Genomic DNA, 908826 nt, shown 5'->3' with positions numbered 1-908826 from the left:
TGAGCGAGATCCCCGGCAAGCTGACCTGGTCGACCCTGGCCGACCGGGCCTTCACACTGTCCGCCCGTGCCGACCGCATCGAGGTCGCCCCCGATAGCCGGGTTACCATCCTCGATTTCAAGACCGGTCAGGCGCCGACGGCCAGGCAGGTGGAAACGGGCCTCGCGCCGCAATTGGCGCTGGAAATGGCGATGCTACTCGAGGCCGGTTTCAGCGGCGTGCCGGCACCCGAGGCTTTGGGCGATCCCGCCATCGTGCATCTTGCCGGCGGCGGCAAGGGGCCGAGCGAAAAGCCGTTGATCTTCAAGGACACCACGCCGATCGAGGTGGCCCTGCAGAGCCTCGAACGGCTCAAGGCCCTGATCGACCGTTTCGAGAACGAGAGAACGCCCTACACCTCCCTGCTGCACCCGATGTTCAAGGGGCGGCGCTATGGCGACTATGACCATCTTGCCCGGGTGCGCGAATGGTCTGTGAGCGCGGAGGAAGCATGACCCCGCGCAAGCCCTCTGCCGACACGGTTCACCATCAACGCCTGGCCTCCGATCCCTCGCTGTCGGCCTGGGTGTCGGCCAATGCCGGCTCGGGCAAGACCACCGTGCTGACGCGGCGTGTCATCCGCCTTCTGCTCGCCGGTATCGATGCATCCGCCATTCTATGCCTCACCTTCACCAAGGCCGCGGCGGCGAACATGCAGAATCGCATCTTCGCCACGCTCGGCCAATGGGCCGTCGAGGAGGAGGGCAAGCTCATCGAGGCGATCGAGGGCATCACCGGTTTCAAGCCCGACGGCGCCGGCCTCAAGCGCGCGCGCCAGCTCTTCGCAGCGGCGATCGAGACACCCGGCGGCCTGAAGATCCTCACCATCCATGCCTTCTGCGAGCGCGTGCTGCACCTGTTTCCCTTCGAGGCCAACGTCCCGGCGCAGTTTTCGGTGCTGGACGACAGGGCCGCGCGCGAACTGCTCGATACAGCCCGCACCAGCCTGATCCTGGAGGCGAATGCGCATCCGGACGGCGGGCTCGGGCGCGCCATGGCGCGACTCCTGGAAGATACCGGGGAGGGCGCCTTTGACGGTCTGCTCGCCGAAATCACCTTCGAACGCGAAGCCCTGCGTCCCTTCCTGAGCGGGAAGGGCGCTGCCGATGCGCTTAGCCAGTTGCGCGGCCTGCTCGAACTGAAGGAGGGCGAAAGCGTCGCCACCATCGAAGCCGAGATCGATGAAGCCTCGATCCCCCTCACCGAATGGGCGGCGATCGAGGCTGCCATGCGGGACTATGACAGCAAGCGCATCCTCGATCTTGCCGACAGGCTCGGCGCCGCAATCGCGGCTGCGCCGGCACGGCGTGGTGAAGCCTGGCGCGCTGTCTATCTCACCGGCACGGGCGAGGCGCGCTCGGCCAATGCCTTCCTCGTCAAGGATTTCAGCAAGGACTACCCGGCTTATGCCGAGCAACTCCTCGCCGAGCTGGAGCGGATCGCCGGGCTCCTGCAGCGCCGGAAGGCGGCCGCCGCCTATGAGCGCAGCGAGGCTCTGATTGCCGTTGCGGCGGCTTTGCTCGGGCGATACAAAGCCGGCAAGGTAATGCGGGCAGCGCTCGATTTCGATGATCTCGTTCAGCGTACGGCCGATCTGCTCAGCCGGGCCGGCGCCGAATGGGTGCTCTACAAGCTCGATCGCGGCATCGACCATATCCTGGTCGACGAAGCCCAGGACACCAGCCCAGCCCAGTGGCATATCATCGCGATGCTGGCGCATGAATTCACCTCGGGCTCGGGTGCGCGCAGCGAGCGGCGCACCATCTTCGCCGTGGGCGACGAGAAGCAGTCGATCTTCTCCTTTCAGGGCGCGGCGCCGGCGGAGTTTGCCCGCATGCGCAGCCATTTCCGCCACAAGGTGGATGAGGCGGAGGAGCGTTTCGAGGCGATCGAGCTCAAGCAATCCTTCCGCTCGACGCCCGATATCCTCAAGGCGGTCGATCATGTCTTCGCCGCCGCCGACAACCGCCGCGGACTGTCCTCGGACGACGTCGCCACCGTGCATGAGACCGTGCGGGCTCTCGATCCCGGCCGTGTCGAGGTCTGGCCGGTGGAAAAGCCGCAACCGGCGGCCGAGATCACCGCCTGGGACGCGCCTTTCGACGAGACGCCCGTCTCCAGCCCGGTGGTGCGTCTCGCCCGCAAGATCGCCGCCGCGGTGAGCAGCCTCATCCGGGAGGGTGATCCCGCCACCGGCGCGCGCTACGATGCCGGCGACGTCATGGTGCTGGTGCGAAGCCGCAACGCTTTGTTCGAGGCGGTGATCCGCGCCCTGAAATTCGCCGGTGTGCCGGTGGCCGGTGCCGACCGCATCGTCTTGACCGACCATATCGCCGTGATGGATCTCATGGCGCTTGCCCGGTTTGCTTTGCTGCCTGCCGATGACCTCACCCTCGCGACGGTGCTCAAGACCCCGCTCGTCGGGCTCGACGACGAGGATCTCATCCGCCTGGCGCCGGGCCGCAAGGGTACGCTCTGGGCCGCCTTGGCCGTGGCTGCGCAAGAGGATGAGCGCTTTGCCTCCGCCTTTGCCCGCCTCACCGTTTGGCGTACGGAGGCCGCCGGCAAGACGCCCTTCGCCTTCTTCGCTGACATCCTGGCTCGCGACGGCGGCCGGCGTATCATGCTCGCCCGCTTCGGGGCGGAGGCCGCCGATGCGCTGGACGAGTTCCTCTGCGTGGCCGGCGATTATGAGCGGGCCAACACCGCCAGCCTGCAGGGCTTTCTCGCCTGGCTCGCCGAGGCCAAGGCCGAGATCAAGCGCGACATGGATGTGGCGCGCGGCGAAGTGCGCGTGATGACGGTGCATGGCTCCAAGGGGCTGGAGGCGCGCGTCGTCATCCTGGCCGATACCTGCAGCGCACCGGACGGACGGCACGATCCCAAGCTCTTCTTTTTGCAGGCACCGGGGCGGCCCGCTGGCAGCGAGATCCCGGTCTGGTCGCCCAGCAAGGCCTCCGACCCGACGCCGGTCGCAGCCGCCCGCGATGCGATCCGGGCCGAGAACGAGGCTGAGCACCGCCGCCTGCTCTATGTCGCCCTGACGAGGGCCGAAGACCGGCTCGTCATCGCCGGCTTCGAGGGTGCCACGGCGCGGCGGGCAGGCAATTGGTACGACATGATCGCCGACGCCCTACGCGAAGCAGGTGCTAGGGTCGAGCCGGACGGCGAGGGCGAAAGGCTGGTCTATGAGCCGACGCCGCGACGCGCGGTCGAAGGCCGGCCGGCAAGGCGTGAGGATGCGACGGTGCCGGCGCCGGCCTGGCTGCGCCAGAAGGCGGCGCCGGAGCGGGCCGAGGAGGTCTCCCTTGCCCCCTCCGAGACCGAGCATCCCGAGGAACTGCCCGGGCTCGTGGGCGCGGCGGCGCCTGACGGCAGGACCTTGCGGCGCGGAGCGCTGATTCACGCCTTGCTGCAATATCTGCCGGATGTCGATGCGTCGGCTCGGCGCGAGCAGGCGCTCGCCTTCCTGGACCGGGCGGCGGCGCAATGGCCGGAGGATCACGCAGCCTGGGCCGAGGAGGCCCTGTCGGTGCTGGCCTTACCAGCCCTCGAACCGTTCTTCGTCCCCGGCAGTCGTGCCGAGGTCGCCTTGGCCGGCCGCATCGCCCGTCCAGGCCGGGCGGATTATGCCGTGTCCGGGCGGATCGACCGCCTGGCCGTCGGGCCGGATGCTGTCTGGATCGTCGACTTCAAGACCAACCGCCAGCCTCCCCGCGGGCTCGACGCGGTACCGCAGGCCTATCTCAGCCAGCTCGGGCTCTACCGACATCTGATGAAGAGGCTCTATCCGGCGAAAGATGTGCGGGTCGCCCTGGTCTGGACGGCGACGGCGGAGATCATGGAGCTGCCGGCGGAGCGGCTGGAGGAGGCGGTGCGGGCGATCATCGGGTAGCATCGGCATGGATGCTTCACCCCTCATCCGGCTGCCGCCACATGCCTGACAGGCCTGATGATGCAATCCCGCGTCTGGTCGAGTTCATCCAGTTCGGCGGCGTGTCGCTGTCCCCAGTCGCACAGAGCCAGCAGCACCGGTTCGAGGCTTTGTCCGAGCAGCGTCGCCGAATAGTCGACGCGGGGCGGGACCTGCCGGAAGATTTCGCGATGGACGAGCCCATGCTCCTCCATCTCGCGCAATTGCTGGATCAGCACCTTCTGGCTGATCTCGGGCACCAGCCGCTTCAGTTCGGAAAGGCGCTTGGGGCTATCCAGCAGATAATACAGGATCACCGCCTTCCAACGGCCCGAGATCACCTTGAGGGCTCGCTCGACTGGGAGCATGGGCAGGCGCTTGATCGGCTCCGTCATGGTTACCTCCAGGTCTGTATGGCACAAAAGAGTGTGTAGAGACAAAACGGTAAATACCACAGAACCGGGGGTCATTCGAGACCAACCCCCGGTGAACCATGAAAGCCATTCGTCTGAGCCGCTTCGGCACCCCCGACGTCCTCAAGCCCATCGACCTGCCCGTCCCCGTTCCCGCCGAGGGGGAGGCGCTGATCCGCATGCAGGCCGCCGGGGTGAACTATTTCGAGGTGCTGATACGGCAGGATCGCTATGCAATGACGCCCGAACTGCCGATGGTGCTGGGTGTCGAAGTCGCCGGCATCGTCGAGGCGCTCGGGCCCGGCGTCACCATGCCGGCGATTGGTACGCGAGTGGCCGTGCCCCTCTTCGCCATGGGCCGGGCCGGTGGCTATGCCGATTATGTCATTGCCGAAGCCGCCTCGCTGGTGCCGCTCCCGGACGGCCTGTCCTTCGAGGTGGCGGCCGCTCTGATGGTGCAGGGGCTGACCGCCCTGCACCTCCTTCGCCGGGCCCCGCCGCAGGCTAAGTCGATCCTGATCAACGCCGCCGCGGGCGGGGTAGGATCGCTGCTGATCCAGCTCGCGCGTAGCGCCGGTGCCCGCCAGGTAATCGCCGCTGCCGGGTCGGCGGAGAAGCTCGATCTTGCACGATCCCTCGGGGCGGATCTCGGCGTCGACTATCGCAGCGCCGGCTGGACCGGGCACGTGCTGGCGGCGACCGGCGGGCTGGGTGTCGATATCGCCTATGACCTCGTCGGCGGGCCAGGCACCGGGGCCTGTCTGGAAGGGCTCGCTCCGGCTGGAGAGCTCGTCTGTGCAGCCATGGGGCGATTCGAGCTCGGCAAGCCCGAGGTCGAAGCCCTGCTGGGGCGCAACCAGTCCGTGAAAGGCTTCGCCTTGCTGCCCTTGCTGACATCAGACACGTTGCACGCCGATCTCAGTGATCTTTTCGCGCAAGCAATGGCAGGCTCGCTCAAGGTAACAATCGGAGGCCGTTTTCCTTTGGAACGGGCCGCCGAGGCACATGAGAGCCTGCAATCGCGCCGGAGCGTGAGCAAGGTCGTTTTGGTGCCATGACGGGGCTTCCTTCATGCCCTTGCAACACCCATCTAGAAGGAGCGGTTGACCGATTTTCTCGGTCGCCTCAGGATCGGCAATCGCGCTGCCCACCGGACGGATGAGGGTTCATGACGTCAGACAAATACGGCGTGGACGCGCCCTGGATACGGAATGGAACAGGGGCCTGCAAGGCGGTCAGGATCGCCAAAGCCGAGGATATGGCATTGCTTGCCGCCTGCGACTTCTCCTTCCTCATCACGCAGATAGCCGTCGGCCCATTCGACGGGCCTCGGTTGGGGCGGGTCGCGCAGGTCGAACCGGCCTATCGCAAGAACTATGGCTTCGATGGGCAAGAGGTCGGCAGCTATATCGACGGCGAGGACAGCACTTTGTTCGTGGTCGAGACGCAGGTTGGCCTGCCCGTCGGCTATGCTGCGGTTTCGCATGGCTGGAATGACTTTGCCTTTGTCGACGACATTGCGGTTGATGCGAACCATCGAGGCAGCGGCTTGGCCCGGCAATTGATGGATGCCGCGGTGGCCTGGGGTTTACGCCAGGGCCTGCCCGGCATACGCCTGGAGACGCAATCCAACAATGTCGGCGCCTGCCGCTTCTATGAGAGCTATGGTTTCGAGCTCGGCGGCTATGATCGCCATTTCTACGAGGCTCTGCATCCCGGTACCGAAGAAATCGCCCTGTTCTGGTATTTTCGGTTTGAAACCAAGCCTGGAAGATACTGATACCAAGAGGCATTGAAAATGACTCATGGGTCCATCCCGCGATTTTCGCCAAATCTTTGATTTGGTGTCGGAAATCGCGGGGAGGGGGGCAAGTCTCGTATGCATCAACATATTCGAGGCTCGGTATGACACATTGAAGACGTGTCTTCCTGGAATCGCGGACGTCCCCTCCGCTCTTCCTCTGTTCAATGCTTTCAGGAAGCGGACATCGCGACATGCAGGCATGTCGCAGAGACGTCCGCGCTCCCCGGGGGCATTAACCCAGCAGCAGGCTGTCGTCGTCGAGCTGCTCGCCGCGCACCTTGCTGAACAGCTTGAGGAGATCGGGCACGTCGAGGCCGCGGCGATGCTCGGCGTCGAGATCGAAGGCGACCTGTCCCTCATGCAGCATCACCGTGCGGGTGCCGTAGTCGAGGGCATGCCGCATCGAATGGGTCACCATCAGGGCGGTGAGCTGCTGTTCCTCGACGATCTTGCGGGTGAGTTCCAGCACGAAGTCGGCGGTGCGCGGGTCGAGCGCCGCGGTATGCTCGTCGAGCAGCAGGATCTTCATGCCCGTCAGCGTCGCCATCAAGAGGCTGACGGCCTGGCGCTGGCCGCCTGAAAGCAGCCCCATCGAGTCGCCCAGGCGGTTTTCCAGTCCGAGGCCGAGAATGGAAAGCTTGTCGCGAAACAGCGCGCGCCTGGAGCCGTTGAGCGAAGCGCCGAAGCCGCGCGAGTGCCCGCGCGCGAAGGCGAGCGCCATGTTCTCCTCGATCGACAGCCTCTCGCAGGTGCCGGCCATCGGATCCTGGAATACGCGGGCGATCAGCCCGGCGCGGCGTGGCGTCGGCCAGCGCAGAACGTCGACGTCCTCGATGACGATGCGGCCGCGTTCGGCCGGGGCATCACCGCTCAGGACATTCAGGAGGGTGGATTTGCCGGCGCCGTTCGAACCGATCACCGTGAGGAACTGGCCGGTCGGAATCGTCAGCGAGAGCCCGCGCAAGGCGCGGTTCTCAAGCGGCGTACCGCGGCCGAAGGTGACGTGGATGTCCTTGATCTCGATCATCGCCGCCTCCTTACTTGGACGCTGACTTGGGCGCGGGCGCAAAGATCGCACGCAGCCGGGGGAACTGGCTCGGCAGGATCAGTGCCAGGCCAACCAGAACCGAGGTCACCAGGTTCTGGTCGCTGGAATTGAGCCCGATGGTGCGCGACCACTCGGAATTGAGCGCGAGCGCGATGGCGAGGCGGTAGAGGATGGCGCCGACAACGCAGGCGACCAGCAACCAGGCGATGGAGCGGGTGCGAAACAACGTCTCCCCGAGAATGACCGAGGCAAGGCCGCCGACGATGGTGCCCGTGCCGAGCGTGATGTCGGCAAAACCGCTGGTCTGGGCGAACAGGGCGCCGGCGAGGGCGACCAGGGCGTTCGAGATCGCCATGCCGACATAATTATGCAGCTGGGTGGAGACGCCTTGCGCCCGCGCCATGCGCGGATTGGCGCCGGTCGCCCGCATGGCGAGGCCGAATTCGGAATTGAGAAACCAGCTGAGCAGCGCCCAGACGATCAGCACGATTACGCCGAGCATCCAGACTTTCAGCTGATAGGAAGGCGGAGCCCAGCCGAAGATCGCCATCAGATGGTCGCGTGTCCAGGTCACCAGCGTTTCCTGGTTGAGCAGAGGGACGTTGGGCCTGCCCATGATGCGCAGATTGATCGAGTAGAGCGCCGTCATGGTCAGGATGCTGGCGAGCAATTGCAGGATGCGGAAGCGGATGTTGAGCCAGGCCGTCATCATCCCGGCCAGAGCTCCGGCAAAGATGGCCAGGGCCGTTGCGCTGAAGGGATCGAAGCCCGCAACGATGGCGGCGGCGGCCGTCGCGGCACCGAGCGGATAGGAACCATCGACTGTCAAGTCGGGAAAATCGAGCACCCGGAACGATAAAAACACGCCCAGCGCGATCAGCGCATAGATCAGGCCGATTTCAATCGAACCGACAAAAGCGAATAGGCTCATGCATCAATCCCAACAGGAACAGGAGAAGACGCCGACACTGGCATGCCCCGGCGTTCTCCAAGGCTTGTTATTACTTTGCAACGTCCTTGGCACGCGCCAATACGGCCTGCGGCAAGGGAGCGCCCATCTTTTCGGCGGCCTTGGCGTTGACGACCAGGCTGACGCCTTTGGAATTCTCGACCGGGATGTCGCCGGGCTTCTCGCCCTTCAGCACGCGGGCCGCGACATGGCCGGCCTGACGGCCAATCTCGAACTGATCGAGGCCGAGAGCGGCGACCGCGCCACGCCCGACGCTGTCGGGATCGCTGGCGAACACCGGCAGGCGGCTGTCGAAGCCGACCTGCAGCACCGATTCCAGGGCCGAAACCACCAGATTGTCGTTGGGGATGTAGATCGCATCGGCCTTGCCCACCAGACTTTGCGCGGCTGCGCCCACATCGGAGGATTTGGTTGCGGGAGAAGGCAGGATTTCCAGCCCGCGTTCACCTGCCAGCTTGCGTAGCGCCTCGATCACCGACAGGCTGTTGACCTCGCCGGAATTATAGACGACGCCCACCACCTTGGCTTTGGGCAGGACCTCCTTGATCAGGTCGAGCTGGCCGGCCGCGGGCGGAAAGTCGCTGACGCCGGTGATATTGCCGCCGGGTTTGTCGAGGGTCTTCACCAATTGCGCGCCGAGCGGATCGGTCACGGCGGCGAAGACGATGGGGATGTCCTTGGTTGCCGCGGCGACGGCCTGGGAGGAGGGGGTGGTGATCGGCACGATCACGGCCGGGTTTTCGCCGACGAATTTCTGGGCAATCTGGGCCGCCGTGGCCGGGCTGCCCTGGGCCGATTCATAGAGGATGGTGATGGCCTCGCCCTCCGCATAGCCCTTGTCCTTGAGGCCGGCCTTCACGCCCTCGCGGATGGCGTTGAGCGAGGGATGTTCGACGATGGCGGTGATCGCGACCACCGGTTTGTCGGCCGCAGCGGCGCCCGTGACGGTCGCGACCTGGGCGAAGCTGGCGAGAAGAACGGCGGCAAGGCCGAGAGAACGGAGGGGGATCATGGCGCGGCTTGCTCGGAATGGGTTGATCTTATGAGGGCGGCCGCGCAACGCGCGGCCGCCTGCCCGGTTATGATGATCCGGATTACTTGGAGAGGCTCATTTCACGACCGTCTTGGCCTTGGCGACCAGATCGGCTGGCAGCGTCACGCCCATCGGGCCGGCGGTCTTCTGGTTGAGGAAGAGGTCGGTGGCGGAGGGGACGGCCACGGGAATGGCGCTTGGCTTCTCACCCTTGAGGATGCGGACGACCATCTCGCCGGCCAATACGCCGGACTTGAAATAGTCGACGCCGATGGAAGCGACCGCGCCGCGCTCGACGCCATTGGTGTCACCGGAGAAGACGGGGATCTTGTTTTCGGTTCCCACCGTGATCACCGCTTCCAGGGCCGAGACCACCAGATTGTCGGTCGGCACGAAGATGGCATCGGCTTTGCCGATCAGGCTCTGGGCCGCAGCGCCGACATCGGCCGACTTGGTGGCCGGTGCCTCGATCGTCTCCAGGCCAAGGGCCGCGGTCGCCTTCTTCATGGCCTCGAGCTGGACGACCGAATTGGCCTCGCCGGGATTGAAGATGAAGCCGATCTTCTTGGCGTTGGGCGCAATCGCCTGGATCAGCTTGACCTGGTCGGGCATCGGGGTTGCGTCGGTCACGCCAGTGACGTTGCCTTCGGGCTTGGCGGGGTCCTTGACGAGCTGGGCCGCGACAGGATCGGTCACGGCGGTGAACACGATCGGAATGTCCTTGGTGGCAGCGAGGGCAGCCTGGGCCGATGGCGTGGCGATACCGACGATCACATCGGCTTTCTCGCCGACATATTTCTGGGCGATCTGCGCTGCGGTGGCGGGGCTGCCCTGGGCCGTCTCGAACTGGAAGGAGAGGGTATCGCCATCCTTGTAGCCGGCATCCTCCAGGGCCTTCTTGACACCGTCGCGGGCGGCATTGAGAGCCGGATGCTCGACGATCGAGGTTACGGCCACGGTCTTCTTGTCGGCAGCAAAGGCGGCGCTGCCGAGGAGGGCAAGTGCCACGCCGGCTACGAGTGTCAAACGATTGATACGCATGTGGTTGTTTCCCCCTTGCTCGCGAATTTTCCGCCAGGGTGGCGGCCATTCGGGGCTTGTAAGCGACAACCGATCAACCAAACGCCGCGGCAATGCAAGATGCTCGTGCGCTCGAAATCGGAAAAATTCACCAAACATGGAAGGGCGCCCATTCAAGCGCCCCTTTTGGAAAGATTATTAAACTGAGAGGCTCTGACGCGAAATCTTGCCTGTGTATCGCTGGTGCCAGTTTTGCAGGCTGGGCGGCTTTTGTGCGGGATGTATGGGGCGCGGGCGGTGGGTATGAGGCACCTTTGTGTCTGCGCCCGAGAGCTTTCTGAGCAGACTCACCTACTCGCTGCTTCCATGCGGAGTGAGATGCGCCGTTTGGCCGGGTCAATCATCATGATCTGCACTTTTACTTTCTGTGCGACGGAGATGGTCTCACCCAATTCTTCGTCCCAATCAGCTAATCCTGTCTCGGGGTAGTGGATCAGGCCTTCGATGCCGTATTCCAATTCCACGAATATACCGTAGTCGGTAATGCTGGTAACGCAGCCTATTGCCACGGAATGCAAGGGATATTTGGTGTCGATATCTAGCCACGGATCGGGTTGGAGCACTTTCATGCTTAGGGAAGCATGACTTCTATTAAGACTAATCGCACGGATTTTTGTCTTGATACGTTGGCCTGGACTCAAAAGAACGCTGGGATGAGGCACGCGGGCCCATGAGATGTCGACAACTAAGAGCAGGGCCACGATATCGTCGATGCCATCGATATCCACGAAGGCGCCGTAGTCTTCAACGCGTTTTACGGTGGCTTCGATTATTTGGCCTACTTCAAGATCGTGGAAGCAGGTTACGATTTCCGGGCCTTGCGGGAAGTCGCTTACTTGCCGAGACTCGCGGGTTACCGGCACCTTGCGGGAGGCTTCCTGCCCCGTAATGGTCGTCCCTGATTTGGGGTGGCTCATAGAGTTACCCTACGCCATCGGGCTTTCGTCGCAAGATGCATGTAGTCAAGTTTTCGGCGAGCTGCTGTTCACTCTCTATGTTGTGACAGCCGAGGCTCCATGCCGGTCTGAAGACCGGCACACCAGTTTGACGCGCCTTTCTCGGTGCCGGTCTGAAGACCAGCATGGGCCACACGACGTTGGCGAGAGGACCAAAAGAAAGGGCGCGAACCCTGTAGGTCGCGCCCTTTCTGCAATCGTGGTGGCTCCGAGAGCCGGCTGAGAAGCCGGCCCTCCGGCTTACTTCTTCTCGGTGCGTGCGCGCAGCGCGGCGCCGAGAATGTCGCCGAGCGAAGCGCCGGCATCGGACGAACCGTAGGTCGCGATGGCTTCCTTCTCTTCGGCCATTTCGAGGGCCTTGATCGAAACCTGGACCTTGCGGGCCTTGCGGTCGAACTGGATGACGCGGGCGTCAACCTTTTCGCCGGCAGCGAAGCGCTCGGGGCGCTGATCGGCGCGATCGCGGGCCAGATCGCCGCGGCGGATGAAGGCCGTGAGGTCGGTGCCGGTGATCTTGACGTCGATGCCACCTTCCTTGACGTCGGTGACTTCGCAGGTGACGACCTGGTTCTTCTTCAGTTCGCCGGCATCGACGAAGGGGTCACCGGCGAGCTGCTTGATGCCCAGCGAGATGCGCTCCTTCTCGACGTCCACGTCGAGCACCACGGCCTTGACCATGTCGCCCTTGCGGAAGTCGTCGATGACCTGCTCGCCCGGACGGTTCCAGTCGAGGTCGGAGAGATGGACCATGCCGTCCACATCGCCGTCGAGGCCAATGAACAGGCCGAACTCGGTCTTGTTCTTGACTTCGCCTTCCACGACGCTGCCGTTCGGATGCTTGTCGGCAAAATCTTCCCAGGGGTTGGAAAGGGTCTGCTTGAGGCCGAGCGAGATGCGGCGCTTGATCGGGTCGACCTCGAGGATCTGCACTTCCACTTCCTGCGAGGTGGCGACGATCTTGCCGGGGTGGACGTTCTTCTTGGTCCACGACATTTCGGAGACGTGGATCAGGCCTTCGATGCCCGGCTCCAGTTCCACGAACGCGCCGTAGTCCGTGATGTTGGTGACGCGGCCGGTGAACTTGGCCTGCAGCGGGTACTTGGCGTCGATGCCCAGCCACGGATCGGCCTGGAGCTGCTTCATGCCCAGCGAGATGCGGTGCGTCTCGTGGTTGATCTTGATGATCTTGACCTTGACCTGCTGGCCGATGGTCAGAAGCTCCGTCGGATGGTTCACGCGGCGCCATGCGATGTCGGTGACATGCAGGAGGCCGTCGATGCCGCCGAGATCAACGAACGCACCGTAATCGGTGATGTTCTTGACCACGCCGTCGACCACCTGGCCCTCTTCGAGGTTCTGGACGATCTCGTGACGCTGCTCGGCGCGGCTCTCTTCGAGGACCGTGCGGCGGGAGACGACGATGTTGCCGCGGCGGCGATCCATCTTGAGGATCTGGAAGGGCTGCGGAACGTTCATCAGCGGGGTGACGTCGCGGATCGGACGGATGTCGACCTGGCTGCGCGGCAGGAAGGCCACGGCGCCGTCGAGGTCGACGGTGAAGCCCCCCTTGACCTGGTTGAAGATGACGCCGTCGACCTTTTCATTGGCTTCGAACGACTTCTCGAGCTTGACCCAGCTCTCCTCGCGGCGAGCCTTGTCGCGCGAGATGACGGCTTCGCCCAGGGCATTTTCGATACGCTCGAGATAGACCTCGACGATATCGCCGACCTTGATCGCGCTGTCGCGACCCGGGCCGTTGAATTCCTTCAGAGCTACGCGGCCTTCGGTCTTGAGGCCGATATCGATGACCGCGAGGTCCTTCTCGATGGCGACGACAGTACCCTTGACGACCGAACCTTCGGCCATGTCGCTGGTGCCGAACGTCTCGTCGAGCATCGCAGCGAAATCTTCACGCAGCACGTTTGTCTGTACGGACATATGTTTTCCTGGCGCCGGCGGTTGGTGTTGATCATCGTTTCCGGAAGGCGGCAGGGCTGCTGGAGCAGCCACAGGCGGGGTGTTTTAGGAAAAACACGCCCGGCCGGCGCAAGGCCCGCACTGCGGAAACGTCTTTCTGGTCTATTTTTCGGACGCTTGTCTCATCGAAGATGACAGCTGAGCGTCACATGGGCGGTTCCATATCAAGATGGAAGGGGTAGAGCAAGATGAAAGGCGATTTTTCGCCGTTTCCCAGCCGCTGAGAGCAGGAACCCGGCCAAAACGACGATGGATGCGGTTGAGCGGCGGCAAAGCGCCCGCTTATTCCGGCATCGCCTGCTGCAGCACGCTCGGGGCGCCTGTCCGATAGTCTTCGCGCAGGGGATGGAAGACGTCCATGGTCCGGCAGGCCGTCAACGCCCGGCCGGAATGCGGCGCATGGGGCGGCACCACCGCGACCATGCCCGGCTTCAGCACCGTGCTCTGGCCGTCGACCGTGACTTCCAATTCGCCTTCGAACTGATGCACCACCTGCTCATGCGGGTGTGAATGCAAGGGTAGCGTGGCTCCCGCGTCGATCTGCCAGAGTACGAAAGTCATCGAAGCCGAATGCATGAAACGACCGTGGAAGCCGGGAATGACTGTACGTGGTTCGATCTTGTCCCAGTCGAAGAGGGTGCCGGACATGGAAGTCTCCTGGGATGCCAGAGAGTTCACGCCTTCTCGCGCAATGTCTCCAGAGCCTTCCTGACCAGCGGATCGATGCCTTCGCCGCCTGCGTCCAGGTGGGCGAAGATCTGGTTGCGCATGCGCGGCTCCCAGAATTTGCGGATATGCTCGGCAATACCGGGGACCCGCACCTCCTCGCGCTGGGACGCGAAGAACATGCCGATCTGGTTGGCCATCCTCACCAGTTTGGCAGACGGGTCATGTGCATGGCCATCATGCGCGGCTTCATCATGCGACATGGGCGAGTTTCTCCGAAACGATGCGATGGGGATGGGTGAAGATCTCGAAGCCGTCGGAGCGGGCGATGCCGATCAGCGTGATACCCGCTTCCTCGGCGGTGCGGATGGCCAGCGCCGTGGGGGCGGAGACCGCCACCACGATGGATGCACCCATCGAGGCCGATTTCTGCACCATCTCCACCGAGATCCGGCTGGTGAGGACGACGATGCCCGGAAGGCCCTGGGAAGCGGGAGCGATCGAACGCCTGGCCAGGGCGCCGGCCAGCTTGTCGAGCGCATTGTGCCGGCCGACATCCTCGCGCAGGGCGATGAGGCCATCCGCCTTGGTCCAGAAGGCAGCGGCATGCACGGCACGGGTCTTGTGGTTCAGTACCTGGGCGGGCGTGAGCGAAGCGAGGGCGGTTTCGATATCGGCCGGTGACAGCTTGAGCTCACCGGTGACCGGTCGCGGCTTGCGCACTGCCTCGGTCAGGCTGTCGATGCCGCACAGGCCGCAGCCCGTGGGCCCGGCCAGTATGCGCCTGCGGGCGGCAAGCGCTGAGCCGCGATCGCCCCTCAGCCACATACGCAATTCGACGCCTTCCTCGTAATCGACGCGTTCGAACTCGGTAATGTCGTCGAGAGAGGCGATGATGCCTTCGGTCAGAGAGAAACCGTAGGCAAAGTCCTCGAGATCGACAGGGCTTCCCATCATCACGGCGTGGGAGCCGCCGTCATAGACCAGCGAGATCGCCATCTCCTCGGGAACCGTGCGCTCGCCCGGCGTGAACACGCCGTCACGCCAGGCAAAGCGGGAGATGGAGCGGACGGGATCGGTCATGGTGTTTTTCTCCTTCTCCCCCTGTGGGACCTGGCACTTCCCATGGAAGTGCCATGGGTGGCCGAAGGCCGGACGAGGGGGTGGATCAACCTCTCAATCCCTGATTTCAGCAATATGATTCGCATAGGTCACGAGACCCCTCCTCCCCCTTGCGGGATCTGGCACTTCCATGGGAAGTGCCAGATCCCGCAAGGGAAGAAGGGTGCTGTTCTCACTCCGCCGCGATGCGACGCGAGTTCTTCGCCATCGCCTCATATTCCTCCTGCCACTGCGACGGGCCGTTGGAAGGCATGACCTGCACCGCCGTCACCTTGTATTCGGGGCAGTTGGTCGCCCAGTCCGAATAGTCGGTGGTGATGACGTTGGCCTGCGTCGAGGGATGGTGGAAGGTGGTGTAGACCACGCCCGGCGCCACGCGATCAGTGATGGTGACGCGCAGCGAAGTCGAGCCGGAGCGGCTTTCCAGGCGCACCCAGTCATGATCTCGGATGCCACGCTGCTCGGCGTCGTGCGGATGGATTTCCAGCACATCCTCCTCGTGCCACATCGAATTTTCGGTGCGCCGCGTCTGCGCGCCGACATTGTATTGCGACAGGATGCGGCCGGTGGTGAGCAGCAACGGGAAGCGTGCGCCGGTGCGCTCGTCGGTCGGGATATATTCGGTGACCATGAAGCGGCCTTTGCCGCGCACGAAATGGTCGATATGCATGATCGGCGTGCCCTCGGGCGCCTTGTCGTTGCAGGGCCACTGCACCGAGCCGTCCCGCTCCAGCTTCTCATAGGAGACGCCGGCGAAGGAAGGCGTGAGGCGGGCGATCTCGTCCATGATCTGCGAGGGATGCTCGTAGGGCATGGGGAAGCCCATGGCTTCGGCGATCAGCAGCGTGATTTCCCAGTCGGCATAGCCGGCCTTGGGTGCCATCACCTTGCGTACGCGCTGGATGCGGCGTTCGGCATTGGTGAAGGTGCCGTCCTTCTCCAGGAAGGAGGAGCCAGGCAGGAAGACATGGGCATAATTGGCGGTTTCGTTCAGGAAGAGGTCCTGCACGACAACGCATTCCATCGCAGCGAGGCCCGCCGTGACATGCTTGGTGTCGGGATCGGACTGAACGATGTCTTCGCCCTGCACATAGAGGCCGAGGAAGGAGCCCTCGACGGCGGCGTCGAGCATGTTGGGAATGCGCAGCCCCGGTTCCTTGTCGAGATGGACGCCCCAGAATTCCTCGAACATGTGACGGACTTCATCGCCCGCGATATGGCGATAGCCCGGCAGTTCATGCGGGAACGAGCCCATGTCGCAAGAGCCCTGCACGTTATTCTGGCCGCGCAGCGGGTTCACGCCGACGCCGCGGCGGCCGATATTGCCGGTAGCCATGGCGAGGTTGGCGATCGCCATCACCGTGGTCGAGCCCTGGCTGTGCTCGGTGACGCCGAGGCCGTAATAGATGGCGCCATTGCCGCCGGTGGCATAGAGGCGGGCGGCGCCACGCACCAGTTCGGCCGGCACGCCGGTATATTTTTCCACCGCTTCCGGCGAATGCCTGGGATCGGCGACGAAGCTGGCCCAGTTCTGGAATTCGTCCAGGTCGCAGCGCTCACGCACATAGTCCTCGGCGACCAACCCCTCGGTGACGATGACATGGGCAAGCGCCGTCACCACCGCAACATTGGTGCCCGGCTTGAGCGGCAGATGATAATCGGCCTCGACATGAGGCGTGCGCACGATGTCGGTCTTGCGCGGATCGATGACGATCAGGCGGGCACCCTGGCGCAGGCGCTTCTTCATGCGCGAGCCGAAGACCGGGTGGCCGTCCGTCGGATTGGCGCCGATGACGATGATGACGTCGCTGTCCTCGACCGAGTCGAAGTCCTGCGTGCCGGCCGAGGTGCCGAAGGTCTGGCCGAGGCCATAGCCCGTCGGCGAATGGCAGACACGGGCGCAGGTATCGACATTGTTGTTGCCGAAGCCGCCGCGGATCAGCTTCTGGACCAGATAGGTCTCTTCATTGGTGCAGCGCGAGGAGGTGATGCCGCCGATCGAGGCCTTGCCATGCTTGGCCTGGATGCGCTTGAACTCGGAAGCGGTGTAGGCGATTGCCTCTTCCCAGCTCACTTCCTTCCACGGATCGGTGATCTTGGAGCGGATCATCGGCTTGAGGATGCGCTCCTTGTGGGTCGCATAGCCCCAGGCGAAGCGGCCCTTGATGCAGCTATGGCCGCGATTGGCCTTGCCGTCCTTATAGGGCACCATGCGCACGACTTCCTCGCCGCGCATCTCGGCCTTGAAGGCGCAACCGACACCGCAATAGGCGCAGGTCGTCACCACCGAATGTTCGGGCTGGCCGATCTCGATCACCTTGCTTTCGGTGAGGGTGGCCGTCGGGCAGGCCTGCACGCAGGCGCCGCACGAGACGCATTCGGAATCGAGGAAAGCCTCGTTCATGCCCGGCGAGACCCGGCTTTCGAAGCCGCGGCCGGAAATCGTCAGCGCGAAAGTGCCCTGCACTTCCTCGCAGGCACGCACGCAGCGCGAACAGACGATGCATTTGGAAGTGTCGAAGGTGAAATAGGGGTTGGAGGTGTCCTTATCGAGGCCGAGATGGTTGTCGCCCTCATAGCCGTAGCGCACTTCGCGCAGGCCGACGGCACCAGCCATGTCCTGCAATTCGCAGTCGCCATTGGCGGCGCAGGTCAGGCAGTCGAGCGGATGGTCGGAGATATAGAGCTCCATCACGCCCTTGCGGATCTCGGCGAGGCGCGAGGTCTGGGTCTTGACCTTGATGCCTGGCGCGACGGGTGTCGTGCAGGAAGCCGGCGTGCCGTTGCGGCCCTCGATCTCGACCAGGCACATGCGGCAGGAGCCCCAGGCGTCCACCATGTCGGTGGCGCAGAGCTTGGGGATCTGCGTGCCCATCTCCATGGCAGCGCGCATGATCGAGGTGCCCTCGGGCACGGTGATTTCCTGGCCGTCGATGGTCAGAGTGACCATCTTCTCCGACTTGGAGAGCGGCGTGCCGTAGTCGATTTCGTGGACGAGGGACATTGACTGTCTCCTTGGGCGATTATTCGGCGGCGATGCGCTGGGGCGTGCCGTGGAAATCTTCGGGGAAATGGCGGATGGCCGAAAGGACGGGATAGGGCGTGAAGCCGCCGAGCGCGCAGAGCGAGCCGAACTTCATGGTCTGGCAGAGGTCCTCGACCACGGCCATGTTGCGCGTCACGTCCTTGCCGGCGATGATCTTATCGATGGTTTCCTTGCCGCGGATCGCGCCGATGCGGCAGGGCGTGCACTTGCCGCAGCTCTCGATGGCGCAGAATTCCATGGCGAAACGAGCCTGGCGGCGCATGTCGACGGTATCGTCGAACACCACGATGCCGCCATGGCCGATCAGCCCGTCCCTGGCTGCGAAGGCCTCGTAGTCAAAGGGCGTGTCGAAGAGCTCGCGCGGGAAATAGGCGCCCAGCGGGCCACCGACCTGCACGGCGCGCACAGGACGGCCGGTGAAACAGCCGCCACCGATATCATCGACGAGTTCGCCCAGCGTGATGCCGAAGGCCGTCTCGAACAGGCCGCCATAGTTGAGATTGCCGGCGAGCTGGATCGGCATGGTGCCACGCGAACGGCCCATGCCGAAATCGCGGTAGTGCTCGGCGCCCTCGGCCAGGATGATCGGCACGGTGGCGAGCGAGAGCACGTTGTTGATCACGGTCGGCTTGCCGAACAAGCCCTTGTGGGCCGGCAGCGGCGGCTTGGCGCGCACGGTGCCGCGCTTGCCTTCCAGGCTTTCGAGCAGCGAGGTTTCCTCGCCGCAGACATAGGCACCGGCGCCGGTGCGGGTTTCCATGTCGAAATCATGAGTCGAGCCAAGGATCGCCTTGCCGAGCACATTGGCGCGGCGGGCCTTGTCGATGGCTGCATTCATCGCCGCGATGGCATGGGGATATTCGGAGCGGATATAGACATAGCCTTTGGTCGCACCAGTGGCGACGCCGGCAATCGCCATGCCCTCGATCAGGCAGAAGGGATCGCCTTCCATCAGCATGCGGTCGGCGAAGGTGCCGCTGTCGCCCTCGTCGGCATTGCAGACGATATATTTCTGCGGGCCGGCCGTATCGGCGACCGTCTTCCATTTGATGCCGGTCGGAAAGCCTGCGCCGCCGCGGCCGCGCAGGCCGGATTTGGTAACCTCGTCCACGATGGCTGATGGCCCGATGGCAATCGCCTTTTCCAGGCCCTTGAGGCCACCATGGGCTTTGTAGTCATCGAGATCGCGCGGATCGACGATGCCGACGCGTGCAAAGGTCAACCGTGTCTGGCGCTTGAGGAAGGGCAGTTCCTCGGGCTTGCCCACCCGCAATTTATGGGCGCCATCGCCAGTAAAGGCGGCGATCAGGCCGTCGGCATCCTCCGGCTCGGCCGGGCCATAGCCGATGCGGCCTTCCGGGGTCACCAATTCCACCAGCGGGTCGAGCCAGGCAAGGCCGCGCGAGCCGTTGCGGATGATTTCGATGTCGAGCCTGCGGGCGATCGCGGCGACCTTGAGCGCGGCGGCGAGTTCGTCGGCACCGCAGGCGACGGCGGCTGCATCGCGTGGAACGTAGATGCGCATGGTCATCGCACCACCTCTTCCAAGGCTAGAGTCTCGATGGCTTGGTCGAGTCGCTTGGCATCGAGCCTGGCCACCAGGCGACCGTCGATCATCGCGGCGGGGGAGATGGAGCACAGGCCGAGGCAATAGACCGGCTCAAGCGTAATCCGTCCATCCGGCGTCGTTTCGCCGAACTCGATGCCGAGCTTTTCGACGAGATGGTCGGCGAGAGCCTCGCAGCCGGCGGATTGGCAGGCTTCGGCACGGCAAAGCTTGATGACATGCTCGCCGGCGGGTTCCCTGCGGAAATCATGGTAAAACGTCACCACGCCATGCACGTCGGCGCGGGAAAGATTGAGCGCCTCGGCCACCATCGGGACGGCCGGGTCGGGGACATAGCCGAAGGTTTCCACAAAAGAGTGGAGGATCGGCAAAAGCGGGCCTTCCAACGTCTGGCCTGCCGCGATGAGTTCAGCTGCGCGTGCGGTATTCCAATCTTCGTGGGCTGGCATGCCACTCTCTTTCGACTAGTTCTAGAGAGGAAGAATGTGCCCTCGTTCCAAGGCGATCAAGCATCAATTTTCGTCGGACGATAGAGATTCTCTATTAAGCTCCACAAGTCACGAGAGACACTGCAAGACGCATCGCCCCTCCAACCTCCAGCTGCGGTAGCGGCGAGAGACGGGAGGGGCATGAAAACGCTCAGTACTGGTAGCAGACACGCTGACGGCGGATGCGCCAGCCATAATCGGTGTAGATCCGCACCCGCCGCCAGCGGCAGGCCGGTGCATAATCATAATAGCCGTCGTCGTAATAGCCGCCGCCATAGCCGCCATAGAGGCCGGGCGTCATCAACAGGGGAGCGAGCGCCAGGCCGGCCCCTAAGCCCCAGCCATCATCGCGCCAGCCCCGGCCGTAGCCGCGGCCATACCAACGCCGTCCGCCGCCGCCCCAGTGACGACCACCCCAGCCGCCACCGCGCCAACCACCGCCGCCCCAGCGATTGCCACCCCAGCCACCGCCCCAGTGACGGCCACCGCCGCCCCAGTTGCCGCCACCGCCATGGTGGGGAAAGAAATAACCGTTGCTGCGCGCTTCGGCCGGAGCTGTCGCCGTCAAACTCGCAGCACTCAGGGTGACGGCCGCCAATGCGGCCACTAGTAATTTGCGAAACATGGAACACTCCTTGAGAGGTGGCTCCGGCCTTCGTCGTACCAGGGCCGGCGGGCAGCCTCTCCACCTGGAAATTACCTTAAGTTAACCATTAAGCCAGAATAGATGAACTCTTGCTATCAACGCCGTTCATGTGGCGTTCATCTTGGCGGGTAGAGCCGTCTAAGATCTTGAGATGATAGCACAAAACGACGCGTTTGTCATGAAATGACGAGGCGGCCCGAACCTGGACAATTCCAAGTCGGGGATTTCCGGTGTATGTCGTTCAGCTGAAAAGAGCATGGGCCGATCGCTGCAACCGCCCGGTTCCGGCAAGTATTCGCTGCGCGATACTACTCGAGGTTGATGCGCAGCTGGACACGCGCCGCCCAGGCTCGGCAATCGCGCCATTGCAAATGGCCTCGAATGATTGTTTCTTTTCGCTACAAATAAACTCGGGCAGCCGGTGAGTCGTCATCGCGATTCATGGCAACCGGACATTTCGACAGGTAGAGGAAATGCAGGGTGAGCGTCCAGCCTCGACGCGTTCCGGGATCATCACGGCCGGAACCTGGTGCGTCGACGGCAACAAACTGGTGGAGTATTGGCCGGGTGAAGACGGCCTCGTCGAAATCCTGCACGAGGAATCACGGGGCGGCGGTTCGGGCTGCAACCTCGCCATCGATATCAAGCGCCTCGATCCGAATATGTGGGTGGAGACGCAGGGGCTGATCGGCGACGACGAGGATGGCCGCCTGCTCCATGCCGAGGCCGATCGCTATGGCATCGACCGCCGCCGCCTGGCGATGACCCGCGATGCCCGTACGCTGCACACCGATGCCTATACCTCCCAACGCAGCGGCCGGCGCACCCACATCTTCAATCCCGGCGCAGCCTCGCTGATGACGCCGGAGCATTTCGATTTCACAGACACACGGGGACGCATCCTCCATCTCGGTCTGCCCGGCGTGCACAAGACGATGGATGTCCCCTGGAACGGCGATGCCAATGGCTGGCTGACCGTGCTGCGCAAGGCCAGGCAGGCAGGCCTCATCACCAATCTGGAACTGGCCACCGCTTCGCCGGCACGGCTCCGCGAACTGGTTCGTCCGCTGCTGGCCCATCTCGATCTTCTCATCGTCAATGACAGCGAGATGGGAGCGATCGGCGAGGAAGAGACGGTGCGGGATGACCGCACGGTGGTGGAAGCCTGCATCAACGCCGCGCGAAAGGTCCTGGAAACCGGCAGTTGCCAAGTGGTGGCGGCGCATTTTCCGACGGGCGCGGTCGCCGTGACCCGGGACGGCGACATCGTCACCCAGCCCTCCATCCGTGTGCCCAAGCAGGTCATCGCCGGCGCCAACGGGGCGGGTGATGCCTTTGCCGCCGGTTTTCTCTATGGCTTTCACGAGGGCTGGGACCTCCGGCGCTGCCTGGCGCTCGCCCACGCCGCTGCGGCGGCATCGCTGCGCTCGGTGACGACCTGCGACGCTGTGGCTTCCTGGCGCGAATGCCTCGCCCTCGCGGATGAATGGGGCTGGAACGACAAGATCGGCTGAGGTCAGAAGATTTCGCCGATCTTGCGATCGACGGCGGCCTCCTGCGTACGGAAGGTGTTGGCGACCCGGCGCGAGCGGTGGAAATAGGGAATCCAGATCGCCGAACCGACCAGCGCCCGGACGAGATCCTTGATATGGGTCGGATCGCTCGGCGTGTTGGTCAGGCTCGAGACATAGGAGTCCCCGGCCAGTTCCGCCAACGAGACCACGACCAGCCCGATATAGAAGATCGTCATCAGGCGGGGTACGCTCGGCGAATAGGTGAAGATGCGATAGAGGCACAGGGCAGCGAGGCCGATCAGCACAAGGCCGCCAAGGAATGATGCCGCGACCGGCAGTCTCAAGGCCGCCGTCGTCTGGTTCTCGCCGGCGATGATGGCCTTGATGCCTTCCCATTCCGTGACGACGCCATAGAGGTTGATCAAGGTGAACACCAAGGTCCCGACCAGGCCGATGATCGGCAGGATCATCCAGCCGCCGATGCCGCGTGGCCCGTCCTGTACTTGTGCTGCTGCCGTTATGGTGTCGCTCGAATTGGTCATGTTGTCCCCCTGCCGCCGCCGGGGATCATAATCGAACGCCCATGCCTGCCTGTGCAACACCGCACGGCCGGCGTCCTGGCGATTCTCGCGGCGCCCGTCAGATCGCAGGAGGCTTTGGAAAGGCCGTCGACCTCGCCAGCCAGGCCGTGAGCCAGGCCAGGGCCAGCAGGCTCACCATGGCCCAGGGCAGGGCTGAAGCGCCCAGGGCGCCGAGCAGCAGGCCACCGGTGAGGCCGGCCAGCGCCACGGCGCTGTTCCAGACCGTGACGAACAAGGCCTGGGCGACATCGGCTGCTTCGCCGGCCGCCTGCACCGACGCCGTCTGGAACAGGGTCGGTATGCCGCCGGCGACCATGCCCCACACGGCCGCGGCGGCCAGCACGACGACGGGAGAAGCCGGCCACAGGCCGAGAGCGACCGCACAGGCGCCGAAAAGGACGAGATTGCCCAGCACCATCAGGCGCAGGCGCCGGTCGATCAGGGCCCCCACCACCCACAGGCCCGCCAGCCCGGCCAGGCCGAAGCACAGCAGCACGACATCCACCCGCTCGGCCAGGCCCGAGGGTACCAGGAAGGGGGCGATATAGGTGTAGAGCAGGTTGTGGGCGACGACGAAGAGCCCCATCACGGCGAGGATCGGCCTGATGCCGGGCAGGCTCAGGATGGGTCGCAGCGCCAGGCGCTGATCCTGGCGGCGGCCGGCGAAATCGGGAAGGACGGCGAGGATCCAGCCAGCCAGCAGCAGGGCCACCACGCTCATCAGGCCGAAGGCGAGGCGCCAGCCGATCAAGGTGCCGATGAAGGTGCCGGCCGGCACGCCGAGCGAAAAGGCCAGCGGCGCGCCAATGCCGGTGAGGGCAATGGCCCGGCCAGCAAGATGCGAGGGCGCCATGCGGGCGGCATAGCCGGTGAGCAAGGCCCAGACCAGGCCGCCGCAGGCTCCGGCGAGGAAACGGGCCACCATCGTAACGGGAAGGCTCGAGGACACGGCCGTGACGGCGTTGAGTGCGGCAAAGCCGATGATGGCGATGAGCAGCAACAGGCGCCGTGGCAGGGCCTGGGTCAGCGTCATCAAGGGAATGGCGGTCACCAGCGAACCGGCCGCATAAGTGGTGACGAACTGGCCGGCGACGGCGTCGGAGACGCCGAGGCTCCCGCCCATCTGCGGCAGCAGTCCAGCGGGCATCACCTCCGTCATGATGGTGATGAAACCGGCCATGGCAAGGGCCAGCAGCCCGCCGACCGGCAGGCGATCGACGGCGGGCGAAGGGCCGCCGATCGAAACAGTCGAACTCATTGCAAGAACTCCTGAGGGAAGGCCATGGAAAGGGCCCTTCACAGGAGGCGACTTGCCGGCCGTACGGCCGGGACTCTAGCTATTTTCCCGAGAACGAATAACAGGCTATAGTGCAAAACACTTTTGACATTTATATCACAAGTGCTCAATGCAGGAACCTTCATGGACAGTCTGGGCGCTCTCAATGCCTTCGTGCAGGCGGTGGATGCCGGCGGCTTTACTGAGGCTGGCCGGCGGCTCGGCATTTCGCCTTCCGCCGTCAGCAAGGCGGTGGCGCGGTTGGAGGACCGGCTGGGCACGCGCCTGTTTCACCGTTCGACCCGCAGCGTCACCCTGACGGCGGAAGGCACGCTGTTCCTCGAACGCTGCCGACGCATCCTCGGTGAATTCGAGGCGGCGCAAACCGAACTCGCCCGCAACCAAGCCGCCCCACAGGGCAAACTGCGCATCAGCCTGCCCTCGATGGGGCTGCGCTTCATGTCGAAGCTGGCCGAATTCCGGCGGCTCTATTCCCTGATTGAGATCGAACTCGATTTCTCCGACCAGCTCGTCGATGTGATCGAGGACGGTTTCGATGCGGTGATCCGCACGGGGGAGCAGGCCGATTCCCGCCTGATGAGCCGCACGCTCGGCTTCTATCGCCGGGCCATCGTCGGATCTCCCGGCTATTTCAACCAGGCCGGCCTGCCCCGGCGCCCCGAGGATCTGAGCGGGCATGCCTGTCTCGTCTATCGCTTCCGGACGAGTGGCAAGCTCGACAGATGGCCGCTGCGTCGGGACGGAGAATGGCTGGATATCGACCTGCCTGTCAGCATGGTGATGAACACGCTGGAGCCGCAGATCACCCTGGCGGAAGAGGGGCTCGGCCTTGCCTGCGTCCCCGATCTGGCCGTCCGGGAGCAGTTGCGCGCGGGAACGCTGGTGAGCGTACTCGGCGATTATCTCGAAACGGCCACCCGCATCCAGGTGATGTGGCCGTCCAGCCGGCACTTGTCCCCCAAGCTGCGCGCTTTCGTGGACTTCCTGGCGGCGAGCGACCTGATACCGCCCCTCGACCCTCCCTGAAGCTGCCATTCCCGGCGAGCGAAGCGAGGGAAGGGAATCGAGGGGCAATCACTGCGACGTAGGCCCCTGGATCCCCTTCCCGGGGCCTATAGCCCCGCCGGGGATGACGGAGCGCTTTTCAACCTATCGCAGCGCGAGGCCGGTGTCGGGCGCGAAGAAACGGGCCTGGCCCATGTCGACGCCGATCTCGATATGGGCGCCGCGTTCAGGCAGCCGGGCCGGCTCGACGCGCGCAGTGATGCGGTTGGCTGCGCCGGCACCCGCCTCCGATCCTGTGGCGAGCCGGACGGTTCCTGCCACCGACGAGGCGGCGGGCAGGTCGAAGAAGATATAGGCGTCGGCGCCGGTCATCTCGGTGAGCAGCACTTCGCAGGAAATGCCTTCACCCGCGGCAACGGGCAGGCGGAAGCTCTCGGGCCTCAGGCCGAGGATGACGTCGCGACCCTTGAAGGCGGCGAGCCCGGCATTGGCTTGAAGCAGTCCCGCCGGTAGGGGCAGGCGCAGCGAGGTGCCGGCAATCGCGGCAAAGGCGGCGCCGGCCTCCTCGCCGAGGCGCACAGCGAAGAAATTCATGGCCGGCGAGCCGATGAAGCCGGCGACGAACAGGTTGACCGGGTTCTCATAGAGCTCGCGCGGCGGGGCGCATTGCTGGAGATTGCTTTCGCCCTCCTTCGTCACCGGACGCAGCACCGCGACGCGATCGCCCATGGTCATGGCCTCGACCTGGTCGTGGGTGACATAGAGCGTGGTGACGCCGAGCTGGGCGTTGAGCAGCTTGAGTTCCGCGCGCATCTGCACGCGCAGCTTGGCGTCGAGATTGGAAAGAGGCTCGTCCATCAGGAAGCATTGCGGATCGCGCACGATGGCCCGGCCCATGGCGACGCGCTGGCGCTGGCCGCCGGACAGGGCACCGGGCTTGCGCCTGAGCAGAGGGGTGAGATCGAGAATGCGGGCGGCCTTTTCCACCTTCTCCTTGATCGCCGCCGGCGGCACTTTGCGCTGGCCGAGGCCGAAGGCCATGTTCTCATAGACGTCCATATGCGGGTAGAGCGCATAGTTCTGGAACACCATGGCGACGTCCCGGTCGCCCGGATCGGCATTGGTGACATCGCGGCCGCCGATCAGCACCTGGCCCTGCGACAGGTCCTCCAAGCCGGCGGCGCTGCGCAGCAAGGTCGACTTGCCGCATCCCGAGGGGCCGACCAGCACCAGGAATTCGCCATCCCTGATGTCGAGATCGACATTGGCGAGCGCCAGCGTGCCATCCGGGAAGCGTTTACCGACGGATTTGAAGGAGAGAGTTGCCATCAAGCACCTGCCTTTTGGGGGAAGCGACCTTTACCCTCCCCTGGAGGGGGAGGGTCGGCCTGAAAGGCCGGGGTGGGGTGAAAGCCGCCTCTCTATGATTCGACGGATCGGCTACCATGTACTTCAGCCGTAAAATCACCCCACCCCGACACTGCGTGTCGACCCTCCCCCTCCAGGGTGAGGGTATTTCCTCAGCCCTTCGCCAACGTCACGGCGTTGCCGCTGGCGGCGGCCTGCTCGATGGCCGCGAGCACGCGCGTAACCTTGAGACCGTCCGTCGCATCGGCCAGCACGGGGGAGCCGGTAGTGACGGCATCGACGAAGCGGGCGATGGCCTCCATCACGAAGCCGCCGATGCGCCCGCCAGCGGCAGGCGTCACGCCGAGCAGGTCGGCGGTCTTGAGGCCGGCGCCGGCATATTTGCGGAAGGCGCCGTTCTGGGCCGTATCGAGCTGCAGCGAGCCCTTTTCGCCGACGATTTCGGCCCGGAAGTCGAAGACCAGTGGCAGGTCCGATGGCAGCACCCAGCTGTTCTCCAACGTGGCGATGGCACCATTGTCGAATTCCAGCAGCGAGATATGGACGTCGGCGGTGTCGACGCCGTGGGCGGCGAGATGGCCGCGGCGCACCATCGCCTGAACCTTGACGACATCGGCATCCAGCATGAAGCAGAGCGCATCGACCGCATGGCTGCCCAGGAACCACAAAGCGGAGGAACGGCTTGCCCAGGACAAGAGCTCGAAGGGCACGAAGACGGTGTTGGAGAGCCGGGCCGAGGCATGCAGCGGCTTGCCGATCTCACCCTGGGCGATTGTTTCCTTCGCCGTGTGGACGGCCGGGTTGACGCGGTTGTGGAAGTCCACCATCACCTTGACCCCGCTCCTGGCGGCGGCTTCGGCGATGCGCTCGGCCTCGGCGAGGGTGGTCGCCAATGGCTTTTCGCTCATGACATGCTTGCCGGCCTCGATGGCCGCCAGCACGATTTCGGCATGGGCGAAGTCTGGCGTGGCCACTGTCACCGCCTCGACATCGGGATCGGCGATGAGAGCACGAAAGTCCTGATAGACTTTCTTCGCCCCGAACTGGCGCTGCATTTCCGCGCCGCGCTCCGGATTGAGATCGCACACCGCTGCGAGCTCGGCGCCAGGAATGGCGTTCAGCGTCTTGCAGTGGAAGGAGCCCCACAGGCCGGCGCCGACGACACCGAAGCGGGCGGATTTCTGGCTAGACATCAACAATTCATCCTTTAACGGAACCAAAGGTGAGCCCGCGCACGACATAGCGGTCGAGCGCCAGGAAGATGATCATCGGCGGCAGCATGGCGGCGAGGGCGGCGGCGCCGATGAAGCCCCAGGTCACGCCGGCCGTGCCGAAATATTGCAGCGTGCCGACCGGCAGGGTCGCGGTCGCCCGGTTGGCCAGCACCAGAGGAAAGGCGGCGTTGTTCCAGGCGAAGACGAAAGCGAACATCGAGGTGACGATGATGCCGGGCCGCACCAGCGGCAGCACGATCTTGAGCACGATGGCCGGCGTCTTGGCGCCGTCGACGCGCGCGGCTTCCTCGATCTCGACCGGCACCTCGTCGATGAAACTCTTCATCAGCCAGATCGAGAAGGGGATGGTCAGCGTCTGCATGATTAGGATCATGGAGAAATAGCTGCCCTTGAGGCCCACCGAGCTTGCCAGGATCGAATAGGGGATCAGGAAGGCCACGGGCGGCGCCATCAAGAGGCCGAGATACCAGAGCATGATGTTCTTGCGGCCGCGGATGCGGAAACGCGACAGCGCATAGGCCGCCGGCAGGGAGAAGGGCAGGTTGAGCAGCACCGCGCCGATGGCGACGATCAGGCTGTTGACGAGCTGGGGCAGGTTGTTCCCGGGATTGCCGAACGTGTAGTGCAGCGAGGTCCAGTCCGGCTTGAAGGCCAGCACCGGCGGCATGGTGAAAAAGGTGTCGGACGGGCGGATCGCGAGCAAGGCGAACCACAGGATCGGGCCGATGAAGAAGGCGAGCAGCAGCAAAGTGAGCGCATAGCTTACCGCGGTACCGGCCAGTTTCTTGCCCTTGCGCATGGTTGGCTCCTCAGTCCAGGTCTTTGAAGGCAAAGAAGACGAACAGGCCGATGATGGCGTTGACGATGATGACCATCATCCAGGTCATGGCGCTGGACAGTCCGATGTTGAAGTCGACGAGGCCCTGCTGATAGAGGCTGTAGCCCAGCGTTCGGGTGGAGGATCCCGGTCCTCCCTTGGTCAGCACCAGCACCAGGTCGAAGGTGTTGAACAACTGCATGAAGCGCAGCATCACCACGATCAGCGCCGTCTTGCGGATCAGCGGCAGCTTGATGCGCATCAGCATCGCCCAGGCCGAGGTCTTGTCGAGGCGGGCGGCCTCGATGATGTCGGGCGGCACCGAGAGCAGGCCGGCATAGAGCACGATGGCGAAGAACGGCGTCCACTGCCAGATGTCGGCGAACAGGATGGCCCAGAGCGCCGTGCTGCCCGAGCCGAGCAGGCCTTGCGCCGGCAAGGGAATGCCGGCCGAGGACAGCATCCAGGGGATCAGGCCGCCATTGGGATCGTACATGTAGCGGAAGAGGAAGCCGACCACGATCGGAGCGATGGTGGTCGGCATGATCAGCAAGGCGCGGGCGAGATTGAGCCCGGGCAGCTTCTTCACCAGCAGGAGGGCGATGGCCAGGCCCAGGCAGAATTCGATGGCGGTGCCCACCAAAGTGAGCAGCAGTGTGTTCCACAAGGCGCCCAGGAAGAAGGAGTTCGAGAACGCCATCTCGTAATTGCCGCCGCCGATATAGCCCATCGGCACCGGGCTCATCTGCAGGTTCCAGAAATAGAAGCTGTTCTTGAGCGCGAAGAGCAGCGGGAAGGCGATCAGGGCCAGCAGCAGGATGATCGAGGGGCTGATCAACAGATAGGGCAGAAAGGCCGGCACCCGGCGCTTCGGCCGGGCCGGGATGGCTGATGTTTCGGCGATGGTCATGGGCGTGTCCCCTCTTCACCCTCCCCTGGAGGGGGAGGGTCGACGCGATAGCGTCGGGGTGGGGTGAAATTTCGAGGTGGTTGAGCTGTCACCCCACCCCGGACTTCGTCCGACCCTCCCCCTCCAGGGGAGGGTGAAGTGCGGCACGGCCCGCGCGGTGGGAGACCCGGCGGGCCGTGCCCACCCTCACGCGAGCGAGGCGATCAAGGCCTTGGTCGCGTCGAGTGTATCGTCATAGGTGGGTTGCTTGTAGGGGATGAGGAAATTGCCGGTCAGGATGTTGGAGAAGAAGGATTCGGTGTCCTTCAGCGCGGCATCCGGCGCGGTGTCGCCCGACAGCACCTTGTTGAGGTTGAGACCGTAAATGCCCTCGAGCGTGGTGTAGACAGGGCAGGGCGGCCGCACGATCTTGCCGTTGCCACGCTTGAGATCGGCGATCTGGGCGGGCAGATAGGGATAGATCTTCAACAGGTCGGCATCCTCGTAGAGCGAGGGGCGAGCGAAGTCCGAGAACTGGTGGCCATATTTGGTATAGAGCGCCATGGCCTTCTGCGTCTTGGCCGAGGTCGCCCATTTGATGAACTTCCAGGCCCCGTCCTTGTTAGCCGTGTTGGAGGGAATGCCGAGGCTGTGGCCGCCGATCGAGACCACCTGGTCCTTGCCGGGGGAGCGGGGCAGGCGGGTGATGCCGAGCTTGTCGGCCACCACCGAATCCTTGCCGGACATGTAGCCGTCCTTGCGGCAGAGATAGGAATAAGGCGTCCACCAATAGAACATGCCGACATCGCCCTTGGCGAAGCGCATGCCGGCGTCGAACCAATTGTAGCCGATCGCCTCGGGCGGGGAGTTCTTGTAGAGCTCGAGGAAGAGCTTGAGCGCCTCGACATTCTCCGGCGTGTTGATGGTGGGCGTGAAGTCCCACTGGCCGGTGGGGAACTGCTTGAACCAGCGCACGCCGGAGCTCGCGGCGAGCTGGGTATACATGTGCACGATGGGCGCGGGCTGCTGGCCGGCGAGCACGGTGCCCGCCATCTTCTTGCCGTCGAACTCCTTGCCGTTGAGCTTCTTGACGATGTCGAGATAGTCGCTCCAGCTCCAGGAGCCGTCCTCGGGGATCTTCACGCCGGCAGACTCGACGAAGTCCTTGCGATAGAGCACGCACTGGCCATAGGTCGCCACCGGCAGCGTGCCGACCTGCCCGCGCCAGGTGTTCATGGAGTAGAGCACCTCAGGCACGAAATCCTTGATGTCGGTGTCCTTGTCCGCCTTGATGAAATCGTTGAGCGGCAGGATCCAGCGGCTTTCCAGATATTGGCCGAGCCACATCTGGTCGACGGAGATGACGTCGGCGTCGGGCTGGTTGGAGATGAAGGAAGAAGTGAGGCGGGCCTGCAGGGCTTCCAGCGAGATACTCTCGATCTGTAGCTCGATGCCGGTCTCCTGCTTGAACTGATCGGCGAGGCCCTGGATGGCATAGTAGAAGGGGTCGCCCGCCAGTAGCACCCGCAAGGTCTTGCCCTGTGCGGAGGCGCGCCCGGAATTCAGGCCCAGGGCGGCGGCGCCTGCAAAGGCAGCCGTGCTGCGAAGCAAGGCGCGGCGTGAGATCTCAGGTGTCGTAACCATGCTCGTTCTCTCCTCTGATGTCGGTCTGGTGGTGCAGTTCTTGTTGTTGCGAGGTCGGGTCAGGCCAATGGCCCTGCCGCCTCGGTTGATTGCTTGAACGCTGACCAGTTGGGAGCACCTGGACGAATGCCCCTCATAATGACCGGTTGTATCCCGCCGGTTTCTCTAATATGTTTGATGCTCACACAAACTAACTATATCGTCAAGACGAAGCCTTGCGATTATGGGCGGGATGCGCGGGAAACCATGGGGGACATTCCGGCGCGCTGGCACTAAGACTGGGCGAGCAATTCGTTTTCCTGCAACGACCGTCGGTCCTCGCAGGCATTTCAGTTCGGGACTGGCGGCCATGGCGTCCGAAGATAGGTTTTCGTCCGATGGCGAACGCGGCGGCCTGGCCGCGCTGAACGACTTGTTCGACGACACGCCTCGCCTCGAGACCCGGCGGCAGGGCTTGATTTCCTCGACCTCCATCGGCCTCGCCAATCGTGGCCGCGTCCTCCAGGTCCTGTTCGATCTCGGCCCGACCAGTCGTGCCGAACTGGCCAGGCATGTCGGGGTCAACCGCGCCACCATCACCGGCATCATCCAACCCCTGATCGACCAGGGTATGCTGGTGGAAGGCGAGCCTCTGCCCTCGAAGGAGGGTGGCGGCAAGCCGGCGCGACCGATCTGGTTTTCCGAGGACGCCGCCCCGATCTGCGCGGTCTTGCTCATGCATGACGGCGTGCATTGCTGCCTGGTGTCGCTGGACGGCACCATCGCGGCGGAAGTCCGGGCCCCCTTCCCTGAGGATGCCGCGACGGTGGAGCCCCTGATCGACATCGTGTTCGATTGCGTCGGGCAGGTCCTCGATCTTGCCCATCGTGCGCCGCTCGGCATCGGCGTGGCGGCAGGCGGCATGATCGACACCGATACCGGCACGATCGTCGCGGTCAATTTGGCGCCTCTGCTGGACGGCTTTCCCCTCGGTCCCACTCTGGCGCGCCGATTCGGCCTGCCGGTGCGCGTCGATCATCATCCCAGAGCCCTCCTGGTTGGCGATCGCTGGTTCGGCATCGGGCGTGGCAAGCGCAATTTCGCGGTGATCTATACTGGGGACGTGCTGGGCGGCGCCATCTTCCTGGACGGCCATCTCTATCGCGGGCCGGCGGGGGCCGGCGGGGAGCTCGGGCACACCTTCGTCCAGGTGGATGGCACGACCTGCCGCTGCGGACGCAGGGGATGCTGGGAGACGATCGCCACTGTGGGCTGGCTGCGCGGACAGGCCCGGCAACGCCATCTTCCCTCGCCCGATACCCTGGATTCGCGCAGCCTCGCCGCGCTGGCGGCGGAGAATGGCGGTGCGGCAGCCGGCCTCCTCGATCTCTATGCCCGCAACATCGCCATCGGCATCGCCAATCTGCAGCAGACCATGGCACCGAATTTCTTCGTGCTGCATGGCGATGTCGTCGGTGCCGGCGCGGCCCTGCTGGCGGCGATCACCGCTCATGTGCGTGACCTCGTGCCATGGCGCCCTGGCAACGATATCCAACTCGTCATGGGTGACCTCGAAGACCGGGCGGCGCTAAAAGGGGCCGCCGGCTTGATTCTCTCTGAGTTGCTGCATTTCGCGCTGTGAAGGCTTCAGCCCATATAGACGCCGCCGGTAACGTTCACGGCCTGACCGGTCATGAAGGCGGCGCCTTCCGAGGCGAGGAAGGCGACGAGAGGCGCGATGTCCTCCGGCGTCTCGATGCGCCCGAGCGGGGTCTGCGCGATATAGTCCGCCGCCACGGCCTCTGCCGTGATGCCCCGGAGCTTGGCCTCCCACTCGATCTCGCGCTCCTGCATCGAGGTGCGCACGAAGCCGGGGCAGACGCAGTTGACGCGGATGCCGTGCGGCGCCATCTCGCGGGCGATTGCCTGGGTCCAGCCGACGACGGCGAATTTACTAGCCGAATAATGCGCCAGCAGCGGCGCGCCGACCTTGCCGGCCAATGAGGCTGTGTTGACGATCGTGCCCTTGCGGCCCGCTTCGAGGAAATGGCGCACGGCGGTCTGGTTGGTCAGGAAGATGCCGCGAATGTTGACGTCGAAATTGAAGTCCCATTCCTCGTCGGTGAGATCGACCACCTTGTTCATGGTGGAGACACCGGCATTGCCGATCAGGAGGTCATAGCCATCCCAATCCTGCGCGACTGCCAAGAAAGCCGCCTCGACCGAAGCGCGCTTGCGCACGTCGATGGCGATGCCGCGATGACCGGTGCCCAGGCTGGACGCCAGCTCCGACGCCCGCTTCTCGTCGAGATCGGCCACGGCGATCCTGACGCCCAGGCCGGCCAAATGGCGGGCGATCGCCGCACCGATGCCGGAGGCGCCGCCCGTTACGATTGCCCGTTTTCCGGCCAGATCCTGCATCGACATGTTCCCGCTTCTGAGTAGATTTCGAACATATTGAAACACAATCGAGCGTTATCGCACAAGTGTAAATGTTGGCATCATGAATGCCGATTGCCATGAAAACGGAGGAGAGGTGCGAACGTCGAGTCGTCGCGGGATGCTGTCCGTCATTTTGGGCGGTGATTGAGCGCAAATAATCACCAGATGGTCGAAACCCTCCCTTGTGGACAAGTTTTGGCGGGTTACCCTGGCGGTGAGGCAGCCTTGGTGTGGCCGCGCGCTCCTATGTGAGCCTTGCCGGTTGGGTCTGTGCTTATCGGCGGAAAATTCCTACGCTTTGTGCAGATGGGGCTTGCTACCTGATCGAAGATGTTACATCTTGTGATCGAATATGTTCGATTTCGTCATAGTGCATGCTGCCTTTGTGGGCGCTACAAGGGCAATCTGAATGCAGCTGAACATGGCGAAGAGAATGCAGATGACGCCCGTGATGACGAATGCTTCCCGGATCCCGGCAACGGCGCGGCGCGACAGGCTGATCCAGATGATCGGCCAGCGCCGCTACATCAACGTATCCGATGCGGCGGCGGAGCTTCAGGTTTCGGAAATGACGATCAGGCGCGACCTCGACCGCCTTGCCGAAAGCGGGTTGATCAGCAGGGACCATGGCGGGGCGACGGCGCGGGCACCCGAGACGGCGTTCGACGCCGAGGAACCCGCCTTCGAGGTCCGCGGACGGCGCCAGGCCGATGCCAAGGAGAAGATCGCGCGCGCGGCAGCAAGCTTCGTGCAGCCAGGGCAGACTATCGGTATCGACACCGGCAGTACCACCCATCGCTTCGCCCGCGAACTGCTCGACCGGCCCGGGCTCAGGTTATTCTGCAGCAATCTGCGCACGGCAGGGCTGCTGGCCAATGGCAAGAGCCCGGTCTACGCCCTCGGCGGGCTGATCCGTCCGCACGAGTTTTCCGTATGCGGGCCGATGGCGAGCTCGCAGCTCTCGACCCTGTGGCTCGACGCCGTTTTCCTCGGTGTCTCCGGCATCACGGCGCAGGGTATTTTCGACTACACGCTCGAAGATGCCGAGATCAAGCGCGCCTTCATGGAGCGCTCCCGCCAGGTGGTGGTGCTGTGCGATTCTTCCAAGTTCGACCACCGCTCCCTCGTGCAGGTCGGCCCTTACGGGCAGATCCACGTCCTCGTCACCGACGCTGCCTTGCCCGAACACCTCGCCGAGCCCCTCGATCGGGCCGGTGTCCAGGTCGTTGTCGCCGGGCAGGAGGCGCCGGCTTTCTCAGAACCTTAAGTTTCGACAGGAGTTATCGATGGTTTTCGACTTCCTCGGCCCCCGCCGCAAGGCCGTGATCGCGATGGTGCATATCGGCGCGCTGCCCGGCGCCCCGCTCTTCGATGCGAAGGGCGGCGTGAACAAGCTCATCGACGATGCCGCAAGGGATATCGAGAACCTGCAGGACAATGGCGTGCATGCCGTCATGTTCGGCAATGAGAATGACCGGCCCTATCGCTTCAAGGCTCCGATCGAATCCGCGGCGGCGATGACGGCGATCGTCACCGCGCTCAAGCCGCTGCTCAAGGTGCCGTTCGGCGTGAACTATCTGTGGGACCCCACCGCCTCGGTGGCGATCGCAGGGGCGACCGGTGCCTCCTTCGCCCGCGAGATCTTCACCGGTCTGTTCGCCTCCGACATGGGATTGTGGCAGCCCAACGCCGCCGATGCCCACAAGCTGCGCCGCGAAGTCGGCCGTCCGGACCTCAAGCTGCTCTACAACATCAATGCCGAATTCGCCTCCTCGCTGGATAGCCGGCCGATCGAGCTGCGCGCCCGCAGCGCCGTGTTCTCCTCTCTTGCCGACGCCATCCTGGTCTCCGGCCCGCTCACCGGCCAGCCGGCTGCCGCAGCGGACCTGAAGAAGGTGGCCGAGACGGTCAAGGATGTCCCTGTCTTCGCCAATACCGGCGTCAACATCGACAATGTCGCCGACGTGCTCTCGGTGGCCTCCGGCGTGATCATCGGCACCCATTTCAAGATCGACGGCAATACCTGGAACGCCGTCGATCCGGCGCGGGTGAAGCGCTTCATGGACAAGGTGGCGCCGCTGGCGTGATCCCTGGGAGCGCGGACTTCGCAGCGACATGCATGCCTGTCGCGATGCCCGCTCTTGCACCGCCACTCTAGCAAAACGGGTAGATGCGGGCCTCAACCGCTGAATCTACCCGTTCTGTAAATGAACCGTCTCCAAGAGCGGCCACCGCGACATGCATGCCTGTCGCTGAGATGTCCGCGCTCCAAGGTTTTTCCATGCCCTGCGTCCTCGGCCTCGACATTGGCACGACCTCCACCATCGGCATCCTGATCCGACTGCCCTCGGAGGTGCTCGGCCTCACCTCCCGTCCCGTGACGCTGCGTTCGCCTCACGCAGGCTGGGCGGAGGAGGATCCGAACCAGTGGTGGGAGAATGCCTGTGCCATCACCCGTGAGCTAATTGCCACGAGCGGCATCGCGCCTGACGAGATCCATGCCGTCGGCGTCACCGGCATGCTCCCGGCCGTGGTGCTGCTGGACGGGGATGGCAATCTGATCCGCCCGAGCATCCAGCAGAGCGACGGGCGCTGCGGGGAGGAAGTTGCCGAGCTTGCCGCGGAGATCGCGGAGAACGCCTTCCTGGCCCGGGCCGGCAACGGCATCAACCAGCAATTGGTGACGGCCAAGCTGCGCTGGCTCGAGAAGCACGAGCCGGATGGCTTTGCGCGCATCGCCACCGTGTTCGGCTCCTACGACTATATCAATTGGCGCTTGACCGGCGTGAGGGCGGTCGAGCAGAACTGGGCGCTCGAAGCCGGCTTTACCGATCTTTCCAGCCAGGACATCGCCGATGACCTGGTGGCACTCGCGCATATCCCGCGCAGCGCCGTGCCGCCGCGCAGGCTGTCCCACCAGATTCTCGGCTCGGTGACGCAGGCGGCGGCGGCAGCCACCGGCCTCAACGCCGGAACGCCGGTGGTGGGCGGGGCGGCCGACCATATCGCCTCCGCCCTGTGCGCCGGCGTGGTGGCGCCCGGCGACGTGCTCCTGAAGTTCGGCGGCTCGGCGGACGTGCTGATCGCCTCCGACAAGGTGACGCCGGATCCGCGCATGTATCTCGACTACCATCTGGTGCCGGGGCTTTACGTGCCCAATGGCTGCATGGCGACCGGCGGTTCCGGGCTCAACTGGTTTGCGGCAACCTTCGCGGGCGGAGAGCGCGAGGCGGCTGCCCGGGAGGGCCTCAGCCTGCACCAGCATCTCGACCGGCTCGCTGCCAACATTCCGGCCGGGGCCGAAGGCGTTGCCGTGCTGCCCTATTTCCTCGGCGAGAAGACGCCGATCCACGACCCCGTCATCCGCGGCGCCTTTTCAGGCCTCAGCCTGGCGACCGGCCTCCCCCATCTCTGGCGTGCCTTGCTCGAGGCCTATGCCTACGCTATCCGCCATCATGTCGAGACTTTGAACGACATGGGGCACGCCACCACCAATTACCTGGTTTCGGATGGCGGTTCGAACAGCGCGGTCTGGATGCAGATCGTCGCCGACGTGCTGCAGGTTCCCCTGCAGCGTCTCAACGGCCATCCCGGTTCCTGCCTCGGCGCCGCCTGGACGGCGGCCATCGGGGCGGGGCTTGCCTCGGAATGGCCCGAAGTCTCGCGTTTCATCAGCCTGCGCGACCGGATCGAGCCGAATGCGCAGAACAAGGCAGTCTATGAAGCGGGGTACCGGGCCTTCCGCGGCCTCTATCGCCGGCTTCGTGAGGAGGATGTATGAGAATCGAGGCCATCGCCTGGGACATCGACGGCACGCTGGTGGACAGCGAGCCGCTGCACCAGGAGGCGCTCAACGCCATCAGCCACGATCTCGGCATCGACATGTCGGACCTGCATGACGACCGTTTCCGCGGCATCCATATGGGCGATGTCTGGCGCATGCTGGAGAGCCGCATGCCGGCCGGGGTCACGGAAGAAAGCTGGGGTACGTCAATCGTCGACTACTACATCGCCCGTGCCCACACGCTGAAACCCTTGCCGGGCGTGCTCGATCTCGTGCGCCGCTTCGCTGCCGCCGGTATCCGACAGGCCTGCGTCTCCAATTCGAGCCGCCGCGTGGTCGATGCCAATCTCACCGGGCTCGGCATCCTGCCTTTCATCGACTTCTCGATCAGCCTCGATGATGTCGCCAAGGGCAAGCCCGATCCCGAACCCTATGCGACGGCATGCCGGAGATTTGGAGCTTTGCCGGCTCATGTTCTCGGCGTCGAAGACAGCCATACGGGTTTCGCCTCGGCCAAGGCTGCGGGCCTCGTCACCGCCTTCCATACCGTCGGCGGCAATGCGCCTGCAGGCGCCGACATCGTCTTCTCCGATATGCGCGATCTCGGGGCCTTCGTGCTCGCGCCGGCCGCTTCGGCCGTTCCATCAAAAGCAAAGCGCGTTCAGGTGTGAATGCTCTTTGCTCTCGCTCTTTGGTCCGACGCGTCTTTGCGATTTGAAGTGATTCAATCAAATCGCAAAACACTTTTGCCCGTGAAGGCAGTGCCATGGTCTACAAGATCGATCCCCACGCAGACCGTCAGTATATCGAGGAATTCCGGCGCTGCCCGATCGGGCGCCACAGCCCCGGCCTGCAGCGCATGCTGCACATCATGCGCCAGGACCCTTCGGGCAGCCAGGTGATCCTGTTCTGCCGCAAGCCCTTCCAGGAATGGGTGCTCGCCACGATGCCGCCGGACCGGCGCGATCCGATCGTTTACGAGGACGAGCCTGTCTTCACCAGCCGCGAAGAGGCGGAATGGGAGATCTTCCGCCGGCGCTGGCGCCTGCTCACCGGTGAGAGCATCAACCTGCCGTTCCGGGACTGAGGCGCGTTTCCCTTCTCCCGCGAGGGGAGAAGGCTCTTGCGCCCCAACACGATAACAACGCCATCCGAGAGCCCACGCCATGCTGAAAATCACCGGCTATCCCGACCGCTATTCGGTCGCCCCGGGCGAGACCATCGCCTTCAAGATCTCACTCGAGGAAGGGGACGACTTCGAAGCCCGGCTGGTGCGCGTGCGGCATGGCGATTGCAATCCCGAGGGACCGGGTCTGAAATTCTTGGCAGTACCGACGGATATCGACGGGCGCCACCCAGGCCGACCCCAGCGCATCGATGCCGGTTCCTACATGCAGGCGGACGGCGTGACGGCACTCGGGTGCGCCCCGTTCACCTTCTTCGCCATGCTCTGGCCGACCCTGCCGTCCCGCGGGCCACAGACCATCGCGGCGCAATGGGACCCGGTCACGCAACGCGGTTTTCGTATCCAGATGAAGGAAGGTGGCCGCCTCGCCGTCATCGTGGGTGATGGTCCGGGCCGGCAGGCCGAATTCGCGCTGCGCGACGGCATGCTGGTGCGCCAATGGTATGCCGTCGCTGTCGCCTTCGAGCCTGCCACCGGCCGCATCATGCTCTCCCAGCGCCCGGTGAAGCCCTATGCCCATGTTTTCGATACAGGCTTTGAGGAAACCAGCCTGAAGGTGCCGCTCCCCCCGTCGAGGCGCCCTTCCTGCTGGCCGGCTGCCATCAGGCCGACGGCACGGTGGCCGAGCATTTCGACGGCAAGATCGACGGGCCCGTTCTCTTGGCCGGTTTCCATGCCCCCGAGGAACATCAGGCACTCCTGCTGTCGCCCCAGCCGGCGGCCCTGAAGGCCAAGGTCATCGCGCAATGGGATTTTGCCCGCGAGATCTGTTCGACCAGGGCTGTCGATATCGGGCCCTCGCATCATCACGGCGAGCTCTTCCATCTGCCGACCCGCGGCATGAAGGGGTGGAACTGGACCGGCGAGGAGCATGACTTCAACCGCAAGCCCGAGCATTACGGTGCTATCCACTTCCATCACGACGATCTCTACGATGCGGGCTGGGAGACCTCCGTCAGCCTCGTCATTCCCGAAGAGCTGAAGAGCGGCCCCTATGCGCTGCACGTCACCTGCGGCGACAGCGACGAGACGGTGACGCGCGAAAACTACATCGCCTTCTTCGTGCGCCCGCCGCGCCGCTGTGCCCAAGGCTCACGGCCCCTGGGTTCGCGCCCAAAACTCGCCATGCTGGCCCCCACGGCCTCCTACATGGCCTATGCCAATCATGGCGAGCACATCACCGCGCGCGGCGCCGAACTCGCCATGAACCGCCTCCTCACCTTCGGCCATTCCGACGTCTATCTCTACGAGCATCCCGAGCTCGGCGGCTCGCTCTATGACTGCCATGCCGATGGCTCGGGCGTGCATTATTCGAGCCGCCTCAGACCCGTGCTCAATTTCTCGCCGCGCTACCACTCCTGGCTCGGCGGGCATGGCTCGGCCCTCTACCAGTACAATGCCGATACCCATCTCTATGACTGGCTCGACCATCGGGGCGTCGACTACGACGTCATCACCGACGAGGACCTGCACGAGGACGGCTACGAGCTGCTGCGGGACTACCAGGTGGTGATCACCGGCACGCATCCCGAATATCATTCCACCAGGATGTGGGATGCGATGAAGGCCTGGATCGATCGTGGCGGCCGGCTGATGTATATGGGCGGCAATGGCTGGTACTGGCGCATCGCCTATCACCAGACCCTGCCGGGCGTGATCGAGCTGCGCCGGGCCGAGGACGGCATCCGCACCTGGATCGCCGAGCCGGGCGAATACTACCAGTCCTTCAACGGCGAATATGGCGGTCTGTGGCGTCGCATCGGCCGGGCGCCTAACGTGATCTGCGGCGTCGGCTTCATCGCGCAGGGCTTCGACGTCTCCAGCCCCTTTCGCCGCGCGCCCGACGCCGACAATCCCCGCGCGGCCTTCATCTTCGAGGGGGTGCCGGACGAGATCATCGGCGATTTCGGCCTGATCGGCGGCGGAGCGGCGGGCATCGAGCTCGATTGCCTGGCCACGGATCTCGGCTCGCCGCCCAACATGCTGCGCCTGGCTTCCTCGGTCGATCATTCGCCAATGATGCTGCTGGTCAACGAGGAGTTCGGCGTGGTGCCGCCCAATATCGGCGGCGACACCAATCCGCGCGTGCATGCCGATCTTGCCTTCGGCGAGACGCCGTCAGGCGGCGCGCTGTTCGCGACCTCGTCGATCGCCTGGTGCGGCTCGCTCAGCCACAACAACTACGACAACAACGTCTCCAGGATCACCTGGAACGTCCTGAAGCGCTTCCTGGAAGACGAGCCCTTCGCGGTGGCGTGAGGGGCGCAGAATGAAACGCGTCGGGCCTTCCCCACTTCGTGGAGAAGGCTTTCCGCGTTTTTTCTTGCGGGGCTACAGTGAACCTTCCCAGGCCGAGATGGGCCTCAGCCTCTACCGGAAAAAAGCCTGCCGCTCCCTACTTCCCATAGGTCGCGGTGATCGATCCGTCCGGGAACAGGGTCCCGGGCGATACGCCGCCGACCATGGCGCGGAAGAGGTCCTCGACGCCCACCGGCTGCGGCAGCTTGATGCCAAGATAGAACGGCTTGGTGGCCTTGGGCAGCTCCATCATGGCGGCGATCGTTTCCTCGGTGCTTTCCTTCGGCACCCCGAGCAGGCCGAGCGTGAGCCGCATCCAGGTCGCGCCCTGTTGCTTGAGTTCGGCGAGGCGGGCCGCCGGGTCCGGTGAGCCCTTGAGCAGGGCGAGCGCGAGTGGCATGGCGACCAGCCTCTGGATCTCGCCGTCCTCGTCATGCAGGTTGAATTCCAGCGATTTCAGCGCTGTCCGCATGACCACATCTTGCGGCGACCAGCTCTTCAGCATGGGCTCGATCCGGGCAAGCTCGGCGGAAAGAGAGAGGGCGCCATGCGAGGTGTTGAAGGTGAGCGCGTTGACCTTGAGGGCATCCTTGGGCACATCGCGTTCATAGTCGAGTGACAGGGCCATCGGTGGTGCCGTCAGCTGCTGCACATAGGAAAAAACCGTGTCGCCTGCCACGGCCCCCGACACGCGTATGCCGCTGAGCGAGATGCGCATGGCGAGCGGCATCTTGTCCGCTCCGGCCGGATCGGGTTCGATCCTGTCGAGATCGATGGTGTCGATGCTCCAGCGGACGTGGCCCTGTTCGAGAACGCTGTCGGTATAGAGGCAGCCACCATTGGATTTGGCGCCGACCTTGCCGATCTTGGGAAGGGGAACGTCCAATTTGGCGAGATTGGCGATGAAGTCGCGGCAGCGCTGCTCGCCGGCCGGAGGGGCTTCCTGAGCCTGGGCTGGCACCGCGGACAGGAGCCAGGGCGCCAGCAGGATGGGCCAGTAAGGACGTTGCTTCATCGACATGGTCTCTCCTCAGCTCAGACAGGCCCTGCCGGTAGTCGCTTGGGCACGGTTGCTTTTTGGCGCAATGGCTCGGATTGAAAACGCAGGTGGCGGGGGCAATCGTTCCCGCCTCACGAGAATATCTCCCCAAGGTGCCTGTCGGCCTCCACCTGCTGCGATCGGAACGTGTTGGCCACCCGCCAGGAGCGGCGGAAATAGGCGATCCAGATCAGGCAGATGGCGATGTTGAAGGCCAGGATCCAATAATCCTGGGAACCGGCCTGCTGGAGGATGCCTTCCAGGGCTCGATTGATAAAGAAATCCAGGAAACCGAACATGAATTCCATCGCGTAGTAGATGATCATCCATCTCGGCGTCTGGGGTGAGCGTTTCAGCATCAGAGAGAGGCAATAGGCGGCAAGAGCGCCCCTGGCGACCGATGTGAAGGCGTAAGCGAGAAGCGGCAGCCGGGCGGCCTCGAAGCGCCCGTCCACCGCGCCACCGACATTGGGGCCGAGCAGGTCCCAGCCGGTCAGCATGGAATAGACTTCATAGACCGAATAGAACGGCGTGATGACGATATCCAGCAAGGGCAGAACGAGCCAGCCGCCGATGCCCACCGGCCCGACGACCAGCGGCAATGAATCTGGCTGATGCTCGCCTGCGATGCTCATAGGTTGCCGCCACCGCCCTTTTCACCAGATCCTCCGTCCATAGCATCGGCGTCGGGTTCGCCCAAGTGACCTGGGTTACCAATGCGAGGACGCATGCCAGTTGCCCGCCCAAATGCCTCCTGGGGTGGCTCTGCCCGGAAGAGAGCCCGTGGGTAGGCACCTCCACCATTCCCAACACGGCATCGCTTGACATTTTCCAAAACGTTTTGGATCTTATTCAAAACGTTTTTGATGAGAAAAAATAGTGAGCGAAACGTCGCGTGCAATTGGGCTCAAGGAGCTCGCCAGGGTGCTCGGCCTGTCGGTGCCGACGGTTTCGCGCGCCCTCGGCGGCTATTCCGACGTGTCTGAAAAGACCCGTGAACGCGTGGTTCAGGCTGCGCGTGAGCATGGCTATGTCGCCAGCCGCGCCGGGCGCATGCTGGTCTCGGGGCGCTCCAATGCCATCGGCATGATGCTGCCGCAGCCGGCGGGACAGATCACCGATGCCTTCGTCGGCGAGTTTCTCCTCGGCCTGGCCGACAGCCTTGCCGAACTTGGACGTGATCTCTTCCTGGCCGCCAGCTCTCAGAGCCGTGACGAGCTGCAATTGTTGCGCCACATGGTAGACGGTTCGCAGGCCGACGGCCTCGTCATCAATCGCCTGACCGTCGACGATGCCCGGGCGCGCGTGCTCATCGCGCGGCGCATTCCCTTTGTCGCCCATGGCCGGTTGATCGAGGCACCAGGTCCTTATTCCTGGCTCGATACCGATGGCGAGAAGGCGCTGGATGGCCTGGCGCGCCGGCTGGTCTCCCTTGGCCACCGGTGCTTCGCTCTGCTCATGCCCGATGTCGCCTATACCTTTGCCCATTTCCGCAGCCTCGGCCTGGAGCGGGCCCTGAACGAGCTCGGTCTGCCGCTGCGGTCTGATCATGTCGCCAAGGTGGCTCCCAATGATCGCGACGGTGCGCATGACGAGGCGCGCGCCCTGCTTTCGCTCGATCCCCGGCCGACGGCGGTGATCGCATTGACCGACCAGCTCGCCTTCGCCGTGCTCGATGTCGCCCGCGAACTCGGCCTGCGCGTACCGGAAGACCTGTCGGTCGTCGGCTTCGACAATGTGCCGATGGCTGCCTACGCCAATCCGCCGCTCACCACCTTCGACCAGAACATCCGGGAGAGCGGCCGCATCGCCGGCGACATGGTGGTGGCACGGATAGAGCTGGGCGAAGCCGGCATCAGGACCCTGCTGCTGGAACCGAAGCTGGAGCTTCGGGCCAGCCATGGCCCCGCGCCCGTCGACTGAGCGGCGGGGCCGAGCCGGGGCCCATAGAGGCCTCGCGCGAGGAGGAAAGACTATGCACAAGGGGAGGGGAGCATGAGCGGATCGATGAAAAGGCTTTTGTCAGGCGCCGTTCTGGTTGGAGCACTGGCCATGCCCACCGTGGCGATCGCACAGAATCTGCTGTTCTGGTCGACCCAGGCCACGCCCGTGGAGGAATCGCAGGCCATTCGCGACGGCGTGCTCACCGGCTTCGGCAAGCCGGTCACCTATTCGGCTCAGGAAGCCGGCCCGTTCATCACTCGTATCCAGGCCGAGCTGCAGGCCGGGTCGGGCGCCATTACCGTGCTGGGCGGCCTGCATGGCGAGCTTGCCAGCATTCCCGACGGCCTCGTCAATCTCGAAGGCGTGGTGCCCGCCGGCACCGTCGCCGAAAGTTATATGAGCTTCGGCAAGCTCGGCACGGCCGAGCAGAAATACATTCCCTGGATGCAGGCGACCTATGTGATGATCGCCAGCAAGCAGGCGCTGCAATATCTGCCTGAGGGCACCGACCTGCAGAAGATCACCTATGAGCAGTTCTATGCCTGGGGCAGGGCGATGGCGCAGGCCTCCGGTGGTCCCAAGATCGGCTTTCCGGCCGGTCCGAAGGGGCTGTCGCACCGTTTCTTCCAGGGCTATCTCCTGCCCTCCTTCACCGGCGCGGCGGTGGTGAAGTTCAGGTCGCCGGAAGCCGAGAAGATGTGGAACGACTTCCGTGACTTCTGGCATGCGGCGGTGACGCCAGCTTCAACCTCCTATGCCTTCATGCAGGAGCCCCTGCTGAATGGCGAGGTCTGGGTGGCCTGGGACCATGTCGCCCGGCTGAAGGATGCGCTCAACCAGAAACCCGACGATTTCGTGGTCTTTCCGGTGCCGGCCGGGCCGAAGGGCCGCGCCAACATGCCGGTGATTACCGGTATCGCCGTGCCCAGGACCTCGAATGCGCCCGAAGATGCCAAGGCGCTGGTCGCCTATATGCTCAAGCCCGAGACGGAGATCGCCATGGTGAAGGCGACCGGCTTCTTCCCGGTGGTCGATGTCAAGTTGCCCGACGACGTGCCGGCCAGCGCCAAGATCCTCGCGCCGGTGGTGGCCGCGCAGAATGCAGCGACGGACTCCCTGCCCGTGCTGCTGCCGATCGGCATCGGCGATGCGGGGGGACGCTACAACAAGGTCTTCTCCGATACCTTCCAGCGCATCGTGCTCGGCGGCCAGCCGGTGCGCGATGTGCTCGACCAGCAGGCGCAGGCCCTGCAGGCCATCCTCGACGAGAAGAAGGCGCCTTGCTGGGCGCCCGATCCCAAGAGCGAGGGACCTTGCAAGGTCGAATAGCCATAGCGTTTTGCGATTTGAGGGAGTCACCAAGAATCGCAAAGACGCGTCGAAGCAAAGAGTTAGAGCAAATAGGCGTTCACACTTGAACGCGTTTTGCTCTAGGGGGACCGAGCCGTGAGTAATGTCCGCATTCTACCCTATCTGCTGCTCGCCCCCGCGACGCTCTTCCTGGTCGCCTTCTTCCTGCTGCCGTTCAGCCAGGTCGCGGTGGAGGCCTTTATGCAGTATGGCCAGATCTCGACCGGCAATTTCCGCTCGATCATGAGCGACTGGAAGTTCTGGCCGGCCTTGCGCAACACGGTGGTGCTGACGGCAATCGTGGTGCCGCTGCAGATCGCGCTAGCCCTGGCCATGGCGGCCTTGGTGATGAATCTCGGCAAGGGGCGCGATCTCGCCCTCTATGTCTTCACCATCCCGCTCGGTATCTCCGATCTCGCCGCCGGGCTGATCTGGCTGGCCATCCTCGAGCAGAACGGCTTTCTCAACAGCGCCCGTCATGCCCTAGGACTGATCGGCGGTCCCCAGCTCCTGCTAGGCTATCAGAACATCGTCCTGCTTTTTGCCGCCATCGTGCTGGCCGAACTCTGGCGGGCGACGGCGGTGGTGCTGGTCATCCTGGTGGCCGGCATGTCGCTCATTCCGCGCGAGTATTACGAGGCGGCAGAGGTGTTCGGTGCAGGGCCTTGGAAGCGTTTCGTCAGGATCACCTTGCCGCTGCTGCGCCCCAGCCTGCAGACCGCGCTGATCCTGCGCACCATCCTCGCCTTCGAGGTCTTCGCCATCGTGCTGGTGCTGGCCGGCACCAACTTGCCGGTGCTGATGGGCGAGACCTATGGCTGGCAATTCACCCTGCAGGACCGCGCGGGTGCCGCTGCCTACGCCATGGTAATCCTGGCGATCTCGATCGTCCTCACCGTGTTCTTCCTGTGGACGCTGGGTGAGAAAAAGGAGACGGCGCCATGAGCGAGGCCGCCGTGACGCAAGATGATACGGGCGCCGCCGCCCCGGCACGCTGGGGCCTGCGCGTCGCCGCGATCGTCCTGTGCGCCTGGGTGCTGGTGCCGATCTATCTGCTGGCGGTGGACGCCTTCAATGCGCCTGCGGCGGTGACGGGCTGGCCCAAGCGCTTCTGGCCGGCCTTCGATCTCACCAGCCTCGCCTTCTTCTGGAACTATGCCGGCGTCACCAGGGCCCTGGTGAATTCGCTGCTGGTCGCGGGGCTGACCATGGTGCTCTCCATCGTGATCGGTGCGCCGGCCGGCTACGCCCTGGCCCGCTTCCGCTTCAAGGGCAAGGGCGCCTTCCGCATCCTTGTACTGATGACGCGCGCCTTTCCTCTGCCGCTACTCGCGCTGCCGCTGGCGGTGTTCTATCTGCGTACCGGCCTCGACGACACGCTGCTTGGCCTGGCGCTGATCCACACCGTGCTGGCGCTGCCCTTCGCCATTCTGATCACCTCCTCGCTCTTCGTCAGCATTCCCGTGGAGCTGGAGGAGGCCGCCTGGACGCTCGGCTGCAACCGGGCCCAGGCTTTCGTCAGGATCGTGGCGCCCTTGGCGCTGCCCGGCATCTCGGCCTCCGGCGTGTTCGCCTTCGTCACCTCCTGGAACGAGGTGTTCGCGGCCTCCGTGCTCACCGTGCAGAACCAGACCCTGACGGCCTTCCTGCTCACCAGCCTGGATGTCTCGCCGCTGCCGTTGAAATTTGCCGGCGCCTTCGTGCTGATCATCCCGGCCCTGATCTTCCTGTTCCTGGTGCGGAAATATCTGTTTTCGCTCTGGGGCATCGCCAATCGCTGAGGGGCTCCCATGGCCGACATCGAGATCCGGGGCGTGCGCAAGAGTTTCGGTTCCTATACGGCACTGCACACGCTCGACCTGACCATCCGGGACCAGGAGTTCCTGGTGCTGCTCGGGGCTTCGGGCTGCGGCAAGACCACGCTGCTGCGCATCGTCGCCGGGCTGGAGAGGGCGAGTGCCGGTAAGGTCCATATCGGCGGCAGGCGGGTCGACGGACTGCCGCCGCGCGACCGCGGCATCGCCATGGTCTTCCAGAACTACGCGGTATTCCCGCACATGACCGTGTTCGAGAATATCGCCTTCGGCCTGCGGATGAAGAAAATGTTGAATCAGGAAATCGAGCAGCGTGTGAAGCGCACGGCCGGGCTGATGCATATCGAGCAACTCCTGCAGCGCTATTCGGGCCAGCTCTCCGGCGGCCAGCGCCAGCGCGTTGCCGTGGCCCGCGCCCTGGCGGTGGAGCCGGCCGTCCTTCTGATGGACGAACCACTCTCCAATCTCGATGCCCTGCTTCGGCTCGAAATGCGGGCTGAGCTCAAGGGCATCCTGCAGGAAAGCCGCACCACCACGATCTATGTCACCCACGACCAGGTCGAGGCGATGAGCCTGGCCGACCGCATAGCCGTGATGCATCAGGGCCGGATCGTGCAGGCGGCGCCGGCGACGGAAGTCTATGCCTACCCGGCAACCCGCTTCGTCGGCGGTTTCATCGGCAATCCGCCGATGAACTTCCTGCCGGCGACGGTGGCCGGCGCAACGGCCGACGTTGCCGGCCTGAAGCTGCCGGCGCCCGCGACGTCCCGCCCGATCGAATTCGCCATCCGGCCCGAGGAACTGACGCCGAGCGGCGAGGGGCTGACGGGACGGGTCAGGGTGGTGGAGCCGCTCGGCCCGCACCAGCTCGTCTCGCTCGATGTCGGCGGCCACCTCTTCCGCGCCGTGCTGGAGAACGAGCACAAGATCCGCCCCGGCGAGGCGCTTACCCTGGCGCCGCGCCCGGACAGCGTGCGCTGGTTCGACGTCGAGACCTCTGCAGCTGTGCTCTAGGGCCTTTCCCCTCCAAATTCGACCTTACTGGGAGCCTTCCATGACCCGACTTGACCGTGCCGCTGCCTTCGAGCGGGCTGCCGCCGTGCTGCGCGAGAATGATCGCGGCGCCTACACCATCCCCACCAAGGGGCTCTATCCCTTCCAGTGGAACTGGGATTCCTGCTTGACGGCACTGGGGCTGCGTCATCTCGACGAGGCCAGGGCCTGGCAGGAGGTCGAGACCCTGCTTGCCCATCAATGGCCTGATGGCATGGTGCCGCACATCGTCTTCCACGTCGACGACGATGGCTATTTTCCCGGTCCCTCCGTCTGGCGTACCGGTCGCCCTGTGCCGACATCGGGCATCACCCAGCCGCCGGTGCTGGCCTATGTGATGAAGCGCCTGCACGACGAGGCCGGCGACAAGGAACTCGCCCGTCACAAGGCGCATGGGTTGCTGGCCAAGGCGGATGCCTGGCATCACTGGTTCTATGCCTGCCGCGACCCCGAGGGCAGTGGCCTCGTCGCCATCATCCATCCCTGGGAATCCGGACGCGACAATTCTGTCGACTGGGATGAGGCGATGATGCGGGTGCCGACCGACGGGGTGGAGCCCTATGAACGGCGCGACACCCGGCACGTCGATGCCGCCCAGCGCCCGCACAAGGCCGATTACGATCGCTTCCTCTGGCTGCTGCAGCGCTTTCGCGGCCTCGGCTGGGACAATGCAAGGCTGCATGAGGCCTCGCCCTTTCGCATGGTCGACCCCGGCTTCAACGCCATTCTGGTCCGCTCCGACAGCGATCTTGCCGATCTTGCGCAGACCCTGGGCGAGCCGGAGATCGCCGCCCGCGCCCGCGCCCGTGTCGCCAAGGCGAGGGCGGCCTTCGAGCGGTTGTGGAGTGAGCGCTTCGGTCAATATCTCTGTCTCGATCGCGTCTCGGGCCACTTGATCGACAGCCCGTCGATCGGCGGTCTGTTGCCCGTCTTCGCCGGGCTCGGCGATGAAGCACGCCAGAGGGCCATCGCCGAACGTATCGCGGCTTGGCGCAGGCGCACGCGCTACGGCATTGCCAGCCACGATCCCGCCGACCGGCGCTTCGAGCCCAGGCGCTATTGGCGCGGCCCGATCTGGATCATCGTCAACATGCTGGTCGCCGACGGCCTCCGGCGCTGCAATCTCGTCGAAGCCGCGGCCAAGGTCGAGGCCGACAGCCTGGCCCTGATCGAGGAAAGCGGCTTTGCCGAATATTACGATCCGATCTCGGGCGAGGGCCTTGGCGGCGGTCATTTCACCTGGACGGCCGCGATGGTGGCCGAACTGGTGAAACGCACGCCATAGGAGCTTCAGGCGCCACTGGCGTCGGCCCGGCGGATGATCCCGCGCGCGACGGCGATGTCATCAGCCAAAGGACGATCGTCGCGATAGGGCGGCAGCGCGGTGCGCACGTCGCGATAGAAGGTGTCGGTGCCGGGCGCCTTGGCGTGATCTTCGGCCTGCAGGTCATAGGCCTGGGCATCGGCGATGAGTTCGATCGCCAGGATGTACTCGGCATTGTCGAGGATCTGCAGGGCCTTGAGGGCTGAAGGCGTGGCGTGGCTGAGATGGTCTTCCTGCAGGCCCGAGGTGATGCCGCCGTCGAGGCTTGCGGGACTGGCGAGGCGGCGATTGAGCGCCACCAGAGAGGCTGCGGTGTACTGGGCGATCATGAAGCCCGAGGAGACGCCGCTGCCCACGGCGAGGAAAGCCGGCAGATTGCTGACATGCGGATTGACGAGGCGGTCAATCCGCCGTTCCGCCATCGCCGCCAACTCGGCCATCGCGATGCCGAGCGTGTCCATGGCGAGCGCGATGCCGGGCGCCACGGCATGCGCCTGCGAATAGACCTCGGGTGCCTCAGGCGTGCCGAGTACGGCCGGATTGTCGGTGACCGAGGCAAGTTCCCGGTCGACAGTGGCGCCGATCTCGGCAAGTGCGTCGCGCACCGCGCCGTGGACATGCGGCACGGCACGCAGGCTGAGCGGGTCCTGGGTCTGCCGCCCGGCTGCGGCAGCCAGGATGGCGCTGCCGTCCAGCAAGGCGCGCAGATGCCGCCCCGTCGCCTGCATGCCTGCCGAAATGCGCAGGGCAAGCGAGGCCTCGTCGAACGCCCTGGGCTGGCTGCGCAGGTTCTCGAAGCTCATGGCGGCAGTGACATCGGCCCAGCCGACCAGCTTTTCGCTGCGGGCCAGAGCGAGCGCGGCGAGGCCGGTGACGCAGGGCGAGCCATTGACCAGGCTCAGGCCCTCCTTGGCCTCCAGCACCAACGGGGTGCGCCCGATACGGGCGAGCGCGCGGCTCCCCGTCAATCTCTGTCCGTCGACGACGGCGTGGCCCTCTCCGATCAGCACCAGGGCGATGTGGGCCATATGGCTGAGATAGCCGACCGAGCCGAGCGAGGGCACCTCGGGCAAGCAGTCATGCGCCAGCAGGGCCAGCATCTGTTCGACCACGTCAGGCCTGACGCCGGAACGGCCATGGGCGTAATTGTTGATGGCTGCGGCAATGATCGCCCGCGTTTCGGCCTTGCCGAGGGGAGCACCGACGCCCACGGCATGGCTCATCAGGATGTTGCGCGACAATTGCTGCTGTTGCGGCCTGTCGACGATGACGTTGGCGAGGCCGCCCACACCGGTGTTCACGCCGTACGCGAGGATGCCGCGCTCGACGATGGCATCGACGATGGCGCGGGCCTGGGCCAGGCGCTGCCAGGCAGCCTCGGAAAGGGAGAGTTCCGTCCCGTCGGCAATGGCGGCGATCTCTCGCCAGGTGAGGGGACGGTCAAGGATGATGGACATGCGAGGAGACCTGGCAAATAGGGCGCGATTATCCTTCCCCGGCTTCGGGGAAGGTGTCGATGCACAGCATCGACGGAAGGGGGAGTGTGGTGTTGAGGGGGCAAGAAATGGCCTAGTCGCGCCACTCGACCCCACCCGACCTCGCTTACGCTCGGCCCACCGCACACAAACTGTGTGCGCGACCTCCCCGAAGCCGGGGAGGGATTATCGCGCTTTGTCCGTCAAAACGGCGGATTGGCGCTTTTGGTCATCAATGATGCTGGCTGGAGATGAACTGCTTGAAGCGCTCCGACTTCGCTTCCTTGAACAATTCGTCGGGCGAGCCGTCGGCCTCCACCTCGCCCTTGTGCAGGAACATCACGCGGTTGGAGACGTTGCGGGCAAAGCCCATTTCATGGGTGACCACCAGCATGGTGCGCCCTTCTTCGGCGAGGCCGCGCATCACGCGCAGGACTTCACCGACCAGTTCGGGATCGAGCGCCGAGGTCGGCTCGTCGAAGAGCATCACCTTTGGCTTCATGGCCAGCGCCCGGGCGATGGCGGCGCGCTGCTGCTGGCCGCCCGACATGTGCGAGGGATAGTAGTTGCGCCGCTCGGCGAGGCCAACCCGTTCCAGCAGGGCTTCCGCCTCGGCGACGCACTCGGCCTTGGGACGGCCCAGCACATGCACGGGCCCTTCGATCAGGTTCTGCAGCACGGTCATGTGCGACCACAGGTTGAAGCTCTGGAACACCATGCCGAGTTCGGATCGGATGCGGTCCACCTGCTTGCCGTTGGTGGGGGCGAGCTGGCCTTTCTTGGTCCGGCGCATCTCGACCTTCTCGCCGGCAACGACGATCTCACCCTCGTCGGGCGTCTCAAGCAGGTTGATGCAGCGCAGGAAGGTACTCTTGCCAGAGCCCGAGGCGCCGAGAATGGAGATCACGTCGCCCTGATGGGCGTCGAGCGAGATGCCCTTGAGCACTTCGTGATCGCCGTAGCTCTTGCGGATGTTCTTGACGCTGAGCGCGATTTCGCTGGAAGCGGTCATGACGTTTCCTTTCAGCCGACGATGGTGCGCGGTGTCTGCGCGCTGGGCGGCATGAAGCGCAGATGAGGGGAGAGTTTTCGTTCGGCGAGGCCTAGCAGAAAGATGATGCCGTAGCTCAGGACGAGGTAGATCGCCCCGGCTAGGGCCAGGACCGGTACGTCGAGGAGGGCTTGGCGGCCGATCTTCTGGGCGATGCCGGTCATCTCGACCACGCCGATCAGCCCGGCCAGGGAGGTCGATTTCAAGGTCAGGATCACCTCGGTCGAATAGGCTGGCAGGGCTTGGCGCAGAGCGATGGGCGCGATGATGCGGTAGAGCAACTTGAAGCCGGACATGCCGATGGCACGCGCGGCCTCGATCTCCTTAGCTGACACGGCCAGGAGGCCGCCGCGCAGGATCTCCGCCTGATAGGCGGCGGTGCACAGCGCCATCACGAACACGGCCGAGGCGAAGCGGTTCTTGAGCACCAGCCAGAACCAGGATTCCTTCATGAACTGGAATTGAGCCAGTCCGTAGAAGATCAGGAACATCTGGATCAGCAGCGGCGTGCCGCGAAAGGTGAAGATATAGGCCTTGGCCAGACCGACCAGCAGGCGGTTGTTGCTCATGCGCATCCACAGCACGATCAGGGCGAAGGCCAGGCCGAGCAGGACGGAGAAGATGAAGAGCATCAACGTCGTCGGCAGGACGGCGAGGATCTTGCTCAGGGCTTCGAGGGCGAAATCGAGGCTCATGGCGGCACCTACTGTCCCACCGGGCGGCGGAAGCTCTTGGCCACGCGTCGCTCGCCGGCATTGAAGAACTGGGTCGAGAAGGTCGTGAGGACGAGGTAAAGGCAGGCGGCGACGGTGTAGAACAGGAAGGATTGCCGCGTCGATCCGACCGCCTTGTTGGTGGCGTTCATGATCTCGATCAGGCCGGTAACCGAGATCAGGGCCGAGTCCTTGACGCTGAGCTGAAAGACATTGCCGAGACCGGGAATGGCGAAGCGCATGATCTGCGGCGCGATGATGCGGCGAAAGCGCATGAAGCGCGGCATGCCGATGGCGCGGCCCGCCTCGATCTCACCCTTGGTGATGGCGGTGAAGGCACCGCGAAAGACTTCCGCTTGATAGGCGGCGGAAATCAGGCCGACCCCGAGCGCACCCGCCAGGAAATTGTTGACGATCGTGCTGTTGCCGATGCCGAGCGCGCCCAGTGAGTTGCCGACCACGTCGACTACGCGGCCGAAATAGACCATGTAGATGATCAAAAGTTCGGGGGCGCCGCGCAGCACGATTGTGTAGACATTGCCCACCATACGGGCGGGCAGGTTGTCGGTGATCTTGGCCCAGGCGACGAACGAGCCGACGACGGCGCCGATCAGCATCGCAGCGAGGGTGACGGCGAGGGTCATCGCGGCGCCGGCGAGGAGATAGAAGCCCCAGCCGGTCTCACCGAAACCGAGAATGGAAACCAGATAGGAGATCTTGTCGGGCAGGCTCGTGATTACGTCCACAATTTGGCTCTCCTCTCGGGGTAGGCCAGTGAGACAGGAAGCGATGATTGCGATGCAGACCGTTCTTCCGCACCAAGGGTGGTGAGGCCAGCCGCGCAATCCCGCTCCGACGATCCTGCGGGGCGTCTACGCCGGCCCGCAAGGCTCGTGCATGGCGTTTTGCGATGAGACGGGATCACCCAATCGCAAAGACGCGTCCTGCGGCTCAGGATCCCTTGATAGGGGTCACGTCGAGCTTGAACCATTTCAGGCTCAGCTTCTTGACCGTGCCGTCGGCGATGGCGGTGCCGATCGCCTTGTCCCACATATCGCGCAGATCGTTGTCCGACTGGCGGAAGGCCGGGCCGATGCCCTCGCCCCAGATCGGGCCGGCGATCTGGGCGCCGAGCAGCGTCATCTGCTCATTGCCTGACTTGGCGAAGGCGGAAGTGAAATAGGTGTCGTCGTCGAAACCGACATCGATGCGCCCGCCCGTAATGTCGAGGTCGCGCTCGCCCGAGGTCTTGTACTCGGTGATGGTGGCGATGTCCTTGAAGTTCTCTTCGACGAATTTGGTGTAGACGGTGGCAGTCTGGATGCCGATGGTCTTGCCCTTCAGCGCCTCCCGCATCTTCTCCACCGTGCTCTTGTCATGGCCGGCCTCGCCCGTCAGCGTCACCGTGGTGCCGGTGCCCTCCATCTTGGCGAGGTCGCCGGTCTTCAGCCCGGCGAAACCGGCCGGGGTCTGGGCGTAAGGCTGCGAGAAGGCGACCTGCTTCTTGCGATCGTCGGTGATCGACATGGCATCCATGATCATGTCGAACTTGCCGCCGTTCAGGCCGGAGATCATGCCGTCCCAGTCCTGCGCGATGAATTTGCACTCGATCTTCATGCGCCCGCACAGATCCTTGGCGAGGTCGATCTCGAAACCGTCCATGCTGCCGTCGGGCTTGGTCAGGTTCCAGGGCTCGTAGGCGCCTTCCAGGGCGATGGTGACCGTCTTCCACTCCTTGGCCTGCGCGGGCATGGCCGCAATGGCCGTCAGTGCCAGCAGCGCCGAGGAGAGCAGGTATTTCTTCATTGTCGGTTCCCCTTTGGGTTCTGCCGCCCGGTTTTCCGGATCGGCTTCATTCTGGATCGCCCTTGCAGTGCCCCGATCGGTCTTGCGCCGCTTGCATGAGGTCGTATCCGGGCGGAGCGTAATCGCCGCCCGGATGTCGGCATCTGTTCTCAGCTCAGGACTTGTTCTCGGGCGACATGTCGATCTTGAACCATTTCAGGCTCAGCTTCTTGATGGTGCCGTCGGCCTGGGCCTCGCCGATCGCCTTGTCGAACATGTCGCGCAGATCCGTATCGGATTTGCGGAAGGCCGGGCCGATGCCTTCGCTCCAGACCGGGCCGGTGATTTCAGGGCCGGTGAGCGTCATTTCCGAATGATCGGGCTTGGGCAGCACCGACGCATAGAAGGTGATGTCGCCTACCGTGGCGTCGACGCGGCCGGCGGCCAGGTCGAGATCGGCCTCACCGACGGTCTTGTATTCGGTGACGGTGACGACGTCCTTGAAGTTCTTGGCCAGCCACTCGGCATAGTTGGTGGCGACCTGCACGCCGACGGACTTGCCCTTCAGCGCTTCGCGCAGGGTATCGAGCGTGGCCTTGTCCTTGGTGGCATCGCCCGACAGCGTCACGATGGTGCCCTTGCCCGGAATCTTGGCGAGGTCGCTCGACTTCAGCGTGGCGAAACCGGCCCGCTCACCGGCATAGGGGCGCGAGAAGTCGATTTGCTTCTTGCGCTCCGCGGTGATCGACATGCCGTCCATGATCACGTCGAATTTACCGGCATTGAGGCCCGGGATCATGCCGTCCCAGTCCTGGGCAATGTACTTGCATTCGACCTTGATGCGCCCGCATAGATCCTTGGCGAGGTCGACCTCGAAGCCGTCCATGGTGCCGTCGGGCTTGGTCAGGTTCCAGGGCTCATAGGCGCCCTCCAGGCCGATGGTGACGGTTTTCCACTCCTTGGCCTGCGCGGCCGGAACGCTCATCAGCGTCGCCAGCGCCAGGATGGCGGTGGAAATGAGGGTCTTCTTCATCATCAATTCCCCTATGTTAACAGCAACCTGCGTGCCTCACTGGCGCGCCAGGTTTCTGATCGCGGTCTTGAAGGCCGCATTGATGATGTCGTCCTGGTCGTGGCGCCCGTCGCGGATACGCCACTGCCCCTCAACCATGACGTCACGCACCGTACGGTCGCCAAGCGCGAACAGCCAGCGATCGACAATAGCGTCATCCTTGGCGCTGTCCATGAAAGCATCGTCGCCATCGAGCACGACGAGACTGGCTGTCATGCCGGGGGCGATGGCGCCGATGCGCTGGCCGAGGGCCTGGGCTCCGCCGGCGAGCGCTGCATCGTAAATATCGCGGCCGACCGAGCGGTGCGGGCCGTTGGCGAGGCGGTTGCGGCGCTCGTCACGCAGGCGCTGCGAATATTCGAGCGTGCGCAGCTCGTCGACGACGCTGGGGGAGACATGGCTGTCTGTGCCGATGCCGAAACGCCCGTTCTGCGCGCGATAGGAGACCGCTTCGAAGATGCCGTCGCCGAGATTGGCTTCCGTCGCCGGGCACAGTCCCGCGACGGCACCGCTCGCCGCCATGCGGGTGAGCTCGGACGGATCGGCATGGGTGGCATGGATCAGGCACCAGCGCTCGTCGACCGGCATATGGTCGAACAGCCATTGCATCGGGCGCTTGCCGCTCCAGGCGATGGAATCGTCGACTTCCTTCTGCTGCTCGGCGATGTGGATATGCAGCGGCCCGGGTTTCGACATCACCTTGGGCAGGCTTGCCAGCAGCGTGGTCATTTCTTCCGGCGTTGCCGCCCGCAGCGAATGGAAGGCATAGCCGAGCGTGGCACCTTGTGCGGTGCAGGCCGGGGCAAGGTCCGCCATCAGCCGCTCGAAGCCTTCGATGTCGTGGATGAAGCGGCGCTGGCCCTCATGCGGGGCGACGCCGCCGAAATTGGCGTGGGCGTAGAAGACGGGCAGCAGCGTCATGCCGATGCCACTGGTCCTGGCCGCGGCCAGGATGCGCTTTGCCATCTCCGCGCGGTCGGCAAAGAGGGCACCGCTCTTGTCGTGATGCAGATAGTGGAACTCGGCGATCGAGCCGAAGCCGGCCTTGAGCAGGTCGACATAGAGCTTGGTGGCGATCGCCTGCGCATCCTCGGGCGTGATCTGGCCGACGGTGCGATACATTTCCTCGCGCCAGGTCCAGAAACTGTCGCTGCCGGCGCCGGACACTTCGGCAAGGCCGGACATGGCGCGCTGGAAGGCGTGGGAATGCAGGTTGGGCATGGCGGGCAGCACGGGCCCCGCGGTGATCTGCGCGCCATCGGCCGGGGCATCGGGGGTCACGGCGCTGATCCGGCCTGCGACATCGATGTCGATCCGCACATTCCTCGCCCAGCCATCGGGCAGCAGGGCCTGGCTGGCATGAAGGCTGTGGTTGCTCTGGAGTTGTGGGCGGAAATCGGGCATGTTTGTGTACCGACGAGTTCGCAACTTGTATGTATAAGTTTTATACATATTTTTGCAGTCGTGACAAGCGCCGTGTGACACGGTGAAGCGATTTTTGAGGAATGACGTCGCCATGAGCATGTCGCCGGATCGAAAGCCGGAGCCCGCCATATCGGCCACGCCGCTCTATGCGGAGGTGAAGCAGCACATCCTGACGCGGGTGCGCAGCGGCGAATGGCCGCCGGATCATCGCATTCCTTCTGAAAGCGAGCTGGTGGAGCAGCTCGGGGTCAGTCGCATGACGGTGAACCGGGCCCTGCGCGAACTCAGTCTCGAGGGCGTATTGGTGCGCATGCAGGGCAGAGGCTCCTTCGTCGCCGGCGGCAACAGCCACTCGGATGTGTTTGCCGTCACCAATATCGCCGAGGAGATCCGTGGGCGCGGCCACGATTACAGCGCGCAGGTTCTCCTGCTCGACACGCTGAAAGCGACGCCGGATATCGCCGATTTGCTCGAATTGCCGATCGGAAGCCCGGTTTTTCACTCGATCGTCGTGCATTGCGACAATGATGTGCCGATCCAGCTCGAGGATCGCTTCGTCAATCCTGCCGTGGCGCCGGCCTATCTCGACCATGATTTTTCCAAGGTGACGCCCAATGAGGTGCTCAGTGCGGTGGTCCCGTGGAGCGAGGCGGAACATCGCATCGAGGCGGTGCTGCCGCAGGCCTGGGAGTGCAAACTGCTGGCGATCTCGCGGGCCGATCCTTGCCTGCTGATCCGTCGCCGCACATTTGCCACCGGCTGGGTTGGGGCGCCTACACCGGAAGCCGGCGGGGAAGAAGAGGCTGTGCAGCATGTCGTCACGGCGGTGCGTCTGTTGCTGCCGGGCGGCCGTTATCGCATCGAGCATCGCCGGCACTCGAACCGGGTGGGGTAGTCGTCCGGGGCATCAGATGCCCTTGACGGCCCGTAAAACTGCTGCTAACTTGTATATACAAGCAACAAGAGGTCATGTACATGCTAAGCAATGCCCGTTTCCGCGATGTCGAGATCCGCGCCCCGCGTGGCACCCAGCTCAACGCCAAGAGCTGGCTGACCGAAGCGCCGCTGCGCATGCTCATGAACAATCTCGATCCCGACGTCGCCGAGAACCCCAAGGAACTGGTGGTTTATGGCGGCATCGGCCGCGCCGCGCGCGACTGGGAGTGCTTCGACACCATCGTTCGCGAACTGAAGAACCTCAACAATGACGAGACGCTGCTGGTGCAATCGGGCAAGCCGGTCGGCGTGTTCAAGACCCATGCCGATGCCCCGCGCGTACTGATCGCCAATTCCAACCTGGTGCCGCATTGGGCGACCTGGGAGAAATTCAACCAGCTCGATGCCGAAGGCCTGATGATGTACGGCCAGATGACGGCCGGCTCCTGGATCTATATCGGTTCGCAGGGCATCGTGCAGGGCACCTATGAGACCTTCGTCGAGGCCGGCCGCCAGCATTATGGCGGGAACCTCGCCGGCCGCTGGGTGCTCACTGCCGGTCTCGGCGGCATGGGCGGCGCTCAGCCGCTTGCCGCGACCCTCGCCGGCGCCGTGTCGCTCAACATCGAATGCCAGCAGCAGAGCATCGATTTCCGCCTGCGCACCCGCTATGTCGACAAGCAGGCTCGGGATCTCGACCACGCGCTCGAACTCATCAAGCATCATTGCGACCGCAAGGAAGCCGTCTCGATCGCCCTGCTCGGCAATGCCGCCGAGATCCTGCCCGAACTGGTGGCCCGCGGCGTCCGCCCGGACATGGTCACCGACCAGACCTCCGCGCATGACCCGCTGAACGGCTACCTGCCTGTTGGCTGGACCTGGGAGGAGTACAAGGAGCGCGCCCGCACCGAGCCGGCCCATGTCGTCGCCGAGGCCAAGAAGTCGATGGCCGTGCATGTGCGCGCCATGCTCGACTTCCAGAAGATGGGCGTGCCCACCTTCGATTACGGCAACAATATCCGCCAGATGGCCAAGGAAGTCGGCGTCGACAACGCCTTCGATTTTCCGGGCTTCGTGCCGGCCTATATCCGCCCGCTGTTCTGCCGCGGCATCGGCCCCTTCCGCTGGGCCGCCCTGTCGGGCGATCCTGCCGACATCGCCAAGACCGACGCCAAGGTCAAGGAGCTCATTCCCGACGACAAGCATCTGCACAACTGGCTAGACATGGCCGCCGAGCGCATCGCCTTCCAGGGCCTGCCCGCCCGCATCTGCTGGGTCGGCCTGGGGCAGCGCCACCGCCTCGGCCTCGCCTTCAACGAGATGGTGCGCACCGGCGAATTGTCCGCCCCGGTCGTCATCGGCCGCGACCATCTCGACTCGGGCTCTGTCGCTTCGCCCAACCGCGAGACGGAATCGATGCGTGACGGGTCGGACGCCGTGTCCGATTGGCCGCTGCTCAACGCCCTGCTCAACTGCGCTTCGGGTGCGACCTGGGTCTCGCTCCATCATGGCGGCGGTGTCGGCATGGGTTATTCGCAGCATTCGGGCATGGTCATCGTCTGCGATGGCACCGAGGATGCCGACCGCCGCCTCGCCCGCGTGCTGGTGAACGATCCCGGCACCGGCGTGATGCGCCATGCCGACGCCGGCTACGACATCGCCATCGACTGGGCCAAGCAGCAGGGCATGAATCTGCCGATGCTGAACAAGTAAGGCGGCGTGCCGGCTTTGCCCGGCATCCTCTAAAATACGATCATGGCCAACCCCGCGGGGGTGGTCGACAGGCGGGTCTTCGGGCCCGCCTTTTTCTTGCCCGGATGGAGCGTTTCCGTCGCCGGGCGTCCCACCAAGCGGTGACCTTGGTTTACCGCTCGGTGCAAGGTGGAGTTGCAGCATGTCATTGTTGCAATGTGACTTTTAAGTAACAAGGAGGCTAAAAAGCGGCCATTCTCAGGCAAGTGGCAAGAATTTGTGTTGTCGGCTTGGTTCGATTGGTTCAGATTTAAGCGGTAAATTTCTTAATGTCGTACTTTTTCTTCTGCTGCCGATACGATTTTAATCCGAATACCTTCTGTATTTTACTAGGTGGCGGATATTTTCTTGGAGGAAATCATGATAAAAAAATCATTTATTTTGGGAACAGTCGCCGGTCTCACCAGTTTTGCGGCCGCCCATGCGGCGGATCTTCCCATGACCAAGGGCGAGGCCGTCGAATATGTGAAGGTCTGCACGGCTTTTGGGCCTGGCTTCTTCTATATTCCCGGTAGCGATACCTGCCTGCGGATCGGCAGCGAGTTCCGCATAGACTATCGCGTCTATGGCGGTGGCAAGTTCAATCGCGACGACAACCGCACCGCCTTCAACGCCCAGGCCCGTGTCTGGTTCGATGCCCGCACCGAGACCGAATATGGCTTGCTGCGCTCCTATTTCCAGATCAACGCGGACAGCAATACCGCCACCCGTGTCAATGGCACGGAGCAGCGCAACCGCTTCACCATTGACAAGGCCTTCATCCAGTTCGGCGGGCTGACGGCCGGTTATGCGCATTCCTTCTTCGGCTTCTACGACAACGACTATGGCAACACCATCTTCGGCCCCTACTACGCCCAGTCGAACACGGTGAACCTGCTCGCCTACACGGCGCAGTTCGGTGGCGGCTTCTCGGCCACCCTGTCGATCGAGGATGGCCGCGATCACCGCCAGAACGACGTGTTCGCCTATCAGGGCGGCCAGCAGGTGCCGGATGTCGTCGGCGTGCTCAGGCTCGATCAGGAGTGGGGCACGGTCGCGCTTCAGGCCGCGGCCCATCAGTTCCGCAGTGCCTCGCGCTTTGACGACGGCACGCCGGACGGGGTCGCCCTGCGTCACCAGAACAAATGGGGCTATGCGATCGGCGGCGATGTGCTGATCAAGATCCCACAGCTCCAGGACGGGCATCTGGTGATCGAAGGCCAGTATGCCGATGGTGCGCTGGACTATCTCGGCGCCGACAATCTCTATGCCATGCGGGCGCAGGACTTCTATTATCGCAACGGCTTTTCGCGGCTGGAAGCCGGCAAGGGCTGGTCGATCACGGCGGAACTGGGCGGCAACTTCACGCCGCAATGGGGCTTCAACATCGTGCCGAGCTATATCGACACGCGCTATGACGGTGCCGGCATCAATGGCCAGGACCTCAAGGCCAAGGAATATGCCATCACCGGCAACCTGACCTACATGATCGTCAAGGGCCTGTCGGTGACCGGGGAAGTCTCCTACATCCGCTCGGAGTTCGATCGTGAGCTGGGCACCGATACCCTCGCCGATGTCAGGCCGAAGGAGAAGCTCAACTCGGTGGTCGGCGGCATCCGCATCAAGCGGATGTTCTGAGGAGGACTGCAGTCCGATGCCGGCGTGAGCTGGTGCGCAAGAAAGGGGGCAGGGTCTAATCCGCGTCACTTGAGACAGGCGAAACGCGCCGGCGAGGGTCGTATAAACTCGACGACGCCTCAGTGAACGGGATTGGGCATTGCGGCCCCCTTTTCTACTATCTCCAACCTGCTCGCCAGCGTGTTTCCAAGCGCAGGCGAGGGCACAGGACTCCGGGGGGGGGGGGCGCGCGTCCCCCGGCAAATCAGCCGTCAATGCGCCAGTATTTTTGGAACTTCAGATGAGAAGCGGCATGGTGCCGGCCTTTAGTGGCGGGCCGCGATGTTGTAGAGCGAGATGTGCTGCCCGCTCTGGAGCCTTGCCTTGAAGTTCGTCTATTTCTCCCCGCATTTCCCCGACAATGGCGCGACGTTCTGCAGCCGGCTGGCCAGCGCCGGCGTGACGGTCCTGGGCATCGGCGATGCTTCCTACGAGACACTGCGGCCCGAGCTCAAAAGCGCGCTCGCCGAATATTACCGCGTTTCCAACATGGAGGATGGCGATCAGGTCCTGCGCGCCATGGGCCATTTCATCCATCGCTGGGGACGCATCGATCGCTTCGAATCCCTCAACGAGCATTGGCTCGAGCAGGATGCCGGCATCCGCACCGATTTCAACATTCCCGGCATCAAACGCGATTTCGTCGACAATCTGAAGCAGAAGTCGAAGATGAGGGCCTTTTTCGACAAGGCGGGCGTCGAGACGATCCGCCAGTGCCCCTATGTCGACCGCGCGGATGTGGAGGCTTTCATCGGCGAGGTCGGTTATCCCGTCGTGATCAAGCCTGATCAGGGCTCGGGGGCCAGCAACACCGTGAAGATCGCCTCGGCCGGCGATCTCGACCGCTTCGAGGCCAGTCGACGACCGGGGGTTACCTATGTGGTCGAGCAGTTCATCGACGGCATCGTGCTCACTTATGACGGGCTTGTTGATCGCGAAGGCCGAATCGTGTTCGCCGCCAGTCACCGCTTCGAGCAATCCATCATGGGCGTGGTCAACGCCGACAGCCATCTCAACTATTACTGCCTGCCCCATGTCGATCCGGCGATTGAACAGGCGGGACGGGCCACCATCGCCAGTTTCGGCATTCGCGAGAAATTTTTCCATATCGAGTTCTTCCAGACACGGGCGGACAAACGCATCGTGGCGCTGGAGATCAATATGCGCCCTCCCGGCGCCTGGATGACCGATGCCATCAACTATGCCTATGACATGGACGTCTATCGCGAATGGGCCAGCATGGTGGCGGATCATGCGGTCGGCGGTCCGTTCAAGGGGCGTTATTATGTCGGCTATGCCAGCCGCAAGAACCATATCCGCTACGTCAACGGCCACCAGGCCATCTTGAAGGCGCATGGTGACAAGATCGTGCATTTCGCGCCGATCGAGGCCGTATTCAGCCGGGCCATGGGCAATTTCGCCTATCAGTTCCGTTCCGAGGATTTCGATGAGGTGAAGGCGATCGTGCGTTTCATCCAGGCCGTGGAGGATTGAGACGTTGCGGATCGCCTATCACAAGCGTGGCAGCGCCGAACTCGGGCGCGAGATGGAATTCAAGGTCTATGGCCATGCCGGCAGGCCGGTTTTGGTCTTCCCCACCTCGAACGGGCGCTTCTATCAGTATGAGGATTCGGGCGGCATCGCCGCCCTTGCCGACCGCATCGAGGCCGGCGAACTGCAGGTGTGGACTGTTGATGGCATCGACGGCGAGAGTTTCTTTGCCGAACATGGCGATCTCCAGCACCGCGTCGGCCGCCACGAGGCCTATTTTCGCTATGTCCGCCATGAATTGCTGCCGGAAATCCTGGATGCGACCGGCGGAAGAGCGCCCCTGTTGACCGGATGCTCGATGGGGGCCTTCCACGCCAGCAACTTCCTGTTTCGTTTTCCGGAGACGGTGGCGGGTGTGATCGGCTTGAGCGGCGTCTACTCGACCCGGCACTTCTTCGGGGCGGCGCTCGACGGACAGATCTATTTCAATTCGCCGCTTGCCTATCTCGGTGGTCTGGAGGAAGGCGAGTTGCTGGATCGGATCCGCTCGCGCCGCCTGTTCTTCTGTTGCGGGCTGGGCGCCTGGGAAGAGAGAATGATCGAGGATACCAGCAATCTAGCGCAGGTCCTTTCCGCCAAGCGGATTCCGGCCTGGATCGATTTTTGGGGCCCCGATGTCAGCCACGACTGGCCCTGGTGGCACCGGCAGATCGTGTATTTCTTCGGTAAATGGCTGGAGGCCGACCGCGCCAGTCCGGTGGGATAGCGCGGCTGGCCGGGTTGGGGTCAGAGGGAAGAGGACAGCGCGGTCGCCTCCTCAGCGTTGGCCCGCGTCGGGGCTTCGCGGCGCCCGAGGAAGACGAAGACCACCACGGCCGTAACGATGGTGATGGCGGCGAGCAGCAGGAGCAGTGTGGCGAAAGCATCGCCATAGGCCTGGATCAGCGCGGAGCGGGCAAGCCGTGGCAGCGCACCGGCAGCGCCGGCGACGTCGCCCGTCACCAGTTTCTGGGCTCCTTCCCTCACCTGTTCACCGGCGAGGTGGCCGGCGGTCAGGGCCGAGAGCACGGCGCTGACGATGGCGAGCGCCACGCCTTCGCCGGCGACGCGAACCGTCGAGAAGATGCCGGTTGCCATGCCGGCGCGCTCGGCGGGCACCACGGAGACGGCGAGGCCGTCCATCAGGCCCCAGGGCAGGCTGATGCCGATGCCGATCACGGCCATGGGCGCGAGCATGGCTGATACCGCGCCACCAACAGGCATGAAGCTCAACCAGGCAAGCCCGGCGGCGCAGACCAGCAGGCCGAGGCCGCAGATCGCGGCCGGTGCGATCCAGCGCGAGAGCCAGCCCGCCAGAAGCGGGAGAACCAGCAGCGGAGCGGACAGGGCCATCATCATGCGGCCGGCCGCGACTTCATCGACGCCTTCGATGCCGACGAAGCGGATCGGCAAGAGGATCAGCAGCACCACGAAGGCATAGGCCGGGGCGGCTGCCAGCAATTGGACACCGACGAAACGCCCATAGCGGAACAGGCTGAGATCGAGCATGGGGCGAGGCGAGTTGAGTTCGATGCGCACGAACAGTGCCATCAGGGCGACGGCGCCGATGAGGAGGGCGATGACGAGTGGATCGCCCCAGCCGCTTTCGGGGGCCTGCAGCATGCCATAGGTGAACAGGGTCAGGGCGAGCGTGAAGCTGATCGCGCCCGGCCAATCCAGTCCGCGGGCCTTGGGATCACGGGATTCCCGCAGCACGACGATGCCGATCAGGAAGGAGGCAACCGTCAAGGCGACGACGGCAAGGAAGATGCTGGGCCAGCCGAAAGTCTGCGTCATCACGCCCGAGCTGATCGGGCCGAAGGAGAGGCCGGCGCCGAAGCTCGCGCCGACGACGCTGAAGGCGCGCATGCGGGCAGTATCGGAGAATTCCTGTGCCAGGGCCGCCATGCCGCCGGCGAAGGCCGCAGCGGCGGCGATGCCCTGGAGTGCGCGCAGGAGGTCGAAGACCAGTATGGAGCGTGCCCCCACCAGGGCCAGCGAGGCCAGGGCGAAGCCGGCGACGCCTGTGAGGAAGATGCGCTTGCGCCCGAAACTGTCCGCCAGGGCGCCGGCGGCCATCAGCGCACTGCCGAAGGTCAGCATGAAGGCATTCGTCACCCAGTTCAAGGCGACCGGGCTGCCGCCCAGTGTGTCGGCGATAGCGGTCAGCGCCACGGCCGGGCCGGTGAAGGTCAGCGGCATGGCGATGGCGGCAAGGCAGACGGATAGGAGGATGAGCGCCTTGTGGGCTGCGCTCGGAGCCAAGGTTCGGTCTGTCATGAAATCGGTGCTCAAAGTTTGGTAGCAGGTCGCCGGCCCGATCCAGGCGGCTCCGCGTAGAAGCTAACCGGTGGAAATGGCGCGATCCGTTGCGAGCAATCTATTCTTGCCGCATTATCGGCGAAATAGGGGCTTCGTTCCGAAGATAGCGGAATGAAATTCCGGAATGGCGAGGAGGCTTGACCGGGCCTTCCCGGCTGGATGCTCTCGCGGAGGATATATGGACAGGAGCGGCAATCTCACGGCCTTCGTGCGCACGGCGGATCTCGGCAGTTTCGCCGCGGCCGGACGGGTGCTCGGCCTTTCGGCCTCGGCCGTCGGCAAAGCGGTCGCGAAGCTGGAGCAGGATCTCGGCGTGCGGCTGTTCCAGCGCACCACCCGCACCATTCGCCTCACCGAGGAGGGACGCCTGTTCCACGAGCGCTGCCGCCGCGTCCTTGACGATCTCGATGATGCCTGGGCCATCGTGGCGGGTTCACGCGATGCGCCACGGGGCAGGCTGCGGGTGTCGACGCCGGTCGTCACCTATCACATCCTGATGCCCCTGATGCCGGAATTCACCACGCTCTATCCGGAGATCGAACTCGACTTCGACTTCAACGACCGGCTGGTCGACCTGGTCGAGGAGGGTGTCGATATCGCCGTCCGCAGCGGTGAGCTGCCGGATTCCCGGCTGATGTCGCGGGTGTTCTGCTCCTTCCGCCAGATGCTGTTCGCTTCACCCGCTTATCTCGATCGTCATGGCACGCCGCAGAAGCTGCGCGATCTCGATGGCCATCTCGCCATCCGCTACCGCTTTCTCAACAGCGGCAGGATGCTGGAATGGCCCTTGATCCTGCCGCCGGACGAGCCCGAACCGCGCACGCGTACCATCTTCACCTGCAACAATATGGAGGCGATGCGAGGCGCCACGCTGGGTGGCCTCGGCATCGGCGTCATGCCGGATTTCCTGGTGCGCGATGCCGTCGCGACGGGGACGTTGCGAACCGTGCTGCCCGATCACGTGGGCGGGCCGCGCAATTTCAACATGATCTGGCCGTCCAACCGGCATCTCTCGCCGAAGGTTCGTGTCTTCGTGGACTTCATGCAGGCCAGGCTCAGCGGTGTGTGAGCATGAAATGCGCGGCCAAGATTCGCGGTATTGTCGGATTGGCAGACCTTCCCTCGTCCTTGAGATATCCGGCCGCGAGGCCCCTCGGAGGAGAACGCCATGTCCAAGATTTCGCCGTGCCTGTGGTTTGCGGGGGAGGCCGAGGAGGCCGCCAATTTCTATGTCTCGCTCTTACCGGATTCGCGCGTCGATCATGTGCAGCGCAATGTTTCGGACGGTCCGGGCGGCAAGGCCGGCAGTGTGCTGATGGTCCGCTTCACCCTCGCCGGCGAGAGCTATCTCGCCCTCAATGGCGGCGAGAAATGCGACTATAATCACGCTGTTTCCTTCCACATCGACTGCGCCGACCAGGCCGAGGTCGACCGGCTGTGGGACGCACTGGGCGAGAAGGGCGAGTTGATCCATTGCGGCTGGCTCAAGGACCGCTATGGCGTGCACTGGCAGATCGTTCCCTCGATCCTGCCGACGCTGCTGGCCGATCCCGATCAGGTCAAGGCGCAACGGGTCATGACCGCCGTGCTCGGGGCGATCAAGTTCGACATCGCGACGCTGCAGAAGGCCTATGACGCGGTGTAAGGCACTGTCCGGAAGGGCTGAAGCGCTCCTTTGTCTTGCCCGGGCTTGACCGGGCACCCGGCGGCCCGGTCTCGATGCCTCGAAAGGCGGGCTGGATTGCCGGGTCAAGCCCGGCGATGACAGAGGTTGAGCCCATTCAATTCGGTTATTGGTGATCAGCCGTTCTAGCGAGCGGCGATCGCTGCTCCCCGCATGGGCTGATGCGATGGTGCGCGACACGCTGCCGCCCTGCCCGGATTGGGGACCAGCGCGCCCGCATCATGACCGGGTGCCGGTGGTGGTTCCAGCGGCAGGTCGGCCAGTTCCCGCAGGGACATGGCCTGGAGGCTGGGATGGTCGAGCGGCTCCAGGCTGTGGCCTGATACCAGCCACAGCTTGGTCCAGCACTCCTTAAGGGTCTTGAGTATCCTGACGGTCAGCATGTCTGCGATATCCCTGAATTCTGCTGCTGAATCTCGGGCAAAGGCGGCAGGAAAGAAATGGAGTTCTGCGCGGGCATGCTATAGAAAAACTATATGGATAGTCTGCTGCGATATCAGCTCGGTGCCTTGCGGGCGGTCGAGGCCGCCGGGCGCCTGGGCTCGATGGCGAAAGCCGCCGAGGAACTCGGCGTCACCGTGGGTGCCGTCAGCCAGCAGGTACTCAAGGCCGAGCAGCGGTTGGGACGGCCGATCTTCACGCGCGGACCGAAGGGACTGATGCCGACACCGCTCGGCCAGTCCCTGCTCGCGGGCCTCACCCGCGGTTTCCGGGAGATCTCGCAGGCACTGACCACGGCCGAGGCCCGGGCCGAGCATGTGCTGACGGTGACGGTCGCGCCGGTTCTTGCCGCCAAATGGCTGGTGCCGCGCTTGCATCGCTTCCATGAGGCTCATCCGGGCCTGCAATTGCGCATCGATGCCTCGGTCGAGCTGGTGGATTTCGACATTTCGGATGTCGATGTCGGCGTGCGCGTCGGCGCCGGGCCCTGGCTGGGCGTACGGGCTGACTATCTCATGGATCAGAGCCTGTTTCCGCTCTGCTCGCCGTCATTGGCGGCCGGCATTCGGGACATTGAAGATCTGGTCAAGCTTCCTGCCATCATCGACTACAACTCGCCCGAGACCTGGCCGATCTGGCTGGCGGCTAATGGCAAGGCGGATCTGCCGCTCGCGGCCGGTCCGGCCTTTTCGGATGCGGCGCTCTGTCTCGATGCCGCGATCGCCGGCCAGGGCGTGTCGATCGGTTGGCTGACATTGGCCCAGGATGCCCTGCGCGATGGGCGCCTGGTCGCGCCTTTCCCGCGCCCGGTGCAGACAGGCCTTGCCTATTGGCTGGTGAGTTCGGCGCGCCGCAAGCCTTCAGCCAAAGTAAAGGCTTTCGAAGCCTGGCTGCGGGCCGAGCTGGCCGATGTGGCAGCCGGGTCTCAGGCGGAGGCGACGAGATAGGCCAGTGTTGCCGCTGCGCCGAGGGCGGTGCGGATGGCGTGCAGCCGGCCCCAGCGCCCGATGAGCAGGCGCGTCTGCGAGCCCGCCTCATCGTTCGGCGTTGCCTCCAGGAGCCGGTTGGTCGGCATGATGCCCAGCAGCGTATAGGGCCAGTTCGCCAGCATCAGTACGGCGCCAACCAGCCAGAGCCAGCTGCCGGAGAGCCAGACAGCGGCGAGGCCAGCGAGACCCGAGGCAACGGCGAGACTGGCCTGCATGGCAAAGCCGCGCGCATAGCTCGGTTTCCATTGCGCCAGCAGGGAGGCGTCGTCGAGGCTGAGCCGCGCCGGCTGTTCGGCAACGTTGATGTAGAAGGCGGCCCCGGCGAAGGCGGCTGCGAGGATGAGGGCGATCTGGCCGATCAGCATGGATCTGCTCCAATTTGACAATATGTTGTCAAATTGGATATATATTGTCAATGAATGAATCGGATCCTGCGCTGGTCGGTGAAGGTGTCACGGCCCTCATCCTCGAAGTGTTCCGCCTGAATGGGCGCCTGCTCGCGGCCGGCGACCGGCTGGTGGCCGGCGTCGGGTTGAGCAGTGCGCGCTGGCAGGTGCTCGGCGCCATTGCGCTGGCCGGCACCCCGCAGCCCGTAGCCCATCTTGCCCGTTCCATGGGACTCAATCGCCAGGGCGTGCAGCGCATCGTCAACGAACTGGCGGACGAGGACATTCTCGCCTTCCGCGACAATCCCCATCATCGCCGGGCCAGGCTGGTGATGATGACGGCAAAGGGGAAGACTGCCTATGAAGCCGCGAACCGGCTGCAGAAGCCCTGGGTGGACGCTCTCGCGCAGGGATTGACGGCTGAAGAGGTGACGGCCTGCCTGCGCCTGATTGAAACCCTGCGTGTTCGGCTGGAGGCGGAGGCCGATCCGGAGTAGTGCCGGAGCCGGGGGCGGCGACGAGAAGTGGCAGGCATCCGATGTCCATCTCCGGACGCTTCCGGGTTAACGGCCCGGTGGCTTGCGCCTAATCACGATGAAAGCCCTGCCGGCATTCGCCGGAAGGAGAAGGAAGACGTTGCGGCGACGAGGATGGCGAAACATATGCTCTACCATTGAGCTACGGGCCCGCATGGTGGACCCGACGGGACTCGAACCCGCATCACTTGGGGAATAGCCATGTAGTTCCGCCGGCATTCGCCGCAACGTTCTAAATCATGCCGGGCAGACGCGGCGACGAAAGGGATGAAACCTCTTCACCCGCGCGGAGCCTTTCGGCCTGGCGCAAGGTTCCGGATTCGAACCAGGAGGACCATGTAGTTCCATCGGCATTCGCCGCTCTGCGCGGTGTCGTTCAAGGTTTGGGCCACGGCGACGAGAGGGATGAGAATGGGCTCCCGATAACGGTGAGTCGGGTACAGCTTGTCCGGCTGCGGCGCCCATGCTTTGGCGACATTGTATTCCCATCGGCATTCGCCGTGACGTGTCGAAATTCCTTTCAGTCGAGGTGCGTGCGGCGACGAGGTTTGAAGGGGGACAATGACTGAGCTACCGCTTGCGCGGGGCGCCATCGAAAACGCCGACCTCCCCTTCTGATGAAAGGGCGCTCTAACCTGTAGTCCCACTGGCATTCGCCGCTTGCTGCAAAATGTCATGTTGGGCCGCGGCGACGAGAGTGACGAAACATCCTGCTCTATCCACTGAGCTACAGGCCTTGCGGCCTGGCGGGAATCGAACCCGCGTCCTGGAGCGTGAAGGCTGTAGTTCCGCCGGCATTCGCCGCGTCCGGTAGTAAATCTCCAAAAGCGTTTGCTGAAACGCGCCTTGCTCTGGCAGTGGAAGCCACGACAACAAGAGTGACGAAACGTTACCGCCTTGCGGCGGTCCGTGCTCTAACCGATTGAGCTATGCAGCTTGCGCTGCAGCGGGATTTGAACCCGCAACCCCGGGATTCGCAGTCTGTAGTTCCGTCGACATTTGCCGTGGCCCATTGCCGTACACCTTGGCTCCGGCCGGCAGCGTGAAGCCGCCGGTCGGAAATCATGTTGCATCAGAGCTCGATCTTCTCGATCTCGCCGACCCAGTGCTCGGCGCTCATCTCGCCCTTCGTGAAGGCCGCGATGGTGTCGAACACCGCATCCGAGAAGCCGCCGATGTTCATCACATCGGCGCGCTCCTGCGCCTGGGTGGTCGTGTAGGGCTGGATGTCGAGACACACCAGCTTGGCATTGGGATTGCTGGTCTTCACCCGCTCCCACTGCTTCATCATCTGCGTGGCCTCGCCGCCCCGGCGCGCATCGATCCAGGACTGGTTGTCCGAGACGAAGATCACCAGGTCCACCTTGGCCTTTTCGTTCGCCAGCTTCTCCAGCGGCGCCGAGCAGTTGGTGCCGCCGCCGCCGATGGAGGCAAGCTTGCGCGCATTGGTCATCACCGTGTCGCGCGGCTCGAGGTCCACGCGGACCACGGTCTGCTCGAACGGGATCACCCGGGCCGACGGATTGGCCCGAAGCACCGAAGCCGCCACCAAGCCGGCCACGTCGATGCAGCGCACCTGCGTGGTCGAACCCTTGCGATAGCCGGTGACCGGCGAGGACATCGAACCCGACACGTCCGGGCAGACGACCACGCGGCCCTCGATCGCGGGCACATTGGCGACCGCGGTCTCCATCGCATCGTGCAGCGCCTCACGCACCACGGGCGGGATGTCCTGCCCGGCCTGCGCATAGGCCATCATCAACTGATACGGGAACACCCGTGCCCGCTTGATGGCCTCGCGATCGGCAAGCCGCGCGGCAAGCTTTTCGGCGAAGCCCTCCACCTCGAACACGCCGTGGCGCGCAAAGGTGGCGAGATTCATCCGCAGCATCTGCCAGCCGGCCTTGTCGGCGATACCGGCCCAGTGCTGCCGGGTGAGCGGCAGCGCGGTGAGCATCTGGAACGGCACGGCCGGCACCGGCAGCGACGGATCCTGCTTGAAGGCCTCGAACGCCCGGGCGATGTCAGGCAGCGCCTCCACATCGTAGGGACGCCCGATCAGCCAGGCATAGAGCGCCTCGCGCGCCTTGCTGGCGGGCTTGGGGTGGACCATCTTGATCACATCCGCGAGCGAGGGATCGTTGCCCACGCTGGCACGCATGATCTCGATGTCCGAAGCGGTCTCGAGCCAGGCCTGGACCAGCTTCTTCGGCCGGGTCCCGAGGGACTTACGACCGACGGCACCCGACCGCATCACCTGCACGAAATTGCGCAGCATCTTGCCGTTGTCGACCACGCGCGGAAACGCCTTGGCGAAATCGCCCGTCTGCAGCATCGAGAGATAGGCGAGCAGGAGAGCCGGCATATCCTTCATATGGCCGCGCTGGCGGGCATAGATGGCCGCCTTGGCGATGAACGCGCTCTCCACCTCGCAGACCGCCTTGAGCGTCTCGTCGAGCTGCGCGGTGGCGCTCGCATAGAAGGTGCGGTTCAGCGTGCCGGTGACGGCGAGCTGGGCTAGCGCGTGGCGCGGCGTGAACTGATAGGCCGGGGCACCGTGCTTGTTGGCCGCATCGGTCTTCGGCAGCATCTTCCCCACAAAGGAGGCAAACAGCGACTTATTTGCCATGGCAATCATCCTCGTTCGTTACGAGGACCTCTCTGCAGGGAGCGTGCCAAGTCGAATGAGAGGCGACGATTTATTTTACAAGATATTGATTTTAAAGGATAAAAATTTACATGCCCAATTCACTGCGCTTCATGAAGTCGGTGGAGGAATGGTGCAACCTTAGAATATTGGATATAGTATTATATTATGGTATCTCTTCTGTGAGCCTGCGCCTGTGGAGGATTCATGAAAAAGCGTGTCGCCATCGGGTTCCTCGGCGTCAGCCTGGACAGCGGCAAGCGTGACAAGCGCTGGGAGCGCTGGCGGCCGACAGTGGCGCTTTGCCAGCAGGGGGATCTGCCCATCGACCGCCTCGAATTGATCCACGATATCAGGGCGACGTCGCTGGCCGAGCGGATCACAGGCGACATCGCCGTGATTTCGCCGGATACGCAGGTGGTCAGGCACATCATGAATCTCGCCGATGCCTGGGATTTCCAGGAGGTCTATGGGGCTCTCTATGATTTCGCCAAGGCCTATCCCTTCGATGCCGAGGAAGAGGAGTACCTCGTCAACATCACCACCGGCACCCATGTCGCCCAGATCTGCTGGTTCCTGCTGACCGAGGCCCATTATGTGCCCGGCAAACTGATCCAGCTCTCGCCGCCCAAGCGCCAGGGCGAAGGCGTCGCCGGCTCCTATTCGATCGTGGATCTCGATCTTTCGCGTTATGATGCCATCGCCAGTCGTTTCAGGGCGGAGACGCATGAGGCGACTTCCTTCCTCAAATCCGGTATCCCCACCCGCAACACTGCTTTCAACGCCATGATCGACCAGATCGAGCGGGTGGCGATGCGCTCGCGCGCGCCGGTGCTGCTGACCGGGCCGACCGGCGCCGGCAAGTCGCTGCTGGCCCGCCGCATCTTCGAGCTCAAGCAGGCGCGGCGGCAGCTCACGGGCGGTTTCGTCGAGGTCAATTGCGCCACCTTGCGTGGCGATCATACGATGTCGGCGCTGTTCGGCCATGTGCGGGGCGCCTTTACCGGCGCCCAGACCGATCGGGCCGGTCTCTTGCGTGCGGCCGATGGCGGGTTGCTGTTCATGGACGAGATCGGCGAGCTTGGTCTCGACGAACAGGCCATGATCCTCAGGGCGATCGAGGAGAAACGCTTCCTGCCTGTCGGAGCCGACAAGGAGGCGGCCAGCGATTTTCAATTGATTGCCGGCACCAATCGCGATCTGTCGGTCGACGTGCGTTCGGGCAAGTTTCGCGAGGATTTGCTGGCCCGTCTCAACCTCTGGACCTTCGAACTGCCGGGCCTTGCCGCGCGCCGCGAGGATATCGAACCCAATCTCGACTTCGAACTCACGCGCTACGCCGAACGCGAGGGCGAGAACATCGCCTTCAACCGTGAGGCGCGTGCCCGCTACCTTGCCTTCGCGACGGCGGCGGAAGCGCGCTGGACCGCCAATTTCCGCGATCTTTCCGCCTCCGTCACTCGCATGGCGACGCTGGCACCGGGCGGGCGCATCACCGAGGAGGGGGTCGTCGAGGAGATCGCCCGCCTCGTCAGGCTTTGGCGAGCGGGTGACGGCGACGGCACGGACAGGCTGCTCGCGGACCTCGTCGGCGAGGAGCGCGTTGCCGGCATCGACCGGTTTGACCAGGTGCAATTGGCCGAGGTGGTTCGCGTCTGCCGCGCCAGTTCCTCCCTCAGCGCGGCCGGGCGCGTGCTGTTCGCTGCATCGCGACAGGCCAAGGCCAGCTCGAACGATGCCGATCGCCTGCGCAAATATCTGGCGCGCTTCGAACTGGATTGGGAAGAGGTGCGGCAGGGCTGAGTGCGGGTCTTCGAATATGCCTCACTCCCGGACGATGGTCAGGTGGGTGGCTTGTGGTGTCGGGACGCGGTCGGTGACGCGATAGCCCAGGGCCGGCAGGTCGATGCCGGCGAAGAAGCTCTCCCCCTTCCCGAGCAACACCGGCGAGATGACAAGATGCAGGTCGTCGATCAGGCCGGCCTTGAGATATTGATGGATGGTCGCAACGCCGCCGCCGATTCGCACATCCCTGTTGCCGGCGGCCGCCCTGGCCTGCCGCCGGGCCGACTCGATGCCGTCGGTGACGAAATGGAACACGGTGCCGCCCTCCATCTCGATCGGGTCACGGGCATGGTGGGTCAGTACGAAGACCGGCACGTGATAAGGTGGACTGTCGCCCCACCAGCCTTTCCAGCTTGCGTCGGGCCAGGGGCCGCGAACCGGACCGAACATGTTGCGGCCGAGGATCCAGGCGCCGAGATTGTCCATGCTGCGGGCGGCGAAATCGTCATCGATGCCCGCCTCGCCGCCTTCCTGTCCGAACATCTTGCGGAAAGTCCGGGTGGCGAAGGCCCAGCCATGCAGCTTGGTGCCATTCACGCCGAGGGGATTGTCGAGGCTCTGGTCGGGGCCGGCGCCATAGCCATCGAGCGAAAGGGAAAAGCCCCGGACGATGAGTTTCGACATGTCGTTTCCTCTCCGGTCTGATTGCATATTGAAACCGGTCCAGAGGCTAGTCAAACCGATTCAATTTTGCAATCAGTTTTATCCAAGGTATAGGAAGCCAGATGTGCGGCGGCTGCCGCCGATTTGTCTCTATCTGACGGGACCGGATGCGGCCGGGTTCACGGACGCAGGTCGAAGTGAAAGACCTTCGAGATGATCTGCCAGCGCCCATCGAGATGCACGAAGGTCAGGAGATCGGTGAAATGCTTCGGCCCGATCGCGCATTCGACCCGAGCAAAGGCCGTGACCGGACCGGCGAATTCGAGGGACACGATCCTGTCTGCCCGCTCTTCGTTGCGGCTTGCGGGTGAAGGACGCTTGTCCACCATGGGGAAATATTCGGCCATGCCGAGATGCGTCAGGCCTCCTTCGCTGGCGCAGGCATAGAGAGCCTGGGGATGAAAGACATGGCGCAACCTCTCGGTGTCGCTGTGATAGAGCCCGTCGAAATAGGTCTGAAGCGCCGTGACCAGCGCCTCGAAACCGGGATCGTTGGGAGTGTGGCTCGTCATGGCGGTCTTGGCCCTTTCCTGCATGGAATATTAAACGCGAAGAGATATAATTTGCCGGCTATTTAAGATCACGCCGCGGCGGGTGTGCGGGAAGTCCTGTTGCCGAGCGCCGTGGTGATCAATGTGGCTGCGGCCTTGCCGGCAGCTTCCATATAGTCGGGGTCGTGGTGCAGCAGCACGACGGCAAAGCTGCCATCGAGCAAAAGCACGACCTGCCGGGCGAGCAGGCCGGCGTTGGCAAGGGCCTCCCGCTCCAATTCGAGCCGCAGCCAGCCCTCGAAGCGCTTCTTGTGGGCGGCGCCTACCTTGATGGCGGGATGGCCGGGCAGGTCGGCGAGTTCGGCGGCGGTGCGCAGGAAGCCGCATCCCTTCCAGCGCGGACGACGGGCCGCGACGGCGAGATTGCGGAAGATGGCCTCGACCTTGGAGGCAATGTCCCCCTGCGCCTCGTCGAACCAGCGCCGGAACAGAGCGAGGTTGGGCTGGTCGCGGGCCGCCAGATAGGCAGCGATCAGATCGTCCTTGCTGGTGAAGTGATAATAGAGCGTGCGCTTGGTGATGCCGGCCTTGGCGGCGACCGCGTCCACGCCGACATTGCGAATGCCTTTGTCGTAGAACAGGCGCGCCGCGGCGCTGACAATGCGCTCGCGCGTGGTGGTCGCGGATGCAGGCATGGCACGGCCTCCAATGTATACTGACTAGTGAGTATAATCATTGTTGGAAACCGTGCTATCCCTTCGTTCGAGCAAGGGATGGCAATGGCTATGGACACGGTACCGGCCGAACCGGTCGAAATCACCTGCGGCGACGGGGTCGTTCTTGCCGGCCACCTCTGGCCGGCGGATGGTGGACGAAGAACGGGCACGGTCATCATCAATGCCGCGACAGGCGTGCTTGCCCGCTATTACCATCGCTATGCCCGTTTTCTCGGCGAACACGGTTTCGATGCGATCACCTATGACTATCGCGGCATCGGCCTGTCACGCCCGAATGATCTGAAGCATTGCGGCTATCGCTGGAGCGAGTGGGGAACGCGCGATTTCGAGGCCGTGCTAGGCTTTGCCAGGCAGCGCCGGCCGGATGGGCCTCTCTTCGTGGTCGGCCATAGCATCGGCGGCTTCCTGCCGGGACTCGCTGGTAATGCCGCCTGTATCGATCGCATGCTCACCGTCGGCGCCCAATATGCCTATTGGCCCGATTATGCGCGCAGCCACCGTCTCCAATTGCTCTGGCGTTGGCATGTGCTGATGCCCTTGCTCACCGCGATATACGGCTATTTCCCGGGCCGGCGGCTGGGCTGGCTCGAAGACCTGCCGGCCGGAATCGCGCTCGAATGGAGTTTCCGCCGCCGGCGCGTGGAAGACAGCCATCCACGCAAGGAGCGGGAGGAGGTCCTCGCGCGCTTTGCCGCGGTTTCCGCGCCGATCCTGGCGGTGACGGCGTCGGATGATGAATTCGGCACTGTGCCTGCCATCCGGCGTGCCCTGGCCTATTACAGCTCCAGCGCCACGACAGCGGTGCGCCTGCTGCCGCAGGACTACGACCTAGCCGAGATCGGTCATTTCAGCCTGTTCCATGACCGGCATCGGGTCGGCTTCTGGCGGGACACGCTCGCCTGGCTGCGGGACGGCGTGAATCCCTGGCCGCACCGGCGCTTCGAGACGATGGGGTGAGGCATGGCGCGCCGGCAGAGCCCGACCGAAAGATTGTACGAACCCCGACCTTTGTCACCTTCGGCGATTTTCGAGTTCAGGCTTCACAGGGAGAAACGGCCGGCCTCATTGCGGCGAGGGGGCGCCCTCGCAGGTCAGGCCGATCTGGTCCTTCAACTCCTGGGCCTCGCGCGGATCCTCCTTGGCCAGCAGGGCGCAGGTGGTGAAATTGCCCTGCAGCTTGCCGTCGCGGTAATAGCCCCAGTCCCGGATCCGGCTCCTGAGAAAGGTGAGCTGTTGGCCGAACGTCACATTGCCCACCAGTTCCGGGCGGTTGTTGATCTTCCCGGTGAAGCGGTCACCCCTATGGCTGACCTCGTTGAGCCAGAAATATTCGGTCTGGGCACCCTGGATGATCGGCACCTTCACGGCGAAGTCGCTGGCGCCGGTGACGTTGCCGTCCAGGGCGTCGATGAAATCGGGCAGGCTTTCCTGCGCCTTGGCGAAAGCGGCCTTCATGGCGGGATCGTCATCCCTGGCCTTCAGCGTGCCGTCGCGGCCGGCCTTCTGGGTCACGGTTTCGGCATGGGCCGCGGACAGGCCCAGAAAGGCGAGGCCTGTTACGGCGAGGAGGAATGCTCTCGTCATCGGCGGCTCCGATTGCTGGCGTCATCGTAGCGGCAGGACGGGCCGGATCGCAACGGGGGCGTTTTCTGTGGGCGTCTCGCCCTTTGTCCGGGCCTCGTGGGAGCGGTGCGAGATCGGCACAGAATGTCCCCCTGCATCGTTTGTAGGTAAATTCATAGGGCCGCGAGCGCTGCAGCGAAGCGGTGCAAGGCCGGTGGGTCGAAGCCATCCTCGCCGGCGAGCACGAAATCGATGGCGTGGGGTTGTAGCGCGGCGGCGGCCGGGAGGAGTGCCGGATCCGTCAGCCCGAGAAAGCAGGGCAGGCCTGCCAACTCGATCAAATGTCGGCAGGCGCCCAGATCGTCCGCGTCGTCGAGGTTCAGATGCAGCGCAGCGGCAAGGCTGGCATAGGTCTCCACCAGGGCGCTGGCATCGCTGTGGGCTGGATCGATCGACTGGATGATCTTGCGGCCACGGATGATGCGCTTGAGGCCGGGATATTCACTGGTGGCGATCGGCCTTGCAAGGCGGACGGCGAGCGCCGCTGATGCATCGACCTGCTGGGCCACGGTACCGGCCGTCAGCGCCGGGGTGACCAGGATCGGCGTGACCGCCGGCGGCAGAGCGAGTGCGATCGCCGCCAGCGCCTCGCTGCCTTCCGGCCCCGCCTGCGGAAAGGCTGAAGGGTCGAGCCCGATGGCGTCAGCGCCGGCCTCGACCGCCGCGCCGGCTTGCTCGCGGGAGGCGATCCCGCTGATCATCAGGCGAAGGCGCGGCACCGGTCCCGTCTCAGTCGACGGCTTCGCCGGGATAAGCGCCCCACAGATTGTTTTCCTGGATCCAGCCGTCGAAGCCTTCGCCCTGGATGCGACACCAGTTCGAGGCACAGCTCTTGATCGAGGCCTGCACGCCGGGCTGCAGCATGGCGACGGCCGTCGCCTTGGCGTCGGCGGTGGCACGGAGTGGCAGCGTCTGTTGCTTGGACCAGGGCGCGATCAGGGCTGTGCGCTTGCCTGAGAGCAGGTTCTGCAGCACCCAGCCTTCGGAGCCGTCGGCGTCGCGGATGCGCCGCCAGTTCTCGAATTCGGCGATCACTTCCACCGGTAAATTGGACTTCTGGTAGATGAAGGACACGGTCTGGTCGCGCGAAGGACCCTGGCGCACATTCACCCTGTCGGGCTTCAGGCTGACGAAGCGTGGCATCGGTAGGCCGGAGACCGGCCCGAGTTGATCCTTGCCGGACCGGTCTCCGGTTGCCGACTTGGGATCGGGCAGCGAGCCGGTGACGTCATCGGCCTGCTTGTCCGGAATGGCGGCCTTGCCTGCGCCGGCGATGAAGGCGGCTACGGTGGGGTCGGCAAGCGTATCGGCGCTGATGCCTTCGGTGACCGAGCCTGCCGGCTGCTTCAGGCGCTTGTGGTGAAGATAGTAGACCCCGCCAGCGACGATGAGGGCACAGAAGGCGCCAGCAAAACCGATCTTGGCAATGGGACTTAAACGGGGCGCTTCTTCTTCGTAATAGGACATGCCGGACCTCGACGCACACACTCGCCCGCAACCACCTCTGTTGCTGCGCTTGCCTGTCTGTTAGAGGAAAGACAGCGACGGGCTGCGGGCTTATCGGTGCAGTTTGTCTGAGGGCGGTGAACGCCGTCTTAAAGTTTGCGGGAGGTCGGCATGTCGTTACGAAAAAAACCGCGGGTCGTGGTCACACGCCGCCTGCCGGACAGCGTGGAAACCCGCATGCGCGAATTGTTCGACGCGCAGCTCAACCTGACCGACGAGAAGATGTCGCAGGAGGCGCTGATCGAGGCGGTGAAAACCGCCGACGTGCTGGTGCCCACCATCAATGACCGCATCGACAAGGCGCTGATCGAGGCCGCCGGCAGCAGCCTCAAGCTGATCGCCAATTTCGGCAATGGCGTCGACAATGTCGATGTCGAGGCTGCCGTGGCGCGAAAGATCACCGTGACCAATACGCCGCGTGTGCTCACAGACGACACCGCAGACATGACCATGGCACTGATTCTCGCCGTGGCCCGGCGCGTCACCGAGGGCGCGCGGGTGATTCCCGAAGGCGACAATGCCTGGCCAGGCTGGTCGCCGACCTGGATGCTCGGCCGCCGCATCACCGGCAAGCGCCTCGGCATCATCGGCATGGGCCGCATCGGGCAGGCGCTTGCGCGCCGGGCCAAGGCCTTCGGCCTGCAGGTGCATTACCACAACCGCCATCATGTCGACCCCGCCATCGAGGCGGAACTGGAAGCGACCTATTGGGATTCGCTCGACCAGATGCTGGCCCGCATGGACATCATCTCGGTCAACTGTCCGCATACGCCGGCGACCTACCATCTGCTCTCGGCCCGGCGGCTCAAGCTGCTCAAGCGCGAGGCCCTGGTCGTCAACACGGCGCGCGGCGAGGTAATCGACGAGACCACGCTTGCCAAGATGCTCGATGCCGGCGAGATCGCCGGGGCCGGGCTCGACGTGTTCGAGCATGAACCGGCGGTCAATCCCCGCCTGGTCAAGCTCGCCAAGAGCGGACGCGTGGTGCTGCTGCCGCATATGGGCTCGGCCACCATCGAGGGCCGTACCGACATGGGCGAGAAGGTCATCGTCAATATCCGCGCCTTCATGGACGGGCACAGCCCGCCGGACAAGGTGCTGCCGGAGATGCTGTAGCGCCCCACTCAGGAAGGAATACGATGCGCGTTTATCTGGCCGGCCCCGAAGTCTTCCTGCCCAATGCCCGTGAGGTGCTCGACGCCAAGATCGAGCTCACGCGGCGCTATGGCTTTATCCCGGTCTCGCCCGGTGACCTGGAAATCCCGGCCCAGCCGACCAAGCGCGATTTCGGCCTCGCGATCAGCGCCGTCAATGAAAAGCTGATGCTGAGTGCCGATGCGATCATCGCCAACCTCACGCCCTTCCGCGGCATCGCCGCCGATACCGGCACGGTCTACGAACTCGGCTTCATGTGCGCGCGTGGCTGCCCGGCCTTCGCCTTCTCCAATGTGGCCCAATCGCATTTCGAGCGGCTGCAGGTCTATTGTGGCGGCAAGGTCGCTGATGATGCCGAGGGCCGGCCACGCGGCTCGGATGGGCTGGCGGTCGAGGATTTCGACATGGCCGAGAATCTGATGCTGGACGGCGGTATCGAGGCACGTGGCGGCGCGTTCGTCACCCGCTCCGCGGCGCCCGGCAAGCTCTTCGAGGACCTTGCCGCCTTCGAGGAATGCCTCGGGATCGCCGCCGGGCGGCTGCTGCAAGGCGGCAAACCGTCTTCTTCGTCTTAGGCGGCCGGCATGGGCGCGCGAGGCCTGTTCACCGCACAAGCCTCCGGCATGGCCGGGATCGACGCGGTAATAGCCCAAAGCAGCTACAGCTTTCCGCGCCACATGCATGATCAATACGGCATCGGCCTGATCGATCGCGGCAGCCAGAAGTCGGCCAGCGGGCGCGGCCCGGTCGAGGCCGCTGAGGGAGACGTCATCACGGTCAATCCGGGCGAGATACATGATGGCAGCCCTATCGGCGATCGCGGCCGGGCCTGGCGCATGCTCTATTTGGATCCAGCCCTCATGGCAGAGGCGATCGGGGACATCCGCGAAGGCGGCGGCGCCACGTTCGAACTCGCCGAGCCGGTGGTACGGGACCGGCGGATTGCCAGCCTTTTTGCCAGGCTTTTCCAGGGCCTCATCGACACTGGGACGAGGGACGCCACCGTTCTTTGCCGCGACGAAACCTTGCTGATCTTGCTGGCCCGGATCAGCGGCGTGGCTGTTCCCGATTCCGCCGTGCCTCGCGCCATCGGAATTGCCCGCGATTACATCGATAGCGATCCAGTCGCGCCCTTATCCCTGTTCGACCTGGCGCAGTTGACAGGGTTGAGCCGCTTTCAGGTGGTCCGCGGCTTTGCGAGGGCAACCGGCCTGACGGCGCACGCCTATCTGATGCAGCGCCGTCTCCAGCTGTCACGGCGCCATATCGCGCGCGGCATGGCGCTCGCCGAGGCCGCTGCGGCGAGCGGCTTCGCCGACCAGAGCCACATGACCCGCCTGTTCGTACGCAGCTACGGCATCTCGCCCGGCGCCTATGCGGCGGCACGGGCTCTTTGAATCAGCCCCACACGCTGCAATTGCGTTCAAGACGGGCCTGCCGCCATCGGGGCATTCCTGTGGTTTTCCACCGGAGCCTCCGCATGTCCCTCGACTATCTCGTCACCGCGCTCGTCGTCATCCTCCTGCCCGGCACCGGCGTGCTCTATACGCTGGCTCTCGGGCTGAGCCAGGGTTGGCGCGCCAGCGCCTTGGCCGCCTTCGGCTGCACGCTCGGCATCCTGCCCCATCTCGCCGCTGCGATCGTGGGTCTGGCAGCGCTGTTGCATGCCAGCGCCGTCGCCTTCCAGGCCCTGACCTATCTTGGCGCCGCCTATCTCCTCTACATGGCCTGGAGCATCTGGCGGGACGGCAGCAGCCTGCAGCTTTCAGGGGATCGGCAGCGCCTGCAACCGGCCCGCATCATCCTCAAGGGCGTGCTCCTGAACATCCTCAACCCCAAACTGTCGCTCTTCTTCCTCGCCTTCCTGCCGCAGTTCATCCCGCCCGGCACGGCCAGCCCGATCGCCGCGATGAACGAACTCGCCCTTTGGTTCATGGCCCTGACCTTCCTGGTCTTCCTGGCCTATGGCGCCGGTGCTTCGGCGGTCCGGAACCAGGTGGCGCGGCGGCCAGCCGTGCTCCTCTGGCTGCGCCGCGGTTTTGCACTGGCTTTTGCGGGGCTGGGATTGAAGCTGGCCTTTTCGCGCTTGTGATGCTGGGAACGTTCCGGGATGCGCGTCCTTGCCAATGAAGGACGTCGCAAGCGGGAGGATTCAATCATGACGAATGCAAGCAGGATCGAGCTGTTGAACGTCAATCACCCTGGCAAGGGCCGGCCGGCGGATGCAGTCCTGTATGTGGCAATGAAGTCGGCCATGCTGGCCGTTCTCCCGGACAGCAAGCCGGGCTTGACCGTTGCGCAGGTCCAGGACGCGGTACCGGCCCTGCTGCCGCAGGATCTCTATCCCGGCGGGGCGAAGGCAGGCTGGTGGGTCAAGGCCGTGCAACTCGACCTCGAGGCGAGAGGCGTCATCCGGCGCGAAAAGGTCTCGCCGCTGCGCCTCTACAAGGCCTGACGCTGCTCGAGAAAAGCCTTCCGGCTTTTCTCGATGATGCCTTGGCTCTCGTCAGAGAAGTCCATTTTCCTGGGCCATCACCCGCAGATTGGTCTGCGGGCGGGCGCCGACATGCTGGATCACCTCGGCGGCGGCCAGTGCGCCAAGCTTGAGCGAGGCCAGATGCGGCAGGCCGCGGGCGAGGCCGAACAGGAAGCCCGAGGCGAAGAGATCGCCGGCGCCGGTGGTATCGACGAGCTTGTCGATCGGGAAAGCCGGTACGGAGACGCGCGTGCCGCCCTCGATCGCCAGCGCGCCGTCTTCCGACCGCGTCACGATGGCGAGGCGGCAATCCTTCTCGACCTGGGCGAGCGCCGTCTCGAAGTCGGAGGTCTCGTAGAGCGACTTGATCTCCTGGGTGTTGGCGAACACGGTATCGACCACGCCCGAACGCATGAGGTCGAGGAACTCGCCGCGGAAGCGGTCGACGCAGAAGGAGTCGGACAGGGTGATCGCGACGCGTCGCCCGGCCTTGTGGGCGATGTCGGCGGCTTTCAGGAAGGCGTCCTTGGCATCCTGGGGATCCCACAAATAGCCTTCCATATAGGTGATGGCGGCGCCCTGCACGACGTCTTCTTCGATATCGGCGGGCCCGAGCAGGTGGCAGGCGCCGAGATAGGTGTTCATCGTGCGCTCGCCATCGGGCGTGATGAAGATGAAGCTCTTGGCGGTCGAGGGCCCCTCGCTCAGCGGCACCGTCTGGAAATGCGTGCTTTGGGCGCGCAGGTCATGGGTGAAGACCTTGCCGGCCTCGTCCTGCTTCACCTTGCCGAAATAGGCGGTTTTGCCGCCCAGGGAAGCGACACCCACGGCCGTGTTGGCGGCCGATCCGCCCGAAATCTCGACGCTCTGGCCCATGGCGGCGTAAAGATGGTCGGCCCGTTCCTCGCTGGTGAGGATCATGGCGCCCTTGGCGAGGCCTTCGCGGACCAGGAAATCGTCTTCGGTCTGGGCAAAGACATCGACAATGGCGTTGCCGATGGTGAGAACGTCGAAACGAGGTTTCGCGCTGGAAGGGGATTTGGGCATGCAGTATCTCTGTTTTGCGGCGCGGACTATAGCGATGTGTTGCGTTGCGGCAAGAAAGAGTTGCGATGCAACCGCTGCCGTCGCTGTCGTTCGGAGTTCTGATGGCCTTCCTGCGTAACGCTGCCTCGGTTGGATTCGCCACCCTCGCCTCCCGCATTCTCGGTTTCATCCGTGACACCATGGTGGCGGCGGCGCTTGGTGCCGGGCCGGTGGCGGATGCCTTCGTGGTCGCCTTCCGCCTGCCCAGCCTGATGCGCCGGCTGTTTGCCGAAGGGGCGGTGAACACGGCTTTCGTGCCCTTGCATGCCGAGGCGGAGCGCCGAGGCGAGGGCGAGGCCTTTTCCGACCAGGTCTTCACCCAGGTCGCCCTCGTCTTCTTCCTGCTCTCGGCCCTGGCTCTCGTGGCGATGCCGCTGCTGATCGAACTGATCGCACCTGGCTTCGGGAAGGGGGGCGGTCGTGTCGACCTCGCCGTCGCCCTGTCGCGCATCACCTTCACCTATTGCCTGGCAACGGCCGTGATGGTGGTGGCCTCCGCGGTACTCAACGTCAACGGCCGCTTTACGGCCGCCGCCTATGCGCCGGCCCTCGTCAATGTCGTCACCATCGCCACCCTGCTCGGCGCGCCCTTGCTGGTTCAGCTCGACCAGGAGGCCCTGGCGCGCCTGCTGGCCTGGTCTATCTTCATCGGCGGCCTCGCCCAGGGCGCTCTGGTCTTCTTCGCGCTGCATCGGGCCGGCCTGCGGTTGCGCCTGGTCAGGCCCCGCTGGACCCCCGCGGTCCGGCGCTTTTTCCTGCTGGCGCTGCCCGGCGTGCTGACGGCGGGGGCGACGCAGGTCAATGCCTTCATCGGCCTGATCGTGGCCTCGGCCGATCCCGGCGCCGTCACCTGGCTCTATTATGCCGACCGCCTCTACCAGCTTCCATTGGGCATCATTGCGGTGGCGCTCGGCAATGCCTTACTGCCGGATCTCGCCCGGGCCAGCAGCCAAGGCGACCGGCAGGCCGAGAGCGGCATCCTGAGCCGAGCGGTCGAGTTCGCAGCTTTTCTCAGCCTGCCCGCTGGCTTGGCCTTGATCGTTCTGGCCGGTCCCATCGTCTCCGTGTTGTTCGAGCGTGGCGCCTTCACGGCCAGCGACAGCAGCGCCACCGCCTGGGCCCTGGCGGGTTTTGCGGCCGGCCTGCCGGCCTTCGCCGGGGCCAAGGTATTGCAGCCGCTGTTCTTCGCGCGTGCCCGCATGCGCCTGCCTTTCGTGATCGCCCTGATCGGCGCGATCGCCGACGTGATCCTGTCCCTGGCCCTCTTTCCAGTCTGGCGCCAGACCGGCATCGCCGTCGCCGCCGCGGCGTCGGGCTGGATCAATCTCGTCCTGCTGCTCCTGGTGACCTGGCAAGGCGGACTTCTGCAACTCGATCCGTCTGCCCGTTTGCGACTGCCCAGGATCGCGGTGGCCGCTATCCTGATGCTGGCCGCCGTTTATGGAGTGGCGCAGGTCATGGAGAGCTGGCTGATCTCAGGGCAGCCCTTGGCGCTACGGGTGGCGGCGCTGGCCCTTCTCTGCGGCGGCGGCCTGATATTCTACCTCGTCCTTTGCTGGTTGTTTGGCGCCATCGATCGCAAGGCCGGATTGCGGACGCTATTGGTCGGACGTAAGCCGAAGGCCGGCCTCTAGCTGTCGGGTCGTAAGACCGCATTGCGAGGCAGATCTGCCATCGAAATGCAACGGCCATGTCAGGGCCTGAAGCCCGTGCGATCGGCCTCGGTGATAGCGCGGATGATCTGGGCTGGAACGCCGGCGGCAATGACGTTTGGCGGGATGTCGCGGGTCACCACGCTGCCCGATCCGACGATGGCATTGTCGCCAATGCTCACGCCTGGATTGATATGGACGCCGGCGCCGATCCAGACCCGGTTGCCGATCCGCACTGGTTTGGCCTGGCAGGCGCCGGCAGCCCGCTCGATCGGATCGATGGCATGATTGGCGGTGTAAATGCCGACCCGTGGCCCGAACAGCACATGATCTCCGATCTCGACGCCACCGCCATCGAGAATCACGCAGTCGAAATTGGCGTAGAAGGAGCGCCCGAGGCTGATGTTGAAGCCGAACTCGCAGCGAAAGCTCGGCTCGAACAGAGCGCCCGGGCCGACCGATTTCAGGAGTGACCTCAGAATGGCCTCGCGCGCTTCGGCCGGCTCGCCAATGCTCCGGTGATAGGCGTCGGTGCGTTCGACTGCCTTGGCACGGGCCGCGATCAGTTCGGGTGTCAGGTCGTTATACACGGCGCCGCCGAGCATCAGGGCGCGCTGGGCCTCCAGATCCACCGGGACCTCCTGTTCCCTGGAGCAAGATGCGATCAGGACGGATCGCTCGTCCGCTCCAATTCCTATGCGAAGTGCGCAGGCCGTGACGTCAGCCCAGGACCGGTCGCAGGAAGTTGCGTTCATAGCGCAGGATGCTGCGGATCTGCTTTTCCTCAGCCAGGATGGCCTGGCATTCCGGATCCACGGCCAGGCGCCGGCGGTAATCCTCATAGGCGGCCAGGCTGGGAAAACTGAACAGGGCGTAGGCGATGTCGCTGGCGCCTTCATGTGGCAGGAAATAGCCGTGATGCGTACCACCCATGCGATTGACCACGGGAATCCAGGCTTTCGCATAGGCTTCGAAGGCGTCGACCTTCCAGGGGTCGATGACATATTTCAGATGACAGGTGATCACGGACGGCCTCGCAGCTTGAGCATCGTGCCAGAAAGCGGCGCGAGTTTCCTACAACATCGGATCCGATTCTGAACCAGCTCCGCTGCTGTCGCGGAGGGAGATCAGTAATCGACGCCGGTGAGATAGAGCCCATGCGGCGGTGCCAGCGCAGCACAGCGGGTACGGTCTCGCGCTTCCAGCACACCGACCAGATCCGCCTTGCTCCAGTCGCCGGAGCCGACCCTGCGCAACGATCCCACCATGGAGCGGACCTGGTTGTGCAGGAAGGAGCGGGCAGTGGCGACGACATGGATCTCGTCGCCTACGCGCGCCACGTCGAGGCGGTCGAGCGTCTTCATCGGGCTCTGGGCCTGGCAGTCGGCCGAGCGGAAGGTGGTAAAGTCGTGATGGCCGATCAGGCCCTGCGCGGCATGATGCATGGCTTCGGCGTCCAGGGCCTTGCGGATGTGCCAGGCACGGTGGCGCTCCAGCGCCAGAGGCGGACGGCGGTCGATCAGACGATAGAGATAGCGGCGACCCTTGGCGGAAAAGCGGGCATCGAAACTGTCAGGCATCTGCTCGACCGCCAGGATGGTCACATAGTCGTCCTGCAGAGTGAGATGGGCGTTGAGGGCATCGCGCACCCTGTCCGTGCTCCAATCCTTGGCCAGCATCACTGAGGCAACCTGCCCGGTGGCATGCACGCCGGCATCGGTACGGCCGGCCCCCTGGATGCGCAGGGTCTGGCCGGTGAAAGCCAGAATGGCCTCCTCGATCGCCTGCTGCGCGGATCGGCCATTGGCCTGGGCCTGCCAGCCGACATAGGGCGTGCCGTCATATTCGATCAGGAGCTTGTAACGCGGCATTCGGGTACTTCGTTGCTGAAGTCAGGCCTCTACGCCAATCGGGCACGAGAGTCACCAGTATGTGAGGTTTTACCCGCCATCGGGTGCGGAAGGCACTGCTGAGACCCCGGGCGATCGCTGTCCGTGCCAGGAGGTATCGACAGGTCACAAATTCAATATATTTTTTCTATTGATTTTATAGACTAATAAATGAAGATGAGCCAAAGCACCAAATGCCTTGGTGGTCTCGCGACAGCCGGCTCCGCCCGGCCGCCGCGAATTCAAAATATTTCCAACGGACATCGTGACATGCGCAGATTTGCGACATTCGTACTTGCCACCCTCCTGGCCGCCGGCGCGGTCGGCGTTGCCCATGCCGACCGCCTCGACGACATCAAGCAGGCCGGCGTCCTCAGGGTCGCGGCCTTCGACGCCAATCCACCCTTCGGCTTCGTCGACCCGAAGACCAAGCAGATTGCCGGCCTCGACGTCGATTATGCCAAGGCCCTTGCCGACAAGCTCGGCGTGAAGCTGGAACTGCGTCCCACCAACCCGGCCAACCGCATTCCGCTGCTCACCTCCGGCAAAGTCGACCTCGTGCTGGCCAATTTCACCATCACCGAGGAGCGCGCCAAGCAGCTCGATTTCTCAATTCCCTATTTCTCATCCGGCCAGCAGTTCTTGGCCAAGAAGGGTACGCTCTCCTCGCCCGACCAGCTCAACGGTCTGCGCATCGGCGCCGACAAGGGCACGACCAACGAGATCGTGCTGCGCCGCGATTTCCCCAAGGCCGTCGTGGTCTCCTTCGACGATACGCCCTTCGCCTTCACCGCCCTGCGCAACGGCAATGTCCAGGCCATCACCCAGGACGGCCCCAAGCTGATCGGCCTGCTGGCCAATGTGCCCGACAAGGAGAATTACGAGATCCCCTCCTTCACTATCTCCAACGACTATATCGGCGTCGGCATTCCAAAGGGTGAGAAGCGCCTGGTCGAGGTGGTGAACCAGACGCTGGTCGAGCTCGAGGCGAACGGCAAGGCGGCCAGCATCTACGATGTCTGGTTCGGCCCGAAATCGGCGCAGCCTCTGGCCCGCTTGTTCAAGATCGGCGACAAGAGCTAGTTCCCTGACATTGCTTGAAAGTTTCCGACACCGCGCGGGTCCCCCGCGCGGCTTTTTGCGTTCGATCGTTTGAGGAAAACAAAATGGGCATATTCGGCGAGCCCATGGCGCTGCGCTATCTGGTCTGGCTGATCCAGGGTTTCGGCATCACTTTGGCTTTATCGTTGGCGGTGTGCATCGCCAGCTCTGCTCTCGGCGTCGTGGTGTGCGGCCTGCAACTCGCCGAAAACCGACTGGCAAGGGCAATTGCGACTGTCTATGTCAGCATCATCCGCAACACGCCGCTGCTCGTGCAGTTGTTCTTCTGGTATTTCGTCGCCTCCGCGTTGATGCCGGCAGGACTGATGACCTGGCTGAACACGCCGCATGTCGTCGAGCTCGGTGTCGTGCCGCTCGGCTGGCCTGCCTTCGAGACGTTGGCGGGCTTCTTTGCCCTGACGCTTTATGCCGGTGCCTATATCGCCGAGGAACTGCGCGCCGGCATCAATGGCGTGGCCCCGGCGCAGCGCGAAACGGCGTTGGCGCTCGGCCTCACGCCGCAGCTCGTTTTCCTCCTGGTGGTGCTGCCCCAGGCGGTCCGCATCGCCTGGCTGCCGATGGTTGGCCAGTATCTCAACACCATCAAGAATTCGTCTCTCACCATGGCAATCGGCCTTGCCGAACTGTCCTATGCGGCGCGCCAGGTCGAGACCGAGACGTTCCTCACCTTCCAGGCCTTCGGCGTGGCGACGCTGCTGTATGTCGGTGCCGTCGCCCTCACCGAAACGGCGGGCCACGCCGTGGCGCGCAGCCGCCGCTTCAATGGGGCAGCGGGGCGAGCATGAATTTCGCGGTCGTCTGGGACAATCTCGACTATCTGCTGGTCGGCGCATGGCCCGTGGGGCCGATCGGCGGATTGGCGCTCACCCTTATCCTGTCGGTGCTCTCGGCTATCGTCTCGGCAGGGCTCGGGTTGGTGCTCGGCATCGCCCTTGCCATGAGCCGGGGGCCGGCGAAGACGGTGCTGGTGGTCGTCATCGGCTTCTTCCGCGCTATTCCGGTGATCATGCTGATCTTCTGGAGCTATTTCCTGCTGCCGATCCTGCTGGGGATTTCGGCGCCCGAGATCGGCACGGTAGTCATGGCCCTGTCGCTGATATCGGGCGCCTACCTTTCCCATGCCGTCGCGGCGGGAATCGGCAGCATCGGCCCCGGCCAATGGGAGGCCGGCCTTGCCCTCGGCCTCGGGCGCTGGCGCATTCTCGGCCTGATCGTCCTGCCGCAGGCGCTGCGCGCCATGGCCCCTTCATTCGTCAATCAGTGGACGGCATTGGTGAAGGATACCTCGCTCGCCTATGTGATCGGCGTGCCGGAGCTTTCCTTCGTCGCGACACAGGTGAACAACAGGGCGATGGTCTATCCAAGCGAGATCTTCCTGTTCGTCGGTGCGGTCTATTGGTGTCTGTGCGCCGCGCTCGATCACCTGGCGACCGTGCTGGCGCGCAGAAGCCGCCCGGTCACGCCAGCCGCGACCCTTGCACCAGCGGCGCGCCCTTGAGGAATTCGACGGCGCCCATCGGGGTCTTGCCGGCGCGCTGGACCTGGAGAAGGCGGATCGCGCCGGTGCCGCAGGCGACCGTCAATTCGTCGTCGAGCAGCGTGCCGGGCACGCCATAACCCTCGGCGCGCGCGGCGTGCAGCGCTTTCACCCGCTGCGGGCCCTGGCCCCAATCGGCTTCAAACCAGGCGCCGGGGAAGGGAGAAAGACCGCAAATGTGATTATGGACTTCTTCGGCCGGGCGCGACCAGTCGATGCGGGCCTCGGCCTTGTCGATCTTGCGGGCGTAGGTCACGCCCTCTTCGCTCTGGGCCGTGAAGGTGAGCGTGCCGCGCGAGAGGGCGCCGAGCGCCCGGGCCATCAGGTCGGCGCCGAGCAGGGAGAGGCGGTCATGCAACTCGCCGGCCGTCATGTCCGGCTCGATCTCGACGGTGTCGGCCAGCGCGACAGGGCCGGTATCGAGGCCTTCTTCCATGCGCATCACCATCACACCGGTCTTGCTGTCGCCGGCCATGAGGGCGCGCTGGATCGGCGCGGCACCGCGCCAACGCGGCAGCAGCGAGGCGTGCAAATTGAGGCAGCCTTCCGCCGGGGCCTCCAGGGCCGCCTTGGGCAGGATCAGGCCATAGGCGACCACCACGGCGACATCGGCGCCGAGGCCGGCGAAGGTGGCGATCACTTCCTCGTCGCGGAAGTTCTTGGGTGTGAATACCGGAATGCCGAAGCCTTCGGCCAGTCTGTGCACCGGCGAGGGCGCCAGGGTCATGCCGCGGCCGGCGGGAGCAGGCGGCCGTGTATAGACCGCAACGACCTCGTGGCCCTGGCTGAGGATCTCGGCCAGCACCGGGCGGGCGAAATCCGGCGTGCCCATGAAGACGACGCGCAAGGCCTCAGCCTTCCGCCGGACGGGGAGCTTCGCGCTCGCGCTTTTCCCGCTTGAACTGCGGCAGTTCGCCGGTCTTGACCGCCTTGGTGAACTTGCGGATCACCATATCGCGCTTGAGCTTGGAGATGTGATCGATGAACAATTCGCCGTTGAGATGGTCGATCTCGTGTTGCAGGCAGGTCGCCATCAGCCCATCGGCCTCGAGCTCGGCCTTCTTGCCCTCGCGGTCGATATAGGCGACGCGCACGGTGGCCGGGCGCTCGACCTCGGCATAATAGTCGGGGATGGAGAGGCACCCTTCCTCGTAGACGCTGCGCTCCTCCGACGACCACACGATCTCCGGATTGATGAAGACATGCGGTTCCGGCGGCTCGTCTTCCTTGGCAAGGTCGATGACCACCAAGCGGCGCGGCACGGCGATCTGAATCGCCGCCAAGCCGATGCCGGGCGCGTCATACATGGTTTCCAGCATGTCGTCGGCGAGCTGGAGCAGTTCCGCATCGACGCGCTCGATCGGCGCGGAGACGAGGCGGAGCTTTGAATCGGGCAGGATGATGATCGGTTTGATGGCCATGTCAGGCAGATAGGATGCCGCGCGCGAGGCGTCAATCCGAAAGCGGGCTGAGACGCTCCTGGGACCGCCGGCATCTCAGTGACATGCTTGCATGTCGCGATTGCCGGCTCTCGGAAGCGCTGCGCGTACGGGAAAGGAAGAGCCGGCAGGGATGCCGGCAATCCCGGAAGATCCATCGCGAAACGCGTGCTATTCGAGCACGGTCATCACCTGCCCGCGCCGTTCCGGGCTGAAGCGAATAACGACGATGATGCAGACGGCGACGACGCCAGCGAAAAGGGCCAGTGCATAGCCGTAACTGTTGCCGGGCGCTTCGGCGATGCCGGCCTGGTAGGGGCCGCCATAGGACGCAGCGAGATTGCCGGCCTGATAGATGAAGCCGGGTAGCGTCGCCCGCACGGAGCCAGGCGACAGTTCGTTGAGATGCACCGGAATGACGCCCCAGGCGCCCTGCACCGAGATCTGCATGATGAAGGCGCCAATGGCGAGCATCGCGGGCGTGGTGCTATAGGCCCACAACGAGAGAGAAGGTAGCGCAATCAAGCAGGCGATGGTGATAGCGTTGACGCGACCGATCCTCTCGGACAAGGCCCCGAAAAATAGGCCGCCGATAATCGCGCCGATATTGGCGACGATCGTAATCCAGCTCACCGTATGAGCATCGAAACCGTGCTGCTTCTTCAGGAAGGTCGGATAGAGATCCTGCGTGCCGTGGCTGAAGAAATTGAAGAACATCATCAGCACCACGGCATAGAGGGCGATGCCCCAATGCCGGCTTAAAGTTTCCATGAGGCTGGGCTTCGCCTGGTCCTTGGCCTCGGTGAAAGCCGGTGATTCCGGAACATGCGACCGGATGAAGAGCACGATCAGCGCCGGCAGGAAGCTGAGAAGGAACATGGTGCGCCAGCCGACCACATGGCCACCGATGTTCTGGCCGTAGATCAGGCCGTAGACGATTGCCGCCAGCAGGTAGCCGGTCGGATAGCCGGCCTGGAGCAGGCCGGAAACCATGCCGCGGGCCGATGGCGGGATCGATTCCATGGCGAGTGAGCTACCGAGGCCCCATTCGCCGCCCATGGCGATGCCGAAGATGGCGCGCAGGACGAGGAACACCATGAGATTGGGCGAGAAGGCCGCCAGGGCACCGATCACCGAATAGCTGACGATGTTGAGCATGAGGATCGGCTTGCGTCCGAATTTGTCAGCGAGCCTGCCGAAGATGAAGGCGCCGATGAAACGGGTCGCCAGGGTGAAGAACAAGGCTTCGGAAACGGCGGGAACGCCGACCTGGAATTCCGCGGCGATATCCGTGAGCAGGAAGGTCAGGAGGAAGAAGTCGAAGGCGTCGAGGGTCCAGCCCAGGAAGGAGGCAAGGACAGTCTTTTTCTGCTGTGAACTGAGAGGCAAGCGATTTCTCCCTTATGACCATCGGTTGGCCGCAGGGAAAGGACAGTCTTGGCCATTTCCGCAGCGCCATTTGCTTGGATCGACGCAATGAACGTCGCCAAGGAAGCCTCCCACTGGCCATAGAAGTCCTGAAATCGCCGAAGCGCCACAAAAATATGCTGATTCAACTGATGCGTGTATTTTGAGGGCTGTGCCTGGTGTCCGGGCTGAATCCCTCGGGCATCACGCCGTCGTCTTGTCCTCGAACAGGCAGATGTCGCGGATCAGGCAGGCGGGGCAGGCGGGCTTGATCGCCTTGCAGACATAGCGTCCATGCAGGATGAGCCAGTGATGGGCATGGCGCGCATAGGTCGCCGGCACCACCTTCTCCAAGCCCAATTCCACCGCCAACGGCGTCTTGCCGGGCGCGAGGCCGGTGCGGTTGGCGACCCGGAAGAGATGGGTGTCCACGGCGATGGTCGGCAGGCCGAAAGCGATGTTGAGCACGACATTGGCCGTCTTGCGGCCGACGCCCGGCAGGGTTTCGAGAATCTCGCGGGTGACAGGCACCTCGCCGCCATGCTCGTCCACGAGCAGTCGGGAGAGGGCGATGACGTTCCTGGCCTTGGTGCGGAACAGGCCGATGGTCTTGATATGGCCAATCAGTTGTTCCTCGCCGAGGGCGATCATCTTCTTCGGCGTGTCAGCGATGGCGAACAGCGCCTTGGTCGCCTTGTTGACGCCGACGTCGGTCGCCTGGGCCGAAAGCACCACCGCCACCAGCAGCGTATAGGCGTTGACATAGTCGAGCTCGCCCTTCGGCTCGGGCATTGCCTGCGAAAAGCGCCGGAAGATCTCGGTGATCTCGGACTGCGGCAAAGCTGCGCGCTGGGTGCCGGCGGAGGCCGCGGCGGCATTGGCCTTCGCCTTGGTCCGGCCTGCCGATTTTGTCGCAGGGGAGGCAACGGACAGGGTGGGGATTTGAGTCTGGCGGCGGGGCATGAAAGGCTTATAGTAGGCCGCCATGCAAAGCGCCAACCCGAAAATGCCCCAGGAAAAGCGCCAAGAAGCACCCTTGGAGATATCCTCGGGGGTGGCCTTGGAAGAGCCGGTCTTCGACGCGGTGCTCTACCCGCATCGCTCGCTCGGGCCACGGGGTTTTCGCAACCTCCTCGTCGTGGTCGGCTTTGCCTCGACGCTGCTCTCCATCCCCTTCTACATGATGGGAGCCTGGCCGGTGGTCGGCTTTTTCGGGCTCGATGTCGGCCTGCTCTATGTGATGTTCAAGCTCAATTATCGGGGGGCCAAGCTGCGCGAACACGTGCTGCTGACGCCAGTTCGGCTGTTGTTCTCGCGCATCGATCCCAAGGGACAGCGCCGGGAGTGGATCTTCAATCCGCGCTGGGTGCGGCTGCAGAGCGACGAGCACGAGGAGTTCGGCGTGATGCGCCTCGCTTTGGTGCAGCGTGGCCGTGAGGTGGAAATCGCCCGCTTCCTCGGTGCTTCCGAGAAGGGCGATTTTGCGGATGCCTTCTCCCGGGCTCTGAACAAGGCCCGGCGCGTCTGACAGCCCCATCGCAGCTTTCGGGTGGGAAGCCCGTTGAAGCAGGTCTATCCAGGGTACAAGTAATTGTGCCTGGAGAGGTTCCATGTCGATAACCCTGCCCGATTTCGCCGAAGTGCCGCTGGCTTCGCCCCTTGCCAATTCGCCCGAGGACTATGATCGCATCCGCAAGGCGGTCGCCTATATCACCAGGAAGGCGCAGCACCAGCCCTCGCTCGAGGACATTGCCGGTCATGTCGGCCTGTCAGTCTCGCATTTCCACCATCTCTTCCGGCGTTGGGCCGGCATCACGCCCAAGGATTTCCTGGCGGCGGTAACGCTCGACCGGGCCCGCGACCTCCTGCGCGACTCCGCCTCGATCCTGGATGCCACCTATGAGCTCGGCCTGTCCGGCCCGGCGCGACTGCATGATCTGTTCGTGACCCATGAGGCGATGACGCCCGGCGCCTTCAAGACTGGCGGGGCGGGCCTGACCATCTCCTATGGCTTCCATCCCTCGCCCTTCGGCACGGCACTGGTGATGGTGGCCCCGCTCGGGCTCGCCGGTGTCGCCTTCGCCGATCCAGGCGAGGAGGCCGTTGCGCTGGCCGATATGCGCAAGCGCTGGCCCAACGCGGAACTGCGCGAGGATTCGATGGTGACGGCGCCCTATGCCGGCCGCATCTTCGATCCGAGCCGCTGGCAGGCCGACAGGCCGCTCAACGTAGTGATGATCGGCACCGATTTCGAAGTCCGCGTCTGGCGTACGCTCTTGAACATCCCGATGGGCCGGGCCACCACCTATGGCGATATCGCCAGCCATATCGGCAATCCCAAGGCCTCGCGTGCCGTGGGCGCGGCGGTGGGCAAGAACCCGCTTTCCTTCGTCGTGCCCTGTCACCGCGTGATCGGTCGCTCCGGCGAATTGACCGGTTATCACTGGGGCCTGACGCGCAAGCAGGCCATGCTGGGCTGGGAAGGCGGACGGGTGCGCAGCGGGGCTGCGTAAAGCACGGAGCGCGGACATCTCAGCCCCATGAAGTCATGGGGCGATGTCCGCGCTCCAAGGCTTATGCCAGGCTGCTGCGGCCGATCTGGTCGATGCGCTCCACCCCGGTCAGAGTCATTGCCACCCGCATTTCCTTGGCGATGATGTCGAGCAGATTCTCGACGCCGGCCTGGCCGGCGCTCGCCAGCGCATAGGCGAAGGCGCGGCCGAGCATGACGCCCTTGGCGCCCAGGGCGAGCATGCGCACCACGTCGAGGCCGGATCGGATGCCTGAGTCGGCCAGCACGGTGAGGTCGCCGCCGACGGCGTCGGCAATCGCCGGCAGGGCGCGGGCGCTGGAGAGCACGCCGTCAAGCTGGCGTCCGCCATGGTTGGAGACCACGATGCCATCGGCCCCGAAGGTGACGGCATCACGGGCATCCTCGGGGTCGAGAATCCCCTTGATGATCATCGGCCCCTTCCAGTAGTCGCGGATCCATTCGAGGTCCGACCAGCTGATCGAGGGATCGAAATTCTTGGCGAGCCAACCGATATAGTCGGCCAGGCCCGTGGGCTTGCCGAGATAGCGCGAGACGTTGCCGAGATCGTGCGGCTTGCCCATCATCCCGACATCGAGGGCCCATTGCGGCTTGAACATCGACTGCAGGATCCGCCGCTGCGGGCCGAAAGGCCCCGACATGCCCGAATGCGGGTCGCGATAGCGCGCGCCGGGGGTGGGCATGTCGACGGTGAAGACCAGCGTGGTGATGCCGGCGGCCTGGGCGCGCTCCAGGGCGTTCTTCATGAAGCCACGGTCGCGCAGCACATAGAGCTGGAACCAGATTGGGGCAGGGCTTGCCGGTACCACCTCCTCGATCGGGCAGATCGAAACGGTGGAGAGCGTCATGGCGATGCCCTTGGCGGCGGCGGCCTTGGCCACCTGCACCTCACCGCGGCGGGCCAGCATGCCGGTGATGCCGACGGGCGCGAGGATGACCGGCATGGCGAATTTGCGCCCGAAGATCTCGGTCTCCAGGCTCAGCTTCTCGACATTCTTGAGGATGCGCTGCCTGAGGCTGATCCCTTCGAGATCGCTGACATTGGCCCGCAGCGTGTGCTCGGCATAGGCGCCGCCGTCGACATAGTCGAACATGAAGCGCGGCAGCTTGCGCCTGGCGGCGGCACGATAGTCGGAGGGGGAGGCAATGATCATGATGGTCTTGCAGGCTTCCTGCCCAATGTTGCAACGGGCCGGTCTTCAAACAGGCACGTAGTCTCGTGCAACGATACTTATATCGGCTCTACCTTTGTCATTGCCGGGCGTGACCCGGCAATCCAGTCCTTGTTCCGAGATGGTCAATAAGAGGCGCTGGATGCCCCGGTCAAGCCCGGGCATGACAAGGGTTGGTGCTTCTTTCGTTCCCAATCGAGCAGACGCCGCGATAAGGGCGCACAGGCGGGCACACCGGTTATCCCTTCAGTTCCTGCTTGCTGGCGATCGTGGTGTCCGGGTTCAGGCGGTAGACGATCGGCACGCCGGTATCGAGTTCGCGCTTGACGATCTCCTCGCCCGTCAGACCTTCCAGTGCCATGATCAAAGCGCGCAGCGAATTGCCATGGGCGCCGACCAGCACGGTCTTGCCGGCCATCACCTGGGGCTGGATGCGATGGATGTAATAGGGCAGCACGCGCGCCGCCGTGTCCTTCAGGCTCTCGCCGCCGGGCGGCGGCACGTCGTAGGAACGGCGCCAGATATGTACCTGCTCCTCGCCGAACTTCACGCGAGCCTCGTCCTTGTTGAGGCCGGAGAGATCGCCATAGTCGCGCTCGTTGAGCGCCTGGTCGTTGATGGTCTCCAACCCGTCCTGGCCGAGTTCGCCGAGGATGATCTTGGTGGTGTGCTGGGCGCGCGACAGCACGGAGGTGAAGGCGATGTCGGCCTTGAGCCCGAGAGCCTTGAGACGGCGCCCCGCCTCGTGCGCCTCGGCCACGCCCTTCTCCGTCAGGCCGGGATCACGCCAGCCAGTGAACAGGTTCTTGAGGTTCCAGTCGCTTTGGCCATGGCGGCAGAGCACGAGAGTGGCAGTCATCAAAGGGATCCCGTTTCAGGTCGCAGTAGCGCTGACATAACCGGGATTGCAATTAATTGCACTGGCCGAATGCGCCCTGGATTGGCAAAGTGGACTGGGACTGGCAAAACGGCGAATATCGACGTTGCCGTCCCGTCGTCGGATCATGACTTTGGCGACGGTCAAACTGATGATCTCGCTGGGTTCCTGTCTTGCGTGACCCCTCATCCCCTCTGCGCTACGGCTGGACCACCGGCGCCTGCGCCGCGGCGGCCGCGAAGGCCGCCTATGCGGCACTGCTCGGCGAGGAGTTTCCCGATCCGGTCGTGATCACGCTGCCGCGGGGCGAGCGACCCGCTTTTACTTTGGCCAGGCATGAACGCGGCGAGGGGTGGGCCTGCGCCACCATCGTCAAGGATGCGGGGGATGATCCCGACGTCACCCACGGCGCCCTGGTCACATCGACGGTTCGTCCGGCTGCGCCGGGGACGGGTGTCACCTTCCGGGCGGGGGAGGGGGTGGGAACCGTCACCCGGCCGGGGCTGCCCCTGCCGGTGGGCGAGCCAGCCATCAATCCCGGGCCGCGCAGCATGATCGCCGCGGCCATTGCGGAGGTCGCGGCCGCACATGGCGCCGCCGGGGATGTCGAGGTGACCGTCGCCATCGCCGATGGAGAGGCGATTGCGCGCAAGACCCTGAACGGCCGGCTCGGCATCGTCGGCGGCCTTTCCGTGCTGGGCACGACCGGCATCGTCGTGCCCTTTTCCTGCTCGGCCTGGATCCATTCGATCCACCGCGGCATCGACGTGGCGCGCGGGGCCGGGCTTGATCATGTCGCCGGCGCCACTGGGGCGGCCTCCGAGGAGGCCGTAGCCAGGCTCTACGGCCTTCCGGAGATCGCGCTCATTGACATGGGGGATTTCGTCGGCGGCATGCTGAAATATCTCAGGGTACACCCGGTGCCGCGTGTCACCGTGGCCGGTGGCTTTGCCAAGATCACCAAGCTGGGCCAGGGCCTGCTGGATCTCCATTCACGCGCCGGCCCGGTCGATCTGCGCTGGCTGGCGGAGCGGGTGGAGGAACTGGGCGGCGATGGCGAGACGGCCTACCGCGTCTCGCAGGCCAATACCGCGATCGAAGCCCTGGAGATCGCCGGGGAGGCGGGCCTCGATCTGCCGCCTCTGGTGGCTCGTCACGCCCTGCGGACGGCGGCCACCGTGCTGCGCGATGCCGAGATCAGCCTCGACATCGCCATTTTCGGTCGTGATGGGGACTTGCTGGCGCGCGCGGACTGAAATCCGGGTGCACGGGCATCTTGCCCGTTCTTGGAAACACAGCGCTTGCGGGAAGGAAGAACGTGCAAGACGGCCCTGCACCCGCAAATATCGCCTCGTCCCCGCTCAGCCGTGACCCGTATTGGTGGTGATGCAGTTGAGGAATTTCACATAGGAGCCCAGCCCCGTGCGCGGCGCGGGCTGGTGGCGGGAAAAGCAGCGGTCCTGCACCTCGGCGGCGGGCGGAGCGCGCCAGATCCGGCGCAATTGGTTGTAGGACATGATTTCCTGCGTCTCGCAGTTCTGGATCATCACGGGGTTTCCCTTGCCGAGCTGCTGGCAGAACAGCTTGTACTGGTAGACCGGCAAGGTGGTGGCCTGTGCCGGCAGCGCGCTCGCGCAGACGGCGGACAGGCAGAGCAAGAGAGCGGCGAAACCGGACGCCGGACGCTTCATGATGATATTCCTCGACCGAAAGGGCGTAGCCAAAAGGGTGCCTCCAAAAGGGCGCCTCTTGGTCTGCTTACCTTGCTCCCGTTAAAAAATCGTGGCTGAGTCTCGCACTCGAAGGGCCCGGATTGGGCAAAGATGGCCGTGCTCTGCCTTCTGAATAGGCTTGCCTAGTTCGAGGGCAAACCGATACGCTGCAGCCATCTCTTGGTTAGGGGTCTCGCCTTGTCGATCGTTGCCGCCCTCTATCACCGCACGACCTACGACTATGACCGTCCGGTGATCTTGTCTCCCCAGATCGTCCGGCTCCGGCCTGCCCAGCATTCTCGAACGCGCATCGTCAGCTACGCGCTGAAGGTCGAGCCTGCCCATCATTTCATCAATTGGCAGCAGGATCCGCACGGCAACTGGCTCGCCCGCTTCGTCTTTCCCGAGCCGGCGACCCGCTTTCAGATCGAGGTCGACCTCGTTGCCGATTTCTCGGTGGTCAATCCCTTCGATTTCTTCGTGGAGGATTACGCCAGCCATCTGCCCTTTGCCTATCCCGCCGAGCTGGCGCATGAGCTTGCGCCCTATCTGGAGATCGAGCCGGCGGGCGAGGGGCTGGCTGCCTTCATGGCCTCGATCGAGATGAAGGGGCTTCAGGTCGTCGACTTCCTGGTCGAGCTCAACCAGCGCCTGCAGCGCGAGGTCGCCTATACCATCCGTATGGAGCCGGGCGTGCAGGCGCCGGAGGAAACGCTGGCCTTGCGCTCGGGCTCCTGCCGAGACAGCGCCTGGCTGCTGGTGCAGGTCCTGCGCCGGCTTGGTCTCGCCGCCCGTTTCGTCTCGGGCTATTCGATCCAGCTCACCCACGATCTCAAGGCGCTCGACGGCCCGCGCGGCGTCGATGCCGATTTCGCCGATCTGCATGCCTGGGCCGAGGTCTATCTGCCGGGCGCAGGCTGGATCGGCATGGATGCCACCTCCGGGCTGCTGACGGGTGAAGGCCATATTCCGCTGGCCGCCACGCCCCATTATGCCTCGGCTGCCCCGATCAGCGGTGCGCTGAGCGCCACCGGGCCGGTCGAGAGCCAGTTCTCCTTCGAGATGCCGGTGCGGCGCATCGCCGAATCCCCGCGCGTGACCTTCCCCTTCTCCGACGAATCCTGGCGCGAACTCGATGCGCTCGGACAGGAGGTCGAAGCCGACCTCGTCAAGCAGGACGTGCGCCTGACGCTGGGGGGTGAGCCCACTTTCGTCTCCATAGACGACTATCAGGGGGAGGAATGGAATACGGGCGCCGTCGGCCCGACCAAGCGCGGTCTCGCCGATACGCTGATCCGCCGCTTACGCGCGGCCTTTGCACCCGGGGGCTTCCTGCATTACGGCCAGGGCAAATGGTATCCGGGCGAGTCCCTGCCGCGCTGGGCCTTTTCGCTCTATTGGCGCAAGGACGGCAAACCGATCTGGCAGAATGCCGAGCTCATCGCCCGCGAGCCGAAGCCCGCGAACGGCCCGAACGGCAAGCACCCGATCCGCAAGGTCTTCGATCCCGCGCCGATGCGGATCCTCGCCGAGGGGATGGCCGAACGCCTGGGGATCGAGCCTGCTTATGCAATGCCGGCCTTTGAGGATGCCGCCCACTGGATCCTGCAGGAGGCCCAGCTTCCCGACAATGTCGATCCGATGGAGTCCAAGCTCGCCGATCCCGAGGATCGCGCTCGTATCGCCCGGGTTTTCGATCGCGGCCTCGACCAGCCGGCCGCCTATGTCCTGCCTGTGCAGCGCTGGAACGCCGAACGGCGCGATGGCTGGGTCAGCGAACTCTGGCGCATGCGCCGGGGCAAGCTCTTCCTGGTGCCGGGCGATTCCCCCGCCGGCTATCGGCTCCCCTTGTCGAGCCTGCCTCACGTGCCGCCCAAGGCCTTTCCGCATGTGCATCCGGTCGATCCGACGGTGCCGCGCGGCGAATTGCCGGACCGGGCCGAATTGGCGCGTCAGCCGCGGCGGGCCAGCGAAAGCAAGAATGGCAGCCTCCGCCAGCAGGCGCAGGTGGACCAGGAATTCGGCACCGGCGTGGTGCGCACGGCCTTGACCTTCGAGATGCGCGACGGCGTGCTGTGCGTGTTCATGCCGCCCGTTGAGAGCATCGAGGACTATCTGGAATTGCTGGCGGTCGCGGAGGAGACGGCCGAGGCCAACGGCCTCACCGTCCACATCGAAGGCTATCCGCCACCCCATGATCCGCGCATCCAGATGATCAAGGTCACGCCCGATCCCGGCGTGATCGAAGTCAATATCCAGCCCGGCGCCTCCTGGGCCGAGACGGTGGCGATCACCTCCACCATCTATGAGGAGGCCCGGCTCAGTCGGCTCGGGGCGGACAAATTCATGATCGACGGGCGCCATGTCGGGACCGGAGGCGGCAACCATGTCGTGCTCGGCGGCGTCACGCCCGCCGACAGCCCCTTCCTCCGGCGACCAGATTTGCTCAAGAGCATCGTGCTCTACTGGCAGCGCCATCCCTGCCTGTCCTATATGTTCTCGGGCCTGTTCATCGGACCAACCAGCCAGGCCCCGCGCATCGACGAGGCGCGGCATGATAGCCTCTACGAACTCGAGATCGCCATGGAGCGGGTACGCGGACCGCATGGCGGCAATTCCGCCGGTCGTTCCGCTGACGACCTGCCGCCACCCTGGCTGGTCGACCGTCTCTTCCGCAACCTGCTGGTCGACGTCTCCGGCAACACGCATCGTGCTGAAATCTGTATCGACAAGCTCTATTCGCCGGATTCCGCCACCGGCCGGCTTGGCCTGATCGAGTTTCGCTCCTTCGAGATGCCGCCGGACTACCGCATGTCGCTGGCCCAGCAATTGCTGTTGCGGGCGCTGGTCGCCTGGTTCTGGCGCGAGCCGCAGGAAGGTTCCTTCGTGCGCTGGGGCACCCAGTTGCATGATCGCTTCATGCTGCCCCATTTCGTCTGGGCCGATTTCCAGGACGTGCTCGCCGATCTCGCCCGCGCCGGGTACGCCTTCGATCCAGTCTGGTATCAGGCGCAGCTCGAATTCCGCTTCCCGTTCTACGGCAAGGTCGATTATGAAGGGGTTGGTCTGGAAGTGCGTCAGGCCCTCGAACCCTGGCATGTGCTGGGCGAGGAAGGCCTTGCCGGGGGGACGGTACGATACGTGGATAGTTCAACCGAGCGGCTGCAGGTCAAGGTCGAAGGCTTCAATCCCGCCCGCCATGTCATCGCCTGCAATGGTCGGCGCTTGCCGATGAACGCTACCGGCCGAGCCGGAGAAGCCGTGGCCGGCCTGCGCTTCAAGGCTTGGCAACCCGCCTCCGGCCTGCATCCGACCATTCCGGTGCATGCGCCGCTGACCTTCGATGTCATCGATACCTGGTCGAACCGTTCGCTCGGCGGCTGCACCTATCACGTCGCGCATCCCGGCGGGCGCAATTACGAAACCTTCCCGGTCAACGCCTACGAGGCGCAGGCCCGGCGGCTCGCCCGCTTCGAGCCCATCGGGCACAGCCCTGGCTGGCCGGCGGTTCCGCCCGAGGAAAGCAAGGGGGAGTTTCCCTTCACCCTCGACCTGCGCAGGGCAGCGCGATGAGAGGGGCGGCGGACCCATCGATGCATATCTACGCCGGCAAGATTGGGGCGGTTTCCCATGTCCCGCTGTGGGAGAATGGGTCTTGTTCTGACAGGCTGACCTTGCCGACCTGCATCCACTCTCCTGGGCTGCCCTGATGCTCGCCAGGTCTCGCAACCCCGGCCTGCGTTCCTTGCTTGCGGAGTACCGGCCTTTGCCGGGGGTCGCCGACGAGTTGATAACGGCGGCGGGGGAAGTGCGTCCGCATTGGTTGCCGGTGCTGAACGAGATGGCCCGCTACAGGGCGGCCGTCGTCTCGCAGCGCTTTGCGGTTGCCGATCGCCAGATCAAGAATTCGGGCGTCTATTATCGCGTCTACGACACGCCCGACGGACGCGACCGGCCCTGGCCGCTTGCCCATGTGCCGCTGGTGATCCCCGATGCCGAGTGGCGCGGCATCGAGGCGGGCATCGCGCAGCGCGCACAACTGCTCGAAACCGTGTTGTCGGATCTCTACGGCCCGGCCACTCTGGTGCGAGACGGTGCGCTGCCGGCGGCCGTGATCGCGGGCAATCCCGACTTCCAGCGTGCCGTGGCTGGCGGCACGCCGCTCGGCGGCGAGCATCTAGTCATCTATGCCGCCGATCTCGGCCGGGGCCCCGACGGAAGCTGGTGGGTGCTCAAGGACCGTGCCCAGGCGCCTTCCGGCATGGGATACGCGCTGGAAAACCGGCTCGCCATCTCAGCCGCGCTGCCCGCCCTTTATCGCGACATGCAGGTCGAGCGGCTGGCGGGTTTCTTCCAGGCCATGCGCTCGACCCTTGCGACCAAGGCCGGGCGGGAGGGCTCCCGTATCGGCCTGCTGACGCCGGGGCCGGCCAACGAGACTTATTTCGAGCACGCCTATCTCGCCCGTTATCTCGGCCTCCTCCTGGTGGAGGGCGCCGATCTCACCGTGCAGGATGGCAGTGTCTATGTCCGCACCATCGAGGGGTTGAAGCGCATCGATGCGCTCGTGCGCCGCCTCGATGCTGATTTCGCCGATCCGCTCGAGCTCAATGCCGGCTCGCGCCTGGGCGTGCCGGGTCTGGTGCAGGCCGTCAGGAAGGGCTCGGTGGCCCTGGCCAATAGCCTGGGTGCCGGGCTGGTGGAAGCTCCGGCCATGCTGGCTTTCATGCCGGCCCTGGCGCGCCGGCTCACCGGCAGCGACCTCATCCTGCCGAATGTCGCCACCTGGTGGTGCGGCGAGGCCGGCGCGCGCGCGGAGGCCCTGGGCGATTTCGAGCAACTGGCCGTACTGCCGGCCTTCACGCGCGAGGTTGCCGGCCTGACGCGCGGCGGCGCGAGCGTCGTGGCCGATCAGGACGCGGCGGGCCAGGCACACCTGCGCGAGGTCGTGAAGGCTCATCCTCTCGAAGTGGTGGCGCAGGAAGTGGTCAGGCTCTCCACCATGCCGGTCTGGAACGGCAAGCGCCTGGAGCCGCATCCTTTCACCCTGCGGGTCTATGCGGTCGCGACGTCGGAGGGCTGGAAGGTGATGCGCGGCGGCTTTTGCCGCGTGGGCGACAGCAATGATCCACGTGCCCTGTCGATGCAGCATGGCGGGCGCTCGGCCGACGTCTGGGTGACGTCGGAACGGCCGGTCGATCATGTCAGCCTGCTGCCGGTGCCGGGCAAGGTTGCGATCAAGCGCAGCCTCGGCCATTTGCCGAGCCGGGCGGCCGACAATCTGTTCTGGCTTGGGCGCTATCTCGAGCGTGCCGAAGCGACTCTACGTGTCGTACGAGCCGTCGGCGAGATCGCGGCGGAGGCGGACGAAGAGGTTGCCGCGGCCACGCAGCGCCTCACCGATCTGCTGATTGCCTGGGGGGCGGCGGCCAAGAGCGAGAAGCCGGAAGTGTCCGGTGGCCGCAGGGGCGGCAAGGTTGCCGTCGAGCCCGTTGCGACCGCTGAAGACATTCTGCGGGACGTGCTGGATGGCGATGAATCTGGCGGCATGCCAGCGTTGATCGGCGCGGCGGCGCGGACGGCATCCGCCATTCGCGAGAGGCTGTCGCGCGACGCCACACAGGCCATCGCCAACCTAGACGCCATGGTCGTGGGGGACCGCAGCCTGCCTTCCGCCGACCGGGCGGATCGCTATCTCCACACGCTGGCGGCCTTGTCGGGCCTCGCGCATGAGAACATGAACCAGCTCTCGGGCTGGCGCTTCCTGCGCATCGGGCACCATATCGAACGTGCCATCCAGACCTGCCGGCTCATCCGCCGCTTGGGCGACGAGAGCGCCAGTGCCGACATGCTCGATGCCTTGCTGCGCGTGACGGACAGCCGCATCACCTATCGGGCCCGCTATCTGATGGGAACGTTGCGCTTGCCGGTGGTCGACCTCGTCCTGCTCGATGACGGCAATCCGCGTTCGGTCGCCTATCAGGTCATTCACGCCGCCGAGCATCTGGCGGCCCTGCCGCGCACCTATCGGGACGGCGAGGTGGATGCGCTCACCCGCACCATCCGCCTGATGCGAGCCGAGATCGAGACCACGCAGGCGGCCGATGTCGACGACCGCATGATTCTCGGCTTCGAGAACCGGCTGCTCGCGCTGTCCTCGGACTTGTCAGCCCGCTATTTCAACCAGGACGAAGCTATGGCCGAAACCGCCGAGGGGCTGGGGTAATGGTGGAGCAGGGCCAGGCGTGCAAGAATGTAGCGCGACGCCTGACGTTGCGTCCCTCCGCGAAATCTGTCGGCTGAGGCGGCTCGTGCTCTATCTCATTCGCCACACCACGACCTATCTCTACCGGACCGAGGTCGCGGCGGCTCGCTGCACGCTGCATCTGCAGCCCGAGAGCGGCGGCAATCAGCGGGTGTTCTCGGCCCAGCTCACCATCACGCCCAAGCCACTGGAGCAGACCGACGCCGTCGACTTCTTCGGCAATCATACCACGCATGTCCGCTTTGCCGGCGCAGCCACCCGGCACCGTTTCGAATCGCGTGTGCGTATCGAGGTCCAGCCGCGCGAAATGCCCCATGCCTTGCTGACCCCGTCCTGGGGTGAGGTCAGCCAGAGTGCACTGCTGGTGCCAGACTTCGGCGGTTCGGCACCGGCGCATTATCTTTTCGCCAGCCGTTATGTGCCGCTGCTCGCCGAGGCCCGCGATTATGCGCTTGCCTCCTTCGAGCCGGGGCGGCCGGTGCTCGACGGGGCCGTCGAGATGATGAAACGCATCCATCGCGATTTCGTCTACGACCCCAACGCCACCGATATTTCCACCCCGCTCGACGTGGTTGCCCGCGCGCGCCACGGCGTTTGCCAGGACTTCGCGCATTGGATGCTGGCGGGCTTGCGCGCGATTGGTATTCCTGCGGCCTATGTTTCAGGCTATCTGCGAACCCATCCGCCGCCCGGTCAGGAGAGGCTGGTGGGTGCGGATGCCAGTCATGCCTGGGTTTCGGTATGGTGCGGCGCCGGGCTCGGCTGGGTCGATCTCGACCCGACCAATGCGGTGCCGGCAGGCGAAGACCATGTCCGCCTCGCCGTCGGGCGTGACTACGCCGACGTCGCGCCGGTGGATGGCGTCGTCGTCGCCTCGGCCGGCCATAGCCTGCGCGTCTCGGTGGATGTCGCGCCTTTAGGATGATCGAAATGACTGCCAGGATCGGAATTCTGACCATCTCGGATCGCGCCAGCGCCGGGATCTACGAGGACAAGAGCGGTCCCGCCATCGCCGGCTTTCTGCAACGCGTGCTGACCTCGCCCTGGGAAGCCGTGGTGAGGGTCATCGCCGACGAGCAGGACCTGATCGAACGGACGCTGGTCGAGCTTGCCGACGAGGAAGGGTGCTGCCTGGTCTGCACCACAGGCGGCACGGGTCCGGCCCGTCGCGACGTCACGCCCGAGGCCACCGAGGCCGTGTGCGCCAAGATGATGCCGGGCTTTGGCGAGCTGATGCGCCAGGAAAGCCTGAAATATGTGCCGACGGCCATTCTCTCGCGCCAGACCGCAGGCATCCGCGGCCAGACGCTGATGGTCAACCTGCCGGGCAAGCCGGCCTCGATCGAGCAATGCCTCATGGCGGTTTTCCCCGCTATTCCCTATTGCATCGACCTGATCGAGGGCCCGCGGCTGGAGACGGATCCGGCGGTGTGTAAGGCGTTCAGGCCGGGTGGCTGATCGGAAGGCAGGGCGTCAAGCAAGGAACAAGGCTATGTTCAGTCATGTCACGGTCGGCGTCGCCGCTCTCGAGCGCGCCGCTCGCTTCTACGATGCCCTGTTGGCGCCGCTCGGTCTGCGCCAGCGTCCCGTCACGGCGGACGATGGCCCAGCCGCCCGCTGCTGGATCGACCCCACCAGGCCTTTGCCGCGCTTTTATGCCTATAACCCGTTCAACCGGCATCCCGCCACGGCCGGCAATGGCAGCATGGTCGCCTTCCAGGCAGTCTCGCCCGAGGCTGTCGACGCCGCCTATGCGGGTGGCATGACGGCCGGCGGCGTCGACGAGGGTCAGCCCGGCGAGAGGGCGCATTATGGCAAGGGCTATTATGGTGCCTATCTGCGCGATCCCGATGGCAACAAGATCCATATTGTCTATCGTGGCGATTTGATCGCGTCCTAGAGAAAATTGCGATTCGAAGAGATCGCAGTTTTCTCTAATTCCTTGTTTTGGCGCATTTTCTTAATCGAAAAGTCGATCAACTTTTCTCGAGAGTGCTTTGATCGCCCGGAGCAATAGTCGTGTTCAAGCCGCATGCGGGGCCGGGGCCCATCCGGATCGATTTCCTGCTGGTCCCGCAATTTTCGATGATGGCGTTCTCCGCCGCCGTCGAGCCGCTGCGCGTCGCCAACCGCATGGCCAGGCGGCAGGTCTTCGACTGGCGGGCCTGGTCGATGGACGGCGAGCCCGTCAAGGCTTCCAATGGCTGGCCGATCCCGGTGGGCGGGGCGCTGCCTGCCAGTGGTGACATTCCCACCCTGATCGTCTGCTCCAGCTTCGAGCCGGAGCATTATGCCAGCAAGGCGATGCTGGCGCGCCTGCGCCATCTCGCCCGCCGCGGCACCGAGATCGGCGCGCTCGATACCGGGGCCTGGATCCTGGCTGCCGCCGGCTTGCTCAGTGGCGGCAAGGTCACCATGCATTGGGAGGCTGCGCCCGGCTTTGCCGAGGCCTTTCCCGACATCGAGATCAGCGAGGCGTTGTTCGAGGTGTCGGCCAAGCATTTCACCTGTGCCGGCGGCACGGCGGCCCTCGACCTGATGCTCGACATGATCGCCCGCCAATATGGGCAGGCGCTGGCAGTGGCGGTGTCCGAGCAGTTCATCCATGACAGGTTGCGCCCACGCCATGACCGCCAGCGCATGAGCCTGCCCAAGCGCCTGGGCGTCGCCAATGGCAAGTTGATCCGCGTGGTGGCGGCAATGGAGGCCAATCTGGAGGCGCCGCTCGACGCCAAGGCGCTTGCGGCCCTCTCGGGTGTTTCGGCCCGCCAGCTCGAGCGCCTGTTCCGGGCCGAACTCAAGGATTCGCCGGCCAACTATTATCTGCACCTGCGGTTGCAGCGCGCCCGCCTGCTGTTGCGCCAGACCGACATGAGCGTGATGGAGATCGCCATGGCCTGCGGCTATTCCTCCGCATCCTGTCTTTCGCGATCTTATCGCGCGCATTTTGCGGTGACGCCGCGCGAGGACCGGCGGGAAGGCGAAAACCCGGGGGTCCAAAAGCGCGGCTGATGCGAAATCGCAGGGCATTGCCGGCCGGGGGTTGGGATGGTGCTTCAGGTCTTCAGCAACTTCCCGATGACCTTGGCGGTATAGTCGACCATCGGCACCACGCGGGCATAATTCAGCCGTGTCGGTCCGATCACGCCAAGCACCCCGACGATCTTCTGATTGCCGTCCCGGAAGGGGGCCGCAATCATCGAGGAACCCGACAGCGAGAACAGCTTGTTCTCCGAACCGATGAAGATACGCACGCCGTCGCCGCCCTCGGCGCGGCCGAGCAGGTCGATCAGGTCTTTCTTGGCCTCGATGTCGGCGAAGAGCAGGCGGATGCGCTCCAGATCCTCTCCGGCATGCAGGTCTTCAAGCAGATTGGCCTGGCCGCGGACGATGAGCTGTTGCGGCAGGTCGGAAGAGGCACCGCTCCAGCTTGCCAGGCCGGTATCGATCAACTTGGTGGTGAGGTCGTCGAGTTCGGCGCGGCCGGCATCGAGGGCGCTGCTCATCTCGCGCTTGAGGTCATCCAGCGTCTTGCCGCGGGCACGGGCGTTGAGATAGTTCGAAGCCTCCACCAGTGCCGATGTCGGCAGGCCGACGGGTACCGTAATGACACGGTTCTCCACCGTGCCTTCCTCGGAGACCAGGATGACCAGAGCCTGGGTGGGTTCGAGGCGCACGAATTCGATATGCTTCAGGCGCTGGTCGCGCTTGCCGGTGACGACCACGCCGGCGCCGCGCGACAGGCCCGACAGGGTGGCGGAGGCCTCGATCAAAACGTCTTCCAGGGAGCGGGAGGAGGTTCCGGCCCGGATCTGGGCATCGATCTGCGCCCGGTCCTGGGCGGCGAGGTCGCCGAATTCCAGCATGGCGTCGATGAAGAAGCGCAAGCCCAGTTCGGTCGGCAGCCGCCCCGCACTGGTATGCGGAGCCTGGATCAGGCCCAGCAGCTCGAGATCCTGCATGACATTGCGCACCGAGGCCGGCGACAGCGAGGTCGGCAGCAGGCGCGAAATGTTGCGGGAGCCGACGGGTTCGCCCGTCGCAAGATAGGAATCGACGATCTGGCGGAATATCTCGCGCGAGCGTTCGTTCAGCTGGGCAAGTTCACTCGAAGGAATGGTCGGCGTCACAGCGGACAAGGTCTGTCTCCTCGACGCTAATGTGACGAGCATTCGGCGATTGTTCAATGGTGGAATTGCAGTTTCCGCAGCGCTATGCAGTTTCTTCTCATTCGCATTTCGCCCCTAGAGCGTTTTCCAGAAAAGTTGATACGCTTTTCGATTAAGAAAACGCGTCAAAACAAAGAGTTCGAGAAGAATGACGATTCGGAGAAAAGTCATTTTGCTCTAGCCTCGTCAGCTCAAGGAGAAACCTGTGATGGTCGATTCAGTTCCGCCTTCCGCGAGGGCCGTTGTCGATTTCTGGGTCGATGCCGGCCCTGGGCGCTGGTTCGAGAAGGACGAGGCGTTCGACCGTGATTTTCGCGAGGGTTTCCTGGCCGTGCATCAGGCGGCGATGCGCGGCGAACTGGAGGGATGGGAGGCGACGGCGCCCGGCGCTCTCGCGCTGGTGCTGCTGCTCGACCAGTTTCCACGCAACGCCTTCCGTGACACGCCGGCCATGTATGCGGGCGACCCGTTGGCGCGACGGGTCGCCGCCGCGGCGCTGGCCGATGGCCATGACCGCAGTATCGGCCCGGAACTGCGCATCTTCTTCTACCTGCCCTTCATGCATTCCGAAGAACTCGCCGACCAGGAACGTTCGCTCGCTCTGTGCCGGGCCCTGACCGGCGACTATCTCAGCTATGCCCAGCAGCATCGCGACATCGTCGCCCGGTTCGGCCGATTTCCTCACCGCAATGATATTCTCGGTCGCATTTGCACGCCGGAGGAGCGCCGATTTCTCGACGAGGGCGGCTTTGCAGGGTGAGAGAGCTCCGTTTCCTGAGAACTTCTAGACTTTGTCGATCACGTGGAAGAAGGAGCCGGTAACCCGGCCGCGATGGCTGCCGAGGGCGCCGAGCGAGATGCCATTGGCGTCGCTCACCTCGAAGAGGGGCGGATCGGCCGAGCGCAGGGTGGTCGAGTAATGGAACTCGTGGCCGCGCACGAAGCCGCCTTTCCGGCCGAGCGGGCAATCCTGTTTCAGTTCGGCGAGGCGATAGCCCAGATTCATCTTGCGCTTGGCGAAACTGGTTTCGAGGTCGAGCAGGCCGGTCATGCGGTGAGCCGTGCCTTCCGCATCCGTCAGTACCTGGCCGAGCACCATGTAGCCCCCGCATTCGCCGTGCACCGGGCGCGTCTGCGCGAACAGGCGCAAGGCTTTCTGGAAACGAGTGGCGGTGGCGAGACGCGCGCCATGGAGCTCGGGATAGCCGCCGGGCAGCCAGGCGATATCGGCGTTCTCCGCCGGTCCCTCGTCGGCCAGCGGCGAAAAGGGAATGATCTCGGCGCCCTGGCGGCGCCAGCCGGCGAGGAGATGCGGATAGACGAAGGAGAAGGCGTCGTCGCGGGCCAGGGCGATGCGCTGGCCAGGCGGACGTAAACCTGCGTCCTTCGGGTCGGCCGGGCGCAGGTCCGCATCGTCCGGGGCTGCCGGCAACTGCCGCGTGCCGGCGAGGGCCCGGATGGCTTCGATGCTGCAATGGGTTTCGACAAAATCGGCCAAAGTTTCCAGACGCTGGTCGAGCTCGACGGTCTCGTCGGCCTGTACCAGGCCGAGATGGCGTTCGGGCAGCACGAGATCGGCATTGCGCGGCAGCACGCCGACCACGGGCAAACCGGCTTCCTCGATGCCTTTGCGCGCCAGCGCTTCATGGCGGGGGCTCGCCACCTTGTTGAGGACGATGCCGGCGATGTGCACATCGGAGCGAAAACTGGCAAAGCCTTTGGCGACCGCGCCGGCCGACTGGGACTGGCCGGAAATGTCGAGGACCAGCAGCACCGGCCAGCCCTGCCGCGCCGCGAGGCCCGAGGAGGAGCCGTCGCCGCTGGCGCCATCGCGGGCGACGCCGTCGAACAGCCCCATCAGCGCCTCACCGACGAAGAGATCGGCATTGTGGCCGGCCTCGTGGATCAGGCTGTCGAGCAAAGCGGGCCGCATGGCCCAGCTGTCGAGGTTATAGCTCACCCTTGCTGCCGCCGCGGCGTGAAAGCCGGGATCGATATAGTCGGGCCCACATTTCATCGGCTGCACGGCGACGCCATTGCGGGCGAGGGCGCGCAGCAGGCCGAGCACCAGGGTGGTCTTGCCGGAGCCCGAACGGGGAGCGGCGATGAGGAGGCCGGGAGGGATCATCACCCGTTCCTGCCCTGCCCCGGAGCGGCGCGCAAGAGCGTTCTGCGATTGGGCGTAACACCGAGAGGCGGACCAAAGAGTTCGAGCAAAAGTGCGTTTTCACCAAAAGGCCGCTTCGCTCCAGGGGGCTTGACCCGGAAATCCCCGCCCCATTTCGGGGCCCCCCTTGAAACCCCCCTGGGCTTGCCCATATTGAGATTGTTCCGGAGTTGCCGGAACGGGGGATGCCGTCAGGGTCCCCGCCACAAAGTCGCTTCCTGCGAGGGCTTTGAAATGTCGCGCGTACCAACCTTGAATTCACCCTTTCTGCTCGGCTTCGATGAGATCGAACGAGCTCTGGACAGGGTCGCCAAAGCCGCCAATGACGGCTATCCGCCCTATAATATCGAGCGGGTCGGATCCTGCGACCGGCCGCCGGAGAGGCTGAGAATCACACTCGCCGTCGCCGGCTTCAGCCGCGAGGAACTCGACGTCTCGATTGAAGAAAACCAGCTCGTCATCCGTGGACGGCAGGTGGACGACAAATCCCGAGTCTTCCTGCATCGCGGTATCGCAGCTCGCCAGTTCCAGCGCACTTTCCTCCTTGCCGACGGCATGGAGGTGATGGGTGCGGATTTGAAGAACGGCCTGCTTTCCGTCGACCTGATCCGCCCGGAGCCAGAGCGCGTCGCCAAGCGCATCGACATCTCGGTGCGGGACTGACGACCCGGTTGCCCCTTTTTCCATTGTTTCCAACGTTCAGGAGGGTCCCATGATCCGGAACGACAAGACTGTTGTGCCTACCCCCGAGATGCTGGCTGCCCTGGGCGCCGGACATGTCGCCTATGTCAAGCCGATCATGTCGGAAGACGCCATGCGGCTCTATCCGCAGCTTGGCGAGATCCGTCCCGGCTTGAAGCTGTTCACCCTCAATGCCGCCGATGGGACGCCGATCATGATCTCCGATTCGGCCGAGAGCGCGGTCGCCAATGCCTGGGAGCAGGAACTGGAGCCGGTTTCCCTGCATTGAACGGCGGGCCGCGGCTCGATCGGTCAACGAGAAGTGTATCCGCTTAACGTGGATCCAGGGCGGCGAAGCGCAAGCTTTGTCGCCTTTTTACGTCGAACCAGCCCGGCGAAGCGCGAGCTTCGTCGCCTTTGTACGTCGAGATGGCTTTCGAGGCCGCGACGCTTCAGCCCAGAAGGCGTGGCGCTGGCAGCTCGATCTGGCCGGTGGTGGCCGGTGCTGTCGCCTGCGGGCGCTTGTAGAGGAAGTACCAGGCGAGGCCACCGACGACCAGGATGGCGATGATGAGATAAAGCCAGGTCATGCTGCCGCTCGATTGCGGCGGTGGCGGCGGGGCGGCCTGATGCTGCAGCCGAGGGCTGGGCGGCGGCTTGGTGTCGAGTGTCGACCGGCTGGCTTGGGCACCCGCCCCGCTTGATCCAAGGGTCGATGTACCCGCAGTCGATGTACCCGCAGTCGATGTACCCGCAGTCGATGTACCCGCAGTCGATATACCAGGCTGCGGTCCCGTGGCCGAGCCCAGCGTGGATTGAGGCGGGGTGGTCCGGAAGGCGCCGCTTACCGCGGTTTCCAGGCCTTGCAGGAACCCACCGTCGGCGAGACCTGCCGCCAGGCTGGCCGGGAGTGCGGCGGTGATCGCCTGCTTCTCGCCTGCGAAAAGCGCGGCGACCGCATTGCCGTCAGACCAGTTCTCCGGCGATTGATTGCCGAGGGCGCCGACGACGGCCGGGCCGACGAGACCGAGCACGGAAGCGGCAGCCTGCGGAGGGGCACCGGTTGCCTGCCCGAGGACACTGGCCAGCTGGTTGACGCCCTCGGCGCCCAGCAGGGAGGTCAGCACATCACTGCCTCCAGCCAGGGCGTTGGCATCGCCGCTGGTCACGCCAGCCGCCAGCGTGTCGAACAGGCCCGGATCCTGGCTGGAGATCAGATCGGAAATGCCTTTGGCGCCATCGGGGGAAGAGGCTTCGCTGGCGAAGGCCCCAAGCACGGAAGGAACGGCGGCGGCGACCAGTTTTCCGGCCAGTGCCGGGTCGATGCCGATGATCGCGGCGGCGCGTTCAATGAGATCGGGCGTGATCAGTTGGGAGACGAGGCTAGGAAGATTAATGGCCATTTCATTCCTCGCGTCAGAAAATCACGGATACCTTAGTACCCAATCGTCTCCGTTGCAAAACTCGATGATACGAGGCCCGCTGTTCTTTTGGCCGGGCAATGATCGGGCAGGATGAATGCCCGCAGAAATCCAAATTCCTTTACGGAACAGGAAAGGTTTGGATTTCCTGCGCTATGCCGGGAGGCGCCTGGGGCGCGACTTGGCCCTCACCGGCCAAGCGGAGCGATTGAAGAAAAGCAGCATGGCCGAATGGGGGCCATACTGCTGCGATCGGTCAAGCCGAGCGGCTGGCGCCTGTCGGCAGCACGATCACCTTGGTGCCGACAGGAACGCGCTTGTAGAGATCGATGATGTCCTGGTTGGTCAGGCGGATGCAGCCGGACGAGACCTTGGTGCCGATGGCGGAGGGATTGGTGGTGCCATGCAGGCGATACAGCGTGTCGCGGCCACCGCTGTAGAGATAGAGGGCGCGTGCACCCAGCGGATTGCTGGGGCCGCCGGCCATGCCGGCGCGATAGCGGCCATATTGCTTGGGATTGCGGGCGATCATGTTGGGGGTCGGGGTCCAGCGCGGCCAGTTGGCCTTGCGCGCGATGATGGCCTCGCCCTGGAAATTGTAGTCCGCGACCTTGCCGACACCGACACCATAGCGCAGCGCCTTGCCGTTGCCTTGGATCAGATAGAGAAAACGCTTGTTGGGATCGACGATGATGGTGCCGGCCTTTTCCGATGATTCATAGGAAACCTCGCGGCGCCAGAAGCGGGGTGCCACGCTGGCCAGGTTCACGGCCTTGATCGGATAGGCGCCATCCTTGGAGCCGGCATAGATGGCGGCGTAATGGGGATCGGCCGTCTCGGCCATCTCCGGCGCGCTCGCGGCGGCGGTCTGAGCTTCCTCGGGCTTGACGACAGGCAAAGCGGCGAGTTGCACGGTCGCGCCAGCCTGCGGCGCAATGGCCGGGGTCGCCAGAGGGGTGTCGATCTTCGCGCTTGTCGTGACGCAGCTTGCAAGCATCAGCGGCAAGGCCAGAAGGATAATGCTTCGTGCCAGTATCATTTTAATCCAGATATGTGCTGTTCTTATTCGTCCGCGCCTGCCGGGCTCAGGAGCTGCGGCGGCGCTGGGTGAGGCTGGGCGTATGCAGCCATTGCGGCAGCATTGTGCGCCGGCAGCGAGGTTGTCGGTGCCGGGTGCAAAAGCTCTCGGGTGTGTGTTCTTCCGGCAACAAGGCGGGCTTCGACTGTGGGCTCAGCCTGCCCGACCATTGGCGAGAGGCCAGGTGACGCTGAAACTGAAGGGCGCGAAATGGGCGTGGGGCAGGCCTGCGACCGCGAGGGCCTCGGCCGCCCATTGATTGCAGGTATTGAATGGCCCGTAACGGCCTTTGGCGAGATAGAAGGCCTCGAGCCCTGTCCCGCCGGGGCGCTGCTGGGGCCGGCCGGCAGCGTCGGGCTGGAGGCTTGCTTGGATATGGGCGATCAGGGCCAGCCGGCCCTCCCTGTCGATCGAAAGCGGCAGGCAGTCGGGGTTGGCGATCGGCGGATTGACGGCGACCACCCTGAGGGCGGTGTCGTGCCGGCCGGCGAGTGCCGCCAAAGCGGTCGATACCCTGGTATCGCCCCAGGTTGGCGTTTCTCGGAAAAAGACGAGATCCCCCCAGCCGAAGGCCAGATAGGCCTCGGCCGGCAGGTCGGGCGGGGCTACGGCCGGAAACAACTGCGTCCAATCGATCAGCGCATCCCGGCTCGGCATCACGATATCGGTGTGGGCGAGGGAGGCGCAGAGATAAAGCGTCGGTTCTCCGCCGGCCTGCTGGGCCCGCCCTGACGCCGGCACGAGCGCAAAGCAGATGGCAGCGAGCACGAAGAGGAGAAGGGCGAGCAGCGGCATGGCCGCGAGTGCGAGGATCAGGCGCAGGCTCTTCGAGAGCCGTGTGCGTCCTACCGTTTCGGCAGCAAACCCACCAGCGGGATCAGGCATGCTCTGAAGATGCCGGCAAGGCTTCCCCCGTGGTGGAACGGTGCGCGCGAACCGAACGCGACGACCTGATCATAGGTGCCCGCTAAAGCAAAGGCGAGGAACCCCCGCAGGGCCGTGCTCAGGCTTTGTCGGTCAGGCTCCGATAGACCTTGGCCGGCCAGGTCAGGGCGTCGGGAAGCGCGCGGGCGATGCTGCTGGCAAAATCGGAAGCAGAGCCGCTGCTCCACTGCCCCTGGACCACCGGGGCCAGTTCAACGCCCACGCCGATCAGATAGACAATGACCAACAAGGATAGAATGCTGCGCATCGTGAGCTCTCTCCAGATGGCCACATCCGACATGGCCCCACATTGGGCGGGAGTGTCGCGAAACTTCGTGGCGGCAGCGTGATCGCCGGTCGAATCCCGGAAAACGCCAATTTCTAGAAGCGTTTCACTTTCAGAGCGATTCGCCAAGAACCGCAAACTCTCGGCTCTTCAGCAAGTTGAATTGAAAGAAGGGCTCGGCCTGAACATACTTCGCTCCAGGCCGGGCTGGTCGAGAGCAGGGCTCAGTCTCGTGCCTTGCCGTTGCGGTCGGCGGCGTCCTTCAGGCGCTCATGCACGCGCTGCATGGCCTGGCGGATGGCGAGCCTGGCCTTGAGGGCGGCGATGCCGCTCGTCGCGCAACTCGGTGAGGCATAGTCGAGACAGGGAATGCCATGCGCCAGGCGCTCGGCGGAGAGCACACCGCAATCCTCGAACAGCAGGCACGGTTCCTCGCCGCTATGCGGACCGCTCAGATGCATTCCCATCGCTACTCTCCCCTGATTCTGTTTGTAGGCTAACAATCCTCCAGGGGCGTGATAGGGGCGTGACCGGCGCGCTTGGGACCTTCGATCACAGGCCTTGCGCAAAGCAGGCCGGCCTGGGGATAATCGGCAGCCTTGTAACCTGGCGGTCACACGCGATAAGCCAGTGGTCTCCAGAGCAATGCGCGTTTAGACGGAAACGCTTGTTTGCTCTAACTCTTTGTTTCCAAGCCAATCCCCAGCGGATTGGCTGGAGCGTCTTTGTGATTCTTGGCATCACCGCCAAATCGCAAAACGCTCCGACGCGGGCCTGGACGCAATCTGCCAGGCCTGCAACATCGCGACGGGGCTGCGGTATCATGGCATTTCGACCCTTGGACTATGACGAGCACCCGACCGTTCTCGCGGCCGAATATCAGCGGATCAAGGCCAACCTGTCCGACAATGAGGCGATGTTGCTCGCCTGCCTCACCAATGTGCTGAACGAATTGCCCGACTGGCTGGACGGGGACTACTCCGCCGGTAGCGCGCTCGATCATGCCAATACGGCGATCGAGGCAATGCTGCGCGGCTCCGGCCTGCTGCCGATACCACCTGAAGCCCGTGAACGGGCGGAGAGAATGCGCGACGACAGTTGAGATGCAGGGCCTGGGTGTCGGCGCTCTGTATGATTAGCCGGCAGCGACTCCACAAGGCCGTTGCAGGCACCGGCACAGGACTTCCAAGGTCACAAAATGCAAAAGGCCCGACGGGCCGTTAGCCACGTCGAGCCTTTTCGAAACTGGTGCCCAGAAGAGGACTCGAACCTCCACACCTTGCAGTACACGGACCTGAACCGTGCGCGTCTACCAATTCCGCCATCTGGGCGCGGGGGTCTTCTAGGGGGGCGGAGGGCCGATGTCAACGCCCATTTGCAGTTCTTGCGACAGCTTGATGAAACCGGCTTCAAACTGGCGTCCCGCCTTGCGTTTGACACCTTGCTGGGCTTGTGTGGATGCGAGAAGAACGCGTTTTAGCGAAGCATGGCTTCGCCTGGGCGCTTCATCTCGACATGCCTTGCGATTGCGTGTCCTGCGATTCCGAAGCTTGCGATTCCAAGGCCTTGCGATTTTTGGTGATCGTGCCGTACCGCAGGGCGCCTCTGGATTTGAATGGAGTGAATGCCTTGCCTGCAGCGATTCTCGACGAGGCCCTGCTTTATGACGGCTGGAACCGGCTGCTGATGGTCAAGGCCCGCACGCAGGGCGGCGCGGTGATTCACCGCAGCGTCGAGGATCACGGCGATGCGGTGACGGTTCTGCCCTTCGATCCCGAGCGCCGGCTGGCTCTGCTGGTGCGCCAATTGCGCGTGGCAATTCTCAAGGGACATGGGGTGGAGGCTTCGCTCGAGGCGCCGGCGGGCATCCTGGACGAGGACGATCCGGCCGATTGCGCCCGGCGCGAGGCGATGGAGGAGGCCGGGCTGGAACTGAAGGCTCTGGTCCCGCTCGGCGCGGCTTTCGTGATGCCGGGTATCTCGACCGAGAAGATGCATATGTTCCTGGCCGAATATTCGGCGGCGAGCCGTGTCGGCGCTGGCGGCGGTCTGGCGGAGGAGAACGAAGAGATCGAAGTGGTCGAGATCGGGCTCAAGGACCTGGCTGGCATGGCCGACCGTGGCGAGCTTTCCGATCTCAAGACCTACAGCCTGGTGCAGACGCTCCGGCTGAAGCGGCCGGAGCTGTTCTGAGGCAACACCGGGCCGGGTATTACTTCCTGACGCTGCGGGCGCCCTTGGCGATGTCGCTGACCAGTGCGAGCACGGCCGGTACGGTCTTGTCCGTCGCGCTGTTGTCGGCGTCGAGGCTGGTGCGCACCGCTTCCACCAGGGCCGAGCCCACCACCACGCCGTCGGCGCCCTCGGCGATAGCCCGGGCATGCTCGGCGGTCTTGACGCCAAAGCCGACGCAAACAGGCAGGTCGGTATGCTGCTTGATGCGGCCGACCGCGCCGGCCACCACGCCGAAATCGGGCGTGGCCGAACCGGTAATGCCGGTGATCGAGACATAATAGACGAAGCCGGACGTGTTCTGCAGCACCTTGGGCAGGCGCTTGTCGTCCGTGGTCGGCGTCGCCAGGCGGATGAAGGCGATGCCGGCCTTCAGCGCCGGCAGGCAGAGTTCGTCATCCTCTTCCGGCGGCAGGTCGACCACGATCAGGCCGTCGACCCCGGCGGCCTTGGCATCGACGAGGAAGCGTTCGACGCCATAGATGTAGATCGGGTTGAAATAGCCCATCAGGATGATCGGCGTGGCATCGTCGGTCTTGCGAAATTCGCGGATGACGCCGAGCGTCTTGGTCAGCGTCATGCCGGCCTTGAGGGCGCGCAACCCCGCGGCCTGGATGGCCGGCCCGTCGGCCATCGGATCGGTGAAGGGCATGCCGAGTTCGATGACGTCGGCGCCCGCGGCCGGCAGGCCGGCGAGGATCTTGGCTGAAGTCTCGATGTCGGGATCGCCGGCGGTGACGAAGGTCACCAGGGCGGCGCGCTTTTCGGCGGCCAGGGCGGCGAAGCGGGCGGTGATGCGGCTGGTCATGGGGTCACAAGCTCGGAGCAAGGGGCGGCAGGATGGGATGGCGGGAGGTCACAGTGACGTTCCCAAAATCTCGGCAACCTGCGGTACGTCCTTGTCGCCGCGGCCGGAGAGGCTGACCACCATCAGGTGATCCTTGGGCCGCTTGGGCGCGAGCTCGGCCACCCTGGCAAGGGCATGGGCCGATTCGAGCGCGGGTATGATCCCCTCCAGGCGCGACAGCAGCTGGAAGGCGTCCAGCGCCTCCTGGTCCGTCGCCGACAGATAGGTGGCGCGGCCCACCTCGTGCAGCCAGGAATGTTCCGGCCCGATGCCGGGATAGTCCAGGCCGGCGGAAATAGAATGGGCTTCCTCGATCTGGCCGTCGGCATCCATCAACAGATAGGTGCGGTTGCCGTGCAGCACGCCGGGGCGGCCGCCGGCGATCGAGGCGGCATGCAGGCTGGTGAGGCCGTGTCCCGCCGCCTCTACGCCGATGATCTCGACGGAAGGATCGTCGAGGAAAGGATGGAACAGGCCCATGGCATTGGAGCCGCCGCCGATGCAGGCAATCACGCTGTCGGGCAGGCGCCCTTCGGCTTCCATCATCTGCTCGCGGGTCTCACGGCCGATGATCGATTGGAAGTCGCGGACCATGCCCGGATAGGGATGAGGACCGGCCACGGTGCCGATGCAATAGAAGGTGTCGTGCACATTGGTGACCCAGTCGCGCAGCGCCTCGTTCATGGCGTCCTTGAGGGTCTTGGACCCGGACTGCACGGGGATGACCTCGGCGCCGAGCATCTTCATGCGGAAGACGTTGGGTGCCTGGCGGGCGACGTCGACGGCGCCCATATAGACCACGCATTTCAGGCCGAAGCGGGCGCAGAGCGTAGCGGTGGCGACGCCGTGCTGGCCGGCGCCGGTCTCGGCGATGATGCGCGGCTTGCCCATGCGGCGCGCCAGCATGATCTGGCCGAGCACGTTGTTGACCTTGTGGGAGCCGGTATGGTTCAGCTCCTCGCGCTTGAGATAGATCTTGGCGCCACCGAAATGCTCGGTCAGCCGCTCGGCGAAATAGAGCGGGGAGGGCCGGCCGACATAGGTGGCCAGGTGTCCGTCCATCTCCTTCTGGAAGGCCGGGTCTGCCTTGGCCTGCTTGTAGGCCTCTTCCAGCGACAGGATCAGCGGCATCAGCGTCTCGGCGACGAAGCGCCCGCCGAACTGCCCGAAATGACCGCGCTCATCGGGTCCGTTGCGGAAGGAATTCAGCTTGGGTGTCTCGGTCATCGTTGCGGCCTGTTGTCAGCGGGATGAGGTGGAAGCGGCGGCATAAGCCTGTCTTGCCGTCTCCACGAAAGCCCTGATCTTGTCGGGATTCTTCACGCCGGGCCGGTCTTCGACGCCCGACGAGACGTCGACCCCGTCGGGGGTGCTGATGCGGATGGCTTCGGCAACATTGGCGGGATCGAGCCCGCCCGATAGCATGAAGGGCAGGGTGCGGTCGAGATGCTTGAGCAGCGTCCAGTCGAATGTCACGCCGTTGCCGCCGGGATGGGCGGCATCCTTCGGGGGCTTGGCGTCGAGCAGCAGCCAGTCGGCCACGCCGCGATAGGCCGCAGCCCGTTCGAGATCGGCGGCGCTGGAAACCCCGATCGCCTTCAGGACCGGCAGGCCGTAGCGCGCCTTGACCGCGGCGACGCGTTCGGGGCTTTCCTTGCCATGGAGCTGCAGGCCGTCGGGGGCGAGAGCGGCGACGATGGCATCGAGCCTGGCGTCGTCGGCATCGACGGAGAGTGCAGTCTTGCGGGCACGGCCCGATACCTGTGCGCCGAGCTGCGCCGCAAGGTCGTAGCCGATATGGCGGGGCGATTTCTCGAAGAACACGAAGCCGACCATGTCGGCGCCGGCGGCCAGAGCCGCTTCCAGCGTTTCGGGAGTGGAGAGACCGCAGATCTTGATCAATGCCATAATGGGGTCGAGATAGTTGCATCCGGCACACAATGCCAGTGAAATCAGGACAAAGCGCAGGAGGGGTGAAGGAATGTTCCCGAAAGGGCGGTTCGTCGGCGTGTTCGCCGTGATAGCTGGGCTGGTGGCGATGGCGGGGCCGGCAAGGGCGGCGCTGTGCTATGCCCGCGACTATGACACCGCCCATCTCGTCAAGCATGTCGACCAGCGCGTGACCCGCATCACCGTGCGTCTTCTCGCCGACAACGGCTCGGGCATCGGTGTCGGCCTGTGGTTTCGGGGCGACAAGCGTCAATGGTGGGCCGGCGGCGGCTGCCGCCAGCAGGGAACCGTCTTCGCGTGCACCCTTGACGGCGATGGCGGCACACTCACGGCGACGCAAAATACCAAGGGCATCCGCCTCGACGTTCCTGCCGCGGGCATTCAGGTGGAGCATCCCGATGCACAGGGCAATGCCAGCTTCCAGGCCGTCGATGGCCCGGAACACCGGGTCTTCCTGCTCTGGTCCGCCCCGGAGGCCGCATGCGAACCGCAGAATTGAGGAGGAGCGGTCGTCACCACCCCTGCTCTCCCTGCCGGGATCCGAGGGGAGCAACGCTTGGCTTACTTCTTGCTGGCGTGGCCATCATCGCAAACATGCCCACTTCTGCCCTCGCCGTCGACCTGCCGCCCGGCTTCGTGCGCCTGGCCGACATCGCGCCCGGCATCCGCCAGGACATGCGCTATGCCGGCTCCCATAATTTCGTCGGCCGGCCGGTGGCGGGCTATGAGAGCCCCGTCTGCTGGCTGCACCGAGAGGTCGCGCAGGCGCTGGCCGCGACGGCCCGTGACCTCGAAAAGCGCCATTGGCGGCTCGTCGTCTATGATTGCTACCGGCCCAAGCGAGCCGTCGCCGATTTTCTGACCTGGGCCGGCGATGCCGCGGACCAGCATACCAAGGCCGAATTCTATCCCCGTACGCCCAAGTCGAGACTGTTCGCGCTCGGCTATGTCGCACGCGCCTCGTCCCATTCGAAGGGCATCGCCGTCGACATCGGGGCGGAGCAAGTCGATGCCGCCGGGCAGGTTCTGCCGCTCGATTTCGGCGGCGGCTTCGACCTGTTCGACGAGATGTCCTGGACCGCGAGCAAGGCTGTGCCGGCGCAGGCCGCCGCCAATCGCAAGGCCCTCGTCGCCGCCTTCGCCGAGCATGGCCTGGCCAATTATGCGCGGGAATGGTGGCATTTCAGCCTGCCCGGCGCCGCGAGGGCGCCGGCCTTCGATGTCGTGATCAGGGAGCCTTGAGGACAATGCGATTCACGCAAGCGAGCGCAGGCGTTGTCATTGCCGGGCTTGCTGTAAAGGCCCGGCATCCAGCCCCGAGCCGGATTTGCGCCTGTGGCTTCTGGATAGCCGGGTCAAGCCCGGCTACGACAAATCGGAGTGTTTTCCTCCCCGGCGAACCACATTAGGCCAGAACGCGCTATTTCTTCGGCCGCTTGGCCCCCTGGGTGTTCAGGAACACCGCATAGAGCGAGGTGGTGCCGCAGATATAGAGGCGGTTGCGCTTGGGGCCGCCGAATTCGACATTGGCGACGACTTCGGGGATGAGTACCTTGCCGATCAGCGTGCCGTCGGGGGCATAGCAGATCACGCCTTCGCCGGAAGATGTCCAGACATTGCCGTGGATGTCGACACGCAGGCCGTCGAACAGGCCGGCTGGTGAGGTGGCGAAGACCTTGCCGCCCGAGAGCGTGATGCCGTCCTCGCTTACGTCGAAGACGCGAATGTGGCGCGGGCCGTTTTCGACATGGGTGGCGCCAGTGTCGACGATGTAGAGCCTGGATTCGTCGGGCGAGAAGGCAAGGCCGTTCGGCTTGACGAAATCGGTGGCCACCGCCTGCAGCTTTCCGCCGCGCGCGGGCAGGCGATAGACATAGGAAGCGCCGATCTCGGAGGGCGCTGCATCACCTTCATATTCGGAATCGATGCCGTAGGTCGGGTCGGTGAACCAGATCGAGCCGTCCGACTTCACCACCGCGTCATTGGGCGAGTTCAGGCGCTTGCCCTCGTATTTGTCGGCCAGGATGGTGCGGCTGCCGTCATGCTCGATGCGGCTGACGCAGCGCCCGCGATGCTCGCAGGCGATCAGCCGGCCCTCGCGGTCGACGGTGTGGCCGTTCTGGTTGCGGCTGTCGTGGTCGTACACCGAAACCGAACCGTCGGTCTCGTCATAGCGCATCAGCCGGTTGTTGGGGATGTCGGACCAGATCAGATATTTGCCCGCCGGGAAATAGGCCGGCCCCTCCGCCCAGCGCGTGCCCGTATAGAGCTTGTCGAGCTGGGAATTGCCGAAGATGAGCGCCTTGAAGCGCGGGTCGGCGACCACGAATTCCTTGGGGAGCATATCGGTTCCTCGTTGGTTTTGGTTGGTCGCATGGAACGACAATTGCCCGGCAAAATCAATTCATCGGACAAAAGAAAACGGCGCGGAAACCGCGCCGTGGAGTGAGGGCATTTTTCGGAACGCGGACATCTTGTCCGCTCTTGGAATCGCCGCGCTTGACGGTGAGGCAAGAGGCGGACTGGAAGTCCGCGCTCCTAGATCCAGTTCACTGGCCCGTCTTGACCCGCGTCCAGGTGCGGGTAACCAGCGTCTGCACCTTGGCCTGATAGGGCTGCACGGTGTAGGTCTTGGCCAGCATGTCGTCGCTGAGATAGATCTGCGGATTGTCGGTGATCGCCTTGTCGACCAGCGGCTTGGCCGCCAGCACGCCCGAGGCGAACTTGGTGGCGTCGGCATTCTTGGCCGCGACGTCAGGACGGATCATGTAGTTGATGAAGGCATGAGCCGCGTCGACATGCTTGGCGTCCTTGGGAATGGCCATGGTGTCCATCGACATCAGCGTGCCTTCCTTGGGCACGACATAGTCGACCTTCACGCCGTTCTTGGCTTCCTCGGCACGCGCCTTGGCCTGATAGGTGTCGCCGGCCCAGCCGATGGCCAGGCAGATGTCGCCATTGGCGAGCGCGTTGATATATTCGGAAGAGTGGTACTTCTTCACATAAGGCCGGACAGCCTCGAGCAGCTTGCCAGCGGCGTCGATGTCCTTCTTGTCGGTCGAGCCCGGTTCCTTGCCGAGATATTTCAGGGCGGCCGTCAGGACATCCTCGGGGCTGTCGAGGAAATAGACGCCGCAATCCTTGAACTTGGCGAGATTCTCAGGCTTGAACACCACGTCCCAGCTGTTCATGGGCTGGTCGCCATAGACGGCCTTGGCCTTGTCGACATTATAAGAGATGCCGGTGGTGAACCAGGTGTAGTCGACAAGGTACTCATTGCCAGGATCGTAAACCGCAAGATTCTCCATGATCTTGGGCCACAATTCCTTGTAGTTGGACAATTTGGACTTGTCTATTTTCTGAAACACGCCCGCCTTGATTTGGCGTGAAGCAAAGGTCGCAGAGGGGAAGACGACGTCATAGCCGGAATTGCCCGCGAACAATTTGGTTTCCAGCACCTCGTTGGAATCCATGGTGTCGTAGACCACCTTGATTCCGGTTTCCTTGGTGAAATCTTCCAGTACGGTCGGGCCAATGTAATCCGACCAGTTATAGACGTTGACGACCTTGTCCTCGGCCATGGCCTGGCCCGCGAGCAAGGCCACGGCCGTGGCGGCGAGAGCCAGTTTCTTGAAGGCTGACATCGGGAACACCTCCTCTGGGTGAGCGACGCGCATTCCCGGACGCGACGCTGTTCTCTGGAAGCTAGAACTCCTGCTGAACCTGCTCAAGCCTTCCGAAGGGCTTTTCGTGATGTTTTATGTAGCAAGTCCGTTACCGGGCAGGAGCGGATGTTGCGAGACTACAGATAGGTCTCATATTCCAGGCTGGAGATCCGGCGCTCGAACTCGGCGCATTCGAGTTCCTTCATCACCGCATAGACTTCGGCGAAATGCTCGCCGAAATGCCGGCGGGCGAAGTCCGAGCCCCGGAACAGGGCCACGGCTTCCTGCATCGAGCCCGACAGCCTGGGAGCGCCGAGATCATAGGCATTGCCGATGATCGGCTCGGGCGCCGGCATCTTGTTCTCCATGCCTTCATGCATCGCGGCCAGGATGGCCGCGAGCACGAGATAGGGATTGGCGTCGGCGCCGGCGATGCGATGCTCGATGCGGGTGGCCGCCGGGCTGCCATTGGGAATGCGCACCGCCACCGAGCGGTTGTCATAGCCCCAGGTCAGGGAGACCGGCGCATAAGAGCCCGGCATCAGGCGGCGGAAGCCATTATAGCTCGACACGAACAGCAGGGCCGTCTCTGGCATATGGGTCAGCATGCCGCCGACGGCATGGCGCAGGGTCTCCGCGCCCGTGTCCGGCTTGGCAAAGACATTGGCGCCTTCTGCATCGAGGAGGCTGGCATGGATGTGCATGCCCGAACCGGCGGTGTCGAGATAGGGCTTGGGCATGAAGCTGGCGCGCAGGCCGTGCTTGCGGGCCACGCCCTGGATCATCCGGCGCAGCAGCACGGCGTCGTCAGCCGCCGCCATGGCATCGTCGCGATGGTAGAGATTGATCTCGAACTGGCCGGGTGCGGCCTCGGAAATCACCGAATCCGCCGGCAACCCCTGGATCTTGGCGGCCTCGCGCATCTCTTGGATCACCGGCGCGAAGGTGTCGAGATCGGAGATCGAATACATGTTCTGGCGGGCGGGCCCGGTGTCGCGGTGGAACACGGTCTTAGGCGTCTCGCCCGGTTCGCCGCCGCCCTGCAGCAGGTAGAACTCGAGCTCGAAGGCAACCACAGGCTTGAGGCCGAGGGCCGTGAACTTGTCGAGCTGGGCCTTGAGGATATGGCGCGGATCGAGCATCCAGGGCCGGCCATCCGGCAGATACATCGAGATCAGCGCCTGCATGGCGGGCTGGGAAGACCAGGGCACCGGCTTGAGCGTGCCGGGGACGGGGCGGCACAGGCCATCCTTGTCGCCGGTCTCGATATGAATGCCGGTTTCTTCGACCTCGCGCCCCCAGACGTCGAGGCCGAACATCGATTGCGGCATGGCAACCCCGTCCTTGAGGACCTTGTCGATTGCCGAGCCGGGCAGCCATTTGCCGCGGAGAATACCGTTGGTGTCGGGAAGCAGCACCTCGATGACGTCGACTTGCGGGGCGGAGGGCAAATTATTCGAAGCCGAAGGCAAATCTGCAGCATCGCCGGCGAGTTTGTTCACGCCGTGCGTTTGAAATCCCATGGTACACCGGGGTTGTGAATGCGTTGCGTCTTGACGCATCCTTCATCTGCGCTAATTGTGATCACAAATCTTGGCCGTGTCAAATGGAGTCCGTTTCGCCCATGCCGAGTTCGCCTAAGTCGAGCAGCAGCGAGCCCGCCAGCAAGTTGGCGCCGGTGCATGACAAGGTCTATGCGGCGATCCGCAGCGGGCTGGTTGGCGGCCAATTCGTCCCTGGCCGAGCCGTGACCCTGCGCGGTCTGGCCGAGATGCTCGGCGTCAGTCCGATGCCCGTCCGGGCCGCAGTGACGCGATTGGTCACCGAGGGCGCCTTGACCTTGACCGCGACGCGCCGGGTCAGCGTTCCCGTGATGACCCCCGCTCGCTTCGAGGAATTGGTGCGCGTGCGCATGCTGCTGGAGGGGGAGGCGGCCGAAAGGGCGCTGCCCGCCATCGATGCCGAACGCCTCGCCGCCATCAGGACGCATGACGACGAGGTCGAGCGCTGCCTCGCCGAAGACGATGCCGAAGGCTATATGCGGGCCAATCACGCCTTCCATTTCGCCATCTATACCGCAGTGCCCTCTTCGGTGCTTCTGCCCCTGATCGAGACGCTCTGGCTGCAATTCGGCCCGTTCATGCGGCTTGTATACGAGGATCTCGACATGAGCGGCCTTGTTGACCAGCATCATCGCGCCATCACCGCGATCGAGCGGGGCGACGCCAAGGGGCTGCGCGATGCCATCGAGGCCGATATCGGCGACGGCATGCGCATCATCGGCAAGATGGCGCTGGGCTGAGGCTGCCCCGCCCGCTTCAGTGGCCAGGCTCGCCGCGATGCCAATAGGCAACGGCGCTGACGGCATGTTTGGGAAGCTGCAGGACCTCGCGCCAATGATGGCGCAGCCGCCGCGCCGTCTCCGCTTCGGCGCCGAGCCAGCACTGGAAACGGCCCTCGGAGGGAAGCGGGACCGCGATGACGGCCTCGGCCAGGAGGCCACTTTCGCCGGCCGGGCAGCCGTCGCGCAGGAGCCATTTGAGTTCGACGCCAGCAGGCGGGACGAGGGCCTGGATCTCGTCGGCATCCGCCACCTCGATCAGGGCGATGCCGCGTGCCTCGGCCGGCATGGCCTCGAAGATGCGGGCAATGGCGGGGATGGCCGTCTCGTCTCCGGCGATCAGGTACCAGTCCGCCTCATCGATCTCGCCGCCGCCCGGCCCGAGCATGCCCACGATGTCGCCGGGTTTTGCCCGGGCCGCCCAGCCCGAGGCGATACCGGCATCACCATGCAGCACGAAATCGACATCGACCTCGCCCGCTGCCGCGTCGATGCGTCGAATCGTATAGAGGCGCTGTGTCGGCCGGCGTTCCTCCGGCGGCCAGATGCGGCGTCCATTCCTGGCCGGGCGGGGCCATTCCGGTTTGTCGAGCCCCGCCGGCGGGATGAGCAGGCGGATATGGATGCCGTCTCGCGTGAAGCGCTGGAGATCCTCACCCGCAAGGGTGATGCGCCGGATCAGCGGCGTGACCTGGGTGACCTGCCTGACCCGCATCTCGCGAAGACCAGGAAGCACGGTAATATCGCACCCGTCTCCGGTCCACACCAATTCTGGCTTTTCGGCCTGTGCCGCCTTTTCGAGGCGCAGGCTGAGTATGAATTTCAGAGCCGACAAGCCCTGCTCCGTGTCGGCCTCGGCCTTGATCGTCAATTCGCTGGGACGCGCGGCAAGATAGGCGATTCCTCGCCCGCGCGGTAGTTCGATTTGGGCGGTCTCGCCGGTGCGCCGGGTTGGAAATTCGTCTGTTTCAAAGTCATTGCAAATTGAATTCAAGTATTCATTTCCAAAACTCGTGTCGATGCGAAGCTCGGAATTTAGCGTGCTCATGGCTGGTGATCTCGGGAAGGAAAGCGTTCTGCAAAACGCCAACTCTCTATCTGACTCCATAAAATGATTCAATATCAATATTTTAGACGAATTCAAACCTGCGCAAAAATGGTTTGCGAGAGAGGCGGGATGCCAATTTCTCCCACAGGATGTGTGAGAGTTCGTCAGTTCACCAGATTGCGCAGTTTTTAGTTCCTCTCGTTAAACTATGCGTTGTCGAGAGCCATTTTTGTATACGTATGTTAGAATTTATATAATCATCAAACAAATTATTATTTTGTGTTGATTCATGTTGGATGTATAGTGTTTATCCGCCTCCGGAGTTTACTTTGGGGGGTAAGATGGAGACGAGGATCATTATGGCTGCGGGCCTCATTCTGGGAGGCTGCGCAATGGCCGCGCATGCACAAGAGAGCAAGCCGCTGCCAGGCCAACCGGCCGGGCCGGTGACATCGGAGCAGGCCGGCAATGACGAGCCTGTGATGCTGGAGCCGGTTACCGTCGTGGCTGAGCGCGCCAAGCGCCAGCTTCTCGACGTGCCGGCCTCGGTGACGGTGATTTCGGACAAGGAGTTGAAGTCGCATATGGTGCGCGACATCGACGACCTCACGCGCTACGAGCCGGGCATCACCGTGAGCCGCAACAGTTCGAGCACGGATCCCTTCGGCGGCAATGGCGGCTTCACCATTCGCGGCGTCGGCGGCAACCGCATCCAGATGCGCGTCGACGGCTCGCGCATCCTCGACGGCAACACCGACGGCACGCGCGACTTTGTCGATCTGCCCTTCATCAAGTCGGTCGAGATCATTCGCGGCCCGGCCTCGGCGCTCTACGGTACCGATGCGGTTGGTGGCCTGGTCGCCTTCACCACCAAAGACCCAGCCGACATCATCAAGGAAGGACGCAATTGGGGATTTGAGGCGAGCACCAATTTCGACAGCTACAACAAGGCTCTGGTGAACACCGCCCTCGGCGCTTGGCGCGTCTCCCCCAATCTCGAGATCCTGCTGGGCTATTCGGTCAAGAAAGCGAGCGAGGCCAAGCTCTCGCGCGCCCGGGCCGATGGCGGGCGCTATGGCTGCCCGCGCTGGGTCGAATATGGTGCCATCGATTGCGGCAGTTTCAACCCGCTGGACGAACTCGGGCAGAACTTCCTCGCCAAGATCGTCTGGCGGCCCACCGAATCATTGGAACTGAAGCTCACCGGCGAGATCTTCGATCGCAACAGGGATGTCGACTCCCTCTATAATCGCGGGCCGACCACGGTGCGCACGCCCGCCAATCCCAATCCGCCGCAACTGCCCTTCATCCATTCCTGGACAGGGAGCCAGGAACTCACCCGCTACCGCATCGCGCTGGACGGTCTGTGGAAGCCTGAATACGCCTTCGCCGACCAGATACGCTGGAACATCACCTGGTCGCCGCAGCGCCGCGAGGTCACCAGCCGCGAACACCGCACCCTCGCCAATGGCAATCAGCAATATCAGGACAATGTCACCGAGTTCGGGCAGCGCTTCCTGCAGGCCGGCCTGCAGATCGATTCGTCCTTCAAGCTCGGGCGCAGCGACCACAAGCTGGTCTGGGGCTTCGACGGCGAATATGGCTATACCGACTATGTCCGCAATCGTACCACGCGCGTGTTGACCCCCGGCGGCGTGCCGGTCTCCAACTCCACTGTCGTGCCCTACACCTGGAACTTCGCCGATTCCAACACCAAGCGGCTCGATGCCTTCGTGCAGGATGAGATCAGCCTGTTCGACGGCAAGCTCACGGTGACGCCGGCGCTGCGCTATTCCTGGAACCAGATCACGCCCAAGCCCAAATCGGACTATCAGCCGGTAGCCGGCTATGTGCTCAGGCAGCGCGAGGAATCGGCGCTGACCAAGAAGCTCGGCATCATCTACAAGCTCAACGAGACCTATTCGGTATTCGGCCTCTATGCCGAGGGCTTCCGCATGCCCAATGCCGAGCAGCTCTATACAGGTTCCTCGTCAGGACAGCCGGACGGCAATCTCGTGCCGGCGCCGAACCTGAAGCCGGAGCGGGTGCGCTCCTTCGAGGCGGGGCTGCGCGGGCGCTATGGCTGGGGTTATTTCTCCCTGTCGGCCTTCCATGCCGACTACACCAACTTCATCCAGAATTTCGTGGAGATCCCGGCCAGTTCAGGCGAGGGGGTCGACTATACCTGGGCCAATCGCGCCAAAGTCCGGCTGACCGGCATCGAAGGCTCCGCCGAGGTGCAATGGGCCGAAAACTGGAGTTCGAGCCTCAGCCTCACCTATCAGCACGGCAACCAGAAGACGACGCGCGATGCGCCTTGGACCCCGTTCAACGGCGCTAGCCCCCTCACGGCCGTCGCCAGCCTGCGCTGGACCAAGCCGGAACAGGGGCTGGAAGTCGAGATGATCGGCACCTTCGCTTCCAAGGTTAGCCGTGCCAGCACCCCTGACATCTTCAAGCCCGGCGGCTATGCCGTGTTCGATCTCCTCGGAAGCTGGAAGCCGACCGAGAACATCACGCTGCGGGCCGGCATCCTCAACATCGCCGATACGCGCTATTTCCGCTGGCCGATGCCGACCACCTACAGCCGGACGGCGAGTTCGAACGTCGCCTTCTCCAATCCGCTCGAATTGCAGACAGCCGCCGGCCGCACCTTCAGGCTCGGCGCCAACATCACCTTTTAAGGATCCGTCATGAGCCAGCAACGATTGCAGCGCGAACGCCTGCTGCACCATGCCGCCGATGTGCTGGAGGCTGCAGGACGCCTCGGCCGGGTGATGCTCACCACCAGCCAGGGTGGGGCCACCCATGAACGCATCGGTCCTGTCGACAGGGTCGAACGCTCCGGTTTCGCCGTGCGCCTGGCGGGAGCGGCCCACGATGCCGATATCGATACGGCGGCGCTCGGCGCCGTCATACTCGACCGCTCCGGCCGCATGAAGGACAAGGTGCTGCCGCGCCTCGACTTTCAAGGCAAGGATGGGGCCGTGCTGTTCAGCCTGGTCGGCCTCGACGGTCTGGAGCCTTTCGACGCCGGCGTCGCCGAACTGCGCGGCATGGCAACGGAGGCGGCAGAGCCCGTCGAAGCGATGGAGCGGGCTGATTTGGCCGAGGACGATCCAGGCTCGCTTCCCTTCGAGGTGGCTCGCTGTGCCGGCGTGCCCGTGACCATCGAACTGCGCCGTGACGGCCTCAGGCAGGCCTGGTCCGGCAATATCGAGGCGGTCAAGCCGGCCATGGGCTTCATCAATGTCATGCAGCCCGATTTCCACCTGCATCTGCGTGCCGGCGCGGTCGGGCGTTGGCGAATGCGGGCCGATAGGGCCGGGCCGGATGGAGTAGAGCTCCTGGCCGAGAATGTGCGAGGCGAATTGATTGGGCTGGCGGTGCGCGGTCCGGCCGCTGTCCTTGCACGTCGCGATTGAGCGAAAGGCGGATCATGCCTCGGATTTTCAGCCAGATCTGGCGGCTGCTGCGCTTGTGCGTCGCCGGCCCGGGTGGGCGCACGGGCCTTGCTTTGCTGACGGTGGTTCTCGGCCTCAATCTGGGCAGCGTCTATGTCAGCCTGCTGCTGATCGATTGGAATGCCCAGTTCTACGGCGCCCTCGAAAAGCGGGACGCGGCCGCGGCCGTCAACCAGATCGGCGTATTCGGCCTGCTGATCGCCGTCAATGCGGCGATGTATCTGGCGGCGGTCTATCTGCGCAAGAGCGTGCAGATCCGCTGGCGCCACGCGCTGACCGCGGCCGCGCTCGACCGCTGGCTTGGCGGCAGGACCCATGCAAGGCTGCGCCAGGCCGGTGCCACCCCCGACAATCCGGATCAGCGCATCGCCGAGGATTGCCGCCTCTTCGTCGACAAGTTCACCGAGGAGGGCTTGGAGGTCGTCACCAGCATCGTGGGGCTGGTGTCCTATGTGGCCCTGCTGTGGTCGCTGTCCTCCTTTCCGCTCGCCTTCACCCTGTTCGGCGTGGCGGTGGAGATCCCGCGCTACATGGTGTGGGCCGCTCCGGTCTATGTGCTGATCTCCAGCGGGCTCACCCATTGGCTCGGTCGTCCTCTGCTGGCGCTCAATGCGCAACAGCAGAGCCGTGAGGCCGATTTCCGCTTCGCGCTCGCACGCCTGCGCGAATCCTCCGACGCCGTGGCGCTGATGGCGGGCGAGGCCGCCGAAAGGCGCGTGCTGGACGCCCGCTTCGGCGCCATCATGCGCAATTGGCGGGCGCTGATGAACCGCGACCTCATCCTGGGCTGCTTCACCAGGCCCTATCACAGCACGGTGCTGCGCATCCCGATCTTCCTGGCCTTGCCCGCCTATCTTGCCGGGCAGGTCGCGCTGGGCGGGCTGATGAAGCTGGCTTCCGCCTTCCAGAACGTGGTCACCACCCTGTCCTGGTTCATCTTCTCCTATCGCAATCTGGCCGAACTCGCGGCAGCCATCCGCCGTCTCGACGGCTTTCTCGATGCCTTGGGACGGGTCACGGACGGCGAAGGCGTCCGGACCAGGACGAGCGGGCTCGATCACCTGTCCATCCAGGGCCTCGCCTTGTCCACGCCCGAGGGGCGCGCCCTCAACGTCCTGGCGGATATGAGATTGGAGAGGGGCGAGAATGCCTGGCTGGCCGGGGCGTCGGGCATCGGCAAGAGCACCCTGATCAAGGCGATGGCCGGCCTGTGGCCGCATGGCGAGGGAAGGGTGACCCTGCCGGCCGAACGGAGGATCGCCTTCCTGCCGCAGGCGGTCTATCTGCCTCTAGCGGATCTGCGGACCGTCCTGGCCTATCCGCAGGATCCCGGGATGCTGCCTCGGCAAGCCTATGCCGGGGCCCTCCAACTGGTCGGCCTCGAGCATCGACTGCCGGGTCTCGATGATGGCGAGCCGCCCCTCGGCCTTTCCGGCGGTGAACAGCAGCGCCTGGCTCTGGCACGGCTGATCCTGGCGCGGCCGGACTGGGCCGTGCTGGACGAGCCGACCAGCGCCCTCGACAGCGCCGCAGAGGCGCAATTGTTCGCGGCGCTGCGGGCGGCCCTGCCGCATACGAGCTTCGTCGTGGTGGCGCATCGCGAGCCGGCTGGCCTGGGGCCACTGCGGCGGATCGAGCTTGAGCCATACACATTGGAGGTCGTATCATAGATAGGCATGATTTTTGCTTAAAGCGTTTTGCGATTTGCTGGTATTGGCAAGAATTGCAAAACGCGTCGAAACTGAAGGTTGGAGCAAAAAATCGTTCAGCCATAAACGCGCTTTGCTCTTGGCGATCGGCGATGAGAGAGGGCGAAGCGCGCTGCTAGGACGCAGCATTTTGTCCTCAAACTGTCGCAATCGCGGAGAAATATGCTCCAGCTTCCAAAGTGCATCGAACGGTGAAGCGCATGCGTTTGAACAAAATTCTCTATTTTGGCGATTTTGTACTCTGTCCTGCTGCGGCCCTCGGCCTGCTTCTCTTGACTCTTCTGCAGCATGACGCCACCGCCGTGGGCATCTGGGCGATGGCTTTCGTGCTGGGCTGCATCGGCTGGACTTTCGTCGAATATGCCGTGCACCGCTGGATCTATCATGCGGTGCCGTTCTTCGACCGGATGCACGATGCCCATCATCAGGAGCCCAAGGGCATGATCGGCGCGCCGTCTTTCCTGAGTGTCGGCGTGATCTTCCTGGTGTTCTATTTGCCGCTCTATTTCGCCAACCATGCCTTTGCTGGCGGCTTTACCAGCGGCATCCTGCTCGGCTACGTCGCCTATATGCTGGTGCATCATGCATCGCATCACTGGTCGTCGAAGCCGGGCAGCCTGCTCTATCGCCTGCGCCTGCAGCACATGGTGCATCATTATCGCGGCGAGGAAGGCAATTACGGCGTGGTCACCTCGTTCTGGGACCACATCTTCTCCACCTATGTCGAACCACAGCGGCGACGGGCCTGATTCGGGGGCCTTCACGTCATGAAGGCGAAGCGGTTGGGATCGTCGGGCTCTTCGGCCAGCGCCTTGCAATAGTCGGTGATCACCCCAGGCGTATCGCCATCCGCCCTGAGGCGCCCGCGATCGATCCAGATCGTGCGCTCGCATAGATCCATCACCTGGTCGAGGTCGTGGGAGACGAACAGGATGGTGCCGCGCTGGCGGAAGGCGCGGATCAAGGTCCGGCAGCGTTCGCGGAAGGCATCGTCCCCCACGGCGAGGGCTTCGTCGACGATCAGCACGTCCCCATCGGCATGGGCGCAGATGGCGAAGGCGAGGCGCGCGCCCATGCCGCTGGAATAGAGCTTCACGGGCTGTTCGAAGAAATCGCCGAGGCCGCAGAGCTCCTGAATGGCGGCAAGCCTCGCGGTGACCTCAGCCCGCTTGAGGCCGAGAATGGCGCCGGACAAATAGCAGTTTTCGCGGCCTGTGAGTTCGTAGTCGAAGGCGGCGCCGAGGGCGAGCACAGGCGCGATGCGCCCCTTGACGGTGAGCGAGCCGACTGTGGGGGCGGTGATGCCACAGAGGATCTGAAGCAAGGTCGACTTGCCCGAGCCGTTGCGACCGACGATGCCGACCGCTGCGCCCTTGGGAATGGTGAAGCCGATCTCCTTTAGTGCCCAATACTCGTCGTAATAGCGCTTCTTGCCGCCGAGAAGCACCTGCTTCACCTGGTCGATCGGATGGCGATAGAATTGGTAGGCCTTGCCGAGGTCGCGGCATTCGATCGCGAGTTCTTGCGCGAGATCTTGGCTGGCCCTCTGTTCAGATGATGTCGACAAGGATCGTCTTCTTTCGCATGAACAGGGTCCGGCCGGCATAGAACACCGCGAACGAGGCGGCGAGGCAGACGAGATAGAGCAGGCCATCAGGCCAGGTGCCTCGCAGGATGGCGGCGCGCATCATCTCGATGATACCGGTCAGGGGATTGAGATAGAGCAGCCAGCGCCAGCCCTCCGGCACATTCGAGACTTCATAGAACACCGGGGTCGCGAACATCGCGACCGGAATGATCGAGATGATCAAATGGTTGAGGTCGCTGGTCAGGGCGCCGATGGTGGAGAGGATCCAGACGATGCCGAGCAGGCAGAGGCAGAGAGGCATCAGGATGAACGGCAGTGCCAGCCATGACCAGTGGATCGACTGGTTGATCAGGATCTGCCCGATCAGCAGCACGCCGAGGGCGATCAGCATATAGACGCCTCCGCGCGCCACCGCGATCCAGGCCAGGATCTGGGGCGGGAAGATCGAGCGGCGGATGATGTGCTTGTGCTCGGCCAGCAAGAGAGGGGCGCGATAGGCGATCTCGGCGAAGAAATTGAACACCACCAGGCCGACGAAGATCGAGAAGGCATAGCTGAAGCGCCCGCTGCCTTCCTGGGCGGCGCCGACCTTGAGCGCGCCGGAGAAGACCAGCGTGTAGATCGACAGCATCACCAGCGGCGCCAGCACGGCCCAGGCCCAGCCGAACACCGAGCCGCGAAAACGCACCTGCAATTCGCGGGTCAGGATGGCGCGAAAGAGTTCGCGCTGGCGCCAGATATCGGCAAAGGGCTGCAGCAAGGGCTGGGTCTCCATGATTGGAGCCATAACCAAAGCACAGAGGTGGAACAAGGGGGCAGCCCGACGGATGCCAGTGGCTGAGGCTGGCGTGTTCTTCTCACGCCCGTTGCCTTTCCCGCTCGAACTTGACAGAAGGACGGCATGCCGGTCACCGTCCGTCCCGTCTCCTCCAAGCGCGAGCTCAGGCAGTTCCTTGCTCTGCCGCGGCGGATCTATGCCTGTTACAGCGACTATGTCGCGCCGCTCGACCACGACCGCGCCCAGTTGCTGGATCCCGGCAAGAGCGCCTTCTGGACCCATGGGGAGGCGGCCTATTGGCTTGCTTATGATGGGGAGGGCAGGGCCGTCGGCCGCATCTCCGCCCAGATCGATCATCTCGCCACAGGCCCGCAGCATGAGGGCATTGGCTTCTTCGGCTGCCTCGACGCAGTGGACGACGAAAAGGTGGTGGTCGAACTGGTCCGGACTGCAGCTGCCCATCTCGCCGGCAAGGGCAGAAAGGTGATGCGCGGCCCCTTCACGCTGTCGATCAACGCCGAGTCCGGCCTGCTGATCGATGGCTTCACCGCGCCGGCCATGGTGCTGATGCCCTGGCATCCGCCCTATCTGCGCGCCCATCTGGAGGCGGCCGGCCTCACGCTGGTGAAGACACTGCATTCCTACGCCTTCGACCGCCGCCGCAGCGATCTTCCCGACAGGCTCGAAAAGCTCGGCATGGAGCGCCGCCGCAAGGGTTTCGATATCCGCGCCATGCGCATGAACAGGCTGGCCGAGGATGCCGAGCTCGGCCGCTGCCTGTTCAACGGTTCCTGGGCTGCCAATTGGGGCTTCGTGCCGGTTTCCGAAGCGGAGATGACGGCGATGATCAAGGCCTTCAAACCCCTTCTGAAGGCCGATTATGGCGTCTTCGTCGAACGGAAAGGGGAATTGTTGGGCTTTGCCCTGTTCCTGCCCAATGTCTTCGAGATCGCGGGCGATCTCGGGGGCTCGCCGTCCCCCGCCGGCTGGCTGAAACTGGCCTGGCGCGGTCTGACCCGGCGCTTCACCGGCGGCCGCGCCGTGCTGTTCGGCGTGGCGCCGCGGTTGGTCGGGTCGGTCTCCGGTGCCAGCGTCGCGCTGATCCTGGTGGATGAATTGATGCGCCGTGCTGCCATCACCGGTGTGCAAGATTTGGAATGCGGTTGGATTCTTGACGACAACTATGCCATGACGAGCGTAGTTGAATGGCTCGGGGCTCGGTCAACACGCCGTTTCGGTGTATTTGAGACATCGATTCAGTCCCATTACGCCTAAGGACGTGTCCAGGAAGAAGATGTCGACCGATACCCAAGATAACATCCTGTCCAATCCGCAGCGTGTCTATGACGAGGTCGTCAACCTGATCATATCCGAGGGCATGGTCGATCGCGAGAAGGTCACGCCCGACGCAACCTTCGAGACGCTCGGCCTCAAATCCATCGATATCGTGATGATCCTCACGGCGGTGGAAGAAAAATTCGACGTCTATATTCCGATGGATGGCTCGATCGCCGAAGCCAAGGATCTCAAATCCTTCATTGACGGCGTGCTGGCCCGTATCGCCAGTGAAAAGTCCTGATTTGAGCAGAAAGCGCGTCTACATCACCGGCATGGGAGCAGCGACGGCGGCGGGACTCGGGGTTCCGGCGCTGTGGCAGGCCGCGCGCGAGGGACAGAGTGCCATCGGGCCGCTCGAAGTGGCGCGGGAGCTGCGCCACAATATCCGCATCGCCGGCCAGTTGCGCGGTTTCGACCCGGCTGCCCATATCGAGCCCGACGTGCTGGCCTTTTGCGACCGCTTCACCCAGCTCGCCATCGTCGCCGGTGACGAAGCCTTGGTGCAGGCCGGCTTTGCCCGCGCCGACCGGCAGGGCGAGCGCACCGCCACCATCGTCGGCACCGGCGTTGGCGGCGGGGAAACCATCGAGATCGGCATTCACAACGCCTATGTCACTGGCCAGCGCCTCGATCCCTGGAGCGTGCCGCGCCTGATGCCCAATGGCGCCGCTTCGCAATTGAGCGCGCGCCATGGCGCGCGCGGCCCATCCTTTGCCGTCGCCAGCGCTTGCGCCTCCGGTACGCAGGCCATCGGCCTCGGCGCCCATTTCATCCGGGCCGGCATCGTCGACCGCGCCATTGTCGGCGGTGCCGAGGCCTGCATCACCGCCTCTGGCATGAAGGGCTGGGAAGCCCTGCGCGTGCTCTCGCCCAATGCCTGCCGTCCCTTCTCCAAGGACCGCAACGGCATGGTGCTCGGGGAGGGCGCCGCCATCTTCGTGCTGGAGAGCGAGGAGAGTGCCCGGGCCAGGGGTGCGGCACCGCTGGCCGAGCTCTGCGGCTATGGCACCTCCAGCGATGCCGGCGACATCGTGCGCCCGGACGCCAGCGGCGCGGCTTCCGCCATGCGCCAGGCCCTGCAGGATGCCGGGCTGGAACCGGAGGCGATCGACTATGTCAACGCTCACGGCACCGGCACGCTCGCCAATGACGCCACCGAGGCGGCTGCGCTCGCTGCGATCTTCGGCGAAAGACTACCCCACCTGCCCGTCTCCTCCACCAAGCCGGTGCATGGCCACGCCCTCGGTGCGGCCGGCGCCATCGAGCTCGCCATTACAGTGATGGCCCTGCGCGAAGGCGTGGCGCCGCCGACCCTCAACTGGACAACGCCCGATCCCCGATGCGATCTTGATTGTGTGCCGGGTCAGAAGAGGGCGGTGACGATGCGCCATGCCATGACGAATTCCTTCGCATTCGGCGGCATCAATGCGGCGCTGATCGTCGGGCAGGCATGAGCGCGCTGCCGCCTCTACGCATCGGCCCCATTGCGGCCCGGGTCGAGGCGGAGGCCGTGCGGTGCTACCGCAAGGCGACCGCCATCGATGGCATGATGAGCCAAGGATTGGCGGGCGACGGCGACGAGGTTCCCGCGACCTTCCCGGCGATCTGGCTGTGGCATCCGGCCGCCAAGGCCGCCTTTGATGATCTTGCCGGCGAAGAGCATCTCATTCCCGTGCTGATAGCCCAGCGCTTCAGCTATTATCGCGCCTTGCGGATCGGCCAGGAGATCCGTTTCGTGATTACGCGGCGGGCGGATGCCTCCGCGCCCGATGATGTGCAGATCGAAGCGCATATCGAAGGAGCGGATGGCGAGGTCATTGCCGATTTTGCCGCGACCTATCGGTTGTTCCAACCTGAGCAGGCGCAATGAGCAATTCGATCCCGCCTATCGTCATAGGCCCGATCGGCCCAAGCGAGGTCGAGGCGTTCGCCCGTGCCTCAGGCGACACCAATCCCCTGCATGTCAGCGCGGCCATCGCCCGCACCATCGGGCTTGAGGCCGCACCCGTGCATGGCATGCTGCTGGTCGCCTATCTGCACGAAGCGGTGCGGCGTTTCCTGCCTGAGGCCGTTATCACCGGCCTGTCGACCCGCTTCATGGCACCTGTGCCGGTCGGTGCTGAAGTCGAGATTTCCGGGCGGACGGTCAAGCGTCGCGAAGACGGAGAGCCGGCTGTGCTGCGTCTCTTCGTCAAGACAGGCGATGGCGTGGTCGCCTGCCTAGCGGAAGCGACTCTGTCGTGCGCGATGGAGGGTCGGCCATGAACCGCCAGACCGTGCTGATCACCGGCGCCAGCAGCGGTATCGGCAGGGCTCTGGCACTTGAATATGCCGCACCTGATCGCTGCCTTCTTCTCGTCGGCCGCGACGAGGCGAGGCTGGCTGATATCACTGAACTCTGCCGGACGCGCGGGGCCACGGTCGTCGCCATCAGCCTCGACGTCCGCGACCGCGAGGCACTCGCGGCCTGGATCACGACCCGGGATGGTGAAACGCCGATCGATCTCGCCATCGCCTGCGCCGGCATCGTCTCGGGCACCAGCGCGCAAAGGCCGCTCGACCCGGGCGAGGCGATGCGGGCCGTGCTCGCCGTCGATCTGATGGGGGCGGTCAACACCATCGAGCCGGCCCTTGAGGCCATGCGCCGCCGTCGCCGCGGCCATGTCGCTTTGGTCGGCTCGCTTGCCGGGCTGCGCGGCTTTCCCTCCTCGCCGGCCTATTCCATGGCCAAGGCCGCGGTTCATGCCTATGCCGAGGGCATCCGGCCGGCACTTCGACGGGAAGGCATCGCGGTCAGCCTGATCGCGCCGGGCTTCGTCACCACGCCGCTCAACGCCGAGCTGGTCGCGCCGCAGCCGCTCAAGGTCACCGCCGCGCGGGCAGCCCGGATCATCCGCAGCGGCCTCGATCGCCGCAAGCCGGTGATCGCTTTCCCCTTCATCCTCTATGCGGGATTGCGTCTGCTCACTTTGTTGCCCGCCCGTTTCGGCGACTGGTTGCTCGATCGCCCCGGCGTCGATGTGCCGTTGACGCGGGAGCGGGAGCGCGCGGGATCATGACGGTGCTTGCTGGCTTGGTCGGCTCCCTGGCCGGCCTGTGGTGGACCGCCCTCGTCTCCCTGCTGCTCGGCTCTACACTGCTCGCCTTGCTCCAGCCGGCACTCGCGGCACGCCGGGCCGTTGCCGGCGAACGCGGCCCCATCTCCGTGCTGGTGCCTCTCCGGCGCATCGAGGAAACGAGGAGCGAGGCGAACCGCAAGCTTCTCGACCTGGATTACCCCGGCCTCGAAGTCCTGTTCTCGGTGAGCTGCAGGCAGGCAGAAGTTGCCGCGTCCCACCCTCCCATGGAGGGGGAGGGTATGAAACGAGCACGCGCCTCGCTCCTCTTCACCACGCCCATCCCCGATGCCAATCCGAAGATCGCCAATCTCGTCGAATCGGTCGAAGCGGCTGTTCATGATCTCCTGTTGATCAAGGACGCCGCCACCATTCTGCCGCCGGGCGCTCTTGCCGCGATGACGGCGAGTCTGGCTTCGGGCGTCGGGCTGGTCTGCGCCGTGCCGGTGGCGCGAAGGCCCGCCAATTTCGCGGCCCTGCTGGAGGCCAGCCTCGTCAATACCTATGGCGGGAGGCTCCTGCTGGCGCTCTCTGCGCTCGGGGGCGGGGCCGGCATCGGCGCGGCCATGCTGCTGCGGCGCGGCGATCTTCAGGCCGCCGGCGGCCTCTCGGCGATCCTCGACGCGGTGGCCGACGACCATGCTCTGGCAAAGCTTCTGAAGGGCCGGGGCCTGCGTCCGGTCTTCGCCAGCGCCACTGTCGATCAGGACCTCGGCGCTCGTCAGCCTGGCGAGATCTGGCAGAGGCATCTGCGTTGGGCGATCTGCCGGCGCTTGGAAGAACCCTTGGCCTTCGCAGCCGAGCCCTTGACAGGCCTGCCTGCCGCCTGCCTCGCGGCGCTCGCCGTCGCCGCTTTCCTCGGCCTGCCCGCCATACCCTTGCTGGTGCTGTCTATCTTCCTCTGGCCCACAGCCGAATGTGCGCTCGCCTGGCGCAAGGGCTGGCCGCTCTCCCCGGCCATGCCGTTCGCCGTGCTCCTCAGGGAGGCGATCATGCCGGCGCTCTGGCTGAACGCGCTGCTGGCACGCCGCCTCGCCTGGGGCTCGGCCACGATCGCGCTGGCGGGGCGGCGCTGATGCTCCTGGTGATCGATGCCATCGGCCTGGCCGCCGGCCTTTTCCTTGTCGTCCTGCTCGGCCAGCATCTGCGCCTTGCCGGGCGCGCGCGCCGCTACCGGCCGCCCCCGATGCGATCGGACGGCGAGCCTCCGCATATCCTCCTGCAGATCCCGCTCTACAACGAGGCCGGCTCCGTCGAGGGAGCCTTGGCCTCGGCCCTGGCGCTGGACTGGCCGGCCGACCGGCTGACCATCCAGCTCCTCGATGATTCCACCGACGAGACGGCGGCCCTTGCCGCCGCCGCCATTGCCAGCCTGCCGCCGGGAGGCCCGGTGGTGCAGCAGGTCAGGCGGGTGAGCCGGGACGGCTTCAAGGCCGGCGCTCTCGCCGAAGGCATGCGGCGCTGCGATGCACCCTTGATTGCCATCCTCGATGCCGATTTCAGGGCGCCGCGCCAATGGCTGCGGCAGGCGGCAGCGGTGCTGGCGGCCGATGAGCGTGCCGCCTTCGTGCAGTTCCGCTTCGAATTTGGCAATCGCGACCAGAACTGGATGACCTCGGGTCAGCAATTTTCAGTCGATGCGCATTTCCTTGCCGAGCAGGCGGGACGGCAGGCAGGCGGCGACATGTTCCAGTTCAACGGCACCGGCGCGATCTGGCGCCGCGTCGCCATCGATGCGGCCGGCGGCTGGTCCGCCGACACGCTCGCCGAGGACCTGGACCTGACCTTGCGGACCTATGTCGCCGGCTGGCACGGCCAGCTCATGTTGGAGGCTCCGCTGACCTGCGAGGCGCCTGCCGACCTCGCCAGCTGGCGCGTGCAGCAGGAGCGTTGGTCGAGTGGCTTCATCCAGGTCGCGCGCAAGGGACTGCCGCTGGTCTGGCGCTCGGACTGGAACCTTGCCGCCAAGCTTGGCACCAGCCTGCTGCTCGGCCTGCAGCTTGGCCTGCCCTGTTTCGTGCTGGCGGCGGCCGCCTTTGTGCTTGACGGCCTGCTGCGCGGTTTTGGCGGCGGACATGCCCTTCTGGCGATGGCGGTCGCGATTTATGCCGTGACCAGCGCTGTTCTCATTACCTTGCCGCCATTTCTACGCTTGCGCCGAGGTGGTATCATCCGCTACGGGGCAACCCTGATCGCAATTCCGGTCCTGCTCGTCTTTCTGGCGATGGCCAATTCGGCAAGCGTGGTCGCCGCTCCCTTCGCGAGGCGGCATGATTTCGTGCGCACGCCCAAGCGCGGTGACCGGTGACAGGCGACAGGGACGGGCGGCGGGTCTTCGGACCCGCCTTGCCTGCCGGCAAGCGAGGCGTTTCCAGGCGGGTCTGAAGACCAGCCCCCAAATCACCCTCCACGGTTTGGAGGCGAGCAATGACGAGAGACGGAGTTTGACGGGTTTGTGGGAGAGTTTCTGGGCGATCGCCGGCTGGCTGGCGGTGATCTTGGCCGTGATATCGTTGCTCGGCTGGGCGGTCACCTTCGGCTCGACCCTGGCGACCTTCTATCTCGTCTTCAAGCATTGGCGCCTGCGCCGGACCGGCATCGAGGCTGAACGCCGACTGCTAGCGCATGGACTGCCCGCCGACGCCGACCTGCCGGATGTGGTGGTGCAGATCCCCACTTACAATGAAGGCGCCATGGTCGCCCGGGCGCTCGACGCCGCCATCGCGCTCGACTGGCCGCGCGAGCGCCTGCATATCCAGATCCTCGACGATTCCACCGATGGCTCCACCGTCTTCGCCAATGAAGAGGTGGCGAGGCGCCGGGCACTGGGGTTCGACGTGGTGCTTGTTCATCGCAAGGACCGCACCGAATACAAGGCCGGCGCGCTCGCCAATGCCATGACGCTGACGCCGCATGGCTTTTTCGCCATTCTCGACGTCGATTACGTGCCTGATCCCGATTTCCTGCGCAAGACCATGACCTGCCTGTTGGCGGATCCAAAGCTTGCCTTCATCCAGGCCCGCTTCGACTATATGAACCGGGACGCCAACCCGCTGACCCGCACCCAGGCAGTGCTGCTGGACGCGCATCTCGCCGTCGAGCAGGGTACGCGCTGCTGGGCCGGCCATCCCCTGCCGTTCAACGGTACCTGCGGCGTCTGGCGCCGCGAGGCCATCGAGGCGGCCGGCGGCTGGCGCGGCGGCACGCTGGCAGAGGATCTCGATTTGTCCTACCGGGCCTGGCGCATCGGCCGGCGCGGTTCCTTCCTGATGAGCGTACCGGTGCCCGGCGAGCTTCCCGAGACGATGAAGGCCTGGATGAGCCAGCAGCAGCGCTGGACCAAGGGCTTCGGCGAAGTGATGCTGCGCCTGCTCTGCCCGATCCTCGGCGACGGCTCGCTATCGTTGGGCGATCGTCTGAAGGCGGCGATGCATCTGGGGGTTTGGTGGTCGGGCCTCGCCTGGGCCGTGGCCTTGCCGGCCGGCATCGCCGCGATCGTGCTCGGAGTGCCGCTGCGCTGGGAATTGGCTGGCCTCCTGATCAGCCAGCTCCTGATCGGCTATGCCGCCCTCTTCGTGTTCCTGCGAGCCGGCAACCTGTCGCTGCGTCCGGGACAGACCAGCCTTTTCGACTTCCTGCGCGAATTTGCCCAGGTTTCCCGCGACCTCTTCCGCATCGGCGCCGTCATCGGCCCGGCCCAGCGCGAGGTGATCTTCAGGAAACGCAGCGAGTTCGTGCGCACGCCGAAATCCACCGCGGCGCCGAAGGTCGTTTGATGGCGTGCCTCAGGGTACTTTGAGCCGGCTCCGGACCAGGAGCAGGCCGACCATGGCGAGCGTCGCGAAGCCGGCGCCGGCGAGGAAGGTGCCGCCGGGGCCCACCATCTCCCAGATCAGGCCGGCTATCACGCTGGCCACCAGCAGGGCGAGGCCGGTGACGAGGTTGTAGACGCCGAAGGCGGTGCCGCGCAGTTCGGCGGGGGCCACCGCGGCAATCAGGGCGGCGAGCAGCCCCTGCGTGAAGCCCATATGCAGCCCCCACAGCGTCACGCCGATGCCGACACCGGTAATTCCAGGGGCGATGGCGAGCACGAGATCGGCGGCGATGAGCAGGATGAGGCCGAGGACCAGCAGGGTGATGCGGTCCATGCGATCGGCCAGGATGCCGACGGGATAGGCCGAGAGCGAATAGGCCAGACTCATGATCACCAGCACGATGGGCACCAGGGCCAGGGGCAGGCCGATCGACTGGGCCTTCAGGATCAGGAAGGCTTCGGAGAAGCGCGCCAGGGTAAAGATCGTCGCGACTGCCACCACCCACCAATAGGCCGTGCCCAGACGGGCGAGCTCGTCGCGGTGGAGCGGCATGCGCACGCGCCGAAGCCCTTGGGGCCGTGGCGGCTCCTTGACGACGACCAGGATCAGGGCGACGGCGACGAAGGCCGGGATCACCGCGGCCCAGAACACCGCCTGGAAATGGTCCGCTGTCAGCCACATCAGCCCGATGGCGATGAGTGGCCCGGCGAAGGCCCCGATCGTATCGAGGGATTGCCTGAGTCCGAAGGCCGCGCCCCGCAGATGCGGCGGCGCGAGGTCGGCGACGAGCGCATCGCGCGGAGCCCCGCGAATGCCCTTGCCGAGCCTGTCGATGAAACGGGCCGCGATGAGCCAGTCGAGCGAGGTTGCGAGCGGAAAGATCGGCTTGGTGCAGGCGGCGAGGCCATAGCCGATCGCAGCCAGGAGCTTGCGCTTGCCGAGCCAGTCGCTGAGCGCGCCCGAAAACACCTTGGTGATCGAGGCCGTCGCCTCGGCAATGCCCTCGATGATGCCGACGGCCAGGGTGGAGGTGCCGAGGACAGCGACCATATAGACCGGCAACAATGCATGGATCATCTCCGAGGAGACATCCATCAGCATGGAGACGAAGCCGAGTGCCCAGATGCCGGCCGGGAGCTTGCGGTCGTTCGACGCTGACGGCGTAGCCGGCGCATTCGGGTCGGTCGATCCGTCGTGCGGATTCATCGGGCGTCTTTCGGCTTACAGGTGGGCGTGATTCGATTGGGAAATCATCGTTTCCATATCAGCCCGGCGCTGCGGCCGCATCCGGAGGATTTCAGGTTCCGGCCCCTGTTCAAGACGAGATCGGGCCGGCGAGGCCTGCCGTCAGGGCGTCGATGGTGACGCGCAGGCGGGCCGAGAGCACGGCATCGGACGGCCAGACGATGTGCACCGGCAGGCCGGGGGCCTCGAAGGCGGCAAGGACGATTTCGAGCCGGCCGGCCACGATCGCCTCGGCGGCCAGCCAATGCGGCAGCTGCGCCAGGCCAGTGCCGGCGCAGGCGGCGGCGAGGGCAGCCTGCATCTGTCCGACCCGCAGCCGGCCGCGCACCGGCAGCGTCAGCCGCTTGCTTCCGTCCAGGAAGCGCCAGGGCAGGACGTGGTCGTCGGACAGGATGCCGATGCATTGGTGGCTGGTGAGGTCCCCGGGATGGCCGGGGCGGCCATGCCTGTCGAGATAGGACGGGGCGGCCGAGGTCACCACGCGCTGCGTTCCCAGGCGGCGGGCGGTCAGGCTGATCGTATCCGGCAATTCGCCGATGCGTACGGCAAGATCGACGCCATCCTCGATGAAGTCGACATGGCGGCTGGAGAACAAGGCCTCGATTTCCAGCATTTCGTGGCGCTGCAAGAGGTCCAGCAGGATCGGCATGACGCGGTCCCGGCCGAAGAGGGCCGGGAGGGCGATCCGCAGCCTGCCGACGGGCTCGTTGGCGTGGCTGGCGAGGCTTGCTTCGGCGCGTGCCAGCTCGTCCAGCGCGCGCTGGCAGCTGTCGCGGAAGGAGCGGCCGGCATCGGTGAGCGCCAATTTGCGTGTGGTGCGCTGGAACAGGCGCACCTGCAGGCGTTCCTCCAGCCGGGCGATGGCCTTGCCCACCGTGGATTTGGAGAGGCCGAGCTGTGTGGCGGCCATGCTGAAGCTTTCGGCTTCGGCCGCCTGCAGGAAGGCCCGGATGGCATGAAATCGCTCGCTCGAAACCATCCTGTCAATTTGGCGAAATAATTTCGCTAATCAATCGAAAAGAAGGAGCAATTCGAGATCGCGGTTCTGCCGTAGTCTGAGCCGGTTCATGATCGTTCGGAGAGGCTTGCCATGGCGCGCAACGAAGCATTGGAACAAGGCAGCCGCTCGCGCTGGATCGCCCTTGTCGGCATCAGCATCGCCAGCTTCGTGGGCTGCACCGATCTCACCATCGTCAACACCGCCATCCCCGAGATCCAGCGGGGCCTCGCCGCCTCGCTCGGACAGACGCAATGGGTCATCACCCTGTTCGTGATGGCGCTTTCGGCCTTCCTGGTCCTCGGCGGCAGGCTGGCCGACCATTATGGCCGGCGGCGCGTGCTCTATGGCGGCATGCTGGTCTTTGCCCTCGCCTCGCTCGGGGCGGGCTTTGCCGGCTCGATCGGGGAACTCGTGCTGTTTCGCTTCATCCAGGGCGCCAGCACCTCGGTGCTCTACACCGCCTCGACGGCGATCGTCGCCGACATGTTCCCTGAGCATGAACGCGGCCGGGCTGTCGGCATCGTCTCGACCGGCGGAGGGGCGGGGCTGGCGCTCGGCCCGATCGCCGGCGGCATCCTGGTCGGGCTCCTGGATTGGCGCTGGGTCTTCTTCATCAACGTGCCCTTCCTGGTGCTGAGCTTCGTGCTTTGCCTGCCGCGCGTGCCGGAGTCGCGTGGGGCCGAGACAAATGAGGGCATCGACTGGTGGGGCGCGGGATTGCTGATCTCAGGCCTGTCCTGCCTGCTGCTGGCGCTCTCGCAGGGGCTCGACTGGGGCTGGACCTCGCCCGTCATCCTCGCGCTGTTGGCCGCCGCGGCTGCGATCCTGGCCGTCTTCGGCCTGGTCCAGCACCGCGGCGCGGCACCACTCCTGCCGCTCGGCCTCCTCGCCAATGGCCGTTTCCTGCTGGTGTGCCTCACCACCATCTGCCTCGGCTTTTTCTATGCTGCCGCCTTGTTCCTGATGCCGCTCTACCTTGCCGTCGCCGGCGGGCATGACAGTTTCATCACCGGTCTCCTGCTGCTGCCGGCGACGGCACTCGTCGCCCTTGTCTCCCCGAGCGTCGGCAGGCTGGCCGACAGCAGCGGCCCCATTCCCTTGCTCATCGCCGGTCTGGCGCTGCTGGCACTCTCCGCCGGGCTGCAGGCCCTGTTCTCGGTTGGCAGCGGGCTCGGCCTCGTCATCGCAGCCTTCGCCGCGATGGGGCTCGGCTGGGGCTGTATCCTGGGCCCCTCGACGGTCGCCGCACTGTCATCCGTCGCGCCGCGGCTCGGCGGCACCGCCATCGGTGTGAGCTGGACGCTACATAATGTCGGCGGGGCGCTGGGCCTGGTGCTCGCCACCCTGGTCTATCGCCTGGCGGCGGAAAACGCGTTCGAGATTGCCGCCGGCAACTTGCCGGCTGCGGCGGCAGGCCTCACCGACAGGGTGGTGAGCGAGCCGGACAGGGCGGCCGCCCTGCTGGCAGGCAGCGGCATCGACCCAGTTCGAGCACAGGATCTCGCCGCCAGCCTGTTCGTCGCCGGCTATCGAGCCAGCATGATCCTGCTGCTCGCCGTCACCTCGGCCACCGTCATTGCCCTCGCCTGGGCCGCGCTGCGCCGGCGGAAAAACGCTACCGTGCAACCAGGTGCGACAGAGGGTGAGCCAGCCGTCCTGCAGGAATGTGCGAGGTCGTAAAAGATCAGCCCTTCGGCGTGGCGGAGGCGCCATGTCCCTGCCGCCTCCGATCACACCACCAGGCTGAGCACGTGGATTTGCGTGGCGGTGCCGACGGCCAGCCTCTTGTTCTCGGCGTCCCAAGCGAGCGGCGGAATGTCATGATTGGACATATCGATGCAGCCTGCCCAATTGCCGGTTGCGATCCGAGGCCAGCGTTCGATGATCTTGCCGGTGGGAAGGTGAACAAGCTTGGGGTGCTGATACAAGGCGAGGACATGTTCTGCATCGACGGCATGGAGCATACCGGCCGTTTCGCCAAAGGGAACGCTGCTTTCCCATGTCTTCGTGCTGATGCGGTAGACCGACAGTGTGCCAGGATGTGGGATGAGGTCCGGGTCACCCTCATCGCCGAAATTTTCTGCGTTCGGATCAGTCGCCAGCGCGATGCGGTCATCATCGAGGAAGGTTGCAGATACAAGCTCGGTATCGGCACGCAGATATGTATCGTAGGAGTCGAGTGAGACGGGGGCAGTCAGTACATCCGAAACGCGATAGAGGTGCACCACATGGATCGGGTGCCAAACCCAGCCCGCGCTCAGGAGCATTGTTCCACTGGGATTCGTCGACAGACAAGAATGGAAGATATCGGCGGCACGTTCCTCCCGGCATCCGGTTAAGCTCTCCCCTGTCTCCAGAAGTTCGATTTCCAGCCGATTGTAGTCGTGAGGGCAATGCGCGATGACCGGTCGCCCATCTGGCAATTCAAAAAGGGTGATGGGAAAGTCGTAGACGTGAGCGTGGTAGTAACTGCGGTTGATCTCCCGTAGGACCGCGCCATCCTTCAACACAATTCCTTTGGTGCCGAGCCTTTCATAGAGCACGCTATATCGCCCATCTGGCGACTGGATGACGCTATCGAAGCGATAGCGATACCTCACAAGCCCCGACGTCCTCGAACCGTCCAGACAGTATATGTCCGCTCCGCCGATCCAATCTACCAACTCATCACCCTTCCAGACCAACGATTTGGCGCCCGCGACCGGAAGTTGCAGATGATGAAAGGACGGCATGACTGGTTCTGCTGCTTTAAGCTGCGCCCCTGAGCACGCCGGTCTGGCGGCCCACCGTGGCGATGATGTCGAGAGCGCTCTCGATGTCGGCAGGGGTGTGCGCGGCGGAGACCGAATAGCGCAGCACCACCTCGCCATTGGGTGTGGCCGGCGGGATCAGCATATTGACATAGAGCCCGCTGCGCAGCAGGGCGGTCCAGGTCTCCAACCCAGCCTTGATGCCGGGCATGCGTATGGCGCCGACCGGGCCGGGGGGAGCCAAGGGCGGCAGGCCAAGGCCGGTCAGGCCGCGATGCAGGGCCTCGGCGCGCGCGGTGACGGTGGCGCGGCGCTCGCTGTCGCCGGCGATGATCGAAAGCGCCTGCCTGGCGGCGGCCACCACCGGCGGCGGCAGGGAGGCGGTGTAGAGATAGCTGCGCGCGGCAAAGCGCAGGGCCCGGAAGGCCGGATCATTGGTGACGCAATAGCCGCCGACCACGCCGACGCTCTTGGAGAAGGTGCCGACGATCACATCGACCTTGTCCTCCACGCCCTGCGCTTCGGCAACGCCGCGGCCCCTGGCGCCGTAGAGGCCGAGCGAATGGGCCTCGTCGACCAGGAGCACGGTGCCGGTTTCCGAGGTCACGGCGCTGATCGCTTCGAGGCCGGCGACATCGCCGAGCACGCTGTAGAGGCCCTCGACGATGACGAGCGTGCGGCTCGGCGCGATGTCGCTTGCCGCGATGACGCGTGCGAGATCGGCGGCGTCATTGTGCTTGAAGGTGAGGATTTTCGCGCCAGACAGCTTGCAGGCGTCGAAGATCGAGGCATGGCAATGGGCGTCGAGCACCACGGCATCGCCTTCACGCACCAGCCCCCCGATGGCGCCGAGATTGGCCATGAAGCCGGTGGAAAACACCACGGCGTCACGCCGGCCGTAGAGTTCGGCAATCGCTTTTTCGAGCTCGATATGCAGGGCTTGGTTGCCGCTGGCGACGCGCGAGGCGGTCGAGCCGGTGCCGAAGCTCGCCAGCGCCGTACTGGCGGCCTCGATGCAGGAGGGATCGAAATTGAGGCCGAGATAGGAATTGGTGCCGAACATCAGGGTCTCGCGACCTTCGATCACCGCCCGGACCGGGCTCAACACCTTCTCGATCACCACGCTGAGCGGGGTGAGGGCGCCTCCGGTGGAGCGATCGAAAATATCGGCGAATCCCTGCGACCGTGCCTTGATGCCTGGCGGGCCTGCCATCGTCACTCCTTGTTCTCCAGAGCAAAATGCGTTTAGACGGAAACGCTCGTTTGCTCTAACTCTTTGTTTCGACGTGTCTTTGCGATTTGAAGTGATTCCGTCAAATCACTAAACACCTTGAGCAAGCCGCACAGCGGCGGAACGTTTGCCTGCTCCAACGCATTGTTTCGATGCGCTTTTGCAATCCATGCAAGACTGCTGAATCACAAACGCCAATCGTCCGGCGAGAGTTTCCACTGTCGCCGGCTTGTTTCGGTCATACCCTATTTTTTCGCCTCGTCCATCTTCTCGACTGGAGCGAATCCGTCGCTCGAAGGGAGTTATGCCTTGAAACGCCTGATCGTCAGCCATCGCACGACCTATCGCTATGCCGAACAGGTCAGCTTCGGCCCGCATCGCATGATGCTGCGCCCACGCGACAGCCATGAGATGAGGCTGATCTCGGCCACCCTCACCACCTCGCTGCCAGCCGATTTCGCCTGGAGTTACGATGTTTTCGGCAATGAGGTCTGCACGGGGGTCTTCACGGGACAGGCCGGCGAATTGTCGATCGAGAGCCACCTCGAGATCGAGCGCTTCGCCTCGGCTGCACCGACGGCCCATCTGACCGGCAGGGAAGCCCCCTTTCCCGTGACCTATTCGGCTGACGAGGCCATCGATCTCGGCGCCGCCATGCTCGCCTCCGCCGACGATTATCCCGATGAGCTCAGGCTCTGGATCGCCGGTGCCCCGAAGCGCCATCCGGGTGGGGCGCGCGACCTGCTGACCGGCCTGTGCCAGGAGATCCATGGCGAGTTCGGCTATGTCACCCGTTTCGAACAGTCGACCCAGGATCCCGCCTTCACTTTCGCCAGCCGGAGCGGCGCCTGTCGCGACTTCGCGGCTTTGTTCATCGCCGCCGCCCGCCTGCTCGGCTTCGGAGCGCGTTTCGTTTCCGGCTACCTGTTCGATCCTCCGGCCGAAATGGGTGCGCCCATTCTGCAGGGGGCGGGGGCAACCCATGCCTGGGCCGAAGTCTATCTGCCGGATATCGGCTGGATCGAGTTCGACCCCACCAATGGCCTGGTGGCATCCGATCGCCTGATTCGCATCGCCGCCGTGCGCGAGCCGCATCAGGCAGTGCCGATAGCGGGCTCCTTCATCGGCTCCCCCTCGGCCTTCATCGGGCTTTGGGTCGGCGTCGATGTCGAGGAGGTGGAAGAGGCGGGTGTGTCGCCGTAGAGGCGGTATCGTGCACAAAGATAACGAGCACACCGAATTGGGCACGACAATCCTTCCCCAGTTTCGGGGAAGGTGTCGCTGCATGGCAGCGACGGAAGGGGGAGAGTGGCGTTGCGACTGCTCTATCATGACCCATTAGCGCCATCCGCCCCATCCGGCCCGGCTTTGCCGGCCCAGCTTCCCCGAAACCGCGGAAGGATTGTCGCGCTTCATTCGATAGCGGTATTTTCCTAGTTCAGCCCCGATTTCTTTCCGTGGCGGAGATTTTTGAGCTAAAAATGGCACTATTATCTCCAGATCGGAAATAGTACATGGAACGGCTCGAATGCGACCGCATGTTCGTGGCAGTGCTGGAGGCCGGCAGCTTCTCTCGGGCGGCGGTCCGGCTCGGCACCAGTTCGGGCCAGGCCTCCAAGCTGGTGTCGCGGCTGGAGGCCGATCTCGGCGTGCAACTGCTCAAGCGCACCACGCGGGCTTTGTCGCCGACCGAGATCGGCCGCGCCTATTACGAACGCATCAAGATCGTCCTGGAAGAGTTCGATGCCCTCGACGCCTCCGTCCGTAGCGCCTCCAGCCTCGCGGCGGGGCGCATCAAGCTGTCGGTGCCCCTCAGTTTCGGCACCATGCATCTGGCGCCGGCCTTCGTCGCCTTCGCCAAACTCTATCCCGACATCCAGCTCGATGTCGGCTTCACCGATCGCGTGGTCAGCCTGGTCGACGAGGGCTTCGACATGGCTATTCGCATCGGCAATCCCAGCGATTCCAGCCTGATCGCCCGCAAGCTTTGCGAGACCCGCGTCGTGGCGGCCGCCTCGCCCGCCTATCTCGCCGAGCATGGCGAACCCCTCCATCCCGACGAGCTGGCGCGCCATGAATGCATCATCGATACAAATTTTCACGATCCGCTGACCTGGCAGTTCATGACTGACAAGGCCACCTTGCAGGTGGCGGTCAAGGGGCGGCTTCAGTTCTCGAACGGGGAGGCCAGCTTCAAAGCGGCCGAGGCCGGGCTTGGCGTCGCCTGCGGGCCGAGCTTCCTGGCCGGCGAGGCGTTGCGGGCCGGCCGGCTCAAGCCGCTGCTCCGCGCCTTCGAAGACAGGTCGCTCGGGGCGTATGCCCTCTATCCGCCCGGCCGGCATCTGGCGGCCAAGATCCGCGTCCTCGTCGATTTCCTGGCCGAGCGCTATCGCGGCAGACCGCCCTGGGAGCAGGGTTGGTCGTGATATAATTTCTGGAATGGAAGGAATATTCTATCCTTGGCGAGGATAATCTCTGCAATGGAAATGGTGCAGATTAGGGACAGCAAACCCTTTGCCTGGAGACAACCATGTCCGACACCCGCACCGCTCCCTATGCCGCCCTGCTGCTCCGCCTTGCGCTCGGCGTCCTGTTCCTGGCCCATGCCGGGCTCAAGATCTTCGTGTTCACGCCGGCTGGAACGGCCCAGTTCTTCGGCTCGCTCGGCCTGCCGCCGGCACTGGCCTATGTGACCATCGCCTGGGAGGTCATCGGGGCCCTTGCCCTCATCCTCGGCGTCTGGCCGCGACTGGCGGCCCTGGCCCTGATTCCGGTGCTGGCGGGCGCTATCGCCACCGTGCACGGCCCGGCCGGCTTCTTCTTCACCAATCCCAATGGCGGCTGGGAATTCCTGGCCTTGTGGATCGCCGGCCTTCTCGCGCTCGCCTTGATCGGCGACGGTGCCCTGGCATTGCGGCCAACGCCCTCGCGCGGCACCGCCCACTAGAACCGAGCCTTTCGAGCCAACCAGCCTTCGTCCGGAGGATATCATGTCAGCCAGTGACGCTCCCCTCAGCATCGGCACGGTCAGCCTGACCGTGCATGACCTCGATGCGGTCAGCGGTTTCTACGAACAGGCGATCGGCCTGCAGCCGGTGTCGTCGGAAGCCGGCCTGCGCCGGCTCGGAACCGGCGACACGGTGTTGCTGGAGCTGCGGCATGATCCGCAGGCCCGCCGGCGTTCGCCTCGGGAGGCCGGCCTGTTCCATACGGCCTTCCTGCTGCCCGGTCGGGCGGATCTCGGCCGCTGGCTCAAGCATGCCGTCGAAGCGCGGCTGCCGCTCCAGGGCGCTTCGGACCACCTGGTCAGCGAGGCGATCTATCTGGCCGATCCGGAGGGCAACGGCATCGAGGTCTATGCCGACCGTCCGCGTAGCGCCTGGACCATCGACGGCGGCACGGTGACGATGTCAACGGAGCGCCTCGATGTGCAGGACGTGATCGCCGAAGCCGGTACGACACGCTGGCAGGGCTACCCCGCCGGCGGCATCGTCGGCCATGTGCATCTCCAGGTCGGGGCCACCGAGCCGGCGGATGCCTTCTTCGGCGGTGTGCTCGGTTTCGATCTCACGGCCCGCTACCCCGGCGCCAGCTTCTTTGCGACAGGCGGCTATCATCATCATCTCGCAGCCAATATCTGGAACAGCCGCGGGGCGGGGCAGCGCGATTTTCCCTCGACGGGTCTGGCCGAAGTGGGGATGATCGCGGCCGATGCGAAGATCCTTGCCGCCGTAAGGAACCGAGTCCAGGCGGCCGGCGTTGCCACCAGGGAGAAGGCAGGCGGCTTCGCCTTGCACGACCCGTGGGGAACATCGTTCTCCATCGTCACCCGAAAAGGTTGAGCCATGCTGGTCAACGGAAAATGGAGCGCCGACTGGCATCCAGTACAGGCGACCGACAAGCAGGGCGGCTTCGTGCGTCAGGTCTCGAAATTCCGCAATTGGGTCACGCCCGACGGCCGCGCGGGGCCGACGGGCGAGGCCGGCTTCCAGGCCGAGGCGGGGCGCTATCATCTCTATGTCGCACTGATCTGCCCCTGGGCCTCGCGCACCCTGATCGGACGCAGGCTCAAGGGCCTCGATGACGTCATCTCCGTCAGCGTGGTCGAACCGACCACAACCGAGCAGGGCTGGCGTTTCGGCAATTATCCCGGCGCCACGCCCGATACGGTCAATGGCGCGACCTATATGCACGAGGTCTACACCCGCGCCGATCCTACCTATACCGGCCGCGCCACGGTGCCGGTGCTGTGGGACAGGCAGCGCGGCACCATCGTCAACAACGAGTCCGCCGACATACTGCGCATGCTCAATGATGGTTTCGGCTCCCTTGCCCGCGGCGAGATCGATCTCTACCCCAAGGATCTGCGTCCTGAGATCGACGCCCTGAACGAGGCCATCTATCCCAGCCTCAACAATGGCGTCTATCGGGCCGGTTTCGCCACCACGCAGGAAGCCTATGAAGCCGCCTTCCGCGAGATTTTCGCCATGCTCGACCGGCTGGAACAGCGCCTGGCGGCTGGCGGTCCCTTCCTGCTCGGCGCCGGCCTGACCGAAGCCGATATTCGCCTGTTCGTGACGCTGGTGCGCTTCGATGCCGCCTATCACGGCCTGTTCAAATGCAATCTCAGGCGGCTGGCCGATTATCCCGCGCTTTCGGCCTATCTCGCAGCCATGCTCGCCGTGCCGGGGATCCGCCAGACCGTCAGCATCGACCACATCAAGCGCGGCTATTATTCGATCAGCGCGCTCAATCCGGGCGGCATCGTGCCTGTCGGCCCCGAACTGCCGGGCCTGGATACCGCCGAGGCCAAGGCCGCATGACAAACAACCTGATCATCCTCCTGCACGGCGTCGGCAGCAATGGCGGCGATCTGATGCATCTGGGTGATATCTGGCGCGAGATGCTGCCGGGCGCCGTGCTGGCGGCGCCGGACGCGCCCTTTGCCTTCGATGCCGGGGAGACGGGGCGGCAATGGTTCAGCGTCGCTGGCGTGACCGCGCAGAACCGCGGCGGCCGCATTGTCGCCGCCCGCACGGCCTTCGACGCAACCCTGCGGGATGTGATCGACAGGCATGGCTTTTCTCAAACGCCCGGGCGCGTGGCACTGGCGGGCTTTTCGCAGGGTGGGATCATGGCGCTCGACGCGCTTGCCTCCGGCCGTTGGCCGCTGGCGGTCGTCGCCTTTTCCGCCAGGCTGGCGACGCCGGATCCCCTGGCGCCGGCGACGGGAAGCGCGGCTTTGCTCGTTCATGGCGAGGACGACAGGATCATTCCCGCCCGCGAAAGCGAGGCGGCTGCCGAGCGGCTCGACCGCGAGGGTGTCGAGACCGAACTCTTCATCGAGCCTGGCCTCGATCATACCATCTCGCCGGAAGGCGTCATGAAGGCGGCCGATTTCCTGGCCCGACGCTTCGGCACCCATGCGTATGCGTGAGGCGGCCGTGCGACGGTACAGACCGTACTCGTTCACGCCAGCGGCAGTTCCACCACGAAACGGCTGCCGCCGCCCTCGCGGCTTTCGCAGCGCACCGATCCGCGGTGGCGCCCGGCAATCTGGCGCACCAGCGCCAGGCCGAGCCCCCAGCCGCCCGAGATCTCGCTGCGGCCGGCGGGTCGATAGAACGGCTCGAACAGATGATCCCGCTCTTTCTCGGCAATGCCGGGGCCGCGGTCACACACCTCGATACGGGCCCGTCCTCTCTCGCTGGCGATGGTGATCTCCACCGGAGGCTTGCCATGCTTGCCGGCATTCTCCAGGAGGTTGCGCATCAGCCGCCGCAGCAGCGTGGCATCGCCGCGGATTTCCACCGGCTCGCCATCGGCGGCGGCGCCGGTGCGGGCGGCTTCCTCGGCCGCCAGGCCCAGCAGGTCGACCGGCGCCCCTTCGAGTGGCGTGGCAGCGGCGTAGTCGAGCCGGCTGGCGAGCAGGATCTCCTCCACCAACTGGTCGATCTCCTGCAGGTCCTTGTTGATTTCCTCGCGCACCGCCACGCTGGGCTTGTCGGCGCCGATCTCCACCGCCATGCGCAGCCTTGCCAGGGGCGAGCGCAATTCATGGCTGGCATTGGCGAGCAGGGCCTTCTGGGAATTGACCAGCGCCTCGATGCGGCTGGCGGCGCCATTGAAGCTGCGGGCCACCATGGCGACCTCGTCGGCTCCCTGTTCCGCCACGCGCCGGTTCAAGGCACCGCTGCCCCAGCTCTCGACGCCGGCACGCAGCGTTTCGAGCCGGCGGGTCAGCCGAGCCGTGGCCGGCCAGGCTGCGATGCCGACGCCGCCGGCGACCAGCAGGACCAGAAACAGGACACGCAGCCCCGGCTTCGGCGGCCTGGGCAATTGGGCGAGCACGGTGCGCCCACCCGGCAAATCGAGGCGGACGACATGGTCGAGCCAGCGCTGCGGAACATCGTCGTCTCCGGCCGGCAGGGCGATCGGAAAGCCGCGCGAGGCGATCAGCACGCGCTCCTTGCTGTAGACGGAGATCGAGGCTCCCATTTCCTCGCTGAGCTTGCGGATCTCGGTGGGCAGGTCCTCGGGCGTGCGTTCCTGGAAGCGCACCAACTCGTCGGTGAGCCGGACGCGCAAAGCGCCCCAGCGCTCGCCCGCCGTATCGCCGGCCATGCGCCAGAGCGTACCGACCAGCAGAGCCAGCACGACGAGGCAGGCGAGCAGCGTGAGGTAGACCTGCCAGAACAGACGCTTGCGAAAGAATTTAGGCATGGGCGCACACGATATGATGGTCCCGAACGCGCTTTGCTCTGCCGTGCCGGTGTTCGCCGCTCCACCGGGCGATGGAACGTGGCCGGCAGTCCGCGACCGTTATGACCCTTATAGGCTGGTTTCTACTCAATCGGCGTCACTTAATCGGCATCCTGGCGCTTGGCGAAGACATAGCCGGCGCCGCGCACGGTGAGGATGCGGCGCGGATGCTTGGCATCGTCCTCGATCGCGGCGCGGATGCGGGAGATATGCACATCGATCGAACGGTCGAACACGTCGAGTTCCTCGCCCTTCACCAGATCCATCAGCCTTTCGCGGTTGAGCACTCTGCCGGCATTGTCGGCCAGCGCCAGCAGCAGATCGAATTGATGGCTGGTGAGGGCGCGTTCCTCGCCGTCGATGCGGGCGCTGCGCGAGCCGCGATCGATGGTGAGGCGCCCGAAGCGCAGGGTCTGGTTGTCGAGTTCGGCCGGTGCCGAGCGCCGGCGCAGTACGGCGCGCAGGCGGGCGAGCAATTCGCGCGGATTGAAGGGCTTGGGCAGATAGTCGTCGGCGCCGATCTCGAGCCCGACGATGCGATCGGTATCGTCGCCCCGGGCGGTCAGCATCACCACCGGGATGTTGGAGCGCATGCGCAGGCGGCGGCAGACCTCGAAGCCGTCGAAATCAGGCAGCATGATGTCGAGCACCACGGCATCGTAGCCGTCGCGCTCGATGGCGCCGAGCCCTTCCGCGCCCGAGGGCCTGTGATCGACGTCGAAACCCGCGGCCGCCAGATAATCGCCCAGCATGGCGGCGAGCCGGGTGTCGTCGTCGATAATCAGGATACGTTCCACGGCCACTGCCCGCTCCGGGATAGAGAAAATCCGTTCGGCCGCTCCCGGACGTGTCGCAGTCATGGATTGGAACCCAATTCATGACTCGACACGTCCGAGCGAGCGGCCGTTATTCTGCGTCGATCCTAAAGCGTTTTGCGATTGGATGGAATGACCACGAATCGCAAAAGCGCGTCGAAACAAGGAGTTAGGTAAAGCGGCGTTTGGCGCCAAGCGCGCTTTGCTCCAGGAGGCGCCTCAATTGTCGCCGTTGTCGCCGCCTTTGCCGTCATCAGCCGGCCGTTCGGGCCGGCCCTGTCCGTCATGGTGTTCGCGATGGCCACCCATCATCGGGCCGCGCGGGCTCCACAAATCGGCCCGTTCGGCGAGTTTGGCCCGCTGCTCGGGCGTCAGCACGTCGGCGGTGGCGAGGACGGCTTCAACGAAGCGCTTGGACTTGGCGTCGGTCCGGGCCACGAAATCGCTGCGCAATTTCTCGATCGCCGCCTTGTCGATGGTGGGCGCCCGCAACAGGTCGATCGCCTGCTTGCGGAAGGCCGCCCTGTCTTCGGGTTTGGGCGCCAGGTCGGTATAGGCCGCGGCGACGATGTCGTGCACCTTGGCCTCCTGCTCGGAGGTCGCGGCCACGGAATCGAGCGACATCCGCACGAAATTCTGGATGCGCTCCAGGCGGGGGCCGTGATGCCAGCCACCACCACCCATCACCGCGGCGGCAGCCAATCCGCCAGCGCCGAGGGCGATGCCGGCTGCCATGGCGCCGCCGAGAACCAGCACGCGCGGCCAGCGGCGTGCGGGAACGGGAGCGTTCGGGCTTTCACTCATGTCAGTCTCCATCAAGGGCAGTGCCGGAGGGCACTGCAAGAGCAGCGCCAGGGGGCACCGCAAGGGCAATGCCCGGGCACTGCGGGATGATGAAGCCTAGCCACCGGAGGTTTCGCGCCGTCCGGGCGTTTGTAAAGTTAGATGAAGCGGATAAGGAAAATCCGCGCCCGTGGAGACGGAGCGCGGATCGGTCATTGCGTCTTGTCGAAGCGGGGGCCTGAAACCCGGTCTTCAGAAAGTGACCACCGAGCGGATCGACTTGCCTTCATGCATCAGGTCGAAGGCCGTGTTGATCTCGTCGAGCGGCATGGTGTGGGTGATCAGGCTGTCGATCTCGATCTTGCCCTCCATGTACCAGTCGACGATCTTCGGCACGTCGGTGCGGCCGCGCGCGCCGCCGAAAGCGGTGCCCTTCCACACGCGTCCGGTGACGAGCTGGAACGGACGGGTGGAGATCTCCTGGCCCGAGGCGGCCACGCCGATGATGATCGATTCGCCCCAGCCGCGATGGCAGCATTCCAGCGCCTGGCGCATGGTCACCGGCAGGCCGATGCATTCGAAGGAGAAGTCGGCGCCGCCGCCGGTGAGGTCGACGATGGCCTGCACCACCTTGTCACTGCCGACTTCGGCTGGATTGACGTAATGGGTCATACCGAACTTCTTGGCCATCTCGACCTTGGCCGGGTTGAGATCGACGCCGATGATCTTGTCGGCGCCGACCATGCGGGCGCCCTGGATCACGTTGAGGCCGATGCCGCCGAGGCCGAACACCACGACATTGGCGCCGGGCCAGACCTTGCCCGTATTGATCACCGCGCCGATGCCGGTGGTGACGCCGCAGCCGATGTAGCAGATCTTGTCGAAGGGAGCGTCCTCGCGCACCTTGGCGAGGGCGATTTCCGGCAGCACCGTGAAGTTCGAGAAGGTCGAGCAGCCCATATAGTGGAAGACCTCGCCGCCGTCGCAGGCGAAGCGGCTGGAACCGTCGGGCATCACGCCCTTGCCCTGGGTGGTGCGGATGGCGGTGCACAGGTTGGAACGCTGCGACAGGCAGGTTTTGCACTGGCGGCATTCGGGCGTGTAGAGCGGGATGACGTGGTCGCCCGGCTTCAGGCTGGTGACGCCGGCGCCGACTTCGCGCACGATGCCCGCGCCTTCATGGCCGAGAATGGCCGGGAACAGGCCTTCCGGATCGGCGCCCGACAAGGTGTAGGCATCGGTATGGCACACGCCCGTGGCCATGATTTCGACCAGCACCTCGCCCGCCTTGGGGCCGCCGATCTCGATGGTCTCGACCGTCAGAGGCGCTCCCGCCTTCCATGCCACAGCCGCTCTCGTCTTCATGATTCACTCCCCAAAGCGTTTTTCGATCTGCCGGGATCGGCAAGAACCGCAAAGACGCGTCGAACCAAAGAACTGAAGTAAATGAGCGTTCATGCTTGAACGCGCTTTGCTCCAGGATTCGCCAAGGGCTAGCCGGATGCGGGTGGAAGCGCAAGCGCCGCCGGGAGCATGCGGACCCGGCCGGCGCTTAGAAGTTTCTTATGAGAGGGAAGGGGCGTGCCAGATCAGCGCGGGGCGCGCTTGGCCAGGATGCGCTGCAAGGTGCGCCGGTGCATGGCGAGGCGCCGCGCCGTCTCCGAAACGTTGCGGCCGCACAGTTCGTAGACGCGCTGAATGTGTTCCCAGCGCACCCTGTCGGCGGACATCGGGTTCTCCGGCAATTCCGGCTTGTGGCTGGGATCGGCCATCAACGCCGCATGGATGTCGTCGGCATCGGCTGGTTTTGCGATATAGTCGAAGGCACCCAGTTTCACCGCGGTAACGGCGGTGGCGATGTTGCCGTAGCCGGTGAGGATGATGCCGCGCGCATCGGGCCGCTTGACCTTCAGGCGCGAAATCACGTCGAGGCCGGAGCCGTCGGTGAGCTTCATGTCGATCACGGCGAAGGCGGGCGGCGAGCCCTCCACCTGCGCCAGTCCCTCGGCGACCGTGTCGGCCGTGGTGACGGTGTAGCCCCTGGCTTCCATGGCTCGGCCCAAACGTTGCAGGAACGCCTTGTCGTCATCGACGAGAAGAAGCGAACGATCGGGAAATTCGGGGGCAACCATAATGCAGACTCACCTAATCCTTGTTCGAGCGAAGGGGCTCCGTTTCGCGTGAAGGGAATGCGTCTCGCCAATTCAGCGCGAGCCTCCTGCTCCCTCCAGGGCCTGAGGTCAGGCTCTTTGGATCGAAGACCCGATCGCCTCCTTTGGCGCGACAGTTCGCCACAGTGGGGACTATAGCGGCAAAGTGAAGAAATTTCACTGGCGACAGCCCGCTATCGTTTATTCGGTTATGCGGCGATTGCAATCCCCAGAGATTATTATGGATCATGGCTGGGGGAGCGGCGCGAGCGCTTGGGGCGAGCGAAAAGAACTCGATCGCCGGAGCTTGCGGGACGCCGATGAGAGCGGCCTGTCTGCCGGCCCCACGTCCTCGCCGCACCGTGGCGCGATGAAGACTGGCAGTCCGCCGTGTCGTTTCGCGGACCAAGACGCAAGTCCCGCCAATCCTCGCTGTTGCCATCCGGCTGATCTCGACCTTCGCCAGGGTTTCCTCACGGCTCGATGAGCAAAGTGCAGGAGCATAGTAGCGCAAATTTTCATTAAGTCTTTGTTTTGATGCATTTTCTTGAACGAAAGGTCATACAAATAATTTGGAGAATGCAGTGGCATAGGATCATCGGACAAAGCTTGTCCAGGTCTAAACGTGGTCTTGCAAGATTTAGCCGGGGCGCCGGTCGCTGCGCATGTAGGGTCCCGGTGTGGAACTCAAGCCTCAGCGTTCGAAGGTATCTCGCGGCCATTCCAGCTTGACTATGGCGCCGCTTTCCGGCCAGGGGCGGTTCGCCAGGGCGATCGCCGCGCCGGAACGCTCCAGCAGGGTCTTGGCGATAAAAAAGCCGAGGCCGAGGCCACCGCCCGGTTGGCCTGGCAGGCGCGGACGGCGCTGGGTGACATAGGGATCGCCGAGGCGCCCCATGATTTCGGAAGGAAAGCCGGGACCATCGTCGCCGACGATGAGAGTCACCGTCTTGGCGTCCCAGCTCGCCGTGACGCTCACCCTGGATTTGGCGAAGTCCACCGCGTTCTCGACGATATTGCCGAGGCCGTAGAGCATGCCAGGATTGCGCGGGGCTGAGGGGGCGTCCTCCTCCTGGCCCTGGAACTCGGCGGAGATCGCGATGCCGAAATCGCGATGCGGTGCGGAAACTTCCTCGATCAGCAGCGGCAGGGGTAGGCGGGCGAAGGGGGTGCCGCCATCGTCACCGAGCGAGGCGAGCTTGCCCAGAATTTCGCGGCAGCGCTCGACCTGGCTGCGCAGCAGGCGAATATCGTCGGCGAAATCGCCTTCCGGCGGCGCGGCAACCTCGAGTTCCTTGGCCACCAGCGCGATGGTGGCGAGCGGCGTACCCAATTCATGCGCGGCGGCGGCGGCCATGCCGTCGAGCTGGGACAAATGCTGTTCGCGCGCCAGCACCAGCTCGGTGGCGGCGAGCGCGTTGGAGAGCAGGCGGGCCTCTTCGGCCACCCGCCAGGCATAGACGCCGATGAAGGCCAGGCCCAGCAGCACCGAGAACCACATGCCGATGACATAGAGCATCGGCATGTCGAACGCCTGGCCCTCGAACCAGGGCAGCGGCAGATGCCAGGCCGTGAGCAGGGAGGCGCAGCCGATGGCCAGCAGTCCCAGTGCAAGGGTCATCAGAGGCGGCAGCGAGGTCGCCGAGATCATCACCGGGGCGAGGAAGAGGAAGGAGAAGGGATTTTGCAGGCCGCCGGTGAGGAAGAGCAGTGCCGCAAGCTGCACGATATCGAAACCGAGCAGGGTCGCGGCACGGGCCGGATCGACGCGTTCAGTCGCCGGGTAGCGCAGCCGCAAGGCGAGATTGACCAGGATGGAGACGCCGATCAGCGGCAAGCAAGCCTGCAGCGGCACGGGAAAGCCGAGGCCGTAGCGCACGCCCAGAACGGCGACCAACTGGCCGGCGATCGCCATCCAGCGCAAGCGAATCAGGGTTTCCAGGCGCAGCGTATCGAGGCCGAGGCCGTCATGCGGCAATACAGAGGCGGTCATCATTCTCCTGTCCCGCCACGCTCGCGATCGCGCCGACGGTATCAGACATTAGCGCCCAAAGCGGGGTAGCCCAAAGCGGATTGTCTCTGCCTGGATTGTATCGGCCGGAAAGGCGTCGTAGGGCTGACGCCGGACGGGAAGCAGGCAGGATGCGGGGGCTTGATGAGGACCGAGGACAGCGTGGCACTCGAGACCTGGCGCGCCTGGCATCCCGCCGAACTGGCCCGGCGGATAGGGGGCGTGCCCAAGCCCTGGTGCGTGGTGGGAGGCTGGGCGCTCGACCTCTGGCATGGGCATCAGACCCGCGATCACGAGGATCTCGAATTCACCGTCCTGCGTGGCGATCTTGCCTTGTTCCGGAATACCCTGGCGGGCATGCGCTTCTATACGGCAGGCGATGGGATCGTCGAACATCTGCCGGATGACCAGGAGCCGCCGGACGGCATTTTCCAGATCTGGTGCCGGGACGAGGCGGCGCAATGCTGGCGCGTGGACATGATGCTCGAGCCGGGAACCCCGCATATCTGGGTCTATAAGAGAGATCCTGGCATCACCAGGCCGCGGGCCGAGATGATCGGCATGACGGACGATGGCCTGCCCTATCTCAAGCCGGCCGCCGTCCTGCTGTTCAAGGCCAAATATCAGCGCGACAAGGACGAGGCCGATTTCCGCGACGCCCTACCGAAGCTGGAGGCTGCGGAGCGACAATGGCTCAAGGCCTGCTTGGAGGCTACCCATCCCGGCCATGACTGGCTGCGATCGCTGTAATCCCCTGAGCCAGGCGCGGTGATGGTTGAACGCTTGTTTGTTGTTTCGGTGCGTCTTTGCGATTCCCGGTGATTCCGACCACTCGCAAAGGCTTTGGCAATGGGGATCCAGGGCAGGATCGCATAGTACCCCATGGAAAGCGTCGGCAGCTCTATACAGTCCCGGCCTGCCGCGCTAAGGAAAACCCGATACGTCCATTCTTGAAGGTTTCTAGCAAATGGCGCCAGTCAGCGATCGCTTGGTCACGGTTTTCGGTGGATCGGGATTTGTGGGCCGCAATCTCGTGCGCTCGCTCGCCAAGCGCGGTTTCCGCGTGCGGGTGGCCGTGCGCCGTCCGGATCTCGCCCAATATCTGATGACGGCCGGTGCCGTCGGCCAGATCCACGGCGTCCAGGCGAATCTGCGCTATCCCGCATCGATCGCCGCCGCCGTCGAGGGCGCGGAGGCGGTGGTCAACCTCGTCGGCGTCATGCATGAGCGCGGCGCCAACAGTTTCGATGCCGTGCAGGCTTTCGGCCCCGGTGCCATCGCCCGCGCCGCCAAGGCCGCCGGCGTGCAGCGCTTTGTGCATGTCTCGGCCCTCGGCCTGCATGCGGGCTCCGACTCAGTCTATGCCAAGACCAAGCTGAAGGGCGAGGAAGCTGCCCGCGCTGCCTTCGAGGACACCATCATCCTGCGTCCCTCAGTGATGTTCGGCCCGGATGACGATTTCTTCAACAAGTTCGCCGGGCTGGCGCGGATGTCGCCCGTGCTGCCGTTGATCGGCGGCGGCGAGACCAAGTTCCAGCCGGTTTTCGTCGGCGATGTTGCAGAGGTGCTGGCACGTGGTGCCGAAGGCGCCCTCAAGCCCGGCGCGACCTATGAACTCGGTGGCCAGGAAGTGCTGACCCTGCGCCAGATCTTCGAATATGTGCTCAAGACGGCCAATCGCAAACGCCTGCTTGTGCCGATGCCCTTCGCCATCGCCAATGTGCAGGCGACCTTGTTCGAGCTGGCGCGGACTTTGTCGCTCGGCCTGTTCACCCCGCCTTTGACGCGCGATCAGGTCACGTTGCTGCGCCACGACAATATCGTGTCCGAGGAGGCCAGGAAGGACGGCCTGACGCTGGAGGGGCTGGGTATCCAGCCGGCGACGGTGGAAGCGATCGTGCCGAGCTATCTGTGGCGCTTCCGCAAGTCCGGCCAGTTCGAGAACAAGGTGGCCTGACGGCCGGCGACGGCGATCTGAACAAGAAAAGGGCCGGTCTCTATGGAGACCGGCCCTTTTTGCTGCGGGCTCGCGCTCAGCCCCTCGTGCAATCAACCCATCGTGTAATAGGCCAAGAGGCCGATCACGCCGACGACGATGCGCCACCAGCCGAACAGAGCAAGGCCGCGCTTGGAGACGAAATCCAGCAGGGTCTTCACCACGAACCAACCCGAGATGAAGGCGGTGACGAAGCCGATGGCGGTCAGGCCGAGATTGTCGGTCGTCATCGTCTTGTAGGACTTGGCGAACTCATAGACGAAGGCGCCGACCATGGTCGGCATCGCCAGGAAGAAGGAAAATTCCGCCGCCGAGCGCTTGTCGAGGCCGAGCAGCATGCCGCCGACGATGGTGGAGCCCGAGCGCGAAACGCCGGGGATCATCGACAGGCACTGGAACAGTCCAATCTTCAGATAGACCGGCAGTGGCAGTACATAGCAATTGGAGAAGCGTTTCTCGATCTTGAACTGTTCGATGGCGAGCAGGACGAAACCGCCCGCGATCAGGGCGTAGCAGACCACTGGCACGTTGAAGAGATATTGCTTCATCTTGTGCTCGAGCAGCACGCCGAGGACCACGGCAGGCAGGAAGGCAACCAGCACGCCGAGGACGAAATGCTGGGCCTCCCGGTCCTTCGGCAAAGCGGTGGCGATGCGCCACAGCCTCTCGGCATAGACGGCGAGCAAGGCGAGGATGGCGCCGAGCTGAATGAGGATCACGAAGGAATCGTCACCCTCGAATTTCAGATAGCGGGCTGCAAGCAGGAGATGACCGGTCGAGGAAACCGGGATGAACTCGGTCAGGCCTTCGACCACACCTAGGATGATCGCTTCCAGAATATTGGCCAGGGTCATGGGATGCCTTCGCGAGAATCGGGCGCCGATGCGGCCGCATGGCACCCGTGCGGGATGAATGGGAGCGGCCCTGCACCTCGCTGACGCGAGATACAGGCCGGAATCGTGGTGATTCTAGGCGCGAGTTATAACCAAACAGTAACCATGATGCAGCCGGACGGTCTTCCATGCAGCGATGAGGCGAGCGGCCACGGCGAAGTCGCAGCCTTCGAGAGCGTCTAATTCATGGTGACGTCGTTGTCCCGGCCTCGGCAAGCCTTTCGCAGTATGATTTTCATGACGTTGAAATCAAATTGCCTCTCGGGAAGGCGTGGGGAAACTTCTGGGAAGACACCTAAGTCATGCGTGCCTTTGAAGGAAATGCTGTTTTAGAATATGATTTTGTTCAAATAAATTTATTTAGACATCAGTTTATCTTGGTGTCTTGAGAGGTGTATTGGAAGAAATATTTTCCGTCTTGTGAAAGCGTTTCCTATTTGCACTGTGCGTAGTACTTAAGTATTAGACATCCCTCCCAGTTAGGTATAGGTCGCAATGACAAGGCATTAGGTATTCGTAGTCAAACACTTAGAAGAAAATATCTTTTAAATTTCTACCGACATGATAGGAACTATGCAGCTGCAACGGTGTTGTCGCGGCGTGAGTGAACGCCCAGCCGATCCGGGGCGTCTTCTTGCTTGTCCTCAGTTGTGACGCCAAAATCCCATGCAAAAAGGGGTGGTGATTGAGCGAGTTGTCTTGGAGAAGCGCAGGATCTCTATCGGAGTGCGCCAAGATTCATAATGTCAGCCATTTCGGTTTGCAGAACCCTGTCAGCGTTCCGCTGCCGAACTACCAGTCGGCCGTCCTTGCAGACGCCCAGGCCCTGAGAGCGCATACCGGCTTCAAGGCTGCGCGGAGCACGTTCGCGCGTCGCTACGTTTCCATTCTCAGGACCAATCTGCCGCTCATCCATATGGCGACGGATGAAATCCGCCTGATCGTGGGCGCCTATGTGCTGAGCCGCCACTTTGCCGCCTCGCCCAATGATCCGCCCGCGGGCGTCACGGTGGCGGATGTCCAGACTTTCTGCACCGTGCACGCCTTGGCGGGGCACAACCGCATCGGGGCCATGCTGAATCTGTTGCGCCAGGCGGGCTATCTGCGTCAGACCAAGGATCTGCGCGACAAGCGCATCAAGCGGCTGGAGGCGACCCGCGCCGGTATCACCATCGCTAAGCAGATCATCACGCCCTATCTGCAGGCACTCGCGCAATTGCAGCGTGTCGATCACGCCGTCAGGCGGGTGGAGATCGACGATGCCTTCCTCGGCGCGCTGGCTCGCTATTGCAGCAATTATTTCCTGATGCATGGCACCTTGGTCGATCTCGTGCCCGAGATGCGGCTGTTCATGGCGCGCGATGCCGGGTTCGAAATCCTGCTCAAGCTGATTGCGACGGAAATGCCGGGAGAGATCCTGAAGGACCGCACCGTCCATTTCCATTATGGCGCCGTTGCCGACTGCTTCGGCGTCTCGCGTGTCCATGTCCGCCGCCTGCTCGAGGATGCGGCCGAGGAGGGCTATGTCACCTTGCATGCCCCCGGCGGGCGGGCGATCGAGATCCATGGGAGCCTGTTCGAACTCGTCGACAAGTTCATCGCCCTGCAGATGGCGCTGTTTCTGCAGGCGGTTCTGTATGCCGGTGGCAAAGCCTGACCGATCATACCGAAAAGTGGACGCGGTTTTCGGTAAAAACGATGTGACAACAATAATTTGCAAGCGTCGGGGCCCTGCTTGCAGGGTGCAAGCCTTGGTGGCTGAACACGCTTTGATCCGGAACGCGCTGGCATGCAGTTCGAACAAAAGGCGGGCCCAATTGGGTCCGCCTTTTTCTCTTTCACAACACCTTGGAGGCTGCCTTCGTGGCGCCTGCCTTACCCGCGCAGCGTCGCCCCGGTCTTCTTGCCGACTTCGGCGATGATCTTGGCGGCAACGGCATCGATTTCGACGTCGGTCAGCGTGCGGTCCTGCGGCTGCAGCACCACCTCGACGGCGACCGATTTCTGATCCTCGGCGATGCCCTTGCCCTCATAGATGTCGAAGATCGACACGCCTGAAATCAGCTTCTTGTCGACGCCCTGCGTCGCCTTGACGATGTCGGCGGCCCTGACCTTGCGTGCGACCAGGAAGGCGAAGTCGCGGGTGACCGGCTGGAAGGGCGAGAGGGCCAGGACGCCGCGCGTCTTGGTCGCCTTGGGCTTGGGCACCGGGAGGGCGTCGAGGATGATCTCGAAGCCGACCACCGGCCCATCGGCGTCGAGCGCCTCCAAGGCCGAGGGATGCAGTTCGCCGAACCAGCCAATGATGTTCTGCGGGCCGAGCTGGATCGTGCCCGAACGGCCGGGATGGTACCAGGACGGCGCTCCCGACACGATCTGGAAGCTCGCGACCGGCGCGCCGAGGGCGGCCAGCAAAGTGAGGGCATCCTCCTTGGCGTCGAACACACTCACCGCGCTTGCCGGCCCCGACCAGTGGCGGCCGAAGCCGCCGGGACGAGCCTGGTTGCGGCGGATGCCGCTGGCGGCGATCTTCTGGTCTTCCGGCCGATCTCCGCGGAAGATCTGGCCGACCTCGAACAGGGCGACGTCGCTGGTGCCGCGATCGGCATTGCGCTGGCCCGCCGCGATCAGGCCGGGCAGCAGGCTGGGGCGCATGTCGGAAAGATCAGCGGCGATCGGGTTGGCGAGCGACAGCGTCGGCTGGCCGCCGCCGAAGCGTTCGGCCTGGGCCTTGGCGATGAAGGACCAGGTCACGGCCTCCATCAGGCCGCGCGCGGCGAGGCTCCGTTTGGCCAGGCGGGTGCGCTTCTGCAGCACGGTGAGCACGGGCTGCGGCACGTGGGCCTCGCGCGGCAGCGGCGTCACCGGAATGGCATCGACGCCGACGATGCGCATCACCTCCTCGACGAGGTCCGCCTTGCCTTCGATGTCGGGGCGCCAGCTCGGCGCTGTCACCGCCAGCGCGTCCGGCTTGCGGATAACGCCGAAGCCGAGGCGCTCGAGGATGTCGGCGCTTTCGGCGAGGCTGGTCGCGAGCCCGGTCAGGCGTGCAACCTCGTGGGCCGGCAGATCCAACACCTCGGGTGCAGGGGTGACGCCGCCCACCACGAGGGTCTCGGTCGGCTTGCCGCCGCACAATTCAATCACAAGCTGAGTGGCGAGGTCGACGCCCGGTACCATGAAGGCGGGATCGACACCGCGCTCGAAGCGATAGCGCGCATCAGTGTTGATGCCGAGCGCGCGTCCGGTGCGGGCGATGTTGAGTGGCTCCCACAGAGCCGATTCGATCAGCACATCGGTGGTGTTCTCGTCGCAGCCCGAATGCTCGCCGCCCATGATGCCGGCGATCGACTCCAGGCCCTTGCCGTCGGCGATCACGCAGATGCTGTCATTGAGCGCATAGGTCTTGCCGTCGAGCGCGACGATGTTTTCGCCCTCGCGGGCACGCCGGACGGTGAGGCTGCCTTCGATCTTGGCAGCATCGAAGACGTGCAGCGGCCGGCCGCGGTCGAAGGTGACATAGCTGGTGATGTCGACCAGCGCACTGATCGGGCGCAGGCCAATGGCGTTGAGCCGGCGCTGCATCCACACGGGCGAGCGGCCGTTCTTGACGCCGCGCACCAGGCGAAGCGCAAAGCCGGGGCAGAGCGAGGGCGTGTCGCCGAAATCGAGCGTCACCGTAACGGGGCAGGGGCCTTCGCCGGCGATGGAGGGCACCGCGGGCGTTTTCAACCTGCCGAGGCCGGCGGCGGCGAGATCACGGGCAATGCCGGCAACGCCAGTGCAGTCGGGCCGGTTCGGCGTGAGGTTCACGTCGATCACCGGGTCGTTGAGGCCGGCATATTCGGCAAAGGGCATGCCGACAGGCGCGTCGGCAGGCAGGTCGATGATGCCGTCATGCTCGTCGGAGATTTCGAGCTCGAATTCCGAGCACAACATGCCGCGGCTCTCGACCCCGCGTACCGGCGCGATGGCGAGCGTGATGTTCTTGGCCGGGATATAGGTGCCGGGCGGCGAGAATACCGATTTCATGCCGGTGCGGGCATTGGGCGCGCCGCAGACCACCTGCACCGGATCGCCCTTGCCGGTATCGACCATGCAGACCCGGAGCTTGTCGGCATTGGGATGCTGCTCGGCCGAGACGACATAGGCGATCGAGAAGCCGGAGAGCTTCTTGGCAGGGTCCTCCACCCCTTCGACCTCGAGGCCGATGCGGGTGAGGGTCGCGACGATCTCGTCGAGCGTGGCTGAGGTTTCGAGGTGATCCTTGAGCCAGGAAAGCGTGAACTTCATTGCGGGCAGCCTAGTCCAATCGATTTGGCCATGCCGATAGCGCGTCGGGCACGAAGATGCAAAGAAATCCCGGTTGAAAGCGAAAACGCGCGATGTTGTGGGATACCCGAGCGCGACCGAAGCGGGGTTCTGGCGGGATTTCATCCCGTTGGTTTGGCGTTGTGCTTCAAAGCTGACGCCGCCAACGATCGATAGAGTCATCTTCCAATTTCGGCCCTGGTATCGTGAATGAAACACCCCATGGGGGCAATCCGGCATGTTTTTCTGCAATTGCCTCGATACGGTCAGCAAGAGAATACACACCAATACACATTTATCGTTGACGTTGACCTAAATTGTGTGTATCAATACACAATCCTCAGATGAGGCGCGACGACATGAATGTGAAGCGCTCCCCGATGACACCGAGAGAGGTTGTCAGCCGCCTCAAAAAGGAAGGTTGGGAGCTGAAACGGAAAGGGCCGGGTGACCACCAACAATTCACCCGGTCCGGCCGGCCCGGAAGAGTGACGGTTGACATGGGAGTAAGGGAGATCCCAACCGGGACGCTCCGGTCGATATTCAAGCAGGCGGAGTGGGAGTGGTGAACTCCCACTCCTTCTTCGGATCACCAAGGAGGGTGTGATGAGGGCATTGGCATACGCATTGATCCATGAAGAGAATGGAATTTATGGCATTTCGTTCCCTGATTTCCCCGGCGCCGTATCGGGTGGAGGCTCGGCGGAAGAGGCGATTGCCAAAGGGCGGCAGGCATTGGCTCTGCATGTCGAGGGTATGGTCGAGGATGGCGAGGCGCTTCCTCTGCTCCGTGAGCTCTCCGAACTTCGGGTGGATCCCGAATTCGTGGAGTGGAGCAAGGATGCAGTGCTGGTCCTGGTTCCTGTCGACTTGCCGTCGAAGCCCGTCCGCATCAACATCTCGATCGATGAGGGATTGCTTGATCGTATCGATCGAGCGGCCAAGGCACGCGGCGAAACCCGTAGCGGGTATTTGGCCAGTGCAGCGAAGGTCAGGCTTGCAGGGTAACCTATTTGCCCCGCACCGTTACGCCGTGGTGACCTCTGAACATCAAGCGGCACGGATACACGATAACGGCGCGGCGAAGCGCATGATCTTCATCCCATTTGCATGGCGTAACGCTTGGCTTCGGCGATCAGGGCGGCGACCAGGGGTGTCTGGGTTTCGCGCTTGGGTGTGATCAGGCCGACCTTGTGATGCGCCTGCGGCTCGACGATGGGGATCGAGCGCACATGGTCGCCGGCGCCCAGCATCTCGACCAGGATGGCCGGCATCACGCTCGACCAGCGCCCCGTGCGCACATGCGAGAGCAGCACCTGCATCGAGTTGGAAACCAGGGTCGGCGCCACCGGCGTCTCGGCATTGCGCAGGAGGTGGTCGACGATGCGCCGGTTCTGCATGTCGGGCGTCAGCAGGCAGAGCGGCACATGGCCGAGCTCCTCCCAGCTCACCGTGTTGCGGCCGGCGAATTCGCCATTGACGTCGGTGAGCAGGCAATAGCTTTCGCGATAGAGCTCCACCGTCGAGACCTTCCCCAGCGGCTCGTTGTCGAGATAGGTGATGCCGGCATCGATGGCCAGGTCCTCCAACTCCTGCAGCACAGTGGTCGAGGGGCGCGAGAGGATGGTGAAGGTCACGTTGGGGTGGCGGGCGCGAAAGGGCGTGGTGATCGAGGCAACCATGGAGAGTGCCGTCGGGATCACCGAGATGGTGAGGTGACCGTTGAGGCCGCGCTTGAGCGCCTCGACCTCCTGGCGCATGGCGCGGCTGTCGCTGACGATGCGCCGGGCCCATTCCAGCACCCTGTCACCCTCCGGGGTGAAGCCCTGGAAGCGCGAGCCGCGCGCCACCAGCAGGACGCCGAGTTCGCCTTCGAGCTGCTTGATGCCGGCCGAGAGGGTGGGCTGGGTCACCCCGCAGATCTCGGCGGCCCGGCCGAAATGGTGCTCGCGGGAGAGAGCGATCAGGAATTCGAGCTTGTCGATCATGGCCCGGATTGTAGGTCGAAGCGGCGGTAAGTCTACAGCATCGGTTCTGAATTCTGAATTCGGGCTGGGTACATCGACCGTTGGCGCGGACGACCGGATAACGGCGCACGACTCTGTAGAGATTCAGCACCGCAAGGTTTGGTGCTTAAGGTGCCCATACTGTCGGTGTAAAAAAATTCACACATTTTAAAAATAACTGGAATCGAAGTTGTCTCTTAAATTAGGAATTTAATAGAATCGGCGTGTCTTGATTCGATAGATGTTTGTTGAGTGTTGGGTTGAGATCGGTTCGTTAGAGAAAATGGGGGGAGAAGGTGAAGCAGTTCATACTTTTGTGTTTGGTCGGCTTGCTGATGGCCAGCTGTTCCACAGTAACGCGTGGTACAACCAATCAGATTCAGGTGATTTCGAATCCATCTGCAGCCCAGGTAAGAACATCTATCGGAAATGCTTGCACGACGCCGTGTACTTTTGAAGTTTCGCGCAAATCGGAATTCATAGCGACGATTAGCAAGGAAGGCCATAAACCCGTCGATGTCCCGGTGAAGACACGCGTTGCTGGAGCTGGAGCGGCGGGGTTCGCCGGTAATATCGTCGCGGGTGGGATCATCGGCATGGGAGTCGACGCGGCCACGGGCGCTACGCTGGAGCATTATCCCAATCCGATCAATGTATCGCTGGAACCCAATACTCCTGCGGTCGTGAATAGATCGGTTCGCCGGAATGCCAAGGCGCGCAAGCCCAAGTCATCCACGTCCTGATTGCCCTTCTTCAGGCTGAAAATCCGGATCGAAAACGGCGGGTTCTCACCCTTTGGTCGTGAAGCCTCGAAGAGGCAGCCTCGTGCCACCGGCAGGAAACCGACTTCGCCTTCGAACTGGCAGAAGCCGGCCGAGAGTGCGGACTGCGCCACTCCGCAAATCTCGGCCGCGGGCGAATGCCGCAAACTTCGCATTTGAATAGAAGAGGAAGCCGGCGGAAGGCCCCGCATTCGATAACACGCATCGGTTGCATCCCGTGACGAATCGCACGGAGAGACCGGGGCGGCGGTGGCATTGTCATCCCATCAAAGCAAGCGCAGCCCGCGCAAGACAAAAATGGGAACAAGACGATGTTGAGGAAGATCCTGACCGGAACCCTGGTTGCCGCCACGCTGGCTGGCACCGCCATTGCCACCACCGGCACTGCCGAAGCCCGTTATGGCCGTGGTGGCGCTTTCGCCGCCGGCGCTGGCATCGGCCTGCTGGGCGGCCTGCTCGCCGGCTCCGCCTACAACAACAACTATTATGGCGGCGGCTATTACGACGAATACCGCCCCGTCTACTATCGCCAGTATCGCCGCTGCACCATCCAGAAGCGTTGGGTCGAGGACTACTATGGTGGCCACTGGGCTCGCGTGAGGGTCTGCTACTGAGCCCGGATTCGGGTTATCGGACCCTGCACCCCAACACCAGCCCGGTAGCCCGTAGGAAGCCCCGCCCCCGGTGGGGCTTCCGCCTTTTTGCGGTAAGGGATGATGGCCTGCAGGCCGTCACGGCTCGTTGGCGGGGAGCCTGTCCACAAAGACCAGTTCGCAACAATCCGCGTTGAACGCCAGGACCTGGGCCGGCTCGAACAGCCAGGGCGTATTTCTTTGCCACCATCGAGCGGCTTGCGGGGAATGGTTCTCGAGCAGGCGCAAGGCGCTTGCGGCCTGCACCGAATAGGCCTGCCAAATTGCCGTCGGCGGCTTGAAGCCCAAGCGCTGCTTCAGCAGGCTGAGGACGCCGGCCGGATTGCGAAACCCGATTTCGACGATCATCGTCTCCGGCTCCGACGGCGCCGTTTCCAACAGCGGCAGGGTCAGGCCGATCCAGGCCTGCCTGATGGCGATGGGAGCTTCCCCCTGGGGTGTCGCGTCGATCCTGATGCCGCGCCATGGGGTCAAGTGGGCCATCGACGTTTGCTCCATCACGAACGAAGGGCAGGCTCGTTCGTCCTTGTGAACAAATAAGCGAACAAAACGGCGAACGTCGACATTTCATCGCTGGTGGAGCGAGTAGGATTTGCCGATGTGGGAAAGAATGTGCATCACTCTTCGCATTGCAACATAAATTCCCAACTCCCCTCCAGACCGCGAGTGCTCATGCGACCGTCCTTCCGCCGCCTGCTCGTCGCCAATCGTTCCGAGATCGCCATCCGCGTGTTCCGGGCCGCCACGGAACTCGGCATCTCCACCATTGCCGTCTATGCGGAGGAGGACAAACTTTCGCTGCACCGCTTCAAGGCTGATGAAGCCTACCAGATCGGCAAGGGCAAGGGTTCTGAAAGGAATCTGGGACCGGTGGAGGCCTATCTCTCCATCGACGAGGTGATCCGCGTCGCCAAGGAAGCCAGGGCCGATGCGATCCATCCCGGCTACGGCCTGCTGTCGGAGAGCCCGGAATTCGCCGAAGCCTGCGCCGCCGCCGGCATCGTCTTCATCGGTCCCAGCCCCAAGACCCTGCGCACGCTCGGCAACAAGGTCGATGCGCGCAACCTCGCCATTTCGGTCGGCGTGCCGGTGATGCCGGCGACCGACCCGCTTCCCGACGATCCCGAAGCGATCAAGGCGGCGGCCCAGGCTGTGGGCTATCCTGTGATGCTCAAGGCCTCCTGGGGCGGCGGCGGGCGTGGCATGCGCCCGATCGAGAGCGAGGACAAGCTGCTCGATGCCGTCTTCACCGCCAAGCGCGAGGCCAAGGCCGCCTTCGGCAAGGATGAGGTCTATCTGGAAAAGCTGGTGCGCCGCGCCCGCCATGTCGAGGTGCAGATCCTCGGTGACGGCAACGGTACGCTGGTGCATCTGTTCGAGCGTGACTGCTCGATCCAGCGCCGCAACCAGAAGGTGATCGAGCGCGCGCCCGCGCCCTATCTCGACGAGGAGACTCGCCAGGGCCTGTGCGAATCGGCGCTCAAGATCGGGCGCGGCACCGATTATGCCGGCGCCGGCACCGTCGAGTTCCTGATGGATGCCGATACCGGCAAGTTCTATTTCATCGAGGTCAATCCGCGCGTCCAGGTCGAGCACACCGTCACCGAGGTCGTCACCGATCTCGACATCGTCAAGGCCCAGATCCGCATCGCCGAGGGCGGGCGCATCGGCGTCATCGGCGCCGATGGCGAGCTGGAGACCGGCATTCCCGCCCAGGACGACATCTTCATGCGCGGCCATGCGCTGCAGTGCCGGCTGACCACGGAGAACCCCGAGAACAATTTCATCCCGGACTATGGCCGCATCACCGCCTATCGCGGTGCCATGGGCTTCGGCATCCGCATCGACGGCGGCACTGCCTATTCCGGCGCGGTGGTGACACGCTGGTACGATCCGCTCCTGGAAAAGGTCACGGCCTGGGCCTCCACCCCGCAGGAAGCCATCGCCCGCATGACCCGCGCCTTGCGCGAATACCGTATCCGGGGCGTCGCCACCAACCTGCCCTTCCTGGAGGCGGTGCTGGCGCATGAGAAGTTCCGCTCCAACCGTTACACCACGCGCTTCATCGACGAGACGCCCGAGCTGTTCCAGTTCGCCAAGCGCCGCGACCGCGCCACCAAGCTCCTGACCTATATCGCCGACGTCACCGTCAACGGCCATCCCGAGGCGCGCGGCCGAGCGCGGCCGCCCGCCGAGGCGCGCACGCCGCATGCGCCCGAATTCAAGGTGAGGCCCGCCTCCGGCACCAAGCAGCTGCTCGACACGCTGGGCCCGGAGAAGTTCGCGAGCTGGATGAAGGAGGAAAAGCGCGTCCTCGTCACCGACACCACCATGCGCGACGCCCACCAGTCGCTGCTGGCCACGCGCATGCGCACCTACGACATCGCCGGCGTCGCCTCGGCCTATGCCGCCGGCCTGCCGCAGCTGCTTTCGCTCGAATGCTGGGGCGGTGCCACCTTCGACGTCGCTATGCGCTTCCTCACCGAGGATCCCTGGGAGCGTCTCGCCTTGATCCGCGAACGCGCGCCCAACATCCTCACCCAGATGCTGCTGCGCGGGGCCAATGGCGTCGGCTACACCAATTATCCCGACAATGTCGTACGGCTCTTCGTCAAGCAGGCGGCCGATGCCGGCATGGACCTCTTCCGCATCTTCGACTGCCTGAACTGGGTCGAGAACATGCGGGTGTCTATTGACGCCGTGCTGGAGGCCGGCAAGCTGGCCGAGGGCGCGATCTGCTATACGGCCGACCTTTTCGACGCCTCGCGCTCGAAATACGACCTGGCCTATTACGTCCGCATGGCGCGCGAACTTGAAAAGGCCGGCTGCCATATCCTGGCGATCAAGGACATGGCCGGCCTGCTCAAGCCGGCCCAGGCCCGCAAGCTGGTGAGCGAACTCAAGCAGGAGATCGGCCTGCCGATCCACCTGCACACCCACGACACTTCGGGCATTGCCGGCGCCACCGTGCTGGCGGCGATCGAGGCTGGCGTCGATGCGGTCGATGCCGCCATGGATGCGATGTCTGGCACGACGTCCCAGGCCTGCCTCGGCTCCATCGTCGAGGCGCTCAGGCATTCCGAGCGCGATCCCGGCCTCGATCCGGAGGCGATCCGCCAGATCTCCTTCTATTGGGAGGCGGCGCGTACGCAATACACCGCCTTCGAGAGTGACCTGAAGGCCGGTGCGTCGGAGGTCTATCTGCACGAGATGCCGGGCGGCCAGTTCACCAATCTCAAGGAGCAGGCCCGCTCCCTCGGCCTGGAGACGCGCTGGCACGAGGTGGCCAAAGCCTATCGCGCCGCCAACGATCTGTTCGGCGACATCGTCAAGGTGACGCCGTCTTCCAAGGTGGTCGGCGACATGGCGCTGATGATGGTGGCGCAGGGCCTCACCCCGGAGGATGTCGCCGATCCCGCCCGCGAGGTCGCCTTCCCGGCCTCCGTCGTCGAGATGATGCACGGCGATCTCGGCCAGCCCGAGGGCGGCTGGCCCGCCGCCTTGCAGAAGAAGATCCTCAAGGATGCATCGCCGATCACCGTGCGCCCCGGCTCGCTGCTGCCGCCGGCCGACATTCCGGCGTTGAAGGCGGAGGTGGAGAAGAAGATCGGCCGCGCCGTGGAGGGCAACGAGATCTCCTCCTATCTGATGTATCCCAAGGTCTTCACCGACTATGCCGTCACCGCCCGCAAATACGGGCCCGTTTCGGTGCTGCCGACCGCGACCTATTTCTACGGCATGGCGCCGGGCGACGAACTCACCATCGAAATCGAGCGCGGCAAGGCCCTGGTGATCCGCCTGCAGACGATGGGCGAGACCGATGAGGAAGGGCAGGTTCGAGTCTTCTTCGAGCTCAACGGCCAGCCGCGTATCATCAAGGTGCCCAACCGCCTGGCCGCCGGCAGCGTCAAGGCGCGCCGTAAGGCGGAGGACGGCAACGAGGCCCATATCGCCGCGCCGATGCCGGGCGCCATCTCCACCGTGGCGGTGAAGGCGGGGCAGGCGGTCAAGGCGGGCGACGTGCTCTTGACCATCGAGGCGATGAAGATGGAGACCGCGCTCCACGCTCCGAAGGACGGCAAGATCGCCGAAGTGCTGGTCTCGCCCGGGGCCCAGATCGATGCCAAGGACCTCATGATGGTGATGGGATAACTTCCGGGTGCGCGGGCTTCCAGCCCGCTCTTTCCGCCGACCCTTGGAACCGGCGCATTTGCGGGGTAGGAAGAGCGGACGAGACGTCCGCGCACCCGGAAAGCCCATGTCCCCCGCCTTCACCCTCCATCACCAGCTTGCAGGCGATTCGATCGCCATCGGCGACCTTGCCCTGTCGCATCTGCGCCTGTTGAACGATGCCAGCTTCCCCTGGCTTCTCCTCATCCCCAAACATCCCGATATCAGCGAGATCATCGAGCTCGACGAGGCTGATAGAACCGTGCTGATGCAGGAGATCGCCGCGGTCTCTCAGGCGCTGAAGGCTCTCACGGGCTGCGACAAGCTCAATGTCGCCGCCCTTGGCAATATGGTGCCGCAGCTTCATATCCACGTCATCGCCCGTTTCAAGGGCGACCCCGCCTGGCCGAAACCCGTCTGGGGGCAGGTGCCTGCACGGCCTTATGCGGAAGCTGTCGCCGCCGATTTGATTAGCCAGCTTCGCAGGCTGCTGTCGATTTCATGAAGATCTTGCCGGAAAAATTTGCCATGACACTGCATACTCTGTTCGATCGTTCCGCCGCCATCGCCTATTCGGTCAATCCACTCGATCGCGCCTCGGGTCAGCGCGAGGACGAAGCCTTCATCGCGGACAAGCTGGCCCATTCCTCATGCCGGTTCTTTGCCTTCTCGGGCGACATCCCGCTTCTGCGCATTCGCGACGGCGCCCATGAGGCTCTGTTCGATCGCGAGGAGATCGAATCTTTCAAAGATAGCCGGCAAATTGTCTTCCTCGGCCTGCAGTCCGATGGCAGTGCCGTGTTCGCACAGGCTTTCGACAAGGGGCTGGCCGACGAACTCGCCTGGCGCACGGATGTCGAGGCGATGGACCTGCGCTCCCTTGCCATGCGGGGCCTGGTGGCGCCGGGCATTCTCGGCGAGCTATCCACGGCCAAGGAAGTGCTGGACTGGCACCAGCGTCATCGTTTCTGTGCCAATTGCGGCCAGGAGACCCGGATCACGTCCAGTGGCTGGCGGCGCGACTGTGCCAATTGCAGCACCCAGCATTTTCCCCGCGTCGATCCGGTGGTGATCATGCTGGCTATCGATGGCGATCGCTGCCTGATGGGTCGCCAGACCCGCTTTCCGGAAAAGATGTATTCGGCGCTGGCTGGCTTCCTGGAGCCCGGCGAGACCATCGAGGATGCCGTGCGGCGCGAGGTCCTGGAGGAATCGGGCATCGCCTGCTCGCATGTGCGCTATTTCGCCTCGCAACCCTGGCCCTTCCCCTCCTCCCTGATGGTGGGCTGCTTTGCCCGGGCGGTCGGCCGCGACATCAATGTCGACATCAAGGAACTCGAGGATGCGCGCTGGTTTACGCGCGAAGAGGTGGTCCAGATGCTGATCGACGAGCATCCGCAGGGCTTCAGCGCGCCCAGGCCGATGGCGATCGCCCATCACCTCCTGAAGGAATTCGCGGAGAAGGGCGGCGCGGTGGTGCCGTGAGGTTGGAGGGCGGACATCCTGTCCGCCTCTTGGAAGCGCTGCGCGTGATGGAGAGCAAGAGGCGGACAGGATGTCCGCGCTCCGTTCACTCCGCCGGTGGCGCGTGGTCGTCGCGGGCCGGATCGGCAGGGAACACGCCGAAGATGCGCATCTTGGTCGAGAAGAAGCCGAGTTCTTCCAAAGCGCGCTTGAGGTTCTTCTCCTCGGGATGGCCGTCGACCTCGGCATAGAACTGGGTGGCGGAGAAATGCCCGCCGACCATGTAGCTTTCCAGCTTGGTCATGTTGATGCCGTTGGTGGCAAAGCCGCCCATCGCCTTGTAGAGCGCGGCCGGCAGGTTGCGTACCGTGAAGATCAGCGACGTCACCGTCGGCCCCTTGCCCATGGGCACCCAATCCGGCTCGCGCGACAGCACCACGAAGCGGGTGGTGTTGTAGGGCTCGTCCTCGACATCGGGCTTGAGGACCTCGAGGCCATAGATTTCCGCTGCCAGCGTGGAAGCGAGGGCTGATTTGCTCGGATCCTGCCAGTCGCGCACCAGCCGGGCGGCGCCGGCGGTGTCGCTTTCGGTCACCGGCGTGAGGCCGAGGCCGCGCATGGTGATGCGGCATTGGCCGAGGGCCTGGGGATGGCTGTGCACCGTGCGGATGGTGTCGAGGCTCGCGCCCGGGACCGCCATGAGCTGATGGTGGATCGGCAGGAAATATTCGCCGATGATATGCAGGTCCGAGGTCGGCAAGAGATGATGGATGTCGGCGACGCGCCCCGCCACCGAATTCTCGATCGGGATCATGGCAAGCTCCGCCTCGCCGGAAGACACCGCATTGAAGGCGTCCTCGAAGGTCGGGCAGGGCAAGGGTTCGGCGTCGGGATAGACGTTGATGCAGGCGATATGGGAATTGGCACCAGGCTCACCCTGGAACGAAACTTTCAGTTTGGACTCGGTCATCAGTTTAATGTCTTTCGAGAATCGCGCGGGCGCGTTCGAGATCTTCCTGGGTATCGACACCTAGCGGCACGGCGGGAACGATCGCAACATCGATGCGCATTCCCGCTTCCAGCGCCCGCAATTGCTCGAGGCGCTCGCGCTGCTCCAACGGTGCCGGTGGCAGCGTGACGAAGCGCTCCAGCGCGGCGCGGCGATAGGCGTAGAGGCCGATATGGTGATAGAGGTCGCCCTCGCCCCAGGGGGCGGTGGCGCGGGTAAAATAGAGCGCCCGCAACACGCCGGGCTCGATCGACGTGCCCACCACCTTCACCACGCTGGAATTGGTCTTCTCCTCCTCGCGCGTGATCACGGCGGCGAGGGTGGCGATATCCACAGCCTCGTTGGCGAGCGGCCCGAACACGGCGCGGATCGATTCCGGCTCGATGGTCGGCAGGTCGCCCTGGACATTGATGATGGTGTCGTGCCGGCCCTCGGGGTCGATAGCGCTCAAAGCCTCGTAGATGCGATCCGAGCCGGTGGGGTGGTCGGGCCGCGTCATCACCGCTTCGCCGCCTGCGGCACGCACGGCGTCGGCGACCTCGGCCGTATCCGTCGCCACCACCGCCCGGCCCAGGCGCGATTCGCACGCCCGGCGCCAGACATGCACGATCATCGCTTCCCCTGCGATCGGGGCGAGCGGCTTGCCCGGCAGGCGGGTTGAGGCCATGCGAGCGGGAATCAGGATGAGGGGATGAGACAAGGAAATTCACCTAGAGGCCGTTGTGAACCATGGATAGGGTTTTGATGAGGTCAAGGCTGGCCGGATGGGAGGAGCGAGCGCTGCCAAGACTTATGTCTTGGCAAGCGAAGCGACACTGCAGGTGGCCAGTCTTGACCTCACCCCGAAGGGGCGTGGCGCTTTTGCTCGACGAGTGCGTCGTTCCAGCCACAGGCTTTGCCTGTGGCAGACGTAGCAAGCCGCAAGGCTTGCGTCCTCGAACTCCTTCTCCTCGAACAAAATCGCTCACGTCAAAATCCTATCCATGGTTCATAACAGCCTCTGAACGGCCGCTTCCGGAGCGGGGCGGCGAAAAGTAGCAAGCGCGCGCGATTTATACGAGTTGCAAACTACGGGTCAAACCGGATAGAGGGTCCCATGCGGTTTGCCGCTTGACAGAGTGGCTGCCGGAGTTTGTGTTTGGGGCAATCAGGTGCGGGGGCATCTTTTGCCTTTGGTCGCGTCTATTTCGCTAAGTCTATCTCGAGTCGGAGCCGGGGATGAGTTCGTCGTCATCGTTTGAACTGAACAAGATTGCCGGCGCAGTCCTGGGCACGCTGATGCTGACCTTGGGTCTGGGCATTGTCGCCGAGGAAATCTTCAAGCAGGAAAAACCGGAGAAGGCGGGCTATGAGCTCACCGACGCCGCGCCGGCCACCACTGCCGAGGCGCCTGCTGCCTCCCAGGATCCGCCGCTGGCCGAGCTGGTCGCCAAGGCCTCGGTCGAGAAGGGCGCCGCCATCTTCAAGAAGTGCGCTGCCTGCCATACCGACGACCAGACCGGCAAGAACGGCGTGGGTCCGAACCTGTTCGGTGTGATCGGCGGGCCGAAGGGCCACAAGACGGACTTCGCCTATTCCGATGCCATCAAGGCGCTGCACGACAAGGGTGAGACCTGGACGCCCGACGATTTCTATCACTTCATCAAGAGCCCGCAGGCTTTCGCCAAGGGCACCAAGATGTCCTTCGCCGGTCTGCCCAAGCCGCAGGACCGCGCCGACATCCTGGCCTATCTCAATTCGAAGAGCGAAAAGCCGATCGATCTGCCGAAGTAAGCAGCGGCGCTCTTGTCAGAATCTGCCAAAGCCGGGCTCAGCGCCCGGCTTTTTGCTGTCGCGTGATCTGCAACTTTTCCGAATAAGGCGCGACAAGCCCTCTCCACGAAGTGGGAAGGGTGGCCCGACGAAGTCGGGTCGGGTGGGGTGTGGCGGGCAGCGCTATGTCCCAAGCAAGCTTGCGCGGCCCGTCCCGCCATCGCGTCATGCATGGCGCATTGCCCGCCACACCCCATCCGTCATTGCTTCGCAATGAACAGCCACATCTTCGTTTCGAAGATGTGGCTGACTTCCCCACTTCGTGGAGAAGGCTGTTATGCCATAGTGGGATGGTATCGCGAGAGCTGCGCCCCTATCGCCGCCTGATCCCGAGCGGCACGCCTACCGTCGGCGGCACCGGCAGGTCGGCGTGGGCCCCGGCGATCGCCGCGATGCGCTCGGCGATCGCTGGCGGGAAAGGGGAGGAACGCCCGGCCTGCATGTCGACATGCACCAGGATCTGCTCGGCGGTGGCGAGCACTGCTCCATCAGCCTCGTTGGTCATGGCATGGAAGACGTGCAGGCGCTTGGCGTCGTGGTCGATGAGCTGGAGCGTCAGTGCCAGCGGATCGCCGATATGGGCCTCGCGCCGATTATGGATGCGGGTTTCCATGGTGTAGATCGAGGAACCCGCGGCGCGATAGGCCTCGTCGACGCCGATCATGCGGAAGAAGACATCCGAGGAATCCCCGAACACCAAGAGGAAGGCGCTCTCCGTCATGTGGTCGTTGTAGTCGGTCCACGCCTCGACCACCGGCGTGCGGTGCAGGGCCAGCGGGGCCGGGATCGGCTTGGCCCAATCCCAGCCCGCAAAGGGCTTGCCCTCGTTAGGGGTAGTGACCCGGCTCATTTCTGCTTCTTCAGGCCGAGCTTGTCGCGCGCTTCCGCTGGCGTGAGCGCCCGCCCGCCCAGACGCTCGATCACTTCCTTGGCGCGGGTGGTGAGCGACTGGTTGGTCGCATGTACGCCGCGGTCGAGCCAGATATTGTCTTCCAGGCCGACGCGGACATTGCCGCCCAGCAGCATGGACTGGGCCACGAAGGGCATCTGCATGCGGCCGATGGCGAAGGCGGCCCAATTGGCGCCCGGCGGCAGATGGTTGCGCATGGCGACCATGGTCTCGGTGGTGGCCTCCGCGCCCCAGGGGATGCCGAGGCAGAGCTGGAACATCGGCGGCGCGTCGATCAGGCCGCGCTTGATCAGATCCTTGGCCTGCCAGATATGGCCGAGTTCGAAGCACTCGATCTCGGGCTTTACCCCGACGGCCTGGATGCGCTCGGCCATCTCACGCAAGGTCTCGCCGGTGGCCATGAACAGGCCGTCGCTGAAATTCACCGACCCGCAATCCAGCGTGCAGATCTCGGGCCTCAGTTCCTCGACATGGGCGACGCGCTCGGCCGCATTGGCGATGTCGGTGCCCGTGCCCCCGGTGCGCGGATTGGCGGGGTCGAAGAAGAAGTCGCCGCCCATGCCGGCGGTGAGGTTGATCACCACATCCACGCCCGAATCGCGGATGCGCTGGACGGCCTCGCGATAATGTTCGAGCTTGCGGCCGGCCTTGCCGGTGTCGACATCGCGGACATGCAGATGGGCGATGGCGGCACCCGCCTTGGCCGCCTCGATAGCCGAGTCGGCGATCTGCTTGGGCGTGACCGGAATGGCCGGATGCTTGCCAACGGTGTCGCCGGCCCCGGTGATCGCGCAGGATATGATGACGTCGGTATTCACGGTGCTTCCTCCCTGTCGCAGGGATGTTAGGCCAGCCCCGTTTACGGACGTGACCTGTCGCGACAGGCACGATGCAGAATGCGACAGGGGCGCTTTGCCTGCTTGCACGGGAGTTCCAAGAGCGGACGTCGCCGCCACATAGAGCGCCGCTCAATGTGGCTGTTGTCCGCGATCCCAGCCGCACCGCTTCCTGCGCGACGCCGCCAAGGTTTGCTCAAGAGACGCCAACGCTGGGACCGCGGACGTCTCGTCCGCCTTTCCTATCCGACAAACGTAATGCTTCCAGGATAGGCGCGACGAGAACGGTCCCGGGGAGCCTATCCCGCAGTGCGAATTTGTCCCAAAAACCCCCGCGCATTGTCGAGCGCCTCGCGCCGGTCTCGCCAGAAACGCTCATTGAGTTCGTGGATGGCGATGACGTCGGCGGGGAAGCTGCACTGCTCGGCGAGAGCGTCCCAGGGCAGGCTGCCCCAGCCCAGCGGCAGATGCAGGTCGCCCAGGCCGAAGGCATTGGCCTCGGCGCTGTCATAAACCCAGGGCAGGTCGGGCTGGCCGAAGGAATCGTGCAAATGGAGGTGCTTGGCGAAGGGGGCCAGCGCCTTGGCCTCCTCCAGAAAGTCATAACCATATTGGCTGGCATGGATGTAGCCATGGCTGAAATCGAAGGTGGCCCGGACATGCGGGTGGTCGATCAGGGCGAGTTCCTCGGCTAGGCGCGCAATGCTGGGCGTCGCCGCATAGGGGCCGAAATCGAACAGGTTTTCGACACACAGCACGACCTTGTGCGCGGCCGCCGCCTCGCCGGCGCGATGGAGGTAGTCGCGCTGGCGGGCAGCCGCATTCTCGGCGTCGTGGCGCTCGTCGGCCTGCATCATGCCGGCATGAATGACCAGGTGCGGCGCGCCGATGCGGGCCGCGATCTCGATGAAAGCCTTGGTCGTCTCCAGGAAGCGCGGCAGCAGCGCGGGCGGTGCCATGAAGTTGATCGGCAGCGGGCCGTGCACGGTGAAGCCGAAGGGACGGTCGCGGCATATGGCTTCGAATTCGGCGACGCGCGAGCCGATCGGGCGCCCGGCCAGCACGAGGTCGTAGTGGTAGGCCGGCAGCTCGACAAAAGCGAGGCCGAGATCGGCAACCTCGTCCAGCGTGGCGGCGAGGCCGGACAGATCCGGCTGGCCCTCGCGCGAGGTCAGGCCGACAGCAGGCTGGGTGGGCATTTCAGTCTCCCTTGATGGTGTCGAAGCAGCATAGGCTTCCTGATCGCTGCCGGTATCAGATTGTTGACGATATCGCTTTTACACTCCGGAATATTTGTTGCGTCGCAATAATGCTGCTATGACAAATCCGTGACGAGCATTCGGCGACGGACCTGCAATCCTGTAGTTTGGTGGTGCTATGTTTGAAGAACTTAGGGGCATGATGGGGTTGGGCGCGATTTCCGCGCCCGTCTACACCATCTACGAAGCGACGCATGCGGCGCTGGGCCCGACTAGAGCTTTTTCCGACGCGACCCGGGCGTTTTTTGAAAATCCGGGCAATCCTTTTTCTATGACCACCTGGGGCAAGTCGGTTGCGGCAGCCTGCGAGGTCTTCGAGCGCGTGACGCGCCGCTACGGCAAGCCGGCCTTCGACATCAAGGACGTGCTGGTGGGCGGCGAGCGCGTGGCCGTGCATGAGGAAGTCGTCTGGCGGCGGCCCTTCTGCAATCTCCTGCGTTTTTCCCGCGCCATCCGCGGCAATCGCCGTCCGGATCCCAAGCTCCTGATCGTGGCGCCGATGTCGGGCCATTACGCCACGCTGCTGCGCGGCACGGTCGAGGCCTTCCTGCCCAATCACGAGGTCTACATCACCGATTGGATCGATGCCCGGCTGGTGCCGGTGTCGGAGGGGCGTTTCGATCTCGACGATTATATCGACTATGTCATCTCGATGCTGCATGTGCTCGGCCCCGACACCCATGTGATCGGCGTCTGCCAGCCTTCGGTACCGGTGATGGCCGCCGTTTCCCGCATGGAAGCGGAGAACGACCCCTATGCGCCGCTGACCATGACGCTGATGGGCGGCCCGATCGACACCCGCCTCTCGCCGACCAAGGTCAACGACGTCGCCGTGGAGAAGGGCGTCGATTGGTTCCGTTCGAACGTCATCACCAAGGTGCCGTTCCCCAATGCCGGCTTCATGCGCGACGTCTATCCCGGCTTCCTGCAGCTGACCGGCTTCATGACCATGAATCTCAGCCGCCATTTCGACGCCCACAAGACGCTCTATTTCGACCTGGTGCGCGGCGACGGCGACAGCGCCCAGAAGCATCGCGAATTCTATGACGAATATCTCTCGGTGATGGACCTGACGGCGGAGTTCTATCTGCAGACGGTCGATACCGTGTTCATCAAATATGCCCTGGCCAAGGGCGAGATGACCCATCGCGGCAAGCCGGTGGATCCGGGCGCCATCCGCAACACAGCGCTCTTCACCATCGAGGGTGAGAACGACGACATCACTGGCCACGGCCAGACCCATGCGGCGCATGGCCTGTGCGTGAACCTGCCGGCCGACAAGCGCGCCCACTACACCCAGATGAACGTCGGGCACTATGGCGTCTTCAACGGCTCGCGCTTCCGCTCCGAGATCGCTCCGCGCATTTCCGACTTCATCCGCTCCAATCTGGCGCCGCACAAGCCGAGCCCGGGCGGTGCCAACGATCCGATTCCGCTGGATTCCAAGCGCGGCAAGGGCCCGGTGAGGCCGGTCTCGGTCTGATCGCATCACCGCACAAGATTGCCAGCGAGTGCGAACGTCCTCGTGCACAGGCGCTGACCTTACCCACCCCTCCAGGGGAGGGTAAGGTATCCGGAATTCCGTCCACAGGGCTGGTGCCTATGAACACCTGTTTTTGCGCTTGCCCGGAACGTGTTCGAGCATCGTCTTCGCTTTCCCACCTCTGGGGCTTCGTGCCGGTGTACCAGTCCGTTGACGGCTGTCCGCCAAGGCCATAGGGCTGGAAGGATCAAAAAGGGAGGCGGGTGGTCCATGCGCAATCTGACGGGCTTTGTTTTGATGGTCTCGTCTTGCCTTGCTGTCGGCATTCCGGCCGCCGCCGCACAGGATTTCGGCAGGGACGCGGGGCAGGTAACCATCCGCACCGAAAATTATCCGCGCCCGCCCTATTCCGAGGCGACCTATTACATTTACGAGCAGAGCGAGGCGATCATCTGTACCAAGCTCGAGGTTTGCAACAAATTCGGTGATTGCACCACGAGCTATAAGAGCGGCTTCTATAAGGACGATCCGGACATCGAAACGGGGAAGGCCTACGGCAGCACGCCGCCAGTCGTCATCGCGCCCAGCAAATACGCCAAGCATGTCTGCCTGATGAAATATTCCCGTGGCCGATGGTGAGGCTGGCAGCTGGCTATCGCGCCGACCCGCCGGGTTGCCGCAACCTTGGGGAATGACGCTAGAGCGTTTTGCGATTTGGCGGTTACGCCTAGAATCGCAAAGACGCGTCGAAACAAGGAGTTAGAGCAAACAAGCGTTTCCGTCTAAACGCGTTTTGCTCTATGGTGCGCGGGCGAAATCTGTTCCTCCCCCATAGAGATCCTGCTTGCCCCATTCCATCTTGCGCCTCCGGCCCGCCCGCCACCTGATCGCGGCGGCCCTGCTTTGCCTGTCCGTCGCCCCCTTTCCCGTCCGAGCCGAGACTGCAGCCAAGATCGCTGTTTGGCCTCAGGCCGATAGCGACCTGAAGCCCGAAGCCGGCATCCGCTTCGGTGTGCTCGGCAACGGCATGCGCTTTGCGGTGATGCGCAACACCACGCCGGCGGGGCAGGCCGCCATCCGGTTGCGTATCGGATCCGGCTCGCTGCAGGAGGCCGACGACCAGCGGGGTCTCGCCCATATGCTGGAGCACATGGCCTTCAAGGGCTCGACCCGGGTGCCGGAAGGGGAGATGGTGCGCATCCTGCAGCGCAAGGGGCTGGCCTTCGGAGCCGACACCAACGCCCATACCAGCTATGACGAGACAACCTATGCGCTCGACCTGCCGGAGGTCGATGCCGATACTGTCTCTACCGGCCTGATGCTGATGCGCGAGACGGCGAGCGAACTCACGCTCAGCGCCTCCGCCCTCGATCGCGAACGCGGCGTCGTCCTTTCCGAGGAGCGCCTGCGCGACACGCCAGGCTATCGCAGCATCATGGGCCTGTTCAACGTCCTCCTCGCCGGACAGCGCGTGCCGGAGCGCGCGCCAATCGGCAAGACCGAGATCATCCGCACCGCCCCCATCGAGCGGCTGCGCGCCTATTACCAGGCCAATTACCGTCCGGACCGTGCCACTTTGCTCGTGGTCGGCGACATCGACCCCGCCGCCATGGAGGCGGAGATCCGCCGGCGCTTCGAGGACTGGAAGCCCGTCGGCCCGGCCGTGGCCGAGCCCGACCTCGGCCAGCCTCTCAAGCGCGGCGTCGGTGCCGACGTCGTCAAGGTTCCGGGCGCGAACACCAAGATCTACCTGGCCTGGATCCGCCCCTTCGACGCCGCGCCGGACAGCTATGCCAAGCGGCGCCAGAGCGCGATCGAATATGTTGGCCTGTCGGTGCTCAAGCGCCGTCTCCAGGCCCTGTCGCGCAAGGCCAATGCGCCCTTCATCGCGGCTGATGTCGGCCTGCAGGATCTCTACGAATCGGCCCGCGCCGGCCTGTTGTCCGCCGATGTCGAAACCGGGGCCTGGGACAAGGGCCTGGCCGCGCTCGATCAGGAACAGCGCCGTCTCGTGCAGTTCGGCACAAGCCAGGCCGAGGTCGACCGCGAGGTGGCGGAATATCGTTCCGCCCTGCAATCATTGACCGATGGTGCGGCGACGCGCACCAGCCCGGATCTCGCCGCGATGCTCGCCAGCAGCGTCGACGAGAGCAAGGTCTTCACCTCGCCGGCCGACGATCTCGTTCTTTTCGAGCGCATGGTGAGGGGATTGACGGCCGCCGAGGTCGACAAGGCTGTTCAGGCGGTGCTCTCCGGCAGCGGTCCGCGCCTTGTGCTGCAGGGCGCCGAGCCGCCGGAGCCGGCCGCGATCGAGAAGGCTTATGCACGCTCGCAGTCCGTTCCCGTGACCGCGCCGGCCGATGCCGCCGAGGTGGTCTGGCCCTACACCAAATTCGGCACGCCGGGCGACGTCACCGAGCGCCGTGCCGTGGAGGATCTCGGCCTGACCATGGTGCGCTTTGCCAATGGCGTGCGCCTCACCGTCAAGCCCACGAAGTTCAGGGCCGACGAGATCCAGGTCCGCGTCGATATCGGCCGGGGCCGGCTCGATCTGCCGCATGACCGCCCGATCCCGACCTGGACCGCCCAGGCGGTTGAGCTCTCGGGCCTGAAGGCGATCGACTATGACGATATGCAGAAGGTGCTGGCGTCGAAGATCGCCAGCGTCGGCTTCTCCCTGGAGGACCGTGCCTTCAAGTTCGAGGGCACGACGCGTCCGGCCGATCTTGCCACCCAATTGCAGATCTTCGCCGCCTATGCCTCCGATCCCGCCTGGCGGCCGGAGGTCTTCGAGCGTATCCGGCAGCTCTATCTCGCCAATCTGCCGCAATATGAGGCGACGGCCGGCGTGGTGGTCAGCCGGGACTTCCAAGGGCTGATCCACTCCGGCGATCCGCGCTGGACCTTCCCGGACCGCCCGCAATTGCTGGCGGCCAAGGCCGGCGATTTTCAGGCCCTGTTCGCGCCGGTCTTCGCTGAGGGCGCTCTCGACATCACCATTGTCGGTGATGTCGGCGTGGATGAGGCCACCCGTCAGGTCGCCGCGACCTTCGGTACCCTGCCGCCCCGCCCGGTGCCGCAGACGCCGGCCGCCGACGCTGCTGCGGCCTTTCCGGCCATCAAGGCCGAGCCGGTCGTGCAGAGCCATTCCGGGCGCCCGGACAATGCCGCCGTCCTGGTCGCCATGCCGGTGGGCGATATGCTGTCGGACATTCCGCGCAGCTTCACGGCCGACCTTGCCAGCTCGATCCTGGTCAATCGCCTGATCGACGAGTTCCGCATTGCCGAAGGGGCGACCTATTCTCCCCAGGGCTCGGTCGATCTGTCCTCTTCCCTGCCGGGCTTCGGCTATGTCTATGCCATGGTCGAGACCACGCCGGCCAAGGTCGCCTCCTTCTATGCCCTGGTGGACAAGATCGCGGCTGATCTCATCGAGAAGGACGTCTCGCCCGACGAACTTGCTCGTGCCCGTGCGCCCAAGATCGAGACGATCAGGCGCCGGCAGCAGGAAAACGACTATTGGCTCGGCAAGGTGAGCGGCAGCCAGACCGATCCGCGGCGCCTCGAGCTGATCCGCGCCGGCCGGGACGGTTACGACAAGGTCGGCCCGGCCGATATCCGCGCTTTCGCCCAGACCTATTTCAAGCCCGGCAATGTCTGGAAGCTGACGGTGCTGCCGGCCGGAGCCGCCGCGGCGCGCTGAGACGCGGGGGCGGAGAACTAGCCTCTTGCCGGTCAGGCCCGCGCCTGCGCCCTGATTGCCGGCACCAGATCGGCGAAGGCCTGTTCGGCCAGCCTGGCGGTCTCGGTCTCCACCGAGCGGTAGGCGGCGAGCAGGTTTTCGCCGAAGGCGGTGAGGCGGGCGCCGCCGCCATGGCTGCCGCCGGCCGAGGTCTCGATGGCGGGCTGGCCGAACATGGTGTTGACCGCATCGAGCAGCAGCCAGGCCCGGCGATAGGACATGCCGAGTTCGCGGCCCGCCGCCGAGATCGAGCCGGCCCGCTTCACCGCCTCCAGCAGGTCCATCTTGCCCGGGCCGAGCCGGGCGTCCTCGCCGAAGCTGATCTTGAGGCGGATCGCGGGTGGGCCGGACATGATCGGTCTCCTCAAGCACAGGGCGGGAGCAAAGCGCGCTTGGCTCTCAAGCAGGTGTCATTGCGATTACGGGCGAACCGCCCTATTCAGGAGAATATAGCGTATTCGGGCGCGAGCCCAAGGTCTGACATCGGTTGGCCTGATGTCGATGGGCCGCGTGCCATAGAGTGAAAGTGCGATTCATCAAAGTCGCGCTTTCACCCTAACTCTTTGTTTCGACGCATTTTCTCAAAAAATGCTTTAGGCGGAGGAATGGGGGCGTGCTTTCGCCTGAAGAATGGACGGCCCTGTGGCTCAGCCTCGAGATTGCCGGCTTGGCCACGCTGATTTCGGTGCCCTTTGCGGTCGCCGCCGCCTGGGTCCTCGCTCGCCGGGCCTTTCCCGGCAAGGCGCTGTTCGACGCTCTTGTCCATCTGCCGCTGGTGCTGCCGCCGGTGGTCACCGGCTATGTCCTTCTGATTTTGCTTGGGCGCAACGGCCTGATCGGCTCTTTCCTCGCGTCGAAGCTCGGCATTGTCTTCGCCTTCCGCTGGACCGGCGCGGCCATCGCCTGCGCCGTGATGGGCTTTCCCCTGATGGTGCGCGCCATCCGTCTCGCCGTCGAGGCGGTGGATCCCAGGCTCGAATCGGCGGCCGGCACGCTCGGCGCCAATCCCTTCTTTTCCTTCCTCACGGTAACGCTGCCTCTCGCCATTCCCGGTATCATCGCCGGTATGGTACTGGCCTTCGCCAAGGCCCTGGGCGAGTTCGGCGCCACCATCACCTTCGTCTCCAACATACCCGGCGAAACGCAGACCCTGTCGGCGGCGATCTATACGGCGCTGCAGGATCCCAATGGCGACAATACCGTGATCCGCCTGACCCTGGTCTCGGTGGTGCTCGCCTTCGGTGCGCTGATCATCTCCGAGGCGATGGCCCGGCGTGCCCGCTCCAGGCTCGGACAAGCCGGCCAGAGCTGATGATCGGGGCCTGTCTTGCAATGTGGAGCAGGGCATATCACTTCTGAACGCCCGTCGATTCGTGGAGACCGACTATGAGCCTTGAAACGCCCGACCGGCAGCCGGTCAAAGGACCGGCCTCCTATTTTCCCTCCATCGAGAAGAAATATGGCCAGCCGATCGCGCATTGGCTGGCGCTGATCGAGGGCAAGCGCGGCTCCAAGCATATGGAAATCGTCGGCTGGCTGAAGGACGAATTCAAGCTTGGCCATGGCCACGCCAATGCCCTGGTGGCCTACGCCCTCGCCAAGGATGGCAAGGGGGGCTGATTTCCCGGGGGAAGGGCGAACGTCCCGTCCGCTCTTGCCGTCTCCCGCGCGCTGCATTTGCACGAGGGCAGTATGCGAGCGCAGCCGGGAACAAAATCCGATTCAATCCGCCCTGATTCTGCGCTAGGCCTTGGCCATGGCTTCTTCTGCACCGCTCCTTCAGGTTCGCGACCTCTCCGTGGCTTTCCGGACGGAGGGGCAGCCGGAACTGGCGGTCGACAAGGTTTCCTTCAGTCTCGACAAGGGCGAGACCCTGGCGCTGGTGGGGGAATCGGGCTCGGGCAAATCGGTCACGGCCCTGTCGATCGTGCAGCTTCTCAATTATCCCGCCGCTTCCCACCCCTCGGGCGAAGTGCTGTTTCGCGGTGAGAATCTCCTGGGCGCGCCGGAAAAGACCCTGCAGCGCGTGCGTGGGGCCGACATCACCATGGTGTTCCAGGAGCCGATGACTTCGCTCAACCCGCTCCACACCATCGAGCGGCAGGTCGGCGAGATCCTCAGCGTGCATCGCGGCCTGTCGAAGCGGGCGGCGCGCGCCCGTTCGCTGGAACTCTTGACCCAGGTCGGCATCCGCGATCCGGAAAAACGCCTCGACGCCTATCCCCATCAGCTTTCCGGCGGCCAGCGCCAGCGCGTGATGATCGCCATGGCGCTCGCCAACGACCCGGACCTCTTGATCGCCGACGAGCCGACCACGGCGCTCGACGTCACCGTCCAGGCCCAGATCCTCGCTCTCCTGAAGGAGATGCAGTTGAGGACCGGCATGGCCATGCTGTTCATCACCCATGACCTGTCGATCGTGCGCAAGCTGGCCGACCGGGTCTGCGTGATGCTGAAGGGACGGATCGTCGATGCCGGCCCGACGGGGCAAGTCTTCGCCAACCCCACCAGCGACTATACCAGGCGGCTGCTGGCGGCCGAGCCCAAGGGCAGGGCGACGCCTTTCGATGCGCAGGCCCGCACCATCGTCTCGGCCGACGATCTCAAGGTCTGGTTCCCGATCCGGGCCGGGCTGATGCGCAGTACGGTCGGCCACGTCAAGGCGGTCGACGGTGTCAGCCTCGCCGTGAAGGAAGGCCAGACCCTCGGCGTCGTCGGCGAATCCGGCTCGGGCAAGACCACGCTCGGCCTCGCTTTGTTGCGACTGATCTCCTCGACGGGGCCGATCGCCTATCTGGGCAAGCCGATCCAGGGCCTCGACCGGCGGGCGATGATGCCATTGCGCAAGCAGATGCAGATCGTCTTCCAGGATCCCTATGGTTCGCTCTCGCCACGCCTGTCGGTGGGCGAGATCGTCGAAGAGGGGTTGCAGGTGCTGGGCGGGGGGCTCGACGCCGCCGGACGACGGGCGGCGGTCGCCCGGGCGCTTGCCGATGTCGGCCTCGAACCCAAGGCGATGGACCGCTATCCGCACGAATTCTCGGGTGGGCAGCGCCAGCGCATCGCCATTGCGCGCGCCATGGTGTTGCAGCCGAAATTCCTGGTGCTGGACGAGCCGACCTCGGCCCTCGACATGTCGGTCCAGGCCCAGATCGTCGACCTCCTGCGCGAGCTGCAGCAGCGCCACAAGCTGGCCTATCTCTTCATCAGCCACGATCTGAAGGTGGTGCGGGCGCTGGCCAACGAGGTGATGGTGATGCAGGGCGGCAAGATCATCGAGCACGGTCCGGCCAGCCAGATCTTCGAGCGCCCGCGGGAGGACTATACCAAGGCTTTGCTTGCCGCCGCCTTTGCCATGGCGGCCGCGCCAGAGGACGTGGTGGGGCAGTAACCGCAGACAAAGCGTTTTGCGATTGGGCGGAATCACCTCGAATCGCAAAGACGCGTCGAAGCAAGGAGTTAGAGAAAATAAGCGTTCATACTTGAACGCGTCTTGCTCCAGGAGAAACGAGCTTCAGGAATCGTCCGAGCGGGATGCGAACGCCTGAAGATCTTCGTTCAGGCGAACCGGTACATCCATGCGGTCATGCAGCAGACTGAGCACGCCGATTCGGCCGCCGGACAGTTTGCGAAAGAACACATAATGGCGTTGGTAGTGGCTGAAATAGACTTCGAGCTCAAGATCGGTCGGAACGGCAAGATTACCTGGCAGGCTACGCCAGAGAGCGGGTCTTTCGGAAAGCTTCTGCAAGTGTTCGTGCAAGTCGCGGATGTAACTAATCGCCTGGTCTTCGCCCCACTTCTCGATCGTATCATCCCAGATACGGTCCTGTGCGGCATCCGCCGTCGGGTAGAATAGGAAGCCTGCCATTGTCGATGACGGGATTAACGCCTACGGCGCTGGTTGCGCCGAATGACATCCTCGGCCGACACCGCCACGAATTCGTCTTCGGCGGCTCGCAATCCTGGTTCCAACTGCTTCTTGAGCCAGTCCCAGGCTTCGTCGCGGCTGTGTAGATCACGGCGGATGAGGGCGCGGATATATTCGCTGGCGTTCTCGTAAAGGCCGTTCTCGCCAATCTGCTGCTGGAGATGCGTCTGCAACCGCCCGCCCACGCGGACGTGAATGCTGTTGTCAGCGGCCATGAGCCAATTCCTTGATTGTGCTGAAACATGGAACGTGTCGCCAATATTGTCAATATTTGCGACACGGAACCAGCTCAATCAAACTGTCCCGATCGGGGAAGCCGCCGTTACCCCCTCAACTTCGCCTGCAATGCCGTCCAGCCAGCGGCGAAGACGTGCTTGGAAACGATCTCGACATATTTGCCGGCGTCGGCGGGCGCCTCGTCGAAGCTGGCGCTCCATTCAGCGAAGGTGCGATTGCCGTCCGTGATGGGGATGAGGCGGATAACAGCCACATAATTTTCGACCGGAAAGGCCGGCTTGACGAAATTGTAGCTGAGCGTGTGCCCGGCATCGTCGAGCGCCAGCAAGCGCTCGCGCACATGGGCGCCGTCCGCGAGATGGAAGGAGCGGATGGAGCCGACGGCATCGGCACTGCGACCATCCTCGATCTCGCTCTTGGCGATGGCCGGGTGCCAGTCCGGCAGCGCATTGAAGTCGCGCACGATCGTCCACACCGTTTCGATCGGCGCATCGATCACGGCGCTCGCATAGGCCTTGGCCATGGGGGCTCTCCCTATTTGTTGATGTTGAGGTTCTTGAAGGCCTGGGTCTGGGCGACCAGCGCCTTTTCCACCGGCAGGCGTTCCATGCTGGAGGCGCCGTAGAAGCCGTGGCAACCTGGGCAGTTTGCCAGGATGAAACGGGCGTCCTCCGGCTCGGCGATCGGCCCGCCATGGCAGAGCACGATGATATCGGGCGAGGCCTCGCGCGCCGCGGCGGCGATGGCGTTGATCTCGCCGACGCAGCCTTCCAGGGTGAGCGCGGTGTCGGCGCCGATCGAGCCGCCCGTGGTCAGGCCCATATGGGCGACGATGATGTCGGCCCCCGCCTCGGCCATGGCGCGGGCATCGTCCGCATTGAAGACATAGGGCGTGGTGAGGAGGTCCTTCTCGCGCGCCAGGCGGATGAGGTCGACCTCCAGGGCATAGCCCATGCCGGTCTCCTCCAGATTGGCCCTGAACTTGCCGTCGATCAGCCCGACGGTCGGGAAATTCTGGATGCCTGCGAATCCCATCGCCTTGAGCTGGTCGAGGAAGGGACCGAACTGGCAGAAGGGATCGGTGCCGTTGACGCCGGCAAGCACCGGCGTGTGCTTGACCACCGGCAGCACTTCGCGCGCCATGTCGACCACGATCTCGTTGGCGTTGCCATAGGCGAGCAGCCCTGCCAGCGAGCCGCGGCCGGCCATGCGATAGCGGCCGGAATTGTAGATCACGATCAGGTCGATACCGCCGGCTTCCTCGCATTTGGCCGAGAGGCCGGTGCCGGCGCCGCCGCCGATGATCGGCCGTCCCTCGGCGATCATGCCGCGAAACCTTGCCAGGATCCTCTCGCGCTCACTGTGCGCCATATCAATGCTCTCCAATAATGCTCTTGAAATTCGCCGTGAGCGCCTGCGCGAAGGCGGGATCGTTCACCCCGGCCGGTACGCGGATGAGCTGGCGCCGCGGCGTCTGGATCACTGTCGCTTCCAGCGCCGCGAACAGGGCCGCATCGGCCTCGGGATCATGGAAGGGCATGTCGGGCGCATCGAGCAGGGAAACCCCACCCTCGGGGATGAGGAAGCGCACCTCGCCCTCGCATAGGTTGAGCTTTTCGCCGATCCAGCGGCCCATTTCGGCATTCTCCGCCGCCGTGGTGCGCATCAGCGTCACCTGCGGGTTGTGGACATAGAGATTGCGGCCGCGATAGCGCTCCGGCACGCTGTCGAGCGCGCCGAAATTGACCATGTCGAGCGCGCCGCAGGAGCCGACATAGGGCACTTTCGTGCGGGCGATGGCGCCGAAGCGGTCCTCGGTCGCCGCCAGCACGCCGCCGAACAGGAGGTCGCAGACCTCGGTGGTGGTGACGTCGAGCACGCCGGCGATCAGGCCGGAATCGACCAGCTTCTCCATCGACTGGCCGCCCGTGCCGGTGGCGTGGAAGACGAGGCAGTCATAGTCGGCGGAAAGAGCGGCCACGAGTTGGTTCACGCAGGGCGTCGTCACCCCGAACATGGTGAGGCCGATGGCCGGCTTGTCGGCGGCCTCCGCGACCGCCTCGGCCCGGCCCCGCGCCATGCCGGCAATGGCATTGGCGGCATTGGTCATCACCACCCGCGAGATGCGGTTGAGCCCGGCCACGTCGGTCACCGAATGCATCATGGTGATGTCGCTCGGGCCGACATAGGCGGCGACATTGCCCGAGGCGACGGTGGAAACCATCAGCTTGGGCGTGCCGACCGGCAATTCGCGCATGGCGGGGGCCACCAGGGCGGTGCCGCCCGAGCCGCCGAGGCCGATCAGGCCGGCGACGTCGTCCCGCCCGGCGATGAAGCGAGCGAAGGCGAGCGCCATGGCGCTGACGGCCGAACCGCGATCGCCGGTGAACACCGCCTTGGCCCCGCCGGGATGGCTGGCCGCGACGCTGGCGGGCGAGACCTCGACCTCGCTGGCCGTTCCGCTGGTGGAAAGGTCGACCCTGATGACGTCGAGCCCATGGGCGCGGATGAGGTCAGCCACGAAATTGAGCTCGGTTCCCTTGGTGTCGAAGGTACCAGCCACATAGACGCTCGACCCGGCCATCGCTCCCACTCCCAATTGTCTTATCATTGTGGCGGGACGCTAGCACAGACGCAGCTGGGGCGTTAAGACGAGCCTTGCGGCAAGTTGTCTCCACCAGAGCAAAACGCTTCAAGCCGCCGCCGAGGGAGGGTGCCATGGCCGTGCTGCGCATCATCGCCAATCTCACCGCCGCCGATCCGCAGGCGGGTCGCGCCTTCTATCAGGACCTGCTCGGCCTCGAAGTGGTGATGGATCATGGCTGGATCGTCACCTATGCCGGCCAGGGCAGCCAGACGCCCCAGCTCAGCCTTGCCAGCGAGGGAGGCAACGGCACGCCGGTGCCGGATCTCTCGATCGAGGTTGACGATGTCGACGAGGTCCATGCCCGTGCCCGTGCCGCCGGCTACGCGATCACCTATGGCCCCGCCGACGAGCCCTGGGGCGTCCGCCGTTTCTTCGTCCGCGATCCACTCGGGCGGCTCGTCAACATCCTCTCACATACCGGGTGAGCAAAGGCACCGTTTGAGCCTCAATAGACCTGCGCGTAGCGCCGGCAGATTTCGGCATCGGACCAGGAGGAAGTCGTCTCGATCTCGCTGCGCTTCATCGCCAGGAAGCCCTCGACGACCTCGGGATGGAACCAATCTCGCACGATCGAATCGCGCGCGAAGGCATCAAGGGCTTCGGGCAGCGTCTCGGGAAGGCGGCGCAGGCCGAGGCGTTCGCGTTCGGGGGGCGGCAACGTATCGGGATCGTTGGCGATCAGCGGCGGCTGCGCCAGCCCTTCCCGGATGCCCGCCAGCCCGGCGCGGATCATCACGCCGAGGGCCCAATAGGGGCTGGCCGTGTTGTCGGCCGCGCGATATTCGAGATTGAAGGCCTTGGCGATGTTGGCGCCGGGCGTTTCCGGTGTCGGGCAGACGCGTACGGAGGCCTCACGGTTGAGGGCACCGAAAGCCGTGTAAGCGGCGCTCCAGTGATGGGGGCGCAGGCGGAAGTAGGACACCACGCTCGGGGCGGTCAGCGCCACCAAGGCGCGCATGTGCCGGATCAGCCCTGCGACGAACTGGCCGGTGGTTTCCGACACGCGTCCCGGCCTCGCCGGATCGAAACTCGCGGGTGCCCCGTCCCCGGTCCGGAAGGAGAAATGGATGTGGAGGCCGTTGCCGACCCCGTCCGGTGTGGATTTCGGCACGAAAGTCGAGCGCAGCCCGCAGCAGCGGGCGACCTCGCGCGTGACTTCCCGGATCACCACGGCCCGATCGGCGGCGGCGACGGCATCGGCCGGGCCGCAGACGATTTCGAACTGGTCCCGGCCATATTCGGCAAGCACCATTTCAGGCTCCACGCCGGCTTCGCGCAGGGCTGCCATCAGCAGGGGGCCGAAGGGATCGGCCCGGCGCATCGAGGCAAGCGAGAAGGAGGGCGCGTGCTCCCAGGCCGCACCCTCGATCTGGAACTCCATTTCGAAGGCGGCCGTGACCCTGAGGCCGGTTTCCGCCTCGAAATCGGCAAGGGCGGCCTTCAGGAAGGAACGCCCGCAGCCATGCCAGGGCGTGCCGTCGAGCGCGGTGATATCGCACAGGACGCCGTTGAGAGGCGTCTTGCCCGGCAGGCCCAAGACCCGGAATCGGCTGGCCTCGTCCGGCGTCAGGCGCAGATCGCCAGCCGATCCCCAGGGATTGTCCGCCGGGATGGTGTCGAACGGCGTCAGTGCGAGGTTCGCCGGCACCCAGCCGCAACCCTTGCGCAAGGCGGCTTCTTCAGCCCCAGCCGGGATCCAGCGCCCGCGCGTCAGGCCGATCATGTCGGTGGTGAGGAAGCCGACGAGTTCGTCGCCGAGCCTGCTTGCATCCCGACCCATGCTCTCGTTCTGGCTCATGCCGACAATCCGTTCAGGCGCCTGACCACTTCGTCGGTATCGCTGACCCAGCAATAACCGCCCATGGCCGAGAGGGCGGCCCGGTGCCTTTCCTCCGAATAGGTGCTGCAGGCATCCTGCGCCAGCGTGACGAGATAGCCCCTGTCGGCGCCGTCGCGCACGGCCATGTCGACGCATTGGTCGGTGAGCTGGCCGGCGATCACCAGATTGCACGTATCGAGATTCCTCAGGACGTAGTCGATATTGGTGGAGTTGAAGACGCCCGAGGAGGATTTTGGCAGGACGATCTCGTTGTCGATGGGTTGCAGTTCGTCGATGACGTCGCCATTGGGATCGTCGACCGCGATGTGGATCGGCGTCAGCTTGTGGTCCAGCGAACGATCACGGCCGTCCTTAGTCAGGCTGCGGATGATGGTGTGCAGCACATTGGCGCCTCCCGCACGGGCGGCGGCGAGCAGGCGCTGCTGGTTGGGCACGACGCGTTCACGGTTGCGCTTGTAGAAATAGCTGTTCGGATCGGCGTCGGGATGGGCGGGATCGCGGCCCGGAACGGTCCAGATCTTCTGCATATCGACGAACAAGATCGATGTCCTGCCCGGAAGGAAGGCGGAATCCCGGCTGGCGGACGTCGGCATGGGTGGCTCCTCTCAATCGGCTTGGCTTTGTAGCGGAAGCCGGGGCGCGCTGACGCGCTCCGGTAGGGCGTTTTGCGACTTTGCGGTATCATCAAGATCCGCAAAGACAAGCTTTACTCTCGGCGGTGTCAGCTCTTGCTGGGGGCTCCCAGTTCGCCGGCGAGGCGGCTGCCGATGCTGCGCACCATGCTTGGCGCGCAGAGCGTGACCAGCAATCCGAGCGCGCACCAGGCGAGCGCCAGAACCGGCGCCGCGAAGGGATCGAACGGGCCGACGAGATTGAAATAGAGCGCGGTCACGATCACGGCCATGCCCAGGACGGGAACGACGAGTTCCCATTTGGGGATGGCGACCTGCCCGCTGAGGATCAGCCTGGAGACGCCGACCTCGACCATCAGATAGACGACCATCAGGCAGACCGAGCCGATGATGGCGAAATGGAAATAGGCATCGATGGCCAGGTCCCCCGTGCCGATATTCGGGCGGCCGGTGAGAGAGGCGATGAGGTCGACGATGGCGGTCACCGCCAGCACGACCCACACGGCATTGCGCGGCTGGCCGTGCCGGCTGTCGAGCGTGCCCAGGACGCGGGGGCCGAAGCCGTCCCGGGACAGGGCGAACAGCAGTCGGCTGGCGGTGGCGACGGAGGACAGATGTGAACCGAAGGCGGCGAGGACGGCCGAGAAGATCAGGATCAGCGCCACCGGCCGGCCGAGATAAGTCTCGGCCAGGGCCCCGAGTGTGTTGCCGGCGCCCTTGAAGGCCGCCAGGCCCGCCGCGTCCGTGCCGAAGCCGATGGTCTGGGCGAACATCACGATGACGAAGAGGGCGCCGGTCAACACGACCGAGCCCAGCAGCGCCAGCGGGATGTTGCGCTTGGGATCGTCGGTCTCCTCGCCCAGCGTCGCGCAGCCCTCGAAGCCGGCCCAGGACAGGAAGGCCGCCACCACGGCGGCGGCGACGGCCTGGAAGCCGACGCCGTCCAGGCTGAAGCTGGAGAAGTCGACATGGGTCGTCGGCGCGCCGCCCTTGGCGAAGATCGTCGCGGTGAGGATGATCATGAAGACGATGCCGATCCCCTCGACCAGCAGCAGGACCTTGGAGATGGTCCGGGTGTCGCGCGTGCTGAAATAGACGGAAAGCAGCGCTCCGGCGAGGGCCGGCACGATCCAGGGCAGCTGGTAGGGCTTGTCGGCGCCGTGTTGCATGGCTGCCAGCAGGGCGTTCGCGAAAGCGCCCAGCGCGGCCAGCGTGCAGATCGAGAAGAAGACATAGGTGCCGAGCAGGGCGAAACCGGCAAAGAAGCCGGCGCGGGGGCCGACTGTCGCGCCGACCAGCGCATAGGCGCTGCCGGCATGGTTGTAGTATCGGGTCAACCGGATGAAGCCGTAGGCGATCAGCGCCACGCCGACCAGGCCGAAGACGAAGACGAGAGGGATGGCCTTGCCGACGGAGTCGATCAGCCCCTGCCCATTGCCGCCCATCGCAAGGGTCGGTCCCATCAATCCCAGGGACAGCGCGAGGGCTTCCCACAGTTTCAGCTTGCGCGATGTCTTCCCGTCATTCCCGCTCATGCTACCCCACAGATTCAAGGACTCGCGGCACTGCGACATGGCAGGCGGCAAGACCGTGATGTTCCCGGATGGACGACAGCCGTCATTGTTTGCGCCCGGTACGACTGCCGAGACCGAGCGCATTGTGCGGACAGAATTCGTGGTGTGCGGCGACGGCGGAGCTGTGACCGAAATTCCCCGATCGCTTGCTTTTTTCTCACGAGCTGTTTGCTGATCGGGAACAAAGCATCCACGGCAAAGTGTGTCAATATTTTTTCATATTTGACGATTGATTGGTATTCATGTCAAAATCCTAACATTAGTAGGGATCGCCGATCATGCCTTTGAAGGACCTGCTGACGCAGAGCGGACTGAACCTCACGCCAGCCGAGGGGAAGATCGTGCAGGCCCTGCTGTCCGATTATCCGACATCCGGCCTGGGGACCGCATCGAACCTCGCCAAGCGTGCCGGGGTCAGCGATCCGACCGTGGCGCGGCTGGCCGCAAAGCTGGGATTCGAGAGCTTTGCCGAGCTGCAGGCCATGCTCATCACCGAAATCGAGGCGAGGCTGCAGTCACCCTTGCTGATGTTCGAGACCAAGCGGACGGCCGGTGACGGCCCCACCACGGTTCAGACCTATCTTCAATCGGTGGCCCATCGCGTCGCCGAGACCGAAACGGCGGTGCCCGCCCAGAATTACGATCGGGCCGTGGATCTCATCATGGCGGCGAAAGGGCGCGTGCTCCTGCTCGGCGGCCGCTTCAGCCGGCATCTCGCCGGCATCCTGGCCGGCTATCTCGGCCAGTTCCGGGCACAGGTGACGGATCTCGCCCGCTTTTCGGCCGAGAGCTTCGACCTGCTGCTCGAACTCGGCAACCGCGACGTGCTGATCGTCTTCGATTATCGCCGCTACCAGACCGATATCGTCCGCTTTGCCGCGCAGGCAGCGGAGCGCGGCGTCAAGCTGATCCTGTTCACCGACCCATGGCTGTCTCCGATCGCGGAAAAGGCCGAGGTGGTCTTCATCGTGCCGAGCGAAGTGAACTCCCCCTATGACACGCTGGCGCCGGCCCTCGCCCAGCTCGAAGCGTTGTCCCTGCATGCCGTCATGCGTAGCGGCGACGCCGCCAAGCGGCGGATCCAGGCGCTCGAGGACATTCGCGGCACCATTGGCGTCACCGTCAGCGAAAAGGCGCCCTAAGGATTCATCCATCAATAAACGAATCGAATTGGCTCGACCCTTGTCATTGCCGAGCTTGGCCCGGCAATCCAGTTCTCCAGACGTTGAAGACGGGGCTTCTGATGCCCGGCTCAAGCCTGGGCATGACAAAGGTGGCGCTGCAATTATTTCCGGACAACGCCTAACCGACCGCAATCACGTCCAGGACCTTCGAATGCCGAATTCCCGCATGCAGCAAGCGCCCACGCTCGACCAAGCCGACTGGCCGCCTGCCCTCGAAATCATGAACGAGGGCGGACGTTCGCCGATCGTGCTGATCTGCGAGCACGCCTCCAATCACATGCCGGCCGAATATGAAGGGCTGGGTCTGGGGGCGGCGGATTTGAGCCGGCATATCGCCTGGGATGTCGGCGCGGCCGAGGTCACCCGCCATCTTTCGCGCCTACTCGACGCGCCGGCCTTCCTGGCCGGCTACTCGCGCCTGCTGATCGATCTCAATCGCCCGCTCGGTGCACCGAGCAGCATTCCGGCCGTCTCGGAGGCGACGAAGGTCCCCGGTAATCTCGGCCTCGGCCCCGCCGAGCGGAAACGGCGCGAGGCCGTGATGTTCCATCCCTTCCATCAGGGCGTGGCGCGCTTTCTCGATGCCAGGAAAGCGCGCGGGGAAGGTAGCGTGATCGTGGCGATCCATTCCTATACCCCGGTCTTCCATGGCAAACAGCGCCCCTGGCATGCCGGGGTGCTTTTCGCGCAGGCGGCCTCGATGGGCCGAACGGTGATCGAGGCTCTGAGAGGCCGCAACCCTGCACTGCTGGTCGAGGCCAATGTGCCCTACGTCATCGATGCCAATGACTATGCCATTCCTGTTCATGGCGACCAGCGCGGCAATCCGGCCATCCTGATCGAGATCCGGAACGACCTGATCGCCACGCCCGACGGGGCCGCGCGCTGGGCCGGTTACCTGGAGGGCGCCCTGTTGGCCTGAGCGGCGCCATCCACCAGAAAACGATCGACAACGCGCTGCAGTAGCGGGGCGTAATCACCGAAGCTGCGGGTCTTGAGGCCGGCGACCTTGCCGGCCTCGTCCCACAATCTGACGCGCACGGCCTCCTTGTAGAAGGGGCTGGAACGGAATTGCGCAATCTCCGCCTTGTTCATCGGGCCGCCCTGCAGCGACAGCGTATGGCGCGAGGCGGGAGAGAGCTTGGCGTCGTAGCTCGGATCGGTTGCGCACAGATAGCGCTTGGCCGCCACATGCAGCCGCACGCATTCGGTGATCACTGGCGGGAAGAATGGTGCCAGCACCTCGGCGCCAGCATCGTCGTGATGCTTGTCCTCGGTGTCGTCGGGGGAGTAGGCGCCGAACTCGCTGGTGAAATGGCCGACATCGTGCAGCAAAGCGGCGGCGACCAACTCGTCACTGGCGCCATCCTGTTCGGCGAACCAGGCGCCTTGCAGCATGTGCTCGGCCATGGTCACGGGCTCGCCGAGATATTCCTCGGCACCGCGCCGTTCGAAGATGCCGGCGAGGAAGGGCACGATGGTGGTGGTGTCGAGAACCGGCGTGGTCATTCGGCGGCCTCCAGGCGGGTTTCGGCCCGAATGGCCGCAAGGGTGGAAAGCAGGCCGTCCTTGTCGGCATAGCAGCCCTGGAGCCAGCGTTTGCCGCTGCCCGAAAAGGCTTTGCGCGCATGCATGACCCGGGTGTTGTCGACGATGAAGAGCTCGCCAGGCTTGAGCTTGAAGCTCACTTCCATGGCGGGATCCTCCAGGATTTCGGCAAAACGTCGATAGGCAGCATAGAAGGCGGCCATCTCCGCATAGGGCACGTCGGTGAAGGCGGCTGCCGAGCGGTTGTTGAACCGGATGGCGATCATCTCGCCATCCGGCCCGAGTTCGATGAAGGGGCGCTTGGAGCGCAGGCACACCCCGGACGAACCGACATATTCGAAGCGCACCGCATGGCGGCTAAGGAGATCGAAGGCTTTCGGGTCTCCGGCCTGCAGGCGCCTGGCAGCGGCAAAGCCGTCGACCACGATGGAATCGCCACCCTCGACTGAGTTCTCCAGGCAGGCCAGCAATTGCAGCGTCGGCACGGGATCGCGATAGGGATTGTCGGTATGGGCCTGCAGACCGAGATTGGTATAGGCGAGATTGGTGGGATTGACCTCGGCGCGCACCTCGAACAAGCGGCCGTAATTGGTCTCGCGCACATAGCCGAACAGTTCGGCGACCTCGCACAGCCTGCCCGAATCGGTGGGCATGCCCGTGACCACGGCAAAGCCATGGCGCTCGACGGCGCCGAGCCAGGTGCCGAGCGCAGCGCGGTCCTGGCGCAGGCAGTCATAGGAGGCGGTCGGAACCCGGCCTTGCAGAGTGGCGTCCCAGGGCTCGATTCGCGGGCCGAGCCAGCCCGGTGCTTCGGGCGTCGGCTTGTCGTAGCGGCGTTCGTGAAGCCAATTGCCCGGAAAGACGACCTCGTGCTGCTCAGGCGCGAAGGTGATGCTGACATCGCCCTGTGCGGTAAGCACGGCGGAAGCGATCACGGTATCAGCCGGAATGTCGAGCACCGTGATCAGGCGCTGGCCATTGGTACTGCTGCGGGTGCGCGGATCTAGGGCATTGTCGCGCAGCCAGATCGCGTGGAAGCGGTGGCTTTCGCCATTGCCCCAATTGACGCGCAGGGCACGGCCCGCATCCAGGATCTCAAGTGTTTCCGCCTTCATCGCATGGTCTCCCGTCTCGATGGCGGCTATTGTGCGAAAGCCTCTGCCATCGTACAAACAATGAAAACTGTGCAGTTGACATCGTTTCAATTATGGCAGAATCGTCTCGTCTTCCGCCGCTCGTCTGGCTGCGCACCTTCGAGGCTTGCGCCCGCCATCTCAATTTCACGGCGGCCGGCGAGGAGCTCGGCCTGACCCAGGCCGCCGTCAGCCAGCATATCCGCAATCTGGAGGCCGAACTCGGCGCCGCACTGTTCATCCGCCAGCGGCGGGGCGTGGAACTGACGGCGGAGGCCGGTGCCTACCTGCCCCATATCCAGGGTGTCTTTCGCTCGCTGGCCCGCAGCACCACCGAATTGTTCGGGCGGCGAGCCGGGCAGAGTGTCGGCCTGCGCTGCCCGATCTCCTTTGCCCTGCTTTGGCTGGCGCCGCGCATTCCGGCCTTTGCCGCTGCCTTTCCGCAGATCCGCCTGGCCCTATCGACCGTGCATGTCCCCGCCGACTATGCGGATGACCGCGAAGGCTTCGACATCCGCTTCGGCATCGGCGCGTTCGAGGGGCGTGACAGCCATCGCCTGATTTGGGAACGCCTGGTGCCGGCGGCGGCACCTATGCTGCTGGCTGGGCTGACCGACCCCGGGGACTGGACGCGGCTGCCTCTGCTCTCGGTTGCCGGCGGGCGCGAAATGTGGCCTGACTGGTTCGCGCGGGCCGGCATCGCGGCCTCGGGCCGGCCGGCGCTGGTCTTCGACAGTTTCGTGGTGGCGCTGGAGGCGGCCAAGGCCGGTGCCGGCGTGGTGCTGGCCTCGCGGCCACTGGCGGATACGGCTCTTGCGGAAGGCCGGCTCCTGCCGCTGTCGGACCTCGAACTCGCCGGCGAGCGCGGCCATTTCATCACCAGCCCGGCCGGCCGGGCGCTTGCACCGCATGAGCAGGCCGTGCTGGACTGGATTCTGGACGAGGCAAGGCCCAGGCCTTGAGCCAGCTTGGCTCAAGGCCTGGGCCTGCATGCAGCGGCGCAGTGCCTCAGGGAATGGCGACCCGCAGAAGGTCCCGGTTTTCCTCGCGAGCTTCCCACGAAGGGCCGGGCGTGCCGCCCGATCGAGGCGTGCCGTCGGGATGCCGCGTGTCCAGATTGCCGGGCACCGTTGCGGAAGCGAAGGGGTCGCCTAACCGGCCATTGCCGACCCAGTCGGTGAATTGCAGCAATTGGGCGAGGGTGGCGGGTGCCGGGCCAGCCGGCAGCCAGCGGCGCAAGTCATAGGGATTAACCGTCATGTAGCGGACGGTAAAGCTTTGCGCCTTGCCTGCCTCCCGCCAGTCAGCCACCAGGCGCAGCCACTCCGCATAAGGTATATGCAAGGACAATAATTCTTCGAGGAACGGATAATGTGTTCTCGTGACTCGGGGAAGGAACAGGAAACGCATAGTATTCCCCCGTAAGCTTGAGAGAGGATTCGAATTTATCTGTCCGGCAGCATACTCCGTAATTTCCTACCTCTGGAAGTTGACCAGACGGATTAGCGCATGAAAGTCGCTACTTAATACTTGTTAGTTATCCAGGCGCCGAGATTTGCATTGCCATGATAGTCAACGGTATTAGGTTGCCAGGATATCTGCGACCTGTGGTTGTATCCAAACGACCCGGCGAGGCCTGCTACCCGAATCACGGCCTTGTTTCCAGACCTCGCCAGCATGTCGGTCGAGACGGTGGCGGCAATGACGCTACGACCATCGGCCTGACGCAAAGAGAGCCCGAATATCTGCTCCAAAGCCTTGTTTCGGCGGGTCTTGGCGCGTGCGGCCGATACCGGTAAATCGCAAAACGCTTTAGGCCTGTCGCACCGTTGTGCTATCGGGGTGCCCCCGCTGCCCACCCCAGGAGGCTATCCTTGCCGATCGATCTCAATGGATTAGGAAACCTGTTCATCCTCTATGGCATCAACTGCCTGGGGGCCCTGGTGATCACGCTGATCGGCTGGTGGGCCGCCGGCATGCTGGAGCGCCTGACCGCCAGGACCTTGACGGCGACCTCGCGCATGGATCCGATCGTCACGGCCTTCCTGTCGAGCCTGGTGCGCTATGGCGTGCTGCTGCTGGTCTTCATCCTGATCCTGCAGGTTATCGGCATCCAGGCCACCAGCCTGGTGGCCGTGCTGGGCGCTGCTTCGCTGGCCATCGGCCTGGCCCTGCAGGGCACGCTCTCCAACATGGCGGCCGGCGTGATGCTGCTGTTGTTCCGGCCCTTCCAGCTCGGCGACAGCATCGAGGTGGCCGGCAAGGCCGGCACGGTCAAGAACCTCAATCTGTTCATGACCGAGCTCGCCAGTGGCGACAATGTGCAGGTTCTCATTCCGAACGGGCAGGTCTGGGGCTCGCCGATCACCAATGTCTCGGCCTATCCCACCCGCAGCGTCAATGTGAAGGTGCCTGTGCCCTATGGCGGTAATGCCGAGGCGGTTTCGGGCGCGATCCGCGATTTCCTCAGCCGCGACGGCCGCGTGCTGCCGCTGCCGGCGGCCTCGATCGTGCTGTCCGGCTTCACGGACAAGGGCGTCGACGTGGCGGTGCAGGCCTGGGCCAAGGCGGCGGACGCCGATGGCCTCAAGGCCGAGATCGTGCAGCGGGCCGCGGCGGCGCTGACGTCCGCCGCCGCGGCCTGATCGCAGGCGGGTCAGCGTTGCGCGGCACGCCGTTCGGCGACGCGTGAGAGCGCGGCCCAGTCGAGATGGCCTTCGCCATGGGCGAGGGCATCGAGATGGTTGTCGCGCAGCACGCCGGCGAAGGGCAGCGGCACGTTGACGGCATCCGCCGCTTCCAGGGCCAGACGCACATCCTTCAGGCCGAGCGACAGCTTGAAGCCGGCGGGCTCGAAGCGCTCCTCCGCGATGGCGGCGCCATAGCCCTTATAGGGCGGCGCGGCGAAGATGGTGGAGGTCAGCATCTCCAGGAAGGCAGCCTTGGCGACGCCGTGCCCCGTTGCCAGCGTGGCCGCCTCGGCCATGGTCTCGATGGCGCTGGCGATCATGAAATTGGCGGCGAGCTTTACCGCGGCCGCCTGTTCAGGCCGGGCCCCGAAACGCCAGGTCTTCTGGCCCAGCACGTCGAACAAGGGCTGGACCCGGTCGAGCTGGTCGGTATCGCCGGCCGCGAGGATGTTGAGCTGGCCGGCCTCCGCCACGTTCACGCGCCCGAGCACCGGAGCGGCGATGTAAGAGAGGCCGCGCGCCGCGTGCTCGACGGCGATGTCTTGGGTAAAGGTGACGGAGACGGTCGCCATGTTCACGACGACGACGCCCTTGCCGAGGGCGTCCAGCGCGCCTTGGCCGAGCAGGACGTCCCGGCTCGCCTCGTCATCGGCCAGCATGGCGATCAGCACCTCGGCGCCATCAGCCGCATCGGCCGGCGAGGCAGCCGGTTCGGCCCCCAGCGCCGCGAGGCGGGCAACCGGCTCCTGCGAGCGGTTCCATGCCCGCACGCGGTGGCCCGCCTTGACCAGATTGGCGGCCATGGGGAAGCCCATGGTGCCCAGACCGAGAAAACCGACTTGCATGATCGAGAACTCCTTATTTGGAAATGATCGTTTCCGAATTGGCCAAAAAAATCAGTCGAGCACTTTCAGCGCGAGATCCGCGATATCGGCCATGTCGCCATGCCGGCGGCCGGTCTTGCCGACCACGCGCATGCCGAGCAGGATGCACAGGATGGTACGAGCGGCCTGATGGGCGCCGAGATACGGATTGACGGAACCGTCCGCCTGCCCCTGCCGGATCAGCTCGATCAGCAGCGCCTCGTTGCGGCGCAGGGCCAGCGAGACCAGGTCGGCGAGATCCTCGTCGAGGGTCACCAGTTCGACGGCGCTGCCGACAACCAGGCAACCGCGACGGCCTTCGAGGTCATGGGCGGAATCGACATAGAAATCGAGCACGGCGCGCAGCCTTTCGCGCCCGGTGGCCAGTCCCGCGATGCGGGCGCGCAGGCCGATATTGCGCAGTGAGGTATAGCGTTCGAGCGCCGCCACGAAGAGGGCGCGCTTGTCCTTGAAGGCCTTGTAGAGGCTGCCCGCGGTCAGATCCATCGCCTTGCCGAGATCGGCGATCGAGGCGGCGTGATAGCCACGCTCGCGAAAGGCGACAATGGCCTTGTCGAGCGCGGCCTCGAGATCGAACTCCCGGGGGCGGCCGGCCTGGCGGGGGGGATCGGCGGGGGAAATGGACATCGTACGAGATTAGGAAATGATCGTTTCCTAATCAAGTCATTTCATGAAAAGAGCGGACATCCTGTCCGCCTCTTCCCGCTTCAGCCCGTGACCGCCCCTTCGCTGGCCGGCCGGGCGAGTGCCGCGAACTTGGCGAGCACGCCGCGCGTATAGCGGGGGGCGGGCTGGCGCCAGGTGGCGCGGCGCCTGGCGAGTTCGGCGTCATCGACCTCCAGCTCCAGGCTCTGGCGACGGGCATCGATGGTGATGGTGTCGCCTTCCTGGACGAGGGCGATGGTGCCGCCCTCATAGGCCTCCGGTGTGACATGACCGACCACCATGCCCCAGGTGCCGCCCGAAAAACGGCCATCGGTGATCAGGCCGACGCTGTCGCCGAGGCCGCGGCCGATGATGGCCGAGGTCGGCGCCAGCATTTCCGGCATGCCGGGCCCGCCCTTGGGGCCGAGATAGCGCAGCACCACGACATCGCCGGGTTTGATCGCGTCCGATAGAATCGCGTCCATGGCCGACTTCTCGTCGTCGAACACGCGCGCCGGCCCGCTGATATAGGGGCTCTTCAGGCCGGTGATCTTGGCGACGGCGCCGCCCTCCGCGAGATTGCCCTTGAGGATGGCGAGGTGGCCTTCACGATAGATCGCCTTGTCGATCGGGCGGATGACGTCCTGGTCGGCGCGCGGCGCGTCCGGCACCTGCGCCAATTCCTCGGCCAGGGTACGGCCGGTGATGGTGAGGCAGTCGCCATGCAAGAGACCGGCATTGAGCAGGAGCTTGAGCACCTGCGGCACGCCGCCGGCCCTGTGCAGATCGACGGCCATATATTTGCCCGAGGGCTTGAGGTCGCAGATCACCGGCACCTTGCGGCGCATGCGCTCGAAATCGTCGAGCGTCCATTCCACTTCTGCGGCATGGGCGATGGCGAGAAAATGCAGCACGGCATTGGTCGAGCCGCCGGTCGCCATGATCAGCGCCACGGCGTTCTCGATGGCCTTGCGCGTGACGATGTCGCGCGGCTTGATGCCCTTTCTCACCGCCTCGACCAGCACGCGGCCGGATTCGGCGGCGCTGTCGAGCTTTTCCCGGTCAGGGTTGGCCATATTGGCCGAATTGAGCAGCGACATGCCGAGTGCCTCGAAGGAAGAACTCATGGTGTTGGCGGTATACATGCCGCCGCAGGAGCCCGTGGACGGGCAGGCATTGCGCTCGATGCCGTCGAAATCCTCCTGGCTCATCGTGCCCGCCATGAAGGAGCCCACCGCCTCGAAGGCGGAGACGATCGAAAGGTCCTGGCCCTTCCAGCGGCCCGGCTTGATGGTGCCGCCATAGACATAGATCGCCGGGGCATTGGCACGCAGGATGCCGATCATGCCGCCTGGCATGTTCTTGTCGCAGCCCCCGAGCACCAGCACGCCGTCCATCCACTGGCCCTGCACCGAGGTTTCGACGCAATCGGCGATGACCTCGCGCGAGACCAGCGAATATTTCATGCCTTCGGTGCCCATCGACATGCCGTCCGAGATGGTTGGGGTGCCAAAGAGCTGCGGATTGCCGCCGGCAGCCTTGATGGCGGCCACAGCGGCATCGGCCAGTGGCTGCAGGCCGGCATTGCACGGCGTTATGGTGGAATGGCCGTTGGCGATGCCGATCATCGGCTTGTCGAAATCGGCCTTTTCGTAGCCGAGAGCATAATACATGGCCCGGTTGGGGGAGCGGGCGACGCCTTCCGTGATGTGCCGGGAGCGCTCGTTGATCGGCATGGGATCCTCCATTGGCGGGGCAAGGCCCGCATTCAAAATCCCGCCCATGCTAGAGCCGTTCCAATCGTTGGTAAAATATATGTTTCTGGCTATATTAGGTCGTAAAAGATATGAAAAAGCAGCGGCGAGAATGGCGCGGATACCTTTCTCCCCTCGCGGGTATCGTCCACTCCACTTGGAGTGGACTGGGTACCTCGAAGGGGCGGATGAGGGGAGTCGGCGCTTCGCTCGGATGGGTTTGGTGAAACCCCTCATCCGGCTCCGCCACCTAAGGCACTTCCCTAGGAAGGGCCAGATCCCGCAAGGGGATAAGGAACCAAACCGATAGAAGGAGCCCCATGGATCTGCGGCAGCTGCGCTATTTCCTGACCGTGGCGGAAGAGCTGCATTTCGGCCGTGCCGCCGAGCGGCTGGCAATGACGCAGCCGCCGCTCAGTCAGGCCATCCAGGCGCTGGAGGCGGAGCTCGGAGTCAAGCTGTTCGCCCGCACAAAGCGCCATGTCGCGCTCACACCGGTCGGGCGTGCATGGCAGGTTCATGCCCGGCGGGTGCTGGAGGACGCCAATGGCCTGCCCGACATGGCCCGCCGCCTGTCGCGCGGGGAAGCGGGTCTGTTGCGGCTCGCTTTCGTCAGCACCGCCGATTACAGCCTGCTGCCGGGCCTGGTCAGCGCGTTCCGGGAACGGTACCCGGCCGTGGAACTGGCACTCACGGAAATGACCAGCGACCTCCAGATCGAGGCGCTGCTGGAAGACAAGGTCGATGTCGGCATGGTGATCGCCTCTTCGCGCACCAGCCTGCCCGGGGCACTCGATTACCGGCCGCTGCTGCGCGAACCGCTGGTCGCGGCCGTGCCCGAGGCCTGGATCGAGCAGGGACGAGCCGGTTTTACGGGGCAGGGGCTGCCGATCGACGCCCTGGTGGCGGCACCCCTGATCCTGTTTCCGCGACGCAGCGCCCCTTCTTTCCATGACATCGTCTCCGGTTATTATGCCGCGCATGGCGCGACCCTGCCGGTCAAGCAGGAGGCGATCCAGATGCAGACGATCATCAGCCTCGTCGCCGCCGGCATGGGGCTGGCGCTGGTGCCGCGATCGCTGCAACGCCTGCAGCGCCAGGGCGTGCGCTATCTGGCCCTGCGGGATGCCGCGCCGGTGATCGAGACCGGGCTCGCCTGGCGTCTCGAAGATCGCGCACCGGCCTTGCGGCGTTTCCTGGAAGTGGCGGAGAAGGAAGCAATCTGGAAGGAAGCACTCTGAATGTCCGTCATCATCCGACGTCTCGGCCCCGCCGATGGCGACGACTATCGCACTATTCGCCTCGCCGCGCTTGCCACGGCGCCGGATGCCTTCGGCAGCACCTATGCGGCCGAGGTCGTCAGGCCGGCAGCGGCCTTCGCCGAACGGCTGTCGCAGGCCACAGTGTTCGGAGCCCATAGGGATGGTCAAATCGTCGGCATGGCCGGCTATCGGCGCCATGACGGCCTCAAGGACAAGCACAAGGGCAGTGTCTGGGGCGTCTATGTCGAGCCGCAGTGGCGGGGGCAGGGCATTGCCGGTGCGCTGATGCAGGCGGTGATCGGGGCCGCGCGTGGCGAGGTGGAACAATTGCTCCTGGCTGTCGTGCAAGGCAATGACGATGCCCTGGCGCTCTACCGCCGGCTCGGCTTCGAGATCTATGGCGTCGAGCCACGCGCGCTCAAGACCGGGAACGGCTATGTCGACGAGGCGCTGATGATACGTTTTCTCGGTGACGACGAGGAAGGCTCTACAACGTCGGGAACGCCGTCGTTATGATGAGCGCGTGGGCACCGCCTCACCGATTTCAACATGGGAGCGTGGGGTCGTTCCGGCACCGCCCGCGAAAGGTTCCGCACGCTCCAAAGATCGAGGTTGAGCGATGAATGACATCGCCCCACACGGCATTCGCTTCGGGCGGATCGCCGCCATGTTGCCTGTCAAGGACATCCAGCGCGCTCATGATTTCTATGTCGGCGTCCTCGGGTTCGCCAAGACCTTCGAAAACGGCAATCCGGTCGGCTTCATGATCCTCAAGCGGGAAGGCGCCGAACTGCATCTGACGCTGCAGCCGGGCCACAAGGCGGCACCCTTCAACGTGGCGCATCTGATGGTCGATGATGCCGATGCCCTCCATGCCCTGTGCGAGGCCGACGGCCGGCGGATCGTCAAGCGCTTGCAGAACAAGGATTACGGCCTGCGGGCCTTCGTCTTCGAGGATCCGGACGGCAACCGCATCGATGTCGGGCAGTCCCTGTAATCGCCGCAGGAATCGGGTTGCCGGCACCAGGCCGGCAACCCATTCTCGCATCTTTCGAGGCAGGACTGTTTGGCATGCATGCGTGGAGCGAGGAGGGTGGCTGGGCCGAGGCGGGCTCGATGCGCCAACAGGAGGTGCGCGAAGCCTTGATTCGCGCAGTGGAGGAGACCCCTCCCCAACTCAAGGGGCGCGACCTGCTCAAGGCGGACTGGATCGACACCCCCATCGGCGCCATGCTGGCGGTCGGCGATCGCCATGCTCTGCATCTCGTCGAGTTCTTCGACCGCAAGGCCCTGCCGGGTGAGCTCGCGCGCCTGCGCAAGGCGGCCCGCTCGGCCATCGCCTTCGGGCGGTCGGCGGCGATCGACAAAATCGAGGCCGAGCTCGCCGACTATTTCGCCGGGCGCTCGCCGGTTTTCGCCACGCCGCTCGCCTTGCATGGTTCGGACTTCACCAGGCAGGTCTGGCAGGAGCTGAGGCAGATTCCGGCCGGGATCTGCCTTTCCTATGCCGCCCTCGCCGGGCGATTGGAGCGCCCCTCCGCCTTCCGGGCCGTGGCGCGGGCCAATGGCGCCAATCCGTTCGCCATCGTCGTGCCCTGCCACCGCCTAGTCGGCTCCGACGGCGCGCTCACCGGCTATGGCGGCGGCATCTGGCGCAAGCGCTGGCTGATCGAGCACGAGCGGCGCTGGAACCGATCGCCTGGAGCAGCACCTCATGATTGACGGCGTGACCGCGCGCTTGATCGAAAACGATAAAGGCACCGACCCGTGTCATGCCCGGGCTTGACCCGGGCATCCAACTTTTCGTCGCGACCCTGTTGAAAGGGAAGGCTGGATTGCCGGGTCAAGCCCGGCAATGACAAAGGTCGCGCTGTTCCATGAGGCACTCCAAACAGGCATCGAGTCTTTGGCTTTGCAGGGCCTCGCTTGCTCTGTAATGAGGGGCGGACCCTTTCTTCCAAGGCGTTTTTGGGATTTGCCGGAAACGGCAAGAATCGCAAACACGCGCTTTGCTCCAGGAGACTCGCTCCCATGGCCCTACTTTTGTGCATCACCCAGTGGGAGGTCGAGCCCTGGCTCGAGCGGCTGCGCCGCCTGGCGCCGGATCGCGACATCAGGGCTTGGCCCGATGTCGGCAATCCCGCCGACATCACCTATGCGGCCGTGTGGAAGCAGCCTCCGGGCCTGCTGGCTGGTCTGCCCAATCTGAAGGGCATCGTTTCGCTCGGCGCGGGAGTCGATCACGTCCTGTCCGATCCGACCCTTCCCAATGTGCCGCTCGGCCGCGTGGTGGACGACAATCTCACCGGCCGGATGAGTGAATGGGTGGTGATGCATGCCCTCATCCATCTGCGCAACCAGAGCGATTACTATCTGCTGCAGCGCCAGAAACTGTGGCGCGAGGTGATGCCCTCGCCGGCCGCCCATGAATTGCGGGTGGGCGTGATGGGCCTGGGCGTGCTCGGTGTCGATGCCCTCGGCAAGCTTAAGACGATGGGCTTCGACGTCGCCGGCTGGAGCCGGACGCCCAAGCATATCGAAGGCGTGAAGACCTATGCTGGCGACGAGCTCGATGCCTTCCTGGGCCGCACCGACCTGCTGGTCAGTCTGCTGCCGCTGACACCGGCCACCAAGGGTATTCTCAACCGGGCCCTGTTCGAGAAGCTCGCCCATGATGGCGTGCTCGGCGCGCCTATCCTGATGAATGCCGGCCGCGGCGGCCTGCAGGTGGAGGCCGACATCATCTCGGCGCTCGACGAGGGTGTGTTGCGGGCCGCGACGCTCGATGTCTTCGAGACCGAGCCTCTTCCGGTGGATAACCCGCTCTGGGAGCATCCACGCGTGACGATTACGCCCCACAACTCGGCGATATCGGATGAAGACGCGGTGGGACGTTTCGTGCTGCGCCAGATCGAGCGTCACGAGCGAGGGCTGCCCTTCGAGGCACCTGTGGACGCCGCCCGGCATTATTGATCCGCAAACCGCCTCCGATTCTTCATAACGCACTCATATCGCTAGGAAAATTCGGAGATTGGAACTTTATTTGCGGAAGGGCATTCCTGCTCGCGGGCGACGTCGTGAAAATAATGTAACGTTGACGCCGCCGCCATACGGTCTTACCTAATTGGGGGCGACCTCAGGGTGTGTCGTCAGTTATGGCTTCGGGTTTGACGGAAGCCATAACTGACGACACGTCCAAGGGGGTACCACCCGGATGCCGGCCCTTCGGCCTGCGTGTCTCAAGAAGCGGAGCGAAGCATGACGCTGCGTGTCTCAGGACAAAATCTCGACATTGGCGATGCATTGCGGACCCACGTTCAGGCGAGGGTTGCCGAGAGCCTGTCGAAATATTTTGACCAATCCTACACCGGCCAAGTCACCGTGAAGAAGGAAGGCACCGGTTTCCGAACCGATTGCCGTATCCACCTTCCCACCGGGCTTACCTTGCAGACCGAATCGATGGCGCATGACCCGCACGCCAGCGTCGATCTGGCGACGGAACGCCTGACCAAGCGTCTCAAGCGCTACAAGCATCGCATCAAGGACTATCACGCCGGCCCGGACACCGCGACCGCGGCCGAGTCGACCGACTACGTCATCACGGCGCCGAACGAGGAGGAGGGATCTCCCGAGGAGTTCACGCCGGTGATCGTGGCCGAGAACACCACCAAGATGAAGCGCCTTTCGGTGAGCGAGGCCGTTGTCGACCTCGATTTGACCGGTGCGGCCGCCCTCGTTTTTCGCCACGCTGGACATGGCCGCGTGAACGTGGTTTACCGCCGCCCCGACGGCCATATTGGCTGGATCGACCTGCCGCAGACAACGGCAGAGTCGACCTGACAGGCCCACCAGATCGAGCGCCCGCCTCCCAAGAACATTTCTGAAGGGGCGGGCGCCAAGCTATTGAGCCGGCCCTTTCGCATGGGCTCCCGGCTCGAACCCCCACGAGGAATGCGATGCCTTTGAGTGATCTGCTGCCGCAGGATGCTGTGCTTCCGGCGCTGAGAGTAAACTCGAAAAAGCAGGCTCTGCAGGAAATTGCCGAACGTGCCGCTGCACTGACCGGCCTGGGCGAGCGAGAAATCTTCGATACGCTGCTTCAGAGAGAACGCCTGGGATCGACCGGCGTCGGCAACGGCATTGCCATCCCCCATGGCAAGCTTGCCAAGTTCAACCGGATCTTCGGTTTGTTTGCCCGCCTGGAGCGGCCGATCGACTTCGAGGCCCTGGATGGCCAACCGGTCGACGTTATCTTCCTGCTGCTGGCGCCCGAAAGCGCCGGCGCCGACCATTTGCGAGCCTTGTCGCGCATTGCCCGCATGCTGCGCGATCCCAGCATCGTGCAGAAGCTGAGGGCGACCAGTGACGCGGCGGGTCTCTATTCGATCCTGTGCGAGGAGCCGGCGTCACACGCCGCCTGAGGGTCTCGGTGTGCCGGCCTCCTCAGCTCCATCGAGGGATGGAGCGGGACCGGCAGGGGACCTCGGCCTATGTCGGGAGGCGATGGCCGGTCTGAAGACCGACACACCGCGTAGCCAGCCTCCGGCTCAGAAGTCCCCAAGCCCCAATACATCAGCCATGGAATAATAGCCCGGCTTGCGGCCGAACCCCCAGAGCACGGCCTTGAGGGCGCCCCTGGCGAACATCGTGCGGCTTTCGGCCTTGTGCGAGAATTCCAGGCGCTCGTTCTCCCCTGCGAAGATCACGCTGTGCTCCCCGACCACGGTGCCGCCCCGCAAGGTCGCAAAGCCGATATGGCCCTTCTCGCGAGCGCCGGGGTGGCCGTCGCGCACCCGGTCGGCATTGGCGTCGAGATCGATGCCGCGGCCCGCAGCGGCGGCCTGGCCCAGCATCAGGGCGGTGCCGGAGGGCGCGTCGACCTTGCGGTTGTGATGCATTTCCAGGACCTCGATGTCGAAATCCGCATCCAGGCTCTTGGCGACGCGCTTGACCACGGCCGCCAGCAGGTTGACGCCCAGGCTCATATTGCCGGACTGCACGATCACCGCATGGCGCGCCGCCGCCCGGAGGCGGGCGAAATCCTCCTTCGACAGGCCGGTGGTGCCGATCACATGCACGATGCGCATCTGCGCGGCCAGAGCAGCCAGCTCAACGGTGGCGGCTGGCGCTGTGAAGTCGATGATGCCCTCGGCCGAGGTCAGCAGGCTGAGAGGATCGTCGGTGACGATGACACCATTGGCATCCAGGCCGGCAAGGCGGCCGGCGTCCTGGCCAATGGTTGACGATCCGGTCCGCTCGACGGCACCGGCGAGCACGACGCCCGGCGTCTCCGCGATCATGCGGATCAGGGTCTGCCCCATGCGCCCGGAGGCGCCTGCTACGACGAGCCGCATGTCGGCCATGGTGAACTCCTTGTCTGCCGGGCGCTCGAATGTCCGGGCATAGGCACTGGGATCGTGTGAATGGCGAAACGCCAGCTAGCCCTTCTCCCCGCTTCGCAGGGCGAGGGGGCCCTATCGTCGCGCTCCTTCGTTGCGTCTACCATCTCGCTCGACCGTTGTCCTCGTGCCTTTGGGCGTCCCCATCCGTTCATGGATGGGCTCTGCCTCAGACGTGACTGCCGTACCTCGTATTACCGCAACGCTCGCTCCATGATGATTGCCGTCGCCGGCGCCCCCTTGGCCCGGGCATAATAGGCTTGGCGTCTTGCGATCTCGTTGAAACCGTGGCGCCGATAGAGGCTGATAGCCGCGACATTGTCCTCGGCGACCTCCAGGAAGACCTTGTGGGCGCCTGCCGCGGCGAGACGGCCGAGATGGTGCTGCAGCAACAATGTCGCCAGGCCGGCGCGGCGGGACGCGGGCGCCACGGCGACGGTGAGGATCTCGGCTTCATCGACCACCACCCGCGACAGGGCAAATCCCGTTGGCGCTCCCTTGCCGCCCGGGCGGGCGAGATGGGCGATCGTCAGGCGGTCGGCCAGCATGCGTTCGAATTCATGCACATCCCAGCCCCGTTCGAAGCCGGAAGCATGGATGGCGGCAAGGCCCACCGCGTCGCCGGCCTTTGCATCGGCGATTACGGGAGGCTGTTTGCGGCCGAACCAGCTCATGCCCACGCCCTCATTGCCGACGCCCTCATTGCCGCGCGATCTGGCCGTTCTGCTGCGGCGTCGCGTCGGCGGGCTTGAGATAGGTCGGCTTGGGCGGCGAGTCGGCGGGATCAGCGAGCAGGCCGAGCCTTGCCACCCAGTCGATGTCCGGGGCGGGACTCGCATCGACGATATGACCTGCCGTGCCGGCGGCCTTGGCTTCCTCGAACAGCAGTGGCGCGGCCGGCCCCGCCATCTTCACCGTCGTCGGCCCGAGGACGCGCGCGGCCTCGCGCAGCGGGATGCAACTGGCCTCGACGATGCTGCGGCCGCGATTGGAGAACAGTTCGAAATAGACGTTGCCATGGCGGGCATCGATGGCGACGGCGACGTGCTGGCCATCATTCTCGTCGATATGAGGCGCGGCGATCGCCGCCAATGTGGAGATGCCGACACAGGGCACCCGCAGCGACAGGGCAAAGGCCCGTGCGGCCGAGATGGCGACGCGCAGCCCGGTGAAGGAACCCGGTCCGACAGTGGTGGCGATACGGTCGATCAGGGAGAAGCCGCCGGAATGCTCGACGACGTCGCGCACCAGCGGGATCAACGCCTCGGCCTGGCCGCGCGCCATCGGCAAGGTCTGCGAGGCGATGGCGCCATCATCGGAATCGAACACGCTGGCCGAGCAGGCTTCGAGGGCTGTGTCGATGGCCAGGATACGCATGGAAAACACCTATGGGAGGCCGGACCGTCCGGCTGCCGCCAAATCCCAGCGATATCGCAGGACTTGGCCCCTGTGCAACGCCCAATCCGATAAAGAGGCCGAATGGCTCTTTGTGCTAGACCTAAAGCGCCTTGTTCCAAGCAGCGTTTCCCGGCGAGGCGCACCGATGGGCCTCGCCGGGAAACGCTGCAAACGTTTGATATCTTGCAGATTCTTCTTGATCGTGGCCGTGGCTCGATCAAGAAGAATCTGCTTAGGGGACCAGCAGATAGATCGGCAGATAGCCCTTGTCCTGCAGCAATTCGACCAGTTCGGCCACCGGGAAGGCGGCCAGGAACAGGCAGGCGTCCAGGAAGGTGCGTGTCACCAGCGAGGTCTGGATCTCCAGGGTCGGCACCGAGCGCCAGAGCGAGAAATTCGGCAGGAAACGAGGCACGCGGGCGCAATAGGCGGCGTAGACGGCGCCGAACTTGGCGTGGAGGAACTGCTCCTCCTTATGCGTCACGATGCTGAAGATCACCACGGTGATGGTGAAGACCAACGCTGCCGTGGTGATGGTGCCGAACTGGGCCCCGGCGCCAGCGGCGCCGATGAAGGAGAAGACGTAAAGCGGATTGCGGCAGATCGAATAGGGGCCGTCCTCGACGATGAGCTGCTTCTTGCGACCGCCGATATAGAGGGAGCACCAGGTCCGTCCGACGATGGCGATCACGATCAGGACCAGCCCGACGCTTTCGATGGTTTCGTGGAAGCCGTGGCCGGCATCGTCCTGCCACAGGGAGTCGGTGAACAGCAGCACCACGAAACCGAGCACGCCCAGCAAGCCGAGGACGATCCGGCGTATGGTCTGCACGGCATTGATGTCGATGGCATTGCCGATATTGCCGCTGCCCTTTGTGTTGTTCATGTAGTCACTCGATTGAGGTGCCGGCCCGCGTGGGACCTGCGCCCCGGCATCACGCCAAATGCAAGATTCTCGACATGAGAATGTCATGACACTACTTCGCGCAAGCGCCTGCGTCCACGTCCTACGCCGTGCAAAAGCCACAATGCTCTTCAGGCCGGGCGGTCGGGGATGGTGATCCGGAACGTGGCGCCGCCTTGATCCGCCTCCTGGCCGAGCAAGGTAAGCGTGCCGCCATGCGCCCGGGCGAGTTCGGCGGCAATCGCAAGTCCGAGGCCGGAACCGCCGGGGCGCGTCGAGCCGGAAAAAGCCTCGAAGAGCTTCAGGCCGGCCTTTTTCGAGACGCCCGGACCATTGTCGGCGACATCGATGGTTACGACGGTGCCTGCCCGCCATCCGCTGATGCCGATTGTGTTGGGTGAGCCGTCGGGCGCGGCATAGCCGTCGAGGGCCTGCGCTGCGTTGCGGCAAAGATTGAGCAGGATGCGCGAAAGCTGGTCGGGGTCGGCGTCGATCTGCAGGCCGGGCTCGAGCTTCTCCGTCCAGATCAGCTTGTCGTTGGCCTCGCCGAGGCCGAGGAGTTCGCGGGTATCGGAGACGACGGGCGCGAGTGCCATCCGACGGCGTGCGGGGGTGGGCTCGGAGGCGAGCCCATAGGAAAGCGAGGACTGGCAGAAGGCGATGGCTCGGCCGATGGTCTGGATCAGTTTGGGCGCCAGCCGCTGCACGATGGGATCGTCGGTCTCGGTCAGGCGGTCGGAAAACAGCTGCGCGGCGGCCAGCATGTTGCGCAGGTCGTGATTGATCTTGGAAACGGCGAGGCCGAGCGCCGCCAGCCGGCTCTTTTGCTGCAGCATGCCATGGAGTTGGCGCTGCATGGTGGCGAATTCGCGCTCCGCCACACCGATTTCGTCGTTGCGGCCGGAGGTGCGGATCACGCCCGCTTCATCCTCGGGATCGGCGGCAAAGCGCATCATGGCGCCGGTGAGCCGGCGCATCGGGCGCACGATGAACAGGCTGAGGGTGAGATAGATCAGGCCGGCGGTGATGGTTGAGATGGCGAGTGTGATGGCGAGCCAGCGCCGGGCGAAATCGTACATGCCCTGTTGGAGCGGCGTCTCGTCGACGACGATCTCGACATATTGCCCATGCATGGGGGCATCGCCGATCACGCGGATGAAGCGTCCCCTGGGAGCCAGCAGCGTATCGAGCGCGTCGCTGATCGCCTCCATCGCCGTGAGGCTGCGCAGGTCCGTGGCGATGGCGACGGTGGGCGGCATGTCGGAGGAGGCGAGCAGTCGCTTGCTGTCGTCGGTCTTCAACGCCACCATCTTGGCGCCCACCGAGGCGAGGATCTGCCGGGCGAGATCATCGGAAACCATGCCGTCGGGCGCCGCTTCCAGCACCAGCGCCGCGGTGATGGCGGAGGCGATGCGATTGGAGAGCCAGTTTCGGCGATAATTGGCCACCACCGGCAGGTAGACCAGCACTTCGGCCAGCAGGCCGAAGAGGATGGTGAGGACGAGCAGGCGGGCCGACAGTCCGAAACGGCCGGGCCTGTTGCCGGGCTGGGGGCTGATGGAAGAGGAACTGGACACGCCATTGCCTTAAAGGAATTTGGCAAGGCTCGCCAGAGGCTGCTTGCGAGGGCGGCTTTGGAGCGCGGACTTCCAGTCCGCCTCTTGCCAACTCACCAAGCGCGGTGTTTCCAAGAGCGGACATCGCGACATGCAAGCGTCTCGCTGAGAAGTCCACGGTTCGGGCAACGTCCCATTGCTTTTTTCTGGCTTTTTGGCTGCGCTTCGACTATAGGGCCGCATCCCGGCGCGGATGTGCCGGATTTTACCCGCCTCCGCCGACCCCGCTGGACGACATCCCGGCCGGGCCTTGGTGGACGGCGATCCTGGCCAGACAGGCCTCCTTCGTCGCAAGACGGTACCGGCAATCGCGCGCCTCGCGCCGCGAAGGCCTATGAAAGGACTATCGATGTCGATCTCGCAAGAGCGCAAGACCGCGCTCATCAAGGAATATGGCGCCAAGGCCGGCGATACCGGTTCTTCGGAAGTGCAGATCGCGATCCTCACCGAGCGCATCACCAATCTGACCGGCCATTTCAAGTCGCATGTGAAGGACAACCACTCCCGTCGTGGCCTTCTCAAGATGGTGGCTCTGCGCCGCTCGCTGCTCGACTACATCAGGTCGCGCGACGAAGAGCGCTACAAGTCGATCATCGCGCGTCTCGGCATCCGCCGCTAAGACTGATCAAGCCCGGAAGGCTCCATGCCTTTCGGGCTGTTCCATTTCAAGACCGGGACGCGGCGGCATGGGGCCGGCGCGAAAGCCCACAGACCGGATAGGCAGCAGGCCATGGCAGGATCGCAGGAAGCAAGCCTCGAACGTTGAATGTGAGGATGCTTCCCGCCATCTTGCGATGGCTGCTTTTGTTTCAGGCGCCGTTGGTAGACGCCCTGCCTCGTCCGGTCGATCCACACAACAGGATTGATCCTTAATGTTCACAATTTATCGCGAAGAGCTGGAATGGGCCGGCCGTAAGCTGACCCTCGAAACCGGCAAGATCGCCCGCCAAGCCGACGGCGCCGTGCTCGCTTCCTATGGCGACTCGACCGTGCTGGCCACGGTGGTTTCGGCCAAGGAGCCGAAAGCCGGCATCGATTTCTTCCCGCTCACCGTCAATTACCAGGAAAAGGCCTTTGCGGCCGGTCGCATCCCTGGTGGCTACTTCAAGCGTGAAGGCCGCCCGTCCGAGCGCGAGACCCTGATCTCCCGCCTGATCGACCGTCCGATCCGCCCGCTTTTCGTCGATGGCTATCGCCATGACACCCAGGTCGTCGTCACCGTGCTGTCGCATGACCTGATCAACGACACCGACGTCCTCGCGATGGTCGCCGCCTCCGCTGCGCTGACCCTGTCGGGCGTGCCCTTCATGGGTCCGGTGGGCGCCGCCAGCGTCGGTTTCGTCAATGGCGAGCTCAAGCTCAACCCCACCCTCGACGAGATGAAGGAATCCTCCCTCGAGCTCGTGGTCGCCGGTACCGCCGACGCTGTGCTGATGGTGGAATCGGAAGCCAAGGAACTCTCCGAGCAGACCATGCTCGAGGCCGTCATGCTCGGCCACAAGGGCTTCCAGCCGGTGATCGAGGCGATCATCCGCCTGGCCGAGAAGGCCGCCAAGGAACCGCGCGACTTCCAGCCCGCCGACAATTCGGAACTCGAGAAGGCGATGCTCGCCGTGATCGAGACCGAGCTGCGCGCTGCCTATTCCATCACCGCCAAGCAGCAGCGTTATGCTGCCGTGGATGCCGCCAAGGCCAAGGTGTTCGCCCACTTCCTGCCTGAGGGCGCCGAGAACCCGGCTTATTCCAAGCAGGTCGTCGCCGAGGTCTTCCATGACCTGCAGGCCAAGGTCGTGCGCTGGAACATTCTCGACAAGGGCGTGCGCATCGACGGCCGCGACGTGAAGACGGTCCGCACCATCGTCGCCGAAGCCGGCATCCTGCCGCGTACCCATGGTTCGGCCCTGTTTACCCGTGGCGAGACCCAGGCCCTTGCCGTTGCCACACTGGGCACCGGCGACGACGAGCAGTATGTCGACAGCCTGGAAGGCACCTACAAGCAGCGCTTCATGCTGCATTACAACTTCCCGCCCTATTCGGTGGGTGAGACCGGCCGCATGGGTTCGCCCGGCCGCCGCGAAATCGGGCATGGCAAGCTCGCCTGGCGCGCCCTTCACCCGATGCTGCCCCCGCAGCACGAGTTCCCCTACACCATCCGCGTCGTCTCCGAGATCACCGAGTCCAACGGCTCGTCCTCGATGGCGACGGTCTGCGGCACCTCGCTGGCTCTGATGGACGCCGGCGTGCCGCTGCGCGCCCCGGTTGCCGGCATCGCCATGGGCCTGATCCTGGAAGGCGAGCGCTTTGCCGTGCTCTCCGACATCCTGGGTGACGAGGACCATCTCGGCGACATGGACTTCAAGGTTGCCGGCACCGAAGGCGGCATCACCTCGCTGCAGATGGACATCAAGATCGCCGGTATCACCGAAGAGATCATGAAGGTCGCTCTGGAGCAGGCCAAGGGCGGCCGCCTCCACATCCTCGGCGAAATGTCCAAGGCCCTGTCCGGCGCCCGCGCCGAGCTCGGCGAGCATGCCCCGCGCATCGAGGTGATCACCATTCCGGTCGACAAGATCCGCGAAGTGATCGGTTCGGGCGGCAAGGTCATCCGCGAGATCGTGGAAAAGACCGGCGCCAAGGTCGACATCCAGGACGACGGCACCATCAAGGTCGCCTCGGCTTCGGGTACGGCGATCAAGGCCGCGATCAACTGGATCAAGTCGATCGCGTCCGAGCCCGAGCTCAACGCCATCTATGAAGGCACCGTGGTCAAGACCACCGATTTCGGCGCCTTCGTCAACTTCTTCGGTGCCAAGGACGGCCTGGTTCACATCTCGCAGCTCGCTGCGAACCGCGTGAACAAGGTCACCGACGTGATCAAGGAAGGCGACAAGGTCAAGGTCAAGCTGCTTGGCTTCGACGAGCGCGGCAAGGTCCGCCTGTCGATGAAGGCCGTCGATCAGGCCACCGGTGAAGACCTGGAAAAGAAGGCCAAGGCAGACGGCGAAGCCGCCGCCGAGTAAGGCAGCCTTCCAGCGCCATGAATCAGAAAGGGCGGCCCCGGCGGGCCGCCCTTTTTGCTGTCCGGCTTGCTGTCAGGCCGCGCTGGCCCGGGACACCCGATAGCGCGGGGCCGGCTTGGCGTGGGAGAGGTTCGGCGACAACGCCTTGCGGGTGGCCTCGAAGCTATCCCAGTCGGCGATGTCGGGCAGCGCCGGGATGGTGGCCAGTTCGCCCTGGTCGAGGCCGGCGAGGGCGGCGTCCACCATGTTTTCGGCCGACATCACGCCGATGCTCTCCGGCAATTGCTCGACAGGCACGCCGAGGACGTTCCAGAAATCGGTGGCGGTGGCGCCGGGCAATACGGCCTGGACACGGATGTTCTTGTCGGCCAGCTCGTGATGCAGGCTCTGGCTGAAGGCGAGCACATAGGCCTTGCTGCCGCCATAGACGCCGTTGAGCAGCTCCGGCGCTACAGCCACGATGGAGGCGATGTTGACGATGGTGCCGCCGCCGCGCTCGACGAGGCCGGGGACTGCGGCATAGGTCAGCCGCGTGAGAGCGGTGACGTTGAGGCCGATCATTTCTTCCATCTTCTCGACCGAAGCCTGGAGCAGGGGTGTCGCGCTGCCGAAACCGGCATTGTTGACCAGCCCCGTGATGCTCTTGTCGCTCTTCAGCACGGTCTCGACGGCGGCAAGGCCGTCCTTGGCGTTCAGATCGGCGGCGAGGATGCGCACCTGGCGGCCGGTTGCCTTCTCGATGCGGCCGGCGAGGGTCTTGAGCTTGTCCTCGCTGCGGGCGACCAGGATCAGGTCGTAGCCGCGGCGGGCTAGGCGGTCGGCATAGACGGCGCCGATACCGGAGGAGGCACCCGTGATCAGCACGGTGCCCTTCGGGGTGGTGGACATGGGAAATCTCCATGGGTTGCAATGAGCGGAGATTAGACCCGCTGGCTTTTGTCTCAAATGTCATATATGCCACCTTTCAGGACACAAAGAGGAGGCGCTCATGCAGCGCGTCGGCTTTCTGATTTCGCCGAATTTCCAGATGATGAGCTTTGCCGCTCTCTCGGCCTTCGAATTCGCCAACTATGCCGCCGACAGGGCGCTCTATGACATCGCCATCGTCTCGGAGAGCGGCGGCCCCGTGCGAAGTTCGGTCGGCCCCAAGCTCGACAGTCTTTGCTTCGGCGAGCCTGACTTCGATACGCTCGTGGTTTGCGGCACGCCCGATGTCGATCCGCCGACACCGGGTGTCATCGATTATGTGCGCCAGGCGCCGGCGCGCTCGCGGCGCGTCGCTTCGATCTGCACTGGCGCGTTCGTGCTCGCCGAGGCGGGACTGCTCGACGGCCGGCGCGTGACCACCCATTGGCTCTGGACGCGCGATCTGCAGGCGCGCTTCCCGCGGCTCAAGGTGGATGAAGACCGCATCTTCATCGCCGACGGCCAGATCTGGACCTCGGCCGGCATGAGCGCGGGCGTCGACCTCGCCCTCGGCATGGTGGAGGAGGATCACGGCGCCGAGCTCGCCCGCATCGTGGCCCGGCAGCTCGTGCTCTATCATCGGCGCGGCGGGGGGCAATCGCAGCATTCCAACCTGCTCGACCTCGACGCCAAGTCGGACCGGATCCAGACGGCGCTCACCTATGCCAAGCGCAACCTGCATGCGCCGCTGACGGTGGAACAGCTTGCCGCGGTCGCCCATCTCAGCCCGCGCCAGTTCAGCCGGGCCTTTCGCAACGAGACGGGCCAGTCGCCGGCCAAGGCCGTGGAGAATCTGCGTGTCGAAGCGGCGCGGCTGATGATGGAGCAGACCCTCCATCCCATCGACGTCGTGGCTGCGGAAACGGGGTTCGCCGACCGCGAACGCATGCGGCGCGCGTTCCTGCGGGCCTTCGGCCAGCCGCCGCAGGCGATCAGGAGGCTGGCCAAGGGACCTGCCGGCCCGATGTGACATCCCTCGCCGAGGAGCTTCGTCCGGCGGTACACGCGATCGTTGTCGATGTGAGAGCCGTTCGCTTCGGTGTTCCGGGCGTATCCAAAGAGCGGGCATGGTCGTGCTAGAGACGATCCGCGGGCGGCGGAAGCGCCGGCCGGTCCTCCGGAGAGAGTTCATGTCACGTCGTCTGCGCCTTTTGCTCCTGGCCGTTTGCTGCCTTGCCCCTTCGGCCTTGGCCGCGCAGGGCAAGCCCGGTGTGCCCTATCCCGCCGAGGCGCAGGGTGTGTGGACCCGCGATGTCGAAAGCTGCACCAGCAAGAAAGACCTGCGGGGCGAGGCACCGATCCGGATTGCGGTCGAGGGCAAGGACTGGACGGAGGAGGGCGGTATCGGGCAGGCCAGCGCCGTCACGCAGATCGCGAAGGATCCTCCCACCTGGCGGCTGCAGGTTTCGGAAGACAGCGAGGGCGAGACCTTCGACTACGCCGTCATCCTGGTGAAGATCGGCAAGGAATTGGTGACGATTTCCCATGCGAGCGTGGACGGCGAGAAGACGCCGGTGGTGCATACCTATCGCAAATGCGGATAGGCTCGGCGTGGTGAAGCGTTTATGCTCAAGCCTGTTTCGCCTCAGCGAAATGCGCTGAAATCGAGGGTCGAGGCCACCCGGCCTGTTGCTTTTCTCCGTGCTTGTCGCTATAGACGCCGCTTCCCCGCATCGACCGGCTGATAAGGGCTGCCGTGGCGATGTTGTTGGCTCGGGCGCTTTTCAAAAAGCACACGGCTTACCGGTGGCGGAACCCAAAAGGTTTCGGCGCCTTTTTTATTCGGAGACGAGCAAAATGCCCAAGATGAAGACCAAGTCGGGCGCTAAAAAGCGCTTCAAGATCACGGGAACCGGCAAGGTGGTGCACGCTCAGCAGGGCAAGCGCCACGGCATGATCAAGCGTACCAACAAGCAGATCCGTAAGCTTCGCGGCACGCGCGTCCTCTTCAAGACGGACGGCGATAACGTGAAGAAGTATTTCCTGCCGAACGGCTGATCGCCACGGCAACGCGAAACCTTAAGGAGATCAGCGAATGGCACGCGTGAAACGGGGCGTTACGTCCCATGCTAAGCACAAGAAGACACTCGACGCGGCGAAGGGCTTTTACGGCCGCCGCAAGAATACGATCCGCATCGCCAAGCAGGCGGTCGATCGTTCGATGCAATACGCCTATATCGGCCGCAAGCTCAAGAAGCGCAACATGCGCGCTCTGTGGATCCAGCGCGTCAACGCTGCTGTCCGTGAGCTCGGCCTGACCTATTCGAAGTTCATCGCGGGCTTGGCCAAGGCCGGCATCGAGATCGACCGCAAGGTGCTGTCGGATCTCGCCATCCGCGAGCCGGAAGCCTTCAAGGCCCTGGTCGAGAAGGTCAAGGCTGCCGCCTAAGCAGCGCTTTACCGAATATGGTTCCTGAAAAACCCGTCGCGGCAACGCGGCGGGTTTTTCTTTTGGGCTTTCGGAGCCAACCGAATCTTGCAAACTGAGAGAGTCGCAAAGACGCGTTTACGCTTGGATGCGCCTTGCTCCAGGGAGTGCCGGCATGGCTGCGAAATCGAAGTTTACGGCAGCGACCCTCGCTGAACTCGGCCCGGCCAAGCTTGCGGACCTGATTTTCGAGGAGGCGCAGGCCAATCCGGCTTTCCGCAAGCGGGTGATTGCGGCGCTGGCCGGTACGCAGGGGCCTGAAGCCGTCGCCAAGCTGGTGGAACGACGCCTTTCGGCCCTGGAGAAGGCGCGCTCGTTCATCGATTGGCCCAAGCTCAAGGAATTCGAGAAGGATCTGTCGGCGACGCTGGCGAGCATTACCGGCGAGATCGGCACCGGTTCGGCCCCGCTCGCCGTCGATCTTCTGCTGCGTTTCATCGCAACCGCGGGGGGTGTTTTCGCGCGGGTCCTGTCCTCCAGCCGCCTGGAAGACCTCTATGGCGAGGCGATCGCGGCCCTGGGGCCATTGACCGTTCGGCTGGAGCCAGGCGACCTCGCCGGCCTGCCCGAGAGGGTGATGGCCCTTGCCGACCAGGCGGGCGATATCGCTCCTGCTATGATCGCTTCGTTCCTGGAGCAAGCCTCGGCGACGGATCTGGATGAATGGGATCGCCTGCTGGCAAGCAAGGTGGCGGCGCTGCAGTCGGCCTACATGGCTCATCCCTATCGGGAGTTGCGCCAGGCCATCGCCATTCGGCGCGACGATCTCGATGGCTGGATCGCCCTGGAGAACGACAAGCCCGTCCAACTCCGCGACCGGCTTGCCGTTGCGGAGAAGCTGCTTGCAGCCGGTCGGGCGGAGGAAGCACTATCCTGGCTGGGTGTCGAAGAGCCCTCGCCGCTCGCCTATGCCGATGCGCTGGACGTCGCGGACGGCGTGGTCAGGCGGGATTTCCGCCTGCCGGCTCGGATCGGCCTCAAGGCGCGCATTCTGGAAGCCCTGGGCCGCGGGCAGGAGGCCCAGGCCCTGCGCTGGGCAACCTTCGAGACGACGCTCGACGCCGACATCTTGCGCGCCTATCTGGCCAAGCTCGATGATTTCGCCGAGTTCGAGGTCCTCGACAGAGCTTTCGCCCATGCCCTGGCCGCCAAGACGCGCTACCGCGCCCTCTATTTCCTGACCGAATGGCCGCGCCTTGACCATGCCGCCAGGCTGGTGCTCGATTTCGGGCTGGTCTGGGACGGCAGGCACTACCAGGTGCTGCAATCGGTGGCGGACAGGCTGCATGAGGAGCAGCCCCTTGCCGCGAGCCTGCTTTATCGTGCCCTGGTCGAGGAGATCCTGTCGAAGGGCAAATCGGCCGCCTATGGGCATGGCGCCGCCTATCTCGACAGGCTGGACGATCTCGCCACGCGGCTTGATCCGGGAGCACTGGCGACGCTGGGACGGCTCAGCCATGCCGATTGGCGGGCCTTTCTAGGCAAAAAACATGCTCGCAAGGCCAGTTTCTGGGCGGCTGTCGCCAAATAGTCTGCGCAAACCCGCTCCTGTCATGGTGAGTCCGCTGGGATCCTGTTCCCTGAAGAATGGCGGTCGTTTGTGCCGGCCGATAGATTGGCCCAGTGCTGAACCGTTGGGAAGGGCTGCATGGCCGGCAAATCACTCATGATCGGATTGCTCGTCGCCATCGCCACCGGCCAGGTGCAGGCGGAGGAGACGCTCCCCGAGCCGTTCGCCCGGGCTTGGCAAGCCTGTCAGGACCGCATGACGAGCCAGCCCAATGACTGGATCGGCTGGCGGCGCGACTTTTTCAACGGCTATGGCGACACTTTCGCCTATTGGAGCAGGGAAACGGCCGTTGCCGGGCAGCCGGCGGTTTTGCGGACGGAGACGCTGATCGACGGCGCCCACTCGGTTTCTACGATCTATTGTTTCCAGGCTGACGGCCGGCCTGCGCTCTCCCGCTCCGTCATGGCCAGCGTCAACATTGCCGACGGGCCAAACACTGAGGCCCCTCTGCGGCGCGAGGGCTGGATTTTCTTCAAGCCGGATGGCGCGCTCGACAGGGTGATCGGCCGGCTCGTCGATGACACGGGCAAAAGCCATCGGCTCGACGAGGCCGGCTGGGTGCCGGGGCGCGGCTGCGACCAGCAGAAGGTTGCCCTGTTCGAGCGCGCCGATGAGGTCACCAAGGCCTATGTGGCCGAGATGGGCGACATCGAGGGCAAAAGGCCGGCATTCAAGCCTGAAGAGCTGAATTGGTGCGACAAGGCTCAAACGCCTTGAGAGCACCTATTCGGACGGTGCCGTCAAACCCTTGCGCTCCAGGATCGACCAGCATTCCTCCGCCGTTTCGGCATAGTCGAACAGGCTGAGATCGTCGGCCTTGATGAAGCCTTCCTCGGCCAGGGCCTCGAAATTGATGATCTTGGTCCAATAGGCCTTGTCCATCAGCACGATCGGGCAGAAGGACATCTTGCCGGTCTGGCGCAAGGTGATGATCTCGAACAATTCGTCGAGAGTGCCGAAGCCGCCCGGAAATACCACCAGCGCCGCCGAATGCATGGCGAGGTGCATCTTGCGCATGGCGAAATAATGGAAGCGGAAGGTGAGGGAAGGCGTGGTGTAGGGGTTGGGATATTGCTCGTGCGGCAGAGTGATGTTGAAGCCGATGGTCGGGGCACCGGCTTCGTTGGCGCCGCGGTTGGCCGCCTCCATGATGCCGGGGCCGCCGCCGGTGGCGATCACGTTGAAGCGCCCGCCGCCATCCTCGTTGAGGGCGCCGCCGCGGCGCGAAGCGATATAGCCGAAAGTGCGGGCTTCCTTGTACCAGCGGCCGCGATTGCCCGGTGCGTTCTCGCTGACCCGGGCCGAGCCGAAGACCACGATGGTGGAGCGGATATGGGCCGCCTTCATTCCCTCCTGAGCCTTGGCATATTCGAGCTGGAAGCGCACGCCGCGGGTCGAGTCACCCAGCATGAAGTCGGGATCGAGGGCCGCCAGGCGATAGGCCGGCGCCTCGCTTCGCTGCAATTCATCGACCTTCGCGCGCGTTTCGGGGGTCAGGGCCTCGACGGTGGACAGCATGTTGGTGGGCGCGGAATTGTCGGAAGACGGCATGGAGACCTTGCGTGAACCAGTGAAACACTCTGCTCTATTGAGCCGTTGTGCCCGACACTGCAAGACCCCAGCGGTTGTAGGGGCCTTTCGGGTGGGTGCCGTATTGGCTCAATCTGGAAATGGTTGGAATAGGGCACCATGACCCCTCATTCGCCTGCCGGCACCTTCTCCCTTGCGGGTGTCGTCCACTCCACTTGGAGTGGACCGGGTTGCGCGAAGCGCCGGGTGAGGGGGGCACCGTCCCATCCGGACTTCTGATCTTAATTGAAAAGGCGAGTTCCTAGAGCCCGCGCCCCGACAGCATGTTGCGGCGGATGCGTTCGAGCGCGGAGTCGGCGCCGTCCGGTTTGGCAGCCGGCTCGAAGGCCGACAGGAACTCCAGCAGCGTGTTGGCGAGCGTGTCGCGTCTCAGGCCGTAATGCACGTTCTGGCCGCGCCGTTCACGCCGGACCAGCCCGGCATTCTCCAAGATGGAAAGATGCTTGGAAACCGCGGGCGCCGACATCGCATCGGCGAGCTTTTCGACCACCTGTCCAGCGGTCATGTCTGCCTTCGAAAGATCGGCCAGAATACGCCGCCGGGGTGGCGAGGAAAGCGCTTCGAAGACCTTGTCGACTGTCATATTCCGTTTGCCGTTTTTGCCAAGATGCCCACAAGCCTTTGATAACACGTAATTTTAAATGTTTTCAAGATTAATTAATTAGATAATTAGCGAATAAGTGAATACTTTAGGAAAGCGAAAAGAGGGTTTGAAAACATGCATCGGAAGCGCGCCTCAAGCCGATCATCGGGCTCCAACGCGCCATTTCGCATGGCTCGCCGAGCCCTCTGGTTCCCACTTTTTTCGTCGAGATGGGTGCAAAACCGTTATTTGGCGAGCTAAATCTGCGTTGCCTGATCTGTCGAATGCGGTTCCCTTTTCCGCCAGAAATAGGCTAGAAGGCACCTCGATTTGAGGAAGTGACGATGAGCGACCTAGCCAGCCTGGAAACGACCCTGTTGTCCGATATCGCAGCCGCCGCCGACGAGGCGGGCCTGGAGGCGGTGCGCGTCTCGGCGCTCGGCAAGAAAGGCTCGATCTCCGAGCGCCTGGCGACCCTCGGCAAGATGGCGCCGGACGAGCGCAGAGAGGCCGGCGCCGCCATCAATGTCGTCAAGGAGCGCGTCACCGCGGCACTGGCCGAGCGCAGGATCGTGCTGAAGGCGGCTGCGCTGGAAGCGCGCCTGGTGGCGGAGGCCGTCGACGTGACGCTGCCGGTGCGCGAGAGCGGAACCGAGCTCGGCCGCATTCACCCGATCAGCCAGGTGATCGACGAGATCACCGCCATCTTCGCCGATATGGGCTTCGCCATCGCCGAGGGCCCGGATATCGAGACGGACGAATACAACTTCACCTTGCTCAACTTCCCGCCCGGCCATCCGGCCCGAGAGATGCACGACACCTTCTTCCTGGCGCCCGACGAAAAGGGCGAGCGCAAGGTGCTGCGCACCCATACCAGCCCGGTGCAGATCCGCACCATGCTGAGCCAGAAGCCGCCGATCCGTATCGTCGTGCCCGGCCGCACCTATCGCCATGACAGCGACCAGACCCACACGCCGATGTTCCATCAGGTCGAGGGGCTGGTCATCGACAAGGTGAGCCATGTCGGCCACATGAAGTGGGTGCTGGAGGAGTTCTGCCGCGCCTTCTTCGAAGTGCCGTCGGTGAAGATGCGCTTCCGCCCCTCCTTCTTCCCCTTCACCGAGCCGTCGATGGAAGTCGACATCCAGTGCTCGCGCAAGGGCGGCGAGATCCGCTTCGGCGAGGGCGAGGATTGGCTCGAGATTCTGGGCTGCGGTATGGTGCATCCCAACGTGCTGCGCAATTGCGGCCTCGATCCCGATGAATATCAGGGCTTTGCCTGGGGCATGGGCATCGACCGCATCGCCATGCTGAAATATGGCATGCCGGACCTGCGCCCGTTCTTCGACGCCGACGTGCGCTGGCTCTCCCATTTCGGCTTCCGCCCCTTCGACCTGCCGAGCCTGGCCGGCGGCCTGACGAGCTGAGTTCGCGCGACGTCGAACCAGACGTGAAAAGCCCTCCCCAAGTGCCAGAGAGGGCTATTTACCGGCCATTGTGCTGCCCCTCACCTCTATCCTCGCCCCGCTCTTGCGGGGAGAGGATAGAGGTGAGGGGCAGCGCCACGCTTCAGATCGCGATTGTCAGATCGCACACACCTGCGGCTTGCGTCCGATCCAGGGGGCGGCTTCCTCCGCCTGCGCGGCAAGCTGGAGGATCGTCGCCTCGTCGCCATGGCGCCCGACGAACTGGATGCCAACGGGCTTGTTGCCGTCGGCCATGCCTGTTGGTACCGACATCGCCGGCAGGCCTGAGATGTTGAAGGCGAACATGAAGGCTGCATCCGACCAGCGTGCCAGATAGCGCTCGCGATCGCCGTCCTCCATCGACCAGTAGCCGACGGGGCGTGGCGGCTGCGTCAGCGTGGGCGTGACGAAGACGTCGAAGGGAGCGATTTCCGTTGCGATGCGCTGGGCAGCCTTGCGTACGGCGCCGAGACTGGCCGAATACTGCGTCGCCGACAGGGTCTTGGCATATTCCAGCATTGACCAGTTGAAGGGCTGGAGATCGGCCTCTTCGGGCGGGCGCCCGGCGAATTTGGCGTGCTGGGTGAATTCGGTCGAGGTCTCCACGGCGATGATGTCGTTGTAGCGCCACCAGGCCTCTTCGAGATCGACCTCGAAGCGATATTCCTCGACCGTGTGGCCGAGGCTTTCGAGCAGCCTGACGGCGTCCTCCACGGCCGCTTTCACCTCGGGGGCATAGGGCTCGCCGAAGGGGGCGGTGAGCGTGTAGCCGATCTTCAACCTCTTGGGACGCTTGGCGAGCAGGGATAGCCAACTCTCCGCAGGGCGCGGCGCCGTATAGGGATCGCCCGGCAGATTGCCGGCGACGACGTCGAGAAAGGCGGCGGTGTCACGCACGCTGCGGCTGTTGCACAGGAAATAGATGCAGCCGAACCACAGATCCGCATCGAAGGGGCCGTAGCTGACCCGGCCGCGCGAGGGTTTCAGGCCGACCACGCCGCAGCAGGAGGCCGGTACGCGGATCGAACCGCCGCCGTCGGAGGCGTCGGCGATCGGCACAATGCGCGCGGCGACCGCCGCTGCCGACCCGCCGCTCGATCCGCCGGCGGTAATCGCCGGATTCCAGGGGTTGACGGTGGGCCCGTAGAGGCGCGGTTCGGTGGAAATGCACCAGCCATATTCAGGCGTGTTGCTGCGTCCGATCGGGGCGAGGCCGGATTCCCGCATGCGGCGGCCGATTTCCGAATCCGCCGGGCAGACATAATTCTGGAGATAGGCCAGCCCCGAGGTCAGCGGCGTGCCCTTCCACTGGGTGCCGAGGTTCTTGAGCAGGAATGGCACGCCGGCGAACGGGCCCGAACCCGGTGCTTCGGCGACCTGCCGCGCGACGTCGAAGGTCGGGATGACCACGGTGTTCAGCTTGGGATCGAGGCGGCCGACGAGCTCGATCGCGGTCTCGACCAGCTCCGAAGCCTTGACCTGTTTGCCCCGCACCAGCTCTCCGAGCGCCAAAGCGTCGGACCCGGCATAGAGCTTTACGAGATCGTCCGTGACGGCAACCATTTCCTTACCCCATAATTCTATCGGCCTGCGATGGCCGCCAGTCTGGAGGTAAATGCGGCGGAATTGGATGCCTCTGCTTCCACGATCTCTTGCTTTGTCCGGTGGAGGGACTTGCGTCGCCGCGCTGCATTTGGTTGACGCAGAGGGATTGCCCGTCCGTAGGTCGGAGACTTTCTCTCGGCCCCCGCGACAACGGCGCGTGGCCGGCGAATGCCGGCCTTGCTTCCTCAGCGCAGCGCCTGCGGCCCTATGGCTCCTTCCGCCGTAACTCGGACCGCGGAGAGCGGTTCGGCGATGTCTTCCAGGCCCTTGCCTTCTGCGTCGACGCCGTAGAACAGCGCCACCACGCCGCCGAAGATCATCACCGCCGAACCGACGACATAGCCCCAGAACAGCGGGTCGCGCTCGGTACCTTCCCCGACCAGATAGCCGAAGATCAGCGGCCCCATCGAGCCGACGACCTGGGCGACGGCGAAGAAATAGGAGATTGCCTGGCCGCGAACTTCCAGCGGGAAGATCTCGCTGACAGTCAGATAGGCCGACGAAGCCCCCGCCGAGGCGAAGAAGAAGGAGATGCACCAGAACAGCGTATGGGTATTGGCCGTCAGGCTACCCTGCTTGAACAGATAGGCAGAGACCAGCAGCACCGCCCCCGCCAGCACATAGGTGCCGAAGATCATCTTGCGCCGGCCGATGGTGTCGAACAGCGGCCCGAGCAGCAGCGGCCCGATCAGATTGCCGATGGCGAAGGGGAAGAAATACAGCGCCGTCTGCGACTCGTTGAGATGATAGAAATTCTTCAGCACCAAAGCGTAGGTGAAGAAGATCGCGTTGTAGAGGAAGGACTGCGTCACCATCATGGTGATGCCGAGGAAGGTGCGCGATGGGTACTGCCGGAAGAAAACATCCACCAGTTTGGAGAAGGGAACCGATTCCTCCGGTTTGACGTACATCGCCTTGCTGTCGTCGACGGGCGCGAGCGTAACGCCCTGGGCGCGCACGCCCGCCTCGATGCTCTCGACGATGGTCTCGGCCTCCTTGTCCTGGCCGTGGGTGACCATCCAACGCGGGCTTTCGGGGATGTGCCGGCGCAGGAAGATGATGACGAGACCGAGCACCGGCCCGATGAAGAAGGCGATGCGCCAGCCGACATTCTCGGCAAACAAAGTGTGGTCGAGCAGAAAGAAGCTGCCGACGGCGCCCAGCATGGCGCCGGCCCAGTAGGTACCGTTGACGGCGATGTCGACCCGGCCGCGATATTTGGCCGGAATGAGTTCGTCGATGGCTGAATTGATCGCGGTGTATTCCCCGCCGATGCCCAGGCCTGCGACGAAGCGCCAGAGATAGAGGAACCAGGGCGTCCAGGCGAAGCCCGCCACGCCGGAGCCGACGAGATAGATCGCCAGGGTGATGATGAACAGCTTCTTGCGGCCCCAGCGGTCGGTCAGCCGCCCGAAAAACAGGGCGCCGACCACCTGGCCGATCAGGTAGATCGTGCCGGCGAAGCCGACTTCGGCGCTGGTCATGCCCAGGCTTTTCTGGAAACCGGAGGCCGAAACGAGCTGGATCTCGATACCGTCGAGGATCCAACTGATGCCAAGGCCCACCACGACCATCCAGTGGAAACGAGCCCAGGGCAGTCGGTCCATGCGTGCCGGAACGAGGCTGCGGATGGCTTTGCCATCGGTCAATTCTACCGGCATGATCGTACTCCTTGCAGCGTGAATTTCGTCCCACAATATTGTTTGTTAATCTTTTGTAATAATTCGCGCTTGAATCACCTCATGTCAATGCTTCCGATAATACCTCTGGGGAATGGCGTAGCAGATGAGCAGATTGGGGATTGTGGTCTGCGTCGTCCTGGACAATGGGATCTATCGATCCCTACTGATGCCGTATGGCTGATCTTTCATTTATTTCACCATGCGGCATAATGACGGGCGCAGTGGATGAAATCTGGCCTAGGAGGCGGCCGTGCAATCTGCTGCCGAGTGTGAGGCGCCGAGGCTTGGTGGCGTCAATGTCTCGTTAACCCCTACCGCCCATTTTGCGCCGCCAACCACGGAGCCTGTGTTCTATTCATGCAAGGCGGTTGCCGGGCGGTTGTACGGGGGGGTATACCGGTTATCCGCCTCGCCCCACTCGGGCCCTCATTCGCGGTTTCCAGATTCACGGTTCAATGGCCAAGCTTTTTCATCATCCTGTCGACCCGCAATCGCGCTTTATTCGTCTCGTGCTCAGCGAAATGGACGTGGCGACCGATCTGGTCGAGGAAAAGCCCTGGGAGAGACGAGAAGCCTTCCTGCACATGAATCCGGCCGGCGTGCTGCCAGTGATGATCGACGCCACTGGCCTGATCGTGCCCGGGGCGACGCCGATCTGCGAATATCTCGACGAGGCCTATGGCGATGCCCTCGGCGAGCAGCGCCTGCTGCCGCGCGATACCAGGGCGCGGGTGGAAACCCGCCGTTTGATCGAGTGGTTCAGCATCAAATTCTATGCCGAGGTCACCGAATATCTGATCACGGAGAAGATCCTCAAGCGCTTCCTGCCGATCGGCGAGGGCGGCTCCTCGCCGGATACGGCGGCGATCCGTGCGGCCAAATCGAATGTGCGCTATCATCTGCGCTATGTCGGATATCTGGTGCGACGGCGGAACTGGCTGGCGGGAGACAGGCTTTCCTACGCCGATTTCGTGGCGGCGGCCCATCTGTCGATCGTCGACTATCTCGGCGACGTGCCCTGGGACGAGGACCAGGCCGCCAAGGAGTGGTATGCGCGCCTCAAGTCGCGTCCGTCCTTCCGGCCGCTGCTGGCCGAGACGCTGCGTGGAACGCCGCCCTCAGCAACCTATGCGGATCTCGATTTCTAGCTTGGTGTTTTTTGACCTGGGACCGCTCGCTTTCTGCCGGGTGTCTGCTTGGCATGGTGTGCACTGTCATCCCCGGCCGAGCATGTCACAAGCTTTGCTTGTGACTGGGAGGGGAAGGGGATCCAGGGGCAAATGCACTGCCCGTAGCTCCTGGATCCCCTTCCCACGGCCTGCGGCCGTGCCGGGGATGACAGCGCCAGTGCTTTCGGACTTTGTGGGCGGGCAATCGCCCGAACGCCGGCGGCGGTCTCAGGCTGGGCCGTCGTCATGACCGCCCTCAAATCCCTGCTCCTCCAGCGCGCCGAAGCGGAAGGCTTCGATGTCGTCCGCGTCACCAAGCCCGACGCCATTCCCCAGGCGCCCGCACGCCTGCGCCGCTTCCTGGAGGAGGGGTTCCATGGCGAGATGGGCTGGATGCACGAGCGCGCCGATCAGCGCGGCGCGCCTTCCACGCTCTGGCCGGACGTGCGCAGCATCATCATGCTGGGGGTCAATTATGGCCCGGACGGGGACCCGATGGCGGGGTTGGCGGATCGCTCTGGCGGGCTGATCTCGGTCTATGCCCAGGGCGACGACTATCACGACGTCATCAAGAAACGGCTGAAAAGCCTCGGGCGCTGGTGGGGCGAGACAACCGGGGCGGCGCTCAAGGTCTTCGTCGACACCGCGCCGGTGATGGAAAAGCCCCTGGCCGCGGCGGCGGGCCTGGGCTGGCAGGGCAAGCACACCAATCTGGTCAGCCGGAATTTCGGCTCCTGGCTCTTTCTCGGCTCGATCTTCAGCGCCACCGAGATCGAGGCTGATGCACCGGAGCGGGATCATTGCGGCTCCTGCCGCGCCTGCCTCGATGCCTGTCCCACCGCCGCTTTTCCCGCGCCTTATCGGCTCGATGCCCGGCGCTGCATCTCCTATCTCACCATCGAGAACAAGGGACCGATCCCCGCCGAGTTCCGTGCGGCGATCGGCAACCGCATCTACGGCTGCGACGATTGCCTGGCCGCTTGCCCCTGGAACAAGTTCGCGGTGGCGGCGCGCGAACACAAGCTCAAGGCGCGCGAGGACCTGCGAACGCCCAGATTGGCCGAACTCGCCCGCCTGGACGATCCCTCATTCCGGGCACTCTTTGCCAAGAACCCGGTCAAGCGCATCGGGCGTGATCGTTTCATCCGCAATGTGCTGATCGCCATCGGCAATTCCGGCGATGCCGGCCTTGTGGATACGGCCGAGGGGCTCCTGGGTGATGAATCGCCGCTGGTGCGCGCCATGGCGGTCTGGGCGCTCGCCCGGCTCTCGCCGGCCCGCCTGGCAGCCCAGTCCTGGCGGCGGGAATACGAAACCGATGCTGATGTGAGGGCGGAATGGCAGGTCGCCGGCCAGAGCGTTTTGCGATTTGGCGGAATCGCCAAGAATCGCAAAGACGCTCCAGCCAATCCGTAGGATTGGCTTGGAACCAATGAGTTAGAGCAAAATAGCGTTTCCGTCTAAATGCGCTTTGCTCTAGGCGGTGCCGGTGCAGCAAGAGGCCTTATCGTGATGGTCATATTGAGAATCGAGCGCAGGGACCGCTTGACGGCGGCGGCGTTCGCCAATAGCGATGCGAACGGGGCAAGCAAGGAGCAGGCCGATGGTCCATAAGGGCGGCGCGCGACGTGACAATTGCAAGCCATCCAGACGTTTCGGTGAAGCCGCGCAGTTCTTCCGCAGCTGGACCGAAAAGCCCCTGCAGATGGGGTCGATCACCCCTTCCAGCCCTTTTCTGTCCAAGGCGATGGCGAACTGCGTCGATCTTGCCTCCGAAGGGCCGGTGGTGGAAATCGGGCCCGGCACCGGTCCGATTACCCAGGCCCTGATCGAGCGAGGCATCGCCGAGGATCGCCTGGTGCTGGTCGAATACAGCCCGCAATTTTGCGATCTCCTGTCGCAGCGTTTTCCGAAGGCGACGGTGGTGCAGGGCGATGCCTATGCCCTGGCCAATACGCTGGACGGCAAGCTTTCCGGCAAGGCCGCCGCCGTGGTCTGCGGCCTGCCGCTGCTGACCAAGCCCGAGCGGCAGCGGCTCGACCTCCTGGCCCAGGCCTTCACCCTGATGCAGCCCGATGCCGCCTTCATCCAGTTCACCTATTCGCTGACTTCGCCGATGCCGACCAAGAACGCCTTCTTCACCTGGCATGCGTCGCCCCGGATCTGGCGCAACGTGCCGCCCGCCCGCGTCTGGACCTACCGCCAACTTCTGAGGAACTGATTTGGATACGAGAGACCGCCTGATCTGTGGCCTGGATGTCGATAGCGTTGCCAAGGCCGAGGCCCTGGTAACCCAGCTCGGCGACAGCGTGACCTTCTACAAGATTGGCTATCAGCTCATCTTCAATGGCGGTCTGCCCTTCGCCCAGGATCTGGCCCGCTCGGGCAAGAAGATCTTCCTCGACATGAAGCTGCACGACATCGGCAACACCGTGACCAAGGGGGTCGAGGCCATTGCTGGCATGGGCATGACCTTCCTCACCGCGCACGCCTTTCCCCAGACGATGCGAGCGGCGGTCGAAGGCGCCCGCGGTTCGGATCTGAAGATCCTCGCGGTCACCGTATTGACCTCCTATGACGATGCCGATTTGGCCGAAGCCGGTTATGGCAAGGGCGTGGGAGAACTCGTGGCCCAGCGTGTCGCCCAGGCCATGGCGCTCGGTGTGCCCGGCCTGGTGATGTCGCCGGAAGAGGTCGCTTCGACCCGCAACCGGGTGGGAGATGGCATGCTGCTGGTGACCCCGGGCGTGCGGCCCGCCGGCAGCGACAGCGGCGATCAGAAGCGGGTGATGACGCCCGGCGACGCCATCCGCGCTGGGGCCGACCATTTGGTGGTGGCCCGCCCCATCGTGGCGGCTCCCGATCCGAAGGCGGCAGCCGAGGCGATCCAGGCGGAGATCGCGGCAGCGCTATAGCGGAGCACGGACTTCCCAGCGACATGGAGACATGTCGCGATGTCCGCTCTTTGGAAACAAGCCACATTGAAAAGGGCGCGGCCGATAAGCCCGCGCCCTTTTTGTGGTCTGTGCTGCAGGAGCGGACCTCACGGCATGTCGCTGAGAAGTCCGCGCTCCCGGATCAATCCTTGGCGCGTTCGACGTAGGAGCCGTCTTCCGTCATGATCACCACGCGGGTGCCGGCGCTGATGTGGGGCGGCACGGTGGTGCGCACACCATTGGAGAGGGTGGCGGGCTTGTAGGAGGAGGAAGCCGTCTGGCCCTTGGTCACCGGCTCGGTCTCCGTCACTTCCAGCACGACGCGGGCCGGCAGTTCGATCGCCACCGCCACGCCGTTGTAGAGGCTGATCTGGCATTCCATGTTCTCGGCCAGATAGACGGACTGGTCGCCGATGACATCGTTAGGCACGGCGACCTGCTCGTAGCTGTCCATGTTCATGAAGGCATAGCCATGCGCGTCTTCATAAAGATAGGTGTGCGACTTGGTCTCGATGAAGGCGCGCTCCACCTGCTCGGTGGTGCGGTAGCGCTGCACGGTCTTCACACCGTCCGACAGGCGGCGCATGTCGATCTGCGTGGTGGGCGTGCCCTTGCCCGGGAAGAAGCTCTCAGCCTTGAGCACGACGAATAGCTGGTTGTCGATCTCGACGACGTTGCCCTTGCGGATCTGGCTGGCGATGACCTTCACGATAATGTCCTGAAACTTTTCAAGTGAACTAAAGCGTTTTGTGATGTGAGGGAAACGCTCCCAATCGCAAAGACGCGTCGAACCAAAGAGCTAGAGCAAAGCGCGTTTTCACCAAAACGCGCTTTGCTCTAGGAACAGATGTGGGCGCCTCTTACACCGCCCTGCTGCCGAACGAAAGCGCGAAGCGCCGTAAATCGGCGAAAGAAGGCCGAATTCCCGCCTCACGACGCGTTTTCCCACGACTTTCGCGATGACGCTGCCCTGTCATCACGACGCCGTGAGTGTGTAACAAGCAACGGTCTGCCGACGAATAGCACAGGGACGGGGCCTTTGTTCGGGCCGAATACTGACGAGGCCATTCATGCGGCGATCGACGAAGAGGCCGTGTTCCAGCCTGACGCGGCTCGTTCTATTGGGATTGGGCCTGACCACGCCGCTGGTCTGCGGCACGGCGTCGGCCTGGGCGGGGCAGCTTACCGTGGTGGAGCTCTTCACCAGTCAGGGTTGTTCCTCCTGCCCGCCGGCCAACGCCAATCTGGCCACGATCAGCCGGCGGTCCGGCGTGCTGGCCCTGAGTTTCGGCGTCACCTATTGGGACCGGCTGGGTTGGAAGGATATTTTCGCGCGTCCGGACTACACGCAGCGCCAGGTCGCCTATGAGAAGCCCCTTGGGCAGAGCGGCCCCTTCACGCCGCAGACGGTGGTGAATGGCAGGACGTCCCTGGTCGGCAACGACCTCGCCGAGGTCGAGGCGGTGATCACTGCCGCCGCGGCGGCCCGGCCGGATGCCGGACCAAGCCTTGCTCTTTCCGCCGGCCGCATCGCCGTCGGCAGCCATGCTTCTCCGGCTGCCGGCCTCGACGTCTGGCTGGTGCGCTACGATCCCAGCCAGGTCCAGGTGCCGGTGCACGCGGGCGAGAATTCCGGCCGCACCCTGCCCCATAAGAATGTCGTGCACGATCTGATCCGCCTCGGACATTGGAAAGGCGAGGCTCTCAGCCTGCCGATCCCAGCGCCGCCGCCCGGCATGCGGACAGCCATCCTGCTGCAGGCGCCCCAAGGCGGTGCCATCGCCGCGGCAACGACTGATTGAGGGCGCGTACTCCCTGTCCAACTCCCGCCTGCTGGACGGCTCGTCCGGCTTTCCCCGCGCAGATGCGCAACCACTGAAAGGAAATGAACAATGGATCGTATCGCCAAGATCGTCTCGACGGGCCTGCTGGGACTGGGGCTCGCTTTCGCTGTTTCCTCGCTGTCGCAGGCCCAGGACGCCACGCCGAATACCGACACCATGCAGAAGCCTGCCCCGATGGAATCGCAGACGATGAAGCCGATGCAAGGCGATGCCATGAAGGCCGACACCATGAAGAAGCCGATGAAGAAGATGACCAAGAAGCACATGGCCAAGAAGATGAAGAAGCATGGCAAGGCCATGAAGGCGATGTGACCGACACGCGAACGAAGTTCCGGGTCCGACACGCGAACGAAGTTCCGGGGCCGCGGTCAGCGCGGGGCATCCTCCACCAGCCAGCCCTTGTAGCGCACGATCAGGCCGAGCAGGGGGTGGGCGATCTCGACATGAAAGTTGAAGCGCCCATCCTCGGCGCTCTCGAAGCTGTCGCCATAGGGAGCGAGGAAACGTGGCAGCGGCAAGCCGAGGAAACGCCAGTTGCGCACCACGAGCTTGAGCGTGCCGTCCTCGGCGAGGAGGGCCAGGCCGAAGCTGAAAGGCCCGAAACGCTCGTCGATGAGGCCGGCACTGCGGCCACGGCCGGCGGTTTGCACGGAGCGGAAACGGCGTCCGGCAAATTCGCGCCGCCAGATTTCTTGACTGCTTCCTTGGCTGCGCCCGATCTCGAAGGACACGCGCACCGGCACGTCCGCGCCGGCTTCGGGAAAGCCGACGAGGGCGCCGACCAGCCGTGACAGCAGCCCCTTGCCGCGCTCCACGCTGGCGCGACCGCTGACGCTGTGGCTCGCTTCGTGCCGATGCAGGGCCTGGATGGCCGGCGGCAGGTCGCGATAGGCAGAGCCCAGGACGCGCGGATAGAGCGGCAGGCTGGCTTCGGCCGTGACGTCGCGCGTGCCATGCGCGAAGGCCCGGCCGGCAAGGACCCGATCATAATCGGCCAAGGCGAGTGCTCCGGTTGCCGGGCGGGCCCCCGGCTCCGGCCTGATGCCATCGAGGCGCCGGCGGATGAGGGCCTCGATCGCCATCGCCGGAATATAGGGCCCGTCATCGCCTTCGGCCGTCAGGTGCCAGCTTCGCGTCAGAGGCTCGCCACGGTGGCCTGATCCCGCGACCTCGACGAACATGCCGCCGCGATGGGGACCCCAGCGCAGAATGCGGTTTGCCCAGAGGAAAAGCCCGGCCAGCGGCCTGAGCGACGGCAGTATTTTCCCCCGCACCAGCAGGCTCAGCCCGATCAGGCAACGATGCAGGATCTCGGGGCGCGGCCCGGCCCCCACCCAGACCGAGCGGACACCTGGCCACAGGTCGGCGAGCAGCAGGAGATCGGGCACCTCCACCAGCGAGAACAGCGTATTGGAGAGGGGCATCCGTCCCGGCGGCGCGATGGTGAAACGGTAGGTTTCGGTGAGAGGATGCACGAGCAGGGTCTGCCCGCGCCGCCGCGCCGGCACGGCCTGGCCGGCATAGCTCGAGATCGCCTTGAGCACATTTTCGCCGACGATGGCATGAGGCGAGGGGGCGATGCCGGCGCGGATGGTCTCGATGCGCGAGAAGGCGCCGGCGAGATGCCTGACGACCGCGGCGGTGAGCACGGGAAAGCTGCTTACGCCCGAGAGGATTGTGACGCCGCGCTGCCGGGCCGCTGCATCGAGGCTGGTGACGCCGCGCACGAAGGCGGCCCCGTCCGAGAAGTCGAAATAATCGGCCCCGCAGGCGATGGTGGCTTCGATCAGGCGATAGGGCTCCTTGCCGTAACCCTGGAAGGGGCCGCTGGCATCGACGACGATGTCGGGCTTCAGGGCCTGCAATTGCGGCTCGAGGGGCTGCTCGCGATCGAACTGCGCCGGTGAGAGGCGAGCCCGTACCGGGCGGCTGGCGCAGAAGAATTCCGCCTTGGCGAGCGAGCGCCCGGCAATGATGAGGGTGAGGCGGGGCTCGTCCGCCAGCAATTCCGCCAGCCGTCCACCGAAGATGCCGTAGCCGCCGACGATCAGGACGCGCAGGGAGGGTGGGGATGCATTCACGGTGCGGCTCCAGCCTCGCATGCGTACAGGGAGCAGCCGGAACCGGCAAGGTGAAGCCTTGCACCGGTGCCGGACCTGGTGGCTAGACTTGCGTCTTGCGCCCGCGCCCGCCATAAGCGCTAGCCTAAGCACGATTTTCCGGCGAGACCCACGGGCGGGCTTCGCCGGAAAATCATGCATGTGTTCGATATCTTGCAGCTTGTTCTTGATCGCGCCCGTGGCTCGATCAAGAACAAGCTGCTTGGACAATATGGAATCCTCTCGCCATGACGAAGTTCGTGGAGCGCGTCTTTTCGGGCGTTCAACCGACCGGCAACCTGCATCTGGGCAATTATCTCGGCGCGATCCAGCGCTTCGTCGAGATGCAGAAGAGCCATCAATGCATCTATTGCGTGGTGGATCAGCACGCCATCACGCTCTGGCAGGATCCCAAGACCCTGAGCAGCGCCATCCGCGAGGTCACCGCCGCCTTCCTGGCCGCGGGCATCGACCCCAAGGCCCACATCGTCTTCAACCAGAGCCAGGTGGCCGAGCACGCCGAACTCGCCTGGGTGTTCAACTGCGTGGCCCGCATGGGCTGGCTCAACCGCATGACCCAGTTCAAGGAAAAGGCCGGCAAGGACAAGGAGGCGGCCTCGGTGGGCCTGTTCGCCTATCCCACGCTGATGGCCGCCGACATCCTGGTCTACCGCGCCACCCACGTGCCCGTCGGCGAGGACCAGAAGCAGCATCTGGAGCTCGCCCGCGACATCGCCGCGAAATTCAACAATGATTTCGGCGACTCCATCGCGGCCAATGGCTTCAATGATGGCTTCTTCCCGCTGCCCGAGCCCCTGATCCAGGGCGCTGCAACCCGCGTGATGAGCCTGCGCGACGGTTCCAAGAAGATGTCGAAATCGGATCCCTCCGATTTGTCGCGCATCAACATGACCGACGATGCCGAGACAATCGCCGCCAAGATCCGCAAGGCGCGCACCGATCCCGAGCCGCTGCCTGGTGAGGAGGAGGGGCTGAAGGGACGTCCCGAGGCCGACAACCTCGTCTCGATCTTCGCGGCCCTGTCGGGACGCACGGTCGCGGAGGTTCTCTCCGAGTTCGGCGGTGGCCAGTTCTCGACCTTCAAGACGGCGCTCGCCGATCTCACCGTCGCGAAAATCTCGCCGATCACCGCCGAGATGAAGCGCCTGATGGCCGATCCCGGCCATATCGACGCGGTGCTGGCCGAAGGCTCGGAGCGGGCGCGGGCGATCGCTGCCCCGATCATGGCCTCGGTGAAGGACATCGTCGGCTTCATCCGGTCGAAGTGAGGCCGAGTGAAGTCAGGCATTATCCGGAAAGTAGCTGAAACGCCGCCTTCGTCATGCCTGGCAATGACAAAGGCCGAGTCAATTCGATCCGTTTATTGCGCACGAACTCCGACGGGTTGTGGGAAGGGACCGATATGCTGAAGATTTGGGGCCGCGCCAATTCCTCCAATGTGAAGAAGGTGCTCTGGTGCGCCGAGGAACTCGGGCTCGCTTATGAGCGCATCGATGCGGGCGGTGCTTTCGGCGTGGTCAACGACCCCGCCTATCGCGCGCTCAATCCCAACGGGCTGGTGCCCTGCATCGAGGATGACGGCTTCGTGCTGTGGGAATCCAATGCCATCGTGCGTTATCTGGCCGAGGGCGATGCCGAGCGCCGGCTGGTGCCGGCAACGCGCCAGGCCAAGGCTTCCGCAGAGCGCTGGATGGACTGGACGACCTCCACCATCGCGGCTCCCTTCCGCGACGTGTTCTGGAACGTCGTCCGCCGTACCGCCCAGGACCGGGTCGAGACCGAGCTCTCCCGGGGCCTCGACAGCTGCAGCCGCCTTCTGGCCATCGCCGACAAGGCCTTGGCCAGCCAGCCTTTTCTGTCCGGCGAGAAGTTCGGCATCGGCGACATCCCGCTCGGCTGCAGCGCCTATGGCTGGTTCAACATGGCGATCGAGCGGCCTGATCTGCCCCATCTTGCCGCCTGGTATGAGCGCCTGACCGAACGCACGGCCTATCGCAAGGCGGTGATGATCCCGATGACCTGACGAACGGGAACTCCCCGGCCGACATTCGCGTTACCGAGCCGACCATGATTGTCATGGTCGCTCGGGGAATGTGTCCATGTTGTCTCAAGTGATCTCGCTCCTGATCGGCGTCTTCGTCATCGGCCTCGTCTGCTGGCTATTGCTGTACCTGGTCGACCGCCTGCCCATGGAAGGGCGCTTCAAGCAGATCGCGCGCATCCTCATCATCGTCATCGCGGTCCTCGCCATCGTCCAACGCATCGTGGTGCTGCTGGAGCCGGTACCGAGCCTGTGACGAGCAGCCTCATGCTCGAGAACGTGCGGGACGCATCCTTGTCGAACATGGGTTGCCCGGCGTGGGGCATCCCGATCGGGGTCGCAGCCGACATGTTCGGGAAAACCCTGAAAAAGCTGCGGGATGGCTTGCCTTTCGCCTGAGCAAATTGCATGGTCTTCGCCCTTTTTCCACCGTTTGCGGCAGCTCGGTCCGCTTGCGGGTCGCTATGCCAGGACGCACTCCATGAAGGTTACGCTCGAACGGACTGCCCTTCTCAAATCGCTGGGCCACGTCCACCGCGTCGTCGAGCGGCGCAACACCATTCCGATCCTGTCCAACGTGCTGATCGAGGCCCAAGGCGCCAGCCTGCTCTTGAAAGCGACCGACCTCGATCTGGAGGTGGTGGAGTCCTCTCCTGCCGATGTCACCATGGATGGTGCGACCACGGTGCCGGCGCATACCCTCTACGATATCGTCCGCAAGCTCCCCGACGGGGCCCAGGTCTCGCTGGAAGGCGGCGGCGAGGCGACCCAGTTGATCGTGCGCTCTGGCCGCTCGCGCTTCACCCTGCAGACGCTGCCGCCTTCGGATTTCCCGGACCTGGCTGCGGGCGAGTTTCCGCATAATTTCCAGCTCAAGGCCGCCGATCTGCGCAAGCTGATCGAGAAGACCCAGTTCGCGATTTCCACCGAGGAGACGCGCTATTATCTCAACGGCATCTATCTGCACACGCTCGAAGTCGAGGGCGAGACCCGCATCCGCGCCGTGGCGACGGATGGCCATCGTCTCGCCCGCGTCGAACTGCCGGCGCCCGAGGGCTCCAACGGCATGCCCGGCGTGATCCTGCCGCGCAAGGCGGTGGGCGAGATCCAGAAGCTGATGGAAGACGCCGAGGCCATCGTCTCTGTCGAGCTTTCCCAGGCCAAGGTCCGCTTCACCATCGGCCCGGTGGTGCTGACCTCCAAGTTGATCGACGGCACCTTCCCCGATTATGCCCGCGTCATTCCTGTCGGCAACGACAAGTCCCTGATCGTCGAGCGCGCCGACTTCACCGCGGCCGTCGACCGCGTCTCGACCATCTCCTCCGAGCGTGGCCGCGCCGTGAAGCTGTCGCTGGCCGACAGGCGCCTCGTCCTCACCGTCACCAACCCCGATTCCGGCACGGCGACCGAGGAGATCGAGGTCGATTACGACGCCACCCCGCTCGATATCGGCTTCAACTCGCGCTATTTGCTCGATATCGCGGCGCAGCTCGACGGCGATACCGCCTTGTTGAAATTCGCCGATCCGGGTTCGCCGACCCTGGTGCAGGACCGCGAAGGCGCCGCCGCCCTCTACGTTCTGATGCCGATGCGGGTGTAATTCGCGATTTGCCTTCTCCGCGCAGCGGGGAAGGTGGCGGATACTCGTGACGTCGGCCTTGCAGGCGATGGCGCTCGAAATGCGGTGTGCCGATCTCCAGATCGGCATCTGACATGTTGGCGAGCACGGCGGTTCCAACAATGCCGATCTGGAGATCGGCACACCTGTTTCATGCTTGTCCCTGCAAAGTTAGCGCCGGGAGCAGGATGCCTGCGATCCCGAAAATGATCTCGCCCCGCATCACCCGCCTGATCCTCACCTCCTTCCGGTCCTATCCGCGGCTCGATCTTGCCGTGGATGCCGGCATGGTGGTGCTTACGGGGCAGAACGGCGCTGGCAAGACCAACGTGCTCGAAGCCATCTCGCTGTTCACCCAGGGCAAGGGCCTGCGCCGGGCGGATCTCGAGGACATGGCCAGCGAGGACGGGCCCGGCAGCTTCGCCGTCGCCACCGAGGTTGAGGGCGCGCTCGGGCCGGCCCATCTCGGCACCGGACTGGAAGGCCCCGACAGTGGCCCGCGCAAATATCGCGTCGACCGCCAGCCTGTGTCTTCGGCCACGAGCTTTGCCGATCATTTGCGCCTCGTCTGGCTGACGCCCTCGATGGATGGCCTGTTTTCCGGTTCCGCCGGGGAGCGGCGGCGCTTCCTCGACCGGCTGGTGCTGGCCGTCGATGCCGGCCATGGCAGCCGGGTCAATGCGCTCGAACGCGCCTTGCGCTCGCGCAACCGCCTGCTGGAAGATCCTCGTGCCGATCAGCGCTGGCTGGATGCCGCCGAGCATGAAGTCGCCGATCTCGCCATCGCGGTGGCGGCATCACGGGCCGACACGGTGCGACGTCTCGCCGGCCTGATCGAAGAGGAGATCGATCCTACGTCTCCCTTCCCCCATGCCCGCATCGCCCTCGACGGTGCCATCGAGAATGCCGTGCTGGACGAACCGGCCCTGGCCGTTGAGGAGCGCTATCGCCAGATCCTGCGCGAAGGCCGCGCCCGGGACCGGGCGGCCGGGCGTACGCTCGACGGGCCGCATCTGACCGATCTCCTCGTCGTGCATGGCCCAAAGGGCATCGCCGCCGAGCGTGCCTCCACCGGGGAGCAGAAGGCCTTGCTGCTCGGCCTGGTGCTGGCCCATGCTAGGCTGGTTGCCCGTCTCGCCGGCATGACGCCGATCGTCCTGCTCGACGAAGTCGCCGCCCATCTCGACCCGATGAGGCGCGGGGCACTCTATGACCGGCTCGAGAGCTTCGGCGCCCAGGTCTGGCTGACCGGGGCCGATCCCTCCGCCTTCGAGGCAATCGCTGGCCGCGCTGCCGTCTATCGGGTCACGCCGGGGCGGGTCGAGGGGTGAGGAAGTTTCTGCAAACAAAGGCTCTGTCATCCCCTTCCCGGGGGCTTCGCCCCCGCCGGGGATGACAATCTTCTCGATGCGATTGTTGCCGAGTGGTTCCTGACGTCAGCGCCTTTGCGAACGTGGCGACGCAATGAAGGTCAATGCTTCAGCAGGACGTCGAAGCGGGGATTGATCTCGTCGAAGATCGGCAGCGAGGCTGCGCCCAGCACCACGGTGTGATGGCCTACGGAGCCCGCCATCAGGCGGGGGAGGCTGCGGCCGCTGCGCGAGCCCACCGACATCGGCAGCGGCATGGCCTTCTCGATCAGGCTGGCCAGCACGCCGGCCGGTGCCAGCCCGCCGAGCAGGATGGTTTCCGGATCCAGGGTCGATTCCAGGATGTTGACGGCACTGGCAAGAAAGGGCGCGGCCTCCTCAACCCAGCGCTCCACGGGCGCGGATATCGCGCCATCCAGCTCGGGGAGGACAGGGGAGCCGGGCTGGTCGGCCAGAAATTCCTGGGCGGCGCTCAGGGAGAGATAGCGCTCCAGGCAGCCGCGATTGCCGCAGGGACAGGGCTTGCCGTTCGGCATCACGATCATATGGCCGATTTCGCCGGCATTGAGCGAGGCGCCGCGCCAGGGCTGGCCGTCGAGGAAGACGCCGGCGCCGAGCCCTTCGTCCAGGAACAGGAAGACGAAACTGTCGATCGCCCGGGCGACGCCATGCAGTCGCTCGCCGATCGCCGCCGCCATGGCATCGTTCTCGATCTGCACCGGCTGTTCGAGAGCCTCCGCGATATGCCGCCTGGCATCGGGATCGTCCCATCCGGGCAAAGTGGTCGGGCCCGCCGTGGTGATGGCGCCGACCCCGAAACGCACGGGCAGGGCGACCCCCGCACCGAGCAGGCGCGAGGCGGGAACCGCGGCCTCCTCGATCAACGCATCGGCAAGCTGCCGCAAGGCCGGCGCTGCGCTGCGGGGAGAGGGGCGCTGAGCGGGAATCTCGCGGATGGCGACAGGCTTGCCGGTGAGGTCGACCAGGGCCGCGATGATGGCGCTGTGGTCGACATGGAAGCCGAGCGACCAGGCGCCCTGAGGGTTGATGGTGTAGGGGATGGAGGGCTGGCCCCGTCCCTCGCGCTTGGGTGCGCCGGGCAGGAGGAAGCCGGCCTGCTCCAGTTCCTCGACGATGTTGGAGATCGTCTGGTTGGTCAGGGCGGTCTCCCGGGCGATCTCGGCCCGCGACACCGGCCCCAGCCTGCGCACCGTGTCGAGCACGACGCGCCTGTTATGGGAGCGGGTGAATTCGAGATTGGTCCCCGCAACACTTCGGCCCGGTTGGGGCGCCTTGTCCACCTCGCGCCTTGCCATCTCAGCCACCCCCTAGAGCAAAACGCGTTCAGATGAGAACGCTTATTTGCTCTAACTCTTTGTTTCGACGCGTCTTTGCGACTCTAGGTGATTCCGTCAAATCGCAAAACGCTTTCCCGATTTCGTAGGCAACTATGGCAGCATGTTTACATTCAAACAAATTGAGTTAATAATTTTTCCGGGTCGCAGAAAATGACCGGGAGCCATCGAGAACTCTCCGCGCTCCTGAACCATGCAGGGCGGCCACCGGTCGCCGTTCGAATTGCAAGCGGGAGATGATTGCAATGTCTGGAATTCACAAATCGGTCCTGGCTGGGCTGGCAATGACGGTCCTGGCGGGATTGTCGCCGGCAGCTGCGGAAACGCTCAATGCCCTGTTCATGGCGCAGGCCGCCTATAGCGACGCCGACGTCAAGGCGATGACCGCCGCCTTCGAAAAAGAAAATCCCGGCGTTACCGTCAATGTCGAATTCGTGCCCTACGAGGCCCTTTACGACAAGATCGTCGCCTCCAAGGCCGCTGGCGGCGCCGGCTATGACGTCGTGCTCTACGACGTGATCTGGCCGGCCGCCTTCGCGCAGAACGGTGTCCTGGTCGACGTCACGGACCGGCTGAAGGATCTCGACCGCTCCAAGGTATTCGACGGGGCCTGGGCCACCGTGAATTATGACGGCAAGACCTATGGCATGCCGTGGATCCTCGACACCAAATATCTGTTCTACAACACCGAGATCTTGCAGAAGGCCGGCATCGCCGAGCCGCCGAAAACCTGGGATGAGCTGGCCAAGGATGCCAAGATCATCAAGGACAAGGGCCTGGTGCAATATCCCATCGTCTGGAGCTGGTCGCAGGCCGAGGCGGTCATCTGCGATTATGTGACCCTGACGGCGGCCTATGGCGGCAAGTTCTTCGAGGGAGACAAGCCGGTCTTCGACAAGGGCGGCTCGCTCGATGCGGTCACCTACATGGCCGACAGCCTCAAGAATGGCCTCTCCAACCCCAATTCCAAGGAATATCTGGAAGAGGACGTCCGCAAGGTGTTCTCAGCTGGTGATGCGGCCTTCGCGCTCAACTGGACCTACATGTATGCCAAGGCCAATGATCCGGCCGAAAGCAAGGTGGTCGGCAAGGTCGGGGTGGTGCCGGCTCCCGGTGTCGAGGGCCAGAGCACGGCCTCGGGCGTGAATGGCTCGATGGGGCTGGGCATCACGGCCGGTTCCTCCAAGCCGGATCTTGCCTGGAAATACATCGTCTATCTGACCTCCAAGCCAGTGCAGAACCAGTATGCCAAGCTCAGCCTGCCGATCTGGAAGGCGTCCTACACCGATCCGGCCGTCACCAAGGGGCAGGAGGGCTTGGTCAAGGCCGCCGATGTTTCCATCGGCCTGATGACCCTGCGTCCGACGGTCGCTTCCTACCAGGAACTCTCCACTATCCTGCAGGCGCAGATCCAGAACGCGCTGGCCGGCAAGGCCTCGCCCGCCGATGCCCTGGCGGCAGCGGCCAAGGATGCAGCGCGCATCCGGTGAGACCTTTACCCAGGGCTGATGTCGGTCGGCATTTGGTACACCGGTTAAGGTCCGGCAGAATGGAGCGCGACCAGCCTTCCCCACAAAGCTGGGGAAGGTGCCCGACGTCGTCGGGGCGGATGGGGGGTGGCGGGCAGTGCGATACCTTTGAAAGGCCGGCCCAACGGTGATGCAATCTTGTTGCGTTCAGCCTATTGCCCGCCACATCCCCTCCGTCATTTCTGCGAAATGAACAGCCACATCTTCGAAACGAAGATGTGGCGGCCTCCCCCAGCTTCGTGGGGGAGGCTGGCCACACCTCTTTCTGTCGGGTGCGAAAAGCTGCCCAGACCTAAAGGATTTCCCTGATGATGAGCGGCCGTGTCGGCATGCCCTCACCATGGCTTCTGCTCGGTCCGATGCTGGTCATCGTGTTCGCGGCGGTCGGCTATCCCATCCTGATGACCCTGTGGCTGGCCTTCACCGATACCCGCCTGATGGCGGGGCCGGGGGCAGCGCATTTCATCGGGCTGGAAAACTTCGCCTTTGCCTTTACCGATTCCGATTTCCTCGCCGCGGCAGGTCGGACGATCTATTTCACCGTCGTCTCGATCAGCGCCGAGGCCCTGCTCGGCATCGGCGTGGCCTTGCTGCTCAACGAGAAATTCCGCGGCCGCACCTTCTGCCGTGCGCTTCTGGTACTGCCCTGGGCGGTGCCCACCATCGTCAACGCTTTGATGTGGCGGCTGATCTACCAGCCCGATTTCGGCGTGCTCAATGCAGTGCTGACCCAGAGCGGGCTGATGGAGAGCTATCGCAGCTGGCTCGGCACCGAAGGCAGTGCCATGAATGCGGTGATCGTGGCCGATGTCTGGAAGAACTATCCGCTGGTGGCGCTGATCGTGCTGGCCGCGCTGCAATCGGCACCCTTGGAACTCTACGGCGCCGCCACGCTCGACGGCGCCAATGCCTGGCAGCGCTTCAAGGCCGTCACCTGGCCGGTGATCGCGCCGCCGCTGCTGGTGGCGCTGGTGCTGCGTTCGATCGAGGCACTGAAAGTCTTCGACATCTTCTATGTGATGACACGGGGCGGCCCGGCGAGCTCGACCAAGACCATGAGCTTCTTCGTCTATGAGGAATCCTTCCGCTTCATGCGAGTGGGGTCGGGTGCTTCCTACGCCCTCATCGTGGTGCTGATCTGCATGGTCTTCGTCGGCTTCTACGTCCGGCTGATGCGCAGACAGGAGGCCTGATCATGCAGCGCAGCCCCATCGCAACTTTCTTCCTCTATTGCGGCGTCGCCCTGTTCCTGGTGGTGACGCTCGCGCCGGTGCTCTGGCTCGGCGTGATGAGCATCTCGCTACCGGCCGATCTCACCGCCAAGCCCCTGTCGCTCATCCCGCATCATGTCGACTTCAGCCGCTATGCCCGCCTGCTCACCTTCGAGGCCAACAGCCCGGGCGAAGCCTTTTTGATGGCGTTGCGCAACAGCCTGTTGAGCTCGCTGGGCGCGACGGCGCTGTCGTTGCTGGTGGCGGTGCCGGCGGGCTGGGCCTTTTCGCGCTACCGCAATCGGGGCGTGTCGGTGGTGCTCTACAGCATCCTCGCCACCTATATGACCCCGGCCGTGGCGCTGATCCTGCCGCTCTATTTCCTGCTGTCGATGCTGGGGCTGCTCAACAATGTGTTCGGCCTCATCCTGGTCTATTGCTCGATCCTGACGCCCTTCACCGCCTGGTTCATCAAATCGTCCTTCGATGCGGTGCCCGGCGAACTCGAAAGCGCTGCGGCGATCGACGGCGCCTCGACGCTGCAGACCCTGTGGTGGGTCACGCTACCCTATGCCCGGGCCGGCGTCGCCACCGCGGCCCTGTTCGCCATCCTGCTGGCCTGGGACGAATTCTTCTATGCCCTGCTCTTCACCTCCAACCAGAACGCCAAGACGCTCACCGTCACCATTGCCGATTTCGCCGCCGGCCGCGCCACGGATTTCGGCCTGGTCTCGGCCGCGGGCCTGCTGACGGCGCTGCCGCCGGTTCTGATCGCCTTCATCCTGCAAAAATCACTGGTTGCCGGCCTGACTGCCGGCAGCGTCAAGGGTTGATATCATGAGTAAAATCGTGCCGGGCTCGGGCCTGGCGATGATCGAGGCCGAAATGGCCAGGCAGCATGCCGATGCACTGGCCTCTTTCCATGGCGCCGGGCCGATGGCCACGCGGCTGGCCGACAGCATCCGCCGTACCGGCCGGCTGACCCTGGCCGCCATGGGCGGCTCGCACTGGGTCAACCGCGCAGCCGCCGTGCTCTATCGCCAGCTCGGCATCGAGGTCGAGACCGAGGTGGTGTCCGAGCTTCTCATCACGCCGCAGCCCGACCGCGAGCGTACCGTGCTGCTGGTGTCCCAGTCGGGCAATTCCGGCGAGATCGTCGCCTATCTCGAGCGTCCGGCCGGCCGGCAGGAGCGCTTCGGCCTCACGCTTGATGCCGATAGCGCGCTCGGCCGCGGCGTGCCCGCCCTTGTCGGTGTCGGCGGGTCGGAAAAAGCCTTCGCCGCCACGCGCAGCCTCCTGGTCAGCCATGCGCTGCATCTTGCGGTGCTCGCCGCATTGGGCCTGCCGGCGGAACCCGCGCTCGCCGTGCTCGATGCCCCCGTCCGGCCCGATCTGGGGGCGGCCCTGTCCGCTCTCGCCGCCAGCACGTCCCTGATCCTCAGCGGCCGGGCCGAACTGCAGGGCGTGGCCGAATCCGGGGCGCTCTGCGTGATGGAACTCGCCCGCCTGCCGGCCCTGGCCCTGGAGGGCGGCCAATTGCGGCATGGCCCGATGGAGATGCTGTCACCGGCCAGCGGCATTGTGCTGCTGCGCGCCGCCGGCCCCTCGGCCGGCCTCGCGCCGGGGCTGGTGGCGGCCTGCCGCGCGGCCGGATCGCCGGTGGTGGTGTTCGACCTCTCCGGTGAGGCCGACATCGCCGATGCTGTCACCATTCGCCTGCCGAGGGAGGAGGGCATGGCGGCCATCTTCGCCGTATTGCCGGCGCTGCAGTCCTTCCTGGTGACCTTTGCGGCCGGCCGGGTTACCCAAGTCGGCGAGCCCCTGCGCTCGACCAAGGTGACGACGGAGCTATGAGGGAACCGCTGTTTCTGATCGGCAACGTCAATGTCGATCTCGTGATGGGCCCGCAGGCGCCCTGGCCGCAACCGGGCACGGAAGTGATCGTGCCCGAGAGCGAATTCCGCGTCGGCGGCGCCGCTGGCAATACGGCGCTGGCCCTCGATGCGCTCGGCGTCGATTACCGGCTGATCACCAGTCGCGGCAACGACATGCTGGGCCGCTGGCTCGCCGAACCCTTCGGGGCACGTGCGCTGGGCTGGACCGTGGCCGAGGGGGCGACCACGGTTTCGGTCGGCATCGGCCATCCCGATGGGGACCGCACCTTCTTTACCACCACGGGCCATCTGCATTCATTCAGGCTGGCGCACGTGCTGTCGCAACTCGACGAGAAGGGGGAGGGGTGCGTGGCCCTGCTGGTGGGTCCCTTCGTGATTCCGGCCCTGCTCGCCGATTATGACGAGTTGATCGTCATCCTGCGGCGCCGGGGTTATCGGGTCGCCCTCGATACGGGCTGGCCGGATGGCGGCTGGACGTCTGGGGTGCGGGTGCGGGTGAATGCCTGGATCGGCCATTGCGAGCATGTCCTCATCAACGACATCGAGGCCAAGGGGCTGACCGGCGCCGCGACGGTCGTGGACGCGGCGGAGATGATCCGGCCGCTGCTGCCCCCCGGCGCCAGCCTGGTGATCAAATGCGGGCCGAAGGGGGCCTTGGCCTGGCGTGGGGACGAGCATGTGGCCGTGCCGGCGCCGCAGGTCGACGTCGTCGACACCATTGGGGCCGGCGACACCTTTTCGGCCGGCTATTTCGCCAGCCTGGTCGAGAGCGAGGATCTTGAGAGGGCGGTGACGAATGGCGTGGCGGTCGCCTCGCTGGCGGTCTCGACGCGGCCACGCCGCTATCGGTGAGGGAGGCGCTGCCCCCTCATCCCCCTGCCGGGACCTGGCACTTTCATGGAAAGTGCCAGGTCCCGCAAGGAGAGAAGGGAGTTTGGTGGCCAGGCCGAGCTCTAGCGAACGGTTCCACGAAGCTGCCCTGAGCCGGATAAATTTCCTTCTCCCCTTGCGGGAGAAGGTGGCGGCAACCGGATGAGGGCTGCTATCGCGCGCCCTTCACACATACCCGCGGCGCTTCACCTCGGCCCAGCTGTCGTCGAGCGTCTTCTTGGCGGCGGCGATCAGGGCGTCGACTTCTTCATGGCTGATCACCAGCGGCGGGGCGATGATCAGCGTGTCGCGGGTGGCGCGCATGACCAGGCCGTGCTGGAAGGAGAAGTCACGGGCGATCAGGCCGACCGTGCCGGTTTCGACAGGCCAGGAGGCGCGCGTCTTCTTGTTCGGCGTCAGCTCCAGCGCGCCGATCAGGCCGACCATGCGCGCTTCGCCGACCATGGGATGATCGCCCAGCGCCAGCCACTGCTTTTGCATATAGGGGCCGATATCGTCCTTCACGCGCTCGACGATCTTCTCGTCACGCAGGATCTTGATGTTGGCGATCGCGGCCGCTGCGCAGGCCGGATGGCCCGAATAGGTGTAGCCATGGTTGAAGTCGCCGGCATTGGCGATCACCTCGGCCACCTTCTCGGTCACCATCACGCCACCGATCGGCAGGTAGCCGGAGGAAATGCCCTTGGCCATCGCCATGATGTCGGGCTCGAAGCCGAAATACTGGCTGCCGAACCATTCGCCGGTGCGCCCGAACCCGCAGATCACCTCGTCCGAGATCAGGAGGATGTCGCGCTCGCGGCAGATGCGCTGGATTTCGGGCCAATAGGTGGCGGGCGGGATGACCACGGCGCCGGCGCCCTGGATCGGCTCGGCGATGAAGGCGGCGATCGTGTCGGCGCCGAGCTCGTCGATGGTGCGCTCGAGCTCGCGCGCCGCCCACAGGCCGAATTCCTCCGGGCTGCGGTCACCGCCCTCGGCATACCAATAGGGCTGGGCGATGTGGACGATGCCGGGGATCGGCAGGCCGCCCTGGGCATGCATCGGCGTCATGCCGCCGAGCGAGGCGCCGCCGATGGTCGAGCCGTGATAGCCGTTCTTGCGGGCGATGATGGTCGATTTGCCGGGCTTGTCCTGGGCCGCCCAGTAGTGACGCACCATGCGGATGATGGTGTCGTTGGATTCCGAGCCCGAGCCGGTGAAGAACACGCGGCTGAACTGCGGCGGCGTCACTTCCGCCAGCAGGCGCGACAGTTCGATCGCCGGCAGATGGGTGGTCTTGAAGAAGGTGTTGTAGAAGGGCAGTTCGCGCATCTGCTGCGCCACAACCTCGACGATTTCCTCGCGGCCATAGCCGACATTGACGTTCCACAGGCCCGACATGCCGTCGATGATCTGGTTGCCTTCGGAATCCCACAGATGCACGCCCTTGGCCTTGACGATGATGCGCGCGCCCTCGGCGTTCAGGCCCTTGGTGTCGGTGAAGGGGTGCAAATGATGCGCGGCATCGATCGCACGCAGTTCCGCTGTGGTGAGGTTGGTCTGGTGCAAGGACATGATGCGCGCTTTCCCGAAAAATGTGATCCCAATTTTGTGATCACAAATTGCGGAAGTCAAGGGGGATGCGTTGTCGCGGTGTTTGCAAGAGCGGACGTCCTACGACACTCGAGAGAGCGTGGGACAATGCCCTCAATCGTCCCGCCAGCGCGGCATCGCCCTAAAGCGGTCGAAAACTTCTACGCACCTGCCAGGACGATCTCCGCTTCGTGTTCCACCGGAAAATTCACCGAGCGGGCGATGAAGCACATCTCATGCGCCTTCTTGTGCAATTCATGCGCCTTCTGCAGGTCGGTGCCGGCGGCGACCACGACATGCGGGCGCAGGGTGACCTTCTCGAACTGGCCGGCACCGCCAGCCACCTCGACCATCACGCCCTCGGCCTCGTCCTCATAAGAGAGCACATTCACGCCCATCTGCGAGCACAGGCCGAGATACCAGAGCTTGTGGCAGGCCGAGAGCGAGGCGACCAGCAGGTCCTCGGGGTTCCAGCGCGTGGCATCGCCGCGAAAGCTCGGGTCGGAGGAGCCTTCGATCGTCGGCTTGCCCTCGGCCTGGATCTGGTGGGCGCGGCTGTAGCCGCGATAGGTGGGCGTGCCCTCGCCCTCATTGCCGGTCCAGATGACCTTGACCGCATAGCGGTGTTCGCGCCCTGCCATACCTTCCTCCTCATGTCGTTATGTGGCGGGAGGATGCCCTCTTGTCCGGCTGTTTCGCAATGGGTGTGTGCATAGCGCGTCAATCTTCCGCGTCCGCCGGCCGCAGGGAGCGGGACAGGAAATCGACCACGGCACGCACCGCGGGCAGCTGCCCGCGCCGATGGGTGGTCAGCACCGTGGTGGTGACTTCGCCCGCCTGCCAGTCCGGCAGCACGAGACGCAACAGGCCGCCCGCCACGGCCGCCGCGCTGATCGAGCGGGGCAAAGCGGTGATGCCGAGCCCGGCCTTGGCCGCTTCCAGCAGGGCGACGGATTCGTCGGCGAAGAAACGGGCGCGGGGCATGACCTCTATCGTCTGGCCGTTCGCCCAGAGCTTCCATATCGGCGCCCGGGGCTGGGTGAGGAGGCCGTCATGACCGGCAAGGTCCTCCGGCGTGGCCGGCATTCCCCTGATGGCGAGATAGGCGGGGGCAGCCACCAGGCCGATTGCCTCCCGGTGAATGGGGCGGGCCATCAGGTCGGAATCGGCGAGCGGCCCGAAATGGCTCCGGAGCGCGATGTCGAAGCCTTCCTGGATGAGATCGACGAAACGGTCGGTGACATGCAACTGCACCTGCAGCTTGGGCAGGGCGGCGGCGAGCCTGGGTAGCTGGGCGGCGAGATGGAATTGCGCGGTGGGAACCGAAGCCGTGATCCGGACGGTGCCGCTCGGTTCCGCCCGCCGGGCCAGCACGGCGCTTTCGGCCGCCTCGACCTCGATCATCGCTGCCCGGGCATGCTCGAACACCTCCCGGCCGGCATCGGTCAGCACGAAGCTGCGCGAGGTGCGGTTCAGCAGCCTGGCTTCCAGCCGAGCCTCCAATTCGGCCACACGCTTGCTCACTGTCGATTTCGGGATGCCGAGGTGCCGGGCTGCGGCAGCAAAGCCGCCCTGCTCGACGGCCTGGGCAAAGAGGATGAAATCGTTGAGGTTCGACATTCAAAGTTTCCAAACATGGACTTCAGGTCCATATCTGGCAGTCTACAGCTCCAAAGTCCATGTGTGCATATTGTCGTTATCAACCCAATAGGAGATACGACAATGGAACCGATCATCTTCGCCGGTCATCCCGCGGGCAGCTCCCTCGGTCTCGTCGCCGCTTTCGAATGGCTCGGCAAGCCCTATCGCGCCACGCGGGTGCATATGCCCGACGAGATGCTGAGCGAAGCCTATGGGCGGGTGAACGGCCGGCGCGAGACCCCGGTGCTGATCCGCGAGGACGGCAGCGTGCTGACCGAAACCACGGCGATTGCCCGCTGGCTCGAACTGCGCGACGAGGAACATCGCATCAGTTTCGCTACCGATAGTGCCGAGGCGCATCGCATGCACCAATTCATCGGTTTCCTGAACACCGGCTTCACCGGTGCCTTCACCCCGCTCTGGGTGGCGCTGGAAATGCAGGGCGGAAGCGAGGCTTACAAGGAAGCGCTGCGGACCTTCGGGCGCGACCTCGTCGCCCATCGTCATCGCCAGCTCGAGGCGATGATCGGTTCCTCGGCCTATCTGGCCGGCGACAGGCCGAGCCTGGCCGATGCGGTCTTCATCGGCGTCGCGCGGTGGGCCGAGTTCCACCAGGCGCTCGACCTCACGCCCTTCCCGAAGATCCAGGCGTTGAAGGCAAGGCTGGAGGCCGATCCGGCCGTGCGGTTCGCCCACGCGATCGAGGACGGTGTTCCCGCGATCGGCAGTGGCGCCTTGCTAGGCCTGCTGCCGCTGGAGGAGGTGTTGGGTGAGGTAGGTGCCAGGCTGGCGGCGTGAGCACCCGGATCGCCTCGCGCTGCCTGGATGGCAAGGGGGGCTCACCCCCTTGCCATGCCTATGGCGCCTCGGGGCGGAAACTTGCGATGGAGCGGTCGCAGAGCGGACGCCACGTCTCGATCTCGGAGGTTGGAAACTCGCAGACGATGTTGAACACGCTGTCTGGCGTCTTGGATACGCGGGTGATGGCGGACTGCTTAGGCCCCCTCAGTTCGGCGCGAACGAACTCCTCGGTGCCGCTATGGCCGATCGGCAGATCCGGCACCGGGATGCCTCGCTTCTGCGCCAGATCCTGGATGAACGTCCGTAGATCGATATCCTTCATCCTGGCTGTTCGTTCGAATTTGATCACGCCGAACTCGTGCTGCCCCATCCGGCTGCCGATACCATGCACGACCATGGGGCCGATCTTCGGATCGTCCACCGTGAAGCTGTAATCGTTGAAAGGGATGGGGGAGATCACGAAGAAACGCCCCCTTGTCGATCGCGCCGGATAGCCGCCCTGGCCGTCGGTCTGCCGGACCTCGGTCCGGTGCATTTCGATATTAGCCTGTGCCTGCGCGGCTACTGGACCTGCAAGAACAAGCAGCCAGGCTGCAACTGCTCGGTCAACCAGTCGTCTGTGAGCCATCGGGAGCTCCGGATCGCGGTTCTCACATCGCCCGGGTCCCGCTTTTGTGGTAGCGGGCGAGCACGGCGCGCAGGCGTGCTTCGGCGTCCGCGTTGGGCGGGAGGCCGAAGCGCAGCCAGCGTGGGTTGGCGCCAAAGCGGCGCACCCAGATGCCGGCCTGGCCGAGCTGGCGGAACAAAGCGGGGGCATGCGCGGTCTGCAGCAGCCGATAGAGATCGGTGCCGCCGATCACCGCGCCGGCCTTGGTCAGGTCCTCGTCGAGATTCTGGCGTGCCGTGCGCAGCGAGGTGCGCGTGCCGTTCTGCCAGAGGATGTCGGCGAGCGCGGCGCGGCCTATGGCGATGGCCTCGCCCGAAACCGCCCAGGCTCCCATCGCCTGGCGCAATTTGCCGGTGAGCGCGGGCTCGGCCAGTACGAAGCCGAGCCGGATGCCGGCCAAGCCGAAGAACTTGCCGAAGGAGCGCATCATCACCAGGCCCTGCGTGCCTGCCATGGCGGCGAGGCTTACCTGCGGCATCACGTCAGCGAAGGCCTCGTCGACGACGAGGGCGCCGCCCCTGGCATATTTCTCGGCGGCGAGCGCGAGCAGCTCCTCGCGGCCGAAATAGTTGCCATCGGGATTGTTCGGATTGACGAGGACCGCGATCTCGGAGCCGGCCAGTTCCTCGAAGCGGCGAGCCTCTCGCACGTGATGGCCGCCCAGCGCCCAGCTGCGGGCATGTTCGGCATAGGTCGGGCTCAGCACGCTCACCGTACCTGCGGCGAACAGATGGGGCAGCCACTGGATGGCGGCCTGCGTGCCCGGCGTCGCAACGACGCAGGCATCGAAGGGCACGCCATAGCATTGGGCCGCCACGGCCTCCAATTCACGGGCCTCGTCGGGTGAGGGCAGGGCAGCCCAGGATTCGGCCGGAATCGCTGGAATTGGATAGGGCCAGGGGTTGATGCCGGTGGAAAGATCGATCCAGGGCCCGGAGGCCTGCGGGAAGAGGCGACGCGCCTCGCCGAGATTGCCGCCATGCTCCACTGCGCTCATTCTCCTGCCACTCTTGTCTTGACGCCTGAAACCGGCGCGACCAATGTCGCGCCAAATTTGTTTATTGGAGGGTATGGCCATGGTGGACGCTGCGATCAAGCTTCATGACGCCGACGAAGCGATCAAAAAGGCTGGTGAAGCCTTCGACTGGTCGGATCCGCTCGATCTCGAATCGCTGCTGACGGAGGAGGAGCGGCTGGTCCGTGACACCGCCCGCGACTACGCGCAGGACCGGCTGATGCCGCGCGTTCTCAAGGCTTATCGCGAGGAGGATTTCGATCGCGCGATCATGTCGGAGATGGGCGAGCTCGGCCTGCTCGGCGCCACGATTCCCGAAGCCTATGGCGGTGCGGGCCTTGGCCATGTCGCCTATGGCTTGGTTGCCCGCGAGGTCGAGCGGGTTGATTCGGGCTATCGCTCGGCGATGTCGGTGCAGTCCTCGCTGGTGATGCACCCGATCTATGCCTATGGCAGCGAGGAGCAGCGCAAGAAGTACCTGCCCAAGCTTGCCAGTGGCGAACTCGTCGGCTGCTTCGGCCTCACCGAGCCCGATGCCGGCTCCGATCCGGGCTCGATGAAGACCCGCGCGGTCAAGGTCGCCGGTGGCTACCAGCTCAACGGCACCAAGATGTGGATCACCAATTCGCCGATCGCCGACATCGCGGTAGTCTGGGCCAAGCTGGACGACGTCATCCGCGGCTTTATCGTCGAGCGCGGTACCAAGGGCTTCTCCACGCCCAAGATCGAGGGCAAGCTCTCGCTGCGCGCCTCGATCACCGGCGAGATCGTGCTCGATGGCGCGGTGGTGCCGGAAGAAAACCTCCTGCCCAACGCCAAGGGCCTGTCCGGGCCGTTCGGCTGTCTCAACAAGGCGCGTTACGGCATCGCCTGGGGCGCCATGGGCGCGGCCGAGTTCTGCTGGCACCGCGCCCGCCAATACACGCTCGACCGCAAGCAGTTCGGCCGGCCCCTGGCGGCGACGCAGCTCGTGCAGAAAAAGCTCGCCGACATGCAGACCGAGATCGCGCTCGGCCTGCTCGGCGCGCTGCAGCTCGGCCGCCTGCTCGACGCCCATACCGCGGCGCCGCCGGCGATCAGCCTGATGAAGCGCAACAATTGCGGCAAGGCGCTCGACATCGCCCGCGTCGCCCGCGACATGCATGGCGGCAACGGGATCGCCGACGAGTTCCATGTGCTGCGCGTGGCCCAGAATCTGGAGACGGTGAACACCTATGAGGGCACGCATGACGTGCACGCCCTCATCCTCGGCCGCGCCCAGACCGGTATTCAAGCATTCTTCTGAGGGTGGCCGTTCGGCGTTCTTAAATATCTGATTTATAAAGAAAAGAGCGCAATCCTTGTCATGCCCGGGCTCGACCCGGGCATCCAGCGCAACGGCGCCTGCTGGATTGCCGGTTCAAGCCCGGCAATGACAAAGGTTGAGCCAGTTCGCCTGTTGATCAGCTACCCCTATGGTGTCGATCGAAAGGCCGCACCCCGGTTTCCTGCGAAACATCTTCCAATTTAATGACGCTTGGCCTCGAGGCTGGGCCGCGCTCTTATGCGCGCAACCAAAATCAGCTTCCGAGGAAATGTCATGCGCCTGTGGCTCAAGGATCCGCTCGCCATTCTTGCCGAGGGCGCCGAGCGTGGCGTCGTCGTCGAAGGCAGCCGCATCGTCGAGCTGGTGCCGGCGGGGGGCGAACCCACCGCTCCCGTCGACAAGGTGTTCGAGGCTTCCCGGCATGTCGTGCTGCCTGGCCTGGTCAATACCCACCACCATTTCTACCAGACGCTCACCCGCGCCCATCCCGATGCCTGCGACCAGCCGCTGTTTCCCTGGCTGAAGACCCTCTATCCGATCTGGTCGCGCCTCGATCCAGACAGTTTTCGCCTCTCCGTGCGCCTGGCACTGGTCGAGCTCCTGATGTCCGGCTGCACCACGGCGGCCGACCATCATTATGTCTTCCCCAAGGGGCTGGAAAACGCCGTCGACATCGAGGTCGAGGAGGCCCGCAAGCTCGGCATCCGCATGACGGTGTCGCGCGGCTCGATGAACCTGTCGCAGAAGGATGGCGGCCTGCCGCCTGATTCGGTGGTGCAGGACGAGGACACCATCCTGGCCGATTGCGAACGGGTGGCGAGTGCCTATCACGACACCAGACCGGGCGCGATGACGCGCATCGCCTTCTCGCCCTGCTCGCCCTTTTCGGTGACCAAGAGCCTGATGCGCAAGACGGCCGATCTGGCCGAACGTTTCGACTGCCGCCTGCATACCCATCTGGCCGAAACCCATGACGAGGATGATTTCTGCCTCGCCACCTACAAGTGCCGGCCGATCGAGCTCCTGGACGAAGTGGGCTGGATGAGCCCGCGCACCTGGCTCGCCCACGGCATCCATTTCAGCGCCGACGACTGCACCACGCTGGGACGCCATGGCGTCGGCGTCTGCCATTGCCCGACCTCGAACGCCGTGCTCGCCTCCGGCTTCTGCCATACCGGCCTGCTTGAAAAGGCTGGCGCGCCCGTCGGTCTCGGCGTCGACGGCTCGGCCTCCAACGATTCCTCCAACCTGATGGAAGGCGTGCGCCACGCCTTGATGATCAACCGCCTCTCTCATGGCGCGGAGGCGGTCTCCTGGCGCGATTGTCTGCGCTGGGCCAGCGAAGGCTCGGCCCGTTGCTTGGGCCGCGACGACATCGGTGCGATCCGAGCCGGCCTGGAGGCAGACCTCGCGCTCTATACGCTCGATGAACTGCGTTTTTCCGGCGCCCACCACCCCATCGCGGCTTTGGTCCATTGCGGTGCCCATCGCGCCGACCGCGTGATGGTGGCGGGCCAGTGGCGCGTCGAGGATGGCCTGCCCGTCGGTGTCGATCTCGGCGCGCTGCGGGAAGCCCATGGCAGGGTGGCGGCGAAGTTTTTGTAGGTCTCCGGGAAACGCTGCGGCTGGAAACGCGGACGTCTCGTCCGCCTCTTCCTATCCCGCAACCACCGCGTTTCCAGAATGCGGACGGGACGTCCGCGGTCCCAGCCGCAGCGCTTCTTGCCTCGACCTGGGCATGGCGTTCTGCTATCCGCAGGCCATGCCCAATCTCCATGCCCCTCTTCGCCTCCGCCCCGACCCGAACGGCACGCCCGTCGAGTATCGGTGGATCCCCTTCGACCGGGCGGACGCCCGCTGGCACGAGCCGTTGGTCGACATGGCGACCGAGGGGCTGCTTACCGAGGCCTGGTATGCCCGCACCGATGGCGGCAACGCACCCTATTTCATGCCGATCGCCGGCGCGGTGAAGACGGTGGCGGCCCGTACCAGCGTGGCGCGTCTGGTACGCGAGGCCGATGCAGCCGTCTCCGGCCTCGGGCTGCGGCTCAAGGTTGTTGATGCCTACAGGCCGATCGAGACCCAGGCCGGCCTGTGGACCTTCTTCGAGCAGGAAGTCGCGGCCGAGCGGCCCGAGCTTTCCGCCGCCGAGCAGGAGGTCATCGTGCGCACCTTCGTCTCCGATCCGCGCCGCTTCAACCGCGAGGACGAGACCACCTGGCCGATCCATTCCACGGGGGGCTCCGTCGACGTCGTGCTGGTGGATGCGGCCAGTGGCGCCATGCTCGATCACGGCGCGGCCTTCGACGAGGGCCACGAGCGCTCCTACACCGATCACTATGAGCGCCTGTTACAGCGCGGCGAGATCGCTCCCGACGATGCGCGCCTCACCAACCGCCGCATTCTGGTCAATGCGATGGTTAACGTGGGCTTTACCAACTACGCGTACGAATTCTGGCACTTCGACTACGGAACGCAGGCCCATATCCTGACCTTGCAGGATGAAGGCGTGGCCGGCGCTCCCAAAGCCGCGTGGTATGGCACCACGGACCTGCCGGAAGGACTATGCTGATCCAATCGACTTTCTCCGCCAAGGGCGCATCCCATGCCATCGTCTCGCTGGGCAAGCCGCTCGAGGCCGGAACCTCGCATGTCATCTGGGCACACGGCTGGGGCCAGGATCATCGGGCCTTCCAGGCCCTGGCCGGCTCTCTGGAACGGACGGGTCATCATACGCTGATCGACTTTCCCGGCTTCGGCAAGAGCCCGGTACCGCCTGAAACAGGCCATGGCGGTATCTGGGATACGGCCGATTACGCCGATGCCGTCGCCGAATGGCTTGAAACCCTGCCGCGTGGCAAACGCATCTGGGTGGGACACTCCTTCGGCGGGCGTGTCGGCCTCCGCCTGGCGGCTCGTCATCCGAATATTCTCGACGGCATGGTGCTGGTCGGCTCGCATGGCCTCAGGCCCATCCGCAGCCTGATGACCCGGCTGAAGATCTTCCTGCGCGTGCGGGCCTTCAAGGCCCTCAAGCTCCTCGAAAAGCTCGGCGTCGACGTGTCGGCCCGCAAGGCCAAGTTCGGCTCGGCCGATTACCGCAGTGCCGGTGCCATGCGCCCGATCTTCGTCAAGGTGATCGGCGAGGACCAAAGCCAGGATATCAAGGCCATCCGCATTCCCGTCCGCATCATCTGCGGCGCCCTCGACGACCAGGCCCCGCCGGAGATGAGCGAACGCATGGGCCAGCTCATCCCGGGCGCCAGCGTCAGCATCCTGCCTGGCCTCGATCATTACACCGTTCTGTCCGATGGCGGCCCCCAGATCGCCCATACGGTTGCGAAGCTCTTGGAGGCTTGATGCTGGAAACACTGGCCCCCGTGCTGAATTCGGCTCATCTCGCCGCGGCTTTGGTCCTCATTGGCTTCATCCCCTTCGCCTGGAAGCGTTTCCTGACCTATCTGCATATCTTCCAGCAGGAGGAATATGACGGCCGGCGCTTCCTGCACTGGCTCTTCTACAACGTGGTTGTCGATACCAAGGCGAGCCTTGCCATCGTCCTCCTGTCGGTGATGGCTAAGCTCTATCCCTCGCCGGTGCTGGTGCTCGCTCTGTTCATCGCGGTGATTTTGCTGGTGGTAGCGCGGCGGGAGCGCGACCCGCGCCAGACGGGCAAGAAGAAGCTGGCGATGACGCAGCGCGCCACCCGCATCCTGCGCGTCGCCTTCGCCCTCGTCCTGGTGATCGGCCTCATCGGGGTTGGCTTTGGCGTGGCGCCGGTCTGGATCGTGCTCCTGATCCAGCTGATCCCCTTCACCCTGGTCGCGGCGGTGATGATCCTGCAGCCCGGCGAGAACCGCATCCAGCAGGGCTTCTGGAACGAAGCGCATGACAAGCTCAAGCGCCTGTCGCCGGTGATCGTCGGCGTCACCGGCTCCTACGGCAAGACCTCGACCAAGCACATCCTCGGCCATCTGCTCGAAAGCGCCGGCTCGGCGCTGATCACGCCCGGCTCGGTCAACACGCCGATGGGCATTGCCCGCATCGTGCGCGAACGCCTGGAGCCTTATCACCGCCATTTCGTGGTGGAGATGGGCGCCTATGGGCCGGGCTCGATCGAACGCCTCTGCCGTCTCGCCCCGCCCGACATCGCGGTGGTGACGGCTGTTGGTGCGGCCCATTACGAACGCTTCAAGTCGCTCGATACCGTGGCCAAGACCAAGTTCGAACTGCCGGCAGCGGCGATCGCGCGCAATGGCAAGGCGATCATCAACGACGCCGTGCTGGCCTTCAAGGATGCCCGCGACTTCACCGATGCGCATCGCGCCTCGATGGTGCTGGTCGGCAATGGCGGTAACAGTGAGGCCCGCATCAACAGCGTCACTCAGGAAAAGGACGGGCTCAAGGTTTCCCTGACCTATCTCGGCAAGGACTACCAGCTCTCCGCCCCGCTCTACGGCCTGCATCACGGCAGCAACATGGCGATTGCCTTCGTCACGGCGCTGGCCATGGACATCGACGCCGAGACGGCCGAAATCGCCATGCGCTCGACGCCGCAGATCAGCCATCGCCTCGAGGTGAAACGCCAGGCCGACGGCATCGTCATCGTTGACGATGCCTATAATTCCAATCCGGCGGGCTTCGCCTCGGCCCTGGAGATCCTGCCCTTGCTGGTCTCGGGCGAGGGCCGGCGCATTCTGGTGACGCCGGGCATGGTCGAACTCGGCGCTGCCCATGCCGAAGAGCACCGCAAGATCGGTACAAAGGCCGGCGAGACAGTCGACATCCTGCTCGCCGTGGCACCCGATCGCATTCGCGACCTCATCGATGCCTACAAGGCGGCCAGGCCCGACGGCCAGGTGGTGGAGTGCGCCAGCTTTGCCGCCGCGCAGACCTGGATGGGCACCAATCTCAAGGCCGGAGACGTCGTGCTGCTCGAAAACGACCTGCCCGATCTCTATGAGCGCCAGTTGCGGCTGTGACATCCTCTCGCAGAGATACGATCTGGAACAGAAGCGCCTTCATCGCCGCCAATACGCGCCCGCTGCCGGTGCCGCATGCCCCGGAAATCAGCCTCTATCTCGCTGACGAGGTCACGCCTCTCTGGCTGAAGACCGAGGAAGAACTGGGGGCGATGGGGTTGCCGCCGCCCTTCTGGGCCTTCGCCTGGGCGGGTGGCCAGGCCCTGGCGCGCTATATCCTCGACCATCCCGACCACGTGGCCGGCCACCGCGTGCTCGACTTCGCCTCGGGCTCGGGCCTGGTGGCTATCGCGGCGATGAAGGCCGGAGCGGCGCAGGCTCTTGCCGCGGACATCGACGAATTCGCTGTCGAGGCCATCCGGCTCAACGCCGATCTCAACGGCGTGGCGGTCGAACCCTGCGGCGAGAATGTGCTCGGCCGCTTCGATCGGCCCGTCGACGTCGTCCTGGCGGGTGACATCTTCTACGACCGCGAGATCTCGGCCGAAGTCCTGGCCTGGCTCAAGGGCTGGCGCGAACGCGGCGCCACCATCCTGGTGGGCGATCCCGGCCGGACCTATCTGCCCAGGGACGAACTCAGCCTGCTGGCAACCTATCAGGTGCCGGTTTCGCGCGATCTCGAGGATCTCGAGATCAAGAAGACCAGCGTCTGGACGCTGAAGGCATAGCGCTACCGGCGATTATGGCAGCTTTGCCTGGGCGGCCTGCATGGGCGCGTTGTTCTGCGGCATGGCTTTCAGGAAGGCCAGGACTTCCGTGGTTCCCTTGACCGCAAAGCTGCTGTTCTCGATCGGCGATAGGGGCGTGACCGCGTTCGTCCAGTTCTTGATCGCCTCCAGGTGACGGGGGCGTATCTGCTCGCCGCTATTGGCCACGGACGGGTAGTCCCTGATATAGCGGGGATCCCGAGGAACCGCATTGCATTTGAAACCGTCGGGGCGCAAGCCATTGGCGTCGCATTCATCCGCATACTCGTCCCGCAGGGCGATCATGTGCGCGAATTCGTGGATGGCAGGTCGTTGCTTGTAGGAATGGCCTTCCTTTTGCCGGGTAACGGGCGAGAGGTCGTTGCTGTAAAGCGTCGTCCGGCCGATGGTGTTGTCATGGGCATGCTCGACATTGCTGGTATAGAACCGGCCCTTGGGAACCTTGACCACATCGATCAGCCAGTGATCGCCCGGAGCCGGGTTGGAGAGGCTCGAACGGAAATGGAATTCGAGCCCGACGATGCGGCCGCTCGGCGTCGTGGTCAGGGATTTGGTATTGTATTTCTTCTGGATTTCGGCCTGCCATCGCGTGGCAAAGGCAATCGCCTCCTGCTTGTCCGACCAGCCTTCCTTGCCTTCGGAAGAGAAGCGGAAGCATAGCTTCATCAAGGCGATTGTGCGCGGGCCGCCCAACGTTTCGACGAAATAGATATCGTAGAGTCCTCCCGCGACACCGATGGCCCACATTGGGGCATAGGGGACGAGGCTGGGCGGAATGGCGGTCTTGGAAATGGCTTTGATCTGGTCGGCGAGAATCTGGGACGTCACCGTCGGCATGCTGCTCTTTCCATTCGGCCATGGTCAGGTCCGCCAGGATACGACGCCGGGATGGCACTGCGATATTCTCTCCGATGCCCCGGGTCATCGCCCCCTGCCGGAATGAACGCGCCGGAGAAGCCTGGCGGTGCCGCTACGGCCCGGGCACGCCGACCCGGACGAGGGCAGAGAAGTCGGGGCTTTCGCCGGCAGCCTTGGCGCGCGTATCGATTTGACCGCGCTGGCGTAACTCGGTGAGCGGCACCTGATGGCTCAGCGCGCCGATGTCGTAGAGGTAGTCGGGCAGATAGCCACTGACGAGCACGCGCCAGTCCACCGGCAAATCGGGATCGAGTTTCTGGGCGAGGTGGAACGGCACCGTGGTGCAGTTGGTGGTCGCCGTGTTGTAGAAGCGCGGCCTGGCCGCAAGATCGTTGGCCTCCGAGAGCAGATAGAGGAACAGTTCCTTGGCCTGGGGCGGGCTGGTGCGCAGCCGGAAGAGCTGGACGTCCTCGCCCCTGACATTGGAACGCACGCGGATGACATCGCGCTCGCCGGCCGCGATGACTACGAGTTCGTCCTGCTTGAAGAAGCCGGAGACCGCCGAGTAGACCTCGCCCTGTTTGCGCCTGACCTCCACCGAGAAGACGAGGTGGCGCCCGTCGGAAAAGCCGAAGCTGAGCATGGTGTGGGCGATGGCGGGGCCTGCCCAATAGGAGGCGAACAGGTCGACGCCGGTAATGGTGTCGAGGTCGTAGCTGCGGCTCTCCCAGCGCTCGGTGAAGTCGCTATCGGAGCGCCAGTCGAAATCGCGCACATCGCTGAGCCGGGCGGTGGAGCCCTCCACGGCAGCGGTGAACTGGCGGGCCACGTCGGGCGCCCAACCGCCCCTGCCGGTCGGCTGGATGGTAGACCACCAGATCAGCAGGGCGGCAAGGGCGGCGACGAAGGGCAAGGTCAGCCGCCAGCGCGCGGCGATCACGGCGGCCAGGGCAAGGAACGCAAGGACGATCCATAGAGCGGGGAGGGCGTAGCGGCCAAACTCCCCGAGTGGCAGGCGATACCATAGCGCCAACGTGCCCCAGAGTGCGGCGAGCATGGCCGCCAGCACCAGCAGGAGCCGGCCGGCGATGCTGAGCAGCCTGGCGATCATCGATGATATCTCATCCCAGCTTCAACTGCCCCCGCGCGATCTCGAACAGCATCACGCCGGTGGCCACGGCCAGGTTGAGGGAATCGGCCTGGCCGCGCATCGGGATCTTGACGAGGTGGCTGCAGACCGCGGCAAGATCGTCGGGCAGGCCCTGCTGCTCATTGCCCATCAGCAGGAGGCAGGGCTGGCCGGCATAGTCGACCTCGCGATAATCATGCGTGCCGGACAGATGCGTGCCGACCACGAGGCCGTCGAAACCCTTGCGCCAGGCGAGGAAGGCCTGCGGCGTCGCGCTCGCGAGGCGGACATTGAAGATCGAGCCCATGGTGGCCCTGACGGCCTCGATGCCGAAGGGGTCGGTGGTGTCGCCGATCAATATGATGCCCTCGGCGCCGACCGCATCGGCGGTGCGGATGATGGTGCCGAGATTGCCGGGATCGCGCACGCGGTCGAGTCCGATCCAGATCCGGTCGCGCGCGATCTTGACGCTGTCGATCTTCTCCAGGCGCTGCTCAAATACGCCGATCACCGTCTGCGGGTTGTCGCGGCGCGACAGCTTCTCCAGGATCTCGCCGGTGACCTCCAGCACCTCTCCGCCGGCCTGCCGGGTGGCGCGCACGGCGCGGGCCAGCATCGGCTTGTCCTCGCCGGACCTGTGTACCAGGATGCGGATCGGCCAGCCGGCCTCGATGGCGTCGGCCACCAGCTTCAGCCCTTCGGCGATGAACAGGCCGGCCTCCTGGCGGACCTTGCGCATATCGAGAGCGCGGATGTCCTTGATCAGGGGGTTGGTCAGGCTGGTCACCACGCGCGAGACCGGTGCGGCGGTCGCTGCGGGGCGCGGGCGTTGAAAGCGGGACTTCATGCCAGCGTCCTTTCGAGGGGGACCGTCATCCCCTTCCCTCGGCCTGCGGCCTCGCCGGGGATGACAGTCCGCCGCTGGTTGGTAGAAGCTTTCGGCCTCATGCGGCACTCCAGCGCGAATAGAGCGAGGTCGAAAGCAGGCGCCCCGAGCCTTCCTCCGACACCACGAGCTCGCCGGAAGTGATGTCGCCGCCGAGCTCGCCGAACACCTCGCGGGTGAGTTCGTGCACCGCCACGAAGGAGGCGCGGATGGCGTAGGCGGTGACGATCACGAAGGCCGGCTTGTCGGTGAGCACGGCCCGGCAGAGGTCGAGCATCTTGGGCAGGTCGCGGAAGAGGTCCCAGACCTCGCCGCCGGGGCCGCGGCCATATTTGGGCGGGTCGAGCAGCACGATGTCATATTGGGAACCGCGGCGCTGCTCGCGCGCGGTGAATTTCATGGCGTCGTCGACGATCCAGCGGATCGGGGCATCGGCGAGGCCGGCCAAGGCCTGGTTCTCGCGCGCGAAGCCGATCGACTTCTTGGAGGCGTCGACATGGGTGACCTGCGCGCCATGCTTGGCCGCGAGCAGGGAGGCGACGCCGGTATAGCCGAACAAATTGAGCACCCGGGCAGGCCGCTTCAGCGCCTGAAGAGCCTCGATCATGTAATCCCAATGCGGGGCCTGCTCGGGGAAGAACCCGAGATGGCGGAAAGGCGTGAAGCGGCCGTGGAAGGCGACTCCGCGATAGGAGACGGGGAAGTTTTCCACTGGCTTGCCGGCGAACTTCCAGCGTCCGTCCGAGCCTTCGTCCTCGGCATTCATGCCCAGGAAGACGGCATCGGCCTTGTCCCAGGCCTCGGGCTTATGGCGCAGGCCCATGGCCTGCGGCTCGGGACGGTCGACGAGGAGCTTGCCGAAGCGTTCGAGCTTGCGGCCTTCGCCGCAATCGACCAGGCGATAATCGGCGAAGCCGGGCGTCACCAGCAATTGCGGCAGGGTTTGGGTGGCGGAATTTCGTGGGTCGGGCATGCGCGGACCAAACAGGAGTTTGTCGCGCGCGGCAAGTCCGTTGTTGCCGGTTTGTGGTGCCTAAAGCGTCTTTGCGATTTGGTGGAATCACCAAGGATTGCAAAGACGCGTCGGAACAGGGAGCTAGAGCAAATAAGCGTTCATGCTTGAACGCGCTTTGCTCTAGACCGCTGCCACGATGACATGCGCCTGAATTTTGGCGGCAACCTCGCCATGGCCATGCCTGCCGGCAATCGCTGATGCAGCGTGATCGGTTGCAGCGTCCAGTTTGCCAGTTTCTCGAGCCTCGATTTCGGTGCGGAGCAGGGTTCCCTGGCAATAGGCAACGGCGGGAAGGCGCGGCGAGGATGCACGGCTTTGTTTGGCTCTCGTCTCGATCAGCACGCGGGAAAAGCCTGCGCCCTCCAGCTCGCTTCGGATCAGTCCGGTATCGTGATAGCCGTGCGGCGTGCGCGCCAGAAAGCGCGGCGGATCGTCCGGGAAAATCTCCGCCAGCGCCTTCGTCACCTCATCGGCAAAGATGTTCTCCTCGATCCGGTCCCAGACGTTGAACAGGAAATGTCCTCCGGGTTTGAGGACACGCCGAGCCTGGCGGTAGGCGGCCGGCCGGTCGGGGAAGAACATCGCGCCGAATTGGCAACAAACGAGATCGAAGGCCGCATCGTCGAACGGCAGCGCCAGAGCATCGGCCTGGCGCCAGGTGATGCGACTGTCGGGCGTTTGCCGCGAGGCGGCGTAGTCGAGCATCGGCTGGTTGAGGTCGGTGACGACATAGCTGGCGTCGGGAGGCAGTTTCGGCGCCAGCATGCGGGTGACCACCCCGGTGCCCGCGGCGATTTCCAGGACTGAAATGGGCGACAGGGAGGCGGCCCGTCTGGCCAGGTCGGTGGCGAACGGCTCGAAAATCAACGGCACCATGTAGCGGTCGTAGTTTTCCGGAATCGAGCCGGTGAACAGCTTGTCCGTTTCCAACATGGCCATCACCCGCCAGCGGTTCGCTAGCTCGCCAGCTTAGCATGAATGGCTTGCTCTTGCGCGGTTTCGACCGAGCGGCATTGCGCGCGCTGGACCACCCCATCCGCCTCGCGTTCGCCGCCGCGGAGGGCATCCAGCGAGTGCAGCATCTTGCGCTTGAGTGGCGGCGTGACGTTGACGAGGCGCATGGCGGTGCGCTGGCAGGCCAGCAAGGCACGTCCGATCACCGGCTTGTGGATTGCCGTGCGCCCGTCCATCTGCTGGCGCGATCGTTCGACTGCTTCATTGCTGTATTGCCGCATCTGGGCCTCATAGGCTCCGATCGCCTCCACCAGCCCCGCGCTTCCTTCCTGCACCACCTTGAGATGGCGGGTCAGCAAGGCGGCATCGCGCAGCGCCGTATTGGCACCGACACCACGCCCGGGCGTCATGGTGTGGATGGCATCGCCCAGCAAGGTGACATTGGACGGCGCCCAAGGTTCGACCGGCACGGAAGTGCGGATGACTACCGGAAACACCGAATTCGGGTCGGAGGCAGCCAGCAGCCGGCGCCAGTTCGGATGCCATTTGGCCGTGAGGCTCTGGCTCAGCGCCAGCAGGGTTTCCCCATTCATCGTGCGCAGATCCTGGGGAAACTTGTCGGCGGCCGCCCAGATGCCCCAGCTGATATAGTCGCGGCTGTTGTCGAAGCGCAGGCCGGGCCATTGGGCGATCAGATCGGCATCCGTCGTGCCGATGCCTTGCTTGGGGGCACCTGCCTTGTCCCAGGGAAACTCCATGACATGGAGGATGCCACCAAAACCCCTGGGAGCCATGATGAGCGTCACGCCGCGATGGATCTTCGGGGTGAGCAGCGCCAGGGTCTCGGGTGTGGCCGGCACCTTTCCGCCAATCGAGCGGATCAGCGTGTCGTCCATCTCGGCCTGTGGCAGATATTGCCTGCGGATGCGCGAGTTGGAGCCGTCGGCTGCAACCAGCACGTCGGCCACCGCGCTCGAACCATCTTCGAAGAAAGCCTCGACCTGGCCGTCGGTCCGCTGCTCGTAACGGGAAAACACCTTGTCGAAATGGGTGACGTCCTCCAGCCCCGTCAGCAGGACCTGGCGCAGCGTCATGCGGCTGACGGAGCGTTCGCCATGGCGTGGATCCCTCGGCGGGCTGGGCTTCAGGCTCAACAATTCCCCATAGTGCTCGCTGAGCATGTTGAACCAGTGCGGGGAGATGGCGCAGGTCGCCAGAAAGGTCTCGTACAGCGCCGGCGGCAGATTGGCGTCGAGCGCGCGGCAGCCATGGGGATCGATGCCGACCCGGAAGCCCTGCAGCCCGTCCTTGCGGGTGCGGTCGCGCTCGAACACGTTCACCGTGATGCCGGCCCGTCTGAGCCCATGGGCAAGGCACAGGCCGCCGGTGCCGGCGCCGATGACGATCACGCTCAGATTTTGCTTTTCGGGGGCATTGGACATGGTTCCTCCTCTCCCGCGCACGGTGTTTCCCGGCGGGTGGCTGACGATGGATGAAGGGCGTGCGACATCCGCCTCGAACGAGGCCGGTCGCGGTCTTCCTTGGGATTGCGGGTGGAGCGCGGCGGCGCGGACTTATCCGGTGCGGGGCGGCTGTTCACCCTCGAACTGGGCGGCGATTGTCTTGAGTTCCTCGATCGACCAGGCGAGCCGGCCCGAGCGAAGATCGGCGATGACACCTTCGATCCAGTTTCGCTCCGCGCTCACGATGGCCAGCATGTACTGACTCTCCAGCAGCACCACGCGCGGCAACACGGTGAGATAATTCTCCAGCTCCGCGGCGAGCCCGAATTCGCGCTTGCGCAAGGCCGTCAATCTCGTTTCGAGCAGCGGCATGACTTCCTCCGGCGAAAGCAGCGGGAGGAAGGACATGGCGACGGGAAATTCCGGAAACTCGTTGTGAGGTTCCGCCAGCATCGTGCGCAGCCAATCGACGGCAACTGTCCGTCCAAGCGGGGTTGCCTCATAGACGGTCCGTTCCGGCCGTCCCTCGCTCTTCTCGACGCTGCCCGGGGCGATCAGGCCCTCGCGTTCGAGCCGTTCGATGGTCTGATAGAGTGAGCCGCGCTGGCGGATGTTGATGACCTCCTCCTTGCCGCGCGATTTCAGCAATTGCTGCATGCGGTAGGGATGCATGGGTGCCTCGATCAGCAGCGCGAGCACGGCGAGGGCAAGTGGGGAGCGTTTGAAATTTGCCATAGTCATATTATTACTAGATTAGACACAACTAGTCAAATTATGACTATATGAATGTTTCAAGCGCCTCACCCTGAAACGCACAACGCCCCGGCCTTGGGGACCGGGGCGTCAGGCGAAAGGGCGGACCGGGTACTGAAGGGCGATCAGTTCGCCGGCAGGCTGACCGAAACGGGAATGGTCTTGACCGTCACTGTCTTGGTGGCGGGCGACTTCACGATCGCGGGCTTCACACTCACAGGCTTGACGACGAGCGGCTTGGCCGGGACGGCAGGCTTGGGTGCGGAAATGGGCTTGGCCGCGGTGGGCTTCGGCGTTGCAGGCTTGGCCGCTTTCGGCGGCGCAACGGGCACCGAGCCGGTCCGGTCCACCGGGACGGGCTGGGCGCTGGCGTCCTTGGCGACGAGCTGATCGGCCGGCGTGTCGAAATTGTAGACGTCCGGACGGAACTGCACGCTGCCGTCGGGGCCGCCCCAGCCGGTCAGGTAGACCCAGGCCACGGGAATCGGCTTGGCTGGCTTGATGGTCTTGGGCTCGCCGGAATCGATCTGGTCCTGGATCGCCTGGCCGCTCCAGTCCGAGCCTTCCATGATCCAGGCGGCGAGGTCCTGCGCACCGGCGACGCGGATGCAACCCGAAGACTGGAAGCGCACATCGTTGCGGAAGAGTTCGCGATGGGACGTGTCATGCATGTAGACGGCATCGGAGTTGGGCATGTCGATACGCAGGAAGCCGAGCGAGTTCCACACGCCGGGATCCTGCTTGGCGAGGAAATCGGAGGCGCGCGCCTTGCTCCAGTCCACGGTGGTGGGGTCGATCTCCTGGCGGCCGCGATAGAGCTTGAGATGGTTGGCCTTCAGATAGCCCGGATCCTTCTGAAGCTTGGGCATGATGTCGGCCTTGAAGATCGACTGCGGCGCATTCCAATAAGGCAGGATGTTGACGGCGATGACTCTGGTCTGCAGGGTCGGCGAGGCGCGATCGGGACGGCCGACCACGGTGGTGTAGGTGCGTGCCACCACGCCATTGTCGACCGCCTCCAGGGCGGCGGCGGGGATGTTGGAGACGATGTAGCGCTCGCCGAACTTGAATTTCAAGGCGGCCAGGCGGTTGGCGGAGGCATCGAGTTCGCGCAGCCGCTGCTCTACCGGTACGTTGAGCGCCAGCATGGTGAGGCGGCCGACCGAGCCGGTCTCGCTCAGGCCGTGCCGGGCCTGGAAGCGCTTGAGCGCATCCTGCGTGGCCTGGTCGAACTCGCTGCTGGGAGGCAGGGAGGGATCGAGGTCGCGGGTGGCGGTGAGCCGGTCGCGCAGCGCCTTGGCGAATTTGCCCTTGGCGCCGATTTTCATGCCTGCGGCAGTTGGCGGTAGAGCCTGCCAGCCACCATTGTCGGCGATCTCCTCATAGGCGGAGATGGCCCGCAAGGTCAGCTCGTAGGTACGCGGGGAGTAGTTGGGTTCCTCGTTGGCGAAAGCCGGGATGGTGAAGGCGACGACGAGGGCGGAGGTCAGGGCACCCAGGCGCCGAATGGCGACCAGGCGGCGCAGGGGCGCGCCGGACCATCCCGCTCGTGAAGAAGCACGGCGGGACGAAGTCTCCCGGTTCTGAAACGAATAGGAAAGCCAGGAGGAGGTCATGAAATCACTCAAACGCAACTGGGACACTTACAGGTCCCCAGACTATCGCGAGGATAGTGAATCTTTCCTTACGGGACCTCCCATGGCCATTAACGATAATCGTCATTGCAAGCTCTGCCAATCCGCAGGGTTGGCATGGCGAAGCAATCCAGTTTTTCCTGCGCCATAAGCTTGGATTGCTTCGCTGCGCTCGCAATGACGAGAGGTCCATCAATCGGAGCGTCGAGCCGGTGGCATGATGCCGGTCCTCGCCCCGTCAGGGGCAGGCCTGGCGCAGGCGGGCCATCGCCTTGGTCACGCCGTCGAGCGAAAAGACATAACGGGTCTTGTTGCCCCGGCCCGAGACCGCGTCCACGGTCATGGTGCGCTCCTGCTTCAGTGCGGCCAGGAATTCGGTCTCCCGCGTGCCCGTTCGGCGCAGCCAGGCGCCATTGCCGGACGAAATCATGTGGAAGGGCTGTGCTCCCACGCTGACCAGGATGTCGGCATTACCGGCAAGGGCATAGCCGGTCTGCAGGCTGGCCTCGCTGCGAGCCTCGGTCTGCCTGGCGGCGCGAATGAAGAAGGAGACATCGCCGTGATTGAGCGAAGCGGGTTCTTTGCTGACCGGACTCGAATAGATGAAACAATGGTTCCCAGAGTTGTCAGTATAGGTCCAAGTGCTCCATTTGCCGAATACACCCAAAGATTTTGGTGATGCCGCAAGTACACCCGTGGTCGAAAGAACGAAAATGACCAGTGCGAAAATCGATAGTTGAGTCATGTTTGCATGAATTCCTCGTCTCTTGCCCCCGCACGACAATGTTTGGGCGCAAGCGTTAACGAGAAGCTAAGGTATCATTACAATTGCATTACTTTTGAGCGGCGCCGTTCATGCTGGCTTGGGTCATGGTGACGAGATCGGGGAAGAAGGCGTCGAAATCGTCGAGAAATCCTTGTTGCTGCTGTTCCAGGATGGCCTGGAGTCCGACGAATTCCACCGGTCGGCGCAGGCGCTTGCCGAGTTCGGTCATGGCGGTGCTGACACCTGCCATGGTCTCGTAGTCGCCGAGCCACTGGGTGAGGGAGTCGATGCGCCTGTAGGCCCTGTCCGGCAGATCCTCGCGCAGGGCGGGCAGGGAGGCCCGCACCTCGGCCAGGAACACCGGCAAAGGCTGCCCGTGATAAAGCTCCCAGCGCTGGATCAGGCAATGATCATAGACGACATCCACGATCACGCCGGAAAAGCGCCGAAAGGTGGGCCAGAGGCGTTGCCGGCTATGCTGCGTAAGGGGATGGGCATCGGTGAAGGCGTCGATGCGCCGGTGCAGCTCGATGCCCTCGCGATAGCGGCCCTCGAACAGTTCGAGTTGCGGCAGCCGCAGCAGGTCGGGCAGGAGGTTGCCGATCCGGAACGCCGCATCAGGCGGTGAAAGCAGGAGATGGGCGAGATAGTTCATGCGGATCCGGCGGGACGAAACAGGAGCCCGTTTCCGCAAGATATGAGGGCCGGCGCGCTGGGACGCAAGACGCGCCGGCCCTCGGGCAGAGTCCGACCCCTCTGCTTGGGAGAGAAGCCGAGGGGACGATCCCTGCCGATGCTTTGACCTGCCGGGCGGAAGGTCGTGCGGGCGGCTTCTGGATAGCCGGGTCAAGCCCGGCTATGACAATTCGAAGTTTTTTATCTTTCAGTGAGCCGCATGGCCGCCTGGGGCTTATTTGCGATACCCAGGCGTCAGCAACACCTTGATCGAGTCGGTCGAGTTGGCGAGCTTGAGCGCCTCGTCCCAGTCGGCCAGGTCATATTGGTGGGTGACGATGCCCTTCGAAGTCACCAGCCCGCGCGTCAAGAGGTCGATGGCGATCGGATAGCAATAGGGTCCAAGATGGGCGCCGCGGATGTCGAGTTCCTTGCGGTCGCCGATGATCGACCAATCCGCGGAGGTTTCCTTGCCGAAGACGGAGAATTCGACGAAGCGCCCGAGCTTTCGGATGATCTGCAGGCCCTGGGTCACGCCGCTGGGATGGCCTGTCGTCTCGATATAGACGTCGCAGCCATAGCCGTCGGTAAGGGAACGCACGACTTCGTCGACATCATCAGTCTTGGGATTGATGGTGACATCGGCTCCGAAGCCCCTGGCGAGTTCCAGACGGTCTTCCATCAGGTCGACGACCACCAGCTTCCTCGGTGTCTTCAGCCGGGCAACCTGTGTCATCAGCAGGCCGAGCGGGCCGGCGCCGGCGATCACCACCACGTCGGCAAGCTGGATGTCGCCGCGCTGCACCGTATGGATGGCGCAGGACAGGGGCTCGATCACCGCGGCATCGGCCAGCGGCATCTCCGCCGGGATCTTGTGCACGCGGGCCGTCGTCGGGAACTTCATATATTCGCTCATGCCGCCATCGGCGACCTCGCGCTGGAAGCCGAAGATGTTGTGCACCTCGCACATCCAGTAGCTGCCCGAGCGGCAATACCGGCAGCGATCGCAGGGCACGATCTGCTCGGCGATCACCATGTCGCCGGCCTTCACGCCGAAATGCTCGGCCGCGCCCGACCCCAATTCCTCGACATAACCGAAGAATTCATGGCCGGGGATGACGGGCGGCTTCACATAGGGGTTCTTGCCGCCCCAGAACATGGCTGCGCCCGACCAGCATTTGCAGTCGCTGGCGCAGATGCCGCAGGCGCCGATCTTCACGACCAGCTCGTTCTGGCCCGCCACCGGCCGCCCGACGTCCTCGACGCGATAGTCCTCGGGGCCGTGGCAGACGATGGCCGTCATTCTCGAATTACTGGCAGGCATGGCGTTCCTCTGTGCTGGGAATCGATCGTGTTTTTGATTGGTTCGGCGGCGGCGTCAGGCCGCGAAATTCGAGGTCCGGTTCTCGTTAAACAAAGCGCGGAAGCGGCTCGGTGACATGCCCTTCTGCAAGGCGAAGTGCCGGTTGAAATTCGACAGATTGTTGAAGCCGATGCGAAAGCAGATGTCCGTGACCGGGCTCTTCTCGCTCATCAGGAGCTGGCAGGCCAGGTTGATGCGCATGCGGTTGACGTAGTGCACGAAAGTCATGCCGGTGTGGCGCCTGAAGGCGCGCGAGAAGCCGCCGGGGGTCATGCCGGCAATGGCGGCGATGGCGCCCTCGCTCATATTGCCCTCGAGATGTTCGCCGACATAGGCGAGCGCCCGGTTCATGCCGCCCGACATATAGGCCGAGGGATCGGGCAGATAGCTCGCGCTGGTGAGATTCTTGCGGCCTCTGTCGGCAGTGAGCAGGCCGAGGAGCTGCACGAACAAAGCGATACGCTCGGCGCCCTGGGCGTTGAGGAGTGCGGTCATGATCCTGCGGGCGGTTTCTCCTGTCTCGGGCCGGAACAGGAGACCGCGCCGGCTCTCGTCGAGCAGGGCGGCGACCGGTTCGAGCTCGGGGAACACGCCGATGCAGGATTCGATGAAGGTCTGGGTGAATTGCAGCACGATGCAGCGGCGCGGGATGGTGGTGCCCTCGGCCACGTCACTGATCCAGTTGTGCGGCAGGTTGGGGCCCGTCATCACCAGATTGCCGGGCATGAAGTCGCCGATGAAGTCACCGACGAAACAATGCCCGGTCGTGTCGGTGATCAGGTGAATTTCGTATTCGGGATGAAAATGCCAGCGGACCGTGCGGAAGGGATAGCCATGCGCCCAGACGATGAAGGATTCGCCGCTATGAATCTGAACCAGTTCAAGCTGTGGCTCCATCGCCCTTGCCTCCCATGTCTCAGGCTGCCGGACATTGTCATTTTCTTGTCAAGGAGTGTCCTGCCCTGAAAACCCTACTGCAAGGCAGCGGCGTCAGCTACCAGCCATCGACGTGGACACCGATACTTTTTTGATCGATAGGGCCGACCAAGTGTCGAGCGGCTCGGGCCATGCGTCCTGCAGCCGGGTCCCACGATGTGGCGTGACGCGGCCATGACATCCGCAAAGGTCAAGCGCAAAAACGCCGGATGATTTGAAATAATTCCAAGCTACCCACTTGCGATTGGAACAAAAACGAGGTGCTATTCGCCACCGCGTCTTTTTGCCCATGTGAGGGAGAACTGTATGAAACGTTTCGTTATCGCCGCTGCTCTGGTTGCCGCCGGCGTCGCCACGGCTTTTGCCGGCCCGATCGAAGATCGTCAGGCCTTGATGAAGACCATGGCCAAGAACACCAAGGAACTGGCAGGGGTCGCCAAGGGCGAGACGCCGTTCGACGCTGCCAAGGTCAAGGCGTTGCTGCAGGTTTATGTCGACGACTCGGCCAAGCTGCCCACGCTCTTCCCCGAGGACAGCAAGACCGGCGGCACCGATCCGACCACGGCCGCACCGAAGATCTGGGAAGACCAGGCCGGCTTCAAGACCGCCGCCGCCAAGCTCGGTACGGACGCTACGGCAGCTTTCGCTGCGGCAGACCAGGCCAGCTTCGCCAAGGCTTTCGGCACGGTTGCCGCCAATTGCAACGCTTGCCACGGCACCTATCGCATCAAGAAGAATTGAGGCAGGCTTGCGCCTTGCCGGGATGCTTCACCGGAAATTGATCTCGAAGTGACATTGCCGGGCTCGTCCCGGTAATGTCGTTTTGAGGCTGTGTGACCGCATTGTCCGGGGTCGCCAAAATGACCCTGGGACATCTGGAGCAAAGCGCGTTCAGGCTTGAACGCTTATTTGCTCTAGCTCTTTGCTTCGGTGAGGGGACGGCCGGGGCAAAAAACGATAAGGGCCGCGCAATCTGCAGCCGGCGCGACCGGGGAATAAACCGGCTGCGGCGACTGTCAGGCAAGACGGGCCTGAACAATGGCGTTCAAGCCGGAAAAGGGGGCTTTCCCGGATGTCACTGAAGCGAATACTCGGTGGGTTGGTAGTGCTTGGCCTGATCGGGCTGGGCGTGTTTTGGTTCGTGACGCAGCCCGCGCTCTTGCCGGCCTCTGTCCTCACGGCGGATTACAAGCCGAACCTGGCCAATGGCGAGACAATCTTCAATATCGGCGGCTGCGTCTCCTGCCACAAGTCCCCGGGCCAGGAAGAGCGGCTCAAGCTTGGTGGAGGGCTGGCGCTGGGCTCGCCCTTCGGCACCTTCTATGCCCCCAACATCTCCCCCGACGCCAAGCAGGGCATCGGCGCCTGGAGTGAGCTCGAATTCGTCAACGCCTTGCAGCGCGGCGTCGGGCGCGAGGGCGAGCATCTGTACCCGGCTCTGCCCTTCACGTCCTACGCCAAGCTGAAGCTGGAGGATGTGCGCGATCTCTATGCCTATATGAAGACGCTGCCGGCGGTCGATACCGCCGACAAACCGCATGAGATCGGCTTTCCCTTCAACATCCGCCGGCTGCTCGGTGGCTGGAAGTTCCTGTTCTTCGACGACAACCCTTTCAAGCCCGATCCGTCCAAGACCGCGGAGTGGAATCGCGGCGCCTATCTGGTGCTCGGTCCCGGCCACTGTTCCGAATGTCACAGCCCGCGCAACGCCTTTGGCGGTATTGAAGCGGATAAGCGGTTTTCGGGCGGGCCTGATCCGGAAGGCAAGGGCTGGGTGCCCAACATCACCCCCCATGCCGACGGCATCGGCACCTGGACCGAGGCGCAGATCGCGAGTTTCCTGAAGGATGGTTTCACGCCTGACTATGACTCGGCGGGTGGCAGCATGGCCGAAGTGGTCCAGAATACGGGCCATCTCAGCGACGACGACCGCAAGGCGATGGCCGCCTTTCTGGTGACGCTGCCGGCGATCCCGGGTAAGGCGCCGAAGAAGCCATAGAGCGTAATCCCAGAAGGTTGCACGACTTTATGGACAAGATTATGCGTTGAAACAAGGACTTAAAGAGCGTGGTCCGATCCGTGTGGCCGGATCGCGCTCCATGCAGGCTTCCCGGGACGGGGCCATTCCTGTCCCGGAGGAATCACGCAGGCTTTGATAGTGCCCAGGTTCCAGCCTTGCCTCGGGAAGGCCTGGATATCTGGCCTGAAACGCAAGACGCGCCGAAACGAGGAGTGAGAGCCAAGCAGCGTTTTCTCATAAGCGCGCTTTGCTGTAGGCAGGGACAAAACGTGGTGCGAGCGCTGAGAATGCTGACGTCGATCAGGGCGATTGTGACCGGGGCGGGGCTGATGCTCGCTTCACCGGCGCTTGCCGCCGATTCCTATGCGCTGGTGGTGGGGATCGATGCCTATGAAGCGCCGATCAACTCCTTGCACGGTGCCGTCAACGACGCCAAGGACATTGCTCAGGCTTTGACCAAGGCCGGCGTCAAGAAGCTGACCCTGATCACCGACAAGCAGGCAACCAAGCCCAACATCCTCGCCGCCTGGAAGGAGTTGATGGACCAGGCCCAGCCCGGCGACACCTTCTATTTCAGCTATGCCGGCCACGGCTCGCGCGAGCCCGGCAAGCCAAACGATCCCGATTCGCCCGACGGGTTGAACAATATCCTGGTGATGGCCGACTTCGCCCCCAGGCTGCCTGGTGCCGCCAATCGCATCGTCGACAAGGAAATGGCGGTACTGCTCAAGGAGGCGGCCGCCAAGAAGGTCTATCCCATCATTGTCATCGACGCCTGCAACTCCGGCACAATGTATCGCTCGGTCACCTTGGGCCTGACCTATCGCGCGACGCCCCAGGCCAAGATCTCGCGTGAGGAATTGCTGGATTTCGCCCCGCCCGTGCCTGATGTCTCGACCAAGATCGCTGCCAACGACCCCTTCACCTTCCTGGCGGGCGTTGCCGACGACAAGCTGGTGCCGGAGGTGGCGATCGACGGCCAGCCGCGCGGTGCCTTGTCCTACGCCTTCTCGCGCGCAGTGGAGGGGCAGGCCGACGCCAATCATGACGGCGTGACCACCGAGAAGGAACTCGTCGCCTTCGTGCGCGCCTTCGTGCTGCAGGCGACGCAGAGCCAGCAGGTCTCGCAGTCCTTCCCCGATATCAGCCGAGATATTCCTGTCTTCCGCTCCGTGGCGGCCGGCCCGAAGGGGAGCCAGGACGATATCGTGAAGGCAATCGCCGTTGCCGAGCAGGTTGCGACGAATACCCAGCTTACGCTTGCCGTGCGCAATGGCAGCCTCGCCGGTGCTCCTCCCGGCGCTACGCTGGTGAGCGACGAAGCCGGCGCCGACCTCGTTTATGACGCGGCCGCCGGCACCGTGGAAAAGCGCGTGGCCGGCGTGGTGGCCGAGGGCGTGCAGCCCTCCGGCCTTGGCGGCATCGTCGCCAAATGGCGGGCGATCGCCTTCCTGCAGGCCATGGCCGGAGGCTCGATCCAGCCTTTCGAAGTGGCAGGCGGCTCGCGCACCTTCAACCGCGGCGAAAAGCTGACGGTGGGCCTCGCCGCTTCCAATCACCGTTTCATGACGCTGTTCAACCTGCCGCCCAACGGCAAGGTCGAATTCCTCTATCCGACCTCCCAGGCCGAGCGCGACGAGAATTGGAGCGGCAAGCCCTTCACCTTGCCGCTGCAGGTGCGCGATCCGCCTTTCGGCGCCGAGCACCTGATCGCCGTCCTGTCAGACCAGCCGCTGGACCAGTTGCACACTGCCTTGCAGAAACTGTCGAGCCCGCAGGCTGCCGAGGACCTGCCTGATACGCTGAAAAACGCCCTGAGCGGCCAATCGGTCACGGTCGGCATCGCCAACGTCTTCACCAGCGCGGGGACGCCATGACGCCCTTCATTTGGATGCCATTCATGCGGAAGTTCCGGATAGCGGTCGGCGTCATGGCCTTGGTGGGCGCCACCCCGGCCTTGGCCGACAAAGCCCTGATCGTCGGCATCGATGCTTATCGGGCTGATCAGCTTTCGGCCGAGCTCAAGGGCGGCGCTCGTGCCGACGCTCTGCGCATGCAGGCGATGCTGACGGGCGCGCTCGGCTATGACAAGAGCGATGTCAGGCTGCTCCTCGACGATCAGGCGACCGGCACGGCGATCCTCTCCGGGTTGCGCGATTGGCTCGGCGACAGCAAGTCGGGCGAACGGGTATTTTTCTATTTCGCGGGCAAGGGCCAAGCCGCCAAGACCGGCAGCGGGCGCGAGGACGTCCTTCTGCCGTTCGATGCCACCATGCAGCCCGGAGGCTTCGGCAATACGCTGAGCCGCAACGAGATCGACCGGCAGCTCGGCAAGCTTGCCGGACGCCGGATCACGGAAGTCATCGATTCCAGCCATGCCGGCACGGTGACGCGGGCGATCAGCGTCGAAGCCAGCGGCGGCGGCAATCCAGCCGCTCGTTCGCCACAGCTCGATGGTTCCACCCGCTCGATCGTGGTCGAGCCCGCGCTGGGGGATGAGCCGGTGGCCGCGCCTGCGCCGGCGGGCACCGATTTCGTCAAATGGCAGGCGGTCTCCCCCGCCCAGACCGCTCTGGTCGACGAGGAGGCGGCGCCCGCTTATCGCGGCGTCTTCACCACCGCTTTTGCCGACGGCATCGAGAAGGGGCTGGCCGATGCCAATGGCAATGGCACCGTCTCGAACCAGGAACTGCTCGATTATGTGCGGGCGCAGTCCTCGGCCTATTGCGGACGCCACCGCGATCGTTGCGAGATGGGCCTGACGCCCATGCTGTCGGGGGACGGGGCGGCGCTCAAGGTCGCTGCGGTTGTTGGAGGAGCCACCTCGGCCGGGAGCGGCGAGGCGCTCAACCAGGGCAAGCCAACGGCGGACAAGATCCTCGATTTGCTGGGGGCCAAACTGTCCGACAGCGTCAGCGTCGAGCAGATTCCGCCATCGCCCGTGCGTTTGGGCACCAGGGACATGCGCTTCAAGGTGACCTCTTCGCAGGACGGCTTCTTGATCCTGCTCTCGGTCTCGGACGAGGGCGAAGTGGTACAGCTCTTTCCCAACGCCATCGCGGCGGCCCATGGCAAGGATGGCCGGATTCGCGCCGGCAGCCCGATCATGGTGCCCGATGCCAGCTACGGCATGCGCTTCGATGCGACCTCTGTGACAAAAGGTACAGTCCTGGCGCTGGTTGCGGTTGATCCTTTGAAGCTGTCGAAAGGCTTCGTCACGCGCAAGATCGACGTGATCCCGCAGGATGAGGTCAACGGGTCGGTCCTGCCCGAACTGGCCGACAGCCTCGCCAAAACAGCCAATGCGGACAGTGTCAAGGCCAATGCCAAGGCGATAGGACGTTCCGTTGCAACCATGCGTTATGAAATCGTCCCGTGAGGAGACCGTCATGTTTTACCGCAATCCCCTGCGCATCGCCGGCCTGATGGTCGCGGGCGCCCTGCTGACGGCGGGGCTGGCGGCCTCGACCTCGCAGGTTTTCGCCCAGACCAGCAATCAGAGTACGGCTGCCCCTGCGCCGGCCGAGGCGCCGGCGGGGGACAGCAAGCCCGCCAACCCGGCGGTTGCCGCCCCCGAGCCGGCGGCACCTGCCGAACCGGCCAGCCAGGCCGCACCCGCTGCACCCGCTGCGACGCCTGCGCCTGCCGCTGCACCGCCGGCTCCACCCGCTCCCCAGCCGAAACCCGAACCCGCCGCCGCTCCGTCCGCGCCGCCGCCACCAGCCGCCCCTGCGCCCGCCGCCGCTCCGGCTGCCGAGCCGGCGCCGGCACCGGCTCCCACACCTGCGGCAGCCCCAGCCCCAGCTCCGGCAGCGCCCGCACCCGCGCCAGCCCCGGCGGCCGCCGCCGGTATTCCCGCCGACATCAAGGTGCCGAGCGATCCGGTGGCCAAGGCCGCCTTCGACGTCTTGGACAAGCACTGCTCGCGCTGCCATCAGAACGGCATGCTCAACCGCGAGAAGCCGGCCAAGAATTTCGGCAACATCCTGCATATGGAAGAGATCGCCGCGGATCCGCATCTCGTTCAGGCCGGCAATCCCGAGGGTTCCAAGCTGTTCCAGCAGGTGCTCAACAAGGAAATGCCGTATGACGTGAACTACGAGTTCGACACGACGAAACCGGAAGTCACGACGGCGGATATCGAGGCGCTGCGCACCTGGATCAAGGCAACCGGCGACCAGGAGGCAGCTGCCTGCACCGGTCGCAAATTCGTCACGTCCGAAGATGTCGTCGCCGCGATTTCGGCCGACCTGCAGAAGCAGGATGATCACCGCGTGCGCGGCATGCGCTATTTCACGCTGACCAATCTCTACAATGCCTGCGCCACCGACGAGGCGATGAATGTCTACCGCCAGGGCCTGGTCAAGCTGATCAACGGCCTCGGCCGCCGCTCCGACGTGGTGAAGCTCGCCACCGTCGACGAGGCCAAGACCATCGTGGGGGTCAATCTCGAGGACCTGGGCTGGCAGGAGAGCGACTGGAACACGGTGCTCGCCAACTATCCCTACGCCGCCAAGCCGGATGTGCGCGCCTATGACTTCATCGCGCAGCAGACCAATACCGAGCTGCCCTATGTCCGCGGCGACTGGTTCGCCTTCACGGCTTCCCAGCCCCCGCTCTATGACACGCTGCTGCAACTGCCCAACGATTTCCCGGGCCTGACCGACAAGCTCGGCGTGCCCATGAAGGACAATATCGACAAATTCATCGCCCAGCGCGCCGGCTTCCAGAAGTCGGGCGTGTCGCAGAACAACCGCCTGATCGAACGCCATCCCATCAGCACCGGTTACTTCTGGACCTCCTACGATTTCGCCGGTTCGAAGGGCAGGCAGAGTCTGTTCCTGCATCCGCTTGGTCCGGAGCAGGACGGTATCGCCAACGGCTTCCATCATGACGGCGGCGAGAGCATCTTCTCCCTGCCCAACGGGTTCCAGGGCTACTATCTCAACAAGTCGGACGGTGCCCGCCTCGACAAGGGACCGACGCAGATCGTGCGCGATCCGTCGCGGCGCGACCTTTCGGTGACCAACGGCATTTCCTGCATGGGCTGCCACGACCAGGGCATGCGCAAGGCCAAGGACGAGGTGCGCAAGGCGGTAACGGCCGATCGGTCCTTCTCCAAGGACATCCGCGACACCGTCGCCTCGCTCTATCCCGACAATGCCAAGATGGATGCGATCATCGAGGACGATTTCCAGCGCTTCAATACGGCGATGAAGCGGGCCGGGCTCGACCCGACGCTCAAGCTCGCCGGCGTGGAAATGACCAACGCCCTGTTCAAGCGCTATGAGGACGATCTCTCGCTGCGCCGGGCCGCCGCCGAATACGGCTATCCGCCGGAAGAGTTCAAGCAGCGCTTCATCGACGCCGGTCCCGAGGCCATCGCCCTGATGCGCCGCCTGGAGCAGGGCATCGTGCCGCGCGACCAGTTCGAACAGCTGTTCTCGAAATTCGTGGAAGGGGCGACCGAGGACCGCGTGCTCGACACCTCCAAGCTCGAGGGCGCGCAGACCGTTGCAGCTCCGATCGACAGGCCCGCCTCCGGCGGCTCCTTCGATCTGCAGCTCACTGCGGACAAGAGCAGCTATAATGTCGGCGACCGCATGGTCATGCAGGTGGTCTCCACCCGCGATTGCAACCTTTTCGTGGTGAACGTCGACAAGGCCGGCACCGGCACCATCATCTTCCCCAACAAGTTCCAGATCGAGAACGCGGTTCGGGCGGGCGAGCGCGTGGTGCTCGGCGGTTCCGGCTCGAAATTCGCCTTCAAATTGCGCGATCCCGGCCAGGAGAAGGTCGTGGCGGTCTGCCGTGTGGGCGGCGCGACGCGCAGCATCGCCGGGATGCAGGTCGATCCGGTGGCCAATAGCTTTGCCTCGATCCCCAATTTCGAGCAGGGACTGACCCGCCAGATTGTCGTCGAAGCCAATGAGGACCGCCAGGAAGCCTCCGGCCTTGACAATGACAGCCGCAAGCAGGCCCAGTTCGCCAAGATTGCGCAGGCGACGGGCAACAAGGTGGCGGCCGGTGCTCCCGACGCGGCCAAGCAGTCGGTCGCATCCACCGCCATCGTGATCCCGGTGCGATAGGGGAGGTGAGGATGGGCGTTTCCTTCATCCTGAAGCTGGGTGTCGCCACGGCCGTCGGCCTGGCGGCAGTCAGCGCGGCCCTGGCCGATTGCGCCAGCCTGGATGCGCAGGTGAAGGCGGCGATCGGTGCCGGCAAGGCGGATGCCCTGCCGGCCCTGGCGGAGGCCATCACCAAGGATACTTCCTGCGACAGCGCCTATGTCGCCAAGGCGCGCCGCTCGATGGCTCTGGCCGTGCTGCTCGCCGGCGAGCAGCCTGGCGGGAGCTACAGCCCGCAGGCCGTCGCCAGCGCGGCGGCGATCGCCCGGCCCTGGCAGGTGGCGATGGCACTGGGTGATGTCAAATATGATGGCAAGGACTATCCGGCGGCCGTCGAGGCCTATGAGGCGGCCATCAACGACATCCGCAACGTCAAGGACGTGCCCAAGGCGCCACCGCGCGAGATCGAGGAATATCTGGCCAAGCGCGCCTATCAGGCCAAGTCGCTGGCGCCGAGCTATATCTCCTCACGCGGCGTGCGCGGCCAGGCCGAAGGCGTGATCGTGCCGACCTTTCGCAATTTCACGGCAGTGTCCGTGCCGGTGCCGATCCGCTTCGACACCAATGAGGCGGTGCTGACGGCTGACGGCGACAAGGCGGTGGACGATCTCTACAACTTTCTCAAGACCCAGAGCATTGGCGAGGTCACCCTGATCGGGCATACCGACGAGCGTGGCAGCGGCGAGCATAATATGAGGCTGTCCAGTGCCCGCGCCCTGGCGGTGGCCGAGGCGCTGCGCCGCCGCGGCCTGCCGATCTTCATTCGCGTCGTCGGTCGCGGCGACCGCGAGCCCTTCGCCGCCGACGATCGCTCCAAATACAGCCGTGACGACCTCTACTCCTTTGATCGGCGGGTGGAATATCAGGTGAAGTGATCCGGCGGAGCCAGGCATGCAGCCGGACGGCAAGCTCCGCCATGGCCTGATATCGGTGCTATAGCGGCCTCGCCGGCGACAACGCAGTGCCTGTGGGGTTTCTGACATACCATGCTACCCGGCGAGGCGTAGTGGTGTTCGCTTCACAGCGAAGGCCGGCCGCGTGAGCCTGAATTTGTCAGATTATTTCGCAGTCTACCCCTTTGCTCGCTTGACTTTGGATCGGCCCTCCCGGACTTTTTGCCTCCCTGACGGGTTAAAGGCCGCAGGGGGAGGAAGGGTTTCCAGAGGAGAGCCAAATGAAGTTTTCACGTCGCATCGCAGGCGCCGCGCTGACGGGGGTCGCCATGGCCCTGGCGGTGGGGCTTGCCGGTCCCGCATCGGCCCAGAGCCTGAAGAAGGTCGGCGTCTCGGTCGGCTCGCTCGGCAATCCCTTTTTCGTCGCCACGATCAAGGGCATCACCGACAAGGCCAAATCCATCAATCCCGCCGTCGAGGTGACCTCGGTCTCCGCCGAATATGACCTCAACAAGCAGTTCACCCAGATCGACAATTTCATCGCTTCCGGCGTGAACGTCATCATGCTCAACGCTGTCGATCCGCAGGCCATCCTGCCGGCCGTGAAGAAGGCACAGGCGGCCGGAATCGTGGTGGCGGCCTTCGATGTCGGTGCGACCGGGGTCGATGTCACCGTGATGACCGACAACGTCAAGGCCGGCGCCGAAGCTTGCCAGTACATCGTCGACCAACTCAAGGGCAAAGGCAGCGTCCTCATCGTCAACGGGCCGCAGGTCTCCTCGGTGATCGACCGGGTCAAGGGCTGCAAGGATGTGTTCGCCAAGAGTCCCGACATCAAGATCCTCTCCGACGATCAGGATGCCAAGGGTTCGCGCGACGGCGGCCTCGCCATCGCCCAGAGCCTGCTTACCCGCTTCCAGAAGGTCGATGCCGTCTTCGCGATCAACGACCCGACGGCCATTGGCGTCGAACTCGCCGCCAAGCAGCTCAACCGCAGTGAATTCTTCATCACCAGTGTCGATGGTGCGCCGGATATCGAGGTCCAGCTCAAGAGCGGCACTTCGATGATCAAGGCTTCGGCGTCGCAGGACCCCTACGCCATGGCCGGCAAGGCGTTGGAGCTGGGAGCCGGCATCGTCGATGGCAAGAAGCCGGATCCGAACGTGATCCTGCTCGATCCCGTGCTGATCACCAGTGAGAACCTGGCGAACTACAAGGGCTGGGAAGCCACCCGCTAAAGTCTCTTTTGGAGCGCGGACCTCACAGCCCCATGAAGTCATGGGGCTGTGTCCGCTCTTGGAAACGCCGCGCTCCAGGGAGACGTTCTCGTCCCGGCAGCTTGACACTGGCGGGCTCGTAACTCAAAGTGAAACCGGTTTCACTTATTGAAGAAGCGAGCATGCGCTTCGATCTTGCCATCCTCACGCCCTATGTCGGCTTCCTCGCCCAGGGCGCGCTGCTGACGCTGGAGGCCTGTGTTCTGGCTCTCGCCGGCAGCCTCGTCTGCGGGGCGCTGGTGGCAATCGCGCGCACCTCGGCCTCGCCCACGTTGCGGCGGCTCGCCTTCGTCTATGTCGACCTCTTCCGCAACGTCCCCTTCATCGTGCAGCTCTTCTTCTTCTATTACGGGCTGCCGGAAATCGGCATCTATCTGAACGCCTTCGCCACCGGCGTTATCGCGCTCTCCATTGCCGGCGGCGCCTTTGCGTCCGACGTCATCCGCTCCGGGATTCTCGCCATCGATACCGGCATTCTCGAGGCGGCCGAAGTCAGCGGCCTGTCGAGGCGCACCATCTTCACCCGCGTCATCATGCCGATCGCCCTGCGCACTTCGATCCGGCCGCTCGGCTCGGTGTTCATCAACCTGGTCCTGACTTCCTCGATCCTGTCGGTCGTCACGCTGAACGAACTGACCGGCACGGCCAAGATCGTGGCCTCCAACACCTTCCGCCCCTTCGAGGTCTATGCCGCGCTGCTCGTCATCTACGCCGCGATGACCTATCTCATCTCGCTCGCCATCGGCCTCATCCATCGCCGCCTCAACCGGGACATGATGGAGGCGGTGCGCTGATGCGGTATACCGAGTTCACACCCTATGACCTCGTCTTGCTGGCGCAGGGCCTCGGCGTCTCCCTTGGCCTGTTCGCCGGCACCACGCTGGCCGGGCTGGCGCTTGGCGCCTTGCTGGCCGGATTGCGCTTCTACCGTATTCCGGTGCTGAATCCGGTGCTGACGGCCGTAACCGAACTGCTGAAGAACTCGCCTGTGCTGGTGCAGCTCTTCCTGGTCTTCTTCGGCCTGCCGGCCTTCCTGAAGATCAATGTCACGCCCGTCACGGCGGCATCGATCACCCTGACCGGCAACACCGCCGCCTTCGTCTATGTGATCGCCACCGCCGCCATCGATGCTGTGGGGCGCGATCAGCTCGAGGCTGCCAGGGTGTTCGGCCTCACCCGGTGGCAGGTGCTCAAGCATGTCGTCGCGCCCCAGGCCATCGCCTTCGCCATCGGGCCGCTGACCGGGCTCCTGGTCAACCAGCTCCAGGTCACCTCGCTGATCTCGGTGATCGGCGTGATGGACCTGACCAAGGTCGGCAACATCCTCAATCTGCGCACCCTCAAGCCCTTCGTGGTCTGGACCGTGGTCGGCCTGTTCTATTACGCGGCGGCCAAGACCTTGGCTTGGCTGGGTACGCGCTATGAGACAAGGCTGAGGGCCCATAGCGCCTGGAGAGGGATCTGACGTGCTGAAGGTCGAGAAGGTCTGCAAGGATTTCGGCTCCCATCGCGTGCTCGACGGCGTGGACCTCACCATCGAACCCGGGCAGGTCGTCTCCGTGCTTGGCTCCTCCGGTTCGGGCAAATCAACCCTGATCCGCTGCATCAACGGGTTGGAGAAGCTCGATGCAGGCCGGATTACCATCGACGATTTCGATGTGGCAAAGCCGCGGGATCTCACCGAGGCGCGCAAGCGCTCGGCCACCGTGTTCCAACTCTTCAATCTCTATCCGCATCTGACCGTGCTGCAGAACATCACCCTGGCGCCGCTGGAGGTGTTGCGCCGGTCGCGGGCGGAGGCCGAACACCGGGCCATCGTCCTCCTGGAGCAGGTCGGTATGGGCGACAAGGCGGCTTCCTATCCGGCCCAGCTCTCGGGCGGCCAGCGCCAGCGTGTCGGCATCTGCCGGGCGCTTGCCATGAACCCGCGCTATCTTCTGCTCGACGAAGTGACGAGCGCCCTCGATCCGGAGATGACGGCCGAAGTGCTGGCGATCCTGGCCAAGCTTGCCCGCTCCGGCACCACCATGCTGTTCGTCACCCATGAGGTGGAATTCGCCCGGCGCATTTCGGACCGTATCGTCTTCCTGGAACATGGCAGGCTGCTGGTCGACCTGCCGACGCAGGCCTTCTTTGCCCCCGAGGTGGGGCGTGACCATCCGCGCATCGCGCAATTCCTTTCGAAAATGCGGAAAGACTGATGTTGCTCCTTGCCAATGCCGAAGCCTGGCCCGGATTCCCGTTGACGGTCGAGATGCTGCGTGCGGGCGCCGACAGCCTCGACGCCATGGTTGCCGGCATAGGCCGGGTCGAGGCCGAGCCGCGTGTGCGCAGCGTCGGCTATGGCGGCTGGCCCAACATGCTCGGCGTGATGGAATGCGATGCTGCCGTGATGAACGGCACCACCAAGGAGATCGGCTCGGTCGGCGCCGTCCCGGACACCATCCCGGTCGCAGCCTTGGCCCAGGCTGTGATGAAGCGCCTGCCCCATGTCATGCTGACGGGCGACGGTGCTCGCCGCTTCGCCAGTGAAATCGGTTTCTCCGTCGATGAGGTGCTGATCGAAGATTCCAGGCGTGTCTGGCGCGAGCGCCTGGAAAACGAGCTCGATGCCGGGCAGTTGGCCCGATTTCCCGATATACCGCTCGCGCCTCTATCGTGCACGATCACCGATCCGGAGCGGGTGAGGGACACCACCGTGTTCCTCAGTGCCGATGCGCGGCGCGGCATCCACACCGCGACCTCGACTTCGGGCTGGGCCTGGAAATATCCCGGCCGCCTCGGCGACAGCCCCATTCCCGGCGCCGGCTTCTATGCCGACAGCCGCTATGGTGCCGCCGTCTGCACCCATACCGGCGAGATGACCATGCGCTGCGCCACCGCGCGCACCATCGTGCTCGCGCTCAAGCTCGGCCGGTCGTTGCGCCAAGCCGTCGACCTTGCCGTGGAGGAACTCGCCGAGCTTAGCGAGGGGTTTCTCGGCGGTGTCGTCATCCATGCGGCCGATGCCGAAGGCCAGCACGAGGTCGTCAATTTCCGCTGCGAGGGCGAGATCCGCTACTGGCTGTGGGAAGACGGCATGGCGGAGCCCGAGCTCCGGCCGGCAAGAACAATCTGACTGAGGGGAGTGCACAAACATGAAGAAAATCCTGCCCGCATTATTGGGATTGGCGATCGCCGCCTGCGCCGCCCTGCCGGCATTTGCCGGCAAGCTCGACGACATCCGCGCGCGCGGCAGCGTGCGCATCGGCGTCTCGCTGGGAGGAGAGCCGATCGGCTTCCGAGACGCCCAGAACAATCCCGTCGGCTATGATGTCGACGTCGCCACCCTCCTGGCCGAAAAGCTCGGCGTGCCCGTGGAGTTCACCGATGTCTCCGGCGATGCCCGCATCTCGATGCTGGTTTCCGGGCAGCTCGACATCGTGGTCGCAAATACTTCGGCTACGCTGGAGCGGGCCAAGACGGTGGATTTCTCCATTCCCTATAACCGGGCGGGCCTGCGCATCCTGGTGCAGGCCGATGCCGGCATCGCCAAGCTGGAGGATCTCGGCGGCAAGTCGGTGGTGGTGGGACGCGGCACCACCGGCGAGAGCTTCCTCAAGAAGGCGGTGCCGACGGCCAATCTCGTCTATGTCGACCAGTTCGCGCCCGATGGCGTGCTGCAGCTCCAGCAAAAGCGCGTGGACGCGGCGATCGAGGATTCGTCCTTGCTCGACTATCTCGCCACCAAGAACCCCTCGCTCGCCACCCTGCCGGGGCTCTATTCCAACGATCCCATCGGCATCGCGGTCGCCAAGGGGGATCCCGAATTCGTGCGCTGGCTCGACATGTTCGTGTCCGACTATATCCAGTCCGGCGCCTACGAGGCCAATTACAAGAAATGGTGGGGCGAGAAGGCCAATCCGCCCAAGCTCACGCCGCTGTGGTGAGGAGACGGCGCAAAACCTTCTCCTGCAAAGGGGAGGAGGCAATAACGCCTCGTCTCACCCCGTCAGGCGCGGCACATAGCGGGTCGGCACCAACTCCGGCTCGAATGTGCTTTCGACCACCGGTGGCTCGTTGAGCAGGCGCACCATGCGGGCGACATAGGCGGCCTTGTCATAGCCGATCGAGGAAATCGGATAGGCCTCGAAATCGAGCAGCGAGAGATTGTCAAAGCCGTAGAGGCGGAAGCGTGCCGGCCGGTTGCCGGGGAAATCGGCCCTGAACACGTCGAGAATACCCATCGCCATGGCGTCTGAGGTGCAGAATACGGCGTCAGGGTGGTCGCCCTCGAACAGGCCCGGCGCGAGGGCATGACCGGAACGATAGGAATAGTCGCCCTGCAAGGTTCGCAGCAACTCGATGCCATGAGCCGCGAAAGCTTGGGCGTAAAGGCCGATGCGCGCCTGTTCCACCAGGGAGCTTGCCCGGCCAGTGACCAGGCTGGCGCACCTCACGCCCTTGGCAGCGGCATCCGCGGCCGCCTGGCCGATGCCGACGGCTTCGTCGGGAATGATGGCGGGCGAGCGGTGGTCATGTCGGCCGTTCAGCATGACCACCAGGTCGGAGCGGAACATGCGCCGCACCGTCGCCGCATCGGCGAAATCGGAGAATACCAGGGCGGCATCGACGTGATAGGCCACGCCCTGACGCAGGAATTCCTCGACCTTGTCGGTAGAGCCGACGCGCACCAGGATGACCTGCCGCCCGCCCGCCTGGATCTCGGCGAGCAGCAGGTCGAACAGATCGAGGTCGGAAAGGTCGTGAATATGGTTGACCAGGACGGCGACGAGATTGACGGTCTTGGTCGTCAGGCTCTGCGCCAGGAGGTTGACGCGGTAGCCGAGTTCGGCGGCCGCGGCCAGGACGCGATCGCGCTTGGCGCCGGACACCGGTCGCTTGGAGGCGGAGAGCGCGCGCGAGGCCACGGCCCTGGAGACGCCGGCGAGTGCGGCAACGTCGCTGATGGTCGGTGCTGCCTTGCGCCTCATGAGGCCTTGCACGCTCCTTGCCGGAAATTCGAAACCATGACTGACGACACGCGCTAAAGCATTTTTCAGAAAGGCGATAGATTTTCGCCTGGAAAATGCGTCAAAACAAGGAGTTAGAGCAAAGCACGATTCAGGGAAATCGTACTTTGCTCTAATACAGGAAACAGCGGCTTGGAAGGTCTCTTCTGTCAATGACGATCTGCTTCGATATCGGCGGCTCCGCCATCAAGGCGGCTGTCGCCACGCCTCAAGGCGAGATCAGGCCCTTTGCCCGAGTTGCAACGCCGCTCGGCGATTTCGAGGCCTTCGTGCAGGTGCTCGCGGATCTCAGAAGGCAAGCAGGGGGCGGGGCTGGCGGCGGCGTCGCCTTGTCCATCACCGGCGTCGTCGATCCGCGCAGCGAGATTATCACCTGCGCCAACATTCCCTGCCTCGACGGGCGGCGGCTGGCCCCCGACCTTGCCGAACGCCTGGGCGTGCCGGTGTATGTCGCCAATGACGCCGACTGCTTCGCCCTTGCCGAGGCTGTGAAAGGCGTTGGGCGCGGGCATCGCATCGTTTTCGGCATCATCCTCGGCACGGGCATCGGTGGCGGCCTGGTCATCGACGGGCGGATCCTAACCGGCGCGGGCGGTTTTGCCGGCGAATGGGGGCATGGACCGGTGGTGGCGACCGAATCGGGCAATCAGCCGGTCGCGCTCCCCCGCTTCGCCTGCGGCTGTGGCCAGAAAGGCTGCGTCGATACGGTTGGAGGAGCCCGCGGCCTCGAAAGGCTGCATCGCCACCTTACCGGCGTTGAGCGCGACAGTACCGAGATCATCGCGGCCTGGCGGGCCGGCGAGGCCGCGGCGGCGCGCACGGTGGCTTGCCAAGTCGATCTCGTCGCCTCTCCCCTGGCTTTGGCCGTCAATATCGTCGGCGCCGACATCGTGCCGGTCGGGGGCGGCCTCGCCAGCGTGCCGGAATTGATCGCCAGGCTGGACGAGGCGGTGCGCGGCCGCATCCTGCGGCACTCCCCAGAGCCGCTGGTGGTGCCCAGCATCCTCGCGCCGGAACCCGGGCTGATCGGCGCGGCCCTGCTCGCCCGCCAGGGAGAACGCCTATGACCGCCTTGCTTGAAATCTGCGTTGCCGACGCCCACAGCCTCGAAGGCGCGATCGAGGGTGGCGCCGATCGCATCGAACTGTGCTCGGCGCTCGAACTCGGTGGCCTGACGCCATCATCAGGGCTGATGCGGCTGGCGGCGCAGGCGCCGATCCCGGTCTATGCCATGATCAGGCCGCGGGCCGGCGATTTCGTGTTCTCCGCGCGGGAAAGCGAGATCATGCTTGATGATATCGAGGCAGCGGGAGGAGCAGGGCTCGCCGGCGTGGTGCTGGGTGCCTCCCAGCCAGACGGCCAGCTCGACGAGGCCCTGCTGTCGCGCCTGCGGGTGCAGGCGCAGGGGCTCGGCACCACGCTGCATCGCGCTTTCGATCTCGTTCCCGAGCCGCTGGCGGCTCTGGAGACGGCCGTTGCTCTCGGCTTTGAACGCATCCTCACATCGGGAGGAGCCGTCACCGCGCCCGAGGGGCTGGAGGCGTTGCTGCGCCTGCATCGGGCCGCCCGGGGGCGGATCGGCATCATGCCGGGTTCGGGCTTGACGCCGGCCAATATCGCTCCATTGCTGGCGGCGCTTCCCGTCTCCGAGGTGCACAGTTCCTGTTCCGCCGCCGGGGAGCCATGGAGCGCCGAGGCCGTCCGCCTGGGCTTCGCCGTGGGGCGGCGGCGCCAGACCAGCGCCGACATCGTCTGCACTTTCCGCAAGGCGATGGCATAAGCCGGAAAAGAAATGGCCGCCCGAAGGCGGCCATTCCGGCGAACAAGATGTGCCGCCTCAGAGGACCTGGCGCAGCACCACGAAGAGAAGGAAGGACAGCGCCATCGAGGCGGGCAAAGTGAGTATCCAAGCCATCAGCAGGTTGCGCACCGTCGACATCTGCAGCCCGGTGCCATTGGCCGCCATGGTGCCGGCGACACCCGACGACAGCACATGGGTGGTCGACACCGGCAGGCCGAGATAGTCGGCAGCACCGATCGTCGCCGCGGCAACGATCTCGGCCGAGGCACCCTGGCCATAGGTCAGGTGGGTCTTGCCGATCTTCTCGCCGACCGTCACCACGATGCGCTTCCAGCCCACCATGGTGCCGAGGCCAAGGGCCAGGGCGATGGCGACTTTCACCCAGGTCGGGATGAACTTGGTCGTGTTGTCGGTGGCGGTGTGATAGGTCTTGATCGTCTTCAGATCGGCGTCCGACACGGGCAGCAGCTTCTTGGAATCGATCAGCTTCAGGGCCTCGCCGATCAGATACATGTCGTTGCGGGTATTGGAGACCAGTCCTGCGGGCACTGCCGAAGCCGAGCCGTAAGGCGAGAGCTGGGAGGTGGTCTGCTCGATGAAGGTCTTCAGGGCTGGCGTCGTCTCGTCGTTCCAGCTGCGCGTGCGCACCGCCTCGGAGACCTTGGCCTTGGCATCGGCGGGAGCGACCGTCGCGCCCGGCTTGATGTAGTTGCCCAGGACCGAACCCGCCGCACTCGAAGCAGCCTTGTAGGTCTCGAGATAGTTGATGTCGGGCGTGCGGTTGAGGGCGAAGGCGGTGGGCACCACGCCGATCAGGATCAGCATGATCAGGCCCATGCCCTTCTGGCCGTCATTGGAGCCGTGGAAGAAGCTGACCAGTGTGCAGGTCAGGATCAAAAGGCCGCGGATCCACAGCGGGGGCGGCTGATTGCCTTTCGGCTCGACATAGAGAGCCTTGTTCCGCACGACGAGCTTCATCACCAGCAGCAGGGCGCCGGCCAGCACGAAGCCGAACACCGGCGAGACCAGCAAGGACAGGCCGATATTCTTGGCCTGGGACCAGTCGACGCCGCTGGTGGCGGAACCGGCAGGGGCCAGGAACTGGTTGGCGAGGCCGACACCGATGATCGAGCCGACCATGGTGTGGGAGCTCGAGGCCGGCAGGCCGAAATACCAGGTGCCCAGGTTCCAGACGATGGCGGCGATCAGCAGAGCGAACACCATGGCCAGGCCCGCGCTCGAGCCGACCTGCATGATGAGTTCCACCGGCAGCAGCGAGATGATGCCGAAGGCGACCGCGCCGCTCGCGGTGAGCACGCCGAGGAAGTTGAAGAAGCCCGACCAGATCACCGCGAATTCGGCCGGCAGCGAATGGGTGTAGATCACCGTCGCCACCGCATTGGCGGTATCGTGGAAGCCGTTGACGAATTCGAAGCCGAGGGCGATCAGCAGGGCGAGGCCGAGCAGAATCCACGGCACTGCCACGGCGCCCGTGAGATCGGCGGCCAGTGCGTAGCAGACATAGCCGAGCCCCCCGAGGAGGATCACGGCGATCGCGATGTTGGGCAAGCTGCCAAGAGAGTTCGGCCTATCGAGCGGATGGCCGCTCCTCTGGCCAGATGTAACGTCCGTCATCTCCAAACACCCCCGTGTTTCCATGGTCTGGCGACCCTTAGGCGGGGTTCGTGAAGGTTAGATGACAAAATGTTAATCTTGACCGGCGACGAGGAAGAAGGCGGGCTGATCAGGGCTCTTTCGTCGAGGGAAGCAGCCGCTGCCGCCAGAGAAGCTGCACCGCCCGGTCGAAATCGGCAGTGGCCTTCTCGAAGGCTCCGAGCTGTCGATGGACGATGCTGCGCTTGAAGAGGGCATCGGCATGGCCGGGATCGAGCGCAATCACCCTGTCATAATCGGCGATCGCCGCGGGAAAGGCCTGTTTGTATTGATAGGCAAGAGCCCGTCCGTAAACGGCGTCGACAGCATCGGGCTTGAGTTCGATCGCCTTGCTGAATTCAGCAATTGCCCTGTCGAAGTCCTGCTCGTCGGGCCGTGCCGGAGTGGCGTCGGCCGGCGTGGTTTCGGATGCGGACATGCGGACGAAACGCCTTTGCACCTCTACGGAACCTGCCGAAACTGCAACGAAGCTCCCCTTATTCGCCGCAAGTGTCATGAGATCCACTCGAAAGAACCTGCTCACATATGAGCAGCAACGTTGGGGAATGTCCATGGCGTTGCGTTAGAGCGTCTTGCGATGAGACGGAATTACCGGGAAACTCTGCCTAGAGGGCAGGGGGCTTCAGTTGCGCAGACGCTCGAGCGCGAGCTTGCGCCCCGCCATGGCCTGCGGCAGGCCTGGGTTGAGCTGCAAGGCACGATCATAGTCGGCCAGCGCGCGCTCGAAATCGCCGCGCTTGCGATGGGCACCTGCCCGGTTGAGAAAGGCCAGTGCGTTGCTGCCATCAAGCCTGATCGCTTTGTCGAGATCGGCGATGGCGCGTGCGGTGTTGTCGGCATTGGCGTAGGCGGTGCCGCGATTGTAGAGGGCCTGTGCATTGTCCGGCGCCAGGCCGACCGCCAGGCTGTAATCGGCGATCGCCTTGTCGAGTGCACCCATGTGATGATGAGCGGCGCCGCGCCCGAGCAAGGCGGCGATATTGTTGGGCCTCAAGCGCAAGGCCTCGTCATAGTCGGCCACGGCGCCGTTGAAATCGCGGCGGTGGTCCTTGGCGATGGCCCGGTTGAAGAAGGCGGACCAGTCCCGGCGGTTGAGGCCGATGGCCTGGTCGAAATCGGCGATGGCCCCGACATCTTCGCCCATGAGGCCGCGGACGGCACCCCGCAGGCGCAGGGCCTCGGCATGGCGCGGGTTGAATTTCAGCGCCCTATCATAGTCGGCGATGGCGAGAGCGAATTCCCTGCGGCTGGCACGGGCATAGCCCCGCGACGTCAGGGCGAGAACGTGCTTGGGATTGAGCCGGATTACGCTGTCATAGGCCAGAATGGCTTGTTCGATATCACCCTGGCGGCCATAGAGCCCGGCAAGCGCGTAGAATCCGTCGGGATTGCGCGGATCGAGAAGGGTGGCCCGGTGCAGATCCTCCAACGCCCGGGCCGGCTGCTTCTTGGCGGCATAGGCACTCCCGCGCGCGATCAACGCGATCGCCCTGGCCCCATCGTCGACGCCGCCCAGATCCACAATCGAGGTGCAGGCGATGATGACGCGGTCCGGCGCGCCCTGTCGGCAGGCCTTCCAGTCGAGCGGCTGGGCAGGACCGTGCGGATGGAGCGCCAGGAAGGCCGGAACCAGGGCTTTGAGAGGCAGCATCGTGGAAGTCGCGGTGGGGCGGTAAACGCAGCCCACCATCTATAGGCGCGATCGGTGGCGTGGGAAACGGCTGCCTTAGAGCGTTTTGTGATTTGGCGTAATCGCCAAGAATCGCCAAGAATCGCAAAGACGCTCCAGACAATCCATTGGATTGGCTTGGAACCAAAGAGCGAGAGCAAAGCAGCGTTTCCGTCTTTACGCGCTTTGCTCCAGGGGCGGCGGACCCGTCAGTTGCCCCGGGAAGCCGTTATCCCCTTTTGCCCCTGGATACGGCGCATTCGTGGGAGAGGAAACCGGGATGCCCGTTATCCCTGGAGGGGCATTCCGTCCACTTCGAATGTTTGGATGAAAAGGCGTTTCTTTGCTTTTCCCTTGACTTTGCACTGCGAAAAGCGCAGCAACCGGGTGTAACGACCGCTCGGGGGTTCGCGCGGCGCGCTGGTTTTTGGCTTTTTGAGAAGCAGCGCCTCACCTCCCGGCCGTCCCCAATAACATTCCGCTGCTCCCATCCGCGCGTGGGTCGCGATATCGCCGTACCGCCTCATCATGCCTTTCCGGCTGACGACGGACTTGCGATCGCGGACCCGGACGGTGGCGCGCTGCTGTCCGCTCGATGAGCGTGGCATGAAGGATTTGATGTGACTTCCGAAGTAACTTTTGCAGCGCTCGGCCTGGCCGAGCCGCTTTTGCGTGCGCTTGACGCCGCCAACTATGTGACCCCCACCCCGATCCAGCACAAGGCCATTCCCGCCCTCCTCGAGGGGCGCGACATGATGGGCCTGGCGCAGACCGGCACTGGCAAGACGGCTGCCTTCGCGCTGCCGATCCTGCAGCGCCTGTCGAAGTCCCGCCACGGTGCCGGCGCCAAGGGCACCCGCGCCCTGATTCTGGCCCCGACCCGCGAGCTGGCCCTGCAGATCGACGAGAGCTTCCGCTCCTATGGCGTGCATATGGGCTTCCGTTGCGCCGTGGTGTTCGGCGGCGTCAGCCAGGTGCCGCAGGTCAAGGCGCTTTCCGATGGCGTCGACATTCTGGTCGCCACCCCCGGTCGCCTGCTCGATCTCGTGCAGCAGCGCAAGGTTCGCCTCGACAAGGTCGAAGTTCTCGTCCTCGACGAGGCCGACCGCATGCTCGATATGGGCTTCTCGCGTGACGTGCTCAAGATCGTCGACGAGACGCCGCTGGAGCGCCAGTCCCTGTTGTTCTCGGCCACCATGCCGAAGACGATCAAGAAGCTCGGCGAGGAGATCCTCCTCAACCCCGTGCATATCGAAGTGACGCCGGAAGTGGTGACGGTCGACAAGATCGACCAGCATGTCTACCACGTGCCGGCATCGGTGAAGCGCTCGCTGCTCCTGCACCTGCTCAACGATCCGGCAATGAGCCGCGTCATCGTCTTCACCCGCACCAAGCATGGCGCCAACCGCGTCTCGGGCCATCTCGACAAGGCCGGCATCCCCTCGGCGGCGATCCATGGCAACAAGTCGCAGAATGCTCGCCAGAAGGCCCTGGAGGATTTCCGTTCCGGCGCCTCGCGCATCCTGGTGGCGACCGATATCGCCGCCCGCGGCATCGATGTCGACGACATCAGCCATGTCATCAATTTCGAGATGCCGGTGGATGCCGAGAGCTATGTGCACCGCATCGGCCGCACCGCCCGCGCCGGTCGCAGCGGCATCGCCTATTCCTTCTGCGATCCCAATGAGCGCGACGAGCTCAAGGCGATCGAACGCCTGACCAAGAAGCCGCTGACGGTGGCCGCTCCCGTACAGGGGCTGGAAGCCGATCAGAAGCATGGCGAACGCGGCCCTCGTCACCCGCACCAGGGCAAGCCCAACGGCAAGCCCCGGAACAATGGGCAAGCCGAAAAGCCTCAATCGGGCCAGCCCCGCTCGGGGGGCGCGCGCCGTCCGGGTGGCCGCAACAACCAGCGTCGCGCCGCCTGAGGGCGCGGCCTATCCTTTTCTGGGGGCAAAGGGCGTCCATGGCGTCTTGCGATTTGATGGAGACACTTCAAATCGCAAAGACGCGTTGAACCAAAGAGTTAGAGCAAACGGCGTTTCTGCCAAAACGCGCTTTGCTCTAGGTGTGGACGCTTCTTTGTTCTAACGCTTCGTTTGGATGCGTCTTTGCGATTCTTGGTGATTCCGCCAAATCACAAAACGCTTTGACAGGACCTGCACATGGCAAAAGAAGAACTGATGGAATTTGAAGGCTCGGTCTCCGAAGTGTTGCCGGATGCCCGTTTTCGCGTGAAGCTCGACAATGGCCACGAGATGATCGCCTACACGGCCGGCAAGATGAAGAAGAACCGCATCAAGACCATCGAGGGCGATCGCGTTACCGTCGAGATGTCGCCCTACGACCTCGACAAGGGCCGCATCATCTTCCGCCACAAGGACGAGCGTGCTTCATCCGGCCCCCGCCCGCCGCAGCGCGGTGGCGGCAATATGCGTCGCCGCTAAAGCGTTTTGCGATTTGGCGGTCACGCCAAGAATCGCAAAGACACATCGAACCAAAGAGCTGGAGTAAAGCAGCGTTTCCGTCTCAACGCGCTTACTCCAGGAGTCGGGCGGCCCTGCGGGGCCGGTCGAAAAGCTCGGTGAGTCTCGACCTTTGTCATCGCGGGGCATGCCCCCATCGGACGAGTTGTCCGGTGTAGATCCAGAAGCTTGGGACGCAGCTTCGCGTGCAAAGCCCCTGAATTGCCTTCTGAGGCGCTCAATTTCGCTCATCCAGCGATTAGAGCTTGCCATGTCGGGACCTTCTTCCGCATTCGATGGAATAGCCTCGAATCCGGAAGATTCCTCATGAGCCCAGACGAACTCGGCCTGCGCCGCGCCATCATTGAAAAATGCCGTTGGATGAATGCCAACGGTCTCAATCAGGGCACCTCCGGCAATATTTCTGCTCGTCTCGGCGACCGCATGCTGATCACGCCTTCGGCCGTCCCCTATCACGAGATGGAACCGGAGATGATCGCCGCCATGCCCTTCGAGGGCGAATATGGCGCCTGGCAAGGCCCGCTGAAGCCTTCGGTGGAATGGCGTTTCCATTTCGACATCCTCAAGGGCCGCCCGGATGCCGGTGCCGTGGTGCATACGCATGCCACCTGGTCCACCATCCTCGCCATCGCCCACAAGCCCATCCCGGCCATCCATTACATGATCGCAGCATTCGGCGGACCCGACATACGCTGCGCGCCCTATGCCCGCTACGGTTCGGAGGAATTGTCGCGCTTCGCCCTTGAGGCCCTGGAGGGCCGCAATGGCTGCCTGCTCGCCAATCACGGCATGATCGCGGTCGGCTCCAGCCTGGACAAGGCGATGTGGCTCGCCCATGAGCTGGAAACGCTGGCCAAGCAATATTATCACGCGCTGCAGATCGGCGGCGCCAACATCCTGCCCGACAGCGAGATCGCGCAGGTGATCGAGGGCTTCAAGAGCTACGGCCTGCAGGATAAGAAGCCATAAGCTTCGAAGTCCTGGTGGAGTGGAGGATCGTTCAGGGGAGCGGGATCCCGCCGGCGGATGTCGACACCTCACCAGGTCGGCACATAGGCGCCCTTGTATTTATCCAGGACAAAGGCCCTGACCTCGGGCGAGCGGTAGGCCTCGGCCAGGATCGGCACCCAGGGCTGGTCCTTGTCCGCCGTGCGCACCGCAATCAAATTGGTGTATTGCGGCTTGAGTTCCTCCAGCAGCAGAGCCTGCTTGGTGGGATCGAGGCCGGCGGTGACGGCGTAATTGGCATTGACCGCTGCGGCATCGACGTCATCGAGCGAACGCGGCGTCTGGGCGGCGTCGACCTCCAGAAAGCGCAACTGCTTGGGATTGGCGGTGATGTCTGCCACGATCGGCTTGTAGCCGACACCGTCCTTGAGCGTGATCACGCCCTTGTCGCGCAGCAGCAGGAGCGTGCGGCCGCCATTGGTCGGGTCGTTCTGAATGGCGATGGTGGCACCATCGGGCACCTCGCTCCAGGCCTTGTGCCGGCGTGAATAGACGCCGAGCCGCGAATTGATGATCGGTGCGATGCCGACGATCTTGTAACCGCGATCCGCGATCTGGTTGTCGAGATAGGGCTGGTTCTGGAAGGCGTTGGCCTGGATTTCGCCCGCATCCAGCGCAGCATTGGGAACGACATAGTCGGAGAACTCGATCACCTCGATCTCCAGGCCGCGCCTGGCGGCGACGGGCCTGGCCGCTTCCAGGGTTTCGGCCATAGGCCCGGGCGTGGCGCCGACGCGGATGCGGGTGGGCGTGGCCCATGCGGCTGCGGGAGCGGTCAGCAGGGACGCAGCGGCGAGCGACAGAACGGAGCGGCGGGTGAGGGAAGGAGGCATCGATCGATCTCTTGCTGGAACAGGTCGGAGCGATGCTAGTAAGCTCAATCAATATAGTCTATAAAAATTATATATTAAATTCTAAACCCTACGATCCTCGTAATTGGACCTCGCGAAACAGGGCGCGATCAGCCTTCTCCACGACGTGAGGGAAGGCTGATCGCGCCCCTTCTTGCTCGGACGGTGCTAGCCGCTCACAGAATGAACTGGCTGAGATCGGTGTTCTTGGCGAGGTCGCCCACCGTCTTCTGCACATAGTCGGCGTCGATGGTGACGCTCTCGCCACCCTTGTCGGGGGCGGTGAAGGAGATCTCGTCGAGGATGCGCTCCATCACCGTCTGCAGCCGGCGTGCACCGATATTCTCGACGGTGGCGTTCACATGCACCGCTATGGCGGCGATGGCGTCGATTGCTTCCGGCGTGAAATCCAGGGTGAGGTTCTCGGTGCCCATCAGCGCCACATATTGCTTGATCAGGCTGGCTTCCGTGTCGGTGAGGATGCGGCGGAAGTCGTCCTGGGTCAGAGCCTGCAGCTCGACGCGGATCGGCAGGCGGCCCTGCAATTCGGGCAGCAGATCGGATGGCTTGGCGACATGGAAGGCGCCGGAAGCGATGAAGAGGATGTGGTCGGTGCGCACCGCGCCGTGTTTGGTCGACACGGTGGTGCCCTCGATCAGCGGCAAGAGGTCGCGCTGTACGCCTTCGCGGCTGACATCGGCGCCGCCGCGATTCTCGCGGGCGCAGATCTTGTCGATCTCGTCGAGAAAGACGATGCCGTTGTTCTCGACCTGGCGGATGGCCTCCTGCACGATCTGGTCCTGGTCGAGCAGATTGTCGGCCTCTTCCTGGATCAGTTGGTCATAGCTTTCGCGGACCGTGGTGCGCTTGGTCTTGGTGCGTCCCGAAAAGGCCTTGCCGAAGATGTCGCCGATCGAGACCACGCCCATCTGGCCCTGGGGCAAGCCGGGCAGCTCGAAGGACGGCGAGGACGTATCCTTCATCTCGATCTCGATTTCCTTGTCGTCGAGCTCGCCGGCACGCAGCTTCTTCTGGAAGCTGTCGCGGGTCGCCGGGCTCGCCGTCGCGCCAACCAGGGCGTTGAGCACGCGCTGCTCGGCGGCGAGATGAGCTTTCGCCTGGACTTCCTTGCGCTTTTCGGCCTTCACCAAGGCTATGCCGATATCGATGAGATCGCGCACGATCTGTTCGACGTCGCGCCCGACATAGCCGACCTCGGTGAATTTGGTGGCTTCCACCTTCAGGAAGGGAGCATTGGCGAGCTTGGCGAGGCGGCGCGAAATCTCGGTCTTGCCGACGCCGGTCGGCCCGATCATCAGGATGTTCTTGGGCATCACCTCTTCGCGCAGCGTCTCGTCGAGCTGCAGGCGGCGCCAGCGATTGCGCAGGGCAATGGCGACGGCGCGCTTGGCGTCGTGCTGGCCGACGATGTGACGGTCAAGTTCTGAGACGATTTCGCGGGGAGAGAAATTGGACATAGGCACTCGGGGGAAGGGTAAAGTTGCTACATAATGGCTGAAGCGCGAAAATCCAGCATCGAGAATTAAAGGCGCTCCTGCAATTGTGCGACGCGAACAAAGGCGCGGCGGTATGATGATAGCGCTGCTCTTCCGCTGGAAAACATTGGTCTGAAGATTTGTGCGGGATGAGGGGCTCTTTGCCTTGACAGGGGTCTTGTCCCACCGTCAGGATGCCGCCGCTTGCATGGACCGGCCCCTTCCGATGGCGGGCCGGCTTGCGCAGGTGGTTCGATACGGTCCGAAAGAGGCCGAGAAGGCAGAAATGCCGCCCCTCGTGGCGGCGATCGGGCAACATCATCCTTTTGCTTGGGGGGAAGCGTCGTGGCGTCAGTCGACTTCGTCAATGTCAGGAAATCATTCGGGACCCACCCCGTCATCAAGGGCGTGGACATCGAGATTGCCGATGGCGAGTTCGTGATCCTGGTCGGCCCGTCGGGCTGCGGGAAATCCACGCTCCTGCGCATGCTGGCGGGCCTGGAGAACATCTCGGACGGCGAGATCCGCATCGGCAAGGATGTGGTCAACAACCTGCCGCCCAAAGAGCGCGACATCGCCATGGTGTTCCAGAACTACGCGCTCTATCCGCATATGAGCGTCGCCGACAATATGGGCTTCTCGCTCAAGCTGAAGGGCGCCAACAAGGCCGAGATCGAAAAACGCGTGAAGCCGGCCGCTGAAATTCTCGGCCTGTCCAAGCTGCTCGACCGCTATCCGCGCCAATTGTCCGGCGGTCAGCGCCAGCGCGTCGCCATGGGCCGCGCGATCGTGCGTGACCCTCAGGTCTTCCTGTTCGACGAACCGCTCTCCAATCTCGACGCCAAGCTGCGCGTGGCCATGCGCGCCGAGATCAAGGAACTGCATCAGCGCCTGAAGACGACGACGGTTTACGTCACCCACGACCAGATCGAGGCCATGACCATGGCCGACAAGATCGTGGTGATGCATGACGGCATCGTCGAGCAGATCGGCGCCCCGCTCGAGCTCTATGACCAGCCGGCCAATCTGTTCGTGGCCGGCTTCATCGGCTCGCCGGCAATGAATTTCATCAAGGGCCGGCTCGATCCCCAGGATGCCAGCCGCTTCATCGCCGCGGATGGCAGCGTTCTGCCGACGCGCGTGCCGCGCGAGACGACCGACAAGCCGCTCATCTACGGCCTCAGGCCCGAGAGCCTGCGATTGAGTGCCAGCGGCATTCCGCTGACCGTCGTGGTCACCGAGCCGACGGGATCCGAGACCCATATGATGGCCAAGCTCGCGGGCGTGGACGTGGCCTGCGTCTTCCACGAGCGCGTGGCGGCCCAACCTGGCGAGACCATCAATGTCTCCATCGATGTCGGCTCGACCCATCTGTTCGATGCCGAAAATGGCCGCCGTTTGGAGCCTGCCGCCTGACCGGCCAGGGCGGCATCTTGATATCGCTTCCGCATTCGGCGGCAGGAACGAGCGCGGTCCTTGCGAAGGCTGGGCTCGTCTTTTCTGACGGCTGACGAAAACTGCTTTGCCTGCACGCCCGACATATCGGTCGGCGTTCGGGCCATAAATAATTGCCATTGCCAGGGAGGACTTCGATGACGATCAACAGACGTGATCTGCTCACTGCTTCCGCGGGCCTCGCCGCGGCTGCCGGGCTTGGCCGCCTTGGCGTTGCGCCAGCCTTCGCCCAGGCAGCCGAACCCAGCTACAAGCCCGAGGAAGGCGCAAGCCTGCGCGTGCTGCGCTGGACCCCCTTCGTGCAGGGCGACGAAGATGCCTGGCTCGCCAATACCAAGAAGTTCACCGAGGCGACCGGCGTGCAGGTCCGCGTCGACAAGGAGAGCTGGGAGGACATTCGTCCGAAGGCGGCGGTGGCCGCCAATGTCGGCTCAGGCCCGGACATTGTGCTGTGCTGGTTCGACGACGCCCATCAATATCCCGACAAGCTGGTCGACCTCACCGAACTCGGCACCTATCTCGGGGGCAAATATGGCGGCTGGTATGACGGCCTGAAGGGCTATGCTACGCGCGAGGGCAAGTTCATCGCCCTGCCGTTGGCGGCGATCGGCAACGCCATCTGCTATCGCGACAGCCATATGAAGGCAGCCGGCTTCAGCGAATTCCCCAAGGATACCGCTGGCTTCCTCGAATTGTGCAAGGCGCTCAAGGCCAAGGGCACCCCGGCCGGCTTCCCGCATGGCAAGGCCGTGGGCGACGGCAACAATTATGCCCATTGGCTCTTGTGGAGCCATGGCGGCAAGATGGTCGACGAAAGCGGCAAGGTCACCATCAACTCGCCCGAGACCATCGCCTCGATCAAATATGCCAAATCGCTCTACGAGACCTTCATCCCCGGCACCGAGAGCTGGCTCGACATCAACAACAACCGCGCCTTCCTGGCGGGGCAGGTGTCACTGACCGCCAATGGCGTCTCGCTCTATTACGCGGCCAAGAAGGACGCCAAGCTCAAGGACCTGGCCGCGGATATCCGCACGGTCAACTTCCCGGTCGGCCCCGTGGGACAGAAGGTCGAACTGCACCAGACCACCTCGGCGCTACTGTTCAAGCATTCCAAATATCCCGAGGCGGCCAAGGCCTATCTGAAATTCATGTATGAGGACGCGCAGATGAATGCCTGGATCGGCGGATCCAGCGCCTATTGCTGCCAGGCCCTGAAGGCTTTTGCCGCCAATCCGGTGTGGACGGCCGATCCGATCCATGAACCCTATTCGCATGCCTCCGAGACGCTGCGCCCCAACGGCTATGCCGGCCCCCTCGGCTATGCCTCGGCTGGCGTGATGGCCGATTATGTGCTGGTCGACATGTATGCGGTCGCGGTGACAGGCCAGATGTCGCCGGAGGACGCGGCCGCCCAGGCCGAGAAGCGGGCCAATCGCTATTACCGGGTATAGGGGCTTGCCGGTCGGATAGGTTGCGCTTGCACCCCTTCTCCCCTTGCGGGACCTGGCACTTTCAGCGGAAGTGCCTTGGGTCCCGGCAGGGGGATGAGGGGTGGATGCGTAGCCCCATGGTAAACCTCGATATCCCGTTTTCCACCAAGGCACCCCATGAGCATCGCGACATCGAGACCACGGCCGCGACCTTCCGCCTTCGCCAAGCTGGCGCAGAGCAGGGGCGCGCTCGGCACACTCTTCATGCTGCCGGCGGCGGTGTTCCTGATCTGCCTGCTGGCCTATCCGCTGGGCCTGGGCGTCTGGCTCAGTTTCACCGACACCAAGATCGGGCGTGAGGGCGTTTTCGTAGGGCTGGAGAACTATGAGTTTCTCTGGGCCGATTCGGTGTTCTGGATGTCGGTGTTCAACACCGTCGTCTACACGGTCGTTGCCTCGATCCTCAAATTCGGCCTCGGCCTTTGGCTCGCTCTGCTCCTCAACCAGCATCTGCCCTTCAAGTCGCTGTTCCGGGCGATCGTGCTGCTGCCCTGGGTCGTACCCACCGTGCTCTCGGCCCTGGCCTTCTGGTGGATCTATGATGCGCAGTTCTCGATCATCTCCTGGACGCTGATGCAGCTTGGCCTGATCCAGCAGCCGATCAATTTCCTCGGTGATCCCGTCAATGCCCGCATCTCGGTGATCGTCGCCAATGTCTGGCGCGGCATTCCCTTCGTCGCCATCTCGCTGCTGGCCGGCCTCCAGACCATTTCGCCTTCGCTGCAGGAAGCCGCTTCGCTCGATGGCGCCACGAGCTGGCAGCGCTTCCGTCATGTCACCTTGCCGCTGCTGACGCCGATCATCGCCGTGGTGATGACCTTTTCGGTGCTGTTCACCTTCACCGATTTCCAGCTCATCTATGTGCTGACCAAGGGTGGCCCTGTGAATGCCACCCATCTGATGGCGACCCTTTCCTTCCAGCGCGGCATTCCCGGCGGCCAGCTCGGCGAAGGCGCGGCCATCGCGGTGGCGATGGTGCCCTTCCTGCTGGCTGCGATCCTGTTCAGCTTCTTCGGCCTGCAGCGCCGGCGCTGGCAACAGGGTGGACAGGAATGAGCGGAGGCACGACGATGAATTCGAAACAAGCCACCGCGCCGCTTACCGACAACGTCGAGGGTATGGCCTATCTCTCCAACCTGCCGCGGCGGGTGGTGACGGTCTACCTGCCCCTACTGGTCTTCGTCATCGTGCTGCTGTTCCCGTTCTACTGGATGGCGATCACCACGGTAAAGCCGAACGATCAATTGACCGATTACGCCAATCACAGCCCGTTCTGGGTTGTAGGACCCACGCTCGAACATATCCGCTATCTCCTGTTCGAGACCTCCTATCCGGGCTGGTTGCTCAACACGATCTATGTCTCGGTTGGCGCGACGGCGCTGGCACTCTTTGCCTCGGTTCTCGCCGCCTATGCGATCGAACGCATCCGGTTCAGGGGATCGCGTATCGTCGGCCTCCTGATCTTCCTGGCCTATCTGGTACCGCCCTCGATCCTGTTCATCCCACTCGCCTTCATCGTCTTCAAGCTCGGCATCTACGATACCAAGCTTGCTTTGATTTTCACCTATCCGACCTTCCTGATTCCCTTCTGCACCTGGCTGCTGATGGGCTATTTCCGCTCGATCCCCTATGAGCTGGAGGAGAGCGCCCTGGTCGACGGAGCCTCGCGCTGGCAGATCCTGGTGCGGGTGATCCTGCCGCTGGCGGTGCCGGGCCTGATTTCCGCCGGCATCTTCGCCTTCACCCTGTCCTGGAACGAGTTCATCTACGCGCTGACCTTCATCCAGTCGTCCGAGAACAAGACGGTGCCGGTGGGCGTGCTGACCGAGCTGGTAAGAGGTGACATCTTCGAATGGGGTTCGCTGATGGCGGGGGCGCTGTTCGGCTCCCTGCCGGTGGTGATCCTCTATTCCTTCTTCGTCGACTATTACGTGTCCTCGATGACGGGCGCGGTGAAGGAATAACCGGTTCGCATCACGGCCGCTTTTCTCTGGGACCGCCAGCATCCTGCTGGCTCTTGGAAACGCCGCCCTTGTTGGAAACAAAGAGCCAGCAGGGTGCTGGCAGTCCCAGGGAAATGGCGATCAAATATGCGGTGGCCACCCATGTCTCAGCGCCGGTTGCGCCGGTCCTCATACATCTGCTCGAGCGGGTCGATGAAAGAGCCGCCGAACAGCACATAGGCGATGACGAAATAGACGAATTTGGCGAGGGTGAAGAAGCCGATCCATTGCAACAGCACGAAGGGCGCGCTCACTGCGACGAGGCCGAAGCAGATCAGCGCGCTGGCGAGCAGGCATGCCAGCAGCACCACCAGATGCATCGCTAATTGCGTCCAGCTGTCATAGCCGCTGATGTCGAGCCTGCCCTTCACGCGGCCTCCCGTTCAGGTGACGCGATGTCCCGCCTATTTGTCCTCGGCGAATTTGTAGGCAGCCGCCTCCGGAGCCTTGCCGGTGATGCAGGCCTTGAACTTGGCGACTTCTTCAGGCCCAAAAGTGCCGAGGCCCTGGGCCTGGCATTCGGAACTCGCCTGGCTGTACTCGGCTTCCAGCTTGACGCAACGCTCCCGTTGCGGCGAGCCAGGCCGGACGCCCTTGCGGCTGCAGGTGTCGCCGGCAATACCCTGGGAGGCCTTGCGCCGCATGCAGTCCGCCATGGCTGTGCCCGCCTTCACCCCCTCGGCCTGGCAGGCCTTTTCGAGGGGGTTGGTGGTGGGGAATTCGGGCTGCTTTTCCGCCGCGCAGCCGGCAAGGGCGAAAGCGGCGAAGATGACGGGGAGGCTGATCCGGAACGAGAGCATGCGCGGGCGGCTTTCTGCCTGATGTGAATGCCCACCTCTTATCAGAGATCGATGCTCTCGATCACCAGGTTATGATTGGTATAGACACAGATATCCGCTGCGATGTTCATCGCCTTCTTGACGATGGCCTCGGCATCATAGTCGGTGTCGACCAGCGCCCTTGCGGCGGCCAACGCATAATTGCCGCCGGAACCGATCGCCATCACCCCGCCTTCGGGCTCCAGCACGTCGCCGGTGCCCGTCAGCACCAGCCCGGCCGATTTGTCCGCCACCAGCATCATTGCCTCCAGCCGGCGCAGATAGCGATCGGTGCGCCAGTCCTTGGCGAGCTCGACGCAGGCCCGCGTCAACTGGCTGGGATACTGCTCGAGCTTAGCTTCGAGCCGCTCGAATAAAGTGAAGGCGTCGGCGGTGGCCCCGGCAAAGCCGGCGATCACATCGCCCTTGCCGAGCCGGCGCACCTTGCGGGCATTGCCCTTGATCACGGTCTGGCCGAGGCTGACCTGCCCGTCGCCGCCGATCACCACGCGCCCGCCCTTGCGGACCATCAGGATGGTGGTGGCGTGGAAGGGCGAACGGGGGCCGCTGTCGGGGCCGGCGGAACGATCTGATGTCATCGGAACCTCACTGAACATGGCCTCTATCTAGGAGGTCCCGGGCAAAAGGCAAAGGGCGGGAAGGCGAGAGTCCCCTTTATCGCTTCACTCAACTCGTCTATCGATTCGGCATGAACAGCATCTTCGCCGGCCTTTCCACCACCGTCTTCGAAACCATGTCGCGCCTTGCCCGCGAGCATGATGCCGTCAATCTCGGCCAGGGCTTTCCGGATGATGCCGGGCCGTTCGACGTGCGCGAAAAGGCGGCCGAGGCCGTGATGACGGGGTGGAACCAATATCCGCCCATGCTCGGCCTGCCCGAGCTGCGCCGCGCCATCGCCGAGCACTATGCCCGCTTCCAGGGCGTGGCGCTTGATCCCGAAACCGAGGTGATGGTCACCTCCGGCGCCACCGAGGCGATTGCCGACGCCCTGATGGCGCTGATAGAGCCGGGCGACGAGGTGGTGCTGTTCCAGCCGATGTATGACGCCTATCTGCCGCTGGTGCGCCGGGCGGGTGGGGTGCCGCGCTTCGTCACGCTGCAACCGCCCCATTGGCGCCTGACGCGCGAGACGCTCGATGCCGCCTTTTCCTCGCGCACGAAGGTCGTGTTGTTCAACAACCCACTCAATCCGGCCGCTATCGCTTTTTCGGACGAAGACCAGGCCCTGCTGGCGGAATATTGCGTGCATTACAACGCCATCGCCGTCTGCGACGAGGTCTGGGAGCATGTGCTGTTCGACGGCCGGGTGCACCGGCCGCTGATCGGCTTTCCCGGCATGCGCGAGCGCACGGTGAAGATCGGCTCGGCCGGCAAGATCTTCTCGCTCACCGGCTGGAAGGTCGGCTTCGTCATGGCGGCCGCGCCGATCCTGAAGGTGATCGCCAAGGCGCACCAGTTCTTCACCTTCACCACGCCTCCCAATTTGCAGACTGCCGTCGCCTACGGGCTCGGCAAGGAGGACGCCTATTTCACCGGCATGCGGGCAGCGCTGCAACGCTCGCGCGATCGGTTTGCGGAGGGGCTGGCCGAGCTCGGCTTCGCCACCCTGCCGAGCCAGGCGAGCTACTTCCTCAACATCGACCTGACGGCCAGCGGCATCGAGGAGGACGATGTCGGCTTCTGCCAACGCCTGGTGGTCGAGCACAAGGTCGCCGCCATTCCGGTCTCGGCTTTCTATGCGCAGGATGCGGTAACGACCGTGGTGCGCTTCTGCTTCGCCAAGCGGGACGAGACCCTGGCAGCCGCGCTCGCCAATCTGAAGGGCGTGGCGCGGCGGGGGTGATTGAGCGGGAACCGCCTCCTCAATCGCGCCGACGCGCGCCCAGCCGGGCCAGGAAGGCGAGCGAGACGCTGGTGAGGCCCAGCGCCATCAGCCACCAGGGCTGCCAGGCGGCGAGGCCTGCAAACATCATCACCAAAGCGGAGGCCGAGACAGCGAGGGCGGCGGGTGCCGAACGGTCGTCGTCGCGGTTCATGCCCATCAGCGTCAGCCAGAGCGCGATCGCCGCCAGCGCCACGCCGACAAGGCCGAGTTCGAGCCAGATCTGCAGCGCGGCATTGTGGGGCGAAGCCAGGAGCTGGCCGCCGATGCCACGGGTCAGCGACGAACTCGAATCATATCCGAAGCCGGCTAAGAGGTGATCGGGCAGGGCGTAGGTCACGTCGCGCCAGAGCGCCACCAAATGATCGCCCTCGGCCGGCAGCAGGAAGCCGCCCCAGCGTGCCATCATCCAGCCGGCCAATGGTGCGAGCACCAGCAGGACCAGGGCCGAGATGGCGACGGCGAAAGCGGCGGCCCGCCGGCGCCACAGGGCCAGGGTCATCACCACGATGCCGGCGATGAAGGCGGTGAAGATCACCAGATCATGCACCAGCCAGAGCGCCAATATCGTCACCAGGCAGAGCAGCAGGGCCTGCCAGCTGCGGCCGCGTGCCAGGACGGCGCCCACCGCCGGCCAGACCAGGAGGGCGAGAAGCAGGGCGGCGCGCGTACTCTCGGCGTCCTCCGTGCCCGTCTCACCGAGGCCTTGCAGAGGCGAGCCCGGCAGATATTCGAAGATCAGGGTCACGCTGGCGATGCCGACGCCGATCGGAATGAGGTTGGCGTCGCTGAAGCGCACCCGCGGCTTCAGGCAGGAAATCGTGACGGCGAACAAGAGTACGACGCCCAATATGCCCGGCAGCCGGCCGGCCGCCGAAGCGGGACGGGGGGTCCACCAGATGCTGATGGCAGCCCAGACCAGCAAGGCAAGCAGCGCCAGGGTGCGGGGCGAGGTCAGCGCACCCTGCAGGCGGCGCAGCGCCGTCGGCAGGCGGTTGTCGAGCGCCGCCGCCAGGATCAGCAGGGCGGTGGCGATCGGTACGATGATCGCCACGGCGTGGCGCGAGAACATGGCAAAAAAAGGCGCAAAAATGACCAGCAGGAACAAGCCCAGCCGGGTCAGGAGGCCCGACACCGCGAGTGCGGGGTCGAGCGGAGCTTCATAGGCGCGCCGTTCCATCGCCTCGTCCTCAATCGTCGAGAGCTAGCTATGGCCGAAGGCAGGCGAGGCGTCGATGACGAAAAAGTCACACTATGGTTAAAATCGTCCGGGGGCCTGTCGGTCGCAATGCCACATTGGGCGTAGTCCCCGGGAGCCGCCGCTCCCCTCCAGGAGAGGGATAGCAGCGACTTCCGGGACGGCTGGCCCGTCCGCCATTGCACTTGCCTCCTTGATGCGTCACATCGGCGCGATGCGTGTGTTCGATCAGCCTTTGCCCATCGATGATGCCCTGCCGGCCCTCAAGCAGGCCCTGCAGGCGCGTTCCAATGCTGTCCTCGTCGCGCCGCCCGGTGCGGGCAAGACCACGCGCGTGCCGCTGGCCCTGCTGGACCAGGCCTGGACAGGCGGGGGCAAGATCATCGTGCTGGAGCCGCGTCGTCTTGCCGCTCGCGCTGCCGCCGCCCGCATGGCTGCCACGCTGGGCGAATCCGTCGGCGCCACGGTCGGCCTGCGCGTGCGCCTCGAATCGCGCATCTCGGCCAGGACCCGCATCGAGGTGGTTACCGAGGGCGTATTCGCCCGCATGATTCTCGACGACCCCTTGCTCGACGGTGTGGCCGCCGTGCTGTTCGACGAGTTCCACGAACGCTCGCTCGACGCCGACCAGGGGCTGGCCTTCGCACTCGACGCCCAGGCCGGACTGCGCGAGGACCTGCGCATCCTGCCGATGTCGGCGACGATCGACGGCGCGCGCGTTGCCGCGCTTCTGGGCGATGCGCCGGTTATCGAGAGTGCCGGCCGTGCCTTTCCGGTGGTCACGCATTATCTCGGCCGCGATCCGCGTCAGCGCCTCGACGAAGCGGTTGCCGATGCGGTGATGCGGGCCCTGAGGGCGGAGACGGGCTCCATCCTGGTCTTCTTGCCCGGCCAGGGTGAGATCACCCGCGTGGCCCGGTTGCTGGCGGAGCGCAATCTTGGCGAGGGCGTCGACATCGCTCCCTTGTTCGGCGCCATGGAGGCGCGCGACCAGGACCGCGCCGTCGCTCCCGCGCCGGCGGGGCGCCGCAAGGTGGTGCTGTCAACCTCGATCGCCGAGACCAGCCTCACCATCGAGGGCGTGCGCGTGGTCATCGATGCGGGCCTCGCCCGCGTGCCGCGCTATGAGCCGGATCTTGGCCTCACCCGGCTCGAAACCGTGCGGGTGTCGCGCGCGAGCGCCGACCAGCGGCGCGGTCGCGCCGGGCGTACCGAGCCGGGTGCCTGCTACCGGCTGTGGGAGGAGGCGGCCACCGGCGCCTTCGAGGCTTTCGCCAAGCCCGAGATCCTGGCGGCCGATCTCAGCCCATTGTTGCTCGATTGTGCTGCATGGGGGGTGGGCGATCCCCTGGCGCTCGCCTGGCTCGATCCCCCGCCTGCCCCCGCGCTCAAGGAGGCGAGAGCGTTGCTGACGGCAATCGAAGCTGTCGATGCCGATGGCCGGCTGACCGAAATGGGGCGCCATCTCTCCAGTCTGGCCCTGCCGCCTCGGCTTGCGCGCATGATCGTATCAGCCGCGCCGGCGGGAGAAGGGATGCTCGCGGCCGAAATTGCCGCCATCCTGTCGGAACGGGGGCTCGGCGGCGACGGCACCGACCTGGTGGAGCGCATCGAACGCTTTCGGCGAGACCGCGGCGGGCGGGCGCAGGACATGCGCCGGTTGGCCAGGACTTGGGCAAGGATCGGGTGGGCCAGAACCGTCAGCACCGAGACGGCCAGCAAGGAAGCGGGGCGGGGCGAGGGCGATTCGGCCCGGGCCGGTCCGGTTCTGGCCCTGGCCTATCCGGACCGCATTGCTGTGGCGAGGGGGCAGCCCGGAAGCTTCACCATGGAGAATGGTCGGGCTGCCCGCCTGGAGCCGTATGACCGCCTGGCCCGCGAGCCGACGCTCGCCATCGCCGAGATGGCGGGCAGCGCCGGCGCGAGCCGTATCCTCTTGGCGGCCCCGATCGCGGCCGAGGAGATCGAGGCTTTGTCCGGCGTCAGCGAAAGCGTGAGCATGGGCTATGATGCCGCTAGCGCCAGCCTGAAAGCCCGCTCTGTCCGACGCTATCGCCGCCTGGTGCTGCAGGAGACCACGGCGCCGCTGACCTTGGATGCCGCCGCTGCCGCCGTACTTGCCCGCGGCCTCGCCCAGGCCGGCATCGGCCGCCTGCCCTGGAGCAAGGCCCAGCGCCAGTTGCGCGATCGCATCGCCTTCCTCACCGCCAGCGGCTCGCCGGATTGGCCCGATCTTTCCGATCAGGCCTTGGCGGAGAATGCCGAAACCTGGCTCGCCCCGGCCATCGAAGGTGTGCGGGGCCTGTCCGGCATCACGGCCGAGCATCTGGAGAATGCCCTCGCCGACCTGCTGCCCTGGCACGAGCGCAGGCGGCTCGATACCGAAGCGCCGGCCTTCTTCGAGGCGCCGACCGGCTCGCGTCTCGCCATCGACTACGAGGCGGAGGGCGGTCCCGCCATCTCGGTGCGCGTGCAGGAACTGTTTGGGCTCGCCACCCATCCCGGCATTGCCGGCGGGCGCGTGCCGCTCACCATCAACCTGCTTTCCCCGGCCCATCGGCCCGTGCAGGTGACCAAGGATCTGCCAGGCTTCTGGAAGGGCTCCTATGCCGCCGTCCGGATCGAGATGAAAGGGCGCTATCCCCGCCATCCCTGGCCCGAAGATCCGGCCGCAGCCCTGCCGACCACCCGGACGAAACCGCGCGGCACCTGACGGCGATCACCGGGCTTCATCGGTTGGCAGAGCGGCAGGCCGATCGTGTCATCCGGGACGGGCAAGTCCGGGATGGGCTGGAGACCCGGTCAGGTCTTGCTTTCGGTGAGATGCGCGGCCTGCAAGGCCTTGGCGAGGGCGCTCATCGAGCCTGAAGGCGGGAGCGAGACGATCTGAATGTCCGGTTGGGCAGCGAGTTCGTTGACGGAAGAGGGCCGGTTGCGGCGCGGGCGGGCATCGAGAATGCGATGCAATAGCGTAACAATACACATGGCAATAACCTCAAAATACACCCCCAATATAATTTAAATTTGAATTTCGGCAATGTCATGGTGCCGACATGAATTTGGAACGGCCCGAAGAGTGGGGGATAAAACGAAGGTATCGTGGCCGCGACGCAGCGAGCCGAAAGGGGAGGGGCCAAGTGCCGCATTCGAGACGGATCTTCGCAGGCGGTGGTCGGCAAACCTGCGTTCTCTTCTACCGGCCCGCCTTGTTCCGTCGCCACTTAGTCTGTGGATCTGGCGCGTTTCGTGGCCCTCGACGCAATTGATATAGGTCGTGATATATGTCGCAGGGGGCTGTTCACCGCAACCGGCTTCAGGCTCGCAAGGTACCGGGACGACAGACAGGCCGCGGCAGGGCGCCGATGCTCGCTCCGGTTCCGCGATCAACACGCCTTAGCGCTTGCGTACGAACTCGGTACGCAAGACCAGACCTTTGATGGAGTCGTGGCGGCAGTCGATTTCCTGATCGTTGTCCGTCAGTCGAATCGACTTGATGACCGTGCCCTGCTTGAGGGTCTGATTGGCCCCCTTTACCTTGAGGTCCTTGACGAGGACCACGGAATCGCCATCGGCGAGGGTATTTCCGGCCGCATCCCGTACCACGGCCCGGTCCGCCTTGGCGGGAGGCGCCATCTCCGAGGCCGGCCGCCATTCGCCGGTCACCTCATCGTAGACATAGTCATCATTCTGATCGGCCATTTTGCTTGCACCTTTGCTTATGGAGTTTCCCGGTCGAGTCCGAGAACGAACCGCCGTCACGACCAGATCCACTTCACAAGCCGGACGGACGCCATCTACATCGCTGCGGTCGACCGGTGCAAATCCTTGATCAATTCCGGCAGCAGATCCCGCATTGCCCGGAGAGGGCGCGCACCCTGCCATCCCCGCCTGGGATCGAGCGATCGATCCTCGGAAGGGGATTTCACGCTGATATCGGGATCACGTCACCGGCTCCGTCATGCTGTCGTCGTATTCTCCGCGACTTCTTGCGAGTCCCGATTGACTTCCCGGACGCCATCCCCCATAAGCACCGGCGAATTTGGCGTCGCCCTATCGGGCCCGGACGCACCCAGGGCGAAGGCCGGGGCGCGTTTTTGGTGTTCGGGGGTGCGCTTTTCCATTCAACTCGATCGGCATCCGGCCGCGACCGCGGAGAACGACCCGTGAAACGTACTTATCAACCGTCCAAGCTTGTCCGCAAGCGTCGCCATGGCTTCCGTGCCCGTCTGGGCACCAAGGCAGGCCGCAAGGTTCTGGCTGCCCGTCGCGCCCACGGCCGCAAGCGCCTGTCGGCCTGACCGGAACGGATTGGCACAATGATTCCGCATCATTGTGCCAAGCTGATTTCTCTCGATCGTGCCACGGGCACGATCGAGAGAAATCAGCGAGATTCCGGACATTTGCAAAGTTTCCCGGCAAGATCTTGCCGGGAAACTTTGCCTGGAGCATTTTGCTCAAGAGCCTCCGAGCCCTCATCGATGCAGCGTCTGCTCAAGCGCCGGGACTTCCTTTTCGTCCGCGAAGGCCGCAGGGCACATGCTGCAACGCTATCCCTGCAGGCACGCCGCCGCGAGCGCGCGGGTGCAGTCGAGGCTGCGCCGCCGGCGTCTGAGACTGTCGAGCCGCGTGTCGGCTTCACCGTGACCAAGAAGGAAGGTTGCGCCGTCGAGCGCAATCGGATCCGCCGGCGCTTGCGCGAGGCGGTGCGGCTGTCTGGCGCTCTTCACGCGCGCGATGGTTATGACTATGTCGTGCTCGGGCGGCGCTCCGCCCTCGACGCATCTTTTGCGACGATCGTTGATGAAATGGTAACGGCGTTCGGCCGTGTGCACAGCGAGCGTCAAGGCGCCCGCAAGCCACGCCGTTCAGCCGATGAGGCTGTACGATGAAGAATTTTGACACCAAGAACGTCGTTCTGGCGGTCGTCCTGACGCTGCTCGTCGTCGTCGTGTGGGAATATTTCATCGGCCAGCCCATGCAGCGGCGCCAGCAGCAGGAAGCCCAGCAGCAACAGCAGATCCAGCAGACCCTGCAGCAACAACAACAGCAGCAGCAGGCGGCTACGCCCACGCCCACGCCCGGCGTTCCCGGCGGCGCGGGAGGGCAGAAGCAATTCTCCAGCCGCGCTGAAGCGGTGGCGGCGAGCACGCAGCGCGTAAAGATCGATGCCCAGCGTCTGATCGGTTCGATCAACCTGGTTGGCGGCCTGATCGACGACGTGGCCCTGCGCGGTTATCGCGAGACGCTCGACCCCAACTCTTCCAATGTCGATCTCTTCTCGCCGTTCGGCACCCCTGTAAAGCCGGCTGATCATCACGCCAATCTGGAAAATCGCGGCCCCTATTTGACGGTCTTTGGCTGGCAGGAAAAGCCGGGTTCCAATGCCGCGACCAAGCTCAACCTGCCCGGTTTGAAGACGGTCTGGACGGCCAAGTCGCAAGCGCCCCTGTCGGCCGCCACGCCCGTCGAGCTGCAATGGGACAATGGCCAGGGCCTGATTTTCCACCGCACCATCTCGATTGATGAGGATCGCGGCCAGAGCGGTTCCCTGCTGCCGTCGGCCGGCGAGACGCTGCCCGCCGACAAGCTCGACCTGCCTCGCCAGAATCTACCCAAGGATCAGCAGGCCAGCGCCGCCAAGCCGATCGGCGGTTTCATGTTCACCGTCAAGGACAGCGTGGAGAACAAGGGTACGGCGCCTGTGGAGATCGTGCCCCAGGCTTATATGCTGCGCGTCGGTACCCCGGGGACTCAGGGCACTTACGTTCTGCATGAGGGGCCGATTGGTCGGTTCTCCGGTTCCCAGAAGGAACTGTCCTACAAGGATCTGGCGCCCGACGCCAAGCAGGAGCCCTTTGCCGACGTCACGGGATGGCTCGGCTTCACGGACAAGTATTGGGCCAACGCGCTGGTTCCCGATCCCTCGGCCCGCTTCACCGCCCGTTTCGTCGGCCAGGATTTCGGCGGCACGCCGGCCTATCTCGCCCAGATCGACCGGCCAGCCCTGACGATTGCGCCGGGCGCGAGCGCGGATGTGAGCACCAATCTGTTCTCCGGCGCCAAGGAAGTCGCGACCCTTTCCTATTACGACGATAAGCTGAAGACCGATAACATCGCCTATCTGATCGACTGGGGCTATCTGTGGTTCATCACCAAGCCCTTGTTCCGCCTGATCGAGATCCTCTTCCATCTCTTCGGCAATTTCGGTCTCGCCATTCTCGGCACCACCGTCATCCTCAAGCTGTTCTTCTTCCCGCTCGCCAATCGCTCCTATGAGTCGATGTCGAAGATGAAGAAGTTCCAGCCCGAGATGCAGAAGATCAAGGACGAGTTCCCTGACGACCGCATGAAGCAGCAGCAGGCCACCATGGCCCTGTACAAGGAAAACAAGATCAATCCGCTCTCGGGTTGCTTGCCGATGCTGCTGCAGATTCCGGTGTTCTTCGCACTCTACAAGGTGCTGTTCGTCACCATCGAAATGCGCCAGGCGCCCTTCTATGGCTGGATCCACGATCTGTCGGCGCCCGATCCGACCACCCTGTTCAATCTGTTCGGCCTGATCCCGTGGACGCCGCCCTCCGTGCTGATGGTCGGTTTCTGGGTGGTGGTGATGGGCATCACCATGTTCATCCAGATGCAGCTCAACCCCGCGCCGCCGGATCCGACCCAGGCCGCCATGTTCCGCTGGATGCCGCTGATCTTCACCTACATGCTCGCCGCCTTCCCGGCCGGCCTGGTGATCTACTATTGCTGGAACAACACGCTCTCGATCCTGCAGCAGGTCTTCATCATGAAGAAGAACGGCGTGAAGGTTGAGCTGTGGGACAATCTCAAGGCCATGTTCGGGCGTAAGCCATCATCGGCGGCGAGTTGATGTCCGAGGGACCTGATTATACGGAAGCCGGCAGGAAACTCTTCGCCCACACCTGGGATTTCCGCCACGCCTCCAATACGCTGGAGGCGTTGCCGCCCCCCGGTGGGGTCGAGATCGCGCTCGCCGGCCGCTCCAATGTCGGCAAGTCGAGCCTGATCAACGCGCTGACCAACCGCAACGCCCTGGCCCGCACCTCGCACACGCCGGGGCGCACGCAGGAACTGATCTTTTTTTCTTCGAACCCAGCCCTGACCCTCGTCGACATGCCGGGTTATGGCTATGCCAAGGTCAGCGAATCCAAGGTCAAGGCGTGGACCCGGCTGATCCATGACTATCTGCGCGGACGGGTGAATCTGGCGCGCGTCTTCGTGCTGATCGATGCCCGGCATGGCCTGAAGACCACCGACGATGCCGTGCTGAAAACGCTGGATCTGGCGGCCGTCGTCTACCAGATCGTGCTGACCAAGGCCGACGAAGTGAAAAAGCCCGATCTGGAACGCTGCATCGCCGAGACCAAGGAAAAGATCTCGCGCCGCCCGGCCGCCTTCCCCGAACTCATCGTCACGTCGAGCCGTGAAGGCACGGGCATGGACGAACTGCGTGCCACCATTGCCCAGATCCTGGCCGAGCGCGGCGGCCTGACGCTGTGATCGCCGACCGCCTGCTCACCGGGCTGGGCTGCCTGTACGGCGCCGCCGGCATCGGCCTGATGGCGCTTGCCGCCCATGGCAAATGGCCCAGCATCGACTATGCCGCCATCATGGTGCTCGCCCATGCGCCGGCCCTGATCGCCATTGTCGTGGCCATTCGCGCAGGCCTGCTCCATGCGATGCTGGCCCGGCCCGCCGCCTTCCTCCTCGCTGCCGCCGTGGCCCTGTTCTCGGCCGACGTGGTGTTGAACGCCATGACAGGCCAGCGCCTGTTCCCGATGGCCGCGCCGATCGGCGGTACCGGCTCGATGGCTGCCTGGCTGCTGGTGGGCGTATCAGCGCTGGTGGCGAAGAAGTAGCGGAGCGCGGACATCCTGTCCGCTCTTGGAAGAGCAACACCTGCAAGGGAAGAGCGACATCGCGACATGCAAGCATGTCGCTGAGATGTCCGCGCTCCGGGCCTCACCGTATCGGCAGCACATTCGTATATTTCACCTGCGCCAGAGCGAAGCTTGATTCGATCGAGGCGAGGCCGTCGAGGCGGGTGAGCTTTTCCTTGATGAAACGCTCATAGGCGGCAAGATCGGCACAGACCACGCGCAGGAGATAATCGCGCGTGCCGGTCATCAGATAGCATTCCAGCACTTCGGGCCAGGGTGCGATGGCGGCAGCGAAACGGTCGAGATCCTCTTCGCGCTGGCGTTCGAGCTTGATCGAGATGAACACGCTGACCGGCAGCCCGACCTCCTTCTGCTCGACCACGGCGACATAGCCGCGGATGACGCCGCTCTCTTCCAGTTGCCGCACGCGGCGCAGGCAGGGTGAATGCGACAGGCCGACCTGCTCGGCCAGGGCCTGCACCGTCATGCGGCCATCCTCCTGCAGCAGGCGGAGGATCTTGTTGTCGATGGCGTCGAGTGCAGTCATTATCTCGCTCTGCGCAATTTATGTGCATTCCCGGTCACGAATGGCGATACTCTCTAAAGCCATGTGTTGCGGCCTTCAAGATCAACCAAAATCGCCCCTCGTCTTTTGCTATAACAGGCCAGTTCAGCTGGAATCTCCGTCATGGCCGACCCTCGTCTCCCCTTTCTCGCCGCCCTCGAACGCAAGGCCCTGTGGCTGTCCTCCTGGATGATCCACAATGCCAACCATCTGCGCGCGAAGGAGGATGGCCTCAAGATCGGCGGTCATCAGGCCTCCTCGGCCTCGCTGGCAACAATCATGACGGCGCTCTATGGTGCGGTGCTCAGGCCGCAGGACCGCGTCGCGGTGAAGCCGCACGCCTCCCCGGTCTTCCACGCGCTCAACTATCTCTTTGGCCTGCAGACTCTCGATAAGCTCAAGAATTTCCGTGGCTTCAAGGGCGCCCAGAGCTATCCTTCTCGCACCAAGGATGTCGACGACGTCGACTTCTCCACCGGTTCCGTCGGCCTCGGCGTGGCCCAGACCCTGTTTTCGGCCCTGGTGCAGGATTACGTGAAGGCGAAGGGCTGGGGCGACTGGCCGGAAGGACGGATGATCTCCCTCGTCGGCGATGCCGAGATGGACGAAGGCAATATTTTCGAGGCCCTGCTGGAGGGCTGGAAGCAGGGCGTGCGCAACGTTTGGTGGATCGTCGACTATAATCGCCAGTCACTCGATGCCGTGGTGCGCGAGGGCCTGTGGCAACGTTTCGAATCGATCTTCCGCAATTTCGGCTGGGAGGTGGTCATCCTCAAATATGGCCGCCTGCTCGAGGCTGCCTTCGCCGAGCCGGGCGGTGAGGCGCTGCGGCACTGGATCGACAACTGCCCCAACCAGCTCTACGCGGCGCTGTGCTATCAGGGCGGAGCGGCCTGGCGTCGCCATCTCAACGATGCCATCGGCGACCAGAGCGAGGTCAGCAGGCTGATCCAGAGCCGCTCCGACGCTGATCTTGCGGCGTTGATGACCAATCTCGCCGGCCACGACATGCCGAGCCTGCTGGACGCCTTCGAGGCGGCGGCCCGTCATGACCGTCCGACCTGCTTCATCGCCTACACGGTCAAGGGCTTCGGCCTGCCCTTCCAGGGGCACAAGGACAATCATGCCGGCCTGATGACGCCGGCCCAGATGGAGACCTGGCAGCAGGCGATGGCCATCCGCCCCGGGCATGAATGGGACAGATTCGAGGGGCTGGAGCTGACGCCTGAGGCCATGCAGGCTGCGCTCGATCGGGTGCCCTTCGTACAGAAGGGAAGGCGGCGTCTGGCCGCCCCCAAGGTCGAGGTGCCCGCCACACTGCCCTATCGGGCATCCGCCTCGATGTCGACCCAGCAGGGTTTCGGCCTCATCCTCAACGACCTCGCCGCCACCGATTTGCCAGTGGCCGAGCGTATCGTCACCACGGCGCCCGACGTCACCGTCTCCACCAATCTCGGCGGCTGGGTCAACCGGCGCGGCCTGTTCGCGCGCGAGGAACTGGCCGATGTCTTCAAGAAGGAGAAGATCCCCTCGACCTTCGCCTGGGACTTCTCGCCCAAGGGGCAGCATATTGAACTCGGCATTGCCGAGATGAACCTCTTCATCCTGCTCTCGGCGCTGGGCCTGTCGCATTCCATCAATGGCGAGCGGCTGCTGCCGATCGGCACGCTCTATGATCCGTTCATCCAGCGCGGCCTCGATGCCCTCAATTATGCCTGCTACCAGGACGCCCGCTTCATGGTGGTGGCGACGCCGTCGGGCGTCACCCTGGCGCCGGAAGGCGGGGCGCACCAGTCGATCGCCACGCCGCTGATCGGCTTGGCCCAGGACGGTCTCGCCGCCTTCGAGCCAGCCTTCGTCGACGAACTGGCGGTGATCATGCGCTTTGCCTTCGACTATATGCAGCGGGACGGCGAAGGTGACCGCGACGAGACCACCTGGCTGCGCGACGAGACCGGCGGCTCGGTCTATCTGCGCCTGTCGACCCGCACCATCGAGCAGCCGCAGCGCACGATGTCGCCAGCGCTGGCCGCCGACATCGTCAACGGCGCCTATTGGCTGCGCCCGCCGGGGCCCAATGCCGAGATCGTGGTGGCGGCCATGGGCGCCGTGGTGCCGGAGGCGATCGAGGCCATCGGCCTGATGAGCGAGGACCGCCGCGATGCCGGCCTGTTGGTCATCACCTCCGCCGACCGGCTCAACGCCGGCTGGACGGCGGCCGAACGCGCCCGTCAGCGCGGCAATGCCGGGGCGAAGAGCCATATCGAGCGCCTGCTCGCCCCGCTTTCTCGCGATTGCGGCCTCGTCACTGTGCTGGATGGCCACCCGGCGACCCTGGCCTGGCTCGGCAGCGTGCGCGGCCAGCGCGTGACCTCGCTGGGCGTCGAGCATTTCGGCCAGACGGGCAGCATCCAGGAGCTCTATCGCCACCATGGCCTTGACGCCAATGCGATCCTGCATGCGGCCCAGGCTCTCTCGCCGGGGCGCCCGATCCGCAACCGCAGGGAACTCGCACCGGCGGAGTAGCCGCTGCTTACCCTCCCCTGGAGGGTAAAGATGGTAGTTGCATATCCTTCCCGGGGATTGCCACGAATCCTCAGCCTTGCGAGATTGAAGCTCTCGCAAGGTTATGCCGATGTCCTCCTCCGTCCTGCGCGTTGCCACCTTCAACACCCAGCTGCTGGCGAGGCCCGGCGTGCGCTTCCACGAGCAGCCGCCCTATTCGCCCGAGGAGTATGAGGCCAAGACCGCCTTCATCGGCGGGCTGCTCGAACGCGGCCAGGTCGATCTCGCCGGCTTCCAGGAAGTGTTCCACGAGGAGGCCCTGCGCGAGGCCGTGTGGAAGGCGCCGCGCCTGCAGGGCGCGACCGTCAACGCGCCGCTCGCCGATGACGACGGGCCCAAGACCCCGGATGGAGCACTCAATGCACCACGGGTCGGGCTGGCGAGCCGGCTGCCGGTGCTCAAGGTCGAATCGATCGCGGCTTTTCCTCCGGGCCTGGGCCAGGGCTTTGCCGTCAGGCGTGACGAGAACGGGCGCCAGCAGGCCGTGCCCGTTGGCATCAATTTCTTCGAGCGCCCGGTCCTGCGGGCCGAGGTCCTGTTGCCCGACAGTGTGCCGCTGACCGTCTATGTAGCGCATCTCAAGTCCCGCCGGCCGGTGGTGCTGGAGGACGAGGATCGCCGCGACCCCGCCGTGCGGGCGCTCGCCGTGGTGCGGGCCCTGCTGCAGCGCGGCGCAGAGGCCGCGGCGCTGAGGGTGATGCTGTCGCGGGAGATGGCGGGGCGGGGGACCGAGCCTCGTCCGGTGATGGTGCTGGGCGATCTCAACGACGAACTCACCAGCGTGACCACCGAACTCATCCGCGGGGAGCAGCCGCTGCCCGAAACCCTCAAGCCGCTGATGGCCGATCCCGGGGACTGGCAGCGCAAGAACCGACGCTTGTGGGACCTGCATCTCTACGCCGCGTCCGATCAACAGGCGGTGCACATCAAGGGAACGACCCTCTACACCCATATCCATTTCGGCGATTATCAGGTGCTGGACCACATCCTGTTCAGCCAGGAATTCCACAGCCGCAATCCACACCGGATCGGGGATTTCCGCTATCTCCAGGTCTATAACGACCATGTCGTCGACACGCATATGACCGACATGACCCGCAATGTCCGGACCGCCAGCGACCACGGCGTGCCGGTGGCGGAGTTCAATCTGCTCACGCCGGCTTCACGGCAACCCGTGCAAAATGGCAACGCCAATGGCAGAACTGTGCCTTCCGGCACCGCGAATGCTTAACTTTTCGCTAAGACTTCCGTAACATCATGGTTACGAAATCGTTTCACAGGCCGAATCGTGACGGGAAAGATCCTCATCGTTCTGCATCAGGAACACTCCTCGCCCGGGCGGATCGGGCGCTTCCTGATCGAACGCGGCTATGAGCTCGATATCAGGCGCCCCCGCTTCGACGATCCCCTGCCGCAGACGATGTGCGATCACGCCGGCGCTGTGATTTTCGGTGGGCCGATGAGCGTGAATGACGAGGAAGCCTGGATCCGCCGCGAGATCGACTGGATCGGCGTGCCGTTGAACGAGAACAAGCCTTTTCTCGGTGTCTGCCTCGGTGCCCAGATGCTGACGCGCCATCTCGGCGGCCGGGTCTCGCGCCATGAGGGCGGCAAGGTCGAAATCGGCTATTGGCCGATCGAGCCGACCCAGGACGGCCGCGCCCTGATGTCCTGGCCGAGCCATGTCTATCATTGGCACAATGAAGGCTCGGAGCATGTGCGGGGCACGCGGCTGCTTGCGACCGGCAAGACCTTCGCCAATCAGGCCTTCGCCTGCGGACGGGCCGCTTATGGCCTGCAGTTCCACCCAGAAGTCACCTATCTGATGATGAATCGCTGGACCACCGGCAGCGAGGAAAGCTTCAAATTGTCGGGCGCGCAGGATCGTGAGCAGCAATTCTCGGGCCGTTACCAATATGACCCGGGCATGCAGCAGTGGCTGCATGGCTTCCTCGATTTGTGGCTGACGCCGGCGATGGCGATGGCGGCTGAGTAGGAAGAGAACAGTATATCAGCAAGCATCAGTCTTGCCGGTTTGGCACGGAACCGGAGGGTAGATCTCCACAGCTCCATCAATTGATGGAGCGAGATCGACCACCTTGCCCTCCTCATCCGCGGCGTTTCCAAGATGGTCGATCTGGAGATCGACCCTCCATTATCCTTCCAGCTTGGCCAGCGCTTCCGCCGCCAGAAGCTTCGTCAGCTCGCCCGCCGAAGAGCCATCCCGGGCGAGGCGTGCGGCCTGGCCGGACCATAGCGACATGAAATCGCCCGAGCCCTGCGGTTCCGTCTTGGCGCGCAGCGGCGCCAGCGCGCCGCCCGCGAGCGGGAAGGCGGGGGCGAGGTCCGATATCGGGCCGACTTCGCGCATCAGGCGGTTGACGATGCCGCGGGCCGGCCGCCCGGTGAACAGATTGGTGAGCGCCGTCTTGTCGGCGTCGGGACTGCGCAAGGCAGCCGCGTGCGGAGCTGCGAGCCGCGCCTGCGGCGTGAACAGATAGGCTGTGCCGATCTGCACCGCCGCGGCGCCCAGGGCGAAGGCGGCCACGATGCCGCGGGCGTCGGTAATGCCACCGGCCGCGATCACCGGTACCTTCACAGCGTCCACCACCTGTGGCACCAGCGCGAAGGTGCCGATCTGGGTGGCGATGTCGTCGGTAAGGAAAATGCCGCGATGGCCGCCCGCTTCGGAGCCCTGGGCGATGATGGCGTCGCAGCCACGATCCTCGAGCCAGCGCGCTTCGTCGACCGTGGTGGCGGAGGACAGGATCTTGGCGCCTGTCACCCGCACACGGTCGAGCAGGGATTTTTCGGGCAGGCCGAAATGGAAGCTGACGATTTTGGGCCTGAACTCCTCGACGATGGTACAGAGCGTATCGTCGAAGGGCGCCCGGTTCGAGCTCGGAATCGGAGCGGCTGGATCGATGCCGGTTTCGCGATAATAGGGTTCGAGCCGTTTGCGCCAGCCGGCCTCACGGGCCTGGTCGGGCTCGGGCGCGATGTGGCTGAAGAAATTGACGCTGATCGGCTTGGTGGTCTGCTGGCGGATGATGCCGAGCTCGGTGCGGACCTGTTCGGGCGTCAGCGTGGCACAGGGGAGGGAGCCGAGCCCGCCTGCCTCGCTGACCTCGATCACCATTTCATAATGGCTCGGGCCTGCCATCGGCGCCTGGATGATAGGGATCTCGATACCGAAGAGCTCCTGAATGCGCCGATCGGGCCACATTGCCATTCTCCTTGATCTGCCTCGCTGTCTTGCCAGCGCCAGCATAAGTAAGTGAAGGCAGCTCTATCATTTCTTATTTAAAAACGATATTAATTTTTAATTCTTTAAATGAGAACGAAATTGGACCTGTCATCCCTCGATATCTTTCGCACCGTCGCCGCCGAGCAGAGCGTCACCCGAGCTTCGAGCCGGCTGGGGCGGGCGCCTTCCAACGTCACCACGCGGGTCCAGCAACTCGAACGGGAACTCGGCGTTGCCTTGTTCAGCCGCGAGGGCAAGCGCATGCGCCTGACCCGGGAAGGCGAGATCTTCCTGTCCTATACTCATCGGCTGCTTGCCCTCGCGGACGAAGCCCGCAGTGCGGTGAAACCGTCGGGTCCGGCGGGACTGTTCCGGGTCGGAGCGATGGAGAGCACGGCGGCGAGCCGTTTGCCGCCGGTCCTGGCGCGGTTTCATGCCGCCTGGCCCGCCGTATCATTGCAACTGACCACCGGCGGCACAAAGGGGCTGATCCGCCGGCTCCTTGCCCATGAACTCGATTGCGCCCTGATCGGCAAGCCGCCGATGGAAGGGATCGACACCGGCTATGATGCCGAACGGCTGGAGGCCGAGCACGTCTTCACCGAAGACCTGCTCATCGTGCTGCCTTCCAGTCATCCTCCCATCGGCACGGCCGCCGATCTCAGGGTAGAGAGTTTTGCTGTGCTGGAACCCGGTTGCACCTACCGGGCCGTCGCCGAACATTGGGCTGAAGGCGTCAAGGGGCTGCGGGTGCAGGAACTCTCGTCCTACCACGCCATGCTGGCCGCCGTTTCGGCCGGCAATGCCGTCGGCGTCATGCCACGTTCCGTGCTCGACCTCCTGCCGGGCGGGAGCGGCGTTCAGACCCACCGCCTCGGGCCGATCGAAACGCTGCTCATCCGCCGCCGGGGCGAGGCATTGCCGGCCTTCGAGGCATTCCGGCAGGCGCTGCGGGAGGGGTGATTGCATTTGGCAGTTCGGCATCTGCGAGTTCCTCTGGAGGGTTTGCTTCCTTCCTCGTGCCGCGATTGTCGTTCTGATTCTTTAGTGATCGACAAATAATTTTCTTGACTTGAATGCCTCAGGTTCCATTCTTTGTCGATCAACAAAGAATGGAACCTGAGATGTCGTCATTGGAACGAGGCCTGGAACTGGGGGCTGGGCGCGCGCGGGCTGCCGGATCCGGCTGGGCCCTGGCCCTGCTGGCCTTCGCCCAGCTCATCATTGCGCTGGATCTGAACATCGTTTTCGTCGCCCTGCCTGAAATCGGCGCGGGACTCGGCTTTTCCGGCCAGACTCTGCAATGGGTGGTCAGCGCCTATACCGTGTTCTGCGGCGGTTTCCTCCTGTTCGGAGGCCGCGCGGCCGATCTCATCGGCCAGCGGCGCGTCTTCGTCTTCGCACTGGCACTCTATGCCCTGTCCTCGCTGGCCGGCGGCCTTGCCGGTTCGCCGGCCGTCATCATCGCGGCACGCGCGGTCCAGGGCATCGGTGGCGCCTTCCTGTTTCCGGCGACCCTGTCTCTGGTGAACCGGCTTTTTGCCGAGGGACCGGAACGTAACCGCGCCTTGGCGGTCTGGGGCGGTGCGGGCGCCAGCGGCCTGACCATCGGCTCGCTGGCCGGCGGCTTCCTGACCGCTGCCTTCGGTTGGCCGGCGGTGTTCTATGTCAATGTGGTCCTCGCCGTCATCGCCATCCCAGCCGCTTTCTTCGTGATCCCGCGCGATCCGGAGCGGCGCGAACATCGGCGCTTCGACCTGCCCGGCGCCATTGCCGTGACGATGGGTGCGACCCTGCTGGTCTTCACGCTGGTGCAGGGCCCAGACTATGGCTGGACCGCGCCGAGCATCCTGGCGAGTGCGGTGCTGGCCGTCTTCTTTCTGTCGGTCTTCGCCCTGATCGAGGCGCGCAGCCGCGATCCCCTGATGCCGCTGCGCCTGTTCCGCAATGCCAGCCTGGTGGCGGGCATGACGATCACCTTCCTCTATATGGCGACCTTCGGGGCGCTGCCCTATTTCCTCACCGTGCTGTTCCAGACCGTGCATGGCTTTTCGGCGCTCGAAACCGGGCTTGCCTTCTTGGTGCCGTCACTGGCCATCGCGGCCGGGACGCAGCTCGGCGAGCGCCTCGCGACGCGGATCTCCACGCGTCCCACCCTGGTCTGGGGCATGCTGGTGGGTGCCGTCGGCACGGCGCTGATGGTGCCTGGCGCCAGCGTCGGGGCGGGCTATCTGGCGATCGTTCCCGGCGTGATCGTCTCGGGGGTGGGACAGGGCATCGTCTGGACCGCCATGTGGATCGCGGCGGCCTCCGGCGTACATCATGACGAGCAGGGCATCGCCTCCGGCATGGCTTCGACGACGCTCAATATCGGCAATGCCGTCGGCCTCGCCATCCTGATCGCCATTGCCAACCGCCATGTCGGCGGCCTTTCGGGCGAGGCGTTGAGAGGTGCAATGGCCGAGGGGGCGCAACTCTCTTTCTGGCTTGCCGCTGCCGGCATCCTGGTCAGTCTGCTGGCAACAGTCGCCGTGCCACGCCGGCGCTGATCCTTCCTGGGAAGGCCGGCTTGCAGGAGAGGAAGGGCCGGCTGAAAGCCGGTGCTCCTGGAATCCTCAATCCTTCAAACAGGCATCCGCCAGTTTCTGGAAGGAGCGGGCGCGGTGGGAGATGGTGTTCTTCTGCGCTTCCGTCATCTCGGCGAAGGTCTTGTCCGAACCGTCGGGCTGGAACATCGGATCATAGCCATGGCCATGGCCGCCGCGGGTTGGCCAGACCAGCGTGCCTTCGGCCCGCCCCTCGAAGGTTTCGGAATGGCCGTCGGGCCAGACCACGGTGAGGACGGAGACGAAGCTGCCGCGCCGCCGGGCCGGCTCGGTGGCCCCGACGGCGAGGAGTTCGTCCTGGGCTTTCTGCATGGCGACGTCCCAGTCGCGGGTCGGACCGGACCAGTCGGCGGTATAGACGCCCGGCGCCCCGTCCAGGGCTTCGATGCACAGGCCTGAATCGTCGGCGATGGCCGGCAGCCCGGTGGCTTCGAGGGCGGCGAGCGCCTTGATGCGGGCATTCTCGACGAAAGTCGTGCCAGTCTCCTCCGGCACGGGCAGGCCGAGCTGGCCGACGGAGACGACATCCACGCCGTAAGGCGCCATCAGGGCCTTGAACTCGGAGAGCTTGCCGTTGTTGTGCGTGGCCAGCACTAGCTTTCCGGCGAGACGGCGGCCCATTACGCCACCGTCTGCTTCTGCAATTCGACCAGTTCGCCGATACCCTTGCGGGCCAGCGCCAGCATTTCAAGGAACTGGTCCTGGCTGAAGGGCGCGCCTTCGGCCGTACCCTGGATCTCAACGAGGCCGCCGGAGCCCGTCATCACGAAATTGGCATCGGTCATCGCTTCCGAATCCTCGGCATAGTCGAGGTCGAGCACGGCATTTCCCTTCGAGATGCCGCAGGAGATCGCCGCGACATGGTCCTTGATCGGACTGACGGTGAGCATCTTGCGCTCCATCATCCACTTCACGCATTCCTGCAGGGCGACGAAGCCGCCGGTGATCGAGGCGGTACGGGTGCCGCCATCGGCCTGCAGCACGTCGCAATCGATGGTGATCTGCTTCTCGCCCAGGCGCACCAGATCGACCACGGCGCGTAGCGAGCGGCCGACCAGGCGCTGGATCTCCTGGGTGCGGCCGGAAGGCTTGCCCGAGGTGGATTCGCGGCGCGTACGCTCATGTGTGGCGCGCGGCAGCATGGCATACTCGGCCGTGACCCAGCCCTTGCCGGTGCCGCGCAGCCAGGAAGGCGGCTTTTCTTCGAGGCTGGCGGTGCACAGCACATGGGTTTCGCCAAATTTGATCAGGCAAGAGCCTTCGGCATAGCGGGCGACGTTACGCTCGATTGAAACGGGGCGCAGCTCGTCGGGGGCGCGGCGGGAGGGACGCATCGGATTCTCCAAATTTGTGGCCGCCTTGTAGCCCGGCCGGCGCCGCCTGTCACGGTACCGTGCATATTGCGTGGCACTGAAAGGAGGTAAGTTCGCGTCAGGCCACCGCCGGGTGGTCCCTGGGAGCAGAGCGATCCTACCTGGATGGGTAGGGCGGCGGATTCAGAAGAAAATCACAAGAACCGTGTTACATGTTACAAAAAATGAAATTTGTAACATTGATTTTCGGCCTGAATCTTGTCGGGAGAGGAATGTATTCCTATCTATCATCTTGTTGATTAAAAAGAGTTATTCTATCTCCATCTGCATCCTCGAGACGCGATGGGGGGGGCATTTCAACCTGGGGTCGCCTATCGCTTGAACCCCGCTTCCAAAGGGGCTATCGGAGGGGGAGAACGAAACTCACCTTTGGCTACAATCTCAGGGACATTACGTTATGGCACGTAGCAAGATCGCTCTCATCGGGGCGGGACAGATCGGTGGTACGCTGGCTCTTCTGGCCGGTCTGAAGGAACTGGGCGATATCGTGCTCTTCGACGTGATGGAAGGCGTGCCGCAGGGCAAGGCTCTCGACATCGCCGAGGCGTCTCCGGTCGACGGCTTCGACGTCAAGCTTGCCGGCACCCAGAGCTACGAAGGCATCAAGGGCGCCGATGTGGTGATCGTCACCGCCGGCGTGCCGCGTAAGCCCGGCATGAGCCGCGACGATCTCCTCACCATCAACCTCAAGGTGATGGAGCAGGTCGGTGCCGGCATCGCCAAATATGCCCCGGACGCTTTCGTCATCTGCATCACCAATCCGCTCGACGCCATGGTCTGGGCGCTGCAGAAGTCCTGCGGCCTGCCGGCCAACAAGGTCGTCGGCATGGCTGGCGTGCTCGACTCCTCGCGCTTCCGCCATTTCCTGGCCGACGAGTTCAACGTCTCGGTGGAAGACGTCACCGCCTTCGTGCTCGGCGGCCATGGTGACACCATGGTTCCCTCCGTGCGCTACTCCACCGTGGCCGGCATCCCGCTGCCCGACCTCATCAAGATGGGCTGGATCACCGAGGCGCGCCTCGCCGAGATCGTTCAGCGCACCCGTGACGGCGGCGCCGAGATCGTCAACCTCTTGAAGACCGGCTCGGCCTTCTATGCACCCGCCGCCTCCGCGATCGTGATGGCCGAGAGCTATCTCAAGGACAAGAAGCGCGTGCTGCCCTGCGCCGCGCAACTCACCGGCCAGTATGGCGTCAAGGACCTCTATGTCGGCGTGCCCGTGGTTCTCGGCGCTGGCGGTGTCGAGCGCATCGTCGAGATCCAGCTCGACAAGGAAGAGCGCGCCGGCTTCGAGAAGTCGGTCAACGCGGTGAAGTCGCTGGTCGACGCCTGCAAGGCCATCGCTCCCTCGCTCGCCTGATCCCAAGCACAAAGCGTTCGAACGAAGACGCGTCTTTGGGGTTTGAGGCGATTTCACCAAACCCCAAAGACGCTTTAGCCAATCTGGAGCTACTGGCCATGAACATCCATGAATACCAGGCGAAAGCGGTCCTGAAGGAATTCGGCCTGCCCATATCGAAGGGCGTGCCTGCGCTGACGGTTGAGGAAGCGGTGAAGGGGGCCAAGGAGCTTCCGGGTCCGCTTTATGTGGTGAAGTCGCAGATCCATGCGGGCGGGCGCGGCAAGGGCAAGTTCAAGGAACTGCCTGCCGATGCCAAGGGCGGTGTGCGCCTGGCCAAGTCGATCGAGGATGTGCGTGCCAGTGCGCAGGAGATGCTGGGCAACACGCTGGTGACGGTGCAGACCGGTCCGGCCGGCAAGCAGGTCAACCGGCTCTATATCGAGGACGGCTCGGACATCGAGAAGGAGTTCTACCTCTCGGTGCTGGTCGACCGCGAGACCAGCCGCGTTGCCTTCGTGGTTTCCACCGAGGGCGGCATGGACATCGAGAAGGTGGCCCATGAGACGCCGGAGAAGATCGTGACCTTCTCGGTCGATCCGGCCACCGGGGTGATGGGCCATCACGGCCTGGCGGTCGCCAAGGCGCTCGGGCTTTCCGGGGACCTGGCCAAGCAGGCGGTCAGCCTGACCACCAAGCTCTACACCGCCTTCGTGGCCAAGGACATGGCGCTGCTGGAGATCAATCCCCTGATCGTCACCAAGGACGGCCAGCTCAAATGCCTGGACGCCAAGATGGGCTTTGATGCCAACGCCCTCTACCGCCATCCCGACATCGTGGCGCTGCGCGACGAGTCGGAAGAGGATCCCAAGGAGATCGAGGCCTCGCGCTACGATCTCAGTTACATCGCCCTCGACGGCTCGATCGGCTGCATGGTGAACGGGGCTGGCTTGGCCATGGCCACGCTCGACATCATCAAGCTCTATGGCGAGGAGCCGGCCAACTTCCTGGATGTCGGCGGCGGTGCCACCAAGGAGAAGGTGACGGCGGCCTTCAAGATCATCACGGCCGATCCGAAAGTGAAGGGCATCCTGGTCAACATCTTCGGCGGCATCATGAAATGCGACGTGATCGCCGAGGGCGTGATCGCCGCGGTGCAGGAAGTCGGCCTGAAGATCCCGCTGGTGGTGCGGCTCGAAGGCACCAATGTCGAACTCGGCAAGCAGATCATCCGTGAATCCGGCCTCAATGTGATTGCTGCCGACGACCTCGACGATGCCGCCCAGAAGATTGTCAAAGCCGTGCGGGAAGCCAAGTAATGTCGATCCTGATCAACAAGCAAACCCGAGTGATCTGCCAGGGCTTCACTGGCAAGAACGGCACCTTCCATTCCGAGCAGGCGCTCAAATATGGCACGCAGCTGGTGGGGGGCACCTCGCCGGGCAAGGGCGGCTCGCAGCATCTGGGCCTGCCGGTGTTCGACACCGTGGCCGAGGCGCGCCATGTCACGCAGGCCGATGCCAGCGTGATCTATGTGCCGCCGCCGGGGGCGGCCGATGCGATCTGCGAGGCCATCGATGCACAGATCCCGCTGATCGTGTGCATCACCGAGGGCATCCCGGTCGCCGACATGATCAAGGTGAAGCGGTCGCTGTCGGGTTCGAAGTCGCGCCTGATCGGGCCGAACTGCCCGGGTGTGATGACGGCGGACGAATGCAAGATCGGCATCATGCCGGGCAACATCTTCAAGAAGGGCTCGGTGGGCATCGTGTCGCGCTCGGGCACGCTGACCTATGAGGCGGTGTTCCAAACCTCCAATGAGGGGCTGGGGCAGACCACGGCGGTGGGCATTGGTGGCGACCCGGTGAAGGGCACCGAGTTCATCGACATGCTGGAGATGTTCCTGGGCGATCCCGACACCCATTCGATCGTGATGATCGGGGAGATCGGCGGCTCGGCCGAGGAGGATGCGGCGCAGTTCCTGATCGACGAGGCCAAGCGCGGGCGCAAGAAGCCCACCGTCGGCTTCGTGGCCGGCCGCACCGCACCGCCCGGACGGCGCATGGGCCATGCCGGCGCCATCATCTCCGGCGGCAAGGGCGATGCCGGCTCCAAGATCGCCGCGCTCGAAGCCGCTGGCGTCAGGGTATCCCCATCCCCCGCTCGCCTCGGTACCACGCTCACCGAATTGCTGAAGGGCTGAAGCCAAAAAGGGGCTGAGATCGGACCGGGGCCGTCGCCCCGGCCCTCGGAACCGAAGGAACGGGACGATGGATCGTCAAGACGACATGAACCTGCAAAGCTTCGCCTATAGTGGCGACGCCGAGTATCTCGAAGATCTCTATGCGCGCTACGAGGACAATCCGTCCTCGGTCGACGGCGAGTGGGCGGCCTTCTTTGCCGGTCTCGCCGACGACAAGGCGATCGTCGAGAAGAATGCGCGTGGCGCGAGTTGGGCCAGACCCAACTGGCCGATTGCGGCCAATGGTGAAATCGTCTCGGCCCTCGACAGCAATTGGGGCCAGATCGAGAAGAAGGTCGGCGAGAAGATCAAGGCCAAGGCGGATGCCCAGGGCGCGGCCATCTCCTCCGAGGCCATGCTGCAGGCGACGCGCGACTCGGTGCGTGCCATCATGCTGATCCGCGCCTATCGCATGCGCGGCCACCTCTTCGCCAATCTCGATCCGCTTGGTCTGCAGGAAGCGCGCGATCACGAAGAGCTGCATCCGCAGACCTATGGCTTTTCGGAAGCCGACCTCGATCGCAAGATCTTCATCGACCATGTCCTCGGTCTGGAATTCGCGACCATCCGCGAGATCGAGACGATCCTCAAGCGCACCTATTGTTCGACCCTCGGTGTCGAGTTCATGCATGTCTCCGATCCCGCCCAGAAGGCCTGGATCCAGCAGCGCATCGAAGGGGCGGACAAGGAGATCACCTTCACCCGCGAGGGCAAGCGCGCAATCCTTTCCAAGCTGATCGAGGCCGAAGGCTTCGAGAAGTTCATCGACGTCAAATATACCGGCACCAAGCGCTTCGGCCTCGACGGTTCGGAATCGGCCATTCCCGCGCTGGAGCAGATCATCAAGCGCGGCGGCGCGCTCGGCGTGCAGGACATCGTGCTGGGCATGGCCCATCGCGGCCGCCTCAACGTGCTCGCCCAGGTGATGGGCAAGCCGCATCGCGCCATCTTCCACGAGTTCAAGGGCGGTTCCTATACGCCCGACGACGTGGAAGGCTCCGGCGACGTGAAATACCACCTCGGTGCCTCGTCGGACCGCGAGTTCGACGGCAACAAGGTGCATCTGTCACTGACCGCCAATCCGTCCCATCTCGAGATCGTCGATCCCGTGGTGCTCGGCAAGGTGCGCGCCAAGCAGGACCAGCATGGCGACACCGATTCGCGCGCCAAGGTGATGCCGCTGCTCATCCATGGCGATGCTGCTTTTGCCGGCCAGGGCGTGGTCGCCGAATGCCTGGGCCTGTCGGGCCTGAAGGGGCACCGCACCGGCGGCTCGATGCATTTCATCATCAACAACCAGATCGGCTTCACCACCTATCCGCGCTATTCGCGCTCTTCGCCCTATCCTTCCGACGTGGCGAAGATGATCGAGGCGCCGATCTTCCATGTGAATGGCGACGATCCGGAGGCGGTGGTGTTCGCCGCCAAGGTGGCGACGGAATTCCGCCAGACCTTCCACAAGACGGTCGTCATCGACATGTTCTGCTATCGCCGCTTCGGACATAACGAGGGCGACGAGCCAGGCTTCACCCAGCCCCTGATGTATCGCAAGATCCGCTCGCATCCGGGCGTGGTCGAGCTCTACTCGAACAGGCTGATCGAGACCGGCGTGGTCACCGCCGGCGAGGTCGAGAAGATGAAGGCCGACTGGCGCGCGCGCCTGGAGGCCGAACAAGAGGCTGGCCAGGCCTACAGGCCCAACAAGGCCGATTGGCTCGACGGGCAGTGGGCCGGCCTCAAGGCGATCGGTTCGGGCGACGACGATCCGCGCCGCGGCGCTACCGGCGTCGATATGGCCAAGCTCACCCAGATCGGCAATGCGCTGACCAAGCTCCCGGAAGGCTTCCAGGTCCACAAGACCATCCAGCGCTTCATGGAAACGCGCCGGAAGATGATCGAGACCGGTGAGGGACTCGATTGGGCGACCGCCGAGGCCATGGCGTTCGGCACCCTGTGCGACGAGGGCCATCGCGTGCGGCTCTCGGGCCAGGACTGCGAGCGCGGCACCTTCTCCCAGCGCCATTCCGTGCTGATCGACCAGGAGACGGAGAAGCGCTACACGCCGCTCAAGAACATCCGCGAAGGTCAGGGCAAATACGAGGTCATCAACTCGATGCTCTCGGAAGAGGCCGTGCTCGGCTTCGAATATGGCTACTCGCTGGCCGAGCCCAAGGCGCTGACGCTGTGGGAAGCCCAGTTCGGTGACTTCGCCAATGGTGCCCAGGTGGTGTTCGACCAGTTCATCTCCTCGGGCGAGCGCAAATGGCTGCGCATGTCCGGCCTGGTCTGCCTGCTGCCGCATGGCTATGAGGGGCAGGGGCCTGAGCATTCCTCGGCCCGCCTCGAGCGCTTCCTGCAGATGTGCGCCGAGGACAACATGCAGGTCGCCAACTGCACGACGCCATCGAACTATTTCCACATCCTGCGCCGGCAGCTCAAGCGCGACATCCGCAAGCCCTTGATCCTGATGACGCCGAAATCGCTGCTGCGCCACAAGCGCTGCGTCTCCAAGCTCAGCGAGATGGGGGCCGACACCACCTTCCATCGCATCCTGTGGGATGATGCCCAGTTCGGCAATTCCACCACCAAGCTGGTGGCGGACGAGAAGATCCGGCGTGTCATCCTGTGCACGGGCAAGGTCTATTACGATCTGCTCGACGAGCGCGAGAAGCGGGGCATCGACGACATCTATCTGCTGCGCGTCGAGCAGCTCTATCCCTTCCCGCTGAAGTCGCTGGCCAACGAACTGTCGCGCTTCCGCAAGGCCGATGTGGTCTGGTGCCAGGAAGAGCCCAAGAACATGGGCTCCTGGTCCTTCGTCGAGCCCTATCTGGAATGGGTGCTGGGGCAGGCGGGCACCAAGGCCAAGCGGGCTGCCTATGCCGGCCGTCCGGCTTCCGCCGCGACCGCAACGGGTCTGATGTCCAAGCATCTGGCCCAGTTGCAAGCCTTCACCGACGAAGCCCTGACGATCTGACGGGCTCACTTCGCACCGGCGGGCGGGATCTGTTCCCGCCTGCCGCAACTCCCCAGAGCAAAGCGCGTTTTGATGAAAACGCTTCCTTGCTCTAACTTTTTGTATGGACGCGTCTTTGCGATTCTTGGCGATTCCGCCAGATCGCAAAACGCTTTGAAAAAGAGGGCGCCTCAAGGCGGGCGTGAGAGCATGGCGACGGAAATCAAGGTGCCGACCCTGGGCGAATCGGTCACGGAAGCCACCATCGGTAAATGGTTCAAGAAGCCGGGTGAGGCCGTGAGGGCCGACGAGCCATTGGTGGAACTCGAGACCGACAAGGTCACGCTGGAAGTCAATGCCCCGGCCGCCGGCGTGCTTGGCGAGATCCTGGCCAAGACAGGCGAGACCGTCGGGCCGGGCGCCACGCTCGGCACCATCGGGGCGGGCTCCGGCACAGCCGCTGCCCCGGCCGCCGCGCCCGCTCCGACTCCTGCCGCTCCTGCACCAGCCCCTGCTGCGCCGGCCGCCGCCGCGCCGGCTGCTTCCGCTGTTCCGCCTTCGCCCGCCGCGGCCAAGATCGCCGCCGATCGCGGGCTCGACCCCGCCCAGATCGAAGGGTCTGGCCGCCGCGGCCAGGTGCTCAAGGGCGATGTGCTTACGGCTCAGCCGGCCCAAACCACGGCCCCGGCTGCAGCTCCCGCACCGGCTCCTGCCGCTGCTCCGGTGCCATCAGCTCCGCGGGTCGCTTCGCCCCCGGCCGATGCCGCGCGCGAGGAACGCGTGCGCATGACCAAGCTGCGCCAGACCATCGCCCGCCGCCTCAAGGAAGCGCAGGCCAATGCGGCCATGCTGACGACCTTCAACGAGGTCGACATGACCAACGTCATGGCGCTGCGCAACCAGTACAAGGATCTGTTCGAGAAGAAGCACGGCGTGAAGCTCGGCTTCATGTCCTTCTTCGTGCGGGCTTGCACCCAGGCCCTCAAGGAGATGCCGGCCGTCAATGCCGAGATCGACGGGCAGGACGTCATCTACAAGAACTATTGCCACGTCGGCGTCGCCGTCGGCACCGACAAGGGCCTCGTCGTGCCGGTGATCCGGGATGCCGAGACGCTCGGCCTCGCCGGCATCGAGAAGACCATCGCCGATTTCGGCAAGCGCGCGCGTGATGGCCAGCTCAAGATCGAGGAGATGCAGGGCGGCACCTTCACCATCTCCAATGGCGGCGTCTATGGTTCGCTGATGTCGACGCCGATCCTCAATGCGCCCCAGTCGGCCATCCTCGGCATGCACAAGATCCAGGAGCGTCCGATGGTCATCGGCGGCCAGATCGTGGCGCGTCCGATGATGTATCTGGCGCTGTCCTATGACCATCGCATCATTGACGGCAAGGAAGCGGTCACCTTTCTGGTGCGCGTCAAGGAGAGCCTGGAGGATCCGGCTCGTCTGGTACTGGATCTGTAAAATTTTACCCTCCCCTGCAGGGGGAGGGTCGACGCGTAGCGTCGGGGTGGGGTGGTGGCTCAACATTGCGGAGCGCTACCACACTTGGTCGTATCGACGGGCGCGCGGAAATCACCCCACCCCGGCCTCCGGCCGACCCTTCCCCTCCAGGGGAGGGTAAAGAAAAACGAGAAAGCCCATGCCCTCTCATGATCTCGTCGTTATCGGCACTGGCCCCGGCGGTTATGTCTGCGCCATTCGCGCCGCCCAGCTCGGCATGAATGTCGCAGTGGTCGAGAAGCGTGCCACCTATGGCGGCACCTGCCTCAATGTCGGCTGCATCCCGTCCAAGGCGCTGCTGCACGCTTCCGAACTGTTCGACGAGGCCGGGCATGGCTTCAAGGCCTTCGGCATCGAAGTGCCGGCGCCCGTGCTCAATCTCGGCCAGATGCTGAAGCACAAGCAGGAGACCGTGGACGCCAATGTCCAGGGCGTTGCCTTCCTGTTCAAGAAGAACAAGATCACGGCCTATCGAGGCACCGGCAAGATCCTCGCTGCCGGCAAGGTCGAGGTGACGGCCGAAGACGGTTCGGTTGAAACGCTGGAAACCAAGTCGATCGTGATCGCCACGGGTTCGGATGTCGCCCAGCTTCCTGGCGTCACCATCGACGAGAAGACCGTGGTCTCCTCCACAGGCGCGCTCGAGCTCGCCACCGTGCCGAAGAAGTTGGTCGTCATCGGCGCCGGCGTGATCGGCCTCGAGCTCGGCTCGGTATGGCGCCGCCTCGGCGCAGAGGTCACGGTGGTCGAATTCCTCGATCGTATCCTGCCCGGCATGGATGGCGAGGTCGTCAAGCAGGCCCAGCGTCTGCTCGGCCGCCAGGGCATTGAGTTCAAGCTCGCCACCAAGGTCACCGGTGTCGAGACCAGCGCTGCGGGTGCCGTCGTCTCCGTGGAACCGGTGGCGGGCGGCGACAAGCAAACCATCGCAGCCGACATCGTGCTGGTCGCCACCGGCCGTCGGCCCTATACGGACGGCCTTGGCCTGGAGGAAGCCGGCGTCGTCACCGAGCGTGGGCGGGTTGTTATCGACGACCATTTCGCCACCAACGTCCCCGGCATCTATGCCATCGGCGACGTGGTGCGCGGGCCAATGCTGGCGCATAAGGGCGAGGACGAGGGCATTGCCGTCGCCGAGATCCTGGCCGGCCAGCACGGTCATGTGAACTACGACGTCATTCCGGCGGTGGTTTACACCTATCCCGAGATCGCTTCGGTGGGTAAGACCGAGGAAGAGCTCAAATCGGCCGGTATCGCCTACAAGGTCGGCAAGTTCCCCTTCACCGCCAATGGCCGTGCCCGCGCCAACCGCACCACCGAAGGTTTCGTCAAGGTAATTGCGGATGCGAGCACGGACCGCGTGCTCGGCGTGCACATCCTTGGTGCCGGTGCCGGCGAGATGATCCATGAAGGCGTGGTGCTGATGGAGTTCACCGGCTCATCCGAGGATCTCGCCCGTTCCTGCCACGCGCATCCGACCATGTCGGAAGCCGTCAAGGAGGCCGCGCTGGCCGTCGAAGGACGCGCGATCCATATTTGATCGCGGCTTCTGCACGGCTTTGTTGTTGCAAAGCCGCTAAAAGGCCATAGACACGCTTTAGGGCACATTCCCCAGAGCAAAGCGCGTTTGGTGAAACGTCGCTTTGCTCTGGTCCTTCGCTTAGACGCGTCTTTGCGATTCTTGGTGAGACCCTCGAATCGCAAAACGCTTTGGGATGTGCCCCATTCGTTTCCAGTTGCCGGTTCCGGTCTCCGCGCCGGTCGTCTCGGAGTTTGCAATGCCTTTTGCCCGTACCGTTCTCGTCGCTCTGAGCCTGTCCTTGCTGGCCGGCACTGCCTACGGGCAGAACGAGTTCCGGTACGCCGCCCGCCGCCACGGTGCCGGCTGCCGCCGACGCCCTGCCGTCGCCCGACCTAGTCGCCTCGGGTCAGCCTTTGGAAATCGATACCCATCGCATCAATCCCAAGGCACTCAGTGCGGCCGACAAGGCGACGCTCGACCAGATCGACAGTTATTTCAACAATATCAAATTCTTCTCAGGCAGTTTCGTGCAGGTCGGCTCTGACGGTAAGCGCATCAATGGCAAGTTCTGGGTGTCCAAGCCCGGCCGCATGCGCTTCGACTATGACCCGCCGTCCTCGCTGCAACTGCTGGCGGATGGCACCTCGGTGGCCGTTCGCAACCGCAAGCTCAACACCCAGGATCTCTATTTCATCAAGCAGACGCCGCTGCGCTTTCTATTGGCCGACAGGCTCGATTTGATCGAGGATTCCAGGGTGCTGGCGGTCGGGCGCGAAGCGGCCGGAATCAGCGTCATCCTGGAGGAGGGGTCGGCAGCCAGCGGCGGCAAGTCCCGCATCCAGCTGACCTTTCCGGCACCGAACTACGATCTGAAGCAGTGGACCGTCACCGATCCGCAGGGCTACGACACCACGGTGACCATCTCCGGCATTGATCGCAAGCTGCAGTTGCCGGATCGAATCTTCTATATCGACCAGACCAAGGTCCTGAAATAGGACCCAGGAAGAGCCGATATCGAGGTGCACTGAAGCAGGCCCGTTCATTGTGCCGGCTCGGTCAGTTCTTTTTCCGGCAGGATAGGCTTTGGCAGGGGAATGAGGTCGACATTCTTGGATTGGCCGCCGAGAAAGGCCGGATCGAGCACCCCGCCTCCGGAAGGGTCGCCGCCCGGCGGTGCGTTTGCATTGATGGGGCCGGAAACACCCTCGGTCGAGGACGGATTCCCATAATAACGCGGCTTGCCGCCAACCAGCATGCCGTCCTTGATCTGGGTCTGCGCCTGGTTGACCCGATCGGCCAATTGTCGCGAATAGGGCAGGAGATAGGAGCGCGGTTCACCGCTGGGCAAATTGGCCGCATCGAGTTCCTCGACCCAAAGATGCACCGCGCCCGGATTGGCGTGTGCCGGATCGGGCTCGACCACATAGGTCCACAACACCTTGAAACGCTCGGGCAGGGCCCTTGGCGCGGACCAGCCGAGCAGGCCCTGCGTGGAGAAGAAGACCGCGACGTAGAAGGAACTGGCAGCCAAGATCGCCGCCACCTTCGCCAGCCGGTTGAATGCCAGCTTGCTCAGGATAGCAACGAGCAAGGCCGCCGTCGTGACATAGGCCAGCGTGAGAAGAAGCACATGGATCTGGACCCAGCTCATGGCTTGGCACCATTGGCGCGGGGATTGTAGAAGGTCTGCAGGATCGATTTCGGCGTCCGATCGACCTTCGTCACCGCGCCCTTTTCATCCATGGTAAAGCGTAGCGCAGTCTTCTCGGTGCCGCCGTCGACAACCTCCAGCGTCTCCTTGGCCACGATGGTCACCTTGGGGTTGAGCTTTTGCAGCGTCACTGTCACGGGCACCATACGACCCGTCAGCGCAGTGAAGTGGTAGACGTTGATGGTGTAGTCCCCGGCGACGAAGCCTCGGATGCTGACCAGTTCCTGCCGGGTCGCCGTCGGAACCTTGCTGCCATTGACCATGACGAAATCGTTGATGCCACCTCTGTCGTCGCGATCGAGCAGCATGAAGCCAGCCTCCCGGCGGCGGTACCAGACCACATTGCCAAGCGGGTCCTGGACGAAAATATCCATGTCGTCGGGGTGGTTGTCCGGCCAGTCCATGCTGATCAGGAATTCGGCCTTGCTGTCGACCTTGCCGTTGTCAGCCTTGGGTGCCACGATGATCAAGGCGATGAAGAACAGGAAGGCGACGACCTGCAGCGCCTTGAACAGCACCACGCTGAACGGATCGAACGCCTCCTCGCGAGGCATCAGGTCGAAATCGTCGATCATGCCGCCTGAGCCCGCCGCTCCAGCGCCGAGACCACATAGACCTCGGTAATATCCACGGCGAAGGCAAAGATGGCGGCGGTGGCGTTCTCCAGGAATTGATACTGGGTCTTCAAGAGGATGGAGCCGGCCAGCCCGACGAGCGTGGTATACATGGCCACGGCCATGCCGTCGCTCATCAGCGACATCGAGGTTCGCATGGCCGCGTGATCTTCGATGTCGAGGCCGGCAATAGGCGCCAGCATCATGATGAACCCGATGATGGTGCCCAGGAGCCCCAGCTTCATCAGGGTGTCGCTGGCAAAGGCGCCCAGGCCGTTCGAACCCCGCAGGCGATTGGCGAGAACACGCAGCAGCAGCGTCTGGTCGAGGCGCATATGCCCCTGCAGGCTGGCTTTCGTCTTGAGGTCCCGGATATGGGACGAGACAAGTCCGGCCGGCAGCTCCTTGACGAGATCGATTTTCGGCTCATTGGAACGACCGTTCTCGTAGCGGACGAGAAGCCGCGCCGACCGCAGGGCTGCTTGCCCCTCCTTCGAGATGATCAGGACGCGCCACAGGCAGTGCAGGCTGGCGACGACATATAGAACGGCAATGACGACGGAGATGAAGGTGCGGTCACTCGCAACCATTCTGGCGATCAGCCCGAAATACCATGCCAGCAGGAAGGCGAATAAAGTCACGCCGGTAAAGATCAACCAGGCCGGAAGCGGATCGCTGCCTGGCAAGTCTGCCACTTCCTCTGTCCTCAACGCGTCCTCCTTGCTGAATTCCGGCCGCCTCCAGGGCAAGCTCTCGCGCATTCAGAAGGATAGGATGATGTATTTTCGGTATTCTGTCTTTATTTCTTCGATGAATGTAAATTAATAAGGGCTTTATTAGAGTAATCGACAGTTGTTGTGGCCGTGAAGTTGCTTCCTGTTCTATGGCTGGGCATCGAGGGTGAAGGCCCGAGGCCAGCGCTGCAGGAAAAGGCTTGCCCAGGGCAGGCAGGATCAGCGCCGGGCCTTCGCCATGAGGGCGATCCGCATCAAGGCGCGCGAGACGATCGCCTGCCCCAGGGCAGTATTGCGGCGGGCATCGAGCACGGCGTCCGACAGGTCGGCCACGATGCGATCGAGCCTCGCCATCGTCAGGGCCGTAAGCTGAGCCGAGACGCCGGCCTTGCGGCGAAAATGCACCTGCATGCCCATCGAATCGACGACGGCGGCCGCAGGACGGCCCTTCTCGACCTCGCCTCGCAGGCGGTGAAGCAGCAGAGCGTGACGCAGAGCCGTTCCTGCCAGCTGAGAGGTGTTGACCCCTTCATTCCAGGCCTTGGCCAAGGTGGAGTCGAGCAGGTCGGCTCGGCCGGAAAAGGCGGCGTCGATGATCTCGTCGGTGGCGAGCGCGCTGGCATCGCCCACCACGGCCTCGACATCGCTCAGTTCGATACGCCCGGCACCATGGGCATAGAGCGTCAGCTTCTTCAGCTCGCTGCGGGTGGCCAGGCGATCGCCGCCGAGAAGGCCAATCAGCGTCTCGCGCGCTTCGGGCGCGATGGTCAGGCCTGAAATGGCGACTTCCTCGGCGATGATCTGGCCGATATTGGCATTTTCGTCGCCGAAGCAGGCGATTACCGCCCCGGCTCGCGATTTCTCCACCAGGGAAACCAAAGCGTGGTTCTTCTTGAGATCGCCGGCTTCGATCACCACCCGGCAGGCCGCTGGCGGGTTGGCGAGCACGGGCTCGACCGCCGGCACGATGTTGCGGCTGCCGGCCCGCAGGCGCACGGCGCGGCGCCCCCCGAAGAGGGGAATGGTGAAGACTTCGTCGGCCAGGCGGGCCGGGTCGCCGCTGATTTCGTCACCGTCGAGGCGAACGAGTTGGAAAGGATCGTCGATATCGTCGACTGAGGCCGCCACGAGTGCACGGACACGTTCGCTCACCAGGCCAGTATCCGGCCCATAGACCATGATCACCGCGAAATGGGCGTCCGGTTTCTTGATGAAGGCATCGACGGCGCGCCGTTCGATGGAGGCCATGTATCGTTACTGCCTATGGTGTCGTTACTGCCTGTGGTGCCTTGCGTTGCACCGAAGCAGGCGGGGCAAGCCGTTACGGAACCAGGGATAGGGTGAGGCGCGCCGGACGGGCGTGCCTCACCCCGGCGATCAGGGATGGTCGGCGAGCCAGGTTGCCAGCCGAAGCCGGATCTGGTCGGCCATCACGTCGGCCGCATCATTCTCGGCATTGCGCCGCGCCCGCACGCTGGCGAAACGCTGCAGGCCGGAATTATAGGACTTGCGCGCGAAGTTCTTCGCCTTGAGCAGGATCTTGTCCGTGGCCGGATCGAGCAGCGTATAATCCGTCGTCAGCGTCACAGTGTCGACCTGGGGCGTAGCGTTCAGTGCATCGACCAGCGCGGAATCGAAGCTGGACGACGTCGCAAGCACCAGCCGGTAGCGCGACGGCGGCGCTTCGGCGCCGCCCGTGAGATTGAACGACAGGCGGTTGCGTACCTGCTGGCCGACACGGTCGTCGACCGGATCGATGGCGATGGAAGCAAGGCGCCCCTTCAGCCCGGGCGAGCCGTTGCCGGGATCCGCCAGCATCGGGCGGAAGCAGCCGCCCAACATCACGGCCGGCAGGAGGGCGAGGGCGAACAGCGCACCGCGGCGCGAGGTCTGACTAGACGACGACATTCACAATCCTTCCCGGCACGACGATGATCTTTTTGGGAGAGCGCCCTTCCAGCACACGCTGGACGGTTTCATCAGCCAGTGTGGCAGCTTCGACTTCCTTTGGCGATGCCGTTTTCGGCACGGTAAGATCGGCCCGCTTCTTGCCGTTGAACTGCACCGGCAGGGTGATGGTGTCGTCTTCCAGCAAAGCAGGATCGGCCACAGGCCAGGAAGCCTCGGCCACCAGGCCCTGACAGCCCAGCACGCTCCAGCATTCCTCGGCCAGATGGGGCATCATCGGCGCGATCAACTGCACCAGCATGACGCCGGCTTCCTTCAGGGCGGCGGCGAGATTGGCAGGCACCGCCTCGGCGTTCTTGGTGCCGTCCAACGCGCGCCCGAGACTGTTTACCAGCGTGTAGATATGCGCCACGCAGCGGTTGAAGCCGAGGCGCTCGATATCGGCTTCGACGGCGGCCAGGGCCCGGTGCGCGGCCTTGCGCACGGCCAGAACGTCGTCCTCGCTCGCGGTGGGGCCAGCGGGAGAGGCCGTATGGGCGGCGATCTCGTTGACGATGCGCCAGATGCGCTGCACGAAGCGGCCGGCGCCCTGTACACCGTCCTCGGTCCAGATTACGTCGCGCTCGGGCGGCGAGTCCGACAGCATGAACCAGCGTGCCGTGTCGGCGCCGTAGTCGGCGATGATGTCGTCGGGATCGACGACATTCTTCTTCGACTTCGACATCTTCTCGATCGAGCCGATCTCGACCGGTTCGCCCGTGCGGTTGTTGAAGGCACGGCGCTCGGTGCCATCGCCCTCGATGCGCACGTCGGCCGGCACCACCCACTCGCCATTGTCGGCGCGATAGGTCTCGTGCACCACCATGCCCTGGGTGAACAGGCCCTTGAAGGGCTCATCCAGGCCGACATGGCCTGTCTTCTTCATGGCGCGCACGAAGAAGCGGCTATAGAGCAGATGCAGGATGGCGTGCTCGATGCCGCCGATATATTGGTCGACCGGCAGCCAGGCATCGACTTCCTTACGGACTGTCGGTGCCGTCTCGATCCACGGATCGGTGAAACGCGCAAAATACCAGGACGAATCGACGAAGGTGTCCATCGTGTCCGTCTCGCGGCGGGCCGGTTTGCCGCATTGCGGGCAGTCGACATGGCGCCAGGTCGGATGATGGTCGAGCGGATTGCCGGGCCGGTCGAAGGTGACGTCGTCGGGCAGCTTGACCGGCAGGTCGTTCTTGGGCACCGGCACGACGCCGCAGACCTCGCAATGGATCACCGGAATCGGGCAGCCCCAATAGCGCTGGCGCGAGATGCCCCAGTCGCGCAGGCGGAAATTGACCTTGCGCTCGGCCACGGGCGCGTTGCCGCGCGTCCGGCTCTCCAGCCGGCGGGCCACTTCTTCCTTGGCTTGTTCGATGGTCATGCCGTCGAGGAAACGCGAATTGATCATCCGCCCTTCGCCGTCATAGGCGATGTCGGTGATCACGAAGCTGGCGGGGTCCTGGTCGGGCGGGCACACGACCGGCGTGTTGCCGAGACCATAGGCGTTGACGAAATCGAGGTCGCGCTGATCATGCGCCGGGCAGCCGAAGATGGCGCCCGTGCCATATTCCATCAGCACGAAATTGGCGACGTAAACAGGCAGCTTCCAGTCCGGATCGAAGGGATGCACGGCGCGGATGCCGGTATCGAATCCCTTCTTCTCGGCCGTTTCGATCACGGCCGCCGAGGTACCCGTACGTCCAATCTCCTCGATGAACGCGGCCAGCTCCGGATTGTTCGCGGCGGCAGCCTTGGCGAGCGGATGGTCGGCCGCCACGGCCATGAACTTGGCGCCGAACAGCGTATCGGGGCGGGTGGTATAGATCAGGAGCTCGTTCTCGCCCTGCGGCGCCGTGGCCGCGTCGAGTTCGAAGCGCACCTGCAGGCCTTCCGACCGGCCGATCCAGTTCTTCTGCATCAGCCGGACCTTCTCCGGCCAGCGATCCAGCGTGTCCAGGGCCGAGAGCAGGTCCTGCGAATAATCGGTGATCTTGAAGAACCACTGGGTCAGTTCGCGCTGCTCGACCAGGGCGCCCGAGCGCCAGCCGCGGCCGTCGATCACCTGCTCGTTGGCGAGCACGGTATGGTCGACCGGGTCCCAGTTGACCTTGGAAACCTTGCGCTCCACCAGGCCGGCCTGCAGGAAGTCCAGGAACATCGCCTGCTGGTGGCGGTAATAAGAGGGATCGCAGGTTGCGATCTCGCGACTCCAGTCCAGCGACAGGCCCATCGACTTGAGCTGGCCGCGCATGGTGTCGATATTGGCATAGGTCCATTTGGCCGGATGCGACTTGTTCTGCATCGCGGCATTCTCGGCCGGCATGCCGAAGGCATCCCAGCCCATGGGATGCAGCACGTTGAAGCCCTTGGCCCGGCGATAGCGCGCCACCACGTCGCCCATGGTGTAGTTGCGCACATGGCCCATATGGATGCGCCCGGAGGGATAGGGGAACATCTCGAGCACGTAATAGCGCGGACGCGGATCCTCATTCCTGGTTTCGAAGATCGCCTGGTCGGCCCAGATCTTCTGCCATCTGGGCTCGGCGTCGCGGGCGTTATAGCGCTCGGTGGTCATGGGGGAGGGAACTCGGAGTTGAATAGTCAACTGACAGTTGATTTTGAAACGCCGCTTTTAGCGGGCACGGAGGTGCAAAGCTAGCCTTGTCTCCTTTCGAAGGCCTGAAGAATCTGCGGGAAATCACCCGACAGGGCCGGTACAGGCGCAGTTTTGTCATGCCCGGGCTTGACCCGGGCATCCAGTGTCGACGGATTTCCGCTCTGGAAACGAGAGCTGGATTGCCGGGTCGAGCCCGGCAATGACAAGGGTTGAGCCATCGTCAACGGCCGAACGTCGGGCAGACCCTGCCTACTCGGCCAGCTTGACCGGTACCGGACGGGTCAAGAGGTCGACGTAGAAATCGGAGAAGCGCTTGTTGTCGAACTGCTTGACCACTTTCACCTTCTGCAGGAGGTCCGTCGGCTGCTTCTGCCAATAGCCGAGCGTGCGGCCATAACCAGGCCCGAACGCCACGTCGACGTCGATATAGAGATCGTCGACCTTCGTCGCAAAGCTTGGATCGACCAGATAGGCGAGGGCGAGCGTATCGAATACGCTGGCCTTGGCCTTGTCATCCTTGGCGAATTTCTTGGCCATCCAGCTATCCTGGAAGAGTTTCTGGATCGGGCCGTTGCCAGCGGTCAGGCGATCGAACTCGGGCTTGCCGATCTGGGTGATGTCGGTGACGTCGAGCGGAATGAGGGCTTGCTCGATCGGTTCGCGCATGACGATGCGGGCGGCCTCGGGATCGATCCAGACGTTCATCTCGGCGGCGGGCGTCGTGTTGCCTTTCACGTCAACCGCGCCGGCCATGTAGACGATGCGCTTGATCAGCGGCACGATTTCCGGGTTCTTGCGGATTGCCAGGGCGATGTTGGTGGCCGGCCCGATTACCAAGAGCGAGACCTGGTGCGGATTGGCCTTGATCGTGTCCACGATGAAGTCGACGGCATCGTCCTTGCGCAGCTTGGTTTTCTTGGCAAAGCCGTCCGGCGGGGCGATCAGGTCGGCATCCTTAGGCTGCGGGCGATGGAACGAAGTCTTGTAGCTTTCGCCGAAGCCGAACAAAGCGCGCTCATGCTCGAAGCTGCGGGGATCGTGCACCAAGGGCAGGTTCGCGCCGGCATAGACGCCGACTCTGTCCTCGATGCCGAGGCGTTCGACGGCGCGCAGGGCATCGGCGACTTCCTGCTTCAGCCAATCATTGCCGGTGACCACGGTAATGCCCAGAAGGTCGATCACACCATCCTTCTGCAATTGGGCCGCCATGATCAGCACCTGGCCGTCATCGCCGATCGTCGAGAAATCCGTGTCGAGAATGACTTTTTCGGGGGCAGCGCTGGCTGGCGAAGCCAGGAATGCACCTGCGGCCAGCAGGACGGCCGCCATCAATCGTTTCATCAAAAATTTCCTCCTGGTTTCAAATGTCTTGTCTTCGCCAACGAGCAGCGAGCCTAGCCGCTCGAACGGCGGCGGGAGGCTACATTCCCGCCTGGGGCAGGAGATGGCAAGGTGCCACGCCGCATGTGGGCCGCGGCTCGACATGTTCCGCAGGAAACAGGTGGCGGCCAAGGACCTTCTTTGCCGCTCTTGCGCCACTGCCAGAGCCCGACTTTGCCATCATCGGTGGCGAGCTTGGCGTGTTGCAACTCGATTGCAGAACGCCCGGGAGATACGCCGTGAAATCCGCCCTTCGCCTCGCTTTCGCGACGGCCAGCCTGCTTGCGCTCGCCATGCCGATCCTGCCTGCCCATGCGACCTCGGATCCGCAGGTGCGGCCGCGCGTCGAGGTTGCCTTCGTGCTCGACACCACCGGCTCGATGGCGAGCTTGATCGACGGTGCCAAGCGCAAGATCTGGTCGATCGCCAATGCCATCGTCGACGCCAATCCGGATGCGGAGATTCGCATCGCCCTGATCGGCTATCGCGACCGCGGCGATGCCTATGTCACCGATGTCCATGCCCTTACGGGTGATATCCAGGGGCTCTATGGCGATCTGGTGCAATATACCGCCGACGGTGGCGGCGACACGCCTGAATCCGTGAACGAAGCTTTGGATAAGGCTGTCCGCAGCCTGCAATGGGATAGCGGAGGCCAGACCCGCAAGATCATCTTCCTGGTGGGGGATGCGCCGCCGCACATGGATTATCCCAATGCGCCTCGCTACCCCGAGATCGTCAAGGCGGCCGTGGCCAAGGGCATCGTGGTCAACACGGTCCAGGCCGGCGATGCCGGCGACACCCGCCAGATCTGGCAGGACATCGCCCGCCGCGGCAATGGCCGCTATTTGCCGATCCCCCAGGATGGCGGGCAGATCGTCGAAGTGCCCACGCCCTATGACGAGGACATCCTGCAACTGCAGCAGTCGCTCGACGATACCGTGCTGCCCTATGGCGATGGCGAAAGGCAGCAGGCCGTCCGCAACAAGATGGATCTGCGCAAGCAGGCGCCGGCCCCGGCTCAGGTCGACAATTCCAGCTTCTACAGCAAGAAGGCCGGACCCAAGGAGGTGGTGACGGGCGAGGGAGATCTCACCGCCGATATCGCCAATGGCCGCCAGAGCCTCGACAAGGTCGCGGCCTCGGCGCTTCCCAAAGTGCTGCAAGGCAAGTCCGAAGCCGAGCGCAAGGCCTATGTCGAAGAGCAACTCTCCAAGCGCAAGGGCCTGCAGGAGAAGCTCGCCGAGATCAATCGCAAGCGCGATGACTTCGTGGCGGCCGAGCGCACCAAGACCGGCAGAAACAAGGCCGATTCCTTCGATTCAGCCGTGCAGGAAACGCTCAGGCAGCAGCTTTGAGGTGGCTTAAGATTCGTCCGTGAACAAATGAATCGACTTGGCTCGGCCGTTGTCATTGCCAGGCTTGCTCTGGCAATCCAGCCCCCTTTCAGACAACGAAGACAAGGGCGCTGGTTGCCCGGGTCAAGCCCGGGCATGAAAAAGGCGGTGCTTCAATTATTTCCCGACAATGCCTCACGGCGCCTTCTTGCCCGCGAGCCCGATTAGGCTCTCGAAGGCGGCTGACGTGGCGTGGCCGTCGGCCTTGGCCTTGACCAGGAGCTTGTCCTGATCCTGGGCGAAGACGGCCTGCTCGATCTTGATGTCGAGGCCCGGTATCTGAGGTACGGAGGCCCGGGCCTTGTCCTCGTCGAGGGCCTTGGCCACCGCCGCGGTCAGGCGCTGGTTGAGATTGCCGAGCAGGGCGGTCGCGATTTCGGTGATTTGCGGATCGCCGGTCTTGATCGAGGCTTCTCCCTTCACCCGCAGGGCAACTTGGCGCGGCGTCGGGATGTAGAGCTCGACCGGGATGGTGATGGCAATCCTGTCCGTGGCGATCTTGGTCTTGATCTTCTGTCCCAGCACCTTGGCGCAGCCCCAGGCCGTCACCTTGCCGGCAACGTCGATCACCGCCGTGTCACCCTCGGCGCGAATATGGGCGCTGTCGATGCTGTTGACCACGAGATTGGGGCCCTTGCGGGCACAGGCATCCTCGGGAAACGGCAATTTGCGCGCGATCGCCAGCGCATTGTCCTGCAAGGATTTCAGATCGCCGGTGACGGCGAGGTCGAGCTGGACGCCGCCCGCCTCGCTCTTACTGTCGAGCGATGCGCGGATCGGAATGTCGAGGGGAATACCAAAGACCGGCAGGGATATCGTGGTCGGGCCGATATCGAGGGCGGAGGCTGGCCGTCCCAGACCGCAGATCAGGAGCGCTGCCAGGGTGCTTCGTGCCAAGATCTGCCTTCTTGCCAAAATAGATTTGGCTACCTTGAATCGCATCATCGGCCTACCCTTCCCTAAAGCGTTTTGCGATTTGGTGGAATCACCGAGAATCGCAAACACGCGTCGAATCAAAGAGCTAGAGCAAAACAGCGTTTCCGTCTAAACGCCCTTTGCTCTAGAAATCGTTTGCAAATGAGTGGAGAGGGCTTTTTAGCACGGCCCGGCGAGGTTCCGGTAGCCATGGCCCGCCTGTCCTATTATGTCGGAGGCCTGTTTCGTCTTTCGCCACTCTCTGGAAATCATCTCATGTCCGATGCTCCGGCCCGCCTTGCGGAGGTCCGCCTAGCCATCGCCCGCGCTGAAGCCGACGCGCTGCGTCCCGCCGGTTCGGTGGCGCTGGTCGCCGTTTCCAAGACGTTCGGGCCGGAGGCGATCGAGCCCGTGCTCGCCGCGGGTCAGCGGGCCTTCGGGGAGAACCGCGTGCAGGAGGCGCAGGGCAAGTGGCCTGATCTCAAAGCCGCCTTTCCCGATGTCGAACTGCACCTCATCGGCCCGCTGCAGTCCAACAAGGCCAAGGAGGCGGTGGCCCTGTTCGACGTGATCCATACGGTCGATCGTCCCTCGGTGGCCCAGGCGCTTGCCAAGGAAATCGCCAGGCAGGGCAAGGCACCGCGCCTGCTGGTGCAGGTCAATACGGGCGAGGAGGCTCAGAAGGCCGGTGTTGTTCCTCAGGAGGCCGATGCCTTCATCGCGGCCTGCCGCGACGACTATGGCCTCGCCATCGATGGGCTGATGTGCATTCCGCCGGTGGAGCAGTCGCCCGGGCCGCATTTCGCCCTGCTCGCCAAGATCGCCGCGCGCAACGGGCTTTCGATGCTCTCGATGGGCATGTCGAGCGATTTCGAGACGGCCATCGAGGTCGGCGCCACCCATGTGCGGGTGGGCAGCGCCATCTTCGGGACACGCTGAGCTTTTCTCTCGGCCGGCGGCGTGCGCGGGGGCTATTTCTTGCTGCCGTCGCTGGTGGGGTCGGCGAGGGGATAGCTCATGTCCGTGAGGCAGGCGCGCAGCCATGGGCTGTCTTCGTCCTCGCCGAGATCGGCGCTGATCTTGGGCGAGGGCGTGCTCGCGCCGCCGCCTGTATTGGCACTTGCAGCCGGTTGAGGGGTCCAATGCCGATCGGAGGAAGGCCGGCTATCGGGGCAGGGGCTGTTGCCGTTCTCGTCGCCGCAGGTCGCGATCGTCTTGAGCTTTCCGTCGACGACGTCGGCCACCGTCTGGGTGACATAGAGCGCGTTGGTGGCAAAGTCCGTCGTCACGGAGCAGACCCGGTCCTTGTTCTGATAGGAGCGGGTTCCCAGGCAGGTATAGATCTGGTCCCCGCTGCTAGGCAGAAAGTCACAATCCGCGCTGTAGCCCGCGAAGGGACCACCGGTGAACTGGGCGTTGAACTGGCGCTGCTTGTTGGCGATCTCGACGAGGCGCGGTAGCTTCGGATTGGTCTTGGAGTATTCGGCCAGATCCGCGGTTCGGGCCTCGATCGCCTTGAGCAGCACATTCGGCGCCTCCTCATCGGATGCTTCCTCGCCCTCTCTCCGGCCGTCGCCTTGGCTTTCGCTCTCGTTGTCCAGGCGAAGGTCCCGCCGCGCCAGCCAATGTTTCTGGCTTTCGATCAGCATGGCGCGGATCTGCGGATCCGGGCTGGCCTTGAGGATCTTGGCATAGGCCGCGCCCATCGCGGCATCGGCCTGCCGCAACGATTTGTCGGCGCAGATGCGGCGTTCGATCGAGGTCGAGGCCTTCTTGCAGTCGATGGCGTGGGCGGGCAGGGCATGGAATGCAGTCAGGGCGACTATGCTGAAAGCCAGGCGTTTCATTGCGAATATTCCAGGGGGATCGAAAGGGGGCGGCAACGGGGTTGAAGGAAGGCAGGTCGTGAAGCGCCGGTATCAATGGCTCCTGCGCTTGTAGACGCCGTCTATCACGCTGCCCCCGCCACCGCAGATGGCTGCCGCATCGGCGCCGCGAATCGTGATCGCGCCATTGTCGACGGAGAAGGCGAGGCCGAGGCCGGGCTTGGCCGCGTCGCCCTCCTCGTCGAGATCAGCCACGATGTTGACGCGGGTAACCTTGCCCTCGAAGGCCCGGCCGGTGATCGTGCCTTCGGCGATGAAGCCGCAGTCGCCAACCGTCGCCGCGCCGTTTGGAACGCCGCCGATGGCGGCGCTCACCCGCCAATGCTCGCTGGTTCGCTTGACCACGAGCGTGGCTTCGCCATTGTCCCGACGGACATAGGTGCCAACTGCGACATCCTGAACGCTCATGGCCGCCGTCGCAGTGGCAAAAGCCGTCGCGGCAATCGCGAATCCGGCTGCGGCGAAAATGATCTTCCTCATCAATTCATCCTTGCTATGAAATATCTCGGGGCTTTTTCGCATGGCCGATGCCTCCCTCGTTCGGCCACCATCACGGCATAGCGCGACAGACGCGGCAGCGCCTTGCGGAACACGTCCGGTGGTACGGCGACGAAGCCGGCGGTCGGGGCGGCCAGAGATAGGCGACCCCACCTGCCGTCAAACGTCCGCGGCCGCCTGAAAGCAGCGAGACCCGCGCGCGGATGAGGTCGATCCTGTGTTTCAAGGGCTGACTTTCAATAATTTCGGCACAAATGCCTGTCGAAAGTGCATTGCTGCGATTCACAAATCATGGCGCACACCGTCATAATGCGATAGAGCGCTAAAGCGTTTTACGATTTCTGGGAGTCACCAGGAATCGCAAAGACGCTCGAGCCAATCCATTGGATTGGCTCGGAAACTAGGGCAAAAGGGCGTTTTCGCTAAAACGCGCTTTGCTTTGGTATTCAAAGCGCGAAAGCATACCGGGTTTCCTGCCGCGCACGCCGAGCGCCTGAACAGATTCTTCCTGATCGAACCACAGGCTCGCTCAGGAGGAATCTGCGGGATTTCAAACGCTTCCGCCTTCTGGGGAATCTCATGTCCGGCAGTCGAAAAATTCTGATCGTCGACGATGATAACGAACTGCGCCAGGCCCTGGCCGAGCAATTGGCGCTCTATGACGAGTTCGAGATCGAGCAGGCCGAATCCGCAAGCCGCGCGGTTCAGATCGCCAAGTCGGACCATCTCGATCTCGTGATCATGGATGTCGGTCTGCCGGATATGGACGGGCGCGAAGCCGTCAAGCTTCTGCGCAAGAACGGGTTCAAATCGCCGATCATCATGCTCACCGGCCATGATTCCGACGCCGACACCATTCTCGGCCTCGAGGCCGGGGCGAACGACTATGTCGTCAAGCCCTTCCGCTTCGCCGTGCTGCTCGCCCGCGTGCGCGCCCATCTGCGCCAGCATGAGACGAGCGAGGACGCCGTCTTCAACATCGGTCCCTTCACTTTCAAGCCAGCCTCCAAATTGCTCTTGACCGAGAAGGGCTCCAAGGTGCGGCTGACCGAGAAGGAAACCTCGATCCTGCGCTATCTCTATCGCTCCGGTCAGAAGGCGGTGCAGCGCGACGTGCTGCTGCAGGAGGTCTGGGGCTACAATTCGGGCGTGACCACCCATACGCTCGAAACCCACATCTACCGCCTGCGGCAGAAGATCGAGAAGGATCCGTCCAACGCGGCCCTGCTGGTCACCGAAGGCGGCGGCTACAAGCTGGTGCCCTAGAGGCTGTTATGGACCATGGATGGGGTTTTGACGTGAGCGATTTTGGTCGAGGAGAAGGAGTTCGAGGACGCAAACCTTGCGGTTTGCTGCGAAGAAGTACGTACTCGTCGAGCAAAATCGCCACGCCCCTGCGGGGTGAGGTCAAGACTGGCCATCTGCAGCGTCGCTTCGCTTGCCAAGACGAAAGTCTTGGCAGCGCTCGCTCCTCCCATCTAGCCAGTCTTGACCTCACCAAAACCCTATCCATGGTCCATAACAGCCTCTAGGGCCTCTCTTCTCGAACCCAGGGCCGCAGATGGCGCTCGAAGACGATATGGTATTGCTGGAAAGAGTGGCGCTGTTCCGCGCCATGGACCGCGATGCCTTGCGCCTGCTCGCCTTCTCGTCCGAAACTAGGCGGCTGCGCGCCGGCGACACGCTGTTCCGCAAGGACGACATTTCCGAATATGGCTTCGTCGTCGTCTCGGGTGCGATCACCCTGATCGACGATGATGTCGCCAGCGCCATCGTCGGACCTGGTACCCTGATTGGCGAAATGGCCCTGCTGTCGGAAACGCGCCGCCCCACCACCGCCATCGCCCGCGAGGCCAGCGTGGTGCTGCGCGTGTCGCGTCAGATGTTCCGGCGTACGCTGGAAGAATATCCGGCGACGGCGGCCCGCATCGCCGACGAGCTTCGTCATCGCGTGCAGGAAATGTCGACCGAACTGGCCGGCGTGAAGGAACGCCTGCGCCGCATCGGCTCCGATCCGAACGGCCACGAAGGCTGATTCGCTCGCCTTTCGTTCAGGCGCTGTTCGCTTTCTTAAGACGTTGTCTCTCATCAAGCCCAGTTGTTCCGCTTTGGAACAGAGGTCTGTGCCGTTCAGATACGGTTCAGCTCACCCTTGCTAATTTTCATCATCACAAGTGTCTGAAGCAAAGCGTGTTTTGAAAAAAAACGCGTCTTTGCTTGAGCTTCTTTTGTCGATGCGTCTTTGTGGTTCTGCTGAAGCGCAAAACGTTCAAGGAGAGTGCGGGATGAGAACACCCATTGGGTTGATCTTCGCGGCTTGCTTTGCCGCGATCGGCTTCTTCGCTACGGTCCAGACTTCGTCAGCCATGCCTGTTGCACCGGCCGGCCAGACCAACGCCGGCGGTCTGGTGCAGGATATTCGCTGGGGTTGCCCGCGGGGCTGGGCTCCCAATCGCTGGGGACGCTGCGTGCGTCATCGCCCCTATTGGCGACCCCGCCATTATTATCGCCCCTATTACCGTCCCTATTACAGGCGCCATTATTATCGGCCCCATTACCGCCACTACTATCGCCCCCGCTACTACCACCATCGCGGCTGGGGCGGGGGACATCGCCGCTGGCATCGCTGGTAGCAGCCACTTCGTCGCCCGGGGGTGACATGATTTGGGTGACATGATTTGCGGGCCGGTCCCAGGACCGGCCTGTTCTGCTGTCGGACGAAGTCGGTGATTCGGGCGCCCTTTGTTCCAGGCGCGTACCAGGCCTTAAGCCGCACCCTGAAAAGCCGGCCAGGGTGGTCCATTTTGGGAATTAACCCTTGTCTGCCGGGAGTAGGTGCCAGCAACACTTTCCCCATGGGCGAAGAGAGATGAACAGAGGGCCGGATCGCTCGATCGGCAGGATAGTCGGTGATTCGCTCTCGCTTCGTTCAGACGCCGTTCCAAGCGTTAATGGCCTGTCGGAAGGCCCCGAAAGCCCGTTCCAGAATGGGAAACGAGCCGGCGTGTCGCCGCTGTCGGGAGCGGATGCGGTGTTAACCCTGTTCAGGCAAGGGGCTCCCGTCGCGCCAACCTTCCTGACATCAGCCGAACAGAGCAGGAATTCAGCCGGGGCAGCGATTCGGGCGCTTTTCGTTCCAATCCCGTTCGGGGGGTTAAATTTCGGCCGCCCGCGCCCATATTTGCGTTTCATGGCGAGACAGAATGGCGTGTGTCTGGTACCAGAATGCAGGAAATACCCGCAAAGGTCGTATTTCCTTGACGTGGCGGGGCAATGGGTGTCCGGCAAATCCTGAATCGGGGGCTTCGGCTTCCCCAAAAGCGATTTGACGAAATCGCGCCGAATCGCAAAGACGCATCGAAACAAGGAATTAGAGCCAGGAAGCGTTATCGCCAAAACGCGCTTTGCTCTGTGAAATGACGCCCGAAAGACCGCCGACTTGATGCTGCCTCCCATCCTGCCCCCATCCGTGCGCGCACGCGGCGTTACAGCGGTGCTGGGGCCGACCAATACCGGCAAGACCTATCTGGCCATCGAGCGCCTGCTTGGCCATGGCGCTGGCATTATCGGCCTGCCGCTGCGCCTCTTGGCGCGCGAGGTCTACAACAAGCTGGTGGAGCGGGTCGGAGCCGAGTTCGTGGCGCTGGTCACCGGCGAGGAAAAGATCAAGCCCGACAAGGCCCGCTACTGGGTGGCGACGGCGGAAGCCATGCCGCGCGATCTGGAAGTGCCGTTCGTGGCGCTCGACGAGATCCAGATCGCCGCCGATCTCGAACGCGGGCATGTCTTCACCGACAGGCTGCTCAACCGCCGCGGCACGCATGAGACGCTGCTGCTCGGCTCGGCGACGATGAGGCCGATCATCGAGAGATTGATTCCGGGCGTCAACGTCGTCACTCGGCCGCGCCTGTCCCATCTCCTGTTCGCCGGCGACCGCAAGCTGACGCGTCTGCCACGGCGAACCGCCATTGTCGCCTTCTCGGCCGACGAGGTTTATGCCATCGCCGAACTGATCCGCCGCCAGCGCGGCGGCGCCGCCGTGGTGCTGGGAGCGCTGTCGCCGCGCACCCGCAATGCGCAGGTGGCGATGTATCAAAATGGCGATGTCGATTTCCTGGTGGCCACCGATGCCATCGGCATGGGGCTCAATCTCGATGTCGACCATGTCGCCTTTGCCGGTGACCGCAAATTCGATGGCTATCAGTTCCGCCGCCTGACGCCTGCCGAGTTCGGGCAGATCGCCGGCCGTGCCGGGCGCCATGTTCGCGACGGCACCTTCGGCTCGACCGGACGCTGCGATCCTTTCGAGCCCGAACTAGTGGAGGCCATCGAAGGCCACAGCTTCGACAGCGTGAAAGTGCTGCAGTGGCGCAATCCGGCCTTGAATTTCACCTCGGTGGAGGCGCTCCAGGCCTCGCTGTCGGCCACGCCGGAGGAGCAGGGCCTGACCCGGGCTCCCGACGCCGACGACATCCGGGCCCTCTCCATCCTCGCCCGCGATGAGGAGGTGAGGCGCCTCGCCAAGGGAGGGCAGGCCGTGGCGCGCCTGTGGGAAGTGGCCGGGCTGCCGGACTATCGCAAGATTTCCCCTCATTCTCATGCCGACATCATCACGAATCTCTATGGATTTTTGATGCGTGAGGGTAAGGTCCCCGACGACTGGTTCGCCCGTCAGGTCGCCATGTCGGATCGGACCGACGGCGATATCGATACGCTCTCAACGCGTATCGCCCATATCCGAACCTGGACTTTTGCGGCAAATCGGCTTGACTGGCTGAAAGACCCCGCTCATTGGCAAGGTGTCACACGCAGTGTGGAGGACAAGCTCTCCGACGCATTGCATGAACGGCTTGCCCAACGCTTTGTCGACCGTCGCACCAGCGTGCTGATGCGGCGCCTTAGAGAAAACGCTATGCTTGAGACTGAAATTACCAAGACCGGCGATGTGATTGTCGAAGGGCAGCATGTCGGAACGCTGCAGGGTTTCCAGTTTGCACCCGATCCGAGTGCCGGTGACGGTGAGAGCGGCCGTGCCTTGCGAGCCGCGGCAGCCAAGGCTCTGGCTGGCGAGATCGAGGCGCGCAGCCAGAAATTCGCGCAGGCGCCCGATACCGAATTCGCCCTGGCGGCGGATGGCACCGTGCGCTGGATCGGCGAGCCCGTAGCCAAGCTCCTCGGTGGGGAAAGGCCGCTCTCCCCGCGCATCCGCCTGCTGGCGGACGAGCAATTGACGGGCCCCGCGCGCGATTCCGTGCAGACGCGGCTCGACATCTGGATCGGCAACCATATTACCCGCCTGCTCGGGCCGCTGCTGCTGCTGGACAAGGCCGAAGATCTGCAGGGCCTGGCCAAGGGAATCGCCTTCCAACTCGTCGAGGCGCTGGGCGTGCTCGACCGCTCCAAAGTGGCCGAGGACCTCAAGCAGCTCGACCAGAACCAGCGTGCTTCGCTGCGCAAGCATGGCGTGCGCTTCGGCGCTTATCACATCTATCTGCCGATGCTGATGAAACCGGCGCCCCGCGCGCTCGCGGCACAGCTCTGGGCTCTCACCCATGGTGGCCTCGACCAGAAGGGGCTCGACGAGATCCCGCATCTGGCGGCATCCGGCCGGACCTCGATGCCGGCCGACAAGAGCATCGACAAGGGACTTTATCGCCTTGTCGGCTATCGCGTCTGCGGTGAGCGGGCGGTGCGCGTCGACATTCTCGAACGCCTTGCCGATCTCATTCGCCCGGCGATTGCCTATCGTCCAGGCACCACGGTAGGCCAGCCGCCGGCCGGCGCTGCCGATGGCGACAGCTTCATTGCGACCGTGCAGATGACCTCGCTGGTCGGCTGCTCGGGCGAAGACTTCGCCTCGATCCTGCGGGGCCTGGGCTATCGCTCCGAAAAGCGCAAGGGGCCGGCGATCACCCACGAGATCAGGCTGCCTGCGCCGACCGAGCCTGCAGCCCCTGTCGAGGCTGCCGCCTCTGACGCGGCGAATGGGGCGGAGGCGGCCGAATCAAGCCAGGAGGCCACGCCGAGCCCGGCCGAGATCGATGCCATGGAGGCGATCGGCTCGCCGCCACATGAGCACAGCTTCGAGGAAGTCGCCGAGGCTGCCGGGGAGACGGTGAACGAAACGCCGGTCGAGGCGATGCCCAGCATCGAGGCGCCAGCGGAGGAAGCCCAGGCGGAGGACATTCAGGCTGAGGAGACTCAGGCCGAGGAAGTCCAAGTCGAAGAAGCTCAAGTCGAGGCAACTCAAGTCGACGAAGCGCCGGCAGACGAAGCTGTGGCTCCGGAGACGCCCGCGGAAGCGAGCGAAAGCGCCGAGATTGCCACCGGTGAAGCTGCAGCCACCGTCGAAGCCTCCTCCGAGGCACCTGCCTCCGAGACGCCTACCGTCGAGGCAGGCGTGGAGGAAGTGCCGGAGATCGAGGTCTGGCGTCCGGCGCGCTTCGAGCGTCATCAGCGCCCGCATCATCAAGGCCGCCCCCAGCACGGCAACCGCCAGCCGGGCGGGGAGCGCAAGCCGGAGGCCGGCGGCGGCTTCCGCCGCGGCCGCCCCGCGCCCGTGGACGGAGCGGCGCCGGCCGCGCCGGCTGAGGGGGCGGAGGCCCGGCAAGGCGAACGGCCCAATCGCTTCGAACGGCCGCGTCGCGATGATCGCGGCAATGGCCGGCCGCGCGAAGAAAACCGGCCCGGAGATCGCAAGCCGGCCGGAGAAGGAGGGCGCCGCCAGGGCGATGCCCGTCCCGATCGTGGCCCTCGTCCCGATCGCGGCCCGCGTCCCGATCGCCAGGATCGGGGTGGTGAGCGTCCGCGCAACTGGTCGAGCGACTCCAAGCCGCAGGGACGCGAGTCCAATCGCGCCCCGGATCCGAACTCGCCCTTCGCCAAGCTCCTTGCCTTGAAGGAGCAGATGCAGGGCGGCAAGTCGGACAAGAGCTGATCCCGAGAACCGGATTCAAGGAACCTGATTTGGGAACCTGATTCATGGACCAGGCCGGCAGCCAGGATCGTCTTCGGATCGATAAATGGCTCTGGCATGCGCGTGTCGTGAAGACACGCTCTCTGGCAGCAAGATTGGTGGCGGACGGTCATGTCCGCCTCAACGGCACCCGAATTGATACGCCTGCCAAGGCGGTCAAGCCCGAGGATGTTCTGACCATCGCGCTGGAGCGTACCGTCAGGGTCTATCGCATTCTCGCGCTCGGTGAGCGCCGGGGGCCTGCCAGTGAGGCCCAGGGGCTCTACGAGGATCTCTCTCCCGAACCGCCGGGCAGGCCCAAGACCTTGCCTGAGATGAGCTGAGATCCTTCTTTGCGATCACGGGCGTCCTCGCCTGCATCTTTCTTTCCACATGCGCCTTGGTTTCGAGCCCCTCCTTCGTTGGGGTAGACCTTCCGATTCGATCGATAATCCCTATATTCGTGATAGACAGGATAGACTTCTGTCACGCGGAGCAATCAGGGCGATGCTGACGAACAAGGGCAAATATGGTCTCAAGGCGCTGGCGCATCTGGCCGGCCTGCCGGCCGGCGAGACGGCGCAAAGCCAGGAAATCGCCGAGGCAAACCGCATTCCCAAGAAGTTTCTCGATGCGATCCTGGGTGAGTTGCGCGTGGCCGGCATCGTGCGCTCCAAGAAAGGCAAGGGCGGTGGCTATATGCTGGCCCGCGAGGCCAGCCAGATCAGCGTCGGCAATGCCATCCGGGTCCTCGACGGTCCGCTCGCGCCGATCGCCTGCGCCAGCCACACCGCTTATCAGCCTTGCCTCGACTGCCCGGATGTTCCAGGTTGCACCGTACGCCTTTTGATGCGGCGTGTGCGGGACCTTTCTTCCGACCTGCTCGACAACATGTCGGTGGAAGAGATGCGTCGGGCAGGTGGCGGGGAACAGGAACTGACCTATTCGATTTGAGTTCCCTGCGGCCCTGGAGGCCGAGCCGGCACGCTTTCGTGCCGGTCAGGTCCATATTTTGTCATGATCATGGAGAGCATTTATGGAAAAACGTGCGATTGGGCGGTCTGATCTTTCGGTTGCTCCGTTGGGCCTGGGCGGCAATGTCTTCGGCTGGAGCGCGGATGAGAAAGCCTCCTTCGCTGTCCTCGATGCTTTCGTTGGGGGCGGCTTCAACCTGATCGACACGGCGGATGTCTATTCGGCCTGGGTTCCCGGCAATCAGGGCGGTGAGTCTGAAGCCATCATCGGCAAATGGATGAAGGCCCGCGGCAATCGCGCCGACATCGTGCTCACCACCAAGGTCGGCTCGGAAATGGGGCCCGGTAAGAAGGGCCTGTCGCGCGACTATATCCTCAAGGCGGCCGAGGATTCCCTGCGGCGCCTGCAAACCGATTACATCGACCTCTACCTCTCCCATTGGGAGGATCCGGAGGTGGATCTGGAAGAAACGCTCTCCGCCTATGACGAGTTGATCAAGGCCGGCAAGGTGCGCGTGATCGGCAATTCCAATCATAGCGCCAACACCATGTTCAAGGCGCTGGCTATCAGCACCAAGGAGATGTGGCCGCGTTTCGAGAATCTGCAGACGCACTACAATCTCTATGACCGCGCCGGCTATGAGAACGAACTCGAGGCGTTCTGTCTCAAGAACGAGATCGGCGTGACCAGCTATTTCTCGCTGGCGAGGGGGTTCCTCTCCGGCAAATATCGCAGTGAGGCCGATTTCGCCAAGAGCAACGCGCGTGGCGGCGAGATGGCCAATTATCTCAACGAGCGGGGCCTGCGCATCCTGGCCGCTCTCGATGCGGTAGCCGAGGCCAAGAGCGCCACACCGGCCCAGGTCGCCATTGCCTGGCTTATCGCAAGGCCCGGCATCGTCGCTCCGATCGCCAGCGCCACCAGCGTCGAGCAACTTGGGGACCTGATCAAGGCGACCGAACTCAATCTAGGTTCGGGCGAGATCGAGCAACTCACCAAGGCGAGCGCATAATTTTCGTCCTGCTGTCGAAAGCGAACGGGATGGCGCGTCATTGTCATGCCGGCGCATCATGCGCCGGCGGAGACAGGAGAGACCCATGCAGTTCGCGATTCTGATCTACAGCAACGAAGAAGCCATGCTGAAGGTGGACCCCGCCAATAAGCAGGCTGTGCTGGCCGCCTATCAGGCCTATACGGAGGCCCTCAGATCGGCCGGTGCTCTCGGCCCGTGGAGCCGTCTGCGCCCAACGTCTGCGGCGACGACCGTGCGCCTCGCCGACGGCAAGACCCAGGTGCTCAACGGCCCCTTCGCCGACACCAGGGAACAACTCGGCGGTTTCTACATCATCGATGTGCCGGACCTGGATGCCGCGATCGGCTGGGCTGCGCGTTGCCCGAGTGCAGCCATCGGTACCATCGAGGTCCGGCCGGTGTGGGACCCCAAGGATTATTGAACCAAGCGAGCCGATCCGGTGCCTTCCGCCCCCGCCGTCGAACTTGCCGAAATCGTCGCGCGACGCAGCTATGGCAGGCTCGTCGCCCTTCTCGCGGCACGTTCGGGCGACATTGCGGGGGCGGAGGACGCCCTGGCCGACGCCTTTGCGGCGGCTTTGGAACATTGGCCGGCGGGGGGTGTGCCCGCCAATCCCGAAGCCTGGCTCCTGACCGCGGCCCGGCGCCGGCAGATCGACGCGGCCCGCCGCGCCAAGCTGCGCGGCGAAAAGGCGGACGAGGTCATCCGCCATGTCGAGGCCCTCGCCTCCGAGCAGGCCGAACAGCCTGTCATTCCCGATGAGCGCCTGCGCCTGATGTTCGCTTGTGCTCATCCCTCGCTCGATGCCGCCGTGCGCGCGCCCTTGATCCTGCAGACGATATTGGGGTTCGACGCCGGCGCGATCGCCAGCGCCTTCCTAGTTTCACCTGCGGCGATGAGCCAGAGATTGGTGCGGGCCAAGCTCAAGATCAAGCAGGCCGCCATCCCCTTCCGGATCCCGGAACCCGATGAGTTGCCCGGTCGTCTCGAAGCGGTATTGGAGGCCGTCTATGCCGTCTATGCCGAGGGTTGGGCCGATCCCGAAGGGGCGCAGGCCCGCGAGCGCAATCTGTCGGTGGAAGGCATCTGGCTCGGCCGGTTGCTGGTCTCGCTCCTGCCCGGCGAGCCGGAAGTGCTCGGCCTGCTGGCCCTGATGCTGCATGCCGAGGCCAGGCGGGCTGCACGCCGTAGCCCGGTCGGCGACTATATCCCGTTGGAACAGCAGGATACCACGCTTTGGGATGCCGCCCTGATCGAGGAGGCTGAGGCTTTGCTCGCCAGGGCCGGGCAGGCGCGACAGATCGGTCGCTATCAGCTCGAAGCCGCGCTGCAATCGGCCCATGCCAATAGGCGCATCTGCGCGACGACGGACTGGGCCGCGATCGTCACGCTGTATGAGGCCTTGGTACTACTGACCGCGTCCCCTGTCGCTGCCATCAACAGAGCCGTAGCGCTCGCCCGTCTTGCAGGACCGCAAGCCGGATTGGCCGGGCTCGACGAGGTCGCCAGCGACAGGCGGATCGCCGATTACCAGCCTTATTGGGCTGCACGCGCGGACTTGCTGGCCCGCGCCGCAAGGCAGGAGGAGGCCCGCAACGCCTATTCGCGGGCGATCGGGCTGGAGAGTGATCCCGTCATCCGCCGTTATCTGCAAGGGCGCCTGGCGGCTCTGGGCTGATATCGGCGCCTGCAGAAGCTATTGGGGATAGCGGCCATTGAAGGGCGGGGCCTCGATCCACCATTGCGGTGTATAGGCGCGCTTGATCGGGCAACGGATCAATGTGTCTTCATCGAGCCACAGCTGCCGCTCGGGGGCGGGGGTCATCACGATGGTTTCCGCCGTGCCGGAGCGGCCGCTTCGCAGGGCCTGGTCCTGCGCCGGCGAGCTGCCGCATCGAAGCTGCAGCGTCGCCTGGAACTTGGCGCTGGAAGGCTCCTCGCCATCGGCCTCGATGACCGCGCAATATTTGCCGTAGAGCTGGATGGCAGGACCGGCTGCCCGTAGAAGCTGCACGGAAACCCGGTTGCCTGGCGTCGCCCCCTGCTTGTCGCAGCCATCGTCCTGCAAGGCATAGATGCCGTCGGCATAGTTGCCCGCCTTCTGGGCATAGGACGTGTGCGTGGCGGGCGCGCGTCCGGCCTGCCTGACGGACAAGACGGTCCTGATCTGCCTGCTGCCATCGGGTGCGACCTCCACCATGGCCTCGACCTCGCATCGCGAGCCTTCCTTGCAGATACCGGCGACCTGCTCCTGCATGTCGCTGTCGGCTGCGATGAAGCAATCCTTGCCGATATAGGAGCCTGCCAAGCCGGAGCCGGTACCGAACTCGCCCGAACACAAGGTTTTCTTGAGCTTGGCCGCTGCGGCATCGCTGGGAAGCAGCGCCAACGAACTGGCAGTCAAAAGCGACGCGACGAGCAAGGAACGGATCATGGCAACCCCGGCATTTTCTTTGGCAAGTCGTCTTATCGCAAGCCTCTGAAATCGCCTAGATCGGGCGAGTACCGGGTACGTGATGCGACAAGGCCGGCGGTGAGCCGCCGGCCTTGGTGTCGGGCGATGAAATATCCGTCCTAGGCCTGCTTGGCGAAGGTCTCGTCGAAGGAATAGCCGGCGCCGCGAACCGTGCGGATCGGGTCGATCTCGCGCGTGCGGTTCATCGCCTTGCGCAGTCGCCCGACATGCACGTCGACCGTGCGCTCGTCGATATAGACGTCGCGGCCCCAGACGCTGTCGAGCAATTGCTCGCGTGCGAATACGCGTCCCGGCGCCTGCATCAGGAATTCGAGCAGACGGAACTCGGTCGGGCCGAGGCGGATCTCGCGATTGCCGCGATGAACGCGCTTGGTCTCGCGGTCGAGGGAAATGTCACCGGCCTTGAGCAGGGAGGCGACGTGATCGGGCTTGGCCCGACGCAGCAGAGCGCGCACGCGGGCCGAGAGTTCCGGCACGGAGAAGGGCTTGACGACATAATCGTCGGCGCCGGTGGCCAGACCCCGCACACGCTCGGTTTCCTCGCCACGCGCCGTGAGCATGATCACGGGCAGGCGCTCGGTTTCCGGCCGCATGCGGATGCGCCGGCACAATTCGATACCCGACAACCCCGGCAGCATCCAGTCCAGCAATACCAGATCCGGCACGCTTTCGCGCAGGCGGATCTCGGCATCGTCACCGCGCGCCACACTGTCGACCTCATAGCCTTCGGCTTCGAGATTGTAGCGCAGCAGCAAGGTCAGTGCTTCTTCGTCCTCGACGATCAGAACCTTGGGAGGCATGGCCTATCCCTTGTTACTTAGCCGGCACAGGAAGGTCGACGAGATCGGTGCTGTTGTCCGCCTTGGGCCGCTCGCCGGCCGGCGATTCACCGGTCACCAGGTAATGCACCGTTTCGGCGATGTTGGTGGCATGGTCGCCGATGCGCTCGATGTTCTTGGCGCAGAACAGCAGATGGGTGCAGAAGCCGATATTGCGCGGATCTTCCATCATGTAGGTCAGCAATTCGCGGAACAGCGAGGTGTACATCGCATCGATCTCGCCGTCCGAACTCCAGACCGAGAGCGCTTCTTCGACATTGCGCTGGGCGAAGGCGTCGAGGACCTGCTTGAGCTGCTCGAGCACCAGGTCAGCCATATGGTCGAAACCGCCGAAGAGCTGGGCCGGCTGCGCATGGCTGTGGATGGCCACCACGCGCTTGGCGACGTTCTTGCCGAGGTCGCCGATGCGTTCGAGATCGTTGGCCACCCGCAGGGCCGAGACGATTTCGCGCAGGTCGAGTGCCAGTGGCTGGCGCTTGGCGATGACCAGGATAGCCCGGTCCTCGACCTGGCGCTGGAGCTTGTCGATCGCCAGATCGAGCTCGATCACGGCCTTGGCGCGCTGGGTGTCGCGCTTGAGCAGGGCTTCGACGCTGTCGGCTACGCTCTTCTCTGCATAGCCACCCATTTCGGCGATCATGTTGCGCAATTCGCGCAATTCCTGATCAAAGGATGTAACGATGTGGTCGGACATGCCGCCTCCAAATGAATTCGACGCTGGCCGAGGGATCAGCCGAAGCGGCCGGTGATGTAATCCTGTGTACGGCTGTCGTTCGGGGTGGTGAACATCTTGTTGGTCTGGCCGACCTCGATGAGGTCACCCAGATAGAAGAAGGCCGTCACATCCGCGCAACGCGCCGCCTGCTGCATATTGTGCGTGACGATGACGATGGTGAAGTCCCGCTTCAATTCGTCGATCAGTTCCTCGATCTTGGCGGTCGAGATCGGATCGAGCGCGGAGGTCGGCTCGTCCAGCAGCACGACTTCGGGCTTCACCGCGATGGTGCGGGCGATGCACAGGCGCTGCTGCTGGCCACCGGACATGCCGAGCGCGGAGGCGTGCAGGCGGTCCTTGACTTCGTTCCACAGGGCGGCCTTGGTCAGGCACCATTCGACTCGGCTGTCCATTTCCGCCTTGGAGATCGACTCATGCAGGCGAACGCCGAAGGCGATGTTGTCATAGATCGACATCGGGAAGGGCGTGGGCTTCTGGAACACCATGCCGATGCGGGCGCGCAGCACTGCCGGATCGATCTCCTTGCCGATGACGTTCTGACCATCGAGCAGCACGCGGCCCTTGGCAGTCTGGCCCGGATAGAGGTCGTACATGCGGTTGAGCACGCGCAGCAGGGTGGACTTGCCGCAGCCGGAAGGACCGATCATGGCCGTGACCTGCCGGTCGATCATGTCGAGATTGATGCCCTTGAGCGCATGCTTCTCGCCATAGAAGAAGTCGAGATTCTCGACCTTGAGCTTCACGGCAGCGGCTGGATTGGCGACGGGGCGTTCGGCAACCGCGATGGAGGCTTGTGGAGTAGCGGACATGGGATCACTCATTTCTTGGGAGCGAGCACGAAGCGGGTCAGGATATTGAGCGCCAACACGCCGGCGGTGATGAGGAGGGCGCCGCTCCAGGCCACCAAGACGGCCTTGGGGTCGGGATAGGGCGCGAGCTGGTAGATGGCGGCCGGCAAGCTGGCAAAGGCATTGCCGAGGTTGAGCGACCAGTTGGAATTGCCGAAGGCTGTCAGCAGCAGGGGTGCGGTCTCGCCGGCGGCGCGGGCCAGGGCCAGCAGGATGCCGGTGACGATACCGGTGCGGGCCGAGCGCCAGGTCACGGAGGTGATGACCTTCCACATCGGCGACCCCAGCGCGAAGGCGGCTTCGCGCAGGCTGATCGGCACCAGGGCCAGCATGTCCTCAGTGGTGCGCACGACCACCGGCAGGATGATGATGGCGAGGGCGACCACGCCGGCCCAGCCGGAGAAGCCGCCCGTCGTCACCACGATCATCTGGTAGACGAACAGGCCGATCAGGATGGACGGCGCCGAAAGCAGGATGTCGTTGATGAAGCGCACCGCGTCGGCGAACTTGCTGCCGCGCCCCGCCTCGGCGAGGAAGGTGCCAGCCATGATGCCGATCGGCGCGCCGATGAGGAGGGCGAGCAAGACCATGGCGAAAGAGCCGACGATGGCATTGCGCAGGCCGCCATCAGCCATGTCCTTGGTGAAGAGGTCCATGGTCAGCGAGGGCAGGCCCTCGCGCAGCAGGGTGTACAGGATCCAGGCGAGCGCCAGAAGGGAGATCGCGGCAAAGCCGATGGAGACGACTTTGTAGGCGTAGTCGAGGGCACGACGGCGGGCGAGGCGGGCGTTGCCGTGGGCGAGATGGGCCATGATGCTCTCCCTTACTTGGCGTTGGCGCGCACGAGCATGCGGGAGATCGCAAGCACGATGAAGGAAATCACGAAGAGCACGAAACCGAGCTCCAGCAGCGACTGGCTGCGCAGCGAGCCGGCAGGCGCGTCGGGAAATTCGTTGGCGATGGTGGAGGCGATGGTCGCCCCCGAGGAGAACAGCGATGCTGATATGCGGTTGGCGTTGCCGATGACGAAGGTCACCGCCATGGTCTCGCCGAGGGCACGGCCGAAGCCGAGCATCACGGCACCGACGAGCGCGGTCCGGCCATAGGGCACCGAGACGTTGCGGAAGACCTCATAGGTGGTGGCGCCGACGCCGTAGGCCGATTCCTTCAGCATGGCGGGCACGGCTTCGAGGATCTCGACGAACATTGCGGTGATGAAGGGAATGATCATCAGGGCCAGGATGATGCCGGCGGTCAGCATGCCGGCGCCGTTGGTGGGGCCCTTGAACAGATAGCCGAGCACCGGCACATGCGAGAGGACGGAGATGATCGGCGGATAGATCGTCTGGGCCAGGATCGGCGCCACGATCAGCGAGCCCCACATGCCGAAGATGATCGAGGGCACGGCCGCCAGGAGCTGGATGGCAATGCCGATCGGCCGCCGCACGCTCTGCGGCGCGATCTCGGTCAGGAAGAAGGCGATGCCGAAGGACATCGGCAAGGCGATGATCAGCGCCAGCAGGCCGGTGAACAGCGTGCCATAGATCATCACGCCGGCGCCGAATTTCTCGGTGACGGGGTTCCAGGCGGTTGACCAGTAGAAGCTCGGCCCGAAATGGGCCAGCGCCGGCCAGCCGCCATAGAACAGCAGCACGACGATCGAGCAGAGCAGGATAAGCACGAGAGAGCCGCAACCATAGAGGGCGGCCTTGAAGATGGGATCCAGGTTGGCGCCAGGAACCGTCTTGGCGCCGGGCGAGGGAGAACCCTGCGTGACCTTTGCAGCCGAGTTGGATGCGTCCAGCGAGGAGTCGGCTATGGCGCTCATGGCGATATTCCGGCCTGTGTTTCGACGGGAGCAAAGCGCGTTTAGACGAAAACGCTGGTTTGCTCTGATTCTTTGGTTCGACGCGTCTTTGCGATTCCTGGCGATTCCGCCAAATCGCAAAACGCTTTTGGGAAGACGACCCGGCGCAAGGTTGCGCCGGGTCGCGTTCAACTTATTCGTAGACAGCCTTGCCGTCGGCAGCCTTCACTTCGCTCTTCCAGGCCGTGCGAACGGTGTCGATGACGTCCTTGGGCAGCGGGATGTAGTGGAGCTTTTCGGCGGTGGCGGAGCCATCCTTGTAGGCCCAGTCGAAGAACTTCAGGACTTCGGCGGACTGCTTGGCGTCCTTGGGATCCTTCGGCAACAGGATGAAGGTGGTGGAGACGATCGGCCAGGAGGTCTCTCCACCGACATCGATCATGGAGACGGCGAAGTCCTTGGCACCCTTCCAGTCGGCCTTGGAGGCGGCGGCCTGGAACGCCGGAACGGTCGGCTTGATGACCTTGCCGTCCTTGTTCTGGAGCTGCGTGGTGGTCAGCTTGTTGTTGGCGGCATAGACATATTCGACATAGCCGATGGCGCCCTGGGTGTTCTTCACCGCACCGGCGACGCCGTCATTGCCCTTGGCGCCCGAGCCGGCCGACCACTGCACCGAGGTGGCGGCGCCGATGCCGCTCTTCCAGTCGGGGCTCACGGCAGAAAGGTAGGACGTGAACACATAGGTCGTGCCCGAGCCGTCGGCGCGGTAGACCGGAGCGATGTCGAGATCGGGGAGTTTCACATCCTTGTTGAGCTCGGCGATCTTCGGATCGTTCCACTTGGTGATCTTGCCCTGGTAGATGTCGGCAATGATCGGGCCGGTCAGCGTGAGCTGGTCGGTGGAAACACCTTCGATGTTCACGATCGGAACGATGGCGCCGATCACGGTCGGGAACTGCAGCAGCTTGGCGGCAGCCAGCTTGTCGGTGGCCATCGGAGCGTCGGAAGCGCCGAAATCGACGGTGCGGTTGGTGATCTGGGTCTGGCCGCCGCCAGAACCGATCGCCTGATAGTTCAGCGCGGTGCCGGTCTTGGCTTTGAAATCGCTACCCCAGGCATTGTAGACCGGGGCGGGGAAGGTGCCGCCGGCGCCGGTGATGTCGGCGGCATAGGCAGCAGTGGCAGCGATCGTGCTCGACAGGGCTACTGAAGCGGCGAGCGCAAGAAAGGAAAGCTTCACGGTCTATCTCCGTTGTTCTCTGGACAGGGCACGGCGACCGTTCACCGGTCGGCAATCCTGTCTACGTCGCGACTCCTAAAAGCCGGCAGCAACGGTTCTATGACAGTTCGACTATCGTTTTATGACATTTATAATTGTTATATTTCAATATGATAGGGGAAATGTTGCGATGTCGCCAAAAAGGACGCGACGCAATTGTAAAAAGTCCCGGAAACACCGGCGGCATCATATAGACGCGTTTTCTCAGCCGATCTGATCGATCCGGACCGAGAAAGTGCTGCCTTCCCCGGGCGCGCTTTCGATTCCGAGCCGGCCGCGATGGCGTGCCACGATGTGCTTGACGATGGCAAGGCCGAGGCCGGTGCCGCCCTTCTCGCGGGATTTGGCCGCATCCACCCGGTAGAAGCGCTCGGTCAGGCGCGGCACATGTTCGGCCTCGATGCCCGGACCGTAGTCGCGCACCGTCACCACGGCCTCGCGGCCCTTGCCCTGCGTCTTGGGCAGCGAATCGATGACAATTTCGACCTTGCCGCCGGACGCGCCATATTTGATGGCGTTCTCGACCAGATTCTCGAAGACGCGGATCAGCTCGTCCCGCTCGCCGCGAACCTCCAGCGTCGGGACGCGCTTGTCGAGGCTGAGCGTGACGCCCCGGTCCTGGGCGAGGGGACCGAGCGTGTCGGCGACATGGCCGACCACGGCGCTGAGTTCGACCGGTTTGTCGGGCTGGACATGGGCATTGAGTTCGATGCGCGAGAGCGACAGGAGATCGTCGATCAGCCGGGACATGCGATTGGCCTGGGAACGCATGATGTCGAGGAATTTTTCGCGCGCGGCGACGTCGTTGCGCGCCGGGCCCTGCAGGGTTTCGACGAAGCCGAGCAGGGAAGCCAGCGGCGTGCGCAGTTCATGGCTGGCATTGGCGACGAAATCCACCCGCATCTGCTCGACGCGGTGGCGTTGGGTGACGTCGCGCAGCACGATCACCACGAAGGCGGTGCGCCCGCTCTCGCCGGCAATGGTGGAGATCTGCGCCTCGACGACGCGATCGATCGGCACGCGCTCGGAATATTCGATCTGCCGGCTGGCCCCGGTGTCGAGGGCCGAGCGGATGGCATCGACCAGTTCCGGCACGCGCAGCGCATAGGTCAGGGCTTCGGAAATACGCAGATTGGGGACGATGTCGCGGGCGCGGCGGTTGAAGTAGCGAACCGCAAGCTCCGAATCGAGCACGATCACCGGGTCCGGTATGGCCATCACCAGATCGTCGAAGGAGGGCTTGCCGCCGCTTTCGGGCAGAGGGGGCCTGATGCTGCCGTCATGTCCGCCGGTCGAGGGAAGGGTACCCGTGGCGGCGACGATCATGGCGAAGATGAGCAGACCATGCCAGGGATTGGCGCCGTCCCACAGCACCAGGGCGGTCAGCAGCAGCGCGATCGAGAGCACCAGCCAGCGGCGGCCCCAGATGCGGTTCAGGATGTTTCGGTTCGAGCCCACCGGACCAGCTACACCGCTCCAGGCCAATTTCGTCAAGAGCCAGGAGCGTTCCATCACCATCGACATTGCAGCTTTCCATCCAAAGCGTTTTGCGAATTGACGGACTCATCTCGAATCGCAAAGACGCGTCCAACCAGAGAGCCAGAGCAAAAGGGCGTTTCTACTAGAACGCGCTTTGCTCTGGGCATTGTGGAAATCGTTCATGCTGGCAATGTAGACAGAGCGATGACAGTTTCACGACGATCGTGCGGATTTGGAGAGGTTCCATGACAAAGAAGGCGGGCAAGCAGGCGGACGAAGCGCTCATGAAGGCGATCGCCGGGTTTCGTCTCGATGATCTCGACCTGCCCCCGGAGATCGACGACGCCGCCTTCCGTTCGGGCAATTACCCGCATAAGGAAAAGCTGAAATCCAAGACCTATGAGCGGGACCTGCGCGCGCTGCAGATCGAGCTCCTCAAGGCGCAGACCTGGGCGAAGGCGCAGGGCGAGCGCGTGGTCGTGATCTTCGAGGGGCGCGACGCCGCAGGCAAGGGCGGCGCCATCCACCGCTTCACCCAGCATCTGAGCCCGCGCGATGCCCGCGTGGTCGCGCTGTCGAAACCGACGCCCACCGAGCAGGGGCAATGGTATTTCCAGCGCTATGTCAGCCAATTGCCGACCAAGGGCGAGATCGCGATCTTCGACCGCTCCTGGTACAATCGCGGTGGGGTCGAGCCGGTGATGGGGTTCTGCACACCGGAGCAGACCGACAAGTTCCTGCACGAGGCGCCCCAATTCGAGGCGATGCTGGTGCGCGACGGCATCCGCCTGTTCAAGCTCTTCCTGACCATCGGCCAGGCCATGCAGCTCAAGCGCCTGCATGCGCGCTATGCGGACCCCCTCAAGCAGTGGAAGCTCTCGCCGATCGATCACCAGGCGGTAGGCAAATGGGATGCCTATTCGCAGGCCTATGACCGCATGCTGGAAGCGACCGACACGGTCGACACCCCCTGGACCATCGTCAAGGCCAATGACAAGCTGCGCACGCGCCTTGCCGCCATCCGCAGCGTGCTGGCGGGCCTGCCCTATCCCGACAAGGACGAGAAGCTGGTGGGCGCGCAGGACTCGAAGATCGTGCTGAGCGCCAAAGACTTCCTTGCCAAGGGTGGGGAGGTCTGACGCGGGATAGATCGAAACACGCTGTAGCGATCTTCAGATCGGCACGCCAATTTTCGTGGCAGGCCTTGGGCCCCAGAAACCTCGCTTGTCGGGGAACCGGCCGGCCCGCCCTGCGTTTTCCCCGCAGCGGCCGGGCAATGCGGGGCGGGCGGATGCCGTGATATGTCTGATCGGCAATGCCCGCCACCCACCTCTGCGTCGGCCGCTCCGTTAAACGCGACGAGGGAGCGCAGCGATGCCACATACGACCGAACAGCGCATTCGAATGAAGGCCTATGAGATCTGGCTGCGCGAAGGGTGTCCGGAAGGCAGCGATCTTCGGCACTGGGAGATGGCCAAGAAATTCATCGTCGGCGAGGAAGCAAAATCGACGCTGACCTCCCGCTTCTATGACGTGCACGAACTGAACGCGAAGGGCGAGCCCGAGCCCGAGCGGAAGGCTACTCCTGCAGCCAAGCGGAAAGCCAGCAAGCACTGAGTCGGCAAAAGCGCTGTGTGATTTGAACGGATCACGCACTTCGTTCTGGACGGTTTGGCGCATATTCGCCCCAACCATCGCCTTTGTGTCTTGCTCCTCTAGCGGCTAGAGGAGTTATGTTTCCCCTGCATCGCGGCTTGCGTTGTGCGGCAATTGCAAGAGGGCATGGATGGGACACGGGCATGCGCACGGGGCGGCCTCGCGCGGGGAGACGGCAGCGGGCCGTCACAAGGGCAGTCTGCTGGCCGCCCTTGCCTTGACCTCGGCCTTCATGGCGGCGGAGGTCATCGGTGGCTTGTGGACAGGCAGCCTCGCTCTGCTGGCGGATGCCGCGCATATGCTAACGGATGCCGGAGGCCTCGCTTTGGCCTTGATCGCCATCCGTTTCGCCGAACGGCCGGCCACGCCTCAGAAGACCTATGGCTATGTCCGCATGGAGGTCCTGTCGGCGCTGACCAACGCCGTCGTGCTGCTGCTGCTCACCGTCTACATCCTCTATGAAGCCTATGAGCGCTTCCTCAATCCGCCCGAAATCCTCGGGGGCCCGATGCTGGCCGTGGCCGTGGCGGGACTGGTGGTCAATCTGATCAGCATGAAGCTCCTGTCCGGGGGCTCTTCCGAGAGCATCAACGTCAAGGGGGCCTATTTCGAGGTCCTGTCCGACATGCTCGGCTCCCTCGGCGTCATCCTCGCCGCCCTCGTGGTGATGCTGACGGGCTGGACGCTGGTCGATCCCATCATCGGCGCGGGGATCGGCCTGTTCATCGTGCCGCGCACCTGGATCCTGCTGAAGCAGGCGGTGCATATTCTTATGGAAGGCACGCCACCTACCGTCGATCTCTCCCTGCTCGAGAAGAAGCTGGGCGAAATTCCCGGCGTGGTCGCCGTGCATGACCTGCATGTGTGGACGATAACCTCGGGGCTCGATGCCATGAGTGGCCATCTGGTGCTGGCCGACATGACCCAAGCGCGCGAGGTTCTGGGCGCAGCCCGCCAGCTTGTCGGCCACGAATTCGGCATCGGCCATGTCACCATTCAGACGGAGGACCAGGCCCTGCGCGAGGCCGAAGGCGAAACCAGGTTGTGACGGCCATCCGGGCCGGCAGGCTCAATCGGCGGGCGCGCGCCGATGCAGCGAGAAGCCCGTTTCGCCCGACGTTTCGAGCCCGGCTCGCAGTTGCATGGTCGGGATCAGGTAGTCGCCGGCATTCTGGCGGCGATAGGGAATGGGCGACGCGGATGGCAGCGCTCGCATTCTGTCGCGCAGGCGCTCGGCCAGCGGCTCGAAACCCGCTTCCTTGAGGCCATCGGCTCGATAGGCCACGAAGGGCGGCAGTACGTCGTAGCCGGGATAATAGAGAATGCCGTGATGGATCGGGAACAGCAGGTCGTCGATCGGGCCATTGATCCCGCGCGGCGTATAATGTTCTTCCCAGCCGCCGGCCGTCACGATCAGCATCGCGCGCTTGCCGGCCAGGGTTCCCTCGCCATAACGATCCCCCCAGCGCTGGTCGCTATGTTCCCCGACGCCATAGGCGAAACCATAGGTGAAGACGCGGTCGACCCAGCCCTTGAGGATGGCCGGCATGGTGAACCACCAGAGCGGAAACTGCAGGATGAGGACATCGGCCCATAGCAGTTTCTCGATCTCGGCTTTGACGTCGTCGGTTAACGTGCCGGCCTCGAAGGCTTTCTTGGAGGCGTGCACCGGTATCAGTCTGGCTTCGGCTTCCAGTGCCGGAAAATCGGCCTGGTCGACTTCGGATTTCCATTTGTCGGCATAGAGATCGGACAGACGAACTTCGTGGCCCTGGGCCTCGAGTTCGGCGATGGCGACGTCGCGAAGCCTTGCATTGAGCGAGCGGGGTTCGGGATGCGCGAAGACGAGCAGGACTTTCATGGGTGTTTCCGGGAATGAGAAATCATTCCTCAAAGCTAGGGAAGGTCCATATAATCCGCTATACCTAGAGAATGCATAGTACTATGCCGATTTATGGATAAATCAGACGTCACTTTGGAACGCATTCGCAGCTTTGTTCGCGTCGCCGAGCGCGGAAATTTTTCTGCGGTCGCACGCGAGCTGAATATCGGCCAGTCAAGTGTCACACGGCACCTGAGCGAGCTCGAGGATGCGCTGGGCGTGGCTCTTCTCAGCCGCACGACCCGGCGCGTCTCGCTCACCGAGGAAGGCAGCCGTTATTATGCCCATGCCGTCCAGATCCTGCGCCTCGTCGAACAGGCCGGCGACGAGGCTCGACAGGGGCAGGGAGAGCATGCCGGCACGGTCCGCCTGTCTTGCACGGCCGCCCTCGGCGTTCGGCATGTCGCCCGCCTGCTCTTCGCCTTCCAGGACCGCCATCCCGATATCAGAGTCGAATTCAGCCTCACCGACGAACGTATCGATCTCGTCCGGGAAGGCGTCGACCTGTCACTGCGGCTCGGGCCGCTCGACGAGAGCTCCATGAAGAGGCGGTCGCTGGGCCGCAGCCGTCGGGTTCTCGTGGCAGCTCCTGACTTTCTGGCCCGGTATGGGCGGCCACGGACACCGGAAGACCTGGCCGGGCTTGAGGGCATACGCATGTCGAACATCGCGGGCAGCGAGATGCTCGTTCTCGAGGGGCCGGACGGAAGCCGCCATGCCGTGCCCTTTGGCGGACGCCTGCAGGTCGATCACGGACTTGCGGCGCGCGAAGCTTTCGCGGCCGGCCGTGGTTTCGGCCCGACCCATGTCTGGCTGGTCGATGATCTCCTCGAGCAAGGTCGGCTGGAGCCGATCCTGCCCGATTATGTGCCGGTGCCCACGCCTTTGAACATGCTGATCGTGCCCGAGCGTGCCGGCATTGCGCGCGTCAGACTGCTGATCGAGTTTCTCGCAAGTGCGATCGCCCAGTTGCCAGGCCTCGATGCGAAGTCGATCTGAGGGCCGGTGCTGAAGATGCGCTTGGGCAGCAATTCGCCGCGCGCGCGTTCGGCGAGCGCTCCCGGCGCGCCGCCTAACATCACCACTGCCGCGCCTTCGAAGACCAGTGCGTCGCAGCCACGCAGGACGGCAAGGCCTCGAAGGCGTAGATATCACGCCAAGCGCCGTAGCCTCATATCGTCCTTGTCCGTTGCGGCCGCGACATGATGCACCCATGGGTTGCAGGTAATATTAAACCTGTCAAAAAGGTGACGGAGAGACGTCTGCCCGAGCCGGTCGATTCGGGAAGCGTCGCTGCATTGCCTTCACGTCGGGTGGGGCGAGTGCAGGCAAGCCTCCCAACCCATGAAGCGGCGCCCATGAATCTCGAAGAAAAGCGTCTTGCAGTTACGCGTAAGCTCGTCGGGGAGGTCGCCGACAAGCTTGGGGCGGATCTCAGTCTCGAATTGTGGAACGGCGAAGTTCTGCCGCTCGGGCCTCATGCCAGAGACGACATCCGCTTTGTGCTGCGCTCCCCCGAAGCGATACGCAGGATGTTGACGCGCCCGAGGCTGATGACGTTGTTCGAGCTATACGCTGAACAGGAAGTCGATATTGTCGGTGGAAGTCCTCTGCAGGCGGCAGAACGCTGGAATCACAGCAAGGCACTCGCCACAGGTCGCTCATTTCCCAAAATGAAGCTGTTGGGGTTTGCCACGCCATTCCTCTTTGGCCGGATGGCCAAGACAGCCCCGCTGCCCAGCTTTGATGGCTCGGTCCCGATGCGCTATGCCAAGGGGCGGGACGACAAGGAGCTGATCCAGTTTCATTACGACGTCTCGAACGAGTTCTATCAATTGTTCCTGGATCCGGAGATGGTCTATTCGGCGGCTTATTTCCCGAGTCCGGAATCCTCACTCGAAGATGCCCAGCAGACCAAGCTCGACCGTATCTGCCAGAAGCTCCAGTTGAAACCCGGTGACCGATTGCTCGACATCGGTTGCGGCTGGGGCGGGCTGGTCTGCCACGCTGCCCGGCATTACGGCGTCACGGCCTATGGCGTGACCCTGGCGCAGCGCCAGCTGGAATTCTGCCGCGCGAAAATCGAACGGGAGGGGCTGGGAGACCAGGTCGAGGTGGAATTGCGCGATTATCGCACCATCGAGCCATCGGGGCAGTTCGATGCGGTCGCGCAGATCGAGATGTTCGAGCATGTGGGGCTGAAGAATCACGACCGCCACTTCATCCACATGCGTGAACTGATGACGCCCGACGGCCGCTATCTCCACCAGGCCAGTGTTCGGCGTGCCTTGTTCGACATGTCCAAGTTCGGCCGGGAAACGGCCTATATGAGAGTCATCCGTCGCTATATTTTCCCGGGGGGCGAGATGGATCATATCGGCATGACCGCGACCAATCTGGAGCGGCATGGCTTCGAGATCCATGATATCGAGCCGATGCGCATGCATTTTCACCTGACCCTCAAGCACTGGGTCGACAATCTCTGGGCGAACCGGGAGAAGGCCAGCGCCATGGTCGGCTGGGAACGCACGAGGCTATGGCTGCTCTACCTGTCGATGTGCTGCATCAGCTTCCAGCGTGGCGGCATCAACGTGTTCCAGACCGTGGCAACCCGTCGCATCCATGGGCCGTCGATCTTGCCCTTGCGAAGAGCGGAGTGGTTTCAGGAAGCCTGAAATCCCTCTGTCTATCGCAAATGAGCCGCCCCCCCTGCTGCCGGGACGGCGAGGTCACCGGCCCACAAGACGCAACAGCACCGGACTCGATTCAGGAATCAGGTCCGACGCTGCAAGGAGCTGTTGCCGCTTCGTTTTGGCAAAAACCGGTGTCCGCCTTTTGGCACGACGCTCTCTATAGTCTGAAGATGCGCTTGGGCAGCAATTCGCCGCGCTCGAGTTCGGCGAGCGCCACCAGCGTACCGCCGGACATCACTGCCGCCACGCCTTCGAAGACCGGCGCGTCGCGGCCGCGCAGGATCACGCCCTGGCCGCGGGCAAGGCGGCTGGCGTCATGCTGGGAAACCATCAGGGTCGGCAGGGCCTCGAGGGCGGTTTCCACCGGCAGCAGGGCTTCCGCCAGCGGGGGCAGGTCCGGCGTGCCTTCCTTCATGGCGCGCAATTCATCGGGCGTAACCGCATCCTGCTCGTCGAAGGTACCGACCATGGCCCGGCGCAAAGCGGTGACATGGCCGTAGCAGCCGAGGTCGCGGCCGAGGTCCCGGGCGAGGGCCCTGACATAGGTGCCCTTGCCGCATTCGGCCTCGAAAGTGGTGGTCTCGCCGGTAAATTCGACGATGCGCAGGGCATGAACCTCGATATTGCGGGCCTCGAGCTCAACCTCCTCGCCGTCACGCGCAAGGTCGTAGGCGCGCTCGCCATCCACCTTGATGGCGGAAAAACGCGGGGGGACCTGGCTGATCACACCGGTGTAGCGGGGCAGCAAGGCTTCGATCTCTGCTTTTTCAGGCCTGAGGTCGGAGGTCGCCACCGGGCCGCCTTCGGTGTCGTCGGTGTTGGTCTCCACCCCCCAGGTGACGGTGAAGCGATAGACCTTGCGGCCGTCCATGACATAGGGGACCGTCTTGGTGGCTTCACCGAGGGCGATGGGCAGGATACCGGAGGCCAGGGGATCGAGTGTGCCGGCATGGCCCGCCTTCTTGGCGTTGAACACGCGCTTGACCACGGCGACGCCCTGGGTCGAGGTCATGCCGACGGGCTTGTCGAGGATGATCCAGCCATTGACCTCGACACGGGTTGAACGGGGCGCGTTCATGCCTCGTCCTCCTCCTGGCCGGGCAGCCTTTGCTCGAGATCGCGGCTGACTTGCGGCTGGCGCAGAAGGGTGTCGACCTTGGAGGCGTAATCGAAGGTCGTATCGATCAGGAAGCGGAAATTGGGCGCGTATTTCATGGTCACCCGCCGGGCGATCAGGCCGCGCAGATATTTGGCATGGGACGCGAGGGCCTTGATCACCGCCTCGCCATCCCCGCCGCCCAGCGGCATCACATAGACGGTAGCGACCTTGAGATCGGGTGACATCCTGACCTCAGGCACGGTGATGACCTTGCCTTCGAGCACGGGATCCACGATCTCGCCGCGCTGTAGGATCTCGGCGAGGGCGTGGCGGATCAACTCGGCGACGCGCAACTGCCGCTGCGTGGGGGCCTTGGAGGAGGAGGGGGTAAGACGGGGCATGGCTTTCTCGGAGCGCGGACATCCTGTCCGCTCTTTCCCTTATATGACAGAAGAGCGGACAGGATGTCCGCGCTCCAAAAACAGCAATGGCCGGGTTCCCCCGGCCATTGCGTAATTTTCTGCCGAGATCGATCAGAGCGTACGCTTGATTTCCTCGACGCGGTAGCACTCGATGACGTCGCCGGCGCGCATGTCCTGGTAGTTCTCGAAGGCCATGCCGCATTCCTGGCCGACCTGGACTTCCTTGACCTCGTCCTTGAAGCGCTTGAGCGTGGAGAGCTTGCCTTCGTGGATGACGACGTTGTCGCGGATGAGGCGGACATTGGCACCGCGCTCGACGTGGCCGTCGGTGACGCGGCAGCCCGCAACCTTGCCGACCTTCGTGATGTTGAACACCTCGAGGATCTGGGCATTGCCGAGGAACTCTTCGCGCAGCGTCGGAGCCAGCAGGCCGGAGAGCACGCCCTTCACGTCATCCACGAGGTTGTAGATGATGTTGTAGTAGCGGATCTCGGTACCCGTCCGCTCGGAAGCCTCGCGGGCTTCCTTGTGGGCGCGGACGTTGAAGCCGATCACAGCGGCACCGGAGGCTTCCGCCAGACCGATGTCGGATTCGGTGATGCCACCGACACCCGAATGGATGACGCGGGCCTTGACCTCATCGTTACCCACCTTGTCGAGGGCACCGATGATGGCTTCCAACGAACCCTGCACGTCGGCCTTGACGACCAGCGGCAGTTCGCGGGCACCCGAGCCGGCCTTCACCGCCGCCATCATGTCGGCGAGCGTGCCGCGGCCTGTGCTCAGGCGCGCAGCGGTGTTCTCGCGCTTCTGACGCGTACGGTACTCGGTGATTTCGCGAGCACGGGCTTCGCTCTCGACCACGGCAACACGGTCACCGGCTTCCGGCGTTCCGTTGAAGCCGAGCACCTCGACCGGCAGGGACGGGCCGGCCTGGGGGATGGTGGCGCCGAGATCGTTGACCAGGGCACGCACGCGGCCCCACTCGGCACCGGCGACCACGATGTCACCGACCTTGAGCGTGCCGCGCTGCACCAGCACCGTCGCAACCGGGCCCCGGCCACGATCGAGCTTGGCTTCGATGACGGAGCCCTCGGCCGGACGATCCGGATTGGCTTGCAGGTTGAGAATTTCGGCCTGCAGCTGGATCATCTCCAGCAGCTTGTCGAGATTGGTGCGCTGCTTGGCCGAAACATCCACCTCGATGGTCTCACCGCCCATCGATTCCACCTGGATGTTGTGCTGCAGCAGTTCGGTGCGCACGCGTTCCGGCTTGGCGTCGGGCTTGTCGATCTTGTTGATCGCCACGATCAGCGGCACTTTCGCCGCCGTCGCGTGATTGATGGCTTCCACCGTCTGCGGCATGACGCCATCATCGGCCGCGACCACCAGCACCACGATATCCGTCACCTTGGCGCCGCGGGCACGCATGGCCGTGAAGGCGGCGTGGCCGGGCGTATCGATGAAGGTGATCTTGCCGCCGAGCGGCGAGGTCACCTGATAGGCGCCGATATGCTGGGTGATGCCGCCGGCTTCGCCGGAGACGACATTGGCGGAGCGGATCGCGTCGAGCAGCGAAGTCTTGCCGTGGTCGACATGGCCCATGATGGTCACGACCGGCGGGCGCGACTCCAGATGATCGTCGATGTCGGCCGTATCGAACAGGCCCTCCTCGACGTCGGCTTCCGACACGCGCTTGGCCGTATGGCCGAGCTCCTCGACGATCAACTGCGCCGTATCGGCGTCGATGACGTCGTTGATCTTCTTCATCTCGCCCTGCTTCATCAGCAGGCGAATGACGTCGACCGCGCGTTCCGACATGCGGTTGGCGAGTTCCTGGATGGTGATCGCTTCCGGAATCACCACTTCGCGCATGATCTTTTCCTTGGCCTCGACATGGCGATGGCCGGTCATGCGCTGGGTACGGCGACGGAAGGAGGCGACGGAGCGCGTACGCTCGTCCTGTTCACCCGTGGCGCTGGTCACGGTCAGTCGGCCGCGACCCTTCTGCTCGGTCGTGCGCGGTGTAGCCTCACGGCGAGGGGGAGCGGCGCCGGCACGACCGGGACCGCCGGGACCACGACGTACGCCACGAGCGCCATCATCGTCTTCGACCACGGCACGAGCGCGCGGCGGACCACCGACATTGCGGCCCGCGGGCGGCGTGATTGCCGGTTCGGACGGAGCAAAGGCGGAAGCACCGCGATTGGCCCCGAAGCCACCACCGCCGGGACGACGGTCGCCAAAGCTGGAACCACCCTCGCGCGGCGGACCGCGACGGTCGCCAAAGCCGGCACCGCCTTCGCGCGGCGGGCCACGGCGTTCGCCGAAGCCGGCACCACCCTCACGCGGCGGACCACGACGGTCACCAAGGCCGGCACCGCCTTCACGCGGCGGACCACGGCGTTCACCCCCTGGGCCGGCACCGCCTTCACGCGGACGCCGATCGCCAAAGGAACTGCCACCTTCACGCGGCGGCCGCCGGTCGCCGGGACCTTCGCGCCGGTCGCCATAGCCGCTCGGCCGAGCCGGTGCAGCCCCTTCGCGAGGCGCAGGCGCGGCTTCGCCCAAGTGGCGGCGTGCCTCAGCCTCGCCATGGCGGCGGGTTTCTTCCTCGCGGCGATGACGCTCATCTTCCTCGCGCTTGCGGATTTCGGCCGCCTTGCGCTCTTCTTCGCGGCGGGCTTCCTCGGCTGCGCGGCGTATGGCTTCCTCGGCCGCGCGCTTGCGCTCCTCGGCCTCACGGACACGGGCTTCGGCGAGCACGCGTGTGCGCGCATCCATTTCCTCGCTAGACAGCGTGCGCAGAACCATGCCGGCGCCGGGTCGGTTCGGACGCTGGCCCTGGGGCCGACCGGACGTCGATTGTCCGGGGCGTCCACCCTGCTGGGGGCCGCCTGGACGTCCCTGCATCGGAGTAGCCTGACGTGGGGCCACAGGAGCGGCCGCAGCCGGAGCCGCGGGGCGGGGAGCCGCCGGTGCCGCTGCAACCGGAGCCGGGGCTGCGGGGCGCGGCGCCGGTGTTTCCACCTGCGGTGCGGGAGCGGGTGCCTGTGCAGGAGCGGCAGCCGCCGGGGCGGCTGGCTTCTCGGCAACGACCGGCGCAGGCTGAACGGGTGCCGGCTGAACGGGCGCGGGCGCCGGAGCCTTGGGCGCTTCCACCGGGCGCGGCGCGGGCGCCGGTTCGGCGGCCCGGGGCGGCGGAGCCGGCTGGGGCGCTGCTGCTGCCGGAGGAGGCACCGGCCGCGGTGGCGGCGCAGCAGGCGGCGGCGCGGCAGGCGGAGTAACGGGGCCTGACGGACGGCGCTTCACCGTCTCGACGACGACAGTCTTCGAGCGGCCATGCGAAAAGCTCTGGCGAACCGTATCCGGCGCGCTCGAGGGCCGCTTCAGCGTCAGCGTCTTGGTGGGCGTAACAGTCAGCGTATCGCCCGGGTTTTTCGTATCAGTCATTCCGTGCCAAATCCTGCGGGTCGCCCCGTTTCATTCGATAGTTCAGCTGACGTCGTCGCCGTCTCGCGACGGGGCGGCATCTTGCGTTGAGGGTTCGTCGTCCGCCTGCAGCGGGGCTTCGGAGGATGGACGTGGCTCAGCCGAGGCCAGTCCGCCATCCTGCCAGAAAGCAAGCGCTGCAACGCGATCCAGGAAACCGGTAACCGCCGGGCCCGCGCAGAGCGCAGCATGTATCACATTTGTCCGCCCTAATGCCAAATCCAAATGGGCAGAATCGAAAATCGTAATGAAGTTAGGTGCATTTTTATCCCAATAGGCCCGTTTGACGGCATGTGCAAGCTTGCGGCCGCCATCTTCGGCCCCATCACGCGCTTGAATCAGGGCCACGAGGCGCCGTGAAACGCGTTCGGATTCGATTGCATTCATTACTTTGGCGAAGCCGGAGAGGACGAGTCCGGCCTTATTGGCGAAGCTTAGCATGTCGAGCGCCGCCTTCTGCAACAGCCGCTCGATGATGCCTGGCAGATCGGCCGGCACTTCGACCGGTCGTTTGAGCAGGCGGGCGAAGGCCCGCTTGCGCATGGCTTCCTGCACGCTAGCCCTGTTGGCGGTGACCCAGACGCCGCGTCCAGGCAGGACGCGTTTGAGATCCGGGGTCAGGGTGCCGTCGGGCGCTGCGACCAGGCGTATCAGCGTGTCGACAGGACGTACGAGGCGCGTAGCCGCGCACAGGCGCTCGCGCGCCCGGCGGTCATCGTCTTCCTCGATGCGCTCTGTCAACACGAGGGGTCATGCTCCATGCTCGGAGAGTGTAGAAGCTTCCTCGTCGGCAGCCTCTTCCTCGGCAGTCTCTTCCTCGGCTTGGGCCGGAGCCTCGACCCAGCCGGCCTTGACGCGGGCGGCCATGATGATCGCCTCGGCCTCGTCACGGCTGAGCTCGAAGCCGTCGAGATAGCCGGCATGCTTGGTGGTCTCGCCGTCCTTGCGCTCAGTCCAGCCGACGAGATCGTCAGTGGCGCAGCCGGCAAGATCCTCGACGGACTTCACGTCGTTCTCGCCCAGCGCCACCATCATGGCGGTGGAGATGCCTTCGACCGTCTTCAACTCATCTTCCACGCCCAGCGCCTTGCGCTTGGCATCGAACTCTTCCTCGACCGCGGTGAGGTAGTCGCGGGCGCGAGTCTGGATCTCGCCGGCGGTTTCCTCGTCGAAGCCTTCGATCGACGACACGTCGGAAGGGTCGACATAGGCGACTTCTTCAACCGTGCGGAAGCCTTCGGAGGCGAGCAACTGGCCGACGACCTCGTCGACGTTCAGGGCGGTCATGAAGGTCTGGGTGCGCTGCACGAATTCCTTCTGGCGACGCTCGCTCTCCTCGGCCTCGGTGAGGATGTCGATGTCCCAGCCGGTGAGCTGGGAGGCCAGGCGCACATTCTGGCCGCGGCGGCCGATGGCCAGCGAAAGCTGGGCTTCGGGCACGACGACCTCGATCTTCTCGGAATCCTCGTCGAGCACCACCTTCGACACTTCGGCCGGCTGCAGCGCGTTGACGATGAAGGTGGCAACGTCGGGCGACCAGGGGATGATGTCGATCTTCTCACCCTGCAGTTCGCCGACCACCGCCTGCACGCGCGAACCGCGCATACCGACACAGGCGCCGACCGGATCGATGGAGGAATCGCGCGAGATCACGGCGATCTTGGCGCGCGAACCGGGGTCGCGGGCCACCGCCTTCACCTCGATCACGCCGTCATAGATCTCCGGTACTTCCTGCTCGAAGAGCTTGGACATGAAATGGGGGTGGGTGCGCGACAGGAAGACCTGAGGGCCGCGCTGCTCGCGGCGCACGTCAAATAGATAGGCGCGGATGCGGTCGCCGGGGCGGAAGACTTCACGCGGCAGCAATTCGTCGCGGCGTACCACGGCTTCGCCGCGGCCGAGATCGACGACGACATTGCCATATTCCACGCGCTTGACCAGGCCGTTCACCACGGTGCCGACGCGGTCCTTGAACTCGTCGAACTGGCGATCACGCTCGGCCTCGCGCACCTTCTGCACGATGACCTGCTTGGCCGACTGGGCGGCGATGCGGCCAAAATCGAAGGGCGGCAGGGTTTCGGCGATCCAGTCATCGATCTGGGCGGCCGGATTCTTGCGGCGTGCATCCTCGAGCAGGATTTGGACGGCGTCGTTCTCGATCTGGTCAACCACCTGCAGCAGACGCGACAGGCGGATCTCGCCGGTCTTGGGATTGATCTCGGCCCGGACTTCCGTCTCCTGACCGTAACGGGAGCGGGCGGCCTTCTGAATTGCGTCTTCCATCGCGGCGAGCACGATCTGACGATCGATCACCTTCTCGCGGGCGACGGCGTCGGCAATCTGCAACAGTTCCAGGCGGTTCGCGCTGACGGCCATGATTCTTTCCTCTCAGCGGGTTTTTGGTTGTCTATGCGGCTTCTTGGACGGCGTCTCCGGATCGGAGGTTTCGTCCGATTCCAGTTCGTCCGCTTCCAGCTCCGACGTTTCTTGAGCCTCGAGTTGCGCGGCCAGCGCCTTGGAGGCGACCTTGGCGCGGCGCAGCGATTCCGTCACCAGCGCGTCGGTCAGGATGAGATGGGCTTCGCTCATCTCGTCGACCTTCAACTCCACATCGGTGGCCTCACCGGGACCGGCATCGACACGGCGAATCTTGGCCTTGCTGCCTTCGGCGCCCAGCAGGATGCCCCGGAAACGGCGGCGACCGGCCACGATCAGGGTCATCTCGATCTTGGCTTCATGCCCGGCCCAGCGCTGGAAGTCGCTGACGCGCACCAGCGGGCGATCGATCCCCGGCGACGAGACTTCCAGGTGATAGGCCTTGCCGACCGGATCATCGACGTCGAGGACGGGTGAGAGCGTCTTGGAGATCAGTTCACAATCGTCCACCGTCATGGTGCCGTCGGGCCGTTCGGCCATGATCTGCACGGTGCCGCCATTATTGCCGTTGAGGCGTACCCGCACGAGGCGGAAGCCGAGTGGCATAATGGTGCGCTCGGTGATCTCTGCCACGCGTGCGGCAACGCCCGTCTCGGTGAGACGGCGCGGTTCGTTCAACGCGTCAGCCGACGAATCGGCCTTGCTGACAATGGCTTCGGGTTCGTTCACGCAACCCTCGAAACAAAAAGAGCGGGTCCCGGGTGGGGCCCACTCTCAAAACCAACGATCAAGTAGACCGTCTATGAGATGTCTCATCGAGACAAACGCAATATAGGGATTTTTCGTCGCCATGCAAGGAAGGAATCGTTCACCTTGTTGACGGGCGCGCTTCGGATGCCTTGCTTCAGTAAAAGACCCCGGCGACCAGTGCCACATCCATGACGCTCAATCTGTACCATTGATCATCCAATACGATGTGCAGCGTATCTTGGCGAGCGGTGAAAAGCTGCGCCGGTCGTTCGCGGCTGAAGCCCAGATCGAGATCGTAGGCAGGAAGGGTCTTGATCTCGTGCTTGTCGCATCGGAACAGTACGAGGCGATGGCTTTCTTGCGCATAGCCGCCAGCCAGCAGACCGAAGTGACGATCGATGGCGATAGCCTTGGCGCCCTCGGGCCGGAGCCGGTGAGTCCCAGACAGGTCGATGCTGAGAATGGGGAAGTCCGTGTAGCAACAGCTCCAGACCTGCCTGCGTCCGACATTGAGCGCATAGCAGTCGACCATGGCAAAGTCTGTGGTGGCGATGCCCTGTGACCAGAGGGCCCTTCCACCTATATCGAAGCGCATCAGGCCGCTGGGCGCCATGCCGGGGCCGCCGCGGCTCCAGGCGCGATTGTCGAGAGCACCCTCGTCCCAATATCCGCACCAGATCTTGCCTTCGCCGTCGCATTGCAGGTGTTCGATGGCATCGGAAAATAGGCTGGTTCCGTCTGCCTTTTGCCGTCGAAGATCGACAGCCGGCCCAACGTCGGAGCGCTTTTGAGAAACGATTCGCGGCCCTGCCTGGCGATATCGTGGCTGGTATCGAGGCAGATCAGCCGGCCGTCGCTGCTGACGGCGTAATCGAATTCGAACCAGTCGGGTCCGCGCGGGGGCAGGGAGACGGCGCTCGACGGCGCGATCTTCGGCCTCGTCCCGGTGCCGGTCACGTTTTCACCCATCCGGCGCTCTCGCGCTCGTCGAGCGCGCCCTTCAGCGTGGTCAGTTGTTGCGAGGCAGCGTTGCCCTGCATCAACTGGAGCAGCAGCTTCGCCCCGGTCGATCCGAGTTCGAAACGCGGCTGGCGAATGGTCGTCAGGGTCGGCTCGACGAAATCGCCGAGTTCGATGCCGTCGAAGCCGATGATGGAAACGTCCTGGGGTACCCTGAGCCCACCCCTGCGGATGGTCGTCATGAAGGCGATCGCCATTTCGTCGCTGGTGGCGACCACGCCGGTCGGCCGGCGCTCCAACGCCAGGAAAGCCTTGCCCGAGGCGACGCCGGAGGCGAAATCATAATTGCCCTCGAAGCGCACGAAATCATCGGGCCCGAGGCCGGCGGCGGCGATTTCGGCCTGGAAGCCGGCATAGCGATGGCGCTCGTTGTAATTGCCCTTCGGGCCGGCGAGATAGGCCAGATGCCGGTGGCCCCTGTCGAGGAGATAGCGCGTCTGGGCCTGGCAGCAGATCTCGTCGTCGACCACCACGGCCGGTATGCCGGCAACATCGGTCTCCGCGCAGATGCCGACGATGGGAATGCCTGAATCGGCGATGGTGCGCCCGGCATGCGAGGGCACGGTGCTCGCAAGCACCAACGCTCCGTCGATATGGCCCCCGAAAACGAGGTCGACCAGATATTTCTCCTTGCCGTCGATGCTATCGAGATTGCCCATCAGCACGGCATAGCCAGCCTGGGACAGGGCGGTGTCGATCCCCCGCAGCACCTCGCTGAAGAAGGGCGGATTGCGCCGGGGGCCGACCACGACCAGCACGCTGCGCGAGGAGCCGGCGCGCAACTGCCGGGCAGCGCTGTTGGGCGTGTAACCGAGCTCGCGCACGGCCGCGAGCACACGCTCGCGCGTTTCCGTCTGCACCCGATCCGGAAAGGTGAGGGCACGGCTGACCGTGGCCGTCGAGACCCCCGCGGCGCGGGCCACGTCGCCGATGCGGATCTTGGAGACGTCGCGCAACGCGCGTCTTTGAATGCGTTTGGCTCGTTCTTTGGCGGGCGGCATCAGACTACCGTACTCTAACCTGTTGACGAAACTTCGTAAAAGTCACGTCATCTGCTCGTTGCGGGTGCGACCGGAGCCCTGCGCCGATCCCCTTGACACGAACGCCGATCGCAATCAATATCCCGGCGCATGCAATCGATTACATAAGCACAGCATGCGATCCTTCAGGGAGGATGTCCATGGAAAAATTGAGGGCGATTCTGCAGCGGGCTCCGGCGCGCTCGATGCTTGCCGGTGCGCTTGTCGCGCTGGCGTTTGCCGGGCAGGGCATTTCCGGGCAGGCCATGGCTCAGGACAAGCCCAAGGCCGAGGTGATGCATTGGTGGACTTCCGGCGGCGAGGCCGCCGCCGTGAAGGTCTTCGCCGACCAGTACACCAAGGCCGGGGGCATTTGGGTCGACTCGGCCGTTGCCGGCGGCCAGGCCGCGCGCTCGGCTGCAATCAACCGTATCGTCGGTGGCAATCCGCCCACTGCCTCGCAGTTCAACACCGGCAAGCAGTTCGACGATCTGGTCAGCCAGAGCCTGCTCAATACCGTCGACCAGGTTGCCGAGGAAGGCAACTGGAAGTCCTTCCTGCCGCCTTCCTTCATCGCAGCCGCGAGCCGCGAGGGCCATATGTATGCCGTTCCGGTGAACGTGCATGGCCAGAACTGGGCCTTCTATTCCAAGGAAGTGCTCGACAAGTCCGGTGTCACCACAGTGCCGACCAGCTGGGACGATTTCTTCGTGGCTCTCGACAAGATCAAGGCGGCCGGCTTTATCCCGCTGGCACAGGGCGGCGAGCCCTGGCAGGAGCGGCTGCTGTTCAATGTCGTGCTGCAATCGGTCAGCAAGGACACGTTCATGCGGCTCTATGCCAAGAACGATGCCACCGCTATCGATACACCCGAGTTCAAGAAATCGGCCGAGATTTTCGGCAAGTTGCGTGCCTACACCGATGCCGGGTCGCCGGGACGCAACTGGAACGATACCACGGCTCTGCTGATCACCAACAAGGCCGGCGTGCAGTTCATGGGCGATTGGGCCAAGGGTGAATTCAAGGCGGCGAACAAGGAGGCCGGCAAGGATTTCTATTGCCAGATCGGCATCGACGATAAGGAGTTGGTGATCGGCGGCGACGTCTTCGTCTTCCCCAAGACCACCGACGCGGCCCAGCTCAAGGCGCAGAACCTCCTCGCTTCGACCATGCTGTCGCCTGAGACCCAGGTGCTGTTCAATATTCAGAAGGGCTCGATGCCGGTGCGCACCGATGTCGATGCCAGCAAGTTTGACCCGTGTGCGCAGAAAGGCATGAAGCTCCTCGCCGATCCTGCGCATCAGACGCCGGTGGTCGACATGCTGTCCAGCGCCGATCTGATCGGCGCGCTCGAGGATGTCGTCACCAATTTCTGGAACGACAAGGGCCAGACCCCGGAAGACTTCACCGCCAAATTCGCGAATGCGCTGAAGTCGGCGCAGTAGGCTCCTACAGGCGGGTCCTCGGACCCGCCTGCCCGACGCACGGACAAGCCGGTCTCGCTCCATCTCGCGGCGGAGCCGAGAAGACCGGCCCCCATTCTCACCACAAGATGGATCCTGAAGGAGGTCGCAATGGCCGAACCTGCAAGATTGTCGCGTCCAAATCGTCGTCCTCGCCGACTGAGCATGGCGGCACTGGCTTTGATACCGGCCTGGATCATCGTCGTAGCCGCCTATATCGGCACGGTTATCTGGACGATCGTCATCTCCTTCACCGGTTCTAAGTTGCTGCCGGTCTACAATTTTGTCGGTTTCGATCAGTATGTCCGGTTGTTTGCCTCGGATCGCTGGCAGGTTTCGGTGTGGCACCTGGCCGTCTTTGGCGTGCTCTTCATCATCTGCTGCCTGATCGTGGGCTTCTTGCTGGCGGTGGCGCTCGATCAGAAGATCCGCTTCGAGAACACGTTCCGCACCATCTTCCTCTATCCCTATGCGATGTCCTTCATCGTCACGGGCCTGGTCTGGCAGTGGCTGATGAACCCCAATCTCGGCATCCAGAACACGGTGCGCAATTGGGGTTGGACGAGCTTCACCTTTGACTGGGCGGTGAATTCGAATCTCGCCGTGTTTGCACTGGTTATTGCCGCGATCTGGCAGGCCTCGGGCCTGGTAATGGCGCTGATGCTGGCGGGGCTGCGCGGGGTGGATACGGAGTTGTGGAAGGCGGCGAAGATTGACCGTATCCCAACCTGGCGGGTCTATGTCTCCATCGTCCTACCGATCCTGACCCCCACCATCACCACGGCGACGGTGCTGCTCTCGATCGCGGTGATCAAGGTTTATGACCTCGTAGTCGCCCTCACCAATGGCGGGCCGGGCACGGCCTCCGAAATGCCGGCCAAATTCGTGATGGACAATCTCGGCCAGCGCCAGAACATCGGCCTCGCCACGGCGGCCTCGACCGTGATGCTGATCACGGTGATCTGCGTGATCTCGCCCTGGCTCTACCACACTTATTTCCGCCGGCAGTCGAGGAGGCCGGCATGAGCGCCCTCGAGACGCAACGCGGGCGCAAACCCTCCCGCCTTACCCCCGGCCGCATCGGCCTCTACATCTTTCTCGTCGTCGCCGCAGCCTTCTTCCTGCTGCCGGCCGTGGTGATGGTGCTGACGTCGCTCAAGACTATGGACGAGATCCGTCAGGGCCAGATCTTCGCCCCACCACAGGCCTTCGACCTCACGGCCTGGCGCACGGCCTGGTCGAGTGCGTGCACGGGCCTGGCCTGCAATGGCATCAGCGTTGGCTTCCTCAATTCGGCGAAGATCCTCATTCCGAGCGTGGCGATCTCCATCGCCGCCGGCGCTATCAACGGCTACGCCCTGTCGCTATGGAACGTGCGCTACGCCAACCTCCTGTTCGGCATTCTTCTGGTCGGCGCCTTCATTCCCTATCAGGTCTTCATCTATCCGCTGGTGCGCATCTCCTCGCTCGCCAACATCTTCCAGACCCTGCCCTGCATCGTGATCGTGCACACCATCTTCGGCATGCCGCTGATGACGCTGATCTTCCGCAATTATTATGCGAGCCTGCCGGTCGAATTGTTCAAGGCGGCGCGCGTGGATGGCGGCGGCTTCTGGCAGATCTTCTTCCACGTCATCCTGCCGATGTCGACGCCGATGCTGATCGTCGCCGCCATCCTGCAGGTCACCGGCATCTGGAATGACTTCATCCTCGGCCTCACCTTCGCGGGCGGCGCCAATTCGCCGATGACGGTACAGCTCAACAACATCGTCAATTCGACCACGGGCGAGCGGGCCTACAATGTCAACATGGCGGCGACCCTGCTCACGGCCGCCGTACCGCTCGTCGTCTACTTCATCTCCGGTCGTTGGTTCGTGCGCGGTATCGCCGCCGGCGCGGTCAAGGGGTAAGCATCATGAACGTTTCCGCGAATGCATCTGCCTCGGTGAAGGACGTCTCGGTCTCGGTGAAGGATCTGGCGATCCGCTACGGCGCGGTGGCTGTCATCGACGATCTCCAGCTCGACATCCGCCAGGGCGAGTTCATCGTGCTGCTCGGGCCCTCGGGCTGCGGCAAGTCCACCTTGCTCAATGCCATCGCCGGCCTCCTGGAGATCAGCGATGGCGAGATCTGGATTTCGGGCAAGAACGTTACCTGGGCCGAGCCGGCCGATCGCGGCATCGGCATGGTGTTCCAGTCCTACGCGCTCTATCCGCGCATGAGCGTGGAGGGCAACATGTCCTTCGGCCTGAAAATGGCTCGCGTGCCCAAGACCGAGATTGCCGAGCGCGTCGCCAAGGCCTCCAAGCTCCTGCAACTCGATGCCTTGCTCCAGCGAAAGCCTTCCGAATTGTCGGGCGGCCAGCGCCAGCGCGTCGCCATCGGCCGCGCTCTGGTGCGCAATGTCGACGTCTTCCTGTTCGACGAACCCCTGTCCAATCTCGACGCCAAGCTGCGTAACGAACTGAGGGTGGAGATCAAGAAGCTCCACCAAAGCCTCGGCAACACCATGATTTACGTCACGCATGACCAGATCGAGGCGTTGACCCTGGCCGACCGCATCGCCGTGATGAAGGGCGGCGTCATCCAGCAACTCGCCAGCCCGCTTGAGATCTATCACAAGCCGGCCAACCAGTTCGTCGCTGGCTTCATCGGCTCGCCCGGCATGAATTTCATCGAGGGCCAGCTTTCGGGGGCGCCGGGACACTGGCGTTTCGAGGCGGATGGCGAGAGCATCGACCTTGCGGCCTATGCGTTCTCGGTGGAACCGGGTGTGCGCAAGGCCGTGCTTGGCATTCGGCCCGAGCATATCGACGTCGGCCTTGCATCGGCGGGAAGACATGCCGCCCGCGGCAGGATCGACATCGTCGAGCCGATGGGCGCCGAGACGGTGCTGTGGACCAGCTTTGCCGGGAAGCCCGCCACCATTCGCGTCGACGGCGACAATGAAAGCGGGCCCGGCGACGAGATCGGTTTTCATTTCGACGTCGGGCGTGCCTCGCTGTTCGACGCGGAAAGCGGAGAGCGTCTGTGAAAAAGCCCGGCCGCGATTGCCACCCAACCCGTTGATTTTTCTCATTTCATGAAAGGATCTGTCATGGCTCTGCAATATCCCCTGTCTTTCCAGCTCTATTCGGGCCGCAACTTCCCGCCACTCGAGGGGCAGCTCAGGACGATCGCCGAGGCTGGCTTCAGCAATGTCGAGCCCTACGGCGCCTTCTACCAGGACGTGCCCGCCGCTGCCCGCCTGTTCAAGGAGTTCGGCCTGACGGCCAAGAGCGGCCATTTCGGTATCGATGGCCTGGAGGCCGATCTCGACGGCAATCTGCGCATCGCCGAAGCGCTCGGCATCGGCACGATCGTGGCGCCCTATCTGATGCCCGATGCCCGCCCCAGGGATGCGGCGGGCTGGAAGGCATTCGGCAATCGCTTGGCGGCGGTGGCGCGCAAGGCCGGTGAGGCCGGTTACACCTTTGCCTGGCATAACCATGATTTCGAGTTCATCGCCCTGCCGGATGGCTCCTATCCGATCGAACATCTGCTGGTCGACGGCGTGAAATGGGAAGCGGACATCGCCTGGATCGTGCGGGCGAATGCCGATCCCAAGCCCTGGATCGCGCGCTATGGCGCCATCATGCCGCTTGTCCACGTCAAGGACATCGCGCCGGCCGGCGAGAAGGTCAACGAGGATGGCTGGGCCGATGTCGGCACCGGCGTGGTCGACTGGGCGACGATCTGGCCGCTCTGTGTGGCTGCGGGCGCCGAGATCATGGTCGCCGAGCACGACAATCCCTCTGACCTCAGGCGTTTTGCCACGGTGAGTGCCGAGGCGATGCGTAAGCTCGCCGGAGTGTGAGCGGGAAAAGCTGTTATCCCCGGCGCCACCGCAGGCGGCGGGAAGGGGATCCAGGGGCACAGATCGAGCCCTTCAGCCCCTGGAACCCCTCGCCCTCTCTCGCTGCGCTCGCGAGCGGCTCGGCCGGGGATGGCAGATTATGAAGCCGCGACCAGTTCATAACTTTCAAATTCAATGCCGATCCCGCGCCACCGACTGCCGTCGATGTCGCTGAGGAGATCGGCACCCCAGATATTCAGGAGCTTCCCATGCCATTGCGCGTCGGATTGATCGGCTGCGGCAATATATCGGACATCTATCTTCTCAACGCCGCCCTGTTTCGCGATTTCGATTTCGTCGCCTGCGCCGACCTCAGGGAGGAGGCGGCGAAGAAACAGGCCCAGAAATACAATCTGCAGCGGCGCAGCATCGAAGCGCTGCTGGCGAGCGACGATGTCGACATCGTGCTCAACCTCACCGTGCCCGAGGCGCATGCCGAGGTCTCGCGTGCCGCGATTGCGGCTGGCAAGCACGTCTATGGCGAAAAGCCGCTCGCCACGCGCCTCACCGATGGCATCGCGCTGATGGAGGCGGCGAAGTCGAAGGGACTGAGGGTCGGCTGCGCACCCGATACGGTGCTCGGCGCCGCCATCCAGCAGGCAAGGCTGCGCATCGATGCCGGCGAGATCGGCCGGCCGCTGATCGGTACCGCCGCGGTACTCGGGCACGGCATGGAGCACTGGCACCCCAATCCGGAGTTCTTCTTCAAGCCGGGCGCCGGCCCGGTCTTCGACATGGGTCCCTACTACCTCTCCACCCTCATCAATCTGCTCGGGCCGGTCGCTTCGGTGATGGCCTTGAGCCAGAGCGGCTTTGAGGAGCGGGTGGTGACCACCGAGGGCTCGCCGTTCAAGGGGCAGAGCATCGCGGTAGAGACGCCGACCAGCATCCAGGCGCTGCTCGCCTTCAAGTCCGGTGCGCAGATCACCTTCCTGGCAAGCTGGGACGTCTGGGCCCATGGCCAGTTGCCGATCGAGCTCCACGGCACCGATGCGTCGCTGCGCGTGCCCGATCCCAACTGGTTCGGCGGCGAGGTCTCGCTGGCCCGCCCGCGCGAGGCCTGGGAAAGCCATGCTTCGTCCGGCGACCGTTTCGGCCAACCGAACTGGCCGGCGGAACATCCCGTCAATGCCAATTATCGCGGTCTCGGCCTTGCCGACATGGCACGCGGCATCATCGACGGCCGCCCTCATCGCGCCAACGGCGATATCGGCTTGCATGTCCTCGCCGTGATGGAAGGTGTCCTCACCGCTGCCGAGCAGAAGCGGCCGGTGCTGATCGAGCAGGGTTGCGAGCGGCCCGCGCCGCTCGGTGACGAGGAGGCGAGGGGGCTTCTGGCCTGAAATTTGCTGAGGAGGAGGCCGGTCCTATTCGTCCACCGGCTTCCATTCGTCGCGTCCGAGGTCGATGACCTTGGGATCGCTGCTCGCGGTGCTGGTGCGACCCTGCGGGGCCGGAACGGGGCCTTCACGCCATTGCCGCAGCAGGCTCGGTAGAAGGAGCGCGAAGCCGATGATGTCGGTAACGAAGCCGGGGATGATCATCAGCACGCCGCCGAGCGCCACCATCAGGCTCTCGCGGGCGGCGCCGTTGCTTGGCTCGCCGCCCTGCATCGCACGCAGCAGGCGCGAGAACACGCTTCCGCCCTGCCGGCGCAGCAGCGAGGCACCGATGAAGGAGGTCGCCACCAGGGCGATCAGCGCCAGGGCGATGCCGATCCGGCCCGCGACCCAGACGAAGGCGGCGATTTCCGCAAAAGGCAGGATCACAAGTCCGGCCAGGCCGAGCCAAGCCCAGCCAGCGGGAACATTGAAGCTGCGTGCGATCATCGGTGTCTTTTCTCCTGAAGCAAGGACGCGTTTGCCGAAAATGCGTCCTTGCGGGTCTTGGTGGTCCCGCCAAACAGCAACCGCTTTGTCGGAGCCCCCCCTGCAAGATATCAAACATTTGCAGAGTTTCCCGGTGGGGCCGTCGTCGGCCCCACCGGGAAACTCTGTTTGGGCCTTGCGCAGCGGCACACGCCGCATGCTGGCCATGTTTGCCCTTCATGGTAGCATGAAGCTGGCAAACTGCTCGATAAACACCATATAGGTGAGGATTGTGGCATTGCCACAGGGGACTTGAGCCGTTATTTCGAGTCGTCACTCGGTCGGTGGGGATGCTGAAGGCACAAATGGGTAGTTTCGATATCATCACGCTGGTGTTTCTGGGGCTCGCGGTGTTCGTGATCTTCAAACTCCGTTCCGTGCTTGGGGAGCGCACCGGCGCCGAGCCTCCAACATTCGAAGGGTTGCGGCGAGACGCCCAGCCTGCGACCCGCGACGACAGGGCCGTAAACCCGCCGCAGCGCGAGGCCGAATCCCCTATCGAAGCCCAGGCGCCGACACCCGCTTTCCCGTGGGAAGGTTTCGCCGAGAAGGACACCCCCTTGGCGGCAGGGTTCGATGCGATTGCCGTCGTCGATCCGAGCTTCCAGCCGCAGAGCTTCGTCCCGGGCGCCAAGGCGGCCTATGAGATGATCGTCACCGCCTTCAACAATGGTGACCGCAAGACACTGAAGAACCTGCTGTCGCGCGAGAATTTCGACGCGTTCTCCCAGGACATCACCGAGCGCGAGGCGCGTGGCGAGACGGTGCAGGCCAATTTCGTCTCGATCGACAAGGCCGACATCGTCGCCGCCGGCGTCAAGGGGCGCGTTGCCGAACTGACCGTCAGCTTCGTCTCGCAGATGATCAGCGCCACCAAGGACAGGAACGGCGCGGTCGTCGATGGCAGCGCCGATCAGGTCGCGACCGTCTCTGATACCTGGACATTCGCGCGCGATACCAGCACCAAGGACCCGAATTGGCGCCTCGTGGCGACCGGCGGTTGAGCGCGGTCGGATAGAGGCGGGCGGGCCACGGTATCGATGTCATGGGAATCTTGCGCCGAATCGGGCCCTTCGCCGCTTTCTTCGTTGCGGCCGGCCTAGCCTGGGCCGGCGAACGTCCGCTGCCGCCTCCGCTTCCGGTGGGAGCGACGGCCGCGCTAGTGCCCTTCGGCAAGCTTCTGGGTTGGAAACGGGACGATCACGCCGAGGCTTGGCAGGTCTGGCTCGCGTCCTGTCGCTCGCAGGCTGCGAACAATCCCGCCCTCGATGCCGGCGTGCCGGTCCCGACAGATCTGGCCGGCCTTTGCCGCGAAGCCCTGAAGCGCGGAGCGCTGGATGGCCCGGCGGCCCGCGCGTTCTTCCAGGCCCATTTCAATGCCTGGCGCATCACCACGCAGAAGGGCAGCGGGCCCACCGGCGGAAAAGCATTCTACACCGGTTATTACGAACCTGAGCTCCGGGGATCGCTGGTGCGCGAAGGCGAGTTCCAGACCCCGCTCTATGACCGGCCGGCGGATCTCGTCAGCTTCGAACCCAACGCCATACCGCCCGGTTTCGAAGGCTACAGCGCAGCCCGGCGAAAGCTCGACGGCAGCCTGGAGATCTATCCGGACCGCAAGGCGATCGAAGAGGGAGCCCTGGACGGGCGAGGGCTCGAGATTGCCTATGTCGCCGATCCCGTCGACCGCTTCTTCATGCAGGTGCAAGGCTCGGGACGCCTGCGGCTGCCGACGGGCAGCGTGGTGCGCTTTGCCTATGCGGGCAAGAACGGCCAGCCCTATTCCGCCATTGGCAAGGCGGTGGCTGATAGGCTCAACATCCCGCCCCGCGACGTCACCATGGCAGGCCTCAGGGATTTCCTGGCGCGCGACCCCCAGGTTGCGCGCGAGGTGATGTGGCACAACAAATCCTTCGTCTTCTTCAAGGTGGCCCCCTTCCTTGGCGCCGATGCCGGCCCGATCGGCGGCGAGGGGCTGCCGGTGACGCCGCTGCGCTCCATCGCCATCGATCGCAAGATCTGGCCCTACGGCCTGCCCGTCTTCGTCGAGACGGCAATTCCCAATGTCGGCGGCGGTGTGAAACCTGAACCTGTCCGCAAGCTGATGATAGCCCAGGACACCGGATCGGCCATCATCGGGCCGGCGCGGGCCGACATTTTCTTCGGATCGGGCGCCAAGGCCGGTGCGGTTGCCGGTGCGGTCCGCCATGGCGGCGGCTTCTACGTGCTGTGGCCCAAATCCTCCCCCAGTACGGATAATGGCCCCGAGGCGCGGCCATGACCCGCCGCAAGGGGCTAACCGCCGAGGACAGCGAACTTTGGGCCTTCGTCACCCGGGAAATCATCCCGCTGAAACGCCGCCGCCGCAAGCTGGCCACGGCTGTAGCCAAGGCGGCGGAAACGCCACCGGAGCCTGCTTCACCGCCCGCCAGGCCTGCGGCGAAGCCGAAAGCCGCGGCCAGCCGTCCGGTCAAGCCCCCTCCCGCACCGCCGATACCGCCGATAGCACCCATCGACAAACATGAGCGGCGCCAGGTCGTGCGCGGCACGCGAGCCATCGATGCCAGGATCGATTTGCACGGCATGCGCCAGGTCGAGGCTCACGGCGCCCTGCGGGGCTTTCTAGCCATTGCCCAGATGCGTGGTTATTCCATGGTGCTGGTCATCACCGGCAAGGGCGGTGGCGACGATATGGCGTTTTCGGGCGATGAGCGCGGGGTGCTGCGCCGCGTCGTGCCGCAATGGCTGCGCATGCCCGATCTCAGGCCCCTGGTTCTCGGCTTCGAGGAGGCGCATCACGGGCATGGCGGCAGCGGCGCCCTCTATGTCCGTCTGCGCCGCATCCGCAGGCTTGGCGAACGATGACCCCCTTTGGTGCCCGATTACGCGCCCTGCGCGCCGCCCGCGGCCAGAGCCTCAAGGAGATGGCGGAGGCGCTCGGCGTCTCGGCCGCCTATCTGTCGGCCCTGGAGCATGGCAAGCGCGGGCAGCCGACCTGGATCTTGCTGCAGCGGATCATCACCCATTTCAATATCATCTGGGACGAAGCCGAGGACCTGCAGCGCCTGGCTGCGCTGTCCGACCCACGCGTCGTGGTCGATACCGCCGGTCTGTCGCCACAGGCCACGGAGCTTGCCAACCGGCTGGCTCAGGACATCGCGAAACTGCCCGAGGCCGAGGTCGAGGCGATGCTGGCCCGGTTGAAGGCGATCGATGGAACATGAAGGCCGGATATCCAGGCGTGCCAAATCGCATCACGCCCCTCTTCACAATTCGGTCTTCCTGCGCGCATAAGGCAAGCCGTTCGAGTAGCTCGGGAGTTGGTATGTGACGGCGAACAAGGACGAGAACAAGCCGGCCGCGCGATTGCTCGTCCTGCCGCCCGGGAATGAGAAGCACTCCACCTTTCGGCGGCTGCTGCGCCGCGTGCCTTGGCGCTATGTCGGGCCGATCCTGTCGATCGGGCTGTTCGTCGGTGCGCTCATCGTGCTGGCGTCGATCCTGCGCGGCGTCGAGCCGGAGAAGGTGGTGGCCGCCTTCACCGCTACGCCGACGACGGCGATCGCCCTCTCGATCCTGTTCACGGCGCTGTCTTATCTCGCCTTGACCGGCTATGACGGCCTGGCGCTGCGCCAGATCGGCGCCAAGGACATTCCCTATTCCACCGCCGCCATCGGCTCCTTCACCTCCTATGCGATCAGCTACACGCTCGGCGTGCCTCTGCTGACCGCCGGCGCGGTGCGCTACCGGGTCTATGGTGGCGCGGGGTTGTCTGCGCCGCAGATCGCCGCCCTGACCCTGGTGTGCACGCTGACCTTCTGGCTCGGCATGGGGGCTGTCCTGGCGTTCGGCCTGGTGCTGGTGCCGGGGTCGGTGGCCGGCGTCGACCATTTGCCGTTGTCCCTCAACATGTCGATCGGCGTCGCCATCATTGCCGTGATCGTCGGCTATGTCGGCTATGTCTCGACGGGCAAGCGCGTGGTGGCGGTCGAGGGCTGGTCGATGCCGCTGCCGGGCGGGAAGGTCACCGTCGCCCAGATCGTGCTCGGCGTCTTCGACGTCTGTGCCGGCGCCGGCGCGCTCTACATTCTGCTGCCGGATCAAGCGGCGAACGTGCCCTTCTTCACCTTCATGGTGATTTATGTGCTGGCCGCCTTTCTCGGCGTGCTCAGCCATGCGCCGGGCGGCATCGGCGTGTTCGAGACCACGATGCTGATCGCGCTGCCGATGATCGCCAAGGATGATCTGCTCGGCCGCATCATTCTCTACCGCGTCATCTATTACTTCGTGCCCTTCGCCCTGGCTTTGGCGATTCTGGGGGCCTATGAGCTGGCGCGCCGGCGCCATGTCGTCGGCAAGATGGTGGACCAGGTCGCCAGCATCATGAAGCCGCTCGCTCCGATCCTGGTGGCGGGCGCCATGTTCCTTGCCGGCGGCGCCCTGCTGATCACCGGCGCGGTGCCGGCCACCGAAGCCCGGCGCATCCTGCTCTCCAACTTGGTGCCGCTGCCGGTGGTGGAGACGGCCCACATCATCGCGTCGCTGTCGGGCGTGGCACTGCTGTTCCTGGCGCGAGGCCTGATCCGGCGCATGGAGGCCGCCTGGCGCGCGGCGATGCTCGTCCTCGTGATCGCCACCGTCGCCACCTTGCTGCGCAGCGCCGATTGGCGCTTCATGCTGACCTTGTGCTGCGCCTTGCTGGTGCTTGCGCTCAGCCGTCCGGCCTTTCCCCGTGGCTCGCGTGTGTTCGGCATCGATTATTCGCCGCTCCTGCTCGGCGCCATCACCGCCATGCTGGCGGTGACGGTGTGGATCGGCTTCTTTGCCTTCCGCTTCGTCGACTACACGCCGGAGCTGTGGGTCGCCTTCGGGTATGGCGATGAGATGTCGCGCTTCCTGCGCTCGACCAGCCTGGCTGTCACAGCCGCCATCGTCATCGGCATTCTCAGTGCCTATTGGAAGGGCGGCATCGGCTTGGTGCCATCAGCTTCGATCGATATATCCGGCCTGGTCGCGCGGGTGCCTTCGGCGGAGGCCCGGCTTGCCTTGCTGCCCGGCCAGATGCTGCTCGCCAACGATCAGGGCAACGCTGCCATGGTGGTGGCCCGCGCCGGGGCGTCCTCGATCGCGCTGGGCGATCCCATGGGTGATCCCGCCTTGGTGCAGGATCTGCTGTGGGTCTTCGGCGAGAGGGCCGAGCAGCAAAGATTGTGGCCGGTAATCCTTTCGGCCTCGCCGCGGATGCGGGCTGATTATCTCGAGGCCGGCCTGACGCTGACGCCGATCGGCGATCACGCCACGCTCGATCTCGCCGGCCTGGCGGAAGAGCCCTATAGCGGCGCCAATGCTATTTTCTCCTGGGCCGATATCCATGCCCTCAGTCTGGATCTGGTTCCCGCCGGCGCCACGGCCGCGATCATGCCGACGCTGGAAGCCGTGTCCCGTTCCTGGCTCGCGGGCACCGGACGAAGCGAAGGCCATTTCGTTGTCGGGCGCTTCTCGCCCGGCTGGATCCGGACCAATGACTGCGCCATCCTGCGCCGGGCGGGCGAGATCGTCGGCTTTGCCGTGGTGATGCGCAGTGCAGACAATGAGGAATGGGCGGTCGACATCCTGCGCTATCTGCCGGAACTCGGCATCTCGACGCTCGATTTCATGCTGCTGCGCCTGTTGCGTCTCGCCAAGGCCCGGGGGGCCCGGCGTTTCGATCTCGGCCTGACGCCCAACCCGGCGCAGGCCGGCGAGAATCTCGGCCCGGCCTGGCAACGCGTCACGCCGCTGCTGTTCCGCTTCGGTGATCACATCGCCAATTTCGACGCGCTGCGCGGTTTCAAGGCCCGCTTCAATCCCCGCTTCGAGCCGCGCTATCTTGCCTGTACGGCGGGCTTTGCCTTGCCGCACATCCTGCAGGACGTCACCACCTTGATCGAGAAGGGACCGGAGAAAACGGGGTAGGTGCAGCGGCCGACGTCATTGCTTCGCTGCGCGCGCAATGACGGATGTCGGTCAATGTTTGGCCTCGCCGATATCAACCTGCCAATTGAGAGCTTGTCGCATGAAACTGCTTTCGCGAGCCGGCCTGACCATCTGCCTGACCATCTGCCTGACAATGCTGCCGGTCTCCGTTGCCTTGGGGGCGCCGACCTATCTGTCGTGCAGTTTCCCCAATCCCCCGAAAGAGCCACAGATCTTCAATTTCGCCCTCGATGCGTCATCGGGAACGCTTGGGGTCCATGTTCCCGAGACCGGCAGCGAGAGAAAGGTGAGGGCGGTGTTCGGCGCAAGCACGGTCACGGCGAATGAGGGCTCTGTGGCGTGGGAGATCGATCCGTCCAGACGGGCTGTCATCCGCGACAAGAGGATGGTGGGGGAGAAGGATCGCGGCGCCTGCAAGGACATATCCGCTGAGGAAAGCGGCTTCGAGCAATAGGTGCTATCCAGTCATGGCCGGCTGGGTGGAGCGCATCACCGGGCAGGCATCGCAGGAGGCTTTGCCCGCAGCCTTGACAAAAGGGGAGTCCGGGTCGAGTATCGTTAGTGTACAAACGAATTTGACCCGCCTTCGGGAGCTCGCTCCATGCCGTCCTACAGTGAGTTTTCCGCCCATAGCGAGTTCGAGACGCCGGCTCCGGCAGTCTCGGCGGACGGCAAGATCCGCTGCGATGCCTGTCCGGTGATGTGCTACATCAAGCCGGGCATGGCGGGGGCCTGCGACCGCTATGCCAATGACAATGGCACGCTGGTCCGGGTCGATCCGCACATCCTCCTGGAGCGTACTGTTTCCGAAGGTGGTGACCTCGTGCCCTTCGGCGGCGCGAGGGGATGGGACGGCTCTTTGGTACCGAGTCCCGAAAAATTCGTCACCGCCATCGGCGCGGGCACCACCTATCCCGACTACAAGCCAGCGCCCTTCATCGTGTCCTCGCAGGTCGAGGGCGTCGACATGGTCACGGTGGTGACCGAGGGCATCTTCTCCTATTGCGGCGTCAAGGTGAAGATCGACACGGATCGCTTCGTCGGGCCCGAGCAGAGCACGGTGCGGGTGAACGGGGAAGCGGTCGGCCACGTCACCACCGGCGAATATGGCTCGCAGATGCTGTCGCTGGGCGGCGTGCATCATCTCACCGGCGGCTCCAAGAAGGAGGGGCGCGTCACCTGCGACGCCCTGATGGACCTGTGCAACCGCAAGCCGATCGAGATGACCGTGGATGGTGGTGCCACCCTGGTCATCGAGGCCGGCAAGGCGCCAGTGGTCAATGGGCAGCTCGAACAGCGCATGCGCGTCGGCTGCGGTTCGGCCACCATCGGCATTTTCGCGAGGCAATGGCTCGGCAAGGCCGACGAGGTGGTGGTGGTCGACGATCACATCACCGGCGTTCTGTCCGAGCATCAGGCCGGCAAGCTGCTCGACATCCCCGACACCGGCATCAAGCTCAAGGGGCGGCGCTCCACACCCGGGCGCTATTTCCAGGTGGCGGAGCCCGGTACCGGCTGGGGCGGCACCAATATCGATGATCCTCTCGCCATTCTAGGCCCATTCGACCCCAAGACAGCCTGGCCGGGCCTGCGCCTGCTGATGGTGAGCACCACCGGCGAGCATCACGGCTATTACGAGCTCGACGAGGCGCTGCGGCCGGTGCGGCGGGACCTGCCGACATCCCTGGTCGAATCGGTGGAGCGCATTGCCGAAAATTGCGAGCCGGCTCTCGCCACGGTGCTGTTCATCGGCGGCGCCGGCGGGTCCCTGAGGGCGGGCGTCACCGAAAACCCGGTGCGGCTGACCCGTTCGGTCAAGGATGCCCTGACCTATGTCACCTGCGGCGGTGCGCCTGTTTATGTCTGGCCGGGCGGCGGCATCACCTTCATGGTCGACGTCACCCGCCTGCCGGACAACGCCTTCGGCTATGTACCGACGCCGGCTTTGGTGGCGCCGATCGAGTTCACGCTGCGGCTCGACGACTACGAGGCGATGGGTGGGCATATGGGCCATATCAGGCCACTCTCCAGCCTGCGCGAAGGGGTCGATCTCGCCCAGCGCGCCGACAATCCCTGGCCTTTCGCCCCGCATGCGGCCCGGAGGTCGCACGGATGAGGGCCGGGCCGCAGGCCGCGTTCCTGGGCGATAACAGGCGCCTGCACCTGCAGCATGGCCCGATCGATCTCATCATCGAGGCGCAGGCCGAGCCCGAGGCGGTGCAATCAGCCTATGGCGCCGCGATGCAGCGTTTCGACGGTCTGCTCGAGACACTCTGCGAGGAACTCCCCCTCCTGCGATCGCCTCAGACGGCGAGGAGCCTGCCAGCGCAGGGCGTGGTTGCACGGCGCATGCGGGCCGCGGTCTCCCCCCATGCCGGCAGCCATTTCATCACGCCGATGGCGGCGGTGGCCGGCGCCGTGGCGGATGAGATCCTGGCGGCGATGCGGGCGGCGGCGCCCCTGCGCCGCGCCTTCGTCAACAATGGCGGCGACATTGCCGTGCATCTGGCCGAGGGCGAGGACTTCGCCATCGGCCTTGTCGACCGCCCCGACAGGCCTGGTCTGTTCGCCCGCAGCCATATACGGGCGGGCGAGGGGATCGGTGGCATCGCCACCTCCGGCTGGCGTGGGCGCAGCTTCTCCCTGGGTATTGCCGATGCTGTTACCGTTCTGGCCGCGGATGCGGCGGCGGCGGATGCGGCCGCCACCATCATCGCCAATGCGGTTGATATCCTCGGCCATCCCGCCATCCTGCGGGTGCCGGCGTCCTCACTGCAGCCCGACAGCGATCTCGGGGAACGCCTGGTGACGCGGGATGTCGGCTCCCTCACGCATGAGGACATAACCGCGGCGCTGGGGGCGGGGGAGGCGAAGGCTCGCGGTCTCCTCGACGATGGGCTGATCCGCGCCGCCGCCCTCCATCTTGCCGGCGTCACCGCGCTGGTGTCGACTGACAACATTCTGCTGCAACCGAAAGCCGCCTGACATGCCCGAAATCGTTCTGCGCAAGCGCGCCATCATCGTCGAAGAGATTTTCCACGAGGGCGGCCCCGTCAGCGCCGTGCCGCTGAAGCGCGGCGCCATTCTGAGCGTGATCCGCAATCCCTTTGCAGGCCGCTATGTCGAGGAGATCGCGCCCTTCATGGAGGAGCTCAAGCCGCTCGGCGTGGAGATGGCCGAGGCACTGCTGGCGGCGCTCGGCGGCAAGGCCGGGGAGGTCGAGGGCTATGGCAAGGGCGCCATCGTCGGCGCCGCAGGCGAACTCGAACATGGCGCGCTCTGGCATGTGCCCGGTGGCTACGCCATGCGCGAGATCCTCGGGGACGCCAAGGCGATCGTGCCCTCGGCCAAGAAGCTCGGCGGACCCGGCACGCGGCTCGACGTGCCCGTCACCCATATAAACGCCTCCTATGTGCGCAGCCATTTCGACGCCATGGAAGTGGGGCTCGCCGACGGGCCCAAGGCGGACGAACTCCTGCTGGTCCTGGTGATGACCACCGGAGCACGCATCCATGCCCGCGTCGGCGGCCTCGCGGCCAAAGACGTCAAGGGCGTGGATGGGCTGCGGTAACTCTGTTCTGGAAAGGAAACGCCGTCATGCCGGCCAGCATCCGCAAGCTCGTCACCTTCGTCGAGGAAGTCCGCCGCGAGATGGACCGCCCCGTCGAGCCGCCGACCCGGCGGGCGGCGGCGATCGCGGTGATCGCCAATCCCTTCGCCGGCCGCTATGTCGAGGATCTCACGCCGCTGATGGAGATCGGCGAGGAGCTCGGCGCCTTGCTGACCGAGCGGGCGGTCGCCGCCCTCGGCATCGAGGGGCCTAATGCCGAGAGCTATGGCAAGGCCGCGGCCGTGGGCGAGAATGGCGAGCTTGAACATGCCGCCGCCATCTTGCATCCCAGGATGGGCACGCCGGTGCGCAAGGTACTCGGCAAGGGCGCGGCGCTGATCCCGTCGGCTAAGAAGCGCTGCGGCCTCGGCGGCGTGCTCGACGTGCCGCTCGGCCACAAGGACGCTGCCTATGTGCGCAGCCATTTCGATGCCATGGAAGTGCGCGTGCCCGACGCGCCGCGTGCCGACGAGATCTTGGTGGCGATCGTCGTCACCGACAGCGGCCGTCCCCTGCCGCGTGTCGGCGGCCTGACCAAGGCCGACATCAAGGGCGAGGACGGTTTGCGGTAGGGGATCAACAAGCGACACGGCTGGGACCGCGGACGTCCTCGTCCGCTCCTTGGAATCGCGGCGTTTGCGGGAAAGGAAGAGGCGGACGGGACGTCCGCGGTCCCAGTCGCGGTGTTTCCCAGGCCTCGCATGATGGCCTTGACGCCGCCATCAACGATCTGTTCCCTTGGGCATTGTCGATTATGCGGCTTCGGTCGACGGTCCGGCGCAAGAGCGACAGGGAGCTTCGACGATGCGATTTCCTCTGCGGCCCGTGCTCGCCGGCCTAGCGTTTGCCCTTATCTGCTGTACGGCGCTTTCCACCCCCGCACTGGCGGACAAGCGTATCGCCCTGGTGATCGGCAATTCGGCCTATCGCAATACGGTGCCGCTGCCCAATCCCCGCAACGATGCCACCGATGTCGCCAAGGCCCTGAAGGCGGTCGGCTTTACGGTGGTCGAGGGCTATGATCTCGACAAGCGCGGCATGGACGATGCCTTCAGGCGCTTCGCCAATGAAGCCGACGGCGCCGACGCGGCGCTGTTCTACTATGGCGGCCACGGTTTCCAGTTCCAGGGCTCGAACTATCTGATGCCGGTGGATGCCAAGCTGACCGGGGTCGGTGACGTCAATTACGAGATGGCGCGGGTCGACGACATCCTGTCCGACTTGCAGCGTGCCAACGGCGTGCGCATCGTCATGCTCGATGCCTGCCGCGACAACCCGCTGGCCCAGCAGCTTTTGTCCAAGGCCAGCCCGACCCGCTCCCTCGGCGTCAGCCGGGGGCTGGCCCGCATCCAGCAGACGGCGGGCAGCGTGATCGCCTATTCCACCCAGCCGGGGGCCGTTGCCGCCGATGGAGGCGGCCGCAACAGCCCCTTTGCGGCAGCCTTTCTGGGAGAAGTCGACAAGCCGGGCGTCGAGATCGGCGCGCTGTTCCGCCGTGTCGCCGCCAATGTCTACAAGGCCACCAATGAGCGGCAACTGCCCGAGGTCACCTTCTCGCTGCTCGGCGATTTCTATTTTGCCGGCGGGGCTACGACCGCTCCTGCGATCTCCGCGCCCAGCACTCCGACGACGGTGGCGCCACAAACGCCCACGCCGGCGCCGCTGGATGCAGGGGCGCGGGCTGCTGTGGAAGGATGCGACAAGATGGCGGCTTCGCCGCAGGACATGGACCGCCCTTCGGGCGTGCCCGGTGTCGAGTTCAACCGCATCCAGCCCCGCCTGGCCGTCGAGGCCTGCCGGGCGGCACTCGCGGCCGCTCCCGAGGATCGGCGTGTGCAGTTCCAGCTGGCGCGAGCGCTCGATGTCGCCGGCAGCGATACCGAGGCTCGGGACCTGCTGACGAAGGCCGCCGCTGCGGGTTCGGTTTCGGCCATGTCGGATCTGGCACTGATGCTGGAGACGGGCGAGGGCGGACCTGTCGACCTGGCGCGTGCCGTGAGCCTGTTCGATCAGGCGGCAGCGGCCGGCAACGTCTCGGCGATCCGCAACATCGCCATCGAGTTCGAAAACGGCACTGGCCGCCCACGCGACGCAGTGCAGGCGGCGCAGTGGTACAGGAAGGCGGCCGATACCGGCGATCCGCAGGCGATGGGTTTCCTGGCCGTGCTCTACCTGCAGGGCACGGGAGTTCCTAAAAACGCGGGCGAGGCGCGCCAATGGATCGACCGGCTCGTCGAGACCGAGCACACCCAGACCATGCTGCGGGTCGGCTATGTGCTGCTGGGTCAGACCGGCGCGGTGAAGGACTTCGCCACGGCCCGCAAGCTGTTCCAACGCGCCGCCGAACTGGGCGACGGCGACGGCAACGTCATGCTCGGCAACATGGCGGCCAATGGCATTGGCGGGCTGCGTGATTTCGGCAAGGCCGCGGATTTCTTCGAGAGAGCAGCGGCGATCGGCAACCTCAATGCCAAGGCCAGCCTGATCCCTTTCCTGATGGCGGGCGCGGGCGGCATCAAGCGTGATCCCGGCAAGGCTGCCGATTATGGTCTGGAAGCCTTGAGGGGTGGCTCGCCGGTGGCACGCGGTCTTCTGATCGACAAGGCCTCGACCTCGCTCACGCCGCAACTGCGCAAGGCCGTCGAACAGCGGCTGGCCAAGGCGGGCCTGCTCAATCGTGCTGCGGATGGCAGCTATGGGGCCGATACGCTGGCAGCGCTGCAAGCCTTCGTGCTGGCGAAATGACGATTCAGGCATCGCAACCCATCCGTTTCGTAGGCGCCCTCGGAAAATCAGAGTCCTATTCGATCGGGTCGGAAAATCGAGGTCTCCCAAATCGCGGTGGTTATGGCGCTGGGCGCGCCCGGGCTTGCGCTCGATGACCTTCTATCCCTCAACCGTCACGCCGCCGCCCGCGCCGCTCGGGACGTGGCGGAGTTTGGCTGCCGCATTGAAGAATCCGCTGGAAATGTGGTCTGCCGACATGTTCGAGACCGATGTCAGCGTGATGCGCTGGCCGGGTGGGCGCTTCATCACGGTGACCAGCCCCGAGCTCGCCAGACAGGTGCTGCTCGACGATGCCGAGTCCTACGTCAAGTCGACCCTGGTGAACCGGATCCTCAAGCCAGCGATGGGAGAAGGGCTGCTGACGGCGGAAGGCGAGGCCTGGCGTGCACAAAGGCGAGCTGCCTCTCCTGTGTTCCGGCACGAAAAACTGGTTCCCCTCGTGCCGTCGATGAGCAAATTCGTCGGCCAGACGGCCGCTGCGTTGCGGGCCTTGCCGGATGGCAGCCGCGTGGATGTCATGCAGGTCATGATGGCCACCACGCTGGACATCGTGGTCGAGACGTTGTTTGGGGATCCCGGCCCCCATTACGACCGTGACAGGACCATCGAGGACGTCGACCGCTATTTCCGGACGCATGGCGTGGTGGGGTTTTCCGACTATGTCGGCCTCCCCGAATGGTTCCCGCGCCTGCGTCATCGCGGAAGAGGCGCGATCCGGCGCTTGCGGGAGACCGCCCGGGCCTTCGCCGAGTCGCGAGCGACGCCTGTCGATGGGATGGACAGTCTCACCAGCCTGATCGGCCGGGCCGTTGATCCGCAAACAGGCAAGGCCTTGCGGTTGGAGGAGGTGGTCGACAATGTCGTGACCTTCGTCGGTGCTGGTCACGAGACCACAGCCTTGGCGGTCACCTGGGCGCTCAGCATCCTTGCCAATCTACCCCAGTTGCAGGAGCAACTGCACGCCGAGGCCGAGGAGATATGCGGGAAGGACCCGGTCACCGCCGAGGCGATCGATCGGCTCGACCTGCATCGGCGCGTCATCCAGGAGACTATGCGCCTCTATCCGCCGACACCGGCTGTCGGTCGGACGGCCATCCGTTCCACTAGGCTGGGAGACCTGACCATCGGCAAGGGCGATCACCTGACCATCGCCGTCTATGTCCTCCAGCGCCATGCCAAGCACTGGCACGATCCGGCTGGCTTCGACCCCATTCGCTTCGACGAAGCGGAAATCCGCAAGCGCCATCGCTTCGCCTACATGCCGTTCGGTGGCGGGGCGCGCATCTGCATCGGCATGAAGCTGGCGACCATGGAGGCGACGGTGCTGCTGGCCACGCTGATGCGGGAATTGCGCTTTGCGCCCGACCCCGATCATGCCATCTATCCGCATATGAGCATCACCTTGAGGCCCCGCGGCGGCATGCCCCTCTTCGTGCGAAGCGCCTGAGGAGCCATCCATGCTCGGCGTCTGGCTGCAATCCCTGACCCAGGACTACCTCGACCTCGGCCTGCGCGCGGGCGCGGGCCTGGAGGTCCGCATCCTCGAGCGTCCGGGCCTGTGGATGGACGATGACGCGCTCGAAGGCGTGCGGCAGGACCTGTCCGCCGTGGCGGCGGCCAATCTGCCGGGGCAGGTTCTCAACTATGGCGTCTTCGCCGGCGGCCGCCAGGCCCTGGGCAGTAGCATCGTCACGATCGTCTATCGCCGGGGAGAGAATCCGTGCCCGGTTGCCTTCAACGCCCTGGCGATGATGGATGTCGACCTCAACGGCCGCCCGGAACGCGTTATCCATCTCGGCCTGGTGATGGTCGATCCGGCCGAGCGCAGCCAGGGTCTTTCCTGGGTTCTCTACGGCCTGACCAGTCTCCTCCTGCTGGCCCGCAACCAGCTCAGGCCATTCTGGATCTCCAACGTCACCCAGGTGCCCGCCGTGATAGGCTTGGTGGCGGAGGGCTATTCGCGAAGCTTTCCGAATCCGGCCGGTACCGACGGGCGCGGCTTCACCCATCTTCTGCTGGCCCGACAGATCCTGCAGCGCCACCGCGCTGTCTTCGGCGTGGGCGAGGAGGCTGAATTCGACGAGGAGCGCTTCGTGATCGCCAATGCCTATACCGGCGGGTCCGATGCCCTGAAAAAGAGCTTCGAACAGGCCGCCAAGCATCGCGACACGCGTTTCAACGACTATTGCCGTACTGTGCTGGATTATGAGCGTGGTGACGACATTCTCCAACTCGGCGTCATGGATATCGGGGCGGCCCGCCGGTATCTCACCGAGAGCGTGCCGCGCGAATCGCTGCGTGGCCTCCTGCTCTCCGCCGCCTTCGCCGGGCTGCAGGGCCTGATCCTGCCCTTGGTCTATTGGCTGGCGCCGCATCGTCAATGGGGGAGCTGCGTCCATGCCGGAAATAGCCAAGCCGGACCTGGCAAGGCCTGAGAGCCGCAGGGATTTCGACTATGGGCGCTTCATCACCCGCAATATCGGCTTCGTCACCGAAGCGGAGCAGGAGCGGCTGCGCAATGCCCGCATCTTCGTCTGCGGCACCGGCGGCATGGGCGGCGGCTGCGTGCTCGCTCTGGCGCGAGCCGGGGTCGGCAGGCTTGATCTAGCCGACCTCGATGCATTCGAGCTTTCCAACCTCAACCGCCAGGTCTTCGCCAATCTCGACACAATCGGCCGCCCCAAGGCCGAGGCGACGCGCGACCAGTGCCACCGGATCAATCCGGATCTCCTCATCGAGGTACATGGCCGCGATTGGCCCGGCAGCGCCGACGCTCTGATCGCCCGCTGCGACGTTGTCGTGAACGGCACCGACGACCTTTCCGCCTCGCTCCTGCTCTACCGGCGTGCGAAAGCGCTCGGCAAGACGGTCGTCGATGCCTATGCCTCGCCCTTGCCCTCCGTCTATGTCACCCGGCCCGGCGATCCCATGCCGGAGGAGAGGCTGGGCTATCCTACGCTGGCGACACAGTGGAACCAGCTGAGTCCCGAGCAGCGCAGCCAGGCGTTCCTGCGCGAGGCGGAGCATGTCATGGTGCACTCCTCCTCGCGGCATCACATCGATCTTGCCCTGGCGGGGGAGGTGGCGGCGGGCAAGCGCAGCCGCATGTCCTTTGCCCCTATGGTGGTGACCACCGGCATGCTGATGGCCTATGAGACGATCGAACTCATCCTCGGCCGGCATACCGCCACCGATTGCCGGGGCTGGTTCTTCAACCCCTATCGCGCTCGCGTCGAGCACCCGCGCAATGCCGTGGTGGCGGCTCTGCTGCGCCCGGTGGTGCGGCGCTTTCTCGGCAAGCTCGCGGGCGGAGCATGACGCAGGCCCAGCTCATTGCCGACAGCCTGGTGTCGATATCGGCCATCGGCGGGCTTGCCGTGGTGACATCCGTCCTGCGGCGAGGCGGCAGCACCGACATCGCGACGCGCCGGGTCCGGTTCGGACTCTGGCTGGTGATGATCCTGCTCGGCGCCCGGGTGCTGAGCTGGCTCACCGGCATCGGCCTGTTCTCGGCGGTGATGTTCATCGCGGCGGCCCTGATGCCGCTCGCAACCATCATGATTGCGGAAGGACTGCTGCGCCGCCATGCCGGGCCAACGGTCAAATATGCCAGTCTGGCGGCGACGATCGTCCTGCTGGTGCTGGCGCTCTGCCCCGAAAGCCTGGTCGAGCCCGGACGTTCCTGGTTCCTGTGCGCTGCCCAGCTCGCCGGCTTCGCCCTGGCGGGCTGGATGCTGCTGCGCCGTGACAGAGCCTCGCTCACGGCAAGCGAGAACTGGCTTGTCGACCGCATGATCCTGCCGCTGGTGCTGATCCTGCCATTACTGCTGACGGATTTCCGCTTCGACGGCTTCGATCTTCCGGTGCGGCTGGGCGGCATCGCCATTCTCTTCACCTGCTGGATCGTGGTGGGCATGGGCCGTGGCCATTTCAGCCACGGCGAGACCATCCGGGCCTTTCTCGTACTCGCGGCCTCGGCCTGCGCCGCGGGCATCGGCGTCGCTGTCATGGAGGGATTGAGCCTCACGGGCGGCGTCCAGACCGTGGCCGTGATCTTTGCCGCCTGCCTGCTCGCCGCCATCTTCAGCGACAGCCAGCACCTGGCCTCGGCCGAACGCCAGAGAAGCCTGCTCGCCCATATCGCCGGCCAGGGCACGATGGATGCTGCGGGCTTCCTGGCCATGCTGCGGCGTATCTGGCTGGTGGAGGACGCGCTGACCCTGGAGGCCGCCGACCTCAAGGATTTCGACGGGCAGGCCCTCGCGGCTTTGTTCGAGCGTGACCCCGTGCGCCGGGCCGGAGATTTTCGGGCGACATGGGCGGCCGGCAGCCCCGAGGAACAGATGGCGGCCTTGTTCGAGCGCTATGGCGCCACGCATATTCTGATGGCCGACCGGCAGCCTTTGACGCTGCTCGCCCTGAAGATCCCCGGCATGGTGTCGGGAAGGGCAATCGAGACCGAGCTCAGGGCGATGCAGCGTGTCGCCATGCTCTTGTCGGAGAGACATGATGGTCACCATTCGTAGGGGCGATTTCGACGCTTTCTTTGCGGCTCCCTTCGAGGCCTATGGCAGGCAGACGCTCTATGTCTCGCCGATGCGGAACGATCTCCAGCGCTTCCTGTCGGTGCGCGAGAATCCGCTGTTCTCGGGGCGGGACGACCTGGCCTTCTTTACCGCCCATGCGGGCGGGCGGGTGCTCGGGCGGATCACGGCCCATGTCCATAGCGCCTCGAACGAGCGTTACGGGCAGAAGCGCGGCCTTTTCGGCTATTTCGACTGTGCCGACGATGCCGATGCCGCGCGGGCCTTGCTGGGCGAGGCGGAAGCCTGGGCGCGCGAGCGCGGCCTCGACGAATTGATCGGCAACTTCAACCTGACGGCGATGCAGCAGGCCGGCGTGCAGACCGGCGGGTTTGAGCATGCCCCCTATACCGACCAGATCTACAGCCCGCCTCACGTGATGAAGCTGCTGGAGGGGGCCGGCTACCGGGCGGAATTTCCGATGAGCACCACCGCGCTCGACCTCACCGCCATCGATCCGGCGATGCTGCTCGGCCCCAAGCAACGGGCCCTGCTGGCGAGTGGCGACTATGCCTTCGCGCCGGTCGATCGCAAGACCCTGCCGGCGCGGCTCAAGGATGCGCATGCCATCCTCAACGCGTCCTTCGCCGACAATCCGATGTTCGTGCCGCTGAGCTGGGAGGAATTCGAGTTCCAGGCGCGCGACATGAAGACCATCATCGATCCGCGCATTTCCGTGGTGATGCAGAGGCGCGGCGAACCGATCGGGGCCGTGATCGCCATCCCCGATCTCAACCCACTCGTCCGGGCGACAGGCGCACGTTTCAAGCTCACGACGCCCTGGCATTATTTGCGCTATCGCCTGACCCGCACGCGTGCCGTGATCATCTTCCAGGGTGTGCTGCCGGCCTATCACGGCGAAGGCGTCAACCCGCTGATGCTGCACCATGTCGTCTCTGCCATGAAGGCGGCGGGCTATCGCAGCGTCGGCGGCACCTGGATCGCCGATGTGAACCGGGCAAGCCTGCGCCAGGCCGAGAAGGCCGGTGCCCGCCAGCTGCATCGCCTCCACCTCTATCGCAAGGTCCTGTGACCCATGTTCGATGCCGCCACGCAGCGACGATTGGTTGGAGGTGCGAACCTCGCGCCGTCGGTGCACAACACCCAGCCGGCGCGCTGGTGCTTCGAGGCCGATGGCTCCATCGCGCTCCTGGCCGATCCTGCCCGACGCCTCGCCGTGGGGGATCCGGAGGGGCGCGATTTAGCGGTTTCCTGCGGCGCTGCACTGGAGGGTATGCTGATCACCCTCGCCGAACTCGGCCTTGGCGCCGGCACCATTGCGGAAGTCGATGAAGATGGCCCGGGCGGATTACGGCGGCTGGCACGCTTCGAGGTGACGGAAGGCACGCAGCCGTCCGGCATGGCCGAGGCCTTGGGCAGCCGGGTCACTTGGCGCGCGCCCTTTCTCGCAGTCGAGACAAGCAAGGCACGTGATTTGCAAGCCTGGGCCGGTGAACGGCCCGACGTCACGCTGGTGGCAGCACCGGAACACAGGGCGTTTCTCGCCGGCCTCGCGGACGAGGCGAGCCTGCATCTCCTCCGCGACAGGGCTTTTCGCCTGGAACTGTTGAGCTGGATGCGGCTGTCGAGGTCCGATCCGGCCTATGGCGAGGACGGCATGAACCTCGATGCCTTGCACCTCAGCCCGATCGAGGGCTTTCTCGCCCGCCAGGTAATGGGCGGAGGCCTGTTCTCGCTGGTCGATCGTCTCAAGCTCGCACCCGCCCTCTTCGGGGAGCGCGGCAAGACGCTCAGTGCCGCTGGCATCGTGCTGTTTCACCGGCCCTTCGAGGAAACACCGCTGCAATCGGGCCGGGCTTTCCATCGCTGCTGGCTGGAACTGACCCGCATGGGCTTGTCGGCCTGGCCGATGGCCGTTCTCGCCGATGATCCCGATTGTGCCGGCGAATGCCGGCGTCGTTTCGGCATTGGGGACGGGCGGCGGCTGATCAATGCCCTGCGCGTCGGCCAGGCCGGTGGAACCAACGGCAAGGCGCGCCTGAAGGCCGAAAGCCTGCTCGTCGATCTCACGGGAGTGGGTTGAGGCAAGGAAGGGCGGACGTCTCGTCCGCCCTTCCTTGCCTCAACCCACTCCTGTTTCTCCCGATACAAACAGCCGCCGCCGCTCGTGGCATGAGTGTTGATATCGAACGCTCAACCTGGATTGTCCCATGCGCCTGCGTCTTGCCCTAGCCGCCCTCCTGGCGAGCGCCACTCCGGTTCTGGCCGCCGACCTTGGCTATGCCACCGCCGAGCCGATCGCGCCGGCCGCCCCCTATAGCTGGACCGGTTTCTATGTCGGTGCCCATGCCGGCGCTGCCTTCGGCAATGCCAAGATCACCTCGAGCGATGGCTATCGCCAGGGCTTCAACAATGTCGGCTTCGTCGGGGGCCTGCATGCCGGCTACAACTACCAGTTCGACAACCATATCGTGGTCGGCCTGGAAGGTGACATCGACTACAGCTCCCTTTCCAAGACGCGCCATGGCATCGCCGCCGCCACGCCCTACGCCGTCCGCTTCAAGAGCGAATGGCAGGGGTCCGTCCGCGGCCGCCTCGGCTACGCTTTCGATCGTTTCCTGCCCTATCTGACCGCGGGCGTCGCCTTTGCCGATGAGAAATACCGCGTCACCATACCGGCTGGCGTGTCATCGCAGAGCACCACTCGCGTGGGCTGGACTGTGGGCGCCGGCCTCGAATATGCGATCGACGAGAACTGGTCGGTGCGCGGCGAGGTACGCTATTCCGATTTCGGCAAATGGCGGCTGCGCGGCAATCCCTCCGGCAAGGTCCGCTTCAACGAAACCACGGCGCTGCTCGGCGTGAGCTACAAGTTCTGAGCAAGGGATGCGAGGCGGGTGACGATTGTGGCGCAGTCACACCAGGGATTGCGGCGGATACGATGATCCACCACCTCGAAGCCGGCCTCCTCCAGTTCCGCTAGGAGAGCGGGCAGCGGCCTGAGGGTGCGCGTGGGAATGCCGCCCTCTACCAGGCGCTCCGCATCGTAGCGGGCGCAGGCCCCTGACGAGTGCGGCGGGCCGCATATGGTGCTGGCGATGAAGACGCTATCCAGCTGGAATGCGGCGCACCTCTGCCAGGCAGAGGCAGCGGTCGGCGCCGATCAGGCAATGCAGGCAGGCGCCGAAGACCAGGGCAAAGGACGCGGCTCCGATGTCGAGTATGGCGCGGACATTGCCCTGGACGAAACGGCCGGCATGCCCGGCGGCCTTGAAGATCTCATTGGCCCAGGCGATGGCCGTTGGCGAGATGTCGATGCCCTGGACCCGATAGCCGCGTTCGGCCAGCAGCACGGCCGCGTTTATGTCAAATGTAGCGCTGACTCTAGGGCGTTTGCGGCTCGGCAGAGCCACCGGGAAACGCAAGGGTACGTCGAAGCAAGGCGTTGGAGCCAAGATCGTCTGGTGGTCACCACGCGTTGCTCTGGACCCTGCGTCGATTTCGGTTAGGATTCCCGAGAGGCGTCTCTTTGTTCTCAGGGTGAAGCCGGGAGGCAGCATGGCGACCGACGTTTACGCGACGACCTTGCTGGCCATCGGCGGCCTGTTCGCCGGTTTGGGGCTGGTAGTTGCCATCCTGTGGGGGGCTGCGGCCTGGGAAAGGCGGCGGCAGCTTTACAGGCGGCGTCGCTTGCGCCCGCTCTTTTTCGTTTTTGCCGCATCGGAGTGGGATGCTGGCGGTGCCGATGCTCCAGTCGGCTGTGGGGATAGCCATGGCGGCTGCGGGCATGGCGACGGGGGACATTGAGGCAGCCATGCTGGGACCCACACTCAGACAGCCAGGCTTGTCCTGCGCCCGCCGGGGCCGGAGGATTTTCGAGCCAGGGGTCGCGATGATGGTGGATCCGCAGGCGGCGCGCTACATCGGCGGCCTGATGGAGCGCGCGCCGGCGTGGCGGGCGATGACTTTGGTGACCGGCGCGTGGATCACGCGCGGCTTCAGTAACTTCTCGGTGTAGAGAAGGCGATGGGCCAGTGGGTCGGCCGCGTCGGCCCCTGGCAGCCCGAAGGCTGGCCAGGCACGGAAATCGGCTGGGCGCTGTATCGTTCCCATTGGGGCAAGGGCTATGCCACGGAGGCTGCAGCGCGCTGCGTCACCTGGGTCTAGAGGAGCTCGGATGGCAGGAGATCGTCCATGTCATCCATCCCGACAACGCAGCCTCCATCGCCGTAGCCAGAAGGCTTGGTCCGCAGCGGTTGGGGTCGACCAGCCTGCCGCCGCCCCATAGCGGACCGCTCTACGAACTCTATGGGCAACGGCACCGATAAAGCACGGAGGACAGGGTTGGGCGGAGTGAATCCTCGACCTCGCGGGCTTCACATTCTTGCGATCGCATCTTGACGTTAACGTAAACTGAATGTATCTCCCCCTCATCCGCGATGCAGAGGTGTACGATGTCACTGAGCGAGATGGCCTTCTCCGATGAAGCCGCCGACCTGCGGAAGGGTGGACAGCGCAAGGAGCAGTTCACCATCCACGAACTGGTCACCGAGTTCGAGGTGACTTCGCGTACCCTGCGTTTCTACGAAGAAAAGGACCTGCTGACCCCCACGAGGCGGGGCCAGGAGCGTATTTATTCCCGTCGTGATCGCGCGCGCCTCAAGCTTGTCCTAATGGGCAAGAGCGTCGGCTTCTCGCTCGAGGAGGTCAAGTCGATGCTCGACCTCTACGATCTCGGCGATGGCCAGGCCACGCAGCTGCGCGTCGCCCTCGAGCGGTTCGAAGAGAAGCTCGCCGAGCTCGACCGTCGCCGTCGCGACATCGACCACGCTTATGCCGAACTCAGCCATGCGCGCGACACCGTACGCAGCCGCCTCGCCCGTCAGCAGAAATAGTCGAACAGGAACAGACAGATGCCCAGCTACAAGGCTCCCGTGGAGGATGTGATGTTCCTCCTCAACGACGTGCTCGACATTAACAAGTACAACAATCTTCCCGGTTTCGAGGACGTCTCCCCGGAAACCGTCGGCGCCATTCTCGGCGAAGGCGCCAAGATGTGCGAGGAGCTGCTGCAGCCTCTCAATGTCAGCGGCGACCGCGAGGGCTGCATTCGCTCCGACGATGGCGCGGTGACGACACCGGATGGTTTCAAGCAGGCTTATCAAGCCTATCGCGAAGGCGGCTGGGTGGGCTTGCCGGCCCCGGCGGAATATGGCGGCGCCGGCCTGCCGGCTGTGCTCAACTCGGTCATGCAGGAATTCGTTTCGGGCGCCAATCTGGCCTTCGGCATGTATCCGGGACTGACCCAGGGCGCCATCGCCGCTCTCCTGGAGCATGGCAGCGATGAGCAGAAGCAGGCCTACCTGCCCAAGATGATAGCCGGCGAATGGACCGGCACGATGAACCTCACCGAACCGCATTGCGGCACCGATCTCGGCCTGATCCGCACCAAGGCCGTGCCCGTCGGCGATGGCTCCTACAAGATCTCCGGCACCAAGATCTTCATCTCCGCCGGCGAGCATGACCTGGCCGACAACATCGTGCATCTGGTGCTTGCTCGCATCGAGGGCGCGCCTGAAGGCACCAAGGGCATCTCGCTGTTCGTGTGCCCGAAAGTTCTGGTCAACGCCGACGGCTCCCTCGGTGACCGCAACAAGGTCTCCTGCGGCAAGATCGAGGAGAAGATGGGCATTCACGCCAATTCGACCTGCGTGATGAACTATGAAGAGGCCATTGGTTATCTCGTCGGTGCCGAGAACAAGGGCCTCGCCGCCATGTTCGTGATGATGAACGAGGCGCGCCTGGCGGTCGGCATGCAGGGTTTGGCGCTCGGCGATGTCGCCACCCAGAACGCAGCTGCCTATGCCCGGGACCGTTTGCAGGGCCGGGCCCTCACCGGCACCAAGGAAGCGGGCAAGGCGGCCGATCCCATCATCGTGCATCCCGACGTGCGGCGCACCTTGATGACCGCCCGGGCCCTCAACGAAGGTGGCCGCGCTTTGGCGCTCGCCACTGCGCTCCAGGCCGATATCCATCGCCGTTCCCCCGATGCGGCCGCGCGCCAGGCGGCCGATGACCGGCTTGGCCTGCTGACGCCGATCGTCAAGGCCGTCCTCACCGAAAACGGCCTGCAGAATGCGATCAATAGCCAGCAAATGTTTGGCGGTCACGGCTATATCGCCGAGGTCGGCGTCGAGCAGTTCGTGCGGGATGCGCGCATTACCCTGATCTATGAAGGCGCCAACGGCATTCAGGCGCTCGACCTCGTCGGGCGCAAGCTGCCGCGCGACGGTGGCCGCGCCATGATGGCCTATCTGGGGGAATTGAACGGTTTCCTCAAGACCCATGAGGCAGACGAGGCGCTCAAGCCCTATATTGCTCCCTTGAAGGCTTCGGCCGGCCACCTGCAGCAGGCCACGATGTGGCTGATGCAGAATGCCCTGGCCAAGCCGGACAATGCCGGCGCGGCTTCGACCGATTATCTCCACCTTTTCGGCCTGGTCGCGCTCGGCCAGATGTGGGCGCAGATGGCGAAGGCGGCGTTGGCCAAGGGAGACGATGCCTTTGCCAGGAACAAGCTGGTGACGGCCAGGTTCTTCGCGGACAGGCTGCTGCCGGAAACCGGGCTGCGCCTGGCCCGTGTCACGGCTGGTGCCGGCGACGTGATGGCTCTGGAAGCCGAGGCGTTTTGATTGGAGCGCGGACATCTCGGCGACATGCAGACATGTCGCGATGTCCGCTCTTGTAAGCTGTATGTCTGATCGGGAAAAGCGGGCAAGATGCTCGCGTTCCCAGGGAGAGACCCAATGAGCGAAGCCTTCATTTACGACGCCGTGCGTACGCCGCGCGGGAAGGGCAAGGCCGATGGCGCCCTGCACGAGGTCACCAGCCTGTCGCTGGCGAGCCAGACGCTGAGGGCCGTGGCCAAGCGCAACGAGCTGCCGGAGAATGCGGTGGAGGACGTCATCCTCGGCTGCGTCGATCCGATCGGCGAGGCCGGCGGCGACATCGCCCGCATCGCGGCCCTGCATGCAGGCCTTGGCGAGAAAGTACCGGGTGTGCAGATCAACCGTTTCTGCGCGTCGGGCCTGGATGCAGTGAACCTTGCGGCCGGCCAGATCGCCGGCGGCCAGAAGGACCTCGTCGTCGCCGGCGGCGTCGAGAGCATGTCGCGCATCGGCATGATGGCCTCGGGTGGTGCCTGGGCGCTCGACCCCTCCAGCGCGGTGCCGACCTGGTTCATGCCCCAGGGCATTTCCGCCGATCTGATCGCCACCAAATACGGTTTCTCGCGTGACGACGTCGACGGCTATGCGGTGGAATCGCAGCGCCGCACCGCCCAGTCCTGGAGCGAGGGGCGCTTCGCCAACTCCGTCATCGCCGTCAAGGACATCAACGGCCTGACCATCCTGGACAAGGACGAGCATATGCGCCCGTCCACCACCATGCAGTCCCTGGCCTCGCTCAATGCCTCTTTCGTGCAGATGGGCGAGATGGGTGGCTTCGACGCGGTCGCGGTACAGTCGCATCCGGAAGTCGAGAAGGTCAGCCACGTCCATCACGCCGGCAATTCCTCCGGCATTGTCGATGGTGCTTCCGCCGTGCTGATCGGTTCGGCCGAGGCCGGCAAGCGCTTCGGCCTCAAGCCGCGCGCCCGTCTCCGGGCAGCTGCCTCGATCGGCTCGGATACCGCCCTGATGCTGACCGGTCCCGTCGACGTCACTGAACTCTTGCTGCGCAAGGCCGGCATGAGCAAGGCCGACATCGATCTGTTCGAGATCAACGAGGCCTTCTCCTCGGTGGTGCTGCGCTACATGCAGGCCTTCGATCTCGATCCCGCCAGGGTCAATCCCTGCGGCGGCGCCATCGCCATGGGCCATCCGCTCGGCGCCACCGGTGCGATGATCCTGGGCACCGCTCTCGACGAACTCGAGCGCACCGGCAAGTCGACCGCCCTGATCACGCTGTGCGTTGCCGCCGGCATGGGCGCTGCCACCATCATCGAGAGGATCTGAGATGAACAATTTCCGCTTCGATGTCGATAGCGACGGTATCGCTCTCGCCACCTGGGACATGCCCGCCCGCTCGATGAACGTCATCACCGTGGAGGTGATGGAGGAGCTCGGCCAGATCCTCGAGCGCGTGACCTCCGATGCCGCCATCAAGGGGTGCGTGATCGCCTCGGGCAAGGACGCTTTTTCCGGTGGCGCCGACCTCACCATGCTCGAGGGCATGGGCCAGCGCTATGCCAAGGCGCGCGCCGAGCTCGGCGAAGAGAAGGCGATGGAGACCTTCTTCGCGGAGAGCCGCTTTCTCTCCCAGCTCTATCGACGCATCGAAACCGCAGGCAAGCCCTTCGCTGCCGCCATCAACGGCGTCTGCCTGGGTGGCGCTTTCGAGCTTACCTTGGCCTGCCATTACCGCATCGGCGCCTCCGACAATGACAAGGCCCGCGTCGGCCTGCCCGAAGTCAAGGTCGGCCTGTTCCCCGGTGCCGGCGGCACCACCCGCGTGTCCCGCCTGATGAAGCCGGACCAGGCCCTGCAGATGCTGCTCAAGGGCGATCAGCTGCGCATCAGCCAGGCCCAGAAGATGGGCCTTCTGCATGCCGTCGCGCCGCGTGAGGAATTGGTTGTAAAGGCCAAGGAATGGATCAGGGACGGTGGCTCGCCGGTGGCGCCCTGGGATGTCGAAGGCTTCCGCCTGCCGGCCGGCCCGGTCTATTCCAAGGCCGGCATGATGGTGTTCCCGCCGGCGAACGCGCTCTATCGCCGCGAGACATACGACAATTATCCCGCCGCCCGGGCCATTCTGCAATCGGTCTATGAGGGCCTCCAGCTGCCCTTCGACCGCGCGCTCACGGTGGAATCGCGCTATTTCGCCCATGTGCTGCGCTCGACCGAGGCGCGCTCGATGATCCGCACTCTGTTCGTCTCCATGCAGGAGTTGAACAAGGGCGCGCGCCGTCCGGCCCTGCCGCCGTCCAACCTCAAGCGCGTCGGCGTGGTCGGCGCCGGCTTCATGGGCGCAGGCATCGCCTATGTCTCGGCACTGGCCGGGCTCGACGTGGTGCTTGTTGACCGCGATCAGGAAGCCGCCGACAAGGGCAAGGCCCATTCCGACGGCCTGATCACCGGCCAGATCAAGAAGGGCCGCGCCTCGATGGCCGATAAGGAAGCCCTGCTCGGCCGGATCACCGCCACGGCCGATTTCAACGCGCTCGCCGGCGTCGACCTCATCGTCGAGGCCGTGTTCGAGGATCGCACCGTCAAGGCCGAGGTGATCAAGAAGATCCAGGCAGTGATCAGCGAGGATACCGTCTTCGCATCGAATACCTCCACGCTGCCGATCTCCTCGCTGGCCGAGAACTCGGCCCGTCCCGAACAGTTCGTCGGCGTGCATTTCTTCTCGCCGGTCGACAAGATGCTGCTGGTCGAGGTGATCAAGGGTGCCAGGACCGGTGACAAGGCCATCGCCGTGGCGTTCGACTTCGTGCGGGCGATCAGGAAGACGCCGATCCTGGTCAATGACGGCCGCGGCTTCTTCGCCAATCGCTGCGTGCTCAACTATATACGCGAAGGCCATCTGATGCTGGGCGAGGGCGTGCCGCCGGCGATGATCGAGAACGTCGCCCGCGCGGCCGGCATGCCGGTCGGGCCGCTCTCGCTCAACGACGAGATCGCCATCGACCTGGCATGGAAGATCCTGCAGGCCACCAAAAAGGATCTCGGTGAGGCCGCCATCGATCCGGCGCAGGAGAAGCTGCTCGATGCTTTGCTCAATCAGCATGGCCGCCTCGGCCGCAAGAACGGCAAGGGCTTCTACGATTATCCCGCCGGCGCCTCCAAGCGGCTATGGCCGGGCCTGTCGGATCTCCAGGCGGTGAAACTCGATCCCGACACCATCGACAAGGAGACCCTGAAGCACCGTTTCCTCGTGGTCCAGGCACTGGAAGCGGCTCGTACCGTGGAGGACGGCATCATCACCGACATGCGCGAGGCGGATGTCGGCTCCATCCTCGGCTTCGGCTTTGCGCCGTTCACGGGGGGAGCCCTGTCCTATATCGACGGCATGGGCAGCAAGGCCTTCGTGGCCCTGTGCGATAAGCTGGCAGCCACCTTTGGCCCGCGCTTCCAGCCCAACAAGCTGCTGCGCGACATGGTTGCAAAGGATGAGCGTTTCTACCAGCGCTTCAAGCCGGAAAAGAAGGCGGCGTAATGACTTCTGGGATCGCGGGCATCCTTGCCTGCTTTTCCTTTCCCACACGCGTTACGTTTCCAAGAGCAGGCAAGGATGCCTGCGATCCCAGAAGCTTACCGCAGCCCCTTCTTGATCTGTTTGAGCAGGCAGGAGCCCTTGTAGACCAGGCTGGAATAGAGTTGGACCAGTGTGGCGCAGGCATCCAGCTTGGCTTTGGCGGTTTCGGCCGAATGGATGCCGCCAACCCCGATCAGGGGGAAGCGCGCGCCGACGACTTCGAGCGCGCTCAGCCAATCGCGGAGTTCATTGCGTCACTGCCGCGCCGCCAGGGCTCGGCGGCGTTGCGCCGACGGCGCTGATCGGCTCCAGCACCATCAAGCGTGTGACAACAGGCTGTTTGATCGAGGAAGTGCCTGAGACGAACTTCTGTAGTTCGGCCGGCGGGATATCAGTCAGTACAGGGGTGCCGTAGCGAGCCGACAACGTCCAGAAACTGGGTTTTTCATTCGGGTCGGGGATGGAACGCAGCTTACCGATGTTAACGATTTCGCCGGCTTGAACTTCAAAAGTTGCAATTGGCTTGAGCCAATAGGTCGTCCTGCCCACCTGTGTGCGTGCCGAGTGGGTAAGCACCATGCGGCGCTTGCCGCCGAATGTACATGTATACTGAAGAATTCCGTATTTTCCGGCTTTTATTTCACGCATGACGGGGGAAGTTTTTCCTACAAGCGCGTCAACCCCGTCCGAAACACTAAAATGTGTACTATATTTATACATATTATTGCTAGGCTCTAGCTCTCCTACAACGATATCGTTCGGAATGCAGCCGGCGTTATGAAGGGATATGTCAAATATTATCGCTCCAGTACCCCTGGCGGCATTTGGTGCGTGCATGCTGGAAATAGACATGCACCCGGCGGCAACGGAGCAAATCACCAGAAGCACTAGGGAACGAACGAATTTCGACACCTGGAAACTCCAAAACTAGACCTTCGATGCTGCTATCACTTTCCCTGAATTCCGGAAAGAAGCAATTCCGTCAAGGCGTCAGGTCAGAGGGCTTCATGCCAAAGCAACGCCATAGGTTGGCGCATCTTTACTGAAAACGACGCTCTACCCGTTGCCCGATGGGGAGATCCTGATAGTCGGCCTATTCCAGACGGTCGGATGAAGGCCGCCTGAGAGCCGTCTTTCTCCAGGTATTTGGAACGAACCCCAGAAATGGCTGGGACGGGACACTGCGATCCCTCATCCGCCCTTCGGGGGCACGGATCCCAACACCCTGGCGTGCTCCGGTGAGCCGGGCAACCGGCCTTCCTTGCCGCAGGCTATTGCCTGTCTGCCCCGTCCTTTGACGGATTTATCGGATTCCCTTCTTGATCTGCCGGATCAGGCCGGGGCCCTTGTAGACCAAGCTGGAATAGAGCTGCACCAGCGTGGCGCCGGCATCCAGCTTGGCCTTGGCGGTCTGAGCCGAATGGATGCCGCCGACCCCGATCAGCGGGAAACGGCCGCCGACGCGCCGCGCCGTTTCGGCCAGCACCTGCGTGGAGAGTTCGAATAAGGGCGCGCCCGAAAGGCCGCCCGCTTCCTTGGCCGTCTCGCGCTCCTTGAGTGACTCGGGCCTCGATATCGTGGTGTTGGAGACGATCATGCCGTCGAGCTCGTGGGCGAGGGCGCGGTCGACGATGTCGTCGAGTTCGAACATGGTGACGTCGGGCGCGATCTTGAGAAGAAGCGGGCGACGCGGCCCGATGAGCGCGGCCGTATCGCGCGCTTCCACCGCACGGGCCAGCAATTCGTCGAGCGCCTCCCGCTTTTGCAGATTGCGCAGGCCCGGCGTGTTGGGCGAGGAAATGTTGAGGGTGAAATAGGAAGCGACGGGGGCGAAGACGATGATGCCGGCGGCATAGTCGGCGGCCTTGTCCTCGCTGTCCTTGTTGGCGCCGACATTGACACCCAGGATGCCGCGGCCCTTGCGGGCTTTGAGGCGGGCCAGTACGGCGGCATGGCCCTGATTGTTGAAGCCGAAGCGGTTGATCACACCCTCGTCCGCCGGCAGGCGGAACAGGCGGGGGCGGGGATTGCCATCCTGCGGCCTCGGCGTGACGCTGCCGATCTCCACGAAGCCGAAGCCAAGCTTGAACAGCGGATCGACGACCTCGGCATTCTTGTCGAAGCCGGCGGCCACGCCGACCGGATTGGGGAAATCGAGCCCGAAGGCCTTCACCTTGAGCGAGGCCGGATCGGGGAGGGAAGGCGGCATCGGCAGGCTGCGCAGGGCGGAGAGAGTAGCCTCATGCGCTTGCTCGGGATCCATCCGGAACAAGCGGGGACGGATCAGGGCGAAGGCTGCGCCGATCATGGCTGCTGGCTCGAAAGGAACTCGAGCGGGAAGACATGGTGGCCGTCCGCTCCAAGCGGCAGGGGCGCCGTCCATTCGACCAAATCGAGGGGCAGGGCGGCATAAAGATGCGGGAACAGGGCACCGCCGCGCGAGACTTCCCATTTGAGGGCCTCGCCCAGCCTGTCAGCCTCGACGGCGGCGAGGACGAGATCGTCCTGGCCGGCGAAATGCCGGGCCGCCGTCTCCTGTGCTGTCTCGGCGGAGGAAAAATGGATGTAGCCATCCTGGACATCGATGGGCGCCCCATCGAAGCGCCCGCTGGCCTCGGCATTGCGCCATTGTTGCGCCGTCAAGATCTTGTAGATGAGCGCCATAGATCCTCCTGCCGTTTCCTGGAGCGTTTTGCGATTTGGCTGAATAGCCAAGTGTCGCAAAACGCTCCAGGAAACGTCTCCTACAAGGCGCGGAGATTTTACGAAAGGGCCAAAGCGTTTTGCGATTTGGCGGAATCGCCAAGAATCGCAATGACGCGTCAAAACATAGAGCGAGGGCGAAGAAGCGTTTGCGTCCAAACGCGTTTTGCTCTCGCCTGCCGCGGCCTGCATGGTTTTTCCACGCTTTGCACGGCATCGATGCTTGAATGCGCCACGACAATGACGGATTGACGCCTTGTTCATGCCTTTCGCGCAGTGGAAAGCAGGAGGAAATTCCGGTGGTAACCGTTGTTAACCCAACGCTGCTATGACGGGTCTGATTGCAGGGGCGTCTTGCGATTGGCGGTATCGCCAAGAATTGGCAAGACAATCGTAATGACGCGATAGCCAATCCGTCGGATCGGCTGGAAATGATGAGTTAGAGCAAGGGAGCGTCCACGCTTGAACGCGCTTTGTTCTGGAGTTTTGGAAGGCAAGGATGGCGCAAGGGCAACGGCGCATGGTTGAGCGGGTCGAGCCGCGTTTCGAGCCGGAAGCAGGCCAGGAGGCCGATCAGGGCGATACGTTTCGCCTGACCCGGGAAGATCGGCCCGCGCCCGTACCGCTGGAGCAGCGCGATCGCGCGCCCTTGCGCGCCAAGGCCGTGCGTTCGAAGAAGGGCTGGAGCCTGTTCGGCGGATCCTCCTCTCGAAGTGGCGGTGGTTCGTCCCGCCGCGGCGGAGGCGGTGGTAGTTCTGGCGGCGGAGGACGCAAGCCCAAGCGCCGCCGCTCGATGCTCTACCGCCTGACCTATTGGTCCTTCGTGATGTGCATGTGGGGCCTGCTCGGCGTTGGCGGCGTGGTGGCCTGGTATGCCGCCAATTTGCCGCCGATCCAGAACCTGGAAGTGCCGCCGCGGCCGCCCAATGTGAAGATCGTCTCGGCTGATGGCACCGTGCTCGCCAATCAGGGCGAAATGGGCGGCGCCGCCGTCTCGCTCAAGGATCTGCCGAAATATGTGCCTCTGGCCTTCGTCGCCATCGAGGATCGGCGCTTCTATTCCCATTACGGCGTCGACCCGCAGGGCTTGGCCCGCGCCGGTTATGTCTATCTCACCACCCATCGCCTGACCCAAGGCGGCTCGACGCTGACCCAGCAGCTGGCCAAGAACGTCTTCCTGACGCCGGAACGCAGCCTGCGCCGCAAGATCCAGGAGGCCATCCTCGCCGTCTATCTCGAGCGCAAATTCTCCAAGAACCAGATCCTGGAGATGTATATCAACCGCGTCTATTTCGGCGCGGGTGCCTATGGCATCGAGGCGGCGGCGCAGCGTTATTTCCGCAAACCTGCCAAGAATCTCACCATTGCCGAAGCCGCGACCCTGGCCGGCCTGGTCAAGGCTCCGTCGTCACTCGACCCGACCAAGAACCCCAAGGGTGCGCATGACCGGGCCCAGCTCGTGCTCGACGCCATGGTCGATACCGGGGCGATTTCCGCACAGGACGAGAAGGCGGCTCAGGCCACGCCGGTCAAGGTTTCCAAATTGGCGGTTCGCTCTTCCGGCAATTATCCGGCCGACTGGATTTCCAACCAGCTCAGCGATCTCACTGGCCCGCTCGACACCGACGTGGTGGTGGAGACCACCATCGACGCCAAGCTGCAGAACCTTGCCGAGCAATCCCTGCGCCAGGGCCTCGACAAGTCCGGCGGCAAGCTGCGCGTGAGCCAGGGGGCCCTGGTTGCGATGGATCCCGATGGCGCCGTGCGCGCCATGGTGGGCGGGCGCTCCTATGCCGAAAGCCAGTTCAACCGGGCGATCTCGGCCTATCGCCAGCCCGGCTCCACCTTCAAGCCTTTCGTCTATCTCGCGGCGCTGATGAACGGCGCCACGCCCGAAACCGTGCGTGACGATGCGCCGATCACCCTGGCGGGCTGGAGCCCGAAGGACTTCTCGCGCGAATATCGCGGCCCGGTCTCGCTGACCACGGCGCTTGCCCTCTCGCTCAATACGGTCGCGGTGCGCCTGTGCGCCGAAGTGGGCCCCAAGGCGGTGGTGGCGGTTGCCCACAGCCTCGGCATCAATTCCAATCTCGAGCCCAATCCCTCCATCGCCCTCGGCACCTCGGAAGTCACACCACTGGAGATCACCTCGGCCTATGCCACTTTCGCCAATGGCGGGCGCATGGTGATCCCCTATGTGGTCAGGAGCATCAAGACCGAGAAGGGCAAGGTGCTGTTCCAGCGCCAGGCTCCCGGCAATCAGCGCGTCATCGAGGACGACAAGGTCGGCATGATGAATGCGATGATGAGCCAGACGCTGACGGTCGGCACGGCGCGCAAATATGGCCTGCCAGGCTGGCAATCGGCCGGCAAGAGCGGCACCAGCCAGAATTATCGCGATGCCTGGTTCATCGGTTATACCAGCCACATGGTGACGGCCGTCTGGCTCGGCAACGACGACGGCACCTCCACCTCGCGCATGACCGGCGGCAGCCTGCCGGCCCAGATCTGGAACGAGTTCATGCGCGGTGCCCACAAGGGCGTGTCGCCGGCGCCGTTGCCCGGCAAGCCCTGGGTGCGCGAGGCGCCGCCGCCGGAGGACGTCATCGCGGCGCAGCCGCAATTCGACGGAGCGCCGGAGGACCAGCCGGTGGCTGTCGAGCCGGTGATGACGGCCAATGCGCCGCGGAACACCGGCCGGCCGATCGCGGATTGGCTGAACCGGGTACTGGGGCGGTAAGCCTTGGGGGACTGGTTTGCAGGACCGGCCTGCAACGTGGCGGTGGCTGGTAGGGCGCGGTAATCCGTCCCCAGCTTCGTGGGGAGGGTGGTCGTGCCTCATTCGTGACGCAGTCGTCTGAAGACCAGCTCCCCTTATCCCAGATCCATTTCGAACCAGTTTTCCAGGTGTCGCGGCCAGCGCCGTGGCATCACGAAGACCGCGTCGAAACGCTGGGTGAGCTGGGCCTGATCGGGATGGCGCGCCAGCCAGGCCCGGGCGGCGGCGGCTATGCGCCGCTGCTGGGTGGGCGTGATCGCTTCGAGCGCCACCACCAGATCCGCTCGTGCCTTGACTTCAACGAACACCAGCGTGCCGCCGCGCCGGGCGATCAGGTCGATCTCGCCGCCCGGCACCTTGAAGCGGCGGGCGAGCAGGCGATAGCCCTTGAGGCGCAGCACCCAGGCCGCTTTTGTCTCTGCATTGAGGCCGACACGGAAGGCAGCCTGGCGTTCGAGCCTGCTCAAGAGGCCCTGCTGCGGCGCTCCGAGGCCATCTCGACGGCGCGGGCATAGACGTCGCGCTTGGACAGGCCGAGGCGGGCCGAGACCGCGGCGGCGGCATCCTTCACCGAAAGTGTTTCGAGGGCCGCGGCGAGCGATGCCTCGATGTCGTCGGCGCTGGCTGGTTCCTCGACGGGCGGGCCGACCACCACGACGATCTCGCCTCGCGGCTCGTCGGCAATGGCGAAATCAGTGGCCAGCGACACCAGCGTGCCGCGATAGACGGTCTCATAGGCCTTGGTCAGTTCCCGCGCCACGGTCGCTGCTCGGTCACCGAGCGCCGTCGCCATGGCGGCTAGGCTGTCGGCGAGGCGCGGGCCGCTTTCGTAGAAGATCAGGGTGGCGGGAATGGTCTTGAGCTCGGCGAGGCGGTTGGACCGGGCACCGTCCTTGTTGGGCAGGAAGCCCTCGAAAAAGAAGCTGTCGGTCGGCAGGCCTGCGACGGCCAGCGCCGCAAGCGCGGCGGAGGGGCCGGGCGCCGCGAAGACGGGAATTTCCTCTTCGATCGCTTCGCGCACCAGCTTAAAGCCGGGATCCGACACCATCGGCGTGCCGGCGTCCGAAACCAGGGCAACGCCCTGGCCGCTGGTAAGGCGCTCCAGGATCTGGGGCCGTACGCGGGGCGCGTTGTGGTCGTTATAGGCCAGGAGCTGGGCGCTGATGCCATAATGATTGGTGAGGCGGCTGGTGACGCGCGTATCTTCGCAGACGATGAGATCGGCGGCCGCCAGCGTGGTCAGCGCCCGAAGCGTGATGTCCGAAAGATTGCCGATGGGCGTCGCCACCACATGGAGACCCGGCAACAGGGAGGGGGCGGTCAAGCGCTGGCCATGCAGCAAATAGCTGTGCTCGGCGTCGACGATGGCGGGAGAGAAATCTGGACGCATGGGGTCCTGCCTTTGCCGGCCGCGAGTCGCAATCCGCAGCCTATTCTTCTGTGTAGCTCCCTGAGAATCAAAGGCAAGTTGATCTTCCAGCCGGGGTGATCAAGATAGAGGCATAACGCCGTGAAGAGAGAGATTTCATGAAGCCCGGCCCGAACGACGTCCTGTTGGTGATCGACGTGCAGAACGACTTCTGCCCGGGCGGGGCTCTGGCCGTGCCCGACGGTGATTCAGTGGTGCCTGATATCAACCGGATGGCCGTGGATTTCGCCCATTGCGTGCTGACGCAGGACTGGCACCCGCCCGGCCACTCCTCCTTTGCTTCCAGCCATCCGGGCAAGGCGCCGTTCACCACGACGACCATGCCCTATGGCGAGCAGACGCTCTGGCCCGATCATTGCATCCAGGGCAGCCAAGGGGCCGAATTCCATCCCGGCCTGGCCTTGCCCAGGGCGGAGATGATCATCCGCAAGGGCTACAATCGCGCCATCGACAGCTATTCGGCCTTCTTCGAGAACGATCGCAAAACCCCGACCGGGCTCTCTGGCTATCTCAGGGAGCGCGGTCTCGGCCGACTGTTCTGCGTCGGCCTCGCCACCGATTTCTGCGTGCGCTTCTCGGCCGAGGATGCCAGGCGTCTGGGCTTCGAAACCATCGTCGTACTCGATGCCTGCCGCGGCATCGATCTCGATGGTTCCGTCGCTGCGGGGATTGACGCCATGCGGCAGGCTGGCGCCACCCTGGTCGACAGGATCTAGCTTTGGTGTGCCGGTCCCGCTCCATCTCTCGATGGAGCCGGGAAGACCGGCCCACCGGCACTCAATGCGCCTGAGCGGTCGCCGCCAGTTGCGGCATGGCGCGATGCAGGTGCCGCGTCAGCCGCTTCTCCAGAAGGTTCCAGACATGGGCGATGGCGAAGACCATGATCAGGTAGATGATCGCGGTCCACATATAGGCCTGGAAATCGAATGTGCGCGAGAAGGCAAGACGTGTCACGCCCATCAGTTCCGGTACCGCCACAAGGGCGGCGACCGAACTCGCCTTGAGCATCAGGATCAACTCGTTGCCATAGGGGCGCAGGCTCACCATCAGGGCCTGGGGCAGAATGATCTTGCGGAAAATCTGGCCTGCATGCAGGCCAAGGGCGAGGCCTCCCTCGGTCTGGCCCCTCGGCAACGACTCGATGCCGCCGCGCAGGATTTCGGCCTGATAGGCGGCAGTATTCAGGGTGAAGGCCACCACCGCGTAGTAGAAGCCGTCGCGCAGTAGCCACCACAGGCCGAGATCCTCGAAGAAGGTTTTGTGGGTACCAAGGAAGATGCCAAGACCGTTGTAGATCAGATAGACCTGCGCCAGCAGCGGCGTGCCGCGAAAGAAATAGATATAGCCATAGGCCAGCCCCCTCAGGATCGAATTGCGCGACATGCGCGCCAGAGCGATCGGGAAGGACAGCAAGGCGCCGAGCACCATTGCCAGGGCGACCAGCAGCAGCGTCAGGCGCAGGCCGGCCAGGAAGCGCGGGCCGTAGGTCGCCAGCAGATCGGCGTTGAGGCCGATATCACCGACGAGGCCGAGAAAACCGGACCAGAGCGTATCCATGCTCAAGCCCTCGCCAGGTTCTGGCCGCGATTAAAATACCTTTCCAGCATTGTCTGGACGATTCCGGACAGGATGGCCATCACCAGATAGAGCAGGCAGCAGGCTGCATAGAACATCAAGGGCTGCTTGGTCGCAAACACGGCTCGGTTGGTCATGTACATCAGTTCGCTGACGGCGATGGCGGAGACGAGCGAGGTGTCCTTGAGGAGCGCCATCCAATTGTTGCCGAGGCCGGGCAGGGCCGTGCGGATCAGTTGCGGCAGGATGATCATGCGGAATGTCTGGCCGCGGCTGAGGCCCAGTGCGGTCGCCCCCTCGCTCTGTCCCCTGGAAAGGCTGCGCAGGGCGCCGAGCCAGACCTCGCTGGAAAAGGCGCCGAGCACCAGGCCGAGGGCCATGAAACCGGCGGCAAAACCGCTGACTTCGATCTGGATGCCGATCCCCAGGGCCGTCAGAAGCGCATTGATGGCGGATTGGCCCAGAAAATAGACGATCAGGATGGTGAGAAGCTCGGGCAAGGCGCGAAACAGCGAGGTATAGATACCGCAGACGACGCCGAGCCATATGGGGCCGCCGTTCTTGGCCATCGCTACGGCGAGTCCAAGCAGCAGGCCGAAAGGCAGGGTGCACAAGGCCAAGCCCAGGGTCATCATGGCGCCTTGCAGCAGCGGGGGGCCCCATCCCGTTGCACCAAATCCCAGAAGTTCCATTCCGTCTCCCCGCCGCCGAGCCATCGGGATAGGGCACTGGCACCGGATTCGATGCCAGGCCGATCAATGCGCCGTCACGTCATGGCCGTTGGCCTCATACGGGGCCAGCGGCCTATGCGTCACGCGTCTCAGGCGGTGGCGTCAGGGCACCCAGAGGTCGAACGGAAAATACTTGGCGTTCAGCTTCTGGTAGGTGCCGTCGGCGTGGATTTCCTCGATCGCCTTGCTGATGGCGTCGCGAAGATCCGTATCCTCCTTGCGCACGGCCGCGCCGACGCCAGTGCCGAAATATTTCACATATTTCTTGATGTCGATCTCGGCCTTGATCTCGCAGCACTTGCCGGCATCGGATTTGAGCCACTCCGTCATGGCGCTCTTGTCGGCCTCGACGGCGTCGATACGCCCTGCGGCCAGGTCAGCATTGGCCTCATCCTGGGCGGGATAGAGCTTCACCTGCGCGCCGCCGGTGCCGATCTCACCCTCCAGGAAGTTGGAATGGATGGTGGAGGACTGGGTGCCGACGATGGCGCTCTTCAGGCCTTCGGAGTCGAAGGATTTGATCTTGCTGTCCTTAGGAGCGACCCAGACGGCCGGCGTCTGGTAATAGGACCTGGAAAAATCGACCTGTTTCTTGCGCTCGTCCGTGATCGACATCGAGGCGAAAATGGCATCGTATTTGCCGGCTTTCAGGCCGGGAATGATGCCATCCCAATCCTGTGCGACGACGGTGCATTTGGCTTTCAGTTTCTCGCAGACGGCCTTGGCGATGTCGACGTCGAAGCCGACGATCTCACCCGATGGCGTCAGGCTGTTGAAGGGAGGATAGGCCCCCTCGGTGCCGATCTTGATGGTCGACCAATCCTTGGCGCTGGCCATGCCCATGCTGGCCATCAGCGCCAATGCGCCGGCCGCGAATTTTACGAAACGCATAGAACCTCCCTGGGTGGTATCGGAATGCTTCTTAGCTCGTATCATGCAAATGTCATCCCGTCCGGCGAATGAAACACTGCCCCTAGGTAAAAGCAATAGGGGCAGAATGGCGCCGGTTGTCCCCTTCGATCTGGTTGCCCTTGCTAAGGCCTGGGAATTGTGATCACAATTCTAGGAACAGTCACTGGAACCCGCTCCCCGATGAAATCCGTCTATTCCGAGCGTCACAAGGGCCATGCCGGCAATGTCGAACTGGTGGCCGGCGCCATCGTGCCGGCCTTCGAGATGCCCTCTCGTGCCGAATTCATCCGCGCCCGCATCGACGCGGTCGGGCTCGGCCCGGTGCTGGCGCCGCAAACCCATTCGCTCGATGCCGCCTTGCGCGTGCACAAGCCTGATTTCATCGATTTCCTCGGGCGGGCCTATCCGATGTGGAAGGCTGCCGGGCGCGAGGGCACGGCGATGCCCTTTACCTGGCCGACTCGCGGCCTGAGGGGCGACAAGCCGCCGGAATCGATCGAGGCGCTGCTCGGCTATTATTCCTTCGACGCCGGGGCGACCTTCGTGGAGGGCACCTGGGACGCGATCAAATCCTCCTATGAGGTGGCGCTGACGGCCGCCGGACTGGTCAAGAGTGGCGAGAAGTCGGCCTTCGCCCTCTGCCGTCCGCCCGGCCATCATGCCGGTTCCGGTTTCATGGGCGGCTATTGCTTCATCAACAATGCGGCCGTGGCGGCGCAATGGTTCCTGGACAAGGGCGCTCGCAAGGTCGCCATCCTCGACGTCGACTATCATCACGGCAATGGCACGCAGGAGATCTTCTACGAGCGCGACGACGTACTGGTGCTCAACCTGCATGGCGACCCCGCCAACGAATATCCCTTCTTCCTCGGCCATGCTGACGAGACAGGCGCCGGCAAGGGTGTGGGCTTCAACGTCAACTATCCCATGCCGGCAGGTACCACCTTCGAGGTCTGGGGCGCGGCACTGGACGATGCCTGCGCCAAGGCGGCGGCCTACAAGCCCGACGTGCTGCTGGTCTCGCTCGGGGTCGATACCTTCGAGAAGGACCCGATCAGCGCCTTCAAGCTGAAAACCGAGCATTATCCGCTCATCGGTGCGCGAATCGCCAAGCTCGGGCTGCCGACGCTCTTCGTGATGGAAGGCGGTTATGCCGTGGCCGAAATCGCGGTGAATGCGGTTGGCGTCCTCACCGGCTTCGAGGGGGTATGATGGCCAACACGACATTCGGCGTGGTGCAGTTCGCCTGCACCGACAGCGTTGACGACAATGTGGCCACGGCAACGCGGCTGGTGCGCGAGGCGGCCGGTGCTGGTGCCCAAATCGTGCTCGTGCAGGAACTGTTCGAGGATCTCTATTTCTGCCAGGAGGAGAAGGCCGAGCATTTCGCCAAGGCGCGCACGCTGGACCAGGATCATCCGACCCTCAAGGCCATGCGCGCCCTTGCCGCCGAGCTCGGCGTGGTCCTGCCGGTCAGCCTGTTCGAGCGGGCCAACCAAGCCTATTACAACAGCCTCGTCATGGTGGACGCCGATGGCGGCGTCCTCGGCCTCTATCGCAAGTCCCATATCCCGGACGGGCCGGGCTATGAGGAGAAGTTCTATTTCCGGCCCGGCGATACCGGCTTCAAGGTCTGGCCTACCCGTTTCGGCACCATCGGCGTCGGCATCTGCTGGGACCAGTGGTTCCCCGAAGCGGCGCGGTCCATGGCGCTGATGGGTGCGGATGCACTGCTCTATCCCACCGCGATCGGCTCCGAGCCCGCCACCGGCTTCGATTCGATGGAGCATTGGCGCACGGTGATGCGCGGCCATGCCGGCGCCAATATCATGCCGGTGATGGCGGCCAACCGCATTGGTGTCGAGCGCTTCGGCGAGCAGGATCTGACCTTCTACGGTTCTTCCTTCATTGCCGGCCAGCACGGAGAGCTGGTGGCGGAGGCGGGGCGCTCCGGCGAAGCCGTGCTGACGGCAAGCTTCGATCTTGAGGCGATTCGCGCTGAACGCGCCGCCTGGGGGCTGTTCCGCGATCGCCGGCCCGAGCTTTACGGCCGGCTTTCCACCGGAGACGGCAGTCTTCCCCTGCGATGACCGGTTCGGGAGGCAATAAAACTTGAATGCGAGGCGGATCGGCGCAATCATGACACTGTGACGACAAGCCGCTTACACAGGAGGCGTCATGACGGAGGCTGATCCGCCTGGATCGCTGTTTTCGCGAAGCGAAAGCGCAGATGTCGCGCACCTTCCCGCTTCGCGCCGCCCCGATCCACCAGCCATCGCCTTCGACCGGCACGAACTGCGCCAGATCATGAATCTCTACGGTCGCATGGTCTCCCATGGCGAATGGCGCGACTACGCCATCGATTTCCTGCGCGACAAGGCCGTGTTTTCCATCTTTCGGCGCGCCTCGGAGATGCCGCTCTATCGCATCGTCAAGGATCCCTCGCTCGCCCAGCGCCAGGGCGCCTATAGCGTGCTGGCGCCGACGGGCATGATCCTCAAGCGCGGCCACGATCTGGCGCGCGTGCTGCAGGCCATCGACAAGCCGCTGCGCCTGGTGGTGTGAGGACGTCGGTCATTCCGCGCGCGGTGCGGCATGCAGTGTTGCGCCGCAGATCCGGGATAACCGTAAAACCGGATTACCTCAGCCGCCACTCGCCATCACGCAGAGCAGCTCGAACATCAGCGTTGCGCCGGTCAGGGCGGTGAGGCCCGAGGGGTCGAGTGGCGGAGAGACTTCCACCAGGTCCGCGCCGACCAGATTGGCGCCTTCCATCAGGCGGATCATTGCCTGGGCTTCGCGCGAGGAGATCCCGCCGATCTCCGGCGTGCCCGTGCCAGGCGCGAAGGAAGGATCGAGCGCGTCGATGTCGAAGGTGAGATAGGCGGGGTGCTCGCCGATGATGGCGCGCGCTTCGGCCATGACATCGGCCACGCCGCGGGCCATGAACTCCTCGATGAATACGATGCGGACGCCCGCGGCGCGGGCGAAGTCGTAATTGGCTGCGTCGGAGATCGCGCCGCGAATACCGATCTGGATCATGCGCTTGGGATCGACCAGCCTTTCCTCGATGGCGCGGCGGAACGGCGTGCCGTGGTTGTAGCGGCTGCCGAAGAAGCTGTCATAGGTGTCGGAATGAGCGTCGAACTGGATGAGGCCCACTGGGGCCTGCTTTGCCAAAGCGCGCAGGATGGGCAGGGTGGTGAGATGGTCGCCCCCCGCCGTCAATGGGCGGGCGCCGGCGGCATGGATCTCGGCATAGAAGGCCTCGATGCTCTCCAGGCTGGCCATGAGATCGAGCGGATTGATCGGCGCATCGCCGCAATCGCCCGCCCGTACCCGGTCGAAGGGCGAGATGCCGGTGACGTGGTGCACCCGCCGCACCAGGCTCGACTGGTTGCGGATCTCACGGGGGCCGTGCCGAGCGCCGGTACGATTGGTCGCGCCACCATCGAAGGGGATGCCGACCAGGGCGATCTCGACCTCCTCCGGTCTTGCCATGGGCAGGCGCATGAAGGTGGAGGGGCCGGCAAAGCGCGGCACCACGCCCGAATCGAGCGGCTGGAAGGAATTGTTGCTGCTCACTTTTTCGTTCCTGTCCGGGGAGCCAGAGGGCTCTTATCTGAAGGGTTATATCGAAGAGATTGTCATCCCTGGCGAGCCACGCAATGGCGAGGGAAGGGGATCCAGGAATTCCGGGCGAAGTCCTTTCGGCCCCTGGATCCCCTTCCCGCCGCCTATGGCGGCGCCGGGGATGACAGAGCACTCTGCTCTCAAGCCGCGCCTGAGGCGGTCAGTCGATGGTGTAATGCGCATCCTGGGGGATGCAGTCGGCGCCGTTTACCGGCACCAGGTCCTGGGGACAGGCCGAGAAAACGATGATCAGGTCCATCTCGGCCCTGAGGCGGACATGGGATCCCGGCGTCGACACCGGCGGCTGGAAGGAGACGCTGCCGTCCTCACCGACCGGGATGTTCATGAACAGGTTGAGCGGGCTCGGTGTCTCCGCGTCGGTGACGCCGAGCGAAGCGAGGGCATTCGCCAGATTGTCGGTGCAACTGTCGTGATGGCCAACATGGCCTAGCTGCTCATAACGATAGCGATCGCAGGCGGCGATCAGCGTGTCGTGGATGCCGCCGGAATTGTCCTCGGTCAAGGTGAGCATGGGGCGGCGGCGATTGCTGCGCAGCGTGTCTCCGACCTGGGGATTGACGCGCAGCATGGCGCCGCGGCTGTGCTCCATCGACATGAACTCGCCGGGATCCTCGGCATTGAAGGCCCAACTGTCGACGACCTGGCTGCCATGGGTGTTGATCACCGTCACAGTCTGGCCGGCCTTCACCCGCTCGGCCACGCCCTTGCGGGCCGGAATGAGCCGCAGCTCACCTTTCGCTCGCTCCTCGATGCCCATTCGTGCTGCCTCCCTTGAAATTGCCCCGGCACTAGACGCGCTCGGCCTTGGTGCCCAGCCTTATCGCAATTTTCTAACGAACTCCGCTACCACCGGCGCCAGCCTTGTAACGATCACGTCGACGCCGGCGGCGGTCGGATGCATGCCGTCGGCCTGATTGAGGCCCGGTGTGCCAGCGACGCCATCCAGGAAGAAGGGATAGAGTACAGCCCCATATTGGCTTGCGAGATCGGGATAAACAGCATCGAACGCCTTCTGATAGTCGGCGCCGAGATTGGGCGCGGCGCGCATGCCCATGAGCAGGACCGGGATCTTGCGCTCCTTGAGGCGCTCCAGCATGGCGGCGAGATTGGCTCGGGCGAGCTTGGGATCGAGCCCGCGCAGCATGTCGTTGGCGCCGAGTTCGATCAGCACCGCCTTGGTACCGTCGGGCACCGACCAGTCGAGCCGGGCGAGGCCGCCATCGGTGGTGTCGCCGGAGACGCCGGCATTGTCGATCACCACCTCGATGCCGAGCTTGGCGAGGGCGGCCTGCAGCTTGGTGGGATAGGCATCCTTGGCTTCCAGGCCGAGGCCGGCGGTGAGGCTGTCGCCCAGGGCCACCAGCCGCAGCGGTTCGGCGGCTGCCGACACGGTCGTGAGCGGGGTCATGACAAGCAATGTGAGAATTGCCACAATCGATGCGTAGATACGATACACGATCACGAAAACCTTTCAGGCAGGATGCGAATGAGCGAAGCGATCGATCTGGCTGATGTCCATCTCAGCCTCGGCACCGGCGCGGCGCGCGTTCACATTCTCAAGGGCGTTACGCTGAAAATAAGGCAGGGGGAAGCGGTTGGCCTCGTCGGTCCTTCCGGTTCGGGCAAATCCACGCTTTTGATGACGCTGGGCGGCCTGGAGCGGCCCGACAGCGGCAGCATCCGCATCGCCGGGCGGGATCTTGGTGTCCTCGACGAGGATGGCCTCGCCAAGTTCCGCGGGCGGCATATCGGAATCGTCTTCCAGTCCTTCCACCTCATCCCCACCATGACGGCGCTCGAGAATGTCGCCGTGCCACTGGAACTGGCCGGTCGGCGCGATGCCTTCGCCAGGGCGGAAGCCGAATTGGAGGCTGTGGGGCTCGGGGCACGCAAAGCCCATTATCCGGCCCAGCTCTCGGGTGGCGAGCAGCAGCGCGTGGCGCTGGCCCGCGCCCTGGCGCCCGAGCCGGCCATCCTGATCGCCGACGAGCCGACCGGCAATCTCGACGAGGGCACCGGCGCGGGCATCGTCGAGCTGATGTTCCGTTTGAAGCGCGAGCGCGGCGCCACTCTCGTGCTGGTGACGCACGACCTCGGTCTTGCCGCCCGCTGCGACCGTATGATTCGCATCCGTTCCGGTCATATCGAGGCGGACGAGGCGACGAAGGCCGAGGCGGCGGAATAGGTCTTCCCAGCTCCATCAGGCCGATGGAGCGTGGCCGGCACACCGGATGCCGCGCTTTTCGACAGGGCCGAGATCCCGAACTTCGCCGTGCCATGGCCACGGAATGCGCCAGATTGCCGATTAGGCAATTCGGTTTTAGGTCTCGCGCCCTGCGCGAGGGGCACTGGGGAAGAGTATGGTTGATTCACGACAGGGCAGGCGTGCCCTTTTCATCGTCAATCCCAACGCGCGCAATGGCGGCAAGGGCACCGATGCGATCCGCAAGGTGCTGGAGACGGGCGGCATCGATCTCCTCGAGGCGAGCCCGGAAGGGGATGAGAAGATCGCCGACGTGATACTGCGGCGCCGGGAGGAGTGCGACCTCGTCATCGTCGGTGGTGGCGACGGCAGCCTCAACGCCGCCGCCCGAGGGCTGATGGAGACGGGCCTGCCGCTGGGCGTGCTGCCGCTCGGCACCGCCAACGATTTCGCCCGCACGGTCGAGATCCCGGCCGATCCTGTGCAAGCTGCCGAGCTCATCGTATCGGGGCAGCCCAGACCCATGGACCTGGGCGAAGTCAATGGCCAGCTCTATTTCAACGTGGCCAGCATCGGCTTCAGTGCCGACCTTGCCGCCGAGCTCTCCGAGAAGGCCAAGAAGATGTTCGGCAAGCTCGGCTATGGCATCGTGGCGGCCCGGCTCTTGGCGCGCTCGCAGCTTTTCACCGCCTATCTCGACCATGACGGCCACACCGAGAGGATCAAGACCCTGCAGGTCTCGGTCGGCAACGGCAAATATTACGGTGGCGGCATGAGCGTCGAGCAAACCGCCACGGCGGACGACGGCAAGCTGGATTTCTACAGCCTGGAGGTCGATCATTGGTGGCGCCTGCTCAAGCTGCTGCCGAGCTTGCGCAAGGGTACCCATGGCCAGTGGGACGATGTGCGGGCCTTCGCCACCACCGAACTGGTGATCCGCACCAACCGGCCGCGCCCGGTCAACACCGACGGCGAGCTTACCACCTGGACGCCGGCGCATTTCAAGCTCCGGCGCCACGCCATCGAAGTCTATGCGCCGCCGGCGAAGTCTGGCTGATCAATGCCCCGACAGGCGCTGCGCCAGGAGCGAGCAGAACAGGGCCCAGCCGGCGCCGATCACCCAGCCGGCAATCACGTCGGTGGGCCAGTGCACGCCGAGATAGACGCGGCTGATGCCGACCACGAAGGTCAGCAGCGTGCACACCACCATGATGTAGATCGACAGGGCTCGCGAGGGAAAGCTGCGGGCCAGCATGATGCCGAGCGTGAAATAGACGGTGGCGGACATGAACGAATGGCCGCTGGGAAAGCTCGACGTGTAGACCCTGGACCCATGCGCCACCAGGTCCGGCCTCGGCCGGTCGAAGCCGTATTTCAAGAGCGAGCTCATCAGTATGCCGCTGCCGATGGCGAGGATGACGAAGACGGCACTGCGCGGCGATCCCGAAAGCGCAAGAAAACCCGCTACGACCAGGGTGGTCAGCGTCAGCACGCCGACGCCGCCCAGGCCGGTGAAATCGCGCATCATTTCCTCGAGCCAGCCCGGCCCGAGCGGATCGGTGAGATCAGCGGGATTGCGCATCATCAGGAGAATGGCGCGATCGAAGGCTTCCGTGCCTCCCTGCGTGACCAGGCCGGCTAGCACGGCAAAGATCAGGGCCGCGACGGCGACGCAAAGGATGGCGACCAGCGCCGAGCGCTCGGGATGCTGTTGGATCATGAGGATTGCGAGGCTCTGCTAACGATGAAGACGCTGGAGCCGGCTGTCATCCCCGGCCGAGCGTTTACAAGCTTGCTTGTGAACGTGAGGGGAAAGGGATCCAGGGGCCTAAAAGCGCTGCCTGCAACCCCTGGATCCCCTTCCCAAGGCCTGCGGCCTTGCCGGGGATGACAAGTATCGTATCGAATCATTAAAACTCGATGCCTTGCTGGGCCTTCACCCCGGCGGCGAAATGATGCTTCACCAGAGTCATCTCCGTCACCAGGTCGGCGGCCTCGATCAGCTCCGGCTTGGCGTTGCGGCCGGTGACGACGACATGCAGGTCCGGCCGGCGTGCCTTCAGGGTCTCGACGACCTCGGTGAGGTCGAGATAGTCGTAGCGTAGCGCGATGTTGATCTCGTCGAGCACGACGAGGCGAATGGCGGGGTCTGCCAGCATCGCCTTGGCCGCCTCCCAGGCGCGGCCGGCGGCGGCGACGTCGCGCTCGCGGTCCTGGGTCTCCCAGGTGAAGCCCTCGCCCATGCTCTTCCAGGTCACCAGATCCTCGAAGCGTTCCAGCGCCTTGCGCTCGCCGGTCGACCAGACGCCCTTGATGAACTGCACCACGCCGATCTGCCAGCCATGGCCGAGCGCGCGCATGATCAGGCCGAAGGCGGCTGTGGACTTGCCTTTGCCGGGACCGGTATTGACGATCAAGAGGCCCTTTTCGGTGATGGTCTTGGAGGCGACCTCGGCGTCCTGCACCGCCTTGCGCTTTTCCATCTTCGCCTTGTGGCGCGCGGCATCGTCGGTCATGTCAGCATCCAATCACTTCACCACCATCGGCAGGCCTGCCACCATGAAGATCACCTGGTCGGCGAGGGCTGCGATCTGTTGATTGAGCCCGCCCTGCTCGTCGCGGAAGGCGCGGCCCAGGGCGTTGTCAGGCACGATGGAAAGACCGACCTCGTTGGAGACCATCACCACCGGGCCGGACGTCGCCCCGAGACTCTCCTGAAGCCGGAGGAAGGCGGATTTGAGGTCGTGGCCGCCGAGCATGAGGTTGGTGAGCCAGAGCGTCAGGCAGTCGACCAGCACGGGGCCCTGCGTTGCCGCGAGTGCTCCGGGTAGGGCGAGAGGGGCATCGACCGTGCGCCAATTGGCGTCGCGCCGGGCCTGGTGCTCGCCGATACGGGCCCGCATCTCGTCGTCGAAGGCCTCGGCGGTGGCGATATAGGTCCAGGGGGCGGGATGGGCCGATATCAGGTTCTCCGCATGCCGGCTCTTGCCGGAACGCGCGCCGCCGAGGACCAGGGTGAGTCGAGGCTGGGACATGGAGCCTTCCTGCCGGGTCTTGGGCAGGAAGGCAAGTGGAGCGCGGACTTCCGGTCCGCGTCTTCCTCTACCGCAAGCGCGAGGTTTCCAAGATGCGGACTGGAAGTCCGCGCTCCGAACAAGCTCACACCGGTCCCCATTTCAGGTCGGTGTTCCTGACCGGCAGGCTGCGGATGCGCTTGCCGGTAGCGGCGAAGATCGCATTGCAGACCGCCGGGGCGATCGGCGGCGTGCCGGGTTCACCGATCCCGCCCCATTTCTTGCCGCCGCTGAGCACGAGATGTGTCTCGATGACAGGCGCATCGGCAAGGCGGGCGACCTGGTAGTCGTCGAAATTGCCCTGCACCACCGCGCCCTTCTCGATGGTGATCTCGCCGAACAGGGCGGCCGAGAGGCCATAGATCACCGCGCTCTCGATCTGCATCTCCACGGTGAGCGGATTGACGACATGGCCGCAATCGACGGCTGCTACCACGCGCTGAACCTTCACCTCACCCTGCGGGCTGACGGCGAGCTCGACGACCTCGCCGACGATGGTGCCGAAGGATTCATGGATGGCGATGCCGCGCCCCTGGCCCTTGGGCAGCGGCTTGCCCCAATCGCTCTTCTGAGCCAGCGTATCGAGCACGGCGAGAAAATCAGGCTTGCCCTCGAGGAGCTTGCGCCTGAAGCGATACGGATCCTGGCCGGCGGCCAGCGCCAGTTCGTCGATGAAGCTCTCCAGGGCGAAGGCATTCTGCGACGAGCCGACCGAACGCCAGAACATCACCGGCACATGGGTGTTCTTGAGGATGCAGTCGACCTGGGCCGCGCCGGAGCGGTAGGGCATGTTGGCAAGGCCCTCGACCGCGGAAGGTTCGACCCCGTTCTCCACCTTGCCCCAGCCGAGCGAACGCTGGATGGAACCCACGGCTGTGCGGACATGGATTGCGGCCGGCAGGCCGTCGTCACCGAGGGATGCCTGGAAGCGGATGGCGGCCTGCGGGCGATAGCGGTCGTGGCGCATGTCCTCCTCGCGCGTCCACACCAGCTTCACCGGCTTGCCCACCGCTTTCGACACCGTCACGGCCTGCACGAGTTCGTCGTTGACGGCGCGCCGGCCGAAGCCGCCGCCGAGGAAGCAATTGTGAATCTCCACCTCGGAGGGCGCGACACCGGCCGCCTTGGCGGCGAGCTGGAGCGCCATGTCGGGATTCTGCGTGCCCATCCAGACCTCGACCTTGCCGTCATGGACATGGGCGGTGCAGTTGAGCGGTTCCATCGGCGCATGGGCCAGATGCGGCGCCTGGTAGAGGGCGTCGACACGCTTGCCGCGAGCGAGGGCGGCGTCGACATCGCCTTCCTTGCGCGCCGTGACGGCGGGGCCGTCGAGGGCTGCGACATAGTCGGCATCGAAACCCTTGCTGTCCGTATCGGCGGCCGAGCCTTCTTCCCATATCACGGGCAAGGCGAGTGCCGCTTCCTTGGCGCGCCAGAACCGGTCGGCCACCACGGCGAGGCCGCTCTCGATCGGCACCACCGCCAGGATGCCGCGGCGCCCCTTGATGGCGGCTTCGTCATGGGATTTCACGCGGCCGCCGAAGACGGGACAGGTCACCACGGCGGCATAGACCATGTCAGGCAGGCGGATATCGATGCCGAATTGCGCCGCCCCCGTCAGCTTGGGCGGCGTATCCAGACGCGCCAGCGGCTTGCCGATCAGCGTGAACTGTTCGGGCGTCTTGATGGCCGGCTCCCTCGTCAGCGTGACCTTGGCAGCCTCACCGGCCAGCTCGCCAAAGCGCAGGCTGCGATTGCTGGCCTGATGCAGCACCTTGCCGGCATCGACGCTGCAGCTTTCGGCCGCCACCTGCCAGCGCGAGGCAGCAGCCTGCACCAGCCTTTCGCGGGCATTGGCGCCAGCTGCCTGCAGGAATTCGCGCGAGCGGCGCACGGCGCCCGAACCGCCGGTACCCATGCGCTTGTAGACGGTGTTCTCGCGCAAATTCCGGTTGGCCGAGGCGTATTCGGGCTTCACCTTGGCCCAGTCGCAACCAAGTTCCTCGGCGACGATCATCGGCAGGGCCGTGAAGATGCCTTCGCCCATTTCCGATTGCGCCACGCGGATGATCACGGTGTCGTCGGGCTCGATCAGGATCCAGGCATTGATCTCGCCGTCGGTGGAGGCACCGCCCCAGGGTTGGTCGGCGATATCAAGGGCCTTTGATGCAGCGGGGATGAACCCGCCGATCATCAGGCCGCCGGCGGCAGAGAAGCCGATGGCGAGAAAGCTGCGCCGGCTCAGCGCGGTGGACGTGCGGTCGATCGCGTTCATGGCCTCATCCCTTCATCAGTTCGGCGGCGCGATGGATGGCGGCGCGAATGCGCGGATAGGTGCCGCAACGGCAGATATTGGTGATGCCGTTGTCGATATCCGCGTCGGTGGGGGTAGGCGTATCCTTCAGGAAGGCGACGGCGGCCATGATCTGGCCCGACTGGCAATAGCCGCATTGCGGCACATCCTCGGCGAGCCAGGCCTGCTGGACCGGATGCTTGCCGTCCGCCGACAGGCCTTCGATCGTGGTGATGGTGGCGCCGTCGACGTCACCGATCTGGGTCTGGCAGGAACGGATTGCGGCGCCGTTCACATGGACGGTGCAGGCGCCGCATTGGGCGATGCCGCAGCCGAACTTGGTACCGGTGAGGCCGAGTTCATCGCGTAGGACCCAGAGCAGAGGGGTCTCGGGCTCGATGTCGAGCCGGTGGACGGTCGAATTGACGGTGATGGCAACCATGGGCAGGCCTTCCAGCGGCTGATGCCGGGCAGAAGTGCCGGGCCCATCGGCGTCGGCCTTCTGGTGGGCGATTGCGGAAAGGCAGAATTGTGGCGGCAATCATGGCGGCGGGGTGACGGGTAACGCAGACGTGAGAGTTTGTGCAGTCTGGAAACGGTCGAGAAATGTGGCTGCCAGTTGCGAAGGGGCCCCCGGCCTATTGCTTGAACCAGATCCGGCTATAGCCGAGCGCGTCGCCGGCGATGGCGACGAGGACGCCGACCGAGACGAGGATGAGGCCGATCATGAAGGTGCGCACGATGCGGCGATAGACTGGCGCCTCCAGTGATTTGACCGAGAGCATGCCGGCCAGCGCCCAGACTTGGAAGATGATGCCGCCCCCGATGAGAAAAACGGCGGCCAGGTCTTCCGGGATCCAGGTTCCTGGCTGCGATGCCCAGTTGTTGAGAAAGCCCAGCGAGAAGGCGAGCACGACGCCGATGGCCGTCACCGAACCGCCACGGAAGATGACGTCGATCTTCTGCGGCTCGGATGACGGTATCGGCGGCAGCTTCTCTTCGGGCATGGCAACCTCGTTGGTGTGGCGACGTCGCCGCCCTTTATGCCGGATTTTGCGCGTGCTTTGGAAGCGGGAACATTGACAAGCCCGTCCGCACACCCCTTATGTCAGCCACGATCGGTCTCTCGTTATGAGAGAAGAGGGAATGCGGTGCGGATGAAGAGCAGCCAGTCGATGGCTGCCTTGGATGCCAAAGCCGCGGCTGCCCCCGCAACTGTAAGCGGCGAGCGCCCCGCCTCGAGGCCACTGGGTAACCGGGAAGGCGGCGGGGGGCGATGAGCTGCGAGCCAGGAGACCTGCCGTTCGCAACCTTGTCACCGGTCCGGGCGGGGCGCCTCGGAGGCCGGTTCCGTTTTCCCGGACGATCGTCGGCCTCGCCGTCGGTCCCGCGCCCTCCATCCGCTTCGGCGGCGATGAACAGGGCCGATGCCACAAACACCTCTTCCAGTTCGGCTGCTCGTCTGCGTGACCTGCAGGCGCGAGGGCGACGATCCCGACGCGCCGCGCCAGGGGGCACGGCTGCGCGATGCGCTCGCCGGCATGCTGCCTGAAGGCGTCGAGTTGCAGCCGGTCGAATGTCTGGGCAATTGCAAGCGCTCCTGCACGGTGGCGCTCACGGCCGAAGGTACCTGGACCTATGTCTTCGGTGATCTCAGTGCCGAGAGCGGCCCCGACGTCCTCACCGGCGTCAGCCTGCTGGCCCATTCCACCGACGGCCTGATGCCCTGGCGCGGCCGTCCTGAAGTCTTCAAGCGCAGCATGATCGCGCGCATTCCACCCATGCCAACTCTCAAGGACGCCGCCGAATGAACGCGCACACCAAAGTTCCCTGCACCATCGTCACCGGCTTTCTCGGAGCCGGCAAGACGACGCTGATCCGCAATCTGCTGGCCACCGCCAATGGCCGCAGGCTGGCGCTGATCGTCAACGAGTTCGGCGATGTCGGCGTCGACGGCGATATCCTGAAGTCCTGCGGCATCGAGAGCTGCCCGGAAGACGCCATCGTCGAACTCGCCAATGGCTGCATCTGCTGCACCGTGGCGGATGATTTCGTGCCGGCGCTGGAAATGTTGCTGTCGCGCCCCAACCCACCCGAGCATATCGTGATCGAGACCTCAGGCCTCGCTCTGCCCAAGCCGCTGGTCAAGGCCTTCAACTGGCCGGCGATCCGTTCGCGCGTCACCGTCGACGGCGTCATCGCCGTGGTCGACGGCGCCGCGGTTGCGGCCGGACGCTTTGCTGATGATCCGGAAGAGCTCAAGCGCCAGGCCGAGGGCGATGCCTCCCTCGACCACGACAATCCGCTCGAGGAGGTCTATGAGGACCAGCTCCTCTGCGCCGACCTCGTCGTGCTCAACAAGGCCGATCTCCTTTCCGCCGGCGAAGCCGACAGCGTGGAGAAGGATATCGAGAAGACGGTGCCACGCGCCGTCAAGGTGGTGCGCACCTCCGAGGGCCGCATCGATGCCGCCGTGCTGCTCGGCCTCGGGGCCGCGGCCGAGAACGATCTGGAGGCGCGTCCCTCCCACCACGACCACGAGGCCGAGCACGACCACGACGACTTCGATACCTTCATCGTCGACCTGCCCGCCATTCTCGATGCCGATGCCCTGGTGGGCAAGCTGAAGGCGGCGGCCGAGGAACATGATATCCTGCGCATCAAGGGCTTCGTCGCTGTCGACGGTAAGCCGATGCGCCTCTTGGTCCAGGGCGTCGGCGCCCGTTTCTCGCAGCATTTCGACCGCGCCTGGGCGCCGGAGGAAACCCGTTCGAGCCGCCTCGTCATCATCGGCGAGAAGGGTATCGACCAGGCCGGCATCCGCAAGACGCTGGAGGGCTGATGCATCTGCTGCCGGCCGATACGCGTTCGCTCGACGCCAGCGAGGCCGCCATCGATCTGGGTCAGGCACCCGGCGCGATCGTGTTCGCCTCGCTGACCGATAGTGACCTCGCTCTGGCGGCCGCTTCCGGCCTTGACGATTTGCGCCTGGCGCCGTTGCAGAAGCTGCGCCATCCGATGTCTGTTGACCTCTATATCGAGAAGACTGCTCGCCATGCCAGGGTGATCGTGGTGCGCCTGCTCGGCGGACTCGATTATTGGCGCTATGGCGCGGAGGAACTGGCCGCGACGGCACGCAACAATGGCATTGCGCTTGCCTTGATTCCCGGTGACGACAGGCCCGATGGACGCCTGTCCCAGCTCTCCACCGTGCCCCAGGATGCCCTGGACCGGCTCGCGTATTACTGGCGTGAAGGCGGCCCGCAAAATGCCCATGCCTCGCTGCTTTATGCCGCAAGGTTGGGCGGTTGCGATTTCGGCGAACCGGAAGCGCCGGTCGCCGTGCTGAAATATGGGGTGTTCCTTGGAGCGCAGGCGTCCTCGCCTCGACCCTCCCCATCGAGGGGAGGGTATGGGCGCGCTGTCATCGTGTTCTATCGCTCCATCCTGCTCTCTGCCGACACCGCCCCCATCGAGGCCCTGGCGCGGGCACTCGGTGCCGAGGGCCTCGCCGCCACGGCGCTTTATGTCGGCTCGCTCAAGGATGGGGAGACGGCGGCATGGGTGCGCCGGCAGCTTGAGGACCTTCAGCCCCGGGTGATCCTCAATGCCACTGCCTTCTCGGCCCTGGCCGACGACGGTGCTTCGCCGCTGGACGTGGCCGGCTGCCCCGTCCTGCAGGTGATCACCTCCTCCTCGGCGCAGGAGGCCTGGGAAGCCTCGACCCGCGGGCTGTCGGCCAGCGACCTTGCCATGCATGTCGCCTTGCCGGAACTCGATGGCCGCCTTTCGACTGGCGTGATCTCCTTCAAGGCCGAACGCGAGGAGGGCACCTTCAGCCGTCTCGCCCATGCTCCCCATCACGAGCGCATCGCCGCCGTGGCCGCCAAGGCCGCCGCCTGGGCCCGTCTCGCCGCCAAGGCGCGGACGGAGCGCAGGCTCGGCCTGATCCTCTCGAACTATCCGGGTGCGGACGGCCGTCTCGCCCACGCCGTTGGCCTCGATGCGCCCGCCTCGGCCCTGGCGATCCTGGAGCGGCTTCGCGACGAGGGGTATGTAGTTGGTGATCTGCCACAAAGCGGTGCCGATCTGCTGGAGCGGTTGGGCCGATCTCTTCCTGGGATTGCAAGCCTCGAGCCTGCCCTCGGAAACACGGCCGATAAGAGCACGCCGGAAGCCTGCGATCCCAGGGAGCTTTCCCTCCCGCTCGCGGTTTACCGGAGCTGGCTCGACACCCTTCCCGTTACCCTCCGGGACAAGCTCGCGGCCCAGTGGGGCGATCCATCAGCCGATCCGCTTTGCCTCGACGGCGCCTTCCGCTTTGCGGGCCATCTCTGCGGCCATGTCGCGGTGGCAGTGCAGCCCGATCGCGGCTCGGCCCTTGACCGCAAGGGCGACCACCATTCGCCCGATCTGCCGCCGCGCCATGCCTATCTCGCCTTCTATCTGTGGTTGCGCCAGGCTTTCGGCATCGACGCGATGATCCATCTCGGCACGCATGGCACGCTGGAATGGCTGCCAGGCAAGGCGGCGGCCCTATCTGCCCAGTGCTTTCCGGAACTGGCTGCAGGGTCCGTGCCGGTGCTCTATCCCTTCATCGTCAACAATCCCGGCGAGGCGGCACAGGCCAAGCGCAGGCTCGGCGCCGTCACCATCGGCCATCTCACCCCGCCCTTGCGGGAGGCTGGCCTTTCCGGCGGGGCCATCGAGGTCGAGCGCCTGATCGACGAATATGCCAGCGCCGATGGCCTCGACCAGCGCCGCATGGCCTATCTCAGGCGCGAGATCCTCGAGCGAGCCGTCGAAACAGGCCTGAGCGCCGAATGCGGCATCGCTCCCGGCCTCGACGAGGACGAGACGCTGGCGCGCCTCGATGCCTTCCTGTGCGACGTCAAGGAATTGCAGATCCGCGACGGGCTGCATGTCTTCGGGCGCCGGCCGGAGGAGAGCGCCCACCTCCTCGATGTCCTGGCTGCCTCCTGCGGCGAGGAGGAGCGTCCGGTGTTGGCCGCTCGGCTCGATAGTTGCGGCGACAGCGAAATGGCAAGCCTTCTCGCCGGCCTCGACGGATTTTTCGTGCGGCCCGGCCCCGCCGGGGCGCCGACGCGCGGGCGCGCCGACGTGCTGCCGACCGGACGTAACCTCACCACAACAGATCCACGGGCGGTTCCGACCCGTGCCGCCTACGCGATTGGATCGCGTGCGGCGGATGCCTTGATCCAGCGCTATCTGCAGGATCACGGCGATTATCCCAAACGTATCGTGCTCGACCTCTGGGGCTCGGCGACTATGCGCACCGGTGGCGACGATCTCGCTCAAGGATTGGCCCTGCTGGGCGTCAAGCCGGTGTGGGACAACGGCTCCAATCGCGTTTCGGGCTTCGAGATCCTGCCGCAGGCGCGGCTTGACCGGCCGCGCGTCGATGTGACCCTGCGCATATCAGGCCTGTTCCGTGATGTGTTTGCCCAGCAGATCACGCTGTTCGACGAAGCGGTCAGGGCCGTCGCTGCCCTGGAGGAAAGCGCGGAATGGAATCCGCTGGCCGCCACGGCGAAGGCGAGCGGCGAGCGCCCGCTGCGCATCTTCGGCGCTGCCCCATCAGCCTATGGCGCCGGGATCACCGACCGCATCGCGCGGGGAGCCTGGGAGACGCGGGCCGATCTCGGGCGCGATTATCTCGCCGCCAGCGGCCATGCCTATGGCGCCGGCATCGAGGGCGATGCTGTACCGGCTGTCTTCGCCGAGCGGGTCGCCTCCGCCGATGCCCATGTCCATGGCCAGGATCATCGCGAGATCGACATCCTCGACGACGTCACCTTCGCTGCCTACCAGGGTGGTTTTGCGGCGGCGCTGGAAGCACTCGGTGCCAAGGCCGCCCTCTATCACGCCGATCTCTCCAATCCGCAGGCGCCGCGTTTGCGCAGCCTCGGTGAGGAGGTCGGTCGCCTCGTGCATGGCCGGGCCGCCAGCCGGCGTTGGATCGACGGCATGATGGTGCATGGCTATGCCGGGGCCGCCGAGATGGCCAATGCCATGGATTCGCTGTTCGCCTTCTCGGCGACGGCCGGCATCGTCACCAATGCCGCCTTCGACCGCATGCACGAAGCCTATGTCGAGGACGAGGAGGTTGCGGCCTTCCTCGCTTCAGCCAATCCCGCTGCCGGTCGGGCGATCCGGGCGCGGCTGGCGGAAGCGATCCGCCGAGGGCTGTGGCAGCCGCGTCGCAATTCGGCCAGCCGCCTGCTGGACGAAGCTGGGAGAGCGGCGTGAGCGAGCCGTCCAATCAGGTCAAGGGCTGGTGTCCGGGCGCGCTCAGGCCGATGCGCTCGGGGGACGGACTGATCGTGCGGGTACGTCTCACCGGCGGGGATCTCAGCCCGGAACGCGCGGCCGCGCTGGCCGAGGCTGCCCGGCGCTTCGGCAATGGCCTGATCGATCTGACCTCCCGTGCCAATCTGCAGATGCGCGGCGTCAGCGACGAAACCCTGCAGCCGTTGCTCGACCGGCTTGCCGAACTGGGCCTGCTCGATGCCAGTGCTGCCGCCGAACAGGTCCGCAACGTGATTGCAAGCCCGCTCGCCGGGCTCGATCCGAGCGCGCCTGTTGACGTGCACCCTATGATCCGAGCGCTGGAGCTGAGGCTGATTGGAAACGAGCGTTTCCATTCTCTCCCAGCCAAGTTCGGCTTTCTGCTCGACGGCGGCGGCGTGCTGCCGCTTGACGGCGTCGAGGCCGATATCGCCCTCCGGCCCGAGGATGACGGGCATCTCCGCCTGGACGCCGGTGGGGAAGTACTCGGACGGGTGAGGGTGGAAGAAGCCCTGGAGGCGGCCCTCGGCGTTGCCGAGCGCTTCCTCGCTTTGCGCCAGCCCGATGAACGCCGCATGCGCGATCTGGTGAGGCGGTTGCAGGATGAGGCACACTTACCTTCTCCACGAAGTGGGGAAGGTGGCGTTGCGAAGCAACGACGGATGGGGTGTGGCCCGCTAGCGGCACTCTATCCAGATAATATGCTTCTAGCGAACCCCACCCCATCCGGCCCGACTTCGTCAGGCCACCTTCCCCACTTCGTGGAGAAGGCAGTTGCACCCACTCGTCTCGCCGGCCCCCACGACGCGGGCTTCTTTACCGCCGCGGCTCCGTTCGGGCGGCTCGATGCCGGCCAGCTCGAAGGCCTCGCTGCCATCGCGGCGCGGCATGGCGCTACGCTGCGCCTGACGCCCTGGCGCGCCATCCTGCTGGCGCCGCTTGCCGTCGACATCGCCACGGAGGTGTCGTCCCTAGGCCTCGTCGTCGATCCCAACGATCCGCGACTTGCCATCGCCGCTTGCCCCGGCAGCCCTTCTTGTCTATCCGGCGAAGCGCCGGCACAAGCCGATGCTGCCAGGTTGGCGCCGGCACTGGCCGGTTTTATCGAAAGGGGGGCGAGCGTGCATGTCTCGGGCTGTGCCAAGGGCTGCGCGCGGCGCGCGCCAGCCTCGATCACGCTGGTGGGGCAGGGCGGACGCTACGGCATCGCCTTCGACGCCGACAGCAAGGCGCCGAGCGAGACGGAACCGATGTCTTTGGGCGAATTGACGGCGTTTTTGGCCAAGCGACTACAGCATTTTCCAGAAAAGTTGAGCGACTTTCCGATTAAGAAAATGCGCTAGAACAAGGAGTTGGAGACAGTTGCGATTCGATGGAATTGCAGTTCCTTCCAGCCGAAAAGAGTTTCAAGAGCTGTGACCATGTCTGAACGCGACTATATCCGTGACGGTGCCGAGATCTATCGCCGCTCCTTCGCGATGATCCGTGCCGAAAGCGACCTGTCGCGCTTTTCGGCCCTCGAGGCCCCCGTCGTCGTGCGCATCATCCATGCCTGCGGCATGGTAGAGGTCGCTGCCGATGTCGAGATGTCTCCCGACTTGGTATCGCGCGCGCGCGCTGCGCTCAGGGCCGGCGCGCCCTTGTTGTGCGATTCGAAGATGGTGGCCAATGGAGTGACCCGCGCCCGTCTGCCTGTTGACAATGACGTGATCTGCACGCTCGACGATCCACGCACGCCCGATCTTGCCCGCAAGATCGGCAACACCCGCACTGCGGCGGCCATGGAACTCTGGCGTGAGCGTCTCGGCGGCGCCGTGGTTGCCATCGGCAATGCGCCGACCGCGCTCTACCATCTCATGGACATGATCGACCGCGGTGCGCCCAGGCCCGCTGCCATTCTCGGCATCCCCGTCGGTTTCGTCGGTGCCGCCGAATCCAAGGACGACCTCAAGGCCTGGGGCAAGGTGCCCTGGCTGATCGTGCGGGGCCGCAAGGGCGGCAGCGCCATGACAGCGGCGTCGATCAACGCCCTGGCGAGCGAAATCGAATGAATAGCCCGACGTCTCCCTTGGGTCGTCTCTATGGCGTTGGCGTCGGCCCCGGCGATCCCGAGTTGATGACCCTGAAGGCGGCGCGCCTCATCCGCGCCGCGCCCGTCATTGCCTATTTCTGCAAGCAGGGGCAGCGCGGCCATGGCCGCACCATCATCGAAGGCTTTCTTGCCGATGGCGTCATCGAGGAAAAACTGGCCTATCCGATGACGACGGAAGTGTCCGCCGCCGATCCGGTCTACCATTCGGCGCTCGGCGGCTTCTATGACGAATCGGCGCGCCGGCTGGCCGATCACCTCGATGCCGGTCGCGATGTCGTGGTGGTGTCGGAGGGCGATCCCTTCTTCTACGGCTCCTTCATGCCGATCTTCCATCGTCTGGCTCCCTCCTACGAGACCGAGGTTGTCGCCGGCGTTTCGGGCATGGCGGGCTGCTGGACACGGGCCGGCACGCCTATCACCTATGGCGACGATATCCTCACCGTCCTGCCCGCGACGCTCGACGAGGCGGCGCTCAGGCGCCATCTCGAACTTGCGGACGCGGCGGTGATCATGAAGCTCGGCCGGCATTTTTCGAAAGTTCGCGCCGTGCTGGAGGAACTGAATCTCGCCGAGCGCACCGTCTATGTCGAACGCGGCACCATGGCCGGCGAGAAGATCATGAAGCTGCCGCCAGCCGATTTCACCGGTGCGCCCTATTTCGCCATGCTGCTGGTGCCCGGCCAGGGGCGGCGGCTGTGACCGGCCGCGTCATGATCATCGGCCTCGGGCCAGGGCCGGCGAAGTGGGTCACGCCCGAAGCCAGCGCATTGCTGGCGGAGGCGACCGATATCATCGGCTACGGCCCCTATGTCGACCGCGTGCCGGCAAGCCCGGCGAAGCGCCATGCCAGCGACAACAGGGTCGAGGTCGATCGTGCCCGCCACGCGCTCGAACTCGCAGCCGGCGGGGCACGCGTTGCCGTGGTCTCGGGCGGGGATCCCGGCGTCTTCGCCATGGCGGCGGCGGTCTTCGAGGCGGTCGAGGCGGGGGATCCGGCCTGGCGTGACCTCGACATCATGGTCGCTCCCGGCGTCACCGCTGTCCTGGCCGCTGCCGCGCGGCTCGGCGCACCGCTCGGGCATGATTTCTGCGTGGTCTCGCTGTCCGACAATCTCAAGCCCTGGTCCATCATCGAGAAACGGCTGATTGCGGCGGTGGAGGGTGATTTCGTGCTCGCCTTCTACAACCCGGCCTCGAAGGCCCGGCCCGACCAGATCGGCAAGGCATTCGACGTGCTGCGCCGCCATGCCGGCGAGCGCATCGTCGTGCTCGCCAAGGCCGTCGGCCGGCCGGACGAGGAGATCATCCTGACCAGCCTGTCGGCAGTGCAGCCAGAAGAAGTCGATATGCGCACGCTCGTGCTGATCGGCTCCTCCCAGACCCGGCTGATCGAGCGCGGCAATGCGGAGCCCTGGATCTATTCACCCAGGAGATGGGAAGCGTGACCCCCGGGGGCCGCTGGCTATCCCTGCCGCTCGATCCAGGCCAGGGCCTCCTGTGCCGTCGCCACCGTCTTCACCTCGGCCGTCTCAGGCCGGCGCAGCAGGATGACCGGCAGGCTGAGGCGCCGGGCGGCGGCGATCTTGCCATAGGTGGCGCTGCCGCCGGAATTCTTGGTGACCACGATGTCGACGGCCTCTTCCCGCATGAGGCCTATTTCGTCCGTCTCCGCGAAGGGGCCGCGGGCAAGGATCAGCTTGGCGCGCGGCGGCAGCTCTTCCGGCGGATCGACCGAACGGACCAGATAGAAATGCTGGGGCGCGGCGAGGAAGGCCGGCAGTTCGAGGCGGCCGGTGGTCAGGAAGACGCGCCGCGGCGCGGCGCCGAGCGCCTGAACCGCGGCCTCGGCGTCCGCCACTTCGCTCCAGCGATCGCCGTCCGCCGCCTGCCAGGCAGGACGCCGCAAGGCAAGCAGGGGCACGCCCACGCGCCGGGCCGCCTCGACCGCATTGGCCGACATGCGTTGGGCAAAGGGATGGGTGGCATCGACGAGCGCGGTGACCGCATGCTCGTCGAGAAAGGCGCAAAGCCCCTCGACGCCGCCGAAGCCGCCGATACGATAGGCGATCGGTGGCTCGATGGGATTGATCGTCCGCCCGGCAAGGGACACCATGGCCGGAATGTCGGGGCGAGCGGCCAGCAGCCTGGCCAGGGCCGAAGCCTCGCTGGTGCCGCCGAGCAGCAGGACATGAGGACGGGAATCGATGCGGGTCACTTAAGCGTCATTCAAGTTGGTTCGACCTTTGTCATTACCGGGCTTGACCCGGCTATCCAGCCTTTCGCTCAATTGCGCGGTTTCTGGATAGCCGGGTCAAGCCCGGCTATGACAAACCGGAGCGTTTCTTCTTAAGTGAATTGCGTTGGAACTGAAATGCGCTGTCGTCTCTTGAGGGTCGGATGAGCCCTATCAAGCACTCGGATCGCTGGCTGTCCATCGTCGGCATCGGCGAAGACGGCATGGCCGGCCTGTCGCCGCTGGCTGCCGCCGTGGTTGACAGGGCCGAACTGCTGGTCGGTGGCGCCAGGCACTTGGCGATGGTGCCGGAAGGAACGGCCGAAAGGCTGGCGGAAAGGCTGACTTGGCCCAGCCCTCTGACCGATGCCATCGGCCCGATCAAGGCGGCCCGCGGGCGACGGGTCGTCGTGCTGGCCTCCGGGGATCCGTTCCTGTGGGGTGTCGGTGTCACGCTGGCGCGTTTCATCCCACCCGAAGAGATCGCCTGCCATCCCGCGCCCTCGTCCTTCTCCCTGGCAGCGGCGCGGCTCGGCTGGGCACAGCAGGAGTGCGCCCTGATCTCGCTGCATGGCCGGCCGTTCGAGACGCTGATACCGCATGTCCAGCCCGATGCCCGCATCCTGGCCCTGACCTGGGATGGCCGCACGGTCGCCAAGGCGGCTGCCCGCCTCACCGAGCTCGGATTCGGCTCGTCCCGCCTGACCGTGCTGGAGCGCCTCGGCGGGACCGGCGAGAGGATCCGCTCCGCCCGGGCAGAAGCCTTCGATCTCGACGAGATCGATCCGCTTAATGTCCTGGCCATCGAGGTGGTTGCCGGCCTGGATGCCCGCCCATTGCCGCTTGCCGCTGGCCTGCCCGACGCGTTCTTCGAGCATGACGGACAACTCACCAAACGGGAGATCCGTGCCGTGACCCTGTCGGCGCTGGCCCCGCTCAAGGGCCAATTGCTCTGGGATATCGGCCTGGGAGCGGGTTCGGTTGCCATCGAATGGCTGTTGCGCCACCCGTCCAATCGGGCCATCGGCATTGAGGAAAATGCCGACAGGGCAGCGCGGGCACTGGTCAATGCCATCAATCTCGGAGTGCCGCATCTGCGCCTCGTCACTGGCTCGGCGCCGGCCGCGCTGGTCGCACTGGACCGCCCCGATGCCGTCTTCATCGGTGGGGGAACGGGGGATGACGGCGTGTTCGAGGCCGCCTGGGCTGCCCTGCGCCCCGGGGGGCGCCTCGTCGCCAATGCCGTTACGCTGGAAAGCGAGCAGGCCCTGGCCCGGCGTTTCACCCAGCATGGCGGCGATCTGATCCGTCTCGGCGTAGAGCGGCTGGTGTCCGTCGGCAGCATGCATGGCTGGCGCCCCGCCATGCCGGTGACGCAATGGAGCGTGGTCAAGCCGTGAAGCTGTTCGTCGCCGCCGGTCTCGGCTGCCGGAAAGGGTGTCCGGCCGATGAAATCGCCGATCTCGTCCGGTTGGCCCTGCAGGAGGCCGGCTTTGAGCTCTCGGCGCTTTCGGGCCTGTTCGCACCGTCCTTCAAGCAGGGCGAGGCGGGGTTGGCGGAAGCCGCCGCCAGCCTCGGCGTACCGCTTGTGCTGGTTCCGCAAGCCGCGCTGGAGGCCGCCGAGCCACGTGTGCTGACCCGTTCGGAGCGCGTGGTCGCCCTGACCGGTCTCGGCAGCGTGGCCGAGACGGCAGCGCTCGCCGGCGCCGGTCCGCAATCCATACTCAAGCGGGCGCGCATCGCCAGTGCGAATGCCACCTGCGCCATCGCCGTCAACGAGGCCTGACATGACCGTTCATTTCATCGGCGCCGGTCCCGGCGCGCCCGACCTCATCACCGTGCGCGGCCGCGATCTCGTGGCGCGCTGTCCGGTCTGCCTCTATGCCGGCTCCCTGGTGCCACCGGAAATCATTGCGCTGGCGCCTGGGGATGCACGCGTGGTCGATACCGCGCCCCTGACGCTCGACCTGATCATGGCCGAGATCGAACGGGCGCATGCCGAAGGCCTCGACGTGAGCAGGCTGCATTCAGGGGATCTTTCGATCTGGAGCGCGCTGGGCGAGCAGACCCGCCGCCTCAGGGCCCTCGGCATTCCTTATACCATTACCCCGGGCGTGCCGTCCTTTGCGGCTGCTGCCGCGGTGCTCGGCAAGGAGCTCACGCTGCCGGAAGTGGCGCAATCGGTGGTGCTGACGCGCACTTCGGGCCGGGCCTCGGCGATGCCGGAGGGGGAGACGCTCGAGGCCTTCGCGCAGACCGGTGCGACGCTGGCGGTGCATCTTTCCATCCATGCGCTGGCCCGCGTGGTGGCGGAGACGACGCCGCATTACGGCAGCGGCTGCCCGGTTGCGGTGGTCTTCCGGGCGAGCTGGCCGGATGAGCGTGTCGTCACCGGCACGCTCGGCGACATCGAAGGCAAGATCGCGGCCGAGCCGATGGAGCGCACTGCTTTGATCCTGATCGGGCGTACGCTCGCCACCGAGGATTTTCGCGAGAGCGCGCTCTACGACACCGACTACAAGCGGCGCTATCGCGGCTTCGAGGGGTGATGGACGGGGCTATCGCCCCCGGCGAGCAGCGATGAGTTCCTATCGAAAGCGAGCGCGCTTTTTATCCTCCCCTGGAGGGATCGGCCATTCCTCTTGGAATGGCCTGAGGTCGACGCGATGCGTCGGGGTGGGGTGGGGTGGCGCCTTTGCAAGAATGATAGTCGCTGTCGTCTCGAGCTGCGTATTTTCACCCCACCCCGGCCTTTCAGGCCGCCCCTCCCCCTCCAGGGGAGGCTAGAAATCCGCGCTTTGCTAACCTGAAGCGGTTGTTGGGTGACGAGCGATCTTCAGGCCTTGCCGAATTGGCTTTCGAGCGCACCGACCTGCGCCGGCGTCAGCGCTCGCACCGCCATGCCGCGGGTGACGATGAAGAGGCGGGCGCTTTCCTCCAGCTCCTCTGCCGCATTGACGGCGGCTTCCAGCGTGGTGTCGGCGATGACCGGGCCGTGATTGGCGAGCAGGATCGCCTTGTGGCGGGGCGCTGCTGCGGCGATGTGGTGCTCCACGGCCGGATCGCTGGGCGCGGTGTAGGGCACGATGGCAAGCCGCCCGATCCGCATGACGAAATAGGGCGTGAGCGGCGGCAAGGCATCGACGGGATCGACATCGTCGAGACAGGAGACCGCCGTCGCATAGGTCGAATGCAGATGGACGACGGCCCCGGCCTGCGGCCTTGCGGCGAGCATGGCGCGATGGAGCGGAATTTCCTTGGTCGGCTTGTCGCCATCCCGATGCCGCCATTCCGTATCGAGGCGCGAAAGCCTGGCCGGGTCGAGCCGCCCCAGGCAGGAATTGGTCGGGGTCACCAGGTAGCCGTCGGGCAGGCGTACGCTGATATTGCCGCTCGAGCCCACGGTGAAGCCGCGATCGAACAGGGATTTGGCCAGGAAGCAGAGCTGTTCGCGCAGGCGGTTTTCGTCTCCTGACATGCTCACGCCTTTCCGGCCAGCAGGGCCACTGCCTTGGCGAAGAAGTCCGGCGCGCCGAAATTGCCGGATTTGAGCGCGATCGCCACCGGTTTCGTCCCCCGCAATTGCAAGGCGGGCACGCCGGGGTCGATTTCCGGCCCGATGGCGAGGACGGCATTGCCGAGCGTGCCGGCGACGGCACCGGATGTCTCGCCGCCGGCGGCCACGATCCTGGTAAAGCCGCGCTTGAGGGCCGTGCGGGCAAGTTCGGCGAACAGACCTTCGATGCGTTTGGCGAGGGCCTCGCGGCCATGGCGCGCCTGGGCTGATGCCACGACCTCCGGATCGGCCGAGGAATAGAGCATCGGCGCGGCATCCCGGTGGGCTTCGAGGAAATCGACGAGGGTATCGAGCCCGAGGCTGCCATTCATCACCGCGTCGGCCTCGATGGCCATATGCGGGTGGTTCTGGGCATAGAGGCCAACCTGCCGGCGGGTCGCCTCGGAACAACTGCCCGAAAGGATGACGGCCGGGCCGTCAGCCCCGGCGAAGGCCGGCGTGGTGCGGCCCGGCGCAATGCCATAATTGGCAGGCAGGCCCATGGCGATGCCGGAGGCGCCGGTGATGAAGGCATGATCGGCAAGGCTGGCGCCGAGTGCGAGCAGATCCTCATTGCTGGTTGCATCGGCCACGATGAGGCGTTCGCCGCGGCCCGCGGCGTGCGCCAACGCGGTCCTGATAGACGAAATCCCGGCCCGCACAACGGCGTGCGGCAGATGGCCGACCTTCAGCGGCGTCTGGAGCTGCAGCCAACGGCGGATGTCGGGATCGGTCATCGGGGTGAGCGGATGGCGCTCCATGCCGGATTCCGACAGGAGGCGGTCATGAACGAAAAGATGGCCCTGGTACAGCGTGCGGCCCGTGCCGGGAAAGGCCGGACAGACCAGAGCCAGGGGGGCGTTGAGCACGGCGAGCACCGACTCCGCGACAGGGCCGATATTGCCTGAGGGGGTCGAGTCGAAGGTCGAGCAATATTTGAACAGGATCTGGCGGGCGCCGTTCGCCTTCAGCCAGGCGGTCGCGCTCAGCGAAAGACGCACCGCCTCGGCCGGGTCGATGGAGCGGGATTTCAGCGCGACCACCACCGCTTCGTCACCGGCCGGGGCCGGGCCGGCGGGAATGCCCAGAGTGAGCGAGGTGCGCATGCCGGCCCGCGCCAGCGTATTGGCGAGGTCGCTCGCACCGGTGAAGTCGTCTCCGAAGGCCCCCAGCAGCATGGCGTTTCCCACTTCCGTCGCGCTCTGGCGGCGCCCATCTTGTCGGACAATAGAAAGAGGGACCGTGGCTGGCAAGGCAAGGACGTGACTCCTTGGAACGCGGACGTCCCCGCTCCCAGGAAGGCTACCATCTCACTTGCGGTCCGGATCAGCCAGAAATGTCGTGTCCGGACTATTCGATGTTCGCATTCCCGGCATTGTTGAGGTCCTTCCTCCTGGTTGCGTCACCGTCATGTCTTCCCGTGGCTCTCACCTTGTCGGTGCGTTCCTCGCCCTCTCGGCGGGAACAGTGTTTTCGTTCGGCAGCGTCACCATTCGCGAGTCGCCGCATCTCGACGCCGTGCAATATCTCATCTGGCGCAGCTTCGGCCTGCTGCCGCTGGTGCTCGGGGTGGCGCTGCTACAGGGCAAGTCGCCGCTGCGCCAGATGGTTTCTGGCGGCTGGCTCGGGCTCGGTGGCGCGCTATGCATGACGATGATGGCTGATTTGTTCATCTTCGCCATGAAGACGACGACCATCGCCAATGCATTACTGTTCTCCAGCGCGGCGCCGCTGATCGGCGCCATTCTGGCCCGCCTGATCCTGAAGGAGCGTATCCTCGTCGCCACCTGGGGTGGCATCGCAATCGGCATCGCGGGCTTGCTGATCATGACCTGGGGGGAACTGGGTAGCGGCAATGCCATCGGCAATCTCGCCGGCTTCGGCGTGGGCTTTGCCTATGGCCTCTATTCCATCATTGCCAGGCTCGGCCGCGACAGGGACATGTCGGGCGTGGTGCTGGGCTGGGCGGTGCTGACCATCCTCACCTGCGGCGCCTTCATGCTGTTGCATGGCGTCACCATCGCCACGCCGATGCTGGAAAATACCTATGCCATGATCCATGGCGCCGTGTTCATCGGAGGCGGCATGTATCTGCTCAATGCAGCGGCTCGCCATGTCGGTGCCGGGCAACTCACCTTGCTGGCCCAGACCGAAATGATCCTCGGGCCCGTCTGGGTCTATCTCTTCTTCGGCGAGGCGCCGCGCCTGACCACGATCCTGGGTGGTGCCGTGCTGTTTGCCGGCGTGCTTGTCGCCGCCCTGGGACGCAATTTTACGCGCGAAGAGGAAGCGGAAGTGGCAGCGCGCGCCTCGGTTTGATCGAGCTGGATCCGCCGGATCAGGACGACCTGATGCGCAAACCGCCGAGAATGTGCCAGACCACGGCCGCGAGCACGATGGCACCGCCGACGATTGCGGCCGTACCCGGATCCTCGGCGAAAAGCAGATAGACCCAGAGCGGTGCCAGCACCACGTCGAGCGTAGAGATCAGACCGGCTTCTGCGGCAGGGATCCGGCGCGCGCCGGCCAGGAACATGAAGAAGGCGAGTGGAATCGAGGTGAAGGCAAACACGGTCAGGACCAGCCAATCCTGGGCTGTTGCCGCGGCAGGCGAAGCGAAGGGCAGGCCTACCAGCGCCGTGAACAGGCAACAGAACAGGTTGACCGGCAGCATTTCCAGCTTCGGGCGCGCCCGCGCCACCACCGCCACGATGGCAAAGGAGGCAGCCATGCCGAGCGCCATGGCATCGCCGAAGAGATGGCTGGATCCGAAGGAGCCGCCCACCATCACGACCACGCCGACGAGTGCGCCACCAGAGGCGATCAGTGTGCGCCGGGTGACCCTCTCGCGCATGATCAGCCAGGCGAGGCCGGCCGCCAGGAAGGGCGTGGTGGCATAGATCACCGCCACATTGGCGATTGTGGTGTGATAGAGCGCGCCGACATAGAACAGCATGGACAGCGAGGCGCAGGCCGCAATGATGAGCCCGAACCAACCGATCGAGCGGATCGCCGCCAGACTGTCGGCGCGGTGCACATAGACAAGACCGGCCGCCATGTAGATCGCCCCGATCGCCGCGCGCAGCGACACGGTCGTCCAGGCATCCACCGTCAGCATGCGGGCGAAGATGCCGCTGATGCTCCAGGCGACGGCGGAGGCGACGACGAGAAAAACACCGAGCCGATGGACGGAACGGGCGTCGGACGAGGCGGTGATGGCGGACATCGGAAAACCAGGGGTGGGAGGACGCAACTCACATGATTTTCAGCGGCACTCCCAACGGGCCGATGAAGGTGTGGTCAGCCGCAATCTCCTTGTTTCGGGTGCTTCGTTCAAGGGAGGAAAGCTATCTTGAACGACAAGAAAAGCTTGATGACGAAGAGAGTGTTTCCCACACTTCATCCGCTTTCCCGACGTTCCTCGATCGATCTTCGCGCGATCGAGCGCGCCCCGCCGTTTTTTGCGAGCATCAGCTGCCGTCCGGCACCGGCGCAAGGCGTCGAACATGGTTCAGCTTGTGCTCATCCTGCTCTCGTAATCGGCCTCGAGTTGCGTATGCAGACCCCAGAAGCTCGGCGGTGTCTGTCCTCCGAGGCGGGCGGCGAGGATATCGAGATGAGTGTGCCAGCCGGCGGCGACGCTGATCAGTTCGTCGCGGGCGAGCAGGCGGCTATGGGTAATGGTGATATGGGTGCGCCCGAGCTCCGGCTTGAGGTCGATGCGGACTTGCGAGCCGTCGCCCCAGGCATATTCGATCAAGGTCGGCGGTTCGCAGGCGATCACCCGTCCATGCATCTCGACCGTGTCGTTCAGATGCAGGTATTTGGGCGGCGGCGGATCATCGGGTGCCGACAGGTCGCCATTGCGGAAGACATGGTTGACCCGTCCACCTGGCTGCAATTCCATTTCGCCGCCGGCCAGCCATTGCTGGCGCTTCTCGGCCTCGGTCAGGAAAGCCCAGACGCGTTCGATCTGTCCGGAAAGAACGCGTTCGATACGCACGGTCTCGGTGTCGATGATCACGCCGTAGTCGGACATGGTTCAGCTCCCTAGAGTGAAGCGCGTTCATGGCTGAACGCTTGTTTTCTCTAACGTTTTGTTCTCAAGCCTATCCGGTGGATTAGCTGGAGCGTCCTGTGTTCCGGCAAATTGCAAGGCGCTTCGGGTTCAGCTCCTCTGAGGATTGGCGATTGCATCCGCAATCAGCAGGGCATCGAGGGTGTCGAGTCGCTGATTCCAGAGTTTTTCGTAAAAGCGCATCCATTCCAGGCCGGCATGCAGAGGCCGCGGGTTCAGCCGGCAGGTGTGGGTGCGTCCTTCGACACTGCGTTCCACCAGGCCGGCCTTCTCCAGGACCTTGATGTGCTTGGAGGCGGCTGCCAGCGAGATGGCGAAGGGATGGGCGAGTTCGCCCACCTTGCGGGGCTCGGCAGCGAGGTTGCGCAGCATGGCCCGCCTGGTCGGATCGGCCAGGGCATGAAAGATGGCATCGAGAGGATCTTTATATTCAACCATACGGTTGAACATCTGCCTTCATCGGCCAACTGTCAACCAGATGGTTGACTATATTTCCGTCGCGTTCGGCACCTGCGATGTCGCGCCATGCAAAGGCCTTTTCGGCAAGGCCTTGTCTAGTCGCGCCGACAGGGAGAACAGCGATGGCCACGACATCCAAGACGTCTGCAATCAAGACATTCGCAATCATCGGTACCGGCGTGATCGGCGCGGGGTGGGCGGCGCGGGCGCTCGCACACGGTCTGGATGTCATCGCCTACGATCCGGCCTCGGGCGCCGAGGAAAAGCTGCGTGCGGCCATCGACAATGCCTGGCCGGCCCTGGAGAAGCAGGGATTGGCTGCCGGTGCCGACCGCAAGCGTCTGAGCTTCGCCAACTCCGTGGCCGAGGCCGCCGGCCAGGCCGACTTCATCCAGGAAAACGCCCCGGAGCGCGAGGAACTCAAGCAGTCGCTGCTGGCCGAGATCGACGCCGCCGCCAAGCCCGGCGCCATCATCGGCTCCTCCACCTCGGGCCTGTTGCCGAGCTTGCTGCAGGCCAAGATGGCCGATCCGACCCGGCTGGTGGTGGGCCATCCCTTCAACCCTGTCTATCTCCTGCCGCTGGTGGAAGTGCTCGGCGGCAGCAAGACTTCGGCCGAGACGGTCGAGGCCGCCAAGGCCTTCTATGCCTCGATCGGCATGCGTCCGCTGCATGTCAGGGTGGAGATCGAAGGCTTCATCGCGGACCGCCTGATGGAAGCGCTCTGGCGCGAGGCGCTCTGGCTGGTCAATGATGGGGTCGCCACCACCGAGGAGGTCGACGCGGCCGTCGTCTATGGCTGCGGCCTGCGCTGGTCGCTGATGGGCACCTTCCTCACTTTCCATCTCGCCGGCGGCGAAGGCGGCATGCGCCACATGCTGCACCAGTTTGGGCCGGCCCTGAAGCTGCCCTGGACCAAGCTCACGGCCCCCGAGCTGACGGAAGAACTGATCGACCGCGTCGCTGATGGCTGCGAGCACCAGGCCGCCGGCCGCTCGATCAAGGCGCTGGAGCGCCGCCGCGACGACTTCCTCATCGAAGTGATGGCGCTGGCCAAGAAATACTGGCCGGAGGCCGAAGGACTCGAAGGAAGGGTCTGATTCCCGGGATCGCAGGCTTCCAGCCTGCTCTAGGAACCGTCACACTTGCAGGATAGGCGATGCAGGCGAGACGCCTGCGATCCCAGAGCAAACAAGCGTTCACAGGTGAACGCTTGTTTGCTCCATCTCTTTGTTTCGACACGTCTTTGCGATTCTCGGTGATTCCGAGAAATCACAAAACGCTTTGGGGATTCCCATGCATCTTCTCGACGAAACCGTCCGCCCGGAATGGATCGACTATAACGGCCATCTCTATGACGGCTATTACGCGGTGATCTTCGCCAAGGCCGTCGACGAGTTCCTCGGTCGCGTCTGTCTCACCGCCGCCGTGCGCGAGACGACGCGCCATACCATCTATACGATGGAGACCCATGTCCGCTTCCTGTGGGAGGTCAAGCTCGGCACCCCCGTCTCGGTAACCTGCCAGGTGCTGGACCTCGACACCAAGCGGGTCCGCATCTTCCTGAGCATGTATGACAAGGTGCGCAACCTCGTAGTGGCGACCTCCGAGCAACTCCTGATGTCGATCGACCAGACCGAGCAGCCGCACGCCGCCCCCTGGCTGCCGCAGAGCGCAGCAGTGCTGGAGGGCCTGCTAAAGGAGCACGCCACCCTGCCGATGCCGAAGGATGCCGGGCGCAGCATCGGCATCAAACGGTAGTGGTCCTTCGCTGGATCCACTGAATTGCAGCCTCTAGCCAGGTCATTCCAAGGCAAGGCCAAAAAGGGGAAAGCGCCAGGCGAGCTCTCCCGATCGCTGATTTGCATCGGCATTGACCGATTGGTCTGGCATTTTGGAAATGATGGCAGCATATCTCTTCGGTTATGTGGACCAGTCGAGGCCTCGTGCGCCGCTTTTGTACGGCAGCCCTGCTGCTAGTGATATCCCTTGGCAGTGCCGGTGCTGCTTGCCAGGACTATCTTGCGCAGGCGTTCGATAGGCTGAACGCACAGCCGTTTACGGCCGAGACACGTTCGGCCGCCGCTAATACAATCACCTATCTCATTTATGATCAGGAACGACCCGACGTCTTTCGCGCTCACCTGAGATTCGAAGGTCACGGCAGGGGAACGATCGATTTGGTCAATATTGGCGGCAAACGTTGGTCTGATCGTGGTGAAGGCTGGAAGTTGCTGGATGAGAGAGACTACGAGCGGTCGATATCGTATGTCTCTTTCTTATGGCGTCCTTTCTCCGCGAAAGATGTTCGGCAAGCCAGTTGTATGGGGTCCACGCCCAAAAAGGGCGTCTGGCATTCCGTGTTCGGGATTGCGCAGGGGCGCACATTCCTGACGGTCTACGTCAACAACCTCACGGGCTTGCCAGAGAGCTGGTCGACACAGAACGGCCAAGCTGAAGCGGCCTTCCGTTATGATCGAGCTGTCCGTGTTGCGCACCCAATGCCGTGACCGGAGCAAAGCGCGTTTCCACGTAACCGCTGCTTTTCTCTAACTCATTGTTCCGACACGTCTTTACGTTTCCACCAAATAGCAAAACGCTATGGGGGTCTGTCCGCGTCTTCCTGGGATTGCCAGCACGACACCGGCGACCCAGGAAGAGCTTTCACTTCCGTCCATCAATCTGGCCAACCGCCCGGGCTGGTTTCGGCGCCGTCGTCATATTTGGACAGCCACTCCACGGCCGTGTCGCGGAAACGGGTGAGGCCTTTGTAGTCCACCAGTTCGGGCGGCAGGGTCCGCAGCACGCGGTGCAGGCGCCGGCCCCATTTGGGCACCGTCACCAGTTCCTCAAGCTTGATCAGGTAGCAGCGGATCGGGAAGACGATGGCGTTGGAACGCGGCAGGCGAAAGAAGGTCTGCAGCTCGACGCGCAGATGCAGCTTGTTGCCGATGTTCTCCGGCGTCAGCGTGGCGCGGTCCTTGCCCCATTTGTGATAGTTCTCGGGCGAGGTATCGAGCCGCGGATTGACCGTCATCGTCCAGTTGAGCCGCCGGGTGGGCGAGCCCTGACGCAGGTTGAGCATGAATTTGAGAGCCCGCTCGAACACGCCGAGCTGGTGGGCCAGCGGCACCGGGCCGTGCCATTCCATGAAATTCATGCCGATGTCGAAATCGAGCGACCAGTCGGCCTGGGTGGTGACGATGCCCGCATCCATCCACAGATTGCCATCGCGCTGGTCGAGCAGGCAGAAATCGCCCTGGGCCTGGCGGGTGATGTATTCCATCGGCCCATAGGGCAGGGTGGCGACGTCACCGAAGGTGAAGCGGTCGTCGATGCCCAGCGGCCGGTTGATCCAGTGCCACTGGTCGCCGTCCCGCTCGAGCGTGAAATGCTCGGGATAGGAGGTCGACATGCTCTCCATCAGGAGTTCGAGCAGGTCCCATCCCGCCAATGTCATATGCGGCAGGGACTGGCAGCGCAGCGGGTCTTCCTTCAGAACCAGCGCCCGGTCGGCCATCTCCGAGACATAATGCTCGTCGACGTCGATGGGATGCTCGAAGGCCGAACCCTCCGGGCCAGAAATATGCGGTTCGATATTGACCGCATACATGTAGTTGTCCTTGTCGAAGGGAAAGGGAAAGCGGCGGATCGCCGTTTCCGAATTGCGGAAGGTAAAGTCGTCGCGGAAGGTTTCCTGGCGGAATTGGATGCCCATTGTGAAGCTCCTGGGATCGCCGGCTTCCTGCCGGCTCTTGAAACGAAGGCCCCGGAAGAGCCGGTATCACGACATGCAGGCATGTCGTTGAGAAGCCGGCGATCCCAGGAATTGCAAATCCAGCAGTTACAAATCCAGCACCAGTTCCCGGCCTTCGAAGCGCGAGACGCAGGGCATGACCTTGGCGCCGGAGGCCTTGTCGGCCTCCGAGAGGTAGTGATCGTTGTGCATGAGCGTGCCGTCGTAGGAGAGCACCCGTGTCTCGCACTGGCCGCAGGCTCCGCCGCGGCAGAGATAAGGCGCATCGACGCCGGCGGCCTCGATCGCCTCCAGCATGCTCTGGTGCGGACCGACCTTGGCCCGCTTGCCTGAGAGGGCCAGGGTGATCTCGTAAGGCTTGCCGGAAGCCGGGGCGATGAACTGCTCGTCATGCAGGTTCTGGTCGGGCCAGCCCTCGTTGCGGGCGGTGTTGAGCACCCATTTGATCATACCGCCGGGCCCGCAGACATAGAGATGCGTGCCGAGGGGCTGGCGCGCGAGCAGCTCGGCGAGCGCGATCGCCTCACCCTTGTCGTCGCGATAGATGTGCACCCGGCGACCGTAACGTTCGGCCAGGTGGGCAAGATAGGCGCCATGCTCGTCCGAACGCACGGCGTAATGCAGCTCGAAGGGGCGGTCCTCGTCGGAAAGCTGCGCCATCATCGCCATGAAGGGCGTGATGCCGATGCCGCCGGCGAAGAGCAGGTGTTTCCTGGCGCGCTGGTCCGGCGGGAACAGGTTGACGGGATGGCTGATGCGGATGACATCGCCGGGCCTGACCTTGCCATGCAGGAACATCGAGCCGCCACGGCCCTTGTCGTCGCGCCGCACGCTGATGGTGTAGCAGGCGGTGTCGCCCGGGCGGCTCATCAGCGAATAGGGGTTGCGCCGCAGCGTGGCGCCGTCCTCCATCTCCACCACCACATGGGCGCCGCCGGAGAAATTGGGCAGAAGGGAGCCGTCGACGGGCTTGAAATGGAAGCGCTTGATCTCGGGCGTGACCTGGTGGATCTCGCTGACGCGCACCTCGATCTTGGGTGTCTTGTCGCTCATGGAAAGGCCTCCTCGGTCGGCGGCACCACGCCGGGCTCTTCGGCGTCGATGCACACGCCCTGGAATGCGGCGATGCGGCGCGAATAATGGTCCCGGACCAACAGAGTCAGGCCGCAATGGGCACATTTGACCGGCTGCGTGCGCACATGCTCGGTGATGCCCTTGCAATGCACGCATTGCACCCGTCGTTCTTCCGAGCCGCGATGCTCGGTCTGGATGGAGAGATGGTCAACGCCGGCCTCGATCGCAAGCTTCATGGCCTGGCCGATCAGGCCTTCCGTGCCTGCCAGATAGATCTGGGTGCCCATATGGGCCGTCGCCAACGTCTGGGCCAGGCGCGGCAGGGCGGCGGCGATGCTCGGGCCTTCATAGAACATGTCGGGGCCGAGTGCCCGGAGCGCCTCGCCGAAATTCTTGGGAGCGGCCCCGCCGGGCACATCGTCGATGTGCCCGGGTACATAGATGATGTGAGCCTTGTCGAGGAAAGGAGCCTCGGCCGTTTCGGTCGCGTCCAGGATTGCCTGCGCACCCTCGGCATCCGCCACGAAGAGGTGTCGCTTGGCGCCGGGGCGGATGGCAAGGGTGCCATAGACAGGACGGCTCTTGATGCCGGATACGAGCATGGTTCTATCGAAACTCCAGCGCGAACGAGGTGGATCAGGTCCTTGTTTTACCCTCCCCTGGAGGGGGAGGGTCGACGCGAAGCGTCGGGGTGGGGTGGCTCCGCAAGAATTGCTAGGATCGCGAAACCGGGCCTCGATCAGCCGAGGTGGTGGTTTTCACCCCACCCCGGCCTTTCAGGCCGACCCCAGGCACTTCCAAGAGGAAGTGCCGATCCCTCCAGGGGAGGGTATTTCCTTACAGCGCCGTACGCTTCTTCTTCTCCGGATCGTCGAAGGTGATGGTGTGCGCGATGGCGGAGCACTGCACGTTCTTGCCCTTGACCTCAAGCTTGGTGCCCTGCTTGGCAACGTCGACCGCCATGCGGGCGATTGCCATGGACCGGTTGGTCAGGCGCGAATACATGCCGCAGGTGACCACGCCCACCTTCTTGCCGCCGGCCCAGAGCTCGTCGCCGGCATCGAGGATCTTGTCGGTGTCGGCGAGGACGCCGAAGATCTTGAAGCGCTCCTTGCCCTTGAGGCGGTAATGCTCCTCGGCGCCGCGGAAGCCGGTCTTGCCGGGCGAGACGGTGAAGGTGAGGCCGAGTTCCCACAGCGTGTCGCCGGGGCCTTCATTCTCGAAGGGATACATCTGCGAATTGTCGTAGGGATAGAACAGCAGGTAGCTCTCCACCCTGAGCCAGTCGAGCGCGGTGAAGGAGGCGGGCACGATGCCCATGCGCTTGCCTTCCTTCAGGATGGTGTCCCAGATCTCCACGGCGTCCTCGGACTTGCAGAAGATCTCGTAGCCACGCTCACCGGTGTAGCCCGTGCGCGAGATCATCACCGGCTTGCCGAACAAGGTGGTCTGCATGTGGTGGAAATATTTGAGGTCCTTGATCCCAGGCACATGCTTTGAAAGATATTTTACCGCCAGCGGGCCCTGAAGCGACAGGTCCTGCAAATCGTCGTCGAAGATGACGGCGACGTTCTTGCCGGCCGCATCGCGCGCCATGTCCTCGAAGCCGGTGCCCGAACCATAGACCGTCATCCAGCTGTTGGGGCCGGTGCGATAAAGGATGCAGTCGTCGGTGAACTTGCCGGCATCGTTGAGCACGCAGGCATAGGCCGACTTGCCGGGCACGATCTTGCGCACGTCGCGCGTAGTCAGGCGCTGCAGAACCTGATGCGAATGCGGGCCGACCAGATGGGATTTGCGCAGGCCTGATACGTCCATCAGCGCCGCCTTGGTGCGGATCGCCTCATGCTCGTCGGCGAGGTCCGACTTGGTATAGGTCCAGGCCGTCTCCATCCCGTTCCAGTCTTCCAGGGTGGAGCCGAGGGCTCGATGGCGGGCTGCGAGCGGCGAACGCCGCCAGGACATGACACTCATGGATGTTCCCTTCTGTGATCGGTGGGCCGGTCTTCGGATCGGCGCGGTTGGGCTGGCAAGGCCGGAGGAATGAGGCTGCGCTACATCCTCACCCTCGTCTTGTCCGGGTCGTAATGGGCAAAGCGAACGACCTTGGCCTTGAGGCGCTTCTGGTGGCCGTCGAGCTTGCCGATTTCGAGTTCGGTGCCGATCTCGGCCGAGCCGATGTCGACGCGGGCGAGGGCGATGGTCGCGTCGAGGATGGGCGAGCGCATGCCGGAGGTGACCACGCCGATGCGGGCGCGCCCGGCATAGACATGATCGCCGTGATGGGCTGTTTCTCGTCCCTCGATCTCCAGGCCGACAAGCTTGCGCTGGGGTTCGGCCTTGCGCTTGACCAGGGCTTCCTTGCCGACAAAATCGCCCTTCTTCGAGACCAGCGGCACGGTGAAGGTGATACCGGCCTCGAACGGGTCGGTCTCGTCGGAGAATTCGTAATGGGCGAAGATCAGCCCGGCCTCGATGCGCAGCATGTCGAGCGCTTCGAGCCCCATCGGTACCACGCCGAGCGGCTTGCCGGCCTTGAAGACGGCATCCCACACAGCCTCGCCATCGCGCGGATGGCAGAAGATCTCGTAGCCGAGCTCGCCGGTATAGCCGGTGCGCGAGACCACCACGGCAGGGCCCTGGGCATGGCCGAGCCGGCCGACGGTGGAGCGGAACACCCCGATCTCGTTGGCAGCCGGCTGGGCCGGCGGCGTCCAGATGATCTTGCTGATGAGGTCACGGCTTTTCGGGCCCTGCACGGCGAGATTGTGGAGCTGGTCGGTCGAGGAGCGGATCCAGACCTTGAAGCCCTTTTCTTCCGCAAGCTGGCGCAGATGCACGCCGACATAGGGATCGCCGCAGACGAGGCGGAACTGCTGCGGCCCGAGGCGGAACACGGTGCCGTCATCCAGCATGCCGCCATGCGGATAGCAGATGGCGGTGTAGACGACCTGGCCGACCGAAAGCTTGGTGATGTCGCGCGTCACGGCATAGTCGAGCAGCGCCTCGGCATCAGGGCCCAGCACCTCGAACTTGCGCAGGGCGGAAAGGTCGATCACCGCCACCTTTTCGCGGCAGGCCCAATATTCGGCCACCGCGCCGTCGGCGAGGAAGGAATTGGCGAGCCAATAGCCGCGATATTCGACCATGCGGCGCGAAAGAGGAGCGACCTTCGAATGGAACGCCGTCTCCTTGGTGAAGACCGGAGGGGAATCGGGTGTCATGCGCGTAGCAATCGCCTTGGGAAATTCGTGATGCGCGTCATAGACGCGGACCTGGATGTCGGTGGGGTTCCAGCCATTGGCGGGGTCGATGTCGTCGGCACAGGAAGAGGCGGCACAGGTGAGGTCGATCAACGCGCGCATCAGCACATAGTCGCCGGGACGCGACCACGGCTCGTCGGCGCTGATGGTGCCGTCATGGTTGACTTGCGTGTTGAAGAAGAAATTGATCGCCGGCCAGCCGGGGCGAGGCACGATGCCGTCCTGCGCCAGCACCCTGTTGAAGTTCTCCGAGCAGGAATCATGGCCCGGATAACCCATGTCGTCGTAATATTTCATGGTGCAGGCGAGGCCGAAGGTGTCGTGCCGCCCGCAGGTGTCCTGCACCACCTCCACCGTGGCTCGCATGCGCTGGTCGAAGAATTTCGAGAACAGGCCCGGGCCCGGATAGGCGCGTCCCATCAAGGTGCGGGTCGCGGTGGCGTCGAGGCCGCATTCGATGCCCTGCTTGAGCAACTCAGTGTCGAAGGCGAGGAAATCCGAGCATTGGCGGCCGTCGATGTCCATGATCTGGATATATTGGCCGGCCTTGACTTCGAAACGCTCCGCGGTCGCGGCCTTCACCCGGAAGTCCTGGACTGGGGTGGCAAGGGGTGGCGCGGGCAGGCTTTGCGGCGCGCGCTTGGCGGTATCGTCGCTGCGCGCGATTTCCAGGGAGAAATCGGTCGCGGGCACCACCGCATCTGCCGTCGAAGACCCGGCGGGCACGATGAGCACGCAGGTCATGTCGTGAGCGGCGGACAAAGTGAAGGCCTCGCCCGCCTGGGTGTCCGGTCCCGACAATACGATGCCGCTGGCGCTGGCAAGATCGTGGCCGGCGAGCTGGTGATGGGTGGCCGCGGCATTCTCATTGGCCGCGATCAGGCCCGCCAGCGCATCGCGCGGAGCGGCGGGATGGCCGGATGGCAGGCTTTCCTGCGCTGCGAAGGCATAAAGCAGGGCGTTCTGGCCGCCTTCCAGATTGGTCAGGCGCAGGCGATCCCCCTTGCCGAGGGCGAAGACCTGGCTCGATCCGCCGGCGACGCGAAGCATTTCGGCTTCAGGCATGGCAAACCACTCCTACAAGCAAGCGAACGGGCGGGAAGAGCCCGAATGATTGGCGATATGCAGTCCTATTGGGCTTCCTCTCCCAGCACCCTGTAGCGGCCACCGAAGAAGAGCAGCGGCTCGCCCTCGACATTGTGCTCCATGTCGACCACCCGGCCGACGATGATGCGATGGTCGCCGCCCTCGTACTGGGCGTGATGCAGGCAGTCGAAGGCCGCGATGGTCTCGGGCAGGATCGGTGCTCCGAAGCGCCCTGCCGTGTAGGCCACGCCCGCCCATTTGTCCTGGTTCTGCCGGGCGAAGCGGGCGGAAAGGGCGCGTTGTTCCTTGCGCAGCACGTTCACGCAGAAGCCCGGCGCTTCCAGGAAGGCCGACAGGCTGCGCGCCGTGTTGGCGATGGAAAACAGCACCAGTGGCGGATCGAGCGAGACCGAGGAAAAGGAATTGGCGGTGATGCCGATCAGCCCGGCGGTCGGATGGGTGGCCGTCACCACGGTGACGCCGGTGGCAAACAGCCCGAGTGCCCCGCGAAAGCGCAGCGGATCGATGGATTCCTGGACGATATCCGCCGTCTCCGGCTTTTTTGCAGAACCCTGGACCATCTTGCCTCACACCCTTACCGTCGCCGGCGCTTGCGCGCCGATCCCGGTATACTCCGGATTCGCGTGAATCCGGGAGGCCGCTCGACGCCGTCGTCGCTCTGCCGGCGAGGGCATCATGACGGACCGCACGTCCCGCCGAGGATCGCGTCATAGGGGGCCCCATCTTACGCCGTCTTCCGAATGGCTGGGGGATTGATTTCCGCCAGTAGCCGCTCGGCCAGAGCGCGCTTGGCGTCCACATCCATCTTCTTGATCTCGTTGTTGAGAACGCGCTCGTTGATCGAGGTGTTCCAATAGTCGACCGCCTCGAAGCCGAGCAGCGAGGTCTTGCCGACAAATTGGCGCAGCACCTCGTTGGTGGGCCCCATCACCCAGCCGGCCTTGGCGTCGCGCAGATAGCGTTCGATCTGCAGCTCGGGCTTGTAGCCGGTGCCGCCGCAGGCATGCAGCATCTTGTCGGAAACGGCGGCAACGTTCTTGGCGGCAGCGAATTTCAGCTGCCAGAGCCAGTGCAGCAGGCCGGCACGCGGCAGGAAGGACACATCGTTCTTGTGAACGGACCAGTCATTGTTGCCGGTGGCGTCGTCAAGCGCCTTGGCGATGAGGAAATCCATCGAGCGCACCACGTTGGTGTCGATGATGGCTTCGCCGACATAGTCCTGAATGGTGGCGTAGTCGGCCACCCGCATGCCGACATCCTTGTGGGTCTTCTTGGTGGTATGGGCCTTGGCGATGTCGATCATGCCCATGGCGATGCCGCTCCAGCAGGCGGAGGAGCAGAGCAGGAAGAAGGGATCGACCACCTCGTCATTGGAGCGCGCGCCGTCCCCGATCGGGCCGACCAGACGGTTGCGCGGCACCACCTTGTTGACTTCCAGCGGGCCGGACTGGTTGCCGCGCAGGCCGAGGCCGTTCCAGCTGCCGGGATCGTTGGTGATCTCGTCGCCGAGGATGAGGAAACAGGAGAGGTCGGCGTAATTGCCGTTGAAGTTGGGAGAGGTCGTTTGGACGATGTACCAGTCGGCAAAACCGCCGGAGGTGGTCCAGGACGCCTTCTTGCGGACGTGCCAGCCTTCCTTGGTCTCCTCGACGCTGGAAGAGATCGGATACCAGAAATGCGAGCCGGTTTCCGGATCGGAATAGGACAGCGTCCCGATCAGGCAGTCCTTGTCGAGACGGCGGAGGATGTCCTTGAGGGCTGCATTGTCATGATGGCGCAGCAGGGCGGCGGCGACGGCGCCAGTATGCATGGTATAGCACATCGCCGTGGAGGCGCAGCCATAGCGGGCGATGGTCTCCACCACCATGGCGACGCAAATATGATTCTCGCCCTGGCCTCCGAGCTCCTTGGGCACGATCAGACCCAGAAAGCCGTGCTCGGCCAGGATCTGGAAATTCTTGCGCGGATAGGCGCGGTTCCTGTCACTTTCGATGGCGTTGGCGCGCATCTCCGTCTGGCACAGCTCGATGAGCTTGGCCTGCAACGTCTTCTGGCGCTCGGTCAGCATCCATTGCGGATCCCACTCGAAACCAAGGCCCCAGAACGGCTCATTCCCCCACATCTTGCGTGACGACATATGGGCATCCTTCGAATGGTTCGGTCCCATGCTTTTTGCTCGCATGGTGACAGCTGAAGTTTCCAGAGAAGAAACAAGTTTGTCCAGCAGGAAATTTTATCGGCCCAGATTCTTTTTGCAGAACGACGTTTGCATCGCTCTGGCCGGAATGCGCGAATGCTCAAAAAATAAGCAAAAAACCGTCATTTGAGAAGGAAACGCAGAAAACTAAAGGTTGACGCTTCCTGAGAGTGTGTCACTCTTCACTCGCAGGAAAAAAATAGAGACGGTGGGTGAAGACGAGAGCCGTTATGGAACTCTCGCAGCCAGTACCGCCCCAGCATCCAGTGCATTCGATCAGATCCGGGGAACACAATGACGGCGACAACTGACGCAAACACGAGCGCGAGCGGCGACAGCCAATTGCTGCGCCATATCGATTGGCGAGGAGCCTTCTGGGTTGCAAGCGGCGTGCCGCCGCTGGTGCTGTTCTCGATCGGCGGCATCGCCGGCACGACAGGCACGCCGGCCTTCCTGATCTGGACGGCCTCCATGATCATGGGCTTCATCCAGTCCTTCACCTATGCCGAGATCGCCGGCCTGTTTCCCAACAAATCGGGTGGTTCTTCCGTCTATGGCGCCACGGCGTGGCTGCGTTACTCCAAGTTCATCGCGCCCTTGTCGGTATGGTGCAATTGGTTCGCCTGGTCGCCCGTGCTGTCCCTCGGCTGCTCGATCGCCGCCGGCTATATTCTCAATGCTCTCTTCCCGATTCCGGTCTTTACGGACAGTTCGCCCGAAGTTTTGGCCTATATCGCTGCCCATGCCGGCACGGTGCCGGCCGATGCGATCACGGCAGTGACGGCGGCGGCGACCCCGGCGATCCGCACCTGGACGCTGTTCAGCCATACCTTCCCGCTCTTCGGCTTCTCCCTCAATTCGGTCTTCTTCATCGGTGCCGCGCTGATGCTTCTGACCTTCGCGATCCAGCATCGCGGCATTCTCGGCACCGCCAACACCCAGAAGATCATCGGCCTGGTCGTGATCATCCCGATGCTGATCGTCGGCATCGTGCCGATCGTCACCGGCCAGATCAATTGGGCCAACTATTCACCATTGGTGCCGCTCGCCACGGCCTATGCGCCGGCGCCGGGTAGCTGGAACGTCGCGGGCTGGACCCTGGTGCTCGGCGGCATGTTCATTGCCGCCTGGTCGACCTATGGGTTCGAAACCGCGGTCTGCTACACCAGCGAGTTCAAGGACCCGGGCCGGGATACCTTCAAGGCCATCTTCTATTCCGGCCTGCTGTGCATGCTGCTGTTCATCCTGGTGCCCTTCACCTTCCAGGGCGTGCTCGGATTGAACGGCATGCTCGCCACCCCCATCGTGGACGGCTCGGGCGTGGCGGCAGCCATGGCCGATATGGTGCATGGCGGCGCCATCATCAGCCAACTCCTGGTCATGCTGATGATCCTCGCACTGATCCTGGCCATCATGACCGCGATGGCCGGTTCCTCCCGTACGCTCTACCAGGGCTCGGTTGATGGCTGGCTGCCCAAATATCTGAGCCATGTGAACTCGCACGGCGCCCCGACGCGGGCGATGTGGACCGACCTCATCTTCAACCTGCTGCTGCTCGCCATCGCCGCGGCTGACGCCACCAGCTTCTTCTTCATCCTGGCCGTGTCGAATTGCGGCTACATCATCTTCAATTTCCTCAACCTCAACGCCGGCTGGATCCATCGCATGGACAATGGCCACATCAACAGGCCCTGGAAGGCGCCGACCTTCGTCATCGCCATCGGCGCCATCTTCGCCTATGTGAATGCGATGTTCATGGGGGCGGGCGCGAAGGTCTGGAATCCTCTGGCGCTGTGGGCCGGCCTTTTTACCGCCGCCCTCATCATCCCGGTGTTCTGCTATCGGCACTATATCCAGGATGGTGGCAAGTTCCCCGAGCATATGCTCGACGACCTCGGTCTACGGTCCGTCGACCTTCAGCAGAAAAAGGCTGGCATCCTGCCCTATCTCACGCTCGTGGCCGGCCTGGCGGTCGTGCTGCTGGCGAACTGGTATTTCGTTCTCTGACAAGGCCGCATGGGCTCGATCATACACGGGGCGCTTCGGCGCCCCGTTTTACGTTTGAGGTGGCTGGCCTGCGATCAAGCCCGATATTGTTCCAGTTGAGCAATGCCGATCCGCGCTATGCCGGCGAGGTCGTCGGCGCTGGCGCCGTCCTGCGCCTGCACGGACATGCCCTGGACCAGGGCGCCGAGGAAGCGCGCGAGAGCGGCGAGGTCGGTCTCCGGCTTAAACCTGATCCCAGGCTCTTGGGGCCCGAACCCGGGATGATTTTTCGAGCCCGCGATAACAAAGCCACTGGTAATCCCGGAGGCCAGTATCAGGCGCCATGTGCGAACAAGTGAATCTGGCTATATTTGTTTGGAGGGTGGAGAGTTCTGACAGGTAAGGGCTGAGGATTGGCATGGGCGGCGAAACGACCCAAACTCGAGATCATGCGGGCGGCTCCTCTATTTTCTTCTCCCGCGACAGCGACGCCGAACAGGATCGCCTCATCGGTGATTTCCGTGATTTTATTCGGAGCAGCGTATCCTCGCTCGAGCCGGTCCTTGAGATCGGTCCGAGCTACAGGCCCGTGCTGCCGAAATCGCGAGGCTTCAATGTCGAGACAGTCGACCACGCCGATCAGGAGACGCTGCAGCGCATATACAGGGCACACGGTGTTGATGTTGCCCTGATCGAGACCGTCGATCACGTGTGGACCGGCGGCCCGATATCGGCCCTCACCGGCGAAGGACGGTTCAACCTGGTCCTTGCTTCTCACGTCGTGGAACACACGACCAATCTTGCCGGATTCCTCGTCGACTGCATGGCTTTGCTTTCGCAAGGTGGCGGGCTGGCCCTTATCGTTCCTGACAAGCGATATTGTTTCGACTTCTTTCAACCCACGACCGATATCGCCAAAGTCATGTCGGACTATAGGAGAAACCGCTCACGTCACACCTTCGAGGCTTTTTATCGCTGGGGAACCAATATCGAGGTCCTTTCGGGCGATAGGGCCGATATTGCCTGGGGGCAAGGGTGGGTCAAGGACTTCGCCTTCGCTGCTTCCTTTGATCGCAATCGTTGCTCCACTGCCGAGGCGTCATCAGCGGCACCGGATTATGTCGACAGCCACGAATATTATCTGACGCCATCGGCGTTGGCTCTGATTCTGCTGGAATTGCGTCAATATGAAATTCTGGATGCAACCGTTGAAACGCTCACGCGGGCACGGGGCTGCGAGTTTCTCGTCATGCTCAGGAAAGGTGGCGGTATGCCGCTGACGGAGGAAGCCTATCAGGCCATCCGCCGCCGCCTGCAGCTTCAACGCATTTGGGAGCAGATGGAAGCCTGGTCCATGTTCGGGCCCCTTGTAAAAGACGAGGAAACTGTGGCGCCGGCAATGCCGGCCGACATGGCCGCGCTCCATGTTCGAAGCCTGAGTTCTGGCTATAGGGCTTCCAAAGAGGGAACCGCCGTGGATTGGGTCGAGCATTTCCCAAGCCTGGAGGCCCACATTGCAAAACTGGAAGCTTATATTGGGGATCTGGAGCCTCGCAGTGCGCGTCTGGAAGCTCAAATCGACATTCTGCAGCAGGAGAATGCCCAATTGCAGCGGGTGACATCGCTCATGCGGGGGTCCGCGAGTTGGCGATTGACGAAGCCGCTGCGTTCCGTCTCCGCGCAACTCAAGCGATTAAAAATGCGCTGAGATCGGCAAGTGAGCTGGAAGTCTGTGACATGATCTACGCGCCCTGAATCGCGAGATGGGCCGTGGTGGCCTTGGCTTCCGCCAACAACCAGTTGCGGAAGAGGGCGACCTCCGGCCGTCCGGCGACGGTGCGGGGATAGACCAGCCAATAGCTGTAGTCGTTGGGCAGGATCGTATCGACCGGGCGTACCAGGCTGCCTTCCTGCAAGGCATGCTCGGCGAGGAAGAGCTTGCCGAGTGCCATGCCCTGTCCTTGCGCGGCGGCTTGCAGCAGATGACTATGATCGTCGAAGGCATGTCCCGCGGCAATGGTGGCTTCGGGCAGGCCGGCATGGCGGAACCAGCGCGACCACGCGTCCTTGGGCGTGTCGTGCAGCAGATGGCCGGCGAGCAGGTCCGAAGGCGTGCAGGGGGAGGGCAGGCCTGCCGCGACCCTCGGACTGCAGACCGGGCTGAGTGCCTCCTGCGCGATCAGATCGGCCTTGAGCCCGGGCCAACGGCCGAGGCCGGAGCGGATGCCGAGATCGAAACGATCCTCGGTGAAAGCCCACGCTTCCGGCGAACTGGTCAGATTCAATTCGATATTGGGATGGCTCTGGCGAAAGCGCCCGAGCCGGGGCACCAGCCAACAGGTGGCGAAGGAAGGCAGCACCGTGATGCGCAGGGGGCCGTCACGACGGCCGCGCAAGCGCTCGGTTACCGCGGCCAGCCGGTCGAGCAACTCGCCGGCTTCGGCAAGAAAAGTGCGCCCGGCCTCGGTCAACCGCAAGGCGTGGCCAGAGCGCTCGAACAGCCGCACGCCCAGCCAGGTCTCGAGCTGGCGCACCTGATGGCTGATCGCCGTCTGGGTCACGCATAGTTCGTCGGCGGCCCGGGTGAAGCTGAGGTGCCGGGCACCGGCCTCGAAGGCGCGGACAGCCACAAGCGGCGGAAGGCGACGCATGCTCGATGAATCCAGTTCATGGAGGCGGTGAAAATAGATCGTTTTGTCGGGCCCGAAAAGTGGTGTTTCCATCCCCTAGAGCAAAGTGCGTTCAAGCGTGAACGCCCATTTGCGCCAGCTCCCTGTTCCCAAGCCAATCCGTAGGATTGGCTGGAGCGTCTTTGCGATTCTTGATGATTCCACCAAATCGCAAAACGCTTCAGTGCACCGGCGCCTCGCCCGGTTCGGCTCGTTGAAATGAGATCGCCATGCTCGTCTGGAATGTCTGGATTCTCTTCGTCGGTTACGCGGTGCCGCTGGTCATCAGCCCCGGACCGGGCAATACCGTGCTCACCGCCATGGGCGCCCAGCATGGCGTGCGCGGTTCGGTACGCTTCTGGGTGGGGTTCGAGATCGGCAATCTGGCGCTTTGCCTGATCTATGGCTTTGGCCTTGGCGAGGTCGTCCGCGCCCATCCCGGTTTCGCATTCGGGCTGAAACTGGCGGGCATTGCCTATCTCCTCTATCTGGCCTGGAGCTTCTTCCGGTCGGCGAGCCATGCCGCCAGTCTGGAGCGCAGGCTTCAGCCGCATCTCGGCCTCGTCGACGGTATCCTGGCCGTTGCCGTCAATCCCAAGATCCATTCGATGGTTCTGGCGATGTTCACGCAGTTCCTGGATCCGGCCGCCGGGGTCACCAGCACCGTCATCCAGCTCACGACGGGCTTCGTGCTGATCTCGATGCTCTGCCACTTCCTGTGGATCTATGCCGGCGCCAGCCTGCTCGGACGCTTCCGCTCCGAGCGCGCCCAGCGGACCCAGGGCTGGGCCTTCGGCACCTGCATGCTGCTGGTCGCGGCCTTTACCGCGATCAATTGAGGATCGGTGCGATGGCGCGTTTTTCCGCCCTCCGAGACGGCGCCCCGTAAGGGGCCCTGGCTTGGCCGGCTCAACCGGTCTATGAGCGCTGCTGGAATCGTGCCTGTATTCGCCGGGCACCGGAAAGCGGAGAGAGCCATGCCCCACATCATCGTGAAGATGCTGCCCGGCAGATCCGAGGACCAGAAGCGCAAGCTCGCCGACGCCTTGACCCGGGCCGTGATCGACAGCCTGAACAGCCAGGACAAGTCGATTTCGGTCTCGATCGAGGATGTGCCGGAGGACGAGTGGACCCAGAAGGTTTATATCCCCGACATCAAGGACAAGCCGGACCTCGTCTATAAGAAGCCCGGCTACGACCCGCTCGGGTGAGCCAATAGCGCTCAGCGATCGACCCGCGCCTGCAAATGTGCCGGATATCGATCACCCTGCACGGCAATCCCGGAGACCGCCGCTTCGATCTCGGCGAGGTCGGCCGGCGACAGTTCGATGTCGATCGCTCCGACGTTCTCCTCCAGCCGATGCTGCTTGGTGGTGCCGGGGATCGGCACGATCCACGGTTTGCGGGCCAGCAGCCAGGCCAGCGCGATCTGCGCCGGCGTGGCTGATCTCTGTTTCGCCAGCTGCGTGAGCAGGTCCACCAGGACCTGGTTTGCCTTGCGTGCCTCCGCAGAGAAGCGCGGCACGATGGTGCGGAAATCGCTGCTGTCGAAGCTGGTGACCTCGGTGATCGCCCCGGTGAGGAAACCCTTGCCGAGCGGGCTGAAAGGCACGAAGCCGATACCGAGCTCCTCGAGTGTCGGCAGGATCTCCCGTTCGGGCTCCCGCCACCACAACGAATATTCGCTCTGCAGAGCAGCGACCGGCTGAACTGCGTGAGCACGCCGGATCGTCTTCGCGCCGGCCTCCGACAGGCCGAAATGCTTGACCTTGCCCTCGCGGATCAGATCCCGGACAGTGCCGGCGACATCCTCGATCGGCACGGCCGGATCGATGCGATGCTGGTAGAACAGGTCGATGCGATCAGTCCTGAGGCGGGTGAGGGCAGCGTCGGCGACGGCCCGGATGCGTTCCGGCCGGCTGTCGAGTCCGGCCTGGACGTCGCCGTCCTTGAAGCCGAACTTGGTGGCGATCACGACATGGTCGCGGAACGGCGCCAGGGCCTCGCCGATCAGTTCCTCGTTGACGAAGGGGCCATAGGCCTCGGCCGTATCGAAGAAGGTGATGCCCCGCTCCACCGCCGCACGGATGAGGGCGATGCCGGCCTGCCGTTCGACGGCCGGCCCATAGCCATAGCTGAGCCCCATGCAGCCGAGGCCGATGGCCGAGACCTCCAATCCGCTATGTCCAAGAATGCGTCTTTGCATGGTTTTCGTCCTGTTTCGTTGTGTTGGTTCCATGTGCCGCGGACTCTAGGCCAAGGCAGAGCTTGCGATTAGGTGGATAAATCGGCATGTAATCATGAGGAAAGTTCATGAGTGATGCGCGAGAACCTCAACGATCTGGTCGCCTTCCTGGCCGTCGCAAGAGCACGCAGCTTCACCCGGGCCGCGGCACAGCTCGGCGTCTCGCAATCGGCTCTGAGCCATGCCATGCGTGGCCTCGAGGAAAGGCTGGGCCTGCGGCTGTTGGTCCGCACCACGCGCAACGTCGCGCCGACCGAAGCCGGCGAGCGCCTGTTGTCGAATCTCGGGCCGCGCTTCGAGGAAATCGAGGCCGAACTCGCAGCCCTCAGCGCGTTTCGCGACAAGCCGGCCGGCACGATCCGCCTCACGGCGGGCGAGCACGCCGCCGAAACCGTGCTCTGGCCCGCAGTGGAACGTCTGCTGCCGGCCTATCCGGACGTTCATGTCGAGATCATCGTCGACTACGGTCTCACCGACATCGTGGCGGAGCGCTATGATGCCGGCGTGCGGCTCGGCGAGCAGGTCGCCAAGGACATGATCGCGGTGCGGATCGGTCCAGACATGCGCATGGCGGTGGTCGGATCGCCCGCCTATTTTGCCCGGCGACCGAAGCCGGTGACGCCGCAGGATCTCACCGCTCACCGCTGCATCAACATGCGGCTGCCGACCTATGGCGGCCTATTCGCCTGGGAGTTCGAGAAGGAAGGGCGTGAACTCAAGGTGCGGGTCGAGGGGCCGCTGGTCTTCAACAATCTCGCCTTGCGCCTGAAAGGGGCATTGGGCGGCCTGGGGCTCGCCTATGTTCCGGAAGACGCCGTGCAGGATTTGATCGCACAGGGCAGCCTCGTCCGGGTGCTCGACGACTGGTGCGCTTCTTTTGCCGGCTACCATCTCTATTATCCGAGCCGCCGCCAGGCGTCCCCGGCTTTCGCCGTGCTGGTCGAAGTCCTGCGCTATCGGCGCGGGCCGTGACTGGCCGAGACTATCGCGCTTCGGCGGCTTCCTCGATCACCCCGGCGATGGCATCGAGCATGGCGGTATCGTCGCCGGCCATGCCGTCCATGTCGGCCATGCGGCCGATCACGGTGGCGGCGATGTTTTCCTCCACCGTGTCCTCGGCATAGGCGTAATAGATCACCGCGCGCTGGCCGTCGCGATGGCAGCGTCCTTCGATCTGCTGGAGCTGGATGGCGCTGTGGCGCATGTCGTGCACCACCAGCGAGCGCTCGCGTTCCCCGCCCGGCATTTCGCCGCGATGGAGGGAGATCGCCTCGGTGACGGTGAACACCACGGCATCGAGTTCGCCGCGCTGGAAGGCAAGGCGCACCGCCTCGTTGCGTTCGCCGCTCTGCGTGCCGTTGATGGCATCGACGCGCCAACCATGGCCCCGCAATTTCTCGATCAGGAGGGCGCTCGTCTCCAGGAAGGCGACGGATATGGCCACCTGCTGGCCGTTGCCGATCAGGTCGTCGGCGAAATCGGCGGTACCGGTGATACGCAGCAGGCTGCCCTTCTGGCGAAAGCGCAGATCGGCAGCCCAGCCCGCCGCCCGGCGCGTCGAGCCGCCGGCGAGCCCGAGTTCCCGGCGGAATTCGCGCCAGGTTGCCTCGTAGAGACGCCGGCTTTCGGCATCGAGTGCGGTCGGGGTCACCTCGCGCTGCACTTCCGGCCATCCCGCGATCTCTTCGGGGCGACGGCGCAGGCCGATGGCATCGTGTCCCTTGTAGAGCAGGGAGGACATGGTACGGCGGTCGTCCTCGTTGGGCTCCCAGGACCAGTTCTTCCAGCGCCCCTTGGCGCGCCCCATCCCGAGCCGCTTCATCAGGGCCCGAAAGCCGTCGAGATCGCCGCTAAGGCCTTCGCCCTTCCTCTTGTCGTCTTCTCGTGCGAGCAGGCGGGCAAGATAGGAGAGTTCATGCGGCGCCTGACCGGCGGTGGCGCTCATATAGAGCGTGAAAGTGGCAGCCGCCGCCATTTGGCGGCACACTAGGCCCTGCTGCGAGTTGGGGTTGCGGATGCGATGCGCCTCGTCGATGACCACCAGTGGCCAGATGCGCTTGGGCGTACCGAGCTTGGCGAGCTCGTTGTTCTTGGCCCGGGTCGAGCGCTTGGTGCTGGTGGCGGGCGGCGCCATCAGCGTCTTCGTGCGCTCGAAATTCATCACGGTGACCGCCTTGGCCGGCAGGCCGGCCTGCGCCATGGTCAGGCGCCATTGCGGGATGGCGCCCTTGGGGCAGATCACCAGGATCTCCGGCTCGGGCATGGCGCTCAGCGCCAGCCAGGCCGATAGCGTCTTGCCGAGACCGGTCAGATCCCCCAAGAGAAAGCCCGGCCGCCCCGCGCGCCGGGCGGCGAGGATCGCTTCAGCAGCCTCGATCTGGTGCGGGCGGGGGACGAGACGGGGCGCGAGAGTCACGCCTCGTCGCGGAAATAGGGTTCGACCGTGCCCTTGAGCTTGATGGTCAGGGGATTGCCGCGCCGGTCCTTGGCATTGCCGGCCGCGACCCGGATCCAGCCCTCGCTGACGCAATATTCCTCGACATTCGTCTTCTCGGCGCCGTTGAAGCGGATACCGACGCCGCGTTCCATCAGAGCCTGGTCGAAGAAGGGGCTGTCGGGATTGGAGGCGAGGCGATCGGGCAGGGTATCGGTCATCTTTTGTCTCTCCTGGAGCAAGGAGCGTCATGACGCGACGCTTCATTGCTCGGTCTTTTCGTTTCGACGCGTCCTTGCATTTCCTGCCGTTACCGGCAAATCGCAAAACGCTTGGGGATGTCGAATGCCGGATTAGCTCCCCGGGCGCCGAAAGCCAACGCCTGATGTGAATTTTATCCAATAGGACATGCCTTTCGCGGAGAAAGGCCGGCCGCATTCCATTCCGGCTCCGGAGCAAAAAGCGTTTCTACCGAAAGGCGCTTTGCTTTAGGGAGGGCTTATCGAAATTGAATGAAGGAGTGGCGCGATGGATGATCGGCCCATGAAGAAGGCTCGCATGCTCGCGGAGATCGCCAGCATCCAGAAGCAAGCCAAGGTCCTGGCGGTGCAGAAGAATCGCGGCGCCCATTACGAGCGCCTGGCTCGAGAGGCGGAAGAACGCGTGGCCAAGCTGCGTGAATCGATCGCCACCATCGAGGCGGAGCTCGCTGCCGCCAAGCAATGAGCTATATCGGCATTGAGGCGGCAGGGTGCTGCAATCAGCGGCACAGCCTGCCTGCGAAGATGTCAATTGCGTTGCGGATTTATGTCAGGAATGCAATATTGCATACGTGTTGAGCGAACTGGCTAAGAATTCGCCATAATCGGCCAGTTAGCCATGCGAGCCATGCAATTCGGCATTGCGACGATGTATGTTGCACCGCAATATGAGAAGGTGGATACTCCCCGACAACAAAGGAGTAATCATCATGATTTTCGCAAGCATCATTGCTTATTTCAAGGACCGCATGGCCAAGCAGGCCGAGTTCCTGCGCCTGCTCGACGAGATCAACAGCCTGTCGGACCGCGATCTGCGTGATCTGCGCGCCGACCGTATGGAGATGATCCGTCACGCTCGCCAGCAGGTCTACGGTGCCCAGGCTGCCTGAGCACCGCCTTCCGTCGACGGACGAATTTCGAACGCGCCGCCTTCTTTCCTGAAGGTGGCGCGTTCTGCCTTTGGGGGGCAGATCGAATCCCACCAGCTTCAGGCATGGGCAGGCTTCAGACCAAGGCGGGCACTTGGTCGTGCAGGGAGCGATCGAGCGCCTTGCGCAAATAGCGCTTGGCCTGTTCGAAGGCTGCGCCGTCACGATCTCGCGGTCGGGGCAGGTCGACGGTGACTATTTCTTCGATGCGCCCCGGTTTCGGCGTGAGGATGACGACACGATCGGCGAGCAGCAGCGCTTCTTCGATGTCATGCGTGACGAGAAGGAGAGTCTGCCGATCCTCCAGCCAAAGCCGGGCGACATGATCCTGCAGGCTCGCGCGGGTCAGCGCGTCGAGGGCGGAGAAGGGCTCGTCCAGGAGAAGGATGCGCGGCCGTGCCGCCAGGGTGCGGGCGAGGGCCACGCGCTGGGCCATGCCGCCGGACAATTCCTTGGGCCATCTTCCGCCCAGTCCCTCCAGGTCGACGCGTGCGAGAACTTCTTCCACCCACCTGTCGCGCTCCTTCCTGGGCAGGCCGTCCAGGCCAAAGGCGACGTTTCCGGCAACGCTCAGCCAGGGCAGCAGGCGAGGTTCCTGGAAGACGAAGCCGACGGTTTCGGCCGGGCCGCGGAGAGGGGTGCCCTCGATCTCCACCCGTCCACGGGTCGCAGCCTCCAGGCCGCCGACCAGGCGCAAAAGTGTGCTCTTGCCGCTTCCCGAACCGCCGATGATGGCGACGGCCTCTCCTGCCGCGACGGACAGGTCGATGCCACGCAACGCTTGCGTGCCATTGGCATAGATCTTGTCGAGATTGCGTAGCGACAGCATCAGCGATCCTCGCCGGCGAAACTGTCTTCATGGCGCAGGAAGGGACGGCTGAGCGCGACCAGGATCATGTCGCTCGCCTTGCCGATCAGCGCGAACAGGATGATCGTGGCGACGATCTCATCGGGTTTGCCCAGTTGCTGGCCATCGACGAGTAGATAGCCGAGCCCTTCGGAAGCTCCCATGATCTCGGCAGCCACCACGAACATCCAGCCGAGGCCAAGGCCGACCCTCAGGGCCGTGACCACCTGTGGCAGGATGGCGGGCAGGAGGATGCGCCGCACCAGCCGCAGCCCCTTCAGCCGGAAGACCTGACCGACCTCGACGATCTTGCGGTCGACCGAGCGGACCGCGCTGGAGACGCCGAGATAAACCGGAAAGAACACGCCGACGGCAATGAGGATGATTTTCGATTCCTCGAAAATGCCGAACCACAGGATGAAGAGCGGCACCCAGGCCAGCGAGGGAATGGCGCGCAGGCCCTGCAGCGTCGGATCGACCAGGGTTCGGAACAAGGACGAGTAGCCGGAGGCAGCTCCGAGCGCGATGCCGGCGAGAGCGCCGAAGAAGAAGCCGGCCCCGACACGGGCCAGGGTTGCGAGGATGTGGGTGGTGAGGTCGCCGTTGCGGGCCAGCTCCAGCAGCGTCGCGGCGATGCGGCTCGGTGGCGGCAAGAGCCGTCCGTCACTCCAGCCGGCATGGACGGCATATTCCCATGCCAAGGCGAGGGTGAGGGGCAGAAGCAGCCCGACATAAGGCCGGACATGGCGAAGAGAGGGCCTGGTCGCCGGGCGCCGCTCTTTCAACGCCTCCGGCGCGACAGGGCTTTCGAGTGCCGTCATGGCCCGGCCTATTGCGTCTGGGCGCCGAAACGCGGGTCGATCAGCCCGTTCACCGCCGCGGGCACGTCGATCTCGGCCTTGATCACGCCGGCGCCCTGCAGGGCTTGCCCGGCGGCCATCAGCGTCTGTCGCTGGGCGTCCCCGATGGTGCTGGTCGACAGGTCCGTGCGGGTGAGCTGGCGCTCGATCACCGCATCGGGCAGCTTGGCGGCTGCGATCAGGCTCCGCTTGAGATCGGCGGGGTTGGCGAGGGCGTGCTGGCGGCCCTTTTCATAGACGGCCAGCACGCGGCGCACGAGCTCGGGATGGGCGGCGGCAAAGGCCTCGCGCACATTCAAGACGCCCCAGCTGTTGAGCGCAGGATCGCGGAAGAAGAGTTTGGCGCCATTTTCGACCTCGGCGCCGGCCATGATCGGATCGAGCCCCGCCCAGGCGTCAACGTCGCCGCGGATCAGGGCAGCCTTGCCGTCACCATGCTGAAGTGGCACGAGCGCGATGTCCTTCTCCTTCAGCCCGGCCGAAGCCAGCGCGCGGATGAGGAAGATGTGAGGATCGGTACCGCGCGTCGCCGCCACGCGCCGGCCCTTGAGATCGGCGACGCTGGCAATGCCGGTGTCGGGACGCGTTACCAGCGCCGTCCATTCTGGGCGCGAATAGACATAGACGGATTTGATCGGGTTGCCGTTGACGCGGCCGACCAAGGCGGCCGCCCCCGCCGTCGATCCGAAATCGATGCTGCTGGCATTGAGGAATTCGAGGGCTTTGTTGGAGCCGAGGGACTGGACCCAGCGCACTGCGATGCCGTCGGCCTTGAGCTCCTCCTCCAGCCAACCCTTGTCGCGGATCAGCAGGCCGACGGGATTGTAGGTGGCATAGTCGATCCGTAGTTCGGACGGATTGTCGGCGGCTCTGGCGATCCGAGGTGCCGCGAGGCCGCCCGCGACGAGGGAGGCAAGGCCGGCAATGAAATGGCGTCGGGTCGGCAGAGCGGGGCGGGACACGGCATATCTCCGAAAATAGATCCTTGTTTCATTAATACATAAAGATTGTAGACAAAATAGACAAAAATGCCTTGTTCGGCCTTCCGGAGGGGATTGTTCTCGCTGGGCATGGCTGCTAGCATCCGTTGATGCGCATTTCGTCTTTCTCAGCAAGCTGGTGGTGGCCCGTCTAAGCACGGACGGCCACGCATGATCATTGCTCATCTGGCCGTCCCGGGAGGGGCGGCTTTTGATTTTTTAAAGATCAGCGCAGGAGCACCCAACCCGAGACGGCCCCAACTCGGAGTTGGTTCCATGACGGACCATATCTACCACTCGGCCGGCGGCATCCGGATCCATCGCGCCTGCCGCGACCTCGACTACCCCCATAACATGTCCGCTCTCGCTGATAGCCTGGACCAGCAGTGCGGCGCTGTGTTTTCCTCGGGCTGCGAGGTGCCGGGGCGCTATCGGCGCGGGGAGGTCGGCTTTGCCGATCCGCCGCTGGTCATCACCGGCAAGGGCCGGAGCTTTCGGATCGAGGCTCTCAACCAGCGCGGCGCTTGCCTGCTGCCGACGATCGAGGGTCGCTTGCGCTCGCTCGGCCTCTTCGAGACTTTCGCCGCGGGTGAGGGATATCTGGGGGGCACGGTGCGCGAGGCGCAAGGCGCGTTTGCCGAGGAGGAGCGCAGCCGCCAGCCCAGCCTGTTCTCGTTGCTGCGGGCGGTGATCGAACTCTTCGCCGCGCCCGATGACCCCTATCTCGGTCTCTATGGCGCCTTCGGCTACGATCTCGTCTTCCAGTTCGAGCCGATCGATCTCCGGTTGCCACGGGCCGAGGATCAGCGCGATCTCCTGCTCTATCTGCCCGACGAACTGGTGGTGGTCGATCATGCACGCCAGCGGGCGCAACGGCTGAGCTATGATTTCAGCGTGGACGGACGCTCGACCCGAAACCTGCCTCGTGCCACCGAACCCCATCCCTGTCGCCAACTGGCCGGCCCGGATCTGCCGCCCGAGAGCGATCATGCGCCCGGCGAATATGCCGCCATGGTCGAACGGGCCAGAGCCGCCTTCGCCCGGGGTGACCTGTTCGAGGTGGTGCTGGGGCAATTGCTGTCGGTGGCCTGTGCAGAAAAACCCAGCACGATCTTCCGCCGGCTTGCCGCCGCCAATCCCTCGCCCTTCGGCGCCCTGATCAATCTGGGCGAGGGCGAGTTCCTGGTGGCGGCCTCGCCGGAAATGTTCGTGCGTGTTGATGGCCGGCGTGTCGAGACCTGCCCGATCTCGGGCACGATCCGCCGCGGGGCCGATGCCCTGGAGGATGCCGAGCGCATCCGCGAACTCCTGAATTCCGTCAAGGACGAGGCGGAACTCACCATGTGCACCGATGTCGACCGCAACGATAAATCGCGCATCTGCGAGCCCGGCAGCGTCAAGGTGATCGGGCGGCGCCAGATCGAACTCTATTCGCGCCTCATCCATACCGTCGACCATGTCGAGGGGTTGATACGGCCGGGCTACGACGCGCTCGATGCCTTCCTCAGTCATGCCTGGGCGGTGACGGTGACCGGGGCGCCCAAGCGCGGTGCGATCCGCCATATCGAGGCCGAGGAGAAGAGCGCCCGGCGCTGGTATGGCGGGGCCTTCGGGTCGGTCACCTTCGACGGCGCCATGAATACCGGCCTGACGCTGCGCACCATCCGTATGCAGGACGGCATCGCAGAATTGCGTGTCGGTGCCACCTTGCTGCATGACAGCGATCCCCGGGAGGAAGAGGCGGAAACCCGGCTCAAGGCCTCCGCCATGCTGGCTGTGCTCGAGGAGAATGCTGTCCGGGCCGATCGGCTGGCAGCTCCGGTACGCAGGGCCGGGTCCGGGCCGCGCCTGCTGCTGGTCGATCATGAGGACAGTTTCGTGCACACGCTGGCCGGCTATTTCCGCGCCGCCGGTGCCGGGGTCGTAACCCTGCGCCCGGCTCTGGCGCGGCAGAAGCTCGCGGATGGGGAGCCGGTGGACCTCCTGGTGCTCTCGCCCGGGCCCGGGCGGCCCGAGGATTTCGCCATGCACCGGACCCTGGAGCTTGCCTTGCAGCGCGGGCTGCCGGTCTTCGGCGTCTGCCTCGGCCTGCAGGGCATGGTCGAATACTTCGGCGGCCGGCTCGACCTGCTCCCGAAACCCGTGCACGGCAAGGCCTCACGCGTCGAAGCTGGGGATGGACAGCTCTTCGCCGGCCTGCCCGGCAGCTTTTCGGTAGGGCGCTATCACTCCATCCATGCTGATGCGCACGACCTGCCGCCGGAACTGCGGGTTACCGCGCGCGACGCAAACGGCGTCATCATGGCGGTGGAGCATGCCACCCTGCCGTTGGCCGCCGTGCAGTTCCACCCGGAATCGGTGATGACGAGGCCCGAGATCGGCCGACGGATGATCGAGAACGTGCTGGCGATGATCGGCGGTGAAGCCGTGGCTGTCGCGGCGGATTAATGGTCGGCAAGGACGACCTGATCGCTGCCGGAAGAGGTGGGTGAATCCTTCCCCGGTTTCGGGGAGGGAGGCCCGGCGGAGCCGGGTCGGGTGGGGGTGAGTGGCGCTACCGGGCGTCATTTCGGCTTGCATCGCGCCACACTCCCCCTTCCGTCGCTGCTCCGCAGCGCCACCTTCCCCGTCGACGGGGAAGGATTACTGCGCTTTATTCTGTAGAAATAATCACATGTCCTGAGGGCTTCTTGTGAGCAGCAGGTCACCTTGTTTCCTATTTCGCTTTGGATCTCTCTTCCGAACCCGCTTCCTCAGCTCCCACCATCCATGCGCAGGTTCCAGGTCTCGTAGGGGCGGCGGAAGGTCGGCAGGCGCTCCGTCATGGGGGGGAGCGGTGCGAAGGGCTTGTGCGGCTCGGCCTGATACCAGAACGCCACCGAGGAGAGGTCGTCCGAACGCCGGTTGGCGTGGCCGTGCTCAATGCTGACCCGGATCGATCTGTGGAAGATCACCGGGTCCTCGATGTGCCAGCGATAGAGCGTCACCGGTTCGGTCCAGTTCGGGCCGCCGGCGGCGATGATGCCGTGATAGGGCGCGCTGTAGTCCTGCGTCGGGCACCAGGCCGTATTGAAGTAGTCCTCCGTGCCGGTACCATGCAAAGTGGGCGGCCAGGCATCGTTGGCGCCGGGGCTGCTCTCGTTGCGCGGCGCGATCGGCTCGGCCTTGGGCCCGAGGCGCGGATCGGGCTTGCGCACGGTGTCGGGGACCGACAGGCCCGGCTCGCCATCGACGAAAATCATGTCGTCGCCCTCGCCATACCAGTCCCACAGGTCAGAGCGCCGCCGCGAATAGACGCTGTATAGCACGCCGACATAATGGCCGTGCCCTTCCGCCTCCAGGATGGTGTAGTTGTCCTTGCCATCGATAGTCTCGCCGCCGAACAGGAACTGCTCGTTGGCGAGGCCCGCCTCGTCCATGCCTTGGGGACGGTCCTGGCGATACTGGGCATGGAAGCGGCCGAGCCCTGGCTCGAGCTTATCGTGCAGTTCGAGGTCGACATAATAGTAGAACAGCAGGTCGTCCTCGGCCTCGTTGGTGACAGTCAGCTTCATGTGGCCGGCGAACGGCATCGGGAAATAGCAGTTGAAGGCCTTGCCGTCCTCGGGGCTGGCCTGCACCGGCAGGCTGGCGAAGTTGCGTGTGGCGGCATGCCCCATGCCGAAGAAATCGCCGATCGGCGTCTCGACGCTCGGATGCTCCTCGCCGTCCCAATAGGCCCGGAGCACGATCTTGCGCAGGAACAATTCGCTCTTGCAGGCGAGGGTGGCCCAGATATGGGTGACGATGCCGGTACCGGCATGCTCGGCGATAACAACCGTCTGCCCCGGCTCGATATGCAGCCTGTCGTCATTGCCGCCGGTGCGGTCATAGCTCGAGAAGCGGCGGGAGCGGCCTTCGCGCAGTTTGGCGAGGCCACGCAGGGGCGAAAGTCCGGACTGGGTCATGCTCACTTCCTCAATGGGACGGTACTTGAAATACCGCTGTCATTCCCGGCGAGCCACATAGTGGCGAGGGAAGGGAATCCAGGGCTGCCGAGTAATGGCCCCTGGATTCCCTTCCCGTTGCCTGCGGCAACGCCGGGAATGACAGCTTTTGGGATCGTACAATTCGGCTCATTTCAGGCCGCTGGTCTTGATGGATTCGGTGATTTGGCGCTGGAACACAGCAAAGAGGATCAGCATCGGCAGCGCGACAATGGTCGAGGCCGCCATCACATAGTTCCAGGCGCCGGCATACTGGCTGCGGAAATTGGCAATCGCGACCTGGACCACCCACAGGCTGGAATCGGAGGCGACCGTGAGCGGCCAGAGGAAGGCGTTCCAGTTGGCCAGGAAGAACAATATGGCCAGCGCCGCCAGGATCGGCCGGCTCAGTGGCAGCACGATGCTCCAATAGATGCGCCAGCGCCCGGCGCCGTCGATCAGGGCCGCCTCCTCCAATTCGCGCGGCAGCGACAGGTAATATTGCCGCAGGAGGAAGATGCCGAAGGCGTTGAAGATGGAGGGCACGATCAGCCCGGCATAGGAATTCAGCATGCCCATCGCCCGGACCAGGATGAAGAGCGGCACGATGATCACCGGCAGCGAGACCAGGAAGGTGGAGAACATGGCGAGGAAGATCGCGTCTCGCCCCGGGAAATGCAGCCGGGCCAGCGCGTAGCCCGCCATGGAATGGAAGAACAGCGCGACGATGGTGACGATCGCCGAGACCAGGAAGGAATTGAGGAGGTAGCGCAGGAAGGGGATTTCGGTCAGCACATAAAGGAAATTGCCGACGGTGGGCCGTTGCGGCACGAAATCGGGCAGGAACACCTCGGCCGGGGGCTTGAAGGCGACCACCAGCATCCACACCAGCGGAAACACCGTCATCAGCGCCAGCACCAGGCTGACCAGCATCCACAGGAAGCGCACGAGCTGGCCCGGCGCGGCGAGGGCAGGGGCGTTGCGTTCAGGCATGGTGGAAGCGCCCGCCCCGCGTCAGCCTGAACAGGATGAGGGTCACGGTCATCAGCAGCGCCACCAGCAGCGATGCCATGGCCGAAGCATAGCCGAAGGCGCCAAACTGGAAGGCCTGGCGATAGATGTAGACGATCAGGGCCGAAGTGGCATTGGCAGGGCCGCCCTTGGTCATGACATAGATGAGATCGAAGACCTGGCCGCCGGCCGCCGCTGTCACCACGGAGACCAACACCACGAAGAAGCTGGTCGGCCGCAGCAAAGGCAGGGTGATGTAGCGAAAGCGCGCGAGCGGGCCGGCACCGTCGAGTTCGGCGGCCTCGTAATATTCGGCCGGAATGTCCTGCAGGCCGCCGAGGAAGATCAGCATGTAGAAGCCCATCATGAACCAGACGCTGACGGCCACGAGAGTTGATAGCGCCAGATTCGGATCGCCCAGCAGCGAGAGCCCGGGCAGGCCGAGCCAGCCGAGGAGGCGGGAAAGGATGCCGACTTTCTCCACCAGCAGGATCTGCCAGACCATGGCGACCACCACCAGGCTGACCATTTGCGGGGCAAAGAACATCGAGCGGATCATCGTCTCGAACCGCCCGCCACGCTGCACCAGCAAGGCGAGGCCGAGCCCGCAGACATAGAGCGCGGGCACCAGCAGGGCGGCATAGAGCAGTGTCACCCTGAGCGAGGTCCAGAACAGCGGGTCACGCCACATGCGCCAGTAATTGGCCAAGCCGACGAAACGATAGCCGCCGAAACCGTCGACCTCATAAAAGCCGATGGCGAGGGCGAGCAGCATCGGCAGCCCGACGAAGACGGCAAGGCCCAGGGCGTCGGGCAGCACGAAGAGATAGCCGGCGAGGACATCGCGGCGGGAGGCGCGGGTGGATGTCATGGCGCGGCTCCTTGCCTCGTGGCGGAGCGATCGGAATGAAGCGCGACCAGCCTTCTCCCCTCGTGGGAGAAGGTGGCCGAGCGGGGCGAGGTCGGATGAGGGGAGATACGCAGCCTTGCAAGGTCTTTGCCAACACCCCTCATCCACCCCTTCGGGGCACCCAGTCCACTCCAAATGGAGTGGACGATACCCGCAAGGGGAGAAGGCTGGCCGCGCCTTGCGTATTTCGGCTGGAAAAAGCCCACTCCGCCCCTCACAGGATCGGCGCGCCGCTATAGCCGGCGAGGAAGGCGTCGAGCTGCTGGCTGGCTGCCGTTGCCGCTTCCCGCGGATCGGTGCCGCCGAGCTGGGTGGCCTGGATCGCGTCGGAGATGATCTTATAGACCTCGGGCGGCACGCGCGGCTCGGCCCGTGTGCCCGGATAGATCTCCTTGGCGAAAAGGCCCATCCTGCCGGCTTGGAAGGCCGCGGAACCGGCGGCAAGAGCGCTGGCGCGCGGCGGCATGTCGCTCTTGGCGGTCGTGCACCAGTCGACGACCCGTTGAACCGATCCCTTGTCCATCGAGGCCAGGGCCCAGGCGCAGAATCTGGCCGCCGCGTCGGGGTTCTGGCCCTTGGCATTGGCAACGAAGGCCCAGCCGCCGCCGACGGTGACATACTTTCCACCCGCCGGAATCGGCAGCTTGAACACGCCATAGGGCGTGTCCTTGGCATTGTTCTCCATGGCGGCGATGCCCCAGATGCCGACATTCTGCATGGCGGTCAGGCCGGCACCGAGATTGGAGACGATGTCGAAGCCGCCGCTGACCACCTGTCGGGGCGCGGAGCCCGACTGGATGGCATCCTGCCAGAGCTTGAGGGCCTGCACGGTGGCGGGCGAGTCGAAGGCGCTCTTGCCGTCCTTGCCCTGAATCTCGCCGCCGCCCTGCCAGAGGAAGGGGTACCAGGTGAAGTTCTGGTAATAGCCGGGCGTGGTCTCGAACAGCACGCCATAGCGGTTCGGCGTCGTCAGCTTCTTGGCAAGCTCGAGGAGCTCGTCCCAGGTCTTGGGAACGTCGTTCTCGTTCAGCTTGGCTTCCTCAAAGGCCTTGACCGAATAATAGAAGGCCATCGGCTCGACCTCCATGGGCACGCCATAGATCTTGCCGTCGACCTTGCGGTTGGCAATCACGCTGTCGGGAAAGTCGGTGCGGGCCGCTTCCTCGATATGGGGTGTCAGGTCCGCCAGCACGCCGCCATTGTAGTAGCGCAGAAAGTCGCCGGGACTGATCAGGAAGATATCCGGGCCCTGGCCGGAGGCGAAAGCGGTGGCGAGCTTGGAGCCGGAGATGTATTCGCTGTTGACGATATATTCGAGTTCGACCTTGGGGGAGTGATCGGAATTCCAGGCCGCCACCAGATCCTGGAACCATTTGACCTGGGGCTTTACGTCGCCACCGGGCGCGTAGAACTGCCAGAATTTCAGGGTGGCGTCCTGGGCCTGGGCACCGGAACGGTTGAGATAGGGTGCGTTCAGGAACCCACCTGCCAAGCCAGCGCCGGCGACGAGCAGGCTGCGACGGCTGATGCCGGCCTTTTCCACGCGATTTTCGGGACGCACGGCCTTTACAGTCATGATTTCCTCCCTATTGCCGGCTGTTTTGCCTCCGGCTTGTCGTTCTCAACGGATGCGGCTCGCGCCGCGTTCCCGTCAGGCTGAATCGAAGGGGTGCAGGATGGATGGCACGGTTGTGGTGCGTGGCGCGCCGGTGAAGCTGCCGCTCAGGCGTTCCAGCAGCATGGCGGTGGCCTGCCGGGCGAGGGCGGCCGGGCTGTTGCCCACCCTGGTCAGGCGGGGGCGGACATATTCGAGCTGCGGCAGGTCGTCGAAGACGGACACGGCGATGTCATCGGGCACCGAAATGTCGCTGTCGTAGAATTCGGTGAGGGCGCCTGAAGCCATCAGGTAGTTGGCGAAGAAGACGGCCGTTGGCAGGGCATGGCCATGCTCGCGCTTGAGCCAGGCGGCGGCCTCGCGGCCCGATGGCGCGAGATAGCTTCCGGTAAAGCGCAAGGCGGGATCGATGGTGACGCCGTTGTCGCTCAGGGCCTTCTCGAAGCCGTCGGCTCGCGCCATCGCCTCGGAGAAGAAGGCAGGGCCGGTGACATGGGCGATGCGCCTGTGTCCCTGGCGGGCGAGGTATTCGCCCATCAGATAACCGCCACCGAAATCGTCCAGCCTGATGCTGTCGACAGCTTGATTGGGCAAATGGCCGATGAAGACGGTGGGAATGTCGATGCCCACCAATACGTCATGCATGCCGTGCAGGGCGAAATCGCCCACGATGAGGCCATCGACCCGGCGGTTGCGGATCTGCTGGAGATATTCGCGGCCATGGTCCTGGGAGTGGCCGCCCGGCACGTCCGTGTTGAAGATCAGCATGTCCAGGCCGACATTCTCCAGCTCGGACTGCGCCGTCTTCACCAGTTCGGGATAGAAGGGGTTGCGAATGTCGGGGATCAGCATGGCGACGGTATCGGTGCGCCCGGTGCGTAGGCTGCGTGCCTGGGGATTGGGTTGGTAGCCCAATTCGCGGATCGCCTGCTCGACGCGCTCGCGCAATTCCCTGGAGACACGATCGGCGTGATTGATCGCATGCGACACGGTCGTGCGTGAAACGCCAGCTCTCTCGGCAACTTTCGATATCGTGCTCACTTGGGCATGATAGCTAAGATGAATGCATTTGCAAATCGATTTGCATAAATTCTTTGGCCGAATATCCTCTGGCTACGCGGACGTCCCGTTTGCGAACAAGACGTCCGCGTAGCCAGAGGATCAGGGCGTCGCCTGTACCAAGGTGCCGGAATAGAGGATAGGGCCGGTGGGTTGGCCGGAGGGGGAGCCGCCTTCCGGCTCCAGGGTCACGGCCAGGACAGCCTGCTGCACCACCTGTTCGGGCAGACTGGTCAGCCGCGCCTTCTCCACCGTGAAGGGCTGGTCGCCGATCACGCCGAGCGATCGTGGGCCGGGGAGCTTGTCGTTCACCAACCACAATTCATAGGATTTGTTCGGTTGAGGCCTGGCCGCTACCGGCCGGATGGTGAGGGAGCGCGCCTCGACATTCACCGAGACGATGAAGGCGGGGGAGGCGGCGTCCTTCTGCAGCACGGCGACGAAACTGCCTGGTTGCACAGGATTGTGCAGCATGGGCGTGAGGGCGAAGAGGGCCAGCCCCGCGGCCAGCGCGCCGGTACCCAAGGCGGTCATCCGCCAGCGCCGAAGGCGCCTTTCGAGCAGGGGAACCAGCTTGCCCGTTCCACTGTCGAGGCGAGCCAGGATGCTTGGCAGCAAGGAGGCCGGCGCCTCCACGGGCGCTATGGTTTCGGCCAGGGGTGTCAGGCTCCGTTCCCAGGCCATGATGGCGACATCGAGAGCCGGTTCGCGCTGGCGCCGCGCCGCAACGGCGGCCCGCTCCGCCGCATCAAGCGTGCCCAATACGTATTCGCCTGCCAGCAGATCGAGGTCGTCGGGATCAGTCATGACCGAGACACTCCCTCAACTGGGCGAGGCCACGGTGGAGCAACGTCTTTACTGTCGGGACCGGCCGCTCGAAGCGCCGGGAGAGGGCTTCGCGCGAGGTGCCCCGGTAATAAGCGAGCAGGATCATCTGGCGCCGCTCCTCGTCGAGGCCAGCAAGGCAGGCGATGAGGCGTCGCAGCTCCTCGCTGCGTTGACGGCCCTCGAGTGGTTCGAGGCTTTCGGCCGGCAACTCGTCGAGATCCTGGGTACCGGCATTGGCCGCGTGCCGTGTACTGCGCAGAATGTCGATCGCGCGGTTGCGGGCGATCGTCGCCATCCAGGTCATGGCGGAGGCCTTGCCGGGATCGAAATCCGCCGCCTTGTCCCAGATCCTCACATAAATCTCCTGCAATGCATCTTCGGCCGTGGCTCTCTGGCGCAGGATACGAAGGACCACCCCATAAAGTTTCGCCTGGGTCGCATCATAGAGGCTGCGGAACGCAGCCCTGTCGCCCGAGGCGACGGCGCGCATCAGGCTTTCCAGTGTCCCTTCTTTTGCCTCGAAGCTTTTGGTGCTGATCAAACCGACCGTCCCGGTTCCCCACTGGCGTAGGAATGATTTCTGCTGCGATCAAACAATAAAATAAAGATGGATGGAACAGATTTCGTCTACAAGAATCTTGGCTTACAGGCAGGGTGACTCACTACGTCGTGGACGTTGAAGGGTTTCAGCCGAAGAAAAGAATATTTTTATTCTTTATGATGAAACCTTATCTCGATCGTACCGTATATGTTTATTTTTGTTCGATGAAATATTTTCTGAATTCAAAAAAGAATATTTTCGGAAACTGAAACCTTCGGAAAGTCGAGGCGTAGATCTTCACGAGACACGAACAGTTTCGCTCTCCACCGGTCTCGACGATCGGTGCAACCTTGCCTTCCGGAGATCTGCCATGACCCGTCGCACTTCCTCCTATGCAGCAGCCATCGGCGTCGTTCTTGCTGCATCCGTGTTCTACACGCTGGGCGCAGCCCGGGCCGAGACCACCGTCAATGTCGGCGGCGCCCCGATGTATCCCTCCAAGAACATCATCCAGAATGCCGTCAATTCGAAGGACCACACCACCCTGGTTGCGGCGGTCAAGGCAGCCGGCCTTGTCGATACCTTGATGACCCCCGGGCCGTTCACGGTCTTCGCGCCGGTGAACAAGGCGTTCGGCAAGCTGCCGAAGGGAACCGTCGAGACACTGCTCAAGCCTGAGAACAAGGCGACGTTGACGGCTGTGCTTACCTATCATGTCGTCCCCGGCAAGCATTCGGCCGCAGAGCTGATGTCCGAGGTCAAGGCTGGCGGTGGCAAGGCCACCTTGAAGACCGTGCAGGGCGGCACGCTGACGGTCACGCAGGTCGGCCGCAAGCTCGATATCACCGATGCCAAGGGTGACAAGGCGACCGTGACCATCCCCGACGTCAACCAGAGCAATGGCGTCATCCACGTCATCGATACCGTGCTGCTGCCGCAATAACGGACCGCGCCGGACCGCGCTTTCTAGAGCAAAGTGCGATTTCACTGAATCGCGCCTTTTCTCTAACTGTTTGTTTTGACGCGTTTTCTTGATCGAAAAGTCTATCAACGTAATTGCTCAGGGGGTGTCGCCCCTCACCTCTATCCTCTCCCCGTAAGCACGGGGCGAGGTAAGGTGAGGGGCTGCGCGACCTCGACGGTAGGGGGAGCAAATACCGATCAACTTTTCTGAAAAAGCTCTGCCGCGGTCCGGTGCCACCCTCATCCTCTTCGGGGAGGCCTTTCGTCATGAGCGAGCCCATCTCTCGTTCCCAACCTGTCATCGCACCGATCCATCCGACCATCGTGAGGATTACGCATTGGACCAACGCCGTTGCGATGCTGATGATGATCTCCAGCGGCTGGGCCATCCATAATGCCTATCCCACCCTGCCTTTCCTCTTTCCCTCCGCCCTCACGCTCGGCGGCTCGCTGATCGGCGGCCTGCAATGGCATTTCGCCGCGATGTGGCTGGTGATGGCCAACGGCCTGATCTATCTCGTCTATGGCTTGGCCTCGGGGCGGTTTTACCGAAAATTGCTGCCGATCTCGCCCGGGGCGGTGTTTGCCGATGTCAAGGCGGCTCTGGCCGGCCGGCTCGGCCATGCGGATCTCGGCGGCTACAACGGCGTGCAGCGCCTGCTCTATCTGGGCGTGATCGTTGATGGCGTGCTGGTGGTGCTGTCGGGTCTGGCGATCTGGAAGCCCGTGCAACTGCGCCCGCTCGTGATGCTGCTGGGCGATTTCGATACGGCGCGCCTTATCCATTTTGGTGCGATGTCGATCATCGTCGGCTTTCTTATCGTGCATGTCGTCATGGCCCTGCTGGTGCCGCGCAGCCTGCTGGCCATGGTTCGCGGGCGCTGAGTGAGGGAGATTGCCATGTCCCGCCAGCCCCGAAGATCCCATCCCGATACCGGCGTGATCCTGCGCGAGGCAGCAGGCCGGCTCGATAGGCCCACCCGGCGCCACTTCCTGCGTCAGGCGCTCGGCCTGGGAACCCTGACGCTGCTGGCTGGCTGCGATGTTACCGACGGCTATAGTGCCGAAGCCATGCTGGGGCGTATCTCCGACTTCAACGATCGCGTTCAGGCCTGGCTGTTCTCGCCCGTCCGTCTGGCACGGGAATATCCGCCGAGCGCGATCACCAGGCCTTTCCCGTTCAATTCATTCTATCAGCCCAACACGCCGGAACAGGCGCCGGTGATCGATCCCGAGGCCTATCGCCTGAACGTCACCGGACTGGTCGAGCGCCGGGCGGATTGGACGCTGCCGGAGCTGCATGCTCTGCCGCGCATCACCCAGATCACCCGCCATATCTGCATCGAAGGCTGGAGCGCGATCGGCAGCTGGTCGGGGGTGCCCTTCTCACATTTCCTGTGCCACGTCGGGGCCGATCTCGGCGCGAAATACGTCACCTTCCGCTGCGACGACAATTACGTCACCAGCATCGACATGCCCACCGCCCTGCATCCGCAGACACAGCTGACTTTCTGGTTCGACGACCAGGTATTGCCGCGTGCCTATGGTTTTCCGATGAAGCTGCGCGTGCCGACCAAGCTCGGCTTCAAGAATCCCAAGCATATCGGCGAGATCGAGGTCGGCAACGACTATGTCGGCGGCACCTGGGAAGCCCAGGGCTATAACTGGTTCAGCGGGCTGTAGCGACAGGGTTTCGTTGTCGGCTCATTCGGCCGACAGGGTCACGCGGTAGGGGCCGAAGCTTTGGAAAGCTTTGGCATCGATGAGAACGCTGACCAGGCATCGTTCCGACGTTTCGAGCCGAAGGCGGATCTCGGCCTTCGGCTCGGATGGCTCTTCGCCTTTCTCGCACCATATCATGTTGACGATACCCTTCGGACCGCTGGTTTTGACGACGAGGGTGCTCCCCTTGGGGGCCTTGGTCAGATAATAGCCGCCATGTTCGGCGGTGATCTCGCCCTCGAAGCTCTGTGGTTGGGCGGTCAGCAGATTGACCGGGAGCGGGCACTCTTCCCTCTGCCCGCGAACTTGGCACGCCTTGGCCGTATCGGCGGCCACCTGCTGGCGTTCGCGGGCATAGTCCGCCGAAGCCTCGGAGGCCCTGTCGAGCAGGGAGTGCGCGACGGCGATCAGGACATGCTTGGCTTGCTCGTCGCTGACCGGAATAGCCGGGCCCATATAGGAAAGCCCGATCTGAACCGCATCCTTGAGCACCCGCAGCCGATAGGACATGCGGGAGGCGCCCATGCTGCTCCACTGAGCCTTGTCGCCCAGACCCGGCTCGGATTGAATGCCGGGAAATCCGGTGTCGGCAAATTCCGGAGCGGCGCTGGCGGCGTCGGGGTAGAAGACGAAGCCAATATCGAGGCGTCCCTCCGGCGCATCCGTGACGGTGATGGCACAACTATGGTTGCCGTCCGCTTCGGCGCGGGCCTCGCCTCGAAAGCCGAGATCGGCGGCGATCTTTTTCGCGTCCAACTGCGCGCACAGATTGTCGGTCTGCGAAGAGGCCAAAGCCTGGCCGGCCGGCAAGGCGGACAGGCAGAGCGCGAACAGGCAGAGCGCGAACAGGAAGGCGGTAAGACGCTCATTTTTGGATTCCGCGGCGGCAGGTGCCCGAACGATAGGGCAATGCCAGCTCAGGCACCAGTCCGCAGGGAACAACCATTTAGGCCGATGCAGGCCCGGAATCGGTCCAGGACAGATTTCCGGCGCCCCTTTGCTAATGGTGCTCTACTCGGCGGCAGCCTTCGTCGTCACGCTCGCTTCGGCGGCTTCCTGGGCCTTGAGGGCCTCGGGATGCGGCATCGAGATGATGTTGTAGCCGGAATCGACGAAATGCACTTCGCCGGTGACGCCGGTCGAGAGATCGGAGAGCAGATAGAGCGCAGAACCGCCGACCTCCTCGATGCTCACGGTGCGACGCAGCGGCGCGTGGGCGCGCTGATAGTTAAACATCAGCCGGGCATCGGAAATGCCAGCGCCGGCGAGGGTGCGGATCGGCCCGGCCGAGATCGCATTGACCCTGACGGCCTGCGGGCCGAAATCGGAGGCAAGGTAGCGCACCGAAGCCTCGAGCGCAGCTTTGGCCACGCCCATGACATTGTAGTTCGGCATCACCCGCGTGGAGCCACCATAGGTGAGGGTGAGGATCGAGCCGCCATCATGCATCAGGTCGGCGGCGCGCTTGGCGATCTCGGTGAAGGAGAAGCAGGAGATCACCATTGTCTTGGCGAAATTGTCGCGGGTGGTGTCGGCGTAGCGGCCCTTGAGCTCGCTCTTGTCCGAATAGGCGATGGCATGGACGAGGAAGTCGATCTTGCCCCATTCCCGCGCCAGCGTGGCGAAGACGCCGTCGACGGAAGCGACATTCTCGACGTCGCACGGCACCAGCAGGCTGGAGCCGACGCTGTTGGCGAGCGGCTCCACGCGCTTGCGCAGGGCATCGCCCTGATAGGTGAATGCCAATTGGGCGCCTTGGGCGGCAAGGCTCTTGGCGATACCCCAGGCGATCGAATGATCATTGGCCACGCCCATGATCAGACCGCGCTTACCTTGCATGAGCCCTGTCATGGCCTGCAACTCCAAATCCTGGTCATCAGTCACTAGAGCAAAGCGCGTTTTTGTGTGAACGTTGCTTTGCTCTAGCTCCTAGGTTCGAGGCGTTTTGCGATTTGACGCGATTCCGTCAAATCGCAAAACCCTTTGGGGCTCAATCAGACCAGAATCGGCCGATCAGCCCACATTTCCGCCTCTTTACCACGTTTTGACAAAGCAGCCGGGGATTTGCGCAGGTCCCGGATCACTTTATCTGTCTCTTTGTTACCGGGCATGCTCATCCACGGTCCTCAAACTCTGGACGAGCGCTTGCCCCGGATAGTCCGGTCGGAACAGGCGGTGACCAATCTCAGGCGTCGAGGCGCTTGAAGACCAGGGCCGCGTTGGTGCCGCCGAATCCGAAGGAATTGGACAGGACATGGCTGAGCTTGGCATTGTCGATACGCTTGCGGACGATCGGCATGTCGGCAAAGGCCGGATCCAACTCCTCGATATGCGCACTCTCGCAGATGAAGCCATTATTCATCATGAGTAGTGAATAAATTGCTTCCTGCACGCCGGTCGCGCCTTGCGAATGACCGGTCAGTGCCTTGGTCGCGGCGATCGGCGGGCACTTGTCACCCGAGCCGAACACCTTGCGGATGGCCTCGATCTCGGGAGGATCGCCCGCCGGCGTCGAGGTGGCGTGCGGGTTGATGTAGTCGATCGGCGCCTTGATGTTGGCCAGCGCCATGCGCATGCAGCGCTCGGCGCCCTCACCCGAGGGGGCGACCATGTCATGGCCGTCGGAGGTGGCGCCATAGCCGGCGATCTCGCCATAGATGCGGGCGCCGCGAGCCTTGGCATGCTCCAGCTCTTCCAGCACCAGCACGCCGGCACCGGCGGAGATCACGAAGCCGTCGCGGTTCTTGTCGTAGGGGCGGGAGGCCGTGGAAGGGGTGTCGTTGTATTTGGACGACATCGCGCCCATGCCGTCGAACAGCACGGCGAGCGTCCAGTCGAGCTCTTCGCAGCCGCCGGCAAACATCACATCCTGCTTGCCGTACTGGATCTGCTCATAAGCATTGCCGATGCAATGATTCGAGGTCGCGCAGGCCGAGGAGATGGAATAGTTGATGCCCTTGATCTTGAACCAGGTCGAGAGCGTGGCGGAGGCGGTGGAGGACATCGCCTTGGGAACGGCGAAGGGACCGACCTTCTTGGAGCTGCCCGACTCGCGCGCCTTGTCGGCGGCCTCGACAATGGTGCGGGTGGAGGGACCGCCCGACCCCATGATGATACCGGTGCGCTCGTTGGAAACCTCATTGGCCTCCAGGCCGGAATCGAGGATGGCCTGCTCCATCGCTACATGGTTCCAGGCGGTGCCGCCGCCATGGAAGCGCATGGCGCGGCGATCGACCACTGAAGCGGGGTCGAGCGTGGGTGCGCCATAAACCTGTGAGCGGAAGCCGTATTGGGCGAACTGCTCGGCGCGCGTGATACCGGATCTGGCCTCGTGCAGGCTGGAGAGAACCTCCTGCGTCGAGTTGCCGATCGAAGACACGATACCCATGCCGGTAACGACGACACGTCTCATGGCGATCCCTTCCAGTTTCGTAACCGACCCACGATCCTCTCCGAGGGGACCGCCAGGCCGGCACTGCGTTCCCTAGAGCAAAGCGCGTTTAGACAGAAACGCTTGTTTGCTCTGGCTCTCTGTTTCCAGGCCAATCCAACGGATTGGCCAGAGCATCTTTGCGACTTCAGGCAATTCCGTCCGATCGCAAAACGCTTGAGCAGAATTTCGCAAGCGGCCCGGTTTTGGGCAAGCTCGGAAATTGTGCTCGCTGCCCGTGAATGGGCAGGACCCAATCACGGACGACCTACAAAGCATCAACCCCGTCGGCGCGTCGAGCGTCGTCGGGGCCGCACCCTGCATGTTTCAAAGCACATTGCAATAGGCAAGCCAATGACCGGCCCGACCGGAAATGCGCTCGATCCGCACCACTTCGAGGCCAGAAATCAGGCCTGGAACTCAAGCTTGGAACAGGCCGACGCGCAGATCCTTGGCTTCATAGATGGTGCGGCCATCGGCCTTTAGCCAGCCATCCGCGATGCCGAGAATCAATTTACCCTTGAAAACCCGCTTGAGATCGACGCCATATTCGACCTGTTTGACGCTGGGCAGCACCTGGTCGGTAAATTTGACCTCTCCCACACCGAGGGCGCGGCCCCGTCCGGACTGGCCGAGCCAGCCCAGGAAAAAGCCGGTCATCTGCCAGAGGGCGTCGAGGCCGAGGCAGCCCGGCATCACCGGATCGCCCTGGAAATGGCAGGAGAAGAACCACAGATCCGGTTTGACCTCGAGCGTGGCACGTACGCAGCCTTTGCCGTTCGGTCCGCCGGTCTCGGAGATCTCCGGGATGCGATCGAACATCAGCATGGGGGGAAGGGGCAATTGCGCATTGCCGGGTCCGAACATCTCGCCGCGCCCGCAGGCGAGGAGATCTTCATATTCAAAGCTCGAACGGCGTTCCGCCATTGCGTCTCAGTCCTCATCGACCAGTCAAAATCGCGTGGCCGAACAGGCGAGCCTGCCCGCACCACGGCCTCCCCTTAACATAGCAATCCCGCAGCCGAAAGCGGGGGGAGGGTCGTGGGCGCGATGTTGCCCCCTTAAAAAGGACTCAAGCGGTCTTGTCCGACCACCGATCGGCTGGCAGCCAGGGTAGCGCTTGCTATTGCACCGCCGAATCGTAGCGAAACACCAGCGTGTCGTCGCGCCAGCCGGTCTGTGCACAGTCCTTGGCACGCCGGGGCACCTTTCCACGCAGGGTGATGGTCGGCGGTTCCCCGGCAGACGAGCCTTCGACTCGGTAGGAGATCGGCCCGCATTCGCGCGAGAAGACATAGGCCTGGCCGCGATAGACGCCGCCGCTGGCCGTGCCCTTGAACAGCAGCGCTCCCTTGCGCACCCCGGCCTCGGCAAGGCCTGGTCGGGGTGCCTCGTAATAGAACAGGCGATTGCCTTCGCTGGCTGAAAGAGCGACGCGCGAGCCGTTATGGTCCCAATAACTCGAGACCGTATAGGGCGGCAGGTTGGATCGAGCCGGTTCGGACTGAGGTGAGGTGGTGATCGGGGCCTGCCCACCCGTTAGCTTGGCCTGGGCATCCAGCCGCCGGCGCACCGATGCGGCGCAATAGCCTTTGGGGAAATTGTCGAGATAGGCTTCGAGCTTGATCGGCGTGGGATCGATGCCGAGATCGCTGCAGGCCGCCATGTCGGCCTTGTCGAGGGACGGGCTCACCGGAATTGCTGGGAGCGGCTGTGCGGTGCCGGGCGGCGTGGCCGGGGCAGCGCTCCCGCCGAGATAGAGATCACCGAGCAGGGCCTCGTCGACCCATGGCGTCTGGCGCTGGTTCGTCGCGGCATGAACGTCCTGGCGCACCAGCGCCAGCATCCGCCGGATCTCGATGCCGGCTTCGGGCAACCGCTTCAGCAAGGCGGCCGCGAAAGGGGAATGGGCGCCATCCCCGTCATCGGCGACGGCATTGGGGCCTGTGGCGAAGGCGACCAGTGTGCCGGTACTGGCGGCGTCGAGACGAGCCAGGCCACGCGAGGCGCCGCGGCTTGCGCTCGCCGGCAGGGGATTGTTGCGGCAGGCATCGACGAGCAGGATCTTGGCCTTGGCGCCCGAGGCGCTCAGGATGTCGCTGATGTCGTCGAGCCTGACCGTCTGGGTGGCGAGATCGACGCGGCTCTTGATGTCGGCGCCGATGGGAATGAGGAAATTGCGCTGGTCGACCTGCATGCCGTGGCCGGCATAGAACACCAGCGCGATATCGGCATCGGTGGCTTCATTGCCGAATTCGGCCATCGCCCGCAGCATGACGGCGTGGTCGGCATTCGTGGCGCGGATCACCTTGAAGCCGAGCGTTCCTCCGGCCAGCAGTGCGGCCATGGCGTCGGCATCGGCCACGGGATTGGCGAGACGGCCGAGCGTGCGATAGTCGCCATTGCCGATGACGAGCGCGACACGCTTGTCGGCGAGCGCCGCCGTGGCGCTCGCCAGCCAGAACAGACACAACAACATCAAGCAACGCCGGATCATCGCCCCATCCCGGATTCACGGCAGCACCGGATCGATTGTGGCATGCCCGCCGGATGCTGGCCAGTTCGAGGGGAACAGGGCGTGGGACGGCATCGTCAGGGCACCGGGGCTTAGGTCAGCTCGCAATAGATTTGTAAACGCTCGGACACTTTCCTTCGCATGACTTTCCTTCGTGGATCGTGGAGGCTATCGTCGCGGCCCGAAATCGAAAGGCCACGCAGGGACGGGGCCGCCAAGGCGTTTTGCGATCTGGCCTATCAGCCAGGGATCGCAAGGATGCATTCAGCTTGACCCCGTTCTGCTCCAGGGAGCCCAGTTCGTGACCCTTCTTCCCCAGGAAATCATCCGCAAGAAGCGCGATGGCGCGGCTCTATCCGCGGCCGAAATCGAGAGTTTCGTGCAAGGGGTGGTCGCCGGCAGCGTCACCCATGCCCAGGTCGCGGCCTTTGCCATGGCAGTGTTCTTCCGCGGCATGGCGATGGACGAGCGCATCGCGCTGACGCGGGCCATGACCCGATCCGGCACCGTGCTCGACTGGCGCGGCCTCGACCTGCCGGGGCCGCTGGTGGACAAGCACTCGACCGGCGGCGTCGGCGACAATGTCAGCCTGATGCTCGGGCCGCTGGTGGCGGCCTGCGGCGGCTTCGTGCCGATGATTTCAGGCCGCGGCCTCGGACATACCGGCGGCACGCTCGACAAGCTCGATTCGGTTCCGGGCTACACCACCCAGCCCGACCTCGACCTGTTCCGCCGTGCCGTGCGCGAGGCCGGCACCGCGATCATCGGCCAGACCGCCGATCTCGCTCCAGCCGACAAGACCGTCTATTCGATCCGAGACGTCACGGCCACGGTCGAATCGATCCCGCTGATCACCGCCTCGATCCTGTCGAAGAAGCTCGCGGCCGGGCTGCAGGCCCTGGTGATGGATGTGAAGACCGGCTCGGGCGCCTTCATGCCGACGCTGGAGGGCTCACGCGAGCTGGCCGAATCGATCGCGACCGTCGCCACGGGCGCCGGATTGCCGACCACCGTGCTGATCACGGCCATGGACCAGCCTCTTGCCAGCGCCGCCGGCAATGCCCTGGAAGTCCGCAACGCGGTGGATTTTCTCACCGGGGCGCATCGGGACGTGCGCCTGCTCGAAGTCACCGTCGACCTGTGTGCCGAGATGCTGGTGCTCGGCAAGCTTGCCCGCGACACCGCCGAGGGTCAGGCCCGCATCGAGCAGGCCCTGGCGAGCGGGCGGGCGGCCGAACATTTCGCCCGCATGGTCTCGGTGTTGGGCGGCCCGGCCGATTTCGTCGAGCAGCCCGAGCGCTATCTGCCGGCCGCGCCGGTGGTGAAGCCCGTCTTCGCCGAGCAAGCGGGGCGGGTCGGAAGCATCGATACGCGGGCCGTCGGCCTCGCGGTGGTGGCCTTGGGCGGAGGACGCACCCGCCCGCAGGATGCCATCGACCACGCCGTGGGCCTCACCGGGCTGGCGGAGCTTGGCGCCGAGGTCGGGCCCGACCGTCCCCTGGGCTTCGTGCATGCTCGCAGCGACGCGGCGGCCGAGGCCGCAGCGGCTGGCCTGCGAGCGGCCTATCGCACCGGAGAGGGTGAGGAAGCCCTGCCGCCGGTGCTCGAACGCATTGGAGGAAGCTGAGATGGGTCGCGCGCTCCTTCTGGTGATGGATTCCTTCGGCATCGGCGCAGCCGATGACGCCGAACACTATGGTGATGCGGGGGCCGATACGCTCGGCCACATCGCCGCCGCCTGTGCGGCGGGGCGGGCGGGCGAAAACGAGCATCGCACCGGGCCTCTGCGCCTGCCCGTGCTGGCCAGCCTTGGCCTCGGCGTGGCTGCGCAAGCGGCAACGGGTACGCTGCCGCCCGGCCTGGAAGGCGGCGTGGCTGAGGCCCTGTGGGGCTATGCGGCCGAGGTCTCCAAGGGCAAGGACACGCCCTCGGGCCATTGGGAGATCGCCGGCTATCCCGTGCCGTTCGACTGGGGCTATTTCCCCAAGGAAGTGCCGTGTTTTCCCGCCCGCCTGATCGCCGCCATCGTCAAGGAAGCCGAGCTTCCCGGCGTGCTCGGCCAGCGCCATGCCTCGGGGACGCAGATCATTGCTGAACTCGGCGCCGAGAGCGTCGAGACCGGCAAGCCGATCTTCTACACCTCCACCGACAGCGTGCTGCAGATCGCTGCTCATGAGGAGGCGTTCGGGCTGGAGAGGCTGCTGTCCCTGTGCGAGATCGCCCGCCGCCATGTCGACCATCTCAACATCGGCCGGGTGATCGCGCGGCCTTTCGTCGGGGATGCCGTCGGTGGCTTCACGCGCACTGCCAACCGGCGTGACTATGCCGTGCCGCCGCCGGCCGATACTCTGCTCGATGTGGCCGAACGCGCCGGACGGGGCGTCATCACCATCGGCAAGATCGGCGACATCTTCGCGCATCGCGGCACTGGCGAGAGCGTCAAGGGCCCGAGCAACGATGCCTTGATCGATCGCACGCTCGAAGCGATGGGGCGCCTGCCCGAAGGCGGCCTGCTCTTTGCCAACTATGTCGATTTCGATACGCTCTATGGCCATCGCCGGGATATTCCCGGCTATGCCGGTGCCCTGGAGCAATTCGACATGCGGCTGCCGCAGATCCTCTCGCGGCTGGGTGAGGATGACCTCCTGATCATCACGGCCGACCATGGCTGCGACCCGTCCTGGACGGGAACGGACCACACGCGCGAATTCGTGCCAGTGCTGGCGCGCCTCGGCAAGTGCACGGGACCGATCGGGCGGCGGGACAGCTTCGCCGACATGGCTGCCAGCGTGGCGGAGCATCTCAGGCTGGACTGGCAGGGGGCCGGGAAGTCGTTTTTGTAGTTCCGGGTGCGCGGGCATCTTGCCCATAGGCGCTAACGTTGCGGCCAGAGGCGCAGGTAGCGTGGAGGGTCGATCTCCACAGCTCCATCAATTGATGGAGCGAGATCGACCACCTTTGTCCTCTATCTGGCTCGACATTTCCAGGATGGTCGATCTGGAGATCGACCATCCAATCTGGTGCCACCACCCAAAGTTAGCGCCTATGGGTATCCTGCATGCATGGCTGCTTTTGGAAGGGCGTCGCCCCGGCCGAAGGGAGAAGCGGGCAAGATGCTTGCGCACCCGGAGACCCGCTCACCTCTTCTCAACCATGATTCCAGACGGCGCGACGAATTCGCGCCGCGTTAACGCCGGAGCACCTGCGACGCTTTCATCATGACCCGGTTTCGAGGTGGGTTGTTTGATGATCGAGCGCATGCAGATGGTTCTCAAGGGCGGCATATCAGCCGAAGACAGGGCCCAGTTCTGGGTCGGGCTGACGCTTGCCGTCGCCACCGTCCTGCTGCTGGCAGCCAGTTTCCTCGACCTGGTGTCGATCTAATCGATCAACCCAGATTTTCCGGGCCGAAGCTTTCGGGCAGCAGCTCGTCGAGCGTGAAGCTGCGGCGGATGCCTTCGGGGCCGGCGACATGGATTGAAGTCGACGGCTTTGCGAATTCGCGGATGCGCTGGCGGCAGCCCCCGCAGGGCGTGGTCAGGCCGGGAGCTTCGGGATGGGCATCGGTCCAGCCCAGCACCAGGATTTCGGCGATTCCCGTCTCGCCATCCGCCACCATGGCCGAGATGGCGCCGCCTTCGGCGCAGGCACCGACCGGATAGGCGGCGTTCTCGACATTGCAGCCGGCATAGATCCGGCCCGAGCGGCCACGGATGGCCGCTCCCACCTTGAAGCGCGAATAGGGCGCATGCGCCTTCTCGCGCACGGCTCTGGCAGCCTCGAACAGATCGGCGAGCGCGTCCATCAGCGTTCCTTGAGATAGGGAACGCCCGCGGCCTTGGGGGGCGTCGCCGCGCCGACGAAGCCGGCCAGCATGAACACGGTGAGGATATAGGGCAGGGCCGAGACCAACTCGGAGGGCACCCGCATGCCGGCGATCACGAAGCTCGAGCCCATGCGGATCGAGATGGCATCGAGCAGGCCGAAGAGCAGGCAGGCGCCGAGCGCCGGCCAGGGCCGCCATTTAGCGAAGATCAGGGCGGCCAGGCCCATATAGCCGCGCCCGCCCGTCATGTTGGAGACGAAGGCGGCCGAATCGGCGGTGGAGAGATAGGCGCCGGCGACGCCGGTGAGCAGGCCGCAGATCAGCACGGCGCGATAGCGCAGCCAGGCCACCGAGATGCCGGCGGTGTCGACGGCCTGCGGGTTCTCGCCGACGGCGCGCAGGCGCAGGCCGAAGCGGGTCTTGTAGAGGATCCAGGCCGTCACCGGGACGCAGGCGAAGGCGAAATAGACCAGGATCGAATGGCCGGATAGCACGTCGGCATAGAGCTGGCCGAGCACCGGCACGCCCCTGATCGCCTCCGCCCCCGGCAGCTCGATCGGCTGGAAGCGCGCGGCGCCGCTCAGGCTGGGGGTGCGCCCGCCCTCGCCATACCAGGCATTGCCGATGAAGGCGGTCAAGCCGAGCGCCAGGATGTTGATGGCGACGCCCGAGACGATCTGGTTGCCGCGATAGCGGATGGAGGCAATGCCGTGCAGCAACGCAAAGCCGATGGAGACGATGATCGCCATGACGAGGCCGAGCCAGGCCGAACCATAGGTCGCTGCGGTGACCGCGGCTGCGAAGGCGCCCACCAGCATCTTGCCTTCGAGGCCGATGTCGACGATGCCCGAACGTTCCGAATAGAGGCCGGCGAGGGCGCACAGCAGATAGGGCGTGGAGATGCGGATGGCGGCGGCCGCCACGCTGGCCAGCATGATCACGGTATCCATGGCGTCATGCTCCCTTGGAGGTAGGGGTGAAGAGCTGGAACAGCATGGCGAGCTGCGGCCGGAACATCAGTTCGAGGGCGCCGACGAAGAGGATGATGATGCCCTGGATCATCACGATCATGTTCTTGTCGAAGACGGGGTTTTCAAAGGACAGTTCCTGGCCGCCCTGGATCAGCGCGCCGAACAGGATGGAGGCGAGCACGATGCCGGCCGGATGGGAGCGGCCCATCAGCGAGACGGCGATGCCGATGAAGCCAGCGCCGGCGGTATAGTCGATGATCATGCGGTGCTGTTCACCCATCAGCACATTGGTACCCATCAGGCCGGCCAGGGCGCCCGAGATCAACATGGCGATGACGATGATCTTGGCCGGGGAAATGCCGGCATAGACGGCAGCGGTCTTGTTGTGGCCGACTGTGCGCATGGCGTAGCCCAGCCGGGTCCGCCAGATCAGGGCCCAGACCAGGATGGCGGCAAGCAGCGCGATCGGGAAGGCGAGATTGACCAGCGTGAGGTCGAGTTGGATGCCGATGCCCGCCAGGATATCGCTGATCAGCGGCAGGCCGGTCGAATCGGCGAAGAGCTCGGATTTCGGCTCGCCGGAGCCCGGCTTCATCATCACGTTCACCAGGAGATACTGCACCAGCGCCGTGGCGATGTAGTTGAACATGATGGTGGTGATGACGACGTGGCTGCCGCGCGTGGCCTGCAGATAGCCGGGAATGAAGGCCCAGGCGGCGCCGAAGAGCATGCCGGCCATCATGCCGAGCGGAATGGCGAGGAACCAGGGAACGCTGCCCAGATGCAGGCAGGCGAGGGCGATGCCGATGCCGGCGATCTGGCCTTGCCCGTCCACGCCGATATTGAACAGGCCGGCATGGAAAGCGACGGCCACGGCAAGGCCGGCGAAGATGAAGGTGGTGGCGTAATAGAGCGTTGTCCCCACGGCGTTGGCGTCGCCGAATGCGCCCGTGATCATGGTGACGCCGACCGTCAGCGGATCGGCGCCCACGATGACCCAGACCGCGATGCCGGAGACGAGGAAGGCCACCACCACATTGAGCAGCGGCAGCACGACGGTGTCGGCCCACCAGGGCAGGGTGACGAGGCTGGCGCTGCTGCGCCTGGAGAAGAACGCGCCCAGAAGGGCTGATGACGTGGTGGTCTGACCGCTCATGCCGCCTCTCCCGACACGCCGGCCATCAACAGGCCGAGTCCGTTCTCCGTGGCATCCTTGGCCAGGCATTCGCCGGTGACGCGTCCGCCGCACATCACCAGGATGCGGTCGGACAGGCCCATGATCTCGTCGAGCTCGACCGAAACCACCAGAATGCCCTTGCCGGCGTCGCGCATGGCGATCAGGCGGCGGTGGATGAACTCGATGGCGCCGATGTCGACGCCACGGGTCGGTTGTCCCACGATCAGCAAGGCGGGATCGCGCTCCATCTCGCGGGCCAGCACGATCTTCTGGGCGTTGCCGCCCGAGAAATTGGCCGTCTTCAGCTTCGGGTCGCGCGGACGCACGTCGAAGCGTTCCATCTTGTCGGTGAGGTCGGCGATGATGCGCCGGTAATTGAGGAAGGGGCCGCTGCCGAGCTTGCGATCCTTCTGGTAGCCCAGGATGGCGCTCTCATAGGCCGCGAAGGGTTTGACGAGGCCCATCTTCATGCGGTCCTCGGGCACATGGGCCAGGCCGAGCTTGCGCAGCTCCGCCGGGTCCGCCGCGGCGGTATTGGCGCCGCGCAGCCTGATTTCGCCCGAATGGACCGGCCGGATACCGGCAATGGCCTCGAGCAGCTCCGACTGGCCGTTGCCGGCCACGCCTGCGACGCCGACGATCTCGCCGGCCCGCACGGTGAAGGAGACGTCGTCGACGCGGGTGATGCCCTTCTCGTCCTTTACCGTGAGGTTTTTCACTTCGAGGATGACGTCGCCGGGCTTGGCCTCCGCCTTGTCGACGCGCAGCAGTACGCGGCGGCCCACCATCAGCTCGGCGAGCTCGGTGGGGTTGGTCTTGGCGGTGTCGACGGTGGCCACCATCTCGCCGCGCCGCATCACCGAGACGCGATCGGTGATCGCCATGATCTCGCGCAGCTTGTGGGTGATCAGCAGGATGGTCTTGCCCTGCTCGCGCAGGACCTTCAGGATTTCGAAGAGCTGGTCGGCTTCGGCGGGCGTCAGCACGCCCGTCGGCTCGTCCAGGATGAGGATATCGGCGCCGCGATAGAGCGCCTTGAGAATCTCGACGCGCTGCTGGGCGCCGACGGGCAGTTCGCCCACCACGGCATCCGGATCGACCTCCAGGTGATAGCTTGCCTCCAGCCGCGCCAGTTCGGTACGAGCGTGGTCGCGTCCTCTCGCCAGCAGGCCGCCGCCCTCGGCGCCGAGCATGACGTTCTCCAGCACGGTGAAGGGATCGACGAGCATGAAATGCTGGTGCACCATGCCGATGCCCGCATCGATGGCATCCTGCGAAGAGCGGATCGCTTTCCGGGTGCCGTTGACAAGGGTCTCGCCGCTATCGGCCTCGTAGAAACCGTAGATGATCGACATCAGCGTGGATTTGCCGGCGCCGTTCTCGCCGATGATGCCGTGGATGGTGCCTGTCTCGACCACGAGGTCGATCGCCTTGTTGGCGTGGACGGGGCCGAAACGTTTGTCGATTTGCTTCAGTTCGAGGGCAGTTGGCAAAGGGAGCCTCGCGGGAGCAATAGGGGGCCGATCCCGGATCGGCGAAAACGGTAGGTCATGGGCGAAAGGCGGATCCTTGGACCTAATGCGGCTCACTTAAGGAACAAACGCTCCGAATTGTCATAGCCGGGTCAAGCCCGGCTATGACAAAGGTCGTGCTAACTCGAAGACGTTCAAGTGAACTGCGTTAGATCCTTGGACCCGCCTTTTACGCCATGAAAATCAGTCTGCCGCTCGCTCAGTTCACCGGGCAGACATTGTCCTTCTCGTAATTGTGCACCACCACCTTGCCGTCGGCGATGTCCTTGGTCACCGCCGCGATCGCGGCCTTGTTGGCCTCGTCGATCAGGGGCTTGTTGTTGTCGTCCATGGCCAGGGCGACGCCATTGTCCTTGATGCCGAGCACATGCGTTCCCGGCTTGAACTGGCCGGCCTCACCGTCCTTGAAGCCCTGATAGACCGCTTCGTCCACGCGCTTGAGCACCGAGGTCAGCACCTTGCCGGGATGCAGGCCGTTCTGGTTGGAATCGACGCCAATGCCGAGCTTGCCGCCATCGGCGGCTGCCTGCAGGACACCGATACCGGTCTGGCCGGCCGCTGCATAGACGATATCGGCCCCTTGCGAGATCTGCGCCTTGGTCAGCTCGGCGCCGCGACCCGGGTCGTTCCAGGCGGCGGGCGTGGTGCCGGTCATGTTCTGGATGACCTTGATCTGGGGATTGGCGGCTTTGGCGCCTTGCGCGTAGCCACAGCCGAAATTGCGGATGAGGGGCACGTCCATGCCGCCGATGAAGCCGATCGTGCCGGTCTTGCTGGTCTTGGCGGCGAGATAGCCGGCAAGGTAGGAGCCCTCGTCGGCCCGATAGACGTAAGAAGCGACGTTGGGCAAATCGACGACGCTGTCGACGATGCCGAAATTCACCTTGGGATAGGCCTTGGCTACCTTTTCCAGCACGTCGGCATAGCTGAAGCCCATCACGATAACGGGGTTGTTGCCATCCTTGGCGAAACGGCGCAGCGCCTGCTCGCGTTGCGAGGCGTTGGTGACTTCGAACTCGCGATAGGTCTTGCCGCTTTCCTTCTTCCAGCGCTCGGCCCCGTCATAGGCCGCCTCGTTGAAGGACTTGTCGAATTTGCCGCCCAAATCATAGATGACTGCCGGACCGGGCTTGTCGGCTGCCTGTGCCGTGCCAAATCCCGCAACGCCGGCTGCCAGCAGGGCAGCCAGGCCAAGAAGGGTCGATTTCATCACGCTCTCCCGCGCTTGTTCTCGCTCTTGGATGGAGGCCGCGTGAGAAAGGCTTCCCATGCAGACCTTATGGTCAACATGGCACGCCGATTGCGCTATTGAGAAGAGGCGTTGTGCGGTTGCCCCAGATTTTCACATGGAATCAGATGGGAAACGCCGATCTGAAATGAGGATACCCGATGTCGAAGCTGGTCAGGCGCACTCTGGCGCTCGTCGCGCATGATCTCAAGAAAGACGAAATGGTCGAGTTCGCGCTCACGCACCGGGCCGTTCTGGCGCGCTTCAACCTCGTTGCCACCGGCACGACAGGGGGCCGCATATTGGCCGCCTGCCCGGAGCTGTCGCTGACCCCGCTGAAGAGCGGGCCGCTCGGCGGCGACCAGCAGATCGGCGCCTTGATCGCCGAGGGACAGGTCCACGGCCTGTTCTTCTTCGTCGATCCGCTCTCGCCCCTGCCGCATGATGTCGACGTCAAGGCCCTGACCAGGCTTGCCCTGGTCTATGACATCCCCATGGCCCTCAATGCCGCGACGGCGCACATGATCGTGGGGCAATTGGTGGATTGAGGGTGCATCCCGGAAGCCTGTCTTGCCGCCCCTCACAGAATGCCTTCGAGCCTGACATAGCTGGCTTCCATGCCATGCTCCATGCCGGTCGCCAGCATCTGCTCGCGCACCGCTGCGCTCGGCAAAGTCATGCGCAAGGTCATCAGCGTGCCCGCGCCGTCCGCTTCGAAGCGGGTCTCGACATGGTTGTCGGGCGTTGGGTCGGGCAGGTGCATGCGCTCGACATGCACGATGCGGCTGTGAGGCTCGAGCGCGATATATTCGCCCGTCAGCGAGAAACCGCCTCCGGAACCGTCCTGCCATTCGAAGCGGATCTTGCCGCCGGGCCGGGCCTCACTGATGCAGACGGGCATGGTGTATCCATCAGGCCCCAGCATCCATTTCTGGATGAGTTTGGGCTCGGTGTGGGCGCGGTAGACCGCCTCGGGGGAGGCGGCGAAGCGCCTGGCGACCACGACATGGGTGTCGCCTTCGGTGCGGATCGTCAATTTGGTCATGGGTTGTCCTCTTCTTTTTCGGGAAGTCCTGCGGCCAGGAGCACGTCCAGCCGGTCGTAATTGCGGGCCAGGGCCTCGCGCAGCATGCCCAGCCATTGGTCGATGGCCGCGATGCCTTCCGGGGCGAGCCGGCAGGGCCGTTTCGTCCCCTCGGCGCGGCGGACGATCAGCCCAGCGCCTTCGAGAACCTTGAGATGGCGCGAGACGGCGGGCTGCGTCATCGCGAAGGGTTCCGCCAGCTGCATCACCGTCGCCTCCCCGAGAGCCAGGCGGCTGAGGATCGCCCGGCGAGTCGGATCGGACAGGGCCGCAAAGGTGTCGTCGAGGTGGGGCATGGAGGTGACCGAGTCTTATTTATAACAATTATGTTATATAACATAATTGTTATAGTCAAGTTTTTGTGTGCGGCCGCCGGGGCGGCGTTGCCTGCGGGAGGCGGATGGAGCTCACCAAAACCGGGTGACCATGGAGAAAGGCTGATGTATCGCTATACCGCCTGTTGGCTCGTCCCAGCCGGACCCGGCCGGGCACTTCGTCGAAGAATTGTGACGAAGACGCAAATTCCTTAGCGGACAGGCAGCTTTCGCGCCTTGCGGCCCGTGAAAGCCCCCCTTATATACCCGCCGAACCCGTGATTAATCCCAACGCAATCACGGGGTTTCCGATAGGGACCGGCCGGGTTCCTGAGGGCTTTCCCGGCCTAGGCGCTGCTGCTTCGGGGCGCGTCGGTCTGCTGAATAGGAAGGATGAGAAACTATGGCTAAAGTTATTGGTATCGACCTCGGCACCACCAATTCGTGCGTAGCCGTCATGGAGGGCACGAGTGCCCGGGTCATCGAGAATTCCGAGGGCATGCGCACCACGCCCTCCATCGTGGCTTTCACCGATGATGGTGAGCGCCTCGTGGGCCAGCCGGCCAAGCGCCAGGCTGTCACCAACCCTGAGCGCACTTTCTTTGCGATCAAGCGCCTGATCGGCCGCACCTATGACGATCCGATGACCAAGAAGGACATCGGCCTGGTGCCCTACAAGATCGTCAAGGCCAACAATGGCGATGCCTGGGTCGAGGCGGACGGCAAGTCCTACTCCCCGTCGCAGATTTCGGCGTTCACCCTGCAGAAGATGAAGGAAACGGCCGAGGCTCATCTGGGCCAGCCGGTGACGCAGGCGGTCATCACCGTTCCCGCCTACTTCAACGACGCCCAGCGCCAGGCCACCAAGGATGCCGGCAAGATCGCCGGCCTCGAAGTGCTGCGCATCATCAACGAGCCGACGGCGGCTGCGCTCGCCTATGGCCTCGACAAGAAGAAGGCCGGCACCATCGCGGTCTATGACCTCGGCGGCGGCACCTTCGACGTCTCGATCCTGGAGATCGGCGACGGCGTGTTCGAGGTGAAGTCGACCAATGGCGACACCTTCCTCGGTGGCGAGGACTTCGACATGCGCCTGGTCGAGTATCTGGCGGACGAGTTCAAGCGCGAGCAGGGCATCGACCTCAAGAAGGACAAGCTCGCTCTCCAGCGCCTGAAGGAAGCGGCCGAGAAGGCCAAGATCGAGCTGTCCTCCACGGCGCAGACCGAGATCAACCTGCCCTACATCACCGCCGACGCTTCGGGTCCGAAGCATCTGGCGCTCAAGCTCTCGCGCTCCAAGTTCGAAAGCCTGGTCGACGATTTCGTCCAGCGCACCATCGAGCCCTGCCGCAAGGCCTTGAAGGATGCCGGCCTGGCCGCTGGTCAGATCGACGAAGTGGTGCTGGTCGGCGGCATGACCCGCATGCCCAAGATCCAGGAAGTCGTGAAGCAGTTCTTCGGCAAGGAGCCCCATAAGGGCGTCAACCCGGACGAAGTGGTCGCCATCGGTGCCGCGGTCCAGGCCGGCGTGCTGCAGGGCGACGTCAAGGACGTGCTGTTGCTCGACGTGACCCCGCTGTCGCTAGGCATCGAGACGCTGGGCGGTGTCTTCACCCGCCTGATCGAGCGCAACACCACGATCCCGACCAAGAAGAGCCAGACCTTCTCGACCGCCGAGGACGGCCAGACGGCCGTGACCATCCGCGTCTTCCAGGGCGAGCGTGAAATGGCCCAGGACAACAAGGCGCTCGGCCAGTTCGACCTCGTCGGCATTCCGCCGGCGCCCCGCGGCATGCCGCAGATCGAGGTGACCTTCGACATCGATGCCAACGGCATCGTCAATGTCTCGGCCAAGGATAAGGCGACGAGCAAGGAGCAGCAGATCCGCATCCAGGCTTCCGGCGGTCTTTCCGATGCCGACATCGAGAAGATGGTCAAGGACGCCCAGGCCAATGCCGAGGAAGACAAGAAGCGGCGCGAGCTCGTCGAGGTCCGCAATCATGCGGATGCGGCGGTGCACCAGGCCGAGAAGTCGATCAAGGAGCTTGGCGACAAGATCTCCGAGGCCGACAAGTCGACCGTCGAGGCAGCGGTTACCGCGCTCAAGTCCGCGCTGGAAGGCGAGGATGTCGAGCTGATCAAGACCCGCACCAACGATCTGCAGCAGGCTGCCATGAAGCTGGGCGAAGCCCTCTATCAGCAGCAGGCCGCGGGCGCCCCGGGCGACGAAGCCGGTACGAAGAATGACGATGTTGTTGACGCCGACTTCGAGGAAGTCGACGACAGCAAGAAGCGTGCGTAATCTTCGACGATCTTGTGCGAGCCCTCGCCAAACGATACAGGCCGAAAGGTCTGCATCGGATATGGCGGGGGCTTTCGCACACCTCCAGAGCAGAGTGTGTTCAAGCGGAAACGCACAGTGCTCGAACTCGTTATTTCAACGCGTCTTTGCGGTCTCGGTGATTCCACCATCGCAAAACGCCTTCGCTGGGGTGCTTTGAGCGATTCCGATGGCCAAGCGTGACTATTACGAAGTGCTCGAGGTTACTCGCGAAGTAACCGAAGTCGAACTCAAGGTTGCTTTCCGCAAGCAGGCGATGAAGCACCATCCCGACCGCAATGCCGGTGACAAGGATGCCGAGGCCAAGTTCAAGGAAGTGAACGAGGCCTATGAAGCCCTGAAGGATCCGCAAAAGCGCGCGGCTTATGACCGCTTCGGGCACGCCGCCTTCGAGCAGGGCGGCATGGGAGGCGGAGGCGGCGGTTTCGGCGCAGGCGGTGGCTTCGGTTCCTTCTCCGACATCTTCAACGATATCTTCGAGGATCTGGCCGGGCGCGGCCGCGGGCGCAGCAATTCGGGCGGGCGCGAGCGCGGCGCGGATCTGCGCTACAACATGGAGATCACGCTGGAGGAGGCCTTCAACGGCAAGACCGCCACCATCAAGATCCCCACATCCGTCACCTGCGATTCCTGTTCCGGTTCCGGTGCCAAGGCTGGGTCCAAGCCCAAGACCTGCGGAACCTGCGCCGGCCATGGCCGCGTGCGCGCCACCCAGGGCTTCTTCTCGATCGAGCGCACCTGCCCGACCTGCCAGGGCCGTGGCGAGGTCATCGACAATCCCTGTCCTTCCTGCGGCGGTGCCGGCCGCACCACGCGCGAGCGCACCCTTTCGGTCAATATTCCCGCCGGCGTGGAGGATGGCACGCGCATCCGTCTCGCCAATGAGGGCGAGGCCGGCGCGCGCGGCGGGCCTTCGGGCGATCTCTACATCTTCCTGTCGCTGGCTTCGCACGAATTCTTCCAGCGCGACGGCGCGGATCTACATTGCCGCGTACCGATTTCGATGGTGACGGCCGCCCTCGGCGGAGAGTTCCAGGTGCCCACCGTCGATGGCAGCAAGGCCAAGGTGGCAGTGCCCGAAGGTACGCAGACCGGGCGGCAGGTGCGCCTGCGCGGCAAGGGCATGCCGGTGCTTCGTTCGCGCGAGCATGGCGACATGTACGTCCAGTTCTTTGTCGAGACACCCAAGAATCTCACGCGCCGCCAGCGCGAATTGCTGGCGGAGTTCGACGAGCAGTCGTCGAAGGAGACACAGCCAGAAAGCGCCGGTTTCTTCGCCAAGGTCCGTGATTTCTTCGACGGGCTCGGACAGTAATGAGGGGCGGGTCTTCAGACCCGCCTTTATCGTGAGGCCGGAAGGGAGACTGGCGGGTCTGAAGACCCACTCCCCCGAAACGGCGGGAATGTATTGCATGAATCTCCTGATCTTCGGCCTCGGCTACACCGCCTCGCATTTTGCGGCTCGCTACGGCGACCGCTTCGCCAAGATCACTGGTACCTTCCGCTCGTCGGCGCCCCACGAGAAATTGCCGGAGCTGCCTGGTGCCACGCGTCTGGCCTATGACGGCCTGGCAGGCTCGCCGGCGGTCGATGCCGCCATTGCCGAGGCGACGCATATCCTCACGTCCATCGCCCCCGATGATGACGGCGATTCCGTATTGCGGCATTTCGGTGCCGCCCTGCGGCAGGCACCGAAGCTGCAATGGATCGGTTATCTCTCCACCGTCGGGGTCTATGGCGATGCCGGGGGCGCCTGGATCGACGAGACCGCGCCGCTGCGCCCGACCATGGAGCGCAATGCCATGCGGGTCGATGTCGAGAAGGAATGGCTCGATCTTGGCCGTGGCAGGGACGTGCCGGTGCAGCTTTTCCGGCTGGCCGGCATTTACGGGCCGGGACGCAACGCCGTCGTCAATTTGAAGCGGGGCACTGCCCGGCGCATCGTCAAGCCGGGACAGGTGTTCAACCGCATTCATGTCGAGGACATCGCGGGTGCGGTTGTGGCCGGCATGGAGAAACCCGACGCCGGGCCCGCCTTCAACGTCACCGACAATGAGCCGGCGCCCCCCCAGGATGTGGTCACCTATGCGGCCGGTTTGCTCGGCGTGTCGCCGCCGGGCGAGATCGCCTATGACGAAGCGCAGATGACGCCGATGGGCCGCTCCTTCTACGGCGAGAACAAGCGCGTCTCGAACCGCCGGGTCCGCGAGGAGCTGGGTTATGCGCTGCGCTATCCGACTTATCGCGAAGGCATCCGCGCCTGTTTCGACGCGGATGCGTGAGCGCTTCGTGGCTGATTGAAGCCTCTGATTTGCAACAATAGAAGCATCAGTGTTTGTCATGCCCGGGCTTGACCGGGGCATCCAGACGTCCGGCATTCACAGCGCTAGACTGGATTGCCGGGTCAAGCCCGGCAATGACAAGGATTGCGTTCTTTTTTATCGACAGCCACCACCCCGGGTGAGTGACGCTGCCCTCATTGCGGAATAATCGGCCGCGTGCTGCCGATCGGCCTTCCCGGCCGGCCGGGGCGGAAGACCGGCTTCGGACGCGGGCCGCCATGATGAGGTGGCCGGACGCCGGGCGGGCGAACGCCAGGTGGACGAACGCCTGGAGGGCGGACCACCGGAGGACGTGTCCCGGGCGGGCCTATGACGGGCGGACGCGGGCGCCAGCCCGGCCCGTGATGCGGCGGCCGCGGTCGGCCATGGCCCCACCAGGTGTTGTACCAGGGACGCCGCGCATAATAGCGGTCCCAATAGGCATAGCTGAAGACGATGGCGGGGATCGCCAGCGCGCCGATACCGACATTGCGGTTCGCCGCAGCGGACAGATATTTGTTCGCCGACCAGCCCCGCTCTCCGCGCACCGATATATCGCACCAGGATCGGTCGCTCAGGCAGCCATGGATGAGCACGGATTCGCCTGGACGCAAGGTGGTGACGGCCGGATATTGGGTGCCGGGTCCGGCACGCAGATTGACATTGGCGGTGGCATAGCCCCGGACGGCCGCCTGCGCGCCGCTTGCCAGCAGGAGGATGCCGCTGCTGGCTAAAGCGGCGACGAGCAGGGCCCGGATCAGGCGTGGGATACGAATGAGGAGGCCCGTCATATCGGGCTGAGGTAAGGGCATCATGCAACCCCGTGCGGTGGAAGCCGCCCTGAGGGAAAGCCGGAGCGGCCTGACCCGGCTGACAATGCAACGGGCGGGCGCCCTCGCCAAGCGGGCAAGCCGATTATTTCGGTATTATTTGGTAGATTGCCAGCAGCGGTGCTTCAGAGCGAAGCCGACAGATCGGTCAGGAAACCGGCAATGTCGTCCGTGATGTAGTCGATGTGCTCGGCCTGGACGCGCTCGATTTCCCAGGCATCGCGCACGATCTCGGCATTGTGCTTGGGTACGACCAGCACGGTGCGCATGCCCCGATCATGCGGCACGATCAAATTGCGCGAAAGATCCTCGAACATGGCAGCACGGGCCGGGTCGACGTCGTGGCGGGCGAAGAAGCTCGCATAGGTGTCGGCGGCGGGCTTGGGCAGATAGTCGGCTGAGACGATGTCGAAGACATCGGCGAAATGCTGCTCGACACCCAGGCGCTTGACGATGTTCAAGGCGTGCCGGGTAGTGCCGGAGGTGAAGATCAGCTTGCGGCCGGGCAGCAGGCTGAGCGCCGTGCCGAGCAGCGGGTTGGGCTCCAGCGGCGAATGGTCGATGTCATGGGCAAATTCGAGGAAATGCGCGGGGTCCACGCCTTCATCGATCATCAGGCCGCGCAGCGAGGTGCCATAGCGCTGATAGTAGTATTTCTGCAGCCCGCGCGCGGTGAGGCCATCGACGCCATAGTAATTCGCCATCCAGGTGGTGATGCGGTTGTCGACCTGCTCCCACAGATTGGCGTGGTGGGGGTAGAGCGTATTGTCGAGATCGAAGACCCATGTGTCGACATGGGCGAAATCCGCCGACAGCTTTTCCCTGATTGTGGCTACGCTCTGATCCATGCTCGTCTCTACCATCCTTATCGCAGCATCCGGTGGCAAAGTTAAGGATGGATTGCCGGTTCCTGGGAGAGCGGACATCTCAACGTCATGAAAGCATGTCGTGATGTCCGCTCTCCCAGGACTTGACGAAGCGCCTCAGCGCCGGATCAGCGTGCCGGCGCCGTGATTGGTGAGAAGTTCCAGCAGCACGGCGTGCGGCACCTTGCCGTCCATGATGACAACCGCTTCGACGCCCTTTTCGAGCGCATAGATGCAGGTTTCGACCTTGGGAATCATGCCGCCGGTGATGGTGCCGTCGGCGATCAGGCGGCGGATGCCTTCCACGTCGATTTCCTCGATCAGGTTCTTGTCCTTGTCGAGGATGCCGGGCACGTCGGTCATCAGCAAAAGGCGAGTCGCGCCGAGCGCCCCCGCGATGGCGCCCGCAAAGGTGTCGGCATTGACGTTGAAGGTGCCGCCATCATCCGACGCCGCCACCGGTGCCAGCACGGGGATGATCTGGGAATGGATGATCTGGTCGAGCACGGTGGTGTCGACCTTGTCGGGCTCGCCCACGAAGCCGAGATCGACAACTTTCTCAATGGCGGAATCGGGATCGTAGACCGTGCGCGTCGCCTTCTTGGCGGTGAGCATGCGGCCATCCTTGCCTGATAGCCCGACGGCACGCCCGCCGGCGGCGTTGATGAAGCCGACGAGCTGCTTGTTGATCGAGCCGGCCAGCACCATCTCGACCACTTCGACGCTGGCGGCGTCGGTGATGCGATGGCCGGCGGCGAATTCGGACTTGATGCCGAGACGTTCCAGCATTTCCGAAATCTGCGGGCCGCCGCCATGCACCACCACCGGATTGAGGCCGGCCTGTTCGAGCAGCACGATGTCGCGGGCGAAGTCGCGGGCAACCTGCTCGCTGCCCATGGCATGGCCGCCATATTTGACGACGATGGTGGCATCATCGTGCTGCTGCATGTAGGGCAGGGCTTCGGAAAGGATTTCGGCCTTGTCGTGGACGCTCAAATTAGGGCTCATGGCTGGGGGATCCGAAAGAGACTGGAAGCGCTTTTACAGCATGTTGCGGGCATGAAAAGAGGCGATTGGCACGAAAGCAAAACGCGTTCGGGCGGAAATGGCTCTTTGCTTTCGAATGTGCGTCGGCGCATTTTGCGATTCCCGGTGATTCCACGAGACCGCAAAGCGCTCGGGCGGTCACTCCATCGCCATCGAGGCCGGCTCGACCTTGGTCCGCAACGGCCGCTCTTCCATGCGAAACAGGGCGCAGAGCGTGGCGAGCGATCCGAGTGCGGCGGCCAGGAATACCCAGCGGAACACCGAGCCGATATCGCTGCCGGCCGCGGCGATCGATGTCGCCAGCGTCTCGATGGTGACGTTGGCGGCGAGGTCAGCCGGCAGGCCTCCCATCACGATCGCCCCGAACACCGCCACGATCAAGGCGCCGCCGAGCGAACGGAAGAAGTTCATGGCCCCGGTTGCCGTGCCCATCTGATGCTGCAGCACGGCGTTCTGGATCGCAACCGTGGTGACCGGCAGCATGGTGCCGATGCCCAGCGAGGCTAACGTCAGCAGGATTTCAAGCATCGCCAGCGGGAGGGCCTGCGGGTTGATCGAGATCAGGGCGAAGGCGAGGGTCGAGACGGCGAGACCGACCAAAGGCGGGCGCTTATAGTGCGTTATGCGCGCCATCAAGCGGCCAGACAGCGTTGCTCCGGTGACGGTGCCGACCATCATCGGTATCAAGGCCAGGCCCGACTGGCTGGCCGTCAACCCATAGACGCCTTCCAGGAGGATGGGTATGTAGATCGTCATGCCGATGAACACGCCCATGCCGAAACAGGCGGCGATGGTACCTGCCGCCACCACCGGATTGGCGAGGATTTCGGTAGGGATCAGCGGCTCGGGCGCGGTGCGCAGGCGAATGACGAAGGCGATCCAGAATAGGACCGAGAGGCCGAACAGCCCGAGGATCGGCGCCGAGGTCCAGGCATAATGCGGGCCGCCCAGGCTGAGGGCGAGCAGCAGGGCGATAGTCGCCACGGCCATCAGCCCCGCGCCGAGAAAATCGAGCTTATGCGGCCTTTCGTGGCGCGGCAGCTTCTTGAGCACGGAATTCGTCATCCCGTAGGCGAGCAGGCCGAGCGGCAGATTGATCCAGAAGATCACCGACCAGTGGAGCTTTTCGGCCATGAAGCCGCCGAGCACAGGCCCGGCGATACTCGATGCGACGAAGACGGTAGCAAAATAGGCCTGGTACCGAGCCCGTTCCCGCGGCGGAATGATATCGGCGATGATGGTCTGTGCCAGGGAGATCAGCCCGCCGCCGCCGAGGCCCTGCAGGGCCCGCGCCAGGATCAAGGTGAGCATGGTCGGGGCGAGAGCGCACAGGATCGAGCCCGCCATGAAGGTGCCGATCGCCACCAGCAGCGTTACGCGCCGGCCGTTGATATCAGCCATCTTGCCATAGAGCGGCGTCACCGCCGTCGAGGTCAGCAGATAGATGGTAACGACCCAGGGCAGATTCTCGAAATCGCCGAGCACACGGCCGATCGTCGGCATCGCCGTGGCGACGATGGTCTGGTCGAGCGCCGCAAGGAACATCGCCACCAGCACGCCGATGATGATCGAGCGTATCTCGTGGGGGCTCAGTGCGGAACTGGCCTGTTCGGACTGGGTCATAACGGCTTTCCGGAAGCTCGATCGCGGCTTCCTGTTTCATAGAGCGGAAAGAAGAGGCGGGCCCGAAGACCCGCCTCTTCTTGTAAATGGCTTGAATGGCGTTCTCTGGAACATGATCCGATCAAGACGATCGGATCATGTTCATCAAGTCTCTGCTTGAACGCATAGTCTTGTCCAAAAAGTCGTGCAACTCTTTGGGTTTATGCTCTGGTGACCCGCCATCGATGATCGGTTGCGAGAGCGTCTTTTCGATCCGGTTGGATCGGAAGGACGCGTCTGCCTTTTTTAATTCCGAGCATCATCCGATCCAGCGGGGGCGAATGATGCTCCTGCGCCTACTCGGCCGCCTCGCGGGCCGGCGCGGGAACCGGCTGCAGATCGAGCGGCAATCGGCGTTCGGCGTCGCCTATATAGTCACGCGTCAGCGGCACGGCGTTGATCGACTTGGCCACCTGGATCTGGAAGACCATGTGGCCGCCCCACCGGAAGGTGGCCTCGGAGGCCGCCAGATACATCTCCCACATCCGGCAGAATCGGTCATCATAGAAGGAGCGGATCTGGTCGCGGTGGTGGTTGAAGCGCTCGCGCCAATGCTTGAGCGTCTCCGCATAGTGGATCCTCAGGATCTCGATGTCGGTGATGATCAGGCCGGCGCGTTCGATTGCCGGCAAGACTTCCGACAGCGCCGGCGAATAGCCGCCCGGGAAGATATATTTCTGGATCCACGGATTGGTGGCGCCGGGCCCGTCCGACCGACCGATGGCATGCACGAGGCCCACGCCGTCATCGTTCAACAGCGCGGCGATCTTGCGGAAATAGGCATCGTAATGATTGACGCCGACGTGCTCGAACATGCCGACCGAGACGATGCGGTCGAATTTCCGGTCGAGAGCGCGGTAGTCGATCAGTTCGAAGCGCACACGGTCGGCGATGCCGGCGGCCTGAGCCCGGGCGTTGGAAACCCGGTGCTGCTCCTCCGACAGGGTGATGCCGGTGACATCAGCCTTGGTCACCTCGGAGATGTAGAGGCCCATGCCTCCCCAGCCCGAGCCGATGTCGAGGACCTTCACGCCTGGTTTCAGCAGCAGCTTGGCGGCGATATGCCGCTTCTTGTAAGCCTGCGCTTCTTCCAGCGTGATGTCGAGGCTGGGAAAATAGGCGCAGCTATACTGCCGATCCACATCCAGGAAGAGGTCGAACAATTCGTCCCTCAGATCGTAGTGATGGGCGACATTGTTCTTCGACTTTCCGGCCGGATTATACTGAGCAATGCGCCGGCCGATCTTGCGAGCGGCGGAGGCAATGTTGCTCAATGGCCCGATCGAAACAGACCAGCCGATATTCTGCATGAACAGGGCAAGCATCTCATAGACGTCGCCCTTCTCGATGACGAGCCGGCCGTCCATGAAAGCTTCGCCGACCTCCAGTTCCGGGTTGGTGAGTAGCTTCCAGGCTGTCGCCTTGTCCTCGATTCGTATCGTGCTGGAAAAACCTTGATCAGATCCGTAGGTATGAACGTGGCCTTCGGGATCAATAACCGTAAGTGCACCCTTTTTAATCAGGCGCTTCAACATAGTATCTAGAATAAACATCTGCAAAAACCCTGGCGGATTCGCATCGCTGGAGCCCGTTCGGTCGCCTGCCACTGTTGCCGTGCAGGGAGGACCACCACTTGCCGGCTGGCAGATTCGACACGATCCGTTCCCAAATTGAACGCAATTTGAGCAGGGATGCAATTGTTTTTCTGCACGTCCTAAACAAAATCAAAACCGCGCGGGTCAGCGCTGGCCCCGAATATTGTCCGGGCATCAGAATTCGCCCGATCGTCTTGCTCCGCCAATTGATCGCCGCCGCTATTTTACCGTTGCGCTCTGTCGAATGCTTTCTATGATGCGCCTCTGCGAATTTGTCTGAGGAATGTGCCTGGTGTCTCCCACTCCCTTACGTCTTGCCCAATTGCGCCATCAGGGTCGGCGCGCTGTCGTCGCCACAAACGATGGTGTTTCTCGCCTCATCCGCGATACTGAGTCGGTACTGGACCTTGCCAATGGCGCGATCGCTTCGGGTCACAGCCTGCGGGCCGAAATCGAGCGGCGAGGCCTGGGGGGAACCGTCGACCTTGCGGCTGCGCTTGCCGCCGGCGAGATACTGGCGCCGATCGACCATCCTGATCCCAGCCATGTCATGGTTGCCGGCACCGGGCTGACCCATCTCGGCAGCGCCGAGGGGCGCGACAAGATGCATCAGGATCTGGCTGACCTGTCGAAGGCCACCGATTCGATGAAGATGTTCCGCATGGGGCTCGATGGCGGCCGGCCGGCGCCGGGCAAGGAAGGCGTGCAGCCTGAATGGTTCTACAAGGGCGATGGCTCGACGCTGATTCCCCCGCAAGGTGCCTTGCCGTCGCCATCCTTTGCCCTCGACGCCGGCGAGGAACCGGAACTGGCCGGCATCTATGTCAACGGCCCCGACGGCTCACCCTGGCGTATCGGCTTTGCGCTCGGCAACGAATTCTCCGACCACGTCACCGAGCGGCAGAACTATCTCTATCTCGCCCATTCCAAGCTGCGCGTCTCCGCCATCGGGCCGGAGCTTCTGGTCGGCGAGGCACCTGCCGACATCCGCGGCACCTCGCGCATTCTGCGCCAGGGCAAGGTGATCTGGGAAAAACCCTTCCTCACCGGCGAGGCGAACATGTCGCACACCATTGCCAATCTCGAGGGCCATCACTTCAAATACCAGCTGTTCCGCCAGCCCGGGCATGTAAACGTGCATTATTACGGCACGGCGACGCTAAGCGTCTCCGATGGCGTGGTGACCGAACCGGGTGACGTCTTCGAGATTTCGGCCGAGCCGTTCGGGCTGCCGCTTGCCAATCCGATCAGGCGCGTGGACGCGCCATGGCCGACGGTGAAGGCACTCTAAACGAGCGTGGAAGAGGAACGCTGACAGCTCAGCGATATGCACAGCATATCGTGATGTCCGCTCTTTTCCGCCAGCGCCCGGGTTTCAGGAGCGGACATCGCCCCATGACTTCATGGGCTGTGGTGTCTGCGCTCCAAATTACCCGAAATACTGCCCGAGGATGCGCTGGTAGATCCGGGTCAGGCTCTCCAGGTCGAGGATATCGACGCGTTCGTCGATTTGGTGCATCGTCTTGCCGACCAAGCCGAATTCCACAATCGGGCAGACATTCTTGATGAAGCGGGCGTCCGAGGTGCCGCCGGAGGTCGACAGCACCGGCCGGCGGCCGGTTTCCGCCTCGATCGACGTGACGATCGCATCGACGAAGGCACCGGGCGGGGTGAAGAAGGATTCGGAAGCCGAGCGCTCGAAGACGAGGTCATAGGCGACCTCGTTGCCCGCGGCGCCGTCGAGCTTGGCCCGCACCCACTCTTCCAGGCTTTGCCGGGTCCAGCGGTCGTTGAAGCGGATATTGAAGGTCGCGCGAGCGTCGGCGGGAATGACGTTGAAGGCGGGATTGCCGACATCCACCGACACCACCTCGAGATTGGAGGCGTCGAAATGGTCGCTGCCATGGTCGAGCTCGCTTTGGGTGAGGGCGGCGAGCAGGCGCACCATCTGCGGCACGGGATTCATGGCCAGATGCGGATAGGCGACATGCCCCTGCTTGCCATGCACGGTGATGATGCCTGACAGCGAGCCGCGCCGGCCGATCTTGACCATGTCGCCGAGAGCGTCGGGGTTGGTTGGTTCGCCGAGAATGCAATGGCCGATGCGGTCGCCCTTGGCGACGGCCCAGTCCAGCAGTTTCACGGTGCCGTTGATGGCTGGGCCTTCCTCGTCGCCGGTGATCAGAAAGGCGATCGGCGCGTCGGGATTGATGTCGAGATGACGCAGGCTCGCCGCGACGCTCGCGGCGACGCCGCCCTTCATGTCCACCGCGCCGCGCCCATAGAGCTGTCCGTTGACGATGTCGCCCGAGAAGGGCTGATGGTGCCAGCGTGCCTCGTCGCCCGGCGGCACCACGTCGGTATGGCCGGCGAACATCAGGGCCGGCTTGTCTGGCGGTCCGATGCGCGCGTAGAGATTGAGGACATCCGGGGTGTCCTCGTCGCTGAACGGCACCAGATGGGTGGTGAAGCCGTTCGCCTGCAGCACATCGGCCAGCAGCGTCAAGGCACCGCCTTCCGCCGGCGTGACGGAAGGGCAACGGATGAGGGCTTGGGTGAGCGCGACGGGATCGCGGGGGTCGAAGGTGAGATCGGTCATGGGGCTCCCTTTACCCTCCCCTGGTGGGGGAGGGTCGACGCGAAGCGTCGGGGTGGGGTGACTTCTCCGTAAAAATGAGTTGTCACCAATTGCGGCAAGATCTGCGTATTTTCACCCCACCCCGGCCTTGCAGGCCGACCCTACCCCCTCCAGGGGAGGGTAAAACGGGGCGCTTCCAAGGCTCAGTGGTTTCCGTCGCGCAGCAATTCGTTGATGCTGGTCTTGGAGCGCGTCTGCGCATCGACCGTCTTGACGATCACCGCGCAATAGAGCGAGGGGCCGGGGCGGCCGTCCGGCAGCGGCTTGCCCGGCAGGTTGCCGGAAACCACCACTGAATAGGGCGGCACATAGCCCTTGTAGATCTGGCCGGTGGCCCGATCGATGATGGTGGTGGATGCGCCGATATAGACGCCCATCGAGATCACCGAGCCTTCGCCGATGATCACGCCCTCGACCACTTCGGAGCGGGCGCCGATGAAGCAGTCGTCCTCGATGATGGTCGGATTGGCCTGCAGCGGTTCCAGCACGCCGCCAATGCCGACGCCGCCGGACAGATGCACGTTCTTGCCGATCTGGGCGCAGGAGCCGACGGTCGACCAGGTATCGACCATGGAGCCGGTGGAAACATAGGCGCCGAGATTGACGAAGGATGGCATCAGCACCACGCCGGGCGCGATATAGGCCGAGTGGCGCACCACGCAATTGGGCACCGCGCGGAAGCCGGCCTGGCGGAATTCCGTCGTGCTCCAGCCCTCGAACTTGGAGGGGACCTTGTCCCACCACAGAGTGCCGCCCGGGCCGCCCGCGATGGTGGTCATGTCGTTGAGGCGGAAGGAGAGCAGCACCGCCTTCTTCAGCCATTGATGGGTGTGCCAGGATTCCCGGCCGGTCGCGCCGGGGACTTTCTCGGCGACGCGCAGCTTGCCCTCGTCGAGCAGGCCGAGCGTATGGTTGACGGCTGCCCGGACTTCGCCCTTGGTCTCGAAATTGCACTGGGCCCGGTCTTCCCAGGCGGCGTCGATCACGGTCTGCAGGCGGGCGATTTCCATGGCGTATCCTCACACAATCTTGCCGCAAATGCCGCGCGAAAGCCGGAGCTGTCAAGTTCCAGACCGTCGTGGACTGGCCTAATCTTCCTCTCTTGTCCGTTGTGCCGACAAAGGGCTTGACGGCGCGGGGCATCATTGATGGTCTGCGCGCTCGATTGTTCCCCTTTTGAGGTTTGCCATGTCCATTTCCTCCGAGAGCCATTCCAAGCGTCTCGACAAGCTTGCCGAGACGGCCGTGAAGGTCGGCCTCGGTCTCGCGCCCGGCCAGGAATTGGTGATGACGGCCTCGATCGAGGCCCTGCCGCTGGTGAGACGGATCACTGAGCACGCGTACAAGGCCGGTGCGAGCCTGGTCACCACCCTGTTCTCCGACGAAGAGTCGACGCTGGCGCGCTATCGCTTCGCGCCGGATGCCGCTTTCGACACCGCCTCGGGCTGGCTGTTCGACGGCATGGCTGCAGCCTTCGACCGGGGTGCCGCCCGCCTCGCCATCGCCGGCGAGGACCCCTCGCTGCTGGCAGGCCAGGATCCGGCCAGGATCGCGCGGGCCAATCAAGCGCGCTCGGCCGCCTACAAGCCGGCGCAGAAGCGCATCGTGGGCTTCGACATCAACTGGAACATCGTCTCCTACGCGTCATCGGCCTGGGCCAAGGCGGTGTTTCCCAACGAGCCGGAGGAGGTTGCCGTCGCCAGGCTGTGGGACGCCATCTTCGCCGCCTCCCGCATCGATTCGAATGACCCGGTCGCCGCCTGGGCGGAGCATAATCACAACCTGCATGCCCGCGCCGCCTATCTGAACGACAAGCGCTATGCCGCCCTCCACTATACCGGGCCGGGCACCGATCTCACCATCGGCCTCGCCGATGGGCATGAATGGCTCGGCGGCTCGTCCAAGGCCAAGAACGGCATCACCTGCAATCCCAATATCCCGACGGAGGAAGTCTTCACCACGCCGCATCGCGACCGGGTGAGCGGCTATGTCTCCTCCACCAAGCCGCTGTCCTATCAGGGCACGCTGATCGACAAGATTGCCGTGAGCTTCGAGGAGGGACGCATCGTCGATGCCGACGCCGCAAGCGGCAAGGACGTGCTCGCCAAGGTGCTGGAGACCGATGCGGGGGCCAGTCATCTCGGTGAAGTGGCGCTGGTGCCGTTTTCCTCGCCGATCTCCCAGAGCGGCCTGTTGTTCTACAACACGCTGTTCGACGAGAATGCCGCCAGCCATATCGCGCTCGGCCAGTCCTACAGCCAATGCTTCGTCAATGGCGGATCGCTCAGCCCGGAAGAGCTGGCAGCGCGTGGCGCCAACAACAGCCTGATCCATATCGACTGGATGATCGGCTCGGGCGAGATCGACATTGACGGCATCGGCGCCGACGGCAAGGCCGAACCCCTGATGCGCAAGGGCGAGTGGGTGTAGCCGGCTCAGCTCTTCGAATAGCCCAGGCTGGCCTCGAGGTTCTCGAAGGTGTCGTCCATGGCGTAGCTGCGCAGGAAAGGCAGCGAGAAATGCCCGAATCGCAGCGACATCTGGCTTTCCGCCTGCGCTTCGCTCACCTTCGTGATCGCGGCGAGATAGAGGGCGGCGGCCAGGCCGCTGCGGTCCGCGCCGCCTTCGCAATGGATCAGGATGGGTTTTTCCGCATTGCGCAGCAATTGCACCAGGGCGTCCGCCTGGAGGCCGCTCAATTGGCGTGACGCTGACATGGCGAAATCGACATGCGTGACGCCGAGCCGGGCTGATTCGGCGATCTCGGCATCGTACCAGGCGGTGCCGGCATTTCTGCCGCGCAGATTGATCACCGTGCGGATGCCCGCCTCGCGGACATAGTGCCTGAGCCGCCCGGGCGTGGGTTGACCCGAGCGATAGAGCTCACCGGCGACCACGGTGTGGAAATTGCCGCCGAGATATTGCAGGCCGAGATAGGTTGCGCCGACGGCCAGGAGGGCAACGCAGGTGAGAACCGCAGTCAGGAGAGCACTCCGCAACCGGGCGGTGCTCATTGCGCGGCGCCCGAGAGGGATTTCATACGCAGAACCGTTGCTCAACCTTCGCCTCCGACCACTTGTCGTCGGCGTGTTCTAGCCCTGTGGAATTAGGGCAGACTTAGGGGTGTGGCCGAGCATGGCCGCCAGGGCCTGGTGCAGGCCGGTGTCGCCGCGCCTGACATTCCCGATGGCCGCCTCCACGTCGATGCGTCCGGCATTGTGGGCATCATACATGTCGGCGACGAGCTGGGCGTAGCTCGTACTCAGCCCGCCCAGTGCCAGCGCGGGTAGCCATTGGGCGCGCGGCAGCGCCCGTGCCACGATTTCTCGGCCGGTGAGGGTGGCCAGCGCCGAGGCGACATTCGCCGTGCTGTAGCGCTCCGGGCCCTCCGCGTGAAAGATACGAAGCCCGTCTTTGGCGCCGGTCGTCAGCAACTGGGCGGCAATCTTTCCGAGGTCGGCGGCCGAGATGGTGGGGAACAGCTTGGTCACCGGATGGTGCAGGCTTGGCAGTACGCCCGTTTCGATCGCCCGCGGTAACAGGCGGGCCCAGTTCTGCATGTGCTCGGCCGATCTTACCAGGGTCAAGGGCAGGCCCAGACCGCGAAGAGCCGCTTCCAGATGGTGGAAGGTCAGGGCAATGCCGGTATCGCGAGTGTGATGGGCGCCATAGTCGGAAATCGCCAGCACGGATCCCGGACCGGCGTCGGCCAGGGCTGCGCTGATCGCCTCGATCGAGGCCTGCATCTCCGCGCTGGCATCGTCGCTGCGCGGGCTGATGGGGCAGATGATCTGAACCGCCTGCGCCTCCCGCAGGGCGTGGCGCAGGGCCTCGCCGTCATGGATATCGGCCATGGCGATGTCGCAGCCGAGGGCTTGCAGGGCCGCCGCATGGCCTGCGTTTCGAATGACGGCCCTCACCGGTGCGCCGAGCCGGCGGAGCGCTTCGATCGAATGGCGGCCGACTTTACCGTTGGCGCCCAGAATGACGAACATCGTGTCTGTCCTCGCTTGCTGTCGAGGCGCGATTGGAAGCCGTTTCGCAGGTGTCGTCGCACGCAAAGGGATGACGAGGAGCAGAACGGGATGGAAAAAGGGCTCTTTGCGGTCAGGCCGCTCGCTCCCGCCTCAGGCGGACGAGGACGGCCGGCGTCACGCCCAGGACGCGTTTCATGGCGTGAGCGAGATGGCTTTGATGGGCGAAGCCGGCGCTCAAGGCAACCTGGCTGATTGGCAGTTCGCCATCAGCGAGCAATTGCCTGGCATGCTCCACCCGGCGCCGGATAACGTATTGGTGCACCGGCAGGCCGAACGAGCGCCGGAACAGGACCTTGAGGTGCGGCACGCTGATGCCGGCGATCCCCGCCAACACCGCGAGGGAGAGATTGTGTTCGAGGTGGTTTTCGATGAATTCGACCAGACGATTGCGCTGCCTTGCCGACAGGGTCTGTCTTGCCGAAATGGCGGCCAGCCTCGCATGTCCGTCGATGAGGCGGACGGCCAGGGCGGAACCGAGGCCTTCGGCAACCAGGCGGTCGGTCGGGGTCTGCCGCGCCGGCTCGGCCAGGGCCTTGGCAATATATTCGATCCTGGAGTCGCGGCACTGGAAACGCGGTATCAGCCTGACACGGTCGGGATCGATCTCCAGGTCCTCGGCGGTTTTGCGCAGGAGGGCAGGGCTTACCCATAGGCGCAGGATGGTGCAATCGGCGTCATCCTCCCACTCGCCATCCAATCCTGCCGGAACGATGTCGATATCGCCGTCGGACTGGATTCGGATGTGGCGCTGGCCGTCGCAGCGGCAGGATGCGTTGACCGGCCTGCCGACATGAACGCCCAGCCGATGGAAGGGGGAGGCCGGCACCTGTGTGAGGCCGGCGGCAATGTCGCGGCGCTCGACCGCGATGCCGATGGTATCAAGCCAGTCCGCACTCATGATCGCTCCAATCACCAAACCGGATATGCCGATTATGTGGCAACGAAGGAAGCTCGCGACCAGCTTGGCCGCGGCATATTTCAGGCCCCTGTCGGGGCATTCGCGATCTCGCCGTCCAGGTGAGCCGAGACCAGGAGTTCGGCCACCAGGCCGCTGCGATCCACCCGATTGGCCAGAGAGAGGGCGATACCATGGCCATTGGCGATGGATCTGGCGATCGCCAGCCCCAATCCGGTGCCTTCGACATGCTGCGGCGCGGCCCGGAAGAAGCGTTCGAAGACACGTCCGAGCAGGTCCGGATCGAGCCCCGGCCCGGTATCGGTGATGCGTATCCCACGTCCTTCGTCGATGGTTTCGACCGTGACCTCGCCGCCCGGTTGGGTGTAGTGCAGGGCGTTTTCGATCAAATTGGTGAGCAGTGTCCGTAGTTGCCTGGTGTCGCCGGCCAGGGGAACCTCGCTGTTTCGCCGCAAGCTCAGATGCAACCCCCCCGCCTTGGCGATCGGCTCGAGATCGGCCACGCAAGCCTCGGCCAGTGCGCCGAGATCGACAGGCGAGCGTTGCTGCCCGCTGGCACCGGATTCCAGGCGGGCCAGCTGCAGCATCTGGTTGGTGAGATGGGTGGCGCGCCTGGCGCCTGCCTCCAGGTCGTCGAGCCTGGTGTTCAGTTCCTTGCCTCGGGCAAGAGGCCTGAGATTGCCGATCTGCAGGGTGAGAGCGGCGAGCGGGGTACGCAGCTCATGGGCGGCATCGGAGATGAAACGGCGCTGACGTTCCAGCGTCTGCTGCAGACGGGATAGCGCGCGGTTCATCGCAGCAACGAGCGGCAGGACCTCCGAAGGCACGCCCGTCACGGGGATGGGCATGGTATCGGCGACGGATCTCTCCGACAGGGTCGCCGCGATGCGGCCGAGCGGCTTCATCACCACATAGATGACCAGGCCGAGGAAGAGCCAGGCGACAGGGACGAGAATGATGATCGGCAGAACGGCACCGAGGGCCGCATGTTCGGCCAGCTCGGTACGTGCCTCGATTTGCTGGGCGATCTGAGCCGTGCGTTCTCCCTCGGCGAGAGTGTAGACCCGCCATTCATGCCCGGCGACGATCTCGTTCGAGAAGCCGGTACCTTCGCCGCGCGGAATGGCAATGGCGGGATTGGTCGAGCGCATCGGCGCGCCGGCGTCATCCCAGACCTGGACGAGCAGATCGTCCTCGCGGTTGCGGGTGCTCTTGATGGCGGGGCGCAGATTGCGCGCTTCCAGGGCATAGACGGCCACTTGCTGCAGCTGCTTGTCGAGAAAGCGATGGGCTTCACGCCGTACGGCGAAGTAGGAGGCGAGGGCCGCGCCGATGCCGACCACCAGCAGCACGGCGGCGATGGCTGTAAGGCTCGACCAGCGCAACGACATCAGGGAGCGTCCTTTTCGATCATCCAGCCCGCTCCGCGCGAATTGCGGATGATGTCCTTGCCGAATTTCTTGCGGATGGAGTGGATCAAGACCTCGACGGCGTTGCTCTCGACCTCCTCGCCCCAGCCATAGAGGCGTTCCTCCAGCTGGCTGCGCGAGACGATCGCGCCGGGACGCTCCATCAGCACCAGCATCAGGGAAAAGACCCGTGCGGTCAGCACATGGCTTTGGCCGCGATAGGTGACACGATGGCTTTCGAGATCGAGTTCGAGATCGCCATGGACCAGCGTGGAGACGGCCTGGCCGCCATGGCGGCGACGCAGCACGGCGCGAATTCGGGCGAGCAGCTCGCGCATTTCGAAAGGCTTGACGATATAGTCGTCGGCGCCGAGGTCGAGGCCGTCGACGCGATGGTCGAGGTCGTCCCTGGCGGTGATGATCAGGACGGGCGTGGTGTCGCCGGCCCGCCTGAGATCGCGCAGCAATTCAAAGCCGCTCTTGCAGGGCAGGCCGTTGTCGAGCAGGACGACACCGTAGCCGTGGCGTTGCAGGGCGGCCGCGCCGTCGGCACCGTCCCGGGCCCAGTCCACCGCCATGCCGGCATCGCCGAGTGCCTGCAACAGCGCCTTTCCGATCATCGGGTCGTCCTCGATCAGAAGAATGCGCATGGGGCCGCCGTGGAAACAGGGTGAACTCGGCGAGGATGGCAATCAATTGAGGGCTGATCAAGGAAACGCCCCAGGAACGTCCTTGGAGCGCGTCAGGTATTCCCGCCTACTTCGTCCCGTAGATGCGGTCGCCGGCATCGCCCAGGCCCGGCACGATATAGCCGTGGTCGTTGAGATGGCTGTCGATCGCCGCCGTCCAGATCGTCACGTCGGGATGGGCCTCGCGCAGATGCTTGATGCCCTCGGGGGCGGCGAGCAGGCAGACGAAGCGGATGTCCTTGACGTCGCGGGCCTTCAGCCGCTCGATGGCGGCGACGGCGGAGTTGGCCGTGGCCAGCATCGGGTCGAGCACGATCACCAGACGCTCCGCCACATCAGGCGGGGCCTTGAAGTAATATTCCACGGCCTGCAGCGTGGCGGGATCGCGGTAGAGACCGATATGGGCGACGCGGGCCGAGGGCACGAGGTCCAGCATGCCTTCGAGGAAACCCTCGCCGGCACGCAGGATCGGCGCCAGTACCAGTTTCTTGCCGGCCACGCGCGGCGCCTGCATCTTGGTCAGGGGCGTCTCGATCTCGACCATTTCCAGCGGCAGGTCACGGGTGACCTCGTAGCAGAGCAGGCGCCCGATCTCGTTGAGCAACTGCCGGAACCCCTTGGTCGAGCGATTCTTGTCGCGCATCAAAGTGAGCTTGTGCTGCACCAGCGGGTGATCGACGACTATCACGCCTTCCATCGGAGTTCCCCTTCTTCACATTCTGCCCTTACCTAGCCGATTTCTCGGCCGGGGTAAGGCATCATAATGCGCCTTCCACGCCTTTCATCGCCCTCGGCGTCAGGTTGTGCCTCCGGTCTTCCTCTTTTTGTCGGCTTGCCTGCCGAAAAATCTGGCGTGAAACTTGCTTCTGGCCGCCGTCCATGCAGGATGCTGCCCGCAACAAGACTGATAATCAGGATCGTCCGCGTTCATGGCGTTGTCGCAAAGGCTTGAGTTCCGCCAGACCCAGTCGCTGGTGATGACGCCGCAGCTGATGCAGGCGATCAAGCTTCTGCAACTGTCCAATCTCGATCTCACGGCCTATGTCGACGCGGAATTGGAGCGTAACCCGATCCTGGAGCGCGCCGATGGCGAGATCTCGCGCGAACCCGAGACGCTTGCGACAGCGCCTGTCGATCCCGCCGCGGGCGATTGGCTGAAAGATGACATGGCGCCCTCCCGCGAGGCGATGGAGCAGGGGCTCGGCACCGATCTCGACAATGTCTTTCCCGACGAGCGGCCCGCCGACAGGCAGGAAGCGCCGGCGGCGATCGAGCAGCTAGCCGGGAGCGATCCTTATGTCTCGTCCTGGTCGAATGTCGGTGCGGGCGGCCATGGCGGTGACGATGACGTCAATTACGAGAGCATGGCCGCGGCCGGTATTTCGCTGGCCGATCATCTGGAGACGCAGCTTGATCTGGCAACTCGGGATCCCAGGCACCGGCTGATCGGCCGCTTCATCATCGATATGATCGACGAGAGCGGCTATCTCGTCGGCGATCTGGCCGATCTCGCCGAACGCCTGGCGGCGGCGCTCCAGGAGGTGGAGGCCGTGCTCGCCATCGTGCAGGGCTTCGAGCCGAGCGGTGTCGGGGCTCGTTCGCTGAAGGAGTGCCTGGCGCTCCAGCTCAAGGAGCGCAATCGGTTCGACCCGGCCATGGCCGCACTGCTCGACAATCTGGAGCTGGTGGCCAAGCGCAACATCCCGGCTCTCCGGCGCCTATGTGGTGTCGACGAGGAGGATGTGACGGAGATGATCGCCGAACTGCGTGGCCTCACGCCCAAGCCGGGCCTGGCCTTCGGCTCCACGCCGGTTCAGCCGGTGGTGCCCGACGTCCTCTTGCGCGCCGCACCGGACGGGACCTGGATGGTGGAACTGAACCCCGACACCTTGCCGCGCGTGCTGGTCAATCAGAACTACTATGCCCGCGTGGCGCGGACGGCCCGCAGCGAGACGGACAAGACCTTCCTGACCGAGGCCTTGCAGACGGCAAACTGGCTGACCCGTAGCCTGGAGCAGCGCGCACGCACCATCCTCAAGGTCGCCACCGAGATCGTGCGCCAGCAGGACGCCTTCTTCTCCCTCGGCGTGCAATATCTGCGTCCGCTCAATCTCAAGACCGTGGCTGATGCCATCGGCATGCATGAATCAACGGTGTCGCGCGTTACCGCCAACAAGTTCATCGCCTCGGCCCGCGGCCTGTTCGAGCTCAAATATTTCTTCACCGCCTCGATCTCCAATGCCGAAGGGGGGAGGCGCATTCGGCCGAGGCGGTGCGCCATCGCATCCGCCAGATGATCGATGCCGAAGCACCCAATGCCATCCTCTCCGACGACACCATCGTTGCGTTGCTGCGCAAGGACGGCATCGACATTGCCCGGCGTACCGTCGCCAAATATCGCGAATCCATGCGGATCGCCTCCTCGGTGGAAAGGCGGCGGGAGAAGGCGGGACGATGACGAGCGGTTTGCCGGTCCTGCCCGTAGACGGCCGCCAGTCCGCCGCGGCCCTGACGATCCAGCGCGGTGCCAGCCGGCTCCTGCGCCAATACGGCCTGACGCCAGTACCAGAGGTGACGCTGCCCAATGGCCGCCGCGCCGATCTGCTCGCTGTCGGCCGCAAGGGCGAGATCTGGATCGTGGAGATCAAGTCCTCGGTGATCGACTTCCAGGTCGACCACAAATGGCCTGATTATCTCACCTATTGCGACCGGCTGTTCTTCGCCGTCGGCCCGGATTTCCCACTGGCTCTGCTCCCCGAGGAAGCCGGCAGCATCGTGGCCGACGCCTATGGCGGCACATTGCTGCGGGACGCTCCCGAGCAGCGCCTTGCCGCGCCGACGCGCAAGGTGCTGACCTTGCTGCTTGCCCGCCTGGCGGCGGGGCGGCTGCACCAAGCCATGGATCCGGAGGGAGCGTTCGGCTTCGGGGAGTGATGCGCCGGGCTGGAGCAAAGCGCGTTTTGGTAGAAACGCCCTTTTACTCCAGCTCTTTGGTCGGACGCGTCTTTGCGATTTGAGATGGTTCCGTCAAATCGCAAAACGCTTTAGCTCTATTGTCCGGCGAATGCCGTGACGAGCGAGACCAGTTCCGCATCCTGGCCATTGAAGCCGTGATGCGCGCGGGACCGGCAGGAATTACCGGTTTGCAGGCCACCCTCAAGCCATTTCACCATCGCCCGCTCTCCGGCCCAGGCCTGGAAGGGGGAGACGCCGGCCGGTTTGGTGAAGCGGCAGCCATCCTGGCGGTGATGCACCACCAGGGTTGATGGCAGCAGCTTGGAGGAGCCGAGGATGGCCATGACGCTCTCGGAGGGGCCGGACTCCTTGCTGAGGAAAGCTGAGGTCAGCACCAGTCGGTCCGGCTTGGCGCCCTTTACCAGGCCTTCGGCGGCCCGGGGCGTGCCGGCGGAGGTGGCCACGACCGTGACGGGCCGCTTGAGGCCTGCCATGGTTTCGACCGCCGTGGCGAGGTTGGTGCCTTTGTCCACGAGCAGTACGTTATAGCCCTTGGCGGCAAAGGCGTCGCGGTTGCGGATGAGCACATTGTCGGCGCTGCTGCGGAACTGGCCGTTGAGCCCGACATCGAGCCGGCCGTCACCGCCGGTGAGCAGGATGAGGCTGCCCTTGGCATTGGCATGACGGATCAGGATGTTTTCGATGCCGGCAACTGCCACGGTCTCGCCGCCGCTGGCAATCGGGGACGTCTGGGCGAAAGCGAGACCGCTCGGTGGCAGCAGACCCAGGGCGCTGAGTGCCATGGCCACCCATCCACGAAGCGATGTGTTCCGATTCATGATTCGAAATGTCCTTGTTGTGGCTCAGCGATAGGAAACAAGGGTTGCGGCTGGATTACGGGAGTGGGGAGCGACGACAGCAGGCAGCAGCAATTTTACATCCCTGTCTTGCTCCGCGGCCGTCGGTCATGATCTATGAAGCAAAGGGGCATATGGCCCGGGAGGAGCAGTTCCATGGATATGAGCGGTTCGCAGCGCATCGAGGCTTCGCGCGAGAAGGTCTGGGAGGGCCTGAACAATCCCGAGGTCCTCAAACAGTGCATTCCGGGCTGCGAAGCGATCGAGCTGGTCTCGCCGACCGAGATGACCGCCAAGGCCGTGCTGAAGATCGGGCCGGTCAAGGCCACCTTCAACGGCAAGGTGACGCTGTCTGACCTCGATCCGCCCAATGGCTACACCATTTCCGGCGAAGGCCAGGGCGGCGTCGCCGGCTTTGCCAAGGGCGGCGCCACCGTGCGTCTCGAGGCCGATGGCGAGGAGGCCACAATCCTTCACTATGACGCCAAGGCCGATGTCGGCGGCAAGATCGCCCAGCTCGGCGCGCGCCTGATCGATGGCACGGCCAAGAAACTCGCTGGCGATTTCTTCGAGAAGTTCGGCCAGGCGATCTCGCCCAAGCCGGAAGGCGAGGAAGCCCCGGCCGAACCGGAAAAGAAGGGCTGGTTCGGCCGCAAGAAGTGAGCCGATCGCTCGTTCTCATGCAGGTATGAAGGGAAGGCCCAGCAAGGCCTGCACGAAGACGAAGAGCGTGACTGCTCCATAGGCGAGCGCGGCGGCGCAGACGATGACAGCGGCAATGCGGCCGCTGGCCCAGCGCTCTGCAATCAGGCCCAGGACGGGCATGATCTGCAAGACGTGCAGGCCGAGAAAATGAGCCACCCGCAGGTCGCCGCCCGTACGCGACCAGCCGAAGATCGGCACGCCCGTCGCGTCCGTGCGCGCGCCGCCGATCCAATGGCCATTGCCGGCGGAAAGAACGCTGCCCGAGCCTGCGCCGAGCACGAAAGTGAGCGTTAGCCCGAGCAGGACCGACAGCCAGAAAGCGGTCGACCAGGCTTGCGGGCGGTGTCGCAGCAGCAAGACTGCCAAGGCAGGGCTCACGGCCGTGAGCGTCACCGCGCCGATGCCCATCAACGTGTACATCAGCCGGTGGAAGGGATCGGCCACGTTGTAGTGCGAGGCGAGGCCCTGCGCCGCTTGCAGCATGATGTAGCCGATCTCGAACGTGCTCGCTGCCAAAGCGAGGACGACGAGGACCCGCACCGCCCGCCCGTGGCGCGCCTGTTTCGGCAAGGCGCCGACGAACCAGGCCACGGTCAGGAGATAGAGGCCGACCGAGAGCTGGAATTTCAGCGGCTTGATCCAAACGGAGATGCCGTTGAGCATCCTGTCGTCGATCATCAGGGCCGCGAGGGTCGGGACCATCAGCGCCAGGATGACGAAGCCGCCGCGCGCCAGCCGGCGCTCGCGTCGAAGCAGATCATCCGCCACTCTCCAGGCAAGCGCATGGGGACGGCAGGCAAGGCGCAGGCTGGAGATGTTCGTCGTCATGTGGGTTCTCCTTGACGGCGGGAGAAGCCCCGGAGCCAGACGTTGCGCAGGGCCAGGAAGGTCAGGAAGCCGACGGGACCGAATAGGAAAGTGAGGGCGAGACAGGGCAGGACGGCCAGCTGCGGCACTCCGGCCCGTTTCGCCTCGCGCACCTCCCAGGCTCCGATCAGCAGGTCGAAGGCGAGGTAATGCAGCCAGCCGGCCAGGAGCAGGCCGCGATGGCCGAACAGCGCGGCGACATCGCCGAGAGAGCCGAAGCCGCCTGCAGCCTCGCCCCAGAAGTGAAAGAGCAGGACGGCATAGGCAAGGCCGAGCACGATCGGAACGAATCTGGCGGCGATCAGCTGGGCGAGGGCCGGACGCAAGGGAGAGAGGGCAAGGACGATCCAGCCACAGAGAGCGAGGATGCCAGCCCAGGAAAAGACGTTGTCGAGCGTGAAAGCTTGATCGAGAGTCATGTCGGCATCTCCAACTTGACAGTGTCAAGATAAGGATGGCAGCAATTTTGACATTGTCAAGATCGTGATGGATAGTGATGGCGACCCTACGGTGCGGGGCGGTGGTGTTGATGATGCGGAGCGAAAACGAAGTGGAGCAGGGATCGACGGCGCACAAGGCTAGCTATCATCATGGTGATCTGCGGGCCGCGCTGCTCCTCGCGGCTGAACTCGTCCTGGCCGAACGGGGTGTCGAGGGCTTCACCCTTCGCGAATGCGCCCGGCGGGCGGGCGTCTCCCATGCCGCTCCCGCGCATCATTTCGGTGATGTCGCCGGTCTCCTGACCGCGGTAGCGGCGCTAGGATTCGAAACGCTCACGCTGTTCATGCGCGAGGCCCGCGCTGGCATCGACGAGCCGCAGGCCCGATTGCGGGCGATCGGCCGCGGCTATGTCGCCTTCGCCCGCCGATATCCGGAGAGGTTCAGGCTCACCTTCAACCGGCATCGGCTCAACATCGAGGATCCGGCCCTACGGGCTGCCGGGCAGGAGGCCTTCGCCGAGCTCGAGACCGCGATTCGCCTGGTAACCAGGGCGGGCGAAGGCCCACTCGAGGGCGAGCGGCTCGACACCTTGCTGCATGTCTGGTCGCTCGTGCACGGCTATGCCCATCTCCTGCTGGCGGGGCAACTCGACCGGCCTCTCAAGGGAGGAGGAGACGGGGCTTTCGATGCCGCCCTGGAAGGCGTGCTGGCCCGGCTGACAGCCCAATAGGCAGCCCGCCTGGGTGGTCCCAGGAAGAACCTAAACTCTCCTGAAGGTGAAATAGGCGCCGCGCCGGCCCTCCCGCAATGCCTTGGCTTCGTAGCGGGTGGAGCGCCAGCCGTCCCAGGGCGTCAGCCAGTCGGCCTGGCGCTCGGCCGTCCATTCGAAATCGGACGAGCGTGCCACGCGCGCCAGGGCATAGGCGGCATAGTCGTCAATGTCGGTGGCAAAACGCAGTTCGCCCCCAGGCCTGAGAGCATGGGCCAGATGCCTCAGCATTTCCTCGCCCAGGAAGCGTCGCTTGCGATGGCGGCGCTTGGGCCAGGGATCGGGATAGAGCAGATAGATGCGCCCGATCGAGCCGGCCGGCAGCCAATCCACCACTTGCTTGGCGTCGTTGTCCCACAGGCGAATATTGGCAAGCCCGTTCTGCTCGATCTGGGCCAGCATCTTGGCGGTGCCGTTGACATAGGCCTCGCAGCCGATGAAGCCGACGTTCGGGTTCTCGCCGGCACGCTGGGTGAGGTGTTCGCCGCCGCCGAAGCCGATTTCGAGCCAGACGTCATCCACAGGCCCCGGAAACAGGCCGGCAAGGTCGGCGGGGGCCGGGGCGGTCAGGTCGAGGCGCAAATGCGGCAGTGCGCCGGACATCAGGTCTGCATGCCCCGGCCGCAAGGTCTTGCCCTTGCGGCGGCCGAAGAAGGCGCCATGGCCCCGAGACGGGGCATCCATACCGTCGCCGAACTTGTGCTTGTCGTCTTCCGTCACGACCCATACCCACCGAAGCAAAGCGCTATGAAAAAAGCCTCTCCCGGCGAGCGGGAAAGGCTTTGTGTCTATTGTCGGCCTCGGATCAGGCGCGCACGGCCTTCTTGATCGCGTCGGCGAGGTCGGTCTTCTCCCAGGAGAAGCCGCCGTCGCGGGCCGACTTGCGGCCGAAATGGCCATAGGCGGAGGTGCGGGCATAGATCGGCTTGTTGAGGTTGAGGTGCTCGCGGATGCCGCGAGGCGTCAGGCTCATCACGTCGCGCAAGGCCTTCTCGATCTTCTCCTCGGCGACATTGCCGGTGCCGTGCAGGTCGACATAAATAGCCAGGGGCTCGGACACACCGATGGCGTAAGCGAGCTGGATGGTGCAGCGGTCTGCCAGCTTGGCGGCGACCACGTTCTTGGCGAGATAGCGTGCCGCATAAGCCGCCGAACGGTCGACCTTGGTCGGGTCCTTGCCAGAGAAGGCGCCACCGCCGTGGGGAGCTGCGCCGCCATAGGTATCGACGATGATCTTGCGGCCGGTCAGGCCGCAATCGCCGTCCGGACCGCCGACCACGAACTTGCCGGTGGGGTTGACGTGCCAGACCGTATCCTTGCCGATCCAGCCTTCCGGCAGGGTCTTGCGGATATAGGGCTCGACCAGCTTCTTGATGTCGCCGGAGGTCAGAGTCTCGTCGAGATGCTGGGTGGAGAGCACGATCTGCGTCACGCCGACCGGCTTGCCGCCCTCATACCTCACCGTGACCTGGCTCTTGGCATCGGGGCCGAGCATGCCGAGGTCACCCGACTTGCGGGCCTTGGTGATGTCTTCGAGGATCTTGTGGGCGTAGTAGATCGGAGCCGGCATCAATTCCGGCGTCTCGCGGCAGGCATAGCCGAACATGATGCCCTGGTCACCGGCGCCTTCGTCCTTGTTGCCGGAAATGTCGACGCCCTGGGCGATGTCGGGAGACTGGCCGTGCAGCAGGACCTCGATCTTGGCCTTCTTCCAGTGGAAGCCTTCCTGCTCATAGCCGATCGCCTTGACGGCGCGGCGGGCGGCGCTCTTGATCTTGCCCTTGGTGATGGTGTCGGGACCGCGATATTCGCCGGCGATCACCAGACGGTTGGTGGTGGCGAGGGTTTCGCAGGCGACGCGCACCTGGGAGGGATCCATTCCGGTCTTCGCCGCCTCGCGATAGAACAGGTCGACGATTTCGTCGGAGATACGATCGCAGACCTTGTCGGGGTGGCCTTCAGCGACCGACTCGCTGGTAAACAAATAGTCGGAACGGGACACGAATGTTTCTCCACGCCAAAATGGAACTTGGTATCGTCCCGTTTTGGCGAGGGTAGGCTTCGCCGTCAAGCGGCAAATCGTACGTTTTGTTCGTTTAAAGGAACGCTGGAGCGATTTTCCGCCGCGTACCGCGGTTTGGTGGCATCACCAAACCGCACAGGGCGCATCGAAACCAAAGGGCGCCGATGGGCGCCGCTTCGTGGCTCAGGCGGCGTGTTCCTGGCTGAGCGTGGAGACGAGGTCGACGACCCGGCGCCGCACCTTCGGATCCTTGATGCGGGCGAAGGCCTTGTTCAGCTGCAGGCCTTCCGTGGTCGACAGGAACTCGATGACATGGGAAGTGTCGCTCTCACCGGCATGCTCAGTCGTATGCACGGAGCCGGTTTCTGGCGGCAGGCCTTCAAAGAAGAAGGAAATCGTGACGCCCAGGATCGAGGCGATCTGCTGCAGCCGGCTCGCACCGATGCGGTTGGTACCCTTTTCGTATTTTTGTACCTGCTGAAAGGTGAGGCCAAGCGCCTCGCCGAGCTTCTCCTGGCTCATACCCACCAGGACGCGCCTGATACGGACGCGGCTACCAACGTGCTGATCAATGGGATTGGGAACTTTCTTGATCATAATATTAACTCCAAGTCACTAGCAAATATTTGAAAATACAGCGACGAATTTGAAAATGAATTGCGGCCGTAACGTGGCGTAAGCACGGCGCGCCAGAGATACAATCGCGGCGGCGCAATCTGAAGTAGTTCAAATGCATCCTGCAACCAGCAGGGTGACTATACCTCCTTATGCGGGAAAATCCAGTCGGTCTCGCGCCCTCCGCTTGGCGCGGTTGTAACAAATATGTGTTATCGGCGCTGGCGGCGTTGGTCCAAGCAACCAAGGCCGGCGCCGATTAAGGCAATCAGAAACAATGCGGTAACAATGCCGGTGCCGGCTGTGGCGAACACCGGCGGTGGCAGGGTGGTGGGAAGCCGCGAATCGAGAACGCCGCTGGTGCCCAGCGGCAGGCTGGCGACGATGCGCCCCACCGGATCGATCACGGCGGAAATGCCGTTGTTGCCGGCGCGCACCAGAGGCAAGCCTTCCTCGATCGCGCGAGCCCTTACCTCGGCGAAATGCTGATATGGACCCGGCGTGACGCCGAACCAGGCATCGTTGGTGACGTTGAGCAGCCAGCCGGGGCGGTTGGTCGGATCGATCACCTCGCCCGGAAAGATTGCTTCATAGCAGATGAGGATGCCGGCGGGCGGCGCGTTGGGAATATCGAGCGTGCGCAAGCCCGGACCTGTCGAAAAGCCGCCGCGCTGCTTGGTCAATTGCTCGAAGCCGAGGGATTCGAGCACGGATTGATAGGGCAGATATTCGCCGAAGGGGACGAGGTGCACCTTGTCGTAATTGCCGATGATGGTGCCGGTGGCGTCGATGACATGCAGGGAATTGAAGAAGCGCCAGCCGCCGTCGTCGAGATTCTCCTCCGCCCGGCCGGCACCCGTCAGCAGCACGGCCTTGGGTGCAACCAGGTCCCCGAGCACCTTGAGGGCTTCGGGATCCTGCGCCACCAGGAAGGGGAAGGCCGATTCAGGCCAAATCAGATGGGTTGTTTTGGCAAGGCCGTCACTGCCGTCGGCGGCCGGCTGGCGCGACAAGGCCAGATAGCGCGTCAGCACTTCATTGCGCAGGGCCGGATTGAACTTGGCGTCCTGCGGCAGATCGGGCTGCATGATGCGCAGTTGCACCCCGTCGACGAAACCGGTGGGGTGCTGGCCAAGCCGCCACACGCCGAAGGCGGCCATCGCGACCAGGATGGCGACGGACAAGACCGGCCAGCGCCAACCATCCCGTCGCACCAGCGCCGCCGGCGTGGAGAACAGGACGAGCGCCACGAGTGTGAGCCCATAAGCTCCGATCAGGGACAGGCTCTGCGCCAGATGAAGCTCCTCGGCGAGCGCGTAGCCGAACAGGTTCCAGGGAAAGCCGGTCAGGATATGGCCGCGCAGCCATTCGCAGGCAGCCATGGCGACGGCAAAGGCGAGGATGCGGGCATTGCCCTGCGACCACAGGAGGCGCGCCAGGGCAAACCCGGCCGCGTGGAAGAAAGCAAGGCCGGCAGGCAGGAGCAGCACGGCGAAGGGCAGCAGCCAGGCGAACTGATCTGCATCGACGAGGAAGGCATTGCCGATCCACCACAGCCCGGCCAGGAAATAGCCGAAACCATAGCACCAGCCGAGCCGGGCCGCCGCGCCGATGCTGCGCCAGAACCCGGGAGCCGGGTTCTCCAGCGGGAAGACGATGCCATCCAGCAGCCAGATCGCCACCGGAAAGCTGACGGCCAGCACCGGAAAGGCATTGAAGGGCGCCATGGCCAGCGCCGCCAAGGCACCCGCCAGGAAGGCGACGGCCATGCGGCGCCAGCCTTTCAACCCGGCCAGGCGAGACGCAAGCGCAGCGATCACGTGGCGCCGTCGCCGCTGGTTTCGCTCGCCGGGCTCCGCTCGCCATTGGTGGCAATGGCCGCTTCATCGCCGGCAGGCGCCAGCTTCTTCTCGCGCTTGCGCCCATCGCGCGGCCTGACGATGCCGCTGCCGGCCGTGTGGATGCGCACCCGTTTCACCCGGCGCGGATCGGCATCGAGAATTTCGAATTCGAGCTGGCCCGGCCCCTGCACGATCTCGCCGCGCACCGGTACGCGGCCGGCCAGCGTCACCAGCCAGCCACCCAGCGTATCGACGTCGGCCTCGATTTCGTCCTCATGCATCTCCAGGCCGATGGCGGCGGCGACGTCGTCGAGATCGGCACGGGCATCGGCGGTGAAGATGCCCTCGCCCGAGGCGACGATCATGTCGCCATCATCCTCGTCATGCTCATCCTCGATGTCGCCGAGCACGATTTCGACGATGTCCTCCATCGAGACCAGGCCATCCGTGCCGCCATACTCGTCGATCACCAAAGCGAGCTGGGTGCGGGTGGCCTGCATCTTGGCGAGAAGGTCGATGGGGGGCATCGAAGGCGGCACGAAGAGGACGTTGCGCGTCAGCGACTTCACCGAGCTCAGCGGCGTCGAGAGGGTAATGTTGCCCAAGGCGAGGGCGGCCTCCCTGGGCGAGGGTTTGGCGGTCTCGCCGTCCTTGGCGAGATCGCTCTCGCGGACCTTGCGGCTCCGCCGCGCGGCGATGGCGGCCCGCGACGCCAGCCAGGCCACGAAATCGCGGATGTGGACCATGCCGCGCGGATCATCCAGCGTCTCGTTATAAACGGGCAGGCGCGAATGGCCCGCCGTCTGGAAGACCTTGAGCAGGTCGCCCAGCGAAATGTCGAGCGGCACGGCCACGATGTCGGCCCGCGGCACCATCACATCGTCGACGCGCTTGCCGCGCAGGCCGAGGATGTTCTTGAGCATGGCACGCTCTTCGGGGGAGAAGCTGGAATCTTCCGCAGCGCGTGAATTCTCGAGTGCATCGGCAAGATCGTCGCGGATGGAGGGCTGGGATCTCAGCCCAAGCGCGGACTTGATCCGTCCCAGCAGGCCTTCGTGCTGAGGCTCCTGGGAGGCGCTGGGTTGGCTACTACTTCGATCGTTGCTGTCGGACATGGCTCTGTGTGTTAGAGGCTGTTATGGACCGTGGATGGGATTTTGACGTGAGCGATTTTGGCCGAGGATGTCCGCACTTGCAAAGCAAGTGCGTGGGAGGGTGAGGACGCAAGCCTTTCGGCTTGCTACGATATCGGACGTACTCGTCGGCCAAAAGCGCCGCGCTCCTGCGGGGTGAGGTGAGGACTGGCCGCCTGCAGCGTCGCTTCGCTTGCCAAGACAGAAGTCTTGGCAGCGCTTGCTCCTCCCATCCAGCCAGTGTTGACCTCATCAAAACCCCATCCACGGTCCATAACAGCCTCTAGCTCGCTTCGCGCAACAAGGGCGCGTCGGCATAGGGATTGGCGATACCGAGTTCGGCGAGAATGCGCACTTCCAGCGCCTCCATCACCTCGGCCTCGGCATCGGTCAAATGGTCATGGCCGAACAGATGCAGGAGGCCATGCACGGTGAGGTGGCTGAGATGATCGGCAAAGCTCGTCGAGGTTTCCTCGGCTTCCCGCGCGATCGTCTCATGGGCAAAGATGATGTCGCCCAGCATCGGCGCCGTCTCGATTGCGTCTCCCACAGCCTGTGGGAAGGACAGCACGTTGGTGGGCTTGTCCTTGCCGCGCCACTCGGCGTTGATGGCGCGGATCGAAGCATCGTCGGTCAGGACGATCGAGAGTTCGGCTCCCGGCGCATGCGCAAGCTCCGCGACGTCGAGGCTCTTGACCACTGCACGCGTGATCAAGGCCTCGATGGCATCGGGGTCCTGCCAAAGATCGCTCTCGATAGCGCTCTCGATGGTGATGGCGGCGTCACTCATGACTTGGTTTCGCCCGAGGGCTTGCTAGCGTCCAAAGGCCTGGTCGAATCCCTGGCCTCATAGGCCCGCACGATCTTGGCGACCAGTTCATGGCGCACGACGTCGGCGGCGTTGAATCGGCAGATGGCGATTTCGGGTATGTCTTTCAACAGGTCGACGGCCTCGATCAGCCCCGATTTCTGCCCGGGAGGCAGGTCGATCTGGGTCGGATCACCGGTGATGATCATGCGCGAGCCTTCGCCCAGGCGCGTGAGGAACATCTTCATCTGCATCGAGGTGCAGTTCTGGGCCTCGTCCAGCAGCACCACCGAATTGGCGAGCGTGCGCCCGCGCATGAAGGCGAGCGGCGCCACCTCGATCATGCCCGAGGTCAGCCCTCGTTCGACGCGCTCAGGCGGCATCATGTCGTAGAGCGCATCATAGAGCGGGCGCAGATAGGGGTCGACCTTCTCGCGCATGTCGCCGGGCAGGAAGCCGAGCCTCTCGCCCGCCTCGACGGCGGGGCGGGACAGGATCAGCCTGTCGGCCTCGCCCTTCTCGATCAGCGCCGCGGCGTGGGCCACGGCAAGATAGGTCTTGCCGGTGCCGGCGGGACCGGTGGCGAAGACGAGTTCATGCTTCTGCAGCGCCCGTATATAGGCGTCCTGCGCCAGCGTACGGGCGGCGATCGTCTTCTTGCGGGTGCCGACAGAGGCCGCGCCGCCGGTCGGCGCCACTTTCGGCTTGCCTTCCGGCGTGAACAGCACACCCTGCGAGCCAGCCATACGCAGCGCGCCGTCGACATCGCCCAACGTTATCTGCTGGCCCGAGCGCAGGCGTTGATACAGGCTCTCCAGCACGCGCTTGGCCTGTTCCACGCTGTCCTTGGCACCGCGCAGGGCGACATGATTGCCACGGGCCGTCGCCTCGATGCCGAGCTTGCGCTCGATGAAGGCGAGGTTCTGGTCATGCTGGCCGAAGAGAAGCGTGGCCAGGCGATTGTCCTCGAAGGCCGTGACGATTTCCGCAGGTGCGTCCGTCGTCGGCAGGGATGGGGTTTGCGTTGTCATGTGTGTCCGTCGTTCCTCGTCCACCTTCAAGCAACGGCCTCCCTGAATCCAGCGCCGGCCAGTATGCCGTGCAGCGACCAGGCACCCGTGGCCGTGATTTCGACGGGCGCCACCGTACCGATCAGGCTGTCATCCGCCTCGATCTGCACGGCTTGGAGATAGGGGGTGCGGCCGGCGATCTGACCTGGCCGTTTGCCCTTGCGATCAAAGAGCACATCCATGGTGCGGCCGATGCTGGCCTGATTGAAGGCCTTCTGCTGGCCTTCGGTGAGCGCCTGCAGCCTGGCGAGGCGCGCGGCCTTCGCCACTTCGTCGACCTGGTCGGTCATCGTAGCGCCCGGTGTGCCCGGACGCGGCGAATATTTGAACGAATAGGCCGAGACATAGGTGACCTCTTCGATCAGCCGCAAGGTCGCTTCGAAATCCGCATCGGTCTCGCCGGGAAAGCCGACGATGAAGTCGGAGGAGAATGCCATGTCGGGCCGGGCATGCCGAATCTTCTCGATGAGCTTGAGATAGTCCGCTGCCGTATGCTTGCGATTCATGACATCCAGAATGCGGTCCGAGCCCGATTGCACCGGAAGATGCAGGAAAGGCATCAGCGCCGGCAGGTCGCGATGGGCCTCGATCAGGCTGTCGTCCATGTCGCGGGGATGAGAGGTGGTGTAGCGCAGGCGTACCACCGGCTCGATGCGGGCCAGGCGGTGCACGAGTTGGCCGAGCGTCCAGTCGCGTCCATCCGGCCCCTCGCCATGATAAGCGTTGACGTTCTGGCCAAGCAGGCTGATCTCGCGCACGCCCGCCTCGGCCAGGCGCTCGACCTCTGCCACGATGGCGGCGACCGGCCGCGAGGTCTCGGCACCGCGCGTATAGGGCACCACACAGAAGGTGCAGAACTTGTCGCAGCCTTCCTGCACCGTGACGAAGGCGGAAGGCCCGCGCGCCAGGGTCTTTTCCCGGCGTGGTGCCGGCAGGATGGCGAACTTGTCTTCGACCGGGAAGTCGGTGTCGACAGGCTTGCTGGTGCCATCGGCCAAGCCTGTCGATACTTTGGCGAGCAGGTCCGGCAGGCGATGATAGGCCTGGGGCCCGACCACGAGATCGACGGCGGGCGCGCGCCTCATGATCTCCCGGCCCTCGGCCTGGGCGACGCAACCGGCGACGGCGATCTTCAGATCGCCGCCCTGGCGGCGGCGCTCGTCGCGCGCCACGCGCAGGCGGCCGATCTCCGAATAGACCTTTTCCGCCGCCTTTTCGCGGATATGGCAGGTGTTGAGGATGACGAGGTCGGCATTTTCGGGGCTGGAGGTCTCGACATAGCCCTGCGGTGCCAGCGTATCGGCCATGCGCTGGCTGTCATAGACGTTCATCTGGCAGCCATAGGACTTGATGAAGACGGTCTTTGTCGGGAGGTCGAGGGTCTCTGCCGGAAGGTTCTTGGCGCGCGTGTCCCTGGAGCCGGCATCACCATGCGGTTTTTGCGGGCGTTTGCTTTCGGTCTCGTCAGGAATCATGGTCTCGCTATAGCCACCTATCAAGGTGCTAGGGATAGCGGTTTTCCGCCCTGATGAGAAGAGGTTGAGTTGCCGCGTCCCGGCTCTTCCCATGGTCAGAGGTTGCGCGACGGGCCGAGTGGAGCGGCAGGTCTTGCCGACCTTGCCGGTTCCCTGCACTGTGCGCCATCCCATCGAGGCGATTCAAGCTCATGCCCTCTGTCGATCCTGCCGTGTTTGCTCCCGATGCCGTGGCCGAAACCACGGCGGCCCTCAATGCCGATATCATCGCCAAGATGAGCGCCTTGCCGGATTTGTGGTCCTTTCCGCCCGAACTGATCCGCGAGACCCGGCGCCAGGGCAAGGGGATCTTCCCGCTGCAGGGCAAGAGCGCGCGGGCGCAGGTGCTGGAAATCGAGGGCCGGCAGGGCAAGGTGCCGATCCGCATCATTGCGCCGGAAACGCCGACCGGGGTCTACCTGCACATCCATGGCGGCGGCTGGATGTTCAACCAGTCCGACTTCCAGGACGAGACGCTGGAGAAGATCGCCGAGGCCACCGGCATGGCCTGCATCTCCGTCGAATATCGCCTTGCGCCCGAACATCCTTTTCCCGCCGGGCCGGACGATTGCGAGGCGGCGGCCTTGTGGCTGGTGTCCGAGGGGCGCAAGCGCTTCCGCACCGAACGTTTCTTCATCGGCGGCGAAAGCGCCGGCGCCCACCTTTCCGCGCTGACGTTGCAGCGCCTGCGCGATCGGCATGGCCTCAGGCCCTTCGCCGGCGCCAATCTCATCGCCGGCTGCTACGATCTCGGCATGACTCCTAGCGCACGCAATTTCGACAGGGGCAGACTTATCCTGACGTCGCGCGATATCGCACTGTTCGTGCGGGCCTGCGTGCCCGGCGGCGTCGATCTGCGCTCGCCCCATGTCTCGCCGCTTTACGGCAATCTCGAAGACATGCCGCCGGCCCTGTTTTCTGTCGGCACCTATGACGCCCTGCTCGACGACACGATGTTCATGGCGGGGCGCTGGGAGGCAGCCGGCAGCCATACGACGCTCAGGCTATGGCCGGGCGGCTGCCATGTCTTCCAGGGTTTCGATTTTCCGATGGCACACGAGTCCTTTGCCGACGAGATCGCCTTCTTCAACAGCCTGTGATGGATGGAAGCGGCGGTGAGGTGCCGCCGCTTCGCTCAGCGCCGCTTGCGCCAGGGAGCGTCCTGCTCCCAGTCGCCGGCCATGATCGAGCCATAGGGCACGACCTCGTCGATCACCTCGGCGAGCCCGTATTTGTCGATCTGGGCCCGGACCGAGGCGGCATTCTTGTAGGCCTGCGGCAGTTCGGACAGATCCGGCTTGCCGCAGTAGAAGCGCACGTCGATACCCTCGGGCAGATCCGGCTTTTCACGGCGTAGAAAGGCCGAGCGGCTGAGGTTGCGGCCCGCCCCATGTGGAGCGAAGCCGAGGGCCTCCTTGCGGTCGCGATGCGCCGTGATCAGGATCGGTTCGGCCATGTTGAGCGGGATCAGCGTGCGGCCGTCATCATCCGGCGAAAAGCCGGCCCAGGAAGGCGTTGCGCCCTTGCCGTGATAATAAAGCCCGTCGTCGCGCCGGAACACGAAATTATGCTCGTTCCAGAACCGGTCGGCCACGGCGTTGCCCAGCGACCTGGCGGCATGATCGTGAATGGCGAAATGGCTTGCCTTGCTCCAGCTCCGCGCAAATTGCAGGGCCTGCCAATAGGCCTGCCCTTCCGCGCTCGAGGCCTTCAGCCAGGCATTGTGAGCCGGCACCCGCGGTGCCACGATCTGCGTGTGCTTGCGCGCTGCGGCCATGCCGCGCTTGTAGAGCTGGGCGCCGAGCCCGCGCGAGCCGTGATGGGTCACCAATGCCGGCTGGCCGCTGGAACGCAGATGCCCGACATAGGCGAAGTGATTGCCATCGCCCTGCGAGCCGAAATGGCCTGTCACGATGTTGTCGAGCCCGTGCAGGAACGGATTGGCCTGTAACGTGGCGTCGATGTCGGGCGCGAAATCCGGGACGATCATCGTCTTGCGCCCGCCGGGACCGAAATGGGTCACGGCTTGGACGGCGTCGAGGATACGCCTGGGATCGTCCTTGCGTGCGAACACGGTGATCGCCACCGAGCAGCAGATGTCGGCGGAATGAAAGCCGGGATGGATGGCATCCTCGCACGCCACCGCGCCACCGACCGGGATTGTCCCGAGGGCGGTGCCGGACGGGCAAGCGTCCGGCATCACAGCGCCGGCGACGATAGTGGGCACCCGCATGAGCGCGTCCATATGCGCGGTCACCGAGGCGAGGTTGGCGCGTTCGAGTTCGCCTTCGGCATCCAGGAAGACGCCATAGGGCAAGCCATTGGTCCGCAGCAGTGTCTCGACCGGCTGCAGGCCCTGCAGGGCGATGAAGATGGCGTCGTCATCCGCGCCAGCGCGGCGCAGGCGATTGGCCTCGGCCAAGCCCTGGTTGAACCATTTGCCGGGCTTGAAGCCCCAGGCGATCAGCGTGTTGCCGTCGATGGCTACGCTTTTTGCCGCGATGTCGGGGGAAGCCCCATCCGCATTCCGTGTCATTGCTCCGGTTCCGGTGTGTTGTCTTGCAACGCCGCGCAACAAGAGTTTGGGGCAGGCTGGCCTTTAGGCTAATGAACCTGCAAAAGCAAGGGTTTCCCTTTGGGAAAGGTACTGGTGCCCCGCAAAAGAAAAGGCAGGGAAAACCCTGCCTTCGAATGGATAGGATGGGATGCGACGATCAGGCGCGGGCAGCGCGACGCTCCTTGTCGCGATCGCGCCTGCGGTCGAGCACCGGCTGGTAGGCGATCGAAGCATGATGGAGGCAGTACGGACCCGAGGGCCCGACACGGCTTCCGCAGAAGCGGAAGTCCTCGCGGCCGGGATCGCCCAGCGGCCAGCGGCACATATGCTCGCGCAGTTCCATGATGGTGACGCGTTCGGACATCGGGATGACGACTTCCTCGACCGGACGCAGCGTAGGTTCGGGACGTTCCTCGATGGCGACAAGCGGCATCATCTGCGGCGCAAGGGCGGTGTTGCCCCGCACCACGGGCACGGAAGTCTGGGTGCGGAGAGGATGCGATGGAGCCCGGGTGGGCTTGATACGGCGCTGTGGCGCCGGCGCAGGAGCCTTGGCCCGGCCAGACAAGCCGAGTCTATGCACCTTACCGATCACGGCATTACGCGTGACACCGCCAAGTTCTGTGGCAATGGCGCTAGCAGACAGGCCTTCTGACCACAGCTTTTTCAGAAGTTCTACCCGCTCGTCTGTCCAGTGCATCAGCCTCTCCTGCCTTCCGCCTTGTTTTCGCCCGAATTCGCTACGCCGAATCCTTTCCCATCAGCCTCGATGTCGACAAAACATCGTTGCGCATGCACGCCATGAGCTGACAGGAGTTACGAGACGCCGCACGAGATGTCGTGCTTAACGAAGCCTTAACTACAATAGGCAGTGACTCCAGCGCAAGAGTCCTGCTGACGCGGTGTGCGTTTTCCCCAGCTTCGACGTCAAAGTGAGTCTTTTCGGTAACAGCGGGGGCGCATAAGTTTTCGTTTACGTCACGGAAGCCCTGCAAAGGGATCGACAGGAAACCAGCGGCGTACGAGATCGGCATAGATGCCCTGCTCCCAGATCTGGAAAAGGGCGTAGTCGATCGCCTGCTTGAGATCGCCGTCCTCGCGTCGCAGGGCCATGCCGATGCCATCGCCGAAAAAGTGGCTGTCGAGATAGGGCGCGCCCACGAAGCTGCAGCAATCGCCGGCGTCCGAGCCGTTGAGCCAGAGCGACAGGCCGATGCCGTCGGCGAAGATCAGATCGATCTCCCCGCGCTTGAGGGCTTCACGCAGCGCCGCGTCAGTGACGAAGGATACCAGATTGGCGGTCTTGAGATAGGCTTTGGCGTAGGCGGCATGCGCCGTGTCGGCGACGATGCCGATATGGCGGCCAGCCAGCCCCTCCGGCGTGAAGACCGGCGGCGGATCCTTGCGCCGCATGGCGAAGCGGGCAGGACGCATGTAATAAGGGCGGGAGAACTGCAGCCGCTCGCGGGCTTCCTTGCTCGGCACGAGCGAGGCGGCGATGACATCTGCCTGGCCCTCCTCCAGGGCCGCGACGATGGTGTCCCAGCGCCGGGCCTGGATGGTGCAGGACAGTTTCAGCTGCCGGCAAACCGCGCGGGCAAGGTCGACATTGAAACCTTCCAGAGTGCCGCTCGACCCCTGGAAGTCGAAAGGCGGAAAATCGTCCTCGGTCAGGAAGCGGATCCGGCGCACCGATTTCAGGTCTGGCCGCTCGGGGCGCCGGTGCGGATCCCAAAGGCCATAGGGACCGGTGGTGGTCGAGGCGGCCCTGGCGTCGCCATAGGCTGATATGGCGAGCATCAATCCGAAGAGAAGCGTCGAGAGGGCGCCGAATTTCAACAGGTCGAATTCCTATTGCAGCGGGGCTGATCATCGTTCGGGTCGGGAATGCCGGATCCGTCCATGGCGATCCATCGCAAGGTCGACCCTTGATCTCGCACTCTATCGACCCTGCATGACAGTTTCCAGGAGCGCAACCACCTCGTCCGGCGACGCGTGCAAGTCGAAGCTCGAACGCAGGCGGCCATCCTTGTCGAGTACAAGGACAGTGTTGGTGTGATCGATATTGTAATTCTTGCCTGTTCCCGGCAAAATTCTTGCTTCTATGCTGTAGAAGTCGCGTATCGCGGTAAGTTGTGCGGGGTCGCCCGTCAGGCCGCGCAGATGCGGGTCATAGGTGGAAAGGCTGGCCTTCAATTGCTCGGGCGTGTCCCTGTCGGGATCGACGGTGATGAAGAGCGTGTTGATCTGCGAGGCGTCCGGTCCGAGCTTCTTCATCACCTGCGCGAGCAGGAACAGCGTCGTTGGGCAGATGTCGGGGCAGTGCGTGAAGCCGAAATAGATCAGGCTCGGCTTGCCCTGCAATTCCTTGAAGTCAAAGGCTCTGCCATCGGCATCCGTCAACATGAACGGCTTGCCGATCACGCTGGTAGCCTTCTGCTCGGATAGGACGAGGGCCCATGAGCCAAGGCCAGCAAACACAAGGAAACCTGTGCCGCCGATCAGGTACTTCCGACGAGTGAGTGCGACCACTTAGCGCGGCAGGGCGTTGGCCAATCCCTCATAACTGCGACGCAATTCGGCCAAGGCTTCGTCGATCTCGCGGCGCTGGCGCTCCAGATGCTCGATCTGTTCGCGGACGGTGCTGGCGCTGATGTCGAGACTTGCCGTCTTGCCTTCCCCATGATGGGCGATCATCTCGCCGATTTCCACCAGGGTAAAACCCAGCCGCTTACCCTTAAGGATAAGTTGCAGATGCTCGCGGTCACGTGCACTATAAAGCCGAGTCAGGTTGTCGCGCGTTGGATTGAGAAGGCCCTTGTCCTCGTAGAAGCGCAAGGTTCGCAAGGTAACGCCAAACTCTCGCGCAAGGTCACCTATTGTATAGGTGACCGTACTATTCGTGGCGTTTTCTGTCTCTGCTACGAATACCGTCACCGGTTGGCCTTTTGTGTTTGTCGCCGACCTGGCTTCCAACTTTGACATGGTCTCTCTCTCGCGCCCGTTACAGGCTAGCAGCGCCGCTACTCGTTCGTTGCAACAGGTACCATAATACGAAATCCGGGGGGCGTCAGCAATTAATATATTACCAAGCGAACGCCTAGATCTCCAGCAGGGAGATCATAGCCCCCGCTCTGCTTCCTTTCAAGGGTAACGTATTAAATTAGCGCGCGTTAAGCGTTTCGAACAACACGGGCATCAAGAGAATTCTAGCCTTGTCGCAAAGTCTAATGTCGGTTCTTGCACGGTACCCCACTTTCCTGTCCGCTCGGGAGCTTGGGTGGTTGGGTTTTTAGTAAAAAAGCGCTTTGGATGCTCTACAATGTTGTTGCTGCCAGGAAGAGCGCTAGGGCAGTGACGGTTAAGGGGATATTTACCCTGTTGCGCGAAAGCTGCTGCTGCGGGCACTGCGTGCCGCCCTCTCTCCGTGTTTCCGGCCCGATTTTCCGGGGCGGAGGACGGGAGAGGCGTGAGAATCAGGCCGTTCGCCGGCACGGGAAGCTAAATGAGCCAAGCAGTGTCATGGAGTGTCGAGGGCGTCGATTCCCAGACGCGCGAGGCTGCCGCTATTCTGGCACGGCGCTCGGGCATGACGCTTGCTCAATGGCTGAAATCGACCGTTGCCGAGCAAAAACTGCATGAACCGTCTCTTTTCGAGACGCAGAGCGATCTCCCGGAATCGCCCTTGGCTGCGATTGCACGGAAGCTGGCAGCCAGCCAGGAAAGGTATGCCGGTAGTAGTTCGGGTGACCCGAAACGCAGGATCCAGACAGTAGAGGTCAGCGCGTCCGTGCTCGCGCGCCATATCCGAGCAAGCGAAACCAGAATGGCGGGGCTGATCGAGCAACTTATCCACAGGCAGGAGCAGAGCGAGACCCAGATGGCCACCCTGGTCGATGCCCTCGTGGACGGTTTCGCGTCTCGACCCACAGCTACGGCGCCCGTCGATGATGCCGATGGTCTTGACGATTTGGCACGCGATCTGGAGCAGCGCATCGCCGGCATGGCCACCAAGCTCGGTCCGTCTGCGTCCGCACCATCGGTTTCGCCGGCGCCCCGTGACGATCTGAGCGAACAGATCGCGGCGCTGACACGCGAGGTCGCGGAACTGCGCCGCAGCCATCCCACCGTCGCGCCCGGCCAGGAAGATCTCGCCGGCCTGCGTACGGAAATGGCGGATCTCAACCGGCATATCGCCGACATCCGCTCCCCCGAGCAGTTCGCTCGTCTCGACAAGAAGCTCGATCTGCTGACGCGTCAGGCCCAGGATCCGGCCGTATTGGCCGCTCTCCAGCGCGAGACGGCCGACATCCGCGCCCGCCTCGGCGATCTTGTTCGCCAGCCTGAGGGTGCGCACGATCTTCACGAGAAGATCGATGCCCTGCGCCAGGCCGTCGAGGATGTGCAATCCTCGACCAATGCCTCGCTGACGGGGCTGATGACCAAGCTCGAAGCCCTGGATGGGCGCGTCGTCGACGAGGCGGCCGTCTCCGCCCTGGAGCGGCAGATCACGGCGATGGCGGGGAACATCGAAGGGCTCGGCAGCGGAACGCTTGGCGCCGCACAATTGCGGGAAGTTTTCGGTGAGGCTTTGGCCGGATCGGCGTTGGCGGCCTTGCCGGAAGAACTGCAGCGTTTCTATAGCGAATTGCGCCAATATCAGCAGGACGATGTCCGGGATACGCGCACGGCCCTCGAAGCCTTGCAATCGCTGCTGCACCAACTCGGCAACAGTCTGGCCGTAGTCGAAGACATGGTCAGGAGCCGGGGTGGATCGGTCATCGTCGGGCCGCCCGACATGTCCGGCATCGCGCCCTTGTTCGGCCGTGAGCGGCCCGATGACATTTCCTGGTCCGACGATCTGCCGCGATCCCTTGCGGGCGACGGACCCCGGAGTTCATCCGCAGAGGCACCCCAAAATATCGGCCGCCCCAGCCAGGTTTCCGCCCTCGGGGCGGGCAGCCCGTTGCCGTCGAGCGGAACACGCAGCGCCTTCATCGCCGCAGCGCGGCGGGCGGCGCGTGCTGCAAATGAGGCCGAGGGGGCCATCACGCGCGAGGAGAACGATCCCGTGACCGGAGATGAACCTTTCTACAAGCGGCACAAGCGCCCGATCCTGCTAGGCTTGGCGGCCGTGACCATGATGCTGGGCGCGTTGCAGGGCGGAAAAGCCGGCGCTGCTCCCAGCGGCAACCGGCCGGTACCGCGCCTGAGCACGTCGGCGGTTCAGCAGGCGCGGCCGGCAATCACCATTCCCAAGCCGGAACAGGCCGGGCAGGCTCTGGCCTGGTTCGAGGAGGCCCGCCGGCTCGATCGGCCCGCGGCCTCCACCCAGGATCTCGCCAAGGCGGCCGGGCTTTATCGCCAGGCGGCCCAGATGGGCTACACGCAGGCGCTGTTCCTGCTGGGGCTGGCCTATGACAAGGGCAGGGGGGTCGGTCAGGACGCCGTGCTGGCGGGACTGTGGTATCAGCGCGCGGCCGAGCATGGCTCGGTGAACGCGATGTACAATCTGGCCGTGCTCTATGCCAATGGCGCCGTGATGGGCGCTCCCGATTACGAACAGGCCGCTCGCTGGTTCCATCAGGCCGCCGAGAAGGGCCATGTCGGCAGTCAGTACAATTACGCCCTGCTGGCAGCCCGGGGCCTCGGCACGCCGCGCGATCTTGCCGTTTCCTATCGCTTCCTCGCGCTTGCGGCGGCGGCGGGTGACGCGGACGCCCTGATGAAGCTGGCCGAGCTCGAGCCGCGCCTGACGCCGTCGCAACGCGCTGCAGCCGAGGCGGGCAGGACCGGGCATCATCCCTGTTGAGGGGCGTTATTCCAGCAAAATGAGGCGCAACCAGCCTTCTCCCGCAAGGGGAGAAGGAAGTGGCACCCTCTCACCCGCCCAGGCAGCGCGCTCTCGGGAAGGCGAAGACGCGCTCGTCGCCCATCAAATGGGCCGTGAAGCCGTCGGGGAAAAGCGGCGCGAAGGCGGCGTCGCGCACGTTCAGCCCACCGGCATAGGCGCCGAAGGCCGGTAGAATGGCACGCCTGCCGTCGCCGGCAAAGCAGCGCCGTCTCAGCGAGCGGCCGCGCGTGGCTACCCGGGCCACGGGATGCAGGTGACCGGCGATCTCGCCAGGCTCGGCTCTTGCCGATGGCTCATGTCGAAACAGCACCGGCCCGATGGCCAGTTCCGGCGTTGCCGTGCCGCCAAGGTCGGTTGGGGGATCGGGATCATGGTTGCCGGCGATCCAGAATATTTCGCGCCCGTGGATGCAACGCTGTAGCGCTTCCCGGTCGCGCGAGGCGAGGCGAGTATCGGCGCGGCGGTCGTGGAAACTGTCGCCGAGGAAGATCAGCCGCCTTGCACCGAAACGAGACAGGAGCCGCGCCAGGCGTTTCAGGGTCTCGGCGGTATCGTAGGGCGGCAGCAATACGCGGCGTTCGGCGAAGGAAGAGCCCTTTTCAAGGTGCAGGTCCGATACGACGACCAGGCTTTCTTCCGGCCAGACCAGCGCGCCGTCGGCGGTGGCGAGGAATTCCACCCCGGCGACGCCGAGCACGGCTTCGTCCCGCCGGATCATCTCAGGCGCTTCCTCTATCGTCGGCTCGATCCTGCCGTCCAACCATGGCCTCCGCGATCAAATCATCCGCTGCCTCGGCGAGGACGCTGTCCGTCGCCTCGCCGTAAACCGGCTCCCGGCCGATCTCCAGCATGATCGGCACCGCCAAGGGCGAGATGCGATCGAGCCTCTTATGAATGATTCGGCCCCTGATGCGCGAGAGCATGCTGGAAAGGCGCTGGAGATCGAGCAGTCCGGTGCGCGCATCCTCCCAGGCGGCGCGCATCAGGATGTGGTTGGGCTCGTGCTGGCGCAGCACGTCATAGACGAGGTCGGTGGAGACGGAGATCTGGCGCCCGGTCTTCTCCTTGCCGGGAGCGCGGCGCTCGATCAGGCCTGAAATGATGGCACAGGTGCGGAACATGCGCTTCATCAGGGCGGATTCCGCCAGCCATTCCTCGAGGTCGTCGCCCAGCATGTCCTGGTCGAACAACTGGTCCATCGCCGCCCTGTGCATGTCGGAAACGCCCCACACCGCCAGTGCATAGTCGTTGGCGACGAAGCCCATCGGCTTCAGTTTCGCCCGTTCCAGCCGGCGGGTCAGCAGCATGCCGAGCGTCTGATGGGCGAGGCGGCCCTCGAAAGGATAGCAGACGAGATAATGGCGGTTGCCGCGCGGAAAGGTCTCGACCAGGAGGTCGCCGGCCGGCGGCATCCGGGAGATGTCGCGCTGCAGGCGCAGCCAGTCTGCGACCTGATCGGGCAGGGTGGGCCAGCTGTCGGGATTGGCCAGTATAGAACGGACGCGGGCGGCCAGATGCGTGGAAAGCGGGAATTTGCCACCGGCGAAGGAGGGGATCTTCGGGTCCCGGCCTGGTGGCGCGCGGGTGACGAGCACATCCTCCTCCTGGATGCCTTCGAAGCGCAGGATCTCCCCGGCGAAGAGGAAGGTGTCACCGACCGAAAGTCCCTCGGCGAAATATTCCTCTACCTCGCCCAGCACGCGTCCGAAGCCGCGCCGGGCCGATGTTTCGCCCGGCTTGCGCTTGGGCGGGCCGGAAGCCTTGGGATCCATGAACCAGGGCAGATACGGCGTCGGCTTGTCGGCGGCCATGCGGGTCGGCTCGCGAGGGCCTCTGTTGGAAAGGCGCACCTTGAGCAGGGCTTCCTCCACGATGGTGCCGACATTGAGCCGATAGGCTTGCGCCACCATGGGATTGGCGATGCGCCAGAGGCCATCCTTACCCCGCCGGATCTTGGCGAAGCGATCGTAGGTCTTCAGGGCGTAGCCGCCGGTCGCCACGAAAGCGAGGACGTCGTCGAAGGTCGAACGGTCGAGCCGAGCATAGGCTTCAGTCGAGGCGATTTCCCGATAGAGCGCATCGGCGTCGAAGGGAGCACCGCAGGCAACCCCGAGCACGTGCTGGGCCAGCACGTCGAGGGCGCCGGTGCGGGCGATCGGCGTGTCCTGCTCGCCGGCCTTGGCGGCATCGACCGCTGCCTTGCATTCCAGCACCTCGAAGCGGTTGGTCGGCACCAGGATCGCCTGCGAGGGCTCGTCCAGGCGATGGTTGGCACGGCCGATGCGCTGGAGCAGGCGGGAGGCCCCCTTGGGCGCGCCGACATTGATGACGAGATCGACATCGCCCCAGTCGATGCCGAGGTCGAGGGTAGAGGTACACACCACAGCCTTGAGCCGTCCGGCGGCCATGGCTTCCTCGACACGTCGACGCTGGCCGACTTCCAGCGAACCGTGATGGAGCGCGATGGCGAGGCTTTCCTCGTTCACCCGCCAGAGTTCCTGGAACACGAACTCGGCCTGCATGCGGGTGTTGACGAAGACGAGCGTGGTCTTGTGGGTCTTTATCAGGGCGTAGAGCTCGGCCATGGCGTGTCGGGCGGTGTGGCCGGCCCAGGGCAGACGCTCCGCCGTTTCCAGGATGTCGAGCACCGGCGCCGCACCGCCTTCGGCGATCACTAGGTCGGCCATGGCTGGGCGGTCGGCCCCCCGAATCTGGTGGCCGGGGGATTGGGGCACGATCCAACGCCGGAGTTCATCCGGGTCGCGCACCGTGGCCGAGAGGCCGACGACTTCGAGATCCGGCACGAAATACCGCAGGCGCGCCAGGCCGAGGGCAAGCAGGTCGCCGCGCTTGGAGGTGACGATAGAGTGGAGTTCGTCCAGCACCACACGCTTGAGACCGCCGAACAGGTCGGCAGCCTCCCGGCTCGCCAGCAGCAGAGCAAGCTGCTCGGGGGTGGTGAGCAAGATATCGGGCGGGTCGCGCTTCTGGCGTTGGCGCTTGGCCTGGGGCGTGTCGCCGGTGCGAGTCTCGATGCGGATGGGCAGCCCCATCTCGCCGGCCGGACGCTCCAGGTTGCGGGCGACGTCGACGGCCAGCGCCTTGAGCGGCGAGATGTAGAGCGTGTGGAGCGCAGAGGGGGCGTTGGCGCGACGAGGAGCGAGGTCGATCAGGCTCGGCAGGAAGCCGGCCAGGGTCTTGCCGGCGCCAGTGGGGGCGATCAGCAGGGCCGAGCGCCCGCTGCGCGCCTTCTCGACGAGCTTAAGCTGATGCGGTCGCGGCGTCCAGCCGCGGGCCGCAAACCAGTTTGCGAAGATCGCCGGAAGGGTTGGGAGCGGCGAGCTGGAGCCCAGATCTCCTGTCTCTCGCGTCCCGATCTGTTCATTCATGCCGCTATCGCCGATTCCTGCGGAGATATTGGCCTGCCGGGGTCAGATGTCCACTATCGACCTGAAGGTGCTAGCGGCAATCATAGATTGCCATGATGGCATGGGCCTCGCCATAGGCGCCTGGATCATTGGTGATGCTGTAGCGGATGGGAGGGCGTGCCCCCTCGCACCCCTCCCGGCGAGCACGTGCATCCAGGTCATGCATGATGGCGGGTGTGATGGGTTGAGGTCTGCGCCAATAGTAAAAATTGGAGACCATGAGCCCTCCAGCGTGACTACCATCGCCAATACGCGAAATGCGCTTGACCACGTCGCCCCGCGAAGTCTCCTGAGAGGTGCGGGTGATGAGGTTCAGGTCGCTTCGGCCGGCGCAACTGGCAAGGCTGAGGCCTGCCACGGCTATAACGAGAATTTTCGAGTACATGCTCTTTCTCCGGAGACCAGAGGCGGATTCCGCAAAAACCCGCTCGAAGCGGGTCGGTCGTTGGCCCGGTGTTCAATCGCAGTCGTAGTGGGTGATGATGCGATAGGCCGAGGTATAGGTGCCCCAGCGAGCGCTGACGCTGCTGCGCACAGGGACATTACCGTCGAGGCAGCCGGCACGGCGAGCCCGGATGTCCATGTCGCGCAGGATCGGCGTCGTCACCGGCTGGGGCCGGCTCACATAATAGAAATTCGACACCATCAGATTGCCGGCCAGGATGCCGTCGGTGATGCGAGTGGTGTCCTTGACGACCCGGCCGCGCGGCGTCTGGTCAGCCGTCCTCGTCAGGGTCTGCAGACCACCGCTGGTTGCACAGCTCGCACAGGCAAGGCCTGCCAGGACGACCGCGGAAATTCTCGAAAACATAGTGCCCCCTTCAAGCGCATGACTCTCCGTTGGTTGGCAAGCAACCAAGTCCCCCGGGCCATCCTTACGTTGGGGAAGTAATTTTGCCAAGGCGCGCGACGTACCAGGAGTGGCGCCGAGGTTTCTTGTCTTGCGGACCGGTCAGCGTTCCAGCACGACCACCAGGCCCGGCACCGGAACGCCTCGGTCGGTGCGAGCCCAGGCGTCATCGAGATGGCGTGGCTGCAGACCCGCCGCGGCCACCCAGCTCTCGATGCCTTCACGCGAATGGGCGTAGCGCAGATCGTGATTGAGAATGAAGGCGGCAGGGCCGTCCTGACTCTGGACCGTGAAGGCGAACAGCCCGCCGGGCACCAGCACGCGCGCGGCTTGCCGGAAAATGGTGTCGAGGTCACCGAGATAGATGAACACGTCGGCGGCCAGGATCAGGTCGGCGCTGCCCGCGTCCTGCCAGAGGAGAAAATCGGCGATATCGGCTCGTTCCAGCTCACGATAGATCTGCTTGGCACGTGCCTTAGCAAGCATGGCGGCGGAGAGGTCGACGCCGACGATATTTTGGCAGTAGGGGTGGAAGATCTCGCCCGCAAGACCGGTGCCGCAACCCAGATCCAGTGCGCGTTCGAACGGCCCTTGTCGGCCAAGTCCGTCCAATGCCATGCGCAGCAGGGCAGGGCCACGATAGGAGAGATTGTCCACCAGGGAGCGCTCAAAGCGCGGCGCATATTCGTCGAACAGGGCGGCGATGTGCGCCGGCGTCATCGCGCCATTGGCCGGCATCTCGCCGAGCCGGGCCAGACGTGCTCCGGCGCCTGCTTCATCCGTCGGGTCGAGGGAAAGGGACCTTCGGAAGGCCTCGATGGCTTCTTTCAGACGGCCGAGTGTCTCGTTGAGGTCGCCAAGCGTCAGCCAGCCGGCGGCCCAGCCAGGCGCCTCATCAAGGGCCTGCGCCACCAGTTCGGCGGCCGATGCAGGATCGCCCCCGGTCTTGTAGTCCATGGCATAGGCGAAACGGCGGTCGGCGATGGCATTGCCGGAGGAACGGGCTTTGAGCATGGTGGGGCTGCGGGAGAAAGCCGAGCGGACAGAACGGCCTGTCGGGCCATGTAGAGTTCGTGATGCCGGCAGCTCTCATCAAAATTGCGAGCACCACGACGTCTCTGGAAGCGCCAAAAGACGCCTACAGCCTGCCGGCTGACCATGACGGCCAGTTCTTGAGGACCGCGTCGGCGAAGGTCGAGCCGACACGATAAGCATTGGCAACCGACGGGCCGAAGCCACCGGACTTGGCGCTGAGCGACTCTGCCGCGCTCTGGCCGGGCGCCTCGCGATCGAAGTTGGAGGCGGTGCGCAGCACGGCGATGCGGTCGAAGTCGAGCAGGCCGGCTTCGGCACCGCGCTTGAGGGCGGTCAGCGTGGCATTATCTTCCATCTGCGTGGTGCAGTAATTCGCCTTGCCGTCGGTGGCATGCTTGGCCCAGCGTTCCATGGCCTCGCCGATCCTGGATCCGTGCCAATAGGTGTCGATCGAGACGGTATCGCACAGCTTCACTGTCGGTTTGTCGCGGGCGGCTTCGTCCTGATAGCGGCTGCGATAATTCTGTGCGTCCTTGCCGTCTGCGAGTTCGACGGAGCGGGTCAGCTCGAAGGCCTTTTCCGCCAGTTTCGGATTGAGCGCATAGACCTCGGTACCGGCGCTCCAGCCTGCCTTGTCGCTCGGCTTGGCGGCGCCGAGGGGCAGCATGCCGTCGGGCCAGTCGGCGGGGATCTGGCGCGGGTCGATATCGTGGCGCAGGCCGCCATCGATGACATAGCGCGCCCACAGCGCCGATCCCAGCGTGCCGTCCTTGGGATCGACGCCGGCAATGCCGTCGATCAGGAAATAGGTCTGCTTCAGGTCGAACTTGCCGCCGAGGACGAGGGCTGCCGTCGAGCTGGCCGCATTGGCATAGCCCATGGCCGTTGTCATCACGCACAGGCCGTCGGTATCGCACGCGACGTCGGGATATTCCCGCGACAGGCCGGGAACCTTGATTTTCGTCGTCAGTTTCCGGGCCTCGAGCCAGGGCTTGGTTTCCTCGCCGAACATGGTGATCACCATCACCTTGGGGGCGATCCGTTCGGCGGCGCTGACATGGGTACTGACGACGAGAGCCAGTGTCGCCACCAGGCCGGCGCCGACAAGATATTTGCTTGCGGATGGCACCCGCGATTGGGCCTTGGCCAGCATCGGCGTCCGGTTGAACAGCATCTGGAAGGGATCTCCATGGTTGCCCTCTCCGGTATCGCATGGGCGGGGCGATGTCATCCTGTTCCACATGATGGTGACGCCGCATTTTGTTCATCATTTGTGGACGGGAGTGCCGAGAAAGTTGATGAAGGGCGGATCGTGCTCAATTTTCCCGCTTCTTGGCGGGGGATGCTTGTGGTTTTTGGGGAGCCGGAGCCTATTGGTGCGGAGATTGGACGCCCGCCCATGGACTCTGATGACCTTCGTAAAATCGCGGTGCTCGTGTTCGTGGCACTCTTGCTCGCTGCGTGTATTTGGGTCTTCGAAACCCTGAAGGCCGACAATGACCTGTTGAATTGCGTGACGTCTGGGCGCACCAACTGCGAGCCGCTGCATCAGTAATGAATCGCCCGGAAACTCAGGCGCCGCGCGGTCAGACGTTCAAGCTTCGGCCTCATATTTGATGCGTCAAGGGGGCGCTGAGCCGGCAGGCGCGCTAGATGGCGAGGATGGCAGGCCAGCCGCTGCCTGGCTGTTTCGGGCCGCCACCGCCGGTGATGCACCGCAGTGTCCCGAAGGCATTGATCATGCAGGTCGTGACGGCCTTCGCTTTCCATGCATGCTCGGGGAACCCAACCAGCTTTGGAGCGTTGCTGCTGTCGTCATAGCTGTTGGGCATATTTTGATTTGATCCGTAATTTGGGGAGAAAAACCCGCTTCCGACGGCGCTTGGGAATTAGCCTTGAAATCGGCGCTGCGGGTTCAAATCTCTGTCTCGGCTTCGAACGGCCATGCACTTATTGGACTAGTTGAGGTGTGAAATGTCGGAAGTTGCCTTCCATCATCCAGTCTCGTTCAAGCTCGGGCACAATCAGACGGTTGTGATCCGATCGGTTCAGCAGGCACTGGATTTTCTCGACAATCGGTGGCCTGAGATGGGTGAAGCTCTCTATGTGGTTGCGCGAGGCGCCTGCCTTGAAGCGTTGATCGACGAGGGGAAAGTCAAAGCCGCGAGATATGCCTTCATGGACGCCTTGGTCGAGGCTGGGCTTGAGCCGGTCTTCGAGTTCGGATTCATGTCGGCAATGAGCAACAGTTCACAAAATGGATTGGTGACCTGAGCGATGATGGTACAGCAAATCAAGGTGACTTGGAGTGGCAGGACTTGAAGTGGCGGGACAAGCGCTCGGCGTGGCCATGCCAGCCTGAAAACTGGAGGACGCTGGCACGCACCTCCTGGCAGACACCTCCTGGCACCCGCACCTTGGCCCCGTTCCGCTTTCACCCTATGTTCTCGCGATGCGGCCTTCGGACTTGCTGATTCCGACGCCGTCGGGGCTGTATTGCCCGCTGGCGGATGTCCATGTCGATCCCATCGGGCCGGTCGAACGGGCCCTGATCACCCACGCCCATTCCGATCATGCCCGCGCCGGTCATCGCCAGGTGCTGGCCACCGCCGAGACGCTGGCGATCATGGCGGCGCGCTATGGCGAGGATTTTTGCGAAACGCGCCAGACCGCCATTCTCGGCCAGAAGCTCGATCTCGGCGGCGTGAGCGTGACGTTTCACCCCGCCGGCCACGTGCTGGGCTCGGCGCAGATTGCCTTCGAGGCAAAGGGCCTGCGCATCGTCGCCTCGGGAGACTACAAGCGCCAGGCCGATCCGACCTGCCTGCCCTTCGAGCCGGTGCCCTGCGATGTCTTCATCTCGGAAGCCACCTTCGCTTTGCCGGTGTTCCGCCATCCCGATCCCCGGCAGGAGATCGGCAAGCTGCTCGGGTCGCTGGCTCTGTTTCCCGAGCGGGCCCATCTCGTTGGCGCCTATTCCCTCGGCAAGGCCCAGCGCATCATCGCCATGGCCCGCCAGGCTGGTCATCAGGCGCCGATCTATCTGCATGGCGCCATGGAGAAGGTGACGCGCCTCTATGAAGCCTTCGGCATCGAACTCGGAACGCTGCACCTGGTGCGCGACGTCAAGCCTGCCGAACTGGCTGGTGCCATCGTGCTCTGTCCGCCCAGTGCGGCCCAGGAAGCCTGGTCGCGCAAGATGCCGGATCCCCTCAGCGTCTACGCTTCGGGCTGGATGCGCATCCGGGCGCGGGCGCGCCAGAGTGGCGCCGAACTGCCGCTGGTGATCTCCGACCATGCCGATTGGTCCGATCTGCAGCGCTCGATCTTGGAGACGGGCTGCTCGGAGCTCTGGGTCACGCACGGCCAGGAAGATGCACTGGTGCATTGGGCCGGCAGCCAGGGGCTGAAGGCCCAGCCCCTGCACATGATCGGCTATGGCGACGAGGAGGCGGACGAGGCATGAACCGCTTCGCCGAATTGCTTGATCGCCTTGCCTATGAGCCGGGCCGCAACGCCAAGCTGCGGCTGCTGACGAGTTATTTCCGCGATACGCCCGATCCGGACCGCGGCTATGCGCTTGCGGCGATCACCGGGGCGCTGTCCTTCCGCAACGCCAAGCCGGCCTTGCTGCGCGAGTTGATCGGCGAACGGGCCGATCCCGAACTCTTTGCGCTGTCCTACGACTATGTCGGCGATCTTTCCGAGACCATCGCGCTGATGTGGCCGGCCCGGCCGGGCATGAACCATGCGCCTACCTTGTCGGAAGTGGTCGAGGCTCTGAGCCAGGCCGGGCGCTCGGAAATGCCCGCCCTGATCGCCCGCCATCTCGACGCGCTGGACGAGAAGGGGCGCTGGGCATTCCTCAAGCTCATCACCGGAGCGTTGAGGATCGGCGCTTCCGCCCGTCTCGCCAAGAGCGCCGTTGCGGCGCTGGGCAAGCTCTCGGCCGACGACATCGAGCTGGCCTGGCCAGGCCTGCAGCCACCCTATCAGGAGCTGTTCGCCTGGGCGGAAGGCAGGGGCGAGCGGCCCGAGAGCGGCAACCCCGCCCCGTTTCGGCCGGTGATGCTGGCCCATGCCCTGGAAGAGGGCGATCTTGCGGCCATCCTGCCGGACAGCCATGTCGCGGAATGGAAATGGGACGGCATCCGCGTCCAGGCCGTCGGCGCTCTCACTGAAAATGGACCCGTGCTGCGCCTTTACTCCCGCACCGGCGAGGATATTGCCCCGGCCTTTCCCGATCTCGTCGAGGCCCTCAATTTCGAGGGCGCCATCGATGGTGAATTGCTGGTGCGGCGGCTCGGCGAGGATGGTGCCGGCCGCATCGAGAATTTCAATGCCCTGCAGCAGAGGCTCAACCGCAAGAGCGTGACGCCCAAGCTGGTCGCCGACTATCCCGCCCATATCAGGGCCTACGACCTGCTGGCCGAAGGGGATGAGGATCTGCGCGATTGCCCCTTCATCGAAAGGCGGGCCCGACTGGAGACTTTCGTGGCACGCCTTGCTTCGCCACGCCTCGACCTTTCGCCGTTGGTAGCCTTCGCCGGGCCGGAAGCCCTGGCGTTGGCCCGGGAAAGTCCCGCTAGCGCTGGGGCCGGTCCTGATGCCGAAGCGGTCGAGGGGCTGATGCTGAAGCGGCGCGACAGCCTCTATGTGCCCGGCCGGCCGAAGGGGCTATGGTTCAAGTGGAAGCGCGAGCCGTTCCGCATCGACGCCGTGCTGATGTATGCCCAGCGCGGCCATGGCAAGCGTTCCTCCTTCTATTCCGACTACACGTTCGGTGTGTGGAAGGGTGAGGAGCTGGTGCCGGTCGGCAAGGCCTATTTCGGCTTCACCGACGAGGAATTGCGCGACATCGACCGTTTCGTCCGCAACAACACGGTGAACCGCTTCGGGCCAGTGAGGGAAGTTGTCCACACCGCCGAGAAAGGCCTGGTGGTAGAAGTTGCCTTCGAGGGACTGGCGCGTTCCAGCCGCCACAAATCCGGCGTCGCCATGCGCTTTCCTCGGCTGGCACGCTTGCGCTGGGACAAGCCGCCGAGCGAGGCGGACAGGCTGGAAAGCCTCACTGCCCTGCTTGACCGCGGGGCCGTCACGCCCGAAATAGGCGCTGGTACGGCAGGAGATTAGGTATGGCTGGGCTGGAGAAGTTCATGGGCGGCTCGGTGATGGGCACGATTATCAAGCTGGTGGTGGTTTCCGTCGCCGTGGGCCTCGTGCTGGCCTGGCTCGACCTCACCCCCTGGGAACTCCTTGCCAGGCTTCGGCACTTCCTCGAGCGCCTGTCGGCGCAGGGCTTCGGCATGATCAAGGACCTGTTCGGCTATTTCCTGCTCGGAGCGGTGATCGTGGTTCCGATCTGGCTCGTGCTGCGCCTCTTGAAATCCGCCCCCTCCGGCGGGCGCAAATAGAGTTGCGAGGGCCGTTGCCGCCGCGTGCCGTTACGCGGCGAATTCCTTGGAAAAGCTATTCAGGCTTTCGGCCGCTGCCTTGCGCATGAAGGCCTGGTCGGAGGCCATGATGAAGGCGGAGGCACCGAGGGCATGGTAGCGCCTCGCTTCGGCCGCGCTGGCCACCATCATGCAGACGGGCTTGCCGGCCCGTCCGGCCGCAGTGCAGATCGTCTCGACGGCGGCTTGGACGGCAGGCGCGTCGGTGCTCTCAGCCTGCAGCGCCACCGTAAGATCGCCCCGTCCGATGAAGACGGCATCCAGGCCCTCTGTGGCCAGGATGGCGTCGATCTCCGCCAGCGCTTCCGGGTCCTCGATCATCGCGATGAGACTGACATGTGCGTCCTGTCGATCGACATGCTGCCACATGCCGAGGCCTCCATAGCGCCCGGCGCGCGGCGAATTGGAAAAGCCCCGCCGGCCACCGCGATAGCGGCAGGCCTCGGCGGCTTCCCGGGCCTTGGCCGCGGAGGAGATGTGCGGGACGAGGACCCCTGCCGCTCCGTCGTCCAGCGCGCCGAGGATGCGGCTGATCTCGGGCACGCGGACGATCGCGGCGGTGCCGGCTGCGCGCGCTGCCAGCAGCACCAGTTCCGTCTGGCCACGGTCGAAAGGGGCATGTTCCTCGTCCACGACAACGAAGTCGAAACCGAGATCGCCGAGGATTTCGGTTGCATGGACGGTCGGTGTCTTGATGAACGATCCGAGGAGGGGTTTTTGCGAAAGCAGGCGCTGGCGGAAATTGTCTGCGGGGTGTGACAGGCTGTTGGCAGGCATGGAATTGTTTTCTCTTGTTTCGTTAGTCGAAACGTCGTTTCTATAATCAGGTTCAACTCAAAGGGCGCCCATGTCAATGGGCAGATGTGCCCTTCCTCGTGAGGGAATGAAGAATGCCTCGTGTTAGCGGCCCTGGTGGCGACGGCGTGCAGGCGGTGGTTCTGGCCATGCGCATCCTGGAATTGCTGGCGGAGGAGGGGCGGCCCATGGGCGTGTCGGCGATGGCCGTCGCGCTGGAAACCACCAAGAGCCGGATCTGGCGCTATCTGCAGACGCTGGTGCAGCACGGCTACGTCGTCCAGCTGCCGGAGACCGAGCGCTACCAACTCGGCAGTCGTCTGATCAAGCTGGGGCGGGCCGTGGGGGAGGGGCGCGATATCGTCTCGGCCAGCGCGCGGGCCCTGCGGGAATTGCGCGACAGTCTCGGCCATTCCGCAGTGATTGCCCAGCTGGAAGCGGATGGGGTGCGTGTACTCACCACCGTTCCGGGCAAATCCACAGTCGAGATCGGCGTCCGGCCGGGATCTCTGCTCGATTTTCACAGTTCGGCCCAGGGCAAGATCGCCCTGGCCTTCGGCAATGATGCCTTGCGGGCCACCGTGTTCGGCATGCGCTTGGAGCGCCGTACGCAGGCGACGATCGTCACGCCCGGCGGCCTGCGCAAGGAGATCGAGCGCGTGCGCCAGGCCGGCTGGGCCACCGCACCGAACGAGATCCTGATCGGCCTGAATGCGCTGGCAGCACCCGTCTTCGATGCCGCCGGCTCCCTGGTGGGCACGCTGGCGATCGTCGACTCCGTGCAGTTCATTACCGAAACGCCCACCGCCGAACAGATCGAGCGAACGGTCAGGGCCGCAAAGCAGGTTTCCGAAGCGTTGGGCTACGTGCTCGATTGACGGCCGTTGGTGGCCCTCTTGACAAGGGAGAACTTTGTCTCAAAAATAAATAGAACGTCGTTTCAACTAACGAAACAATGAGAGCGAGTCGATCGATGCAGCGTAAAGTGCGTCGGGTCCCGCTGGGAGGTTGCCATGTATGACGCTTCGGATCCGCGTTCGACGCTGGCATCGGTCCACGCCTCGCCGGCGGCGACCGAGTTCGCCGGTGCCGATTGCGGCAAGTTCTACGAGGCCGCGCCCCAGGAGGACGATGCCAATGGCCGCAGCTGGCTCATCCGCAGCCAGCATTGCGTGGTTGCCTACACGGAAGCGCGAGACGGCGCCTGCTTCCGCCGCGCCGCACAGGCCGACGAATATGTGCTCCTGCTGCCCGATGCGGGCGTGAGCGCCGAGGTCGAGACCGCCGACGGCAAGGCGCGCGTGCCGGGCTATTCGATCGCCTTCGTTCCGCCCGGCCCGAGCACGATCCGGATCATGGGATCGGGGGCGGTCGTGCGCTTGTTCACCTCCAGGGCCGAGGATCTCGCGGCCCACTGCGTGAACGCGCCATCCTATGAGACGGCGCATCCCAATGTCGGGCCGTTCCAGTCCTGGCCGCAGGCGGAGGGCGGGGACCAGCTGCATGTCTATTCGCTCGACGTGCCGGACGAGCCGGGGCGGTTCGGGCGCATCTGGCGCGGCTCGACCATGATGGTGAATGTCCTGCCGGTGCAACACGGGCCGCGCGACGTGACCAAGCTCTCGCCGCATCATCATGATGATTTCGAACAGATCTCTCTCGCGCTGGAGGGCGCCTTCACCCATCACCTGCGCTGGCCCTGGACCACGGATCTCAACGCCTGGCGCGACGATCAGCACGAATATTGCGAAGCGCCTTCGGTGATGGTGATCCCGCCGCCGGCCATCCATACCTCCCGCGGCATGCTGGCCGGGGTGAACCAGCTCGTCGACATCTTCTGCCCGCCGCGCCTGGATTTCTCGCTGAAGCCCGGCTGGGTGCTGAACGCCGCCGACTACCCGATGCCGGCCGAGGGTGCGGGCATCCTCTCTTAGCCCATTGATCGCACGGCAGAGCCGGCAGGCCCAAGGCGTTTTGCGATTTGGTGGAATCACCGGGAATCGCAAAGACGCGTCGAAACAAGGAGTTAGAGCAAATAGGCGTTCACTCTTGAACGCGCTTTTCTCTAGGGAGCCAAGACCATGGATGCACTGACCATCGATACCGGATCGACCGGGGATACCCAGCGCATCGACGCGCTGCTCAAAGACGCGATCGATCCTCATGTGCATAGCGGGCCTTCGATCGCGCCGCGCGGCCTCGATCACCTGGAACTGGCCCGCCAGATGTCGGAGGCGGGCTTTGCGGCGGTGGTCACCAAGGACCATGACTATGCCGGCGTGGCGACGGCGGCGTTGATTTCCCGGCATCATTCGGAACTGACGACAAAGGTCTTTTCCGGCATCGTGCTCAACAATGTGGTGGGGGGCATCAACCCCCATGCCGTCGAGCATACGGCGGCGATGGGCGGCAAGGTCGTCTGGATGCCGACCTTGGCCGCCGAGAATCATCTCGAATGGGAGAAGACATCCTCCTGGTCGCATCCGGCCTCGACCCAGAAGATGCGGCCGGCCCGGGCGGTCCCGGTCCTCGACGCCAACAGGCAGGTGCTCGATGAGGTCAAGGACGTCCTGGACGTCATCGCCCGCAACCGCATGGCGCTTGCCAGCGGCCACCTGCATGTCAGCGAGACCTGGATCCTGTTCGAGGAAGCCCAGCGCCGCGGTGTCGAGCGCCTGATTTTCACGCACCCCGAGGACATCGTCGGCGCGAGCCTGGAGGATGTGAAGGGCATCGCCGCCATGGGTGCCTATGTGGAGCATTCGCTCTGCATGTTTCTGGAAGGATCCAAGTTCAAGACCCGCTCGGCGGAGGATCTTCGCCAGCAGATCGAGGCGGCCGGTATCGACCGCACCATCCTGTGTTCGGATCTCGGACAGGTCGGTGTGTTCAGCCCGCTGGAAGGGTTCCGGCGCGGCGTCCGGCTGTGCCTGGAGCTCGGCTATTCCGACGAGGCGATCCGCCGGATGGTTTCGACCAATACGGCGCGTGTGCTCGGCCTGGAGGAACTCGTCCTCCGGGCAGCCTGAGCAGCGCCCCAGGGCAGCGTTCTGCTCCTGTGGCGCCTTCGGGCTCCCGAATGCGGGCGCCTGCGCCGCACCGATCCACGCGTACCGACATAACCGGCCCCACGCTCGCGCCTGCCAACGGAGCTGGACGCGCAGCCTTCAACACAAGGCCGGAAGCAGGGAGGAATGCATGTTCGCCTGGTTTACCAGTCTCGATCGTACCGAGCGCAAGACGCTCTATGCCTGTTTCGGCGGATGGGCCGTCGATGCGCTTGACACCCAGCTCTACAGTTTTCTCATCCCCACTTTGATCGCAGTGTGGGGCATGACGAATGCCGAGGCTGGCTTTCTCGGAACCTCGGCCCTGATCTCCTCCGCCGTCGGGGGTTGGGCGGCCGGCATCCTGAGCGACCGGATCGGGCGCGTGCGCGTCATGAAGCTCGCCATCCTCTGGTTTTCGTTTTTCACCGTGCTGAGCGGTTTTTGCAACTCCTTCGAGCAGTTGCTCGCCGCCCGCATCCTGTCGGGCATCGGCTTCGGCGGCGAATGGGCTGCCGGCTCGGTCCTGATGGGTGAGATCATCCGTTCCGAATATCGCGGCAAGGCGGTGGGAACCGTGCAGAGCGCCTATGCGATCGGCTATGCCATTGCGGCGGTTCTCTCGTCCATCCTGTTCGCGACCCTGCCGGACACGCAGGCCTGGCGCTGGATGTTCTGGCTCGGCGCGGCGCCGGCCATTCTCGTCCTGCTTGCCTTGCGCGGCGTCCCCGAGCCCGCTGTCTTTCTGGCGGCGAGGGAGAAGAGGGTGCAGGCCGGGCAAGCGCCCGCCAGCCCGTTCATGATCTTCCACCGGCGCTATCTCCGCACCACCTGCCTGACCTCGCTCCTGGCCTTCGGCGTGCAGGCGGGCGGCTTTTCCATGGTGATCTGGCTGCCGACCTTCCTGAAGACGGTACGGGAAATCTCCACGGTGGGCGTGGGCTATCACATGTTCGTTCTCACCGTGGGCTCCTTCGTCGGCTATATCGTCGCCGCCTATCTGTGCGACGCCATCGGCCGCCGCCGCAACTTCCTGCTCTTTGCCCTGCTGAACTGGATCTTCATACCGGCCTTCCTTTATTTGCCGGGTGGCGGGGTGGTGATGTTTGCGCTCGATTTCGTGCTCGGCTTTGCCGCTCTGGGAATTTACAGCGCGCTCGGGCCCTATTTCACCGAATTGTTTCCGAACGCCATCCGGGGCAATGGCCAGGGCTTTGCCTATAATTTCGGCCGGGCCGCCGGTGCCTTCTTTCCCACGGTCATCGGCCTGATGACGGCAGGTGGCGTCCTCCTGCTGCGCGATGCCATGGCCGTCACCGCGGTCAGCGCGTATTTCTTCGTGCTCCTCGCCATCGCCCTGCTGCCTGAGACGCGGGGTCGTGAACTCACCGAGGAGATCGAGAAGGACGATGCGGGGCAGGGGGCGCTGCACCTGGCGCAATCGGCTCCCGGAAGCGGTACCTGACCGGAACGGCAATCGGGCTTGGACGGGCACCTTGGAATGACTCTTGATTGAGGCTACCAAGGCGTGAGGAAAATCACCGCCCATGCCCGCCGCTTCGATCGATACTCCCGTCCGTCCCGTTCCCGTCAGCCACCGCATCGTCATCGGCATCGCCGCGCCGATGACCTTGGCGCATCTGTCCACGCCGCTGCTCGGGCTGGTCGACACCGCCGTGATCGGCCAGATCGGCAGCGAGGCCCTGCTCGGGGCGGTGGCTCTCAATGCCCTCCTGTTCGACTTCCTGTTCTGGGGCTTCGGCTTCCTGCGCATGGGCACCGCCGGCCTGACGGCGCAAGCCGTCGGTGCCGACGACAGGCTGGAGCAGCGGGCGGTGTTCCTGCGGGCGCTGGTGATGGCCGCCGTGCTCGGCCTTGCCATGGTGGCACTGCAGCGCGCAATTGCGGCGGTCGCTTTCCCGCTGCTCGGTGCCTCACCCGAGGTGACCCATGCGGCGGAGATCTATTTCGCCATTCGCATCTGGTCCGCGCCCTTCGCCTTTGCCAATTATGCCGTGCTCGGCTGGCTGATCGGGCTGGGCCGGACCACCACCGGCCTGTTCCTGCAGATCGGCATCAACCTCGTCAACATCCTGCTCTGTGTCGTGTTCACGCTGGCGATGGGCTGGGGCGTTGCGGGTACGGCCTGGGCCACCACCCTGGCGGAGACGGCCGGCGTCGTCGCTGGCCTCGCCGTGGTCGCAGCTCATTTCGGCGGGCGGCTCGGTGTGCCCAGCACCTTGGTCTTCGACAAGGCCAAATTCGTGCGCATGATCGCGATCAACCGTGACATCATGCTGCGCACTTTCGCCTTGCTGGCAGCCTTCGTCTTCTTTGGGCGCCAGGGCGCGCTGGCCGGCGATGTGACGCTGGCTGCCAACGCCATCCTCAACAATTTCTTCCTGGTCGGTGGCTATTTTCTCGATGGCATTGCCACCGCGGCCGAACAGCTCAGCGGGCGCTCGATCGGTGCCAACAACCGGCCGTCCTTCGAAAAGGCCGTGCGCTATTCGGTGATCTGGAGCCTGGCGCTGGCGATCGGCATGTCTGCCCTGCTGTTCGTGGCGGGCGGGGCTTTCATCGATTTCATGACCACCAGCACCTCGGTTCGCGAGCTGGCCCGGCAATTCCTGCCCTATGCCGCCATCACGCCTGTCGCGGGCGCGCTCGCCTTCACCTTCGACGGTGTCTATGTCGGTGCCACCTGGAACGCAGCCATGCGCAACCTGATGGCAGTGGCGCTCGCCTGCTATTTCGGGCTGTGGTGGCTGCTGCAGCCTCTCGGCAATCATGGCTTGTGGCTCGCCTTGATCGGTTTCCTGGTGGCGCGCGGTGCGGGGCAGGGGCTGGCCTATTTCCGCCTGCTGCCAGGTTCGTTCTCCGGCATCCAGACCAAGGCCGCCTGATCGGCCTGCCCCGGATTGCGGCAGCGCGACACCTTCGCTGCCTGAAATTTCTGCTTGGCGCTGCTGACAAAATTAGTTGTAATCGTCCACTATATCGAGGACGGGGTACAAGCACCCCGCCGGTGATTGGGAAGGATGGTCACGATGCTGGTCTCCGACGCCGAGCCGAAAGCCCCGGGCGCGACCATCCTATCGGTGGACAAGCTCACCGTCAGCCTGCCGCGCAACATGGAACGGCCCTACGCCGTCGAGAACATTTCCTTCGAGCTCAAGGCCGGCGAGATCCTCTGCATCATCGGTGAGTCCGGCTCGGGCAAATCCGTTACCGCCAACACGATCATGGGCCTGCTGTCGACATCGCTGACGGTGACGGGCGGGCGCATCCTGTTCAAAAACATGGACCTGCTTGCGGCCCGGGAAGAACAGCTGCGAGACCTGCGGGGCCGGGCTGTCTCGATCATCTTCCAGGATCCGCTCTCGGCGCTCAATCCGCTGATGACCATCGGCGACCAGATCGCCGAGGCGATGGAGGCCCATGGCGTGGGCACGCCGGCCGCGCGGCAGCAAAAGGTCGTCCAACTCCTCGGCGAAGTCGGGCTGCCCAATCCCACTACCATCCGCCATCAATATCCCTTCCGCCTCTCCGGGGGCCAGCGCCAGCGCGTGATGATCGCCATTGCCCTGGCCCTCGATCCGGACGTGCTGATCGCCGATGAGCCGACCACGGCGCTCGACGTTACCACCCAGGCCCAGATCCTTGAGCTCATCCGCAAGATCCAGCGCCGCAAGGGCATGAGCGTGATGTTCATCACCCATGATTTCGGCGTGGTGGCCGAGATCGCCGACCGTGTCGTGGTGATGGAAAAGGGCCGGTTGGTGGAGCAGGGCACGGCTGCCCAGGTTCTGCGTGATCCGCAGCACCCCTATACCAAGACGCTGATTGCGGCCGTGCCGCGCATGGTGGCCGAGGATGCCATCCCTGCCGCACTGCCCCCTGTCATCCTGGAGGCCGATGGGATCAGCAAGACCTACCAGGGCCAGGGGCGCTTCTTCGCCAAGGGCACGCCGGTGCGTGCCGTCGACGATGTCAGTTTCTCTGTCCGGCAAGGTTGCACCCTCGGGCTCGTCGGGGAGTCGGGCTCGGGCAAGTCATCGCTCGGGCGCGTGCTGATGAAGCTGATGGGCAGCGATGGGGGCCGCATCCTGTTCGAAGGGCGGGACATCGCGCCCTTGCGCGAGGATGAGTTCCGGCCGCTGCGTCCGCGCATCCAGATGATCTTCCAGGATCCCTATGCCTCGCTCAATCCCCGCCACACCATCGGGCGCATCCTCACCGTCGGCCCCATGGCGCAGGGCATGGCCGCGGGCAAGGCCAAGGAGAAGGCCGTCGGCCTGCTCGGCCGCGTCGGCCTCGACGCCGGCGCCTATGACCGCTTTCCTCATGAATTCTCCGGCGGCCAGCGCCAGCGCATCGGCATTGCCCGCGCGCTGATGTTCGATCCCGTCCTGTTGATCGCCGACGAGGCGGTCTCGGCGCTCGACGTCTCGATCCAGGCCCAGATCCTGCAATTGCTGGCACGCATCCAGAAGGAGATGCATCTGGCCATGATCTTCATCACCCATGATCTGCGCGTCGCGAGCCAGATCTGCGACGAGGTCGCGGTGATGTTCAAGGGCCGGATCGTCGAGTCCGGGCCGCCGGCGCAGGTCTTCCGCAGGCCGCAGAACGACTACACCAAGCGCCTGGTGGCAGCCATTCCGGGCAGCGAATGGGAGCCTGCCGCATGAAGGAAACACGGGCCAAGCCGCCGACGCTACCCGAGCATATCGACCTCGACGTGCTTGAGGATACGCTGAGCTTCTATATCCGGGTGATCAGCCTGGCCGTGTCGCGCGACCTCGACGAATGGCTCGACGGGCTCGAAGTGGCCAAGGGCACCGGCAAGGTCACCACGTTGCTGCTGGTCGACAGCCATCCCGGCATCCGCCCCTCGGTGATCGCGCATCTGGTGATGAAGGACCGCTCCGCCATGGGGCGGCTGGTCGACCACATGATCGAGCAGGGGCTGCTCACCCGCAGGATCTCGTCCAACGACAGCCGGGCACACGAACTCTACATCACGCCGGCGGGCGCGGAGCTCGCCGCCAAGGTGCGCGTATTGGCGACGGAGCAGTCGAAACGCTTCTTCGACTTCATTCCCGAGCATGAGCAGAGACAGGTGATGGACATCCTGAAGCGGGCCTATTGCCGTTTCGTAGGCATGCCGCCTCGGAACGGTGCCGACAAGGAAGGACAAGTGGCATGAGTGAGCAGAGGGTAGCCCTGATCTCGGGCGCCAATCGGGGCATAGGGCAGGCGGCGGCGGCCGAACTCGCGCGTCGGGGATGGCGGCTCTCACTGGGCATGCGGCATCCGGAGCAACCCGCCTGGGCGGATCCAGACCACGTCCATTTGCAGGCCTATGACGCTGTCGATCCCCAGGCGGAGGCCGATTGGGCCGAGGCGGCCCTGCAGCGTTTCGGGCGCATCGATGCTGTTATTGCCAATGCCGGTATCATGATACCTAAGAACGTCATCGAGGCCGAGGACGAGGACCTGGACGCGATGCTGGCCGTGAACGTCAAGGCGCCGCGGCGTCTAGCCAAGGCAGCCTGGCAGGCGCTGTCCGAAAGCGGGAGCGGGCGGGTGATCGTCATCGCTTCGCTGTCAGGCAAACGGGTCAAATCCTCGCGTGCCGGGCTCTATTCGATCTCCAAATATGCGGCCGTTGCACTGGCGCACGGCATCCGCCATGAGGGCTTCGAGCGCGGCATCCGCGCCACCGCGATCTGCCCGGGCTTCGTCGCCACCGACATGGCCCTCGGCCTGACCGACCGCGCCGCCGAGAAGATGACCTCGCCGCACGATCTCGCCCGCATCATTGCCATGCTGATCGAACTGCCCAACGAAGCCAGCGTCGCCGAATTCACCATCAACTGCCAGCTCGAAGAGTCCTACTGACATGCCCGGCCCCACTGTCATACCCGTTCAAGGCGATGCGACGCTCCCCGCCAAGGTCGATGTCGTCGTCATCGGCGGCGGCATCATCGGCGCCTCGACGGCGCTCGAACTGGCAGAGCGCGGCCTCAAGGTCGCGCTCTGCGAGAAGGGCGGTATCGGCCAGGAGCAGTCGAGCCGCAATTGGGGCTGGGTGCGCATCTCGCGTCGTGACCCGCGTGAAGTGCCGCTGATGGCCGAGGCGCTGAGGATCTGGAAGACGCTCGACCAGCGGGTCGAGGGAGACACCGGCTATACCCGCGCCGGCATCATGTTCACCTGTGAGAACGACAAGGAATATGCCGACCACGAGCGCTGGAACCGCAATCTCGACGGTTACCAGCTCGACTCCCGCATGATCTCGGGCACCGAATACAAGCGGATGTTTCCCGGCACGACCATGGACATCAAGGGCGCTCTGTTTACGGCCGAGGACGGGCGGGCCGAGCCGCAGCGCGCCGCCCCTCTGATCGCCGAGGCCGCCCGGCGCAAGGGTGCTGCCATCCTGACCGAATGCGCCGTGCGCGGCGTGGAGACATCGGGCGGAGCGATCAGCGGCGTCGTTACCGAACGTGGCCCGATCGCCTGCAGCGCCGTCGTCCTGGCCGGCGGAGCCTGGTCGAGCCTGTTCTCGGGCCGTTTCGGCATTCGCCTGCCGCAATTGCAGGTGAAGAACTCGGTCCTGCGCACCAAGCCGCTCGAAGGCGGGCCGGGGCCGGCGATCTGGTCCAACGGCTTCGCCGTGCGCAAGCGTGCCGATGGCGGCTACACCATTGCCTCCGGGCACGAGAACGTCGTCGACATCGTGCCCAACAGCTTCCGCTTCTTCTTCGACTTCCTGCCGGCCCTGCGCAAGGAGTGGCGCTCGCTCAATCTGAGGGTCGGGGGCCGTTTTTTCGAGGAAGCCCGTGTGCCCAAGCAATGGGCGATGGACGAGGTTAGCCCCTTCGAGCGTTGCCGCGTGCTGGATCCAGAGCCGGCGAAGGAATTGACCGACATCGCCCTGGCCAATCTCGCCAAGGCCTTCCCCGTGTTCGCCAAGGCGGAGATCGCCCAGCGCTGGGCCGGCTATATCGACGTCACGCCGGATGCCGTGCCGGTGATCTCACCGGTCGAGGCCATACCCGGCTTTCACATCGCCACTGGTTTTTCCGGCCACGGCTTCGGCATCGGCCCGGCAGCCGGCAAGCTGATGGCTGATCTCGTCACGGGGCGACCGCCCCTGGTCGACCCAGCCAATTTCCGTTTCTCCCGCTTCTCGGATGGATCAAAGATCGAGCTGATCAGCGGGTTCTGAGCCTGCCGGCCCGAGCGAGCCTCGGGCCGGCAACCAACTGCAATAATTATAAAAATATCGTCACTCTCCAGAGGAACCCATCATGTCGAAACAAGAGCGAAACCAGTTTCCCCATCCCAATCGGCGGCAGGCTCTCGGCCTGATGGCAGCAACGGGCGCCTCGGCGCTGCTGATGCCGGCCCTGCTCGGGCGGGAGGAGGCCCTGGCGGCCGGCAAGGACAAGCCGTCGGGCCAGATGGTCATCAGCTTCTCGCAGGAGCCGACCGTCTTCAATCCGCATCTGCTCCACATCGAAGTGGACGAGGGCATCCATTACAGCGTGTTCAATCCGCTGTTCGACGTGGACCCCGAAGGTAAGTTCACGCCCTCCCTCGCCGTAGAGGTGCCGAGCGTGGAGAATGGCGGCATTTCTGCCGACGGTCTCAGCTGGAAGGTGAAACTGCGCGATGGCGTGAAATGGCATGACGGCAAGCCCTTCACGGCCGAGGACGTCAAGTTCACGCTGGAACTGATGGTCGACCCCAACTTCCGCAGCTGGCGGCGCACCGGCCACGAACATGTGCGCGATCTCAAGGTGGTGTCGCCCACCGAGATCACTTGGCGCATGGACAAGCCGTTCGCGCCTTATCCCTCGATCCTCGCCTCCACCTTCATCGTGCCCAAGCACATCCTGGCCGAGGCTGCCGATAAGAATACGGCGCCTTTCAACAATGCGCCCGTCGGCACCGGGCCCTTCAAGTGGAGCAAGCGCGTCGCCGGCGACTATATCGAGCTTGCCGCCAACGAGGATTATTTCGGCGAAGGCCCCTATCTGGAGCGCGTCGTCTACAAATACATCCCTGACATGACGGTGATGTACACCCAGTTCAAGACCGGGGACGTCGATGTCCTGGGCCTGCAATGGATCACGGCCGACCACTACGAGGAAGCCAAGACCCTCGAGGGCAAGGTCGTGGATGTCGTGCCGAATGCGACCATCGAGTCGGTCGGATTCAATATGGAACGCCCGCAGTTCAAGGACCCGGCCGTCCGCAAGGCGCTCTATCACGCGCTGGACAAGAAGACGATCATCGAGGCGCTCTATTACGGCCTGCCTGCCCCGACTGAATCCTACATGCCGCAGCAGTCCTTCTACTACAATCCGGACCTTCCCAAGCAGGACTACGATCCCGAGAAGGCCAAGAAGGTGCTCGACGAGGCTGGCTGGGTGCCCGGCGCCGACGGCATCCGCGCCAAGGACGGTGTGCGCCTGTCCTTCAGCAATTCGACCACGGCCGGCAACCATCTGCGCGAGCAGGTGCAGCAATTCATGCAGCAATCCTTCAAGGACATCGGCGTGGAGATGACGATCTCCAACCTGCCGCCGGCCGTGATGTGGGGCGACTACTGGATGTTGTCGAAATTCGACAGCGTTGTCGTCGGCATCAACTTCATCACCGGGCCGGATCCCGATACCTCGGACTATTTCATGTCGACTTCGAGCGGGGCGAAGGGCGGTAACGGCCAGAACACCTGGCAATATGCCAATCCCGAAGTGGACAAGCTCCTGAAGGAGGCCGGCAACCTTTTCGTGCCGGAGGAGCGCCGCAAGCTCTACTTCAAGATCCAGGAGATCATGCGGACCGACCTGCCCTTCCTGCCGATCTATCAATACGCCACCGTGCGTGGGCGCAAGAAGGGCGTGGAGGGCTTCCTGCCCAACATCAACAACCGCATCGACAGCTGGAACGTCAACACCTGGCGCTGGGCCAAATAGGCCTGCTGCCCCGGGGCAATTGCTTGGATTAGACGAGCTCCGTCCTACCCTCCCTCCTCCGGGGAAGGGGAGTGGGCCGGGGTCTCAACCCGAAGCGATTGCATTGGCCCGCCACCCTGCTGACAGCCGGCCCATAAGGCCGGCCGAGTGGAGACGATCCCATGCTGCGCTATCTCGCTGGCCGGTTGTGGCAGAGCCTCATCCTGCTGCTGCTGGTCTCGGTCATCGGCTTCGCGGTGCTCAATCTGGCGCCGGGTGGACCGCTTTCGCAATACACGCTCACGCCGGGCATGACCAAGGAGGCGCTCGATCGCATCGCCGAGCAGATGGGCCTGAACCGTCCGCTGCCGATCCAGTATCTCGACTGGTTCTGGCGTCTGGTGCAGGGCGATTGGGGCCGCTCCTATCGTGACGGCCAGCCGGTGCTCTCCATCATCGGCGGGCATCTCTTCGCCACGCTGCTGCTGATGGGCTTTTCAACCCTGATTTCCATCGTCATCGGCACCTGGATCGGGGTGATGGGCGCGACGCGCCGCTATTCGCTGTTCGATACGCTGGCGACGGTGGGGGCGATGGTGGCGCTCTCCATTCCCACCTTCTGGTTCGGCCTGGTGGCGATCTACCTCTTCTCGCTGAAGCTGAAATGGCTGCCGGCGGGCAACATGTTCACGGTAGGGGACGGCAGCTTCGCCGACTATGCCATCCATCTCATCATGCCCAGCATCGTGCTGGCCCTGGTGAATGTGGCGGTGTGGAGTCGCTACATGCGCACGGCCACGCTCGACGTGATCAACCAGGATTTCGTGCGCACGGCCAAGGCCAAGGGGCTGAAGCCGCGCCGCGTGCTGGTCAAGCACGTGATCGGCAATGCCCTCCTGCCGATGATCACCCTGGCCGGCCTGCAGATACCCACCATCCTGAGCGGGGCGCTGGTGACGGAAACCGTCTTCACCTGGCCGGGCATGGGCCGGCTGTTCCTCGATAGCCTGGGCTACAGCGACTATCCGGTGATCATGGGGCTTTTGATGTTTTCGGCGATCCTGGTGCTCATCGGCAATCTGATCGCCGACCTGCTCGTCGCCTTCGTCGATCCCCGCATTCGGCTCGGTTAGGGAGAATAGTGATGGCCTCAGCAACCCTTTCCCCCGCATCGCCCTCTCCGAAGCCGCGCTGGTGGCGCAACCGCACGGTACGGCGCTTCTGCCGGCACAGGCTCGCCATGGTGGGCGTAGCGATGATCGTCATCCTGACGGTGGCCTGCATCCTCGGTCCGCGCCTGCTGCCCTATGACGAGCTCTTCATCGATCTGAGAGCTCGTTTCGCGCCGCCCTTCACCGGCTACCATATCTTCGGCACCGATCCCCTCGGCCGTGACCTCGCCGCCCGCCTGTTCATGGCTGGGCGCATCTCGCTGCTGGTCGGCTTCTTCGCCATGCTTCTCAGCACGGCGCTCGGCACGGTCATCGGTGTCACCGCCGGCTATTATGGCGGCTGGGCCGGTTCCGCTTTGATGCGCTTCGTCGATGCCTTCCTGTCCTTTCCGAGCATCTTCCTTCTGTTGACGCTGGCGGCCTTCATCAAGCCGAGCCCCCTGATGATCACCGTGATCATCGCCGTCACCAGCTGGATGGAGGTGGCGCGCATCGTGGAGGCGGAGGTGCGCTCGCTGCGTGAACGCGACTTCGTCCTGGCCGCGCGCATGGTGGGGCTGTCGAACAGCTGGATCATGTTCCGGGAATTGCTGCCCAACGTCATCGGCCCGATCATCGTGGCGGCAACGCTGACGGTGGCCCGTGCCATCCTGCTGGAGGCCTATGTGAGCTTTCTGGGCTATGGCATCCAGCCACCGCTGCCGAGCTGGGGCAACATGCTCAACGGGGCACAGCAATATCTGGCCAATGCGCCCTGGCTCGCCATCGTGCCGGGCGTGGCGATCACGCTCGCCGTCACCAGCTTCAACTTCATCGGCGATGGGTTGCGCGATGCCCTAGATGCCCGAAGCGACCTGAACTGAGGAGTGGCCATGTCGAAATTCTCTCCCTTCGACGCGACGCTCTGGTATGCGACGGCCGCTTCCGCGCCGCAGACCATGCCGCTGACAGGGCGTGTCCAGGCCGACGTCTGCATCGTGGGCGCCGGCTATACCGGCCTCACCACCGCGCTCGAACTGGTGCGCAAGGGCGTCAGTGTGGTGCTGCTGGAGGCCGAGCAAGCCGGTTTCGGCGGGTCCGGCCGCAATGCCGGGCACTGTACGCCGACCTTCACCCATTTCAGCCTGCCCGAATTGCGCCGGCTGCTCGGCGAGCCTTGGGCCGAAAGGCTGATCGCCCGGCAGACCCAGGCCAATGCCCGTGTCAGCGCCATGATCGAGCGCTACCAGATCCAATGCGAGTGGCAGCAGAACGGCTATGTCCAGGCGGCCGCTCGGCCTGGTGCCATCGACGCCATCAAGCGCAAGGTCGAGCAGTACAACGCCGTCGGCGCCCGCACCCGCTTCGTCGACAAGACGGAAGTGGAAGCGATCACCGGCAGCCCGCGTTTCCACGGCGGCTGGTTCCACGGTGAGGCGGGCCATCTCAATCCGCTCGGCTATGCGCGTGGCCTGGCGCGGGCGGTGCAGCAGGAAGGTGGCGTGCTGCATACGGGTTCGAAGGTGACCAACGTCACGCGCGAAGGTACGCGCTGGGTGGCCCACACCGCTGATGGCAGCGTGGTTGTAGACAAGGTGATCTTCACCACCGGCGCCTATACGGTGGAGGGCTGGCCGAAGCTCGACCAGAGCTTCAAGATCATGCGCGTCTTCGTGGCGGCGACACAGCCGCTCAGCGAGGAGGAGCGCCGCTCCGTCCTGCCTGAGAATACTACCATGCATGACGGCCGCGGCGACATCTATGTCTACAAATACAATGCCGAGGGCCGTATCGTCGCCTCGATGTTCCCGATGGGGCGACGCGGGCGTGACCTTGCCTATACGCACCAGGTGATGAGCGATCGCCTGAAATGGCTGCATCCGCAGATCAAGCAGGAGATCCGCTGGGAATATTTCTGGTTCGGCGAGCTCGACATGCAGGCGAGGACCATTCCCCGTCTCTACGGCCTGGCGCCCGGCATCGTCGCCCTTACGGGCCTTTCGGGGCGAGGCGTACCCACCGGCAGCATGCTCGGTGGCATCCTCTCGGAATGGGCGCTGGACGTGCCGGCGCTGGATCTTTCGCTCAAGGTCGAGCCTCTGCACAAGGCGCCCTTCTATATGAGCTTCGGGCCCCAGCTCACGCTGCGCTACTACCGGGCGCGCGACTGGCTGAAGACGCGCATGGACGGCGCGTCCCTGCCGCCGCACGCCTGAGCGGGCGGGCTGGCCGGACGGCTGCCCCCGACTTTCCGTCGTAGATCGCCGAAGAGCGTGACCGGCTGGGTTGCGCCCGAGGGCCGTTCGACCTCCAGGCCGGGCTTTGCTGCGAGCTGTCCGCGGAGGAAATGTCGATCTCACAATTAAAGTGTGATCACAGTATATAAAATTATCCCAAAATTTGTTGACATATCGTCGATTTTTCTGCTGATTGTGATCACAATCAAGCGCGGCATCACTAGGCGATGAGCGGCGCGCCAATCCATCCAGCGGAGGTTTCTCGTGTCCAGCACGCCGATCGACAATGCAGCCATCGAGGCGCGGGTGCGGACCCTGCTGCCGGTGGAACTGCAGCTTTATGCCGAGCGCCGTCCCAAGGCGCAGGCTATGGCCGAGCGTAAGGGCAAGGGCCTCTTCGACAATGTTCCAATGCACTGGATGCTTGATTGGCCGATGCCCTTCCCGATGGTGATCGAGCAGGCGAGCGGCGTGCACCTCACCGACATCGACGGCAATGCAGTGGTCGATCTCTGCCTCGGCGATACCGGCGCCATGTTCGGCCATGGGCCCGAGCCGATCCTGGAGGTGCTCAGGGCCGTCGGTCATCGCGGCCTGACGACGATGCTGCCATCCGCCGATGCCGAGATCGTCGGCGAGCTGCTGGCCGCCCGTTTCGGCCTGCCGCATTGGCAGATCGGCGCCACGGCGAGCGATGCCAATCGCTTCGCCATCCGTGTGGCGCGGGCCGTGACAGGGCGGCGCAAGATCCTGGTCTTCGATGGCTGCTATCACGGCGCCGTCGACGACACGCTGGTCGATCTCGTCAACGGACGCACCTTCTCCCGCCGCAGCCTGCTGGGACAGGTTGTCGATCTCGGCGAGACCACCATCGCCATTCCCTTCAATGACGAGGAGGCGCTGCGTCGGGCTTTGGCTTCGGGCGAGGTCGCCTGCGTGCTGGCCGAGCCGGTGATGACCAATTGCGGCATGATCCTGCCCGCGCCCGGTTTCCACGACACGCTGCGGCGATTGACGCGCGAACATGGCACGCTGCTGCTGATCGACGAGACGCACACGATTTCCACCGGCCTCGGTGGCTACACGATGCTCCACGGCCTGGAGCCGGACCTGATGGTGATGGGCAAGCCCATCGGTGGCGGCGTGCCGGTGAGCGTGTGGGGCATGAGCGCCGCAGTGGCCGAGGGCCTCGACCGCGCGCGGCGCGCGCGCGACAGCCACGGCCATTCCGGCATCGGCACCACTTTGTCCGGCAGTGCGCTGCAGTTGGCCTGCCTCAGGGCCAGCCTCGAAAAGGTGATGACGGCCGAGACCTATGCCACCATGGCCGCGCGAACCGACATCATCGAAGCGGGCCTCATCAAGGCCATAGGGGCGCAGGGGCTGCCCTGGCATGTCACCCGCGTCGGCGCCCGGCTGGAAGTGGTGTTCAGCTCCGAGCCGGTGCGCAACGCGGCTGAGGCCCGGGAAGCCGCCTCCTCGGTCATCGAGGAGGGCCTGCATCTCTCCCTGCTCAATCGCGGCTTCCTGCTCACCCCCTTCCACAACATGATCCTGGTCAGCCCGGCCTTGGCCGAGGCGGAAGCCCGCGCGCTGGTTGCCGCCTATGGCGAGATCCTCGCCCGCTTCTGCCAGGCCGGGGAGGCGGCGTGATGGCCGACGCCCTGTCGACGCGGCCGGCCCAGGCGGCCGATATCGCCGAAGCCGAGGCCTTCCTGGCCGATCACCCCGAGATCGGCGCCTTCGATCTGGTTCTGATCGATATCAACGGCATTGCCCGCGGCAAGATCATCCGGCGCGAGGAATTGCTGCCGCTGTTCCGTGGTGGCCGGCATCTGCCCGGCTCCATTCTCGGCCTCGACGTCACCGGCGCGGATGTCGAGGAAACCGGCCTGGTCTGGTCGGATGGCGATGCCGACAGGCGCGCCTGGCCGATCGCCGGCTCTCTGGTGCCGCTGCCCTGGACCTCGCCGCCGCGCGGCGAGGTGCGCCTGTCGCTGTTCGAGCTCGACGGCTCGCCGATGGCCGCCGACCCTCGTCATGCCCTGGCCGCCCAGCAGGCTCTGCTGCAGGCCGAGGGCAGGCAGCCCGTTGCGGCCTTCGAACTCGAGTTCTATTTGCTCGACCGCGAAACGGCGAATGGCCGGCCTCAGCCGCTCCGCATGCCGCTGACCGGCGAAAGGCTTGATGGCATCCACGTCTACAGCGTCGACGAGCTCGACCGTCTCGAGCCTTTCGTTGACGCGGTCTATCGCGCCGCCGAGGCCCAGGCCTTGCCGGTGCAGACGCTGATCTCCGAATATGCGCCGGGCCAGTTCGAACTGACCCTGCGCCATCGCGAGGATGCGCTGCGCGCCGCCGACGATCTCATCATGCTGAAGCGGCTGCTGCGGGCGCTCGCCGTGCGCCACGGCATGAAGGCCTGCTTCATGGCCAAGCCCTTCGCCGGCCGCGCCGGTTCGGGCATGCACGCCCATGCCAGCCTGACAGGCCGCGACGGTGCCAATCTCTTCGCCGACCGGAATGGGGAGCTTGCGCCGGCCCTGCATCACGCCATCACCGGTCTGCTGGAGACCATGACGGAGAGCATGCTGGTCTTCGCGCCCCACCTCAATTCGTGGCGACGCTTCGCGGCGCAGAGCTATGCGCCGACGGCGCCGAGCTGGGGCGTCAACAACCGGGCCGTCGCCGTGCGCGTTCCCGCGGGCTCGCCGGAAGGCCGGCACCTGGAGCAGCGTGCCGCCGGGGTCGATGCCAATCCTTATCTGGTCGGCGCCGTCGTGCTGGCGGGCATCCGCCGCGGCCTTGCCGCCCAGCGCGATCCGGGGGCCCCGGCCACCGCCTATGCGAGCGCGGCCGACGATGCCCTGCCCGCCGATTGGCGCAGCGCCATCGAGGCGGCGGCAGGCTCCGCCTTCCTGAAGGAAGCGCTGGGCGAGCGCCTTCATCACGTGCTGCTGGCGCTCAAGCGGGCTGAATACCGGCGTTTTGCCGCCGATATCACCGCATTGGAGCTGCAGCTTTATGGAGAGATCGTCTGAGATGGCCAGGCGGAACGTTCTGATTGCCGGCGGCGCCGGTGGAATGGGTCTGGCGACGGCCCTGCGCTTTGCCCAGGATGGCGCGCGCGTGGTCCTGGCGGATCTTCCCGGCCCGCGTCTCGAAGAGGCTCGGGCGAAGGTGGCGGATGCGGGTGCCGAGGTGCTCGCCTTGGCGCTCGACATGCGCTCCGCCCAGGCCTGCCGCGAGGCGGTGGCGAGGGCGACCGAGGCCGACCGTCTCGATGTGCTCGTCAATGCGGCGGGCGTCTGGCTGGAAGGCCCCGCCACCTCGGTCGGTGAGGAGGACTGGGACCGTGTGCTCGACGTCAACCTCAAGGGCGCGTTCTTCCTGATGTCGGCGGCCATTCCCCATCTCGCCGCCTCTCGCGGCGTGATCGTCAACATCGCCTCCGATGCGGGGTTGGTCGGCAACAAGGGCGCGGCCGTCTATTGCGCCTCCAAGGGCGGGCTGGTGCTGCTCAGCAAGGCCCTGGCCCTCGAGCTCGCGCCGCAGGGCATCCGCGTCAATGCGATCTGCCCCGGCGACGTCGCCACGCCAATGATCGAATACCAGGCAGCGACCTATGGCGGCGGCGACCCCGATGCCTATAAGCGCCGCCTGCTCGGCAACTATCCGCAGGGCGAGAGCGCCCGTTTCATCAAGGCCGAAGAGATTGCCGGCCTCATCCATTATCTCTGCCAGCCCGGTGCTGCGCCGATCACCGGCGCCGCCCTCCCAATCGATTTCGGCATTACCGCAGGCTATTGAACCCGAGCTTATGGCATGAAGACCTTCTACACCACCGACCACCATCTCCATCACAGCGGCATGGAGCTTTCCTTCGGCAAGATCGTCGAGACTTTCGAAAAGCCGGAACGCGCTGAGATCATCCTGGCGCGGGTCAAGGAAGTGGGCCTCGGGCCGGTGCTGACCCCGCAGGACTATGGGATAGCGTCGCTCAAGCGTATCCACACGCCCGATTACGTCGACTTCCTCAAGGGCGTGTATGAGGAATGGCAGGCGGCCGGCCGCGATGGCGAGGTCTGGCCCTATAGTTGGCGCCACCGTTCCATGCCCCCCATCGACAAGGCGCCGAGCGGCCTCGATGCCCGCCTTTCCTACTATTCCTTCGATATGGCCGGTTCGATCACCGCCACCACCTGGCAGGCGGCCAAGCGCGCCGCCGACACCGCACTGGCTGGCGCCGATGCCGTGCTCGCCGGCGAGCGCACGGCCTTCTCGCTGTGCCGTCCGCCCGGCCATCATGCGGGCCGCGACTTCTTCGGCGGCTATTGCTACCTCAACAATGCCGCCATCGCCGTGCAGCGTTTCCGCGATGCCGGCCGCTCCCGCGTGGCGGTGCTCGACGTCGACTATCACCACGGCAACGGCACGCAGGAGATCTTCTACGACAGGGCTGACGTGCTGGTCGCTTCCATGCATGGCGATCCCGATTTCGAGTTTCCTTTCCATCTCGGCTATGCCCGCGAGCGTGGCGAAGGAGCCGGCGAGGGCTTCAACCTCAACTATCCCCTGCCTTCAGGCACGCAATGGCCGGAATGGTCCGCAGCCTTCGGGGATGCCTGCCGCAAGATCGAGGCCTTCGATGCGCAGGCCCTGGTGGTCTCCCTCGGGGTCGATACCTACAAGGACGATCCGATCTCGCAGTTCAAGCTCGATACCCAGCATTTCAGCGAGATCGGGGCACGGATTGCGGCGCTCGGCTTGCCGACCCTGTTCGTAATGGAAGGTGGCTATGCCATCGGCGCACTCGGGGTCAACGCCGTCAATGTCCTGACCGGCTTCGAACAGGTGGGAGGGTGAAATGGCTTCGGGATCTTTCGTCCGCTCGCGCTCCGTGCTGGTAACAGGAGCGGGCGCTTCTGACGGCATCGGCTTCGCCATTGCCAAGGCCTTTGGACGAGCCGGATTGTCGGTGGCGATCACGGCCTCGACCGACCGGATCTATCGCCGCGCGGCGGAGCTCGAGGCCGAAGGCATCGAAGCCTGGGCCGCGGTCGCCGATCTCACCCGGCCCGACGAGGTGCGCCGATTGCGGTCGGCGGCCGGCGATGTCGACATCCTCGTCAACAATGCCGGCATGGGCAGCGTGCTGAAGCCGGCCGTGCAGAAGCGCTTCGTCGACCTCGACGAGGCCGAATGGAATCGCGGCATCGACGTCAGCCTGAACACCGCTTTCCTGGCGACCCGCGCTTTCCTGCCCGCCATGATCGCGAGGCGCCATGGGCGCATCGTCAATATTGCCTCGGTCACCGGCCCCTATGTCTCCAATCCCGGCGAGGCGGCCTATTCGGCGGCGAAGGCGGGCATGGTCGGACTGACTCACGCCCTCGCTCTGGAAGTGGCAGGGGACGGCGTCACCGTCAACGCGGTCGCTCCGGGCTGGATCGAGACAGGCTCCTCCACGGAGGAAGAGCGCGTTGCCGCCCGCGCTACGCCGCCGGGCCGGGCGGGAACGCCCGACGAGGTCGCCGCAGCGGTGGCGTTTCTGGCCTCCGACGGTGCGAGCTACGTCAACGGTTCCGTGCTGGTGGTGGATGGCGGCAACATCCTGCAGGAGCGCAAGGGCTGATTCAGTTCGCTCCCAGGCCGAGCGTATGCCGCAGCAGGTACATGCCATCGAGAATGTCGGCCTCGATGGCGGTGCGCAGAGAATCCGCGTCGTTCCGGCGGATCGCCTCGATCGCCATCTTGTGCTTGTCGATGATCTCGGCGCCTTCGACCACGTCATAGATGGTGCGCATGAACGGGCCGAACTGCACCCAGACGCTTTCGAGCAACGGCACCAGCACGTCGGAATTGCCGGCACGATAGAGCTCGAAGTGGAAGTTATAGTTGGCGAGCATGTAGACGTCGGCGTTGCCGGTCTTGTAGTTCCGGTTCATCGTTTCGTCATGAGCGATCATGCGCTCCAGCCTGTCGCCGTCTACAAAAGGCAGAGCGCGCCGGGCGCAGAGGGGTTCGAGGGCGAGTCGCGCGCTCATCAGCTCCTCGAAACGGGCCACGGTGAGATGCGGCACGCAGACCCGCCTATTCTGCTGGACTTCCAGGGCGTTCTCGGCCGCCAGGCGGCGGATGGCTTCGCGGCAGGGCATCACGCCCACGCCCAGCATGTCGCTGATGCCGCGCAGGCTCATGCTCTTGCCGGGATGGAAATTGCCGATGATCAACTGCTCACGCAGCGTCCTGTAGACCTGCTGGTGTAGCGGATTGGTCGCGGTGTCGGCCGGTTCGACGGCAGCGAGACTATCGGTGCTCATCGCTGACTGTGATCACATTGGCAGCCCGAGGGCAAGCGCTGAAGCAGAACGGCGCATGCCCCTCTATGTTCCGGCTTCCACCAGTACTGCCGACGGATTGCGGGTGAGGCCGAAACCGGGCGTGTCGGAAACGTCGAGACGTCCGTTTCGGGGCACCGGCTCATTGGTGAAGAGGGGGCCGAACACCGGCAACACATCCTGGCCATCGGCGCTGTTGGCGACATATTCGCAATAGGGCGAATGGGGTTGCGACATCACGAAGTGATAGCTGAAGGGGCCGCTGCCATGCGGCACCACCGGAATGTCGTAGGCGCTCGCATGGGCGGAGATCCGCAGCAATTCGGTGAGACCGCCGACCCACATCACGTCGGGTTGCAGGATGTCGATGTGACGGCCCTCGATCAGCTTGCGGAAACCGTAGCGCGAATATTCATGCTCGCCCGTGGTCCATTTGGTTGCCGGCAAAGCTCTCTTGAGCAGGGCATAGCCGTCGATATCGTCGGGATGCAGCACCTCCTCCCACCAATAGATGTCGAGGTCCCTGCAGGCGGTGGCGAGCTCGATCGCATAGGGCACGTCGAGTGCCATGTAGCAATCCACCATCAGAGGGTAGTCGGGGCCGACCGCTTCGCGATGCGCCGCGAGGAAGGCGACATTGGCGCGCAGGCCGTCGATGCTGTCGGCCGGGCCGTGGGGCAGGGGCACCTTGCCGCCCCAGAAACCGAGCCGGCGGGCCGCTTCCGGCCGCGGACCGGTGCAATAGAAGCGGATCTCCTCCTTGGTGCGCCCGCCGATCAGCTTGTAGACCGGCTCCTCGCGTAGCTTGCCGATCAGGTCCCAGAGGGCGAGATCCACCACGGAGATGGTCGCGAGCGGCAGCCCCTTGCGACCGTAATACATCGAGGCCCGGAACATCTGGTCCCAGAGGCGATTGAGGTCGCGCGGATCGGCGCCATCGAGGAAGCGGCAGAAATGGTGCTGAATAAGCCAGCACGCCGGCTCGCCGCCAAAACCCGTGGCGAGGCCGACATGGCCACTTTCTGTCTCGATCTCCACCACGATCGAGCCCATGACATTGATCCCCCAGCTGGTGCGCGAGGCCTTGTAATCGGCATAGCCCGACATCGGATTGGCGATCAGCGTGTCGATCAGCCAATGTCCCTGTTTCTGGCTGAAATAATCGCCGCCACCCTCGCTGCGGACCAGATAGGTCCTGACATGCTTGATGCGGGGATATGCCATGCCTCGTCCTTCCTGCGTTCGGTTGCGCGGAATAGTGACGCAAGAAACTTGTCAGTCAAGTTTACAAATTGTCGAAAACCCGCTCTCTTGTTGTCTGACAAATAATCCGATATCACCCGATTGCCTCGGGAAACACGCAGGCGCCGGCAGGATGGCCGGCATTTGGAAGGCAGGGAAGGACGGGCATGACCACGATCATTCGCTTCGAGGGCCGCGGCGCCATCATCACCGGCGGGGCCTCCGGCATTGGCCTCAAGACGGCCGAGCGCATCGTGGCCGAGGGTGGCTCGGTCTCGATCTGGGATGTGGATGCCGCCCGCGTCGAGACGGTGCGCCAGGCGCTGGGGCCGCGGGCCCATGGCATCGCTATCGACATCACCGATCCTGCTGCCGTCGAGAAGGCGGCACAGCAGGCCGAAAGCCAACTCGGCCGCATCGACGTCCTGGTCTGTTCCGCCGGCGTGGCCGGCAAGAACGAGTTGCTGGTCAATTATCCGATCGAGGAGTGGAAGCGGGTCTATGACATCAATGTCAACGGCCTGTTCTATTGCAACCGCTTCGTTGCGCCGCTGATGCAGAAGCATGGCTATGGCCGCATCGTGAACGTCGCCTCCATCGCCGGCAAGGAAGGCAATCCCACGGCATCGGCCTATTCCTCTTCCAAGGCGGCGGTGATCGGGCTCACCAAATCGCTGGGCAAGGAATTGTCGAAGGAAGGCATCACCGTCAACGCCATCACGCCGGCGACGGTCGACACTCCGATCCTCCAGCAGGTCAGCCAGGCCCATATCGACTACATGCTGTCGAAGATCCCGATGGGCCGCTTCGGCACCGTGGAGGAGTTGGCCGCCATCATCACCTGGCTCGCCAGCGAGGAATGCTCTTTCACGACCGGCGCCGTGTTCGACATTTCGGGCGGCCGCGCCACCTATTGACCGAACGTCAGGAGCGGCGGGCTATCAGGGCCCGCACCGGCACCACGGCCAGCGCCGCCAGCCCGATGGCAGCGGCTGCGACGATGACGGTGAGACTCGTCGTCACATAGCAGGGTGCCGAATTGGCGGGATTCTGCTGGCAGGGAAACCGGCTGTCGATCAGCCGTGCCAGATAGTGTCCTCGCGTCTCGAAAAAGACCAGCATGGCGCAGCCGAGGGCCAGCAGCGCAAGGAAACCCGTACTCGGACGCATGAAGGAAGCCCTCGGGGAAATGCTGTCTATTTTTCGCATCGGTTGATCTGCACGGCAGTTTCGCCGGTCACAGCCAAATCGGCTAAACAGGGGCGGATCGAGTCGCAGCCGAGGGAGGAATATCGGGCATGAAAGTCGTATTCAGCGAAACCCAGAGGCGCCACGATCCGACCTTCTTCCTGTCGAGCGGTACGCAGCGGCCTAATCCGGAAGTACCGCGCCGCTGTGACATCCTGCTGCAGGCTGCCCTTGGCGCCGGCCTGACACAGGTCGCCCCCGACGATGCGGGGCTGGCGCCCGTCGCAGCCGTGCACAAGCCCGACTACATTCACTTCCTGCGCCATATCCATGCGCGCTGGCGCGAGATCGATGGGGCTTCGGCCGAGGTGATCCCCAATATCCATCCCGATCGCCGCAACGGGGCCTATCCCGCTTCCGCCGTGGGGCAGGCGGGCTATCATATGGCCGACACGGCCTGCCCGATCTCGTCCGGAACCTATGAGGCGGCCCTGGCCAGCGCGCACACGGCCTATCATGCGGCCGGCCTGGTGCTGGCAGGCGAGCACGCAGCCTATGCCCTCTGCCGTCCGCCGGGCCATCATGCCTTCGCCGATCTTGCCGGTGGCTTCTGCTTCTTCAACAACAGCGGCATCGCCGCCCAGGCCCTGCGCAGCCGCTACGACCGCGTCGCCATTCTCGATGTCGACCTGCACCACGGCAACGGCACCCAGGGCATGTTCTATGGCCGCCCCGACATCTTCACCGTTTCGGTTCATGCCGATCCCATCCGTTTCTACCCTTTCTTCTGGGGGCACGCGGACGAGCGCGGCGAAGGCGAGGGGCTCGGCTACAATCTCAATCTGCCTCTGCCGCGCAAGACGGGGGACGAGGGCTTCCTTGCCGCGCTCGATGTGGCTCTGGAGCGTATTGCCGCCTTCGCGCCAGGGGCACTGGTGGTGGCGCTCGGCCTCGACGCCTTCGAGGGCGATCCCTTCCAGGAGTTGACGGTGACCACCAAGGGCTTTGCCCGCATTGCCGCCCGTATTGCCAGCCTCGGGCTGCCGATGGCGATCGTGCAGGAAGGCGGCTATGTCTGCGACGCGCTCGGCGACAATCTCGCCAGCTTCCTCGGCGGGCTTTGAGGTATTTTTCCAGCCCTCATGGTTTACGACATCAAAATGCCGGGGTCGGGGCGTAGGTTTGTGGCTGGTTTGGGACGATCGAGGGAGTTGTTCCGATGACCAGTCTTGCTATCGATGTCAGCGCGCTGCTGGCAGCCCTTTGGATGCCGGCCCTGCTCAAGATCCTGGCCGCCGATGTGGCCATTGGCGCTGTCATCCTGTCGGGCTATCTCTGGCATAGGAAGCAGGAACGCTGCAATGCCGAGCTGTCCGAACGCAAATGGGGCAGGCGACATCTGCATGGCTGAAGGCAAGCCTTAAAGCGTTTTGCGATTTGGTGGAATCACCGAGAATCGCAAAGACGCGTCGAATCAGAGAGTTGGAGCAAAACAGCGTTTCCGTCTAAACGCGCTCTGCTCTAGGCACCAGGGATGCGTTTTGTTCCAATTTTTTGTTTTGACGCATTTTCTTGACCGAAAAGTCCTCGGGCTTGTCGATGAGATGGCTAATGCACGACCACACCGGTCGGATTGCCTTTCGACATCCACACCACCAGCGCGTCATTGAAGGAGGCGACCGCGTCGCTGGCGATTGGAATTCGGATGACGGCCCCATCCGCAAATTCGAATTCGGCTACGGCAAATTGCCGATGCTCCGGCGAAGTCAGGCCGCGAAATTTCGTGAGAAGCGGCGTGACGACCGAGCCGTCTCCGCTTTCGAGCGGGTCCGAAGGAACGCTCATTCAACCATCCAATGCCAAGTCCAATAATTGCCTTCCCTATGACGGTGGGCTGTGACATGGGCGTGATACGAAATATATCATCTGAGAAATTTGTTGAGTCGAACAACAAGCAGATGCATCCATCTACCGTAAAGGTAACAATAGCAAATAATATAGGTTTATTGAAAAAATCCGAGAGTAAAATAAAGATAGGGACGCCTCCTGATTTATAAATTCAGAAGGTGCCCCGGTGCGGGTCGATGCTCTATTATATCAGTGCTGTGTTTTCGATCGGAAAGCGGCCGCCCCTCCGATCCAGACCGAAGCAATCGCCAGCTCATCGGTCAGCACCACCATGTCGGATCTGCTGCCCTGGCGCAGACGGCCATAATGCCGATCCATGCTCACGGCCATGGCCGGGTAAAGCGAGGCCATGCGCAGGGCTTCGCCCAGATCGACACCGATCGTCTCATGCACGAAACGCACGGCCGAAATCATGTCGAGGTCGGCACCCGCGAGAGTACCGTCATCCAGCGTCAGGCGGCCGTTCTCACGCTTGATCACCCGGCCATTGAGCGTGAACTGCTGCATGTCCGTGCCGATCGTGGCCATGGCGTCGGTGACCAGGAAGATCCGGCCGGGCTCTCTCTTGGCCCGTAGTGCGATGTCGATGGTGATGGGATCGACATGGATGCCGTCGGCCACCAGGCCAGCGGAGAGGCCGCCAAGGGCGATCGCGGTGCCGGCTAGTCCCGGCTCGCGGTTCTTGATCTGGCTCATGGCGTTGAACAGATGCGTCGCCATGGAAGCGCCGGCCTCCGTCGCCGCGACCACATCGCCATATTCGGCATCGCAATGGCCGAGGCTGACGACCAGGCCGGCCTCCGCGAGGCGGCGGACCTGGGCCGGCGTCACTGACTCCGTGGCCACCGTCGTGAGCAGGACGGGAACCCGGCTTCTGGCGGCAACCAGCCTGGCGAGATCGGTCTCCTCCATCGGGCGGATCAGTTTCGGGTCATGCGCGCCCTTGCGCGAAACGGCGAGATGCGGCCCCTCGATATGCAAGCCGAGGAAACCCGGCACCTTCCGTCGTGCGGCCTCCGCACCGGCCTCGAGGGCCTCTGCGGTGATTTCGGGCGTATCGGTGATCAGGGTCGCGAGCAGGGCCGTCGTGCCGAACTGCGCATGGGCTGCGCAGATCGTGCCGATGGTTTCGGCGTTGCGGCGGTCGTTCAGCATCACCCCGCCGCCGCCATTGACCTGCAGGTCGATGAAGCCGGGCGCGATGAAGCCGGCCTCCACCGTCTCGACCGCGATGCCGGCCGGGACGGCACTGCGAGGCACGATCGCCTCGATGCGCTCGCCATCGACAATCACGGCCGCATCCTGATGCCAGCCCTCGCCGTCGAAGATGCGCGGGGCCAGCAGGGCCGATTGCGTGCTCATACCGTCTCCGTGACCTTGCGCAGATTGCGGGGCTCGTCGGGATTGAGGCCACGACGACGGGCGAAGGCCTCGACGAAGGCATAGAAGGAGGCGATCAGCACCAGCGGGTCGGTCAATGGGTGGCCGGTGGCCGCGAAGGGCAGGCGGGTGGCCTGGTGGGCGCCGTCCGCGGTGATGAAGGCGGCTGCCCCCTTGGCGGCCAGGGCGTCGGCGGCGCCGATGATCGAGCTTTCCGCCTTGTCGCGGGCCGCCAGGGCCAGCACCGGGAAACCCGGTCCCACCAGCGCCATCGGCCCATGCATCACCTCGGCGCCGCTATAGGCTTCCGCGTGCACTGAGCAGGTTTCCTTGAACTTCAGCGCCACCTCGTTGGCGATCGCCAGGGCCGGCCCGCGGCCGAGGACGAAGACCGAAGAGGTGCCTTCCAGGGCATCGGCAAAGGCGGTCCAATCGCAGGCGACGGCCTGCTCGAGATGACGAGGCAGGTCGTGGAGGGCTGATAGCAACGCCTTGTCGCCGGCCCAATGAGCGAGGACGCCGAGCCCGGCCACGGCGGAATTCACGAAAGTCTTGGTGGCGGCAACGCTCTTCTCGGTGCCGGCGGCGATGTCGATCGCATGGTCGGCCGCAAGTGCCAGGGGCGAGCCTGCCGTGTTGGTGAGGGCGATGGCGACCGCGCCGCTGCGACGCACCGCCTCTGCCATGGCAACGATGTCGGGGCTTTTGCCCGACTGCGAAATCGCCAGGCTGGCGGCGCCGGCGAGCTTGAGCGGTGCCTCATAGATCGAGGCGATCGAAGGGCCGAGCGAGGCGACCGGCACGCCGGTGGTCAGCTCGACCGCATATTTGAGGAAGGAGGCGGCATGGTCGGAAGAGCCACGGGCCACGGTGACCAAGACATGTGGATCGACGTCCTTCAGCGCAGCGCCTGCCCGCTCCATCTCAGCGGCCGATTGTTCGAACAGCCGTGCGACGGCTTGGGGAATTTCCAGCACCTCGCGGCGCATATGGGTTTCGGACATCACGATGTTTCTCCTTCGCTGGGCTCGGCCAGCCGCAATTCTGCTACGAAATCATAGGTATCGCCCCGGTAGATCGACCGGGTGAATTCAACCACCTTGCCGCCGGGCAGGTATGAGACGCGCTCGATATTGAGCGTGGCGGCACCTGGAGAAATGCGCAGGAGCTGGGCATCCTCCGGCCCGAGATTGGCGGCCGAGATGCGCTGGACAGCGCGCACCGGCTTGTTGCCGTGCTCGGCGAGGGCGGCATAGAGCGAAGAGCCGACCTCTTCCGGATTCGGCAGCAGCGAAGCGGCGATGGAAGCGCGCTCGATCGCCACGGCGGTTTCGTTGGCAAAGCGCAGGCGGTTCACGCGGGCCACCATCTCGTTGGCCGTCAGGCCGAGCACCATCGTCTCCTGCGGCGAGGGGACGTAGACGCCTCGCTCCAGCCACACCGAATGAACCTGCTTGCCGCGCCGCGCCATATCCTCGGTGAAGGAGGTCAGGCGTGACAGGGATTGCTCGACACGTTCGACCCGGGGCGCCACGAAGGTGCCGGAGCCGTGGCGCTGGATCAGCACCCCCTGTTCCACCAGGTTCTGCAGCGCCTTGCGCACCGTGACACGCGAGATGTCGGCCTTGACGGCAATGTCCCGCTCGGAGGGAAGTGCATCGCCGGGCGTCAGCACGCCGTCCCGGACCGCTTCTTCGATTGTTTTGCGCAATTGCAGGTAGAGCGGCGCATTGCTGCCCTTGGCATCGGCCAGGGAGCGGAAGATGAGGTCGATGGCGTCACTCATGGCTTGCCTTTCCGAGCCGAAATCTCGGACCTGTCCCTTGAAGGAGGGCAAGAGTTCGGCGTGACTCAACGCTCTGGCGATCATGGCTGGATCAGTCCTTGTTTGCCATCCGACAATGACCGATCGAGGCCGAATAGTCGGGCAGCCATGGATACTGCGCCGCCCAAGGCGTCCTGCAGCGGTGGTACGAGCCGCTCCCGGTGTTTTGCGGAAAGGCGAGGTCCGATCAGCGTTGCCAGCCCGCCCAATAAGCAACGGGGCGTCGCATTGGCAAGCCCGAGGGCATCCAGCGAAACCTCGACCGCGGCGATGGCCCGATTGACGATCCTGGCCGCAGTCGGGTCGCCACGGTCGAGATGGTCGAAGACCATCGGCGCGAAGGTGCCGAAGCCGCGCGGCTGGGCGGTCTTGGTGAACTCGACGATCTCCTGCGGATCGTCGTGGTGGGCGGCCAGCACCGCCTCGACCAGGGGCGAGCGGGGGGCGATACCGTCATGGGCGAGCAGTGTCTCCTCCAGCAGGTCGCGCCCTATCCGCGCCCCGCTTCCCTGGTCGCCGACAGCGAGGCCCCAGCCGCCAAGATAGCGTGCCTGTCCCGATTGCCGGGCTAGATAATGGCTGCCGGTCCCCAGGATACCGATTGCGCCGTCTCCCGCCCCGATCGCGCCCTCCAGGGCGATGAGGACATCGGTTTCGATGCGGCAATGGCGGAAGGGCAGGCGGGCGAGCAGCTTGGTGGCATAGATGGCGATATTGGCACCCGCCATGCCGAGAACGATGGGCGTGTCGGGGATGCCGGCCGGATCCTGGCCCGCATCGGCGAAGGCCTGGTGGACAGCGGCCATGATGTTCTCGCGGGCCCCGTCCAGATCCGTGCGGATGTTCGCCGGCCCGGCCTTGGCGCGACCGATGATCTGGCTCTGCGCTGTTGCGAGCGCCGCCCTGCAGCTTGTTCCTCCACCATCGACGCCAAGGACCATCATCGCCGTCTTCTCCTTATGAGAAGACAATACCAATAAGCTACCACTCGTCAAGTGGTGATTGCAGTAAAAAAATTAAACTAAGCAAAATCAATGTATTATGCAATTAAAAGCAATTTGATGAGAAAAGTGTCATAAGACCTCTGGACAAGTGGTATTTATTTGGTATTGTCCTGGCCATCGGAGGGGGCGGTGCCGGGCCTAGGCTGGCGCCACCAGCCGGCGGCTGCGGTCGCGCAGTTCATCGGCCTCCGGGCAACAGGCCAGTTGCCGGCCGGAAGGGCAGCGCAAAGCGTGCGTTCCGCTGGGGCTGGAGACCCCAAAGTCGACCAGAGCCGGCCCTGGCAGCGGCCGGTACAGGGAGGAAGACGGATGAAGAAGCGACTTTTGATGGCCCTATTCCTGGGCTCCACCATTCTCGCGGCGACGGCTGCTTCGGCGCAGGACGCCACGCTGACGATCGAAAGCTGGCGCAATGACGACCTTGCCATCTGGCAGGAAAAACTGATTCCCGCTTTCGAGAAGGCCAATCCCGGCATCAAGGTGAATTTCACGCCCTCGGCGCCGCCGGAATACAATGCCGCGTTGAACGCAAAGCTCGATGCCGGTTCGGCTGGCGATGTGATCGCCTGCCGCCCCTTCGATGCTTCCCTCGAACTCTACAAGAAGGGGCATCTGACGGATCTGTCGGCTCTCCAGGGCATGGACAATTTCACCGACACCGCCAAGGCCGCCTGGCAGACCGACGACGCCAAAACGACCTTCTGCGTGCCCGTGGCCTCGGTGATCCACGGCTTCATCTACAACAAGGAAGCCTTCGACAAGCTCGGCCTCAAGCCGCCGCAGACCGAGGAAGAGTTCTTCGCTGCGCTCGACAAGATCAAGGCCGACGGCACCTATATCCCGATGGCGATGGGCACCAAGGATCTCTGGGAAGCCGCCACGATGGGCTACCAGAACATCGGCCCGACCTATTGGAAGGGTGAGGACGGTCGCCTGGCGCTGATCAAGGGCACGCAGAAGCTGACGGATGCCGATTGGGTCGAGCCCTTCGTCACGCTGGCCAAGTGGAAGTCCTATCTGGGCGACGGCTTCGAGGCGCAGACTTATCCCGACAGCCAGAACCTGTTCACCCTCGGCCGCGCCGCCATCTATCCGGCAGGTTCGTGGGAGATCTCCCCCTTCGGCGCCCAGGCGCAGTTCAAGATGGGCGCCTTCCCGCCGCCCGTGCGCAAGGCCGGTGATCCCTGCTACATCTCCGACCACAACGACATCGGTTTCGGCCTGAACGCCAAGAGCAAGAATCCGGAAGCGGCCAAGAAGCTGCTGGCCTGGATGGCCTCGCCGGAATTCGCCACGCTCTATGCCAATGCGCTGCCGGGTTTCTTCAGTCTCGCCAAGAGCGAGGTGAAGCTGGACAATCCCCTGGCGCAGGAATTCGTGTCCTGGCGCGGCAAGTGCAAGTCGACCATCCGTTCGACCTACAAGATCCTGTCGCGCGGCACGCCCAATCTCGAGAACGAGACCTGGGTCGAATCCGCCAATGTGATCAACGGCACCGACACGCCGCAAGTCGCTGCCGAGAAGCTCCAGAAGGGTCTCGACAGCTGGTATAAGCCGGCTAAGTAGAGCTCGCTTCGGCCGCGCCTCGAGAAGGCGCGGCCATCCCCTCCATCATCGCCGTCTCCGACAACAGCAACGCACATGCGAGGATTGCTGCAATGTCTCTCGAAGATTCACCAAATAGAAAAGCGTTCCGCTGGCACATTCCGATTTTCCTGGCGCCAGCCGTCATCATCTACACGCTCGTGATGATCCTGCCGCTGATCGGCACCCTGCAGCTTTCGCTGTTCCGGACCGTCGATGGTGTGTCGCATTTCGCGGGACTCGACAATTTCCGCACGCTGTTCGGCGACCTGCGCTGGGCCTCCAGCTTCTGGAATGCCCTGCGCAACAATTGCTGGTTCTTCCTCATCCACATGGTGGTGCAGAACCCGATCGGCGTTGTGCTGGCGGCCCTGCTTTCCCATCCCAAGCTGCGTTTCGCGGCTTTCTACCGCACGGCGATTTTCATCCCGACCGTACTGTCCTTCGTGATCGTCGGCTTCGTGTGGAAGCTGATCCTCTCCCCGCTCTGGGGCGTGGCGCCCTCGATGCTGGACCTGATCGGCCTCAAGAGCTGGTTCACGCCGCTGCTCGGCAAGGAAGCCTATGCACTGACCACGCTCGGCCTCGTCTCGGTCTGGCAGTTCGTGGGCATTCCGATGATGCTGATCTATGCCGCCTTGCTATCGATCCCCGAGGAGGTGGTCGAGGCGGCCGAGATGGACGGCATCACCGGCGTTGCTCAGTTCTGGAAGATCAAGCTGCCGCTGATCCTGCCTTCGATCGGCATCATCTCGATCCTCACCTTCGTCGGCAATTTCAATGCCTTCGACCTGATCTACTCGGCGCAGGGAGCGCTGGCCGGGCCGAACTATTCGACCGACATTCTCGGCACCTTTCTCTACCGCACCTTCTTCGGCTTCCAGCTGCAGCTCGGCGATCCGAACATGGGCGCCACCATCGCCTCCATGATGTTCTTCATCATCCTGGCGGGCGTGTGCGTCTATCTGTTCGCCATCCAGACACGGCTGCGGCGGTATCAGTTCTGAGGAGATCGACATGAGCAAAGCCACGTACTCTCCGGCCCGTTCGATCGCCGCCCATACGGTGCTGATCGTCTACACAGCGATTGCCCTGTTCCCGGTGATCCTGGTCCTGATCAACTCCTTCAAATCGAGGGATGCGATCTTCCGCTCGCCCCTGACACCGCCGGGACCGGCCACCTTCGACGCCATCGGCTACAAGACCGTGCTCGCCCAGGGCGACTTCTTCCTCTACTTCCAGAACAGCATGATCGTCACGATGGTCTCCCTGTTCTTCGTGCTGCTGCTTGGCGGCATGGCGGCCTTCGCGCTCGCCGAATATCGCTTCAGGGGCAACACGCTAATGGGCCTCTATTTGGCCCTGGGCATCATGATCCCGATCAGGCTCGGCACCGTCGCCATCCTGCAGCTCATGGTCGCCTCGGGCCTGGTCAATACGTTGACGGCGCTGATCCTGGTCTATACGGCGCAGGGTCTGCCGCTGGCCGTGTTCATCCTGACCGAGTTCATGAAACAGGTCTCGGACGATCTCAAGAACGCCGGTCGCATCGACGGATTGTCGGAATACCGTATCTTCTTCCGCCTCGTCCTGCCGCTGGTGCGGCCGGCCATGGCAACGGTTGCGGTCTTCACCATGATCCCGATCTGGAACGATCTGTGGTTCCCGCTGATCCTGGCACCGGGCGAGAGCACCAAGACCATCACGCTCGGTACGCAGGTCTTCATTGGGCAGTTCGTCACCAATTGGAATGCCGTACTGGCGGCGCTGTCACTCGCGATCCTGCCGGTGCTGGTGCTCTATGTGATCTTCTCGCGGCAGCTCATCCGCGGCATCACCTCGGGCGCCGTCAAGTAGAGCCTGGCTCCATGCCATGCCGCCCCGCTCAGCGCGAGACGGCATGGTGATGAGCCGGCTTAAGGGCATCCGGCCTCCCCCCAATCTGCAATGAAATTCTTTCGTGGTCCGCATTGAGCGGATGAAGAAGCGCGCATGCGCCCCACCGTCAACCTTTAGGGGAAGTATCATGGGTTCGCTGAATATCGAGAATGTGAAGAAGTCGTTCGGTTCGGTCGACATCCTCAAGGGGATCAATCTGGACGTGAAAGACGGCGAATTCGTCGTCTTCGTGGGGCCATCGGGCTGCGGCAAGTCCACCCTGCTGCGCATCATCGCGGGGCTGGAGGACACCACCTCTGGCGCCGTGAAGATCGACGGCCAGCCTGTCAACGACGTGCCGCCGGCCAAGCGCGGCATCGCCATGGTGTTCCAGAGCTATGCGCTCTATCCCCACCTCACCGTGCGCAACAATATGGGTCTGGGCCTCAAGCAGGCTGGCGAAGACAAGGCCGAGATCGACAGGCGCATCAAGAAGGCCTCGACCATGCTCGCTCTCGAGCCTTATCTCGAGCGCCGGCCTTCCGAGCTCTCCGGCGGCCAGCGCCAGCGCGTCGCCATCGGCCGTGCCGTGGTGCGTGAGCCCAAGCTCTTCCTGTTCGACGAGCCCTTGTCCAATCTCGACGCTGCGCTCCGTGTTAACACCCGCATCGAGATCGCCCAGCTTCACCAGCGCCTCAAGGCGACGATGGTCTATGTGACGCATGATCAGGTCGAGGCCATGACCCTGGCTGACAAGATCGTGGTGCTGAATGGCGGCCATATCGAGCAGGTCGGCGCGCCCATGCAGCTCTACAACGATCCTGACAACACCTTCGTCGCCGGCTTCATCGGCTCGCCCAAGATGAATTTCGTCGACGGCGGACGCCTCGGCGAGAGCGTGAAGACCATCGGTGTGCGGCCCGAGCATGTCACCGTCAGCCGCGAGGCCGGCGACTGGAAGGGCACTGTGGTCTATGCCGAGCATCTGGGCGCCGATACCTATCTCTATCTCGACACCGAAAAGGCCGGCTCGATCACGGTGCGTCTCTCGGGCGAGTATCAGGTTGAGCCGGGTGCCGCCATCTACGCCACGCCGGATCCGGCACGGACCCTGCGCTTCGACGAGAACGGCAAGCGCCTGCGCGGGTGAGGCGTGCGAGACCGGCACACCGATCTCGCGCCCGCCTCCGTGGAGGCAGCATCACCGTCTCCCGTACTTATAGACAAAACATTCATTGTGGACTAGTTCGTCTATGCTTGCCATTTGACGGACGATTCCAGCGATGACCGATATTGTCGACGACGCCATGCCCCGCCTGATTGCGATGCGGCACGAATTGCACCGCCATCCGGAGATCTCCCGCGAGGAAGCCTGGACCTCGGCCTTCGTCGCCGAGCGCCTGACCGAAATGGGAATTCCCGTCCATACCGGCGTCGGCGGCTATGGCGTCGTCGGTGTCGTCGAGGGCAGCGGCGAGGGGCCGGGCGTGGCCCTGCGCGCCGACATGGATGCTCTCGCCATGGACGAGCACAACAGCTTCGCCCATCGCTCGCAGATACAAGGTGCCATGCATGCCTGCGGCCATGACGGCCATATGACCATGCTTCTGGGCGCGGCTTCCCATCTCTCGCAGACCCGCCGTTTCCGCGGCACGGTCTATCTGGTGTTCCAGCCGGCGGAAGAGCGCTATGGCGGCGCCCAACTCATGCTCGATGCCGGCCTGCTCGAGCGCTTCCCCGTCCGCAATATTTTCGGCCTGCACAATTGGCCCGATGTGCCGCCCGGCGAGGTGGTGGTGCATGACGGCCCGGTGATGGCCGGGGCCGGGGAGTTCACCCTGACGTTCAAGGCGCCCGGCGGCCACGCCGCCATGCCGCACATGACCGGCGATCCCGTGCTGGCCGGCAGCCATTTCGTCACCGGCATCCAGCAGGCAGTGGGCCGGGCCATCAATCCGCTCGATGCCGCCGTCGTCACCGTCGGCTCGTTCCAGGGTGGTTTTGCTCAGAACGTGATTTCGCGCGAAGCTACGCTGGCAGGCACTTTCCGCGGCCTGCGCCCCGACATTCTGGCTCTCCTGAGGACGCGCATCGAGGAGATCGCTCAGTCGGCCGCCAGGATCGCCTCGACCGAGGTCGAGATCGGCTTCGACGAGCTGCCGAGCCCGCCGGTGGTGAACACACCGGCCGAAGCCGAGATCATGAGGCGAGCTGCGCGTGCATTGCCCGGAAGCCCGGCCTTGCATGTCGGCGTGCCGACCATGGCGGGCGACGATTTCGGCGCCTTCCTCGAGCATCTGCCCGGCGCCTATGCCTGGATCGGCAATGGTCCGTCGGAACGGCATGGCCGGCTTCACCAGCCCGACTACGATTTCAACGATGCCATCATAGGCACCGGCGTCCGCTTGTTGGTGGCAACGGCCGAGCAAGCTCTATCGTAGACAAAAAATCTTCTATGGACTTTTTGTTTCCAGTATCCTAGGTGTTGGAAGAGGCTGGCGGTGGCCGCCAGGATTGAGGCGGGAGCCTGCTCGGATCAAATGGACAGCCTTCATCGCTATCGCCCGATCTGCGACGCCATCGCTGCTTTGTTTCAGCCTTATGTCGAAGTGGTGCTGCACGAGCTCTCCACCGACAAGGCCGTCTATTTTGCCGGCAATTTCTCCAAGCGCGTCCCCGGGGAACCCTCGCTGCTGCATGAGGTCGACTTCGACAGCCACAATCCGGTGATCGGTCCCTATGAGAAGGTCAATTGGGATGGCCGGGCTCTCAAATCGATTACCGTCGTACTGCGCGATGAGGCGGGCAGCCCGCTCGGCGTGATGTGCATCAATGTCAACGTCTCCGATTTCCACGCCGTCATGCAGACGCTGTCGGCGCTCGTGCGTGTGCCGGAGCCGCATTATCGGCCGGACGCCTTGTTCAAGGAGGACTGGCACGAAAGGATCAACGAGTTCATCCGGCAATGGACGCATGGGCGCAATGTCGCGATTTCGGCGATGACCCATGCCGACCGCAAGGACCTGGTCGTCGCGCTCGCCGAGAGCGGTGCGTTCAGCGGCAAGAATGCCGCCGCCTATATTTCGCGCGTGCTCGGCATGGGGCGCGCGACCGTCTACAAATATTTGAGAAATGAAAAATGATTAGCCTTTCGCTGGCCCAGCTCCAGGAGTTGGTTTCGATCGACGCCGCCGCCATATCAGCCATCACCGATGCCTATGTCGCCGTGGCGGACGGACGGGCCAACGTGCCGCCGGTCGGCTATCTCGAGCTGCGCGCGCAGAATGCCGATTGCCACATCAAATATGGCTATATCGCCGGCGATCCGATCTTCGTGGTGAAGATCGCTTCCGGCTTCTATGACAATCCCAAACGTGGCTTGCCGTCCAGCAGCGGCATGATGATCGCGATTTCAGCTGCTACCGGCGCCACCGTCGCCATCCTGAACGACGAGGGTTGGCTCACCAATCTGCGCACCGGCATCGGTGGCGCCGTCGCCACCTTCGCTCTCTGCCGTCCGGACAGCGAGGTCTTTGCCGTGCTCGGTACCGGCACGCAGGCGCGTTTCCAGATCCGCGCCGCCGCGGCGCTGGCCAAGCGCCCCGTGCAATTTCTCGTCTGGGGGCGCTCGGCGCAAAAGGCAAGAGAACTCGTCGCCGAATTCGCCGGCTCCGCCATCCAGGTGTCGCAGGCCGCGGATCTGGAGGAAGCCTGCCGCTCGGCCGACGTGATCATCGCCACCACGCCCGCGACCGCACCCTATGTGGCGAGCGAATGGATCACGCCCGGCACCCATGTCACCGCTGTCGGGGCGGATGCGCCTGGCAAGCAGGAACTGGATCCGGCCCTGATCGCAAGGGCCGATCTGCTGGTGGCCGATCTCGCCAGCCAGAGCCTCGACCATGGCGAGTTCGCCACCGCCTTCCAGGACGGCTTGTTCCGGCAGGAGGACTGCCTCGAACTCGGTGCCATCCTGAACGGATCGAAGCCGGGCCGCAGTTCGAGCGACGCGATTACCATTGCCGACCTCACCGGTCTTGCCACCCAGGACATCGCCATCGCCAGGACCGCCCTGCAGAGGGTGCCCGATCTGGTGATGTGAGGGCGTTTTTCATCGTCTTGGCGGGCGGCTGCCACGCCCGCATCCGTTCAAGTTTGTTTTGAGAGGGGACTGCCGTGAAGAGACTATTGATGGTTTCGCTCGCCGCGTTGCTGAGCGTTTCGGCCGCGAAGGCGGAGAGCCTGCGCATCGCCTCCAGCGCGGATTTTCCGCCCTGGGAGTCGGTTGATGCCGCCAATGAGATCGTCGGCTTCGATCGCGACATCGGCAACGAGGTCTGCAAGCGCATCGGCGCCGACTGCAGCTGGGGCAACCAGGCTTTCGACGGCCTGTTGCCGGGGCTGCAGGTCGGCAAATATGATCTGATCATGTCGGGCTTGTCGATCAACGACGAGCGCGAGAAGCAGGTCGATTTTTCGGCGCCCTATGCCGATGCGCCCAACAACATCGTCGTCGCTGCGGGGAGCCCCATTGCCCAGGCCAAGGATACCAAGGCCCTCGAAGAAGGACTGGCCGGCAAGGTGATCGGCGCGCAGACGGGGTCGACCCACGAGGCCGTGATCCGGGCTCACTTCAAGGGTGCCGACGTCCGTCTCTATGACCGGGCCGAGCAGGTCGCCGACGATATCGTGGCCGGTCGCCTCGATGCCGGACTGATGGAGCGCTCCGCCTGGGAAGGCATGATGTCGTCCCGCAAGGACAGCGGTATCACCATCGCTGGCCCGCTGATCACCAGTGCCGATTATGCCGAGTTCGGCCGGGGGCAGGCCATTGCCCTGAAGAAGGGCCGGGACGATCTGAAGAAGCGGATCGACGAGGCCGTGAAAGCGATGCTTGCCGACGGCACGGTCGCCAAGCTTTCGGAGAAGTGGTTCAAGTACGACGTCTCCTTCAAGAAAAAATGAGCGTAAGCGCCGGCGCCACCAAGCAGCGCCCTGAGCCGATGTGACGTGCGCCACCCTCTCCCTTCAGGGGAGGGTTGGAGCGCCACTCCAACGTGCTCCCGAAGCGAGATCTCTTCCATGTCCGTGGTTTCAGCCTATCTCCCGCAACTCCTCCAGGGGCTTCTCGTCACCCTGCAAGTGGCTGTCGGCAGCTTCATGGTGGGGTTCGTTCTTGCCATAGCAGCCGTCTTCGCCTGGAGTTCGGGTCCCAAGCCCCTGCGCTGGCTGGTCGTCTCCTATGTGGCCGTCATTCGTGGCCTGCCGGAACTCCTGGTGATCTTCCTGGTGTTCTATGGCGGGACGGTGCTGCTCACCGGCTTGGTGGGCGCCTATGTCGAGGTCAGCGCGCTGGCGGCGGGCATCGCGGCGCTGTCCTTCGTGTCGGGCGCCTATCTGACCGAGATCATGCGCGGCGCCCTGCAGACCATTCCTCCGGGCCAATGGGAGGCGGCGCGCAGCCTCGGCCTGAAGCAGGGCCAATCGTTCCGCAAGATCATCCTGCCGCAGATGTTCTCCCACGCGCTTCCCGGCCTCGGCAATCAGTGGCTGGTGATCCTGAAGGAAAGCGCGCTTGTCTCCATCGTCGGGCTGGAGGAATTGATGCGCAAGGGCGTGGTGGCGGCCGGTGCCACCCACCAGCCGATGACCTTCTATCTCATCGTCGCGGCCCTTTTTATCCTGATCACCACCGTCTCGACCGCTGTTCTGAGCTTCGGAAACAGCCGTCTGACCTGGATGCGGTAAAGCGTTTTGCGATTTGACGGAGTCATCTGGAACCGCAAAGCGCGTCGAAACAAAGAGTTAGAGCAAACAAGCGTTCATGAACGCGCTTTGCTCTAGGAGGCGACATGTCCCTGGAAATGCTGCTCCGCGCCATTCCCGTCGTTTTGACCGGGCTCAAGCTGACGCTGCTGATCACGTTGGCTGCCTTTGCGGTCGGGCAGTTCGTGGCGCTGCCGGTCGCCCTGGGCCGGGTCTCGAAGTTCCGCCTGCTGCGCGGGACGACCTGGCTCTACACCTTCCTGCTGCGCGGCAGTCCGTTGCTGGTGCAGCTTTTCATTCTCTATTACGGCCTGGCGCAGTTTCCCGCGGTTCGCAACAGCGTGCTGTGGCCTGTTCTGCGCGATCCCGTCTATTGCGCCATCCTGGCGATCGGCATCAATTCCTCGGCCTATGTCGCCGAGGTGATCGCCGGCGGTATCCGCAAGATACCGGCCGGGCAGTTCGAGGCCTGCGTGTCGCTCGGCCTGTCGCGCCGGCGCACCTTTATCGATGTTGTGCTGCCTCAGGCCTACCGGGCGATCTTCCCATCGATCGGCAACGAGCTCATCCTCGTCCTGAAGGCGAGTTCGCTCGCGAGCGCCGTGACCGTGATGGAGATGACGGGCGCGGCGCGTGCCTTTACCGCCAAGACCTATGCTCCCTTCGAAGTATTCATCGTCGCCGGCCTCGTCTATCTCCTGGTCGGCTTTGCCTTCAGCCTGATCTTCCGGGCCGGCGAGAGCGTGCTGTTCCGTTCGACCGGCTTCGGGTCGTCCAAGGCGAGCGCGCCCTCCCGCCAGGCCGCGGAGGCCGCGCCATGATCCTGGCCTCCAATCTCACCAAGGCCTATGGCCCCCACACCGTGCTCAAGGGCGTCAGCCTGTCGGTGGGGGAGGGCCAGCGGGTGGTGCTATGCGGTCCGTCGGGCTCGGGCAAGTCGACCCTGATCCGCTGCCTCAATGGCCTGGAGACGCGTAGTGGTGGCGATATCCGCATCGCTGGCCACCATCTTGCGCCCGATTGCACCAATGTGCTCGACCTCGCCGGCGAGGTCGGCATGGTGTTCCAGCAGTTCAACCTGTTCCCGCACAAAACCGCGCTGGAAAATCTGATTCTGGCACCGCGCCGCGTGCGCGGCCTCGCGCGCAAGGAGGCGGCTGATCTCGCCATGGCGATGCTGGAGCGCATGCGCCTCGCCGATAAGGCCGCTTCCTACCCCGGCCAACTCTCCGGTGGCCAGCAGCAGCGCGTGGCCATCGCCCGGGCGCTTTGCATGGCGCCCAAGGTGATGCTGTTCGACGAGCCAACTTCCGCCCTCGACCCCGAAATGGTGAAGGAGGTGCTCGATGTCATGGTGGATCTGTCGCGCGAGGGACTGACCATGGTCGTGGTGACCCATGAAATGGGCTTTGCCAGGAATGTGGCCGACCGCGTGGTCTTCCTCGATGGTGGCCGCATCGTCGAGAGCGCCGAACCCAAGGCCTTTTTCGAAAATCCCCAGCATCCCCGCACCCGGGATTTCCTGCACCAGATCGCGCGGCACTGATCTGGATATCGGGTGTCAGCCAAGGAGTAGACTGTCATGAACCCCGACGTTCTGGCTTCGGCCGCCCGCTCCGTGCAGGCGCGCCAGCGCATCAAGGCCCATATCTACGAAACGCCTCTGCTGCCGTCGCGGCAGATCGGCGCCGAAGCAGGCAGCCAGCTCTTCTTCAAGGCCGAGAATTTTCAGCTCACGGGCTCCTTCAAAATCCGCGGCGCCAGCGCCAAGATTTCGGCCATGGAGCCGGGGCGCCATCTCGTCACGGCCTCGTCCGGCAATCATGGCATCGGCTCGTCCCAGGCTGCCCGTTCCTTCGGGCGGGACCTTACCGTGGTACTGCCTGAAACGGTTGCTGCCGCCAAGCTCGCCCGTATCCGTTCCTATGGCGTGGAGACGCGGCTGTTCGGCGCCGAGACCTGGTATTCCGAGCAGCATGCGCTCGAGCTCGCCCGTGACAAGGGCCATGAATATATCTCGGCCTATGACGATCCCGATGTGGTGGCCGGGCAGGGCACCATCGGGCTGGAACTCCTCGACCAGCACCCCGCCATCGACAATGTCTTCATCGCGATGGGCGGGGGCGGGCTGATCAGTGGGATCGGCAGCGTGTTGAAGAGCTTCCTGCCAGGCGCGCGCATCTACGGGATCGCGGCCCGCAATTCCTGCGCCTTCGCCATGTCGATGGCGGCGGGCAAGGTGGTCGAGACCGAGCACCTGGAGACGCTGGCCGACGGCGTCGCCGGCGGTGTCGCCGAGGAGACGATGACGCTTGGTCTCGCAATGTCGGTGGTCGACGAGACGATCATCTGCACGGAAGAGGAAATCGTCGCAGCGCTCCGCGACCTCGCCTTCAAGGAAAACATGCTGGTGGAAGGCTCTGCCGGCCTGGCCCTGGCGGGCTTCACGAAGGTTGCGAGCGCGTGCCGCGAACAGGTCAATGTGGTGGTGCTGTGCGGGGCCAATTACGACCGGGACAAGCTGACGAAAGCGGTATTCGGCTAAAGGAGCGCCCTCCGGCTGCTGGACCGATCCGGAGGGCGTTGGCTGGTCAGGCGAGGAAACGCGTGTCCGGCGTGGCTTCGTGGGCCTGCCCATGCGTGATGGCCGTGTTGTCGCCGGCAGGCTCAGCCGAGACCGAGGTGAGCGTGATGGCCGTAACGGCGCTAAGAAGTAGAAATATAGACGTGATGATAATCTTCATTTCTGGAATCTCTCGAAAATATACGGAGATAAAGCTTCCAAAGAGGAGGTTTTATGCTCCACAAGCGCGATGAAATTTCACGCAAGCTAAAAATTAAATATTATTTCGTTATTGAATAAGAAACGAACTGATCCTTGCCTAGTGGGCGCATACTTAAACATGCGCAATGCAGGCGAAAAGATCCATGTTTGGGCGGCTGTTGGAGCCGTTTAAATCGGCGAGAACCCCCTTCCCCCGAAAGCCTTCTGATTCTCCATCGATGTTACTTACCGGTAACACCCGGGGGTGAAATAGTCAAGGCCGCAACGATACGATGCTGACGTTTCAAGACTGAATGGAAAAACTCGGCGCTGCCGAGGCGCATCCTCCGTCGTATGCCGCGAGAGAGGCCAGATGGGGTGGCGTTTGCCCCATCTGGCCTCGAGCATCAGACGCGAGAGCCGCTGAGCATTCGAGCGAGGGCAATGAGGATGCAGGCGCCAATAAAGCCGGCGATAAGGTAGCCCAGCCATCCACCGAAGCCCACGCCTAGCAAGCCCAGCAGAAAGCTGGCGAGGGCTGCACCTACGATGCCAAGAATGATGTTCATGAGGACGCCGGTATTGCTCTTCATGAACATTTCAGCCAGCCAACCGGCCAAGCCGCCAATGATTATCGCGGCGATCCAACCAACCTCGGGACGATCCATTCATTCACCTTTGCATCTATCGGATTGTCTGGGATTTACGCCTTGTCGATTACCGACTTGACCGCGTCCTTGACCTTGCCCTTGGCCTCCTGGACCTCTCCTTTGGCTTTTTGAATCGCGCCGTCGGCTTCCATCTCCTGATTACCCACGGCCTTGCCGACGCCTTCCTTCACCGAACCCGCCACCTTGTTGGCGAGACCCTTGACCTTGTCCGTTGTGCTGTTCACTCGGTTACTCCCTTGAATGCAGACCCCCAGTTCACAAACGCTGGCGTCCTTTCGAGGTTCCGTAGTGATTTTGACTTAGGGGGGACCTCCTCGCAGTTCTTGAGCCGTGTTAGTGGTCGCGTCACTCCCCGTCGCAACTGGCAGGTAATAAAATCGAAACCATTCGATTCCTACCGTAATTAATCGTCAATTACAGAAGGAATTGACTGGATGGGCATGCGTATCATAAGCGGCATTTTCACCTTTTCCATGATCATTATATTCATGGCTATGGTCTCTGGACATGCAGAAACCCTAGGCACGGCATCCTTTTATGGCAAGGAGCTGAAGGGATATCGTACCGCAAACGGAGAACGCTTCAATCCAGCAGGACTGACTGCCGCCCATCGCTCCTTACCTTTCGGAACGAAGCTGCGCGTTACCAATCTCAAGAACCACAGGAGCGTTGTCGTCCGCGTCACCGACCGAGGCCCTCACAAGCGGGGTCGCATGATCGACCTTTCCTACGGAGCCGCCAAGGCCGTCGGGATGATCGAGACTGGCACGACCAGGGTATCAGTCGCCAAGATTGCAGCGCCTTCCTTGGCCTCGGAAAAGGCCAACGCACAGCCAAAGCTTCCGCCGCGTCGACGATAGCTCATTGCCGCACGGACAGTGGCATATCCGCCCCCTCGACCCTCGGGCTGGAGGGGCGCCTTTTGCGTCCGGAGCATTATCCGACTTGCTTTCGCCAAATGCGCGATGGTCGTTTAGCTGTTGATCTTTAAAGGGGTTTTTGGAGCGGGCGATGGGAATCGAACCCACGACATTCAGCTTGGGAAGCTGACGTTCTACCTCTGAACTACACCCGCGTCGCGATTGCTGCGATCTTGTAGCCTGTTTCTCGGGCGTGGATCAAGGCCACCCACACGCTTTTCATTGGATGTGACAAGGCCCGGCACAAGGCCGGGCCTGACGATCTCGCAATCATTCGCTCATAGCGCCGGTTCACGGCGCCAGCCCGTATCGACGGATCTCAGCTGTAGACCTTGAAGCGATCATTGTCGCTCATGAAGTTCTTCTCGGGGAAGGGCTGCTCGTTGGAGCCGAAGGGCATCTGGGCGCGCAGTTTCCAGGACGTCGGCACGTGCCATTCCTTCTGCACGGCCTCGTCGACCAGCGGGGCATAGTGCTGCAGGCTGGCGCCGATGCCATGCTCGGCCAGCGCCGTCCACACGGCGAACTGGGCCATGCCGCCGGACTGCTCGGAGAAGGCTGGGAAGGCGTCGGCATAGAGCGGGAACTGCTCCTGCAGGTTCTTCACCACATTCTGGTCCTCGAAGAACAGCACGGTGCCGGCGCCGGCGGCGAAACTGTCCATCTTGGCCTCGGTCGAGGCGAAGCTGTCGGCCGGCACGATCTTGCGCAGGATCTCCTTGGTCAGGTGCCAGAACTTGTCGCTCTGCTTGCCGAACAGGATCACGGCGCGCGAGCTCTGCGAGTTGAAGGAGGAAGGTACGTGCTTGATCACGTCCTGGATCAGCAGTGAGATCTCTTCCTGAACTCTTGGGCAACGTCTTGCCCAGGGCATATTGCGTGCGGCGGGTCTTGATATGGTCGATAAAGGTCTTGGACATGAGAAGAATTTCTCTCAATGAAAATTTGCCAAAGCGGAAGAGGCGCTCGAACGCAACCTCGACTGCAAAACTCCATGCCTTGAAATAGGCATATCGGAAACCTGCATAATCTCGATCGTTAGGTTCGATCAAGTTGATATGTCGATGGTGGAGCTCTGTCAGCCGCCGCTGTCGACGCCGGTCTCCGCCACGGCTTCCAGACGGGCAGTGATCTCGCGGCGCAGGGTTCGTCGCAGTTCCGCAGCCTTATAGCGGCGTTCCTCTGTCGGCCCGCTCACTGCGAGAGCCGGTACGGCAGAGGGGCGACCCTCGTCGTCAACAGCAACCATGGTGAAGTAGCAGGAATTGGTGTGCCGGCGCATACCGGAGCGGATGTTCTCCGCCTCCACCCGGATGCCGACCTCCATCGATGTCCGGCCGGCATGGTTGATCGAGGCCAAAAAAGTGACGAGTTCCCCGACCTGGATCGGTTCCTTGAACATCACCTGGTCGACGGACAGGGTCACCGCATATTGGCCCGAGAACCGCGAAGCGCAGGAGAAGGCGACGCGGTCGAGCAGGTTGAGCAGCGCGCCGCCATGCACCTTGCCGCTGAAATTGGCCATGTCCGGTGTCATCAAGACGGTCATTTCCAGGCGGCGTCGATCCATGGGCCGGTTTCCTCTGTCCTCGTGACTCGTTGCCGAGTGTAGTGGAGAGGCCGTGGATAGGAAGCCGGAATCAGGTCTTACTCACCGGCTGGGAGCGCAGGCGGCTGGCAAGGGAGGGATCGGCGCGGCGACAGAGCTGCGGCGGCAAGCCCTTGAGGATGAGTTCGAGATCGGCGACCGTCATGCTGCCGATCTCGAGCAGGGCATCCCTGGTGCCGCCGGTGCGATGGGCCGAGAACACCATGTTCGGCGTGGCCCGCACGGGATCGTCGGCCGGAACCGGCTCGACCGGAAAGACGTCGGTGGCCACGCGAATATGGCCCCTGCGCGCGGCGGCAAGCATGGCAGGAAAATCGACGACGGCGGCCCGGCTCATCAAAAGGAAGGCCGAGCCCTTCTGCATGCGGGCGAATTCAGATGCGCCGATGAAATGGGCGTTTTCTGTGGTAGGGGCGGCGAACACCGCCACGAAGCGGCTGCCTTCCAGCAGCGTCATGAGGTCGCTTTGCCGGCAATCCAGCCGTTCGATGACCTCGGCCGGCAGCCAGGGGTCGTAGACCCTGACCTCGTTGCGGAACGGGCGGATGAGTTCACGGAATTTGCGGCCGAGATCCCCGAAGCCGATGATGCCGACCGAGGCACCTTCGAAGCGGATCGTATCGCTATTGGCCTCCAGACCATAGGTTTCGGCGCCGGCGCGGAAAGTGCGGTCGGCCGCGCTAATGCCGCGTGCAAGGTCGAGAGCAAGGCCCAGCGTCGCTTCCGCCACCGGAGCCGCGAAGGCCGAGGCCGGAGTCAGCACCCAGATGCCGCGCGCCTGACAGGCGGCATAATCGATATTGGGCAGGAAATTCGTTTCGACATTGATGATGGCTTTGAGGCGCGGGGCCCGCTCCAGCCTCTCGGCGGGCATTGCCGTCTGCCCGATGATGGCCACGGTGTGGGGCAGCAGCGCCTCGATTTCGTCGTCACTCATCGGCCTGGCTTCGCTGATGACCAGGCGCCCGAGACGTTCGAGCCGGGCTCGCACCGGCGGTGCCATGATCTGTTCGAGCGTACGCGGCAGGGGATCGACGAGAATGACGGAGGCAGCCATGGCGGGTCCTGTGCACGGAAACCTGCAAAGCATGAAGAGTCGCGAAGGAGTCTGCAATGGTCGGACCATAAGCGGGTTTGACGGCGGAGCCCGTGGATGCGTAAATCAGGGCATGTACAGCGCCATCACACGTCATATCAAAGTGACGGTCCGCCCCCGATTCCTTGCCGAGGAATCGCGGCCGGCGGAGGGACGCTATTTCTGGGCCTACACGGTCGAGATCGCCAATATGGGCCCAGAGACGGTGCAGCTTCGGTCGAGAGCCTGGGAAATCACCGACGAGAATGGCCGCCGAGAGGAAGTCAGGGGCGCGGGCGTCATCGGTGAGCAGCCCGTGCTGGAGCCCGGCGAGCGCTTCGAATACACCTCCGGCTGCCCCCTCGGAACGCCGTCCGGCCTGATGGTGGGCACCTATCTCATGGTGGCCGACAGCGGCGAGAATTTCGAGGTCGCCATTCCGGCCTTCTCGCTCGACAGCCCCTACGCCAAGCGCAGCGTCAACTGAACCCGAGGAGCGCGGACATCACAGCGACATGTCCGCATGTCGTGATATCCGTTTTTTGGAAGAGCTCGCTTGGGGAGCAAGAGGCGAAAGCACTGTCCACGCCCCGATTCTGACCTAGTACGCCCAAAAATGCAGCTCTCTTCCTTGAAAGCAACAAGGAAGTGCTTTATTATATTAAACATGACCGGAAAGCCTGATGCCACCATGGTTTTCGTCCTGGCGCCGACCGCCGAAGATCGCGGTGCGCTGCAGGCCACCCTCATTGCCTATCGCCGGGCCATGGCCATTCTCGACGGGACCAAAGGGGCTAATCTCGTCGCTTTGCACGAGGAAGCCTATGAGGAAATCCGCCTGAAGACCGGGCTACCCTCGCGCATGGCGACCCTGGCCCTGCGCGATCACAGCCGGCGGCAGTCGGGCGTGCCGATCGACGACATTCCGCTCGACTCCAAGCTGTTCGCCGTGAAGGGGCCGGACAGTGTCAGCATCGCCACCATCGATGGCCGGGTGGTCATGCCCTATTCGGTCAGCGGCTATCGTGGCGGCTGGGACGATTTCGCCGAAGCCCGCCTCGTCTTCGAAGGCCCCTCGCTGCATATCGATGTCGGCGTGCAGGCCAACGTCCACTCTCAGAAGGAGACCCCGATGTCCAACGAAGGTATTCTCGCCCGGCTCGGGCGGGTCATCGCCGGTGTCGTCAACAATGCGGTCGATACGGCTGAGGCCTCCAATCCCACCGCGGTTGCCCAACAGGCCGTGCGCGAGATCGGCAAGATCGCCGAGGAGGCGCGGGCCGCGCTCGGCGTCGCCGTTGCCGCCGGCCACCGCCTCAAGGCCAAGGCCGACGATCTCGATGCCGAGATCCGAGACCTCGACGGCAAGATCAAGATCGGCCTGGAGAAGGGGCGAGAGGATCTCGCCCGCGCCGCGACGGGCGTCCAGATCGATCTGGAAGCACAACGGGAGGCACTCTCCAAGGCGATTGCCGAAAACGCCGGCGAGATTGCCGAAGCCGAAACCACGCTGCGCAGCATAGCCTCGGCCCGGGCCGATGCGATGAAGCGGCTGGAGGATGCCAAGCGGGCGGAGCGCGCCGTTCCCGCAGCCGTGACGCCCTCTCAGCGCAACGACCAGCGGCTCGCCGACGCGCTGGCGGCCGTGGAGCGCGTGACTGGGGTCCCGACCAAGCCCGTCGCCGCGGCCGTCGAGGTAGAGGAACTCGGGCGGCTGCAGCGCCAGGATGCGATCGAGGCGCGGCTCAAGGCGTTCAGGGAAGGCCAGCGCTGATGGAAGCCCCGTGATGATGGAAACTTTGGTCCAGCCGGGAACGGCGCCCTTTTGGGTGGCATTGTTGACGGTGATCGGCATCGGCGTGGTCGAGCTCGTCTCGGTGCTGCTTGGCGCTTCCGTCTCGGCCTTGCTCGACGATAGTTTCGGATTCCAGGGCTTCGAGCATCAAGGCCTCGGGCATCATGCCCCCGGCGATCACGATAGCAGCCTGCTCGGCGCCTGGTCGTCATGGCTCAATGCGGGCGGCGTGCCCATCCTCGTGCTCATCGTCATCCTGCTTTCGGCCTTTGCGGCCTTCGGCTTCGCCATCCAGGCGGTTGCCTCCGGCCTTGCCGGGCCGCTGCCGAGCCTGATTGCCGTTCCTGGCGCGCTGGCGGCAGCCCTTCCCTCCACACGCTGGATCGGCCGGGGCGTCGCCCGGATCATCCCGCGCGACGAGACCAGCGTGCTCAGCCAGGACGAGTTCGTCGGACTGATCGGCACGGTGACCATCGGCCCGCTCGACCAGGGCAATCCCGGCAGCGTGCGGGTCAAGGACCGCTACGACAATTTTCATGCCCTGCGCGCGAAAGCCGCGCCGGGGCATGTCATCGAGACAGGCGCGCTCGTGGTGATCGTTGATGGGGTCGATGGTCTCTTCCAGGCCATTCCCGCGCCGCAGCCTCTCGATCTCGACAACAACAGGAGCTGAACGACCATGGACTTCCTTTCGTTGGGGCTCATTGCCGGTGTGATCGTGACGGCCATCGTCGTCATCGGCATCATCATGACGACCCTCTACACCAGGTCCACGCGCGACAAGGCCTATGTGCGTACCGGCCTCGGCGGCAAGAAGGTGGTGCTCGACGGCGGCTCGGTCATCCTGCCCATCTTCCACTCCTATTCCTGGGTGTCGCTGAGCACGTTGCGGCTCGAGGTCAAGCGTTCCGAACATGAATCGCTGATCACCAAGGACCGCATGCGTGCCGACATCACCGCCGAATTCTATGTTCGGGTGAAGCCCGATGCCGAGAACATCGCGCTCGCCGCCCAGACGCTGGGCGATCGCACCAACGACGCCGATGCGCTCAAGGCTCTGGTGGAAGCCAAATTCGTCGACGGCCTGCGTTCGGTAGCTGCGACCATGTCGCTGCGCGATCTGCAGGAGCAGCGCGCCGAATTCGTCAAATCGGTGCAGGCGGCGGTGGCGCACGACCTACAGTCCAACGGTCTCGAACTCGAATCGGTCTCGCTCACCCGCCTCGACCAGACCGACATCAAGCATTTCAATCCGAACAACACATTCGATGCCGAGGGCCTGACCGCCCTCACCAAGATCACCGAAGAGCGCAAGCGCGAGCGTAACCAGATCGTGCGCGACAACGAGGTTGAGATCGCCACCAAGGACCGCGAGGCCGCGCTGAGGCGCCTCACCATCGAGCGCGAGCAGCGCGATGCGGAATTGAGCCAGGAACGCGATATCGCCAACAAGACGGCCGAAACCCGCGCCGAAACGGCCAAGGCCGAGCAATTGGCGCGCTTGAGCCAGGAGACCGCCCGGCTCGATACCGACCGGGGCATCGCCGAGCGCGACGCGGAAGCGCGCCAGGCCCGCGAGGCTGCGCGTATCGGGGCCGAGCAGGGCATTGCCGAGCGTGAAGCGGTGGCCCGCAAGATCACCGAGACCGCGCGTATCGACGCAGCGATCATGGTGGCCCGCAAGATGGAGGAAGAGCAGGCTGCCCGTGCCAAGGCGGATGAGGCGAAAGCATCAGCCATCACTGCCGAGGAGCAGGTCACCACCGCCCGCGAGGTTGAAATCGCCGAGCGCGCCAAGCGCATCGCCGTTATCGATGCCCGCAAGGCGGCCGAGCAGGCGGCGACCGCCATCACCGTCAAGGCCGAGGCGGAGAGGCAGGCGGCCGAGAACGTGGCCGCCGCCACCAAGATCCAGGCCGACGCCGAAGCGCAGGCGGCCAAGATCCGCGCTACCGGCGTGATCGAACTGGGCGAAGCCGAAGCGCGTGCCGAGCGGGCCAAGAACGAGGCGCGCAATGCACTGGCGGAAAACATCATCGGCTTCGAACTCGCCAAGGCCCGAGTGGCGATCGTGCCGCTGGCACTGGAACAGGCGATGAAGCCGATCGAGAAGATTTCCGACATCAGGATCTTCAGCGCGGGTGGGTTGGTCGGTGCTCTCGGTGGTGCGGGCGCAGGCGGCGATCAGGGCGGCCATCCGATCGGCGACCTGTCCAGCCAGCTACTCAGCTTCACCGCCCAAAAGCCCATCCTCGACGAGATCCTGGCCCAGGCCGGCTTCAAGGGGGCCGATCCCACCCAGGCACTACTGGCCGCCTCGCTCGGAGGCGCAGGACACAAGGCGCCGACCGTTGGCCGCCCCGACGGAATCGGGTCGCCGGAAGTGGACGATGCCAAGCACAACGGCTGAAGGTGGGTGCATGAACGGGGACACGGCGCGGGCCTGACCTGACCGCGCCGGTCCGCTCCAACGCTGCCATTGACAGCATCGTCCTCACGCCTAATATATTTTTCGTTGAAACAGCCGCCCTCAAGCAGCAACCTTGGGGCGGCGTTTTGATTTTTTGGCCCAAGCGTTTTGCGATTTGCTGGCATCGCCAAGAATCGCAAAGACGCGTCGGAACCAAGAGTTGGAACAAAGTGCGGTTTCGCCAAAACGCGCTTTGCTCCTGTCATCATGATGTTCCAGGACTATCTCAAATCCCAGGACTGTCTCAAACCACTAGAATTGCCAACTTGAAAGCCATACCCGTGAACGCCTCCGTCAAATCTCAGCTCTCCCATGATCCCGCCCCGTCGGCCATCCTGCCGACCTATGCCCGAGCGGACGTGGCTTTCGAGCGAGGCGAGGGCGTGTGGATGATCGCTTCGGACGGCGAGCGCTATCTCGATTTCGGTGCGGGCATCGCCGTCAATTCGCTTGGCCATGCCCATCCCCATCTGGTGTCGGCGCTGACTGAGCAAGCCCAGAAGATCTGGCACACCTCCAACCTGTTCCAGATGCCGGGCGGCGAGAAGCTTGCCCGCCGGCTGGCCGACGCCACCTTCGCGGACAAGGTCTTCTTCACCAATTCGGGGGCGGAAGCGCTCGAATGCGCCATCAAGATGGCCCGCAAATTTCAGTCGGCCAACGGCCATGCCGAGCGCTACCGCGTCATCACCTTCGAGGGCGCCTTCCACGGCCGTACGCTGGCGACCATCGCTGCCGGCGGCCAGGCCAAATATCTGGAAGGCTTCGGCCCCAAGGTCGACGGTTTCGACCAGATCGCCTTCGGCGACCACGAGGCGCTGGACCGGGCGATCACGCCGGAAACCGCCGCCATCCTGGTCGAGCCGATCCAGGGCGAGGGTGGCATCCGCTCCTTCCCGCAGGCTTGCCTCAAGGGCATGCGCCAACTGTGCGACGACAAGGGGCTTCTCCTGATTTTCGACGAGGTGCAGACAGGCGTTGGCCGCACCGGCAGGCTGTTCGCGCATGAATGGGCTGGCGTGACGCCCGACATCATGGCGGTCGCCAAGGGTATCGGCGGCGGCTTCCCGATGGGCGCATGCCTCGCCACCGACGAGGCGGCCAAGGGCATGACGGCCGGTGTTCATGGCACCACCTTCGGCGGCAATCCGCTTGCCATGGCGGTCGGCAATGCCGTGCTCGACGTCGTGCTCGAGGAAGGGTTCCTGGAGCATGTCGCCAAAGCCGGCCTGCTGCTGCGCCAGCGCCTGGCCGAGCTCAAGGACCGCTTCCCCGACATCATCGAGGAGATCCGCGGCGAAGGCCTGATGCTCGGCTTGCGCACGCGCGTGACGCCGGGCGAATTCGTCGGCGCCCTCAGGGCCGAAAAGCTGGTGGCCATTCCGGCCGGCGACAACGTCACGCGGCTGCTGCCGCCGTTGATCATCTCGGATGAAGAACTTCTCGAAGGCGTGCGCCGAATCGAGGCTGCCTGTGTCGCCCTCTCGAGCAAGCCAAAGACTGCCGGACATTGACGATGGTAAAGCATTTTCTCGATCTTTCCGACCTTCCCACCCAGGATTTGCGGACGGTTCTCGACCTCGCCGCCTCGATCAAGGCCAAGCGCGTGAAGGGCAAGGTGGCGAGCGAACGTCCGCTCACCGGCAAGGTGCTGGCGATGGTATTCGAGCAGCCCTCGACGCGTACGCGGGTTTCCTTCGATGTCGGCATGCGCGAACTTGGTGGCGAGACCCTGATGCTGACCGGTGCTGAGATGCAGCTCGGTCGCGGCGAGACCATCGCCGACACGGCTCGCGTGCTCTCGCGCTATGTCGATGCGGTGATGATCCGCATGCTCGACCATGCCGCGGTGCGCGAACTGGCGGCCAATGCCACGATCCCGGTGATCAACGGCCTGACCAAGCTCTCCCATCCCTGCCAGATCATGGCGGATATCCTCACCTATGAGGAACATCGCGGTCCGATCAAGGGCAAGACGGTGACCTGGACGGGCGATGCCAACAATGTGCTGACGTCCTGGATCGAGGCAGCGCAACGCTTCGACTTCACCATGCGCGTCGCCGCGCCCCATGATCTTTCCGTGCGCAAGGAGGTCGTCGACTGGGCCCGTGCCAACAATGGCCGGCTGGAAATCAGCACGGATCCCCGCGAGATGGTGGAGGGTGCCGATTGCGTCGTCACCGATTGCTGGATCTCGATGGGCGATTCCGAGGGCTATCGCCACAATCTGCTGCGCCCCTACCAGGTCAACGCCAAGCTGATGGGTCTTGCCAAGCCGGATGCCCTGTTCATGCATTGCCTGCCCGCCCATCGCGGCGAGGAGGTGACGGACGAGGTGATCGACGGGCCGCAATCGGTGGTGTTCGACGAGGCCGAGAACCGCCTGCATGCCCAGAAGGGCGTGCTCGCCTGGTGTTTCGGGCAGGCCGCGGCATGAGCGAGCCTCATCTGATGGAAGATGATCACATCCTGCCCTTCCAGGCGGAGGGGCTAGACGTGCGGGGCCGCGTCGTCAGGCTCGGTCCGGCCATCGACACCATTTTGCGCCGGCACGACTATCCGGCGCCGGTTTCGCGCGCGCTTGGCGAGGCGACGGCGCTGGCATTGATGCTGGGCACCACGCTGAAATTCGACGGCCGGTTCATCCTGCAGACCCGCACCGACGGGCCGGTGAGGATGCTGGTGGTCGATTTCCAGGCACCGGATCGGGTACGGGCCTGCGCCACCTTCGACAAGGAGGCCGTGGCTGCTGCCATCGATGCCGGCAAGACCAGCACCATCGAGCTGCTCGGCAGTGGCCATCTTGCCATGACCATCGACCAGGGCCCGGACATGGCGCGCTACCAGGGCATCGTCGCTTTGGAGGGCGAGAGCCTGGAAGCGGCGGCGGACCAGTATTTCCGCCAGTCCGAGCAAATTCCCACCCGCGTCCGTCTGGCCGTGGCTGAAAATTACGTGGCCGGGGAGGGGACGAGCTGGCGCGCCGGCGGCATGATGATCCAGTTCCTGCCGTCCTCGCCCGAGCGCATGCGCATGGCCGACCTGCCGCCGGGCGATGCGCCCGAGGGGGCCGAGGTGATGGAGCATCGCGAGGACGACGCATGGGTCGAGGCCAAGCTCCTGATGGGGACGGTCGAGGATCACGAACTCACCGATCCGAATGTGCCGGCCGAGGAACTGCTCTATCGCCTTTTCCACGAGCGCGGAGCTCGGGTGTTCGACAGCTCGGCCATCATCGAGAAATGCCGCTGCTCGCGCGAGGCCGTCACCACCATGCTGCGCAATTTCTCGCAAGCCGATCGCCGTGACATGGTCGCCGATGACGGATCGATCACGGTGACCTGCGAGTTCTGCAACGCCCGCTACGATTTCGACAAGGCCGAGACGGAAGAGCTGGTGAACGCGTAGGTGGCGACACCAGTGGGAAAGAAGGAGCGGACGTCGCCGCCACATTGAGCGTAGCTCCATGTGGCTGTTGTCCGCGGTCCCAGCCGCGCCGCTTCCTGTGCTATCTCGGCGACGTCCACTCCTGGAAACGAAGCGCCTGCAATTGAGGAAGAGTGGACATCATGCCCTCTCGCTATACCCCCGCCGAACTCACCGCCAAGCTGGTTTCCTTCGATACGGTCAGCTCCCGTTCCAATCTGGCGCTGATCGATTTCGTTGCCAACTATCTAGCCGGGCATGGCGTCGAGAGCGTCCGCCTGCCCAACGCCGCTGGCGACAAGGCTGCGCTTCTTGCCACCATCGGCCCGGCAGATCGGCCGGGCGTGGTGCTTTCCGGCCATGTCGACGTGGTGCCGGTGGAAGGCCAGGCCTGGAGCGCGCCGGCCTTCGAGGCGCGGCTGGAGGGTGAGCGCCTTTACGGCCGTGGCACCTGCGACATGAAGGGTTTCGTCGCCACCGCGCTCGCCTTGGTACCCGATTTCCTGGCGATGAAGCTGAAGGCACCTGTTCATATCGCCATCTCCTATGACGAGGAGATCTCCTGCCTGGGCAGCCTCGACATGATCGCCCGCTTCGGCCAGGACCTGCCCTTGCCGCGCGCCTGCATCGTCGGGGAGCCGACGCTGATGGAAGTGGTCGATGCGCAGAAGTCGCTTGCCGGTTATCTCACCCGCATCACCGGCCGGCCCGCCCATTCGGCCATGCCAGCGCTCGGCGCCAACGCCCTGCATGCGGCCGCCCGCATCATCAGCCATCTCGATGACATTGCCGACGAATTGCGGGCCGCAGGTGATCCTTCCGGCCGGTTCGAGCCCGGCTATTCCACGGTGCAGGCGGGTCTTATCCAGGCCGGCAAGGCCATCAACATCGTGCCGGACGAGGCCCGCATCGTCTGGGAATGCCGCGGGCTGCCCTCCTTGCCGGTGGAGTTCGTGCCGGACCGGATACGGGCCTTCAGCCAGGAGGTCGTGCTGCCACGGCTGAGGCGCAATGCGCCGGAGGCCGATATCGTGACCGAACTCGACGTGGCGGTGCCGGCCTTGTCGCCCGATCCCGGCTCCTATGCGGAGACGCTGGCCCTACGTCTTGCCGGGCGCAACCGCACCCAGGCGGTGTCCTACGGCACCGAAGCCGGTCATTTCCAGCTTGCCGGCATTCCCACCGTGATCTGTGGACCGGGCTCGATCAAGCAGGCCCATGGCGCCGACGAGTGGATCGCCCTGTCCGAACTCGAGGCCTGTGCCGGTTTCCTGCGACGGCTCGGCCAGACGCTGGAGGTTTGACGCGATGTTTTACGAACCACGCAAGGGCGATCACGGCCTGCCCCATGATCCCTTCAAGGCGCTGGTGACGCCGCGTCCAATCGGCTGGATCACCACGAGGTCGGCGGCCGGGGCCCTCAATCTCGCCCCGTTCTCCTTCTTCAATGCGTTCCAGTCGCGTCCGCATCTCGTCGGCTTTGCCGCGGACGGCCGCAAGGACAGCGTCGTCTTTGCCGAGGAGACACGTGAATTCGTCTGCAACCTCGTCACCGAAGATCTGATGGACGCGATGAATGCCACCTCGGCCCGGCTGCCGCGCGGCCAGAGCGAGATGGAACATGCCGGGCTGGAAGCCGCGCCCTCGCGCCTGGTAAAGCCGCCGCGCGTGGCCCGGGCCGCTGCCGCGCTGGAATGCCGCTGGACCCAGACGATCCATCTCGTCGATGCGGAGGGCGCGCCGAGCGATGCCTGGCTCGTTTGCGGCGAAGTGGTCGGCATTCATGTCGACGACCGCTTCATTCGTGACGGGCGCGTCGATACCGCAGCGATGCGCGTGGTCTCGCGCCTGGGCTATCGGGACTATTCCGTAGTGGAAAGCACGTTTGAGCTGGAACGTCCGGGTGGACAATGACTTGCATCCCTGCACGAGGAGGCTAATCATTACCTCCCTATAGTAACGAATCTTGGCATTGGCACCGGTATCATCGGGTGACAGAGCCAGGGATCGGTTGCATTGACGTCGGTCCAGGCAGGCACAAGCGGAGGCTCCATGCTCAAGGAATTCAGGGAATTTGCCCTCAAGGGCAACGTCGTCGACCTCGCCATCGGTGTGATCATCGGTGCGGCGTTCGGCCTGATCGTCGCGTCATTGGTTGATGACATCATCATGCCGATCATCGGCGCAATCACGGGTGGACTTGATTTCTCGAACATGTATGTCGGCCTGAGCTCCAAGGTCCCCGAGGGTGTCTCGCTCGATGACGCCCGCAAGGCAGGTGCCGTTTTCGCCTATGGCAAGTTCATTACCGTCACCGTCAAGTTCCTGATCATCGCCTTTGTGCTCTTCCTGGTGGTGAAGGGCATCAACCGCGTCAAGAATCTGAAGCCTGCGGCCGAGGCGGCCCCGGCTGCACCTCCTCCTCCACCCGCCGATGTGCTGCTGCTGACGGAAATCCGCGACCTGCTCGCCAGGAGGTGAGCCTGCCGTGTGGGCAGCCTTTTCCGCGAGTCGGGAGAGGCTGCTATCGGTATCCATGCATGCAGGCGATGGATTCCATTCCAAGTTTTGGTTTCTGCTGCCCGCGCTGATGTCATAAAGTCCGGCATTCCCATTGCAAGGATAATGCCGTGACTGCCGCCTTCGAGACGATTCCCTCCGCTCCCACCTTCTTCGATGGCATCAGGCCGGAGGCGCTCGGCGCACCGGAAAGCGGCATCGTCGAGGTGATGAATTATGGGCGCACGCGCCAGGGCATGATCCCGCTCTGGGCCGGCGAGGGCGATGTGCCTACACCGGCCTTCATCACCGAAGCGGCGACACGGTCGCTGGCCGCCGGCGAAACCTTCTATACCTGGCAGCGTGGCATTCCTGATTTGCGCGAAGCCCTGGCGCGCTATCACACCAACCTTTTCGGCAAACCATTCTCCGCCGATCGCTTTTTCGTTACCCAGTCCGGCATGCATGCGATCCAAACCGCGGTTCGCCTGATCGCCGGTGCCGGCGACGAGGTGATCGTGCCGACGCCGGCCTGGCCGAATTTCGCGGCCGCCATCGGCGTGGCCGGTGCCAAGCCGGTGATGGTGCCCCAGATCTTCACCGAACAGGGCTGGAAGCTCGATTTCCAGCGTCTCGCCGACGCCATCACGCCGCGCACCCGCGGCATCTTCATCAATTCGCCGTCCAACCCCACCGGCTGGGTCGCCACGGCGGAGGATATCGCCTTCGTGCTCGATCTCGCGCGCCGGCATGGGTTGTGGATCTTCGCCGACGAGATTTACACGCGCTTCCATTATGCCGGTGGCCGCGCGCCCTCCTTCCGCGACATCCGCACGCCAGAGGATCGGATCATCTTCACCGATACCTTCTCCAAGAACTGGGCGATGACCGGTTGGCGTATCGGCTGGATGGAGGCACCGCCTGAACTCGGGCAGACCATCGAGAATCTGCTGCAATATTCCACTTCGGGTGTAGCAACCTTCCTGCAACGCGCCGGCATCGCGGCCCTGGAGCGGGGCGAGAGCTTCGTCGAGCATCAGATCGCCCGCGCCCGTCAGGGCCGTGATATCGTCATCAACGGCCTGAGCGCCACCGGCAAGGTGCGCTTCGCCCCGGCGAGCGGCGCCTTCTACCTGTTCTTCTCCGTGGAGGGAAAGCCGGACGTGCGCCGCCTGGGCCTCGAGATCGTCGATCAGGCCAATGTCGGCCTCGCGCCCGGTACGGCCTTCGGCGCTGGTGGCGAGGGCTTCATGCGGCTGTGCTATCTGCGCAGCCCCGAGCAGCTCCAGGCCGCCACGCAGCGCCTGGTCGACTGGCTGGACAAGATCTGACGTCCGCCTCTTTCTCTCGGGCAAGCACGGTGCTTTCAAGAGCGGATATCGCGACATTGAGCCAAGCTCAATGTCGCTGAGAAGCCGGCTGTCCCGGGGAGCTTATGGCTTGGCGCCGAGCCGAGACAGGCCGCCCTTGGCCGGCTTGTTGGCGGGGTCGAGCTCCAGCGCCTTGTTGAAATCGGCAATGGCGTCGTCGCGCTCGCCCCGGCTCTCATGGATGCGCGCGCGCGTGACGAAATAGTCGGTGACTTGCGCATTGGCGGCGATGGCGGCATTGGCATCGCGCAGCGCCTCGTCATAGCGATCGGCGGCGAGATAGGTCAGGGCCCGTTCATTGAGGGTATCGGGCTTGTCCTTGGTGAGTTCGAGCGCCTTGCCGAAATCGGCCAGTGCATTGTCGTAGTCCCCGAGTTCGCGCCAGACCATGCCGCGCGAGACATAGGCCTGGTCGCTGGTCGGCTGCTCGCGGATAGTCTCGTCATAATCGGCCATCGCTTCGTCATAGCGATGCAGGGCGGCAAAGAGCTGTCCACGTTCCAGGCGCGCGGACGGAAAACTGGTATCGAGCGCGAGCGCCTTGGTATAGTCGGCGATGGCGCCTTCGGTGTCGCCGAGCTGCCACTGCACGAAAGCGCGGCTGAAATAGGCGGAATCGAAATCGCTATCGAGGTCGAGCGCCTTCTGCAGGTCTTCCAGGGCGCGAGTATAGTCCTTCATCTCAATGAGGGAACGGGCTCTGGCATAGAAGGCATTCTTGTAGGTCTTGTCGAGCCGGATGGCCTGCGTGTAGTCGTCGATGGCGGCCATATGCTCCTCGAGGGCGCGATGGGCATCGCCACGGCCCTTATACGCCTCTTCCTCGCGCCCGTTGAGGGCGATGGCAGCATCGAAATCCTTGATCGCCTCGTCGTTGCGGTCGAATTGGAGCAGCGCAAAGCCGCGATTGACCAGCGGGAGGGCCGAACGCCGATTGACGGCGATCACGGCGGCATAATCGGCCAGCGCCGCGTCCATCTCGCCGAGGCGGGACTGGGCATCGGCCCGTGCGGTCAGGCTGGCGGCGTCGCGCGGCCGCAATTCGAGCGCCGCGCCGAAATCCGCCACCGCCTTGGCGTCGTCGCTGTTTTCCGCATAGGCCTGTCCACGCCGGAAATACACCAGCGCCCGCGTCGTTTTGGCCAGCTTCCGATCGAGCAATTGCGTGCAGGCGGGAATGCGCTGCTCGGCCACCCCTTTCGAGCAATCCCGGTCGGCGCTGTCGGCAAGAGCGGGCGTGCTGGCGCAAAGAGCAAGCAGGATAAGAGCAGGGCGCAGAAGGGCGGTCATACCGGGCACGGTTCCACTGACGGGGCGAGAGAAGGAGGCGACAGGCACAGCCTCTATAGCGTTTTGCGATTTTCCGGAACCGGCAAGAACCGCAAAGATGCGTCAAAACAGGGAGCTAGAGCAAACAAGCGTTTCTGTCCAAACGCGCTTTGCTCTAGACCAAGCCGTGGCAGCTGGGAATGGCAGAACTGTGATCTTTCCCGCCTCTTAAGCCTGCTTGGGCCACGCACTTGTGAATTTCGACAAACCTGTGTTATCGATCTGACGTCATTTGGCCGGACGACTGGGCCGGTACATCCATGCACTTGAGCTGCCTTCGGGCGGCTCTAGCGGGACGTACGTTCAGGACACCCTCCCCAAATTTCACAAAACCGGGCGAAGCACGGATTTCCGTGGGGCGTCCATGCTTTGGAACGAAGTAAAGGACTATCTATCTATGAGCACGGGAACCGTAAAATGGTTCAACACCCAGAAAGGTTATGGCTTCATTCAGCCTGATGACGGTGGTCACGACGTATTCGTGCATATCACCGCCGTCGAGCGTGCCGGTCTACCCGAACTGCGTGAAGGCCAGAAGATCGGTTACGAGATCCTGACCGATCGCAAGACGGGCAAGGCGGCAGCCGGCAACCTCAAGACTGTGTGATCCCCGACAAAGCATCTTCAAGCGGCAGGGTCACCGGTTCGCGTGAAGGCAAGCGACGAATAACAAGAATGGAGGGCCTCTCCGGCGCATAGGGTCGGGCAGTCTCTCACCCAATCCCATTCAGAGGCGCGCCCCGGCGCGTCTTTTTTATTGGCCGAAACGGTTGTGAACCGCGGATGGCCTTCACGAAATGCTGAACCACCTTACCATTTGATCATTTGTGGCAGGCGGCAAAGGATGCTCAATATCCTTCCGCTTGGGGGCGGACGACAGGGTTGTATTAACCTTAATTCCGCATGGTCAAAGGCAATGGATTCCTCGCCTGACCGATGGCGTACTTCTGAAAGGCCGTCTTCATGATCCGGCTCCTCGCGGGTCTTTGTGCTGTTTCCACGATTGGTTTTGCTGCAGGTTCCATCGTCGGTCCGGTGCCCCTGTATCTGCCCCTGGCATCCCTCGTGCTCACGGTTGTCTTGTTTCTGTCCGCCCGCATTCCGACAGTCCTGCGCTTCCTGGTGAGCTTATTTGCCTTGTCATTTCTGATCCTCGGTGGCGTCACGGCCCTGAACGAGGCGGGTAAAGTTTCGGAGACAGTTCAGCCCTATCTGCCTCCAGCCAACGCCGCCATCGTCGCCAGTATTCTCGCCCTGCTGCATTACCTGATCTATTTCGTGCCGGTGCTTCGACGGATCGTCGACTTGGTAAACCCCTATTTCGAGGCGGAAGACCGGGCGGAACTCAACCTCGGCCTCTTCGGCAAATGGGCGATGCGGGAAAGGAACGTGGCTCTTGGCCTGCTCGGCCTCGTCATCGTTTCGAACGTGTTGTTCGTCTATCTCAACGTTCTCTTCAATTTTTGGCAGAACCGCTTTTATACAGCCATCCAGGACAAGGCCGCGGCCGCTTTTTGGACGGAGATGGGCGTTTATGGGGCGCTCGCCTTCTTCTGGGTTCTGAGGGGCATGGTCGATCTGTATATCAGTAGCTACGCCGCCCTGCGTTGGCGCAATTGGCTTTCGGGCCGTTATGTCAAAGATTGGCTTTCCGACAAGGTCCATTATCGCTTGTCGGTTGCCGGTAATAAGACGGACAACCCGGACCAGCGTATCTCCGAGGATGTTCGCGATTTCGTCCAGGGTTCCTACGACAATTATACCGGCATATTCTCGCAACTTCTCAACATCTACGCCTTCGTCACGATATTGTGGGGCATATCGGCTGAATTTCCCTACAAAATTGCTGGATATGATCTGAGTAATATTCCCGGCTACCTGGTGTGGATGCTCCTGGCCTGGGCCATCCTGTTCACCTATCTCTCACATCTTATCGGCCGGCCGCTGGTGCCGCTCAATTTCAAGGTTCAGAGGCTCGAGGCCGATTTCCGCTACAATCTGGTGCGCGTGCGCGAAAATGACGAGCAGATTGCTCTCCTGCACGGCGAGGAGGAAGAAAAGCGGGGTCTGCTGGCACGTTTCGCGTCCGTCTATCAGACACGCTTCGATCTGCTGATGCGGCAGCTCAAGCTGGTTTCGGTCACTTTCGCCTACGGCCAGTTCAATCTCGTGTTGCCCTTCTTCCTGTTAGCCCCGGCTTATTTCGCCAATGAGGCCATGAAGTCGGGAACGCTCATGCAAACTGCCGATGCATTCGGCAATATCATACCCGCTCTTTCCTTTTTTGTGACGTCCTACGCCATCCTTGCGGCTTACAAGGCCACGATCGACCGTCTTACCGGCTTCGACTTGGCCATCGTCAGGGCCAACGCGGCGCGCGATGAGGGCGTCCACGCCATACCCGTTCCGCAGCAAGGGATCATCGAAGGCAAGGATGTGGATGTGGCGCTGCCCAATGGAGCCAATCTCCTCAAGAAGACGGATTTCAGCCTCCCCAAGGGAGTCCGAACTTTGGTGACGGGGCCGTCGGGCTCCGGCAAGACCACCCTGTTCCGTGCCATTGCGGGCATCTGGCCCTATGGCAAGGGCATCATTGCCCTGCCGGAGACCGAAGACGTGATGCTGCTGCCGCAGCAGCCCTATTTCCCGCTGGGATCGTTGCGCTCGGCTCTGGCCTATCCCCACGGGGCCGAAGCCTTCGAAGAACAGCACTATCGTGCCGTACTGGAGCAGGTCGGTCTTGGTGAACTTTCCGATCGCCTCGATGCCGACGACAAATGGGACAACACCTTGTCGGGCGGGGAGAAGCAGCGCATCGCTCTGGCGCGCGCCATCCTGCGTCGGCCCACCTGGTTGCTGCTGGACGAGGCGACCTCTGCGCTTGACGAAACGAGCGAGGCCGATCTCTACGGCCTGCTTCGTCGAGCCTTGCCCGATACCACGATCGTCTCGATCGGGCACCGCTCCTCGCTTGCCGGATTGCACGACCGCCGTCTTGCGGTCGTGCCGGACGAGACGGCGGCTCATATCGAGGAACGCCCACTGGCCGAATTCGGTGCGCGATGAAGATACACCCCCTCATGCCAGGCGGCAGAGCCCCTTACTTTCCCGCGCGCGAGAAAGAAGGGGCTCTGCCCGGAGAACGTGCCCGTTTTATACAAGCCACCCGTTGTCTCCGGCCCGTTATTTCCATGACAGATGAGCAGCGCCATAGGTCGGGCTGCGGGTGCAAGAACCACAAGAGCGCTGTTGCGCTCGCACGCAAAGGAATTTTCTAGGTGTTCACGTCCTTCTTCCCAAAACCAAAGGTCTTCTTTTTGACAGCCTGCCTCTGGCTGCTTGTTGCAATACTGCTTTGGTACGGAGGAGCGAGAGGCTGGGGCCAATATATCGGATTGCCCGCCAGCGATGGCGATGGCGACGTGGTTGACCTATCCTACTTCTGGACCAATTCCTTTCTTTGGTTCTATGTCTACTTTGCCGTGTTTTTGGGTATTTTCTACGGGTTTTGGGCTGTTTTTAGCCCGCATCGCTGGCAGAATTGGTCGATTCTCGTATCTGGCTTTCTGATCTTCGTGACCTATTTCGGCGTCCAGGTCAGCGTTGTGATCAACAATTGGAGAGGGCCCTATTTCAATCTCATCCAAAAGGCGATGTCTGCGCCGAATTCCGTATCTGCATCCGAATTGTATCTTGGGTTATTGACATTCCTCGTCATCGCGTTGGTCGCCGTTGCCGCCTTCGTGCTGACTTCGTTCGTGACGAACCACTATGTCTTCAGATGGCGCACGGCGATGAACGATTTCTACATGGAGAATTGGACCAGGCTACGTTCCATCGAAGGTGCTGCTCAGCGTGTCCAGGAGGATACGATGCGCTTCTCCACCATCGTTGAATCGCTCGGCATTTCGCTGGTGAGTTCCGTCATGACCCTGGTGGCATTTCTGCCGCTCTTGTCGTCCCTGTCGCGGCATATCGTTGCCTTGCCGGTGGTCGGCGTCATCCCGCAGCCCCTGGTCGTAGCGGCGATCCTATGGGCCGTATTCGGGACGGTCCTGCTTAGCGTGATCGGCATCAAGCTGCCGGGGCTGCAATTCCTCAATCAGAAGGTGGAAGCGGCTTATCGTAAGGAACTGGTCTATGGTGAGGATCACGTCGACCGGGCGGACCCCATTACGGTACGGGAATTGTTCGCCAATGTTAGGAAGAACTACTTCAGGATCTATCTGCACTACACCTATTTCAATACGGCGAGGTCGCTCTATCTGCAGGCCGACAATGTCTTCGGGGTCTTCCTGATGATTCCGTCTTTTGCCGCCGGCGCCCTTACGCTCGGCCTGTATCAGCAAATCGCCGGCGCCTTCAACAGTGTCGCCAATTCCTTCCAGTTTCTGGTGAATTCGTGGACGACCATCGTCGAATTGCTGTCCATCCACAAACGTCTGCGGGCGTTCGAGGCGTCGCTGGATACCAGCGGCAGGATGACTCATTCCGAGCCCACTGCAGCGGCATGATCGGGCGCACGGTCCGTTGAAGCACAAAAGGCCGGTCTCTCGCGACCGGCCTTTTCAATTCCGTTCCGAAGCCCGGGCTTACGCCGCCGGCTGGAACTTCATCTCGCCATAGGGGCCACGCAGGATCAGCGTGTAGCCGTCATAGGACCAATCGGTCGAGGTGCGCATCACGAACAGGAAGACCTGCTCGTTGTGCATCAGGCGATCGGCGCATTTGCGCTTGCTGATCGCCACCGGGCCGATGGCCATGCGCTGGTCGGCGCGTGGAATGATGGTGGCGGACCAGTTGTTGCACGCCGAAAACCCGGTGCCGCGATAGCTGTCCGAGACCAGGATGGTCGGCCGGTCGTCCTTGAAGGTCTGATCCTTGTAGGAGATCGCCGCGAAGGTCCGGTTCATCGGGAAGGGACGGGAGGCCTTGCTGTCCATGGGCTTGGGCAAAGTCGGCGGCACATTGTTCGGTGGCACCGAACCGAACATCGAACAACTCGACAGGGTAACGGCCGACAGGGCGGCAAGGACAAGGGAACGCAGAACGCGCATCAAAACCTCCGGTTCATTGCTGCGCACGATAGAGGCGGAGCTGAAAAATCGCAACGCGGCTTATACATGATACACGCGTTGGAGAGAAAGATGTTCCCGGGCGCGAAACTGTATCTTGTGGAACAGGCCGTGAGGCAAGGCAGCATCGGCGCAGGGAGGCGGCGTCAGCCTAGTCTGTGAGTGATCTTGTCGATCAGGCTTTCGCGCAGGGCGCGATAGGCATCGAGCTTCTGCTCGCGGTTGCCGCTGGCGAGGCTGGGGTCCGGGGTCGGCCAATATTCGACGTCGGCGGCCAAAGTGCGCGTGAGGTCGAGCGCCTTGTGGTGGGCCTGCGGGGCGAGGGTGATGATCAGGTCGAAGTTCAGTCCTTCCAGTTCTTCCAGATCCTCGAAGCTCTGGGGGCGGTGCTTGCCGAGTGAGATGCCGATTTCGTCCAGCGCGGCGGCGACGAAGGGATCCGGCTCGCCCGGACGCACGCCCGCCGAGCCGAAAAAGATGGAGCGCCCGAAATAATAGCGCCCGATCGCCTCCGCCATGGGCGAGCGGACGACATTATGCGCGCAGGCGAACAGGACCGACTGTGGACGGCGGCCCTCCTTCACGCCTCAGCCTTTCCAGTAGAGAGCGGAAACAAGGGTGAACAACCGCCTTGCGGTGGAAAGATCGAGGGCGATCTTGCCGGCCAGCCTTTCGCGCAGGATCTCCGATCCTTCATTGTGCAGGCCGCGCCGGGCCATGTCGATCGTTTCGATCTGGGAGGGCGTGGCGCTGCGGATGGCGGCGTAATAGCTGTCGCAGATGGTGAAATAGTCGCGCACCACGCGCCGCAGCGGCGTGAGCGAGAGGATATGCACCACGACCGGCTGGCTGTCGGCATTACGAATATCGAGGACCAGGCGGCCATCCTGCAAGGAGATATGCAGGCCGTAGGGCCCTGCGTCATAGCCGATCGGCGAGAACGCATTCTCCTCGATGAGGTCATAGGCGGCGACCCGCCGCTCATGTTCTTGATCCTGATTGCCGCGCCCGATGCTGCGCTCATCGAGATGAACGGCGATCAACCGGCAGGTGGGGCTGAATTCCTCATTGTCCATGGCATCTCATAGCACGGTGCATGGGCTCTCATAGAGCAAAGCGCGGTCAAACGGAACGTGGCTTCACGTCAGCCTGGCACTACGGGTATATTTTTCGGTTGGGCGGTATTTGGGAGTGTCGGCCTCCTGGTCGACATGCCTAAAGGGTACCATTTCGGACGAGGAATATGGCGACCAGGAGGTCGCCACTCCGTGTTACCCGCGCTCTATCAAACAAACGCAACTGTCGCACTAGATCCGATTGCTGCGGATGGAGACCGAACGCGCATGGGCGGCAAGCCCTTCCGCCTCGCCGAGCGCGATCGCGGCCGGGCCGAGAGCCGCAAGCTGCTCGGGTCCGCATTTCAGGATGGAGGTGCGCTTCATGAAGTCGAGCACGCCCAGGCCGGAGGAGAATTTGGCCGAGCGGGCCGTGGGCAGCACGTGATTGGAGCCGCCGACATAATCGCCGATCGCCTCGGGCGTGTGGCCGCCGAGGAAGATGGCGCCGGCATTGCGGATGCGGCCCGCGAGGACCTCGGCATCGCGGGTGACGATCTCCAGATGCTCGGCGGCGAGACGGTCGGCCAAGGGCGGAGCCTCGTCCAGCGAGGAGAGGGTGATCAGGGCGCCGTAGTCGCGCCAGCTCGCCCCGGCGATCTCGGCGCGGGGTAACGTGGCAAGCTGGGCTTCCACCTCGTGCTCCACCGCCTGTGCCAGCGCAGGGCTGTCGGTGAGCAGGATCGATTGGGAGGCGCTGTCATGCTCGGCCTGGGCCAGCAGGTCGGCGGCGATCCAGGCCGGATTGGCGCTGTCGTCTGCGATCACCAGCACCTCGGAGGGGCCAGCGATCATGTCGATGCCGACATGACCGAAGACACGGCGCTTGGCGGCGGCGACATAGGCATTGCCGGGCCCGGTGATCTTGGCGACCGGCGCGATGGTCCGGGTGCCATAGGCCAGCGCGGCGACGGCCTGGGCGCCGCCGATGCGATAGACTTCGTCGACCTCGGCGAGCTTCGCTGCTGCGAGCACCAGTGGGTTAAGGACGCCTCCGGGGCTCGGCACCACCATCACTAGGCGGGGGCAACCTGCGACCTTGGCCGGAATGGCGTTCATCAAGACGGAGGAGGGGTAGGCGGCCGTGCCGCCCGGCACGTAGAGGCCGACGGCCTCGATCGCCGTCCAGCGCCAGCCGAGCTCCACGCCGAGCGCATCCTTGAACAGCGTGTCTACAGGCTTCTGGCGCTCATGGTAGGCGCGGATGCGGCTGGCGGCCAGTGCCAGGGCTTCGAGCGCACCGGCATCGCATTGGGCATGCGCCGCTTCGATCTCAGCCGTCGTGACACGCATGGTCTCGGCACTGAGCGTCAGGCGATCGAAGCGGGCGGTATAGTCGATCACCGCCGCGTCGCCGCGCGCGACCACATCCTCGATGATGGCCTTGACGGAGGCGTCGACATCCTCCGAGATCTCACGCTTGGCGGCGAGAAGGGTGGCGAAGGCGTCGGCGAAATCGGCCTGGGCGCTGTGGAGCCGAACCGGCATGGCATTTCCTTGTGCGGCGGAAAGAACGAAAGGGGCGGGCCGCTAATGACAAGAAATGCCGGGGCGCTTCAAGAAAAATACGTCGGCGAGGGACTTTGCCTCACACCCGCTCCGGTGGCGGGGAGCCACAGGGCCAGGCCGGGCCGAGATCGGACATCGCCGCTTCCAGGCATTCCACTTCGAGGCGGATGGCGCCGCCGCCCTCGAAATAGAGGGTCACCAGCCCGGCTGGATCGTCGCTGACCTCGAAGGAGATCGAAAGCAGAACAGCCTTCTGGCCGGCGTTCTGCTCGAAATGCGAACGCTTGACCCCGAGAACCCGCTCGAAATGCAGGCCAGAGCGCCGCCTCGTGCGCTCACCACTCTGGGCACGGCACCAGTCATAGCGATCCATCACCAAGGCGAAGCGCTTCTCGCGCGGCAACCAGGCGATTTCGGCCGGCACGACGGCCGCCTCCTGCAGATGGGTTGAGATGACCTCCAGGTCCTCTCCATCGAAGGCAAGCAGCTTGAGGGGTTCAGGCGACAACATGAGCTGCATGTAATGTTCCGCAGGCCTCGCGGCAAGAGGTCGCGGAGATCGAGGGCTCCAAGACACGCCTTCCGCAACAACGCCGGCACCGATGGCAAGATGCCGAGACTGCCCGGAAGAATGGCGGTTCCACGAAGCTGATCCTCGGCGTATGACTCGGGCTGTTCATCCAAGAGTGCCAATGCCCATGTCGGTGTCCAAAGTAGAGCCCAGGTCCGAGTCTCAACCCCGCAATGGCGGCCGCCTGATCGTCGATGCACTGGTCGCGCAGCGTGTCGAACATGTCTTCTGCGTGCCGGGCGAATCCTATCTCGCCGTGCTGGATGCCCTCCATGATGCCCCGATCGACGTCACCGTCTGTCGCCAGGAGGGGGGCGCGGCGATGATGGCGGAAGCGGTCGGCAAGCTCACCGGCCGGCCCGGCATCTGCATGGTGACGCGCGGGCCCGGCGCCACCAACGCCTCCCATGGCGTGCATATCGCCATGCAGGATTCCACGCCGATGATTCTCTTCATCGGCCAGATCGAGACGGGCATGCGCGAGCGTGAAGCCTTCCAGGAGGTCGACTACAAGGCCTTCTTCGGCTCGATGGCCAAATGGGTGGTCGAGATCGACAAGGCAGAGCGCATTCCCGAACTGGTGACCCGCGCGTTCCGCGTCGCCATGCAAGGCCGCCCCGGCCCGGTGGTGATCGCCCTGCCGGAGGACATGCTGGTCGAAACAGCCACGGTTGCCGACGCCGCTTTCGTCGAGCCGGTTCAGACCTATCCCGGCCAGGCCGAGATGGCGCGCCTCGAGGGCCTGCTCGGGGAGGCGAAAAATCCCTTCCTGATCGTCGGCGGGTCGGGCTGGTCTGATGAGGCGGTGGTTGATCTCACCCGCTTCGCCGAGCGCTTCGACCTGCCTGTCGGCACCTCCTTCCGGCGCCAGATGCTGTTTCCGGCCGACCATCCCAATTATGCCGGCGATGTCGGCATAGGACCCAATCCAAAGCTCGCCCAGCGTATCAAGGAGGCCGACCTCCTGATCCTGGCCGGCGGACGGCTTTCGGAAATGCCGTCTTCTTCCTATTCGCTGGTCGATATTCCTACTCCGCGCCAGCGCCTGGTGCATATCCATGCCGGCGCCGAGGAACTGGGACGGGTCTACCAGCCCATGCTCGCCATCCATGCGACGGCCCAGGCCTTCGCCGCAGCCTTGGACGGGCTTCAGCCCTCGGGCAGCCTGTCCTGGTCGGGGCAGACGCGCCAGGCGAACCGGGACTTCCACGACTGGACCGACGAGCCCAAGCCCATTCCCGGCACGTTCCAATATGGCGAGGCGATGCTCTGGCTGCGCGACCGCCTGCCCGAGGACGCGGTAATCTGCAACGGCGCCGGCAATTATGCCATCTGGGTGCAACGCTATCTGCGCTTCCGCCGCTTCGGCACGCAGCTTGCGCCGACATCGGGCTCGATGGGCTATGGCGTGCCTGCTGCGGTGGCGGCCAAGGCGTTCGACCGTTCGAAAACGGTGGTCTGTTTCGCCGGCGACGGCTGCTTCATGATGAACGGCCAGGAATTCGCCACCGCCGTGCAGTATGACCTGCCGATCATCGTGGTCGTCGTCGACAACGGCATGTACGGCACCATCCGCATGCATCAGGAACGGGAATTCCCTGGGCGGGTCTCGGCGACGAAGCTCAGGAATCCGGACTTTGCCGCCTATGCGCTCGCCTTTGGCGGCCATGGCGAGACCGTGACGACGGCGGCCGAATTCGGCCCGGCCTTCGAGCGGGCGGCGGCCTCCGGCAAGCCCGCCATCCTGCATTGCCGCATCGATCCGGAGGCGATCACGCCGATGACTACCATCGCAAGGATCCGCGAGCAGGCGCTGGCGAAATGACAGGTTCTTCCTGGGACCACTGGCTTCCAGGCGTGACAATGGTGTGCCGATCTCCAGATCGGCATACTTGGAAACGGTGCGTCGATCAGGCAAGCGGATGCCGATCTGGAGATCGGCACACCGGGCTTCGCGCGGCGGTCCCAGGAGCGCTTCTCGCCCTTCTTCTCCTGTCATCGCCTTCCTTTGCCGGCGATGCCGTGAAAGGCAAGGCTGGCTTTGCCCGTTGCGCGGCCTGCCATCGGGTCGGCGAGGGCGCCAAGAACGTGGTCGGACCCCAGCTCAACGGCATTGTCGGACGCCCCGCCGCCTCCGCGCCGGATTATGTCTATTCGCAAGCGCTGAAGACGTCGGGCAAGATTTGGGACGAGGCCTCCTTGCGCCTCTTCCTTGCCCACCCTTCGGCTGTCGTTCCCGGCACCAAGATGACCTTTGCCGGCATTCGCGATGACGCGACGGTGGATGATGTGATCGCCTATCTCGCGACCTTCGACGCTGGGGGGAAAGCCAAACCATGAGCCATCCGCTCCAGAACCGGGTCACGCCGTTCGGCGAGATCGTTGCTTTAGCAGCGCGTGGGACAATGATGGGCAATCGGGGTGGGCGTCTCCATGATGATCACCAGCGCTTGGGACGCCGACGTTGGGCATCCAGGGCTTGGATATGTTGTGAACTCAACTGCAAGGGGTGGCGACGAACTGTAATGGCGCCGGAAAGCGGCTACACGGAACTCTTTTTCTTGGATGAAGTGACGGCGCTCGCGGCGGGCCATCGTCCTTGTTTTGAATGCCGTCGTGCCGATGCACGTTCATTTCAAGCAGCGTTTCCGGCCGAAGACCGCTCTGCAGGAGGGATGGACCGTATTCTCCACACCGAGCGTCTCGGCGAACATCGGATGGAAGACAGCGGGAACCTCCCCGATGGTGCCGTCTGGGCCGATGGCAAGGCTGCCTTCACCCGGCGCGAGGGCAGAGTGCTGCGCTGGTCGCCTGAAGGCTGGCAAGCTATCGAATGGCAGGATCGGCCGGCTCGGCTGCTGACCCCGCCGGCGAGCGTGGCGGCGCTCCGCAATGGCTTCAAGCCGCGCTGGCATCATACGGGGAGCGGGTCTTCAGGCCCGGCAGGAGTCGTTGCGCAGGCTGGTAAGGATTAGGCGGGTCTGAAGACCTGCCCCTTTAATCCGCCAGCGCTGCCGAAATCCGCTTGTTCAGTTCTTCCGGATTGACCAAGGCGAGGGCTCCGCGGGTCTTGCTGACCAAGCCTTCCTTCTCCAGCGCCGAAAGTTCGCGGGAAACGGCTTCGCGGCGGCAGCCGATGCGGGCGGCGAGGTCGTGATGGAAGGGGGGCGGCGAGAGCACGCGCTGTCCGGGATGGCTGGCGCGGGGCTGCGAGAGGCGGATGAGTTCGGCATAGAGCCGGTGCTTGGTCTGCAGGAAGGAATGCTCGGCGAGCTTGGTGTTGAGGGCTCGCACGCGGCCGGCGAGCAGCAGCAGGATCTGCTTGCACACCGAGGCGTTCTGCGTGAGCATCTCCATGAAGACCGGTCCAGAGATGATGCACATCTGCGAGCGGTTGAGCGCGGTGACGTTGGCCGAGCGCCCGACACCGTCGATGGCCGACAACTCCCCGAAGAACTGCCCGCCGCCGAGTTCGGCCAGAATCACTTCCTTGCCGGTGATGGTGCGGTAGAGCACTCGCACCTTGCCGGAGAGCAGGAAATAGACGTCGTTGGAATTGTCGTCATAGTCGACGACGAGTTCGTTCTCTTCGAACTTGGCCCAGCGTACTCGGCCGTCGAACGCCTTGATCGTGGCTTCGTCCAACGATTGGAACAATGGAATCTGAGACAGGGTATTCGACATCGTTCCTCCGCTGAAGCGCCTGCCGAGTCCGCCAAGTCGCAAAGCGCTTCGGGATCGGAAAGGCGCGTTCATTCCATGAATGTCACGACCGGAATTCGATCGTGGCGGGCCTCCATCGCCGCGCAAAGTGCTTCATGGCGCGCCTCGTGGCAAGCCCGGGCATCCAAGATCGCCGCTACCGGTGTACCAGCCACAGAATTTCCATGGAACGGCAACAGGATCGCGATTTGCCTCGTCGCTTGTAGCACCTTATTTTCGAGGCAACGATTCGGTTCAATCTCTGGAGCAAAGTGCGTTTAAGCGGAAACGCACTTTTGCTCTCCCTCTTTGTTCGAACGCGTCTTTGCGATTCTTGGCGATTCCGCCAAATCGCAAAACGCTATAAGGAAACACGATGTCGAAAACGCGCGTCGCGGTACTGTTCGGTGGGCGCTCGCCGGAGCATGACGTCTCCATCGTTTCAGGTCTGCAGGCGCTCAACGCGCTCGACAGCTCGAAATATGAGGGTTTTCCCGTGTATATCGCGGGGGACGGTGCCTGGTTCACCGGCGATGCCCTGCGCAATCGCGCGAACTACATCCCGGATGAGGAAGCACGGCGCGCGCTGACGCGGGTCGATCTCGATCTGTCGGCTGGCAAGGGGCTTCTGGTTCCGCGCGGCAAGACGGGGCTTTTTGCCAAGAAGCCCGAGCCGATCGAGTTCGACGTCGCCCTGCTCGCCTTCCACGGCAATATTGGCGAGGACGGCCAGATCCAGGGCGTGTTCGAGACGGCGAACGTGCCCTATACCGGCGCCCGTACCATGGCTTCGGCCATCCTGATGGACAAGGCCATCACCAAGCGGGCCTTTGCCGGGCGCGGCATCGTCATGCTCCCGGATGTGGTGGTCTCGCGCCCCGCGACCGGTCTGGTGCCGGACAAGGCGGGCCTGGAAGCCGCGCTCAAGAACATTGCCTTCCCGGTGATCGTCAAGCCGGCGCATCTGGGCTCCTCGATCGGCGTCGCCAGGGCTGAGGACGTCGACACCGTGCGCCAGGTGCTGCCCGGCATCTTCAAGTTCGACACCCACGCGATCATCGAGCCTTTCGTCGAGAATCTGGTCGAATACAATGTCGCCGTGCGCCGCGAGAAGGGCGAGATCGTCACCTCGGCCATCGAGCGGCCGAAGCGCCAGAGCGACCTGCTCGACTTCAAGACCAAATACATGTCCGGTGGCTCCAAGAAGACCGGCGGCAGCAAGCAGCCGGGGGCTTCGAGCCAGGGCATGCTGTCGCTGACGCGCGACATCAATCCCGAACTGCCGGCGGCGCTGGAGAACAATATCCGGCAATGGGCAACGGACGCCTTCGATGCCGTGAACGGCACCGGCGCGCCGCGCATCGATTTCCTGTCCAATGAGCGGACCGGCGAGGTCTGGCTCAACGAGGTCAATCCCTGCCCGGGCTCCTTCGGCTATTTCCTCTGGGAGGCTGCCGCCAAGCCGGTGCTGTTCACAGCTTTGCTCGACCAGCTCATCGAGGAGGCCAAGGTCTGCCATCGCGCCGCCCAACTGCCTGGTGATCCTACGCCGGCGGATGCGCGTTTGTTCAAGCGGTGATTTGGAGCGCGGACGTTCCGTCCGCCTTTTTTCTCCACACGCGTGATGTTTCCAAGAGCGGGCAAGATGCCCGCGCACCCGGGAAATCCTATTTCGGGACTGGAAGTCCGCGCTCCAAGATCGCCGCCCGTACCCGGTCCGGTGTCGCCGGCACTCGGCGCAGCCGGATCCCGGCCGCATCGTGCAGGGCGTTGAGGATGGCTGGCGCGGTGGGAATGAGAGCCTGCTCGCCGACGCCCTTGGCACCGAACGGACCGACAGGTGAGGCATCCTCGATCAGGATCGTCTCCACCGGGGGAACGTCGCCGATGGTGGGGATGAGATAATCGTGCAGATTCTCGCCACGGCCGGGATGGAACTCCTCCATCAGGGCCAGGCCGAGGCCCTGGGCGACGCCGCCTTCGATCTGACCCTCCACCAGGGTCGGATTGATAGCGCGGCCGACGTCATGCGTGGCGGTGATCTTCAGGACCTTGATCGTGCCGAGCTCGCAATCGACCTCGATCTCCGCCATATGGGCGCCGAAGCCGTAGAGAGCATAGGGTTCGCCCTGGCCATCCGCGTCGAGGGGGCTGGTGGGCGGATCGAAGGTCTGTTCGGTGGAGAGGGCATAGCCGAGCTTGTTGGTCGGCAGGTCCGCCAGAGCGAGCGTGCGCACCCTTTCGCCGTCTTCCACCGTCAGCACGGCGTCTCCGAAGCGGATCGTGGCATTCTCGCCGGCATTGGTCTGGCGCAGGATCTGGGCGCGCAGGTCCCGCCCCGCGAGTTCCGCCGCCTTGCCGGTGACGAAGGTCTGGCGAGAGGCCGAGGTCTTGCCGCAATCGGGCGAGAGGTCCGTATCGGCGGAGACGAGGTCGAAGGCCTCCACCGGCGCGCCAAGGGCCTGCGCGCAGATCTGGGGGATCACCGTGTTGGACCCCTGGCCTATATCGACGGCCCCCTGGTGCAATGCCAATCGCCCATCGGGCTTGAGGCCCAGCCGGATGGTGGAGGGATTGGGCAGGGAGGTGTTGCCACAGCCATACCACATGCCGGCGACGCCCACACCTCGCCGAAACGGACCCGCCTGGGCGCCATTGAAGGCGGTGGCCTCCTCGCGGGCGCGCCGCCAGGGAGCGCGTAAAGCCTCCAGGCAGGCCTTGATGCCGACGCCCTTGCCAAGCACCTGGCCCGTCACAGTCGGCTGGTCATTGGTGAGGGCGTTGAGGATGCGAAATTCCAGCCTGTCGATACCGAGCCTATCGGCAAGCTCGTCATACAGCTGTTCCTGGGCGATCGAGGATTGCGGCACGCCGAAGCCTCGAAAGGCGCCTGCCGGCACCAGATGGGTGTGCACGGCCCGGGCGAGCGCACGATAATGCGGGATGTAATAGGGACCGGAGGCGTGCACCGGCACGCGGTTGGCCACCGTCGGGCCCCAGGAGGAATAGGCGCCGGTGTTGAAATCGCCGGAAAAGTCCATCGCGGTGAGCCTGCCCTCCCGCGAGGCGCCGATCCGCAGCTTCATCCGGGCCGGATGCCGCTTGGTGGTGGTGGCGATCGATTCGGAGCGCGAATAGACCATGCGGACGGGACGATCGAGCTGCCAGGCGGCGACGGCGATGAAGGGCTGGATCGACAGGTCGAGCTTCGAGCCGAAGCCGCCGCCGACGGCGGTGGGGATGATGCGCACATTCTCTGGCGGGATGCCGAGGAGGTCGGCGACGTCGTCGCGATCCATATAAGGCGCCTGGGTACAGGCCTGGATCTCGATGCGGTCCCCCACGCGGCGGGCAAAGCCTGCTTCCGGTTCGATATAGGCATGTTCGACGAAGCCGGTCTCGAATTCACCTTCCACCACGACATCGGCCGCGGCAAGGGCGACTTCGACGTCACCGCGCACGACGCGGCCGCGGGTGAGGATGTTACCGGGGCGGGTTGGATGAAGGAGCTCGGTCGAGGCGAGGGCCTCGTCCATGGCCGTGAGGGCGGCGAGCGGCGTCCAACTGACCGGGAAGGCCAAGAGGTCGAGCGCCTCGACGGCGGCCAGCTCACCCACCACGGCAGCGATGGCCTCGCCGCGAAAACGGGTTTCGCCGCTGGCGAAGACAGGCTGATCCGCAAAGGCCGGGATGACGCCATAGCAATTGCGGCCGGGGACGTCCCGTGCCGTGAAGACCCTGAGGAGGCCGGGATGCGCGGCGAGGAAGGCGTCGATGTCACCGATCTCGAAGGCAGCGCGATGGTGAGGACTGCGTATGGCCCGTAGCGCCAGGACATCCCGGGGCTTCTCGTCCGCCCCGAAAATGTCACGCCCTTCCACCTTGGCAAGGCCGTCGAGACGATCGATGCGCGAGCCGACAGGGCCCTCGGAGCTGGAAGAAGCGGTGGTTGAAGAGCCACACGCCACTGCGAGCACTGCGTCGATGATCTTGCGATAGCCGGTGCAGCGGCAGAGGACGCCGCCGAGCGCATCGGCGACAGCGCTTTCGGTGCACGCGCTGCCATCCTGCAGCAAAGCCGTTGCAGCCGTGAGCATGGCGGGCGTGCAGATGCCGCATTGGGCCGCGCCGTGCCGCAGGAAAGAGGCCTGCAAGGCCCGAGTGAGCGGGTTGCTGCGGGTCAGCCCTTCAATGGTATCGACCCGGCGTCCCTCGGCCTGGGCAACCGCAACCAGGCAGGAACAAGTCGCCTCGCCGTCGAGCAGGATCGTGCAGGCCCCACAGTCACCTGCGTCGCAGCCGACCTTGGTGCCCGTCAGCCCGAATGTCTCGCGCAGGACCTGACTGAGGCGGGCGCCGGGCGCCGCGGCGATGGTGGCGGCCCCGCCGTTGAGCGTGAAGCCGGGCAGCTTCTGGTCCATCCCGCCTCTCCTTATTGTAGGGCCGCATCGAGTGTACGGGCGATCAAGGTTCTCACCACATCCCGCCGATAGTCCGCGCTGGCTCTGACGTCGTCGATCGGTGCCAGGCCGGCGAGATGCTCCGGCCGGATCGCCGCACCCAGGCCGGGCTCCGCCTTGGTGCCGATCAGGGCAGTCTCCAGGGCGTTCAGGCGCCGGGCGACTTCCGAACAGGCGCCGACGGCAATACGTGCATCGCGAATGATACCCCTGTTATCGCAAGCGAGGATGACGGCAACCATCGCAATGGAGATGACCAGATATTTGCGGGCCCCGAGCTTCAGGAAGGCCGAGCGGGCCGTCTCGATGCAGCGCGGTACCAGGATGGCGCTCACCAATTCGTCGGGCCGTCGGGCCGTCTTGCGATAGCCCGTGATGAAATCGGCCAAAGGGAGTTCGCGTCTGCCCGCCGCCGAGCGCAGTTCGACGCGCGCATCGAGGGCGAGCAGAGGCGGTACGCCGTCCGCGGCCGGGGAGGCGTTGCATAGATTGCCGGCTATGGTTCCTGCATTCTGGATTTGGATTGCGCCGACTTCGCGGGCGGCTTGCTGCAGGGCGCGCAAGGCTGGCGGCAGCGTTGCCCTGGTGATGGTGGACCAACTGGTGCGCGCGCCGATGCGAATGACATCGGCGCCAAGATCGATGCCCGACAGGCCTTCGACGGCGGAAAGATCGAGCACGGGGCCAGTGAGCGGTCTGTCGCCGAGTGCGGGGAAGATGTCGGTGCCGCCGGCGAGAATACGCATCGGCTCGGCCGCGAGGGCCGCGCAGGCTTCGTTCACCGTTCTGGGGCGCAGATACATCCCACCTCGCGACGCAGTGAGAAATTGTTAGTGTACAAATAAATTATCGAGGTCCGGGGTCATGTCAAGTGAAGGTTGACGGATGGGAGCCGCGGACCCGCCCGTCAACGCCCAACCCTACAAACCGAGGCTTTTCCGCACAGCTGGCAATCCGGACTGCCCGCCAAAGGCGGTGACGCCGGCGAGCCAGGCTTCCAGCATAGCAGGATTAGCCTTGAGATATTTCTCCGCCGCCGTCGGGCCGTCCAGACCATCACCGGTGATCATCTGCATCATCTGGTTTTCGAGTTCGACCGTGAACTTCAGATTGGCGATGAAACGGGCGGCATTCGGGCATTGTTCAGCCCAGCCAGCCCGCACATTGGTGTAAACGACGGCTTTGCCGTAATCAGGCCCGAAGGTATCGTCGCCGCCGGCAAGATAGCGGATCTTGAAGTTGACGTTCATCGGATGCGGCGCCCAGGCCAGGAATACCATGTCCTCATGGCGCGCGACGGCCCCCTGGAGTTGGGCCAGCATGCCCTGCTCGGAGGATTCGACCATCTGGAAGCCTTTCAGGCCGTTCTTGTTGGCGTCGATCAGGCCCTGCACCAGGCGATTGCCATTATTGCCCGGTTCGATGCCATAGAGCTTGCCTTGAAGGCTGTCCCGAAACCTGGCGATGTCGGCAAAGTCGTGCAGGCCCTTGTCATAGGTGTACTCGGGCACAGCGAGGGTATATTTCGCGCCCACCGGCAGATTGGCGCCGATGACCGTAATGGATTTGTCCTCAAGATAGGGCTTGCGGTCATTTTCCATGCTTGGTTGCCAGTCACCGAGATAGACGTCGATATCCTTGGCCTTCATCGAGGCATAGGTGACCGGGATGGAGAGTACGGTCGTCTCCGGCTGATAGCCCAGCCCCTTGAGGATGGATGAGGCGATGGCGGTGGTCGAGGTGATGTCGGTCCAGCCGACATCCGAGAACCGCACCGCCTTGCAGCTTTCCGGTTCGCCCGCAAAGGCAGGCGCGGAAAAACCCACCAGCAGGCCGGCAATGGCGAATGCTTTACCAAGATAATTCATGTCACCCCTTCTGGGGCCAATAGGCCCTCATCCGTCATTGGCCCCGCCGCCCGACATGGCGCGCTGAGACCCCGAACAGGGATGCAGGGGAAGACAGGACATCGGGGGGCGCGGGCCTTCAGCCAAGCACAGTACCCGCGTACCGACTATGTGACTGGGGGCACCCTTGTGGCACAGGACAAGGCACTGCTACGCTGAAGCGGGCCGTATTGGTGGCTCCGCCGTAGTTTCGATGAGAGCGGCGTTCGTCCGCCCGTAAGCAGAGTTTCTTGGCGAGGCCCGATCAGGAGGAATCTGCTTAGCCGCGACCGGCCGTCAAGCCCCCTCGATCACCGGCACCTTCGTCGCCGGCGGAGTGTTACGGCTGCGCTGGGTGCGCACCACGCCGTCGATCACGGTCATGCCGATGCCAGGCAGGTCGCCGAACTCGATGCTCTCAAGCAGGTTCTTGCCCGCCGAATGCTGGGCCTTGTCCATCAGCACGAAATCTGCAGCCCGGCCCACTTCGATCAGCCCGCAATCGAGGGAGCGCATGCGCGCGGTATTGCCGGTGGCAAAGCACAGGGCGATCTCTGCCGGCACATCGCCGAGCGAGGACAGCATCGAGACCATGCGCAGGATGCCGAGCGGCTGCACACCCGAGCCGGCCGGCGCATCCGTGCCGAGAATGACGCGTTCGAGCTGGTTCATCTCGCGCGCGGTGCGCAGCGTGTAGAGGGCGGCCCGTTCATTGCCATTGTGCACCAGTTCCAGGCCGCGGCCGCAGCCCTCGCAGATGCAGCGGATCTGGTCGAGGGGCAGGGCGGTATGCCCACCATTGATGTGGCCGATCACATCGGTGTCGGCCTCCAGCACGACGTCCTTGTCGATCAGGCCCGAACCGGGGATCGAGGGGCCACCGGTATGGATGGTCGACTGGATGCCGTATTTGCGGGCCCAGCCCACCATCCTGCGCGCGGTCGGGCCGTCCTTGACGCCGCCGAGACCGACTTCGCCGAGCAGTTTCACGCCGGCGGCGGCGAGTTCCCGGAAATCGTCCTCGACCATGTCGGGCTCGATCACCGGCGCACCGGCATGGACCTTCACGCCGCTGGGCCGGAAGGCCGAGAAGGTGCGCTGGGCATAAACAGCCATTGCCTTGAGGCCGATGACATCCCTGGGGCGGCCGGGCGTGTGCACCTCGCCGGCGGATATCATGGTGGTGACGCCGCCATGGAGGTTGGATTCGATCCAGCCGAGCTGGTTCTGCCGCGGCGTCCAATCCCCGGCGACGGGATGGACATGGCTGTCGATCAGGCCGGGTGTAACGGCGGTGCCGGAGGCATCGATCACGCTGGCGGCGCCGGAAAGGTCGAGATCCCTCGCCTTGCCGATAGCGGCGATGCGGCCGCCGACCGCCACGATCGTATCGGCATCGAGGATGGGATTGGCGATGTCACCGCTCAAGAGCAGGCCGATATTGCGGATGACAAGCTTGTCATTGGCACCGCCGGCCTTGGCTTCCTCATGCGCCATGATGCGCTCCTCCCGAATTGTTCAAGATCGTTAGTCTACAAACAATTTGGGAGAGCTCAAGCCTGTGCCCCACACAATCGCTGGCAAGGGAAGCAGCGATTGCGAGGGGTATCAGCCGGTCTCTTCGTCTTCCTTCGCTTCCTCGGCCGCGTCGATGGCTTCCTTGTTCAGGGTGACGCCAACCGTGTCCGGGCGTTCCAGCGGCTCGGGCTTCATCAGGCGCTTGGAATTGACCAGGTCCATGCCGGCATAGATGCCGCCTTGCTGCTGCGCCACGATGCGCCTTGCGTCGCGGTCACGCACGTCCTCGATGATCTCCTCGGCCTCGATATTGTCGACACCGAGGGCTTCCAGGGTCGATCGCCCGAAGGCGAGGGCGCTCTCATAGGTCTCGCGCATGTGGAAGTCGACGCCGGCGCTCAGCAGGGCCAGCACGTGCTGGCGATCATAGGCGCGGGAATAGACCTCGGTGAGCGGAAACTCGGCCTTGATCATTTCGACGATCTTCACCGCCGTGGCGCGGTCATCGATCGCCACGCAGATCACGCGGGCCTCGCCGGCCCCGGCCGCGCGCAGCACGTCCAGCCGGCCGCCATCGCCGAAATAGACCTTGGCACCGAAGCGGGCGGCGACGTCGATCATCTCGACATCCTTGTCGATGATGGTCGTCTCGATGTCGGCGGTGCGCAGGACCTGGGAGACGACCTGGCCAAAGCGGCCGAAGCCGATGACCAGGGCCTTGCCGTGAGCGTCGGAATAATCCTCCTCCCGGGTCAGCTCAGCCGGGGCGAAACGCGTGAGCAGGCGTTCGGATCCGGCTGCGATCAGCGGGCCGAACAGCATGGTGAATGCGGCCAATGCCTTGACGAATCCGGCCTGTTCGCCCTGGAGGAAGCCGTAGGAGAGCCCGAGCGGGATCAGTACGAAAGCGAATTCGCCGGCGGGCGAGAGCAGGATGCCGGAGCGGATGGCATCGAGCCTGGTGGAGCCGGTGAGGCGGAAGACGGCGGCGACCGAGACCGATTTGACCAGGATCAGGCCGAGGGCGGCGATCACCAAAGCCAGCCAGTGCTGCAGCACCAGCGCGCCATTGATGTCCATGCCCACGCTCATGAAGAACAGGCCGAGCAAGAGACCGCGGAAGGGCTCGATGTCGGCCTCGAGCTCGTGGCGGAAATTCGATTCGGCCAGCAGCACGCCGGCGAGGAAGGCGCCGAGCGCCATCGACATGCCCGCCCACTGCATCAGGAGGGCGGTGCCGAGCACCAGCAGCAGGGCCGCGGCCGTCATCACCTCGCGGGCATCGGTGGTGGCGAGGATGCGGAACAGCGGATTGAGCAGATAGCGGCCCGCCAGCACCACCACGGCAATCGAGCCGACCATGATGCCGGTGCGCAGCCAGCCGCCGCCTTCACTGGCGACGTGGCTGGCCTCGACGGCGAAAAGCGGGATGAGCGCCAGGATCGGCACCACCGACATGTCCTGGAACAGCAGGACGGCAAAGCTGCGCTGGCCATAAGGCGCCTGCAATTCGCCGCGTTCGCCCAGGACTTGCAGGGCGATCGCCGTAGCGGAGAGGGCAAGGGCGATGCCGGTGATCGCAGAGCCCATCATCGAGAGGCCGGATGCGTTGGCGATGCCGCCGATCACGAGGGCGCAGACCAGGAGCTGCAGGCCGCCGAGGCCGAAAATATCCTTGCGCATCGCCAGAAGGCGCGAGAGCTGCAACTCGAGCCCGATGACGAAGAGCAGCAGGACGATGCCGATCTCGCCGATATGCTGAATGGTGACGGTGTCGGTGAACAGCGCGAAGCCGGAGGGGCCGATGGCGAGCCCGGCGATCAGATAGCCGAGAATGGCGCCGAAACCGATGCGTTTGAAGATGGGTACCGCGACGACCGCGGCGCCGAGGAAGAGCAGAAGGCTGGGAAGAAAACTGGCGTTGGAATGTTCCATGAGCCTTCATGCAATTGGAGAGCGGTCAGGTCAATTCCTTGGGGACGACCAGTGTCCGGAAAGGGATCGGAGGTACTTGGAGGATGGTAGAAAAAAGAGAGGAGGTCTCCCAGATTTAATCTCCTCGGAAGCCGGTTCAAGGGCAGCTGTTGATCGGTCTGCTCACGGCAAAGAAAAAGGGCGGTGCCTTGCGGCACCGCCCTTCGTCAAGCCAAAGGAAGCCGGACTTAGAAGTCCATGCCGCCCAATCAAGTCCGGCTTGCCGGACTTGATGATCTTTCGCTTTTGGGCGAATGGACTTCTTAGAAGTCCATGCCGCCCATGCCACCGCCCGGCATTGCCGGAGCAGCAGCGCCCTTGTCCTTCGGCGCTTCGCCGATCATCGCTTCCGTGGTGATCAGGAGCGAAGCCACCGAAGCGGCGTCCTGCAGCGCGGTGCGCACGACCTTGGCCGGATCGACGATGCCCTTCTCGAGCAGGTCGACATATTCCTCGTTCTGCGCGTCGAAACCGAAGGTCTTCGACTTGTTCTCGAGGATCTTGCCGACGACGATCGAGCCTTCGACGCCCGAGTTCTCGCAGATCTGCCGGATCGGGGCTTCGAGAGCCTTCTCGACGATCTTGATGCCGGCGCGGATGTCGGAGTTGTCGGAGGTCAGCTTCGAAACCGCAGCCTTGGCGCGGAGCAGAGCCGTGCCGCCGCCGGGAACGATGCCTTCCTGAACGGCCGCGCGGGTGGCGTTCAGAGCGTCATCAACGCGGTCCTTCTTCTCCTTGACTTCCACTTCGGTGGAACCACCGACGCGGATGACGGCAACACCGCCGGCGAGCTTGGCCAGGCGCTCCTGGAGCTTCTCGCGGTCGTAGTCGGAGGTGGTCTCTTCGATCTGAGCCTTGATCTGGGCGACGCGACCTTCGATGTCCTTCTTCTTGCCGGCGCCGTCGACAACCGTCGTCTTTTCCTTCTCGATCGTCACCTTCTTGGCGCGGCCGAGCATCTGGAGCGTGACGGTTTCGAGCTTGATGCCGAGGTCGTCGGAGATCACCTGGCCGCCCGTGAGGATGGCGATGTCTTCCAGCATGGCCTTGCGGCGGTCGCCGAAGCCCGGAGCCTTGACGGCGGCGATCTTCAGGCCACCACGCAGCTTGTTGACGACGAGGGTGGCGAGAGCTTCGCCTTCGACGTCTTCAGCGACGATGAGGAGGGGCTTGCCGGTCTGCACGACGGCTTCAAGCACCGGCAGCATGGCCTGGAGGCCCGAGAGCTTCTTCTCGTGGATGAGGATATAGGGATCCTCGAGGTCCGCGATCATCTTCTCGGCATTGGTGATGAAGTAGGGCGACAGGTAGCCGCGGTCGAACTGCATGCCTTCGACGATGTCGACTTCGGTGTCGAGGCTCTTGGCCTCTTCGACCGTGATCACGCCCTCATTGCCGACCTTCTGCATGGCCTTGGCGATTTCGCCGCCGATGAAGGCGTCGCCATTGGCCGAGATCGTGCCGACCTGGGCGATTTCAGCCGAGTTCGCGACCTTCTTGGAGCGGTCAGCGATGTCCTTGATGGCAGCGGTGACGGCGAGGTCGATGCCGCGCTTGAGGTCCATCGGGTTCATGCCGGCGGCAACGGCCTTGGCACCTTCGCGGACGATGGCCTGGGCCAGCACGGTAGCGGTGGTGGTGCCGTCGCCAGCGGTGTCGTTGGTCTTGGAGGCGACCTCACGCACCATCTGGGCGCCCATGTTCTCGAACTTGTCAGCGAGCTCGATCTCCTTGGCGACGGTGACGCCGTCCTTGGTGATGCGGGGTGCGCCGAACGACTTTTCGATCACGACGTTACGGCCCTTCGGGCCGAGCGTAACCTTGACGGCATTGGCGAGAATGTCCACGCCGCGCAGCATCTTGTCGCGCGCTTCCGTGGAGAATTTAACTTCCTTGGCAGCCATTTGGGTGTCCTCAGAATGAATGGGGAGATGGTAGCTGCCGTTTAGGCAACGATACCCATGATGTCGGATTCCTTCATGATGAGGTAATCCTCACCATCGAGCTTGATCTCGGTGCCCGACCACTTGCCGAACAGCACGCGATCACCAGCCTTGACATCGAGGGGAGTGAGCTTGCCGGAATCATCGCGGCCACCGGGGCCGACGGCGATGACCTTGCCCTCCTGGGGCTTTTCCTTGGCGGTGTCAGGAATGATGATGCCGCCCTTGGACTTTTCCTCGGCATCGACGCGCTGTACGACCACGCGGTCGTGGAGCGGACGGAACTTCATGTTGGTCTTCCTCTTGTGCGAGGGGCTAGGCCCCTTGGTCCACATCGAAGGGATTTTATGAAAGATCGTTAGCACTCATTGAATGCGAGTGCTAACGACTGACCCGGATTTAGTCAGCCCCCTCGGGACTGTCAAGGAGCGCGCCCGTAAACAATTTTAGCCAAAGCGAATTTGGTGAATGGCGCGCCTGAAGCATTTTGCGATTGGACGCGGACGCCGCGCCTCGCAAAGACCCATCGAAACAGCAAATTAGGGCAAAACAAGCGTTCTCGCCTGAACGCGCTTTGCTCTATGCCGCGCGAGCCCGTGGAACCGCTTTGCTCTATGCCGCGCGAGCCCGTGGAACGCTGAAAGTTGCAAACAGGCAGGCGGCCATGATCAGCGTGGCGCCGGCGAGCGTCCAGTTCGTCGGCACTTCGGAGAAGATATAGTAGCCAAAGATCATCGCCCAGACGAAGGCGGTATATTCCATGATGCCGAGCCGTGCGGCATGGCCGCGCGCGTAGGCCCAGGCCAGGCAGAGATGGCCGAATGTGCCGAACAGGCCGACGGTGGCGGTAATCAGCCAATGTTCCAGCTTGACCGGCTGCCATTGCCACAGGCCGGCCGGCAGCACGAACAGGAAGGCGAAGCAATTGGAGAGCATCACGATGGTCAGAGTCGAATCCTGGCTCGACTGCTGACGCATCAGCACCATGGAGAGAGCGTAGAAGAAAGCGCAGCCGAGCGCCGCCAGGAGGCCGATCACGTCGAAGGCATGGGCCTGGCTGGCCTCCTGGCCGCGAGCAATCACCAGCACGCCGGCAAAGCCGACGAGGATGGCCACCAGCGCCCGCACGGCGATCGCCTCCTTCAGGATGATGCGCCCCAGCACGGCCATCAGCAGCGGGGCGAGGAAGGTGAGCGTAATTGCCTCGACCAGCGGCAGCCGCGAAATCGCCGTGAAGAAACAGGCCGCCGTCGCCAGGACCACCACGGCGCGCAGGGCGTTGCGCTTGAGCGCTGCGGGACTGGGCCGGCCCTTGGCGAAGAGCAGGTAGATCACCAATGCGACCACGGCCCCGGCGCCATAGCGCATGGTGATGGCCTGCATCAGCGGGTAGGTGGTCGAGATCACCTTCATGCCGGTGTCGAGAAAGGCCAGGAAGGTGACGCCCAGCCCCGACATCAGGATGGGGCGCAACGACGCCTCGTTCCTCATGGCCGCACCTTCGGGGCGACGGCTAAGCAGAGTTTCCTGGCGCGGCCCACGGATGGGTCTCGCCAGGAAACTCTGCAAATGTTTGATATCTTGCAGATTCCTCCTGATCGGACCCGTGGCCCGATCAGGAGGAATCTGCTTGGGCCACGATATGCGCAGGCGCGGCTTGTCGGCGGCCCGACAGCGGTGCCGCCACCGTTACGGGCTGCGCGGATCTCGATATCGGGCAAAAACACGGGAACAACCGCTGCGTGTCAGGAAATCTTGTTTCCTTTCATTAATGAGGAAGGGGGTGAATCGTCCATTGGGCGGCGAAAATATTTCTCGGCTTCGCTTCCTTTCCGCGGCCGGATTCTTTCCTACCGCTTGGCGGGAAGCACTTTCCAGCAATCGAAGCAAGACGGGCCGATGGCTTGCTCCTATGCTTGGGCGTGAGATTGCGATGCGTGCGAAAGCGCAAGGACCCGCGACCAATCGCCGTCTTTACTGTCCATCCTGGTGCATCGGCCCAAAATTCGGGTTATGACTGGGCTAGATTGGAAGAGTTCGAAGCGAGCATTGGCTTCTTCGGTCAGCGTCGCCGGGTTTGGGGCAGGCCCCGTAAATCCGGTTCAAGGCGAGTTTGGGTTGAGATGATGAACTACACCGCGATTTTCGAAACGGCTGTCGACGCTCTCCGGCGTGAGAAGCGCTATCGTGTCTTCGCCGATATCGAACGAATCGCCGGGCGTTTTCCCCACGCTCTCTGGCATGCGCCCGAAGGCTCGCGCGAAATCGTGGTGTGGTGTTCCAACGATTATCTCGGCATGGGGCAGCACCCCGGCTCGATCGCCGCCATGGTCGAGGCCGCGCAGCATCTGGGCGTCGGCGCCGGCGGTACCCGCAACATCTCGGGCAACAGCCACCAGGTGGTGACGCTGGAGCGCGAGCTTGCCGACCTCCACGGCAAGCAAGCCGCATTGGTCTTCACCTCCGGCTATGTTTCGAACCAGACTGGCATTTCCACCCTCGGCAGGCTGCTGCCTGATGGTCTGATCCTGTCAGACCAGCTCAACCACAATTCGATGATCGAGGGCGTACGGCAATCGGGCCGCGAGAAGGTGATCTTCCGCCACAACGATCTCGACCATCTCGAAGACCTCCTGCGCAAGGCCGGCAAGGAGCGTCCCAAGCTGATCGTCTTCGAGAGCGTCTATTCCATGGATGGAGACGTCGCGCCGATCGGACGGATCTGCGATCTGGCCGCGCGCTACAATGCCATGACCTATCTGGACGAGGTTCATGCCGTGGGCATGTATGGCCCGCGCGGCGGCGGTATCGCCGAGCGTGACGGTCAGATGGGACGCGTCGACGTGATCGAGGGCACGCTCGCCAAGGCGTTCGGCACGCTCGGTGGCTATATCGCTGCGAATGCCCCCATCATCGACGCCGTGCGCTCACATGCACCGGGCTTCATCTTTACCTCGGCGCTGCCGCCGGCCGTGGCAGCGGCGGCTCAGGCCTCCGTCCGTCATCTCAAGGCCTCGCAGAGCGAGCGCGCGGCCCAGCAGGCCAATGCGGCCCGCACCAAGGCGGCGCTGGCCAATGCCGGCCTGCCGGTGACGATTTCCGAAACCCATATCGTGCCGGTGATCGTGGGCGATGCCGAACGCTGCAAGGCTGCCAGCGACCTGCTTCTCGCCGAACACGGCATTTACATCCAGCCCATCAACTATCCCACCGTGCCGCGCGGCACCGAGCGCCTGCGCATCACGCCGACACCCTTCCATGGCGAGGAACTGATCGCCGAGTTGACGAAGGCACTGGTGGCGGTGTGGCACAAGCTCGATCTGCCCTTCCGGCTGCGTGCCGCAGCGGAATAGGCCCGCCTCTGAAACCCGGCTTCTCCTTATTGCGAACGGCGTGAAGCACTCCGGCGCGTTGCGAGCGCCTGGCGGCGCTTGCGATGACGGCATGGGCCGAGACGGAGCAGCCGGCCGAAAACAAGCCGTGGTGGTAACCATGATTGCTAGCCGAAAAGTTACCATGTTTCGGGAATGGCGCGCCTTGTGGCGCGAAATCAACGGTGAGGCGCCCTGATTCAATCTTTGTTGGCGATTTGCGCACAAACGTTTCGTTACGGCTTCCGGGGGGACTGGGGCCGATCGTTCCGGCGTTTGTTGACGTGAGTATCCATGCGCGTACTGGGTCTGCCAGCCATTCTCGTCGCCTGCCTCGCTCTGGCGAGTTGCAGTGCCATTAGCGGCGATCCTGACCGGCCCATCCGGCCGCCGGAGACCACGGGCTCGGTTGCTTCCTCCATTCCGGCGCCGCCGGAGCCGGAACCGATCCAGCAGCCACTCCCCGAGGGCGTGCCGCCGGACACGGTGGCCATGGCGTCGCCACCGATTTCCAGGCCGCCACTGCGGCCCGTGACACTCCCCGTCGAGCCCGTGGCAGCGACCATGGCCGCGCCGGTGATCAAGCAGAGCCTGCGCGAGCGCATCTATGGCCGGCGCTTCCGGGATGCCAAGCCGATCAATTTCGGCAAGGCTTCGCCGCGCGCCTTCGCGGTTCACGGTGTCGACGTCTCGCGCTGGCAGGGCGACATCGACTGGCAGACGCTGCGCCAGCAAGGTGCCAATTTCGCTTTCATCAAGGCGACCGATGGCGGCGACCATCTCGATCCCCTCTTCAGGCGCAATTGGCGGGCTTCGCACGAGGCCGGGCTCAGGCGCGGCGCCTATCATTTCTTCTATTGGTGCCGCAGCGGCGCCGAGCAGGCACGCTGGTTCATCCGCAACGTACCGCGTGTCGACGGGGCGCTGCCGCCAGTGCTCGATGTCGAATGGAATGCCGACTCGGCCTGCAAGCGGCGGCCGTCGCCCAGCAACATCCGCGAAAACATGCAGGCCTTCCTGACCATGGTCGAAAAACATTACGGCCAGCGGCCCATCATCTACACGGCGCCGGGCTTCTATCACGACAATCTGGAAGGCGCCTTCCTCGACTATCCCTTCTGGCTGCGCTCGGTCGCCCAGCATCCTTCCAAGGTGTTCGAAGGCCGGAGATGGATCTTCTGGCAATATTCGGGATCGGGGCTCTCGCATGGTGTCAGCGAGAAGATCGACCTCAACGTCTTCAACGGCAGCGCCGAAGCGTGGTATCGCTGGGTTGATCAGAATACCGGTGGAGGAAGCCCAGGCTCCGACCGTTATGCGTCCCGAGAATAGATCACTATTTTAATAGATTTTGACGTTGGTGTGTAAATGATGGATCGTCGGCTCGATCGGATTTCGAGTCGAGGGGCCTTCCAATGCGCATCATGCTTGCCGCCTTTTCCGCCTGCTTCCTGCTTTTCGCCTCCTTCGGTGCGGTCCGGGCGGCCGAGCGCTGGGAGACGCTGCCGCCGACGCCGGCACCCGTCGCCAAGGGCAGCTTTGCCGATATCAACGGCATCAAGCTCTATTACGCCACCCTGGGAAAGGGAGCGCCGGTCGTGCTGCTGCATGGCGGCCTCGGCAATTCGGACTATTGGGGCCTGCAGGCCAAGGCCTTGGCGCGCCGTCACAAGGTGATCCTTGTCGACAGCCGCGGCCATGGCCGCTCGAGCCGGGATACCAAGCCCTATGGCTATGACCTGATGGCCGATGACGTGGTCGCCTTGCTCGACAAGCTCAAGATCAAGCGGGCCGATGTCGTCGGCTGGAGCGACGGCGCCATTCTCGGCATCGATCTCGCCATCCGTCATCCCGACCGCGTCGGCAAGATCTTCGCCTTCGCGGCGAACACCGTGACCTCCGGTGTCAAGGACGGGGTCGACAAGAATCCTACCTTCGCCGCCTATATCGAACGGGCCGGCAAGGAATATGCCAAGCTGTCGCAGACCCCGAAGGAGTATGAGGCCTTCGTCGGCCAGATCAGCCAGATGTGGGCGACACAGCCGAGCTGGACCGATGTGCAGCTCAAGGCGATCAAGACGCCGGTGCTGGTTGTTGATGGCGATCGTGACGAGGCGATCAAGCGCGAGCATACCGAATACATCGCCGCCACCATCCCCGGCGCCGGTCTTTTGATCCTGCCCAATGCCAGTCACTTCGCCTTCCTGCAGGATCCGGCCCTGTTTAATGCGGCGTTGATCGGGTTCCTCGACGGGAAATGAGCACGGGCTTGCCAAGCCCTGCTCATGCCTAAAATGCTTCCCGCCCTGCTCCGAGAACGCGCAAGAAAGCGTGAAGCGGCAATCTATGCCGATCGATCTTCGTAATCGGAGGGCACCGGCTTGCCGCGCGCCATCGCTTTGATGCGTTGCAGGAGCATGCGGAAGATGCCCGGCTTCGGTGCCCCGCCAGTGAGGAGGAAGCCATTATGCCGGGGTGCATGGCACCAATGGCGGCCCCAGGGATCGTCCTGATAGTCGGTGCTGGACATGTGTCGAACTCCGCTAACCGTTGTCCGACAGAATATAGGATTTGTCTGCTGACCGCAGCCTGTCAGCAGTCGCAGGGTTTCAACCACCATCTTGCCGCTAGAGCGTTTTCCAGAAAAGTTGATAGACTTTTCGATTAAGAAAACGCGCTAAAACGAGGAGTTAGAGAAAAGGCGCGATTCAGAAAAATCGCACTTTGCTCTAGATTCGGCGATCCGGATCGGACCGGTGCAGATAGCCCGCGAAAACGTCCACGGAAGCAGCCTCAGCAATCTGCGGCAGGAGCCGGCCGATCTCACCGCGGTGATAGCCGGCATGTGTGACGACATGGGCCAGCATTTCCTCGCGCGACATGCGTCCGGGCTGTCCATCCGTGAACCTGAAACGAACGGTCTCCCGTAATTCCTCAGCCGGCAGGCCGGCGATGTAATCGACATAGGCGCTGTCCGTCTGGCGAATATCAGCGGAAAGATCCTTCAAGGCCGGCACGTCGTCCGGTTCATTGTCGTCATAGCCATGGCTGCGCCCCTCAAGATGCGCCATGAAAATGCGATCGACGATATGGGCATGATTGAGGATGCGCAGCGCCGCGCCGAAACCAGGGAGCGGGCCGGCGCGCTCTACCTCGATCATCGCGTCCAGCATGAGATCGTCGGCCCAGGCCTTGTAGCGATATAGCGACATCAGAAGGGTCTGCGAGCCCATGCCGTCTCTCCGTCTTGTTCGGCTGCAGCAGACTTGCATCGGCAGCGTATTCGCGCAAATTCGAATTTGACGCTCACGAATAAGCAGATGTTATGGGACCTTCGATCAATCTGAGACAAATCGAGGCCTTCAGGGCCGTCATGCGCACCGGCCGGATGACCTTGGCGGCGGAGCTGATGTCGGTGACGCAGCCGGCTGTCAGCCGCCTGATCGCCGATATGGAGCGTGCCACGGGCCTCATCCTGTTCGAACGCAAGAGCAATCAGATCAGGCCGACCCGCGCTGCGATCGATTTGATACAGGAAGTGGAACGGGCCTTTGTCGGCCTGGACAGGATTGCCTTCCTCGCCCAGGAGATCAGGCGGCATTCGGCCGGTACCCTGCGGATCGCAGCCATGCCGGCCTTGGGCAATAGCCTGCTGCCGCGCTTCCTGGCCCGCTTCCTGCGCGACAAGCCGGGCCTGAACGTGTCCTTGAATGCGCTTCCTTCCGCCATGGTGATCGAGGCGGTGGCGTCAGGCCAGGCCGATATCGGTTATGCGGATGAGCCGCTCGACAGGCGCGGCTTTGTCATCGAGCCTTATCCGGCTGCCGCCATTGCCGCGCTTCCGGCAGGCCATCGTCTGGTCGGCAGGCCGGTCATCGAACCAGGCGATCTTGCCGGCGAGCGCGTCATCAACCTGGATCCCGGCACGCTGTTTTCGATGCGGGTGGAATTGGCGCTTGCCGGGGTGCCACGCCTGGCCAAGCTCGAAACAGGACTTTCCTATACGGCCCTCACCTTGGTGGCCGAAGGCGCGGGCATCGCACTGGTCGATCCGGCTTCTGCAAGCGAGTTCACGAGCCGGGACATCGTCTTTCGCCCCTTCAGCATCTTCATCGATGCGGGCTTCCAGATGATTCGCTCGGCAAACCAGACCGGTATCGAGGTGGCGGAGCGTTTTGCCAGTGAGTTCAGCGCCTATCTGAAGGAGCGCCTCGACAAGACGTTCTAGCTCTGGAGCGGATCAATGTTTCTCAGTAGGCGAGCCGGCCATGGAGATCGTCGAATGGCATCATCACATGCTCCCGATAGGGGGCACGTGTCGCCAGGTTCTCGTACCATGCCTGCACATTCGGGATTTCAGGGCGCGGAATATCGAGATTGAAATAGCGATAGAGCGTGGTGCCGACGGTGATATCAGCCAGGCTGAGATGATCGCCCAGCATATAGTCCCTGCCTTTCAGCCAGCGATCGAGCAGCAGGAAATGAGCACTGCAGTGCTCGATGCCGCGGCGGATGCGTGACCAGTCCCTCTGTGCTTCCGGCGTGCGGTAAAAGCCCCAGAACACGTCAGATAGGAAGGCCGGTTGCAGGGCAGTCTGCGACCAATCCATCAAGCGCTCGAATTGCGAGCGGTCGCCGGCGTCATCAGGCCAGAAACGTCCGGCTCCGAATCGAGCGGCGAGATAGCGCAGGATCGTGTGTGATTCCCACACGATAGTGCCCGCATCTTCGATAAGCGGCACTCGGCCATGCGGGTTCAGCGCCAGGAATTCAGACGTATCCAGGCCGCCGAAATCGCCGCCCGCCGGAATATGTTCGTGGGCGATGCCGAGTTCGCCGGCCAGCCACATCACCTTCTGGACGTTGAAGGAATTGCGCCGTCCCCAGATTCTCAGCATGCTCGACGGTTCGTTACGCAAAAGGGGCGCGAACCGACATGGCAGCGCCCCTTCAGAAGATAACCAGGCCGGCATACGCTGGCGAAGTGGAAAATCTCAGCCTTCGCCGGAAATGCGCTCGATCTGGGCACCGCAGGCGGCGAGCTTGCGCTCCAGGCTCTCAAAGCCGCGGTCGAGGTGATAGACCCGGTTGACCACGGTATCGCCCTGGGCCGCCAGGCCGGCGATCACCAACGACACCGAGGCACGCAGATCCGTCGCCATCACCGGGGCACCCTTGAGGGTGCTGACGCCTTCGATGATCGCCGTCTGGCCGTCGAGATGGATATGGGCGCCGAGGCGAGCGAGTTCCTGCACATGCATGAAACGGTTCTCGAAGATCGTCTCGGTGATGCGCGACTTGCCCTTGGCCTTGGTCATCAGGCCCATCAGCTGGGCCTGCAGGTCGGTGGGGAAGCCCGGGAAGGGTTCGGTCGTCACGGCCACCGGATCGATGCCGTGACCATTGCGGCGCACGCGGATGCCCTCATTGGTGGCGGCGATCTCGGTTCCAGCCTCGCGCAGCACGTCGAGCGCATTCTCGAACAGCTCGGGCTGGGCGCCTTCGAGCATGACGTCGCCGCCGGCCATCGCCACGCACATGGCGTAGGTACCGGCCTCGATACGATCGGAGATGACGCGGTGATGGGCACCCTGCAGGCGCGAGACACCGGTGATCTCCATGGTGGCAGTGCCGGCGCCCTTGATCTTGGCGCCCATCTTGATCAGGCAGTCGGCGACATCGACGATCTCGGGTTCACGCGCCGCATTGTGGATGACGGTGGTGCCCTCGGCCAGGGTCGCGGCCATCAATGCGACATGGGTGCCGCCGACCGTGACTTTCGGGAAATCGATCTCTGCGCCTCTCAGGCCGTTCTTCGCCTCGGCGACGGCATAGCCGTTTTCGATCTCGATCTTGGCACCGAGCCGTTCCATCGCCATCAGCAGGAAGTCGACCGGGCGCGTGCCGATGGCGCAGCCGCCTGGCAGCGAGACGCGGGCACGGCCCATGCGGGCGAGCAGCGGGCCGAGCACCCAGAAGCTGGCGCGCATGCGCGAGACCAGCTCGTAGGGCGCTGTGGTGTCGACGATGGATCGGGCATCGAGGCGCACCGTCTGGCCGGTCAGTTCCAGCTCGCCCGGGCGCTTGCCGGCGATGGTGACGTCGAGGCCGTGATTGCCGAGGATGCGGGCAAGCAGGGCGACGTCGGCCAGGCGCGGCACATTGGTGAGGGTGAGCACGTCCTCGGAGAGCAGACTCGCGATCATCAGCGGCAGGGCAGCGTTTTTGGCGCCGGAAATCGGAATGACGCCGTGAAGCGGCGCGCCGCCGGTGATCTTGATTCGATCCATGTTCGATCCTTCGGAATGGCCTCGGCCTTGCCCGTGATCGGCGCATTGGCGGCCGGAAGGCAAGCAGTCGAGCAACGTAAGAGATAAGGTTAACCGGTTTGAGTAAACGAAGCGCAAAGGCCGGACAAGGGCGAAGCCGGGGCGGAATCGCGGCAGGGCCTATTCGGCATCGTCCTGTGGCATTTTCGCATCGGCGTCGGCGATTACCCGGCTTTCACTCGACACGGCGTCACGCCCGCGCGACTGGCTCTTGCGCCGGCCGAGATTGGCGCGCAGGGCTTTGGCGAGGCGCTCGGCTCGCTTTTCGGCCTCGGTTTTCACGGGTGTTTTCATCAAATGACGACTTTATGCAGCAACCGGCTTGCGCGGAAGCCTCCCTTGTGGCACTAGAGCGCCGCGCCGGGCAAGTACCTTGGCAGAAGCTGCAGTAGCTCAGTGGTAGAGCACTCCCTTGGTAAGGGAGAGGTCGAGAGTTCAATCCTCTCTTGCAGCACCATCTAAATCCTTGAAACAATTGATTGTTCATGCTGTGGCTTCGGCTGGTTGAGCCGTCCATTCAAGCTGTCCGCCCTCGGCCGGGCTCTCCGAAAACGGGGAGGTCGAGGCTGTTCGGGCGAAAGCAGATTCGCCGGGAATCTTCCTCGTCCGAGGAAGAGATGCGGGCAAAATGAAACGGGCCGGATGTCCGGCCCGCATAAGCATCGTCCTGTGGCTCGGCGAACGCCAATCCCCCCTCAAACTTCTGAGCGGGCCAGCTTCTTGGCTGGTGGGCGCAGATCATAGGTCGCTTCCAGCTCGGCGAGCATATCCGGCAAGGGCTTCGCGCCGGCCGCAAGAGAAGGAGCTTCCTCGGTCACATCGCCGTTGCGGAGATGCTCCTGCCACTGAGCCTCGCTCATCTGGCCGGAGAGATAGCAGGCGCGAAGAAGATTGGCTTGTTCGGAGGTCATTGCAATCGATTGGGTGAAAAGAAACGGACATCGCTATGATAAAGCGAGGCGTCGCGCGGCCAAGTCAGCAATTAGGAGTTGGCCTGCCCCGAAAGGACTAGGCTGAAGGGAGTACGCTTCGCCCGGGGCCATGATGAGGCCGCATCAAGGAAAGTCTGTGATGCCAGGCGCAAAGGCAACGAGGTGGAAAGGCTGGCCCCGAATGAGGGGGTAGCCGATCGTCCTGCTCAGGCGAGCGCAACTGGACGTATGGCGATGCCAGGGAGGCGCGTTTCGATCTGTTCTGAAGCCGTTGAAGTTGCTGATGTGGTTGACGTTGCGTTAATCTTCCGCTCGTTCAAGACGAACCAGCGATGAGCAATTAAAATTACGAGAGCTACAATAAGATCGAGGACGATCATGCTGAGCATGGTCGAATTAAAAAAATAACTGAACCAGTCGCTGGAAATCTGAGCGTTTTGCGAAATATCTGTCATTCCCTGGTTGAACTCCAGTTCACCTGCAGCGCCCCGCCGCCCGGTAGCCTTACGCTAGGGATGATTAGGTTGCACAAAGGTTAACGCATGTCTCGTTATTCGACCGTGACGGCGCGCACAGGGCGCGCGGCACGATGCCGCGTGACCTTTGGCGGAATGACGGCCTACCTTGTCGGCGCCCCTCAGGGCTGTTGAATTCCAAGGCGGAGGCCGGTGGTGAGCTACGGTCTTTATATCGGCAGGAACCATACGGCGGATGGGATCGCCTATCTCGCCGGCTATGGCGACGAGCCCTCGAGCCATTGGCTCGAACTCGTGCCTCGATGCCGGCATGCGGCGGATGCGCGGATTGCGGTCGGCGTGACGCCTCAGGCCGATCTGCCGGGACAGATGAGCGAGATTCCGCAGGTTCCCGAAACGGCGCGGCATCTGCGCGTCAGCTACAGCTACTACAAGGGGGTGCCGGCCCCGCTCACCAATGGCGGCCTCAACGAACATGGCATCGCCGTGCGCGACATCTGGTCATCCTCCCGCGCCGAACTGGTGGCGATGACGCCATCGGACCAGACCGGTCCCAATTACAGTGACCTCGGCCGCTTCGTGCTGGAGCGGGCGCGCACGGCCCGCGAGGGCGTCGAGATCATCGCCGATCTGATCGCCCGCCATGGCTATGCCGATTATGGCGGCAATTCGCATCTGATCGCCGATGCTGACGAGGCCTGGGTGGTGATCGAGTTCTCGGGCGGCCAGGGCTTGTGGGTGGCGGAGCGTCTCGGGCCGGATGCCATTCGCGCCTCCCGGCCCGGCTATGTCGGGCAGGTGCCGGTCGAGGACCCGGCGCAGACGGATTTTCTCTATCCACCGCATTTCGTCTCCTTCGCGCAGGAGCGCGGCTGGCACCGGCCCGGTGCGCCTTTCGATGCCAATGCCGTCTATGGCGACGGCAAGGGGCGCTGGCCCGGTGTGCAATGGATCGAAGAGGAAATGACGGCACGGGCAGCCCGGCCGGAGAAGATCGGCCTGGCGGACATCTTCTGGGCCGTGCGCACGGAGCGGCTGACCGGCGACACTGCCGGCTACGGCCAGGTGGTGCCGTTGCTGGGCGTGATTCCCGAGGCCTTGCGCCTCATCTGGCACACCCAGGTCGGCGCGGTGGCGGCACCTTTCGTGCCGGTGTTCCTGGGCATCGAGACCGTAGCGGAGGAATATCGTCAGCACCGCTATCTCAGCGACGGGGAGGCCTCGCGCTTCCTCGACACACGCCATGCTGAGAAGGGGCGCCCCGAAACCTTGTCGGCGGTGCCGCAGGGCATCGAATCGACCCGCTCGGCCAGCCTCGCCGGCAAGCGGCTGCTCAATCTGCTCTTCCAGCACCACGAAGCCTTCCTGCCCGAAGCCCTGACGCTGTGGCAGGCGATCGAGGCGGCGCTGGCGGCGGAGCAGGCGAGAATCGCACGCAGCGCCGCGGTGCTGATCGAAGCCGGCGAGCCGAATCTCGCCGCGCATTTGCTCACCTATTTCACCAACACCGAACTGCGGCGTGCCCTCGATACCATGGAGCAGTTGGCGCAGGCCCTGGAGACCAGGACACGTTATCTCTTCGGCTTCAGGACTGAACCCGTCCCGCGTGCCCCGGCGCAAGTGTGGTGATGGGTGCCGAGCGGCCCAGCATCGCCGCCGCCCCCGCAAGGCTGAGCACCAGGGCGAAGGGAATAAGGCGGAAGGTGAAGGGCGCATGCTGGATGCTATGGTTGGCCTTCAGTTCCAGCACCAGCAGCGGCAGGACTGTCAGCACCAGAACGCCGAGCATGGCCGCTGCCTGGCCGCGCCGCAGCGCTAGCGAGAACAGCGCGAGCCCGGCCAGGAGGCAGGCTGCGATCGGCCACCAGCCCAGAGGCATGGTGGCACTCTCGAGCAGCAGTTCGTAGAGGCTTTGCAGGGGCCGGTAGACACCGTCGCCGCCGCCGAACCAGCGGGCGAAATCCTGGCTCGGCACCGAGGTCTGTTCGCCGAAGATCCTGCCGGCGACCACCACCAGGACCCATTTCGCTGCCCACATGGCGATATAGCCGGCGATAACAACGCCCTGCAGAAGGATCGCCTGCACCAGGCTGGCGCCGAGCGGGCGCTGCTCGGCCAGCACGGCGCGCAGCAGAAAGGTCCAGCCGAGTACGTAGGCCAGAAGGTCGGGATTGTAGAGAAAGTCGAAGAAATTGTAGATCGCCCCCATGGCGAAGGCCCAGGGCGCGATGCGAAGCAGTTCCATCGGGCCCTGTTTGCGCAAGGCCACCGCCCAGCACAGCAGGAGGACCGAGAGGGAGACCATGTGGGTCGGGGTGAGGCCTGATATCGGCAGGTCCGTCATCACCAGGCCCAGGACCATAACGGCAACCAGCGTGGCGATCCGTGCCAGGCTCGCCGTGCCGCGGATGACGGGAGGCAGGAACGGAGCAAGCACCAGAAAGGCGCAGAGGATGAGAAAGGCGCCGCCCCAAAGCTGCAGGCTGCGATAGGAGAAGAACGACAGGAACGGTTCGGTGACGAGGCGATAGCCGTGCCAGTAGCGCGAATAGGCGAAATGCGGCTGCTCCGTGCCGGCAAGCTGTTCTCGCAAGCTGTCGCAGATCGATCTCGGCGGCTGCCAGAGCAGGGCCGGGGATTGCAGCATGAAGGTGATGGGATTGGCCGCGGCTGGAGCGATCGCCGTCGAGAGGCCGATGCATTCGCTGAAATGGCTGAGCCGGTGCTGCCCGATGCGCTCGATACCTTCCCGATCGCCGAAGGACTGGCTGGCGATGGCCGCCCGGACCGCTTCCTGGATGGCCTCAGGCCGGCGCAGGCCGTCGGCCAGCCCCAGCGAGAGGCAGGCCAGCACGACGATGATGGCGAGAGCGGCGAGCGCCTGCGCGACGGTTTTGGCGATGGCGGTCAAATCCACGCAGAGAGCCCCGGGCTTTGGTAGCAAGGCGCTGGACCTGGCGGCAAATGCCGTATTTTGTCAAATCGGTCGGGACGGCCTGCCGTTGAACGAGCGGGCGGCTTACCGGTTTGTTGGAAAGACTTCATGGCGCGATTGCCCAAATATTCAGCGCTTCCGCGGGTGGGGAGGCCTGTACATCCTGGGACAAAGGCGGCATAGCGCAAGGAAAGGATCGATGTGCTCGGGGCACCCCGGGCGAACAGGGAGAAGCCGAAAATGGCACAGGCAGATATCGCAGTCATCGGCATGGCGGTCATGGGTCGCAACCTCGCCATGAACATTGCCGAGAAGGGATTCAAGGTTGCCGTCTACAACCGTTCCTCGGCCCGCACCGATGAGGCCTTGGTCGAGGCGGGTGATCTCGCCGGCAACATGATTGCCTGCCGTTCGATCGAGGAACTGGTCGCCGCCCTCAAGCCGCCGCGTGCGTTGCTGCTGATGGTGAAGGCGGGTGCTGCCGTCGACGAGACCATCGCCCAGCTCAAGCCACATCTCGCCAAGGGCGACATCATCATCGATGCCGGCAATGCCAATTACCGCGACAGCGTCGCCCATGACCAGGCCCTCTCGGCGGAGGGTTTCGAATTCCTCGGCGTCGGCGTTTCCGGCGGTGAGGAGGGCGCTCGCCACGGTCCTTCGATCATGGTGGGCGGCAGCCAGAAGGCCTGGGAGCGGGTCCAGCCGGTGTTGACGGCGATCGCCGCCCGCTATCAGGGCGAATCCTGCTGCGCCTATATGGGCCCGGCCGGTGCCGGCCATTTCGTCAAGACGCTGCATAACGGCATCGAATATGCCGACATGCAGATGATCGCCGAGGCCTATGGCCTGATGCGCGCCGGCTTGGGCATGACGCCATCGGCCATCGCCGACGTGTTCGAGGGCTGGACCAAAGGTCCGCTCGCCTCCTATCTCACCGAGATCACCGTGCAGGCCCTGCGCACGACCGATCCCGCCACCGGCAAGCCGCTGGTGGACATCATTCTCGACAGCGCCGGCCAAAAGGGCACGGGTCGCTGGTCCGCCATCGAGGCGCTCGATCTCGGCGTGCCGGCAAGCGCCATCGCTGCAGCCGTCGAGGCGCGCGGCCTTTCCGGCATGCGCAGCCTGCGCCAGGCGGTGAACGGTGTCCTCGGCGATGCCGAGCGGGCCGCGATCGGCACGGCGACGCCCGAGATCATCGCCGAGATCGAGAAGACTCTGCTGACCGGCAAGATCCTGGCCTATGCCCAGGGCTTCGACGTCCTGGCCGCCGGTTCCAAGCAGTTCGGCTGGAACCTGCCGCTTGCCGAGATCGCCAAGATCTGGCGCGCCGGCTGCATCATCCGTTCGCGTATGCTCGACAGCATGTCGCACGCCTATTCGGCGACGCCGGCGCCCGAATCGCTGATTCTCGATCCGGATTTTGCCGGCGAGCTCAAGGCGAGCCTGCCGGCCGCGCGCAAGATTCTCGGCCTTGCACTCGCCAATGGCCACCCGGTGCCGGCCCTGACCTCGGCCCTCAACTATCTGCAGCAACTGCGGGCCAGCAGAGCCACAGTGGACCTGGTGCAAGCCCAGCGCGACATCTTCGGGGCCCATGGCTTCGAACGCATCGACCAGCCCGGTGCCCATCATGGCCCCTGGCACACCGGTGCCGAGTAACGCTTGAGGAAAGGGCGGCGTGACCGGCCACGCCTCCCGGGCGTAACCGGTCACACCGCCCTTTCATATCGGCATCGGAAAGCGGTGCCTTCGATCAGAAGCGATTGGGAACGCAGCGCCGGCCGGACGGAGCCGGGTGCGTGCCGCGAGGGCAAGCCGGGCGACGATAGGCCGGGGCAGGGCGCTCGAAGCGGTCGGCGCGGCGGAATTCGCAGCGCCCGAAGCGATTACGCTCCATGCCCGGGCCACAGCGGAAAGCAACTTCGTTGACGATCAGAGAGCCTTTCGTCATCGGCGTGGAGGCAGGCATGGCCTGCGCAGCCCCAGCCGTCGCGGCGATGAATCCAAGAGCGGCAGCAATCTTTACAATTCTTAACATAGTATCCGTCTCCGTTGGTGAATATTAACTGCCGCCCAGCCGATGTAACGTAAGGGAATGTTACGTTATCCGGTATAGGGATACAAGCGGCAGGTGTCAATGCACACGAATCTGCCGGGCCAAAATAGGCTCGCAAAGCGGACTATGTGGTAAATTTCCGGTATTTCTCCGAAGAGGCAGCCTATTTGCTCGGATTGGCCATCTTCTTGAATACGCTGTCTATGGCGTTCATCAACAGCCTGTCGGGCTGGTGCTGGCATTCGCTCTTCACCGCCAGGATGATGCCGTTGCCATCGGTGCGGCTGCCGACCCAGTGATTGTCGTTGCGGCTGTTGAGCCCGGTCCACCAGCCGAGAATCCAGCTATTGCCTTCCCCTTCGAGGCGGGTGGTGGAGAGCCAATATTTGCACGGCATCGTGCCGAGGCCGAGCGCCATATAGTCATAAGCCTGGGCGGACGGCGTACCGATGAAAGCCGCCGCTGCCGCCGCCAGATAAAACTTCCTCACCCTTCATTCCCGTCGCTGACATGATCGAATTGCGCGCCTTGTAGCAGGCGATGACGGGCCAGGCGGACGCCGACGCCCCGGCCATGCTCCGAGATGAATTCCACCCCTCCGGTTTCGAGCGCCCGGCGGATGGCGGCGGCGTTCGCGCTGGTGATCTGCGGAATGTCGTCAAAGGCATCGGCTCGCCGGATTGTCGCCACGCCGAGGCTCGAGGCATCCGCCAGCTTCTGGGCAGTCCAGCGCAACAGGGCACGGCCGGCCCGGATCTGCGCACCGGTAATCGGGGTAGCATGCATGACGTCAGTCCCCTCTCTTATCGGATGATCGGATAGCGATCACGACTATACGCTGCCCGCCGATGGGACGGAACCGGTTGCATGGCGCGTGCGCCGACAAATCCGTCGATTCCTGCAGCCCCTCCCAGACGATGCCCGCGTCATAATGCATATTCCATGCACTATGCTTGACTTTGCGCATGCCGGCCGCTCTGATGACCTCGAAACAGAGCCAGGACATATTCTGATTTCAGCCGCGTCTGCGCGGGCCGGGATCCGGGATAGCAGAATGCCTCGGCAAGAAGGGGGAGGCCTCGCATGGCCAGGATCGAACGCATCGAATTGTCGATGGTGGTGCTCGAACCCAAGGTGAAGCGGGTCGACGCCATCCAATCCTTCGTGGCCCAGGAGACACCGATCGTCCGCGTCTTCGACAGCGATGGTGCCGTCGGCATCGGCTACAGCTATACGATCGGCACGGGGGGGCATTCCGTCCTGGAACTCCTGGCGCGCACGTTCGCGCCGGCGCTGATCGGGCGCGAAGCCGCCATGGTCGAGCAGATCTGGCGCGATCTGCTCTTCCTCAGCCATGCAACCTCGGTGGGCGCCATTACCTCGCTCGCTCTCGCTGCGATCGATACCGCGCTGTGGGACCTGCGTTGCCGCAAGGCCGGACTGCCCCTGCATGTCATGGCCGGCGGTGCCCAGGACAGGGTCCGGCTCTACACCACCGAGGGCGGTTGGCTGCAGCTCGACAAGGAGGCCATTGTCGCCGACGCCCTAAAGGCCAAGGCCGACGGTTTCGGCGGTTGCAAGATCAAGGTTGGCCGTCCGGTGCGCGAAGACGTGAATCGCCTCATCGCCGTGCGTGAAGCCGTCGGCGAGGGCTTCGAAATCTTCACCGATGCCAACCAGGCCTTCGCTGTGGACGAGGCGATCCGGCGTGCCCATCATTATCGCGAGGCGGATATCGGCTGGTTCGAGGAGCCGCTGCCGGCCGACGATGTCGATGGGCACGTTCGCTTGGCCGCTTCCACCTCGATCCCGATCGCGGTTGGGGAAAGCATCTACAGCCCGTCCCATTTCCGCGATTATCTGCAGCGGCGCGCCTGCTCGGTGGTGCAGGTCGATGTCGCCCGCATCGGCGGTATCACGCCCTGGCTCAAGGTGGCGCATATGGCGGAGAGCTTCAATGTCGCGGTCTGCCCGCATTTCCTGATGGAACTGCATGTCGGCCTGTGCTGTGCCGTGCCCAATGCACGCTGGGTGGAATACATTCCCCAGCTCGACGGCGTGACGGGCAAAACAATGCGCATCGAAGCCGGCTATGCGCTGCCCTCCCCAGAACCGGGTCTGGGTATCGACTGGGACGAAGGGGCCCTTGCCGCCTTGCAGGCCGAGGGGTCGGCGAGGCGGATCACGGCGCGCTGATCGAAAGAGGGGAAGGAGGAATGTCATGGCAAGGCGGCTGAGGCTCCAGTTCATCGCCGTGACCTGTGACGAGGATTTCTTTCGCCCCGTCCGCAAGGGCATGATGGATGCTGCCGCCCTGATGGATGTCGAGGCGGTGTTCACGGGAACCAAGGGGGTGGACACCGAGGAAATGGCCGAGCTCGCACGGCGGGGCATGACTGATGGTGTGGACGGGCTGGCACTCGTCGCCTTCGACGGCGCCGCCTTCGCTCCCGTGGTCGCCGAGGCCCATGCCAGGGGCATTCCGGTGGTGGCCTTCAACATCGACCAGGGCAGCGGCAGCGCCGGCACGCTCAGCGGTATCGCGCAGGATTTCGGCGCGGCCGGCCGGACCCTTGGCCGGCGGGCAGCCGCTTCCATCGCTCCAGGCAGCCGCGTGCTGCTCACTCTCCACGATGCCGGCATCTCGGCGCTGGAGGAACGACGCGACGGCATCAAGGCCGCCCTGGAAAGATCTGGCATCGAGTGGATCGAGACGGTAACCGGTCATCAGGTCGAGGAGGCCACCCGGCATATCCTGGCGGTTCTGGCCAGAGAGCCCGGCATTTCGGCGATTCTCGCCACCGGGCAGGCCGACACCGAAGCAGCCGGGCTGGCGGCGGAACAGGAAGGCCGGGCGCTTTATGTCGCCGGCTTCGACCTGTCGCCCGCCATATTGCGGCTGATCGAAGCGGGACAGCTTGCCTTCACCATCGACCAGCAACCCTATGCCCAGGGCTTCTATCCGGTGATTCAGCTCGTGCTCAATCTGCGGTATGGCTTGATGCCGGCAAGCCTCGATGCCGGAGCCGCCATCGTCGACCGCGACAATGCAGCCCGGATCCGGGCCCTGTCGGAAGCGGGCTACCGTTGAGCGCGTGACGCACGATGCGAGGGGAGGGGCGGCATGGGCATCCCGGCGACAAGACGACGGTTGAACGAGATCGTCGGCGAAACGCTGGCTTCCCATATTCGCTCCGGTGCGCTGCCGGCCGGGTTCGTCATCCGGGAAAAGGCAGTCACCGATCTGTTCGGTGTCGGCCGCATGCCGGCCGTGGTCGCGCTGACCCGCCTGGAGGCGGAACGCCTGGTCCATCGCAGGCCGGCGCTGCGGGGGGTGGTCGTCGGCCTCAGCCAAGCGGTGCCGGCAAGGCCGGGTGATCTCGCCGGCCACGTCACGCTGCCAGAGGGCCTTGGCAGTGAGCTCGGGCAGCGCAACTGGCGCAGCCTGATCTATCCCACGCTCGAGCGCCAGGTCGCGTCATGCCTGCTGTTCGGACACTTCCAGATTCGTACCCTCGCACTGGCAGAGCATTTCGGCGTCAGCCGCACCGTTGCCCATGAACTCCTGCTGAGGCTCGAACGCGTCGGCCTGGTGCGCCAGGAGGCCAATGCGCGCTGGTATGCGGGCCCACTGACACCGGCTCGAATCGACGAGCTCTACGAAATGCGCATCCTGCTGGAGCCGGCCGCCCTTCGGCAGGCCGCGCCAGGGCTCGAACCGTCGATAATCGAGGAAAGACTCGAACGGGTGTCGCAGGCGCACACCGCCGAGGCGCGATCGGATGCATCCTTGTTGCACCGGCTCGAAACGGATCTGCATCAGGACATCGTGCTGCGCTGTGCCAATGAGGAGTTGCGTGCCACGCTTTATCGCTGTCAATTACCGCTGATTTCGGTACATCTGTCTTTCGGCAATTATGGCGAGCGCACCGACATTCCTCAGATGATCGGGATGCATAAAACTGTGCTGGAACATCTTGCCGGGGGGCGGGTGGAAGAGGCGGCGCTCGCCCTAAAAAGCCATTTGTGGCACTCGCGTGGCGAGAATCCAGCACGCCTTGCGGATCTGCCTACACTCGGTCCGAAGCAGTTATACCCCTATCTTGACCCGATTTGACCTGAAAACGGCTCGATTCGAGGCGAAATCAATGTCAAATATGACGGGCACGGTCACGCTTGCATTTTTGCGCCGATATCAGCATAAAAGCCCATCGATCTCGGCCGGACGTTTTGGCTGTGTGGTTTTGCGACCACGCTCGCTGATGACCTTCCTACCAATTTCGACCCATGGAGCTTCGTGCCGCCGGTCGGTTGCAGGAAGTTCGATCGTGCCCATAGGAAAGGTTCGTCATGAGCACAGGTACCGTTAAGTGGTTCAACTCCCAGAAGGGTTATGGCTTCATTCAGCCGGATGACGGCTCGAAGGATGTATTCGTTCACATCAGCGCCGTGGAGCGCGCCGGCCTGCGTGATCTGCAGGAAGGCCAGAAGGTCAGCTATGAGCTGGTCGAGGATCGTCGTTCCGGCAAGATGTCGGCTGATCGCCTCCAGGCTGCCTAAGCCCTGCGGGCGCGTCGCAGGACGCGTCTGATTCAATTCAAGACGGGCGAACGCTCGTTCGACGCCTCCGGCGATGGCCGGGGGCGTTTTTTTATTGCCTGAGGGCTCTGCCAGAACGGCTGGCGTGTTCTCGACAAAGGTTGTTCTCCGATGCCGTCCCGACGGTTCGAATGGGTGATCCCGGCGCAGCGCCGGGGCGGCTGAGCCATCGACGTCCAAAGCCGAGAACAATCTGTGACGACTCCAGCGACTTCCGACCCCGGCAACTTCCGACGCGACCAGCGTTCGCCGACTAGGCGGACCTCCTAAGTCCCTTCTTACTCGGCAGGTTGCTTGGGCTCGCCAGCGTGATCGCCCTGGTCGCCGTCGGGGGCTGAGGTACTGACAGGAGACTGTCTTCCGCTGAGTTGGCCGAACTGCGCTGCCCGCGGCAAGGGCGGGCCGAGCGGTTCGTGGGTAAGAAGACCAGCTCCTCGACGAGCAACGCCGAAAGGCGCCCGGCAAAATCAGCACGAGCAGGCCCTGCCGCCGTCGAGCCTGAGAATCGATTCACGCACGAATGGTGAGATTTCCACGACACGGAACTCGCGCGACAGCCGCATGCCGACATGGGCAGGCACCCACACGGCGCTGTTCGGCAGCACAACCCAGGTGCCGCGGCGATCGGTGGTGTCGGAGACGCCGCCGCTCGCCGCATAGATCAACTGTGCCTGATGATGAGAGTGGCGGGTACCGGTGAAAGAAGTTTCGTCGCGGGCCAGCAGGGATATCGAGCCTGCTTTGGTCGTGATTCCTTCCAGGCCGGATATGGCTGTTATGGTGATAGAAACGAGTCTATCCGCGCAAAATAGCCATCGAATGCTCTATTGTCGCGCTGGTGTGGGAAGCTTCATCGGTCGCATGAGTGAGATTGAGTTTTGCCGGGCTGTCGAGGCAAGACGCGCAGCATGATCCGCGTGAACTCGACTTGACCTGATTTAAATGACGTCAAACCGGCGAAGTTTCTCGACGGTCACATCGCAAGCACCACCACGGCATCAAGCCTTGCGATGGTACAGTTGGGTGGTCTCGAACCACCGACCTCCGGAGCCACAATCCGACGCTCTAACCAACTGAGCTACAACTGCATCTGGGCATGCGTTTAGCGGGATCGATCCGCTATTTCAAGTGTGGGGCGCGGGATTTTTTAATCCGTCCCACTCAAAGAAAAGGCCCGGACCATGTCCGGGCCTCGAAAGAGCTGTACGTGCTGAAAAATCAGGCGACGCTCTTGAAGGTCTTCTCGACCTGAGCCTTGACCGGAGCGATCGCCTCGTTGGCAACCTTCTGGGCGAGCTCGCCGAATTCCTTGGTCTGAGCGGAGACGGCTTCAGCCTGCTTGCGCAGGAAAGCGGTGTTGAGCTCGATCACGTCGGAGAAGGTCTTCACGCCGAACAGGGCGATGGCATGATCGAAGGAAGCGTTGGTGTTGGTGCGAGCCGACTCCAGAACCTTCAGGCCGAGGGTCGAAGCGCCCTTGGAAGCGGTGCTGTAAGCGCCTTCGAAAGCACTGGAGGCTTCCTCGGCAGCAACCTTGATCTTGGCATAGGTGTCCTTGGCCTGGGCGGCGCCCTTCTCGGCGAAGTCACGGACGGAAGCAGGGATTTCCAGCTTGGAGAGATTTTCGAAGGCCAGCTCAGTTTCAGTCTTGTTCTTGGCGGCAACCATAGAACGCTCCTTGGGATAAGGGTGAAATTGGATTAGTGGACTTAACGAAACGACTTTGAGGAAGCGTCGGCATGACGTGCTGCAACGAGCGGCGACCTCACCTGCCGCAATCTATATCAAATGCCTTTGTGCGATGCAATAACTTTGTTGCAGTGCACAATCGTCAGATCAAAGCGCAATTTTTGGGCGATTCATGCCCAAAATTATGCCTATTGGTGAATTTTTCGCTTGGTCAGATCAGGGGTGATTGACGGGTTTTTACCCGATATTGCGCTGCAATTGCCACTTTTATGACAATTGGTGGCCGAATTAGCGCTTTGCCGCCATAGAGGAGAGGTGCAACGTTACGCCGCGGAAAGTATTGCGTATCACCGCGACGAAGAGATATGCCGTGATTGCAAGACAGGGCTGTCTTTTTGCAGGGTCGCCAAGAATAGTTCAGTTATTTGGAATTATTAGCGTGCGGGTCCCAAGCAATATATTACCTCGCACCCGCGCCAGTTGAGATAGGAATGCGGCACTGCCGGGGCTGCCCGTCAGGGCAATCCCGGCCCGGCTGTCTTGATAATCTCTATTTCTTCGGCTTGGCGACGTCCGAAGCCACCTTGCTGGCCGTGGCACCAATATCCTTGGCCTGCTCGCCGAAAGCCTGGAGCTGCGCCTTGATGAAGTCGCTCTGCAGTTGCAGTACCTGTTGAGGGTCCCTGGCCTTGACGAGGTTCGAGGCGAAGTCCAGAGCAGCCGCCACGTTCTGTTCGGCATAGGTCAGGGCCTTGCGGCCGATATCCTTGCCGCCGGTCTGGATTGCATCGCTGGTGCCTTCGAGGGTACCGGCTGCCTTGTAGGCCGCGCCCATGAAACCGTCGAATGCCTTCTTGGCCTGATCGACGCTCTTTTCCGCCATGTCGCGCATCTCGGACGGAATTTCGAAGTTCGGCGGCTTGGTTGTCATTGGCGTATCCTCCGTTGCCCCCGCCCCCAGGCCGGTGACGGTGCAGGTGACGATAGCGCAGGCTTGGCGTTTTAACCATGCCTGAGATCAGCGGGGGATGACGGCGGGCCGGCGATTTACCCTTTTGTTTTCCATCTGTATTCATACTTTGTTAGTCATTTCGGCAGGTTCTTGGAAAACGGCATGATCGAGGCGATGTTGCGGACGGCTTTGATGGCCGATCAGCGCCTGCAGGCGCTGATGGACGACCCGCGCCCAGCCTTCGTCTGGCATCTGGACGGGCGTGCGCTTGCCTGGGCCAACCGCGCCGCAGCCCAGAGCCTGGGCCTGGCGCCGGCGGACATCCTGCGTCAGCAATCGAGTTCCGCCCTGGTTTCGCTCTCGCCGCAGATCGCGGCCATCGCCCGCAAACTCCCGAGGCCAGGGGCCATGCGGCTCGATCGCCTGCGCCTGCCCGGTATGGGCGCGCTCGACACCCTGTCCTGTGCCTGCCGATCCTTCGACGGTCCGGAAGGGTTTCTGGGACTGCTCGTGCAATCGCTCGATCTGCCGCGCGGACGGCGGCAGCAGAGCTGGGCTCCGCCCTCGGTGACGGATACGCTGCCGCCCTTACCGGCCGCAGGAACGGAGGCAATTCCGTCCGGTGAGTCGGCTGCGGCCAAACCCTTCGAACAGAACGGCGCCTGGCGCTGGGTCGAAGCCGAAGGCGAGCGCAGCGAGCCGGCAAGGCCGGACGCTCCGCTGTCCTCGCCCGTGGAGCCCGCGCAGAACAAGTCCGCCGAGCCGTTGCCCATCGCTCGCACCAAACCTCTTCGCTTCGTCTTCCAGACCGATGCCGAGGGACGTTTCGTCTCCGTATCGGCCGAACTGGCGCAGGCCCTGGGCCAGCGGGCCGCCGACTGGACCGGTCGGCGCTTCGCCGATATCGCAGCGGCGCATGGTCTGCGCGACAGCACGGCCATCGTCTCGGCCCTTGCCGGGCGCCGGACCTGGACCGGGCTGTCCGTGCTCTGGCCCGATGCTGCCACCCGACAGGAAACGCCGATCAGCCTGAGCGCTTCGCCGCAATTCCAGGGCGAAGGTCAGTTCGCCGGTTTCCGTGGCTTCGGCATTGCCGGTATGCCGCGGGCGCTATCCACCCCGATCGAGGCTGAAGTGCCGCCGGCGAAAGCCGCGATCGTCTGGCAGGATGCCGACCCGGCGGATGGGCAGGAACCGGCACCCGCTCCTGAACCATTGTCGGTTCGTACGCCCCCGCGGAATGCCGACAGCAATGTGGTACGCTTGCCGAGCAAGGTGACCCAAGAAAAACACGCACCCGAGCGGCCTGTATCTGAAAAACATATATCCGAACGGTCCGGGCCGGAGCGGCACAGCTTGACGGCGACGGAACGGACCGCTTTCCACGAGATTGCCAAGGCCTTGGGGGCGCGTATCGAGGGTGAACGTCGGGTCGAACCGGCGAAGCAGGAAGCGCGCCCGGCCGCTGAACCCGATCAGGCTGGTCTGGAGCAACCGGTCGCTCGCGCGGAACCGGAAACGCGCCTCGAAAAGCCCGGCGCCGCGATAGCCCCGGGGCAGCCCGACCCCAAGCCCGCCGACCCCGCCGTTGCGCCGGCCCTGAGCGCCGACGAGATTCGCTGGCTGGAGGACGCCGCTTCCGAACCGGAGGCAGTCTCGCCCGAAACGCTGCCCGCAGGCGAGCCAGAGCCGGTGGCGCGCCCGATCAAGCTTGGGCGTCTCGACAAGGTGCCGGTCGCCCTGATCGACCGGCTTCCGATCGGTATCTTCATCGCGCGCGGCGAGGAACTGCAATTTGCCAATCGGACCATGCTCGAACTGCTGGGCTATCCCGATGTCGAGGCGATCCGCCAGGCCGGCGGCCTCGACCATGTCTTTGCCGGCAGCGGACCCATCGCCACGGGCGAGGATACCAATCCCGGCGTGCTCCTGAAAACCGCTTCGGGCGAGACCATCGCCGTCGACGGCCGCGTGCAGACCACGCATTGGGATGGGGAGAGCGCTCTACTCATTTCCGTTCGCCGTCCGGTCGGCGAGGTCGGTGCCGACAAGCTGCATGCGGCCGAACGCCGTGCCGACGAACTTCAAGCGGTGCTCGACACGGCGACCGACGGCGTGGTGATTCTCGACGAGCAAGGACGCATCGTCAGCATCAACCGCAGCGCCGAGGCATTGTTCGGCTATGAGCAGCGCGAGATCATCGGCAAGGACCTCCTGCTGCTGTTCGCGCCGGAGAGCCATCGCGCGGCCTTCGACTATCTCGACAGCCTACGCTCCAACGGCGTGGCGAGCCTGCTCAACGACGGCCGCGAGGTGATCGGCCGCGTGCGCCAGGGTGGCGCCGTGCCGCTGTTCATGACTATCGGCCGGCTCGGGAGCGAGAAGACGGGCGAGGAGGCCAAGCGCTTTTGCGCCGTACTGCGCGACGTCACCAGCTTCAAGAAGGCCGAAAGCGAGCTGACGGCCGCCAAACGTCAGGCCGAGGAAGCCTCTTCGCAGAAATCGGACTTCCTTGCCAAGATCTCGCATGAGGTGCGCACACCGCTCAACGCCATCATCGGCTTTGCCGAGGTGATGATGGAGGAGCGTTTCGGTCCAATGGGCAACGAGCGCTACCGCTCCTATGCCCGCGACATCCACACCTCCGGCGAGCACGTCATCAGCCTGGTCAACGATCTGCTCGATCTCTCCAAGATCGAGGCCGGCAAGCTCGACCTCAGCTTTTCCAGCGTCAATCTCAACGAGGTGGTGCAGCAGTCGGTCAGCCTGATGCAGCCCCAGGCCAGCCGCGACCGCATCATCATCCGCATGGCGCTGGCCGGGAACTTGCCCAATGTCGTGGCCGATGGGCGCAGCATCCGCCAGATCGTGCTCAATTTGCTGTCCAACTCGATCAAGTTCACCCAGGCGGGCGGCCAGGCGATCATCTCCACCACACTGTCGGAGCGTGGCGAAGCCGTGCTGCGCGTGCGCGATACCGGCGTCGGCATGACCGAACGCGAGCTCACCATCGCCATGGAACCCTTCCGCCAGGTCGCCTCGACCACCCTGGGCGGCACGGGTCTTGGCTTGCCCCTGACCAAGGCGTTGGTGGAAGCCAACAGGGCGAGCTTCACCATCCAGTCCACCAAGAATTCGGGAACGCTGGTGGAAGTGACCTTCCCCTCGACGCGGGTGTTGGCGGAGTAGGGGGCTCCAGCCGAAATTGGTGAGTTTGGAGGAGCGAGTCGGTATGGGTTCCTTGCCCACGACGAAAACTTCTTGCCGGGCGTTTCTGACGGTGGCCTTCGTCGTGCCTGTCTTGACTTTTCAGCTCCTTGCCGGCGCCCGAGCTTTCGCCCAAGAAGCGGCCTCTGTAGAGCCTGGAGCCGCGAGGCCAATCATCATGGTCACCGCCCAATTGGGTCAGGCGGCTGGCCAGTTCTTCGCCGCCAATCCGACCATCGATCCCAAGCCCCATCTCGGGCAAGCCGGGGCCGAATTACCCGATATGGGATTTATGTTTCTCCATGCCTTCGCCGATCGGCCGGCCGAGCCTGATGGCTATATCCTGCGCTATGAGAAAGGCGATTGTGCGGTCTCCTTGCCGGCCGGACGTGACGTCTTTTTCGGGCAGACGGCTGGCTTTCTGACGAATTTTGCCGCGACATTGCCGCGTGAACCACTGTCGTTCGATCAAATGATGGCTCTGGCGCAGGAGATCGCTGCGAGGTTCGACAAGGCGGGTTGGAAGCGCCTCAATTACAATGCCGCCATTGCGGCGGAGAATTTCGGCAAAAACGGTCCCAACAAGACGCAGGAGAAGCTCGGCGAATGGGTGCCGTGCAATGAAGCCGGCCTCGTGGTCGCCATTGCCCTGGTCAATCATAGCGATGTGCGACCGGGGATGATGGAGCCCGCAGCCCTCACCGCGCAACGGCCGGCCGATGCCCCGCCTCACTATGTCGTCGAAGTCCGCTTTATGGATAGCGACATGGCACTTTACGATGAAGCCATCGCCCTGCGCGATGCCCGCCGCCTTGCCGTCAACGGCGATACGGACAAGCCCCTGACGTTCAAGCTCTGGGTCGATGAGCCCGACTGGCGTCCCAAAGACTGGCAGGGCCAATTCATCAAATAGAGCAGCCTGTCCTATTCATATAGCGTGCTCTTTCCCGACCAGGTTTCTTCACGCCGTCCTTGCCGATCCATGCGCCACCGCGATCGTCGCTTCGAGCAGCAGCCGAGCACCGTCCCTTATGCTCGCAGGCTCGACATGCTCGGCCTCGTTATGGCTGATGCCGTCTCGGCAGGGTACGAAGATCATTGCCGTCGGCGCCACGCGGGCAAGGAACAGCGCGTCGTGAAAGGCGCCCGAGACCATCCTCTTGCTGGGCAGGCACAAACGGTTGGCCGTTGCCTCGATGGTGTCGATCATCTCTGGCGCGAAGACACCGGGCGGCATGTCGAAGGCGGTGGCGATCTCGACCGAGCAGCCCTGTTTCTCACCCTCGACGCGGCAGATGGCCCGCACCTCGCCCTCGATGGCTTCGAGCCGGACAGCCGAGGGATGACGCAGGTCGAGGCTGAAGGTCACGGCCTTGGGTATGGCGTTGACCGATCCCGGGATGGTGGCGATCCGCCCGACCGTCAACCTCGCATCGGCATCGGAGGGCATCACGCTGGTCTGGAGTTGATGCATCATGCCGACGGCCGCCACCATCGGGTCGCGGCGATAAGGTAGCGGCGTGGTGCCGGCATGGCCGGCCTCGCCGGTGACGGTGACCTTGAGCCAGCGCGTGCCCTGGACGCCCGTGACCACGCCGATGGCGAGACCTTCCTTTTCGAGCGAGGGGCCCTGCTCGATATGCAGCTCGATATAGCCCGACAGGGGGGGGCCGAGGGGGCGCAGGGCCGCTTCAGGCAGGGATGCAAGCGTCGCGGCCAACTCGCCCGAGAAGGAGGCGCCGTCGCTCCCGGTCAGGAACTGCCATTGCGCCGGATCCGCAGCGCCGGCAAAGGCCATCGATCCCATCACGCCGGGTGCGAAGCGGCTGCCTTCCTCATTGGTCCAGGCGACTGCCTCGACGGGACCCGGCGTCTGCAGGCCTGCATCCTCCAATGCTTCGAGTGCCTCGAAGGCCGACAGTGTGCCGAGCGCTCCGTCATAGCGCCCGCCGGTGGGCTGACTGTCGAGATGGCTGCCGATCAGCAAAGGCGGCAGGCTGTCGTCACGCCCGCCGCGGCGGATGAAGAGATTGGCCATGGCGTCCTGGAAGACCCCGAAGCCTCGGGCCTGGGCCAGTTCGGCCAGCAGGCGCCGCGCGGCGCGATCCTCCGGGCTGAGGGCTTGGCGGTTGACGCCGCCCGCCGGCGTGGCACCGATGCGGGCGAAGGCCTCGAGACGCTGCTGCAATCGTTCGGCATTGATAGCCGGAGATGTCATCGGGCCAGCCCGGCGATGAAAGCGGTCACACGGGCGGGGTCGACCGGGTTCCACCATACGCCGTCATGCTTGAGGGCGCTGGCGATGATCACGCCGTCGACGATCGAGAGGATGTCGTTGGCATTGTCCGGGGTAACGCCACTGCCGACGAGGGTCGGCAGGCCGGCTGCCTCCTTGATCATGCGGATATAGCCAAGATCCGCGGCATGGCCGGTACGCTGGCCGGTGGCGATGATGGCATCGGCGTCGAAGAAGACGAGATCCTTCACCAGTTCCTCCACCGGTCGGTCGGCGACGATGGCGTGAGAGCCGTGCTTCACATGGGCGTCGGCGAAGATGCGGATGCCGTTGGCGCGCAATTTGGCCCGGAAGCGCATGGCGCGGGCAGCCTCGCCCTCGACGAAGCCTTCATTGGCGACGTAGGCGTTGGCCCATTGGTTGACTCGAATGAAGCCCGCGCCGGCGGCGCTGGCGATGGAAAGGGCGGGGATGGCGGCATTGGCCAGCACGTTGATGCCGATGGGGCGTCCGAGTTCGCGCCGGATGCGGTCGGAGATCACCGACATATAGGCCGATGTCTCGGGGCCGATGTCGTCGGGCTTGGCGAAGGGGATGTCGCCATGATTCTCGACGATCACGCCCTCGCAGCCGCCATGCAGATAGGCTTTCGCATCGTCGAGGCCGCGCTGATAGATGGCTTCGATCGCTTCGCCCTGATAGCGCGGGGAGCCGGGAAGCGGGGCGAGATGCACCACGCCGATGACGACCTTGGTTCTGCCATAGAGGCTGGTCAGCGCATCGCCGGCAGCCTGGCCGATGGGTTTGGAGGAGGGTGTCATGGCTTTTCCGTTTCCAATTTCCTGATGAGGTCGCGGATCTCCGCCCGGCTGGGGCAGGACTCCGATGTGCCGCTGCGGCCAACCGCGATGGCAGCGGCGGCAATGGCGAGGCTGGTCGCCTCGACGGGCGCCATGCCGAGATCGATGCCGCCGGCGAAGATGCCGCAGAAGACATCGCCCGCGCCGCTGGTATCGATAGCGGTGACCGCCGGGGCCGGCAGGCGGCGAATGCTTCCGGTCCTGCCCTCGGCAATGAGGCAGCCGCGGGGGCCGAGGGTGACGAGGACGATGCCGGCTTTCTGGCGGAGGAGTTCAGCGGCGGCCTGCTCGGGATCGTCGCAGCGGGTCAGCGCCTGGGCTTCCCCCTCATTGACGATGACGATATCGGCCGACGGCAGTGCCGGGCCTGTTTCGGCGGGGAGAGGGCTGGGATTGAGAACCGTGCGGGCGCCGCGATGTATGGCCAGGTCGAGGCAGGCTGCAGTGGCCCTTGGCGACAGGTTGCCCTGCATCACCACGATATCGCCGGGCGCAATCCGCTCGGCGATATCCGTTTCCGCGTCGGGATCAAAGGCTTCGGCACACAGGCTTCCGGTGACGATGATGTTCTCGCCGCCGGTTTCCACCAGCACCGCCGAGCGATCCGTGGGCAGGGGCTTGGCGGTGAGGCGGCCGGCGAGACTTTCCGCGGTGAGACGATCGGTGATCCAACCTCCCGCCAGGTCGTCGCCAACAGCCGCCCACAGCGTCACGTCCGCGCCTGTGCGGGAGGCGGCAATGGCCTGGTTGGCGCCCTTGCCGCCGATGCCGTCGGCGTGACCGGAGGCATTGAGCGTTTCGCCGGGAACCGGGAAACGCTCCAGCCGGAAGGTCGTGTCGACACAGACATTGCCGACGACATGCACTGCCATGGTTCAGCCCTTCGTGGTCGCCCGATTCTTCTCGGTCGCCCAAGCCAGCATCTGCTCGAACAGTTTCTTGTAGCCGTCCCAGGCGATGAAGCCCGGCGGCAGCCAATGCGGGCCGACATCGGACGTCCAGGCCACGGTGCGGCCCTTGCCGTAGGTGCCGGTCACCAGCAGCGGCTGGGAACCATAGTCGGACGAGACCGTGGCGAGCACCTCGGCGCCCGGCTTGAGCGTCACCTCGTTGTAGCCGAGCAGGACGGGCCATTCCGTGCTGAGACCCTGCAGGATCGGATGATCGGCCGCGCCGGTGACGACGGGGGCGTAGCCCTCGGGCACTTCCACGCGGTCGTCGAAAGCAAGGCATTCGACCGGCAGCACGTCCTCCACCGGCGTCTTGCGGTAGCGCGCGCCGCCATTGATGCCCTGGAAGCTGAAATAGCCGCCGAACATCAACAGGCCGCCGCCGTTCTGCACATAGTCACGCAGAAGGCGCAGGCGGTTCGGGGTGGGCTTGGAGTGGATCCAGGTATCGGGATGGAGCAGCAGCGTGTTTGCGCCGATGTCGGATAGCACGACGGCGTCATAGGCGCAAAGCGCCTCGATCGTCTGCGGGAAATGGCGCTGGGCCTCATGCGCAGGCATGAAGGTCACGTCGAAGGCGCCGTCCTTCAGGGCGGCGAGAAGCTCGTCCGCGCCGGTGTGATAGGTGGCGGTCGGGAACTGGTCGAAGCCCTTGATATGGGTCGAGGTCGAGACCCAGGATTCGCCGGCGAGCAGGATCTTCTTCTTGGACATGGTCACTCCTATAGCGTTTTGCGATTTGGTGGGATCACCAAGAATCGCAAAGACGCGTTCGAACAAAGAGTTAGAGCAAAAGTGCGTTTTCGATAAAAAGCGCTTTGCTCCAGGAAAAGGGGTCGTGGGCTCACACCGCGGCGGAGAACACGGATTTGGGATTGTCGACGAGCACGCGGTCGATCGCGGCCTGCTCCACGCCGTGGCGCAGGAGGCGGGGCACGAAATGCTTGAGGATGAAGCCGTAGCCGAAGCCGCCATAGCGGGTGAGCATGATCTTCAGGAAGACGTCCTGCGACAGCAGCAGGCGGTCGGTGAAGCCCATGTCGACCAGCGCGCGGATCGCGGTGGCGTTCTGCTCGTCGGAAGGGGACTGGGCGTCCTGGTCGGCAAAATAATAGTCCATGCCGATCATGTCGTATTCGAGGAAGGCGCCGCGTTCGGCCAGGGCCCGCTGATAGGGCAGGTCGGCATGGCTCGGATTCATGTGGCAGAGCACGGTATGCCTGGGATCGGCGCCCTCGGCCTCGACAATGTCGAGCACGCGATGACCGAGACGCTCCCAGCCCGGCAGATGGATGGAGAGCGGCAGGCCGGTTATCCCGGCTGCGCGCGCCGAGGCGCGCAGCGACTTTTCCTCCTCCGCCGTGAAATCCTTGCTGACGCCGACCTCACCGATGATCCCCGCCATGATCTGCGGCTGCTCTTGCCCGCCGCCGACATCGTTGACGATGAACTGCGTCACCGCGTCGACATCCATCGCCTTCAGCCAGTCCGGATGGGTCGGCTCCAGATAGAAGCCGGTACCCATGATGATCTTCATGCCGGAAGCGCGGGAGATGCGTGCCAGCTTCTCGGGTGCCCGGCCGATGCCGATATTGGTGGCCTCGATCACCGTATGGCCGCCGAGCGCCTGGAAGCGCTTGAGCTCGGACAAAGCGAGGTCACTGTCGTCGAGCGAGACATTGTCGCGATTCATATAGGGGTTCATCCGCAACTCGCCGATGATCTCGATATTCACCGCCTGCTCGGCGATCGCTTTCTCGTCCGGATGGCAGGGGCATTTCCAGGTGCGGGCGCCATCGAGCAGGATGTGCTCGTGCATCAGGGTGATGCCGAGGTCGTCCACCGGCACCGGGCCGAGCACGGTCATGGCGGTGCCGGATCGGATGCCGATCGGCTTGCGTTCGGCGGGACGGGGCTGGAACAGGTGATCCATGCTCAATGGCTCCTCATCGCGCCCTTGAACAGGCGGAAATTGAGCCAGATGGCGATCAGGATGATCGAGCCGGTGACGATAGGAGTCAGGAAGGGTGACATATGCGCCAGCACCAGGCCGTTGGCGATGACCGCCACCGTCAGGGCACCCAGCACCGTGCCGACAACGGTGCCGCGCCCGCCGAACAGGCTGGTGCCGCCCAGGACCACCGCGGCGATGACGTCGAGCTCGAAACCCTGGCCGGCATTGGAGGAGCCGGAGCCAAGGCGCGCCGCCAGGATGACGCCGGCCGCGGCGGCCGCCATGCTGGAGAGGATATAGACGCACAGCACCACGAAGCGGGTATTGATGCCGGCGCGCCGGACAGCCTCGGCATTGGCGCCGACGCCGGTGACATAGCGGCCGAAGGGCGTCCGGTTGAAGACGAGGAAGGCGATCACCAGCACCACGAGGGCGATCAGGGCGGGCACGGGCACGCCGAGGAACCAGGCGCGCCCGATCGCGGTGAAGGGGCTCTGAGCCTCGACCGGGATCGAATAGCCGGCGGTGATCAGGAGAGCGAGGCCTCGGATCACCGACAGGCCCGCCAGGGTGACGATGAAGGCGGGAATGCGTTCATAGGCGATGAAGAAGCCCTGTATGGCGCCGATCACGCCGCCCATTGCCAGCATCAGCACGATGACGAGGGGCCAGGGAATCCCGGCCTGCAGCGAGGCCGCCGACAGAGTCGCCGCGAGCGCCAGCACCGAGCCGACCGAAAGATCGATGCCGCCGGTCGTGATCACGAAGGTCATTGCGGCCGCCACGATCAGCAGCGGTGCCGACTGGCGCACGATGTTGAGCAGGTTGGGGGTGGTGAGGAAGGCGTCGGTCCAGATCGAGAAGACCAGGCAGACGAAGATGAAGAACAGGGCGATCGAAATGATGCTGCCATTCGCCATCGCCTTGTCGCGCCAGCGCGCCTTGTGGACGCGGGGGCGATGGGCGGGCGTGGTGGATGAGGCCGTCATGCGCGGGCTCCGTTGTCCTGGGGAGAGCCGTTCTTTTGGGCGGCGCCGGCGGAGCGGGCGTTGAATTTGCGGCCGACGATGAGGTTGACCACCTCTTCGATATTGGTGTCCTCGATCCGGCGCTCGGCGACGTTGCGACCCTCATACATCACCTGGATGCGGTCGCAGACGAGGAAGAGGTCCTGCAGGCGGTGGGTGATCAGGATGACGCTGACGCCGCGGGCGCTGACGGTGCGGATCAGTTCGAGCACCGCCTCGACTTCGGCGACGGCCAGGGCGGCCGTGGGCTCGTCCATGATCAGCACGGAGGGATTGAAGGAAGCGGCGCGGCCGATGGCGATCGACTGGCGCTGGCCACCGGAGAGGTTCTCGACCTTCAGCCTGGTATCGGCGATGACGATGCCGAGCTTGTCGAGCATGTCGCGGGCCTGGTCGTGCATGCGGCGCTGGTCGAGGAAGGGAACGCCGAGGATGCGGTGCCTGGGCTCGCGGCCGAGGAAGAGATTGCCGGCGACATCGACGCTGTCGCACAGCGACAGGTCCTGATAGACCATCTCCACCCGTGCCGCGCGGGCATCGGCAGGGGAGGCGAAGGACTGCACCTTGCCGTCGATCTCGATCGTGCCGGTGTCGGGGATCACGGCGCCCGAAAGCACCTTGCTCAGGGTCGATTTACCGGCGCCATTGTCGCCGACCAGTCCCAGCACCTCGCCGGGCCTGAGCATCAGCGATACGTCGTCCAGGGTCTGGATCGTGTTGTATCGCTTGGAGATACCGGTCATCTTGACGCGGTAGGGTTCGCCACTGTCCATCATGGTTCCGCCTGGCAATGAGATGCCCCGCCCGCGGCTCGAAGAGCAGCGGGCTTGGGCCCAACTATGCGTGGGGGCCTGTCAGCCCGTTACTTGAACATGCCCCGGAACTTGTCGACGTTCTCCTTGGTGACGATCGTCACGGGAACGTTGATGATCGGCTCGACCTTCTCGCCCTTCTTGAGCTTGGCCAGGGCTTCCACCGCGGCCTTGCCCTCGCCGGCCGGATCCTGCTGGATCACGCCGGTGACCCAGCCCTGGTCGATGCCTTCGATGGCCTGCTTGGTCAGGTCCCAGCCGAAGACCTTGACGCCTTCGGTGCGCCCCTGGCTGGTCACGGCGGACACGGTGCCGAGAAGGGCCGGTTCGCCGGTGGCATAGAGCGTGGTCATGTCGGGATTGGCCGTCATCAGGTTCTCGGCCGCGCTCAGCGCCACGTCCTGCACGTTCTGGCCGTCGACGGTGTCGAGGAAGGTGACCTTGAGGCCGCTGGCCGTCACTGCCTTCTTGAAGCCATCCAGCCGCTGGTTCTGGATGTAGGAATTGAGGGCGCCGACCACGCCGATCTTGGCGGTGCCATCCAGCTTGGACTTGACGTAGTCGGCGTAGAACTTGCCGATGTCCTCGCCGGCCTTGAGATTGTCCACGCCGACGAAGGAGACATTGTCGCCGTCGGGGATCTGGGCATCGATGGCGATGACGGGGATGCCGGCCTTCTTGGCGGAGGTGATGGCGGGCTTCACGCCGTTGACGTCGATGGCGATCAGGATGATGCCGTCGACTTTCTGGGTGATGTAGTTCTCGATCGCATCGTTCTGGGCGCTCGGAACATTGTTGGCGTTGAAGATGACGAGCTTGGCGCCGGCCGCCTTGGCGGCGGCCTCAGCGCCTTCGTTGATCTGGTTGAAGAACAGGGCCTGCTGGTTGATGGTGACCAGGGCGAAGGTGTCGGCCAAAGCGGACACCGATCCGAGGGACAGCGCCAGGGCTGCCGCTGCCGAGCAGCCGGCGAGATATTTTGAAAGCCGCATTTCAGTTCCCTTCATGGATGGCCCGTGCCGGGCTCATTCTCAGTTCTGACATCAGCATCATTCAAGAGACTTGAATTCATGTCAAGTTACTTGAATGGCGGTCTCGGGGATTCTTGAAACGCCGACGGCGTGAGGCGTTAGAAGGTGGCAGGCGTGTTGACCCAGAAGATGCTCGCGCGCTCCGTTCCGGTGTTGCGGTACCAATGAGGCAATTCCGACTTGAACACGAAGGTATCGCCGGCAGAGAGCCTGAAGGTACGCTCACCGACCATCAGCTCCACGGTTCCGGTCAGCACATAGCCGACTTCCTCGCCCTGGTGCTGGATCGGCCCGGCGCTCTCGCCGCCGGCCTCGATGTGGTGGATGTTGCATTGGAGGAGATGACCGGGCGAATAGGGGATCACCCGTTCCAGCGAGATGCCCTCGCCCCGGCGCAGCGGGTCCAGCGAGATCAGGGGGCGCGAGCCGGCGCGAAAGACGATACCCTCTTCGCTATCCGATTCCTCGAACATCCAGCCGATATTGGTGCCGAGGACCTCCACGAGGCGATGCAGCATGGGCAGGGAGGGGGAGGCCTTGCCGTTCTCGATCTTGGACAGCAGGCTTTCCGAACAGTCCGCGGCCGTCGCCAGGGCCTTCAGCGTCAGCCCCCTTGTCTGCCGGGCCAGGCGAAGGCGGGTGCCGAGCCGCACGGGATTGGCCTGTTCCAGGGGATCTGGGTGATCGCCGGCGCGTCGTTTGAGGTCGATCTTGTTCATTGCGCGATTGCCAGGATGCTTCATTGCCCGAAAGCCTAGCCGACGATTCTAGGCCACAAGCCTGCACCCTGTCCACTTCGCCGCCGGCCGCTCGGCATCAGCGTCCCAAACGGCTGGGCAGCCGGCACCTCCCATGCTACATCCGCAAGACCTTCGGTGCCCGCTTGCGGGAGAATCGGGAACGCGGTTTGAAGCCGCGACGTGCCCAACGCTGTAAGGGAGACTATCCGGGCAGGTTTCAGGCCACTCGCTCTGCGGGGAAGGCGTCCGGATGGGTGGATCCCAAGTCAGAAGACCGGCCGGAGGCGATAGATCGGCGTGCGCGGACGGCGCGGCGATTGCCATCGCAAAAGCGTTTTGTGACTTCTTGGAAACACCAAGAATCGCAAAGACGCGTCGAAAAAGGGGAGCTAGAGCAAACAAGCGTTCATGCTTGAACGCGCTTTGCTCTAGGGAATGACGATGGACCCATCCACGGGAGCGCTTGCGCCCTCCGGGCCGTTTTCACCGGCCGAACGCGACGCCGTCTATCGCGCCATCTTCACCAGGCGGGACGTCCGCAGCCAATTCAGTCCGCAGCCCGTTCCGGACGATGTCCTCGCGCGCATCCTCGTGGCCGGGCATCATGCGCCGTCGGTCGGCTTCATGCAGCCCTGGAGTTTCCTGGTGCTGCGATGCCCTGAGACCCGGGGCAAGGTGCAGGCCCTCTTCGAGGAGGCCAATGCGGAAGCGGTGGCGATGTTTCCGCCGCAGAAGCAGGCGCAATACCGCTCGCTGAAGCTTGCCGGCATCCTCGATTCCCCGGTCAATCTGTGCATCACCTGCGATCCAGACCGCGCCGGCCCCGTGGTGCTCGGCCGCACCCATGACATGGCCATGGACCGCTACTCCACCGTCTGCGCGGTGCAGAACATCTGGCTGGCGGCACGGGCCGAGGGCGTTGGGGTCGGTTGGGTCAGCATCGTCGATCCCGTGCGTCTGCGTGCGGCACTGGGCATTCCCGAGCGCGTAATTCCGGTCGCCTATCTGTGCCTTGGTTATGTGCACGAAGCCTATGCCCGGCCGGAGCTGGAAGTGAAGGGCTGGCGCCAGCGCCTGCCGCCGGAGGCCGTGCTGAGCTTCGACGCCTGGGACGGCCAGCGGCCCGACCATCCCTTGCTCGCCGCCATGCGGACGGCTATGGGGGATGCTGGTTGATAGAGCAAAGCGCAAAGACGCTTTGGGGTGGCCGGCGCAGATGCGCGCCGTCTCGATCGGGTGGCATGGCCGATGGATTTCCTGCGTAAGAATGCGATCTGGATTATCGCACTGCTGATTACCAGCCTGGTCTTGCTGGAGGGGCCGAGGGCGATCCTGATCGGGGCATTCGTGGCCGCCCTCGTCGGTCTGTTCTGGCTGTTGCGCGGCAAGGCCCGCAAGCCGGCGGCGGGCCGCCGCCTCGAGACCGTGCCGAAAGTTGTCCCCCTTCCGCTCGACCGGGGTGCCGACACGGTTCGGCCGCAGGCGCTCGAGCGCGCCTCTCTCAAGACCATCGATGATCCGAGGCTCGCGGCCGTCGTCCTGATGATCCAGCTTGTCCGCACCAATGGCTTGCTGACCCGGGCCGAGCGGGACACGATCCTCGCTCTTATGGCCGATCCACTCGGGATCGGCGATCGCGAGCATGTCTATGAGCAGGCCTTGCAATTGACGGACCGCGGCCGGGTGTTCACGCCGGTCGCCGAGGAATTGGCGCCCCTTCTGCGGGCGCGCCTGTCCCTGCCGGAGCGCCAACAGCTTATCGATATGCTGGGCGAGGTCGCCAATGCCTATGGCGAGGCCAGCGATTTGCAGCGCGAGGCGATCGTTCGCCTGAAGAGACGCCTGCTTGCGCCGGATGCCGCGGCCGGGCGCCCGCTCAATTGAAATAGAAGGCGTAGCTCGCGACGTCGCCGCCGAAGATACTGGTCGCCTGGCCCCAGGCCTCTGCATCCATCACCTTGCCATTGTCGAGGAAAGGCAACGCGCCTGGGCCGGTGATCCACAGCACCAGGTCGAAATTGCCGGGCTGCTCGAAGACCCTGGCGAGATTGACGCCCTTGGTGAAACGCCAATGCGGCATCAGCAACTTGCCGTCCAGCACCTGCTCGACCTGGCCGAGCAGCGCAAGCCATGAGTCGATACGCTCCTGCGTTACTTCGAGGGAGGGCAGGACGCCACTCTTCTGCCGCGGGCCGGGCAGCCATTCGTGATCGTCGTCGGTCTCCTTGCCGATCAGCGCCCAGGTCTCACGGTTGAGCCGGATTACCGTCTTGATATGGTCGCGCACCTCCAGCCACATCGCCTTGTCGGCCACCGGCCAGTCGATCGTATGCACCAGGCTGATCAGATCGGCGATGGCGTCGGTGTCACGCTTGCTCGTGCCGAACAGGGTCATGCCCAATCCGTCGCCACCATCGCCGCCATTGGCCTTGGCAAGGCCGCTGACGGCATGTGGAAACAGGCTGCCGAAGCCCGCGTCCCAACTGCGCGACATGTCGTGCGACAACAAAGTCTTGGTCAGGGCCATCAGGAAATTGCAGTAGCCGCGCAGCCATTTGGCGTCGGCCGTGTCGAAGGCGACGATGAAGGGCTTGGGCTTGCCGGCATCGTCGATGTCGGAAATGGCTGCTCCGATATGGTCGCGCTCGTCGATGATGCCGTCGCCGTTCCAGTCGAAGCGGGTGACGGAAAGATCGACCGTCAGCTTGGCGGGGCTGTCGCCGACCTCAGCCAGGGTCTGGTCGGCCTTTTCGAGATCGGCCAGGAACGTGGCGAGGATGCCGCGAAAGTCCTTATAGGTGATGGGCTGCGGATCGGGATTGGTGCTGAAGACGGTGCCCGAGAGGCCGAGCACCCGCATCGCCGGCATTTCCGTGGCGAAGCCATATTTGTAGAGGGCCTGCGACAAATGTTCGAGCGCCCGCGCCGTGCGCACCATGCCGAGGCCGAGCCTGGCGTCGGCATTGCCGCTGGCCTTGGTGACGAGGGCCAGCATCTGTTCGTCCGCTTCGCTGATACGCCCCTGGCCGAGATAGCTCTGGAACAGGGCCGAGGCCGGGCTGTCGGCCCTGGCCGGTGCGAAGGAGAACACCACAGTCATCGTGACGGCCGCGGCCCATGTTAGCAAATAGCGCATCGTCATTCCCGGATCGGCAGGGCGCATACCGGGAATCGGATGCCGCCCGCCCGAAAGATCGTTGGATAAGCAGAGGCCGCGAGCGCCGCAACGGCTTCGCGGCCCGAGTCTAAGAGGAGGGAACTTTTCTAGGCGCGAGGTCTCAATCGAACACATTCGCGACGGAGCCGGTCAAATCGATTCCGTCCTTGAGCAGGCGCAGGCGATAGGCCGCGATCGAATAGACCCCGATCAGCCACGCATACATCAGGGGCAAAATCAGCAGCATCATGATCAAAGCCGCGATGCCGCCGCCGGGACCGAATATGCGAGCCAGGACATTCACGACCACGAGATAAGCGAGCCAGATCACCCAGGTGAGGAGCATCATGCCGAAAAGAGGCCAGCGGTATCCGGCGCTGAGATAGCGGCTGCGGCGGAGCGCGCGGATTGGCCCCACATCCTCGTTGATGCAGATGACGAAGGAAAGAAGGTAGGGAAAGACCAGGAAGAGACCAAGAATGCCGATGATCAACGCAGCGACGATGAGGAAGCCGGGCGGAGCACCAATGCCAAGGAACACAAGGCTGATCAAAGCCGCGATGAGGTAGAACGCGATGTAGGCAAGAATATAGATCAGCAATAAACCGAAGACGGGCAGGAATCTCCTGGCGCCGGCCAAGCAGGCTGCCATGAAAGGTTTGGCGGGATCGGCGTAACGATCATGAAGCAAGCGGATCATCGCGCAATAGAAGGCGAGCGACAGGAAGCCCGCCGCCAGGAGCAGCAGGTAGAATAAGGCGATATTCCTTTGGATCGCCAATTGGGCCGCCAACCGGTCACCGCTTAATGCCGCCCAGAAAAACGAGCCGAGCAAGCCGAAGAAAATGGCGAACACCGCGAGCTGGAGCAGGAACACCCAGCCATAATTCCTCAGGCTGACGCTGAAGGCATCGGCGATGATCTGTCCGATGCCTAGAGGCTTGCTTCCTGGCTGGTCGGATGACGGCGAGACGACGGACATGAGAGTTCCTTTGCTCATGATCAATTCCGGAGCGCACTCGCGCCAGCCTATACGAGCAAGGCGCCAGCACAATTCAATAGAAGTGAGTATGCATTTCGGCAGCCTGGGGGCCCTGGCGCAAGCTATCCTAGCGGCTCCGATGGAGAAACAGAGTCCCGTACGTTACATCCAGGTGTCGTGGACAAGGAGTAGTCGACTACTCCCCCATATCGACCAAGCGGGGGCATGGCTCGCCAAGACGTAGGGTTATTCTCGCGAGAATGACAATGTTCTGTGCTCTGATCTGGCAGAAGACGCACGTCAGGAGCGTCATTGTACGGAATCATTGGAGTGATTCCGTAAGGACAGTTATCGAAGAAATTCCCAACATTATTGGAAGGTAATTTCGGCGGATGAGCCTATTGCCAAAACAAGGGCGGCTGTTCCATAGCCCTATCCACTCATTTCCAATCAAGGGTCACGTGAAAACCATGCTTCGCAAATCGCCGTTGTGGCTGTCCATCGGGCTATGCCTGTTTCTGGCGGCTTGCTTCAGCAAGGAGCCTGAGCAGCGCAAGGCCTATATGGAGTTTTTGCAGACCCGCTTGATCGATAACAAGGATGAGACGACATTTCCGGTCATGACGCCCCGCCAGGAGGAGGCCTTCGGCCCTTACGCGGACAGCTTCAAGATCATGCAGGCGTTCTTTGATGGCATGAACCAGCGCACGGGCGTGGGGCGCAACGCCAACAAGGCCATGCGCATGCCCGGCGCGCCGGAGTTGATTGCCGATCCGACTTTGCTCGACAAGTTCAGTGAAAGCTTCCTGCGACGGGCCAGGGAAACCAAGATTTTGGTCGACACGGCGGATACGGCCAGGGCCCGGTTGCAGTTGCCGGATGATTTGAAGGCCGTCTACGACAAGGCCTATGATCGTATTGTGTCCAAGCGCGGTCGCGACTGGGCAAATCTGGAGCCGCAATGGACGGGGGTGACCGACCAGATGAAGAAGCTCGTCGCCTTCGTGCGGCAGAACCAGAGCAAGATCCAGGTACAAGGCAACGGTCTGCTCACCGACGATCCGGCGATCCTGGCGCAGATGCAGGGCATCCTGAAGGATCTCTATGCCAGGCAGGACGCATTGAACAAAGCATTCGACGCCCTCTGAGCAAAACGCCTCGAGTGTGGACGTCCATTTGCTCTAAGCCCTTGTTTCGCTGTGCTTTTGCGATTCTCGGTGAATCTACCAAATCGCAAAACGCTTAGGTGCGGGTCTGGATTGACCTTTGCAGCCCGATCCGCCACAAGGTCCGGCAATCCCTCCCGCACCACCCGGACACCGCAGCATGGCCGCCGAAGCAAAGTTGAAGAAAGCCGTCGAGCATCATCGCGAAGGCCGGCTCGATGCCGCCGAGGCCGGCTATCGCGAGATCCTGGCCAGTCGCGCCGGGGATTTCAACGCCCTGAACCTGCTTGGCACGCTCTTGCTGCAGCGCGGCGTCCATGACGAGGCCGAGAAGGTGCTCCGCCGGGCGGTCGAGATCAATCCCGGCAGCGCCGACGCACAGATGCGCCTGGGCCTCGCCAATCGTGGCCTCGGCAATGCCTCGCGTGCGGAATATTGCTTCCGTTCGTCCTTGAAGCTCGATCCCAAGGCGGCCGACACCCATTATAATTACGGCAATCTGCTTGCCTCTCTCGAGCGAGGCGACGAGGCGCTGCAGGCCTATCTTGCCTGCCTGAAGCTCGAACCGAACCATGCCGAAGCCCATATCGGCCTTGGCGATCTCCTCTTGCACAATGAACGGGCCGAGCCGGCCGCTGCCCATTACCAGCAGGCCGTGGCCTTGAGGCCCTCCTCGCCGGAGGCCCTTGTCGGCCTTGGCCGTTCGGCACGCGCCCTCGGCAAGAGCGAGGAAGCCCGGAAGATCTTCGAGAGGCTGGTCGAGCTCGACCCCGAGCATGTGGAGGCCAGGCAGACCCTGTCCGAGCTGGGATAACCAGCCTTCCTTACCCTCCTCGGGAGAAGAGGGTAAGGATGCTTCTTTCACCCAGCAGAACTAAGCGCCTGGGCTGCCTTGAATTCGCGCCGGCGCGCATGAAGCAGCGGCTCGGTATAGCCCGACGGCTGCGAGCGGCCCTCGAAGACCAGATCGCATGCCGCACGGAATGCCACCCCGTCGAAAGCGGGAGCCATCGCACGGTAGTGGGGATCGCCGGCGTTCTGGCGATCCACGACCTCCGCCATGCGACGCATGATCTGCCTGACCTCGTCCTCATCGACGATGCCGTGGTGAAGCCAGTTGGCGACATGCTGCGCCGAGATGCGGCAGGTCGCGCGATCCTCCATCAGCCCGACATCGTTGATATCCGGCACCTTCGAACACCCGATGCCCTGATCGATCCAACGCACGACATAGCCGAGGATGCCCTGCGCATTGTTCTCGACCTCACGGCGGATCTGCTCGGGCAGCCACTTCTGGTAGCTTGCGACCGGAATTTCGAGGATCGTCTCGACATAGGCGCGCCTGCCGCCTTTCGCCAGCGCGGCCTGCACCGCGAAGACGTTGATCTTGTGGTAATGCAGGGCATGGAGCGTTGCCGCCGTCGGGCTCGGTACCCAGGCGCAATTGGCGCCGGCCTTGGGGTGCTCGATCTTGGCTTCCAGCATGGCCGCCATCCGGTCCGGCATCGCCCACATGCCCTTGCCGATCTGGGCCTTGCCCGAAAAGCCGCATTGCAGGCCGATGTCGACGTTCTGGTTTTCGTAGGCGACGATCCAGTCCTTGCGCTTGATGAAGTCCTTGCGGCTGAACGGGCCGGCCTCCATCGAGGTATGGATCTCGTCCCCGGTGCGATCGAGGAAACCGGTATTGATGAAGACGATGCGATGCTTCGCCGCCCGGATGCACTCCATCAGGTTGACGCTGGTGCGCCGTTCTTCGTCCATCACCCCCAGCTTGACCGTGTGCTTGGGCAGGGCCAGCACTGCTTCGACATGGGCGAAGACCTCGTCGGCGAAGGCGACCTCGTCGGGCCCGTGCATCTTGGGCTTGACGACATAGACCGAGCCGGCGACCGAATTGCGCAGGCCCTCGGACTTTTTCAGGTCATGCATTGCGATCAGCGTGGTCACCATCGCATCCATCAGGCCCTCGAAGACTTCTCCGCCATCCTGGTCGAGGATGGCTGGATTGGTCATGAGATGGCCGACATTGCGCACCAGCATCAGCGCCCGGCCCTTGATCGTGACTTCGCCGCCATTGGGTGCCGTGAAGGTCAGGTCTGGGTTCAGCTTGCGCGTCATCTCGGCACCGTCCTTGCGGAAGGTCTCCGTCAGGTTGCCCCGCATCAGCCCCAGCCAGTTGCGGTAGGCGACCACCTTGTCCTCGGCATCGACGCAGGCAACCGAATCCTCGCAATCCATGATCGCCGAGATGGCGCTTTCCAGCCGGATGTCGGCAAGACCGGCCTGATCGCGACTACCGATCGAGTGGGCCCGGTTGAAGATCAGTTGGACGTGCAATCCGTTGTTGCGAAGCAGCACGGCGTCGGGCGCGCGCGGATGGCCGCGATAGCCGATGAATTTCTCCGGCTCGACCAGCGGCATGTCGTCGACAAGAAGCGCGCCGTTGTGGACATGATAGCGCCGGGCATCCGCATGGCTCGTGCCCTCGAGTGGGAAGGCCTCGTCGAGAAAAACCCGTGCCTTTGCCACGACGCGGGCGCCGCGGCCCCGGTTATAGCTGCCGGCCGGCGGTGGGCCGCCCCCTGCGTCGGTACCGTAGAGGCTGTCATAGAGGCTGCCCCAGCGCGCATTGGCGGCGTTCAGCGCGAATCGCGCATTGGTGATCGGCACCACGAGCTGGGGACCTGCGACCGTGGCGATCTCGGGATCCACGTTCTCGGTCGCGATGGTGAAGTTGTCGCCCTCCGGCAGCAGATAGCCAATCTCGGTGAGGAAAGCCTTGTAGGCATTGCGGTCGTGTGGCTGGCCGTGGCGCGCGAGATGCCAGGCGTCGATCTGAGCCTGCAGTTCGTCGCGCCGCTGCAAGAGCGCCTTGTTGCGCGGTCCGAACTCTCGGACCAGCGCTGAGAACCCATCCCAGAAGGCCTGCGCCTCTATAGCGGTGCCGGGCAGGGCCTCCTGCTCCAGAAAGGATGCAAGCTCGGGCGCGACAAGCAAATCGCCGCGCGCCACGCGAGTGGCCGAGTGTCCGGCTTCAGCCGTATCGTTCATGGTGCTCCCTTATCAGTCAGCAATAGTCATGATCATGGCGGGTTCCGTGTGGATACGCCAAACATCCACGGTTGGGTATCGAATTTCCATCTGACGGAAACCTTGCGACGGCCTCATCGTCCTAAAGCAATCGGCGTTTCGGCGAATCCGCAGTTTGGCAGTGGATTCGGGGCTTCATTCTGGCGGCCCACCACTTTTCTCACGATTTGCCTGTCTGCGGGTGCGGCGGGGGGCTTGTCCACGCTCGCCGTCGCGTAGGCATGTTTGTCTTATGGCGCGGGTGTTCGCTTGATGCACAAGGCGGCGAGCAGCATGACGATGAAGAGGCCGATGGCGGCAACCCACATCGCCGTGCTCATGCCGGAGAGGGAGCTGCCGCCGGCACCGATCACGCCGAACACCGCAACGCCGACCGCGCCTCCGGTCTGGCGGAGGGCGTTGAGAACGCCGGAGGCGATACCGGCCCGGGTCTTCTCCACGGTGGCGAGCAGGGCGCCGATCATGGCGGGCACGGCGAGCGCCATGCCGCAGCCGATGAGCAGCAGCGGCCACCAGATATGACCGTAGCCGGCATCACCTCGCAGTTGCAGCGCGAGGACGACGAAACCGAAAGTGTCGATGGCGAGGCCGAGCACGATGGGCAACCGATTGCCCCAACGCACGGCAACGCGTCCCGACAGGATATTGGTGATCGCGATGAGACCGGTCATCGGCAGGAAGGCGAGGCCTGCGTTCAGTGGCGACATGCCGAGACCGTCCTGGAAATACAGGCTGAGCAGGAAGATGGTGCCGTAGAAGCTGACATTGAGCAGGGTACCGACCAGGGCTGCGGCCGTGAAGATCGGGTTGCGGAACAGGCTGAGCGGCATCATGGGTTCCGCCGTACGGGATTCAACGGCCAGGAATAGTGCGCCCGCCAGGAGGAAGACGGCAACGGCGCCGAGAATGACAGGGTGACTCCAGCCCAGGGGCTCTCCCTCGATGATCGCCGCCGTCAGCGCCACCACGGTGATGATGCCGAGAACCTGGCCCGGCAAATCGATGGCGCGAGCATGGCGCTCGCGCGTCTCCTCGGTAAAGCGATACGCCATCCAAAGGGCGAGCAGGCCGACGGGCAGGTTGATCAGGAAGATGCTGCGCCAGCCGAACAGGGCGATCAACAGTCCGCCGAGGACGGGGCCGGCCACCATGGCAAGACCGCCGACGGAGCCCCAGACGCCGATGGCCTTGGCGCGCTCGGAGGGATCGCGATAGGCATGAACAACCAGGGCCAGCGAAGGGGGCATCAACAGGGCGGCGCCGATGCCCTGCAGCACGCGAGCGGCGATGAGAGTGGTGCCGCTCGGTGCGAGGCCGCAGGCGAGCGAGGCAAGCGTGAACAGCGCGAGACCGAGAAGATAGAGGCGCTTGGCACCGAACCGGTCTCCGAGCGCGCCGCCGGTGAGCAGGAGCCCGGCAAAGGCGAGCGTATAGCCGTTTACCACCCATTGCAGCCCGGCGACGCCGCCCGCCATCAGGCCGCGCATCTGGTCGAGGCCGACATTGACGATGCTGACGTCGAGCTGCACCAGCGCGACCCCGAGGCTGAGAGCGGTCAGCCGAGCCGCTGGGCGGATCGGCCTGCCGAGCCCGGAACCGGTCGACCCGGCTGCCGAGGCCCAAACCGGCTCGCTTCCTGCTGCGCATGGTTCCGATACAGCCGGCTGCAGGCTTGTCATGATGAAATCTCTTCTTGAAAATTTATCGCATCTGCGATGTCATTTAAGTATGATATTATTCATACCTGGAAGCGCGCCCATTGGCAATCAGCCAACGCGGGACGACTTCTTCGGATGGGGCTTGGATCGCAACGGAGGCGGCAATACCTGACCAGGACGATCCTCCAAGCCGCGAGGAGATCACTCTCGGCCCCGTATTGGCAGCCCTTGCCGATCCGCATCGGCGACGCGTGGTGGCGACGCTCGTCCTTGCCCCTGATGGCACGGAGATCGGCTGCTCGTCCTTTGGCTTGCCGGTGACCAAGGCGACCCGTACCTATCATTTCCGCATGCTGCGCGAGGCTGGCCTGATCGGCATGGTCGACTATGGCAATTGCCGTAAGACCTATCTGCGCCGGGCGGATATCGAGGCGAAATTTCCCGGCCTTCTAGCCTGGCTCGTTGCCGAGGTCGAGGCTACACCGAGTTGAGAGTGGGCTTTCGAGAGCTGCGCAGAGATTTGGAATTCAGTATACCGCATGGGAGATCTCCGAGAGCGAAATGCTTTTGAGATGCCCGAATCTAGCAGCGCGGAGACTGGGATGTTTCGGTGATGGCCGAAACGTGGCTGTCGTGAGAGGGGAAGCAAACAGCCTTCAGGGCGACGCCTTCGCTGTCGGACAGCCCCGCAGGTCGAACAGGGCGGCGAGGCCGCAGGACGACGTCAGCATCTTGTCGCCACTATGGCCCACACCCTGCACCAGCCACAGGCTGTGACGGGGTGTACCGCCGTCGCGTTGGCGCATCGTCGAGACATAGGCCTCGCCGCGGGCCAGGCGATAAGGACCCTGGGCTTCGGCCATGCAGGTCTTGTCGAGCGCGGGATGATTGGGATCGGTATCCTCCGTGCCGAGCAGATAGATCACGCGCCGGGCGGTATAGGTCCTCTCCAGCATATCCGGCGAGGGGGAGGCGAGATAGGCCGGGCGGGCCTGCATGCCGTATTTCCAGTCGTCGAAGCCCGGGCAGGAGGCGGCGATATCAGGCGCTGGCCGTTCAGACGAGAAATAGGCGTAGGAAGAGGGATTGGCGACGACATAGCGCACGCCGATGCCCATCGCGACTAGGGTGCTTTCGCCCTTGCCGGCAATGGCGTAGCGCTGCACCACCTGCCCACCGCCGGAATGGCCGGCGACCACCACTTCCCGCAAATGCGGGAACAGCCGACGGTCGGCGAGGCGGGCCAGGATGGCGTCGAGGGCTGCAAACGAACTGACCGGCCTGGGGCCGAGGGCATCCTCGCCACCCTGCCAGCTCGTCAGCGTCCAGCGCAGGATATCGGGCGGCAGGTCGAAGGCTTTCACATCCGTCTTGGCGAGAAATTGCGGCGCGATCATCAAGGCTGTCTGCCCTGGCGGCCCGGCGGCAGCCTGGGCCTTGAGGGCGGAGCGGAAATAGACATCCGCATCGCGCAGCCTCCCATGCAGCACCAGGACGGCGCGATCGACCTGCGGCGATGGCTTGGACCAGTCCGCCGAGACGTAGAGCGGCAGTTCGCCGCCGCCGGGAACGGCAATGCGCCCGTCGGCGATGACCTTGACCGGCTTTTCGTTGGGGGCTCGCTCGTCCTGAGCGAAGGCGCTGGCAGTCAAGGCAAGGAGCATGGCGAGGAACAGGCTGCCGAGCTTCGTCATCGAGTTCTCCATCCTTGTCCTGGGATCGCAGGCTTCCAGCCTGCTCTTGGAAACATCGCGCATGCAGGCAAGGCAAGAGCAGGCTGGAAGCCTGCGATCCCAGAAATTACAGCCCCTTCGGTTTCGGTCCTCCGGTCGCCCAATCCAGGAGTTCCACCGTATGCACGATCGGCGTCGTGGTCCCCAGCGCCAGCTGCGTCATGCAGCCGATATTGCCGGCGGCGATGATCTGCGGCCTGGTGGCGGCGATATTACCGAGCTTGCGTTCGCGCAGGCGCTCGGAAATCTCGGGCTGCAACATGTTGTAGGTGCCGGCCGAGCCGCAGCACAGATGGGCCTCTGCCGCCTCCTTCACCTGGAAACCGGCGCGCTTGAGCAAGGTCTTGGGCGCGGTCTTGATCTGCTGGCCGTGTTGCAGCGAGCAAGCCGCGTGGTAGGTGACGCTTTGGCCGGTCTCGACCGTCACCGGCAGGGGCGGCAGCGTCTCCAGATATTCGCTGATGTCCTTGGCGATGGAGGAAACCGCGGCCGCCTTCTGCGCATAGGCGGGGTCGCCGCGCAGCATGAAGCCGTAATCCTTGATGGTGGTGCCGCATCCCGACGTAGTGATCAGGATGGCGTCGAGTCCTTTGGCCATTTCCGCCGTCCAGGCGTCGATATTGGCCTTGGCGTAGGCGAGGGCGTCCTTTTCCTTGCCCATGTGGTGGACGAGCGCGCCGCAGCAGCCTTCGCCCTTGGGCAGCACCACCTCGATACCATGCCGGTTGAGCAGACGGATCGCGGCCTCGTTGATGCGGGGGGCGAGCTCGGCCTGGGCGCAGCCGGTGAGGAGCGCGACGCGGCCTTTCCTGGCGGTCTTCGGCGCGAAACTGCCGGGGCGTGTGGCAGAGGAGGCTGATGGCAGGGACGTCGGTGCGAGAGCCAGCATGGCGGCCAGCCGCTTGCCCTGGGGAAGCCTCGCCGCAAGGCCCGCAAAGGGACGGCCGAGCCGCGCCAGCGCCATACTCCAGCGAAAGGCCCGGCGGTTGGGCAGGACCTTGGCCATCAGCGTGCGCAAAAGGGCTTCGCTGGCCGGGCGGCGATAGGTCTTGTCGATATGGGCGCGGGCGTGGTCGACCAAATGCATGTAATTGACGCCCGAGGGGCAGGTCGTCATGCAGGACAGGCAGGACAGGCAGCGGTCGACATGTTTGACCACCTCGGCCGTGGCCGGCTTGCCGCCTTCCAGCATGTCCTTGATCAGGTAGATGCGCCCGCGCGGGGAATCGAGCTCATCACCGAGCAGCACATAGGTTGGGCAGGTAGCGGTGCAGAAGCCGCAATGCACGCAGGTGCGCAGGATCTGCTCGGATTCCTTCATATGCGGGTCGGCGAGTTGGGCGAGCGAGAAATTCGTCTGCACGGTCAGCCTCCCAGGCGCCCGGTATTGAGGATGTTGGCGGGGTCGAAGGCCTGCTTCACCCTGGCGCTCAGGGCGGCGAGCGGGCCCTCCTGCGCGCCGAAATGGAAGGCCTCGGCCCGGAAATCGGCGCTGGCCTTGATCAGCATGGCATGGCCGCCCTCGGCCTTGGTTGCCGAGACGATCGCCTTGGCAAATTCCGTCGTTTCGGGGGCCAGCAGCCAGATCAGGCCGCCGCCCCAATCGTAGAACAGCTTGATCTCGCCGAGCCAGCGCAGCGAGGCCCCGAGGGCGGCAGCCTTGGAAGGGGCCACCGAGAGGCGCCAGATCATGCCGTCCTGCTGCGCCAGCGGCGCGACATCGGCGATATCGAACCAGAAACTGCGGCAATCGTCACGGTCGAGCACGGCATGGTCGCCGAAGCGCGTGAGCAGGCGGCCAAGCTGGTCCCGGCGATAGGCGACGGAACTTTCGAAATTCTCCAGCCGGAGCACGGTCAGAGCTGTGCCGGCATAGAGGTCGGCCGGGACATGGGCGGCGGCCGAGACCTCAAAGGGGCTGCCGAGGCCCGAGGACATCAGTTCGATGGCCTGGTTGTCGTCAAGACCTTGCCAGACCAGGCTGGTGCTGGCCTCCGGCTTGGGCAGGACCTTGAAGATCACCTCGGAAAGGATGCCCAGCGTGCCCCAGGATCCCGCCATCAGCTTGGTCAGGTCGTAACCGGTGACGTTCTTCATCACCCGTCCGCCACTCTTGACCGTCTCGCCCTTGCCGTTGACGAAGCGGACGCCGATCAGGCTGTCGCGACAGGCACCCGTGACGATCCGGCGCGGACCGGAGAGATTGGCGCCGACCAGGCCGCCGATCGTCGGCTCGGTCGGGGCGGTGCCGAGCAGGCGCCGCCAGTCGCCCGGCTCGAAGGGCAGCATCTGGCCGCGGGCGTCGAGGGTTGCGGTGAGCTCGGCCAGGGAGGTGCCGGCCCGGGCGCCGATCACCATCTCGGTCGGTTCATAGAGCGTGATGCCGGTGATGCCGCGTGTTTCCAGGATGGCGGAGGCATCCACAGGCCTGCCGATGCCGGCCTTCGAGCCGCCGCCGGTCACGGCGAGTGGAATTTTGTTCCGGAAGGCCTCGGTGACGATGCCGGCCAGCTCAGCTTCGCTGGTAGGGGAGAACGCCGTCATGCCGCCCAGCCTCCCGGCTTCATGTCGAGCGGGAAGACCTTGGCCGGGTTGAGCAGCCATTTGGGATCGAAGGCGAGCTTGAGGTCGCGTTGCTGGTCGAGATCGACCTGATCGAACTGCTCGCGCATCAGGTCGCGCTTCTCGATGCCGACGCCGTGTTCGCCGGTCAGGCAGCCGCCGGCTTCGACGCATAGGCGCAAGATGTCGAAGCCACAGGCCTCGGCCTTTTCGCGCTGGTCGGCGTCGTTGACATTGTAGAGCACGAGGGGATGCAGATTGCCGTCGCCGGCATGAAAGACGTTGGCGACGCGCAGCCCATGGGCTGCGGTGATCTCATCGATGCGCTTGAGCACCATCGGCAGTTGGCCGGTCGGGATGGTGCCATCCATGCAGATATAGTCGGCGATGCGGCCGGTGGCACCGAAAGCCGATTTCCGTCCCTTCCAGATCGCCGCGCTTTCGGCCTCCGACTTCGAGATCTTGATGGTGGTGGCTCCGTGCTGGCGCGCCATGGTCGAGATCAGGTCGAGCAGCCGGTCGATCTCGGCGTCCGAACCTTCGACCTCGATGATCAGCATGGCGCCGGCATCGCGGGGGTAGCCGGCATGGGCAAAGTCCTCGGTGATCTCGATGGCGAGCCTGTCCATATATTCGATGGCGACGGGAATGATGCCAGAGGCGATGATGGCGGCGACGCAGCGCCCCGCCTCCTCGGGTGCGGCAAAGCCCACCAGCATGGGCCGGGCACCCTCGGCCATCGGCAGGATGCGCACCACCGCCTCGGTGACGATGCCGAACTGGCCTTCTGAGCCGATGACGATGCCGAGCAGGTCATAGCCGTCGGCATCCATGGCGTCGCCGCCGATGTCGAGAATCTCGCCTGCCATCGTCACCAGGCGTACGCCGAGGATGTTGTTGGTGGTGACGCCATATTTCAGGCAATGGGCGCCGCCGGAATTCATGGCGATGTTGCCGGCGATGGTGCAGGCGAGCTGGCTGGAAGGGTCGGGCGCGTAGAAGAAGCCCTCATGCGCCACGGCGCCGGAAATGCCGAGATTGGTGATGCCGGCCTGCACGCGCGCAAGCCTGTCCGGCAAACGCAGTTCCAGCACCTTGCTCATCTTGGAGAGGCCGACGACCACGGCGTCCGCCTGGGGCAGGGCACCGCCGGCGAGCGAGGTACCGGCGCCGCGCGGGATGACGGGAACGCCCTCTTGGTTGAGGAGTTTCAGGATCGCCGCGACTTCCTCGGTGGTCTCGGGCAGCACCACGGCGAGCGGTACGGCCCGATAGGCGGTGAAGGCGTCGGTCTCATAGGCGCGGCGCTCGTCCTCGCTGATGACCAGGTTCGCCGCGGGCACCAGCTTGGCCAGGCCCTCGATGACAGCCTGCCGCCGCGCCAGGATGGCGGGGTCGGGAGGCGGCATTGGAATGCCGGTGGTCGATGGCGTGCCTTCAGGCATGGTTGGTTTCCTCCAGCGATGCCGAATCCGGCATCGCGCCGATGTGTCAGGCCCTACCAGGGGCCATTTTTACGGCCTCAAGGTAGTAACCATGCATGCTTTATTGAATTTTTGCCGCCATTATCGCGCGAGCCGCATGAAATTTCGATAGACAATGGCCGCGTTGGCCTCGAAGCCCTCGGCATGGGCAGCGATGTCGGCCTGCAGGCGCTCCATGGCGCCTTCGCCATTGGTGCGCTCGAGCGCGGTCCTGTATTCGGGCACACAGCCCCATTGCTGCACGGCGGCGTTTTCGGCCTCGACATGATACTGCATGCCCCAGGCCCATGGCGCGGCACGAATGGCCTGAACCGGGCAAAGGGGCGAAGAGGCCAGCACCGCGGCGCCCTCGGGCGGCTGGGCGACGCGCACCGAATGCCATTGCAGGGCGCGGAAGCACGGCGCGAAGCCTTCGAACAACGGGTCGGCCTGGCCGGCTTCCGTTACATCCACATCGAAGACGCCGACCTCGGGCGGTGTCTGCGGCCCGCAGGTCCCGCCAAGCGCGTCGGCGAGAAGCTGATGGCCGAGGCAGATGCCGAGATAGGGCTTGCCGAGCTCGCGCACCCAGCGGCGAATGACACGCTTCTCCTCGACCAGCCAGGGAAACTGGTCGACGTCCCACACATCCATGGCACCCCCCATGACCCAGAGCGCATCATAGGGATCGAGCGCGGGGATGGTGCCGCCTTCGTCGAGTTCGACGGCATCCCATTCGATGCCGTCGCGGGCGAAGAAGGAGCGGAAAATGCCGGGATGCTCGGAGGCAAGATGCTGGAGGACGAGGATGCGCATGGCGGGATGAAAGCCGTCAATAATCGAATGGTCAGACCATCCGACAAGCAATCATCGCTTCGTGCAAGCCCTATTGTCGCTCCGAAACCCTCATCCGGCCGGCAAAGGCCCCGAAACAGGCGCGGTGCGTCGCCGCAGGCCGAGCCAGAGGACACCGCCGACCAGAAAGGCGAAGCCGCCGAAGGTTGCCAGGCTTGGCGGATGCGCGGGCACCTCGCTCCAGCGCGGCGATACGACGTCGGCAGTGTTGAACGCCTCGCCGCTGAAACGGCAAAGCACCAGTGCGGCATTGTTCCTGACCATGTCGAGCCCGACCTTGTCGACGAGGGCGCGCACGTCAGCGCGGTCTCCGCGGGTCTGCCTGAGTTCGAGCAGCAGGGCCTGGGTGCCGGCGAGATAGGCATGGCTGCATTCGTTGAAGGGGCTTTCCTCGTCCTTCAGGCTGCCGGGTACCAGGCCACGGAAACAGAAGAAATACTGCCAGTCGACGAAGGCGCGTAGCCGGCGCGCGGTCTCGTCGAGGCCGGTCTGGCGGTCGGCGACGGCGAGAATCGCCGGCATATTGTCGGCTATGACAGCCATCTGGCCATGGGTGAGATTGGGGATGGGAATGCCTGCCCCCGTACCATCGCCATCGGACGTTTGGCGATGGGCGAAGGCGGAGGTCGCCAGCAGGGCAAGCAGCAGGGCTCCGATGAGGCGGCCGGCGAGGCTGAGCACTCCGCTTGTTGTATTCCTGCCCGGCATCCGGCCCTGCCTTCGACTGCCTCTGCCCCCGAGGGCAGCTCTCCGGCAAGGCAAACCGTGATACGGCGTGCCTGTCAAGTCGGCTCGATCATGCCGAAGAGACTGACGAGGACGAGTACGCCGGATCCGAGCAGCAATTCCGCGACGGTGAGACAGCTCAGCAGCCGCAGCGACCTCGTCCGCGCCAGGCGGATTCGGGGAACAAGGAAGTAACGGTTGATCAGGGCGATCGCGATCATGACACCGACGAGGCCGATCTTGGCGGCGAGCAGGGCCTGGTAGGGGGAGGACCAATCCGTCGGTGCGCGGCCGAGCACGAGGGTGGTATTGGCGATGCCGGTGACGACCACGAGCGACACCGCGACATGGCCGGCGGTCGAAAAACGGCGAAGCGCCTGGGTGGCGGGAGGGGCAGGAAAGGCATCCCCGAGCATGATTAGGCAAGGCAGGAGAGGGATGAGGGCACCGAGCCAGGCGCCTGCCGCGAGCAGATGCAGCATGTGGTTGCCCCTCTGCAGCAGGCCAGGCCAGCCGCTCAGCATGGCGGAGTGACCGGTCAAGGCCAGGCTGGCGAGAAGCAGGCCCGAGCAGAGGGCAAGTGCGGACAACCGGCGCGGCCCAAGCAGAAACACGGCCGGCAGACACGCGGCAAAGACGAGGCGCCATTGCCAGGCGCGACCGAAGCTGCTGTCGGTCAGCACTGAGCTGATCAGGGCTGGATCGAGCGTGTCGGCCCAACCGTCACCGATCTCGCCGGTTTTCAGCAGGAGCCAAGCCAGGGTGGTCGCGGCGGCAAGGCCGGCCGCCACGACCAGTATAATTCTCAACCGCTCTACGAGCCGTTCGGCCAGTTGCTTCGGCGCCAGTATGGCGAGGAAGGCGCTGGTGCCGAACAGGGCCATCGCTGCGGCATAATGCAGGAAGCGGCAGGCCTGGAGAGCGGTTTCGAGATCCATCAGGGCTTCACGTCGAAGGAATAGCTGCCCTTGACCTTATGGCCATCCTTGGAAAGGACATGCCATTGCACCGTATATTTGCCCGGCGCGAGCTTGGCTGTAACGGGCACGGAGAGGCTGGCCTCGTCATTGCCGAAATGGGTGGGATCGCCGGTGGCGACGGCTTTCTGATCCGGACCGGTCAGGCTGACACCCGAGAATTTGAGATCGACGCCTTCGCTGAAATGCAGTTCCAATGCGGCGGGCGCAGCCGCGACCACGGCATTGTCGGCCGGTGCCGCGGATTTCAGATGGGCGTGGGCCAGAGCCGAGCCGGCTGCCGTCAGGCTGAGGGCGGCGGTGAGCGAAAGAAGCGAGAGATTGCGCATGAGAGACATGATGTGAACTTTCATGGTTAGTCCGCCATCATCGGCGGGGCAGGATGGAAGCGATAGCGAGGCGGTGAAGGCAGACCCCGCCGCCTCGAAGCTGCGAATGGCGCCGTTCAGGCAAAGGCGCGGCGCAAAGGCGGCACGGTGCGGATGACCAGGAGATCGAGCGCCACCATCACGGCGATGGCGAGCCCCGTGATGGGAAAGGCGAGGCCGACGGCGATGGCCACGATCCACAGGCCGCGATAGACGCGGGGATCGCTGGGATAGGGCGGCACGCCGAGCCTGCCGCTCGGGCGGCGCTTCCACCACATCATCACGCCGGAGACGCTGGCGAGGATGATGGCAAGGCAGGTCGCCAGCATCACCAGCTGGTTGGCGAGGCCCCATTGCTGGCCCTGATGCACGTTGATGCCGAATTCGATCGCCTTGGCGACGCCGCCGAAATCCGCGAATTTGAGATCGACGATCGGTTTGCCCGAATATTGGTCGATATGGATGGTGCGCTCCTTGGCCAATTCGTCCGGGAAGATCGCCGCGGTGTAGACGCCGTTTTCTTCGGTCGGCAGCACCATCTCGAAGCCGGGTGCGATGCCCAAACCGCGCGCGACGGCAACCGCGCGGTCGAGCCCGATCGCATGGGTGTAGGGCTGGGCCGATTGGGGCACCGGCGAATTCTCCACCGTCCAGCCGGCCTTGCTGACGACGTCCTGTAGCGGCACGGTGGACGTCGGCGTCTCGTCCCAGAGCTGGGTAGGGTAGCCCAGCCCCGCCTGGGTCGCGAAGCCATTGAGCTGCTTGCCCCAGAACCCGGCCCAGGGCAGGCCGCTAGCCGCCAGGAAGAAGATCACCAGTCCGGCGAAGGCGCCGGTGACGGCGTGGAGGTCACGCCACCACACCCGGCGTGCCGGCGTGCCGCGAAGGCTCACCACGCCGCCGCTCTGGCCGCGGGGCCACCACAGATAGATCCCCGTCGTCACCAGGATAAGGGCAAAGCCGCCGACGGCCTCGATCAGCCGGTTGGTGAAGGTGCCGAACAGTTCCAGGCTGTGGATCTTCTTGATCAGCCACATCGGCTCCCGGTCGGCGCGCACGGTATCGAGCACCGCGCCGCTATAGGGATCGAGGTAGACATAATGTTTGCCGCCGTCGTCCTTGTAAGTGACCTTGGCCGAGGAGGTTGCGTCCGCGGGCTCGGTATAGGCGGTGGCGGCGGCCTCGGGCTTGCCTTCGAGGGCCTTGTCGACCAGCTCTTCCGGCGACAAGGCCGGCGTACCGGGATTGGCGACGATGGTGCGGTAGGCAAAGAGCGTGTGGTTGATCTCGTCCTTGAACAGATAGAGCGAGCCGGTGACGGCCAGCAGGATCATGAAGGGGACGCAGAGCAGGCCGGCATAGAAATGCCAGCGCCAGATGGCGCGCTGCAGCGACAGGCGCGAAGGCGGAGCGACCGCGAGGGCGTCCGCGCCATGGGAGACGGTCATGGTTGTGTCCTGAGTTGCCCTTCGCCCGCGCACAGCCAAGGGGCTGCGTACGGCGTCAGGCCAAAAACAAAAGGGAGGTCGTTCTCAGGTCACGCCATCGGTGGTCCGCGCGGCTGGGCGGCCGTGCGATGCAGGGAAGGAGGAATGTGGGTGTCCGCCGCCCAGGGGGCGAGGGCCGCCAGGACGGCCAGGCGCCGCGGCAGGTCGATGCCGGCCGGCGAGGCAGGCCCACCGAAACCGGGGCAGAGGATGCAGCACTCGGCCTCATGGCCGCGGTGGTCTGCGGGCGGGCCGGACCCCGCATCGGTGATGCCCATGCCGTTGCCGGCGCAGACGATTTCGAGTGCGGCGAGATTGCGGTCGAGCGTATCGGCCCGCAATTGCGGGGCCATCAGCACGCCCATCAGCAGGCTGTTGACCAGCAGCGCATAGACGGCGAGGGCCGTGATGACGGCCTTCATAATGTCCCTGCTTATGCGCGAAGCGAGCACTGCTGCCGGTTCCTGATGGGTCTTGCCGAGGCGCGCCGGATGAATGCCGGCGCCATGATCATCTTGTCATTGCCGGGCTCGGCCCGGCAAGAAACAACTTTGTCGCGTATCTTAAGCCGAGTCGGTGCATGCCGACCCGCGGGGGTCAATCCCTCAGCGCCGGCAGGTCCTTGTAGAGGGCGAGCGCCTCGGGATTGGCCAGGGCCTCCTGGTTCTTGACGGTGCGGCCGGCGACGATGTCCCGCACGGCAAGCTCGGTGATCTTGCCGGACTTGGTGCGCGGGATATCGGCGACGGCGATGATCTTGGCCGGCACATGGCGTGGCGAGGCACCGGTGCGGATCTGGCGCTTGATGCGGTCGATGAGGGCATCGTCCAGGGTTACGCCCTCCCGCAGGCGCACGAACAGCACGATGCGCACGTCACCTTCCCAATCCTGGCCGATGGCGAGCGATTCCAGCACGTCGGGGATCTTCTCCACCTGGGCATAGAGTTCGGCGGTGCCGATGCGCACCCCGCCCGGATTGAGCGTGGCATCCGAGCGGCCATGGATGATCAGGCCGCCATGAACCGTCCATTCGGCGAAATCGCCATGGTGCCAGATATTGTCGAAGCGCTCGAAATAGGCCGCACGGTATTTGTAGCCTTCCGGATCGTTCCAGAACATCACCGGCATGGAGGGGAAGGGACGGGTGCAGACCAACTCGCCCTTCTCTTCGCGCACGCTTTCGCCGTCGTCGTTCCACACATCGACCGCCATGCCGAGGCCCGGCGCCTGGATCTCGCCCGACCACACCGCGCCGGTGGGATCACCCAGCACGAAACAGGAGACGATATCTGTTCCGCCCGAGATGGAGGCGAGGTGGAGATCGGCCTTCACCTCCTCATAGACCCAGCGGAAGCCCTCAGGCGACAAGGGCGAACCGGTCGAGGTCATCAGCCTCAGCCCGCTCAGATCGTGCGTCTGGCGCGGGCTCAGCCCGGCCTTGTGGGCAGCATCGATATATTTGGCCGAGGTGCCGAACATCACGCCCTTCTCGCGCGTGACGAAATCGAACAGCACGCTCGCTTCCGGGTGGAAGGGCGAGCCGTCATAGAGCAGCAGCGTCTCGCCATTGGCCAGGCCCGCGATCAGCCAATTCCACATCATCCAGCCGCAGGTGGTGAAGTAGAAGCTGCGCTCGCCCGGCCGCAAGTCGCATTGCAAGCGATGCTCCTTGACGAGCTGCAGGAGCGAGCCGCCGGCGCCGTGCACGATGCATTTGGGCACGCCCGTGGTGCCGGAGGAATAGAGGATGAACAGGGGCTGGTTGAAGGGCAGCAGCTCGAATGCCACCGGCTTGGCCCGGTAGGGCGCGGTGAGGATGGCCAGTGTGGTGCCTTCCGGGATCTTGGCCGCCACCGTCTCGGCCTCGCCGAGATAAGGCACCACCACCGTCTTGCAGCCGAGTTCTGCGGCGATCGCGATCACCTTGGCGCCGTTGTCGATGCGCTTGCCGGCATACCAGTAGCCGTCGATGGCGAAGAACAGCTTGGGGGCGATCTGACCGAAGCGGTCGAGCACGCCGCGCTCGCCGAAATCGGGCGAGCAGGAGGAGAAGATTGCGCCGATCGAAGCGGCTGCCAACATGATTGCCACCGTCTCCGGACGGTTTGGCATCATGGCGGCGACACGGTCACCCACCTGGACCCCCTCGGCACGCATCGCCTGCTGCAGGCGCGAGACGAGGTCGGTGAGCTCGCGCCAGCTCAGGGTCAGGCTTGCCTTGTCCTCACCCTGGAAGATCAAGGCGGGCTCGTCGTCGCTGCGCGGCAGCAGGTTCTCGGCGAAATTCAGGCTGGCATCCGGGAAGAAGCGCGCCTTGAGCATGTCGTCGAGATCGCTGGCGAGCCGCTCGCCCTTCTCGCCCTTGATGCCGCTGTCGTCCCAGATCAGGTTCCAGAAGTCGGCGGCGCTCTCGACGGACCAGCGATGCAGGTCGTGATAGGTCTTCAGCGACAGGCCATGCCGGGCATTGGCGGTGGCGATGAAGGCCGCGACCTGCGTTCCCGCGACACGCGCCGGCGAGGGGATCCATAACGGCTTGTCGTCGGCCGGCTCGGCAGGCGCCTCTGCGGCATCGGCCAGCGCTTCGTCGGACACTGGCTTGGATGGTTTCCGGGCCTTGTCGTCCTTGGCCGTCGTTTCCTTGCTGATGGTTTCCTTGGCAGTGGTTTCCTTGACCATGTCCTCGGCTGTTTCCCTTTGCTTCGGCGCTTCCCTAAGCCACAGCGCGCATCGCTCTTCGCAACTGCAGTATGACGATTTTGCTCGCTAAGGAAGAGGCTTGATGGTTTCGCCGGGATATCGGCAAGGCATGTATTTATCTCGAGCTTGCCAAAGAAGGCGTGCCGGCGAGGCTCGGCGATATTCATCCCGACCGCTCCAAAGACCGCCCCTTTGCCATTACTCTTGCTATAAGGGCCGCTTCTCGGGCCGGGGAGCAGGGCCGATGGAGATCTGGACGGAACTCGACAGCGTGGTGACGGCGGATGGCGACCAGATCGCCTTGCGCCGGCGCGGCGGTCTGTTTGACATCCGTTTCAACGGCTGGGAGCTGATGTCGAACCATGATCCCCGCTCGGAGATCGCATTGGCTCGAACCGTCTGCCAGTGTCTGGGCGAGGAGGAACCGCGCATCCTGATCGGCGGCCTCGGCATGGGCTACACGCTGAGGGCGACGCTCGACGCCGTCGGCCCTCGGGCGCGCATCCTGGTCTGCGAACTCCTGCCCGAGGTCGTCGCCTGGAATCGGGGCGTCCTTGCCCCGCTCGCCGAGCATCCGCTGGCGGACGGCCGCGTGATCGTGCACACCGGTAGCGTCGCCGATATCATTGCCGCTAAGCCGGGCGGTTTCGATGCCATCCTGCTCGATACCGACAACGGCCCCGATTATGTGGTGCACGAGCCGAACCACGCGCTCTATTCAGGCGAGGGAATTGCCCGCATTGTTCGGGCCCTCGCACCGGGCGGTATCGCCGGCCTGTGGTCGGCCACCCAGTCGGCGGCTTTCGAAGCCAATCTGGTGGCCTCGGCATGGCCCTGGCGGCGCGAGCGGGTATCGCTTGGGGAACCGGGGCAGGAACCGTTTCACGTGGTATATGTGATCGGCGCGCCTGCCGGATGAGAAATGCACGAGCCCCAGGGCCGAACATGCTGCCTCTCTCTTCCGGCTTTCTTAACCATGCCGACCCATCATGGCGGGATTGGAGGCACGCGATTGTATCGTACCCGTCTAAGCAAATTCCTCCTGATCGTGCCCATGGGCACGATCAGGAGGAATTTGCAAAATATCGAACATTTGCAGAGTTTTCAGGCGCGACGCATCCGTGGACCGCGCCAGAAAACTGTGCTTGGTCGACGACCTGCTGCGCCGCTTTTCCCGCATGGCGGCTTTGCCACAACCAAGCCTCGCTTTTACCATGATGGACTGCCATTTATAATGGATCGAGTTTGTGATTCAGCTCCGTCGCCCGGGCGCATGGCAAATGTCACCAACCACTCTTTGATCGAGCGAGGCGCGGAAACGGCATGAAGCGTATTGGGCTATCCCTGGCCGCTATCGCCGCTGCGCTTGTTGCACTGGTGTTGACCGTGCCTTGGCTGACGCCGGAAAGCGTGTTGCGTGACACGTTCACCCGCGAAATCGTCGCCCTGACCGGCCGCACGCCCATTATCGAGGGGCAGGTGCATCTGGCCTGGGCGCCGCTGCCAACGCTGATGATCGAGAAGGTGACCATTCCCGGGCAGGAGGGCTTGTCCGGGCATGAGGGCCTGCCGCCATTGCTGGTGGCCGACAAGATGCAGGGCACGCTCCGCCTGGCGCCGCTGGTGATCGGACGCATCGAGATATCAAGCCTGATGCTCAAGCGCGCCAGCATTGGCCTTACCGCGGGCAAGGGTGGCGCGCGCTCTTGGGAATTCAAGGAAGGTGTGCTGGCCGAGGCGGCTGCCGGGCACTTCGACAAGCCGATGCCGGTCAAGACCATCCGGCTCGTGGACGGCACCATTCGTTATAACGACAATGCCTCGGGCCGGGCGACCTCCGTTTCGGTCGGCGATGTTACTTTCGCCTGGGCGGGCCGCAGTGACGCGATGTCGGCGGCCGGCATCATCAATTGGCGTGACCGTGAGACCGAGATCGCCGTGGCGCTTGCCGATCCCGCCAGCTTGATTGCCGGCGGCAAGTCGGATCTGCGGGCACGCATCAAGGGTGACACGCTCAACCTTGCCGCCAGCGGCATGCTGGACGGGGAGGGGCGGCTTGACGGCAAGGTCTCGGCCAGCGGCGCTTCACTGCGTGACACGCTGCGCTGGCTCGGATTTGCCTTGCCCGCCGGACACAGCCTTGCCGCTTATGACCTGCAGTCGCCGCTGTCGCTCGACCGCAGCGCCATTTCCCTCAACGAGGTGCAACTCTCGCTCGACGGCAATGAAGCCGAAGGCTCGCTCACCGTCGAATTCGGCAGGGAGCGCCCGAAGGTCAGCGGCACGCTTGCCGCCGATACGCTCGATCTGAGTGCCTATTCCAACGAACTCCAGCTCGCGGACGGTCGGCCACGCAAATGGCGTGCCGATCATATCAGCATCAACAGTCTGCTGGTCAGTGATCTCGATCTGCGCATCTCCGCCGGCGAGACAACCATCGACAAGGTCCATCTCGGCCGTGCTGCGGCCACCGTCTCCACCCGCAACGGCCAGCTCGAACTTGCCCTCAGCGAGGCTGTCGCCTATGGCGGCACGCTCAAGGGCAATATCGCGCTCAAGCCCGCTGACAAAATGACCGTACTCGCCGCGACTGCCAGCTTCGAAGGCATCGACATGGGCAGTGCGCTCGGCGATCTCTTCGCCTTTCGGCGTCTGGAAGGAACCGGCACGGGAACGATGGCGGTGAACGGCACCGGCACTTCCATCGCCGAGCTGTCGCGCTCGCTGCAGGGACAGGCCAATATCAGCGTCTCCGGAGGCTCTTTAGTCGGCATCGATCTCGCCAGCCTGATGCAGAAGATCGAGCGGCGGCCGCTCTCTGCCCGTTTTGAATCTTCCTATGGCGGCCGCACCACCTTCGACCTTGCCAAGGCCAGCTTCAAAATCGCCGACGGCATGGCCAAGACCGCCGACTGCCGCATGGAGAACGGCTCCCTTTCAGTTTCGCTGACGGGGGATGCCAATATCGCCCTGCGCAGCCTCGACATGGCTGGCGTGGCCAATTGGAGCGACGCCGATGCCGCCAATCCCTTCCGACTGCCTTTCCGCGTCTATGGGGGCTGGGAGGTGCCGGTGGTCGAGCCCGATACCGAGGCGCTGATCCGCCGTTCGGGTGCCGCCGCTCCTCTGCTGCGCAGCTTCATCCGGCCGGGCCGTGACGTCACGCAGGACACCGGCAAGAATCCACCTGCCTCGGCGGCGCAGTAGGAGACGTTTCAGCGCCCCGATTCGCTGGCTTGCGAGCGTTCCAATACGGCAAAGAAGATCACCGTGAGGACGAGCACGATCACCAGCAGCACGAAGGCCGCTGCCGCACCTTCATTGAGCGACAGGCCGAGAAAAGCCCGGCGATAGGCGAAGAAGCTCAGCACCTCGGTGGCGTTGCCGGGCCCGCCCTTGGTGAGCACATAGGGCAGGTCATAGGTGCGGAATTCGTTGATGAGCTGGATGATGATGGTGATGGCCGCCACCGGCCGCAGCATTGGCAGGGTGATGTAGAAGAATTGCTGCCAGGCCCTGGCACCGTCGACCTCAGCCGCCTCGTAGGGGTCGCGCGGCAGGGCGGCAAGGCCCGCGGCCAGGATCAGCACCACGAAGGACATCTGCTGCCAGATGTCGATGGCCGCCATTGTCCACAGCGCCATGCCCGGCGTGCCCAGCCAGTCGAGCCGGGGCAGGCCGAAGCTTTCCATCAGATGATTGGCGATGCCGAGATTGGGCTGTAGCAGCATGCGCCAGATCAGCGCCACCGAGATGGGCGACATCGCCATCGGGATGGTGAGGATGGCAAAATAGACCGGCTTCATGTGTACGGTGCGGTTGAGCATCAGGGCGATGCCGAGCCCGATCACGAATTCGCCGATCACCGTGATGGCCGAATAGCGTACCGTGAGCCAGAGAGCGTTCCAGAACAGCGGGTCGGCCAGCATCGATGCGAAGTTCTTGAAGCCGACCAGCGGCATCAGGCTGGGTTTGATCAGCGTCATCGACGAGATCGACAGGATACAGGCATAAACGAGCGGAAAGCCCATCACGATAGCGAGCAGCAAGAGGCCGGGCAGGGCGAAAGCCCATCCGATCCGCCATTCCCGGCTGCGTCCGGCCAATCCCATCGCGCTCATCTGTTACACCACTGGGGCGTTTTCCAAAAAAGTTGATAGACTTTTCGATCAAGAAAACGCGTCAAAACAAGGATTTAGAGAAAAGATGCAATTTAGAGAATCGCACTTTGCTCAGGTCTGTAGAACCGGCGCGGCCGAAGGACCGCGCCGGAAGAAGGTCACTTGTCGAGCAGTTGCTGCAAGCCGTCCGAGGCCGCCTTCAGGGCCGCTTCGGATGTCGCCTGGCCGCCGGCCGCAAGCGAGAGCTGCGTGCCGAGCACGTCCTCGTACTGGGCCGAATAGGTGAAGATCGGGAAGGACTTGCCGCTCGCCACCACGGATTCGGCCGTCTGGTAGAAGGGGTATTTCTTCAGCACTTCGGCGTCCTTGTAGACATCGCTGCGCACCGGCGCGTGGCCCTGCAGGGCCCGCTTCACCGAGACCTCCTTGCTCTGCACCCACTGGATGAAGGTCCAGGCCGCTTCCTGCTCTTCCGGTGTGGTGTTCTTGGGAATGCCCCAGCCCCAGCCGCCGCTCTCGCCATGGCCGCCGGGCATCACCGCAAGGCCGACCTTGCCGGCCACCGTCGGGCATTTGGCGGCATCGTCCATCTGCGGCAGCATCCACCAATAGGTCACCATGCTGAAGGCCGAGCCTGAACACATCAGGCGCATGGTGTCGTCGAGCGTGGCCGAGATCGCGCCTTGCTGGGCTCCGTTCTGGATGTTGTCGACATAGAGGTCGAGTGCCTTCTTGGCCTCCGGCGTGTTCAAATTGGCCTTGCCGCCAGCGTCGCGATAGACCCCGCCCGCCGAGAACAGATAGTTGGAGAATTCCATGCTGTTCGGATCGCCGCGCTGGCCCTGCATCGCCGCACCTGCGACCTTGGCATTGGCCTTCATGAATTTGGAGATCGCCACATAGTCTTCCAGCGTGGCGGGCAGAGCGAGCTCCTTGCCCGTGGCGGTCTTATAGGCCGCCTTCAGCTTCTCGTCGGCGATGAGGTCCTTGCGATAGAGCAGGCCCATCGAATAATTGTACATCGGTATGAGATGGAGCTTGTCCTGGCTGCCGCCGAGCAACTCGATGGTGGAAGGGATGAAGGCCCCGAGGTCGTATTTGCTCTTTTCTGCCAGAGGCTTGAGGTCGACCAGCCAGTTGGCGGCAGGGAATTCGCCGGCCCAGAGGAAGTCGACCTCCAGCAGATTGTAGTAGCTCTGCGGCCCGGTGAGCTGGGCCACCAGCTTGTCGTGCATGTCGGGATAGCCGATCTTCTCGAACTCGACCTTGATGCCGGTCTTCTTTTCGAATTCCGGCAGCAATGCCTCGATGATCTTGGTCTCCGGTACGTCCTCCATCAGGGCGCGCAGAGTAACGGTCTCGGCGGCGGCCGACGACAGCGACGCCCCCAGCAGCATCGCCGCGCCGGCAGCCGCCAGCAGGGTCGTCTTCAGGCGATTTTCGCTCCAGATCATGGCTCTATCCCTCTCTCCGTAATGTGCGGCTTTGTCGCCGCTCTCCATATTGCTGGCTTATTTGACGCTGCCGAAGGTCAGTCCCTGGACGATGAAGCGCTGGATGAAACGCGAGGCGATCACCAGGGGCAGGATGGCGAGGATGACGCCGGCCGAGACCTTGGCGATCTGCACGCCGTTGGAGGTCTGCAGCGCGGCGAGTGCCACCGGTATCGTCGCCGTGGTCGGCCCGCTCAGCACCAGGGCGAACAGGAACTCGTTCCAGGCCAGGATGAAGCCGAGCACGCCGGCGGCGGCGATGCCGGGCAGCGACACCGGCAGCACGATGCGCCAGAACGCACCCCAGGCGGTGGCACCGTCGGTCATGGCGGCCCATTCGAGGTCGATCGGGACGCCCTCGAAGAAACCCATCAGGATCCAGGTCAGGAAGGGCAGGTTGAGGGCGGCGTAGACGATGATCAGCCCGGTCAGCGAATTGGAGAGTTCCAGGCTGCGGAAGAGGGTGAAGGTCGGCAGTACCAGCGCCACCGGCGGCAGCATCTGGGTGGCCAGCACGATGAAGCGTGCCCAGCGCCCGCCGGTGCGGAAGCGGGCGAAGGCATAGCCGGTGGTCGCCGCGAAGGGCAGGGCAACCAGCACCGAACCGAGTGCCACGATGAGGCTGTTGAGATAGGAACCGCCGAAACGGCTGGAGATCAGCGTCGCATAGTTCTCGGTGGTGAAGGCCGGCATCAACTCGTTGCTATAGGAGAGCTGCTCGGGCAGGAAGCTGGTCCTGAGCACCCAGAGTGGCGGCAGCAGGATGAGGGCGCAGACGAGGACAAGGCCGAAATGCAAGCCGAAACGTCGGCGGAAGGGAACGGTCTGGCTGTCGCTACGCATCGTCATCACATCCCTCCCGTCAGCGCCGGCCTGGCGATCACCTGTTCGGTTTCGGGGTCGAACAGGTGCATGGGCAGCGCATCGACATAGAGTTCCACCGTCGATCCGATCGGGGCGGTGAAATTGCGCCCGAGCCGCGCCGCGATCTCCAGCGGTCTGTCACTGGTCTCCTGCTCGCCGGCGATCTGTCCGATCAGGATGTTCTCGGCGCCGAGGGCTTCGATGGCGACCACACGGATCGGCATCTTCTGCCAGTCAGGGTGCTGCTGGGTTTCGTAGAAATCCTCGGCCCGGATGCCGAGGATGACGCGGCGACCGGCCTGGCCACCATAGGCTCCGTGGTGGCGGGCCGGCACGCTCAGCCTCGCGCCCGCGTCGGTCACCACCCCAAGGCCCTCCGCTGGCGCACTCTCCAGCCTGGCCGGGATCAGGTTCATCGGCGGGGTCGCCAGGAAGCGGGCGACGAAGGTGTTGGCTGGGTTGGCGTAGACCTCGAGCGGTCGCCCGGCCTGGACCAACTGGCCTTCGCGCATGATGCAGATGCGGTCTCCCATCGTCATCGCCTCGACCTGGTCATGCGTGACATGCACGATGGTGCGGCCGAGGCGGCGATGGAGCTTGATGAGCTCGAGCCTCATCTCGGCCCGAAGCTGGGCGTCGAGGTTGGAAAGCGGTTCGTCGAGCAGGAAGGCGGCGGGTTCGCGCACGATGGCGCGGCCGAGGGCGACGCGCTGGCGCTGGCCGCCCGAAAGCGCCGCCGGCTTGCGGCCAAGCAGGTTCTGCAGGCCGAGCAAGTGAGCGGCGTCGGCGATCTTGGCCTCGATGGTGGTGGCGTCGACGCCGCGCATTTTCAAGCCGAATGCCATGTTCTGGCGCACGCTCATATGCGGATAGAGGGCGTAGCTCTGGAACACCACCGCGATGTTGCGGTCGCGTGGGGCGACATGGGTCATGCTCTTGCCGCCGATGCGCAGATCGCCGGAAGAAATGCCTTCGAGCCCGGCGATCATGCGCAGCGTCGTCGACTTGCCGCAGCCGGAGGGGCCGAGGAAGATGACGAACTCGCCGTCCGGTATGGTCAGGTCGACGTTGCGTACGCCATAGGCGCCATTGGCGTAGAGTTTGGAAACATGATCGAGTTCGATGGACGCCATGGTGCCTTCCCAAGCAAAGCGCGTTTAACTGAAAACGCCTTTTTGCTCTAACTCCCTGTTTTGACGCGTCTTTGCGAGTCTCGGCGGTTTCGCCAGATCACAAGACGCTGCGGCGACGTTCAAGAGGGGCGGGCGTCGAGACACAGGAAAGAACAGAATCAAACATGTAAAGCAACGATTCCGACTACCAATGTTCCATTCCCTGGTACAATTTTGCTCCTCATTTCTTTGATGTTGCTCCCTTTTTCTGACGGGGAACACCCAAAAACTGAGGTACGCGGCGGTTATTCACCTAGTCTGATGTCGTATTCGTCATCAGAGGCGAGCCCCGACTCCACGATTGATGAGGCATGCTATTCAACAAAATATAACATCGCAAGAGCGATTATGTTAGAAAATGTTAGAATCTGTCTCGGCGCGTGAATCTGCAGTGAAGCGATGGTGGTTCAGCCATTGCCACGTTGGCACATGCCCGTAAATGACAAGGCCCCCGCCCCGTGGAGGGGCGAGGGCCTGAAGCTTCGGGCTGCTGGTGGTTGGGCCGGATCAGCCGGCTGCGGCCAACCTCTCGGCGCGTTCGCGCTCCTTCTCCGCACGGCTGGTATAGATGGCGGCGGCCACCACCCCGAGGGCGACCACGGCCAGCATCAGCGTGCAGGCGGCATTGATCTCCGGCGTCACGCCGAGGCGCACGGACGAATAGATGCGCATCGGCAGCGTGTTCCAGCCCGGGCCGGAAGTGAAGCTGGCGAGCACGAGATCGTCGAGCGACAAGGTGAAGGCCAGCATCCAGCCCGAGATCACGGCCGGCGCGATGATCGGCAGCGTGATCAGGAAGAAGGCTTTGAAGGGATGGCAGCCCAGATCCAGGGCCGCCTCTTCGATGGAGCGGTCGAAGCTGAGCAGGCGCGACTGCACCACCACGGTCACGAAGCACATGGTGAGTGTGACATGGGCCAGGGTGATGGTCCAAAAGCCGCGGTCGATGCCCAGCGAGATGAAGAACAACAGCAATGACAGGCCGATGATGATCTCGGGCATCACCAGCGGCGCATAGACCATGGCCGAAAAAGTCATGCGGCCGCGGAAGCGTCCCATGCGCACCAGAACCACGGCGGCGAGCGTGCCGAGTATGGTGGCGATGGTGGCTGATACGGCGGCCACGATCAGCGTGATCTTGGCGGCGTTCATGAAGGCTTCGTCGTGGAAGAGTTCGACGTACCAGCGCGTCGACCAGCCGCCCCAGACCGTCACCAGCTTGGAGTCGTTGAACGAATAGATCACCAGGATCACGATCGGCAGGTAGAGGAAGGCCAGGCCGAGGGCGACCGAGGTCATGCTGAACCAGGAGGAACCCTTTCTCATCGGTCGGTCTCCAGCGCCTTGGCTTGGCTGTGCTGATAATAGGTGATCGGCACGACCAGGATAATCAACAGGATCACGGCGACGGCGGAGGCCGCCGGCCAGTCGCGGTTGGAGAAGAACAGGTCCCACATCTGCTTGCCGATCATCAGAGTGGAAGATCCGCCGAGCAGATCCGGGATGACGAATTCGCCGACCGCCGGAATGAAGCAGAGCATGCAGCCGGCGATCACGCCGGGCAGGGAGAGCGGGAAGGTCACCAGCCAGAAGGCTTTGATCGGCTTGCAGCCGAGATCGGCCGCCGCTTCCAGGAGAGTGTCATCCATTTTCTCCAGGGTCGAATAGAGCGGCAGGATCATGAAGGGCAGGTAGGAATAGACGATGCCGATGAAAATCGCCCAATTGGTGTTGAGGATCTGCAGGGGCTGGTCGATGATGCCGAGCTTGATCAGCGCCAGGTTGAGCAGGCCCTCCGGCTTGAGAATGCCGATCCAGGCATAGACGCGGATCAGGAACGAGGTCCAGAACGGCAGGATCACCAGCATCAGCAGGGTTGGACGCACGCTCTTGGGGGCACGCGCCATGCCATAGGCGATGGGATAGCCGACGATCAGCAGCAGGATCGTCGAGACCAAGGCGATCATCACGCTGGACAGGTAGGCTTTCAGATAGAGCGTATCGCCGTCCTCGCCCCAGATGTTGAACATCGTCCAGTAATTGTCGAGGTTCAGCTCGGAGATGAAGCCCGTAATGCTCTGCCAGGTGCCGTCGAAATTGAAGACCGGTGTATAGGGCGGCTGTCCCAGCGCCGTCTCGCTCAGCGAGATCTTCAGCACCATCAGGAAGGGCAGGGCGAAGAAGATCGTCAACCACAGATAGGGAATGGCGATCACCCCAGTGCGTCCGGAGAAGAAGCCCTTTCGGGTCTTGTCGGTCATCCCGCCGCCCTCCTATTTGGTCAGGACGACGCCGGCATCCGGCGCAAAGCTGACATGAACCTTGTCTTCCCAGGTGATCGGGCGCTCGACGAAGCGGCTCATATTGGCCTGCGACACCCGGATGCGCTGGCCGGTGCCGGCGATATCGACGAGATAATTGGTCCAGTCGCCGAGATAGCCGATGTCGAAGACCTCTCCCGCCAGCCAATTGCCCGGTGTGGTGGGCGCATCGAGCGAGATGCGCATCTTTTCGGGGCGGATGGCCAGGAAGACGTTCTGGCCGACGGAGCAGCTTTCGGCGCTGTCGACACTGAAGGCCTGGCTGCTCGGCGAAGTAATGGTGAGGGAACTGCCGTTCTGGGCGGAAATCTTGCCTTCGAGGATGTTGATGTTGCCGATGAAGTCGGCGACATAGCGTGAATTGGGCTGCTCGTAGATTTCGCCGGGCGGCGCCACTTGCACCAGCTTGCCATGGTCCATGACCGCGATGCGGTCGGACATCGTCATCGCCTCTTCCTGGTCGTGCGTGACGATGACGAAGGTGATGCCGAGCTCGACCTGGATGTCCATCAGCTCGAACTGGGTTTCCTCGCGCAATTTCTTGTCGAGGGCGCCCAGTGGCTCGTCGAGCAGCAGCACCTTGGGCTGTTTGGCGACGGCACGGGCAAGGGCGACACGCTGGCGCTGGCCGCCGGAGAGCTGGTGCGGCTTGCGGCTGGCGAATTTCTCCAGCTTGACCAGCTTCAGCATCTGCCCGACGCGCGTGTCGATCTCGGCCTTGGGCATCTTGTCCATCTTCAGGCCGAAGGCGATATTGTCGGCCACGCTCATATGCGGGAACAACGCGTAGGACTGGAACATCATGTTGACCGGGCGTTCATAGGGCGGGACGCCGGCCAGATCCTTGCCCGCCAGGGTGATGCGTCCGCCCGTCGGCTGTTCGAAGCCGGCCAGCATGCGCATCAAGGTGGTCTTGCCGCAGCCAGAGGGGCCGAGCAGGGAGAAGAATTCACGTTGATGGATGTCCAGCGAAACGTCGTTCACCGCCACGAAATCGCCAAAACGCTTGGTGACGTTCTCGAAGCGAATGAGGGGAACGGCGGTTGGATCGGACCAGGGTTGGAATTTCCGGCGAACGCCCCCGATCGCCTTCTGCGACTTCACGGGCGCCGTAGCGCCATCCCCGCCTGTATCACGCATGGTATCCCATCTGTTTGTGGTGATTGGTTCCAGCCTAGACCGGGAAGTCGGCGGTGGTCTACAGGGGAAATGCGATTCAACGCAAAAATGTGATCACATTTTTTGTGATCACATTTTTTGGCCAACCCATTTGACTTTTGGACGCGGCTAAAGGCAGTGTGCGCCAGCGTCGGTCCACCGATGCCTCTTTTGCGCGTCTTCCCCGATGCGCGGCGCGTGCGCCTCCGCCCTCCTAAACCAAGGGCCCGAACCGGAGGTTAGTCGCGTGATGGCCCCTCGTGGGCTGTCAAACAGGTCGCCGGCGCTTGTTTCGGGTCGCCGCTCCGCATTTCCTGCGGGGTGGAAGCCGCATGTGTGCGACGATGAGCAAAAAGAAAAAGTCAGACAAGCCCGAGCATTCTAGCGTGCCGGATATCGAATCCGCGCGTGGCATCTCCGGTATGGAGAACGCGAGAGACTGGTTTCGCGCCCGCAATATCGAGGAAATCGAGTGCCTCGTTCCAGACCAGGGCGGGGTGGCCCGCGGCAAGATCATGCCGGTGTCGAAATTCCTGGCCTCGCCGGTGATGAACCTGCCGCTTTCGATTTTCTATCAGTGCATCACCGGCGAATATCCCGCCTATGACGGTCTGGTGGACGCGGTGGAAGCCGATACCGACATGTTCATGCAGCCTGATTGGTCGACCCTGACCGCGGTGCCGTGGGCGATGGATCCGACAGCGCAGGTCATTCACGACGCGATGACGCGCGACGGCCGCCCCGTCGAGCAGGCGCCTCGCCAGGTGCTGCGCCGCATCCGCGAACTCTACCGCAAGAAGGGCTGGCAGCCGGTGGTGGCGCCGGAGATCGAGTTCTATCTGGTCGAGCCCAACACCGATCCCGACTATCCGCTGAAGCCGCCGATCGGCCGATCCGGCCGCCCGGAACTTGGACGTCAGGGCTATTCGATTTCGGCCGTCAACGAATTCGACGCCCTGTTCGAGGACATCTACAAATATTCGGAACATCAGGGCCTGGAGATCGACACGCTGATCCACGAGGACGGCGTGGCGCAGATGGAGATCAATCTGCGCCATGGCGATCCGCTTGAACTGGCCGACCAGGTCTTCCTGTTCAAGCGCACCATCCGCGAGGCCTCGCTGCAGCACAAGATCTATGCCACCTTCATGGCCAAGCCCATGTCGGGCGAGCCGGGCTCGGCGCTGCACATCCACCAGTCGATCGTCGACGCCGAAAGCGGCCAGAACATCTTCTCCGATCCGGAGACGGGCGGGCCGACCCCGCTGTTCTTCTCCTTCCTGGCCGGCCAGCAGAAATATCTGCCGGCGATCATGTGCATGCTGGCGCCCTATGTGAACTCCTACCGCCGGCTGACGCGCGATTCCATGGCACCGATCAACGTGCAATGGGGCTATGATAACCGCACGGCGGGCCTGCGTGTGCCGCCCTCGGGCCCCGACGCAAGGCGCGTCGAGAACCGGGTTCCTTCCTCGGACGCTAATCCCTATCTCGCCATCGCCGCGAGCCTGGCGGCCGGCTATCTCGGCATGACCGAAGAACTCGATGCGACGGCGCCGATCGAGTCGGATGCCAAGAATCGCGATTTCGAGCTGCCCCAGAGCCTGCTCGAGGCGGTCGCGGGAATGGACGAGAGCGAGGCGATCCGCCAGGTGATGGGGACTTCCTTCGTCACCGCCTATGCCGCGATCAAACGCCAGGAACACGAGACCTTCATGAAGGTGATCAGCCCCTGGGAACGCGAGCATTTGCTCTTGAACGTGTAGAATTCGAAGCGCGGACTTCACAGCGACATGCCGGCATGTCGCGATGTCCGCTCTTCCCATCGCTTGGCATAACGTTTCCAAGGGCGGACAGGATGTCCGCGCTCCCAGGATCATGACCGACAACACCGGCCATCCGGCCAATTCCTATTACACCGCCACCGCCAACCGCCTTCCCGCCCAGCCTCAGCTCCTGGGCGAGGAGCGGGCCGATGTCTGTATCGTCGGCGCCGGCTATACCGGGCTCGGCGCCGCGCTCGCCTTCGCCGAAAAAGGGCTTTCGGTGATCATGCTTGAGGCTGCCGAGATCGGCTCGGGAGCCTCGGGGCGCAATGGCGGCCAGGTTCATTCGGGCCAGCGCCGCGACCAGGATTATCTGGAGAAACTGGCGGGCCTGGACGGCGCCAAAGCGTTATGGCGGATGGCGGAGGACGCCAAGGCCCATCTCAAGGGCCTGATCGTCAGGCACCAGATCGCCTGCGACTACAAGCAGGGCATCCTGATCGCCGACCACAAGCCGCATTATGTGGCGATGTCGCACGCTTATGCCGAGAAGCTCAGGACGGTCTACGGCTATGACAAGGTCGAGGCCATCGGCAAGGCCGAGCTCGACGCCGTCCTCGGTGCGACCGGTTATTACGGTGGCTTCGTCGATCATGATGGCGGCCATCTCCATCCACTGAACCTGGCTCTGGGGCTGGGCGCGGCCGCGATTGGCGCCGGTGTGCGGATCTTCGAGCGTTCGCGTGCCGTCAGCTACCGGGCCGAGGGCAGCAGGGCGGTGGTCCGTACTGCGCAAGGCAGCGTTTCCGCCGACTGGCTGATCCTGGCGGGCGATGGCTACCTCTCCGGGCTCGACGCCTATACCGAGGCGCGGGTGATGCCGATCAACAATTTCATCCTGGCGACCGAACCTTTCTCGGACAATGAAGCCAGGGCCTTGATCGCCAACGATTATGCCGTGGCCGACAGCCGCTTCGTGGTGAACTATTATCGCCTGTCGGCGGATCGGCGCCTGATCTTCGGCGGCGGCGAGAACTATCGCTCGGGCTTTCCGGCCGACATGAAGGCCTTCGTACGCAAGCGTATGCTCAAGGTCTTCCCCAGCTTGCCGACAAGCGCATCGACTATGCCTGGGGCGGCACGCTCGGCATCACCGCTACGCGTCTGCCCTTCGTGCGGCGGCTGGCGCCCAACGTGCTGACGGCGTCGGGCTATTCGGGGCAGGGCGTGATGCTGGCGCCCTATTTCGGCAAGATCCTGGCGGATGTCACCGCCGCCACCCTCGGCGAGTTCGACCGCCTGGCAGCATTGCCGACACCGCCCTTCCCGGGCGGGCGCCTGCTGCGCTGGCCGACCCTGGTGGCCGGCATGAGTTATTATGCGCTGAGGGACCGGCTCTGAGCCCCCCGGGTGAGGCGCGTTCGAGCGGAACGCGTTTTGCCCCATGCCAGGTTTAAGCGGTTCCACACAGGGATCCGACCCGTCGACCGCCACGCTCCGGCCTCTCGCCCATCGGGCCGGTGCGAGCATGCCGGCCGGTATTCAGCTTGCAAGATCCAGGAAAACGTCACACTCTCCCGGCGCTTTAGAAGTCTCCCGCGCTGCAATGCCGGATACTTCATCTCTATACGCAATCAAGACAACGTCATTCTACAATATTGTCAAAGCGGGATGGAAAGCGCCATGGTTTCCTATTCGGATTATTATTGGCCCGGATTAAGTCTGCATCGGATCACGCATGCCAGATTGATCGGATGGGCCGCCAGGACTTCATTTGTCGTGGGGACACTGACCCTGGCCGTCGCTGCGACCCCGGCAAGCGCTGAAGGCTCGGAGCCTTGGATCACGACATGGGCCGCCACGCCAGCCCCACGCTGGGCCGAGGAATTGCCGGCGCCCTTCGATGTGCCCGAGGTGCTCGGCGATCAGACCGTCCGCCAGATCGCACGCATCAGCGTCGGGGGCGAACAGGTGCGTGTCGTCATCTCCAACGAGTTCGGCACGCGTCCGGTTGCGATTGGCTCGGCCAGCGTGGCGCTGTCCAAGGGCGGCAGCGCCATCGACGAGGGCTCCGTGAAGCCGTTGACTTTCGGCGGTAAGCCATCGGCCGTCATTCCGCCCGGCGCGCCCCTGCTCAGCGACCCCGTGGATCTGCCGGTCAAGGCCCTGTCGAGCCTGGCGGTCAGCTTCTACCTGCCCAACAGGGCCGGCATCACCTCGGTTCATTGGGATGGGGCCCAGACCGGCTATGTGTCAGAGCCCGGCGACAAGACCAAGGAGGCCGATTTTAAGGCAGTGAGCACCAACAAGTCGCGCCTGCTGCTCAGCCGTATCCTGACCACGGCCAAGCCGGAGTCGAAGGCTATCGTATTCTTCGGCGATTCCATCACCGATGGCGCCTGTTCTTCGCCGGACAAGAACAATCGCTGGCCCGATCATATCGCCGAGCGGCTGCAGGCCGAGGGGCATCAGGATGTTGCGGTGGTCAACGAGGCCTATTCGGGCAATCGCGTGCTCTCGAACGGCATGGGAACCAATGCTCTCAGCCGGTTCGACATGTCCGTGCTCAGCCATCCCAAGGTTTCGACCGTGGTGATGATGATGGGGATCAACGATATCGGCTGGCCGGGCAAGGATGCCATCACCCCGGCCGATCCCGAACCGACGGCCGAGGACGTGATCGCCGGCTACAAGCAGATCATCGATCGCGCCCATGCCCATGGCATCCGTTTCGTCGGCGTCACCCTCTCGCCCTTCGTCGACACCTTCAAGGGGTTGCCGACCTCCGGTTACTACACGCCGGAGAAGGAAAAGATCCGCCAGGAGGTGAATGCCTGGATCCGGGCCAACAAGACGGCGGACGGGCTGATCGACTTCGACAAGGTATTGCAGGATACAAAGGATTCCAGTCGCATCAATCCTGCCTATGATTGCGGCGACCACCTGCATCCCAACGACGCCGGCTACGAGGCCATGGCCAAGGCCGTCGATCTCGGTGTGCTGGTGCCCAAGCAGTAGCTGAACGATGCAAAGGCCCCGGCGGCGCTATTGCGCCGGGGACGCTCTACGGCGTCTGACGGGTGGCGCTAGGCCAGCCGACGGTCGAGTTTGAGAAGGGTGCGCAGCAGCACCTCGGCGCCGTCGGCGCATTGCCGGGGCGATGAATATTCCCGTTCATTGTGGGAAAGCCCGTCGCGGGACGGGATGAAGATCATCGCCGTCGGCGCGAGGGTCGCCAGATGGGCGGCGTCATGGCCGGCGCCAGATGCGATGTCGCGGCAGGACAGGCCGCAATCGGCGGCGGCCTGGCGGACAGCATCGATGCAGGCGGGATCGAAAGCGACCGGTTTCTTGGCCCAGATCCGCTCGATGCGGCTGTCGGTCTGGCCGGCAACGGCCTGTCGCAATGCGGTTTCCATAGCTTCCAGCCCGGCTTCGCCGGGATGGCGCATGTCAATCTGCAGGCTGACCCGACCCGGAACGACATTGCGGGAGTTCGGGAAGACACCGGCGCGGCCGACCGTCAGCACGCCGGGGGCATGGGCGCGGCCGATCGCCTCGACATCGAGGATCAGGCGGGCGGCGGCGGTCAGCGCATCGCGCCGGTTCGCCATCGGGGTCGAGCCGGCATGGGATTCGGTGCCTTTGATCTCCACGTCGAACCAGCGCAGGCCCTGCACGCCGGTGACGGCGCCGATCGCGATCCCCTCGGCCTCCAGAACGGGTCCTTGTTCGATGTGGAGTTCGACATAGGCGGCCGGATTCTCCGTATGGGATCGGCTGCCGCGATAGCCGATGGAGTCGAGGGCCTGGCCGACACTGACGCCGGACTGGTCGCGGACCGCGAGCGCCTCGTCGAGCGCGATGGCGCCGGCATGCACGCCCGAGCCGAACATGGCCGGGGAAAAGCGCGAGCCTTCCTCATTGGTCCAGTTCACCACCGTCAGCGGGTGCTCGGTGACAAGGCCCGAGCTCTTCAGGGCGCGCAGGGCGGCGAGCCCGGCCAGCACGCCGAGGATGCCGTCATAGCGCCCGCCACCTGGCTGGGTGTCGAGGTGGCTGCCGGTCATGATGGCGGGCAGGGCGGCATTGCGCCCGGGATAGGAAGCGAACAGATTGCCGATCGGATCGATGGTCACGCTGCAGCCGAGTTCGCTGGCGCGGGCAACGAACCAGTCCCGGACGGCTTTGTCCTCCGGCGTCAGCGTGAGGCGGGAGACGCCGCCATTCCCGGTGCCACCGAAACGGGCGGTGGCCTCGATATCGGCATTGAGCTGCGCCGCATCGATGAGGGGCGTCGGGCCGATCCGGCTGGCGAGAGGCTGGTCCATCATTCCGCCTTGGCGGCTTCTTGCAGCTTGTAGCGGAAATTGCAGTGGCTGGAGCCGTCCATGATCGTCTGCGTGCGCTCGAGTGTGATACGCGGATCGTAGCCCGTGCAGAACACGCCGTCGCGGTTGCAGGACAACAGGTGCCCGATCTTGCCGAGCCCCATCTCCTTGTAGGTCTCGGCATAGCGGCAACGATGGACGTTGTAGTCGAACTCGGTGTCGGTGGCCTTGACTACCTCGATCACCAGCGCGTCGTCCTGGGTCCACAGGGCCTGCAAATCCTGGAAACTGCGCAGATCGGTGCCGCCCGGGGTCTTGGCGGCAAAGCTGCGGCCGGCCGCGATGGCGGCCTTGCGGATGGCGGAATCAAGGATCGACTGCGCCAGTTCCTCGCCGAGGCGTTCACGCATTTCCTCATAGATCGGCGCGATGATGCCGGCCTCGATCCGCCGGCGGGCGAGAATGCCGATCTCGCCCTCCATGACGGCCTTCGCGCTTTCCGTCCTGTCGGGATCTGCTGCCTGCTTCATGACCTGCCTCCTGTTCGTTGCTCGATCATGCTGCCAGTTGGGCAGCGTTGGGGCCTGGCGCAAGCGAAAAATCGACGGCGGCGGCCGCGTGGATCGTGGTGGAGTCGAAGCCGGGTAGGCCGAGGCTGTCGGGGGAGAGGATCAGGCAGATCTCGGTGCAGCCAAGGATCACGCTGTCGGCGCCTTCGGCCTTGGCCCGCTCGATCAGGGCCTCGAGCTTGCGGCGCGAGCTATCCTTCACCAATCCGGCGCAGAGTTCGGAGAAGATTACATCATGCACGATGGCCCGGCCCTCGGCATCGGGAACCATCACCTCGATGCCATGCTGGCCCATGCGGTCGGCGTAGAAGCCGTGTTCCATGGTGTAACGGGTGGCGAGCAGGAGGGGCCGGCTGCGGCCGGCTGCGGTCAATGCCTTGGCGGTTTCGTCGATGATGTCGATCAGCGGACAGGCGATCGCCTCCTGCACCGGGCGGGCAACCAGATGCATGGTGTTGGTGCAGATCAGCACGCAGCCGGCACCGGCGCCTTCGAGGTCGCGGGCCACGCTTGCCAGCCTCTCGGCCGCCACATCCCAGCGTCCGGCCTTCTGCATGTCGACGATATCCTGGAAATTCACCGAATGCAGCATGACCTCGGCCGAATGCAGGTCGCCGCGCCGAGCGCGCACTGCCTCGTTGATGAGCTTGTAATAGATCGCCGAACTCTCGAAGCTCATGCCGCCGATCAGGCCGATTTTCCGCATATCCGTCTCCCATCCGGGGTTGATTATCATGCCTGAATAATGCCTCGAAATGGATGAAAATGGTTTGCATTTTTTGGGCGTTTGGGATGCTGAAGGAACATGTATATTGCGTCTAAAATTGGAACAGGCAAAGATTTTGCGCCGTAGACTTCTTCTACACAATCTGGATGCGTGAGGGAGTCATGAAGCTCGACCATCGGGACAAACAGATCCTGGCCCTGCTGCAGCTCCAGGCCGACCATCCTCTCGCCGATCTCGCCGAGAAGACTCATCTATCGCCCTCGGCTTGCTGGCGGCGCGTCAAGCGCCTGGAGGAGGAGGGCTACATTGTGCGGCGCGCGGCGCTGCTCGATCGCAAGAAGGTGGGGCTGCCGACCACGGTCTATGTCATGGTCCGCACGGCGAACCACTCACTGGATTGGCTGGAGCGTTTTCGCGCTCTCGTCGCCGACACGCCGGAGATCGTCGAGATGCACCGCCTCACGGGGGATATCGACTATCTGCTCAAGATCGTGCTGCCCGACGTCGAAAGCCTCGACCTGGTCTACAAGAAGCTGGTCGCCAAGCTGCAATTCAACGACATCTCTTCCTACATCTCGATGGAGATGTTCAAGGACACCACGGTGCTGCCGCTGTCCAATGCCTGAAGGTTCAGCGCAACGGAATGAGCGCTTTCAGCCGCGCCAGCCTGCGGCCGAACAGGGAGGGGTTGCCGAGGGCGCGCGCCGTCACCAGCGCCCCCTGGATGCCGGCGACGATGTCCTCAGCAAGTTCGCTTGCGGAATCCGGATCTTTGCCGAGGCGCTGCAGGGCTTGCGCCAGCGCGTCGCGCCATTCGGCGAAATAGCCGTTGATGCGCTCTGCGAAACGGTCACGCACATCCGACAGGGCAAACACGCCGACGATGCAGACACGCCCGCCCGAATGGAAATAGCGGTCCGTCGCCTCGAACATGGCCGCGATCGCGGCTTCAGGATCCGCAGTGGTCCGCAATGGCTCGAAGACATGAGTGCGGAACCAGCCGTCGATATGGTCGAGCACGGCGGCCGCCATCTCCTCCTTCCCGCCCGGGAAGAAGTTGTAGAGGCTGCCCTTGCCGAGGCCCGTCTGCTGGCCGATGAGGGCGAGACTGGCGCCCTCATAACCATGGCTGCGAAAGACCTCGGTGAGGGCGGGCAGGATGTCGGCGCGCTCGCGGACCGTCTTCATCTAGAGCGTTTTCCAGAAAAGTTGACAGACTTTTCGATTAAGAAAAAGCGTCAAAACAAAGAGTTAGAGCAAAACGACTATTCGGAGAGAAGTCGTTTTGCTCTAAAGGCCGAGATCGCTGAGTCCGGGATGGTCGGCGGGGCGCGGAGCGCTGCGATCCCAGCGGAACTTGCGCTCGCTCTCGCGGATCGGCACGTCGTTGATGGACGCATGGCGCACTGCCATCAGGCCGTTCTCGTCGAATTCCCAGTTCTCGTTGCCATAGGAGCGGAACCAATTGCCGGCATCGTCATGCCATTCATAGGCAAAGCGCACGCCAATGCGGTTGTCGCCATAGGCCCACAACTCCTTGATCAGGCGATAGTCCTGCTCACGCTGCCATTTGCGAGTGAGGAAGCTCACGATCTCCGTGCGTCCGGTCAGGAAATCGGAGCGGTTACGCCAGCGGCTGTCAGTCGTGTAGGCGAGCGAGACGCGCTCGGGATTGCAACTGTTCCAGCCATCCTCGGCGGCGCGGATCTTCTGTATCGCCGCTTCCCGGGTGAAGGGAGGCAGCGGCGGGCGTTGTTCGGGCATGGCAATTTCCTTATCTGTACCGATTGGTCCATCATGGACCAATCGGTACAAGAGTCAAGAACTTCCTTGGAGCGGGGACTTCACGCCTTCTGCGGCAAGGTCAGCCCATATTTGGCTGCGAGCTCGACGAAGGCCTCTTCGCTGACGGGATCGACCGGCACACCCTTGCGCGCCCGTTCTTCCTCCACGGCCCATTCGCGATCACCCGGCGCCATCGGCTTGCCGCTCGCGCCCTCGGCCGGCATGGCGGCGCGGATATTGGCGAGGTAGCGTGTCATGATCGCGCCATAGATCTCGGGTGCGATGAAGGCCGAAGGATTGATGGCGAGGGCGAAGCCTCCCATGTCGCGTGGAGCGCCGGTCGAGGGCTGGCCGTACATCGGCACCAGCTCGGTGGAGAGCGCCATGCCGGTGAGGGGGGCGGACAGGATCTCCACCAGCCCGGCGAGCGCGGCGCCCTTGAAACCCTGCTCGCCGCCTACCGGTGAGAGCACGCGGGCCGCTTCGGGATCTGTGGTGTTGACGCCCTTCTCGTCGACGGCCACGCCCTGAGGCAGAGTGAGGCCGAGCGAACGGTAAAGCAGCACGCGGTTTTGCGGGATTGCGCTGGTCGCCATGTCCATCAGCCAGGGGCGCTGGCCGGGGACCGGGGCGCCGATGGCGATCGGGCTGGTGCCATGGAAGGCGTCACGCCCGTCGAACAGCCGCACGGCTGCGTCGGAATTGGCGGTGAGCAAGCCGATGAAACCCTGTTCGGCAGCCCACATCGGATAGGCACCGGCAGCGCCCATATGGGAGGAGCGCCGGATGGTGACGGCGCCGATGCCCTGCGTCCTGGCGATGTCGACGGCCACTTCCATGGCCCGGTAGCAGGCCAGGTGTCCGATGGCGCCATCCGCATCGAGAATGGCCGTCGCACCTTCGCCGCGTGATACTTCGAGCTGCGGATGGCCGTTGATCTCGCCACTGGCCAGCACCGAGAGGTAATAGGGCAGCAGTCGGACGCCATGGCTGTCCACGCCGAGGCGCGAGGCATGCATCATGGCGCGGGTGGCGGCCCGTGCCGAGGGCACGTCGGCTCCGCCGGCCAGGAGGGCGGATTCGAGAAAGGGTTCGAGGCTGCTACTCGTATAACGCTGCGGTTCGCTCATCGGTCATGCTCTGTCTTCGGATAATCATCCTGGTCGCTCGGATCGACTTTGTCGGTCTCCTCGCCGGGAATGGCGTAGACGCCCTTCAGCCAGCGCGACAGGTCGATGTCGGCGCAACGCTTCGAGCAGAAAGGCTTGCTGGCCTCGACGCTGGGCTTGCCGCAGATCGGGCATTTGCGCTTGCGCAGAGGGGTTGGGGTCGGTTCGCTCACAATTCGTCCCTCCAGGTGCCGCGGACCGGGAAGCCCGCCCCTTCGAGAAGGCTCACCGTCTCATAGAGCGGCAGGCCGACGACATTGGTGTAGGATCCGACAAGGCGCAATACGAACACGCCGGCGCGGCCCTGGATGGCGTAGCCGCCCGCCTTGCCGTGCCATTCGCGGGAATCGAGATAGGCATTGAGTTCGTCGTGCGACAGATGCTTGAAGCGCACCCGTGTTTCCACCAGCCGGGTCCGGATCGTGCCATGCGGATCGGCGACGGCGACACCGGTCATCACGATATGGCTGCGGCCCGACAACAGGCTGAGGCAGGCTTCGGCATCCTCGCGGGTCTCGGCCTTTGGCAGGATCCGCCCGGTGCAGGCCACCACCGTGTCGGCCGACACCGTATAGGCGCCGGCAAGATCGGGCCGGCTGGCGAGAGTGGTCAGGGCCGCCTCGAGCTTGCCCCTGGCAAGCCGCTGCACCAGCATGCGCGCCGCCTCGCCACGCCGGGGCGTTTCATCGATATCGGTGGGCAGCAAGGCATCCGGCTCGCAACCTGCCTGCTCGAGCAGGGCATGACGGCGCGGGCTGGCGGAAGCGAGGACGAGCTTGGGACGTTCAGTCATGACAGGCGCAATAGCAGGATTCGTCCTGTTTGGACCAGAGTTGGCTGAGAATTAGAACCCGGGCCCTGGGGCTGCGGTTTGTCTTCCTGGGAGGAAGCGTCATTCGAAAAGCGCAGTCGGTTTATAAAAAGTTCCGCAGGGAACAGAGGTTGACCCCGCATCTATACTAAGTCCCGCCGACACTTATAAATGCCGTGGCATGTATTTCATTGCGAGGGGCTGAGGAGTTCTTGCCGAGCACGAAAGCTAGCTCGAATGATCTCCGACGATTTCGATTAAATCGTGAACAGGGAAGGGGCTGGCATGCAGCATAAAGGTTATATCGCTTTCGTGGCGGCGAGTATTGCTTTGCTCCCGATCGGAAGCGCGAAAAGCGAGGTCATCGGCCGTTACGACATGGGGCAATGGGTGATCGAAGCCAATGCCAGCAATGGCCGCTTCGAATATTGCGCTTCCAGCGGCAAATACTCCAGGGGAGCCGCGGTGCATTTCCTGCTGACCCGCGAGACGGCCTGGGGCATGGTCATCGAGAATCCGAACTGGAACTGGGTCAGGGATTCGCGCGGCGATGTCACCTATTGGGTCGACAATTACCGCTCGCGTGCCAGTGGCGCCAAAGCCACGGCGCCGACCCGGCTGCTAATTCCGCTGGCCGACTCGACCCAGCTCTTCCAGGAGATCCGCAGCGGCCGGGTCCTCTATTTCCAGCCTCGCGGCAACAAGTCCTTCTCGGTCACCCTGAACGGCACATCGTCAGCGTTGAGCGCGCTGATGCAATGCGTGGCTCGCTATCGCTAGGGCGCCTTGCGATTCTCGGCGATTCCGTCAAATCGCACGACGCCTTAGGCAAGGCCGGAGGCGGCGCGCATGAATGGCGCCGTTCCGCTTACTGTCCTTCGGGATAATCGGCGCCCTTGGTCACCTCTTCCCAGGCATCGAAGTTCTGCGTGAGTTGGGCGATCTTGGTACGCGCGCCTTCGAGTGCGATGTTGCCGAGCAGCAGGCGCAGGGGCGGGCTGTCGGCTTCGACGGCCTTGATGATCGCCTGGGCGGCGCGCACGGGGTCGCCAGGCTGCTGGCCGCTATAGCCGCGAATCTGGCTCTGGCGGGCGCCGGAGGTCTCGCGATAGGCGTCGATGGTCTGCGGCGCCTCGTTGGCCGAGCGCCCGGCCCAATCGGTCCGGAACGGGCCGGGCTCGACGATCAGCACCTTGAGGCCGAGCGGAGCGACCTCCTGGGACAGGGCTTCCGACAGGGCCTCCACCGCGAATTTGGTGGCGGTGTAGAAGCTGACGGAGGGGGCCGCCCGAAGCCCGCCGAGCGAGGAGATGTTCACGATGGTTCCCGAGCGCTGCTCGCGCATCGCCGGAAGCGCAGCACGCGTCATCGCCGTCAGGCCCCAGACATTGATGTCGAACATCTTGTGGACCTCGCCGAGGTCGCTTTCCTCGAACGAGCCGAAATAGCCGATGCCGGCATTGTTTACGAGGACGTCGATGCGGCCGAACCGCTCCAGTGCCACGGCCAGGGCGGCATCGATATCGGCCTGCTTCGTCACGTCTAGTTTGAGCACCAGCGCCGTGTCCCCGAACTCCATGACGAAGTCCTCAAGCTGGGCAGGGTTGCGGGCCGTGACCACGGTGGGATAGCCCAGCGAAAGCGTATGGCGCGCCAGTTCGCGCCCGAAACCGGTGGAGCAGCCGGTGATGAACCAGACGGGCTTTACAATTTCTGACATGACAATCTCTTTGGAAAGCAAAGGTGAGGCATCTTACATAGAAGCAGGGGCCTGTCTCAATAAGCGCGGTAAAATCATATGGGCCATATAGTTTGGCTGATGAATAGCCGGCTTTTAATTGTCCTTTTTTCAACCAGATCGGGTCAGGACTATCTCCCGCCTTTCGGTGTTGGCGCGGTTGGCAGCGTCGAGGCAGGCGATCAGGTGTCGTGCATAGGCCCCATCGACGGGAACCGGCGTGTTTCCCTCGATGGCCGCCGCCATGGCCCGCCATTCGGCTTCGACGGCACGCTGCATCCAGGCGGGATCGGCGGAATGGGCGATGGGGGTCCACGTGCCGCCACGCCCGATCGAGACGCCGTGCTCGAAATCGATGCGTAGCGTGCCGCCTTCGCAGACGAGATCCATGGCGAAGCTCACGGCGCCATCGCGATAGCCGATGCTGGCGACCTGGCCGATGCGCCCATCCGTGAAGCGCAGCAGCATCAAGGCACTGTCGTCGGCCTCCTGCCGGTGGAGCCAGGTACCGGAGAGAGCGCTCACCGCGGCGATCTCGCCGCCCATCAGCCAGACCAGGCGGTCGAGGGCATGAATACCGGCCGTCATCAGCATGCCGCCGCCCGATGCGTGGGAGAGATGCCAGGGGCGCCGGTTGGCCTCCATCCACAATTTGATCATCCAGCTGCTGCCGAGCACCGGCTGGCCGAGCGTCCCGCTGTTGAGAATCTCCCGGGCGATGAGGCAAGGACGGGCGAAATGCATGACATGGCCCACCATCAGTTGAATGTCGGCCTGCTGAGCCGCAGCATTTATGGTGTCGCATTCGGCGATCGTCGGCGCCATTGGCTTTTCCAGGAGGATATGCTTGCCGGCCTCAGCCGCCGCCACGGCCATCTCGGCGTGCAGGTGATGGGGCGTGGCAATGACGACGGCGTCGACGGCGGGATCGTCGAGCACTGCCCGCCAGTCGGTATGGACGTTGCCACCATGTTCGCGGGCGAAGGTCTGCGCCGCCGCGGCGTCTTCGCGGCAGACGGCTGCGACACGCAGGCCCCGGGTTGCGGCGATCGCCTTGGCGTGAACCGTGCCGAAATGGCCTGCGCCGATGATGCCGATGCCGATCATGCCATCGCCGTCCCATAGGCCTCGTCGATCATTGCCATGGCCCGCCAATAATCCTCGATGCCGACGAGTGGGGCCTCGCCCCGCGACAGGCGGCCGAGCGTATCTGCCATGAAGGCTCTGTAGCGCTCGCCTGGCGGAAAGGGCGGTTCTTCGCGTGTGACCTCGTCGTCGAGCGTCGTGATGCGGCAATGGTCTCCGCGGTCGACGAGGTAGGCGTTTGCGCTGGAGACCCGCCATTCGAAGTCGCCGCCCGCCGCCATCGAGGCGTAGGTGTAGCCGGCCTCCACCGTGACGATCAGGCCCTGGTGGCTACGCAGGGTCACCACCGCATAGTCCTCGACCGCCTCGCCATGCAGATGGCCGAGAGAGGCGGAAACCAGTTCCAGGTCGCTGTCACCCGCCAGGGCCAGCGCGGCGTCGATGCCGTGGATACCGAGATTGCGCAAGGCGCCGCCGCCGCTGGTCTGCGGCGCCAGCAGCCAGGGCACGCCATCGATGCGATAGCGCTCCGGCGGTCCGTTCACGAGGCGGAACTGGGCGTGGGAAAGTCTGCCAAGCCGGTCGCTTGCGGCAAGTTCTGTCATGCGCGCCCAGATCGGGCTGCAACGATTGGGAAGCGGCACGGCGATGAAGGCGCCATGCCGGCCGCGGTCCCTGAGCGGTTCGAGTTCGGACGCTTTTAGCGCTGCCGGCTTCTCCAGCAGCACGGGCAGCCCCGCATCGACCAGGGCAAGCGCACGCTCCACCAAACCTGCCGGCCTGCCCATCAACACCACGAGATCCGGCCGGGCCGCCACCACGGCTTCGAAGGAAAGATAGGCCTGAATGCCGTTCTCCAGGGCAAAGCGCGCTGCGATGTCGGCATCCTCGTCCCAGACGCCCGCAACGGTAGCCCCGGCATGATGGGCCGCCTCCCGTTGCATGCTCGCATGCCAATGTCCGACGCCGGCCAGGGCGATGCGCATGGTCGTTTCCTCCATCTTTTGAAGATTGACTTGACAGATATCCTACAAGTCAATCACTATCAAGCAATGGACAACGAGGCGGGCAAATGGCTGTAGACATGACGAGGGCAGGCAAGGCGAAGGCGATCAAGCCGCTCGACCGGCCGCCGCTTCTGCATGTCTCCGTGCAGGAGAGCCTGAAGAGCTACATCGCCGACAATCAGCTCGGGCCCGGTTCGGCGCTGCCGCCGGAAGGCTTCCTCGGGCAGCAATTGGGCGTCAGCCGCAATTCGGTGCGTGAGGCGATCAAGGCATTGGAGTCGGTCGGCATCCTGGAGACTCGGCGAGGCATCGGCGTCTTCGTCAAGGCCTTCTCCTTTGCGCCGCTGCTCGACAATCTCGCTTATGGCCTGGGCGGAGCCTTGCGCGAGGTCGAAGAGGTGCTGGAGATCCGCCGCGTGCTGGAAGTCGGCCTGATCGCCAAGACGATTGCGTTGATCGGCGAAGACGACGTCGAGGAATTGCGCCAGACGGTCGAGCAGATGCGCCAGGCCGCCGAGCGCAATCAGAGCTTCGCCGCGGAAGACCAGCGCTTCCACAATTTGCTGTTCCGCTGCCAGGACAATCGCATGCTGACCAGCCTGATCGATGTGTTCTGGCTGGCCTTCTACAAGGCCTCGGATTTCGTCAACCTGGCCAATATCGATCCGATGGCCACCTGGCAGGATCATTACGACATCTATGCCGCCGTGGCCGCGCGGGACGTCGAGGCCGCCCGCAGCCGCCTCGACCAGCATTATGACGGCATCGCCCGCCTGCTTGCGACCAGGAAGACAGCGCCGACGCCCGATTGAGGGCCTTGCGGCCGGCGCGATCAAACAAGAAGAGACGAGGGGAGAGATCATGGCACTGAGGAAGATTGCGCTCGCGCTTTTGGCCGCGACGATCATGGCAATACCTGCCGCCGGACAGGCCCAAGCCGCCGACAGTCCGGCGATAACCGGCGCTTTCGATGTCGGCCCGGGCGGGTTCCAGGGCAATTTCAACCCCCTGGCGGCCACCGGTGGCTTCACCTGGCTCAATCTCTATTTCGAGCCTCTAGTCATCTATGACGGCAAGCTGGAGAAGATCGAGGGGGCGTTGGCCACCAAGTTCGATGTCAGTGCCGACCGGCTCTCCTACAGCTTCACCCTGGCCGACACCAAATGGCATGACGGTCAGCCCTTCACCTCGGCAGATGTGAAATTCACTATCGAAACCGCCAAGAACGGCGCCAGCGGCTCGGTCTTCGCCGCCCGCCTGGCGGCGATCCAGGCGGTCGAGACCCCGGATCCCCGTACCGTGGTCCTCAAGCTGTCGGCCCCCAATGCCGGCCTGCTCGACACGCTGACCCAGTTGATGATGCTGCCCCAGCACGCGCTCAAGGACATTCCGGCGGAGACGCTCGCCAAGAACCCCTGGTGGTCGAAGACGCCTGTTGGCACCGGCCCCTACAAGTTCTCGCGCTATGTCACCGACCAATATGTCGAACTCGCCGCCAATGACGATTATCGCGGCGGCAAACCGGTGACTGGCCGCATCATCAACCGCTATTTCGCCAATACGGCGGCAGCCGTAGCGGCCCTGCGCGCCGGGGAGATCAGCTTCAGCTATGTGGAGGCCGATGACGCCGCCTCCTTCAAGGGCAACGACGCTTATCGCGTCATCGACGGCAATTCCTTCGTGGTCAATTATCTCGGCTTCAACCAGGAAGCGCCCCTGTGGAAGGACCTCAAGGTGCGCCAGGCGGTGATGCATGCCATCAACCGCGATGCGATCGTCCAGAGCCTCTATGGCGGGGCCGCCAAAACAGCCAATTGCGGCTATGTCGCGGACCGGCTTCAGTCCGCCGATCTCGACCCCTATGCCTATGATCCCGAAAAGGCCAAGCAATTGCTGGCCGAGGCCGGCTGGGACAAGGTCAATGGCGACAAGCCGATCACCCTGCTGACCTATTACAATACCCCACAGGCCACCAATGTGCTTGCCGCCATCCAGGCCATGTTGTCCCAGGTCGGCATCAACGTGGTGCCGCGTGCCGTCGACACGCCGACCTATAACGGCACCATCTATGCCCAGAAGCCGGATTGGTCGCAATTCCCGCTGGTCTATGCCGGCCTGCGCAACGGCCCGGATCCCGGCGGCCTCAACATGGGCCTCAACGAGAAGCAGATCCCGCCGCAGGGCGCCAATTTCCTGCGCATCAAGATGCCGTCGGTGAGTGGGGCCTTCGACGCGGCCTTGAACGAGGCCGACGACGCCAAGCAGGCCGAACGCTACCAGGCGGTGTGCAAGGCGATGAATGCGGACCTGCCCTGGGCGACGCTCTGGGTCGCCAACCGCTATGGCGTGGCTTCGAGCAAGCTCAAGAATTTCGTGTGGCTGCCCGCTCCCGGCGGTGGGCCTTATGCGGCTCATCCGGAGAAATGGGCGGTGGAATAGAGAGGCGAGAATTCCTCCCCGACTTCGGGGAGGGTGGGCCGGCAGAGCCGGCTCGGGTGGGGTAGAGTGGTGCGGTCTCGCCTTCTTCCGATCACCTACGCCACTCTCCCCCTTCCGTCGACGCTACGCGTCGACACCTTCCCCGAAGTCGGGGAAGGATTCTCGCGCGCTATCCTGGAACCTCGATAGATCAAACCCCGCTCCCAACGAGGAACGCCATGCTGCGCTATTACCTCAATCGCCTGCTGGTCGGGGCCGCCATGCTCGTCGCCCTCAGCCTGCTGGTCTTCGTGCTGCTGCGCCTGGCGCCCGGCGATCCGATCGACGCCTATATCAATCCGAATGTCGCGATGTCGCAGGAGGAAATGGCAGCCGTGCGCAGCCGGCTCGGGCTCGACCGGCCTTTGCCGGTGCAATACGCCGCCTGGCTCGCCAGCGCCGCCAGGGGGGACCTGGGTTTCTCGCTGCAGCGCAATGGCGACACCGTACTGGGCCTGATCGGCGACCGTATCGGACCGACACTGCTGCTGATGGGAGCAGGCCTGGCGATCGCCATCGTCGTCGGTATCGCCACGGGCATTCTCGGTGCTGTCAGGCGCAACTCACCGACGGATGTGAGTCTGTCGATCGCTGCCTTCTTCGGCATCTCCAGTCCAGCCTTCCTGACGGCCCTGGTCGGTCTCTACGTCTTCTCGGTGCTGCTGCGTTGGGCACCCTCGGGCGGCATGCTCACCCCGGGCGCGCCCTTTTCGGTGGGAGACCTGCTGCGCCATCTCATCCTGCCGGCCCTGCTGCTGTCGATCGGCCATGCTGCCCTGATCATGCGCTACATGCGCGCCTCGCTCTTGGAAGTTCTCAACCAGGACTATGTGCGCACCGCCCGCGCCAAGGGCGTCAAGGAGTTCTGGGTCATCGTCAAGCATGCGCTGCGCAACGCCCTGCTGCCGGTGGTCACGCTGATCGGCTCCACCATCGGCATTGCCGTGGGCGGCGCGATCTTCCTGGAAAGCGTGTTCAACTGGCCCGGCATGGGCCTGCTGCTGGTCAACGCGGTCTCGACCCGGGACTATCCGGTGATCATGGGGGCGACCCTGGTGGTGGGCGCCTGCGTCATCATCGTCAACATCCTCACCGACGTCGCCTATGCGGCTGTTGATCCGCGCATCAAGGTTGCTTGAGATGGCGGTTTCGACACAGCTCCGGTCCGGTGGCAACGGCCCGCTCGCTCGGGCGATGAGACGCTTTGCCGCCAACTCAGTCACGCTGGTGGGCCTCGCCATTCTGCTGATCATGCTGGCGCTGGTGGTCTTCCATCCCTGGCTGCTGCGCTACAAGCCCAACGATATCGATCTCCTGGCCATCAACAAGGGCCCCAGCGCTGTCCATTGGTTTGGCACGGACGGTGTCGGGCGCGATATTCTCGCGCGCGTCCTGCGCGGCGGCCGCATCTCCCTATTGGTGGCAGGCAGCTCGGTGGTGATCTCGCTGGTAATCGGCTACGTTGTCGGCGCGCTCGCCGCCATGGCCGGGCGCATCGTCGACGCCGTGGTCATGCGCCTGGTCGACCTCGCCATGACACTGCCGCCGGTGATCCTGTTGTTGGTGATCGCCTCGATCACTGGTGCCGGCATCGTCTCCACCATTGCCGTGATCTCGCTGCTGTCCTGGCCGGTACTGGCGCGCATGGTACGGGCCAGGCTGATGGAACTGCGCGAGCGCGACTTCGTCATCGCCGCGCGCGGCATGGGTGCCTCGCTCGGCCATCTGCTCTGGCGCCATGGCCTGCCGAACACGATCGACATCCTCGTCGTCTATGCCGCCCTGCAGTTCGCCGCCGCCATCCTGCTGGAGGCCGGCCTCTCTTTCTCGGCCTCGGCATTCCGCCACCGGAAGCGAGCTGGGGCAACATGCTGAACGCCGCCCGCAGCACCGTCGTGCTGGAGCAATACCCCTGGCAATGGCTGTTCGCCGGAGGCGCCCTCGTCCTCACCGTGCTCGCCATCAATTTTGTCGGCGACGGCCTGCGCGATGCCTTCGATCCTCGTTCCGAACTCAACTGATTGCAAAAAGGTTCTCCATGTCCCCCGCATCCCCTCTGTTTCCATCCCCTTTGTTTCATGGCGTCGTGCCGCCGGTCGTCACGCCCCTGACCGCCGATCTGGAAGTGGATTATCCCTCCTTCGCCCGGGTGATCGAGCATCTGATCGCCGGCGGCGTGCACGCCCTCTTCGTGCTGGGCTCGACCAGCGAGGTCGTCTTTCACGACGAGGCGACGCGCCGGAAGGTATTGGAATTCGCGGTCGAAACCGTCAACGGCCGGGTGCCGGTCCTGGCCGGCGTCGTCGATCCCACCACCGATCGCGTCATCGCCCATGCTAGGACGGCCCAGTCGATCGGGGTGAGCGCCGTGGTCGCCACCGCTCCCTTCTATGCCCGTACGAGCGCGCCGGAGGTGATCGACCACTTCCGCTATCTGCGCCAGGCGATCGACGTGCCGGTGGTCGCCTACGACATACCGGTCTGCGTGCATTTCAAGCTCGACCGCCATACGGTGGTGACGCTGGCCCGGGAGGGCAGCATCGTCGGCCTGAAGGATTCGAGCGGCGACGACGGCAATTTCCGCTATGCCCTGATGGATCTCGCCGACCGTCCCGAGATCATGATGATGACCGGCTCGGAAATCGTCTGCGACAGTGCCTTGCTGATGGGCGCCCATGGCATCGTACCTGGCCTCGCCAATGTTGACCCAGCCGGCTATGTCCGGCTCTATGATTTCTGCCGCAAGGGTGACTGGGCAGGTGCGCGCCAGGAGCAGGAGCGCCTCTGCCGCCTGTTCGAGATGGTCTGGGTCGCGGCCCCGCGCGTCAGTGCCGGTTCGGCAGGCGTCGGTGCCTTCAAGACGGCGATGCGCCGGCTCGGCATCATCGAAACCAACCAGATGGCGCGTCCGCAGCGGTCGCTGAACGAAGCCGAGGCGGCCACGATCGAGACGATCCTGCGCCAGACCGGCCTGTTGAGCTGAGCATGGCGATGGCCGCGCAGCCGATCCTCGCCATCGAAGGCCTGAACACGGTGTTCCGCGTCAGCGGGCGCGAAGTGCCGGCTGTGTCGGATCTCGACCTCGCCATCGGCATCGGCGAAACGCTGGCGCTGGTGGGTGAGTCCGGCTCCGGCAAATCGGTGACCGGACAGTCCATCATGGGGCTGCTGCCCGGCAAGATCGCACGCGTGGCCGGCGGGACGATGCGGTTCCGGGGCAGGGATGGCACCACTCGCGATCTCGTCGCCTTGGATGCCGAGGCGCGGCGGCGCATCCGCGGCAACGAGATCGGCATGATCTTCCAGGAGCCGATGACCAGCCTCAATCCGGTCTATACCATCGGGGATCAGATCGCCGAGCCGCTCCGCGTGCACAAGGGCTGGTCGCGCAAGGCAGCCATGGCCGCCGCCGTCGAGCTGCTCGACAAGGTGGGCATCCCCGATCCCACCCGCCGGGCCCGCCAATATCCGCACGAACTCTCCGGCGGCATGCGGCAGCGGGCCACCATCGCCATGGCGCTCGCCTGCGACCCGGTGCTGCTGTTCGCCGACGAGCCGACGACGGCGCTCGACGTTACCATCCAGGCCCAGATTCTCGACCTCTTGCAGCGCCTGCAGGCGGAGAAAGGCATGGGCGTCCTGTTCGTTACCCATAATCTCGGCGTGGTCGCCGAAATCGCCCATCGTGTCGCGGTGATGTATGCCGGCCGCATCGTCGAGCAGGGTTCCGTTCGCGATGTCTTCAGACATCCCCGACATCCTTACACCAAGGGCCTGCTGGCCTCTGTGCCGAGGCTGGGCGAGGCGACGCGGCTCAAGAAGGCCGGCGGGCGCCTGGCCGCCATTCCCGGCGCCGTTCCCAGCCTTGCCACCATGCCGCAGGGCTGTGCCTTCGCGCCCCGCTGCTCCCTTGCTTTGCCGGCCTGCCGAGAGGCCATGCCGGCGCTGGCCGAAATCGGGGCCGGGCATGCCAGCCGCTGCATCCGTTCGCAGGAGTTGTGACATGGAGACGTCTTCTCTCGGCCCATCTTCACCGCTTCTCAGTGCGCTCACGCCGCTTCTCAGCGTGCGTGGACTTGCCAAGCAGTACGGTGGCTCCGGTCGATCAGCGCCGGTACGGGTGCTCGAGGATATTTCCTTCGAGGTCAAGCGCGGCGAGGTGGTCGGGCTCGTCGGTGAGTCCGGCTCCGGCAAGACCACGATCGGACGTTCGATTTTGCGCCTGATAGAGCCGAGCGCCGGCGAGATTCTGTTCGACGGCAACGACATCGCCCGCCTGTCGGCCGGGCATCTGCGCCGGCAGCGCCGGCGCATGCAGTATATTTTCCAGGACCCCTTCGCCAGCCTGTCGCCACGCATGACCATCGGAGAGATCCTGATGGAGGGGCTTTCCATCCAGGGCATCGGTACCCGGCGCGAGCGCCTCGACAAGGCTCGCGCCACCCTCGAAGCGGTCGAATTGCCGCCCGATGCGCTTGATCGCTACCCTCACGAATTTTCCGGCGGTCAGCGCCAGCGTATCGGCATCGCGCGGGCGCTGATCCTCGAACCGGACCTGATCGTCGCCGACGAGCCGGTCTCTGCACTCGACGTCTCGATCCAGGCCCAGATCGTCAATCTCCTGCGCGATCTCCAGGCCCGCCTCGGCCTGACCATGCTGTTCATTTCACATGACCTCGCCGTCGTGGAGTTCATCGCCGACCGCGTCATCGTGCTCTATCTCGGCCGCATCATGGAAATCGCGCCTTGCGACCGGCTCTATGAAGCGCCCAAGCACCCCTATACGCGGGCGCTGCTGTCGGCGATCCCGGAACCGGACCCCGATCGGCCGCGCCAGCGCCAGATCCTGAAGGGCGACATTCCCTCCGTCGCCAATCCGCCCTCGGGCTGCGTCTTCCGCACCCGTTGCCCGCACGCCATCGAGGCCTGCGCCCGTGAAATCCCCAAGCTCGAGGAAGTCGAGCCGGGTCATTTCAAGGCCTGTATTCGCCAGGACATCAGCGCATGACCCTTCGCGGCAACTGGGCGACTCTGCTGCTGCCGATCGCACCCGACGATGCGATCGACTTCGGCCGCCTCGGCGAAGAGATCGACCTCCTGATCGCGGCCAGCGTCGACGGCATCTACTCCAACGGCACGGCCGGCGAGTTCCACAACCAGACCGAAGCCGAATATGAGGCGATCCAGGCTTTGCTGGCTGAAAAATGCCAAGCGGCCGGCATGCCCTTCGTGATCGGTGCCTGCCAGGGCGATCCCCGCCAGTCGCTGGAGCGGGTGCGGAGGGCGGCCGGGCTGCAACCGACGGCGATCCAAATCATCCTGCCGGACTGGTGGCCGGTGACCGACGAGGAAGCGATCGATTTCCTGGATATGATGGCGGAGGCGGCGCGGAGCCTGCCGCTGGTGCTCTACAATCCGCCGCATGCCAAGCGCGTCCTGCCGCCGGAGGCGCTCGGTGGGCTCGCGCGGGCGGTGCCATCCGTCAAGGCCATCAAGCTCGCCGATGGGGATGAAGCCTGGTACGCCGCTGCGCGCCGGCATCTGGCCGGCATCGCGCTTTTCGTTCCCGGCCATCATCTCGCCACCGGCATCAAGGCGGGCGTGGCGGCCGGCGCCTTTTCCAATGTCGCTTGCCTCAACCCCCGCGGTGCGCAGGCCTGGACCAATGGCATGACGGACGACATTGAGGCCGCACTCGATCTGGAGCGGCGGCTCCGCCGCTTCATGGATGAGCACATCGTACCCTTCAGGCGCGATCTCGGCTATTCCAACGCCGCACTGGACAAGCTCCTGGCGGCTATCGGCGCCTGGGGCCCGGTCGGCCCGCGCCTCAGGCGTCCCTACCGCTGGATTGCCGAGAGCGAGGCGGAGCGATTGCGTCCCGTCGCCAAGGCGCTCCTGCCGGAACTGTTCGAGGCGTGAATTCTTTCGGGGATCGCAGGTACGCCTGCCTGCTCTTTCTGTCCTGAAACTGCGATGTTTCCAGGAGCCGGCAGAGATGCGATCCCAGGGATTATCCCAGCTTCTTTTCCAGCTCCGCGTAAAGCGCGCTCTGCGGCTCGAAGACGAAATCGAGGCTGGTCACTGCGATCGAGGCGGCGCCCTGTGCCGTCAGCCAGGCGACGAAGTCGAAGACCTGTCCGGCCGGGACGAGGAAGGTGAGGGGCTGGCCCTGGGCTGGCAGGCCGAAGGGAGCGCTAGCGCCGAAGAGCTCGCCGGCATCCCGCAGATGCTGCTGGTTCACGCCGCGCAGGAGGCAGCGCATCTCGCGCTGGGCGCTGCCCTTGGCCTTGGCGGCGAGGCGGCCGAGCATGGCGGCCGCGCCGGCGCGGGCACGCTCGTTCCAGTCGGCACCGAGCGAGGCAACGAGATTGGCCTGGCTCTTCAGCATGATGCCGTCCTCGATCACCTTCAGCGCATTAGCGGTGAGTGTCGATCCGGTGGTGGTGATGTCGACGATGAGATCGGCGGCCCCGGAGGCCGGTGCACCTTCGGTGGCGCCGAGGCTCTCGACGATCAAATAGTCGGCGACGCCGTGCGCCGAGAAGAAGGCGCGGGTGAGGTTGATATATTTGGTCGCGACCTTGAGACGGCGGCCATGGCGCTGGCGAAAGCTCGCGGCGACGTCCTCGATGTCGGCCATGGAGCGCACGTCGATCCAGGCTTGGGGCACCGCGACCACGACATTGGCCTGGCCGAAGCCGAGCGGCTGTACGAGCGTGACGCGTTCATCGGCGCGCGGAATGTTCTCGCGCACCAGGTCCTCGCCGGTGACGCCGAAATGGATGGCGCCCGAGGCGAGCTGGCCGGCTATCTCGGAGGCCGAGAGGAACAGCACCTCCACATCGTCCATGCCGGGCACGGAACCGCGATAGTCACGCGCACCGCGTTCTTGCACGAAACGGATGCCGGCGCGCTCGAAGAAGGAAGTACAGTTTTCCTGCAGTCGGCCCTTCGACGGGATGCCCAGAAGCAGCGGGGAGGGAGAGGGGTTAGTCATCATGCGTCTCCGCCGAACCGGTCGAGCCAGATCGAACAGCCCACCGCCGGCACGGCCTCGGCGGCGCCGAGCTGCGCCATCAACTGGTCGTAGCGTCCGCCGCCGACGCGGGCCGCGGCTTCCGGCTCTGCCGGATCGGTCAGCTCGAAGACGAAGCCGGTATAATAATCGAGGCGGCGCCCGAAGCCGGTGGCGAACTTGATCCTGACAACGTCGATATCGCGGGCAGCGAAGAAGCCGGTGCGTTCGTCGAAGGCATCGAGAGCCGCGTTGAGGTCGAGTCTGGCTTCGCCGGCGATGGCACGCAATTCGGTGCTGGCGCTGTCGGGATCGCCGGTGACGGCAAAGATCCGCCGGGTGATCGCCACCTTGTCGGCATCGACGCCAAGACCAGAAGACAGCGCCGCCTGTTCCAGGAAGCGGTCGGCGATCTCATCGACGCTGCGCCCGCCAATCGGCTGGATGCCGGCGATCGACAGGAGGTCGGCGACGGCGGCACGGGCCGAACCCGGGTCCGAGCCTTCGAGGGCCGCGAGGAAGCCGGCATAGGCGGCAGCGCCATTCTTGGGCGCGGAACTGCCGAGGCGGGTAAGGTCTTCGTCGAGGTCCTTGGAGCGCCTGAGGTCGCTGGTCAGGCGCCGGCGCCATACCGGCGGCAAATCGAGCGCATCGAGCATGGCGGTGACGATGCCGGCATCGCCCATGCGGATGTCTGGTCTGGCAAGGCCGAGATCGCCAGCCGCTTCCAGTGCGATGGCCAGCATTTCGGCATCGGCGGCCGGCTTGTCGTTGCGGCCGAAACTCTCGAACCCGGCCTGCAGGAATTCGCTCGGACCGTCGGTGCGGAAGCGGAACACCGGGCCGCGATAGGCATAGGCGCCGACATCCCCGGCTTTTACGGCCTTGAGATGATGCAGCGACACCGGAATGGTGAAATCGGGCCTGAGGCAGAATTCTCCGCCCTCGGCATCGGTGGTCAGGAAGGCGCGGCGGCGCATGTCCTCGCCGAGCAGATCGAGGAACAGGCCCGCCGGCTGCAGGATCGGCGGATCGACCAGCTGATAGCCCGAGCGCGAGGCGAGCGCGTCGAAAGCTTCATAGGCGGGATGGGGCATGCCGGCGGTCCATAGTGAATGTCGGGGGTCTTCTAGCAGGGCAGGCGGCGGGGTGCGACTGGAAAGGGCAAACGAGGTTTATGCGAGTTGTCATCCCCGGCGAGCGAAGCGAGGGAAGGGGATCCAGGGGCCGCAGCCTCATTCGTTCGGTATGCTATATTCCATATCGAACCATTGAGGATTTGCATCCTCGATGAGCTTGAGTTTCCAGGCGCGATTCCATCCCTTGAGCTGCTTCTTTCTCATAATGGCTTCGTCGATGCGTTCGAAAATCTCGAACCAAATGAGAGTGTAAACACGGTATTTCCTTGTGAAACCTGGAACAGTGCCGGAGCGGTGTTGCTCGATACGTCGATGAAGATCGTTTGTCACACCGACATAGAGGGTTCCGTTGCGTTGGCTGGCGAGCATGTAGACGAAGTACAATCGCGCGCGCCCGCTCCAGTATTCGGGCTTTCCTACCATTTCTGGCGGGGTTGTCGCCGGAAAAAGCATCCTGAGGCTAGAACGCATTCTCGGCCCCTGGATCCCCTTCCCTCGCTTCGCTCGCCGGGGATGACAGCGTGTCGCCTACCCCAACATCTCCTTCACCACCTTGACCAACTCGGCCCGCGGAACCAGTCGCTGGGCGACCCGTGCCTCGCGCCATTCGGTGTTGCCTTCGATGCCCTTGGCCATTTCGGCGCCGAGCGCCAGGTCCTTGAGCTGGACCTCACCCTTCTCGGCCTCGTCCGAGCCCTGAATCACCGCAACCGGGGCCTTGCGGCGGTCGGCATATTTGAGCTGGGCCTTCATGCCGGAACCGCCGAGATAGACCTCGGCGCGGATGCCGGCCTGGCGCAATTCGTTGGCCATCGCCTGATAATCGGCGAGACGGGTCTGATCCATCACGCAGACCACCACAGGTCCGGCGACACCGGCCGTGTCGACGCGGCCGAGCGCGGTCAGGGCCGAGAGCAGGCGAGAGACACCGATGGAAAAGCCCGTCGCCGGTACCGGCTCGCCGCGGAAGCGGGCGACGAGGCCGTCATAGCGCCCGCCGCCGGCGACCGAACCGAAGCGCACCGGCCGGCCCTGCTCGTCCTTGACCTCAAAGGTGAGTTCCACCTCGTAGACAGGACCGGTGTAATATTCGAGGCCGCGCACGATCGAGGTGTCGATCAGGATGCGGTCGGTGCCGTAGCCCGATTTTTCGACCAGCTCGGCAATACGCGCGAGTTCCTCGACGCCCTCGCTGCCCGTGGCCGAGCCCGAGACCAGCGGACGGATCCGCGCCAGCGTGTCGGCGTTGCTGCCACTCTGCCCCGCCACATAGTCGAGGATGGTCTGCGCCTGGCTGTCATCGAGGCCGGCGCCCTTGGTGAAGTCGCCGGACTCGTCCTTGCGGCCGGCGCCGAGCAGCGCCCTGACGCCCTCCAGGCCCAGCCTATCGAACTTGTCGATGGCGCGCAGCACAGTAAGACGGCCAGCGGCGTTCTCATCGCCGGCGAGACCGATCGCCTCCATGATGCCGTCGAGGACCTTGCGGTTGTTGACGCGCACCACATAGGAGCCGCGGGGTATGCCGAGCTTCTCCATGGTGTCGGCGGCCATCATGCAGATCTCGGCATCGGCCGCGACAGAAGCCGAGCCCACGGTGTCGGCATCGAATTGCATGAACTGGCGGAAGCGGCCGGGGCCGGGCTTTTCGTTGCGGAAGACATAACCGGCGCGATAGCTGCGATAGGGTTTGGGCAGGGCGTCGAAATTCTCGGCGACGTAGCGGGCGAGCGGTGCGGTCAGGTCATAGCGCAGCGACAGCCACTGCTCGTCATCGTCCTGGAAGGAGAACACGCCTTCATTGGGCCGGTCCTGGTCAGGCAGGAATTTGCCGAGCGCATCGGTATATTCGACGAAGGGCGTCTCGACCGGGTCGAAGCCATAGCGCTCATAGACTTCCTGGATCACCGAAACCATGGCGCGCGTTGCCGCGATCTCGCCGGCATTGCGGTCGACGAAACCGCGTGCCTGCCTTGCCTTCAATTTCTGCTTCTTCTCGCCCGACATCGCTGCAAACCTTCAAAATTCTTGCCGCTGTTTAGGCAGCAAAACCGGCTGGGGCAAGTTTTGGCGCAAGAATTATCGCTGGCGATCCGCAATTGCCGGTCAAAAGCCTGCGATGAAGACGCAGTCTGTGTCTTGCCTTGCTGGGTCAAATAGCGGAACCCTAAGCACAGCCTCCCGATATCACCCACGAATGGGCAATATCAGGAAGAATCTCTTGGGCGTGCTGAATGATCGTGGCGGGGAGGCTGGACGACATGACGAAACGACGGCTGGCGATCATCGAGGCCCCCAGCAATCTGGGATTGATGGCGCTGGGCGACGATGCGGAGCCGGGAACGCGGCATGCCCCGGCAACGTTGCGCCAGCTCGGCCTGCATGACCGGCTGGCAGCGGAGCACGTCGTCACGGTGGAGCCGCCGCCCTATAGCCGCGACGACCAACGTCGCATCAATATCCGCAACATCGACGCCATTGCCGAATATTCCATACGTCTGGCCGATGCCGTGGAAGAGGCTGTCGAGGCCGGGTATTTTCCCCTGGTCCTCGGCGGCGATTGCAGCATCCTGATCGGTTCGATGCTCGGCCTGGCGCGGCAGCGTGAGGCCGCTCTCCTCTATGTCGACGGCCATACGGATTTCTACCTGCCCGAGCAATCGGCCACGGGCGGCGGTGCCGGCATGGATCTGGCCTTGGTGACCGGATGGGGTCCGTCGGCCCTGACCGACCTGGAAGGGCGCTGGCCCTATGTAACGACACGGCGGGTCGCCGCCCTGGCCAATCGCGATCACGAGGGGGCGCCACCGAGCTCTATTCCGGCTATTGCCGAGTCCGGCATGGCTTACAGGCCCCTGGAGCAGATCCGCGCAGAGGGGGTGGGGGCCTGTGTCAACGCAGCCCTGAACCTGATCGATGCCGACAGGGAAGGGTTCTGGATCCATTTCGACGTCGACGCCATCGACAGCCGGCTGATGCCGGCGGTCGACTCCCCGCAGGCGGACGGCCTTGACTGGAAGGAGGCGGCTGCGCTGCTCGTCACGGCCCTGAAACGTGGCGCTCTTGGCCTGCAGGTGACGATCTACGATCCCAGCCGCGATCCCGGACACGCAGCCGGGAAGGCATTGATCGAATGGCTCGTCGATGTCCTGGCGACCGAAGCCTGACCGGGCCGGAGCGAAGCGGCGTTTCAGCGGCGTCGCGTGACGATACGGACCACATAGATGAAGGCGAGAAGAAGCGCGATCAGGATGAGCCAATGTATGATCGCGAACCCGCCCATGGTGACCTCCAGAATTTGAGAACCTGAAGGTTAGCAGGAGTGACGCTGGGGTGACAGCGTTTGATGCGGCCCTTGCCAATGCACGGGGCAGTTCCTAATTTTGTCATTATTGTTCTGTTTTTAAGCAATTTGGATTAAATCTTCAGCCGGATCGATACAGATGCGCTCGGCAGGTGCATCGGATCTAAGAATATAATCTTGATGCACGCGGTTTACATGACTTCATTTTCACGAATCTTTGCTAAAAAGATACTAGAGATTGGCCTTGTGGTTGCTCTCTTGAGTATTCCTGATGTAATATTTTCTTATTTCGGGTGGGATATATCTCCGTTCCGGACAAGGGAATATTTTGTAACATTATTGTCATTTTCAGTGCTCTTCGCCCTCTCGGCCGGCACATGGTTCAGAATACTCATCATTGTCGTGGTGTTCTTGAATCAGGCCATCTGGCTAAGTTCTCTCGCCTATTTCGGGGCGCCGCTCACGCCCGAGCAGGTCAGGCTGTTTTTCAGCGATACGGCCGATTCCGTTTCGACCGGGTTACAGGTCCAGAGCGAATTCCTGCTGCCGATACTTCTGGCACTGGCAACGGCCGTCTTGCTCGGGGTACTCACGCTGCTTCGCCCCTTGCGGACCGGTCGATCCTGGGCATTCTCCTTCCTGCTTGTATTGGCGCTCGGCGGCGTCGCGGCGCGATGGGAACTGCACAAATTGCCGAGTGTGGTGCAGGCCAATACCTATTCCGCTTCCTTCATCTCCAGTGCCAATGCGGGCGTGCTGGCGTATCGCGCCAGCCGGGCGCCCGCGCCTCCGGCTTCCCTCAATGGCCTGGCCGATCATGTCTTCGGCGAGGCCGAGATACCGGAGGGCCGGGCGACAGTCGTGTTCGTGATGGGGGAATCCATCAATCCGGTGCGGATGTCGCTTTTCGGCGCGGCACGACAGACCACCCCCCGTCTCGATCACCTGTTCAGGGAGCCGCCGGCAGGGTGGCGGATGTTTGCCAAGATTGGCTTTTCCGGCGGCGTGGCAACGCTTGCCAGCGTTCCCTCCGCTCTGAGGCTCGTTTATTTCCCCAATTTGCCGGAACGGCAGCCGGTGAACGTTTTCGACATCGCCAAGGATGGCGATTTCGCCAGCTATTACTATTCGGCACAGGCTATTCACACCATGCAGATTGCCGGTGGAGCCCGGCATGCCCGTGAGTCGAAGACGGTGGAGACCTATGACGAAACGGCCGAAAAATCGGCCGAGGAGTCGCTTGCCGACGACGTCAAGGGCGTGCCGCCGGCCGCGCGGCGCTTCGTCTATGTCCATCAGCGCGCCGATCACGAGCCCTATCTCGACAATTGCAAGAAATATGCGGGCGAGTTCCAGGTATTCTCGCCACCCGACGCCAATGCGGACGAGGCGCGGCGGGCACGCTACGACACCGGCCTGCAGTGCTGGGACCGCAGCACCAGCGATATCATCGACACCATGCTGGCCGAGAAGGATCCGGTCTATATCTTCGTCACCTCCGATCATAACGAGCTGATGGGCGAGGATGGGCTGTGGGGACACCTGATCCGCCACCTGCGGACGGCAGTCGTGCCAGTGATGCTGATGACCAACAGACCGGACTCGGCGATCGCCAACGCCTTCCGCCAACTCGATCGTCCCACCCAGTTCCAGCTCATGCAATTGACGGCGCAAGCGATGGGCAAGACGGTTGCGATCAAGCAATATGATCCGTCGGTCTTTTATGTGAACGGCACCATGCCCTTCGGCCAGGCCAAATACATGAAGGTCGAGCGCCTGCCGGGCGACGAGTACCAGATCTCCCACTATGCCAGCGACGGCTCACCGGCCGAGCCTCCAGAACATCTTTCGCTGAAGGGCGTGCCGAGGGAGCCCGGACATCTGGGCTCCTGACGGATTTTACAGAGCGTCGCACCGGAAAGTGGACGCGGGTCAACGTCGTTGGCGGAAGAAATCCTGCAGCAAGGTGCGCGACGCGCTGGCGTGGATGCCGGAATAGACTTCGGGACGGTGATGACAGGTGGGGGAAGCATAGAATTGCACGCCGTTCTCCACTGCGCCGCCCTTGGGATCGTCGCAGCCGAAATAGAGCCGCCGGATGCGGGCAAAGGAGATTGCGGCTGTACACATCGGGCAGGGTTCGAGCGTGACATAGAGGTCGGCGCCGATGAGGCGCTCGCTGCCCAGCACCTGCGCGGCAGCGCGGATGGCAAGCATTTCGGCATGGGCGGTGGGGTCCTTTAGCGCCAAGGTGCGGTTTCCTTCGCGCGAAAGCACCACTCCGTCCTTGACGACAACCGCGCCGACGGGTACCTCCCCGCGACCTGCGGCAGCACGTGCTTCCTCCAGCGCCAGTTCCATGATCGAGCGCTTCATCTCGTGACAAGCCGCCTTTTCTGCTAAAGCGTTTCACGATCCCTGCGGATCGGAAGGACGCCCCTCTTTTCAAGGAGTTTTGGAATACCCTCCGATACGATGGTAGCGGGGGCCATTCCAGCAACAATCCATGTCCGACGATAAACGATCTGGCGGCGGCGGCCGCAAGCCCCCAAGCGGGGGCAAGAAGCCATTTGGCCCCAAAAAGACCTCCTCTGACGCTGGACCTCGTCGGCGCGGCGTGGATGGCGACGCGCCCCCACGCCGTTCCTTCCGGGATCGCGACGAGGGCGGCGAGAGCCGCCGGGAGCGTCCGGCCCGTTCCTTTGCCGAACGACAGGATGGCGAGCGTCGTCCGGCCCGTTCCAAGCCGCGGGAAGGTGGGGATTTCCAGGCCCGCCCCGCCCGCCGCCCGTTCCGCGAGCGCGACGGCGGCGAGGAGCGTCCCAAGCCTCGCCGCTTCGAGGACCGCGGCGAGCGCGTGGAAGGTGGCTTTCGGCCGCGCCGCGATGCAGAGCGCGGGGAGGGTGGTGAGCGCTCCTTCAGCCGCAAGCCCGGCCGGAGCACCGGCGACGGGGAACGGCCCTTCGCGCCGCGCCGCATCGATACTTCCGTCGAACCGCGGGAGGGCGGCCGCAAGGCTTTCGAGCCGCGTTTCGATGATCGGCAGGAAGAACGCGGGCAGGAAAAACGCAGCCCGAAGCGTCCGCCGCGTCGTGCCGAGCCCAAGGCCGAAGCTGCGGCCGCAGCCGAGGCAGGCGCCTTTGCCGGCGAGCGCGTCGCCAAGGTGATCGCGCGAGCTGGCCTCGGATCGCGCCGCGACGCCGAGACCTGGATCGAGGAAGGCCGGGTTGCCGTCAATGGCGAAGTGCTGACCAGCGCGGCGCTCAACGTTCTGGCTGATGACAAGATCACGGTCGACGGCAAGCTCCTGCCCCGGCGTGAGCGCACGCGGTTGTGGCTCTATCACAAGCCGCGCGGCCTGGTGACCACGGAAAAGGATCCCGAAGGGCGTCCTACCGTGTTCGAGAACCTCGATCCGTCCCTGCCGCGCGTGATGTCGATCGGCCGGCTCGACATCAACACCGAAGGCCTGCTGTTGCTGACCAATGACGGCGGTTTGGCGCGTCAGCTCGAATTGCCTAAGACCGGCTGGCTGCGGCGCTATCGCGTGCGGGCCTTCGGCGAGACCGACCAGGTCCAGCTCGACGCACTGTTCGAAGGGCTGACGATCGACGGCGTCGACTACGGACGCATCGAGGCTCGCCTCGACAAGGAGCAGGGGTCCAATTCCTGGCTGACTCTGGGGCTGCGCGAAGGCAAGAACCGCGAAGTCAAGAATGTGCTGGGCTCCATTGGTCTGGAGGTCAACCGTCTGATCCGAGTTTCCTATGGGCCGTTCCAACTCGGCGATCTTGCCGAGGGTGCCGTCGAGGAAGTGAAGACCCGGGTTCTGATGGATCAGCTCGGTCCCGACCTGATTGCCGAGGCCGGCTGCGAATTCGAAGCACCGATCCATGAAGCCGTCGGCGAGAAACCGGCCAAGGCTACAGCCAAGCCCGCCAAAGGCGGTCCGGTGCGCGGGCTGCGGGTCAAGTCCGAGGAGGGGGGCAAGGAACGCGTGATGCGCGGCAGTTTGGTCGAGGATCGACATGGCCGCCGTGTGCTCGTTCAGCGCGTTACCGACCTTCCTGATGACAAGCCGGCTCGGCGCAAGCCTGTCCGCTCGCGTGATGAGGCGGGCGGCGATCGTCCCTTCAAGCCGCGTCCCGCTTTCCGTGATCGTGACGAAGGTGGCGAGCGTCCGCGCAAGCCGTTCCGTGCCCGCAGCGAAGAGGGCGGTGACCGTCCCTTCAAGCCGCGCCCCGCTTTCCGTGATCGTGACGAAGGTGGCGAGCGTCCGCGCAAGCCGTTCCGTGCCCGCAGCGAAGAGGGCGGTGACCGTCCTTTCAAGCCGCGGCCGTCCTTCCGTGATCGCGACGAAGGTGGCGAGCATCCGCGCAAGCCGTTCCGTGCGCGCAGCGAGGAGGGCGGCGACCGTCCTTTCAAGCCGCGGCCGTCCTTCCGTGATCGCGACGAAGGTGGCGAGCGTCCACACAAGCCGTTCCGTGCGCGCAGCGAAGAGGGCGGTGATCGTCCGTTCAAGCCGCGTCCGTCCTTCCGTGACCGCGACGAAGGTGGCGAGCGCCCGCGCAAGCCTTTCCGTGCGCGCAGCGAGGAGGGCGGTGATCGCCCCTTCAAGCCGCGTCCGTCCTTCCGTGATCGCGACGAAGGTGGCGAGCGCCCGCGCAAGCCTTTCCGCCCGCGGGGCGAAGAGGGTGGTGATCGTCCGTTCAAGCCGCGCACTCCCTCCCGCGATGGAGATGGCGAGCGTCCGCGCAAACCTTTTCGCTCGCGTGATGAGGGGAGCGGTGATCGTCCGTTCAAGCCGCGTGCCCCCTTCAGGGATCGCAATGAAGGCGGTGAGCGTCCCTCCAAGCCGCGTCCCGGCGGTAAGCCGGGCGGCTCGCCGCGCCGGGGGCGTTGACGGGCTGGTCGATGCGTATCGTCGGCGGGCAATTTCGCGGCAAGCAATTGGCGACACCGAAGTCGGACGCGATCCGGCCGACTTCGGATCGCCTGCGTGAAACCCTGTTCAACATCCTGGCCCATGGCTATGACAATCCCGTGCGCGATGCCCGGGTGATCGACTTGTTCGCCGGCACCGGGGCTCTCGGTTTCGAGGCCCTGTCGCGTGGCGCCAGCTTTACCACCTTCGTCGACGAGGGCGCGGAGGCACGCGGCCTGATCCGCGGCAATATCGAGGCGATGTCCCTGGGCGGACGCACCCGGCTGTTTCGCCGGGACGCCACCAAGCTCGGCATGATCGGCCCGAGCGAGCCCTTCTCGCTTGCCTTCCTCGACCCTCCCTATGGCAAGGGGCTGGCTTCCCTTGCCCTCGCCAGCCTCGCCAATGGCGGCTGGCTGGCCAAGGGAGCCTTGTGCGTGGTCGAGGAAGCGACGGATGCGCCTCTGGAAGCGCCGCCCTCCTTCGCCCTGGCCGATCAGCGCGATTATACGGGCACCAGGCTGACCTTCTTCAGCTACGAGCCGGGCTGACCGCTACTTCAGTCGCTTCCGCTCCCCCTGCCTTGCTGCCCTAGTCCGACGACATCACGGAGAGGGAAAAGGCTATCGCGACGGCTGTGACGCTGGAAGTGGGTTGCCGCATGCGTAACGGGTCCGATCCGCAACCGGTGATCGAGCGGGCAAGGGCGATGTGCGTGGTGGCCAATTCTCTGCACCGCGGCATGCCTGCCAGCATCGAGATGGCGGCGTGAACGGGCGCATCGGCGACACACGCAATCTGGAGAAGCGTGCCGAAAAGGATCGCAGAAGCCAGGCGGATGGCTTTCTTCTGACCTATACCTTGCTAGGTCCATGCTCCAGGAGGTAAGGGATACTTCACTTCACCCGTTTTCTACCCATATTGGGTGGACCCCTTCGCTTTCCCTCCCGATCGGACCTTCTATGACGCTTGCGCTTATCCCCGGTCTCGGCGGTGCTTCCCATGCCCAGGGCCCGGCGATCACGGATTTCACGCTTCCCAACGGCCTGCATGTCGTGGTCATTCCCGACCGCCGTGCGCCGGTGGTCACCCACATGGTCTGGTACAAGGTGGGTGGGGCGGACGAACCCAAGAGCAAGTCGGGCATCGCGCATTTCCTTGAACATCTGATGTTCAAGGGCACGGAGAAGAATCCGGGTGGCTTTTCCAAGCAGGTCGCCGAACTCGGCGGGCAGGAGAACGCCTTCACCTCTTATGACTATACCGCCTATTTCCAGCGGGTGGCCAAGGAGCATCTCGGCGCCATGATGGCGTTCGAGGCCGACCGCATGACCGGGCTGGCCCTCACCGACGAGGTCGTCAATCCCGAGCGCAATGTCGTGCTCGAAGAGCGCAAGATGCGCGTCGATAACGATCCCAATTCCCAATTGGCCGAGGAGATTGCCTCGACCCTGTTCACGCACCATCCCTATGGCACGCCGATCATCGGCTGGGAGGACGAGATCGAGGGCTTGACCCGGCAGGACGCCATCGATTTCCACAACCGTTTCTACACGCCGAACAATGCCACGCTGATCGTGGCCGGTGACGTGACGGCCGAGGAGGTGCGCGAACTGGCCGAGAGCCATTACGGCCCGGTGGCCCGGCGCGCCGATCCGCCGCCACGCCGGCGACCGCAGGAACCCAGGCAGCGTGCCGACCGCCGCGTTCGTCTGGCCGACAAGCGGGTGGAGCAGCCGATCTATCAGCGTCATTGGCGCGCTCCTTCCTATATCCAGGCCCGCAATGGCGAGGGCGAGGCGCTCGATCTTCTGTCGCAGATCCTTGGCGGCGGGCAGACCTCGCGGCTTTATCGCGCCCTGGTGGTCGACAAGAAGGTGGCGTCGGCGGCCGGCGCCTTTTATGGCGGCTCCGCCGTGGACGAGACGCGCTTCGGCGTCTGGGCCATCCCGATGCCGGGCGTCAGCTTCGAAGCGCTGGAGGCGGCTGTTGACGAGGAGATCGGCCGTGTCGTCGAGGAGGGCGTCAGCGAGGCGGAACTGGAGCGTGCCAAGACACGCCTTGTCGCCGATGCGATCTATGCCCAGGACAATCAGTCGACCTTGGCGCGCTATTATGGCGCCACCCTGTCCGTCGGCGGCAAGGTGGAGGATCTGCAGCTCTGGCCGCAGCGCATCGCCGCTGTGCCGGCCGGGCGGCTGCCGGAACTGGGCCGTGCCGTCCTGCTGGAGGGCAAGTCGGTGGTCGGCCTGCTCGAAGGACAGTCCTGATCCGTTTCGAACCGCCATCGCGGGCGCAGCCAAGCAATCCGGCCGCGCCGCATTTGATTATCGGGATTGCTTCGCCGCGCCTGCAATGGCGGGACAGTCTTGCAGCGGCGCGTCAGTCCAGGAGCAAAACGCGTTTAAGTGGAAACGTCTTTTTGCTCTAACTCTTTGTTTCAACGCGTCTTTGCGATTCTTGACGGCTCCGCCAAATCGCCAGACGCTCTTGCCGTCATTGCCGGCTTTGCCGGCCATGACGATCGGCTTTTGTGAACGAGTGTTTCCATGATCCAGAAGATCGTCTCGCCCCTTGGCATTGAAGCCTGGCTGGTCGAGGACTATGCCGTGCCCGTCATCGCCGTCGACTTCGCCTTCAAGGGTGGAGCCGCACAGGATCCGGCCGACCGGCCAGGCCTGGCCCATATCATGTCGGCGCTGTTCGACGAGGGCGCCGGTCCCCATGACGACGAGGCCTTCCAGCGCCTGATGGAGGAGAATGCGGTCGAGTTGTCGTTCCATGCCGCGCGCGACCAGATCAATGGTTCGCTGCGCACCCTGGCCGACCGCAAGGCCTTCGCCTTCGATCTTCTGCACTATGCCGTCAGCGAACCGCGCTTCGAGGAAGCTGCGGTCGAGCGCGTGCGCCAGAGCCTGCTTGCCAGCTTGCGCCGCGAGGCCGGTGATCCCAACGCCATGGCATCGCTGGCTTTTTTCGCAGGGCTTTTCCCCGACCATCCCTATGGCCGCCCATCGCGCGGTACCCTGGAGAGCGTCGGCGCCGTCAGCCGCGACGAGATCGCGGCGCAGCATCGGCGCCTGCTGGCCAAGGATGGGCTGACGGTGTCCATCGTCGGCGCCATCGATGCCCATGACGCCGAGGAAATGCTGGACACGGTGTTCGGCTCGCTACCGACCACGGCCCTGCTGCAGCCGGTGCCCGAAGCGGAACTCGCCGGCTTGGGCGTGCGCAAGATTATTGACCTCGACGTGCCGCAGACGGTGCTGCAATTCGCTACGCCCGGCGTGAAGCGCGACGATCCAGACTTCATGGCCGCCTTCCTGCTCAATCACATCTACGGTGGCGGCAGCTTCTCTTCGCGCCTGTTCCAGAAAGTGCGGGAGGAGAGGGGCCTGGCCTATTCGGTCTCCACCCAGCTCGGCGCACTTGCCCGGGCTGCCTTCGTCGGTGGTGGCGTCGCCACCCGCAATGACAAGGCTGCCGAAAGTCTCGCCATCATCGAGGCTGAGATGGCCGAACTCGCCCGCAATGGGCCCGCCGCCGCCGAATTGGAAAGCGCCAAGAAATACATCACCGGCTCTTATGCGCTGCGCTTCGATTCATCGACCAAGATCGCCAACCAGCTCACCATGATCCAGATCGAGCAGCTCGGCATCGATTTCATCGACCGCCGCAACGGCTTGGTCGAAGCGGTGACACTGGACGATACCAAGCGCGTGGCTCGACGCATGTTCGGGGGCGGCAAGCCCTTCGTCGTCGCCGTCGGGCGTCCGGAGGGATTGTCCTAAGCCGAGCTTTTCGGCGAGGCCAACGGAACAGCGCCAAGAAAATAGCGGTGATCCGCAAGAAATGGCGAGAAAAGCGAGCCGTCCCGATCGTTCTCTTCTCGCCGGCCAAGGTTAAATCGTTCTGCTTACGTCACACTGACTATTGCACGAAGGGGCTGTCTGCATCACCCTGTCGCTCGTCGAGAAGCGGCGGGGGTCGCTGATGCGGGAGGATATCATGACGCTTTGGAGTGTTTCGGCTGTCGTCCTTGTTGGCCTGATGGCAGCAAGCTGTGCGACCAGTGGTTCTGGAACTTCGCGTGGTTCCGACGTCAGCGGCGCTGCCGTTGCCGTGTCGTCCGGGCGCGTCAGCAAGATCGATCAATTTTCCTACATCACCCCCGCCTGCAGGGAAGTGCCCGGCGTTGCGGCCCATGTCACCAAGCAGGCAGCCTATGGCCGGGCGAGCATCCGCCGGGCGCGCGACTTTTCGCCCTATGAGGCCGGCAATTCCAGTGCCGGCTGCAATTCGAAGCGTGTGCCGGTCTGGCAAGTACTCTACAGCTCTGCCCCCGGCTATCATGGTCCCGATCAATTTGCCTATCGCAAGGCTTTTCCCGACGGCAAGGTGCTCGACGTCGTCGTCAATGTCGACGTGCAATGAGCAAAGCACGTTCATGACTGAACGCCTGTATGCTTTAGCTCCTCGTTTCCAGCCAATCCTACGGATTGGCTGGAGCGTCTCGGTGAAGCGAGTCCGTCTCATCGCAAAACGCCTTGGAGTCTGAGGCACGTCTGCCGGCCGTTCCGATGGCCGGTCCCATGGTGTATTGTCTCAAGCACGTGATGCATTCGTTCCCCAGGTGGGGGAGAGAATGTATCAAGTCTTTGATTTCGCGCCTGATTTCTCACTGGTGAAAATCAGCCGCCGATGGACGATTCGCCCCATGGCCATCCGCGCTCTTCCCCAGATTCTGATCGACCGCATCGCTGCCGGCGAAGTGGTGGAGCGGCCGGCAAGCGCCGTGAAGGAATTGGTGGAGAACGCCATCGATGCCGGTGCCAGTCGGATCGAGGTCGTCACCGAGGGAGGCGGGCAGCGCCTGATCCGCATCGTCGATGATGGTTCGGGCATGTCGTCCGAGGATCTGGCCTTGGCCGTGCAGCGGCATGCCACCTCCAAACTGCCGACGGAAGATTTGCTCGCTATCAACACGCTGGGCTTTCGCGGCGAAGCCTTGCCGTCCATCGCCTCGGTGTCGCGCCTCAGCATCACCACACGCGAGCGTGGCGCCGCGACGGGGGCGATGATCGCCATCGAGGCGGGCGAGCACCAGGCGATCCGCCCGGCCGCCATCGGGGAGGGCACTCGCATCGAGGTGCGCGATCTCTTCTATGCCACGCCGGCCCGTCTGAAATTCCTCAAGACCCAGCGTACCGAGGCGGCGGCGATCGGCGATATCGTCAAGCGCCTCGCCATGGCCAATCCCGCCATTGCCTTTACCCTCGCGGGCGAAGACCATTCGCCCTCGACCTGGCCTGGTGGTGACGAGGAGACGCGCCTGGGTACCTTGCTGGGGGCCGATTTCATCGACAATGCGATCGCCATCGACGTGACGCGCGGCGATACCCGCTTGCATGGCCATATCGGCTTGCCGACTTTCAATCGGGGTACGGGGCAGCATCAATATCTGTTCGTCAACGGGCGGCCGGTGCGCGACAAGCTGCTGCTGGGCGCCGTACGCGGCGCCTATGCCGATCATCTCCCCAAGGACCGTTTTCCTGTTCTGGCCCTCTTCCTCGACATTGCCCCGCAGAATGTCGACGTGAATGTCCATCCGGCCAAGGCCGAGGTCCGCTTCCGGGACGGCGGCCTGGTGCGCGGCCTGATCGTCTCGGCCATCCGCTCTGCGCTGGAACGCGAGTCCGGCCGCAGCTCGAGCGGCAATGCCGATGTCGCCCTCGGCCTGCTTGCGCGCAGTCTCGAGCGCCCCGCCGATCTCGACTGGGACTGGCGGGCTTCGCCCGCAGCGCCTCGCCCGGGGGGGATCGGCACGGGCGGCGGTGGAAGCGGCTTTGCCGCGCCGGCTCAGGCCGGATTCGACACGCTGGTGCTGCCTTCCGCCGATGCGCGGGCCACGGTGGTATCTCCCGCGCCCGACAGCCTCGACCGGCCGCTTGGCGCGGCGCGCGCCCAGCTGCATGAGACCTATATCGTGGCGCAGACCCGGGAGGGCGTCGTCATCGTCGACCAGCATGCCGCCCATGAGCGCCTCGTCTATGAGCGCTTGAAGCGGGAGCGCGCGGCTGCCAGCGCCAAGTCGCAATTGCTGCTGATCCCGGAAGTCGTGGATCTCGATCCCGCCGATGTCGAGCGCCTGACGGCAGCGGGTGAGGATCTGGCGGCCCTCGGCCTAGTGGTGGAACCGTTCGGGCCGGGTGCCCTGCTAGTCCGGGCTACGCCGGCCGCACTGGGCACGACCGATCCGGCTGCGCTCATCCGCGACCTCGCCGACGGCTTTGCCGAATGGGGGTCGGAGATCGTGCTGGAACGGCGCCTGGACCATGTCGCCGCCACCATGGCCTGTCACGGTTCCGTGCGGGCCGGGCGACGCCTGTTGCCAGCCGAGATGGATGCGCTGCTCCGCGAGATGGAGATCACGCCCAATTCCGGCCAGTGCAATCACGGCCGGCCGACCTATGTGACGCTGAAGCTCAGCGACATCGAGGCCCTGTTCGGGCGGCGATAAGCTCGGCGGTATATAAAAGAAAAGGCCGGTCCAGCGCCATCGAGAGATGGAACTGGACCGGCCTTCGGCATTGTGCTTGCTTGAGCGTTTCTTACTTGACCTTTTGGGTCTTGAACACTCGGTCGAACCAGGACTCGCTCTTGTTGCCCTCGGAGGGCAGGGGCTCATTGCCGGCCAGCGGCGCCGAGGCGAGCGGCTTGCGGTAACCCACCGGCGGCTCGGTCAGTGAGCGACGCGGCGGTTCGACGCCAGCCGCGAGCGGCGTGGTGTCCTCACCCAGGTTGAGGCGCTTTTGCAGCTCGCTGGGCTTGAGCGGAACGGAGCTGGCCTTGGCCGCGTCGAACGGCTCCGGCGCATCGACCCGACCGGCGCCCGGAACGCGGCCAGCCGCCATCTCATCAGGGGAGAGACGGCCATCGCCATGCTCGGCCTTGCCGCGCGGAATGACGCCGGAGGCCTTGCGCTTCTTGTAGTCTGGGTCCACCGGCCAGTTCGGATCATTGTCGGAAGTCGCGGCCGTACCAGGCGGCGGCAGGTCGAGCTTGCCCGGTTTTGCCAGCGGCGCACGGTCGGAATAGTTGATAGCCGGGGCATCGTCGCCGGTGCCGAGCATCTTCTGGAAGAAGTTCTGCCCAAGGGACTGCGCATTCGCCGCGCCGGCCGGCGCCAGGGCAACCAGTGCCGTCGCCGCAGCCAGGCCAAGCCAAATCTTTGTCCGCATCCTATATCCCAATCACTGCTAGATTTCGGTGCAAATTCCGGGAGAGATCTTCGCTCTACTGCCCGAAAAATGCGTCAAAACCAAGAAACCGATACACTTTCGGGCAACCAGTACCTGAAAAGTCAGGAGGACCCGTGCGTCTGTGGCTCTTTGTTCACCACCATGTCATACAACAGCAGGGCCACGCCCGCAACGATGGCGACATCGGCCAGGTTGAAGACATACCAGGAAAAATCGCCGGCATGGAGCAGGAAGAAGTCGGCGACGGCGCCGTAGAGCACGCCGTCTATGGCATTTCCGAGTGCGCCGCCGATGATCAGGCCGATGGCGATCGCGCCGATTTTCGTGGATATCCGGGCAAGCCAGGCCAGCAACAGCACCACCGCGGCGATGCGGAAGGATATCAGCGCCCAGCGGCCGAACTCGGTTTCCTGCTGGAACATGCCATAAGAAACGCCGCGGTTCCACACCAGCACGAATTGCAGATTGGGAGTCCAGTCGACCGGGCCTGAATTGGCGATGTCGTGGATATAGAGCGCCCAATATTTCTGGCCCTGGTCGATGGCGACGGCGAGAATTGCCGCCACCACGCCAAGGAATGAATGCCGTCCGATAAACCAGGACTTCATTGCTGAGCCCCTGCCGCCGCCTGCCATTCACGCATCGCCGCCGCATCGCGCGGCGTGATGTTGGGGAAGGCGGGATCAGCGGTACTGGGATCGAAATAGCGCCAGGAGCGCGCGCATTTGACGCCACCCGCCCGGCCGGGAACCACCGCGATACCGGGGACGCCGTCGAGACGATAGGCCTCGGCGGGACCCTCGCCGGCCACCAGCGTCAACCCTGAGACGATGCAGACATCCTCGAAATCGACGCTGCGCAGCACCGCCAGCGTCGCCTCGTCGGCGACATGGACTGTTGGCGCGGCTTCCAGCGAGGAGCCGATGCGCTTGGCGGCGCGTTCATGCTCCAAAGCGCCGGTGACCACGCGGCGTGCCTCGCGCACCAGGTCCCACTTTTCGGCGAGTGCCGGATCGATCCAGGCCGGATCGGCCGCCGCGAAGGGCTGCAAATGCACGGAAGCTTGTTCACCGAAGCGCGAGGTCCAGGATTCTTCCATGGTGAAGCACAGCACCGGCGCCAGCCACGTGGCCAGGCAGGTGAAGAGCTTGTCGACCACACTCAGCGCCGCCCGACGGCGCAGGGACGATTTCGGATCGCAATAGAGCGCGTCCTTGCGCACGTCGAAGTAAAAGGCCGACAGGTCCGCCGTCATGAAGGTCGCGAGCAGTGCGACCACGCGCTTGTAGTCATAGCTTTCATAGGCGGTGCGCACTTCGCGATCGAGCTCGGCCAGCCGGTGCAACATCAGCCGCTCGAGTTCCGGCATCTCGGCGGCGGCAACGGTGTCACCGGCCTCGAAATGGGCGAGCGTACCCAGCATCCAGCGCATGGTGTTGCGCAACTTGCGATAGGTATCCTCCACCGTCTTGAGGATTTCGGGGCCGATGCGCTGGTCGTCCGTATAGTCGGAGGTTGCCACCCACAGGCGCAGGATGTCGGCGCCCGAGCGCTTGATCACGTCCTGGGGATCGACGCCGTTCTTCAGGGACTTCGACATCTTCTTGCCGTCCTCCGCCATGGTGAAACCATGGGTGAGGACGATGTCGTAGGGCGCCCGTCCGCGCGTGCCGCAGCTTTCCAGGAGCGAGGAATGGAACCAGCCGCGATGCTGGTCGGAGCCTTCCAGATACATCACGGTATCATCGCCACCGTCGATCTTGCGCTGGATGCCGGCAAGGCCTGGGAAGTGCCTGGGATCCTCGAGCGTGAAGGCGTGGGTGGAGCCTGAATCGAACCAGACGTCGAGGATGTCGTCGACCTTGACCCAGCCTTCGCCGGCCCGCGCGCCGAGGAAGCGCTCGGCGGCGCCTTCCTGGTACCAGGCATCGGCGCCTTCGGCCTCGAACGCCGCGGCGATGGCCTGGTTGACGGCCTCATCCTTGAGGATCTCGACGGCGCCGCCCGGCTTGTCGCGCATGAACACGGCGATCGGCACGCCCCAGGCACGCTGGCGCGAGACCACCCAGTCCGGGCGGTTGGCGATCATGCCGGTGATGCGGTTCTCGCCGGCGGCCGGCACCCATTGCGTCTGCCGGATGGCGTTAAGCGCGAGTTCGCGCAGCGAGGAGCCGTCGCCGAGCGTCGGCCCGATATCGTTGCGCAGAGCGCCGCCTTCCATGCGGACCGGCGTCGCTGCCGGCACCGTGCCCGGCGGCACGACATCGATGGGCTTGTCCATCGCGATGAACCATTGCGGCGTGTTGCGGAAGATCACCGGCTTCTTCGAGCGCCAGGAATGCGGGTACTGATGTTTGATGCGGCCGCGGGCCACGAGGTTGCCTTCGGCCACCAGCGCCTTGATCACCGCGTCGTTGGCATCGCCCTTGTCGCCCTTCTCGGTGATGACGCGCTTGCCGGCAAAGCCCGGGGCATCAGCGGTGTAGAAGCTGTCGCCATCCACGGGATAGGGGATATAGGTGCTGATGCCGCGGGCGTTCAGTTCCCGCTGATGCGCGGTCCAGACGTCGAAGTCCTCGCGGCCATGGCTGGGGGCGGTGTGCACGAAGCCGGTGCCCGCCTCGTCGGTGACATGCTCGCCCTCGAGCAGGGGCACGACAAAGCCATAGAAGGGGTCGAAGCCCGCCAGCGGATGGGCGGCCGTAAGGCTAGCGAGCTCACCGGCCTCGACGCCGCCGACGCGCTCATAGGCCTCCACTTTGGCGGCCTTGAACACCTCTTCGGCGAGCTTGTCGGCCAGGATGAAGCTGTCGCCTGCCTTGGCCCAATTGTTCCCGGGTGCAGCAGTGACGCGGTAGAGGCCATAGGCGACGCGGCTCGAATAGGCGATGGCGCGGTTGCCGGGAATGGTCCAGGGCGTGGTGGTCCAGGCCACGAAGGCAGCCTTGGCCACCTCGTCGCGCGTGGCACCCGAGCGCACCGGGAATTTCGCCCAGATCATGTCGGAGGTATGATCCTCATACTCGATCTCGGCTTCGGCGAGCGAGGTCTTCTCCACCACCGACCACATCACCGGCTTGGAGCCACGATAGAGCTGGTCGCTCATGGCGAATTTCATGATCTCGCGGGCGATCTGCGCCTCGGCTGAGAAGGCCATGGTGAGATAGGGATGGGCCCAGTCGCCCTCGACGCCCAGGCGCTTGAACTCCTCGCGCTGCACGCCGACCCAATGCTCGGCGAAGGCCCGGCATTCGCGGCGGAACTCGACCAGTGGCACCTCGTCCTTGTTCTTGCCCTTGGCGCGGTACTGTTCCTCGATCTTCCATTCGATCGGCAGGCCGTGGCAGTCCCAGCCCGGCACATAGTTGGAATCGAAGCCGAGCATCTGCTGGGAGCGCGCCACCAAATCCTTCAGGATCTTGTTGAGCGCGTGACCGATATGGATGTTGCCATTGGCATAGGGCGGGCCGTCATGCAGCACGAATTTCGGCCGGCCGGCCGAAGCCTCGCGCAGGCGCTGGCGCAGATTCTGACTCTGCCAGCGCGCCAGGATCTCAGGCTCCTTCTGCGGCAAGCCGCCGCGCATGGGGAAGGCCGTCTGCGGCAGGAACAGGGTCTTGGAATAGTCGAAACCCTCAGGACTCGCCTTCGAGGCTTCGGCGGTCTCGCTGGAGGGGGACGCAACATCGGTCATGAACAGTGGTCCGTCGATACGGAGGAAAAGGAAAAGCGGCGCAAACCCGGACCTTCCGCGGAGCTCAGCCGAGCCCGCACGCGGAAGCCGGGACGATAATTCGGGCTATGCGCAACGCGTAATTCATAGCGCGCGTGATAGCAGGCTCTGCGCTCGGGATAAAGCGCGGAGGGAAGGAGAGGCCGGGATTTTCTGGGGCAGAGCCGCCTACGTTGCCCTAGCATGAGCTTCAGCCCCTCCCTATCTGCCATGAAGGCAGCCTTTGCGCTTGCTGGCCCTTTCACTGACATGCTCTGATCTGGAGTTCGAGAATGACCGGTTCGCCCGACTACACGCCCCCGAAGATCTGGACCTGGAACAAGGCGAATGGCGGTGCGTTCGCCAATATCAACCGGCCGATTGCGGGCCCCACCCATGACAAGGAATTGCCGGTCGGCCGTCATCCCCTCCAGCTCTATTCGCTGGGCACGCCGAACGGCGTCAAGGTCACCATCCTGCTGGAGGAATTGCTGGCTCGCGGCCACAAGGGCGCCGAATATGATGCCTGGCTGATCGAGATCGGCAAGGGCGACCAGTTCGGCTCGGGCTTCGTCGACGTCAACCCGAACTCCAAGATCCCGGCATTGCTCGATCGCAGCGGCGCCGAACCGATCCGGGTGTTCGAATCCGGCTCGATCCTGTTCTATCTCGCCGAGAAGTTCGGGGAATTCCTGCCCAAGGATGCCGCTGCGCGCGCGGAGTGCATGTCGTGGCTGTTCTGGCAGATGGGCAGCGCCCCCTATCTCGGCGGCGGCTTTGGCCATTTCTACGCCTATGCGCCGACCAAGATCGAATACGCCATCGATCGTTTCGCCATGGAGGTCAAGCGCCAGCTCGATGTGCTCGATCGCCGTCTGGCGCAGGTGGAATATCTGGCCGGCAGCGACTACACCATCGCAGACATGGCGGTGTGGCCCTGGTATGGCGGCCTCGCCAGGGGCTGGCAGTATGGCGCGGCCGAGTTCCTGCAGGTCGAGGACTACAAGAACGTGCAGCGCTGGGCCGAGGCGATCTTCCAGCGTCCGGCCGTGCAGCGCGGGCGAATGGTCAACCGCACCTCAGGCGAGCCGGCGAGCCAGTTGCGCGAGCGGCACGACGCCAGCGATTTCGAGACGAAGACGCAGGACAAGCTGGAAGCCGCGGGCTGAGGCGCGGCTCTCTCGGGATCGTCGGCGTCTCAGTGACAATCTTCATCGAAAATTGTCACGATTGCCTGCTCTTGAAGTACTGCGACAGATGGATGGGAAGAGCAGGCAAGGATGCCTGCGATCCCAGGACGGGTCGGCCTCACTGCAAGGGCGGTTTGCGGAGGAAGGCGTTGCGATCGGCCGATTTGACGCGAAGCCAGCTCTCCCGGCCACCGCGCAGCACGCGCATCGGCACTTCTACGCCCGCGGGCCCGCCGCTCCACACCTTGCGATAGAAGTCGGCAAGGCCCTGGACTTCCTCGTTGCGGATGTCCGAAATGACGTCGCCCGCCTTCAGTCCCGCCTTGGCCGCCGGTGAGCCCTTGGCCACGCTGGCGACCACGACCTTGCCGTTGCTTTCCGCCGAGAAGGCGCCGAGCCAGGGACGCGGCGGCTTATCGACCTGGCCACGCGTCAGGAGATCGTCGAGAATGGGCGGCAGGAGGTCGATGGGCACGACCATGTTGATGTCGAAATCCTCGCCGCCCCGTTCCATCTGCAGGAGCAGGGAGCCGATGCCCAGCAGCCTGCCGTCTTCGCCAACCAGCGCCGCACCGCCCCAGGCAGGATGGGCGGGTGCGATGAAGATCGCCTCATCGAGCAGATATTCCCAATAGCCTGCAAATTCCTGCTTGGCCACGATGCGGGCCTCGACATGGCGCCCCGTGCCGTCGACGAAAACGGCTTCCTCGCCGACCGCCGTCTTGCCGGAACTGCCGAGCCCCAGGGCCGGCAGGCCGAGCTGGCCAAGCGCTTGCAACAGGCCGAAGCCTGTTGTCTGGTCATAGGCCAGGACATGGGCGGGAACCACACGGCCCTCCTGCGTAGTCAGCCAGACCTCGTCGGCTTCGGTGACGAGATAGCCGATGGTGAGCACCAGCCCGTCGTCGCGGATGACCACGCCACTGCCTTCACGCTCGGTGCCGAGCGCAGCCGCGGTGAAGGCGTCCTGTGGAATCCTGGCCCGCACGGCCACGACCGAGCGCATGATCGAACGAAGTGTCATCGCTTTCATCTTGGTGAAGGGCGCCTGCAGCTAGGCAGCATGCGCAACACCCGCAATCCGGGCAATGAAGATTTCCTAGAGGTATGCAGCCTGGCGTCGTGCTGCAAGGGCATAAGGGGAAGCGCCATGATGACGGGAGGCCGATCGCGGCTGGCCGATCTGGTCGCTTGAAGGCTTCTTCCTGGCGAGTTTCGCGCCGTATCGGCCGGACCGCACTCAGCTCCGTTTCGCGAACCAGATCACGTGCCGGGCGCCGCTGCGCCCCTTGTTGGCGCGCACGCGAACTTCGTCCACCGCAAAGCCCGCCTGATGCAGCCGCCGGGCAAAGGCCGAGGAAGGACCTTGCGACCACACGGCCAGCAGGCCGCCTGCGGTCAGTGCTCCCCGTGCCGCCGCGAGGCCTTCCAGGCTGTAGAGGCGATCATTGCCGGCATGGGTCAGCCCTTCCGGACCGTTGTCGACGTCGAGCAGGATCGCGTCGAAACGGCGCCCGGAGCGGATCATTCTGTCGACATCGCCGAGTTCGATGCTTACGCGCCGATCATCGAGGCTGCCTGCGAAGATCTCGGCCATGGGGCCCCGGGCCCAGGTGACGACAGAGGGCACCAGTTCGGCGACCACGATCTCGGCATCCTCGGGAAAGCTTGCCAGGGCGGCGCGCAGGGTGAAGCCCATGCCGAGCCCGCCGATCAGGATGCGCGGATGCTTGCGTGCCGCCAGGCGCTCGGCGGTCATCGTCGCCAGCGCCTCTTCCGAGCCGCTGAGCCGGCTGTTCATCAGCTCGATGCTGCCGAGCCTGATCGAGAATTCACTACCGCGCTGCTTGAGGCGCAGTTCTGCGCCGCCATTGGGGATCGTCGCGGTGTCGAGGTGTTTCCAGGGAATCACGGCAGGCTCTTTCCAGACAGGCGCAGATAGCCTTCTCCTCTTGTGGGAGAAGGTGCTCGGAAGGGGCGGATGAGGGGTTTCGCGACAGTACTTAAAGAATGGTGCGACCGCTCATCCGACCTCGCTACGCTCGGCCACCCATGGCACTTCTATCGGAAGTGCCCGGTCCCGCAAGGGGGAGAAGGCTATCCGTGCCTTTCCTATAGATCGTTGTCCTATCCAATGCGCGCCATCACCATGCCGGCCGTCACGGTGGCACCAGCTTGGACTTCTTGCGCCAGCTTTCCGGTCCTGTGTGCCTTGACCTGCATTTCCATCTTCATCGCCTCCATCACGGCGACGACATCGCCCTCCGCGACCTCGGCGCCGTCTTCCACTTGCCAGGAGCGCAGTGTGCCGGCCATCGGCGCGACCACAGCATCGGGCGAGACTTCGGCTTGCATGGCTGCTGCCGGCGCCGCTGATGGCACGGCCTGGAGGCCGCCCAGCAAGGCGGGGGGCAGACCCAGAGTGACGCGCCGGCCGTCGATCTCCACGGCGGTGCGCAGCAATGTCGCCGCCGGCAGCGGTTCTGGCCGCGTGGCGGCTGCAAGGGTGGCGGCAAAGTCGGTCTCGATCCAGCGGGTGTGGACCTTGAAATCCCGCTCACCGGTAAAGTCGGTATGGCCGATCACCGTGCGATGGAAGGGCAGGACCGAGGCGACCCCCTCGATGCGGAACTCGGCGAGGGCGCGCCGGGCTCGCGCAATGGCCTCGCCCCGCGTCGCGCCGGTGACGATGAGCTTGGCCATCAGGGAATCGAAGCTGCCGGGAATGGTCGAGCCGGTGGTGACGCCGGTATCCAGGCGGACGCCGGGGCCGGAGGGCGGCTCGAAGGCGGTGATGAGGCCCGGCGTCGGCAGGAAGCCGCGTCCGACATCCTCGGCATTGATGCGGAACTCCAGGGCATGGCCTCGTGGCGCGGGCGTTTCGCTGATGCTGAGAGGATGACCGTCGGCGACGCGCAACTGCTCGAGCACCAGATCGATGCCGGCCGTCTCCTCGGTTACCGGATGCTCCACCTGCAGACGGGTGTTGACCTCCAGGAAGGAGATCGCATCCGAGGCGCTCAGCAGGAATTCCACCGTGCCGGCGCTGACATAGCCGGCCTTGGCGCAGATATCGCGCGCCGCCTGGTGAATGCGGGCGCGCTGCTCGTCGCTGAGGAAGGGCGCCGGGGCTTCTTCCACCAGCTTCTGGTTACGGCGCTGCAGCGAGCAGTCGCGCGTGCCGAGCACCACGACATTGCCATGGCTGTCGGCGATCACCTGCGCTTCGATATGGCGGGGGCGATCGAGATATTGCTCGACGAAGCATTCGCCGCGGCCGAAGGCGGTGACGGCCTCGCGTACGGCCGAGTCATAGAGTTCGGCGACCTCGTCCATGCGCCAGGCGACTTTCAGCCCGCGCCCGCCGCCACCGAAGGCGGCCTTGATGGCGATCGGCAGGCCGTGCTGTTCGGCAAAGGCGAGAACTTCGTCAGGGCCACCAACGGGATCGGCGGTGCCGGCGACCAGGGGCGCTCCGACCGCCATGGCGAGCTTGCGGGCCTGTACCTTGTCGCCCAATTGCTCGATGGCCGATGGAGGCGGGCCGATCCAGGTCAGGCCGGCATCGATGACGGCCTGCGCAAAACCGGCGCGCTCGGAGAGGAAGCCATAGCCTGGATGCACGGCATCGGCGCCGCTGCGGCGGGCGATGGCGATGAGCTTGTCGATGTCGAGATAGGTCTCGGCTGGCTTGTCGCCTTCCAGACCATAGGCCTCGTCCGCCATGCGGGCGTGCAGCGCGTCGATGTCGGCATCGGCATAGACCGCGACCGAGGCGACGCCGTAATCGGCGCAGGCCCGTATCACGCGCACGGCGATCTCGCCTCGATTGGCGATCAGGACCTTCTTGATGGGCATTATCGTCCCCTTGAGCAAAGCGCGTTAAAGCGGAAAGGCTTGTTTACTCTGGTTTTTTGGTTCGACGCGCCTTTGCGACTCCAGGCGATTCCGCCAGGTCGCAAGACGCTTCGGCAAATTGGGTGATCGGCCGGAAACGGATCTGCCCTCCGATGGGAATCTGGCCGGCGCGGTCGAGATGGTAGGGGGCGACCGCCGCGATGACGGGATAGCCGCCGGTCAGCGGATGATCGGCGAGGAACAACACCGGCTGGCCTGAGGGCGGCACCTGGACCGAGCCCTGGATCGTGCCCTCGCTCGGCAGTTCCTTGCCCTCGCTCGCCGGCGCGCGCTTCAGCGCCCGCTCGCCGTAGAGGCGGATGCCGATGCGATTGGACTGGGGCGTCACCGACCAGGACTGGTTCGCAAAATCCTCGAGCGCTGCCTCGGAGAGCCAGTCGCTGCGCGGCCCCATGACGACGTCGAGAATGACGGGTTCGCCGAGCCTAGGCAGCACGGGTGGCACATCCGGCAACGCCGTCACGGCGCCGGGCGGCGGCGCGAGCCCGGATAGGCGATCGCCGACCACGACGGCCGGCGGCCCGATCTGGGCGAGCGTGTCGGTGGCGGCGCTGCCCAGTACCGGGGCAATGGCGAAACCGCCACGCACGGCGAGGTAAAAGCGCATGCCGGCCTGCGGTTCCCCGAAATGCAGTCTGTCGCCGGTGGCAAGCGCGATGGCGGCGTGACGCGGTACGGGGTGGCAGGAGCCTTCGGCGGTGGTCAAAGTGAGCGGCCCGTCGGCACCGGTGACGGCGACCACCGTTTCGCCGAGGCAGAGAAGTTCGCAGCCGCCATAGACGATCTCGAGGCCTGGCAGTGGGCCGGGGTTGCCGACCAGCCGGTTGGCACTGCGCAGGGCGGCGCGGTCCATGGCGCCGGAAACGCTGACACCCTGCCGCGCCTGGCCGGGGCGACCCAGATCCTGGAACAGCATCTGGGGGCTTGGCTTGATGACCTCGAAGAGGGGGAGGCGGGGTCGTTTCCCTCACCCCCGGCCCCTCTCCCCACCGGGGAGAGGGGGTGGGGGCTCTTACCTTCGCCGACCTCGACGAAGCGCACACGGTCGCCGGGCTGCAGCAGAGCGGGGCGCTCGCGTGCAAGGTCCCACATCGGCAGGTCCGTCACGCCGATGATCTGCCAGCCGCCGGGGCTCGCCTGCGGATAGACGGCGCTGAAGCGGCCGGCGAGGCCGACGGAGCCTGCGGCCAAGCGCGGGCGCGGCGTGGCACGCCGGGGCAGATCGAAGCTCGGATGGCCGCCGCTGAGATAGGCAAAACCCGGTGCGAAGCCGGTGAAGGCCACTGCGTATTCGCTGCCGGTATGGCGCCGGATCACCTCCTCGACCGGAATTTTGAGGAAATCGGCGACTTCGGCGAGATCCTCCCCATCGTAGCGGACCGGGATCTCGATCAGAGTGCCGCTTTGTTCGACATCGGCACCGAGGCGTCGCTGGCCGATGGCGGTGATCAGGTCCCGTTGCGTGATCGCCGCTGGACGGTAGCGCACCAGCAGGGTCCGGGCCGCGGGCACGATATCCTCGATGCCGGCGATGGGCTCGGCGCGCAGGGAGGCCTGCAAAGCCAATGTCTGCGGCAGGTCTGGGAGCTCAACCATGAGGGCATCGAGATTGACCGGCAGGAAGCGCATCAACGCTCTCCGCCCGTAGAGGCCATGAAGGAGCGAATGGCTACGCCCGATCGCTCCAGCAAGGCGCGGATTTCGCGTGCCATGGCGACGGCGCCGGGGCTGTCGCCATGGACGCAGATCGAATCTGCCTCGATGCGGACCGCGCTGCCGTCGATCGCGGGAACCGTGCCTTCCGTCACCAGGTGGAGCATGCGCGCCGCCACCTCCTGCGGGTCGTGCAGCACCGCGCCGGGCTCGCGGCGCGACACCAGCGAGCCATCGGGCATATAGCCCCTGTCTGCGAAGGCCTCGGCGACCACGGTGAGGCCGGCGGCGCGGGCCCATCCGATGAGGGAAGATCCGGCCAGGGCCACCAGCGTGAGCTCGGGATCGATCTGCCGGATCGCCTCGATGATGGCCTCGGCCTGCCGCCGGTCCTTGGCGATGGTGTTGTAGAGGGCGCCATGTGGCTTGACATAGCGCACGGTGGTGCCGGCAGCGGTGGCCAGGCCCTTGAGCGCGCCGATCTGGTAGATGGCGTCGGCGATCAGGTCCTCGCTGGCGACATCCATGTCGCGCCGCCCGAAGCCGCCGAGATCGGGATAGGCGATGTGCGCCCCGACCGTCACGCCCTTGGCCTTGGCGGCCCGCAGCGTGGCGAGGATGCCGGTGGGATCGCCGGCATGAAAGCCGCAGGCCACATTGGCGCTGGAGACGATGCCGAGCACCGCCTCGTCATCACCCATGCGCCAGGCGCCGAAGCTTTCGCCGAGATCGCTGTTGAGGTCGATGTTCATGGCACGAAGCTCCCGATAATTTTTGCTGCTCAGATGCCTGGCGGCTCAATGGATTTGTCCGCCACTCTCTCGCACGTCCTCTTGGACGGTGAGGGCGGTGTGCGTGAGATGTCTGATAGCCTCGACCTGCGTCCCCAGCGCCAAGCTCGGCAGTCCAGGCCGGCGTGCGGCATGCTCGGGCAGACAGGGCACGTGCACGAACCCGCCTCGCGTCTTGGCGAGTGGGCGTTGTGTCGCCAGCCGATGCATCAGGGCGTAGAAGATGTGGTTGCACACGAAGGTGCCGGCGGAGTTGGACAGCGAGGCCGGCAGCCCCGCCGCCCGGAGGTCCCGCACGATCGCCTTGACCGGCAGGGAAGAAAAATAGGCGGCCGGCGCACCTGATATCACCGGGATATCGATCGGCTGGCGGCCTTCATTGTCGGGAATGCGCGCATCGTCGAGATTAACAGCCACGCGCTCGGGCGTGATCTCGGGCCGCCCGCTCGCCTGCCCGAGGCTGACGACGAGACGGGGCTGCCATTGCCTCAGAGCCTCGTCCAGTCGCTCGATGGCTGCCCCGAACACGCAGGGCAATTGCACGGCGCGGACGCGAGCTCCCTTGCAGATCCAGCCGTCCAACGCCCGGGCAATCTCCCAGGAGGCGTTGGTCTCATCGTCTTCGAACGCCTCGAAGCCGGTGATCAACACGTTTGGCGGCGTCTTGTCTGGCGGCTTTTTGGGGCTCATGACGGCTTTCCGCGAATAATGTCCTACAGGGGCATCAGGACATAGAGCAGTACGATATTGGCGGCGAGCAGGGCTAGCGCCGTCGGAATTTGCGCACGGATGACCGCGTTCTTGTCGATTTCCAGGAGCGCGGCCGGCACGATGTTGAAATTGGCGGCCATGGGGGTCATCAGCGTACCGCAATAGCCCGACAGCATGCCGATGGCGGCGATGACCGCCGGATTGCCGTGATAGACACCGATCAGGACCGGCACGGCGACCCCGCCCGTCATCACCGGGAAGGCGGCGAAGCCATTGCCCATGATCACGGTAAACAATGCCATGCCGACGACATAGAGGGCGACTGCCACCAGGCGCAGGTCCATGTTGACATAGCTGGTGGTGAGATGGGCGACCGCCTTGCCGACGCCGGCATCGGAGAAGACCAGGCCAAGCATACCCAGCATCTGGGGCAGGACCAGGGCCCAGCCGAGCGCATCGGTGAGACGGCGGGATTCGCGCAGGCCCTGTGCCGGCGTTTCGCGCGTCAGCCAGCAGGCGAGCCCCAGCGCGACGATACAGGCGAGGCCGAGGGCGAGCAGGGTGGTATTCTTGGGATCGAACAGCGGCGTGCCGCCGATGGTGACGTAATGGCCCGAAAGCGTGATCGCCACGGTCAGCAGCGGAATGGCGAGCGCCGGCACGAACAGCTTGTTGCCGAGCCGCTTTGCACTGGCCGCCGCTTCGGCGACGCTAGGAATGCTGTGGTGGCCGGCGCCGACTCCGCCGAGCCCCGCGATCAGCGCCAGAGCGGCAACACCCACGCCGACCACGGCCGGCGGCAGGAAATCTCCGACCAGAAAGGCCAACGCATAGAGACCCCAGAACAGGGCACTGCTGAAGCGTTTGGGATGGTTGCGGTCGGCCAGGGTCATGGCGGCTGTGACGGCCAGGATTGCCCCGACGAGATAGAACAGGTGGGAAAGCGAGAGGATCATGTCAGCCCTCCGACTGCGTTTCAGGCCGCAGGCCGGTTTCGGACGGCGCTTCGGCCAGCTCGCGGGCGATAGCCGCATCGAGGCGAGACAGTCGGAACGCATGAATGACAAAGGCGGTGGCAGCAGTGGGAATGCCCCATAGGGCGACATGGAGCGGCTCGACCTCGACGCCAGCCTCCCTCAGGAATGTCGTCATGAGCACGATGGCGCCGAAAGCGACGAAGATGTCCTCGCCGAAAAACAGGCCGACATTGTCGGTAGCGGCCGCAAAGGCCCTGATCTTATGGCGCACGCGCTCGGTGAGCGAGCCATGCCGAACCTCGGCCGCACCCTCCGCCATGGGCGCGATCAGCGGCCTTACCATCTGGGGATGGCCGCCAAGACTGGTCAAGCCCACCGCAGCGGTCAATTGCCGGGCGGCCAGATAGACGATGAGGAGGCGGCCCGATGTCGCCGAGCGGATCTTGCTGATCCAGGCCTGTGCATGCTGGCGCAGGCCATGGCGTTCAAGCAGGCCGACCACGGCGAGCGGGAGCAGCAGGATCACCGCCAGATTGCGCGTTTTCAGGAAGCCGGTGCCGATGGCCGAGAGAACCTGCAGCGGCGGAAAGCTCGCCGCGAGAGCCGTGCCGATGGCGGCAACGATCACGACGAGCATGGGATTGAAGCGCAGGACGAAGCCCACGACGATGATGGCCACGCCAATGAGGGGCCATAGGCTGATGTCACTAGGCACGGTGTTCGCTCCCCGGGGACATTGGATGGTCTGGAAATATGATCGGTTCTTGTAGGGTGATATTTTCCGATCTGTCGGCAATATCCTCTAAATTGATGGCTTGATCAAGCATTTTGATTGAACGTAACACTAATATTGTTCAACAATATGTCGATGCTCCCGAGCGATCAAAAAGCGGGGCCGAAAGGGCAGGCGCCAGGTCTGCCCAATCCGCAGCCGGTGGCAGGTGAGCTTTAGTCTGCGCAGGGATGGCCTTGTGTGGCTCGCCGGCCAGCGCATCTTCCGCGCAAAGGGGAGCTCCACGGTCCATCCCTGTCGAGATCTTGGCGCTGCCTCGTTGTGAATCCCCAGGATTGCCCTACAATCCAGCCCGGCGTCATGGACAGTCGGAATGGTAGCGTTGAGTGAAGATCGGACAATGGCACCAGGCACCGCCCATGACCCCGCCGGGTGATCCCCGTCCCGCGGCATTCGCCCTGACGCTCGGCGAACGCGTCGCCGAGCAATTGCGGCGCAAGATCACCCAAGGCGAACTCGCGCCCGGGCAGCGGCTGTCCGAGCAGGCGCTCAGCGATGATCTTGCCATTTCCCGCAACACGCTGCGCGAGGTCTTCCGGGTGCTGACGAAGGATGGCTTGCTCAGGCATGTTCCCAATCGCGGTGTGTTCGTGGCGGTGCCGAGCATCGCCTCGATCATCGACATCTACCGGGTCCGGCGCCTGATCGAGTGTCAGGCTCTCGCGCAGGCCTATCCGCGTCATCCTGCCAAGAAGCGCATGCGCGATGCATTCGAAGAGGCCATGCGTTGCCGGGTGGCGGATGACTGGCCTGGAGTGGGTACCGCCAACATGGCCTTTCATATGGCCGTAGTGGAACTGGCCGACAGCGAAAGGTTGAACCTGTTGTTCGCCCAGGTCCTGGCCGAGCTGCGGCTCGCCTTCGGCATGCTGCAGGATGCCGAATTCCTGCACGCTCCCTTCGTCGACAGGAACCTCGCCATTCTCGAACTGGCTGAAGCTGGCAGTTTCGAAAAGGCGGCGGCATTGCTCGGCGATTACCTCGTCCATTCCGAGCGCCTGGTCCTTGCCGTCTATGCGCGGCGCCTGGCTGATGGCAGCATCGGTGACTTGTAAGTGATCGGACGCGTCAGCGCCTGACGCCCAGTCTCGCCAGCACTTCGGGCGGTATCTTGAGCTCGCGGATGACACCGCCATGGGAGGCCATGCCCATCAGCTCCCTCTGGATGAAATAGCCATAGACCGCGTCGACGGCCTCGGCCAACAGATTTGGGCGGTCTGGATCGTCGGGCGCCGCACGCAGCAGCGCCGCCATGGCCCGGCCGACGGCCTCGCCCGCGCGCCCCAGCGATGCGGCCTTCTCCACGTGGATTTCGGCGCCGAGGACATCGAGGGCTGTACGCGCGGCAGCAGGGGAGAGGTTCTGGGGCAGGCGAATGCTCATGCCGGCATTCTGCCGCCGCCTGGAACGCTTGTCGATATCGTCGAGCGGCAAACTGGCGCCGGGAAGCCCTGGGGGCGAGGGTGCTGCCGGCGCCTGTCCCTTTTGGAACAGCGAGTGCCTTCTCCCAAGGTCAATTATGGGCTGGCAGCGTGCCTGCTGCCCGGTTCAGTCTTCATGAGGGATGTGACATGGAGCTTCCCCTTGCAGCGCAGACCCCCTTTCAGCGTCTGCGCCCGCCATTGGCGGGCCTTGTCCTTGGCATTCTGCCTCTCTGGCTGTTCGTGGGGACCTCCGAGAGCTTCTCGGTGAACGGGCAATTGGTCTCGCAGTCGCGCTTCAACATTCTCGGCCTTGTGCTGGCCGGCATCGGCCTGGCCATCACGGCCAGGCTCTTATGGAATGACGGGCCTTGGGCGCAGCGCTGGTTGCCGCGAACGGCGCTTGCCGCAGTCGCGGCCGCGATTTGCCTGGTCCAGCTTGCCTATTCGGTCGGCATCGTCGATCTCGACCGCTTCCTCGGCAGCGCCTGAGGCGCACCCAAGACAGATCCGCGACTACACCGCGCCCGCCGCCGCACGGCCAGCCTGCCGGCCGCTGAACAGGCAGCCGCCGAGGAAGGAGCCTTCCAGGGCCCGATAGCCGTGCATGCCACCACCGCCGAACCCGGCGGCTTCGCCGGCGGCATAAAGACCGGGCAGAGGAGCGAGATCCTCGCCGAAGACCCGGCCGTCGAGATCGGTTTCCAGGCCTCCCAGAGTCTTGCGCGTGAGGATGTTGAGCTTGACCGCAATCAGGGGCCCGTGGGCGGGATCGAGCAAAGCGTGCGGCCGTGCCGTGCGGATCAGCCGGTCGCCGAGATAATGTCGGGCATTGCGGATAGCCATGATCTGGCCGTCCTTGCCGAAGCCGTTGGCAAGGTCGCGGTCGCGCGCCTCGATCAGCTGCCGTATCGCGGTGGCGTCGAGCAGGGGTTCTTTCGTCAGGGTGTTCATGCCGGCGACGAGGCGTTCGAGATCCTCGTCCACCACGAAATCGGCGCCATGCTGCTTGAAGGCCTCCACCGGTCCGGTCGCCCGCCGGCCGATGGCGCGGCGTAGCGTCAATTTCCAGTCGCGGCCGGTGAGGTCGGGGTTCTGCTCCGAGCCCGATAGTGCGAATTCCTTGCGGATGATGCTCTGGGTCAGGATGAACCAGCTATGGTCGAAGCCGGTGGTGCGTAAATGGGTCAGCGTTCCCAGTGTGTCGAAGCCCGGATAGAGCGGGCCGGGCAGGCGGTTGCCGCGCGCGTCGAGCCAGAGCGAGGAGGGACCGGGGAGGATGCGGATGCCGTGCCCGGGCCAGATCGGATCCCAGTTCCTGAGACCTTCGACATAGTGCCACATGCGGTCGCGATTGATCAGCCGTGCCCCGGCCTGTGCCGCGAGGGCGAGCATGCGCCCGTCGACATAAGCGGGGACACCGGTGACCATCGTCTCTGGTGGTTGGCCGAGGCGCCGCGGCCAATGGCGGCGCACCAGATCGAGGTCGCCGCCGATACCGCCGCTGGCGATGATCGTCACCGGTGCGGTCAGGGAGAAGTGACCCACCACCTCGCGTGATGTGGCGACCCCGCGTGGGACTTCGCTGGGAGCGAGCAGGCTGCCTTCCACGCCGGTGATCGCACCGCTGCTCCGAATCAGGCCGTCGACGCGATGGCGAAACCGCAGCGCCAGCCTGCCTTCCGATTCGGCCGCCAATGCGAGCCTTTCGAAAGGCTCGACCACGCCCGGACCCGTGCCCCAGGTGAGGTGGAAGCGCGGCACCGAATTGCCCGGGCCACCGGCACTGCCGCCGCCGCGTTCGGCCCAGCCGACGACCGGGAAAATCCGATGGCCCATCGCTCGCAGCCAGGCACGTTTCTCGCCGGCCGCGAAGGCGAGATAGGCCTCGGCCCAGCGTCGAGGCCAGTAATCCTCCTCGCGGTCGAAGGCTGCCGTGCCGATCCAGTCCTGCAAGGCGAGCTCGAAACTGTCCTTGATGCCGAGGCGGCGCTGTTCGGGGCTGTCGACCAGGAAGAGGCCGCCGAGCGACCAGAAGGCCTGGCCGCCCAGATTCTGGCGCGGCTCCTGGTCGAGCAGGATCACCCGCTTTCCGGTGGTGGTGAGCTCGGTGGCCGCGACCAGCCCGGCCAGGCCCGCCCCCACGACAATGGCATCCGCATCGGCCATCTTCCCTCCCGCGACTCGCGACATCAGACATCATGCTCTGAATGCCGCGACGGCAGAACCCGGTGAATGTGACGATCATGACGCGTGCATGGCGTAGAAAATGCGCGCGAGTCCGGTCTTCTCCCCGTTCGCGGCATCTTGCCCAGGCGACGTTCAGCGACTAAGTCGGTCTCATGGCCGATGCAAACGGGACATTGTCGAAGCTGCGCGCTGGGTTTTCGCGCCAGAGCCTCAAGGCGAAGGTGCTGACCGGCATCGGCGGTTTTGCAGCGGCGGCGATTTCGCTGGGCGCCTCGCTCTATCACCTGCGCAATCCCGAGCAAGTGCCGGTCATGACGGCCGGGCAGGCGGTCGAGGCGGGGCGCTGGCTCGTCACGCCGAACTCGGCCGCCCTCGCCACGGCGTTGCCCGACGGTCGCCCGATCAAGGCCGGGCGCCGGGCTGTGGTGCTCGAGCTCGTGGTCACCAACCGGACGGAGCGCACTTCCAATGCCGTCGCCGGCATCCTGAAGCTCAACAATGTGGCCAATGCCGAGGGACCGGATTTCTACCTCGTCCGCGACAAGGAGCGGCTGATGGATTTGCAGCCTCGCCTGCCGGAACGCCTGCAGGCCGTCTGGACCCTGCCGGGCGATGGTGCTTTGCCCAAGGCTCTGGAGCTCACCGTGGCCGGCGCGACCTTCAAGCCAAGGGACAATCTCTATGGTGCCCCGGGCTGGTTCAACCCGCATGACGTCGCGCGCGTGAGCGTACCGCTCAATGCCGCGGGGAGCCCGGGATGAAGAATGCCGCCGTCACCGTGGCGATCGTGCTGATCGGCATTGCCGTGCTGGCGCTGCTGCGCTGGACGACGCCTGGCTATGCCGTCCTCACTGGCCCGATCGAGACGGCCGGCCGGCAGGGGACGCGCGCCGGGACCAGCGAGTTCAGTCTCAAGGTGGACAGGCTGATCCTGTCCGAGCTGCTGATCTTCCAGCGCTATGGCAAGAGGGTCGAGCGTGGCACCGGCGGCATCTGGGCGGTGGTCGCCGCCGACGTGTCGGCCAAACAGCGCTCTCTGATGCTGGGTGGTGTCGCGTTTCGGGGAGCAAGCGGGCGGACCTATATGCAGAGCCCCCGGATCGAAGGCATGTCTCAGTTGCTCTCCGGCAAGGAATTGCAGCCCGGCCTGCAGCAGCGTGGCCTTTTCGTGTTCGAACTACCAGCCGATGAACTCGCGGGTGCGGAACTGGTGGTCTCGCGGGAAGTCTTTCCCCGACTCACATCCCAGCTCGCCGTAGCGCTGGACGAGGGCACCGCCATCCGTCGTACCGTCCTGGAGATCGGCCGTGACCCTCTCTGAACAGGCAACTCCCGAACGCCGGTCCGCGGCGCGCTGGTATTGGCGCAGCATGATTGCGATACCCGTGCTTTTTGTCGCCGTTTTCGTCTTCGGTGCCCGGGTCGACATCATGGACTATCTCGCTTCGCATGAGTTTCGTATCGCCACTGTCAAGCCGGGTGAGGCCGCTCCCTATGCCCGCGCTACCTGGTCGCTCGCATCGGCACAACTCGTCGATGGCGGCGAAGGCGCGCGGTTGCCCCTATCGAAAGACCGAAAGCTTCTCATTGTTCGCCTCAAGGCGGTACCTGACGGGAAGATCATCGATGAAGCGGATCGGCAGTCGGCCTGGATGGGCTGCAGCCTGACCCTGGTCGATGGCGGGGGGCAGCGCTGGAGCCCGCTATCCTTCGTCCTGTCCCGCGACATCAGCCGCGCGCTGGAGCCGACGGCGACGCCCGTTGCGGGGTGCCTGGAAGCCTCTCGCTCCATCGGGCTGGATGGCCAGCCAACTTTGGTCGAAGAAAAGTTCCTGATCCCGGCCGAGGCCGCTGCGGGGCTTTCTGCGCGCCTCTCCTTCCGTTCGGCCCTGCCGGACGCCCTCAGCTTCCCGCTGGAATTGCGCTGATCGGCCGACGGGCGCTACGCCACTGCCGTCCCTGAGCAAAGCCCGTCTCCAGTCCTGCGGCGAGCAGGGTGATCTTCAAGGGCATGACCAACGCTCCGTTGCCGGGCGCACTTGGACTGCCCAGCAAGATGGAGAGGGCATGGGCGATGATCTGCCAAAGGCCGATTTCATGCGGCCCGATCAGGCGTGCAGCACCGTACCAGGCCCAGGCCGCGCTCCAGTCGAGGAGACGGAAGGCGACGATGACGGTGACGACGAGGGTAAGGCCCGTGCCGAAGGTCAGGCCGACGCCCTCTGCAAGCGCGCGGTAGCGCTTGGCTGTACCAGCCACGAAATGGGTGAGAAAATCGCGCAAGAACTTGGGCAATCGGCCCCAATGCCCGATTGCTTTGCTCCAGCGACCTTCAACCGGCAGGCCTGCCCGGCCGATGTCATAGCCGTAGACCAGGGCGGCCAGCGTCAGCCAGACCATGGGATAGAGCGCATAGATAAACAGGGCCGACAGCATGTCGAACCACGAGGCGGGCGCATACTCCACGGGCGGTGCGATCGCCGCGGCTCGCGCGGCTGGGAACAGCCAGCCATTCAAGGTCTCGGGCAGGTGCGAGACCCACGCCATGATCTCATTGTGCCAGTTGGACAGCACATAGAGCGCAATGAAAGCCCAATTCGCTTCGCACACCACGATCAGAAACGGCCAGAACACATGTTTGGAGCGCTTGTGCATCTGCTTGGCGCCGAGCCGTACCAGCCAGGCGATGGCCACGGAGGCCAGAAGGAGCCAGCCGCCACTCACCTCGAGGATACGCGCGTTCTGACCAAAGGGGGTGAGGTCGAGCGCGAGCTTGGAATATTCGCGGACCGTGTCGCCGAGAAAGCCCCAGGCTGCGTAGAAGGCGAAGAAGGGAACCAAGGCCAGGGAGAGCGCCGTAGTGAAGCCGGCCGATTCTCCTTCGGGCCTGTCGGCTTGCGATGTTTCGGCGGCCTTGGCCGCGGCTTGCAGCGAGGGCAGTCCCGGTCGGACGATCTCGAACAGGGCGACGATCACCACCAGCTTGACCAGCACCACCAATGTGAGCGTCGAGAGCCCGGCCAGCTGGTTGAGGAAGCCGACACGCACGGCGATTTCGGTCAACACGTCCTCGGCCAGCACGCCAACCAGCCAGAGCGCCATCAAATGCGGCCAGTAGCGCCGCAGCAGCGCCATCCATGTGGGTGGAAGCTTGGCGAGCGCCGACAAATTTGCAACCTCACGATGCCGACACGCCGCGGTGCCCATTTCGGTGCGAACCATAGCAATCGAAGGCTGTGCTCGCCAAGGCCCTCGCATCTGCATCGGCACCACTGCCTCTAGAGCAAGGTGCGTTTAAGCCGAAACGCCCTAATCCTCGTCGGTGGACAGAATGTCCTTCGATCGATGGGCGATAGCCGTCCGGTTGATGACCTGCATCTGCTTCATGATTCTGCGGACATGCACCTTGACGGTGCTTTCGCTGATGCCGAGCTCTTTTCCTATTTGCGCATTGGTCTTGCCTTGCCGGATGGCGGCGACAATGGACAATTGCCGAGGCGTCAGGGGCTTCCATGCCTGTTTGCCGAACTTCGTTTCAGGCGGAACGAACGTTCCTCCCGCCAGGATGCGGTGTACTGCAAAGATCAGGTCGCTCACCGGCAGGGTGCTGGGGACATAACCTCTGGCCCCCAGATCGATAGCCTGGACGATGCTCGCCGCGTCGCTGGCATTTGCGAGCACCAGCACGGGAATGTGGGGGTCATTGGCGCGCGCGGTCGCCAGGGTCCTTGAGGCATCCATATACCCCCGGTCGTGCAGGATCACCAACCGCGTCTGCACGGGCGAAGAAGAAATGCCCCATTCATCTGCGGCAGAAAATACTTGTATTCTGTATTGTGGAAAATTCAGAGTAAGAATAAAATTGAGGCAATCTCGTATTAATACATTGCTGCTGATCAAGGCTATATTGCCAACATATTGCAGATCGCTCATGCAGATCCCTCAGTAAGTCTATTTTCCTCCTTGTTTCAAGGATAGTTAATATATTCTCATTGCCGAAGACATTCTTTAATAAAAGTATATAATTCACCTATATATTGTAATCTTCATAACTTCAATCCATTGAAATTAAGTCTTTAGGATTAGATTATTTTTGCACCAAAAGTAATATTTTACCCCGCATGATGTGTTAATCATACTATCCCGTTACCAGCCTATACTTTCGTGGCTTTCTTTGGGTCTCTCGTGCGGCTGCGTGCTGCGAAACCCCGCCGAGGCATCAAATTGACGCGCTTGCGGCAAAGGGCAGGGGTAGTCATGGTCGAGAGCGGCGAGCTAAAGAGTGTGGGCGATTGCCGCCATGCCGAACCAGGGACAGGGTGGTGCCGGAGCCTGAACGGACCAAATCGGGGATGAATTGCGTTTTTGGCGCTAAATCGCCGCATTCAGGACAAGAGAATAGCCAAGCCTCATCCCCGTTTGTCAAAAGGAGTGATGCCCTTGACGTCTCGGATTGAAGACTACGCGCTGATCGGCGATTGCGAAACGGCAGCCCTCGTCTCCCGCGACGGTTCCATCGACTGGCTTTGCTTTCCTCGCTTCGACTCGCCCGCCAGTTTTGCGGCCTTGCTCGGCACGTCGGAGAATGGGCGCTGGCGTATTGCCGCCACCGACAGGAAGGCCCGCGTCAGCCGCCGCTATCGGCCCGATACCCTCATCCTGGAAACGACGTTCGAAACGGAGGAGGGCGTCGCCACCTTGATCGACTTCATGCCGTTACGCGATGGCAGCAACGACCTCATCCGGCTGGTGGTCGGCCAGAAGGGCAGCGTCGATTTCAGTATCGATTTCGTCGTGCGCTTCGACTATGGCCGTACCGTGCCCTGGGTGACCCGGGCCGATGACGGCACCATCACGGCCGTGGCCGGACCCGATCGGCTGATTCTCTCGACCCCGGTGCCCCTGGAAGGCGAAGATCTGCATACCGCCGGCACGTTCAAGGTCAGCGCCGGTGAACAGGTGCCGTTCGTCCTGACCTACAGTCCTTCCACGACGCCGCCTCTAGCCCAGCCGGATGTCCAGACCGCGCTGACGAATACGGAGAGCTTTTGGCGCGATTTTGCCGGGCGCTGTCCATCGGTCGGTGCCTGGACCGATGTCGTCAAACGCTCGCTGATCACCCTGAAGGCACTCACTTATATGCCGACGGGCGGCATCGTGGCGGCAGCCACCACCTCGCTGCCTGAACAGATCGGTGGCCCGCGCAACTGGGATTACCGCTATTGCTGGCTGCGCGATGCCACCATGACGCTGCAGGCCTTCATGAAGCTCGGCTATTACGAGGAGGCTTCCGCCTGGCGCGAATGGCTGATGCGGGCCATCGCCGGCGCGCCCGAGCAGATGCAGATCATGTATGGCCTGTCGGGCGAGCGGAACCTGCTGGAATGGGAGCCCCATTGGCTCAGCGGCTATGAGGGCTCGCGGCCGGTGAGGATCGGCAATGCCGCCGCCGAGCAATTCCAACTCGACGTCTATGGCGAGGTCGCCGATGCCATGATGCAGGCGGCCGCAGGCGGCCTGGCGCGTCACCCCAGGACGCGGGCGCTCAGCGAAGTCATCATGAACTTCCTCGAAACGGCCTGGCGCCGCCCCGACGAGGGGATCTGGGAGGTGCGCGGCGGGGCGCAGCATTTCACCCATTCCAAGGTGATGGCCTGGGTCGCCTTCCACCGGGCCGCCAACATGGCGATCAAATCCGGCGACAGGCCTGCCTTTGCCGAGCACTGCCAGCGCGTGGCCGACGAGATTCACCAAGATGTCTGCAGCAAGGCCTTCGATACCAATCTCGATAGTTTCGTGCAGGCCTATGGCTCCAGGACGATCGACGCCAGTCTCCTTCAGATCCCGCTTGTCGGCTTCCTGCCGGCTGATGACCCTCGGGTGATCGGCACGGTCAAGGCGGTCGAAAACATGCTCATGCGTGATGGTTTCCTGTTGCGCTACAACACCGACCACGTCGATGACGGCTTGCCGCCGGGCGAGGGTGCCTTCCTGGTCTGCACCTTCTGGCTGGCGGATGTCTACGTGCTGCAGGGCCGCGAGGACGACGCGCGCCGCCTCTATGAGCGGCTGGTGGGCCTTTGCAACGATGTGGGGCTTCTGTCGGAGGAATATGATCCGATCGCAGAGCGCATGCTCGGCAACTTTCCGCAGGCCTTCAGCCATATCGGGCTGATCAACACTGCCCTCAATCTGGCGCGGCATACCGGTCCCGCCGAAGAGCGGGTCGAGGCGAGCGGCAAGGCCGTGTCGCAGGCGGATGCCGTCTGATCATCACCGGCAGGCCTTCGGGAGACATGACGCATTGTGATCGCCGGGTGATTCCCGCCGGCATCGACCGGTCGCTGGCTAAAGCGTTTTGCGATTTGACCCAGTCACCCAGAATCGCAAAGACGCTCTAGCCAATCCGTTGGATTGGCTTGGAAACAAAGAGTTAGAGAAAAGTGTGGTTCGGAGAAATCGCACTTTGCTTCAGGGAAGCTCGACATGCTGCATCATATCTCCTTCGGCGTCGCGGACATCCAGCGTTCCGCGGCATTCTACGACGCCGTTCTCGGAGCGCTCGGTTATATGCGGGTCTGGGAGGACCTCGAGCCGGGTGATCCGGATCAGGCGGTCGGCTACGGGCTGCCCGGCGGTGGCGACAAATTCACGATCAAGCTGCGTGCCAAGAGTGCGCGCTCGCCGGGAGCGGGCTTTCACCTCGCTTTTGGCGCCTCCAGCCGCCCGGCCGTTTCGCAATTTCACCAGGCGGCCCTCGTGCATGGCGGCCTCGACAATGGTGCGCCCGGTCTTCGTGCTCATTACGGCCCGACCTATTTTGCCGCTTTCGTGATCGATCCGGACGGTCATCGCATCGAGGCTGTCTGTAAATCCGAAGAGTAGGCACTCGCGGGGGCATCCCGTCGCCAAGAAGGAACTTGACAGAAGACAAAATTAGGTAGATCGGTCTACATAATTTTGGAGCCGAGCTCATGACCGACAGAATGCCAGCCAGGGAGCGTCTGCTGAAGGCGGCAGCTGAACTCTTCTATAGCGAAGGGGTCGGTGCCACGGGGATCGATGCCATCACGGCACGCGCGGGGGTCGCCAAGATGAGCCTCTACAACAATTTCTCCTCGAAGGCGGATCTCGTGAACGCCTATCTCCAGGGGCGCCATGCCGAATGGCGGGGGATCTATCAGGAACGACTCAAGGTTGCAGCGACCCCCCAGGAACGGGTGCTCGCGATCTTCGATTCCTATCTGGATCATGCGACAGGGGCTTATGCCTGGGGATTCCGAGGCTGTGGGCTCCTCAATGCGGCCGCGGAACTTCCCGTCGGCGATCCCGGCCGCGCGTCAGTCGCTTCGCAGAAGGAAGAGGTCGAGCGGCTGTTCAAGGCCTATCTCGGCGAGATGCGGCCGGACGCAGGCACGGCGATCGACGAGACCGCCGAGCATCTTTCCTTCATGCTCGAAGGCGCGATGGCGCGGGCGGGGCTGGACGGCCATGACGGGCGCCTGAAAACCGCGCGCAGGATCGCCGCCTCGATTCTCGATCAATTCTGAGGCTGGGCCGCACCGATGAGCGAAGCCGTCACCGCGCCCTGTCGCCGGGAGAACCGGGTTTTGGCGGTCGCCACGCTGCTCGTGCTCGAGGCCGCCTTGGTGGTCTCGTGGAGCGCCGGATTCGTCGGGGTGCGGTTTGCCATCGACCATGCACCGATCTTCCTGATCCTGCTGTGGCGAAGCCTGATCTCAGGCCTCGTCCTGCTGCCCTTCGCACTCGCGATCGGGCCGCCGCTGCGCTGGAAAGACATTTGGCGGCAGATCCTGTTCGGCGCTTTGGCCATGTCGGGCTACCTCGCCGGTTTCGCCTTGGCGATCGCCTTCGGGGTCCCAACCGGCCTTGTCGCCCTGATCGCAGACATGCTGCCGCTGGCGGTGGCGCTGTTGTCGTGGCCGGTGCTTGGGCAAGGCCTGAGCGCACGCCAGTGGCTCGGTTCCATTCTCGGGCTGGCAGGCGTCCTGATCGCTTCGGGCTGGTCCCTCGACATGGGGCACGTGCCGCTCTGGGCCTATGGCCTGCCGGTCCTCGGCACGCTGTCGCTGGCCCTGGCGACCTTGCTGCAGAAGCGCAGCCCGGCCGGCGCCATGCCGGTGCATCAGAGCCTGTGCATCCAGTGCCTGTCGGCGTCCGCGATCTTTGCGTTGTTCGCCTGGCATGAGGGCGGCGTATTGCCCAGGCTCGATCCCGGCTTTGTCGGCGGCATCCTCTGGCTGGTTTTCGTCGCGACCTTCGGCGCCTGGAGCCTGTACTACATAGCGCTTCGCAAGTCGTCGCCCACCCGTGTCACCTCGGTTCTCTATCTGAGCCCGCCGGTGACGATGATCTGGGCCTGGCTGATGTTTGGCGAGCCGCTGTCATGGGCCATGGTTGCGGGGCTGGTGGTGTCCCTGGCCGGTATCGTCATCGTGGCGCGGTCGCCGGCCACCATGGCTCGCCGGACCCGCGACGCCTGATCGGCGGATCATTTGACCAGCCAGGTGAAAGCCCTGCCGAGGAAAGCCTGGCCGTCCCCGGTTACAGGCTCGCCATGCGCCATCAGCACCTTCTCGGTCGGCCATGCCAGAATGCGCTTGATGGCATCACGCGCAGCGGGCCGGTTCACGAAGGCCACACGGAACTTCCGGGGCACCGATGGCTCGGCGGCGACCATGAGGTCGAGTTTCGCCACCACTGCCCGCCAGCCGTCGAACCAGGTGGCGTCGAAATGCTGGATGAGATCGGTGAATAGGGCCGTTCTGCTCGCATGATGGAAAAACACCGCCTCGGTCGTGATCAGATTGCCCGGCACGAGGACATGGTCGATGTCACCAGCCCAGGCTTGCATGGGGGCCTCGCCGAGATCGCCGTCGAATCGGATGTCCTTGCGCTTGGCCCCGAGGCCAGGCGGCGCATAGACTTCGGCCTTCGGATAGGCGCGCTGCCAATCGCCCAGGAACAGGTGGTGCAGGGAATTGGGCGGCACCAGGTAACGCACCTCGCCCAGTTTATCGACCTGCGCGCGCAGATCTTGCGAAAGGGTGATCGGAGACCAGACGAAGAGACCGCCGCCCGATAATCGGATCACGGCCATGCGGGTGGGATAATGAAAGCCGGCCACCGAGGTGGTCGGGCCATTCGCAATCCAAATCCCGTCGCCGAAATCCTCCAGCATTGTCGATATCCCGCCTTTCCCCCCTTGGGGGCTTTGCGCATGATCAACCAAGCTTGCCACAGCCATATGGCGGCGTGACCGATATTGAACTCGTCCGAGGGAACGCTCAGGGCGCGGTAATGCGCCGATGCACGCCGTCGAGGCTCTCCGCGAAAGTCTCGAAGAGCTTGCGATCGGTCAGTTCGCGCAGGACCTGCTCGTTGATGCCGCCGCGTGTGGCATATTCCTGCGCCAGATGCATGAAATCAGCATCGGGCGCGGCTTCCGGAGCGTGAGCCAGGGCCTTGAAGAGGGCGGCGACATAGTCGCGGGCCGTCGGATCGGCAACGCCATGGCCCTGCAGCCAGCCGTGAAGCGTATCGAGATATTTGAAATAGGTGGCGAAGGTGGCGGTGGCGACGCTCAACGCATCGAACTCGCCCACATCCGCCACCGCGATCGTTTTGCCCAGCCGGGCGAAGAAGGCCACGACGTCGGGATCGGGTGGATAGATGATCGTAGGGCCCTGTCGCTGGGCGACCATCGGCATCGGCAGCGCCTTGGTGACATGCGTGGCGGGAGAGACCAGCGAAGTGATCTCCTCGCGGGACAAGGTGGCGATCAGGCTGATGATGCGATGGTCCGGATGGAACCGCAGGCTCGGCAGCACGTCATGTGCGATCTGGGGCCGGACGGCGAGCATGATGGTGTCGCAGGCGTCGAGGACGGCCTGATTGTCGGCTGCGATCCGAACATCTGCAAAGCGCGACGCCAGGTCGGCGGCAATAGCCTCGTTGCGGGGCGACAGGAGAACCGACACGTCATTGTCGGCGACGGATTTGAGGCCGGTCACGATCGCCGATGCCAGCGCGCCCGTACCGATGAATCCGAGTTTCATGGTGCGTCCGGTGCCGTCATCTGCCGGGCGATGCGGCTATCCTCGTTCATGCGCTCGACCAGCGCCTCGATCGAATCGAATTTCAGCTCGCCGCGGATATAGCCGACAAAGGCGATCTCGATTTCCTTGCCATAGAGATCGCCGGAATAATCGAACACGAAGGTTTCCAGCAGGGGCGGGCCATTATCGAAGGTCGGGCGTCGGCCGAAGCTGGCGACACCGGCATGCACGACGCCGTCGATCATCGCACGCACGGCGTAGATGCCGAGAGCCAGGCCGCATTGCGGATCGAGCGCCATGTTTGCCGTGGGAAAGCCGAGCTCGCGGCCTCGTTTCTCGCCGTGGACAACGGTTGATAGCACCGACCATTCATGGCCGAGCAGGCGATTGGCGCGCGTGATGTCGCCCGCCGCCAGGGCACGGCGAATGGCCGAGGAGGACACCGCCTCGCCGCTCTCGCGCGTCGGCGCCACGATGGCGATGTCGAGGCCGAGGGCGCGGCCATGCTGCACCAGGAATTCAGGGGTGCCGCGTCGGTCCTTGCCGAAATGAAAGTCGTAACCCACGGCGACGGCATGGGCGCCGAGCCGCCGCACCACCAGTTCTTCCAGGAATTCCTCCGCCGTCATGCCGGCAAGCGCCCGGTCGAAGGTGAGGGTGACCAGGGCGTCAAGGCCGGCCTTCTCCAGGAGGCGGGCCTTCAAGGCGGGCGGGGTCAGCCGGAACAAGGGTTCGTCCGGCCGGAACAGGCTGCGCGGATGCGGCTCGAAACTGAGGGCGATGGCGGGGCGCGGCCGATGATGGGGTCCCGGCTGCGAACCTCTGGCGAGAGCCTCGACTGCCTCGATTACCGCCAGGTGGCCGCGATGCACGCCATCGAAATTGCCGATCGCGATGGCGGCGCCGGTGAGACGCGAGGGTAAGGTGACGGGATCGAGAAACTGCTCGAAGGCCATGATGTCTACCAGATCAGCCGCGGCATGACCGCGTCGGGAATGACGCCCTTGTCGGCCAGGAAGGCGGCGAGCGCCTCGGGGTCGACGCCATCGCCTTCGTGACCGGCTTCGAGCGCATGGATACCGCCGGAGATGAACAGCGCGCCGCACCCGATGGCGGCTGCGCCGGCGAGGTCGGTCCGGACCGAATCGCCGATGGCCAAAGTGCGCTCGGAGGGGGGCGGTTTGCCGCGGAGCGAGGCGGCGGCCTCGAAGGCGGCGTCATAGATCGGCTTGTAGGGCTTGCCGCAAATGGCCACCTCGCCGCCGACGGCGCGATAGGCTTCTGCTAGCGCCCCGGCGCAATAGATGATGGTGCCGCCGCGATCGACGATGAGGTCAGGATTGGCGCAGATCATCGGCACATCACGTGCCTTGAAGCCAGCCAGCATGTCCCTGTAGGTCTCCGGCGTCTCCGTGGTGTCGTCGAACAGACCGGTGCACACAACCACTTCGGCTGCCTCGGCCGTGTCGGCGAAACGGATGCCGAGGCCCTCATAAAGCGGCCTGTCGCGATCCGGGCCGAGATGGAAGACCTTTTTGGCTGCCACGGCGGCGATCTGCGCCCGTGTCACGTCGCCCGAGGTGACGATGGCATCCCAGCATTCGCGAGGCAGGCCGAGCCGGTCGAGCTGCGGCATCACCGACCGGGCCGGCCGCGGCGCATTGGAGACCAGCACCACGGTGCCGCCCTGCCGGCGATAGGCGATGAGCGCATCGGCAACGCCGTCGAACACCCTGTGGCCATTGTGGATGACGCCCCAGATGTCGCAGAAGATAAGGTCATAGGCGCTGGCAATCTCGCGAAAGCCATGGATGAGACGGGGCGAGGAAGCCAAGACAGGGCCTTTCGGTCGAATGAAGTCAGGGGCGGCAGGATGTCGGTGTCCCTCACATAAGCCCTCGAAGCCGGGCTGGGAAGAGACAAGGGGCCGCGCAGGCTTGTGCGCTCGCTGGGCCGCCGGCCCGGTTTACGCCTTATGGGCTTTCCATAAGTTCGCCGAGGCGTCTCTTCAATTCATCCTTGGCTGGCCGCGCCAGGCGAAAGACCACGCTGGAACGGGCGAAATCGAGGGCGCGGATGCTGCCGACATTGGGCCGGATCAGGATGTCGGGACGATAATGGGCGGCCTTGGCGTCGACGATCGCCGCCTGCATGATCTGCAGGGCGCCGAACATCGCCTCCAAGGTGCCGGGCATGTCGGTCTCCATGGCGATGGTGGCCGCGCCGGAGACATCGATGCCCACGAGGATATCGGCCTTGCCGGCGAGATGGTCGAGCGGCAGCGGATTGACGGTGGCGCCGTCGATCAGCACCTGGCCGTCGATGCGCACCGGCCGGATTGCGCCAGGGATAGCCATGGAGGCGGCGACGGCTTGGCGCAACGGACCCGAGGTGAACGCCCGTTCGCGACGACCGTAATAGTCGGTGGCCACGATGGTGAGCGGGACGGCAAGCTCGGAGAAGGTCTGGGGGACGGCTTCAGGGAGAAAGGCTTCGCAGAAGGCTTCGGCATCGATCATCACCGGATTGCCGAGGCCGGAGAACAGATCGGCCAACCGCCCGGTGCGGGCCGCCATCAGCTTGCTGCGGGTGCCGCGCCGGTCGGCGAGCGTGGCGAGCGTATAGGCATGGAGTTCGGCGGCCGAGAGGCCGGCGGCATAGGCGGCGGCGTAGATCGCTCCCATCGAGGTGCCGGCCATGGCGACCGGCCGGATGCCGAGTTCGTCGAAGACCTCCAGCATGGGGATATGGGCGAGGCCGCGTGCTCCGCCACCGCCCAGGGCCAATGCCACGGTCTTGGTCACGGTCTTGGCGGAACTCTTGACCGTGGTCGTCATGTCAGGCCTTGCCTATGGCACGCCAGCCGATGTCGCGGCGGCTGAAACCTTCGGGCCAGTCGACGAGATCGACGGCCTCATAGGCGCGCTTCTGCGCCTCTGCCACGCTCTTGCCGCTGGCAGTGATGCCGAGCACGCGCCCGCCATTGGCCAGGATGTGATCGCCCGAGCGCTTGGTGCCGGCATGGAAGACCAACACCTCGTCGAGCGAGGCCGCCTTGGCGAGGCCCCGGATTTCCGAACCACGGAGGAAGCTGCCGGGATAGCCCTTGGTCGCCATCACAACGCACAGCGCCGCATCGGTCTTCCAGCGCAGCGAGATGGTGGAGAGCACGCCGTCGGCCGAAGCGATCAGGGCCGGCAAGAGATCCGAGCGCAGCCGCGGCATCAGCACCTGCGTTTCCGGATCGCCGAAGCGGACATTGTATTCGATCAGCTCAGGCCCGTCCTTGGTGATCATCAGGCCGGCGAAGAGCACGCCCTTGAAGGGCGTGCCACGGGCGGCCATGGCCTGGACCGTGGGGCGAATGATGGTCTCCATCACGCGCTCTTCCATCTCGGGCGTCATGATGGGGGCAGGGGAGTAGGCACCCATACCGCCGGTATTTGGGCCTTTGTCCCCATCGAAGGCGCGCTTGTGGTCCTGCGCGGAGATGAGGGGAATGGCAGTGGTACCGTCGCACAGGGCGAAGAAGCTCGCCTCCTCCCCGTCGAGGAACTGCTCGACCACCACCTCGTGGCCGGCTTCTCCGACGCTGCCAGCGAAGATGGCATCGACGGCGGCGAGAGCCTCTTCCAGGGTCATCGCCACCACCACACCTTTGCCGGCGGCCAGGCCATCGGCCTTGATCACGATCGGTGCACCCTGTTCGCGGACATAGGCGCGCGCGGCGGCAGCGTCGGTGAAGCGGCGGTAGGCAGCGGTCGGGATGGAGAATTCCTGGCAGAGGTCCTTGGTGTAGCCCTTGGAGCCCTCGAGCTGGGCGGCGGCCTTGGAAGGGCCGAAGGCCTTGATGCCGGCAGCAGCGAGATCGTCGACCAGGCCGGCAACCAGCGGAGCCTCCGGACCCACGACCACGAAGTCGATCTCGTTCTCGCGGCAGAAGGCGATGACGGCCTGATGGTCGGTCGCGTCGACGGCGGCGCAGATCGCACATTCCTCCATGCCGGGATTGCCGGGCGCGGCATAGAGCCTCTCGCAAAGCGGGCTCGCCGAAACAGCCCAGGCCAGGGCATGTTCGCGCCCGCCCGATCCGATCAGAAGAATGTTCATCGTCACCGCCTGCTCGAAGTGCTGAAACTCATTGGCCGGACCTTTGCCCGATCGGGCGCCGTGATGCAATGTCGAAGCGTCAACCGATGACCGTGTCCACCACCCACCAACCCGGCCGATGCTCTGCGATCGCCTGTCTTGCCGCCGTTGCGGCCTCGGCCGTCTGGAACAGACCGAACACGGTGGCGCCCGAGCCCGACATGCGGGCGAGGCGGCAGGCAGGCTGGTCACGCAGGGCGGCGAGCGCCTCGCCGATGGTTGGGCGGAGGGCAAGGGCTGGCGGCTCGAGGTCGTTGCGCCCCTGGCCGAGATTGTCGATCAATGCCATCGGGTCGCGCTCGCCCTCTATGGCTGCGGCCAGGGAAAGATCCGCAGAAGCGACCGAGCCTGCAGGGCGGGCAAGGGCACGGAAGACGTCCGCCGTCGGCGTGGCAACCCCCGGATTGACGAGGACGGCGGGCAGGAACGGCAGAGGGACTGGAGCGGACAGGGTTTCCCCCGCACCACGCATCCAGCGGCTCATACCTTCCAGGCAGACCAGCACGTCCGAGCCCGTGGCGCGGGCGGCGGCCAGGATATTCTGGTCGGTCAGCGGCAGGCCGTTGGCCCGAGCGATGAGACGCAGGGCCGCCGCGGCGTCGGACGAGCCGCCACCGATGCCGGCCGCTGCCGGCAGGCGCTTGTCGAGTCTGAAATGCCCGAGAGTGAGGCCATCACGCCTCTCGGCGAGGGCCCTGACGGCCTTGAGCACGAGATTGTCGGCGATGGTACCGGCCTCATTCGCGCGGGGACCAAAGACTTCCAGGGAAAGGCCGAGGGCCGGTTCGAGACTGAGCTCGTCAGCGATATCGGCAAAAGCGACCAGGCTGTCGAGTACATGAAAGCCGTCCGCGCGCCGCCCCAGAACGGCCAAGGTCAGATTGACCTTGGCGCGGGCTTTCTCGTTCAGCCGGACAGGTGAGGCTCCCGCCTCTCCGGCCGCCGGAACGTCAGCCACCATTGTTGTTGGACGGTGCGGCAGGCTTTACGGGCTCTGCCGGCTTAGGCGCGTCCGTCGGCTTGGGTGCGTCAGCAGGCTTAGGTGTATCGCCGGGCTTGGGAGCTTCCATCGGCTTGGGCGCGTCGGCCGGTTTGGGGGTGTCGGCCGGTTTCGTCTCGTCTGCGGGCTTAGGCGCATCCGCCGGTTTGGGCGCTTCTACGGGCTTGTCGGCACCGGTCGGCTTGCTGGGCTCGGCTGGCTTTTCGGGCTGCGAGGGTTGGGCGGCATCCGGTGCCTTCGGAGCATCAGCAGGTTTTGCCTCATCCGCAGGCTTGGGTGCATCCACGGGCTTGGGTGCGTCAGGGGACTTGTCTGCGTCAGGGGACTTGGCCGCGTCACCGGCCTTGCCGGCATCGGCCGAGGCCGTGTCCCGCATGCCGTCCTTCATCTTCTGCTCGATCTTGGCCTTCTCGTCAGGTTCGGGCTTGGCGTCGAGGGCGTGGCGCCACTGGAAGGTCGCCTCCAGCTTGCGCCCGATCTTCCAATAGGCATCGCCGAGATGGTCGTTGATGGTGGGGTCGCTCGGCTTGAGGGAGACGGCGCGCTCGAGCTGTTCGACCGCCTCGTCATATTGGCCGAGCTTGTAATTGGCCCAGCCGAGACTGTCGACGATGTAGCCGTCATCGGGACGCTGATCGACCGCCTTCTTGATCATCTCCATGCCTTCCTGGAGATGGATACCCTGATCGATCCAGGAATAGCCGAGATAGTTCAGCACCGATGGCTGGTCGGGAAAGAGCTCGAGAGCCTTCTTGAAATCGGCCTCGGCCTTCGGCCACTGCTTGGTGCGCTCATAGGCGATGCCGCGATAGTAAAAGGTGGGCCAGTCGTTGCGGGTGGGCTTGCCGATTGCGTCGACCGCCTGCGAGAACGCTACCGCAGCCTCTTCCCAGCGCTTGCGCTGATTGAAGATGCCGCCGAGCGAGATGATGGCGTCGAGATCCTGCGGATTGGCCGAGATGATCTTCCTGAGATGCGCAACGCCCTCATCCGTTTTGTCGAGCTCGTCCAGCGTGGTGGCAAGCTCGATCTCAGCGTTGCGCTTGAGCGGCGAGGAGGCAGGCACGGCCTTGAACAGGGTTTCGGCAGTCTGGGGCTGCTTGAGATCGCTGTAAAGCTCGGCGAGGCCGATCAGGGCAGTGGCGTTGTTGGGCTCCAGATAGAGCGCCAGACGGTAGAACACCACGGCATAGTCGGCGCCGCCTTGCTTGGCGATGCCGGCGGCGACCGAAACCAGAATATCGGCGGCGCCCTGCTGGGCTGATGTCACGGCCGGGCCGATGCGTTTGCCGGCCTTGATGTCGGTGGTCAGCGCCGTGACGATCGGCTGGCGCGGCACCTTGGCCGAATAGGCGTCCAGCACCTTGAGTGCGTCGTCCTTCTTGCCGGCACGCACCAGCGCGCGCGCATAAGCGTCGACGATGGAGACGGCATTGGCGTCGCGCTCATGGGCGTCCTTGAGCCGGGCGATCGCCTCATCCCGCATGCCCGCCATGTCGAGCATCATGCCGGTGGAGAAATTCTTGAAGGTGGAAAAGCCGTCATTGGACGAAATGTCGTCGCCGGCCACCACGCCTTTCTTGGTCTGGCCGGCACCCGCATAGGTCCAGGTCGAGATCAGGGGCGTCGCCAGCTGCAGGATAGGCTTGTCGAGCGTGAAGGCGAGTTCGTCGCGGGCCTTGGTGTAGTCCCGGCCCTTCAGCGCCCGGATACCGAGTACGAGATGGGCGATCGGGTTCTTTTTGTCGATCGCCACGACGCGCCGGGCGAAAGTGACGGCCTTGTCCATCTCGCCCGAGGTCAGCAGCGCAATGAAGGTACGATTGGTCAGCTCCTGGCGAGCCTGTTCGTCCTTGAACAGGCCGCTGCTCAGCGCCTTGGCATAGAAGGAGGCCGCGTTGTCGTCGTCACGCACATTGGCGGCCAGTCGCCCGGCCAACAGGCTGCCGGAGGCGGAGGTCGGCCGGAACGGACGCTCGACTGCCTTGGCCGCCAATGCCGGCGCCATCAGGGTCGTCGAGAAGGCGATCGCCAGCAAAGCGGCGGAAAAAGACGTGCGGGAAGACAGGGGCACTGCTAAGAAAACTCCGAATCAGCCGGCCGCCTCGACACAGGCGACGCAGTCGCGAATTATTCGCCGCTACCATGGCTGCTTTGAGGCAAGGGAACAACCCGTCTGGGGCTCGAAAACCGCGATTTTGCATGTGGGCCTGACGGTCTTTCAGCCCCTGGCGCCAGGCATGACAACTCCAGATAGCGGCTTTGTGCAGGGGTATCGCCCGTCCCTCTTGGGTTGGTCCGGATCGGCGCTTGACAAGCTCACCTTACGGGACGACGCCTTGGACATGTCAGTTCCCGCCGCTTGTTCCTCGCCCGTGCCCCATGTCGCACGTGGTTCGGCCACCTACCGCAAGATCAGCCTTGCTTTGTTTCTCGCCGGTTTTGGCACGTTTTCGCTGATCTATTGCGTACAGCCGCTGTTGCCGCTGCTGGCCGAGGAATTCCATGTCGGTGCAGCCCAGAGTTCACTCGCCCTATCGCTGACCACCGGCGCTCTCGCCTTTGCCATCTTCGCTGCTGCGGCGGTGTCCGAGCGCTTCGGTCGACGCGAGTTGATGTTCGCATCCATCGGCCTCGCCAGCCTGCTCAATCTTGCCGTGGCGGTCACGTCGGGATGGCACGCCATCCTCGCCTTGCGCGCGGTCGAAGGGCTGGCCATTGGCGGGGTGCCGGCCATCGCCATCGCCTATCTGGCCGAGGAGATCGAGCCTGATGGCCTCGGCTTCGCCATGGGGCTCTACATCGCCGGAACTGCGCTCGGCGGCATGTCGGGCCGGGTACTGACCGGCATCCTCGCCGAATTCCTGACCTGGCGCTTCGCTCTGGCGATCGTCGGCATCGGGGGCCTCGTCCTGGCGCTCGGTTTCGTGCTGCTCCTGCCGCCCTCGCGGCATTTCACACCGCGCAAGGGCTTCGATCTTCGCTATCACCTCAGGGCATGGCTTTCGCATTTCGGCCGGGAAAGACCCGGCGCCGTGCTGGCGAAGCCCCTGCTGTTCGCCATCGCCTTTTGTGGTTTCGGCAGCTTCGTGACCGTCTACAATTACGCCGGGTTCCGGCTGATGGCACCCCCCTTCGATCTCAGCCCGACGCAGACCAGCCTGATCTTCACCGTCTATCTGTTCGGTACCATCTCTTCCTCGCTCGGCGGCATGGCGGGCGACCGGCTGGGGCGGGCACCGGTGCTGATCGCCAGCCTCGTGACCATGGCCGTTGGCATCGGCCTCACGCTGTCCTCGACCCTCACCGGCATCATTGCCGGCATCGCGGTGCTGACGGCGGGCCAGTTTGCCTGCCATGCGGTGGCGAGCGGCTGGGTCGGCCGGCTGGGCGGTGCCAGCAAGGGCCATGCCGCCTCCCTCTACATGCTCGCCTATTATCTCGGCGCCAGCATCGTGGGCTCGACCGGCGGCTGGTTCTGGAGCGTAGGAGGATGGCCGGCCGTGGTCGGATTCACACTGCTCCTGATCGGGCTCGCCATCGGATGCGCGGTGCGGCTTGCGAGCAGCCGCCTGCGATGATGAAGGTGTCGGCAGTTCGCAAACGCGCCTGCCTCGATGCCGGATGCGAGGAGACAGCTTCAGGTGAACAAAGGTATCGACCTGCGCTTGGTTGACGGTCAGGTTCGGCGCGATACAGACGAGGGGGAGGCGAGCGACTATGTCGTCGTCGTGCCGCTAAAGCGTTTTGCGATTTGACCGAGTCACCCGGAATCGCAAAAACGCTCTAGCCAATCCGTTGGATTGGCTTGGAAACAAAGAGTTAGAGCAAAGTGCGGTTGGGAGAAATCGCACTTTGCTCTAGTAGGATCGAGACGGGCGCCGGGGAGCGGGATCATGAACGCATTTCGCCTGATGATCTTGGTTGCTGCTATGCCCCTATGGTTGGCCGCGCCGGCGTTCGCAGCTCCCAAAGGCGGCTGCGCCTCGGACGATCCGGCTGTTGCCATTCCCGCCTGCACCACCGCCATCAATCGCATCGCGGTGACGCCCGGCAGCCAGGCTACCGCCTATCTGCAGCGTGGGCGCGCTTATTACCGGCAGAAGCAATATGGTCTGGCGATCAACGACCTCGGCGCCTCGATCCGGCATAACGGCAAGAGCTACCTCGCTTATGTCTTTCGTGGATTGAGCTATGCCGAGCTCGGCGACCATAATTCGGCGATCGACGATTACGACAAGGCCATCGCCATCAAGCCGGGATCGGCGGAAGTCTATTTCTACCGCGCCAATTCCCGCTCGGAGCAGGACGATGTCGAAAACGCCGTCGCCGATTATTCGCGCGCCGTCGATCTCGATCCGGGCATGGGGCCTGCTTTTGCCAATCGTGGCAATCTGCAGCAGCGGCTCGGCCGCCACGACAAGGCCGTTGCCGATTATACCAAGGCGATCGCGCTGAAGCAGGGTGTCTCGCTGATCTACAACAATCGCGGCAATTCCTACGTCAATCTCAAGCGCTACGACCTCGCCATGGCCGATTTCGACAAGGCGATCGCGGCTGATGGCGGCAATTTCAATGCCTATAACAACCGGGCGAACCTGCATTACGCCAAAGGGGAGATCGACGCAGCCATTGCCGATGTCAGCAAGGCGATCGCCCTGAATTCGGGCATGGCGGAATTCCATTCGGGCCGTTGCGCGCTCTATCTGGCGAAGGGAGCGCTGCGGGAGGCACTGACGGATTGCGATACGGCCATCGCGGCACGGCGCGACTATGCCGAGGCCTATCTCAATCGCGGGCTGGCGCATTGGCGCCTCGAGGAGAGAGAAGCTGGCCTGTCCGACATGGAGATGGCCTTCTCGATCAATCCGAACCTGCCCAATGTCCAGCGCTATGTGACGCTCTTTCGTGCCTCGAAGGCGGTGCAGCAGGCCGAGGCCAGCAAGAAGAATGAGCCTGTACCCACGCAGAAGGCTGCTGCGGAAGGCTCGCGGCGGGTCGCGCTCGTCATCGGCAATTCGCGCTATGCGGGGGTGTCGCAACTGCCCAATCCCAGGCGAGACGCCGATCTCATCGCCGGGGCTCTGCGGACAGCCGGCGTGCAGGACGTCACGGTCGCCTACGATCTCGGGCGCGCCGGCATGGTCGACGCCCTCCGGTCCTTTTCCGCCAAGGCCGACGCGGCCGACTGGGCCATCCTCTATTATGCCGGCCATGGCATGGAGCTGACGGGGCAGAACTATCTCATACCCGTCGATGCCCGCCTGCAGTCCGATCGCGATGTCCCCGACGAGACCGTCAGCCTCCAGCGTGTGCTGTCGGCGTTGAGCGGCGCGCGGCGCCTGAAGCTGGTGGTGCTGGATGCCTGCCGCAACAATCCCTTCGCCGCACAGATGACGATGACCACGCCCACCCGTTCGGTCGGGCGCGGTCTCTCACGGGTCGAGCCCTCGGGGGCGACGCTGGTGGTCTATTCGGCCAAGGAGGGCACGGTGGCCGAGGATGGCGATAGCCAGCACAGCGCCTTCGCCGAGGCCTTTGCCAGACGGGTGGTGGAACCGGGGCTGGAGATCAACAAGGTGTTTCGCTTCGTGACCAGCGATGTGATGTCGCGAACCGACAATCGGCAGGAACCCTTCGTCTACGGCTCGCTGCCTCCCGAGGATTTCGTCTTTACGAGCACGCGGAGCCAGCCGTCGTCGGCATCATCCTCGCCCTGATCGCTCACGCTGCCCGCTGTTGCGCGCAGCGTGCGCAGGTGGTCCGGGTTCAGGCCGCCTGATCGGGCCTCGCATATGCGGCAGGCAGGGGCTCGCCGCCGATGAACACTCGCTCGACCTCCAGCTCCGCGTTCAGAACCACGATGTCCGCGCACTTGCCTGGCGCGAGGCTGCCGACTTGGCCGGCGATGCCCGCAAGCTCGGCCGGCGTCAGCGAGGCCATGCGGATGACAGCGGGGAGGTCCTTGCCAACGGCGTGCGCCATGGTCTTCACCATGCGGTCCATGCCATGCATCGAGCTTGCCAGGCTGCCGTCCTCGCCTCGGACGGAATTGCCGTCGCTCCAGACCCAGCTGCCATCCTCGCTAGAGCCGAAGCGATATTTGCCCGGCGGCATGTCCATGGCGCGGTTGGCATCGGTGACGAGGCAGCAGCGCAGCGGCCCGATCAGGCGGAAGGCGAAGCGTAGCAAGTCGTCGGAGAGGTGGATGCCGTCGGCGATCACCTCGGTGCTCATCTCTGGGTTGGCGAGGACATATTGCTCCATGCCCGCCTGCATCGGCGTGCCGAAACGCTTGCGCAGGGAGGCGACCGAGCTCATGGCGCACCAGAAATGGTCGACATGGCGCATGCCATGCGCGAAGGCCGCCTCGAGTTCATGCCAGCAGGCGTTGGAATGGCCGCAGGTGATGAAGCAGCCCCGTTCGCGGGCATGGTCGAAGAAATCGAGGGCGCCGGGCAGTTCCGAGGCGCAAGTGGCGATCTTGATGATCTCCCGACCGAGGAAATATTCATATTCCTCCCGCACTGGATCACGCCGGCCCTCGGGCGCGTGGATGCCGACCTTGTCTTCCGCAAAATAGGGACCGTAGAAATGGATGCCGGCGATGCGGGCGCCATCCGAAGGTTTCCAGGAGGCTTGCACGTTTTCGCATGCTTTCACCATCGCATCGAGCTGGGCGAAGGACCCCGTCGTGGTGGTCGGGAAGATCGAGGTGGTGCCGTGCCTGGCATGGGCGATATTCGTTCGCCGCACGGCTTCCACCGTGCCGTCCATATAGTCGGCGCCGGCGCCGCCATGCACGTGAATGTCGACGAAACCCGGCGACAGGTAGCGGCCGCTGAAATCCAGACATTCCTTGCCTTCATGCTTGGAAGCAGGCGGCTCGATCGCTTCTATCCGGCCGTCTACGCAGTGGATCACGGCGTCTTCGACAATGGCATCTTCGAGGATAACGTTCCCCTTCAGGAGAAGCTCTTTCATGCTGGATCCGGCGATAGGTGTTGTGATAGGGAATGCATGTATCTAGCGATATCGTCACAAACGTGCAATTGAGGAATCGCCTTGCCCATCGAATCAACGCCTGACGAGAGGCGCGCCTTCGTCCTGTCGAAGCTGGAGGCCCAGGGCAGGCTGTCGACGCAGGAGGTCTCGGCGCATTTCGAGGTTTCCGAGGACACCATCCGGCGCGACTTCCGGGACATGGCGGCGGAAGGCCTGATCAAGCGTGTCCACGGTGCTGCCCTGCCGGTCTCGCCGGGAGGATTGCCCTTCCAGGGGCGCTACAAGATCGCGGCCGCCTTGAAGACGCGCCTGGCCAGGGCGGCGGCGCAGCTCGTGCTGCCGGGTCAGGTGGTTATCATCGACGGCGGTACCACCAATCTCGAAGTGGCGAGGCAATTGCCGCGCGATCTCAGGGCCACCATCGTCACCAACAGTCCGCTGGTGGCGACATCAACCACCGAGCATCCGCATCTTGAGGTCATCCTGCTCGGCGGCGTCTTCGACAAGCGCAGCCAGATGGTCCTGGGCGCGCGCGTGCTCGATCAGCTTCACGCCATCAATGCCGATCTGTGCTTCATCGGCGTGCACGGCATTCATGAAGAGTTCGGGCTGACCACCGCCGGCTATGACGAGGCCGCGATCAAGGCCGCCATGATGAAGGCGGCTGCCGAGATCGTCGCAGTGGCGACCTCGGATAAAATCGGCACCGCGGCGGCACACCATTTCGCTGCGCTATCGTCGATCGACACGCTCGTCACCGAAGATACGCCCCGCACCCGCGATCTGCTGGAGAAGGCCGCCATCAAGGCCCTCTACGCTTGAGGCGTTGCTCTAAAGCGTTTTGCGATTCGACGGAGTCACCAAGAACCGCAAAGACGCGTCGAAACAATGAGTTAGAGCGAAAAAGCGTTCAGTCATGAACGCGCTTTGCTCTTGGGGGCGGGTCTTCGGACCCGCCTGCGCTGCCGCTTCATAGGAAGCCGGGCATGAAGACCCGCCCCCCATTTTCGCTCCGTTATGCGGCCCGCTTTTTCGACTGTCGGGAGGCAGCGGCGGCCGCGCCCAAGGCGCCGATACCGGCGCCGATCAGAGCGCAATTGAGCAGTATGCCGATAAGATCGCTGCGATTGGCGGTCGCGATCGCCTGAGCAGCCTGTTCGGCGCCGGCCCCCCCGGCCCTCGCATCCATCATGGCGACCATGCCCGGCTCGCCGCATTTGGGCAGGAGCGTGTATTTGGCTTCGTCGCTGTCGCCATAGATCTTTTCGATGGCCTGCTCGCAACGCAGCCGGTCGGCCGGGGAAACTCCAGCCGTGCCGAACTGCAGATAGAGGCCGACACCCAGGAGAACGACCCCGAGGCCGGCATAAAGGAAGGTTTTCATAAAGACAGCTCCGAGATCCGTTTACATGTTCGGATAGTTCGGGCCGCCGCCGCCTTCCGGCGTCACCCAGTTGATGTTCTGGGCGGGATCCTTGATGTCGCAGGTCTTGCAGTGCACGCAGTTCTGCGCGTTGATCACGAAACGCGGATCCTTCTTGGCTGCCTCGTCGCCATAGACAACCTCGTAGACGCCGGCCGGGCAATAGAGCCGGGCCGGTTCGCCATAGAGGGGCAGGTTCTTTTCGATCGGAACCTTGGGATCCTTCAATGTGAGATGAACAGGCTGGTCTTCCTCGTGATTGGTCGAGGACAGGAAGACAGAGGAAAGCTTGTCGAAGGACAGCTTGCCATCGGGCTTGGGATAGTTGATCGGCTTGCTTTCGGCGATCGGCTTCAGCGTGGCGTAGTCGGGCTTGCCATGCTTGAGCGTGCCGAACAGGGAGAAGCCGAGCTTTTCGTTGAGGTGCATGTCGATGCCGCCGAGCACCACGCCGGCGATGGTGCCGAGCTTGGACCACAGCGGCTTGACGTTGCGCACCTTGTAGAGGTCGCGGCCGATCTCGCTGGAACGCCAGGCCGCCTCATAGGAGGCAGGCTCGTCATGCGAGCGGCCCTCGGCCAGCGCCTTGGAAATATGCTCGGCCGCCTGCATGCCCGACAGCACGGCATTGTGGCTGCCCTTGATGCGCGGCACGTTGACGAAGCCGGCCGCGCAGCCGATCAGGGCGCCGCCGGGGAAGGAGAGCTTGGGCACCGACTGGTAGCCGCCCTCAGTGATGGCGCGTGCGCCATAGGCGATGCGCTTGCCGCCCTCGAAGGTCGGTGCGATCAGCGGATGGTGCTTGAAGCGCTGGAACTCGTCGAAGGGCGAGAGATAGGGGTTGGTGTAGTTGAGGTGGATGACGAAACCCACCACCACCTGGTTGTTCTCCAGATGGTAGAGGAAGGAGCCGCCGCCCGTCTTCGAATCCAGTGGCCAGCCAAAGGAATGCTGCACCCGGCCGGGGACATGCTTGGCCGGATCGATCTGCCAGAGTTCCTTGATGCCGATACCGTATTTCTGGGGTTCGCGGCCGTCGGCCAGATTGAACTTGGCGATCAGCGTCTTGGTCAGGCTACCGCGGGCGCCTTCGGCGAAGAGGGTGTATTTGCCGTGCAGTTCCATGCCGCGGGTGAAGCCGGATTTGGGCTGGCCGTCGCGGCCGATGCCCATGTCGCCGGTGGCGACGCCCATCACCGCACCCTTGTCGTCATAGAGCACTTCGGCGGCGGCAAAGCCCGGATAGATCTCGACACCCAGCGCTTCGGCCTGAACAGCCAGCCAGCGGCAGACATTGCCGAGCGAGCCGACGAAATTGCCATGGTTCGACATCAGCTTGGGCATGCCGAAATTGGGCAGGCGCAGGGCGCCGGACGGGCCGAGATAGTAGAACTGGTCCTCGGTGACCTCCGTCACCAGCGGGCGGTCCTCCGCCTCGCGCCATTCGGGCAAGAGCTTGTCGAGACCGATGGGATCGATCACCGCCCCGGAGAGGATATGGGCGCCGACCTCCGAGCCCTTCTCCACCACCACGACGCTGGTCTCGGGGTTGAGCTGCTTGAAATGGATCGCGGCCGCCAGGCCGGCAGGTCCGGCGCCGACCACGACGACATCATATTCCATCGCCTCGCGGGGGCCGAGATCGGCACTGTCGGTCATCGAGAAGTCTCCGGTGGTTTTGAAATAGCTTGGAGTGACCGTGCTTTTTTCACGTTTTTGGAATCGGTGCAAACAAAGCTGCCAGGGTTTCCTGAATTAAGTAACCAATTGGTGCGTTAATGTCACGTTCGCCAGCGCCGCCGGTTCCATCCGCATGCAGCAGGGTTCAGGGTCACGGTATCTTCTCCCGTCGCAGGGTTCGACATGACATCAGCATTGCCGGTAGACCGGCAGGCAGGAAGACACGAAAAGACTATATCGACCGCGGCGATGCCCTTGATCCGTCACTGATTGTCATATTCTCCCGCAAACAGGCGATTGAGGCGTGCGCCGGTCTCGAGTGGGGGCTCGTGCAGGCTCTATACTGACGCGCATGATGCCTGTCCCTTGGGTTACCCTTTCCCATTGCCACGCGTGCTAGGTAGAGTAGGCTGTCTGCGGCTTGCGATCCGTCGGTATGGAGCATACGGGCATGGGCATTCTAGACTTCATCTCCAAGCAATTTATCGATGTCATCCAATGGACGGCCGAGGAGCCGGGGCTGTTGGCCTACCGCTTCCCGATGTCCGGCATGGAAATCCAGAACGGCGCCCAGCTTGTGGTGCGCGAGACGCAGAAGGCGGCCTTCTTCAACGAAGGCAAGATCGCCGATATCTTCGGCCCCGGCACCTATACGCTCACCACGCAGACCCTGCCGGTGCTGACCTATCTGAAGAACTGGGACAAGTTCTTCGAATCGCCCTTCAAGTCGGACGTCTATTTCTTCGACACCAAAGATCAGATCGACCGCAGATGGGGCACCACCCAGCCCCTCACCATCCGCGACAAGGAATACGGCCCGATCCGCATCCGCGCCTTCGGCAATTATTCCTATGCCATCGGCGATGTCGGCGCGTTCTGGTCGCGCCTGGTCGGTACGGCCGAGCGCTGCACCTCCGAGATGATCGAGGGCCAGCTTCGCGGCGCCGTGCTCACCGCCATCGCCTCGACGCTCGGCCAGAGCAATGTCGCCTTCATCGACATGGCCGCCAATCAGGAGGCCTTCTCGCAGAAGCTGGCGGAAGCCATCCGCCCGGCGCTCCGGGACTATGGCATCGACGTCAAGAGCTTCTACGTCCAGAGCCTGTCGCTGCCGGAGGAACTCCAGCGTATCCTCGACAAGGCGAGTTCGATGAACATGCTGGGCGACCTCAATCGCTACGCCCAGTTCCAGACTGCTGAATCCATCCCGCTGGCGGCCGAGAATCCGGGTGGCCTCGCAGGGGCTGGGGCAGGGCTCGGCGCCGGCATGGCGATAGGCCAGGCCATGGCGCAGGGCTTTGCCAATGCGGCGCCGGCGCCGGCCCCGTCAGCGCCCGCACAGCCGGCGGAGGATCCGATCCAGCTCCTGGAAAAGCTCGGCGGGCTGCTGGCCAAGGGCATCCTGACCCAGCAGGAATTCGACGCCAAGAAGGCCGAACTGCTGTCACGGATCAAATAGGCCGGACTTCGCCCCGCTCGCCGGGAAACTCTGCTTGAGAACCGTTTGCCGATAAACGAATTGAAGAGCCTGTCATCCCCGGCTGAGCTACTCACGAGCGTAGCGAGGGAGAGCGAAGGGAAGGGGATCCAGGGGCCATGAATCACACCTATCGGCCCTTGGATCCCCTTCCCTCGGCCTATGGCCCCGCCGGGGATGACGAAGCCCTAATTTCGGAACGGTCATCTTGGCCGAACAGGCCGGTCAATCCCGTGATCGATACGAGGCCCAATGCGTAAATTCGCCTGCCCTTCCTGCGGAGCGGATGTCGTGTTCCGGTCGGCGCAGTCGGTCTATGCCGTCTGTGCCTATTGCCAGTCCATGGTGGTGCGAACCGATGTCGACGTGACGTCGCTCGGCGTGATGGCGGCGCTGCCCGACGACATGAGCCCCCTTCAGCTCGGCACCGGCGGTGTCTTCGACGGGCAGTCCTTCACCATTATCGGGCGCCTGAAGATCGGCTGGAGCGACGGGCTGTGGAATGAATGGCACATGCTGATGGATGACGGCCGGGAAGGCTGGATCGGCGAGGCGCAAGGCTTCTTCTCGGTGAGCTTGGAGGCGGAGGAGACCTCCTGGGGCGGCGTGCGCGAGGCGCTGGATCGCTGCCGGCCGCTGCTGACGGCGAGCGAGAATGGCGCTGCCGACATAAGGCCGGGCTTTTCGGTGTCGGTGAATGGCGTTCAGCTCAGGGCCGTCGACATCAAGCTGGCGACCTGCCTGGGCTCGGAAGGCGAATTGCCTTTCGCAGCCCCCAAGGGCCGGCGCACCGTGTCGATCGATTGTGTCGGTGCCGATGGCGAATTCGCCACGCTCGAACATGATGGCGAGGAGGCCAGTGCCTATTGGGGTCGCTATCTCGAATGGGATGCCTTGCGCTTCTCCAATCTCAGGCCGCTGGAGGGCTGGTGATGGAGGAGCCTCTCGCACCGCCACCATCGGCACCATCCGTGCCTGCGCCGCGGCCTCCCGGTCGGCCGCGAACCTTTGCCTGCCCCAATTGCGGCGGGTCGGTGACGCTGCGCGCCGTCGGCCAGTCGATCAGCGCCACCTGCAGCCAGTGCTCCTCGCTGATCGACGTCGCCGACGAGAATCTGCGCATCATCCAGAAGGCCGAGGCCGCGCTCGAACCCTCGGAGATTCCGATCGGCACCCGCGGGCGGTTGCAGGACGTCGAATGGGAGGTCGTCGGCTATATGCGCCGGAGCGACCGGACTGGATATTACGAGTGGATCGAATATCTGCTCTTCAATCCCTATCGGGGCTATCGCTTCCTGGTTCGGGAAGCCGGCCATTGGACCGTGGTGAAGATGCTCACCCGCGACGTGCCGGCGGCCGGCAGCACCATCGACCTCACGGTCGAGGGGCGGTGCTACGCCTTCTTCAGCAAGGGGCAGGCGCGCACCAAATATGTCGCCGGCGAGTTCTATTGGCGGGCTTCCACGGCGGATGTCACCGAGACGGCTGATTATATCGCGTCGCCTCATCGGCTGATGGTGGAGAGCAACGACGAGGAAATCATCGTCTCCGAAGGCATCTATCTCGAACCCAGTCAGGTGGCCGAAGCCTTCAAGCTGCCGCTTGCGGACGAACGCCATGGACCCGGCGTCAACCAGCCCAATCCGCACCGGCGCTGGCTGAGGGTACCGCTCGCCGCGCTCGGCGTGGCGACGCTGCTGCAGTTCGGCTCGCTCGCCCTCTCGCCCGGGCGCCAGGTCGCCTCGCAGACCTTCACCCTGACCTCCGCCGACAAGGGCAAGACCTTCGCTTCCGAGCCGTTCCGCCTCGACGGCCGTGGCAATGTCGAGTTCGAGACCAGCGCCGAACTGAAGGATGACTGGCTGGAGCTCGACGTCGCTCTGGTCAATGTCGAGACCAATCGCAGCTATCGCGCCACCCAGGGGTTGGAGAATTACAGCAGCGGGCGGGTCACCGAGCGCACCAGCGAATTGCTGGCGCCGGTGCCGGCGGGCACCTACAAATTGCTGATCGATGCCAATGCCGGCCTGTTCAGCAAGGTGGCGGAGACCACGCCGATGGTCGCGCGGGAGGATTATTTGCAGACCTGGCTGCGCAACAATGGCCAGGCCGGCAGTACACCTGCCTCGCAGCCCGCCATCGCCCCCGCACCGCCCAAGCCCCTGCCTTCGGAGACGTTCACCGTGACGGTCCGCCACGACGTGCCGATCTGGTCGAACTATCTCGGTGCCGTCGGCCTCCTGGCCGTTGGTGCCGGCTTCGGTTTCTTCCGGGACAGGCGTTTCGAACAGAACCGCTGGGAACAGGGTGGCATCGATGAGGAAGCGCCCTCGGTTTCCGGCAGTCTGGCGGCGGGAGGCTTCATCGCCGGCGGCGCCAGCAGCGACTCCGATTCCGGAACCGGCAATTGGTGGTCGTCGAGCGACGACGATGACGACGATAGTTCCTCGTCCAGCGATGATTCCAGCAGCAGTTCCAAAAGCGAGGACACGTGAGCAGGATGCAGATGATCTACGCCGCTGCGGTCGTGTTCGGCATGACCCTCGGCAATTTCGGCGGCTATTCGCTGGCCACTATGTGGCACGGCAAACAGACGACCAGCCGCGGCATCAGGAGCAGCGACGATGGCGGCTCCTCCGGCTGGTTCGGCGGCGGTAGAAGCTCCGGCGGCGGCTATTCATATCATAAATAGGGGGCTTTCATGGATGTCTCGGGCCTGATCGAACTGAAATATGTGGTTGCCTCGCTGGTCTATTCCGGCATCGGCCTCGTCGTCTTCGTCATCGCCTTCTGGCTGCTCGACCTGCTGACCCCGAAGGTGCAGGTCTGGAAGGAATTGTGCGAGAAACGGAACACGGCGCTGGCGATCTTCCTGGGCGCCGTGGCGCTCGGCATCGCCATCATCATTGCCTCGGCCATCCATGGCTGATGGCGTGTCAGGCATGAGGGTCATGATTTGGCCCTTGCCGTCATTGCGAGCGCAGCGAAGCAATCCAGCCGGTCTCACGCCGAGGCCTCTGGATTGCTTCGCTGCGCTCGTAATGACGTGAGGTTTGCGTGGCAATCCAGCCACAACGGTAATCCGAAGGCGCGTTCGTGGAAATCCTGCTGCTCTTCTCGGCCTTCGTGATCGCAACCTGCGGGCTGATCTACGAACTGATCGCCGGCACGCTGGCGAGCTATCTGCTCGGCGATTCCGTCACGCAGTTCTCCACCATCATCGGTACCTATCTCTTCGCCATGGGTGTCGGCTCCTGGCTCTCGCGCTATATCGAGCGCGACCTGCTCGGCCATTTCGTCCGCATCGAACTGCTGGTCGGGGCGGTCGGTGGCAGTTCGGCTGCTGCCCTCTTCATCCTGTTCGACCATGTCGCCTCTTTCCGCCTCTGGCTCTATTCCCTGGTCGGGGTGATCGGCATCCTGGTCGGCATCGAGATTCCGCTGCTGCTACGCATCCTGGAAGGGCGGCTCGCCTTCAAGGACCTGGTCTCCAAGGTCTTCACCTTCGACTATATCGGTGCGCTCTTCGCCTCCCTGCTGTTTCCGCTGGTGCTGGTGCCCTATCTCGGCCTGATCCGCTCGGCCTTCCTGTTCGGCATCCTCAACACCCTGGTGGCGATCTGGGTGCTGTATGCCATCAAGGCGCCGATACTCCGCCGCGGCGCACACAAGGTGGCTGCCTTTGTCGTTCTGATCGCGCTCGGCGCCGGCTTCATCTGGTCCGAACGCATCCAGTCGGTAGCGGAGGCGAGTGCCTATCCGGGCACGGTTGTTTACGCCGAATCCACGCCCTATCAGCGCATCGTGGTCACGCGCCAGCAGCGCGACGTCCGCCTCTTCCTCAATTCGAACCTGCAATTCTCCTCGCTCGATGAATATCGCTACCACGAGGCGCTGGTGCATCCGGTGATGAGCGCGCTCAAGGCACCGCGCAGGGTGCTGATCATCGGCGGCGGCGACGGGCTGGCGCTACGAGAGGTCCTGAAATATCCGGCGGTCGAGGCGGTCACCATGGTCGATCTCGATCCGGCCGTGACTCGCCTGTTCTCGCACAACGAGATGATGACGGGCCTCAATGGGGGTTCGCTGTCCTCGCCCAAGCTAACCCTCATCAACGCCGACGCCTTCCTCTGGCTGCGCGAGCAGAAACCGGCCGAGATGCGCTTCGACGCGGTGATCATCGATCTGCCCGACCCATCCAATTTCTCGATCGGCAAGCTCTATTCGCTCACCTTCTACCGCCTCTTGAAATCGGCGCTGAACCAGGATGGCCTGGTGGTGATCCAGAGCACCTCGCCTTTGGTCGCGCGCAAATCCTTCTGGTGCGTCAACAACACGCTGGCGGCGGCCGGCTATCAGACCGCGGCCTATCACCTCTTCGTGCCCTCTTTCGGGGAGTGGGGCTTCATCATCGGCTCCTTCTCGCCCTATCATCAGCCGGACCGCCTGCCCGAGGGGCTGCGCTTCCTCGACCTCACGACCATGCAGGCGATGTTTCAGTTCCCACCCGACATGGCCCATGTCGCCACCGCCATCCAGCGCCTCGATGACCAGCCGCTGGTGCGCTATTTCGACGAGGAGTGGGGCAATTACCTCATTTATTAGACATTCGGCTTCGACCTTACCGCTTTCAGGGCGACTTTCACCGTGACCAGGATCAGCCGCAAGCAATTCCTCGCTTTGGGGGCCGCCTCGCTCGGCCTGGCCGGTGCCGGGCTGGTCGGCGGAGACTTGCTGGCGGGCAAGGGGTTGCCGGGAGGCGGCGAGGGCGGCGCTGTTCCCGGTGAATTGGTCGGCGCCTCCTCTCGCATCGGCCACAGGCTGCGGAGCGGTGGCTTCTCCGGCCCGGGGGAGATCCTGAAAACCGGCATCCTTATCGTGGGTGGGGGGATCGCAGGCCTCGGCGCGGGCTACCGCCTGGCCAAGGCCGGCTATGACGATTTCCTGCTGCTCGATATCGAGGCTTCACCCGGCGGCAATGCCGCCAGCGGCCGCAACGAGGTCTGTGCCTTCCCCTGGGGCGCCCATTACGTGCCGCTGCTCACCGAGGAGGCGAGGGCCGTCAGGGCGTTGTTCCATGATTTCGGCATCATCACCGGCTATGACGCCAAGGGCACGGCCATCTATGACGACTATGCCCTCTGCGCGGATCCCTCGGAGCGGCTCTATCGCTATGGGCGCTGGCAGGAAGGCCTGATGCCCGCTATCGGTCTCGACGCCGACGAAGAGGTCGACGGCAAGCGCTTCTTTGCCGCGATGAAGGCGTTTCGCCAGCGTATCGGCAGTGACGGCCGGCGCGCCTTCGCCATCCCGCTCGATCTGAGCTCGCAGGATGCCGATTTGATGGCGCTCGACGGCATCACCATGACGGCCTGGATGGAGCGGGAGGGGTATCGCTCGCCGTCCCTGGCCTGGTATGTCGATTATTGCTGCCGCGACGACTACGGCACGCGCTCGCGCGACGTGTCGGCCTGGGCCGGCATCCATTATTTCGCTGCCCGCAATGGCCGCGGCGCCGATGCCGAGGACCAGGGCCTGGTCACCTGGCCGGAGGGCAATGGCTATCTCGCGCGCCGCCTCGCCGAAGCGCTCGGTCCCCGCATACGGACGCGCTCCCTGGCCTACGCCGTCGAGACTAGCCACGCGAGCGTGGCCGGTCACGCGGGCGCGACCGGAGAGGGCGGCGTCGCCGTCGACGTCTGGGACGCGGCTCAAGACAAGGTCCTCCGCATCGAGGCGAAGGCCGCCATCCTGGCGACGCCGCATTTCGTCACGGCGCGGCTGCTACGCGACCAGAACCTTGCCGCCGGCTTCTCCTATGCGCCCTGGGCGGTCGCCAACATTACGCTGAGCCGCCTGCCCGGCGGCACCGGCGCCAATCTGAGCTGGGACAATGTCGTGTTCGACAGCCCCCTGCTCGGCTATGTCGTCGCCACCCATCAGATCACGCAGATGCGCCCGACCAGGACGGTGCTGACCTATTATTGGCCGATCAGCCATCTGCCACCCGAGGACGCCCGCCGCGAGGCTCTTGCCCGTCCCCTGGCGGAATGGCAGGCGGTCTTCCTGAAGGAACTCCTGGCCGTGCATCCCGAGCTCGAAGGCCATGTCGAGCGGGCCGACGTCTGGATCTGGGGACACGCCATGATCCGGCCGGTGCCGGGCTTCATCTGGGGCGGGCAGCGGCGGGCGGGACTGCAGCAGCGGCCGCCGGTCTTCACCGCCCATTCCGACATGAGCGGCGTTTCCATCTTCGAGGAAGCCTATACGCATGGCGTGCGTGCGGCCGAGAACGCCATGGCCTCTCTTGCCCATCCCTTCGAAACGGTGCTGTGATGGCGCGGGCAGAGCAGGGAAAGCCATTGGCAGTGCAGGCACAAACCTCGGGAGCCGAGCCAGAACTCGATGGCGGATGGAGCCGCCGTCCAGGCCCGGGCCTTTACCCCCGGCCTGCATCTGCTCATCGATTTCTGGGACTGCCAGGGCCTCACCGATGCCATGGGCATCGAGCACGCTTTGTGCAAAGCTGCGGCCGCCTGTGGGGCCACGGTGCTCGGCATCAAGCTGCACGGCTTCGGCGACACCGGCGGCATCACCGGCGTCGCGTTGCTCGCCGAATCCCATATCAGCATCCACACTTGGCCCGAGACCGGCTACGCCGCCCTCGACATCTTCATGTGCGGGCGCTGTGACCCCCGCCAGGCCCTGCCGGTGCTGGAGGCTCATTTTGCGCCAGGGCGGGTGAAGGTGAGCGAGCATCGGCGGGGATAGGGCAATTGCCCTGCAGGCATCAGCCCTCCTCGGTGCCCATATCGGCATCGGTGAGGTAGATCGTCTCGATCGTTCCCGATGGATGCACGCAATACCAGCTATAGGGGTTCAGTTCCTCGTCTGTGATGATTGAGCGGCAATCCGCGGCCTTCGAGAAATGGATGGCAAAGCGCCGCTCCTCTTCGAGCGAGTCCGGGCCGGGCTGCCAGACTTCGATCAAGAGCGGATAGGTTTCGCTCAGGGGCCGCACGATGACATGGACGTCGAGCGGCGTGTCGCTACCCGCATCCCAGCTCTCGATCATCTCGTCCTTGGAGCCGAAATAGGCGATCGTCCGGTCCGGCTCGAAATAGTGCCGGACAGCGCCTTTGATCGTCTCGGTATCGAGATGACGGTCGATGAAAAGCTGGAAGAAGCCCATGCCTTGCCCGTAGATGTAAAAATCCCGCCGGATCTGAGCCCGGCGGGAATGATCGTTTCCTATTTCGCCCCTATTCCGCTGCGTCCTTGATCGGCTCCGGCGGCGTCCAGCGCAGCACGGGCTGGCGGGCGGCCCTGGTTTCGTCCAGGCGCCGGCGCGGTGCGTGATAGGGGGCGCCGGAGAAGCGCTCCGTCTCGCCGCGCCTGGCGGCCAAAGCAAGGTCGCGCAGCGTGGCGATGAAGAGGTCGAGCGAGGCCTTGGATTCGCTCTCCGTCGGCTCGATCAGCATGGCGCCGTGCACCACCAGGGGGAAATACATGGTCATCGGATGATAGCCCTCGTCGATCATCGCCTTGGCGAAATCGAGCGTGGTCACGCCGGTGTCCTTGAGCCAGGTGTCGTCGAACAACGCTTCGTGCATGCAGGGCTGGTCGCCGAAGGGGGCGGACATCAAATCCTGCAGACTGGCGCGGATATAGTTGGCGGACAGCACCGCGTCCTCCGAGGCCTGCCGCATGCCGTCCGTGCCATGCGAGAGCATATAGGTCAGCGCCCGCGTGAACATGCCCATCTGGCCGTGGAAGGCGGTGAGGCGGCCGAAGGGCGTCTCGCCATTCATCACCTCTTCGGCCCGCTCGACCAGCACGCGGGCATTGACAACATAGGGGAAGGGCGCGAAGGGCGCGAGCTTGTCGGAAAGCACCACCGGCCCCGCGCCTGGCCCACCGCCGCCATGGGGCGTCGAGAAGGTCTTGTGCAGGTTGATATGCATGGCATCGACGCCGAGATCGCCGGGGCGGACCTTGCCGACGATGGCGTTGAAATTGGCGCCGTCGCAGTAGAAATAGGCGCCCGCCTCGTGCACCACATCGGCGATGGCACGGATATCACGCTCGAACAGGCCGCAGGTGTTGGGGTTGGTCAGCATGATCGCGGCGACGTGCGGCCCCAGCGCCTTCTTGATTTCGGCCGGATCGACGGTGCCGTCCTCGCGCACGGGGATGGATTCCACCGAAAAGCCGATCAAAGCGGCAGTGGCCGGATTGGTGCCATGGGCCGAATCGGGCACCAGCACGACCTTGCGCGTATCGCCTTCGCCCCTGGCCGCGATGGCCGCCTTGATCGCCATCATGCCGCAAAGCTCGCCATGTGCCCCGGCCTTCGGGCTCATCGCTACGGCCGGCATGCCGGTGAGGGTCTTCAGATAATGGGCGAGATGGTCGATCACCGCCAGCGCGCCGGGCACGGTCGAGATCGGCTGCAGCGGATGGATATCGGCAAAACCTGGCAGTCGCGCCACCTTCTCGTTGAGGCGCGGATTGTGCTTCATGGTGCAGGAGCCGAGCGGGAAAAGCCCGGTATCGATGCCGAAATTCTTCTGGCTCAGGCGCACGAAATGGCGCATCGCCTCCGGCTCGGAGAAGCCGGGCAGGCCGATCGGATCCTTGCGCTCGAAAGAACCGAGCCTCGGTTCGAACTCCTCGACCTCCTCGACGTCGACGCCGGTCACGTCGATGCGGCCGGTCTCGAACAGCAAGGCTTCCTCGATGATGAGGGCGCGATTGCCGGTGAAGGTGGGATGGGAAGCCTCGGCGCCTTCGCCGGGGGAGGAGGGGCGTCCCTGACGGTTCAACATCAGACCAGCTCCTTCAGGGCGCTCACGAGGGCGGTGCGGTCCTCGTCGGTATTCACTTCGGTGGAAGCGATGATCAACAGATCCTTCAGCTCGGCATTGGGCGACAGCCGCGAATAGGGCACGCCTCCCAGAATGCCCCTGGCGGCCAGCTTTTCTAAGAGCGAGGCGGCACTGCCGGGCACGCGGATGGCGAATTCGTTGAAGAAGCTCTTCTGGATGATCTCGATACCCTTCACCTTGGCCAGCATGTCGGCCAGCTTCACCGCATTGGCGTGGTTGACGAGAGCGAGCTTGCGCAGGCCCTTCTCGCCGAGCAGCGCCATGTGGATGGTGAAGGCGAGCACGCACAGGCCGGAATTGGTGCAGATGTTGGAGGTCGCCTTGTCGCGGCGGATATGCTGCTCGCGGGTGGACAGGGTCAGCACGAAACCGCGCCGGCCCTCGGCGTCCACCGTCTGGCCGCACAGGCGGCCCGGCATCTGGCGTACATATTTGTGCCTGGTCGCGAACAGGCCGATATAGGGCCCACCATAATTGAGGGCATTGCCGATCGACTGGCCTTCGCCGACCACGATGTCGGCGCCCATTTCGCCCGGCGATTTGACGAGGCCGAGCGAAACCGCTTCGGTGAACACCGCGATCAAGAGGGCGCCGGCCTTGTGCGCCGCCTCGGCGATCGGAGTAAGGTCGCGCAGATTGCCGAAGACGTCCGGGTTCTGCACCACCACGCAGGAGGTTTCCCCGTCGATTTCAGCGATCAGATCCTCGCTGCCGTCGACGTCGGCAGGCATGGCCACTTCGTGATGGCCGGCCATTTTCGAGATGGTGTGCACCACATCGGTGTAGTGCGGATGCAGGCCGCCGGAGAGGATCGCCTTGGAGCGGCGCGTGACGCGATGGGCCATCAGCACGGCCTCGGCCGTGCCGGTCGAGCCGTCATACATCGAGGCATTGGCGACTTCCATGCCGGTCAGCAACGCGACCTGGGTCTGGAACTCGTAGAGATATTGCAGCGTGCCCTGGGCGATCTCGGGCTGATAGGGCGTGTAGGAGGTGAGGAATTCCGAACGCTGGATCAGATGGTCGACGGTTGCCGGCACGTGGTGCTTGTAGGCGCCGGCCCCGACGAAGAAGGGCACCGAGGACGCCGTCACATTGCGCGAGGCGAAGGCGGTCATGATCTTCTCGACCGCCATTTCGCTCTTGGTATTGGGCAGAACGGGGGGCGCCTTCAGAAGCTTGTCGGCGGGGACGTTGGCGAAGAGATCGTCGATGCCGTTGACGCCGATCTTCGCCAGCATGGCGCTGCGATCATCGGCGGTCAGGGGTAGATAGCGCATGGATCAGGCTCCGATATGGGCCTTGTAGGCCGCATCGTCCATGAGGGCATCGAGCTCGGCCGGATTGGAGAGCTTTATCTTGATGAACCAGCCCTTACCGAGCGGGTCCTCGTTCACCGTGGAGGGAGAGTCGGGCAGGCCTTCGTTCGCCTCGATCACCGTGCCGGATACCGGGGCATAGACTTCGCTGGCGGCCTTCACCGATTCAACCACCGCGGCTTCGTCGCCCTGCTTGAGCACTTTGCCGGTGGCCGGAAGCTCGACGAACACGACGTCGCCGAGCTGCGACTGGGCGTAGTCGGTGATGCCGATCGTGGCGACGTCGCCCTCGACGGACACATATTCGTGGTCGCTGGTGAACTTGATCGTGGCCATGGTTTTCCTCAATCTCTGGATGGCTCAGGAACGGTGGAAGCGGTGCGGGGCGAAGGGCAGCGGTACGACCTGGATCGGCACATCCTTGCCGCGCAATTCGACGGTGAGGCCGGTGCCTTCGGCCGCCAGGGCAGGGGCCACATAGCCAATGGCAATGGGGCCGGCCACGGTGGGGCCGAAGCCGCCCGAGGTGACGATGCCGACGGTCTCGCCGGCCTTGTTCTTCAGGGCCGCGCCCTCGCGTACGGGCGAGCGCCCTTCCGGCTTGAGGCCGACGCGGATGCGAGCGGGCCCTTCCGCGATTTCGCGCTGGATGCGGGAAGCGCCGGGAAAGCCGCCCTGTTCGCGCCGGCGCTTCTGGATCGACCAGAGAAGACCGGCCTCGATCGGCGAGATCGTGGGATCGAGTTCATGGCCATAGAGGCACAGGCCGGCTTCCAGGCGCAGCGAGTCGCGGGCGCCGAGGCCGATCGGCTTGACCCGTTCGTCCGCGAGAAGCGTGCGCCAGAGCGCAACGGCCTTGTCGTTGGGAACCGAAATCTCGTAGCCGTCCTCGCCGGTATAGCCCGAGCGGGAGAGGCCGACCGCAATGCCGTCGAAGGTCGAGCGGTGGGAGGCCATGAAGGGCATGGCTGCAGCGTCCGGGCAATGATCCGCCAGCACGGTGGCAGCGAGAGGGCCCTGCAGCGCGAGCAGGGCATAGTCGGCGGCGACGACCAGTTGGGCGCTGTCGCCGATCTTATCGCGCAGGAGCGCAAAATCGGCTTCCTTGCAGCCGGCATTGACCACCAGGGCGAGCTTGCCGTCTTCGGCGGGGTCGGTCGAGCGCGCCACCATCAAATCGTCGAGCGTGCCGCCCTCATCGTTCAGGAACTGGGTATAGCGCTGGCGACCGGGGGCGAGATTGAGAATATCGGCCGGCACCAGGGTTTCCAGGGCGGCAGCGACGGCGTCATGGCTGTCGGCGATGAGATAGGCCTGCCCCATATGCGATACGTCGAACAGGCCGGCGGCGCTGCGCGTGTGGTTGTGCTCGGCGATGATTCCGGTGGGATACTGGACCGGCATGTCGTAGCCGGCAAACGGCACCATGCGCGCGCCGAGGGCGACATGCTCGGCATGAAGAGGAGTCTTCAGGAGCGTTTGCGGATCTGGGCTTGCGGCTGGCTCGGCCATGGGTACTCCGGCAAAAGGGTGCACGCCGGACGAATGTCCGGTTGTGCCCCCTCTGTCGCGGTTACCTGAGAGATTTCGCGATTCCGCACCCTGGGGAACCACTTACGCCCTTCGGTGAGCCCGAATGCTTGCGCATTCGTGCCGCTTTCCAGAGTTTCGTTCCCCCGCGGTCCGGGTGCCTGAGAGTTTCCGGGGCGGTTGCTCCTTCGGCGCCGGTCCGTGATTCCCAAGAGAATCAGACCGAACTCTTCCGCGGGGATCGGCCGAATGCCGGGAAGCTATCCCTGGCCTCACCTGTCGTCAACCCAACAGAATACGGCGCGATGAGAAAAGGTCTGAGGAATTTTAAGGCGCTCAGCCCCGCCGCTTTTTCTTGGTGACCGTGCCGCCCTTGCCGTCGAAACCGACCACGATGTCATAGGAACTGAGTGGCTGTTCGAGGCCGATGGTGATCGGTGCCGAGGTGTCGACCACCCGGAAACTGCCCGGGCCGCCGCCAGGCGTCGCCGCGGCTGAGACGCGGATCACCTTGGTGTAGACGGGCTTCTCGTCGCGGTCGCGGATGGTGATGCGCACCGGCGCCGAATAGCCGCCGCCCCCGGCCGAGGCGACATGGCCCTCCACGCCGATCTTGATGGTAACGGTATTGCCGCTGGCAAGGTCGCACTCACGGGCGAAATTGGTGATCGAGAATTGCGCGCTGGGAGGGCCATAGGCCGCAGCACCGGTAGGAATGTTGATCTGCGGGCATTCGGTATCGGGGTCGAAATCCACCCGCAGCGGCGCTTGGGAGGCGGTCTGCGTCTGCGTTGGCGCAGCCGTTTCCGTCGGCGTGCCATAGACACCGGTGATCATGCTGCTGGTGCAGCCGCCGAGAAGGAGCGCCGGGGCGACCACACCTGCCAACAGGGCGCTACGAGCCGCCCAGACGCCATACTGACTGCCAACCATCGTCACGCTCCGCTGAATGCACGGCGTCCTTATAGCATGCCGTTCGGCTTCGGCCAGTCCGGCAGGCGCGCGCATGCACAGGCCCTTCGGTCCGATTACCAGTCCGTGTGCTGCAGGAAGCGGCGCAGGATGTGATGGGAGTAAAAACTGGCGACTGTGGCGAGGAAAGCCGGAAAATCGACATGGGCATTGTCGTCGGCGCTGTCGGAGATGGTACGCAGCACGGCACAGGGCACACCATAGTCGTGGCAGATCTGGCCAACCGCTCCGCTTTCCATCTCGATGGCGAAAGCGTCCGGAATGTCGTTGCGCAGGGCTGCGACCGCGGCATGGCCGTTGACGAACTGGTCGCCGCTGATGATCAGGCCGCGATGGAGGCGGGGGGCGGCGAGAGCGAACCGTTCGCGAATCTCGGCGGAGAGCTGCGGCAGATCCTCGGCCAGGAAGGCCTCGATCGCCCGCGACAGGCTGTTGCTGATGGCGGCATCGGCGGCAAAGCGAGACATGCCCGTCAAGGGTACCTCATAGCGCGGGAAGATCGGCCTCGCGTCGAGATCGTGCTGGAGCATCGCATCACCGACCACGATATCGCCGACCTTCACCGATCGGGCCGCGCCGCCGGCCACGCCGACATTGAGGATGGCGCCGACCTGATAGGCATGGATGAGGCCCGCAGTGGCGGTGGCGGCGGCGACCTTGCCGACCCGCGAGAGCGTCAGCACGCAGGGACGGCCGAAGAGATGGCCGCTGTGATAATCCCTGCCGCCGATGCGCAGTGTCTGTGTGGCGCCGTCCTGCTTCATCAGGGCGAAAAGCGCTTCGGCCTCCTCAGCGAGCGGGACGAGAATGCCGAGGGGCGAGGTAGAAGAGATTGTCATGGGGGCTTCCGAGGGAGGGCGGTTCGGCGAAGGCGGGAACAGGCACCATAGGCCATTCGTTCATCGTCTTGATGTCAAGCCATTCCGAAGCGGCCGCCGGCCTTGCCAAAAGAAAAGGCCGGGACTGAGCCCGGCCACCTCGTCTCGTTCATGGGGGAGGCGCGGCGTCAGACCGCGATGCGCTCTTCGATCTCGTTGGGCTCGCGCAGCACATAGCCGCGACCCCAGACGGTCTCGATGTAATTGGACCCGTTGGTGGCGTTGGCGAGCTTCTTGCGCAGCTTGCAGATGAAGACATCGATGATCTTCAGCTCGGGTTCGTCCATGCCGCCATAGAGATGGTTGAGGAACATCTCCTTGGTCAGCGTGGTGCCCTTGCGCAGCGAGAGCAGCTCCAGCATCTGATATTCCTTGCCGGTCAGATGCACGCGCGAGCCATGGACCTCGACCGTCTTGGTGTCGAGATTGACCACGAGGTCGCCGGTGGCGATCACCGACTGGGCATGGCCCTTGGAACGGCGGACGATGGCGTGGATGCGCGCAACCAGCTCATCCTTGTGGAAAGGTTTGGTCAGATAGTCGTCGGCGCCGAAGCCGAGACCCTTCACCTTATCCTCGATGCCGGCAAGGCCTGATAGAATCAGGATCGGCGTCTTGACCTTGGCCACCCTGAGGGAGCGCAGAACCTCGTAGCCCGACATGTCGGGAAGGTTCAGGTCGAGCAGAATGATGTCGTAATCGTACAACTTGCCGAGATCGACACCTTCCTCGCCCAGATCCGTCGTATAGACGTTGAAACTCTCTGACTTGAGCATCAGCTCAATGCTTTGCGCCGTGGCGCTATCGTCTTCGACAAGAAGTACGCGCATCTCAATCCCCCACTGCGGCCTCGGAGGGTCGACCGCCGTCGCGAATGCGCAGACGGCACGGTGAAGTCACCTCGTCGATGATCAACCGCGACGCTACGCAGGCATGGTTAACAAATTGTGATTCTCTCATGCAAGCGAAACTTGAAAACAAGGTACAAAACTCCCTGTAACACATTGCCTGAAAGACAGATTCGGTGAGCAGCAAGCGTCAACATTCACATGAAGAAACCTGCCTAAGCGATTCAACCGACTCACCCATTCGCCGCAGGATTTGGACAAACGTGGCGGTGAGTTCGTTGACCGTTGTTAGGGATCATTAACGAGGCAGGTAAATTAATGGTTACCGTCGGGGCAGGTTCTTAGGGATTTAGAACGAATCAACAGCTTTCCTCGAGTGGCCCGTCCCATGGCGAGAGCGGCGGCTGCCTCATCGGCGAGGAAAGAGGCTGGCCGGTTCATTGCGGGGCCGCTTCATCGAATCTGCTTGCTTCTTCAAGCTGTTAGAAACAAGTGAACGCAGTATTAATTCTGCCGTCGCTGCCCAGTGTGAAGCATAGTGCCGACCGGAACCGGTAGTCTTTCCGCAGTCGGCCGCTCCCAGGAGAAATCTTAAGAAAAGCGGCCGCCGCATGGAGAAGTGATGTATCGACTTGGTAAATCATGGCGTGCGATTTTCTTGACTGTCGACTGTCCCGCCTTGGTTCGCGGCTTTTTTGCGGCGAGTAAGGAAGAATTCACGTCCATGCCGGATGGTGTGGGTCTTCGCCGGGCCGATGGCTTGGCGATCCGATTGTGCGGCCTGTCCTCCACCATAGGGCGGCGGGCCGATGCGGCTGATGGAGTAATGAGTAATGAAGTCGCGCGATACCCTTATTCGTCTCAAGCGCTTCCAGGCAGACGAGAGACGCCGCCAGGTCGTCCAGATCGAAACCATGGTGGCTGAGTTCGAGCGCATGGCAGCCGAACTGGACCGCGAAATCAAGGCTGAGGAAGCCAAGGCCGGCATCACCGATCCAAGCCATTTTGCCTATCCGACCTATGCCCGCGCAGCGACGGCGCGTCGGGACAATCTGCGTGGCTCTGCCGATGATCTGAAGGTCAAGCTGGAAGATGCCAGGAGCGCGCTCGCCGATGCCCTGGAGGATCTGAAGATGGTCGAGACGCTCGATGACCGCGAGAAGGCAAGCGAGCGCAGCATCGCCGCTCAATAGATACCGACGCTGGACGTACAGGCCCGGCCGGCCTCTGGCTTGGGTACCATCGGGATGATACGGGGCCGCCGCTCACTGCTTGGGTGTCGGCGGCTTGGTACTGGTGCAGCGCAGATCCTTGCGCACGCAGGCGATACCCGGGGTCGAGCACATCGGCTTGCCGTTCACCACCGCACAAATGATGCATTCATCGGTGATTTCAGTACAATCGGGGTGACCGGCGATGAAGGAAAACACGCGGTCGTCTGGGGCAACAGGCTGGGAAGGAGCCGGAGGCTCCGCCGGTTTGGCCTGATTGTCCTGCGCCAGCACCGGCCACCATCCCTGGCCGACGGTCAGCAGGGCCGCAGCCAAACACAGGCGGATCAGCACGCTGCGCATGAGACATACTCCCTGCAATCGGCCTTCTCGGTGGGGATCCTAGAGCAAAGTGCGTCAGCCGCGAAATGCCGTAACCTCGATTTCAACCTTGATCTCTGGCTTGATGAGATCGCAGATCAGCATTGTGGCTGCCGGCCTGATCTCGCCGAAGATCCGGCCAGTCACCGCCATCACGGTCTCCACATGCTCGGTGCCGGTCACATAATAAGTCGCGCGCACCACCTCGCTCATGGCAAAGCCGCCCTCGGCCAGCGCCTTTTCGATGGTCGCCAACGTGTTTTCGGTCTGGGCGGCGACATCTTCCGGCAGCGTCATGCTGGCATAATCATAGCCGGTGGTGCCTGAAACGAAGCACCAGTCGCCCTGCACCACGGCGCGGGAATAGCCGGCGCTGCGTTCGAGCGGCGAGCCGGTCGAGATCAGTTTGCGGGGCATGGATATTTCCTCACACCGGCGTGGCCGCGATGCGCACGCCGCCATCGATCGTCTCGACGGCGACGGACATGCCGGCGGCCCGGGCGATCAGCCCGGTATAATAGGGCTGGATCAGATGGCTATCGAGCGTGCCGTTCTCCGGCTCGCCCGCCAGAAGGTTGATCAGGCCGGGCGGAATGCGCGAATTGCCCCCGAGCGAGATCACCTCGAAGGTCGGAGCCTCGGGATCTCCCGTCACCTTGGCATTGATGGAGCCGCCGCGCGGAATGGTGGTGGTGGAGACCACGAGCAGGTTCAACAGCAGCTTGACCTTGTTCTTGGGCATGAACTGGCGCGGCGCCGACCAGCTGAGCGTCACCTTCTCGTCCTGGATGAAGCCCCTGGCCACATTCTCGGCATCGCCGAGGTCGATCGAGGCTCCGGCCGAGCCGGCGGCACCGAAGGCGATCCGTGCAAATTGCAGGCGGGCCGAGGCATTCCTGGAGCTTTTCTTGATCAGGTCGAGGGCGAAGGCCTTCATCGAGGCATCGTCCTCGTCCTCGAGGACCTCGAGCCCGTTGACGATGGCGCCGACCGGATTGATCACATCATGGCACACGCGAGAGCAGAGCAGGGCGGCCAGATCAAGCGCATCGAGTTGAAAACCAGCGGTCATCGCAGCACCCAGGGTAAATCAAGAGAGAATCAAGTCTCGGAAATAAGGTTTTCAGATAGACTCTGCCGCACGGGATGTGAAGGCGCTAAGCCGATTCCCCCTGATCGAGCCAGGCTCGATCAGGGGGAATCGGCACAATCTCAAACGGTTGCCGTGCTTCCCGATATCGCCCGTTCACGGGCGATATCGGGAGACTCTGCCTGGGCATTCCGCCGTTCCGTTCCGCGCTTTGTACAACCCAGAAGAGCGATCTCGAAGGGATGCGGAAAGGCAAGGCAGACCCAATATTCTTGCGGCATGGTGTCCATGAGACTAAACAGGCCCTGTTATCGGAGGCCCCTTTGAACCAGACCGCTCAGTCCTCGTCCCCGCTCGCTTCCACGCCCGATGCCATTGCGCGTGTCTTTGCCGACATTGCCCGTGAAGCGGGCGTCGCCATCATGCAGGTCTATGCCAAGGAATGCACTGCCCGCATCAAGGATGACCGCTCGCCCGTGACGGAGGCCGACGAACTGGCCGAGGCGATCATCCTGCGAAGGCTGGCGGATGTGATGCCTGATGTGCCGGTGGTGGCGGAAGAGTGCGCGGCCAAGGGCGTAATTCCCGAGGTCGGAACCCGCTTCATCCTGGTCGACCCGCTTGATGGCACCAAGGAATTCCTTCACCGCAACGGCGAGTTCACCGTCAACATCGCCCTGATCGAAGATGGCAGGCCGGTGGCGGGCTGCGTGTTCGCGCCGGCTGTGGATACGCTTTACGCTGGCGGCGACACGGCGTGGCGCGTGCAGGACGGCGTCGAAGAGTCGATCTCCACGCGGGCCTACCCGGCCGAAGGACTGACGGCCCTGTGCAGCCGTTCGCATCCTGACGCCAAGAGCGAGGCTTTTCTGGCTGAATACCCCATTGCCGACCGGCGCGAGGCGGGGTCATCGCTGAAGTTCTGCCGGGTTGCGGAAGGCGTCGCCGATGTCTATCCGCGCTTCGGGCCGACCATGGAATGGGATGTCGCCGCCGGCCATGCCGTGCTCTCCGCTGCTGGGGGGCAGGTTCTGATGCCCGATGGCGAAGATTTTCTCTATGGCAAGACCGAGGCCGGCTTCCGCAATGTCGCCTTCGTGGCCTGGGGCCAAGATACTCCCCGCAAATAAGACACGCCTCCCAAGCAAGACACGCCTCCCAAGCAAGACACGCCTCCCAAGCAAGACACTCCTCCCAAGCAAGACACTCCTGGCAAATAAGCTCGCTCCCCGTAAATAGCCAAGGTCGAGCCCTTGCGGCGGCCCCGCTCGATCCCGGGTCGGTGCAATCCTGCAGGCCTCCTTGCCTCAATCCTGCGTAAATCTAGCCATGCTTCCGGGCGTTTTGCCTGTTGGAATCGCGTGGTCGTATCGCCAAAGCCTCCTGCGATCTGGTGGCCTCACCGGGACCCGTGCGGACGCGTCGAAACGAAGAACGAGGGCAAGGCAGCGCTGCCTTGCAGACGCACTTTGCCCTTGGAAGCAATTTGTTAACGCTGATGGGCCACAAAATAGGGCTCACAGAGGCCAGACCCTCAGCCAACGAGGCTCGCGATGAACGATATTCTTCCCCGCCGCAAGGCTCTTACCATGATGGCCGGCATGGCTCTGTCCGCGACCGGCTTCGTCTCCCCGTCTCTGGCGCTTGCGCAGTCGGAGCGGCCGGAGCGCATCTCCTCCAACGAACTCGTCAATTCAGGCCATCGTTTCTTCGGCACCGTGTCGAGGGACCTGGCGCTCACCATTCAGAAGGCCGTGGCGCGCTGGGGTGAGCCCAACGGCTACATCCTCGGCCAGGAAGGCTCGGGCGCCTTCATCGGAGGGCTTCGCTACGGCGAGGGCACGATGTTCACCCGCAATGTCGGCGACCGCAAGGTCTACTGGCAGGGCCCCTCCGTCGGGTGGGATTTCGGCGGCGACGGCGCGCGCACCATGATGCTGGTCTACAATATGGACCGGATCGACGAGATCTACAGCCGCTTCCCCGGAATCGCCGGTTCAGCCTATATTATCGGTGGCTTTGGCATGACCGCGCTGGGCGATGGCAATATGATGGTGGTGCCTATCAAGTCCGGCGTCGGAGCCCGCCTCGGCATCAATCTGGGTTATCTCAAATTCACGCCGTCCGCGACGTGGAATCCCTTCTGATCACGCACAACCTTGCGGGATCCTGAGGGCGGTTGCTGGCTTTCATCTTGGCAGAAAAATGCCGATGCCAGCGCCGCCATCAGATCATCTAGGCAAACCGCACGTCATGGATGCTGGCGGGACATCGAAGTGCGATTTTAAGCACGCTGTGCGTTTTCACCCTGCAATGTCGTCGAATTGACGTATAGTACAGCGAAGATATCGCCGTACTGAGAACTCTGCCGTGCTCGATTATGCGATTGCCTTTTTCCTGGGAGGAGCGCTCGCCGCCCTGGCCGCATTGGCCATGGTGCCCGCGATCTGGGGCCGTGCGCGTCGCGTGATCCGCCGTGAAATGGAAACGGCGCTGCCCCTGTCGATGGCGCAGGTTCGGGCTGCTCAGGATCACGTCCGCGCGGAAGCGGCCATACGGCATCGCCGCCTTGAGCAGAAGGTTGAGAACGAGAGAGCCCGGCGCCATCAGCTCATGGCTGAACATGGCCGGCAGACCGAGCGGCTGCGCCGGCTCGAAACCCTGCTCGGAGTTGATGCTGCCAGGCTTGCCCAGATGGAAGAAGGTGCTGCCAACGCCCAGCGCGGCGTGCTCGCCGCCCAGCAGGATGTTGCAGCACTCAAGGCAGAACTGGCGGCAGCGCGGGTAACCATTGCGCTGCGCGACGACGAAGCGCTCGATCATGGCCGCGAACTTGCCTCGGCGCGGGGAAGCAATGACAGCCTGCGCATCGAAGTGGTCGCTCTTCGCACCAAGCTCGCTGCGGCGGAAGATGGCGCGGTTCTGCATCAGCATGAATTGCAGGAAGTGCTGGAACTGGCGTCCGGCAAGGATGATCGCCTCGCCACCCAGTCCATCGAGTTGATGCGGCGCGATACTGCGATCGCCGCCCTTGAGGCGCGCACGGCCTCGTTGCAGCGCGAATTGCAGACGATGGCCGACAGGAGGCAGGTGGCCGAAACGGAGAAATCGGACAGTCAGGTCCGGTTCTCGGATTGGGAGGCAGACCTGCGCCGCAAGGACGCCCTGCTGGCCGAGCGCGATGCGCGGCTTGCGCTGGCGGCCGGACGGGAGGCCGAACTGATCGCCGAGCTCAATCGCCTGCGCCGCAGCGCGGAGCCGAGCGCGGCCGAGGAAGAAATCGGTGCCCTCAAGATCGAGCGGGCTCGCTTGCAGGCCGAACTTGCCGCTCTTCGCGAAGAGGCTCATGAATCCTGGCTGCGCATCGAAGCCGACAACAGCCTGCTGCGGCGTGAAATGGCACAGGTCGCTGCCGAGATCGCCCGCGAGGCGGCGACCCGCAGGGCCGTCGGCGTGGTGCCCGGACCAGAGCGCCAGGCGGCGAACGATCTGGCGGCGAACGAGCCGCAGGCTGCAGACAGCCGGGAAGCCGCGCCCCGCTGACGGCGTTGCCCATGCATTCTCGGCTTGTAGTTATACCGACGCCTTTCAAGGTCTTTCGAATCTAAAACCCGGCGAAGGCTGGATAGGGCATTGCGACCCCTCATCTGCCCCCTCGGGGCACCCAGTCCACTCCAAGTGGAGTGGACGATACCCGCAAGGGGAGAAGGTGCTGGCAAGCGGATGAGGGGTTGCGCCGCTCTATCTGGACTTCAGAACTCAACATCTTGAAAGGGGTGGTCATCAGACCCGCCCCCCCAAATGCCGCCTCCCGTATCGGCTTGCCGTGAATCACTCTTTTCGCGACCCGGTATTTCGCGACCCGGTATAATGATCTCGGCTTAAAGCGCGGCGGCGATCTTCGCCGCCAGGCGCGCATTGTTTTCCACCAGGGCGATGTTGGCGATCAGGCTGCGCCCCTGGGTGAGGTCAAGCATGCGCGAGAGCAGGAACGGCGTGAGAGCCTTGCCGGAAATGCCCATGGCATCGGCTTCGTCCACGGCCGCCTCGATGGCGGGATTGATCTCATTGGCGGCGATCTCGTCGGCCAGCGGGATGGGATTGCCGACCAGCACGCCGCCATCGAGGCGCAATTCGGCGCGGGCGCGGATCAGGGCGGCGATGTCGGCGGGATCGTCGAGGCGCATCGGCGCCGCCAGGCCGCTCTTGCGGCTCCAGAAGGCGGGAAATTCGTCGGAGCCGTAACCGACAACCGACACGCCGAGCGTTTCCAGCGTTTCCAGGGTTTTGGGCAGGTCGAGAATAGCCTTGGCGCCGGCGCAGACGACGCAGACCGGCGTGCGCGCCAGTTCCTGCAGGTCAGCCGAGATGTCGTAGGTCTTCTCGACACCGCGGTGCACGCCGCCGATGCCGCCCGTGGCGAAGACGCGGATACCGGCACGGTCGGCGGCGATCATGGTGGCTGCCACCGTGGTGGAGCCGTTCTTCCTGGTGGCCACGGCATAGCCGAGATCGGCGCGGCTGAGCTTCAGGAAGCCCGTGGCCTGGCCCATGGCTTCGAGCTGGCTGTCCTCGAGCCCGGCATGGATGACGCCGTCCAGCACCGCGATGGTCGCCGGTTCGGCGCCTCCAGCCCTGACGGCAGCTTCGACCTTGCGGGCTGTCTCGACATTCTGGGGCCATGGCATGCCATGGGTGATGATGGTGGACTCGAGGGCAACCACCGGCTTGCCCTCGCGGAGGGCTGCGGCGACGGCGGGCGAATGGGTAATGGAGGTCATGGCTCTATCGTTTCGAGGGGATGGGAAAGGGCGTGGCGGGCCAGCACGGCCTGCATGGTGAGATCGGAGCGCACGGTCTGGGGTGATTCGACCGTAAGGGCGGCGGCGGCCATGGCGCGACGGGCTGCCGTGAGAAAGGTGTCGCCGGCGGCAAGACGCGCCAGCGTGCCCCCGGCCAGCGCATCCCCGGCACCGTTGACGTTGGTCGGGCGGGAGGGAAGCGCCGCGATCGGCGTGACCTTGCCTCCCTCCCAGGCGAGAGCCCCTCGGGGACCGAGCGTGAGCAGTCCGCGCGGCACCGGGCCGGCAGCGAGCCTGGCAGCCAGATCCCCCGCTTCGTCCTCGCTCCCGAGCAGGGCGCGCGCCTCGTAGAGATTGAGGAAGAGGATGTCGATCGCAGCCAGGATGGGTACGAGCTTGGCCAGTTTCTGTACCGAGACGGGCACGCAGGCGAGGGGACGGGCACCCTTGGCTTCTGCCACGGCCTGCAATGCAGCTGGCGGCAGGTTGGCATCGGCGAACACATAGCCATCCGAAGGGAAGGCAGCCAGCCGGGTGGCGATGGCTTCGGGCGCGATCCTGTCGAAAATCGCCATGTCGGCGAGACCGATCACCAGCTCACCCTCGCCGCTGAAGATGGCGGTGTAGGAGGCGGTCGTCCCCCCGCTTGCAGTGGTGACGCTGGTCATGTCGATGCCGGCCCGGCTGCTTTCCTCCACGACGCGACGCCCCTCCAGGTCGTCACCGACCAGCGACACGAGGCCGACATCGACGCCCAGGCGCGCCAGATTCTCCGCCACGTTACGGGCAACGCCACCCAGGCTGGTGCGCATCGTGCCGATGTTCGAGGTGTAGAGGCGCTCCTTCGCATCGGCGGTCTCGCCGACGCGGTCGATGACGCAGCCCCCTGCACACAGAACGGGACGATAGGCCATGCTTCCTCACGACGGGCAGCTCTTCGAGATGCCCCAAAGCGCCTCCCGTGCCACAGATTCGTGCCCGCAACAATGCCACGCTCTGCCGGTTGCCGCTTTCCTCTTGCGTCATGCCACGATTGCAGCCATGAGAAGCGCGCCTTCCGGTCGAGCAGAATTTGCTGATAGCACCCACGAACGGGCACTATCAGGAAATTCTGCAGGCGTTTGAGATCCAGCAGAATTCCCTCTGGTCGGGCCACGGGCTCGACCAGAGGGAATCCGCCTAGGCCTTGCTCTTTCCCGGCAACCGCCACATTTTGCGCATTCTTGTTTGGCTTTTGTGGCTCTTCTTCCCTCCGAGATGGTTTCATGCGCACTGCCCCCCTGCTTGCTGCCCTGTTGCTGATGGCCTCGCCAGCCCTGGCCCAGACGGAGCCGCAACCTTCGCCGCCCCAAGCCCAGCCACAGCCTCAGGCCGAACAGCAGCCTCAAGGTCAATCCGCTCCCCAAGCCCAACCTGCTCCCCAAGCCCAACCTGCTCCCCAAGCCCAACCTGCTCCCCAAGCCCAGCCGCAATCCGGGACGCAGCCCGCCGCACAGCCCCAGGGGCAGGCACAGCCGCAGCCCCAGACTCAAGTCCAGGTTTGCACCACGCCCACCGATCCCGTCGGCTTCCCGGCCTGGCTGGAGAATTTCAAGAAGGATGCGCTGGCCCGGGGCATCGGCACTCAGGGAATGGCGGCTCTGGACGGCGTCAGCTACGACCCCAAGGTGATCGGGCTCGATCGCGCCCAACGGAAGACCTTTTCGCAGACCTTCGAGGAATTCTCGGGCCGCATGGTCAATGCCTACCGCATCAAGCGCGGCAAGCAGGTGATCAAGAAGTACCAGGCGGTGTTCGACAAGGCCGAGGCCGAATATGGCGTGCAGGCGCCGATCATCGCTTCCCTGTGGGCGCTCGAGACCGATTTCGGTGCCAATGTCGGCAAGTTCGAGAGCATCCGCTCGTTGGCGACCCTCGCCTTCGATTGCCGTCGCGGTGACAGGTTCCGCCCCGAATTGTTTGCCGCCCTCACGATCGTAGACAAGGGCGACGTGCCGCTGCACGAAATGCGCGGCGCCTGGGCGGGCGAGATCGGCCAAGTCCAGTTCATGCCGACTTCCTATCTCAAGCATGCGGTGGATTTTGACGGCGATGGCCACAAGGATCTGGTCAAGAGCCAGGCCGACGTAATCGGTTCCGTGGCCAAGTTCCTGTCAGGCCGCTGGCAGCGCGGCGCCGGCTGGAACCCTGGCGAGCCGAATTTCGATGCCCTCAAGGCTTGGAATGGCAGCGAGCTCTATCGCAAGACGGTGGCGTTGCTGGCCACGAAGATCGCGGAATAGCCAAAAGGCCGGTCCCGAGACCCAATGCAGTCACTTAAGCGTCTTCGAATTTGCACGATCTTTGTGATTGCCGGGCTCGACCCGGCAATCACAATTCGGAGCGTTTGTCCCTTGAGTGAACCGTATTAGGTCCCAAGACCGGCCTTTTCCATGTGGGGACCGTGAAAATCCCCTGTTCGGCATGAAACCCGCGTGGCAAGGTTGCGGCTTGAGCCCGCCACACCGGAGTTTCCCGATGCTTCGCCGCACCTTTCTTGCCCTTGGCGCCCTCGCCGCCATGGCCGTTCCCCTTGGATTGACCCAGGGACCGGCCGAGGCCCAGACGCTGCCTGATCTCAAGGGCCGTACCATCGTCGCCGTCACCAAGAACGCCTATTTTCCGCTGAACTTTACCGATCCGAAGACGGGGCAGGGCATCGGCTGGGAATATGATGCGATCAACGAGATCGGCAAGCGCCTCAATGCCAAGATCGAATGGAAGACCTCGTCCTGGGACGCCATGATCCAGGCCGTGCAGAATGGCCAGTTCGACATCGGCATGGACGGCATCTCCATCACCGATGAGCGCAAGAAGCAGGTCGCGTTCACCGACCCCTATTTGGTGTCCGAGCAGTTCATGCTGGTGCGGGCCGATGAGAAGCGCTTCACGGACGCCAAGAGCTTCGCAACCGACGACAAGCTGTTCGTCGGCGCCCAGTCCGGCACCACCAATTTCTTCGTCTCGGTCACCGATCTGCTTGGCGGCAACGACAAGAGCCCACGCCTCAAGCTTTTCGAGACGTTCGGGGCCTCGGTACAGGCGCTTAAATCGGGCGATGTCGATACGGTGCTGATGGACAAGGCCGGCGCCGAAGGCAACATCGCCGCTTCGCCCGACAGCTTCAAGATCGTCGGCAATGGCCTCGGGCATGACGAGTTCGGCTTCATCCTCAAGCAGGGTTCCGATCTCATCGGTCCTGTCAACGGTGCCCTGGCTGCCATGAAGGCCGACGGGACGACCAAGGCTCTCGATAAGAAGTGGTTCTTCGACTACAAGACCGCGAACTGAGCCGGTGTCGGCCGCCCGGTGCCATGGCGTCATGGCGGGCGGAACGAAGCGATGACGAAAACGCCCATCGGTCCGATCCTCGGGCCGCCTGCCTCACTTCCGGATCTTCCTTTCTGCAGATGACGACATCTCCCGCCGCCGGCACGCCCCGCCATGCGCCACCGCCGCCGCCCTCCTTCCTGTCGAAAGTGCCCTGGTGGCTGGTGATCCTCGTCGTGCTCGGGGCCGGCGTCCTGATCGGCGGCCTGGCCAGCGAGCAATATCGCATCATCTTCGGCGTGGTCGGGCAGGGGCTCTTCGTCACCATCCGGGTGACCGTGATCGCCTTCGCCGCTTCATTGATTCTCGGCACCATTCTTGCGCTGGGCCTGGTGTCGCACTCGCGCTGGCTCGGGGAGGCGCTCAAGGCCTATGTCGAGGTCATGCGTGGCGTGCCCATGATCGTGCTGCTCTATTATATCGCCTTTGCGGTCGGCCCGGCACTGATCGAAGGCTATGTCGCGCTGTTCGGCCCAGCCATCGCCGCCGGTTTCATGCCGGAGATCACCATCCGCGATTTTAGTTTCGAGTGGCGCGCGATCTTCGCGCTGACCCTGGCCTATTCGGCCTTCATCGCCGAGATCGTGCGCGGCGGTATCCAATCCATCCCCGCAGGACAGTTCGAAGCCGCGCAGGCCCTCGGCCTTACGCGCTTCAAGACCATGCGCCTGGTCGTGCTGCCGCAGGCCTTCAAGACGATGACGCCGCCGCTCGGCAACGACCTCGTCTCCATGCTGAAGGATTCCTCGCTGGTGTCCGTGCTCGGCATCGCCGACATCACCCAGAACGGCAAGACCTATACCGCTTCTACCTTCCGCTTCTTCGAGACCTATACGGTGGTGGCCTTCTTCTATCTGGTGATGACCATCGGCCTGACCCTCCTGGTGCGCCGGCTGGAGCAGCGCATGCGTCGCAACGAGGTTCGGCAGGATTAGGGGTACTGGAGGGTCGATCTGGAGATCGACCCTACAAGGAGGTTGGAAACCCACAGTCCCTTGCGCCGTCCTGGCCGAACTGGCACATTCCGTCAAGATCATGCCAGATGTTTCCTCTCCCGCCGGTCCCCTCGTGGCCGTGCTCGTCTATGATGGCCTCTGCACCTTCGAGTTCGGGGTGGCCTATGAGGTGTTCGGCCTGCCGCGCCCCGAGATGGGGCCTTCCTGGTATCGCTATGCCACCTGCGCCATCGAGCCCGGCCCGTTGCGGGCGGCAGGCGGGCTGACGGTGGAACCGCATGCCGGCCTGGAACTGCTGGACGAGGCCGATCTCGTCATCGTGCCGGGCTGGCGTGGTATCGACACGCCGGTGCCGGCGGATCTGATCGCCTGTCTCAAATCCGCGCATCGGCGAGGTGCCCGCCTGATGTCGCTGTGTTCCGGTATCGCCGTGCTCGTCGCCTGCGGCCTGCTCGATGGCCGGGAGGCGACCACGCATTGGCGCTATGCGGCTGATATCGGCGCTCGCCATCCCAGTATCGTGCTCGACCCGGACCGGCTCTATGTCGACCTCGGCGACGTTCTCACCGCTGCCGGCAGCGCGGCGGCGCTGGATCTGTGCCTGCATGTGATCCGGCGGGACTTCGGGCCGGATGCCGCCAACACCGTGGCGCGCCGGCTGGTGGTGCCCCCGCATCGCGATGGCGGCCAGGCCCAGTTCATCGAACGGCCGGTGCCACGTGAGCGCGAGTCCGCCCGGCTCGCCCCGTTGATCGACTGGCTGCGGCAGAATTTGGCCCTCCCCCATCGTATCGAGGCGATTGCCGCTCGTTCCGGCATGAGCCAGCGCACCTTCCAACGCCGTTTCGAGGAGACGACGGGGTTGCCGCCGGGAGAATGGCTGGTGGCCGAGCGCGTGCGGCTGGCTCGGGAACAGCTCGAGCGCAATCTCGGCGCCTCGCTCGGTGACGTTGCCGCAAGCTGCGGCTTCAATTCGCTGGAGACGATGCGCCATCATTTCCGGCGTCGCGTGGGCGTCAGTCCTGCGGCCTATCGGGCGCGCTTTTACGGCGGGTAGCTCTTCCTGAGATTGCAGGCTTCCAGCCTGTTTCTTCCTAGCCGGAGCCTGTCCAAGGCAGGCTGGAAGCCCATAGGCGCCAACTTTGCGAGTGGAGGCGCCTGAATCGAGGTGTGCCGATCTCCAGATCGGCATCTTCCTGCCGGCAAGCACGGCGCTTCCAAGATGGTCGATCTGGAGATCGACCCACCAGATAAGCACCGAGTTCCACAAAGTTAGCGCCTATGGGCTGAAAGCCTGCGATCTAAGAAGTTTAGTCGGCGAATTTCAGCACGGATTGCAGCAAACCCGGGAATTTGTCCTCGACGTCCGGACGCAGGGCGACGAAGCAGCGCGTGCCTTCCTTGCGGTGGCTGACGATGCCGGCCTCGCGCAATTGTTTGATGTGATGGCTCAGCGTCGAATTGGCGACCTGGCAATCGAATTCCGTCGATCCCTTCTCGCCCTCCGCGAGCAGCGTGGTGACGATGTGCAGCCGCACCGGATCACCGAGGGCGGCCAGAACGCCGATCAGATTGATGTTGTTCACATCGGGGTGAGGGTGTTGCTTCATGGTTTCTTCTACCTATATTCGACGAACATCGAACTTTGAAACTTTAACGCCTCGGCGAGCCGACCACCAGTTAAGTCTGTGTAAGCCAGGTGCAGGAGTGTCAATCGATCACCCAGAAAAGCCATTTGGAACAAGGTTCTTCCAATGCCCTCCTTACTTGATCCCATTCGTATCGGCGCGCTCGACCTGCCCAACCGCGTCGTCATGGCCCCGTTGACCCGTACCCGCGCCAGCGCAGGCCGCGTGCCCAACACGCTGATGCGCGATTACTATGTCCAACGCGCCTCGGCCGGCCTGATCCTGACCGAAGCCACCGCCGTCACGCCGATGGGCGTGGGCTATCCCGATACCCCCGGTATCTGGTCGCGGGAGCAGGTCGAGGGCTGGAGGGTCATCACCAAGGCTGTGCACGAGGCCGGCGGGCGCATCGCCCTGCAGCTTTGGCATGTCGGTCGCATTTCCGATCCTGTCTATCTCGACGGGGCCCTGCCGGTAGCGCCGAGCGCCATCGCGCCTGCAGGCCATGTCAGCCTCATCAAGCCCGAAAAGCCCTATGTCACGCCGCGTGGACTCGAACTCGACGAGATCCCCGCCATTGTCGAGGCCTATCGCCAAGGCGCTGCCAATGCCAAGGAGGCCGGCTTCGACGGCGTCGAGATCCACGGCGCCAACGGCTATCTGCTCGACCAGTTCCTGCAGGATTCCACCAACAAGCGCACCGACGCCTATGGCGGCTCGATCGAGAACCGGGCGCGGCTGATGCTCGAGGTCACCGACGCGGTGATTTCGGTTTGGGGTGCCGACCGGGTTGGCATGCATCTCGCCCCGCGCGGCGATTCGCATTCGATGGGCGATTCCGACGCGCCGGCCCTGTTCGGCTATGTCGCCCGGCAATTGGACGCCCGCGGGATCGCCTTCATCTGCGCTCGCGAATACGCCGATGGTTCCAGCGTTGCTCCGGTGATCCGCAGCAATTTCAAGGGCGTCTTCATCGCCAACGAAAAGTTGACGGCCGCAGATGCGGAGGCCCTGGTCGAGAGCGGCGCAGCCGATGCGGCGGCTTTCGGCAAGCTCTTCATCTCCAATCCGGACCTGCCCAAGCGCCTGTCGCTCGGCGCACCACTCACCCCGTGGAATGCCGCGACCTTCTATGCCAAGGGCGCCGAGGGCTATACGGACTATCCGGCGCTGGAAGAAGTGCCGGCGTGATCCTCCTGGGAGCGCGGACTTCCAGTCCGCTCTTCCTGTCCTGCACGCGCAGCGTTTCCAAGAGCGGACATCGCGACATGCAGGCATGTCGCTAAAGCGTTTTGCGATTTGGTGGAATCACCAAGAATCGCAAAGACGCTCCAGCCAATCCGTAGGATTGGCTTGGAATCAAAGAGCTAGAGCAAAGCGCGTTTCCGTCTAAACGCGATTTGCTCTAGGGTGTCCGCGCTCCTTTACTTTGCCTTCTTCACGTCCTTGATGTCGGCGAAGACGATGGCCGGTGACCTTTCGCCCTGATAGCGCAGGTCGAAGGCGGATTTGGCCATGAACACCGGATCGCCGTCGAGATCGTCGGCGATCGAGAAGTTGTGGGAAGTGAGGAAACTGTCGAGCTCTTGCTTCGTCGGTGCCGAAACCCAGCGCGCCAGCGCGAATTCGGAGGGCTCGAAGCGGATCTCCAGCCCGTATTCAGCGGCCAGCCGGCCCTGCAGCACGTCGAGCTGCAGGGCGCCGACCACGCCGACCAGGGCAGGGGAGCCGTCGCGCGGACGGAACACCTGCACCACGCCTTCCTCAGCGAGGTCCTGCAGGGCGTCCTTGAGCTTCTTGGCCTTCATGGCGTCGGGCAGGCGCACCCGGCGCAGGATTTCCGGGGCGAAGCTGGGTACGCCGAGGAAGGCGATCTCTTCGCGCTCGGTGAGCGTGTCGCCTATGCGCAGGGCACCGTGGTTGGGAATGCCGACGACATCGCCCGCATAGGCTTCCTCGGCCAGAGCGCGATCCTGGGCGAAGAAGAATTGTGGCGCGTTGAGGCTCATCGACTTGCCGGTACGCACCTGCTTCACCTTCATGCCGCGCGTCAGCTTGCCCGAGCACAGCCGTACGAAGGCGATGCGGTCACGGTGATTGGGATCCATGTTGGCCTGGATCTTGAAGACGAAGGCGGACAAATTGTCCTCCGTCGCCTCGACCATGCGGGTGGCCGCCTCCTGGTCGCGCGGCTGGGGCGCGTAATCGCCCAGGCCCTTGAGCAGGTCGCCCACGCCGAAATTCTTGATGGCCGAGCCGAAGAACACCGGCGTCATATGGCCTTCGCGGAAGGCGGCGAGATCGAACTCGCCGCAAGCTTCCTGGACCAGCGCGATCTCCTCGGAGGCTGCTTCGGCGTCGATGGAAGGCACGGCGCGGGCGAGGGCGGCCGCATCACCGGCTTCGACCGGAATCGGCGCGGTGTCCTTGTCGAGCAGGCGGACATGGCTGGCTGCGAGATCATAGGTGCCGGCGAAGTCGCGGCCGCGGCCGAGTGGCCAGGTCATCGGCACGGTGGAGAGGGCCAGCGTCTTCTCGATCTCGTCGAGCAGCTCGAAGGGGTCGCGCCCCTCGCGGTCCATCTTGTTGATGAAGGTGACGATGGGAATGTCACGCAGGCGGCAGACCTCGAACAATTTGCGCGTGCGCGCCTCGATGCCCTTGGCCGCGTCGATCACCATTACCGCCGAATCGACGGCCGTGAGCGTGCGATAGGTATCTTCCGAGAAGTCTTCGTGGCCCGGCGTGTCGAGCAGGTTGAAGACGAGGCCCTCATATTCGAAGGTCATCACCGAGGTGACCACCGAAATGCCGCGCTCGCGCTCGATCGACATCCAGTCCGAGCGGGTATTGCGCTTTTCTGCCTTGGCCTTGACCTGGCCGGCCAGCTGAATCGCGCCGCCGAACAACAGCAGCTTTTCCGTCAGCGTGGTCTTGCCGGCGTCCGGGTGGGAAATGATGGCGAAGGTGCGCCGCCGCTCGACTTCGCGGGCGAGCGGGGTGAGGGCCGAAGTGTGTGACAGATCGTTCAAGGCGGAACCGCAGAAAAGTTTGAGGCCCAGAAGCGGGGGCGATCATCGGGAATTGGCGCGCTTTTGGCACGAAACGGGGCTCGCGTCACCCCCGGCGATATAAGCGCGGCCTGTGGATTGATCACGCAATGCAAAAAAACTGAAACTTGCCTGTTGCAATCCGTCACGGGCTTTGGCATAGAGCGCCCACGCCGATGCAACGAGCATCTGCGGCCCACGGAAGCGGGAGTAGCTCAGGGGTAGAGCACAACCTTGCCAAGGTTGGGGTCGAGGGTTCGAATCCCTTCTCCCGCTCCAGTGGACCCTTCGGGGAAACAACAAAAAAGCGGTCCTTCGGGGCCGCTTTTTGCGTTTGGAGCCAATGGCTGGCCAGTTGTTCCGTGATTTCCTACTTCTTGCCGCCCATCAGGGCGATGAAGTCGGCGGCCTTGTCCTTTTCGTACATGGAGCCGGTGGTGATGTCGAAGCCGGGCTTGATTCCGCCGGCCTGCATCGCGGCAAGCGAGAGAGCGAGATAGCTCTGGGCCTGCGGATCCTGCCAGGCCGCTGCCATGACATAACCTTCCTGCACCTCGTTGGCGGTATCGAGCGAATTGCCCCAGCCGACCACCGGAATCTCGCCCGGCTTCACGCCGACCTGGTCGAACACGCGCTTGATGCTGCCGGAGACGAGGTCGCCGAGTGGGAGAATCGCCTTGATCTTGCTGCGGTTGGCCGTGAGGTAGTCGCTCATGCGGGAGATGATGTCGGCCTGATCGAGCGTGGCGTCGGTGATTTCCCAGCGGATATTCAGCGGCTTGAACACGCTGGCGATGCCCTTTTCCTGGTCGGCGCCATAGGTCGCGCCCGGCACCTCCACCGGCATCCAGACGAAATCGCCCGATTTCACCAGTCCCTTGTCGACGAGGTAGCGAGCATGGTCGGCGCCGGCCTTGACATTGTCCCCGCCCACGAAGGTGGAAAAGCGCACGGTCTTGTCATCGGAGTTGAAGGCGATCACCGGGATCTTCTTGGCATTGGCCTCCTCGACCGGCTGCACCAGGCTGCCGGCCGCGGGGCTCGCCGTGACGATGCCGTCGGCGCCCGCTGCGATGGCGGCGCGGATGGCCTCCTGCTGCGAGGCGACGTCGCCATTGTGGAAGGAGGTGTTGACCTTGTTGCCGGTGTCCTTGGCCCATTGCTCGGCGCCGGCCAGGAAATAGGTCCAGACGGGGTCGGCGGCCGAGCCGTGCGAGATCCAGTAGAATGTCTTGGAGGCCGCCTCGGCCGGGGACGGGGCAGACGAGAACGCTATGCACAGCGCAGCGCCGGCGCCGAGCCCCCAACGCATCATCCGTCCGGCCAGAACTTTCAGTCGCATCATTTCCTCCCGATGTGATTGTTCGTTGTTGTGATGATGCCGCCACCAGTCTGAAAGATCGGTAAGCGCATCCCCGACGAAGCATCCTACATCGGCGGGCACTGCCAGATGCCGCAGATTCCATCATTCTTGTGCTGGCAGGTTTTTCGATCGCCCGAGGCCGCCTGGGATCGAGCCTTCTTCAGCAGATCGAGGGCGGCGCGATCGCCTGGCCCTGGCCTGCACTGGGCCGTGTCAGGGTCCGATCTGCCGGGCCTTGGCGAAGGCTTCGGCTTGCCGTTCCGCCTCTTCACGCTCTGCCACCACGCGCTCGGCCCGCTTTTCGCGCCGCCAGGCGATCAGGCTGTTGATGGTGAGGGCGGCGAAGCCGAGTGTGTAGACCGCGGCGACGAAGGCGCTGAACCAGGCATTGTTGTCGCCGGTCCGCAAAGCGCGCTGGAGTTCGATATAGGTGGCGATGCCGTAGATCAGCACCACCAGCATGATGAAGTTCTGCACCCGAGCGCCGAAGCGCCGGAGGATGAGATGTAGGCACAGATAGAAGAACGGCATCACCACGGCATTGGCGATGATGCGGCCAATCGGATGGAAGATCGAGGGCAGCATCTCGCCGAGCCAGCGCGCGCCGAAAAAGGGGACGGCCAGGAGCACCGCATAGAGCAGGCCGAGGCCGATCCAATCCAGCAGGCGGTTGGAAAATGCCGGTCTCGTCGGTTCTGCCGTCATGATCCCGTTCCGTGGACTGTACCCGCTCCGGATTTAAGCACATTCCGGAGCGAGGGACAGAGGAAACAGGGGCGCTGCGATCAGGCCGCGCCAGCTTCGCGAATGACGCGGCCGAGCCGCTCGATGCCCTGGTCGATCGCAGCGTCATTGGCCAGCGAGAAGCTCAGCCTGATCGTGTTGGCGCCCGAGCCGTCGGCGTGGAAGGCCTGGCCGGGCACGAAGGCGATGCGGGCGGTCTCGATAGCGCGGGCCAGGAGGCGGGCACCGTCCATGCAGTCGGGCAGCGTCACCCACACGAACATGCCGCCTTCGGGGCGCGACCAGCGCACACCAGCAGGCATGTGGCGTTCGAGGGCCGCCAGCATGCGGTCGCGCCGATGGCGATAGGCGCCGCGGATCTTCTCGACCTGGGTGGGGAAGGCATGTTCTGCCACATGGTGCATCGCCATCTGGTTGATGGTGGGGCTGTGCAGGTCGGAAGCCTGTTTCATCAGCACCAGCTTCTTGATTACACCGGCTGCGGCGCAGATCCAGCCCATGCGCAGGCCCGGCGCCAGCGTCTTGGAGAAGCTGCCGCAGGAGATGGTACGGGTGGCGTCGATATGGCCCTCGCGGGCAATGTCGAGCGCCAGGATCGACGGCACATCGGCGCCGTCATAGCGCAGGGATTGATAGGCCGTGTCCTCGATCACCACGATGTCGAGTTCGCGGGCGAGATCGAGCACGCGTTCGCGCCCGGCCTGGTCCAGCGTCTCGCCGGTCGGATTGGCGAAATCCGGCGTCAGATAGGCGAATTTCACCCGGCCGCCGGCCTTCGCGGCGGCGTCGGCATAGGCGGAAGGGGTCATGTTGCCTTCCACCGGCGCCAGCCTGTCATAGCGCGGCTCATAGGCGTTGAAGGCCTGCAGAGCGCCGAGGTAGGTCGGCCAGGTGACAAGGGCGGTATCGCCGGGCGAGATGAGCAGCTTGCCGAGATAATCGAGCGCCTGCTGAGAACCGGAGGTGATGAGGATGTTGTCCGGCCCACAGGTAACACCGATACGCTGCATCTGCCTGACCACCCAGTCGCGCAAGGGCGGGAAGCCCTCGCTGGTGGAATATTGCAGTGCCGCGCCTGCGCTGGCATCGCCGAGCACGCTGGCATAGGCCGTCCGGAAGGCCTCGCTCGGAAACAGGGCGGGGTCGGGAATGCCGCCGGCGAAGGAAATGATGTCCGGCTGTTCCAGCAGTTTCAAAAGTTCGCGGATTTCCGAGGCACGCATCCGTCCCGCCCGCGTGGCGAAGATCGCTTCCCAGTCCAAGATCCTGTTCTCCTGACAAACGGCAGCAAGACGCATGCCGCCACACAACCACGGCATCGCCTCCAATTGGAAAAAGCCTGCCCGTTTTCAGGGCGCGATGCTCATGTTGCGTGCAGCATCCTCCTTGGGAAAAAATATGTCAACAATGCTGACATATTTTTTCACTTGTTGCACGAGGCAGGTCGGCACCATGCGTGAAGGAGGCGGTCGATCACCTACCAGATCCGTCGAATGGGTTTCTGTCGAGATCATGGGTCAGTTTCAGATTTCGGGCCGGCTGAACCGTGGCATGGAAAGGCTGTACTGGTACTATTATCCTTGTTTTACTGGCGCAATAACACTAGTTGGCGCTGAAAACAACATTAAGAGGACATTGCATGTCGCGCGAATTCATGATTTTATCTTAATTCTGCGAATTAAGTTGGAGGGAATCTGATGATTGATCCAATTTCTTCTTCGTTCTATCTCTCTATTTTTGACAATTCGATAGAAATATTTAAAGAAAATAAAGTATCTGATGATATGGAGATGGTCGATAGAGTCGATCTTATCTCAGGCATCTTGGAGAATAGGGAGTCGTCGACAGGTCTATTGCCTGAGGAGACGGCCACTCTTCTTCATCTTATACGCCGCAATCCGGATCAGAAACTTCGTGCAATGGTTGTGGAGGCGGCCCGCAGGCAACGCCAGAGAACCTTCGGCCAGAGCGTGGCGACGATGGTGCCGATCGAGGTGACGTCCTTTTGCGCGAGCACCTGCCGTTTCTGCGGCTGGCGCGCCGACAACAAGGAAATGGTGCGCCTTTCCATCACCGAAACCGCCATCCGTGAGCAGGCACGCATTCTGGCGCGCAAGGGCTTCTCCCATTTCGAAATCGCGGGCGGCGACGACCTGACCCTGCTGCAGCAGCATCTCAAGGGACTGGTGCGCGGCCTGAAGGAAGAAACTTCGGCCGTCAATCCTGAGGCGCGCGTCTCGGTCTGCCTCGTGCCGATGCATGAGCAGCACTATCGCGATCTCAGACAGGAGGGGCTCGATTGCGTGCTGACCTGGCAGGAGACCTATGACCGCGAACTCTACGGCTATCATATTCCGAGCGGACCGAAAGCCTGGGGTGTCGACGAACAATTGCGCCTGCAGAAGAAGACGGACGAACCCGTCGGCTTCCTGCATCGGCTGCGCTCCCAGGAATTGGCCATACGCGCCGGCCTGCAGGCCGGGCTCGGGGCGATGATCGGCCTGTCGAAGGTCACCGAGGCCGATATCCTGTCCGTCGTCCTGCATGGCCGCCGGCTGATCGAGCATTATGGCGATGCGGTCGAGCCCTTGATCATCGGCATGCCGGCCTGGAATCCGATCCTGACACAGGCGACGGACAACCGGCCCGCCAGCGAGTTTGATTTCGACACACAGGGCAATTTCGAACTGATCGCCGCCATCTATCTGCTGGCCTTCCCCGATCGGATGGCCTGGGTCTTCGCCAATGGACGGGTGCCGCCGGATATCCAGACCGATTGCGTCGAGACGGCGTGCTGCTTCACCTCGACCCTGGTCCAGATCTCGCCGGGCGCTTATCTCGATTTCAAGCAGGCGGAACTCGACACCATGTTCGAACGGGTCCGCGGCGTTGCCGAGGCGACGCCGACCTTCGAGGAGGTGATGTCGGGCGAGCAGTTCATGCATTATTTCGCTAGCCACGAGGAGTTCGTGGCCGGCTTCGAGGCGCGCAACCTGCATGTCGTCTCCGATCGGAGCTATTTGCGGCGGGCCGATTGGGCAGTGGCCGCGGAATGAACCATGCTTTGCTGGCAGCGCAAGGCCGATCGCCTGGATCTCCGCAAGCGGGGCCCGATCGACGAGCGGGCCCTGTGGACGGAGCTTCGACCCGTGCGCTGGCTGGCCGAGGCCGAACGCCCTGAAACACCGGTCCTGGAGATCGTCTCCGTCTGCAAGTCGGAGGTGCCGGGACTGGTGAGCAATCACGGCCATGCTTTCGTTCGGCTCGTGGATGAAGAGGGCGGTGTTCGCCCTATCGGCTTCTTTCCTGATGAGAGCACTGGCATCGAGCCGGATGATTTCCCTGGCCTGCGCATGCCCGGCATGCTGCTGCTGCCGGACAAATATGACCGTATCGCCTGGAACCCGCTGATCACCCGCGTCATCCTGTCCCGGCCGGCCTTCGCGGGCATCTGCGCCAGCATCGAGGCGCTCCAGCGCGGCAAGGGCGAGGGTGAACTCAGCTTCGATCTGCTCGACCAGAGCTGCGTGGGTTTCGTCGTCCGCATCGCGCGCCTGGCTCGGATCCGGGTCGAGGCGGAAGTGCTGCTGACCGATTTCGCCGACGGGACAGAAGTGGACGCCGGCCCGACCTGGCGCCGACATCTCGGCCGTCTTCTGCCGAGGCCGCTCTACCGCCTCCTGTTCAATCTGGCGCTTTGCACCCATGGCGGCTTCTGCACCGTGTCCCGGCAATGGGACAAGGTTGGTGACGAGCCGGTACTGCGGGCAATCAGGGGCATAAGGCCGGTGTTTACGCGCTGGCGCGACATCTGGTCCCGCCACGTTCCGTTCTACCATGTGCGCGCCCTCAGGGAGTGGCAGCGCAAGGTCGAACGCGAGGGCCTCGAGCCCTACCGCCTCGCCGAGGCCTGATCGCCGGATCTGAGGAAGCGCAGGGAGAGGCCGGCCCACCAAAGCGGGCCGATGATGACGCCACCGAGGCCTGCGGCGACATCGACGATCAGCATCTGCTGGTTGGCGCGTGCGATGAAGGCGACGACATAGAGCAGGCCGCCGGCCATGCCGAGCAGGGCCAGGACCTTGGGGATCGTGCCGAGCCGCCAGCCCAGAGCACCGAACAGCAGGAGGCTTACGCCACTCACGAAGAAGATCAGCCAGCCTTGCGGATCGAGGACGAGTGAGAAGGAGGTGATCGACTGCCTCACGGCATCCGTACCTGCTGCGAAGGCCTGGGCGCGCTGGGCCTCGCCGCCGAGCAGGCGGACATAGCTGATGGCGGTGACACCGAAGCCGAGCTGGCCGAGCGAGGCTGCGAGCCGGGCGAGGCCGCTCGCCGGGCCTATCAGGCGCTGCACTTCGCTCATGGCGCAGAAAGCGGTGAGACCGGCCAGGGCGAAGGCCATCAGGAAGGCCTGGCGCCCGAACGGCGCCCCTGCCAGCGCATTCCAGTACTCCAGCGTGCCGGTCTTGAATTGCGAGGTCGGATCGAGAAAGAAGGTGGCGCCGGTCGCCGCATAGCTGAGGGCGCAGATGAGGCACACGATGCTGGCGGTTCTATTCATCCGAGTGCCCCTGTTCGATTGTTACCGCCATCGGCCATCAGGTTTCGAACAGTTTGAGGATGGCGCCTTGCGGCATCAGTCGCATGATGGTGTTGCGCAGTGTGGCCGTCACCGGCGTCTGCCATTGCCGCATCTTGCCTATCTTGCGCGAGCGCGCGACGAGGGGCGAGGTGCGCGCCAGCCCGATACCCTGGTAGGTCGACAAGGCCGCCGAAAGCTCCGAGCCGGCTTTGATGCAGTGCACCAGGGCCAGGGCGTCCTCGATGGCCTGGCAGGCGCCCTGACCGAGATCGGGCGTCATCGGGTGAGCGGCATCGCCGAGCAAAGCGAGGGCACCGTCGGTCCAACAGGGGAGCGGCAGGGTGTCATAGACGCCGGTGCGCACCAGATCCTCCGGATCGGTCGCGCCGATCACGCTATGGGCGAGGGGCGGCCAGTCCGCAAAATGCGCCAGGGCCTCGGCCTTGTGCGCGGGATGGATGGCAGGCTTGTCGTGCATGGCGCTGTTCAGCGTGCCGTACCAATAGACATAGTCGTCGCGGATCCAGAATACGCCGAAGCGGCTGCCGCGGCCGAAGAACTCGCGGTAGCGGCCCTTCGGGAAGGTGCCGGCAGGCAGTTTGGTGACGCCGCGCCAGGTCATCCAGCCGACATAGCGCAGCGGCGAGAAACCGATCATGGCATCGCGCAGGAAGGATCGCACGCCGTCGGCCGCCACCACCAGGGGAGCGCGACGTGCCGAACCGTCCTCGAAGGTCAGGCTAGCGCCCTCGGCCTGACGCTGATAGCGGACGCAGCGGCTGCCGGTGTGGATCCTGGCTGGATCGAGCGGACGCAACAATTCGGCATAGAGGTCGACCCGGCGCAGGCAGAGCAGAGGCAGGCCGCTACGCTCACGCACCGGCGTCAGCGGGATGGTTTTCAATGGTCTTTGCCGCCAGTCATAGATCTCGCCCAACTCCAGCGGGTCGGCCAAGGTCTGGACGCCGCGGTCGAGGCCGAGCCGACCGAGCGCCCTGAGCGCGTTGGGCCACAATGTCAGGCCGGTGCCGCCCATTCCGATGTGCGGCGACCGCTCGTGAATCTCCCAGCTCATTCCCGCCTGCGTCAAGGCGTTGGCGACGGCCAGTCCGCCTATGCCCCCGCCGATGATGATGACTTCGGGAAATCCCGACATGTTTGTATGATCCGCTCGAACCGGGTGTCCGCAGGCCTGAACGGGGTTGATTGTCGTATGGGCGCGGGCGGCTGTAAAACGGAAAAAGGGGTGGTGATGAACTCTCGACCTGATGACGGCGGAGCCGTTCGGTGAGTGTCGAAGCTTTCGTCAAGCTGTTCCTGCTGGTCTTTCCGCTGATGTTCAGCCCCGGACCGACGAATTTCCTCTGCGCGGCGGCGGGAGGCCGCCACGGCCTGATGCGATCGGTGCCGATGATCCTCGGCATGGACCTGATGGTGTTCCTGCCCGCTTTCCTGGTTGGCCTGGGTGTCACCGGCTTCCTGGTCAACTATCCCGGCCTGCTCATCATGGTGCAGGTCGTCGGGGCACTGGTCGTTCTCTATATCGCCTTCGAGATGGCACGGGGTTCGGCACTCAGCGCGTCGACGGCCACCGACGCATCGCCGATGGGGTTTTGGGGTGGCATGCTGGTACAGGGCCTGAACGTGAAGGGGTTGACGCTCCTGCTCATCATCTACGCCCAGTTCCAATTGCCCGATAAAGACCTAGTCGCCAATGCCCTGATCATAGCCGTCGCCCTCACCATCCTCAGTCTGGTCTCGCATTTCGTCTGGGCACTCGGCGCGATGTGGCTGGCCCGGCGCTTCTCCTCGCCCCGCGCCTTGCGCATCCAGGGCTTTGCCTACGCCTTCATGCTGGCGCTGGTCGCTGTCTGGATGTTGGCCTCGGCCTTGACGGGGGTGGGTTCGTGAAGGCAGTTGCTCGCCTCATTTGTAAGGGTGAGGGGTGGCGCGGCCTTCGTGGTAAAGGGCAAATACATTCGAGGAAGTTGCGCTTTTTCTACCCCACCGTCACCCGATAGTCCTCCTCCAGCCAGGGGCCGCCGATCGGCGCGAGGCGGAAGCGGATCTCGGCGCCATCAGGCAGGGTCGAGGTCGGCAGGTCGAGCACATGGAGGGACAGGCCCGCATCATGGGTTCGGCCTTCGTCATGGCTGGCCCAGCCGTCGAAGCTCCAGCGAATTGCCGAAAGGTCGGCGATTTCGATGCGCAGGACCTGGCCGGGGGCAATGGCTCGGCGCTGGTGGTTGAGCCGCCAGAAGCGGCGGTTGCTCGTAATCTTGCGCTTCAGATAACGCTCGACCGTCTGGGGCGGGGTGTCGAACACGGCCCCATCCCGCAGCGAGCGCAGCAGCTTGATATGCTCGCCATGGGCCCAGACCAGCGGCATGGCGCTGCCGGTCGGCTTGCCGAGGAAGAGTTCGTGCTCCGGCCGGTCGGCGCCGTCCCAGATCTGTTCGGGCAATTGGCCGCCAGGCCCCGCCGAGGCTTCGAGCGCTGCCAGCAGGCGCCGGGCCTCTTCAGGCCTGCCGGCAGCGAGTTCGTAATGGGCGCGTTCACCGGTCAGGAGCGGCCAGAGCCGGCCGACGCCGGTGCCGTCGAAGGCAGAGCCGTCCTCATGCTCGCCATAGCCGTCATTGTTGTAGCGATACCAGCAGGGGCCGCTGGGCAGATCCTTTTTCAGGAGATGGTCGATCGCCTTCACGGTCGCCACCATGCGCGGGTCGTCGGCGGCACGCAGGCCGAACCGCACCAAGGCGAGGGCGTCGGGACTGAGAAGCATCTTGGCGCTGAGTACGGCCTCCTGGGCGGAGCGGTTCTTGATGGCGACATTGCCGCCGAGGCCCGGCCCGTCCTCGGTGTCGCCGGGGCCGATGCGGACATAATAGCCGGGAATGCCGAGCGCCCTGGCAAGGTCGGTATCGCTGGCAAAGGTCCAGTCGTCGATTTCGGCATGCCATGCGTCGGCCGTCTCGCGCAGCAACGCGGCGGCATCCGGGCGATCCGCCGCGTCCATGGCGTCGGCGGCGGCGAGCAAAGCGGCGATTTCGACGGCAAGCGTGAAGGGCGAATAGCCGGCGTCCTCTTCCCAGCGATCCTCGTCGGTGACCGGCCCGTTACGCAGCACGAAGCTCGCGGCGCTCTCCACCATCGGTACGAAGCGCCTGGCATCGGCGGCATCGAGACTGCCGGCCCGCACGAGCATGTCGTAGAGCAGGATGGGGAAGGCGGTCTCGTCCATCTGGATGCCGTCCCAATAGGGATGGCCGTCGGTCCAGTTGTTCTGGGCCCAATGGCCGTCGCCCTCCTGGATGGCGGCGAGATAGTCGAGGATGCCGCGCGCGTCGGCCGGGCTGCCGGCCGCCAGGAACCCTCCGGCCGTCTCGACGAGGTCGCGCGGCCAGATCAGGTGGTAGCCGCCGAGATCGTTGTCACCCTTGTTGTAGCCCCAGGGCGTCGACAGGCTGGCGATGGCGCCGCCCGTGAAGGCGCCGGTGCGATGGGCGGCAAGCACGGCGGTGCTGGTGCGGTAGCTGGTGCCTTGAGCGGGGCTGATATGGTCGAGATCCTCGAGGCCCGCCTGCCAGCCCTGCCAGATGGTGCGCACGCGCCGGCGCGCGGGCTCGAACCCTTGCTGCAGGCTGGCGATGGCGTTGAGAGCCGCTTCCTCCGGCCTGAGGCCCAGGCCGAGGCTGAGCAGCACACGGCCCTGGCTGCCGCGAAGGTCGAGCGTGCCGCTCAGCGCGACATTGCCATCCTCGGCGCGGAGCCAGGCGGGGTTGACGCCTTCACCTCGTTTGAGGGTCTGCCAGCCGTCGGAAAAACCGACATAGCCGGCCGAGCGGGCCTGCCAGGGAACCGAGGCGGCGAGGGCGAGCGAATAACCGTAGCTGCCGCTGGCCATCAGCAGGCCGTGCCCCTTGTAGTCGTCGACCCAGGCGGTGTTGTGGCTGCCCTGGTTGACGAGGTGCGGCGACAGCAGCACGTGCAGGCCGTAATCCTCAGTCTCGCCCTTTAGAGCCTCGAATCGAATGTCCTGCAACAGGCTGTCGCGGAAGGGGTCGGCCAGCACAGTCTTGCTGATGCGATAACGCCCGTCCTGCGCCGTGTTGACGAGCTCGAAGATCGGGATGCCGTCGCTCTCCATGCGGATGTCGCCGTCGGCGTCGCGCTTTTCTTCGGAAAAATAGTCTGCCGCCGTGACCAGGAGGCCGCAATCCCTGATGCAGGCGAGGTCGATGCGCGGATAGTAGATCTCATTGAGGATGCCGTGGCTGAGTGCGAACCAGACACGGCTCGACGCGGAACCGGCGGTGCCGATGCCGCTCTTGGCGGCCGAGGTCCAGCGTGGCTCGACGCCCGGGGCACCGGGGGGCGGATTGGTTTCGCTCATGCCTTGCCCTTTTTGCCGATCGATTCGGCCTTGCGGGGTGGTCGAGACTTGCCGGGAGACTTGGCCTTGCTGGAAGGTTTAGCCTTGCGGGGCACCGCAGGGGCTTCTTCGGATTCGTGGAAATTCTTCAGGCGCCAGAGCGCCGCACCTCCGTCGAGGCCGGCATCGTTGGAGCCGAGCGTGACGTTGGCCGGTAGCGCGAGCTTCACATGCTTGGTGTTGCCGCCGCCGAGATAGAGATGGTCATAGTGGAACAGCACGAAGAGCACGTCGATGACATGCTTCAACCGCTTGTTCCAGCGCTTGTTGCCGATCTTCTCCCGTGCTGCCTCGCCGATATAGTCGTCATAGGTCTTGGAGCGGGTAATCGGGTGGTGGGCCAGTTCCATATGCGGCATCAGCTCGCCGTCACGGAACACCGCCGTCCCCGCTCCGGTGCCCAGGGTTAAGGTAAGCTCGATGCCCTTGCCTCTGATCAGGCCGAGGCCCTGGACTTCCGCATCGTTGATCAGCCGTATCGGCTTGTCGCCGAGTCGTGCCGAAAGTTTCTTCCCGAGCGGGAAACCGTCCCAGCCATCGGGAGCAAGGTGGGGGGCGGTGAGGACGCGGCCATGCCTGATCACGCCAGGAAAGCCCACCGAGATCCGGCTATAGGCGGGAAGGGACGCGACCAGCTCCGCCAGGGTCTCGACCAATAGATCGGGCGGGCAGGGATGGGGCGTGGCAACGCGCACCCGTTCTCCCTGCATCTGGCCGCCCGGATTGATGATCGCCGCCTTGAGGCCGGTGCCTCCAATGTCGATGGCGAGGATGTCGGATGTCTCCTTGGCCACGGGCAAGCTCCCTGATTGACGGCGACCCCAGCCTTACTGGGCTTCGTCGATGGAAAGGCGCAATTGTGGCTGGCTTGTGTTGCCGGCTTTATTTTGGTGGCGATCCTACCAGCTTGGTTACCCCTGCGGCAATTCGGAGGCGGAATCCGTCCCCGTTTGGGCGCCGGCATTCGATTGAGGCGGAATGTTGCCCTATTGCTAAGCGCTATGCACAAAATCCATGCAAGCGCCGCATACCGGGCATACGCGCCGGTCTGTGCGATTTTTTACCGTGCGGTGCAAAAGAGGAGTATATGCACTGCAACAAATCAATCTCTTCGGAAAGTAAGTGTCATGGTTCTCTTCGGTTTCGTCTCTTCGATCGCTTCTCGTTTCACGGCCTATCGCAATTATCGCCGTACCCTTCAGGCTCTCTCGGCTCTCGATGACCGTGAGCTTGCTGATCTCGGCATCTTCCGCGGCCGTATCGAGGAAATCGCTCGCGGCGCTGCTCGCTAATCGAGCTTAGCAACCGTTACGGAATGCAAAGCCGCCGGGATGATTCCCGGCGGCTTTTTCTTTGTCCTTGCTTGAGCAGGTTCCCCAGGAAATGCAGGGGCGCTTATGCTGCGCCTGCGAAAGGAAGGGGATAGCGTACCTCTTGGTTATACAGAGGCGTCCGTAGGGCCATCCGCGCTCAGCGCATAGCTCACGCAGCGCAGAAGTGATTCTAGGAGGCTTGCTGGCGTTCAAACCAGGCCAAGGCCGGTTCGGCCTCGGTAAACTTGACCTCCTCGTCCAGCTTCACCCGCTCACCACCCTTCTGTTCGAAGAGCCGGCCACGATAGAAAGTGGCAACGCCGCCCTCGGCAAGCGGCTTGTCGAGCTTCCACAATTCTGCCCGGCCGTTCTGGCGGATACGCACCCAGCGTAGTGCCGTCACAGGCCGTTGATCCGCATCAGCGCCGCAAAATGCAGCTTGGCCTGGTGGTCGAGGACATCAGTCCATTCGCGCGCCGTGCTCTCGATGACCTGCTGTGGAATGAGCTTGAGCGGCCGGCCGGTCGACATCGCCAGCACCTGCTGGCGGCAGGCGCGGTCGAGGTAATAGAGATCGTCGAAGGCGGTGGCGACGGAGGGGCCGCCGACGATGACGCCATGATGAGCCAGGAAGACGATATCGGCCTTCTGGTCCGACTTGGCGGAACTGGCGATGCGCTCGCCTTCCTTCTTGCCCGAGGCGAAGCCGCCGAATTCATCGTTATAGGCAGTTCGGCCGTAGAAGCGGGCCGCCGTCTGATGCGCCATTTCGAGCCGCCCCCCCTCGATCATGGTCAGGCTGGTGGCCCAGGGCATATGGGTGTGCAGCAGGCAAAGATGACGTGGATTGGCGCGGTGCCCGGCAATGTGGATGTTGCGCGCGGTCGCCTCCAGCTCGCCTTCGCCCTCCAGGATCTGCCCCTGTCCATCAACGAGCAGAAGATCGGCCGGACGCATTTCCGACCAGTGGACACCGTAGGGATTGAAGAGGTAGCGCTCGTCGGCACCCGGGACCTGCACCGAGAAATGATTGCAGATGCCTTCGTTGAAGTCGAACTTCGCGGCAAGGCGGAAGGCGGCCGCGAGTTCGCGGCGGAAGACGTCGATATCAGGCATTGCATTCGTCCGATCACGGGATGGGAAGCCTTCTTATCCCGTGCCGGCGGGCTGACCGCAACGGCCATGATGCCGCGCTGAAGGTGCCGCGCGGACTTGCCGGCAGTGTTTCCTCGGGATCGCCTGATGCGCGCAGCCGATTGACGCCGGAGGCGGAACTTGCCACACCTTCATCGAAGAATGCATCCATGGGGTGGTAATGAAACTCGTCCGTTCTGTCCGCCTATGGATGAAAGAGGGGACATCCGACAAGATCTACGAGGTGGATCTCGTCGATCTCGAGCGTCAGCAAGTCGAAGAACGTTATCTGGTCAATTTTCGATATGGCAGGCGTGGGGCGACGCTGCGAGATGGTACGAAGACACCTTCCCCGGTCGCGTTGTCATCGGCAGAAAAGCTTTATGACAGTGTCGTCATTTCGAAGGTGAATGACGGCTATCGTCGCATGGGCGAGGAAGCCAAGCCTGTGGCGACCTCCCAAGCGCCTGGTGAGGCGCCGGTGGGCGGACGCGATGGCGAGTTGCTGAACCAGCTCGCGTCCTGCCTACGTTCGCCCTGGCCCGCCAAGGAGCGCGATCGCCTGTTCTGGCGCATCGGCGTCATCCGTCTGAGGGCCGCTTGGCCGCAGTTCGCGGCCATGACCGAAAAGCTTGGCCCAAGCGAAGCGAGCTACAGCCTGGTGCATGCCCTGGCGCGCTGCGGCGGCCCGGATGCGGCCGGGCTTTTGGCCGGGATCGCCGAGACCAATATCAGCGCGATAACGCGCGACTATGCCGCCTACGCTCTCGCCAGCGATCTCCTCGGTCCGGCCCGGCAGCCGCCGCGCCTTGCGCTGCCCAGGGCCGGCAATGCGGCGCAGGCTGCGGCCATCGAGGCCGCCATCGCCGCCGCCGACGGCCATGCCCTGGTCGATACGCTGCTTGCCGCAGCAGCGATGCAGCCGGGCTTCGCCAACCAGTTCCTGATTGCCCTTGCCCATCGCGCGCTCGTCGATGCCGCCGCCCGCAAGGCTCTGCTGGCGGGGCTCGCCGCCGTCTCCGCCCGGCCTCCCTTCGTGCAGGTGTTGCGGCGCCTGTTCAAATATGCCGACCTCACCGATGATGGTCCGCTTTTTGCGGCGACGGCCCGCCAGTTCGAGCTGGCCTCGCCGATGTATCGTTATGCCTATCGCGGCCAGGTCTGGCTCCCGGGCGAGCGCAAGCCCCTGAAGCTCAGTGAGGAGCAGGCCAGCGCCACGCCGCGCGTCGCGCTGTCGGAACAGACGCTGCTTTATTTCAAGCGCCGAGCCTGGCGCAGCCTGCGCAAGCGCGGCGAACTCGGCCAGGACGCTTTCACCGCGATGGCGTGCGAGCTGCTGCTGGCTTTCAGCGATGCCGATGGCGAGAAGGCCTATGAGCAGCAGCATTTCGTGCAGGTCGACGGGCGGTATCAGCGGCGCACGCTCTATCATCCGGCCCTGCGGCGGATCTGGAGTCTCGGCCAACTGCTTCACCGCAATCAGCCTGGCGTACGCTTCCGTCTCAACAGGCTGAGCTTCTCGGTTGCCGACGAAGCGGGTACGGCTGGGCGCGGGGAGGCGTTTCCGGCGTTGTGGGACACCCAGCCGCAGCGCCTGCTGCGGGTGGCGGCAGGGGCACGCTGCCAGGCCGCGGCACTCTTTGCCGTCCAGGCCCTGCAGGAAGGGCCGGCGCGGCCGGCGGCGATGGATGCCGCAGCGATCCCTGACCTGCTGACCTCTCCCTATATCGAGGTGCTGGGCCTGGCGGTATCGTTGGCGCGCCGCCTCGTCGACGATGACAAGGCCGATGCCGCCTTGATCGCGGCCCTGATGCAGGCCGACCTCGCCGAGGCCCACATGCTGGCGATACGGGCGATCGCCGCGCGTCCCGAATGGCCCTGGTCCGAACCGGCTTTGGCATTGGCGGCCCTGCTCACCACGCAGGCGCGCATGCAGCAGGCGAGCCGCGATTGGCTGGAACAGCGCCCGCCGAGCCGGCAGCAGCGGGTCCGCCTGACCGAGGATTTCGCAGCCTGGCTCGGAACCTTGCCGGTCGAACCGGACGAGTGCCAGATCGTCGGCCTGCGCTTTGCCCTGTCTTTGCTGCCTGCTCTATGGCCCGCCCATGACTGCCCGCTGCCCCCGGCCGCAATCGAGGCATTGACGGGCCACAAGGCCAGCGTGGTGCAGGGGGCTGCGATCGAACTGCTCGCCGTTACGCCGATTCGCCCTGGCGAGCTGCCGCGCCCCTTCTGGGATGCCGTCCTCGCAGCCGAATCGCTGCCGGTGCGGTCCGCCTCCATGCGCCTGCTCGCCCGGCTCGAAGACGCTGAACTCGAAGCGCAAAGCCAGACCATCCTCGCGGCCGCCACCGGGGCCCACGCGGATCTGCGCGCGGCGGCCCGCCCGCTGGTGGCCCGGCTTGCTGCGCACAATCGCGGCTTTGCCGAGGCTCTCAGGGACAGGCTGATCGACGGCCTGTTCCGGGCCGAACCCTCCGACGGGCATGCGGCCGATATGGTCGAGCTGTTTGCCGCAAGCCTGCCCGATTTTCTCGCCGGCATCGATACATCGACGCTCTGGCGCCTGTTGCAGGCACGGGCCAAGGGTGCGCGGCTGCTCGGCACCCGGGCGCTCACGCAGAGCGATGCTTCGCGCTTTTCCGTCAAGCAGCTTGCCCGGCTCGGCAATCATCCCTTCGCGGCGGTGCGCGCCTTCGCCCTCAATGCCTTCGAGACCGACCAGGCCCGCTTCCTGGCAGCACCCGAGGATGCGGTGCTGCTGGTCGAAAGCGAGTGGGATGACATACGCGAGCCCGCTACACGGCGGCTGCTGGCCTGGCCCGATGGCGCCTTGCCGGCTGCCGCATTGGCGGTGATGGCCGATTCCACCTCGCCGGCCGTGCAGGAGAGTGCACGCCAATTGCTGCGCCGGAGCCTCGATACGGGCGATGCCGGCATGGTGCTCGCGCGCGTGCTCGAACACCCCTCGGGCAGCTTCCATCTCTTCGTCACCGAACTGATCACCGGACAGAGCCTTGCGAATCCCACCTTGTTCGCGACCTTCCTGACGCAGGCTCGCATCATCCTGATGCAGATCAATCGTGGCCGGATCGCCAAGGACCGCGTGTTCGCAGCGCTCCGGCGGGAGGCGCTCGAAAGCCATGAAAGGGCGCAGGCGATCTGGCGCCTCTTACATGATTTGACCCTCAGCGCTGTTGCCAAGGACCGGGCGCCAGCGCTCGCCATCCTCACCGAGATTGCCCGCCGGTGGCCGGATATCGCCTTGCCGATCGCCCAAGCCCCGATTCGTTTTACACCGGCCCGTCTGGCGGTTCCTTCAGCCTCGCAGGAGAGCGCGGCATGAATTTCGTCTACCGTTTTCTCGGCGAAAGCCGCGCCAGTACAGATGCAGGGGCGTCCACTTTCGGCTTCGCGCCCGATACGCTGCGCCAGCCGACCTTCTTCACCGGGAAGGTCGCGCGCCACCTCGCCTTTCGCGAGGCGATCTCCGCGCTGCACCATGTCGTGGTGTCGGATCTCAGGTTCAAGCCGCGCGATCGCACGGCCTATTTCGAATGGTTGAAGCAGAACGAGGCGGCCTTGCTGGCCGAGGCGGCCACCCGCCGCGAGGAACTGAAGCCGCGCATCGAAACGCTGCAAAAGCGCATTCGCACGCTCGATGACGAGAGCCAGCGCTTGATGAAGCCATTCTTCACGGCGCGGCAGGCCTATTTCAACTATCTCTACAAGCAAAATCGCGATGCCTGGATCGTGCTGGATCCGGTCATCACCGTGCATCCGGACGAGATCTTCTTCGAATGCTTCAGCTTGGATGAGTCCAGCTATGGGCGCCTGTCCTGCGATCACGACGTGTTCGAGCAACTCGGCGAGATGGCCTATGGCACCACCAATATCGACTACAGCCATGCGCTCTATGACGAATTCCAGAAGATCAGGACCTATCGCGACACCACGCTGAGCATCGATCCGTCCGGCTTCGAAGTGCAGACCGCCGACGACAACGGCTTCCGCGAGGAGAATATCGACCTCCCCGATAGCTGGGTCCGGGGCTTCCTGCAGGTATCGAGCGCCATGACCCTGCCGGCGCATGTCTTCGACCTCCATCCGATGGATCTTGCCAATATCCTCACCAGCCTCGCGCGCCGGAAGGAGCGCGTCGGCCCACGCTCGTTGCGCTTCCTGCTCAAGCCCGATGCGCCGGTAGAGGTCCTGGTCGAGCCCTGGGGCGAGCGCCTCACCTTCCGGCGCTCGATCTATCGGGGTCGGGAAGGAGGCGAGATCCGGCTCTGGGGCCGGCGCCGCCTCGCCATCCTGGAACGGGCGCTGCCGCTTGCCCGCAGCGTGCGCGTGCACCTCACCGGCACGGGGCTTCCCTCTTTCTTCGTGGTCGATTTCGGCGGGATCCGCTTCACCCTCGGCCTCTCCGGCTGGACGGCCAATGACTGGTCCTCGGCCGGTCAGTTCGATCTGCTGGCCCCCCGCCACAAGGTGGATGCCGATACGGCCCGGCGCGTATTCGCCGCACTCGGAGACCGGCATGCCGCGCCGGCGCGGGACCTCGCCCGTGACCTCGGGCTGGAGGAGGGTATCGTCCAGGCCGCTCTGGCCGCCTATACCCAGGCGGGGCGGGTGATGTTCGACCTCGACAAGGGGGTCTATCGCCGGCGCGAACTCACGCGCGAGCCCCTGGCGCTGTCGGAACTGCGTTTCGCCAGCGAGCAGGAGGCCAACGCCGATCGCCTGGTCGAGGCCAATCTCGTCACCATCGCCGGCGTCGACCGCAATCAGGGCCGTCGCGTCGTCACCGGCACCGTGCTCGACAACGCCCGCAAGGAGAGTGTCGCGCTCACGATCGACGCTGACGATCGCCTGGTCGAGGCACGCTGCAGCTGTCATTTCTACGGCCACAACAAGATGATGCGCGGGCCTTGCGAGCACATGCTGGCGCTCAGGCGCATCTTCCATGCAGAGGTCGAGGGCGTGGCGCAGGACAAGGGGGACGCGGCGTGAGGCTTCCCTTGTTTTCCGAGCCGTCGCCAGGGACGGCGCGCCGTCACGTTGGAGCTTTCTCACCGCTGTTCCGCCGGGAACGGCGACATGGCTTGAAATCGGTGAGCGGATGCGCTTACCTCACCTATCGGAAGGGCGCGGGCCGGTCAGGACCTTGCAACCCGGGCGGCGTATCGCCGTCCTTGCAACATGACCGTTCACGCATCACTGGCCCAATCTTCACTGGGCGGGGACTGCCTACCGGTGCGCTATTGCAGATTGGGTTCCTTGAACCCAATAGCGCACCGGTAGGCGTCCCCGCTTCGAGTGGATTGATCCAGTCCTTGGATGAGACGAAGGCAGCCCGGCCTGTGCCCCTTCCGGTTCCCCGCGCCGACGCGTTCCTTCGTCCCCAATGGCGGGAGGCGACGTGAACCAGACCGTCGCACCGGGAAGCCTGACCCGGCAGGAACTCTATGACCGCATCCGCGAATCGTCCAAGGACGAGGTCATTCTCGAAGAGATGATCCGGCTCGGCTTCTGGCCGGATGGCACGGCCGCGCCGAGCCCGGCGGCCGCAGCGATACGCGAGCGCGGCGAGGCTCTGCGCGAACTCGGCGAGCTTCAGCGCCAGAACGCCCTGTGGAGCGATCCGGAGCGGGCGATCAAGGAGATGCACAAGCGCCGCAAGGCCGAGGCCCTGGCACGGCGGGCCGAGACCAGGCGCCGCCATGCCCAGGCCCGGCAGGACCGGGCTGAGGCTTGGCATCTGCGGCGCCAGCGCGAAGTGCTTTATCTGGGGGAGGGCGTCTCCGCCGGTCTCAGCGCCGATCCGATCAGGCGGCCGCTCCTGCCGGGACTACCCGATATCGCAGATGCCAAGGCCCTGGCGGACGGCATCGGTATTCCCCTTTCAGAGCTGCGCTTTCTCACCTTCAGTCGCAAAGTCTCTTCCGTCAGCCATTATCAGCGTTTCCGTATTCCCAAAAAGACTGGTGGAGAGCGCCTGATCTCGGCGCCGATGCCAAGGCTGAAGCGGGCGCAATATTGGGTGCTCGACAACATCCTCGCTCGCGTCGGCCTGCACGAGGCGGCGCATGGTTTCGTGCCCGAGCGTTCGATCCTCACCAATGCCCGCAACCATGTCGGCAAGGACGTGGTTGTCAATCTCGACCTCAAGGATTTCTTCCCGACCCTCACCTATGCACGGGTGAAGGGCATGTTCCGGTCCCTAGGCTATGCGGAAAAAGCAGCGATCCTGCTCGCGCTGCTCTGCACCGAGGCGATGGTCGACGAGGTCCATCTCGACGGCGAGCGCCATTTCGTCGGCGACGGCAGGCGCCTCTTGCCCCAGGGCGCGCCGACCAGCCCCGCGATCACCAATGTCATCTGCCGCTATCTCGATCGCCGGCTGGACGGCCTCGCCAACGAACTCGGCTTTACCTACAGCCGCTATGCCGACGACCTTACTTTTTCGGGCTCTGGCGAGGCGGTGCGCAAGATTGGCACCTTGCTGAAGGCGGTGCAGAGCATCGTCACCGCCGAGGGCTTCACCGTCCATCCCGACAAGACCCGCATCATGCGCCGCTCGGGGCATCAGGAGGTCACGGGACTGACCGTCAACGAACGGGTCGCCGTTCCCCGTCCCTTGCTGCGCCGCTATCGCGCCGTGCTGCAGCAGGTGGAAAAACACGGTCCGGCTGGCCGTCATTTCGGTCCCGGCAAGGATGTGGTGCGCTCCCTGCTCGGCTTCGGGCAGTTCGCGGCCATGGTGGATCCGCAGCAGGGTGCCGCCCTGCTGGAGCGCGCGCGCCGCATCGCCGCGGCGCATGCCGTCCCGGCTGCAACGCCGAAGCAGCCCGGCGGTGCGGCGGCTTTCCGCGCCGCCGCCGCAGCCGGGCGCGCGCCGGCTGGCCATCATTGGTTGCCGGCGGAAAGGCCAGCGCCGGCTCTCGATCCCGTATTGGCGGCTCTCGCGCGCGAAGAGGCCAGGAAGGCCGAACAGGCCCGGCGTCAGGCGGAAGCCCGGCCTGCTGTGCAAAGTGCCCTGCGCCGGCCTTCCGCCGAGACCGCGGCGTCTTCGGTGGGCCAGACGGCGGACCGGCAGGAGACACGCCGCGAGCCGCCAGCCGGCAAGAGGCCGCGCTTCACGCCGCAGCGCCTGCTGGTGATTGCCGCGATCCTGATTGTCCCCGCCCTCATCCCGGTGATCGGGCCGTTTATCAGCGGCATCGGCCTGTTCATCTATCTGCGCTGGCTGTGGAAGCAGGGTTGAAGACAGAGCGGCTACAACGATCGTTGCCTTCGCCCTGTCCTCACTGGCTGCCGATCAGGATGCCGGTGAGCAGCACCAGAATGCCACCGAGGACCACCTGCACGATCGCCGAGGTAAATGGCGTGGCCATGAAGCGGGTGCGGATCCAGGCGATGGCGATGAGCTCCAGCACGACCACGCAGCCGGCGACGCCGGTCGCCACCCAGAAGTCGGGGATGAGGTAGGGCAGGGTGTGGCCGAGGCCGCCCACGGTGGTCATCACGCCGCACGCGGCGCCGCGCACCCAGGGATGGCCGCGCCCGGTGATCTCGCCGTCGTCCGACAGGGCCTCGGTCAAGCCCATGCTGATGCCGGCGCCGATCGACGCGGCCATGCCGACCAGGAAGGCGTCCCAGGAGTTCAGAGTGGCGAAGGCGGCGGCGAAGATCGGGGCGAGAGTGGAGATCGAACCGTCGATCAGCCCGGCCAGGGCAGGCTGCACGATCTGCAGCACGAAAAGGCGCCGGGAGGTTTCTTCCTCGCTGCGTTTCTGATCGGCCGGCAGCTTGGACTCCAGCGTCTCGGCCAGGCTTTCGTGGCGCTTTTCTTCTTCGGCGAGATCGGCCAGCAGGGTGCGGATTTCGACGTCATGGGCCCGTTCCGCCGCCTTGGCATAGAATTGGGCGGCTTCCAGCTCCATGGCCTCGGCCTGTTCGCGCACCGCGTCGATGCGCAGATTGTCGAGCAGCCAGATCGGGTTGCGCTTGAGGAAGCCGCTGACATCCTGGCGGGTGATATAGGGCAGGGTATCACCGAACTTGGCTGTATAGGTCTCCAGCAAGCGGTGGCGATGGCCGTGCTCTTCTTGTGCCATTGCCTCGAAGATCTTGGCGGAGCCCGGAAAATCGGTGCGCAGGCGATTGGCGAACTGCAGATAGATGCGCGCATCCTCCTCCTCGTTGGAGATGGCGAGCGCGAGGATCTCGGCCTCGTTCAGGTCGGCAAAGCGTTTCATGGCAAACTCAGATTAGAATAGTTCTAAATTAAGTTCCTTCTATCCCTCTCCTCGGCTTGTGTCGAGCCCAATCCCTATCCCGGGAAAAACGGGGGCACGAACAGCCACGCCAGCACAGAACCCATCAGGAAATTGAGAAGAAGGCCGATCAACACCACCGCAATCGTATAGATCGGTACTTTCAAGACCGGCGCTCGCGTCAGCACTGGAATGCCGGTGAAGAGGAGATAGACGCTGTGGAGGCCGACGATAGCAAACAGTCCCAACGCCGGAATGACGGTGAAGACGTTGGCGAGCCACGCTGCGGTCATGCTGTAGGCGGCAAGTTTGAAGGCGCCGAGGAAGTCGTGTCTGCCGCCGAAATGGGGAGCCAGGCGGTTGATGACGATAGCCATGGCATGGAGCGTGGCGAGGGAAACGAGGTAGCGCAGGACGGCCAGGCAGAGGCCCGAGGCCAAGCCGATGCGCAGACCGCCGACGCCGATCAGCGAAGTGCCGATGAAGCCGGCAATCGGGCCGATGGCGGCGAGATAGAGCACATAGTTCCGATAGATACGCTCGACGCTGGTCGCCTCGGCAGCGATATTTCGCCATTCGGCTGACGGCGACAGCAAAAGGTTCCGCGCCCGCGCCCCGATGTCCATGACCATGGTGATGACAACTCCGATCGATCGCCCTTTGCATAGCACGGGGCGCGGCGCCGTCATGGTCCGTCGCAGGTGCTTGGAGAGTTATCCAATACCGTTCAGGGCACAGAGCAGCTTCATGCGATGGGCCGCTTTCTCGGGATCGATGAGGAGCTGGGCCTTGTCGGCCAGGCGGAAGATATCGGCGTAATGCGCGATGCTGCGGGCCGACTCGGCGCCGCCCACCATGCGGAAATGCGACTGGAAGCCGTTGAGCCAGGACAGGAACACCACCCCGCTCTTGTAGAACTGGGTCGGCGCCTCGAACAGGCGGCGCGCCAGCGTCACGGTGGGATCGAGAATGATGCGATAGCCCTCGGCGTTGCCCGCCGCGAGACGGTCCATCGCAGCGGCGGCCGCCGGCGCGATCGGATCGAAGATGCCCAGCAATCCATGCGAGAAGCCCTGCAGGTCGCCCTGCATCAGTTCGGCATAGTTGAAATCGTCGCCGGTATACATCGCCACGCCCTCCGGCAGCAGCCGGCGCATGGTGATTTCCTTGCTGGCGTCGAGAAGGGAAATCTTGATGCCGTCGATCTTGCCGGCGTGGCTGCGGATCAGTTCCAGCACCGTCTGCATGGCGGGCTCGAAGGCCTGCGAGCCCCAATAGCCTGCGAGTGTCGGGTCGAACGCTTCGCCGAGCCAGTGCAGGATCACCTTGTCGCGTGTCTGCTCGATCAGCCGTCCATAGACGGTGAGGTAGTCGTCGGGTCCCTTGGCAAGGCGGCACAGGGCCCGGCTCGCCATCAGGATGATGCGTCCGCCATGCTTCTCGACATGGGCGATCTGTTCCTCATAGGCACGGATGACGTCGTCGAGCGTGGTGGCGGTTTCAGGGGTGAGCTGGTCGGTGCCGGCCCCGCAGGCCAGGTCCGCACCGGGCATGCTGCGAGCTTCGGCCAGCGAGCGCTCGATCAGTTCGGCGGCGCCGGCCCAGTCCAGGCCCAGACCGCGCTGCGAGGTGTCCATCGCCTCCGCGATCTTGAAGCCGAGCCCCCATAGATGGCGGCGAAACCGCAACGTCGCTTCCCAATCGATGGCGGGGCTGCGCCAGGGATCGTCCAGCCGCCGCGGATCGGCGACGACATGGGCGGCTGCATAAAGGGTGCGTGGGAAATTGCCGGTATGGACGAGGGGGTAGGGGGAGGAGGGGCCATAATGATAGGCCTCCAGGCCGCCATCGACAGTGGGCAATATCAGCGCGCTCATCGGCCTCTCCTCGTTCCTCTCTCGTCCGGCTTCTTCGACGCCCAGCAGAATTTCCCGATAGTGCTCCTTCGCGGGCAATATCGGGAAACTCTGCAAGTCTTTTGAATCCCCCCGGTTCCTCCTGATCGAGCAGATGGCTTGATCAGGAGGAACCTGCTTGGGGCAATTTTCACCCGATAGCTGGGTCCTCGCGGAGAATCTGCTGCAAGGCAGGATCCAACACATCGTCCCAGGATGCCGGTGAAAAGTGGCCAAGGCGTCGCGACCTTGGGGATAAGCATGTCAATTAGAACGTTCCAAAGTCAAGAGTATTTCATTGATGAGGATATTTATCCTTTCATTTCAATGGGTTCTTGACCAAGCGAAAGCGGTATTGACATGGATGTAGGAACGTTCCAAAAATATAAATCACTGGCCCAGTTCAAGAGGCCAGCCGAGGGAGCGTGAGGATGGGCGGAGGCAAGCGCGGCGTTAGCCGGGCCACGACGATCGTCGATATTGCCAGGGCGGTCGGCGTGTCGAAGTCGACCGTGTCGCTGGTGCTCAAGGACTCTCCCCTCGTCAAGTCGGCCACGCGCGACCGCGTCATGCGGGCCATCGACCAGCTCGGCTATGTCTACAACCGCTCGGCTGCGAGCCTGCGCACCGCCCGTTCGAGTTTCGTGGGCATGGTGATCTCCGATCTGATGAATCCCTTCTTTACCGAGCTTGCGGTCGGCATCGAGGATGGGCTGCACAATATGGGCTTCGTGCCCATCTTGGCCAACACCAACGAAGACGTCGAGCGGCAGACCCGTGTGCTGCAATCCCTGCGAGAGCACGGGGTCGCCGGCATCATCATGAGCCCGGCTCGCGGTACCGATGTCTGGTCGCTGGCCGAGACCCTGCCGCGCTCCCTGCCGATGGTGCTGACCATGCGGCGGGTCGAGGGCAGCACCTTGCCCTATATCGGTCCCGACAACCGCACCGGCTCGCGCGAGGCCGTAAGTCACCTCATTAATCTCGGCCACCGCTCCATCGCCTTTCTCGGCGGCTTCGGCACCATGACCACGCAGAAAGAGCGCATTTCCGGCTATCAGGACGCCCTGATCGCCGCTGGTCTGCCGCTGCGCGGCGAACTGATCTTCGAAGCGATGCCGACGCGCGCCGGGGGCGCCGAGGCGATCGCCGCTGCCCTGGCGAGTGCCCACAAGCCGACGGCCGCCTTCTGCTACAACGACATCGTGGCGATGGGGGCGACCCGCGCCTTGGGCTTGCGCGGCATCCGCGTCGGTACCGATTTCGCGGTGATCGGCTTCGACGATATCGTCGAGGCCGAGCACAATGCGCCCCCCCTCACCACCGTCAACGCCGATACCAGGGTCATGGGCACACGCGCGGCCCGCAGCCTGCTCGGCCTGATCGATGGGGCCGATCCGGAGGCGATGTCCTTCATCGGCACGACCCGTCTGGTGGTGCGTGAGTCCTGCGGCGCTCATGGACATACTATCTTGAAGGAGACGGCATAATGGCCCAGCCAACGTCGGGTAAGAACGTGGCAGCTTCAAAAAGGGGCTTGCGCTGGGGGATCGTCGGCGCCACGACGATCGCCAAGGAATGGATGATCGGAGCGATCCGCGAAACCGGCGGCGAAGTCGTCAGCGTGATGTCTTCCGATGCCGAGCGCGGCAGGGCCTATGCCAAGGCAGACGGCATTCCCCATTCGACCCGGAGCCTGGCGACGCTGCTCGCCAAGGATATCGACGCCGTCTACATCGCCACCACCAACGAGAAGCACAAGGCGCAGACCTTGGCGGCCGCCAAGGCCGGCATCCATGTGCTGTGCGAAAAGCCGCTTGCCCTCAAGCTTTCCGATGCGCATCGGATGGTCGCCGCCTGCAAGGAAGCCGGCGTCGTCATGGCCACCAATCACCATCTGCGCAATGCAGCGGCGTTCCGCGTCATGCGCGATGCCGTTGCTACGGGCCGGATCGGCAAGCCGTTGTTCGCCCGGGTCTTCCACGCTGTCTATCTGCCGCCCCATCTGCAGGGCTGGCGCATCAAGGATGCCAAGGCCGGCTCTGGCGTGGTGATGGACATCACCGTGCACGATGCCGACACGCTGCGTTTCGTGCTCGGCGAAGAGCCGGTGGCGGCAACGGCCTTCACCCAGCAGGGCGGCATGGGTGGTGCCGGCATCGAGGACGGCGTCATGGGCGTGGTGCGCTTCGAGAGCGGATTGCTGGCGCAGTTCCACGACGCCTTCACCACGGCCTATGCCAATACGGGCTTCGAAGTGCACGGCAGCGAAGGCTCCCTGATCGGTACCAATTGCATGACGCAAAAGCCCGTCGGCGAAGTGGTGCTGCGCAATGCATCCGGCGAGCACAAGCTGCCGTTCGAGCCGGAAAACCTCTATGTCCGCAGCGTCGCCAATTTCCAGAACGCCGTGCGCGGCAAGGGCACGCCATCGGCCACCGGCGAGGACGGCATCCGCTCGATGGCGCTAGCCCTGGCCGTACTGAAATCCGCCAAAACAGGCCGCGAAGTCGCTGTCGAGCCGGGGCTCTGATCCGATGGCCTTCCCGAAAGTCCTCTCCGCCGACCAGGCTGCCGCGCTCATCCCCGACGGCGCCGTGGTGACCGTCTCCTCCTCGTCCGGCCTCGGCTGTCCGGACGCAATGCTGGCTGCCATCGGCCGCCGCTTCGAAGCCTCCGGCCATCCGCGCAACCTCACCACGCTACACCCCATCGCGGCAGGCGACATGTGGGGCATCAAGGGCGTCGATCATATCGCCAAGCCCGGTCTGCTCTCCTGTATCCTGGGTGGCTCCTATCCGTCCGGTCCCTCTTCGGCAGAGCCGCCGGCGATCTGGAAGATGATCACCGGCAATGAGATCCCCGCCTACAACATCCCCTCCGGCATCCTGTTCGACATGCATCGCGAGGCGGCGGCCAAGCGCCCCGGCGTGCTGACCAAGATCGGCATGGACACTTTCGTCGATCCCGCTCGCGAGGGCTGCGCCATGAACAAGCGGGCCATGGAAGCGCCGATCGTGCGCCAGGTCGAATTCGACGGCGAGAACTGGCTGTATTTCAAGACCATCATTCCCGAGGTCGCCATCATTCGAGCCACCACGGCCGATGAGCGCGGCAATCTCTCCTACGAACATGAGGGCGGCTATCTCGGTCCGCTCGACCAGGCGCTGGCCGTACGCAACAATGGCGGCATCGTCATCGCCCAGGTGAAACGCCTCGCCGAGAGCGGCACGCTCAAGCCGCAGAACGTGCTGGTGCCCGGCGTGCTCGTGGATGCCATCGTGGTCGCGCCGGACCAGATGCAGACGACGCAGACACCCTACGAGCCGGCGATCTCGGGCGAGATCTTCCGGCCGCTGTCGAGCTTCGAGATCCCCGAATTCGGCGTCTCCAAAGTGATTGCCCGTCGGGTGGCGCAGGAATTGCGCTACGGCGATGCCGTCAATATCGGCTTCGGCATTTCGGCCAACGTGCCGCGCATCCTGATCGAGGAAGGTCGGCATGGCGAGGTGACCTGGGTGATCGAACAGGGGGCCGTCGGCGGCGTACCGCTCACCGACTTCCAGTTCGGCTGTGCCTCCAACGCCGAGGCGATCATGCCTTCGCCCTATCAGTTCACCTATTTTCAGGGCGCGGGGTTCGATGCCTCGCTGCTCTCCTTCCTGCAGATCGACCGCGAGGGCAGCGTCAACGTCTCCAAGCTCGGCGTGCGTCCGCATGTGACGGCGGGGGCCGGAGGCTTCGTCGACATCACCGCTCGGGCCCGGCGCATCATCTTCTCCGGCTTCTTCACGGCCGCCGCCGGCCTGGCCGTCGAGAACGGTGCGCTGGTCATCGCCAAGGAAGGCAAGGTCAGGAAACTGGTCGAGACGGTCGAACATGTCTCCTTCTCCGGTCGCCGCGCCGTCGCCCAGGGGCAGGACATCACCTATGTCACTGAGCGCTGCGTGCTCAAGCTGACGCAGAAGGGCATCGTGGTCACGGAGATCGCACCCGGCGTTGACCTCGAGCGCGATGTCCTGGCCCAGGCCGAGTTCGCGCTGCTGGTCTCCGACGACCTCAAGGTGATGGATGCGGCCTTATTCCGGCCGGAGCCGATCGGGCTGGATATCGGAGGAGGGCAGGCCGATGTCTGATCCCGTCCGTCTCGATATCGAAGATGGCATCGCCGTCATCACGCTGGCCCGGCCCGAAAAACTCAACGCACTCGACGAGGCGATGATATCCGGGCTTGCCATCGCGGCCGAACGGATCGACCGGCACGGTTCCGTCCGTGCCGCTATCCTCACCGGCGAGGGCAAAGGCTTTTGTGCGGGAGGCGATATTGCCGCCTGGGGCAAGCTTTCGCCCCTCGACATGGGCCAGCAATGGGTGCGCGACGGCCATCGCGTCTTCGACCGCCTGACGCGGCTGCGCGCGCCGCTGATCGCGGCCATCAACGGGCATGCGCTGGGCGGGGGCCTCGAATTGGCGGCGACCGCCGATATCCGCATCGCCGAGGAACAGGCCAAGTTCGGCCTGCCCGAGACCGGCATCGGCATGGTGCCAGGCTGGTCGGGCACGCAGCGCCTCGTCACCCGCTTTGGCGCTGCCGCGGTGCGCCGCCTTGCCCTGACCGGCGAGATCGTCACGGCCGAGCGGGCGTTGCAACTCGGACTGATCGACGAGATCGCACCCAAGGGGCAGGGGCTCGAACAGGCGCGCGAACTTGCTCGGAAGATTGCGGTGCGCGCACCGATCGCCAATGCCGTCGCCAAGCAGATGATCAATGCGGCGGAAGGCGAGGATGCCGCCGCCGCCATCGAGATCCTCGCCGGATCGTTGGTCTCCTACACCGACGATCTCAAGGAGGGCGTCGCCAGCTTCGTCGAGAAGCGCACGCCCGATTTCAAGGGAAGATGACCGTGACGATTGCCGTCCGCCTCGACAAGGCCCGTTTCGCCGCCGCGCTCGCCGGCATCCCTCCTGAGCACCAGCTTTTCATTGCCGGAACCTTCGGGCCCGCCGCCGAGGGGCGGACCATCGAACGGCTCAGCCCCGGCCATGGCGAGCGGGTGGGTCTTTATCCGCAAGCGGGGGCGGCCGATCTCGATCGCGCCCTCGACGCGGCGCGCCAAGCCTTCGATAACGGGCCATGGCCCTCGTTGACCGGAGCGGAGCGCTCGCGCTTCCTCCACAAGGTCGCCGACCTGATCGACGAAAAGCTCGAGATCTTCGCCACGCTCGACAGCCTCGAAGCCGGCAAACCGATCAGCCAGGCCTGCGGCGAGATGGCCGGAGCCGTCGACATCTGGCGTTATGCGGCGGGCCTTGCCCGCGACCTGCATGGCGAGAGCTACAACACCATCGGCGCCAACAAGCTCGGCCTGGTGATGCGCGAGCCGATCGGGGTGGTCTCCATCATCACGCCCTGGAACTTCCCCTTCCTGATCGTCAGCCAGAAGCTGCCCTTCGCCCTGGCCGCCGGTTGCACCGCGGTGGTCAAGCCGAGCGAGATGACTTCGGGCTCGACCCTGCTGCTCGGCCATTTGCTGGCAGAGGCCGGCCTGCCCGAGGGGGTGGTCAACATCCTCTCCGGCTACGGTCCCGAGATCGGCGGGCCGATGACCACGGATGGCCGTGTCGATATGGTCTCCTTCACCGGTTCGACCCGGGTCGGCAAGGCGGCGATGGCGGCGGCCTCGGGTACGCTGAAGAAGCTGTCCATGGAACTGGGCGGCAAGAATCCGCAATTGATCTTCCCCGATGCCGATCTCGACGCGGCGCTCGATGCCGCGGTGTTCGGCTCCTATTTCAACGCCGGTGAATGCTGCAATGCCGGCAGTCGCCTGCTCGTACATCAGGACATCGCTGCCGAGTTCGAGGCCGAATTCGTCAAGCGCTCTCGCCAGGTCGTGGTCGGCGATCCCCTGGATCCGGCAACCCTCGTCGGGGCGCTGATTTCGCCGCAGCATCTGGCCCAGGTCGAGGGCCATGTCGCCGCCGCCAGAGCGGAGGGAGCCGAAATAGCCCTGGGAGGAGACCGCCTGGAAAGCGACGCCGGCCAGTTCATGGCAACGACGGTGGTTGCCGGCGCGCGCGCCTCGATGGCGATTGCCCGCGACGAGGTGTTCGGGCCGGTGGCGACCGTGATGCGTTTCACCAGTGCCGACGAGGCCGTTTCCATCGCCAATGGTGTCGATTACGGTTTGTCGGCCAGCGTATGGAGCCGGGATTTCGACACGGCCGTCGGCATCTCCAGGCGCCTCAAGGCCGGGACGGTTTGGACCAACACCTTCATGGACGGGGCTACCGAGCTGCCCTTCGGCGGCTTCCGGCAATCGGGGATCGGACGGGAACTCGGCCGCAATGCCGTGGCTGATTACACCGAGGAAAAGACGATGCATCTTCATTGCGGACCGCGCACGGCCTGGTGGCTGCCGCGGTAGGCGATCGAGACCAAGAGGTATTGAAAATGCCTCTTGGTGCCTTCTGCCGATTTTCTTCAAATCCCTGATTTGGAGAAGAGAAAATCGGCAGGTGTTCAAGCCGAGGATGCATCTGCGTCTTCGAGGCTTGGAATGAGACGTCGCCGGAACGTATCCGGCATCATAAGGTCATGGGAGGATTAGATGACCGTTCGTACCAAACTGATCGCAGGCGTAGCGCTCGCCGCCGCCAGCCTCGGCTTCGCCAGCCTTGGTCTCGTCAGCGCGGCGCAGGCACAGACCAAGGAAGTGCAGATGCTGCACTGGTGGACGTCGGGCGGCGAGGCAGCCGCGCTCAACGTCCTCAAGCAGGATCTGGCCAAGGAGGGCTATGCCTGGAAGGACGTCCCGGTCGCAGGCGGCGGTGGCGATGCCGCCATGACTGCGCTGAAGGCCATGGTCGCAGCCGGCAACAATCCGACGGCGTCCCAGATGCTGGGCTATACCGTGCTCGACTATGCCGCCGCCGGGAAGATGGGCGACCTGACCGAGCTCGCCAAGTCGGAAGGCTGGGACAAGGCAGTGCCGGCACCGTTGCAGAAATTCGCCGTCTATGACGGCAAGTGGGTCGCCGTCCCGGTCAACGTCCACTCGGTCAACTGGCTGTGGATCAACAAGGCCGTGATGGACAAGATCGGCGGCACCGAACCGAAGACCTTTGACGACTTCATCGCCCTGCTCGACAAGGCCAAGGCTGCAGGCGTCACGCCGCTCGCACTCGGCGGCCAGGATTGGCAGGAAGCCACCATGTTCGACTCGGTCGTGCTCTCCACGGGCGGCCCCGAGTTCTACAAGAAGGCGATGAACGACCTCGACGAAGCCTCGCTGAAGTCGGACACCATGAAGAAGGCCTTCGACAACCTGGCCAAGCTCAAGACCTATGTCGACCCCAACTTCTCGGGCCGCGACTGGAACCTGACCACCGCCATGGTGATCAAGGGCGATGCCTTGGTACAGGTGATGGGTGACTGGGCCAAGGGCGAGTTCAAGGCCGCCAGCAAGACCCCGGGCACCGACTATATCTGCATGCGCTTCCCGGGCACCGACGGCAGCGTCGTCTACAACTCCGACATGTTCGGCATGTTCGCGGTTCCTGCTGATCGCAAGGAAGCCCAGCTCGCGCTCGCCAAGGCAACGCTGTCCAAGTCGTTCCAGTCGTCCTTCAACGTGGTCAAGGGTTCGGTTCCCGCCCGCACCGACGTGCCGGACACCGACTTCGACGCCTGCGGCAAGAAGGGGATCGCCGATCTGAAGAAGGCCAATGACGGCGGTACGCTGTTCGGCTCGCTCGCCCAAGGCTATGGCGCGACGCCGGCCGTCGCCACCGCTTACAAGGACGTGGTGGACAAGTTCTTCAACGGCCAGATCAAGACCTCGGACGAGGCTGTCACCCAGCTCGTCAAGGCCATCGACGAAGCCAAGTAAGCGCTGAAGCAAGCGTTTCCATAGGAAGCGAACCGACCGGGCGCCCTCTATTGCGCCCGGTCGACTCGAGCAAAGAGCGTTCATGACTGAACGCTTGTTTGCTCTAACTTCTTGTTTTGGCGCGTCTTTGCGATTCTTGGTGAGTCCGTCTAATCGCAGAACACTCTCGGCTCTCGGGACACAAGAACAAAAAAGCGGGGAACCTTCATGACATTGGCTACGACAAGCGCGCCGCCTCGCCCGGGCTTGCGCGAGAAACTTCAGGATGCCTTGCCCAAGATCGTGCTGGCGCCGAGCTTCGCCGCGATCCTGGTGTTTGTTTATGGGTTCATCCTGTGGACGGTCTATCTGTCCTTCACCAATTCCAAGACCTTTCCGAGCTATGAGCTGACGGGAGGCCTCGCCTATCAGCGCCTGTGGGGCTGGACTTTCGAAAGCGACCCGCCGTCGAGCTGGTACTATTCGATCACCAACATGGCTGTTTTCGGCGTGCTCTATATCGGCATCTGCATGGTGCTGGGCCTGTTCATCGCCATCCTTCTCGACCAGCGCATCCGGGGCGAGGGCATCCTGCGGCCGATCTATCTCTACCCGATGGCGCTTTCCTTCATCGTCACCGGCGTGGCCTGGAAATGGTTCCTCGACCCCGGTCTCGGCCTGGAGGCAACGCTGCACAATCTGGGCTGGACCAGCTTCCATTTCGACTGGATCAAGAACAAGGACCGGGTGATCTACACGGTGGTGATCGCCGGCGTCTGGCAAGCTTCGGGCTTCGTGATGGCGATGTTCCTGGCAGGGCTGCGCGGCGTCGACGGCGAGATCCTCAAGGCGGCCCAGATCGACGGCGCCTCCACCTTCCAGGTCTATTGGCGCATCGTCATCCCGATCCTTCGACCGGTCTTCCTGTCCGCCTTCATCGTGCTCGCCCACATGGCGATCAAGTCCTATGACCTCGTGGTCGCCCTGACCTCCGGCGGGCCCGGCGGTTCGGCCTGGCTGCCGTCCAACTTCATGTATGAATACACCTTCAAGCGCAATCAGATGGCGATTGGCTCGGCCAGTGCCGTGATCATGTTGATGACGATCAGCGCCATCATCGTGCCCTATCTCTATTCCGAATTGCGGGAGAAGAAGTGATGAGCGCCGCCACCCGGGACGTTTCGGGGCCGGTCGGCTCCAATTGGGTCAGCCGCGTCGTGATCTACGGCCTGTTGCTGATTTTCGCCTTCGTCTATCTCGTGCCCCTGTTCGTGATGCTGACCACCTCGTTCAAGACCATGGACGAGATCCAGGGCGGCAACATGCTCGCTCTACCAGGCGCGCCGACGGTGCAGCCCTGGCTGAAGGCCTGGAACGAGACCTGCGTCGGCCTCACCTGTGCGGGGATCAAGGGCTATTTCTGGAACTCGCTCAAGATGGTGGTGCCGGCAGTGGCGATCTCCACCATCCTTGGTGCGCTCAACGGCTATGTGCTGACGAAATGGCGCTTCCCCGGCCATAAGATCGTCTTCGCCATGATGCTGTTCGCCTGCTTCATCCCGTTCCAGTCGGTGCTGCTGCCGATGGCGACGGTACTGGGTCAGTTCGGCGGCGTCGGCACCTTCCTGCAGTCGACGATCGGTACCTCGCTCGGCTTCGGTTCCTCGACCTTCAACCTCGTCTTCGTGCATGTGGTCTATGGCCTCGGTTTCACCACTTTGTTCTTCCGCAATTACTACGAGGCGTTCCCCAACGAGCTCGTGCGGGCGGCGATGGTCGATGGAGCCAGCTTTTTCCAGATCTTCCGGCGCATCCTGCTGCCCAATTCGGTCCCGATCTTCGTGGTCACGGTGATCTACCAGTTCACCAACATCTGGAACGACTTCCTGTTCGCCTCCGCGTTTGCCGGCACCGGCGACGTGATGCCGATGACGGCGGCGCTCAACAACGTGGTCAACACCACCACCGGCGCGGTCGAATACAACGTCAATATGGCGGCTGCGATGATCGCGGCGCTTCCCACCCTCTTCGTCTATATCGTCGCTGGCCGCTATTTCGTGCGTGGCCTGATGGCGGGCGCTGTGAAAGGCTGACCCAATGGCGTTCCTGGAAATCAACAATCTCAAGAAGCGCTACGGCGCCGTCGAAATCCTCAAGGGGATCAATCTCGACCTCGACAAGGGCGGCTTCCTCGTGCTGGTCGGGCCGTCCGGCTGCGGCAAGTCGACCCTGCTCAATACCATAGCGGGGCTGGAGAACATCACCGAAGGCGAGATCCGGGTCGACAACAACAAGATCAACGACCTGCATCCCTCCAAACGCGACATCGCCATGGTGTTCCAGAGCTACGCGCTCTATCCCAACATGACCGTGGGCCAGAACATCGCCTTCGGCATGGAGATGCGCGGCGTCGCCAAGCCCGAACGCGACACGGCGGTGGCGCAGGTCGCCAAGACCTTGCAGATCGGCCATCTGCTCGACCGCAGGCCCTCGCAGCTCTCGGGCGGCCAGCGCCAGCGCGTCGCCATGGGCCGTGCCCTGGTACGCGACCCCAAGCTCTTCCTGTTCGACGAGCCCCTCTCCAACCTCGACGCCAAGCTGCGTGTCGACATGCGCGTCGAGATCAAGCGCCTGCACGCCACCACGGGCAAGACCATCGTCTATGTCACCCATGACCAGATCGAGGCGATGACGCTCGCCACCAAGATCGCCGTGCTCAAGGATGGCGAGTTGCAGCAGGTCGGCACGCCCGCCGAGATCTACAACAAGCCCAACAATCTCTTCGTCGCCGATTTCATGGGCTCGCCCGCCATGAACCTGATCCAGGCCAAGGCGGCGCGGGAGAATGGCAGGACGGTGCTGAAGATCCTCAACAAGAGCGGAGGCGGCGTCAGCCTGCCGGTACCCGAGGATATCGCCGAGGTGTCGCTGGAGGATGGCCGCGAGCTGATCTTCGGCATCCGGCCCGAGGCGATCACCGACCATGACGGCGCTGACCGCAATTCCAAGGCGATAGAGATGGTCAATGCGGTGGTCGACGTGGTTGAGCCGGCCGGCGCCGACACTTTCGTCGTCACCCATCTCGGCGGCAAGGAGGTCACGGCGCGCATGCGTTCCGACGCCATGGTGGCGCCGGGCCAGGAACTGCCTTTCGCCTTCAACCTCGACAAGGCGGTGGTGTTCGATCCGGCGAGCGGGAAGAGGTTGTAGAGCTCGTTACACCCCTCCCTCATTTGTTGAGGAGGGCGGCGCCCTGACACGAAAAACGCGACGCCAGCCGCCCCTTTGCCCCGTTCTTACGGGGAGAAGGTAAGGATGAGGGGTAGTGTGGTTCGCACAATAGGGGCGGCGCAGCCCCTCACCTCTATCCTCTCCCCGTAAGAACGGGGCGAGGGGGGCACAAGCGCAGAGTTTTCTCGTCGCCTTCGCCATCTCGCCCAACCCTTGTTTTGATCCAGGAGCCTTCATGCCTTCGCCTGACATCGTCATCATCGGCGCCGGCATGGGCGGAGCGACGATGGCTCATGCCCTGGCGCCGAGCGGGGCTGAGATCCTCATCCTGGACAAGGGCGGCCAATTGCCGGACCGGCCGGAGAACCGCGATGCGCGCGCGATCTTCCAGCGGGGTTTTTTCCGCCCTCAGGAGAGCTGGTACGACAGCGACGGCAATCCGTTCAATCCCGGCAATTATTACTGCAACGGCGGCAATACGAAATTCTACGGCGCGGTGCTGCTGCGTTATCGTGCCGAAGATTTCGACGGCATCGCCCATGCCGATGGCGACGCTCCAGCCTGGCCGTTCCGCTACAACGAACTCGCGCCCTATTACGACGAGGCCGAGCGGCTCTACCAGGTGCGGGGCAGGGCTGGCGAGGATCCGACGGAACCGCCGCGCACCGGCGACTTTGCCTTTCCGCCCGTGCCGGACGAACGGGCGATCGCCGAGGTGCGCGAACGCCTCTCCCGCGTTGGGTTGAGGCCCTTCTCCCTGCCGCTCGGTGTCGATATCGACAAGTGGCTCTCGCATGGCCGCACGCCATGGGATGCCTTTCCGGACGCCCGCACCGGCAAGATGGATGCGGAGACCTGCGCGCTGCTGCCGGCGCTCGAACATGCCAATGTGCGGCTGCAGAACCATTGCGAGGTTCGTCGGCTGATCCCGGCCGCCGATGGCCGGCGCATCGAGGCGGTGGAATATCTGGAAGGCGGCGAGCTCAAGCGCGTCACGCCGCGCCTCGTCGTGCTGGCGGCCGGGGCTGTGCGCTCGGCGGCGATCCTGCTGGCCTCCTCGCCTGAGGGGCTCGCCAACAGCTCAGGCATGGTCGGCCGGCATTTCATGAACCACAATCTGTCGGCGATGATCGGGATCGATCCGCGCTTCAACAACGATTCGATCTACCAGAAGACCTTCGCGCTCAATGATTTCTATCTCGGTGACGGCAAAGGCGGCCCACCGCTCGGCAATGTGCAATTGCTCGGGCGTGTCTCCGGCACCATCCTGAAATCGGACCTGCGCAAGGTGCCCGAATTCGTGCTGAATGCCGTGGCGCGCAAGACCATCGATTTCCTGATCATGAGCGAGGACTTGCCGGATCCCTCCAGCCGCGTCCGGCTGGACGGTGAGAAAATCGTGCTGGAATGGCGGCGTTCCAACATGACCGCGCATGAGGGGCTGAAGGTGGCGATGCGCCGGTCCCTGAAGCAGGCCGGTTTTCCGATCGTGCTCACCCACCTGTTCGATCGCAAGACGCCGTCGCATCAATGCGGCACCATCCGTATCGGCGCCGATCCCGCCACGGCGCCGCTCGATCCCTTCGGCCGTGCCTTCGACCATCCCAATTTGTTCGTCGCCGACGCCTCGACCCTGGTAACTTCGGCTGCCGTCAATCCATCCCTGACGGTGGCGGCTTTGTCCCTGCGGACCGCCAAGCACATTCGTGAGCAAGCATATTCGTGAACAAGCATATTCGTGAAACGGAGCTGAACCGATGAGCCGTCCCGTCGTCCTTGTCACCGGTGCCCGGCGCGGCATCGGCCTTGCCATCGCGGTGGCCTTTGCCGAAGGCGGCTATGACATCGCCTTCACCGACATCGTCGACAATGACGATATCGGCGATGCCGAACTGGCGATCGGCCAGGCGGGCGGTGCGGCGCTGTTCTTCCAGAACGACGTCGCGGATCTCGCCAGCCATCAGGGGCTGGTCGACGAGGTGCTGTCGAGCTATGGCCGGCTCGACTGCTTCGTCTCCAATGCCGGCATCGGCTCGCCGGTACGCGGCGACCTCCTCGATCTCGAACCCGGCAATTTCGACCGGGTGATGAACGTCAACATGCGCGGGGCAATGTTTCTCAGCCAGGTGGTGGCCCGCACCATGCTGAAGCTGCCCCCGCCGCAAAAGCCCGTACGCAACCGCTCCATCCTGTTCATTACCTCGGTTAGCGCCGAAATGGCTTCGCCCGAGCGGGCTGATTATTGCGTCTCCAAGGCCGCGCTTTCCATGTGGGTGAAGAACCTTGCCGTCCGGTTGGCACCGGACAGCATCCCCGTGTTCGAGATCCGTCCGGGCGTGATCCGCACCGAGATGACGGCCGCGGTCGCCGACAAATACCAGGCCATCATCGACGGGGGGCTGGTGCCTGCCCGGCGCTGGGGGGAAGGGGCCGACGTCGCCCAGATGGCGCTGGCGCTTGCCGGCAGTTCCTTCGGTTTCGCCACTGGCAGTGCCATCGCCTGCGACGGCGCACTCTCGATCTCGAGGCTGTGATGACGTCCGGGTGCGCGGGCACCTTGCCCGCTCGTCGAAACGGTGCACTTGCGGAGACGAAGAGCGGACAGGACGTCCGCGCACCCGGGAGTGTCCTATGACCGATTACATCATCGTCGGGGCGGGGCCGGCTGGCTGCGCCCTGGCGGCGCGGCTGAGCGAGGATCCGGCCGTCAAGGTTCTGCTGATCGAAGCGGGCGGGCGCGACAGCCATCCCTTCTTCCACATGCCGGCGGGCTTTGCCAAGATGACCAAGGGCATCGCGAGTTGGGGCTGGTCCACGGTGCCCCAGAAGCATCTGGACGGACGGGTGCTCTGGTACACCCAGGCCAAAGTGCTGGGGGGCGGCTCCTCGATCAATGCGCAGATCTATACCCGCGGCAATCCGCGCGACTATGACATCTGGGCCTATGTGCATCGCTGCCAAGGCTGGAGCTATGCTGAGGTGCTGCCCTATTTCAAACGGGCCGAGGACAATCAGCGATTCATCGACAGCTACCATGCCGCCGGTGGACCGCTTGGCGTCTCCATTCCCATCAATCCCTTGCCGATCAACGAGGCCTTCATCCGTGCCGGCCAGGAATATGGCTTGCCTTACAATGCCGATTTCAACGGCGCCAGCCAGGAGGGTGTCGGCCATTACCAGGTCACGGTGCGCAATGCCCGGCGCTCTTCCGCCGCGGCCGCCTATCTGAAGCCGATCGAAGGCAAGCGGCCGAACCTCACCGTCCGCACCGATGGCATGGTGACGCGTATCCTCGTCGAGAAGGGGCGGGCGGTCGGTGTCGAGATCGCCGGGAAGGACGGTAGGAGCAAGATACGCTGCGAGCGCGAGGTCATCGTCGCCTCCGGCGCCATCGGTTCGCCGCGCCTGCTCATGCTGTCCGGCATCGGGCCGGCGGCCCACCTCAAAGAGGTTGGCATCGATGTGGTGCACGATCTGCCCGGCGTCGGCGAGAATTTGCAGGACCATCTCGATCTCTATGTCATCGCCGAATGCACCGGCGACCACACCTATGACAACGTCGCCAAGCCCCACCGCACCGCCTGGGCCGGGCTGCAATATCTCCTGTTCAAGAAAGGGCCGGTGGCTTCGACCCTGTTCGAGACCGGTGGCTTTGCCTATGCCGACAAGGCTGCCCGCTCGCCCGACATCCAGTTCCATCTCGGCTCGGGCTCAGGCATCGAGGCCGGTGTCGCCCGGCTGCGCAATGCCGGCGTCACCTTGAACTCTGCGTTCCTGCAGCCGCGTTCGCGCGGCACCGTGCGGCTCAGATCCGCCGATCCCGCCGACCATCCCCTCATAGATCCCAATTACTGGTCCGATCCCTACGACAAGGCAATGTCGCTGGAGGGACTGCGCATGGCGCGTGAGATCCTTCGCCAGAAGGCCCTCGCCCCTTTCATTCTGGCCGAACGCATGCCGGGGCCGGACAAGGTCAGCGAGGCGGAATTGAGTGACTATGCCTGCCGGACCAGCAAGACCGACCACCACCCCGCCGGCACCTGCAAGATGGGTGTCGACGACATGGCCGTGGTGACGCCCGAGCTCAAGGTAAGGGGGCTCGAGGGCTTGCGTGTCTGCGACGCCTCGGTCATGCCGATCGTCAACTCTTCCAACACCAACGCGCCCACCATCATGATCGGAGAGAAGGGCGCCGATCTCATCGCGGGTAGGCAACCGCTCCCCGCCGTCAATTTCGGATCTTGAGCAGGAGAACACCATGATCCGCCATATCGTTCTTGCCCGTTTGCGGACGGATCTGCCGCAAGCTGAGGTCGTGGCACTGCTGTCGGCCATTCGCGGCATGAAAACCGAGATTCCGGGAATCCTGCATATAGAAGTCGGCGCCGACAACAGCCCCGAAGGTCTGGCGCGCGGCTATGGCCATGCCTTCACTGTGGACTTCGTCGACGCAGCGGCCCGCGACGCCTATCTGCCCCATCCGCATCACGCCAAGGTGGCCCAGGCGCTCGTCGCCGCGACGCAAGGCGGTGTCGATGGCCTGTTGGTGCTCGACTTCGAAGCCTGACCGCGGGAGTTACATTCCTGTTGGCGTTCCGGTCGGCCTCTCGGTCCGGCTGTGCGGAGTGCCAGCGTCACAACCGATTGTTAACCGCAATACCAAGCCCTTTTCGCATCGCGGAGGGGGCTTTTTGCGCTGATTCGCGTGGATTTGGCCGCCGTTTCCGCGCAGGCGTACGTCTTTCGCCTTAATTCCGCCGCCGGATGGGAAGCATCATCCCGCCCGTCCATACGGGTGTGACTTGGTTTCTTGTACAATCTCTGATACTGAGAATGAACGTTCATTCTCGTTCGGGGTTGTGATAGTGGCGATCGAAGCAGGGGTGGTGGTGCCGCCACCCGCGGTGGCAAAGGGAATCGACGCGCGTCGAACTCACATTCTCGATGCCTTCGAGGTGTGCATCCAGCGCACAGGATTCCATCGCACCACCATGCAGGACGTTGCCAGGGAAGCCGGCATGAGCGCCGGCAATCTCTACCGCTACTTTCCCTCCAAGGAGGCCTTGGTGTCGGGCCTGATTGAGCGCGATCGCGAACGTTTCAGTGCCGATTTCATGAATGTGGCGCGTTCCAACGATGTCATGGGGTCCTTCGTCGCGCTGGGGCGCAAGCATTTCCTCGAAACGCCGCGCGAGCGCTGCGTCCAGTTCATGGAAATCTGGGCGGAGGCCAGCCGCAACCCACAGGTGGCGGAGATGTGCGCGGCCGTCGACAAGGAAGTGAACGACTTCATGGTCGCGATCCTGGAGGCGGCCAAGACCTCAGGCCAGATCCCCACATCGGTGGACAGCGCGGCTGTGATCACCGTGCTTTCGGCCATGGGAGACGGCATGTTCACCCGTCGCGCCCTGGAGCCGGATTTCGATGTCGAGGACGGTTTTCGGCTGTTGGTGAACGTTATGGACGCCTTGATGTCGGGAAAGATCCCGCTCGATCGTCCTTTGCCTGCGATTTCAGATTCTCCGGGCGAGCAGCCCGTTTCAGAGGAACAGCTCCATGTCCGCGGTTGAAAAGCAGAACCGGCCCGAACGCGATGGCGAGCGGCAGCGGCGGGACGGGGGCTTTGTCGATGAGGCGAGCCTCACGGCGGTGCGTCTGTCGGGGCATGCCCAGCATGCACCGACCGATTATCGGCGAACTCCCTGGTATACGAAACTTACCATCCTGGTGCTTGTCGTCATCGCCGTGGCTGCGGCTCTCTATGCCTATCGCGAGCCCCTGATGGCCCGCCTCAACCCGCCGCCACCGCCTGTGGTGGACGCCAAGCCGCCAGCCGTCACCGTGACGCCGGCCGTGACCGGAGCCATCACCGAGCAGGCGGTGGTGACCGGCAATCTGGCGGCGCGCGAGGAGATTCTGGTGTCGCCCCAGATCGAAGGCTATGCCGTTGACAAGATCATGGTGGAGGAAGGCGATCGCGTCAGCGAAGGCCAAATGCTGGCTGAACTCTCGACCACCACCATCGATACCTCGCTCGCCCAGAATGAGGCTCAGACCGCCAGGGCGGAGGCCGCGATCGCGCAGGCCGAGAGCGCCATAGCCGAAGCCAATGCCAATCGGGAACAGACCGCCAGTGCCTTTGCGCGCTCCAAGGCGCTGGTCCGGACCGGCAATACGACAGCCGAACAGCTCGACCAGCGCGAGGCCGCCGCCAAGATGGCGGACGCGCGTGCGGGAGCGGCCGAACATGCCCTGACCGTCGCCAGGGCCGACAAGAAGCTCGCCGATGCGCAGCGTTCCGAATTGATGGTGCGTCTGGAGCACACCAAGGTGCGCGCACCGGCGGCAGGCGTGATCAGCCGCCGGGTCGCTCGTATCGGTGCGATCGCGTCGGCGTCCGGTGATCCCCTGTTCCGCATCATTCGCGACGGTGACATCGAACTCGCGGCGGACGTATCGGAGGCGACGCTAGCGCGCATCCGGCCGGGCATGACGGCCGAGGTGGCGACGGCGGGCCGCAAGGAGCCTTTCGCGGCTCGCGTGCGCCTGGTTTCGCCCGAGGTCAATTCCGTCACACGCCTGGGCCGCGTGCGTATCGCCATCGACCAGGCGCCGGGCCTGACGATCGGCGCCTTTAGCCGCGCCAGCGTAGCGGTTGCCAGTCATACCGGCGTGCTCGTGCCGCAATCGGCCGTGCTCTATACCGAGGATGGCGCGACGGTGCAGGTCGTGCGTGACGGTGTCGTGGCGACCACGCCCGTCAAGCTCGGCCTGCGTACCGAAAAGCAGGCCGAGGTGGTCGAAGGCGTCAAGGCGGGCGATACGGTGATCGCCACTGCCGGCACCTTCGTGCGCGACGGTGACAGGGTCAGCGCCGTCAGCGGGGCTGATACAGCCCAGCCCGCGACCGAGTCCAAGTGAGGTACCGATGTCGTTCAACGTCTCGGCCTGGTCCATCCGCAATCCGGTGCCTTCGATCGTCCTGTTCGTGGTGCTGATGGCGCTCGGTTGGGTCTCGTTCCAGAACCTGCCGATCACCAAATTCCCCAATATCGATATCCCCGTCATCACTGTGACGGTAACCCAGGTCGGTGCCGCACCTTCCGAGCTGGAGACGCAGGTGACGCGTAAGATCGAGGACGCCGTCACCGGCGTCGCCGGCGTCAAGCATGTGCAGTCGACCATTACGGACTCAACCTCGACGGTTGCCATCGAGTTCTGGCTGGGCACCAACACGGACCGCGTGCTCAACGACGTCAAGGATGCGGTGACCAAGATCCGCACCGAACTGCCGCGCGATATCGAGGAGCCGGTGATCTCGCGCCTCGAAATCGAGTCGCAGTCGATCATGACCTATTCGGCCACGGCACCCGGCATGACGCTGGAACAATTGTCCTGGCATGTCGACAATGTGGTGAAGCGAGACCTGCAGAGCCTGCGCGGCGTCGGCCGCATCGACCGCATAGGCGGCGTGACACGTGAGATCCGGGTGGCCGTCGATCCCGATCGGCTGCTATCGCTCGGCATCACTGCTGCCGACGTCAATCGCGTGCTGAGGGCGACGACCGTCGATCTGTCGGGCGGCAAGGGTGAGGTCGGCAATCGTGAGCAGGCCATTCGTACCCTGGCCGGCGCCCATACGATCGATGAACTCAAGGATACCAAGATCACGCTGCCCGGTGGGCGGCAGGTACGGCTCAACGAGATCGCCAACATCACCGATGCCTATGCGGATCAGACGTCATTCGCCCGGCTGAACGGGTCGACGCCAATCGTTGCCTTCTCGATCTTCCGGTCCAAGGGTGCCAGCGATACGGTGGTGGCCGCAGCGGTCGCCGCCAAGATCCAGGCGCTGCACACGGCCCACCCCGAGGTCAGCTATGCGGTGGTGGACGATGGTGTCGCCTCGACCTATGGCAATTTTGAAGCGGCGATGCAGACTCTGGTGGAAGGCGCCATCCTCGCCGTCATCGTCGTGCTGATTTTCCTGCGCGACTGGCGGGCTACGCTGATCGCCGCCATTGCCTTGCCGCTCTCGGCCATCCCGACCTTCTGGGCGATGAGCGTGATGGGTTTCTCGCTCAACCTCGTCAGCTTGCTCGCCATCACGCTGGTCACGGGTATCCTGGTCGACGACGCCATCGTAGAGATCGAGAACATCGTCCGGCACATGAAGATGGGCAAGTCGCCCTACCGCGCCTCCATCGAGGCGGCGGACGAGATCGGTCTTGCCGTGATGGCGATCACCATGACCATCATCGCCATCTTCGCGCCCGTGAGCTTCATGGGCGGCATCGTCGGTCAATATTTCAAACAGTTCGGCCTGACGGTAGCGGTGGCGGTGTTCTTCTCGCTCCTTGTCGCGCGTCTAATAACGCCGATGATGACCGCCTATTTCCTCAGGCCGCACGCTCATGTCGAGCCGCGGGATGGCTGGATCATGCGGGCCTATACCCGCTTCCTGGAGATGACGCTGGCGCGTTGGTTCTCTCCCTATCTCACCATCCTGGCCGGCTTTGGGCTGCTGATCCTGACCTTCAGGCTGATGGGCTTTCTACCCGAGGGCTTCATCCCGCCGGAGGACAATGCACGCGTGGTCATCTCCGCCGAGATTCCGCCAGGCGGCAAGCTCGAGAGCACCCAGGCCAAGACCGACCAGATCGTTGCCGAGATCCGTAAGGTTCCGGAAGTCGTTCAGGTCTTCGTCATCGGCGGCACCTCGCCGACCGGCGGACTCGATCCGCGCCGGGCCGCCATTTATGTCAAGCTTTCCAAGCGCGAGGATCGGGCGCGCCACCAGCTCGCCATCCAGGATGACATCGCCCATATCCTTACCGCCATTCCCGACTTGCGTGCCTGGCGCGTCAAGGACAATGGTGAGCGTGACGTCAACCTGGCGCTGAAGAGCGATGATCCGAAGGCGCTTGCCCTGGCGGCGTCGCGCCTGGAAGGCGCCATGCGCCATGTGCCCGGCTTCAATAATGTCGCTGCCAATACCGGTCTCGAACGGCCGGAGGTGCGCATCCTGCCGCGAACCGACGATGCCGCGCGCTATGGTATCACCACCGAACAGATCTCGGAGGCGGTGCGTGTGGCGACCATCGGCGACATTGACGCCAATCTGGCCAAGTTCAATGCGGGGGACCGGCTGGTGCCGATCCGCGTGCAGTTGACCGAAGAGTCCCGTGGCAATCTCGGCCTGATCGAGGCGCTCAGCCTGACGACCGCCTCGGGCGGCAGCGTGCCGCTCTCCGCGGTGGCCGACGTCGAGTTCGGCCAGGGGCCGACCTCGATCGAGCGCAACGACCGTCAGCGGCAGATCAAGATCGGCGCCGACTTGCGCAAGGGGCTGGAGATCGGCGAGGCGCTGGATCTGGCCATGGAACTGCCGGAGGCCAAGAACCTGCCCAAGGGCGTGGTCTTTGCACCCACTGGTGACGCCGAAGTGATGGCAGAGGTGTTTTCGGGCTTTGCCATGGCGATGGGGACGGGCCTGCTGATGGTCGCGGGTGTGCTGGTGCTGCTGCTCGGCAGCCCCTTCCACGCCATCACCATCCTGCTCTCCTTGCCGTTGTCGATGCTCGGTGTGGTCCTGGCGCTGCTCGCTACCCACAACTCGATCTCGATGCCGGTGGTGATCGGCATCCTGATGCTGATGGGCATCGTCACCAAGAACGCCATCATGCTGGTCGACTTCGCGGTCGAACGGGTCAAGCATGGCATGCATCGCCATGACGCCATCATCGATGCCGGGCGCAAACGCGCGCGACCGATCGTGATGACCACCATCGCCATGGTGGCCGGCATGATTCCGACAGCGCTGGGGCACGGGGATGGCGGCGAGTTCCGTTCGCCGATGGCGATCGCCGTGATCGGCGGCCTGATCGTCTCCACCTTGCTGTCGTTGATCTTCGTGCCGTCCTTCTATGCGGTCATGGACGATCTCACGCGCGGCATTTCCTTCCTGTTCGGGCCCCTGGTGGGGCCGAAGGATGAGGCAGGGGAAGCCGGCGCGCCTGTGGCTCTGGATAGCGGTCACGGCGGCAGGGGCACGGCCGCCGCGGCGGAATAGGGGACATGGCATGCGTTCGACACCGCCCTGGATGAGACGCCGGCCGCTTGCCCCGGCGTCATCAGGCCCAGGTTTTCCAAGATTCGGGATGCCCCGGCATCATCGAAAGCGACGATCGGGAATCTCATGAATTTCATGCCCTTGCCGGACCGCGATCCGACGCCTCGCGAACGGTCCTATCTAACGGCCCTGGAAGCGGGGGAGCTGAGGCCTTCGATCAGCGGGCAGGCCGGACATATGTGCCGGAAGTTCGGCTGGTGCGAGGCCGTGTTCCATCTACCGGACGGCTCGCAGAAGACACGATCGGAATTGCCCAGCCAGATGGATTCGATTGCGGTGATCAAGGCAGGCTATCGCGCCATCGGCTATTGCCTCACTTCGCGCGGCCGGGCCGCGTTGGCGAGGTCCGTGGCAAAGAAGTAGCAAATCGCCGCTGTGGAATGGCCTGGCGCTACAGCCAGTTCTTCCAGCGGAACAGCACATAGGGGGCGATAGCGACCACCACCATCAGGATCAGGGCCATGGGGTAGCCATGCGCCCATTTGAGTTCCGGCATTCTCTCGAAATTCATGCCGTAGACCGAGGCTACCAGCGTCGGCGGCATGAAGATCACAGCCATCACCGAAAAAAGCTTGATGATGTTGTTCTGCTCGAGATTGACCAGGCCGAGGGTGGCGTCGAGCAGGAACTGGATCTTCCCCGACTGAAAGGTCGCGTGTTCCTCGAGCGATTGCAGGTCGCGCAGTGTCATCTTGACTTCCTCGCGCAGTTCCGAGGGGACCTTGGCGGCTTTGAGGCCAGCCGAGAACCACAATAGCACCCGCTCGATCGAGACCAGGCTTTCACGGCATTTCGAGACGAGATCGCCATGCCGTCCAAGGGCCTGCAAGGTACGCTGCAGGGTGGCGTTGCGATTGCCTTGCTTGACGGCGTCCTTGAACACGCTGCGGGAGAGCGCGTCGAGCCGCTCGCCGGTATCCTGCAGCACTTCGGCTGCACGGTCGATGATGGCGTCGATCAGCCCCGCCATGATCGCCTCGGGACCGCCCGCGCAGCCGCCGGGCTTGACCGCATGGCCGGTATAGGTGGTGAAGGACTTCGGCTCGCTGTAGCGTACCGTCACCAGCACGCTGGCAGTGAGAATGAAGGTTGCCGCTGAAATGGCCGGCTCGCTGGTGTTGACGTTCACCAGGAGGCGCGTGGTCATGTAGCGCGTGCCGTTCTCCGACCAGATGAGTTCGGAGGGCTCGATATCGTCCATGTCCTCATGGGTGGGAATGGAGATGCCGAGCAGCGTCTCGACCTGCTGGTCCTCCTCACGTGTCGGGTTGAGCAGGTCGATCCACAAGACATCCCCCGGGAGGGGCTCGCCGGGTTGCAGTGTATGGGGCAGCAGCCTGTCCTTGGTCGTCGGGCACAAGCGATGCGTGGTAATCATGACAGGCCCTGCGATAAGGGAATGGAGGATTGCCCATCCCGCTAGAGCGTTTTTGCGATTAGGTGTAATCGCCAAGAACCGCAAAATGCTCTGTTTTCAGTAAGTTCAGCCAACGGAACGTGTCAACCCGAACGCATTTTGCTCTAGATGGGAAAGATGACGGCAGCGTGATTTCAATCGGTATCGGTCACAGCCAGCAGGAAGAGCCGCCGATGGCGCTTGTCAAGAACGACGAAAGTCTTGTCCCAAGCAATGTCGTAGAACCAGTCGGTCCAGGCCGTGCTGCTGGTATAGAATGCGATCTCGTCGAAGCGCAGCTCGAACAGGGCGTCACAAAAACGCAAAGCCAATGCCTTTTCCGGCATGCCCGAACCGGTGGCGTGCCAGTACGCGCCGCCATGATAGAGCGCCCGGGCGAGCAGCGTATCCACCTCGAGGCTGTCATGGAGCTCGAATTCGATGTCGGGAAGCGGCGAGGGATCAATTATCAGATCCGGGAGGCCGGCTCGGATGGCTGGGTGGACCAGGAAACGCGCCAGGATGGTATCAAGATGCAGCTGGTTGCGTCCGATATGCCAATCCAAAGCCGGTTCGGCGCCGATTTGGAAAGCCGCGAACAAGGCGTTGCCATTGCAATAGGTCTGGCGAAACCGGGCAAGCACCTCGTCGATCGCCGGAGCCGCGTGCGGGATGGGTGTAATCGCAACATCCGCCAAGGCCTGGTCGAGCTCGGCCTGCGTCGGCCGACGGCCGATATTCCCAGGTCCGGACGGTTCGGCTGCTCCCATCATGCTCGATCCCGTCGCATCGTCCTCGGCGCGGCCGACAGGATGAAGCACGATGCAGGGGCTGTCGCGCTCAATTTGCGCGGGGCGGCTTGGCCTTGGGTTTATTCTGTGGCTGTGGCCCGCCCATGAAATGAATCGGGAGCTGAAGCGAGAAGTTCTCTCCTGTCACATTGGCCGGCGGTTTGGGAAAGGGTGTAGCTCGTTTGAGCGCTTCCAGCGCAGCCTGGTCGAACTCGCTCTTGCCTGAACCCTGGACCACCCTGGCCGACAACACGCGTCCGTCACGATCGAGGACAAAGCCGACCGTGACCTGCGCGGATGGCAATGGAGGCGGCACTTCGCCTTCCTTCAACGGTGGCTGAGGCAGGGTGGGAAACTGGGTATTAGCCCACACCTGCCTGAGCAGAGCGGTATGCCAGCTCTTGGCATCGGTGATCGGTGGAGGCGTGGGTGCCGGCTTGGACTGGGCCCAAACGGGCGAGGTGACCAGAGGCGCTCCAAGCAAAGCCAGGATCAGCGCAAGACGTTGGAAGGCAGACATGGATTTTTCCAGAAAGCTCAGGCGAACACCCTTGTTGCTTTTCCCGAAAGATTGCAAGCTTTTGAATTCACTATGGAATAATTCTTATCGGCGCAGGCGGGCCGTGCAGGTTGCCTGTCAGCCCTCGATTTCCTCACGCAGCATCTCCAGGGTCAGCCATTCCTCCTCGGCCTGCGTCTTCTCGGCTTCCACCTTGGCGAGTTGCTGGCCGATCTCGGCGAATTTCTTCGAATCCTTGGCAAACAGGTCAGGGTCACCAAGCCGCTCCTGCAGGTTCGCAGCCTTGGTGGCAAGCTGCTCGATCTTGCGGGGCAGGGTTTCGAGGGCGTGCTTTTCTTTGAACGAAAGCTTGCGCTTGCCGGTGCGTTCCGGCGCTGAGCGGGCCGCCGCTTGGTCCGTCGGCGCCTGTCTGGGCGCCTCGGTCTTCTCCACCGGTTTACGAGCCACGCCGGCGCCGCGCTGGGCGACCATGTCGCTATAGCCGCCGGCATATTCCGTCCAGCGCCCATCGCCCTCGCTCATCAGGATCGAGGTCGAGACCCGATCGAGAAAGTCGCGGTCATGGCTGATGACGATGGCCGTGCCCTGATAGTCTCCGATCATCTCCTGCAGGAGATCGAGCGTCTCCAGGTCGAGATCGTTGGTCGGCTCGTCCAGCACCAGGAAGTTGGAGGGCTTTGCAAGGGCGCGTGCCAGCATCAGCCGGCCGCGCTCGCCGCCCGAAAGCACCGAAACCGGGGTGCGCGCCTGCTCCGGTGGAAACAGGAAGTCGCGCATATAGCCGATCACATGTTTGCGCTCGCCCCCGACCTCGACATAGTCCGAGCCGCCGCCCGTAAGTGTATCGCTGAGGGTCGTCTGCGGATCCAGGCTCTCGCGGCGCTGGTCCAGCGTCACCATCTGCAGGCTGGCTCCGAGCTTCACCACGCCGCTGTCGGGCGGGATGGCGCCGGTCAAGAGGTTGAGCAGGGTGGTCTTGCCTGCGCCATTGGGGCCGACGATGCCAATCCTGTCACCGCGGGCGATGCGGATGGAGAAATCCTTGACGATCGGCGGGCCGCCCCAACTCTTGTTCACGCCGACAGCCTCGGCGATGAGCTTGCCGCTTTCCTCGCCCTCCGTCGTGGTCAGCTTCACCGTGCCGGTGACACGGCGGGCATCACGTCGCTCCTGGCGGAGGGCGCTGAGGTTGGCCATACGCCGGACATTGCGCTTGCGCCGGGCGGTCACGCCGTAGCGCACCCAATGCTCTTCCGCCACGATCTTGCGGTCGAGTTTCTGGCGGTCGCGCTCTTCTTCCTCCAGCACCTGGTCGCGCCATTCCTCGAAGAAGGCGAAACCACGATCAATGCGGCGGGTCAGGCCACGGTCGAGCCAGACGGTGGCGCGCGACAGGTTTTCGAGGAAGCGGCGGTCATGGCTGATCAGCACCAGGGCCGAGCGCAGCGAGCCGATTTCCTTTTCCAGCCATTCGATGGCGGGCAGGTCGAGATGGTTGGTCGGCTCGTCGAGCAGCAGGATGTCCGGCTCGGGGGCGAGCACCCGGGCAAGCGCCGCACGCCGGGCCTCGCCGCCGGAGAGGTTTTCGGGGCTCTCCTCGCCGGTCAGGCCGAGTTCGTTGAGCAGATAGAGGGCGCGGTAATTGTCGTCACCCGGCCCGAGGCCTGCCTCGACATAGGCGAGTGTGGTGGCAAAACCTCTGAAATCCGGCTCCTGCGGCAGATAGCGCACCGTGGCGCCGGGATGCACGAAACGCTCGCCGCGATCGGCCTCGATCAGGCCGGCGGCGATCTTGAGCAACGTCGACTTGCCCGAGCCGTTGCGGCCGACGAGGCAGAGCCTCTCGCCGGGGGCGATCGATATGTCGGCTCCCTCCAGGGTCGGGGTGCCGCCAAAGGTGAGATGGACGTCGCGCAGGAAGAGCAGGGGAGGAGCCATGCGCGCCTTGTGCAGGCGGGCACGAGACGGGTCAAGCCTTCATTCGGTGCGCACTGTGTCCTAAAGCACGTCCCAGCCAGTCTGCGGGGCGTAGATGAAGCCAATGTGAACGGCGGTATGTTCACGAGAACGCGAGATAAAGAAATTCGGAACGTTGCAGCAAAGGCACAGCCGAACACTGAAGTCTTGCTTATTGTATGTGCCGGTTCTCCCGATCCCAGTAGGATGTGTAATGTCGTCTCTCTCCCGCCGCGCCTTTCTCATGGGCGCTTCGCTGACTGGACTGGGCCTAAGCCTGGCCAGTTGCGTGACCGATTCAGCCGCAATCAAGCCGGTGGTCGTAGCTTCGGCTGATCCGGCAACGCTGCCGGCGGTGCCGGTTGATGGCCGGCCGATCGATGAGATCACGCAGCCCGAACAACCCCTCACCCCCGAGGGGACCTATGACTACAAGGCGATCTACGGTCAGACGACTGACGGTAAATTCGTCGTGTCGGCCGTGGATACCAAGCGTATCGGTCCCCAATTCCTGCGAGCCGAGGTCGATTATCCGACCAGCGAGCCGGCCGGCACCATCGTTGTCGATCCCAGGGCGCATTATCTCTACTACGTCATGGGCGGCGGACGGGCCATGCGCTACGGCGTCGGCGTCGGCAAGCAGGGCTTCGGCTGGTCGGGCTCGGCGGAAATCCGCTACAAGCGCGAATGGCCCGATTGGTATCCGCCCAAGGAAATGATCGCCCGTCGGCCCGACCTGAGGGGCAGCCTGGCGCAATTGCAGAGCGGTGTGGGCGTGCGCGGCGGGCCGCGCAATCCGATCACCGGCCGCGCGCTGTATCTGTGGCAGGATAACAAGGATACGCTCTATCGTATCCACGGCACCAACGAGCCTTACAGCATCGGGCACAATGCCTCTTCGGGCTGCATCCGCATGATCGTCCAGGATGCGATCGACCTTTACAAGCGCGCTCCCCTCGGCGGCCGCGTGGTTGTCCTCGGTCCGGGCATGTCGGAAGCCTGAGGCAGAAAAAATCCGCCGCTTTGCGGCGTTCACGCGAGGCCGGGTCGATGCCCGGCCTTTGCTTTTGGCGAGATGGATGATGTGGCCGCATCCTCAGGAAGTCGCTTGCGCACGCCCTCGCGCCTGCTCCCGCATGTAGAGATCGAGTGCTTCAGCCTGCTCGGCCGTCATGCGCAGGCCGAGTTTAGAGCGGCGCCAGAGCACGTCTTCCGCGCGCTGGGCCCATTCGTGCTGCATGAGATAGTCGACCTCGGCCTCCGTCAGCGTGCCGCCGAAGTCGCGGCCGAGATCTGCGTAGGAGCGGGCCTGGCCGAGCAGCTGTTCCGCCTTGGTGCCATAGGCACGGGCGAGACGCCGGGCATAGTCCGCATCGAGCCAGGTGAAGCGCGACTTCAGGTCCGCGACATAGGCATCGAAACCGAGCACGGGAATGTCGCCGCCCGGCAGTGCCGCGGTGGCCGACCAGCCGCGTTTGGCATTGGCGGCGGGGGCCGTGTATCTCTCCAGTTTCTCCAGCGCATGCTCGGCGAGGCGGCGATAGGTGGTGATCTTGCCGCCGAAGATCGACAGCAGCGGCGCGCCGGCCTCATCGTCGAGCACCAGCACGTAATCGCGCGTGGCGGCCTGGGCCGCGCTGGCGCCGTCGTCATAGAGCGGTCGCACGCCTGAATAGGTCCACACCACGTCCTGCGGCGTGACGGCTTGCGTGAAATATTCGCTGGCGGCTCGGCAGAGATAGTCGATTTCTTCCTCGCTCGCTTTCACGGTGGCGGGATCGGCGTGATAATCGCGGTCCGTCGTGCCGATCAGTGTGAAGTCGTGCTCATAGGGGATGGCGAAGATGATGCGGTTGTCGGCATTCTGGAAGATGTAGCAGCGGTCATGGTCGTAAAGGCGGGGAACGACGATGTGCGATCCCTGGACCATGCGCACATGGGCCTTGCTGGCAAGGCCGAGCTTGTTTTCCAGTACATCGGCGACCCATGGACCAGCGGCGTTGACGAGCGCACTGGTGATCACCGTCTGGCGCGAGCCGGTGAGCGTATCCTCTACGGTGAGAGTCCAGCCGTCGGGGCCACGCAGGGCCGAGACGGCACGGGTGCGCGGCAAGATGACGGCGCCGCGATCGGCGGCGTCCCGCGCGTTCAGGACGACCATGCGGGCATCCTCGACCCAGCAGTCCGAATATTCGAAACCCTTTTCCTGCGCGCCCGGCTTGAGCGGTCCGCCCGTCACGTCGCGGGTGAGATCGAGCGTGCGCGTGGGCGGCAGCAATTTGCGGCCGCCCAGATGGTCATAGAGGAACAGGCCCACTCTGAGCATCCAGGCTGGGCGTAAGCCCTGGTGATAGGGCAGCACGAAACGCAGCGGCCAGATGATGTGCGGGGCAATCCGCCAGAGCACCTCCCGCTCCATCAGTGCTTCGCGCACCAGCCGGAACTCGTAATATTCCAGATAGCGCAAGCCGCCATGGATCAGTTTGGTGGCCTTGGAGGAGGTGCCTGAGGCAAAATCGTCCTGCTCGCACAGAAAAACCTTGAGCCCGCGTCCCGCCGCATCACGGGCAATGCCGCAGCCATTGATGCCGCCGCCGATGATGGCCAGATCGAATGCGCCTTCCACCTTCGCGCCTCCTGTCGAGTGCCGCCGCTCCCGTCCTCCCGGTGATGCGAACCAAGGGGCTCGGTGGGCTACAACCTGCGCTGCCCCGAAGGGCAAGGCAAGCCATCACTGCTTCCTGGGGTACGTACATCAAATCGCCGTTGCGCAGTCCAAAAGGATTTGCCATGGTGAGGCAAGCCGAGGGACGGGTCAGACAAATGGTCCCAAGCCGAGAGAGTGAGGCGGCATCCGTAGTCGCTCCGGACTCTCCGGCCCAAAGGCATCACCGCAGGAGACGCAGTCATGGCGGCCACGATCAAGGGACCGGCGATCTTTCTCGCCCAGTTCGCGGGCGACGCCGCGCCCTTCAACTCCCTCGATTCCATCTGTAAATGGGCTGCCTCGCTGGGTTATAAGGGCGTACAGATCCCGAGTTGGGACAGTCGTCTGTTCGATCTCAGGAAAGCTGCCGAATCCAAGGCCTATTGCGACGAAGTCGCCGGCGTGGTTGCCAAGCATGGCCTCGCCATCACCGAATTGTCGACCCATCTGCAAGGCCAGTTGGTTGCCGTACATCCGGCCTATAACGAGGCCTTCGACGGCTTTGCGCCGCCGGAGGTGCGTGGCAAACCGAAAGAGCGGCAGGCCTGGGCCGTGGAGCAATTGAAGGCTGCCGCAACCGCCTCCCGCCATCTCGGCCTCGATGCCAGCGTCACCTTCTCCGGTGCCTTGGCCTGGCCTTTCGCCTATCCCTGGCCGCAACGGCCGGCCGGCCTCATCGACGAGGCGTTCGGCGAACTGGCCAAGCGCTGGAAACCCATCCTCGATACCTATGACGCCGTAGGGGTCGACGTCTGCTATGAGCTGCATCCCGGCGAGGACCTGTTCGACGGCGCGACCTTCGAGCGTTTCGTCGACCGCCTGAAAGGGCACAAGCGCGCCAACATCAACTATGACCCGTCGCATTTCGTGCTGCAGCAGCTCGATTATCTCGCCTTCATCGATATCTATCACGAGCGCATCAAGGCCTTTCACGCCAAGGATGCCGAGTTCAACCCGACGGGTCGCCAGGGCGTCTATTCGGGTTATGCCTCCTGGACGGAGAGGGCAGGACGCTTCCGCTCGCTGGGCGACGGGCAGGTCGACTTCACCGGTGTCTTCTCCAAACTCGCGCAATATGATTATGCCTCCTGGGCCGTGCTCGAATGGGAATGCTGTCTCAAGCATCCCGAAGACGGTGCGGCGGAAGGGGCGCCCTTCATCGCCGCCCATATCATCCGCGTGACTGAGAAGGCCTTCGACGATTTCGCCGGCGGTGGCACCGATCGCAAGGCGGTCCGGCGCATGCTCGGCCTCAACCGATAAGCAGAGGGAAATACGATGGCGATCGAGGGCCGTTCGGACAGCAAGGCAGGCGGGCGCGTGCGCTATGGCATGGTCGGTGGCGGGGAGGGTGCCTTCATCGGCGCCGTGCATCGCCTCGCCGCCCGCATGGACGATGATTACGTGCTGGTGGCGGGCGCCCTGTCGTCCACGCCGGAGAAGGCCCAGCGTTCCGGCGAGGCGCTCGGGCTCGCTGCGGACCGGATCTATCCCGATTTCGAGACAATGGCGCGCAAGGAAAAGCGCCGCAAGGACGGCATCGAGGCTGTCTCCATCGTCACGCCCAACCATATGCACGCCCCGGCGGCGGAAGCCTTCATCAAGGCGGGCATCCATGTCATCTGCGACAAGCCGGTGACCACCACGTTGAAGGACGCCCTACGCCTGAAGAAGCTCGCCGCCGACAAGGGCGTGATCTTCGCGGTGACGCATAATTACACCGGCTATCCTCTTATCCGCGCGGCGCGTGAGATGGTGAAGTCGGGGCAATTGGGGCCTATCCGCCTGATCCAGGTCGAATACCCGCAGGACTGGTTGACCACGCCGATCGAGCAGAGCGGCCAGAAGCAGGCCGATTGGCGCACTGATCCCAAGCGCTCCGGCGCCGGCGGCGCCATCGGCGATATCGGCACCCATGCCTTCAACCTGGCCCAGTTTGTCGGCGGCCTGGAGGTTTCGGAATTGCTGGCCGAACTGACTTCCTTCGTGCCTGCCCGCGCTCTCGACGACAATGTGCAGATCCTGCTGCGCTATGCCAATGGCGCGCGCGGGGCGCTGTGGGCAAGCCAGGTGGCGCCGGGTAACGAGAATGGCCTGATGCTGCGCGTCTATGGCGAGAAGGCGGGGTTCCATTGGCGGCAGGACAATCCGAACTATCTCTATTTCACCCCGCACGGCGAGCCGACCCGTATCATCACCCGGGGCTCGGCCGCAGCCGGCGAGGATGCGGCGCGGATGACACGCGTGCCCCCGGGCCATCCCGAAGGCTATCTCGAAGGCTTTGCCAACATCTATACCGAGATCGCCCGTGCCATCCGGGCCGCCCGCGGCGGTGAAGCCCTCGATCCGGCCGTGCTCTTCCCGGGCATCGACGACGGCATCGCCGGCATGGCCTTCATCGAGGCGGCTGTGAAATCCTCGAAGAAGGGTGGCGTCTGGGTGAAGCCGTAACCGGCCGAACCCTATCCGGCGCCATTTGCGCCGGAGGCGACCAGTGTTTCGATCCGACGCAGGAGTGCCTCGTCGGCGTCGATCTGCCAGGTCAGCAGATGGTACCAGTTGAATCCTGCCCACAATGCGATGCGTTCATCGATCAATCGGGCAGGAAATTCGCCGCGCGCCGCTGCCCGCTCGAAGAGACGGCGCGCTGGCCGGAACAGCACGGGCAGAAACTCGTTGCGCAGGCGTGAGCCCGCCGCTTCGCTCGCTTGCGCTTCGGCGAGCAGGGCCCTGAAGGCGCCGCCGGGGGGAGTTCGCCAGAAGCGCCATAGATCGGCGGTATGCTGTACGAGATCCTCGACCAGGCTGCCCGTGTCCGGCAGGCTTATCGCCCGCGCCTTTTCGGCTCCATAGGCTGCCATGAACAGGTCGGCCTTGGTCGGCCACCAGCGATAGACGGTGGCCTTGCCGGCACCGGCTCGCCGGGCGGCCTCCTCGATGGAAAACCCCGCATAGCCTCGATCCGCGAGAAGCTCTCGTGCGGCCTCGATGATGGCGGTCTCGGTGTGCGGATTGCGACGGGCGCCGATCGAGCGGCGCCTTGGCTGCGTGGTTGTCGTCTCCATGCGGTGCCTCCCCATCTTGACATAACGAAACGTATCGTTTTATTCAATCATAACGATACGTATCGTTTCATTAATCGGCGAGTACTCGCCGTGAAACCGCCTGCTGTGAACCCGATGCATCAGATGGAAAATACTGCCCCCGCCGCCGTCCGGCAGGCTGCTCCCGCCTTGGTTCTGACCCTGGCGGTCGCAACCGGGGCCATCGTCGGCAATCTCTATTATGCCCAGCCGCTGGTCGCCAAGATCGCACCCGAGATCGGTATCGGCCCTGATCTGGCTGGCGCCATCGTCAGCCTCACCCAGATCGGTTATGGCCTGGGGCTCATCCTGCTGGTCCCCCTGGCTGATCTCATCGAGAACAAGGTTCTGGCATTGGCGACGCTCGTTTGCGCGGCCGCCAGCCTGCTCCTCGCGGCTGTCGCACAAGGTGTCGTGGCTTTCCTGTTCGCATCGCTCGCCATCGGGATATTCTCGGCCGGTGCCCAGATCCTGGTGCCCTTCATCACTCATTTCGTTCCGCCCGAGCGGCGTGGCCGCGCGGTCGGCCTGGTGATGGCCGGTCTGATCACCGGCATCATGCTGGCAAGGCCCGCCGCGCTTTTCGTGGCGGCCTATCTGAATTGGCGGGCGGTCTTTCTCGTCTCCGCTGGGCTGATGATCGGCATCGGCGCTGTTCTCTGGCGCATGATGCCACGCTATCAGCCGTCCGGCACGAGCCATTACGGGGCCGTGCTGGCCTCGCTGCCGGGCCTCGTGCGGAACACGCCGATCCTCCGCCGCCGCGCCCTCTACCAGATGCTGTTGTTCTCAGCCTTCAACCTGTTCTGGACCGCCGCGCCCCTGATGCTGACGGAACGTTTCGGCATGTCCGACTATGCGATCGGTCTCTTCGCTCTCGCCGGGGCGGGTGGAGCGCTGGCAGCGCCGCTGGCGGGGCGCCTTGCCGATCATGGGCATGGGCGCATGGCGACCTACGGCGCGATGGCCTCTCTGGCGCTGGCCTTTCTCGCCACGGCTCTGGGCGAGCATATCCTGTCTCTTCTGGTGCTGATCGTTGCGACGCTGGTGATCGACGCGGCGGTGCAGACCAACCAGATCGTGAGCCAGCGCACCATCTTCTCGACCGCCCCAGCGGTTCGGGGACGCATCAATGCCCTCTATATGACGACGGTGTTCGTCGGCGGGGCGCTGGGATCGGTGCTGGGTACGCTGACCTATCACGCCGGCGGCTGGATGTTCACGGCCGCGACCGGTGCCGCTCTCGGCATCGCCGGACTGGCCGCCTTCGCAACGGAACGGCTGGAGCACCGCGGCCCCGATTGAGGAGGGTGGCAATACCGCCTAGCCGGCCTTGCGCAGCAGCTTGGCCAAAGTGCCGGCGAGCCCGTCGCGGAAGGCGAGCACGCAGATGACGAAGACCGCGCCCTGGGCCACCGTCACCCAGGAGCCGAGCGGGGCGAGATAGGTTTCCATCGCCACCACGATCAGTGCGCCGAGCATCGGGCCGAACAACGTGCCGGTGCCGCCGACCAGCGCCATCAGCACGACTTCGCCCGACATCGTCCAGTGCACGTCCGTCAGCGAGGCGAGCTGGAACACCAGCGCCTTGGTGGCGCCGGCAATGCCGGCCAGGGTAGCCGACAGGGTGAACATCATCAGCTTGAAGCGCTCGGCGTCATAGCCCAGCGAGAGGGCACGGGGCTCGTTGTCGCGGATCGCCTTCATCACCTGCCCGAAGGGCGAATGCACGATGCGGTGGATGGCGAACAGGCCCAGGAGCACGATCACGGCAACCAGGACATAGAGGGCCTTGTCGTCGGAAAGGTCGATGAGACCGAACAGCTTGCCGCGTGGTACCGCCTGGATGCCGTCCTCGCCGCCGGTAAAGGGCGCCTGCAGGGCGAAGAAATACACCATCTGGGCCAGGGCCAGGGTGATCATGGCGAAATAGATGCCCTGGCGCCGGATGGCGAGCGAGCCGATCGCGAGGCCGAGGATGGCGGCCACGGCACCTCCGCTGAGGATCGCCAGTTCCGGCGTCAGGCCCCAGACCTTGGCGGCATGGGCGCTGGCATAGCTCGCCATGCCGAAAAAGGCGGCGTGGCCGAAGGAGAGCAGGCCGCCATAGCCGAGCAGAAGGTTGAAGGCGCAGGCGAACAGGCCGAAGCACAGCACCTTCATCACGAAGACCGGATAGGCGACGAAGGGCGCGACGGCGATCAGCGCGACGATGAGCAGCATGACACCGCGATCCCCGATCAGGGGCGTTGTGCGGGCCGCAGCCGCCGGCTGGGTGGAGGACGCCATCATGAGGCCCTCCCGAACAGGCCGGCGGGCCGCACGAGCAGCACGATGACCATCACCACGAAGACTACGGTGGCCGATCCCTGCTGGTAGAAATTCTTGACGATGCCCTCGATCAGCCCAAGGCCGAAGCCCGTCACCACCGAGCCGAGGATCGAGCCCATGCCGCCGATCACCACCACCGCGAAGACCACGATGATGAGATCGGAGCCCATATTGGGATTGACGTTGCTGGTGGTCGCCGCCAGCACACCGGCAAGTCCGGCGAGGCCGACCCCGAAGCCGTAGGTCAGCATCCTCAGCAAGGGCACGTTGATGCCGAAGGCCTCGACCAGCTTGGGATTCTCGGTCGCGGCGCGCAGATAGGCGCCCAGGCGCGTCTTCTCGATCACCAGCCAGGTCGCGAGGCAGATGGCCAGCGAGAAGGCGATCACGAAGACGCGGCTTTTCGGCAGCACCATGAAGCCGAGATTGACGGGGCCCGTCAGGGCCGCCGGCAGGGTGTAGGGCACGCCGGAAACGCCGTAGTAGTTGCGGAACAGGCCCTGGATGATCAGCGCCAGGCCGAAGGTGAGCAGCAGGCCGTAGAGATGATCGAGCTGGTAGAGCCTGGAGATGAAGACCCGTTCGATCGCGATGCCGACCAGGCCGACGCCGAGCGGCGCCAGGATGAGCGCCGGCCAGAAACCGATGCCGGCATAGTTGAACAGCATCCAAGCCGCGAAGGCCCCCATCATGTAAAGGGCGCCATGGGCGAAGTTGATGACGTTGAGCAGGCCGAAGATGATGGCGAGGCCCAGGCTGAGCAATGCGTAGAAGGAGCCGTTGATCAGGCCCAGCGCGAGCTGGGCCATGATGCCCTGCAGGGGAATGCCGAATATCGTCGTCACCTTATGGGTCCTTCACCGTCGTCTGCTTCGTCTCGGCGAGAGGGAACGAAAGGCGCATAGCATGATCCGCGATGCGCCGAACGGCCCTATTACTACTTCACCAGCGGACAGCCGGCCTCGGCCATGGGTTGGAAGGCCTCGACCGCCGGAATGGTGGCGAGCAGCTTGTAATAGTCCCACGGCCCCTTGGATTCGTCGGGCTTCTTGACCTGGAACAGATACATGTCGTGGGTCACGCGGCCATCCTTGCGCACTTCGCCCTTGCCGAACAGGGGATCGTCGGTCGGCGTTGACTTCATCTTGGCCATCACTGCCGCGGCGTCCTTGGACTTGGCGGCCTCGATGCTCTTGAGATAGTGCAGGACACCGGCATAGACGCCGGCATGCACCATGGTCGGCATCTTGCCGCCGCTCTGTTCGGCAAAGCGCTTCGACCAGGCGCGGGTGCCGTCGTTGAGATCCCAGTAGAAGGCTTCCGTCAGCACCAGGCCCTGGGCCGCCTGCAGGCCGAGCGCATGCACGTCGGAGATGAAGATCAACAGGCCCGCCAGGCTCTGGCCGCCCTGGGTGATGCCGAATTCGGCGGCCTGCTTGATGGCGTTGACGGTGTCGCCGCCGGCATTGGCGAGCCCGATCACCTTGGCGCCGGAGGACTGGGCCTGCAGCAGGAAGGAGGAGAAATCGGAGGTCGGGAAGGGCGCCTTGATCGAGCCGACCACCTTGCCGCCCGCAGCCTTCACGATGGCAGAGGCATTTTCCTCCAGTGACTTGCCGAAGGCATAGTCGGCCGTGATGAAGAACCAGCTGTCGCCGCCCTGCTTGACCATGGCCCCGCCCGTGCCCTTGGCCAGGGCATAGGTGTCGTAGGTCCACAAAAGCGTATTGGGCGTGCACTGCTTTCCGGTGATCTCGGTGGAGCCGGCGCCGGAGTCGATGAAGATCTTGTTCTTTTCCTTGGTCACCTGGCTGACGGCGAGTGCCACCGAGGAGGTCGGCACGTCGAAGATGGCGTCGACGCCATCCTGGTCGTACCATTGGCGGGCAATGCCGGCGCCGATATCGGGCTTGTTCTGGTGATCGGCCGAGACGATCTCGACCTTAAGGCCCTTCTCGGCGGCCTTGAAGTCCTCCACCGCCATCTTGGCGGCGATCACCGAGCCCTCGCCGGAGAGGTCGGCATAGACGCCGGACCGATCGTTGAGGATGCCGAGCTTGACCGCGATGTCCTCCGCGCTTGCCGGCCCGAGCGCCGAACCCATGAACATGGTGGCGAGGGCTGCTGCTGCGAGCAGGGTCCGTTTTGAAATCATGAGCGTCTCCCGTTCAGCTTTTTGATTGGCGTCACACGCCCAGATAGGCGTGCAATTTGTCGCTGCTGGCTTCCAGCTCGGCATTGGGGATCATGTCGATCACCTTGCCCTGCTCGACGACATAGTGGCGATCCGCCACGGTCGAGGCGAAGCGGAAATTCTGTTCGACCAGGATGATGGTGAAGCCGCGCTGCTTGAGGCTGGCGATGGTGTGCCCGATCTGCTCGACGATCACCGGTGCGAGGCCCTCGGTCGGCTCGTCGAGCAGCAGGAGATTGGCGCCGGTGCGCAGGATGCGGCCGATGGCCAGCATCTGTTGCTCGCCGCCCGAGAGCTTGGTGCCCTGGCTGGCGAGGCGCTGCTTGAGATTGGGGAACAGGGTGAAGATCTCGTCCACCGTGAGGCCGCCGGGCTTCACCACCGGCGGCAGTTCGAGATTTTCCTTCACCGAGAGGCTGGCGAAGATGCCGCGCTCTTCCGGGCAATAGCCGATGCCCATACGGGCGATATGGCGAGAGCCGAGGCCGATGGTTTCCTGCCCGCCGAAATGGATCGAGCCCTTTCGCTTGGCCATCACGCCGATGATCGATTTCATCGTGGTGGTCTTGCCGGCGCCGTTGCGACCGAGCAGCGTCACCACCTCGCCGGGGTTAACGTCGAAATCGATGCCGTGCAGCACATGGGACTCGCCATACCAGGCCTCGAGGCCGCGTACCCGGAGCAGGGGGGCAGGGATGTTCGCCGAATCAGGCATGGCCACTCCCGATATAGGCCTCGACCACCCGCGGATCGCCGGAGACGGATTTGTAGTCGCCCTGTGCCAGCACCTTGCCGCGCGCCAGCACCGTGATGGTATTGGACAGGGTGGCGACTACCGAGAGATTGTGCTCGACCATCAGGATGGTGCGGCTTGCCGCGATCTTGCGGATCAGCTCGGTGGTGCGCTCGACATCCTCATGGCCCATGCCGGCCATCGGTTCGTCGAGCAGCAGCATTTCCGGATCGAGCGCCAGGGTCGTTGCGAGTTCCAGGGCGCGCTTGCGGCCGTAGGAGAGTTCCTTGGCCGGCGTAGCCAGGAAGGACGACAGGCCGACGCTCTCGGCGAGTTCGGCCGCCTCCTGGTTCATATCGGCGAGGACACGCTGCGAGCGCCAGAAATCATAGGAATGCCCGCGCCGGCGCTGCAGGGCGATGCGGATATTGTCGCTCACGCTCATCTCGCCGAACACAGCCGAGATCTGGAAGGAGCGGACCAGGCCGAGCCGGGCTACGGCGGCCGGCTTCATGCCGGTAATGTCCTGGCCCTTATAGGTAATGCGTCCGGCCGACGGGGACAGGAACTTGGTCAAGAGATTGAAACAGGTCGTCTTGCCGGCGCCGTTCGGACCGATGAGAGCATGGACCGTTCCGCGCATGACCGAGAGATCGACACCGTCGACTGCCCGGAATCCCCTGAAATCCTTGGTCAGGCCTTCGGCTTTCAGGACTGTATCTTTTGCCATCAAGCGGAGCGTTTCCCCTAAGCAAAGTTTCCCGATATTGCCCACGAATGGGTAATATCGGGAAACTTTGCAAGCGTTTGATATTCTGCAGATTCCTCCTGCTCGAGCAGGAGGAATCTGCTTAGCGCTTCTAAATCTTGCTTGGCGCTAGTCTTGGCCATCCGGGCAAGCTTCGTCAATGGCGATATGGCACCAATACTGACGTTAAGATAGGCACCTGCTTAGGTGGCTGGGGATACAGGAATGTGACGGCAGAAGGGCATACGCTCGCGCGGGAGTGGTCGAGGACGCACCGCGCAGCCGTCGCGGGAATGTTCAGTACAGGGTGGCCCGCAGGAGTTCCTCAGTCCGGTGCCGCAAGGCGATAGTTTCGCTTGCAATGTTTAGGGTTCGATGATCAACTAAACAAATAAGCAAACCACGAGCCGGCAATGACCGGCCATCATAAGACTGCGGGGCGGAGGCCGGACGATGGACAGCCAAGCAAAAGAGCAGCTCATTCGTGCGGTTGCAGCAACCATATTCCAACATTCCGAAGAACTCACGGCGCTCGATCAGGCGATCGGCGATGGCGATCACGGCCTGAATCTCAAGCGGGGCTTCGAGGCCGTTACCGCCGAATTGCCGGGCCTTGCCGAAAAATCCTGGCCGGACCTGCTCAAGGCGGCGGGCATGGCCATGGTGATGAAGGTTGGCGGTGCGTCCGGCCCGCTTTTCGGTACCTTCTTCATGGAATTTGGCAAGGCTGTCGGCACCGAGCCCGATCGAGCTGCGCTGGTCGCCGCCTTCGCCAAGGCGGTCGAGGGCGTGAAAGCGCGTGGCCGCTCGGAAGCCGGGCAGAAGACGCTGCTCGATGTCCTCGTCCCGGTGCAAGCGGCCTTGGCTGCCGGTGCCGGCGCAGCCGCGCTCAAGGCGGAAGCCATCGCCGCCGCCGACAAGACGGTGCCGATGCAGGCGATCCGCGGGCGCGCTTCCTTCCTCGGCGAGCGCTCGGTCGGCCATATGGATCCGGGCGCCCGATCCTCCTCGTTGCTCATCGCCACCGTGGCGGACGAACTCAACAAGCAAGGGCTGATGCCATGACCGTGAGCCTGGTGATCGTATCGCACTCGCCCAAGGTCGCCGAAGGCGCGGCCGACATGGTGAGGCAGATGGTAGGCGATAGCGTGCGCGTCGCCTGGACGGGCGGCGACCCCGGCGGCGGACTCGGTACCGATGTCGCCAAGATCATCGCCGCCATCGACAGCGTCTGGTCGCAGGAAGGCGTCGCCGTCGTCGTCGACCTCGGCGGTGCCGAGACCAACGCCGAGATGGCCGTCGAGATGCTCGACGAGCACAAGCGCGACCTCGTGGTCATCTGCAATGCGCCGGTGGTGGAAGGGGCGGTCATCGCCGCAACGGAGGCCTCCGGAAATTCCTCCCTGGCGGCGGTTCGCTCCGCCGCCGAAGATCTCTATGGATAGGATCGATATGCCGGATATCAACGGAGCATTGACGGGCAAGGCCGAGCTGACCAACGCGATCGGGCTGCATGCCAGGCCGAGCGTGAAGCTGACCCAGCTCGCCAAGAGCTTCCAGTCGAGCATCGAGCTGGCCACCGATGCAGCGGGACCCTGGGTC

857 protein-coding genes, 5 tRNA genes, 5 pseudogenes and 3 riboswitches (2 of these 870 running past the window's edge) are annotated in these 908826 nt (G+C 64.1%); of the genes and pseudogenes, 436 read left to right on the top strand and 431 right to left on the bottom strand.

From position 1 onward, the window contains the following. On the top strand, positions 1-494 hold the 3' end of the coding sequence (gene addB / locus ACR9ZN_RS21170) for a double-strand break repair protein AddB (protein ID WP_481273108.1). 2617 nt of this gene lie to the left of the window's left edge; the window shows 494 of its 3111 coding nt (coding positions 2618-3111); its start codon lies beyond the left edge, outside the window; it ends in the stop codon at positions 492-494. Continuing rightward, positions 491-3934 (top strand): double-strand break repair helicase AddA, encoded by a 3444-nt coding sequence (gene addA, locus ACR9ZN_RS21165; protein ID WP_481273107.1) that lies wholly within the window; start codon positions 491-493, stop codon positions 3932-3934. The genes addB and addA overlap by 4 nt, the downstream gene beginning before the upstream one ends. A 23-nt stretch (positions 3935-3957) precedes the next feature. Here the strand turns inward: addA and ACR9ZN_RS21160 are convergent, their stop codons facing one another. Beyond that, a complete protein-coding gene (locus tag ACR9ZN_RS21160; RefSeq protein ID WP_481273106.1) occupies positions 3958-4347 on the bottom strand; it encodes a winged helix-turn-helix transcriptional regulator in 390 nt (129 codons plus the stop codon). Positions 4348-4445: 98 nt separating this feature from the next. On the opposite strand from ACR9ZN_RS21160, the gene ACR9ZN_RS21155 reads away from it, so the two are divergent. Next, positions 4446-5423 carry a quinone oxidoreductase family protein gene (locus tag ACR9ZN_RS21155; protein WP_481273105.1) on the top strand — a complete coding sequence of 326 codons (978 nt, stop codon included), beginning with the start codon at positions 4446-4448 and terminating at the stop codon, positions 5421-5423. 200 nt (positions 5424-5623) lie between these two features. Further along, entirely contained in the window at positions 5624-6145 is a 522-nt protein-coding gene (locus ACR9ZN_RS21150) for a GNAT family N-acetyltransferase (protein ID WP_481274378.1), read from the top strand. A 256-nt stretch (positions 6146-6401) separates the two neighbouring features. Here ACR9ZN_RS21150 and ACR9ZN_RS21145 read toward each other — a convergent pair whose 3' ends face one another. From ACR9ZN_RS21145 to ACR9ZN_RS21085, 13 genes are all read right to left on the bottom strand, one after another. After that, positions 6402-7196: an ABC transporter ATP-binding protein gene (locus ACR9ZN_RS21145; RefSeq protein WP_434958406.1), complete on the bottom strand. Its 795-nt coding sequence runs from the start codon at positions 7194-7196 to the stop codon at positions 6402-6404. Positions 7197-7206: 10 nt separating this feature from the next. Beyond that, on the bottom strand, positions 7207-8148 hold the full coding sequence (locus tag ACR9ZN_RS21140) for an ABC transporter permease (RefSeq protein WP_454816359.1): 942 nt from the start codon (positions 8146-8148) through the stop codon (positions 7207-7209). A 70-nt stretch (positions 8149-8218) separates the two neighbouring features. After that, positions 8219-9199 (bottom strand): ABC transporter substrate-binding protein, encoded by a 981-nt coding sequence (locus tag ACR9ZN_RS21135; RefSeq protein WP_481273104.1) that lies wholly within the window; start codon positions 9197-9199, stop codon positions 8219-8221. A gap of 96 nt (positions 9200-9295) precedes the next feature. Beyond that, a complete protein-coding gene (locus ACR9ZN_RS21130; RefSeq protein ID WP_434958403.1) occupies positions 9296-10261 on the bottom strand; it encodes an ABC transporter substrate-binding protein in 966 nt (321 codons plus the stop codon). 326 nt (positions 10262-10587) lie between these two features. Beyond that, the gene (locus tag ACR9ZN_RS21125) at positions 10588-11217 is read right to left on the bottom strand and encodes a S1 RNA-binding domain-containing protein (protein WP_481273103.1); all 630 of its coding nucleotides are present in this window, start codon (positions 11215-11217) and stop codon (positions 10588-10590) included. A gap of 279 nt (positions 11218-11496) precedes the next feature. Then, positions 11497-13194, bottom strand: coding sequence for a 30S ribosomal protein S1 (rpsA, locus tag ACR9ZN_RS21120; RefSeq protein ID WP_454816355.1), 1698 nt, complete (start codon positions 13192-13194; stop codon positions 11497-11499). Between the two features lie 321 nt (positions 13195-13515). Beyond that, a complete protein-coding gene (locus ACR9ZN_RS21115; protein ID WP_434958401.1) occupies positions 13516-13881 on the bottom strand; it encodes a cupin domain-containing protein in 366 nt (121 codons plus the stop codon). 26 nt (positions 13882-13907) lie between these two features. Beyond that, positions 13908-14162, bottom strand: coding sequence for a formate dehydrogenase subunit delta (locus ACR9ZN_RS21110; protein WP_434958400.1), 255 nt, complete (start codon positions 14160-14162; stop codon positions 13908-13910). Further along, the gene (gene fdhD / locus ACR9ZN_RS21105) at positions 14152-14982 is read right to left on the bottom strand and encodes a formate dehydrogenase accessory sulfurtransferase FdhD (protein ID WP_481273102.1); all 831 of its coding nucleotides are present in this window, start codon (positions 14980-14982) and stop codon (positions 14152-14154) included. The genes ACR9ZN_RS21110 and fdhD overlap by 11 nt, the downstream gene beginning before the upstream one ends. Positions 14983-15193: 211 nt before the next feature. Next, complete coding sequence (fdhF, locus tag ACR9ZN_RS21100; protein ID WP_434958398.1) at positions 15194-18025, bottom strand: formate dehydrogenase subunit alpha; 2832 nt, start codon at positions 18023-18025, stop codon at positions 15194-15196. Positions 18026-18044: 19 nt separating this feature from the next. Beyond that, complete coding sequence (locus ACR9ZN_RS21095; protein WP_481273101.1) at positions 18045-19598, bottom strand: formate dehydrogenase beta subunit; 1554 nt, start codon at positions 19596-19598, stop codon at positions 18045-18047. Continuing rightward, a complete protein-coding gene (locus tag ACR9ZN_RS21090; protein WP_454816348.1) occupies positions 19595-20083 on the bottom strand; it encodes a formate dehydrogenase subunit gamma in 489 nt (162 codons plus the stop codon). Before ACR9ZN_RS21090 ends, ACR9ZN_RS21095 begins: the two co-directional genes overlap by 4 nt. A 190-nt stretch (positions 20084-20273) precedes the next feature. After that, complete coding sequence (locus tag ACR9ZN_RS21085) at positions 20274-20747, bottom strand: hypothetical protein (protein WP_481273100.1); 474 nt, start codon at positions 20745-20747, stop codon at positions 20274-20276. A 494-nt stretch (positions 20748-21241) separates the two neighbouring features. Here ACR9ZN_RS21085 and ACR9ZN_RS21080 point away from each other — a divergent pair, with 494 nt between their 5' ends. Next, positions 21242-22282 carry a carbohydrate kinase family protein gene (locus ACR9ZN_RS21080; RefSeq protein WP_481273099.1) on the top strand — a complete coding sequence of 347 codons (1041 nt, stop codon included), beginning with the start codon at positions 21242-21244 and terminating at the stop codon, positions 22280-22282. Between the two features lie 2 nt (positions 22283-22284). On the opposite strand, the gene ACR9ZN_RS21075 is transcribed toward ACR9ZN_RS21080, so the two are convergent. Together ACR9ZN_RS21075 and ACR9ZN_RS21070 are read right to left on the bottom strand one after the other, a co-directional pair. Then, positions 22285-22824, bottom strand: coding sequence for a DUF2569 domain-containing protein (locus tag ACR9ZN_RS21075; protein ID WP_454816346.1), 540 nt, complete (start codon positions 22822-22824; stop codon positions 22285-22287). Between the two features lie 97 nt (positions 22825-22921). Then, on the bottom strand, positions 22922-24121 hold the full coding sequence (locus ACR9ZN_RS21070; RefSeq protein ID WP_481273098.1) for an MFS transporter: 1200 nt from the start codon (positions 24119-24121) through the stop codon (positions 22922-22924). Between the two features lie 162 nt (positions 24122-24283). On the opposite strand from ACR9ZN_RS21070, the gene ACR9ZN_RS21065 reads away from it, so the two are divergent. Beyond that, on the top strand, positions 24284-25186 hold the full coding sequence (locus ACR9ZN_RS21065; protein ID WP_434958390.1) for a LysR family transcriptional regulator: 903 nt from the start codon (positions 24284-24286) through the stop codon (positions 25184-25186). Positions 25187-25309: 123 nt separating this feature from the next. On the opposite strand, the gene ACR9ZN_RS21060 is transcribed toward ACR9ZN_RS21065, so the two are convergent. The 5 genes from ACR9ZN_RS21060 to ACR9ZN_RS21040 form a co-directional block, all read right to left on the bottom strand. Beyond that, the gene (locus ACR9ZN_RS21060; protein ID WP_481273097.1) at positions 25310-26494 is read right to left on the bottom strand and encodes an ABC transporter ATP-binding protein; all 1185 of its coding nucleotides are present in this window, start codon (positions 26492-26494) and stop codon (positions 25310-25312) included. 191 nt (positions 26495-26685) lie between these two features. After that, positions 26686-27726, bottom strand: coding sequence for a Gfo/Idh/MocA family protein (locus tag ACR9ZN_RS21055; RefSeq protein WP_434958388.1), 1041 nt, complete (start codon positions 27724-27726; stop codon positions 26686-26688). 7 nt (positions 27727-27733) lie between these two features. Beyond that, positions 27734-28567 carry a carbohydrate ABC transporter permease gene (locus ACR9ZN_RS21050; RefSeq protein WP_434958387.1) on the bottom strand — a complete coding sequence of 278 codons (834 nt, stop codon included), beginning with the start codon at positions 28565-28567 and terminating at the stop codon, positions 27734-27736. 10 nt (positions 28568-28577) lie between these two features. Beyond that, complete coding sequence (locus ACR9ZN_RS21045) at positions 28578-29495, bottom strand: carbohydrate ABC transporter permease (RefSeq protein ID WP_441771118.1); 918 nt, start codon at positions 29493-29495, stop codon at positions 28578-28580. A 186-nt stretch (positions 29496-29681) separates the two neighbouring features. Continuing rightward, on the bottom strand, positions 29682-31118 hold the full coding sequence (locus ACR9ZN_RS21040; protein ID WP_434958385.1) for an extracellular solute-binding protein: 1437 nt from the start codon (positions 31116-31118) through the stop codon (positions 29682-29684). Positions 31119-31467: 349 nt separating this feature from the next. On the opposite strand from ACR9ZN_RS21040, the gene ACR9ZN_RS21035 reads away from it, so the two are divergent. Beyond that, positions 31468-32739, top strand: a complete 1272-nt coding sequence (locus ACR9ZN_RS21035) for an ROK family protein (protein ID WP_454816337.1) — start codon at positions 31468-31470, stop codon at positions 32737-32739. Positions 32740-32744: 5 nt separating this feature from the next. On the opposite strand, the gene ACR9ZN_RS21030 is transcribed toward ACR9ZN_RS21035, so the two are convergent. Then, complete coding sequence (locus ACR9ZN_RS21030; protein ID WP_481273096.1) at positions 32745-33524, bottom strand: SDR family NAD(P)-dependent oxidoreductase; 780 nt, start codon at positions 33522-33524, stop codon at positions 32745-32747. A gap of 436 nt (positions 33525-33960) precedes the next feature. Here ACR9ZN_RS21030 and ACR9ZN_RS21025 point away from each other — a divergent pair, with 436 nt between their 5' ends. From ACR9ZN_RS21025 to ACR9ZN_RS20995, 7 genes are all read left to right on the top strand, one after another. Then, positions 33961-34806 carry a DeoR/GlpR family DNA-binding transcription regulator gene (locus tag ACR9ZN_RS21025; protein ID WP_481273095.1) on the top strand — a complete coding sequence of 282 codons (846 nt, stop codon included), beginning with the start codon at positions 33961-33963 and terminating at the stop codon, positions 34804-34806. Between the two features lie 19 nt (positions 34807-34825). Continuing rightward, the gene (locus ACR9ZN_RS21020) at positions 34826-35626 is read left to right on the top strand and encodes a BtpA family protein (RefSeq protein ID WP_434958381.1); all 801 of its coding nucleotides are present in this window, start codon (positions 34826-34828) and stop codon (positions 35624-35626) included. A gap of 194 nt (positions 35627-35820) precedes the next feature. Continuing rightward, the gene (locus ACR9ZN_RS21015; RefSeq protein ID WP_481273094.1) at positions 35821-37320 is read left to right on the top strand and encodes an FGGY-family carbohydrate kinase; all 1500 of its coding nucleotides are present in this window, start codon (positions 35821-35823) and stop codon (positions 37318-37320) included. Then, on the top strand, positions 37317-37994 hold the full coding sequence (locus tag ACR9ZN_RS21010) for an HAD family hydrolase (protein ID WP_481273093.1): 678 nt from the start codon (positions 37317-37319) through the stop codon (positions 37992-37994). Before ACR9ZN_RS21015 ends, ACR9ZN_RS21010 begins: the two co-directional genes overlap by 4 nt. A gap of 95 nt (positions 37995-38089) precedes the next feature. Continuing rightward, a complete protein-coding gene (locus tag ACR9ZN_RS21005; protein ID WP_441771122.1) occupies positions 38090-38410 on the top strand; it encodes a N,N-dimethylformamidase alpha subunit family protein in 321 nt (106 codons plus the stop codon). A 79-nt stretch (positions 38411-38489) separates the two neighbouring features. Further along, on the top strand, positions 38490-39236 hold the full coding sequence (locus ACR9ZN_RS21000) for a hypothetical protein (RefSeq protein WP_481273092.1): 747 nt from the start codon (positions 38490-38492) through the stop codon (positions 39234-39236). Continuing rightward, positions 39128-40768 carry a N,N-dimethylformamidase beta subunit family domain-containing protein gene (locus tag ACR9ZN_RS20995; protein WP_481273091.1) on the top strand — a complete coding sequence of 547 codons (1641 nt, stop codon included), beginning with the start codon at positions 39128-39130 and terminating at the stop codon, positions 40766-40768. The genes ACR9ZN_RS21000 and ACR9ZN_RS20995 overlap by 109 nt, the downstream gene beginning before the upstream one ends. Before the next feature lie 136 nt (positions 40769-40904). Here the strand turns inward: ACR9ZN_RS20995 and ACR9ZN_RS20990 are convergent, their stop codons facing one another. Together ACR9ZN_RS20990 and ACR9ZN_RS20985 are read right to left on the bottom strand one after the other, a co-directional pair. Beyond that, complete coding sequence (locus ACR9ZN_RS20990; RefSeq protein ID WP_481273090.1) at positions 40905-41828, bottom strand: hypothetical protein; 924 nt, start codon at positions 41826-41828, stop codon at positions 40905-40907. Between the two features lie 110 nt (positions 41829-41938). Continuing rightward, on the bottom strand, positions 41939-42481 hold the full coding sequence (locus tag ACR9ZN_RS20985; protein ID WP_481273089.1) for a DUF2569 family protein: 543 nt from the start codon (positions 42479-42481) through the stop codon (positions 41939-41941). A gap of 244 nt (positions 42482-42725) precedes the next feature. On the opposite strand from ACR9ZN_RS20985, the gene ACR9ZN_RS20980 reads away from it, so the two are divergent. The 6 genes from ACR9ZN_RS20980 (at position 42726) to ACR9ZN_RS20955 (ending at position 49292) form a co-directional block, all read left to right on the top strand. Then, complete coding sequence (locus tag ACR9ZN_RS20980) at positions 42726-43769, top strand: LacI family DNA-binding transcriptional regulator (RefSeq protein ID WP_454816323.1); 1044 nt, start codon at positions 42726-42728, stop codon at positions 43767-43769. A 72-nt stretch (positions 43770-43841) separates the two neighbouring features. Further along, positions 43842-45119 (top strand): ABC transporter substrate-binding protein, encoded by a 1278-nt coding sequence (locus ACR9ZN_RS20975; RefSeq protein ID WP_454816321.1) that lies wholly within the window; start codon positions 43842-43844, stop codon positions 45117-45119. A gap of 117 nt (positions 45120-45236) precedes the next feature. Continuing rightward, complete coding sequence (locus ACR9ZN_RS20970) at positions 45237-46085, top strand: carbohydrate ABC transporter permease (RefSeq protein ID WP_481273088.1); 849 nt, start codon at positions 45237-45239, stop codon at positions 46083-46085. After that, on the top strand, positions 46082-46921 hold the full coding sequence (locus ACR9ZN_RS20965; protein WP_434958372.1) for a carbohydrate ABC transporter permease: 840 nt from the start codon (positions 46082-46084) through the stop codon (positions 46919-46921). Before ACR9ZN_RS20970 ends, ACR9ZN_RS20965 begins: the two co-directional genes overlap by 4 nt. Before the next feature lie 9 nt (positions 46922-46930). Next, positions 46931-47968: an ABC transporter ATP-binding protein gene (locus ACR9ZN_RS20960; RefSeq protein WP_454816317.1), complete on the top strand. Its 1038-nt coding sequence runs from the start codon at positions 46931-46933 to the stop codon at positions 47966-47968. A gap of 40 nt (positions 47969-48008) precedes the next feature. Further along, positions 48009-49292, top strand: a complete 1284-nt coding sequence (locus ACR9ZN_RS20955; RefSeq protein WP_481273087.1) for an MGH1-like glycoside hydrolase domain-containing protein — start codon at positions 48009-48011, stop codon at positions 49290-49292. A gap of 5 nt (positions 49293-49297) precedes the next feature. On the opposite strand, the gene ACR9ZN_RS20950 is transcribed toward ACR9ZN_RS20955, so the two are convergent. The 7 genes from ACR9ZN_RS20950 to ACR9ZN_RS20920 form a co-directional block, all read right to left on the bottom strand. Further along, positions 49298-50788, bottom strand: a complete 1491-nt coding sequence (locus tag ACR9ZN_RS20950; protein WP_481273086.1) for an HAL/PAL/TAL family ammonia-lyase — start codon at positions 50786-50788, stop codon at positions 49298-49300. Positions 50789-51038: 250 nt separating this feature from the next. Next, positions 51039-51818 (bottom strand): ABC transporter ATP-binding protein, encoded by a 780-nt coding sequence (locus tag ACR9ZN_RS20945; protein ID WP_441771132.1) that lies wholly within the window; start codon positions 51816-51818, stop codon positions 51039-51041. 11 nt (positions 51819-51829) lie between these two features. Beyond that, a complete protein-coding gene (locus ACR9ZN_RS20940; protein WP_434958367.1) occupies positions 51830-52552 on the bottom strand; it encodes an ABC transporter permease in 723 nt (240 codons plus the stop codon). Between the two features lie 8 nt (positions 52553-52560). Continuing rightward, positions 52561-53316 carry an ABC transporter permease gene (locus ACR9ZN_RS20935; RefSeq protein ID WP_454816310.1) on the bottom strand — a complete coding sequence of 252 codons (756 nt, stop codon included), beginning with the start codon at positions 53314-53316 and terminating at the stop codon, positions 52561-52563. Positions 53317-53521: 205 nt separating this feature from the next. Then, on the bottom strand, positions 53522-54376 hold the full coding sequence (locus ACR9ZN_RS20930) for a transporter substrate-binding domain-containing protein (protein WP_434958365.1): 855 nt from the start codon (positions 54374-54376) through the stop codon (positions 53522-53524). Positions 54377-54530: 154 nt separating this feature from the next. Next, positions 54531-55388, bottom strand: a complete 858-nt coding sequence (locus ACR9ZN_RS20925; RefSeq protein WP_434959710.1) for a transporter substrate-binding domain-containing protein — start codon at positions 55386-55388, stop codon at positions 54531-54533. 36 nt (positions 55389-55424) lie between these two features. Then, positions 55425-56831 (bottom strand): formimidoylglutamate deiminase, encoded by a 1407-nt coding sequence (locus ACR9ZN_RS20920; RefSeq protein ID WP_454816308.1) that lies wholly within the window; start codon positions 56829-56831, stop codon positions 55425-55427. Positions 56832-56943: 112 nt separating this feature from the next. On the opposite strand from ACR9ZN_RS20920, the gene hutC reads away from it, so the two are divergent. The 5 genes from hutC to ACR9ZN_RS20895 all read left to right on the top strand — a co-directional run bounded on the left by hutC (position 56944) and on the right by ACR9ZN_RS20895 (position 63453). After that, entirely contained in the window at positions 56944-57747 is an 804-nt protein-coding gene (gene hutC / locus ACR9ZN_RS20915; RefSeq protein ID WP_454816306.1) for a histidine utilization repressor, read from the top strand. An 80-nt stretch (positions 57748-57827) separates the two neighbouring features. Then, entirely contained in the window at positions 57828-59501 is a 1674-nt protein-coding gene (gene hutU, locus ACR9ZN_RS20910) for a urocanate hydratase (RefSeq protein ID WP_481273085.1), read from the top strand. Between the two features lie 399 nt (positions 59502-59900). Further along, on the top strand, positions 59901-61157 hold the full coding sequence (locus ACR9ZN_RS20905) for a porin (protein WP_481273084.1): 1257 nt from the start codon (positions 59901-59903) through the stop codon (positions 61155-61157). 363 nt (positions 61158-61520) lie between these two features. Beyond that, a complete protein-coding gene (locus ACR9ZN_RS20900) occupies positions 61521-62690 on the top strand; it encodes an ATP-grasp domain-containing protein (protein ID WP_481273083.1) in 1170 nt (389 codons plus the stop codon). 4 nt (positions 62691-62694) lie between these two features. Then, positions 62695-63453, top strand: coding sequence for an esterase family protein (locus tag ACR9ZN_RS20895; RefSeq protein ID WP_481273082.1), 759 nt, complete (start codon positions 62695-62697; stop codon positions 63451-63453). 20 nt (positions 63454-63473) lie between these two features. On the opposite strand, the gene ACR9ZN_RS20890 is transcribed toward ACR9ZN_RS20895, so the two are convergent. Next, complete coding sequence (locus ACR9ZN_RS20890) at positions 63474-65006, bottom strand: MFS transporter (RefSeq protein ID WP_481273081.1); 1533 nt, start codon at positions 65004-65006, stop codon at positions 63474-63476. Positions 65007-65226: 220 nt separating this feature from the next. Between ACR9ZN_RS20890 and ACR9ZN_RS20885 the strand changes: the two genes are divergently transcribed. Both ACR9ZN_RS20885 and ACR9ZN_RS20880 read left to right on the top strand, forming a co-directional pair. Further along, positions 65227-66117, top strand: coding sequence for a LysR family transcriptional regulator (locus tag ACR9ZN_RS20885; RefSeq protein WP_441771139.1), 891 nt, complete (start codon positions 65227-65229; stop codon positions 66115-66117). Positions 66118-66216: 99 nt separating this feature from the next. Beyond that, positions 66217-66693, top strand: a complete 477-nt coding sequence (locus ACR9ZN_RS20880; protein WP_481273080.1) for a VOC family protein — start codon at positions 66217-66219, stop codon at positions 66691-66693. Positions 66694-66857: 164 nt separating this feature from the next. On the opposite strand, the gene ACR9ZN_RS20875 is transcribed toward ACR9ZN_RS20880, so the two are convergent. Then, positions 66858-67115, bottom strand: a complete 258-nt coding sequence (locus tag ACR9ZN_RS20875; protein ID WP_454816292.1) for a hypothetical protein — start codon at positions 67113-67115, stop codon at positions 66858-66860. A gap of 93 nt (positions 67116-67208) precedes the next feature. Here ACR9ZN_RS20875 and ACR9ZN_RS20870 point away from each other — a divergent pair, with 93 nt between their 5' ends. Next, positions 67209-68120: a LysR substrate-binding domain-containing protein gene (locus ACR9ZN_RS20870; RefSeq protein ID WP_481273079.1), complete on the top strand. Its 912-nt coding sequence runs from the start codon at positions 67209-67211 to the stop codon at positions 68118-68120. Here ACR9ZN_RS20870 and ACR9ZN_RS20865 read toward each other — a convergent pair. Further along, on the bottom strand, positions 68099-68524 hold the full coding sequence (locus tag ACR9ZN_RS20865) for an anthrone oxygenase family protein (RefSeq protein ID WP_481274377.1): 426 nt from the start codon (positions 68522-68524) through the stop codon (positions 68099-68101). The two genes, ACR9ZN_RS20870 and ACR9ZN_RS20865, sit on opposite strands and share 22 nt — an antisense overlap. Positions 68525-68577: 53 nt before the next feature. Between ACR9ZN_RS20865 and ACR9ZN_RS20860 the strand changes: the two genes are divergently transcribed. Beyond that, complete coding sequence (locus tag ACR9ZN_RS20860; RefSeq protein WP_481273078.1) at positions 68578-69045, top strand: MarR family winged helix-turn-helix transcriptional regulator; 468 nt, start codon at positions 68578-68580, stop codon at positions 69043-69045. A gap of 1111 nt (positions 69046-70156) precedes the next feature. Here ACR9ZN_RS20860 and ACR9ZN_RS20855 read toward each other — a convergent pair. Continuing rightward, on the bottom strand, positions 70157-71713 hold the full coding sequence (locus ACR9ZN_RS20855; protein WP_481273077.1) for a vWA domain-containing protein: 1557 nt from the start codon (positions 71711-71713) through the stop codon (positions 70157-70159). A 225-nt stretch (positions 71714-71938) separates the two neighbouring features. Here ACR9ZN_RS20855 and rtcR point away from each other — a divergent pair, with 225 nt between their 5' ends. Next, positions 71939-73534: an RNA repair transcriptional activator RtcR gene (rtcR, locus tag ACR9ZN_RS20850; RefSeq protein ID WP_434958352.1), complete on the top strand. Its 1596-nt coding sequence runs from the start codon at positions 71939-71941 to the stop codon at positions 73532-73534. A 21-nt stretch (positions 73535-73555) separates the two neighbouring features. Here rtcR and ACR9ZN_RS20845 read toward each other — a convergent pair whose 3' ends face one another. The 3 genes from ACR9ZN_RS20845 to ACR9ZN_RS20835 form a co-directional block, all read right to left on the bottom strand. Then, positions 73556-74200, bottom strand: a complete 645-nt coding sequence (locus ACR9ZN_RS20845) for a dihydrofolate reductase family protein (protein ID WP_481273076.1) — start codon at positions 74198-74200, stop codon at positions 73556-73558. Between the two features lie 158 nt (positions 74201-74358). Then, on the bottom strand, positions 74359-74751 hold the full coding sequence (locus tag ACR9ZN_RS20840; RefSeq protein ID WP_481273075.1) for a nuclear transport factor 2 family protein: 393 nt from the start codon (positions 74749-74751) through the stop codon (positions 74359-74361). 68 nt (positions 74752-74819) lie between these two features. After that, positions 74820-75425: a TetR/AcrR family transcriptional regulator gene (locus tag ACR9ZN_RS20835; protein WP_481273074.1), complete on the bottom strand. Its 606-nt coding sequence runs from the start codon at positions 75423-75425 to the stop codon at positions 74820-74822. 78 nt (positions 75426-75503) lie between these two features. On the opposite strand from ACR9ZN_RS20835, the gene ACR9ZN_RS20830 reads away from it, so the two are divergent. Then, positions 75504-76424, top strand: a complete 921-nt coding sequence (locus ACR9ZN_RS20830) for an alpha/beta hydrolase family protein (RefSeq protein ID WP_481273073.1) — start codon at positions 75504-75506, stop codon at positions 76422-76424. 105 nt (positions 76425-76529) lie between these two features. Here ACR9ZN_RS20830 and ACR9ZN_RS20825 read toward each other — a convergent pair whose 3' ends face one another. The 3 genes from ACR9ZN_RS20825 to ACR9ZN_RS20815 form a co-directional block, all read right to left on the bottom strand. Next, positions 76530-77051 carry a YegJ family protein gene (locus ACR9ZN_RS20825; protein ID WP_481273072.1) on the bottom strand — a complete coding sequence of 174 codons (522 nt, stop codon included), beginning with the start codon at positions 77049-77051 and terminating at the stop codon, positions 76530-76532. A 152-nt stretch (positions 77052-77203) separates the two neighbouring features. Continuing rightward, positions 77204-77809, bottom strand: a complete 606-nt coding sequence (locus ACR9ZN_RS20820; protein WP_481273071.1) for a hypothetical protein — start codon at positions 77807-77809, stop codon at positions 77204-77206. Between the two features lie 10 nt (positions 77810-77819). Continuing rightward, a complete protein-coding gene (locus ACR9ZN_RS20815) occupies positions 77820-78557 on the bottom strand; it encodes an SH3 domain-containing protein (protein ID WP_434958345.1) in 738 nt (245 codons plus the stop codon). A 150-nt stretch (positions 78558-78707) separates the two neighbouring features. Here ACR9ZN_RS20815 and ACR9ZN_RS20810 point away from each other — a divergent pair, with 150 nt between their 5' ends. From ACR9ZN_RS20810 to ACR9ZN_RS20790, 5 genes are all read left to right on the top strand, one after another. Further along, a complete protein-coding gene (locus ACR9ZN_RS20810; protein WP_434958344.1) occupies positions 78708-79712 on the top strand; it encodes a 2-hydroxyacid dehydrogenase in 1005 nt (334 codons plus the stop codon). Positions 79713-79735: 23 nt separating this feature from the next. After that, the gene (locus ACR9ZN_RS20805; RefSeq protein WP_481273070.1) at positions 79736-80326 is read left to right on the top strand and encodes a nucleoside 2-deoxyribosyltransferase; all 591 of its coding nucleotides are present in this window, start codon (positions 79736-79738) and stop codon (positions 80324-80326) included. A 9-nt stretch (positions 80327-80335) separates the two neighbouring features. After that, the gene (locus ACR9ZN_RS20800; RefSeq protein ID WP_481273069.1) at positions 80336-81148 is read left to right on the top strand and encodes an AraC family transcriptional regulator; all 813 of its coding nucleotides are present in this window, start codon (positions 80336-80338) and stop codon (positions 81146-81148) included. An 83-nt stretch (positions 81149-81231) separates the two neighbouring features. Then, the gene (locus ACR9ZN_RS20795; RefSeq protein ID WP_454816267.1) at positions 81232-81843 is read left to right on the top strand and encodes a LysE family translocator; all 612 of its coding nucleotides are present in this window, start codon (positions 81232-81234) and stop codon (positions 81841-81843) included. 66 nt (positions 81844-81909) lie between these two features. Beyond that, entirely contained in the window at positions 81910-82206 is a 297-nt protein-coding gene (locus ACR9ZN_RS20790) for a DUF6958 family protein (RefSeq protein ID WP_454816265.1), read from the top strand. A 51-nt stretch (positions 82207-82257) separates the two neighbouring features. Here the strand turns inward: ACR9ZN_RS20790 and ACR9ZN_RS20785 are convergent, their stop codons facing one another. Further along, on the bottom strand, positions 82258-83274 hold the full coding sequence (locus tag ACR9ZN_RS20785; protein WP_434958339.1) for an adenosine kinase: 1017 nt from the start codon (positions 83272-83274) through the stop codon (positions 82258-82260). A gap of 101 nt (positions 83275-83375) precedes the next feature. On the opposite strand from ACR9ZN_RS20785, the gene murJ reads away from it, so the two are divergent. Next, positions 83376-84947, top strand: a complete 1572-nt coding sequence (gene murJ, locus ACR9ZN_RS20780) for a murein biosynthesis integral membrane protein MurJ (RefSeq protein WP_454816263.1) — start codon at positions 83376-83378, stop codon at positions 84945-84947. Between the two features lie 59 nt (positions 84948-85006). Here murJ and ACR9ZN_RS20775 read toward each other — a convergent pair whose 3' ends face one another. The 3 genes from ACR9ZN_RS20775 to truA all read right to left on the bottom strand — a co-directional run bounded on the left by ACR9ZN_RS20775 (position 85007) and on the right by truA (position 86836). After that, positions 85007-85597, bottom strand: a complete 591-nt coding sequence (locus ACR9ZN_RS20775) for a sugar O-acetyltransferase (RefSeq protein WP_454816261.1) — start codon at positions 85595-85597, stop codon at positions 85007-85009. 88 nt (positions 85598-85685) lie between these two features. Further along, a complete protein-coding gene (locus ACR9ZN_RS20770) occupies positions 85686-85991 on the bottom strand; it encodes an NIPSNAP family protein (RefSeq protein ID WP_434958336.1) in 306 nt (101 codons plus the stop codon). Between the two features lie 101 nt (positions 85992-86092). Beyond that, the gene (gene truA, locus ACR9ZN_RS20765) at positions 86093-86836 is read right to left on the bottom strand and encodes a tRNA pseudouridine(38-40) synthase TruA (protein WP_454816259.1); all 744 of its coding nucleotides are present in this window, start codon (positions 86834-86836) and stop codon (positions 86093-86095) included. A 288-nt stretch (positions 86837-87124) separates the two neighbouring features. Between truA and ACR9ZN_RS20760 the strand changes: the two genes are divergently transcribed. The 3 genes from ACR9ZN_RS20760 (at position 87125) to ACR9ZN_RS20750 (ending at position 89474) form a co-directional block, all read left to right on the top strand. Next, positions 87125-87937: an ABC transporter substrate-binding protein gene (locus ACR9ZN_RS20760; protein ID WP_454816257.1), complete on the top strand. Its 813-nt coding sequence runs from the start codon at positions 87125-87127 to the stop codon at positions 87935-87937. A gap of 83 nt (positions 87938-88020) precedes the next feature. Beyond that, positions 88021-88761, top strand: a complete 741-nt coding sequence (locus ACR9ZN_RS20755) for an amino acid ABC transporter permease (protein ID WP_454816255.1) — start codon at positions 88021-88023, stop codon at positions 88759-88761. Further along, on the top strand, positions 88758-89474 hold the full coding sequence (locus ACR9ZN_RS20750) for an amino acid ABC transporter permease (protein ID WP_434958332.1): 717 nt from the start codon (positions 88758-88760) through the stop codon (positions 89472-89474). Before ACR9ZN_RS20755 ends, ACR9ZN_RS20750 begins: the two co-directional genes overlap by 4 nt. On the opposite strand, the gene fmt is transcribed toward ACR9ZN_RS20750, so the two are convergent. The 4 genes from fmt to nth all read right to left on the bottom strand — a co-directional run bounded on the left by fmt (position 89434) and on the right by nth (position 93346). Next, positions 89434-90345, bottom strand: coding sequence for a methionyl-tRNA formyltransferase (fmt, locus tag ACR9ZN_RS20745; protein ID WP_454816865.1), 912 nt, complete (start codon positions 90343-90345; stop codon positions 89434-89436). The genes ACR9ZN_RS20750 and fmt overlap by 41 nt on opposite strands. Before the next feature lie 19 nt (positions 90346-90364). Continuing rightward, on the bottom strand, positions 90365-90934 hold the full coding sequence (gene def, locus ACR9ZN_RS20740; RefSeq protein ID WP_481273068.1) for a peptide deformylase: 570 nt from the start codon (positions 90932-90934) through the stop codon (positions 90365-90367). Between the two features lie 189 nt (positions 90935-91123). After that, on the bottom strand, positions 91124-92341 hold the full coding sequence (locus ACR9ZN_RS20735; RefSeq protein WP_441771158.1) for an MFS transporter: 1218 nt from the start codon (positions 92339-92341) through the stop codon (positions 91124-91126). 222 nt (positions 92342-92563) lie between these two features. Further along, on the bottom strand, positions 92564-93346 hold the full coding sequence (gene nth / locus ACR9ZN_RS20730) for an endonuclease III (RefSeq protein ID WP_434958329.1): 783 nt from the start codon (positions 93344-93346) through the stop codon (positions 92564-92566). 49 nt (positions 93347-93395) lie between these two features. On the opposite strand from nth, the gene ACR9ZN_RS20725 reads away from it, so the two are divergent. Both ACR9ZN_RS20725 and ACR9ZN_RS20720 read left to right on the top strand, forming a co-directional pair. Continuing rightward, positions 93396-93887 carry a DUF2244 domain-containing protein gene (locus ACR9ZN_RS20725; protein ID WP_481273067.1) on the top strand — a complete coding sequence of 164 codons (492 nt, stop codon included), beginning with the start codon at positions 93396-93398 and terminating at the stop codon, positions 93885-93887. 82 nt (positions 93888-93969) lie between these two features. After that, positions 93970-94872 carry a methylated-DNA--[protein]-cysteine S-methyltransferase gene (locus tag ACR9ZN_RS20720; RefSeq protein WP_434958327.1) on the top strand — a complete coding sequence of 301 codons (903 nt, stop codon included), beginning with the start codon at positions 93970-93972 and terminating at the stop codon, positions 94870-94872. A gap of 61 nt (positions 94873-94933) precedes the next feature. On the opposite strand, the gene lldD is transcribed toward ACR9ZN_RS20720, so the two are convergent. Both lldD and ACR9ZN_RS20710 read right to left on the bottom strand, forming a co-directional pair. Beyond that, positions 94934-96064: an FMN-dependent L-lactate dehydrogenase LldD gene (lldD, locus tag ACR9ZN_RS20715; protein WP_481273066.1), complete on the bottom strand. Its 1131-nt coding sequence runs from the start codon at positions 96062-96064 to the stop codon at positions 94934-94936. A gap of 256 nt (positions 96065-96320) precedes the next feature. Further along, a complete protein-coding gene (locus ACR9ZN_RS20710) occupies positions 96321-96941 on the bottom strand; it encodes a 2,3-bisphosphoglycerate-dependent phosphoglycerate mutase (RefSeq protein WP_149253465.1) in 621 nt (206 codons plus the stop codon). A gap of 191 nt (positions 96942-97132) precedes the next feature. On the opposite strand from ACR9ZN_RS20710, the gene ACR9ZN_RS20705 reads away from it, so the two are divergent. After that, positions 97133-98215 carry a cobalt-precorrin-5B (C(1))-methyltransferase gene (locus ACR9ZN_RS20705; RefSeq protein WP_481273065.1) on the top strand — a complete coding sequence of 361 codons (1083 nt, stop codon included), beginning with the start codon at positions 97133-97135 and terminating at the stop codon, positions 98213-98215. A 105-nt stretch (positions 98216-98320) separates the two neighbouring features. On the opposite strand, the gene ACR9ZN_RS20700 is transcribed toward ACR9ZN_RS20705, so the two are convergent. After that, positions 98321-98650, bottom strand: coding sequence for a hypothetical protein (locus ACR9ZN_RS20700; RefSeq protein ID WP_434958323.1), 330 nt, complete (start codon positions 98648-98650; stop codon positions 98321-98323). Between the two features lie 219 nt (positions 98651-98869). On the opposite strand from ACR9ZN_RS20700, the gene ACR9ZN_RS20695 reads away from it, so the two are divergent. The 6 genes from ACR9ZN_RS20695 to ACR9ZN_RS20670 all read left to right on the top strand — a co-directional run bounded on the left by ACR9ZN_RS20695 (position 98870) and on the right by ACR9ZN_RS20670 (position 107948). Further along, positions 98870-102244, top strand: coding sequence for a transglutaminase family protein (locus ACR9ZN_RS20695; RefSeq protein WP_481273064.1), 3375 nt, complete (start codon positions 98870-98872; stop codon positions 102242-102244). A 136-nt stretch (positions 102245-102380) separates the two neighbouring features. Continuing rightward, complete coding sequence (locus ACR9ZN_RS20690; RefSeq protein ID WP_481273063.1) at positions 102381-104897, top strand: circularly permuted type 2 ATP-grasp protein; 2517 nt, start codon at positions 102381-102383, stop codon at positions 104895-104897. 85 nt (positions 104898-104982) lie between these two features. Then, positions 104983-105861, top strand: a complete 879-nt coding sequence (locus ACR9ZN_RS20685) for a transglutaminase family protein (protein ID WP_481273062.1) — start codon at positions 104983-104985, stop codon at positions 105859-105861. 5 nt (positions 105862-105866) lie between these two features. Continuing rightward, positions 105867-106394, top strand: coding sequence for a molybdopterin adenylyltransferase (mog, locus tag ACR9ZN_RS20680; RefSeq protein ID WP_481273061.1), 528 nt, complete (start codon positions 105867-105869; stop codon positions 106392-106394). Positions 106395-106428: 34 nt separating this feature from the next. Further along, entirely contained in the window at positions 106429-106836 is a 408-nt protein-coding gene (locus ACR9ZN_RS20675; RefSeq protein WP_481273060.1) for a VOC family protein, read from the top strand. Positions 106837-106955: 119 nt separating this feature from the next. Then, entirely contained in the window at positions 106956-107948 is a 993-nt protein-coding gene (locus ACR9ZN_RS20670; RefSeq protein WP_434958317.1) for a GlxA family transcriptional regulator, read from the top strand. Positions 107949-107992: 44 nt separating this feature from the next. Here the strand turns inward: ACR9ZN_RS20670 and hrcA are convergent, their stop codons facing one another. After that, positions 107993-109066 carry a heat-inducible transcriptional repressor HrcA gene (gene hrcA, locus ACR9ZN_RS20665; protein ID WP_434959706.1) on the bottom strand — a complete coding sequence of 358 codons (1074 nt, stop codon included), beginning with the start codon at positions 109064-109066 and terminating at the stop codon, positions 107993-107995. Between the two features lie 247 nt (positions 109067-109313). On the opposite strand from hrcA, the gene ACR9ZN_RS20660 reads away from it, so the two are divergent. Then, positions 109314-109865 carry a DUF924 family protein gene (locus tag ACR9ZN_RS20660; RefSeq protein WP_481273059.1) on the top strand — a complete coding sequence of 184 codons (552 nt, stop codon included), beginning with the start codon at positions 109314-109316 and terminating at the stop codon, positions 109863-109865. Between the two features lie 24 nt (positions 109866-109889). Here the strand turns inward: ACR9ZN_RS20660 and ACR9ZN_RS20655 are convergent, their stop codons facing one another. Next, positions 109890-111233: a cobyrinic acid a,c-diamide synthase CobB gene (locus tag ACR9ZN_RS20655; protein WP_454816233.1), complete on the bottom strand. Its 1344-nt coding sequence runs from the start codon at positions 111231-111233 to the stop codon at positions 109890-109892. A 273-nt stretch (positions 111234-111506) separates the two neighbouring features. Here ACR9ZN_RS20655 and ACR9ZN_RS20650 point away from each other — a divergent pair, with 273 nt between their 5' ends. Together ACR9ZN_RS20650 and ACR9ZN_RS20645 are read left to right on the top strand one after the other, a co-directional pair. Continuing rightward, the gene (locus tag ACR9ZN_RS20650) at positions 111507-111935 is read left to right on the top strand and encodes an Hsp20 family protein (RefSeq protein WP_149253477.1); all 429 of its coding nucleotides are present in this window, start codon (positions 111507-111509) and stop codon (positions 111933-111935) included. Positions 111936-111984: 49 nt separating this feature from the next. Beyond that, positions 111985-112242 carry a BQ00720 family protein gene (locus tag ACR9ZN_RS20645; RefSeq protein WP_441771167.1) on the top strand — a complete coding sequence of 86 codons (258 nt, stop codon included), beginning with the start codon at positions 111985-111987 and terminating at the stop codon, positions 112240-112242. Between the two features lie 163 nt (positions 112243-112405). Here the strand turns inward: ACR9ZN_RS20645 and ACR9ZN_RS20640 are convergent, their stop codons facing one another. From ACR9ZN_RS20640 to ACR9ZN_RS20620, 5 genes are all read right to left on the bottom strand, one after another. Further along, positions 112406-113356: a DUF937 domain-containing protein gene (locus tag ACR9ZN_RS20640; protein ID WP_481273058.1), complete on the bottom strand. Its 951-nt coding sequence runs from the start codon at positions 113354-113356 to the stop codon at positions 112406-112408. A gap of 274 nt (positions 113357-113630) precedes the next feature. After that, on the bottom strand, positions 113631-114413 hold the full coding sequence (locus tag ACR9ZN_RS20635; protein ID WP_434958312.1) for a L,D-transpeptidase: 783 nt from the start codon (positions 114411-114413) through the stop codon (positions 113631-113633). 192 nt (positions 114414-114605) lie between these two features. Then, positions 114606-115337 carry a DUF2459 domain-containing protein gene (locus ACR9ZN_RS20630; protein ID WP_481273057.1) on the bottom strand — a complete coding sequence of 244 codons (732 nt, stop codon included), beginning with the start codon at positions 115335-115337 and terminating at the stop codon, positions 114606-114608. A gap of 118 nt (positions 115338-115455) precedes the next feature. Then, positions 115456-115644 (bottom strand): hypothetical protein, encoded by a 189-nt coding sequence (locus ACR9ZN_RS20625; protein WP_481273056.1) that lies wholly within the window; start codon positions 115642-115644, stop codon positions 115456-115458. Between the two features lie 242 nt (positions 115645-115886). Next, the gene (locus ACR9ZN_RS20620; RefSeq protein WP_481273055.1) at positions 115887-116129 is read right to left on the bottom strand and encodes a hypothetical protein; all 243 of its coding nucleotides are present in this window, start codon (positions 116127-116129) and stop codon (positions 115887-115889) included. Positions 116130-116485: 356 nt separating this feature from the next. Between ACR9ZN_RS20620 and ACR9ZN_RS20615 the strand changes: the two genes are divergently transcribed. Continuing rightward, complete coding sequence (locus ACR9ZN_RS20615) at positions 116486-116764, top strand: hypothetical protein (RefSeq protein ID WP_441771171.1); 279 nt, start codon at positions 116486-116488, stop codon at positions 116762-116764. Positions 116765-116908: 144 nt separating this feature from the next. Here ACR9ZN_RS20615 and ACR9ZN_RS20610 read toward each other — a convergent pair. After that, positions 116909-116993: transfer RNA gene (locus ACR9ZN_RS20610), tRNA-Leu, on the bottom strand. 298 nt (positions 116994-117291) lie between these two features. On the opposite strand from ACR9ZN_RS20610, the gene ACR9ZN_RS20605 reads away from it, so the two are divergent. Further along, a complete protein-coding gene (locus ACR9ZN_RS20605; protein ID WP_434958307.1) occupies positions 117292-117855 on the top strand; it encodes an NUDIX domain-containing protein in 564 nt (187 codons plus the stop codon). A gap of 19 nt (positions 117856-117874) precedes the next feature. Here ACR9ZN_RS20605 and trpA read toward each other — a convergent pair whose 3' ends face one another. The 3 genes from trpA to ACR9ZN_RS20590 are packed head-to-tail and all read right to left on the bottom strand — an operon-like array spanning position 117875 to position 120649. After that, positions 117875-118702, bottom strand: coding sequence for a tryptophan synthase subunit alpha (gene trpA / locus ACR9ZN_RS20600; protein ID WP_481273054.1), 828 nt, complete (start codon positions 118700-118702; stop codon positions 117875-117877). A 48-nt stretch (positions 118703-118750) separates the two neighbouring features. Then, entirely contained in the window at positions 118751-119968 is a 1218-nt protein-coding gene (trpB, locus tag ACR9ZN_RS20595) for a tryptophan synthase subunit beta (protein WP_434958305.1), read from the bottom strand. A gap of 15 nt (positions 119969-119983) precedes the next feature. After that, entirely contained in the window at positions 119984-120649 is a 666-nt protein-coding gene (locus ACR9ZN_RS20590) for a phosphoribosylanthranilate isomerase (protein ID WP_481273053.1), read from the bottom strand. 73 nt (positions 120650-120722) lie between these two features. On the opposite strand from ACR9ZN_RS20590, the gene ACR9ZN_RS20585 reads away from it, so the two are divergent. Continuing rightward, positions 120723-121190 carry a hypothetical protein gene (locus ACR9ZN_RS20585; protein WP_481273052.1) on the top strand — a complete coding sequence of 156 codons (468 nt, stop codon included), beginning with the start codon at positions 120723-120725 and terminating at the stop codon, positions 121188-121190. A gap of 95 nt (positions 121191-121285) precedes the next feature. Beyond that, positions 121286-121933 (top strand): M15 family metallopeptidase, encoded by a 648-nt coding sequence (locus ACR9ZN_RS20580; protein WP_454816221.1) that lies wholly within the window; start codon positions 121286-121288, stop codon positions 121931-121933. A gap of 178 nt (positions 121934-122111) precedes the next feature. Here ACR9ZN_RS20580 and ACR9ZN_RS20575 read toward each other — a convergent pair whose 3' ends face one another. The 3 genes from ACR9ZN_RS20575 to ACR9ZN_RS20565 form a co-directional block, all read right to left on the bottom strand. Next, entirely contained in the window at positions 122112-123035 is a 924-nt protein-coding gene (locus ACR9ZN_RS20575) for an SMP-30/gluconolactonase/LRE family protein (protein WP_441773273.1), read from the bottom strand. A gap of 205 nt (positions 123036-123240) precedes the next feature. Further along, entirely contained in the window at positions 123241-124335 is a 1095-nt protein-coding gene (locus tag ACR9ZN_RS20570) for a polyamine ABC transporter substrate-binding protein (RefSeq protein ID WP_434958300.1), read from the bottom strand. A 158-nt stretch (positions 124336-124493) separates the two neighbouring features. Continuing rightward, the gene (locus tag ACR9ZN_RS20565) at positions 124494-125858 is read right to left on the bottom strand and encodes a glutamine synthetase family protein (protein ID WP_481273051.1); all 1365 of its coding nucleotides are present in this window, start codon (positions 125856-125858) and stop codon (positions 124494-124496) included. 122 nt (positions 125859-125980) lie between these two features. Between ACR9ZN_RS20565 and ACR9ZN_RS20560 the strand changes: the two genes are divergently transcribed. Then, complete coding sequence (locus tag ACR9ZN_RS20560) at positions 125981-126658, top strand: GntR family transcriptional regulator (protein ID WP_434958298.1); 678 nt, start codon at positions 125981-125983, stop codon at positions 126656-126658. Between the two features lie 16 nt (positions 126659-126674). Here the strand turns inward: ACR9ZN_RS20560 and ACR9ZN_RS20555 are convergent, their stop codons facing one another. After that, on the bottom strand, positions 126675-127745 hold the full coding sequence (locus tag ACR9ZN_RS20555) for a DUF2218 domain-containing protein (RefSeq protein ID WP_481273050.1): 1071 nt from the start codon (positions 127743-127745) through the stop codon (positions 126675-126677). Positions 127746-128137: 392 nt separating this feature from the next. Between ACR9ZN_RS20555 and ACR9ZN_RS20550 the strand changes: the two genes are divergently transcribed. From ACR9ZN_RS20550 to ACR9ZN_RS20540, 3 genes are read left to right on the top strand one after another with little or no spacing between them, the layout of a single operon-like run. Further along, the gene (locus ACR9ZN_RS20550) at positions 128138-130429 is read left to right on the top strand and encodes a TonB-dependent hemoglobin/transferrin/lactoferrin family receptor (protein WP_481273049.1); all 2292 of its coding nucleotides are present in this window, start codon (positions 128138-128140) and stop codon (positions 130427-130429) included. A 9-nt stretch (positions 130430-130438) separates the two neighbouring features. Then, positions 130439-131170 carry a ChuX/HutX family heme-like substrate-binding protein gene (locus ACR9ZN_RS20545; RefSeq protein WP_434958295.1) on the top strand — a complete coding sequence of 244 codons (732 nt, stop codon included), beginning with the start codon at positions 130439-130441 and terminating at the stop codon, positions 131168-131170. Between the two features lie 14 nt (positions 131171-131184). Continuing rightward, positions 131185-132879, top strand: a complete 1695-nt coding sequence (locus ACR9ZN_RS20540) for an ABC transporter ATP-binding protein/permease (protein WP_481273048.1) — start codon at positions 131185-131187, stop codon at positions 132877-132879. Here the strand turns inward: ACR9ZN_RS20540 and ACR9ZN_RS20535 are convergent. Continuing rightward, on the bottom strand, positions 132874-133047 hold the full coding sequence (locus ACR9ZN_RS20535) for a hypothetical protein (protein WP_481273047.1): 174 nt from the start codon (positions 133045-133047) through the stop codon (positions 132874-132876). The genes ACR9ZN_RS20540 and ACR9ZN_RS20535 overlap by 6 nt on opposite strands. A gap of 71 nt (positions 133048-133118) precedes the next feature. Between ACR9ZN_RS20535 and ACR9ZN_RS20530 the strand changes: the two genes are divergently transcribed. After that, entirely contained in the window at positions 133119-133667 is a 549-nt protein-coding gene (locus tag ACR9ZN_RS20530; protein WP_434958293.1) for a sterol desaturase family protein, read from the top strand. Positions 133668-133678: 11 nt separating this feature from the next. On the opposite strand, the gene ACR9ZN_RS20525 is transcribed toward ACR9ZN_RS20530, so the two are convergent. After that, positions 133679-134485 carry an ABC transporter ATP-binding protein gene (locus ACR9ZN_RS20525; RefSeq protein WP_481273046.1) on the bottom strand — a complete coding sequence of 269 codons (807 nt, stop codon included), beginning with the start codon at positions 134483-134485 and terminating at the stop codon, positions 133679-133681. After that, complete coding sequence (locus ACR9ZN_RS20520; protein ID WP_454816208.1) at positions 134469-135281, bottom strand: ABC transporter permease; 813 nt, start codon at positions 135279-135281, stop codon at positions 134469-134471. Before ACR9ZN_RS20520 ends, ACR9ZN_RS20525 begins: the two co-directional genes overlap by 17 nt. 126 nt (positions 135282-135407) lie before the next feature. On the opposite strand from ACR9ZN_RS20520, the gene ACR9ZN_RS20515 reads away from it, so the two are divergent. From ACR9ZN_RS20515 to ACR9ZN_RS20475, 9 genes are all read left to right on the top strand, one after another. Further along, on the top strand, positions 135408-136559 hold the full coding sequence (locus tag ACR9ZN_RS20515; protein ID WP_481273045.1) for a hypothetical protein: 1152 nt from the start codon (positions 135408-135410) through the stop codon (positions 136557-136559). Between the two features lie 19 nt (positions 136560-136578). Then, positions 136579-136863, top strand: a complete 285-nt coding sequence (locus tag ACR9ZN_RS20510) for an acyl carrier protein (protein WP_434958289.1) — start codon at positions 136579-136581, stop codon at positions 136861-136863. A 1-nt stretch (position 136864) separates the two neighbouring features. After that, complete coding sequence (locus ACR9ZN_RS20505) at positions 136865-138076, top strand: beta-ketoacyl-[acyl-carrier-protein] synthase family protein (protein WP_481273044.1); 1212 nt, start codon at positions 136865-136867, stop codon at positions 138074-138076. Then, positions 138073-138492, top strand: a complete 420-nt coding sequence (locus ACR9ZN_RS20500) for a hypothetical protein (protein WP_454816202.1) — start codon at positions 138073-138075, stop codon at positions 138490-138492. Before ACR9ZN_RS20505 ends, ACR9ZN_RS20500 begins: the two co-directional genes overlap by 4 nt. Continuing rightward, complete coding sequence (locus ACR9ZN_RS20495) at positions 138489-138887, top strand: MaoC family dehydratase (protein ID WP_434958286.1); 399 nt, start codon at positions 138489-138491, stop codon at positions 138885-138887. Before ACR9ZN_RS20500 ends, ACR9ZN_RS20495 begins: the two co-directional genes overlap by 4 nt. After that, positions 138884-139681 carry an SDR family NAD(P)-dependent oxidoreductase gene (locus tag ACR9ZN_RS20490; RefSeq protein WP_481273043.1) on the top strand — a complete coding sequence of 266 codons (798 nt, stop codon included), beginning with the start codon at positions 138884-138886 and terminating at the stop codon, positions 139679-139681. Before ACR9ZN_RS20495 ends, ACR9ZN_RS20490 begins: the two co-directional genes overlap by 4 nt. Beyond that, a complete protein-coding gene (locus ACR9ZN_RS20485) occupies positions 139678-140814 on the top strand; it encodes a glycosyltransferase (RefSeq protein ID WP_481273042.1) in 1137 nt (378 codons plus the stop codon). The genes ACR9ZN_RS20490 and ACR9ZN_RS20485 overlap by 4 nt, the downstream gene beginning before the upstream one ends. After that, positions 140814-142046 (top strand): glycosyltransferase family 2 protein, encoded by a 1233-nt coding sequence (locus tag ACR9ZN_RS20480; RefSeq protein WP_454816196.1) that lies wholly within the window; start codon positions 140814-140816, stop codon positions 142044-142046. Before ACR9ZN_RS20485 ends, ACR9ZN_RS20480 begins: the two co-directional genes overlap by 1 nt. A 136-nt stretch (positions 142047-142182) precedes the next feature. Next, positions 142183-143514 carry a glycosyltransferase family 2 protein gene (locus ACR9ZN_RS20475; protein ID WP_434958282.1) on the top strand — a complete coding sequence of 444 codons (1332 nt, stop codon included), beginning with the start codon at positions 142183-142185 and terminating at the stop codon, positions 143512-143514. Positions 143515-143523: 9 nt separating this feature from the next. On the opposite strand, the gene ACR9ZN_RS20470 is transcribed toward ACR9ZN_RS20475, so the two are convergent. Both ACR9ZN_RS20470 and ACR9ZN_RS20465 read right to left on the bottom strand, forming a co-directional pair. Beyond that, positions 143524-144759 (bottom strand): MFS transporter, encoded by a 1236-nt coding sequence (locus ACR9ZN_RS20470; RefSeq protein WP_481273041.1) that lies wholly within the window; start codon positions 144757-144759, stop codon positions 143524-143526. A 109-nt stretch (positions 144760-144868) separates the two neighbouring features. Next, complete coding sequence (locus ACR9ZN_RS20465) at positions 144869-145777, bottom strand: LysR family transcriptional regulator (RefSeq protein WP_481273040.1); 909 nt, start codon at positions 145775-145777, stop codon at positions 144869-144871. A gap of 111 nt (positions 145778-145888) precedes the next feature. Here ACR9ZN_RS20465 and ACR9ZN_RS20460 point away from each other — a divergent pair, with 111 nt between their 5' ends. Continuing rightward, positions 145889-147478, top strand: a complete 1590-nt coding sequence (locus ACR9ZN_RS20460; RefSeq protein ID WP_481273039.1) for an MFS transporter — start codon at positions 145889-145891, stop codon at positions 147476-147478. A 50-nt stretch (positions 147479-147528) separates the two neighbouring features. Here the strand turns inward: ACR9ZN_RS20460 and ACR9ZN_RS20455 are convergent, their stop codons facing one another. Both ACR9ZN_RS20455 and ACR9ZN_RS20450 read right to left on the bottom strand, forming a co-directional pair. Next, on the bottom strand, positions 147529-148530 hold the full coding sequence (locus ACR9ZN_RS20455) for a hypothetical protein (protein WP_454816188.1): 1002 nt from the start codon (positions 148528-148530) through the stop codon (positions 147529-147531). 16 nt (positions 148531-148546) lie between these two features. After that, positions 148547-149761, bottom strand: a complete 1215-nt coding sequence (locus ACR9ZN_RS20450) for an aminotransferase class I/II-fold pyridoxal phosphate-dependent enzyme (RefSeq protein WP_454816186.1) — start codon at positions 149759-149761, stop codon at positions 148547-148549. A gap of 327 nt (positions 149762-150088) precedes the next feature. On the opposite strand from ACR9ZN_RS20450, the gene ACR9ZN_RS20445 reads away from it, so the two are divergent. From ACR9ZN_RS20445 to ACR9ZN_RS20420, 6 genes are all read left to right on the top strand, one after another. After that, on the top strand, positions 150089-150982 hold the full coding sequence (locus tag ACR9ZN_RS20445; protein WP_481273038.1) for a transglutaminase family protein: 894 nt from the start codon (positions 150089-150091) through the stop codon (positions 150980-150982). A 311-nt stretch (positions 150983-151293) separates the two neighbouring features. Next, positions 151294-152205, top strand: coding sequence for a LysR family transcriptional regulator (locus tag ACR9ZN_RS20440; RefSeq protein ID WP_481273037.1), 912 nt, complete (start codon positions 151294-151296; stop codon positions 152203-152205). 104 nt (positions 152206-152309) lie between these two features. After that, a complete protein-coding gene (locus tag ACR9ZN_RS20435; RefSeq protein ID WP_454816180.1) occupies positions 152310-152726 on the top strand; it encodes a DoxX family protein in 417 nt (138 codons plus the stop codon). Between the two features lie 43 nt (positions 152727-152769). Then, entirely contained in the window at positions 152770-153621 is an 852-nt protein-coding gene (locus ACR9ZN_RS20430; RefSeq protein WP_481273036.1) for a VOC family protein, read from the top strand. 3 nt (positions 153622-153624) lie between these two features. Beyond that, positions 153625-154602, top strand: a complete 978-nt coding sequence (locus ACR9ZN_RS20425) for a glutathione S-transferase family protein (protein ID WP_481273035.1) — start codon at positions 153625-153627, stop codon at positions 154600-154602. Beyond that, the gene (locus ACR9ZN_RS20420; RefSeq protein ID WP_454816174.1) at positions 154599-155216 is read left to right on the top strand and encodes an alpha/beta hydrolase; all 618 of its coding nucleotides are present in this window, start codon (positions 154599-154601) and stop codon (positions 155214-155216) included. The genes ACR9ZN_RS20425 and ACR9ZN_RS20420 overlap by 4 nt, the downstream gene beginning before the upstream one ends. Before the next feature lie 32 nt (positions 155217-155248). Here the strand turns inward: ACR9ZN_RS20420 and ACR9ZN_RS20415 are convergent, their stop codons facing one another. The 6 genes from ACR9ZN_RS20415 to ACR9ZN_RS20390 form a co-directional block, all read right to left on the bottom strand. Next, positions 155249-156502 (bottom strand): sensor histidine kinase, encoded by a 1254-nt coding sequence (locus tag ACR9ZN_RS20415; protein ID WP_434958272.1) that lies wholly within the window; start codon positions 156500-156502, stop codon positions 155249-155251. Positions 156503-156642: 140 nt separating this feature from the next. Continuing rightward, positions 156643-157344 carry a response regulator gene (locus ACR9ZN_RS20410; RefSeq protein WP_434958271.1) on the bottom strand — a complete coding sequence of 234 codons (702 nt, stop codon included), beginning with the start codon at positions 157342-157344 and terminating at the stop codon, positions 156643-156645. A 231-nt stretch (positions 157345-157575) separates the two neighbouring features. Beyond that, the gene (locus tag ACR9ZN_RS20405; RefSeq protein WP_434958270.1) at positions 157576-158160 is read right to left on the bottom strand and encodes a Spy/CpxP family protein refolding chaperone; all 585 of its coding nucleotides are present in this window, start codon (positions 158158-158160) and stop codon (positions 157576-157578) included. 231 nt (positions 158161-158391) lie between these two features. Continuing rightward, a complete protein-coding gene (locus ACR9ZN_RS20400; protein ID WP_434958269.1) occupies positions 158392-159504 on the bottom strand; it encodes an S-(hydroxymethyl)glutathione dehydrogenase/class III alcohol dehydrogenase in 1113 nt (370 codons plus the stop codon). Positions 159505-159728: 224 nt separating this feature from the next. Next, positions 159729-160271: an ActR/PrrA/RegA family redox response regulator transcription factor gene (locus ACR9ZN_RS20395; RefSeq protein WP_068290777.1), complete on the bottom strand. Its 543-nt coding sequence runs from the start codon at positions 160269-160271 to the stop codon at positions 159729-159731. Positions 160272-160983: 712 nt separating this feature from the next. After that, complete coding sequence (locus ACR9ZN_RS20390; RefSeq protein ID WP_434958268.1) at positions 160984-162285, bottom strand: ActS/PrrB/RegB family redox-sensitive histidine kinase; 1302 nt, start codon at positions 162283-162285, stop codon at positions 160984-160986. A gap of 159 nt (positions 162286-162444) precedes the next feature. Between ACR9ZN_RS20390 and ACR9ZN_RS20385 the strand changes: the two genes are divergently transcribed. After that, a complete protein-coding gene (locus ACR9ZN_RS20385) occupies positions 162445-163050 on the top strand; it encodes a nucleotidyltransferase domain-containing protein (protein WP_481274376.1) in 606 nt (201 codons plus the stop codon). A gap of 217 nt (positions 163051-163267) precedes the next feature. After that, complete coding sequence (locus ACR9ZN_RS20380) at positions 163268-164257, top strand: complex I NDUFA9 subunit family protein (RefSeq protein WP_481273034.1); 990 nt, start codon at positions 163268-163270, stop codon at positions 164255-164257. A 92-nt stretch (positions 164258-164349) separates the two neighbouring features. Here the strand turns inward: ACR9ZN_RS20380 and ACR9ZN_RS20375 are convergent, their stop codons facing one another. Then, entirely contained in the window at positions 164350-165150 is an 801-nt protein-coding gene (locus tag ACR9ZN_RS20375; RefSeq protein WP_434958266.1) for an undecaprenyl-diphosphate phosphatase, read from the bottom strand. 724 nt (positions 165151-165874) lie between these two features. Between ACR9ZN_RS20375 and ACR9ZN_RS20370 the strand changes: the two genes are divergently transcribed. Further along, a complete protein-coding gene (locus ACR9ZN_RS20370) occupies positions 165875-166846 on the top strand; it encodes a hypothetical protein (RefSeq protein WP_434958265.1) in 972 nt (323 codons plus the stop codon). Between the two features lie 218 nt (positions 166847-167064). On the opposite strand, the gene pheT is transcribed toward ACR9ZN_RS20370, so the two are convergent. Then, a complete protein-coding gene (gene pheT, locus ACR9ZN_RS20365; protein ID WP_481273033.1) occupies positions 167065-169482 on the bottom strand; it encodes a phenylalanine--tRNA ligase subunit beta in 2418 nt (805 codons plus the stop codon). A gap of 362 nt (positions 169483-169844) precedes the next feature. Here pheT and ACR9ZN_RS20360 point away from each other — a divergent pair, with 362 nt between their 5' ends. Together ACR9ZN_RS20360 and ACR9ZN_RS20355 are read left to right on the top strand one after the other, a co-directional pair. Next, the gene (locus tag ACR9ZN_RS20360; protein WP_481273032.1) at positions 169845-170069 is read left to right on the top strand and encodes a type II toxin-antitoxin system HicA family toxin; all 225 of its coding nucleotides are present in this window, start codon (positions 169845-169847) and stop codon (positions 170067-170069) included. A 37-nt stretch (positions 170070-170106) separates the two neighbouring features. Then, on the top strand, positions 170107-170508 hold the full coding sequence (locus ACR9ZN_RS20355; protein WP_454816158.1) for a type II toxin-antitoxin system HicB family antitoxin: 402 nt from the start codon (positions 170107-170109) through the stop codon (positions 170506-170508). A gap of 89 nt (positions 170509-170597) precedes the next feature. On the opposite strand, the gene ACR9ZN_RS20350 is transcribed toward ACR9ZN_RS20355, so the two are convergent. After that, positions 170598-171488, bottom strand: coding sequence for a LysR family transcriptional regulator (locus ACR9ZN_RS20350; protein ID WP_434958261.1), 891 nt, complete (start codon positions 171486-171488; stop codon positions 170598-170600). Between the two features lie 314 nt (positions 171489-171802). On the opposite strand from ACR9ZN_RS20350, the gene ACR9ZN_RS20345 reads away from it, so the two are divergent. After that, a complete protein-coding gene (locus ACR9ZN_RS20345; protein WP_454816156.1) occupies positions 171803-172249 on the top strand; it encodes a putative periplasmic lipoprotein in 447 nt (148 codons plus the stop codon). Positions 172250-172599: 350 nt separating this feature from the next. Further along, complete coding sequence (locus ACR9ZN_RS20340; protein WP_481273031.1) at positions 172600-172902, top strand: hypothetical protein; 303 nt, start codon at positions 172600-172602, stop codon at positions 172900-172902. 117 nt (positions 172903-173019) lie between these two features. On the opposite strand, the gene ACR9ZN_RS20335 is transcribed toward ACR9ZN_RS20340, so the two are convergent. Next, on the bottom strand, positions 173020-173424 hold the full coding sequence (locus ACR9ZN_RS20335) for a hypothetical protein (RefSeq protein WP_454816152.1): 405 nt from the start codon (positions 173422-173424) through the stop codon (positions 173020-173022). Positions 173425-173613: 189 nt separating this feature from the next. Between ACR9ZN_RS20335 and pyc the strand changes: the two genes are divergently transcribed. The 3 genes from pyc to nudC all read left to right on the top strand — a co-directional run bounded on the left by pyc (position 173614) and on the right by nudC (position 178596). Next, positions 173614-177093, top strand: a complete 3480-nt coding sequence (pyc, locus tag ACR9ZN_RS20330) for a pyruvate carboxylase (RefSeq protein WP_481273030.1) — start codon at positions 173614-173616, stop codon at positions 177091-177093. 106 nt (positions 177094-177199) lie between these two features. Beyond that, the gene (locus ACR9ZN_RS20325) at positions 177200-177616 is read left to right on the top strand and encodes an HIT family protein (RefSeq protein WP_481273029.1); all 417 of its coding nucleotides are present in this window, start codon (positions 177200-177202) and stop codon (positions 177614-177616) included. Between the two features lie 23 nt (positions 177617-177639). Then, on the top strand, positions 177640-178596 hold the full coding sequence (gene nudC, locus ACR9ZN_RS20320; RefSeq protein ID WP_441773250.1) for an NAD(+) diphosphatase: 957 nt from the start codon (positions 177640-177642) through the stop codon (positions 178594-178596). A gap of 85 nt (positions 178597-178681) precedes the next feature. Here the strand turns inward: nudC and ACR9ZN_RS20315 are convergent, their stop codons facing one another. Together ACR9ZN_RS20315 and ACR9ZN_RS20310 are read right to left on the bottom strand one after the other, a co-directional pair. Continuing rightward, a complete protein-coding gene (locus ACR9ZN_RS20315) occupies positions 178682-179545 on the bottom strand; it encodes a prephenate dehydratase (RefSeq protein ID WP_434958255.1) in 864 nt (287 codons plus the stop codon). Positions 179546-179549: 4 nt separating this feature from the next. After that, a complete protein-coding gene (locus tag ACR9ZN_RS20310; protein ID WP_481273028.1) occupies positions 179550-180284 on the bottom strand; it encodes a 3-deoxy-manno-octulosonate cytidylyltransferase in 735 nt (244 codons plus the stop codon). Positions 180285-180802: 518 nt separating this feature from the next. Here ACR9ZN_RS20310 and ACR9ZN_RS20305 point away from each other — a divergent pair. Beyond that, entirely contained in the window at positions 180803-181357 is a 555-nt protein-coding gene (locus ACR9ZN_RS20305) for a c-type cytochrome (protein WP_434958253.1), read from the top strand. 352 nt (positions 181358-181709) lie between these two features. Here the strand turns inward: ACR9ZN_RS20305 and ACR9ZN_RS20300 are convergent, their stop codons facing one another. The 3 genes from ACR9ZN_RS20300 to ACR9ZN_RS20290 form a co-directional block, all read right to left on the bottom strand. After that, positions 181710-182246, bottom strand: a complete 537-nt coding sequence (locus tag ACR9ZN_RS20300) for a thioesterase family protein (RefSeq protein WP_454816144.1) — start codon at positions 182244-182246, stop codon at positions 181710-181712. Next, positions 182243-183124: a beta-keto acid cleavage family enzyme gene (locus ACR9ZN_RS20295; RefSeq protein ID WP_441773249.1), complete on the bottom strand. Its 882-nt coding sequence runs from the start codon at positions 183122-183124 to the stop codon at positions 182243-182245. Before ACR9ZN_RS20295 ends, ACR9ZN_RS20300 begins: the two co-directional genes overlap by 4 nt. 317 nt (positions 183125-183441) lie before the next feature. Next, positions 183442-184341: a sugar phosphate isomerase/epimerase family protein gene (locus tag ACR9ZN_RS20290; protein WP_454816142.1), complete on the bottom strand. Its 900-nt coding sequence runs from the start codon at positions 184339-184341 to the stop codon at positions 183442-183444. A gap of 178 nt (positions 184342-184519) precedes the next feature. On the opposite strand from ACR9ZN_RS20290, the gene ACR9ZN_RS20285 reads away from it, so the two are divergent. The 3 genes from ACR9ZN_RS20285 (at position 184520) to ACR9ZN_RS20275 (ending at position 189587) form a co-directional block, all read left to right on the top strand. Further along, complete coding sequence (locus ACR9ZN_RS20285; RefSeq protein ID WP_481273027.1) at positions 184520-185884, top strand: polyhydroxyalkanoate depolymerase; 1365 nt, start codon at positions 184520-184522, stop codon at positions 185882-185884. Between the two features lie 270 nt (positions 185885-186154). Then, on the top strand, positions 186155-186523 hold the full coding sequence (locus tag ACR9ZN_RS20280) for a hypothetical protein (protein WP_454816140.1): 369 nt from the start codon (positions 186155-186157) through the stop codon (positions 186521-186523). Between the two features lie 205 nt (positions 186524-186728). Next, the gene (locus ACR9ZN_RS20275; protein ID WP_481273026.1) at positions 186729-189587 is read left to right on the top strand and encodes a M16 family metallopeptidase; all 2859 of its coding nucleotides are present in this window, start codon (positions 186729-186731) and stop codon (positions 189585-189587) included. A 32-nt stretch (positions 189588-189619) separates the two neighbouring features. On the opposite strand, the gene ACR9ZN_RS20270 is transcribed toward ACR9ZN_RS20275, so the two are convergent. After that, a complete protein-coding gene (locus ACR9ZN_RS20270; RefSeq protein WP_441773246.1) occupies positions 189620-189979 on the bottom strand; it encodes a winged helix-turn-helix domain-containing protein in 360 nt (119 codons plus the stop codon). Positions 189980-190239: 260 nt separating this feature from the next. Between ACR9ZN_RS20270 and modB the strand changes: the two genes are divergently transcribed. From modB to ACR9ZN_RS20255, 3 genes are all read left to right on the top strand, one after another. Next, positions 190240-190938, top strand: a complete 699-nt coding sequence (modB, locus tag ACR9ZN_RS20265) for a molybdate ABC transporter permease subunit (protein ID WP_434958245.1) — start codon at positions 190240-190242, stop codon at positions 190936-190938. A gap of 74 nt (positions 190939-191012) precedes the next feature. Beyond that, entirely contained in the window at positions 191013-191246 is a 234-nt protein-coding gene (locus ACR9ZN_RS20260) for a DUF4287 domain-containing protein (protein ID WP_434958244.1), read from the top strand. A 136-nt stretch (positions 191247-191382) separates the two neighbouring features. Further along, positions 191383-193017: an ABC transporter ATP-binding protein gene (locus ACR9ZN_RS20255; protein ID WP_481273025.1), complete on the top strand. Its 1635-nt coding sequence runs from the start codon at positions 191383-191385 to the stop codon at positions 193015-193017. Between the two features lie 123 nt (positions 193018-193140). Here ACR9ZN_RS20255 and ACR9ZN_RS20250 read toward each other — a convergent pair whose 3' ends face one another. The 5 genes from ACR9ZN_RS20250 to ACR9ZN_RS20230 all read right to left on the bottom strand — a co-directional run bounded on the left by ACR9ZN_RS20250 (position 193141) and on the right by ACR9ZN_RS20230 (position 196378). Then, entirely contained in the window at positions 193141-193497 is a 357-nt protein-coding gene (locus tag ACR9ZN_RS20250) for a type II toxin-antitoxin system RelE/ParE family toxin (RefSeq protein WP_481273024.1), read from the bottom strand. A gap of 14 nt (positions 193498-193511) precedes the next feature. Continuing rightward, entirely contained in the window at positions 193512-193772 is a 261-nt protein-coding gene (locus ACR9ZN_RS20245; RefSeq protein WP_454816132.1) for a ribbon-helix-helix domain-containing protein, read from the bottom strand. Positions 193773-193879: 107 nt separating this feature from the next. After that, the gene (locus tag ACR9ZN_RS20240; protein ID WP_454816130.1) at positions 193880-194317 is read right to left on the bottom strand and encodes an SRPBCC family protein; all 438 of its coding nucleotides are present in this window, start codon (positions 194315-194317) and stop codon (positions 193880-193882) included. An 11-nt stretch (positions 194318-194328) separates the two neighbouring features. After that, entirely contained in the window at positions 194329-195165 is an 837-nt protein-coding gene (locus ACR9ZN_RS20235) for a phosphoenolpyruvate hydrolase family protein (RefSeq protein WP_454816128.1), read from the bottom strand. 1 nt (position 195166) lies between these two features. After that, positions 195167-196378, bottom strand: coding sequence for a Tm-1-like ATP-binding domain-containing protein (locus ACR9ZN_RS20230; RefSeq protein ID WP_481273023.1), 1212 nt, complete (start codon positions 196376-196378; stop codon positions 195167-195169). Positions 196379-196512: 134 nt separating this feature from the next. Between ACR9ZN_RS20230 and ACR9ZN_RS20225 the strand changes: the two genes are divergently transcribed. Continuing rightward, positions 196513-196866: a VOC family protein gene (locus ACR9ZN_RS20225; RefSeq protein ID WP_454816124.1), complete on the top strand. Its 354-nt coding sequence runs from the start codon at positions 196513-196515 to the stop codon at positions 196864-196866. Positions 196867-196886: 20 nt separating this feature from the next. Here ACR9ZN_RS20225 and ACR9ZN_RS20220 read toward each other — a convergent pair whose 3' ends face one another. The 3 genes from ACR9ZN_RS20220 to ACR9ZN_RS20210 all read right to left on the bottom strand — a co-directional run bounded on the left by ACR9ZN_RS20220 (position 196887) and on the right by ACR9ZN_RS20210 (position 200448). Continuing rightward, a complete protein-coding gene (locus tag ACR9ZN_RS20220) occupies positions 196887-198239 on the bottom strand; it encodes a type I glutamate--ammonia ligase (RefSeq protein ID WP_454816122.1) in 1353 nt (450 codons plus the stop codon). Continuing rightward, complete coding sequence (locus ACR9ZN_RS20215) at positions 198236-198874, bottom strand: cysteine hydrolase family protein (protein WP_454816120.1); 639 nt, start codon at positions 198872-198874, stop codon at positions 198236-198238. Before ACR9ZN_RS20215 ends, ACR9ZN_RS20220 begins: the two co-directional genes overlap by 4 nt. Before the next feature lie 128 nt (positions 198875-199002). Continuing rightward, complete coding sequence (locus tag ACR9ZN_RS20210; RefSeq protein ID WP_454816118.1) at positions 199003-200448, bottom strand: APC family permease; 1446 nt, start codon at positions 200446-200448, stop codon at positions 199003-199005. Positions 200449-200765: 317 nt separating this feature from the next. Here ACR9ZN_RS20210 and ACR9ZN_RS20205 point away from each other — a divergent pair, with 317 nt between their 5' ends. Continuing rightward, a complete protein-coding gene (locus ACR9ZN_RS20205) occupies positions 200766-201629 on the top strand; it encodes a MurR/RpiR family transcriptional regulator (protein WP_454816116.1) in 864 nt (287 codons plus the stop codon). 193 nt (positions 201630-201822) lie between these two features. Next, a complete protein-coding gene (locus ACR9ZN_RS20200; protein ID WP_454816114.1) occupies positions 201823-202593 on the top strand; it encodes an N-formylglutamate amidohydrolase in 771 nt (256 codons plus the stop codon). Here ACR9ZN_RS20200 and tmpB read toward each other — a convergent pair. Both tmpB and tmpA read right to left on the bottom strand, forming a co-directional pair. Beyond that, a complete protein-coding gene (tmpB, locus tag ACR9ZN_RS20195) occupies positions 202566-203180 on the bottom strand; it encodes a (R)-1-hydroxy-2-trimethylaminoethylphosphonate oxygenase (RefSeq protein ID WP_481273022.1) in 615 nt (204 codons plus the stop codon). The two genes, ACR9ZN_RS20200 and tmpB, sit on opposite strands and share 28 nt — an antisense overlap. Next, positions 203177-204334, bottom strand: a complete 1158-nt coding sequence (gene tmpA / locus ACR9ZN_RS20190) for a 2-trimethylaminoethylphosphonate dioxygenase (RefSeq protein WP_481273021.1) — start codon at positions 204332-204334, stop codon at positions 203177-203179. The genes tmpB and tmpA overlap by 4 nt, the downstream gene beginning before the upstream one ends. Before the next feature lie 92 nt (positions 204335-204426). Here tmpA and ACR9ZN_RS20185 point away from each other — a divergent pair, with 92 nt between their 5' ends. After that, complete coding sequence (locus ACR9ZN_RS20185; RefSeq protein WP_481273020.1) at positions 204427-205314, top strand: LysR family transcriptional regulator; 888 nt, start codon at positions 204427-204429, stop codon at positions 205312-205314. 46 nt (positions 205315-205360) lie between these two features. On the opposite strand, the gene ACR9ZN_RS20180 is transcribed toward ACR9ZN_RS20185, so the two are convergent. Further along, on the bottom strand, positions 205361-205696 hold the full coding sequence (locus tag ACR9ZN_RS20180; RefSeq protein WP_454816106.1) for a hypothetical protein: 336 nt from the start codon (positions 205694-205696) through the stop codon (positions 205361-205363). Between the two features lie 530 nt (positions 205697-206226). On the opposite strand from ACR9ZN_RS20180, the gene ACR9ZN_RS20175 reads away from it, so the two are divergent. Further along, positions 206227-206997 (top strand): mechanosensitive ion channel family protein, encoded by a 771-nt coding sequence (locus ACR9ZN_RS20175; protein ID WP_454816104.1) that lies wholly within the window; start codon positions 206227-206229, stop codon positions 206995-206997. An 11-nt stretch (positions 206998-207008) separates the two neighbouring features. Here the strand turns inward: ACR9ZN_RS20175 and ACR9ZN_RS20170 are convergent, their stop codons facing one another. The 3 genes from ACR9ZN_RS20170 to ilvD form a co-directional block, all read right to left on the bottom strand. Beyond that, positions 207009-207926: an NAD(P)-dependent oxidoreductase gene (locus ACR9ZN_RS20170; protein WP_481274375.1), complete on the bottom strand. Its 918-nt coding sequence runs from the start codon at positions 207924-207926 to the stop codon at positions 207009-207011. 12 nt (positions 207927-207938) lie between these two features. Next, entirely contained in the window at positions 207939-208553 is a 615-nt protein-coding gene (locus ACR9ZN_RS20165; protein WP_481273019.1) for a TetR/AcrR family transcriptional regulator, read from the bottom strand. Between the two features lie 80 nt (positions 208554-208633). Beyond that, on the bottom strand, positions 208634-210307 hold the full coding sequence (gene ilvD / locus ACR9ZN_RS20160; RefSeq protein WP_481273018.1) for a dihydroxy-acid dehydratase: 1674 nt from the start codon (positions 210305-210307) through the stop codon (positions 208634-208636). A 338-nt stretch (positions 210308-210645) separates the two neighbouring features. Between ilvD and ACR9ZN_RS20155 the strand changes: the two genes are divergently transcribed. From ACR9ZN_RS20155 to ptsN, 7 genes are all read left to right on the top strand, one after another. Then, positions 210646-211566: a LysR substrate-binding domain-containing protein gene (locus ACR9ZN_RS20155; RefSeq protein WP_434958229.1), complete on the top strand. Its 921-nt coding sequence runs from the start codon at positions 210646-210648 to the stop codon at positions 211564-211566. Then, a complete protein-coding gene (locus ACR9ZN_RS20150; RefSeq protein WP_481273017.1) occupies positions 211567-212103 on the top strand; it encodes an N-acetyltransferase family protein in 537 nt (178 codons plus the stop codon). A 103-nt stretch (positions 212104-212206) separates the two neighbouring features. Next, a complete protein-coding gene (locus tag ACR9ZN_RS20145) occupies positions 212207-212584 on the top strand; it encodes a glyoxalase superfamily protein (protein ID WP_454816096.1) in 378 nt (125 codons plus the stop codon). A gap of 74 nt (positions 212585-212658) precedes the next feature. Continuing rightward, entirely contained in the window at positions 212659-213309 is a 651-nt protein-coding gene (locus tag ACR9ZN_RS20140) for a methylated-DNA--[protein]-cysteine S-methyltransferase (RefSeq protein ID WP_481273016.1), read from the top strand. A gap of 309 nt (positions 213310-213618) precedes the next feature. After that, the gene (locus ACR9ZN_RS20135) at positions 213619-214560 is read left to right on the top strand and encodes a 2-hydroxyacid dehydrogenase (protein WP_441773234.1); all 942 of its coding nucleotides are present in this window, start codon (positions 213619-213621) and stop codon (positions 214558-214560) included. Positions 214561-214845: 285 nt separating this feature from the next. Continuing rightward, positions 214846-215427 (top strand): ribosome hibernation-promoting factor, HPF/YfiA family, encoded by a 582-nt coding sequence (gene hpf / locus ACR9ZN_RS20130; protein WP_434958224.1) that lies wholly within the window; start codon positions 214846-214848, stop codon positions 215425-215427. A gap of 116 nt (positions 215428-215543) precedes the next feature. Next, positions 215544-216008 carry a PTS IIA-like nitrogen regulatory protein PtsN gene (gene ptsN, locus ACR9ZN_RS20125; protein ID WP_149253567.1) on the top strand — a complete coding sequence of 155 codons (465 nt, stop codon included), beginning with the start codon at positions 215544-215546 and terminating at the stop codon, positions 216006-216008. A 126-nt stretch (positions 216009-216134) separates the two neighbouring features. Here ptsN and dapB read toward each other — a convergent pair whose 3' ends face one another. The 5 genes from dapB to ACR9ZN_RS20100 form a co-directional block, all read right to left on the bottom strand. Beyond that, positions 216135-216950 carry a 4-hydroxy-tetrahydrodipicolinate reductase gene (dapB, locus tag ACR9ZN_RS20120; RefSeq protein WP_434959702.1) on the bottom strand — a complete coding sequence of 272 codons (816 nt, stop codon included), beginning with the start codon at positions 216948-216950 and terminating at the stop codon, positions 216135-216137. A gap of 230 nt (positions 216951-217180) precedes the next feature. Then, entirely contained in the window at positions 217181-217660 is a 480-nt protein-coding gene (gene rimI / locus ACR9ZN_RS20115; RefSeq protein WP_434958223.1) for a ribosomal protein S18-alanine N-acetyltransferase, read from the bottom strand. A gap of 25 nt (positions 217661-217685) precedes the next feature. Then, complete coding sequence (gene tsaB, locus ACR9ZN_RS20110; RefSeq protein ID WP_481273015.1) at positions 217686-218363, bottom strand: tRNA (adenosine(37)-N6)-threonylcarbamoyltransferase complex dimerization subunit type 1 TsaB; 678 nt, start codon at positions 218361-218363, stop codon at positions 217686-217688. A 253-nt stretch (positions 218364-218616) separates the two neighbouring features. Further along, the gene (locus ACR9ZN_RS20105) at positions 218617-219270 is read right to left on the bottom strand and encodes a methyltransferase family protein (RefSeq protein WP_481273014.1); all 654 of its coding nucleotides are present in this window, start codon (positions 219268-219270) and stop codon (positions 218617-218619) included. Positions 219271-219419: 149 nt separating this feature from the next. Continuing rightward, complete coding sequence (locus ACR9ZN_RS20100; protein WP_441773231.1) at positions 219420-220865, bottom strand: sensor histidine kinase; 1446 nt, start codon at positions 220863-220865, stop codon at positions 219420-219422. Between the two features lie 388 nt (positions 220866-221253). On the opposite strand from ACR9ZN_RS20100, the gene rpsO reads away from it, so the two are divergent. Together rpsO and pnp are read left to right on the top strand one after the other, a co-directional pair. After that, positions 221254-221523: a 30S ribosomal protein S15 gene (gene rpsO, locus ACR9ZN_RS20095; RefSeq protein ID WP_434958219.1), complete on the top strand. Its 270-nt coding sequence runs from the start codon at positions 221254-221256 to the stop codon at positions 221521-221523. A 253-nt stretch (positions 221524-221776) separates the two neighbouring features. Beyond that, complete coding sequence (gene pnp / locus ACR9ZN_RS20090) at positions 221777-223924, top strand: polyribonucleotide nucleotidyltransferase (protein WP_434958218.1); 2148 nt, start codon at positions 221777-221779, stop codon at positions 223922-223924. Between the two features lie 72 nt (positions 223925-223996). Here pnp and ACR9ZN_RS20085 read toward each other — a convergent pair whose 3' ends face one another. After that, positions 223997-224812 carry an SDR family NAD(P)-dependent oxidoreductase gene (locus ACR9ZN_RS20085; protein ID WP_481273013.1) on the bottom strand — a complete coding sequence of 272 codons (816 nt, stop codon included), beginning with the start codon at positions 224810-224812 and terminating at the stop codon, positions 223997-223999. A 100-nt stretch (positions 224813-224912) separates the two neighbouring features. Between ACR9ZN_RS20085 and ACR9ZN_RS20080 the strand changes: the two genes are divergently transcribed. The 6 genes from ACR9ZN_RS20080 (at position 224913) to ACR9ZN_RS20055 (ending at position 229605) form a co-directional block, all read left to right on the top strand. Then, positions 224913-225860: a GlxA family transcriptional regulator gene (locus ACR9ZN_RS20080; protein ID WP_481273012.1), complete on the top strand. Its 948-nt coding sequence runs from the start codon at positions 224913-224915 to the stop codon at positions 225858-225860. 160 nt (positions 225861-226020) lie between these two features. Beyond that, positions 226021-226434 (top strand): hypothetical protein, encoded by a 414-nt coding sequence (locus tag ACR9ZN_RS20075; protein ID WP_481273011.1) that lies wholly within the window; start codon positions 226021-226023, stop codon positions 226432-226434. Positions 226435-226687: 253 nt separating this feature from the next. After that, positions 226688-226888, top strand: a complete 201-nt coding sequence (gene rpmI / locus ACR9ZN_RS20070) for a 50S ribosomal protein L35 (protein ID WP_434958214.1) — start codon at positions 226688-226690, stop codon at positions 226886-226888. 37 nt (positions 226889-226925) lie between these two features. After that, the gene (gene rplT, locus ACR9ZN_RS20065; RefSeq protein WP_068297422.1) at positions 226926-227279 is read left to right on the top strand and encodes a 50S ribosomal protein L20; all 354 of its coding nucleotides are present in this window, start codon (positions 226926-226928) and stop codon (positions 227277-227279) included. 154 nt (positions 227280-227433) lie between these two features. Further along, positions 227434-228849 carry a DUF6880 family protein gene (locus ACR9ZN_RS20060; protein WP_481273010.1) on the top strand — a complete coding sequence of 472 codons (1416 nt, stop codon included), beginning with the start codon at positions 227434-227436 and terminating at the stop codon, positions 228847-228849. Positions 228850-228966: 117 nt separating this feature from the next. Then, entirely contained in the window at positions 228967-229605 is a 639-nt protein-coding gene (locus ACR9ZN_RS20055; protein ID WP_481273009.1) for a hypothetical protein, read from the top strand. A gap of 6 nt (positions 229606-229611) precedes the next feature. Here the strand turns inward: ACR9ZN_RS20055 and ACR9ZN_RS20050 are convergent, their stop codons facing one another. Both ACR9ZN_RS20050 and ACR9ZN_RS20045 read right to left on the bottom strand, forming a co-directional pair. Beyond that, positions 229612-230439 carry an LOG family protein gene (locus tag ACR9ZN_RS20050; protein WP_434958212.1) on the bottom strand — a complete coding sequence of 276 codons (828 nt, stop codon included), beginning with the start codon at positions 230437-230439 and terminating at the stop codon, positions 229612-229614. A 280-nt stretch (positions 230440-230719) separates the two neighbouring features. Next, entirely contained in the window at positions 230720-231061 is a 342-nt protein-coding gene (locus ACR9ZN_RS20045) for an ArsR/SmtB family transcription factor (protein ID WP_434958211.1), read from the bottom strand. A gap of 344 nt (positions 231062-231405) precedes the next feature. Here ACR9ZN_RS20045 and pheS point away from each other — a divergent pair, with 344 nt between their 5' ends. After that, positions 231406-232488, top strand: coding sequence for a phenylalanine--tRNA ligase subunit alpha (gene pheS, locus ACR9ZN_RS20040; RefSeq protein ID WP_434958210.1), 1083 nt, complete (start codon positions 231406-231408; stop codon positions 232486-232488). Positions 232489-232644: 156 nt separating this feature from the next. Here the strand turns inward: pheS and ACR9ZN_RS20035 are convergent, their stop codons facing one another. Beyond that, positions 232645-234090, bottom strand: coding sequence for an amidase (locus ACR9ZN_RS20035; RefSeq protein ID WP_481273008.1), 1446 nt, complete (start codon positions 234088-234090; stop codon positions 232645-232647). 227 nt (positions 234091-234317) lie between these two features. Next, the gene (locus ACR9ZN_RS20030) at positions 234318-235793 is read right to left on the bottom strand and encodes an MFS transporter (protein ID WP_434958208.1); all 1476 of its coding nucleotides are present in this window, start codon (positions 235791-235793) and stop codon (positions 234318-234320) included. A 476-nt stretch (positions 235794-236269) separates the two neighbouring features. Here ACR9ZN_RS20030 and ACR9ZN_RS20025 point away from each other — a divergent pair, with 476 nt between their 5' ends. The 4 genes from ACR9ZN_RS20025 to pyrF all read left to right on the top strand — a co-directional run bounded on the left by ACR9ZN_RS20025 (position 236270) and on the right by pyrF (position 239898). Continuing rightward, positions 236270-236962, top strand: coding sequence for a glutathione S-transferase family protein (locus ACR9ZN_RS20025; protein ID WP_434958207.1), 693 nt, complete (start codon positions 236270-236272; stop codon positions 236960-236962). A gap of 267 nt (positions 236963-237229) precedes the next feature. After that, complete coding sequence (gene queG, locus ACR9ZN_RS20020; RefSeq protein ID WP_481273007.1) at positions 237230-238399, top strand: tRNA epoxyqueuosine(34) reductase QueG; 1170 nt, start codon at positions 237230-237232, stop codon at positions 238397-238399. A 187-nt stretch (positions 238400-238586) separates the two neighbouring features. Next, positions 238587-239204 carry a class I SAM-dependent methyltransferase gene (locus tag ACR9ZN_RS20015; RefSeq protein ID WP_454816071.1) on the top strand — a complete coding sequence of 206 codons (618 nt, stop codon included), beginning with the start codon at positions 238587-238589 and terminating at the stop codon, positions 239202-239204. A gap of 1 nt (position 239205) precedes the next feature. Next, entirely contained in the window at positions 239206-239898 is a 693-nt protein-coding gene (gene pyrF / locus ACR9ZN_RS20010; protein WP_434958204.1) for an orotidine-5'-phosphate decarboxylase, read from the top strand. Between the two features lie 163 nt (positions 239899-240061). Here pyrF and efp read toward each other — a convergent pair whose 3' ends face one another. Next, positions 240062-240631 (bottom strand): elongation factor P, encoded by a 570-nt coding sequence (gene efp, locus ACR9ZN_RS20005; protein ID WP_434959701.1) that lies wholly within the window; start codon positions 240629-240631, stop codon positions 240062-240064. Between the two features lie 358 nt (positions 240632-240989). Here efp and ACR9ZN_RS20000 point away from each other — a divergent pair, with 358 nt between their 5' ends. Continuing rightward, positions 240990-241721 (top strand): DUF1223 domain-containing protein, encoded by a 732-nt coding sequence (locus ACR9ZN_RS20000; protein ID WP_481273006.1) that lies wholly within the window; start codon positions 240990-240992, stop codon positions 241719-241721. A 90-nt stretch (positions 241722-241811) separates the two neighbouring features. Beyond that, a complete protein-coding gene (locus ACR9ZN_RS19995; RefSeq protein ID WP_481273005.1) occupies positions 241812-242075 on the top strand; it encodes a hypothetical protein in 264 nt (87 codons plus the stop codon). Positions 242076-242131: 56 nt separating this feature from the next. Here ACR9ZN_RS19995 and ACR9ZN_RS19990 read toward each other — a convergent pair whose 3' ends face one another. Continuing rightward, positions 242132-243844, bottom strand: coding sequence for a saccharopine dehydrogenase family protein (locus ACR9ZN_RS19990; protein WP_481273004.1), 1713 nt, complete (start codon positions 243842-243844; stop codon positions 242132-242134). 266 nt (positions 243845-244110) lie between these two features. Here ACR9ZN_RS19990 and trpS point away from each other — a divergent pair, with 266 nt between their 5' ends. The 6 genes from trpS (at position 244111) to recF (ending at position 248873) form a co-directional block, all read left to right on the top strand. Beyond that, positions 244111-245151, top strand: a complete 1041-nt coding sequence (gene trpS / locus ACR9ZN_RS19985; protein WP_441773219.1) for a tryptophan--tRNA ligase — start codon at positions 244111-244113, stop codon at positions 245149-245151. 134 nt (positions 245152-245285) lie between these two features. Beyond that, a complete protein-coding gene (locus ACR9ZN_RS19980; protein ID WP_454816062.1) occupies positions 245286-245906 on the top strand; it encodes a glutathione S-transferase family protein in 621 nt (206 codons plus the stop codon). A 76-nt stretch (positions 245907-245982) separates the two neighbouring features. Next, positions 245983-246180, top strand: a complete 198-nt coding sequence (locus tag ACR9ZN_RS19975) for a hypothetical protein (RefSeq protein WP_434958198.1) — start codon at positions 245983-245985, stop codon at positions 246178-246180. An 11-nt stretch (positions 246181-246191) separates the two neighbouring features. Next, the gene (locus ACR9ZN_RS19970; protein ID WP_481273003.1) at positions 246192-246323 is read left to right on the top strand and encodes a hypothetical protein; all 132 of its coding nucleotides are present in this window, start codon (positions 246192-246194) and stop codon (positions 246321-246323) included. Between the two features lie 82 nt (positions 246324-246405). After that, entirely contained in the window at positions 246406-247524 is a 1119-nt protein-coding gene (gene dnaN / locus ACR9ZN_RS19965) for a DNA polymerase III subunit beta (RefSeq protein WP_434958196.1), read from the top strand. 224 nt (positions 247525-247748) lie between these two features. Next, entirely contained in the window at positions 247749-248873 is a 1125-nt protein-coding gene (gene recF, locus ACR9ZN_RS19960) for a DNA replication/repair protein RecF (RefSeq protein ID WP_454816057.1), read from the top strand. Positions 248874-249013: 140 nt separating this feature from the next. Here recF and ACR9ZN_RS19955 read toward each other — a convergent pair whose 3' ends face one another. Beyond that, on the bottom strand, positions 249014-250228 hold the full coding sequence (locus ACR9ZN_RS19955) for an ROK family transcriptional regulator (RefSeq protein WP_454816055.1): 1215 nt from the start codon (positions 250226-250228) through the stop codon (positions 249014-249016). Between the two features lie 284 nt (positions 250229-250512). On the opposite strand from ACR9ZN_RS19955, the gene ACR9ZN_RS19950 reads away from it, so the two are divergent. The 5 genes from ACR9ZN_RS19950 (at position 250513) to ACR9ZN_RS19930 (ending at position 255754) form a co-directional block, all read left to right on the top strand. Beyond that, positions 250513-251757, top strand: a complete 1245-nt coding sequence (locus tag ACR9ZN_RS19950; protein ID WP_481273002.1) for an extracellular solute-binding protein — start codon at positions 250513-250515, stop codon at positions 251755-251757. Positions 251758-252107: 350 nt separating this feature from the next. Next, positions 252108-252989, top strand: coding sequence for a carbohydrate ABC transporter permease (locus ACR9ZN_RS19945; RefSeq protein WP_434959700.1), 882 nt, complete (start codon positions 252108-252110; stop codon positions 252987-252989). Beyond that, positions 252989-253840, top strand: a complete 852-nt coding sequence (locus ACR9ZN_RS19940) for a carbohydrate ABC transporter permease (protein WP_441773281.1) — start codon at positions 252989-252991, stop codon at positions 253838-253840. The genes ACR9ZN_RS19945 and ACR9ZN_RS19940 overlap by 1 nt, the downstream gene beginning before the upstream one ends. 4 nt (positions 253841-253844) lie before the next feature. Continuing rightward, entirely contained in the window at positions 253845-254861 is a 1017-nt protein-coding gene (locus ACR9ZN_RS19935) for an SIS domain-containing protein (protein ID WP_481273001.1), read from the top strand. Further along, a complete protein-coding gene (locus ACR9ZN_RS19930) occupies positions 254858-255754 on the top strand; it encodes a carbohydrate kinase family protein (protein ID WP_481273000.1) in 897 nt (298 codons plus the stop codon). Before ACR9ZN_RS19935 ends, ACR9ZN_RS19930 begins: the two co-directional genes overlap by 4 nt. 204 nt (positions 255755-255958) lie before the next feature. Here ACR9ZN_RS19930 and ACR9ZN_RS19925 read toward each other — a convergent pair whose 3' ends face one another. From ACR9ZN_RS19925 to ACR9ZN_RS19915, 3 genes are all read right to left on the bottom strand, one after another. After that, positions 255959-257347 carry an aspartate aminotransferase family protein gene (locus ACR9ZN_RS19925; protein ID WP_434958190.1) on the bottom strand — a complete coding sequence of 463 codons (1389 nt, stop codon included), beginning with the start codon at positions 257345-257347 and terminating at the stop codon, positions 255959-255961. Between the two features lie 179 nt (positions 257348-257526). Beyond that, positions 257527-258006, bottom strand: a complete 480-nt coding sequence (locus ACR9ZN_RS19920) for an OsmC family protein (RefSeq protein WP_434958189.1) — start codon at positions 258004-258006, stop codon at positions 257527-257529. Positions 258007-258085: 79 nt separating this feature from the next. Then, entirely contained in the window at positions 258086-258985 is a 900-nt protein-coding gene (locus tag ACR9ZN_RS19915; protein WP_481272999.1) for a LysR substrate-binding domain-containing protein, read from the bottom strand. A gap of 102 nt (positions 258986-259087) precedes the next feature. Here ACR9ZN_RS19915 and ACR9ZN_RS19910 point away from each other — a divergent pair, with 102 nt between their 5' ends. Next, positions 259088-259804, top strand: a complete 717-nt coding sequence (locus ACR9ZN_RS19910) for a glutathione S-transferase family protein (protein ID WP_481272998.1) — start codon at positions 259088-259090, stop codon at positions 259802-259804. 58 nt (positions 259805-259862) lie between these two features. Here ACR9ZN_RS19910 and ACR9ZN_RS19905 read toward each other — a convergent pair whose 3' ends face one another. Both ACR9ZN_RS19905 and cobD read right to left on the bottom strand, forming a co-directional pair. After that, on the bottom strand, positions 259863-260435 hold the full coding sequence (locus ACR9ZN_RS19905) for a hypothetical protein (protein ID WP_481272997.1): 573 nt from the start codon (positions 260433-260435) through the stop codon (positions 259863-259865). A gap of 22 nt (positions 260436-260457) precedes the next feature. Continuing rightward, positions 260458-261471, bottom strand: coding sequence for a threonine-phosphate decarboxylase CobD (gene cobD, locus ACR9ZN_RS19900; RefSeq protein WP_434958185.1), 1014 nt, complete (start codon positions 261469-261471; stop codon positions 260458-260460). A 79-nt stretch (positions 261472-261550) separates the two neighbouring features. On the opposite strand from cobD, the gene ACR9ZN_RS19895 reads away from it, so the two are divergent. From ACR9ZN_RS19895 to ACR9ZN_RS19870, 6 genes are all read left to right on the top strand, one after another. Beyond that, complete coding sequence (locus ACR9ZN_RS19895) at positions 261551-262774, top strand: acyl-CoA dehydrogenase (protein WP_481272996.1); 1224 nt, start codon at positions 261551-261553, stop codon at positions 262772-262774. Positions 262775-263068: 294 nt separating this feature from the next. After that, positions 263069-264400 (top strand): 8-oxoguanine deaminase, encoded by a 1332-nt coding sequence (locus ACR9ZN_RS19890; RefSeq protein WP_481272995.1) that lies wholly within the window; start codon positions 263069-263071, stop codon positions 264398-264400. Between the two features lie 133 nt (positions 264401-264533). Next, the gene (locus tag ACR9ZN_RS19885) at positions 264534-265367 is read left to right on the top strand and encodes a M15 family metallopeptidase (RefSeq protein ID WP_481272994.1); all 834 of its coding nucleotides are present in this window, start codon (positions 264534-264536) and stop codon (positions 265365-265367) included. After that, a complete protein-coding gene (locus ACR9ZN_RS19880; RefSeq protein WP_481272993.1) occupies positions 265361-266155 on the top strand; it encodes an alpha/beta fold hydrolase in 795 nt (264 codons plus the stop codon). The genes ACR9ZN_RS19885 and ACR9ZN_RS19880 overlap by 7 nt, the downstream gene beginning before the upstream one ends. Next, complete coding sequence (locus tag ACR9ZN_RS19875) at positions 266155-267777, top strand: Mur ligase family protein (RefSeq protein ID WP_481272992.1); 1623 nt, start codon at positions 266155-266157, stop codon at positions 267775-267777. Before ACR9ZN_RS19880 ends, ACR9ZN_RS19875 begins: the two co-directional genes overlap by 1 nt. Then, positions 267774-268445 carry a class I SAM-dependent methyltransferase gene (locus ACR9ZN_RS19870; protein WP_454816032.1) on the top strand — a complete coding sequence of 224 codons (672 nt, stop codon included), beginning with the start codon at positions 267774-267776 and terminating at the stop codon, positions 268443-268445. Before ACR9ZN_RS19875 ends, ACR9ZN_RS19870 begins: the two co-directional genes overlap by 4 nt. Positions 268446-268457: 12 nt before the next feature. Here the strand turns inward: ACR9ZN_RS19870 and ACR9ZN_RS19865 are convergent, their stop codons facing one another. From ACR9ZN_RS19865 to ACR9ZN_RS19810, 12 genes are all read right to left on the bottom strand, one after another. Continuing rightward, on the bottom strand, positions 268458-269321 hold the full coding sequence (locus ACR9ZN_RS19865; protein ID WP_481272991.1) for a hypothetical protein: 864 nt from the start codon (positions 269319-269321) through the stop codon (positions 268458-268460). A gap of 133 nt (positions 269322-269454) precedes the next feature. Continuing rightward, positions 269455-270453 carry an Lnb N-terminal periplasmic domain-containing protein gene (locus ACR9ZN_RS19860; protein ID WP_481272990.1) on the bottom strand — a complete coding sequence of 333 codons (999 nt, stop codon included), beginning with the start codon at positions 270451-270453 and terminating at the stop codon, positions 269455-269457. Between the two features lie 10 nt (positions 270454-270463). Beyond that, the gene (locus ACR9ZN_RS19855) at positions 270464-271318 is read right to left on the bottom strand and encodes a TrmH family RNA methyltransferase (protein WP_481272989.1); all 855 of its coding nucleotides are present in this window, start codon (positions 271316-271318) and stop codon (positions 270464-270466) included. Positions 271319-271415: 97 nt separating this feature from the next. Continuing rightward, positions 271416-272330: a class I SAM-dependent methyltransferase gene (locus ACR9ZN_RS19850; RefSeq protein ID WP_434958175.1), complete on the bottom strand. Its 915-nt coding sequence runs from the start codon at positions 272328-272330 to the stop codon at positions 271416-271418. A 162-nt stretch (positions 272331-272492) separates the two neighbouring features. Continuing rightward, positions 272493-273305, bottom strand: a complete 813-nt coding sequence (locus tag ACR9ZN_RS19845; RefSeq protein ID WP_481272988.1) for a class I SAM-dependent methyltransferase — start codon at positions 273303-273305, stop codon at positions 272493-272495. A gap of 23 nt (positions 273306-273328) precedes the next feature. Further along, positions 273329-274768 carry an FAD-dependent oxidoreductase gene (locus ACR9ZN_RS19840; protein ID WP_481272987.1) on the bottom strand — a complete coding sequence of 480 codons (1440 nt, stop codon included), beginning with the start codon at positions 274766-274768 and terminating at the stop codon, positions 273329-273331. A gap of 132 nt (positions 274769-274900) precedes the next feature. After that, the gene (locus tag ACR9ZN_RS19835; RefSeq protein ID WP_481272986.1) at positions 274901-275524 is read right to left on the bottom strand and encodes a PadR family transcriptional regulator; all 624 of its coding nucleotides are present in this window, start codon (positions 275522-275524) and stop codon (positions 274901-274903) included. Positions 275525-275667: 143 nt separating this feature from the next. Continuing rightward, the gene (locus ACR9ZN_RS19830; protein WP_481272985.1) at positions 275668-277158 is read right to left on the bottom strand and encodes a L,D-transpeptidase family protein; all 1491 of its coding nucleotides are present in this window, start codon (positions 277156-277158) and stop codon (positions 275668-275670) included. 256 nt (positions 277159-277414) lie between these two features. Further along, the gene (locus tag ACR9ZN_RS19825) at positions 277415-277921 is read right to left on the bottom strand and encodes an invasion associated locus B family protein (RefSeq protein ID WP_481272984.1); all 507 of its coding nucleotides are present in this window, start codon (positions 277919-277921) and stop codon (positions 277415-277417) included. 88 nt (positions 277922-278009) lie between these two features. Next, positions 278010-278597, bottom strand: a complete 588-nt coding sequence (locus tag ACR9ZN_RS19820) for an acyl carrier protein phosphodiesterase (protein ID WP_434958169.1) — start codon at positions 278595-278597, stop codon at positions 278010-278012. A 255-nt stretch (positions 278598-278852) separates the two neighbouring features. Then, positions 278853-279941, bottom strand: a complete 1089-nt coding sequence (locus ACR9ZN_RS19815) for an alcohol dehydrogenase catalytic domain-containing protein (protein ID WP_481272983.1) — start codon at positions 279939-279941, stop codon at positions 278853-278855. Positions 279942-279995: 54 nt separating this feature from the next. Beyond that, a complete protein-coding gene (locus tag ACR9ZN_RS19810) occupies positions 279996-280877 on the bottom strand; it encodes an AraC family transcriptional regulator (protein ID WP_481272982.1) in 882 nt (293 codons plus the stop codon). A 345-nt stretch (positions 280878-281222) separates the two neighbouring features. Between ACR9ZN_RS19810 and ACR9ZN_RS19805 the strand changes: the two genes are divergently transcribed. From ACR9ZN_RS19805 to ACR9ZN_RS19750, 12 genes are all read left to right on the top strand, one after another. Beyond that, positions 281223-281657 (top strand): c-type cytochrome, encoded by a 435-nt coding sequence (locus ACR9ZN_RS19805; RefSeq protein ID WP_434958166.1) that lies wholly within the window; start codon positions 281223-281225, stop codon positions 281655-281657. A 331-nt stretch (positions 281658-281988) separates the two neighbouring features. Next, positions 281989-282915: a c-type cytochrome gene (locus ACR9ZN_RS19800; RefSeq protein ID WP_481272981.1), complete on the top strand. Its 927-nt coding sequence runs from the start codon at positions 281989-281991 to the stop codon at positions 282913-282915. A gap of 308 nt (positions 282916-283223) precedes the next feature. Continuing rightward, on the top strand, positions 283224-284813 hold the full coding sequence (locus ACR9ZN_RS19795) for a caspase family protein (RefSeq protein WP_481272980.1): 1590 nt from the start codon (positions 283224-283226) through the stop codon (positions 284811-284813). Between the two features lie 23 nt (positions 284814-284836). Next, on the top strand, positions 284837-286315 hold the full coding sequence (locus ACR9ZN_RS19790) for a caspase family protein (protein ID WP_441773192.1): 1479 nt from the start codon (positions 284837-284839) through the stop codon (positions 286313-286315). Positions 286316-286325: 10 nt separating this feature from the next. After that, positions 286326-289025, top strand: coding sequence for a DUF4384 domain-containing protein (locus ACR9ZN_RS19785; RefSeq protein WP_481272979.1), 2700 nt, complete (start codon positions 286326-286328; stop codon positions 289023-289025). 11 nt (positions 289026-289036) lie between these two features. Continuing rightward, a complete protein-coding gene (locus ACR9ZN_RS19780; protein ID WP_481272978.1) occupies positions 289037-289939 on the top strand; it encodes an OmpA family protein in 903 nt (300 codons plus the stop codon). 299 nt (positions 289940-290238) lie between these two features. Then, positions 290239-291195: an ABC transporter substrate-binding protein gene (locus tag ACR9ZN_RS19775; protein ID WP_481272977.1), complete on the top strand. Its 957-nt coding sequence runs from the start codon at positions 290239-290241 to the stop codon at positions 291193-291195. Positions 291196-291356: 161 nt separating this feature from the next. Next, complete coding sequence (locus ACR9ZN_RS19770) at positions 291357-292028, top strand: amino acid ABC transporter permease (protein ID WP_481272976.1); 672 nt, start codon at positions 291357-291359, stop codon at positions 292026-292028. After that, complete coding sequence (locus tag ACR9ZN_RS19765; RefSeq protein WP_481272975.1) at positions 292028-292699, top strand: amino acid ABC transporter permease; 672 nt, start codon at positions 292028-292030, stop codon at positions 292697-292699. The genes ACR9ZN_RS19770 and ACR9ZN_RS19765 overlap by 1 nt, the downstream gene beginning before the upstream one ends. Position 292700: 1 nt before the next feature. Further along, complete coding sequence (locus tag ACR9ZN_RS19760) at positions 292701-293435, top strand: amino acid ABC transporter ATP-binding protein (RefSeq protein ID WP_481272974.1); 735 nt, start codon at positions 292701-292703, stop codon at positions 293433-293435. After that, positions 293435-294352, top strand: coding sequence for an isoaspartyl peptidase/L-asparaginase (locus ACR9ZN_RS19755; protein WP_481272973.1), 918 nt, complete (start codon positions 293435-293437; stop codon positions 294350-294352). The genes ACR9ZN_RS19760 and ACR9ZN_RS19755 overlap by 1 nt, the downstream gene beginning before the upstream one ends. Positions 294353-294371: 19 nt before the next feature. Beyond that, the gene (locus tag ACR9ZN_RS19750) at positions 294372-295163 is read left to right on the top strand and encodes a transporter substrate-binding domain-containing protein (RefSeq protein WP_434958155.1); all 792 of its coding nucleotides are present in this window, start codon (positions 294372-294374) and stop codon (positions 295161-295163) included. Between the two features lie 54 nt (positions 295164-295217). On the opposite strand, the gene ACR9ZN_RS19745 is transcribed toward ACR9ZN_RS19750, so the two are convergent. Then, entirely contained in the window at positions 295218-296207 is a 990-nt protein-coding gene (locus ACR9ZN_RS19745; RefSeq protein ID WP_454815993.1) for a LacI family DNA-binding transcriptional regulator, read from the bottom strand. Positions 296208-296398: 191 nt separating this feature from the next. Here ACR9ZN_RS19745 and ACR9ZN_RS19740 point away from each other — a divergent pair, with 191 nt between their 5' ends. Then, positions 296399-297313: an ROK family protein gene (locus ACR9ZN_RS19740; RefSeq protein ID WP_481272972.1), complete on the top strand. Its 915-nt coding sequence runs from the start codon at positions 296399-296401 to the stop codon at positions 297311-297313. Then, the gene (locus tag ACR9ZN_RS19735) at positions 297310-298026 is read left to right on the top strand and encodes a copper homeostasis protein CutC (RefSeq protein ID WP_481272971.1); all 717 of its coding nucleotides are present in this window, start codon (positions 297310-297312) and stop codon (positions 298024-298026) included. The genes ACR9ZN_RS19740 and ACR9ZN_RS19735 overlap by 4 nt, the downstream gene beginning before the upstream one ends. A 57-nt stretch (positions 298027-298083) precedes the next feature. On the opposite strand, the gene ACR9ZN_RS19730 is transcribed toward ACR9ZN_RS19735, so the two are convergent. From ACR9ZN_RS19730 to ACR9ZN_RS19720, 3 genes are all read right to left on the bottom strand, one after another. Further along, positions 298084-299682: an inorganic phosphate transporter gene (locus ACR9ZN_RS19730; RefSeq protein WP_441773183.1), complete on the bottom strand. Its 1599-nt coding sequence runs from the start codon at positions 299680-299682 to the stop codon at positions 298084-298086. A gap of 109 nt (positions 299683-299791) precedes the next feature. Then, positions 299792-300139 (bottom strand): tetratricopeptide repeat protein, encoded by a 348-nt coding sequence (locus ACR9ZN_RS19725; RefSeq protein ID WP_434958150.1) that lies wholly within the window; start codon positions 300137-300139, stop codon positions 299792-299794. 204 nt (positions 300140-300343) lie between these two features. After that, on the bottom strand, positions 300344-301372 hold the full coding sequence (locus ACR9ZN_RS19720) for a tetratricopeptide repeat protein (protein WP_481272970.1): 1029 nt from the start codon (positions 301370-301372) through the stop codon (positions 300344-300346). A gap of 638 nt (positions 301373-302010) precedes the next feature. Here ACR9ZN_RS19720 and ACR9ZN_RS19715 point away from each other — a divergent pair. The 3 genes from ACR9ZN_RS19715 to ACR9ZN_RS19705 all read left to right on the top strand — a co-directional run bounded on the left by ACR9ZN_RS19715 (position 302011) and on the right by ACR9ZN_RS19705 (position 304845). Further along, complete coding sequence (locus tag ACR9ZN_RS19715) at positions 302011-303318, top strand: DEAD/DEAH box helicase (protein ID WP_434958148.1); 1308 nt, start codon at positions 302011-302013, stop codon at positions 303316-303318. Between the two features lie 237 nt (positions 303319-303555). Beyond that, on the top strand, positions 303556-303837 hold the full coding sequence (gene infA / locus ACR9ZN_RS19710) for a translation initiation factor IF-1 (RefSeq protein ID WP_149253648.1): 282 nt from the start codon (positions 303556-303558) through the stop codon (positions 303835-303837). A 345-nt stretch (positions 303838-304182) separates the two neighbouring features. Then, the gene (locus ACR9ZN_RS19705; RefSeq protein ID WP_481272969.1) at positions 304183-304845 is read left to right on the top strand and encodes a class II aldolase/adducin family protein; all 663 of its coding nucleotides are present in this window, start codon (positions 304183-304185) and stop codon (positions 304843-304845) included. Positions 304846-304913: 68 nt separating this feature from the next. Here the strand turns inward: ACR9ZN_RS19705 and ACR9ZN_RS19700 are convergent, their stop codons facing one another. Both ACR9ZN_RS19700 and hslU read right to left on the bottom strand, forming a co-directional pair. Further along, on the bottom strand, positions 304914-305717 hold the full coding sequence (locus ACR9ZN_RS19700) for a MetQ/NlpA family ABC transporter substrate-binding protein (protein WP_434958146.1): 804 nt from the start codon (positions 305715-305717) through the stop codon (positions 304914-304916). A gap of 194 nt (positions 305718-305911) precedes the next feature. After that, positions 305912-307213 (bottom strand): ATP-dependent protease ATPase subunit HslU, encoded by a 1302-nt coding sequence (hslU, locus tag ACR9ZN_RS19695; RefSeq protein ID WP_434958145.1) that lies wholly within the window; start codon positions 307211-307213, stop codon positions 305912-305914. Positions 307214-307576: 363 nt separating this feature from the next. Between hslU and ACR9ZN_RS19690 the strand changes: the two genes are divergently transcribed. The 4 genes from ACR9ZN_RS19690 (at position 307577) to ACR9ZN_RS19675 (ending at position 312143) form a co-directional block, all read left to right on the top strand. Beyond that, entirely contained in the window at positions 307577-308647 is a 1071-nt protein-coding gene (locus ACR9ZN_RS19690; RefSeq protein ID WP_454815981.1) for an ABC transporter ATP-binding protein, read from the top strand. 176 nt (positions 308648-308823) lie between these two features. Continuing rightward, a complete protein-coding gene (locus tag ACR9ZN_RS19685) occupies positions 308824-310140 on the top strand; it encodes an ABC transporter substrate-binding protein (protein ID WP_434958143.1) in 1317 nt (438 codons plus the stop codon). A 156-nt stretch (positions 310141-310296) separates the two neighbouring features. After that, positions 310297-311235 carry a carbohydrate ABC transporter permease gene (locus ACR9ZN_RS19680; RefSeq protein ID WP_454815978.1) on the top strand — a complete coding sequence of 313 codons (939 nt, stop codon included), beginning with the start codon at positions 310297-310299 and terminating at the stop codon, positions 311233-311235. Between the two features lie 14 nt (positions 311236-311249). Beyond that, on the top strand, positions 311250-312143 hold the full coding sequence (locus tag ACR9ZN_RS19675; RefSeq protein WP_481272968.1) for a carbohydrate ABC transporter permease: 894 nt from the start codon (positions 311250-311252) through the stop codon (positions 312141-312143). 146 nt (positions 312144-312289) lie between these two features. On the opposite strand, the gene ACR9ZN_RS19670 is transcribed toward ACR9ZN_RS19675, so the two are convergent. Genes ACR9ZN_RS19670 through hslV form a run of 3 tightly spaced genes read right to left on the bottom strand, consistent with a single transcriptional unit; the run spans position 312290 to position 313599 of the window. Beyond that, the gene (locus ACR9ZN_RS19670; RefSeq protein WP_454815976.1) at positions 312290-312553 is read right to left on the bottom strand and encodes a hypothetical protein; all 264 of its coding nucleotides are present in this window, start codon (positions 312551-312553) and stop codon (positions 312290-312292) included. A 33-nt stretch (positions 312554-312586) separates the two neighbouring features. Further along, entirely contained in the window at positions 312587-312982 is a 396-nt protein-coding gene (locus tag ACR9ZN_RS19665; RefSeq protein ID WP_434958139.1) for a hypothetical protein, read from the bottom strand. A 41-nt stretch (positions 312983-313023) separates the two neighbouring features. Next, on the bottom strand, positions 313024-313599 hold the full coding sequence (gene hslV / locus ACR9ZN_RS19660; RefSeq protein WP_434958138.1) for an ATP-dependent protease subunit HslV: 576 nt from the start codon (positions 313597-313599) through the stop codon (positions 313024-313026). 110 nt (positions 313600-313709) lie between these two features. Here hslV and ACR9ZN_RS19655 point away from each other — a divergent pair, with 110 nt between their 5' ends. Then, positions 313710-314864: an aminotransferase gene (locus tag ACR9ZN_RS19655; protein WP_481272967.1), complete on the top strand. Its 1155-nt coding sequence runs from the start codon at positions 313710-313712 to the stop codon at positions 314862-314864. A gap of 19 nt (positions 314865-314883) precedes the next feature. Here the strand turns inward: ACR9ZN_RS19655 and ACR9ZN_RS19650 are convergent, their stop codons facing one another. After that, on the bottom strand, positions 314884-316083 hold the full coding sequence (locus ACR9ZN_RS19650) for a hypothetical protein (protein ID WP_434958136.1): 1200 nt from the start codon (positions 316081-316083) through the stop codon (positions 314884-314886). A gap of 214 nt (positions 316084-316297) precedes the next feature. Between ACR9ZN_RS19650 and hrpB the strand changes: the two genes are divergently transcribed. Next, positions 316298-318814: an ATP-dependent helicase HrpB gene (gene hrpB, locus ACR9ZN_RS19645; protein WP_481274374.1), complete on the top strand. Its 2517-nt coding sequence runs from the start codon at positions 316298-316300 to the stop codon at positions 318812-318814. Positions 318815-318903: 89 nt separating this feature from the next. Here the strand turns inward: hrpB and ACR9ZN_RS19640 are convergent, their stop codons facing one another. Next, complete coding sequence (locus tag ACR9ZN_RS19640; protein WP_434958135.1) at positions 318904-319086, bottom strand: hypothetical protein; 183 nt, start codon at positions 319084-319086, stop codon at positions 318904-318906. A gap of 408 nt (positions 319087-319494) precedes the next feature. After that, the gene (locus ACR9ZN_RS19635; RefSeq protein WP_454815967.1) at positions 319495-319800 is read right to left on the bottom strand and encodes a zinc ribbon domain-containing protein YjdM; all 306 of its coding nucleotides are present in this window, start codon (positions 319798-319800) and stop codon (positions 319495-319497) included. A gap of 464 nt (positions 319801-320264) precedes the next feature. Here ACR9ZN_RS19635 and rpmH point away from each other — a divergent pair, with 464 nt between their 5' ends. The 5 genes from rpmH (at position 320265) to ACR9ZN_RS19610 (ending at position 323984) form a co-directional block, all read left to right on the top strand. Then, entirely contained in the window at positions 320265-320399 is a 135-nt protein-coding gene (rpmH, locus tag ACR9ZN_RS19630) for a 50S ribosomal protein L34 (protein ID WP_082980037.1), read from the top strand. Positions 320400-320579: 180 nt separating this feature from the next. Then, entirely contained in the window at positions 320580-320990 is a 411-nt protein-coding gene (gene rnpA, locus ACR9ZN_RS19625; protein WP_454815965.1) for a ribonuclease P protein component, read from the top strand. Next, positions 320987-322975 carry a membrane protein insertase YidC gene (gene yidC, locus ACR9ZN_RS19620; protein ID WP_481272966.1) on the top strand — a complete coding sequence of 663 codons (1989 nt, stop codon included), beginning with the start codon at positions 320987-320989 and terminating at the stop codon, positions 322973-322975. The genes rnpA and yidC overlap by 4 nt, the downstream gene beginning before the upstream one ends. Then, entirely contained in the window at positions 322975-323625 is a 651-nt protein-coding gene (gene yihA / locus ACR9ZN_RS19615; protein WP_481272965.1) for a ribosome biogenesis GTP-binding protein YihA/YsxC, read from the top strand. Before yidC ends, yihA begins: the two co-directional genes overlap by 1 nt. Continuing rightward, the gene (locus tag ACR9ZN_RS19610; RefSeq protein WP_481272964.1) at positions 323622-323984 is read left to right on the top strand and encodes a DUF423 domain-containing protein; all 363 of its coding nucleotides are present in this window, start codon (positions 323622-323624) and stop codon (positions 323982-323984) included. Before yihA ends, ACR9ZN_RS19610 begins: the two co-directional genes overlap by 4 nt. Positions 323985-324087: 103 nt before the next feature. Here the strand turns inward: ACR9ZN_RS19610 and ACR9ZN_RS19605 are convergent, their stop codons facing one another. Next, positions 324088-324552 (bottom strand): Lrp/AsnC family transcriptional regulator, encoded by a 465-nt coding sequence (locus ACR9ZN_RS19605; RefSeq protein WP_149253666.1) that lies wholly within the window; start codon positions 324550-324552, stop codon positions 324088-324090. A gap of 141 nt (positions 324553-324693) precedes the next feature. Here ACR9ZN_RS19605 and ACR9ZN_RS19600 point away from each other — a divergent pair, with 141 nt between their 5' ends. The 3 genes from ACR9ZN_RS19600 (at position 324694) to ACR9ZN_RS19590 (ending at position 329131) form a co-directional block, all read left to right on the top strand. Continuing rightward, the gene (locus ACR9ZN_RS19600; protein WP_481272963.1) at positions 324694-327096 is read left to right on the top strand and encodes a transketolase; all 2403 of its coding nucleotides are present in this window, start codon (positions 324694-324696) and stop codon (positions 327094-327096) included. Between the two features lie 109 nt (positions 327097-327205). Next, entirely contained in the window at positions 327206-328366 is a 1161-nt protein-coding gene (locus tag ACR9ZN_RS19595; protein WP_434958128.1) for an endonuclease/exonuclease/phosphatase family protein, read from the top strand. A gap of 57 nt (positions 328367-328423) precedes the next feature. Then, positions 328424-329131 carry a glutamine amidotransferase gene (locus ACR9ZN_RS19590; protein WP_481272962.1) on the top strand — a complete coding sequence of 236 codons (708 nt, stop codon included), beginning with the start codon at positions 328424-328426 and terminating at the stop codon, positions 329129-329131. Between the two features lie 159 nt (positions 329132-329290). Here ACR9ZN_RS19590 and ACR9ZN_RS19585 read toward each other — a convergent pair whose 3' ends face one another. Next, positions 329291-330367 (bottom strand): NAD(P)H-dependent flavin oxidoreductase, encoded by a 1077-nt coding sequence (locus ACR9ZN_RS19585; RefSeq protein WP_481272961.1) that lies wholly within the window; start codon positions 330365-330367, stop codon positions 329291-329293. A gap of 114 nt (positions 330368-330481) precedes the next feature. Here ACR9ZN_RS19585 and ACR9ZN_RS19580 point away from each other — a divergent pair, with 114 nt between their 5' ends. Continuing rightward, complete coding sequence (locus ACR9ZN_RS19580; protein WP_481272960.1) at positions 330482-331345, top strand: LysR substrate-binding domain-containing protein; 864 nt, start codon at positions 330482-330484, stop codon at positions 331343-331345. Between the two features lie 161 nt (positions 331346-331506). Beyond that, positions 331507-332931 (top strand): MFS transporter, encoded by a 1425-nt coding sequence (locus ACR9ZN_RS19575; protein ID WP_454815950.1) that lies wholly within the window; start codon positions 331507-331509, stop codon positions 332929-332931. Positions 332932-332997: 66 nt separating this feature from the next. Here ACR9ZN_RS19575 and rdgB read toward each other — a convergent pair whose 3' ends face one another. Further along, the gene (rdgB, locus tag ACR9ZN_RS19570; protein WP_434958123.1) at positions 332998-333609 is read right to left on the bottom strand and encodes an RdgB/HAM1 family non-canonical purine NTP pyrophosphatase; all 612 of its coding nucleotides are present in this window, start codon (positions 333607-333609) and stop codon (positions 332998-333000) included. Continuing rightward, on the bottom strand, positions 333609-334322 hold the full coding sequence (gene rph / locus ACR9ZN_RS19565) for a ribonuclease PH (RefSeq protein WP_454815948.1): 714 nt from the start codon (positions 334320-334322) through the stop codon (positions 333609-333611). The genes rdgB and rph overlap by 1 nt, the downstream gene beginning before the upstream one ends. Before the next feature lie 436 nt (positions 334323-334758). Here rph and mdh point away from each other — a divergent pair, with 436 nt between their 5' ends. From mdh to ACR9ZN_RS19530, 7 genes are all read left to right on the top strand, one after another. Next, a complete protein-coding gene (mdh, locus tag ACR9ZN_RS19560) occupies positions 334759-335721 on the top strand; it encodes a malate dehydrogenase (protein ID WP_434958121.1) in 963 nt (320 codons plus the stop codon). A gap of 98 nt (positions 335722-335819) precedes the next feature. Next, positions 335820-337019, top strand: coding sequence for an ADP-forming succinate--CoA ligase subunit beta (gene sucC / locus ACR9ZN_RS19555; RefSeq protein WP_454815946.1), 1200 nt, complete (start codon positions 335820-335822; stop codon positions 337017-337019). Then, positions 337019-337903 (top strand): succinate--CoA ligase subunit alpha, encoded by an 885-nt coding sequence (gene sucD / locus ACR9ZN_RS19550; protein WP_454815944.1) that lies wholly within the window; start codon positions 337019-337021, stop codon positions 337901-337903. Before sucC ends, sucD begins: the two co-directional genes overlap by 1 nt. 67 nt (positions 337904-337970) lie before the next feature. Further along, entirely contained in the window at positions 337971-340919 is a 2949-nt protein-coding gene (locus tag ACR9ZN_RS19545; protein WP_434958118.1) for a 2-oxoglutarate dehydrogenase E1 component, read from the top strand. A 189-nt stretch (positions 340920-341108) separates the two neighbouring features. Beyond that, complete coding sequence (odhB, locus tag ACR9ZN_RS19540; protein ID WP_481272959.1) at positions 341109-342362, top strand: 2-oxoglutarate dehydrogenase complex dihydrolipoyllysine-residue succinyltransferase; 1254 nt, start codon at positions 341109-341111, stop codon at positions 342360-342362. A 178-nt stretch (positions 342363-342540) separates the two neighbouring features. After that, the gene (gene lpdA / locus ACR9ZN_RS19535) at positions 342541-343941 is read left to right on the top strand and encodes a dihydrolipoyl dehydrogenase (protein WP_434958116.1); all 1401 of its coding nucleotides are present in this window, start codon (positions 342541-342543) and stop codon (positions 343939-343941) included. Between the two features lie 338 nt (positions 343942-344279). Continuing rightward, positions 344280-344918 (top strand): LolA family protein, encoded by a 639-nt coding sequence (locus tag ACR9ZN_RS19530; RefSeq protein WP_481272958.1) that lies wholly within the window; start codon positions 344280-344282, stop codon positions 344916-344918. 44 nt (positions 344919-344962) lie between these two features. Here the strand turns inward: ACR9ZN_RS19530 and ACR9ZN_RS19525 are convergent, their stop codons facing one another. The 7 genes from ACR9ZN_RS19525 to ACR9ZN_RS19495 all read right to left on the bottom strand — a co-directional run bounded on the left by ACR9ZN_RS19525 (position 344963) and on the right by ACR9ZN_RS19495 (position 352887). Then, positions 344963-345574 (bottom strand): hypothetical protein, encoded by a 612-nt coding sequence (locus tag ACR9ZN_RS19525; protein WP_481272957.1) that lies wholly within the window; start codon positions 345572-345574, stop codon positions 344963-344965. Beyond that, positions 345571-346209, bottom strand: a complete 639-nt coding sequence (locus ACR9ZN_RS19520) for a hypothetical protein (RefSeq protein WP_434958113.1) — start codon at positions 346207-346209, stop codon at positions 345571-345573. The genes ACR9ZN_RS19525 and ACR9ZN_RS19520 overlap by 4 nt, the downstream gene beginning before the upstream one ends. Then, on the bottom strand, positions 346206-347009 hold the full coding sequence (locus ACR9ZN_RS19515) for a MotA/TolQ/ExbB proton channel family protein (protein ID WP_481272956.1): 804 nt from the start codon (positions 347007-347009) through the stop codon (positions 346206-346208). Before ACR9ZN_RS19515 ends, ACR9ZN_RS19520 begins: the two co-directional genes overlap by 4 nt. Before the next feature lie 192 nt (positions 347010-347201). Then, entirely contained in the window at positions 347202-348230 is a 1029-nt protein-coding gene (gene holA / locus ACR9ZN_RS19510) for a DNA polymerase III subunit delta (RefSeq protein WP_454815935.1), read from the bottom strand. Between the two features lie 129 nt (positions 348231-348359). After that, positions 348360-348890 (bottom strand): LPS assembly lipoprotein LptE, encoded by a 531-nt coding sequence (gene lptE, locus ACR9ZN_RS19505; RefSeq protein WP_481272955.1) that lies wholly within the window; start codon positions 348888-348890, stop codon positions 348360-348362. Next, positions 348877-351504, bottom strand: coding sequence for a leucine--tRNA ligase (leuS, locus tag ACR9ZN_RS19500; protein ID WP_481272954.1), 2628 nt, complete (start codon positions 351502-351504; stop codon positions 348877-348879). Before leuS ends, lptE begins: the two co-directional genes overlap by 14 nt. A 291-nt stretch (positions 351505-351795) precedes the next feature. Next, entirely contained in the window at positions 351796-352887 is a 1092-nt protein-coding gene (locus ACR9ZN_RS19495; RefSeq protein ID WP_481272953.1) for a nucleoside hydrolase, read from the bottom strand. 278 nt (positions 352888-353165) lie between these two features. On the opposite strand from ACR9ZN_RS19495, the gene ACR9ZN_RS19490 reads away from it, so the two are divergent. Then, entirely contained in the window at positions 353166-354284 is a 1119-nt protein-coding gene (locus ACR9ZN_RS19490) for a vWA domain-containing protein (RefSeq protein WP_481272952.1), read from the top strand. Between the two features lie 174 nt (positions 354285-354458). On the opposite strand, the gene ACR9ZN_RS19485 is transcribed toward ACR9ZN_RS19490, so the two are convergent. Further along, entirely contained in the window at positions 354459-355220 is a 762-nt protein-coding gene (locus ACR9ZN_RS19485; protein ID WP_441770126.1) for a hypothetical protein, read from the bottom strand. A 294-nt stretch (positions 355221-355514) separates the two neighbouring features. Between ACR9ZN_RS19485 and ACR9ZN_RS19480 the strand changes: the two genes are divergently transcribed. Continuing rightward, a complete protein-coding gene (locus ACR9ZN_RS19480) occupies positions 355515-356177 on the top strand; it encodes a YggS family pyridoxal phosphate-dependent enzyme (RefSeq protein WP_481272951.1) in 663 nt (220 codons plus the stop codon). A gap of 32 nt (positions 356178-356209) precedes the next feature. Here ACR9ZN_RS19480 and ACR9ZN_RS19475 read toward each other — a convergent pair whose 3' ends face one another. Together ACR9ZN_RS19475 and ACR9ZN_RS19470 are read right to left on the bottom strand one after the other, a co-directional pair. Next, positions 356210-357085, bottom strand: coding sequence for a lysozyme inhibitor LprI family protein (locus tag ACR9ZN_RS19475; RefSeq protein ID WP_481272950.1), 876 nt, complete (start codon positions 357083-357085; stop codon positions 356210-356212). 72 nt (positions 357086-357157) lie between these two features. Next, the gene (locus tag ACR9ZN_RS19470; RefSeq protein WP_481272949.1) at positions 357158-357604 is read right to left on the bottom strand and encodes a hypothetical protein; all 447 of its coding nucleotides are present in this window, start codon (positions 357602-357604) and stop codon (positions 357158-357160) included. A 597-nt stretch (positions 357605-358201) separates the two neighbouring features. On the opposite strand from ACR9ZN_RS19470, the gene ACR9ZN_RS19465 reads away from it, so the two are divergent. The 9 genes from ACR9ZN_RS19465 to ACR9ZN_RS19425 all read left to right on the top strand — a co-directional run bounded on the left by ACR9ZN_RS19465 (position 358202) and on the right by ACR9ZN_RS19425 (position 368263). Continuing rightward, positions 358202-358888, top strand: coding sequence for a response regulator transcription factor (locus ACR9ZN_RS19465; RefSeq protein WP_434958102.1), 687 nt, complete (start codon positions 358202-358204; stop codon positions 358886-358888). A 295-nt stretch (positions 358889-359183) separates the two neighbouring features. Next, on the top strand, positions 359184-359657 hold the full coding sequence (locus ACR9ZN_RS19460; protein WP_434958101.1) for a cyclic nucleotide-binding domain-containing protein: 474 nt from the start codon (positions 359184-359186) through the stop codon (positions 359655-359657). Between the two features lie 250 nt (positions 359658-359907). Beyond that, complete coding sequence (locus ACR9ZN_RS19455) at positions 359908-360255, top strand: hypothetical protein (RefSeq protein ID WP_434958100.1); 348 nt, start codon at positions 359908-359910, stop codon at positions 360253-360255. An 809-nt stretch (positions 360256-361064) separates the two neighbouring features. Further along, complete coding sequence (locus ACR9ZN_RS19450; protein ID WP_481274373.1) at positions 361065-364559, top strand: helicase-related protein; 3495 nt, start codon at positions 361065-361067, stop codon at positions 364557-364559. A 44-nt stretch (positions 364560-364603) separates the two neighbouring features. Next, positions 364604-364921 carry an RNA-binding S4 domain-containing protein gene (locus ACR9ZN_RS19445; protein WP_481272948.1) on the top strand — a complete coding sequence of 106 codons (318 nt, stop codon included), beginning with the start codon at positions 364604-364606 and terminating at the stop codon, positions 364919-364921. Between the two features lie 163 nt (positions 364922-365084). After that, complete coding sequence (locus ACR9ZN_RS19440; RefSeq protein ID WP_434958098.1) at positions 365085-365531, top strand: RrF2 family transcriptional regulator; 447 nt, start codon at positions 365085-365087, stop codon at positions 365529-365531. A gap of 82 nt (positions 365532-365613) precedes the next feature. Further along, positions 365614-366564: an aldo/keto reductase gene (locus tag ACR9ZN_RS19435; protein WP_434958097.1), complete on the top strand. Its 951-nt coding sequence runs from the start codon at positions 365614-365616 to the stop codon at positions 366562-366564. Positions 366565-366649: 85 nt separating this feature from the next. Next, complete coding sequence (locus ACR9ZN_RS19430) at positions 366650-367006, top strand: YciI family protein (RefSeq protein ID WP_434958096.1); 357 nt, start codon at positions 366650-366652, stop codon at positions 367004-367006. Positions 367007-367024: 18 nt separating this feature from the next. Then, positions 367025-368263, top strand: a complete 1239-nt coding sequence (locus ACR9ZN_RS19425) for an RNA polymerase sigma factor (protein ID WP_454815917.1) — start codon at positions 367025-367027, stop codon at positions 368261-368263. An 18-nt stretch (positions 368264-368281) separates the two neighbouring features. On the opposite strand, the gene ACR9ZN_RS19420 is transcribed toward ACR9ZN_RS19425, so the two are convergent. From ACR9ZN_RS19420 to ACR9ZN_RS19385, 8 genes are all read right to left on the bottom strand, one after another. Further along, positions 368282-369019 carry a hypothetical protein gene (locus ACR9ZN_RS19420; RefSeq protein WP_481272947.1) on the bottom strand — a complete coding sequence of 246 codons (738 nt, stop codon included), beginning with the start codon at positions 369017-369019 and terminating at the stop codon, positions 368282-368284. 140 nt (positions 369020-369159) lie between these two features. Next, positions 369160-369861, bottom strand: a complete 702-nt coding sequence (gene phoB / locus ACR9ZN_RS19415) for a phosphate regulon transcriptional regulator PhoB (protein WP_149253701.1) — start codon at positions 369859-369861, stop codon at positions 369160-369162. Positions 369862-369874: 13 nt separating this feature from the next. After that, on the bottom strand, positions 369875-370594 hold the full coding sequence (phoU, locus tag ACR9ZN_RS19410) for a phosphate signaling complex protein PhoU (protein ID WP_434958093.1): 720 nt from the start codon (positions 370592-370594) through the stop codon (positions 369875-369877). A 35-nt stretch (positions 370595-370629) separates the two neighbouring features. After that, positions 370630-371457 carry a phosphate ABC transporter ATP-binding protein PstB gene (gene pstB / locus ACR9ZN_RS19405; protein ID WP_454815912.1) on the bottom strand — a complete coding sequence of 276 codons (828 nt, stop codon included), beginning with the start codon at positions 371455-371457 and terminating at the stop codon, positions 370630-370632. Next, positions 371454-372296 (bottom strand): phosphate ABC transporter permease PstA, encoded by an 843-nt coding sequence (pstA, locus tag ACR9ZN_RS19400; protein WP_481272946.1) that lies wholly within the window; start codon positions 372294-372296, stop codon positions 371454-371456. Before pstA ends, pstB begins: the two co-directional genes overlap by 4 nt. Before the next feature lie 11 nt (positions 372297-372307). Next, a complete protein-coding gene (pstC, locus tag ACR9ZN_RS19395) occupies positions 372308-373312 on the bottom strand; it encodes a phosphate ABC transporter permease subunit PstC (protein WP_481272945.1) in 1005 nt (334 codons plus the stop codon). Positions 373313-373484: 172 nt separating this feature from the next. Further along, the gene (pstS, locus tag ACR9ZN_RS19390; protein ID WP_434958089.1) at positions 373485-374531 is read right to left on the bottom strand and encodes a phosphate ABC transporter substrate-binding protein PstS; all 1047 of its coding nucleotides are present in this window, start codon (positions 374529-374531) and stop codon (positions 373485-373487) included. A 243-nt stretch (positions 374532-374774) separates the two neighbouring features. Beyond that, complete coding sequence (locus ACR9ZN_RS19385; protein ID WP_434958088.1) at positions 374775-376094, bottom strand: ATP-binding protein; 1320 nt, start codon at positions 376092-376094, stop codon at positions 374775-374777. A gap of 200 nt (positions 376095-376294) precedes the next feature. On the opposite strand from ACR9ZN_RS19385, the gene ppk2 reads away from it, so the two are divergent. From ppk2 to ACR9ZN_RS19370, 3 genes are all read left to right on the top strand, one after another. Further along, on the top strand, positions 376295-377188 hold the full coding sequence (gene ppk2 / locus ACR9ZN_RS19380) for a polyphosphate kinase 2 (RefSeq protein WP_481272944.1): 894 nt from the start codon (positions 376295-376297) through the stop codon (positions 377186-377188). A 235-nt stretch (positions 377189-377423) separates the two neighbouring features. Further along, positions 377424-377666 (top strand): DUF2934 domain-containing protein, encoded by a 243-nt coding sequence (locus ACR9ZN_RS19375; protein ID WP_441770136.1) that lies wholly within the window; start codon positions 377424-377426, stop codon positions 377664-377666. A 169-nt stretch (positions 377667-377835) separates the two neighbouring features. Next, positions 377836-378753: a cation diffusion facilitator family transporter gene (locus ACR9ZN_RS19370; protein ID WP_481272943.1), complete on the top strand. Its 918-nt coding sequence runs from the start codon at positions 377836-377838 to the stop codon at positions 378751-378753. Positions 378754-378774: 21 nt separating this feature from the next. On the opposite strand, the gene ACR9ZN_RS19365 is transcribed toward ACR9ZN_RS19370, so the two are convergent. Next, positions 378775-379566 carry an NAD(P)H-dependent oxidoreductase gene (locus ACR9ZN_RS19365; RefSeq protein ID WP_481272942.1) on the bottom strand — a complete coding sequence of 264 codons (792 nt, stop codon included), beginning with the start codon at positions 379564-379566 and terminating at the stop codon, positions 378775-378777. Positions 379567-379659: 93 nt separating this feature from the next. Here ACR9ZN_RS19365 and ACR9ZN_RS19360 point away from each other — a divergent pair, with 93 nt between their 5' ends. Both ACR9ZN_RS19360 and ACR9ZN_RS19355 read left to right on the top strand, forming a co-directional pair. Then, positions 379660-380586: a LysR family transcriptional regulator gene (locus tag ACR9ZN_RS19360; protein WP_434958083.1), complete on the top strand. Its 927-nt coding sequence runs from the start codon at positions 379660-379662 to the stop codon at positions 380584-380586. 203 nt (positions 380587-380789) lie between these two features. Continuing rightward, positions 380790-382262, top strand: a complete 1473-nt coding sequence (locus ACR9ZN_RS19355) for a class I SAM-dependent methyltransferase (RefSeq protein WP_481272941.1) — start codon at positions 380790-380792, stop codon at positions 382260-382262. Between the two features lie 175 nt (positions 382263-382437). Here the strand turns inward: ACR9ZN_RS19355 and truB are convergent, their stop codons facing one another. The 9 genes from truB to ACR9ZN_RS19310 form a co-directional block, all read right to left on the bottom strand. Further along, positions 382438-383358: a tRNA pseudouridine(55) synthase TruB gene (gene truB / locus ACR9ZN_RS19350; RefSeq protein ID WP_434958081.1), complete on the bottom strand. Its 921-nt coding sequence runs from the start codon at positions 383356-383358 to the stop codon at positions 382438-382440. Continuing rightward, entirely contained in the window at positions 383355-383780 is a 426-nt protein-coding gene (gene rbfA, locus ACR9ZN_RS19345) for a 30S ribosome-binding factor RbfA (protein WP_434958080.1), read from the bottom strand. Before rbfA ends, truB begins: the two co-directional genes overlap by 4 nt. A 132-nt stretch (positions 383781-383912) precedes the next feature. After that, positions 383913-387254 (bottom strand): translation initiation factor IF-2, encoded by a 3342-nt coding sequence (gene infB / locus ACR9ZN_RS19340; protein WP_481272940.1) that lies wholly within the window; start codon positions 387252-387254, stop codon positions 383913-383915. A gap of 42 nt (positions 387255-387296) precedes the next feature. Further along, positions 387297-388034, bottom strand: coding sequence for an RNA-binding protein (locus tag ACR9ZN_RS19335; protein WP_481272939.1), 738 nt, complete (start codon positions 388032-388034; stop codon positions 387297-387299). A 9-nt stretch (positions 388035-388043) separates the two neighbouring features. Then, complete coding sequence (gene nusA / locus ACR9ZN_RS19330) at positions 388044-389669, bottom strand: transcription termination factor NusA (RefSeq protein WP_434958076.1); 1626 nt, start codon at positions 389667-389669, stop codon at positions 388044-388046. A 12-nt stretch (positions 389670-389681) separates the two neighbouring features. Next, positions 389682-390398, bottom strand: coding sequence for a ribosome maturation factor RimP (rimP, locus tag ACR9ZN_RS19325; RefSeq protein WP_434958075.1), 717 nt, complete (start codon positions 390396-390398; stop codon positions 389682-389684). 175 nt (positions 390399-390573) lie between these two features. Then, positions 390574-391032, bottom strand: a complete 459-nt coding sequence (locus ACR9ZN_RS19320) for a hypothetical protein (protein ID WP_481272938.1) — start codon at positions 391030-391032, stop codon at positions 390574-390576. Beyond that, positions 391014-391376, bottom strand: a complete 363-nt coding sequence (locus ACR9ZN_RS19315) for a hypothetical protein (RefSeq protein WP_481272937.1) — start codon at positions 391374-391376, stop codon at positions 391014-391016. Before ACR9ZN_RS19315 ends, ACR9ZN_RS19320 begins: the two co-directional genes overlap by 19 nt. Then, a complete protein-coding gene (locus ACR9ZN_RS19310; RefSeq protein WP_454815884.1) occupies positions 391373-392440 on the bottom strand; it encodes a LacI family DNA-binding transcriptional regulator in 1068 nt (355 codons plus the stop codon). The genes ACR9ZN_RS19315 and ACR9ZN_RS19310 overlap by 4 nt, the downstream gene beginning before the upstream one ends. 179 nt (positions 392441-392619) lie before the next feature. On the opposite strand from ACR9ZN_RS19310, the gene ACR9ZN_RS19305 reads away from it, so the two are divergent. The 6 genes from ACR9ZN_RS19305 to ACR9ZN_RS19280 all read left to right on the top strand — a co-directional run bounded on the left by ACR9ZN_RS19305 (position 392620) and on the right by ACR9ZN_RS19280 (position 399159). Next, on the top strand, positions 392620-393903 hold the full coding sequence (locus ACR9ZN_RS19305; protein WP_434958071.1) for an ABC transporter substrate-binding protein: 1284 nt from the start codon (positions 392620-392622) through the stop codon (positions 393901-393903). Positions 393904-394032: 129 nt separating this feature from the next. After that, positions 394033-394947: a carbohydrate ABC transporter permease gene (locus tag ACR9ZN_RS19300; RefSeq protein WP_434958070.1), complete on the top strand. Its 915-nt coding sequence runs from the start codon at positions 394033-394035 to the stop codon at positions 394945-394947. Next, on the top strand, positions 394944-395831 hold the full coding sequence (locus tag ACR9ZN_RS19295) for a carbohydrate ABC transporter permease (protein ID WP_434958069.1): 888 nt from the start codon (positions 394944-394946) through the stop codon (positions 395829-395831). The genes ACR9ZN_RS19300 and ACR9ZN_RS19295 overlap by 4 nt, the downstream gene beginning before the upstream one ends. A gap of 5 nt (positions 395832-395836) precedes the next feature. Then, complete coding sequence (locus tag ACR9ZN_RS19290; RefSeq protein ID WP_481272936.1) at positions 395837-396955, top strand: ABC transporter ATP-binding protein; 1119 nt, start codon at positions 395837-395839, stop codon at positions 396953-396955. A 63-nt stretch (positions 396956-397018) separates the two neighbouring features. Further along, positions 397019-397777, top strand: coding sequence for a sugar phosphate isomerase/epimerase family protein (locus ACR9ZN_RS19285; protein ID WP_434958067.1), 759 nt, complete (start codon positions 397019-397021; stop codon positions 397775-397777). A 248-nt stretch (positions 397778-398025) separates the two neighbouring features. Next, entirely contained in the window at positions 398026-399159 is a 1134-nt protein-coding gene (locus ACR9ZN_RS19280) for a Gfo/Idh/MocA family protein (RefSeq protein ID WP_454815876.1), read from the top strand. Between the two features lie 24 nt (positions 399160-399183). Here ACR9ZN_RS19280 and ACR9ZN_RS19275 read toward each other — a convergent pair whose 3' ends face one another. After that, positions 399184-399645 (bottom strand): FxsA family protein, encoded by a 462-nt coding sequence (locus ACR9ZN_RS19275; RefSeq protein ID WP_481272935.1) that lies wholly within the window; start codon positions 399643-399645, stop codon positions 399184-399186. A gap of 344 nt (positions 399646-399989) precedes the next feature. Here ACR9ZN_RS19275 and ACR9ZN_RS19270 point away from each other — a divergent pair, with 344 nt between their 5' ends. The 18 genes from ACR9ZN_RS19270 to ACR9ZN_RS19185 all read left to right on the top strand — a co-directional run bounded on the left by ACR9ZN_RS19270 (position 399990) and on the right by ACR9ZN_RS19185 (position 419480). Beyond that, a complete protein-coding gene (locus ACR9ZN_RS19270) occupies positions 399990-400688 on the top strand; it encodes a Tim44/TimA family putative adaptor protein (protein WP_434958064.1) in 699 nt (232 codons plus the stop codon). Positions 400689-400729: 41 nt separating this feature from the next. Beyond that, complete coding sequence (gene mltA / locus ACR9ZN_RS19265; protein WP_454815873.1) at positions 400730-401965, top strand: murein transglycosylase A; 1236 nt, start codon at positions 400730-400732, stop codon at positions 401963-401965. Beyond that, positions 401962-402549 (top strand): Smr/MutS family protein, encoded by a 588-nt coding sequence (locus tag ACR9ZN_RS19260; protein ID WP_481272934.1) that lies wholly within the window; start codon positions 401962-401964, stop codon positions 402547-402549. The genes mltA and ACR9ZN_RS19260 overlap by 4 nt, the downstream gene beginning before the upstream one ends. Beyond that, positions 402546-402908 carry a helix-turn-helix domain-containing protein gene (locus tag ACR9ZN_RS19255; RefSeq protein WP_434958061.1) on the top strand — a complete coding sequence of 121 codons (363 nt, stop codon included), beginning with the start codon at positions 402546-402548 and terminating at the stop codon, positions 402906-402908. The genes ACR9ZN_RS19260 and ACR9ZN_RS19255 overlap by 4 nt, the downstream gene beginning before the upstream one ends. Positions 402909-403011: 103 nt before the next feature. Further along, positions 403012-405639 (top strand): bifunctional lysylphosphatidylglycerol flippase/synthetase MprF, encoded by a 2628-nt coding sequence (gene mprF, locus ACR9ZN_RS19250; RefSeq protein WP_434958060.1) that lies wholly within the window; start codon positions 403012-403014, stop codon positions 405637-405639. Between the two features lie 100 nt (positions 405640-405739). Then, positions 405740-406114: a hypothetical protein gene (locus ACR9ZN_RS19245; RefSeq protein ID WP_481272933.1), complete on the top strand. Its 375-nt coding sequence runs from the start codon at positions 405740-405742 to the stop codon at positions 406112-406114. A 147-nt stretch (positions 406115-406261) separates the two neighbouring features. Then, positions 406262-407776: a 6-hydroxynicotinate reductase gene (locus tag ACR9ZN_RS19240; protein WP_454815867.1), complete on the top strand. Its 1515-nt coding sequence runs from the start codon at positions 406262-406264 to the stop codon at positions 407774-407776. Next, positions 407773-408645 (top strand): UPF0280 family protein, encoded by an 873-nt coding sequence (locus tag ACR9ZN_RS19235; RefSeq protein ID WP_481272932.1) that lies wholly within the window; start codon positions 407773-407775, stop codon positions 408643-408645. The genes ACR9ZN_RS19240 and ACR9ZN_RS19235 overlap by 4 nt, the downstream gene beginning before the upstream one ends. A gap of 1 nt (position 408646) precedes the next feature. After that, complete coding sequence (locus ACR9ZN_RS19230) at positions 408647-409231, top strand: amino acid synthesis family protein (protein WP_434958056.1); 585 nt, start codon at positions 408647-408649, stop codon at positions 409229-409231. A gap of 26 nt (positions 409232-409257) precedes the next feature. Next, positions 409258-409842, top strand: coding sequence for an amino acid synthesis family protein (locus ACR9ZN_RS19225; RefSeq protein WP_481272931.1), 585 nt, complete (start codon positions 409258-409260; stop codon positions 409840-409842). A 232-nt stretch (positions 409843-410074) separates the two neighbouring features. Then, a complete protein-coding gene (locus ACR9ZN_RS19220) occupies positions 410075-412015 on the top strand; it encodes a caspase family protein (RefSeq protein ID WP_434958054.1) in 1941 nt (646 codons plus the stop codon). Positions 412016-412208: 193 nt separating this feature from the next. Further along, positions 412209-413504 carry a cytochrome P450 gene (locus ACR9ZN_RS19215; RefSeq protein ID WP_481272930.1) on the top strand — a complete coding sequence of 432 codons (1296 nt, stop codon included), beginning with the start codon at positions 412209-412211 and terminating at the stop codon, positions 413502-413504. 10 nt (positions 413505-413514) lie between these two features. Next, positions 413515-414492: a hypothetical protein gene (locus tag ACR9ZN_RS19210; RefSeq protein WP_481272929.1), complete on the top strand. Its 978-nt coding sequence runs from the start codon at positions 413515-413517 to the stop codon at positions 414490-414492. After that, a complete protein-coding gene (locus ACR9ZN_RS19205) occupies positions 414455-415375 on the top strand; it encodes a HesA/MoeB/ThiF family protein (RefSeq protein ID WP_454815855.1) in 921 nt (306 codons plus the stop codon). The genes ACR9ZN_RS19210 and ACR9ZN_RS19205 overlap by 38 nt, the downstream gene beginning before the upstream one ends. Then, positions 415372-416583, top strand: coding sequence for a hypothetical protein (locus ACR9ZN_RS19200; protein WP_481272928.1), 1212 nt, complete (start codon positions 415372-415374; stop codon positions 416581-416583). The genes ACR9ZN_RS19205 and ACR9ZN_RS19200 overlap by 4 nt, the downstream gene beginning before the upstream one ends. Next, positions 416564-417673, top strand: a complete 1110-nt coding sequence (locus tag ACR9ZN_RS19195) for an N-acetyltransferase family protein (RefSeq protein WP_481272927.1) — start codon at positions 416564-416566, stop codon at positions 417671-417673. The genes ACR9ZN_RS19200 and ACR9ZN_RS19195 overlap by 20 nt, the downstream gene beginning before the upstream one ends. A 3-nt stretch (positions 417674-417676) precedes the next feature. Then, on the top strand, positions 417677-418684 hold the full coding sequence (locus ACR9ZN_RS19190; RefSeq protein ID WP_481272926.1) for a nitroreductase family protein: 1008 nt from the start codon (positions 417677-417679) through the stop codon (positions 418682-418684). Between the two features lie 127 nt (positions 418685-418811). Further along, on the top strand, positions 418812-419480 hold the full coding sequence (locus ACR9ZN_RS19185; RefSeq protein WP_481272925.1) for an outer membrane protein: 669 nt from the start codon (positions 418812-418814) through the stop codon (positions 419478-419480). Between the two features lie 228 nt (positions 419481-419708). On the opposite strand, the gene ACR9ZN_RS19180 is transcribed toward ACR9ZN_RS19185, so the two are convergent. Continuing rightward, positions 419709-419954, bottom strand: coding sequence for a class I SAM-dependent methyltransferase (locus ACR9ZN_RS19180; RefSeq protein ID WP_481272924.1), 246 nt, complete (start codon positions 419952-419954; stop codon positions 419709-419711). 205 nt (positions 419955-420159) lie between these two features. Here ACR9ZN_RS19180 and ACR9ZN_RS19175 point away from each other — a divergent pair, with 205 nt between their 5' ends. From ACR9ZN_RS19175 to ACR9ZN_RS19145, 7 genes and pseudogenes are all read left to right on the top strand, one after another. Further along, the gene (locus ACR9ZN_RS19175) at positions 420160-420408 is read left to right on the top strand and encodes a hypothetical protein (protein ID WP_454816889.1); all 249 of its coding nucleotides are present in this window, start codon (positions 420160-420162) and stop codon (positions 420406-420408) included. A gap of 85 nt (positions 420409-420493) precedes the next feature. Beyond that, positions 420494-420619 (top strand): hypothetical protein, encoded by a 126-nt coding sequence (locus ACR9ZN_RS19170; RefSeq protein ID WP_481272923.1) that lies wholly within the window; start codon positions 420494-420496, stop codon positions 420617-420619. A gap of 8 nt (positions 420620-420627) precedes the next feature. Then, a pseudogene (locus tag ACR9ZN_RS19165) lies at positions 420628-420929 on the top strand (GNAT family N-acetyltransferase). Between the two features lie 126 nt (positions 420930-421055). Continuing rightward, on the top strand, positions 421056-421496 hold the full coding sequence (locus tag ACR9ZN_RS19160; protein WP_434958041.1) for a MerR family transcriptional regulator: 441 nt from the start codon (positions 421056-421058) through the stop codon (positions 421494-421496). A gap of 18 nt (positions 421497-421514) precedes the next feature. Further along, positions 421515-423293: an acyl-CoA dehydrogenase C-terminal domain-containing protein gene (locus ACR9ZN_RS19155; protein ID WP_481272922.1), complete on the top strand. Its 1779-nt coding sequence runs from the start codon at positions 421515-421517 to the stop codon at positions 423291-423293. A 114-nt stretch (positions 423294-423407) separates the two neighbouring features. Further along, a complete protein-coding gene (locus tag ACR9ZN_RS19150) occupies positions 423408-424616 on the top strand; it encodes an acetyl-CoA C-acetyltransferase (protein WP_481272921.1) in 1209 nt (402 codons plus the stop codon). 1 nt (position 424617) lies between these two features. Further along, positions 424618-426819: an FAD-dependent oxidoreductase gene (locus ACR9ZN_RS19145; protein ID WP_481272920.1), complete on the top strand. Its 2202-nt coding sequence runs from the start codon at positions 424618-424620 to the stop codon at positions 426817-426819. Between the two features lie 95 nt (positions 426820-426914). On the opposite strand, the gene ACR9ZN_RS19140 is transcribed toward ACR9ZN_RS19145, so the two are convergent. The 4 genes from ACR9ZN_RS19140 to ACR9ZN_RS19125 form a co-directional block, all read right to left on the bottom strand. Beyond that, positions 426915-427091, bottom strand: coding sequence for a hypothetical protein (locus ACR9ZN_RS19140; protein ID WP_481274372.1), 177 nt, complete (start codon positions 427089-427091; stop codon positions 426915-426917). A gap of 13 nt (positions 427092-427104) precedes the next feature. Next, positions 427105-427770: a hypothetical protein gene (locus ACR9ZN_RS19135; protein ID WP_481272919.1), complete on the bottom strand. Its 666-nt coding sequence runs from the start codon at positions 427768-427770 to the stop codon at positions 427105-427107. A gap of 391 nt (positions 427771-428161) precedes the next feature. Continuing rightward, positions 428162-429166: a quinone-dependent dihydroorotate dehydrogenase gene (locus ACR9ZN_RS19130; RefSeq protein ID WP_454815839.1), complete on the bottom strand. Its 1005-nt coding sequence runs from the start codon at positions 429164-429166 to the stop codon at positions 428162-428164. Beyond that, positions 429163-429522: a DUF952 domain-containing protein gene (locus ACR9ZN_RS19125; RefSeq protein WP_481272918.1), complete on the bottom strand. Its 360-nt coding sequence runs from the start codon at positions 429520-429522 to the stop codon at positions 429163-429165. Before ACR9ZN_RS19125 ends, ACR9ZN_RS19130 begins: the two co-directional genes overlap by 4 nt. Before the next feature lie 538 nt (positions 429523-430060). Between ACR9ZN_RS19125 and ACR9ZN_RS19120 the strand changes: the two genes are divergently transcribed. Continuing rightward, a complete protein-coding gene (locus ACR9ZN_RS19120) occupies positions 430061-432301 on the top strand; it encodes a transglycosylase domain-containing protein (RefSeq protein WP_481272917.1) in 2241 nt (746 codons plus the stop codon). A gap of 134 nt (positions 432302-432435) precedes the next feature. On the opposite strand, the gene ACR9ZN_RS19115 is transcribed toward ACR9ZN_RS19120, so the two are convergent. After that, complete coding sequence (locus ACR9ZN_RS19115; protein WP_454815833.1) at positions 432436-432807, bottom strand: YraN family protein; 372 nt, start codon at positions 432805-432807, stop codon at positions 432436-432438. After that, entirely contained in the window at positions 432804-433730 is a 927-nt protein-coding gene (gene rsmI, locus ACR9ZN_RS19110; RefSeq protein ID WP_434958033.1) for a 16S rRNA (cytidine(1402)-2'-O)-methyltransferase, read from the bottom strand. Before rsmI ends, ACR9ZN_RS19115 begins: the two co-directional genes overlap by 4 nt. Positions 433731-433867: 137 nt before the next feature. On the opposite strand from rsmI, the gene pncA reads away from it, so the two are divergent. Beyond that, the gene (gene pncA, locus ACR9ZN_RS19105) at positions 433868-434485 is read left to right on the top strand and encodes a bifunctional nicotinamidase/pyrazinamidase (protein ID WP_454815829.1); all 618 of its coding nucleotides are present in this window, start codon (positions 433868-433870) and stop codon (positions 434483-434485) included. Positions 434486-434546: 61 nt separating this feature from the next. Here the strand turns inward: pncA and ACR9ZN_RS19100 are convergent, their stop codons facing one another. From ACR9ZN_RS19100 to ACR9ZN_RS19090, 3 genes are all read right to left on the bottom strand, one after another. Further along, the gene (locus ACR9ZN_RS19100) at positions 434547-435326 is read right to left on the bottom strand and encodes an ABC transporter permease (RefSeq protein WP_481272916.1); all 780 of its coding nucleotides are present in this window, start codon (positions 435324-435326) and stop codon (positions 434547-434549) included. Positions 435327-435328: 2 nt separating this feature from the next. Then, complete coding sequence (locus tag ACR9ZN_RS19095) at positions 435329-436036, bottom strand: ABC transporter permease (RefSeq protein WP_454815825.1); 708 nt, start codon at positions 436034-436036, stop codon at positions 435329-435331. Positions 436037-436177: 141 nt separating this feature from the next. Continuing rightward, positions 436178-436966 (bottom strand): transporter substrate-binding domain-containing protein, encoded by a 789-nt coding sequence (locus tag ACR9ZN_RS19090; RefSeq protein ID WP_434958029.1) that lies wholly within the window; start codon positions 436964-436966, stop codon positions 436178-436180. Between the two features lie 201 nt (positions 436967-437167). Here ACR9ZN_RS19090 and ACR9ZN_RS19085 point away from each other — a divergent pair, with 201 nt between their 5' ends. The 3 genes from ACR9ZN_RS19085 to ACR9ZN_RS19075 all read left to right on the top strand — a co-directional run bounded on the left by ACR9ZN_RS19085 (position 437168) and on the right by ACR9ZN_RS19075 (position 439552). Further along, positions 437168-438199 (top strand): histone deacetylase family protein, encoded by a 1032-nt coding sequence (locus ACR9ZN_RS19085; protein WP_481272915.1) that lies wholly within the window; start codon positions 437168-437170, stop codon positions 438197-438199. Beyond that, positions 438199-439077 carry an N-carbamoylputrescine amidase gene (aguB, locus tag ACR9ZN_RS19080; protein WP_454816848.1) on the top strand — a complete coding sequence of 293 codons (879 nt, stop codon included), beginning with the start codon at positions 438199-438201 and terminating at the stop codon, positions 439075-439077. Before ACR9ZN_RS19085 ends, aguB begins: the two co-directional genes overlap by 1 nt. Positions 439078-439165: 88 nt before the next feature. Further along, a complete protein-coding gene (locus ACR9ZN_RS19075; RefSeq protein ID WP_311940882.1) occupies positions 439166-439552 on the top strand; it encodes a DUF2794 domain-containing protein in 387 nt (128 codons plus the stop codon). A gap of 78 nt (positions 439553-439630) precedes the next feature. Here ACR9ZN_RS19075 and speB read toward each other — a convergent pair whose 3' ends face one another. The 3 genes from speB to ACR9ZN_RS19060 all read right to left on the bottom strand — a co-directional run bounded on the left by speB (position 439631) and on the right by ACR9ZN_RS19060 (position 442049). Continuing rightward, positions 439631-440500, bottom strand: coding sequence for an agmatinase (gene speB, locus ACR9ZN_RS19070; RefSeq protein ID WP_481274371.1), 870 nt, complete (start codon positions 440498-440500; stop codon positions 439631-439633). A 280-nt stretch (positions 440501-440780) separates the two neighbouring features. Further along, positions 440781-441398 carry a DUF1989 domain-containing protein gene (locus ACR9ZN_RS19065; RefSeq protein WP_481272914.1) on the bottom strand — a complete coding sequence of 206 codons (618 nt, stop codon included), beginning with the start codon at positions 441396-441398 and terminating at the stop codon, positions 440781-440783. A gap of 60 nt (positions 441399-441458) precedes the next feature. Then, the gene (locus ACR9ZN_RS19060) at positions 441459-442049 is read right to left on the bottom strand and encodes an arylesterase (RefSeq protein WP_481272913.1); all 591 of its coding nucleotides are present in this window, start codon (positions 442047-442049) and stop codon (positions 441459-441461) included. A 78-nt stretch (positions 442050-442127) separates the two neighbouring features. Here ACR9ZN_RS19060 and ACR9ZN_RS19055 point away from each other — a divergent pair, with 78 nt between their 5' ends. Together ACR9ZN_RS19055 and ACR9ZN_RS19050 are read left to right on the top strand one after the other, a co-directional pair. Further along, positions 442128-442826: an ABC transporter ATP-binding protein gene (locus ACR9ZN_RS19055; protein WP_441770171.1), complete on the top strand. Its 699-nt coding sequence runs from the start codon at positions 442128-442130 to the stop codon at positions 442824-442826. 175 nt (positions 442827-443001) lie between these two features. After that, positions 443002-443901, top strand: coding sequence for a lipid kinase (locus tag ACR9ZN_RS19050; protein ID WP_454815815.1), 900 nt, complete (start codon positions 443002-443004; stop codon positions 443899-443901). Here ACR9ZN_RS19050 and ACR9ZN_RS19045 read toward each other — a convergent pair whose 3' ends face one another. The 6 genes from ACR9ZN_RS19045 to ACR9ZN_RS19020 form a co-directional block, all read right to left on the bottom strand. Beyond that, on the bottom strand, positions 443902-444564 hold the full coding sequence (locus tag ACR9ZN_RS19045; protein ID WP_481272912.1) for a phosphatase PAP2 family protein: 663 nt from the start codon (positions 444562-444564) through the stop codon (positions 443902-443904). 190 nt (positions 444565-444754) lie between these two features. Beyond that, positions 444755-445360 carry a cob(I)yrinic acid a,c-diamide adenosyltransferase gene (cobO, locus tag ACR9ZN_RS19040; protein ID WP_481272911.1) on the bottom strand — a complete coding sequence of 202 codons (606 nt, stop codon included), beginning with the start codon at positions 445358-445360 and terminating at the stop codon, positions 444755-444757. Positions 445361-445372: 12 nt separating this feature from the next. Then, entirely contained in the window at positions 445373-445879 is a 507-nt protein-coding gene (gene cobU, locus ACR9ZN_RS19035; RefSeq protein WP_481272910.1) for a bifunctional adenosylcobinamide kinase/adenosylcobinamide-phosphate guanylyltransferase, read from the bottom strand. A gap of 124 nt (positions 445880-446003) precedes the next feature. Then, a complete protein-coding gene (locus tag ACR9ZN_RS19030; RefSeq protein ID WP_481272909.1) occupies positions 446004-448193 on the bottom strand; it encodes a xanthine dehydrogenase family protein molybdopterin-binding subunit in 2190 nt (729 codons plus the stop codon). A 4-nt stretch (positions 448194-448197) separates the two neighbouring features. Further along, on the bottom strand, positions 448198-448653 hold the full coding sequence (locus ACR9ZN_RS19025) for a (2Fe-2S)-binding protein (RefSeq protein WP_434958019.1): 456 nt from the start codon (positions 448651-448653) through the stop codon (positions 448198-448200). Between the two features lie 196 nt (positions 448654-448849). Next, positions 448850-449218 (bottom strand): hypothetical protein, encoded by a 369-nt coding sequence (locus ACR9ZN_RS19020; RefSeq protein WP_434958018.1) that lies wholly within the window; start codon positions 449216-449218, stop codon positions 448850-448852. Between the two features lie 95 nt (positions 449219-449313). After that, positions 449314-449530, top strand: a riboswitch (cobalamin riboswitch). A gap of 108 nt (positions 449531-449638) precedes the next feature. On the opposite strand from ACR9ZN_RS19020, the gene ACR9ZN_RS19015 reads away from it, so the two are divergent. From ACR9ZN_RS19015 to cobJ, 7 genes are all read left to right on the top strand, one after another. Next, positions 449639-450022, top strand: coding sequence for a DUF1636 family protein (locus ACR9ZN_RS19015; RefSeq protein ID WP_434958017.1), 384 nt, complete (start codon positions 449639-449641; stop codon positions 450020-450022). Further along, a complete protein-coding gene (gene cobW / locus ACR9ZN_RS19010; RefSeq protein WP_481272908.1) occupies positions 450019-451053 on the top strand; it encodes a cobalamin biosynthesis protein CobW in 1035 nt (344 codons plus the stop codon). The genes ACR9ZN_RS19015 and cobW overlap by 4 nt, the downstream gene beginning before the upstream one ends. Continuing rightward, positions 451053-454481, top strand: a complete 3429-nt coding sequence (gene cobN, locus ACR9ZN_RS19005; protein WP_481272907.1) for a cobaltochelatase subunit CobN — start codon at positions 451053-451055, stop codon at positions 454479-454481. The genes cobW and cobN overlap by 1 nt, the downstream gene beginning before the upstream one ends. Beyond that, positions 454478-455863: a precorrin-3B synthase gene (cobG, locus tag ACR9ZN_RS19000; protein WP_481272906.1), complete on the top strand. Its 1386-nt coding sequence runs from the start codon at positions 454478-454480 to the stop codon at positions 455861-455863. Before cobN ends, cobG begins: the two co-directional genes overlap by 4 nt. Positions 455864-455941: 78 nt before the next feature. Beyond that, complete coding sequence (locus tag ACR9ZN_RS18995; RefSeq protein ID WP_481272905.1) at positions 455942-456571, top strand: precorrin-8X methylmutase; 630 nt, start codon at positions 455942-455944, stop codon at positions 456569-456571. Further along, on the top strand, positions 456568-457311 hold the full coding sequence (locus ACR9ZN_RS18990) for a precorrin-2 C(20)-methyltransferase (RefSeq protein WP_481272904.1): 744 nt from the start codon (positions 456568-456570) through the stop codon (positions 457309-457311). The genes ACR9ZN_RS18995 and ACR9ZN_RS18990 overlap by 4 nt, the downstream gene beginning before the upstream one ends. Next, positions 457308-458057 (top strand): precorrin-3B C(17)-methyltransferase, encoded by a 750-nt coding sequence (gene cobJ / locus ACR9ZN_RS18985; protein ID WP_454815797.1) that lies wholly within the window; start codon positions 457308-457310, stop codon positions 458055-458057. The genes ACR9ZN_RS18990 and cobJ overlap by 4 nt, the downstream gene beginning before the upstream one ends. Before the next feature lie 17 nt (positions 458058-458074). On the opposite strand, the gene ACR9ZN_RS18980 is transcribed toward cobJ, so the two are convergent. Continuing rightward, the gene (locus ACR9ZN_RS18980) at positions 458075-458827 is read right to left on the bottom strand and encodes a cobalt-precorrin-6A reductase (protein WP_481272903.1); all 753 of its coding nucleotides are present in this window, start codon (positions 458825-458827) and stop codon (positions 458075-458077) included. 182 nt (positions 458828-459009) lie between these two features. Between ACR9ZN_RS18980 and cbiE the strand changes: the two genes are divergently transcribed. Genes cbiE through cobM form a run of 3 tightly spaced genes read left to right on the top strand, consistent with a single transcriptional unit; the run spans position 459010 to position 461394 of the window. After that, positions 459010-460245 carry a precorrin-6y C5,15-methyltransferase (decarboxylating) subunit CbiE gene (cbiE, locus tag ACR9ZN_RS18975; protein ID WP_481272902.1) on the top strand — a complete coding sequence of 412 codons (1236 nt, stop codon included), beginning with the start codon at positions 459010-459012 and terminating at the stop codon, positions 460243-460245. Next, a complete protein-coding gene (locus ACR9ZN_RS18970; RefSeq protein ID WP_454815791.1) occupies positions 460242-460631 on the top strand; it encodes a cobalamin biosynthesis protein in 390 nt (129 codons plus the stop codon). Before cbiE ends, ACR9ZN_RS18970 begins: the two co-directional genes overlap by 4 nt. A gap of 1 nt (position 460632) precedes the next feature. Continuing rightward, the gene (gene cobM, locus ACR9ZN_RS18965) at positions 460633-461394 is read left to right on the top strand and encodes a precorrin-4 C(11)-methyltransferase (protein WP_441770183.1); all 762 of its coding nucleotides are present in this window, start codon (positions 460633-460635) and stop codon (positions 461392-461394) included. Positions 461395-461681: 287 nt separating this feature from the next. Here cobM and otnC read toward each other — a convergent pair whose 3' ends face one another. Together otnC and otnK are read right to left on the bottom strand one after the other, a co-directional pair. Beyond that, complete coding sequence (gene otnC, locus ACR9ZN_RS18960; protein WP_481272901.1) at positions 461682-462323, bottom strand: 3-oxo-tetronate 4-phosphate decarboxylase; 642 nt, start codon at positions 462321-462323, stop codon at positions 461682-461684. A gap of 2 nt (positions 462324-462325) precedes the next feature. Beyond that, positions 462326-463579, bottom strand: a complete 1254-nt coding sequence (gene otnK / locus ACR9ZN_RS18955) for a 3-oxo-tetronate kinase (RefSeq protein ID WP_481272900.1) — start codon at positions 463577-463579, stop codon at positions 462326-462328. Between the two features lie 232 nt (positions 463580-463811). On the opposite strand from otnK, the gene ACR9ZN_RS18950 reads away from it, so the two are divergent. Then, a complete protein-coding gene (locus ACR9ZN_RS18950) occupies positions 463812-464720 on the top strand; it encodes a DMT family transporter (RefSeq protein ID WP_481272899.1) in 909 nt (302 codons plus the stop codon). A 19-nt stretch (positions 464721-464739) separates the two neighbouring features. Here ACR9ZN_RS18950 and ACR9ZN_RS18945 read toward each other — a convergent pair whose 3' ends face one another. From ACR9ZN_RS18945 to ACR9ZN_RS18935, 3 genes are all read right to left on the bottom strand, one after another. After that, entirely contained in the window at positions 464740-465627 is an 888-nt protein-coding gene (locus tag ACR9ZN_RS18945; RefSeq protein WP_481272898.1) for a DMT family transporter, read from the bottom strand. A 285-nt stretch (positions 465628-465912) separates the two neighbouring features. Further along, on the bottom strand, positions 465913-466440 hold the full coding sequence (locus ACR9ZN_RS18940) for an SRPBCC family protein (RefSeq protein WP_434958002.1): 528 nt from the start codon (positions 466438-466440) through the stop codon (positions 465913-465915). A 129-nt stretch (positions 466441-466569) separates the two neighbouring features. Further along, positions 466570-466917 carry an ArsR/SmtB family transcription factor gene (locus ACR9ZN_RS18935; protein WP_434958001.1) on the bottom strand — a complete coding sequence of 116 codons (348 nt, stop codon included), beginning with the start codon at positions 466915-466917 and terminating at the stop codon, positions 466570-466572. Positions 466918-467060: 143 nt separating this feature from the next. On the opposite strand from ACR9ZN_RS18935, the gene ACR9ZN_RS18930 reads away from it, so the two are divergent. From ACR9ZN_RS18930 to ACR9ZN_RS18920, 3 genes are all read left to right on the top strand, one after another. Further along, complete coding sequence (locus tag ACR9ZN_RS18930) at positions 467061-468038, top strand: L-carnitine dehydrogenase (protein ID WP_481272897.1); 978 nt, start codon at positions 467061-467063, stop codon at positions 468036-468038. A gap of 196 nt (positions 468039-468234) precedes the next feature. Then, positions 468235-468699 (top strand): thioesterase family protein, encoded by a 465-nt coding sequence (locus ACR9ZN_RS18925; protein WP_434957999.1) that lies wholly within the window; start codon positions 468235-468237, stop codon positions 468697-468699. A 185-nt stretch (positions 468700-468884) separates the two neighbouring features. After that, entirely contained in the window at positions 468885-469448 is a 564-nt protein-coding gene (locus tag ACR9ZN_RS18920) for a hypothetical protein (RefSeq protein WP_481272896.1), read from the top strand. A gap of 167 nt (positions 469449-469615) precedes the next feature. Here ACR9ZN_RS18920 and ACR9ZN_RS18915 read toward each other — a convergent pair whose 3' ends face one another. The 7 genes from ACR9ZN_RS18915 to ACR9ZN_RS18885 all read right to left on the bottom strand — a co-directional run bounded on the left by ACR9ZN_RS18915 (position 469616) and on the right by ACR9ZN_RS18885 (position 478276). Next, positions 469616-470656, bottom strand: coding sequence for a heme-dependent oxidative N-demethylase family protein (locus ACR9ZN_RS18915; protein WP_481272895.1), 1041 nt, complete (start codon positions 470654-470656; stop codon positions 469616-469618). A gap of 126 nt (positions 470657-470782) precedes the next feature. Then, positions 470783-471748: a PDR/VanB family oxidoreductase gene (locus ACR9ZN_RS18910; protein ID WP_481272894.1), complete on the bottom strand. Its 966-nt coding sequence runs from the start codon at positions 471746-471748 to the stop codon at positions 470783-470785. Then, positions 471745-472371: a dimethylamine monooxygenase subunit DmmA family protein gene (locus ACR9ZN_RS18905; RefSeq protein ID WP_441770190.1), complete on the bottom strand. Its 627-nt coding sequence runs from the start codon at positions 472369-472371 to the stop codon at positions 471745-471747. Before ACR9ZN_RS18905 ends, ACR9ZN_RS18910 begins: the two co-directional genes overlap by 4 nt. 235 nt (positions 472372-472606) lie before the next feature. Next, the gene (locus ACR9ZN_RS18900) at positions 472607-473734 is read right to left on the bottom strand and encodes an aminomethyl transferase family protein (protein ID WP_068288288.1); all 1128 of its coding nucleotides are present in this window, start codon (positions 473732-473734) and stop codon (positions 472607-472609) included. Between the two features lie 89 nt (positions 473735-473823). Beyond that, on the bottom strand, positions 473824-476097 hold the full coding sequence (locus tag ACR9ZN_RS18895) for a trimethylamine N-oxide demethylase (RefSeq protein WP_481272893.1): 2274 nt from the start codon (positions 476095-476097) through the stop codon (positions 473824-473826). Between the two features lie 65 nt (positions 476098-476162). Then, complete coding sequence (locus tag ACR9ZN_RS18890) at positions 476163-476699, bottom strand: flavin reductase family protein (RefSeq protein ID WP_481272892.1); 537 nt, start codon at positions 476697-476699, stop codon at positions 476163-476165. A gap of 164 nt (positions 476700-476863) precedes the next feature. After that, positions 476864-478276: an acyl-CoA dehydrogenase family protein gene (locus ACR9ZN_RS18885; RefSeq protein ID WP_441770192.1), complete on the bottom strand. Its 1413-nt coding sequence runs from the start codon at positions 478274-478276 to the stop codon at positions 476864-476866. A gap of 354 nt (positions 478277-478630) precedes the next feature. On the opposite strand from ACR9ZN_RS18885, the gene ACR9ZN_RS18880 reads away from it, so the two are divergent. From ACR9ZN_RS18880 to ACR9ZN_RS18870, 3 genes are all read left to right on the top strand, one after another. After that, positions 478631-480343 carry a trimethylamine N-oxide permease gene (locus ACR9ZN_RS18880; RefSeq protein WP_441770193.1) on the top strand — a complete coding sequence of 571 codons (1713 nt, stop codon included), beginning with the start codon at positions 478631-478633 and terminating at the stop codon, positions 480341-480343. 95 nt (positions 480344-480438) lie between these two features. Then, positions 480439-480681, top strand: coding sequence for a hypothetical protein (locus tag ACR9ZN_RS18875; protein WP_481272891.1), 243 nt, complete (start codon positions 480439-480441; stop codon positions 480679-480681). 59 nt (positions 480682-480740) lie between these two features. Beyond that, positions 480741-482030: a class I SAM-dependent methyltransferase gene (locus tag ACR9ZN_RS18870; RefSeq protein WP_481272890.1), complete on the top strand. Its 1290-nt coding sequence runs from the start codon at positions 480741-480743 to the stop codon at positions 482028-482030. 34 nt (positions 482031-482064) lie between these two features. Here ACR9ZN_RS18870 and gcvA read toward each other — a convergent pair whose 3' ends face one another. Beyond that, on the bottom strand, positions 482065-482973 hold the full coding sequence (gene gcvA / locus ACR9ZN_RS18865) for a transcriptional regulator GcvA (protein ID WP_481272889.1): 909 nt from the start codon (positions 482971-482973) through the stop codon (positions 482065-482067). 248 nt (positions 482974-483221) lie between these two features. On the opposite strand from gcvA, the gene ACR9ZN_RS18860 reads away from it, so the two are divergent. After that, a complete protein-coding gene (locus ACR9ZN_RS18860; protein WP_481272888.1) occupies positions 483222-483830 on the top strand; it encodes a LysE family translocator in 609 nt (202 codons plus the stop codon). 138 nt (positions 483831-483968) lie between these two features. Beyond that, positions 483969-484202, top strand: coding sequence for a tautomerase family protein (locus ACR9ZN_RS18855; RefSeq protein WP_434957987.1), 234 nt, complete (start codon positions 483969-483971; stop codon positions 484200-484202). An 11-nt stretch (positions 484203-484213) separates the two neighbouring features. Here ACR9ZN_RS18855 and ACR9ZN_RS18850 read toward each other — a convergent pair whose 3' ends face one another. Further along, positions 484214-485197, bottom strand: a complete 984-nt coding sequence (locus ACR9ZN_RS18850) for an aldo/keto reductase (protein ID WP_481272887.1) — start codon at positions 485195-485197, stop codon at positions 484214-484216. Positions 485198-485311: 114 nt separating this feature from the next. Between ACR9ZN_RS18850 and ACR9ZN_RS18845 the strand changes: the two genes are divergently transcribed. Continuing rightward, complete coding sequence (locus ACR9ZN_RS18845; protein WP_454816844.1) at positions 485312-486208, top strand: LysR family transcriptional regulator; 897 nt, start codon at positions 485312-485314, stop codon at positions 486206-486208. Between the two features lie 10 nt (positions 486209-486218). Here the strand turns inward: ACR9ZN_RS18845 and ACR9ZN_RS18840 are convergent, their stop codons facing one another. After that, positions 486219-487652, bottom strand: a complete 1434-nt coding sequence (locus ACR9ZN_RS18840; RefSeq protein ID WP_454815766.1) for a DEAD/DEAH box helicase family protein — start codon at positions 487650-487652, stop codon at positions 486219-486221. Then, on the bottom strand, positions 487649-487891 hold the full coding sequence (locus ACR9ZN_RS18835) for a DUF3297 family protein (RefSeq protein WP_149253800.1): 243 nt from the start codon (positions 487889-487891) through the stop codon (positions 487649-487651). Before ACR9ZN_RS18835 ends, ACR9ZN_RS18840 begins: the two co-directional genes overlap by 4 nt. A 307-nt stretch (positions 487892-488198) precedes the next feature. On the opposite strand from ACR9ZN_RS18835, the gene ACR9ZN_RS18830 reads away from it, so the two are divergent. Both ACR9ZN_RS18830 and ACR9ZN_RS18825 read left to right on the top strand, forming a co-directional pair. Continuing rightward, positions 488199-488396: a hypothetical protein gene (locus tag ACR9ZN_RS18830; protein ID WP_434957984.1), complete on the top strand. Its 198-nt coding sequence runs from the start codon at positions 488199-488201 to the stop codon at positions 488394-488396. A gap of 244 nt (positions 488397-488640) precedes the next feature. Next, positions 488641-488820: a hypothetical protein gene (locus ACR9ZN_RS18825; protein ID WP_149253802.1), complete on the top strand. Its 180-nt coding sequence runs from the start codon at positions 488641-488643 to the stop codon at positions 488818-488820. A 115-nt stretch (positions 488821-488935) separates the two neighbouring features. Here the strand turns inward: ACR9ZN_RS18825 and ACR9ZN_RS18820 are convergent, their stop codons facing one another. The 3 genes from ACR9ZN_RS18820 to ACR9ZN_RS18810 are packed head-to-tail and all read right to left on the bottom strand — an operon-like array spanning position 488936 to position 491513. Continuing rightward, positions 488936-489688: an ABC transporter ATP-binding protein gene (locus ACR9ZN_RS18820; RefSeq protein WP_481272886.1), complete on the bottom strand. Its 753-nt coding sequence runs from the start codon at positions 489686-489688 to the stop codon at positions 488936-488938. Beyond that, the gene (locus ACR9ZN_RS18815; protein ID WP_454815761.1) at positions 489688-490527 is read right to left on the bottom strand and encodes an ABC transporter permease; all 840 of its coding nucleotides are present in this window, start codon (positions 490525-490527) and stop codon (positions 489688-489690) included. Before ACR9ZN_RS18815 ends, ACR9ZN_RS18820 begins: the two co-directional genes overlap by 1 nt. Positions 490528-490535: 8 nt before the next feature. After that, positions 490536-491513, bottom strand: a complete 978-nt coding sequence (locus ACR9ZN_RS18810) for an aliphatic sulfonate ABC transporter substrate-binding protein (protein WP_454816842.1) — start codon at positions 491511-491513, stop codon at positions 490536-490538. 309 nt (positions 491514-491822) lie between these two features. On the opposite strand from ACR9ZN_RS18810, the gene ACR9ZN_RS18805 reads away from it, so the two are divergent. Further along, the gene (locus tag ACR9ZN_RS18805; RefSeq protein WP_454815759.1) at positions 491823-493994 is read left to right on the top strand and encodes an anthranilate synthase component I; all 2172 of its coding nucleotides are present in this window, start codon (positions 491823-491825) and stop codon (positions 493992-493994) included. Between the two features lie 305 nt (positions 493995-494299). On the opposite strand, the gene ACR9ZN_RS18800 is transcribed toward ACR9ZN_RS18805, so the two are convergent. From ACR9ZN_RS18800 to ACR9ZN_RS18770, 7 genes are all read right to left on the bottom strand, one after another. After that, positions 494300-495493, bottom strand: a complete 1194-nt coding sequence (locus ACR9ZN_RS18800; RefSeq protein WP_454815757.1) for a glycoside hydrolase family 172 protein — start codon at positions 495491-495493, stop codon at positions 494300-494302. 168 nt (positions 495494-495661) lie between these two features. Continuing rightward, entirely contained in the window at positions 495662-496504 is an 843-nt protein-coding gene (locus ACR9ZN_RS18795; protein WP_454815755.1) for a carbohydrate ABC transporter permease, read from the bottom strand. Continuing rightward, the gene (locus ACR9ZN_RS18790; protein ID WP_434957977.1) at positions 496497-497393 is read right to left on the bottom strand and encodes a carbohydrate ABC transporter permease; all 897 of its coding nucleotides are present in this window, start codon (positions 497391-497393) and stop codon (positions 496497-496499) included. The genes ACR9ZN_RS18795 and ACR9ZN_RS18790 overlap by 8 nt, the downstream gene beginning before the upstream one ends. Before the next feature lie 253 nt (positions 497394-497646). Beyond that, positions 497647-499008, bottom strand: a complete 1362-nt coding sequence (locus ACR9ZN_RS18785; protein WP_454815753.1) for an ABC transporter substrate-binding protein — start codon at positions 499006-499008, stop codon at positions 497647-497649. A 75-nt stretch (positions 499009-499083) separates the two neighbouring features. After that, positions 499084-500088, bottom strand: coding sequence for a LacI family DNA-binding transcriptional regulator (locus tag ACR9ZN_RS18780; RefSeq protein ID WP_434957975.1), 1005 nt, complete (start codon positions 500086-500088; stop codon positions 499084-499086). A 120-nt stretch (positions 500089-500208) separates the two neighbouring features. Next, the gene (locus ACR9ZN_RS18775) at positions 500209-500913 is read right to left on the bottom strand and encodes an anti-sigma factor (RefSeq protein ID WP_481272885.1); all 705 of its coding nucleotides are present in this window, start codon (positions 500911-500913) and stop codon (positions 500209-500211) included. Beyond that, positions 500906-501424 (bottom strand): sigma-70 family RNA polymerase sigma factor, encoded by a 519-nt coding sequence (locus ACR9ZN_RS18770; protein WP_441770525.1) that lies wholly within the window; start codon positions 501422-501424, stop codon positions 500906-500908. Before ACR9ZN_RS18770 ends, ACR9ZN_RS18775 begins: the two co-directional genes overlap by 8 nt. A gap of 421 nt (positions 501425-501845) precedes the next feature. On the opposite strand from ACR9ZN_RS18770, the gene ACR9ZN_RS18765 reads away from it, so the two are divergent. The 3 genes from ACR9ZN_RS18765 (at position 501846) to ACR9ZN_RS18755 (ending at position 504121) form a co-directional block, all read left to right on the top strand. Beyond that, entirely contained in the window at positions 501846-502418 is a 573-nt protein-coding gene (locus ACR9ZN_RS18765; protein ID WP_434957972.1) for a fasciclin domain-containing protein, read from the top strand. Between the two features lie 287 nt (positions 502419-502705). Next, positions 502706-503323, top strand: a complete 618-nt coding sequence (locus ACR9ZN_RS18760; protein ID WP_481272884.1) for a cytochrome b/b6 domain-containing protein — start codon at positions 502706-502708, stop codon at positions 503321-503323. Positions 503324-503338: 15 nt separating this feature from the next. Further along, positions 503339-504121 carry a molybdopterin-dependent oxidoreductase gene (locus ACR9ZN_RS18755; protein WP_481272883.1) on the top strand — a complete coding sequence of 261 codons (783 nt, stop codon included), beginning with the start codon at positions 503339-503341 and terminating at the stop codon, positions 504119-504121. 21 nt (positions 504122-504142) lie between these two features. Here ACR9ZN_RS18755 and ACR9ZN_RS18750 read toward each other — a convergent pair whose 3' ends face one another. The 5 genes from ACR9ZN_RS18750 to ACR9ZN_RS18730 form a co-directional block, all read right to left on the bottom strand. Then, entirely contained in the window at positions 504143-505102 is a 960-nt protein-coding gene (locus ACR9ZN_RS18750) for a hypothetical protein (protein ID WP_481272882.1), read from the bottom strand. A gap of 69 nt (positions 505103-505171) precedes the next feature. Beyond that, a complete protein-coding gene (gene fabI, locus ACR9ZN_RS18745; RefSeq protein WP_434957969.1) occupies positions 505172-506011 on the bottom strand; it encodes an enoyl-ACP reductase FabI in 840 nt (279 codons plus the stop codon). 334 nt (positions 506012-506345) lie between these two features. Beyond that, entirely contained in the window at positions 506346-507572 is a 1227-nt protein-coding gene (gene fabB, locus ACR9ZN_RS18740; protein ID WP_105864356.1) for a beta-ketoacyl-ACP synthase I, read from the bottom strand. Between the two features lie 438 nt (positions 507573-508010). Further along, positions 508011-508517: a 3-hydroxyacyl-[acyl-carrier-protein] dehydratase FabA gene (gene fabA, locus ACR9ZN_RS18735; protein WP_434957967.1), complete on the bottom strand. Its 507-nt coding sequence runs from the start codon at positions 508515-508517 to the stop codon at positions 508011-508013. 196 nt (positions 508518-508713) lie between these two features. Then, on the bottom strand, positions 508714-510087 hold the full coding sequence (locus ACR9ZN_RS18730) for a caspase family protein (RefSeq protein WP_481272881.1): 1374 nt from the start codon (positions 510085-510087) through the stop codon (positions 508714-508716). 319 nt (positions 510088-510406) lie between these two features. Here ACR9ZN_RS18730 and deoA point away from each other — a divergent pair, with 319 nt between their 5' ends. The 3 genes from deoA to ACR9ZN_RS18715 all read left to right on the top strand — a co-directional run bounded on the left by deoA (position 510407) and on the right by ACR9ZN_RS18715 (position 513489). Continuing rightward, positions 510407-511732, top strand: coding sequence for a thymidine phosphorylase (gene deoA, locus ACR9ZN_RS18725; RefSeq protein ID WP_481272880.1), 1326 nt, complete (start codon positions 510407-510409; stop codon positions 511730-511732). A gap of 1 nt (position 511733) precedes the next feature. After that, on the top strand, positions 511734-512948 hold the full coding sequence (locus tag ACR9ZN_RS18720) for a phosphopentomutase (RefSeq protein ID WP_454815733.1): 1215 nt from the start codon (positions 511734-511736) through the stop codon (positions 512946-512948). Positions 512949-513351: 403 nt separating this feature from the next. Further along, positions 513352-513489 carry a hypothetical protein gene (locus tag ACR9ZN_RS18715; protein ID WP_187829587.1) on the top strand — a complete coding sequence of 46 codons (138 nt, stop codon included), beginning with the start codon at positions 513352-513354 and terminating at the stop codon, positions 513487-513489. A gap of 4 nt (positions 513490-513493) precedes the next feature. Here ACR9ZN_RS18715 and ACR9ZN_RS18710 read toward each other — a convergent pair whose 3' ends face one another. The 5 genes from ACR9ZN_RS18710 to ACR9ZN_RS18690 form a co-directional block, all read right to left on the bottom strand. Beyond that, positions 513494-513910, bottom strand: a complete 417-nt coding sequence (locus ACR9ZN_RS18710; RefSeq protein WP_434957963.1) for a cytidine deaminase — start codon at positions 513908-513910, stop codon at positions 513494-513496. Next, complete coding sequence (locus ACR9ZN_RS18705; protein ID WP_454815730.1) at positions 513910-514881, bottom strand: ABC transporter permease; 972 nt, start codon at positions 514879-514881, stop codon at positions 513910-513912. Before ACR9ZN_RS18705 ends, ACR9ZN_RS18710 begins: the two co-directional genes overlap by 1 nt. Positions 514882-514885: 4 nt before the next feature. Beyond that, positions 514886-516058, bottom strand: a complete 1173-nt coding sequence (locus tag ACR9ZN_RS18700) for an ABC transporter permease (RefSeq protein ID WP_481272879.1) — start codon at positions 516056-516058, stop codon at positions 514886-514888. After that, entirely contained in the window at positions 516055-517572 is a 1518-nt protein-coding gene (locus tag ACR9ZN_RS18695) for an ABC transporter ATP-binding protein (protein WP_481272878.1), read from the bottom strand. Before ACR9ZN_RS18695 ends, ACR9ZN_RS18700 begins: the two co-directional genes overlap by 4 nt. Positions 517573-517810: 238 nt before the next feature. Further along, positions 517811-518821, bottom strand: a complete 1011-nt coding sequence (locus tag ACR9ZN_RS18690; protein WP_434957959.1) for a BMP family lipoprotein — start codon at positions 518819-518821, stop codon at positions 517811-517813. A gap of 179 nt (positions 518822-519000) precedes the next feature. Between ACR9ZN_RS18690 and ACR9ZN_RS18685 the strand changes: the two genes are divergently transcribed. Continuing rightward, a complete protein-coding gene (locus ACR9ZN_RS18685) occupies positions 519001-519387 on the top strand; it encodes a methylglyoxal synthase (RefSeq protein ID WP_481272877.1) in 387 nt (128 codons plus the stop codon). 32 nt (positions 519388-519419) lie between these two features. On the opposite strand, the gene ACR9ZN_RS18680 is transcribed toward ACR9ZN_RS18685, so the two are convergent. Continuing rightward, a complete protein-coding gene (locus tag ACR9ZN_RS18680) occupies positions 519420-519884 on the bottom strand; it encodes an SRPBCC domain-containing protein (RefSeq protein WP_481272876.1) in 465 nt (154 codons plus the stop codon). Next, positions 519881-520219 (bottom strand): ArsR/SmtB family transcription factor, encoded by a 339-nt coding sequence (locus ACR9ZN_RS18675; protein ID WP_434957956.1) that lies wholly within the window; start codon positions 520217-520219, stop codon positions 519881-519883. Before ACR9ZN_RS18675 ends, ACR9ZN_RS18680 begins: the two co-directional genes overlap by 4 nt. Positions 520220-520640: 421 nt before the next feature. Between ACR9ZN_RS18675 and dnaK the strand changes: the two genes are divergently transcribed. The 3 genes from dnaK (at position 520641) to ACR9ZN_RS18660 (ending at position 524860) form a co-directional block, all read left to right on the top strand. Then, on the top strand, positions 520641-522539 hold the full coding sequence (gene dnaK, locus ACR9ZN_RS18670) for a molecular chaperone DnaK (protein WP_441770216.1): 1899 nt from the start codon (positions 520641-520643) through the stop codon (positions 522537-522539). A gap of 208 nt (positions 522540-522747) precedes the next feature. Continuing rightward, on the top strand, positions 522748-523893 hold the full coding sequence (gene dnaJ / locus ACR9ZN_RS18665) for a molecular chaperone DnaJ (protein ID WP_434957954.1): 1146 nt from the start codon (positions 522748-522750) through the stop codon (positions 523891-523893). A 97-nt stretch (positions 523894-523990) separates the two neighbouring features. Beyond that, positions 523991-524860, top strand: coding sequence for an SDR family oxidoreductase (locus ACR9ZN_RS18660; RefSeq protein ID WP_481272875.1), 870 nt, complete (start codon positions 523991-523993; stop codon positions 524858-524860). A 194-nt stretch (positions 524861-525054) separates the two neighbouring features. Here the strand turns inward: ACR9ZN_RS18660 and ACR9ZN_RS18655 are convergent, their stop codons facing one another. The 5 genes from ACR9ZN_RS18655 to ACR9ZN_RS18635 all read right to left on the bottom strand — a co-directional run bounded on the left by ACR9ZN_RS18655 (position 525055) and on the right by ACR9ZN_RS18635 (position 530857). After that, a complete protein-coding gene (locus tag ACR9ZN_RS18655; protein WP_441770218.1) occupies positions 525055-525714 on the bottom strand; it encodes an SH3 domain-containing protein in 660 nt (219 codons plus the stop codon). Between the two features lie 140 nt (positions 525715-525854). After that, on the bottom strand, positions 525855-526577 hold the full coding sequence (locus ACR9ZN_RS18650) for a pyrimidine 5'-nucleotidase (protein ID WP_481272874.1): 723 nt from the start codon (positions 526575-526577) through the stop codon (positions 525855-525857). A 135-nt stretch (positions 526578-526712) separates the two neighbouring features. Further along, complete coding sequence (argB, locus tag ACR9ZN_RS18645; RefSeq protein ID WP_149253841.1) at positions 526713-527603, bottom strand: acetylglutamate kinase; 891 nt, start codon at positions 527601-527603, stop codon at positions 526713-526715. A gap of 177 nt (positions 527604-527780) precedes the next feature. Further along, positions 527781-529265: an MDR family MFS transporter gene (locus ACR9ZN_RS18640; protein WP_481272873.1), complete on the bottom strand. Its 1485-nt coding sequence runs from the start codon at positions 529263-529265 to the stop codon at positions 527781-527783. 335 nt (positions 529266-529600) lie between these two features. Continuing rightward, the gene (locus ACR9ZN_RS18635) at positions 529601-530857 is read right to left on the bottom strand and encodes a class I SAM-dependent methyltransferase (RefSeq protein ID WP_454815717.1); all 1257 of its coding nucleotides are present in this window, start codon (positions 530855-530857) and stop codon (positions 529601-529603) included. 334 nt (positions 530858-531191) lie between these two features. Between ACR9ZN_RS18635 and araD1 the strand changes: the two genes are divergently transcribed. Then, the gene (gene araD1, locus ACR9ZN_RS18630; protein WP_481272872.1) at positions 531192-532190 is read left to right on the top strand and encodes an AraD1 family protein; all 999 of its coding nucleotides are present in this window, start codon (positions 531192-531194) and stop codon (positions 532188-532190) included. 138 nt (positions 532191-532328) lie between these two features. Here araD1 and dapE read toward each other — a convergent pair whose 3' ends face one another. Further along, positions 532329-533498, bottom strand: coding sequence for a succinyl-diaminopimelate desuccinylase (gene dapE / locus ACR9ZN_RS18625; RefSeq protein ID WP_481272871.1), 1170 nt, complete (start codon positions 533496-533498; stop codon positions 532329-532331). Positions 533499-533680: 182 nt separating this feature from the next. Beyond that, the gene (gene dapD / locus ACR9ZN_RS18620) at positions 533681-534547 is read right to left on the bottom strand and encodes a 2,3,4,5-tetrahydropyridine-2,6-dicarboxylate N-succinyltransferase (RefSeq protein WP_434957945.1); all 867 of its coding nucleotides are present in this window, start codon (positions 534545-534547) and stop codon (positions 533681-533683) included. A gap of 178 nt (positions 534548-534725) precedes the next feature. Between dapD and ACR9ZN_RS18615 the strand changes: the two genes are divergently transcribed. Further along, positions 534726-535967 (top strand): aminopeptidase, encoded by a 1242-nt coding sequence (locus tag ACR9ZN_RS18615; protein WP_481272870.1) that lies wholly within the window; start codon positions 534726-534728, stop codon positions 535965-535967. A 5-nt stretch (positions 535968-535972) separates the two neighbouring features. Here the strand turns inward: ACR9ZN_RS18615 and ACR9ZN_RS18610 are convergent, their stop codons facing one another. From ACR9ZN_RS18610 to upp, 6 genes are all read right to left on the bottom strand, one after another. After that, positions 535973-536551 carry a phosphatase domain-containing protein gene (locus ACR9ZN_RS18610; protein ID WP_434957943.1) on the bottom strand — a complete coding sequence of 193 codons (579 nt, stop codon included), beginning with the start codon at positions 536549-536551 and terminating at the stop codon, positions 535973-535975. A gap of 78 nt (positions 536552-536629) precedes the next feature. Continuing rightward, positions 536630-537532, bottom strand: a complete 903-nt coding sequence (locus ACR9ZN_RS18605; protein WP_481272869.1) for an NmrA family NAD(P)-binding protein — start codon at positions 537530-537532, stop codon at positions 536630-536632. 112 nt (positions 537533-537644) lie between these two features. Then, positions 537645-538472 (bottom strand): helix-turn-helix transcriptional regulator, encoded by an 828-nt coding sequence (locus ACR9ZN_RS18600; RefSeq protein ID WP_481272868.1) that lies wholly within the window; start codon positions 538470-538472, stop codon positions 537645-537647. Positions 538473-538552: 80 nt separating this feature from the next. Next, positions 538553-539881 (bottom strand): ATP-binding protein, encoded by a 1329-nt coding sequence (locus ACR9ZN_RS18595; protein WP_454815704.1) that lies wholly within the window; start codon positions 539879-539881, stop codon positions 538553-538555. Next, on the bottom strand, positions 539881-540549 hold the full coding sequence (locus tag ACR9ZN_RS18590; RefSeq protein WP_481272867.1) for a response regulator: 669 nt from the start codon (positions 540547-540549) through the stop codon (positions 539881-539883). The genes ACR9ZN_RS18595 and ACR9ZN_RS18590 overlap by 1 nt, the downstream gene beginning before the upstream one ends. Positions 540550-540655: 106 nt before the next feature. Continuing rightward, positions 540656-541285: a uracil phosphoribosyltransferase gene (gene upp, locus ACR9ZN_RS18585; RefSeq protein WP_434957938.1), complete on the bottom strand. Its 630-nt coding sequence runs from the start codon at positions 541283-541285 to the stop codon at positions 540656-540658. A gap of 232 nt (positions 541286-541517) precedes the next feature. On the opposite strand from upp, the pseudogene rpoN reads away from it, so the two are divergent. Then, positions 541518-543046 (top strand): annotated as a pseudogene (gene rpoN / locus ACR9ZN_RS18580) (RNA polymerase factor sigma-54). Further along, positions 543043-543522, top strand: coding sequence for an MmcB family DNA repair protein (locus ACR9ZN_RS18575; RefSeq protein WP_481272866.1), 480 nt, complete (start codon positions 543043-543045; stop codon positions 543520-543522). Before rpoN ends, ACR9ZN_RS18575 begins: the two are co-directional and overlap by 4 nt. A gap of 116 nt (positions 543523-543638) precedes the next feature. On the opposite strand, the gene ACR9ZN_RS18570 is transcribed toward ACR9ZN_RS18575, so the two are convergent. Beyond that, complete coding sequence (locus tag ACR9ZN_RS18570) at positions 543639-544346, bottom strand: alpha/beta hydrolase (protein WP_481272865.1); 708 nt, start codon at positions 544344-544346, stop codon at positions 543639-543641. A 210-nt stretch (positions 544347-544556) separates the two neighbouring features. Here ACR9ZN_RS18570 and ACR9ZN_RS18565 point away from each other — a divergent pair, with 210 nt between their 5' ends. Beyond that, positions 544557-545063, top strand: a complete 507-nt coding sequence (locus ACR9ZN_RS18565) for an SRPBCC family protein (protein ID WP_434957935.1) — start codon at positions 544557-544559, stop codon at positions 545061-545063. A gap of 15 nt (positions 545064-545078) precedes the next feature. Here the strand turns inward: ACR9ZN_RS18565 and ACR9ZN_RS18560 are convergent, their stop codons facing one another. Together ACR9ZN_RS18560 and ACR9ZN_RS18555 are read right to left on the bottom strand one after the other, a co-directional pair. Then, positions 545079-545933, bottom strand: coding sequence for a hypothetical protein (locus ACR9ZN_RS18560; protein WP_441770228.1), 855 nt, complete (start codon positions 545931-545933; stop codon positions 545079-545081). Continuing rightward, a complete protein-coding gene (locus tag ACR9ZN_RS18555) occupies positions 545930-546391 on the bottom strand; it encodes an ABA4-like family protein (RefSeq protein ID WP_481272864.1) in 462 nt (153 codons plus the stop codon). Before ACR9ZN_RS18555 ends, ACR9ZN_RS18560 begins: the two co-directional genes overlap by 4 nt. A 77-nt stretch (positions 546392-546468) precedes the next feature. On the opposite strand from ACR9ZN_RS18555, the gene ACR9ZN_RS18550 reads away from it, so the two are divergent. Beyond that, the gene (locus ACR9ZN_RS18550; RefSeq protein ID WP_434957933.1) at positions 546469-547143 is read left to right on the top strand and encodes a TetR/AcrR family transcriptional regulator; all 675 of its coding nucleotides are present in this window, start codon (positions 546469-546471) and stop codon (positions 547141-547143) included. A 30-nt stretch (positions 547144-547173) separates the two neighbouring features. On the opposite strand, the gene trmB is transcribed toward ACR9ZN_RS18550, so the two are convergent. From trmB to miaB, 8 genes are all read right to left on the bottom strand, one after another. Further along, positions 547174-547902 (bottom strand): tRNA (guanosine(46)-N7)-methyltransferase TrmB, encoded by a 729-nt coding sequence (gene trmB, locus ACR9ZN_RS18545; protein WP_481272863.1) that lies wholly within the window; start codon positions 547900-547902, stop codon positions 547174-547176. Between the two features lie 85 nt (positions 547903-547987). Next, positions 547988-549184, bottom strand: coding sequence for a methionine adenosyltransferase (gene metK, locus ACR9ZN_RS18540; protein WP_434957931.1), 1197 nt, complete (start codon positions 549182-549184; stop codon positions 547988-547990). Positions 549185-549388: 204 nt separating this feature from the next. Beyond that, positions 549389-549802, bottom strand: coding sequence for a helix-turn-helix domain-containing protein (locus ACR9ZN_RS18535; protein ID WP_481272862.1), 414 nt, complete (start codon positions 549800-549802; stop codon positions 549389-549391). Between the two features lie 230 nt (positions 549803-550032). Next, positions 550033-551589: an apolipoprotein N-acyltransferase gene (gene lnt / locus ACR9ZN_RS18530; RefSeq protein WP_481274370.1), complete on the bottom strand. Its 1557-nt coding sequence runs from the start codon at positions 551587-551589 to the stop codon at positions 550033-550035. Positions 551590-551636: 47 nt separating this feature from the next. After that, positions 551637-552776 carry a transporter associated domain-containing protein gene (locus ACR9ZN_RS18525; RefSeq protein ID WP_454815687.1) on the bottom strand — a complete coding sequence of 380 codons (1140 nt, stop codon included), beginning with the start codon at positions 552774-552776 and terminating at the stop codon, positions 551637-551639. A gap of 301 nt (positions 552777-553077) precedes the next feature. After that, the gene (ybeY, locus tag ACR9ZN_RS18520; protein WP_481272861.1) at positions 553078-553584 is read right to left on the bottom strand and encodes an rRNA maturation RNase YbeY; all 507 of its coding nucleotides are present in this window, start codon (positions 553582-553584) and stop codon (positions 553078-553080) included. Further along, a complete protein-coding gene (locus tag ACR9ZN_RS18515; protein ID WP_441770234.1) occupies positions 553581-554633 on the bottom strand; it encodes a PhoH family protein in 1053 nt (350 codons plus the stop codon). Before ACR9ZN_RS18515 ends, ybeY begins: the two co-directional genes overlap by 4 nt. A 26-nt stretch (positions 554634-554659) precedes the next feature. Further along, a complete protein-coding gene (miaB, locus tag ACR9ZN_RS18510) occupies positions 554660-556147 on the bottom strand; it encodes a tRNA (N6-isopentenyl adenosine(37)-C2)-methylthiotransferase MiaB (protein ID WP_441770235.1) in 1488 nt (495 codons plus the stop codon). 191 nt (positions 556148-556338) lie between these two features. On the opposite strand from miaB, the gene ACR9ZN_RS18505 reads away from it, so the two are divergent. Continuing rightward, the gene (locus ACR9ZN_RS18505) at positions 556339-557286 is read left to right on the top strand and encodes an alpha/beta hydrolase (protein WP_481272860.1); all 948 of its coding nucleotides are present in this window, start codon (positions 556339-556341) and stop codon (positions 557284-557286) included. Between the two features lie 35 nt (positions 557287-557321). Here ACR9ZN_RS18505 and ACR9ZN_RS18500 read toward each other — a convergent pair whose 3' ends face one another. The 5 genes from ACR9ZN_RS18500 to ACR9ZN_RS18480 form a co-directional block, all read right to left on the bottom strand. After that, entirely contained in the window at positions 557322-558722 is a 1401-nt protein-coding gene (locus ACR9ZN_RS18500) for an RtcB family protein (protein ID WP_481272859.1), read from the bottom strand. A 178-nt stretch (positions 558723-558900) separates the two neighbouring features. After that, positions 558901-559443, bottom strand: a complete 543-nt coding sequence (locus ACR9ZN_RS18495; protein WP_434957923.1) for a GcrA family cell cycle regulator — start codon at positions 559441-559443, stop codon at positions 558901-558903. 278 nt (positions 559444-559721) lie between these two features. After that, the gene (locus ACR9ZN_RS18490) at positions 559722-560582 is read right to left on the bottom strand and encodes a transporter substrate-binding domain-containing protein (protein WP_481272858.1); all 861 of its coding nucleotides are present in this window, start codon (positions 560580-560582) and stop codon (positions 559722-559724) included. A gap of 102 nt (positions 560583-560684) precedes the next feature. Beyond that, positions 560685-561167 carry an SCO family protein gene (locus ACR9ZN_RS18485; protein WP_481272857.1) on the bottom strand — a complete coding sequence of 161 codons (483 nt, stop codon included), beginning with the start codon at positions 561165-561167 and terminating at the stop codon, positions 560685-560687. Between the two features lie 108 nt (positions 561168-561275). Continuing rightward, positions 561276-561728, bottom strand: coding sequence for a MerR family transcriptional regulator (locus ACR9ZN_RS18480; protein ID WP_434957920.1), 453 nt, complete (start codon positions 561726-561728; stop codon positions 561276-561278). Between the two features lie 520 nt (positions 561729-562248). On the opposite strand from ACR9ZN_RS18480, the gene ACR9ZN_RS18475 reads away from it, so the two are divergent. Beyond that, positions 562249-564555 (top strand): tetratricopeptide repeat protein, encoded by a 2307-nt coding sequence (locus ACR9ZN_RS18475; protein WP_481272856.1) that lies wholly within the window; start codon positions 562249-562251, stop codon positions 564553-564555. Between the two features lie 70 nt (positions 564556-564625). On the opposite strand, the gene pdeM is transcribed toward ACR9ZN_RS18475, so the two are convergent. From pdeM to ACR9ZN_RS18445, 6 genes are all read right to left on the bottom strand, one after another. Then, a complete protein-coding gene (gene pdeM, locus ACR9ZN_RS18470) occupies positions 564626-565315 on the bottom strand; it encodes a ligase-associated DNA damage response endonuclease PdeM (protein ID WP_454815670.1) in 690 nt (229 codons plus the stop codon). A gap of 1 nt (position 565316) precedes the next feature. After that, complete coding sequence (locus tag ACR9ZN_RS18465) at positions 565317-567986, bottom strand: ligase-associated DNA damage response DEXH box helicase (protein WP_481272855.1); 2670 nt, start codon at positions 567984-567986, stop codon at positions 565317-565319. A 70-nt stretch (positions 567987-568056) separates the two neighbouring features. Beyond that, positions 568057-568410 (bottom strand): hypothetical protein, encoded by a 354-nt coding sequence (locus ACR9ZN_RS18460; protein ID WP_454815666.1) that lies wholly within the window; start codon positions 568408-568410, stop codon positions 568057-568059. A 72-nt stretch (positions 568411-568482) separates the two neighbouring features. After that, on the bottom strand, positions 568483-568836 hold the full coding sequence (locus tag ACR9ZN_RS18455) for a hypothetical protein (protein ID WP_434957915.1): 354 nt from the start codon (positions 568834-568836) through the stop codon (positions 568483-568485). 141 nt (positions 568837-568977) lie between these two features. Next, positions 568978-569889, bottom strand: a complete 912-nt coding sequence (locus ACR9ZN_RS18450; protein WP_481272854.1) for a methyltransferase domain-containing protein — start codon at positions 569887-569889, stop codon at positions 568978-568980. Between the two features lie 124 nt (positions 569890-570013). Next, positions 570014-571084 (bottom strand): purine-nucleoside phosphorylase, encoded by a 1071-nt coding sequence (locus ACR9ZN_RS18445; protein WP_481272853.1) that lies wholly within the window; start codon positions 571082-571084, stop codon positions 570014-570016. A 15-nt stretch (positions 571085-571099) separates the two neighbouring features. On the opposite strand from ACR9ZN_RS18445, the gene ACR9ZN_RS18440 reads away from it, so the two are divergent. After that, positions 571100-571465 (top strand): hypothetical protein, encoded by a 366-nt coding sequence (locus ACR9ZN_RS18440; RefSeq protein ID WP_481272852.1) that lies wholly within the window; start codon positions 571100-571102, stop codon positions 571463-571465. A 94-nt stretch (positions 571466-571559) separates the two neighbouring features. Here the strand turns inward: ACR9ZN_RS18440 and ACR9ZN_RS18435 are convergent, their stop codons facing one another. After that, a complete protein-coding gene (locus ACR9ZN_RS18435; protein ID WP_481272851.1) occupies positions 571560-571742 on the bottom strand; it encodes a hypothetical protein in 183 nt (60 codons plus the stop codon). Positions 571743-571884: 142 nt separating this feature from the next. Between ACR9ZN_RS18435 and ACR9ZN_RS18430 the strand changes: the two genes are divergently transcribed. The 4 genes from ACR9ZN_RS18430 (at position 571885) to ACR9ZN_RS18415 (ending at position 575324) form a co-directional block, all read left to right on the top strand. After that, positions 571885-572184, top strand: a complete 300-nt coding sequence (locus ACR9ZN_RS18430; protein ID WP_481272850.1) for a DUF982 domain-containing protein — start codon at positions 571885-571887, stop codon at positions 572182-572184. Positions 572185-572362: 178 nt separating this feature from the next. Continuing rightward, complete coding sequence (locus ACR9ZN_RS18425) at positions 572363-573376, top strand: ligase-associated DNA damage response exonuclease (RefSeq protein ID WP_481272849.1); 1014 nt, start codon at positions 572363-572365, stop codon at positions 573374-573376. After that, a complete protein-coding gene (locus ACR9ZN_RS18420; protein WP_481272848.1) occupies positions 573373-575043 on the top strand; it encodes a cisplatin damage response ATP-dependent DNA ligase in 1671 nt (556 codons plus the stop codon). Before ACR9ZN_RS18425 ends, ACR9ZN_RS18420 begins: the two co-directional genes overlap by 4 nt. Positions 575044-575045: 2 nt before the next feature. Continuing rightward, positions 575046-575324, top strand: coding sequence for a DUF6460 domain-containing protein (locus ACR9ZN_RS18415; protein ID WP_149253881.1), 279 nt, complete (start codon positions 575046-575048; stop codon positions 575322-575324). A gap of 30 nt (positions 575325-575354) precedes the next feature. On the opposite strand, the gene ACR9ZN_RS18410 is transcribed toward ACR9ZN_RS18415, so the two are convergent. After that, entirely contained in the window at positions 575355-576140 is a 786-nt protein-coding gene (locus ACR9ZN_RS18410; protein ID WP_481272847.1) for an HpcH/HpaI aldolase family protein, read from the bottom strand. A gap of 113 nt (positions 576141-576253) precedes the next feature. Here ACR9ZN_RS18410 and ACR9ZN_RS18405 point away from each other — a divergent pair, with 113 nt between their 5' ends. From ACR9ZN_RS18405 to ACR9ZN_RS18320, 18 genes are all read left to right on the top strand, one after another. After that, positions 576254-577036 (top strand): IclR family transcriptional regulator, encoded by a 783-nt coding sequence (locus ACR9ZN_RS18405; RefSeq protein WP_441770252.1) that lies wholly within the window; start codon positions 576254-576256, stop codon positions 577034-577036. Positions 577037-577171: 135 nt separating this feature from the next. Then, positions 577172-578092, top strand: coding sequence for a cupin domain-containing protein (locus ACR9ZN_RS18400; protein WP_481272846.1), 921 nt, complete (start codon positions 577172-577174; stop codon positions 578090-578092). Positions 578093-578239: 147 nt separating this feature from the next. Beyond that, positions 578240-579187 carry a DUF6282 family protein gene (locus ACR9ZN_RS18395; protein WP_454815646.1) on the top strand — a complete coding sequence of 316 codons (948 nt, stop codon included), beginning with the start codon at positions 578240-578242 and terminating at the stop codon, positions 579185-579187. 169 nt (positions 579188-579356) lie between these two features. Continuing rightward, the gene (locus ACR9ZN_RS18390; protein WP_481272845.1) at positions 579357-580670 is read left to right on the top strand and encodes an MFS transporter; all 1314 of its coding nucleotides are present in this window, start codon (positions 579357-579359) and stop codon (positions 580668-580670) included. Between the two features lie 82 nt (positions 580671-580752). Continuing rightward, entirely contained in the window at positions 580753-582111 is a 1359-nt protein-coding gene (locus ACR9ZN_RS18385) for an MATE family efflux transporter (RefSeq protein ID WP_481272844.1), read from the top strand. Between the two features lie 144 nt (positions 582112-582255). Next, positions 582256-583899, top strand: a complete 1644-nt coding sequence (locus tag ACR9ZN_RS18380) for an ABC transporter ATP-binding protein (RefSeq protein WP_481272843.1) — start codon at positions 582256-582258, stop codon at positions 583897-583899. After that, entirely contained in the window at positions 583896-584417 is a 522-nt protein-coding gene (locus tag ACR9ZN_RS18375) for a MarR family winged helix-turn-helix transcriptional regulator (protein ID WP_454815638.1), read from the top strand. Before ACR9ZN_RS18380 ends, ACR9ZN_RS18375 begins: the two co-directional genes overlap by 4 nt. Then, positions 584414-585112: an SDR family NAD(P)-dependent oxidoreductase gene (locus tag ACR9ZN_RS18370; protein WP_454815636.1), complete on the top strand. Its 699-nt coding sequence runs from the start codon at positions 584414-584416 to the stop codon at positions 585110-585112. Before ACR9ZN_RS18375 ends, ACR9ZN_RS18370 begins: the two co-directional genes overlap by 4 nt. A gap of 1 nt (position 585113) precedes the next feature. Continuing rightward, positions 585114-586445 carry an NAD(P)/FAD-dependent oxidoreductase gene (locus tag ACR9ZN_RS18365; RefSeq protein ID WP_454815634.1) on the top strand — a complete coding sequence of 444 codons (1332 nt, stop codon included), beginning with the start codon at positions 585114-585116 and terminating at the stop codon, positions 586443-586445. Positions 586446-586527: 82 nt separating this feature from the next. Continuing rightward, positions 586528-588201, top strand: a complete 1674-nt coding sequence (locus tag ACR9ZN_RS18360) for a peptide ABC transporter substrate-binding protein (RefSeq protein WP_481272842.1) — start codon at positions 586528-586530, stop codon at positions 588199-588201. A 161-nt stretch (positions 588202-588362) separates the two neighbouring features. Then, positions 588363-589313: an ABC transporter permease gene (locus ACR9ZN_RS18355; protein WP_440726107.1), complete on the top strand. Its 951-nt coding sequence runs from the start codon at positions 588363-588365 to the stop codon at positions 589311-589313. Positions 589314-589324: 11 nt separating this feature from the next. After that, positions 589325-590215, top strand: a complete 891-nt coding sequence (locus ACR9ZN_RS18350) for an ABC transporter permease (RefSeq protein WP_454815629.1) — start codon at positions 589325-589327, stop codon at positions 590213-590215. Between the two features lie 9 nt (positions 590216-590224). Next, the gene (locus ACR9ZN_RS18345) at positions 590225-591547 is read left to right on the top strand and encodes an NAD(P)/FAD-dependent oxidoreductase (RefSeq protein WP_454815627.1); all 1323 of its coding nucleotides are present in this window, start codon (positions 590225-590227) and stop codon (positions 591545-591547) included. A 285-nt stretch (positions 591548-591832) separates the two neighbouring features. After that, complete coding sequence (locus ACR9ZN_RS18340; RefSeq protein ID WP_481272841.1) at positions 591833-593221, top strand: transaminase; 1389 nt, start codon at positions 591833-591835, stop codon at positions 593219-593221. Continuing rightward, complete coding sequence (locus tag ACR9ZN_RS18335; RefSeq protein ID WP_481272840.1) at positions 593221-594609, top strand: glutamine synthetase family protein; 1389 nt, start codon at positions 593221-593223, stop codon at positions 594607-594609. The genes ACR9ZN_RS18340 and ACR9ZN_RS18335 overlap by 1 nt, the downstream gene beginning before the upstream one ends. Position 594610: 1 nt before the next feature. Beyond that, positions 594611-595378 (top strand): SDR family NAD(P)-dependent oxidoreductase, encoded by a 768-nt coding sequence (locus ACR9ZN_RS18330; protein WP_481272839.1) that lies wholly within the window; start codon positions 594611-594613, stop codon positions 595376-595378. A gap of 15 nt (positions 595379-595393) precedes the next feature. Beyond that, on the top strand, positions 595394-596434 hold the full coding sequence (locus tag ACR9ZN_RS18325) for a histone deacetylase family protein (protein ID WP_454815619.1): 1041 nt from the start codon (positions 595394-595396) through the stop codon (positions 596432-596434). 1 nt (position 596435) lies between these two features. Beyond that, positions 596436-597203, top strand: coding sequence for an SDR family NAD(P)-dependent oxidoreductase (locus tag ACR9ZN_RS18320; RefSeq protein ID WP_454815617.1), 768 nt, complete (start codon positions 596436-596438; stop codon positions 597201-597203). Between the two features lies 1 nt (position 597204). Here the strand turns inward: ACR9ZN_RS18320 and ACR9ZN_RS18315 are convergent, their stop codons facing one another. Both ACR9ZN_RS18315 and rhmD read right to left on the bottom strand, forming a co-directional pair. Beyond that, positions 597205-597891: a GntR family transcriptional regulator gene (locus tag ACR9ZN_RS18315; RefSeq protein ID WP_434957889.1), complete on the bottom strand. Its 687-nt coding sequence runs from the start codon at positions 597889-597891 to the stop codon at positions 597205-597207. Between the two features lie 63 nt (positions 597892-597954). Then, positions 597955-599133, bottom strand: a complete 1179-nt coding sequence (rhmD, locus tag ACR9ZN_RS18310; protein ID WP_481272838.1) for an L-rhamnonate dehydratase — start codon at positions 599131-599133, stop codon at positions 597955-597957. Between the two features lie 185 nt (positions 599134-599318). Between rhmD and ACR9ZN_RS18305 the strand changes: the two genes are divergently transcribed. Beyond that, positions 599319-600068 carry an SDR family NAD(P)-dependent oxidoreductase gene (locus ACR9ZN_RS18305; protein ID WP_434957887.1) on the top strand — a complete coding sequence of 250 codons (750 nt, stop codon included), beginning with the start codon at positions 599319-599321 and terminating at the stop codon, positions 600066-600068. Between the two features lie 7 nt (positions 600069-600075). Here the strand turns inward: ACR9ZN_RS18305 and ACR9ZN_RS18300 are convergent, their stop codons facing one another. Then, the gene (locus ACR9ZN_RS18300; RefSeq protein ID WP_481272837.1) at positions 600076-600321 is read right to left on the bottom strand and encodes a hypothetical protein; all 246 of its coding nucleotides are present in this window, start codon (positions 600319-600321) and stop codon (positions 600076-600078) included. A 128-nt stretch (positions 600322-600449) separates the two neighbouring features. Here ACR9ZN_RS18300 and ACR9ZN_RS18295 point away from each other — a divergent pair, with 128 nt between their 5' ends. Both ACR9ZN_RS18295 and ACR9ZN_RS18290 read left to right on the top strand, forming a co-directional pair. Next, positions 600450-601463: a histone deacetylase family protein gene (locus ACR9ZN_RS18295; protein WP_481272836.1), complete on the top strand. Its 1014-nt coding sequence runs from the start codon at positions 600450-600452 to the stop codon at positions 601461-601463. Positions 601464-601558: 95 nt separating this feature from the next. Next, on the top strand, positions 601559-601750 hold the full coding sequence (locus tag ACR9ZN_RS18290) for a hypothetical protein (RefSeq protein ID WP_434957884.1): 192 nt from the start codon (positions 601559-601561) through the stop codon (positions 601748-601750). Positions 601751-601947: 197 nt separating this feature from the next. On the opposite strand, the gene ACR9ZN_RS18285 is transcribed toward ACR9ZN_RS18290, so the two are convergent. The 5 genes from ACR9ZN_RS18285 to ACR9ZN_RS18265 all read right to left on the bottom strand — a co-directional run bounded on the left by ACR9ZN_RS18285 (position 601948) and on the right by ACR9ZN_RS18265 (position 606396). After that, on the bottom strand, positions 601948-602184 hold the full coding sequence (locus ACR9ZN_RS18285; RefSeq protein WP_454815609.1) for a hypothetical protein: 237 nt from the start codon (positions 602182-602184) through the stop codon (positions 601948-601950). Between the two features lie 252 nt (positions 602185-602436). Further along, a complete protein-coding gene (gene nagA, locus ACR9ZN_RS18280) occupies positions 602437-603609 on the bottom strand; it encodes an N-acetylglucosamine-6-phosphate deacetylase (protein ID WP_481272835.1) in 1173 nt (390 codons plus the stop codon). Continuing rightward, complete coding sequence (locus tag ACR9ZN_RS18275; protein WP_481272834.1) at positions 603606-604631, bottom strand: SIS domain-containing protein; 1026 nt, start codon at positions 604629-604631, stop codon at positions 603606-603608. Before ACR9ZN_RS18275 ends, nagA begins: the two co-directional genes overlap by 4 nt. Continuing rightward, a complete protein-coding gene (locus tag ACR9ZN_RS18270) occupies positions 604631-605413 on the bottom strand; it encodes a GntR family transcriptional regulator (RefSeq protein WP_434957880.1) in 783 nt (260 codons plus the stop codon). Before ACR9ZN_RS18270 ends, ACR9ZN_RS18275 begins: the two co-directional genes overlap by 1 nt. 80 nt (positions 605414-605493) lie before the next feature. Beyond that, positions 605494-606396: a glucosamine kinase nucleotide-binding domain-containing protein gene (locus tag ACR9ZN_RS18265; RefSeq protein ID WP_481272833.1), complete on the bottom strand. Its 903-nt coding sequence runs from the start codon at positions 606394-606396 to the stop codon at positions 605494-605496. 369 nt (positions 606397-606765) lie between these two features. Between ACR9ZN_RS18265 and ACR9ZN_RS18260 the strand changes: the two genes are divergently transcribed. The 12 genes from ACR9ZN_RS18260 (at position 606766) to ACR9ZN_RS18205 (ending at position 618229) form a co-directional block, all read left to right on the top strand. Next, positions 606766-608022, top strand: a complete 1257-nt coding sequence (locus tag ACR9ZN_RS18260) for an ABC transporter substrate-binding protein (RefSeq protein WP_454815601.1) — start codon at positions 606766-606768, stop codon at positions 608020-608022. 92 nt (positions 608023-608114) lie between these two features. Further along, positions 608115-609047 (top strand): carbohydrate ABC transporter permease, encoded by a 933-nt coding sequence (locus ACR9ZN_RS18255; protein ID WP_481272832.1) that lies wholly within the window; start codon positions 608115-608117, stop codon positions 609045-609047. A 10-nt stretch (positions 609048-609057) separates the two neighbouring features. Beyond that, complete coding sequence (locus tag ACR9ZN_RS18250; protein WP_481272831.1) at positions 609058-609897, top strand: carbohydrate ABC transporter permease; 840 nt, start codon at positions 609058-609060, stop codon at positions 609895-609897. Positions 609898-610066: 169 nt separating this feature from the next. Then, a complete protein-coding gene (locus ACR9ZN_RS18245; RefSeq protein ID WP_454815595.1) occupies positions 610067-611068 on the top strand; it encodes an ABC transporter ATP-binding protein in 1002 nt (333 codons plus the stop codon). A 133-nt stretch (positions 611069-611201) separates the two neighbouring features. Next, positions 611202-612359: a M20 metallopeptidase family protein gene (locus ACR9ZN_RS18240; RefSeq protein WP_454815593.1), complete on the top strand. Its 1158-nt coding sequence runs from the start codon at positions 611202-611204 to the stop codon at positions 612357-612359. Positions 612360-612458: 99 nt separating this feature from the next. Next, the gene (locus ACR9ZN_RS18235) at positions 612459-613061 is read left to right on the top strand and encodes a helix-turn-helix transcriptional regulator (protein WP_441770278.1); all 603 of its coding nucleotides are present in this window, start codon (positions 612459-612461) and stop codon (positions 613059-613061) included. Beyond that, complete coding sequence (locus ACR9ZN_RS18230) at positions 613058-614020, top strand: ornithine cyclodeaminase family protein (RefSeq protein WP_434957872.1); 963 nt, start codon at positions 613058-613060, stop codon at positions 614018-614020. The genes ACR9ZN_RS18235 and ACR9ZN_RS18230 overlap by 4 nt, the downstream gene beginning before the upstream one ends. Positions 614021-614094: 74 nt before the next feature. After that, the gene (locus ACR9ZN_RS18225) at positions 614095-614883 is read left to right on the top strand and encodes a transporter substrate-binding domain-containing protein (RefSeq protein ID WP_454815589.1); all 789 of its coding nucleotides are present in this window, start codon (positions 614095-614097) and stop codon (positions 614881-614883) included. Positions 614884-615000: 117 nt separating this feature from the next. After that, positions 615001-615666, top strand: coding sequence for an ABC transporter permease (locus tag ACR9ZN_RS18220; protein WP_454815587.1), 666 nt, complete (start codon positions 615001-615003; stop codon positions 615664-615666). Between the two features lie 104 nt (positions 615667-615770). Continuing rightward, the gene (locus ACR9ZN_RS18215; protein WP_454815585.1) at positions 615771-616505 is read left to right on the top strand and encodes an ABC transporter permease; all 735 of its coding nucleotides are present in this window, start codon (positions 615771-615773) and stop codon (positions 616503-616505) included. Further along, on the top strand, positions 616502-617230 hold the full coding sequence (locus ACR9ZN_RS18210) for an amino acid ABC transporter ATP-binding protein (protein ID WP_434957868.1): 729 nt from the start codon (positions 616502-616504) through the stop codon (positions 617228-617230). Before ACR9ZN_RS18215 ends, ACR9ZN_RS18210 begins: the two co-directional genes overlap by 4 nt. A 36-nt stretch (positions 617231-617266) precedes the next feature. Next, positions 617267-618229, top strand: coding sequence for a pyridoxal-phosphate dependent enzyme (locus ACR9ZN_RS18205; protein WP_454815583.1), 963 nt, complete (start codon positions 617267-617269; stop codon positions 618227-618229). Between the two features lie 46 nt (positions 618230-618275). Here ACR9ZN_RS18205 and ACR9ZN_RS18200 read toward each other — a convergent pair whose 3' ends face one another. The 3 genes from ACR9ZN_RS18200 to ACR9ZN_RS18190 form a co-directional block, all read right to left on the bottom strand. Next, a complete protein-coding gene (locus tag ACR9ZN_RS18200; RefSeq protein ID WP_454815581.1) occupies positions 618276-618428 on the bottom strand; it encodes a hypothetical protein in 153 nt (50 codons plus the stop codon). Between the two features lie 427 nt (positions 618429-618855). Beyond that, positions 618856-619116 (bottom strand): GlsB/YeaQ/YmgE family stress response membrane protein, encoded by a 261-nt coding sequence (locus ACR9ZN_RS18195; protein ID WP_068288273.1) that lies wholly within the window; start codon positions 619114-619116, stop codon positions 618856-618858. A 35-nt stretch (positions 619117-619151) separates the two neighbouring features. Then, positions 619152-619343 (bottom strand): CsbD family protein, encoded by a 192-nt coding sequence (locus tag ACR9ZN_RS18190; protein ID WP_454815579.1) that lies wholly within the window; start codon positions 619341-619343, stop codon positions 619152-619154. 210 nt (positions 619344-619553) lie between these two features. On the opposite strand from ACR9ZN_RS18190, the gene ACR9ZN_RS18185 reads away from it, so the two are divergent. Continuing rightward, positions 619554-619979, top strand: coding sequence for a septal ring lytic transglycosylase RlpA family protein (locus ACR9ZN_RS18185; protein WP_454815577.1), 426 nt, complete (start codon positions 619554-619556; stop codon positions 619977-619979). A gap of 140 nt (positions 619980-620119) precedes the next feature. On the opposite strand, the gene ACR9ZN_RS18180 is transcribed toward ACR9ZN_RS18185, so the two are convergent. From ACR9ZN_RS18180 to ACR9ZN_RS18165, 4 genes and pseudogenes are all read right to left on the bottom strand, one after another. Further along, positions 620120-620194 (bottom strand) — tRNA-Gly (locus ACR9ZN_RS18180). Between the two features lie 164 nt (positions 620195-620358). Beyond that, positions 620359-620959: pseudogene (locus ACR9ZN_RS18175) on the bottom strand (nitroreductase family protein). A gap of 158 nt (positions 620960-621117) precedes the next feature. After that, positions 621118-621609: an acyl-CoA thioesterase gene (locus tag ACR9ZN_RS18170; RefSeq protein ID WP_434957862.1), complete on the bottom strand. Its 492-nt coding sequence runs from the start codon at positions 621607-621609 to the stop codon at positions 621118-621120. Between the two features lie 70 nt (positions 621610-621679). Then, positions 621680-622705 (bottom strand): hydroxyacid dehydrogenase, encoded by a 1026-nt coding sequence (locus tag ACR9ZN_RS18165; protein ID WP_454815568.1) that lies wholly within the window; start codon positions 622703-622705, stop codon positions 621680-621682. Positions 622706-622817: 112 nt separating this feature from the next. On the opposite strand from ACR9ZN_RS18165, the gene apaG reads away from it, so the two are divergent. From apaG to ACR9ZN_RS18110, 11 genes are all read left to right on the top strand, one after another. Next, positions 622818-623210, top strand: a complete 393-nt coding sequence (apaG, locus tag ACR9ZN_RS18160; protein ID WP_149253924.1) for a Co2+/Mg2+ efflux protein ApaG — start codon at positions 622818-622820, stop codon at positions 623208-623210. 180 nt (positions 623211-623390) lie between these two features. Then, positions 623391-624497: a PspA/IM30 family protein gene (locus ACR9ZN_RS18155; RefSeq protein WP_454815566.1), complete on the top strand. Its 1107-nt coding sequence runs from the start codon at positions 623391-623393 to the stop codon at positions 624495-624497. A 13-nt stretch (positions 624498-624510) separates the two neighbouring features. Continuing rightward, on the top strand, positions 624511-625191 hold the full coding sequence (locus ACR9ZN_RS18150; protein WP_441770285.1) for an OB-fold-containig protein: 681 nt from the start codon (positions 624511-624513) through the stop codon (positions 625189-625191). Positions 625192-625197: 6 nt separating this feature from the next. Next, the gene (locus tag ACR9ZN_RS18145) at positions 625198-626928 is read left to right on the top strand and encodes a flotillin family protein (protein WP_481272830.1); all 1731 of its coding nucleotides are present in this window, start codon (positions 625198-625200) and stop codon (positions 626926-626928) included. 335 nt (positions 626929-627263) lie between these two features. Next, a complete protein-coding gene (locus ACR9ZN_RS18140; protein ID WP_481274369.1) occupies positions 627264-628502 on the top strand; it encodes an acetylornithine transaminase in 1239 nt (412 codons plus the stop codon). A 2-nt stretch (positions 628503-628504) separates the two neighbouring features. Then, positions 628505-629425: an ornithine carbamoyltransferase gene (gene argF / locus ACR9ZN_RS18135; RefSeq protein ID WP_434957856.1), complete on the top strand. Its 921-nt coding sequence runs from the start codon at positions 628505-628507 to the stop codon at positions 629423-629425. Then, complete coding sequence (locus ACR9ZN_RS18130; RefSeq protein ID WP_434957855.1) at positions 629422-630396, top strand: Hsp33 family molecular chaperone; 975 nt, start codon at positions 629422-629424, stop codon at positions 630394-630396. The genes argF and ACR9ZN_RS18130 overlap by 4 nt, the downstream gene beginning before the upstream one ends. A gap of 161 nt (positions 630397-630557) precedes the next feature. Beyond that, on the top strand, positions 630558-631718 hold the full coding sequence (gene argE / locus ACR9ZN_RS18125) for an acetylornithine deacetylase (protein ID WP_481272829.1): 1161 nt from the start codon (positions 630558-630560) through the stop codon (positions 631716-631718). A gap of 4 nt (positions 631719-631722) precedes the next feature. Next, positions 631723-632328, top strand: coding sequence for a flavin reductase family protein (locus ACR9ZN_RS18120; RefSeq protein ID WP_441770290.1), 606 nt, complete (start codon positions 631723-631725; stop codon positions 632326-632328). A gap of 138 nt (positions 632329-632466) precedes the next feature. Next, complete coding sequence (gene mscL, locus ACR9ZN_RS18115) at positions 632467-632895, top strand: large conductance mechanosensitive channel protein MscL (RefSeq protein ID WP_441770291.1); 429 nt, start codon at positions 632467-632469, stop codon at positions 632893-632895. Between the two features lie 149 nt (positions 632896-633044). Continuing rightward, positions 633045-634244: a pyridoxal phosphate-dependent aminotransferase gene (locus ACR9ZN_RS18110; RefSeq protein ID WP_481272828.1), complete on the top strand. Its 1200-nt coding sequence runs from the start codon at positions 633045-633047 to the stop codon at positions 634242-634244. A 102-nt stretch (positions 634245-634346) separates the two neighbouring features. On the opposite strand, the gene ACR9ZN_RS18105 is transcribed toward ACR9ZN_RS18110, so the two are convergent. Then, positions 634347-635573, bottom strand: a complete 1227-nt coding sequence (locus ACR9ZN_RS18105) for a tetratricopeptide repeat protein (RefSeq protein WP_481272827.1) — start codon at positions 635571-635573, stop codon at positions 634347-634349. A gap of 436 nt (positions 635574-636009) precedes the next feature. Here ACR9ZN_RS18105 and ACR9ZN_RS18100 point away from each other — a divergent pair, with 436 nt between their 5' ends. From ACR9ZN_RS18100 to sbmA, 3 genes are all read left to right on the top strand, one after another. Then, positions 636010-636219 carry a cold-shock protein gene (locus ACR9ZN_RS18100; RefSeq protein ID WP_434957849.1) on the top strand — a complete coding sequence of 70 codons (210 nt, stop codon included), beginning with the start codon at positions 636010-636012 and terminating at the stop codon, positions 636217-636219. Positions 636220-636575: 356 nt separating this feature from the next. Next, entirely contained in the window at positions 636576-638678 is a 2103-nt protein-coding gene (locus tag ACR9ZN_RS18095; protein WP_481272826.1) for an ABC transporter ATP-binding protein/permease, read from the top strand. 212 nt (positions 638679-638890) lie between these two features. Further along, complete coding sequence (sbmA, locus tag ACR9ZN_RS18090; protein ID WP_454815549.1) at positions 638891-640126, top strand: peptide antibiotic transporter SbmA; 1236 nt, start codon at positions 638891-638893, stop codon at positions 640124-640126. A 78-nt stretch (positions 640127-640204) separates the two neighbouring features. On the opposite strand, the gene ACR9ZN_RS18085 is transcribed toward sbmA, so the two are convergent. The 5 genes from ACR9ZN_RS18085 to ACR9ZN_RS18065 all read right to left on the bottom strand — a co-directional run bounded on the left by ACR9ZN_RS18085 (position 640205) and on the right by ACR9ZN_RS18065 (position 643831). Continuing rightward, entirely contained in the window at positions 640205-640669 is a 465-nt protein-coding gene (locus ACR9ZN_RS18085; protein WP_434957846.1) for an META domain-containing protein, read from the bottom strand. 164 nt (positions 640670-640833) lie between these two features. Beyond that, entirely contained in the window at positions 640834-641271 is a 438-nt protein-coding gene (locus ACR9ZN_RS18080) for an arsenate-mycothiol transferase ArsC (protein WP_434957845.1), read from the bottom strand. 3 nt (positions 641272-641274) lie between these two features. Next, entirely contained in the window at positions 641275-641763 is a 489-nt protein-coding gene (locus ACR9ZN_RS18075) for a UPF0262 family protein (protein WP_454815546.1), read from the bottom strand. Between the two features lie 231 nt (positions 641764-641994). Beyond that, positions 641995-643290: a histidinol dehydrogenase gene (gene hisD, locus ACR9ZN_RS18070; protein ID WP_454815544.1), complete on the bottom strand. Its 1296-nt coding sequence runs from the start codon at positions 643288-643290 to the stop codon at positions 641995-641997. Positions 643291-643390: 100 nt separating this feature from the next. Further along, positions 643391-643831: a DUF2948 family protein gene (locus tag ACR9ZN_RS18065; protein WP_434957842.1), complete on the bottom strand. Its 441-nt coding sequence runs from the start codon at positions 643829-643831 to the stop codon at positions 643391-643393. 178 nt (positions 643832-644009) lie between these two features. Between ACR9ZN_RS18065 and ACR9ZN_RS18060 the strand changes: the two genes are divergently transcribed. The 3 genes from ACR9ZN_RS18060 (at position 644010) to ACR9ZN_RS18050 (ending at position 646857) form a co-directional block, all read left to right on the top strand. Next, positions 644010-645707 carry a thiamine pyrophosphate-binding protein gene (locus ACR9ZN_RS18060; RefSeq protein WP_454815542.1) on the top strand — a complete coding sequence of 566 codons (1698 nt, stop codon included), beginning with the start codon at positions 644010-644012 and terminating at the stop codon, positions 645705-645707. A gap of 197 nt (positions 645708-645904) precedes the next feature. Further along, positions 645905-646222 (top strand): c-type cytochrome, encoded by a 318-nt coding sequence (locus tag ACR9ZN_RS18055; protein WP_454815540.1) that lies wholly within the window; start codon positions 645905-645907, stop codon positions 646220-646222. After that, entirely contained in the window at positions 646219-646857 is a 639-nt protein-coding gene (locus tag ACR9ZN_RS18050; protein ID WP_454815538.1) for a hypothetical protein, read from the top strand. The genes ACR9ZN_RS18055 and ACR9ZN_RS18050 overlap by 4 nt, the downstream gene beginning before the upstream one ends. 22 nt (positions 646858-646879) lie before the next feature. Here the strand turns inward: ACR9ZN_RS18050 and ACR9ZN_RS18045 are convergent, their stop codons facing one another. Continuing rightward, positions 646880-647566, bottom strand: a complete 687-nt coding sequence (locus ACR9ZN_RS18045) for a Crp/Fnr family transcriptional regulator (protein WP_434957837.1) — start codon at positions 647564-647566, stop codon at positions 646880-646882. Between the two features lie 394 nt (positions 647567-647960). Between ACR9ZN_RS18045 and ACR9ZN_RS18040 the strand changes: the two genes are divergently transcribed. After that, positions 647961-649163 (top strand): D-alanine--D-alanine ligase, encoded by a 1203-nt coding sequence (locus ACR9ZN_RS18040; protein ID WP_441770297.1) that lies wholly within the window; start codon positions 647961-647963, stop codon positions 649161-649163. An 88-nt stretch (positions 649164-649251) separates the two neighbouring features. Here the strand turns inward: ACR9ZN_RS18040 and ACR9ZN_RS18035 are convergent, their stop codons facing one another. From ACR9ZN_RS18035 to ACR9ZN_RS18000, 8 genes are all read right to left on the bottom strand, one after another. Beyond that, positions 649252-652005: a molybdopterin-dependent oxidoreductase gene (locus tag ACR9ZN_RS18035; protein WP_481272825.1), complete on the bottom strand. Its 2754-nt coding sequence runs from the start codon at positions 652003-652005 to the stop codon at positions 649252-649254. 11 nt (positions 652006-652016) lie between these two features. Beyond that, complete coding sequence (locus tag ACR9ZN_RS18030; protein ID WP_481272824.1) at positions 652017-652847, bottom strand: FAD binding domain-containing protein; 831 nt, start codon at positions 652845-652847, stop codon at positions 652017-652019. A gap of 117 nt (positions 652848-652964) precedes the next feature. Next, a complete protein-coding gene (locus ACR9ZN_RS18025) occupies positions 652965-653912 on the bottom strand; it encodes a choline ABC transporter substrate-binding protein (RefSeq protein WP_481272823.1) in 948 nt (315 codons plus the stop codon). Between the two features lie 315 nt (positions 653913-654227). Next, positions 654228-655427, bottom strand: coding sequence for an amidohydrolase family protein (locus ACR9ZN_RS18020; RefSeq protein ID WP_481272822.1), 1200 nt, complete (start codon positions 655425-655427; stop codon positions 654228-654230). 111 nt (positions 655428-655538) lie between these two features. Next, on the bottom strand, positions 655539-657383 hold the full coding sequence (locus ACR9ZN_RS18015) for a monovalent cation:proton antiporter-2 (CPA2) family protein (protein ID WP_481272821.1): 1845 nt from the start codon (positions 657381-657383) through the stop codon (positions 655539-655541). A 302-nt stretch (positions 657384-657685) separates the two neighbouring features. Further along, positions 657686-659326 carry a chaperonin GroEL gene (gene groL, locus ACR9ZN_RS18010; protein WP_434957830.1) on the bottom strand — a complete coding sequence of 547 codons (1641 nt, stop codon included), beginning with the start codon at positions 659324-659326 and terminating at the stop codon, positions 657686-657688. Positions 659327-659367: 41 nt separating this feature from the next. Beyond that, positions 659368-659655: a co-chaperone GroES gene (groES, locus tag ACR9ZN_RS18005; RefSeq protein ID WP_149253952.1), complete on the bottom strand. Its 288-nt coding sequence runs from the start codon at positions 659653-659655 to the stop codon at positions 659368-659370. Between the two features lie 322 nt (positions 659656-659977). Further along, complete coding sequence (locus ACR9ZN_RS18000; protein ID WP_434957829.1) at positions 659978-660856, bottom strand: DMT family transporter; 879 nt, start codon at positions 660854-660856, stop codon at positions 659978-659980. Between the two features lie 78 nt (positions 660857-660934). On the opposite strand from ACR9ZN_RS18000, the gene ACR9ZN_RS17995 reads away from it, so the two are divergent. From ACR9ZN_RS17995 to ACR9ZN_RS17980, 4 genes are all read left to right on the top strand, one after another. Beyond that, positions 660935-661291 (top strand): hypothetical protein, encoded by a 357-nt coding sequence (locus ACR9ZN_RS17995; RefSeq protein WP_454815525.1) that lies wholly within the window; start codon positions 660935-660937, stop codon positions 661289-661291. A 200-nt stretch (positions 661292-661491) separates the two neighbouring features. After that, positions 661492-662718 (top strand): 5-aminolevulinate synthase, encoded by a 1227-nt coding sequence (hemA, locus tag ACR9ZN_RS17990; RefSeq protein WP_434959691.1) that lies wholly within the window; start codon positions 661492-661494, stop codon positions 662716-662718. A 312-nt stretch (positions 662719-663030) separates the two neighbouring features. Continuing rightward, complete coding sequence (locus ACR9ZN_RS17985; protein WP_454815523.1) at positions 663031-664068, top strand: glycoside hydrolase family 25 protein; 1038 nt, start codon at positions 663031-663033, stop codon at positions 664066-664068. Between the two features lie 92 nt (positions 664069-664160). Further along, complete coding sequence (locus ACR9ZN_RS17980) at positions 664161-664997, top strand: alpha/beta fold hydrolase (RefSeq protein ID WP_454816832.1); 837 nt, start codon at positions 664161-664163, stop codon at positions 664995-664997. A gap of 83 nt (positions 664998-665080) precedes the next feature. On the opposite strand, the gene ACR9ZN_RS17975 is transcribed toward ACR9ZN_RS17980, so the two are convergent. Together ACR9ZN_RS17975 and ACR9ZN_RS17970 are read right to left on the bottom strand one after the other, a co-directional pair. Next, the gene (locus ACR9ZN_RS17975) at positions 665081-665266 is read right to left on the bottom strand and encodes a hypothetical protein (protein WP_441770303.1); all 186 of its coding nucleotides are present in this window, start codon (positions 665264-665266) and stop codon (positions 665081-665083) included. A gap of 199 nt (positions 665267-665465) precedes the next feature. Further along, the gene (locus ACR9ZN_RS17970; protein ID WP_481272820.1) at positions 665466-665969 is read right to left on the bottom strand and encodes a DinB family protein; all 504 of its coding nucleotides are present in this window, start codon (positions 665967-665969) and stop codon (positions 665466-665468) included. A gap of 92 nt (positions 665970-666061) precedes the next feature. Here ACR9ZN_RS17970 and ACR9ZN_RS17965 point away from each other — a divergent pair, with 92 nt between their 5' ends. After that, on the top strand, positions 666062-666964 hold the full coding sequence (locus ACR9ZN_RS17965) for a LysR substrate-binding domain-containing protein (protein ID WP_481272819.1): 903 nt from the start codon (positions 666062-666064) through the stop codon (positions 666962-666964). Positions 666965-666986: 22 nt separating this feature from the next. Here the strand turns inward: ACR9ZN_RS17965 and ACR9ZN_RS17960 are convergent, their stop codons facing one another. The 3 genes from ACR9ZN_RS17960 to ACR9ZN_RS17950 form a co-directional block, all read right to left on the bottom strand. Further along, entirely contained in the window at positions 666987-667634 is a 648-nt protein-coding gene (locus ACR9ZN_RS17960) for a glutathione S-transferase family protein (protein ID WP_481272818.1), read from the bottom strand. Positions 667635-667730: 96 nt separating this feature from the next. Next, positions 667731-669026: a UDP-N-acetylglucosamine 1-carboxyvinyltransferase gene (murA, locus tag ACR9ZN_RS17955; RefSeq protein WP_434957822.1), complete on the bottom strand. Its 1296-nt coding sequence runs from the start codon at positions 669024-669026 to the stop codon at positions 667731-667733. A gap of 159 nt (positions 669027-669185) precedes the next feature. Further along, positions 669186-669347, bottom strand: a complete 162-nt coding sequence (locus ACR9ZN_RS17950; protein ID WP_454815515.1) for a hypothetical protein — start codon at positions 669345-669347, stop codon at positions 669186-669188. A 100-nt stretch (positions 669348-669447) separates the two neighbouring features. On the opposite strand from ACR9ZN_RS17950, the gene ACR9ZN_RS17945 reads away from it, so the two are divergent. After that, positions 669448-669522: transfer RNA gene (locus ACR9ZN_RS17945), tRNA-Thr, on the top strand. A gap of 238 nt (positions 669523-669760) precedes the next feature. Here ACR9ZN_RS17945 and ACR9ZN_RS17940 read toward each other — a convergent pair. Together ACR9ZN_RS17940 and ACR9ZN_RS17935 are read right to left on the bottom strand one after the other, a co-directional pair. Further along, positions 669761-669976: a hypothetical protein gene (locus ACR9ZN_RS17940; protein WP_454815513.1), complete on the bottom strand. Its 216-nt coding sequence runs from the start codon at positions 669974-669976 to the stop codon at positions 669761-669763. 227 nt (positions 669977-670203) lie between these two features. Beyond that, a complete protein-coding gene (locus ACR9ZN_RS17935; protein WP_434957819.1) occupies positions 670204-670452 on the bottom strand; it encodes a hypothetical protein in 249 nt (82 codons plus the stop codon). A 216-nt stretch (positions 670453-670668) separates the two neighbouring features. Here ACR9ZN_RS17935 and ACR9ZN_RS17930 point away from each other — a divergent pair, with 216 nt between their 5' ends. Next, positions 670669-672102, top strand: a complete 1434-nt coding sequence (locus tag ACR9ZN_RS17930) for a C69 family dipeptidase (RefSeq protein WP_481272817.1) — start codon at positions 670669-670671, stop codon at positions 672100-672102. Here ACR9ZN_RS17930 and ACR9ZN_RS17925 read toward each other — a convergent pair. After that, on the bottom strand, positions 672059-673390 hold the full coding sequence (locus ACR9ZN_RS17925; protein ID WP_481272816.1) for a hypothetical protein: 1332 nt from the start codon (positions 673388-673390) through the stop codon (positions 672059-672061). The genes ACR9ZN_RS17930 and ACR9ZN_RS17925 overlap by 44 nt on opposite strands. A gap of 258 nt (positions 673391-673648) precedes the next feature. Here ACR9ZN_RS17925 and gndA point away from each other — a divergent pair, with 258 nt between their 5' ends. Then, positions 673649-675073 carry an NADP-dependent phosphogluconate dehydrogenase gene (gene gndA, locus ACR9ZN_RS17920; RefSeq protein WP_481272815.1) on the top strand — a complete coding sequence of 475 codons (1425 nt, stop codon included), beginning with the start codon at positions 673649-673651 and terminating at the stop codon, positions 675071-675073. Positions 675074-675167: 94 nt separating this feature from the next. Here gndA and ACR9ZN_RS17915 read toward each other — a convergent pair whose 3' ends face one another. The 3 genes from ACR9ZN_RS17915 to ACR9ZN_RS17905 all read right to left on the bottom strand — a co-directional run bounded on the left by ACR9ZN_RS17915 (position 675168) and on the right by ACR9ZN_RS17905 (position 676256). Next, entirely contained in the window at positions 675168-675452 is a 285-nt protein-coding gene (locus ACR9ZN_RS17915; protein WP_481272814.1) for a hypothetical protein, read from the bottom strand. 181 nt (positions 675453-675633) lie between these two features. Then, on the bottom strand, positions 675634-675960 hold the full coding sequence (locus tag ACR9ZN_RS17910; protein ID WP_441770310.1) for a hypothetical protein: 327 nt from the start codon (positions 675958-675960) through the stop codon (positions 675634-675636). Further along, on the bottom strand, positions 675957-676256 hold the full coding sequence (locus ACR9ZN_RS17905) for a transcriptional regulator (RefSeq protein WP_434957814.1): 300 nt from the start codon (positions 676254-676256) through the stop codon (positions 675957-675959). Before ACR9ZN_RS17905 ends, ACR9ZN_RS17910 begins: the two co-directional genes overlap by 4 nt. Positions 676257-676553: 297 nt before the next feature. Between ACR9ZN_RS17905 and ACR9ZN_RS17900 the strand changes: the two genes are divergently transcribed. The 4 genes from ACR9ZN_RS17900 to ACR9ZN_RS17885 all read left to right on the top strand — a co-directional run bounded on the left by ACR9ZN_RS17900 (position 676554) and on the right by ACR9ZN_RS17885 (position 680030). Beyond that, the gene (locus ACR9ZN_RS17900) at positions 676554-677666 is read left to right on the top strand and encodes a mandelate racemase/muconate lactonizing enzyme family protein (RefSeq protein ID WP_434957813.1); all 1113 of its coding nucleotides are present in this window, start codon (positions 676554-676556) and stop codon (positions 677664-677666) included. 25 nt (positions 677667-677691) lie between these two features. Continuing rightward, positions 677692-678561: a substrate-binding domain-containing protein gene (locus ACR9ZN_RS17895; protein ID WP_454815500.1), complete on the top strand. Its 870-nt coding sequence runs from the start codon at positions 677692-677694 to the stop codon at positions 678559-678561. Between the two features lie 33 nt (positions 678562-678594). Next, complete coding sequence (locus ACR9ZN_RS17890; protein ID WP_481272813.1) at positions 678595-679587, top strand: GntR family transcriptional regulator; 993 nt, start codon at positions 678595-678597, stop codon at positions 679585-679587. A 233-nt stretch (positions 679588-679820) separates the two neighbouring features. Next, on the top strand, positions 679821-680030 hold the full coding sequence (locus ACR9ZN_RS17885; protein ID WP_149253971.1) for a cold-shock protein: 210 nt from the start codon (positions 679821-679823) through the stop codon (positions 680028-680030). A gap of 506 nt (positions 680031-680536) precedes the next feature. Here ACR9ZN_RS17885 and ACR9ZN_RS17880 read toward each other — a convergent pair. From ACR9ZN_RS17880 to ACR9ZN_RS17865, 4 genes are all read right to left on the bottom strand, one after another. Continuing rightward, positions 680537-680734: a cupin domain-containing protein gene (locus ACR9ZN_RS17880; RefSeq protein WP_481272812.1), complete on the bottom strand. Its 198-nt coding sequence runs from the start codon at positions 680732-680734 to the stop codon at positions 680537-680539. 346 nt (positions 680735-681080) lie between these two features. After that, positions 681081-681157 (bottom strand) — tRNA-His (locus tag ACR9ZN_RS17875). 130 nt (positions 681158-681287) lie between these two features. Further along, positions 681288-681737 carry a phasin gene (locus tag ACR9ZN_RS17870; RefSeq protein ID WP_149253972.1) on the bottom strand — a complete coding sequence of 150 codons (450 nt, stop codon included), beginning with the start codon at positions 681735-681737 and terminating at the stop codon, positions 681288-681290. A gap of 571 nt (positions 681738-682308) precedes the next feature. Then, on the bottom strand, positions 682309-682689 hold the full coding sequence (locus ACR9ZN_RS17865) for a phasin (protein WP_434957809.1): 381 nt from the start codon (positions 682687-682689) through the stop codon (positions 682309-682311). A gap of 183 nt (positions 682690-682872) precedes the next feature. Between ACR9ZN_RS17865 and ACR9ZN_RS17860 the strand changes: the two genes are divergently transcribed. Together ACR9ZN_RS17860 and ACR9ZN_RS17855 are read left to right on the top strand one after the other, a co-directional pair. Next, entirely contained in the window at positions 682873-685899 is a 3027-nt protein-coding gene (locus ACR9ZN_RS17860) for a PAS domain-containing protein (RefSeq protein ID WP_481272811.1), read from the top strand. A gap of 196 nt (positions 685900-686095) precedes the next feature. Next, a complete protein-coding gene (locus tag ACR9ZN_RS17855; RefSeq protein WP_434957807.1) occupies positions 686096-686830 on the top strand; it encodes a hypothetical protein in 735 nt (244 codons plus the stop codon). Between the two features lie 48 nt (positions 686831-686878). Here ACR9ZN_RS17855 and ACR9ZN_RS17850 read toward each other — a convergent pair whose 3' ends face one another. The 9 genes from ACR9ZN_RS17850 to ACR9ZN_RS17810 form a co-directional block, all read right to left on the bottom strand. After that, positions 686879-688135 (bottom strand): Zn-dependent hydrolase, encoded by a 1257-nt coding sequence (locus tag ACR9ZN_RS17850; protein ID WP_481272810.1) that lies wholly within the window; start codon positions 688133-688135, stop codon positions 686879-686881. Further along, a complete protein-coding gene (locus ACR9ZN_RS17845) occupies positions 688132-688974 on the bottom strand; it encodes a BtpA family protein (RefSeq protein WP_434957805.1) in 843 nt (280 codons plus the stop codon). The genes ACR9ZN_RS17850 and ACR9ZN_RS17845 overlap by 4 nt, the downstream gene beginning before the upstream one ends. Beyond that, a complete protein-coding gene (locus ACR9ZN_RS17840) occupies positions 688971-689885 on the bottom strand; it encodes a ribokinase (RefSeq protein WP_454815488.1) in 915 nt (304 codons plus the stop codon). The genes ACR9ZN_RS17845 and ACR9ZN_RS17840 overlap by 4 nt, the downstream gene beginning before the upstream one ends. 3 nt (positions 689886-689888) lie before the next feature. Then, complete coding sequence (locus tag ACR9ZN_RS17835; protein WP_481272809.1) at positions 689889-690677, bottom strand: glutamine amidotransferase; 789 nt, start codon at positions 690675-690677, stop codon at positions 689889-689891. 130 nt (positions 690678-690807) lie between these two features. Then, positions 690808-691896 carry a phosphotriesterase family protein gene (locus ACR9ZN_RS17830; RefSeq protein ID WP_454815484.1) on the bottom strand — a complete coding sequence of 363 codons (1089 nt, stop codon included), beginning with the start codon at positions 691894-691896 and terminating at the stop codon, positions 690808-690810. Positions 691897-691898: 2 nt separating this feature from the next. Then, positions 691899-692906: an ABC transporter permease gene (locus ACR9ZN_RS17825; RefSeq protein ID WP_434957801.1), complete on the bottom strand. Its 1008-nt coding sequence runs from the start codon at positions 692904-692906 to the stop codon at positions 691899-691901. Beyond that, positions 692903-693721 (bottom strand): ATP-binding cassette domain-containing protein, encoded by an 819-nt coding sequence (locus ACR9ZN_RS17820; RefSeq protein ID WP_454815482.1) that lies wholly within the window; start codon positions 693719-693721, stop codon positions 692903-692905. The genes ACR9ZN_RS17825 and ACR9ZN_RS17820 overlap by 4 nt, the downstream gene beginning before the upstream one ends. Before the next feature lie 86 nt (positions 693722-693807). Beyond that, positions 693808-694749, bottom strand: a complete 942-nt coding sequence (locus ACR9ZN_RS17815; RefSeq protein WP_434957799.1) for an ABC transporter substrate-binding protein — start codon at positions 694747-694749, stop codon at positions 693808-693810. A gap of 137 nt (positions 694750-694886) precedes the next feature. Further along, positions 694887-695507 (bottom strand): cupin domain-containing protein, encoded by a 621-nt coding sequence (locus ACR9ZN_RS17810; RefSeq protein WP_481272808.1) that lies wholly within the window; start codon positions 695505-695507, stop codon positions 694887-694889. A 137-nt stretch (positions 695508-695644) separates the two neighbouring features. Further along, a riboswitch (cobalamin riboswitch) is annotated at positions 695645-695825 on the top strand. Between the two features lie 144 nt (positions 695826-695969). On the opposite strand from ACR9ZN_RS17810, the gene bluB reads away from it, so the two are divergent. Both bluB and ACR9ZN_RS17800 read left to right on the top strand, forming a co-directional pair. Beyond that, positions 695970-696704, top strand: coding sequence for a 5,6-dimethylbenzimidazole synthase (bluB, locus tag ACR9ZN_RS17805; protein WP_481272807.1), 735 nt, complete (start codon positions 695970-695972; stop codon positions 696702-696704). 72 nt (positions 696705-696776) lie between these two features. Continuing rightward, on the top strand, positions 696777-697412 hold the full coding sequence (locus ACR9ZN_RS17800) for a TerB family tellurite resistance protein (RefSeq protein ID WP_481272806.1): 636 nt from the start codon (positions 696777-696779) through the stop codon (positions 697410-697412). Here the strand turns inward: ACR9ZN_RS17800 and ACR9ZN_RS17795 are convergent. Further along, complete coding sequence (locus ACR9ZN_RS17795) at positions 697405-698664, bottom strand: hypothetical protein (RefSeq protein WP_481272805.1); 1260 nt, start codon at positions 698662-698664, stop codon at positions 697405-697407. The two genes, ACR9ZN_RS17800 and ACR9ZN_RS17795, sit on opposite strands and share 8 nt — an antisense overlap. Before the next feature lie 142 nt (positions 698665-698806). Then, positions 698807-699562, bottom strand: coding sequence for a DUF975 family protein (locus tag ACR9ZN_RS17790; RefSeq protein ID WP_481272804.1), 756 nt, complete (start codon positions 699560-699562; stop codon positions 698807-698809). Positions 699563-700059: 497 nt separating this feature from the next. Here ACR9ZN_RS17790 and ACR9ZN_RS17785 point away from each other — a divergent pair, with 497 nt between their 5' ends. After that, entirely contained in the window at positions 700060-700815 is a 756-nt protein-coding gene (locus ACR9ZN_RS17785; RefSeq protein WP_481272803.1) for a DUF3053 family protein, read from the top strand. Positions 700816-700993: 178 nt separating this feature from the next. After that, entirely contained in the window at positions 700994-701647 is a 654-nt protein-coding gene (locus tag ACR9ZN_RS17780) for a tetratricopeptide repeat protein (RefSeq protein ID WP_434957792.1), read from the top strand. Between the two features lie 47 nt (positions 701648-701694). Here ACR9ZN_RS17780 and ACR9ZN_RS17775 read toward each other — a convergent pair whose 3' ends face one another. Continuing rightward, positions 701695-703887, bottom strand: a complete 2193-nt coding sequence (locus ACR9ZN_RS17775; protein WP_481272802.1) for a malate synthase G — start codon at positions 703885-703887, stop codon at positions 701695-701697. A 269-nt stretch (positions 703888-704156) separates the two neighbouring features. Further along, positions 704157-705605 (bottom strand): MFS transporter, encoded by a 1449-nt coding sequence (locus tag ACR9ZN_RS17770; protein ID WP_454815466.1) that lies wholly within the window; start codon positions 705603-705605, stop codon positions 704157-704159. An 80-nt stretch (positions 705606-705685) separates the two neighbouring features. Between ACR9ZN_RS17770 and ACR9ZN_RS17765 the strand changes: the two genes are divergently transcribed. Continuing rightward, complete coding sequence (locus tag ACR9ZN_RS17765; protein WP_434957788.1) at positions 705686-706075, top strand: ArsR/SmtB family transcription factor; 390 nt, start codon at positions 705686-705688, stop codon at positions 706073-706075. 165 nt (positions 706076-706240) lie between these two features. On the opposite strand, the gene ACR9ZN_RS17760 is transcribed toward ACR9ZN_RS17765, so the two are convergent. The 11 genes from ACR9ZN_RS17760 to ACR9ZN_RS17710 all read right to left on the bottom strand — a co-directional run bounded on the left by ACR9ZN_RS17760 (position 706241) and on the right by ACR9ZN_RS17710 (position 718434). Further along, positions 706241-707278, bottom strand: coding sequence for an alpha/beta hydrolase (locus ACR9ZN_RS17760; protein WP_481272801.1), 1038 nt, complete (start codon positions 707276-707278; stop codon positions 706241-706243). Between the two features lie 106 nt (positions 707279-707384). Further along, the gene (gene glcF / locus ACR9ZN_RS17755) at positions 707385-708680 is read right to left on the bottom strand and encodes a glycolate oxidase subunit GlcF (RefSeq protein WP_481272800.1); all 1296 of its coding nucleotides are present in this window, start codon (positions 708678-708680) and stop codon (positions 707385-707387) included. A gap of 2 nt (positions 708681-708682) precedes the next feature. Continuing rightward, on the bottom strand, positions 708683-709861 hold the full coding sequence (gene glcE, locus ACR9ZN_RS17750) for a glycolate oxidase subunit GlcE (protein WP_481272799.1): 1179 nt from the start codon (positions 709859-709861) through the stop codon (positions 708683-708685). Then, on the bottom strand, positions 709858-711324 hold the full coding sequence (locus ACR9ZN_RS17745) for an FAD-linked oxidase C-terminal domain-containing protein (RefSeq protein ID WP_454815458.1): 1467 nt from the start codon (positions 711322-711324) through the stop codon (positions 709858-709860). Before ACR9ZN_RS17745 ends, glcE begins: the two co-directional genes overlap by 4 nt. A gap of 120 nt (positions 711325-711444) precedes the next feature. Further along, positions 711445-712158: a type 1 glutamine amidotransferase gene (locus ACR9ZN_RS17740; RefSeq protein WP_454815456.1), complete on the bottom strand. Its 714-nt coding sequence runs from the start codon at positions 712156-712158 to the stop codon at positions 711445-711447. Positions 712159-712248: 90 nt separating this feature from the next. Then, positions 712249-712878 (bottom strand): hypothetical protein, encoded by a 630-nt coding sequence (locus ACR9ZN_RS17735; protein WP_434957782.1) that lies wholly within the window; start codon positions 712876-712878, stop codon positions 712249-712251. 101 nt (positions 712879-712979) lie between these two features. Then, a complete protein-coding gene (gene copD, locus ACR9ZN_RS17730; protein ID WP_481272798.1) occupies positions 712980-713861 on the bottom strand; it encodes a copper homeostasis membrane protein CopD in 882 nt (293 codons plus the stop codon). Then, on the bottom strand, positions 713861-714253 hold the full coding sequence (gene copC, locus ACR9ZN_RS17725; RefSeq protein WP_441770333.1) for a copper homeostasis periplasmic binding protein CopC: 393 nt from the start codon (positions 714251-714253) through the stop codon (positions 713861-713863). The genes copD and copC overlap by 1 nt, the downstream gene beginning before the upstream one ends. A 92-nt stretch (positions 714254-714345) precedes the next feature. Beyond that, positions 714346-715716 (bottom strand): PepSY-associated TM helix domain-containing protein, encoded by a 1371-nt coding sequence (locus ACR9ZN_RS17720; RefSeq protein ID WP_481272797.1) that lies wholly within the window; start codon positions 715714-715716, stop codon positions 714346-714348. An 89-nt stretch (positions 715717-715805) separates the two neighbouring features. Continuing rightward, entirely contained in the window at positions 715806-716177 is a 372-nt protein-coding gene (locus tag ACR9ZN_RS17715) for a DUF2946 family protein (protein ID WP_454815448.1), read from the bottom strand. Positions 716178-716352: 175 nt separating this feature from the next. Next, positions 716353-718434, bottom strand: coding sequence for an acetoacetate--CoA ligase (locus ACR9ZN_RS17710; RefSeq protein ID WP_481272796.1), 2082 nt, complete (start codon positions 718432-718434; stop codon positions 716353-716355). Positions 718435-718699: 265 nt separating this feature from the next. Between ACR9ZN_RS17710 and ACR9ZN_RS17705 the strand changes: the two genes are divergently transcribed. The 3 genes from ACR9ZN_RS17705 to ACR9ZN_RS17695 all read left to right on the top strand — a co-directional run bounded on the left by ACR9ZN_RS17705 (position 718700) and on the right by ACR9ZN_RS17695 (position 721662). Beyond that, positions 718700-719374, top strand: a complete 675-nt coding sequence (locus tag ACR9ZN_RS17705; RefSeq protein WP_434957776.1) for a polyamine aminopropyltransferase — start codon at positions 718700-718702, stop codon at positions 719372-719374. A gap of 93 nt (positions 719375-719467) precedes the next feature. Next, positions 719468-719782: a hypothetical protein gene (locus tag ACR9ZN_RS17700; protein WP_434957775.1), complete on the top strand. Its 315-nt coding sequence runs from the start codon at positions 719468-719470 to the stop codon at positions 719780-719782. Further along, positions 719779-721662 (top strand): AsmA family protein, encoded by a 1884-nt coding sequence (locus tag ACR9ZN_RS17695; protein WP_481272795.1) that lies wholly within the window; start codon positions 719779-719781, stop codon positions 721660-721662. Before ACR9ZN_RS17700 ends, ACR9ZN_RS17695 begins: the two co-directional genes overlap by 4 nt. An 8-nt stretch (positions 721663-721670) precedes the next feature. On the opposite strand, the gene ACR9ZN_RS17690 is transcribed toward ACR9ZN_RS17695, so the two are convergent. The 7 genes from ACR9ZN_RS17690 to ACR9ZN_RS17660 form a co-directional block, all read right to left on the bottom strand. Continuing rightward, positions 721671-722576: a carbohydrate ABC transporter permease gene (locus ACR9ZN_RS17690; protein WP_434957773.1), complete on the bottom strand. Its 906-nt coding sequence runs from the start codon at positions 722574-722576 to the stop codon at positions 721671-721673. Positions 722577-722734: 158 nt separating this feature from the next. Then, positions 722735-724030, bottom strand: a complete 1296-nt coding sequence (locus tag ACR9ZN_RS17685; protein ID WP_454815441.1) for an extracellular solute-binding protein — start codon at positions 724028-724030, stop codon at positions 722735-722737. A 57-nt stretch (positions 724031-724087) separates the two neighbouring features. Next, positions 724088-724918, bottom strand: a complete 831-nt coding sequence (locus ACR9ZN_RS17680; RefSeq protein ID WP_481272794.1) for a carbohydrate ABC transporter permease — start codon at positions 724916-724918, stop codon at positions 724088-724090. Beyond that, the gene (locus ACR9ZN_RS17675; RefSeq protein ID WP_481272793.1) at positions 724918-726066 is read right to left on the bottom strand and encodes an ABC transporter ATP-binding protein; all 1149 of its coding nucleotides are present in this window, start codon (positions 726064-726066) and stop codon (positions 724918-724920) included. Before ACR9ZN_RS17675 ends, ACR9ZN_RS17680 begins: the two co-directional genes overlap by 1 nt. Positions 726067-726612: 546 nt before the next feature. Continuing rightward, positions 726613-727431: an ABC transporter permease subunit gene (locus tag ACR9ZN_RS17670; protein WP_434957769.1), complete on the bottom strand. Its 819-nt coding sequence runs from the start codon at positions 727429-727431 to the stop codon at positions 726613-726615. Next, positions 727428-728366 (bottom strand): ABC transporter permease subunit, encoded by a 939-nt coding sequence (locus tag ACR9ZN_RS17665; protein ID WP_454815437.1) that lies wholly within the window; start codon positions 728364-728366, stop codon positions 727428-727430. The genes ACR9ZN_RS17670 and ACR9ZN_RS17665 overlap by 4 nt, the downstream gene beginning before the upstream one ends. A gap of 12 nt (positions 728367-728378) precedes the next feature. Beyond that, positions 728379-729566: an ABC transporter ATP-binding protein gene (locus ACR9ZN_RS17660; RefSeq protein WP_441770342.1), complete on the bottom strand. Its 1188-nt coding sequence runs from the start codon at positions 729564-729566 to the stop codon at positions 728379-728381. A gap of 350 nt (positions 729567-729916) precedes the next feature. On the opposite strand from ACR9ZN_RS17660, the gene ACR9ZN_RS17655 reads away from it, so the two are divergent. From ACR9ZN_RS17655 to ACR9ZN_RS17645, 3 genes and pseudogenes are all read left to right on the top strand, one after another. Beyond that, the gene (locus ACR9ZN_RS17655) at positions 729917-731350 is read left to right on the top strand and encodes a glutamine synthetase family protein (protein WP_481272792.1); all 1434 of its coding nucleotides are present in this window, start codon (positions 729917-729919) and stop codon (positions 731348-731350) included. 43 nt (positions 731351-731393) lie between these two features. After that, positions 731394-732751: pseudogene (locus ACR9ZN_RS17650) on the top strand (NAD(P)/FAD-dependent oxidoreductase). Positions 732752-733033: 282 nt separating this feature from the next. After that, positions 733034-734368, top strand: coding sequence for an SGNH/GDSL hydrolase family protein (locus ACR9ZN_RS17645; protein WP_481272791.1), 1335 nt, complete (start codon positions 733034-733036; stop codon positions 734366-734368). A 68-nt stretch (positions 734369-734436) separates the two neighbouring features. On the opposite strand, the gene ACR9ZN_RS17640 is transcribed toward ACR9ZN_RS17645, so the two are convergent. Genes ACR9ZN_RS17640 through ACR9ZN_RS17630 form a run of 3 tightly spaced genes read right to left on the bottom strand, consistent with a single transcriptional unit; the run spans position 734437 to position 736956 of the window. Continuing rightward, positions 734437-735684, bottom strand: coding sequence for a Zn-dependent hydrolase (locus tag ACR9ZN_RS17640; RefSeq protein ID WP_454815433.1), 1248 nt, complete (start codon positions 735682-735684; stop codon positions 734437-734439). After that, a complete protein-coding gene (locus ACR9ZN_RS17635) occupies positions 735681-736211 on the bottom strand; it encodes an L-2-amino-thiazoline-4-carboxylic acid hydrolase (protein WP_434957763.1) in 531 nt (176 codons plus the stop codon). Before ACR9ZN_RS17635 ends, ACR9ZN_RS17640 begins: the two co-directional genes overlap by 4 nt. Before the next feature lie 25 nt (positions 736212-736236). Continuing rightward, complete coding sequence (locus tag ACR9ZN_RS17630; protein WP_434957762.1) at positions 736237-736956, bottom strand: aspartate/glutamate racemase family protein; 720 nt, start codon at positions 736954-736956, stop codon at positions 736237-736239. A gap of 182 nt (positions 736957-737138) precedes the next feature. On the opposite strand from ACR9ZN_RS17630, the gene ACR9ZN_RS17625 reads away from it, so the two are divergent. Beyond that, entirely contained in the window at positions 737139-737603 is a 465-nt protein-coding gene (locus ACR9ZN_RS17625) for an Lrp/AsnC family transcriptional regulator (protein WP_434957761.1), read from the top strand. 4 nt (positions 737604-737607) lie between these two features. Here ACR9ZN_RS17625 and ACR9ZN_RS17620 read toward each other — a convergent pair whose 3' ends face one another. The 5 genes from ACR9ZN_RS17620 to ACR9ZN_RS17600 all read right to left on the bottom strand — a co-directional run bounded on the left by ACR9ZN_RS17620 (position 737608) and on the right by ACR9ZN_RS17600 (position 740724). After that, positions 737608-738165 (bottom strand): TetR/AcrR family transcriptional regulator, encoded by a 558-nt coding sequence (locus ACR9ZN_RS17620; protein ID WP_481272790.1) that lies wholly within the window; start codon positions 738163-738165, stop codon positions 737608-737610. A 102-nt stretch (positions 738166-738267) separates the two neighbouring features. Then, on the bottom strand, positions 738268-738741 hold the full coding sequence (locus tag ACR9ZN_RS17615) for a nuclear transport factor 2 family protein (protein ID WP_454815426.1): 474 nt from the start codon (positions 738739-738741) through the stop codon (positions 738268-738270). 80 nt (positions 738742-738821) lie between these two features. Beyond that, a complete protein-coding gene (locus tag ACR9ZN_RS17610) occupies positions 738822-739892 on the bottom strand; it encodes an Ldh family oxidoreductase (RefSeq protein WP_434957758.1) in 1071 nt (356 codons plus the stop codon). After that, positions 739889-740104: a DNA gyrase inhibitor YacG gene (yacG, locus tag ACR9ZN_RS17605; protein ID WP_434957757.1), complete on the bottom strand. Its 216-nt coding sequence runs from the start codon at positions 740102-740104 to the stop codon at positions 739889-739891. The genes ACR9ZN_RS17610 and yacG overlap by 4 nt, the downstream gene beginning before the upstream one ends. Beyond that, positions 740101-740724, bottom strand: coding sequence for a Maf family nucleotide pyrophosphatase (locus ACR9ZN_RS17600; RefSeq protein WP_454815423.1), 624 nt, complete (start codon positions 740722-740724; stop codon positions 740101-740103). The genes yacG and ACR9ZN_RS17600 overlap by 4 nt, the downstream gene beginning before the upstream one ends. A gap of 303 nt (positions 740725-741027) precedes the next feature. On the opposite strand from ACR9ZN_RS17600, the gene ACR9ZN_RS17595 reads away from it, so the two are divergent. Continuing rightward, complete coding sequence (locus tag ACR9ZN_RS17595; protein ID WP_454815421.1) at positions 741028-741522, top strand: hypothetical protein; 495 nt, start codon at positions 741028-741030, stop codon at positions 741520-741522. Between the two features lie 88 nt (positions 741523-741610). On the opposite strand, the gene ACR9ZN_RS17590 is transcribed toward ACR9ZN_RS17595, so the two are convergent. From ACR9ZN_RS17590 to ACR9ZN_RS17580, 3 genes are all read right to left on the bottom strand, one after another. Continuing rightward, positions 741611-742462 carry an oxidoreductase gene (locus tag ACR9ZN_RS17590; protein WP_481272789.1) on the bottom strand — a complete coding sequence of 284 codons (852 nt, stop codon included), beginning with the start codon at positions 742460-742462 and terminating at the stop codon, positions 741611-741613. Between the two features lie 129 nt (positions 742463-742591). Beyond that, positions 742592-743587 (bottom strand): Gfo/Idh/MocA family protein, encoded by a 996-nt coding sequence (locus ACR9ZN_RS17585; protein WP_481272788.1) that lies wholly within the window; start codon positions 743585-743587, stop codon positions 742592-742594. Further along, positions 743584-744552, bottom strand: a complete 969-nt coding sequence (locus ACR9ZN_RS17580; protein ID WP_454815415.1) for a Gfo/Idh/MocA family protein — start codon at positions 744550-744552, stop codon at positions 743584-743586. The genes ACR9ZN_RS17585 and ACR9ZN_RS17580 overlap by 4 nt, the downstream gene beginning before the upstream one ends. A gap of 98 nt (positions 744553-744650) precedes the next feature. Between ACR9ZN_RS17580 and ACR9ZN_RS17575 the strand changes: the two genes are divergently transcribed. The 8 genes and pseudogenes from ACR9ZN_RS17575 to ACR9ZN_RS17540 all read left to right on the top strand — a co-directional run bounded on the left by ACR9ZN_RS17575 (position 744651) and on the right by ACR9ZN_RS17540 (position 752973). Further along, the gene (locus ACR9ZN_RS17575) at positions 744651-745385 is read left to right on the top strand and encodes a FadR/GntR family transcriptional regulator (RefSeq protein ID WP_454816828.1); all 735 of its coding nucleotides are present in this window, start codon (positions 744651-744653) and stop codon (positions 745383-745385) included. A gap of 49 nt (positions 745386-745434) precedes the next feature. Continuing rightward, the gene (locus tag ACR9ZN_RS17570; protein ID WP_481272787.1) at positions 745435-747012 is read left to right on the top strand and encodes an ABC transporter substrate-binding protein; all 1578 of its coding nucleotides are present in this window, start codon (positions 745435-745437) and stop codon (positions 747010-747012) included. 218 nt (positions 747013-747230) lie between these two features. Beyond that, positions 747231-748190: an ABC transporter permease gene (locus ACR9ZN_RS17565; protein ID WP_481272786.1), complete on the top strand. Its 960-nt coding sequence runs from the start codon at positions 747231-747233 to the stop codon at positions 748188-748190. Position 748191: 1 nt separating this feature from the next. Further along, a pseudogene (locus ACR9ZN_RS17560) lies at positions 748192-749072 on the top strand (ABC transporter permease). A gap of 17 nt (positions 749073-749089) precedes the next feature. Next, positions 749090-750034, top strand: coding sequence for a dihydrodipicolinate synthase family protein (locus ACR9ZN_RS17555; protein WP_481272785.1), 945 nt, complete (start codon positions 749090-749092; stop codon positions 750032-750034). A gap of 8 nt (positions 750035-750042) precedes the next feature. Beyond that, positions 750043-751053, top strand: a complete 1011-nt coding sequence (locus ACR9ZN_RS17550; protein ID WP_434959688.1) for an ABC transporter ATP-binding protein — start codon at positions 750043-750045, stop codon at positions 751051-751053. Between the two features lies 1 nt (position 751054). Continuing rightward, a complete protein-coding gene (locus ACR9ZN_RS17545) occupies positions 751055-752059 on the top strand; it encodes an ABC transporter ATP-binding protein (protein WP_454815409.1) in 1005 nt (334 codons plus the stop codon). Continuing rightward, on the top strand, positions 752056-752973 hold the full coding sequence (locus ACR9ZN_RS17540) for a dihydrodipicolinate synthase family protein (protein ID WP_481272784.1): 918 nt from the start codon (positions 752056-752058) through the stop codon (positions 752971-752973). The genes ACR9ZN_RS17545 and ACR9ZN_RS17540 overlap by 4 nt, the downstream gene beginning before the upstream one ends. A gap of 91 nt (positions 752974-753064) precedes the next feature. Here ACR9ZN_RS17540 and hisG read toward each other — a convergent pair whose 3' ends face one another. The 4 genes from hisG to hisS all read right to left on the bottom strand — a co-directional run bounded on the left by hisG (position 753065) and on the right by hisS (position 757212). Then, a complete protein-coding gene (gene hisG / locus ACR9ZN_RS17535) occupies positions 753065-754051 on the bottom strand; it encodes an ATP phosphoribosyltransferase (protein WP_481272783.1) in 987 nt (328 codons plus the stop codon). Continuing rightward, the gene (locus ACR9ZN_RS17530; protein ID WP_481272782.1) at positions 754051-755166 is read right to left on the bottom strand and encodes an ATP phosphoribosyltransferase regulatory subunit; all 1116 of its coding nucleotides are present in this window, start codon (positions 755164-755166) and stop codon (positions 754051-754053) included. Before ACR9ZN_RS17530 ends, hisG begins: the two co-directional genes overlap by 1 nt. A 138-nt stretch (positions 755167-755304) precedes the next feature. Continuing rightward, positions 755305-755679: a GIY-YIG nuclease family protein gene (locus ACR9ZN_RS17525; RefSeq protein WP_481272781.1), complete on the bottom strand. Its 375-nt coding sequence runs from the start codon at positions 755677-755679 to the stop codon at positions 755305-755307. A gap of 57 nt (positions 755680-755736) precedes the next feature. Next, entirely contained in the window at positions 755737-757212 is a 1476-nt protein-coding gene (gene hisS / locus ACR9ZN_RS17520; protein WP_481272780.1) for a histidine--tRNA ligase, read from the bottom strand. Between the two features lie 254 nt (positions 757213-757466). Here hisS and ACR9ZN_RS17515 point away from each other — a divergent pair, with 254 nt between their 5' ends. Both ACR9ZN_RS17515 and ACR9ZN_RS17510 read left to right on the top strand, forming a co-directional pair. Continuing rightward, positions 757467-758372 carry an arginase family protein gene (locus ACR9ZN_RS17515; RefSeq protein WP_481272779.1) on the top strand — a complete coding sequence of 302 codons (906 nt, stop codon included), beginning with the start codon at positions 757467-757469 and terminating at the stop codon, positions 758370-758372. Between the two features lie 317 nt (positions 758373-758689). Then, positions 758690-760402 carry a sulfatase-like hydrolase/transferase gene (locus ACR9ZN_RS17510; RefSeq protein WP_481274368.1) on the top strand — a complete coding sequence of 571 codons (1713 nt, stop codon included), beginning with the start codon at positions 758690-758692 and terminating at the stop codon, positions 760400-760402. A gap of 39 nt (positions 760403-760441) precedes the next feature. Here ACR9ZN_RS17510 and ACR9ZN_RS17505 read toward each other — a convergent pair whose 3' ends face one another. Then, on the bottom strand, positions 760442-760885 hold the full coding sequence (locus tag ACR9ZN_RS17505; protein WP_434957741.1) for a nucleoside deaminase: 444 nt from the start codon (positions 760883-760885) through the stop codon (positions 760442-760444). Between the two features lie 130 nt (positions 760886-761015). On the opposite strand from ACR9ZN_RS17505, the gene ACR9ZN_RS17500 reads away from it, so the two are divergent. From ACR9ZN_RS17500 to mutL, 6 genes are all read left to right on the top strand, one after another. Beyond that, complete coding sequence (locus ACR9ZN_RS17500) at positions 761016-763412, top strand: pseudouridine synthase (protein WP_481272778.1); 2397 nt, start codon at positions 761016-761018, stop codon at positions 763410-763412. Between the two features lie 11 nt (positions 763413-763423). Continuing rightward, positions 763424-763984: a 16S rRNA (guanine(966)-N(2))-methyltransferase RsmD gene (gene rsmD / locus ACR9ZN_RS17495; RefSeq protein WP_481272777.1), complete on the top strand. Its 561-nt coding sequence runs from the start codon at positions 763424-763426 to the stop codon at positions 763982-763984. A gap of 411 nt (positions 763985-764395) precedes the next feature. Continuing rightward, positions 764396-765703 (top strand): M16 family metallopeptidase, encoded by a 1308-nt coding sequence (locus ACR9ZN_RS17490; RefSeq protein WP_454815393.1) that lies wholly within the window; start codon positions 764396-764398, stop codon positions 765701-765703. 279 nt (positions 765704-765982) lie between these two features. After that, positions 765983-767224, top strand: coding sequence for a M16 family metallopeptidase (locus tag ACR9ZN_RS17485; protein ID WP_454815391.1), 1242 nt, complete (start codon positions 765983-765985; stop codon positions 767222-767224). A 217-nt stretch (positions 767225-767441) separates the two neighbouring features. Then, positions 767442-767867 carry a hypothetical protein gene (locus tag ACR9ZN_RS17480; protein ID WP_434957736.1) on the top strand — a complete coding sequence of 142 codons (426 nt, stop codon included), beginning with the start codon at positions 767442-767444 and terminating at the stop codon, positions 767865-767867. Positions 767868-768150: 283 nt separating this feature from the next. Next, positions 768151-769953 (top strand): DNA mismatch repair endonuclease MutL, encoded by a 1803-nt coding sequence (gene mutL, locus ACR9ZN_RS17475; RefSeq protein ID WP_454815389.1) that lies wholly within the window; start codon positions 768151-768153, stop codon positions 769951-769953. A gap of 91 nt (positions 769954-770044) precedes the next feature. On the opposite strand, the gene ACR9ZN_RS17470 is transcribed toward mutL, so the two are convergent. The 3 genes from ACR9ZN_RS17470 to ileS all read right to left on the bottom strand — a co-directional run bounded on the left by ACR9ZN_RS17470 (position 770045) and on the right by ileS (position 774389). Continuing rightward, positions 770045-770674 carry a hypothetical protein gene (locus ACR9ZN_RS17470; protein ID WP_434957734.1) on the bottom strand — a complete coding sequence of 210 codons (630 nt, stop codon included), beginning with the start codon at positions 770672-770674 and terminating at the stop codon, positions 770045-770047. Positions 770675-770796: 122 nt separating this feature from the next. Next, positions 770797-771303, bottom strand: a complete 507-nt coding sequence (gene lspA / locus ACR9ZN_RS17465; RefSeq protein ID WP_434957733.1) for a signal peptidase II — start codon at positions 771301-771303, stop codon at positions 770797-770799. After that, the gene (gene ileS / locus ACR9ZN_RS17460) at positions 771300-774389 is read right to left on the bottom strand and encodes an isoleucine--tRNA ligase (RefSeq protein ID WP_481272776.1); all 3090 of its coding nucleotides are present in this window, start codon (positions 774387-774389) and stop codon (positions 771300-771302) included. Before ileS ends, lspA begins: the two co-directional genes overlap by 4 nt. A 311-nt stretch (positions 774390-774700) precedes the next feature. On the opposite strand from ileS, the gene yghU reads away from it, so the two are divergent. Further along, positions 774701-775576 carry a glutathione-dependent disulfide-bond oxidoreductase gene (gene yghU, locus ACR9ZN_RS17455; RefSeq protein ID WP_454815383.1) on the top strand — a complete coding sequence of 292 codons (876 nt, stop codon included), beginning with the start codon at positions 774701-774703 and terminating at the stop codon, positions 775574-775576. A gap of 139 nt (positions 775577-775715) precedes the next feature. On the opposite strand, the gene ACR9ZN_RS17450 is transcribed toward yghU, so the two are convergent. The 9 genes from ACR9ZN_RS17450 to ACR9ZN_RS17410 form a co-directional block, all read right to left on the bottom strand. Then, entirely contained in the window at positions 775716-776621 is a 906-nt protein-coding gene (locus ACR9ZN_RS17450; RefSeq protein ID WP_441770366.1) for a S1C family serine protease, read from the bottom strand. Positions 776622-776837: 216 nt separating this feature from the next. Beyond that, positions 776838-777509 carry a spermidine synthase family protein gene (locus ACR9ZN_RS17445; protein ID WP_434957729.1) on the bottom strand — a complete coding sequence of 224 codons (672 nt, stop codon included), beginning with the start codon at positions 777507-777509 and terminating at the stop codon, positions 776838-776840. Between the two features lie 215 nt (positions 777510-777724). Beyond that, positions 777725-779449, bottom strand: coding sequence for an acetyl/propionyl/methylcrotonyl-CoA carboxylase subunit alpha (locus ACR9ZN_RS17440; RefSeq protein ID WP_454816823.1), 1725 nt, complete (start codon positions 779447-779449; stop codon positions 777725-777727). 49 nt (positions 779450-779498) lie between these two features. Then, the gene (locus ACR9ZN_RS17435; protein WP_481274367.1) at positions 779499-780335 is read right to left on the bottom strand and encodes a 5-oxoprolinase subunit C family protein; all 837 of its coding nucleotides are present in this window, start codon (positions 780333-780335) and stop codon (positions 779499-779501) included. After that, on the bottom strand, positions 780218-781144 hold the full coding sequence (locus tag ACR9ZN_RS17430; protein ID WP_481272775.1) for a 5-oxoprolinase subunit B family protein: 927 nt from the start codon (positions 781142-781144) through the stop codon (positions 780218-780220). The genes ACR9ZN_RS17435 and ACR9ZN_RS17430 overlap by 118 nt, the downstream gene beginning before the upstream one ends. Then, positions 781144-781920 carry a LamB/YcsF family protein gene (locus ACR9ZN_RS17425; RefSeq protein ID WP_481272774.1) on the bottom strand — a complete coding sequence of 259 codons (777 nt, stop codon included), beginning with the start codon at positions 781918-781920 and terminating at the stop codon, positions 781144-781146. Before ACR9ZN_RS17425 ends, ACR9ZN_RS17430 begins: the two co-directional genes overlap by 1 nt. A 45-nt stretch (positions 781921-781965) precedes the next feature. Continuing rightward, positions 781966-782649 (bottom strand): pyroglutamyl-peptidase I, encoded by a 684-nt coding sequence (pcp, locus tag ACR9ZN_RS17420; protein WP_434957726.1) that lies wholly within the window; start codon positions 782647-782649, stop codon positions 781966-781968. Positions 782650-782672: 23 nt separating this feature from the next. Continuing rightward, positions 782673-783626 (bottom strand): DUF979 domain-containing protein, encoded by a 954-nt coding sequence (locus tag ACR9ZN_RS17415; RefSeq protein ID WP_481272773.1) that lies wholly within the window; start codon positions 783624-783626, stop codon positions 782673-782675. A gap of 1 nt (position 783627) precedes the next feature. Beyond that, the gene (locus ACR9ZN_RS17410; protein WP_441770371.1) at positions 783628-784362 is read right to left on the bottom strand and encodes a DUF969 domain-containing protein; all 735 of its coding nucleotides are present in this window, start codon (positions 784360-784362) and stop codon (positions 783628-783630) included. Positions 784363-784799: 437 nt separating this feature from the next. On the opposite strand from ACR9ZN_RS17410, the gene ACR9ZN_RS17405 reads away from it, so the two are divergent. After that, the gene (locus ACR9ZN_RS17405) at positions 784800-785495 is read left to right on the top strand and encodes a GntR family transcriptional regulator (RefSeq protein ID WP_441770372.1); all 696 of its coding nucleotides are present in this window, start codon (positions 784800-784802) and stop codon (positions 785493-785495) included. Between the two features lie 13 nt (positions 785496-785508). On the opposite strand, the gene ACR9ZN_RS17400 is transcribed toward ACR9ZN_RS17405, so the two are convergent. Beyond that, positions 785509-785823: a DUF6665 family protein gene (locus ACR9ZN_RS17400; protein WP_481272772.1), complete on the bottom strand. Its 315-nt coding sequence runs from the start codon at positions 785821-785823 to the stop codon at positions 785509-785511. A gap of 188 nt (positions 785824-786011) precedes the next feature. On the opposite strand from ACR9ZN_RS17400, the gene ACR9ZN_RS17395 reads away from it, so the two are divergent. Next, positions 786012-786353, top strand: coding sequence for a hypothetical protein (locus ACR9ZN_RS17395; protein WP_481272771.1), 342 nt, complete (start codon positions 786012-786014; stop codon positions 786351-786353). 24 nt (positions 786354-786377) lie between these two features. On the opposite strand, the gene ACR9ZN_RS17390 is transcribed toward ACR9ZN_RS17395, so the two are convergent. After that, positions 786378-788030 (bottom strand): FAD-binding dehydrogenase, encoded by a 1653-nt coding sequence (locus tag ACR9ZN_RS17390; protein WP_481272770.1) that lies wholly within the window; start codon positions 788028-788030, stop codon positions 786378-786380. 173 nt (positions 788031-788203) lie between these two features. Here ACR9ZN_RS17390 and ACR9ZN_RS17385 point away from each other — a divergent pair, with 173 nt between their 5' ends. From ACR9ZN_RS17385 to ACR9ZN_RS17375, 3 genes are read left to right on the top strand one after another with little or no spacing between them, the layout of a single operon-like run. Beyond that, on the top strand, positions 788204-788812 hold the full coding sequence (locus tag ACR9ZN_RS17385) for a hypothetical protein (RefSeq protein ID WP_481272769.1): 609 nt from the start codon (positions 788204-788206) through the stop codon (positions 788810-788812). Next, positions 788809-789372 carry a hypothetical protein gene (locus tag ACR9ZN_RS17380; RefSeq protein ID WP_481272768.1) on the top strand — a complete coding sequence of 188 codons (564 nt, stop codon included), beginning with the start codon at positions 788809-788811 and terminating at the stop codon, positions 789370-789372. Before ACR9ZN_RS17385 ends, ACR9ZN_RS17380 begins: the two co-directional genes overlap by 4 nt. Further along, positions 789359-789979, top strand: coding sequence for a hypothetical protein (locus tag ACR9ZN_RS17375; RefSeq protein ID WP_454815364.1), 621 nt, complete (start codon positions 789359-789361; stop codon positions 789977-789979). The genes ACR9ZN_RS17380 and ACR9ZN_RS17375 overlap by 14 nt, the downstream gene beginning before the upstream one ends. Here ACR9ZN_RS17375 and ACR9ZN_RS17370 read toward each other — a convergent pair. Together ACR9ZN_RS17370 and ACR9ZN_RS17365 are read right to left on the bottom strand one after the other, a co-directional pair. After that, positions 789954-791219: a hypothetical protein gene (locus ACR9ZN_RS17370; protein ID WP_481272767.1), complete on the bottom strand. Its 1266-nt coding sequence runs from the start codon at positions 791217-791219 to the stop codon at positions 789954-789956. The genes ACR9ZN_RS17375 and ACR9ZN_RS17370 overlap by 26 nt on opposite strands. Before the next feature lie 141 nt (positions 791220-791360). Then, the gene (locus tag ACR9ZN_RS17365; protein ID WP_454815360.1) at positions 791361-791984 is read right to left on the bottom strand and encodes a response regulator transcription factor; all 624 of its coding nucleotides are present in this window, start codon (positions 791982-791984) and stop codon (positions 791361-791363) included. A gap of 501 nt (positions 791985-792485) precedes the next feature. Here ACR9ZN_RS17365 and ACR9ZN_RS17360 point away from each other — a divergent pair. The 4 genes from ACR9ZN_RS17360 (at position 792486) to ACR9ZN_RS17345 (ending at position 796555) form a co-directional block, all read left to right on the top strand. Further along, a complete protein-coding gene (locus ACR9ZN_RS17360; RefSeq protein WP_481272766.1) occupies positions 792486-794321 on the top strand; it encodes a glycoside hydrolase family 15 protein in 1836 nt (611 codons plus the stop codon). 216 nt (positions 794322-794537) lie between these two features. After that, on the top strand, positions 794538-794936 hold the full coding sequence (locus tag ACR9ZN_RS17355; protein ID WP_454815356.1) for a VOC family protein: 399 nt from the start codon (positions 794538-794540) through the stop codon (positions 794934-794936). An 89-nt stretch (positions 794937-795025) separates the two neighbouring features. Then, positions 795026-795601: a TetR/AcrR family transcriptional regulator gene (locus tag ACR9ZN_RS17350; RefSeq protein ID WP_454815354.1), complete on the top strand. Its 576-nt coding sequence runs from the start codon at positions 795026-795028 to the stop codon at positions 795599-795601. A gap of 15 nt (positions 795602-795616) precedes the next feature. Next, positions 795617-796555, top strand: coding sequence for a DMT family transporter (locus tag ACR9ZN_RS17345; RefSeq protein WP_481272765.1), 939 nt, complete (start codon positions 795617-795619; stop codon positions 796553-796555). A gap of 8 nt (positions 796556-796563) precedes the next feature. On the opposite strand, the gene ACR9ZN_RS17340 is transcribed toward ACR9ZN_RS17345, so the two are convergent. The 8 genes from ACR9ZN_RS17340 to ACR9ZN_RS17305 form a co-directional block, all read right to left on the bottom strand. Further along, on the bottom strand, positions 796564-797253 hold the full coding sequence (locus tag ACR9ZN_RS17340; RefSeq protein ID WP_481272764.1) for a DUF4336 domain-containing protein: 690 nt from the start codon (positions 797251-797253) through the stop codon (positions 796564-796566). A gap of 106 nt (positions 797254-797359) precedes the next feature. Continuing rightward, positions 797360-798130 carry a pyrroline-5-carboxylate reductase gene (locus ACR9ZN_RS17335; RefSeq protein WP_441770381.1) on the bottom strand — a complete coding sequence of 257 codons (771 nt, stop codon included), beginning with the start codon at positions 798128-798130 and terminating at the stop codon, positions 797360-797362. Continuing rightward, the gene (locus ACR9ZN_RS17330; RefSeq protein ID WP_454815346.1) at positions 798127-799086 is read right to left on the bottom strand and encodes a bifunctional riboflavin kinase/FAD synthetase; all 960 of its coding nucleotides are present in this window, start codon (positions 799084-799086) and stop codon (positions 798127-798129) included. The genes ACR9ZN_RS17335 and ACR9ZN_RS17330 overlap by 4 nt, the downstream gene beginning before the upstream one ends. Before the next feature lie 5 nt (positions 799087-799091). Next, complete coding sequence (locus tag ACR9ZN_RS17325) at positions 799092-799964, bottom strand: TIGR01459 family HAD-type hydrolase (RefSeq protein ID WP_481272763.1); 873 nt, start codon at positions 799962-799964, stop codon at positions 799092-799094. 139 nt (positions 799965-800103) lie between these two features. Further along, positions 800104-800967: a patatin-like phospholipase family protein gene (locus ACR9ZN_RS17320; RefSeq protein ID WP_441770383.1), complete on the bottom strand. Its 864-nt coding sequence runs from the start codon at positions 800965-800967 to the stop codon at positions 800104-800106. 1 nt (position 800968) lies between these two features. Then, positions 800969-802240, bottom strand: coding sequence for a phosphoribosylamine--glycine ligase (purD, locus tag ACR9ZN_RS17315; RefSeq protein ID WP_454815342.1), 1272 nt, complete (start codon positions 802238-802240; stop codon positions 800969-800971). Positions 802241-802319: 79 nt separating this feature from the next. Then, entirely contained in the window at positions 802320-803240 is a 921-nt protein-coding gene (locus ACR9ZN_RS17310; RefSeq protein WP_481272762.1) for a 4-(cytidine 5'-diphospho)-2-C-methyl-D-erythritol kinase, read from the bottom strand. Next, on the bottom strand, positions 803230-805353 hold the full coding sequence (locus ACR9ZN_RS17305; protein WP_481272761.1) for a tetratricopeptide repeat protein: 2124 nt from the start codon (positions 805351-805353) through the stop codon (positions 803230-803232). Before ACR9ZN_RS17305 ends, ACR9ZN_RS17310 begins: the two co-directional genes overlap by 11 nt. Before the next feature lie 271 nt (positions 805354-805624). On the opposite strand from ACR9ZN_RS17305, the gene ACR9ZN_RS17300 reads away from it, so the two are divergent. Both ACR9ZN_RS17300 and ACR9ZN_RS17295 read left to right on the top strand, forming a co-directional pair. After that, the gene (locus ACR9ZN_RS17300; RefSeq protein WP_454815336.1) at positions 805625-806860 is read left to right on the top strand and encodes an MFS transporter; all 1236 of its coding nucleotides are present in this window, start codon (positions 805625-805627) and stop codon (positions 806858-806860) included. Positions 806861-807175: 315 nt separating this feature from the next. Next, positions 807176-808999, top strand: a complete 1824-nt coding sequence (locus ACR9ZN_RS17295; protein ID WP_481272760.1) for a caspase family protein — start codon at positions 807176-807178, stop codon at positions 808997-808999. Positions 809000-809048: 49 nt separating this feature from the next. On the opposite strand, the gene ACR9ZN_RS17290 is transcribed toward ACR9ZN_RS17295, so the two are convergent. Beyond that, positions 809049-810263 carry an N-acetylglucosamine-6-phosphate deacetylase gene (locus ACR9ZN_RS17290; protein ID WP_481272759.1) on the bottom strand — a complete coding sequence of 405 codons (1215 nt, stop codon included), beginning with the start codon at positions 810261-810263 and terminating at the stop codon, positions 809049-809051. Positions 810264-810344: 81 nt separating this feature from the next. Between ACR9ZN_RS17290 and ACR9ZN_RS17285 the strand changes: the two genes are divergently transcribed. Then, complete coding sequence (locus tag ACR9ZN_RS17285) at positions 810345-811106, top strand: DeoR/GlpR family DNA-binding transcription regulator (protein WP_481272758.1); 762 nt, start codon at positions 810345-810347, stop codon at positions 811104-811106. Positions 811107-811299: 193 nt separating this feature from the next. Here ACR9ZN_RS17285 and ACR9ZN_RS17280 read toward each other — a convergent pair whose 3' ends face one another. Together ACR9ZN_RS17280 and ACR9ZN_RS17275 are read right to left on the bottom strand one after the other, a co-directional pair. Then, positions 811300-811668 (bottom strand): hypothetical protein, encoded by a 369-nt coding sequence (locus ACR9ZN_RS17280; RefSeq protein WP_481272757.1) that lies wholly within the window; start codon positions 811666-811668, stop codon positions 811300-811302. A gap of 21 nt (positions 811669-811689) precedes the next feature. Continuing rightward, complete coding sequence (locus ACR9ZN_RS17275; protein ID WP_434957697.1) at positions 811690-813366, bottom strand: electron transfer flavoprotein-ubiquinone oxidoreductase; 1677 nt, start codon at positions 813364-813366, stop codon at positions 811690-811692. Positions 813367-813838: 472 nt separating this feature from the next. On the opposite strand from ACR9ZN_RS17275, the gene ACR9ZN_RS17270 reads away from it, so the two are divergent. From ACR9ZN_RS17270 to speD, 8 genes are all read left to right on the top strand, one after another. Then, a complete protein-coding gene (locus tag ACR9ZN_RS17270) occupies positions 813839-814846 on the top strand; it encodes an SPFH domain-containing protein (RefSeq protein ID WP_481272756.1) in 1008 nt (335 codons plus the stop codon). Between the two features lie 270 nt (positions 814847-815116). After that, the gene (locus ACR9ZN_RS17265; protein WP_481272755.1) at positions 815117-815797 is read left to right on the top strand and encodes a DUF4178 domain-containing protein; all 681 of its coding nucleotides are present in this window, start codon (positions 815117-815119) and stop codon (positions 815795-815797) included. Next, a complete protein-coding gene (locus ACR9ZN_RS17260) occupies positions 815797-817359 on the top strand; it encodes a DUF4178 domain-containing protein (protein WP_481272754.1) in 1563 nt (520 codons plus the stop codon). Before ACR9ZN_RS17265 ends, ACR9ZN_RS17260 begins: the two co-directional genes overlap by 1 nt. Continuing rightward, complete coding sequence (locus ACR9ZN_RS17255; RefSeq protein WP_454815322.1) at positions 817356-817556, top strand: hypothetical protein; 201 nt, start codon at positions 817356-817358, stop codon at positions 817554-817556. Before ACR9ZN_RS17260 ends, ACR9ZN_RS17255 begins: the two co-directional genes overlap by 4 nt. Positions 817557-817565: 9 nt before the next feature. Beyond that, positions 817566-817793: a DUF350 domain-containing protein gene (locus ACR9ZN_RS17250; RefSeq protein WP_434957692.1), complete on the top strand. Its 228-nt coding sequence runs from the start codon at positions 817566-817568 to the stop codon at positions 817791-817793. Positions 817794-817960: 167 nt separating this feature from the next. Then, positions 817961-819469 carry a polyamine aminopropyltransferase gene (locus ACR9ZN_RS17245; RefSeq protein ID WP_454815320.1) on the top strand — a complete coding sequence of 503 codons (1509 nt, stop codon included), beginning with the start codon at positions 817961-817963 and terminating at the stop codon, positions 819467-819469. Positions 819470-819511: 42 nt separating this feature from the next. Beyond that, complete coding sequence (locus tag ACR9ZN_RS17240) at positions 819512-821200, top strand: FAD-dependent oxidoreductase (protein WP_481272753.1); 1689 nt, start codon at positions 819512-819514, stop codon at positions 821198-821200. Positions 821201-821269: 69 nt separating this feature from the next. Continuing rightward, a complete protein-coding gene (speD, locus tag ACR9ZN_RS17235; protein WP_481272752.1) occupies positions 821270-821635 on the top strand; it encodes an adenosylmethionine decarboxylase in 366 nt (121 codons plus the stop codon). Positions 821636-821654: 19 nt separating this feature from the next. Here speD and ACR9ZN_RS17230 read toward each other — a convergent pair whose 3' ends face one another. From ACR9ZN_RS17230 to ctrA, 8 genes are all read right to left on the bottom strand, one after another. Further along, on the bottom strand, positions 821655-822056 hold the full coding sequence (locus tag ACR9ZN_RS17230) for a hypothetical protein (protein WP_454815314.1): 402 nt from the start codon (positions 822054-822056) through the stop codon (positions 821655-821657). A gap of 70 nt (positions 822057-822126) precedes the next feature. Then, the gene (gcvPB, locus tag ACR9ZN_RS17225; protein ID WP_481272751.1) at positions 822127-823692 is read right to left on the bottom strand and encodes an aminomethyl-transferring glycine dehydrogenase subunit GcvPB; all 1566 of its coding nucleotides are present in this window, start codon (positions 823690-823692) and stop codon (positions 822127-822129) included. Continuing rightward, the gene (gene gcvPA, locus ACR9ZN_RS17220; protein WP_481272750.1) at positions 823692-825032 is read right to left on the bottom strand and encodes an aminomethyl-transferring glycine dehydrogenase subunit GcvPA; all 1341 of its coding nucleotides are present in this window, start codon (positions 825030-825032) and stop codon (positions 823692-823694) included. Before gcvPA ends, gcvPB begins: the two co-directional genes overlap by 1 nt. A gap of 3 nt (positions 825033-825035) precedes the next feature. Continuing rightward, a complete protein-coding gene (gcvH, locus tag ACR9ZN_RS17215) occupies positions 825036-825407 on the bottom strand; it encodes a glycine cleavage system protein GcvH (protein ID WP_322430885.1) in 372 nt (123 codons plus the stop codon). Positions 825408-825431: 24 nt separating this feature from the next. Next, positions 825432-826583, bottom strand: a complete 1152-nt coding sequence (gene gcvT, locus ACR9ZN_RS17210) for a glycine cleavage system aminomethyltransferase GcvT (RefSeq protein WP_481272749.1) — start codon at positions 826581-826583, stop codon at positions 825432-825434. Positions 826584-826740: 157 nt separating this feature from the next. Continuing rightward, positions 826741-826846, bottom strand: a riboswitch (glycine riboswitch). A 91-nt stretch (positions 826847-826937) separates the two neighbouring features. Continuing rightward, on the bottom strand, positions 826938-827534 hold the full coding sequence (locus tag ACR9ZN_RS17205) for a hypothetical protein (protein ID WP_434957684.1): 597 nt from the start codon (positions 827532-827534) through the stop codon (positions 826938-826940). 95 nt (positions 827535-827629) lie between these two features. Then, positions 827630-828412 carry a 5'-methylthioadenosine/adenosylhomocysteine nucleosidase gene (locus ACR9ZN_RS17200; protein ID WP_454815306.1) on the bottom strand — a complete coding sequence of 261 codons (783 nt, stop codon included), beginning with the start codon at positions 828410-828412 and terminating at the stop codon, positions 827630-827632. A 167-nt stretch (positions 828413-828579) separates the two neighbouring features. Then, positions 828580-829281, bottom strand: a complete 702-nt coding sequence (ctrA, locus tag ACR9ZN_RS17195; RefSeq protein WP_434957682.1) for a response regulator transcription factor CtrA — start codon at positions 829279-829281, stop codon at positions 828580-828582. A gap of 851 nt (positions 829282-830132) precedes the next feature. On the opposite strand from ctrA, the gene fliJ reads away from it, so the two are divergent. Continuing rightward, positions 830133-830492, top strand: coding sequence for a flagellar export protein FliJ (fliJ, locus tag ACR9ZN_RS17190; protein ID WP_434957681.1), 360 nt, complete (start codon positions 830133-830135; stop codon positions 830490-830492). 72 nt (positions 830493-830564) lie between these two features. On the opposite strand, the gene ACR9ZN_RS17185 is transcribed toward fliJ, so the two are convergent. Genes ACR9ZN_RS17185 through chpT form a run of 3 tightly spaced genes read right to left on the bottom strand, consistent with a single transcriptional unit; the run spans position 830565 to position 831963 of the window. Then, complete coding sequence (locus ACR9ZN_RS17185) at positions 830565-830873, bottom strand: hypothetical protein (RefSeq protein ID WP_434957680.1); 309 nt, start codon at positions 830871-830873, stop codon at positions 830565-830567. Between the two features lie 54 nt (positions 830874-830927). Further along, positions 830928-831308, bottom strand: coding sequence for a RidA family protein (locus tag ACR9ZN_RS17180; RefSeq protein ID WP_454815303.1), 381 nt, complete (start codon positions 831306-831308; stop codon positions 830928-830930). Positions 831309-831318: 10 nt separating this feature from the next. Beyond that, the gene (gene chpT, locus ACR9ZN_RS17175) at positions 831319-831963 is read right to left on the bottom strand and encodes a histidine phosphotransferase ChpT (protein ID WP_454815301.1); all 645 of its coding nucleotides are present in this window, start codon (positions 831961-831963) and stop codon (positions 831319-831321) included. Between the two features lie 341 nt (positions 831964-832304). Between chpT and cysQ the strand changes: the two genes are divergently transcribed. From cysQ to ACR9ZN_RS17160, 3 genes are all read left to right on the top strand, one after another. After that, positions 832305-833111, top strand: a complete 807-nt coding sequence (cysQ, locus tag ACR9ZN_RS17170; protein ID WP_441770402.1) for a 3'(2'),5'-bisphosphate nucleotidase CysQ — start codon at positions 832305-832307, stop codon at positions 833109-833111. Positions 833112-833534: 423 nt separating this feature from the next. Next, positions 833535-834128, top strand: a complete 594-nt coding sequence (locus ACR9ZN_RS17165; RefSeq protein WP_068286233.1) for a DUF1134 domain-containing protein — start codon at positions 833535-833537, stop codon at positions 834126-834128. 223 nt (positions 834129-834351) lie between these two features. After that, positions 834352-835524: a hypothetical protein gene (locus ACR9ZN_RS17160; RefSeq protein WP_481272748.1), complete on the top strand. Its 1173-nt coding sequence runs from the start codon at positions 834352-834354 to the stop codon at positions 835522-835524. Between the two features lie 338 nt (positions 835525-835862). Here ACR9ZN_RS17160 and ACR9ZN_RS17155 read toward each other — a convergent pair whose 3' ends face one another. Together ACR9ZN_RS17155 and ACR9ZN_RS17150 are read right to left on the bottom strand one after the other, a co-directional pair. Continuing rightward, entirely contained in the window at positions 835863-836762 is a 900-nt protein-coding gene (locus ACR9ZN_RS17155; RefSeq protein ID WP_441770404.1) for a pseudouridine-5'-phosphate glycosidase, read from the bottom strand. Next, entirely contained in the window at positions 836759-837697 is a 939-nt protein-coding gene (locus ACR9ZN_RS17150) for a carbohydrate kinase family protein (protein WP_481272747.1), read from the bottom strand. Before ACR9ZN_RS17150 ends, ACR9ZN_RS17155 begins: the two co-directional genes overlap by 4 nt. A gap of 351 nt (positions 837698-838048) precedes the next feature. Between ACR9ZN_RS17150 and ACR9ZN_RS17145 the strand changes: the two genes are divergently transcribed. The 4 genes from ACR9ZN_RS17145 to ftrA all read left to right on the top strand — a co-directional run bounded on the left by ACR9ZN_RS17145 (position 838049) and on the right by ftrA (position 842165). Next, positions 838049-839065 (top strand): lytic murein transglycosylase, encoded by a 1017-nt coding sequence (locus ACR9ZN_RS17145; RefSeq protein ID WP_481272746.1) that lies wholly within the window; start codon positions 838049-838051, stop codon positions 839063-839065. Between the two features lie 235 nt (positions 839066-839300). After that, positions 839301-840113 (top strand): transporter substrate-binding domain-containing protein, encoded by an 813-nt coding sequence (locus ACR9ZN_RS17140; protein ID WP_481272745.1) that lies wholly within the window; start codon positions 839301-839303, stop codon positions 840111-840113. A 119-nt stretch (positions 840114-840232) separates the two neighbouring features. Then, positions 840233-841087, top strand: coding sequence for an amino acid ABC transporter permease (locus tag ACR9ZN_RS17135; RefSeq protein ID WP_454815289.1), 855 nt, complete (start codon positions 840233-840235; stop codon positions 841085-841087). Between the two features lie 79 nt (positions 841088-841166). After that, on the top strand, positions 841167-842165 hold the full coding sequence (ftrA, locus tag ACR9ZN_RS17130) for a transcriptional regulator FtrA (RefSeq protein WP_454816821.1): 999 nt from the start codon (positions 841167-841169) through the stop codon (positions 842163-842165). A gap of 253 nt (positions 842166-842418) precedes the next feature. On the opposite strand, the gene ACR9ZN_RS17125 is transcribed toward ftrA, so the two are convergent. Beyond that, on the bottom strand, positions 842419-842718 hold the full coding sequence (locus ACR9ZN_RS17125; protein WP_441770409.1) for an ArsR/SmtB family transcription factor: 300 nt from the start codon (positions 842716-842718) through the stop codon (positions 842419-842421). 144 nt (positions 842719-842862) lie between these two features. Here ACR9ZN_RS17125 and ACR9ZN_RS17120 point away from each other — a divergent pair, with 144 nt between their 5' ends. Continuing rightward, the gene (locus ACR9ZN_RS17120) at positions 842863-843927 is read left to right on the top strand and encodes an alkene reductase (RefSeq protein WP_454815287.1); all 1065 of its coding nucleotides are present in this window, start codon (positions 842863-842865) and stop codon (positions 843925-843927) included. 233 nt (positions 843928-844160) lie between these two features. Here ACR9ZN_RS17120 and ACR9ZN_RS17115 read toward each other — a convergent pair whose 3' ends face one another. Next, positions 844161-845768: a peptide chain release factor 3 gene (locus ACR9ZN_RS17115; protein ID WP_454815285.1), complete on the bottom strand. Its 1608-nt coding sequence runs from the start codon at positions 845766-845768 to the stop codon at positions 844161-844163. Positions 845769-845990: 222 nt separating this feature from the next. On the opposite strand from ACR9ZN_RS17115, the gene ACR9ZN_RS17110 reads away from it, so the two are divergent. Continuing rightward, positions 845991-846065 (top strand) — tRNA-Gly (locus ACR9ZN_RS17110). Positions 846066-846156: 91 nt separating this feature from the next. On the opposite strand, the gene ACR9ZN_RS17105 is transcribed toward ACR9ZN_RS17110, so the two are convergent. The 3 genes from ACR9ZN_RS17105 to ACR9ZN_RS17095 all read right to left on the bottom strand — a co-directional run bounded on the left by ACR9ZN_RS17105 (position 846157) and on the right by ACR9ZN_RS17095 (position 849158). Then, positions 846157-847098, bottom strand: coding sequence for a substrate-binding domain-containing protein (locus ACR9ZN_RS17105; protein ID WP_481274366.1), 942 nt, complete (start codon positions 847096-847098; stop codon positions 846157-846159). A 264-nt stretch (positions 847099-847362) separates the two neighbouring features. After that, complete coding sequence (locus tag ACR9ZN_RS17100) at positions 847363-847854, bottom strand: hypothetical protein (protein WP_454815283.1); 492 nt, start codon at positions 847852-847854, stop codon at positions 847363-847365. A gap of 80 nt (positions 847855-847934) precedes the next feature. Continuing rightward, positions 847935-849158 (bottom strand): aminotransferase-like domain-containing protein, encoded by a 1224-nt coding sequence (locus ACR9ZN_RS17095; RefSeq protein WP_481274365.1) that lies wholly within the window; start codon positions 849156-849158, stop codon positions 847935-847937. A 654-nt stretch (positions 849159-849812) separates the two neighbouring features. Here ACR9ZN_RS17095 and ACR9ZN_RS17090 point away from each other — a divergent pair. Together ACR9ZN_RS17090 and ACR9ZN_RS17085 are read left to right on the top strand one after the other, a co-directional pair. After that, positions 849813-850949 carry a radical SAM protein gene (locus ACR9ZN_RS17090; protein WP_481272744.1) on the top strand — a complete coding sequence of 379 codons (1137 nt, stop codon included), beginning with the start codon at positions 849813-849815 and terminating at the stop codon, positions 850947-850949. A gap of 3 nt (positions 850950-850952) precedes the next feature. Beyond that, on the top strand, positions 850953-851807 hold the full coding sequence (locus ACR9ZN_RS17085; protein WP_481272743.1) for a hypothetical protein: 855 nt from the start codon (positions 850953-850955) through the stop codon (positions 851805-851807). Here ACR9ZN_RS17085 and ACR9ZN_RS17080 read toward each other — a convergent pair. Both ACR9ZN_RS17080 and ACR9ZN_RS17075 read right to left on the bottom strand, forming a co-directional pair. Next, entirely contained in the window at positions 851786-852457 is a 672-nt protein-coding gene (locus tag ACR9ZN_RS17080; protein WP_454815277.1) for a DUF4386 family protein, read from the bottom strand. The two genes, ACR9ZN_RS17085 and ACR9ZN_RS17080, sit on opposite strands and share 22 nt — an antisense overlap. 37 nt (positions 852458-852494) lie before the next feature. Then, entirely contained in the window at positions 852495-853634 is a 1140-nt protein-coding gene (locus ACR9ZN_RS17075) for an FAD-dependent monooxygenase (protein ID WP_481272742.1), read from the bottom strand. 131 nt (positions 853635-853765) lie between these two features. On the opposite strand from ACR9ZN_RS17075, the gene ACR9ZN_RS17070 reads away from it, so the two are divergent. Continuing rightward, on the top strand, positions 853766-854389 hold the full coding sequence (locus ACR9ZN_RS17070; RefSeq protein WP_454815273.1) for a LysE family translocator: 624 nt from the start codon (positions 853766-853768) through the stop codon (positions 854387-854389). An 88-nt stretch (positions 854390-854477) separates the two neighbouring features. On the opposite strand, the gene ACR9ZN_RS17065 is transcribed toward ACR9ZN_RS17070, so the two are convergent. Further along, positions 854478-856871 (bottom strand): glucan 1,4-alpha-glucosidase, encoded by a 2394-nt coding sequence (locus ACR9ZN_RS17065; RefSeq protein WP_481272741.1) that lies wholly within the window; start codon positions 856869-856871, stop codon positions 854478-854480. After that, on the bottom strand, positions 856868-857704 hold the full coding sequence (locus tag ACR9ZN_RS17060; protein ID WP_454815269.1) for an ROK family protein: 837 nt from the start codon (positions 857702-857704) through the stop codon (positions 856868-856870). The genes ACR9ZN_RS17065 and ACR9ZN_RS17060 overlap by 4 nt, the downstream gene beginning before the upstream one ends. 333 nt (positions 857705-858037) lie before the next feature. Between ACR9ZN_RS17060 and ACR9ZN_RS17055 the strand changes: the two genes are divergently transcribed. Next, complete coding sequence (locus tag ACR9ZN_RS17055; protein WP_082979645.1) at positions 858038-858202, top strand: DUF1127 domain-containing protein; 165 nt, start codon at positions 858038-858040, stop codon at positions 858200-858202. Positions 858203-858413: 211 nt separating this feature from the next. On the opposite strand, the gene ACR9ZN_RS17050 is transcribed toward ACR9ZN_RS17055, so the two are convergent. Then, positions 858414-858626 carry a hypothetical protein gene (locus ACR9ZN_RS17050; RefSeq protein ID WP_454815267.1) on the bottom strand — a complete coding sequence of 71 codons (213 nt, stop codon included), beginning with the start codon at positions 858624-858626 and terminating at the stop codon, positions 858414-858416. Next, entirely contained in the window at positions 858623-859339 is a 717-nt protein-coding gene (locus tag ACR9ZN_RS17045; RefSeq protein ID WP_454815265.1) for an aldolase, read from the bottom strand. The genes ACR9ZN_RS17050 and ACR9ZN_RS17045 overlap by 4 nt, the downstream gene beginning before the upstream one ends. Positions 859340-859538: 199 nt before the next feature. Between ACR9ZN_RS17045 and ACR9ZN_RS17040 the strand changes: the two genes are divergently transcribed. The 3 genes from ACR9ZN_RS17040 to ACR9ZN_RS17030 all read left to right on the top strand — a co-directional run bounded on the left by ACR9ZN_RS17040 (position 859539) and on the right by ACR9ZN_RS17030 (position 866624). Beyond that, the gene (locus ACR9ZN_RS17040; RefSeq protein WP_481272740.1) at positions 859539-862703 is read left to right on the top strand and encodes a hypothetical protein; all 3165 of its coding nucleotides are present in this window, start codon (positions 859539-859541) and stop codon (positions 862701-862703) included. Further along, a complete protein-coding gene (locus tag ACR9ZN_RS17035) occupies positions 862700-864370 on the top strand; it encodes an SWIM zinc finger family protein (RefSeq protein ID WP_481272739.1) in 1671 nt (556 codons plus the stop codon). The genes ACR9ZN_RS17040 and ACR9ZN_RS17035 overlap by 4 nt, the downstream gene beginning before the upstream one ends. A 409-nt stretch (positions 864371-864779) precedes the next feature. Continuing rightward, positions 864780-866624: a reverse transcriptase family protein gene (locus ACR9ZN_RS17030; RefSeq protein ID WP_454815259.1), complete on the top strand. Its 1845-nt coding sequence runs from the start codon at positions 864780-864782 to the stop codon at positions 866622-866624. Between the two features lie 40 nt (positions 866625-866664). On the opposite strand, the gene mbfA is transcribed toward ACR9ZN_RS17030, so the two are convergent. The 3 genes from mbfA to ACR9ZN_RS17015 all read right to left on the bottom strand — a co-directional run bounded on the left by mbfA (position 866665) and on the right by ACR9ZN_RS17015 (position 869513). Continuing rightward, positions 866665-867618 carry an iron exporter MbfA gene (gene mbfA, locus ACR9ZN_RS17025; protein ID WP_434957587.1) on the bottom strand — a complete coding sequence of 318 codons (954 nt, stop codon included), beginning with the start codon at positions 867616-867618 and terminating at the stop codon, positions 866665-866667. 74 nt (positions 867619-867692) lie between these two features. After that, positions 867693-868268 (bottom strand): Yip1 family protein, encoded by a 576-nt coding sequence (locus tag ACR9ZN_RS17020; RefSeq protein WP_454815257.1) that lies wholly within the window; start codon positions 868266-868268, stop codon positions 867693-867695. A gap of 81 nt (positions 868269-868349) precedes the next feature. After that, a complete protein-coding gene (locus tag ACR9ZN_RS17015) occupies positions 868350-869513 on the bottom strand; it encodes a dihydrodipicolinate synthase family protein (RefSeq protein ID WP_481272738.1) in 1164 nt (387 codons plus the stop codon). Positions 869514-869962: 449 nt separating this feature from the next. Here ACR9ZN_RS17015 and ACR9ZN_RS17010 point away from each other — a divergent pair, with 449 nt between their 5' ends. From ACR9ZN_RS17010 to ACR9ZN_RS16930, 17 genes are all read left to right on the top strand, one after another. Continuing rightward, positions 869963-871021, top strand: coding sequence for a LacI family DNA-binding transcriptional regulator (locus tag ACR9ZN_RS17010; protein ID WP_434957584.1), 1059 nt, complete (start codon positions 869963-869965; stop codon positions 871019-871021). Further along, positions 871021-872064, top strand: a complete 1044-nt coding sequence (locus ACR9ZN_RS17005) for a Gfo/Idh/MocA family protein (protein WP_481272737.1) — start codon at positions 871021-871023, stop codon at positions 872062-872064. The genes ACR9ZN_RS17010 and ACR9ZN_RS17005 overlap by 1 nt, the downstream gene beginning before the upstream one ends. 4 nt (positions 872065-872068) lie before the next feature. Further along, positions 872069-873667 (top strand): acyl CoA:acetate/3-ketoacid CoA transferase, encoded by a 1599-nt coding sequence (locus tag ACR9ZN_RS17000; RefSeq protein WP_441770425.1) that lies wholly within the window; start codon positions 872069-872071, stop codon positions 873665-873667. Continuing rightward, entirely contained in the window at positions 873660-874433 is a 774-nt protein-coding gene (locus ACR9ZN_RS16995) for an enoyl-CoA hydratase/isomerase family protein (protein ID WP_454815250.1), read from the top strand. The genes ACR9ZN_RS17000 and ACR9ZN_RS16995 overlap by 8 nt, the downstream gene beginning before the upstream one ends. Continuing rightward, positions 874430-875959 carry an aldehyde dehydrogenase family protein gene (locus ACR9ZN_RS16990; RefSeq protein WP_481272736.1) on the top strand — a complete coding sequence of 510 codons (1530 nt, stop codon included), beginning with the start codon at positions 874430-874432 and terminating at the stop codon, positions 875957-875959. The genes ACR9ZN_RS16995 and ACR9ZN_RS16990 overlap by 4 nt, the downstream gene beginning before the upstream one ends. 183 nt (positions 875960-876142) lie before the next feature. Next, a complete protein-coding gene (locus ACR9ZN_RS16985) occupies positions 876143-877423 on the top strand; it encodes an ABC transporter substrate-binding protein (RefSeq protein WP_454815246.1) in 1281 nt (426 codons plus the stop codon). A gap of 207 nt (positions 877424-877630) precedes the next feature. Next, a complete protein-coding gene (locus tag ACR9ZN_RS16980; RefSeq protein ID WP_434957578.1) occupies positions 877631-878560 on the top strand; it encodes a carbohydrate ABC transporter permease in 930 nt (309 codons plus the stop codon). After that, positions 878560-879495: a carbohydrate ABC transporter permease gene (locus ACR9ZN_RS16975; RefSeq protein WP_454815244.1), complete on the top strand. Its 936-nt coding sequence runs from the start codon at positions 878560-878562 to the stop codon at positions 879493-879495. Before ACR9ZN_RS16980 ends, ACR9ZN_RS16975 begins: the two co-directional genes overlap by 1 nt. A gap of 4 nt (positions 879496-879499) precedes the next feature. Then, positions 879500-880612: an ABC transporter ATP-binding protein gene (locus ACR9ZN_RS16970; RefSeq protein WP_481272735.1), complete on the top strand. Its 1113-nt coding sequence runs from the start codon at positions 879500-879502 to the stop codon at positions 880610-880612. Positions 880613-880868: 256 nt separating this feature from the next. After that, positions 880869-882359, top strand: coding sequence for an FAD-dependent oxidoreductase (locus ACR9ZN_RS16965; protein WP_454815240.1), 1491 nt, complete (start codon positions 880869-880871; stop codon positions 882357-882359). A gap of 31 nt (positions 882360-882390) precedes the next feature. Continuing rightward, on the top strand, positions 882391-883167 hold the full coding sequence (locus tag ACR9ZN_RS16960) for a 3-ketoacyl-ACP reductase (protein WP_454815238.1): 777 nt from the start codon (positions 882391-882393) through the stop codon (positions 883165-883167). 97 nt (positions 883168-883264) lie between these two features. Next, positions 883265-884878 (top strand): GMC family oxidoreductase, encoded by a 1614-nt coding sequence (locus tag ACR9ZN_RS16955; protein WP_481272734.1) that lies wholly within the window; start codon positions 883265-883267, stop codon positions 884876-884878. Between the two features lie 13 nt (positions 884879-884891). After that, positions 884892-885200 (top strand): Dabb family protein, encoded by a 309-nt coding sequence (locus ACR9ZN_RS16950; RefSeq protein WP_481272733.1) that lies wholly within the window; start codon positions 884892-884894, stop codon positions 885198-885200. A 298-nt stretch (positions 885201-885498) separates the two neighbouring features. Beyond that, positions 885499-886203, top strand: coding sequence for a TetR/AcrR family transcriptional regulator (locus tag ACR9ZN_RS16945; protein WP_454815234.1), 705 nt, complete (start codon positions 885499-885501; stop codon positions 886201-886203). Beyond that, complete coding sequence (locus tag ACR9ZN_RS16940; protein WP_481272732.1) at positions 886190-887554, top strand: efflux RND transporter periplasmic adaptor subunit; 1365 nt, start codon at positions 886190-886192, stop codon at positions 887552-887554. The genes ACR9ZN_RS16945 and ACR9ZN_RS16940 overlap by 14 nt, the downstream gene beginning before the upstream one ends. 7 nt (positions 887555-887561) lie before the next feature. Beyond that, on the top strand, positions 887562-890705 hold the full coding sequence (locus ACR9ZN_RS16935) for an efflux RND transporter permease subunit (protein WP_454815230.1): 3144 nt from the start codon (positions 887562-887564) through the stop codon (positions 890703-890705). Between the two features lie 126 nt (positions 890706-890831). After that, on the top strand, positions 890832-891128 hold the full coding sequence (locus ACR9ZN_RS16930) for a hypothetical protein (protein ID WP_434957568.1): 297 nt from the start codon (positions 890832-890834) through the stop codon (positions 891126-891128). Between the two features lie 28 nt (positions 891129-891156). Here the strand turns inward: ACR9ZN_RS16930 and ACR9ZN_RS16925 are convergent, their stop codons facing one another. From ACR9ZN_RS16925 to ACR9ZN_RS16910, 4 genes are all read right to left on the bottom strand, one after another. After that, on the bottom strand, positions 891157-892143 hold the full coding sequence (locus ACR9ZN_RS16925; protein WP_454815227.1) for a magnesium transporter CorA family protein: 987 nt from the start codon (positions 892141-892143) through the stop codon (positions 891157-891159). A 173-nt stretch (positions 892144-892316) separates the two neighbouring features. Then, positions 892317-892934, bottom strand: coding sequence for a hypothetical protein (locus ACR9ZN_RS16920; RefSeq protein ID WP_481272731.1), 618 nt, complete (start codon positions 892932-892934; stop codon positions 892317-892319). Positions 892935-893001: 67 nt separating this feature from the next. Next, positions 893002-893472, bottom strand: coding sequence for an energy transducer TonB family protein (locus ACR9ZN_RS16915; protein WP_454815223.1), 471 nt, complete (start codon positions 893470-893472; stop codon positions 893002-893004). Positions 893473-893589: 117 nt separating this feature from the next. Next, the gene (locus ACR9ZN_RS16910; protein WP_481272730.1) at positions 893590-895410 is read right to left on the bottom strand and encodes an ABC-F family ATP-binding cassette domain-containing protein; all 1821 of its coding nucleotides are present in this window, start codon (positions 895408-895410) and stop codon (positions 893590-893592) included. Between the two features lie 232 nt (positions 895411-895642). Here ACR9ZN_RS16910 and ACR9ZN_RS16905 point away from each other — a divergent pair, with 232 nt between their 5' ends. Further along, positions 895643-896431, top strand: a complete 789-nt coding sequence (locus ACR9ZN_RS16905) for a L,D-transpeptidase (RefSeq protein WP_434957563.1) — start codon at positions 895643-895645, stop codon at positions 896429-896431. Positions 896432-896524: 93 nt separating this feature from the next. On the opposite strand, the gene glpD is transcribed toward ACR9ZN_RS16905, so the two are convergent. Beyond that, on the bottom strand, positions 896525-898054 hold the full coding sequence (gene glpD, locus ACR9ZN_RS16900) for a glycerol-3-phosphate dehydrogenase (protein ID WP_481272729.1): 1530 nt from the start codon (positions 898052-898054) through the stop codon (positions 896525-896527). 282 nt (positions 898055-898336) lie between these two features. Here glpD and ACR9ZN_RS16895 point away from each other — a divergent pair, with 282 nt between their 5' ends. Beyond that, entirely contained in the window at positions 898337-899398 is a 1062-nt protein-coding gene (locus ACR9ZN_RS16895; RefSeq protein ID WP_481272728.1) for a sugar phosphate isomerase/epimerase family protein, read from the top strand. Between the two features lie 15 nt (positions 899399-899413). Continuing rightward, positions 899414-900586, top strand: a complete 1173-nt coding sequence (locus tag ACR9ZN_RS16890) for a Gfo/Idh/MocA family protein (RefSeq protein WP_481272727.1) — start codon at positions 899414-899416, stop codon at positions 900584-900586. Positions 900587-900597: 11 nt separating this feature from the next. On the opposite strand, the gene ACR9ZN_RS16885 is transcribed toward ACR9ZN_RS16890, so the two are convergent. Continuing rightward, positions 900598-901200 carry a TetR/AcrR family transcriptional regulator gene (locus ACR9ZN_RS16885; RefSeq protein WP_481272726.1) on the bottom strand — a complete coding sequence of 201 codons (603 nt, stop codon included), beginning with the start codon at positions 901198-901200 and terminating at the stop codon, positions 900598-900600. 123 nt (positions 901201-901323) lie between these two features. On the opposite strand from ACR9ZN_RS16885, the gene ACR9ZN_RS16880 reads away from it, so the two are divergent. Then, positions 901324-902523 (top strand): MFS transporter, encoded by a 1200-nt coding sequence (locus ACR9ZN_RS16880; protein ID WP_454815213.1) that lies wholly within the window; start codon positions 901324-901326, stop codon positions 902521-902523. An 18-nt stretch (positions 902524-902541) separates the two neighbouring features. On the opposite strand, the gene ACR9ZN_RS16875 is transcribed toward ACR9ZN_RS16880, so the two are convergent. From ACR9ZN_RS16875 to ACR9ZN_RS16855, 5 genes are all read right to left on the bottom strand, one after another. Next, positions 902542-903507, bottom strand: coding sequence for a branched-chain amino acid ABC transporter permease (locus ACR9ZN_RS16875; protein ID WP_481274364.1), 966 nt, complete (start codon positions 903505-903507; stop codon positions 902542-902544). After that, positions 903507-904394, bottom strand: a complete 888-nt coding sequence (locus ACR9ZN_RS16870) for a branched-chain amino acid ABC transporter permease (RefSeq protein ID WP_441770440.1) — start codon at positions 904392-904394, stop codon at positions 903507-903509. Before ACR9ZN_RS16870 ends, ACR9ZN_RS16875 begins: the two co-directional genes overlap by 1 nt. 92 nt (positions 904395-904486) lie before the next feature. After that, on the bottom strand, positions 904487-905704 hold the full coding sequence (locus tag ACR9ZN_RS16865) for an ABC transporter substrate-binding protein (protein WP_481272725.1): 1218 nt from the start codon (positions 905702-905704) through the stop codon (positions 904487-904489). Between the two features lie 31 nt (positions 905705-905735). Then, the gene (locus tag ACR9ZN_RS16860) at positions 905736-906458 is read right to left on the bottom strand and encodes an ABC transporter ATP-binding protein (protein WP_434957555.1); all 723 of its coding nucleotides are present in this window, start codon (positions 906456-906458) and stop codon (positions 905736-905738) included. After that, complete coding sequence (locus ACR9ZN_RS16855; protein ID WP_434957554.1) at positions 906451-907206, bottom strand: ABC transporter ATP-binding protein; 756 nt, start codon at positions 907204-907206, stop codon at positions 906451-906453. The genes ACR9ZN_RS16860 and ACR9ZN_RS16855 overlap by 8 nt, the downstream gene beginning before the upstream one ends. A gap of 471 nt (positions 907207-907677) precedes the next feature. On the opposite strand from ACR9ZN_RS16855, the gene dhaL reads away from it, so the two are divergent. The 3 genes in view from dhaL to ACR9ZN_RS16840 are tightly spaced (at most 7 nt apart) and all read left to right on the top strand, a layout consistent with a single transcriptional unit that may run on beyond the window. Continuing rightward, positions 907678-908289 (top strand): dihydroxyacetone kinase subunit DhaL, encoded by a 612-nt coding sequence (gene dhaL / locus ACR9ZN_RS16850; RefSeq protein ID WP_481272724.1) that lies wholly within the window; start codon positions 907678-907680, stop codon positions 908287-908289. Continuing rightward, on the top strand, positions 908286-908669 hold the full coding sequence (gene dhaM, locus ACR9ZN_RS16845; RefSeq protein WP_434957552.1) for a dihydroxyacetone kinase phosphoryl donor subunit DhaM: 384 nt from the start codon (positions 908286-908288) through the stop codon (positions 908667-908669). Before dhaL ends, dhaM begins: the two co-directional genes overlap by 4 nt. 7 nt (positions 908670-908676) lie before the next feature. Next, on the top strand, positions 908677-908826 hold the 5' portion of the coding sequence (locus ACR9ZN_RS16840) for an HPr family phosphocarrier protein (protein ID WP_434957551.1). 141 nt of this gene lie beyond the right edge of the window; only the first 150 of its 291 coding nucleotides appear in the window; its start codon is at positions 908677-908679; its stop codon lies off the right edge, out of view.

It is taken from the genome of Labrys sp. HAY1-8F, from assembly GCF_056754975.1.
The sequence above is the reverse complement of the archived record's forward strand: the minus strand, read 5'-3'. Positions and strand labels throughout refer to the sequence as shown.

Bases quoted from the DNA above. Each gene is read 5' to 3' on its own strand.
- addA (WP_481273107.1), top strand. From the start codon at position 491: ATGACCCCGCGCAAGCCCTCTGCCGACACGGTTCACCATCAACGCCTG.
- ACR9ZN_RS21160 (WP_481273106.1), bottom strand. From the start codon at position 4,347: ATGACGGAGCCGATCAAGCGCCTGCCCATGCTCCCAGTCGAGCGAGCC.
- ACR9ZN_RS21155 (WP_481273105.1), top strand. From the start codon at position 4,446: ATGAAAGCCATTCGTCTGAGCCGCTTCGGCACCCCCGACGTCCTCAAG.
- ACR9ZN_RS21150 (WP_481274378.1), top strand. From the start codon at position 5,624: ATGGCATTGCTTGCCGCCTGCGACTTCTCCTTCCTCATCACGCAGATA.
- ACR9ZN_RS21145 (WP_434958406.1), bottom strand. From the start codon at position 7,196: ATGATCGAGATCAAGGACATCCACGTCACCTTCGGCCGCGGTACGCCG.
- ACR9ZN_RS21140 (WP_454816359.1), bottom strand. From the start codon at position 8,148: ATGAGCCTATTCGCTTTTGTCGGTTCGATTGAAATCGGCCTGATCTAT.
- ACR9ZN_RS21135 (WP_481273104.1), bottom strand. From the start codon at position 9,199: ATGATCCCCCTCCGTTCTCTCGGCCTTGCCGCCGTTCTTCTCGCCAGC.
- ACR9ZN_RS21130 (WP_434958403.1), bottom strand. From the start codon at position 10,261: ATGCGTATCAATCGTTTGACACTCGTAGCCGGCGTGGCACTTGCCCTC.
- ACR9ZN_RS21125 (WP_481273103.1), bottom strand. From the start codon at position 11,217: ATGAGCCACCCCAAATCAGGGACGACCATTACGGGGCAGGAAGCCTCC.
- rpsA (WP_454816355.1), bottom strand. From the start codon at position 13,194: ATGTCCGTACAGACAAACGTGCTGCGTGAAGATTTCGCTGCGATGCTC.
- ACR9ZN_RS21115 (WP_434958401.1), bottom strand. From the start codon at position 13,881: ATGTCCGGCACCCTCTTCGACTGGGACAAGATCGAACCACGTACAGTC.
- ACR9ZN_RS21110 (WP_434958400.1), bottom strand. From the start codon at position 14,162: ATGTCGCATGATGAAGCCGCGCATGATGGCCATGCACATGACCCGTCT.
- fdhD (WP_481273102.1), bottom strand. From the start codon at position 14,982: ATGACCGATCCCGTCCGCTCCATCTCCCGCTTTGCCTGGCGTGACGGC.
- fdhF (WP_434958398.1), bottom strand. From the start codon at position 18,025: ATGTCCCTCGTCCACGAAATCGACTACGGCACGCCGCTCTCCAAGTCG.
- ACR9ZN_RS21095 (WP_481273101.1), bottom strand. From the start codon at position 19,598: ATGACCATGCGCATCTACGTTCCACGCGATGCAGCCGCCGTCGCCTGC.
- ACR9ZN_RS21090 (WP_454816348.1), bottom strand. From the start codon at position 20,083: ATGCCAGCCCACGAAGATTGGAATACCGCACGCGCAGCTGAACTCATC.
- ACR9ZN_RS21085 (WP_481273100.1), bottom strand. From the start codon at position 20,747: ATGTTTCGCAAATTACTAGTGGCCGCATTGGCGGCCGTCACCCTGAGT.
- ACR9ZN_RS21080 (WP_481273099.1), top strand. From the start codon at position 21,242: ATGCAGGGTGAGCGTCCAGCCTCGACGCGTTCCGGGATCATCACGGCC.
- ACR9ZN_RS21075 (WP_454816346.1), bottom strand. From the start codon at position 22,824: ATGACCAATTCGAGCGACACCATAACGGCAGCAGCACAAGTACAGGAC.
- ACR9ZN_RS21070 (WP_481273098.1), bottom strand. From the start codon at position 24,121: ATGAGTTCGACTGTTTCGATCGGCGGCCCTTCGCCCGCCGTCGATCGC.
- ACR9ZN_RS21065 (WP_434958390.1), top strand. From the start codon at position 24,284: ATGGACAGTCTGGGCGCTCTCAATGCCTTCGTGCAGGCGGTGGATGCC.
- ACR9ZN_RS21060 (WP_481273097.1), bottom strand. From the start codon at position 26,494: ATGGCAACTCTCTCCTTCAAATCCGTCGGTAAACGCTTCCCGGATGGC.
- ACR9ZN_RS21055 (WP_434958388.1), bottom strand. From the start codon at position 27,726: ATGTCTAGCCAGAAATCCGCCCGCTTCGGTGTCGTCGGCGCCGGCCTG.
- ACR9ZN_RS21050 (WP_434958387.1), bottom strand. From the start codon at position 28,567: ATGCGCAAGGGCAAGAAACTGGCCGGTACCGCGGTAAGCTATGCGCTC.
- ACR9ZN_RS21045 (WP_441771118.1), bottom strand. From the start codon at position 29,495: ATGACCATCGCCGAAACATCAGCCATCCCGGCCCGGCCGAAGCGCCGG.
- ACR9ZN_RS21040 (WP_434958385.1), bottom strand. From the start codon at position 31,118: ATGGTTACGACACCTGAGATCTCACGCCGCGCCTTGCTTCGCAGCACG.
- ACR9ZN_RS21035 (WP_454816337.1), top strand. From the start codon at position 31,468: ATGGCGTCCGAAGATAGGTTTTCGTCCGATGGCGAACGCGGCGGCCTG.
- ACR9ZN_RS21030 (WP_481273096.1), bottom strand. From the start codon at position 33,524: ATGTCGATGCAGGATCTGGCCGGAAAACGGGCAATCGTAACGGGCGGC.
- ACR9ZN_RS21025 (WP_481273095.1), top strand. From the start codon at position 33,961: ATGGCGAAGAGAATGCAGATGACGCCCGTGATGACGAATGCTTCCCGG.
- ACR9ZN_RS21020 (WP_434958381.1), top strand. From the start codon at position 34,826: ATGGTTTTCGACTTCCTCGGCCCCCGCCGCAAGGCCGTGATCGCGATG.
- ACR9ZN_RS21015 (WP_481273094.1), top strand. From the start codon at position 35,821: ATGCCCTGCGTCCTCGGCCTCGACATTGGCACGACCTCCACCATCGGC.
- ACR9ZN_RS21010 (WP_481273093.1), top strand. From the start codon at position 37,317: ATGAGAATCGAGGCCATCGCCTGGGACATCGACGGCACGCTGGTGGAC.
- ACR9ZN_RS21005 (WP_441771122.1), top strand. From the start codon at position 38,090: ATGGTCTACAAGATCGATCCCCACGCAGACCGTCAGTATATCGAGGAA.
- ACR9ZN_RS21000 (WP_481273092.1), top strand. From the start codon at position 38,490: ATGCTGAAAATCACCGGCTATCCCGACCGCTATTCGGTCGCCCCGGGC.
- ACR9ZN_RS20990 (WP_481273090.1), bottom strand. From the start codon at position 41,828: ATGTCGATGAAGCAACGTCCTTACTGGCCCATCCTGCTGGCGCCCTGG.
- ACR9ZN_RS20985 (WP_481273089.1), bottom strand. From the start codon at position 42,481: ATGAGCATCGCAGGCGAGCATCAGCCAGATTCATTGCCGCTGGTCGTC.
- ACR9ZN_RS20975 (WP_454816321.1), top strand. From the start codon at position 43,842: ATGAGCGGATCGATGAAAAGGCTTTTGTCAGGCGCCGTTCTGGTTGGA.
- ACR9ZN_RS20965 (WP_434958372.1), top strand. From the start codon at position 46,082: ATGAGCGAGGCCGCCGTGACGCAAGATGATACGGGCGCCGCCGCCCCG.
- ACR9ZN_RS20960 (WP_454816317.1), top strand. From the start codon at position 46,931: ATGGCCGACATCGAGATCCGGGGCGTGCGCAAGAGTTTCGGTTCCTAT.
- ACR9ZN_RS20955 (WP_481273087.1), top strand. From the start codon at position 48,009: ATGACCCGACTTGACCGTGCCGCTGCCTTCGAGCGGGCTGCCGCCGTG.
- ACR9ZN_RS20950 (WP_481273086.1), bottom strand. From the start codon at position 50,788: ATGTCCATCATCCTTGACCGTCCCCTCACCTGGCGAGAGATCGCCGCC.
- ACR9ZN_RS20945 (WP_441771132.1), bottom strand. From the start codon at position 51,818: ATGACCGCTTCCAGCGAAATCGCGCTCAGCGTCAAGAACATCCGCAAG.
- ACR9ZN_RS20940 (WP_434958367.1), bottom strand. From the start codon at position 52,552: ATGAGCCTCGATTTCGCCCTCGAAGCCCTGAGCAAGATCCTCGCCGTC.
- ACR9ZN_RS20930 (WP_434958365.1), bottom strand. From the start codon at position 54,376: ATGAAGAAATACCTGCTCTCCTCGGCGCTGCTGGCACTGACGGCCATT.
- ACR9ZN_RS20925 (WP_434959710.1), bottom strand. From the start codon at position 55,388: ATGAAGAAGACCCTCATTTCCACCGCCATCCTGGCGCTGGCGACGCTG.
- ACR9ZN_RS20920 (WP_454816308.1), bottom strand. From the start codon at position 56,831: ATGCCCGATTTCCGCCCACAACTCCAGAGCAACCACAGCCTTCATGCC.
- hutC (WP_454816306.1), top strand. From the start codon at position 56,944: ATGAGCATGTCGCCGGATCGAAAGCCGGAGCCCGCCATATCGGCCACG.
- hutU (WP_481273085.1), top strand. From the start codon at position 57,828: ATGCTAAGCAATGCCCGTTTCCGCGATGTCGAGATCCGCGCCCCGCGT.
- ACR9ZN_RS20905 (WP_481273084.1), top strand. From the start codon at position 59,901: ATGATAAAAAAATCATTTATTTTGGGAACAGTCGCCGGTCTCACCAGT.
- ACR9ZN_RS20890 (WP_481273081.1), bottom strand. From the start codon at position 65,006: ATGACAGACCGAACCTTGGCTCCGAGCGCAGCCCACAAGGCGCTCATC.
- ACR9ZN_RS20885 (WP_441771139.1), top strand. From the start codon at position 65,227: ATGGACAGGAGCGGCAATCTCACGGCCTTCGTGCGCACGGCGGATCTC.
- ACR9ZN_RS20880 (WP_481273080.1), top strand. From the start codon at position 66,217: ATGTCCAAGATTTCGCCGTGCCTGTGGTTTGCGGGGGAGGCCGAGGAG.
- ACR9ZN_RS20875 (WP_454816292.1), bottom strand. From the start codon at position 67,115: ATGCTGACCGTCAGGATACTCAAGACCCTTAAGGAGTGCTGGACCAAG.
- ACR9ZN_RS20870 (WP_481273079.1), top strand. From the start codon at position 67,209: ATGGATAGTCTGCTGCGATATCAGCTCGGTGCCTTGCGGGCGGTCGAG.
- ACR9ZN_RS20860 (WP_481273078.1), top strand. From the start codon at position 68,578: ATGAATGAATCGGATCCTGCGCTGGTCGGTGAAGGTGTCACGGCCCTC.
- ACR9ZN_RS20855 (WP_481273077.1), bottom strand. From the start codon at position 71,713: ATGGCAAATAAGTCGCTGTTTGCCTCCTTTGTGGGGAAGATGCTGCCG.
- rtcR (WP_434958352.1), top strand. From the start codon at position 71,939: ATGAAAAAGCGTGTCGCCATCGGGTTCCTCGGCGTCAGCCTGGACAGC.
- ACR9ZN_RS20845 (WP_481273076.1), bottom strand. From the start codon at position 74,200: ATGTCGAAACTCATCGTCCGGGGCTTTTCCCTTTCGCTCGATGGCTAT.
- ACR9ZN_RS20840 (WP_481273075.1), bottom strand. From the start codon at position 74,751: ATGACGAGCCACACTCCCAACGATCCCGGTTTCGAGGCGCTGGTCACG.
- ACR9ZN_RS20835 (WP_481273074.1), bottom strand. From the start codon at position 75,425: ATGCCTGCATCCGCGACCACCACGCGCGAGCGCATTGTCAGCGCCGCG.
- ACR9ZN_RS20830 (WP_481273073.1), top strand. From the start codon at position 75,504: ATGGCAATGGCTATGGACACGGTACCGGCCGAACCGGTCGAAATCACC.
- ACR9ZN_RS20825 (WP_481273072.1), bottom strand. From the start codon at position 77,051: ATGACGAGAGCATTCCTCCTCGCCGTAACAGGCCTCGCCTTTCTGGGC.
- ACR9ZN_RS20815 (WP_434958345.1), bottom strand. From the start codon at position 78,557: ATGTCCTATTACGAAGAAGAAGCGCCCCGTTTAAGTCCCATTGCCAAG.
- ACR9ZN_RS20810 (WP_434958344.1), top strand. From the start codon at position 78,708: ATGTCGTTACGAAAAAAACCGCGGGTCGTGGTCACACGCCGCCTGCCG.
- ACR9ZN_RS20805 (WP_481273070.1), top strand. From the start codon at position 79,736: ATGCGCGTTTATCTGGCCGGCCCCGAAGTCTTCCTGCCCAATGCCCGT.
- ACR9ZN_RS20800 (WP_481273069.1), top strand. From the start codon at position 80,336: ATGGGCGCGCGAGGCCTGTTCACCGCACAAGCCTCCGGCATGGCCGGG.
- ACR9ZN_RS20795 (WP_454816267.1), top strand. From the start codon at position 81,232: ATGTCCCTCGACTATCTCGTCACCGCGCTCGTCGTCATCCTCCTGCCC.
- ACR9ZN_RS20790 (WP_454816265.1), top strand. From the start codon at position 81,910: ATGACGAATGCAAGCAGGATCGAGCTGTTGAACGTCAATCACCCTGGC.
- ACR9ZN_RS20785 (WP_434958339.1), bottom strand. From the start codon at position 83,274: ATGCCCAAATCCCCTTCCAGCGCGAAACCTCGTTTCGACGTTCTCACC.
- murJ (WP_454816263.1), top strand. From the start codon at position 83,376: ATGGCCTTCCTGCGTAACGCTGCCTCGGTTGGATTCGCCACCCTCGCC.
- truA (WP_454816259.1), bottom strand. From the start codon at position 86,836: ATGCCGCGTTACAAGCTCCTGATCGAATATGACGGCACGCCCTATGTC.
- ACR9ZN_RS20760 (WP_454816257.1), top strand. From the start codon at position 87,125: ATGCGCAGATTTGCGACATTCGTACTTGCCACCCTCCTGGCCGCCGGC.
- ACR9ZN_RS20755 (WP_454816255.1), top strand. From the start codon at position 88,021: ATGGGCATATTCGGCGAGCCCATGGCGCTGCGCTATCTGGTCTGGCTG.
- ACR9ZN_RS20750 (WP_434958332.1), top strand. From the start codon at position 88,758: ATGAATTTCGCGGTCGTCTGGGACAATCTCGACTATCTGCTGGTCGGC.
- fmt (WP_454816865.1), bottom strand. From the start codon at position 90,345: ATGGGCACGCCGGATTTCGCCCGCCCGGTGCTGGCCGAGATCCTCAGC.
- def (WP_481273068.1), bottom strand. From the start codon at position 90,934: ATGGCCATCAAACCGATCATCATCCTGCCCGATTCAAAGCTCCGCCTC.
- nth (WP_434958329.1), bottom strand. From the start codon at position 93,346: ATGGCGGCCTACTATAAGCCTTTCATGCCCCGCCGCCAGACTCAAATC.
- ACR9ZN_RS20720 (WP_434958327.1), top strand. From the start codon at position 93,970: ATGTCGATAACCCTGCCCGATTTCGCCGAAGTGCCGCTGGCTTCGCCC.
- lldD (WP_481273066.1), bottom strand. From the start codon at position 96,064: ATGATCATTGCCTCCCCCTCCGACTATCGTGCCGCCGCCAGGCGCAAG.
- ACR9ZN_RS20710 (WP_149253465.1), bottom strand. From the start codon at position 96,941: ATGACTGCCACTCTCGTGCTCTGCCGCCATGGCCAAAGCGACTGGAAC.
- ACR9ZN_RS20700 (WP_434958323.1), bottom strand. From the start codon at position 98,650: ATGAAGCGTCCGGCGTCCGGTTTCGCCGCTCTCTTGCTCTGCCTGTCC.
- ACR9ZN_RS20690 (WP_481273063.1), top strand. From the start codon at position 102,381: ATGCTCGCCAGGTCTCGCAACCCCGGCCTGCGTTCCTTGCTTGCGGAG.
- mog (WP_481273061.1), top strand. From the start codon at position 105,867: ATGACTGCCAGGATCGGAATTCTGACCATCTCGGATCGCGCCAGCGCC.
- ACR9ZN_RS20675 (WP_481273060.1), top strand. From the start codon at position 106,429: ATGTTCAGTCATGTCACGGTCGGCGTCGCCGCTCTCGAGCGCGCCGCT.
- ACR9ZN_RS20660 (WP_481273059.1), top strand. From the start codon at position 109,314: ATGGTCGATTCAGTTCCGCCTTCCGCGAGGGCCGTTGTCGATTTCTGG.
- ACR9ZN_RS20655 (WP_454816233.1), bottom strand. From the start codon at position 111,233: ATGATCCCTCCCGGCCTCCTCATCGCCGCTCCCCGTTCGGGCTCCGGC.
- ACR9ZN_RS20650 (WP_149253477.1), top strand. From the start codon at position 111,507: ATGTCGCGCGTACCAACCTTGAATTCACCCTTTCTGCTCGGCTTCGAT.
- ACR9ZN_RS20645 (WP_441771167.1), top strand. From the start codon at position 111,985: ATGATCCGGAACGACAAGACTGTTGTGCCTACCCCCGAGATGCTGGCT.
- ACR9ZN_RS20640 (WP_481273058.1), bottom strand. From the start codon at position 113,356: ATGGCCATTAATCTTCCTAGCCTCGTCTCCCAACTGATCACGCCCGAT.
- ACR9ZN_RS20635 (WP_434958312.1), bottom strand. From the start codon at position 114,413: ATGATACTGGCACGAAGCATTATCCTTCTGGCCTTGCCGCTGATGCTT.
- ACR9ZN_RS20630 (WP_481273057.1), bottom strand. From the start codon at position 115,337: ATGCCTGATCCCGCTGGTGGGTTTGCTGCCGAAACGGTAGGACGCACA.
- ACR9ZN_RS20625 (WP_481273056.1), bottom strand. From the start codon at position 115,644: ATGCGCAGCATTCTATCCTTGTTGGTCATTGTCTATCTGATCGGCGTG.
- ACR9ZN_RS20620 (WP_481273055.1), bottom strand. From the start codon at position 116,129: ATGGGAATGCATCTGAGCGGTCCGCATAGCGGCGAGGAACCGTGCCTG.
- ACR9ZN_RS20615 (WP_441771171.1), top strand. From the start codon at position 116,486: ATGGCATTTCGACCCTTGGACTATGACGAGCACCCGACCGTTCTCGCG.
- trpA (WP_481273054.1), bottom strand. From the start codon at position 118,702: ATGACCAGCCGCATCACCGCCCGCTTCGCCGCCCTGGCCGCCGAAAAG.
- trpB (WP_434958305.1), bottom strand. From the start codon at position 119,968: ATGACCGAGACACCCAAGCTGAATTCCTTCCGCAACGGACCCGATGAG.
- ACR9ZN_RS20590 (WP_481273053.1), bottom strand. From the start codon at position 120,649: ATGGCATTGATCAAGATCTGCGGTCTCTCCACTCCCGAAACGCTGGAA.
- ACR9ZN_RS20585 (WP_481273052.1), top strand. From the start codon at position 120,723: ATGTTCCCGAAAGGGCGGTTCGTCGGCGTGTTCGCCGTGATAGCTGGG.
- ACR9ZN_RS20580 (WP_454816221.1), top strand. From the start codon at position 121,286: ATGCCCACTTCTGCCCTCGCCGTCGACCTGCCGCCCGGCTTCGTGCGC.
- ACR9ZN_RS20575 (WP_441773273.1), bottom strand. From the start codon at position 123,035: ATGCTCCCCAAGGAATTCGTGGTCGCCGACCCGCGCTTCAAGGCGCTC.
- ACR9ZN_RS20570 (WP_434958300.1), bottom strand. From the start codon at position 124,335: ATGTCAGCCTTCAAGAAACTGGCTCTCGCCGCCACGGCCGTGGCCTTG.
- ACR9ZN_RS20560 (WP_434958298.1), top strand. From the start codon at position 125,981: ATGCCGAGTTCGCCTAAGTCGAGCAGCAGCGAGCCCGCCAGCAAGTTG.
- ACR9ZN_RS20555 (WP_481273050.1), bottom strand. From the start codon at position 127,745: ATGAGCACGCTAAATTCCGAGCTTCGCATCGACACGAGTTTTGGAAAT.
- ACR9ZN_RS20550 (WP_481273049.1), top strand. From the start codon at position 128,138: ATGGCCGCGCATGCACAAGAGAGCAAGCCGCTGCCAGGCCAACCGGCC.
- ACR9ZN_RS20545 (WP_434958295.1), top strand. From the start codon at position 130,439: ATGAGCCAGCAACGATTGCAGCGCGAACGCCTGCTGCACCATGCCGCC.
- ACR9ZN_RS20540 (WP_481273048.1), top strand. From the start codon at position 131,185: ATGCCTCGGATTTTCAGCCAGATCTGGCGGCTGCTGCGCTTGTGCGTC.
- ACR9ZN_RS20535 (WP_481273047.1), bottom strand. From the start codon at position 133,047: ATGCTGCGTCCTAGCAGCGCGCTTCGCCCTCTCTCATCGCCGATCGCC.
- ACR9ZN_RS20530 (WP_434958293.1), top strand. From the start codon at position 133,119: ATGCGTTTGAACAAAATTCTCTATTTTGGCGATTTTGTACTCTGTCCT.
- ACR9ZN_RS20520 (WP_454816208.1), bottom strand. From the start codon at position 135,281: ATGGAGACCCAGCCCTTGCTGCAGCCCTTTGCCGATATCTGGCGCCAG.
- ACR9ZN_RS20515 (WP_481273045.1), top strand. From the start codon at position 135,408: ATGCCGGTCACCGTCCGTCCCGTCTCCTCCAAGCGCGAGCTCAGGCAG.
- ACR9ZN_RS20510 (WP_434958289.1), top strand. From the start codon at position 136,579: ATGTCGACCGATACCCAAGATAACATCCTGTCCAATCCGCAGCGTGTC.
- ACR9ZN_RS20500 (WP_454816202.1), top strand. From the start codon at position 138,073: ATGAGCGCGCTGCCGCCTCTACGCATCGGCCCCATTGCGGCCCGGGTC.
- ACR9ZN_RS20495 (WP_434958286.1), top strand. From the start codon at position 138,489: ATGAGCAATTCGATCCCGCCTATCGTCATAGGCCCGATCGGCCCAAGC.
- ACR9ZN_RS20490 (WP_481273043.1), top strand. From the start codon at position 138,884: ATGAACCGCCAGACCGTGCTGATCACCGGCGCCAGCAGCGGTATCGGC.
- ACR9ZN_RS20485 (WP_481273042.1), top strand. From the start codon at position 139,678: ATGACGGTGCTTGCTGGCTTGGTCGGCTCCCTGGCCGGCCTGTGGTGG.
- ACR9ZN_RS20480 (WP_454816196.1), top strand. From the start codon at position 140,814: ATGCTCCTGGTGATCGATGCCATCGGCCTGGCCGCCGGCCTTTTCCTT.
- ACR9ZN_RS20470 (WP_481273041.1), bottom strand. From the start codon at position 144,759: ATGAATCCGCACGACGGATCGACCGACCCGAATGCGCCGGCTACGCCG.
- ACR9ZN_RS20465 (WP_481273040.1), bottom strand. From the start codon at position 145,777: ATGGTTTCGAGCGAGCGATTTCATGCCATCCGGGCCTTCCTGCAGGCG.
- ACR9ZN_RS20460 (WP_481273039.1), top strand. From the start codon at position 145,889: ATGGCGCGCAACGAAGCATTGGAACAAGGCAGCCGCTCGCGCTGGATC.
- ACR9ZN_RS20455 (WP_454816188.1), bottom strand. From the start codon at position 148,530: ATGCCGTCCTTTCATCATCTGCAACTTCCGGTCGCGGGCGCCAAATCG.
- ACR9ZN_RS20450 (WP_454816186.1), bottom strand. From the start codon at position 149,761: ATGGCAGGCCCGCCAGGCATCAAGGCACGGTCGCAGGGATTCGCCGAT.
- ACR9ZN_RS20440 (WP_481273037.1), top strand. From the start codon at position 151,294: ATGGAACGGCTCGAATGCGACCGCATGTTCGTGGCAGTGCTGGAGGCC.
- ACR9ZN_RS20435 (WP_454816180.1), top strand. From the start codon at position 152,310: ATGTCCGACACCCGCACCGCTCCCTATGCCGCCCTGCTGCTCCGCCTT.
- ACR9ZN_RS20430 (WP_481273036.1), top strand. From the start codon at position 152,770: ATGTCAGCCAGTGACGCTCCCCTCAGCATCGGCACGGTCAGCCTGACC.
- ACR9ZN_RS20425 (WP_481273035.1), top strand. From the start codon at position 153,625: ATGCTGGTCAACGGAAAATGGAGCGCCGACTGGCATCCAGTACAGGCG.
- ACR9ZN_RS20420 (WP_454816174.1), top strand. From the start codon at position 154,599: ATGACAAACAACCTGATCATCCTCCTGCACGGCGTCGGCAGCAATGGC.
- ACR9ZN_RS20415 (WP_434958272.1), bottom strand. From the start codon at position 156,502: ATGCCTAAATTCTTTCGCAAGCGTCTGTTCTGGCAGGTCTACCTCACG.
- ACR9ZN_RS20405 (WP_434958270.1), bottom strand. From the start codon at position 158,160: ATGAGTGAAAGCCCGAACGCTCCCGTTCCCGCACGCCGCTGGCCGCGC.
- ACR9ZN_RS20400 (WP_434958269.1), bottom strand. From the start codon at position 159,504: ATGAAGACGAGAGCGGCTGTGGCATGGAAGGCGGGAGCGCCTCTGACG.
- ACR9ZN_RS20395 (WP_068290777.1), bottom strand. From the start codon at position 160,271: ATGGTTGCCCCCGAATTTCCCGATCGTTCGCTTCTTCTCGTCGATGAC.
- ACR9ZN_RS20390 (WP_434958268.1), bottom strand. From the start codon at position 162,285: ATGATGACCGCCTCTGTATTGCCGCATGACGGCCTCGGCCTCGATACG.
- ACR9ZN_RS20385 (WP_481274376.1), top strand. From the start codon at position 162,445: ATGAGGACCGAGGACAGCGTGGCACTCGAGACCTGGCGCGCCTGGCAT.
- ACR9ZN_RS20380 (WP_481273034.1), top strand. From the start codon at position 163,268: ATGGCGCCAGTCAGCGATCGCTTGGTCACGGTTTTCGGTGGATCGGGA.
- ACR9ZN_RS20375 (WP_434958266.1), bottom strand. From the start codon at position 165,150: ATGACCCTGGCCAATATTCTGGAAGCGATCATCCTAGGTGTGGTCGAA.
- pheT (WP_481273033.1), bottom strand. From the start codon at position 169,482: ATGAAGTTCACGCTTTCCTGGCTCAAGGATCACCTCGAAACCTCAGCC.
- ACR9ZN_RS20360 (WP_481273032.1), top strand. From the start codon at position 169,845: ATGAGGCGCGACGACATGAATGTGAAGCGCTCCCCGATGACACCGAGA.
- ACR9ZN_RS20355 (WP_454816158.1), top strand. From the start codon at position 170,107: ATGAGGGCATTGGCATACGCATTGATCCATGAAGAGAATGGAATTTAT.
- ACR9ZN_RS20350 (WP_434958261.1), bottom strand. From the start codon at position 171,488: ATGATCGACAAGCTCGAATTCCTGATCGCTCTCTCCCGCGAGCACCAT.
- ACR9ZN_RS20340 (WP_481273031.1), top strand. From the start codon at position 172,600: ATGTTGAGGAAGATCCTGACCGGAACCCTGGTTGCCGCCACGCTGGCT.
- ACR9ZN_RS20335 (WP_454816152.1), bottom strand. From the start codon at position 173,424: ATGGCCCACTTGACCCCATGGCGCGGCATCAGGATCGACGCGACACCC.
- pyc (WP_481273030.1), top strand. From the start codon at position 173,614: ATGCGACCGTCCTTCCGCCGCCTGCTCGTCGCCAATCGTTCCGAGATC.
- ACR9ZN_RS20325 (WP_481273029.1), top strand. From the start codon at position 177,200: ATGTCCCCCGCCTTCACCCTCCATCACCAGCTTGCAGGCGATTCGATC.
- nudC (WP_441773250.1), top strand. From the start codon at position 177,640: ATGACACTGCATACTCTGTTCGATCGTTCCGCCGCCATCGCCTATTCG.
- ACR9ZN_RS20315 (WP_434958255.1), bottom strand. From the start codon at position 179,545: ATGACCGAGTCCAAACTGAAAGTTTCGTTCCAGGGTGAGCCTGGTGCC.
- ACR9ZN_RS20305 (WP_434958253.1), top strand. From the start codon at position 180,803: ATGAGTTCGTCGTCATCGTTTGAACTGAACAAGATTGCCGGCGCAGTC.
- ACR9ZN_RS20300 (WP_454816144.1), bottom strand. From the start codon at position 182,246: ATGAGCCGGGTCACTACCCCTAACGAGGGCAAGCCCTTTGCGGGCTGG.
- ACR9ZN_RS20290 (WP_454816142.1), bottom strand. From the start codon at position 184,341: ATGCCCACCCAGCCTGCTGTCGGCCTGACCTCGCGCGAGGGCCAGCCG.
- ACR9ZN_RS20285 (WP_481273027.1), top strand. From the start codon at position 184,520: ATGTTTGAAGAACTTAGGGGCATGATGGGGTTGGGCGCGATTTCCGCG.
- ACR9ZN_RS20280 (WP_454816140.1), top strand. From the start codon at position 186,155: ATGCGCAATCTGACGGGCTTTGTTTTGATGGTCTCGTCTTGCCTTGCT.
- ACR9ZN_RS20270 (WP_441773246.1), bottom strand. From the start codon at position 189,979: ATGTCCGGCCCACCCGCGATCCGCCTCAAGATCAGCTTCGGCGAGGAC.
- ACR9ZN_RS20260 (WP_434958244.1), top strand. From the start codon at position 191,013: ATGAGCCTTGAAACGCCCGACCGGCAGCCGGTCAAAGGACCGGCCTCC.
- ACR9ZN_RS20255 (WP_481273025.1), top strand. From the start codon at position 191,383: ATGGCTTCTTCTGCACCGCTCCTTCAGGTTCGCGACCTCTCCGTGGCT.
- ACR9ZN_RS20250 (WP_481273024.1), bottom strand. From the start codon at position 193,497: ATGGCAGGCTTCCTATTCTACCCGACGGCGGATGCCGCACAGGACCGT.
- ACR9ZN_RS20245 (WP_454816132.1), bottom strand. From the start codon at position 193,772: ATGGCCGCTGACAACAGCATTCACGTCCGCGTGGGCGGGCGGTTGCAG.
- ACR9ZN_RS20240 (WP_454816130.1), bottom strand. From the start codon at position 194,317: ATGGCCAAGGCCTATGCGAGCGCCGTGATCGATGCGCCGATCGAAACG.
- ACR9ZN_RS20235 (WP_454816128.1), bottom strand. From the start codon at position 195,165: ATGGCGCACAGTGAGCGCGAGAGGATCCTGGCAAGGTTTCGCGGCATG.
- ACR9ZN_RS20230 (WP_481273023.1), bottom strand. From the start codon at position 196,378: ATGGCCGGGTCGAGCGTCTATGTGGCTGGTACCTTCGACACCAAGGGA.
- ACR9ZN_RS20225 (WP_454816124.1), top strand. From the start codon at position 196,513: ATGGCCGTGCTGCGCATCATCGCCAATCTCACCGCCGCCGATCCGCAG.
- ACR9ZN_RS20220 (WP_454816122.1), bottom strand. From the start codon at position 198,239: ATGAGCCAGAACGAGAGCATGGGTCGGGATGCAAGCAGGCTCGGCGAC.
- ACR9ZN_RS20215 (WP_454816120.1), bottom strand. From the start codon at position 198,874: ATGCCGACGTCCGCCAGCCGGGATTCCGCCTTCCTTCCGGGCAGGACA.
- ACR9ZN_RS20210 (WP_454816118.1), bottom strand. From the start codon at position 200,448: ATGAGCGGGAATGACGGGAAGACATCGCGCAAGCTGAAACTGTGGGAA.
- ACR9ZN_RS20205 (WP_454816116.1), top strand. From the start codon at position 200,766: ATGCCTTTGAAGGACCTGCTGACGCAGAGCGGACTGAACCTCACGCCA.
- ACR9ZN_RS20200 (WP_454816114.1), top strand. From the start codon at position 201,823: ATGCCGAATTCCCGCATGCAGCAAGCGCCCACGCTCGACCAAGCCGAC.
- tmpB (WP_481273022.1), bottom strand. From the start codon at position 203,180: ATGACCACGCCGGTTCTCGACACCACCACCATCGTGCCCTTCCTCGCC.
- tmpA (WP_481273021.1), bottom strand. From the start codon at position 204,334: ATGAAGGCGGAAACACTTGAGATCCTGGATGCGGGCCGTGCCCTGCGC.
- ACR9ZN_RS20185 (WP_481273020.1), top strand. From the start codon at position 204,427: ATGGCAGAATCGTCTCGTCTTCCGCCGCTCGTCTGGCTGCGCACCTTC.
- ACR9ZN_RS20165 (WP_481273019.1), bottom strand. From the start codon at position 208,553: ATGTCCATTTCCCCCGCCGATCCCCCCCGCCAGGCCGGCCGCCCCCGG.
- ilvD (WP_481273018.1), bottom strand. From the start codon at position 210,307: ATGCCGATCAACGAGCGCTCCCGGCACATCACGGAAGGCGTCGCCCGC.
- ACR9ZN_RS20155 (WP_434958229.1), top strand. From the start codon at position 210,646: ATGGATCTGCGGCAGCTGCGCTATTTCCTGACCGTGGCGGAAGAGCTG.
- ACR9ZN_RS20150 (WP_481273017.1), top strand. From the start codon at position 211,567: ATGTCCGTCATCATCCGACGTCTCGGCCCCGCCGATGGCGACGACTAT.
- ACR9ZN_RS20145 (WP_454816096.1), top strand. From the start codon at position 212,207: ATGAATGACATCGCCCCACACGGCATTCGCTTCGGGCGGATCGCCGCC.
- ACR9ZN_RS20140 (WP_481273016.1), top strand. From the start codon at position 212,659: ATGCATGCGTGGAGCGAGGAGGGTGGCTGGGCCGAGGCGGGCTCGATG.
- ACR9ZN_RS20135 (WP_441773234.1), top strand. From the start codon at position 213,619: ATGGCCCTACTTTTGTGCATCACCCAGTGGGAGGTCGAGCCCTGGCTC.
- hpf (WP_434958224.1), top strand. From the start codon at position 214,846: ATGACGCTGCGTGTCTCAGGACAAAATCTCGACATTGGCGATGCATTG.
- ptsN (WP_149253567.1), top strand. From the start codon at position 215,544: ATGCCTTTGAGTGATCTGCTGCCGCAGGATGCTGTGCTTCCGGCGCTG.
- dapB (WP_434959702.1), bottom strand. From the start codon at position 216,950: ATGGCCGACATGCGGCTCGTCGTAGCAGGCGCCTCCGGGCGCATGGGG.
- rimI (WP_434958223.1), bottom strand. From the start codon at position 217,660: ATGAGCTGGTTCGGCCGCAAACAGCCTCCCGTAATCGCCGATGCAAAG.
- tsaB (WP_481273015.1), bottom strand. From the start codon at position 218,363: ATGCGTATCCTGGCCATCGACACAGCCCTCGAAGCCTGCTCGGCCAGC.
- ACR9ZN_RS20105 (WP_481273014.1), bottom strand. From the start codon at position 219,270: ATGAACAACACAAAGGGCAGCGGCAATATCGGCAATGCCATCGACATC.
- rpsO (WP_434958219.1), top strand. From the start codon at position 221,254: ATGTCGATCTCGCAAGAGCGCAAGACCGCGCTCATCAAGGAATATGGC.
- pnp (WP_434958218.1), top strand. From the start codon at position 221,777: ATGTTCACAATTTATCGCGAAGAGCTGGAATGGGCCGGCCGTAAGCTG.
- ACR9ZN_RS20085 (WP_481273013.1), bottom strand. From the start codon at position 224,812: ATGTCCACCACCCCGAAGGGCACCGTGCTGATCACGGGTGCCTCCTCC.
- ACR9ZN_RS20080 (WP_481273012.1), top strand. From the start codon at position 224,913: ATGCAGCGCGTCGGCTTTCTGATTTCGCCGAATTTCCAGATGATGAGC.
- ACR9ZN_RS20075 (WP_481273011.1), top strand. From the start codon at position 226,021: ATGTCACGTCGTCTGCGCCTTTTGCTCCTGGCCGTTTGCTGCCTTGCC.
- rpmI (WP_434958214.1), top strand. From the start codon at position 226,688: ATGCCCAAGATGAAGACCAAGTCGGGCGCTAAAAAGCGCTTCAAGATC.
- rplT (WP_068297422.1), top strand. From the start codon at position 226,926: ATGGCACGCGTGAAACGGGGCGTTACGTCCCATGCTAAGCACAAGAAG.
- ACR9ZN_RS20060 (WP_481273010.1), top strand. From the start codon at position 227,434: ATGGCTGCGAAATCGAAGTTTACGGCAGCGACCCTCGCTGAACTCGGC.
- ACR9ZN_RS20055 (WP_481273009.1), top strand. From the start codon at position 228,967: ATGGCCGGCAAATCACTCATGATCGGATTGCTCGTCGCCATCGCCACC.
- ACR9ZN_RS20050 (WP_434958212.1), bottom strand. From the start codon at position 230,439: ATGCCGTCTTCCGACAATTCCGCGCCCACCAACATGCTGTCCACCGTC.
- ACR9ZN_RS20045 (WP_434958211.1), bottom strand. From the start codon at position 231,061: ATGACAGTCGACAAGGTCTTCGAAGCGCTTTCCTCGCCACCCCGGCGG.
- pheS (WP_434958210.1), top strand. From the start codon at position 231,406: ATGAGCGACCTAGCCAGCCTGGAAACGACCCTGTTGTCCGATATCGCA.
- ACR9ZN_RS20035 (WP_481273008.1), bottom strand. From the start codon at position 234,090: ATGGTTGCCGTCACGGACGATCTCGTAAAGCTCTATGCCGGGTCCGAC.
- ACR9ZN_RS20030 (WP_434958208.1), bottom strand. From the start codon at position 235,793: ATGCCGGTAGAATTGACCGATGGCAAAGCCATCCGCAGCCTCGTTCCG.
- ACR9ZN_RS20025 (WP_434958207.1), top strand. From the start codon at position 236,270: ATGGCCAAGCTTTTTCATCATCCTGTCGACCCGCAATCGCGCTTTATT.
- queG (WP_481273007.1), top strand. From the start codon at position 237,230: ATGACCGCCCTCAAATCCCTGCTCCTCCAGCGCGCCGAAGCGGAAGGC.
- ACR9ZN_RS20015 (WP_454816071.1), top strand. From the start codon at position 238,587: ATGGTCCATAAGGGCGGCGCGCGACGTGACAATTGCAAGCCATCCAGA.
- ACR9ZN_RS20000 (WP_481273006.1), top strand. From the start codon at position 240,990: ATGCGGCGATCGACGAAGAGGCCGTGTTCCAGCCTGACGCGGCTCGTT.
- ACR9ZN_RS19995 (WP_481273005.1), top strand. From the start codon at position 241,812: ATGGATCGTATCGCCAAGATCGTCTCGACGGGCCTGCTGGGACTGGGG.
- trpS (WP_441773219.1), top strand. From the start codon at position 244,111: ATGACGAAGTTCGTGGAGCGCGTCTTTTCGGGCGTTCAACCGACCGGC.
- ACR9ZN_RS19980 (WP_454816062.1), top strand. From the start codon at position 245,286: ATGCTGAAGATTTGGGGCCGCGCCAATTCCTCCAATGTGAAGAAGGTG.
- ACR9ZN_RS19975 (WP_434958198.1), top strand. From the start codon at position 245,983: ATGTTGTCTCAAGTGATCTCGCTCCTGATCGGCGTCTTCGTCATCGGC.
- ACR9ZN_RS19970 (WP_481273003.1), top strand. From the start codon at position 246,192: ATGCTCGAGAACGTGCGGGACGCATCCTTGTCGAACATGGGTTGCCCG.
- dnaN (WP_434958196.1), top strand. From the start codon at position 246,406: ATGAAGGTTACGCTCGAACGGACTGCCCTTCTCAAATCGCTGGGCCAC.
- recF (WP_454816057.1), top strand. From the start codon at position 247,749: ATGATCTCGCCCCGCATCACCCGCCTGATCCTCACCTCCTTCCGGTCC.
- ACR9ZN_RS19955 (WP_454816055.1), bottom strand. From the start codon at position 250,228: ATGGCAAGGCGCGAGGTGGACAAGGCGCCCCAACCGGGCCGAAGTGTT.
- ACR9ZN_RS19950 (WP_481273002.1), top strand. From the start codon at position 250,513: ATGTCTGGAATTCACAAATCGGTCCTGGCTGGGCTGGCAATGACGGTC.
- ACR9ZN_RS19945 (WP_434959700.1), top strand. From the start codon at position 252,108: ATGAGCGGCCGTGTCGGCATGCCCTCACCATGGCTTCTGCTCGGTCCG.
- ACR9ZN_RS19935 (WP_481273001.1), top strand. From the start codon at position 253,845: ATGAGTAAAATCGTGCCGGGCTCGGGCCTGGCGATGATCGAGGCCGAA.
- ACR9ZN_RS19930 (WP_481273000.1), top strand. From the start codon at position 254,858: ATGAGGGAACCGCTGTTTCTGATCGGCAACGTCAATGTCGATCTCGTG.
- ACR9ZN_RS19925 (WP_434958190.1), bottom strand. From the start codon at position 257,347: ATGTCCTTGCACCAGACCAACCTCACCACAGCGGAACTGCGTGCGATC.
- ACR9ZN_RS19920 (WP_434958189.1), bottom strand. From the start codon at position 258,006: ATGGCAGGGCGCGAACACCGCTATGCGGTCAAGGTCATCTGGACCGGC.
- ACR9ZN_RS19915 (WP_481272999.1), bottom strand. From the start codon at position 258,985: ATGTCGAACCTCAACGATTTCATCCTCTTTGCCCAGGCCGTCGAGCAG.
- ACR9ZN_RS19910 (WP_481272998.1), top strand. From the start codon at position 259,088: ATGGAACCGATCATCTTCGCCGGTCATCCCGCGGGCAGCTCCCTCGGT.
- ACR9ZN_RS19905 (WP_481272997.1), bottom strand. From the start codon at position 260,435: ATGGCTCACAGACGACTGGTTGACCGAGCAGTTGCAGCCTGGCTGCTT.
- cobD (WP_434958185.1), bottom strand. From the start codon at position 261,471: ATGAGCGCAGTGGAGCATGGCGGCAATCTCGGCGAGGCGCGTCGCCTC.
- ACR9ZN_RS19895 (WP_481272996.1), top strand. From the start codon at position 261,551: ATGGTGGACGCTGCGATCAAGCTTCATGACGCCGACGAAGCGATCAAA.
- ACR9ZN_RS19890 (WP_481272995.1), top strand. From the start codon at position 263,069: ATGCGCCTGTGGCTCAAGGATCCGCTCGCCATTCTTGCCGAGGGCGCC.
- ACR9ZN_RS19885 (WP_481272994.1), top strand. From the start codon at position 264,534: ATGGCGTTCTGCTATCCGCAGGCCATGCCCAATCTCCATGCCCCTCTT.
- ACR9ZN_RS19880 (WP_481272993.1), top strand. From the start codon at position 265,361: ATGCTGATCCAATCGACTTTCTCCGCCAAGGGCGCATCCCATGCCATC.
- ACR9ZN_RS19875 (WP_481272992.1), top strand. From the start codon at position 266,155: ATGCTGGAAACACTGGCCCCCGTGCTGAATTCGGCTCATCTCGCCGCG.
- ACR9ZN_RS19865 (WP_481272991.1), bottom strand. From the start codon at position 269,321: ATGCCGACGGTGACGTCCCAGATTCTCGCCGACCAGATCAAAGCCATT.
- ACR9ZN_RS19860 (WP_481272990.1), bottom strand. From the start codon at position 270,453: ATGATCGCCAGGCTGCTCAGCATCGCCGGCCGGCTCCTGCTGGTGCTG.
- ACR9ZN_RS19855 (WP_481272989.1), bottom strand. From the start codon at position 271,318: ATGAAGTCCCGCTTTCAACGCCCGCGCCCCGCAGCGACCGCCGCACCG.
- ACR9ZN_RS19850 (WP_434958175.1), bottom strand. From the start codon at position 272,330: ATGCCCGACCCACGAAATTCCGCCACCCAAACCCTGCCGCAATTGCTG.
- ACR9ZN_RS19845 (WP_481272988.1), bottom strand. From the start codon at position 273,305: ATGTTGGAAACGGACAAGCTGTTCACCGGCTCGATTCCGGAAAACTAC.
- ACR9ZN_RS19840 (WP_481272987.1), bottom strand. From the start codon at position 274,768: ATGTCCAATGCCCCCGAAAAGCAAAATCTGAGCGTGATCGTCATCGGC.
- ACR9ZN_RS19835 (WP_481272986.1), bottom strand. From the start codon at position 275,524: ATGGCAAATTTCAAACGCTCCCCACTTGCCCTCGCCGTGCTCGCGCTG.
- ACR9ZN_RS19830 (WP_481272985.1), bottom strand. From the start codon at position 277,158: ATGACCTCCTCCTGGCTTTCCTATTCGTTTCAGAACCGGGAGACTTCG.
- ACR9ZN_RS19825 (WP_481272984.1), bottom strand. From the start codon at position 277,921: ATGACTCAACTATCGATTTTCGCACTGGTCATTTTCGTTCTTTCGACC.
- ACR9ZN_RS19820 (WP_434958169.1), bottom strand. From the start codon at position 278,597: ATGAACTATCTCGCCCATCTCCTGCTTTCACCGCCTGATGCGGCGTTC.
- ACR9ZN_RS19815 (WP_481272983.1), bottom strand. From the start codon at position 279,941: ATGCCTGCCAGTAATTCGAGAATGACGGCCATCGTCTGCCACGGCCCC.
- ACR9ZN_RS19810 (WP_481272982.1), bottom strand. From the start codon at position 280,877: ATGGAGCCACAGCTTGAACTGGTTCAGATTCATAGCGGCGAATCCTTC.
- ACR9ZN_RS19805 (WP_434958166.1), top strand. From the start codon at position 281,223: ATGAAACGTTTCGTTATCGCCGCTGCTCTGGTTGCCGCCGGCGTCGCC.
- ACR9ZN_RS19800 (WP_481272981.1), top strand. From the start codon at position 281,989: ATGTCACTGAAGCGAATACTCGGTGGGTTGGTAGTGCTTGGCCTGATC.
- ACR9ZN_RS19795 (WP_481272980.1), top strand. From the start codon at position 283,224: ATGCTGACGTCGATCAGGGCGATTGTGACCGGGGCGGGGCTGATGCTC.
- ACR9ZN_RS19790 (WP_441773192.1), top strand. From the start codon at position 284,837: ATGCGGAAGTTCCGGATAGCGGTCGGCGTCATGGCCTTGGTGGGCGCC.
- ACR9ZN_RS19785 (WP_481272979.1), top strand. From the start codon at position 286,326: ATGTTTTACCGCAATCCCCTGCGCATCGCCGGCCTGATGGTCGCGGGC.
- ACR9ZN_RS19780 (WP_481272978.1), top strand. From the start codon at position 289,037: ATGGGCGTTTCCTTCATCCTGAAGCTGGGTGTCGCCACGGCCGTCGGC.
- ACR9ZN_RS19775 (WP_481272977.1), top strand. From the start codon at position 290,239: ATGAAGTTTTCACGTCGCATCGCAGGCGCCGCGCTGACGGGGGTCGCC.
- ACR9ZN_RS19770 (WP_481272976.1), top strand. From the start codon at position 291,357: ATGCGCTTCGATCTTGCCATCCTCACGCCCTATGTCGGCTTCCTCGCC.
- ACR9ZN_RS19765 (WP_481272975.1), top strand. From the start codon at position 292,028: ATGCGGTATACCGAGTTCACACCCTATGACCTCGTCTTGCTGGCGCAG.
- ACR9ZN_RS19755 (WP_481272973.1), top strand. From the start codon at position 293,435: ATGTTGCTCCTTGCCAATGCCGAAGCCTGGCCCGGATTCCCGTTGACG.
- ACR9ZN_RS19750 (WP_434958155.1), top strand. From the start codon at position 294,372: ATGAAGAAAATCCTGCCCGCATTATTGGGATTGGCGATCGCCGCCTGC.
- ACR9ZN_RS19745 (WP_454815993.1), bottom strand. From the start codon at position 296,207: ATGAGGCGCAAGGCAGCACCGACCATCAGCGACGTTGCCGCACTCGCC.
- ACR9ZN_RS19740 (WP_481272972.1), top strand. From the start codon at position 296,399: ATGACGATCTGCTTCGATATCGGCGGCTCCGCCATCAAGGCGGCTGTC.
- ACR9ZN_RS19735 (WP_481272971.1), top strand. From the start codon at position 297,310: ATGACCGCCTTGCTTGAAATCTGCGTTGCCGACGCCCACAGCCTCGAA.
- ACR9ZN_RS19730 (WP_441773183.1), bottom strand. From the start codon at position 299,682: ATGACGGACGTTACATCTGGCCAGAGGAGCGGCCATCCGCTCGATAGG.
- ACR9ZN_RS19725 (WP_434958150.1), bottom strand. From the start codon at position 300,139: ATGTCCGCATCCGAAACCACGCCGGCCGACGCCACTCCGGCACGGCCC.
- ACR9ZN_RS19720 (WP_481272970.1), bottom strand. From the start codon at position 301,372: ATGCTGCCTCTCAAAGCCCTGGTTCCGGCCTTCCTGGCGCTCCATCCG.
- infA (WP_149253648.1), top strand. From the start codon at position 303,556: ATGGCAAAAGAAGAACTGATGGAATTTGAAGGCTCGGTCTCCGAAGTG.
- ACR9ZN_RS19705 (WP_481272969.1), top strand. From the start codon at position 304,183: ATGAGCCCAGACGAACTCGGCCTGCGCCGCGCCATCATTGAAAAATGC.
- ACR9ZN_RS19700 (WP_434958146.1), bottom strand. From the start codon at position 305,717: ATGCCTCCTTCCCTCACCCGCCGCTCCGTTCTGTCGCTCGCCGCTGCG.
- hslU (WP_434958145.1), bottom strand. From the start codon at position 307,213: ATGTCCAATTTCTCTCCCCGCGAAATCGTCTCAGAACTTGACCGTCAC.
- ACR9ZN_RS19685 (WP_434958143.1), top strand. From the start codon at position 308,824: ATGACGATCAACAGACGTGATCTGCTCACTGCTTCCGCGGGCCTCGCC.
- ACR9ZN_RS19680 (WP_454815978.1), top strand. From the start codon at position 310,297: ATGAGCATCGCGACATCGAGACCACGGCCGCGACCTTCCGCCTTCGCC.
- ACR9ZN_RS19675 (WP_481272968.1), top strand. From the start codon at position 311,250: ATGAATTCGAAACAAGCCACCGCGCCGCTTACCGACAACGTCGAGGGT.
- ACR9ZN_RS19665 (WP_434958139.1), bottom strand. From the start codon at position 312,982: ATGCTCTCGTTCCGGATCAGCCTCCCCGTCATCTTCGCCGCTTTCGCC.
- hslV (WP_434958138.1), bottom strand. From the start codon at position 313,599: ATGACATCAGATCGTTCCGCCGGCCCCGACAGCGGCCCCCGTTCGCCC.
- ACR9ZN_RS19655 (WP_481272967.1), top strand. From the start codon at position 313,710: ATGAACAGCATCTTCGCCGGCCTTTCCACCACCGTCTTCGAAACCATG.
- ACR9ZN_RS19650 (WP_434958136.1), bottom strand. From the start codon at position 316,083: ATGGAACGGCGCGCCTATGAAGCTCCGCTCGACCCCGCACTCGCGGTG.
- hrpB (WP_481274374.1), top strand. From the start codon at position 316,298: ATGCGTCACATCGGCGCGATGCGTGTGTTCGATCAGCCTTTGCCCATC.
- ACR9ZN_RS19640 (WP_434958135.1), bottom strand. From the start codon at position 319,086: ATGTGTATTGTTACGCTATTGCATCGCATTCTCGATGCCCGCCCGCGC.
- ACR9ZN_RS19635 (WP_454815967.1), bottom strand. From the start codon at position 319,800: ATGGCCGATCAGAATGATGACTATGTCTACGATGAGGTGACCGGCGAA.
- rnpA (WP_454815965.1), top strand. From the start codon at position 320,580: ATGCAGCGTCTGCTCAAGCGCCGGGACTTCCTTTTCGTCCGCGAAGGC.
- yidC (WP_481272966.1), top strand. From the start codon at position 320,987: ATGAAGAATTTTGACACCAAGAACGTCGTTCTGGCGGTCGTCCTGACG.
- yihA (WP_481272965.1), top strand. From the start codon at position 322,975: ATGTCCGAGGGACCTGATTATACGGAAGCCGGCAGGAAACTCTTCGCC.
- ACR9ZN_RS19605 (WP_149253666.1), bottom strand. From the start codon at position 324,552: ATGACTGCACTCGACGCCATCGACAACAAGATCCTCCGCCTGCTGCAG.
- ACR9ZN_RS19600 (WP_481272963.1), top strand. From the start codon at position 324,694: ATGGCCGACCCTCGTCTCCCCTTTCTCGCCGCCCTCGAACGCAAGGCC.
- ACR9ZN_RS19595 (WP_434958128.1), top strand. From the start codon at position 327,206: ATGTCCTCCTCCGTCCTGCGCGTTGCCACCTTCAACACCCAGCTGCTG.
- ACR9ZN_RS19585 (WP_481272961.1), bottom strand. From the start codon at position 330,367: ATGGCAATGTGGCCCGATCGGCGCATTCAGGAGCTCTTCGGTATCGAG.
- ACR9ZN_RS19575 (WP_454815950.1), top strand. From the start codon at position 331,507: ATGTCGTCATTGGAACGAGGCCTGGAACTGGGGGCTGGGCGCGCGCGG.
- rdgB (WP_434958123.1), bottom strand. From the start codon at position 333,609: ATGGGCCGCCGTCTCGCCGGAAAGCTAGTGCTGGCCACGCACAACAAC.
- rph (WP_454815948.1), bottom strand. From the start codon at position 334,322: ATGCGTCCCTCCCGCCGCGCCCCCGACGAGCTGCGCCCCGTTTCAATC.
- mdh (WP_434958121.1), top strand. From the start codon at position 334,759: ATGGCACGTAGCAAGATCGCTCTCATCGGGGCGGGACAGATCGGTGGT.
- sucC (WP_454815946.1), top strand. From the start codon at position 335,820: ATGAACATCCATGAATACCAGGCGAAAGCGGTCCTGAAGGAATTCGGC.
- sucD (WP_454815944.1), top strand. From the start codon at position 337,019: ATGTCGATCCTGATCAACAAGCAAACCCGAGTGATCTGCCAGGGCTTC.
- ACR9ZN_RS19545 (WP_434958118.1), top strand. From the start codon at position 337,971: ATGGATCGTCAAGACGACATGAACCTGCAAAGCTTCGCCTATAGTGGC.
- odhB (WP_481272959.1), top strand. From the start codon at position 341,109: ATGGCGACGGAAATCAAGGTGCCGACCCTGGGCGAATCGGTCACGGAA.
- lpdA (WP_434958116.1), top strand. From the start codon at position 342,541: ATGCCCTCTCATGATCTCGTCGTTATCGGCACTGGCCCCGGCGGTTAT.
- ACR9ZN_RS19525 (WP_481272957.1), bottom strand. From the start codon at position 345,574: ATGAGCTGGGTCCAGATCCATGTGCTTCTTCTCACGCTGGCCTATGTC.
- ACR9ZN_RS19520 (WP_434958113.1), bottom strand. From the start codon at position 346,209: ATGATCGACGATTTCGACCTGATGCCTCGCGAGGAGGCGTTCGATCCG.
- ACR9ZN_RS19515 (WP_481272956.1), bottom strand. From the start codon at position 347,009: ATGCGCGAGAGCTTGCCCTGGAGGCGGCCGGAATTCAGCAAGGAGGAC.
- holA (WP_454815935.1), bottom strand. From the start codon at position 348,230: ATGGCCTCCATCGAACGGCGCGCCGTCGATGCCTTCATCAAGAAACCG.
- lptE (WP_481272955.1), bottom strand. From the start codon at position 348,890: ATGTCGTCGTCTAGTCAGACCTCGCGCCGCGGTGCGCTGTTCGCCCTC.
- leuS (WP_481272954.1), bottom strand. From the start codon at position 351,504: ATGACCACCGAGCGCTATAACGCCCGCGACGCCGAGCCCAGATGGCAG.
- ACR9ZN_RS19495 (WP_481272953.1), bottom strand. From the start codon at position 352,887: ATGAAACGATTGATGGCGGCCGTCCTGCTGGCCGCAGGTGCATTCCTG.
- ACR9ZN_RS19480 (WP_481272951.1), top strand. From the start codon at position 355,515: ATGTCCGATGCTCCGGCCCGCCTTGCGGAGGTCCGCCTAGCCATCGCC.
- ACR9ZN_RS19475 (WP_481272950.1), bottom strand. From the start codon at position 357,085: ATGAAACGCCTGGCTTTCAGCATAGTCGCCCTGACTGCATTCCATGCC.
- ACR9ZN_RS19470 (WP_481272949.1), bottom strand. From the start codon at position 357,604: ATGAGGAAGATCATTTTCGCCGCAGCCGGATTCGCGATTGCCGCGACG.
- ACR9ZN_RS19465 (WP_434958102.1), top strand. From the start codon at position 358,202: ATGTCCGGCAGTCGAAAAATTCTGATCGTCGACGATGATAACGAACTG.
- ACR9ZN_RS19460 (WP_434958101.1), top strand. From the start codon at position 359,184: ATGGCGCTCGAAGACGATATGGTATTGCTGGAAAGAGTGGCGCTGTTC.
- ACR9ZN_RS19455 (WP_434958100.1), top strand. From the start codon at position 359,908: ATGAGAACACCCATTGGGTTGATCTTCGCGGCTTGCTTTGCCGCGATC.
- ACR9ZN_RS19450 (WP_481274373.1), top strand. From the start codon at position 361,065: ATGCTGCCTCCCATCCTGCCCCCATCCGTGCGCGCACGCGGCGTTACA.
- ACR9ZN_RS19445 (WP_481272948.1), top strand. From the start codon at position 364,604: ATGGACCAGGCCGGCAGCCAGGATCGTCTTCGGATCGATAAATGGCTC.
- ACR9ZN_RS19440 (WP_434958098.1), top strand. From the start codon at position 365,085: ATGCTGACGAACAAGGGCAAATATGGTCTCAAGGCGCTGGCGCATCTG.
- ACR9ZN_RS19435 (WP_434958097.1), top strand. From the start codon at position 365,614: ATGGAAAAACGTGCGATTGGGCGGTCTGATCTTTCGGTTGCTCCGTTG.
- ACR9ZN_RS19430 (WP_434958096.1), top strand. From the start codon at position 366,650: ATGCAGTTCGCGATTCTGATCTACAGCAACGAAGAAGCCATGCTGAAG.
- ACR9ZN_RS19420 (WP_481272947.1), bottom strand. From the start codon at position 369,019: ATGATCCGTTCCTTGCTCGTCGCGTCGCTTTTGACTGCCAGTTCGTTG.
- phoB (WP_149253701.1), bottom strand. From the start codon at position 369,861: ATGCCTCCCAAGGTTCTGATCGTCGAGGACGAAGAAGCACTGACCTTG.
- phoU (WP_434958093.1), bottom strand. From the start codon at position 370,594: ATGTCCGACCACATCGTTACATCCTTTGATCAGGAATTGCGCGAATTG.
- pstB (WP_454815912.1), bottom strand. From the start codon at position 371,457: ATGAGTGATCCCATGTCCGCTACTCCACAAGCCTCCATCGCGGTTGCC.
- pstA (WP_481272946.1), bottom strand. From the start codon at position 372,296: ATGGCCCATCTCGCCCACGGCAACGCCCGCCTCGCCCGCCGTCGTGCC.
- pstC (WP_481272945.1), bottom strand. From the start codon at position 373,312: ATGAGCGCCATAGCCGACTCCTCGCTGGACGCATCCAACTCGGCTGCA.
- ACR9ZN_RS19385 (WP_434958088.1), bottom strand. From the start codon at position 376,094: ATGTCGATGGTGATGGAACGCTCCTGGCTCTTGACGAAATTGGCCTGG.
- ppk2 (WP_481272944.1), top strand. From the start codon at position 376,295: ATGACAAAGAAGGCGGGCAAGCAGGCGGACGAAGCGCTCATGAAGGCG.
- ACR9ZN_RS19375 (WP_441770136.1), top strand. From the start codon at position 377,424: ATGCCACATACGACCGAACAGCGCATTCGAATGAAGGCCTATGAGATC.
- ACR9ZN_RS19370 (WP_481272943.1), top strand. From the start codon at position 377,836: ATGGGACACGGGCATGCGCACGGGGCGGCCTCGCGCGGGGAGACGGCA.
- ACR9ZN_RS19365 (WP_481272942.1), bottom strand. From the start codon at position 379,566: ATGAAAGTCCTGCTCGTCTTCGCGCATCCCGAACCCCGCTCGCTCAAT.
- ACR9ZN_RS19360 (WP_434958083.1), top strand. From the start codon at position 379,660: ATGGATAAATCAGACGTCACTTTGGAACGCATTCGCAGCTTTGTTCGC.
- ACR9ZN_RS19355 (WP_481272941.1), top strand. From the start codon at position 380,790: ATGATGCACCCATGGGTTGCAGGTAATATTAAACCTGTCAAAAAGGTG.
- truB (WP_434958081.1), bottom strand. From the start codon at position 383,358: ATGAACGCGCCCCGTTCAACCCGTGTCGAGGTCAATGGCTGGATCATC.
- rbfA (WP_434958080.1), bottom strand. From the start codon at position 383,780: ATGCCCCGTCTTACCCCCTCCTCCTCCAAGGCCCCCACGCAGCGGCAG.
- infB (WP_481272940.1), bottom strand. From the start codon at position 387,254: ATGACTGATACGAAAAACCCGGGCGATACGCTGACTGTTACGCCCACC.
- nusA (WP_434958076.1), bottom strand. From the start codon at position 389,669: ATGGCCGTCAGCGCGAACCGCCTGGAACTGTTGCAGATTGCCGACGCC.
- ACR9ZN_RS19320 (WP_481272938.1), bottom strand. From the start codon at position 391,032: ATGGCGCCCAGCGGCCTGATGCGCTTCGATATAGGTGGAAGGGCCCTC.
- ACR9ZN_RS19310 (WP_454815884.1), bottom strand. From the start codon at position 392,440: ATGCCGCCCGCCAAAGAACGAGCCAAACGCATTCAAAGACGCGCGTTG.
- ACR9ZN_RS19305 (WP_434958071.1), top strand. From the start codon at position 392,620: ATGGAAAAATTGAGGGCGATTCTGCAGCGGGCTCCGGCGCGCTCGATG.
- ACR9ZN_RS19300 (WP_434958070.1), top strand. From the start codon at position 394,033: ATGGCCGAACCTGCAAGATTGTCGCGTCCAAATCGTCGTCCTCGCCGA.
- ACR9ZN_RS19295 (WP_434958069.1), top strand. From the start codon at position 394,944: ATGAGCGCCCTCGAGACGCAACGCGGGCGCAAACCCTCCCGCCTTACC.
- ACR9ZN_RS19290 (WP_481272936.1), top strand. From the start codon at position 395,837: ATGAACGTTTCCGCGAATGCATCTGCCTCGGTGAAGGACGTCTCGGTC.
- ACR9ZN_RS19285 (WP_434958067.1), top strand. From the start codon at position 397,019: ATGGCTCTGCAATATCCCCTGTCTTTCCAGCTCTATTCGGGCCGCAAC.
- ACR9ZN_RS19280 (WP_454815876.1), top strand. From the start codon at position 398,026: ATGCCATTGCGCGTCGGATTGATCGGCTGCGGCAATATATCGGACATC.
- ACR9ZN_RS19275 (WP_481272935.1), bottom strand. From the start codon at position 399,645: ATGATCGCACGCAGCTTCAATGTTCCCGCTGGCTGGGCTTGGCTCGGC.
- ACR9ZN_RS19270 (WP_434958064.1), top strand. From the start codon at position 399,990: ATGGGTAGTTTCGATATCATCACGCTGGTGTTTCTGGGGCTCGCGGTG.
- mltA (WP_454815873.1), top strand. From the start codon at position 400,730: ATGGGAATCTTGCGCCGAATCGGGCCCTTCGCCGCTTTCTTCGTTGCG.
- ACR9ZN_RS19260 (WP_481272934.1), top strand. From the start codon at position 401,962: ATGACCCGCCGCAAGGGGCTAACCGCCGAGGACAGCGAACTTTGGGCC.
- ACR9ZN_RS19255 (WP_434958061.1), top strand. From the start codon at position 402,546: ATGACCCCCTTTGGTGCCCGATTACGCGCCCTGCGCGCCGCCCGCGGC.
- ACR9ZN_RS19245 (WP_481272933.1), top strand. From the start codon at position 405,740: ATGAAACTGCTTTCGCGAGCCGGCCTGACCATCTGCCTGACCATCTGC.
- ACR9ZN_RS19240 (WP_454815867.1), top strand. From the start codon at position 406,262: ATGCCGTCCTACAGTGAGTTTTCCGCCCATAGCGAGTTCGAGACGCCG.
- ACR9ZN_RS19235 (WP_481272932.1), top strand. From the start codon at position 407,773: ATGAGGGCCGGGCCGCAGGCCGCGTTCCTGGGCGATAACAGGCGCCTG.
- ACR9ZN_RS19230 (WP_434958056.1), top strand. From the start codon at position 408,647: ATGCCCGAAATCGTTCTGCGCAAGCGCGCCATCATCGTCGAAGAGATT.
- ACR9ZN_RS19225 (WP_481272931.1), top strand. From the start codon at position 409,258: ATGCCGGCCAGCATCCGCAAGCTCGTCACCTTCGTCGAGGAAGTCCGC.
- ACR9ZN_RS19220 (WP_434958054.1), top strand. From the start codon at position 410,075: ATGCGATTTCCTCTGCGGCCCGTGCTCGCCGGCCTAGCGTTTGCCCTT.
- ACR9ZN_RS19210 (WP_481272929.1), top strand. From the start codon at position 413,515: ATGCTCGGCGTCTGGCTGCAATCCCTGACCCAGGACTACCTCGACCTC.
- ACR9ZN_RS19205 (WP_454815855.1), top strand. From the start codon at position 414,455: ATGCCGGAAATAGCCAAGCCGGACCTGGCAAGGCCTGAGAGCCGCAGG.
- ACR9ZN_RS19200 (WP_481272928.1), top strand. From the start codon at position 415,372: ATGACGCAGGCCCAGCTCATTGCCGACAGCCTGGTGTCGATATCGGCC.
- ACR9ZN_RS19195 (WP_481272927.1), top strand. From the start codon at position 416,564: ATGATGGTCACCATTCGTAGGGGCGATTTCGACGCTTTCTTTGCGGCT.
- ACR9ZN_RS19190 (WP_481272926.1), top strand. From the start codon at position 417,677: ATGTTCGATGCCGCCACGCAGCGACGATTGGTTGGAGGTGCGAACCTC.
- ACR9ZN_RS19185 (WP_481272925.1), top strand. From the start codon at position 418,812: ATGCGCCTGCGTCTTGCCCTAGCCGCCCTCCTGGCGAGCGCCACTCCG.
- ACR9ZN_RS19175 (WP_454816889.1), top strand. From the start codon at position 420,160: ATGGCGACCGACGTTTACGCGACGACCTTGCTGGCCATCGGCGGCCTG.
- ACR9ZN_RS19170 (WP_481272923.1), top strand. From the start codon at position 420,494: ATGATGGTGGATCCGCAGGCGGCGCGCTACATCGGCGGCCTGATGGAG.
- ACR9ZN_RS19160 (WP_434958041.1), top strand. From the start codon at position 421,056: ATGTCACTGAGCGAGATGGCCTTCTCCGATGAAGCCGCCGACCTGCGG.
- ACR9ZN_RS19155 (WP_481272922.1), top strand. From the start codon at position 421,515: ATGCCCAGCTACAAGGCTCCCGTGGAGGATGTGATGTTCCTCCTCAAC.
- ACR9ZN_RS19150 (WP_481272921.1), top strand. From the start codon at position 423,408: ATGAGCGAAGCCTTCATTTACGACGCCGTGCGTACGCCGCGCGGGAAG.
- ACR9ZN_RS19145 (WP_481272920.1), top strand. From the start codon at position 424,618: ATGAACAATTTCCGCTTCGATGTCGATAGCGACGGTATCGCTCTCGCC.
- ACR9ZN_RS19130 (WP_454815839.1), bottom strand. From the start codon at position 429,166: ATGATCGGCGCAGCCTTCGCCCTGATCCGTCCCCGCTTGTTCCGGATG.
- ACR9ZN_RS19125 (WP_481272918.1), bottom strand. From the start codon at position 429,522: ATGGCGCTCATCTACAAGATCTTGACGGCGCAACAATGGCGCAATGCC.
- ACR9ZN_RS19120 (WP_481272917.1), top strand. From the start codon at position 430,061: ATGGCGCAAGGGCAACGGCGCATGGTTGAGCGGGTCGAGCCGCGTTTC.
- rsmI (WP_434958033.1), bottom strand. From the start codon at position 433,730: ATGCGTCCAGATTTCTCTCCCGCCATCGTCGACGCCGAGCACAGCTAT.
- pncA (WP_454815829.1), top strand. From the start codon at position 433,868: ATGAAGCCCGGCCCGAACGACGTCCTGTTGGTGATCGACGTGCAGAAC.
- ACR9ZN_RS19100 (WP_481272916.1), bottom strand. From the start codon at position 435,326: ATGGATACGCTCTGGTCCGGTTTTCTCGGCCTCGTCGGTGATATCGGC.
- ACR9ZN_RS19095 (WP_454815825.1), bottom strand. From the start codon at position 436,036: ATGGAACTTCTGGGATTTGGTGCAACGGGATGGGGCCCCCCGCTGCTG.
- ACR9ZN_RS19090 (WP_434958029.1), bottom strand. From the start codon at position 436,966: ATGCGTTTCGTAAAATTCGCGGCCGGCGCATTGGCGCTGATGGCCAGC.
- ACR9ZN_RS19085 (WP_481272915.1), top strand. From the start codon at position 437,168: ATGAAATCCGTCTATTCCGAGCGTCACAAGGGCCATGCCGGCAATGTC.
- aguB (WP_454816848.1), top strand. From the start codon at position 438,199: ATGGCCAACACGACATTCGGCGTGGTGCAGTTCGCCTGCACCGACAGC.
- ACR9ZN_RS19075 (WP_311940882.1), top strand. From the start codon at position 439,166: ATGACGGAGGCTGATCCGCCTGGATCGCTGTTTTCGCGAAGCGAAAGC.
- speB (WP_481274371.1), bottom strand. From the start codon at position 440,500: ATGCGCCTGCCCATGGCAAGACCGGAGGAGGTCGAGATCGCCCTGGTC.
- ACR9ZN_RS19065 (WP_481272914.1), bottom strand. From the start codon at position 441,398: ATGGGCATCGAGGAGCGAGCGAAAGGTGAGCTGCGGCTCATTCCGGCC.
- ACR9ZN_RS19060 (WP_481272913.1), bottom strand. From the start codon at position 442,049: ATGACCCCGCTCACGACCGTGTCGGCAGCCGCCGAACCGCTGCGGCTG.
- ACR9ZN_RS19055 (WP_441770171.1), top strand. From the start codon at position 442,128: ATGAGCGAAGCGATCGATCTGGCTGATGTCCATCTCAGCCTCGGCACC.
- ACR9ZN_RS19050 (WP_454815815.1), top strand. From the start codon at position 443,002: ATGGTTGATTCACGACAGGGCAGGCGTGCCCTTTTCATCGTCAATCCC.
- ACR9ZN_RS19045 (WP_481272912.1), bottom strand. From the start codon at position 444,564: ATGATCCAACAGCATCCCGAGCGCTCGGCGCTGGTCGCCATCCTTTGC.
- cobO (WP_481272911.1), bottom strand. From the start codon at position 445,360: ATGACCGACGATGCCGCGCGCCACAAGGCGAAGATGGAAAAGCGCAAG.
- cobU (WP_481272910.1), bottom strand. From the start codon at position 445,879: ATGTCCCAGCCTCGACTCACCCTGGTCCTCGGCGGCGCGCGTTCCGGC.
- ACR9ZN_RS19030 (WP_481272909.1), bottom strand. From the start codon at position 448,193: ATGAACGCGATCGACCGCACGTCCACCGCGCTGAGCCGGCGCAGCTTT.
- ACR9ZN_RS19025 (WP_434958019.1), bottom strand. From the start codon at position 448,653: ATGGTTGCCATCACCGTCAATTCGACCGTCCACCGGCTCGACATCGAG.
- ACR9ZN_RS19020 (WP_434958018.1), bottom strand. From the start codon at position 449,218: ATGCCCGAAGAGAAGCTGCCGCCGATACCGTCATCCGAGCCGCAGAAG.
- ACR9ZN_RS19015 (WP_434958017.1), top strand. From the start codon at position 449,639: ATGCCACAAACACCTCTTCCAGTTCGGCTGCTCGTCTGCGTGACCTGC.
- cobW (WP_481272908.1), top strand. From the start codon at position 450,019: ATGAACGCGCACACCAAAGTTCCCTGCACCATCGTCACCGGCTTTCTC.
- cobN (WP_481272907.1), top strand. From the start codon at position 451,053: ATGCATCTGCTGCCGGCCGATACGCGTTCGCTCGACGCCAGCGAGGCC.
- ACR9ZN_RS18995 (WP_481272905.1), top strand. From the start codon at position 455,942: ATGTCTGAACGCGACTATATCCGTGACGGTGCCGAGATCTATCGCCGC.
- ACR9ZN_RS18990 (WP_481272904.1), top strand. From the start codon at position 456,568: ATGAATAGCCCGACGTCTCCCTTGGGTCGTCTCTATGGCGTTGGCGTC.
- cbiE (WP_481272902.1), top strand. From the start codon at position 459,010: ATGAGCCCTATCAAGCACTCGGATCGCTGGCTGTCCATCGTCGGCATC.
- cobM (WP_441770183.1), top strand. From the start codon at position 460,633: ATGACCGTTCATTTCATCGGCGCCGGTCCCGGCGCGCCCGACCTCATC.
- otnC (WP_481272901.1), bottom strand. From the start codon at position 462,323: ATGTCAGGAGACGAAAACCGCCTGCGCGAACAGCTCTGCTTCCTGGCC.
- otnK (WP_481272900.1), bottom strand. From the start codon at position 463,579: ATGCTGCTGGGGGCCTTCGGAGACGACTTCACCGGTGCGAGCGACCTC.
- ACR9ZN_RS18950 (WP_481272899.1), top strand. From the start codon at position 463,812: ATGTCTTCCCGTGGCTCTCACCTTGTCGGTGCGTTCCTCGCCCTCTCG.
- ACR9ZN_RS18945 (WP_481272898.1), bottom strand. From the start codon at position 465,627: ATGTCCGCCATCACCGCCTCGTCCGACGCCCGTTCCGTCCATCGGCTC.
- ACR9ZN_RS18940 (WP_434958002.1), bottom strand. From the start codon at position 466,440: ATGTCCGACTACGGCGTGATCATCGACACCGAGACCGTGCGTATCGAA.
- ACR9ZN_RS18935 (WP_434958001.1), bottom strand. From the start codon at position 466,917: ATGGTTGAATATAAAGATCCTCTCGATGCCATCTTTCATGCCCTGGCC.
- ACR9ZN_RS18930 (WP_481272897.1), top strand. From the start codon at position 467,061: ATGGCCACGACATCCAAGACGTCTGCAATCAAGACATTCGCAATCATC.
- ACR9ZN_RS18925 (WP_434957999.1), top strand. From the start codon at position 468,235: ATGCATCTTCTCGACGAAACCGTCCGCCCGGAATGGATCGACTATAAC.
- ACR9ZN_RS18915 (WP_481272895.1), bottom strand. From the start codon at position 470,656: ATGGGCATCCAATTCCGCCAGGAAACCTTCCGCGACGACTTTACCTTC.
- ACR9ZN_RS18910 (WP_481272894.1), bottom strand. From the start codon at position 471,748: ATGAGCGACAAGACACCCAAGATCGAGGTGCGCGTCAGCGAGATCCAC.
- ACR9ZN_RS18905 (WP_441770190.1), bottom strand. From the start codon at position 472,371: ATGCTCGTATCCGGCATCAAGAGCCGTCCTGTCTATGGCACCCTTGCC.
- ACR9ZN_RS18900 (WP_068288288.1), bottom strand. From the start codon at position 473,734: ATGTCCTGGCGGCGTTCGCCGCTCGCAGCCCGCCATCGAGCCCTCGGC.
- ACR9ZN_RS18895 (WP_481272893.1), bottom strand. From the start codon at position 476,097: ATGCCTGAAGCCGAAATGCTTCGCGTCGCCGGCGGATCGAGCCAGGTC.
- ACR9ZN_RS18890 (WP_481272892.1), bottom strand. From the start codon at position 476,699: ATGGTCCAGGGTTCTGCAAAAAAGCCGGAGACGGCGGATATCGTCCAG.
- ACR9ZN_RS18885 (WP_441770192.1), bottom strand. From the start codon at position 478,276: ATGTCGTCACGCAAGATGTGGGGGAATGAGCCGTTCTGGGGCCTTGGT.
- ACR9ZN_RS18880 (WP_441770193.1), top strand. From the start codon at position 478,631: ATGACGGCGACAACTGACGCAAACACGAGCGCGAGCGGCGACAGCCAA.
- ACR9ZN_RS18870 (WP_481272890.1), top strand. From the start codon at position 480,741: ATGGGCGGCGAAACGACCCAAACTCGAGATCATGCGGGCGGCTCCTCT.
- gcvA (WP_481272889.1), bottom strand. From the start codon at position 482,973: ATGCGTCGCCTTCCGCCGCTTGTGGCTGTCCGCGCCTTCGAGGCCGGT.
- ACR9ZN_RS18860 (WP_481272888.1), top strand. From the start codon at position 483,222: ATGCTCGTCTGGAATGTCTGGATTCTCTTCGTCGGTTACGCGGTGCCG.
- ACR9ZN_RS18855 (WP_434957987.1), top strand. From the start codon at position 483,969: ATGCCCCACATCATCGTGAAGATGCTGCCCGGCAGATCCGAGGACCAG.
- ACR9ZN_RS18850 (WP_481272887.1), bottom strand. From the start codon at position 485,197: ATGCAAAGACGCATTCTTGGACATAGCGGATTGGAGGTCTCGGCCATC.
- ACR9ZN_RS18845 (WP_454816844.1), top strand. From the start codon at position 485,312: ATGCGCGAGAACCTCAACGATCTGGTCGCCTTCCTGGCCGTCGCAAGA.
- ACR9ZN_RS18835 (WP_149253800.1), bottom strand. From the start codon at position 487,891: ATGACCGATACCCTGCCCGATCGCCTCGCCTCCAATCCCGACAGCCCC.
- ACR9ZN_RS18830 (WP_434957984.1), top strand. From the start codon at position 488,199: ATGGATGATCGGCCCATGAAGAAGGCTCGCATGCTCGCGGAGATCGCC.
- ACR9ZN_RS18825 (WP_149253802.1), top strand. From the start codon at position 488,641: ATGATTTTCGCAAGCATCATTGCTTATTTCAAGGACCGCATGGCCAAG.
- ACR9ZN_RS18820 (WP_481272886.1), bottom strand. From the start codon at position 489,688: ATGCTGTCGCTACGCAATCTCGACAAGATCTATGCCAATGGCACGCAA.
- ACR9ZN_RS18815 (WP_454815761.1), bottom strand. From the start codon at position 490,527: ATGACGGCACTCGAAAGCCCTGTCGCGCCGGAGGCGTTGAAAGAGCGG.
- ACR9ZN_RS18805 (WP_454815759.1), top strand. From the start codon at position 491,823: ATGACGGACCATATCTACCACTCGGCCGGCGGCATCCGGATCCATCGC.
- ACR9ZN_RS18800 (WP_454815757.1), bottom strand. From the start codon at position 495,493: ATGACCCAGTCCGGACTTTCGCCCCTGCGTGGCCTCGCCAAACTGCGC.
- ACR9ZN_RS18795 (WP_454815755.1), bottom strand. From the start codon at position 496,504: ATGCCTGAACGCAACGCCCCTGCCCTCGCCGCGCCGGGCCAGCTCGTG.
- ACR9ZN_RS18790 (WP_434957977.1), bottom strand. From the start codon at position 497,393: ATGACATCCACCCGCGCCTCCCGCCGCGATGTCCTCGCCGGCTATCTC.
- ACR9ZN_RS18785 (WP_454815753.1), bottom strand. From the start codon at position 499,008: ATGACTGTAAAGGCCGTGCGTCCCGAAAATCGCGTGGAAAAGGCCGGC.
- ACR9ZN_RS18775 (WP_481272885.1), bottom strand. From the start codon at position 500,913: ATGACTGATCCCGACGACCTCGATCTGCTGGCAGGCGAATACGTATTG.
- ACR9ZN_RS18770 (WP_441770525.1), bottom strand. From the start codon at position 501,424: ATGCGCGCCGTCGCCTCGGGCGACAGGGCTGCGTTCCGCAGCCTCTAT.
- ACR9ZN_RS18765 (WP_434957972.1), top strand. From the start codon at position 501,846: ATGACCCGTCGCACTTCCTCCTATGCAGCAGCCATCGGCGTCGTTCTT.
- ACR9ZN_RS18760 (WP_481272884.1), top strand. From the start codon at position 502,706: ATGAGCGAGCCCATCTCTCGTTCCCAACCTGTCATCGCACCGATCCAT.
- ACR9ZN_RS18755 (WP_481272883.1), top strand. From the start codon at position 503,339: ATGTCCCGCCAGCCCCGAAGATCCCATCCCGATACCGGCGTGATCCTG.
- fabI (WP_434957969.1), bottom strand. From the start codon at position 506,011: ATGACAGGGCTCATGCAAGGTAAGCGCGGTCTGATCATGGGCGTGGCC.
- fabB (WP_105864356.1), bottom strand. From the start codon at position 507,572: ATGAGACGTGTCGTCGTTACCGGCATGGGTATCGTGTCTTCGATCGGC.
- fabA (WP_434957967.1), bottom strand. From the start codon at position 508,517: ATGGCGGAACGCCGTTCGAGCTTTGAATATGAAGATCTCCTCGCCTGC.
- ACR9ZN_RS18730 (WP_481272881.1), bottom strand. From the start codon at position 510,087: ATGATCCGGCGTTGCTTGATGTTGTTGTGTCTGTTCTGGCTGGCGAGC.
- ACR9ZN_RS18720 (WP_454815733.1), top strand. From the start codon at position 511,734: ATGGGTCGCGCGCTCCTTCTGGTGATGGATTCCTTCGGCATCGGCGCA.
- ACR9ZN_RS18715 (WP_187829587.1), top strand. From the start codon at position 513,352: ATGATCGAGCGCATGCAGATGGTTCTCAAGGGCGGCATATCAGCCGAA.
- ACR9ZN_RS18710 (WP_434957963.1), bottom strand. From the start codon at position 513,910: ATGGACGCGCTCGCCGATCTGTTCGAGGCTGCCAGAGCCGTGCGCGAG.
- ACR9ZN_RS18705 (WP_454815730.1), bottom strand. From the start codon at position 514,881: ATGGATACCGTGATCATGCTGGCCAGCGTGGCGGCCGCCGCCATCCGC.
- ACR9ZN_RS18700 (WP_481272879.1), bottom strand. From the start codon at position 516,058: ATGAGCGGTCAGACCACCACGTCATCAGCCCTTCTGGGCGCGTTCTTC.
- ACR9ZN_RS18690 (WP_434957959.1), bottom strand. From the start codon at position 518,821: ATGAAATCGACCCTTCTTGGCCTGGCTGCCCTGCTGGCAGCCGGCGTT.
- ACR9ZN_RS18685 (WP_481272877.1), top strand. From the start codon at position 519,001: ATGTCGAAGCTGGTCAGGCGCACTCTGGCGCTCGTCGCGCATGATCTC.
- ACR9ZN_RS18680 (WP_481272876.1), bottom strand. From the start codon at position 519,884: ATGACCAAATTGACGATCCGCACCGAAGGCGACACCCATGTCGTGGTC.
- ACR9ZN_RS18675 (WP_434957956.1), bottom strand. From the start codon at position 520,219: ATGCCCCACCTCGACGACACCTTTGCGGCCCTGTCCGATCCGACTCGC.
- dnaK (WP_441770216.1), top strand. From the start codon at position 520,641: ATGGCTAAAGTTATTGGTATCGACCTCGGCACCACCAATTCGTGCGTA.
- dnaJ (WP_434957954.1), top strand. From the start codon at position 522,748: ATGGCCAAGCGTGACTATTACGAAGTGCTCGAGGTTACTCGCGAAGTA.
- ACR9ZN_RS18660 (WP_481272875.1), top strand. From the start codon at position 523,991: ATGAATCTCCTGATCTTCGGCCTCGGCTACACCGCCTCGCATTTTGCG.
- ACR9ZN_RS18655 (WP_441770218.1), bottom strand. From the start codon at position 525,714: ATGATGCCCTTACCTCAGCCCGATATGACGGGCCTCCTCATTCGTATC.
- ACR9ZN_RS18650 (WP_481272874.1), bottom strand. From the start codon at position 526,577: ATGGATCAGAGCGTAGCCACAATCAGGGAAAAGCTGTCGGCGGATTTC.
- argB (WP_149253841.1), bottom strand. From the start codon at position 527,603: ATGAGCCCTAATTTGAGCGTCCACGACAAGGCCGAAATCCTTTCCGAA.
- ACR9ZN_RS18640 (WP_481272873.1), bottom strand. From the start codon at position 529,265: ATGACCCAGTCCGAACAGGCCAGTTCCGCACTGAGCCCCCACGAGATA.
- ACR9ZN_RS18635 (WP_454815717.1), bottom strand. From the start codon at position 530,857: ATGTTTATTCTAGATACTATGTTGAAGCGCCTGATTAAAAAGGGTGCA.
- dapE (WP_481272871.1), bottom strand. From the start codon at position 533,498: ATGACCGATCTCACCTTCGACCCCCGCGATCCCGTCGCGCTCACCCAA.
- dapD (WP_434957945.1), bottom strand. From the start codon at position 534,547: ATGGAAATCGCCCGCCTGCAGACCGTGATCGACGCCGCCTGGGAAGAC.
- ACR9ZN_RS18615 (WP_481272870.1), top strand. From the start codon at position 534,726: ATGTCCATTTCCTCCGAGAGCCATTCCAAGCGTCTCGACAAGCTTGCC.
- ACR9ZN_RS18610 (WP_434957943.1), bottom strand. From the start codon at position 536,551: ATGAGCACCGCCCGGTTGCGGAGTGCTCTCCTGACTGCGGTTCTCACC.
- ACR9ZN_RS18605 (WP_481272869.1), bottom strand. From the start codon at position 537,532: ATGTTCGTCATTCTGGGCGCCAACGGTAAAGTCGGCCGCCATTCGATC.
- ACR9ZN_RS18600 (WP_481272868.1), bottom strand. From the start codon at position 538,472: ATGAGTGCGGACTGGCTTGATACCATCGGCATCGCGGTCGAGCGCCGC.
- ACR9ZN_RS18595 (WP_454815704.1), bottom strand. From the start codon at position 539,881: ATGTCGTTGCGCTGGTCGAGCCTTACAGCCATCGCCGCCGTGCTGCTG.
- ACR9ZN_RS18590 (WP_481272867.1), bottom strand. From the start codon at position 540,549: ATGCGCATTCTTCTGATCGAGGACGACCCGATGATCGGAAAGGCGCTG.
- upp (WP_434957938.1), bottom strand. From the start codon at position 541,285: ATGGAAGGCGTGATAGTCGTCGATCACCCGCTGGTGCAGCACAAGCTC.
- ACR9ZN_RS18575 (WP_481272866.1), top strand. From the start codon at position 543,043: ATGACGAGCGGTTTGCCGGTCCTGCCCGTAGACGGCCGCCAGTCCGCC.
- ACR9ZN_RS18570 (WP_481272865.1), bottom strand. From the start codon at position 544,346: ATGGCACTCAGCGCCCTGGGTCTGCTGCCACCGAGCGGTCTCGCTTTC.
- ACR9ZN_RS18565 (WP_434957935.1), top strand. From the start codon at position 544,557: ATGGATATGAGCGGTTCGCAGCGCATCGAGGCTTCGCGCGAGAAGGTC.
- ACR9ZN_RS18560 (WP_441770228.1), bottom strand. From the start codon at position 545,933: ATGACGACGAACATCTCCAGCCTGCGCCTTGCCTGCCGTCCCCATGCG.
- ACR9ZN_RS18555 (WP_481272864.1), bottom strand. From the start codon at position 546,391: ATGACTCTCGATCAAGCTTTCACGCTCGACAACGTCTTTTCCTGGGCT.
- ACR9ZN_RS18550 (WP_434957933.1), top strand. From the start codon at position 546,469: ATGGCGACCCTACGGTGCGGGGCGGTGGTGTTGATGATGCGGAGCGAA.
- ACR9ZN_RS18535 (WP_481272862.1), bottom strand. From the start codon at position 549,802: ATGATCAAGAAAGTTCCCAATCCCATTGATCAGCACGTTGGTAGCCGC.
- lnt (WP_481274370.1), bottom strand. From the start codon at position 551,589: ATGGCCGTCGCCTTCCTGGCGGGTGCCTTGGCGGCGCTGGCCATGGCG.
- ACR9ZN_RS18525 (WP_454815687.1), bottom strand. From the start codon at position 552,776: ATGTCCGACAGCAACGATCGAAGTAGTAGCCAACCCAGCGCCTCCCAG.
- ybeY (WP_481272861.1), bottom strand. From the start codon at position 553,584: ATGAGTGACGCCGCCATCACCATCGAGAGCGCTATCGAGAGCGATCTT.
- ACR9ZN_RS18515 (WP_441770234.1), bottom strand. From the start codon at position 554,633: ATGACAACGCAAACCCCATCCCTGCCGACGACGGACGCACCTGCGGAA.
- miaB (WP_441770235.1), bottom strand. From the start codon at position 556,147: ATGATTCCTGACGAGACCGAAAGCAAACGCCCGCAAAAACCGCATGGT.
- ACR9ZN_RS18505 (WP_481272860.1), top strand. From the start codon at position 556,339: ATGCCCTCTGTCGATCCTGCCGTGTTTGCTCCCGATGCCGTGGCCGAA.
- ACR9ZN_RS18500 (WP_481272859.1), bottom strand. From the start codon at position 558,722: ATGACACGGAATGCGGATGGGGCTTCCCCCGACATCGCGGCAAAAAGC.
- ACR9ZN_RS18495 (WP_434957923.1), bottom strand. From the start codon at position 559,443: ATGCACTGGACAGACGAGCGGGTAGAACTTCTGAAAAAGCTGTGGTCA.
- ACR9ZN_RS18480 (WP_434957920.1), bottom strand. From the start codon at position 561,728: ATGTCAAAGTTGGAAGCCAGGTCGGCGACAAACACAAAAGGCCAACCG.
- ACR9ZN_RS18475 (WP_481272856.1), top strand. From the start codon at position 562,249: ATGAGCCAAGCAGTGTCATGGAGTGTCGAGGGCGTCGATTCCCAGACG.
- pdeM (WP_454815670.1), bottom strand. From the start codon at position 565,315: ATGATCCGGCGGGACGAAGCCGTGCTCGGCGTCGCCGGGGTGGAATTC.
- ACR9ZN_RS18465 (WP_481272855.1), bottom strand. From the start codon at position 567,986: ATGAATGAACAGATCGGGACGCGAGAGACAGGAGATCTGGGCTCCAGC.
- ACR9ZN_RS18460 (WP_454815666.1), bottom strand. From the start codon at position 568,410: ATGTACTCGAAAATTCTCGTTATAGCCGTGGCAGGCCTCAGCCTTGCC.
- ACR9ZN_RS18455 (WP_434957915.1), bottom strand. From the start codon at position 568,836: ATGTTTTCGAGAATTTCCGCGGTCGTCCTGGCAGGCCTTGCCTGTGCG.
- ACR9ZN_RS18450 (WP_481272854.1), bottom strand. From the start codon at position 569,889: ATGCTCAAAGCCCGTTCCTCCGGCAATGCCATCGCCGACCGCCGTTTC.
- ACR9ZN_RS18445 (WP_481272853.1), bottom strand. From the start codon at position 571,084: ATGCTGTTCAACCGGACGCCGATGCTGGCCAAGGCCCAATCGCGGGTG.
- ACR9ZN_RS18440 (WP_481272852.1), top strand. From the start codon at position 571,100: ATGGTTGCCCTCTCCGGTATCGCATGGGCGGGGCGATGTCATCCTGTT.
- ACR9ZN_RS18435 (WP_481272851.1), bottom strand. From the start codon at position 571,742: ATGCCCAACAGCTATGACGACAGCAGCAACGCTCCAAAGCTGGTTGGG.
- ACR9ZN_RS18430 (WP_481272850.1), top strand. From the start codon at position 571,885: ATGTCGGAAGTTGCCTTCCATCATCCAGTCTCGTTCAAGCTCGGGCAC.
- ACR9ZN_RS18425 (WP_481272849.1), top strand. From the start codon at position 572,363: ATGCGGCCTTCGGACTTGCTGATTCCGACGCCGTCGGGGCTGTATTGC.
- ACR9ZN_RS18420 (WP_481272848.1), top strand. From the start codon at position 573,373: ATGAACCGCTTCGCCGAATTGCTTGATCGCCTTGCCTATGAGCCGGGC.
- ACR9ZN_RS18415 (WP_149253881.1), top strand. From the start codon at position 575,046: ATGGCTGGGCTGGAGAAGTTCATGGGCGGCTCGGTGATGGGCACGATT.
- ACR9ZN_RS18410 (WP_481272847.1), bottom strand. From the start codon at position 576,140: ATGCCTGCCAACAGCCTGTCACACCCCGCAGACAATTTCCGCCAGCGC.
- ACR9ZN_RS18405 (WP_441770252.1), top strand. From the start codon at position 576,254: ATGCCTCGTGTTAGCGGCCCTGGTGGCGACGGCGTGCAGGCGGTGGTT.
- ACR9ZN_RS18400 (WP_481272846.1), top strand. From the start codon at position 577,172: ATGTATGACGCTTCGGATCCGCGTTCGACGCTGGCATCGGTCCACGCC.
- ACR9ZN_RS18395 (WP_454815646.1), top strand. From the start codon at position 578,240: ATGGATGCACTGACCATCGATACCGGATCGACCGGGGATACCCAGCGC.
- ACR9ZN_RS18390 (WP_481272845.1), top strand. From the start codon at position 579,357: ATGTTCGCCTGGTTTACCAGTCTCGATCGTACCGAGCGCAAGACGCTC.
- ACR9ZN_RS18385 (WP_481272844.1), top strand. From the start codon at position 580,753: ATGCCCGCCGCTTCGATCGATACTCCCGTCCGTCCCGTTCCCGTCAGC.
- ACR9ZN_RS18380 (WP_481272843.1), top strand. From the start codon at position 582,256: ATGCTGGTCTCCGACGCCGAGCCGAAAGCCCCGGGCGCGACCATCCTA.
- ACR9ZN_RS18375 (WP_454815638.1), top strand. From the start codon at position 583,896: ATGAAGGAAACACGGGCCAAGCCGCCGACGCTACCCGAGCATATCGAC.
- ACR9ZN_RS18370 (WP_454815636.1), top strand. From the start codon at position 584,414: ATGAGTGAGCAGAGGGTAGCCCTGATCTCGGGCGCCAATCGGGGCATA.
- ACR9ZN_RS18365 (WP_454815634.1), top strand. From the start codon at position 585,114: ATGCCCGGCCCCACTGTCATACCCGTTCAAGGCGATGCGACGCTCCCC.
- ACR9ZN_RS18360 (WP_481272842.1), top strand. From the start codon at position 586,528: ATGTCGAAACAAGAGCGAAACCAGTTTCCCCATCCCAATCGGCGGCAG.
- ACR9ZN_RS18355 (WP_440726107.1), top strand. From the start codon at position 588,363: ATGCTGCGCTATCTCGCTGGCCGGTTGTGGCAGAGCCTCATCCTGCTG.
- ACR9ZN_RS18350 (WP_454815629.1), top strand. From the start codon at position 589,325: ATGGCCTCAGCAACCCTTTCCCCCGCATCGCCCTCTCCGAAGCCGCGC.
- ACR9ZN_RS18345 (WP_454815627.1), top strand. From the start codon at position 590,225: ATGTCGAAATTCTCTCCCTTCGACGCGACGCTCTGGTATGCGACGGCC.
- ACR9ZN_RS18335 (WP_481272840.1), top strand. From the start codon at position 593,221: ATGGCCGACGCCCTGTCGACGCGGCCGGCCCAGGCGGCCGATATCGCC.
- ACR9ZN_RS18330 (WP_481272839.1), top strand. From the start codon at position 594,611: ATGGCCAGGCGGAACGTTCTGATTGCCGGCGGCGCCGGTGGAATGGGT.
- ACR9ZN_RS18325 (WP_454815619.1), top strand. From the start codon at position 595,394: ATGAAGACCTTCTACACCACCGACCACCATCTCCATCACAGCGGCATG.
- ACR9ZN_RS18320 (WP_454815617.1), top strand. From the start codon at position 596,436: ATGGCTTCGGGATCTTTCGTCCGCTCGCGCTCCGTGCTGGTAACAGGA.
- ACR9ZN_RS18315 (WP_434957889.1), bottom strand. From the start codon at position 597,891: ATGAGCACCGATAGTCTCGCTGCCGTCGAACCGGCCGACACCGCGACC.
- rhmD (WP_481272838.1), bottom strand. From the start codon at position 599,133: ATGGCATATCCCCGCATCAAGCATGTCAGGACCTATCTGGTCCGCAGC.
- ACR9ZN_RS18305 (WP_434957887.1), top strand. From the start codon at position 599,319: ATGACCACGATCATTCGCTTCGAGGGCCGCGGCGCCATCATCACCGGC.
- ACR9ZN_RS18300 (WP_481272837.1), bottom strand. From the start codon at position 600,321: ATGCGTCCGAGTACGGGTTTCCTTGCGCTGCTGGCCCTCGGCTGCGCC.
- ACR9ZN_RS18295 (WP_481272836.1), top strand. From the start codon at position 600,450: ATGAAAGTCGTATTCAGCGAAACCCAGAGGCGCCACGATCCGACCTTC.
- ACR9ZN_RS18290 (WP_434957884.1), top strand. From the start codon at position 601,559: ATGACCAGTCTTGCTATCGATGTCAGCGCGCTGCTGGCAGCCCTTTGG.
- ACR9ZN_RS18285 (WP_454815609.1), bottom strand. From the start codon at position 602,184: ATGAGCGTTCCTTCGGACCCGCTCGAAAGCGGAGACGGCTCGGTCGTC.
- nagA (WP_481272835.1), bottom strand. From the start codon at position 603,609: ATGAGCACGCAATCGGCCCTGCTGGCCCCGCGCATCTTCGACGGCGAG.
- ACR9ZN_RS18275 (WP_481272834.1), bottom strand. From the start codon at position 604,631: ATGTCCGAAACCCATATGCGCCGCGAGGTGCTGGAAATTCCCCAAGCC.
- ACR9ZN_RS18270 (WP_434957880.1), bottom strand. From the start codon at position 605,413: ATGAGTGACGCCATCGACCTCATCTTCCGCTCCCTGGCCGATGCCAAG.
- ACR9ZN_RS18265 (WP_481272833.1), bottom strand. From the start codon at position 606,396: ATGATGGTCCTTGGCGTCGATGGTGGAGGAACAAGCTGCAGGGCGGCG.
- ACR9ZN_RS18260 (WP_454815601.1), top strand. From the start codon at position 606,766: ATGAAGAAGCGACTTTTGATGGCCCTATTCCTGGGCTCCACCATTCTC.
- ACR9ZN_RS18255 (WP_481272832.1), top strand. From the start codon at position 608,115: ATGTCTCTCGAAGATTCACCAAATAGAAAAGCGTTCCGCTGGCACATT.
- ACR9ZN_RS18250 (WP_481272831.1), top strand. From the start codon at position 609,058: ATGAGCAAAGCCACGTACTCTCCGGCCCGTTCGATCGCCGCCCATACG.
- ACR9ZN_RS18245 (WP_454815595.1), top strand. From the start codon at position 610,067: ATGGGTTCGCTGAATATCGAGAATGTGAAGAAGTCGTTCGGTTCGGTC.
- ACR9ZN_RS18240 (WP_454815593.1), top strand. From the start codon at position 611,202: ATGACCGATATTGTCGACGACGCCATGCCCCGCCTGATTGCGATGCGG.
- ACR9ZN_RS18235 (WP_441770278.1), top strand. From the start codon at position 612,459: ATGGACAGCCTTCATCGCTATCGCCCGATCTGCGACGCCATCGCTGCT.
- ACR9ZN_RS18230 (WP_434957872.1), top strand. From the start codon at position 613,058: ATGATTAGCCTTTCGCTGGCCCAGCTCCAGGAGTTGGTTTCGATCGAC.
- ACR9ZN_RS18220 (WP_454815587.1), top strand. From the start codon at position 615,001: ATGTCCGTGGTTTCAGCCTATCTCCCGCAACTCCTCCAGGGGCTTCTC.
- ACR9ZN_RS18215 (WP_454815585.1), top strand. From the start codon at position 615,771: ATGTCCCTGGAAATGCTGCTCCGCGCCATTCCCGTCGTTTTGACCGGG.
- ACR9ZN_RS18210 (WP_434957868.1), top strand. From the start codon at position 616,502: ATGATCCTGGCCTCCAATCTCACCAAGGCCTATGGCCCCCACACCGTG.
- ACR9ZN_RS18205 (WP_454815583.1), top strand. From the start codon at position 617,267: ATGAACCCCGACGTTCTGGCTTCGGCCGCCCGCTCCGTGCAGGCGCGC.
- ACR9ZN_RS18200 (WP_454815581.1), bottom strand. From the start codon at position 618,428: ATGAAGATTATCATCACGTCTATATTTCTACTTCTTAGCGCCGTTACG.
- ACR9ZN_RS18195 (WP_068288273.1), bottom strand. From the start codon at position 619,116: ATGGATCGTCCCGAGGTTGGTTGGATCGCCGCGATAATCATTGGCGGC.
- ACR9ZN_RS18185 (WP_454815577.1), top strand. From the start codon at position 619,554: ATGGGCATGCGTATCATAAGCGGCATTTTCACCTTTTCCATGATCATT.
- ACR9ZN_RS18170 (WP_434957862.1), bottom strand. From the start codon at position 621,609: ATGGATCGACGCCGCCTGGAAATGACCGTCTTGATGACACCGGACATG.
- ACR9ZN_RS18165 (WP_454815568.1), bottom strand. From the start codon at position 622,705: ATGGCTGCCTCCGTCATTCTCGTCGATCCCCTGCCGCGTACGCTCGAA.
- apaG (WP_149253924.1), top strand. From the start codon at position 622,818: ATGTACAGCGCCATCACACGTCATATCAAAGTGACGGTCCGCCCCCGA.
- ACR9ZN_RS18155 (WP_454815566.1), top strand. From the start codon at position 623,391: ATGACCGGAAAGCCTGATGCCACCATGGTTTTCGTCCTGGCGCCGACC.
- ACR9ZN_RS18150 (WP_441770285.1), top strand. From the start codon at position 624,511: ATGATGGAAACTTTGGTCCAGCCGGGAACGGCGCCCTTTTGGGTGGCA.
- ACR9ZN_RS18145 (WP_481272830.1), top strand. From the start codon at position 625,198: ATGGACTTCCTTTCGTTGGGGCTCATTGCCGGTGTGATCGTGACGGCC.
- argF (WP_434957856.1), top strand. From the start codon at position 628,505: ATGGTAAAGCATTTTCTCGATCTTTCCGACCTTCCCACCCAGGATTTG.
- ACR9ZN_RS18130 (WP_434957855.1), top strand. From the start codon at position 629,422: ATGAGCGAGCCTCATCTGATGGAAGATGATCACATCCTGCCCTTCCAG.
- argE (WP_481272829.1), top strand. From the start codon at position 630,558: ATGCCCTCTCGCTATACCCCCGCCGAACTCACCGCCAAGCTGGTTTCC.
- ACR9ZN_RS18120 (WP_441770290.1), top strand. From the start codon at position 631,723: ATGTTTTACGAACCACGCAAGGGCGATCACGGCCTGCCCCATGATCCC.
- mscL (WP_441770291.1), top strand. From the start codon at position 632,467: ATGCTCAAGGAATTCAGGGAATTTGCCCTCAAGGGCAACGTCGTCGAC.
- ACR9ZN_RS18105 (WP_481272827.1), bottom strand. From the start codon at position 635,573: ATGACCGCCCTTCTGCGCCCTGCTCTTATCCTGCTTGCTCTTTGCGCC.
- ACR9ZN_RS18100 (WP_434957849.1), top strand. From the start codon at position 636,010: ATGAGCACGGGAACCGTAAAATGGTTCAACACCCAGAAAGGTTATGGC.
- ACR9ZN_RS18095 (WP_481272826.1), top strand. From the start codon at position 636,576: ATGATCCGGCTCCTCGCGGGTCTTTGTGCTGTTTCCACGATTGGTTTT.
- ACR9ZN_RS18085 (WP_434957846.1), bottom strand. From the start codon at position 640,669: ATGCGCGTTCTGCGTTCCCTTGTCCTTGCCGCCCTGTCGGCCGTTACC.
- ACR9ZN_RS18075 (WP_454815546.1), bottom strand. From the start codon at position 641,763: ATGGACAATGAGGAATTCAGCCCCACCTGCCGGTTGATCGCCGTTCAT.
- hisD (WP_454815544.1), bottom strand. From the start codon at position 643,290: ATGCCGGTTCGGCTCCACAGCGCCCAGGCCGATTTCGCCGACGCCTTC.
- ACR9ZN_RS18065 (WP_434957842.1), bottom strand. From the start codon at position 643,831: ATGCAGCTCATGTTGTCGCCTGAACCCCTCAAGCTGCTTGCCTTCGAT.
- ACR9ZN_RS18060 (WP_454815542.1), top strand. From the start codon at position 644,010: ATGTCGGTGTCCAAAGTAGAGCCCAGGTCCGAGTCTCAACCCCGCAAT.
- ACR9ZN_RS18050 (WP_454815538.1), top strand. From the start codon at position 646,219: ATGAGCCATCCGCTCCAGAACCGGGTCACGCCGTTCGGCGAGATCGTT.
- ACR9ZN_RS18045 (WP_434957837.1), bottom strand. From the start codon at position 647,566: ATGTCGAATACCCTGTCTCAGATTCCATTGTTCCAATCGTTGGACGAA.
- ACR9ZN_RS18040 (WP_441770297.1), top strand. From the start codon at position 647,961: ATGTCGAAAACGCGCGTCGCGGTACTGTTCGGTGGGCGCTCGCCGGAG.
- ACR9ZN_RS18035 (WP_481272825.1), bottom strand. From the start codon at position 652,005: ATGGACCAGAAGCTGCCCGGCTTCACGCTCAACGGCGGGGCCGCCACC.
- ACR9ZN_RS18030 (WP_481272824.1), bottom strand. From the start codon at position 652,847: ATGTATCTGCGCCCCAGAACGGTGAACGAAGCCTGCGCGGCCCTCGCG.
- ACR9ZN_RS18025 (WP_481272823.1), bottom strand. From the start codon at position 653,912: ATGAATTATCTTGGTAAAGCATTCGCCATTGCCGGCCTGCTGGTGGGT.
- ACR9ZN_RS18020 (WP_481272822.1), bottom strand. From the start codon at position 655,427: ATGGCGCATGAGGAAGCCAAGGCCGGCGGTGCCAATGACAAGCTTGTC.
- ACR9ZN_RS18015 (WP_481272821.1), bottom strand. From the start codon at position 657,383: ATGGAACATTCCAACGCCAGTTTTCTTCCCAGCCTTCTGCTCTTCCTC.
- groL (WP_434957830.1), bottom strand. From the start codon at position 659,326: ATGGCTGCCAAGGAAGTTAAATTCTCCACGGAAGCGCGCGACAAGATG.
- groES (WP_149253952.1), bottom strand. From the start codon at position 659,655: ATGAAGTTCCGTCCGCTCCACGACCGCGTGGTCGTACAGCGCGTCGAT.
- ACR9ZN_RS18000 (WP_434957829.1), bottom strand. From the start codon at position 660,856: ATGAGGAACGAGGCGTCGTTGCGCCCCATCCTGATGTCGGGGCTGGGC.
- ACR9ZN_RS17995 (WP_454815525.1), top strand. From the start codon at position 660,935: ATGTTTGATATCTTGCAGATTCCTCCTGATCGGACCCGTGGCCCGATC.
- hemA (WP_434959691.1), top strand. From the start codon at position 661,492: ATGAACTACACCGCGATTTTCGAAACGGCTGTCGACGCTCTCCGGCGT.
- ACR9ZN_RS17985 (WP_454815523.1), top strand. From the start codon at position 663,031: ATGCGCGTACTGGGTCTGCCAGCCATTCTCGTCGCCTGCCTCGCTCTG.
- ACR9ZN_RS17980 (WP_454816832.1), top strand. From the start codon at position 664,161: ATGCTTGCCGCCTTTTCCGCCTGCTTCCTGCTTTTCGCCTCCTTCGGT.
- ACR9ZN_RS17975 (WP_441770303.1), bottom strand. From the start codon at position 665,266: ATGTCCAGCACCGACTATCAGGACGATCCCTGGGGCCGCCATTGGTGC.
- ACR9ZN_RS17970 (WP_481272820.1), bottom strand. From the start codon at position 665,969: ATGGGCTCGCAGACCCTTCTGATGTCGCTATATCGCTACAAGGCCTGG.
- ACR9ZN_RS17965 (WP_481272819.1), top strand. From the start codon at position 666,062: ATGGGACCTTCGATCAATCTGAGACAAATCGAGGCCTTCAGGGCCGTC.
- ACR9ZN_RS17960 (WP_481272818.1), bottom strand. From the start codon at position 667,634: ATGCTGAGAATCTGGGGACGGCGCAATTCCTTCAACGTCCAGAAGGTG.
- murA (WP_434957822.1), bottom strand. From the start codon at position 669,026: ATGGATCGAATCAAGATCACCGGCGGCGCGCCGCTTCACGGCGTCATT.
- ACR9ZN_RS17940 (WP_454815513.1), bottom strand. From the start codon at position 669,976: ATGACCTCCGAACAAGCCAATCTTCTTCGCGCCTGCTATCTCTCCGGC.
- ACR9ZN_RS17935 (WP_434957819.1), bottom strand. From the start codon at position 670,452: ATGACAGATATTTCGCAAAACGCTCAGATTTCCAGCGACTGGTTCAGT.
- gndA (WP_481272815.1), top strand. From the start codon at position 673,649: ATGGCACAGGCAGATATCGCAGTCATCGGCATGGCGGTCATGGGTCGC.
- ACR9ZN_RS17915 (WP_481272814.1), bottom strand. From the start codon at position 675,452: ATGTTAAGAATTGTAAAGATTGCTGCCGCTCTTGGATTCATCGCCGCG.
- ACR9ZN_RS17905 (WP_434957814.1), bottom strand. From the start codon at position 676,256: ATGCATGCTACCCCGATTACCGGTGCGCAGATCCGGGCCGGCCGTGCC.
- ACR9ZN_RS17900 (WP_434957813.1), top strand. From the start codon at position 676,554: ATGGCCAGGATCGAACGCATCGAATTGTCGATGGTGGTGCTCGAACCC.
- ACR9ZN_RS17895 (WP_454815500.1), top strand. From the start codon at position 677,692: ATGGCAAGGCGGCTGAGGCTCCAGTTCATCGCCGTGACCTGTGACGAG.
- ACR9ZN_RS17890 (WP_481272813.1), top strand. From the start codon at position 678,595: ATGGGCATCCCGGCGACAAGACGACGGTTGAACGAGATCGTCGGCGAA.
- ACR9ZN_RS17885 (WP_149253971.1), top strand. From the start codon at position 679,821: ATGAGCACAGGTACCGTTAAGTGGTTCAACTCCCAGAAGGGTTATGGC.
- ACR9ZN_RS17870 (WP_149253972.1), bottom strand. From the start codon at position 681,737: ATGGTTGCCGCCAAGAACAAGACTGAAACTGAGCTGGCCTTCGAAAAT.
- ACR9ZN_RS17865 (WP_434957809.1), bottom strand. From the start codon at position 682,689: ATGACAACCAAGCCGCCGAACTTCGAAATTCCGTCCGAGATGCGCGAC.
- ACR9ZN_RS17860 (WP_481272811.1), top strand. From the start codon at position 682,873: ATGATCGAGGCGATGTTGCGGACGGCTTTGATGGCCGATCAGCGCCTG.
- ACR9ZN_RS17855 (WP_434957807.1), top strand. From the start codon at position 686,096: ATGGTCACCGCCCAATTGGGTCAGGCGGCTGGCCAGTTCTTCGCCGCC.
- ACR9ZN_RS17850 (WP_481272810.1), bottom strand. From the start codon at position 688,135: ATGACATCTCCGGCTATCAATGCCGAACGATTGCAGCAGCGTCTCGAG.
- ACR9ZN_RS17845 (WP_434957805.1), bottom strand. From the start codon at position 688,974: ATGACACCCTCCTCCAAACCCATCGGCCAGGCTGCCGGCGATGCGCTG.
- ACR9ZN_RS17840 (WP_454815488.1), bottom strand. From the start codon at position 689,885: ATGGCAGTGCATGTCGTCGGCAATGTCTGTGTCGACACGACCTTCCGG.
- ACR9ZN_RS17835 (WP_481272809.1), bottom strand. From the start codon at position 690,677: ATGTCCAAGAAGAAGATCCTGCTCGCCGGCGAATCCTGGGTCTCGACC.
- ACR9ZN_RS17830 (WP_454815484.1), bottom strand. From the start codon at position 691,896: ATGGATCACCTGTTCCAGCCCCGTCCCGCCGAACGCAAGCCGATCGGC.
- ACR9ZN_RS17825 (WP_434957801.1), bottom strand. From the start codon at position 692,906: ATGACGGCCTCATCCACCACGCCCGCCCATCGCCCCCGCGTCCACAAG.
- ACR9ZN_RS17820 (WP_454815482.1), bottom strand. From the start codon at position 693,721: ATGATGGACAGTGGCGAACCCTACCGCGTCAAGATGACCGGTATCTCC.
- ACR9ZN_RS17815 (WP_434957799.1), bottom strand. From the start codon at position 694,749: ATGCGGCTTTCAAAATATCTCGCCGGCTGCTCGGCAGCGGCAGCCCTG.
- ACR9ZN_RS17810 (WP_481272808.1), bottom strand. From the start codon at position 695,507: ATGAACAAGATCGACCTCAAACGACGCGCCGGCGATCACCCAGATCCC.
- bluB (WP_481272807.1), top strand. From the start codon at position 695,970: ATGGACCCATCCACGGGAGCGCTTGCGCCCTCCGGGCCGTTTTCACCG.
- ACR9ZN_RS17800 (WP_481272806.1), top strand. From the start codon at position 696,777: ATGGATTTCCTGCGTAAGAATGCGATCTGGATTATCGCACTGCTGATT.
- ACR9ZN_RS17795 (WP_481272805.1), bottom strand. From the start codon at position 698,664: ATGCGCTATTTGCTAACATGGGCCGCGGCCGTCACGATGACTGTGGTG.
- ACR9ZN_RS17785 (WP_481272803.1), top strand. From the start codon at position 700,060: ATGAGCCTATTGCCAAAACAAGGGCGGCTGTTCCATAGCCCTATCCAC.
- ACR9ZN_RS17780 (WP_434957792.1), top strand. From the start codon at position 700,994: ATGGCCGCCGAAGCAAAGTTGAAGAAAGCCGTCGAGCATCATCGCGAA.
- ACR9ZN_RS17775 (WP_481272802.1), bottom strand. From the start codon at position 703,887: ATGAACGATACGGCTGAAGCCGGACACTCGGCCACTCGCGTGGCGCGC.
- ACR9ZN_RS17770 (WP_454815466.1), bottom strand. From the start codon at position 705,605: ATGACAAGCCTGCAGCCGGCTGTATCGGAACCATGCGCAGCAGGAAGC.
- ACR9ZN_RS17760 (WP_481272801.1), bottom strand. From the start codon at position 707,278: ATGACGAAGCTCGGCAGCCTGTTCCTCGCCATGCTCCTTGCCTTGACT.
- glcE (WP_481272799.1), bottom strand. From the start codon at position 709,861: ATGACGGCGTTCTCCCCTACCAGCGAAGCTGAGCTGGCCGGCATCGTC.
- ACR9ZN_RS17745 (WP_454815458.1), bottom strand. From the start codon at position 711,324: ATGCCTGAAGGCACGCCATCGACCACCGGCATTCCAATGCCGCCTCCC.
- ACR9ZN_RS17740 (WP_454815456.1), bottom strand. From the start codon at position 712,158: ATGCGCATCCTCGTCCTCCAGCATCTTGCCTCCGAGCATCCCGGCATT.
- copD (WP_481272798.1), bottom strand. From the start codon at position 713,861: ATGGATCTCGAAACCGCTCTCCAGGCCTGCCGCTTCCTGCATTATGCC.
- copC (WP_441770333.1), bottom strand. From the start codon at position 714,253: ATGAAAGTTCACATCATGTCTCTCATGCGCAATCTCTCGCTTCTTTCG.
- ACR9ZN_RS17720 (WP_481272797.1), bottom strand. From the start codon at position 715,716: ATGACCGTCTCCCATGGCGCGGACGCCCTCGCGGTCGCTCCGCCTTCG.
- ACR9ZN_RS17715 (WP_454815448.1), bottom strand. From the start codon at position 716,177: ATGAAGGCCGTCATCACGGCCCTCGCCGTCTATGCGCTGCTGGTCAAC.
- ACR9ZN_RS17710 (WP_481272796.1), bottom strand. From the start codon at position 718,434: ATGGTCAAGGAAACCACTGCCAAGGAAACCATCAGCAAGGAAACGACG.
- ACR9ZN_RS17705 (WP_434957776.1), top strand. From the start codon at position 718,700: ATGGAGATCTGGACGGAACTCGACAGCGTGGTGACGGCGGATGGCGAC.
- ACR9ZN_RS17695 (WP_481272795.1), top strand. From the start codon at position 719,779: ATGAAGCGTATTGGGCTATCCCTGGCCGCTATCGCCGCTGCGCTTGTT.
- ACR9ZN_RS17690 (WP_434957773.1), bottom strand. From the start codon at position 722,576: ATGAGCGCGATGGGATTGGCCGGACGCAGCCGGGAATGGCGGATCGGA.
- ACR9ZN_RS17685 (WP_454815441.1), bottom strand. From the start codon at position 724,030: ATGATCTGGAGCGAAAATCGCCTGAAGACGACCCTGCTGGCGGCTGCC.
- ACR9ZN_RS17680 (WP_481272794.1), bottom strand. From the start codon at position 724,918: ATGACGATGCGTAGCGACAGCCAGACCGTTCCCTTCCGCCGACGTTTC.
- ACR9ZN_RS17675 (WP_481272793.1), bottom strand. From the start codon at position 726,066: ATGGCGTCCATCGAACTCGATCATGTTTCCAAACTCTACGCCAATGGC.
- ACR9ZN_RS17670 (WP_434957769.1), bottom strand. From the start codon at position 727,431: ATGAGAAAGGGTTCCTCCTGGTTCAGCATGACCTCGGTCGCCCTCGGC.
- ACR9ZN_RS17665 (WP_454815437.1), bottom strand. From the start codon at position 728,366: ATGACCGACAAGACCCGAAAGGGCTTCTTCTCCGGACGCACTGGGGTG.
- ACR9ZN_RS17660 (WP_441770342.1), bottom strand. From the start codon at position 729,566: ATGCGTGATACAGGCGGGGATGGCGCTACGGCGCCCGTGAAGTCGCAG.
- ACR9ZN_RS17655 (WP_481272792.1), top strand. From the start codon at position 729,917: ATGTGTGCGACGATGAGCAAAAAGAAAAAGTCAGACAAGCCCGAGCAT.
- ACR9ZN_RS17645 (WP_481272791.1), top strand. From the start codon at position 733,034: ATGGTTTCCTATTCGGATTATTATTGGCCCGGATTAAGTCTGCATCGG.
- ACR9ZN_RS17640 (WP_454815433.1), bottom strand. From the start codon at position 735,684: ATGATGGACCAGCCTCTCGCCAGCCGGATCGGCCCGACGCCCCTCATC.
- ACR9ZN_RS17635 (WP_434957763.1), bottom strand. From the start codon at position 736,211: ATGAAGCAGGCAGCAGATCCCGACAGGACGGAAAGCGCGAAGGCCGTC.
- ACR9ZN_RS17630 (WP_434957762.1), bottom strand. From the start codon at position 736,956: ATGCGGAAAATCGGCCTGATCGGCGGCATGAGCTTCGAGAGTTCGGCG.
- ACR9ZN_RS17625 (WP_434957761.1), top strand. From the start codon at position 737,139: ATGAAGCTCGACCATCGGGACAAACAGATCCTGGCCCTGCTGCAGCTC.
- ACR9ZN_RS17620 (WP_481272790.1), bottom strand. From the start codon at position 738,165: ATGAAGACGGTCCGCGAGCGCGCCGACATCCTGCCCGCCCTCACCGAG.
- ACR9ZN_RS17615 (WP_454815426.1), bottom strand. From the start codon at position 738,741: ATGCCCGAACAACGCCCGCCGCTGCCTCCCTTCACCCGGGAAGCGGCG.
- ACR9ZN_RS17610 (WP_434957758.1), bottom strand. From the start codon at position 739,892: ATGAGCGAACCGCAGCGTTATACGAGTAGCAGCCTCGAACCCTTTCTC.
- ACR9ZN_RS17600 (WP_454815423.1), bottom strand. From the start codon at position 740,724: ATGACTGAACGTCCCAAGCTCGTCCTCGCTTCCGCCAGCCCGCGCCGT.
- ACR9ZN_RS17595 (WP_454815421.1), top strand. From the start codon at position 741,028: ATGCAGCATAAAGGTTATATCGCTTTCGTGGCGGCGAGTATTGCTTTG.
- ACR9ZN_RS17590 (WP_481272789.1), bottom strand. From the start codon at position 742,462: ATGTCAGAAATTGTAAAGCCCGTCTGGTTCATCACCGGCTGCTCCACC.
- ACR9ZN_RS17585 (WP_481272788.1), bottom strand. From the start codon at position 743,587: ATGATCGGCATCGGCATCATCGGCGCAGGCCATTTCGGCACGGTTCAC.
- ACR9ZN_RS17580 (WP_454815415.1), bottom strand. From the start codon at position 744,552: ATGCGCATCGCCCTGGCCGGCGTCGGACATTGGCATGCGAGCATGCAA.
- ACR9ZN_RS17575 (WP_454816828.1), top strand. From the start codon at position 744,651: ATGACGAGGGCAGGCAAGGCGAAGGCGATCAAGCCGCTCGACCGGCCG.
- ACR9ZN_RS17570 (WP_481272787.1), top strand. From the start codon at position 745,435: ATGGCACTGAGGAAGATTGCGCTCGCGCTTTTGGCCGCGACGATCATG.
- ACR9ZN_RS17565 (WP_481272786.1), top strand. From the start codon at position 747,231: ATGCTGCGCTATTACCTCAATCGCCTGCTGGTCGGGGCCGCCATGCTC.
- ACR9ZN_RS17555 (WP_481272785.1), top strand. From the start codon at position 749,090: ATGTCCCCCGCATCCCCTCTGTTTCCATCCCCTTTGTTTCATGGCGTC.
- ACR9ZN_RS17550 (WP_434959688.1), top strand. From the start codon at position 750,043: ATGGCCGCGCAGCCGATCCTCGCCATCGAAGGCCTGAACACGGTGTTC.
- ACR9ZN_RS17545 (WP_454815409.1), top strand. From the start codon at position 751,055: ATGGAGACGTCTTCTCTCGGCCCATCTTCACCGCTTCTCAGTGCGCTC.
- ACR9ZN_RS17540 (WP_481272784.1), top strand. From the start codon at position 752,056: ATGACCCTTCGCGGCAACTGGGCGACTCTGCTGCTGCCGATCGCACCC.
- hisG (WP_481272783.1), bottom strand. From the start codon at position 754,051: ATGACTAACCCCTCTCCCTCCCCGCTGCTTCTGGGCATCCCGTCGAAG.
- ACR9ZN_RS17530 (WP_481272782.1), bottom strand. From the start codon at position 755,166: ATGCCCCATCCCGCCTATGAAGCTTTCGACGCGCTCGCCTCGCGCTCG.
- ACR9ZN_RS17525 (WP_481272781.1), bottom strand. From the start codon at position 755,679: ATGCGTTCTAGCCTCAGGATGCTTTTTCCGGCGACAACCCCGCCAGAA.
- hisS (WP_481272780.1), bottom strand. From the start codon at position 757,212: ATGTCGGGCGAGAAGAAGCAGAAATTGAAGGCAAGGCAGGCACGCGGT.
- ACR9ZN_RS17515 (WP_481272779.1), top strand. From the start codon at position 757,467: ATGACGAAACGACGGCTGGCGATCATCGAGGCCCCCAGCAATCTGGGA.
- ACR9ZN_RS17510 (WP_481274368.1), top strand. From the start codon at position 758,690: ATGCACGCGGTTTACATGACTTCATTTTCACGAATCTTTGCTAAAAAG.
- ACR9ZN_RS17505 (WP_434957741.1), bottom strand. From the start codon at position 760,885: ATGAAGCGCTCGATCATGGAACTGGCGCTGGAGGAAGCACGTGCTGCC.
- ACR9ZN_RS17500 (WP_481272778.1), top strand. From the start codon at position 761,016: ATGTCCGACGATAAACGATCTGGCGGCGGCGGCCGCAAGCCCCCAAGC.
- rsmD (WP_481272777.1), top strand. From the start codon at position 763,424: ATGCGTATCGTCGGCGGGCAATTTCGCGGCAAGCAATTGGCGACACCG.
- ACR9ZN_RS17490 (WP_454815393.1), top strand. From the start codon at position 764,396: ATGACGCTTGCGCTTATCCCCGGTCTCGGCGGTGCTTCCCATGCCCAG.
- ACR9ZN_RS17485 (WP_454815391.1), top strand. From the start codon at position 765,983: ATGATCCAGAAGATCGTCTCGCCCCTTGGCATTGAAGCCTGGCTGGTC.
- ACR9ZN_RS17480 (WP_434957736.1), top strand. From the start codon at position 767,442: ATGACGCTTTGGAGTGTTTCGGCTGTCGTCCTTGTTGGCCTGATGGCA.
- mutL (WP_454815389.1), top strand. From the start codon at position 768,151: ATGGCCATCCGCGCTCTTCCCCAGATTCTGATCGACCGCATCGCTGCC.
- ACR9ZN_RS17470 (WP_434957734.1), bottom strand. From the start codon at position 770,674: ATGCGGACAAAGATTTGGCTTGGCCTGGCTGCGGCGACGGCACTGGTT.
- lspA (WP_434957733.1), bottom strand. From the start codon at position 771,303: ATGAAGTCCTGGTTTATCGGACGGCATTCATTCCTTGGCGTGGTGGCG.
- ileS (WP_481272776.1), bottom strand. From the start codon at position 774,389: ATGACCGATGTTGCGTCCCCCTCCAGCGAGACCGCCGAAGCCTCGAAG.
- yghU (WP_454815383.1), top strand. From the start codon at position 774,701: ATGACCGGTTCGCCCGACTACACGCCCCCGAAGATCTGGACCTGGAAC.
- ACR9ZN_RS17450 (WP_441770366.1), bottom strand. From the start codon at position 776,621: ATGACACTTCGTTCGATCATGCGCTCGGTCGTGGCCGTGCGGGCCAGG.
- ACR9ZN_RS17430 (WP_481272775.1), bottom strand. From the start codon at position 781,144: ATGCGCTTCCTGCCGGTCAATCTCGATGCCCTCATGGTTGAGCTCCCA.
- ACR9ZN_RS17425 (WP_481272774.1), bottom strand. From the start codon at position 781,920: ATGAACATCGACCTCAACAGCGATCTCGGCGAAAGCTTCGGCGCCTGG.
- pcp (WP_434957726.1), bottom strand. From the start codon at position 782,649: ATGAGCCCCAAAAAGCCGCCAGACAAGACGCCGCCAAACGTGTTGATC.
- ACR9ZN_RS17415 (WP_481272773.1), bottom strand. From the start codon at position 783,626: ATGATCCTCTCGCTTTCCCACCTGTTCTATCTCGTCGGGGCAATCCTG.
- ACR9ZN_RS17405 (WP_441770372.1), top strand. From the start codon at position 784,800: ATGACCCCGCCGGGTGATCCCCGTCCCGCGGCATTCGCCCTGACGCTC.
- ACR9ZN_RS17400 (WP_481272772.1), bottom strand. From the start codon at position 785,823: ATGAGCATTCGCCTGCCCCAGAACCTCTCCCCTGCTGCCGCGCGTACA.
- ACR9ZN_RS17395 (WP_481272771.1), top strand. From the start codon at position 786,012: ATGGAGCTTCCCCTTGCAGCGCAGACCCCCTTTCAGCGTCTGCGCCCG.
- ACR9ZN_RS17390 (WP_481272770.1), bottom strand. From the start codon at position 788,030: ATGGCCGATGCGGATGCCATTGTCGTGGGGGCGGGCCTGGCCGGGCTG.
- ACR9ZN_RS17385 (WP_481272769.1), top strand. From the start codon at position 788,204: ATGGCCGATGCAAACGGGACATTGTCGAAGCTGCGCGCTGGGTTTTCG.
- ACR9ZN_RS17380 (WP_481272768.1), top strand. From the start codon at position 788,809: ATGAAGAATGCCGCCGTCACCGTGGCGATCGTGCTGATCGGCATTGCC.
- ACR9ZN_RS17365 (WP_454815360.1), bottom strand. From the start codon at position 791,984: ATGAGCGATCTGCAATATGTTGGCAATATAGCCTTGATCAGCAGCAAT.
- ACR9ZN_RS17360 (WP_481272766.1), top strand. From the start codon at position 792,486: ATGCCCTTGACGTCTCGGATTGAAGACTACGCGCTGATCGGCGATTGC.
- ACR9ZN_RS17355 (WP_454815356.1), top strand. From the start codon at position 794,538: ATGCTGCATCATATCTCCTTCGGCGTCGCGGACATCCAGCGTTCCGCG.
- ACR9ZN_RS17350 (WP_454815354.1), top strand. From the start codon at position 795,026: ATGACCGACAGAATGCCAGCCAGGGAGCGTCTGCTGAAGGCGGCAGCT.
- ACR9ZN_RS17345 (WP_481272765.1), top strand. From the start codon at position 795,617: ATGAGCGAAGCCGTCACCGCGCCCTGTCGCCGGGAGAACCGGGTTTTG.
- ACR9ZN_RS17340 (WP_481272764.1), bottom strand. From the start codon at position 797,253: ATGCTGGAGGATTTCGGCGACGGGATTTGGATTGCGAATGGCCCGACC.
- ACR9ZN_RS17335 (WP_441770381.1), bottom strand. From the start codon at position 798,130: ATGAAACTCGGATTCATCGGTACGGGCGCGCTGGCATCGGCGATCGTG.
- ACR9ZN_RS17330 (WP_454815346.1), bottom strand. From the start codon at position 799,086: ATGGCCTTCGAGCAGTTTCTCGATCCCGTCACCTTACCCTCGCGTCTC.
- ACR9ZN_RS17320 (WP_441770383.1), bottom strand. From the start codon at position 800,967: ATGACGACCACGGTCAAGAGTTCCGCCAAGACCGTGACCAAGACCGTG.
- purD (WP_454815342.1), bottom strand. From the start codon at position 802,240: ATGAACATTCTTCTGATCGGATCGGGCGGGCGCGAACATGCCCTGGCC.
- ACR9ZN_RS17310 (WP_481272762.1), bottom strand. From the start codon at position 803,240: ATGGTGGCTGACGTTCCGGCGGCCGGAGAGGCGGGAGCCTCACCTGTC.
- ACR9ZN_RS17300 (WP_454815336.1), top strand. From the start codon at position 805,625: ATGTCAGTTCCCGCCGCTTGTTCCTCGCCCGTGCCCCATGTCGCACGT.
- ACR9ZN_RS17295 (WP_481272760.1), top strand. From the start codon at position 807,176: ATGAACGCATTTCGCCTGATGATCTTGGTTGCTGCTATGCCCCTATGG.
- ACR9ZN_RS17290 (WP_481272759.1), bottom strand. From the start codon at position 810,263: ATGAAAGAGCTTCTCCTGAAGGGGAACGTTATCCTCGAAGATGCCATT.
- ACR9ZN_RS17280 (WP_481272757.1), bottom strand. From the start codon at position 811,668: ATGAAAACCTTCCTTTATGCCGGCCTCGGGGTCGTTCTCCTGGGTGTC.
- ACR9ZN_RS17275 (WP_434957697.1), bottom strand. From the start codon at position 813,366: ATGACCGACAGTGCCGATCTCGGCCCCCGCGAGGCGATGGAATATGAT.
- ACR9ZN_RS17270 (WP_481272756.1), top strand. From the start codon at position 813,839: ATGGGCATTCTAGACTTCATCTCCAAGCAATTTATCGATGTCATCCAA.
- ACR9ZN_RS17265 (WP_481272755.1), top strand. From the start codon at position 815,117: ATGCGTAAATTCGCCTGCCCTTCCTGCGGAGCGGATGTCGTGTTCCGG.
- ACR9ZN_RS17260 (WP_481272754.1), top strand. From the start codon at position 815,797: ATGGAGGAGCCTCTCGCACCGCCACCATCGGCACCATCCGTGCCTGCG.
- ACR9ZN_RS17250 (WP_434957692.1), top strand. From the start codon at position 817,566: ATGGATGTCTCGGGCCTGATCGAACTGAAATATGTGGTTGCCTCGCTG.
- speD (WP_481272752.1), top strand. From the start codon at position 821,270: ATGGCGGATGGAGCCGCCGTCCAGGCCCGGGCCTTTACCCCCGGCCTG.
- ACR9ZN_RS17230 (WP_454815314.1), bottom strand. From the start codon at position 822,056: ATGGGCTTCTTCCAGCTTTTCATCGACCGTCATCTCGATACCGAGACG.
- gcvPB (WP_481272751.1), bottom strand. From the start codon at position 823,692: ATGTTGAACCGTCAGGGACGCCCCTCCTCCCCCGGCGAAGGCGCCGAG.
- gcvPA (WP_481272750.1), bottom strand. From the start codon at position 825,032: ATGCGCTATCTACCCCTGACCGCCGATGATCGCAGCGCCATGCTGGCG.
- gcvH (WP_322430885.1), bottom strand. From the start codon at position 825,407: ATGGCCACGATCAAGTTCACCAGCGACCACGAATATGTGTCCGTCGAG.
- gcvT (WP_481272749.1), bottom strand. From the start codon at position 826,583: ATGGCCGAGCCAGCCGCAAGCCCAGATCCGCAAACGCTCCTGAAGACT.
- ACR9ZN_RS17205 (WP_434957684.1), bottom strand. From the start codon at position 827,534: ATGGTTGGCAGTCAGTATGGCGTCTGGGCGGCTCGTAGCGCCCTGTTG.
- ACR9ZN_RS17200 (WP_454815306.1), bottom strand. From the start codon at position 828,412: ATGACAATCTCTTCTACCTCGCCCCTCGGCATTCTCGTCCCGCTCGCT.
- ctrA (WP_434957682.1), bottom strand. From the start codon at position 829,281: ATGCGCGTACTTCTTGTCGAAGACGATAGCGCCACGGCGCAAAGCATT.
- fliJ (WP_434957681.1), top strand. From the start codon at position 830,133: ATGAAGTCGCGCGATACCCTTATTCGTCTCAAGCGCTTCCAGGCAGAC.
- ACR9ZN_RS17185 (WP_434957680.1), bottom strand. From the start codon at position 830,873: ATGCGCAGCGTGCTGATCCGCCTGTGTTTGGCTGCGGCCCTGCTGACC.
- ACR9ZN_RS17180 (WP_454815303.1), bottom strand. From the start codon at position 831,308: ATGCCCCGCAAACTGATCTCGACCGGCTCGCCGCTCGAACGCAGCGCC.
- chpT (WP_454815301.1), bottom strand. From the start codon at position 831,963: ATGACCGCTGGTTTTCAACTCGATGCGCTTGATCTGGCCGCCCTGCTC.
- ACR9ZN_RS17165 (WP_068286233.1), top strand. From the start codon at position 833,535: ATGAACGATATTCTTCCCCGCCGCAAGGCTCTTACCATGATGGCCGGC.
- ACR9ZN_RS17155 (WP_441770404.1), bottom strand. From the start codon at position 836,762: ATGACCTCCATTACCCATTCGCCCGCCGTCGCCGCAGCCCTCCGCGAG.
- ACR9ZN_RS17150 (WP_481272747.1), bottom strand. From the start codon at position 837,697: ATGGCCTATCGTCCCGTTCTGTGTGCAGGGGGCTGCGTCATCGACCGC.
- ACR9ZN_RS17145 (WP_481272746.1), top strand. From the start codon at position 838,049: ATGCGCACTGCCCCCCTGCTTGCTGCCCTGTTGCTGATGGCCTCGCCA.
- ACR9ZN_RS17140 (WP_481272745.1), top strand. From the start codon at position 839,301: ATGCTTCGCCGCACCTTTCTTGCCCTTGGCGCCCTCGCCGCCATGGCC.
- ACR9ZN_RS17135 (WP_454815289.1), top strand. From the start codon at position 840,233: ATGACGACATCTCCCGCCGCCGGCACGCCCCGCCATGCGCCACCGCCG.
- ACR9ZN_RS17125 (WP_441770409.1), bottom strand. From the start codon at position 842,718: ATGAAGCAACACCCTCACCCCGATGTGAACAACATCAATCTGATCGGC.
- ACR9ZN_RS17120 (WP_454815287.1), top strand. From the start codon at position 842,863: ATGCCCTCCTTACTTGATCCCATTCGTATCGGCGCGCTCGACCTGCCC.
- ACR9ZN_RS17105 (WP_481274366.1), bottom strand. From the start codon at position 847,098: ATGCGTTGGGGGCTCGGCGCCGGCGCTGCGCTGTGCATAGCGTTCTCG.
- ACR9ZN_RS17100 (WP_454815283.1), bottom strand. From the start codon at position 847,854: ATGACGGCAGAACCGACGAGACCGGCATTTTCCAACCGCCTGCTGGAT.
- ACR9ZN_RS17090 (WP_481272744.1), top strand. From the start codon at position 849,813: ATGGTTGTGGAGGCGGCCCGCAGGCAACGCCAGAGAACCTTCGGCCAG.
- ACR9ZN_RS17085 (WP_481272743.1), top strand. From the start codon at position 850,953: ATGCTTTGCTGGCAGCGCAAGGCCGATCGCCTGGATCTCCGCAAGCGG.
- ACR9ZN_RS17080 (WP_454815277.1), bottom strand. From the start codon at position 852,457: ATGAATAGAACCGCCAGCATCGTGTGCCTCATCTGCGCCCTCAGCTAT.
- ACR9ZN_RS17075 (WP_481272742.1), bottom strand. From the start codon at position 853,634: ATGTCGGGATTTCCCGAAGTCATCATCATCGGCGGGGGCATAGGCGGA.
- ACR9ZN_RS17065 (WP_481272741.1), bottom strand. From the start codon at position 856,871: ATGAGCGAAACCAATCCGCCCCCCGGTGCCCCGGGCGTCGAGCCACGC.
- ACR9ZN_RS17055 (WP_082979645.1), top strand. From the start codon at position 858,038: ATGGTTCTCTTCGGTTTCGTCTCTTCGATCGCTTCTCGTTTCACGGCC.
- ACR9ZN_RS17045 (WP_454815265.1), bottom strand. From the start codon at position 859,339: ATGCCTGATATCGACGTCTTCCGCCGCGAACTCGCGGCCGCCTTCCGC.
- ACR9ZN_RS17040 (WP_481272740.1), top strand. From the start codon at position 859,539: ATGAAACTCGTCCGTTCTGTCCGCCTATGGATGAAAGAGGGGACATCC.
- ACR9ZN_RS17035 (WP_481272739.1), top strand. From the start codon at position 862,700: ATGAATTTCGTCTACCGTTTTCTCGGCGAAAGCCGCGCCAGTACAGAT.
- mbfA (WP_434957587.1), bottom strand. From the start codon at position 867,618: ATGAAACGCTTTGCCGACCTGAACGAGGCCGAGATCCTCGCGCTCGCC.
- ACR9ZN_RS17020 (WP_454815257.1), bottom strand. From the start codon at position 868,268: ATGGTCATGGACATCGGGGCGCGGGCGCGGAACCTTTTGCTGTCGCCG.
- ACR9ZN_RS17015 (WP_481272738.1), bottom strand. From the start codon at position 869,513: ATGAGCGCGCTGATATTGCCCACTGTCGATGGCGGCCTGGAGGCCTAT.
- ACR9ZN_RS17010 (WP_434957584.1), top strand. From the start codon at position 869,963: ATGGGCGGAGGCAAGCGCGGCGTTAGCCGGGCCACGACGATCGTCGAT.
- ACR9ZN_RS17005 (WP_481272737.1), top strand. From the start codon at position 871,021: ATGGCCCAGCCAACGTCGGGTAAGAACGTGGCAGCTTCAAAAAGGGGC.
- ACR9ZN_RS17000 (WP_441770425.1), top strand. From the start codon at position 872,069: ATGGCCTTCCCGAAAGTCCTCTCCGCCGACCAGGCTGCCGCGCTCATC.
- ACR9ZN_RS16995 (WP_454815250.1), top strand. From the start codon at position 873,660: ATGTCTGATCCCGTCCGTCTCGATATCGAAGATGGCATCGCCGTCATC.
- ACR9ZN_RS16990 (WP_481272736.1), top strand. From the start codon at position 874,430: ATGACCGTGACGATTGCCGTCCGCCTCGACAAGGCCCGTTTCGCCGCC.
- ACR9ZN_RS16985 (WP_454815246.1), top strand. From the start codon at position 876,143: ATGACCGTTCGTACCAAACTGATCGCAGGCGTAGCGCTCGCCGCCGCC.
- ACR9ZN_RS16980 (WP_434957578.1), top strand. From the start codon at position 877,631: ATGACATTGGCTACGACAAGCGCGCCGCCTCGCCCGGGCTTGCGCGAG.
- ACR9ZN_RS16975 (WP_454815244.1), top strand. From the start codon at position 878,560: ATGAGCGCCGCCACCCGGGACGTTTCGGGGCCGGTCGGCTCCAATTGG.
- ACR9ZN_RS16970 (WP_481272735.1), top strand. From the start codon at position 879,500: ATGGCGTTCCTGGAAATCAACAATCTCAAGAAGCGCTACGGCGCCGTC.
- ACR9ZN_RS16965 (WP_454815240.1), top strand. From the start codon at position 880,869: ATGCCTTCGCCTGACATCGTCATCATCGGCGCCGGCATGGGCGGAGCG.
- ACR9ZN_RS16960 (WP_454815238.1), top strand. From the start codon at position 882,391: ATGAGCCGTCCCGTCGTCCTTGTCACCGGTGCCCGGCGCGGCATCGGC.
- ACR9ZN_RS16955 (WP_481272734.1), top strand. From the start codon at position 883,265: ATGACCGATTACATCATCGTCGGGGCGGGGCCGGCTGGCTGCGCCCTG.
- ACR9ZN_RS16950 (WP_481272733.1), top strand. From the start codon at position 884,892: ATGATCCGCCATATCGTTCTTGCCCGTTTGCGGACGGATCTGCCGCAA.
- ACR9ZN_RS16940 (WP_481272732.1), top strand. From the start codon at position 886,190: ATGTCCGCGGTTGAAAAGCAGAACCGGCCCGAACGCGATGGCGAGCGG.
- ACR9ZN_RS16935 (WP_454815230.1), top strand. From the start codon at position 887,562: ATGTCGTTCAACGTCTCGGCCTGGTCCATCCGCAATCCGGTGCCTTCG.
- ACR9ZN_RS16930 (WP_434957568.1), top strand. From the start codon at position 890,832: ATGAATTTCATGCCCTTGCCGGACCGCGATCCGACGCCTCGCGAACGG.
- ACR9ZN_RS16925 (WP_454815227.1), bottom strand. From the start codon at position 892,143: ATGATTACCACGCATCGCTTGTGCCCGACGACCAAGGACAGGCTGCTG.
- ACR9ZN_RS16920 (WP_481272731.1), bottom strand. From the start codon at position 892,934: ATGATGGGAGCAGCCGAACCGTCCGGACCTGGGAATATCGGCCGTCGG.
- ACR9ZN_RS16915 (WP_454815223.1), bottom strand. From the start codon at position 893,472: ATGTCTGCCTTCCAACGTCTTGCGCTGATCCTGGCTTTGCTTGGAGCG.
- ACR9ZN_RS16910 (WP_481272730.1), bottom strand. From the start codon at position 895,410: ATGGCTCCTCCCCTGCTCTTCCTGCGCGACGTCCATCTCACCTTTGGC.
- ACR9ZN_RS16905 (WP_434957563.1), top strand. From the start codon at position 895,643: ATGTCGTCTCTCTCCCGCCGCGCCTTTCTCATGGGCGCTTCGCTGACT.
- ACR9ZN_RS16895 (WP_481272728.1), top strand. From the start codon at position 898,337: ATGGCGGCCACGATCAAGGGACCGGCGATCTTTCTCGCCCAGTTCGCG.
- ACR9ZN_RS16890 (WP_481272727.1), top strand. From the start codon at position 899,414: ATGGCGATCGAGGGCCGTTCGGACAGCAAGGCAGGCGGGCGCGTGCGC.
- ACR9ZN_RS16885 (WP_481272726.1), bottom strand. From the start codon at position 901,200: ATGGAGACGACAACCACGCAGCCAAGGCGCCGCTCGATCGGCGCCCGT.
- ACR9ZN_RS16880 (WP_454815213.1), top strand. From the start codon at position 901,324: ATGGAAAATACTGCCCCCGCCGCCGTCCGGCAGGCTGCTCCCGCCTTG.
- ACR9ZN_RS16875 (WP_481274364.1), bottom strand. From the start codon at position 903,507: ATGGCGTCCTCCACCCAGCCGGCGGCTGCGGCCCGCACAACGCCCCTG.
- ACR9ZN_RS16865 (WP_481272725.1), bottom strand. From the start codon at position 905,704: ATGATTTCAAAACGGACCCTGCTCGCAGCAGCAGCCCTCGCCACCATG.
- ACR9ZN_RS16860 (WP_434957555.1), bottom strand. From the start codon at position 906,458: ATGCCTGATTCGGCGAACATCCCTGCCCCCCTGCTCCGGGTACGCGGC.
- ACR9ZN_RS16855 (WP_434957554.1), bottom strand. From the start codon at position 907,206: ATGGCAAAAGATACAGTCCTGAAAGCCGAAGGCCTGACCAAGGATTTC.
- dhaL (WP_481272724.1), top strand. From the start codon at position 907,678: ATGGACAGCCAAGCAAAAGAGCAGCTCATTCGTGCGGTTGCAGCAACC.
- dhaM (WP_434957552.1), top strand. From the start codon at position 908,286: ATGACCGTGAGCCTGGTGATCGTATCGCACTCGCCCAAGGTCGCCGAA.